This window comes from Cryobacterium sp. 10S3, assembly GCF_034344045.1.
Classification (GTDB): Bacteria; Actinomycetota; Actinomycetes; order Actinomycetales; family Microbacteriaceae; genus Cryobacterium; species Cryobacterium glucosi.
Window position 1 is genome coordinate 1,655,277 of the sequence record NZ_CP133773.1, and the last position, 917,645, is coordinate 2,572,921.

Annotated in this window: 835 protein-coding genes, 16 tRNA genes, 1 other RNA gene, 17 pseudogenes and 3 riboswitches (1 of these 872 only partly in view); of the genes and pseudogenes, 311 read left to right on the top strand and 558 right to left on the bottom strand. The window is 67.0% G+C overall.

Annotated elements, in window-relative coordinates; genetic code table 11:
- Window positions 1-20: 20 nt before the first annotated feature.
- The 3 genes from RHM57_RS07710 to glgA all read right to left on the bottom strand — a co-directional run bounded on the left by RHM57_RS07710 (window position 21) and on the right by glgA (window position 2,398).
- Window positions 21-272, bottom strand: a complete 252-nt coding sequence (locus tag RHM57_RS07710; RefSeq protein WP_134446605.1) for a type B 50S ribosomal protein L31 — start codon at window positions 270-272, stop codon at window positions 21-23.
- 112 nt (window positions 273-384) lie between these two features.
- Complete coding sequence (locus tag RHM57_RS07715) at window positions 385-1,167, bottom strand: ABC transporter ATP-binding protein (RefSeq protein ID WP_134446606.1); 783 nt, start codon at window positions 1,165-1,167, stop codon at window positions 385-387.
- Between the two features lie 49 nt (window positions 1,168-1,216).
- Complete coding sequence (gene glgA / locus RHM57_RS07720) at window positions 1,217-2,398, bottom strand: glycogen synthase (RefSeq protein WP_134446607.1); 1,182 nt, start codon at window positions 2,396-2,398, stop codon at window positions 1,217-1,219.
- An 81-nt stretch (window positions 2,399-2,479) separates the two neighbouring features.
- On the opposite strand from glgA, the gene RHM57_RS07725 reads away from it, so the two are divergent.
- Both RHM57_RS07725 and serB read left to right on the top strand, forming a co-directional pair.
- Window positions 2,480-3,724 (top strand): glucose-1-phosphate adenylyltransferase, encoded by a 1,245-nt coding sequence (locus tag RHM57_RS07725; protein ID WP_134446608.1) that lies wholly within the window; start codon window positions 2,480-2,482, stop codon window positions 3,722-3,724.
- Window positions 3,721-4,368, top strand: a complete 648-nt coding sequence (gene serB / locus RHM57_RS07730; RefSeq protein WP_322189695.1) for a phosphoserine phosphatase SerB — start codon at window positions 3,721-3,723, stop codon at window positions 4,366-4,368. The genes RHM57_RS07725 and serB overlap by 4 nt, the downstream gene beginning before the upstream one ends.
- Before the next feature lie 36 nt (window positions 4,369-4,404).
- Here the strand turns inward: serB and RHM57_RS07735 are convergent, their stop codons facing one another.
- The 3 genes from RHM57_RS07735 to fabG all read right to left on the bottom strand — a co-directional run bounded on the left by RHM57_RS07735 (window position 4,405) and on the right by fabG (window position 7,956).
- Window positions 4,405-6,066: an HNH endonuclease signature motif containing protein gene (locus RHM57_RS07735; protein ID WP_322189696.1), complete on the bottom strand. Its 1,662-nt coding sequence runs from the start codon at window positions 6,064-6,066 to the stop codon at window positions 4,405-4,407.
- 175 nt (window positions 6,067-6,241) lie between these two features.
- On the bottom strand, window positions 6,242-7,225 hold the full coding sequence (locus tag RHM57_RS07740) for a zinc-binding dehydrogenase (protein ID WP_134561128.1): 984 nt from the start codon (window positions 7,223-7,225) through the stop codon (window positions 6,242-6,244).
- Window positions 7,226-7,245: 20 nt separating this feature from the next.
- Window positions 7,246-7,956 carry a 3-oxoacyl-ACP reductase FabG gene (fabG, locus tag RHM57_RS07745; RefSeq protein ID WP_134448668.1) on the bottom strand — a complete coding sequence of 237 codons (711 nt, stop codon included), beginning with the start codon at window positions 7,954-7,956 and terminating at the stop codon, window positions 7,246-7,248.
- A gap of 134 nt (window positions 7,957-8,090) precedes the next feature.
- Here fabG and RHM57_RS07750 point away from each other — a divergent pair, with 134 nt between their 5' ends.
- From RHM57_RS07750 to RHM57_RS07760, 3 genes are read left to right on the top strand one after another with little or no spacing between them, the layout of a single operon-like run.
- Window positions 8,091-8,462 (top strand): DUF3099 domain-containing protein, encoded by a 372-nt coding sequence (locus tag RHM57_RS07750; RefSeq protein ID WP_134448670.1) that lies wholly within the window; start codon window positions 8,091-8,093, stop codon window positions 8,460-8,462.
- Window positions 8,459-8,719, top strand: coding sequence for a hypothetical protein (locus tag RHM57_RS07755; protein ID WP_322189697.1), 261 nt, complete (start codon window positions 8,459-8,461; stop codon window positions 8,717-8,719). The genes RHM57_RS07750 and RHM57_RS07755 overlap by 4 nt, the downstream gene beginning before the upstream one ends.
- Complete coding sequence (locus tag RHM57_RS07760; RefSeq protein WP_134448674.1) at window positions 8,716-9,558, top strand: SURF1 family protein; 843 nt, start codon at window positions 8,716-8,718, stop codon at window positions 9,556-9,558. The genes RHM57_RS07755 and RHM57_RS07760 overlap by 4 nt, the downstream gene beginning before the upstream one ends.
- Window positions 9,559-9,588: 30 nt before the next feature.
- On the opposite strand, the gene RHM57_RS07765 is transcribed toward RHM57_RS07760, so the two are convergent.
- From RHM57_RS07765 to sufB, 7 genes are all read right to left on the bottom strand, one after another.
- On the bottom strand, window positions 9,589-11,187 hold the full coding sequence (locus RHM57_RS07765) for an ABC-F family ATP-binding cassette domain-containing protein (protein WP_322189698.1): 1,599 nt from the start codon (window positions 11,185-11,187) through the stop codon (window positions 9,589-9,591).
- 92 nt (window positions 11,188-11,279) lie between these two features.
- Window positions 11,280-11,921 (bottom strand): TetR family transcriptional regulator, encoded by a 642-nt coding sequence (locus RHM57_RS07770; protein WP_322189699.1) that lies wholly within the window; start codon window positions 11,919-11,921, stop codon window positions 11,280-11,282.
- 152 nt (window positions 11,922-12,073) lie between these two features.
- Window positions 12,074-12,403: a metal-sulfur cluster assembly factor gene (locus RHM57_RS07775; protein WP_134448677.1), complete on the bottom strand. Its 330-nt coding sequence runs from the start codon at window positions 12,401-12,403 to the stop codon at window positions 12,074-12,076.
- A 4-nt stretch (window positions 12,404-12,407) separates the two neighbouring features.
- The gene (sufC, locus tag RHM57_RS07780; protein ID WP_134448678.1) at window positions 12,408-13,172 is read right to left on the bottom strand and encodes a Fe-S cluster assembly ATPase SufC; all 765 of its coding nucleotides are present in this window, start codon (window positions 13,170-13,172) and stop codon (window positions 12,408-12,410) included.
- A gap of 54 nt (window positions 13,173-13,226) precedes the next feature.
- A complete protein-coding gene (locus RHM57_RS07785; protein WP_134448679.1) occupies window positions 13,227-13,556 on the bottom strand; it encodes a non-heme iron oxygenase ferredoxin subunit in 330 nt (109 codons plus the stop codon).
- 2 nt (window positions 13,557-13,558) lie between these two features.
- Complete coding sequence (sufD, locus tag RHM57_RS07790; RefSeq protein ID WP_134560129.1) at window positions 13,559-14,788, bottom strand: Fe-S cluster assembly protein SufD; 1,230 nt, start codon at window positions 14,786-14,788, stop codon at window positions 13,559-13,561.
- The gene (gene sufB, locus RHM57_RS07795; protein WP_134448681.1) at window positions 14,789-16,207 is read right to left on the bottom strand and encodes a Fe-S cluster assembly protein SufB; all 1,419 of its coding nucleotides are present in this window, start codon (window positions 16,205-16,207) and stop codon (window positions 14,789-14,791) included.
- A gap of 263 nt (window positions 16,208-16,470) precedes the next feature.
- On the opposite strand from sufB, the gene RHM57_RS07800 reads away from it, so the two are divergent.
- A complete protein-coding gene (locus RHM57_RS07800) occupies window positions 16,471-17,412 on the top strand; it encodes a COX15/CtaA family protein (protein ID WP_322189700.1) in 942 nt (313 codons plus the stop codon).
- 34 nt (window positions 17,413-17,446) lie between these two features.
- On the opposite strand, the gene RHM57_RS07805 is transcribed toward RHM57_RS07800, so the two are convergent.
- Complete coding sequence (locus RHM57_RS07805; protein ID WP_134448683.1) at window positions 17,447-18,388, bottom strand: heme o synthase; 942 nt, start codon at window positions 18,386-18,388, stop codon at window positions 17,447-17,449.
- A gap of 256 nt (window positions 18,389-18,644) precedes the next feature.
- On the opposite strand from RHM57_RS07805, the gene tkt reads away from it, so the two are divergent.
- The 6 genes from tkt (at window position 18,645) to pgl (ending at window position 26,905) form a co-directional block, all read left to right on the top strand.
- Window positions 18,645-20,738 carry a transketolase gene (gene tkt / locus RHM57_RS07810; protein WP_134448684.1) on the top strand — a complete coding sequence of 698 codons (2,094 nt, stop codon included), beginning with the start codon at window positions 18,645-18,647 and terminating at the stop codon, window positions 20,736-20,738.
- A 94-nt stretch (window positions 20,739-20,832) separates the two neighbouring features.
- A complete protein-coding gene (gene tal, locus RHM57_RS07815; protein WP_134448685.1) occupies window positions 20,833-21,972 on the top strand; it encodes a transaldolase in 1,140 nt (379 codons plus the stop codon).
- Window positions 21,969-23,573, top strand: a complete 1,605-nt coding sequence (locus tag RHM57_RS07820; RefSeq protein ID WP_322189701.1) for a glucose-6-phosphate isomerase — start codon at window positions 21,969-21,971, stop codon at window positions 23,571-23,573. The genes tal and RHM57_RS07820 overlap by 4 nt, the downstream gene beginning before the upstream one ends.
- A gap of 61 nt (window positions 23,574-23,634) precedes the next feature.
- Window positions 23,635-25,176: a glucose-6-phosphate dehydrogenase gene (zwf, locus tag RHM57_RS07825; RefSeq protein WP_134448687.1), complete on the top strand. Its 1,542-nt coding sequence runs from the start codon at window positions 23,635-23,637 to the stop codon at window positions 25,174-25,176.
- Window positions 25,173-26,138: a glucose-6-phosphate dehydrogenase assembly protein OpcA gene (locus RHM57_RS07830; RefSeq protein ID WP_134448688.1), complete on the top strand. Its 966-nt coding sequence runs from the start codon at window positions 25,173-25,175 to the stop codon at window positions 26,136-26,138. Before zwf ends, RHM57_RS07830 begins: the two co-directional genes overlap by 4 nt.
- Window positions 26,135-26,905 (top strand): 6-phosphogluconolactonase, encoded by a 771-nt coding sequence (pgl, locus tag RHM57_RS07835; RefSeq protein ID WP_134448689.1) that lies wholly within the window; start codon window positions 26,135-26,137, stop codon window positions 26,903-26,905. The genes RHM57_RS07830 and pgl overlap by 4 nt, the downstream gene beginning before the upstream one ends.
- A gap of 72 nt (window positions 26,906-26,977) precedes the next feature.
- Here the strand turns inward: pgl and RHM57_RS07840 are convergent, their stop codons facing one another.
- The 15 genes from RHM57_RS07840 to polA form a co-directional block, all read right to left on the bottom strand.
- Complete coding sequence (locus tag RHM57_RS07840; protein ID WP_134560126.1) at window positions 26,978-27,346, bottom strand: RNA polymerase-binding protein RbpA; 369 nt, start codon at window positions 27,344-27,346, stop codon at window positions 26,978-26,980.
- Window positions 27,347-27,425: 79 nt separating this feature from the next.
- A complete protein-coding gene (secG, locus tag RHM57_RS07845; protein WP_134448691.1) occupies window positions 27,426-27,677 on the bottom strand; it encodes a preprotein translocase subunit SecG in 252 nt (83 codons plus the stop codon).
- 129 nt (window positions 27,678-27,806) lie between these two features.
- Entirely contained in the window at window positions 27,807-28,601 is a 795-nt protein-coding gene (gene tpiA / locus RHM57_RS07850) for a triose-phosphate isomerase (protein WP_134448692.1), read from the bottom strand.
- Window positions 28,592-29,806, bottom strand: coding sequence for a phosphoglycerate kinase (locus RHM57_RS07855; protein ID WP_322189702.1), 1,215 nt, complete (start codon window positions 29,804-29,806; stop codon window positions 28,592-28,594). The genes tpiA and RHM57_RS07855 overlap by 10 nt, the downstream gene beginning before the upstream one ends.
- Before the next feature lie 12 nt (window positions 29,807-29,818).
- Window positions 29,819-30,826 carry a type I glyceraldehyde-3-phosphate dehydrogenase gene (gene gap, locus RHM57_RS07860; RefSeq protein WP_134448694.1) on the bottom strand — a complete coding sequence of 336 codons (1,008 nt, stop codon included), beginning with the start codon at window positions 30,824-30,826 and terminating at the stop codon, window positions 29,819-29,821.
- A gap of 93 nt (window positions 30,827-30,919) precedes the next feature.
- Window positions 30,920-31,546, bottom strand: a complete 627-nt coding sequence (locus RHM57_RS07865; RefSeq protein WP_134561132.1) for a superoxide dismutase — start codon at window positions 31,544-31,546, stop codon at window positions 30,920-30,922.
- A 101-nt stretch (window positions 31,547-31,647) separates the two neighbouring features.
- On the bottom strand, window positions 31,648-32,628 hold the full coding sequence (gene whiA, locus RHM57_RS07870; RefSeq protein ID WP_134448754.1) for a DNA-binding protein WhiA: 981 nt from the start codon (window positions 32,626-32,628) through the stop codon (window positions 31,648-31,650).
- Window positions 32,629-32,723: 95 nt separating this feature from the next.
- On the bottom strand, window positions 32,724-33,596 hold the full coding sequence (gene rapZ, locus RHM57_RS07875; protein ID WP_134448696.1) for an RNase adapter RapZ: 873 nt from the start codon (window positions 33,594-33,596) through the stop codon (window positions 32,724-32,726).
- 63 nt (window positions 33,597-33,659) lie between these two features.
- The gene (uvrC, locus tag RHM57_RS07880; protein WP_322189703.1) at window positions 33,660-35,561 is read right to left on the bottom strand and encodes an excinuclease ABC subunit UvrC; all 1,902 of its coding nucleotides are present in this window, start codon (window positions 35,559-35,561) and stop codon (window positions 33,660-33,662) included.
- 51 nt (window positions 35,562-35,612) lie between these two features.
- Complete coding sequence (uvrA, locus tag RHM57_RS07885; RefSeq protein ID WP_134448698.1) at window positions 35,613-38,480, bottom strand: excinuclease ABC subunit UvrA; 2,868 nt, start codon at window positions 38,478-38,480, stop codon at window positions 35,613-35,615.
- Between the two features lie 101 nt (window positions 38,481-38,581).
- Window positions 38,582-40,642 (bottom strand): excinuclease ABC subunit UvrB, encoded by a 2,061-nt coding sequence (gene uvrB, locus RHM57_RS07890; RefSeq protein ID WP_322189704.1) that lies wholly within the window; start codon window positions 40,640-40,642, stop codon window positions 38,582-38,584.
- Window positions 40,643-40,651: 9 nt separating this feature from the next.
- Complete coding sequence (coaE, locus tag RHM57_RS07895) at window positions 40,652-41,290, bottom strand: dephospho-CoA kinase (protein ID WP_134448700.1); 639 nt, start codon at window positions 41,288-41,290, stop codon at window positions 40,652-40,654.
- A gap of 91 nt (window positions 41,291-41,381) precedes the next feature.
- Window positions 41,382-42,839, bottom strand: a complete 1,458-nt coding sequence (gene rpsA / locus RHM57_RS07900) for a 30S ribosomal protein S1 (protein WP_134448701.1) — start codon at window positions 42,837-42,839, stop codon at window positions 41,382-41,384.
- A 169-nt stretch (window positions 42,840-43,008) separates the two neighbouring features.
- Window positions 43,009-44,685 (bottom strand): DUF885 domain-containing protein, encoded by a 1,677-nt coding sequence (locus RHM57_RS07905; RefSeq protein ID WP_134448702.1) that lies wholly within the window; start codon window positions 44,683-44,685, stop codon window positions 43,009-43,011.
- Between the two features lie 53 nt (window positions 44,686-44,738).
- Window positions 44,739-47,411 (bottom strand): DNA polymerase I, encoded by a 2,673-nt coding sequence (gene polA, locus RHM57_RS07910; protein ID WP_322189705.1) that lies wholly within the window; start codon window positions 47,409-47,411, stop codon window positions 44,739-44,741.
- A 53-nt stretch (window positions 47,412-47,464) separates the two neighbouring features.
- Between polA and RHM57_RS07915 the strand changes: the two genes are divergently transcribed.
- Window positions 47,465-47,890: a hotdog fold thioesterase gene (locus RHM57_RS07915; protein ID WP_134448704.1), complete on the top strand. Its 426-nt coding sequence runs from the start codon at window positions 47,465-47,467 to the stop codon at window positions 47,888-47,890.
- Window positions 47,891-47,972: 82 nt separating this feature from the next.
- Here the strand turns inward: RHM57_RS07915 and RHM57_RS07920 are convergent, their stop codons facing one another.
- Window positions 47,973-48,578, bottom strand: coding sequence for an ANTAR domain-containing response regulator (locus tag RHM57_RS07920; RefSeq protein WP_134366651.1), 606 nt, complete (start codon window positions 48,576-48,578; stop codon window positions 47,973-47,975).
- Between the two features lie 38 nt (window positions 48,579-48,616).
- On the opposite strand from RHM57_RS07920, the gene RHM57_RS07925 reads away from it, so the two are divergent.
- The 5 genes from RHM57_RS07925 (at window position 48,617) to RHM57_RS07945 (ending at window position 53,718) form a co-directional block, all read left to right on the top strand.
- Window positions 48,617-48,702, top strand: a tRNA-Leu gene (locus tag RHM57_RS07925).
- A gap of 185 nt (window positions 48,703-48,887) precedes the next feature.
- Complete coding sequence (locus tag RHM57_RS07930) at window positions 48,888-49,730, top strand: hypothetical protein (RefSeq protein ID WP_322189706.1); 843 nt, start codon at window positions 48,888-48,890, stop codon at window positions 49,728-49,730.
- A complete protein-coding gene (locus RHM57_RS07935; protein ID WP_322189707.1) occupies window positions 49,642-50,256 on the top strand; it encodes a hypothetical protein in 615 nt (204 codons plus the stop codon). Before RHM57_RS07930 ends, RHM57_RS07935 begins: the two co-directional genes overlap by 89 nt.
- Before the next feature lie 125 nt (window positions 50,257-50,381).
- Entirely contained in the window at window positions 50,382-52,439 is a 2,058-nt protein-coding gene (locus RHM57_RS07940) for a hypothetical protein (protein ID WP_322189708.1), read from the top strand.
- Window positions 52,432-53,718 (top strand): hypothetical protein, encoded by a 1,287-nt coding sequence (locus RHM57_RS07945; protein WP_134560116.1) that lies wholly within the window; start codon window positions 52,432-52,434, stop codon window positions 53,716-53,718. The genes RHM57_RS07940 and RHM57_RS07945 overlap by 8 nt, the downstream gene beginning before the upstream one ends.
- Here RHM57_RS07945 and RHM57_RS07950 read toward each other — a convergent pair.
- Both RHM57_RS07950 and RHM57_RS07955 read right to left on the bottom strand, forming a co-directional pair.
- Window positions 53,708-54,928 carry a DUF2235 domain-containing protein gene (locus RHM57_RS07950; protein ID WP_322189709.1) on the bottom strand — a complete coding sequence of 407 codons (1,221 nt, stop codon included), beginning with the start codon at window positions 54,926-54,928 and terminating at the stop codon, window positions 53,708-53,710. The genes RHM57_RS07945 and RHM57_RS07950 overlap by 11 nt on opposite strands.
- Before the next feature lie 181 nt (window positions 54,929-55,109).
- Entirely contained in the window at window positions 55,110-55,832 is a 723-nt protein-coding gene (locus tag RHM57_RS07955) for a CDP-alcohol phosphatidyltransferase family protein (RefSeq protein WP_134448708.1), read from the bottom strand.
- 75 nt (window positions 55,833-55,907) lie between these two features.
- Between RHM57_RS07955 and RHM57_RS07960 the strand changes: the two genes are divergently transcribed.
- The 8 genes from RHM57_RS07960 (at window position 55,908) to RHM57_RS07995 (ending at window position 64,340) form a co-directional block, all read left to right on the top strand.
- A complete protein-coding gene (locus RHM57_RS07960; protein ID WP_322189710.1) occupies window positions 55,908-56,891 on the top strand; it encodes a dehydrogenase in 984 nt (327 codons plus the stop codon).
- Complete coding sequence (locus RHM57_RS07965) at window positions 56,888-57,286, top strand: 6-pyruvoyl trahydropterin synthase family protein (RefSeq protein WP_134448710.1); 399 nt, start codon at window positions 56,888-56,890, stop codon at window positions 57,284-57,286. Before RHM57_RS07960 ends, RHM57_RS07965 begins: the two co-directional genes overlap by 4 nt.
- Before the next feature lie 2 nt (window positions 57,287-57,288).
- Window positions 57,289-58,323: a glycosyltransferase family 4 protein gene (locus RHM57_RS07970; protein WP_166787346.1), complete on the top strand. Its 1,035-nt coding sequence runs from the start codon at window positions 57,289-57,291 to the stop codon at window positions 58,321-58,323.
- Window positions 58,320-59,141: an SAM-dependent methyltransferase gene (locus RHM57_RS07975; RefSeq protein WP_134448712.1), complete on the top strand. Its 822-nt coding sequence runs from the start codon at window positions 58,320-58,322 to the stop codon at window positions 59,139-59,141. The genes RHM57_RS07970 and RHM57_RS07975 overlap by 4 nt, the downstream gene beginning before the upstream one ends.
- Window positions 59,138-60,127, top strand: a complete 990-nt coding sequence (locus tag RHM57_RS07980; protein WP_322189711.1) for a lysylphosphatidylglycerol synthase transmembrane domain-containing protein — start codon at window positions 59,138-59,140, stop codon at window positions 60,125-60,127. Before RHM57_RS07975 ends, RHM57_RS07980 begins: the two co-directional genes overlap by 4 nt.
- A complete protein-coding gene (locus RHM57_RS07985; protein ID WP_322189712.1) occupies window positions 60,124-60,870 on the top strand; it encodes a RibD family protein in 747 nt (248 codons plus the stop codon). Before RHM57_RS07980 ends, RHM57_RS07985 begins: the two co-directional genes overlap by 4 nt.
- A 17-nt stretch (window positions 60,871-60,887) precedes the next feature.
- Entirely contained in the window at window positions 60,888-62,489 is a 1,602-nt protein-coding gene (locus tag RHM57_RS07990) for a CDP-alcohol phosphatidyltransferase (protein ID WP_322189713.1), read from the top strand.
- Between the two features lie 93 nt (window positions 62,490-62,582).
- On the top strand, window positions 62,583-64,340 hold the full coding sequence (locus tag RHM57_RS07995; protein WP_322189714.1) for an HNH endonuclease signature motif containing protein: 1,758 nt from the start codon (window positions 62,583-62,585) through the stop codon (window positions 64,338-64,340).
- A 217-nt stretch (window positions 64,341-64,557) separates the two neighbouring features.
- Here the strand turns inward: RHM57_RS07995 and RHM57_RS08000 are convergent, their stop codons facing one another.
- Complete coding sequence (locus RHM57_RS08000) at window positions 64,558-65,847, bottom strand: glycosyltransferase (RefSeq protein WP_134561145.1); 1,290 nt, start codon at window positions 65,845-65,847, stop codon at window positions 64,558-64,560.
- Window positions 65,844-68,081 (bottom strand): glycoside hydrolase domain-containing protein, encoded by a 2,238-nt coding sequence (locus RHM57_RS08005; RefSeq protein ID WP_322189715.1) that lies wholly within the window; start codon window positions 68,079-68,081, stop codon window positions 65,844-65,846. Before RHM57_RS08005 ends, RHM57_RS08000 begins: the two co-directional genes overlap by 4 nt.
- 111 nt (window positions 68,082-68,192) lie before the next feature.
- Between RHM57_RS08005 and RHM57_RS08010 the strand changes: the two genes are divergently transcribed.
- The 5 genes and pseudogenes from RHM57_RS08010 (at window position 68,193) to RHM57_RS08030 (ending at window position 72,892) form a co-directional block, all read left to right on the top strand.
- Window positions 68,193-69,221, top strand: coding sequence for a glutathione S-transferase family protein (locus tag RHM57_RS08010; protein WP_134560097.1), 1,029 nt, complete (start codon window positions 68,193-68,195; stop codon window positions 69,219-69,221).
- A gap of 99 nt (window positions 69,222-69,320) precedes the next feature.
- The gene (locus RHM57_RS08015) at window positions 69,321-69,875 is read left to right on the top strand and encodes a hypothetical protein (RefSeq protein ID WP_134448724.1); all 555 of its coding nucleotides are present in this window, start codon (window positions 69,321-69,323) and stop codon (window positions 69,873-69,875) included.
- 499 nt (window positions 69,876-70,374) lie between these two features.
- A pseudogene (locus tag RHM57_RS08020) lies at window positions 70,375-70,871 on the top strand (ATP-binding cassette domain-containing protein); the annotation flags it as partial.
- Window positions 70,872-71,084: 213 nt separating this feature from the next.
- The gene (locus tag RHM57_RS08025) at window positions 71,085-71,975 is read left to right on the top strand and encodes an ABC transporter ATP-binding protein (RefSeq protein ID WP_322189838.1); all 891 of its coding nucleotides are present in this window, start codon (window positions 71,085-71,087) and stop codon (window positions 71,973-71,975) included.
- The gene (locus RHM57_RS08030) at window positions 71,972-72,892 is read left to right on the top strand and encodes an ECF transporter S component (RefSeq protein ID WP_322189716.1); all 921 of its coding nucleotides are present in this window, start codon (window positions 71,972-71,974) and stop codon (window positions 72,890-72,892) included. Before RHM57_RS08025 ends, RHM57_RS08030 begins: the two co-directional genes overlap by 4 nt.
- Here the strand turns inward: RHM57_RS08030 and metH are convergent.
- Window positions 72,780-76,316: a methionine synthase gene (gene metH, locus RHM57_RS08035; RefSeq protein WP_322189839.1), complete on the bottom strand. Its 3,537-nt coding sequence runs from the start codon at window positions 76,314-76,316 to the stop codon at window positions 72,780-72,782. The genes RHM57_RS08030 and metH overlap by 113 nt on opposite strands.
- Before the next feature lie 178 nt (window positions 76,317-76,494).
- Here metH and RHM57_RS08040 point away from each other — a divergent pair, with 178 nt between their 5' ends.
- Window positions 76,495-77,277 (top strand): alpha/beta fold hydrolase, encoded by a 783-nt coding sequence (locus RHM57_RS08040; RefSeq protein ID WP_322189717.1) that lies wholly within the window; start codon window positions 76,495-76,497, stop codon window positions 77,275-77,277.
- A 66-nt stretch (window positions 77,278-77,343) separates the two neighbouring features.
- On the opposite strand, the gene pyk is transcribed toward RHM57_RS08040, so the two are convergent.
- The 31 genes from pyk to RHM57_RS08195 form a co-directional block, all read right to left on the bottom strand.
- The gene (gene pyk / locus RHM57_RS08045; RefSeq protein WP_134448728.1) at window positions 77,344-78,789 is read right to left on the bottom strand and encodes a pyruvate kinase; all 1,446 of its coding nucleotides are present in this window, start codon (window positions 78,787-78,789) and stop codon (window positions 77,344-77,346) included.
- A 106-nt stretch (window positions 78,790-78,895) separates the two neighbouring features.
- Window positions 78,896-80,353 carry a glutamate synthase subunit beta gene (locus RHM57_RS08050; RefSeq protein WP_134448729.1) on the bottom strand — a complete coding sequence of 486 codons (1,458 nt, stop codon included), beginning with the start codon at window positions 80,351-80,353 and terminating at the stop codon, window positions 78,896-78,898.
- The gene (gltB, locus tag RHM57_RS08055; RefSeq protein WP_134561150.1) at window positions 80,346-84,923 is read right to left on the bottom strand and encodes a glutamate synthase large subunit; all 4,578 of its coding nucleotides are present in this window, start codon (window positions 84,921-84,923) and stop codon (window positions 80,346-80,348) included. Before gltB ends, RHM57_RS08050 begins: the two co-directional genes overlap by 8 nt.
- A 125-nt stretch (window positions 84,924-85,048) precedes the next feature.
- On the bottom strand, window positions 85,049-86,032 hold the full coding sequence (gene lgt, locus RHM57_RS08060; RefSeq protein ID WP_416173107.1) for a prolipoprotein diacylglyceryl transferase: 984 nt from the start codon (window positions 86,030-86,032) through the stop codon (window positions 85,049-85,051).
- Window positions 86,033-86,105: 73 nt separating this feature from the next.
- Window positions 86,106-86,948 (bottom strand): tryptophan synthase subunit alpha, encoded by an 843-nt coding sequence (gene trpA, locus RHM57_RS08065; protein ID WP_416173108.1) that lies wholly within the window; start codon window positions 86,946-86,948, stop codon window positions 86,106-86,108.
- Window positions 86,945-88,162: a tryptophan synthase subunit beta gene (gene trpB / locus RHM57_RS08070; protein ID WP_134560083.1), complete on the bottom strand. Its 1,218-nt coding sequence runs from the start codon at window positions 88,160-88,162 to the stop codon at window positions 86,945-86,947. The genes trpA and trpB overlap by 4 nt, the downstream gene beginning before the upstream one ends.
- On the bottom strand, window positions 88,163-88,933 hold the full coding sequence (gene trpC / locus RHM57_RS08075) for an indole-3-glycerol phosphate synthase TrpC (protein ID WP_134448732.1): 771 nt from the start codon (window positions 88,931-88,933) through the stop codon (window positions 88,163-88,165).
- A 4-nt stretch (window positions 88,934-88,937) separates the two neighbouring features.
- A complete protein-coding gene (locus RHM57_RS08080) occupies window positions 88,938-89,165 on the bottom strand; it encodes a DUF6704 family protein (protein WP_134448733.1) in 228 nt (75 codons plus the stop codon).
- Window positions 89,166-89,263: 98 nt separating this feature from the next.
- On the bottom strand, window positions 89,264-89,911 hold the full coding sequence (locus RHM57_RS08085; protein WP_322189718.1) for a Trp biosynthesis-associated membrane protein: 648 nt from the start codon (window positions 89,909-89,911) through the stop codon (window positions 89,264-89,266).
- Complete coding sequence (locus RHM57_RS08090) at window positions 89,912-91,456, bottom strand: anthranilate synthase component I (RefSeq protein ID WP_134448735.1); 1,545 nt, start codon at window positions 91,454-91,456, stop codon at window positions 89,912-89,914. It lies immediately after the preceding gene.
- Complete coding sequence (gene hisI, locus RHM57_RS08095) at window positions 91,453-91,887, bottom strand: phosphoribosyl-AMP cyclohydrolase (RefSeq protein WP_134561151.1); 435 nt, start codon at window positions 91,885-91,887, stop codon at window positions 91,453-91,455. Before hisI ends, RHM57_RS08090 begins: the two co-directional genes overlap by 4 nt.
- Window positions 91,887-92,648 carry an imidazole glycerol phosphate synthase subunit HisF gene (gene hisF, locus RHM57_RS08100; RefSeq protein ID WP_134448737.1) on the bottom strand — a complete coding sequence of 254 codons (762 nt, stop codon included), beginning with the start codon at window positions 92,646-92,648 and terminating at the stop codon, window positions 91,887-91,889. Before hisF ends, hisI begins: the two co-directional genes overlap by 1 nt.
- A gap of 68 nt (window positions 92,649-92,716) precedes the next feature.
- The gene (gene hisG, locus RHM57_RS08105; protein ID WP_134448738.1) at window positions 92,717-93,556 is read right to left on the bottom strand and encodes an ATP phosphoribosyltransferase; all 840 of its coding nucleotides are present in this window, start codon (window positions 93,554-93,556) and stop codon (window positions 92,717-92,719) included.
- Window positions 93,557-93,622: 66 nt separating this feature from the next.
- Window positions 93,623-93,886 carry a phosphoribosyl-ATP diphosphatase gene (locus RHM57_RS08110; RefSeq protein WP_134448739.1) on the bottom strand — a complete coding sequence of 88 codons (264 nt, stop codon included), beginning with the start codon at window positions 93,884-93,886 and terminating at the stop codon, window positions 93,623-93,625.
- Between the two features lie 12 nt (window positions 93,887-93,898).
- Window positions 93,899-94,567 carry a ribulose-phosphate 3-epimerase gene (rpe, locus tag RHM57_RS08115; protein WP_134448740.1) on the bottom strand — a complete coding sequence of 223 codons (669 nt, stop codon included), beginning with the start codon at window positions 94,565-94,567 and terminating at the stop codon, window positions 93,899-93,901.
- Between the two features lie 105 nt (window positions 94,568-94,672).
- Window positions 94,673-96,064, bottom strand: coding sequence for an RsmB/NOP family class I SAM-dependent RNA methyltransferase (locus tag RHM57_RS08120; RefSeq protein ID WP_322135780.1), 1,392 nt, complete (start codon window positions 96,062-96,064; stop codon window positions 94,673-94,675).
- Window positions 96,061-96,978: a methionyl-tRNA formyltransferase gene (gene fmt, locus RHM57_RS08125; RefSeq protein WP_322140824.1), complete on the bottom strand. Its 918-nt coding sequence runs from the start codon at window positions 96,976-96,978 to the stop codon at window positions 96,061-96,063. The genes RHM57_RS08120 and fmt overlap by 4 nt, the downstream gene beginning before the upstream one ends.
- The gene (locus RHM57_RS08130) at window positions 96,979-99,033 is read right to left on the bottom strand and encodes a primosomal protein N' (RefSeq protein WP_322140825.1); all 2,055 of its coding nucleotides are present in this window, start codon (window positions 99,031-99,033) and stop codon (window positions 96,979-96,981) included.
- 2 nt (window positions 99,034-99,035) lie between these two features.
- A complete protein-coding gene (gene metK, locus RHM57_RS08135) occupies window positions 99,036-100,229 on the bottom strand; it encodes a methionine adenosyltransferase (RefSeq protein WP_134448744.1) in 1,194 nt (397 codons plus the stop codon).
- 46 nt (window positions 100,230-100,275) lie between these two features.
- Complete coding sequence (gene coaBC / locus RHM57_RS08140; protein ID WP_322189719.1) at window positions 100,276-101,490, bottom strand: bifunctional phosphopantothenoylcysteine decarboxylase/phosphopantothenate--cysteine ligase CoaBC; 1,215 nt, start codon at window positions 101,488-101,490, stop codon at window positions 100,276-100,278.
- A 37-nt stretch (window positions 101,491-101,527) separates the two neighbouring features.
- Window positions 101,528-101,785: a DNA-directed RNA polymerase subunit omega gene (gene rpoZ / locus RHM57_RS08145; protein ID WP_134448746.1), complete on the bottom strand. Its 258-nt coding sequence runs from the start codon at window positions 101,783-101,785 to the stop codon at window positions 101,528-101,530.
- Window positions 101,786-101,838: 53 nt separating this feature from the next.
- Window positions 101,839-102,759: a guanylate kinase gene (gene gmk, locus RHM57_RS08150; protein WP_134448747.1), complete on the bottom strand. Its 921-nt coding sequence runs from the start codon at window positions 102,757-102,759 to the stop codon at window positions 101,839-101,841.
- Complete coding sequence (pyrF, locus tag RHM57_RS08155) at window positions 102,752-103,621, bottom strand: orotidine-5'-phosphate decarboxylase (protein WP_322189720.1); 870 nt, start codon at window positions 103,619-103,621, stop codon at window positions 102,752-102,754. The genes gmk and pyrF overlap by 8 nt, the downstream gene beginning before the upstream one ends.
- On the bottom strand, window positions 103,618-106,905 hold the full coding sequence (gene carB / locus RHM57_RS08160; protein WP_134448748.1) for a carbamoyl-phosphate synthase large subunit: 3,288 nt from the start codon (window positions 106,903-106,905) through the stop codon (window positions 103,618-103,620). Before carB ends, pyrF begins: the two co-directional genes overlap by 4 nt.
- Window positions 106,905-108,041, bottom strand: a complete 1,137-nt coding sequence (gene carA / locus RHM57_RS08165; protein WP_134448760.1) for a glutamine-hydrolyzing carbamoyl-phosphate synthase small subunit — start codon at window positions 108,039-108,041, stop codon at window positions 106,905-106,907. The genes carB and carA overlap by 1 nt, the downstream gene beginning before the upstream one ends.
- A 94-nt stretch (window positions 108,042-108,135) precedes the next feature.
- Window positions 108,136-108,684, bottom strand: a complete 549-nt coding sequence (locus RHM57_RS08170; RefSeq protein ID WP_134448749.1) for a hypothetical protein — start codon at window positions 108,682-108,684, stop codon at window positions 108,136-108,138.
- Entirely contained in the window at window positions 108,677-110,017 is a 1,341-nt protein-coding gene (locus RHM57_RS08175; protein WP_322189721.1) for a dihydroorotase, read from the bottom strand. Before RHM57_RS08175 ends, RHM57_RS08170 begins: the two co-directional genes overlap by 8 nt.
- Window positions 110,018-110,968, bottom strand: a complete 951-nt coding sequence (locus RHM57_RS08180; protein ID WP_134448751.1) for an aspartate carbamoyltransferase catalytic subunit — start codon at window positions 110,966-110,968, stop codon at window positions 110,018-110,020.
- Window positions 110,965-111,507, bottom strand: coding sequence for a bifunctional pyr operon transcriptional regulator/uracil phosphoribosyltransferase PyrR (pyrR, locus tag RHM57_RS08185; protein ID WP_134448752.1), 543 nt, complete (start codon window positions 111,505-111,507; stop codon window positions 110,965-110,967). Before pyrR ends, RHM57_RS08180 begins: the two co-directional genes overlap by 4 nt.
- Window positions 111,508-111,588: 81 nt before the next feature.
- Window positions 111,589-113,250, bottom strand: coding sequence for an HNH endonuclease signature motif containing protein (locus RHM57_RS08190; RefSeq protein ID WP_322189722.1), 1,662 nt, complete (start codon window positions 113,248-113,250; stop codon window positions 111,589-111,591).
- Between the two features lie 293 nt (window positions 113,251-113,543).
- Entirely contained in the window at window positions 113,544-113,807 is a 264-nt protein-coding gene (locus RHM57_RS08195; protein ID WP_322189723.1) for a hypothetical protein, read from the bottom strand.
- Window positions 113,808-113,971: 164 nt separating this feature from the next.
- Here RHM57_RS08195 and RHM57_RS08200 point away from each other — a divergent pair, with 164 nt between their 5' ends.
- Window positions 113,972-114,649 (top strand): CG0192-related protein, encoded by a 678-nt coding sequence (locus RHM57_RS08200; protein WP_134561154.1) that lies wholly within the window; start codon window positions 113,972-113,974, stop codon window positions 114,647-114,649.
- A gap of 148 nt (window positions 114,650-114,797) precedes the next feature.
- The gene (locus tag RHM57_RS08205; RefSeq protein WP_134449470.1) at window positions 114,798-115,004 is read left to right on the top strand and encodes a hypothetical protein; all 207 of its coding nucleotides are present in this window, start codon (window positions 114,798-114,800) and stop codon (window positions 115,002-115,004) included.
- 16 nt (window positions 115,005-115,020) lie between these two features.
- On the opposite strand, the gene RHM57_RS08210 is transcribed toward RHM57_RS08205, so the two are convergent.
- The 16 genes from RHM57_RS08210 to RHM57_RS08285 form a co-directional block, all read right to left on the bottom strand.
- Window positions 115,021-116,085 (bottom strand): thioredoxin domain-containing protein, encoded by a 1,065-nt coding sequence (locus RHM57_RS08210; RefSeq protein ID WP_134561155.1) that lies wholly within the window; start codon window positions 116,083-116,085, stop codon window positions 115,021-115,023.
- A gap of 42 nt (window positions 116,086-116,127) precedes the next feature.
- Window positions 116,128-116,568, bottom strand: coding sequence for a transcription antitermination factor NusB (gene nusB / locus RHM57_RS08215; RefSeq protein WP_134559877.1), 441 nt, complete (start codon window positions 116,566-116,568; stop codon window positions 116,128-116,130).
- Complete coding sequence (efp, locus tag RHM57_RS08220) at window positions 116,568-117,128, bottom strand: elongation factor P (RefSeq protein ID WP_134449467.1); 561 nt, start codon at window positions 117,126-117,128, stop codon at window positions 116,568-116,570. The genes nusB and efp overlap by 1 nt, the downstream gene beginning before the upstream one ends.
- A gap of 182 nt (window positions 117,129-117,310) precedes the next feature.
- Window positions 117,311-117,736: a DUF779 domain-containing protein gene (locus RHM57_RS08225; RefSeq protein WP_134561156.1), complete on the bottom strand. Its 426-nt coding sequence runs from the start codon at window positions 117,734-117,736 to the stop codon at window positions 117,311-117,313.
- A gap of 132 nt (window positions 117,737-117,868) precedes the next feature.
- The gene (locus RHM57_RS08230) at window positions 117,869-119,392 is read right to left on the bottom strand and encodes an aldehyde dehydrogenase family protein (protein ID WP_134449465.1); all 1,524 of its coding nucleotides are present in this window, start codon (window positions 119,390-119,392) and stop codon (window positions 117,869-117,871) included.
- 80 nt (window positions 119,393-119,472) lie between these two features.
- Window positions 119,473-120,960: a GAF domain-containing protein gene (locus tag RHM57_RS08235; protein WP_322189724.1), complete on the bottom strand. Its 1,488-nt coding sequence runs from the start codon at window positions 120,958-120,960 to the stop codon at window positions 119,473-119,475.
- An 86-nt stretch (window positions 120,961-121,046) separates the two neighbouring features.
- Window positions 121,047-122,168, bottom strand: a complete 1,122-nt coding sequence (aroB, locus tag RHM57_RS08240; protein WP_134449464.1) for a 3-dehydroquinate synthase — start codon at window positions 122,166-122,168, stop codon at window positions 121,047-121,049.
- Window positions 122,161-122,721, bottom strand: a complete 561-nt coding sequence (locus RHM57_RS08245; protein WP_322135774.1) for a shikimate kinase — start codon at window positions 122,719-122,721, stop codon at window positions 122,161-122,163. Before RHM57_RS08245 ends, aroB begins: the two co-directional genes overlap by 8 nt.
- A gap of 13 nt (window positions 122,722-122,734) precedes the next feature.
- Window positions 122,735-123,955: a chorismate synthase gene (aroC, locus tag RHM57_RS08250; RefSeq protein WP_322189725.1), complete on the bottom strand. Its 1,221-nt coding sequence runs from the start codon at window positions 123,953-123,955 to the stop codon at window positions 122,735-122,737.
- A gap of 63 nt (window positions 123,956-124,018) precedes the next feature.
- Entirely contained in the window at window positions 124,019-125,389 is a 1,371-nt protein-coding gene (gene mltG, locus RHM57_RS08255) for an endolytic transglycosylase MltG (protein ID WP_241984959.1), read from the bottom strand.
- Between the two features lie 2 nt (window positions 125,390-125,391).
- Window positions 125,392-125,898 (bottom strand): Holliday junction resolvase RuvX, encoded by a 507-nt coding sequence (ruvX, locus tag RHM57_RS08260; RefSeq protein ID WP_322189726.1) that lies wholly within the window; start codon window positions 125,896-125,898, stop codon window positions 125,392-125,394.
- Window positions 125,899-125,901: 3 nt separating this feature from the next.
- Window positions 125,902-128,556: an alanine--tRNA ligase gene (gene alaS, locus RHM57_RS08265; RefSeq protein WP_134561158.1), complete on the bottom strand. Its 2,655-nt coding sequence runs from the start codon at window positions 128,554-128,556 to the stop codon at window positions 125,902-125,904.
- Window positions 128,557-128,613: 57 nt separating this feature from the next.
- Entirely contained in the window at window positions 128,614-128,847 is a 234-nt protein-coding gene (locus RHM57_RS08270) for a hypothetical protein (protein ID WP_134449459.1), read from the bottom strand.
- A gap of 112 nt (window positions 128,848-128,959) precedes the next feature.
- Window positions 128,960-129,334, bottom strand: coding sequence for a DUF948 domain-containing protein (locus RHM57_RS08275; RefSeq protein WP_134449458.1), 375 nt, complete (start codon window positions 129,332-129,334; stop codon window positions 128,960-128,962).
- Window positions 129,335-129,475: 141 nt separating this feature from the next.
- On the bottom strand, window positions 129,476-130,105 hold the full coding sequence (gene rpsD, locus RHM57_RS08280; RefSeq protein WP_134449457.1) for a 30S ribosomal protein S4: 630 nt from the start codon (window positions 130,103-130,105) through the stop codon (window positions 129,476-129,478).
- 256 nt (window positions 130,106-130,361) lie between these two features.
- On the bottom strand, window positions 130,362-131,756 hold the full coding sequence (locus RHM57_RS08285; RefSeq protein WP_134561159.1) for a replication-associated recombination protein A: 1,395 nt from the start codon (window positions 131,754-131,756) through the stop codon (window positions 130,362-130,364).
- Between the two features lie 110 nt (window positions 131,757-131,866).
- Here RHM57_RS08285 and RHM57_RS08290 point away from each other — a divergent pair, with 110 nt between their 5' ends.
- The 3 genes from RHM57_RS08290 to RHM57_RS08300 all read left to right on the top strand — a co-directional run bounded on the left by RHM57_RS08290 (window position 131,867) and on the right by RHM57_RS08300 (window position 134,717).
- Entirely contained in the window at window positions 131,867-132,679 is an 813-nt protein-coding gene (locus tag RHM57_RS08290) for a peptidylprolyl isomerase (protein ID WP_322189727.1), read from the top strand.
- An 85-nt stretch (window positions 132,680-132,764) separates the two neighbouring features.
- Window positions 132,765-133,997, top strand: coding sequence for a DUF349 domain-containing protein (locus RHM57_RS08295; protein ID WP_134559867.1), 1,233 nt, complete (start codon window positions 132,765-132,767; stop codon window positions 133,995-133,997).
- Window positions 133,998-134,102: 105 nt separating this feature from the next.
- Window positions 134,103-134,717, top strand: a complete 615-nt coding sequence (locus tag RHM57_RS08300) for a hypothetical protein (RefSeq protein WP_134561160.1) — start codon at window positions 134,103-134,105, stop codon at window positions 134,715-134,717.
- Here RHM57_RS08300 and RHM57_RS08305 read toward each other — a convergent pair.
- The 17 genes from RHM57_RS08305 to RHM57_RS08385 all read right to left on the bottom strand — a co-directional run bounded on the left by RHM57_RS08305 (window position 134,704) and on the right by RHM57_RS08385 (window position 149,534).
- Window positions 134,704-136,974: a RelA/SpoT family protein gene (locus tag RHM57_RS08305; RefSeq protein ID WP_134449452.1), complete on the bottom strand. Its 2,271-nt coding sequence runs from the start codon at window positions 136,972-136,974 to the stop codon at window positions 134,704-134,706. The genes RHM57_RS08300 and RHM57_RS08305 overlap by 14 nt on opposite strands.
- Before the next feature lie 129 nt (window positions 136,975-137,103).
- Window positions 137,104-138,120, bottom strand: a complete 1,017-nt coding sequence (gene secF, locus RHM57_RS08310) for a protein translocase subunit SecF (protein WP_134449451.1) — start codon at window positions 138,118-138,120, stop codon at window positions 137,104-137,106.
- The gene (gene secD, locus RHM57_RS08315) at window positions 138,120-139,838 is read right to left on the bottom strand and encodes a protein translocase subunit SecD (RefSeq protein WP_134449450.1); all 1,719 of its coding nucleotides are present in this window, start codon (window positions 139,836-139,838) and stop codon (window positions 138,120-138,122) included. Before secD ends, secF begins: the two co-directional genes overlap by 1 nt.
- Window positions 139,839-139,901: 63 nt before the next feature.
- Window positions 139,902-140,348 carry a preprotein translocase subunit YajC gene (gene yajC / locus RHM57_RS08320; RefSeq protein ID WP_134449449.1) on the bottom strand — a complete coding sequence of 149 codons (447 nt, stop codon included), beginning with the start codon at window positions 140,346-140,348 and terminating at the stop codon, window positions 139,902-139,904.
- 78 nt (window positions 140,349-140,426) lie between these two features.
- Window positions 140,427-141,440 (bottom strand): Holliday junction branch migration DNA helicase RuvB, encoded by a 1,014-nt coding sequence (ruvB, locus tag RHM57_RS08325; protein WP_174774635.1) that lies wholly within the window; start codon window positions 141,438-141,440, stop codon window positions 140,427-140,429.
- A 53-nt stretch (window positions 141,441-141,493) separates the two neighbouring features.
- Entirely contained in the window at window positions 141,494-142,123 is a 630-nt protein-coding gene (gene ruvA / locus RHM57_RS08330) for a Holliday junction branch migration protein RuvA (RefSeq protein WP_134449447.1), read from the bottom strand.
- Window positions 142,120-142,719 carry a crossover junction endodeoxyribonuclease RuvC gene (gene ruvC, locus RHM57_RS08335; RefSeq protein WP_322189841.1) on the bottom strand — a complete coding sequence of 200 codons (600 nt, stop codon included), beginning with the start codon at window positions 142,717-142,719 and terminating at the stop codon, window positions 142,120-142,122. Before ruvC ends, ruvA begins: the two co-directional genes overlap by 4 nt.
- 12 nt (window positions 142,720-142,731) lie before the next feature.
- A complete protein-coding gene (locus tag RHM57_RS08340; RefSeq protein ID WP_134449445.1) occupies window positions 142,732-143,496 on the bottom strand; it encodes a YebC/PmpR family DNA-binding transcriptional regulator in 765 nt (254 codons plus the stop codon).
- A gap of 177 nt (window positions 143,497-143,673) precedes the next feature.
- Window positions 143,674-144,210, bottom strand: coding sequence for a DUF1697 domain-containing protein (locus tag RHM57_RS08345; RefSeq protein ID WP_134559863.1), 537 nt, complete (start codon window positions 144,208-144,210; stop codon window positions 143,674-143,676).
- A 58-nt stretch (window positions 144,211-144,268) separates the two neighbouring features.
- Complete coding sequence (gene pdxT, locus RHM57_RS08350) at window positions 144,269-144,862, bottom strand: pyridoxal 5'-phosphate synthase glutaminase subunit PdxT (RefSeq protein ID WP_134449443.1); 594 nt, start codon at window positions 144,860-144,862, stop codon at window positions 144,269-144,271.
- Between the two features lie 9 nt (window positions 144,863-144,871).
- Window positions 144,872-145,774, bottom strand: a complete 903-nt coding sequence (gene pdxS, locus RHM57_RS08355; RefSeq protein WP_134449442.1) for a pyridoxal 5'-phosphate synthase lyase subunit PdxS — start codon at window positions 145,772-145,774, stop codon at window positions 144,872-144,874.
- Window positions 145,775-145,855: 81 nt separating this feature from the next.
- Window positions 145,856-146,410: an HIT family protein gene (locus RHM57_RS08360; protein WP_174774630.1), complete on the bottom strand. Its 555-nt coding sequence runs from the start codon at window positions 146,408-146,410 to the stop codon at window positions 145,856-145,858.
- 1 nt (window position 146,411) lies between these two features.
- On the bottom strand, window positions 146,412-148,364 hold the full coding sequence (gene thrS / locus RHM57_RS08365; RefSeq protein WP_416173109.1) for a threonine--tRNA ligase: 1,953 nt from the start codon (window positions 148,362-148,364) through the stop codon (window positions 146,412-146,414).
- Window positions 148,365-148,455: 91 nt separating this feature from the next.
- On the bottom strand, window positions 148,456-149,127 hold the full coding sequence (locus RHM57_RS08370; protein ID WP_134449439.1) for a hypothetical protein: 672 nt from the start codon (window positions 149,125-149,127) through the stop codon (window positions 148,456-148,458).
- 104 nt (window positions 149,128-149,231) lie between these two features.
- A tRNA-Val gene (locus RHM57_RS08375) sits at window positions 149,232-149,303 on the bottom strand.
- A gap of 35 nt (window positions 149,304-149,338) precedes the next feature.
- A tRNA-Cys gene (locus RHM57_RS08380) sits at window positions 149,339-149,412 on the bottom strand.
- A gap of 50 nt (window positions 149,413-149,462) precedes the next feature.
- Window positions 149,463-149,534: transfer RNA gene (locus RHM57_RS08385), tRNA-Gly, on the bottom strand.
- 158 nt (window positions 149,535-149,692) lie between these two features.
- Here RHM57_RS08385 and RHM57_RS08390 point away from each other — a divergent pair.
- From RHM57_RS08390 to RHM57_RS08405, 4 genes are all read left to right on the top strand, one after another.
- Window positions 149,693-149,765, top strand: a tRNA-Val gene (locus RHM57_RS08390).
- A gap of 376 nt (window positions 149,766-150,141) precedes the next feature.
- Entirely contained in the window at window positions 150,142-150,402 is a 261-nt protein-coding gene (locus RHM57_RS08395) for a hypothetical protein (protein ID WP_134448022.1), read from the top strand.
- A 124-nt stretch (window positions 150,403-150,526) separates the two neighbouring features.
- Complete coding sequence (locus RHM57_RS08400; RefSeq protein ID WP_134559838.1) at window positions 150,527-151,237, top strand: M50 family metallopeptidase; 711 nt, start codon at window positions 150,527-150,529, stop codon at window positions 151,235-151,237.
- A 375-nt stretch (window positions 151,238-151,612) separates the two neighbouring features.
- Window positions 151,613-151,924 carry a hypothetical protein gene (locus RHM57_RS08405; RefSeq protein WP_134448018.1) on the top strand — a complete coding sequence of 104 codons (312 nt, stop codon included), beginning with the start codon at window positions 151,613-151,615 and terminating at the stop codon, window positions 151,922-151,924.
- A gap of 108 nt (window positions 151,925-152,032) precedes the next feature.
- Here RHM57_RS08405 and RHM57_RS08410 read toward each other — a convergent pair whose 3' ends face one another.
- From RHM57_RS08410 to zapE, 4 genes are all read right to left on the bottom strand, one after another.
- Entirely contained in the window at window positions 152,033-152,755 is a 723-nt protein-coding gene (locus RHM57_RS08410; protein ID WP_134448016.1) for a YqjF family protein, read from the bottom strand.
- A gap of 4 nt (window positions 152,756-152,759) precedes the next feature.
- Window positions 152,760-153,266, bottom strand: a complete 507-nt coding sequence (locus RHM57_RS08415) for a type II toxin-antitoxin system PemK/MazF family toxin (protein ID WP_241985051.1) — start codon at window positions 153,264-153,266, stop codon at window positions 152,760-152,762.
- A 184-nt stretch (window positions 153,267-153,450) separates the two neighbouring features.
- On the bottom strand, window positions 153,451-154,617 hold the full coding sequence (locus tag RHM57_RS08420) for an ammonium transporter (RefSeq protein ID WP_370294846.1): 1,167 nt from the start codon (window positions 154,615-154,617) through the stop codon (window positions 153,451-153,453).
- A 389-nt stretch (window positions 154,618-155,006) separates the two neighbouring features.
- Window positions 155,007-156,065, bottom strand: a complete 1,059-nt coding sequence (gene zapE / locus RHM57_RS08425; protein WP_134448012.1) for a cell division protein ZapE — start codon at window positions 156,063-156,065, stop codon at window positions 155,007-155,009.
- A gap of 186 nt (window positions 156,066-156,251) precedes the next feature.
- Between zapE and RHM57_RS08430 the strand changes: the two genes are divergently transcribed.
- Window positions 156,252-157,154: a sulfurtransferase gene (locus RHM57_RS08430; protein WP_134448010.1), complete on the top strand. Its 903-nt coding sequence runs from the start codon at window positions 156,252-156,254 to the stop codon at window positions 157,152-157,154.
- Window positions 157,155-157,174: 20 nt separating this feature from the next.
- A complete protein-coding gene (locus tag RHM57_RS08435; RefSeq protein WP_134448008.1) occupies window positions 157,175-157,609 on the top strand; it encodes a SufE family protein in 435 nt (144 codons plus the stop codon).
- Window positions 157,610-157,614: 5 nt separating this feature from the next.
- Here RHM57_RS08435 and RHM57_RS08440 read toward each other — a convergent pair whose 3' ends face one another.
- Window positions 157,615-158,844, bottom strand: coding sequence for an alpha/beta hydrolase family protein (locus RHM57_RS08440; protein WP_322135765.1), 1,230 nt, complete (start codon window positions 158,842-158,844; stop codon window positions 157,615-157,617).
- Window positions 158,845-158,907: 63 nt separating this feature from the next.
- Here RHM57_RS08440 and RHM57_RS08445 point away from each other — a divergent pair, with 63 nt between their 5' ends.
- The 4 genes from RHM57_RS08445 to RHM57_RS08460 all read left to right on the top strand — a co-directional run bounded on the left by RHM57_RS08445 (window position 158,908) and on the right by RHM57_RS08460 (window position 164,121).
- A complete protein-coding gene (locus tag RHM57_RS08445) occupies window positions 158,908-159,498 on the top strand; it encodes a DUF3000 domain-containing protein (protein WP_134559836.1) in 591 nt (196 codons plus the stop codon).
- Entirely contained in the window at window positions 159,491-160,687 is a 1,197-nt protein-coding gene (locus RHM57_RS08450) for an HRDC domain-containing protein (protein WP_322189728.1), read from the top strand. Before RHM57_RS08445 ends, RHM57_RS08450 begins: the two co-directional genes overlap by 8 nt.
- Window positions 160,688-160,764: 77 nt before the next feature.
- Window positions 160,765-161,964 carry a thiolase family protein gene (locus RHM57_RS08455; protein WP_134448000.1) on the top strand — a complete coding sequence of 400 codons (1,200 nt, stop codon included), beginning with the start codon at window positions 160,765-160,767 and terminating at the stop codon, window positions 161,962-161,964.
- Between the two features lie 3 nt (window positions 161,965-161,967).
- Window positions 161,968-164,121, top strand: a complete 2,154-nt coding sequence (locus RHM57_RS08460) for a 3-hydroxyacyl-CoA dehydrogenase NAD-binding domain-containing protein (protein WP_134447998.1) — start codon at window positions 161,968-161,970, stop codon at window positions 164,119-164,121.
- Between the two features lie 90 nt (window positions 164,122-164,211).
- Here the strand turns inward: RHM57_RS08460 and RHM57_RS08465 are convergent, their stop codons facing one another.
- The 8 genes from RHM57_RS08465 to dut form a co-directional block, all read right to left on the bottom strand.
- Window positions 164,212-165,189 carry an aldo/keto reductase gene (locus tag RHM57_RS08465; RefSeq protein ID WP_322140830.1) on the bottom strand — a complete coding sequence of 326 codons (978 nt, stop codon included), beginning with the start codon at window positions 165,187-165,189 and terminating at the stop codon, window positions 164,212-164,214.
- Window positions 165,190-165,301: 112 nt separating this feature from the next.
- Window positions 165,302-166,219 (bottom strand): NAD-dependent epimerase/dehydratase family protein, encoded by a 918-nt coding sequence (locus RHM57_RS08470; RefSeq protein ID WP_322135762.1) that lies wholly within the window; start codon window positions 166,217-166,219, stop codon window positions 165,302-165,304.
- Window positions 166,220-166,274: 55 nt separating this feature from the next.
- Window positions 166,275-168,230 (bottom strand): 1-deoxy-D-xylulose-5-phosphate synthase, encoded by a 1,956-nt coding sequence (dxs, locus tag RHM57_RS08475; RefSeq protein WP_134447994.1) that lies wholly within the window; start codon window positions 168,228-168,230, stop codon window positions 166,275-166,277.
- A 111-nt stretch (window positions 168,231-168,341) separates the two neighbouring features.
- Window positions 168,342-171,161 carry an aconitate hydratase AcnA gene (acnA, locus tag RHM57_RS08480; RefSeq protein ID WP_134561176.1) on the bottom strand — a complete coding sequence of 940 codons (2,820 nt, stop codon included), beginning with the start codon at window positions 171,159-171,161 and terminating at the stop codon, window positions 168,342-168,344.
- A 187-nt stretch (window positions 171,162-171,348) separates the two neighbouring features.
- Window positions 171,349-173,730 (bottom strand): HAD-IC family P-type ATPase, encoded by a 2,382-nt coding sequence (locus tag RHM57_RS08485; protein ID WP_322189729.1) that lies wholly within the window; start codon window positions 173,728-173,730, stop codon window positions 171,349-171,351.
- A gap of 37 nt (window positions 173,731-173,767) precedes the next feature.
- Window positions 173,768-174,526 carry a DUF3159 domain-containing protein gene (locus RHM57_RS08490; RefSeq protein WP_134559827.1) on the bottom strand — a complete coding sequence of 253 codons (759 nt, stop codon included), beginning with the start codon at window positions 174,524-174,526 and terminating at the stop codon, window positions 173,768-173,770.
- A gap of 34 nt (window positions 174,527-174,560) precedes the next feature.
- Complete coding sequence (locus RHM57_RS08495) at window positions 174,561-175,190, bottom strand: DUF3710 domain-containing protein (protein ID WP_134447986.1); 630 nt, start codon at window positions 175,188-175,190, stop codon at window positions 174,561-174,563.
- Window positions 175,187-175,675: a dUTP diphosphatase gene (gene dut, locus RHM57_RS08500; RefSeq protein ID WP_241975429.1), complete on the bottom strand. Its 489-nt coding sequence runs from the start codon at window positions 175,673-175,675 to the stop codon at window positions 175,187-175,189. Before dut ends, RHM57_RS08495 begins: the two co-directional genes overlap by 4 nt.
- Window positions 175,676-175,713: 38 nt before the next feature.
- Between dut and RHM57_RS08505 the strand changes: the two genes are divergently transcribed.
- Entirely contained in the window at window positions 175,714-176,169 is a 456-nt protein-coding gene (locus tag RHM57_RS08505) for a DUF3093 domain-containing protein (RefSeq protein WP_134447982.1), read from the top strand.
- Window positions 176,170-176,178: 9 nt separating this feature from the next.
- Here the strand turns inward: RHM57_RS08505 and RHM57_RS08510 are convergent, their stop codons facing one another.
- A complete protein-coding gene (locus tag RHM57_RS08510; RefSeq protein ID WP_134447980.1) occupies window positions 176,179-176,472 on the bottom strand; it encodes a DUF4193 domain-containing protein in 294 nt (97 codons plus the stop codon).
- Between the two features lie 198 nt (window positions 176,473-176,670).
- Between RHM57_RS08510 and sepH the strand changes: the two genes are divergently transcribed.
- The 4 genes from sepH (at window position 176,671) to RHM57_RS08530 (ending at window position 180,521) form a co-directional block, all read left to right on the top strand.
- Window positions 176,671-177,786 (top strand): septation protein SepH, encoded by a 1,116-nt coding sequence (gene sepH, locus RHM57_RS08515; protein ID WP_134559825.1) that lies wholly within the window; start codon window positions 176,671-176,673, stop codon window positions 177,784-177,786.
- Between the two features lie 172 nt (window positions 177,787-177,958).
- A complete protein-coding gene (locus RHM57_RS08520; protein WP_241987333.1) occupies window positions 177,959-178,261 on the top strand; it encodes a hypothetical protein in 303 nt (100 codons plus the stop codon).
- A gap of 45 nt (window positions 178,262-178,306) precedes the next feature.
- On the top strand, window positions 178,307-179,479 hold the full coding sequence (locus RHM57_RS08525) for a winged helix DNA-binding domain-containing protein (RefSeq protein ID WP_322189730.1): 1,173 nt from the start codon (window positions 178,307-178,309) through the stop codon (window positions 179,477-179,479).
- Window positions 179,480-179,537: 58 nt separating this feature from the next.
- A complete protein-coding gene (locus tag RHM57_RS08530) occupies window positions 179,538-180,521 on the top strand; it encodes an FUSC family protein (protein WP_241975427.1) in 984 nt (327 codons plus the stop codon).
- Window positions 180,522-180,577: 56 nt separating this feature from the next.
- On the opposite strand, the gene RHM57_RS08535 is transcribed toward RHM57_RS08530, so the two are convergent.
- Window positions 180,578-181,141 carry a YceI family protein gene (locus RHM57_RS08535; protein ID WP_134559820.1) on the bottom strand — a complete coding sequence of 188 codons (564 nt, stop codon included), beginning with the start codon at window positions 181,139-181,141 and terminating at the stop codon, window positions 180,578-180,580.
- Window positions 181,142-181,285: 144 nt separating this feature from the next.
- Here RHM57_RS08535 and RHM57_RS08540 point away from each other — a divergent pair, with 144 nt between their 5' ends.
- Together RHM57_RS08540 and RHM57_RS08545 are read left to right on the top strand one after the other, a co-directional pair.
- Entirely contained in the window at window positions 181,286-182,077 is a 792-nt protein-coding gene (locus tag RHM57_RS08540) for an oxygenase MpaB family protein (RefSeq protein ID WP_174774629.1), read from the top strand.
- Between the two features lie 54 nt (window positions 182,078-182,131).
- Complete coding sequence (locus RHM57_RS08545) at window positions 182,132-183,514, top strand: DUF2252 domain-containing protein (protein ID WP_322189731.1); 1,383 nt, start codon at window positions 182,132-182,134, stop codon at window positions 183,512-183,514.
- A 13-nt stretch (window positions 183,515-183,527) separates the two neighbouring features.
- Here the strand turns inward: RHM57_RS08545 and RHM57_RS08550 are convergent, their stop codons facing one another.
- The 6 genes from RHM57_RS08550 to RHM57_RS08575 all read right to left on the bottom strand — a co-directional run bounded on the left by RHM57_RS08550 (window position 183,528) and on the right by RHM57_RS08575 (window position 192,204).
- On the bottom strand, window positions 183,528-184,064 hold the full coding sequence (locus tag RHM57_RS08550; RefSeq protein WP_134559814.1) for a hypothetical protein: 537 nt from the start codon (window positions 184,062-184,064) through the stop codon (window positions 183,528-183,530).
- A 92-nt stretch (window positions 184,065-184,156) separates the two neighbouring features.
- Entirely contained in the window at window positions 184,157-184,681 is a 525-nt protein-coding gene (locus RHM57_RS08555) for a hypothetical protein (protein WP_322189732.1), read from the bottom strand.
- A complete protein-coding gene (treZ, locus tag RHM57_RS08560) occupies window positions 184,678-186,489 on the bottom strand; it encodes a malto-oligosyltrehalose trehalohydrolase (RefSeq protein WP_322189733.1) in 1,812 nt (603 codons plus the stop codon). Before treZ ends, RHM57_RS08555 begins: the two co-directional genes overlap by 4 nt.
- On the bottom strand, window positions 186,486-188,864 hold the full coding sequence (treY, locus tag RHM57_RS08565) for a malto-oligosyltrehalose synthase (RefSeq protein ID WP_322189734.1): 2,379 nt from the start codon (window positions 188,862-188,864) through the stop codon (window positions 186,486-186,488). The genes treZ and treY overlap by 4 nt, the downstream gene beginning before the upstream one ends.
- The gene (glgX, locus tag RHM57_RS08570) at window positions 188,861-191,071 is read right to left on the bottom strand and encodes a glycogen debranching protein GlgX (protein WP_134447958.1); all 2,211 of its coding nucleotides are present in this window, start codon (window positions 191,069-191,071) and stop codon (window positions 188,861-188,863) included. Before glgX (RHM57_RS08570) ends, treY begins: the two co-directional genes overlap by 4 nt.
- 98 nt (window positions 191,072-191,169) lie before the next feature.
- Entirely contained in the window at window positions 191,170-192,204 is a 1,035-nt protein-coding gene (locus RHM57_RS08575) for an LLM class flavin-dependent oxidoreductase (protein WP_134561183.1), read from the bottom strand.
- A 195-nt stretch (window positions 192,205-192,399) separates the two neighbouring features.
- Here RHM57_RS08575 and RHM57_RS08580 point away from each other — a divergent pair, with 195 nt between their 5' ends.
- Window positions 192,400-192,774 carry a glyoxalase superfamily protein gene (locus tag RHM57_RS08580; RefSeq protein ID WP_134447954.1) on the top strand — a complete coding sequence of 125 codons (375 nt, stop codon included), beginning with the start codon at window positions 192,400-192,402 and terminating at the stop codon, window positions 192,772-192,774.
- A gap of 37 nt (window positions 192,775-192,811) precedes the next feature.
- On the opposite strand, the gene RHM57_RS08585 is transcribed toward RHM57_RS08580, so the two are convergent.
- The 5 genes from RHM57_RS08585 to RHM57_RS08605 form a co-directional block, all read right to left on the bottom strand.
- Complete coding sequence (locus RHM57_RS08585) at window positions 192,812-193,231, bottom strand: YchJ family protein (protein ID WP_134447952.1); 420 nt, start codon at window positions 193,229-193,231, stop codon at window positions 192,812-192,814.
- A 67-nt stretch (window positions 193,232-193,298) separates the two neighbouring features.
- Window positions 193,299-194,705: a phosphoribosyltransferase family protein gene (locus tag RHM57_RS08590; protein ID WP_134447950.1), complete on the bottom strand. Its 1,407-nt coding sequence runs from the start codon at window positions 194,703-194,705 to the stop codon at window positions 193,299-193,301.
- 178 nt (window positions 194,706-194,883) lie between these two features.
- Complete coding sequence (locus RHM57_RS08595) at window positions 194,884-195,411, bottom strand: NifU family protein (protein WP_134559802.1); 528 nt, start codon at window positions 195,409-195,411, stop codon at window positions 194,884-194,886.
- Between the two features lies 1 nt (window position 195,412).
- On the bottom strand, window positions 195,413-197,383 hold the full coding sequence (gene feoB / locus RHM57_RS08600; protein WP_134559800.1) for a ferrous iron transporter B: 1,971 nt from the start codon (window positions 197,381-197,383) through the stop codon (window positions 195,413-195,415).
- Entirely contained in the window at window positions 197,380-197,676 is a 297-nt protein-coding gene (locus tag RHM57_RS08605; RefSeq protein WP_241975426.1) for a FeoA family protein, read from the bottom strand. Before RHM57_RS08605 ends, feoB begins: the two co-directional genes overlap by 4 nt.
- Before the next feature lie 169 nt (window positions 197,677-197,845).
- Between RHM57_RS08605 and RHM57_RS08610 the strand changes: the two genes are divergently transcribed.
- Window positions 197,846-198,097: a DUF1653 domain-containing protein gene (locus RHM57_RS08610; protein ID WP_322189735.1), complete on the top strand. Its 252-nt coding sequence runs from the start codon at window positions 197,846-197,848 to the stop codon at window positions 198,095-198,097.
- Between the two features lie 78 nt (window positions 198,098-198,175).
- Here the strand turns inward: RHM57_RS08610 and RHM57_RS08615 are convergent.
- The 10 genes from RHM57_RS08615 to rplU all read right to left on the bottom strand — a co-directional run bounded on the left by RHM57_RS08615 (window position 198,176) and on the right by rplU (window position 205,041).
- A tRNA-Ala gene (locus tag RHM57_RS08615) sits at window positions 198,176-198,251 on the bottom strand.
- A gap of 73 nt (window positions 198,252-198,324) precedes the next feature.
- On the bottom strand, window positions 198,325-198,702 hold the full coding sequence (rsfS, locus tag RHM57_RS08620) for a ribosome silencing factor (protein WP_134447942.1): 378 nt from the start codon (window positions 198,700-198,702) through the stop codon (window positions 198,325-198,327).
- 40 nt (window positions 198,703-198,742) lie between these two features.
- A complete protein-coding gene (locus tag RHM57_RS08625) occupies window positions 198,743-199,837 on the bottom strand; it encodes a hypothetical protein (protein ID WP_322189736.1) in 1,095 nt (364 codons plus the stop codon).
- A gap of 47 nt (window positions 199,838-199,884) precedes the next feature.
- Window positions 199,885-200,478, bottom strand: coding sequence for a nicotinate-nucleotide adenylyltransferase (gene nadD, locus RHM57_RS08630; RefSeq protein WP_255454114.1), 594 nt, complete (start codon window positions 200,476-200,478; stop codon window positions 199,885-199,887).
- Window positions 200,479-200,491: 13 nt separating this feature from the next.
- Window positions 200,492-200,638, bottom strand: coding sequence for a hypothetical protein (locus tag RHM57_RS08635; RefSeq protein ID WP_241975425.1), 147 nt, complete (start codon window positions 200,636-200,638; stop codon window positions 200,492-200,494).
- A 70-nt stretch (window positions 200,639-200,708) separates the two neighbouring features.
- Window positions 200,709-201,977, bottom strand: a complete 1,269-nt coding sequence (locus RHM57_RS08640) for a glutamate-5-semialdehyde dehydrogenase (protein WP_322189737.1) — start codon at window positions 201,975-201,977, stop codon at window positions 200,709-200,711.
- A gap of 52 nt (window positions 201,978-202,029) precedes the next feature.
- A complete protein-coding gene (gene proB, locus RHM57_RS08645; protein WP_134447932.1) occupies window positions 202,030-202,815 on the bottom strand; it encodes a glutamate 5-kinase in 786 nt (261 codons plus the stop codon).
- A complete protein-coding gene (gene obgE / locus RHM57_RS08650; protein WP_134447930.1) occupies window positions 202,812-204,377 on the bottom strand; it encodes a GTPase ObgE in 1,566 nt (521 codons plus the stop codon). Before obgE ends, proB begins: the two co-directional genes overlap by 4 nt.
- Before the next feature lie 79 nt (window positions 204,378-204,456).
- Window positions 204,457-204,714, bottom strand: a complete 258-nt coding sequence (gene rpmA / locus RHM57_RS08655) for a 50S ribosomal protein L27 (protein WP_066595878.1) — start codon at window positions 204,712-204,714, stop codon at window positions 204,457-204,459.
- A gap of 18 nt (window positions 204,715-204,732) precedes the next feature.
- Window positions 204,733-205,041: a 50S ribosomal protein L21 gene (rplU, locus tag RHM57_RS08660; RefSeq protein ID WP_134447928.1), complete on the bottom strand. Its 309-nt coding sequence runs from the start codon at window positions 205,039-205,041 to the stop codon at window positions 204,733-204,735.
- 242 nt (window positions 205,042-205,283) lie between these two features.
- Between rplU and RHM57_RS08665 the strand changes: the two genes are divergently transcribed.
- Window positions 205,284-205,556, top strand: coding sequence for a DUF4031 domain-containing protein (locus RHM57_RS08665; RefSeq protein WP_134447926.1), 273 nt, complete (start codon window positions 205,284-205,286; stop codon window positions 205,554-205,556).
- Window positions 205,557-205,663: 107 nt separating this feature from the next.
- On the opposite strand, the gene RHM57_RS08670 is transcribed toward RHM57_RS08665, so the two are convergent.
- Window positions 205,664-208,381, bottom strand: a complete 2,718-nt coding sequence (locus tag RHM57_RS08670; protein WP_322189738.1) for an Rne/Rng family ribonuclease — start codon at window positions 208,379-208,381, stop codon at window positions 205,664-205,666.
- Window positions 208,382-208,660: 279 nt separating this feature from the next.
- On the opposite strand from RHM57_RS08670, the gene RHM57_RS08675 reads away from it, so the two are divergent.
- Window positions 208,661-209,260, top strand: coding sequence for a vitamin K epoxide reductase family protein (locus RHM57_RS08675; protein WP_241975424.1), 600 nt, complete (start codon window positions 208,661-208,663; stop codon window positions 209,258-209,260).
- A gap of 116 nt (window positions 209,261-209,376) precedes the next feature.
- Here RHM57_RS08675 and ndk read toward each other — a convergent pair whose 3' ends face one another.
- The 4 genes from ndk to ileS are packed head-to-tail and all read right to left on the bottom strand — an operon-like array spanning window position 209,377 to window position 215,024.
- The gene (gene ndk, locus RHM57_RS08680; RefSeq protein WP_134447922.1) at window positions 209,377-209,799 is read right to left on the bottom strand and encodes a nucleoside-diphosphate kinase; all 423 of its coding nucleotides are present in this window, start codon (window positions 209,797-209,799) and stop codon (window positions 209,377-209,379) included.
- Window positions 209,796-210,155 (bottom strand): DUF4233 domain-containing protein, encoded by a 360-nt coding sequence (locus tag RHM57_RS08685; RefSeq protein ID WP_322189739.1) that lies wholly within the window; start codon window positions 210,153-210,155, stop codon window positions 209,796-209,798. The genes ndk and RHM57_RS08685 overlap by 4 nt, the downstream gene beginning before the upstream one ends.
- Window positions 210,152-211,537, bottom strand: coding sequence for a bifunctional folylpolyglutamate synthase/dihydrofolate synthase (locus tag RHM57_RS08690; RefSeq protein ID WP_241985048.1), 1,386 nt, complete (start codon window positions 211,535-211,537; stop codon window positions 210,152-210,154). The genes RHM57_RS08685 and RHM57_RS08690 overlap by 4 nt, the downstream gene beginning before the upstream one ends.
- Complete coding sequence (ileS, locus tag RHM57_RS08695; RefSeq protein ID WP_322189843.1) at window positions 211,530-215,024, bottom strand: isoleucine--tRNA ligase; 3,495 nt, start codon at window positions 215,022-215,024, stop codon at window positions 211,530-211,532. Before ileS ends, RHM57_RS08690 begins: the two co-directional genes overlap by 8 nt.
- Window positions 215,025-215,353: 329 nt before the next feature.
- On the opposite strand from ileS, the gene RHM57_RS08700 reads away from it, so the two are divergent.
- The 7 genes from RHM57_RS08700 to RHM57_RS08730 all read left to right on the top strand — a co-directional run bounded on the left by RHM57_RS08700 (window position 215,354) and on the right by RHM57_RS08730 (window position 223,957).
- Entirely contained in the window at window positions 215,354-217,006 is a 1,653-nt protein-coding gene (locus RHM57_RS08700) for an ABC transporter substrate-binding protein (protein ID WP_322189740.1), read from the top strand.
- A gap of 77 nt (window positions 217,007-217,083) precedes the next feature.
- The gene (locus RHM57_RS08705) at window positions 217,084-217,995 is read left to right on the top strand and encodes an ABC transporter permease (RefSeq protein WP_322189844.1); all 912 of its coding nucleotides are present in this window, start codon (window positions 217,084-217,086) and stop codon (window positions 217,993-217,995) included.
- Window positions 217,992-218,888, top strand: a complete 897-nt coding sequence (locus tag RHM57_RS08710) for an ABC transporter permease (protein ID WP_134447916.1) — start codon at window positions 217,992-217,994, stop codon at window positions 218,886-218,888. The genes RHM57_RS08705 and RHM57_RS08710 overlap by 4 nt, the downstream gene beginning before the upstream one ends.
- Window positions 218,885-220,558, top strand: coding sequence for an ABC transporter ATP-binding protein (locus tag RHM57_RS08715; protein WP_322189741.1), 1,674 nt, complete (start codon window positions 218,885-218,887; stop codon window positions 220,556-220,558). Before RHM57_RS08710 ends, RHM57_RS08715 begins: the two co-directional genes overlap by 4 nt.
- Window positions 220,559-220,642: 84 nt before the next feature.
- Entirely contained in the window at window positions 220,643-223,225 is a 2,583-nt protein-coding gene (valS, locus tag RHM57_RS08720) for a valine--tRNA ligase (RefSeq protein WP_134447912.1), read from the top strand.
- A gap of 10 nt (window positions 223,226-223,235) precedes the next feature.
- Entirely contained in the window at window positions 223,236-223,682 is a 447-nt protein-coding gene (locus RHM57_RS08725; RefSeq protein ID WP_134447910.1) for a GNAT family N-acetyltransferase, read from the top strand.
- A 5-nt stretch (window positions 223,683-223,687) separates the two neighbouring features.
- Complete coding sequence (locus RHM57_RS08730) at window positions 223,688-223,957, top strand: hypothetical protein (protein WP_134447908.1); 270 nt, start codon at window positions 223,688-223,690, stop codon at window positions 223,955-223,957.
- A gap of 20 nt (window positions 223,958-223,977) precedes the next feature.
- Here RHM57_RS08730 and RHM57_RS08735 read toward each other — a convergent pair whose 3' ends face one another.
- The 5 genes from RHM57_RS08735 to RHM57_RS08755 all read right to left on the bottom strand — a co-directional run bounded on the left by RHM57_RS08735 (window position 223,978) and on the right by RHM57_RS08755 (window position 229,626).
- Complete coding sequence (locus tag RHM57_RS08735; protein ID WP_198413425.1) at window positions 223,978-225,204, bottom strand: MFS transporter; 1,227 nt, start codon at window positions 225,202-225,204, stop codon at window positions 223,978-223,980.
- Window positions 225,205-225,261: 57 nt separating this feature from the next.
- A complete protein-coding gene (locus tag RHM57_RS08740; RefSeq protein WP_134447906.1) occupies window positions 225,262-225,825 on the bottom strand; it encodes a dihydrofolate reductase family protein in 564 nt (187 codons plus the stop codon).
- An 84-nt stretch (window positions 225,826-225,909) separates the two neighbouring features.
- Window positions 225,910-227,214: a thiolase family protein gene (locus RHM57_RS08745; protein WP_322189742.1), complete on the bottom strand. Its 1,305-nt coding sequence runs from the start codon at window positions 227,212-227,214 to the stop codon at window positions 225,910-225,912.
- Window positions 227,195-228,691 (bottom strand): class I adenylate-forming enzyme family protein, encoded by a 1,497-nt coding sequence (locus tag RHM57_RS08750; RefSeq protein WP_241985045.1) that lies wholly within the window; start codon window positions 228,689-228,691, stop codon window positions 227,195-227,197. The genes RHM57_RS08745 and RHM57_RS08750 overlap by 20 nt, the downstream gene beginning before the upstream one ends.
- Window positions 228,692-228,735: 44 nt before the next feature.
- Window positions 228,736-229,626 carry a methyltransferase domain-containing protein gene (locus RHM57_RS08755; RefSeq protein WP_322189743.1) on the bottom strand — a complete coding sequence of 297 codons (891 nt, stop codon included), beginning with the start codon at window positions 229,624-229,626 and terminating at the stop codon, window positions 228,736-228,738.
- A 137-nt stretch (window positions 229,627-229,763) separates the two neighbouring features.
- On the opposite strand from RHM57_RS08755, the gene RHM57_RS08760 reads away from it, so the two are divergent.
- A complete protein-coding gene (locus RHM57_RS08760) occupies window positions 229,764-231,830 on the top strand; it encodes a M3 family metallopeptidase (protein ID WP_322189744.1) in 2,067 nt (688 codons plus the stop codon).
- 30 nt (window positions 231,831-231,860) lie between these two features.
- Here RHM57_RS08760 and RHM57_RS08765 read toward each other — a convergent pair whose 3' ends face one another.
- The 7 genes from RHM57_RS08765 to RHM57_RS08795 all read right to left on the bottom strand — a co-directional run bounded on the left by RHM57_RS08765 (window position 231,861) and on the right by RHM57_RS08795 (window position 238,302).
- Window positions 231,861-232,883: a 1-aminocyclopropane-1-carboxylate deaminase gene (locus RHM57_RS08765; RefSeq protein WP_322189745.1), complete on the bottom strand. Its 1,023-nt coding sequence runs from the start codon at window positions 232,881-232,883 to the stop codon at window positions 231,861-231,863.
- Between the two features lie 42 nt (window positions 232,884-232,925).
- Window positions 232,926-233,603, bottom strand: a complete 678-nt coding sequence (locus RHM57_RS08770) for a GntR family transcriptional regulator (RefSeq protein WP_134559783.1) — start codon at window positions 233,601-233,603, stop codon at window positions 232,926-232,928.
- 114 nt (window positions 233,604-233,717) lie between these two features.
- A complete protein-coding gene (clpX, locus tag RHM57_RS08775; protein ID WP_322189746.1) occupies window positions 233,718-235,001 on the bottom strand; it encodes an ATP-dependent Clp protease ATP-binding subunit ClpX in 1,284 nt (427 codons plus the stop codon).
- A 252-nt stretch (window positions 235,002-235,253) separates the two neighbouring features.
- Window positions 235,254-235,925 carry an ATP-dependent Clp protease proteolytic subunit gene (locus tag RHM57_RS08780; protein ID WP_134447890.1) on the bottom strand — a complete coding sequence of 224 codons (672 nt, stop codon included), beginning with the start codon at window positions 235,923-235,925 and terminating at the stop codon, window positions 235,254-235,256.
- A gap of 16 nt (window positions 235,926-235,941) precedes the next feature.
- A complete protein-coding gene (locus tag RHM57_RS08785; protein ID WP_134447888.1) occupies window positions 235,942-236,541 on the bottom strand; it encodes an ATP-dependent Clp protease proteolytic subunit in 600 nt (199 codons plus the stop codon).
- Window positions 236,542-236,734: 193 nt separating this feature from the next.
- Window positions 236,735-238,183 carry a trigger factor gene (tig, locus tag RHM57_RS08790; protein WP_134447886.1) on the bottom strand — a complete coding sequence of 483 codons (1,449 nt, stop codon included), beginning with the start codon at window positions 238,181-238,183 and terminating at the stop codon, window positions 236,735-236,737.
- 42 nt (window positions 238,184-238,225) lie between these two features.
- Window positions 238,226-238,302: transfer RNA gene (locus tag RHM57_RS08795), tRNA-Pro, on the bottom strand.
- A 166-nt stretch (window positions 238,303-238,468) separates the two neighbouring features.
- Between RHM57_RS08795 and RHM57_RS08800 the strand changes: the two genes are divergently transcribed.
- Window positions 238,469-238,542: transfer RNA gene (locus tag RHM57_RS08800), tRNA-Gly, on the top strand.
- A 44-nt stretch (window positions 238,543-238,586) separates the two neighbouring features.
- Here RHM57_RS08800 and RHM57_RS08805 read toward each other — a convergent pair.
- The 10 genes from RHM57_RS08805 to RHM57_RS08850 form a co-directional block, all read right to left on the bottom strand.
- The gene (locus tag RHM57_RS08805; protein ID WP_322189747.1) at window positions 238,587-239,729 is read right to left on the bottom strand and encodes a hypothetical protein; all 1,143 of its coding nucleotides are present in this window, start codon (window positions 239,727-239,729) and stop codon (window positions 238,587-238,589) included.
- Window positions 239,730-239,783: 54 nt separating this feature from the next.
- Entirely contained in the window at window positions 239,784-240,599 is an 816-nt protein-coding gene (locus RHM57_RS08810) for a sulfite exporter TauE/SafE family protein (protein WP_134447882.1), read from the bottom strand.
- Between the two features lie 27 nt (window positions 240,600-240,626).
- On the bottom strand, window positions 240,627-241,604 hold the full coding sequence (locus RHM57_RS08815) for an L-lactate dehydrogenase (RefSeq protein ID WP_134447880.1): 978 nt from the start codon (window positions 241,602-241,604) through the stop codon (window positions 240,627-240,629).
- A 131-nt stretch (window positions 241,605-241,735) separates the two neighbouring features.
- Complete coding sequence (locus tag RHM57_RS08820) at window positions 241,736-242,416, bottom strand: response regulator (protein ID WP_241985044.1); 681 nt, start codon at window positions 242,414-242,416, stop codon at window positions 241,736-241,738.
- Window positions 242,417-242,420: 4 nt separating this feature from the next.
- Window positions 242,421-243,848, bottom strand: a complete 1,428-nt coding sequence (locus RHM57_RS08825) for a sensor histidine kinase (RefSeq protein ID WP_322189748.1) — start codon at window positions 243,846-243,848, stop codon at window positions 242,421-242,423.
- Window positions 243,849-243,955: 107 nt separating this feature from the next.
- Window positions 243,956-245,446, bottom strand: a complete 1,491-nt coding sequence (locus RHM57_RS08830; RefSeq protein WP_322189749.1) for an amidohydrolase — start codon at window positions 245,444-245,446, stop codon at window positions 243,956-243,958.
- Window positions 245,443-246,123 (bottom strand): FMN-binding negative transcriptional regulator, encoded by a 681-nt coding sequence (locus tag RHM57_RS08835; RefSeq protein WP_134447872.1) that lies wholly within the window; start codon window positions 246,121-246,123, stop codon window positions 245,443-245,445. The genes RHM57_RS08830 and RHM57_RS08835 overlap by 4 nt, the downstream gene beginning before the upstream one ends.
- A 37-nt stretch (window positions 246,124-246,160) precedes the next feature.
- Complete coding sequence (locus RHM57_RS08840; RefSeq protein ID WP_322189750.1) at window positions 246,161-247,159, bottom strand: Fpg/Nei family DNA glycosylase; 999 nt, start codon at window positions 247,157-247,159, stop codon at window positions 246,161-246,163.
- A 1-nt stretch (window position 247,160) separates the two neighbouring features.
- Window positions 247,161-247,694, bottom strand: coding sequence for a ribose-5-phosphate isomerase (locus tag RHM57_RS08845; protein ID WP_322189751.1), 534 nt, complete (start codon window positions 247,692-247,694; stop codon window positions 247,161-247,163).
- Window positions 247,695-247,757: 63 nt separating this feature from the next.
- Window positions 247,758-248,360 carry a DsbA family protein gene (locus tag RHM57_RS08850; RefSeq protein ID WP_134447866.1) on the bottom strand — a complete coding sequence of 201 codons (603 nt, stop codon included), beginning with the start codon at window positions 248,358-248,360 and terminating at the stop codon, window positions 247,758-247,760.
- Window positions 248,361-248,546: 186 nt separating this feature from the next.
- On the opposite strand from RHM57_RS08850, the gene RHM57_RS08855 reads away from it, so the two are divergent.
- Window positions 248,547-250,139, top strand: a complete 1,593-nt coding sequence (locus tag RHM57_RS08855; RefSeq protein WP_134561200.1) for an MFS transporter — start codon at window positions 248,547-248,549, stop codon at window positions 250,137-250,139.
- Between the two features lie 114 nt (window positions 250,140-250,253).
- Window positions 250,254-251,747, top strand: a complete 1,494-nt coding sequence (locus tag RHM57_RS08860; protein WP_322189752.1) for an SDR family NAD(P)-dependent oxidoreductase — start codon at window positions 250,254-250,256, stop codon at window positions 251,745-251,747.
- 54 nt (window positions 251,748-251,801) lie between these two features.
- Here RHM57_RS08860 and RHM57_RS08865 read toward each other — a convergent pair whose 3' ends face one another.
- The 4 genes from RHM57_RS08865 to RHM57_RS08880 form a co-directional block, all read right to left on the bottom strand.
- Complete coding sequence (locus RHM57_RS08865) at window positions 251,802-252,947, bottom strand: EAL domain-containing protein (RefSeq protein ID WP_322189753.1); 1,146 nt, start codon at window positions 252,945-252,947, stop codon at window positions 251,802-251,804.
- Window positions 252,948-252,952: 5 nt separating this feature from the next.
- Window positions 252,953-253,129 (bottom strand): DUF1059 domain-containing protein, encoded by a 177-nt coding sequence (locus RHM57_RS08870; RefSeq protein WP_134448101.1) that lies wholly within the window; start codon window positions 253,127-253,129, stop codon window positions 252,953-252,955.
- Between the two features lie 144 nt (window positions 253,130-253,273).
- Window positions 253,274-254,080 carry a GNAT family N-acetyltransferase gene (locus RHM57_RS08875; RefSeq protein WP_322189754.1) on the bottom strand — a complete coding sequence of 269 codons (807 nt, stop codon included), beginning with the start codon at window positions 254,078-254,080 and terminating at the stop codon, window positions 253,274-253,276.
- 52 nt (window positions 254,081-254,132) lie between these two features.
- Window positions 254,133-254,750 carry a GNAT family protein gene (locus RHM57_RS08880; protein WP_322135726.1) on the bottom strand — a complete coding sequence of 206 codons (618 nt, stop codon included), beginning with the start codon at window positions 254,748-254,750 and terminating at the stop codon, window positions 254,133-254,135.
- 113 nt (window positions 254,751-254,863) lie between these two features.
- Here RHM57_RS08880 and RHM57_RS08885 point away from each other — a divergent pair, with 113 nt between their 5' ends.
- The gene (locus RHM57_RS08885; protein ID WP_322189755.1) at window positions 254,864-255,271 is read left to right on the top strand and encodes a VOC family protein; all 408 of its coding nucleotides are present in this window, start codon (window positions 254,864-254,866) and stop codon (window positions 255,269-255,271) included.
- Window positions 255,272-255,348: 77 nt separating this feature from the next.
- Here the strand turns inward: RHM57_RS08885 and RHM57_RS08890 are convergent, their stop codons facing one another.
- On the bottom strand, window positions 255,349-256,047 hold the full coding sequence (locus RHM57_RS08890) for a helix-turn-helix transcriptional regulator (RefSeq protein WP_174774628.1): 699 nt from the start codon (window positions 256,045-256,047) through the stop codon (window positions 255,349-255,351).
- Between the two features lie 108 nt (window positions 256,048-256,155).
- On the opposite strand from RHM57_RS08890, the gene pepN reads away from it, so the two are divergent.
- From pepN to RHM57_RS08915, 5 genes are all read left to right on the top strand, one after another.
- Window positions 256,156-258,699, top strand: coding sequence for an aminopeptidase N (gene pepN / locus RHM57_RS08895; RefSeq protein ID WP_322189756.1), 2,544 nt, complete (start codon window positions 256,156-256,158; stop codon window positions 258,697-258,699).
- 116 nt (window positions 258,700-258,815) lie between these two features.
- Window positions 258,816-260,135, top strand: a complete 1,320-nt coding sequence (locus tag RHM57_RS08900) for a mechanosensitive ion channel family protein (protein WP_322189757.1) — start codon at window positions 258,816-258,818, stop codon at window positions 260,133-260,135.
- Window positions 260,125-260,613 carry a globin gene (locus tag RHM57_RS08905; RefSeq protein WP_416173110.1) on the top strand — a complete coding sequence of 163 codons (489 nt, stop codon included), beginning with the start codon at window positions 260,125-260,127 and terminating at the stop codon, window positions 260,611-260,613. The genes RHM57_RS08900 and RHM57_RS08905 overlap by 11 nt, the downstream gene beginning before the upstream one ends.
- Window positions 260,614-260,769: 156 nt before the next feature.
- A complete protein-coding gene (locus tag RHM57_RS08910; RefSeq protein ID WP_322189758.1) occupies window positions 260,770-262,386 on the top strand; it encodes an HNH endonuclease signature motif containing protein in 1,617 nt (538 codons plus the stop codon).
- 101 nt (window positions 262,387-262,487) lie between these two features.
- On the top strand, window positions 262,488-264,194 hold the full coding sequence (locus RHM57_RS08915; protein ID WP_134561223.1) for an FAD-binding dehydrogenase: 1,707 nt from the start codon (window positions 262,488-262,490) through the stop codon (window positions 264,192-264,194).
- A 143-nt stretch (window positions 264,195-264,337) separates the two neighbouring features.
- On the opposite strand, the gene RHM57_RS08920 is transcribed toward RHM57_RS08915, so the two are convergent.
- The 4 genes from RHM57_RS08920 to gabT (RHM57_RS08935) all read right to left on the bottom strand — a co-directional run bounded on the left by RHM57_RS08920 (window position 264,338) and on the right by gabT (RHM57_RS08935) (window position 270,034).
- Complete coding sequence (locus tag RHM57_RS08920) at window positions 264,338-265,750, bottom strand: NAD(P)/FAD-dependent oxidoreductase (RefSeq protein ID WP_322189759.1); 1,413 nt, start codon at window positions 265,748-265,750, stop codon at window positions 264,338-264,340.
- Between the two features lie 55 nt (window positions 265,751-265,805).
- Entirely contained in the window at window positions 265,806-267,269 is a 1,464-nt protein-coding gene (locus RHM57_RS08925; RefSeq protein WP_322189845.1) for an NAD-dependent succinate-semialdehyde dehydrogenase, read from the bottom strand.
- 117 nt (window positions 267,270-267,386) lie between these two features.
- Window positions 267,387-268,673, bottom strand: coding sequence for a Glu/Leu/Phe/Val family dehydrogenase (locus RHM57_RS08930; RefSeq protein WP_134447843.1), 1,287 nt, complete (start codon window positions 268,671-268,673; stop codon window positions 267,387-267,389).
- Window positions 268,670-270,034, bottom strand: a complete 1,365-nt coding sequence (gene gabT, locus RHM57_RS08935) for a 4-aminobutyrate--2-oxoglutarate transaminase (RefSeq protein ID WP_174774849.1) — start codon at window positions 270,032-270,034, stop codon at window positions 268,670-268,672. The genes RHM57_RS08930 and gabT (RHM57_RS08935) overlap by 4 nt, the downstream gene beginning before the upstream one ends.
- A gap of 142 nt (window positions 270,035-270,176) precedes the next feature.
- Here gabT (RHM57_RS08935) and RHM57_RS08940 point away from each other — a divergent pair, with 142 nt between their 5' ends.
- A complete protein-coding gene (locus tag RHM57_RS08940) occupies window positions 270,177-271,778 on the top strand; it encodes a PucR family transcriptional regulator (RefSeq protein WP_134447839.1) in 1,602 nt (533 codons plus the stop codon).
- A gap of 9 nt (window positions 271,779-271,787) precedes the next feature.
- On the opposite strand, the gene RHM57_RS08945 is transcribed toward RHM57_RS08940, so the two are convergent.
- Together RHM57_RS08945 and RHM57_RS08950 are read right to left on the bottom strand one after the other, a co-directional pair.
- Window positions 271,788-272,660: a pentapeptide repeat-containing protein gene (locus RHM57_RS08945; RefSeq protein ID WP_322189760.1), complete on the bottom strand. Its 873-nt coding sequence runs from the start codon at window positions 272,658-272,660 to the stop codon at window positions 271,788-271,790.
- Window positions 272,661-272,715: 55 nt separating this feature from the next.
- A complete protein-coding gene (locus RHM57_RS08950; protein WP_134447836.1) occupies window positions 272,716-273,393 on the bottom strand; it encodes a hypothetical protein in 678 nt (225 codons plus the stop codon).
- Window positions 273,394-273,460: 67 nt separating this feature from the next.
- On the opposite strand from RHM57_RS08950, the gene RHM57_RS08955 reads away from it, so the two are divergent.
- A complete protein-coding gene (locus RHM57_RS08955) occupies window positions 273,461-274,336 on the top strand; it encodes an acyl-CoA thioesterase (RefSeq protein ID WP_241975439.1) in 876 nt (291 codons plus the stop codon).
- Window positions 274,337-274,363: 27 nt separating this feature from the next.
- Here the strand turns inward: RHM57_RS08955 and RHM57_RS08960 are convergent, their stop codons facing one another.
- Both RHM57_RS08960 and RHM57_RS08965 read right to left on the bottom strand, forming a co-directional pair.
- Window positions 274,364-275,140, bottom strand: a complete 777-nt coding sequence (locus tag RHM57_RS08960) for a zf-HC2 domain-containing protein (RefSeq protein WP_322189761.1) — start codon at window positions 275,138-275,140, stop codon at window positions 274,364-274,366.
- Window positions 275,137-275,673 (bottom strand): sigma-70 family RNA polymerase sigma factor, encoded by a 537-nt coding sequence (locus tag RHM57_RS08965; RefSeq protein WP_134447832.1) that lies wholly within the window; start codon window positions 275,671-275,673, stop codon window positions 275,137-275,139. Before RHM57_RS08965 ends, RHM57_RS08960 begins: the two co-directional genes overlap by 4 nt.
- Before the next feature lie 217 nt (window positions 275,674-275,890).
- Between RHM57_RS08965 and RHM57_RS08970 the strand changes: the two genes are divergently transcribed.
- Entirely contained in the window at window positions 275,891-276,340 is a 450-nt protein-coding gene (locus RHM57_RS08970; protein ID WP_134447830.1) for a ubiquinol-cytochrome c reductase iron-sulfur subunit, read from the top strand.
- 11 nt (window positions 276,341-276,351) lie between these two features.
- Here the strand turns inward: RHM57_RS08970 and RHM57_RS08975 are convergent, their stop codons facing one another.
- The 4 genes from RHM57_RS08975 to RHM57_RS08990 all read right to left on the bottom strand — a co-directional run bounded on the left by RHM57_RS08975 (window position 276,352) and on the right by RHM57_RS08990 (window position 279,574).
- Window positions 276,352-276,843: an acyl-CoA thioesterase gene (locus tag RHM57_RS08975; protein WP_134447828.1), complete on the bottom strand. Its 492-nt coding sequence runs from the start codon at window positions 276,841-276,843 to the stop codon at window positions 276,352-276,354.
- 20 nt (window positions 276,844-276,863) lie between these two features.
- Complete coding sequence (gene ettA, locus RHM57_RS08980; RefSeq protein WP_134447826.1) at window positions 276,864-278,546, bottom strand: energy-dependent translational throttle protein EttA; 1,683 nt, start codon at window positions 278,544-278,546, stop codon at window positions 276,864-276,866.
- Window positions 278,547-278,551: 5 nt separating this feature from the next.
- Window positions 278,552-279,007, bottom strand: a complete 456-nt coding sequence (locus RHM57_RS08985; RefSeq protein WP_241975440.1) for a DUF6993 domain-containing protein — start codon at window positions 279,005-279,007, stop codon at window positions 278,552-278,554.
- Window positions 279,008-279,082: 75 nt separating this feature from the next.
- Window positions 279,083-279,574, bottom strand: a complete 492-nt coding sequence (locus RHM57_RS08990; protein WP_322189762.1) for a single-stranded DNA-binding protein — start codon at window positions 279,572-279,574, stop codon at window positions 279,083-279,085.
- A gap of 206 nt (window positions 279,575-279,780) precedes the next feature.
- Here RHM57_RS08990 and RHM57_RS08995 point away from each other — a divergent pair, with 206 nt between their 5' ends.
- The 4 genes from RHM57_RS08995 to RHM57_RS09010 all read left to right on the top strand — a co-directional run bounded on the left by RHM57_RS08995 (window position 279,781) and on the right by RHM57_RS09010 (window position 282,921).
- Window positions 279,781-280,791, top strand: a complete 1,011-nt coding sequence (locus tag RHM57_RS08995; RefSeq protein WP_134447823.1) for an aldo/keto reductase — start codon at window positions 279,781-279,783, stop codon at window positions 280,789-280,791.
- Complete coding sequence (locus tag RHM57_RS09000; RefSeq protein WP_134559938.1) at window positions 280,792-281,745, top strand: DMT family transporter; 954 nt, start codon at window positions 280,792-280,794, stop codon at window positions 281,743-281,745.
- Window positions 281,746-281,869: 124 nt separating this feature from the next.
- Window positions 281,870-282,115 carry a hypothetical protein gene (locus tag RHM57_RS09005; RefSeq protein ID WP_322189763.1) on the top strand — a complete coding sequence of 82 codons (246 nt, stop codon included), beginning with the start codon at window positions 281,870-281,872 and terminating at the stop codon, window positions 282,113-282,115.
- A gap of 92 nt (window positions 282,116-282,207) precedes the next feature.
- Complete coding sequence (locus RHM57_RS09010) at window positions 282,208-282,921, top strand: hypothetical protein (protein WP_134559940.1); 714 nt, start codon at window positions 282,208-282,210, stop codon at window positions 282,919-282,921.
- A gap of 125 nt (window positions 282,922-283,046) precedes the next feature.
- On the opposite strand, the gene nadE is transcribed toward RHM57_RS09010, so the two are convergent.
- Complete coding sequence (gene nadE / locus RHM57_RS09015; protein WP_134447815.1) at window positions 283,047-283,868, bottom strand: ammonia-dependent NAD(+) synthetase; 822 nt, start codon at window positions 283,866-283,868, stop codon at window positions 283,047-283,049.
- A 125-nt stretch (window positions 283,869-283,993) separates the two neighbouring features.
- On the opposite strand from nadE, the gene RHM57_RS09020 reads away from it, so the two are divergent.
- Window positions 283,994-284,674 carry a VOC family protein gene (locus RHM57_RS09020; RefSeq protein ID WP_134447813.1) on the top strand — a complete coding sequence of 227 codons (681 nt, stop codon included), beginning with the start codon at window positions 283,994-283,996 and terminating at the stop codon, window positions 284,672-284,674.
- Between the two features lie 49 nt (window positions 284,675-284,723).
- On the opposite strand, the gene RHM57_RS09025 is transcribed toward RHM57_RS09020, so the two are convergent.
- Window positions 284,724-284,799 (bottom strand) — tRNA-Arg (locus RHM57_RS09025).
- A 123-nt stretch (window positions 284,800-284,922) separates the two neighbouring features.
- Here RHM57_RS09025 and orn point away from each other — a divergent pair.
- The 4 genes from orn (at window position 284,923) to RHM57_RS09045 (ending at window position 287,403) form a co-directional block, all read left to right on the top strand.
- A complete protein-coding gene (orn, locus tag RHM57_RS09030) occupies window positions 284,923-285,543 on the top strand; it encodes an oligoribonuclease (protein WP_134447698.1) in 621 nt (206 codons plus the stop codon).
- 48 nt (window positions 285,544-285,591) lie between these two features.
- Window positions 285,592-285,667: transfer RNA gene (locus RHM57_RS09035), tRNA-His, on the top strand.
- Between the two features lie 72 nt (window positions 285,668-285,739).
- The gene (locus tag RHM57_RS09040; RefSeq protein WP_134559944.1) at window positions 285,740-286,105 is read left to right on the top strand and encodes a metallopeptidase family protein; all 366 of its coding nucleotides are present in this window, start codon (window positions 285,740-285,742) and stop codon (window positions 286,103-286,105) included.
- A 23-nt stretch (window positions 286,106-286,128) separates the two neighbouring features.
- The gene (locus RHM57_RS09045) at window positions 286,129-287,403 is read left to right on the top strand and encodes a hypothetical protein (protein ID WP_322189764.1); all 1,275 of its coding nucleotides are present in this window, start codon (window positions 286,129-286,131) and stop codon (window positions 287,401-287,403) included.
- A gap of 3 nt (window positions 287,404-287,406) precedes the next feature.
- On the opposite strand, the gene RHM57_RS09050 is transcribed toward RHM57_RS09045, so the two are convergent.
- From RHM57_RS09050 to RHM57_RS09070, 5 genes are read right to left on the bottom strand one after another with little or no spacing between them, the layout of a single operon-like run.
- Complete coding sequence (locus tag RHM57_RS09050; RefSeq protein WP_134447692.1) at window positions 287,407-287,667, bottom strand: hypothetical protein; 261 nt, start codon at window positions 287,665-287,667, stop codon at window positions 287,407-287,409.
- The gene (locus RHM57_RS09055) at window positions 287,664-288,308 is read right to left on the bottom strand and encodes an ATP-binding protein (RefSeq protein ID WP_322189765.1); all 645 of its coding nucleotides are present in this window, start codon (window positions 288,306-288,308) and stop codon (window positions 287,664-287,666) included. Before RHM57_RS09055 ends, RHM57_RS09050 begins: the two co-directional genes overlap by 4 nt.
- Entirely contained in the window at window positions 288,295-289,086 is a 792-nt protein-coding gene (locus RHM57_RS09060; RefSeq protein WP_134559948.1) for an energy-coupling factor transporter transmembrane component T family protein, read from the bottom strand. The genes RHM57_RS09055 and RHM57_RS09060 overlap by 14 nt, the downstream gene beginning before the upstream one ends.
- Window positions 289,083-290,651 (bottom strand): ABC transporter ATP-binding protein, encoded by a 1,569-nt coding sequence (locus RHM57_RS09065; RefSeq protein ID WP_134559950.1) that lies wholly within the window; start codon window positions 290,649-290,651, stop codon window positions 289,083-289,085. Before RHM57_RS09065 ends, RHM57_RS09060 begins: the two co-directional genes overlap by 4 nt.
- 3 nt (window positions 290,652-290,654) lie before the next feature.
- On the bottom strand, window positions 290,655-291,287 hold the full coding sequence (locus RHM57_RS09070; RefSeq protein WP_322135713.1) for an ECF transporter S component: 633 nt from the start codon (window positions 291,285-291,287) through the stop codon (window positions 290,655-290,657).
- A 36-nt stretch (window positions 291,288-291,323) separates the two neighbouring features.
- Window positions 291,324-291,433, bottom strand: a riboswitch (TPP riboswitch).
- 129 nt (window positions 291,434-291,562) lie between these two features.
- Between RHM57_RS09070 and nhaA the strand changes: the two genes are divergently transcribed.
- Window positions 291,563-292,936 carry a Na+/H+ antiporter NhaA gene (gene nhaA, locus RHM57_RS09075; RefSeq protein ID WP_370294804.1) on the top strand — a complete coding sequence of 458 codons (1,374 nt, stop codon included), beginning with the start codon at window positions 291,563-291,565 and terminating at the stop codon, window positions 292,934-292,936.
- Window positions 292,937-292,939: 3 nt separating this feature from the next.
- Here nhaA and RHM57_RS09080 read toward each other — a convergent pair whose 3' ends face one another.
- Together RHM57_RS09080 and RHM57_RS09085 are read right to left on the bottom strand one after the other, a co-directional pair.
- Window positions 292,940-293,299, bottom strand: coding sequence for a spore germination protein GerW family protein (locus tag RHM57_RS09080; RefSeq protein WP_322189766.1), 360 nt, complete (start codon window positions 293,297-293,299; stop codon window positions 292,940-292,942).
- Between the two features lie 39 nt (window positions 293,300-293,338).
- A complete protein-coding gene (locus RHM57_RS09085) occupies window positions 293,339-294,625 on the bottom strand; it encodes a DNA polymerase IV (protein ID WP_134447682.1) in 1,287 nt (428 codons plus the stop codon).
- A gap of 116 nt (window positions 294,626-294,741) precedes the next feature.
- On the opposite strand from RHM57_RS09085, the gene RHM57_RS09090 reads away from it, so the two are divergent.
- On the top strand, window positions 294,742-295,299 hold the full coding sequence (locus RHM57_RS09090; protein WP_322135710.1) for a TIGR03086 family metal-binding protein: 558 nt from the start codon (window positions 294,742-294,744) through the stop codon (window positions 295,297-295,299).
- Between the two features lie 12 nt (window positions 295,300-295,311).
- Here the strand turns inward: RHM57_RS09090 and RHM57_RS09095 are convergent, their stop codons facing one another.
- The 11 genes from RHM57_RS09095 to RHM57_RS09145 all read right to left on the bottom strand — a co-directional run bounded on the left by RHM57_RS09095 (window position 295,312) and on the right by RHM57_RS09145 (window position 307,589).
- Window positions 295,312-296,112 carry an ABC transporter permease gene (locus RHM57_RS09095; RefSeq protein WP_134447678.1) on the bottom strand — a complete coding sequence of 267 codons (801 nt, stop codon included), beginning with the start codon at window positions 296,110-296,112 and terminating at the stop codon, window positions 295,312-295,314.
- An 8-nt stretch (window positions 296,113-296,120) separates the two neighbouring features.
- Window positions 296,121-297,053 carry an ABC transporter permease gene (locus RHM57_RS09100; RefSeq protein ID WP_241975442.1) on the bottom strand — a complete coding sequence of 311 codons (933 nt, stop codon included), beginning with the start codon at window positions 297,051-297,053 and terminating at the stop codon, window positions 296,121-296,123.
- Window positions 297,032-298,228, bottom strand: coding sequence for an ABC transporter substrate-binding protein (locus tag RHM57_RS09105; RefSeq protein ID WP_322189767.1), 1,197 nt, complete (start codon window positions 298,226-298,228; stop codon window positions 297,032-297,034). The genes RHM57_RS09100 and RHM57_RS09105 overlap by 22 nt, the downstream gene beginning before the upstream one ends.
- Window positions 298,229-298,254: 26 nt before the next feature.
- Entirely contained in the window at window positions 298,255-299,313 is a 1,059-nt protein-coding gene (locus RHM57_RS09110) for an ABC transporter ATP-binding protein (RefSeq protein ID WP_134447674.1), read from the bottom strand.
- Between the two features lie 167 nt (window positions 299,314-299,480).
- Complete coding sequence (locus RHM57_RS09115; RefSeq protein WP_322189768.1) at window positions 299,481-301,151, bottom strand: HNH endonuclease signature motif containing protein; 1,671 nt, start codon at window positions 301,149-301,151, stop codon at window positions 299,481-299,483.
- Between the two features lie 338 nt (window positions 301,152-301,489).
- On the bottom strand, window positions 301,490-302,641 hold the full coding sequence (locus RHM57_RS09120) for a VIT1/CCC1 transporter family protein (RefSeq protein WP_134560960.1): 1,152 nt from the start codon (window positions 302,639-302,641) through the stop codon (window positions 301,490-301,492).
- Window positions 302,642-302,646: 5 nt separating this feature from the next.
- Window positions 302,647-302,955: a hypothetical protein gene (locus RHM57_RS09125; RefSeq protein ID WP_134447668.1), complete on the bottom strand. Its 309-nt coding sequence runs from the start codon at window positions 302,953-302,955 to the stop codon at window positions 302,647-302,649.
- Window positions 302,955-304,460, bottom strand: a complete 1,506-nt coding sequence (gene gatB / locus RHM57_RS09130; RefSeq protein WP_322189769.1) for an Asp-tRNA(Asn)/Glu-tRNA(Gln) amidotransferase subunit GatB — start codon at window positions 304,458-304,460, stop codon at window positions 302,955-302,957. Before gatB ends, RHM57_RS09125 begins: the two co-directional genes overlap by 1 nt.
- Window positions 304,460-306,007: an Asp-tRNA(Asn)/Glu-tRNA(Gln) amidotransferase subunit GatA gene (gene gatA, locus RHM57_RS09135; RefSeq protein WP_134447664.1), complete on the bottom strand. Its 1,548-nt coding sequence runs from the start codon at window positions 306,005-306,007 to the stop codon at window positions 304,460-304,462. The genes gatB and gatA overlap by 1 nt, the downstream gene beginning before the upstream one ends.
- Before the next feature lie 2 nt (window positions 306,008-306,009).
- Complete coding sequence (gatC, locus tag RHM57_RS09140; RefSeq protein ID WP_134447662.1) at window positions 306,010-306,306, bottom strand: Asp-tRNA(Asn)/Glu-tRNA(Gln) amidotransferase subunit GatC; 297 nt, start codon at window positions 306,304-306,306, stop codon at window positions 306,010-306,012.
- 35 nt (window positions 306,307-306,341) lie between these two features.
- Window positions 306,342-307,589, bottom strand: a complete 1,248-nt coding sequence (locus RHM57_RS09145; RefSeq protein ID WP_166787315.1) for an alpha/beta hydrolase — start codon at window positions 307,587-307,589, stop codon at window positions 306,342-306,344.
- A gap of 256 nt (window positions 307,590-307,845) precedes the next feature.
- Here RHM57_RS09145 and RHM57_RS09150 point away from each other — a divergent pair, with 256 nt between their 5' ends.
- Together RHM57_RS09150 and RHM57_RS09155 are read left to right on the top strand one after the other, a co-directional pair.
- Window positions 307,846-308,382: a PadR family transcriptional regulator gene (locus RHM57_RS09150; RefSeq protein WP_322189770.1), complete on the top strand. Its 537-nt coding sequence runs from the start codon at window positions 307,846-307,848 to the stop codon at window positions 308,380-308,382.
- Window positions 308,379-309,143, top strand: a complete 765-nt coding sequence (locus RHM57_RS09155) for an alpha/beta hydrolase (RefSeq protein WP_322189771.1) — start codon at window positions 308,379-308,381, stop codon at window positions 309,141-309,143. Before RHM57_RS09150 ends, RHM57_RS09155 begins: the two co-directional genes overlap by 4 nt.
- Window positions 309,144-309,164: 21 nt before the next feature.
- Here the strand turns inward: RHM57_RS09155 and ligA are convergent, their stop codons facing one another.
- The 3 genes from ligA to RHM57_RS09170 all read right to left on the bottom strand — a co-directional run bounded on the left by ligA (window position 309,165) and on the right by RHM57_RS09170 (window position 313,987).
- The gene (ligA, locus tag RHM57_RS09160; protein ID WP_416173111.1) at window positions 309,165-311,519 is read right to left on the bottom strand and encodes an NAD-dependent DNA ligase LigA; all 2,355 of its coding nucleotides are present in this window, start codon (window positions 311,517-311,519) and stop codon (window positions 309,165-309,167) included.
- On the bottom strand, window positions 311,479-312,687 hold the full coding sequence (gene mnmA, locus RHM57_RS09165) for a tRNA 2-thiouridine(34) synthase MnmA (protein ID WP_194088515.1): 1,209 nt from the start codon (window positions 312,685-312,687) through the stop codon (window positions 311,479-311,481). Before mnmA ends, ligA begins: the two co-directional genes overlap by 41 nt.
- A gap of 64 nt (window positions 312,688-312,751) precedes the next feature.
- The gene (locus RHM57_RS09170) at window positions 312,752-313,987 is read right to left on the bottom strand and encodes a cysteine desulfurase family protein (RefSeq protein WP_322189772.1); all 1,236 of its coding nucleotides are present in this window, start codon (window positions 313,985-313,987) and stop codon (window positions 312,752-312,754) included.
- 84 nt (window positions 313,988-314,071) lie between these two features.
- Between RHM57_RS09170 and glgX (RHM57_RS09175) the strand changes: the two genes are divergently transcribed.
- On the top strand, window positions 314,072-316,114 hold the full coding sequence (gene glgX, locus RHM57_RS09175; protein ID WP_134447650.1) for a glycogen debranching protein GlgX: 2,043 nt from the start codon (window positions 314,072-314,074) through the stop codon (window positions 316,112-316,114).
- A 29-nt stretch (window positions 316,115-316,143) separates the two neighbouring features.
- Window positions 316,144-316,632 (top strand): Cys-tRNA(Pro) deacylase, encoded by a 489-nt coding sequence (gene ybaK / locus RHM57_RS09180; protein ID WP_370294844.1) that lies wholly within the window; start codon window positions 316,144-316,146, stop codon window positions 316,630-316,632.
- On the opposite strand, the gene glgP is transcribed toward ybaK, so the two are convergent.
- Window positions 316,629-319,217, bottom strand: coding sequence for an alpha-glucan family phosphorylase (gene glgP, locus RHM57_RS09185; protein ID WP_322135700.1), 2,589 nt, complete (start codon window positions 319,215-319,217; stop codon window positions 316,629-316,631). The genes ybaK and glgP overlap by 4 nt on opposite strands.
- Window positions 319,218-319,432: 215 nt before the next feature.
- On the opposite strand from glgP, the gene RHM57_RS09190 reads away from it, so the two are divergent.
- Both RHM57_RS09190 and glgB read left to right on the top strand, forming a co-directional pair.
- Window positions 319,433-321,403, top strand: coding sequence for an alpha-1,4-glucan--maltose-1-phosphate maltosyltransferase (locus tag RHM57_RS09190; protein ID WP_322189847.1), 1,971 nt, complete (start codon window positions 319,433-319,435; stop codon window positions 321,401-321,403).
- Window positions 321,400-323,637 (top strand): 1,4-alpha-glucan branching protein GlgB, encoded by a 2,238-nt coding sequence (gene glgB / locus RHM57_RS09195; protein ID WP_322189773.1) that lies wholly within the window; start codon window positions 321,400-321,402, stop codon window positions 323,635-323,637. Before RHM57_RS09190 ends, glgB begins: the two co-directional genes overlap by 4 nt.
- A gap of 94 nt (window positions 323,638-323,731) precedes the next feature.
- Here the strand turns inward: glgB and RHM57_RS09200 are convergent, their stop codons facing one another.
- Both RHM57_RS09200 and RHM57_RS09205 read right to left on the bottom strand, forming a co-directional pair.
- Window positions 323,732-324,706 carry a tetratricopeptide repeat protein gene (locus tag RHM57_RS09200; protein WP_322189774.1) on the bottom strand — a complete coding sequence of 325 codons (975 nt, stop codon included), beginning with the start codon at window positions 324,704-324,706 and terminating at the stop codon, window positions 323,732-323,734.
- Window positions 324,703-326,511 carry a hypothetical protein gene (locus RHM57_RS09205; protein ID WP_134447641.1) on the bottom strand — a complete coding sequence of 603 codons (1,809 nt, stop codon included), beginning with the start codon at window positions 326,509-326,511 and terminating at the stop codon, window positions 324,703-324,705. Before RHM57_RS09205 ends, RHM57_RS09200 begins: the two co-directional genes overlap by 4 nt.
- 226 nt (window positions 326,512-326,737) lie before the next feature.
- Here RHM57_RS09205 and RHM57_RS09210 point away from each other — a divergent pair, with 226 nt between their 5' ends.
- Both RHM57_RS09210 and RHM57_RS09215 read left to right on the top strand, forming a co-directional pair.
- Window positions 326,738-328,351, top strand: coding sequence for a DivIVA domain-containing protein (locus RHM57_RS09210; protein ID WP_134447639.1), 1,614 nt, complete (start codon window positions 326,738-326,740; stop codon window positions 328,349-328,351).
- Between the two features lie 28 nt (window positions 328,352-328,379).
- The gene (locus tag RHM57_RS09215; RefSeq protein WP_134447637.1) at window positions 328,380-329,429 is read left to right on the top strand and encodes an AI-2E family transporter; all 1,050 of its coding nucleotides are present in this window, start codon (window positions 328,380-328,382) and stop codon (window positions 329,427-329,429) included.
- Window positions 329,430-329,447: 18 nt separating this feature from the next.
- Here RHM57_RS09215 and RHM57_RS09220 read toward each other — a convergent pair whose 3' ends face one another.
- The 9 genes from RHM57_RS09220 to rpsB all read right to left on the bottom strand — a co-directional run bounded on the left by RHM57_RS09220 (window position 329,448) and on the right by rpsB (window position 336,196).
- The gene (locus RHM57_RS09220) at window positions 329,448-330,173 is read right to left on the bottom strand and encodes an alpha/beta hydrolase (protein ID WP_134447635.1); all 726 of its coding nucleotides are present in this window, start codon (window positions 330,171-330,173) and stop codon (window positions 329,448-329,450) included.
- 31 nt (window positions 330,174-330,204) lie between these two features.
- On the bottom strand, window positions 330,205-330,507 hold the full coding sequence (locus tag RHM57_RS09225; protein ID WP_134447633.1) for a hypothetical protein: 303 nt from the start codon (window positions 330,505-330,507) through the stop codon (window positions 330,205-330,207).
- Between the two features lie 60 nt (window positions 330,508-330,567).
- Window positions 330,568-331,245, bottom strand: coding sequence for a lytic transglycosylase domain-containing protein (locus tag RHM57_RS09230; RefSeq protein WP_241985041.1), 678 nt, complete (start codon window positions 331,243-331,245; stop codon window positions 330,568-330,570).
- Window positions 331,246-331,299: 54 nt separating this feature from the next.
- Window positions 331,300-331,848, bottom strand: a complete 549-nt coding sequence (locus tag RHM57_RS09235; protein WP_134447631.1) for a DivIVA domain-containing protein — start codon at window positions 331,846-331,848, stop codon at window positions 331,300-331,302.
- A 68-nt stretch (window positions 331,849-331,916) separates the two neighbouring features.
- Window positions 331,917-332,948 (bottom strand): phosphatidate cytidylyltransferase, encoded by a 1,032-nt coding sequence (locus RHM57_RS09240; RefSeq protein WP_241975525.1) that lies wholly within the window; start codon window positions 332,946-332,948, stop codon window positions 331,917-331,919.
- A gap of 16 nt (window positions 332,949-332,964) precedes the next feature.
- On the bottom strand, window positions 332,965-333,519 hold the full coding sequence (gene frr, locus RHM57_RS09245; protein WP_134447629.1) for a ribosome recycling factor: 555 nt from the start codon (window positions 333,517-333,519) through the stop codon (window positions 332,965-332,967).
- A 90-nt stretch (window positions 333,520-333,609) separates the two neighbouring features.
- Window positions 333,610-334,326, bottom strand: coding sequence for a UMP kinase (pyrH, locus tag RHM57_RS09250; protein WP_134447628.1), 717 nt, complete (start codon window positions 334,324-334,326; stop codon window positions 333,610-333,612).
- 126 nt (window positions 334,327-334,452) lie between these two features.
- Window positions 334,453-335,280, bottom strand: a complete 828-nt coding sequence (tsf, locus tag RHM57_RS09255; RefSeq protein WP_134447626.1) for a translation elongation factor Ts — start codon at window positions 335,278-335,280, stop codon at window positions 334,453-334,455.
- A gap of 10 nt (window positions 335,281-335,290) precedes the next feature.
- On the bottom strand, window positions 335,291-336,196 hold the full coding sequence (rpsB, locus tag RHM57_RS09260) for a 30S ribosomal protein S2 (RefSeq protein ID WP_134447624.1): 906 nt from the start codon (window positions 336,194-336,196) through the stop codon (window positions 335,291-335,293).
- Window positions 336,197-336,531: 335 nt separating this feature from the next.
- Here rpsB and RHM57_RS09265 point away from each other — a divergent pair, with 335 nt between their 5' ends.
- Window positions 336,532-337,164 carry a M23 family metallopeptidase gene (locus RHM57_RS09265; RefSeq protein WP_166787314.1) on the top strand — a complete coding sequence of 211 codons (633 nt, stop codon included), beginning with the start codon at window positions 336,532-336,534 and terminating at the stop codon, window positions 337,162-337,164.
- A 5-nt stretch (window positions 337,165-337,169) separates the two neighbouring features.
- Here the strand turns inward: RHM57_RS09265 and RHM57_RS09270 are convergent, their stop codons facing one another.
- From RHM57_RS09270 to RHM57_RS09280, 3 genes are all read right to left on the bottom strand, one after another.
- On the bottom strand, window positions 337,170-338,126 hold the full coding sequence (locus RHM57_RS09270) for a tyrosine recombinase XerC (protein WP_322189775.1): 957 nt from the start codon (window positions 338,124-338,126) through the stop codon (window positions 337,170-337,172).
- A gap of 23 nt (window positions 338,127-338,149) precedes the next feature.
- Entirely contained in the window at window positions 338,150-339,076 is a 927-nt protein-coding gene (locus RHM57_RS09275; RefSeq protein ID WP_322189776.1) for a phosphodiesterase, read from the bottom strand.
- A gap of 69 nt (window positions 339,077-339,145) precedes the next feature.
- On the bottom strand, window positions 339,146-339,703 hold the full coding sequence (locus tag RHM57_RS09280) for a DinB family protein (RefSeq protein WP_322189777.1): 558 nt from the start codon (window positions 339,701-339,703) through the stop codon (window positions 339,146-339,148).
- A gap of 165 nt (window positions 339,704-339,868) precedes the next feature.
- Between RHM57_RS09280 and RHM57_RS09285 the strand changes: the two genes are divergently transcribed.
- A complete protein-coding gene (locus tag RHM57_RS09285) occupies window positions 339,869-341,296 on the top strand; it encodes a pyridoxal phosphate-dependent decarboxylase family protein (protein ID WP_322189778.1) in 1,428 nt (475 codons plus the stop codon).
- A gap of 26 nt (window positions 341,297-341,322) precedes the next feature.
- Here the strand turns inward: RHM57_RS09285 and dprA are convergent, their stop codons facing one another.
- From dprA to RHM57_RS09310, 5 genes are all read right to left on the bottom strand, one after another.
- Window positions 341,323-342,570, bottom strand: a complete 1,248-nt coding sequence (dprA, locus tag RHM57_RS09290; protein WP_322189779.1) for a DNA-processing protein DprA — start codon at window positions 342,568-342,570, stop codon at window positions 341,323-341,325.
- Window positions 342,571-342,606: 36 nt separating this feature from the next.
- Window positions 342,607-344,151: a YifB family Mg chelatase-like AAA ATPase gene (locus tag RHM57_RS09295; protein WP_322189848.1), complete on the bottom strand. Its 1,545-nt coding sequence runs from the start codon at window positions 344,149-344,151 to the stop codon at window positions 342,607-342,609.
- 41 nt (window positions 344,152-344,192) lie between these two features.
- Window positions 344,193-344,549: a YraN family protein gene (locus RHM57_RS09300; RefSeq protein ID WP_134560756.1), complete on the bottom strand. Its 357-nt coding sequence runs from the start codon at window positions 344,547-344,549 to the stop codon at window positions 344,193-344,195.
- 148 nt (window positions 344,550-344,697) lie between these two features.
- The gene (locus RHM57_RS09305) at window positions 344,698-345,390 is read right to left on the bottom strand and encodes an SGNH/GDSL hydrolase family protein (protein WP_322189780.1); all 693 of its coding nucleotides are present in this window, start codon (window positions 345,388-345,390) and stop codon (window positions 344,698-344,700) included.
- A gap of 76 nt (window positions 345,391-345,466) precedes the next feature.
- Window positions 345,467-345,631, bottom strand: a complete 165-nt coding sequence (locus tag RHM57_RS09310) for a hypothetical protein (RefSeq protein WP_322189781.1) — start codon at window positions 345,629-345,631, stop codon at window positions 345,467-345,469.
- Between the two features lie 237 nt (window positions 345,632-345,868).
- On the opposite strand from RHM57_RS09310, the gene RHM57_RS09315 reads away from it, so the two are divergent.
- Window positions 345,869-346,984 carry a toll/interleukin-1 receptor domain-containing protein gene (locus RHM57_RS09315; protein WP_322189782.1) on the top strand — a complete coding sequence of 372 codons (1,116 nt, stop codon included), beginning with the start codon at window positions 345,869-345,871 and terminating at the stop codon, window positions 346,982-346,984.
- A 282-nt stretch (window positions 346,985-347,266) separates the two neighbouring features.
- Here the strand turns inward: RHM57_RS09315 and RHM57_RS09320 are convergent, their stop codons facing one another.
- Window positions 347,267-348,391, bottom strand: coding sequence for a dipeptidase (locus RHM57_RS09320; protein WP_322189783.1), 1,125 nt, complete (start codon window positions 348,389-348,391; stop codon window positions 347,267-347,269).
- A gap of 91 nt (window positions 348,392-348,482) precedes the next feature.
- Here RHM57_RS09320 and RHM57_RS09325 point away from each other — a divergent pair, with 91 nt between their 5' ends.
- Window positions 348,483-348,923: a nitroreductase family deazaflavin-dependent oxidoreductase gene (locus tag RHM57_RS09325; RefSeq protein ID WP_134447607.1), complete on the top strand. Its 441-nt coding sequence runs from the start codon at window positions 348,483-348,485 to the stop codon at window positions 348,921-348,923.
- 13 nt (window positions 348,924-348,936) lie between these two features.
- Here RHM57_RS09325 and RHM57_RS09330 read toward each other — a convergent pair whose 3' ends face one another.
- From RHM57_RS09330 to rpsP, 10 genes are all read right to left on the bottom strand, one after another.
- Window positions 348,937-349,260 (bottom strand): DUF2469 family protein, encoded by a 324-nt coding sequence (locus RHM57_RS09330; protein WP_134447605.1) that lies wholly within the window; start codon window positions 349,258-349,260, stop codon window positions 348,937-348,939.
- A 12-nt stretch (window positions 349,261-349,272) separates the two neighbouring features.
- Window positions 349,273-349,917, bottom strand: coding sequence for a ribonuclease HII (locus RHM57_RS09335; RefSeq protein ID WP_134447603.1), 645 nt, complete (start codon window positions 349,915-349,917; stop codon window positions 349,273-349,275).
- A complete protein-coding gene (gene lepB, locus RHM57_RS09340) occupies window positions 349,918-350,667 on the bottom strand; it encodes a signal peptidase I (RefSeq protein ID WP_134447601.1) in 750 nt (249 codons plus the stop codon).
- Window positions 350,668-350,753: 86 nt separating this feature from the next.
- Window positions 350,754-351,098 carry a 50S ribosomal protein L19 gene (gene rplS, locus RHM57_RS09345; RefSeq protein ID WP_134447599.1) on the bottom strand — a complete coding sequence of 115 codons (345 nt, stop codon included), beginning with the start codon at window positions 351,096-351,098 and terminating at the stop codon, window positions 350,754-350,756.
- A 185-nt stretch (window positions 351,099-351,283) separates the two neighbouring features.
- On the bottom strand, window positions 351,284-351,799 hold the full coding sequence (locus RHM57_RS09350) for an MFS transporter (RefSeq protein ID WP_322189784.1): 516 nt from the start codon (window positions 351,797-351,799) through the stop codon (window positions 351,284-351,286).
- 9 nt (window positions 351,800-351,808) lie between these two features.
- A complete protein-coding gene (gene trmD / locus RHM57_RS09355; protein WP_134447595.1) occupies window positions 351,809-352,585 on the bottom strand; it encodes a tRNA (guanosine(37)-N1)-methyltransferase TrmD in 777 nt (258 codons plus the stop codon).
- Window positions 352,586-352,594: 9 nt separating this feature from the next.
- Window positions 352,595-353,464: a formate/nitrite transporter family protein gene (locus RHM57_RS09360; RefSeq protein WP_322189785.1), complete on the bottom strand. Its 870-nt coding sequence runs from the start codon at window positions 353,462-353,464 to the stop codon at window positions 352,595-352,597.
- 92 nt (window positions 353,465-353,556) lie between these two features.
- Window positions 353,557-354,231 carry a ribosome maturation factor RimM gene (gene rimM / locus RHM57_RS09365; RefSeq protein WP_241975527.1) on the bottom strand — a complete coding sequence of 225 codons (675 nt, stop codon included), beginning with the start codon at window positions 354,229-354,231 and terminating at the stop codon, window positions 353,557-353,559.
- A 16-nt stretch (window positions 354,232-354,247) separates the two neighbouring features.
- Window positions 354,248-354,484, bottom strand: coding sequence for an RNA-binding protein (locus RHM57_RS09370; RefSeq protein WP_134447589.1), 237 nt, complete (start codon window positions 354,482-354,484; stop codon window positions 354,248-354,250).
- A 2-nt stretch (window positions 354,485-354,486) separates the two neighbouring features.
- The gene (gene rpsP, locus RHM57_RS09375) at window positions 354,487-354,906 is read right to left on the bottom strand and encodes a 30S ribosomal protein S16 (RefSeq protein WP_134447587.1); all 420 of its coding nucleotides are present in this window, start codon (window positions 354,904-354,906) and stop codon (window positions 354,487-354,489) included.
- Window positions 354,907-355,186: 280 nt separating this feature from the next.
- On the opposite strand from rpsP, the gene RHM57_RS09380 reads away from it, so the two are divergent.
- On the top strand, window positions 355,187-356,326 hold the full coding sequence (locus RHM57_RS09380) for a glutamate--cysteine ligase (protein ID WP_134447585.1): 1,140 nt from the start codon (window positions 355,187-355,189) through the stop codon (window positions 356,324-356,326).
- Here RHM57_RS09380 and RHM57_RS09385 read toward each other — a convergent pair.
- From RHM57_RS09385 to ftsY, 4 genes are all read right to left on the bottom strand, one after another.
- Entirely contained in the window at window positions 356,323-357,114 is a 792-nt protein-coding gene (locus RHM57_RS09385; RefSeq protein WP_134560945.1) for an LLM class F420-dependent oxidoreductase, read from the bottom strand. The two genes, RHM57_RS09380 and RHM57_RS09385, sit on opposite strands and share 4 nt — an antisense overlap.
- 94 nt (window positions 357,115-357,208) lie before the next feature.
- Complete coding sequence (gene ffh, locus RHM57_RS09390) at window positions 357,209-358,801, bottom strand: signal recognition particle protein (protein ID WP_134447582.1); 1,593 nt, start codon at window positions 358,799-358,801, stop codon at window positions 357,209-357,211.
- A gap of 40 nt (window positions 358,802-358,841) precedes the next feature.
- Window positions 358,842-359,345 (bottom strand): DUF2004 domain-containing protein, encoded by a 504-nt coding sequence (locus RHM57_RS09395; RefSeq protein ID WP_134447581.1) that lies wholly within the window; start codon window positions 359,343-359,345, stop codon window positions 358,842-358,844.
- Window positions 359,346-359,352: 7 nt separating this feature from the next.
- A complete protein-coding gene (gene ftsY, locus RHM57_RS09400) occupies window positions 359,353-360,228 on the bottom strand; it encodes a signal recognition particle-docking protein FtsY (protein ID WP_134447580.1) in 876 nt (291 codons plus the stop codon).
- Between the two features lie 149 nt (window positions 360,229-360,377).
- On the opposite strand from ftsY, the gene RHM57_RS09405 reads away from it, so the two are divergent.
- The 4 genes from RHM57_RS09405 (at window position 360,378) to RHM57_RS09420 (ending at window position 364,558) form a co-directional block, all read left to right on the top strand.
- The gene (locus RHM57_RS09405) at window positions 360,378-361,790 is read left to right on the top strand and encodes an FAD-binding oxidoreductase (protein ID WP_322189786.1); all 1,413 of its coding nucleotides are present in this window, start codon (window positions 360,378-360,380) and stop codon (window positions 361,788-361,790) included.
- 88 nt (window positions 361,791-361,878) lie between these two features.
- On the top strand, window positions 361,879-362,616 hold the full coding sequence (locus RHM57_RS09410; protein ID WP_322189787.1) for a sirohydrochlorin chelatase: 738 nt from the start codon (window positions 361,879-361,881) through the stop codon (window positions 362,614-362,616).
- An 89-nt stretch (window positions 362,617-362,705) separates the two neighbouring features.
- Window positions 362,706-363,287: a helix-turn-helix domain-containing protein gene (locus tag RHM57_RS09415; RefSeq protein ID WP_134447575.1), complete on the top strand. Its 582-nt coding sequence runs from the start codon at window positions 362,706-362,708 to the stop codon at window positions 363,285-363,287.
- On the top strand, window positions 363,284-364,558 hold the full coding sequence (locus tag RHM57_RS09420; protein ID WP_322189788.1) for an MFS transporter: 1,275 nt from the start codon (window positions 363,284-363,286) through the stop codon (window positions 364,556-364,558). The genes RHM57_RS09415 and RHM57_RS09420 overlap by 4 nt, the downstream gene beginning before the upstream one ends.
- Window positions 364,559-364,626: 68 nt before the next feature.
- On the opposite strand, the gene RHM57_RS09425 is transcribed toward RHM57_RS09420, so the two are convergent.
- On the bottom strand, window positions 364,627-365,181 hold the full coding sequence (locus tag RHM57_RS09425) for a dihydrofolate reductase family protein (RefSeq protein WP_134560764.1): 555 nt from the start codon (window positions 365,179-365,181) through the stop codon (window positions 364,627-364,629).
- A 248-nt stretch (window positions 365,182-365,429) separates the two neighbouring features.
- On the opposite strand from RHM57_RS09425, the gene RHM57_RS09430 reads away from it, so the two are divergent.
- The 10 genes and pseudogenes from RHM57_RS09430 to RHM57_RS09475 all read left to right on the top strand — a co-directional run bounded on the left by RHM57_RS09430 (window position 365,430) and on the right by RHM57_RS09475 (window position 374,955).
- A complete protein-coding gene (locus RHM57_RS09430) occupies window positions 365,430-367,139 on the top strand; it encodes a nitrite/sulfite reductase (protein ID WP_322189789.1) in 1,710 nt (569 codons plus the stop codon).
- Window positions 367,136-367,897 (top strand): phosphoadenylyl-sulfate reductase, encoded by a 762-nt coding sequence (locus RHM57_RS09435; RefSeq protein WP_322135644.1) that lies wholly within the window; start codon window positions 367,136-367,138, stop codon window positions 367,895-367,897. Before RHM57_RS09430 ends, RHM57_RS09435 begins: the two co-directional genes overlap by 4 nt.
- A 35-nt stretch (window positions 367,898-367,932) precedes the next feature.
- Complete coding sequence (cysD, locus tag RHM57_RS09440; RefSeq protein ID WP_322189849.1) at window positions 367,933-368,862, top strand: sulfate adenylyltransferase subunit CysD; 930 nt, start codon at window positions 367,933-367,935, stop codon at window positions 368,860-368,862.
- Window positions 368,862-370,220: a sulfate adenylyltransferase subunit 1 gene (locus tag RHM57_RS09445; RefSeq protein WP_134447565.1), complete on the top strand. Its 1,359-nt coding sequence runs from the start codon at window positions 368,862-368,864 to the stop codon at window positions 370,218-370,220. Before cysD ends, RHM57_RS09445 begins: the two co-directional genes overlap by 1 nt.
- 119 nt (window positions 370,221-370,339) lie before the next feature.
- Entirely contained in the window at window positions 370,340-371,068 is a 729-nt protein-coding gene (locus tag RHM57_RS09450; RefSeq protein WP_322189850.1) for an ABC transporter ATP-binding protein, read from the top strand.
- Window positions 371,058-372,002: an ABC transporter permease gene (locus RHM57_RS09455; RefSeq protein ID WP_134447563.1), complete on the top strand. Its 945-nt coding sequence runs from the start codon at window positions 371,058-371,060 to the stop codon at window positions 372,000-372,002. The genes RHM57_RS09450 and RHM57_RS09455 overlap by 11 nt, the downstream gene beginning before the upstream one ends.
- Window positions 371,921-372,805, top strand: a pseudogene (cobA, locus tag RHM57_RS09460) (uroporphyrinogen-III C-methyltransferase); the annotation flags it as partial. The gene RHM57_RS09455 and the pseudogene cobA, both read left to right, overlap by 82 nt.
- Window positions 372,802-374,205: an FAD-dependent oxidoreductase gene (locus RHM57_RS09465; RefSeq protein WP_322189790.1), complete on the top strand. Its 1,404-nt coding sequence runs from the start codon at window positions 372,802-372,804 to the stop codon at window positions 374,203-374,205. The pseudogene cobA and the gene RHM57_RS09465, both read left to right, overlap by 4 nt.
- Window positions 374,202-374,519 carry a ferredoxin gene (gene fdxA / locus RHM57_RS09470; protein ID WP_134447557.1) on the top strand — a complete coding sequence of 106 codons (318 nt, stop codon included), beginning with the start codon at window positions 374,202-374,204 and terminating at the stop codon, window positions 374,517-374,519. Before RHM57_RS09465 ends, fdxA begins: the two co-directional genes overlap by 4 nt.
- A gap of 46 nt (window positions 374,520-374,565) precedes the next feature.
- On the top strand, window positions 374,566-374,955 hold the full coding sequence (locus tag RHM57_RS09475; protein ID WP_134447555.1) for a four-helix bundle copper-binding protein: 390 nt from the start codon (window positions 374,566-374,568) through the stop codon (window positions 374,953-374,955).
- A gap of 43 nt (window positions 374,956-374,998) precedes the next feature.
- Here RHM57_RS09475 and smc read toward each other — a convergent pair whose 3' ends face one another.
- Window positions 374,999-378,685: a chromosome segregation protein SMC gene (gene smc / locus RHM57_RS09480; RefSeq protein WP_322189791.1), complete on the bottom strand. Its 3,687-nt coding sequence runs from the start codon at window positions 378,683-378,685 to the stop codon at window positions 374,999-375,001.
- A gap of 126 nt (window positions 378,686-378,811) precedes the next feature.
- Between smc and RHM57_RS09485 the strand changes: the two genes are divergently transcribed.
- Window positions 378,812-379,981, top strand: coding sequence for a GNAT family N-acetyltransferase (locus RHM57_RS09485; protein WP_322135641.1), 1,170 nt, complete (start codon window positions 378,812-378,814; stop codon window positions 379,979-379,981).
- Window positions 379,982-379,997: 16 nt separating this feature from the next.
- Here the strand turns inward: RHM57_RS09485 and mutM are convergent, their stop codons facing one another.
- The 10 genes from mutM to RHM57_RS09535 all read right to left on the bottom strand — a co-directional run bounded on the left by mutM (window position 379,998) and on the right by RHM57_RS09535 (window position 393,414).
- Window positions 379,998-380,903, bottom strand: coding sequence for a bifunctional DNA-formamidopyrimidine glycosylase/DNA-(apurinic or apyrimidinic site) lyase (mutM, locus tag RHM57_RS09490; RefSeq protein WP_134447549.1), 906 nt, complete (start codon window positions 380,901-380,903; stop codon window positions 379,998-380,000).
- 69 nt (window positions 380,904-380,972) lie between these two features.
- Window positions 380,973-381,662 carry a ribonuclease III gene (gene rnc / locus RHM57_RS09495; RefSeq protein ID WP_134448065.1) on the bottom strand — a complete coding sequence of 230 codons (690 nt, stop codon included), beginning with the start codon at window positions 381,660-381,662 and terminating at the stop codon, window positions 380,973-380,975.
- Window positions 381,663-381,797: 135 nt separating this feature from the next.
- Window positions 381,798-382,001 (bottom strand): 50S ribosomal protein L32, encoded by a 204-nt coding sequence (gene rpmF, locus RHM57_RS09500; protein WP_134447547.1) that lies wholly within the window; start codon window positions 381,999-382,001, stop codon window positions 381,798-381,800.
- Between the two features lie 2 nt (window positions 382,002-382,003).
- A complete protein-coding gene (locus RHM57_RS09505) occupies window positions 382,004-382,579 on the bottom strand; it encodes a YceD family protein (protein ID WP_322189792.1) in 576 nt (191 codons plus the stop codon).
- 11 nt (window positions 382,580-382,590) lie between these two features.
- A complete protein-coding gene (locus RHM57_RS09510) occupies window positions 382,591-384,990 on the bottom strand; it encodes a DUF3488 and transglutaminase-like domain-containing protein (protein ID WP_322189793.1) in 2,400 nt (799 codons plus the stop codon).
- Entirely contained in the window at window positions 384,977-386,374 is a 1,398-nt protein-coding gene (locus tag RHM57_RS09515; RefSeq protein ID WP_322189794.1) for a DUF58 domain-containing protein, read from the bottom strand. The genes RHM57_RS09510 and RHM57_RS09515 overlap by 14 nt, the downstream gene beginning before the upstream one ends.
- Before the next feature lie 98 nt (window positions 386,375-386,472).
- Window positions 386,473-387,432, bottom strand: a complete 960-nt coding sequence (locus RHM57_RS09520; RefSeq protein ID WP_241975540.1) for an AAA family ATPase — start codon at window positions 387,430-387,432, stop codon at window positions 386,473-386,475.
- A gap of 134 nt (window positions 387,433-387,566) precedes the next feature.
- The gene (gene coaD, locus RHM57_RS09525) at window positions 387,567-388,055 is read right to left on the bottom strand and encodes a pantetheine-phosphate adenylyltransferase (protein WP_134447540.1); all 489 of its coding nucleotides are present in this window, start codon (window positions 388,053-388,055) and stop codon (window positions 387,567-387,569) included.
- 146 nt (window positions 388,056-388,201) lie between these two features.
- Window positions 388,202-390,739, bottom strand: a complete 2,538-nt coding sequence (locus RHM57_RS09530; protein ID WP_241975541.1) for a cell wall-binding repeat-containing protein — start codon at window positions 390,737-390,739, stop codon at window positions 388,202-388,204.
- Window positions 390,740-391,173: 434 nt separating this feature from the next.
- Window positions 391,174-393,414: an ATP-dependent DNA helicase RecG gene (locus tag RHM57_RS09535; RefSeq protein WP_134560775.1), complete on the bottom strand. Its 2,241-nt coding sequence runs from the start codon at window positions 393,412-393,414 to the stop codon at window positions 391,174-391,176.
- A gap of 55 nt (window positions 393,415-393,469) precedes the next feature.
- On the opposite strand from RHM57_RS09535, the gene rsmD reads away from it, so the two are divergent.
- Window positions 393,470-394,048: a 16S rRNA (guanine(966)-N(2))-methyltransferase RsmD gene (gene rsmD / locus RHM57_RS09540; protein WP_134447536.1), complete on the top strand. Its 579-nt coding sequence runs from the start codon at window positions 393,470-393,472 to the stop codon at window positions 394,046-394,048.
- A 15-nt stretch (window positions 394,049-394,063) separates the two neighbouring features.
- On the opposite strand, the gene thiL is transcribed toward rsmD, so the two are convergent.
- Window positions 394,064-395,056 carry a thiamine-phosphate kinase gene (gene thiL, locus RHM57_RS09545; RefSeq protein ID WP_322189851.1) on the bottom strand — a complete coding sequence of 331 codons (993 nt, stop codon included), beginning with the start codon at window positions 395,054-395,056 and terminating at the stop codon, window positions 394,064-394,066.
- Between the two features lie 113 nt (window positions 395,057-395,169).
- Here thiL and RHM57_RS09550 point away from each other — a divergent pair, with 113 nt between their 5' ends.
- Window positions 395,170-395,682, top strand: coding sequence for a DUF3515 family protein (locus RHM57_RS09550; RefSeq protein WP_134447532.1), 513 nt, complete (start codon window positions 395,170-395,172; stop codon window positions 395,680-395,682).
- Window positions 395,683-395,702: 20 nt separating this feature from the next.
- Here RHM57_RS09550 and RHM57_RS09555 read toward each other — a convergent pair whose 3' ends face one another.
- The 8 genes from RHM57_RS09555 to RHM57_RS09590 all read right to left on the bottom strand — a co-directional run bounded on the left by RHM57_RS09555 (window position 395,703) and on the right by RHM57_RS09590 (window position 404,331).
- Window positions 395,703-396,833: a D-alanine--D-alanine ligase family protein gene (locus RHM57_RS09555; protein WP_134447530.1), complete on the bottom strand. Its 1,131-nt coding sequence runs from the start codon at window positions 396,831-396,833 to the stop codon at window positions 395,703-395,705.
- Window positions 396,736-397,827, bottom strand: coding sequence for an NAD(P)H-dependent glycerol-3-phosphate dehydrogenase (locus tag RHM57_RS09560; protein WP_416173112.1), 1,092 nt, complete (start codon window positions 397,825-397,827; stop codon window positions 396,736-396,738). Before RHM57_RS09560 ends, RHM57_RS09555 begins: the two co-directional genes overlap by 98 nt.
- Before the next feature lie 37 nt (window positions 397,828-397,864).
- On the bottom strand, window positions 397,865-398,605 hold the full coding sequence (locus RHM57_RS09565; protein WP_241975531.1) for a lysophospholipid acyltransferase family protein: 741 nt from the start codon (window positions 398,603-398,605) through the stop codon (window positions 397,865-397,867).
- A 79-nt stretch (window positions 398,606-398,684) separates the two neighbouring features.
- A complete protein-coding gene (gene murA, locus RHM57_RS09570; protein WP_134448059.1) occupies window positions 398,685-400,013 on the bottom strand; it encodes a UDP-N-acetylglucosamine 1-carboxyvinyltransferase in 1,329 nt (442 codons plus the stop codon).
- A 104-nt stretch (window positions 400,014-400,117) separates the two neighbouring features.
- The gene (gene leuD / locus RHM57_RS09575) at window positions 400,118-400,726 is read right to left on the bottom strand and encodes a 3-isopropylmalate dehydratase small subunit (RefSeq protein ID WP_134560776.1); all 609 of its coding nucleotides are present in this window, start codon (window positions 400,724-400,726) and stop codon (window positions 400,118-400,120) included.
- 2 nt (window positions 400,727-400,728) lie between these two features.
- The gene (gene leuC, locus RHM57_RS09580) at window positions 400,729-402,237 is read right to left on the bottom strand and encodes a 3-isopropylmalate dehydratase large subunit (protein WP_322189796.1); all 1,509 of its coding nucleotides are present in this window, start codon (window positions 402,235-402,237) and stop codon (window positions 400,729-400,731) included.
- Between the two features lie 153 nt (window positions 402,238-402,390).
- Window positions 402,391-403,158, bottom strand: coding sequence for a PP2C family protein-serine/threonine phosphatase (locus tag RHM57_RS09585; protein WP_134560805.1), 768 nt, complete (start codon window positions 403,156-403,158; stop codon window positions 402,391-402,393).
- A 147-nt stretch (window positions 403,159-403,305) separates the two neighbouring features.
- Complete coding sequence (locus RHM57_RS09590; RefSeq protein WP_322189797.1) at window positions 403,306-404,331, bottom strand: TerC family protein; 1,026 nt, start codon at window positions 404,329-404,331, stop codon at window positions 403,306-403,308.
- A gap of 256 nt (window positions 404,332-404,587) precedes the next feature.
- Between RHM57_RS09590 and RHM57_RS09595 the strand changes: the two genes are divergently transcribed.
- Window positions 404,588-405,928 carry a hypothetical protein gene (locus RHM57_RS09595; protein WP_322189798.1) on the top strand — a complete coding sequence of 447 codons (1,341 nt, stop codon included), beginning with the start codon at window positions 404,588-404,590 and terminating at the stop codon, window positions 405,926-405,928.
- Between the two features lie 9 nt (window positions 405,929-405,937).
- Window positions 405,938-407,227 carry an MFS transporter gene (locus RHM57_RS09600; RefSeq protein ID WP_134560777.1) on the top strand — a complete coding sequence of 430 codons (1,290 nt, stop codon included), beginning with the start codon at window positions 405,938-405,940 and terminating at the stop codon, window positions 407,225-407,227.
- Between the two features lie 41 nt (window positions 407,228-407,268).
- Here the strand turns inward: RHM57_RS09600 and RHM57_RS09605 are convergent, their stop codons facing one another.
- Window positions 407,269-409,758, bottom strand: coding sequence for a transglycosylase domain-containing protein (locus RHM57_RS09605; RefSeq protein WP_322189799.1), 2,490 nt, complete (start codon window positions 409,756-409,758; stop codon window positions 407,269-407,271).
- A gap of 209 nt (window positions 409,759-409,967) precedes the next feature.
- Here RHM57_RS09605 and RHM57_RS09610 point away from each other — a divergent pair, with 209 nt between their 5' ends.
- Entirely contained in the window at window positions 409,968-412,256 is a 2,289-nt protein-coding gene (locus tag RHM57_RS09610; protein ID WP_322189800.1) for a putative bifunctional diguanylate cyclase/phosphodiesterase, read from the top strand.
- 9 nt (window positions 412,257-412,265) lie between these two features.
- Here RHM57_RS09610 and RHM57_RS09615 read toward each other — a convergent pair whose 3' ends face one another.
- The 4 genes from RHM57_RS09615 to RHM57_RS09630 form a co-directional block, all read right to left on the bottom strand.
- Window positions 412,266-413,033, bottom strand: a complete 768-nt coding sequence (locus RHM57_RS09615) for a glycosyltransferase (RefSeq protein WP_322135634.1) — start codon at window positions 413,031-413,033, stop codon at window positions 412,266-412,268.
- A complete protein-coding gene (locus RHM57_RS09620; RefSeq protein WP_322189801.1) occupies window positions 413,030-414,454 on the bottom strand; it encodes a bifunctional PIG-L family deacetylase/class I SAM-dependent methyltransferase in 1,425 nt (474 codons plus the stop codon). Before RHM57_RS09620 ends, RHM57_RS09615 begins: the two co-directional genes overlap by 4 nt.
- Window positions 414,448-415,584, bottom strand: coding sequence for an acyl-CoA dehydrogenase (locus tag RHM57_RS09625; protein WP_322189802.1), 1,137 nt, complete (start codon window positions 415,582-415,584; stop codon window positions 414,448-414,450). The genes RHM57_RS09620 and RHM57_RS09625 overlap by 7 nt, the downstream gene beginning before the upstream one ends.
- A gap of 142 nt (window positions 415,585-415,726) precedes the next feature.
- On the bottom strand, window positions 415,727-416,200 hold the full coding sequence (locus tag RHM57_RS09630) for a MarR family winged helix-turn-helix transcriptional regulator (RefSeq protein WP_134447496.1): 474 nt from the start codon (window positions 416,198-416,200) through the stop codon (window positions 415,727-415,729).
- A 346-nt stretch (window positions 416,201-416,546) separates the two neighbouring features.
- Between RHM57_RS09630 and RHM57_RS09635 the strand changes: the two genes are divergently transcribed.
- Complete coding sequence (locus tag RHM57_RS09635; protein WP_241975535.1) at window positions 416,547-418,070, top strand: chloride channel protein; 1,524 nt, start codon at window positions 416,547-416,549, stop codon at window positions 418,068-418,070.
- Between the two features lie 72 nt (window positions 418,071-418,142).
- Here RHM57_RS09635 and RHM57_RS09640 read toward each other — a convergent pair whose 3' ends face one another.
- The 5 genes from RHM57_RS09640 to RHM57_RS09660 form a co-directional block, all read right to left on the bottom strand.
- Window positions 418,143-419,036 (bottom strand): glycine betaine ABC transporter substrate-binding protein, encoded by an 894-nt coding sequence (locus tag RHM57_RS09640; RefSeq protein WP_134447492.1) that lies wholly within the window; start codon window positions 419,034-419,036, stop codon window positions 418,143-418,145.
- A gap of 180 nt (window positions 419,037-419,216) precedes the next feature.
- Window positions 419,217-420,164: a proline/glycine betaine ABC transporter permease gene (locus tag RHM57_RS09645; protein WP_322189803.1), complete on the bottom strand. Its 948-nt coding sequence runs from the start codon at window positions 420,162-420,164 to the stop codon at window positions 419,217-419,219.
- A complete protein-coding gene (locus RHM57_RS09650; protein WP_134448049.1) occupies window positions 420,161-421,432 on the bottom strand; it encodes a quaternary amine ABC transporter ATP-binding protein in 1,272 nt (423 codons plus the stop codon). Before RHM57_RS09650 ends, RHM57_RS09645 begins: the two co-directional genes overlap by 4 nt.
- A gap of 591 nt (window positions 421,433-422,023) precedes the next feature.
- Window positions 422,024-422,644, bottom strand: coding sequence for a class I SAM-dependent methyltransferase (locus RHM57_RS09655; protein ID WP_322189804.1), 621 nt, complete (start codon window positions 422,642-422,644; stop codon window positions 422,024-422,026).
- Between the two features lie 355 nt (window positions 422,645-422,999).
- Window positions 423,000-423,377 (bottom strand): metalloregulator ArsR/SmtB family transcription factor, encoded by a 378-nt coding sequence (locus tag RHM57_RS09660; RefSeq protein ID WP_322189805.1) that lies wholly within the window; start codon window positions 423,375-423,377, stop codon window positions 423,000-423,002.
- A gap of 99 nt (window positions 423,378-423,476) precedes the next feature.
- Between RHM57_RS09660 and RHM57_RS09665 the strand changes: the two genes are divergently transcribed.
- Both RHM57_RS09665 and RHM57_RS09670 read left to right on the top strand, forming a co-directional pair.
- Window positions 423,477-424,526: a permease gene (locus tag RHM57_RS09665; protein WP_134447484.1), complete on the top strand. Its 1,050-nt coding sequence runs from the start codon at window positions 423,477-423,479 to the stop codon at window positions 424,524-424,526.
- A 26-nt stretch (window positions 424,527-424,552) separates the two neighbouring features.
- Window positions 424,553-424,795 (top strand): thioredoxin family protein, encoded by a 243-nt coding sequence (locus RHM57_RS09670; protein WP_134447483.1) that lies wholly within the window; start codon window positions 424,553-424,555, stop codon window positions 424,793-424,795.
- A gap of 27 nt (window positions 424,796-424,822) precedes the next feature.
- Here the strand turns inward: RHM57_RS09670 and RHM57_RS09675 are convergent, their stop codons facing one another.
- Window positions 424,823-426,076 carry a chloride channel protein gene (locus RHM57_RS09675; RefSeq protein ID WP_166787306.1) on the bottom strand — a complete coding sequence of 418 codons (1,254 nt, stop codon included), beginning with the start codon at window positions 426,074-426,076 and terminating at the stop codon, window positions 424,823-424,825.
- A 227-nt stretch (window positions 426,077-426,303) separates the two neighbouring features.
- Between RHM57_RS09675 and lgt (RHM57_RS09680) the strand changes: the two genes are divergently transcribed.
- Complete coding sequence (gene lgt, locus RHM57_RS09680) at window positions 426,304-427,260, top strand: prolipoprotein diacylglyceryl transferase (protein WP_241975536.1); 957 nt, start codon at window positions 426,304-426,306, stop codon at window positions 427,258-427,260.
- Here the strand turns inward: lgt (RHM57_RS09680) and RHM57_RS09685 are convergent.
- Genes RHM57_RS09685 through RHM57_RS09695 form a run of 3 tightly spaced genes read right to left on the bottom strand, consistent with a single transcriptional unit; the run spans window position 427,189 to window position 428,629 of the window.
- Window positions 427,189-427,590, bottom strand: a complete 402-nt coding sequence (locus RHM57_RS09685; RefSeq protein ID WP_166788258.1) for a DsrE family protein — start codon at window positions 427,588-427,590, stop codon at window positions 427,189-427,191. The genes lgt (RHM57_RS09680) and RHM57_RS09685 overlap by 72 nt on opposite strands.
- Window positions 427,587-428,099 (bottom strand): hypothetical protein, encoded by a 513-nt coding sequence (locus RHM57_RS09690; RefSeq protein WP_134560924.1) that lies wholly within the window; start codon window positions 428,097-428,099, stop codon window positions 427,587-427,589. Before RHM57_RS09690 ends, RHM57_RS09685 begins: the two co-directional genes overlap by 4 nt.
- Window positions 428,100-428,110: 11 nt before the next feature.
- Window positions 428,111-428,629: a hypothetical protein gene (locus RHM57_RS09695; RefSeq protein WP_174774662.1), complete on the bottom strand. Its 519-nt coding sequence runs from the start codon at window positions 428,627-428,629 to the stop codon at window positions 428,111-428,113.
- Between the two features lie 199 nt (window positions 428,630-428,828).
- Between RHM57_RS09695 and RHM57_RS09700 the strand changes: the two genes are divergently transcribed.
- On the top strand, window positions 428,829-429,182 hold the full coding sequence (locus tag RHM57_RS09700; protein ID WP_134447475.1) for a metal-sensitive transcriptional regulator: 354 nt from the start codon (window positions 428,829-428,831) through the stop codon (window positions 429,180-429,182).
- A gap of 21 nt (window positions 429,183-429,203) precedes the next feature.
- On the opposite strand, the gene RHM57_RS09705 is transcribed toward RHM57_RS09700, so the two are convergent.
- From RHM57_RS09705 to RHM57_RS09720, 4 genes are all read right to left on the bottom strand, one after another.
- A complete protein-coding gene (locus RHM57_RS09705; protein ID WP_134447473.1) occupies window positions 429,204-429,968 on the bottom strand; it encodes a sulfite exporter TauE/SafE family protein in 765 nt (254 codons plus the stop codon).
- Window positions 429,965-430,102, bottom strand: a complete 138-nt coding sequence (locus RHM57_RS09710; protein ID WP_174774663.1) for a hypothetical protein — start codon at window positions 430,100-430,102, stop codon at window positions 429,965-429,967. Before RHM57_RS09710 ends, RHM57_RS09705 begins: the two co-directional genes overlap by 4 nt.
- On the bottom strand, window positions 430,102-430,563 hold the full coding sequence (locus RHM57_RS09715; RefSeq protein ID WP_134447471.1) for a hypothetical protein: 462 nt from the start codon (window positions 430,561-430,563) through the stop codon (window positions 430,102-430,104). The genes RHM57_RS09710 and RHM57_RS09715 overlap by 1 nt, the downstream gene beginning before the upstream one ends.
- A gap of 71 nt (window positions 430,564-430,634) precedes the next feature.
- Entirely contained in the window at window positions 430,635-431,996 is a 1,362-nt protein-coding gene (locus RHM57_RS09720) for an MBL fold metallo-hydrolase (RefSeq protein WP_134560923.1), read from the bottom strand.
- Between the two features lie 155 nt (window positions 431,997-432,151).
- Between RHM57_RS09720 and RHM57_RS09725 the strand changes: the two genes are divergently transcribed.
- Window positions 432,152-432,520, top strand: coding sequence for a thioredoxin family protein (locus RHM57_RS09725; protein ID WP_322189806.1), 369 nt, complete (start codon window positions 432,152-432,154; stop codon window positions 432,518-432,520).
- A gap of 34 nt (window positions 432,521-432,554) precedes the next feature.
- Here RHM57_RS09725 and RHM57_RS09730 read toward each other — a convergent pair whose 3' ends face one another.
- Window positions 432,555-433,937 carry a HAMP domain-containing sensor histidine kinase gene (locus tag RHM57_RS09730; RefSeq protein ID WP_322189807.1) on the bottom strand — a complete coding sequence of 461 codons (1,383 nt, stop codon included), beginning with the start codon at window positions 433,935-433,937 and terminating at the stop codon, window positions 432,555-432,557.
- Complete coding sequence (locus tag RHM57_RS09735; protein ID WP_322189808.1) at window positions 433,934-434,623, bottom strand: response regulator transcription factor; 690 nt, start codon at window positions 434,621-434,623, stop codon at window positions 433,934-433,936. The genes RHM57_RS09730 and RHM57_RS09735 overlap by 4 nt, the downstream gene beginning before the upstream one ends.
- Before the next feature lie 141 nt (window positions 434,624-434,764).
- Between RHM57_RS09735 and RHM57_RS09740 the strand changes: the two genes are divergently transcribed.
- Window positions 434,765-435,487 (top strand): DUF2202 domain-containing protein, encoded by a 723-nt coding sequence (locus RHM57_RS09740; RefSeq protein ID WP_322189809.1) that lies wholly within the window; start codon window positions 434,765-434,767, stop codon window positions 435,485-435,487.
- A gap of 76 nt (window positions 435,488-435,563) precedes the next feature.
- On the opposite strand, the gene RHM57_RS09745 is transcribed toward RHM57_RS09740, so the two are convergent.
- Window positions 435,564-435,929 (bottom strand): rhodanese-like domain-containing protein, encoded by a 366-nt coding sequence (locus RHM57_RS09745; RefSeq protein WP_322189810.1) that lies wholly within the window; start codon window positions 435,927-435,929, stop codon window positions 435,564-435,566.
- Between the two features lie 112 nt (window positions 435,930-436,041).
- Between RHM57_RS09745 and RHM57_RS09750 the strand changes: the two genes are divergently transcribed.
- Window positions 436,042-437,505: an FAD/NAD(P)-binding oxidoreductase gene (locus tag RHM57_RS09750; RefSeq protein WP_322135614.1), complete on the top strand. Its 1,464-nt coding sequence runs from the start codon at window positions 436,042-436,044 to the stop codon at window positions 437,503-437,505.
- 28 nt (window positions 437,506-437,533) lie between these two features.
- Entirely contained in the window at window positions 437,534-437,677 is a 144-nt protein-coding gene (locus RHM57_RS09755) for a hypothetical protein (RefSeq protein WP_166787303.1), read from the top strand.
- 675 nt (window positions 437,678-438,352) lie between these two features.
- Here the strand turns inward: RHM57_RS09755 and RHM57_RS09760 are convergent.
- From RHM57_RS09760 to RHM57_RS09770, 3 genes are all read right to left on the bottom strand, one after another.
- Window positions 438,353-438,649, bottom strand: a complete 297-nt coding sequence (locus tag RHM57_RS09760; RefSeq protein WP_134447456.1) for an SHOCT domain-containing protein — start codon at window positions 438,647-438,649, stop codon at window positions 438,353-438,355.
- A gap of 58 nt (window positions 438,650-438,707) precedes the next feature.
- Entirely contained in the window at window positions 438,708-439,040 is a 333-nt protein-coding gene (locus RHM57_RS09765; protein WP_322189811.1) for a sulfocyanin-like copper-binding protein, read from the bottom strand.
- Between the two features lie 479 nt (window positions 439,041-439,519).
- Window positions 439,520-441,604: a copper-translocating P-type ATPase gene (locus RHM57_RS09770; protein ID WP_322189812.1), complete on the bottom strand. Its 2,085-nt coding sequence runs from the start codon at window positions 441,602-441,604 to the stop codon at window positions 439,520-439,522.
- Window positions 441,605-441,818: 214 nt separating this feature from the next.
- On the opposite strand from RHM57_RS09770, the gene RHM57_RS19570 reads away from it, so the two are divergent.
- The 9 genes from RHM57_RS19570 to RHM57_RS09810 all read left to right on the top strand — a co-directional run bounded on the left by RHM57_RS19570 (window position 441,819) and on the right by RHM57_RS09810 (window position 447,314).
- Window positions 441,819-442,301 carry a DUF6153 family protein gene (locus tag RHM57_RS19570; RefSeq protein WP_369125148.1) on the top strand — a complete coding sequence of 161 codons (483 nt, stop codon included), beginning with the start codon at window positions 441,819-441,821 and terminating at the stop codon, window positions 442,299-442,301.
- 153 nt (window positions 442,302-442,454) lie between these two features.
- Complete coding sequence (locus RHM57_RS09775; RefSeq protein WP_322189813.1) at window positions 442,455-443,048, top strand: DUF305 domain-containing protein; 594 nt, start codon at window positions 442,455-442,457, stop codon at window positions 443,046-443,048.
- Between the two features lie 140 nt (window positions 443,049-443,188).
- Complete coding sequence (locus RHM57_RS09780; RefSeq protein ID WP_134447452.1) at window positions 443,189-443,554, top strand: BlaI/MecI/CopY family transcriptional regulator; 366 nt, start codon at window positions 443,189-443,191, stop codon at window positions 443,552-443,554.
- Window positions 443,551-444,630, top strand: a complete 1,080-nt coding sequence (locus RHM57_RS09785) for a M56 family metallopeptidase (RefSeq protein ID WP_322189814.1) — start codon at window positions 443,551-443,553, stop codon at window positions 444,628-444,630. Before RHM57_RS09780 ends, RHM57_RS09785 begins: the two co-directional genes overlap by 4 nt.
- Before the next feature lie 110 nt (window positions 444,631-444,740).
- Window positions 444,741-445,718, top strand: coding sequence for a cytochrome c biogenesis CcdA family protein (locus RHM57_RS09790; protein ID WP_322189815.1), 978 nt, complete (start codon window positions 444,741-444,743; stop codon window positions 445,716-445,718).
- Complete coding sequence (locus RHM57_RS09795; RefSeq protein WP_322189816.1) at window positions 445,715-446,386, top strand: peroxiredoxin family protein; 672 nt, start codon at window positions 445,715-445,717, stop codon at window positions 446,384-446,386. The genes RHM57_RS09790 and RHM57_RS09795 overlap by 4 nt, the downstream gene beginning before the upstream one ends.
- Window positions 446,383-446,667: a hypothetical protein gene (locus RHM57_RS09800; protein ID WP_322189817.1), complete on the top strand. Its 285-nt coding sequence runs from the start codon at window positions 446,383-446,385 to the stop codon at window positions 446,665-446,667. Before RHM57_RS09795 ends, RHM57_RS09800 begins: the two co-directional genes overlap by 4 nt.
- A gap of 1 nt (window position 446,668) precedes the next feature.
- Window positions 446,669-446,875, top strand: coding sequence for a hypothetical protein (locus tag RHM57_RS09805; protein WP_322189818.1), 207 nt, complete (start codon window positions 446,669-446,671; stop codon window positions 446,873-446,875).
- Window positions 446,847-447,314, top strand: coding sequence for a DUF3105 domain-containing protein (locus tag RHM57_RS09810; protein WP_322189819.1), 468 nt, complete (start codon window positions 446,847-446,849; stop codon window positions 447,312-447,314). Before RHM57_RS09805 ends, RHM57_RS09810 begins: the two co-directional genes overlap by 29 nt.
- Before the next feature lie 158 nt (window positions 447,315-447,472).
- Here the strand turns inward: RHM57_RS09810 and RHM57_RS09815 are convergent, their stop codons facing one another.
- The 4 genes from RHM57_RS09815 to RHM57_RS09830 form a co-directional block, all read right to left on the bottom strand.
- Window positions 447,473-448,186, bottom strand: coding sequence for a GAF and ANTAR domain-containing protein (locus RHM57_RS09815; RefSeq protein WP_322189820.1), 714 nt, complete (start codon window positions 448,184-448,186; stop codon window positions 447,473-447,475).
- The gene (locus tag RHM57_RS09820) at window positions 448,179-448,871 is read right to left on the bottom strand and encodes a GAF and ANTAR domain-containing protein (RefSeq protein ID WP_134560796.1); all 693 of its coding nucleotides are present in this window, start codon (window positions 448,869-448,871) and stop codon (window positions 448,179-448,181) included. The genes RHM57_RS09815 and RHM57_RS09820 overlap by 8 nt, the downstream gene beginning before the upstream one ends.
- Before the next feature lie 221 nt (window positions 448,872-449,092).
- A complete protein-coding gene (locus tag RHM57_RS09825; protein ID WP_134559357.1) occupies window positions 449,093-449,431 on the bottom strand; it encodes a hypothetical protein in 339 nt (112 codons plus the stop codon).
- A gap of 221 nt (window positions 449,432-449,652) precedes the next feature.
- A tRNA-Glu gene (locus RHM57_RS09830) sits at window positions 449,653-449,725 on the bottom strand.
- 137 nt (window positions 449,726-449,862) lie between these two features.
- On the opposite strand from RHM57_RS09830, the gene RHM57_RS09835 reads away from it, so the two are divergent.
- From RHM57_RS09835 to RHM57_RS09875, 9 genes are all read left to right on the top strand, one after another.
- Window positions 449,863-450,501, top strand: coding sequence for an MBL fold metallo-hydrolase (locus RHM57_RS09835; RefSeq protein ID WP_134447433.1), 639 nt, complete (start codon window positions 449,863-449,865; stop codon window positions 450,499-450,501).
- A gap of 228 nt (window positions 450,502-450,729) precedes the next feature.
- Window positions 450,730-451,452, top strand: a complete 723-nt coding sequence (locus tag RHM57_RS09840; RefSeq protein WP_134447432.1) for an ABC transporter ATP-binding protein — start codon at window positions 450,730-450,732, stop codon at window positions 451,450-451,452.
- On the top strand, window positions 451,449-452,750 hold the full coding sequence (locus RHM57_RS09845; RefSeq protein ID WP_134447431.1) for an ABC transporter permease: 1,302 nt from the start codon (window positions 451,449-451,451) through the stop codon (window positions 452,748-452,750). Before RHM57_RS09840 ends, RHM57_RS09845 begins: the two co-directional genes overlap by 4 nt.
- Window positions 452,743-453,441 carry a TetR/AcrR family transcriptional regulator gene (locus tag RHM57_RS09850; protein WP_134447429.1) on the top strand — a complete coding sequence of 233 codons (699 nt, stop codon included), beginning with the start codon at window positions 452,743-452,745 and terminating at the stop codon, window positions 453,439-453,441. The genes RHM57_RS09845 and RHM57_RS09850 overlap by 8 nt, the downstream gene beginning before the upstream one ends.
- 197 nt (window positions 453,442-453,638) lie before the next feature.
- A complete protein-coding gene (locus RHM57_RS09855; protein WP_322135602.1) occupies window positions 453,639-454,931 on the top strand; it encodes a glycosyltransferase in 1,293 nt (430 codons plus the stop codon).
- Entirely contained in the window at window positions 454,928-456,934 is a 2,007-nt protein-coding gene (locus RHM57_RS09860; RefSeq protein WP_322140868.1) for a right-handed parallel beta-helix repeat-containing protein, read from the top strand. The genes RHM57_RS09855 and RHM57_RS09860 overlap by 4 nt, the downstream gene beginning before the upstream one ends.
- On the top strand, window positions 456,934-458,034 hold the full coding sequence (locus tag RHM57_RS09865) for a hypothetical protein (protein WP_322189821.1): 1,101 nt from the start codon (window positions 456,934-456,936) through the stop codon (window positions 458,032-458,034). The genes RHM57_RS09860 and RHM57_RS09865 overlap by 1 nt, the downstream gene beginning before the upstream one ends.
- A gap of 341 nt (window positions 458,035-458,375) precedes the next feature.
- On the top strand, window positions 458,376-459,407 hold the full coding sequence (locus RHM57_RS09870; RefSeq protein ID WP_166790660.1) for a right-handed parallel beta-helix repeat-containing protein: 1,032 nt from the start codon (window positions 458,376-458,378) through the stop codon (window positions 459,405-459,407).
- Between the two features lie 171 nt (window positions 459,408-459,578).
- A complete protein-coding gene (locus RHM57_RS09875; protein WP_134447419.1) occupies window positions 459,579-460,028 on the top strand; it encodes a universal stress protein in 450 nt (149 codons plus the stop codon).
- A 23-nt stretch (window positions 460,029-460,051) separates the two neighbouring features.
- Here RHM57_RS09875 and RHM57_RS09880 read toward each other — a convergent pair whose 3' ends face one another.
- The 3 genes from RHM57_RS09880 to RHM57_RS09890 form a co-directional block, all read right to left on the bottom strand.
- A complete protein-coding gene (locus RHM57_RS09880; protein WP_134559367.1) occupies window positions 460,052-460,378 on the bottom strand; it encodes a DUF805 domain-containing protein in 327 nt (108 codons plus the stop codon).
- 158 nt (window positions 460,379-460,536) lie between these two features.
- Window positions 460,537-460,803, bottom strand: a complete 267-nt coding sequence (locus RHM57_RS09885; protein WP_134447415.1) for a hypothetical protein — start codon at window positions 460,801-460,803, stop codon at window positions 460,537-460,539.
- A gap of 200 nt (window positions 460,804-461,003) precedes the next feature.
- Window positions 461,004-461,819, bottom strand: coding sequence for a bacteriorhodopsin (locus tag RHM57_RS09890; protein ID WP_134447413.1), 816 nt, complete (start codon window positions 461,817-461,819; stop codon window positions 461,004-461,006).
- A gap of 160 nt (window positions 461,820-461,979) precedes the next feature.
- Here RHM57_RS09890 and RHM57_RS09895 point away from each other — a divergent pair, with 160 nt between their 5' ends.
- Window positions 461,980-462,438 carry a MarR family winged helix-turn-helix transcriptional regulator gene (locus RHM57_RS09895; protein WP_134447412.1) on the top strand — a complete coding sequence of 153 codons (459 nt, stop codon included), beginning with the start codon at window positions 461,980-461,982 and terminating at the stop codon, window positions 462,436-462,438.
- Between the two features lie 14 nt (window positions 462,439-462,452).
- On the opposite strand, the gene RHM57_RS09900 is transcribed toward RHM57_RS09895, so the two are convergent.
- From RHM57_RS09900 to RHM57_RS09915, 4 genes are read right to left on the bottom strand one after another with little or no spacing between them, the layout of a single operon-like run.
- Window positions 462,453-464,225 (bottom strand): hypothetical protein, encoded by a 1,773-nt coding sequence (locus RHM57_RS09900; RefSeq protein WP_134447410.1) that lies wholly within the window; start codon window positions 464,223-464,225, stop codon window positions 462,453-462,455.
- A complete protein-coding gene (locus RHM57_RS09905) occupies window positions 464,225-468,754 on the bottom strand; it encodes a hypothetical protein (protein WP_322187875.1) in 4,530 nt (1,509 codons plus the stop codon). Before RHM57_RS09905 ends, RHM57_RS09900 begins: the two co-directional genes overlap by 1 nt.
- 3 nt (window positions 468,755-468,757) lie before the next feature.
- Window positions 468,758-472,234, bottom strand: a complete 3,477-nt coding sequence (locus RHM57_RS09910; RefSeq protein WP_322187877.1) for a hypothetical protein — start codon at window positions 472,232-472,234, stop codon at window positions 468,758-468,760.
- 4 nt (window positions 472,235-472,238) lie between these two features.
- The gene (locus tag RHM57_RS09915; RefSeq protein ID WP_322140871.1) at window positions 472,239-475,328 is read right to left on the bottom strand and encodes a DUF6603 domain-containing protein; all 3,090 of its coding nucleotides are present in this window, start codon (window positions 475,326-475,328) and stop codon (window positions 472,239-472,241) included.
- Between the two features lie 308 nt (window positions 475,329-475,636).
- Between RHM57_RS09915 and RHM57_RS09920 the strand changes: the two genes are divergently transcribed.
- Window positions 475,637-476,425 (top strand): ParA family protein, encoded by a 789-nt coding sequence (locus RHM57_RS09920; protein WP_134447403.1) that lies wholly within the window; start codon window positions 475,637-475,639, stop codon window positions 476,423-476,425.
- A gap of 91 nt (window positions 476,426-476,516) precedes the next feature.
- On the opposite strand, the gene RHM57_RS09925 is transcribed toward RHM57_RS09920, so the two are convergent.
- From RHM57_RS09925 to RHM57_RS09940, 4 genes are all read right to left on the bottom strand, one after another.
- Complete coding sequence (locus tag RHM57_RS09925) at window positions 476,517-477,515, bottom strand: DUF5684 domain-containing protein (protein ID WP_166787300.1); 999 nt, start codon at window positions 477,513-477,515, stop codon at window positions 476,517-476,519.
- Between the two features lie 172 nt (window positions 477,516-477,687).
- Window positions 477,688-477,759: transfer RNA gene (locus RHM57_RS09930), tRNA-Gln, on the bottom strand.
- A 119-nt stretch (window positions 477,760-477,878) separates the two neighbouring features.
- The gene (gene gltX, locus RHM57_RS09935; RefSeq protein WP_322187880.1) at window positions 477,879-479,429 is read right to left on the bottom strand and encodes a glutamate--tRNA ligase; all 1,551 of its coding nucleotides are present in this window, start codon (window positions 479,427-479,429) and stop codon (window positions 477,879-477,881) included.
- 80 nt (window positions 479,430-479,509) lie between these two features.
- A complete protein-coding gene (locus RHM57_RS09940; protein WP_322140873.1) occupies window positions 479,510-480,442 on the bottom strand; it encodes a LysR family transcriptional regulator in 933 nt (310 codons plus the stop codon).
- 80 nt (window positions 480,443-480,522) lie between these two features.
- Here RHM57_RS09940 and RHM57_RS09945 point away from each other — a divergent pair, with 80 nt between their 5' ends.
- A complete protein-coding gene (locus tag RHM57_RS09945) occupies window positions 480,523-481,629 on the top strand; it encodes an aminotransferase class V-fold PLP-dependent enzyme (protein ID WP_322187882.1) in 1,107 nt (368 codons plus the stop codon).
- Between the two features lie 110 nt (window positions 481,630-481,739).
- On the opposite strand, the gene RHM57_RS09950 is transcribed toward RHM57_RS09945, so the two are convergent.
- Both RHM57_RS09950 and RHM57_RS09955 read right to left on the bottom strand, forming a co-directional pair.
- Entirely contained in the window at window positions 481,740-482,444 is a 705-nt protein-coding gene (locus RHM57_RS09950) for a type 1 glutamine amidotransferase domain-containing protein (RefSeq protein ID WP_134447394.1), read from the bottom strand.
- Between the two features lie 57 nt (window positions 482,445-482,501).
- Window positions 482,502-483,518, bottom strand: coding sequence for an NADP-dependent oxidoreductase (locus RHM57_RS09955; protein ID WP_134447392.1), 1,017 nt, complete (start codon window positions 483,516-483,518; stop codon window positions 482,502-482,504).
- Window positions 483,519-483,637: 119 nt separating this feature from the next.
- Between RHM57_RS09955 and RHM57_RS09960 the strand changes: the two genes are divergently transcribed.
- On the top strand, window positions 483,638-484,243 hold the full coding sequence (locus RHM57_RS09960) for a TetR/AcrR family transcriptional regulator (RefSeq protein WP_134447390.1): 606 nt from the start codon (window positions 483,638-483,640) through the stop codon (window positions 484,241-484,243).
- Window positions 484,244-484,252: 9 nt separating this feature from the next.
- Here RHM57_RS09960 and RHM57_RS09965 read toward each other — a convergent pair whose 3' ends face one another.
- The 4 genes from RHM57_RS09965 to RHM57_RS09980 all read right to left on the bottom strand — a co-directional run bounded on the left by RHM57_RS09965 (window position 484,253) and on the right by RHM57_RS09980 (window position 488,903).
- On the bottom strand, window positions 484,253-485,017 hold the full coding sequence (locus tag RHM57_RS09965) for a fumarylacetoacetate hydrolase family protein (RefSeq protein ID WP_134447388.1): 765 nt from the start codon (window positions 485,015-485,017) through the stop codon (window positions 484,253-484,255).
- A complete protein-coding gene (locus RHM57_RS09970; RefSeq protein ID WP_134447386.1) occupies window positions 485,014-486,198 on the bottom strand; it encodes a branched-chain amino acid aminotransferase in 1,185 nt (394 codons plus the stop codon). Before RHM57_RS09970 ends, RHM57_RS09965 begins: the two co-directional genes overlap by 4 nt.
- On the bottom strand, window positions 486,195-487,277 hold the full coding sequence (locus RHM57_RS09975; protein ID WP_322187885.1) for a 3-isopropylmalate dehydrogenase: 1,083 nt from the start codon (window positions 487,275-487,277) through the stop codon (window positions 486,195-486,197). The genes RHM57_RS09970 and RHM57_RS09975 overlap by 4 nt, the downstream gene beginning before the upstream one ends.
- Window positions 487,278-487,376: 99 nt before the next feature.
- Window positions 487,377-488,903 (bottom strand): MFS transporter, encoded by a 1,527-nt coding sequence (locus RHM57_RS09980; RefSeq protein WP_322187887.1) that lies wholly within the window; start codon window positions 488,901-488,903, stop codon window positions 487,377-487,379.
- 91 nt (window positions 488,904-488,994) lie between these two features.
- On the opposite strand from RHM57_RS09980, the gene RHM57_RS09985 reads away from it, so the two are divergent.
- Window positions 488,995-489,588 (top strand): TetR/AcrR family transcriptional regulator, encoded by a 594-nt coding sequence (locus RHM57_RS09985; RefSeq protein WP_134560903.1) that lies wholly within the window; start codon window positions 488,995-488,997, stop codon window positions 489,586-489,588.
- On the opposite strand, the gene serA is transcribed toward RHM57_RS09985, so the two are convergent.
- Window positions 489,578-491,170 (bottom strand): phosphoglycerate dehydrogenase, encoded by a 1,593-nt coding sequence (gene serA, locus RHM57_RS09990; protein WP_134447379.1) that lies wholly within the window; start codon window positions 491,168-491,170, stop codon window positions 489,578-489,580. The two genes, RHM57_RS09985 and serA, sit on opposite strands and share 11 nt — an antisense overlap.
- A gap of 96 nt (window positions 491,171-491,266) precedes the next feature.
- Here serA and RHM57_RS09995 point away from each other — a divergent pair, with 96 nt between their 5' ends.
- Window positions 491,267-491,671 (top strand): hypothetical protein, encoded by a 405-nt coding sequence (locus tag RHM57_RS09995; protein WP_134560902.1) that lies wholly within the window; start codon window positions 491,267-491,269, stop codon window positions 491,669-491,671.
- A 27-nt stretch (window positions 491,672-491,698) separates the two neighbouring features.
- Here RHM57_RS09995 and RHM57_RS10000 read toward each other — a convergent pair whose 3' ends face one another.
- The 3 genes from RHM57_RS10000 to RHM57_RS10010 are packed head-to-tail and all read right to left on the bottom strand — an operon-like array spanning window position 491,699 to window position 493,521.
- Window positions 491,699-492,118, bottom strand: a complete 420-nt coding sequence (locus tag RHM57_RS10000; protein ID WP_322135589.1) for a hypothetical protein — start codon at window positions 492,116-492,118, stop codon at window positions 491,699-491,701.
- Window positions 492,115-492,666 carry a DNA polymerase III subunit gamma/tau gene (locus RHM57_RS10005; protein ID WP_134447373.1) on the bottom strand — a complete coding sequence of 184 codons (552 nt, stop codon included), beginning with the start codon at window positions 492,664-492,666 and terminating at the stop codon, window positions 492,115-492,117. Before RHM57_RS10005 ends, RHM57_RS10000 begins: the two co-directional genes overlap by 4 nt.
- A gap of 9 nt (window positions 492,667-492,675) precedes the next feature.
- The gene (locus tag RHM57_RS10010; protein WP_322187890.1) at window positions 492,676-493,521 is read right to left on the bottom strand and encodes a GntR family transcriptional regulator; all 846 of its coding nucleotides are present in this window, start codon (window positions 493,519-493,521) and stop codon (window positions 492,676-492,678) included.
- A 78-nt stretch (window positions 493,522-493,599) separates the two neighbouring features.
- Between RHM57_RS10010 and RHM57_RS10015 the strand changes: the two genes are divergently transcribed.
- Window positions 493,600-494,568, top strand: coding sequence for a carbon-nitrogen hydrolase family protein (locus RHM57_RS10015; protein WP_322187892.1), 969 nt, complete (start codon window positions 493,600-493,602; stop codon window positions 494,566-494,568).
- A 9-nt stretch (window positions 494,569-494,577) separates the two neighbouring features.
- A complete protein-coding gene (locus RHM57_RS10020; RefSeq protein WP_134559394.1) occupies window positions 494,578-495,948 on the top strand; it encodes an APC family permease in 1,371 nt (456 codons plus the stop codon).
- A gap of 96 nt (window positions 495,949-496,044) precedes the next feature.
- Here the strand turns inward: RHM57_RS10020 and ilvC are convergent, their stop codons facing one another.
- The 5 genes from ilvC to RHM57_RS10045 form a co-directional block, all read right to left on the bottom strand.
- Window positions 496,045-497,073 (bottom strand): ketol-acid reductoisomerase, encoded by a 1,029-nt coding sequence (ilvC, locus tag RHM57_RS10025; protein ID WP_134447367.1) that lies wholly within the window; start codon window positions 497,071-497,073, stop codon window positions 496,045-496,047.
- Window positions 497,074-497,138: 65 nt separating this feature from the next.
- Window positions 497,139-497,648, bottom strand: coding sequence for an acetolactate synthase small subunit (gene ilvN, locus RHM57_RS10030; RefSeq protein ID WP_134447365.1), 510 nt, complete (start codon window positions 497,646-497,648; stop codon window positions 497,139-497,141).
- Between the two features lie 4 nt (window positions 497,649-497,652).
- Entirely contained in the window at window positions 497,653-499,497 is a 1,845-nt protein-coding gene (locus RHM57_RS10035) for an acetolactate synthase large subunit (RefSeq protein WP_134447363.1), read from the bottom strand.
- A gap of 38 nt (window positions 499,498-499,535) precedes the next feature.
- A complete protein-coding gene (ilvD, locus tag RHM57_RS10040) occupies window positions 499,536-501,230 on the bottom strand; it encodes a dihydroxy-acid dehydratase (protein WP_134559398.1) in 1,695 nt (564 codons plus the stop codon).
- Window positions 501,231-501,273: 43 nt separating this feature from the next.
- Window positions 501,274-503,490: a bifunctional alpha,alpha-trehalose-phosphate synthase (UDP-forming)/trehalose-phosphatase gene (locus RHM57_RS10045; RefSeq protein ID WP_241975378.1), complete on the bottom strand. Its 2,217-nt coding sequence runs from the start codon at window positions 503,488-503,490 to the stop codon at window positions 501,274-501,276.
- A 178-nt stretch (window positions 503,491-503,668) separates the two neighbouring features.
- Here RHM57_RS10045 and RHM57_RS10050 point away from each other — a divergent pair, with 178 nt between their 5' ends.
- The gene (locus RHM57_RS10050) at window positions 503,669-504,526 is read left to right on the top strand and encodes a sugar phosphate isomerase/epimerase (RefSeq protein ID WP_322187895.1); all 858 of its coding nucleotides are present in this window, start codon (window positions 503,669-503,671) and stop codon (window positions 504,524-504,526) included.
- Between the two features lie 89 nt (window positions 504,527-504,615).
- Here RHM57_RS10050 and RHM57_RS10055 read toward each other — a convergent pair whose 3' ends face one another.
- Genes RHM57_RS10055 through RHM57_RS10065 form a run of 3 tightly spaced genes read right to left on the bottom strand, consistent with a single transcriptional unit; the run spans window position 504,616 to window position 510,277 of the window.
- The gene (locus RHM57_RS10055) at window positions 504,616-506,613 is read right to left on the bottom strand and encodes a YhgE/Pip family protein (protein ID WP_322187897.1); all 1,998 of its coding nucleotides are present in this window, start codon (window positions 506,611-506,613) and stop codon (window positions 504,616-504,618) included.
- Window positions 506,610-509,633, bottom strand: coding sequence for an MMPL family transporter (locus RHM57_RS10060; RefSeq protein ID WP_134559406.1), 3,024 nt, complete (start codon window positions 509,631-509,633; stop codon window positions 506,610-506,612). The genes RHM57_RS10055 and RHM57_RS10060 overlap by 4 nt, the downstream gene beginning before the upstream one ends.
- A 5-nt stretch (window positions 509,634-509,638) precedes the next feature.
- A complete protein-coding gene (locus RHM57_RS10065) occupies window positions 509,639-510,277 on the bottom strand; it encodes a TetR/AcrR family transcriptional regulator (protein WP_134447353.1) in 639 nt (212 codons plus the stop codon).
- Between the two features lie 136 nt (window positions 510,278-510,413).
- Between RHM57_RS10065 and RHM57_RS10070 the strand changes: the two genes are divergently transcribed.
- From RHM57_RS10070 to RHM57_RS10100, 7 genes are all read left to right on the top strand, one after another.
- Window positions 510,414-510,602, top strand: coding sequence for a hypothetical protein (locus tag RHM57_RS10070; RefSeq protein WP_134447351.1), 189 nt, complete (start codon window positions 510,414-510,416; stop codon window positions 510,600-510,602).
- Between the two features lie 113 nt (window positions 510,603-510,715).
- Complete coding sequence (locus RHM57_RS10075) at window positions 510,716-511,147, top strand: hypothetical protein (protein WP_322187899.1); 432 nt, start codon at window positions 510,716-510,718, stop codon at window positions 511,145-511,147.
- 73 nt (window positions 511,148-511,220) lie between these two features.
- Complete coding sequence (locus RHM57_RS10080) at window positions 511,221-513,062, top strand: glycoside hydrolase family 15 protein (RefSeq protein WP_322187901.1); 1,842 nt, start codon at window positions 511,221-511,223, stop codon at window positions 513,060-513,062.
- A 67-nt stretch (window positions 513,063-513,129) separates the two neighbouring features.
- Entirely contained in the window at window positions 513,130-513,774 is a 645-nt protein-coding gene (locus RHM57_RS10085) for a biotin transporter BioY (RefSeq protein WP_322187903.1), read from the top strand.
- 6 nt (window positions 513,775-513,780) lie between these two features.
- On the top strand, window positions 513,781-514,461 hold the full coding sequence (locus RHM57_RS10090; protein WP_322187905.1) for an ABC transporter ATP-binding protein: 681 nt from the start codon (window positions 513,781-513,783) through the stop codon (window positions 514,459-514,461).
- On the top strand, window positions 514,458-515,051 hold the full coding sequence (locus RHM57_RS10095; RefSeq protein ID WP_134447342.1) for an energy-coupling factor transporter transmembrane component T family protein: 594 nt from the start codon (window positions 514,458-514,460) through the stop codon (window positions 515,049-515,051). Before RHM57_RS10090 ends, RHM57_RS10095 begins: the two co-directional genes overlap by 4 nt.
- Before the next feature lie 118 nt (window positions 515,052-515,169).
- The gene (locus RHM57_RS10100) at window positions 515,170-515,607 is read left to right on the top strand and encodes a flavodoxin family protein (RefSeq protein WP_134447340.1); all 438 of its coding nucleotides are present in this window, start codon (window positions 515,170-515,172) and stop codon (window positions 515,605-515,607) included.
- Window positions 515,608-515,664: 57 nt separating this feature from the next.
- Here RHM57_RS10100 and mgtA read toward each other — a convergent pair whose 3' ends face one another.
- On the bottom strand, window positions 515,665-518,376 hold the full coding sequence (mgtA, locus tag RHM57_RS10105) for a magnesium-translocating P-type ATPase (RefSeq protein WP_134448038.1): 2,712 nt from the start codon (window positions 518,374-518,376) through the stop codon (window positions 515,665-515,667).
- A 150-nt stretch (window positions 518,377-518,526) separates the two neighbouring features.
- Complete coding sequence (locus tag RHM57_RS10110) at window positions 518,527-519,921, bottom strand: cation:dicarboxylate symporter family transporter (RefSeq protein WP_322187907.1); 1,395 nt, start codon at window positions 519,919-519,921, stop codon at window positions 518,527-518,529.
- Window positions 519,922-520,055: 134 nt separating this feature from the next.
- On the opposite strand from RHM57_RS10110, the gene RHM57_RS10115 reads away from it, so the two are divergent.
- Both RHM57_RS10115 and RHM57_RS10120 read left to right on the top strand, forming a co-directional pair.
- On the top strand, window positions 520,056-521,726 hold the full coding sequence (locus tag RHM57_RS10115; RefSeq protein ID WP_134560896.1) for a sensor histidine kinase: 1,671 nt from the start codon (window positions 520,056-520,058) through the stop codon (window positions 521,724-521,726).
- The gene (locus RHM57_RS10120) at window positions 521,719-522,432 is read left to right on the top strand and encodes a response regulator (RefSeq protein ID WP_134447334.1); all 714 of its coding nucleotides are present in this window, start codon (window positions 521,719-521,721) and stop codon (window positions 522,430-522,432) included. The genes RHM57_RS10115 and RHM57_RS10120 overlap by 8 nt, the downstream gene beginning before the upstream one ends.
- Window positions 522,433-522,435: 3 nt before the next feature.
- Here the strand turns inward: RHM57_RS10120 and RHM57_RS10125 are convergent, their stop codons facing one another.
- Window positions 522,436-523,494 carry a lysylphosphatidylglycerol synthase transmembrane domain-containing protein gene (locus tag RHM57_RS10125; RefSeq protein WP_134447332.1) on the bottom strand — a complete coding sequence of 353 codons (1,059 nt, stop codon included), beginning with the start codon at window positions 523,492-523,494 and terminating at the stop codon, window positions 522,436-522,438.
- Window positions 523,495-523,501: 7 nt separating this feature from the next.
- Complete coding sequence (locus tag RHM57_RS10130; protein WP_322187909.1) at window positions 523,502-524,014, bottom strand: mycothiol transferase; 513 nt, start codon at window positions 524,012-524,014, stop codon at window positions 523,502-523,504.
- A gap of 164 nt (window positions 524,015-524,178) precedes the next feature.
- On the opposite strand from RHM57_RS10130, the gene RHM57_RS10135 reads away from it, so the two are divergent.
- Both RHM57_RS10135 and RHM57_RS10140 read left to right on the top strand, forming a co-directional pair.
- Entirely contained in the window at window positions 524,179-525,351 is a 1,173-nt protein-coding gene (locus RHM57_RS10135; protein ID WP_134447328.1) for an AI-2E family transporter, read from the top strand.
- Between the two features lie 9 nt (window positions 525,352-525,360).
- Window positions 525,361-526,023, top strand: coding sequence for a GAP family protein (locus tag RHM57_RS10140; RefSeq protein WP_322187911.1), 663 nt, complete (start codon window positions 525,361-525,363; stop codon window positions 526,021-526,023).
- A 67-nt stretch (window positions 526,024-526,090) separates the two neighbouring features.
- Here the strand turns inward: RHM57_RS10140 and RHM57_RS10145 are convergent, their stop codons facing one another.
- From RHM57_RS10145 to RHM57_RS10175, 7 genes are all read right to left on the bottom strand, one after another.
- Complete coding sequence (locus RHM57_RS10145; RefSeq protein ID WP_322187913.1) at window positions 526,091-526,477, bottom strand: DUF1622 domain-containing protein; 387 nt, start codon at window positions 526,475-526,477, stop codon at window positions 526,091-526,093.
- Between the two features lie 52 nt (window positions 526,478-526,529).
- On the bottom strand, window positions 526,530-527,243 hold the full coding sequence (locus tag RHM57_RS10150) for a GAF and ANTAR domain-containing protein (RefSeq protein WP_134447324.1): 714 nt from the start codon (window positions 527,241-527,243) through the stop codon (window positions 526,530-526,532).
- Entirely contained in the window at window positions 527,236-527,970 is a 735-nt protein-coding gene (locus RHM57_RS10155) for a GAF and ANTAR domain-containing protein (RefSeq protein ID WP_134447322.1), read from the bottom strand. The genes RHM57_RS10150 and RHM57_RS10155 overlap by 8 nt, the downstream gene beginning before the upstream one ends.
- A gap of 218 nt (window positions 527,971-528,188) precedes the next feature.
- The gene (locus RHM57_RS10160; RefSeq protein ID WP_134559421.1) at window positions 528,189-528,830 is read right to left on the bottom strand and encodes a ScbR family autoregulator-binding transcription factor; all 642 of its coding nucleotides are present in this window, start codon (window positions 528,828-528,830) and stop codon (window positions 528,189-528,191) included.
- Between the two features lie 69 nt (window positions 528,831-528,899).
- Window positions 528,900-529,139: a hypothetical protein gene (locus RHM57_RS10165; RefSeq protein ID WP_134447318.1), complete on the bottom strand. Its 240-nt coding sequence runs from the start codon at window positions 529,137-529,139 to the stop codon at window positions 528,900-528,902.
- A 230-nt stretch (window positions 529,140-529,369) separates the two neighbouring features.
- Window positions 529,370-529,789, bottom strand: a complete 420-nt coding sequence (locus tag RHM57_RS10170) for a hypothetical protein (RefSeq protein WP_322187915.1) — start codon at window positions 529,787-529,789, stop codon at window positions 529,370-529,372.
- A 158-nt stretch (window positions 529,790-529,947) separates the two neighbouring features.
- On the bottom strand, window positions 529,948-530,454 hold the full coding sequence (locus tag RHM57_RS10175) for a hypothetical protein (protein ID WP_322187917.1): 507 nt from the start codon (window positions 530,452-530,454) through the stop codon (window positions 529,948-529,950).
- A 244-nt stretch (window positions 530,455-530,698) separates the two neighbouring features.
- On the opposite strand from RHM57_RS10175, the gene RHM57_RS10180 reads away from it, so the two are divergent.
- The gene (locus tag RHM57_RS10180) at window positions 530,699-532,138 is read left to right on the top strand and encodes an HNH endonuclease signature motif containing protein (protein ID WP_322187919.1); all 1,440 of its coding nucleotides are present in this window, start codon (window positions 530,699-530,701) and stop codon (window positions 532,136-532,138) included.
- A gap of 239 nt (window positions 532,139-532,377) precedes the next feature.
- Window positions 532,378-533,679 (top strand): ISL3 family transposase, encoded by a 1,302-nt coding sequence (locus RHM57_RS10185; RefSeq protein WP_322135197.1) that lies wholly within the window; start codon window positions 532,378-532,380, stop codon window positions 533,677-533,679.
- Between the two features lie 74 nt (window positions 533,680-533,753).
- Here the strand turns inward: RHM57_RS10185 and RHM57_RS10190 are convergent.
- The 4 genes and pseudogenes from RHM57_RS10190 to RHM57_RS10200 all read right to left on the bottom strand — a co-directional run bounded on the left by RHM57_RS10190 (window position 533,754) and on the right by RHM57_RS10200 (window position 537,593).
- Window positions 533,754-533,824, bottom strand: a tRNA-OTHER gene (locus RHM57_RS10190).
- Window positions 533,825-534,080: 256 nt separating this feature from the next.
- The gene (locus RHM57_RS19575) at window positions 534,081-534,347 is read right to left on the bottom strand and encodes a hypothetical protein (protein ID WP_369125166.1); all 267 of its coding nucleotides are present in this window, start codon (window positions 534,345-534,347) and stop codon (window positions 534,081-534,083) included.
- A 7-nt stretch (window positions 534,348-534,354) separates the two neighbouring features.
- A pseudogene (locus tag RHM57_RS19580) lies at window positions 534,355-534,799 on the bottom strand (hypothetical protein).
- A gap of 196 nt (window positions 534,800-534,995) precedes the next feature.
- Window positions 534,996-537,593 carry a plasma-membrane proton-efflux P-type ATPase gene (locus RHM57_RS10200; RefSeq protein ID WP_322187921.1) on the bottom strand — a complete coding sequence of 866 codons (2,598 nt, stop codon included), beginning with the start codon at window positions 537,591-537,593 and terminating at the stop codon, window positions 534,996-534,998.
- Window positions 537,594-538,286: 693 nt separating this feature from the next.
- On the opposite strand from RHM57_RS10200, the gene RHM57_RS10205 reads away from it, so the two are divergent.
- From RHM57_RS10205 to RHM57_RS10220, 4 genes are all read left to right on the top strand, one after another.
- Window positions 538,287-539,264 carry an L-lactate dehydrogenase gene (locus RHM57_RS10205; protein WP_322187923.1) on the top strand — a complete coding sequence of 326 codons (978 nt, stop codon included), beginning with the start codon at window positions 538,287-538,289 and terminating at the stop codon, window positions 539,262-539,264.
- A gap of 142 nt (window positions 539,265-539,406) precedes the next feature.
- A complete protein-coding gene (locus RHM57_RS10210) occupies window positions 539,407-540,291 on the top strand; it encodes a fructose bisphosphate aldolase (protein ID WP_323508717.1) in 885 nt (294 codons plus the stop codon).
- 141 nt (window positions 540,292-540,432) lie between these two features.
- The gene (locus RHM57_RS10215) at window positions 540,433-540,876 is read left to right on the top strand and encodes a PRC-barrel domain-containing protein (protein WP_322135575.1); all 444 of its coding nucleotides are present in this window, start codon (window positions 540,433-540,435) and stop codon (window positions 540,874-540,876) included.
- 344 nt (window positions 540,877-541,220) lie between these two features.
- The gene (locus RHM57_RS10220) at window positions 541,221-541,448 is read left to right on the top strand and encodes a M1 family aminopeptidase (protein WP_322140258.1); all 228 of its coding nucleotides are present in this window, start codon (window positions 541,221-541,223) and stop codon (window positions 541,446-541,448) included.
- 43 nt (window positions 541,449-541,491) lie between these two features.
- Here RHM57_RS10220 and RHM57_RS10225 read toward each other — a convergent pair.
- Window positions 541,492-541,653 (bottom strand): annotated as a pseudogene (locus RHM57_RS10225) (ATP-binding protein); the annotation flags it as partial.
- Window positions 541,654-541,808: 155 nt separating this feature from the next.
- On the opposite strand from RHM57_RS10225, the gene RHM57_RS10230 reads away from it, so the two are divergent.
- From RHM57_RS10230 to RHM57_RS10240, 3 genes are all read left to right on the top strand, one after another.
- Window positions 541,809-542,873 (top strand): tyrosine-type recombinase/integrase, encoded by a 1,065-nt coding sequence (locus RHM57_RS10230; RefSeq protein WP_322140879.1) that lies wholly within the window; start codon window positions 541,809-541,811, stop codon window positions 542,871-542,873.
- A gap of 3 nt (window positions 542,874-542,876) precedes the next feature.
- Complete coding sequence (locus tag RHM57_RS10235; RefSeq protein WP_322135572.1) at window positions 542,877-543,215, top strand: helix-turn-helix transcriptional regulator; 339 nt, start codon at window positions 542,877-542,879, stop codon at window positions 543,213-543,215.
- 395 nt (window positions 543,216-543,610) lie between these two features.
- Entirely contained in the window at window positions 543,611-544,678 is a 1,068-nt protein-coding gene (locus RHM57_RS10240; RefSeq protein WP_322140880.1) for a hypothetical protein, read from the top strand.
- Window positions 544,679-544,681: 3 nt separating this feature from the next.
- Here the strand turns inward: RHM57_RS10240 and RHM57_RS10245 are convergent, their stop codons facing one another.
- From RHM57_RS10245 to RHM57_RS10260, 4 genes are all read right to left on the bottom strand, one after another.
- Window positions 544,682-545,353 carry an ATP-binding protein gene (locus RHM57_RS10245; protein ID WP_322140259.1) on the bottom strand — a complete coding sequence of 224 codons (672 nt, stop codon included), beginning with the start codon at window positions 545,351-545,353 and terminating at the stop codon, window positions 544,682-544,684.
- Window positions 545,350-546,876, bottom strand: a complete 1,527-nt coding sequence (gene istA / locus RHM57_RS10250) for an IS21 family transposase (protein ID WP_322187929.1) — start codon at window positions 546,874-546,876, stop codon at window positions 545,350-545,352. The genes RHM57_RS10245 and istA (RHM57_RS10250) overlap by 4 nt, the downstream gene beginning before the upstream one ends.
- Window positions 546,877-548,163: 1,287 nt before the next feature.
- Window positions 548,164-549,447 carry a magnesium transporter MgtE N-terminal domain-containing protein gene (locus tag RHM57_RS10255; protein WP_322187931.1) on the bottom strand — a complete coding sequence of 428 codons (1,284 nt, stop codon included), beginning with the start codon at window positions 549,445-549,447 and terminating at the stop codon, window positions 548,164-548,166.
- Window positions 549,448-549,523: 76 nt separating this feature from the next.
- Window positions 549,524-551,107 carry an Nramp family divalent metal transporter gene (locus RHM57_RS10260; RefSeq protein ID WP_322135568.1) on the bottom strand — a complete coding sequence of 528 codons (1,584 nt, stop codon included), beginning with the start codon at window positions 551,105-551,107 and terminating at the stop codon, window positions 549,524-549,526.
- A gap of 354 nt (window positions 551,108-551,461) precedes the next feature.
- Window positions 551,462-551,631: riboswitch (M-box (ykoK) riboswitch) on the bottom strand.
- Window positions 551,632-551,997: 366 nt separating this feature from the next.
- On the opposite strand from RHM57_RS10260, the gene RHM57_RS10265 reads away from it, so the two are divergent.
- Window positions 551,998-552,588, top strand: coding sequence for a hypothetical protein (locus RHM57_RS10265; RefSeq protein ID WP_322187934.1), 591 nt, complete (start codon window positions 551,998-552,000; stop codon window positions 552,586-552,588).
- A gap of 441 nt (window positions 552,589-553,029) precedes the next feature.
- On the opposite strand, the gene RHM57_RS10270 is transcribed toward RHM57_RS10265, so the two are convergent.
- Window positions 553,030-554,502, bottom strand: coding sequence for an LCP family protein (locus tag RHM57_RS10270; protein ID WP_322187936.1), 1,473 nt, complete (start codon window positions 554,500-554,502; stop codon window positions 553,030-553,032).
- Between the two features lie 222 nt (window positions 554,503-554,724).
- On the opposite strand from RHM57_RS10270, the gene istA (RHM57_RS10275) reads away from it, so the two are divergent.
- Together istA (RHM57_RS10275) and RHM57_RS10280 are read left to right on the top strand one after the other, a co-directional pair.
- The gene (istA, locus tag RHM57_RS10275) at window positions 554,725-556,317 is read left to right on the top strand and encodes an IS21 family transposase (RefSeq protein WP_322138239.1); all 1,593 of its coding nucleotides are present in this window, start codon (window positions 554,725-554,727) and stop codon (window positions 556,315-556,317) included.
- Window positions 556,314-557,084: an ATP-binding protein gene (locus RHM57_RS10280; protein WP_322137582.1), complete on the top strand. Its 771-nt coding sequence runs from the start codon at window positions 556,314-556,316 to the stop codon at window positions 557,082-557,084. The genes istA (RHM57_RS10275) and RHM57_RS10280 overlap by 4 nt, the downstream gene beginning before the upstream one ends.
- Window positions 557,085-557,814: 730 nt before the next feature.
- Here RHM57_RS10280 and RHM57_RS10285 read toward each other — a convergent pair.
- The gene (locus tag RHM57_RS10285; protein WP_322189852.1) at window positions 557,815-559,212 is read right to left on the bottom strand and encodes a glutamate decarboxylase; all 1,398 of its coding nucleotides are present in this window, start codon (window positions 559,210-559,212) and stop codon (window positions 557,815-557,817) included.
- 614 nt (window positions 559,213-559,826) lie between these two features.
- Here RHM57_RS10285 and RHM57_RS10290 point away from each other — a divergent pair.
- Window positions 559,827-561,686: a KUP/HAK/KT family potassium transporter gene (locus RHM57_RS10290; protein WP_322187938.1), complete on the top strand. Its 1,860-nt coding sequence runs from the start codon at window positions 559,827-559,829 to the stop codon at window positions 561,684-561,686.
- Between the two features lie 397 nt (window positions 561,687-562,083).
- On the opposite strand, the gene RHM57_RS10295 is transcribed toward RHM57_RS10290, so the two are convergent.
- Window positions 562,084-562,740 carry a DUF1345 domain-containing protein gene (locus RHM57_RS10295; RefSeq protein ID WP_322187940.1) on the bottom strand — a complete coding sequence of 219 codons (657 nt, stop codon included), beginning with the start codon at window positions 562,738-562,740 and terminating at the stop codon, window positions 562,084-562,086.
- A 263-nt stretch (window positions 562,741-563,003) separates the two neighbouring features.
- Here RHM57_RS10295 and RHM57_RS10300 point away from each other — a divergent pair, with 263 nt between their 5' ends.
- The 4 genes from RHM57_RS10300 to RHM57_RS10315 all read left to right on the top strand — a co-directional run bounded on the left by RHM57_RS10300 (window position 563,004) and on the right by RHM57_RS10315 (window position 564,926).
- Complete coding sequence (locus tag RHM57_RS10300) at window positions 563,004-563,477, top strand: hypothetical protein (protein ID WP_322135563.1); 474 nt, start codon at window positions 563,004-563,006, stop codon at window positions 563,475-563,477.
- Between the two features lie 93 nt (window positions 563,478-563,570).
- The gene (locus RHM57_RS10305; protein WP_322135562.1) at window positions 563,571-563,795 is read left to right on the top strand and encodes a glutaredoxin family protein; all 225 of its coding nucleotides are present in this window, start codon (window positions 563,571-563,573) and stop codon (window positions 563,793-563,795) included.
- Window positions 563,796-563,821: 26 nt separating this feature from the next.
- Window positions 563,822-564,007: a hypothetical protein gene (locus RHM57_RS10310; protein WP_322135561.1), complete on the top strand. Its 186-nt coding sequence runs from the start codon at window positions 563,822-563,824 to the stop codon at window positions 564,005-564,007.
- 304 nt (window positions 564,008-564,311) lie between these two features.
- Window positions 564,312-564,926, top strand: coding sequence for a hypothetical protein (locus RHM57_RS10315; RefSeq protein ID WP_322140473.1), 615 nt, complete (start codon window positions 564,312-564,314; stop codon window positions 564,924-564,926).
- 50 nt (window positions 564,927-564,976) lie between these two features.
- Here the strand turns inward: RHM57_RS10315 and RHM57_RS10320 are convergent, their stop codons facing one another.
- The gene (locus RHM57_RS10320) at window positions 564,977-566,461 is read right to left on the bottom strand and encodes a GGDEF domain-containing protein (protein WP_322140472.1); all 1,485 of its coding nucleotides are present in this window, start codon (window positions 566,459-566,461) and stop codon (window positions 564,977-564,979) included.
- A 123-nt stretch (window positions 566,462-566,584) separates the two neighbouring features.
- Window positions 566,585-566,659: riboswitch (cyclic di-GMP riboswitch) on the bottom strand.
- 245 nt (window positions 566,660-566,904) lie between these two features.
- Between RHM57_RS10320 and RHM57_RS10325 the strand changes: the two are divergent.
- From RHM57_RS10325 to RHM57_RS10335, 3 genes and pseudogenes are all read left to right on the top strand, one after another.
- Window positions 566,905-567,414 (top strand): annotated as a pseudogene (locus RHM57_RS10325) (ATP-binding protein).
- A gap of 424 nt (window positions 567,415-567,838) precedes the next feature.
- The gene (locus RHM57_RS10330) at window positions 567,839-568,114 is read left to right on the top strand and encodes a glutaredoxin family protein (protein ID WP_322187942.1); all 276 of its coding nucleotides are present in this window, start codon (window positions 567,839-567,841) and stop codon (window positions 568,112-568,114) included.
- Window positions 568,111-568,305: a hypothetical protein gene (locus RHM57_RS10335; protein ID WP_322135557.1), complete on the top strand. Its 195-nt coding sequence runs from the start codon at window positions 568,111-568,113 to the stop codon at window positions 568,303-568,305. Before RHM57_RS10330 ends, RHM57_RS10335 begins: the two co-directional genes overlap by 4 nt.
- A 189-nt stretch (window positions 568,306-568,494) precedes the next feature.
- Here RHM57_RS10335 and RHM57_RS10340 read toward each other — a convergent pair whose 3' ends face one another.
- From RHM57_RS10340 to RHM57_RS10360, 5 genes are all read right to left on the bottom strand, one after another.
- Window positions 568,495-569,487: an Abi family protein gene (locus tag RHM57_RS10340; RefSeq protein ID WP_322140470.1), complete on the bottom strand. Its 993-nt coding sequence runs from the start codon at window positions 569,485-569,487 to the stop codon at window positions 568,495-568,497.
- 358 nt (window positions 569,488-569,845) lie between these two features.
- Window positions 569,846-570,961: a hypothetical protein gene (locus RHM57_RS10345; protein WP_322187944.1), complete on the bottom strand. Its 1,116-nt coding sequence runs from the start codon at window positions 570,959-570,961 to the stop codon at window positions 569,846-569,848.
- 292 nt (window positions 570,962-571,253) lie between these two features.
- Window positions 571,254-571,850, bottom strand: coding sequence for a GNAT family N-acetyltransferase (locus tag RHM57_RS10350; RefSeq protein WP_322187946.1), 597 nt, complete (start codon window positions 571,848-571,850; stop codon window positions 571,254-571,256).
- Window positions 571,847-572,500 carry an aminoglycoside phosphotransferase family protein gene (locus RHM57_RS10355; RefSeq protein WP_322187948.1) on the bottom strand — a complete coding sequence of 218 codons (654 nt, stop codon included), beginning with the start codon at window positions 572,498-572,500 and terminating at the stop codon, window positions 571,847-571,849. The genes RHM57_RS10350 and RHM57_RS10355 overlap by 4 nt, the downstream gene beginning before the upstream one ends.
- Window positions 572,501-572,686: 186 nt before the next feature.
- Entirely contained in the window at window positions 572,687-573,154 is a 468-nt protein-coding gene (locus RHM57_RS10360) for a CoA transferase (protein ID WP_322187950.1), read from the bottom strand.
- Window positions 573,155-573,207: 53 nt separating this feature from the next.
- Here RHM57_RS10360 and RHM57_RS10365 point away from each other — a divergent pair, with 53 nt between their 5' ends.
- Window positions 573,208-573,516: a thioredoxin family protein gene (locus RHM57_RS10365; protein ID WP_322187952.1), complete on the top strand. Its 309-nt coding sequence runs from the start codon at window positions 573,208-573,210 to the stop codon at window positions 573,514-573,516.
- Between the two features lie 34 nt (window positions 573,517-573,550).
- On the opposite strand, the gene istB (RHM57_RS10370) is transcribed toward RHM57_RS10365, so the two are convergent.
- The 4 genes from istB (RHM57_RS10370) to RHM57_RS10385 all read right to left on the bottom strand — a co-directional run bounded on the left by istB (RHM57_RS10370) (window position 573,551) and on the right by RHM57_RS10385 (window position 577,920).
- A complete protein-coding gene (istB, locus tag RHM57_RS10370) occupies window positions 573,551-574,366 on the bottom strand; it encodes an IS21-like element helper ATPase IstB (RefSeq protein WP_198413606.1) in 816 nt (271 codons plus the stop codon).
- Between the two features lie 5 nt (window positions 574,367-574,371).
- Window positions 574,372-576,048, bottom strand: coding sequence for an IS21 family transposase (gene istA, locus RHM57_RS10375; RefSeq protein ID WP_322187954.1), 1,677 nt, complete (start codon window positions 576,046-576,048; stop codon window positions 574,372-574,374).
- 104 nt (window positions 576,049-576,152) lie between these two features.
- The gene (locus RHM57_RS10380) at window positions 576,153-577,169 is read right to left on the bottom strand and encodes a CoA transferase (protein ID WP_322187956.1); all 1,017 of its coding nucleotides are present in this window, start codon (window positions 577,167-577,169) and stop codon (window positions 576,153-576,155) included.
- A 253-nt stretch (window positions 577,170-577,422) separates the two neighbouring features.
- Window positions 577,423-577,920 carry a GNAT family protein gene (locus RHM57_RS10385; protein WP_322135551.1) on the bottom strand — a complete coding sequence of 166 codons (498 nt, stop codon included), beginning with the start codon at window positions 577,918-577,920 and terminating at the stop codon, window positions 577,423-577,425.
- Between the two features lie 170 nt (window positions 577,921-578,090).
- Between RHM57_RS10385 and RHM57_RS10390 the strand changes: the two genes are divergently transcribed.
- Window positions 578,091-578,381 (top strand): antibiotic biosynthesis monooxygenase, encoded by a 291-nt coding sequence (locus tag RHM57_RS10390; RefSeq protein ID WP_322135550.1) that lies wholly within the window; start codon window positions 578,091-578,093, stop codon window positions 578,379-578,381.
- Window positions 578,382-578,816: 435 nt separating this feature from the next.
- On the top strand, window positions 578,817-579,272 hold the full coding sequence (locus RHM57_RS10395) for a toll/interleukin-1 receptor domain-containing protein (RefSeq protein ID WP_322187959.1): 456 nt from the start codon (window positions 578,817-578,819) through the stop codon (window positions 579,270-579,272).
- 562 nt (window positions 579,273-579,834) lie between these two features.
- Here the strand turns inward: RHM57_RS10395 and katG are convergent.
- A complete protein-coding gene (katG, locus tag RHM57_RS10400) occupies window positions 579,835-582,147 on the bottom strand; it encodes a catalase/peroxidase HPI (RefSeq protein ID WP_322187961.1) in 2,313 nt (770 codons plus the stop codon).
- Between the two features lie 560 nt (window positions 582,148-582,707).
- On the opposite strand from katG, the pseudogene RHM57_RS10405 reads away from it, so the two are divergent.
- Together RHM57_RS10405 and RHM57_RS10410 are read left to right on the top strand one after the other, a co-directional pair.
- Window positions 582,708-583,286, top strand: a pseudogene (locus RHM57_RS10405) (ABC transporter ATP-binding protein); the annotation flags it as partial.
- Window positions 583,287-583,639: 353 nt separating this feature from the next.
- The gene (locus tag RHM57_RS10410) at window positions 583,640-584,824 is read left to right on the top strand and encodes a hypothetical protein (protein WP_322187963.1); all 1,185 of its coding nucleotides are present in this window, start codon (window positions 583,640-583,642) and stop codon (window positions 584,822-584,824) included.
- Window positions 584,825-584,981: 157 nt separating this feature from the next.
- Here RHM57_RS10410 and RHM57_RS10415 read toward each other — a convergent pair whose 3' ends face one another.
- From RHM57_RS10415 to RHM57_RS10435, 5 genes are all read right to left on the bottom strand, one after another.
- Window positions 584,982-585,314: an SdpI family protein gene (locus tag RHM57_RS10415; protein ID WP_322135544.1), complete on the bottom strand. Its 333-nt coding sequence runs from the start codon at window positions 585,312-585,314 to the stop codon at window positions 584,982-584,984.
- Window positions 585,315-585,879: 565 nt separating this feature from the next.
- Window positions 585,880-586,128, bottom strand: coding sequence for a hypothetical protein (locus RHM57_RS10420; RefSeq protein WP_322135543.1), 249 nt, complete (start codon window positions 586,126-586,128; stop codon window positions 585,880-585,882).
- Window positions 586,129-586,367: 239 nt separating this feature from the next.
- Entirely contained in the window at window positions 586,368-587,219 is an 852-nt protein-coding gene (locus tag RHM57_RS10425) for a hypothetical protein (RefSeq protein WP_322187965.1), read from the bottom strand.
- 8 nt (window positions 587,220-587,227) lie between these two features.
- Window positions 587,228-587,386: a hypothetical protein gene (locus RHM57_RS10430; RefSeq protein WP_322135541.1), complete on the bottom strand. Its 159-nt coding sequence runs from the start codon at window positions 587,384-587,386 to the stop codon at window positions 587,228-587,230.
- Window positions 587,387-587,428: 42 nt separating this feature from the next.
- Window positions 587,429-588,573, bottom strand: a protein-coding gene (locus RHM57_RS10435; protein ID WP_322135540.1) for an IS3 family transposase whose coding sequence is annotated in 2 segments (ribosomal slippage) — window positions 587,429-588,294 and window positions 588,294-588,573 — 1,146 coding nt in all. Because the reading frame shifts where the segments join, the coding sequence is not laid out codon by codon here.
- Window positions 588,574-589,153: 580 nt separating this feature from the next.
- Between RHM57_RS10435 and RHM57_RS10440 the strand changes: the two genes are divergently transcribed.
- Window positions 589,154-589,849 carry an alpha/beta hydrolase gene (locus RHM57_RS10440; RefSeq protein WP_322140885.1) on the top strand — a complete coding sequence of 232 codons (696 nt, stop codon included), beginning with the start codon at window positions 589,154-589,156 and terminating at the stop codon, window positions 589,847-589,849.
- A 263-nt stretch (window positions 589,850-590,112) separates the two neighbouring features.
- On the opposite strand, the gene RHM57_RS10445 is transcribed toward RHM57_RS10440, so the two are convergent.
- From RHM57_RS10445 to RHM57_RS10475, 7 genes are all read right to left on the bottom strand, one after another.
- Window positions 590,113-590,817, bottom strand: coding sequence for a TIGR04282 family arsenosugar biosynthesis glycosyltransferase (locus RHM57_RS10445; RefSeq protein ID WP_322135538.1), 705 nt, complete (start codon window positions 590,815-590,817; stop codon window positions 590,113-590,115).
- A 52-nt stretch (window positions 590,818-590,869) separates the two neighbouring features.
- A complete protein-coding gene (locus RHM57_RS10450) occupies window positions 590,870-591,688 on the bottom strand; it encodes a hypothetical protein (protein WP_322187967.1) in 819 nt (272 codons plus the stop codon).
- A 268-nt stretch (window positions 591,689-591,956) separates the two neighbouring features.
- Complete coding sequence (locus RHM57_RS10455) at window positions 591,957-592,349, bottom strand: hypothetical protein (RefSeq protein WP_322187969.1); 393 nt, start codon at window positions 592,347-592,349, stop codon at window positions 591,957-591,959.
- Window positions 592,346-592,891: a DoxX family protein gene (locus tag RHM57_RS10460; RefSeq protein ID WP_322187971.1), complete on the bottom strand. Its 546-nt coding sequence runs from the start codon at window positions 592,889-592,891 to the stop codon at window positions 592,346-592,348. The genes RHM57_RS10455 and RHM57_RS10460 overlap by 4 nt, the downstream gene beginning before the upstream one ends.
- Window positions 592,892-592,908: 17 nt before the next feature.
- Window positions 592,909-593,871 carry a radical SAM protein gene (locus tag RHM57_RS10465; protein WP_322187973.1) on the bottom strand — a complete coding sequence of 321 codons (963 nt, stop codon included), beginning with the start codon at window positions 593,869-593,871 and terminating at the stop codon, window positions 592,909-592,911.
- Between the two features lie 29 nt (window positions 593,872-593,900).
- Window positions 593,901-594,725 carry a phosphate/phosphite/phosphonate ABC transporter substrate-binding protein gene (locus RHM57_RS10470; RefSeq protein WP_322136679.1) on the bottom strand — a complete coding sequence of 275 codons (825 nt, stop codon included), beginning with the start codon at window positions 594,723-594,725 and terminating at the stop codon, window positions 593,901-593,903.
- Between the two features lie 7 nt (window positions 594,726-594,732).
- Window positions 594,733-595,866: an acyl-CoA dehydrogenase family protein gene (locus RHM57_RS10475; RefSeq protein WP_322187975.1), complete on the bottom strand. Its 1,134-nt coding sequence runs from the start codon at window positions 595,864-595,866 to the stop codon at window positions 594,733-594,735.
- Window positions 595,867-596,320: 454 nt separating this feature from the next.
- Here RHM57_RS10475 and RHM57_RS10480 point away from each other — a divergent pair, with 454 nt between their 5' ends.
- Window positions 596,321-596,926, top strand: a complete 606-nt coding sequence (locus RHM57_RS10480) for a hypothetical protein (RefSeq protein WP_322136681.1) — start codon at window positions 596,321-596,323, stop codon at window positions 596,924-596,926.
- A gap of 566 nt (window positions 596,927-597,492) precedes the next feature.
- On the opposite strand, the gene RHM57_RS10485 is transcribed toward RHM57_RS10480, so the two are convergent.
- From RHM57_RS10485 to RHM57_RS10525, 11 genes and pseudogenes are all read right to left on the bottom strand, one after another.
- Window positions 597,493-598,131, bottom strand: a complete 639-nt coding sequence (locus RHM57_RS10485) for a flavin reductase family protein (RefSeq protein ID WP_322187977.1) — start codon at window positions 598,129-598,131, stop codon at window positions 597,493-597,495.
- An 805-nt stretch (window positions 598,132-598,936) separates the two neighbouring features.
- A protein-coding gene (locus RHM57_RS10490) for an IS3 family transposase (protein WP_322189854.1) occupies window positions 598,937-600,384 on the bottom strand; the annotation gives its coding sequence in 2 pieces (ribosomal slippage) (window positions 598,937-600,027 and window positions 600,027-600,384; 1,449 coding nt in all).
- A 967-nt stretch (window positions 600,385-601,351) separates the two neighbouring features.
- Entirely contained in the window at window positions 601,352-601,561 is a 210-nt protein-coding gene (locus RHM57_RS10495; RefSeq protein ID WP_322135527.1) for a hypothetical protein, read from the bottom strand.
- On the bottom strand, window positions 601,558-601,689 hold the full coding sequence (locus tag RHM57_RS19585; protein ID WP_369125152.1) for an NAD(P)-binding protein: 132 nt from the start codon (window positions 601,687-601,689) through the stop codon (window positions 601,558-601,560). The genes RHM57_RS10495 and RHM57_RS19585 overlap by 4 nt, the downstream gene beginning before the upstream one ends.
- 248 nt (window positions 601,690-601,937) lie before the next feature.
- Window positions 601,938-602,762, bottom strand: a pseudogene (locus RHM57_RS19590) (alpha/beta fold hydrolase); the annotation flags it as partial.
- 401 nt (window positions 602,763-603,163) lie between these two features.
- Window positions 603,164-604,693, bottom strand: a pseudogene (locus RHM57_RS10500) (IS1182 family transposase).
- Between the two features lie 50 nt (window positions 604,694-604,743).
- On the bottom strand, window positions 604,744-605,172 hold the full coding sequence (locus RHM57_RS10505) for a hypothetical protein (RefSeq protein WP_322187980.1): 429 nt from the start codon (window positions 605,170-605,172) through the stop codon (window positions 604,744-604,746).
- Window positions 605,169-605,414, bottom strand: a complete 246-nt coding sequence (locus RHM57_RS10510; RefSeq protein WP_322135525.1) for a hypothetical protein — start codon at window positions 605,412-605,414, stop codon at window positions 605,169-605,171. Before RHM57_RS10510 ends, RHM57_RS10505 begins: the two co-directional genes overlap by 4 nt.
- Window positions 605,415-605,422: 8 nt before the next feature.
- Complete coding sequence (locus RHM57_RS10515; RefSeq protein ID WP_322140890.1) at window positions 605,423-605,632, bottom strand: type II toxin-antitoxin system HicA family toxin; 210 nt, start codon at window positions 605,630-605,632, stop codon at window positions 605,423-605,425.
- 51 nt (window positions 605,633-605,683) lie between these two features.
- Window positions 605,684-605,899 carry a hypothetical protein gene (locus RHM57_RS10520; protein ID WP_322187982.1) on the bottom strand — a complete coding sequence of 72 codons (216 nt, stop codon included), beginning with the start codon at window positions 605,897-605,899 and terminating at the stop codon, window positions 605,684-605,686.
- A 16-nt stretch (window positions 605,900-605,915) separates the two neighbouring features.
- Window positions 605,916-606,452 carry an LPD29 domain-containing protein gene (locus RHM57_RS10525; protein ID WP_322187984.1) on the bottom strand — a complete coding sequence of 179 codons (537 nt, stop codon included), beginning with the start codon at window positions 606,450-606,452 and terminating at the stop codon, window positions 605,916-605,918.
- A gap of 459 nt (window positions 606,453-606,911) precedes the next feature.
- Here RHM57_RS10525 and RHM57_RS10530 point away from each other — a divergent pair, with 459 nt between their 5' ends.
- From RHM57_RS10530 to RHM57_RS10545, 5 genes are all read left to right on the top strand, one after another.
- A complete protein-coding gene (locus tag RHM57_RS10530) occupies window positions 606,912-607,730 on the top strand; it encodes a hypothetical protein (RefSeq protein ID WP_322187986.1) in 819 nt (272 codons plus the stop codon).
- Window positions 607,731-607,847: 117 nt separating this feature from the next.
- Complete coding sequence (locus RHM57_RS19595) at window positions 607,848-608,312, top strand: helix-turn-helix domain-containing protein (protein ID WP_322137290.1); 465 nt, start codon at window positions 607,848-607,850, stop codon at window positions 608,310-608,312.
- Window positions 608,257-609,036, top strand: coding sequence for an IS30 family transposase (locus RHM57_RS10535; RefSeq protein ID WP_416173088.1), 780 nt, complete (start codon window positions 608,257-608,259; stop codon window positions 609,034-609,036). The genes RHM57_RS19595 and RHM57_RS10535 overlap by 56 nt, the downstream gene beginning before the upstream one ends.
- 210 nt (window positions 609,037-609,246) lie before the next feature.
- Window positions 609,247-609,510, top strand: a complete 264-nt coding sequence (locus RHM57_RS10540; RefSeq protein WP_198413482.1) for a hypothetical protein — start codon at window positions 609,247-609,249, stop codon at window positions 609,508-609,510.
- Between the two features lie 2 nt (window positions 609,511-609,512).
- Entirely contained in the window at window positions 609,513-610,487 is a 975-nt protein-coding gene (locus RHM57_RS10545; protein WP_322137443.1) for an FHA domain-containing protein, read from the top strand.
- A gap of 259 nt (window positions 610,488-610,746) precedes the next feature.
- Here the strand turns inward: RHM57_RS10545 and RHM57_RS10550 are convergent.
- The 3 genes and pseudogenes from RHM57_RS10550 to RHM57_RS10560 form a co-directional block, all read right to left on the bottom strand.
- Window positions 610,747-612,124, bottom strand: a pseudogene (locus RHM57_RS10550) (IS30 family transposase).
- Between the two features lie 108 nt (window positions 612,125-612,232).
- Window positions 612,233-612,385: pseudogene (locus RHM57_RS10555) on the bottom strand (transposase); the annotation flags it as partial.
- A gap of 79 nt (window positions 612,386-612,464) precedes the next feature.
- A complete protein-coding gene (locus tag RHM57_RS10560; protein WP_322137444.1) occupies window positions 612,465-613,235 on the bottom strand; it encodes a hypothetical protein in 771 nt (256 codons plus the stop codon).
- A gap of 471 nt (window positions 613,236-613,706) precedes the next feature.
- Here RHM57_RS10560 and RHM57_RS10565 point away from each other — a divergent pair, with 471 nt between their 5' ends.
- Window positions 613,707-614,180 carry a Sec-independent protein translocase TatB gene (locus tag RHM57_RS10565; RefSeq protein ID WP_416172991.1) on the top strand — a complete coding sequence of 158 codons (474 nt, stop codon included), beginning with the start codon at window positions 613,707-613,709 and terminating at the stop codon, window positions 614,178-614,180.
- Window positions 614,181-614,195: 15 nt separating this feature from the next.
- Here RHM57_RS10565 and tatC read toward each other — a convergent pair whose 3' ends face one another.
- Both tatC and tatA read right to left on the bottom strand, forming a co-directional pair.
- Window positions 614,196-614,990: a twin-arginine translocase subunit TatC gene (tatC, locus tag RHM57_RS10570; protein WP_416173089.1), complete on the bottom strand. Its 795-nt coding sequence runs from the start codon at window positions 614,988-614,990 to the stop codon at window positions 614,196-614,198.
- 5 nt (window positions 614,991-614,995) lie between these two features.
- Window positions 614,996-615,235 (bottom strand): Sec-independent protein translocase subunit TatA, encoded by a 240-nt coding sequence (tatA, locus tag RHM57_RS10575; RefSeq protein WP_134558614.1) that lies wholly within the window; start codon window positions 615,233-615,235, stop codon window positions 614,996-614,998.
- A gap of 343 nt (window positions 615,236-615,578) precedes the next feature.
- On the opposite strand from tatA, the gene RHM57_RS10580 reads away from it, so the two are divergent.
- Both RHM57_RS10580 and RHM57_RS10585 read left to right on the top strand, forming a co-directional pair.
- On the top strand, window positions 615,579-616,526 hold the full coding sequence (locus RHM57_RS10580; RefSeq protein WP_322137445.1) for a ferritin-like domain-containing protein: 948 nt from the start codon (window positions 615,579-615,581) through the stop codon (window positions 616,524-616,526).
- 97 nt (window positions 616,527-616,623) lie between these two features.
- A pseudogene (locus RHM57_RS10585) lies at window positions 616,624-616,833 on the top strand (integrase core domain-containing protein); the annotation flags it as partial.
- A 53-nt stretch (window positions 616,834-616,886) separates the two neighbouring features.
- Here RHM57_RS10585 and RHM57_RS10590 read toward each other — a convergent pair.
- Window positions 616,887-617,610, bottom strand: a pseudogene (locus RHM57_RS10590) (IS256 family transposase); the annotation flags it as partial.
- Window positions 617,611-617,635: 25 nt separating this feature from the next.
- Here RHM57_RS10590 and RHM57_RS10595 point away from each other — a divergent pair.
- The 6 genes and pseudogenes from RHM57_RS10595 to RHM57_RS10620 all read left to right on the top strand — a co-directional run.
- A protein-coding gene (locus RHM57_RS10595; protein WP_322187989.1) for an IS3 family transposase occupies window positions 617,636-618,780 on the top strand; the annotation gives its coding sequence in 2 pieces (ribosomal slippage) (window positions 617,636-617,915 and window positions 617,915-618,780; 1,146 coding nt in all).
- A gap of 873 nt (window positions 618,781-619,653) precedes the next feature.
- Entirely contained in the window at window positions 619,654-620,820 is a 1,167-nt protein-coding gene (ftsW, locus tag RHM57_RS10600; protein WP_322137446.1) for a putative lipid II flippase FtsW, read from the top strand.
- A gap of 92 nt (window positions 620,821-620,912) precedes the next feature.
- Window positions 620,913-621,452: a hypothetical protein gene (locus RHM57_RS10605; RefSeq protein ID WP_322137447.1), complete on the top strand. Its 540-nt coding sequence runs from the start codon at window positions 620,913-620,915 to the stop codon at window positions 621,450-621,452.
- 320 nt (window positions 621,453-621,772) lie between these two features.
- Window positions 621,773-622,711, top strand: coding sequence for an undecaprenyl-diphosphate phosphatase (locus tag RHM57_RS10610; RefSeq protein WP_322187991.1), 939 nt, complete (start codon window positions 621,773-621,775; stop codon window positions 622,709-622,711).
- A gap of 573 nt (window positions 622,712-623,284) precedes the next feature.
- Window positions 623,285-623,986: a DUF4397 domain-containing protein gene (locus tag RHM57_RS10615; protein ID WP_322187993.1), complete on the top strand. Its 702-nt coding sequence runs from the start codon at window positions 623,285-623,287 to the stop codon at window positions 623,984-623,986.
- A 941-nt stretch (window positions 623,987-624,927) separates the two neighbouring features.
- Window positions 624,928-625,182: pseudogene (locus RHM57_RS10620) on the top strand (anti-sigma factor domain-containing protein); the annotation flags it as partial.
- A 227-nt stretch (window positions 625,183-625,409) separates the two neighbouring features.
- On the opposite strand, the gene RHM57_RS10625 reads toward RHM57_RS10620, so the two are convergent.
- Window positions 625,410-626,567, bottom strand: a complete 1,158-nt coding sequence (locus RHM57_RS10625; RefSeq protein ID WP_322187995.1) for a cation:proton antiporter — start codon at window positions 626,565-626,567, stop codon at window positions 625,410-625,412.
- 13 nt (window positions 626,568-626,580) lie between these two features.
- A complete protein-coding gene (locus RHM57_RS10630; protein ID WP_322135505.1) occupies window positions 626,581-626,982 on the bottom strand; it encodes a hypothetical protein in 402 nt (133 codons plus the stop codon).
- Window positions 626,983-627,811: 829 nt separating this feature from the next.
- On the opposite strand from RHM57_RS10630, the gene RHM57_RS10635 reads away from it, so the two are divergent.
- Window positions 627,812-628,456, top strand: coding sequence for a fasciclin domain-containing protein (locus RHM57_RS10635; protein ID WP_322137288.1), 645 nt, complete (start codon window positions 627,812-627,814; stop codon window positions 628,454-628,456).
- A 374-nt stretch (window positions 628,457-628,830) separates the two neighbouring features.
- Here RHM57_RS10635 and RHM57_RS10640 read toward each other — a convergent pair whose 3' ends face one another.
- Window positions 628,831-630,549 carry an HAD-IC family P-type ATPase gene (locus RHM57_RS10640; RefSeq protein WP_322135504.1) on the bottom strand — a complete coding sequence of 573 codons (1,719 nt, stop codon included), beginning with the start codon at window positions 630,547-630,549 and terminating at the stop codon, window positions 628,831-628,833.
- A gap of 31 nt (window positions 630,550-630,580) precedes the next feature.
- Between RHM57_RS10640 and RHM57_RS10645 the strand changes: the two genes are divergently transcribed.
- The 5 genes from RHM57_RS10645 (at window position 630,581) to RHM57_RS10665 (ending at window position 634,459) form a co-directional block, all read left to right on the top strand.
- Window positions 630,581-631,174, top strand: a complete 594-nt coding sequence (locus RHM57_RS10645; protein ID WP_322135503.1) for a TetR/AcrR family transcriptional regulator — start codon at window positions 630,581-630,583, stop codon at window positions 631,172-631,174.
- 103 nt (window positions 631,175-631,277) lie between these two features.
- Window positions 631,278-632,003, top strand: coding sequence for a hypothetical protein (locus RHM57_RS10650; protein ID WP_322187997.1), 726 nt, complete (start codon window positions 631,278-631,280; stop codon window positions 632,001-632,003).
- A 182-nt stretch (window positions 632,004-632,185) separates the two neighbouring features.
- The gene (locus RHM57_RS10655; protein ID WP_322138562.1) at window positions 632,186-633,307 is read left to right on the top strand and encodes a Mu transposase domain-containing protein; all 1,122 of its coding nucleotides are present in this window, start codon (window positions 632,186-632,188) and stop codon (window positions 633,305-633,307) included.
- The gene (gene istB, locus RHM57_RS10660) at window positions 633,304-634,068 is read left to right on the top strand and encodes an IS21-like element helper ATPase IstB (RefSeq protein WP_322135186.1); all 765 of its coding nucleotides are present in this window, start codon (window positions 633,304-633,306) and stop codon (window positions 634,066-634,068) included. The genes RHM57_RS10655 and istB (RHM57_RS10660) overlap by 4 nt, the downstream gene beginning before the upstream one ends.
- A 37-nt stretch (window positions 634,069-634,105) precedes the next feature.
- The gene (locus RHM57_RS10665; protein WP_322189858.1) at window positions 634,106-634,459 is read left to right on the top strand and encodes a glycosyltransferase; all 354 of its coding nucleotides are present in this window, start codon (window positions 634,106-634,108) and stop codon (window positions 634,457-634,459) included.
- Between the two features lie 522 nt (window positions 634,460-634,981).
- Here RHM57_RS10665 and RHM57_RS10670 read toward each other — a convergent pair.
- The 3 genes from RHM57_RS10670 to RHM57_RS10680 form a co-directional block, all read right to left on the bottom strand.
- Entirely contained in the window at window positions 634,982-636,064 is a 1,083-nt protein-coding gene (locus RHM57_RS10670) for a right-handed parallel beta-helix repeat-containing protein (protein WP_322187999.1), read from the bottom strand.
- Complete coding sequence (locus RHM57_RS10675; RefSeq protein ID WP_322188001.1) at window positions 636,061-637,716, bottom strand: right-handed parallel beta-helix repeat-containing protein; 1,656 nt, start codon at window positions 637,714-637,716, stop codon at window positions 636,061-636,063. Before RHM57_RS10675 ends, RHM57_RS10670 begins: the two co-directional genes overlap by 4 nt.
- Before the next feature lie 227 nt (window positions 637,717-637,943).
- Window positions 637,944-639,236, bottom strand: coding sequence for a glycosyltransferase (locus RHM57_RS10680; RefSeq protein ID WP_322135500.1), 1,293 nt, complete (start codon window positions 639,234-639,236; stop codon window positions 637,944-637,946).
- Between the two features lie 373 nt (window positions 639,237-639,609).
- Here RHM57_RS10680 and RHM57_RS10685 point away from each other — a divergent pair, with 373 nt between their 5' ends.
- Window positions 639,610-640,299, top strand: coding sequence for an IS256 family transposase (locus tag RHM57_RS10685; protein WP_416172946.1), 690 nt, complete (start codon window positions 639,610-639,612; stop codon window positions 640,297-640,299).
- A gap of 410 nt (window positions 640,300-640,709) precedes the next feature.
- The gene (locus tag RHM57_RS10690) at window positions 640,710-641,654 is read left to right on the top strand and encodes a hypothetical protein (RefSeq protein WP_322188003.1); all 945 of its coding nucleotides are present in this window, start codon (window positions 640,710-640,712) and stop codon (window positions 641,652-641,654) included.
- Between the two features lie 219 nt (window positions 641,655-641,873).
- On the opposite strand, the pseudogene RHM57_RS10695 reads toward RHM57_RS10690, so the two are convergent.
- Window positions 641,874-642,491, bottom strand: a pseudogene (locus RHM57_RS10695) (transposase); the annotation flags it as partial.
- 62 nt (window positions 642,492-642,553) lie between these two features.
- Here RHM57_RS10695 and RHM57_RS10700 point away from each other — a divergent pair.
- Window positions 642,554-643,504, top strand: coding sequence for an IS1595 family transposase (locus RHM57_RS10700; protein ID WP_322188005.1), 951 nt, complete (start codon window positions 642,554-642,556; stop codon window positions 643,502-643,504).
- A gap of 107 nt (window positions 643,505-643,611) precedes the next feature.
- Here RHM57_RS10700 and RHM57_RS10705 read toward each other — a convergent pair whose 3' ends face one another.
- From RHM57_RS10705 to RHM57_RS10715, 3 genes are read right to left on the bottom strand one after another with little or no spacing between them, the layout of a single operon-like run.
- Window positions 643,612-644,604, bottom strand: coding sequence for a tyrosine-type recombinase/integrase (locus RHM57_RS10705; protein ID WP_322188007.1), 993 nt, complete (start codon window positions 644,602-644,604; stop codon window positions 643,612-643,614).
- Entirely contained in the window at window positions 644,601-645,545 is a 945-nt protein-coding gene (locus RHM57_RS10710; RefSeq protein WP_322188009.1) for a tyrosine-type recombinase/integrase, read from the bottom strand. Before RHM57_RS10710 ends, RHM57_RS10705 begins: the two co-directional genes overlap by 4 nt.
- On the bottom strand, window positions 645,542-645,751 hold the full coding sequence (locus RHM57_RS10715) for a tyrosine-type recombinase/integrase (RefSeq protein ID WP_322137458.1): 210 nt from the start codon (window positions 645,749-645,751) through the stop codon (window positions 645,542-645,544). Before RHM57_RS10715 ends, RHM57_RS10710 begins: the two co-directional genes overlap by 4 nt.
- A 131-nt stretch (window positions 645,752-645,882) precedes the next feature.
- Here RHM57_RS10715 and RHM57_RS10720 point away from each other — a divergent pair, with 131 nt between their 5' ends.
- The 4 genes from RHM57_RS10720 (at window position 645,883) to RHM57_RS10735 (ending at window position 647,013) form a co-directional block, all read left to right on the top strand.
- Window positions 645,883-646,167 (top strand): hypothetical protein, encoded by a 285-nt coding sequence (locus tag RHM57_RS10720; RefSeq protein ID WP_322137459.1) that lies wholly within the window; start codon window positions 645,883-645,885, stop codon window positions 646,165-646,167.
- Entirely contained in the window at window positions 646,164-646,433 is a 270-nt protein-coding gene (locus tag RHM57_RS10725; RefSeq protein WP_322137460.1) for a hypothetical protein, read from the top strand. Before RHM57_RS10720 ends, RHM57_RS10725 begins: the two co-directional genes overlap by 4 nt.
- Window positions 646,433-646,774 (top strand): hypothetical protein, encoded by a 342-nt coding sequence (locus RHM57_RS10730; RefSeq protein WP_322137461.1) that lies wholly within the window; start codon window positions 646,433-646,435, stop codon window positions 646,772-646,774. Before RHM57_RS10725 ends, RHM57_RS10730 begins: the two co-directional genes overlap by 1 nt.
- 101 nt (window positions 646,775-646,875) lie before the next feature.
- On the top strand, window positions 646,876-647,013 hold the full coding sequence (locus tag RHM57_RS10735; RefSeq protein ID WP_322137462.1) for a hypothetical protein: 138 nt from the start codon (window positions 646,876-646,878) through the stop codon (window positions 647,011-647,013).
- A gap of 132 nt (window positions 647,014-647,145) precedes the next feature.
- Here the strand turns inward: RHM57_RS10735 and RHM57_RS10740 are convergent, their stop codons facing one another.
- The 11 genes and pseudogenes from RHM57_RS10740 to RHM57_RS10790 all read right to left on the bottom strand — a co-directional run bounded on the left by RHM57_RS10740 (window position 647,146) and on the right by RHM57_RS10790 (window position 660,485).
- Entirely contained in the window at window positions 647,146-647,430 is a 285-nt protein-coding gene (locus tag RHM57_RS10740) for a hypothetical protein (RefSeq protein WP_322137463.1), read from the bottom strand.
- Window positions 647,431-647,804: 374 nt separating this feature from the next.
- Window positions 647,805-648,440 carry a hypothetical protein gene (locus tag RHM57_RS10745; protein WP_322137465.1) on the bottom strand — a complete coding sequence of 212 codons (636 nt, stop codon included), beginning with the start codon at window positions 648,438-648,440 and terminating at the stop codon, window positions 647,805-647,807.
- Window positions 648,441-648,502: 62 nt separating this feature from the next.
- On the bottom strand, window positions 648,503-648,991 hold the full coding sequence (locus RHM57_RS10750; RefSeq protein ID WP_322188011.1) for a hypothetical protein: 489 nt from the start codon (window positions 648,989-648,991) through the stop codon (window positions 648,503-648,505).
- A 212-nt stretch (window positions 648,992-649,203) separates the two neighbouring features.
- Window positions 649,204-649,974 carry an ATP-binding protein gene (locus RHM57_RS10755; protein ID WP_322137582.1) on the bottom strand — a complete coding sequence of 257 codons (771 nt, stop codon included), beginning with the start codon at window positions 649,972-649,974 and terminating at the stop codon, window positions 649,204-649,206.
- Window positions 649,971-651,563, bottom strand: a complete 1,593-nt coding sequence (gene istA, locus RHM57_RS10760; protein ID WP_322138239.1) for an IS21 family transposase — start codon at window positions 651,561-651,563, stop codon at window positions 649,971-649,973. The genes RHM57_RS10755 and istA (RHM57_RS10760) overlap by 4 nt, the downstream gene beginning before the upstream one ends.
- A gap of 101 nt (window positions 651,564-651,664) precedes the next feature.
- Entirely contained in the window at window positions 651,665-651,937 is a 273-nt protein-coding gene (locus RHM57_RS10765; RefSeq protein ID WP_322188013.1) for a hypothetical protein, read from the bottom strand.
- A gap of 87 nt (window positions 651,938-652,024) precedes the next feature.
- Entirely contained in the window at window positions 652,025-652,291 is a 267-nt protein-coding gene (locus RHM57_RS10770) for a WXG100 family type VII secretion target (RefSeq protein WP_322137467.1), read from the bottom strand.
- Between the two features lie 137 nt (window positions 652,292-652,428).
- Window positions 652,429-655,002, bottom strand: a pseudogene (locus RHM57_RS10775) (FtsK/SpoIIIE domain-containing protein); the annotation flags it as partial.
- A gap of 469 nt (window positions 655,003-655,471) precedes the next feature.
- On the bottom strand, window positions 655,472-655,978 hold the full coding sequence (locus RHM57_RS10780) for a hypothetical protein (RefSeq protein WP_322137468.1): 507 nt from the start codon (window positions 655,976-655,978) through the stop codon (window positions 655,472-655,474).
- Window positions 655,979-656,061: 83 nt separating this feature from the next.
- Window positions 656,062-656,808 carry a hypothetical protein gene (locus tag RHM57_RS10785; protein WP_322137469.1) on the bottom strand — a complete coding sequence of 249 codons (747 nt, stop codon included), beginning with the start codon at window positions 656,806-656,808 and terminating at the stop codon, window positions 656,062-656,064.
- A 236-nt stretch (window positions 656,809-657,044) separates the two neighbouring features.
- Complete coding sequence (locus RHM57_RS10790) at window positions 657,045-660,485, bottom strand: hypothetical protein (protein WP_322188015.1); 3,441 nt, start codon at window positions 660,483-660,485, stop codon at window positions 657,045-657,047.
- 619 nt (window positions 660,486-661,104) lie between these two features.
- Here RHM57_RS10790 and RHM57_RS10795 point away from each other — a divergent pair.
- The 3 genes from RHM57_RS10795 (at window position 661,105) to RHM57_RS10805 (ending at window position 665,028) form a co-directional block, all read left to right on the top strand.
- On the top strand, window positions 661,105-661,881 hold the full coding sequence (locus tag RHM57_RS10795) for a sigma-70 family RNA polymerase sigma factor (protein ID WP_322188017.1): 777 nt from the start codon (window positions 661,105-661,107) through the stop codon (window positions 661,879-661,881).
- 928 nt (window positions 661,882-662,809) lie between these two features.
- Window positions 662,810-663,049 (top strand): hypothetical protein, encoded by a 240-nt coding sequence (locus RHM57_RS10800; protein WP_322137473.1) that lies wholly within the window; start codon window positions 662,810-662,812, stop codon window positions 663,047-663,049.
- 746 nt (window positions 663,050-663,795) lie between these two features.
- The gene (locus tag RHM57_RS10805) at window positions 663,796-665,028 is read left to right on the top strand and encodes a hypothetical protein (RefSeq protein ID WP_322137474.1); all 1,233 of its coding nucleotides are present in this window, start codon (window positions 663,796-663,798) and stop codon (window positions 665,026-665,028) included.
- A 360-nt stretch (window positions 665,029-665,388) separates the two neighbouring features.
- Here the strand turns inward: RHM57_RS10805 and RHM57_RS10810 are convergent, their stop codons facing one another.
- Complete coding sequence (locus RHM57_RS10810) at window positions 665,389-665,832, bottom strand: hypothetical protein (RefSeq protein WP_322137475.1); 444 nt, start codon at window positions 665,830-665,832, stop codon at window positions 665,389-665,391.
- Between the two features lie 236 nt (window positions 665,833-666,068).
- Between RHM57_RS10810 and RHM57_RS10815 the strand changes: the two genes are divergently transcribed.
- The 5 genes from RHM57_RS10815 to RHM57_RS10835 all read left to right on the top strand — a co-directional run bounded on the left by RHM57_RS10815 (window position 666,069) and on the right by RHM57_RS10835 (window position 669,344).
- Complete coding sequence (locus RHM57_RS10815) at window positions 666,069-666,509, top strand: hypothetical protein (protein WP_322137476.1); 441 nt, start codon at window positions 666,069-666,071, stop codon at window positions 666,507-666,509.
- 230 nt (window positions 666,510-666,739) lie between these two features.
- Window positions 666,740-667,186 (top strand): hypothetical protein, encoded by a 447-nt coding sequence (locus RHM57_RS10820; RefSeq protein ID WP_322137477.1) that lies wholly within the window; start codon window positions 666,740-666,742, stop codon window positions 667,184-667,186.
- A gap of 369 nt (window positions 667,187-667,555) precedes the next feature.
- Window positions 667,556-667,693 carry a hypothetical protein gene (locus RHM57_RS10825; RefSeq protein WP_322137478.1) on the top strand — a complete coding sequence of 46 codons (138 nt, stop codon included), beginning with the start codon at window positions 667,556-667,558 and terminating at the stop codon, window positions 667,691-667,693.
- 22 nt (window positions 667,694-667,715) lie between these two features.
- Window positions 667,716-668,129, top strand: coding sequence for a hypothetical protein (locus RHM57_RS10830; protein ID WP_322137479.1), 414 nt, complete (start codon window positions 667,716-667,718; stop codon window positions 668,127-668,129).
- Window positions 668,130-668,273: 144 nt separating this feature from the next.
- Entirely contained in the window at window positions 668,274-669,344 is a 1,071-nt protein-coding gene (locus RHM57_RS10835; protein WP_322188020.1) for a DNA methyltransferase, read from the top strand.
- Window positions 669,345-669,741: 397 nt separating this feature from the next.
- Here RHM57_RS10835 and RHM57_RS10840 read toward each other — a convergent pair whose 3' ends face one another.
- On the bottom strand, window positions 669,742-671,064 hold the full coding sequence (locus tag RHM57_RS10840) for a hypothetical protein (RefSeq protein WP_322137481.1): 1,323 nt from the start codon (window positions 671,062-671,064) through the stop codon (window positions 669,742-669,744).
- 339 nt (window positions 671,065-671,403) lie between these two features.
- On the opposite strand from RHM57_RS10840, the gene RHM57_RS10845 reads away from it, so the two are divergent.
- Complete coding sequence (locus RHM57_RS10845; RefSeq protein ID WP_322137482.1) at window positions 671,404-672,129, top strand: hypothetical protein; 726 nt, start codon at window positions 671,404-671,406, stop codon at window positions 672,127-672,129.
- Window positions 672,130-672,443: 314 nt separating this feature from the next.
- On the opposite strand, the gene RHM57_RS10850 is transcribed toward RHM57_RS10845, so the two are convergent.
- Together RHM57_RS10850 and RHM57_RS10855 are read right to left on the bottom strand one after the other, a co-directional pair.
- Window positions 672,444-673,511 (bottom strand): hypothetical protein, encoded by a 1,068-nt coding sequence (locus RHM57_RS10850; RefSeq protein WP_322137483.1) that lies wholly within the window; start codon window positions 673,509-673,511, stop codon window positions 672,444-672,446.
- A 218-nt stretch (window positions 673,512-673,729) separates the two neighbouring features.
- Window positions 673,730-674,293, bottom strand: coding sequence for a hypothetical protein (locus RHM57_RS10855; RefSeq protein WP_322188022.1), 564 nt, complete (start codon window positions 674,291-674,293; stop codon window positions 673,730-673,732).
- 278 nt (window positions 674,294-674,571) lie between these two features.
- On the opposite strand from RHM57_RS10855, the gene RHM57_RS10860 reads away from it, so the two are divergent.
- The 3 genes from RHM57_RS10860 to RHM57_RS10870 all read left to right on the top strand — a co-directional run bounded on the left by RHM57_RS10860 (window position 674,572) and on the right by RHM57_RS10870 (window position 677,177).
- Window positions 674,572-675,060 carry a hypothetical protein gene (locus RHM57_RS10860; protein ID WP_322135496.1) on the top strand — a complete coding sequence of 163 codons (489 nt, stop codon included), beginning with the start codon at window positions 674,572-674,574 and terminating at the stop codon, window positions 675,058-675,060.
- 23 nt (window positions 675,061-675,083) lie between these two features.
- A complete protein-coding gene (locus RHM57_RS10865; protein WP_322135495.1) occupies window positions 675,084-675,620 on the top strand; it encodes a hypothetical protein in 537 nt (178 codons plus the stop codon).
- 555 nt (window positions 675,621-676,175) lie between these two features.
- Window positions 676,176-677,177 (top strand): tyrosine-type recombinase/integrase, encoded by a 1,002-nt coding sequence (locus RHM57_RS10870; RefSeq protein WP_322188024.1) that lies wholly within the window; start codon window positions 676,176-676,178, stop codon window positions 677,175-677,177.
- A gap of 260 nt (window positions 677,178-677,437) precedes the next feature.
- Here the strand turns inward: RHM57_RS10870 and RHM57_RS10875 are convergent.
- A tRNA-Lys gene (locus tag RHM57_RS10875) sits at window positions 677,438-677,513 on the bottom strand.
- A gap of 117 nt (window positions 677,514-677,630) precedes the next feature.
- Between RHM57_RS10875 and RHM57_RS10880 the strand changes: the two genes are divergently transcribed.
- Complete coding sequence (locus tag RHM57_RS10880) at window positions 677,631-678,509, top strand: inositol monophosphatase family protein (protein WP_322188026.1); 879 nt, start codon at window positions 677,631-677,633, stop codon at window positions 678,507-678,509.
- Window positions 678,509-679,072 carry a septum formation family protein gene (locus tag RHM57_RS10885; protein ID WP_322188028.1) on the top strand — a complete coding sequence of 188 codons (564 nt, stop codon included), beginning with the start codon at window positions 678,509-678,511 and terminating at the stop codon, window positions 679,070-679,072. Before RHM57_RS10880 ends, RHM57_RS10885 begins: the two co-directional genes overlap by 1 nt.
- A gap of 18 nt (window positions 679,073-679,090) precedes the next feature.
- Here the strand turns inward: RHM57_RS10885 and RHM57_RS10890 are convergent, their stop codons facing one another.
- From RHM57_RS10890 to prfB, 8 genes are all read right to left on the bottom strand, one after another.
- The gene (locus RHM57_RS10890) at window positions 679,091-680,815 is read right to left on the bottom strand and encodes a SulP family inorganic anion transporter (RefSeq protein ID WP_134559432.1); all 1,725 of its coding nucleotides are present in this window, start codon (window positions 680,813-680,815) and stop codon (window positions 679,091-679,093) included.
- A gap of 46 nt (window positions 680,816-680,861) precedes the next feature.
- Window positions 680,862-681,521 carry a dihydrofolate reductase family protein gene (locus RHM57_RS10895; RefSeq protein WP_134559434.1) on the bottom strand — a complete coding sequence of 220 codons (660 nt, stop codon included), beginning with the start codon at window positions 681,519-681,521 and terminating at the stop codon, window positions 680,862-680,864.
- Between the two features lie 127 nt (window positions 681,522-681,648).
- Window positions 681,649-682,035, bottom strand: a transfer-messenger RNA (tmRNA) gene (gene ssrA, locus RHM57_RS10900).
- A 119-nt stretch (window positions 682,036-682,154) separates the two neighbouring features.
- Window positions 682,155-683,129: a hypothetical protein gene (locus tag RHM57_RS10905; protein WP_134447305.1), complete on the bottom strand. Its 975-nt coding sequence runs from the start codon at window positions 683,127-683,129 to the stop codon at window positions 682,155-682,157.
- 90 nt (window positions 683,130-683,219) lie between these two features.
- Window positions 683,220-683,696, bottom strand: coding sequence for an SsrA-binding protein SmpB (smpB, locus tag RHM57_RS10910; protein WP_134447303.1), 477 nt, complete (start codon window positions 683,694-683,696; stop codon window positions 683,220-683,222).
- Window positions 683,697-683,785: 89 nt separating this feature from the next.
- Complete coding sequence (ftsX, locus tag RHM57_RS10915) at window positions 683,786-684,700, bottom strand: permease-like cell division protein FtsX (protein ID WP_134447301.1); 915 nt, start codon at window positions 684,698-684,700, stop codon at window positions 683,786-683,788.
- Window positions 684,697-686,022: a cell division ATP-binding protein FtsE gene (ftsE, locus tag RHM57_RS10920; RefSeq protein ID WP_134447299.1), complete on the bottom strand. Its 1,326-nt coding sequence runs from the start codon at window positions 686,020-686,022 to the stop codon at window positions 684,697-684,699. Before ftsE ends, ftsX begins: the two co-directional genes overlap by 4 nt.
- A gap of 90 nt (window positions 686,023-686,112) precedes the next feature.
- Complete coding sequence (prfB, locus tag RHM57_RS10925) at window positions 686,113-687,225, bottom strand: peptide chain release factor 2 (protein WP_134447297.1); 1,113 nt, start codon at window positions 687,223-687,225, stop codon at window positions 686,113-686,115.
- Window positions 687,226-687,310: 85 nt separating this feature from the next.
- Here prfB and RHM57_RS10930 point away from each other — a divergent pair, with 85 nt between their 5' ends.
- The 3 genes and pseudogenes from RHM57_RS10930 (at window position 687,311) to RHM57_RS10940 (ending at window position 689,836) form a co-directional block, all read left to right on the top strand.
- Window positions 687,311-688,624 (top strand): MFS transporter, encoded by a 1,314-nt coding sequence (locus tag RHM57_RS10930; protein WP_322188031.1) that lies wholly within the window; start codon window positions 687,311-687,313, stop codon window positions 688,622-688,624.
- 43 nt (window positions 688,625-688,667) lie between these two features.
- Window positions 688,668-689,171, top strand: a pseudogene (locus RHM57_RS10935) (nitroreductase family deazaflavin-dependent oxidoreductase).
- A gap of 2 nt (window positions 689,172-689,173) precedes the next feature.
- Window positions 689,174-689,836: a pentapeptide repeat-containing protein gene (locus RHM57_RS10940; RefSeq protein WP_134559444.1), complete on the top strand. Its 663-nt coding sequence runs from the start codon at window positions 689,174-689,176 to the stop codon at window positions 689,834-689,836.
- 145 nt (window positions 689,837-689,981) lie between these two features.
- On the opposite strand, the gene RHM57_RS10945 is transcribed toward RHM57_RS10940, so the two are convergent.
- From RHM57_RS10945 to RHM57_RS10975, 7 genes are all read right to left on the bottom strand, one after another.
- Window positions 689,982-690,476, bottom strand: coding sequence for an ArsR/SmtB family transcription factor (locus RHM57_RS10945; protein ID WP_206750886.1), 495 nt, complete (start codon window positions 690,474-690,476; stop codon window positions 689,982-689,984).
- Between the two features lie 59 nt (window positions 690,477-690,535).
- Complete coding sequence (locus RHM57_RS10950) at window positions 690,536-691,420, bottom strand: EamA family transporter (protein WP_134559445.1); 885 nt, start codon at window positions 691,418-691,420, stop codon at window positions 690,536-690,538.
- 80 nt (window positions 691,421-691,500) lie between these two features.
- Window positions 691,501-692,145: a phosphoribosyltransferase gene (locus RHM57_RS10955; protein ID WP_134559447.1), complete on the bottom strand. Its 645-nt coding sequence runs from the start codon at window positions 692,143-692,145 to the stop codon at window positions 691,501-691,503.
- 73 nt (window positions 692,146-692,218) lie between these two features.
- Window positions 692,219-692,716 (bottom strand): pilus assembly protein TadG-related protein, encoded by a 498-nt coding sequence (locus tag RHM57_RS10960; protein ID WP_322188035.1) that lies wholly within the window; start codon window positions 692,714-692,716, stop codon window positions 692,219-692,221.
- Entirely contained in the window at window positions 692,713-693,108 is a 396-nt protein-coding gene (locus RHM57_RS10965; RefSeq protein ID WP_241975381.1) for a hypothetical protein, read from the bottom strand. The genes RHM57_RS10960 and RHM57_RS10965 overlap by 4 nt, the downstream gene beginning before the upstream one ends.
- Before the next feature lie 106 nt (window positions 693,109-693,214).
- Window positions 693,215-693,607, bottom strand: a complete 393-nt coding sequence (locus tag RHM57_RS10970) for a TadE/TadG family type IV pilus assembly protein (protein ID WP_322188037.1) — start codon at window positions 693,605-693,607, stop codon at window positions 693,215-693,217.
- 56 nt (window positions 693,608-693,663) lie between these two features.
- A complete protein-coding gene (locus RHM57_RS10975; protein WP_134447281.1) occupies window positions 693,664-693,849 on the bottom strand; it encodes a hypothetical protein in 186 nt (61 codons plus the stop codon).
- 338 nt (window positions 693,850-694,187) lie between these two features.
- On the opposite strand from RHM57_RS10975, the gene RHM57_RS10980 reads away from it, so the two are divergent.
- A complete protein-coding gene (locus RHM57_RS10980; RefSeq protein ID WP_322188039.1) occupies window positions 694,188-695,237 on the top strand; it encodes a DNA methyltransferase in 1,050 nt (349 codons plus the stop codon).
- Window positions 695,234-696,172 (top strand): hypothetical protein, encoded by a 939-nt coding sequence (locus tag RHM57_RS10985; RefSeq protein ID WP_322188041.1) that lies wholly within the window; start codon window positions 695,234-695,236, stop codon window positions 696,170-696,172. The genes RHM57_RS10980 and RHM57_RS10985 overlap by 4 nt, the downstream gene beginning before the upstream one ends.
- 90 nt (window positions 696,173-696,262) lie before the next feature.
- Here RHM57_RS10985 and RHM57_RS10990 read toward each other — a convergent pair whose 3' ends face one another.
- The 8 genes from RHM57_RS10990 to RHM57_RS11025 form a co-directional block, all read right to left on the bottom strand.
- Entirely contained in the window at window positions 696,263-696,952 is a 690-nt protein-coding gene (locus tag RHM57_RS10990; protein ID WP_322188043.1) for a hypothetical protein, read from the bottom strand.
- Window positions 696,945-697,388 (bottom strand): hypothetical protein, encoded by a 444-nt coding sequence (locus RHM57_RS10995; RefSeq protein ID WP_322188045.1) that lies wholly within the window; start codon window positions 697,386-697,388, stop codon window positions 696,945-696,947. The genes RHM57_RS10990 and RHM57_RS10995 overlap by 8 nt, the downstream gene beginning before the upstream one ends.
- A gap of 4 nt (window positions 697,389-697,392) precedes the next feature.
- Window positions 697,393-698,442: an immunoglobulin domain-containing protein gene (locus tag RHM57_RS11000; RefSeq protein ID WP_322188047.1), complete on the bottom strand. Its 1,050-nt coding sequence runs from the start codon at window positions 698,440-698,442 to the stop codon at window positions 697,393-697,395.
- A gap of 65 nt (window positions 698,443-698,507) precedes the next feature.
- A complete protein-coding gene (locus RHM57_RS11005; protein ID WP_322135484.1) occupies window positions 698,508-698,804 on the bottom strand; it encodes a hypothetical protein in 297 nt (98 codons plus the stop codon).
- Window positions 698,805-698,838: 34 nt separating this feature from the next.
- The gene (locus RHM57_RS11010; RefSeq protein ID WP_322188049.1) at window positions 698,839-699,873 is read right to left on the bottom strand and encodes a GH25 family lysozyme; all 1,035 of its coding nucleotides are present in this window, start codon (window positions 699,871-699,873) and stop codon (window positions 698,839-698,841) included.
- 58 nt (window positions 699,874-699,931) lie between these two features.
- The gene (locus tag RHM57_RS11015; protein WP_322188051.1) at window positions 699,932-700,318 is read right to left on the bottom strand and encodes a hypothetical protein; all 387 of its coding nucleotides are present in this window, start codon (window positions 700,316-700,318) and stop codon (window positions 699,932-699,934) included.
- A 1-nt stretch (window position 700,319) separates the two neighbouring features.
- Window positions 700,320-702,536 (bottom strand): hypothetical protein, encoded by a 2,217-nt coding sequence (locus tag RHM57_RS11020; protein WP_322188053.1) that lies wholly within the window; start codon window positions 702,534-702,536, stop codon window positions 700,320-700,322.
- 9 nt (window positions 702,537-702,545) lie between these two features.
- Entirely contained in the window at window positions 702,546-704,333 is a 1,788-nt protein-coding gene (locus RHM57_RS11025; protein WP_322188055.1) for a phage tail tape measure protein, read from the bottom strand.
- Between RHM57_RS11025 and RHM57_RS11030 the strand changes: the two genes are divergently transcribed.
- Window positions 704,323-704,628 carry a hypothetical protein gene (locus RHM57_RS11030; protein WP_322188057.1) on the top strand — a complete coding sequence of 102 codons (306 nt, stop codon included), beginning with the start codon at window positions 704,323-704,325 and terminating at the stop codon, window positions 704,626-704,628. The genes RHM57_RS11025 and RHM57_RS11030 overlap by 11 nt on opposite strands.
- A 53-nt stretch (window positions 704,629-704,681) precedes the next feature.
- Here the strand turns inward: RHM57_RS11030 and RHM57_RS11035 are convergent, their stop codons facing one another.
- The 18 genes from RHM57_RS11035 to RHM57_RS11115 form a co-directional block, all read right to left on the bottom strand.
- Entirely contained in the window at window positions 704,682-705,044 is a 363-nt protein-coding gene (locus RHM57_RS11035) for a hypothetical protein (protein WP_322188059.1), read from the bottom strand.
- A 15-nt stretch (window positions 705,045-705,059) separates the two neighbouring features.
- Entirely contained in the window at window positions 705,060-705,635 is a 576-nt protein-coding gene (locus tag RHM57_RS11040; protein ID WP_322188061.1) for a hypothetical protein, read from the bottom strand.
- 2 nt (window positions 705,636-705,637) lie between these two features.
- Window positions 705,638-706,876 carry a phage tail tube protein gene (locus tag RHM57_RS11045; protein WP_322188063.1) on the bottom strand — a complete coding sequence of 413 codons (1,239 nt, stop codon included), beginning with the start codon at window positions 706,874-706,876 and terminating at the stop codon, window positions 705,638-705,640.
- Window positions 706,873-707,103, bottom strand: coding sequence for a hypothetical protein (locus RHM57_RS11050; RefSeq protein ID WP_322188065.1), 231 nt, complete (start codon window positions 707,101-707,103; stop codon window positions 706,873-706,875). Before RHM57_RS11050 ends, RHM57_RS11045 begins: the two co-directional genes overlap by 4 nt.
- Window positions 707,104-707,115: 12 nt before the next feature.
- A complete protein-coding gene (locus RHM57_RS11055) occupies window positions 707,116-707,586 on the bottom strand; it encodes a hypothetical protein (RefSeq protein ID WP_322188066.1) in 471 nt (156 codons plus the stop codon).
- Window positions 707,583-707,933: a hypothetical protein gene (locus RHM57_RS11060; protein ID WP_322188068.1), complete on the bottom strand. Its 351-nt coding sequence runs from the start codon at window positions 707,931-707,933 to the stop codon at window positions 707,583-707,585. Before RHM57_RS11060 ends, RHM57_RS11055 begins: the two co-directional genes overlap by 4 nt.
- Before the next feature lie 68 nt (window positions 707,934-708,001).
- Window positions 708,002-708,253, bottom strand: coding sequence for a hypothetical protein (locus RHM57_RS11065; protein WP_322188070.1), 252 nt, complete (start codon window positions 708,251-708,253; stop codon window positions 708,002-708,004).
- The gene (locus tag RHM57_RS11070; RefSeq protein WP_322188072.1) at window positions 708,253-709,446 is read right to left on the bottom strand and encodes a phage major capsid protein; all 1,194 of its coding nucleotides are present in this window, start codon (window positions 709,444-709,446) and stop codon (window positions 708,253-708,255) included. The genes RHM57_RS11065 and RHM57_RS11070 overlap by 1 nt, the downstream gene beginning before the upstream one ends.
- Window positions 709,443-710,120 (bottom strand): HK97 family phage prohead protease, encoded by a 678-nt coding sequence (locus RHM57_RS11075; RefSeq protein WP_322188074.1) that lies wholly within the window; start codon window positions 710,118-710,120, stop codon window positions 709,443-709,445. Before RHM57_RS11075 ends, RHM57_RS11070 begins: the two co-directional genes overlap by 4 nt.
- A gap of 10 nt (window positions 710,121-710,130) precedes the next feature.
- Window positions 710,131-711,315, bottom strand: a complete 1,185-nt coding sequence (locus RHM57_RS11080; RefSeq protein ID WP_322135470.1) for a phage portal protein — start codon at window positions 711,313-711,315, stop codon at window positions 710,131-710,133.
- 16 nt (window positions 711,316-711,331) lie between these two features.
- Window positions 711,332-712,690: a terminase large subunit domain-containing protein gene (locus RHM57_RS11085; protein WP_322188076.1), complete on the bottom strand. Its 1,359-nt coding sequence runs from the start codon at window positions 712,688-712,690 to the stop codon at window positions 711,332-711,334.
- A 52-nt stretch (window positions 712,691-712,742) separates the two neighbouring features.
- Window positions 712,743-713,267 (bottom strand): hypothetical protein, encoded by a 525-nt coding sequence (locus RHM57_RS11090; RefSeq protein WP_322135468.1) that lies wholly within the window; start codon window positions 713,265-713,267, stop codon window positions 712,743-712,745.
- A gap of 229 nt (window positions 713,268-713,496) precedes the next feature.
- On the bottom strand, window positions 713,497-713,787 hold the full coding sequence (locus RHM57_RS19600) for an HNH endonuclease (protein WP_416172947.1): 291 nt from the start codon (window positions 713,785-713,787) through the stop codon (window positions 713,497-713,499).
- Window positions 713,788-713,948: 161 nt separating this feature from the next.
- Window positions 713,949-714,557, bottom strand: coding sequence for a M23 family metallopeptidase (locus RHM57_RS11095; RefSeq protein ID WP_322188078.1), 609 nt, complete (start codon window positions 714,555-714,557; stop codon window positions 713,949-713,951).
- Window positions 714,558-715,101: 544 nt separating this feature from the next.
- Window positions 715,102-715,302 (bottom strand): hypothetical protein, encoded by a 201-nt coding sequence (locus tag RHM57_RS11100; protein WP_322188080.1) that lies wholly within the window; start codon window positions 715,300-715,302, stop codon window positions 715,102-715,104.
- A complete protein-coding gene (locus RHM57_RS11105) occupies window positions 715,299-715,682 on the bottom strand; it encodes a hypothetical protein (protein WP_322188082.1) in 384 nt (127 codons plus the stop codon). The genes RHM57_RS11100 and RHM57_RS11105 overlap by 4 nt, the downstream gene beginning before the upstream one ends.
- A gap of 68 nt (window positions 715,683-715,750) precedes the next feature.
- A complete protein-coding gene (locus RHM57_RS11110; protein WP_322188084.1) occupies window positions 715,751-715,996 on the bottom strand; it encodes a hypothetical protein in 246 nt (81 codons plus the stop codon).
- Between the two features lie 70 nt (window positions 715,997-716,066).
- Window positions 716,067-716,348 carry a hypothetical protein gene (locus RHM57_RS11115; RefSeq protein WP_322188086.1) on the bottom strand — a complete coding sequence of 94 codons (282 nt, stop codon included), beginning with the start codon at window positions 716,346-716,348 and terminating at the stop codon, window positions 716,067-716,069.
- A gap of 80 nt (window positions 716,349-716,428) precedes the next feature.
- Here RHM57_RS11115 and RHM57_RS11120 point away from each other — a divergent pair, with 80 nt between their 5' ends.
- Window positions 716,429-716,641, top strand: coding sequence for a hypothetical protein (locus RHM57_RS11120; protein WP_322188088.1), 213 nt, complete (start codon window positions 716,429-716,431; stop codon window positions 716,639-716,641).
- On the opposite strand, the gene RHM57_RS11125 is transcribed toward RHM57_RS11120, so the two are convergent.
- The 19 genes from RHM57_RS11125 to RHM57_RS11215 form a co-directional block, all read right to left on the bottom strand.
- Complete coding sequence (locus RHM57_RS11125; RefSeq protein ID WP_322188090.1) at window positions 716,617-716,862, bottom strand: hypothetical protein; 246 nt, start codon at window positions 716,860-716,862, stop codon at window positions 716,617-716,619. The genes RHM57_RS11120 and RHM57_RS11125 overlap by 25 nt on opposite strands.
- A gap of 86 nt (window positions 716,863-716,948) precedes the next feature.
- Window positions 716,949-717,290, bottom strand: a complete 342-nt coding sequence (locus RHM57_RS11130) for a helix-turn-helix domain-containing protein (protein ID WP_322188092.1) — start codon at window positions 717,288-717,290, stop codon at window positions 716,949-716,951.
- Window positions 717,287-717,565, bottom strand: a complete 279-nt coding sequence (locus tag RHM57_RS11135; RefSeq protein ID WP_322188094.1) for a hypothetical protein — start codon at window positions 717,563-717,565, stop codon at window positions 717,287-717,289. The genes RHM57_RS11130 and RHM57_RS11135 overlap by 4 nt, the downstream gene beginning before the upstream one ends.
- 12 nt (window positions 717,566-717,577) lie before the next feature.
- Window positions 717,578-718,351 carry a hypothetical protein gene (locus tag RHM57_RS11140; protein WP_322188096.1) on the bottom strand — a complete coding sequence of 258 codons (774 nt, stop codon included), beginning with the start codon at window positions 718,349-718,351 and terminating at the stop codon, window positions 717,578-717,580.
- Window positions 718,348-718,530, bottom strand: coding sequence for a hypothetical protein (locus tag RHM57_RS11145; protein ID WP_322188098.1), 183 nt, complete (start codon window positions 718,528-718,530; stop codon window positions 718,348-718,350). The genes RHM57_RS11140 and RHM57_RS11145 overlap by 4 nt, the downstream gene beginning before the upstream one ends.
- Window positions 718,523-718,744: a hypothetical protein gene (locus tag RHM57_RS11150; protein WP_322188100.1), complete on the bottom strand. Its 222-nt coding sequence runs from the start codon at window positions 718,742-718,744 to the stop codon at window positions 718,523-718,525. Before RHM57_RS11150 ends, RHM57_RS11145 begins: the two co-directional genes overlap by 8 nt.
- The gene (locus RHM57_RS11155; RefSeq protein WP_322188102.1) at window positions 718,744-719,223 is read right to left on the bottom strand and encodes a single-stranded DNA-binding protein; all 480 of its coding nucleotides are present in this window, start codon (window positions 719,221-719,223) and stop codon (window positions 718,744-718,746) included. The genes RHM57_RS11150 and RHM57_RS11155 overlap by 1 nt, the downstream gene beginning before the upstream one ends.
- Window positions 719,220-719,492, bottom strand: a complete 273-nt coding sequence (locus RHM57_RS11160) for a hypothetical protein (RefSeq protein WP_322188104.1) — start codon at window positions 719,490-719,492, stop codon at window positions 719,220-719,222. Before RHM57_RS11160 ends, RHM57_RS11155 begins: the two co-directional genes overlap by 4 nt.
- A gap of 1,024 nt (window positions 719,493-720,516) precedes the next feature.
- On the bottom strand, window positions 720,517-720,942 hold the full coding sequence (locus tag RHM57_RS11165) for a hypothetical protein (RefSeq protein WP_322188106.1): 426 nt from the start codon (window positions 720,940-720,942) through the stop codon (window positions 720,517-720,519).
- On the bottom strand, window positions 720,939-722,198 hold the full coding sequence (locus RHM57_RS11170) for a site-specific DNA-methyltransferase (RefSeq protein ID WP_322188108.1): 1,260 nt from the start codon (window positions 722,196-722,198) through the stop codon (window positions 720,939-720,941). The genes RHM57_RS11165 and RHM57_RS11170 overlap by 4 nt, the downstream gene beginning before the upstream one ends.
- A complete protein-coding gene (locus RHM57_RS11175; protein WP_322188110.1) occupies window positions 722,195-722,647 on the bottom strand; it encodes a hypothetical protein in 453 nt (150 codons plus the stop codon). The genes RHM57_RS11170 and RHM57_RS11175 overlap by 4 nt, the downstream gene beginning before the upstream one ends.
- Window positions 722,644-723,291, bottom strand: a complete 648-nt coding sequence (locus RHM57_RS11180; protein ID WP_322188112.1) for a hypothetical protein — start codon at window positions 723,289-723,291, stop codon at window positions 722,644-722,646. The genes RHM57_RS11175 and RHM57_RS11180 overlap by 4 nt, the downstream gene beginning before the upstream one ends.
- Window positions 723,288-724,262, bottom strand: coding sequence for a YqaJ viral recombinase family protein (locus tag RHM57_RS11185; protein ID WP_322188114.1), 975 nt, complete (start codon window positions 724,260-724,262; stop codon window positions 723,288-723,290). The genes RHM57_RS11180 and RHM57_RS11185 overlap by 4 nt, the downstream gene beginning before the upstream one ends.
- Before the next feature lie 126 nt (window positions 724,263-724,388).
- Window positions 724,389-724,814, bottom strand: a complete 426-nt coding sequence (locus tag RHM57_RS11190; RefSeq protein ID WP_322188116.1) for a hypothetical protein — start codon at window positions 724,812-724,814, stop codon at window positions 724,389-724,391.
- Window positions 724,815-724,920: 106 nt separating this feature from the next.
- A complete protein-coding gene (locus tag RHM57_RS11195; RefSeq protein WP_322188118.1) occupies window positions 724,921-725,238 on the bottom strand; it encodes a hypothetical protein in 318 nt (105 codons plus the stop codon).
- A gap of 8 nt (window positions 725,239-725,246) precedes the next feature.
- Window positions 725,247-725,465, bottom strand: a complete 219-nt coding sequence (locus tag RHM57_RS11200) for a hypothetical protein (protein ID WP_322188120.1) — start codon at window positions 725,463-725,465, stop codon at window positions 725,247-725,249.
- Window positions 725,462-726,049, bottom strand: a complete 588-nt coding sequence (locus RHM57_RS11205; RefSeq protein WP_322188122.1) for a hypothetical protein — start codon at window positions 726,047-726,049, stop codon at window positions 725,462-725,464. Before RHM57_RS11205 ends, RHM57_RS11200 begins: the two co-directional genes overlap by 4 nt.
- A 50-nt stretch (window positions 726,050-726,099) precedes the next feature.
- Window positions 726,100-726,228, bottom strand: coding sequence for a hypothetical protein (locus tag RHM57_RS11210; RefSeq protein WP_322188124.1), 129 nt, complete (start codon window positions 726,226-726,228; stop codon window positions 726,100-726,102).
- Window positions 726,225-726,452 carry a hypothetical protein gene (locus RHM57_RS11215; protein ID WP_322135446.1) on the bottom strand — a complete coding sequence of 76 codons (228 nt, stop codon included), beginning with the start codon at window positions 726,450-726,452 and terminating at the stop codon, window positions 726,225-726,227. Before RHM57_RS11215 ends, RHM57_RS11210 begins: the two co-directional genes overlap by 4 nt.
- 320 nt (window positions 726,453-726,772) lie before the next feature.
- Between RHM57_RS11215 and RHM57_RS11220 the strand changes: the two genes are divergently transcribed.
- The 3 genes from RHM57_RS11220 to RHM57_RS11230 are packed head-to-tail and all read left to right on the top strand — an operon-like array spanning window position 726,773 to window position 729,249.
- Complete coding sequence (locus RHM57_RS11220; protein ID WP_322135445.1) at window positions 726,773-727,102, top strand: helix-turn-helix transcriptional regulator; 330 nt, start codon at window positions 726,773-726,775, stop codon at window positions 727,100-727,102.
- Between the two features lie 2 nt (window positions 727,103-727,104).
- Window positions 727,105-728,640 carry a recombinase family protein gene (locus tag RHM57_RS11225; protein ID WP_322188126.1) on the top strand — a complete coding sequence of 512 codons (1,536 nt, stop codon included), beginning with the start codon at window positions 727,105-727,107 and terminating at the stop codon, window positions 728,638-728,640.
- 42 nt (window positions 728,641-728,682) lie between these two features.
- Window positions 728,683-729,249 (top strand): hypothetical protein, encoded by a 567-nt coding sequence (locus RHM57_RS11230; protein ID WP_322188128.1) that lies wholly within the window; start codon window positions 728,683-728,685, stop codon window positions 729,247-729,249.
- Here the strand turns inward: RHM57_RS11230 and RHM57_RS11235 are convergent.
- From RHM57_RS11235 to RHM57_RS11245, 3 genes and pseudogenes are all read right to left on the bottom strand, one after another.
- Window positions 729,227-730,246 carry a type II secretion system F family protein gene (locus tag RHM57_RS11235; protein WP_322188130.1) on the bottom strand — a complete coding sequence of 340 codons (1,020 nt, stop codon included), beginning with the start codon at window positions 730,244-730,246 and terminating at the stop codon, window positions 729,227-729,229. The two genes, RHM57_RS11230 and RHM57_RS11235, sit on opposite strands and share 23 nt — an antisense overlap.
- Window positions 730,234-731,142: a type II secretion system F family protein gene (locus RHM57_RS11240; protein ID WP_322188132.1), complete on the bottom strand. Its 909-nt coding sequence runs from the start codon at window positions 731,140-731,142 to the stop codon at window positions 730,234-730,236. The genes RHM57_RS11235 and RHM57_RS11240 overlap by 13 nt, the downstream gene beginning before the upstream one ends.
- Window positions 731,139-731,954 (bottom strand): annotated as a pseudogene (locus RHM57_RS11245) (CpaF family protein); the annotation flags it as partial. The pseudogene RHM57_RS11245 and the gene RHM57_RS11240, both read right to left, overlap by 4 nt.
- Window positions 731,955-732,064: 110 nt before the next feature.
- Here RHM57_RS11245 and RHM57_RS11250 point away from each other — a divergent pair.
- The 3 genes from RHM57_RS11250 to RHM57_RS11260 all read left to right on the top strand — a co-directional run bounded on the left by RHM57_RS11250 (window position 732,065) and on the right by RHM57_RS11260 (window position 735,761).
- Window positions 732,065-733,237, top strand: coding sequence for a tyrosine-type recombinase/integrase (locus tag RHM57_RS11250; RefSeq protein ID WP_322188134.1), 1,173 nt, complete (start codon window positions 732,065-732,067; stop codon window positions 733,235-733,237).
- Window positions 733,238-733,836: 599 nt separating this feature from the next.
- Window positions 733,837-734,901, top strand: coding sequence for a hypothetical protein (locus RHM57_RS11255; RefSeq protein ID WP_322188135.1), 1,065 nt, complete (start codon window positions 733,837-733,839; stop codon window positions 734,899-734,901).
- A complete protein-coding gene (locus RHM57_RS11260) occupies window positions 734,898-735,761 on the top strand; it encodes a hypothetical protein (protein ID WP_322188137.1) in 864 nt (287 codons plus the stop codon). Before RHM57_RS11255 ends, RHM57_RS11260 begins: the two co-directional genes overlap by 4 nt.
- 739 nt (window positions 735,762-736,500) lie before the next feature.
- Here RHM57_RS11260 and RHM57_RS11265 read toward each other — a convergent pair.
- A complete protein-coding gene (locus RHM57_RS11265) occupies window positions 736,501-739,314 on the bottom strand; it encodes an SIR2 family protein (protein WP_322188139.1) in 2,814 nt (937 codons plus the stop codon).
- Window positions 739,315-740,247: 933 nt separating this feature from the next.
- Here RHM57_RS11265 and RHM57_RS11270 point away from each other — a divergent pair.
- Window positions 740,248-740,670 carry a hypothetical protein gene (locus RHM57_RS11270; protein ID WP_322188141.1) on the top strand — a complete coding sequence of 141 codons (423 nt, stop codon included), beginning with the start codon at window positions 740,248-740,250 and terminating at the stop codon, window positions 740,668-740,670.
- Between the two features lie 268 nt (window positions 740,671-740,938).
- On the opposite strand, the gene RHM57_RS11275 is transcribed toward RHM57_RS11270, so the two are convergent.
- The 6 genes from RHM57_RS11275 to RHM57_RS11295 all read right to left on the bottom strand — a co-directional run bounded on the left by RHM57_RS11275 (window position 740,939) and on the right by RHM57_RS11295 (window position 746,729).
- Window positions 740,939-741,244 carry a hypothetical protein gene (locus RHM57_RS11275; RefSeq protein WP_322188143.1) on the bottom strand — a complete coding sequence of 102 codons (306 nt, stop codon included), beginning with the start codon at window positions 741,242-741,244 and terminating at the stop codon, window positions 740,939-740,941.
- 181 nt (window positions 741,245-741,425) lie between these two features.
- Window positions 741,426-743,207, bottom strand: coding sequence for a hypothetical protein (locus RHM57_RS11280; RefSeq protein ID WP_322188145.1), 1,782 nt, complete (start codon window positions 743,205-743,207; stop codon window positions 741,426-741,428).
- A 522-nt stretch (window positions 743,208-743,729) separates the two neighbouring features.
- Window positions 743,730-745,031, bottom strand: coding sequence for an ISL3 family transposase (locus RHM57_RS11285; protein ID WP_322135197.1), 1,302 nt, complete (start codon window positions 745,029-745,031; stop codon window positions 743,730-743,732).
- Window positions 745,032-745,101: 70 nt separating this feature from the next.
- Window positions 745,102-745,872, bottom strand: a complete 771-nt coding sequence (locus RHM57_RS19605; protein ID WP_416173090.1) for a metallophosphoesterase — start codon at window positions 745,870-745,872, stop codon at window positions 745,102-745,104.
- Complete coding sequence (locus tag RHM57_RS11290) at window positions 745,758-746,003, bottom strand: hypothetical protein (RefSeq protein ID WP_322188147.1); 246 nt, start codon at window positions 746,001-746,003, stop codon at window positions 745,758-745,760. The genes RHM57_RS19605 and RHM57_RS11290 overlap by 115 nt, the downstream gene beginning before the upstream one ends.
- 51 nt (window positions 746,004-746,054) lie before the next feature.
- Window positions 746,055-746,729, bottom strand: a complete 675-nt coding sequence (locus RHM57_RS11295; protein ID WP_322188149.1) for a hypothetical protein — start codon at window positions 746,727-746,729, stop codon at window positions 746,055-746,057.
- Between the two features lie 625 nt (window positions 746,730-747,354).
- Here RHM57_RS11295 and RHM57_RS11300 point away from each other — a divergent pair.
- The gene (locus tag RHM57_RS11300) at window positions 747,355-747,639 is read left to right on the top strand and encodes a helix-turn-helix transcriptional regulator (RefSeq protein ID WP_322188151.1); all 285 of its coding nucleotides are present in this window, start codon (window positions 747,355-747,357) and stop codon (window positions 747,637-747,639) included.
- A 46-nt stretch (window positions 747,640-747,685) separates the two neighbouring features.
- Here the strand turns inward: RHM57_RS11300 and RHM57_RS11305 are convergent, their stop codons facing one another.
- From RHM57_RS11305 to RHM57_RS11320, 4 genes are all read right to left on the bottom strand, one after another.
- A complete protein-coding gene (locus RHM57_RS11305; RefSeq protein ID WP_322188153.1) occupies window positions 747,686-750,184 on the bottom strand; it encodes a DUF4062 domain-containing protein in 2,499 nt (832 codons plus the stop codon).
- Window positions 750,185-750,291: 107 nt separating this feature from the next.
- Entirely contained in the window at window positions 750,292-750,723 is a 432-nt protein-coding gene (locus RHM57_RS11310; RefSeq protein ID WP_322188155.1) for a hypothetical protein, read from the bottom strand.
- Between the two features lie 90 nt (window positions 750,724-750,813).
- The gene (locus RHM57_RS11315; protein ID WP_134445808.1) at window positions 750,814-751,578 is read right to left on the bottom strand and encodes a 3-hydroxybutyrate dehydrogenase; all 765 of its coding nucleotides are present in this window, start codon (window positions 751,576-751,578) and stop codon (window positions 750,814-750,816) included.
- 2 nt (window positions 751,579-751,580) lie between these two features.
- Entirely contained in the window at window positions 751,581-752,984 is a 1,404-nt protein-coding gene (locus RHM57_RS11320; RefSeq protein WP_134445809.1) for an MFS transporter, read from the bottom strand.
- Between the two features lie 101 nt (window positions 752,985-753,085).
- Between RHM57_RS11320 and RHM57_RS11325 the strand changes: the two genes are divergently transcribed.
- The 4 genes from RHM57_RS11325 (at window position 753,086) to RHM57_RS11340 (ending at window position 755,723) form a co-directional block, all read left to right on the top strand.
- Window positions 753,086-754,051 carry a LysR family transcriptional regulator gene (locus RHM57_RS11325; protein WP_134445810.1) on the top strand — a complete coding sequence of 322 codons (966 nt, stop codon included), beginning with the start codon at window positions 753,086-753,088 and terminating at the stop codon, window positions 754,049-754,051.
- Window positions 754,052-754,083: 32 nt separating this feature from the next.
- Window positions 754,084-754,165 (top strand) — tRNA-Leu (locus tag RHM57_RS11330).
- A 1-nt stretch (window position 754,166) separates the two neighbouring features.
- Window positions 754,167-754,868, top strand: a complete 702-nt coding sequence (locus RHM57_RS11335) for a DedA family protein (RefSeq protein WP_134445811.1) — start codon at window positions 754,167-754,169, stop codon at window positions 754,866-754,868.
- A 99-nt stretch (window positions 754,869-754,967) separates the two neighbouring features.
- On the top strand, window positions 754,968-755,723 hold the full coding sequence (locus RHM57_RS11340; protein ID WP_322188158.1) for a DedA family protein: 756 nt from the start codon (window positions 754,968-754,970) through the stop codon (window positions 755,721-755,723).
- Between the two features lie 170 nt (window positions 755,724-755,893).
- Here RHM57_RS11340 and RHM57_RS11345 read toward each other — a convergent pair whose 3' ends face one another.
- From RHM57_RS11345 to murI, 4 genes are all read right to left on the bottom strand, one after another.
- Complete coding sequence (locus RHM57_RS11345; protein ID WP_134445812.1) at window positions 755,894-756,817, bottom strand: cation diffusion facilitator family transporter; 924 nt, start codon at window positions 756,815-756,817, stop codon at window positions 755,894-755,896.
- A gap of 119 nt (window positions 756,818-756,936) precedes the next feature.
- Entirely contained in the window at window positions 756,937-757,539 is a 603-nt protein-coding gene (rdgB, locus tag RHM57_RS11350; protein WP_134445813.1) for an RdgB/HAM1 family non-canonical purine NTP pyrophosphatase, read from the bottom strand.
- Window positions 757,540-757,542: 3 nt separating this feature from the next.
- On the bottom strand, window positions 757,543-758,277 hold the full coding sequence (gene rph, locus RHM57_RS11355; RefSeq protein ID WP_134445814.1) for a ribonuclease PH: 735 nt from the start codon (window positions 758,275-758,277) through the stop codon (window positions 757,543-757,545).
- Window positions 758,274-759,188 carry a glutamate racemase gene (gene murI, locus RHM57_RS11360; RefSeq protein WP_322140904.1) on the bottom strand — a complete coding sequence of 305 codons (915 nt, stop codon included), beginning with the start codon at window positions 759,186-759,188 and terminating at the stop codon, window positions 758,274-758,276. Before murI ends, rph begins: the two co-directional genes overlap by 4 nt.
- A gap of 167 nt (window positions 759,189-759,355) precedes the next feature.
- On the opposite strand from murI, the gene RHM57_RS11365 reads away from it, so the two are divergent.
- Window positions 759,356-760,588: a beta-ketoacyl-[acyl-carrier-protein] synthase family protein gene (locus RHM57_RS11365; protein WP_134445816.1), complete on the top strand. Its 1,233-nt coding sequence runs from the start codon at window positions 759,356-759,358 to the stop codon at window positions 760,586-760,588.
- A 93-nt stretch (window positions 760,589-760,681) separates the two neighbouring features.
- Complete coding sequence (locus RHM57_RS11370; protein WP_134445817.1) at window positions 760,682-762,010, top strand: nicotinate phosphoribosyltransferase; 1,329 nt, start codon at window positions 760,682-760,684, stop codon at window positions 762,008-762,010.
- 37 nt (window positions 762,011-762,047) lie between these two features.
- On the opposite strand, the gene RHM57_RS11375 is transcribed toward RHM57_RS11370, so the two are convergent.
- The 4 genes from RHM57_RS11375 to RHM57_RS19610 are packed head-to-tail and all read right to left on the bottom strand — an operon-like array spanning window position 762,048 to window position 766,600.
- Window positions 762,048-762,341 carry a DUF3039 domain-containing protein gene (locus RHM57_RS11375; protein WP_322135441.1) on the bottom strand — a complete coding sequence of 98 codons (294 nt, stop codon included), beginning with the start codon at window positions 762,339-762,341 and terminating at the stop codon, window positions 762,048-762,050.
- A 20-nt stretch (window positions 762,342-762,361) separates the two neighbouring features.
- Window positions 762,362-762,844, bottom strand: a complete 483-nt coding sequence (locus RHM57_RS11380) for a DNA alkylation repair protein (protein ID WP_134445819.1) — start codon at window positions 762,842-762,844, stop codon at window positions 762,362-762,364.
- Window positions 762,845-762,851: 7 nt separating this feature from the next.
- Complete coding sequence (locus RHM57_RS11385; RefSeq protein ID WP_134561743.1) at window positions 762,852-764,429, bottom strand: hypothetical protein; 1,578 nt, start codon at window positions 764,427-764,429, stop codon at window positions 762,852-762,854.
- The gene (locus tag RHM57_RS19610) at window positions 764,405-766,600 is read right to left on the bottom strand and encodes an ATP-binding cassette domain-containing protein (protein ID WP_416172948.1); all 2,196 of its coding nucleotides are present in this window, start codon (window positions 766,598-766,600) and stop codon (window positions 764,405-764,407) included. The genes RHM57_RS11385 and RHM57_RS19610 overlap by 25 nt, the downstream gene beginning before the upstream one ends.
- A gap of 258 nt (window positions 766,601-766,858) precedes the next feature.
- Between RHM57_RS19610 and RHM57_RS11395 the strand changes: the two genes are divergently transcribed.
- Genes RHM57_RS11395 through RHM57_RS11405 form a run of 3 tightly spaced genes read left to right on the top strand, consistent with a single transcriptional unit; the run spans window position 766,859 to window position 769,176 of the window.
- Window positions 766,859-767,551 carry an NTP transferase domain-containing protein gene (locus RHM57_RS11395; RefSeq protein ID WP_134445821.1) on the top strand — a complete coding sequence of 231 codons (693 nt, stop codon included), beginning with the start codon at window positions 766,859-766,861 and terminating at the stop codon, window positions 767,549-767,551.
- 42 nt (window positions 767,552-767,593) lie between these two features.
- Window positions 767,594-768,394 (top strand): ABC transporter permease, encoded by an 801-nt coding sequence (locus RHM57_RS11400; RefSeq protein ID WP_241975384.1) that lies wholly within the window; start codon window positions 767,594-767,596, stop codon window positions 768,392-768,394.
- Window positions 768,394-769,176 (top strand): ABC transporter ATP-binding protein, encoded by a 783-nt coding sequence (locus tag RHM57_RS11405; protein WP_134445822.1) that lies wholly within the window; start codon window positions 768,394-768,396, stop codon window positions 769,174-769,176. Before RHM57_RS11400 ends, RHM57_RS11405 begins: the two co-directional genes overlap by 1 nt.
- 6 nt (window positions 769,177-769,182) lie before the next feature.
- Here RHM57_RS11405 and RHM57_RS11410 read toward each other — a convergent pair whose 3' ends face one another.
- Window positions 769,183-769,458 (bottom strand): helix-turn-helix domain-containing protein, encoded by a 276-nt coding sequence (locus RHM57_RS11410; protein ID WP_134445823.1) that lies wholly within the window; start codon window positions 769,456-769,458, stop codon window positions 769,183-769,185.
- Between the two features lie 117 nt (window positions 769,459-769,575).
- Here RHM57_RS11410 and RHM57_RS11415 point away from each other — a divergent pair, with 117 nt between their 5' ends.
- A complete protein-coding gene (locus RHM57_RS11415) occupies window positions 769,576-770,607 on the top strand; it encodes a hypothetical protein (RefSeq protein WP_241987400.1) in 1,032 nt (343 codons plus the stop codon).
- 8 nt (window positions 770,608-770,615) lie between these two features.
- On the opposite strand, the gene RHM57_RS11420 is transcribed toward RHM57_RS11415, so the two are convergent.
- The 5 genes from RHM57_RS11420 to RHM57_RS11440 form a co-directional block, all read right to left on the bottom strand.
- On the bottom strand, window positions 770,616-771,842 hold the full coding sequence (locus RHM57_RS11420) for a hypothetical protein (protein WP_322188161.1): 1,227 nt from the start codon (window positions 771,840-771,842) through the stop codon (window positions 770,616-770,618).
- Between the two features lie 24 nt (window positions 771,843-771,866).
- Complete coding sequence (locus RHM57_RS11425) at window positions 771,867-772,745, bottom strand: glycosyltransferase family 2 protein (RefSeq protein WP_134445825.1); 879 nt, start codon at window positions 772,743-772,745, stop codon at window positions 771,867-771,869.
- Window positions 772,746-772,748: 3 nt separating this feature from the next.
- Entirely contained in the window at window positions 772,749-773,576 is an 828-nt protein-coding gene (locus tag RHM57_RS11430; RefSeq protein WP_134445826.1) for a CDP-alcohol phosphatidyltransferase family protein, read from the bottom strand.
- Entirely contained in the window at window positions 773,573-774,559 is a 987-nt protein-coding gene (locus tag RHM57_RS11435) for a glycosyltransferase family 2 protein (protein WP_134445827.1), read from the bottom strand. The genes RHM57_RS11430 and RHM57_RS11435 overlap by 4 nt, the downstream gene beginning before the upstream one ends.
- A 199-nt stretch (window positions 774,560-774,758) precedes the next feature.
- Window positions 774,759-776,459 carry a S1C family serine protease gene (locus tag RHM57_RS11440; protein WP_134445828.1) on the bottom strand — a complete coding sequence of 567 codons (1,701 nt, stop codon included), beginning with the start codon at window positions 776,457-776,459 and terminating at the stop codon, window positions 774,759-774,761.
- A 203-nt stretch (window positions 776,460-776,662) separates the two neighbouring features.
- Between RHM57_RS11440 and RHM57_RS11445 the strand changes: the two genes are divergently transcribed.
- On the top strand, window positions 776,663-777,898 hold the full coding sequence (locus RHM57_RS11445) for an aminotransferase class I/II-fold pyridoxal phosphate-dependent enzyme (protein WP_134445829.1): 1,236 nt from the start codon (window positions 776,663-776,665) through the stop codon (window positions 777,896-777,898).
- 109 nt (window positions 777,899-778,007) lie between these two features.
- Here the strand turns inward: RHM57_RS11445 and RHM57_RS11450 are convergent, their stop codons facing one another.
- On the bottom strand, window positions 778,008-779,093 hold the full coding sequence (locus RHM57_RS11450; protein ID WP_134559463.1) for an alkene reductase: 1,086 nt from the start codon (window positions 779,091-779,093) through the stop codon (window positions 778,008-778,010).
- A 230-nt stretch (window positions 779,094-779,323) separates the two neighbouring features.
- On the opposite strand from RHM57_RS11450, the gene RHM57_RS11455 reads away from it, so the two are divergent.
- A complete protein-coding gene (locus tag RHM57_RS11455) occupies window positions 779,324-780,454 on the top strand; it encodes an alpha/beta hydrolase (RefSeq protein WP_322135440.1) in 1,131 nt (376 codons plus the stop codon).
- A 53-nt stretch (window positions 780,455-780,507) separates the two neighbouring features.
- Here RHM57_RS11455 and RHM57_RS11460 read toward each other — a convergent pair whose 3' ends face one another.
- Window positions 780,508-781,242, bottom strand: a complete 735-nt coding sequence (locus RHM57_RS11460; RefSeq protein ID WP_134445832.1) for a glucose 1-dehydrogenase — start codon at window positions 781,240-781,242, stop codon at window positions 780,508-780,510.
- 151 nt (window positions 781,243-781,393) lie between these two features.
- On the opposite strand from RHM57_RS11460, the gene RHM57_RS11465 reads away from it, so the two are divergent.
- Together RHM57_RS11465 and RHM57_RS11470 are read left to right on the top strand one after the other, a co-directional pair.
- Window positions 781,394-782,137 (top strand): helix-turn-helix domain-containing protein, encoded by a 744-nt coding sequence (locus tag RHM57_RS11465; protein ID WP_322188164.1) that lies wholly within the window; start codon window positions 781,394-781,396, stop codon window positions 782,135-782,137.
- A 116-nt stretch (window positions 782,138-782,253) separates the two neighbouring features.
- Window positions 782,254-782,640, top strand: coding sequence for an ATP-dependent DNA ligase (locus RHM57_RS11470; RefSeq protein ID WP_241975386.1), 387 nt, complete (start codon window positions 782,254-782,256; stop codon window positions 782,638-782,640).
- 13 nt (window positions 782,641-782,653) lie between these two features.
- On the opposite strand, the gene RHM57_RS11475 is transcribed toward RHM57_RS11470, so the two are convergent.
- On the bottom strand, window positions 782,654-783,511 hold the full coding sequence (locus RHM57_RS11475; protein ID WP_134559469.1) for a carbon-nitrogen hydrolase family protein: 858 nt from the start codon (window positions 783,509-783,511) through the stop codon (window positions 782,654-782,656).
- A gap of 118 nt (window positions 783,512-783,629) precedes the next feature.
- On the opposite strand from RHM57_RS11475, the gene RHM57_RS11480 reads away from it, so the two are divergent.
- The 10 genes from RHM57_RS11480 (at window position 783,630) to adhE (ending at window position 797,057) form a co-directional block, all read left to right on the top strand.
- The gene (locus RHM57_RS11480) at window positions 783,630-784,307 is read left to right on the top strand and encodes a response regulator transcription factor (protein WP_134445835.1); all 678 of its coding nucleotides are present in this window, start codon (window positions 783,630-783,632) and stop codon (window positions 784,305-784,307) included.
- A gap of 13 nt (window positions 784,308-784,320) precedes the next feature.
- On the top strand, window positions 784,321-785,703 hold the full coding sequence (locus RHM57_RS11485; protein ID WP_322188166.1) for a HAMP domain-containing sensor histidine kinase: 1,383 nt from the start codon (window positions 784,321-784,323) through the stop codon (window positions 785,701-785,703).
- An 84-nt stretch (window positions 785,704-785,787) separates the two neighbouring features.
- A complete protein-coding gene (locus tag RHM57_RS11490) occupies window positions 785,788-787,326 on the top strand; it encodes a glycosyltransferase family 39 protein (protein ID WP_322135438.1) in 1,539 nt (512 codons plus the stop codon).
- A 5-nt stretch (window positions 787,327-787,331) separates the two neighbouring features.
- Window positions 787,332-788,072: a polyprenol monophosphomannose synthase gene (locus tag RHM57_RS11495; protein WP_134559474.1), complete on the top strand. Its 741-nt coding sequence runs from the start codon at window positions 787,332-787,334 to the stop codon at window positions 788,070-788,072.
- 187 nt (window positions 788,073-788,259) lie between these two features.
- A complete protein-coding gene (locus RHM57_RS11500) occupies window positions 788,260-788,976 on the top strand; it encodes an NUDIX hydrolase (RefSeq protein WP_134445839.1) in 717 nt (238 codons plus the stop codon).
- Window positions 788,977-789,020: 44 nt separating this feature from the next.
- The gene (nadA, locus tag RHM57_RS11505; protein ID WP_322135437.1) at window positions 789,021-790,346 is read left to right on the top strand and encodes a quinolinate synthase NadA; all 1,326 of its coding nucleotides are present in this window, start codon (window positions 789,021-789,023) and stop codon (window positions 790,344-790,346) included.
- The gene (gene nadB, locus RHM57_RS11510) at window positions 790,343-792,052 is read left to right on the top strand and encodes an L-aspartate oxidase (RefSeq protein ID WP_322188168.1); all 1,710 of its coding nucleotides are present in this window, start codon (window positions 790,343-790,345) and stop codon (window positions 792,050-792,052) included. Before nadA ends, nadB begins: the two co-directional genes overlap by 4 nt.
- Complete coding sequence (nadC, locus tag RHM57_RS11515) at window positions 792,046-792,930, top strand: carboxylating nicotinate-nucleotide diphosphorylase (protein ID WP_134445841.1); 885 nt, start codon at window positions 792,046-792,048, stop codon at window positions 792,928-792,930. The genes nadB and nadC overlap by 7 nt, the downstream gene beginning before the upstream one ends.
- Window positions 792,931-792,965: 35 nt before the next feature.
- Entirely contained in the window at window positions 792,966-794,111 is a 1,146-nt protein-coding gene (locus RHM57_RS11520) for a cysteine desulfurase family protein (RefSeq protein WP_134559476.1), read from the top strand.
- A gap of 216 nt (window positions 794,112-794,327) precedes the next feature.
- Window positions 794,328-797,057, top strand: coding sequence for a bifunctional acetaldehyde-CoA/alcohol dehydrogenase (gene adhE / locus RHM57_RS11525; RefSeq protein WP_134445843.1), 2,730 nt, complete (start codon window positions 794,328-794,330; stop codon window positions 797,055-797,057).
- A gap of 77 nt (window positions 797,058-797,134) precedes the next feature.
- Here adhE and RHM57_RS11530 read toward each other — a convergent pair whose 3' ends face one another.
- Window positions 797,135-798,634, bottom strand: coding sequence for a CoA-acylating methylmalonate-semialdehyde dehydrogenase (locus tag RHM57_RS11530; protein WP_241987402.1), 1,500 nt, complete (start codon window positions 798,632-798,634; stop codon window positions 797,135-797,137).
- Between the two features lie 97 nt (window positions 798,635-798,731).
- Between RHM57_RS11530 and RHM57_RS11535 the strand changes: the two genes are divergently transcribed.
- Complete coding sequence (locus RHM57_RS11535; protein WP_134445845.1) at window positions 798,732-799,355, top strand: LysE family transporter; 624 nt, start codon at window positions 798,732-798,734, stop codon at window positions 799,353-799,355.
- 30 nt (window positions 799,356-799,385) lie between these two features.
- Here RHM57_RS11535 and RHM57_RS11540 read toward each other — a convergent pair whose 3' ends face one another.
- The 4 genes from RHM57_RS11540 to RHM57_RS11555 form a co-directional block, all read right to left on the bottom strand.
- Window positions 799,386-799,853 carry a GNAT family N-acetyltransferase gene (locus tag RHM57_RS11540; protein WP_322188170.1) on the bottom strand — a complete coding sequence of 156 codons (468 nt, stop codon included), beginning with the start codon at window positions 799,851-799,853 and terminating at the stop codon, window positions 799,386-799,388.
- A gap of 120 nt (window positions 799,854-799,973) precedes the next feature.
- A tRNA-Met gene (locus RHM57_RS11545) sits at window positions 799,974-800,047 on the bottom strand.
- A gap of 177 nt (window positions 800,048-800,224) precedes the next feature.
- On the bottom strand, window positions 800,225-803,125 hold the full coding sequence (locus tag RHM57_RS11550; RefSeq protein WP_174774617.1) for a UPF0182 family protein: 2,901 nt from the start codon (window positions 803,123-803,125) through the stop codon (window positions 800,225-800,227).
- Between the two features lie 126 nt (window positions 803,126-803,251).
- Window positions 803,252-804,385, bottom strand: coding sequence for a PDZ domain-containing protein (locus tag RHM57_RS11555; protein WP_241975389.1), 1,134 nt, complete (start codon window positions 804,383-804,385; stop codon window positions 803,252-803,254).
- A 129-nt stretch (window positions 804,386-804,514) separates the two neighbouring features.
- Between RHM57_RS11555 and RHM57_RS11560 the strand changes: the two genes are divergently transcribed.
- Window positions 804,515-805,888 carry a zinc-dependent metalloprotease gene (locus RHM57_RS11560; protein WP_370294914.1) on the top strand — a complete coding sequence of 458 codons (1,374 nt, stop codon included), beginning with the start codon at window positions 804,515-804,517 and terminating at the stop codon, window positions 805,886-805,888.
- Between the two features lie 8 nt (window positions 805,889-805,896).
- Here RHM57_RS11560 and RHM57_RS11565 read toward each other — a convergent pair whose 3' ends face one another.
- The 5 genes from RHM57_RS11565 to RHM57_RS11585 form a co-directional block, all read right to left on the bottom strand.
- Complete coding sequence (locus RHM57_RS11565) at window positions 805,897-806,760, bottom strand: aldehyde dehydrogenase family protein (protein ID WP_134445847.1); 864 nt, start codon at window positions 806,758-806,760, stop codon at window positions 805,897-805,899.
- Entirely contained in the window at window positions 806,757-808,286 is a 1,530-nt protein-coding gene (locus RHM57_RS11570) for an aldehyde dehydrogenase family protein (RefSeq protein WP_322140906.1), read from the bottom strand. The genes RHM57_RS11565 and RHM57_RS11570 overlap by 4 nt, the downstream gene beginning before the upstream one ends.
- Window positions 808,287-808,296: 10 nt before the next feature.
- Window positions 808,297-809,316, bottom strand: coding sequence for a deoxyribose-phosphate aldolase (gene deoC, locus RHM57_RS11575; protein WP_134445849.1), 1,020 nt, complete (start codon window positions 809,314-809,316; stop codon window positions 808,297-808,299).
- A gap of 63 nt (window positions 809,317-809,379) precedes the next feature.
- A complete protein-coding gene (locus RHM57_RS11580; RefSeq protein WP_134445850.1) occupies window positions 809,380-810,330 on the bottom strand; it encodes a sugar-binding transcriptional regulator in 951 nt (316 codons plus the stop codon).
- A gap of 190 nt (window positions 810,331-810,520) precedes the next feature.
- Window positions 810,521-811,744 (bottom strand): MFS transporter, encoded by a 1,224-nt coding sequence (locus tag RHM57_RS11585; protein ID WP_322188172.1) that lies wholly within the window; start codon window positions 811,742-811,744, stop codon window positions 810,521-810,523.
- A 40-nt stretch (window positions 811,745-811,784) separates the two neighbouring features.
- Between RHM57_RS11585 and RHM57_RS11590 the strand changes: the two genes are divergently transcribed.
- Complete coding sequence (locus tag RHM57_RS11590; RefSeq protein WP_322188174.1) at window positions 811,785-812,480, top strand: maleylpyruvate isomerase family mycothiol-dependent enzyme; 696 nt, start codon at window positions 811,785-811,787, stop codon at window positions 812,478-812,480.
- 42 nt (window positions 812,481-812,522) lie between these two features.
- On the opposite strand, the gene RHM57_RS11595 is transcribed toward RHM57_RS11590, so the two are convergent.
- From RHM57_RS11595 to RHM57_RS11615, 5 genes are read right to left on the bottom strand one after another with little or no spacing between them, the layout of a single operon-like run.
- Window positions 812,523-813,473, bottom strand: a complete 951-nt coding sequence (locus RHM57_RS11595) for a bifunctional riboflavin kinase/FAD synthetase (protein WP_241975390.1) — start codon at window positions 813,471-813,473, stop codon at window positions 812,523-812,525.
- Complete coding sequence (locus tag RHM57_RS11600; RefSeq protein ID WP_134445853.1) at window positions 813,470-813,958, bottom strand: hypothetical protein; 489 nt, start codon at window positions 813,956-813,958, stop codon at window positions 813,470-813,472. The genes RHM57_RS11595 and RHM57_RS11600 overlap by 4 nt, the downstream gene beginning before the upstream one ends.
- A gap of 37 nt (window positions 813,959-813,995) precedes the next feature.
- The gene (locus RHM57_RS11605) at window positions 813,996-814,364 is read right to left on the bottom strand and encodes a hypothetical protein (protein WP_322188176.1); all 369 of its coding nucleotides are present in this window, start codon (window positions 814,362-814,364) and stop codon (window positions 813,996-813,998) included.
- Window positions 814,361-815,365: a tRNA pseudouridine(55) synthase TruB gene (gene truB / locus RHM57_RS11610; RefSeq protein WP_322188178.1), complete on the bottom strand. Its 1,005-nt coding sequence runs from the start codon at window positions 815,363-815,365 to the stop codon at window positions 814,361-814,363. The genes RHM57_RS11605 and truB overlap by 4 nt, the downstream gene beginning before the upstream one ends.
- On the bottom strand, window positions 815,362-816,045 hold the full coding sequence (locus tag RHM57_RS11615; RefSeq protein WP_241975391.1) for a TetR/AcrR family transcriptional regulator: 684 nt from the start codon (window positions 816,043-816,045) through the stop codon (window positions 815,362-815,364). Before RHM57_RS11615 ends, truB begins: the two co-directional genes overlap by 4 nt.
- A gap of 94 nt (window positions 816,046-816,139) precedes the next feature.
- Between RHM57_RS11615 and RHM57_RS11620 the strand changes: the two genes are divergently transcribed.
- On the top strand, window positions 816,140-817,564 hold the full coding sequence (locus tag RHM57_RS11620; protein WP_322188180.1) for an MFS transporter: 1,425 nt from the start codon (window positions 816,140-816,142) through the stop codon (window positions 817,562-817,564).
- 123 nt (window positions 817,565-817,687) lie between these two features.
- The gene (locus RHM57_RS11625) at window positions 817,688-818,695 is read left to right on the top strand and encodes a 2-dehydropantoate 2-reductase (protein ID WP_322188182.1); all 1,008 of its coding nucleotides are present in this window, start codon (window positions 817,688-817,690) and stop codon (window positions 818,693-818,695) included.
- 16 nt (window positions 818,696-818,711) lie between these two features.
- On the opposite strand, the gene RHM57_RS11630 is transcribed toward RHM57_RS11625, so the two are convergent.
- Window positions 818,712-819,374: a hypothetical protein gene (locus RHM57_RS11630; protein WP_134559484.1), complete on the bottom strand. Its 663-nt coding sequence runs from the start codon at window positions 819,372-819,374 to the stop codon at window positions 818,712-818,714.
- 106 nt (window positions 819,375-819,480) lie between these two features.
- Between RHM57_RS11630 and RHM57_RS11635 the strand changes: the two genes are divergently transcribed.
- Window positions 819,481-820,347 carry an A/G-specific adenine glycosylase gene (locus RHM57_RS11635; RefSeq protein WP_198413446.1) on the top strand — a complete coding sequence of 289 codons (867 nt, stop codon included), beginning with the start codon at window positions 819,481-819,483 and terminating at the stop codon, window positions 820,345-820,347.
- An 8-nt stretch (window positions 820,348-820,355) separates the two neighbouring features.
- Window positions 820,356-821,084 carry a DUF72 domain-containing protein gene (locus RHM57_RS11640; RefSeq protein ID WP_134445859.1) on the top strand — a complete coding sequence of 243 codons (729 nt, stop codon included), beginning with the start codon at window positions 820,356-820,358 and terminating at the stop codon, window positions 821,082-821,084.
- A gap of 22 nt (window positions 821,085-821,106) precedes the next feature.
- On the opposite strand, the gene RHM57_RS11645 is transcribed toward RHM57_RS11640, so the two are convergent.
- From RHM57_RS11645 to RHM57_RS11695, 11 genes are all read right to left on the bottom strand, one after another.
- Complete coding sequence (locus tag RHM57_RS11645; RefSeq protein WP_134445860.1) at window positions 821,107-821,313, bottom strand: hypothetical protein; 207 nt, start codon at window positions 821,311-821,313, stop codon at window positions 821,107-821,109.
- A 113-nt stretch (window positions 821,314-821,426) separates the two neighbouring features.
- On the bottom strand, window positions 821,427-821,915 hold the full coding sequence (gene rbfA / locus RHM57_RS11650) for a 30S ribosome-binding factor RbfA (RefSeq protein ID WP_134445861.1): 489 nt from the start codon (window positions 821,913-821,915) through the stop codon (window positions 821,427-821,429).
- A gap of 144 nt (window positions 821,916-822,059) precedes the next feature.
- The gene (gene infB, locus RHM57_RS11655) at window positions 822,060-824,933 is read right to left on the bottom strand and encodes a translation initiation factor IF-2 (RefSeq protein ID WP_322135426.1); all 2,874 of its coding nucleotides are present in this window, start codon (window positions 824,931-824,933) and stop codon (window positions 822,060-822,062) included.
- A gap of 76 nt (window positions 824,934-825,009) precedes the next feature.
- Window positions 825,010-825,267, bottom strand: coding sequence for a YlxR family protein (locus RHM57_RS11660; RefSeq protein ID WP_134445863.1), 258 nt, complete (start codon window positions 825,265-825,267; stop codon window positions 825,010-825,012).
- An 8-nt stretch (window positions 825,268-825,275) separates the two neighbouring features.
- Window positions 825,276-826,286 (bottom strand): transcription termination factor NusA, encoded by a 1,011-nt coding sequence (gene nusA, locus RHM57_RS11665; protein ID WP_134445864.1) that lies wholly within the window; start codon window positions 826,284-826,286, stop codon window positions 825,276-825,278.
- Window positions 826,287-826,421: 135 nt separating this feature from the next.
- Window positions 826,422-828,185 carry a proline--tRNA ligase gene (locus tag RHM57_RS11670; protein WP_134445865.1) on the bottom strand — a complete coding sequence of 588 codons (1,764 nt, stop codon included), beginning with the start codon at window positions 828,183-828,185 and terminating at the stop codon, window positions 826,422-826,424.
- 128 nt (window positions 828,186-828,313) lie between these two features.
- Window positions 828,314-829,471 carry a flavodoxin-dependent (E)-4-hydroxy-3-methylbut-2-enyl-diphosphate synthase gene (ispG, locus tag RHM57_RS11675; protein WP_322188184.1) on the bottom strand — a complete coding sequence of 386 codons (1,158 nt, stop codon included), beginning with the start codon at window positions 829,469-829,471 and terminating at the stop codon, window positions 828,314-828,316.
- Between the two features lie 163 nt (window positions 829,472-829,634).
- A complete protein-coding gene (locus RHM57_RS11680; RefSeq protein WP_322188186.1) occupies window positions 829,635-830,003 on the bottom strand; it encodes a hypothetical protein in 369 nt (122 codons plus the stop codon).
- Window positions 830,004-830,135: 132 nt separating this feature from the next.
- Window positions 830,136-830,795: a response regulator gene (locus tag RHM57_RS11685; protein ID WP_134561517.1), complete on the bottom strand. Its 660-nt coding sequence runs from the start codon at window positions 830,793-830,795 to the stop codon at window positions 830,136-830,138.
- On the bottom strand, window positions 830,792-832,051 hold the full coding sequence (locus RHM57_RS11690; RefSeq protein ID WP_322188188.1) for a sensor histidine kinase: 1,260 nt from the start codon (window positions 832,049-832,051) through the stop codon (window positions 830,792-830,794). Before RHM57_RS11690 ends, RHM57_RS11685 begins: the two co-directional genes overlap by 4 nt.
- Before the next feature lie 151 nt (window positions 832,052-832,202).
- Window positions 832,203-833,612, bottom strand: coding sequence for an RIP metalloprotease (locus tag RHM57_RS11695; protein ID WP_322188190.1), 1,410 nt, complete (start codon window positions 833,610-833,612; stop codon window positions 832,203-832,205).
- Window positions 833,613-833,697: 85 nt separating this feature from the next.
- Here RHM57_RS11695 and RHM57_RS11700 point away from each other — a divergent pair, with 85 nt between their 5' ends.
- Genes RHM57_RS11700 through RHM57_RS11710 form a run of 3 tightly spaced genes read left to right on the top strand, consistent with a single transcriptional unit; the run spans window position 833,698 to window position 836,508 of the window.
- Complete coding sequence (locus RHM57_RS11700; RefSeq protein WP_322188192.1) at window positions 833,698-835,104, top strand: serine/threonine-protein kinase; 1,407 nt, start codon at window positions 833,698-833,700, stop codon at window positions 835,102-835,104.
- Window positions 835,101-835,568 carry a hypothetical protein gene (locus RHM57_RS11705; protein ID WP_322188194.1) on the top strand — a complete coding sequence of 156 codons (468 nt, stop codon included), beginning with the start codon at window positions 835,101-835,103 and terminating at the stop codon, window positions 835,566-835,568. The genes RHM57_RS11700 and RHM57_RS11705 overlap by 4 nt, the downstream gene beginning before the upstream one ends.
- A gap of 25 nt (window positions 835,569-835,593) precedes the next feature.
- Window positions 835,594-836,508, top strand: coding sequence for an NAD-dependent epimerase/dehydratase family protein (locus tag RHM57_RS11710; RefSeq protein ID WP_134445869.1), 915 nt, complete (start codon window positions 835,594-835,596; stop codon window positions 836,506-836,508).
- A 17-nt stretch (window positions 836,509-836,525) separates the two neighbouring features.
- Here the strand turns inward: RHM57_RS11710 and dxr are convergent, their stop codons facing one another.
- The gene (gene dxr / locus RHM57_RS11715) at window positions 836,526-837,614 is read right to left on the bottom strand and encodes a 1-deoxy-D-xylulose-5-phosphate reductoisomerase (RefSeq protein ID WP_134445870.1); all 1,089 of its coding nucleotides are present in this window, start codon (window positions 837,612-837,614) and stop codon (window positions 836,526-836,528) included.
- 52 nt (window positions 837,615-837,666) lie between these two features.
- Between dxr and RHM57_RS11720 the strand changes: the two genes are divergently transcribed.
- On the top strand, window positions 837,667-838,473 hold the full coding sequence (locus RHM57_RS11720) for a lysophospholipid acyltransferase family protein (RefSeq protein ID WP_370294610.1): 807 nt from the start codon (window positions 837,667-837,669) through the stop codon (window positions 838,471-838,473).
- Between the two features lie 64 nt (window positions 838,474-838,537).
- Window positions 838,538-839,875 (top strand): aminotransferase class III-fold pyridoxal phosphate-dependent enzyme, encoded by a 1,338-nt coding sequence (locus tag RHM57_RS11725; protein WP_134445871.1) that lies wholly within the window; start codon window positions 838,538-838,540, stop codon window positions 839,873-839,875.
- Window positions 839,876-839,901: 26 nt separating this feature from the next.
- Here the strand turns inward: RHM57_RS11725 and RHM57_RS11730 are convergent, their stop codons facing one another.
- On the bottom strand, window positions 839,902-840,375 hold the full coding sequence (locus RHM57_RS11730) for an OsmC family protein (RefSeq protein ID WP_134445872.1): 474 nt from the start codon (window positions 840,373-840,375) through the stop codon (window positions 839,902-839,904).
- Between the two features lie 62 nt (window positions 840,376-840,437).
- Here RHM57_RS11730 and gabT (RHM57_RS11735) point away from each other — a divergent pair, with 62 nt between their 5' ends.
- Window positions 840,438-841,808 carry a 4-aminobutyrate--2-oxoglutarate transaminase gene (gene gabT, locus RHM57_RS11735; protein WP_134564176.1) on the top strand — a complete coding sequence of 457 codons (1,371 nt, stop codon included), beginning with the start codon at window positions 840,438-840,440 and terminating at the stop codon, window positions 841,806-841,808.
- The gene (locus tag RHM57_RS11740; protein ID WP_241975397.1) at window positions 841,808-842,842 is read left to right on the top strand and encodes an asparaginase; all 1,035 of its coding nucleotides are present in this window, start codon (window positions 841,808-841,810) and stop codon (window positions 842,840-842,842) included. The genes gabT (RHM57_RS11735) and RHM57_RS11740 overlap by 1 nt, the downstream gene beginning before the upstream one ends.
- 11 nt (window positions 842,843-842,853) lie before the next feature.
- On the opposite strand, the gene RHM57_RS11745 is transcribed toward RHM57_RS11740, so the two are convergent.
- The 13 genes from RHM57_RS11745 to RHM57_RS11805 form a co-directional block, all read right to left on the bottom strand.
- The gene (locus RHM57_RS11745) at window positions 842,854-843,660 is read right to left on the bottom strand and encodes an ABC transporter permease (RefSeq protein ID WP_174774623.1); all 807 of its coding nucleotides are present in this window, start codon (window positions 843,658-843,660) and stop codon (window positions 842,854-842,856) included.
- On the bottom strand, window positions 843,657-844,571 hold the full coding sequence (locus tag RHM57_RS11750) for an ABC transporter permease (RefSeq protein ID WP_134445874.1): 915 nt from the start codon (window positions 844,569-844,571) through the stop codon (window positions 843,657-843,659). The genes RHM57_RS11745 and RHM57_RS11750 overlap by 4 nt, the downstream gene beginning before the upstream one ends.
- On the bottom strand, window positions 844,571-845,776 hold the full coding sequence (locus tag RHM57_RS11755) for an ABC transporter ATP-binding protein (RefSeq protein WP_134445875.1): 1,206 nt from the start codon (window positions 845,774-845,776) through the stop codon (window positions 844,571-844,573). The genes RHM57_RS11750 and RHM57_RS11755 overlap by 1 nt, the downstream gene beginning before the upstream one ends.
- A 1-nt stretch (window position 845,777) precedes the next feature.
- A complete protein-coding gene (locus RHM57_RS11760) occupies window positions 845,778-846,989 on the bottom strand; it encodes an ABC transporter substrate-binding protein (RefSeq protein WP_134445876.1) in 1,212 nt (403 codons plus the stop codon).
- A 212-nt stretch (window positions 846,990-847,201) separates the two neighbouring features.
- Window positions 847,202-850,588 (bottom strand): FtsK/SpoIIIE domain-containing protein, encoded by a 3,387-nt coding sequence (locus tag RHM57_RS11765; RefSeq protein WP_322188198.1) that lies wholly within the window; start codon window positions 850,586-850,588, stop codon window positions 847,202-847,204.
- A complete protein-coding gene (locus tag RHM57_RS11770) occupies window positions 850,563-851,324 on the bottom strand; it encodes an FHA domain-containing protein (RefSeq protein WP_322188200.1) in 762 nt (253 codons plus the stop codon). Before RHM57_RS11770 ends, RHM57_RS11765 begins: the two co-directional genes overlap by 26 nt.
- On the bottom strand, window positions 851,321-853,708 hold the full coding sequence (locus RHM57_RS11775) for a transglutaminase domain-containing protein (protein WP_322188202.1): 2,388 nt from the start codon (window positions 853,706-853,708) through the stop codon (window positions 851,321-851,323). The genes RHM57_RS11770 and RHM57_RS11775 overlap by 4 nt, the downstream gene beginning before the upstream one ends.
- Window positions 853,705-855,084, bottom strand: coding sequence for a DUF58 domain-containing protein (locus RHM57_RS11780; RefSeq protein WP_322188204.1), 1,380 nt, complete (start codon window positions 855,082-855,084; stop codon window positions 853,705-853,707). The genes RHM57_RS11775 and RHM57_RS11780 overlap by 4 nt, the downstream gene beginning before the upstream one ends.
- Window positions 855,081-856,091, bottom strand: coding sequence for an AAA family ATPase (locus tag RHM57_RS11785; RefSeq protein WP_241975398.1), 1,011 nt, complete (start codon window positions 856,089-856,091; stop codon window positions 855,081-855,083). The genes RHM57_RS11780 and RHM57_RS11785 overlap by 4 nt, the downstream gene beginning before the upstream one ends.
- 75 nt (window positions 856,092-856,166) lie before the next feature.
- The gene (locus RHM57_RS11790; RefSeq protein WP_322188207.1) at window positions 856,167-862,169 is read right to left on the bottom strand and encodes an Ig-like domain-containing protein; all 6,003 of its coding nucleotides are present in this window, start codon (window positions 862,167-862,169) and stop codon (window positions 856,167-856,169) included.
- A complete protein-coding gene (locus RHM57_RS11795) occupies window positions 862,166-863,704 on the bottom strand; it encodes a serine/threonine-protein kinase (protein WP_322188209.1) in 1,539 nt (512 codons plus the stop codon). The genes RHM57_RS11790 and RHM57_RS11795 overlap by 4 nt, the downstream gene beginning before the upstream one ends.
- 150 nt (window positions 863,705-863,854) lie before the next feature.
- Complete coding sequence (locus RHM57_RS11800; protein WP_322188211.1) at window positions 863,855-864,745, bottom strand: PP2C family protein-serine/threonine phosphatase; 891 nt, start codon at window positions 864,743-864,745, stop codon at window positions 863,855-863,857.
- Window positions 864,742-865,866 (bottom strand): FHA domain-containing protein, encoded by a 1,125-nt coding sequence (locus tag RHM57_RS11805; protein ID WP_322188213.1) that lies wholly within the window; start codon window positions 865,864-865,866, stop codon window positions 864,742-864,744. The genes RHM57_RS11800 and RHM57_RS11805 overlap by 4 nt, the downstream gene beginning before the upstream one ends.
- Window positions 865,867-866,043: 177 nt before the next feature.
- Here RHM57_RS11805 and RHM57_RS11810 point away from each other — a divergent pair, with 177 nt between their 5' ends.
- Complete coding sequence (locus RHM57_RS11810) at window positions 866,044-866,526, top strand: Lrp/AsnC family transcriptional regulator (RefSeq protein WP_134445884.1); 483 nt, start codon at window positions 866,044-866,046, stop codon at window positions 866,524-866,526.
- A 3-nt stretch (window positions 866,527-866,529) separates the two neighbouring features.
- Complete coding sequence (locus tag RHM57_RS11815; protein ID WP_255454089.1) at window positions 866,530-868,032, top strand: aspartate aminotransferase family protein; 1,503 nt, start codon at window positions 866,530-866,532, stop codon at window positions 868,030-868,032.
- A gap of 113 nt (window positions 868,033-868,145) precedes the next feature.
- Here RHM57_RS11815 and RHM57_RS11820 read toward each other — a convergent pair whose 3' ends face one another.
- On the bottom strand, window positions 868,146-869,351 hold the full coding sequence (locus RHM57_RS11820; RefSeq protein ID WP_166787222.1) for a DUF4192 domain-containing protein: 1,206 nt from the start codon (window positions 869,349-869,351) through the stop codon (window positions 868,146-868,148).
- 110 nt (window positions 869,352-869,461) lie between these two features.
- On the opposite strand from RHM57_RS11820, the gene RHM57_RS11825 reads away from it, so the two are divergent.
- Both RHM57_RS11825 and RHM57_RS19615 read left to right on the top strand, forming a co-directional pair.
- Entirely contained in the window at window positions 869,462-870,643 is a 1,182-nt protein-coding gene (locus tag RHM57_RS11825; protein ID WP_322188216.1) for a MarP family serine protease, read from the top strand.
- A gap of 70 nt (window positions 870,644-870,713) precedes the next feature.
- Entirely contained in the window at window positions 870,714-871,463 is a 750-nt protein-coding gene (locus RHM57_RS19615; protein WP_134445887.1) for an RNase H family protein, read from the top strand.
- 5 nt (window positions 871,464-871,468) lie between these two features.
- On the opposite strand, the gene RHM57_RS11835 is transcribed toward RHM57_RS19615, so the two are convergent.
- From RHM57_RS11835 to RHM57_RS11850, 4 genes are all read right to left on the bottom strand, one after another.
- A complete protein-coding gene (locus RHM57_RS11835) occupies window positions 871,469-871,759 on the bottom strand; it encodes a hypothetical protein (RefSeq protein WP_134445888.1) in 291 nt (96 codons plus the stop codon).
- 21 nt (window positions 871,760-871,780) lie between these two features.
- Complete coding sequence (locus tag RHM57_RS11840; RefSeq protein ID WP_134445889.1) at window positions 871,781-872,707, bottom strand: Pvc16 family protein; 927 nt, start codon at window positions 872,705-872,707, stop codon at window positions 871,781-871,783.
- Between the two features lie 91 nt (window positions 872,708-872,798).
- Entirely contained in the window at window positions 872,799-873,908 is a 1,110-nt protein-coding gene (gene menC, locus RHM57_RS11845) for an o-succinylbenzoate synthase (RefSeq protein WP_134445890.1), read from the bottom strand.
- Between the two features lie 76 nt (window positions 873,909-873,984).
- Window positions 873,985-875,448: a cryptochrome/photolyase family protein gene (locus RHM57_RS11850; RefSeq protein ID WP_322188218.1), complete on the bottom strand. Its 1,464-nt coding sequence runs from the start codon at window positions 875,446-875,448 to the stop codon at window positions 873,985-873,987.
- 91 nt (window positions 875,449-875,539) lie between these two features.
- Between RHM57_RS11850 and RHM57_RS11855 the strand changes: the two genes are divergently transcribed.
- Window positions 875,540-876,490 (top strand): oxygenase MpaB family protein, encoded by a 951-nt coding sequence (locus RHM57_RS11855; protein WP_134445891.1) that lies wholly within the window; start codon window positions 875,540-875,542, stop codon window positions 876,488-876,490.
- A 17-nt stretch (window positions 876,491-876,507) separates the two neighbouring features.
- Here RHM57_RS11855 and RHM57_RS11860 read toward each other — a convergent pair whose 3' ends face one another.
- From RHM57_RS11860 to RHM57_RS11875, 4 genes are all read right to left on the bottom strand, one after another.
- Window positions 876,508-877,548 carry a hypothetical protein gene (locus RHM57_RS11860; RefSeq protein WP_322188220.1) on the bottom strand — a complete coding sequence of 347 codons (1,041 nt, stop codon included), beginning with the start codon at window positions 877,546-877,548 and terminating at the stop codon, window positions 876,508-876,510.
- 71 nt (window positions 877,549-877,619) lie between these two features.
- On the bottom strand, window positions 877,620-878,297 hold the full coding sequence (locus RHM57_RS11865; RefSeq protein ID WP_134445892.1) for a MerR family transcriptional regulator: 678 nt from the start codon (window positions 878,295-878,297) through the stop codon (window positions 877,620-877,622).
- Entirely contained in the window at window positions 878,294-879,253 is a 960-nt protein-coding gene (locus RHM57_RS11870; RefSeq protein WP_322135397.1) for an NAD-dependent epimerase/dehydratase family protein, read from the bottom strand. The genes RHM57_RS11865 and RHM57_RS11870 overlap by 4 nt, the downstream gene beginning before the upstream one ends.
- A gap of 109 nt (window positions 879,254-879,362) precedes the next feature.
- Window positions 879,363-880,724, bottom strand: a complete 1,362-nt coding sequence (locus tag RHM57_RS11875; protein ID WP_322135396.1) for a M18 family aminopeptidase — start codon at window positions 880,722-880,724, stop codon at window positions 879,363-879,365.
- Between the two features lie 77 nt (window positions 880,725-880,801).
- Here RHM57_RS11875 and RHM57_RS11880 point away from each other — a divergent pair, with 77 nt between their 5' ends.
- Entirely contained in the window at window positions 880,802-883,330 is a 2,529-nt protein-coding gene (locus RHM57_RS11880) for a glycoside hydrolase family 65 protein (protein WP_322188222.1), read from the top strand.
- 42 nt (window positions 883,331-883,372) lie between these two features.
- Window positions 883,373-884,005 carry a DUF2510 domain-containing protein gene (locus RHM57_RS11885; RefSeq protein WP_134559542.1) on the top strand — a complete coding sequence of 211 codons (633 nt, stop codon included), beginning with the start codon at window positions 883,373-883,375 and terminating at the stop codon, window positions 884,003-884,005.
- Window positions 884,006-884,036: 31 nt separating this feature from the next.
- On the opposite strand, the gene RHM57_RS11890 is transcribed toward RHM57_RS11885, so the two are convergent.
- The gene (locus RHM57_RS11890; RefSeq protein ID WP_134445897.1) at window positions 884,037-884,759 is read right to left on the bottom strand and encodes a hypothetical protein; all 723 of its coding nucleotides are present in this window, start codon (window positions 884,757-884,759) and stop codon (window positions 884,037-884,039) included.
- Between the two features lie 59 nt (window positions 884,760-884,818).
- Between RHM57_RS11890 and RHM57_RS11895 the strand changes: the two genes are divergently transcribed.
- Both RHM57_RS11895 and RHM57_RS11900 read left to right on the top strand, forming a co-directional pair.
- Window positions 884,819-886,969: a RecQ family ATP-dependent DNA helicase gene (locus RHM57_RS11895; RefSeq protein WP_322140917.1), complete on the top strand. Its 2,151-nt coding sequence runs from the start codon at window positions 884,819-884,821 to the stop codon at window positions 886,967-886,969.
- Window positions 886,970-887,057: 88 nt separating this feature from the next.
- Entirely contained in the window at window positions 887,058-889,184 is a 2,127-nt protein-coding gene (locus tag RHM57_RS11900) for an acyltransferase family protein (protein WP_322135393.1), read from the top strand.
- A gap of 20 nt (window positions 889,185-889,204) precedes the next feature.
- On the opposite strand, the gene RHM57_RS11905 is transcribed toward RHM57_RS11900, so the two are convergent.
- Both RHM57_RS11905 and RHM57_RS11910 read right to left on the bottom strand, forming a co-directional pair.
- The gene (locus RHM57_RS11905) at window positions 889,205-890,788 is read right to left on the bottom strand and encodes an ABC-F family ATP-binding cassette domain-containing protein (RefSeq protein ID WP_134445900.1); all 1,584 of its coding nucleotides are present in this window, start codon (window positions 890,786-890,788) and stop codon (window positions 889,205-889,207) included.
- Between the two features lie 100 nt (window positions 890,789-890,888).
- A complete protein-coding gene (locus tag RHM57_RS11910) occupies window positions 890,889-891,758 on the bottom strand; it encodes a hypothetical protein (protein ID WP_322135390.1) in 870 nt (289 codons plus the stop codon).
- Window positions 891,759-892,062: 304 nt separating this feature from the next.
- On the opposite strand from RHM57_RS11910, the gene RHM57_RS11915 reads away from it, so the two are divergent.
- The 4 genes from RHM57_RS11915 to RHM57_RS11930 are packed head-to-tail and all read left to right on the top strand — an operon-like array spanning window position 892,063 to window position 895,237.
- A complete protein-coding gene (locus RHM57_RS11915; RefSeq protein ID WP_322135389.1) occupies window positions 892,063-892,890 on the top strand; it encodes an amino acid ABC transporter substrate-binding protein in 828 nt (275 codons plus the stop codon).
- Between the two features lie 7 nt (window positions 892,891-892,897).
- The gene (locus RHM57_RS11920; RefSeq protein ID WP_322135388.1) at window positions 892,898-893,566 is read left to right on the top strand and encodes an amino acid ABC transporter permease; all 669 of its coding nucleotides are present in this window, start codon (window positions 892,898-892,900) and stop codon (window positions 893,564-893,566) included.
- On the top strand, window positions 893,553-894,446 hold the full coding sequence (locus RHM57_RS11925) for an amino acid ABC transporter ATP-binding protein (RefSeq protein WP_134561501.1): 894 nt from the start codon (window positions 893,553-893,555) through the stop codon (window positions 894,444-894,446). Before RHM57_RS11920 ends, RHM57_RS11925 begins: the two co-directional genes overlap by 14 nt.
- A gap of 53 nt (window positions 894,447-894,499) precedes the next feature.
- Window positions 894,500-895,237 carry a Pr6Pr family membrane protein gene (locus RHM57_RS11930; protein ID WP_322135387.1) on the top strand — a complete coding sequence of 246 codons (738 nt, stop codon included), beginning with the start codon at window positions 894,500-894,502 and terminating at the stop codon, window positions 895,235-895,237.
- Here the strand turns inward: RHM57_RS11930 and RHM57_RS11935 are convergent.
- From RHM57_RS11935 to RHM57_RS11950, 4 genes are all read right to left on the bottom strand, one after another.
- A complete protein-coding gene (locus tag RHM57_RS11935) occupies window positions 895,143-895,511 on the bottom strand; it encodes a DUF2834 domain-containing protein (RefSeq protein WP_322135386.1) in 369 nt (122 codons plus the stop codon). The genes RHM57_RS11930 and RHM57_RS11935 overlap by 95 nt on opposite strands.
- Window positions 895,512-895,650: 139 nt before the next feature.
- Window positions 895,651-897,105 carry a S1C family serine protease gene (locus RHM57_RS11940; RefSeq protein WP_322188225.1) on the bottom strand — a complete coding sequence of 485 codons (1,455 nt, stop codon included), beginning with the start codon at window positions 897,103-897,105 and terminating at the stop codon, window positions 895,651-895,653.
- A gap of 200 nt (window positions 897,106-897,305) precedes the next feature.
- Window positions 897,306-900,323, bottom strand: a complete 3,018-nt coding sequence (locus RHM57_RS11945; RefSeq protein ID WP_322135384.1) for an AAA family ATPase — start codon at window positions 900,321-900,323, stop codon at window positions 897,306-897,308.
- A gap of 25 nt (window positions 900,324-900,348) precedes the next feature.
- Window positions 900,349-901,542, bottom strand: coding sequence for an exonuclease SbcCD subunit D (locus tag RHM57_RS11950; protein ID WP_134445909.1), 1,194 nt, complete (start codon window positions 901,540-901,542; stop codon window positions 900,349-900,351).
- A gap of 178 nt (window positions 901,543-901,720) precedes the next feature.
- On the opposite strand from RHM57_RS11950, the gene RHM57_RS11955 reads away from it, so the two are divergent.
- The 5 genes from RHM57_RS11955 to RHM57_RS11975 all read left to right on the top strand — a co-directional run bounded on the left by RHM57_RS11955 (window position 901,721) and on the right by RHM57_RS11975 (window position 907,639).
- Window positions 901,721-902,509: a DeoR/GlpR family DNA-binding transcription regulator gene (locus tag RHM57_RS11955; protein WP_134445910.1), complete on the top strand. Its 789-nt coding sequence runs from the start codon at window positions 901,721-901,723 to the stop codon at window positions 902,507-902,509.
- Window positions 902,506-903,474: a 1-phosphofructokinase family hexose kinase gene (locus RHM57_RS11960; protein WP_134445911.1), complete on the top strand. Its 969-nt coding sequence runs from the start codon at window positions 902,506-902,508 to the stop codon at window positions 903,472-903,474. The genes RHM57_RS11955 and RHM57_RS11960 overlap by 4 nt, the downstream gene beginning before the upstream one ends.
- A complete protein-coding gene (locus tag RHM57_RS11965) occupies window positions 903,471-905,462 on the top strand; it encodes a fructose-specific PTS transporter subunit EIIC (RefSeq protein ID WP_322135383.1) in 1,992 nt (663 codons plus the stop codon). Before RHM57_RS11960 ends, RHM57_RS11965 begins: the two co-directional genes overlap by 4 nt.
- A 119-nt stretch (window positions 905,463-905,581) precedes the next feature.
- Window positions 905,582-907,270 (top strand): phosphoenolpyruvate--protein phosphotransferase, encoded by a 1,689-nt coding sequence (gene ptsP, locus RHM57_RS11970; protein ID WP_134445913.1) that lies wholly within the window; start codon window positions 905,582-905,584, stop codon window positions 907,268-907,270.
- A gap of 90 nt (window positions 907,271-907,360) precedes the next feature.
- Entirely contained in the window at window positions 907,361-907,639 is a 279-nt protein-coding gene (locus RHM57_RS11975) for an HPr family phosphocarrier protein (protein WP_134445914.1), read from the top strand.
- A gap of 72 nt (window positions 907,640-907,711) precedes the next feature.
- On the opposite strand, the gene RHM57_RS11980 is transcribed toward RHM57_RS11975, so the two are convergent.
- A complete protein-coding gene (locus tag RHM57_RS11980; protein ID WP_322188228.1) occupies window positions 907,712-911,314 on the bottom strand; it encodes a TM0106 family RecB-like putative nuclease in 3,603 nt (1,200 codons plus the stop codon).
- 287 nt (window positions 911,315-911,601) lie between these two features.
- On the opposite strand from RHM57_RS11980, the gene RHM57_RS11985 reads away from it, so the two are divergent.
- Both RHM57_RS11985 and RHM57_RS11990 read left to right on the top strand, forming a co-directional pair.
- Entirely contained in the window at window positions 911,602-911,808 is a 207-nt protein-coding gene (locus tag RHM57_RS11985; RefSeq protein WP_322189861.1) for a hypothetical protein, read from the top strand.
- Window positions 911,809-911,810: 2 nt separating this feature from the next.
- The gene (locus tag RHM57_RS11990) at window positions 911,811-912,740 is read left to right on the top strand and encodes an FHA domain-containing protein (RefSeq protein ID WP_322188230.1); all 930 of its coding nucleotides are present in this window, start codon (window positions 911,811-911,813) and stop codon (window positions 912,738-912,740) included.
- A gap of 48 nt (window positions 912,741-912,788) precedes the next feature.
- Here RHM57_RS11990 and RHM57_RS11995 read toward each other — a convergent pair whose 3' ends face one another.
- The 3 genes from RHM57_RS11995 to RHM57_RS12005 all read right to left on the bottom strand — a co-directional run bounded on the left by RHM57_RS11995 (window position 912,789) and on the right by RHM57_RS12005 (window position 916,745).
- Window positions 912,789-914,474 carry a DHA2 family efflux MFS transporter permease subunit gene (locus tag RHM57_RS11995; protein ID WP_322135379.1) on the bottom strand — a complete coding sequence of 562 codons (1,686 nt, stop codon included), beginning with the start codon at window positions 914,472-914,474 and terminating at the stop codon, window positions 912,789-912,791.
- Window positions 914,471-915,283, bottom strand: coding sequence for a TspO/MBR family protein (locus RHM57_RS12000; protein WP_322135378.1), 813 nt, complete (start codon window positions 915,281-915,283; stop codon window positions 914,471-914,473). Before RHM57_RS12000 ends, RHM57_RS11995 begins: the two co-directional genes overlap by 4 nt.
- 157 nt (window positions 915,284-915,440) lie before the next feature.
- Window positions 915,441-916,745 carry an LCP family protein gene (locus RHM57_RS12005; RefSeq protein WP_322135377.1) on the bottom strand — a complete coding sequence of 435 codons (1,305 nt, stop codon included), beginning with the start codon at window positions 916,743-916,745 and terminating at the stop codon, window positions 915,441-915,443.
- 113 nt (window positions 916,746-916,858) lie between these two features.
- Between RHM57_RS12005 and RHM57_RS12010 the strand changes: the two genes are divergently transcribed.
- Window positions 916,859-917,245 carry a VOC family protein gene (locus RHM57_RS12010; RefSeq protein ID WP_322135376.1) on the top strand — a complete coding sequence of 129 codons (387 nt, stop codon included), beginning with the start codon at window positions 916,859-916,861 and terminating at the stop codon, window positions 917,243-917,245.
- A 20-nt stretch (window positions 917,246-917,265) separates the two neighbouring features.
- Here the strand turns inward: RHM57_RS12010 and RHM57_RS12015 are convergent, their stop codons facing one another.
- A protein-coding gene (locus tag RHM57_RS12015; RefSeq protein WP_322140920.1) for an HAD-IA family hydrolase crosses the window boundary here: on the bottom strand, window positions 917,266-917,645 show its 3' portion. Its footprint extends 349 nt past the window's final position; 380 of the gene's 729 nt are visible here — the last part of the coding sequence; its start codon lies beyond the right edge, outside the window — the gene reads right to left on this strand; the stop codon is at window positions 917,266-917,268.

Here is a 917,645-nt window from a genome sequence, read left to right on the forward strand (position 1 = left end):
CGCGCTCGAGTGCGTCGGTCTTATTTGCCGAAGCCCTTGTAGCGGGAGTTGAACTTCTCCACGCGTCCGGCGGAGTCCATGATGCGCTGCTTGCCCGTGTAGAACGGGTGCGACTCAGAGGAGATTTCCACGTCGATGACGGGGTAGGTGGATCCGTCTTCCCACTCGATCGTCTTGGCGCTCGAGACCGTCGAACGGGTCAGGAAGGTCGCACCCGACGCGAGGTCGCGGAAGACCACGGGGGCATATGTGGGGTGGATGTCAGACTTCATGAAAACTTCCTTATATGAGTTGCGCCGGTCCGGACCGGATGGCCCGGGGAACGGCGGCAGGAAAAAGTTACACGGCCCGAGGACCGACTGTCGAGTCTAGCAGAAGCGAACGTCAGGCCGCACGGGCCGTGAAGCGACCGGCGTCCTCGCTCAGGCCGATCGGCAGGCCGAACGTTTCGGTGAGGGTGTCCGCCGTCAGAGACTCCGCGAAGGGGCCGGCCGAAACGACGCGTCCACCAGAGAGAAGCAGGGCGTGGGTGAAGCCGAGGGGGATCTCTTCGACGTGATGGGTGACCATGATGATGGCCGGTGAACTCTGCTCGAGGGCATAACCGCCGAGCAGGCGCAGGAGTTCTTCGCGGGCGCCGAGGTCGAGGCTCGCCGCCGGTTCGTCGAGCAGGAGCAGTTCGGGGTCGGTCATGATCGATCTGGCGATCTGCACTCGCTTCTGTTCACCGTCGCTCAGGGTTCCAAAGGTGCGATCGGCGAGGTGGTCGAGGCGCCATTCCTGGAGGACACGCTGGGCGCGGCGCTCGTCGATGGCCTCGTATTCCTCGGTCCAGCGACCGGTCACCGAATACGCGGCGGTCATGACGACGTCGATCACCTTTTCACCCGCCGGAACCTTCCGGGCGAGCGCGGTCGACGCGAAGCCGATGCGCGGACGCAGTTCGAACAGGTCGGTGCCGCCGATCGGCTCCTCGAGCACCTCGGCTGTGCCCCGGGTGGGGTGCAGCATCGCGGCGGCGATCTGGAGGAGCGTGGTCTTTCCAGCGCCGTTCGGGCCGAGGATCACCCAGCGCTGATCGTCATCAACACTCCAGTTCACTGAGTCGAGGATGGTTGTGCCAGCCCGGACGACGGAGACGTCGGTGAATTGAAGAACGTTGACCATGCATCCATGTTATCTGCCGTCGCCGAGGCGTCGGCACGCCGGGCGGGGCTCAGAGCAACCCGGCGTAGATCTCCCGGGTGCTCGTGGCGATCTGGCTCCAGCTGAACTTTTCCTCTGCCCTGATCCGGCCGGCCCTGCCCATTTCCGCGGCACGATCGGGGTCTGAGACGACCTCCAGTAGGGTGCGGGCGAGGTCGGCGACGAAACGGTCAGGGTCGATCGGCGTGCCGGTGCCATCACTGACCTGGTCGATGGGCACGAGTCGTCCGGTGACCCCGTCGTCGACGACCTCGGGGATGCCGCCGGTCGCCGAACCGACAACCGGGAGGCCGCACGCCATCGCCTCGAGGTTCACGATGCCGAGAGGCTCGTAGACCGAGGGACAGACGAAGACGGTGCCGGCCGTCAGGACGGCGGAGAGGTCGTGCTGGGACAGGTGTTCCGGAATCCACACGACCCCGGTGCGCTCGGCCTGGAGCGCCCTGACTCCAGCGGTCACCTCGGCCATGATTTCTGCGGTGTCCGGTGCCCCGGCGCAGAGCACGAGCTGGACCTCAGGCGGGAGAGACGCTGCGGCACGGAGAAGATACGGGAGTCCCTTCTGCCGGGTGATCCGTCCGACGAACACGACAGAGGGTCGGGTCGGGTCGATGCCGAGCGAACGGACGATGTCCTCGTCCGCGGTCGGCTTCCAGGCCTCGAGGTCGATGCCGTTGTAGACGACGTGCACCCGGGACTCGTCGAGTGCCGGATAGCTGCGGAGGATATCCGCCCGCATTCCCCCGCTGACGGCGATGACGGCATCCGCTGCCTCGAAGGCCGTGCGTTCGATCCAGCTCGAGACCCGGTAGCCTCCGCCGAGTTGTTCGGCCTTCCACGGCCGGAGCGGCTCCAGGCTGTGTGCAGTGACGACGTGCGGGACGCCGTGCAGGAGCTTGGCGAGGTGCCCTGCGCCGTTGGCGTACCAGGTGTGCGAGTGCACGATGTCGGTGCCCGCGGCGTCCTGGGCCATCAACAGGTCGACGCCGAGTGTCGACAGGGCGCCGTTCGCCGTCGCAAGCTCGGCTGGGACGCCGTATGCGAAGGTATTCGGTTCGTCGCGCGGCGAACCGAAGCAGCGCACCACGACGTCGATGTCGGTACGGAGGGCCTTGACGAGCTCAGCGACGTGCACGCCGGCCCCGCCATAAACCTCTGGTGGATATTCCTTGGTCAACAGATCGACTCGCATGAAAGTAAAACTAGCGCAGCATCGCATCCGACACACCGTTTTCGGGTGGCCACAGGCCCCGGATGCCCTTACTGTAAAGACATGGCATCGAAGAAGATCTTTGGAATCGTACTCGCTGGTGGCGAGGGCAAACGACTGATGCCGTTGACGGAGGACCGCGCAAAGCCGGCCGTTCCGTTCGGCGGCAACTACCGGCTCATCGACTTCGCACTGTCCAACCTGATCAATTCCGGGTTGACCCAGATCGTCGTCCTGACCCAGTACAAGTCGCACAGCCTCGACCGTCACGTCTCCCAGACCTGGCACGTCTCCGGCGGCTTGTTCAACTCATACATCGCGTCCGTGCCCGCGCAGCAGCGCCTCGGCAAGCGCTGGTTCTCCGGCTCCGCGGACGCAATCCTGCAGAGCCTCAACCTGATCCACGACGAGAAGCCCGACATCGTCGTCGTGGTCGGCGCCGACCACGTCTACCGCATGGACTTCAGCCAGATGATCGCGGCCCACATCGCCTCGGGGGCACAGGCGACGGTCGCTGCGATCCGCCAGCCGATCGGCCTCGCCGACCAGTTCGGCGTCATCGAGGTCGACGGGGCCACTCCGGACCACATCCGGGAGTTCCGCGAGAAGCCGAAGGACGCGATCGGCCTCGCCGACGCGCCGCACGAGGTGTTCGCCTCGATGGGCAACTACGTCTTCAACGCCGACGCCCTGATCGAGGCCGTGCTGCGTGACGGAGAACGCACCGACTCGAGCCACGACATGGGCGGGGACATCATTCCCGACTTCGTGTCCCGCGGCGAAGCCGGTGTCTACGACCTCCAGCGCAACGAGGTACCGGGCTCCACCGATCGCGACCGGTACTACTGGCGCGATGTGGGAACCATCGACTCCTTCTTCGAGGCACACCAGGACCTGATCAGCGCGCTCCCGGTCTTCAACCTCTACAACCAGAAGTGGCCGATCTTCAGCCAGCAGCTCAACTCGCCGCCGGCCAAGTTCGTCCGTGACGGGCGTGGTTCGCTCGGCACGATGATCGACTCGATCGTGTCCCTCGGCTGCGTCATCTCCGGCGCCCACATCGAGCGCAGTGTGCTCGGGCCGTGGGTGGCCATCGATTCCGGCGCCCACATCGCGGACTCGATTCTCTTCGACCGGGTGCAGATCCTGCCCGGCGCGACCGTCCGTCGGGCCATCCTCGACAAGAACGTCGTCGTCGCCGCCGGAGCCTCCGTCGGTGTCGACAGGGACCGTGACCTCGCGCGCGGCTTCAGCGTCACCGAGTCCGGCATCACCGTCGTCGGCAAGGGCGTGCACGTACACCCGTGACCCGTCCCACTCGTTTCCTTGTCGTCCTCGATTCCGATTCCACCCTGATTGAAAACGAAGTGATCGAGCTCCTGGCGGATGCTGCGGGCTCGCTCGAACTCGTCGCTGCGGTGACCGAGCAGGCCATGCGCGGTGAGATCGACTTCGCCGAGAGCCTCCGTGCCCGGGTGAAGACCCTCGCCGGGCTGCCGGAGAGCGTCTTCACCGACGTCGGGCTCCTGGTGCGCCCGAGTCCGGGCGTGCACGAGCTCATCGCCGGACTGCATGCCCACGGCAGCAGAATCGGGGTCGTCTCCGGCGGTTTCCACGAAGTGCTCGATCCGCTCGCGGAGAGCCTCGGCATCGACCACTGGCGAGCCAACCGGCTCGAAGTCGTCGGCGGCCACCTCACCGGCAACCTCGTCGGGCCGATCATCGACGCAACCGCGAAGGCGGATACCCTCCAGGAGTGGGCGGCGGAACTCGGCGTCGCGCTCCCCCAGACCGTCGCCGTCGGCGACGGAGCGAACGACCTGAAGATGATGCACGTCGCGGGTCTCGGCATCGCGTTCAACGCGAAGCCTCTCGTGCGGGCACAGGCGGATGTCGCGATCGACATCTGCGACCTCAGCCAGGTCCTGCCCATCCTCGGCCTCCGCGGCTAGCACTTCCACTACAGGCGCCGCCGTGTCCGGTGGACTCTAGTCGCGTCTGGGTGGTCCGGTGAGGACCTGGTGGGCGCGGTGCCTGTTCGGTGGCCGCCAGAGTCGTTGCGGATCGATCAACCCAGGGGCCCGCACTTGCGGTGAGCCCTTCACCATGCGGATCTCCCACCCGGAGGTGTCGATGCTGTGGTGATGGAACCAGCAGAGTAAGACCCCGTTGTCGACGGTCGTCGGGCCGTCTTTCGCCCAGGGCTTCACGTGGTGTACTTCGGCCCAGTGCGCCGGGGCTTTGCACCCGGGGATGATGCAGCCGCCGTCCCGGGCGGTAATCGCCCGGCGCTGGGCCCGGTTGAAGTACCGTCGTTCCGGCCCGAGCTTGAGCACTTCGTTGTTCGCCCCGAACAACACGCCCTGGAAGCCGCCGTCGCAGATGCGCTGATGCACCGTCTTCAAAGACACGGGGGCCTCGACCCCGTCGACCCACCCCACCCCGACCTCCGAGGCGAGGTCCGCAGCGTTGACGTGCACCATCACCGTCGGGGCGGATCCGCCCATGCTGGGCGTGTCCTCGTCGCGGGCGGCGTGTTCGAACAGGGCCCGGAGGATGTCGGCGCGTTTCTCCCCACTCGTGCGGGTATCCGCCCGGCGCTCCCGGAGCTCTGCCTCGATCACGTCCAGATCCGGGCCCGTGTCGGCGTCGGTACCCGCGGTCTCGGCGCCGGGGATCATCTGCCCCGAATCCATCAGCGCCTGTTCCTCGGCGGTGGGGAACGCCGGGCGGGCGTGGAAGCTGAGGAAGGCGTCGAAGAGGGTGTTCATCACCCCGTAGAGTTCCGGCGTGACTCCGCCCTTCACGGGGTACAACCCGTTCTTGAGTTGTCCGAAGCCGATGTTGGACTTCGCTTCGAACAGGTCCTCGGTTGGGAGGACCCCGTCGGGGTCCAGGGCCGCCTGCCACTGCGCGACCATGCCCCGGATCAGGTCCGTCGTCACCGGCACACCCGCCCCCGCCAGGTCCTCCGTCTCCGGGGTGATCAGGCCCGCCGCCGTGGCGACCAGGGCCCGCTCCGCCGTGAGCAGGTCATCCGGCGCCACCCGGTGACTGATCACCTGCAACCCGGCCACGATCAACTCCGCCGTCTCCACCCCGATCTCCCCCGCTGCCAGGGCGGCTCCAACGGTCGGGAACAAGGGCGGCAACCAGCTGCTCCCGCCGCACGGCCGCGGCAACACCGCGTCGCCGAGCTTCGTGCGCCGCTTCACTTCCCGGGCCGACACCCGCGTCACCCGGGTGAGGACATCCCACGGGCCCGTGCAGCCCATCCGCCAGGCCAGGCCCTCCCGGCCCAAAACCCGAGCCCGCCGGTCCACATCCGTCGCCGTGCTCACCCTGGCCGCGTCCACTGTCCGCCCGATCGCCTCCACGGTGCTCAGCGCCGTGACCGCTTCTGTGTCGCTGAGCAGCCCGACCGGGATCGCGGCCAGGGCCTCGGCGAGAACCGCCTGGGCCTCCACGAGACGGGCGACAGCATCCGCATGCACCGACGACACCGACCCGGCCAGACCCTCCGCGCCCTCGAAACCCTCGACAACCGCAACCGGATGGGCCGACTTGACGCCTGCGATGGGCTGATCTCCCGCGACCCCGGAACCGGGTGCCTGCGGGGTGTGTGACTGGGGATCCCAAGCTCCTGCCATACCCCGATTCTACCCCGAATCGAACACGAATGCGAGACTTACTCACATAATTTTAGGCTTCTCATCTTGAGTTTCACACCTGGAAACGAGGGTACCGACCCCTGACGGACGCTGTGCATGTGACCGGCGCCGTTCGCCAGCGGTGTGACGATCCGTCCGACCTCAGTCGGGGAGTTCAGCGCGGAAGGACGACGAGTTTTCCGCCGGCGGTACCGGCCTCCATGTCGCGGTGGGCCTGCACGATCTCATCGAGCCTGTAGACACGGCCGAGCGGGACGCGCGCGTGACCGGCTGCGACGGCGTCGAGGAAGGCCTGCAACTCCGCTGATGTCAGGTCTGCGGCCTCTCCGGAATACGCGGTGAGGCGCACTCCGTTGGGAAGCCAGTCCATCGGGTAGAACTCGTCGATCGTCCAGGTGTCGGAGAGCATCCCGGTGAAGCAGACGGTGCCTCCGGCTCGCACCGCTCGGAGGGTGTCGCGCAGGACGTTGACGCCGACGAGCTCGACGGCTCCGTCGACACCGCCAGGCACGATCTCCCGCACCCGGCGCGCGACCTCGCCATCGTCGATGATGACGTGGTCGGCGCCTGCAGCCTCGAGCAGGCCGACGCTCGAGGGATTCCGCGTGGTCGAAAGCACCCGCATCCCGCGCAGCGCGCCGAGGGTGGCCAGCGCGAGGCCGACAGAGGACGTTCCGCCGCGGATGAGCAGGCTCTGGCCGTCGGCGGCCTGCAGCCCGACACGCAGCGACCCCGCCGCGGTCTGCAGCATCTCGGGCACGGCACCGAGCACGTCCCAGCCGAGTCCGCTGGTGAAGGGCACGACGATCGCGGCCGGCACCGACACGTATTCGGCGTAACCGCCGTCGAAGGAGCGGCCCATGCCGCCCATCATCGCGGCCACCTGGGCGCCGACGGGATACTCCCCACCCGGGGCATCCGCTATCGTTCCGACCGCTTCGATCCCAGGAATGCGCGGAAACGAGCCGGTCGACGCGACACCGGAACGGAAGTGGAGTTCGGACCGGTTGAGCCCGAAGGCCTCAACCCGGATCAGCACCCATCCGGGTCGCGGCGTCGGCATCGGCACGTCACGGACGCGCAGAACACCGGGGTCACCAGGCCCGTCGACGACAACCGCCCGCATTGTCGCCGTCATTGTCGGTCTCATGGCGGAGGTCAGTGACCCATTCCGAGTCCGCCGTCGACCGGGATCACGGCGCCGGAGATGTAACCGGCGTCGTCGCCCGCGAGCCACGTGACGACCTTGGCGACCTCGGCGGGGGAAGCGAAGCGTCCTGCCGGGATGTTCTTCTTGTATTCGGCCTGGACGGCCTCGGAAAGCTCCGCGGTCATCTCGGTCTCGATGAAGCCGGGTGCGACGACGTTCGCAGTGATGCCGCGGGCGCCGAGCTCGCGGGTGACCGAGCGGGCGAGCCCGACGAGCCCGCTCTTGGAGGCGGAGTAGTTGACCTGCCCGGCGGAACCGTAGAGGCCGACCACGCTCGAGATGAGCACGATCCGGCCGAACCTGGCCTTGAGCATGCCCTTGGATGCGCGCTTGACGACGCGGAAGGCACCGCTCAGGTTCGTGTCGATGACGGAGGTGAAGTCGTCTTCCGTCATCCGCATCAGAAGGGTGTCTTTGGTGATGCCGGCGTTGGCCACGACCACTTCAACCGGTCCGAGGGACGCTTCGATCTCGGTGAACGCGGCGTCGATCGATGCGGCGTCGGTGACGTCGGCACGTACCGTGAGGCTGCCCTCTGGGCCGGACCCGGAGCGGGCCGTGACCGCGACGCGATGGCCCTGGCGCACGAATTCTTCGGCGATGGCAAAGCCGATCCCACGGTTGCCCCCGGTCACGAGAACGGTCCTGACGGAGGGCATACGGTTCCAATCTATTCCCAGCGAACGACCAGCCGTACGCACGTATATTCCAGTTTACGGTGTCATCCCACAGACCGGGCGAGACGTAGGCTTATCAGGCAAAACCTCCACCGGTTGACCGAAGCGATGAGAGTATGAAACAGCAGTCGATCACGTCCCTGCCTCCGTCTCCGGAGGCCGAGCGACGCGCCCGGATGATCAAATACTCGGTGACCATGGGCATCCGGATGGTGTGCATCGTCCTGATGCTCTTCGTGCACGGCTGGTGGCTCCTGGTCTGCGCCGCCGGAGCGATCCTGCTCCCCTATTTCGCGGTCATCGTCGCAAACGTCCACGGAAACGGCGCGGGAACCGCCGTCGTCCGCCCGGGAGCCGTTCAGCTCTACCGCGGTCAGTCCTCGACCAGTCCTGAATCCTCGTCGGCCGCCCAGTCGCCACCCGGGCAAGCCTCCGACCGGCCGGCGCCGACTCACGACCCGTCCCGCGGCCCGGGTACGGACGAATGATCGGTTTCGACGACGACCTCGACGTACCGCGTTGTTCGAGGGCCGGCTGCCGGGAGGACGCGCAGTGGCGCATCGACTGGCGCAACCCGCGTATCCATACCGCTGACCGGGTCAAGACCTGGCTCGCCTGCCCGGAGCATGTCGAGTATCTGCGGGAATTCCTGGGTGCCAGGGACTTTCCGGTGGCCGTCTTCGCGCTCGAAGCTGCACCGGACACAATACCGGGCCGCCCGGCCGCAGGGACGGACCCGTCGTGACCGGCTGGAAGTTCGCCTTCACCCGCAGGTGGGCCGGATACCTCGTGCTCACCATCATCTTCGGCGCCGCCTGCGCCGGCCTCGGTATGTGGCAGTTCGCCAGGCGCAACGAGGCCCTCGTCGAGATCAACAAGGTCGACGCGAACTACGACCACATCCCGGTGAGCCTGACCGAAGCACTTCCCACTCTCGATTCCTTCAACGAGTCACAGAAGTGGCTGCCGGTGACGATGACGGGAACGTACCTCGTCGCCGATGAGCTGATCGTGCGGAATCGCCCGCTGAACGTGCACCCGGGCTTCGAGGTGCTCACGCCGCTGCTCCTCGCTGACGGCACGGTCTTCGTCGTCGATCGTGGCTGGGTCCCCACCGGCGAGACGGCGGAGGCCCCCGGCCCGGTTCCCGCAGCGCCGACGGGTGAAGTCACGGTCATCGCCAGGCTCAAGGCCGGAGAACCGACCCTTCCCGGGCGCACGGCGAGCGGGAACCAGATCGCCACGATCCACCTCGCCGACGTCGCCGACCGGGTCGGCGCACCCACGTACACCGCGGCATACGGCCTGATGGCCTCCGAGGATCCCGCGCCGGCCACCCGGCCGGCCGGCGTGACCAGGCCGGTCGCGGACGAAGGCTCGCACCTGTCGTACGCGTTCCAGTGGATGCTGTTCGCCCTGCTCGGCTTCATCGGGCTCGGCTGGGCGGTGCGGCAGGAATTCCGCTCTCTCAACGCGGACGACCCCGAAGAGCGCACGCGCGCAGAGGAACGCGCCCGCCGTGCGGCCGCCAAGCCGCGTACGGACGCAGAGGTCGAAGACGACCTCATCGACAGCACGCACTGACAGACAGTACGCACCGACCGATAGCGGAAGCTAGGCGAGCATGATCAGGTCGAGGTAGTCCTTGTTCCAGTGGTCCTCTGTGCCCTCCGGCATAATCAGCACGCGTTCCGGGTTGAGCGCCTCGACGGCGCCCTCGTCGTGGCTGACCAGAACGACGGCACCCTCGTAGTGCGCGAGCGCGTCGAGGATCTCGTCACGGCTCGCGGGGTCGAGGTTGTTCGTCGGTTCGTCGAGGAGTAACACGTTGGCGCCGGAGACCACGATCATCGCGAGGGCAAGCCTAGTCTTCTCTCCACCGGAAAGAACCCCGGCCGGCTTGTCGGAATCGTCACCGGTGAACAGGAACGAGCCGAGGACCCGGCGGGCTTCCATTTCGGTGATGTTCGGCGACGAGGACACCATGTTCTGCAGAACGCTGCGCTTGACGTCGATGGTCTCGTGTTCCTGCGCGTAGTACCCGATGCGGAGACCGTGGCCGGGGACGATCGTGCCGGTGTCCGGCTTGTCGACGCCCGCGAGCATCCGCAGAAGCGTGGTCTTGCCCGCACCGTTGAGGCCGAGGATGACGACCTTGGACCCGCGGTCGATCGCGAGGTCGACAGCTGCGAAGATCTCGAGGGAACCGTAGCTCTTCGAGAGGTCGTTCGCCATCAGCGGGGTGCGGCCGCACGGGGCCGGCACGGGGAAGCGCAGCTTGGCCACGCGGTCGACGGCGCGCACGGCGTCGAGTCCGGAGAGCAGCTTCTCAGCCCGGGCGACCATCTGGTGGGCCGCTGCCGCCTTGCTCGCCTTGGCGCCGAACTTTGCGGCCTGCAGCTGCAGGGTGGACGCCTTCTTCTCGGCGTTGGCGCGTTCCTTCTTACGACGGTCGGCGTCTGCGAGGCGCTGGCGCTGGTAGTTCTTCCAGTTCATGTTGTAGATGTCGATGACCATGCGGTTGGCATCGAGATAGAACACCCGGTTGACGGTCTCGCCGACGAGTTCGATGTCGTGGGAGATGATGATGACGCCGCCGCGGTAGTTCTTGACGAACTCGCGCAGCCAGACGACGGAATCGGCATCGAGGTGGTTGGTCGGTTCGTCGAGGATCATCGTCTCCGCGGCGGAGAACAGGATGCGGGCGAGCTCGATGCGGCGGCGCTGGCCGCCGGAGAGGGTCTGCAGCTCCTGGTCGAGGATCCGGTCCGGAAGGTTCAGGTTGCTCGCGATCGAGGCCGCCTCCGCCTCCGCTGCGTAGCCGCCGAGGGCGTTGAACTGGTCGGTGAGGTTGCCGTAGACCTTCATGGCCTTCGCGGCGACCTTGGGGTCGTCGCTGCCCATGTCGAGGCCGGCCTGGTAGAGGCCGAGGGAGATCGTGCCGAGGCCGCGGGCGTCGAGGATACGGGTGCGCGCGAGCATGGTCGGTTCACCGGAGCGCGGGTCCTGCGGAAGGTAGCCGATCTGGCCGGAGCGGTCGATCTGGCCGTGGGCCGGCATCGTCTCGCCCGCGAGCGTCTTCGTGAGGGTCGTCTTTCCCGCACCGTTGCGGCCGACGAGGCCGATCTTGTCGCCGGCGGAGACGCGGAAACTGACGTCTTCCATGAGCACGCGCGCCCCGACTCTGATTTCGAGGTTTTGCACACTGAGCACAGCAATAGTCCGTTCGGAAGGTTCGTGGGAGGGGTTCGGCCCGACCGGGCCAGCTATCTAGTATATTCTCGCGCGGCGACGGGGAGGGACGCTCAGAAAAGTGTGGCCCGGAGCGTGTTCCCGAGCCACTCCCGGTAGGCCCCGAGGGACCAGTCCAGATCGAGCACGAGGGAGCGGTAGACCTGCGGGTGGGCGAGCGCCCAGATCGCCGCGGCCGCCTCGTGGTCGCTGAGGCCGCTGCGCAACGCATGGCGGTCGCGCAACGCCGTTGCCGTCTCGCTGAAGTTGTGCAGCAACCGTGCGGACTGGCGCAGCTCGAGACGCGCCACGTCGGCATCGACCCCCGCGGCCTGCGCGACGACCGTCCGCAGGGCGGCGGTGCGCACGTTCGTCTCGACGCACCAGTCGACGAGGAGGCGGATGATGTCGGTCGCCGAGCGCGGTCCGCTCGCCTCCCGGGGTGACGCAACCGGATCCTGGAGCGCGGACTCCCCACTGCCCGACGGCTCCGTGGCACCACGCTCGAGTACCGCCGCAAGCACGTCGGCCTTGAGGCCCACGGAATTGTAGATGGTCTGCACCGCGACGCCGGCCTCCGCGGCGATCGCCGCGATGGATGCCGCGATGTACCCGCGCTCGAGCATGAGGCGCTCGGCCGCGTCGAGGATGACCGTCCTGGTCGCCTCGCTTTGCGCCGATCGACGGCTCGGCCGCGTCCTTCCGGGGGAATCCATCTCATTAGCATAGCGTTCCAATGAGTGGAGGAGCATACTAATTCAGTCGCGGGCGCGGGGATGCCGCCGGCCGACGGCATCCGCCGATTAACGCAGTGTCGCCCCGGATCGGAATCCGGGGCGACACTGGGCGGGTGATACTGGGGCGACGGTCAGATCGCGAAGCCGAGGGCGCGCATCATGTCACGGCCGTCGTCGGTGATCTTCTCAGGGCCCCACGGCGGCATCCAGACCCAGTTGATCCGGAACTGGTCGACGACCCCGTCGAGCGCTTCGGCGGTCTGCTCCTCGAGCACGTCGGTCAGCGGGCAGCCTGCCGAGGTCAGGGTCATGTGGATGATCAGGGCGTCGTTCTCGTCGTCCCAGCCCAGGTCGTAGATGAGGCCGAGGTCGACGACGTTGATGCCGAGCTCGGGGTCCATGACGTCTTTGAGCGCCTCTTCGATCTCATCGAATCGCTCGGGTGACAGCGTTGAAACCATGCGGTCAGCCTACGTTCGAATCGACGAGAAAGCGATCGTAGCCTTCGTCCTCGAGCCGGTCGGCAAGCTCGGGTCCGCCCTGCTCCGCGATCCGCCCGTTGACGAACACGTGCACGAAATCGGGCTCGATGTAGCGCAGGATGCGGGTGTAGTGCGTGATCAGGAGGATGCCGAGTCCGGTGTTCGCCTTGGCGCGGTTGACGCCCTCCGAGACGATCTTGAGCGCGTCGACGTCGAGGCCGGAGTCGGTTTCGTCGAGGATCGCGAACTTGGGCTTGAGCAGTTCGAGCTGCAGGATCTCGTTGCGCTTCTTCTCACCACCGGAGAAGCCCTCGTTCACGTTGCGCTCCGCAAAGCTCTTGTCCATGCGCAGGTTCGTCATGGACTGGCGGACGTCCTTGATCCAGGAACGGATCGCGGGCGCTTCGCCGTCGATCGCGGTCTTGGCGGTGCGCAGGAAGTTGGTGACGGTGACTCCGGGGATCTCGACCGGGTACTGCATCGCGAGGAAGAGGCCGGCGCGGGCGCGCTGGTCGACGGTCATGGTGAGGACTTCCTCACCGTCGAGCAGGATCGAGCCGCTGTCGGCGTGGTACTTGGGGTGGCCGGCGATCGTGTACGCGAGGGTCGACTTGCCGGAGCCGTTCGGCCCCATGATGGCGTGGATCTCACCCTCGTTGATCGTGAGGTTGACACCCTTCAGGATCTGCTTGGTGCCCTGGTCGGTCTCGACGCTGACGTGCAGGTCCTTGATCTCAAGAACTGACATGGATTCTCTGGTCTCTTTCATTCAACGGCGCGCAGGCGCCGGTACGTGTGGGGGTTACGCGGTGACGTAGTGCGGGGTCGGGTCGATGAAGACGTCGCCGTTGATCAGCTCGACCGTGAACACCGGAACGGGTTCGTAGGCGGGCAGGTTGAGCGGGCGACCGCTCTTCAGGGAGAACTTGGAGCCGTGTGCCCAGCATTCGACCGTGTCGTCTTCGACGAATCCCTCGGAGAGGGAGATGTCGCCGTGCGTGCAGGTGTCGCCGATCGCGAAGACGTCGCCGGCGCTGTCCCGCACCACGACGATGGGGACTCCGTCGATCTCGACCTTGACGGCCTGATTCTCTTCGAGTTCGTCGAAGGCGCAGATCTTCGTGGACGCCATGGTCAGTTCTCCTTGGTTGTTGCGGGTGCGCGGACCTCGTCGGTGCTGCGCAGTTCGGCTTCGATGGCCGCCTGGAGGCGGTCTTCGAGCGGTTGGGATCCGATGTGCTGCACGATCTCGCTCAGGAAGCCGCGCACGACGAGTCGCCGGGCCTCGTCTTCCGTGATTCCGCGGGACTGCAGATAGAACAGCTGCTCATCGTCGAAGCGGCCGGTCGCACTCGCGTGCCCGGCGCCCTTGATGTCACCCGTCTCGATCTCGAGGTTCGGGATCGAGTCCGCGCGGGTGCCTTCGGTCAGCACGAGGTTGCGGTTCTGTTCGTAGCTGTCGGTTCCAGGGGCGTTGCGACCGATCAGGACGTCGCCGATCCAGACCGTCCGAGCGCCTGCGCCCTGCAGGGCGCCCTTGTAGGTCACCCGGCTGCGGCTGTTCGCGGCGTCGTGGTGCACGTACACCTGCTGTTCGAGGTGCTGGCCGGCATCCGCGAAGTAGAGACCGTAGAGGTCGGTGTCGGAGCCGGGACCGGCGAGGCGCACCGAGGGGTTGACCCGCACGATGCTGCCGCCGAGGGACACGACGACGTGCTTGAGGTAGGCGTCGCGGCCGACGGATGCGAAGTGGTTGGCCAGCTGAACGGCACCGGTGTTCCACTCCTGCAGCGTGACGACCGTGAGGTGCGCGGACTCGCCGACGATGATCTCGAGGTTTTCGGTGAGGCGTGCGTCGCCGGTGTTCTCGAGGATGATCGTCGCCCGGCTGAACGGCCTGGCCTCGATGATCGTGTGGGCGCCGCGCGGGCCGGTGCCGAGACGGGCCCGGGTGATCGTGATCTCCTTGTCCTCTTCACCGGTGACGGTGATGGCCAGGGCCTTCTCGAAGCTCGTCCAGGCGTTGGCGGCGGCTCGTTCCTCCGGGGCGCCAACCGAACCGATGCGGGCGTCATCGCGCCCGACCCAGTCGATCGCGACACCGTCGGTCGGGGTCGAGTCGACGTCGTAGGCTGCGCCGTCGAGCTCGCCGGCCGTGAGGTCGGTGAACTTGGCGACCGGTGAGAGCTTCCATACGGCCTCGCGCCCCGTGACGGGGGCGAAGTCGGCGACGTCGACGCTCTTGAAGCGGTCGTTCCTGGTCTGCACGGGGACGAAGCCGAAGCGTCCGTCCGAGTGCGCCTTGATGCCGTGCTGTTCGCTGGTGGGCAGTGCTGCTGTTGTTGAAGTCGGGGCGGCGGACATTTAGCCGACGGATCCTTCCATGCCCATTTCGATGAGCTTGTTGAGTTCGAGGGCGTACTCCATCGGGAGCTCCCGTGCGATCGGTTCGATGAATCCTCTGACGATCATGGCCATGGCCTCGTCCTCGGGCATACCGCGGCTCATCAGGTAGAACAACTGCTCCTCGCTGACGCGGGAGACGGTGGCCTCATGGCCGAGCTGCACGTCGTCGACACGGATGTCGATGGACGGGTAGGTGTCGGAGCGGGACTGGGTGTCGACGAGCAGCGCGTCGCAGCGCACGGTGTTCGCGGAGTGGTGCGCACCGGCATCCACCCGGACTTCACCGCGGTACCCCGAGCGGCCGCCGCCGCGGGCGATGGACTTGGACACGATCGAGGACTGCGTGTACGGAGCCATGTGGATCATCTTGGCGCCGGCGTCCTGATGCTGGCCGGGACCGGCGAAGGCCACGGACAGGGTTTCGCCCTTGGCGTGCTCGCCCATCAGGTAGATCGACGGGTACTTCATGGTGACCTTGGAGCCGATGTTGCCGTCGATCCATTCCATGGTCGCGCCCTCTGCGGCTGTTGCGCGCTTCGTGACGAGGTTGTAGACGTTGTTCGACCAGTTCTGGATCGTCGTGTACCGAACTCGGGCGTTCTTCTTCACGATGATCTCGACGACGGCGGAGTGCAGCGAGTCCGACGAGTAGATCGGGGCGGTGCAGCCCTCGATGTAGTGCACGTAGCTGCCCTCGTCGGCGATGATGAGCGTGCGCTCGAACTGGCCCATGTTCTCCGTGTTGATCCGGAAGTACGCCTGGAGCGGGATCTCGACGTGCACGCCGGGCGGAACGTAGACGAAGGAGCCGCCAGACCAGACCGAGGTGTTGAGCGCGGCGAACTTGTTGTCACCGGAGGGGATCACGGTGCCGAAGTACTCCTTGAAGACCTCGGGGTATTCCTTGAGCGCGGTGTCCGTGTCCATGAAGATGACGCCCTGGGCTTCGAGCTCCTCATTGATCTGGTGGTAGACGACCTCTGACTCGTACTGGGCCGCGACGCCGGAGACGAGGCGCTGGCGCTCCGCCTCGGGGATGCCGAGCTTCTCGTAGGTCTTCTTGATGTCGTCAGGCAGGTCTTCCCAGGTCTGGGCCTGCTTCTCCGTTGAACGCACGAAGTACTTGATGTTGTCGAAGTCGATTCCGGACAGGTCGGCGCCCCACGTGGGCATCGGCTTGCGCTCGAACAGTTCGAGGGCCTTGAGCCGGCGCTGCAGCATCCAGTCCGGCTCGTTCTTGAGCTTCGAGATGTCGGTCACGACCTCTGGCGAGACGCCACGGCGGGCGGATGCGCCGGCCGCGTCGGAATCGGACCAGCCGAATTCGTACGTTCCCAGGCCCGCGAGTTCGGGCCGGTCGAGCAGGACGTCAGACATATTTACCTCTTCTCCCATCCACGACAACCCGGATATTAGTCCGGTCATTCCCGCACGGCTCCAGGCGAAGACGTGCGATGAACGGGTTGCGTGGGCGGCTACGTTGCGTACCTAAGATGATTAGAGGCGGCGAGGTGTCGAACCGCGGTTTGTACAACCGCGTGATCACCGCCCAGAAACACCTAATTCTACAGGTTCCCGATGCGTTAAGTGGCCGGACCCGGCGATTTCACATGCACCAGGCCCGAGAGGAAGCAGAACCCGTGAAACGGATTTCGGAATGGCTGCCCACGAGCGTTGACCGAAGGGTCCGCCTGATCGCGTGGGTGTACCTCGCCGCGCAGATCCTCCTCGTCGGCACGGGCGGCCTCGTCCGCCTGACAGGCTCAGGGCTCGGTTGCCCGACCTGGCCGAAATGCACCGACGGTTCGCTCGTCAACACGCCGGAGATGGGCATCCACGGCGTCATCGAGTTCGGCAACCGCCTGCTCGGTGCCGTACTCGGCCTCGTCGCGGTCCTTGCCTTCCTCGCCGTCGTGCGGCTGCGTCGCGAACGCCCCGACCTGTTCCGCCTCGCCCTGTTCGCCGGGCTCGGCATCCCCGCCCAGGCGGTCATCGGGGGCATCAGCGTGCTCACGCAGCTCGACCCCACCGTCGTCGGACTGCACTTCGTCATCTCCGCAGTGCTCGTGGCGCTCTGCACGGCCTTCGTCTACCGGGTCTACACCGGCAACGGCCAGCGGGCTGCCGTCGTGCCCCGCTGGTACGCGATCCTCACGCATGTGACGAGCGCCGTGGTCGCCGTCACAATCGTCGTCGGCATCCTCACGACCGGTTCCGGGCCGCACGCCGGTGACGAGAACGCGCCGCGAAACGGGCTCGACTCGGAGTTCCTGCAGCACGTGCACAGCTGGCCCGCCTACCTGACCGTCGCGCTCACCATCGCCCTCGTCATCGGCGCCTGGGGCCTCGGCCGGTCGCTCCGCACCTGGACCCTGGCCCTGCTCGGTGTCGAGGCCGTCCAGGTCGTCGTGGGGCTCGTTCAGGCGAACACCGGACTACCGGCCGGCCTCGTCGGAATCCACATGGTCCTCGCGTGCGTACTCGCGGCCGCGATGACCGCCGTCGTGCTGCACCTCAAAGAGCCGGTGGCGCAGCCCGTCGACGCCACTCCCCCGGTTCCGCACCAGGCAACCGCACGCTGACGCACCCGGCTCTGCTGGGAAGCCCCCGCGCGACCTAGAAGGGGAGCAACGGGTCGACGCCCACGGCGACGAAGAGCAGTGTCAGGTACGTGATCGAACCGTGGAACACCCGCATCGGCGAGACCACCTCGTGACGGATAGCGAGGTTGTACAGGCGGTGGGTCTCGTAGATGAACCAGCCGCCGGTGACGAGCGCGACCCCGGTATAGAGCAGGCCCATCGAAGCGACCGGGATCAGGAGCAGTGAGCACGCGACGGTCGCCCACGCGTAGAGGATGACCTGAAGGCCGACCTGGGCGCGTCCGCGCACGACGGCGAGCATCGGGACTCCGGCGGCCTGGTACTCGGCGCGGTATTTCATGGAGAGCGGCCAGTAGTGCGGCGGGGTCCACAGGAAGATGATCGCGAACAGGATCAGCGGCGGCCAGGACAGGTCGCCGGTGACGGCGGCCCAGCCGATCAGTACGGGCATGCAGCCGGCGATTCCGCCCCAGACGATGTTCTGGGCGGTGCGGCGCTTGAGGATGATCGTGTAGAAAACGACGTATAGCAGGATTGCGCCGAGCGAGAGAGCCGCGGCGACCCAGTTCGTGAAGACCAGGAGCCACACGATCGACGCGGCACCGAGCACCCACGCGAAGACGAGGGCCTCCCGGTCGCTGAGCTCGCCGGTGACGAGCGGCCGGTTCATCGTGCGCTTCATCACGCGATCGATGTCGCGGTCGATGTAGCAGTTGAACGCGCCGGCGGATCCTGCGCTGAGCGCCCCGCCGATGAGGGTCGCGAGCACGAGCCACAGGCTCGGAATCCCGCGTTCGGCGAGCAGCATGGTCGGCGCTGTCACAACGAGTAACAGTTCGACGACCCGCGGCTTGGTCAGGGAGAGGTAGGCGAGGAAGGTCCGACGGAAGCCTCGCGCTCCCCTGCCGCCGGGCGCCTGCACGCCCGCGGGGGTCGCGTCCTGGGAGATCTGCATAGTGGATTGAGTCTAACCAGTCCCGGCCGGGCGGAAGCCCATTCGAGGATCGTTCAGCTTTACGCCGGTCAACCTCACCCGGCCATGCCGACTGCCTATACTTGGGGGTGCTCGCCAATCATGGCGCGTGTCGGTGCGTCCTGGAAAATGGGCATTCGCCTGCCGCGCCGGATGACGTCGATGTCCACGGGCGCGCTCAATCCAACGGGTGCGGGTTTCCAAGGCCTGCCCTAGCTTGACGAAGGGTAACTACGAAGTGGCAGCACTGCAGTGGGATTCGATTGACAACAGGGCGGTCGACACGGCTCGCATTCTCGCGGCGGACGCCGTGGAGAAGGTCGGGAACGGCCACCCGGGCACGGCGATGAGCCTCGCCCCCGTCGCATACCTTCTCTTCCAGAAGGTCATGCGCCGCGATCCCTCTGACAATGAATGGATCGGCCGCGACCGCTTCATTCTCTCGGTCGGCCACAGCTCCCTGACCCAGTACGTCCAGCTCTACCTGGGCGGTTACGGCCTCGAGCTCGACGACCTCAAGGCTCTCCGCACCTGGGGTTCCAAGACCCCCGGTCACCCGGAATACGGCCACACCGACGGTGTCGAGATCACGACGGGCCCGCTCGGCCAGGGCCTCGCGTCCGCCGTCGGCTTCGCATACGCGTCCCGCTTCGAACGCGGACTGTTCGACCCTGAGACCGCGGCGGGCGAGAGCCCCTTCGACCACTTCGTCTACGTCATCGCGGGCGACGGCGACATGCAGGAGGGCATCACGAGCGAGGCATCCTCCCTCGCCGGCCACCAGCAGCTCGGCAACCTGATCGCGATCTACGACTCCAACCAGATCTCGATCGAGGACGACACCAACATCGCCTTCACCGAAGACGTCGCCGCCCGGTACGAGGCCTACCACTGGCACGTGCAGACCGTGGACTGGAAGAAGACCGGCGAATACGTCGAAGACCTCCACGCCCTCAACGACGCGATCGACGCGGCGAAGGCCGTCACGGACAAGCCGTCGCTGATCATCCTCAAGACGATCATCGGCTGGCCGAGCCCGAAGAAGCAGAACACCGGCAAGATCCACGGCTCGGCGCTCGGCGCCGCGGAACTCGCAGCCGTGAAGGAGGTCCTCGGCTTCGATCCGGCCGAGAACTTCTTCGTCGCCCCCGATGTCATCGAGCACACCCGCGAGGCGCTCACCCGCGGCTCCGACGAGCATGCCCGGTGGACGGTGCAGTTCGACGCCTGGGCCGCCGCGAACCCGGACGGCAAGGTCCTCCTCGACCGGATCCTGGCCGGCGACCTGCCCGAGGGCGTGGATGCCGCGCTGCCCGTCTTCGAGGCCGGCACCGAGGTCTCCACCCGTGCAGCTTCCGGCAAGGTCCTCACCGCGCTCGGCGCCGTGATCCCCGAGCTCTGGGGCGGTTCCGCCGACCTCGCCGAGTCGAACAACACCACCATCGGCGGTGCCCGGTCCTTCATTCCGGCCGAGCACTCGACCCACGAGTGGACCGGCAACGAGTACGGCCGCGTCCTGCACTTCGGGATCCGCGAGCACGCGATGGGCGCGATCCTGAACGGCATCGTGCTGCACGGCAACACCCGCCCGTTCGGTGGCACCTTCCTGATCTTCAGCGACTACATGCGCCCGGCCGTTCGCCTCGCTGCGCTGATGAAGGCGCCGTCGATCTTCGTCTGGACCCACGACTCCGTCGCCCTCGGCGAGGACGGCCCGACCCACCAGCCGGTCGAGCAGCTCGCGACCCTCCGCGCCATCCCCGGGCTCGACGTCGTGCGCCCCGGCGACGCCAACGAGGTCTCCTGGGCGTGGAAGACGATCCTCGAGCGCCGCGAAGGCCCCGCGGGCATCGTCCTCACCCGCCAGAACATCCCCGTGTTCGAGCGCGGCGACGGCGACGCGAGCGGCGAGGTCTTCGCCTCCGCCCGCAACGTCGCCAAGGGCGCGTACATTCTCGCCGAAGCGCCGAACGGCACCCCCGACGTCATCCTGATCGCCACGGGTTCCGAGGTCCAGCTGGCCGTGAACGCCCGTGCGGCGCTCGCGTCCGAGGGCATCAACGCCCGCGTCGTGTCTGCGCCGAGCCTCGAGTGGTTCCGGGAGCAGACAGCGGAGTACCGCGAGTCCGTGCTGCCCGCCGGCATCACCGCCCGCGTGTCCGTCGAGGCCGGTATCGCGCTGACCTGGGACCGCTACGTCGGCGACCGCGGCCGCAGCATCTCGATCGAGCACTTCGGCGCCTCCGCAGATTACAAGACGCTGTTCCGTGAATTCGGAATCACCACCGAGGCCGTCGTCGCCGCCGCGAAGGACTCGCTCGCCGCTCACTGAGCTCCCCGCCGGGCGGGGAGCCTGCGGCAACGCTGAGCTCCCCGCCCGACTCCCGCACACGTCACACACCATGTATCACAAGGAGATTGTCCCCATGACCGATACCACCCCCACCGCCGAGCTCTCCGCCGCCGGCGTCAGCATCTGGCTCGACGACCTCTCCCGCCAGCGCATCGCCTCCGGCGGGCTGCAGGACCTCATCGACACCAGGAACGTCGTCGGCGTCACGACGAACCCGACCATCTTCGCCGGCGCGCTCAGCAAGGGCGAAGCCTACGTCGACCAGGTCGCCGCCCTCGCCGCGTCCGGCGCGACCGTGCAGGAAGCCGTCTTCGAGATCACGACCGACGACGTCACCGCAGCGAGCGACATCTTCCGTCCCGTCTACGACCGCACCAACGGTGTCGACGGCCGCGTCTCGATCGAGGTCGAGCCCGGCCTCGCCCACGACGCCGCCGGAACCGTCGCCCAGGCCCAGGAGCTGTGGGCCAAGGTCAACCGCCCCAACGCCATGATCAAGATCCCCGCGACCATCGAGGGCCTCGAGGCCATCACCGCGACGATCGCCCTCGGCATCAGCGTGAACGTCACCCTGATCTTCAGCCTGCAGCGTCACCGCGAGGTCATCAACGCGTACCTGTCCGGCCTCGAAAAGGCCAAGGCCGCCGGGATCGACCTGAGCACGATCCACTCCGTCGCGTCCTTCTTCGTCTCCCGCGTCGACACCGAGATCAACCAGCGCCTCGAGGCCATCGGCACCGAGACGGCGATCGCCCTCAAGAGCAAGGCCGGCGTCGCGAACGCGCAGCTCGCATACGAGGTCTTCCAGCAGGCCTTCTCCACCGAGCGCGCCCTCGGCCTCCTCGCGGCCGGCGCCAACAAGCAGCGTCCGCTCTGGGCGTCGACGGGCGTCAAGGATGCAGCGCTCCCCGACACCCTCTACGTGACGAACCTCGTCGCGCCCGAGGTCGTCAACACCATGCCGGAGAAGACCCTCGACGCGACCTTCGACCACGGGGTCATCCCGGCGGACTCGATCACGGGCGCATACGACGAGGCGAACGCTGTCCTCGACGCCCTTGCGAACGAAGGCGTTTCCTACGTCGACGTCACGCAGGTCCTCGAGTCCGAGGGCGTTGCGAAGTTCATCATTTCCTGGAACGAACTCCTCGACACCGTGACGGTTGCCCTGGACGCAGCCAAGAACAACGCGGAAGCCCCGTCGGCCCTGTGAGTTTCCGCATCGCGGTGACCGGGGCGGCGGCCGATGCGGCACGCCGAACCGTTCCCACCCTGGTGTCCGACCTGGTCGCCTCGGGGATCACGGCCCTCGACCCCGCACTGTGGGGCCCTGAGGCCGAGTCCGAGGCGGCCAAGCGTCTCGGCTGGACCGAGTCCGTTGCCGTTTCACGCCCGCTCGTCCCGGAGATCCTCGCTCTCCGGGCGACCCTGGCCTCGGCCGGTGTCACCCGGATCGCGCTCGCCGGCATGGGCGGTTCCTCGCTCGCACCGGAGGTCATCACCCGCACGGTCGGCGTCGCGTTGACCGTGCTCGACTCGACCGACCCCGGCCAGGTACTCGCGGCCCTCGACGACCACCTCGCGGAGACGGCGCTGGTCGTCTCCTCGAAGTCCGGGTCGACCGCGGAGACCGACAGCCAGTGTCGCGTGTTCGAACGCGCCTTCCGGGAAGCCGGCATCGACCCCATCGGCCGCATCGTCGTCGTGACCGACCCCGGTTCGCCGCTCGACACCTCCGCTCGGGCGGCCGGCTACCGCGTCTTCAACGCGGACCCGACCGTGGGAGGACGTTTCTCCGTGCTCACCGCGTTCGGGCTGGTTCCATCGGGACTCGCCGGCGTCGACATCGGTGAGCTGCTCGACGAGGCGGAGGCCGTTTCGCTCGCGCTCGCGGTCGACAGCCCGGAAAACCCCGGGCTCATCCTCGGCGCCGCGATCGCTGCGACGGAGCCACGGCGTGACAAGCTCGCGCTCGTCGCAGACGGCACCCACATCGTCGGGTTACCTGACTGGGCGGAACAGCTCATCGCGGAGTCGACCGGCAAGATCGGCACCGGAATCCTCCCCGTTGTCCTCGAGCTCGGCGCCCCCGAACTCACCGAGAACCTCCCGGACCTGCAGGTCCTGCGCCTCGTCGAGGACGCGGGCACCACGATCTTTCCCGCGGACGGCACCGATGAGATCCGCGTGAGCGGCACCCTCGGCGCACAATTCCTGGTCTGGGAATACGCCACCGTGGTCGCTGGACGGCTGCTCGGGATCAACCCCTTCGACCAACCGGACGTGGAGGCAGCCAAGGTCGCCACCCGCGCGCTGCTCGACGGCCGACCCGAGCCGGCGCCCGCGGCGTTCATCTCCGACGGCATCGAGGTGCGCGGCACCGCACACGTCATCGGCGCGGCGAGCGACCTCGCCTCAGCGATCGACGCGCTCCTCGAGGAGCTCGGCCCCGACGGGTACGTCTCCGTCCAGGCCTACGTGAACCGCCTCGAGCTGCCACAGCTCGCCGGCATCCGTGACCTGGTCGCGAAGCTCTCGAAACGTCCCGTCACATTCGGCTGGGGCCCCCGGTTCCTGCACTCGACCGGCCAGCTCCACAAGGGCGGTCAGCCATCCGGTGTGTTCCTGCAGATCCTCGCGACCGCACAGGAGGACCTGTCGATTCCGGATCGTCCGTTCACCTTCGGCGAACTCATTCAGGCGCAGGCCAGCGGCGACGCGAGTGTTCTCGCTCAGCACGGCCGTCCGGTGCTCACCCTCACTCTCACCGACCCCGCGGCGAATATCGCCGCCCTGTTCGGCGCCCTCAAGTAGAAGTCGTCCCCTGCAGCGGGGCCTGCTCCGGCGGGCCTCGTTGCCACAGAAAAGGAGTTGCATGTCCCCGGTGGAAATCACCCCGGAGTTCAATCCGCTGCGGTCGTCCTCTGATTACCGTCTGAATCGCATCGCGGGGCCCTCGAGCCTCGTGATCTTCGGCGTAACCGGCGACCTGTCCCGGAAGAAACTCATGCCCGCGGTCTACGACCTCGCCAACCGCGGACTCCTTCCGCCCGGATTCGCCCTCGTCGGCTTCGCGAGGCGCGACTGGGACGACGAGGACTTCTCCCAAGTGGTCCACGACTCGGTCAAGCAGTATGCCCGCACCGAGTTCAACGAGGATGTCTGGGCCCAGCTCTCCGAGGGCATCCGCTTCGTGCAGGGCACCTTCGACGACGACGACTCCTTCGAACGGCTCAAGGACACCATCGCCGAGCTCGACCGCGAGCGGGGCACGATGGGCAACCATGCGTTCTACCTGTCGATCCCGCCGAAGGCGTTCCCGCAGGTCGTCGGCCAGTTGCGCCGGTCCGGCCTCGCCGAGCAGAAGGACGGCCAGTGGCGTCGTGTCGTGATCGAAAAGCCCTTCGGCAGCGACCTGAAAACCGCCCGTGAGCTCAACGACGTCGTCGAATCCGTGTTCCCGCCCGACTCCGTGTTCCGGATCGACCACTATCTGGGCAAAGAGACGGTGCAGAACATCCTCGCGCTGCGCTTCGCGAACCAGCTCTACGAACCGATCTGGAACTCGAACAACGTCGACCACGTGCAGATCACGATGGCCGAGGACATCGGCGTCGGAGGACGCGCGGGCTACTACGACGGAATCGGTGCCGCCAGGGACGTGATCCAGAACCACCTCCTGCAGCTCCTCGCCCTCACGGCGATGGAGGAGCCCATCTCCTTCGACGCGGCCGACCTGCGCACCGAGAAGGAGAAGGTCCTCGCATCCGTCCGGCTCCCGGACAACCTCGCGACCGGAACCGCCCGCGGCCAGTACGCCGGCGGTTGGCAGGGCGGTGAGAAGGTTCTCGGATTCCTCGAAGAGGACGGAATGGACCCGGAGTCGCTCACGGAAACCTACGCGGCGCTGCGCCTCACCATCGAGACGCGCCGCTGGTCCGGCGTGCCGTTCTATCTGCGGGCAGGCAAGCGACTCGGCCGCAGGGTGACCGAGATCGCTGTCGTGTTCAAGCGCGCCCCCCAGCATCTGTTCGCCAAGGAGAACACGGCTGCCCTCGGATCCAATGCACTCGTGATCCGGGTGCAGCCCGACGAGGGCGTCACGATCCGCTTCGGCTCCAAGGTCCCCGGCGTCGGCATGCAGGTGCGCGACGTCACGATGGACTTCGGCTATGGCCATGCCTTCACCGAGGCGAGCCCGGAGGCGTACGAACGGTTGATCCTCGACGTGCTCCTCGGCGACCCGCCGTTGTTCCCCCGTCACGAAGAGGTCGAACTCTCGTGGAAGATCCTCGACCCGGTCGAGAAGTTCTGGTCCGAGCAGGGCCAGCCCGAACAGTACCGCCCCGGAACCTGGGGCCCCTCGTCCGCGGACGAGCTCTTGGCCAGGGACGGCCGTCAATGGAGGCGCCCATGATCGTCGATCTGCCAGACACGAACACCTCGAAGATCTCGAAGGCCCTCGTCCGCATCCGGGAAGAGGGCGGCGCCGTCGCCCTCGGCCGGGTGCTGACCCTGATCATCGCGTCGACCATGGGACGCGAGGAGGAGGCCATCGAGGCCGCAAACGACGCATCCCGTGAACATCCGATGCGCGTCATCGTCGTCTCCACCCAGGAAGAAACCGAATCGGAGACCCCCGTCGACGCGAAGGTCGACGCGGAGATCCGCGTCGGCGGAGACGCCGGGGCGAGCGAAGTCATCGTGCTGCGCGCGTACGGCGAAGCCGCGAGCGACCCGGAGAGCCTGGTCACAGGCCTCCTGCTGCCCGATGCCCCCGTCGTGACGTGGTGGCCGGGCGTCGCCCCCGTCATCCCGGCGGACTCTCCGCTCGGGCGCCTCGCCTACCGGCGGATCACGGATTCCTCCGCCCAGCCGGACCCGCAGGCCGCCCTGCACCGGCTGTGCTCCTCGTACCGCCCCGGCGACACCGACTTCGCCTGGACGCGGCTCACGCTCTGGCGGGCACAGCTCGCCGCCGTTCTCGACCAGCCGCCGTACGAGGCCGTCACAGCCGTCCAGGTCTCCGGCGCGGCCGACTCCCCCTCGACGACGCTGCTCGCCGCCTGGCTGCAGCTCCAGCTCGCCGTGGACGTCGACTACGAGTTCACCGGTGGGGCCAAAGCGAGCGGAATCCACGGCGTGCACTTCACCCGGGCATCCGGTGTGATCTCGCTCGAGCGTGAACTGCCGGGCATCGCAACCCTCACCCAGCCCGGCCAGCCCGTGCAGGACCTCACCCTCAAGCGCCGCAGCCTCCGGGATTGCCTCAGCGACGAGCTTCGCCGGCTCGATCCCGACGAGTTGTATGGTGAAGTGATCACCCGCGGACTGCCGAACCTGGACGCGGTTGCAGACAAAACCGGAGGACGACCGTGACACACGAACGACGCGTACTAGTGCATGCAGACCGGGCGGCCCTCGCCGCATCGGTCGCGGCACGATTCATCACCACCGCGGTCGACCTCCTCCACGAGGAGGGCGACATCCATGTCGTCCTCACCGGGGGAAGCGTCGCGACAGAGGTGCTCGACGCTGTCAACGCTTCCGCGGCCAGGGACACCGTCGACTGGGAGCACGTGAACTTCTGGTGGGGCGACGAACGCTGGTTGCCGTACGCCGACCCGGAACGCAACGAACTCCAGGCCCGTACCGCACTCCTCGACCACCTCGACATCCCCGCGGAGAACATCCACCCGTTTGCGTCCTCCGACGGACCGCTCGACCTCGACGCGGCCGGAGCGGCCTATGCGGAGGAGCTCGAGGCAGCCTCGAACGACGGAACCGTGCTGCCGCGCTTCGATATCACCTTCCTCGGCGTCGGCCCGGACGGGCACATCGCCTCGCTGTTCCCGCACCTCCCGGGAATCCGCGAGGACACCGCGAGCGTGCTCACGGTGCGCAACTCCCCCAAGCCCCCGGCCGAACGGCTCACCCTGAGCCGCCCTGCCCTGAACTCGTCGCGCTGCATCTGGCTGGTCCTCGCAGGGCCGGACAAGGCATCCGCCCTCGGGCTCGCACTCGCCGGTGCCAGCAGGGACGAGGTTCCTGTTGCGGGCATCAAGGGGCGCCGCTACACGAACTTCTTCGTGGACCGGGAAGCGGCCGCAGAGGTACCGGAGAACCTGACCGCGTCGTCGTTCTGACACCGTTCGCGCACGAAAAAGCCCCGACCGAGGTCGGGGCTTTTTCGTGTCCGATGGACGAAAGGACCGGAGCTAGTTGGTGGCGGAGAGCTTGCCGCGGCGAATGCGCAGCTGCAGCAGGGCTTCCTCGAGAAGGGAGTCCGCTTCCTCTTCCGTGCGGCGCTCCTTTACGTAGGCGAGGTGCGTCTTGTACGGTTCGAGCTTCACGACGGACGGCGGGTTCTCCTTGTCGCGGCCGGCCGGAAGCCCAGAGGACGGGCAGTCGATCGTCTCGGGGATTTCATCATCGGGCAGGTTCGCCGCGAAGTAGCGGACGGTCTCGTTGCCGAGAGCGTCCCAGTAGGAGACGCGGATCCGGTCCGCCTGGAAACCGCGGTCCTGCTCCCCCATGGGGCCGGCTCCGACCCTGGATCCACGAATTGCGCTGCCACCAGATGCCATTGTGTTCCTCCATGAAAGGCGATTGTGCTTGTGGCCGCACGGCCACGGGTGTGGGAAAAGCGAAGGGGGTGTGAGGGAGTTACAGTGCCGTGTCGAACTTGGTGATGAGGCCCAGGACGACGATGCACGCGATCCAGAGGACGGCGAGGATCACGGTGATGCGATTGAGGTTTCGTTCCGCAACGCCGGAGGCGCCGAGGTTCGAGGTGACGCCGCCACCGAACATATCGGAGAGGCCACCACCACGGCCCTTGTGCAGGAGGATGAGCATGGTGAGCAGGAGGCTCGTCAGTCCGAGGACAACCTGCAACACGACCTGGAGAATCTGCACGCGAAACCTTTCAGAATGGTGGAGTTTCTCCACCGGGATCAGTGATCATCATAGCCTGACTGACGAACCAGCCCGCCTCCCCTGGTCGGGGTGGCGGGCTGGAGCGGTGATATCAGGTGGAACTTCGGGCTAGACGCCCACGTGCTTCTGGAATCGGACGATGCTCGAGAACTCGTCGATATCCAGGCTTGCCCCGCCGACGAGCGCTCCGTCGACGTTGGGTTCGCGCATGTAGCCCGCGATGTTGACGCCCTTCACGGAACCGCCGTAGAGGATGCGGGTCTTGTCGGCCACATCCTGTCCGAGGGTCTCGCTGAGGACCAGGCGCAGCTGGGCTGCGACCTGTTCGGCCTGCTCAGGCGTTGCCGCCTGGCCGGAGCCGATGGCCCACACGGGCTCGTATGCCACTACGATGTCGGCCGCGCTGTCGATGCCGGACAGTGCGGTGCGCAGCTGGGCGACAGGGACGGCGCTCGGACCGTGCAGTTCCAGGTCCGCGGCGGTCTCGCCGACGCAGATGATCGGAACGAGTCCGTGCTTGACGGCGGCGGTGACCTTCGCGGCCACCTCCTCGTCGTTCTCACCGTGCAGCGTGCGACGCTCGGAGTGCCCGATGAGCACGTACGTGCACTCGAGCTGAGCGAGGAACGCGCCGGAGATCTCACCCGTGAAGGCGCCGGAATCGTGCGCCGAGACGTCCTGCGCGCCGAAGACGACGGGCAGCTTGTCGGCTGACACGAGCGTCTGCACGGAGCGAAGGTCGGTGAACGGCGGGAACACCGCAACCTCGACGGCCGCGAAGTCGTGCTTGGCGTCCTTGAGGTTCCAGGCGAGCTTCTGCACGAACGCGATGGCCTGGAGGTGATCCAGGTTCATCTTCCAATTGCCTGCAATCAGCGGGGTGCGCTGAGTGTTTACTGCCATCCGAGGACCTCCAGTCCTGGGAGACGCTTGCCTTCGAGGAACTCAAGGCTCGCGCCGCCACCGGTAGAAATGTGACCGAACTGGTCGTCCGTGAATCCGAGCGTGCGCACGGCGGCGGCGGAATCGCCACCTCCGACGACGCTGAGACCGTCAACCTCTGTGAGTGCGGCGGCCACCACACGGGTGCCCTCAGCAAACGGTGCGAGCTCGAACACGCCCATGGGGCCGTTCCAGAACACCGTCTTCGATGCGCGGATGATCGCGGCGAATGCCGCCGCCGTGTCCGGTCCGATGTCGAGGCCCAGACCGGTGGCACCGAATGCGGTGTCCTCGATCGAGTCGGCAGCGGTGACCACGTGCTCGGCGTCAGCTCCGAATTTGGAGGCGACGACGACATCCGTCGGCAGGACGATCTTCACGCCCAGGCGCTCGGCCTCGACCAGGTAACCGCGAACGGTTTCGATCTGGTCGGCCTCGAGCAGGCTTGCGCCCACCTTGTGGCCCTGAGCTGCGAGGAAGGTGAAGAGCATTCCGCCACCGACGAGCAGCGAGTTGACCCGCGGCAGGAGGTGACCGATCACGCCGAGCTTGTCCGACACCTTCGAGCCGCCGAGGACGACCGTGTACGGCGCCTCCGGCTTTTCGGTGAGACGGTCGAGCACGTCGAGCTCGGCAGCGATCAGCAGGCCGGCAGCGCTCGGCAGGATTGCTGCCAGGTCGTACACGCTTGCCTGCTTGCGGTGAACGACGCCGAAGCCGTCAGACACGAGGACGTCGCCGAGGGCGGCGAGCTCGGTCGCGAAGGCGACCCGCTCTGCGTCGACCTTGCTCGTCTCCCCCGGGTTGAACCGGAGGTTTTCGAGCACGACGACGTCGCCGTTGGACAGCGCGCCGACGGCGGCCTTTGCGGCGTCACCGACGGTGTCGGTCGCGAAGGCGACGTCGTGTCCGAGCAGTTGCGCAAGGCGCACTGCGACGGGCGCGAGGCTGTACTTCTCTTCCGGTGCACCCTTCGGCCGTCCAAGGTGGGAGACGATGACCACGCGGGCGCCCTGTTCGAGCAGCGCCTTGATGGTCGGGAGGGACGCGCGAACGCGACCATCGTCCGTGATCTCGCCGTCTTTCAACGGCACGTTCAGGTCACAGCGGACGATGACGCGTTTTCCGGTGAGCAGCCCCAGCGATTCGATTGTACGAAGCGTCACTGCGGGCCCCTGCTACAGGCTCTTGGCGACGAGCGCGGTGAGGTCAACCATGCGGTTGGAGTAGCCCCACTCGTTGTCGTACCAGGACGACAGCTTGACCTGGTCGCCGATGACGCGCAGCAGGCCGGCGTCGAAGATCGAGGAGTGCGGGTCCGTCACGATGTCGCTGGAGACGATCTCGTCCTCCGTGTACATCAGGATGCCCTTGAGGGGACCGGACTCCGCAGCAGCCTTGTAGGCAGCCTTGATCGCTTCGATCGTGACGGGGCGCTCCGCGATGACGGTGAGGTCGGTGATGGAACCGGTGGGAACCGGAACGCGCAGTGCGAAGCCGTCAAGCTTGCCCTTGAGCTCGGGGAGGACGATGCCGAGGGCCTTGGCCGCACCGGTCGAGGTCGGGATGATGTTGATGGCTGCGGCGCGGGCGCGACGCAGGTCGGAGTGCGGGCCGTCCTGGAGGTTCTGGTCGGCGGTGTACGCGTGGATCGTCGTCATCAGGCCGGACTTGATGCCGAAGTTGTCGTTGAAGACCTTGGCCAAGGGCGCGAGGCAGTTCGTGGTGCAGGACGCGTTGGAGATGATGTCGAACTTGGCCGGGTCGTAGTCCTGCTCGTTGACACCCATGACGATCGTCGCTGCGTCGCCTGAGGCGGGAGCGGAAACGATGACCTTCTTGGCGCCTGCGGTGATGTGCTTGCGCGCATCCTCTGCCTTGGTGAAGCGGCCGGTGGACTCGATGACGATGTCGACGCCCAGGGCGCCCCAGGGAAGGTTGGCCGGGTCGCGCTCGGCGAGAACCTTAATCGGCTTGCCGTTGACGAGGATGGAGTCGCCCTCGACGGAAACGGTGGCGTTCAGGCGTCCGGTGATGGAGTCATATTTAAGAAGGTGGGCCAACGTCTTCGTGTCGGTCAGGTCGTTGACGGCGACGATCTCGATGTCGCTGCCCTGCGCCAGGGCGGCGCGAAGATAATTGCGGCCAATGCGGCCAAAGCCATTAATACCGATCTTTACAGACACGAATGTCTCCTAATCTTGTGCGCCGAAGCGCGGTTTCTTGTGGGTGAAATACACGGGGGACGGGCCCCTCACGGGGCCCGTCCTACGGCTGCGCTATGAGAGCAGCAGAAGCCCGTTGGTCTTTTCGCGAGCGATCGTGAATCGGTCCTGGACGTTCGCCCAGTTGACGATGTTCCAGAATGCCTTCACGTAGTCCGCACGCACGTTGCGGTAGTCGAGGTAGTACGCGTGCTCCCAGACGTCGAGCATGAGTACCGGAATCGTGCCGGCTGCGAAGTTCGACTGCTGGTCGAAGAACTGCTGGATGATCAGGCGCTGCCCGATCGAATCCCAGGCGAGCACCGCCCAGCCGGATCCCTGCACACCGAGGGCTGCCGCCGTGAAGTGCGCCTGGAACTTGTCGAAGGAACCGAAGAAGTCCTCGATGGCGCTCGCAAGCTCGCCTGTGGGCTTGTCGCCGCCGTCCGGGGAGAGGTTGGTCCAGAAGATGGAGTGGTTGACGTGACCGCCGAGGTTGAAGGCGAGGTCTTTTTCAAGCTTGTTGACGTTGGCCAGCTGGCCGGAGTCGCGAGCTTCCGCAAGCTGCGCGAGGGCGGTGTTCGCGCCGGTCACGTAGGCCTGGTGGTGCTTGCTGTGGTGAAGTTCCATGATGGTGCCGCTGATGCTCGGCGCGAGCGCCGAGTAGTCATAGGCGAGAGCGGGCAAAGTGTATTCAGCCATTCATATCTCCTCTGTCGAGTTGGCGCGAAGTACTCCGCCACGAGTGTGTAAGCGACGTTTCAAGTCTACTCAGGTCAGGGTGCCCCGCTGACGAGGGGGCCTCAAACATCGTCGAGGTCAGCCGGAAGGTTCGCATCGGTTCCGGGGATCCCGAGGTCGACGGCCTTTTTGTCCGCCATGGCGAGCAAGCGGCGGATGCGTCCGGCGACGGCGTCCTTCGTCATGGGCGGATCGGCGTGGTGGCCCAGTTCGTCGAGGCTGGAGTCGCGGAACGAGAGGCGCAACTCGCCTGCGTAACGGAGGTGTTCCGGAATATCGCTGCCGAGGATTTCCATCGCGCGCTGCACGCGGGCGCACGCCGCAACGGCGGCCTGCGCGCTGCGGCGGAGGTTGGCGTCGTCGAAATTGACGAGGCGGTTGGCCGTTGCGCGCACCTCACGGCGCTGTCGGAGCGCTTCCCAGTTGAGCACGGTCTCCGCCGCACCCATGTGCACGAGCATGGCGCCGATGGCGTCGCCGTCGCGGATCACGACCCGGTGCACGCCCCGCACCTCACGGGCCTTGGCGACGACGCCGAGTCGACCGGCCGTACCGACGAGGGCCATCGCGGCCTCGTTGCCCGGGCAGGTCACTTCGAGGGCCGCCGAGCGACCGGGATCGGTGAGGGAGCCGTTCGCGAGGAACGCACCGCGCCAGACGGCGGCGATCTCTTCCTTGGACCCCGTGGTCAGCCGGTTCGGCAGACCTCGGATGGGGCGTCGCCGGGCGTCGAGCAGGCCGGTCTGTCTGGCCAGGGTTTCTCCCCCATCGAGCACGCGCACCAGGAAGTGGCTGGTGCGGCGCAGGCCGGATGCCGAAATCACGGAGACTTCGCTGCGGACGCCGTAGAGTTCGGCGAGGTCCTTCCGCACCCGGCGGGCGAGGAGTGCGGTGTCGAGCTCGGATTCGATCGCGATCCGGCTGTTGATCATGTGCAGGCCGCCGGAGAATCGCAGGATCGTCGCGAGCTCCGCCGCCCGCACCGTGGTCTTCGACACGTCAACCCGTGCAAGTTCATCTTTGACGTCGGCCGTGAGTGCCAATCGTTTGTCCATTCTGTCGTACTGACCCCAAAATGGGTCGGTCTGTGGTCTGTGTGGCCCGGCGCAGCCCGCGGGGCGGCGCACCGGGCGGGGTCTTACTCCCGGCCGAGGTCGCGATTCTTGAGGCTTATCGCGACTCCGGGCAGATCGCCGATCCGGCGAGCGATTTCGCGGGCCATCGCCACCGAGCGATGCTTGCCGCCCGTACAGCCGATGGCGATGGTGGCGTGGCGTTTGTTCTCGCGCTGGTAGCCCGCCAGCACCGGTGCGAGCGCCAGGGAGTAGTGCTCGATGAAGTCCAGGGCGCCTTCCTGGGCCAGCACGTAGTCCCGCACTTCGGGGTCCTGTCCGGTGTGGGAGCGGAGTTCGGGCACCCAGAACGGATTCGGCAGGAAGCGGACATCGGCGACCATGTCGACATCCGTGGGAAGACCGTACTTGAAGCCGAAACTCATGACCGTGACGTGCACGCCTGCGGCATCTTCGGCCGCGAAGCGTTCGCTGATGGTCGTCGCGAGCTGGTGGATGTTGAGGTCGGACGTGTCGATGACCATGTCGCACGATTCACGGACGGCGCGCAACCGGGTGCGTTCGGCGTCGATGCCATCGAGGATGGTGCCGTCGCCCTGCAGCGGATGCGGACGGCGCACGGACTCGAAACGCCGCACGAGGACGTCGTCCCTGGCCTCGAGAAAGATCACGCGCAACTGGGAGCCGTTGCGGAGGGACTGCACGATCTCCTGGAAGTCCGCGAAGAAGTCACGGCCGCGGATGTCCACGACGGCGGCGATCTTGGGCAGGCTCGTGCCCGCCTTGCCGGCGAGTTCGACGAGCGGGCGCAGCATTTGCGGCGGAAGGTTGTCGACGACGTACCAGCCGAGGTCTTCGAGGGCGTTGGCCACTGTCGAACGCCCGGCCCCGGACATTCCCGTGACGATAAGCATTTCCTGCTTGTCGTTCTCCGTCATCCTGGGGGTGCGCCTTCTGTCGGTGGTGGGCCTGTCAGTCCAGCCTACCGACCGAGATCGGTTTCAGGCGCGAAAGTGCTGGTGGATCGTCGCCGCGAGGCCTGGTCCGATGCCGCGGACCTCCGCGATTGCCTCGATGGGGGCCTCTTTGAGCCGGGCGACGGATCCGAAATGCTGCAACAGCACTTTGACCCGTGCCGGGCCGAGGCCGGCGATCTCGCCGAGGACCGTTGCGATGTCGCGTTTGCGGCGGGCGCGCTGGTGGGTGATCGCGAAGCGGTGGGCCTCGTCCCGGATCCGCTGGATGAGGAAGAGTGCGTCGCTGTTGCGCGGCAGGATGACGGGATAGTCCGAGTCCGGCAGCCAGATCTCCTCGAGGCGCTTGGCGATGCCGCACAGCTGGATGCCGATGACCCCGGATTCGCGAAGCGCCCTGGCCGCCGCAGCGACCTGCGGCTGGCCGCCGTCGACGATCAGGAGGTTCGGCTGGTACCGGAACTTCTTGCGTCTGGCCGGCGAGTCCGGCGACGCACCCGCGGGATCCGGTGCGGGCTCCGTGCCGGCATCCGTTGCAGGGCCGTCGTCTGGCACGAGGTAGGCGAGGCGCCTGGTCAGGGTGCGGTAGATCGAGTCGGTGTCATCTGTGGACTCCGGGATGCTGAAGCGCCGGTATTCGTCCGTGCGTGGAAGCCCGTCTTCGAAGACCACCATCGAGGCGACGATGTTCGTGCCGCTCAGGTGCGAGACGTCATAACACTCCATTCGGAGCGGCGCCGAGTCCATACCGAGCGCCTCCTGGATGTCCTCGAGCGCCTTGGAGCGTGCGACGAAGTCGGAGCTGCGGCGGGTCTTGTAGAGCATCAGTGCCTGCCGTGCGTTCTGGGTGGCCGTCGCGAGCAGAGCGGCCTTCTCGCCGCGCTGGGCGGCCACGAGGTGCACCTTGCGCCCGGCGATGCCGCCGAGCCATTCTTCGAGCGCTGCGGAGTCGTCAGGAAGCAACGGGACGACGACCTCCCGCGGCGGCACGGCGTCCCTGGAGTATGCGGTCTGCAGCAGGGAATCGATCAGCTCCCCTGTTGTCAGGTCCAGCTCCTTGTCGACGACCCAGCCGCGGACACCGCGGATCCGGCCGCCGCGCACGATGAACAGCTGCACAGCCGCAGCGAGCTCGTCCTCCTCGACGGCGAACAGGTCGATGTCGACGTTGTCACGCAGCACGACCGCACTCTTCTCGAGCACGTTCGTGAGCGCCTTGACCTGGTCCCGCCGTTTGGCCGCGAGCTCGTACTGCTGGCCGAGGGCAGCGGCCTTCATCTCGTTGGTCAGTCGGTTGATCATGGTGCGGTCCTGGCTCGCCATGAAACTCACGAATTCGTCGACGATGACGCGGTGCTCCTCGATCGAGACCTTCTGGGAGCACGGGCCGAAGCAGCGGCCGATCTGACCGGCGAAACACGGTTTCCCCGATTGCATGGCGCGTTTGTAGTTGGCGTTGTTGCAGGTGCGGATCGGGAAGGCCTTGAGCATCAGGTCGATCGTCTCGTGAACGGCCCAGACCTTGGGGTACGGGCCGAAATAACGCGCGCCGCGGATGCCGGTGGTGCGGGTGACGAGGGCGCGCGGCGCCTCGTCTGCGAGGGTCACGGCGAGGTACGGGTAGGACTTGTCGTCCTTGAACTGCACGTTGAACGGCGGGTCGAACTCGTTGATCCAGGTCCATTCGAGCTGGAGGGCCTCGACCTCGGTTCCGACTGTGGTCCACTCGACGGACGCGGCCGTCGTGACCATGCGCCGGGTGCGCTCGTGCAGGCTGCTGAGCGGCGCGAAGTAGTTGCTGAGGCGGGCGCGCAGGTTCTTGGCCTTGCCGACGTAGAGCACCCGCCCGGTCTCGTCGCGAAAGCGGTACACGCCAGGGACCGTGGGGATCTCCCCCGCCTTCGGCCGATAGCTCAACGCGTCCGACATGAACTCTCCTGGTACTTCCCCGCGCCGGACAGAAACCGGCCGAACAGAATTTTAGCGCGCCGCCAGGATCTCTTTGAGGAAGGTGCCCGTGTGGCTCTTCTTGACGGTCGCGATGTGCTCCGGTGTTCCGGTCGCGAGCACGCGCCCGCCGCCGGACCCGCCCTCCGGCCCGAGGTCGATCACCCAGTCGGCCGATTTGATCACGTCGAGGTTGTGCTCGATCACGATCACGGTGTTGCCCTTGTCGACGAGACTGTTGAGCACCAGCAGGAGCTTGCGCACGTCTTCGAAGTGCAGCCCGGTCGTGGGTTCGTCGAGCACGTAGACGCTGCGGCCGTTCGAGCGACGCTGGAGTTCGGTGGCGAGCTTGACGCGCTGCGCCTCACCTCCGGAGAGCGTCGTGGCGCTCTGGCCGAGGCGCACATAGCCGAGTCCGACCTCGACGAGGGTCTTCAGGAAGCGGTGGATCGCCGAGATCGGCTCGAAGAATTCCGCAGCCTCGCTGATCGGCATGTCGAGGACCTCGGCGATGTTCTTGCCCTTGTAGTGAACGGTGAGGGTGTCGCGGTTGTACCGCGCTCCCCCGCAGACCTCGCACGCGACATAGACGTCGGGCAGGAAGTTCATCTCGATCTTGATCGTGCCGTCGCCGGAGCAGGCTTCGCAGCGGCCGCCCTTGACGTTGAAGCTGAACCGGCCGGGCAGGTAGCCCCGCGCCTTCGCCTCGATCGTCTCCGAGAAGAGGGTGCGGATCTTGTCGAACACGCCCGTGTACGTCGCCGGGTTGGACCGAGGGGTGCGGCCGATCGGGGCCTGGTCGACGTGGATGACCTTGTCCAGCTGCTCGAGCCCGGTGACCCTGGTGTGCTTGCCGGGGAGCTTGCGGGCGCCGTTCAGCCGGTTGGCGAGCACCCGGTAGAGGATGTCGTTGACGAGGGAGGACTTTCCGGAGCCGCTCACGCCGGTGACGGCGGTGAAGGTGCCGAGCGGGAACGTCACGGAGACCTTCTTGAGGTTGTTCGCCTCCGCCCCGATCACGTTGATCTGGCGGTCAGGGTCGATCGGCCTGCGCGTCTCAGGCGTCTCTATCGACTTGCGGCCGGCGAGGTAGTCTCCCGTGAGCGACTCCCGGTTCTCCAGGAGGCTCGCGTAGGAGCCGGAGTGCACGACGTGGCCGCCGTTCACGCCGGCGCCGGGACCGATGTCGACGATCCAGTCGGCCATCTTGATGGTGTCCTCGTCGTGTTCGACGACGATGAGGGTGTTGCCGAGGTCGCGGAGGGCGACGAGGGTCTCGATGAGTCGCCGGTTGTCCCGCTGGTGCAGGCCGATGCTCGGCTCGTCGAGCACGTAGAGCACCCCGGTCAACCCGGAGCCGATCTGCGTGGCCAGACGGATGCGCTGGGCCTCTCCGCCGGAGAGGCTCGCGGCTGCGCGGGCCAGGTTCAGGTAGTTGAGGCCGACCCGGATCAGGAAGTCCAGCCGCGCCTTGATCTCGCGGAGGACCTGGGCCGCGATCATGGCCTCACGGTCGGTCAGTTCGAGCAGGTCCATGAACGACCGGGCGTCCGCGAGGCTCAGGTTGCAGACATCCGCGATGCTGGAGCCGTGGATCAGCACGGCGAGGACCTCGGGCTTGAGCCGGGTGCCCGAGCAGACCGGGCAGTCGATCTCGCGGAGGTACTCGCCCCAGCGGGCCCGCTGGGTGTCGGACTCCGCCTGCAGGTACTGGCGTTCGATGTACGGCACGACGCCTTCGAAGCCGGAGGTGTAGCTCATCTCACGGCCGTAGCGGTTCTTCCACTTCACGCGGACCTCGAAGTTGTCGCCGCGGAGCACGGCATTCTGCACGTCGGGCGTGAGTTCGCCCCAGGGGGTGTCGAGTGAGAAGTCGAGGTCGTGCGCGAGGCCGTCGAGCAGCTTCTCGTAGTACTGGAAGAGTCCCTTGCCCTGGGTGGTCCAGGGCAGCACGACGCCCTCCGCGATGCTGAGCTCAGGGTCGCCGAGAAGGAGATCCTGGTCGACGGACATTCGCGTGCCGAGGCCGGAGCACTCGGGGCAGGCGCCGAAGGGCGCGTTGAAGGAGAAGGTGCGCGGTTCGATCTCGGTGAGCTGCACGGGGTGGTTGTTCGGGCAGGAGAGCTTCTCGGAGTAGCTCTGCCACGCCGCGTCACCCTCCCCGTCGACGTAGTTGATCTGGACGATGCCGTCGGTGAGTTTGAGCGCGGTCTCGAGGGAGTCGGTCAGGCGGCTGAGGAGTTCCGGCGCCGCGACGAGGCGGTCGACGACCACGGAGATGTCGTGCTTGAGCTGCTTCTTGAGCGTCGGCGGTTCGCTGAGCTGGATCTGGGTGCCGTCGACCATGGCGCGGGAGTAGCCGCCGGCGGCGAGCTCCTTGAACAGGTCGACGAACTCGCCCTTCTTCTGGGAGACGACCGGGCTCAGGATCTGGTACCGGGTGCCCTGCGGAAGTTCCATGAGCTGGTCGGCGATCTGCTGAACGGTCTGGGCCTGGATGACCTCGCCGCAGACGGCGCAGTGCGGCACTCCGATGCGCGCCCAGAGCAGGCGCATGTAGTCGTAGACCTCGGTGATCGTGCCGACAGTCGACCGCGGGTTGCGGTTGGTCGACTTCTGGTCGATCGAGACGGCGGGGCTGAGCCCCTCAATGAAGTCGACGTCCGGCCGGTCGACCTGGCCGAGGAACTGGCGTGCGTACGCGGAGAGCGACTCGACGTAGCGGCGTTGCCCCTCCGCGAAGATGGTGTCGAACGCGAGTGAGGACTTGCCCGAACCGGACAGTCCCGTGAAGACGACCAGGGAATCCCTGGGGATCTCCAAATCGACGTTGTGCAGGTTGTGCACACGCGCACCGCGGACACTGAGCTTGGACCCGGACGTTACCTTGGAAATTGACACCGTTCGAGTCTATTGAGTGCCACCGACACTCCTGCGCCCCGGACGCACGCCCTGAGCGAACAAACGTTCGAATTCCGACCGCGACGTTGGGCGGTTGTTGATCAGATGTGCCCGGCCTTCTCCATCTGGCGGAGTTCGCGTTTGAGTTCGGAGACCTCGTCCCGGAGCCGGGCAGCGAGTTCGAACTTGAGCTCGCCCGCGGCCTCGAGCATCTGGCCATTGAGGTCGGCGATGATCGACTCGAGGTCGTTGGCTCCGTTCGCGGCGATGCCGGTGCGGAGCGGGGTCGCCGCGACCTTGCGCCGGGCGTCGCGACCGGCGAGGAGCTCGGCGGTGTCGGCCTCTTCCCGCGCGAGGATGTCGGTGATGTCGGCGATCCGTTTGCGGAGCGGAGTGGGGTCGATGCCGTGCAGGGTGTTGTAGGCGACCTGCTTTTCGCGGCGGCGGTCGGTCTCGTCGATCGCGCGTTCCATCGAGGCGGTCAGCCGGTCGGCGTACATGTGCACCTCGCCGGAGACGTTCCGGGCGGCCCGGCCGATCGTCTGGATGAGGGAGGTTGCGGAGCGCAGGAACCCTTCCTTGTCGGCGTCGAGGATTGCGACGAGCGACACCTCGGGCAGGTCGAGGCCCTCCCGGAGGAGATTGATGCCGACGAGGACGTCGTACACGCCCGCGCGGAGCTCGGTGAGGAGCTCGACCCGGCGCAGGGTGTCGACGTCGGAGTGCAGGTAGCGCACCCGGACGCCGGCCTCGGTGAGGAAGTCCGTGAGTTCCTCGGCCATCTTCTTGGTGAGGGTCGTGACGAGTACCCGCTCGTTGAGTGCGACGCGCTTGTGGATCTCCTCGAGGAGGTCGTCGATCTGTCCCTTGGACGGCTTGACGATGATCTGCGGGTCGATGAGCCCGGTCGGGCGGATGATCTGTTCGACGATGCCGTCTGCGATGCCCATCTCGTATTTCCCGGGCGTGGCGGACAGGTACACGGTCTGGCCGACCCTGTCCTTGAATTCGTTGAACTTGAGCGGCCGGTTGTCGAGGGCGCTCGGGAGCCGGAAGCCATGCTCGACGAGCGTGCGTTTGCGGGACGAGTCCCCCTCGTACATCGCCCCGATCTGCGGGACGGTGACATGGGATTCGTCGATGACCATCAGGAAGTCGTCGGGGAAGTAGTCGAGGAGACAGTGCGGCGCCTCCCCCGGTGACCGCTGGTCGATGTGCCGGGAGTAGTTCTCGATGCCGGAGCAGAAGCCGATCTGTTCCATCATCTCGAGGTCGAAGGTCGTGCGCATCCGAAGTCGCTGCGCCTCGAGCAGTTTGCCTTCCCGTTCGAGCTGGCCGAGCCGTTCGGCGAGTTCTTCCTGAATGGTGACGATGGCCCGCTGCATGGTCTCGGTGCTCGCGACGTAGTGCGAGCCGGGGAAAACGGACACGGATTCGAGCTTGCGGACGATGTCACCGGTGAGCGGGTGCAGGCTGTAGAGCGCCTCGATCTCATCGCCGAACATCTCGATCCGGATCGCGAGTTCCTCGTACATCGGGATGATCTCGATGGTGTCGCCGCGCACCCGGAAGTGGCCCCTGGAAAAGTCGACGTCGTTGCGCTGGTACTGCATCGCAACGAACTTGCGGATCAGCCAGTCACGGTCGACCTTCTGGCCCACCTGGAGGGCGATCATGGCCTCCATGTATCCCTCGGGTGTGCCGAGGCCGTAGATGCAGGACACGGTGGAGACGACGACGACGTCGCGGCGGCTCAGGAGCGAGTTCGTGGTGGAGTGCCTGAGCCGCTCGACCTCGGCGTTGATCGAGGAGTCCTTCTCGATGAAGGTGTCCGTCTGCGGGACGTACGCCTCCGGCTGGTAGTAGTCGTAGTACGACACGAAGTACTCGATGGCGTTGTTCGGCATCAGCTCGCGGAACTCGTTCACGAGCTGGGCTGCGAGGGTCTTGTTGTGCGCGAGCACGAGCGTCGGGCGCTGCACCTGTTCGATCAGCCAGGCGGTCGTCGCGGACTTGCCGGTTCCGGTGGCTCCGAGGAGCACGATGTCGGTTTCACCGGCGTTGATGCGTTCGGCGAGTTCTTTGATCGCGGTCGGCTGGTCGCCGCTCGGCGTGTATTCGCTCACGACCTCAAAGGGATGTACGGATCGCGTGGGTTCCATCCCTCCAGTCTAGATTCGACCACCGACACTCTCGGTGCCGGCAGAGTTTCCGGCGCTCCGCACGCGTTCCCAGAGCGCGTCGACCTGTCGCAGGGTGTGTTCCAGGGTGCCATCGGTGTCGATCACGACGTCGGCGATCGCAAGCCGTTCGGCATCATCGGCCTGGGCGCGGATGCGCATGGCCGCGTCCTCCTGGCTCATCCGGCGCAGGTCGACCATCCGTTGCATCCGGGTCTCCGGAGTCGCCTGGGTGACGACGACGAGGTCGAACGGATGCTCGACGGCCGCCTCGACCAGAAGGGGTACGTCGTAGACGACCACCGCCGAGGGATTCGCGAGCCCGGCTGCACGAATGCGTGCGTTCGTGAGCGACCGCACTGCGGGGTGCACGATCGCGTTGAGCCTCGCCAGGGCCGCCGGGTCGCCGAAGACGATCGCGCCGAGTCTGGGCCGGTCCAGCGCACCGTCCGGTCCGACGAGAGCGGTGCCGAACTCCGCCGCGATCGCCGCCAGGACGGGGCTGCCCGGTTCGACGACCTCGCGGGCGAGGCGATCCGCATCGATGACGACGGCCCCGTGTTCCGTGAGGGCGCTCGCAACGGTGCTCTTGCCGGATGCGATCCCGCCGGTCAGTCCAATGAGGTACACCCCGGCAATGCTACCGATGTGGCCAGGGCGCAGAAAACCGGCCGGGCCCCGAAGGGTCCGGCCGGTTCTGGTGTTGCGGTGGAGCTGCGTGCTAGTTGTTGCTGCTGAGCTTCTCGCGCAGTGCGGCGAGTGCCTCGTCGTCAGCAAGCGTTCCGGCTCCGGCCGTCTCGCTCGAGAACGAGTTGCCAGCTGCGGAGGGAACGTCGCCGACGGCGATGATCTCGTCGTTCGCGGACGCGACCTGCTTCTTGTGGGCTTCCCAGCGAGCCTGGGCTGCAGCGTAGTCCTGCTCCCACTTCTCGCGCTGGTTTTCGAAGCCTTCGCGCCACTCGTTGGTCTCCGGGTCGAAGCCCTCGGGGTACTTGTAGTTGCCCTGGTCGTCGTACTCGGTGAGCATTCCGTAGAGCGCCGGGTCGAACTCGGTGCCCTCGGGGTCGACACCCTCGTTGGCCTGCTTGAGGCTCAGCGAGATGCGGCGACGCTCGAGGTCGATGTCGATGACCTTGACGAAGACCTCGTCGCCGACCGAAACGACCTGCTCGGCGAGCTCGACGTGCTTGCCGGAGAGTTCGCTGATGTGGACCAGGCCCTCGATGCCCTCTGCAACGCGAACGAACGCGCCGAAGGGGACGAGCTTGGTGACCTTGCCCGGTGCAACCTGGCCGATGGCGTGGGTGCGGGCGAAGACCTGCCACGGGTCTTCCTGGGTGGCCTTGAGCGACAGCGACACGCGCTCGCGCTCGAGGTCGACCTCGAGGATCTCGACGGTGACTTCCTGGCCAACCTCGACGACCTCGCTGGCGTGCTCGATGTGCTTCCAGCTGAGTTCGGAGACGTGAACCAGGCCGTCAACGCCACCGAGGTCGACGAACGCACCGAAGTTGACGATCGAGGAGACGACGCCCTTGCGGACCTGTCCCTTCTGGAGGTTGTTGAGGAACGTGGTGCGGCTCTCGGACTGCGTCTGCTCGAGCAGGGCACGACGGGACAGCACAACGTTGTTGCGGTTCTTGTCGAGCTCGAGGATCTTCGCTTCGATCTCCTGGCCCAGGTACGGGGTCAGGTCGCGAACGCGGCGAAGCTCGATGAGCGAGGCCGGCAGGAAGCCACGGAGGCCGATGTCGACGATGAGCCCGCCCTTGACGACCTCGATGACCGAACCGGTGACAACGCCATCGGATTCCTTGATCTTCTCGACGTCGCCCCACGCACGTTCGTACTGGGCGCGCTTCTTCGAGAGGATGAGGCGGCCTTCTTTGTCTTCCTTCTGGAGAACAAGGGCCTCGACCAGGTCGCCGACCTTGACGACCTCGGAAGGGTCAACGTCGTGCTTGATGGAAAGTTCGCGGGAGGGAATGACGCCCTCGGTCTTGTAACCCACGTCGAGGAGGACCTCGTCGCGGTCGATCTTCACAACGGTGCCCTCGATGAGGTCTCCGTCGTTGAAGAATTTCAGAGTCTTTTCGACCGCGGCAAGAAAGTCTTCAGCAGATCCAATGTCGTTGATGGCGACCTGCTTAGGTGCCCTATCGGTCGTTGCGATTGTCATGTAGTAGTTGCTCCAGGATGGACATAAGTCGGGCCATACGCGAACGGGTGGGGATTGTGGACTCCGCGCATGGCAGCGGATAGTTCGTCACAAACGTGACAGTCAAGCTTAGCTGTTTGCAGGGGCCACCGGCAACATCCGCTTGTCACGTCGTGTACGCGGAGAGACGTCAGGACAGCAGCGCCGCGCGGAGGGTGTCGAGGCCGACGCCGCCGAGGTCGAGGGCTCGCCTGTGGAAGTCCTTGATCGAGAACGCCGCACCCTCCCTGGCCGTGCTGGCGTCGCGGAGTTCCTCCCAGATGCGCTGGCCGATCTTGTACGAGGGCGCCTGTCCCGGCCAGCCGAGGTACCGGTTGACTTCGAACTGCACCGTGCTCTCGTCGACGTTGGCATTGCGGCGGAAGAAGTCGAAGGCATGCTCGGCCGTCCAGACGCCGCTTCCATCCGGCAGGGTCTTGCCGAGGTGCACGCCGATGTCGATCACGACGCGGGCGGCGCGCATCCGCTGGCCGTCGAGCATGCCGAGACGGTCGGCCGGGTCGTCGAGGTAGCCGAGCTCGCTCATCAGGCGTTCGGCGTAGAGCGCCCAGCCCTCTGCGTGCCCTGACGTGCCCGCGAGCTGGCGACGCCAGGTGTTCAGGATGCCGCGGTTATGCACCGCCTGTCCGATCTGCAGGTGGTGGCCAGGAACACCCTCGTGATAGACGGTCGACAGTTCGCGCCAGGTGGAGAACTCGGTGACGCCTGCCGGAACCGACCACCACATCCGGCCCGGCCTGGAGAAGTCGTCGCTCGGCCCGGTGTAGTACACGCCGCCGTCCTGCGTCGGGGCGATCAGGCACTCGAGCGCGCGGATCTCCTGGGGGATGTCGAAGTGACTCACCGACAGTTCGGCGACGGCGCGGTCGCTCGTCTCCTGCATCCAGCGTTGCAAGGCCGCCGTGCCGTGCAGGGTGCGGCTCTGGTCGGCGTCGAGGTGGGCGATGGCCTCCTGCACGCTCGCTCCCGGGAGAATCTGCCTGGCGATGCCCTCCTGCTCCGCGACCATCCTGGCGAGTTCCTCGATCCCCCACTCGTAGGTTTCGTCGAGATCGACAGCGGCCCCGAGGAACCGGCGGGACTGGAGCGCATAGATCTCCCGGCCGACCGCATCCGCCTCTGGCGCGGACCGTTCGAGCTCGTCGCCGAGGAATGCGGCCAGCGCGGAGTATGCGGCGGCGGCGGCGCGGGCGCCGGACCCGAGGTCGGTCGCGAGACTCGCGGGCAGGCTGCCCGTCACGGGACTCGCCTCCGCGGCGAGCGTGGCGAAGAAGCCCGTCTTCGCCGCGTGCCGGCGTGCCTGAACTGCGACCTCGCGCACCTGGCGCTTCGCGGGCATGATGCCTTCGCGGATGCCGAGGCGCAGGGTCTCGATGTAACCCGCGACGGCCTCGGGCACGGCGCCGAGCCGCGTGGAGATGGTGCGCCAGTCCTCGACGGTTTCCGTCGGCATCAGGTCGAAGGCCGCGCGGATGTCCTGCGCGGGCGAGGCGAGATTGTTCAGGTCCCGAAGCGGCAGGCCCGCATCGGCGCTCTCGACGCCGAGGGCGAGTTCGCTGCGCAGATCCGTGCGGGTGACCTCGTCGACCGCGTCGACGACGACAGCGGCATCGAGGCGCCTGATCGTTGCGAGAGACGCGAGGCGATGCCGTTCCAGGCCCGCCGGGGAGTAGTCGCCATACCGGTCGGCGCCCACGCTGCGGCCGATGTAGGTGCCGATCGTGGGATCGAGGTCGACGAGGGTGTCGACCCAGTCTTCCGCGATCGCATCAATCGCTGTGGGCGTACGCACGGTGTCTTGGCTCATGGACCGAGCCTAGATCACCGTACCGGCAGCGACACAGGGAGCGAGCCGGGACCTCAGTGCGCCGCGGCGTCCCAGTTCGCACCCCTGCCGACCTGCACGTCCAGGGGCACGAGCAGCGCAGCGGCGGTCTCCATCCGGTGCGTGACGACGGTGCGGAGAGCGTCCCACTCGCCGGGCGCGACCTCGAAGATCAATTCGTCGTGCACCTGGAGCATCATCCGGGACTCGAGGCCTTCCTCGAGCATGTCCTCCGCGATGTTGTTCATTGCGATCTTCATGATGTCGGCGGCCGAGCCCTGGATCGGGGCGTTGAGCGCAGCCCGCTCCGCGTTCTCCCTGAGCACGCGGTTGGAACTGTGCAGTTCGGGGAACGGGCGGCGGCGCCCGAAGATCGTCGCCGTGTACCCGTCGACCTTGGCCTGTTCGACGACGTGCCGCAGGTAGTCGCGCACGGCGCCGAACCGGGCGAAGTAGTCCGTGATGAGCTGGCGTGCTTCCTTCTGGTCGATCCGGAGCTGCTTGGAGAGGCCGAAGGCACTCAGCCCGTACGCGAGTCCGTAGGACATGGCCTTGACCTTGCTGCGCATCTCGTTCGTGACCTCCTCCGGCGTGACCCCGAAGACGGATGCGCCGACGAAGCGGTGCAGGTCTTCCCCGGCGTTGAAGGCCTCGATCAGCCCGGCGTCTTCGGAGAGGTGCGCCATGATGCGCATCTCGATCTGGGAGTAGTCGGCCGTCAGCAGGCACTCGGCGTCCGGGCCGGAGTGGAAGGCTGCCCGGATCCGCCGGCCTTCCTCTGTGCGCACGGGGATGTTCTGAAGGTTCGGATCGGCCGAGGAGATCCGGCCTGTGGCAGTGCCGATCTGCACGTAATTGGTGTGGATGCGCCCGGTCGCGTCGATCGCCTTGTCAAGGGTCTCGACGATTTGGCGGAGCTTGGTCGCGTCCCTGTGCTGCAGGAGGAGACCGAGGAAGGGATGCGGGTTGCTCGCCTGGAGATCGGCGAGGGCGCCGGCATCCGTCGTGTATCCGGTCTTGTTCGCGCGGGTCTTCGGCATGCCCAGTTGCTCGAACAGGACCTCCTGGAGTTGCTTGGGCGAGCCGAGGTTGACCTCGCGGCCGATCTCGGCGAACGCGCCCGCCGCGTACTCCGCCGCCCGCTCGCCGAGCTGGGCCGACAGGACGGACAGCTCCTCGTGTGACACGGCGACGCCGGTGAGTTCCATGTCGACGAGGGTCAGCAGGGTCGGCATTTCGATGTCGGTGAGCACAGACTGGGAACCCGGATCGAGCAAGGCCCCGAGCGCGGCCGAGAGCCGGTAGGCGTACCAGGCCTCGGTGGGCACGCCGCCAGACTCCGACTCGTCCGGCACCAGCTGGTTGGGGTCTGCGACAGGGAGCGTCTCGTCGAGGTAGCGGGTGACGAGGTCGGCGAGGGTCTTGTCCGGCCCGCCCGGGCGCAGCAGCCAGGCAGCTACGAGGGTGTCGGTGACGAGCCCACCGAAGCCGAGGCCACTGCGGCGCAGGGCCTTGAGCTGGTGCTTGGCGTCGTGCATGATCTTGGGCGCGTCGCTCGCGAGCCAGTCCTCGAAGGGCAGGTAGTCCGTGCGTCCCGGCTGCCACGGAAGGTTCACGGACTCCTCGAGCCCGGACACACCGAAACCGATCGCCTTGCCGTCCTGCACCTCGACCTGGAGGCCGAGTCCGCCCGGGTTGGCCGCTACGACCCGGGTGAGCCAGGCATCCAGCTCCTCGTCGAGAAGGTCCTTGGCGACCGGCGCGGAGGGCGCATCGTCACGCTCGACCGGCACGACGGTCGCGCCAGACTCGTCCGCGCCGCCCTCGAGCTTGATCACGCGTTCGAGCAGGTTCTTGAACTCGAGGCGACCGAAGACCTCGCGCACGGCGGCTTCGTTGATCGGGGCGCGGACGAGGTCTGGCAGTTCGACGGGGAGGTCGAGGTCGGTCACGAGCCGGTTGAGGCGGCGATTGCGGATCGCGTTCTCCTTCTGCTCGCGCAGGTTGTTTCCGACGACACCCTTGATCTCGTCCGCGTGTTCGAGGATGCCGGCAAGGCTGCCGTAGAGGCCGAGCCACTTGACGGCGGTCTTCTCGCCGACCTTGCTGATGCCGATCAGGTTGTCGCTCGTCTCGCCGACGAGGGCCGCGACATCGGGATACTGGGCCGGATCGATGCCGTATTTCTCGCGCACACGTGCCGGGTCGTACCGGGTGAGCGCCGAGACGCCCTGGCTCGCCGGGTAGAGCAGGGTCACGTTGTCGTTGACGAGCTGGATCGAATCCCTGTCGCCGGAGACGACGAAGACGTGGTACCCTTCCGCGGTTCCGCGGACGGACAGGGTCGCGAGGATGTCGTCCGCCTCGAAGTCTTCCTTCGTGATGGTCGTGATGTTCATGGCCGCGAGGGCCTCCTGCAGGAGCGGCACCTGACCTTTGAATTCCGGAGGGGTACTCGCCCGGGTTCCCTTGTATTCGGGGTATTCGCGGGTGCGGAAAGAGGCGCGCGAGATATCGAAAGCGACGGCGATGTGCGAGGGGTTCTCGGTGCGCAGCAGGCTCAGCAGCATCGAGATGAACCCGTGAATGCCGTTGGTGTGCTGGCCGTCCCGGTTCTGGAAACTGTCGACCGGGAGCGCATGGAACGCCCGGTAGGCCAGTGAATGGCCGTCGATGATCATCAGGGTAGGCTTTTCGGAATCCGACACACAGACAGCCTACAAGCGTCGTCCGACGGCGCAGGGCCCTATCCAAGGTGACCATGACCCAGAAGACCGAAGACGCCCTCAGCTGGGTGCAGCAGCGCGGCGGCGGGGCCCTCGCCGACAAGATGGGCATCGAATTCCTCGAGTTCAGCCTCGAGCGGGCGGTGGCACGGATGCCGGTGTTCGGCAATACCCAGCCGGCCATGCTCCTGCACGGGGGCGCCTTCGTGGTGCTCGGCGAGAGCCTCGGATCGATGTCCGCGAACCTGCACGCGGGACCGGGCAAGCTCGCCGTCGGCATCGAGATCAACGCGACGCACACCCGCTCGGCGACGAGCGGCTGGGTCACCGGCGTCTGCACGCCGATCCACCTCGGGCGCACCCTGACGACCCACTCGATCGAGATCGACGACGATCAAGGCAGGCGCTGCTCGACGATCCGGATCACGAACCTGATCACCGACCGCCCCGGCATCGCCTGATCTGTCACGCCCGCCGTGCACACACGACAAAGGCGGGCCCGGTCGCCATTGACCGGACCCGCCTTTCGTCTGTGCAGTGGTGCTACTTCTTTGCGGAGAGCTGCTCGATGATCGCCTGGGCGACATCGTGCATGGTGAGGCGGCGGTCCATCGACGCCTTCTGGATCCAGCGGAACGACTCCGGTTCGGTGAGGCCCATCTTCTCGTTGAGCAGGCCCTTGGCCCGGTCGACGAGCTTGCGGGTCTCGAAGCGCTCGACGAGGTCGGCGACCTCGGCTTCGAGGGTGATGATCTGGCTGTAACGGGACAACGCGATCTCGATCGCGGGCAGCAGGTCGTTCGGGGTGAACGGCTTGACGACGTATGCGAGTGCGCCGGCTTCCGTCGCCCGCTCGACCAGTTCCTTCTGGCTGAACGCGGTGAGGAGCACAACCGGGGCGATGTGCGCCTTGGTGATCCGCTCCGCGGCCGAGATGCCGTCGAGGTGCGGCATCTTGACGTCCATGATCACCAGGTCGGGTCGCAGCTCGGTCGCCAGGGCCACAGCGGTTTCGCCGTCGCCGGCCTCGCCGACGACCTCGAATCCGGCGTCACGAAGGATTTCGACGATGTCGAGACGAATGAGGGACTCATCCTCGGCCACGACAACACGGCGAGGAGGTACTGGGGTTGAATCTTGGTCGGTCACGGGTCAAAGCCTACGGTATTCTGAACCAGGTGTTGTGAGCCGGTGTGGCGGAATGGCAGACGCGGAGCACTCAAAATGCTTTGTTCGAGAGGACGTGTGGGTTCGAGTCCCACCACCGGTACCAACACAGGTCAGTCATGACGCGGAACTCGGGCGAATCAGGCGCCGGTGGCCCACACGTGAAGCTCCGATTGCGTGATCGAGGCGGTCTGCGACGGCGTCCAGGTCGTCGTCGTCAAAGAGGTCTTCTGCATCAGCCAGGTGGCGACTAGTCCCGTTTCGCCAGTCTTGCCGAGGTATCGTGTGCGCATGGCTGACCGCATCGGAACTCTCGTCATATTCGGAGCGGGCGGGGATCTCTCAAAGAGGTTGCTTCTTCCGGGCCTGGGCCAGTTGCTCAGTAGCTCCCGGGGCTACGATCTTCGCCTGATCGGTGTGGGATCCGATCCCATGACGAGTGCGCAGTGGCGTTCCCGTGTCGTCGAGTCCTTCGCCGCAGGGGGATCCGAGAGCGCCCGGTCTGCCAGGGTGGCGAACAACTCGATATACCTCCAGGCCGACGTGACGAAACCAGCTGACCTCGCTCGCGTGCTTGCTGCCGCAACGGGCACACCGGCGCTCTACTTCGCTCTGCCGCCGAACGTGACGATTCTCTCGATCGCTGCACTGGGGAAGGTCAGGCTGCCTAAGAACACCGTTCTCGGGATGGAGAAACCGTTCGGCACCGACTTGCGCAGCGCCCAGGCGCTCAATAGGCGGCTCGTGAGGCTTCTGCCAGAGAACCACATCCACCGGGTGGACCACTTTCTGGGAAAGTCCACGGTGCTCAACCTGCTCGGCCTCCGTTTCACCAACCGCTTGTTCGAGCAGGTCTGGAGCGCAGAGCACATCGAGCGAGTGGATATCGTCTTCGACGAGACCCTTGGCCTCGAGGGTCGCGCCGGGTATTACGACAAGGCGGGCGCCCTCGTTGACATGATCCAGAGCCACCTGCTTCTCGTGATGGCGCTCACTGCGATGGAGCCCCCCGTCGAGTCTGGACGCCGACGATCTGCGCGGATCAATGGCCCAGGTACTCCGCGCCACCCGCGCCTGGAAGGGCGACCCGGTAGCCAGCAGCCGCCGTGCCCGATACACCGCCGGCACAATTGACGGGCGAAGACTTCCCGCTTACGTGAAAGAGACGGGCGTGACTCCCGAACTCGACACCGAAACACTCGCGGAGGTGACCGTCGGGATCGAGAACTGGCGTTGGGCCGGCGTTCCATTCCGACTTCGGTCGGGAAAAGCCATGGCCGACCGCCGCCAACAGATCGTCGTAACTTTCAAGGATGTACCGCACCGGCCCTACGGCTTCACCGGCAACCCCGGTCCCGCGCGGCTCACTATCTCGCTCACCCCGGACAGTATCGATCTCGACCTCAACATCAACGGCGAAGATGATCCTTTCGCTCTCGACCGGGTCAATCTTCAGGTGCAATTCGCCCAGGGAGAACTAGGCCCGTACGGCGAAGTACTGCACGGAATCCTCTCCGACGACCCCACCCTTTCGGTGCGTGCAGACGCGGTGGAAGAGTGCTGGCGCATTGTCACTCCGATCCTCTCCGCCTGGCGCAAAAGCTCCGTACCTCTCGACAACTATCGAGCCGGCTCCGCCGGGCCAACCACCTGGCGCTAGAAAAACTCCTCCCGTGGTCGGCCTCGTCCGGGGTTCCCAATCCGAACCGCACGGGGGATGATCGAGCCAACACCTCGAGCGCGAACACTCACCGTTTGACATTGTCGCGGAGGAAGAAGGCACCGATGGGGGTCGCCACACCAGGAGACCAGCCGCCAGCGCGCCTGGGACCGCGTAACGATCCGCCGGTGCGGCTGCCCGCTCGGCGGCCGTTGCCGGTCTACGCGTTCGATCCGATGTCAACTCGACTGAGCGGCCGATTTTTGACGGTCGATGTTCCGTTCGAGCGCGATTTGGAGCCGGGACCATCGGGCCGGCTGGTGCAGGTCGTCGACTACGACGCGGCTCGCGATGTCTGGTATCGGCCGGTCGATCTGAATGATCCGGCGATCCTGGCCCAGGGCGGGCTTCGTCCGTCCGAAAGCGATCCGCGCACCCACCAGCAGGTTGTCTACGCCGTCGCGATGAGCGTGATCGAACGGTTCGAACGTTTCGGTGGGCAGCGTTTCCGCTGGCGGGGCGGGCGGGAGTTGCGGATCGTGCCGCACGCGTTTGAAGGCCGCAATGCGTTCTTTGATCCAACGCGGCGTGCGGTGCTCTTCGGCTACTACAAGGCCGACGAACGCGATCCGGGATCGAATCTGCCCGGCCAGGTGATGTTCACGTGCTTGAGCGTCGATGTTGTGGCGCACGAAGTGACGCATGCGATCGTCCATCGCATCCGCAAGTACTTCTCGGAGGCATCGAATCCGGATGTGTTCGCGTGGCACGAGGCATTCGCCGACCTGGTGGCGCTGTTTCACCACTTTCTCTTCCCGGACGTGGTGGCTGAGGCGGTGGCCAACTCGAGCACAGACCTTCGGGAAGGGTCGGCATTGCTCGACCTGGCGCTCGAATTCGGGGAGTCGACAGGCCGCGGTGCGGCGCTGAGGTCGGCCATCGGGTCGCCGCGCACGCCGGACGCGTTCCTGGCGGCGACCGAGCCGCACGCGCGGGGGGCGTGCTTCGTGGCGGCGGTCTTCGACGCCTACCTCGACACCTATTTGAAACAGATCAACGATCTGCGCCGGCTGGCAACCGGCGGAACCGGAGTCCTCCCACCAGGGGCCTTGCCAACCGACCTGGTGAAACGGGTGACGGTCGAGGCGATCCGGAACGCAGACCGTATCCTTGGGATGGTCGTGCGGGCTTTCCAATACCTGCCGGTGGTCGACGTGACGTTCGGGGACGTGGTCCGCGGTATCGTGACGGCCGACCGGGCGCTCTACCCGGATGATGCGATGCGTTTGAGGACGAACCTCGTGGAAGCTCTGCGGCGGCGCGGGATCTATCCGCCGTCGGTGTCCTCGCTGACAGAAGAAGCATTGACCTGGCCGGGGCCGGCGGATCCGGCACTCAGCCTGACCCGCGGGGCACACAGTGTCGACTTGGCGCCCCTCATCCTGGAGGCGACGCAGAACCTCGACTTGGGCGGCGAGGCGTCGACGACCATCACCGGAGCGGACGCGGACCCGGAGATCGAGGGGCCGGACAAGTCGGATGCACGGCCACGGGTATCCACTCGTGCGCGACCCGCGGTGCCGGCGGTTCCGGCGGTTCCGGCGGCACAGTCGGGAGCCCTGAAACCGGCGCCGGCGACGACAGCGAATTCCGCGACGGTCGTGGCGCTCATCGAGTGGGGCAGGTATCACGCGTACGAACTCGGCCTGGATCCGGACCTCCCTCTGGAATTGGTGGGCGTGCACGCGGTGTTCGTGCAAGCATCCGACCTGCAGCCCCGGCCGATCGTGGTGGCGCAGTTCGCGCAACGCCATCAGGAGCTCGAAGACCAGTCCCTGCCCGCGGGTAAACGCATGGCGATCCGAGCGGGAACGACGGTCATCGCCCGCGTCGACGGGCAAGTCGTGCACGTGGTGGCCAAGCCACTTCCCTTGTCGAACCCCGATGCGTTGACGAAGCCGGAGACATTCACCGGGAAACCGGACGCGGTGCGAGCGTTCGCGGAATCGAGTGCTGCGATCGGTGCGAAGCGGGCGAAAGCGCTGCAGGCGTGGAGCGACCACGTGACGTCGGCGGATGCGCTCGCGGCCTGGACCGACCAGCCCTCGCTGCTTCGCATGACGTTCGCGTCTCTCCACGCCGCAGAGGAGGTCCCGATGCCGAAAGTCGTGCCCCATGCCTGACCAGACGACCGTTGCCGTGCGGATGTACAACGTTGGCTTTGGTGACTGCTTCCTGGTCACGATCACACGAGGTCTACAGGTGTGGCGGATGCTCGTCGATTGCGGTGTGCACAGTCAGGGCCGCGCGACGATCAACGGTGTCACCCGGGACATTTCCGATGTGGTCCACACGGTCATCGCGGACCTCACAGCGGTTGCCGCTGCCGGCTCTCCCCCGCACCTCGACGTTGTCGTCGCCACCCACCACCACCAGGACCACATCAGCGGCTTCGCGGTCGACGAGTGGACCAGCGTCGATGTCGGCCAGGTGCTGGTCCCGTTCGTGGAGGACACGAGCGATCCGGCTGCCCAGGCGCTGCGCAATTCACTCGTGTCCACAGCGACCCAGATCCACGGTTTCATCGAGGCGAAGGCCCAGACGAACTCAGGGGATCTGCCGGCTCCGCTGGCATTGGCCAGCGCCCTGGCAGCCAACTCGATGGGCAACGCGAAAGCAACCGACCGGCTGCTCAGCCGCAACGGCACCCAGTTCAAGAACACGCCGCCGGTCATGTTCGTTCCCAACCGGGACCCCGCGAAGAACGTGATCGCCGTGCCCATCGAGGGGGTGAGCATCCACCTGCTCGGCCCGTCGCGCGATCCGAAGCAGCTCGCGTTGATGGACCCGCCGGTGTCAGCACAGTGGCTGCAACTCGATCCCGACCAGCACCCCGACGACGACGACGAAACACCGACCATCTTCGATCCGATCTATGTAGTGGCGGACGAGGACGTCCAGTCGATCCCTTCGGAGCTGAGGGACGCGCGCGCCTCCCTGCGCCTGACCCAGCTCGGCACCGACGACGACGCGCTGCTCGACGCAGCGGCCGTTCTCGAACGCTCCGTCAACAACACGAGCGTGTACTTCGTGCTCGACGTGTCCGGGACGCGGTTGCTGTTCGTGGGCGACTCGCAGGAAGGCGCCTGGGAGCACGTGCTCGACGACCCCGTGTCGAAGGCTCTGGTCAGCAGTGTCGCGTTCTACAAGATCGGGCACCATGGATCGCACAACGCGACTCCGAAGCCGTTCGTTGAGTCCGTGCTCGGGCAGGGGGCCTATGCGATGCTGCCCTGGGGACTGGTCAAACAGTGGGAGAACACCATTCCCAAGGCAGAACTTCTCACGGCCCTGGCTCAACTCAACACGCATGTGGTTCGAGCGGATGCGCCAGTCGCCGCGCCACCGGCTGTAGTGGTGGACCCGGGACTGCTGTGGAGTCAGGTGACCTTCACGGTGTAGTGGGTCGGGTCGCTACGGCCGCTGGCGCGGGATGCTCCGTAGGCGCCGGAGCGGACTCGATCGGATTGGCGGCTCGGACCGGGACGGGCGCGAGGTCGATCCAATTCGGGTCAGCCCACTGCACGCCCGATGGGATCCGCGTTTCATAGAGGCCCGGGGCCTCCATACGGGGCCTGACGCTGGAGTGGATGAACGCGTTCGCCGGGATCGGGCGTGTTCGGTCGATAAAGATCTTCCACATCCAGCTATTCGCGTGCACGGTTCCGTCGGCGCTCAGCTCAGTGACGGTGCACGCTTTCGCGTACGGACCAGGTTCAACGAGCATTCCCTCCTCAAGGGCGCCCTCGACGATCCACTTGAGGGTGACGTTCGAGAGGCGCGGGTCGTCCTCGAAAGTGCCCCCGACATCCGTGTGCACACCCGCGAACCAGACCTCCTCAAGCTGGGACTGAGGGGACGGCGTGACGAGGTATTCGCGGAAGGGTCGGCGCTTCTCATCGATCGACACGGCATGACGCACGCGCACATCATTGTCCAGCTTGCGCGTATAGGGCCATTTGATATCCCATTTGAGGAATCCAGCCGCCTTCACCGTGTCGAATGCGCCGAGGTACGCGACGCGCACGGTACTCCGCCCGTTGACTTTGCGGGCGAAGTTCTCGGAGAACTCGTCGATTCCTGCCCAGAATGCCCTCGACGCGACAGTCTGCGGGGTGCGAGGTGCGGCGTTCGTGGGGGTCTTCCCGCTCGGGGTGGTGACGCCGTCCTTTCCCTGGGGACGGTCATCCTTGCTGCGCTTGGTGAACTCGGAAACTGCATAGGGCACGAGGTTCTCCGAGCCGGCATGAAGAAGGCCGATCGTGCGCAGCATGCCTGATAGAGCGCGGGCGGTGTATGCGCCGCGGCTGAATCCGAACACGAAGATGCGGTCACCCGGATTCCACTCCCGCATCAACCATGTGTATGCCTCGCCCAGGTTCTGGCGAAGCCCATTGCCGAACGCAAGCCCGCCGACGCGCGAGAGCCGACGCGCGAGCGGACCCCACGAGGCCGACGACGAGAATGTGCCCACCCCCGGGTCGTAGTAGGCGATCTGTTTCGTCGGGTCGGTGAGGTCGAGCATCCCGAACACCTTGATGACGTTCGAGTCACCCCGTGCTCGCGGCTGGGCGCCCGTGCCATCAAGACAGATGACCAGATTCCTAGCCATGAAGTTCCTCCCCTGGCTCGCGTAGCGGTATCAACCGGACGGGTAACAAGATAGCCGTGGTTTGAGCGCAGTTACCAGAGCGATCACGCGGGATGGGTGCAGCGGGACCGTGCTTTCGAAGTGCCCGGCATTCCCCTCCGTATGAATGTTCGCCTCCGCCGCTCGCCATTCCTGATCGGGATCAACGGAACCTGACCGGCTCTGACCGTCGTGCAGCGAGCCAGAGCACGTCGCGGCCAAAGGATTCGAGGAGCAGGACGAGCGCCAGCGCGACGAGCAGGGCATCAAGACCGGGGAGAAGCCGTGTCGCGGCCGTCGCCAGGGCGATGCCCTGCACGGCCGTGACGACCTTCCGCCAATACCGGGATGGCAGCTGCCGGCGGAGCCAGGGAAAGATCCACCCGGCGATGACGAAGAGGTACCGCATGGTGCCGATCGCGAGGACCCAGGTCCCCAGGTTCTTCGACACATAAACGCTCAGCACGAGCAACAGGAACGCATCGACTTCCATGTCGAACCGCGCGCCCAGCTCGCTCGTGGAGTTCGTGTGCCGCGCGACCCAGCCGTCGACGGCGTCCAGGACGAGGGCAGGCACGACGAGGGCCATCATCAGGGTGGTGGGAACCGGCGCGACGAACGATGCAACGACGATCCCGCTGATCATCCCGACGAGCGTCGACCGCACGGCCGTGACACGGTTCGCTGGTCCAAATCGTGTCGAGTTTCTGCTCCGTAGCCCGCGCACGAGCAGGGCATTCGACACGACCAGGTAGCTGAGGGCCACCAGCCAGCCGACAGCGGGCGCCCACGACCGGTCCCAGGACCCAGCGGCAAGGCCGAGGACCGTCGCGGCCGCCGTCCCCGCGATTGCTGAGGAAATCGGCGCGAATTGAACTCTGCGCATCCCTGTCTCGTTTCTTTGTTAACTCATCTGTTAAGACGGCGCTCCGGCATAAATCGTTCACGAACGGGAGGGACTGTGGTCGAGTCATCCGCATTCTGGGTGGAGTCGCCCCACGTCGGGGTGCTCCGCCGGGAAACCGTGCCGAAACCCGGCGATGGAGAGGTGCTCGTAAGGACCCTCTACACCGGGGTCAGCCGAGGCACGGAGATTTCGGTATTCAGCGGACACGTCCCGCAGAGCGAGTTCGACCGGATGCGTGCCCCCCCCCACCAGGACGGTGAGCTTCCGGGCCCGGTCAAATACGGATATCTGAATGTCGGCGTCGTAGACCAGGGACCCGAATCCCTCGAGGGCCGGATCGTGTTCACGCTGTTCCCCCACCAGTCAGCGTTCGTCGTCCCCGCCGATGCGGTCGTGCCGGTTCCCGTCGGGATACCGGCACGTCGCGCCGTGCTCACGGGCGCGGTCGAAACAGCCATCAATGTGCTCTGGGATGCTCGTCCACTTATCGGCGACCAGGTGTCCGTCATCGGCGCCGGCATGATCGGGTGTTGTGTCGCACGACTGCTCCGCGGCATCCCCGGGGTCGAGGTCACTCTGATCGACGTCAACCCAGCGCGCCAGGTGGTTGCGGATCGACTGGGCGTGGGCTTCGCCGACGTCGCGCGGCCGCCGGGTGACCGGGACATCGTAATCAACACGAGCGGTTCGGCCGCCGGGTTGCAGCTCGCCCTCGAAACAGTGGTCACCGACGGCGAGGTCCTCGAGGCGAGCTGGTACGGCGATCGCCCGGTCACGCTCATGCTGGGCGCCGACTTCCACTCGCGACGATTGACGATCCGGTCGAGCCAGGTCGGAGCGGTGGCGGCGAGTCGCCGGGGAAACCGGTCGAGGCGTGAACGCCTGGAGCTGGCCATGCGGCTCCTGCACGACCCGGCCTTCGATGCCGTGCTGACCGGTGAGTCCTCGTGGCGCGACCTTCCCGAGGTGATGGCGAGCCTCGCCCGGGGGGCTCCGGATGTCCTGTGTCACACCATCACGTGGGGAGAACCAAAATGACGTACACGGTCACGGTCCGCGATCATCTGATGATCGCCCACAGTCTCACGGGCGACGCCTTCGGTGCTGCCCAGCGACTCCACGGAGCCACATTCATCGTCGACGCGACCGTCGCGTCGGGCGGCCTCGACGCCAACGGTGTGGTCGTGGACATCGGCAGACTGGCGAGCGCGCTCGCGGAGATCACGGGGGCGCTCACGTATCGCAACCTCGACGAAGACCCGCGGTTCCGGGGCCGGAACACAACCACCGAAGTGCTCTGCACAGCGATCGCCGATCTGCTGGCCGAAGGGGTGAAGGCAGGGTCACTCGGCCCCGTTCAGCAGCTGGACTCCATCACGGTCACGCTCCATGAGTCACACATCGCGTGGGCAAGCTACACGAGGACGGCATGAGCATGTCCGCCGAACGTCGGGTCTCCTTCTTCGTGCCCGCAGCGATCGACGACCCCGCCAGGGTCAGCGGTGGCAACGTCTACGACCAGCACGTTCGCGACGGGCTCCGACGCAGCGGCTGGGAGGTGCACATGGTTCCGATCCCGCCGGATGACGGCATGCTCACGGGCCTGACCCTGTCGAGGCTGCCGGACGGTGCCCTCGCCCTGGTCGACGGCCTGATCGCCGCACGCGAATCGGTGGCATTGGGCCTCCAGGCCACCCGGCTCCGGTTGATCGTCCTCGCGCACATGGTCACGGCCGACAGCCGTGAACGAGACGCATTCCGGGCTGCGAAACGCATCATCGCCACGAGCGGATGGACCCGGTCTGAGATCATCACGCGTCACTCCCACGCGGCCCACGACGTCGTCGTCGCTTACCCGGGAACGGATCCCGCCGCCACGACGAACGCTTCACCAGCAGGCGACCGGCTGCTCTGCATTGGCGTGGTTGCCCCGCACAAGGGCCAGGACCTGCTGATCGGCGCCTTGGCGCACCTCACCGACGTTGACGGCTGGACGTGCACCTTCGTCGGATCACTCGACGGTGCACCAGGTTTTGTCGACGAGCTGACGCGCGCCCGTCACCGGGCACGCCTCACCGCCAGGGCACCGTTCAGGGGTGCTCTGGTCGGAACACGGTTGGACAGCGCATACGCCAGGACCGACCTTGTCGTCGTGCCATCCCGGTACGAGAGCTTCGGAATGGTCGTCGCAGAGGCCCAGGCCCGCGGCATCCCCGTCCTGGCCTCCCGTATCGGTGGCATTCCGGAAGCGCTCTCGAACGAGTCGGCGGGGATCCTCGTCGCGCCGGAGGATCCGCGGGCGCTCGAGGTCGCGCTGCGCCACTGGTTAGCCAGTCCGGCACAGCGGTCGCAGCTCAAGGCAGCCGCCGTGGCGGCCAGCAGACGGGCCAGGCCGTGGAGTGCGACGGTAGCCGCCATTGCGTCAACGCTCATCGAGGTGGCATTCCGTGAAACGGCGGTTTCCCCATGACCGGCATTCCCCTGGTCAGTCCGGACTGGCTGGCGCTGCGTGAACCGGAGGACGCAGCTGCGCGCTCACGCGATCTTGCGCTCACCGCCGCCGCCAAAATCCCGGATGGACCGGTGATCGTTCACGATCTCGGCAGCGGGACCGGTTCGATGATGCGCTGGCTCGCTCCCCTCCTCCCCGGTCCGCAGACCTGGATCCTGCACGACTGGAATCCGGACCTGATCGAATCGGCCATCGGCAGGATGCGTCCGCGGGACGGGAACTCGGCAGCGATCTCCGTTCTCGCCCGACCGGGGAACCTCGCCGACCTGCGGGCATCCGACCTTGAGGGTGCGTCCCTCGTGACGGCATCCGCCCTGCTCGATGTGCTGACCTCCCACGAGACCCACACCATCGTGGACGCCTGCGTTGACGCCAGCTGCCCCGCTCTTCTCACCCTCAGCGTGACAGGCCGGGTTCGCCTGAGCCCACGGGACCACCTCGACGCGGCATTCGAGGAAGCCTTCAACGCACATCAACTTCGACTGGCAGACAATCGCAGGCAGCTCGGTCCGTATGGCGCGCCGATTGCGCGCGGACTGTTCACACAGGCCGGCTGGGAGGTGCGCCAGACCGCCACGGAATGGCTGCTCGACCACAGCAGGCACCGCCTGCTCCTCGACTGGTTCTGCGGATGGGTGGACGCCGCCGTCGAGCAGGATCCCCGGCTGGGCGCTGAGGCCGCGCGCTTCCGGCGACTTCGGATGTCCCAGATCCGATGCGGGGAGCTGGCAGCGCGCATCCGCCACGTCGACCTGCTGGCCTGGCCGCGCGGATGACCCACCGCAGCCGAGCCCTGATTCGCCAGGTCTTGCGGTCGGCGGGATTCCGCCGTGCCATCCGTCCGGTCCTCGGCGCCGGGGTCCTCATCAGCGTCATCGGGCAGGTGGGCACGGGCCCGTTCCTGCAGGGCATCGTCAGCCTGGACGGACCGACGATCGGCGCGGCGCTGCTTCTTTCGGCCGTTGCAACGGTGGCTGCCTCGTGGCGGTGGCAGCTCATCGCGACCCGCCTGGGAGTTCCGCTCCGCTTGTCGACCGCCGTCGGAATGTACTACCAGTCCCAGTTCTTGAACACGATCCTTCCGGGCGGAATCGTCGGGGACATCCGCCGGGCAGTCGACAGCGGCCCGCGCGGCACAAGCGTCAGGCCCGCCGCGCGCGCTGTCGCGGTCGAGCGCCTGTCGGGGCAGGTCGTGCAGCTCGGCCTGGCGCTGATAGTGCTGGCGTGCTTCGGAACCGAGTTCGAGGGCTACCTGCTGCCGGCGCTCGGGATCGGATTCGGCGTCGTCGTCGCCGGGCTTGCCGCGACGATAGCGCTGAGCACACGCGCCCATGCGGTGCTGCTCAGCGAGGCGCGCGAACTCCGGGCCGGCCTCGGATCACTGCGCACCTCCCTGCAGGTCGCGATCGCGTCGGTCATCGTCGTCGGCTGCCATGTCGCCACTCTCACGCTCGCAACTACGGCCGTTGGCGCGAGGATGCCGGGGCTGCGGATGCTCACTCTCGCTCTCGTCATCCTGCTCGGCGCCTCGATCCCGCTGAACATCGGCGGCTGGGGACCTCGCGAGGGCATCGCCGGCTGGGCATTCGCAGTTGCGGGATCGGGCGCGCCGGCGGGGGTGGCGGCATCCACCCTGTTCGGCGTGCTCACGATGCTCTCGATCGCGCCAGGCGCGCTCGTCGCCGCCGCTGTCGCCGTTCGTCTGCGCCGACCGGAGTCCATTCTCGTTCCACACGCTCTCGACCAGGAGGAGACATCGTGACACTCACGCCATTCGTCACCCTGAGCTGCGCCATCTCGCTCGACGGGTATCTCGACACAGCGCGTCCACCGCGGCTCACCCTGTCGAATGCAGCCGACCTCGATCGTGTCGACGCCGTGCGGGCAAGGAACGACGCAATCCTGGTCGGTGCACGAACCGTGCGAGCCGACAACCCGCGATTGCTGGTGAGGAGCGCTGCCCGCCAGAACCGTCGAGAGGCGGCCGGCCTGCCGCGCTCACCGTGGAAGGTCACGGTGACGGCGACGGGCGACCTCGATCCGAACGCGGCATTCTTCACATCCGGCGACACCACTCGGCTCGTGTACTGCCCCGCGCCGCTGGCCGGCGGCCTCCGGCGACGGCTCGGACCCGCCGCCGTTGTCGTCGGGCTGGACGGTGGAGTGAGAATGGCCGACCTCGTCGCCGACCTGGGTCAGCGCGGGATCGGCACGCTCATGGTCGAGGGAGGAGCGATAGTCCACACGCAGTTTCTCACCGCGAATCTGGTCGACGAGCTCCAGCTATGCGTGGCACCGTTCTTTGTCGGCTCAGCCGGTGGCGCCCGCTTCGTCGGCGACGCCCTGTTTCCCTGGACCAGTGACCGGCGGGCTCACCTCGCAGAAGCCAGGCCGATCGGTGACATGGTTCTGATGCGCTACGCGCTCTCAGATCGGTTCACCGAGCACGACGCGGAAGCCCACCCGGCTGTGATCACGGCGCCTCTCATGGCGGGAATGCGGTGAGCGCCAACCGTCCGCCGATGGTTCGACGACGGGTGGGTTTGGCCGCCGCCCTCGTCCTGGCATTCGTCTCTGTCCTCGCGCCTGGATGGATCAGCACGGGGTCGCTGCTGGCCCTGGTGCGCGTACCCCTGGAATCGGTCGTCGTCGTCCTGATCCTGGCGGGACTTCGGCGTCCGTTCGCGCGCCGGACCGTCTCGATCCTCGCCGCCATGGTCTTCGTCGCAACCATCGCTCTCGCGGCTCTCGATCGGGGGTTCAAAAGCACGGTCGGTCAGCCGTTCAATGTGGTGACCGGCTGGCCGGAGGTGCGGGACGCCTACGGTGTCCTCCGGGATTCTGCCGGCCCGGTCGCATCGGTCACACTGCTCATCCTGATCCCGATATCGTTTTCGGCTGTCACTCTCATTCTCGCTGGTGCATTCCTTCGGATCACGGACGCAGTGGGTCGGCACCGCCGCCCCGCAGCGATCGGTGGCTTCGTGATCGCAGCGAGTTGGATCGCGCTCGGATTCAGCGGCGCCCAGGTCGTACCCGGCGAATCCGTCGCCGCTGCGGACACGATCCACACGGTCGTCGTGAAAGCCGAGCAGGTCAGGATCGCGGATGCCGACCAGGCCAGATTCGCACGCGCAAGCGCAACCGACGAATACGCCCGACTGCCGGCATCCTCTCTCCTCACCGGGCTGAAGGGAAAGGACGTCATCGTCGCGTTCGTCGAAAGTTACGGCCAGGTCGCCGTGCAGGACACGTTCTTCTCCGTCGGCGTCGACGACGTCCTGCGCAGGGGAAACGCGGAGCTCGCGGCCACGGGCTACCAGGAACGCAGCGCCTTTCTCACCTCGCCGACATTCGGCGGAATCAGCTGGCTCGCCCATTCCACCCTGCAAACCGGGCTCTGGATCGACTCACAACAGAAATACGATCAGGTGACCGCCGGAAACCGGCTCACCCTCAGCAGGGCATTTGCCGAGGCGGGCTGGCACACCATCAGTGACGTGCCCTCCGACACCGGGCCGTGGCCGATCGGCCGATCGTTCTATCATTTCGGGACAGAACTCACCTCCCAGAACGTCGGATATCAGGGTCCTCCGTTCAGCTATGCCCTGATACCCGACCAGTACACCTGGGAATACTTCCAGAAGCACGAACTGGCCGGACCACACCGTCCGCTGATGGCGGAGATCGACCTGGTGTCCTCGCACACCCCGTGGACTCCCCTGCCTCACGAGGTGCCGTGGACCGCTGTCGGAGACGGTTCACTCTACGACCCCCAGCCGGACCAGGGACTGTCTCCGAGCGAGGTCTGGCAGAACCCGCATCTGGTACAGCAGCTCTACGGACAATCCGTTGAATACTCGCTCAGCACGCTCATCTCGTTCCTCACCACCTACGACAACCCGAATCTCGTCCTCGTCGTTCTCGGCGACCACCAACCGGCGACCGTGGTCAGTGGCGAAGGCGCGAACCACACCGTGCCGATCAGCATCATCTCCCGGGATCCCGAGGTCATGAGCCGGATCGCTTCCTGGCAGTGGCAACCGGGAATGCTGCCGGATCGCGCGGCACCCGAATGGCGGATGGACGAGTTCCGTGACCGGTTTTTCGCGGCATTTGAGTGACGACCTGTCCTCAACAGTGTGCTGGTCAGAGGAAGTTTCCACACACCTGAGCCATGCTCACAGAATGTCGGTGGTCGGTCGTAACGTGGGGGCATGACCAACCTCCCGGAGTCGCCCGCCTCACCCGAAAAGCCGCACGGCGACCGGGAGCATGACGACCCGGTGCTCGGCGGCGGCGTGCTCGGCGGCGGCGTGCTCGGCGGGTTGCGCTCGATGGCAAATGTCGTCACCGGGTTGGGCGGTTCGTCCGCCGCCGTCGACACGCTCAGTGACGAGGCGGTGCTCGAGGGACACGTGTTGATCGCGGGAGCCCGGCGGGCCCTCGACACCCAGGCGGCGTGGTTCGCAGCGACCCTGGCCCGCAGGTCCCGGCCCGAACTCGGCGGGAAGGGTCTTGCGGCCCGGAAGGGGTTCCGCTCCCCGGAGGACCTGCTGCAGTCGATCTCCGGGTCGAGCAAGGGCGATGCGGTCAAGCTCCTCGGGGTGGGCCGGCTGGTGGCCGAGATCGACGCCGCTGAGAAGGCCGCCCGCGACGCCGCCGAGGCCCAGAAGCTGCTCGACGGCACCCCGCCCCTCGACGGGGCCGCTCCAGATCTGCCGCCGGTCGACCAGCCGGTTCCGTCGGCAGCGGTACCACCGTGGCACGCCCCGATCGGCCGCGCCCTCGCCGAGGGCTGGCTCAGCGTCGAGAAGGCGGACGCGCTCCGTAAGGGCCTGGGCGATCTGGACCGGGCTATCACCCCGGAGAATCTCGCGTCCGCCCTGGCCCGGCTCCTCACCGAAGCACGAACCCTGAACGCAGATCAGTTGTTCAAGCGGGCCCGCCGGGTGCGGGACGTGCTCGATGAGGCCGGCATCGCCGCCCGCGAGAAAGCCGTCTACGACGACCGGTCCCTGCGGTTCTGGCGGCTCCACACGGGGCAGGTGCGCATGGTCGGCCTGTTCGCCCCCGAAGACGGCGAATACCTGATGAGTACCTACGACGCCATCACCAGCCCCCGCCGGGGCGGGGTCCGCTTTGTGAACAAGGAGCAGGCAGCGTGGGCGAAGCGCGTGCAGGACGACCCGCGCACCACCGAACAGCTCACCGCGGACGCATTCCTCGCCCTGACCAAACTCGGCGTCAAAGCCGACCCCAAGCGCATCGCCGGAGGACGAAGCCCCGCCGTCCGCATGATCACCATCCGCCCCAGGAGCACCACACCGACCAGCACCACACCGACGGGGACCGCATCCACCGGCACCGCACTCATCGGCGTCGCACCGCACGGGACCGCGCCGGTCCGGACCGCGTCGATCGAGACCGCAGCCGGCAGGACTGAACCGAGCTGGCCGACTCCCGACGCGGTGACCGGACCCACGTCCGATGCCGAGGCAGGCCGCAGAGACGAGGCACCCGCGCTCCAGCCGGGCGTGATCGAGGGAACCGCGGTTACGGTCTCCACCGAGACTCTAGAACGGAACCGGTGCGACACCGGACTCCTCGACGTCACCTTCGACGACCACGGCAGCGGCGTCGACCTCGGCCGCGAACAACGCACCTTCAGCCCCGCCCAACGCGACGCCCTCGCCCTTCGCGACGGCGGCTGCATGTGGCCCGGCTGCGACCGACCACCCTCCTGGACCGAAACCCACCACATCCAGCACTGGAAAGACGACACCGGCGCAACCAACCTCGCCGACGGGATCCTGCTCTGCCGGGCCGACCACCTCAGACTCCACAACGAACACTGGCGCATCACACGCGACGACACCGGCCACTACTGGCTCACACCACCCCCGGGACTCGACCCCGAACAGAGACCCATCCTCCTTACCAGCAAAAGCCCGATCCTCCGGGACGACGACTGAGTCGGCGAGGAAGATCGGCGGTGTAGCGGGGACGGCAGCGGCACCGACCGCCGAGTCTCCTTGTTCCGTACTAACGGTGTTCGAAACTGGACGTTTCGGACCCGGCAGTTCAGACATCGGCGCTTCAGACCTCACCGCTTCAGACCTCACCGCTTCACACTTCACGATTTCAGACCAACCGTCTTGCCCGCGGCGGGTCCGACCGCCGGATCCGCTCCTACTGGTGCGGGACCTCGGCGGTGTCCCGCAGCGGGGCGAACATCCGGTCGAAGACGTTGCGCCGGTCGAACTGCATCGCATACTCGCGCGCACGGTCAGCCCAGTCCCTGCGCTCCTCCGCCGTGGTCTCGAGAATTGCGCGGTCGATCGCCTCGGCGATCGCCTGCGGGTCTTCGACGGGGATGATCAGGGCGTGGTCGCCCACGGCTTCGCCGATGCCACCGGTGACGGTGGTGATCACGGGACCGCCGCCGGCGAGCATCTTCTCGGCCAGTGCGATGCCGAACGTCTCCACGAACTCCGGCCGCGGCTTGCTCGGAAGCACGAAGGCGGCGCATCCGGCCATCAGGTACGGCTTCTCCGCATCGCCGACGTCGTCGAGGAACCGGATGCGATCGGCGAGCGGCGAGGCCGCGGCGATGGCCCGGAGTGCCTCGGACTGCGGGCCGCGGCCTGCGATCACGAGGATCTTGTCCTGGCTGGCTGCGCTGATCGCGTAACCGGCGATGAGATCGTCAACGCCCTTCGCCGCGGTGAGCCGGGAGAGGAACAGGATGTACCCGTCCCGTTCGAGGCCGCGGGCGGTGAGAACGTCGTCCGTCACGCTCTCGTCGAGGTGCAGGTAGGAGTCTGCGTCGATCGCCGGGTAGGAGATCGTGATCCGTTCGCGGCACTGGGCCGCGTAGCGGGTGCCGTGGTGCTGGTCGACGAGTTCGGCCTCGGTGATGATGAGCTGCCGGGTGTACTCGGACACAGCGACGCAGTAATCCTGGCTGAGATAGCTCGACAGGATGTGCGCAGCGGCGCCGAATCGTCCCTCGTTGACCGCGGTGCGCACGACATTCGTGACGTCCGAACCCACGGCTTCCGCGATCGTGGTCACGTTGACGGGCAGCCCGGTCCCCCAGGCAGCGCGCACGGCGTCGGAGACCGCGAGCGTGTGCGGCGTGAGGTAGAGCGAGAGGCAGACCGTGGGCACGCCATCGGTGAAGAGCTCGATCAGCCGGCCGGTGACCCCGGCGAGGTGGCGCCCGTCGAGCACCTTGTAGTCCCCGACCGGTGCGGGGCGGTCGACGAAGATCCCGGGACTGTATGGCAGCACGGAATCGAGCGGTTTGAGCGGCAGTCCGGAGGCCTGGAGCTTGTCGATCGGCCACGTCACGATGCGCACCTCGTCGAAGCCGCGCTCGAGCGCGGTCTCAGCGAGATTACGCGCTTCGACGGAGTGGCCGCAAATGACCGGATCGGCCCGGACCACGATGACAAGCCGGTTCTCAACAGAATTCATGATGTCTCTCCCGTGGATCGTGACGCTCGTGATGGTGACAAGGATGATGGCGTCGAGGGTGGGAAGTCCGTCGTTCCCCAGCTGCCCGGCTCAGGCCCCAACTCCACGACGAGTTCGCCACCGGCGTGGAATTCATTTCCACTGAGCCAGGTGCGCCCGAGCGGTTCCCCGTTGAATTCCATAGCCTGCACATACTGTACGGGTCCGCCCGGTGTCGGTTCAATGAATCCACGAGTACGGATGGTGAACGAGTGCTTACCGACAGAAAACGTCGACTTCTCGAAGGAGGGTGCGTTGACGAGGACGATGTTCTGGCCGGCCACCGGGAACAGCCCGAGTGACGCCCAGACGAACCAGGAACTGAGCCCGCCGGAGTCGTCGTTTCCTGGCAGCCCTCCCCGGCCGGTGCCGAACTGCTGATGCACGATGTTGTGCACGATCTCGGCCGTGCGGTCCGGCCGGCCCACGTAATGGTACGACCACGGCGCTTCCATGTCGGGCTCGTTGTTGAGTCCCTCGAATCGGCCGAGTCGGTAGCCGGCGATGACTTCCTCCGGGCCGGAGCCCCGGACGAGCTGCTTCACCGGCTCGGCGCCGTAGCCGAAGAACTCGTCGAGCTGGGCGATGAACCGCTCGGCCCCTCCACTCAGAGCGATGCGGGCATCCATGTCCTGAACCAGCCGGAACGAGTAGTTGTGCCGGGTGCCCTCATAGTACGTGGAGTCCTTCAGGAGACCGGTGACCGGGTCGTACGCATTCACCCAGCGTTCAGCGAGGGCGACGAACTGCTCGACGAGGGCCCTGTCGCCGACGTGCCCGGCGACCTTCGCGGTGCACCAGTATCCGAATGCCAGGTCGAGGGTGTGGCTGATCGGATGCGCCTCCCCGTGAACCAGGAACTCCTCGCCGTAGGTGCGGCGCAGGTCGTCGGACATGTGCACGAGGGCCCAGTCCCAGTCGATTCCGGGGAGGCCGAGCTGGCACAGGTCGGCGAGGAAGGTATGGGCGAGAGCACTCGCCTGCCGTGAGAAACGGTCGCTTCCGCGGGCCATCCGGTACCCGATGGGGAAGTTGCCCTCCTCCTCCGAGATGGTGATCATCGCGTTCGCGAGCTCGACCGCTCGTTCCGGCATCAGCGCAGTGATCAGGGGAAGCTGGGTGCGGTAGATGTCCCACATGGTGCTGATGTCGAAGACGAACGGTCCGTCCGTCGGCCAGAACGGGCTCTCAGAGGGGGCCAGGCAGGGCTTGATCAGGGCGTGGTAGAGCGCCGTCGAGAACACCGTCTGGCGAGCGGCAGACGGTGTCCTGACCGTGATGCCCTTGAGCTTTTTGCGCCAGACCTTCTGGGTCCGCTCCCGGCGGGGCGTGAACTGCGCCGGTCCGGTTCCGCAATCCGCCTCGAGGTTGCGCTTGGCCTGGTCGACGCCCCGCAGGGAGAATCCGATCCGCAGCTCGATCGTCTGGCCCTCCTCGCTCGGACCGGCCCACATCAGGCCGAACGGGCGCAAGGTCGTCGGGCGGATGTGGTCGAAGTCGAGCCGGGTCCCACCCGGCATCAGGCGTCTGTCGTACCAGAGCATCTGACGCCACTGGGGGTTGTCGCACTCGATGTACACCGAAAGAGGGGCGCCCTCCACCACGATCTCCCCGCTGGCGACTCCGGGCTCGAGGCACTCGAGATGGGCCCGCACCGGGATCGTGGCGCCGTACGGAATCGACAGTCCACCGTGCGAGAAGTCGATGACCACCCGCGCCTTGGAATGTGCCGGAAAGGTATACCGGTGCACCGCACTCTTCGGCCCGACGGTGAGCTCTGCGGTGATGCCGGAGTCGAGGGTTCCTGAATACCAGCCCGGCTCGGCTTGTTCGTCGGTCAGCTCCCAGGTCCGACCGAGCACGTCGAGTGGTTCGATCATCGGCGTGACGCGGAAGTAGTTGTAGTACTTTCGGATGGCGCCGGTACCGGACTGCTGGAAGTGCGCGAATCCCGAAGCGAGGTGACGCTCGTGCAGGAGGGGCGGGATGCCCTCGAGAGAGAGGTCGTACCGGCCGTACCCTGTCGGATAGGCCCCCGAATACGCGCAGGCCGATACCATCCCGAGCGGGTAGGTAGCGCCCGGGTGCGTGTTCCCGATCTGAGGCTTCGGCCACCACCAGGTGGCGGCGAGGCCGGTCTGAGGAGGAAGGTCCGTAACCTCGGTGCCGATAAACGGGTCAACGCGACCGATCATGCAGTATCTCCTCTGAATGCCTTCCTCGGAGAGTAGCCGCTGCACTGCGTCGAAGATGACGCGACTCCGTTACCGCGAGGTAAATTCTCGCGCCGCCGCTACCGTTGAAGGATGACCACCCCAGAGCCCGAGGGCGCAGACCTGACGCCGAGCTACATCGAACCCGGACAGCCCTTCGATCGCGACACCCACTACATCGAGGACCGCATCACCCGGGACGCCCGTGACGGCTGGCCCGTCGAGCCCGGCCGGTACCGTCTCGTGGCCGCGCGGGCGTGCCCGTGGGCGAACCGGACCGCGATCGTCCGGCGCCTGCTCGGGCTGGAGGCGGTCATCTCGCTGGGCCTGCCGGGACCGACGCACGACAGGAACAGCTGGACCTTCGACCTCGACCCCGGCGCCGTTGACCCGGTGCTCGGCATTGAACGGCTTCAGCAGGCCTATTTCGCGAGATTCCCGGATTACCCGCGCGGCATCACCGTTCCCGCGATCGTGGACATTCCGAGCGGACGGGTCGTCACCAACAACTACCCGCAGATCACGATCGACTTCGAAACCGAATGGGTGGAGTATCACCGTGAGGGTGCTCCCGATCTGTATCCGGTCGAGCATCGCGCCGAGATCGACGAGGTCGCCGACCTGGTCTTCCACGACGTCAACAACGGCGTCTACAAGTGCGGCTTCGCCGGCAGCCAGAAGTCCTACGAGCGGGCATACGACGCCCTCTTCGCCCGCCTGGACTGGCTCGAGGAGCGCCTCGCGACCCAGCGCTTCCTTGTCGGCGACACGATCACCGAGGCCGACATCCGGCTCTTCACGACGCTCGCACGGTTCGACGCCGTGTATCACGGCCACTTCAAGTGCAACCGCAACAAGCTCAGCGAGATGCCTGTCCTGTGGGCATACGCGAGGGACCTCTTCCAGACGCCGGGTTTCGGCGACACGATCGACCTCGAACAGATCAAGCGGCACTACTACGTCACCCACAGCGACATCAATCCGAGCGGCATCGTCCCGAAGGGGCCGGATGCCCGTGGCTGGCTCGAACCGTCTGGTCGCGAGGCCCTGGGCGGGCGTCCGTTCGGCGACGGCACCCCGCCGGGGTCTCCCCTGCCGGCAGAGCGGGTGCCGGCGCTCTGACTCTGTCCCGGGGACAGCACCGCGGGCATGCTCCGGCACGATGACCCTGCGCGTCTGACGAATTCCGATTCCCGCCTGCCGCTCAGTATTCTGGGGGGCATGAAGATGCCAGTACTCGTTACGCTCACCCTGCTCGGAGCGCTGGCGCTCAGCGGTTGCGCCACCGGCCCGTCCACGTCGCCCAGCGGGACAGCCGCGCCCGGAGCCGCAGCAACGGCCGCCGCCACGGAGTCCGCCTCGCCAGAGGCCTGTTCCGGGGTGAGGGTTGTCGTCGATTTCGGAACCCTCGCCGCACCGAAGATCACCGACTGTGTGGACACCGGGACGGCGACCACGATCGCTGCAAGCGCCGTCATGAAGACCGCGGCCGTCGCGACCGAGGGAACCGTCCAGTACGGCGACCAGGTCGTCTGCCGCGTGAACGGGCGCCCTGCCGCCGACGAGACCGTCACGGTCACGGGCCAGGCCTCGTTCGTCGAATCGTGCCAGTCGATGGCGCCCGCATACGCATACTGGGCGCTGTGGATCCAGCAGTCCCCCGGCGCGGCCTGGGAGTACGCCCAGGAGGGCCTCGGGAGCCTCCAGGTGACGCCGGGTCAGTCCCTCGGCCTCGTGTTCACCACCGGTACCGAGACTCCGACGCCCGGGAGCTAGGGCTCCGACCCCGGTGTTCCGCTTTCGCCTGGCCCCCCTCCGCGCGGCCGTGCTCTTCGCGCTCGGATTCGTGGTGCTTCGGATCGGATACCGGGTGCTCTTCGGCGGCGGCGGGGGCACGGGGCTGGTGGTGCTCGACCTGCCGCGAGTCCCCCTCGCCGGACCGTTCAGTCACGTCGTGCTGTTCGGACCTGTCACGACCGGCGGCATCGGGAACGCGGCGCTGAGCGCTCTCCCTGTCGCGGCCGTGATCCTCGTGTTCGGGGTGCTCAACGCGCTCGTCGACGTGAGCCGCCTGTTCGCCCGCGGTGCCAGGCGCGGGCCGCTGCGCACGGTCTCCCGCGCGCTTGTGATCGCGTGGGCCACGTTTCCCGCACTCCTGGACTCGGTCAGGCGCGTCCGCCTGGCCGCTGCCCTCCGGGGTGAGCGGACCGTGGCAGCCCTGCTCGTCCCGGTGTTCGAGCAGACCATCGAGCGCGCCCTCGCCCTCGCTGCATCGATGGAGGCGCGGGGGTTCGCGTCCGTCGGGGCCGTCGGCGGCGCCTGTGACCGGCCCGTCGTCCTGGCGGATGCCGCGCTCGATTTCGACGGGGACTGGCGCCTCGAGCACCTCGACCTCGCTCTCGCCCCCGGCACCCTCACGGTCATCGTCGGGCCGACCGGTTCGGGCAAGTCCGGCCTGCTCCAGGCGATGAGCGGGCTGTTCCAGCACTTCCACGGCGGCCGCCAGCACGGCCGGATCGAGATCGCCGGCGTCGACAGGGCCGAGACTCCCCGCGCGACACCGCCGGCTTCGTCGGCCTGGTGCCACAGGACGTGCGGCTGTCTTTCGTCGCGGAGACCGTGGCGGAGGAGATCGGTTTCGCCCTCGCCGTGCGCGGCGTCGCCGCGGTGATCGTGGAGCAGCGTGTGCGGGAGGTGGCCGCGCAACTCGGCATCACGCCGTTGTTGGGTCGCCCCGTCTCGGCGCTCTCCGCCGGGGAGGCCACCCTCGTCTCCCTCGGTGGCGCCCTGATCTGCCGGCCGGTGCTCCTGCTCGTCGACGAACCACTCGCCGAACTCGACACCGAGGCGAGGGACAGGGTCCTCCGCGTGCTCGACCGGCTGGCCCACGAGGCCGGAGTCTGCGTCGTGGTCGCCGAGCACAACAGCCGCGAGTTCGAAACTTTCGCGGATGCCTGGCTCGTGCTCGACGGGCACCGCGCGCGCATGCTGCCTCCGGGTGATCAGCCGCCGAACCGGGTCGGCGATCGCAGCGTCCCGAGCAGGAACGCACGGGCCGGGCACCGTCCGTGTCCCGGATCGGAGTCGGAGGCCGGGCTGCGCGCCGCGGTGCCGTTCGCCGGAAAGCCGCTCGCCGGCATCCGCGGGCTGACGGTTCGACACGGCGACCGGACCGTCGTCGACGCGGTGTCACTCGAGCTGGCAGCCGGCGAGATCGTCGCCCTCGAGGGCCGGAACGGCGCGGGCAAGAGCAGCCTCCTGAATGCGCTCGCGCTGCCGTCGACCCGTGGCACCGTGATCGTCGCCGGGCAGGATGTTTCGGACATGCACAGGAGGAACCGGCGCCGGGCGGTCGCGCTCGTTCCGGAGAATTTCGACGACCTGTTCTTCGCTACGACGGTCGCGGACGAATGCCGCCGCAGTGACCGGTCGACGCGGCGACGAGCGGGACCACGCGCGGGCCTCGCACCGGGTTCCACAGCCGGGACGTTCGCGCGGCTTCTGGGGCACGACTCCGCCGCAGCAGCTCCCCTCCTCGAGCGTCACCCGCGGGACCTGTCTGCGGGCCAGCGGCTCTGCCTCGCGATCGCGATCCAGCTCGCGGACACCCCTGCCCTGCTGCTCGTCGATGAGCCGACCCGAGGCCTCGACGCCGCAGCCCGTTCGCTCGTGGGCACGGCGCTGGAACGCGCGTCCAGCCGGGAATCCGCGGTGCTGTTCGCGACGCACGACCACGACTTCACCCGGTCTTTCGCCATCCGGACCCTGCACCTCGAGGCCGGGTGCCTGAGTGCAGAGCTGTACATCGGCGCCGGGGCGTCGGGCGCAGCCTCAGCTGTCGGTACTCCGGGCCGTGACAAGCCGGTGACGCCGTGAAGCGCCGCAGCGGGCGGTGGACATCCGCGGTGTTGTGGTGTGGCAGCCTGCTCGCCGCCGCGGGTTTCGGCTGGCCGCTGTTCGCGACCGCCGTTCCCCGGGACGCGCAGGGCGCTGTTCCGTTCGTCGCTTTCGCCCTCGTGCCCGCCGTGATCGTCGCGCTCGCCCTCGTGGTGGACCGCGAGATGTACACCGCGAAGACGGTGGCCCTGCTCGGGGTGCTCGCGGCAGTGGGAGCTGCTGTCCGGATCGCGGGCACGGGCGTCGGCGGTGTCGAGGCCGTGTTCATCCTGCTGATCCTGGCCGGACGGGTCTACGGTGCCCGGTTCGGGCTGCTGCTCGGGCTGCTGACCATCGCCGTGTCTTCGGTACTCTGGGGCGGGTTCGGGCCGTGGACCCCGTTCCAGATGTTCGCCTGCGGCTGGGTCGGCGCCGGCGCAGCGCTGCTGCCGCGCGTGCGCGCCGACGGGCGACTCGGCCCGCGTGCCCGGGCACGCCTCGAGATCGCGCTCCTGGCCGGGTACGGCGTCGTCGCGTCCTACCTGTTCGGGCTCGTGATGAACCTGTGGTTCTGGCCGTTCGCCGTTGGAACGGGGACCGGCATCTCCTATTCCCCCGGAGCGTCCCTGGGCACGAACCTGGCCTCCTTCGGCCTCTACTCGCTCGTCACGTCGACGCTGACCTGGGACACCGTTCGCGCCGTCACGACGGTGCTCGGCATCTTCCTGGTCGGCCCGGCGGCCCTCGCCGCCCTGCGCCGGGCGAAACTGCCCGCCGCCAGGAGCGCGCCATCGCCGGGCGACGTTAGACCGAGAAGTACTTCGCTTCCGGGTGATGGAACACGAACGCATCCGTCGACTGCTCCGGATGAAGCTGCAGCTCCTCGGACAGCACGACACCCATCCGCTCGGGCCTGAGCAGTTCGACGACCTTGCGGCGGTCCTCCATCTCGGGGCAGGCCGGATAGCCGAGTGAGAAACGGGCGCCGCGGTATTCGAGCTTGAACATGCCGGCCACGTCGGCCGGGTCCTCGGCGCCGAGACCGAGCTCTGAGCGCACGCGAGCGTGCCAGTACTCGGCGAGGGACTCGGTCAGCTGCATGGTGAGACCGTTCAGCTCCAGGTAATCGCGGTACTTGTTCGCAGCGAAGAGCTTCGCGGTCACGCTGTCGACGTTGGCGCCGGCCGTGACGAGCTGGAGGGCGACGACGTCGACCTGCCCGGACTCGCGCGGACGGACGAAGTCGGCCAGGCACAGGTGCCGGTCCCGTCTCTGGCGCGGGAAGGAGAATCGCAACCGTTCGGTGCCGACCGCTCCGGCGGAACCGCCGTCGGGCGCGAGCAGGCCCGGCGTGCCGAGGCGCCCGTCCGGGTCGTCGCCGTGGTGCAACACCACGAGGTCATTGCCCTCGCTGTATGCGGGGAAGTAGCCGTACGCGACGGAGGCGTCGAGCATGCCCTCCGCGAGGATCCGGTCGAGCCAGTACCGCAGCCGCGGCCTGCCCTCGGTGTCGACGAGTTCCTGGTAGCTGGCACCGTCTTCCGCGCGGCTGGGTTTGAGGCCCCACTGGCCCATGAAGGTGGCCCTCTCGTCGAGGAACGCCGAGTATTCGGCGAGGGCGACGCCCTTGACGATCCTGGTCCCCCAGAACGGCGGAACGGGCACCGGGTTGTCTGCGGCCACGTCGCTGCGCACCGGCATGGCGTCCGGCTCGGTGACGGTGAGCAGGCTGCGCTTGTGAATGCGTTGTTTCAGCGGTGGCAGGCCGACGGATGCCGGGTCTGCGCCGCGGGCGATGGCCACGAGCGGCTCCATCAGCTTCAGGCCCTCGAAGGCGTCCCTGGCGTACCGGACCTGCCCCTCGAACAGTCCGGCGAGGTCTTCCTCGACGTAGGCGCGGGTGAGGGCCGCGCCGCCGAGGATCACGGGCCACTTCTTCGCGAGCCCCCGGTTGTTCAGTTCGAGCAGGTTCTCCTTCATCACGACCGTGGACTTGACCAGCAGGCCGCTCATTCCGATCACGTCGGCGTTGTGCTCCTCCGCGGCCGCGATGATCTCGTTGATCGTCTTCTTGATCCCGATGTTCACGACGTCGTAACCGTTGTTGGTCAGGATGATGTCGACGAGGTTCTTGCCGATGTCGTGCACGTCGCCGCGCACGGTCGCGAGGACCATCGTGCCCTTGCCCGCTGCCTCCGACTTCTCCATGTGCGGCTCGAGGAGCGCGACAGCGGCCTTCATCACCTCGGCGGACTGCAGCACGAACGGCAGCTGCATCTCTCCGCTGCCGAACCGGGCGCCGACGATCTGCATGCCGGCGAGCAGGTGCACGTTGACGATGTCGAGGGCGCTCATCCCTCCGGCGCGGGCGAGGTCGAGGTCGGCCTCGAGCCCCTTGGCCTCTCCGTCGATGATGCGTCGCTCGAGGCGCTCGCCGACCGGCAGGGCCGCGAGCTCGGCCGCGCGCTCGTCCTTCAGTGCGGCGGAGTCGACACCGGCGAACAGGTCGAGGAGCGCGGCCAGTGGGTCGTAGGTCAGGTTGCCGTCGACGTCGTACTCGCGGCGATCCCAGACCAGGTCGAGCGCCACCGTACGGCGGTCGTCCGGCACCGAGGCGAGCGGAACGATCTTGGCCGAGTTGACGATGGCGGAGTCGAGCCCGGCCGCTGTCGCCTCGTGCAGGAACACCGAGTTGAGCACCGACCTGGCCGCCGGGTTCAGCCCGAAGGACACATTCGAGACGCCGAGCGTGGTGTGGATGCCGGGATACTTCGCCTTGATCTGCCGGATCGCCTCGATCGTCTCGATCCCGTCCCTGCGGGTTTCCTCCTGGCCCGTGGCGATCGGGAAGGTCAGGGCGTCGACGATGATGTCTTCGACCCGCATCCCCCAGTCGTTCACGAGGGTCTCGACGAGCCTGGTCGCGATGCGCACCTTGTGCTCTGCGGTGCGGGCCTGGCCCTCCTCGTCGATGGTGAGGGCGATCACGGCGGCTCCGTGTTCCTTGACGAGCGGCATGATCCGGCCGAAGCGACTGCCGGGTCCCTCGCCGTCCTCGAAGTTGACCGAGTTCACGACCGGGCGTCCGCCGATGAGTTCCATGCCCGCCTGCAGCACCGCAGGCTCTGTGGAGTCGACGACGAGCGGCAGGGTCGAAGCGCTCGCGAGCCGGGAGATGACCTGGCGGATGTCGGCGACGCCGTCCCGCCCGACGTAGTCGATGCAGACGTCGAGCAGGTGGGCGCCGTCGCGGACCTGGGCGCGGGCGATGTCGACGCAGTCGTCCCAGCGTTCCTCGAGCATGGCGTCGCGGAATGCCCGGGAGCCGTTGGCGTTCGTGCGCTCCCCGATCGCGAGGAAGGCACTGTCCTGGTCGAAGCTGACGTGCTGGTAGAGGCTCGCCACGCCGGAGTCCTCTTCGATCGTGCGTGCACTGACGGTGGCGCCGCGCAAGCGGTCGACGACCGCGCGCATGTGCGCGGGAGTCGTCCCGCAGCATCCGCCGACGAGGCCCAGCCCGAACTCCTTGACGAACTGTTCGTGCGCCGTCGCGAGCTGGTCCGGCGTGAGCGGGTAGCTCGCCCCCGTCGCCGTCAGCATCGGCAGGCCGGCGTTCGGCATGCACATCACCGGAACGTGCGAGTAGCGCGCGAGATGGCGCAGGTGTTCGCTCATCTCTGTCGGACCGGTGGCGCAGTTCAGGCCGATCGCGTCGATGCCGAGGGGTTCGAGCGCCGTGAGCGCCGCCCCGATCTCACTCCCCATCAACATGGTGCCTGTGGTCTCCACGGTCACCTCGACGAAGATCGGCAGGCGGATGCCGGTCTCCGCGATGGCCTGCTTGCAGCCGTTCACCGCGGACTTGGTCTGGAGCAGGTCCTGGGAGGTCTCGATCAGGAAGGCGTCGGCACCGCCGCGAATGAGACCGACGGCCTGCTCGGCGAAGGTCGCCTTGAGGTGGGCGTATGTGGTGTGGCCGAGGCTCGGGAGCTTGGTGCCCGGACCCATCGAACCGAGCACCCAGCGCACCCGGCCGTCCCTGGACTCGTAGTCCTCGACGCTCTTCCTGGCGATCGCCGCTCCGAGCCTCGCGAGTTCCTCGATGCGGTCCTCGATGTCGTAGTCGGAGAGGTTCGACCAGTTGGCTCCGAAGGTGTTGCTCTCGACGGCGTCGATGCCGGTGTCGAGGTACGCGCCGTGGATCGCCTCGATCATGTCGGGACGACTCACGTTCAGGATCTCGTTGCAGCCCTCGAGCTGCTGGTAGTCGTCGAGGGTGGGGTTGTGCTCCTGCAGCATCGTCCCCATGGCGCCGTCGGCGATGACGACCCGTTCCTTCATCGTGTCGAGCAGGGCCTGCGACCGGGCCGGGCGCACGGCATCCGCGAATTCGGGGTGCTGCACGGCATCGGATCTCACTGTCAGTTCACTCACCCGTCTACAGTAGCGGCCCGGGCCAGAGACCTGGCCGCTCCCCGCAGCGCTCGCCCCGGCCGCCGGCGTGGTCAAATAGTGGACGATGAACACTCGAACAGCGCCCGCCCACCGCTTCGTCTACTCCGCGGACGGGGTCAACCTCGCGACCTACGAATTCGGTGATCCGTCGGACCCGACCGTGCTCGCCGTGCACGGCTTCGCGTCGAGCGCCGTCGCGAACTGGCACGCCACCGGCTGGACGAGGGACCTCCTGCGCGCGGGCTTCCACGTGATCGCGATCGACCAGCGTGGCCACGGCCTGAGCGACAAGCCGCACTCCCCCTCCGCGTACACGATGGACACGCTCGTCGCCGACGTGCAACAGGTCCTCGACGCCTACCTGCTCGACGAGGTCGCCTACGCGGGCTACTCCCTGGGCGCACGGGTCGGCTGGCAGGCGGCGAGGGAGCTCGAGGGGCGCGTGACCCGCGCGGTACTCGGCGGCATTCCGGACGGTGACCCGCTCACGCGGTTCCAGGTCGCCGATGCCCGCGCGCACATCGAACACGGCACCGAGGTGGGCGACCGGCTCACTGGCGCGTACCTCACCATGGCCAAGGCGTTGCCGGGCAACGATCTCGACGCGCTCGTCGCGCTCGTCGAGGGCATGCGCGGCGGTCCCCAGCCCGGACCAGACAACGCGCCGTCCCAGCCGCTCCTGTTCGCGACCGGGAGCGAGGATCGAATCCTCGAGGCTTCGCGGGCCCTCGCGGAGGCCACGCCTGCCGGATCGTTCTTCGAGATCCCCGGCCGCAACCACTTCAACGCCCCGACCTCCCGCGCCTTCCGCGACGCGGCCATCGCGTTCCTGGGCACGACGGACTGATCCCGTCCGGACACTAGAAAAGCCCCGCCGACCGAAACGGTCGACGGGGCTTTCCTTCCAACGGGACTACTGCTTGACGTATGCCGGAGCAACCTCGTTGTGGGCGTCGCCGATGCGGTGCACCCGGATGTCGTTCGTCGAGCCGGCGATTCCGGGAGGGGAACCGCTGATGACGACGACCTTGTCACCGAGCTGGGCCAGGCCCTGGCCGAGCAGGATGTCGTCGACCTGGCCGAACATGGAGTCCGTGTGCGTGACCCGGTCCACGAGGTACGTCTGCACGCCCCAGGTGAGCGCGAGGCGGCGGCGGATGCCGGGCTCAGGCGTGAAGGCGAGCATCGGGATCTTCGACCGCAGGCGGGACATCCGGCGGGCGGAGTCTCCGGATTCGGTGAAGATGCAGAGGAACTTCGCGTCGACGAATTCCGCGACCTCGATCGCGGCGAGGGTGATCGCCCCGCCCTGGGTGCGCGGCTTGTTCGTGAGCGGCGCGATGCGCTCCAGGCCGTGGTCTTCGGTGGATGCGACGATCCGCGCCATGGTCTGAACCGTGACGACGGGGTATTCGCCGACACTTGTCTCGCCGCTGAGCATGACCGCGTCCGCGCCGTCGAGAACGGCGTTCGCGACGTCGGACGTTTCCGCACGCGTCGGGACCGGGCTGTGGATCATCGATTCGAGCATCTGCGTCGCGACGATGACCGGCTTGGCCATCCGGCGGGCGAGCTCGACGGCGTGCTTCTGCACGATCGGCACGGCTTCGAGCGGGAGCTCGACGCCGAGGTCGCCACGGGCGACCATGATCGAGTCGAAGGCGTCGATGATCTCTTCGAGGTGCTCGACGGCCTGCGGCTTCTCGATCTTGGCGATGACGGGGACCTTGCGGCCCTCCTCTGCCATGATCTCGTGCACGCGGGTGATGTCTGCCGCGTCGCGCACGAAGGAGAGGGCGATCAGGTCGGTGCCGAGGCGGAGGCCCCAGCGCAGGTCTGCTTCGTCCTTCTCGGACAGTGCGGGAACGTTGACGGCAACACCGGGCAGGTTGATGCCCTTGTTGTTCGAGACCGGGCCGGCGACGATGACGCGCGTCGTGACGACGATGCCGTTTGTCGCGACGACCTCGACCTTGACCTTGCCGTCGTCGATCAGCAGGAAGTCGCCGGGCTTGACGTCGTTGGGCAGGCCCTTGTACGTCGTGCCGGAGAGTTCCCTCGTGCCGAGGACATCGTCCGTGGTGATCTTAAAGATGTCGCCGACGGCCAGTTCATAAGGGCCGCCCTCGAACTTGCCGAGCCGGATCTTCGGGCCCTGCAGGTCGACCAGGACGGCGACCGCACGACCGGAATCATTCGCTGCCTTGCGGATGTTCGCGTAGACGGCCTCGTGCACGGTGTAGTCACCATGGCTCAGGTTCATCCGGCAGACATCGACACCCGCGTCGATCAGGGCTCGAATTTGATCGTAACTGGCGGCTGCCGGCCCGAGGGTAGCGACAATTTTGGCGCGTCTCATTCTGAAAGTGCTCCGTTTTCCGCGCCGGGTAGGCGCATTCTTGTTCTGTGGTTCTGGAGGCCGCTTGGTGGCGTCCTCCGGCTAATCGCTCACTTCACAGGGACCGTTAGATGGCGAAGGCATGGTCGGTCGGTTTGACCGGAGCAGGTAGTTGTGTCTCACCTTCGAGGAATCGATCGACGGCGGCTGCAGCAGCACGACCTTCAGCGATCGCCCAGACGATGAGGGACTGTCCGCGACCGGCATCGCCGGCGACGAACACGCCCTCACGGCTGGTTTGGTAGTTACCGTCTCGAACGACATTACTCCGCCCATCGAGCGGCACGTGCAGCTGGCTGGTGAGCTCCGCCGATTCCGGGCCGGTGAATCCGAGTGCGAGGAGTACGAGGTCCGCGGGGATTTCACGTTCCGTACCCGCCTTGGGCACGCGCCGGCCATCGAGGTACTCGGTTTCAGCGACGCGGATGGCGCGCACCTCGCCGGCCTCGTTGGAGAGGAACTCGATCGTCGAGGCGAGGTATTCGCGGGTGCCGCCCTCTTCGTGGGCGCTCGAGACCTCGAACAGGGTCGCGGACATCGGCCACGGCTGGTGTTCGGGCCGTTCTGTGCCGGGCTGCCTGCCGATCGCGAGGTTCGTGACGGATGCCGCGAGCTGGCGGTGCGCCGTGCCGATGCAGTCGGCGCCGGTGTCGCCACCACCGAGGACGACAACATGCTTGCCCTCTGCGGTGATCTGGCTGTCGACCGTGTCCCCAGCGCCCGTGCGGTTCTGCTGCACGAGGTATTCCATCGCGAAGTGCACGCCGGGGAGGTCGCGGCCGGGGACGGGCAGGTCGCGGGGTACGAGCGCACCGGTCGCGACGACCACGGCGTCGTACCTGGCTCTGAGGTCGTCCCAGGTGATGTCGACGCCGATGTTCACGCCGGCGCGGAACCGGGTTCCCTCCGCCGTCATCTGCGCAAGGCGCAGGTCGAGGTGCTTCTTCTCCATCTTGAAGTCGGGGATGCCGTAGCGGAGCAGGCCGCCGATCCTGTCGTCGCGTTCGAACACGGCGACCGTGTGACCTGCGCGGGTGAGCTGCTGGGCCGCGGCGAGACCGGCGGGCCCCGATCCGACGACGGCGACCGTCTTGCCGGTCAGGCGCCCCGGCGGCTGCGGCTGCACCCAGCCGTTGGAGAAGGCCTGGTCGATGATCGAGACCTCGACCTGCTTGATCGTCACGGCTGGCTGGCTGATCGCGAGGACGCACGCAGACTCGCACGGGGCCGGGCAGAGCCGTCCGGTGAACTCAGGGAAGTTGTTCGTGGAGTGCAGGCGCTCGATGGCCTGCCTGCCTTCCTCCCGCCAGGTGAGATCGTTCCACTCCGGAATCAGGTTGCCGAGCGGGCAGCCCTGGTGGCAGAAGGGAACGCCGCAGTCCATGCAGCGGCCGGCCTGCCGTTTGAGAACGGCGGCGTCTCCCTGTTCGTAGACCTCTTTCCAGTCCATCAGGCGCACGGACACCGGGCGACGCGGCGGCAGTTCGCGCGCCTTCGTCGTGAGGAATCCCTTCGGATCAGCCATTGGTAACCTCCAGGATGCGGTTCCAGACGACGTCGCCGTCGGGGTCGAGACCCTCGGCGACGGCGTTCTGCCTGGTCGCCAGGACGGCGGCGTAGTCCCGCGGCAGAACCTTGACGAATGTGGACATGGTTGTTTCGAGATCCGACAGGAGAGCCGCGGCGAGCACGGAATCCGTCTGGTCCCGGTGTTGTTCGAGGAGATCGCTGACGATCTCCCTGTCGGCGCTTCCGAGCGGGAGAAGAGTGAGCTCCCCGGACTCGAGCGCCTGGCTGTTGACGTCCTCCGTGCGGAGTCCGTAGACGTATGCGGTGCCGCCGCTCATGCCCGCACCGAGATTGCGGCCGGTCTGGCCGAGGATCAGGGCGAGCCCGCCCGTCATGTATTCGAGGGCGTGGTCCCCGACGCCTTCGACGACCGCGGTCGCTCCGGAGTTGCGCACCAGGAACCGTTCGCCGACGATGCCGCGGATGAACATGCTGCCCTGGGTGGCGCCGTAGCCGATCACGTTGCCGGCAATGACGTTCTCCTCGGCGGAGAAGATGCTCGAACGGTCGGGGCGGACCACGATCTGACCGCCGGAGAGGCCCTTTCCGACGTAGTCGTTCGAGTCGCCTTCCAGCCTGAGGGTGATCCCGCCCGGCAGGAAGGCCCCGAACGACTGTCCCGCCGAACCGGTCAGCGTCACGTCGATCGAGCCGGCCGGAAGGCCGTTCTCGCCGTGCCGGATCGTCACCTCGTGGCCGAGCATCGTGCCGACGGCCCGTTCGGTGTTGCGGATCGGCAGGGCGATCTCGACCCGGCCGCCGTGCTCGAGCACGCTTCCCGCGCGCCTGATGAGCTCGTTGTCGAAGTGTTTGTCGAGTTCGTGTTCCTGGGGTCGACCGAACTGTCTCGGCTCGGAATCCGGGAAGTCAGGTCCGTCGAGGATCGGCGCGAGGTCGAGGCCCGCTGCCTTCCAGTGTTCGAGTGCGCCGTCGACGTCGAGGATCTCGTGGTGGCCGACGGCCTCCTGGAGGCTGCGGAAGCCGAGCTCCGCGAGATACTCGCGCACCTCCTGGGCGATGAACTCGAAGAAGTTCACGACATGGTCTGCCTTGCCCGTGAAGCGCTTCCGCAGCTCGGGGTTCTGGGTGGCGACGCCGACAGGGCAGGTGTCGAGGTGACAGACCCGCATCATGACGCAACCCTCGACGATCAGGGGCGCGGTCGCGAAGCCGAACTCCTCCGCTCCGAGCAGCGCGCCGATGATGACGTCCCTGCCGGTCTTGAGCTGGCCGTCGACCTGCAGGACGACGCGGTCACGCAGGCCATTGAGCATCAGGGTCTGCTGGGTTTCAGCGAGTCCGAGTTCCCAGGGCGTCCCCGCGTGCTTGAGCGAGTTGAGCGGGCTCGCCCCGGTGCCGCCGTCATGGCCGGAGACCAGGATCACGTCCGACAACGCCTTGGCGACGCCGGCAGCGACAGCGCCGATGCCGGACTGGCTGACGAGCTTCGTGTGGATGCGAGCATCCGGGTTCGCCCGTTTGAGGTCGAAGATGAGCTGCTTGAGGTCTTCGATCGAGTAGATGTCGTGGTGCGGCGGCGGTGAGATCAGACCGACGCCCGCCGTGGCGTGCCGGGTGCGCGCGATCCAGGGATACACCTTGGTCGGCGGCAGCTGGCCGCCCTCACCGGGCTTGGCTCCCTGGGCGAGTTTGATCTGGATGTCGTCGGCGTGCGACAGGTACATGCTCGTCACCCCGAACCGTCCGGAGGCGACCTGCTTGACGGCGCTGCGGCGCTGCGGGTCGATCAGCCGGTCGAGGTCCTCGCCGCCCTCCCCGGTGTTCGACTTGCCGCCGATCCGGTTCATGGCGATCGCAAGGGTTTCGTGGGCCTCCGGGGAGATCGAGCCGTAGCTCATCGCACCGGTCGCGAAGCGCGTGACGATCGACGCGACCGATTCGACCTCGTCGAGGGGTACGGGGTGCCGCTTGTGCGTGTCGAAGGTGAACATGCCGCGGAGCGTCATGAGGCTCTCGGCCTGGTCGTCGACGAGTTTGGTGTACTCGCGGAAGATGTCGTAACGGCCGGTCCTGGTCGCGTGCTGGAGCCGGAAGATCGTCTCCGGGTTGAACAGGTGCGGGGAGCCGTCGCGGCGCCACTGGTACTCGCCGCCGGTGCTGAGGCGTTCGTGCGCCGTGACCGCTGCATCTTCCGGGTAGGCCGAGGCGTGGCGTGCTTCGTTTTCCGCGGCGATGACATCGATGCCGATGCCGCCGAGCTTGCTCGTCGTCCCGGTGAAGTACTGGGCGACAAAGTCCTGGCTCAGGCCGACGGCCTCGAAGGTCTGGGCTCCCGCATAGGACGACACCGTCGAGATGCCCATCTTGGACATGATCTTGAGCACGCCCTTGCCCAGGGCCTTGATGACGTTGCGCACGGCCTTCTCGGGTGAGACGTTCGTGATGTACCCGCTGCGGACCAGGTCCTCGCAGGTTTCCATCGCGAGGTACGGGTTGACCGCTGAGGCGCCATAGCCGATCAGGAGCGCGACGTGGTGCACCTCGCGCACGTCACCGGCCTCGACGACAATGCCGACCTTCATCCGGTTCTCCGTGCGGATCAGGTGGTGGTGCACGGCGGCGATCATCAGGAGCGACGGGATCGGCGCGAGATCCTTGTTGGAATCGCGGTCGGAGAGCACGATGAAACGGGCTCCGGCCTCGATGGCGTCGTCGACTTCGAGGCACATCGCGTCGATGCGGTTGGCCAGGGCGTCCGGGCCATCGTCGAAACGGTACAGGCCCCGGATGGTCGAGGTCGTCCGGCTGCCGGGGGCGGGGTCGATGTGCTGGATCTTGGCGAGTTCGTCGTTGTCGATGACCGGGAAGTCCAGGACCACCTGGCGCGCATGCTCCGGTCCGACGGACAGGAGGTTCCGCTCCGGCCCGAGTCCGAGCTTGAGGGAGGTCACGACCTCCTCCCGGATCGAGTCGAGGGGCGGGTTTGTCACCTGGGCGAACTGCTGGGTGAAGTAGTCGAAGATGAGCCGGGGCCGGTCGCTCAGAACGGCGATCGGCGTGTCGCTGCCCATGGCGCCGAGGGGTTCCCCGCCGGTGCGGGCCATCGGGGCGAGCAGGATGCGCACTTCTTCTTCGGTGTAGCCGAAGGTGCGCTGGCGGCGCACGACGGATGCCGGCGGGTGCACGATGTGCTCGCGCTCAGGGAGGTCCTTGAGGTTGATCCGGCCGGCGTCGAGCCAGTCCCCCCACGGTTCCATCGCGGCGAGTTCTGCCTTGATCTCGTCGTCCTCGATCAGCCGGCCCGCGACGGTGTCGACGAGGAACATCTTGCCGGGGCGGAGCCGGCCCTTGCGGACCACGCGGGCGGGGTCGATGTCGAGCACGCCGATCTCGCTCGCGAGCACGACGAGGCCGTCGTCGGTGATCAGGTACCGGCCGGGGCGGAGCCCGTTGCGGTCGAGCGTGGCGCCGACGAGGGAACCGTCGGTGAAGACGATCGCCGCGGGACCGTCCCACGGCTCCATCAGCATCGAGTGGTACTCGTAGAACGCGCGTCGTTCCTCGTCGAGCGCGGTCTGGTTCTCCCAGGCCTCAGGGACCATCATCATGACGGCGTGCGGCAGGGAGCGGCCGGAGAGGCTCAGGAGCTCGACGACCTCGTCGAAGGACGCGGAGTCGCTGCCGCCGGGGGTGACGATCGGCAGCAGCGGGGCGAGGTCTCCGAGCAGGGAGGATTCGAGCTGGGACTGGCGCGCGCGCATCCAGTTGCGGTTGCCCTGCACGGTGTTGATCTCACCGTTGTGCGCGATCATCCGGAACGGCTGCGCGAGCGGCCACGACGGGAAGGTGTTGGTCGAGTACCGGGAGTGCACGAGGGCGAGCTTCGAGACGAAGCGCGGGTCGGAGAGGTCCGGGTAGAAGGGTTCGAGCTGGAGGGTCGTGACCATGCCCTTGTAGACCAGGGTGCGGCAGGAGAGCGACGCGAAGTACGTCTCGAGTTCCCGCTCCGCGCGCTTCCGCAGCCGGACGGTCTGGCGGTCGAGCGCGATGTCCGCGACGCGTTCACCGTCGTCCTCCGTGCGCGAACTCTGGACGAAGAGCTGCTGGATCGCGGGCATGGCCGCCCTGGCCAGGTTTCCGACCTCGTCGGGGCGCACGGGGACTTCGCGCCAGCCGAGGATCTCGAGGCACTCCTCCTGGGCGATCCGGCCGATCTGGCGCTTGACGGCGCTGCGTTCGGTCGGGTCTGTCGGGAGGAACACGTTGCCGACGGCGTACCGCCCGGCGGCGGGGAGCTCGAATTCGACGACCTGGCTCAGGAAGTCGTGCGGGATCTGCGTGATGATGCCTGCGCCGTCGCCGGTTCCGGCGTCTGACCCAACCGCGCCGCGGTGTTCGAGGTTCCGGAGGGCGTCGAGTGCGATCGTGATGATGTCGTGCCCGGCGGTTCCGCGGAGTGTCGCGACCATGGCGAGCCCGCAGGCGTCCCGCTCGTCGGCAGGGTTGTACAGCCCCTGGGGCTGGGGAACGGTGCTGAAGCGGGAAAAGAGGGGTGACTGCGGCATGGGACCGTCCTCAGAGATAGCTGGCAAGTGGGGACGACGCTGGCCCGCGGGGGTGGAGATCATCTGCGTACAGTTGCGCGCCGACCCGTCGTACCGGGAGGGAGGCGGGAGCCGGGTGTACGGTCTCAGGCCTGGAGGCGCGGGTTGCTGGTGCTTGTGGCTGCAACGTCGCCCGATGCGGCGGGTTCGACGGCCTCATCACCGTGGTCCTCGAAATCCGTATCAAACTCTTCAGATTCTACCTCAGGGACGGGGCGCTTCCATTCCCGACCTGGGCGATAGACGCTGACTTCGAGTCCGGGGTGCCTGCGGCCCTGCACCACGATGAGGATGATGCCGAGGACCACGGCGATGATCGCTGCCCAGACGTTGGTGCGGATTCCGAAGAAGATCTCGCTCGGGTCGATGCGGATCGATTCGAAGAACGTGCGGCCGAGGCCGTACCAGACCAGGTACACACCGAAGGCGCGGCCCCAGCGGAGCGTGATCCGGCGTTCGATGAGGAGGATGACGATCACGCCGATCGTGTTCCAGATCATCTCGTAGAGGAAGGTCGGGTGGAACAGGGTGCCGGCCGGGAGCCCGACGGGGAAGGCCGGGTTGGTCGACGGCACCTCGAGGCCCCAGGGCAGGGTCGTCGGCAGGCCGAACAGTTCGGTGTTGAACCAGTTGCCGAGGCGTCCCATCGCCTGCGCGATGAGCATTCCGGGGGCGAGGGCATCCGCGAAGGACCAGAATTTCACGCCGGAGATCCGGCAGCCGATGTATGCTCCGACGGCCCCGCCGATGAGCGCACCGAAGATGGCGTTTCCGCCGTGCCAGATCGCGAAGACCTCCCAGGGGTTCGCACCGGCGTAGAAGTAGTCGGCAGGGTGGGTGAGCACGTGGTACGCCCGGGCGCCGACGATGCCGAGCGGAACGGCCCAGAGGATGATGTCGAGCACGACGCCCGGCTCGCCGCCGCGATTGCTGAGGCGCCTGCTCGTCATGACCGTCGCCGCGATGATGCCGGCCAGGATGCACAGCGCGTACGCGTGGATCGGGAACATACCGAGGTTGAAAGAACTCCACTCGGGGCCTGGGCTCGGAATGCTCAGCAGAAAAGACACCTGGGTATTACCTTTCGTAGCGGGGAAGCGTGGGAGCTCGCCTCGGTCAACTTACCCTAAACGGTCGCGTGCCCTAAACGGCGGCGCGGATCCCGGTCGCTCCGGCTGCAAGCCGGGCGGCCAGGGCTCCGAGGGCGGGGACTCCCCCGTCGGACAGCGCCTTGACCAGCGCGGAACCGACGATGGCGCCGTCCGCGTAGCCGAGGATCTCGCGCACCTGCTCCGGAGTCGAGATTCCGAGGCCCACGCACGCGCTCGTCGCCCCGGCGAGGCGCAGCCGGTCGACCAGGACGCGGGCTGCGGAGTCGACGTCGGAACGCGCCCCGGTGATGCCCATGGTGGAGACGGCGTACACGAAACCCCGGCTGACCTCGACCGCGTGGGCGAGCCGTTCGTCTGACGACGAGGGCGCGGCGAGGAAGACCCGGTCGAGCCCGGTGCGGTCGCTCGCCGCGAACCAGTCTGCTGCGTCGTCGGGGATGAGGTCGGGGGTGATCAGGCCTGCGCCGCCTGCGGCGAGCAGGTCGTCGGCGAAGCGGTCGACCCCGTACTGCAGGATCGGGTTCCAGTAGGTCATCACGAGGACAGGGGCGTCGACGCGTGCGGTGATCGCCGCGACGGCTTCGATTCCGTGGCGGAGCCGGAAACCGTTGGCGAGGGCCTGCTGGGTGGCGGCCTGGATCACGGGGCCGTCCATCACGGGGTCGGAGTACGGGAGCCCGAGCTCGATGATGTCGACGCCGTTCTCCGCGAGGGCGACCGCGGCCCCGATGCTCTCAGCGAGGGTGGGGAATCCGACGGGAAGATAGCCGATCAGGGCACCGCCGCCCTCTGCCTTGCGCCGGGCGATCGTGGCTTCGACCCTGCTGGTGCGGTTGGGCGTCATCGGTGTGCTGGTCTTCGTCGTTGCGGTCATAGCTGCTGTGCACCCTCGTCGAGCAGGTCGAAGTATCGGCCCGCCGTTTCCATGTCCTTGTCGCCGCGACCGCTGAGGCTGACCAGGATGGTCGCCTCCGGTCCGAGCCGTTTGCCGAGCTCGAGGGTTCCGGCGAGGGCATGGGCCGACTCGATCGCCGGGATGATGCCCTCCGTGCGGCTGAGGAGGCGGAACGCGTCCATCGCCGCGGCGTCGGTGACGGGCAGGTACGTCGCCCGTCCGATGGTCGAGAGCCAGGAGTGCTCCGGTCCGACCCCCGGGTAGTCGAGTCCGGCCGAGATGGAGTGCGACTCGACGGTCTGGCCGTCCTCGTCCTGCAGCATGAGGCTGCGCGCCCCGTGCAGGATCCCCGGGCGTCCCTTGGTCAGGGTCGCGGCGTGGCGCGGGGTCTCGATGCCCTCTCCGCCTGCTTCGTACCCGTAGAGGGCGACAGCAGGGTCGTCCAGGAAGGCGTCGAAGATTCCGATGGCGTTGGAACCGCCGCCGACGCACGCGGTGACGGCGTCGGGGAGGCGCCCGGTGAGTTCGAGCACCTGGGCGCGGGCCTCTTCTCCGATGATCTTCTGGAAGTCGCGCACCATCGCGGGGAAGGGGTGCGGACCTGCGACGGTGCCGAAGATGTAGTTGGTGGTCTCGACGTTCGTGACCCAGTCGCGCATGGCGTCGTTGATCGCGTCCTTCAGGGTGCGCGACCCGGTGCGGACGGAGACGACCTCTGCACCGAGGAGGCGCATCCGTGCGACGTTGAGGGCCTGCCGTTCGGTGTCGACCTCGCCCATGTAGACGACGCACTCGAGCCCGAACAGCGCGGCGACGGTCGCGGTCGCGACGCCGTGCTGGCCGGCGCCGGTCTCGGCGATGACCCGGGTCTTGCCGATGCGCTTGGTAAGAAGCGCCTGGCCGAGGGCGTTGTTGATCTTGTGTGACCCGGTGTGGTTGAGGTCTTCGCGCTTGAGGATCACCCGGGCGCCGCCGGCGTGCGCGGCGAACCGCGGCACCTCCGTGATGATCGACGGTCGGCCGGTGTAGCTCCTGTGCAGTTCCATCAGCTCAGCGGCGAAGGCCGGGTCGACCTTGGCCAGCGCATATTCGTTCGTGAGCTCGTCGAGGGCTGCGACGAGCGACTCCGGGACGAACCGGCCTCCGAAGTCGCCGAAGTACGGGCCTGTTTCGGTTCGAAGGGACGTGGACATTTAGACCGCCAGAAATTCGGTAAGGGTGAGGATGGGATCGTTCGTGACGAGCGCTTCGCCGACGAGGACGACGTCGGCGCCGGCGGCACGATAGTGGGCGACGTCCGCGGCCGTCTTGACCGCTGATTCGGCGACGCGGATGACACCGGAGGGGATCCGGTCTGCGAGGCGGCCGAAGAGCTCCTGGTCGAGCTGGAACGTCGACAGGTCGCGGGCGTTGACCCCGACGAGGCTTGCACCGATATCCAGCGCACGGTCGACTTCTTCGGCGCTATGGGTCTCGACGAGGGCCGTCATGCCGAGTTCGCGGACGAGGGCCTGGAGGGACCCGAGGGTGGCCTGGTCGAGTGCCGCGACGATGAGGAGCACGAGGTCTGCGCCCGCGGCCCTGGCCTCGAGGACCTGGTACGGCTCGCCGATGAAGTCCTTGCGGAGGACAGGGATGGACACGGCGGATCGCACCTGTTCGAGGTCGGCGAGGGACCCGAGGAAACGGCGTCCCTCTGTGAGCACGCTGATGGCGCTCGCCCCGCCGAACTCATAGGAGACGGCGAGGGCGGCAGGGTCCGAGATCTCGGCGAGGGTGCCCCGGGAAGGACTCGCCCGCTTCACTTCCGCGATGATCTTGACCCTGTCGGCCGGTGCGAGGGCGTGCAGTGCGTCGATGGCGGGGGCGCGATCGAGGGCCGCCGATTCGACGGCGGCGAACGGACGGGTGAGGCGCCGTTCAGCGGCGTCTGACAGTGCCCCGGCGAGGAGTTCGGACAGCACTCGGCTAATGACTTTCGTGCGGCGCTGCGTCGGCGACGCCGTAGCCCAGCCGGCTCAGTACGAACCCGGCGATCGGGCCGAGGACGAGGAGGACGACAGAGGCCCACACCAGCCACGGCACATCGAGGAAGAAGGCGACGGTGCCGATCGTGATCGCGACGAGCATGACGACGACAGCCGTCCAGGCCGCGATCGAGTGGCCTTCGCCTGGGTCTACCGACTCGAAGCTCATGGTTCTCCTTCTGGGCGTCAACTGCGTACGCATGGGCGTCATCTGCGGACGCGTGGATTGTGGGTCCTGGTGCGGCTCAAGTCTAGCGGCGGCGCCGATCACCGGTCACCGGCCGTTTCGGTGGGATCATCGCCGCGCGTGAGCCCGTCCCAGGTGATGACGGCATCCTCTCGCGCGTCTTCACCGGCGGAAGCAGCCGGCTGGCCGCCGGGTGCACCGTCCGCGGGCTCGAAGCGCACGGCCTGGTATCGACTCGTCGCGCCGGGCCAGCGGCGATTCGTGACGAGGATGCCGACACCGGCCGCGGCCATGATGACACCGGCCGCGAAACCGGCGAAGGCCCACGGTGTGAGGGCGGCCGCGGTGACGCCGTCCTGGATCGAGGCGTTACCCGCGATGCCCGTCGCTTTGGTGATCGCGGCCGCGCTCGCTGCGGCGGGGTTGCCGATGGCGAGGCCGGCATCGAGGGAGACCGAGAAGCCGAGAAGCACCTCGAGGGCGCCGAGTACGACCCGGATCACGGGGCCCGCGATCGTGAGTGCGCCGGCGAGGGCGAGCCCGGCGAGGGCGAGGGCGCTCAGCGCGCCCGCTGCGGTCGAACCGCTGATCGGCAGGTCGACGGTCGATGACCCCTGCACGACGCGCACGTCGATCCAGACCTGGCTCCAGGCGAGGAGCGCGAGTCCGCTCGCGGCGATGACGAGGAGCACCAGCCGGAGCTTGAGGGTGCGACCGGTTCGCTTCACCTAGTGCACCCGCTTCATGGCGTTGGCGATCGCGACGGCGCGCAGCGGTGCCGCGGCCTTGTTGACCGATTCCTGGAACTCGCTCGCGGGATCGGAGTCTGCGACGAGGCCTCCCCCGGCCTGCACCCTGGCCACACCGTTGCTGATCGTGGCGGTGCGGATGGCGATGGCCAGGTCCGCGTCCCCGGCGAACCCGAAGTAGCCGACCACTCCCCCGTAGACACCGCGCTGGGTGGGCTCGAGATCGTCGATGATTTCGAGCGCCCGCGGCTTCGGCGCCCCGGACAGGGTTCCGGCCGGGAAGGTCGCCCGGAACACGTCGATGGCCGTCTTCCCCTGCAGCAGGTTGCCCTCGACGGACGAGACGAGGTGCATGATGTGGCTGAATCGCTCGATGCGTTTGAACTCGGTGACCTCGACGGAGCCGGGTGCGCAGACCTTGAGCAGGTCGTTCCTGGCGAGGTCGACGAGCATCAGGTGTTCCGCACCTTCCTTGGGGTCACCGGCGAGCTCGGTCTCGAAGTCGGCGTCCTGTTCCGGGGTGGTACCGCGCGGCTTGGATCCGGCGATCGGGTGGGTGAACACGCGCCCGTTCTGGACCTTGACGAGGGCCTCAGGGGACGATCCGACGATCCAGTACGGTTCCCCTGTCGCGGACTCGAGGCCGAGCAGGTACATGTACGGGCTCGGGTTGAGGCTGCGGAGCACCCGGTAGACGTCGATCGGGTCGGCCGTGCACTCCTGGTCGAAACGCTGGGAGATGACGACCTGGAAGATGTCCCCGTCGACGATGTGCCGCTTGGCGGTGTCGACGGAGGCCAGGAAGTCGTCGCGGGTGGTGCGGGCGCGCATCGTCGCGGGGGCCGACATGTCGACCTCGGCGAGCCAGGCCTCCGCAGGCACGGCGAGCCTGGCCTGCATCGAATCGAGCCTGGCCTGGGCGGTCGCCCAGAGCGTGTCCGCGGCGTCGATCCCGTCGTTCAGGACGTTGGCGATCAGCTGGACCGTGCCGAACTTGTGGTCGATCGCGACGAGGTCTGCCACGAAACTGAAGGCCTGGCCTGGTACGTCATAGTCTGCGGTGGGCTGGTTGGGCAGGCGTTCCAGCTGACGAACGGCCTCCCAGCCGATGAACCCGACGAGACCGCCGGTCAACGGCGGGTGCCCGGGAAGCCGCGGCGTCTGCCAGCGGGCGTACAGGGTGGCGAGGGCCTCGAGCGGCGGCTGGGCCGCTGCCGGGCCGAGGACGCGTGCGGCGTCGACGCCGTAGGGGATCCACCGGGTTTCCGAACCCTGCTGGGTCAGGACGCCGAACGACGACACCCCGACAAAGGAGAACCGCGACCAGATGCCGCCCTGTTCCGCCGACTCGAGCAGGAAGCTGCCCGGTTGACCGGCCGCGAGTTTGCGGTAGATGCCGACGGGGGTCTCCCCGTCCGCGAAGAGTTCGCGGATCACGGGGATGACGCGGTGCCCTGCTACCAGCGCGTCGAACTGCGCGGCCGTCGTCGTGCCGGCCGTACTCGTCTGGGAATCCGTCGTCATGCGTGTTCTCCGTCTGTCGCGTCGGGGTCTGTCGCATCGGGGTCTGTCGCGTCGGGGTCTGTCGCATCGGGCCTGGCGCCGTGGGCGACGTCGATGTCCCGCCCGTCGAAGCACGTGTGGGTTCCGGTGTGGCAGGCCCCGCCGACCTGGTCGACCTGGACGAGCAGGGTGTCTGCGTCGCAGTCGAACGCTGCGCCGCGCACGTACTGAGCGTGCCCGGACGTGTCGCCCTTGCGCCAGTATTCCTGGCGCGAACGTGACCAGAATGTCACGCGGCCCTCTGAGAAGGTCCGCCGGAGGGCTTCCTCGTTCATCCAGCCCAGCATGAGCACCTCGCGGGTGTCCCACTGCTGGATCACCGCGGGCAGGAGGCCGTCCGCATTGAAGACGGCGCACCCGAGGGCATCCTCGATGGTCTGCAGGGGTGTCATCAGCGCACCACGAGTCCTTCCCTGGCGAGTTCGTGTTTGACGTCTCCGATACTGAGTTCGCCGTTGTGAAAGACGGATGCCGCGAGGACGGCGTCTGCGCCTGCCCGGATCGCGGGCGGAAAATCTTCGACCCGTCCAGCGCCGCCGGAGGCGATCACGGGTACGCTGCTGATTTCGCGCATGAGGCCGATCAGCTCGAGGTCGAAGCCATTCTTGGTCCCGTCCGCGTCGATGGAGTTGACGAGCAGCTCCCCCGCTCCGAGTTCGATCGCGAGCCTGGCCCAGGCGAGGGCGTCGAGGTCGGTCTCTGTGCGGCCGCCGTGGGTCGTCACGACGAACCCGGATTCCGTGCGGTCGCTGCGCTTCACGTCGAGGGACAGCACGAGCACCTGTGAACCGAAGCGGTCGGCGATCTCGCCGATCAGGGCAGGGCGGAGGATTGCGGCGCTATTGACGCCGACCTTGTCAGCGCCGCTCGCCTGCAGCCGCGAGACGTCTTCGACTCCCCGGATCCCGCCGCCGACGGTGAGCGGGATGAAGACCTGCTCCGCTGTGGCGCGCACGACGTCGTACGTCGTCGCCCGGTTGTCGACGGTCGCGGTGACGTCGAGGAACGTGAGTTCGTCTGCACCCTGCTCGTAGTACCGTCGCGCCAGTTCGACCGGGTCGCCCGCGTCCCTGAGGTTCTGGAAGTTGACGCCTTTGACGACCCGGCCGTTGGCCACGTCGAGGCACGGGATGACCCGCACGGCAAGACTCACGATTGCACCTCCGGGGCTCTGCTGCCCAGTGTTGTTCCGCCCGTTGCTATTCTGCCCACAATCGGGTTCTACAGGCGGGCGTTGTGGATGGCGCTGATCAGGATGGCCCGGGCGCCGAGCTCATAGAGGGCGTCCATGATGTGGTTGCTGTCGTGACGCGGGACCATCACGCGCACGGCGACCCAGTCGGGGTCGTGCAGGCTCGACACCGTGGGTGACTCGATTCCGGGGGCGAGCAGGCAGGCCGCGTCGAGTTTGACGAGCGGGATGTCGTAGTCCATCAGCACGTACTGGCGGGCGACGAGCACGCCCTGCAGACGGCGGAGGAGCGTGTGGATGCCGGCGTTCTCGTTCTCGGAGGTGATCAGGACCGCCGTCGATTCGAGGATGACCGGGCCGAAGATCTCGAGGCCGGCCTTGCGCAGGGTCGTTCCGGTCGAGACGACGTCGGCGACAGCATCCGCGACACCCAGCTGGACGGCGGACTCGACGGCGCCGTCGAGGGTCACGAGGGTGACCGTGACGGAGTGACGGGCCAGGAAGGCTTCGACGAGACCGGGGTAGCTCGTCGCGACGCGGAGCCCTTCGAGGTCGCTCAGCTCGCCGAAGCGTCCGGCGGGGCCCGCGAAGCGGAAGGTCGAGTCGCCGAAGTCGAGGCTCGCGATCTCCCGTGCCGGGGAGCCGGAATCAAGCAGAAGGTCCCGGCCGGTGATTCCGACGTCGAGCGCCCCGCTGCCGACGTAGGTGGCGATGTCCCGCGGACGCAGGTAGAAGAACTCGACGCCGTTGCGCGGGTCCGACACGACGAGGTCGCGCGGGTCGCGACGCCCGGTGTACCCGGCCTCGTGCAGCATCTGCGCCGCGGTTTCGGACAGGGAGCCCTTGTTGGGCACGGCAATTCTCAGCATCTCAACACTCTCAGCAGGTCAGTTCTCGGGGTAGGGATGGCGGCGCCGGCCGCTGCGGCGGCCGGTTCAGAGGTGCTTGTAGACGTCGGCGAGGGTGAGCCCCTTCGCCAGCATCATGACCTGCACGTGGTAGAGCAGCTGGCTCATCTCTGCGGCGGTTTCCTCGTCGCTCTGGAACTCCGCTGCCATCCAGACTTCGGCAGCTTCTTCGACGATCTTCTTGCCGATGGCATGCACTCCCGCGTCGAGTTCACGGACGGTTCCGGAGCCTTCCGGCCGGTTGAGTGCTTTTTCGCCCAGTTCAGCGAAGAGGTTGTCGAATGTTTTCACTCCCCTAGGTTACTAGTGCGCGTGCGAGTGCGCGGTCGCAGCAGTCCTCAGGAGAGCGATCCGGGCCTCGGGATCCGGGAAACCGAACACGCTCGAGCCGGCGACGAAGGTATCCGCGCCCGCCTCTGCGGCCACGACGATGGTCTCCTCCGTGATGCCGCCGTCGACCTGCAGCCAGATGTCCCTGCCACTGGCCCTGACGGCATCCGCCACCGTGCGGAGCTTGCGCATGGTCGACGGCAGGAAGCTCTGGCCGCCGAAACCGGGCTCGACGGTCATCACGAGGACCTGGTCGAATTCGGCGAGGAACTCGAGGTACGGCTCGATGGCGGTGCCCGGCTTCAGGGCGATGCCCGCGCGGGCGCCTGCTGCCCGGAGCTTGCGGGCAAGCGCGACCGGGTTGGTCGTCGCCTCACCGTGGAAGGTCACGGAGAACGCTCCGGCCTCGGCGAATTTCGGTGCCCACCGTTCCGGATCCTCGATCATGAGGTGCGCGTCGACGGGCAGCGCAGAGACCTGCATGATGCGCTCGGCGACGGGGAGCCCGAAGGTGAGGTTCGGCACGAAATGGTTGTCCATCACGTCGACGTGCACGAGGTCGGCGGTGCGGATGCGACCGAGGTCGCGTTCCAGGTTCGCGAAGTCTGCGGCGAGAATGCTGGGGCTGATCCTGATCGGCATGCCTTCACCCTATCGCCGCAGGCATGCCACCCCACTCCGTGAGGTGTCGCACATCGACCTTCATTCGCCCGGCGAACGTCGATATGCGACACCTCACGAGTATTGCTAAGCGGTGCGCTCGAGCAGGGTGATGAACATCGCGTCGGTTCCGTGGCGGTGCGGCCACAGCTGCACGCTCGTTCCGTCGCCCGGCAGGTCGAGCGGGGTGCCGCTGAATCCCTGGACGACCGCGGCCGTGTCGACGGCCCGCACCCGGTCTCCCCACTTCTTCAGCGCCGTGGCGACAATGCCGCGGCTCTCCGCGATGTGCGGTGAGCACGTGACGTATGCAAGGAGGCCGCCGGGCTTCAGTGCGCCGAGCGCCGCGTCGATGAGGCCGGACTGCAGGTCGGAGAGTTCGGCGACGTCGCGCGGAAGCTTGCGCCAGCGCGCCTCCGGCCGGCGACGCAGTGCGCCGAGACCCGTGCACGGTGCGTCGAGCAGGATGCGGTCGAATTCCTCGGAGTGGTTGACGGCGATGCGGGTCCCGTCGAGTTCCCAGACCGGAACGGTGCCCGGGACCGCGGAGAGGGCGCGGCGCACGAGCGTGGCCCTCGCCGGAACGAGCTCGTTTGCAACGAGTTCGGCGCCACCCGCGCGCGCTTCTGCGGCGAGCAGGGCCGCCTTGCCGCCGGGTCCGGCGCAGAGGTCAAGCCAGCGTTCTCCCGGCGTGATGGGGCGGGCCCGGCTCAGGGTGAGTGCTGCGAGCTGCGAACCCTCGTCCTGCACCCGGATGCGGCCGTCGTGGTCGGTGACGAGGTGAACGGGGTCTCCGCCCGCGAGCATGAACCCGACCGGGGAGTACTCGTTGGGTCGGCCGAGGCCGGCGGTCTCCTCTGCTGTCGTGATGCCAGGCAGCGCGACCATGTTGACCCGGGGGGCGGCGTTATCGGCGATAAGCAGGTCTTCGAGTTCGTCCTCACGGCCTTCGAGGCGCAGCGACTGCCTGAATGCGCGCACGACCCACACCGGGTGCGAGTGTTCGGCGGCGAGCCGGTCGTCCGCGGAGCCTGCTCCGGCGAGGACCCGTTCGCGCCACTCCTCCGGGGTCGAGCGGGAGATGGTGCGAAGCACGCCGTTGGTGAAGCCCGTCGCTGCACGGGAGCCGACCTGGCGGGCCAGTTCGACGGATTCGTTGACGGCGGCGTGGGTCGCGACGCGCGTCGCGAGCAGCTGGTGGGCGCCGAGGCGCAGTACGTCGAGAATGGCCGGGTCGATCGCGGAGACCGGCCGGCCGGCCGCTTCCGCGATCACGAGATCGTAGTAGCCCTGCATGCGCAGGGTGCCGTAGGTCAGTTCGGTGGCGAGGGCGGCATCCGCCGTGCTGAGGGCGGCCCGCTGGATACGGGTCGGCAGCAACAGGTTCGCGTAGGCGTCCGACTCACGGACGGCCGCGATGACGTCGTAGGCGACGCGGCGGGCGGGCTGGACGAAGCCCTGGTGCTGTTGGACGCTCATGAGGCGACCACGTCCGTCGCCGCCATGCCGCGCCACCAGTCGATTGCCTTCATCTGTGTCTTTCCAGCCGGTTGCACCGTGACGAGCTCTAGCGGCTCCGTCCCGGTTCCAACCAGCACCTTCTTGTCGAATTCGCGAATCACGCCCGCCGGAAGCGGCTGGGCGCCGTGGGTCGGCGCGAGGTCGAGGACCTTGAGGCGCGCTTCGCCGAGCATGGTGAAGGCTCCGGGTTCCGGCGTCACGCCGCGCACCCGGTTGTAGACGACCGCAGCGGATGCGGCCCAGTCGATCCTGGCGTCGGCGAGGCCGAGTTTGGCGGCCGTGGTGGGCTCGCCCACCTGGGGCACCGCCTCGATCGTGCCGGCCTCGAGCTGGTCGACGACGTTCCTGAGCAGCACGGCACCGCTGTGACTCAGGGAGTCGAGGAGCCCGCCGGCGGTCGCGTGCCGGGAGATCGGTTCGGAGAAGCTCGCGAACACGGCGCCGGCGTCGAGCTCGGCGACGAGCTGGAAGACCGCGGCTCCCGTCCGTTCGTCTCCGGCCATGATGGCGCGCTGCACGGGCGCTGCCCCGCGCCAGCGCGGCAGCAGGGAGAAGTGCAGGTTGATCCAGCCGAGGCGGGGAACGGAGAGCAGGGGTTCCCGCACGAGCCCGCCGTATGCGACGATGACGCCGAGGTCGGGTTCGATGGCTTCGATTCGTTCCGTCGCCGCAGCGTCGAGGCGATTGGTCTTGAGCAGCGGAAGTCCGAGCCCGGCAGCGGCCTGCGCGAGGGGTGACGGGGTGAGCACACGCTTCCGGCCGAGGGGGGCATCCGCCCGGGTGATGACCGCCGCGATGGAGTGCGGCGAGTCGGCAAGGGCCTGGAGACTGGGCACCGCCACCTGGGGCGTGCCCGCGAATACGAGTTTCATTTAGAGCAGCTCCGGGTCGTCGAATCGTACTTTGAGTGTAGGTGCCGGGCGGAAGGCGGCGCCTTTGGCCCGGCGGCGGCGCGCTGCATTGCGCACAATCGCCGCCTTCACGAGCCTGGCGACGTCGTCGCCGTCGACGTAGTTGAACCGCACGACGGCCCGGACGAGGGGGTCGACGGTTGTGACAGGACCGAGCACATCGAGGCCGGGAACGTCCGTGAGATCCTCGACCGCCGCTGCGACATCGGCGGCGGTCCCCGTCACAGAGGCGACGCGCACGGCGGGCGGGAAGCGCAGCTGCCTGCGGTCAGCGAGTTCTGCCGCTGCGAAGGCACCGGGCTGCCACGCGTTGAGCGCCGTCGCGAGTGCCCCTCCGACGCCGGCGAGCATGACGGACGCGCCGGGGGCGGCGAGGGCTGCTGCGTTGCTCCACCAGCGCAGGCAGTCCTCTGCGACGCCGAGGGACTCGCGGGCGAGCATCTTCTCACCGTCGAGCAGGAGGATCGCCCGGTAGCCGCCTTCGGGGATCGGCTCGGCACCGCGCGTCGCGACGACGAGGGCAGGGGCGGCCCCGATCTGCTGCAGCGGATGCTCCCCGTCGGCGACGAGGACCAGCGCGCCGGGAAAGGCGCGGCCCAGTTCCTCGGCGGTGCGCCCGGTTCCGAGGGACACCACCCGCAGGGACCTGCCCTCACAGTGCAGGCAGCTCCAGCCTGCCGCAAGCTTGCCGCACCAACGGCAGGACGGCACGGCGTTCGCGCTCGCGAGGGCGAGCGGTCCCTGGCAGTGCGTGCAGCGGGCCGATTTCTTGCAGGTCTGGCAGGCGAGGGTCGGCGCGTACCCGGGGCTCGCGACCTGGACGAGGACGGGTCCGTCAGCGAGGGCGGCCCTGGCCACCTGCCAGGCGGCGGAGGGGATCCGGTTGGTCCGCTCCTGGCGGTCGGGACTGAGCTGGAATTCAGTAGGGATCACCCGGGGATGCCGAGGGCTCAGGGGGTGCGCCTCGCCGAGAAAGCCCAGTTCGAGGAGCCGCTGCACGGGCACGCTGCGGGTGTGCCCGAAGAACATCAGTGCGCACCCGCTCAGGGCCTGGCGGACCAGTGCTGCGTCGCGGGCATGGACGTAGGGGCTGAGCGGTTCGGAGTGCAGGGGGTCCCCGTCGTCCCAGAGCAGGATCGCCCCGAGGTTGTGCGCCGGCGCGTAGACCGCAGACCGGTTGCCGAGGATGATCCGCGGGGTGGGTTCCAGGCAGGCGAGGAAGGCGCGGTAGCGCTCGGGGTTGGGCTGGCGGGCATCGACCCTGCTCACGGTTCCCGCGGGCGCGCAGGCATCGAGGGCGGCCTGGAGCTGGTCCTGGTCGCGGTAGTCGGGAACGCAGAGGATGGCGCTTCGCCCGCTCCGAACGGTTGCCGTGGCGAGTTCGGCCATCGTGGTGGCCCAGTGGCCGACGGTGCGCCCGTCCGGCAGGGCGACGAGGGCGGGTACGGCGGCCACGCTGAGGCGCCTCTGCTCGGCCAGGGCCGCGTCGAGCAGACCGGCCGGGTAGTCAGCGAAACCGGCGGATGCCGCGGGTTCGGCTTCCGGAGCAGGTTCGGCTTCGTCCTGCGCGGCTTCGTCCTGCGCGGCGAGCCAGGCCTTCTCGACCCGCACAGCGCGAGGGGGGATCGCGAGCCGGAGCACGTCGCTCGCGTTGCCGGCCGCGCGGTCGGCGACGCGACGTGCGAGCCGCCAGACCTCCGCCGTGAGCACAGGGGCAGCGGACACGATGGCCTCGACCGGGCTCAGGGCGCCATGGAAGTCGGCGGCGGCGTCCTTCGGGGGCTCGATGCCGGACACCGGTGCGTTCAGGGTCGCGAGGACGGCTCCCCCGGCATCGAGGACCTCGATCAGGTAGCCGTCGGCGACGCGTCCCGCCGAGCGCAGGGGCACCCGGACCCGCACTCCCGGCCGCGCGGCCGCGGCGAGGTCGTCCGGGATGCCGTAATCGAAGAGATGGTCGAGCTGGGGCAGTGTCGACTCGATCAGGACGCGTGCCACGAGGCCCGTGCGTCCCATGATCAGATCCCGGAGGCGCTTCTCAGCTCGTCGACGCGGTCCAGCCTCTCCCAGGTGAACTCGGGGAGCTCGCGACCGAAATGACCGTATGTCGCCGTCTTCTGGTAGATCGGGCGGAGCAGGTCGAGGTGGTGGATGATCGCGGCCGGTCGCAGGTCGAAGACCTCGCGGATCGCCGCGGTGATCTCCTTGTCCGGCAGTGCCCCTGTTCCGAAGGTCTCGACGTAGAGCCCGACGGGCGCTGCTTTGCCGATCGCGTATGCGACCTGGATCTCGAGCCGTTCGGCCAGCCCGGCTGCCACGGCGTTCTTGGCGACCCAGCGCATCGCGTACGCGGCGGAGCGGTCGACCTTGGACGGGTCCTTGCCGCTGAAGGCGCCACCGCCGTGACGGCTGGATCCGCCGTAGGTGTCGATGATGATCTTGCGGCCGGTGAGTCCGGCGTCGCCCTGGGGGCCACCGATCTCGAAGCGGCCCGTCGGGTTGATCAGCATGGTCAGGCTCGAGGAATCGAGTTCGACGCGGGACAGCACCGGGCGGATCACGAGCTCTTCGACCTCGGCGCGGAGACGCTCCGTCGTGACGGACGGGGCGTGCTGGGTCGACAGGACGACGGTCTCGACGGTGCGCGGGATGATGCCGTCGTAGCCGATCGTGACCTGGGTCTTGCCGTCGGGGCGGAGGTAGTCGAGTTCGCCGGACTTGCGGACTTCGGCGAGGCGTTCGGCGAGGCGGTGCGCGATCCAGATCGGGATCGGCATGAGCTCGGGGGTCTCCCGGGTGGCGTAGCCGAACATGATGCCCTGGTCGCCGGCGCCCTGGCGGTCGTAGTCTTCGGCGCTCGCCTGTTCGCGGTGCTCGAAGGCGTCGTCGACGCCCTGGGCGATGTCGGGAGACTGGCCGCCGATGGAGATCTCAACGCCGCAGGAGCGGCCGTCGAACCAGACGTCGGAGGAGTCGTAGCCGATGTCGGTGATGCACTTGCGCACGATCGACGGGATCTCGACGTACGCTTCCGTCGAGACTTCGCCGGCGACGTGGACGAGGCCGGTCGTGACCAGGGTCTCGACGGCGACGCGGCTGTTCGGGTCCTCGGTGAGGAGGGCGTCGAGGATGCTGTCGGAGATCTGGTCGCAGATCTTGTCCGGGTGACCTTCGGTGACGGATTCGGAAGTGAAGAGGCGAAGATCGCTCATCTGGCCTGTCTCTGTGTCGTTGGTAGAAAAGTATGGATGGAGGGGATCAGCCGAGTCCGGCGACCACAACGTCAAGGATGCGTCCGGCCACCGACATTTTTGTCCCCGCGGCCTCCGCCACTATAACTCCGGCAGAATCGAGGATCCGAACCTCGTTACGTTCCGCGGCGAACCCTTCGGTCCAGCCGACCCTGTTGAGAACAAGGAAGTCGCAGCCCTTGCGCGCGAGCTTCTCGCGGCCGAGGGAGAGGAACCGGTCGGGGTCCGCCTCCGTCTCTGCCGCGAATCCGATCACGAGCTGACCGGTGGTCTTCGCCGCGGCGAGTCCCGCGAGGATGTCCGGGTTCCTGACGAGTTCGAGGCTGAGGGTGTCCCCCTCGTCGTCTTTCTTGATCTTGTCTCCGCGGACCGTGGCCGGGCGGTAGTCCGCGACCGCTGCGGCCATGATGACGGCGTCCGCGCCCGCAGCCGCGTCGGTCACGGCGGACTGGAGTTCGAGTGCGGTGCCGACGAGGCGGGTCTCGATGCCCGCAGGCACCGGGATCTCGAGGTTCGCCGCGATGAGCACGACCGACGCTCCCCGCGCGGTGGCGGCTTCGGCGAGGCGGACGCCCTGCTTGCCACTCGATCGATTGCCGAGGAAGCGGACGGGGTCGAGGGGTTCCCTGGTGCCGCCGGCTGTGATGACGATGCGCCTGCCGGAGAGGTCTCTGGCCGGGGTTCCCGGGTGCAGGGCGGCGAGGGCCGCAGCGACGATGACGTCGGGTTCCTCCATCCGGCCGGCACCGGAATCCGATCCGGTCAGGCGTCCCACGCCGGGGCCGACGACGATGACGCCGCGGTTCCGGAGGGTCTGCACGTTGTGCACGGTCGCCGGGTTGTTCCACATCTCGGTGTGCATCGCCGGGGCGATCACGAGTGGCGCGGTGCTCGCGAGGATCGTGTTGCCGAGCAGGTCGTCGGCGAGGCCGGCCGCGAGCTTGGCGATCGTGTTCGCCGTCGCAGGGGCCACCACGATCAGGTCCGCCGACTGCCCGATCGCGACGTGGCGGACTTCGGCGACGCCCTCGTAGAGGTCGGTGTGCACCGGGTTCCGGGAGATCGCCTCGAGTGTCGGCCTGCCGACGAAGCGCAGCGCCGCTGGCGTCGCGACCACGTGGACGGAGTCTCCGAGCAGCACAAAAGCGCGCACGATGTTGACCGCTTTGTACGCGGCGATGCCGCCGGTGATTCCGACGACGATCGTGCGTCCTTGCGACATCCTGCGCGCTTCTGGTGTGCTTCTGGTCTGCTTCGTGTTACTCGACGATCGGTCGGGAAACGAGCTTGTCTTCGTTGATTTCGCGGAGGGCGACGGAGAGCGGCTTGTCGTCGACAGTCGAGTCGACGAGCGGTCCGACGTTGTCGAAGAGGCTGCCTTCGTGCAGGTCAGCGTAGTAGTCGTTGATCTGACGAGCACGCTTGGACGCGAAGATCACGAGCGCGTACTTGGAGTCGACCTTGGTGAGCAGGTCGTCGATGGGCGGGTCAATGATACCGGTGGGCTTGTTGGCCAAGGTGGCACTCCTTCAGAGCGTTTGCGGCGAGTAGACGGATAAGTCGGAGTGCGTTAAAGCAGCGAGGGTGCTTTACGCAGATTCATCAAGTCTACGACTTCCCGGGCCGCCACATTGACCTCCTGGTTGACTACACGGAAATCGAACTCGTCCTGGGCCGCCAGCTCGAGCTTCGCGGTCTCCAGGCGGCGTGCCTGTTCCGCGGGGCTTTCGGTGCCGCGGCCGATGAGGCGGCGCACCAGTTCATCCCAGCTCGGCGGAAGCAGGAAGACCATTCGCGCTTCGGACATGGCCGCGCGCACGGAGCGTGCGCCCTGAAGGTCGATTTCGAGGAGGACGCTGTGTCCGCTCGCGAGTGCCTGTTCCACGGGCTCGCGAGGGGTCCCGTAGCGGAAGGCATTGTGGACGACGGCCCACTCGAGCAGCTCCCCCGACGCGACCATACGGTCGAATTCGGCGTCGGAGACGAAGAAGTAGCTCTTTCCTTCGACTTCGCCCGGCCGCGGGGCACGGGTCGTCGCCGACACGGAAAGATGCACATCGGGGTAGTTCTCGCGGATATAGCCGGCGACGGCACCCTTACCGACCGCCGTCGGCCCGGCGAGCACGACGAGGTGTGCGTCGGTGGATCCACGACGGGACACGGTCCGGTTCGCGAGGAATTCGCGCAGGCGGTCGCGCTGGTGCTTGCCGAGGCCGCCGAGCCGTTTGGACGGCGAGATCTCGAGCTGGGTCATGATCCGGCGCATCTTCGTGACACCGATGGCCGGGATGCTGACGAGGAACTCCGTCGCGCGCAGGCGTCCTTCGACGCCGTCCGGATGCTCAATGGCGGCAGATAGCACGGCAAGCGGCGTGCGCTTCCCTGCTGCGATCTCGGCCTTGACCGCTGCGCGCGCTCGGCGCGCTGCCACGGCTGCGCGCGATGCGGCAACCCGATCGACGTCTGGTGGGGTAGGGCGATTCTCAGCCACGGGCCGCTCCTGCTTCAAGTACTCGGCGTGCGATCGCCTGTCCGATTCGTTCCGGGCCTGCTGACAACACGCTACGAGATTCACTCACTATTACGGAATGAGCGTACCCCCCAAAGAGGTTTCCCAGATCAGCGACATGCGCACCCTGGTGACCAAATCCGGGAGCGAGGATCGGGGTGGCTCCTCCGACGGGTGCAACCGAGAGGTCGAGGCCGAAATCGGCGAGGTCGAGTGTCGCACCGAGCACGACGCCGATCGAGCCGAGACGACCCGTTCCCCCCGCCCTCGCGTTGCGTTCGGCGACGTCGTCGAAGACGGCACGGGCCACTGTGGCACCGGCGTGCGGGCCGTCGGGGACGCGGGCGCGCTGGATGGCGCTCGCCTCCGGATTCGAGGTTGCCGAGAGCACGAAGAGCCCCTTGCCCGCAGCGGCGGCCCGTTCGAAGACGGGCTCGAGCGAACCGACGCCCATGTACGCGTTGACGGTGATCGCATCCACTTCGAGCGGGGAACCGGGGGTGAGCCAGGCCTCACCGTACGCAGCGACGCTCGTTCCGAGATCGCCGCGCTTCACGTCCGCGATCACGAGCAGTCCTGCTGCGTGGGCATCCGCGAGCACGCGTTCGAAGGCGAGGTACCCCGGCGACCCGAAACGCTCGTAGAAGGCGAGCTGGGGCTTGATGAGGCCGACCCTGCCTGCGCACGCGGCGACGACGAGACGCCCGAAGGTCTCGGCGCCGTCAGCGGTGTCCGGCAGGTTCCAGTCCGACAACAGCCAGGCGTGGGGGTCGATACCCACGCAGAGCTGGCCCCACCGGCCGAACGCGGCCTCGACACGGTCGCCGAACGTGGAGTCGATCACAGGGCGGCTTCCCGCGTGAGTGCATATTCCTGGAGCGATGTCACCTCGAACCCGCCTCGAATCGCGTCGATGGATGCGACGGCAGCGCTGAGCTCCGCGATCGTCGTGAACAACGGCAGGTCCGCGGCGACGGCCGCCGCCCGGATCTCGTAGCCGTCGGCACGGGCGGTGCGACCGCCGGGGGTGTTGATGACGATCTGAACCTCTTCGCGGCGGATCAGCTCGACGATCGACGTATCTTCCTCATCGTGCTTCTCGCTGAACTTCGTGACGACCCTCGCGCGGATTCCGTTGCGCTGCAACACCTCCGCGGTGCCCTCCGTGGCGGCGATCTCGTAGCCGAGCTGCTGCAGGCGCAGCATCGGCAGGATGATCGCACGCTTGTCGCGGTCGGAGACCGAGACGAACACGGTTCCGCTGAGCGGGATTCCACCGTACGCGGCGAGCTGGCTCTTGGCGAAGGCGCGGGGGAAGTCACGGTCGATGCCCATCACCTCTCCGGTCGAGCGCATCTCCGGGCCGAGCACGGAATCGACGACGTGGCCTTCCGGGGTGCGGAACCGGTTGAAGGGAAGCACGGCCTCCTTCACGGCGACCGGCGATTCCATTGGGACGCGGGAGCCGTCGATGAGCGGCAGCTTTCCACTCGCCTTGAGTTCGGCGATGCTGGTTCCGACCATGATGAGCGCGGCGGCCTTGGCGAGGGTGATCCCGAGAGCCTTCGCGACGAAGGGCACCGTGCGGGAGGCCCGCGGGTTGGCCTCGAGCACGTAGAGCACGCCGGCCCCGATGGCGAACTGCACGTTGAGCAGGCCGCGCACGCCGATGCCCTGCGCGATCCCGAGGGTGGCCTCGCGGACCCGGTTGATCTCGGCACGGCCGAGGGTCACGGGTGGCAGGGTGCAGCTCGAGTCACCGGAGTGGATGCCGGCTTCCTCGATGTGCTCCATGACGCCGCCGATGTACAGCTCGGTGCCGTCGTAGATCGCGTCGACGTCGATCTCGATGGCGTCGTCCAGGAACCGGTCGACGAGCACGGGGTGCGACGGGCCGATGATGCCCTGGCCCTGCATCCGCTCGAAGTAGTCGGCGAGGGACAGGGAATCGTAGATGATCTCCATGCCGCGGCCGCCGAGCACGTAGCTCGGGCGGACGAGGACGGGGTAGCCGATCTCCTCAGCGACGACGACGGCACCGGTGAAGTCGGTGGCGACGCCGTTGCGGGGGGCGAGCAGGCCGGCCTCGTCGAGGATCTTCGAGAACAGGCCGCGCTCCTCCGCGAGGTCGATCGCGGTGGGCGAGGTGCCGAGGATCGGGATTCCCTCCGCCTCGAGCCCCTTCGCGAGCCCGAGGGCCGTCTGGCCGCCGAGTTGCACGACGACGCCGACGAGTTCGCCGCTCTGGCTCTCCGCGTGGATGACCTCGAGCACGTCCTCGAGGGTGAGCGGCTCGAAGTAGAGCCGGTCGCTCGTGTCGTAGTCCGTCGAGACGGTCTCGGGGTTGCAGTTGATCATGATGGTCTCGTAGCCGGCCTCGGAAAGGGCGAACGAGGCGTGAACACACGAGTAGTCGAACTCGACGCCCTGGCCGATGCGGTTCGGGCCTGAGCCGAGGATGACGACCTTGCGGCGGTCGCTGGGGACGACCTCCGTCTCCTCGTCGTAGCTCGAGTAGTGGTACGGGGTCAGGGCCGGGAACTCCCCCGCGCAGGTGTCGACGGTCTTGTAGACCGGGCGCACGCCGAGGATGTGTCGGACCTTGCGGACATCCGCTTCGCCGAAGCCGCGGAGCTCGCCGATCTGGGCGTCGGAGAAACCGTGGTCCTTCGCGGTACGGAGGATGTCCATGTCGAGCCGTTCGGCGGCGGCGACGTCTGCGGCGATCTCGTTGATCAGGACGATCTGGTCGATGAACCACGGGTCGATCTTGGTGGCTTCGAAGACCTGATCGATCGTGGCGCCCTTGCGGAGGGCCTGCTGAACGGTGACGATGCGGCCGTCCGTCGGGATCGAGGCAACCTCGAGGAGTTCCTCGAGCGTGCGGGTCTCCTCACCCCAGTGGAAGGACGATCCGCGCTTCTCGAGCGAACGCAAGGCCTTCTGCAGGGCGGATGCGTAGGTGCGGCCGATCGCCATGGCCTCGCCGACGGACTTCATGGTCGTGGTGAGGCGCGGGTCTGCGGCCGGGAACTTCTCGAACGCGAAGCGCGGGACCTTGACCACGACGTAGTCGAGGGTCGGTTCGAAGCTCGCCGGGGTGACCTGGGTGATGTCGTTCGGGATCTCGTCCAGGCGGTAACCGAGGGCGAGCTTCGCCGCGATCTTCGCGATCGGGAAGCCGGTGGCCTTGCTCGCGAGGGCGGACGAGCGCGACACGCGCGGGTTCATCTCGATCACGATGATGCGCCCGTCGGCCGGGTCGATCGCGAACTGGATGTTGCAGCCGCCGGTGTCGACGCCGACGGCGCGGATGATGTCGATGCCGATGTCGCGGAGCTTCTGGTACTCGCGGTCCGTGAGGGTGAGCGCGGGGGCGACGGTGATCGAGTCACCGGTGTGCACGCCGACCGGGTCGACGTTCTCGATCGAACAGACGACGACCGTGTTGTCGGCCGTGTCGCGCATCATCTCGAGTTCGTATTCCTTCCAGCCGAGGATGGATTCCTCGAGGAGGACCTCGGTGGTCGGGCTCTGGTGCAGGCCGTCGCCGACGATGCGGCGCAGTTCCTCTTCGGTGTACGCGAATCCGGAGCCGAGGCCGCCCATCGTGAAGGAGGGGCGCACCACGAGCGGATAGCCGAGGTCTTCGGCGAAGCCGATGGCCTCATCGACGGTGTGCGCGATGTGCGAGCGGGCGACGTCTGCGCCGGCGTCGAGCACGAGCTGCTTGAAGATCTGGCGGTCTTCGCCCTTCTGGATGGCCTCGAAGGACGCTCCGATCAGTTCGACGTCGTACTTCTCGAGGATGCCGCGCTCGTGCAACTGGATGGCCGCGTTGAGCGCGGTCTGGCCGCCGAGGGTCGGCAGGATGGCGTCGGGGCGTTCCTTCGCGATGATCGTCTCGAGGATCTCCGGAGTGATCGGCTCGATGTAGGTCGCATCCGCGAAGTCGGGGTCCGTCATGATCGTGGCCGGGTTCGAATTGACCAGGATGACCCTGACGCCCTCTGCGCGCAGCACGCGGCAGGCCTGGGTTCCTGAGTAGTCGAATTCGCAGGCCTGGCCGATGACGATCGGCCCGCTTCCGATGACCAGGACGCTGTTGATATCGTCGCGCTTGGGCATTACTTGGCGTCTCCTGCTCCGGTGGCCGCCGTGTGGGCGGTCACCATGTCCCTGAACCGATCAAAGAGGTAGTTGGCGTCGTGCGGGCCTGCCGCAGACTCGGGGTGGTACTGCACGGAGAACGCGGGGATGTCGAGGCAGCGGATGCCTTCGACGACCTGGTCGTTCAGGCTGTAGTGGCTGACCTCGACGCGGCCGAAGCCGGTGCGGGAGTCGCTGACGCCTTCGATCGGCATGTCCACGGCGAAGCCGTGGTTCTGCGACGTGATCTCGACGCGGCCGGTGGTCTTGTCGAGCACGGGCTGGTTGATGCCGCGGTGGCCGAAGGGGAGCTTGTAGGTGCGGAAGCCGAGCGCCCTGCCGAGGAGCTGGTTGCCGAAGCAGATGCCGAAGTACGGCACGCCGGCGCGGAGGACCTCCTGCAGCAGGGTGACGTGCGCATCGGACGCCGCAGGATCACCGGGTCCGTTGGAGAAGAAAAGCGCGGTCGGATTGAGCGAGAGCACGTGCTCCGCCGTGACCGACTGGGGCAGCACGAGCACTTCGAAGCCGCGTTCGGCGAGGTAGTTCAGCGTCGACGTCTTGACGCCGAGGTCGAGCACCGCGACGGAGCCGATCCGTTCGCCCTTCGCCGGAATCTGGAACGGTTCGACCGTCGACACCTGGTCTGACAGGTTGCGGCCGCGCATGGGGGCGCCGCCGCGGACGAGTTCGAGCTGCTCGCCTGCCGACAGGTCGAAGGCGGGCCCGGAGAAGATGCCGCTCTTCATGGCGCCGGCCGAGCGGATGTGCCGGGTGATCGCCCGGGTGTCGATGCCGCTGATCCCGACGACCTCGTTGTTCGTGAGGTCCTCGTCGAGGGTGCGCGTCGAGCGGAAGTTCGAGGCGATCCTGGCCGGTTCGCGCACGATGAACCCGGCAACCCAGATCCGGGAGGATTCCATGTCCTCGTCGTTGGCCCCGGTGTTGCCGATGTGCGGGGCGGTCATCAGGACGATCTGGCCGGCGTACGACGGGTCGGTCAGGGTCTCCTGGTAGCCGGTCATTCCGGTCGCAAAGACGATCTCGCCGAGGGTCTGTCCTCGGCTGCCGTATGCGTGGCCGACGAAGCGCCTGCCGTCCTCCAGGACGAGCACGGCGGGAGCCGTGGTCGGCGTGGTGGGTGTCTCCGGTGTCGTCGGTGTCGTCTCGTCGGGTGCCGCCTGGGCCTGGGCCTCGGTGTCGCTCACGCTACGCCTCGCTTTCGTCGTGCGCGTCCGGGTGCAGGGCACCCGCCGCTTCGGTTCGGATCGACGCGCTCACGCGGGCGCGGTCGGTGGGGTCAAGGATGCGGAAGTAGCTGTCGACGACCTGGCCTGCGGCATCCGCTTGCGGCTGGAGGCGCCAGCGGAGCAGGAGCAGACCGCCGGTCTCGACGGCGCGGTCGATGGTCCAGGTGGCGTCCTCGAGTCCGGTGACGGCCGCCATCGGGATGAAGACCGGGTTCTCGCCGACGAGATCGAGCAGAACGCCGGTCCCGGTCACGGTGACCAGGGCGCGGGCCCGAAAGCCGAGGCCGCGGATGTTCAGGCGTTCGAGCTGTCGGCCTTCCCGTGTGGTCGCGACGTAGAACGCTTCGGCCGTTGCGAGCACGGCATCGGCCGATTCCGGTCCTGGGAGCGGGTAGCCCGCGGCCAGCGCGGCATCGCGGCGGGTGCGTGCACGCCAGCTTCGGAGCATGAGCGCGAGCACGGCGACGAGGACCAGACCGATCAGGATGGCGGGGATGGTGCTATCCATGCCGGGGTTCCTCTCGTCCGCCGAGTTCAGCGGGGGCCCTGAGGACCCCGTCGAGCACGGTCGCCGTGCCGCGGTGGAAGACGGCGACGACCCGACCGGGCAGGGTCATCGCGAGGTATGGCGAGTTGGTGCTCTTGCCGGCGAGGTCGTCCCTGCCGAACTCCCGGCTCGCTGCCGGGTCGTAGAGGGTGACGTTGGCGGGGGCGCCGACCTCGAGCGGCCTGCCCTGGCTCGCGAGGCGCCCGATCCGTGCCGGGGTGGCCGAGAGCACCCGGGACACGTCCCGCCAGTCGAGAAGTCCGGTGTCGACGACGGATGCCTGCACGACCGAGAGCGCGGATTCGAGTCCGACCATCCCGTTGGCGGCCGCATCCCATTCACAGTCCTTGGACTCGACGGGGTGCGGGGCGTGATCGGTTGCGACGATGTCGATCGTGCCGTCGGCGAGGCCGGCGCGGAGGGCGTCGACGTCTTCGCGGCGGCGCAGCGGCGGATTGACCTTGTAGCGGGCGTCGTAGCCGCGGACCAGGTCCTCGGTGAGGAGCAGGTGGTGCGGGGTGGCCTCCGCGGTCACGTTGATGCCGCGCGCCTTGGCCCAGCGGATCACGTCGACGGCGCCTGCTGTCGAGACGTGGCAGACGTGCAGGCGGCTCCCGACGTGCTCGGCGAGCAGCACGTCGCGCGCGATGATGGATTCCTCGGCGACGGCAGGCCAGCCGGCGAGGCCGAGTTCGCTCGAGAGTGCGCCCTCGTTCATCTGGGCCTTCTCGGTGAGGCGCGGTTCCTGGGAGTGCTGGGCGATGACGCCGTCGAAGGCCTTGACGTATTCGAGGGCGCGACGCATCAGCAGCGGGTCGGAGACGCAGAAGCCGTCGTCGGAGAAGACCCGGACCCGGGCGCGGCTGGTCGCCATGGCGCCGAGCTCGGCGAGCCGCTCCCCCGCGAGCCCGAGGGTGACGGCGCCGATCGGCTGGACCGTGACGTACCCGGCCCGTTCACCGAGGGCGAGTACCTGTTCGACGACGCCGGCGGTGTCCTGCACCGGCGAGGTGTTGGCCATTGCGAAGACGCTCGTGAAGCCGCCGATCGCGGCGGCCTGGCTGCCGGTGAGGATCGTCTCGCTCTGCTCGTAGCCGGGTTCGCGCAAGTGGGTGTGCAGGTCGACGAGTCCGGGAAGGGCGACGAGGCCGTCGGCGTCGATCACCGTCGCGCCGGCGTGTGAGAGCGCGGTGCCGATTTCCTGGATGCGACCGCCGAAGAGCAACAGGTCGGTGCGGGTGCCGTCGGCGAGGCTCGCGTTTCGGATCAGATAGCGGGTGGCCGTGTTGTTCATTTAGCTTTCCTCCCGGTCGCCCGACATGAGCAGGTACAGTGCCGCCATACGTATCGAAACACCGTTCGCGACCTGCTCGAGCACGGTCGATGCGGCCGAATCTGCAGCGGCTGAGGAAATCTCCAGGCCGCGGTTCATCGGGCCGGGGTGCATGACAATGCTAGTCGGCGCGAGCCGGGCGAAGCGCTCATCGTCGAGTCCCCAGCGCCGCGAGTACTCGCGGCTGTTGGGGAAGAAGGCCGCATTCATGCGTTCCTGCTGGATCCTAAGCATCATGATCACGTCCGGCCCTGCGTCGATCGCGTCGTCGAGATCGAAGCTCACCGCCGCCGGCCAGCCGGTCATGTCCATCGGGAACAGGGTGGGTGGCGCGACCATCGTGACGTCGGCTCCGAGCGTCGTCAGCAGCCACAGGTTGGAGCGCGCGACCCGCGAGTGCAGCACGTCGCCGACGATGGTCACCGTGACGCCGTCGAGGCCTTTGCCGCGCGACGCGGTTTTGTGCAGGCGACGGCGGATGGTGAACGCGTCGAGGAGCGCCTGGGTCGGGTGTTCGTGGGTGCCGTCCCCGGCGTTGATGATGCCGGCGTCGATCCAGCCGCTCGTCGCGAGTACCTGGGGGGCACCGGATGCCGGATGCCGGATCACGACGCCGTCTGCGCCGATCGCGGCGAGCGTCTGGGCGGTGTCTTTGAGGCTTTCGCCCTTCGAGACGCTCGAGCCCTTGGCGCTGAAGTTGATCACGTCAGCGCTCAGGCGCTTCGCGGCGGCTTCGAAGGAGATCCGGGTGCGGGTGCTGTCTTCGAAGAAGAGGTTCACCACGGTCTTGCCGCGGAGTGTCGGGAGCTTGCGCACCTCGCGCGTGGAGACATCCGCCATGTCTTCTGCGATGTCGAGGAGCGTGATGGCGTCGTCGCGACTGAGGTCCTTGGTGGAGAGCAGGTGCTTCATTCTGCGCTCCCCCCGTCGATGCTCACGAATTCGTCGCCGTCGACCTCGAGGAGGTGCACGTTGATGCGTTCCTCCGTCGAGCTCGGGAGGTTCTTCCCGACGAAGTCCGCGCGGATCGGCAGCGCCCGGTGGCCGCGGTCGACGAGGACTGCGAGGCGCACGATCGCGGGACGGCCGTGGTCGCCGAGAGCGTCAAGGGCCGCGCGGATGGTGCGGCCGGAGTAGAGCACGTCGTCGACGAGCACCACAGTCGCGCCGTCGATGCTCGCGGGTACGAGGGTGCGGGACGGTGTGCGGGTGCGGGTGTGGGCGAGGTCGTCGCGGTACATCGTCACGTCGAGGGAACCCGAACTCACGGGTGCCGCGGCGGGTTCGATCCGCTCGATGATGTCGGCGATCCGCCGGGCGAGTGCAACGCCCCTGGTCGGGATGCCGAGGATGACGAGATTGTCCGGACCCCGGTTGGACTCCAGGATCTCGTGGGAGATCCGAGTCAAAGCCCGGGTTATTTCAGCCTGGTTGAGCACAATGCGTGACAAAACGAAGGCCTCCTTCCCCGCCTCACCGGACGGTTGTTAAAGGATGGCTGTTACCGCTGTTCAGCCTAGCAGCAGCCCCGGTCATGCGCGGTTGGGTGGTCCGGTGAGGACCTGGTGGGCGCGGTGCCGGTTCGGTGGCCGCCAGAGCCGTTGCGGATCGATCAGCCCAGGGGCCCGGACTTGTGGTGAGCCTTTCACCATCCGGATTTCCCACCCGGAGGTGTCGATCGTGTGGTGGTGGAACCAGCACAGTAGTACCCCGTTGTCGACGTTGGTCGGGCCGTCTTTCGCCCAGGGCTTCACGTGGTGTACTTCGGCCCAGTGCGCCGGCGCTTTGCACCCGGGGATGATGCAGCCGCCGTCCCGGGCGGTAATCGCCCGGCGCTGGGCCCGGTTGAAGTACCGTCGTTCCGGCCCGAGCTTGAGCACTTCGTTGTTCGCCCCGAACAACACGCCCTGGAAGCCGCCGTCGCAGATGCGCTGATGCACCGTCTTCAAAGACACGGGGGCTTCGACGCCGTCGATCCACCCCACCCCGACCCCGGAGGCGAGGTCGGCCGCGTTCACGTGCACCATCACCGTCGGCGCCGACCCGCCCATCGACGGGGTGTCCTCGTCCCGGGCGGCGTGTTCGAACAACGCCCGGAGGATGTCGGCGCGTTTCTCCCCGCCCGTGCGGGTGTCCGCGCGGCGCTCCCGGAGCTCTGCCTCGATCACGTCCAGATCCGGGCCCGTGTCGCTCTCGCCGTCCGCGGTCTCGGCGCCGGGGATCATCTGCCCCGAGTCCATCAGCGCCTGTTCCTCGGCGGTGGGGAACGCCGGGCGGGCGTGGAAGCTGAGGAAGGCGTCGAAGAGGGTGTTCATCACCCCGTAGAGTTCCGGCGTGACTCCGCCCTTCACGGGGTAGAGCCCGTTCTTGAGTTGTCCGAAGCCGATGTTGGACTTCGCTTCGAACAGGTCCTCGGTTGGGAGGACCCCGTCGGGGTCCAGGGCCGCCTGCCACTGAGCGACCATGCCCCGGATCAAGTCCGTCGTCACCGCGACACCCGCCCCGGCCAGGTTCTCCGTCTCCGGGGTGATCAGCCCCGCCGCAGAGGCGACCAGGGCCCGCTCCGCCGTCAACAGGTCATCCGGCGCCACCCGGTGACTGATCACCTGCAACCCGGCCACGATCAACTCCGCCGTCTCCACCCCGATCTCCCCCGCCGCCAGGGCGGCCCCGACGGTGGGGAACAAGGGCGGTAACCAGCTGCTCCCGCCGCACGGCCGCGGTAACACCGCGTCGCCGAGCTTCGTGCGCCGCTTGATCTCCCGGGCCGAGACCCGTGTCACCCGGGTGAGGACATCCCACGGGCCCGTGCAGCCCATCCGCCAGGCCAGGCCCTCGCGGCCGAGGACCCGGGCCCTCCGGTCCACATCCGTCGCCGTGCTCACCCTGGCCGCGTCCACCGTCCGCCCGATCGCCTCCACGGTGCTCAGCGCCGTGACCGCTTCTGTGTCGCTGAGCAGCCCGACCGGGATCGCGGCCAGGGCCTCTGCGAGAACCGCCTGCGCCTCCACGAGCCGGGCGACAGCATCCGCATGAACCGATGGCACCGACCCGGCCAACCCCTCAGCGCCCTCGAAACCCTCAACGACCGCGACCGGATGGGCCACCTCGACGCCCTGGACGCGCTGATCTCCCGCGACCCCTGAACCGGGTGTCTGCGGGGTGTGTGACTGGGGATCGGAAGCTCCTGCCATACCCCGATTCTACCCCGAATCGAACACGAATACGAGACTTACGCACATAATTTTAGGATTCTCATCTTGAGTTTCACACCTGAAGACGGTTAATTCTCCTGCCCATGGTTCCGAATTCAGGAGATCCGCCCGGGCGGGTAACTCGGGTCCGCGGACAAGTGCAGCCGATCCCACCCGGCCGCACGGAACTCCTGAGTTCGGGACGCTCACCGACGTGCGGAACATCGCGCAGCAGAGGTCCGAGATCCTGTCGGCCGGCTGCGGGAGGGCGCGGAATCGAGTCAGTGAGCGACTCAGCGGAAGCGGGTCTCCTTGACGAGGCTGCCGTCCCTGGCCCAGGTGCGCCAGACGCCGATCTGGCGGCCGCGGTCGAATTCTCCCGTACGCATCAGCGTGCCGTCTGTGCGGAACCACTCCCACTCGCCGTGGAGTTCGCCATCGAGGGTGCTCCCGCTCGCCTTGGTCTCACCAGTGGCATAGTGGTCGACCCGCGACGTGGGCGACGACGCGTGCAGACCGCCTGGTGCAGCGGACGACGGGATCGGCTCTGGATTCACGCCCCCAGTCTGCCAGCCGACGGCTCACGCCGACAGTGGCGGAGTGACCTCAACGCCGCCGACCAGTCGGCGACGTGCGGACGGATACGGACTTCCCGGCTGTTCTAGACGTCTCCGGCCTGACAGCCCTTTCTGCCAGGCGGACGTGCCCTACCATCGAGGTCATGGCACTCATCCACCGGGCCCAGCTTCGGCCGTCCAAGCTTGAACTCGTCGAACCCTGGCTGCGGATGCAGTCCTGGTTCGCCGGCGATCCCTCCGCCCCCCTGACGGCCGTCGCGGCATACCGTTTTGACGATCCGGCGGGTGAGGTCGGCATCGAAACGCTGCTCGTGCGTGCCGGCGACGGTCCGGTGCTCCAGGTGCCGCTGACGTATCGCGATGCGCCCCTCGAAGGCGGCGACGCCTGGTTGATCGGCACGATGGAACACTCGGTCCTGGGTCGTCGCTGGACATACGACGCCACCGGGGATCCCACCTACATCGCCGCGCTCGCAACGACCATCCACCGCGGCGGCACCCAGGCCGACGAGTTCGTCGACGTCGACGGGGACCTCGTCTTCCGGGAGTCCACGGCGACGGTCGCAGGCAGCGGGACCACGGATGCGTCCACCCCGGCACTGTCGTCGACGACAGCTCTCTCGACCAGGGACGAGCCCGGTTCGACCGTGGTCGAGGCCGGCTCCCTGCGCCTCGTCGTACTCAGGGTGCCCGGCAGCCCTACTGCGGAGACGAGCGTTCTCGCGGCCCGGACGCCCACCGGCGGCGTCCCGGAGCACCTCTCCGGCACCTGGGCCGATCAGCCGCGCTCACGGATCCTGGCCCTGGCCATCGCACTCTGACCTGCCCGCCTGACCTGCTCCGCCTGGACCACGCCGACACCGTCACCGGGTGTTCACCGAACAGAAGTTGCGGTCGGGCCCGGCACACGTCAGGATTGTCCCGCGGCAGGCATCCGCTGGCGAAAGCACGTACAGATGAAGGATTTGAATGGACCGGACGGACCTCGTTCAGTTGTTTTCCGTCGTGGACGCCGGCCCGGCGCGCTGGGAGGTCCGTCACGATGTGACCGATGAACTCGCGGGCATCCTCGAGCGCACGCCGCGCGGGTTCCTGCTGGTCAACGAAGACGGGCAGCGGATCGGCAGCTTCGACTCGATCGCGAGCGCCCTCGAAGGCCTCTACGCCGTCCTGTAGCCAGGCCGGATTGCGCTCAGGCGCCCGACGACCCCTCGGTCGTCGACTGGCCGGATCCTGAGCCAGAGTCGAGGAATGCCTCGAACTCACGGCTGTCGGTCAGTCCGCCCGGGTACTGCGCCCCGTCGACGAGCACGGTCGGCGTGCCCTGGATCGAATCGATCTCCGCTCCAGGGATGGGCCCGTTGAGGGCGGCATCGGTGTTGGCCTCCGACCACATCTGGTAGTCGCCCTGCGCGATGCAGGCGGAGATGTCCGTACCGGCCGGCGAAAGCGCAGCGAGTTCAGCGTCAGTGAGGCCCTGGGTGTTCTCCTGCGGCTGGTTCGCGAACAGGGCCGCGAGGTAGTCGAGGGTCGAGTCCGGAGCGAGTGTTGCGACGCAGGTGAGCGCGGAGGATGCCCTGCTCGAGTAGTACGTGCCCTGGGAGGCCTGGTCGAGGAAGGTCAGCGCGTGCAGGCGCAGTGTGATCGAGCCGTCATCGACGCGGCTCGCGAGCAGCGCTCCGTTGGTCGCCTCGAACTGGGCGCAGTACGGGCACATCGGGTCGATGTACTCGTCGACGATCTGGCTGCCGGTGCCGACGGACACGTAACCATCGTCGAAGTGGGCCGCGCCGAGCGTGCCACTCGGCAGGAGGCCCTGCGAGGCGTCCGGTTCGCTCGTCGCCGAGGTGACCGGCCCGCCGAAGCCGCCGTGCTGGGCCATGTTCAGGAAGACCCGACCGAAGGCCGCAGCGAACAGGATCGAGAGGACAATGAGGACGGCCGTGGACGCCAGTCCCACGTAGCCGATCACAAGACCCGCGATGGCGAGGCCGCGCCCCCGTTCACCGCGGCGTGCGATCTGGCCGAGCGCGATGTGCCCCGTGATCACTGCGACGAGGGACACGACGAACGCGGACACGAGAGAGACGATCGCGAGCGTGTTCGTGCGGGGCACCTGGGGGTACTCCTGCTGCCGGTAGTCCTGCTGCGGGTACGGCTGGAGCGAATCCTGATGCGGCGTTCCCTGCTCGGGGGACGCCGGCAGACCGGACTGGTCCGGGTATGACGGGAACGGCTCTGGATTGTCGTTGCTCATGATCTTCCCCTGGACGAACGGTACGGGACGGTGCGGACGAGCCTAGGGTGCTGCGGGAGCAGCCGACGCCGGCGGGGCCGTCTGCGCGATCCTGCCGAGCAATCCGTTGACGAACCCGGCCGAATCATCCGTCGACAGGATCTTCGCGGCCTCGACGGCCTCATCGATCGCGACGGCGTGAGGAACGGCATCGTTGAACAGGATCTCCCAGATCCCGATCCGCAGGATGGCACGGTCGACGACCGGCATCCGCTTGAGCGTCCAGCCCTGCGAGTAGGTCTCGATGAGTTCGTCGATCTCCTCGCGGTGATCGACGACGCCGTCCACGATCTCGCGCGCGTACAGCCAGGAGGCCATCCGCGCGGGTTCGCTCGCGGCCCGCTGCGCCTCGGCGGCGAGCGATTCGGGGATCGTGGTCTGCCGCACGTCGGCGGCGTACAGGATGTCGAGCGCGCGCTTACGCGCCTTCGTTCGTGCGCTCACTAGTTGACGCGGCCGAGGTAGTCACCGGTGCGGGTGTCGACCTTGACTTTGGTGCCCTGTTCGAGGAACAGCGGGACCTGGATCTGGAACCCGGTCTCCACGGTGGCGGGCTTGGTGCCGCCGGTGGAGCGGTCGCCCTGCAGGCCGGGTTCCGTGTACGTGATTTCGAGCACGACGGATGCCGGCAGCTCGACATACAGCGGGTTGCCGTTGTGGAGGGCGATGGTGACGTTCTGGTTCTCGAGGAGGAAGTTCGAGGCCTCGCCGACGACGACGTTGGAGACGGTGAGCTGGTCGAAGTCGGAGACGTCCATGAAGACGTAGGAGTCGCCGTCCGCGTACAGGTACTGGAAGTCCTGACGGTCGACGTTCTCGGTCTCGATCTTGGCTCCGGCGTTGAAGGTGCGGTCGACGGTCTTGCCCGTGACGACGTTCTTCAGTTTGGTGCGAACGAAAGCGCCGCCCTTGCCCGGCTTGACGTGCTGGAAGTCGGTGACGGCCCAAAGCTGGCCGTCCATGTTGAGGACGACGCCATTTCGGATATCGGCGGTTGATGCCATGGAAAGCGTTTCCGTTCATTCAGTTCAGTTAGGAAGGTGCGCGGCCGAATCGGCCTCAAACGAGTGTAGTTGCCCGGAGGCTGAGAGCCAAAGGCGGGCCAACGGGCACTCCGCGGGTTCGGCCACCCCCTGTCGCGAGTCACGAACGACCGGGGATGGGCACGACCTTCCCGAACGAGCCCTCAGCCGAAGCTTTCCATCAGGCGGGACCGGATCAGGAAACGCACGCCGCGCGGAGCCTCGAGGGAGAAGCCGCTGCCCCGGCCGGGGACGAGGTCGACCGTCAGGAACGTGTGGCTCCAGTATTCGAACTGTTCCGCCGACATCCAGAAGTCGACGGTCTGGGCCGTTTCACCGGCCGGCGCGATGTCGAGCCGGCCCAGCAGCACGTCGCGGTCCGAGGTGATGAACTCCCCGGCCGGGAAACACATCGGCGAACTGCCGTCGCAGCATCCGCCCGACTGGTGGAACATCAGCGGTCCGAACTCGGCCCAGAGCTCGCGCAGGGTGTCGACGGCGGCCGGCGTGAACTCGACGCGCGGCGTGGTCTCCCCCGGAACCGTGACGGAGGCGATGACCGTGGTTGTTGAGGGCGCTGCTGGCGACATTGCCTGGCCTTTCATCGTTCGATTCACGCTCGATGGTCATCGGGCGGGATGTGCACCAACGGTAGTCGAGCTGCGGGACGGCCGAAAGGGGCCACCGGTCGATACCGGCGGCCCCCTTCGGCACGATGCCGTTTAGAAGAAGCCGAGGGGCTTCTCCGAGTAGGACACGAGCAGGTTCTTGGTCTGCTGGTAGTGCCCGAGGGCGAGCTTGTTGTTCTCGCGGCCGATGCCAGAGCTCTTGTACCCGCCGAACGCGGCGCCGGCAGGGTAGTGGTGGTAGTTGTTCACCCACACCCGGCCGGCGTGGATGTCGCGCCCTGCCCGGTATGCCACGTTGCCGTTCCGGGACCAGACGCCCGCGCCGAGCCCGTAGAGGTTGTCGTTGGCGATCGAGATGGCGTCCTCGTAGTCGGAGAAGCTCGTGACCGCGAGGACCGGCCCGAAGATCTCCTCCTGGAAGATGCGCATCTTGTTGTTGCCCTCGAAGATGGTCGGCTGCACGTAATAGCCGCCGCTCAGGTCACCGCCGAGGTCGACACGCTCACCGCCGAGGGCGAGACGGGCGCCCTCCTGCTTGCCGATGTCGATGTAGGACAGGATCTTCTCGAGCTGGTCGTTGCTCGCCTGGGCCCCGACCTGGGTGTCGGTGTCGAGCGGGTTGCCCTGGATCGCCTTGCGGGTGCGCTCAATGGCGCTGCCGAGGAAGCTCTCGTAGATCGGCTTCTGCAGGAGCGCCCGGCTCGGTGCCGTGCAGACCTCGCCCTGGTTGAAGGCGAAGAGCACAAAACCTTCCTGGGCCTTGTCGTAGAAGCTGTCCTGCTCCTGGGCGACGTCGCTGAAGAAGATGTTCGCGCTCTTGCCGCCGAGTTCGACCGTGGCAGGGATGATGTTGGCGCTCGCGTACTGCAGGATGAGGCGGCCCGTCGTGGTCTCGCCCGTGAACGCGATCTTGCGGATCCGCGGGGAGGACGCAAGCGGCTTGCCCGCCTCGAGGCCGAACCCGTTGACGATGTTGAGCACGCCGGGCGGCAGGATGTCGCCGATCAGTTCGATCAGCACCATGATCGACACCGGGGTCTGCTCCGCCGGCTTCATCACGATCGCGTTCCCTGCCGCGAGGGCGGGGGCGAGCTTCCAGACGGCCATCAGGATGGGGAAGTTCCACGGGATGATCTGGCCGACGACGCCGAGCGGCTCGTGGAACTGGTACGAGACGGTGTCGTTGTCGAGTTCGGCGTGGTCGCCGTCCTGCGAGCGGATCGCAGCAGCGAAGTAGCGGAAGTGGTCGCTCGCGAGCGGCAGGTCGGCGTTCAGCGGTTCGCGGATCGGCTTGCCGTTGTCCCAGGTCTCTGCGACGGCGAGCAGTTCCTTGTTCGCGTCGATGACGTCGGCGATCTTGTTGAGCACGGCGGCGCGTTCCGTCGCCGTCGTCTTGCCCCAGGCCGGCGCGGCCCGGTGGGCGGCGTCGAGCGCGAGTTCGATGTCCTCCGCCGTTCCGCGGGCGACCTCGGCGAACGGCTTCCCGTTCACCGGAGAGATGTCTTCGAAGTACTGGCCCTTGACGGGCTTGACCCAGCCCCCGTTGATCCAGTTCTCATAGCGGGGCTTGAAGGTGACTTTGGCGCCCGGGGTCCCGGGGTTGGCATAGACGGTCATTTCTCTCCTCGTCGACGACGTTGTCGGTGGGGTCCGCCTGCTGCGGACCTGGCCCGAGCGTACGCGGAGGGACCGTTGCGTCAGGGTTGCGGGAGGTTGCGCCCGCCACCCGGGGCGCCGGTTTCGGCGAGGTCCGCCTCGATCTTCGCGAGGCGAGCGACGACGGATGCCCGTTTCGGCGACCGGGGCGGCAGCAGTTCCAGGCACGCGCGCCAGACCTCCTCGTCCCAGGCCGCCTCGTCGCTGCGGGCGTACTCGAGGAGCAGGTCGGGGCTCGCGTCGCTCAGCAGCGCCTGCCGCAGCCGGGAACTGATCTCCGAGCGGATCTCGACGATGCCGGGGGCGACGGAGGCGGGCAGCAGCGGCCCGCGGTGGGTGCCGAGCGCCACCCGGTGGGCGCCACGTTCGAGTAGGGCGAGCACGCGTTGCGCATCCAGCTCGACCGGCGAACCGAGACGGTACGGCCGGGAGGCGATCGAGATGGGCGGGGCCGTCCCGTCGAGGACCTTCCGCAAGCGAACCATCTCCGCGCGCAGGTTGTCGACGGAGTTCGACTGGTCGCTCAGCAGCTGGGACAGCCGGTCGGCGGTGAGGCCGTCCCGGTACCAGGCGAGCAGGGTCAGGATCTCGGCGTGCCGCGGACTCAGTTCGAAGGACCCGAGGCCGTTCTCGAGGAACCCGGTGTCGCGCCCGAGCACGGACACCCGCGCATTCGTCGGGCGTCTCTGGGTCGTGGGCGGCGGCGCCTGCGTGAATCCGGCGACACGCACGATCGCGCGATCGCGCGGGCCTCCGTGCCCTGGTCCGTTGTCGTTTCGATCGCGGAGACGCTGGATGCGCAGTTCGGCCTCCATCGCCCAGGCCGCGGCCTCGACGAGCGGAAGGGTCTGCGGACCTACGGCGTCGTCCCCTCCCGTGACGTCGATGACGCCCAGGATGACGCCGGAATCGGGGTCGTGGATGGGCACGGCCGTGCAGCTCCACGAGTGCGCCAGTCGGTTGAAGTGCTCCGCCCGCTGGATCTGGATTCCGTGATCGAGCGCGAGCGCCGTCCCAGGGGCACTCGTCCCGACCCGGCGTTCCGACCAGTCGGCTCCCTCGACGAACAGCATGCCTTCCGCCTGGCGCCGCACGGTGCGGTCGCCGTCGATCCAGAGCAGCCTGCCCGACTCGTCTCCGATGGCGACGATGAGACCGGACTCGAGCGAATGCCGGATCAGGAGGTTCTGGACGACAGGAAGCACCGCGGAGAGCGGATGCCGGTCGCGCAGCTCCCTGAGCGCGTCGGACGACAGTTCCGGCTCGGGTGCCGGGCGGGCGGGATCGATCTGCAGTGACAGGGACCGTTCCCAGGATTCCTGGACGAGCCTGCGGACTCCGCCGCGGGCATCCGCGTGACTGGTCGAATCGGCGTGGGCTTCCGCGCCGAAGCGCGGAAAGAGGCGGGCCGGCCCCGCACCTGCTCCGGCACCGAATGCCGAGCCGAATGCGGACTCGTGCGCCCTGGCCAGTTTCAGCACGACATCCCGAACGGGTTCGCCTATCGACCCCACGGTCCACTGGTTCACTGTCTGTCCTCCGATCGACTCTGGTCGGCGACCGGGTCGCTGCCCGCTCAGGGCATCATTCTAGGACCCATTCCTCGACGACGACGCTAGGAGCCGATTTCCTGGTACGCGGCGAAGAGCAGCGACGTGTCGGGGCCCTCGAGCACCGTCGGCTTGCCGATGTCGTCGAGAACGATGAAACGCAGCATTCCGCTGCGGGTCTTCTTGTCGCGTTGCATCGTCGCAAGCAGGGTGTTCCAGCGGCCGACCGGGTAGCTGGTCGGCAGGGTGAGCGATTCGAGGATGCTGCGGTGCCGGTCGGCCGCCTCGTCGGACAGCCGTCCGCTCAGCCGGGCGAGCTCCGCGGCGAACATCATGCCCACCGAGACCGCGGCGCCGTGCCGCCAGCCGTACCGTTCGGCGTGCTCGACGGCGTGGCCGAGGGTGTGCCCGTAGTTGAGGATCTCGCGCAGGCCGGATTCCTTGAAGTCAGCGCCGACGACGCGGGCCTTCATCTCGATCGCGAGTTCGAGCACGCGGCGGAACTGCGGCGTCTTCGGGTCGGTCACGGCCGCGACATCCGCTTCGACGATGTCGAGGATCTCGGGCACCTGGATGAAGCCTGCCTTCACGATCTCGGCGAAACCGGCGAGGATCTCGTTGCGGGGCAGGTCGTCGAGGGTGTCGAGGTCGCAGATCACGGCGGCGGGTGCGTAGAAGGTGCCGACCAGGTTCTTGCCTTCGGCGGTGTTGATGCCGTTCTTGCCGCCGACGGCGGCGTCGACCATGCCGAGCACGCTCGTCGGGAGCTGGACGAGGCGAACGCCGCGCAGCCAGGTCGCCGCGACGAAACCGGCGAGGTCGGTCGCGGCTCCGCCGCCGAAGCCGATCACGGCGTCCGTCCGGCTGAAGTCGGCCTGGCCCATCACCTGCCAGCAGAACGCGGCGACCTCGACCCGCTTGGCGGCCTCGGCATCCGGGACCTCGGCGATGAGCACCTCGTAGTGCGCGAGCAGGCCCTCGCGGAGGGCGACGGCGCGAGCGCCGAGCGTGGAGGTGTGCACGATGAGCACCTTGCCGACCTTCGGGCCGAGCTGTTCCGCGACCTCGGAGAGCAGTCCCCTGCCGATGATGACCGGGTAGCTGTCGGTTCCGGACACCGTGATGACGGTCGTCCCGGTGGTCCCGGTGGTCTCGGTGGTCTCGGTGGTGTTGTGAACGTCAGTCATGCGTGTTCTGCCCTCTCTGGGTCCAGGCCACGACATCGTCGGCGATGGAGTCCATCTGGCGATTCGAGGTGTCGATGTGGAGACCGGCAAGCTCTTCGTAGAGCGGGCGGCGAAGTTCGTAGATGCGGATCCAGTCGGAGAGCCCGCCAGCAAGCAGCGGTCGTTTGCCGCCCTTGATCCGGCCGGCGACGGCCTGCTCCGTCACGCTCAGGTAGACGACCCGGCACCGGGCGAGGTCGGCGCGGGTGCCCGGATCGAGCACCGCTCCCCCACCGAGGGAGACGACGGCCCTGGTGGCGAGGGCCTGGCCGACGGCGATCCGTTCCAGCGCGCGGAAGTGTCCTTCGCCGTACCGGCTGAAGAGGTTCGCGATGGACCCGTGTCCGGAGACCACGAGCGCGTCGGTGTCCACGAACGGAACGCCGAGCACCCGCGCCACCCGCTTGCCGACCCTGGTCTTTCCGGCGGCCATCGGCCCGATCAGCACGAGCGGGAAGTCCGGGAGGTCACCGTCCCCTGCCGGTTCCGGCACGGCGGGCAGGTCCGCTGTCACAGTGCCGCCGGGATCACAGCGAGGCGTCGCTCGACGCGCCCGTCTTGAGGTTGCCGGGGATGTGTGCGAGGTAGGACTCCAGGTTCCGCATGGTCTCGTCGATCGAGTCTCCGCCGAACTTCTCCAGCACCGAGTTGGCGAGAACGAGCGCGACCATGGCCTCGGCGACGACGCCTGCGGCAGGAACGGCGCAGACATCCGACCGCTGGTGGTGGGCGGGGGCCGCCTCGCTCGTCGTGACGTCGACGGTGCGCAGTGCCCGGGGGATCGTCGCGATCGGCTTCATGCCTGCCCGCACCCGCAGCACGGTTCCCGTGCTCATGCCGCCCTCCGTACCGCCTGCGCGGTCGCTGACCCGCTGGATGCGGCCGTCGGACTGCACGAGCTCATCGTGCGCGTGCGAACCGCGGCGGGTCGTGGTGAGGAAGCCGTCCCCGACCTCGACGCCCTTGATCGCCTGGATGCCCATCAGGGCCGCTGCGAGCTGGGAGTCCAGTCGCCGGTCCCAGTGCACGAACGAACCGAGACCGGGCGGCAGGTCGTATGCCAGCACCTCGACGACACCGCCGAGGGTGTCTCCGTCCTTGTGAGCCTGGTCGACCTCGGCCACCATCAGCGCGCTGGTCGCCGCGTCGAAGCAGCGCAGCGGGTCGGCGTCGAGCATCCCGACGTCGTCCGGGTGGGGCAGCGGAGCGTCTTCGGGCACGCGCACGGGCCCGATCGACAGGGTATGGCTGACCAGGCGGATGCCGAGCTCGGCGAGGAACGACCGTGCGACGGCACCGAGGGCCACCCGTGCGGCGGTCTCGCGAGCACTGGCCCGTTCGAGGACGGGCCTGGCTTCGTCGAAGCCGTACTTCTGCATGCCGACGAGGTCGGCGTGACCCGGCCTGGGCCGGGTGAGCGGGGCGCCGCGGCCGCGAGTGCTCTGGGCTTCGCCCGGCGCCGTCTCGACGGGGTCAGCGCTCATGACCTCTGACCACTTCGGCCACTCGGTGTTGCCGATCCGCAGCGCGACGGGCCCGCCGAGGGTGAACCCGTGCCGGACACCGCCGGAAATGGTGAGATCGTCCTGCTCGAACGTCATCCGGGCGCCCCGGCCGTAGCCGAGTTTGCGGCGCGCGAGATCGAGGCGGATCGAATCGAGTGTGACCGGGATCCCTGCGGGCAAACCCTCGACAATGGCGATGAGTTCGGGGCCGTGGGACTCTCCTGCGGTGAGCCAACGAAGCATGCCCACTATCCTTCCACAGGCTTTCCGTGGTTCTCGCGCTCAGGAAGCGGGGGTGTCGTGCGCTCAACCATATTCGGGGTGGTCCTTCATCCAGGCCTGCCATTGGGCGACACCGGCTTCGTGTTCGGCTGCGGTCGTCGAGAAGATGGTCTCGCCGGTGTCGAGGTTCCAGGTCACGAAATACAGCCAGGTCCCGTCTGCGGGGTGCAGGGCTGCGTTGATCGCGAGGTCCCCCGGGTTCGAGATCGGGCCGACCGGGAGTCCGGGGTGGACATAGGTGTTGTATGCGTTGCCCGCGTCGGCGCGTTCGGCATCCGTCGTCGTGACGACGTTCGTGTGGCCGGTGCCGTATGCCACCGTCGCGTCGGACTGCAGCAGCCCGCTCTCCCACTGAGCCGGGTCGAGCCGGTTGAGGAACACCCGGGCGACCTTGGGGTAGTCGGCGGCGAGGCCGGCCTCCCGCTGGATGAGTGCGGCGAGCACGATGGTCTTCCACCGGTCGGCGGGCGCGACCCCTGCGGAGTCGAGGGCCTGGAACTGGCGGTCAACGAGGGTCTTGAGCGCGTCCTTCGCGGTGATGCCCGGAGCGAAGGTGTACGTCGCGGGGAACAGGAAGCCCTCGAGGGTCGTGGCCTCTGCCGGAAGGCCGAAGGCCGCGACATCGGTGGACGCCGCCTGGAGGTCGGCGAGCGGGAGGTTCGTCCCCTCGCTGACCAGTTGGAGGATGTCCGCCTCCGCCGTTCCTTCCGGGATCACGACGGTCTGTTCGAGCTTGCTTGCAGGGTCCTGAAGTGCGGTGAGCGCGGCGCTCGCGCTCATCTTCGTCATGAGCTGGTACGCGCCTGGCTGGAAGACCGGAGCGGGGGTGACCTTCAGCAGCAGCTTGTAGAAGGCGTCGTAGCTCTTGACGACGTCCTGGGCCACCAGCGTGTTCGCCACGTCCGATCCGGTCTCACCGTCATGGATCATGACCACGACCTTCGTCTCGCCAGACCCGGAGTAGTCGGCGGGACCAGCGAGGGTCGCCTGGAGCTGGGAGATCGGGCCCTGCAGGGCGAAGAAGGCCCCCGCCACGAGCGCCACCAGCACGACGAGGGCGATCAGACAGCCCCACGCGCCCTTGCGACGCCGCTTGGGCGGTCGCGGTGGCTCGGAGCCGAGTTGGGAGCGACGGCTCGATCGTGAGGTCGACGGAGCCTGGGCGGTCGTGCGGAGCGACCGGCGGGTGGGGAAGTCACCGCCGTCGGCGGGGGCCCCTGCGTGGCCCGGCTCGCCGGACGCCGTCGTCCCGGCGTGCGGAGCCAGCAAAGATGCCCAGGGATTGACCGGGGTTTCCTCGCCGGGAGCAGGAGTCGGAGGAGTACCGTGCGCGTGGGGCGCCGCTGAGTTCCGGCCTGCCGGGTCGTCCCGGGGGTCGAGCGGTGGGTGGGACACGATCAGGACCCTTCGATCGGGGCGGCTGGCGACGGTGGCGTGGCGGGAACGGCCGGCACAACGGCAGAACCTGGCGGATGCCCGAGACCGCGTTCGGTGTCGAGAGCATGCTGGAGGATGATGGTGGCCGCTACCTGGTCAATGACCGGGCGCTGTGTCTTCGCCTTCCGGCCTGCCGTGCGGAGGACTCCCTGGGCGGCGACGGTCGAGAGCCGTTCGTCGACGAGGCGCACGGGAACGGGAACGGCCAGGGCGAGCACCTCCGCAAAGCCGACGGCGTCCTGTGTCGACGCGGTGTGGTTTCCGGACAGGGCGAGCGGGAGGCCGACGATGACCTCCATTGCGCCGAGATCCTGGACGACGGCGATGATGCGGGCGACATCGGTGACGCCGTTCCCGTCCCGGGGAACGGTTTCGACCGGGGTCGCGAGCATGCCGTGCGGGTCACTCATCGCGAGACCGATCCTGGCCTTGCCGACATCGACTCCGACCCGCACGCCATGCCGCATTCTTCAGCCCGCGATCGTGGTGCGGACGGCGACGAGGGCGCTCGCGATCTTGTCGACGTCGGTTCCACCGCCCTGGGCGAGGTCGTCCTTGCCGCCGCCCCCGCCGCCGAGGATGCCGGCGACGAGCTTCGCGAGGGCCCCGGCGCGCTGGCCCGTCTCCCGCGCTGCAGCGTTGGTGGCCACGATGATGACTGGCTTGTCGTCGACGACGGCCGCAAGCGCGACCACCGCAGGGTCGGAGCCGAGCTGCGCCCGGGTTGCCGTGACCAGCATCCGCACCTCATCGGGAGAGTGCAGGGTGCCGAGGTTCTCGGCGACAAGGCGTACTGCCCCTGCGCGCTGGGCGGTCGCGACGAGTGCGGGGACGCGCTCGGTCAGCGCTTTCGCCTCGAAAGCCGCGATCTTCTTCTCCGCGGCCTTGAGGCTCGTGAGCAGCTCGCCGATGCGTTCGGGCAGTTGTTCCTTGGGAGTCTTGAGGTTCGCGGTCAGCTGGGAGACGATCGCCCGCTCAGCAGCGAGGTCCCGGAAGGCCTCGAGGCCGACGAGGGACTCGACGCGGCGGTTCGTGGACCCGACCGAGGCCTCGCTGACGAGGTTGATCATTCCGATCTCGGCGCTCGAACCCACGTGGGTTCCCGCGCAGAGTTCCCGTGACCAGGGTCCGCCGATGTCGACGACGCGAACCCGGTCGCCGTACTTCTCGCTGAAGAGCGCCATGGCCCCGAGTGCCTTCGCCTCGGCGAGGGGAAGCTCACGGGTGACGACGGGCAGGTTGTCGCGGATCGCGTTGTTGGAGATCTCCTCGATCTCGCTGCGGGTCGCGGCAGAGAGCGCCTGGTTCCAGGAGAAGTCGAGACGGAAGAATCCGGCCTTGTTGTACGAGCCGGACTGGTGCGCGTTCGGGCCGAGGACCTGGCGAAGTGCCGCGTGCAGCACGTGGGTTCCGGAGTGCGCCTGCCGGGCGCCGCGTCGCCAGTCGGGATCGACGACGCTCGTCGCAGGGTCTCCGACGCCGACCTCACCGCTTGTGACGTGCACCTTGTGGCTGATCAGGCCCTTGACGGGCTTCTGAACGTCGAGGACCTCGAGCTCGTATCCGCGGCCGACGATGAGGCCGGCGTCGGCCTCCTGACCGCCGGACTCGGCGTAGAGCGCGGTCTCGGCGAGGATCACTTCGGCGATTTCGCCCGCGACCGCCTTCGTGACGGATGCGCCGTCCACGATGATCCCGAGCACGCTGGACTCGGTCTGCAGTTCCTCGTATCCGGTGAACACCGTCTCGCCTGACGCGCGGAAGGCGCTGTAGACGGAGAGGTCGGCGAGGTGGGTCTTCTTGGCCTTCGCGTCCGCCTTCGCCATCGAGCGCTGCTTGGCCATCAGGGCGTCGAATGCCGACCGGTTGACGCTCAGCCCGGCTTCTTCCGCCATCTCGAGGGTGATCTCGATCGGGAACCCGTAGGTGTCGTGCAGCAGGAACGCGGTGTCCCCCGGCAGTTCGGTCTTCTTCGCCTTGATCGTCTTCGCGACCGCGACGTCGAGGACCGTGCTGCCGCTCGCAAGGGTGCGGAGGAAGGTCTCCTCCTCGGCGTATGCGCCCTGGCTGATCCTGGCGTAGTCGCCGTGGACCTCGGGATACGCGCTCATCATGGCGTCCCGCGCGGCGGGGAACAGTTCGGGGAAGGTCGCGACGTCCACGCCGAGCAGGCGCATGGCGCGTACCGTGCGGCGCATCAGCCGCCGGAGGATGTAGCCGCGACCCTCGTTGGACGGCGTGACGCCGTCGCTCATCAGCATGAGCGAGGACCGCACGTGGTCTGCGACGATGCGCATGCGTACGTCGTCGTCGTGCACGGCGCCGTAGCGGCGTCCGGAGAGGGCGGCAGCGAGGTCGAGGACCGGACGGACCTGGTCGATCTCGTACATGTTCTCGACGCCCTGCTTGAGGAAGGCGACACGTTCGAGACCCATGCCGGTGTCGATGTTCTTCTTCGGGAGGTCGCCGAGGATGACGAAGTCGTTCTTGCCGGTCCCCTCGCCCCTGAGGTACTGCATGAAGACGAGGTTCCAGATTTCGACGTACCGGTCGTCGTCCGTCGCCGGGCCGCCGTCGGCACCGTACGCGGGGCCGCGGTCGAAGAAGATCTCGGAGCAGGGGCCCGCTGGGCCCGGCTGGCCGGTAGACCAGTAGTTGCTGTCCATTCCGAGGCGCTGGATGCGGTCCTCCGGCAGGCCGAGGGCGCGCCAGTAGCGGAACGCCTCGTCGTCATCCTGGTAGACGGTGACCCAGAGGTCCTTCTCCTGGAATCCGTAGCCGCCGTCGGCCTCAGACGTCGTCAGGAGCTCCCAGGCGTAGCCGATGGCCTGTTCCTTGAAGTAGTCCCCGAAGGAGAAGTTGCCGTTCATCTGGAAGAACGTGCCGTGGCGGGGTGTCTTACCCACCTCTTCGATGTCGTTGGTCCTGATGCATTTCTGCACACTCGTCGCACGGGGATACGGCGCGGGGACGAGGCCGGTCAGATAGGGCACAAAGGGCACCATCCCGGCGACGGTGAACAGGAGGGTGGGGTCGTCGCTGACGAGTGACGCCGACGGTACGACGGTGTGTCCGCGGTCGGCAAAGAAGTCGAGCCAGCGCCCGCGAATTTCAGCAGTCTGCATGGGTTCCGTAGTTCGTTGAAAATGAATAGGCGAAAAAGTAGCGAGGGCTGAGCGGGCTCAGGGGCGGGTCGTTCCGCCGAGCGCGTCCGTTCCGGCGTCGGCGACGTCGCCGAGCGCGTCGCGCAGCTCGGCTTCGCGCTTGCGGTAGCCATCGGAGATGGCCTCGCCGAACTCGCGGGCCTTGGTGTCGAGGTCACTGAAGAACAGCTTGCCCTGACGGGTGTTGTTGGCTTCATGCGCGATCAAGAATCCGATGCCGACCCCGATGACCAACCAGATGAAATTCTTCATGACAAATGCTCCCTGAACGGTGTGGAGACCCTGATAAGAAATGCGCGATGGCCGCGCGTGTGGTGCGGCCGGCGTATCCCGGACTCGACCAGCCTCTTTCCAGCGTAGCCGACTACCCGCGCCGACGGCCTGCGCGCGTCGGGGATGCCGCGCGGAAACCCGCCCTGACGGCGGCGGAGAAGCCTGCGAGTTTGATGAGCGGTCCGCCGACGGTCGCGGCGAACAGTGCGACGAGTGCCGAGACATTGCCCGTCACGTCCGCGACGTTTCCGGTGATCGTGTCGACCCTGGCCAGCTGTTTGTTGGTTTCTTGCAGGGTCGTCGTGGTTTCGGAGAGGAGCGGCGTGACGTTCTGGCTCAGCTCATGGATGGCCAGGGTCGTCTCATCGAACACCCGGCCGAGCTTCAGCAGCGGGACCGCGAGGAGCCCGACGAGAACGGCAAACACGACGGCGGCGGCGAGGCCCGCGATATCTCCACCTGACACTGGTGACTCCATCCATTCCGAGAGGGGCATGCATTGGCACCCGGCGTGCTGCACCGGTTAACGCACGAAGCGGACCACCCCGTAGGGGGTGATCCGCTCTCCAGCGTAGTTCAGATGCCGTCTGACGACGGGCAGGGGAACCTAGCGGGCTGCGTAGTACTCGACGACGAGCTGGACTTCACACGTCACGGGGATTTCGATGCGCTTCGGGCGACGCACGAGGCGGGCCTGCAGCTTGTCGATCTCGACCTCGAGGTACGGCGGGAGCTTCGGGAGCACGTCGACGTGTCCGCCGGCTGCGGCGACCTGGAACGGTTCCATGCCCTCGCTGCGAGCCTTGACGTGGATGAGCTGGCCCGGCTTCACGCGGAAGGAGGGGCGGTCGACGAGCTGGCCGTCGACGAGGATGTGACGGTGCACGACCATCTGGCGGGCCTGAGCTGTCGTGCGGGCGATTGCCGCGCGAACGAGGAGTGCGTCGAGGCGGGTCTCGAGGATCTCGACCAGGTTTTCACCGGTCAGGCCCTGGGCGCGACGAGCTTCTTCGAAGGCGATCTTGAGCTGGGCTTCGCGGATGCCGTACTGGGCCCTTAAGCGCTGCTTTTCGCGGAGACGCACGGCATAGTCGGAATCGGTCTTGCGCTTGGTGCGACCGTGCTCGCCCGGAGCGTACGGACGCTTCTCGAGGTAGCGGGCGGCCTTCGGGGTCAGGGCGATGCCCAGGGCCCGCGACAGGCGGGTCTTACTGCGGGTACGTGACTTGGTAGACACGGTGTCCTTTCAATGGAACGAGCAACAGAAAAGGTGGAATCCAGGGCGCCCGCACGTGAGCAGGCGTCATGGGAGATCAGAGGGGTGTGCCACGGGGTGCCCGGCTACAGGGCTCCCTCTCCAACCTGGAATCGGACGCAGCCGCATACCGATGCCAGTTGTAGGCCTGAAAAGAATACCACACCGGACCCCGGCGGCCGTGCCGGTGCGGGACGGGGCGCGGGAGTGCATTCGGCCCTGTCGCGCGCGCCCGCCGTCAGTCGCCGCGGATGATCCGGCGCAGCTTGCCGAGGCGTGCCGAGACTTCGCGTTCGTTGCCGTGTTCGGTGGGTTGGTAGTAACGGACCGCCTTGAGTTCGTCCGGCGGATACTGCTGCTGCACGACTCCGACGGTGTCGTCGTGCGGGTAGCGATAGCCCTTGCCGTGCCCGAGTCGTTTGGCGCCGGCATAGTGGGCATCGCGCAGGTGCTTCGGCACCCGGCCGGTTTTGCCGGCGCGGACGTCAGCGATCGCCGCGTCGAGCGCCATGTACGCGGCGTTGGACTTGGGTGCGGTCGCGAGGTGCACGACGGCCTGGGCGAGCGGGATCCGCCCTTCCGGCATCCCGATCAGCTGCACGGCGTCGGCTGCGGCGACCGCGATCACGAGGGACTGGGGGTCCGCCATGCCGATGTCCTCCGAGGCGAGGACGATGATGCGGCGCGCGATGAACCGCGGGTCTTCCCCCGCCTCGATCATCCTCGCGAGGTAGTGCAGGGATGCGTCGACATCCGATCCGCGTACCGACTTGATGAAGGCACTGATCACGTCGTAGTGTTCGTCGCCGTTGCGGTCGTAGCGCAGCAGCGCCCTGTCGACGGCGAGGGCGACTGTGTCGCTCGTGATGACCGGTCGAAGGTCCGGCTCCGGCGCTTCGGGATCGACACCGTCATCGTCATCGTCATCGTTCACGGTGCCCGATGCTGACGTCCCTGACAATGCAGAGACGGATGCCGCCTCGAGCGCCGTGAGCGCACGGCGGGCGTCGCCGGAGGCAAGCCTGATGATCGTGGCACGGGCGTCCGGTTCCAGCACAAAGCGATCGGCGAGACCCCGGGCATCCGTCACGGCCCTGTCGATGACGACCCCGAGGTCCTCGTCGCTGAGCGTTTCGAGGGTGAGCAGGAGGGACCGGGACAGCAAGGGCGCGATCACGGAGAAAGAGGGATTCTCGGTCGTTGCGGCGACGAGGATGATGACCCCGTTTTCGACCCCGGGCAGCAGTGCGTCCTGCTGGGCCTTGCTGAACCGGTGAATCTCGTCGAGGAAGAGCACGGTCGACAGTCCGTAGAGGTCGCGGCTCGTGCGCGCCTCCTCCATCACCTGCCGGACGTCGCGCACGCCGGCGGACACGGCGGAGAGTTCGACGAAACGACGGCCGGAGCTGTGCGCGATCGCCTGGGCGAGGGTCGTCTTCCCGGTGCCCGGCGGACCCCAGAGAATCACCGAAACCGCGCCGCGCTCCCCCGACTTGTCACTGGCCAGGCTGACCAGGGGTGAACCTGGGGTGAGAAGGTGCCGCTGGCCGGCGACTTCAGCGAGGGTCGTCGGGCGCATCCGTACCGCGAGGGGTGTTGCGCCGCTGCGCAGTCCGGGTTGTCCATCGACCATGCCTCAAGCGTAGTTCGCACCGCTGACACCGGCGTCCGAGCTGCGGTCCTCTCGTTGTAGAGTTCAAGCTGGTTGCGGAACGAGTCCGCGCGGATTCCCGGAGGACAGCCGTGGCAGCGAACAAGAAGCAGGATCGCGACGAGCGCGAGGCCCGCATCCGGGTTCGCGCATACCAGGCACGCCGGGCTGTTCACGAACACCAGCAGTCCCGCCGCCGCAGGGACAACATCGTGGCAGGCATCGCCGTCCTCGTCGTCGCCGTGCTCGCCGTCGTCGCCCAGGTCTACTTCTTCAACGGCGGTCCCGGCACCCCGGCGCCGAGCTCCTCCGCAACGGCAGCACCCACGGCCACACCGTCGGCGACCCCGACCGCTGCGGCCGGCGCGAACACCGGAACCGTCCCTCCGAGCACGCTCGCCGAGGGCCGCACCTGGACGGGCACCCTCGGCCTCAACGGCATCAACCTCGGGATCGAACTCGACGGCGCGGCGGCCCCGCAGGCGGTCTCGTCCTCGATCAGCCTCGTCCAGTCCGACTTCTACTCCGACCTGACCTGCCACCGCCTGACGACCTCGGGCATCTACGTGCTCCAGTGCGGCGACCCGGCAGGCGACGGCTCAGGCGGCCCCGGATACAGCTATGGGCCCGTCGAGAACGCGCCGGCCGACAACGTCTACCCGGCGGGATCGATCGCGATGGCACGCCAGAGCGCCAATGGGTACAGTCAGGGCAGCCAGTTCTTCATCCTCTACGAAGACTCGACCATCCCGGCGGATGCCGCAGGCGGCTACACGGTGATCGGCCATGTCACGAGCGGGCTCGACCAGGTGAAGGCGCAGATCACGGACGCCGGAGTCGCAGACGGTTCGACGGACGGCGCCCCCAAGGTCACCACGTTAATCAGCGCCTTCAGCGTCCAGTAGTTCCAGCCGTCCGGGCCTTGCAATAGGCTTGACCGGGTATTGGCCCAGTGTGGGCACACACACATCGACATCTAAGGTGAGACTCTTGACTACGACAGATCAGCAACCATGGGGTCGCGTAGACGAATCCGGCACGGTTTTCGTGCGCGAAGCGTCGGGCGAACGCGCGGTTGGCCAGTATCCTGACGCGACGCCGGAGGAGGCCCTGGCCTACTTCGAGCGCAAGTACGTCGAACTCAACGGACAGGTCACCCTTCTGGAACAGCGCGCCAAGGGCGGCGCACCGGCTGCGGACATCGCAAAATCGGTCTCGCACCTCGCGAAGACCGTTGCGACCGCCAACGCCGTCGGCAACCTCGCGGCCCTCGTGGAGCGTCTCGGCGCCCTCGGCGGCGCCGTCAGCGAACTCACGGAGCAGCAGGGTGCCGAATCGAAGGCCGCCGCAGTGGCCGCCGTCGCCGAACGCGCCGCGATCGTCGAGGAGGCCGAGGCGCTCGCAGCAGAAGACCCGGCCAAGACGCAGTGGAAGCAGACAAGCGCAGCCCTCGACGCACTGTTCGCCAAGTGGCAGGCGCACCAGCACGATGCCCCTCGCATCCCCAAGGGTGAGGCCAACGAGCTCTGGAAGCGTTTCCGCGCTGCACGCACGACCATCGAGCAGAACCGTAAGGCGTTCTTCGCCGAGCTCGACACGGCGCACAAGGACGTCCGCAACCGCAAGCAGCAGCTCATCGAGCAGGCGGAGGCCCTCGCGCCGAAGGGCGCAGACGGGATCCCCGCCTATCGCACGCTGCTCGACGAGTGGAAGCTCGCCGGCCGCAGCGGCAAGAAGCAGGACGACGCCATGTGGGCGAAGTTCAAGGCCGCCGGCGACGTGCTGTACTCCGTCAAGTCTGAGATCGACGCCCAGGACGACGAGGAATTCGCTGGGAACCTCGTCGAGAAGCTCGCGCTCCTCACCGAGGCCGAAGCGCTCCTCACCGAAACCGACCGCACCAAGGCCCGCACCGCGCTCAGCTCCGTGCAGCGCCGCTGGGACGCGATCGGCAAGGTTCCCCGCGACTCCGTCAAGGTCGTCGAAGATCGCATGCGCAAGGTCGAAGCGGCCGTCCGCAAGCTCGATGACGATCACTGGGTGCGGAACAACCCGGAGACCAAAGCGCGTACGGAGGGCCTCGCCGGCCAGCTGCACGACGCGATCGCCAAGCTCGAGGCCGAACTCGCAACCGCAGAGGCAGGAACCGATGCCCGCGCGATCACGGAAGCCCGCGAGGCGCTCGAGGCCCGCAAGGCGTGGCTGAAGGCCATCGGCCAGTAGGCCGCAACCCGCGGAGTCCGTCCACAAGCGACGGGGCTCCGGCAGCTGTCCACAGATGCCGGAGCCCCGTCGCTTTCGTGTACTCCCGGGGCGCACCCTGTCCAGGTGCCCATCCGACTCCCCGACGTCCTTTCCCCGCGCGATCTCCCCCTCGCAGAGCTCTCGAGCCTGTGCCTGGACGGAGAGCTGTTCCGCGTCGGCGACTTCTGGAGCCCGGTGGACCTCGCGGAAGACCGGGACCAACGGGCGCGGTCCCTCGCCCTCCTGGTGCCGGCCAAGGCGATCGCGGAACGGCTGACCGCCGCGTGGATCTACGGCCTCGCTCCCGAGCCGGGGCGCCACCAGTTCTGCGTGCCCATCACGGCGCGGGCGTACTTCCCGCCGTCACCGCGTTTCGGCGTCCGCGAGGTCGCCTGTGACCTCGAGAACACGATCCGCGTCGGCGCCCGCACCGTGCGCAGGGACGGTATCCTGCCGGGCGGCCTTCTCGTCACCCGGCCGCTGCGCACCGCACTCGACCTCGCGCGCTGGCCTCCCCCGGAGTCTCCCGCCCCGTCAGCCCTGATCGGTGCACTGCTCCGCCTGGCCGGCCACCCGGACACCTCGGCGGCGAGGCGCACCTGCGCCATCGACCGCCTCCCGTACACCCACAGGGCGCTCGTTCAGCTCGACGCCGCGGAAACGGCCATGCAGGCGCTCGGAGAGCCTACCCGTCGTTGACGCGGTAGACGTCGTAGACGGCGTCGATGCGACGCACGGCGTTGAGTACCCGGTCCAGGTGGGTCGTGTCACCCATCTCGAAGACGAAACGGCTGATCGCCAGCCGATCGCTCGAGGTGTGCACGGTCGCGGAGAGGATGTTGACGTGATGTTCGGAGAGCACCCTGGTCACGTCCGACAAAAGTCCTGAGCGGTCGAGGGCCTCGATCTGGATCTGGACCAGGAACAGGCTCTTCGACGTGGGGGCCCAGTCGACCTCGATCATCCGCTCCGGCTCCTTGAGCAGCGACTGCACATTGCGACAGGATGCCTGGTGCACGGAGACTCCGGCGCCGCGAGTGATGAACCCGACGACCTTGTCTCCCGGAACCGGGGTACAGCAACGGGCGAGTTTGACCAGGATGTCCGGGGCACCGCGGACGAGGATCCCGGAGTCGCTGTTGCGCAGCGTCTGGGTGCGTCCGTTCGGCGCGAACGGCAGATCGGTCGCATCGCTCTCCTCGACGCTCTGCAGGGTCGCGACGACCTTCTCGAGCACCGACTGCGTGCTGATGTGCCCCTCGCCGACGGCGGCGTAGAGCGCGGAGACGTCCTCGTACTTCATCACCGCTGCGACCTCGGCGAAGGAGTCCTGGTTCATCAGCTTCTGCAGGGGAAGGTTCTGCTTGCGCATCGCGCGGGCGATGGCGTCCCTGCCCTGTTCGATGGCCTCGTCGCGGCGTTCCTTGGTGAACCACTGCCGGATCTTGTTGCGGGCCCTCGGGCTCTTGACGAAGTTGAGCCAGTCCTTGCTCGGCCCCGAGTCCGGGTTCTTCGAGGTGAAGACCTCGACGACGTCCCCGGTGACCAATGGGCTCTCGAGGGGCACCAGCCGCCCGTTGACCTTGGCACCCATGGTGCGGTGGCCGACCTCCGTGTGCACGGCGTAAGCGAAGTCGACGGGGGTCGCTCCCGTCGGCAGGCCGATCACCCGGCCCTTCGGGGTGAAGACGTAAACCTCTTTGGCGCCGATTTCGTAGCGCAGCGAGTCCAGGAACTCGCCGGGGTCCGCGGTCTCGGCCTGCCAGTCGGAGATGTGCGCGAGCCAGGCCATGTCGGTGTCGCTCTGCGGGCCGGGCCCCGAGCTCTTGCCCGTGGTCTGTTCCTTGTACTTCCAGTGCGATGCGACGCCGAACTCGGCACGCTGGTGCATCTCCTGGGTGCGGATCTGGATCTCGACGGCGCGACCGCTCGGGCCGAGCACCGTCGTATGCAGGGACTGGTAGAGGTTGAATTTGGGTGTGGCGATGTAGTCCTTGAACCGGCCGGGCAGCGGCGTCCAGCGGGCGTGGATCGCACCGAGCACGGCGTAGCAGTCCCGAACCGAGTTCACGAGGACACGGATGCCGACGAGGTCGTAGATCTCGTCGAATTCGCGTCCCCGCACGACCATCTTCTGGTAGATCGAGTAGTACTGCTTGGGCCGTCCCGCGACCTTGCCGCGGATGCGCGCGGCCTTGAGGTCTTCGACGATCGCGTCGATGACGTGCTGCACGAACTCCTCGCGCTGCGGGGTGCGCTGCTTGACGAGGCTTTCGATCTCGGCGTAGAGCTTCGGATACAGGACCGCGAAGGACAGGTCTTCGAGCTCCCACTTGATGGTCTGGATCCCGAGGCGGTGCGCGAGCGGGGCGTAGATCTCGAGCGTCTCCGTCGCCTTGCGCACCGCGGACTCTGCGGGAACGAATCCCCAGGTGCGCGCGTTGTGGAGCCGGTCTGCGAGCTTGATGATCAGTACCCGGATGTCCTTGGACATCGCGACGATCATCTTGCGAACGGTCTCGGCCTGGGTGCTGTCGCCGTACTTGACCTTGTCGAGCTTCGTCACGCCGTCGACGAGCATCGCGATCTCGTCGCCGAAGTCGGCGCGCAACTGGTCGAGGGTGTACTCGGTGTCTTCGACGGTGTCGTGCAGCAGGGCGGCGGCAACGGTCTTCGGGCCGATGCCGAGGTCTGCGAGAATCTGGGCGACGGCGACCGGATGGGTGATGTACGGTTCTCCGCTGCGGCGCACCTGACCCTCGTGGGCGCGTTCCGCCGCGGTATACGCGCGCTCGATGATCGACAGGTCGACCTTCGGGTGGTGCATCCGCACGGTCCGCAGCAGGGTGTCCACGGCGCCGACCGGCTGGGCGCGGGAGAAGATCCGCGGAACGAGGCGTCGGAGGGAAGCGGCGGGCAGCGGCGCGTTCGGTGGCGGTGTCGTCGTTTCCGTCATCTCACACCTCGTTCGCGAGCGCCCGGCCATTCCCGGGCATCCAGCAATTATCGCGCCTTTTTCGACCGCTCCGTGCCGCTCCCCTCGAATTAGCCGGGGAGCGGCGCTATTGGCGGTGATCCGGTGCGGCTAGACGGTGACGCGCACGTCCGTCTTCGGCGCGGAGGACGCCTTGGCGCGCAGGGCGAGCGCCTTCTTGTCACGCTTGCGCACTCCGGGTTCCATCGTGCGGAGCTGGGCGTACAGCGGAGATGCGATGAAGATGGTCGAGTACGCGCCGGCGATGATACCGATCAGGAGCGCGAGCGAGATGTCGCGCAGCGTTCCCGCCCCGAGCACGAACGCGCCGATGAACAGGATCGAGCCGACCGGGAGGATCGCGACGACCGAGGTGTTGATGGAACGCACGAGCGTCTGGTTCACCGCGAGGTTGACAGAGTCTGCGAAGGTCCTGCGCGATTCCGGTCCGTCTTCGCGGGTGTTCTCTCGGATCTTGTCGAACACCACGACGGTGTCGTAGAGCGAGTAACCGAGAATCGTCAGGAACCCGATCACCGCGGCCGGGGTGATCTCGAACCCGGTGATCCCGTAGAACCCGGCCGTGATGATGAGGTCGTGCAGCAGCGCGACCATCGCGGCGAGGGACATCTTCCAGGTCCTGAAGTACAGGGCCATGCCGATCGCGGCGAGGACGAGGAAGATCCCGAGGCCCCTGAGTGCCTGACCGGTGATGTCAGCACCCCACGACGGGCCGATGAACGATGCCGTGACCTGCTCGGCGGGCACGCCGTACGCGTCGGCGAGTGCTGTGCGCATCTGCCGGGTCGCGTCGCTCGACAGCTGGTCCGTCTGAATGCGGATGCCGGTGGTGCTGACGTTCGACACCTTCGGGACCGCGGAGGGCTCGATGCTCGTCACGGCCTTGACCGCGAGCGACTGGTCCTGGGTCGCGACGTCGCTCACGACGAATTCGGAGCCGCCGGTGAATTCGATACCGAAGACGAAGCCGCCACGAAGCTGGGGCACCACGAGCGCGATCAGGATGGCGATACCGGCCAGGGAATACCAGACCTTGCGACGCCCGATGATGTTGAAGGAGCGCTTGCCGGTGTGCAGGTCGTTGCCGAACTGGGAAAAGCTCGCCATTAGGAATCCTTCCCGTCGGTCGACCGATCCGAGGAGGATCCGACGAGTTCTGATGCTTTCCGCTCGGCGATGGTCTGGCGCTTCGCGGCCTCACGGCTCGCGGACGACAACTTGGCGGAGGCGACCTCGTCTGAGGGCCGGAACTTCGCCCTCCCCCGGTAGGTGGCTCCGAGAGCCCTCGGGTCCAGGCCGCTGAACCGGTGGCCCTCGTTGAAGAAGCGGGTCTGGGCGAGCAGCTGCAGGACCGGGTGGGTGAAGAGCGCAACGACGACGACGTCGACGATCGTCGTGAGCCCGAGCGTCAGGGCGAAGCCCTTCACGTTTCCGACGGCGACGATGAAGAGCACGCCCGCGGCGAGGAAGTTGACCGCGTCGGAGGCGAGGACCGTGCGGATGGCGCGCTTCCAGCCCGCTTCCACGGCCGATTCCAGCCCGCGGCCGTCGCGCAACTCGTCGCGCACTCGTTCGAAGTACACGATGAACGAGTCCGCCGTGATTCCGATGGCGACGATCAACCCCGCGACACCGGCGAGGGAGAGCCGGTAGCCCTCACGCCAGGACAGGATCGTGATCAGCAGGTAGGTGATGACGGCGGCGACGACGAGCGACGCAACCGTGACGAAACCGAGCAGTCGGTACTGCAGTAGCGAGTACAGGACGACCAGGATGAGTCCGATCAGGCCGGCGATGAGGCCGCTCACGAGCTGGGTCGAACCGAGGGTCGCCGAGATCGTGTCCTGGCTCTGCACGGTGAAGCTCAGCGGCAGGGCTCCGAACTTCAGCTGGTCCGCGAGAACCTTCGACGATGCCTGGTCGAAACTGCCGCTGATCTGGGCGTTGCCGTCCGTGATCACGGCGAGGGTGCGTGGCGCGGAGATGACCTTGCCGTCGAGCACGATCGCGAACTGGTTCTGCACGCCGGTGAGGCCGCTCAGCCGGGTGCTGACCGTCGCGAAGTCCTTGGTGCCCTGATCGTCGAACTTGATGTTGACGACCCACTCGCCGGTGGTGGCACCGGACTGGGTCGTCTTCTGGCCGTTGGTGGCGTCGGAGACGTTCTCGCCGCTGACCTCCACCGGCCCGAGGATGTACTTGACCGAACCGTCTGTCTCACAGGTCACGAGCGGCTGGTCGGCCGGTGCGACGTTGGAGGTGTCGATGGTCGAGCAGTCGAAGGCGTCGTACTGCGCCTGGAGCGCCGGGGTCACCCAGCTGAGATCGCTGCCGTTCGTCGGTACGGCCGTCGGCGTGCTCGACAGGCTCGGGTCGACCGTGGCTACCGGAGTCGGCGTTGCGGTGCCGTCGGCGCCGACAGCTGCCGTCGACGGGGCGGCGGCGACCAGGACCGGGCGGAACTCGAGCTTCGCGGACGATTCGATCCGGTTGATGGTTGCGTCGTCCGGGATTCCCGGGATCGACACGACGATGTTCTGGCCGCTCGTGTTGATCTCCGCCTCGGAGACACCGGAGGAGTCGATGCGCTGCCGGATGATCGACACCGCCTGGTTCAGCTGCTCCTGGGAGACGGACTGACCGGACTCGAGCTTCGGCGCGAGGATGATCTGCGTGCCACCCTCGAGGTCCAGGGCCAGCTTGGGCGCCCAGGACCCTCCGGCGGTGAGGACACCGAAGAGGTTGACTGCGACCAGGCCGATGACGATCACCCCCAGCCACGTCAGGGAACGCCAGGCCTTCTTGGCCGGAGTCGACTTTGCCACCTTGGAACTCAGCTTTCTATACGCGTGCGGGCGCCACAAGGACGCGAGCCGGGCGAGGGTTGGTTACGCGTCGCCCTTGGTGGGGTCGCTCTTGGTCGAATCGGTTGAGGGGGCCTCGTCGGCAATGCGCTCACCGAACTCTGGTTCGCCCAGGAGGATCGCGTCGTCTTCATTGAGCCGGGCCGCGCGCGCGTCGTCGGTCGACGACTCGAGTTCGGCATCGGCTTCGTCGGCGGACTCGTCGGTGACGGCGGGCTCGACGACGCGGGAGATCGCCTGGCGGTGCATCTGGACGACGGTTCCGGGAGCAATCTCGAGCTCGACCTTGTTTGCTTCCTCGTCGATCGACAGAATGGTTCCGTACATACCGAAGTTGGTCATGACGTTCGCGCCCGCGACCATCTGCGACTGCAGCGACGCCTGTTCCTTCTGGCGCTTGCGGCCGTTGCGGAACATAAAGAACACCAGCAGCGCCAGTACGGCGAGCATGACGAGAGTCAACGGATCCATAGTGCAGCAAAGCCTTTCAGTTGCGGCGCGGTGGCCGAAGCGTGTGCGTACATGCGGCTCGGAGCGAACCACATCGAATTATAGGTCATCAAGCGGAAGGGCGGGTTGGCGGCCGACGTCGTTCGGATCGGCGAGCCCGAAGTGCCGCCAGGCGGCTGCCGTCGCCACGCGGCCACGCGGGGTGCGCGTGAGGAAGCCTATCCGTACCAGGAACGGCTCAACGACCGACTCGACGGTCTCGGCTTCTTCCCCCACCGAGACGGCGAGGGTGTTCAGTCCGACCGGCCCACCCCCAAAACGGGTAAGGATGATGTTCATGACCTCGCGGTCGAGCCTGTCGAGGCCGATCGGGTCGACGTCGTAGAGCTCGAGGGCCGCGTGGACGGCCGCCAGGTCGGCGGCACCGCCATGGACGAGGGCGTAGTCGCGCACCCTGCGCAAGAGCCGGTTCGCGATACGCGGCGTTCCCCTGCAGCGACCGGCGATCTCCGCGATGGCCTCCCTGTCGATGTCGAGGTCGAGCATGGTCGCCGCGCGGGCGAGGACCTGTTCCAGCTCCTGGCTGGCATAGAACTCGAGGTGCGCCGTGAACCCGAACCGGTCGCGAAGCGGGTTCGGGAGCATCCCGGACCGTGTCGTCGCGCCGACGAGGGTGAATGGGGCGAGGTCGAGCGGCACGGACGTGGCGCCTGCGCCCTTGCCCACCATGATGTCGATGCGGAAGTCCTCCATTGCGAGGTAGAGCATCTCCTCTGCGGACCTCGCCATCCGGTGGATCTCGTCGATGAAGAGCACTTCGCCTGGCACGAGGGAGGACAGCACCGCTGCCAGGTCGCCGGCGTGCTGGATGGCCGGACCGCTCGACATGCGCAGCGGGCGGTTGCCCTCGTAGGCGATGATCATGGCGAGCGTTGTCTTGCCGAGGCCGGGAGGGCCGGCGAGCAGGATATGGTCTGGTGTGCGATTCTGCATCGTTGCGGCGGTGAGCATGAGCTGCAACTGGCCGCGCACCTTCTGCTGGCCGACGAATTCCGCGAGGCTCCGCGGGCGGAGCGCGCCCTCGAATGCCAGCTCGGCCTCACCCTCGAGCAGTGGGCTCGTGAGCTCGACCCCGGGGTCCGGCGTCGCCGCGAACTGGTCCGATGTCACTGCCGGTCCTCCGAAGCCTGGTGCGCCGGTCCGAGCCGGGCGAGGACGAGCCTCAGCAGGGCGGCGACACCGATCAGGTCGGGTTCGGCGGCCTCGGCGAGGGTCTCCCTGACGGCTTCCTCCGCGACTCGCTCGGACCAGCCGAGGCCGATCAGGGCGGCCTGGACGCTCGCTGCGGGGCTTGCCACGGCAGGACGCCTGGTGCGGGGTGCGCCGTCGACGGCCGAAACCACGACCTTGCCGGCCAGGGACAGGATGATGAGCTTCGCGGTCTTCGGCCCGATGCCGCTGACCTTGCGGAAGACGGCGTCGTCTTCACCTGCGACGGCCTGGGCCACCTGGTTCGGGGTGAGCACGGCGAGTACGCCGAGCGCGGACTTCGGGCCGACCCCTGTGACGCCGATGAGAAGTTCGAAGACGGACAGCTCGTCGGCGGTCGCGAAACCGTAGAGGGTGAGCGAGTCCTCCCTGACCAGCAGGGTTGTCAGCAGGCGCGCCTCGCTGCCGTGCCGGAGGCCGAGGGCGGTCGTCGGCGTCACCTGCACGGCGAGCCCGACTCCCCCGACCTCGAGCACCGCCGTCGAGCCAACGGCGGTGAGGACGAGTCCACGTACGGAAGAGATCATCGCTTAAGCCTACGGGGCACCGCCGACGCTGCCGCTCCGCGCTCCGCGGCGCGCCACGCAGCCTGTGCCGGCGTGAGTGCGCCGCCCGCGAGTCCGTCCGTCGTCGGAAGGGTGCCTCCTGATGCCCCGGTTCGCCAGGCGTGGCAGATGGCCAGTGCGAGTGCGTCCGCGGCATCCGCCGGTTTCGGGACCTCGCTGAGGCCGAGCACGCGGGCGACCATGGCGCCGACCTGGGCCTTGTCGGCCGAGCCGTAGCCGGTGATCGCCGCCTTGACCTCGCTCGGGGTATGCAGGGTGACCGTGAGGCCGCGCTGGGCGGCGAGCAGGAGGGCGACCCCGCTGATCTGGGCGGTGCCCATCACCGTGCGCACGTTGTGCTGGGCGAAGACGCGCTCGATCGCGACGAAGGCCGGCCTATGCCGGTCCATCATCTCCTCGAGTCCTCGGCTCAGCAGCAGCAGGCGCTGCTCGAGTGGCAGGTCGGGCGAACTGCGCAACACGGTGACGTCGACGAGGGTAGCCGTGCGGTTCGGCGCGACGTCGACGACACCGACGCCGCAACGGGTGAGCCCGGGGTCGATTCCGAGCACCCGCACGGCCACCGTTGACTACTCGTTCTCGGCTTCGAGCTCAGCGGAGACTGCGGCAGACACGGCGTAGTTGCTGTAGATGTTCTGCACGTCGTCGAGTTCCTCGAGTGCGTCGATGAGCTTGAACACCTTGCGAGCGGTCTCCGCGTCGACGTCGATCGTGAGCTGCGGGACGAAGGCGATATCGGCCGAGTTGTAGTCGATTCCGGCGGCCTGCAGTGCCGTACGGGTTGCCACGAGGTCCTGGACCTCGCTGAAGACCTCGAAGGTCTCCCCCTCGTCGACGACTTCTTCGGCACCCGCGTCGAGGACCGCGCCGAGAACGTCGTCTTCGGTCACGCCGTTCGCCTTGGAGACGACGACGATTCCCTTGCGGTGGAAGTTGTAGGCAACACTGCCCGGGTCGGCCATGTTGCCGCCGTTGCGGCTGACCGTCGTGCGGACTTCAGCCGCAGCGCGGTTCTTGTTGTCGGTGAGACACTCGATCATGATGGCGACGCCGTTTGCGGCGTAGCCCTCGTACATGATCGTGGTGTAATCGACGACGACGCCGGCGAGGCCGGCTCCGCGCTTGACCGCACGGTCGATGTTCTCGTTGGGGACCGAAGTCTTCTTGGCCTTCTGGATCGCATCCACAAGCGTCGGGTTACCCGACAGGTCGGCGCCGCCCATCCGAGCGGCGACCTCGATGTTCTTGATCAGCTTGGCGAAGGCCTTGGCCCTCCGTGAGTCGGTGACCGCCTTCTGGTGCTTGGTAGTCGCCCACTTGGAATGTCCGGACATGAATCTCCCGTTGTCGTGCTTGGCTGTCTGATTGTGGTGCCGGCCGTCTGCCGCCAGTGGCAGAAAAGCGAATTCGTCGCACCAATGCGCTGTTGGCCAGTCTAACCCGAGGTGCCCGATCCGCCCCGCCGGAGCCGTCCGGCAGGCGTGGCGGACGCCCTGACGAAGCAGGGAGGATCAGAGCGTGATGATTTTCTGCAGGGTGTTCAGGTTGCGGGTCGTCGTCGTGGCGCGGTATTTCACCTTGGCGCTCTTTTTGCTGAAGGCGCTCTTGATTCCGACGGCACGCCGGACCTCCCAGTAGAGGACGCCGTGGCCGAGTTCGATCCGCTCGTCCGCCTGGTCGAGCTCCCTGGCATGGCCGGCGAGCTCCGCGAGGTGGGAGGGGTCAGAACCGAACATGACGTAGGCGTGCCAGCCCTCCCGTTCCGGGAACGGGTAGGACCGCACCTCGCGGGCGAGTTCTGCCTCGTCGATCAGCACAATCCAGGCCTCGTAATCGAAGCGCTCCGACAACGCCGCCTCGATCCGGCTCTTGATCGCGTCCGGTGAAGCCTCGGCCGCCTCGTCGACTGTGAAGACGACGTTGCCGCTCGCGACCACCGTCTTGACGTCCGAGTAGCCGAGGCCCTCGAAGGTCTTCACGAGATCATTCATGGCCACGGTTATGCCGTTGACATTGATTCCCCTGAGCAGGGCTACATATCTCATCATCGTTGACTCATGCCAGAACCCTAGTCCCGCAGCCGGCAGGCGGGAAACCCCGGCCGGATCAGCCGAGGAAGCGGGCGGCCGCGACCGTTCCGAGGAAGTACTCGTGGAAGCGGTGCTCCCCCGTGATCTCCGGGTGGAACGAGGTGCCGAGCAGGCGCCCCTGCTCGACCGCGACGCAGCGGCCGTCGGCGAGCCGCGCGAGGGCCCTTGCCTTCGGACCGACGGTATCGACGACCGGGGCGCGGATGAACACCGCGTGCACCGGCGCATCGCCGAGCACCGGTACCTCCAGATCGGTCTCGAAGGACTGCGTCTGGGAGCCGAAGGCATTGCGCCGGACGCTGATGTCGAGGCCGCCGATGCTCTCCTGGCCGCGAATGCCGTCGACGACGGTGTCCGCGAGCATGATCAGTCCCGCGCAGGTCCCGTAGACCGGGAGGCCGGCCCTGACGGCGGCGCGCAAGGGATCGGCGAGGCCGAAGGCCCGCGCGAGCTTGTCCATCACGCTGGATTCGCCGCCCGGAATCACGAGCCCGTCGACGCGGGCGAGTTCTTCTGGTCGGCGCACCAGGACGACGTCCGCTCCGAGGGTGCGCAACACCTGCGCATGCTCGCGGAAGTCGCCCTGGAGGGCGAGTACTCCTACCGTCACCTGTTCGAGCTACCAGCCGCGCTCGGAGAGGCGGTGCGGTGCCGCGAGGTCGGACACGTTGATGCCGACCATGGCTTCGCCGAGGCCGCGAGAAACTTCGGCGACGATCTTGGCGTCGTCGAAGAAGGTGACGGCCTTGACGATCGCGTTGGCGCGCTGCTCCGGGTTGCCGGACTTGAAGATTCCGGAGCCGACGAAGACGCCGTCCGCGCCGAGCTGCATCATCATCGCGGCGTCTGCAGGGGTGGCCACGCCGCCCGCGGTGAAGAGCACGACGGGGAGCTTGCCGGTCGCGGCGATCTCGACGACGAGCTCGTACGGCGCCTGCAGGTCCTTGGCCGCCACGTAGAGCTCGTCCTTGCTGAGCGAAGCGAGGCGCTTGATCTCGGCGTTGATGGTGCGGATGTGCTTGGTCGCCTCCGAGACGTCGCCGGTGCCGGCCTCGCCCTTCGACCGGATCATCGCGGCACCCTCGTTGATGCGGCGGAGCGCCTCACCGAGGTTGGTCGCGCCGCACACGAACGGCACGTCGAACTTCCACTTGTCGATGTGGTTCACATAGTCGGCCGGGCTGAGGACCTCGGACTCGTCGATGTAATCGACGCCGAGCGCCTGCAGGACCTGCGCCTCGACGAAGTGACCGATACGAGCCTTCGCCATCACGGGGATGGAGACCTCGGCGATGATGCTGTCGATCAGGTCCGGGTCACTCATCCGCGCGACGCCGCCCTGGGAGCGGATGTCCGCGGGAACGCGCTCGAGCGCCATGACGGCGACGGCTCCGGCATCTTCGGCAATGCGGGCCTGGGCTGCAGTGACGACGTCCATGATGACGCCGCCCTTCATCATGTCGGCGAGTCCGCGCTTGACGCGGCTCGAACCAAACTGCTCGATGGATGTTGTTTCAGTCATAACGTGAATTCTATTCCTTGCGTCTGGTGGGAACTCCGCGAGCAGCGGCTGCGGGAGCGGGAATGGTAGGGATGGGTGGAGCTAGTCCTCGTCGCGCGGCCAGCCGTCCGCGACCATCCGGCGGACGTCGCCGAGCAGCTGCGGAATGGCCTTGGTCTTCGCGATGATCGGGAAGAAGTTCGAGTCTGTGGCCCAGCGCGGAACGATGTGCTGGTGCAGGTGTTCGGCGATGCCCGCTCCGGCGACCCTGCCCTGGTTCATCCCGATGTTGAAGCCGTCGCAGTTGGAGGTCACGGCGAGCACGCGCATCGCCACCTGGGTCAGACTACCGATCTCGGCGACTTCCTCTGGCGTTGCTTCGTCATAGGTCGCAATGTGGCGGTACGGGCAGACGAGCAGGTGGCCGCTGTTGTACGGGAACAGGTTGAGGAGCACGTACGCGTGCGTGCCGCGGGCGACGATGAGCGCCTTCTCGTCGGTCATCGCCGGGGCGAGGCAGAACGGGCAGGCGTCGGCGTGCGGCTGCGTGCCGTCCTGGATGTAGACCATCCGGTGCGGCGTCCACAACCGTTGGAAGGCATCCGGTACGGCCGCGAAGTCGCTGGACGATTCGATCGTCTCGTCTCCGGCGTCCATCTCAGACCTGCGCCTTCGTTGCGATCGCGTCGACGATACGGGCGATCGCATCCACGACGGGGATGCCGTTCTCCTGGGTACCGTCCCTGAAACGGAAGCTCACCGATCCGGCCGCCCGGTCGTCTTCGCCTGCGATCAGCTGGAACGGCACCTTCGCCTTGGTGTGGGTGCGGATCTTCTTGGGCATCCGGTCGCTCGAGGTGTCGAGTTCGGCGCGCACCCCGAGTGCCTTCAGCTGCCGGATGACTTCACCGAGATAGTCCTCGTACGCTTCGGCGACGGGGATGCCGACGACCTGGACCGGGGACAGCCAGACCGGGAAGGCGCCGGCATAGTGCTCGAGGAGGATAGCGAAGAAGCGCTCGATGGAGCCGAGTAGGGCACGGTGGATCATCACCGGCTGCTGGCGGGTCCCGTCGGAGGCGGTGTACTCCAGGTCGAAGAGTTCCGGCTGGTTGAAGTCGAGCTGGACCGTGGAGAGCTGCCAGGTCCTGCCGATCGCGTCTCTGGCCTGCACGGAGATCTTCGGGCCATAGAACGCCGCTCCGCCCGGGTCGCTGACCAGTTCGAGCCCGGACTCGACGGCGACCTGCCTGAGGGTCTCGGTTGCCTCGTCCCACTGCTCGTCGGTGCCGACGAACTTCACCGGGTCCTTGGTGGAGAGTTCGAGGTAGAAATCGGTGAGCCCGTATCCCCGCAGCGTCTCGAAGACGAACTCGAGCTGGCTGGCGACTTCCGCCTTCACCTGGCTCGCGGTGACGTAGATGTGGGCATCGTCCTGGGTGAGCCCGCGCACCCGGGTGAGGCCGGACAGCGTTCCGCTCTTCTCGTACCGGTAGACGGTTCCGAATTCGGCCAGACGCAGCGGAAGTTCGCGGTAGCTGCGGCCCCGCGCCTTGAAGATGAGGTTGTGCATCGGGCAGTTCATCGGTTTGAGGTAGTAGTCCTGGCCCTGCCGGGTGATGTTCCCCTCCGCGTCGACCTCTTCATCGAGGTGCATCGGCGGGAACATGCCGTCCTTGTACCACTGCAGGTGCCCGCTGGTCTCGAACAGGTGCGCCTTGGTGATGTGCGGGGTGTTGACGAGGTCGTAGCCGTTCGCGAGCAGCTGCTCGCGCATGTAGTTCTCGATCTCCGCGCGGATGATCCCGCCCTTGGGGTGGAAGACCGCCAGTCCGGAACCGATTTCCTCCGGGAAGGAGAACAGGTCGAGTTCCTGGCCGAGCTTGCGGTGGTCGCGCTTGGCGGCTTCCTCCTGGCGAGCCTGGAAAGCGCGCAGCTCGTCCTTGGTCGGCCAGGCGGTCCCGTAGATGCGCTGCAGCTGCGGGTTCTTCTCCGAGCCGCGCCAGTATGCGGCGGCGAGTCTGGTCAGCGAGTATCCGTTGCCGATCATGCGGGTGTTCGGCAGGTGCGGGCCACGGCAGAGGTCTTTCCAGACCGTCTCGCCCGTCTTCGGGTCGACGTTGTCGTAGATGGTGAGCTCGGCGCCGCCGACCTCGACCGATTCGTTGTCCGCGGTGGCCGCGACGGCGCCGCCCTTCAGCCCGATCAGCTCGAGCTTGTACGGTTCCGCGGCGAATTCGGCCCTGGCGTCGTCATCGGTCACGACGCGCCGCACGAAACGCTGGCCCTGGCGGATGATGCGGTCCATGGCCTTCTCGAGCGCCTTGATGTCTTCTGGCGTGAACGGCACCTCGACATCGAAGTCGTAGTAGAAGCCGTCCGTCACGGGCGGACCGATCCCCAGGCGTGCCGCCGGGTTGACGTTCTGCACCGCCTGGGCGAGCACGTGCGCTGCCGAGTGGCGGAGGATGTTCAGGCCATCCGGCGACGAAATCGTCACGGGTTCCACGACATCCGTCTGGGTCAGCGTTGCGGCGAGATCCTTGAGCTCACCGTTGACGCGCATTGCGACAACAGACCGGTCGGTGAAAAGCTCAAAGCCGTCAGCCACGTGTAGTACTCCTCAGTATTGTGCGAACCCCTCCAACTTTAGCGGCGCGGTCGCGACCGGGATTCCCGTGCGGCTCGGGCGGCTGCCAGGCTCAGGCCACGAGGACGGTGTCGTGCGCACGCAACGGCACGGGTGCCCCCTGCGGCAGCCGGCGGAAGAGATGCCCGATGACGTCCGGTGAACAGGCGATCACCTTGACGAGCCCTGGCCGGTCACGGGCGAGAGTCGGATCGGATGCGAGGGTGACCGCCAGGAGCCCCGCTCCGCCGTCGAGGAGCGGGGAGAGCCCGGCGGCGATCCGCGGGCTGACGTGGCCGACCGGACGCCCGGTCGCAGCGTGGACGGCGATCCCACGGGGGCCGGACCCGTGCGCCTGCTCGCGGACGAGCGCGACGACCGAACCGGGCTGGAGGAGTCCCTCTCGTGCGACGATCGTGCGCTGGTCGACATTGTGCAGCCAGAAGCTCCAGATGCCGAGGCCGCGCAGGTGGCTGTTGCCGAGCGCGACGACCCGGCCGGTGCTGGGCTCCGTCAGCCACAATTCACCGGCGTCGGCGGCGAGGTACAGGGTGGGCAGTCCTTGCGCATCGGCGATGAGCAGGCGGTCCCAGTCCTGCGGCGGCAGGTACCTGCTTGCCGGCACCCCGCGACGGGGGGCCCTGCTGGCGCCCGGGCGGTCGGTGACGTCAGCGCCGACGACGGCCGGGAAGTCGGTCGCCCGGCGGCCGAACCGGATGCCGTGCGGCACCGTGTGCGAATTCATGGCGAACCTCCCCCTTGAGAGTGCTGCACCAGACTCCGGACCGGTATCCCCATTCCGGTGGACGTTAAACGAAAAAACCCCCGGGGTAACCGGGGGTTTATCTGTGGGCGATACTGGGATCGAACCAGTGACCTCTTCCGTGTCAGGGAAGCGCGCTACCGCTGCGCCAATCGCCCAAATCTAGTGCTTCAAGAACTTCGTTCTCCAAGACTGGAGGTGGATACGGGATTCGAACCCGTGTATACGGCTTTGCAGGCCGCTGCCTCGCCTCTCGGCCAATCCACCGTATTCGGGTTCATACCAAAGAGAATCGGCCTTTCGGCCGATTCAATTCGAGCGGATGACGAGATTCGAACTCGCGACCCTCACCTTGGCAAGGTGATGCGCTACCACTGCGCCACATCCGCAACTGCGCGCATTTCTGCGTGCTTTGAAGACTGTACCGGTACTTTTCCGGATATACAAACCGAGCGGAACTTGAGCGTGCGGTGGCGCGTCGGTGCACGACAGACGCCCGGTCTGGGCTAGTATCGAGAGTCGCGGTCGAACAAAATTCGCTCGCCGCGGGCGATTGGCGCAGTTGGTAGCGCGCTTCCTTCACACGGAAGAGGTCATCGGTTCGAGTCCGGTATCGCCCACTCCTACACAGGAGAAAACCCCGCCGGAGCGGGGTTTTTTTGTACCCTCGTACTGGGGGGGGCCAATCCCGCCAACCTGAGTGCGTCCTGTGCCAAGCTCTTCTTCAAGCCGAAGGACCATCCCATTGGATCCCCGGCCCAGCGAACCCTCCTTCGTCTTCATCACGAAAGAGCGCTGTACTCCCGTCCTGTTCCGTGAAGTGAACCGAGTCGCATCGTTCGCTTCCCGGGACTCGTGAACGCCGCACGACGACGGCTGCGTTCGACCTGCCGCATGCACGCCTCGCGGCAGACCTCGTGCGTCCGTCGTCGGCCGTTCCAGACACCACCCGGTAATCCCCCCAGCAGTAGTACAACAGCCAGAAAGGCTCCTCTCATGACTTCCGTCGAAACCACAACGGCCACCCCCGGCAAGATCCTCGGCATCGTCGGGTTCATCCTCGCCTTCATTCCCTACCTCCAGCTGCCCGGCCTCATCGTGAGCATCATCGGCTTCAACCAGGCCAAGAAGGCCGGCGCCCCCAACGGCCTCGCCAAGGCCGGCATCATCCTGAGCGCGATCTTCCTCGTGCTCTTCGTGGTCATCCTTGTCGTCATCTTCTCTGTGGCAGCGGCCAACCCGACGCCCAGCGCCTAAGCACCCGGTTCAGCGCGTCCCGCTCCCCCTCAGGCCCCGGCCTTCAGGGGAGCGGGACGTTTTCCATGTCCGGCGCTCTGACCCTGGCAACGTCCGGATGGCCTCGCCCACCTAGTCTGTGAACATGGATCTCCTGCTCGGCTTCTGGGAACGTGTCACGGCCAGGAACGATGTACTCCCCCTCATCCCCGCCTGGCTCACCATCGCGGCCGCGGCCGCCATCGTGCTCGTCCCGGCGTTGTGGCGGGCCTGCAGGAATGTGGTCACCATCGCGCATGAGGGCGGCCACGCGCTCGTCGCGACCCTCGGCGGCCGACAGCTCGACGGCATCCGGCTGCACTCTGACACGTCGGGGCTCACCGTCAGCAGGGGCAAACCCCGCGGACTCGGGATGGTGCTGACCCTGCTCGCCGGCTATTCCTCGCCCGCCCTGCTCGGACTCGGTGCGGCCTGGCTCCTGAGCCTGGGGTATTCGGTCGGACTGCTCTGGCTCCTGCTCGCGGCCCTCGCCCTGCTTCTCATCCAGGTGCGCAACTGGTTCGGACTCTGGTCCGTGCTCGCGACGGCCACGGTGATCTTCGCGGTCACCTGGTTCGGTTCCGCGTTCGTGCAGAGCGTCTTCGCCCTGCTCGTGACGGCATTCCTTCTTCTCGGCGCCGTACGCACGGTGCTCGAGCTTCAGGGATCACGCTCCCGCCGCCGCGGCACAGCCTCGGATGCCGACCAGCTCGCCCGCCTCACGCACATCCCCGGCCTGCTCTGGGTGGGTGTCTTCCTGATCATCGCGATCGCGTGTGCTGTGCTCGGCGCCGGCCTCCTCGGATCGGGCGGCTGAGCCGAGATCCCCGTCGCGACGGGGGTCGACCAGAGGCCGGCGCGAGCGTGGAGAATCCTCCTTGCACTCTGAGTGTCCGCTGTGCCATGCTCGACCCAAGCCAGACAAGAACTACAGTTCCCGACGACTGACCCAGCGAACCCTCCGGCGCATCAGTGCGACAGAGGGCACCTTCTTGTCCAGCATCGATCTCTCGGCGCAGCGCACACGACGCCCCCTGCTGCCGTTCGTGCTTTCTGCTGCCGCACGTCACCCGAGCAGCCGCCACCCGGACGATCACCCGACCGACCTCCGGTTCCTTCAGCTGTCTGGGTTCCCCATACCCATCTGCCGCCTGCCCGTCCGGGTTCCGGCGCCCACAGAAAGGCCGTCACCATGACGACTCCCGTAGCCTCCGCAGTCAACCCCGGCAAGACCCTCGGTATTGTCGGTCTCATCCTCTCCCTCGTCTCGCTGCAGCCCTTCGGGCTCATTGTCAGCATCGTCGGCTTCGTCAAGTCGAAGAAGGCAGGACTCGGCAACGGCTTCGCCCTCGCCGGAATCATCATCAGTGTCGTCGGCATCATCGTCGTCGGGATCGTGATCGCGGTCGCAGTCAGCGCGGGCGTCAACCTTGCGGCATTCTGCACGGAGCACGGCGCAGGCGTCTTCGACAACAACGGAGTCACCGTCACCTGCGGGGCATAGTCCCCCGGCTTCCCGAACGCCCGACAGGGCCCCCTCGACCGTTACCGGCGAGGGGGTCCTGTTGTCAATGGGCTCCCCGCTCGGCCGCCGGACCGCCAGTGATACGGGTCAGCCCGTTCCGAAACGGGTCGTGACGCCCGGCGAATACAGCACCGAATCCGGTACGCGCCCGCTGAGCGCCGGGAAGCCGGCCTCGGCCAGCAGAGTGTCGTCCAGGTGCACGAGCTCGGCCTGGACGAGCTCCCAGGGCTCGTGGTGGTTACGGAGGTAGACCGTGCGCCCCCTGGCACGGGTGAAAAGCGCCCAGCGCGCCGTGAGGAAGTCCGCGAGCGGTTCACCGGTCACCGGTTCCATCCCCGGCCGGACGACGATATCGGTCCTGGCCCGGCCTGCGAAGTGCCGCAGGGAGGAATAGCGGTACTCGCCCGCCACGACGGCCAGCCGCGTCCGCGACCACATGTACGGAAGTGCGAACGCGGCACGGGCAGCGAGCACCGCCGCGAGCCGCGACGCCTCGAGGGAGACGAAGACGACTCCGCGTCGCCCCTCGGCGTCGACGGCGTAGAGCCGGACATTCACCTCCACGAAATTCCCGAAGTACGGAATGGGTGGGCTGCCCCAGATCGTGGCCCGATCCAGGACGAACGGGATGAGGCCCACCCAGCTGGTGCCGTCGAATTCGTCGGGAACCAGGCCCGCGGGCAGGAGCGGTGCGACCTCGGCGGCCGGCACGCGCCAATGCACGAAGCAGAGGTGCGACCAGCGCTGGCTCGCAACAGCCCGGCCGGCGAGGGGCGGCGCAATCGACGAGGCCGGGTGACTGCTCGGCATGGTCCTAGTTCCAGCCGTAACGGCCGCGCAGGACCGTCGCGATGCGCCCGTAGCGCGCGGCATCGACCCTGGCGGCCTCACGACGCATGCCGCCCGGGTTCACGATGAAGACCCGGTCCACGTTGACCCAGCTGGGACGGCCGCTCCTGTCCCAGTCGCCGACGCCGAGCGCCACATAGTCGGGGTGCCCGGTTCGGTCCTTGCTCGTCAACTGGACGGCCAGGACGGCCCCTTTGCCCGCCTCGGCCACGATCACGACCGGGCGGTCCTTGCCGCGCCCGTCACGTTCCTCGAAGGGAACCCAGGTCCAGACGATTTCTCCAGGGTCCGGACTCGCATTCCGGGTCGGCCGGTAGGCGAGCCGTACATCACGAAGACTCCGCGGGTCGACTTCGACGGTCGCGCCCGCTCCGGTTCGACCAGGGCTCGGAACCGTCGACCGGTCACTGCGAGGCCTCGTCGGCGCGAAGAGTCGCCGCAGGGCACTGAAGAAACCGCGGATGGCTGACACAGCCACACTGTATCGCACCCGATCCGTCAGGCGCTGACGGGCGACTGCTAGGTCGACGGTCAGCATCCGCTCGTGCACAGGCACCGGATCGGACGCAAGAAGGGGCGCATCCGCGTGCCGCGGATGCGCCCCTTCTTGTTTCGGCTGGCTCTGGTTTCAGCTGCCCGTGCAGAGAAAGTGCCGGTTAGACGGCGTCGAGCGCGTAGCCCTCTTCGCCGTGCACGATGGTGTCGACGCCGGCTACTTCGTCTTCGTTCGTGATGCGGAAGCCGATCGTCTTCTGGATGATCCAGCCGATGGCGTATGCCATCACGAAGGAGTAGATGCCGATGCCGAATGCCGCGAGGGCCTGCACGCCGAGCTGGTTGAAGCTGCCCGTCTGGAGGAGGCCGACGTTGTTGCCGACGAGACCGACGTAGAGCGTTCCGATGATGCCGCCGACGAGGTGGATGCCCACGACGTCCAGGGAGTCGTCGAAGCCGAGCTTGAACTTCAGGTCGATCGCGACGGCACAGACGGCGCCCACGATGAGCCCGAGGAGGATGCCCCACATCGGGGTCAGGATGTTACACGCGGGGGTGATCGCGACGAGGCCTGCGACGGCGCCCGATGCTGCACCGATCATGGTCGGCTTGCCGTCCTTGATCTTCTCAACGATCAGCCAGCCGATGATACCGGCGGCGGGTGCTGCGAGGGTGTTGATCCAGGCGAGGGCGGCGATACCGTCGACGGCGGCTTCGGAGCCGGCGTTGAAGCCGAACCAGCCGAACCAGAGCAGTGCGGCGCCGAGGAGGGTCAGCGGCACGTTGTGCGGCTTGGAGATGCCCTTCTTGAAGCCGACGCGCTTGCCGAGGACCAGGGCGAGGGCGAGGCCGGCCGCACCGGCGTTGATGTGCACCGCGGTGCCGCCGGCGAAGTCGTTGACCTTGAGGAGGAAGGGAGCCCAGCCGTCCGTGAGGTTGAACACCCAGTACGCGACCGGGAAGTAGACCAGGGTGGCCCAGACGCCGGCGAAGATCATCCACGCGCCGAACTTGGCCCGGTCGGCGATCGCTCCGGAGATGAGGGCGACGGTGATGATCGCGAAGGTGGCCTGGAAGCCGGCGAACGCGAGGGCGCCCAGGTCGGGTCCGCCGTCCTTGCCGCTCGTCAGGAGTGCGTTGAGGCCGATCAGCTCGGACGGGTTTCCGAGCCAGCCGCCGATGAGCGGCGGTCCGAAGGACAGGCCGTAACCGTAGAGGACCCACAGCACGCCGATCAGGCCCATGGCGCCGAAGCTCATCATCATCATGGAGATGACGCTCTTCGCCTTGACCATGCCGCCGTAGAAGAAGGCCACGCCCGGAGTCATCAGGAGGACGAGGGCTGCCGCGACGAGGAGCCACAGGGAATTGATGTTTGTGGTAAGTGCATCAGTCGTATCGTCCAGCAGGACCGACAGTTCAACCATGGATATGGTTACCTCTCTCTAACTAACAGGGATGACCGCCGACGTGCACAGGGTGAGCGTGAAGCGTGTATCGGCAGGTACAGAGACAGTGTGGAGTGCACACGTTTCCGCACACGCTCAGGGATGTTTCGACCGCGTTACGCGATTGTTGACCGTGTTAACATCGTGTTTCCTGACGCCCGGTATCTCCCGACTCCGCGTTTCCCGGCTTGACTCAGCCGCCGATTCGACAGGGCCGTTCCGGCAAACAGGCACGTCAGAGCCGCATTCGGCCGCGACGGATCCCGGTTTCAGTCGTGCGGAGGGAGCTCGCCCGTTGTCAGTGCCACCATCCGCGACTGGGAGCGCTGGTACTTCTTCCGGTAGCCGCCCGCGAGCATCTCATCGTCGAAGACCTCCGCGAGGGGCAACCCGCTCGCGACGATCGGTATTTCGGCGTCGTAGACGCGATCGATGAAGGCGACCAGCCGCAGGGCATCCGTCTGGTCGGTCAACAGGTAGCTGTCGGTCAGGGCGATGACCTCGACCCCGGCGATCAGTTTGATGTACTTCGACGGATGCACGGTGCTGAGATGCCGGATCAGGGAACCGAAGTCGTCTTCCGTCACGTTCGCTCCCCTGGCCACGAGCGCCGCGACGAGCCGGTCGAGTTCGGGTCCCTCGACGGCGACGGAGTGGCCTTCGATGTCGCGCCTGCGGTAGTCGAGCCCGTCGATGCGGAGGATTTCGAAGTTCGCGGACATGGCGCGGATCTCGCGAAGGAAGTCGATGGCCGCGAACCGGCCCTCACCGAGTGAATTCGGCGGCGTATTGGAGGTCGCGGCGACCCGGGTGCCCGAGGCCACGAGCTCGCCGAGCAACCGCGTCATCAACATGGTGTCGCCCGGGTCGTCGAGTTCGAACTCGTCGATGCAGATGAGCTTCGCCCCGGAGAGCTGCCGGACCGCCGCAGCATAACCGAGCGCCCCGACGAGGGCGGTGTATTCGATGAAGGTGCCGAAGTACTTGGGGCCCGGCGCGGAGTGCCACAGCGCGGCGAGCAAGTGGGTCTTCCCGACGCCGAACCCACCGTCGAGGTAGATCCCCGGGAGTTGCGCTGGAGCCTTCCGGGTACGTGAGAAGAATCCGCCGGGGCGCTGCGGTCGCCAGGCCTCGGCGAAGGCCGTGAGCCGGTCGACGGCCTCGAGCTGGGAAGGGAAGTTCACATCGGGCCGGTAGGACTCGAATGAGGCGTGCTCGAACTGGGGAGGCGGCACGAGTTCGGCGACGATTTCGGCCCCCGTGATCTCGGGAGAGCGTTCCGCGAGCCGATGCAGCCGACTGGGAGCCCGGGGCGCCTCTGGAACCATCGTGGAATACCCGTGTTTCTGTCTCGGTTGGCCATATGGGCTGCTTTTCGGACATTCGTGTTGAAGTATTTCACCACGAATGCGCGACCAGGCCGGACCGCGTACATTCGAAGCGCGGGCCGGAAGACCAGCCTAAACCGCGTTCAAATGATCCCGGGGCACCGCCCGGCCCCACTGGAGGTTCCCATGCCCGTCGATCTCGATCCGGATGCCAAGTTCGCCGCGTACGCTCATCCCGAACGGCTCGTCAGCACGGCCTGGCTGCGCGAACACCAGGGTGATGCCGGACTCACTGTCCTCGAGTCCGACGAGGACGTGCTCCTCTATGAGAGCGGCCACATCCCCGGCGCCGTCAAGATCGACTGGCACACCGAGCTCAACGACGCGGTCCAGCGGGACTTCGTCGACAGCGCTGCCTTCGCGGCCGTCCTGGGTTCGAAGGGCATCGCGCGCGATTCCACCGTCGTGATCTACGGCGACAAGAACAACTGGTGGGCCGCGTACGCGCTCTGGGTGTTCAGCCTCTTCGGCCACCCCGACGTGCGCCTGCTCGACGGCGGCAGGGACAAGTGGATCGCCGAGGGCGGAGCCCTGACCCGCGAGGCCACGGAGGTGGCTGCCGCGGAGTACCCCCTCGTCCCCCGCAACGACGCGCCGATCCGCGCCTTCAAGGACGACGTGCTCGCACACTTCGGCCGCCCGCTCATCGACGTCCGCTCCCCCGAGGAGTACACCGGGGAGCGCACCACGATGCCCGCATACCCGGAGGAAGGCGCCCTGCGCGGCGGCCACATCCCCTCTGCGGCCTCCGTGCCGTGGGCGCGCGCCGCGGCACCGGATGCGACCTTCAAGTCCCGCGCGGAACTCGAGGCGATCTACCGCGGCGAGGCGGGGCTCCGCGAGAACGATGCCGTGATCGCGTACTGCCGGATCGGCGAGCGGTCGAGCCACACCTGGTTCGTGCTCACCCACCTGCTCGGATTCGAGGACGTGCGCAACTACGACGGTTCCTGGACGGAATGGGGCAACGCCGTGCGGGTCCCGATCGTCACGGGAGCGGCCGCCGGTACGGCCCCCGAACCCCGCTGAACCAGGACAGGATCTGATTGATGACCACCACCGAACTGCCCGCGAAACTGGCCGAGATCCAGGAAGACTTCCTCGAGCTGGAACAGAAGGACCGCTTACTCCTTCTGCTCGAGTTCGCCGATGAACTCCCCGAGCTTCCGAGCCGGTACCAGGAGCATCCCGACCTGCTCGAACGCGTCGTCGAGTGCCAGTCACCCGTGTTCATCTTCGTCGATGTCGACGACCGGGACGCGGTGCACCTGCACGCGACGGCGCCCAGGGAGTCCCCGACGACCCGGGGATTCGCGTCCATCCTCGCGCAGGGCCTCGACGGCCTGTCCGTCGCCGAGGTGCTCGCCGTGCCGGACGACTACCCGCAGACCATCGGACTCACGCAGGCGGTCTCGCCGCTCCGCATCCGTGGCATGTCCGCGATGCTCGCCCGCACCAAGCGCAAGCTGCGCGAGCGCCCCTGAGACCGCTATCCGGCCGGGTGGAGCGGATCATCAGGCCCGGTCGGTTCCGCCGGGGATTCGAGTTCGCCGAGCCAGGTCCCGATCGCCGCGTTCCATCCTTCCCTGTCATAGTTCCAGAGTTTGGTGTGCCGCGCGACGGTGAACGGTAGAAAGGTCACGATGTCGGGCCGGCGAACCGCGAGGGCGCGCGACGGGCTCGAGGGCACGTAGCCGTCGTCATCGCTGTGCATCAGGAGCACGGGGAGCTCGAGGTCGTCGGCGCGGGTCACGAAGTCGAGCCTGCGGAAGTCGATCGGACTCGCCTGGCCGGTGAGGCGGCCGCCCCACCGCCGGCCGAGGACCTGCATGGCCCCCGTGGCAACGAGGCCAGGCAGGCGAAGCGTGCTGCCCTGGAACGCGACGACGTCTGCCCAGTCGATCACAGGCGAATCGAGCACGATGCCGGAGAGCAGGTGCGGGTAGCCCGTACGCGTCGCGGTTTGCAGCACGATCGCGCCGCCCATCGACCACCCCATCAGCACGATGCTCGTCGCGCCGCGAGCCGCCGCGAAACCGATCGCCGCATCGATATCGCGCCATTCGGTATCCCCGAGTCCGTACCGGCCGTCGTCGCTTCCCGGCGCGTCGCCGTCGTTGCGATACGAGACCAGGAGGCAGCTGTAGCCCCTGTCGTGGAACACAGGGACGGCCCGCAGGGTCTCCTGCCGTCGCACACCCCGCCCGTGCACCTGGATCACCCAGCGACCGTCCGGCCGCTCGGCGGGGACCAGCCAGGCCGGGGCCTCGCCGACCTCCGTCTGCACCTGCACCTGCTCGAACGGGAGGCCGAGATCCCAGGGACCCAGATAGGAATACCCGCCGAGGCGGCCTCTGCGGGCCTCGCTCAGGTCCCCGTAGTCGATTCGGGCTATCCGGCGGATGACCGCCGTCTTCGTCACGCGGAGGACCTCGCCGAGCTGGGCGTGCCCGGACTCACGCTCGAACCAGAAGCTGTAGTCACCGGGCAACACGGAATCCGGCGTCACCGCGAGCGTGATCGTCGCGGCCTCGAGATCGACGCCGAGAACGTCGGTGTCGTCGGCGCGTGCGTCGGACGGCGTCACGATACGACGCGCCATCACGGCGGCCAGCACGCTCACTCCCGCCACCACGACCGCGGCCGCGCCGGCAACTACGAGAGCCGTGACCGCGACGACCAGTCCGCCCGGCGTCCCTGACCTCGATTTTTCCCGCACGCGTACCTCCGGCTGCCCGGCGTGCCTCACCGACCCGCCCGGAAAAAACTCTAGTCTGCAGACGTGCCCGAAACACAAGAACCACTCCCCCCGGAGTTCGCCGCTGCGCTCGCGGCCATCCGCAGAGCGCACACCCGCACCGACCTGGTGCTCAGCGAAATCCCGGCCCCCGGGAAGCTCGCCCCGCACGCCGTTGCCCTCTCCGCGGATGTCGCCCCGTCACGCCACGGAGGCAACTCCGATCTCGGGACCGGCCGTTTCATCCTCCTCTATGACCCTGAGGAGCCGGAGGCCTGGGGCGGAGCATTCCGGGTGGTCTGCTTCGCGCAGGCTCCCCTCGAGACGGAGATCGGTGTCGACCCTTTCCTCGCCGAAGTGGCCTGGGCCTGGCTGATCGATGCCCTCGACTCCCACGGAGCCCGCTATACCGCGGCATCCGGAACCGCGACTAAGATTATTTCGTCGGGCTTCGGCGAACTTGCGAAGCAAGGCGACGGTGCGCAGATAGAGCTGCGTGCTTCGTGGACACCTGTGGACCACAATCTCACCGCTCACGTCGAAGGCTGGGGCGAATTGATCTGCATGCTCGCAGGTCTTCCCCCGATTGGCGAAGGAGTCAGCATGTTGTCCGCACGCCGAACTGGTCGTGGTTGATCACCGCGTGATCGATACGCGGGACGCCTATCTGGCGGCCACCGCTGCCCTCAGCGAGGGAACGGGACCGATCGGCATCGACGCCGAACGGGCATCGGGTTTCACATACTCCCAGCGCGCGTACCTGATCCAGATGTACCGGCGCGGCGCGGGCACCTTCCTGTTCGATCCGCCGGCGATCGGGGACTTCTCCGAGCTCAACGCGGCGATCGCGGGAGATGAATGGATCTTCCACGCCGCCAGTCAGGACCTCGCGTGCCTGAGGGAGGTCGGCCTCGACCCGCACATCATCTTCGACACCGAACTGGCCGCACGCCTTCTCGGCTTACCGCGGGTCGGCCTCGGCACGGTCGTCGAGGAACTCCTCGGCATCCATCTCGCCAAGGAGCATTCCGCGGCGAACTGGTCGACCAGGCCGCTCCCGGAGAGCTGGCTCGTCTACGGCGCCCTCGACGTCGAGCTCCTCCCCGACCTGCGCGACCGTATGGTCGAGATGCTCGCCGCCGACGAGAAGACCCAGATCGCCGCCCAGGAATTCCAGGCGACGCTCGACCACGAGCCCAAGCCGATCAGCGCAGAGCCCTGGCGCAGGCTGTCCGGGGTGCATTCGATTCGTTCCCAGCGCAACCTCGCCGTCGCGAGATCCCTCTGGCTTGCCCGCGACGACCTCGCCAGGCACCTCGACGTGTCGCCGGGGCGCCTCGTCCCCGACGCGTCGCTCGTCGCCGCTGCACGGGTGTTGCCGGCCAGCAGGCAGGCGCTCGCCGATCTCCGCGAGTTCAGCGGCCGCGCGAGCCGCAGCGAACTCGACAGGTGGTGGACTGCGATCCAGGACGGCATCCGCGCGACGGACCTCCCCTCCCTGCGCGGAATCGGTGACGCCCTTCCCCCGCCGCGGGCGTGGTCTGACCGGAATCCAGAGGCCGACCTGCGGTACAAGGCAGCGCGGCTTGCTCTCGGCCAGATCTCCGAGTCCTTCGCGATCCCGATCGAGAACCTCGTCACTCCGGACTTCGTGCGCCGGATCGCCTGGACGCCACCGGAGCCGATCGAAGTGGAATCCATCAGCGAGGCGCTCGCCGCCCTCGGTGCCCGTGACTGGCAAATTGAACTCACTGCACAACAGATCACGGCTGCCTTTGTCGAAGCCAACCAAAACATCGCCGTAACCGTCGAGGTCGATTCGTAGGATCCGTCCAAGGATTCGACCCGTCAATCGTGCCACCCTAGGATCAACCGACACCTGATCTGATTGATGGAGGCACCGTGGCCGAAAGAGCAGAAGTCGTGTTTGTGGATGGGGTTCGTACCCCGTTCGGACGCGCCGGCGAAAAGGGCATGTACTGGAACACCCGGGCGGATGATCTCGTGGTGAAGGCCATGATCGGCCTGCTGGAACGGAACCCGAAGGTTCCGGGGGAACGTATCGACGAGGTTGCGATCGCCGCGACGACGCAGTCGGGAGACCAGGGACTCACCCTCGGTCGCACCGCGGCGCTGCTGGCCGGGCTGCCGAAATCGGTGCCCGGATACGCGATCGACCGGATGTGCGCCGGTGCGATGACCGCCGTGACCACGGTCGGCGCCGCGATCGGCTTCGGGGCATACGACCTCGCCATCGCCGGCGGCGTCGAGCACATGGGCCGGCACCCGATGGGCTCCGGCGTCGACCCGAACCCGCGGTTCCTCTCCGAGCGGCTCGTCAGCGAAGACGCCCTGAACATGGGCTCGACCGCAGAGCGCATCCACGACCGCTTTCCCGAGTACACCAAGGACCGGTCGGACCGGTACGCGCTGCGCAGCCAGCAGAAGGTCGCAGCGGCGTACGCGGCAGGCAAGATCCAGCCGGACCTGGTCTCCGTCGCCATTCGCAGCGAACAGGGCTGGGGGCTCGCGACCCGCGACGAAGCGCCGCGCCCCGAGACGACCCTCGAAGGCCTCGCCACGCTGAAGACCCCGTTCCGGCCCTTCGGCCGGATCACGGCAGGCAACGCGTCCGGGCTCAACGACGGCGCGAGCGCCTGCCTGCTCGCGAGCGGCGCCGCCGCCAAGGAACTCGGCCTCAGCGTCAAGATGAAGCTCGTGAGCTTCGCCTTCGCGGGTGTCGAGCCTGAGGTCATGGGCCTCGGCCCGGTACCGTCCACCGAGAAGGCCCTCCGCAAGGCCGGCCTCGGCATCACCGACATCGGACTCTTCGAGCTCAACGAGGCCTTCGCGGTCCAGGTCATCTCCTTCCTCGATCACTTCGGCATCGACGACGACGACCCCCGCGTCAACGAGTACGGCGGTGCGATCGCGATCGGCCACCCGCTCGCCTCCTCTGGCGTGCGCCTGATGAACCAGCTCGCGCACCAGTTCGCCGAACACCCCGAGGTCCGTTACGGCCTGACCGCCATGTGCATCGGCCTCGGGCAGGGCGGCACCGTCATCTGGGAAAACCCGCACTTCAATCGGAAGGCAAAGTAAGCGATGACCGACTACACCGCACTCGATTTCTCCGAACTCGTCGCCCTCTCCGGTGACGAGGTCGTCACGCATTCCTTCGTGCGCGACATTCCCCTGTCCGGGGCGCGCACGCTCGCCCTGGTCACCCTGGACAACGGCAGGGACCACACCCGTCCGAACACCCTCGGTCCGGTCACCCTTCTCGAGTTCGCCGCCACCCTCGACGCCCTCGCCGAGCGGGCGGCACGCGGTGAGATCCACGGCGTCGCCGTCACAGGCAAGCCGTTCATCCTCGCCGCAGGCGCCGACCTCGGCAAGGTCAGCGAGATTCCCTCGCTCGCGACGGGCAAGCTGCTCGGCCAGCTCGGCCACCACGCCCTCGGGAAGCTCTCCACGCTCGGTGTGCCCTCGTTCGTCTTCATCAACGGGCTCGCACTCGGGGGCGGTCTCGAGATCGCCCTCAACGCCGACTACCGCACGGTCGACGCATCCGTCGCCGCCGTCGCCCTCCCCGAAGTGTCCCTCGGGTTGATTCCCGGCTGGGGCGGCTCCTACCTGCTGCCGAACCTGATCGGCATCGAGAACGCCCTCACCGTGATCATCTCGAACCCGCTCAAGAACCGGGTCCTCAAGGCCACCGACACCGTCGAGCTCGGCATCGCCGATGTGCTCTTCGGGTCCGCGGCATTCCTCGAGCATTCCATCGCCTGGGCGGACGGCGTGATCGCCGGCACGACGACGGTCACCCGGCCGAACAAGCCGGGAAAGATCGAGCGCCTCGTGAAGTGGGACGCCGCGATCGGAATCGCCAGGCGGATGCTCGAAAGCAGGATCGGGACTGTCGCGCTCTCCCCGTATATCGCACTCGACCTGCTCAAGGCCGCCAAGAGCGGCACACGCGAGGAGGGCTTCGAGCGCGAGGACGATTCCCTCGCCGCGCTCATCGCCGGCGACCAGCTCCAGGCCAGCATCTATGCGTTCAACCTCGTGCAGAAGCGCGCCAAGCGCCCGGCCGGTTCTCCGGACAAGAAGCTCGCGCGCCCGATCACGAAGGTCGGCGTCATCGGTGCCGGCCTGATGGCGAGCCAGTTCGCCCTGTTGTTCGTTCGCCGCCTGCAGGTGCCCGTCGTCATCACGGACCTCGACCAGGCCCGCGTCGACAAGGGCGTCGCGTACATCCACGGCGAGATCGCGACGCTGCAGTCCAAGGGCCGCATCACAGCGGACGAGGGCAACCGGCTCAGGGCTCTCGTGACGGGCACGACGGACAAGGCGAGCTTCTCCGACGCCGACTGGGTGATCGAGGCCGTGTTCGAGGAACTCGGCGTCAAGCAGGATGTCTTCGCCGAGATCGAGAAGTACGTGTCGCCGGAGGCGATCCTCGCGACGAACACCTCGTCTCTCTCCGTCGAGCAGATCGGTGCGAAGCTCGCCCACCCGGAGCGCCTGGTCGGCTTCCACTTCTTCAATCCGGTCGCTGTGATGCCGCTCATCGAGGTCGTGAACACCCCGCAGACGAACGAGACGACCCTCTCGACCGCGATGGTGATCGCGGGCAAGCTGAGGAAGAACGCCGTGATCACGCGTGACACCCCCGGCTTCGTGGTCAACCGCATCCTCGCGAAGCTCCTCGGTGAGGCCATGCACGCTGTCGACACCGGCACCCCGTTCGAGGTCGTCGACGGCGCGATCGCGCCGTTCGGACTCCCGATGACGCCGTTCGAGCTCCTCGAACTCGTCGGGCTCAAGGTCGGAGCGCACGTCCTCGACACGCACCATGCCGCGTTCCCCGACCGGTTCTTCGAGAGCGACAACCTGCACCGGCTCGCCGAGCACGGCAAGATCCTCGAGCGCGATGCCAAGGGAAAGGTCACGGGCTTCGACAAGACCGCGAAGAAGATCGTCGCCGGCGGCACGACGCCGATGACGGGCGAGGAGATCCTGCGACGCATCGAGGACGGACTCGCCGACGAGATCAAGCGGATGCTCGACGACGACGTCGTGCACGCGGCGGAGGACATCGACCTGTGCGTGATCCTCGGGGCTGGCTGGCCGTTCCAGATGGGCGGGGCCACCCCGTACCTCGACAGGGTCGGCGCGAGCGAGCGCGTCTTCGGCGGCACGTTCCACACGCCGATGATCCGCGGAGTCTCGTCGGAGGTTCCCGTAGCCCTCTAGCGTCCGCTGCCCGCCTGAGTTGCGCAAAAAACACCCTCGTCGAGTCGGCGAGGGTGTTTTTTGTGTGGCTCAGGCGGGGAGGCGCCCTGGTTACCTGTTGACCCCTGACATGTCGGCGTAGCGGTCGCCCGCGGGGGCGTCGAGCGCGCCGAGGGTGGCGAGCTGCGCTTCCGTGAGGATGAGGTCACCGGCGGCGACGTTCTCCTCGACCCTGGCGACCCGCTTGGTCCCGGGGATCGGGGCGATGTCGTCGCCCTGGGCCAGCAGCCAGGCGAGCGCCACCTGGGCGGGGGTCGCGTCGAGTTCCGCAGCGACGGCATCCACCTGTTCGACGATGCGGATGTTGGCGGCCAGGTTCTCGCCCTCGAACCGAGGGTTCGAGCGGCGGAAATCGCTCGCGTCAAGCTGGTCGAGCGAGCGGATGGTCCCGGTCAGGAAGCCGCGACCGAGCGGCGAGTATGGCACGAAGCCGATGCCGAGCTCGCGCAGGAGTGGGAGAAGCTCCTTCTCCGGGTCACGGCTCCACAGCGAGTATTCGGTCTGCAGCGCCGTCACGGGGTGTACGGCGTGCGCGCGGCGAATCGTGTCCGGTGCGGCCTCCGAGAGCCCGTAGTGGCCGATGACGCCCTCCTCGATGAGTTCGGCGAGGGCGCCGACGGTCTCCTCGACCGGGACGCCCGGGTCCATCCGGTGCTGGTAGTACAGGTCGATGTGGTCGGTTCCGAGTCGGGACAGGGAGCCATGCACCGAGAGGCGCACGTTCTCGGGGCTGCCGTCGAGGCCCCTGCTTCCGTCGCCGCGGTGCAGGATGGTGCCGAACTTGGTCGCGACGACGACCTCGTCGCGCCGGTCGGCAAGTGCTCTTCCGAGGAGTTCTTCGTTGAGGTACGGTCCGTAGATCTCCGCGGTGTCGAAGAGCGTGACGCCGAGGTCGATCGCGCGGTGGATGGTGCGAACGGACTCCGCTTCATCCGTTCCGGCACCGGAGTAGAACGCGGACATGCCCATGCAGCCGAGTCCGAGCCGGGAGACGATGAGGCCGGTGCTGCCGAGAGTGATGTTCTTCATGCTGGGGAGAGCCTTTCCGATTCTGAGTGGAGGGAGGTCGTCGCCGACCTCGGGGATCGAGACCGTGCTGGGCGGGGTGGGTATGCTGCAACCCTAAAACCTCGAGGGCGGTTCAGGGATGACGGATGCCGACGCCGGCGAGGAGGGAACGGTACCCCTCCCGATAACTCGGGTAGGCGAAGCGGAACCCGCTCGCGAGCAGGAGGGCGTTACGACAGCGCTTGTCGCCGCCGCGAGGTCCGGGCGACGCCCGGCCCGCTGACCCGACGGGACTCGCGGGGCTGTCGGCCGATTCCCCCACCACTGTCGACGCGCGGCTCGCGAGTCCGACCGGATCGGGAACGCCGAGTTCGGCGGCGAGGAAGGCGAGGACGTCACCGCGCCGCGCGGGAAGGCTGTCCGCGCCGAGGTAGAGCGGCGCGGGCTCCGCGTCGCCGGTCACGAGGTGCACGATGGCCGCTGCCGCGTCGTCCCGATGGATGCGGTTGGTGTGGCTGGACAAACCCTCCGCAGAGGTCGTCCCGTCGCGGACCTGGCCGATCAGGCGTTCCCTGCCGGGCCCGTAGATCCCGGCGAGCCGCAGCACGGTGGCGCCGGGCAGGCGGCCGCGCAGCAGGTCCTCGGCTTCGAGGAGCACGGCACCGGTCCCGGACGAGGGCACAGCGGGAGTTCCCTCGTCGATCCAGCTCCCGTCGTTCACGCCGTACACGGCGGTCGAGGACACGAGCAGGAAGCGGCTCGGTTCGACGCCCGCCGCATCGAGGGCGTCGAGGAGGTTGCGCAGGCCGTCCACGTAGGAGGTGCGGTAGGCATCCGCGGTCGGGCCGGCCGCGGCGATCGCGACGATCACGATGTCGGTATCGGCGGGGACCACGGGCCGCTCACGGGTGAGGTCGACGGCCTGGCCCTCGATCGCGAAGGGAAGAACGCCGGGCGACCTGCGCAGCCCGACGACGCGGTGTCCGAGTGCCGCGAGCCGCAGCCCGACCTCGGTTCCGAGATCGCCGCAGCCCGCGATCATGACCGTCATCGGCATGCCCCGTCGCGCATACGCGGTGCGGGCGAGCCGGCCCAGGGTCGCCCGGTCACTCCGCGCGGCCGCCGCGCATCGTGATCGATCCCGTGTCCGTTCGATCGGCGGGGAGCGGCCGCGCGTGCGGGAGCTTGCTGCCGAGCACCATCGCCACGACGTCGCGCGCGATGTGCTGTGGCGTGAGGCCGACCCGTTCGAGGATCTCGGCGCGGGTGCCGTGGGCGAGGAATTCGTCGGGCAGTCCGAGTTCGGTGACGGCCGTGTCGACGCCGGCCTCGCGCAGGTCCTGGCGGATGCGCGTGCCGATTCCCCCGACCCGGATCCCGTCTTCGATGCTCACGACGAGGCGGTGCTCAGCGGCGAGCCCGACCAGGCTCCTGGGCACAGGGACGACCCAGCGCGGGTCGATGACGGTCGCGCCGATCCCCTGCGCTGACAGGCGCCTGGCGACGTCGAGGCCCATGGCCGCCATCGGTCCGACCGTGACGATGAGCACGTCTTTCTGCGTCGATTCGAGGAGAACGTCGACGCCGTCGTCGAGGCGGGCCACAGCGTCGAACTCGACCCCGGTGCTGCCCTTCGGGAAACGCAGCACGGTCGGTCCGTCCTCGACGGCGACGGCCTCTCCGAGCTCCTCGCGGAGCCTGGTCGAGTCGCGCGGCGCAGCGAGACGGATGCCGGGGACGACCTGAAGGATGGCAAGGTCCCAGATGCCGTGGTGGCTCGGCCCGTCCGGGCCGGTCACGCCCGCGCGGTCGAGGACGAAGGTCACCCCGGCCTTGTGCAGGGCGACGTCCATCAGGACCTGGTCGAAGGCGCGGTTGATGAAGGTCGCGTACAGGGCGACGACGGGGTGCAACCCGCCGAAGGCTAGGCCGGCGGCGCTCGTCACGGCGTGCTGCTCGGCGATGCCGACGTCGTGCACCCGGTTCGGGAACCGTTCCGCCATCCGGTGCAGCCCGGTCGGACGCAGCATGGCCGCCGTGATCCCGACGATCCGCTGGTTCTCGGTCGCGAGGTTCAGGAGTTCGTCGGCGAAGACCGAGGTCCAGGACGGCGCGCCGGGGGTCTCGGTCGACTCCCCCGTCTCCGGGTCGATCTGGCCGACCGCGTGGAACTGGTCTGCGGTGTCCTGCATGGCAGGGTTGTAGCCCTTGCCCTTCTGGGTGATCGTGTGCACGATCACCGGCGCACCGTAGTTCCTGGCCTGCTGGAGCGCCTCGAGCATCGCTTCCATGTCGTGCCCGTCGACCGGGCCGATGTACTTGATGTCGAGGTTCGAGTACAGCGCCTCGTTGTTGGAGAATCGGGCGAGGAAGCCGTGCAGCCCGCCGCGGACACCGCGGAAGAACGCACGGGCCGGTGCGCCCATGTTGTCGAAGGCGCGGCGGCTGCTCAGGTAGGCCGCGTGATAGCTGCTGCGGGTGCGCACGGTGTTGAGGAACCGGGCCATGCCGCCGATCGTCGGGGCATAGGAGCGGCCGTTGTCGTTCACGACGATGATCAGGCGGCGGGTGTTGTCGTCGCTGATGTTGTTGAGCGCTTCCCAGGTCATCCCCCCGGTGAGCGCACCGTCTCCGACGACGGCGATCACGTGCCGGTCGCTCTGCCCGGTCATCTCGAAGGCGCGGGAGATGCCGTCAGCCCAGGACAGCGAGCTCGAAGCGTGGGAGCTCTCGACGATGTCGTGCACGGACTCCGAGCGCTGCGGGTACCCCGCGAGGCCGTCCTGCTGGCGGAGGCCGCTGAAGTCCTGGCGGCCGGTCAGGAGCTTGTGCACATAGGACTGGTGCCCGGTGTCGAAGACGATCGCGTCGCGCGGCGACTCGAAGACGCGGTGGATGGCGATGGTCATCTCGACCACGCCGAGGTTCGGCCCGAGGTGCCCGCCGGTCTTGGAGACCTCGCTGACCAGGAAGCCGCGGACTTCCGCCGCGAGCTGGACCAATTCTTCGAGCGAGAGGCGGTCGAGGTCACGCGGCCCCGTTATGGTCTCCAGCAGGCTCATCGGCAACACCTTTCGAGTACGACGTCGCGGGCAGAAAGGAACCGGCGCGTAGCTTCAACAGGAGTTGAGTCTACGCGCCGGTCCCGAACGGTTACCCGGTAATCGTGCCGGTTACGCGACCAGTGAACGAAGAACGTACTGCAGGATGCCGCCGTTCCGGTAGTAGTCGGCCTCACCGGGCGTGTCGATGCGGACCACGGCGTCGAATTCGACGGTCGCCTTGCCCGCTGCCGAGTTCTCGCTCGGGGTCGCGGTCACGTGGACCGTCTTCGGGGTGACGCCGGCGTTGAGTTCCGTCAGGCCCGCGATCGAGACGATCTCGGTGCCGTCCAGTCCCAGGGACGCCCAGCTCTCGCCGGCCGGGAACTGCAGCGGGACGACGCCCATGCCGATCAGGTTCGAGCGGTGGATCCGCTCGAAGCTCTCGGTGATGACGGCCTTGACTCCGAGGAGGCTGGTTCCCTTGGCCGCCCAGTCCCGTGAGGAACCGGAGCCGTACTCCTTGCCGCCGAAGATCACGAGCGGGATGCCCGCGGCCTGGTAGTTCTGGCTCGCGTCGTAGATGAACGACTGCGGCGCGCCCGCGACGGTGAAGTCGCGGGTGTAGCCGCCCTCGACGTCGTCGAGGAGCTGGTTGCGCAGCCGGATGTTGGCGAAGGTGCCGCGGATCATGACCTCGTGGTTGCCCCGGCGCGATCCGTAGGAGTTGAAGTCGCCGCGGGCGACCCCGTGCTCGACGAGGTACGCTCCGGCGGGGCTGTCGGCCTTGATGTTGCCTGCCGGGCTGATGTGGTCGGTCGTGACAGAGTCGCCGAGCTTCGCGAGCACCCGGGCGCCGACGATGTCGCTCACCGGGGTGGTCTCGAGCGTCATGCCGTCGAAGTACGGGGGCTTCCGCACGTAGGTGGACTCGCTGTCCCACTCGAAGACTTCGCTGTCTGGCGTCGGCAGGGAGCGCCAGCGCTCGTCGCCCTCGAAGACGGCGCCGTACTCCTTCGTGAACATCTCGGTGTCGATCGAACTGTCGATCGTCGACTGCACCTCTGCGGAATCCGGCCAGATGTCCCTGAGGAACACCGGGTTGCCCTCGGTGTCGTCGCCGAGGGCATCCGTCTCGAAGTCGAAGTTCATCGAACCGGCGAGGGCGTATGCGATCACGAGCGGCGGGCTCGCCAGGTAGTTCATCTTGACGTCCGGGCTGATCCGGCCCTCGAAGTTGCGGTTGCCCGAGAGAACGGCCGTGACGGCGAGGTCGTTCTCGTTGATCGCGGCGGACACCTCGTCGATGAGCGGACCGGTGTTGCCGATGCACACGGTGCAGCCGTAGCCGACGGTGTAGAAGCCGAGGGCTTCGAGGTCACCGGTGAGGCCGGCCTTCTCGTAGTAGTCCGTGACGACCTTGGAGCCCGGTGCGAGGGTCGTCTTGACCCACGGCTTGCTCGTGAGGCCCTTCCTGACGGCGTTGCGGGCGAGGAGCCCGGCCGCGAGCATGACGCTCGGGTTGGACGTGTTCGTGCAGGAGGTGATCGCGGCGACGGCGACGGCCCCGTGGTCGAGGGTGTAGCTCGCCCCCGCGGCGGTCTCGATCGCGACCGGGCTGGAGATGGTCCGCGGCGGGTGGCTCACGTGGGTGTGCGAGATCGCGTGGGCGCTGCTCTCGTCCTGGGCGGTGAACCCGATCGGGTCGGAGGCGGGGAAGGTCGCCTCGACGGCGGCATCGACCTGGGACAGGTCCTGGGTCGCGTAGCTCTGCAGGTCGGTCTCGAACTGGTTCTTGGCGCGGCTGAGCTCGACCCGGTCCTGCGGACGCTTGGGACCGGCGATCGAGGGGACGACGGTACCGAGGTCGATCTCGAGGTACTCGCTGAAGACGGGCTCACGGGCCGGGTCGTGCCAGAGGCCCTGCAGCTTCGCGTATGCCTCGACGAGGGCGACCTGTTCCTCGCTGCGGCCGGTGAGGCGCAGGTAGCCGAGGGTGACATCGTCGATCGGGAACATGGCGGCGGTCGAGCCGAACTCGGGGCTCATGTTGCCGATGGTCGCGCGGTTGGCGAGGGGGACCTCCGCGACGCCTTCTCCGTAGAATTCGACGAACTTGCCGACAACGCCGTGCTTGCGGAGCATCTGCGTGATGGTGAGGACGACATCCGTCGCGGTGACGCCGGTCGGGATGGAGCCGGTGAGCTTGAAGCCGACGACCTTGGGGATGAGCATGGAGACGGGCTGGCCGAGCATGGCCGCCTCTGCCTCGATGCCGCCGACGCCCCAGCCGAGAACGCCGAGACCGTTGACCATGGTCGTGTGCGAGTCTGTACCGACGCAGGTGTCCGGGTAGGCCTGCAGCACGCCGTTGACGACGCGGGTCATCGTGACGCGGGCGAGGTATTCGATGTTGACCTGGTGGACGATGCCGGTTCCCGGCGGGACGACCTTGAAGTCGTCGAAGGCTGTCTGGCCCCAGCGCAGGAACTGGTAGCGCTCGCCGTTGCGCTGGTATTCGATCTCGACGTTGCGCTCGAGGGCGTTCTCGCTGCCGAAGAGGTCGGCGATGACCGAGTGGTCGATGACCAGTTCGGCGGGTGCGAGCGGGTTGATCTTGTTCGGGTCGCCACCGAGCTCTGCGACGGCCTCGCGCATCGTGGCGAGGTCGACGATGCAGGGCACGCCCGTGAAGTCCTGCATGATCACGCGGGCGGGCGTGAACTGGATCTCGGTGTCCGGTTCGCTCGTGGGAACCCAGGCGCCGAGGGCGCGGATGTGATCGGCCGTGATGTTGGCGCCGTCTTCGGTGCGGAGGAGGTTCTCCAGCAGCACCTTGAGACTGAACGGCAGCAATTCGTAACCCTGCACCGAGTCCAGGCGAAAGACCTCATAGTCTGTCGCTCCGACGCGGAGGGTGTCCTTGGCTCCAAAACTGTTTAACGCAGACACGATGCCCTCTCCTTTGTGGAAACTGACGGGAATCCGTCCGCAGTCCCCAATCCTGACGAACGGACCAGCGCAAGGCCAGCAAGGGTAACCTAACCGGCGGCGTCACCGAACGATATCACCGTCAAACTATCTTGACGTAGAGATAACTCTAGCAGGGAGCGGCTGCCCGGTCTTCCCCTGGCGCGCCCTATTCGCGGTCGAAAACGAGACCGGTGCGCCGCGCATGCCGGTACATGAGCTCGATGCCCGCCGCTCCGAGCGCCCCGATGCCGATCCCGAAAAGCAACGGGAGGTCGAGGCGCACGTCGATGACGAAGAACGCCCGGGTGAACGGGATCGTGCACGCGAGCACCATCGCAGCGGCCATTCCCGTGACGAGGGCGAGACGGGGACCCGTGAGCGGCCGGGCGAGCACGCAGAGAATCCAGAGCGAGACGACGAAAAGCGCGATGGTCGTGACGCTCCGCGCCTCGTGGAGCGGAATCCTGCCGTAGAGGAAGAGGAACGTCACGAGGGCCGTCGCCGCGGCGATGGCGCCTGTCGGCACGGCGTAGCGGAGGATGCGGCGCAGGACCCCCGGGGTGTAGATCCGCCGGTTGGGCGCAAGCGCGAGCACGAACGAGGGGATGCCGATCGCGAGGCCGGAGACCAGCGTGAGCTGCCGGGGCAGGAACGGGAACGGCAAGGCGAGCAGGGAGGTCGTCAGGGCGATCAGGATGCCGTAGACCGTCTTGGACAGGAACAGGTTGGCGACGCGTTCGACGTTGGCGATGACCCTGCGACCGAGGCCGAGCACCTCGGGGAGGCGGTCGAAGCGGTTGTCGAGCAGGACGAGGCGCGACGCCGCCTTCGTGGCAGGGGTCGCAGACCCCATCGCGATGCCGAGGTCGGCGTCCTTGATCGCCATCGCGTCGTTGACGCCGTCCCCCGTCATCGCGACCGTCCGCCCCTGTCCCTGCAGCAGGGCGACGGCCGTCCGCTTCTGCTCGGGGCTGACCCGTCCGAACAGGCTCGTCGTTTCGAGCGCCGCCGCCAGTGCTTCGTCATCGTCGAGTTCTGCAGCGTTGACCGTCTCGCCGGCCACGCCGAGGCTGCGCGCGATCGCGGCGACCGTCACGGGGCTGTCCCCGGACATGACGATCACGCGCACCCCCTGCGTCGCGAAGTACCGCAGGGTCTCTGCCGCGTGCGGGCGCACCGATTCGCGGAACACCACGAGGCACACCGGTTCGAGGCTGGAGTGCTCCGGGTCGAACGCCGTGTCGAGGGGTGTCGTCCCGTCCAGGCGCACGAGCGCGAGGGTGCGGTGTCCCTCGGCGGCGATAGCGGATGCCGCGGCCAGCGATTCGGGGTGCGCCGCGAGCAGCCGCTCGGGGGCCCCGAAGAGCCACGACGAACTGCCGCGCCCGGGAAGGTCGAGGGTGATGCCGCTGAACTTGCGGGCGGAGCTGAACGGGAGCCGGGCGCCCACGACGGCCGCCCCCGGTTCGAAGTGCAGCCCGAGCACCCGCGCGGTGAGGTTCGCCGCATCGTCCGTGCCGATCAGGCCGAGCACGAGCCGGGCATCCGCTTCGTGCGCCGCCGACTGCACGACGAGCCTGTCGAAGTCGAGCGTGCCGCTCGTGAGGGTGCCGGTCTTGTCGAGGCAGAGCACGTCCACCCGCGCGAGCACCTCGACAGCGGCGAGTTCCTCGATGAGGACCTTGTGCCTGGCCAGCTGGATGGCGGCGAGGCCGAAGGCGAGGCTGATCAGGAGGACGAGGCCCTCGGGGATCATGCCGACGACGCCGGCCACCGAGTCGCGGAGTGCGCTGCGCCACGGAGCATCCGGCCCGGTGAAGAGCGCGTCGAGCCCGCCGTATGCCGCGATGCGCCCGATCAGGGTGAGAAGGATCACCGGGCCGAGCAGCCACGACAGCAGCACGAGGATGCGGTTGGTCGCCGCCCGGAGCTCGGAGTGGACGAGGGAGTGCCGTTTGATCTCGGCGGTGAGCCGGTTCGCATACGAGTCAGCACCCACGAACGTGAGCCGCGCGTAGCCGGAGCCGCCCGAGATGTACGAGCCGGACAGGAGTTCGTCGCCGACGACCTTGACGACCGGATCGGACTCCCCGGTGAGGAGGGACTCGTCCGCGACGAGGTCGTCTCCGTCGAGGACGACGGCATCAGCGGGCACCTGGTCACCCGGCCGGAGGATGAGCACGTCGTCCTGGACGACCAAGCCGAGCGGGACGATGTGCGCGAACCCATCGCGCTTGACCGCGACTTCGGGAACCGCGAGGAGCGCGAGGCGGTCGAGCACGAGCTTCGCACGGACCTCCTGCACGATCCCGATCAGCGCGTTCGCGACGACGACGAGGTAGAAGAGGCCGTCCCGGTAGTCGCCGAGCACGGCGACGGCGACGAAGCACACGGTCAGGATCGCGTTGAACAGGGTGAAGACGTTCTCCCGCAGGATGTCCGCCACCGTGCGCGACGTCGATTGCCGGACGTCGTTGCCTCGACCGTCCGCGAGCCGCTCGGCAACCTCGGCGTCGCTCAGCCCATCGTGAACCCCCGCGCCGGTCATGAAGCTGCGCCGGTCACGACGCTGCCGTGGTCATGGATCAGTTCCCGGATTCACCGTCGGCGGGCGGGCTCGGACGGTAGACGGACCGCACCATCAGCCACGACACGATGAGGAGCGGCGCATACAGCGGGATGCCCATCAGGAGCTTGGTCGCGCCGAGCCAGGCGACGTTGCCTGCGTAGTACAGCGGGAGTTCCACGGCGAGGCGCAGGAGGAACAGCCCTGCCCAGAGGGCGGTCAGCAGGGTGAGCACCCGGCGCTTGGACGGGTCGGACCGCCAGTTCACGCCGTCGCCGACCAGGAAGCCGACGGCGAGGCCGATGAGCGGCCACCCCACGATGATCGAGATCACGAGGGCTCCCCCGTACACGCCGTTGATCCAGAACCCGGAGAGGTAGAAGTCCTCTGCCTTTCCGGAGAGCAAGGCGAGCACGGCGCTGATGCCGATGCCGACGAGTCCGCCGACAGCCTGCGTCACGGTCTGCCTCGCCGCGACACGCAGGCCCGCCATCACGACACCGATCACGATCGGGGCGACGAGGGAGGGAACCAGGGCCCGGGTCAGGGTGTACGTGACGAGGAAGACGAGCCCGGGCACCACGGCCTCGACCAGGCCGCGGATGCCGCCCATCGCTGCGAGCAGGGCGTGGCCGCTGATCGGCTCCCCCTCTGCAGCGGGCGAGAAGCCGGCACGTCGCGCCGCAGCGGCCATACCGTCGGCGAACACGGCCTTCGGGGCCGGCTCCGCCGGGTGGGGGGTCTCCGGCTCATCGCGGGATGCTGGGGTGTCCGTCATGTCGGGGCGATCTTCCTGGCGGGAACGGGTGGGGTCAGGCGTCGGAAGGTTCTGCGGGGCCGGCGGGCGTGACCGGCATGCGCAGCGGGATCAGGTCGCGCGGCGGCATCGGTGCGGACCCCCGCACGACGACGATGCTGCGGAAGAGGTCCTCGATCTGCGCGGCGGCGTCCGGGTTGATGGCGCCTTCGCCCGCGATCACTCCGCGGAGGAACCAGCGGGGGCCGTCGACGCCGATGAAACGGGCCAGCCTGCTGGTTTCGGAGGCGTCCTGGCCGGTGGCTACGGGGATCTCCGCGACGAGCTCCGGACCGAACGGTCCTTCTCGCAGCGTCGTCGTGCCGCCCTGCTTGCCGATCTGGTCCGCGATCTGGTCGCGGATCTCGTGCCACAGCCCACTCGACCGCGGTGCGGCGAACGGCTGGACCTGCAGGGTCGAACCGGCGTAGTCCAGGCCGATGGCCACGACACGCTTGCTGCCCTCTTCGATCTCGAGGCGCAGGTGCAGGCCCTCGCGCGGCAGGACCTTGACGCCGCCGAGGTCGACGTACGGTCGCACCGGGTTCGCCTCGCTCTCGTCGAGGGGCCCCTCTGTCTCACGGTCCTCCGGCGCCGACTTGGGCAGTGGTTCCGGGAATTGGTCCGCATTCGCGACGTCGGTCACGGGGTGTCTCCTGACATTGGTGAGCCGGCGGTCTGCCGGCCGTTTCCCGATTCACTCACACCCGTTGATCCGAAGCCGCCCGCGCCGCGCTGGCTGTCTGGCAGCCGGTCGACGGGAATGAAAGCGGCCCGGGAGACGGGCGTGATGATGATCTGGGCAATGCGATCGCCCACGGCGATCGCAAAAGATTCGGTCTGGTCGGTGTTGAGCAGCGAGACCTTGATTTCGCCCCGGTAGCCGGCATCGACGGTACCCGGCGAGTTCACGATCGTGATGCCGTGCTTGGCCGCGAGGCCGCTGCGGGGCACGATGAACGCCGCATAACCGTCCGGGAGGGCGATCGACACGCCGGTCCCGACCAGGGCACGCTCGCCGGGGGCAAGAACACGCTCTTCAGCCGAGTGCAGATCTGCTCCGGCGTCGCCCGGATGCGCGTACCGCGGAACGATGGATGCGGTTATCAACACTTCGACGCTTTCTGCCACGTGTCGAGGGTAGTGCAGAAGTCTGATCGAATAGAGCCATGCCTGAATATCGTGAAAAACTCTGGGCCTCACCAGCCCCATTCCTCGCGACCGCACTGCTGATGCCGGCGAGCATCCTCGTTTTCGCACCGATCTCGATGCTCTGGGGAATCATCATCGCCATCGTGCTCTACGGTGCCGCGATCCTCACCCTGCTGCTGACTGCTCCGGTCGTCTCCGTCGCGGACGGTGTCTTCACGGCGGGTCGCGCGCGAATAGGAACGGAGCTGATCGGGGAGGCCGTGCCCTTCGAGGCCGCAGAAGCGACGCTCGAGCGCGGACGCAGGCTCGACGCGCGGGCCTGGCTGTTGATCAGGGGCTGGATCGGTCCCGTCGTACGGGTCCCGATCGAGGATCCCCAGGATCCGGCACCGTACTGGCTCGTCTCGACACGCCACCCAACGACGTTGGCCGCCGCGATCAATGGATCACGACGGCCGGCATCAAGTAACTAAAACGCGCTTTTAGGAGTCGCACTCCAGGCAGACCGGGCCGAGCTTGGTCTCGTGCGACATCTGCGAGCGGTGCTTCACGAGGAAGCACTCTACGCAGGTGAATTCATCGGCCTGCGGGGGCAGGACGACGACATCGAGGTCGAGGTCGGACAGATCGGCACCGGGTAAATCGAACCCACCGGGGTTGTCTGAGTCGTCTACATCCACGACGCCAGACATCTTGTCCGGTACGCGCTCCTTGAGGGCCTCAATCGACTCAGAGTCGTCTTCGGACTTTCGGGGTGCGTCGTAATCGGTTGCCATGCCCATCCATTCATTCATTTAATGCCGATTAACGAAATCAGCGGGCACAGTTTGCAACAATCCCGAAGGAATAGCAAACTCTCGCCGCTGATAACTTCGGCTGAGTGGTCAACTTACGGCACGCCCGGCGTATTCCCCGGAATGAGGGGCGTTTCATGACAGTGTTGGCGAATCAGTGATCGCGAGAGGGCTTTCGCCATGCAGGATTTGAAGGTAATCGGAGTAGAGAACGGCGCGCTGCTTGCAGCGAGCGAGGATGGTGACCGTTTTCGGATCCCCATCGACGAGGTTCTCCAGTCCCGGCTTCGCCAAACCCAGATAGAACACACCCCGAAAACAAAGCTGTCCCCGCGGGACGTGCAAGCGCACATCCGTTCCGGCATGTCGGCTGAGGACGTCGCCGCCGTGACGGGAGCCCCGATCGACTTCGTCCGTCGCTTCGAGGGTCCGGTTGTCGCCGAACGCGAGTACATCGTCTCGTGCGCCCTCGGCGTGCCCGTCCACACGGCGATCGAGCCCGATCCCGGAGAGGGATCCGCGACGTTCGGCGGCGTCATCCGCGAGCGCCTCGCCTCCCTCGGGGCAACGGACGAACGCTGGGCCAGCTGGAAGGAACCCGGCGCCGGCTGGATCGTCAAGCTTGCCTTCACCGCGGACGACATCGACCACGATGCCCGCTGGTCCTTCGAACCGAAGAAGAACGCGCTCTCCCCCCTCGGCAACGAGGCCATCGCACTCTCCCAGCAGGGCGAGCTCAAGGGCGCGCTCATCCCCCGCCTCCGCGCGGTCGGCGCGGAGACGAGCCCCGCCGACGTGTCCCGCTTCGACAGCGGCGCATTCACGTTCAAGGAGTCGCTGCCGGACGAGCTCATGAACGACACGGCGCCCCAGTTGGATCCGATCCCCTATTCCCGCTCGGCCGGAACGACGGAAGCCGTGTCCAAGGCGGCTATCAAGCGTGCCGCAGAACCGCCCAAGAGCCTGAGCGAGACCGCGGACCTGCTCGAGTCCCTGCGCCGCCGCCGCGGCGAGCGTGAAGCCGCCGTCCTCGGCTCAGGCGCCCCCGTCCCGGACTCCCGGGGCGAAGCGCCGGCACCGGGCGGACCGCGACTCATCGACGACCCCGCCCAGGCATCCGTCGCCGACACCCCGGTCGAGGCCCCGCGTACGGACCCGACCCGCAACGCCTGGGCCTCCCAGGCTGCCACCGGGCAGCCGCGCAACACCGGCAACCTCGGAAAGCGTGGACGCGCCTCGATGCCGAGCTGGGACGAAATCGTCTTCGGCGCCCGCACCGACGACGACCTCGCCTGAGCACTCACCTCCTCCTCCTCCTCCCCCCCCCCCCCCCCCCCCCGCTTCCGTCCTCCGCGGGCGGGGACCCGGCCCGGCCACGATCCGACTTCGTCGCCGTGGCTGGTATTCGGCGGGCCTCGTTGTTATAGTTTTATCGAACATACGTTCGATACGGCAGGCGAGGTGATCAGTGGTCCCGATCGACGGGCAACACCCTGAACCCGTCACGGTCCAGACGAACAGCAGGGGAGAACCCCGCCGGATCCTCTGGCGCTCGCGACGATTCCGGGTGACGGACACGCCGACCGCCCTCGTCGGCACGGCGGACTGGTGGCGCCCCTTCGCACCGAACACCTTCGGTGTCGGGCATCCGCCGCTGTGCATCGCCGGCTGGCGGTTCCAGGCGACGGCGGAGGACGGCGAAACGCACGTCTTCGACGTGCGCCATGCGACGGAAGACGACGACTGGTTGCTGCTGCGGACCTTCGACTGACCCGGCCGGTTCCACAGTGTCCCCGCCCGGCGTCATACTGGCCGCATGCCCACGCGTGCCTCCCGCTCCGATGTCCTGCGCCTCCGACTGGTGAGCCACGGGCTTTCCGGGCCCGCAGGAGAGGCCAGCGGGCTGGACGGCCCGCTCGCCGTGGTCGAGCGGATGCTCGCGGTGCAGGCCCAGGACCTTCCCGCGGCGAGCTGGGCGCTCGGGGTGCGCTCCCCAGGCACCGTCGCCGCCGACGTCCTGTCCGCGCTCGATGCCGGGTCGATCGTGCGCTCGTATCCGATGCGCGGAACGCTGCACCTGGTCCCCGCGACCGACGTCCGGTGGATGCTGGACCTCACCGCCACGAAGGTGCTCGCATCGATGGCGACCAGGCAGAGACAACTCGGGCTCGACGACACCATCATCGCCGCGGCCGCGGAGGCGGCCACCGGCCTCCTCTCCGGCGGCAGGCGCCTCAGCCGCACCCCGTTCCTCGCCGGGCTGCGGTCCGCGGGGATCAACCCCGACGGCCAGCGCGGCTATCACCTGATCGCCGCCCTCGCGCTCGCGGGTCTCGTGGTCTGGGGTCCCAACCAGGACGGCCAGCCTGCGCTCGCCCTGCTCGACGAGTGGGCGCCCGCGCAGCGCCGCCTCGACCGAAGTGAGGGACTCGCCGAGTTCCTCGTCCGCTACCTGGATGGCCACGGCCCCGCGACCCTGCGCGACTTCGCGGCGTGGACCCAGCTCACGGTCGCTGACGCCCGGGTCGCTCTCGCGGAAGCCGGCGACCGGCTGGAGGAGCTCGAGGTGGACGGCGAGACCCTGCTCCTCCCCGCGGCCACGGAACGCGGCACCCTCGGCTCGCGACCGGCACAGCGCACGCCCGTGCTCGCGCTGCCCGGCTTCGACGAGTACCTGCTCGGCTACCGCGACCGGTCGTACGTCGTGGACGACGCCGATTTCCCGCGGGTCGTTCCCGGTCTCAACGGGATCTTCCTGCCGCTCATCGTCGCGGACGGGCGCGTGATCGGCACCTGGCGGAAAGAAACCACGCGCACCAGGGCGGCCGGACCGACCGTCGCGGTCGAGGCTGCGCCGTTCGGCACCCTCACCGCACGGCGAACCACCGGCTTCGCCAGGGCGATCCGTGACTATTCCGCCTTCACCGGACTTCCCACGACGATCACTCCCCCGACTGCCCCTTCCGCTCGAGCGGGCACGATATCCTGAATGGGTGAGAATATCGGCCCGCGTTCGATCCTCGAGCCGGATTCCGTTGCTCCAGGCTGTGAAGACCTCCCTCGCCGTCATGCTCGGCTGGGTGCTGTCGCAGGGACTCCTGCACACTGAGCTCCCGATCTTCGCCGCGATCGCGGCGCTTCTCGTCGTGCAGCCGAACATCAACCAGACCCTCGGCCGGGCGATCGAGCGCAGCCTCGGCGTCGTCGGCGGGGTGCTCGTCGCCTACGGCGTCGGCGTAGCATTCGGCAAGTCGAGCTGGATCGTGCTGCTCGCGATCGTATTCTGCATCCTGCTCGCCTGGGCGCTCCGCCTGGCCCCGAGCTCGGCGAGCCAGATCCCGATCAGCGCCATGATGGTGCTCTCCATCGGAGCCACGACGCCGGAATACGCCAGGGATCGCATCATCGAGACGATGATCGGCGCCGCGGCCGCACTGCTCGTCAATGCGCTCATCGTGCCGCCGGTGCTGCTCGCGCCCGCGCACGAGACGGTCATCCGCCTCGCTCGCGAGGTCGCGGACACCCTGGACCGCATCGTCGACGCGCTGCGCTTCCCGCAGACGCAGACGCAGATCGAGGAGATGATGATCAAGGCGCGGCTGCTCAGGCCGATGCTGAACAAGGCGGAGAAGGCCCTCAAATCAGCGGAGGAGAGCCTGACCCTGAACCCGCGCCACACCACGAACCGACGCCTGCTCGACGTCGACGAGGAGTTCTACAACCGGCTGACCTCTCTCGTGACCCGTGCGATCGGCATGACGAGGTCGCTCAGGGACCACTACGACCATTCCCTGCATCTCGAGCCGACGGTGCTCGCGATCACCGTCGAGCTGAGCCGCTCCGCGCACGACCTCCGGCTCCTCGCTGCGGAGGCGGACTATCCCGATCGGGATCACCTGCCCGTCGCGGTGGAACCGCCCGCCCTGACCGAACCGCTCCTGATCATGACGCCGCATCCGCAGCACTGGATCCTGATCGGATCGCTCATGGAGGACCTGCGGAGGGTCCGCGAAGAGATCAAGGGCGAGTAGTAGCCCAAAAAAAGGGGCCCCACCGAAGTGGGACCCCTTTTCACGAACCGGGAAGACTACGCCTGGTTGAGGACGGCCTGCAGCTCGATCGTGATGGTGACCTTTTCACCGAGGAGGAAGCCGCCGGTCTCAAGCGCTGCGTTGTAGTTGAGGCCGAAGTCGGCGCGGGTGATCTCGGTCTTGGCCGTTGCACCGGCCTTGTAGTTGCCGTACGGGTCGGTGCCGAAGCCGCCGAACTCGAAGTCGAAGGTGACGGGCTTGGTGACGCCCTTGATCGTGAGGTTGCCGTCGACGAGGAACTCGCCCTTGACTTCACGGACACCGGTGGAGACGAAGTCGATCGTCGGGTAGGTCTCGGCCTCGAAGAAGTCGCCGGTGCGGAGGTGGCCGTCGCGGTTGGCTTCGTTGGTGTTGATCGAAGCGACGTCTGCCGAGGCGGTGACGACGGAGTCGAGGGGGTTCTCGCCGGTGACGAAGGTCGCTGCGAAGGTGTCGAACGTGCCCTTGACCTTGCTGATCATGATGTGGCGGATGCTGAAGCCGACCTCGGAGTGGGTCGGGTCGATGGTCCAGGTTCCGGCCTTGTAGCCCGGGATGGTCGTCGCGGTGGTTTCGGTCATGATGCTCCTCAAGTCTGCGTGACGGATGGATCGCCGCCCTCGGATACATGCAAGCGCATAGAGAGCGGGTTTATTCCGGATCGGGGAGAAACTCCCGAAATACTTTTGCCGGACTACACTCGGCCATCACAGGGGAGGCCGGTCATGCTGCAGCTTCGGGACATCGCGGGCGAAGCCGTCATGCTGCTCGCGGGCGGTCGCTCCATCCTGCTCCAGCTCGCGGATCCGGCGATCGGGCACGGGGTCGCCCACCACAGCGATTTCGAGAACCGGCCGCTCGACCGGCTGGCCGGCACCCTGAGCTACGCATACGCCGTGACCTGCGGCACTCCCGATCAGGCCAGGGCTGCGGTCCGGCGGGTGAACCGGGCCCACGTTCCCGTCGTCGGCGCGGCAGCCGGCGGGGCGCCAGCGTACAACGCCTTCACGCCCGAGCTGCAGCTCTGGGTGGCCGCGACGCTCTACGACTCGGCCGTCGGCATGTACGAACGGGTGTTCGGAGCGTTCGACGAAGGCACCGCCGAGTCCCTGTACCGGGAATACGCGGTGCTCGGCACGGCCCTGCAGGTGCCCGAAGCGCTGTGGCCGCGCGATCGGGCGGCCTTCGCGACCTACTGGCAGGAGAGGCTCGATGGGCTCCGGACGGATGACACCACCCGGGAGGTCGCCAGACGGCTCCTGTACCCCCGCAGCGGGCCGCTGCTGTTGCGCCTGGCCATGCCCCTCGCCCGCCTGGTCACCGTCGGACTGCTGCCACCCTCCGTGCGCGACCTGTTCGACCTGAGCTGGTCTCCTCGTCGGCAACGCCGCTTCGACCGGATGCTGCGCCTCACGATCCGCGTCTACCCGCTGCTCCCGAGGCGCGTGCGGCACTGGCCGCGCGACCACTACCTCGGCTCCCCCGCTCCGTCAGCCGCACGGATTCGTGTTCGCTGATCCGTTTCGCTGATCCGTGGAACGCCGCGTTTGCCGGGGCGATACACTCTCGCCATGGACAGCACGACGGACACCGTTCGCCCCACGACGACGCAGCATGAAGAGCTGGGCCGTGCAGCGCGGATGCGGCTGCCGCGATCGTCGCTCGCCGCCTGGGAGGCCCCGGCGAATCGCTCCGATCCGGTGGACCTGCTCCTGGGCCAGGCGAGCACGAGAGACCCGTCCCTGATCCCGCTGCGGCATGCCCGGATGGGCGTGTCACCGTTCACGTTCTTCCGTGGAACGGCGCTCGTGATGGCGCGGGACCTCGCCGCGCTTCCGGACACGGGGCTCGGCACCCAGCTCTGCGGTGACGCGCACCTGTCCAATTTCGGCCTGTTCGCGAGCGAGGACCGCCGCGTCGTCTTCGACGTCAACGATTTCGACGAGACCTGGCGCGGACCCTTCGAGTGGGACGTGAAGCGCCTGGCGACCTCGTTCGTCCTCGCCGCTGCCGACGCCGGCCTGCCTGCCGAGATCGGCAGGGCTGCTGCCCTCGAGGCCGCGCACAGCTATCGCAGCACGATCGCGGACTATTCGAGCATGCCCATCATGCGCGTCTGGTACGACCGGATGGAATCGAGCCACGTCGAAGCCATCATCTCCGCGTCGACGGGCAAGACCGGTCGCCGCGCGGTCAGGGACAGCGTCGCCAAGGCGGAGACCCGCGACACCTGGTCCGTCGTGCGCAAGCTCACCCGGGTGGTGGACGGGCACCGGCGGTTCCTCGACCAGCCGCCGCTGCTGACCAGGATCCCGCTCGCCGGCTCGACGGCCGAAATCGTCGAGGCGACCTTCGCCGCCTATCGCGCATCGCTCAACGAAAGCCGCAGGCGCCTGCTCGACCGGTTCCACATCATCGACTTCGCCCACAAGGTCGTCGGGGTCGGCAGCGTTGGCCTGTACTCCTGGGTCGTCCTGCTCGAAGGGATCGGACCGGAAGACGTGCTCGTGCTCCAGCTCAAGGAGGCACAGCGATCGGTGATCGACCGGAGTGACACGGCGACGGGGTCGCACGCGGGGCCCGCCCATGCCGGCCAGCGCGTCGTCGAGGGCCAGCGCCTGATGCAGGCCTCGGGAGACGTGTTCCTCGGTTGGGCGACGACCCCGCTCGGCGGGCAGTACTACGGGCGTCAGCTGCGCGACATGAAGTGGTCGCCCGATCCTGCGACGTTCACCGCGGCAGGGCTGCTCGCCTATGCCCGGCTGACCGGCACGACACTCGCGCGCGCCCACGCCCGCTCCGGAGACCCGGTGCCGATCGCCGCCTACCTGGGCCTGGGCGGCAAGGCCGACAGGGCGTTCGCCGACTTCGCGGTCGCATACGCGGAGCAGGCCACGGCGGACTACGCCGGTTTCGTCGCCGCGACCAGGTCAGGGCGCCTCGTCAGCGCTTAGTGGAAACCGTCGCCTAGAAGAAACCGTCCGGCGTGCCCGCCGCCTTGGTGACCTCATCGGTGCCGATGTGGGCTGCGGTGAGCTTGGCCATCGCCACGCGGAGTCCCGATTCCATCTGGGCAGCCCAGACCTCGGTCTCCCGGCTCGACGCGTCCGCGACGTCGGCCCGCTTGATCGCGATCTCCTTCTCGGCGCGCTCGTTCTTGACCTGCTGGATGCTCAGGGTGATTCCGTAGTACGCCGCGACCATCGACGCGATCGGAGTCGCGAAGACGGCGAGGGCGTTGATGCTCTCGCTCGAGACGCCGACGAGGATCATCACGACGAACGCCAGTCCGAGCATCCCGATGGCGGCGAGCACGACGAGCGCAGTGCGCGACGCGCCGCTCCCGCTGGCCGAAACGGCGGATGCCGGCCGAGGCTGCTTCTCCGGCGGGGCCGAGATCGCCCGGGACCCGGTCTCCGTTCCAACGACCGGGGTCACGGCCGTGTTGTCACCCGTGTTGTACGGGGTGGTGCGGTTGAAGTTCTCTGTCGGAAAATCAGTCATGGTGGTACTCCGTCATCCCTGTGGTTTCGGCACGTATGTGGTTTCGGCACGTGTGTGTGGGTCTGAAGCTGCGGGCATCCGCCCGATCCGGTTCACGTGGTCCGGCCGGCCCGGCCGGACGCGTCCGGCGGGCTCGGCACGTCGTCCGCTGCGTCGAGGAAGACCCGTTTATACGAGCGGCCGTCCGGCAGCTCGATGGTCTGGCTGGCCAGTTTACCCCGGCTCACCCGGAGATAGACGGCCTGGACGGTGATACCGAGCCTCGTCGCCGCCTCCGCGACCGAGTATCCGGGCAGTTCGGTCGGCACGGAACTCGGACGGGCCGATCGCTTCCGGCCTGCCTCGAGACGGGCGGCGATCTCGGAATCCGAACCGCTCCACCGCCACCTGGCCGCCGGTGGTTTCAGCCCGGCCGCCGCCGCGATGGCCTCCCAGCCGGTACCGGCGGCGAGGGCGTCCCGCACCGCGGCGAGGGTCGCCGGGTCGGCGTCGAGGGCGAGCAGCAGCCGGCGGATGCCGCGTACGCGGTCGAGCGGGTCCGCTGCGGAATCGAGGGCCGCGAGTGCGGCAAGGGCCGTTCCGGTCTCCGCGGACAGGAAGCCGCGCTGACCGCTCACGAGGCCGCCTGGGCGAGGACGAGCACGGAGTGCGGTGCCAGCACGACGGACCCGTCGTCCGCGCGGGAGAGCAGCGCGGGCCCGTCCGTCCCGAAGTCGAGCAGCACGGCGCCGGTCCCGGCAGGCATGCGCCGGGCATCCGCTGCGAGGTTCACCAGGATCTCCGCGGAACCACGGACCAGGCGCAGCCAGGACCCTTCGGCGTCGTACTCGACACCGACCCGGTCAAGGCGCGGTTCCGTGAAGGACGGCACCTCGCGGCGCAGTTCTGCGAGCCGTCGGTAGAGGCCGAGCAGCCGTGCGGGTCCTGGACGCTCGGATTCGTCCCAGTCGAGCCGGGACCTCGTGAACGTCGCCGGATCCTGCGGGTCGGGCACGAGTGTGGGATCCCAGCCCATCCGCGCGAATTCGCTGATCCGCCCGGTCGCGGTCGCCGCGCCGAGTTCCGGCTCCGGGTGCGAGGTGAAGAACTGCCACGGCGTGGTCGCACCCCATTCCTCCCCCATGAAGAGCATCGGGGTGAAGGGGCCGAGAAGGGTCAGGGTCGCGGCGATGGCGAGCTGGCCTGCGTCGAGCGTGCCGGTCAGGCGATCGCCGGTGGCACGGTTTCCGATCTGGTCATGGTTCTGGCTGCCGACGACGAGACGCCAGGCCGGCATCCGTTGCCTGTCGATCGGACGGCCGTGCCTGCGGCCGCGGAAGCTCGAGAACGTTCCGTCGTGGAAGTAGCCGTCGGTGAGGACCTTGGCGAGGGCACTGAGCGGGGCGAAGTCGGCGTAGTAGCCGGTGGTCTCCCCGGTCAGTGCGACGTGCACGGCATGGTGGAAGTCGTCGCTCCACTGTGCGTCGAGGCCGTAGCCTCCGGCCTCCGCCGGGGTGATCAGGCGTGGATCGTTGAGGTCGGACTCGGCGATCAGGGTCAGCGGGCGACCGGCGAAGGCACTGAGCGCGGCGACCTCCCCGGCCATTTCCTCGAGCAGGTGGGTTGCCCGATCGTCGCGGAGGGCGTGCACGGCGTCGAGGCGCAGCCCGTCGACGTGATATTCGTCGAGCCACATCAGGGCGTTGTCGATGATGTGCCGCCTGACCGGATCGGAGTCCGGTCCGTCGAGGTTCAGCGAGGAACCCCAGGTGTTCCCGGCCGCCTCGCTGAGGTACGGCCCGAATTCCGGAAGGTAGTTCCCACTCGGCCCGAGATGGTTGTAGACGACGTCCTGGATCACTCCGATGCCGGCCTGGTGGCAGGCGTCGACGAAGCGCTGGTAGGCGGCGGGTCCCCCGTAGCCCTCGTGGACGGCGTACCAGAGCACGCCGTCGTAGCCCCAGTTGTGGGTTCCGTTGAAGGCGTTGACCGGCAGGAGCTCGACGAAGTCGATCCCGAGTGAGACCAGGTGGCCGAGGCGTGCTGCCGCGGCGTCGAGGGTGCCCTCCGGGGTGAAGGTACCGAGATGCAGCTCATAGATCGTGGCGCCCGCGAGCTGGCGGCCGGTCCACCGCGAGTCCTGCCAGGCGTGCGCGCCGGGGTCGAAGGTGCGGGACAGGGCATGCACGCCGTCGGGCTGGCGGCGGGAACGCGGGTCGGGGAACGGCCCCGCGCCGTCGATCACGAATCCGTAGTCGCGAGGCTCTGCCCGGCCGTCGGACATCCGCAGGCGCCACCAGCCGCCCTCCGCCCTGGCCAGGGACCGGGTGACCGGTTCCCCGGCAGAGCCGGGGGCGGTGTCGCGCAGGAACAGATCGACCGCCTGGGCGTGCGGCGCCCAGACCTCGACATCCCAGGCCTCGTTGGTGGGCTCTGCTCTGCTCATCTGCCGGCCTCCCCCGTGACGATCGGTGATTCGATCCCCTGGCCCGTGCCCTGATCCGGCACGAGGAGGGCGACCGGGTAGCGGCGCAGCAGGTCGCGCACGAGGAGGGTGCCGCCGGCGAACCGTTCGCCGGTGAGGACGTCGATCACCGGGATGCCGGCGAGCACGATCGTGGTGTCCCGCCAGCCTCCCTGTGCTGCGAGGCCGAGCGGAAGCCGGGTGGCGACCGTGACGGCGTCGCCGCGGTCGAAGGCGAGCAGGTGTGCCGCGGCGGCGCCGTATGCCGGAACGGCCGCGTGGCGGAAGAACCGTTCGGGGGCGTCGCGGCGCTGGCGCAGCGCGCGGCTCGTGACGAGCAGCTTCGCGGCGCCGGTCTCGTCGATGGGCGGCAGCCATCCGTCGTCGATACGGGCGAGGATGCCGCGGCGGACGGTGTAGTCGACGGGGCGCCGGTTGTCCGGGTCGACGAGGGAGGTCTCCCAGAGTTCGCTGCCCTGGTAGACGTCCGGTGCTCCCGGCATGGTGAGCTGCACGAGCTTGGCCGAGAGGGAGTTGCTCCAGCCCGCCTGCCGCACCCGTTCCACGAAGTCCGTGAGGGCGGCCGTGACGGCGGGGTCGTCGAAGGCCGCGGCTACCAGGGTCTCGAGCTTCTCCTCGAAGGCGGCGTCCGGGGCGTTCCAGGTCGTCGACGTTCCGGATTCGCGGGCGGCCTTGAGCGCGTATGCGCCCAGGCGTTCGCGGCTGGCCGGCCAGGACCCGACGACCGCCTGCCAGAGCAGGTTCTCGAGCGGGCCGTCGCCGAGCGGCACATTCGTGCGAAGCGTGTCCAGGGTCGCCTCCCACTCCGCGGGGATCTCGGCGATGACGGTGATGCGGGCGCGGACGTCCTCTCCCCGTTTCGTGTCGTGGGTGGAGAGCGTCGTCATCGAGTCAGGGAAGGTCGCCGCCCTGGCCTGCTGGCGCGCGTGGAAGGTATCCGCATCGATGGAGAATTCCGAGGGGTCTGCTCCGACCTCGTTGAGCGAGGTGAGCCGGCTGTAGCGGTAGTACGCGGTGTCCTCGACGCCTTTGGCCATCACCATGCCGGAGGTCTGCTGGAACCGGACGGCAGCGGGGGTCCGCGGGTCGGCCAGCACGGCCAGGAGCCGGCCGATCGTTCCGGCGAGGTCCGGCCTGCGGTCGGACGCGCGCCGTGCGGCCTCGTCGACCAGCTCGAAGCCGAGCGGGAGGTAGGAGCGGTACACCGGCATGGCGGTGAGCAGCTCTGCGAGGGCGTCGACCGCCTCCGGCCCGGGGATCCCGGGGATGAGGCGTGCGATCCTGCGCACCTCTGAGCCCAGGATGCCGTCGGCGATGCCTCGTTTCCGCTCGGAGACGAGCTCGGCCCAGGTCTGCGGGCGGCCGTTCTCCCCCGGTTCCGGGGATTCGTCCTGCAGGCGTTTCTCGAGCGCGTCGAGGGCCGGCCGTCCCGCCGGGTCGACGAGGATCCGGTCGACGTCGGCGAGGGCGTCGTAGCCCGTCGTGCCCCTGGTGGACCAGCTCGTCGGCAGGGTCTCGTCGCCCTCGAGGATCTTCTCGACGAGCACGTACGTTCCGTCGGTCGCCAGGCGCAGCCGGTCGAGGTAACCGCCCGGGTCGGCGAGGCCGTCGGGGTGGTCGACCCTGATGCCCTGAACGAGGCCGTCCCGCACCCAGCGAACGATCTCGCGATGCGACTCGTCGAAGACCCAGGGAACCTCGACGCGGATGCCCGCAAGGCTGTTCACGGCGAAGAAGCGCCGGTAGTTGAGGTCCCGGTCGGCACGGCGCCAGTTGACCAGCGTGTAGTGCTGCCTCGAGTGCACGGTCCGGGGATCGGCGCCGTCGTCGGCCGTGCCGGGGAGGATCGGGAACCGGTGGTCGTAGTAGTGCAGCTCGTCGCCGACGATCTCGAGCCGGTCGAGTTCGCTGCCCTCTCCCGCGTCGCCGAGGGCCGGAAGCAGGATCTTTCCATCGCCCGCCGCCCAGTCGACGTCGAACGCCTCCGAATAACGGGAGTCCTGCCCGAATCGGAGCAGGTCCCACCACCAGGCGTTGCGGTGCGGGTCGTCGACGCCCATGTGATTGGGCACGATGTCCACGAGGATGCCGCGCCCGGCATCCGCCACCGCTGCAGCGAGCAGGCGGAGCCCCTCAGGCCCGCCCCTGGCGGGGTCGATGGCCGCGTGGTCGACGACGTCGTAACCGTGGTCGGAGCCGTCGGCGGAGGTGAGGAGCGGCGAGAGGTAGATCCAGTCCGCGCCGAGGCCGACGACGTAGTCGAGGACCCTCTCAGCGGCGGCGAGGTCGAAGGCCGCGGTGATCTGCAACCGGTAGGTCGAGTGCGGGATCCTCATGGTTCGACCGGGTGGTCCGGGTTGAGCGCGAGCGCCGTCGGCGTTCCGGCGAGGCCGGCGAGGGAGGCTGCCACGGAATGGTCAGGCGCGACCTCGGGCGCCTGGTAGGCACGCAGCACGACGACGGACCGGGACTTGACCGTCTGGATCGCGCCGGCCGGGCGCGGGATCGCGTCGGCGCCTTCGCCGGCCGTGTCGACCACGATCTCCCACTGCGGGGCGTAGATCGCAGGGGGCAGCCGGAATTCGACGTCCTCGGCGTCCGTGTTGAAGCACACGAGGAAGTTGACGTCGACGACGGGCTGGCCGCGATAGTCACGTTCCCGGATGCCGTCGCCGTTGAGGTACATGGCGACCGTGCCCGCCCTGCCCTCGTCCCAGTCCTCCGTGCGCATCTCCTCGCCGTCGCTGTTCAGCCAGACGATGTCGCTCAGGGTGTCGCCGTCGGCGGCGCGGACGTTGGGATGTCCGTCGAAGAAGCGGCTGCGGCGGAAGGTGGGGTGGTCCTTGCGCAGCCGGGAGATCGCGGCGGTGAATTCGATGAGCGGCTGGTCTGCCGTGTCCCAGTGGATCCAGCTGAGCTCGGAGTCCTGGGCGTAGGTGTTGTTGTTGCCCTGCTGGGTGCGGCCGAGCTCGTCGCCGTGCAGGAGCATCGGCACGCCCTGGGACAGAAGGAGGGTGGTCAGGAAGTTGCGGTGCTGCCTGGCGCGCAGGGCGAGGACTTCCGCGTCGTCCGTCGGGCCCTCCGCACCGGAATTCCAGGACCGGTTGTGCGACTCACCGTCGTTGTTGCCCTCGCCGTTGGCGTCGTTGTGCTTCTCGTTGTAGGAGACGAGGTCGGAGAGGGTGAAGCCGTCGTGCGCCGTGACGAAGTTGATCGAGGCCACCGGACGCCGCCCGGAGTGCTCGTAGAGATCCGCGGAGCCCGTGATCCGCGAGGCGAACTCTCCGAGGGTCGACGGCTCACCCCGCCAGAAGTCGCGGACGGTGTCCCGGTACTTCCCGTTCCATTCCGTCCACTGGGCCGGGAAGTTGCCGACCTGGTAACCGCCGGGGCCGACGTCCCACGGCTCGGCGATGAGCTTCACCTGGGAAACGATCGGATCCTGCTGGACGAGTTCGAAGAAGGTGGAGAGCTTGTCGACGTCGTAGAGGTCCCTGGCCAGGGCGGAGGCCAGGTCGAACCGGAAGCCGTCGACGTGCATCTCGATCGCCCAGTACCGCAGGGAATCCATGATGAGCTGGAGGACATGGGGGTGGCGCACGTTGAGCGTGTTTCCCGTGCCCGTGTAGTCCATGTAGTACCGCTTGTCGTCGTCCATCAGACGGTAGTACGCCTCGTTGTCGATGCCCTTGAACGAGATGGTCGGGCCGAGGTGGTTGCCCTCTGCGGTGTGGTTGTACACGACGTCGAGGATGACCTCGATGCCGGCATCGTGCAGGCTGCGCACCATTCCCTTGAACTCCTGCACCTGCTGGCCGCGATCCCCCGTTGAGGAGTACGCGTTGTGCGGGGCGAAGAAGCCGATCGTGTTGTAGCCCCAGTAGTTGCGGAGCCCCTTCTCCTCGAGCGTCCCGTCGTTGACGAACTGATGCACCGGCATCAGTTCGATGGCCGTGACTCCGAGTTTCTGCAGGTGGTCGATGACCGCGGGATGCGCGACCCCCGCGTATGTGCCGCGCTGCGACTCAGGGACGAGCTCCATGAGCTCGGTCAGGCCCTTCACGTGCGCCTCGTAGATGAACGATTCGCTGTAGGGCGTGCGCGGCGGGCGGTCGCCGAGCCAGTCGAAGAACGGGTTCACCACGACACCGAGCATCATGTGCGACGCAGAGTCGTCGTCGTTCCGGGAATCCGGGTCGCCGAAGTTGTAGGAGAAGAGCGACGGATCCCAGTCGATCGTCCCGGAGGTGGCCTTGGCGTACGGGTCGAGCAGGAGCTTGTTCTCGTTCAGGCGGTGTCCCGTTGCTGGGTTGTAGTCGCCGTGCACCCGGTAGCCGTACCGCTGCCCCGGCTGCACGAGCGGCAGGTAACAGTGCCAGATGAACGCACTCGACTCGATGACCTCCACCCGGGTCTCGGTGCCGTCATCGTCGAAGAGACACAGTTCGACGCGTTCCGCCGCCTCGCTGAAGATGGCGAAGTTCGTTCCGGTTCCGTCGAACGTCGCTCCGAGGGGGTACGCGGTGCCTGGCCAGGTTTCCAAGGGACTCCTTATGCTGATTTCCGGTGGATGCGCTCACCCGAGCGGGCAGGCGGCACCCCTTGTACGCTACCGCGTCACGAACCTCCCCAGCTGGGAGATCAACCCAGCGCGTCCCGCACCAGCGGAGCCACCCGGGTGCCGTACAGCTCGATGCTCGACATGAGCTTCTCGTGGCTGAGGGTGCCGAGGCTGTACTTCAGGTCGAAACGCGACAGGCCGAGGCCCTGCGCCGTCGCGACGATCTTGGCCGCCACGGTCTCCGGCGAGCCCACGAACAGGGCGCCCTCCGGTCCGGCATCGTGTTCGAACTGGGCGCGGCTCACGGGACCCCAACCCCGCTCCCGCCCGATGCGCTCCTGCATCGCGGCATAGTGCGGCCACATCTCCTCGCGCGCCTGCGCATCCGTTTCGGCGACGTACCCCGGGGAGTGTTCACCGATCGGCTGGGTCGGACGCTTGAATTCGCCGAGGGCGCGGTGGTAGAGCTCGACGAGGGGTGCGAAGGCGAGGGGTGAGCCGCCGATGATCGCGAGCATGAGCGGGAGCCCGTAGTGGGCGGCGCGGACAACGGACTGCGGGCTGCCGCCGACGCCGACCCAGGTGCGCATGGACCCGGACTCCGTCGGCGGGTACACGCTCTGGTCGGTGAGCCCCGCGCGGGTCGTTCCCGTCCAGGTCACCGGTTCTTCCTTGAGGAGTTCGGCGAAGAGGTTGAGTTTCTCTTCGAAGAGCCGTTCGTAGTCACCGAGGTCGAGACCGAAGAGCGGGAAGGATTCGGTGAAGGAGCCGCGGCCGAGGATGACCTCCGCGCGGCCGTTCGATACGCCGTCCAGGGTCGCGAAGCGCTCGAACACCCGGACCGGGTCGTCGGAACTCAGCACCGTCACGGCAGATCCGAGCCGGATGCGTTCGGTCCGCCCTGCGATCGCCGCGAGCACGACCTCGGGCGCCGAGACCGCGAAGTCCGTGCGGTGGTGCTCCCCGATGCCGAAGAAGTCGAGGCCGACCTGCTCGGCGAGGACCCCTTCAGCCACGACGTTGCGGAGCACCTGCGCCTGGTGCAGGGGCGCGCCGTCGGCATCCCAGGTCACGTCTCCGAAGGTGTCGAGTCCGAGTTCAAGCTCCTGTGCCATGCCATGCTCCTCTGTTGCCGGTCGTGGTGTTGCCGGGTCTGGTCCTGCCGCGCATCCCTGCACATGTCTATGCAAATGCATCCACTACCCGAACCTCCGGCACCACGCTGGTATTCCGCCCGGATCGCATTATCGTGTCAGCATCCGTCGTTCATCGCCACGTCGCGTCGCACGCCCCCCACGAATGGAGAAAGCATGGACTGGAAGATCGAGCTCATCTTCGTTCCCGTGACCGACGTCGACCGGGCGAAATCCTTCTACGTCGATCAGGTCGGCTTCCATGCCGACTTCGATTCCCAGGTCAGCGACACGCTTCGTTTCGTGCAGCTGACCCCGCCCGGTTCCGCGTGCTCGATCGCATTCGGCACCGGGATCACCGATATGGCACCGGGCTCCCAGCGTGGGGTGCAGGTCGTCGTGCCGGACGCGGACGAGGCCTGGCGGCATTTGCGCGACCACGGTGTCGACGCCACGCCCGTCGATGAGCAGCCCTGGGGTCGCTTCGTGACCTTCGCCGATCCGGACGGAAACGCCTGGACGCTCCAGGAGCTCCCTCCGCGCGACTCATGACCGGGCCCTCCCGCGCCCGGTCGGGGCACGGGTCGGGTCAGACCTCGGCGTCGACGTAGTACCAGCGCTGGGCGACGCGGGTGAAGCGGCTCACCTCGTGTTGGGCGCTCCGCACACCACCCTGGCGGCAGTACGCGGTGAATTCGACCACACCGGTCGAGTCGAATGGTCCGCCCTTTTCGGTGCGTTCGATATCGAGACGTGTCCAGTGGAGGGTGTCGTCGAGTTCGAAGTGCGCGGGTCGGGTGCTCGGATGCCACGAGTCGAGCAGGTAGTCCACGTCGCCGACGGCGAAGGCGGAGTAGCGCGATCGCATCAGGCGCTCAGCCGTCGGTGCGGAACTGACCCCGGCGTGCAGCGGGCCGCAGCACGCCGAATAGCGCTCGCCGCTCAGGCACGGGCAGTGTTCCGGGCGTTGCGCGTGCGGATCGGCGCGGGGGTCACGGGGGTTCGGCACAGCACCATTATCGCCGCCGCCGGAAGACCGGGGCGAATTCCGGGCAACGGGATCAGGGGCGAGGAGATCAGTACTGGACGTCCGACTCCGGTTGGGCGCGCACCTCGGTGGCGTCGTCACCCTCCGCAACGCCGACCAGCCCGGCAGCCTCGCCGGATTCTCCGGTCTCGGCCCCGGCCAACAGGTAGGACACGAACCAGTCGCACGCGAGGTTCGCCGCGGTGGCGAGGGCTCCGGGTTCCTCGAAGAGGTGGGTCGCACCCTCGACGACCGCGAGCCGGTTGCGACAGCGCATCCGGGTCCTGGCCCGGCGATTGAGGTCGAGCACGCCCGGGTCTGCGCCGCCGACGATCAGGAGCGTCGGGGCCGTGACCTCGGGGAGCCGGTCCCCCGCGAGGTCGGGACGGCCGCCGCGGCTGACGATGGCCGCGAGCCGTTCGTCGGCGTCGGCAGCGGCCCAGAGCGCGGCGCCGGCACCTGTGCTCGCACCGAAGTAGCCGATCCGGCAGGACCGGGTGTCCGGCCGGCCGAGGAGCCACTCGGTCGCCGCGGCCAGGCGCCCGGCGAGGAGCCCGACGTCGAAAACGTTGGCCCGGTCTGATTCTTCCCCCGGCGTGAGCAGGTCGAGGAGCAGGGTGCCGAGGCCGGCGCGGTGCAGGACGTCGGCGACGAACTGGTTGCGCGGGCTGTGGCGGCTGCTCCCGCTGCCATGGGCGAACACGACGACCGCGGGGGCGTTCTCGGGAAGGTACAGGTGCCCCTCGAGGACGACCGTGCCGACCGGGATCTCCACGTCACGGTCGAGCCCGGATCCGCCGGCATGGCGTCCGGAACGGATCCGCCTGGCGGCGGCGTCCAGCAGCGCGGTCACTTCGTCGTCGGTTGTGGCCGCGAAGTCGATGTAATGGTTGCCGACGGCCACCAGGCGGCGCGGCACGTTCACGCAGACCAGTTCGTCGAAGCTCGTGAGGTCGAGCAGCGCTTCCGCCGAAGCCACTGGGACGGCCAGGATCACCCGCGTTGCGCCGTGCAGCCGGGCGACGTCCCCGGCGGCGCGCGCCGTCGCACCCGTCGCGATCCCGTCGTCGACGATGACGACGGTGTGACCGCGCACGTCGACCCGTTCCCTGCCCTTGCGCAGCTCCGCGACGCGGGCGTCGAGAATGGCCCGTTCGTGGCGTTCGACCGTCGCGAGCTCGTCCGCGCTGATGCTGGCCATCGAGAGGATGTCCGGGTTGAGTTCCCTGACGCCGTCCTCGCCGATCGCTCCCATCGCGAGTTCCGGCTGGAAGGGAACGCCGAGTTTTCGGACCACGATCACGTCGAGCGGCGCGGCGAGAACCCTCGCGACCTCCGCAGCGACGGGCACCCCTCCCCTGGGCAGGCCGAGCACGATCGTGTCGGTACCCCGCAGGTACTCGAGCCGCTCGGCAAGCTGCCGGCCGGCATCCACCCGGTCACTGAACAGGACCATCGCCCCCACCTCCTCTGGACTGCAGAATCGTTCACCATCATGGTCCGGTGCGGCGAATCGCAATAGGGCGTGTTCGAGACGGGCACGGCCGAAAGCCGATTCATTCCGCGGTCGGAATGAATGCCGGAGGGGTGGCGGATCGCCGAAAGGCGCACCGGCGACCGGGTGGACGAGCGATTCAGACCGCCACGAGCGAGCGAAGTCCGGGGTGGAGGTCGCGCAGGGCGCGCTCGACGCGGGCGTGCAGGGTGAACCCGACGGCGGGACATCCGCTGCAGGAGCCGGTCAGGCGCACCGTGACGACCTCGTCGTGTGCAGAGACGAGCTCGACGACGCCGCCGTGGGAGCGGATGAAGTCGCCGACGCGCCCGGACAGCACGGTGCGGGCCGCCACGGCGAGGTCGGCGTCGCGCGTGCCGGGAGTCCCCGCAACGGCAGGAACCCACTCCGCGGGATTCTCGAGGGCGGCGTGCAGCGCGCTCCGCACCGCCGCGCCCTCCGAGGACCAGCTGCAGGTCGCGGAAAGGCACGTCGTGACGGAGCCGGCACCGACCGTGAGCCCGGTGAGCACGCCGGTGTCGAGCAGGCGACCGAGGTCGCCCGGTGCCGATCGGACGGCACCGGTGAATCCGAGCGAACCGGGCGGCATCACCCAGCGGAGCGCCTCTGGGCGGTCGTGCACGGCTTCCGGGTGCAGCGGGATCATCTCAGGCCGTCCCGGTCGCGAGTGCGACGATACCGTGGACGATCCACGCCGAGCTCCAGGCCAGCACGAACATGTACCCGAACGCGATGGCCGGCCACTTCCAGGTGCCGGTTTCCCGCTTCATCACGCTCACCGTGGACATGCACTGCAGCGCATACACGAAGAAGACCAGAAGCGCGGCGATCGTCGGGGCCGTGAAGACCCGGTCGCCGGCATGGGCGCCGTCGGTGTACGTCATGGCGGAGAGGGCAGCGGACGGGTTGTCCGGGTCGTCGGCTGCGGCGATCTGGCCGAGCGTTGCCACGAAGGTCTCCCGCGCGGAGAGGGAGGCGACGACGCCGATGTTGACGCGCCAGTCGAAGCCGAGCGGCGCGAAGACCGGTTCGACGGCACGGCCGATCGAGGCCGCCGCACTGTGGTCCATCACGAAGGACGTCACCGCGCCCTCATCCGTGACGTCGACACCGGATGCCGTCAGTTCTGCGGTCGAGTGCAACGGGAAGTTCAGGAGGAGCCACAGCACGATCGTCGTGAGCATGACGATCGTTCCGCACTTGCGCAGGAAGGCGCGGGACGAATCCCACATCGTGAGGCAGATGGACCGCAGCGTCGGGACGCGATACGGCGGCATCTCCATGTAGAACGGCATCAGGAGGCCGTTCCGGTCCTGCACGGTCTTCACGATCCAGGCCGCGAGCATGGCAGACACCGCCCCGAGAAAGTAGAGGCAGAACATGATGACGCCCTGGGTCTGCAGCGGGCCGATGCGGGACTCCGGGCTGACGAGCATCCCGATCAGGAGGATGTAGACCGGCAGCCGTGCCGAGCAGGTCATCAGGGGCGCGCCCATCATCGTCGCGATGCGGTCCTTGGCCGACGGCAGCGTGCGGGTCGCCATGATCCCGGGGACCGCGCACGCGAAGGAACTCATCAGCGCGACGAACGCCCGGCCCTCGAGCCCCGCCCGCGACATGATGCGGTCCATCAGGAACGCGGCCCGGCACATGTAGCCGACGCCCTCGAGCAGGGAGATCAGCAGGAACATCAGCATGATCTGCGGGATGAAGACGACGACGGCGCCCACCCCTCCGATGATCGCGTCACCGAGCAGGCCCGCGAGCCAGGGCACCGGCACGAAGACATCGACCAGTCCGGCGAGCCAGCCGAAGAACGTCTCGACGAGTCCCTGCAGGGGTGCTGCGAAGGAGAAGATGATCTGGAAGAAGGTGACCATGACCGCGATGAAGATCGCGGTGCCCCACACCGGGTGCAGCAGCACCGCGTCGATCCGCTGGGTGGTCTTGTCGGGCTGCGCCGGGCGGTACTCGCTCGCCAAAAGGATGGATTCGGTCCAGGCCTCGAGCTCGGCCGGGTCTGTCGGTGGATCGAGCACGGGCACCGACCAGTTCCGCCAGCCGGCGATCTTCGTGCGGAGTTCGGGGATGCCGATGCGCCGGTTGCCGATCACCCGGACCACCGGCACGCCGAGGGCCCGTTCGAGCCCGGCGATGTCGAGGCGCCCGCCGCGGGTGATGAGTTCGTCGGTGAGGGTCACGGCGATGCACACCGGCCGGTGCAGGCGCAGGACCTGCGACACGAGCCGCAGTGACCGCCAGAGCGTCGTCGCGTCGATCACGACGACCAGGGCGTCGGGCGATTCGACCCCGGTGAGCCGGCCCTGGAGCAGGTCGGTGACGATCTGCTCGTCCGGACTCACCGGCTCGAGGCCATAGGTGCCTGGCAGGTCCTCGACGACGAAATCCTGGCCGCCCGAGCGGAAGACGCCGACGGACCGGCCGACGGTGACGCCGGGATAGTTGCCGGTCTTCGCCCGGAGTCCTGTGAGGGCGTTGAAGATGCTCGTCTTGCCGGCGTTCGGGCTGCCGACGAGCGCCGTGCGCGGGGCGCCGGTGACGACAGTGCCGCCGGTCGGTCCGCCGTGGCAGTCCGGCCCGCTCGATGCGTCCGTCACAGAGTCGTTGTCACGCGGATGCCGCGGGCCTGCGCGAGTCGGAGGCAGATGTCGTAGCCGCGGACCCGGTACACGGCAGGGTCTCCGAGCGGCGCCCGGCGGAGGAGCTCGATCCTGGCGCCGGCGACGAAGCCGAGGTCACCGAGGCGACCGGCGTACGGGGCCGTACCGTGGTCTCCCACATCGATGATGCGGGCAGGCACTCCGATCGGCAGCGCCTCCAGGCCGCAGGGGTTCGACAGCGGAGGTGTGGTGGCCGCAGGCGATCCGTCTACCCGGCTGGACACTCTCACTTCACGTTCTCCTCGGCGTCGTCGGGTCTCCCCGCCGACTGCGGAGGGCTCACCCTCAGCCTAGCTGAAGTTAGGGCAGGCTTACCTACTCCCGCTCCCGGCCGGGTGGGTTCGCCCGCTCGCTCGCTGCGCCTATGCCGGATACTGGGTTCGGAAAGCGGGAGCGAAAATGACAGGAATAACGCCAGGGCGGTACCGGCACTACAAGGGCAATCTGTACGACGTGATCGGCGTCGCCCGGCACTCGGAGACCGAGGAGGAGCTCGTCGTCTACACGGCGCTTTACGGCGATCGTGGCCTGTGGGTGCGTCCCCTGGTGATGTTCCGGGAGTCCGTCAACATCGACGGACAGGCGGTTCCCCGGTTCGCCCCGATCGACACCGACGCCGCAGCGCACTCCGTGCTGGATATCCGGGACTGAATATTCCGAGCTGACATCGTGCTGGAAGCAGCTCTGACACAGGAAAAGCCCCGACCGAAGTCGGGGCTTTTCCTGTCTTGGTGGATCCGAGGGGATTCGAACCCCTGACCCCCTGCATGCCATGCAGGTGCGCTACCAGCTGCGCCACGGACCCAGATTGTGTTTCAGGTTTTCCCCCGAAACAACTTCTCTAGGCTACTACATGCGGAAGCCTGTTGTGACCACTGTCAGTCCTGGACCTTGTGGACGGGCAGTTCGATCGGGATGACGGGGCAGTCCTTCCAGAGTCGCTCGAGGGAATAGTACACGCGCTCCTCCTCGTGGAAGACGTGCACGACGAGGTCGCCGAAGTCGACGAGAACCCAGCGACCCTCAGCGCGGCCTTCGCGGCGCAGCGGCTTGTGACCGGCTGCGGTGAGCTGGTCTTCGATCTCGCCGGCGATGGCGACGACGTTGCGCTCGGAGCGGCCGGTGACGATGAGGAAGATGTCGGTCAGTGGGAGAGGGCTGGAAACGTCGATCGCGACGAGGTCCTCCCCCGCTTTCGAGTCTGCGGCGGCGGCGGCCAGCTTGAGGAGCTCGAGAGCGTGGGCAGAAGCGGTCATCGAATGAATCCCTGTGTTAGTGAAAGCGAGTGAAATGGCATTAAAAGATGTGGAGGAAGTAGCCGACCGCGAACAGGGCCAGCACGCCGACGGCGAGCACGCCGACGGTGACGGTGAGAACGGTGGGAAGCGTGAGTCCGCGCTGTTTCGGCGGGGCCATGACGCCTCGGGTCGACGCGTGGGTGCTGACGGCGCGACTGGCGCTCACCGGGACGATCCCGTTGCGGTGGCCGCCCTCGTCGAGCTGGTCGAGCATGCGGTCCATCTCGGAGGAGTCGTAGACGTTGGGGTGCACCCCGGTTTCGCCGAGGCTGCGTGGCAGGTCGATCGAGCCCGTGATCATGATTTCACCGGTACTCGTCAGCGGACCAGAGGAGTTGCCCTGGTGCGGGATCGAGGGAAGGATCAGCGCGTTCGTCGTGGTCGGGATGCCGCCGGCGCTCACGCCCTGGTTCACCAGCTGGTCGAACGGGGCGAGCGTCTCGAACCCGGGCAGCAGGTCGTTCTCTTCGCCGCGGTCGAGCGACCAGTGCCCGACAGGAGGGTGCAGGGAGCCGGGACGGGTCTCGCCGAGGGGGCTCGGCGCGACGTCGACCATGAAGGCGATGGGTTCCGGCTCGACCGGGCGACCCTGCGGGCGGACATTGTCCTGCTCCTCGGCGGGGGAAGCTGGCGTAGTGAGGGGTCGGGATGCGGTGAGCGTCGCGACGGCCGCGAGCAGGGAATCCTCGGCCGGAGGCGCTTCGGCGGCTTGCAAGGCGCGGAGTTCGCGCCGGGTCAGGGTGTGCTCGCGGACCGGAACGTCCGCGGCAGTCCCGGCGCTGGTTTCACCGGGAGTCTCGACGGCGTCGGTCGTTGCGCCGGATTCCGGCGCCGCCGGGGTTGCAGCTTCGGCTTCAGCTTCGGCTTCAGCTTCGGCTTCAGCTTCGGCTTCGGGAACGAGCTCAGCGAGGATGACGGGTCCGGATTCGGCCGCGGGTCCACCGGTCGACGGCAGGACCAGAAGAGACTCGGGCTCGACAGTGGGGGCATCCGCTGACGGGGCCGCCGGGGTGACCGGTTGCGCGGGCTGCGTGTGGTGCGGGGAATGTTTCTGCGCAGCGGAGGGCGCGTAGGGCTGATGCCCGTTTGCCAACTCGCGCGCTTGACGACGCGTCAGTGGCGGTGGGTTGATACCCAACGTCATGCCACACTCCGATACAGATGATGCTTTGAGATGTACTGGACGACCCCGTCGGGAACCAGATACCAGACCGGGAAACCCCGGTTCACGCGTGCACGGCAGTCGGTGGACGATATCGACAATGCCGGAACTTCCAGCAAGCTTACGTCCTGGTTCGGCAATCCCGAAATGGTGAGCTCATGTCCCGGTCGACTCACAGCGACGAAATGGGCGAGGTCCCAGAGTTCCTGCACGTCTTTCCAGCTCAGGATCTGGCGGATGGCGTCGGCACCGGTGATGAAGAACAGTTCGGCATCAGGGCGCTGGGCGTGCAGGTCGCGCAGGGTGTCGATCGTGTACGTCGGGCCGACCCTGTCGATGTCGACGCGGCTCACGGTGAAACGGGGGTTCGACGCCGTCGCGATCACGGTCATCAGGTAGCGGTGTTCGGTTTCGGTCACGTCGCTCTTCTGCCACGGCTGCCCGGTCGGCACGAAGACGACCTCGTCGAGGTGGAAGCTCTGCGCCACCTCACTCGCGGCGACGAGGTGGCCGTGGTGGATGGGATCGAAGGTGCCGCCCATGACGCCGATGCGGGGGCGGCGCTCAGTCACGGAGACGGTGTCCCTAGTGCTCGTCGACGCGGCCGTGCGCTGCGGCGTATGCGCGCGCCTTTTCGGCGTGGCGGTTGGCGACATCGCGGTAGGACCAGACGACCCCGCCGAGGGCGCCGAAGGTGACCAGGGCAATCAGGCCGTAGACGAACGTCGGCATATACACTCCTTTTCTGCGGGACGGCACGCGTGACGTGCAGTACCGCACCATTCTAGTGGGGCCGTTCGGACTAGGCCCGCACCTGTCCGCTGCCGCGCACGATCCACTTCGTGCTCGTGAGTTCCTGGAGTCCCATCGGGCCTCGGGCGTGCAGTTTCTGGGTGGAGATGCCCACCTCGGCACCGAAGCCGAATTCGCCGCCATCGGTGAACCGGGTCGATGCGTTGACCATGACGGCCGCGGAATCCACTTCGTTCAGGAACCGTTCGGAGTTGACGATGTCGTTCGTGATGATCGACTCGGTGTGGCCCGTCGAATACCGGCGGATGTGCGCGAGCGCCCCATCGAGGCCGGGAACGACCGCGACCGCGAGGTCGAGGCTCATGTATTCCGTCTCCCAGTCGAATTCGGTCGCGGGGACGGCGTCCGGGAAGAGCGCCTGGACGCGGGCGTCGCCGTGGATGGTGACCCCGGAGGCGGCGAGACGACCGAGGACGGCAGGCAGGAGACGGTCAGCGGCGCCCTCGTGGACGAGGAGGGTCTCGACGGCGTTGCAGACGCTCGGGCGCTGCACCTTCGAGTTGTGCACGATCTCGACGGCCCAATCCCGGTTGGCGCTCTCGTCGAGGAAGATGTGCACGACGCCGGCACCGGTCTCGATGACCGGGACCTTCGACTGGGTGACGACGGCATTGATCAGTCCGGCGCTTCCGCGCGGAATGAGCACGTCGACCTGGCCGCGGGCCTGCATGAGTTCGGTCGCGCCCTCGCGCCCGAAGGGATCGATGGTCTGCACCACGTCCCCCGGCAGGCCGACGGAGTCGATGGCCGACTGGAGGAGGGCGACCAGGACCCGGTTGGTGTTCTCGGCGGCGGATCCGCCGCGGAGGACGACGGCGTTGCCGCTCTTGAGCGCGAGCGCCGCGATATCGACGGACACGTTGGGCCGCGCCTCGTAGATGACGCCGACGACGCCGAAGGGCACCCGCACCTGGCTGATCTTCACACCGTTGGGCAGGCTGCTGCCGCGGACGACCTCGCCGACGGGGTCGGTCAGGAGTGCAATCTGGAGCACGGCGTCCGCGAGGCCGGCCACGCGGGCCTCATCGAGGGTGAGCCGGTCGAGGAGACCGGTACTGAGTCCGTTTGCGGCGCCGGCGGCGAGGTCGTCACGGTTCGCCGCGAGGATGTCTGCCGTGTTCCTGCGCAGGGAGTCCGCGATCGCGGTGAGCGCCCTGTTCTTCTGCGAGGTCGGAGTGGACGCGAGGACGATCGAGGCCCTGCGCGCCGCATCGAGGGTCAGGGTGAGCCGGAGGGAGTCGACGGGTGACTGCAGCATGCCGGTAGTTTACGGCACGTTTCCCACCCCCGCGGGGCCAGGACCGGACAGGTTACAGCCGGGGAGTCGGTTCGAACCAGGTGCCGACGTAGTCGCCGCGCAGGGCCTGGGCGACGAGCCCTGTCGAGGTGACCAGCACGGCCGTTCCTGCTTCCGCTGCAATCCGGGCCGCTGACACCTTCGTACCGGCCCCCCCGGTGCCGACACCGGAGGAGCTCGCGCCGAATTCCACGCCGGGAAGCCGGTCGCCTGCCGCGATGTGCGGGATGCGTTCCGCCCCTGGGAGATGCGGCGGGCGGGTGTAGAGGGCGTCGACGTCGCTCAGCAGCACGAGGAGGTCGGCTCCGATCAGGGTCGCGACGAGGGCCGCGAGCCTGTCGTTGTCGCCGAAGCGGATCTCGTGGGTGGCGACGGTGTCGTTCTCGTTCACGATCGGGAGGATCCGCAGCCCGAGCAGCCGGTTCATCGCGCGGCGCGCATTGGACCGGTGTGACGGGTTCTCGAGGTCGCCGGCGGTGAGCAGCACCTGCCCGGCGATGATCGAGTAGCGACGGAGACTGTCCTGGTAGCGGAAGATCAGGAGGTTCTGGCCGACGGAGGCCGCGGCCTGCTGGGTTGCGAGGTCGGTGGGCCGTTCCTCGAGGTTGAGGTACGGCATCCCGGTCGCGATCGCACCGGAGGAGACCAGGACGATCTCGGCGCCGCGGGCGTGCGCCTCGGCGAGGGCGTCGACGAGCGGGGAGATCTGCGACACGTTCGCTCCGCTGATCGAGGATGACCCGACCTTCACGACGATGCGTGCCGCCGTCTTGATGTCGTCCCGCCCGAGGACGCTCACTCGGAGTCTTCCTGGCTGCTTTCCGAGCCTGCTGGGGCGCTCTCGCCGTTGTACTCGACCTCGCCAGAGGTCCACATTCCGGCGTCGCGCTCGCGGATGAGCTCGGCACGGGCGGCCGCCTTGGCGTCCATCCGGCCGAAGTACTCTTCCCGGCGCTCGCTGCTCGTGCGACGCTTCGAGTCGTCGAGGCGGGTGTCGGTGCCGCGGGGGGCCGTGATGAGCTCCGCCGTCGACGTGAGAGTGGGCTCCCAGTCGAAGACGACACCGTTGCCTGCGCCGATGATCACGGTCGAGCCGGCGACGGCTCCCGCCTTGAAGAGTTCGTTCTCGATGCCGAGCTTGGCCAGGCGGTCGGCGAGGAAGCCGACGGCCTCGTCGTTGGTGAAGTCGGTCTGCTGCACCCAGCGCTCGGGCTTGGTGCCGATGATGCGGTAGATGTTGCCGAACGAGCCGCCCTCGACCTTGACGACGAAACCGCTGTCGTCGACGGCCTTGGGACGGATGATGATGCGCGGCTTGGCCGCGAGTGCGGCGGCGGACTCGATGCGGCCTGCTTCGACGAGTTCGGCGAGGGCATAGTTCAGCTGGCGGAGGCCCTCGTGGCTGACGGTGGAGATCTCGAAGACGCGGTAGCCGCGGGCTTCGAGGTCTGCCTTGACGAAGTCCGCGAGTTCGCGGGCCTCTGGAACGTCGATCTTGTTGAGCGCGACCAGCTGGGGACGGTCGAGGAGGGGTTTCTGGCCTTCGGGAACCGGGTAGGCGCCGAGTTCTCCGAGGATCACGTCGAGGTCGCTGAGCGGGTCGCGGTCGGGGTCGAGGGTCGCGCAGTCGAGGATGTGCAGGAGAGCTGTGCAGCGTTCGACGTGGCGCAGGAATTCGAGGCCGAGGCCCTTGCCCTCGCTCGCGCCCTCGATCAGGCCGGGAACGTCTGCCACCGTGTAGCGCACCTCGCCGGCGTCGACGACGCCCAGGTTCGGGAACAGGGTCGTGAAGGGGTAGTCGGCGATCTTGGGCCTCGCGGCGGACATGGCCGCGATCAGGCTGGACTTGCCTGCGGAGGGATAGCCGACGAAGGCGACGTCCGCAACGGTCTTGAGCTCGAGCTGGACATCGCCTTCCCAGCCGTAGGTGCCGAGGAGTGCGAAACCGGGGGCCTTGCGCTTCGAGGAGGCGAGTGCGGCGTTGCCGAGCCCGCCCTGGCCGCCGGGGGCCACGACGATCCGGAAACCCGGTTCGGTCATGTCGGCGAGTTCGTTGCCGTCGACGTCCTTGACGACGGTGCCGAGGGGTACGGAGAGTTCCATGATCTCGCTGCTGAAACCGGCGCGGTGGTCGCCCATGCCGGGACCGCCGTTGACGGAGCTGCGGTGCGGGGACCGGTGGAAGCCGAGGAGCGTGGTCACCTGGGGATCGGCGACGAGCACGATGTCGCCGCCGTTTCCGCCGTTGCCGCCGTCGGGGCCGGCCAGGGGCTTGAACTTCTCCCGCTTGACGGACACACAGCCGTTGCCGCCGTTGCCCGCGCGCAGGTGCAGCGTGACCTGGTCAACGAATGTGGCCATGGGGGTGCCCCTTTCAGGTGGCGTAAAACAAGCAGAGGGCGAGCCGAAGCCCGCCCTCACGCTTACAGATTGTGGATGCCTACGCGGCAGCCACCACGATGTTGACGACCTTGCGGCCACCCTTCGCGCCGAACTCGACCGAGCCGGCCTCGAGGGCGAACAGCGTGTCGTCGCCACCGCGGCCGACGTTCACGCCGGGGTGGAAGTGGGTGCCGCGCTGGCGGACGATGATCTCGCCCGCTCCGACAACCTGACCACCGAAGCGCTTCACGCCGAGGCGCTGGGCGTTGGAGTCGCGACCGTTGCGAGTGGAACTCGCACCTTTTTTGTGTGCCATTTGTTCTGCTCCTCGGGCCTAGGCGATGCCGGTGACCTGAACGCGAGTGAGCTCCTGACGGTGCCCCTGACGCTTCTTGTAACCGGTCTTGTTCTTGAACTTCTGGATGACGATCTTCGGGCCGCGGAGGTCGTTGAGGACCTCGGCGGTCACGGTGACTTTGGCCAAAGACTTCGAGTCAGAGGTGATCTTGTCGCCATCGACGAGGAGCACTGCGGCCAGCTCGACGTTGCCGTCCTTGTCAGCCTTGATTCGGTCCATCGTTACGATGGTCCCGACCTCTACCTTCTCCTGCCGCCCACCGGCGCGCACAACTGCGTAAACCACGTTACGTACCTATCTCTGGGGAGCCGTGAGGCCCCGATTCCTATGATGGAAAGTTACTGCGTAAACGGCCCAAGTCGGCCCGTCTCTGTCAGAAAACCTTAGGTGTCAGCGCGGGCTCAGGCCCAACGCACACCAACAGTCGAGTTTAGCTGATCAACCTGCCCCGGTCAAACTGGGGCTGGGATCGACCGGGGATCGCCTGCTCCCCCGGCACAACGCTGCGGGGAACATACAATCTTGGTATGACCGTGTTGATAGATCAGCCTACATGGCCTGCGCACGATACGGTCTGGTCGCACCTCGTCAGCGACGTGTCGCTCGAAGAATTGCACGGTTTCGCCGCGGCGAACGGCATTCCCCTGCGGGGTTTCGACCTGGACCACTATGACGTGCCCGCGCACCGCTACGAGGCCCTCGTGGCGGCTGGGGCGCTTCCGGTGGGCAACAGGGAGCTCGTGCTGCGCTTGCGCGCGAGCGGGCTCCGCGTGTCCGGACGCGAACGCTCCGGACGCTGAACCCACCGCGGCCCGGCGGCGTGTCTCGGCGTGTCGCGGGTACGGAAAACGGCGGCCGACCGAAGTCGACCGCCGTACGGCCCCGATGTCCCTGGGCTCGTGCTGAACTAGTTCTGCGTCTCCCGTGCCGGCAGCACGATGGGCTGCGCGTTCGACGTCGAGCCGCCGGCCGTCGTGACCCTGCGGCTGCGCGAGCGGCCCTGGCCGGGCTGCTTGGGCTCAGGGAGCGACTCGAGCACCGAGTCGAGCAGCTGGTCGGTGACCTGCTTGCTCACGGTACGACGGGCGCGGGACGACTTCCGCACCGGGATGTCGAGGATCTCGACGGAACCGGTGTTGGCCTCCGTCAGGTCCGCGGCAACGGCCTGGGTGATGCTCGGCGCCTCCACGGGGGCGGATGCCTCGGCGACGGGCGTGACCGTGGGCTCGACCGGGGCTGTGGACTCGTTCGCGTGCACCTCCTGCTCTGCGGAGACGGGGACGGACGCGGGGGCATCCGGCACGTGGATGATCGGGATGGACCCGGTCAGGGCGCGCGGGATGGTCCTGGCCGCGATCAGGGCGAGTGCGTGCTTGGCGTCCTCGGTGATCCCGTGCGTGCCCGATGTGGCCTTCGCCTGCTCGGACACGGAGCCGTTGGTGCCGGAGTTACCGCCGCGGTGGCCGTTGTTGCCGCCGTTGCCGTTCCCGTTGCCGCCGTTGCTCCCGTTGCCGTTGCCGTTGCCGTTGCCGTTGTCGTTGCCTGAGTTGCCCGACTTGCTGCGCGGGCGGCGCTCCTGGGGCGGCTGGGCGGTCTGGCGGTGCTTGGTGACGGGGTCGTGGTGGATGACGACTCCGCGGCCCGCACAGGCCTCGCAGTTCTCGCTGAACGACTCGAGGAGTCCCAGTCCGAGCTTCTTGCGTGTCATCTGCACAAGCCCGAGCGAGGTGACCTCCGCGACCTGGTGCTTGGTGCGGTCGCGGCTCAGGCATTCGAGCAGGCGGCGCAGCACGAGGTCGCGGTTGGTCTCGAGGACCATGTCGATGAAGTCGACGACGATGATGCCGCCGATGTCGCGCAGCCGGAGCTGACGCACGATCTCCTCTGCGGCCTCGAGGTTGTTCTTCGTGACGGTTTCCTCGAGGTTGCCGCCGGAACCGACGAACTTGCCCGTGTTGACGTCGACGACGGTCATCGCCTCTGTGCGGTCGATCACGAGGGAACCGCCGGAGGGCAGCCAGACCTTGCGGTCGAGGGCCTTCTCGATCTGCTCGGAGATGCGGTACTCGTCGAAGGCGTCGTTTTCGCCCTCGTAACGCTCGACGCGGTCGACGAGGTCGGGGGCGACCTGGCCGAGGTAGGTCTGGATCGTCTCGCGGGCTTCGTCCCCGGAGATGACCATCTTCTGGAAGTCCTCGTTGAAGACGTCGCGCACGATCTTGATCAGCAGGTCGGGCTCACCGTGCAGCAGCGCGGGGGCCTGGACAGTGTCGACGAGCTTGGAGATGGATGCCCACTGCTCGGTGAGGCGGTTGACGTCGAGCGTCAGCTGCTCGTCGGTGGCACCTTCCGCGGCGGTACGCACAATCACGCCGGTGTTGTCCGGCAGGACCTCTTTGAGGATCTTCTTGAGGCGGGCACGCTCGGTGTCCGGAAGCTTGCGGCTGATGCCGTTCATCGAGCCGTTCGGCACGTAGACGAGGTACCGGCCGGGAAGCGAGACCTGGCTCGTGAGCCGGGCGCCCTTGTGGCCGATCGGGTCCTTCGTGACCTGGACGAGCACCTTGTCGCCTGGCTTGAGCGCGAGCTCGATCCGACGCGCCTGGTTGCTGTTGGCGGCATGTTCCGCCGCGGCCTCCCAGTCGACCTCACCGGAGTACAGCACGGCGTTGCGGCCGCGTCCGATGTCGACGAAGGCGGCTTCCATGCTCGGGAGCACGTTCTGTACCCGGCCGAGGTACACATTCCCGATCAGGGATGCGTCCTGGTTCTTGGCGACGTAGTGCTCGACGAGTACGCCGTCCTCGAGGACGCCGATCTGGATCTTGTTGTGTTTGGCCCGCACGACCATGACCCGGTCGACCGATTCACGGCGGGCGAGGAACTCGGCCTCCGTGATGACCGGACGGCGACGCCCGGCGTCGCGGCCGTCGCGGCGGCGCTGCTTCTTGGCCTCGAGGCGGGTCGAGCCCTTGATCCGCTGCGGCTCGGTGATGAGCTCGGGTTCGCGCGGAACGCGGACCCGGACGACGGTGTTGGCGGGGTCGTCGGCACCGGAGCGGTTCTCGTCGCCTGGCCTGCGGCGGGCGCGGCGGCGGACGGTCGACGTCTCGTCCGGGTACTCATCGCGGTCCGAGCGGCCGTCGGGACGGTTGTCCGAGCGGCTGTCCGAGCGGTTGCGGTCGTGACGGTTCTCCGCGCCGTTGTCCTGGCGGTTGCCCGAGCGGCTGTCCTGACGATCCCCGTCTGGGCGGTTGCCGTCCTGACGATCGTCGAAGGCACGCGAATCGTCGCGCCTGGCTCCGGCACGTGCCGGAAGCGGCACGATGTTCGGCGCCTGGAAAAGAAGAGAGGTCGAGGGCCTGCGAACCGGCTGTGCGGGTTCGACGGGCGGAGTCGGCTGGTCCACGGTGGTGTCCTGTTCGGCTGGGGTCGTCGCGGTGGACGCCCAGGGTGCGGGCTCCCCCTCGAGGAATGGTGCTGTCGGTGCCTCCACGGCGTCTGTCGCGGCGCCGGGTACCGTGGCCGGTGCTTCCGTTGGCGCGATCGCCGCGGCGGCTACACGCCGACGGCGGGATCCGAACAGACCTTTGCGTTTTTTGGTGTTTTCGTTGTCTTCCACCATTACTGGTGCGCTCCTTGACCGTTTTGGGCGACCGCGCCACCCATCCGGCTACTCTCTCGTGCGAGAAAAACGCTTGCGCGTCCACCTCGGGAATCCTCTTCGTTCGCAACCGGCTCTTGGCTCTGGCTGCTAATACCTTTGGTCGTGGGACCAATGAATCTGGGCTGTTACGGCCCATTAAGCCTTCTCTGGCTGTGCTTGAGCGCGGCCCAAGCATCCGTGTTGATTATCGCATGTATTGTTCAGGATCGAGTGCGAGGCGCATGACATAATCCTGAGGTGCAACAGACCGAGCAATCCAGGCGCCCCACCGGGCTCGCCATCTTCATGATCATCGGGGGTGCGATCGCCCTCGCGGCGGCCTTCGCGCTGACCCTGGACAAGATCGCCATCCTCGAGGATCCGCAGGCGCAGCTATCCTGCAACTTCAGCGTGCTCGTCGGCTGCAGCACCAACCTCGGTTCCTGGCAGGGTGCGCTGTTCGGTTTCCCGAACCCGTTGATCGGACTCATCGCCTGGACGGTCGTCATCACGATCGGCGCCGCGATCCTCGCTGGCGCCCGGTTCGCCCGCTGGTTCTGGATCGGACTGAACGCCGGCGTGGCGCTCGCGCTCGTCTTCGTGATCTGGCTGATGGGCCAGAGCTTCTTCGTGCTCGACGTGCTCTGCCCGTGGTGCATGGTGACCTGGGTCGTCACGATCCCGATGTTCCTGGCCGTGACCCTCTACAACCTCAGGACGGGCACCCTCCCGGTTCCGGCCGGGGTGCGGCGCTTCGCCGCCGGCGCCTCCTCGTGGATCGTCGTCATCACGATCGGCTGCTACCTCGTGGCCGCAACAGTCGCCCAGCTCAAGATGGACTTCCTGCACCGCCTCTAGAACTGGACCGCCTCCAGCCGGGCGGATGCCGACCGTCGCCTTAACCGCAGAGTGTCGCCGTTCCTCCGCCTGGTTTCGGCGGGGACGGCGACACTCGGCGCGACGGGGCTGCGGTTCTAGTCGAACCAGAGCGCCAGTTCGCGGGACGCGGACTCTGGCGAGTCTGAACCGTGTACGAGGTTCTGCTGGACCTTGGAACCCCAGTCGCGGCCGAGGTCGCCGCGGATCGTGCCGGGTGCTGCGGTCGTGGGATCGGTCGTGCCCGCGAGGGAGCGGAAGCCCTCGATGACGCGTTCGCCGGCGATGCGGATCGCGAGGATCGGCCCGCTCTCCATGAACTCGACGAGGGGCTCGAAGAAGGGCTTGCCCGCGTGCTCCGCGTAGTGCTCGGCGAGAAGCGAACGGTCGGCCTGCACGAGCTTGATGTCGACGAGGGAGTATCCCTTCTGCTCGATGCGTCGCAGGATCTCTCCGGAGAGGTTGCGTGCGACGCCGTCGGGCTTCACCAGGACGAGGGTTTCTTGGACCGGGGTACTCATGAGTTCTCCTTGTTGTTGTCTAGTCTCGAGCCGGTGACCATGCAGTATGCCCACATGCCGGTGAACAGTGCGCCGACGATGAACATGGCCGGGTTGACGAACCCGGTCAGGACGATGATGGCCTGGACGATCCAGCCGATCGCGTATGACCAGTTGTGGCGGAGCAGGCCGATCGTCGCGACCATGACGAGGCAGAGCAGTACTCCCCCGCCGAGGGCGAGCCAGGCCGGCAGCGAGCCGAGCCCGAAGAGCAGCAGCGCCGCGAGGAACACGATGATCGTCTCGAAGCCGAGCACGATCGACGCGAGCGACTCGCGCACAGACCGGTTCCGCCGCGAACGCGGGGCGTCGGTCATTTCTTGAGCCACTCCCTGGCTACGGCGAGCGACAGGGCCTCGCCGACCAGGGTGATCGAACCGGTGACGATCACGCCGCGACGTGGGGCGTCTGCGGCCCAGGTCCTCGCGGCGTCGAGGGCGTCGGCGACGTCGTCGAAGCGGCTGACGGCATCCTCGTCCGTTCCGGCCGCGACGATGTCGGCGAGGTCGTCGACGGGGATCGCCCGGTCGGACTGGGACTGGGTGACGTGGAACCGGGTCACGACGGGAGCGAGCGCCGCGACGATGCCCGCTGCGTCCTTGTCGGCGAGGATCCCGATCACGGCGACGACCTCATCGAAGTGGAAGTAGGTGCCGAGTGCCTCGGCGAGGGCGCCGGCCCCGTGCGGGTTGTGCGCGGCATCCACGAGCACGGTCGGTTCGATGCCGATCAGCTGCAGCCGCCCGGGTGAGGTCGCGGTCGCGAGCCCCTCCGTGAGGATGTCGTGGTCGAGCGGGCGGGTGCCCGCGCCGAGGAAGGACTCGACGGCGGCGATCGCGACGGCAGCGTTGTGCGCCTGGTGGGTGCCGTACATCGGCAGGAACAGGTCGGGGTATGTCGCGGCGAGGCCGCGCACCGTGATGAGCTGCCCGCCGACGCCGACCTGGCTGTCGAGCAGGGCGAACTCTTCCCCCTCGCTCGCGAGGGTCGATTCGGTCAGTTCGACGGCGCGTTCCAGTTCGGCCTGCACGGTCTCGGCCTGCCGGGCGCTGATGACGGATGCCGCAGGCTTGATGATCCCTGCCTTGGTGCGGGCGATCTCCGCGACGGTGCTTCCGAGCCGCTTGGTGTGATCGAGCGCGACCGGGGTGACGACGGCGACGAGGCCGTCGGCCACGTTCGTGGAGTCCCATTCGCCGCCCATGCCGACCTCGATCACGGCGACATCGACGGGAGCGTCCGCGAAGCAGGCGAAGGCGAGCACGGTGAGGGCTTCGAAGAAAGTGAGCGGCTCCTCGTTCTTCGCACCGAGCTCGGCGTCCACCATCGCGAGGTACGGCTGGATGTCCTCCCAGTTCGCGGCGAGGGCGCGGTCGCTGATCGGTTCCCCGTCGATCACGATCCGTTCGTTGAGGCGGACCAGGTGCGGGCTCGTCATCATGCCGGTGCGCAGTCCGTACGCGCGCAGGATGCTCTCGGTGATCCGGCTCGTGCTGGTCTTCCCGTTGGTGCCCGTGATGTGGATCACCGGGTAGGTGGCCTGCGGGTCGCCGAGCAGTTCGACGACCCGCCGGGTCGGGGCGAGCCGCGGTCGTGGAGCGGCTTCGCCGACCCGGTCGAGGAGGGCTGCGAAGACGGCCTCTCCCGCGTCGCGGTACTCGTCGTCTTCGGGCAGGTTCTGGTCCATCGAATCAGACATTCACGATTCCGTTCTCTCGGGCGACGGCGACGAGCACCGGCCCGCGGTTGGCGTAGTGGCCGGCCTCGAAGCGCACGTAGTGCTCGACGGGGGCCCCCGCGAGCTGTTCCAGCCACTCGGAGGGCACCGTGCCCGCGAGGATGGCCGGGTCGACCTCGGTCGGGGCGTGCGCGGCGAAGCGCACGGTGAGCGTTTCCGCGGCCACGTCGACGCCCGGCGCGAGGCGCAGGGTGTCGAGGTCGGCCTGGTCGAAGAAGACGAGGTCGAGGCGGATCCGGTCCGCGACGAAGAATCCTGCCGACTTGCGGGTGTCCTGCACGGCGCGGATCAGGTCGCGGGCGAAACCCTCGGCCTCGAGCTCCGGCGTGGTCACGGTGTCGAGCAGCACGAATCCGCCGCCCTGGAGCAGCGCGAGGGCGGGTCCGGTCTGCTCGACTGCCGCGGATGCCGCGTCGGTGTTGCCCGCCCCTGTGCCCGCCTGCAGCACGAGTTCGTATTCGCCGGCCTCGAGCGCGATGCCGCCTGCGGTCACGATCCCGTCGGTTTCGCTCCAGTCGCCGCTGCGCGCGGCCTTGATCGCGGCCTGCACCTGCTTGCCGAGCCGGGGCCCGGCCGCGCGGGCGTTGACGGTGAGCCGGGAGGTGATGCCGTAGTTCGCCGCGCTGTCCTCGGCGAGTTCGACGAGGTTCACGCTCTTCACGTTGAGCTCGTCGCGCAGGATCGCCTCGAACGGGGCGAGTGCCGCCGTTCCGGTCGTGACGACGGTGAGCTGCGCGAGCGGCAGCCGCACGCGCAGGCCCGCCTGCTTGCGCAGCGAGAGCACGGTGGAGCTGATCGTGCGGATCTGGTCCATCGCGGTGACGAGCCCGTGGTCCGACGGGAAGAGGCCGGCGTCCGGCCAGTCCGTCAGGTGCACGCTGCGGCCAGCGGTCAATCCCTGCCAGATCCGCTCGGTGACGAGCGGCAGAAGCGGCGCGGCGACCCGGCAGACGGTCTCGAGCACGGTGTACAGGGTGTCGAAGGCTTCCGTGGCCGTACCGCCGGCGACGGCGCCGGTCCAGAAGCGGTCCCGGGAGCGCCGCACGTACCAGTTGGTCAGCACGTCGGCGAAGTCGCGGAGGCGGGCGGTCGCCTGGGTCGAATCGAGCGCCTCGAGGTCGCTCGTGACGTCGACGATGAGGTCGCGGGTCTTCGCGAGCAGGTACCGGTCGAGCACGTCGGTCGAGTCGGTGCGCCAGACGGCGTCGTAGCCGTTCTCCCCCGAGGCGTTGGCGTAGAGCGAGAAGAAGTACCAGGTGCTCCAGAGCGGCAGCATCACCTGGCGGGTGGCCTCCCGGATGCCCTCCTCCGTGACGATGAGGTTGCCGCCGCGCAGTACGGATGAGCTCATCAGGAACCAGCGCATCGCGTCGCTTCCATCGCGGTCGAAGACCTCGAAGACGTCGGGGTAGTTGCGCAGCGACTTCGACATCTTCTGGCCGTCGTTGCCGAGCACGATGCCGTGGCTCACGACGTTGGTGAACGCCGGCCGGTCGAAGAGAGCGGTCGAGAGCACGTGCAGCAGGTAGAACCAGCCGCGGGTCTGGCCGATGTACTCGACGATGAAGTCGGCGGGGTTGTGGGTGTCGAACCAGTCGCGGTTCTCGAAGGGGTAGTGCACGGCCGCGAACGGCATCGACCCGGAGTCGAACCAGACGTCGAGCACGTCGGTGATCCGGCGCATCGTGGAAGCCCCGGTGGGGTCGTCCGGGTTCGGCCGGGTGAGCTCGTCGATGTACGGGCGGTGCAGGTCGGTCGGGCGCACCCCGAAGTCGGCTTCGAGCTCGTCGAGCGAGCCGTAGACATCCGTGCGGGGGTAGTTCGGGTCGTCGCTCTTCCAGACCGGGATCGGCGAGCCCCAGTACCGGTTGCGGCTGATCGACCAGTCGCGGGCGTTGCCGATCCACTTGCCGAACTGGCCGTCCTTGACGTTCTCCGGCACCCAGGTGACGTCCTGGTTGAGTTCGACCATGCGGTCGCGGAACTCGGTGACGCGCACGAACCAGCTCGACACCGCCTTGTAGATCAGCGGGTTGCGGCAGCGCCAGCAGTGCGGGTACGAGTGCTCGTAGCTGGCCTGGCGCAGCAGCCGGCCCTCGGCCTTGAGCATCTGGGTGAGCGGCTTGTTCGCGTCTGACCACAGCAGGCCGGCGACCTCCGGCACGTCGGAGAGGAACTTGCCGCCCTCGTCGAGGGAGATGATCACGGGGATACCGGCGGCCTCGCAGGCCTTCTGGTCCTCTTCACCGTACGCGGGCGCCTGGTGCACGATGCCGGTGCCGTCTGCGGTCGTGACGTAGTCAGCGAGCAGGATCGTCCAGGCCTTCTGGGTGTTCCAGACGGATGCGTCGGCGTAGTAGTCGAAGAGACGGTCGTATGCGACACCCTCGAGTTCGCGTCCCGTGACCGTGCGCGCAACGGCCGCGGAGGCCTCCTCAGGCGTGTCGTAGCCGAGGTCCTTGGCGTAGTTGCCGACGAGGTCGATCGCGATCAGGTACTCGGCGCCGAGGACGGACACGTCCACGCGGGCGTCGTCGCTGCCGGTGACCGACTCCTCGCGGAGCACGGTCGCGTCTGGCGTGCCGTTCGGACCTGCCGGGACGACGGCGTAGACGATGTCCGGCCCGACGGCGAGGGCGAGGTTGGTCGGCAGGGTCCAGGGGGTCGTCGTCCACGCGAGGGCGCGCACCGCGGTGAGGCCGAGGGCTTCCGCCTTCGTGCCCACGAGCGGGAACGTCACGGTGACGGTCTGGTCCTGGCGCATCTTGTAGACGTCGGCATCCATGCCGAGCTCGTGGTTGGAGAGCGGCGTCTGGTCGCGCCAGCAGTACGGAAGCACCCGGTAGCCCTCGTAGGCGAGGCCCTTGTCGTGCAGGGTCTTGAACGCCCAGATCACGGATTCCATGAAGGTGATGTCGAGGGTCTTGTAGTCGTTCTCGAAGTCGACCCAGCGGGCCTGGCGGTTGACGTAGCGCTGCCAGTCGTCGGTGTACTTGAGCACGGAGTCGCGGGCGACCTTGTTGAAGGCGGCGATGCCGAGCTTCTCGATGTCGGCCTTGTCGGTGATTCCGAGCTGCCGTTCGGCCTCGAGCTCGGCGGGGAGGCCGTGGGTGTCCCAGCCGAAGCGGCGGTGCACGAGCTTGCCGCGCATGGTCTGGAAGCGCGGGAACAGGTCCTTCGCGTAACCGGTGAGGAGGTGCCCGTAGTGCGGCACGCCGTTCGCGAAGGGCGGGCCGTCGTAGAAGACCCACTCCGGCGCATCCGCCCGGTTGTCGATCGACGCCTGGAAGGTACCGTCGGCCGCCCAGTACGCGAGCACCTCTGTCTCGATCGCCGGGAAGTTCGGCGAGGGCACGATGGGGGCGGATGCGGCGAGCGCGGCCTGCTCGGGTGCTGCGGCCTGGTCGTCTGCTGCGGGGAAGGGCGGGGCTTTGGGGTACACGTGCATCTCCTGGACAAAAGGGGCCGACAGGCCCTGTTCCACGAGGACGCCGACTCCGGGAAGACTCGACGCGGTACCACCTCGCTTGCCGTCTTCGTGCTGTGACGACCGCTTGTTCAGAGGCTGTGACGGGCCCGACCCGTTCGGTTCTACCAGGGGTCCGCCTTTCGACGGTTCCCGTTCTTCCGAAGACTCACCGGTGATGGCCGGATCACTGTCATGCGAGCGCAATTCTATCCCGTCGGAGCGATACTTACGGGAATTTCGGGCCGGACCGTGATGTTTTACGATGGGACCCGGCCCGGCCCCGCTACGCCGAGAGAGATTCCTTCCCCATGCCCCCTCTGGTTCACCACTCCCGCGTGCCGCGTTCGCTCGTCGCCGTCGCCACCCTCGCCCTGCTCCTGACCGGGTGTTCCGCATCCCCGCAGGCCACGGAGAGCACCGCTCCCGTCTCCGGCGGCACGCTCAACTACGCCTCCGGCGATGCCGAACCGACGTGCCTCGACCCGCACGTCGGCGGCAACTATCCGCAGGCCCTCGTCGGCACCCAGTTCCTGGAGTCGCTCGTCTCCCGCGACAGCGCGGGCACGATCATCCCGTGGCTCGCGTCGAGCTGGTCGCAGAGCGCCGACGGCCTCGCCTGGGACTTCACCCTCCGCGAGAACGTGACCTTCACCGACGGGACGCCCTTCGACGCGGCGGCCGTGCAGGCGAACATCGCGCACGTGCAGGACCCGAAGACGGGATCGTCGACCGGGTACCTCGCCGTGCGGAAGGTGGTGTCGACATCCGTCGTCTCCCCCACCGTGGTGCGCCTGACCCTGAGCGAACCAGACAGTGCCCTGCTCGAGTCACTCAGCCAGCCGTGGCTCGCGATGGAGTCGCCGACGGCGCTCGCCCGCAGCCAGGACGAGAACTGCGCGGCCCCGGTCGGGACCGGTCCGTTCACGGTCGCCTCCTGGGTCAAGCAGGACGCGATCACCCTCGTCAGGAACGACGCGTACACCTCCCCGCCTGCCGACGCCGCCCACACCGGGCCCGCCTACCTCGACTCCATCGTCTGGCGGTTCATCCCCGACTCGGCCTCCCGCTACGCCGCCCTGCAGTCCGGCGCCGTCGACGTGATCGACAACGCCCAGCCGGACACCATCGTGCAGGCCGGGAAGAGCAGCACCATCCGCCACCTCGACGCGCCCCGGCCTGGCGCATCCAACCGGATCGAGCTGAACTCGGGCAGGGCCCCGTTCAACGACCCGCTCGTGCGCGAGGCCTTCGTCCGTGCCTCCGACGTCGACTCCGCGGTTGCGAGCCTGTTCCAGGGCACGGCGACCCGCTCGTTCTCGGCGCTCTCGAGCATCGAGCCGCTCGGGGTGTCCCGGCCGGACCTGTTCGGCTACGACCCCGAGGCCGCCGCCACCCTTCTCGACGAGGCCGGCTGGACCGGTCGGGACTCCGACGGGTACCGCACGAAGGGCGGCGTGCGCCTGTCCGTCGTCTTCCCGGTGAGCACCAACCAGTCGATCCCGGCGGAGCAGTCCCTGTTCGAGCAGCTGCAGGCGACCGCGAAGGCCGTGGGCTTCGACGTGGTGCTCTCGCTGCTCGACCTGTCGGCCTGGTACACCGCCCTCGGTTCGAACTCCTATGATGCGGTGAGCGCGCCGTACACGAAGGTGGGCCCCGACGTGCTCCGCACCCTCTTCGACTCGGCCGGCATCGTGCCGGCCCCGAGCGGGTACTTCGCCAACCACGCCCAGGTCAACGACCCCGAGGTCGACGCCTGGCTGACCGAGGCCTCCCAGACGGCGGATGCACCCAAGCGCGCCGCACTGTACGCCCAGGCGCAGAACCGTGTCCTCGAGGGCTTCTACGTGCTGCCGCTGTACGACCAGCAGAACCATTACCTGCTCTCCTCCGTCGTCTCGGGCACCCGGGCGATGCCGACGGTGTCGACGCCCACGTTCTACGACGCGTGGCTGAACCGGTAACCGGAGCCCACCCGGCCGGCCTCTCCCGGCCGGCCGTACTGCGGCGCGCCCTGCCGCGTCGAGCCCTGCTGCGAGCGATGGCCCGGCTCGGCGGGGCCGTCCTCGTGCTCTGGCTCGTCGCGACCGTCACCTTCTTCGCGATGCGGCTCGTCCCCGGCGACCCGGCGGAGGCCGTGCTCGGCGGACCGGGATCGCAGACCTCGCCGGAAGCGCTCGCGGCGGTGCGGGCCCAGTACGGCCTCGACCAGCCGCTCCCTGTGCAGTACGTCGCCGAGCTCGGCCGCCTCGTCACGGGCGACCTCGGCCGTTCGTACGCGCTCCGCGTCCCCGTCGCGCCGCTCCTGCTCGGGCAGCTCGGTGGCACCCTGCTTCTCGCCGTGCTCTCCCTGCTGCTCGCGTGGCTGTTCGCGATCGGCCTCGCCCTGTTCTCCACCCGCGCAGGCCGCTGGGGGCGGATGCTCGGTTCCGGCCTCGAAATCGGCGCGGCCGCCCTGCCGCACTTCTGGCTCGCGAGCGCGCTCATCGTGGTGTTCAGTAGCTGGCTCGGCGTGCTGCCGCCGGTCAGCACCCCAGGCCCTGCCGGACTCGTGCTGCCCGTGCTGACCCTCGCCATCCCGCTCGCCGGTTTCCTCGGCCAGCTCATGCGGGAGTCGATGCTCACGGCGCTCGAAGCCCCGTTCGTCGTCTCCGCGCGGGCCAGGGGGGAAAGTGAGGGCGGCATCCGCCGGGTGCACGTGCTGCGGCACGCGAGCCTGCCCGGGATCAGCCTCTCCGGCTGGGCGTTCGGTTCGCTGATCAGCGGGGCCGTCGTCGTCGAGACGATCTTCGCCAGGCCGGGACTCGGCCGCACCCTGCTGAACGCCGTCACGGTGCGGGACGTGCCTGTCGTGATCGGTGTCGTGCTGTTCGTCGCCGCCGCTTACATCCTGATGACCCTTCTGACCGATATCGCCCAGCGGATCGCCGACCCGAGGCTGCGGCGCGCATGAGCGACCTCGAGATCCAGGCCGGCCTCGCCGGGGCTGCGGCGCGGCGCCAGACGGGAAGGGGCCTCGGCACGAGGTTCGGCACGCGGTTCGGCGGTCGGGTCGGCCTCACCGAGGTCCTCGCCGCCGGTTTTGTGCTGTTCCTGCTCCTTGCCGCCTTCGCACCCGGCCTCGTGGCGCCGGGAGACCCGCTCGCGATCGACCCGCGCGCGGCGTTCCAGCCCCCCTCGTCGGCGCACTGGTTCGGCACGGACGAATCCGGGCGCGACGTCTACACCCGGGTCAGCCACGGCACCGGGGGCTCGCTCCAGATCGGCGTGGCGGCGACACTGATCGGCCTCGGCCTCGGGGCCGTGCTCGGGATCATCGCCGGCATGCTCGGTTCGATCGTGGACTTCACCGTGAACCGACTGCTCGAGGTCATGTTCGCGTTCCCCGGCCTGTTGCTCGCCCTGCTGTTCATCATGGTCTTCGGGCCGGGGCCGGCGACGGCGACCCTCGCCGTCGGTCTCGCGACCGCGCCCGGCTACGCACGCATCATCCGCGCCCAGCTCGTCTCCGTGCGATCCTCGGCCTTCGTCGAGGCCGCGACCGTTCTCGGTCGCAGCCGCACCCGGATCCTCGTGCGGCACATCCTCCCGAACACGCTCGCACCGCTCCTCGTGCTCGGCACCCTGGGCATCGGCCAGGCCATCATCTGGGCGGCGGCGCTCAGCTACCTCGGCCTCGGCGCCAAACCGCCCGCCGCGGAATGGGGCGCGATGCTCTCGGCCGGGCGCACCTACCTGAACACCGCCGTCTGGATGAGTTTCTTCCCCGGACTCTTCGTCGTGCTCACCGCGATCTCCGCGACCGTTCTCGGGCGCGCGATCGAGCGACGGCTGAGGCACGCGTGACGGGGGCGCGGGCGGATGCCGGCGCGCCGGCCCTGCTGGTCCGCGGGCTGAGCGTCGGTTTCGGAAGTAAACCCGGACGGGATCCCCTTGTCGACGACGTGTCGTTGGAGGTCGCTCCCGGGGAATGCCTCGCGATCGTCGGCGAATCCGGTTCGGGGAAGAGCCTCACGGCGCGCAGCCTGCTCGGCCTGGCCGGGACCGGATCGTGGCTGCACGCCGACGAGCTGAGCGTCGGCGGGACATCCGTGCTCGGTCTGAGCGAGAACGCCTGGCGGCGGAGGCGCGGCAGGGACGTGGGACTCGTGCTCCAGGACGCGCTCGTGTCGCTCGACCCGCTGCGGCCGATCGGGCGCGAGATCGGTGACACCCTGCGGCTGCACACGAACCTCTCTGCGGCCGCGCGGGCTCGCCGGGTGCTCGAGCTCCTCGCCGAGGTCGGGCTTCCCGACGGCGAGCTCCGGGCCGGCCAGCGTTCCGGTGAACTCTCCGGCGGCCAGCGCCAACGCGCCCTGATCGCATCGGCGATCGCGCTGCGGCCGCCCCTGCTCATCGCCGACGAACCGACGACGGCCCTCGACGTGACCGTGCAGGCCAGGATCCTCGACCTGTTCGAGGCTCTGCTGCACGCCGGGACGGCCCTCGTGCTGATCAGCCACGACCTCGCCGTCGTCAGCCGGATCGCCGACCGCGTCGCGGTGATGAGCGGCGGCCGGATCGTCGAGACCGGCACGACCCGCGCGCTCCTCGACGACCCTCGGCACGACGAGACCCGGCGGATGATCGCCGCGGTCCCGGCCGGGCAGCCCCGAGGAGCCCGGCTCTCGGCGCAGGACCGGCCGAACCGGCCGGCACCCGGTGTCGTTCCTGGGGCCGTTCCTGCTGCCGTTCCCGCGGTCGCCGATCGCGTCGTGCTCGAGGCTTCCGGGCTCGTCAAGAGCTTCCGGATGCCCGACCGGAGCCGGCTGTTCGCCGTCAACGACGTGTCCTTCACGCTCGACCGCGGCACGACGCTCGGCATCGTCGGTGAGTCCGGTTCGGGCAAGACCACGCTGGCCCGGCTGCTGCTCGCGCTCGAGTCCCCGGACGCCGGCGAGGTCCGGGTGCTCGGCGAGACCTGGACCGGGATCACCGAACGCGCCCGCCGACCGATGCGACCGGCGCTCGGCGCCGTCTACCAGGACGCCCTGGCCTCCTTCGACCCGCGGCTCACCGTCGGCGCCGTCCTCCGCGACGCCGCCGGTTCCGCGGACCGGTCGGTCGAGCTCCTCGACCGGGTCGGGCTCGGCGCGGCCGTGCTCGGCCGCCGCCCGCTCGAGCTCTCCGGCGGCCAACGACAGCGGGTCGGCATCGCGCGCGCCCTCGCGAAGCGGCCGCAGGTCCTGATCTGCGACGAACCGGTGTCCGCGCTCGACATGACCGTGCAGGCCCAGGTGCTCGACCTCCTCGACGAGCTGCAGCGCGACCTCGGCCTGAGTCTCGTGTTCATCTCGCACGACCTCGGCGTCGTGCAGCACGTCAGCGACCGGATCGTCGTCATCGAGAACGGATCGGTCGTCGAGACCGGCCCGACGGAGCAGGTCTTCGCCGCGCCGGCGCATCCGTACACCCGGCGCCTGCTCGACGCCGTGCCGCGCCTGCCCGCCCCCTGCCCCCCCCCGAATCGCCGGTGAACGGGGCATCGGGTAGGTTGGGTTAGGCCAATATTCAGGCACCTCACCGCAGACACGGTGCCGCAGACAGTGAATCGGAGAACCATGACGATCCCGAACGTTCCGGACAAGCCAGCCCTCGAGGGCCTCGAGAACAAATGGGGCGGCACCTGGGACACCGAGGGCACGTACCGCTTCGACCGCGACTCCGCGACCAGGGCGAACATCTTCTCCATCGACACTCCCCCGCCGACCGCGTCCGGCTCACTGCACATCGGCCACGTGTTTTCGTACACGCACACCGACGTCGTCGCCCGCTTCCAGCGGATGCGCGGCCGCGACGTGTTCTACCCGATGGGCTGGGACGACAACGGCCTGCCGACCGAACGCCGGGTGCAGAACTACTACGGCGTGCGCTGCGACCCGTCGCTGCCGTATGCCCCCGACTTCACCGCGCCCTTCGAGGGCGGCGACGGCAAGAGCACCAAGGCCGCCGACCAAGTCCCGATCAGCCGCCGCAACTTCATCGAACTCTGTGAACGCCTCACCCTCGAAGACGAGAAGCAGTTCGAAGCGCTCTGGCGCGACCTCGGCCTGAGCGTCGACTGGACCCAGACCTACCGCACGATCGGTTCGCACTCGATCGCATCCTCCCAGCTCGCCTTCCTCGGCAACGTCGCCCGCGGCGAGGCCTACCAGGCCATGGCGCCGACCCTCTGGGACGTCACCTTCCGCACGGCCGTCGCGCAGGCCGAGCTCGAGGACAAGGACATGCCCGCCGCGTACCACCGGGTCTCCTTCCGCAAGCCCGACGGTTCCACGATCGAGATCGAGACCACCCGGCCCGAGTTGCTGCCGGCCTGCGTGGCCCTCGTCGCGCATCCGGACGACGAGCGCTACAAGCACCTCTTCGGCACGACCGTGCGCACCCCGCTCTTCGACGTCGAAGTTCCTATCCTCGCCCACCACCTCGCCCAGAAGGACAAGGGCAGCGGCATCGCGATGATCTGCACCTTCGGCGACGTGACCGACGTGGTCTGGTGGCGGGAGCTCGACCTGCCGAACCGCGCGATCATGGGCTTCGACGGCCGCATCATCGCCGAGGCGCCCGAGGTCATCACGAGCGAAGCCGGAATCGCCGCGTATGCCGAGCTCGCCGGAAAGACCGTTTTCTCGGCCAAGCAGGCCGTCGTCGCCCTTCTCACGGCGAGCGGCGACATGATCGGCGAACCGAAGCCGATCGTGCACCCGGTCAAGTTCTTCGAGAAGGGCGACAAGCCCCTCGAGATCGTGTCGACCCGCCAGTGGTACATCCGTAACGGAGCGCGCGACGAGGCACTCCGGTCCCGCCTGCTCTCGCACGGCGCCGACCTGCAGTGGCACCCCGAATTCATGAAGGTCCGCTACGACAACTGGGTCAACGGCCTCACCGGCGACTGGCTCGTCTCCCGCCAGCGCTTCTTCGGAGTTCCGCTTCCGGTCTGGTACCCGCTGGATGCCGACGCGAACCCGGTCTTCGACCAGCCGATCGTCGCCACCCGCGACCAGCTCCCGGTCGACCCCTCTTCCGACACCGCGCCGGGGTACGCAAGCACCCAGCGCGGCCAGGCCGGCGGTTTCGTCGGCGAGGTCGACGTGATGGATACCTGGGCGACGTCCTCGCTCACCCCGCAGCTCGCCGGCGGCTGGGAGCGCGACCCACAGCTCTTCGACCTCGTCTACCCGTACTCGCTCCGCCCGCAGGGCCAGGACATCATCCGCACCTGGCTGTTCTCCACCCTGCTCCGCGCCGAACTCGAGGACGGCCGGTCCCCGTGGAAGCACGCGGCCCTGTCCGGGTTCATCGTCGACCCCGACCGCAAGAAGATGTCGAAGTCCAAGGGCAACGTCGTCACCCCCGCCGACATGCTCGTGCAGCACGGTTCGGATGCCGTGCGCTACTGGGCCGCCTCCTCGCGCCTCGGCACCGACGCGGCCTTCGACCCCAAGAACCCGACGCAGATCAAGATCGGCCGTCGCCTCGCGATCAAGATCCTGAACGCGTCGAAGTTCATCCTCGGCTTCGACGGGGCAGCGGACGCCGCGATCACCGAGCCCCTCGACCGCAGCATGATCGCCCGCCTCACGAGTGTCGTCGCCCAGGCGACGACCGCGTTCGACAGCTACGACCACGCCCGCGCCCTCGAGGTCACCGAGAGCTTCTTCTGGACGTTCTGCGACGACTACCTCGAGCTCGTCAAGGAACGCGCGTACGGCGAAGCCGGCGCCGGGCAGGCCTCGGCCGTCGCGGCGCTCCGCACCGCACTGTCGACCCTGCTCCGTCTGTTCGCCCCGTTCGTGCCGTTCGCGACCGAAGAGGCGTGGTCCTGGTCCAACGAGGGATCCGTGCACCGGGCCGCCTGGCCCATCGCGGCAGACCTCGCCGCAGGTTCAGGGGGGAACCCCGCACTGCTCGAGCTGTCCAGTCGCGCGCTCACCGGCATCCGGCGCGGAAAGACGGATGCGAAAGCGTCCCAGAAAACCGACGTCGCATCTGCTGTAATTAGCGGTACGGCTGCAGAGGTTGCCCTGCTCGCGCAGGCTGCCGCAGATCTGCAGGCTGTCGGCCGGATCTCGGAATTGGTTTTTGTCGAAGGCGGCGAGTTGGCAGTCACGGAAATCGTGCTCGCCACGGTGTCGGAGAGTTAGGGAGAACCAGATGGCTATTCACGTACGAGCATTGGGCGACAAGGACTTTTTCGCCTGGCTGGGCCTCTTCGAGGGCTACAGCGAGTTCTACAAGAGCGAACTGACCGATGAGAAGGCCCTCCGCGTCTGGAGCTGGATCATCGATCGGAACCACGTGCTGAACGGCGCGGTCGCAGTCAGTGACGACGGCGACTTCGTGGGCTTCGCGCACTACCGGGAGGTGCCGAACACGCTCAGCGCCACCCGCGGTCTCTTCATCGACGACCTGTTCGTCGTGCCGGAGCACCGTACGGGCGGCGTCGGCCGTTCGCTGATCGAGTTCGCCAAGGACTACGCGGCCGAGCACAAGCTCACGACCGTGCAGTGGATCACCGCCGCGGACAACGAGACCGCCCAGCGTCTCTACGACGACGTCGGCACCCGCACCGACTGGGTCACCTACGAGATCGAGCTCTGAGCCCGATGCAGGTGGGAACCCGCTGGTCGTTCGGCGGCACGGCGCCGTCCGGTCTGCCCGAGGTCGTCCTCCTCGCGGTCAGCACGGTCGAGCAGGACCTCACTGTCGCCCCGAAGGACGGTACGGATTCGTGGCGTTGGACGCTGACCTGGCTCGAGGCCAAGCCGGTGATCGAGCTCGATGACGGCACCGTCATCCGCTACAACGCGGTCGACGACAGCGCAACGATCACGCAGCCCTCGATCGAGGTCGAGGACGACGAGGACTGGATCTAGACCCGGAGGTCCCGCGGGTATCAGTCGCGCGGGATCACCGGTTCCGTCGCGCCCGGCCGGTCCGGTCCCGCCGAGAGGGCGAGACGGATCATCGCGGCGGCGCCCAGGATGGGACCGGGCACCAGGACCAGCAGGGCGTACTGCCAGCCCACGAGTCCGGCGAGCACCGGGACGACCTGGATCGTGACGACCGTGATCAGGAAGCCGATGGCCGTCTGGACGGTCAATGCCGTGCCCACGTAGCGCGGATCGGCGGACTCGCTGAGCGAGGTGGAGAAGACGCCGGAATCGGCGATGACGGATGCGCCCCACACCGCCAGGACGATGACGAGGGTCACCGGCGCCGCAGTGAAGAACAGCGGAGAGGCGAGGGCACAGCTGCCGCTGACGATCAGGGCTCCGGCACCCGCAGTACCGCGACCGTATCGGTCGGCCGCCCACCCGCCCAGCAGGGCGCCGGACGCACCGGCCACCCCGATCACGAGAAAGATGACGAGTGTGTCCCAGGCCGCCACGGACTCTCCCGCCGCCGACCGGCCGGCGCGAACGAAGGCGGGCAGCCAGGTCCAGAGCGCGAACAACTCCCACATGTGGCCGAAGTAGCCGAAATTGGCCAGGCGAGAACGTCTGTCCCTGAACATGTCCACGGCGTACCGCGGGTTGATCGGGGCGCTCCCGGACGAACCGTGCGGGCCCGACCGGATCAGGAGCGCCGCAACGACCGCGGCGACGGCGGCGAGAACCGCGGAGACGTTCATCACGTCCCGCCACGCCAGATCGGGCAGTCCGCGGACGAGGTGCGGCAGTGCTGAGCCGAGGGTCAGGGCCGCGATCATCAGGCCGAAGGCCCGCCCCCTGGCCAGGGACGGCGCCCAGGACGCCGTGAGTTTCATCCCGACCGGGTACACGCCCGCCAGCAGCGCACCGGTCAGGAAGCGCGGGAGGAGCGCCGTCGCGAGGTCCGTCGCCGTCGCGGTGAACGCGAGAATGCACCCGGCGGTGCCCAGCGCGCACCCAGCCATCAACAGCTGGGGCGGTATCCGGTCCGCCGCGTTCAGGACCGCGGACAGGACGGCGCCGACCACGAAACCGAGCTGCACGGATGCCGTCAGCCAGACCGCGTCGACCGTCGAGATATTCCACTCCAGCCTGAGCGCAGGAACGACCGCGGACGCGGAGAACCAGGCGGACATGGCCAGGACCTGGACAAGCGCGATCAGCAGCCGCTGGCGCTTCTGCCGGGTCACGACCGGTCGCCCGCCCCCGGATCCCGGCGGCAGGGGCCGGGCCGCCGGGCCCGCGGATCAGGCCTGCGGCACGACATACCGCAGGTACACCATTCCGTTTCGGAATCGTCGTTCACCCCGGAGCTCGAGCGGCATCCTCAGGTGCTCCGGCAGGAACCGGGTGCCGCCGCCGACGATGATCGGCGTCACGAAACGGTGGATCTCATCGACAACGCCCGCCTTGAGCGCGTGCGCGGCGAGCCCAGGACCGCCGATGGACACGCTCAGCCTGCTGTCCGCGACGAGGCTGCGTACCTCGGCGGCGTCGAAGGAGCGCTCGATGCGCGTCCGCGTCGTCGTGACCGCCGCGAGGTTGTGCGAGTAGACGACCTTTTCGGCGGCCTGCCAGATATCGGTGTACTCCCGCACCACGTCGGGCGGATCGACGAGTTCTCTCGCGGTCTCCCAGAACGCCATCGTCTCGTACATCCTGCGTCCGTACAGGTAGGTGCCGATCTTGCGTTCGAGGGCGTTGATGAAGGCGTGCACCTCCTCGTCGGGCGTCGCCCAGTCGAAATCACCGGCGGCATCCGCTGTGTACCCGTCGAGCGACGTGATGCCCGAGTAGATCAGCCTGGCCATGTGTCCTCCCGTCGCCCGTGCGTCTGCAGCTTCATACTGGCCTGCCCTGTCGCCCAGCGGAAGAGCCCTCAGACGAACGAACCCCTAGCCGGGCGCGCCCTCCCAACGGAAGAGCGCCGCGAGCCCGAGACCGCCGGCGATGCTGACCATGGCGAGGGCGTGCGCCCCCTTCGGGGCGTGCGCCCCCTTCGGGGCATCCGCCCCCTTCGGGGAATCCGCCCCCTCGACACCGTCGGCGCGGGACTGTGCCAGAAGCCGCAGCACGATCAGGGCACCGGATGCGCCGAACGGGTGCCCGAGGGCGAGCGCGCCGCCCTGCCGGTTGGCTCTGTCCTCCGGCACATCGATCAGGTCGAGGGAGGCGAGCACCTGGGCCGCGAAGGCTTCGACGATCTCGACGCGAGCGAGGGCCTCGGCAGGGACGCCCGTGCGCGCGAGCAGTGACCTGCCTGCCTCGCCGCCGCCGGCACCGAGCAGGTTGGGGTCGGTTCCGGCCGGGACGGCGTCGACGAAGGTGAGGAAGCCGGGGCTGCCCGTTCCGGCCTGGAATGAGCCGCTCGCCAGGAGGTCCATCGCGCGGGCCCTGCTCGTGACGAGCACGACCACGGCGCCGTCGGCGTCTGCGCAGGAATTGCCTGCCGTGACCGTTCCGCCCGGGCGGAAGGCCGCTGGGAAGCGGCGGAGCAGGGCAGCGTCGAGCTTCGGGCGGGGGCCTTCGTCGGCCGTGACGCGTGCGCCCATCCCGTCGATGCCGGCGATCCCGACGATCTCTGCCTCGAACGCTCCCGCACCCGCGGCGGCGACGGCGAGACGGTGGCTGCGGGCGGCGAAGGCGTCCTGGCGTTCCCTGCCGATTCCGAAGTGCGCGGCCACGTTCTCGGCGGCGACGCCCATGTCGGGGTCGCCGACCGAATCCGGCGCGAACCGGACGCGATCGAAGAAGTCCGGCTCCCCCGGCGCCGAACTCACGCGGTGCGCGCGGAGGGGCGCGGTGCTGCAGCTCTCGACACCGCCGGCCAGGTAGAGGCTGCCGGCGCCCGCGGCGACGAGGCGGCAGGCGAGCACGATCGCCTCCAGCCCGGACCCGCACTGCCGGTCGACGGTCAGGCCTGGCACGCTCACCGGGAATCCGGCCTCGAGCAGCGCGAGGCGGGCGAGGTTCCCGCCGCCGCCCGTGGCGTTCCCGATGATCACGTCGTCGATGTGCGCGGGATCGAGGCCGAGGTCGGCGACGACCGCGGAGAGCACGGGGGCGAGCAGCCGGTCGGCGGTGATCAGGGACAGGGCTCCGCCGCTTCGCCCGAAGGCCGTGCGACGACCCCAGAGGATGACGGGCTCGCGGTCGGCGGCAGGAGCCGCGGCGGTGTGCTCAGTCGAGGCGCTCGACACGGGGGTCTCCTTCGGTGATCCAGTCGGCAAGCAGGCGCCGGCTGACCTTGCCCGCCCGGGTGACGGGCAGGTCCGTGATCCGGTAATAGGCGCGCGGGCGTTTCGGCGGGGCGAGGCCGGTCGCGGCCGTCCGCAGGTCGGCGAGGGTGAACGCCCCAGCGCCGGGGTCGGGTGCCTCGAGGAGCGCGGCGACGAGCAGCGTACCGCGCCGGGCATCCGCGAGGCCGGTCACAACGACCTGTGCTCCGGCCCCGCCTGCAGCGGAGCCGCCGAGGCCGGTGAGGAGGGTCGCCTCGACCTCCTGCGGGTAGACGTTGTGACCGGAGGTGACGATCATGTCGGCCCGGCGGCCCTCGAAGTGCAGTTCGCCGGCGTCGTCGAGATGGCCCTGGTCGCCGACCGTGCACCACTCGCCGGTCTGGTCAGCAGCGACGCGGGCGAACGCCGTGCCGTCGTCGCCCCAGGCGTAGCCTGCGCTGACCAGGCGGCTGCGCACGACGATGGTCCCGGTGGCTCCGGGGGCGGATGCCCGGCCCGCGTCATCGAGGACGCGCACGTCGACGCCGGGGAACGGCCGGCCGACGGCCGTCGGCGACTCGGTCCGGTCCTCACCGGGACGGAGTCGCCTGGCGGTGACGAAGCTCAGTTCCGCGGCGCCGTAATAGTCGAAGACCGTGGCTCGGGGCGCCCAGTTCCGGACACTCGCGAGAGTGGCGGCGTCGAGCCGGGCGCCCGCGCTGACGATCGCGGTGAGCGCGCCTCCGTCCACGCCGGCGATCAAACCCCGCTCGGCGAGCATTCGGAGCGCGGTCGGGACGGCGACGATGCGGGTCACGCCGGCGTGTGCCACGGAGTCGAGGGCATCGCCGACGTCGAAGTGCGGCAGGGTGTGGAACGCAGCCCCCGCGTAGAGGGTCTCGGCGAGGGCGTAGAGCGTCAGGCTCGCCGACAGCGGTCCGGGGGCGAGGACCCGGTCGTCGGCGCGGAGGTCGAACAAGGCGGAACTCGCTGCGAAGGCCCGCTGCCAGGAGTCCCTGCCGCGGGTGAAAGCCTTGGGCAGCGCGGTGGTGCCCGAGGTGAAGCCGTAGAGGAAGACCGAATCCGCTGGCCCGTCGCGGAGGCCGGCTGGCGCCGGTGGCGTCGTCGGCGCCCGCGATGAAGACGCCGGTAGCGGCGTCGAGCCGGCCTCGCGCAGCATCCGCTCGATCGCCGTGCGCTGCAGGGCCGGCCAGTCCGGGTCGAGCACGGCGACAGTACCCACGCCCGCGACCGCGGCGACGAAGTCCACGACGAAGTCGAGACCGTTCGGCAGGCAGAGCACGGTCGGGCCGCCGGACGACTCCCCCGCCAGTTCGCGGGCGCGGCGGCTCGACCGGACCTGGAGTTCGGCGTAGCTGAGCCGGTCCGCACCAATCGTGACGGCGTTCGCGTCCGGCTGCAGGGCGGCCCAGTGCTGGAGGCGGTCGAGGAAGGGCACGCTCGAGTCTACTTTTCCTGAGGTCCCCTGCTCGGTGACAAAAGCTACTTGACCGCGATGATCTCGCCGTGCGGCATGCCGAACCAGCCATCGGGGTCGCCTGCCCACTGCCGCCAGGCTGCGGACATGGCGCGCAGGTCGGTGAGGTCGGCGGCCCCGGATTCGATCGCGTGCGCGGCGAAATCGGACTCGGTCGCGCGCAGGGCCCAGGATTCCCCCCACCAGTCGCGCTCGGCATCCGTGGCGAAGCACCAGATGGACGCACTGCTCGTCACCGCGTCGAAGCCGGCAAGCCTGGCCCAGGCCTTGAGCGCGCGGCCGGCGTCTGGATCACCTCCGTTCCAGTAGTGCACCGCACGGTAGGCGGTCATCCAGGACTGGAGGCCGGGGAGCTTGGGGTACCAGGCCACGCCGCCGTAGTCGACATCGCGGGCGGCGAGGATGCCGCCCGGTTTCAGCACGCGGCGGAGTTCCCTCAGGGCGGCGACCGGGTTGGCCAGGTGTTGAAGCACCTGGTGCGCGTGCACGAGGTCGAAGCTGTCGTCCGCGAAGTCGAGGGCATAGACATCGCCGACCCGGAAGGCGACGTTGGGCACACCCTCGTCGACGGCGAGCCCGGCCGCCTGGGCGACGATCGCAGCGGAGGCGTCGACGCCGGTGACCGTGCCCGGAGAAACCCGGCGCGCGAGGTCGACCGTGATCGTGCCAGGCCCGCAGCCGACATCGAGGACCCTCAGCCCCGGCGTAAGGTGCGGGATCAGGTACGCGGCCGAGTTCAGGACGGTACGCCAGGTGTGCGAGCGGAGCACGCTCTCGTGGTGCCCGTGCGTATAGGTGTCGCGGATCGCCTCGCCGTGCGGGGCGATCTCGACGCGGTCGGCGTCCCTGTTTTCCGGCTGGGAGTGTGCGGGCTCGCGTGTTTGCTCGGCGGTCATGCTGACAGCCTAGGACCTGTACCGAATTCAGGAGTCGGGATCCCGGAGGACACCGCTGGCCGGCATCCGCCGCACTGATCCGGGCTCCGGCACCCCACTGCCGGTCGTACTCCTGAATTCGGAACTAGGTTTAAGGCATGGACCAGCACAACCCCTTCGCCCGGCCGAGCACGCTCCCGTTCCAACTCCCGCCGTATGCCGCCATTCGCGACGAGCACTACCGGCCCGCGTTCCTCGAAGGCATGGCCGAGCAGCTCGCCGAGGTCGAAACGATCTGTTCCGACCCCGCGGAGCCGTCCGTCGCGAACACCCTGCTGGCGCTTGAACGGAGCGGCCAGTTGCTCGACCGGGTCGCCGCGGTGTTCTTCAACCGGAGCTCCTCAGATTCCAGCCCGTTCACGATCGCCCTGGAGGAGGAGCTCGCTCCCCTGCTCGCGGCCCACTCCGACGCGATCCGGCTGCGCCCCGAGCTCTTCGCGCGCATCGCGGCCCTGCACGCGCGCGCAGACGAGCTCGGGCTCGACCCGGAGACCCGGTACCTCCTCGAGCGGTATTTCACCCAGTTCACCCTCGCCGGCGCCGGGCTGTCCGACGCAGACAAGGCGCTGCTCCGCGACTTCAACACGCGGCTCTCCGTCGCCACAACCCGGTTCGAGAAGAACCTTCTCGCCGACACCAACGACCTCGCCCTCGTCGTCGACGACGCTTCGGAGCTCGACGGTCTCTCTGCCGGCCAGCTCTCCGCCGCGGCCCAGGCCGCAACCGACCGTGGCATGCCCGGCCGTTTCGTGATCACCCTCGTGCTCTTCACCGGCCACCCCTACCTCGCGCTGCTCACCAACCGGGGCGTGCGCGAACGGTTGCTCGCCGCCTCGCGTGCCAGGGGCATCCGTGGCGGAGAGCACGACAACCGCGCCCTCGTGCTGTCGATCACCCGCCTCCGCGCCGAACGCGCCCGCCTGCTCGGCTTCGCGACCCACGCGGCCGCGGTCACGGCCGACGAGACCGCCAGGACGCCCGCCGCCGTCGGGGACCTGCTGCACCGGCTCGCGGTTCCGGCCGCCCGCAACGCGCGCGCCGAGCAGGCCGAACTGCAGGCCCTCGTCGACGCCGACGTCGCTGCGGGGATCCTCGCGGAGGGCTTCGACATCGCCGCCTGGGACTGGGCGTTCTACTCCGAGCGGATGCGCCGGGCCAGGTACGACGTCGACACGGCCGCCCTGCGCCCCTGGTTCGAGCTCGAGAGCGTGCTGCGCGACGGCGTCTTCTACGCCGCCCAGCGCCTCTACGGGGTGACCTTCACCGAACGTGCCTCGCTCGCCGCGTGGCACCCCGATGCGCGGGTGTTCGAAGTGTGCGAGGAGGACGGCTCCCCCGTCGGCCTGTACATCCTCGACGTGTACACCCGGGATTCCAAGCGCGGCGGGGCGTGGATGAACGCCCTCGTCTCGCAGTCGGATCTGCTCGGCACGCCCGTGATCGTCTGCAACAACCTCAATGTGCCGCAGCCGGCCGCCGGGGAGGCCACGCTGCTGAGCCTCGACGAGGTCACCACGCTCTTCCACGAGTTCGGGCACGCCCTCCACGGGCTTTTCGCGCGGGTCACCTACCCGAAATTCGCCGGGACGAACGTGTACCGGGACTTCGTCGAGTTCCCGAGCCAGGTCAACGAGATGTGGCGCTTCGACCCGGAGGTGCTCGCGAACTATGCGCACCACCGCGAGACCGGCGAGCCGCTGCCCCCGGAGGTCGTCGCGGGCATCCACGCGTCTGCGACCTTCAACGAGGGCTTCGCGACGAGCGAATACCTCGCCGCCGCACTGCTCGACCAGGCCTGGCACGGCATCGAAGCGGATGCCGGCACCGAGATCACCGATGTCGCCGCCTTCGAGGCCGCCTGTCTCACCGCCGCCGGCCTCGACAACCCCGCCGTGCCGACCCGGTACGCGAGCACCTATTTCGCGCACACCTTCTCCGGCAGGTACGACGCGGGCTACTACTCGTACATCTGGAGCGAGGTGCAGGACGCGGACACCGGCGCCTGGTTCGCCGAGCACGGCGGCCTGACCAGGGAGAACGGTGAGCGGTTCCGGGAACGCCTGCTCGCTCGCGGGGGCGGCATCGACCCGCTCGAGGCGTACCGGGACTTCAGGGGGCGCGATGCGATCATCCAGCCGCTGCTCGACCGGCGCGGCCTGAACTAGCCGCGCCGACCTCCCTGTCCCGGCAGAGACTCAGTGATACAGCGCGCTGTATGCGTTGATCGCCGGCTGGCCGCCGAGGTGGGCGTAGAGGACGTTGCCGTCCCTGGCAATGTCGCCCGTCGTGACGAGGTCGATCAGTCCGGCCATCGACTTTCCCTCGTAGACGGGGTCGATGATGACGCCCTCGAGGCTCGCCGTGAGCCGGATGGCGGCATTCGTCGACTCCACCGGTATCCCGTAGAAGTTCCCCGCCCAGCCTTCGAGCACGGTGATCTCGTCGTCGGTGATGGGACGCCCCACGCCGATCAGTTCCGCCGTGTTGCGCGCGATGCGGGCGACCTGGTTGCGAGTGGCCTCGATCGTGGCGGATGCGTCGATCCCGAGCACGCGCCGCTTGCGACCCCCGAAGTTCGCCTCGAGGTCGGCGAATCCGGCGATCATGCCCGCGTGGGTCGACCCGGTGACGCTGCAGACCACGATCGTGTCGAAGAACACACCGAGCTCTTTCTCCTGGGCGGCCACTTCGTGGGCCCAGTTCGCGAAGCCGAGTCCGCCCAGTCGGTGGTCGGAGGCACCAGCAGGGATCGGATACGGGATTCCTCCCGCGGCCACGACGTCGGCGATGGCCTGCGTCCACGAGTCCTTGAAGCCGATTCCGAACCCCTCGGATGAGATGCGCACGTCGGCACCGGTGAGCCGGGAGAGCAGGATGTTGCCCACCCGGTCGTTGACGCTGTCCGGCCAGTCCACCCACTGCTCCTGCACCAGAACAGCCTTCAGGCCGAGGTGGGCGGCGACCGCGGCGACCTGCCTGGTGTGGTTGGACTGGATGCCGCCGATGGAGACGAGGGTGTCCGCACCCTGGGCAAGGGCCTCCGGAATCAGGTACTCCAGCTTCCGGGTCTTGTTACCGCCGAAAGCGAGGCCGCTGTTCACGTCCTCACGCTTGGCCCAGACACGGGCGCCACCGAGGTGGGCGCTGAGCCGGTCGAGCGGGTGAATGGGGCTCGGGCCGAAGGTGAGCGGGTGACGGGGAAAATCGCGCAGTGCCATGGGGTCCTTTGGATCGGGGTGGGGGTTCAGGGGTTCAGGGGTTCAGGGGTTCAGGGTCACGTTGGCAGTCGCGGCCAGCATCCGCCCGAGGGTGAGCCAGTTCTCGCGTACGGCCGTGCCGGCTTGGTCGGCTTGCCCGGCAGCGCAGAATCCGATGATGCGCTCGTGGTCGGCAACGGATGCCCGCCCCGCAAGGGAGGAGAACCGGGCGCGTTCCAGGCGCCTCAGGGTGGGCGTGACCTGCTCGAGCAGTGCCGGCAGCAGCTGGTTCGCGCTCGCGCGCACCGCGACGTCGTGGAAATCGTCATCCGCGGCGATGGCGGCATCGACGTCGTTCGTCGCCAGGGCGAGCCGGAACCGGTCGTTGGCCGCCTTCATCGCGGCGATGTCCCCGGCGGTGAGCTGGGCGACCGCCTCGCGCGCGGCGAGTTCGTGGAGCGCTGCGGCGATCGCCTGCGCGTTCAGTGCCGTCCGTTCGTCCAGCGGCGCGACGACGGTCTGTCTGGCACGCTCGGTTCGAACGAGACCTGCGGTTTCGAGCCGGGCGATGGCCTCGCGGATCGGCGTGCGACTGACCCCGAGCCAGGACTCGAGCTCGGCGTCACGAAGCTTCTCGCCGGGGGCGAGCGTTCCGTCGACGATCGCGGTGCGGAGTGCCTCGTAGGCATAGTCGCGCAGGGAGGCTGGTCGATGCAGCGCATCGGGAACGGGAACCGGCATGCAATATATTAGATATTGCCAGTGGCGCCCTGTCAAGTGGCCGCCGACCCGCCTGCACCAAAAACCGCCCCCGACTGTGGTCGGAGGCGGTTCAGGTCGTGATCGGTTTCGGGGCTAGGCGGACTTCTCGACGCGGCGGGCGGCCTTGTGCAGCACGATGGCCGGGGCGGCGTTGTCGAGCACGGCAGCCCTGGTCACGATGACCCTGGCGACCTCGCTGGAGGACGGCACCTCGAACATGATCGGCCCGAGGACCTCTTCCATGATCGCGCGGAGGCCCCGGGCGCCGGTCTTGCGCAGCACGGCGAGGTCGGCGATGGCCTCGAGCGCGGGCTGCTCGAAGTCGAGTTCGACGCCGTCGAGCTCGAACATCCGCTGGTACTGGCGCACGAGGGCGTTCTTCGGAACCGTGAGGATCTGCATGAGGGCGACCTGGTCGAGCTGGGTGACCGTCGTGACGACGGGCAGCCGGCCGATGAATTCGGGGATGAGTCCGAACTTGTGCAGGTCTTCGGGGAGGACCTCGCTGAAGAGGTTCACATCGTCACCCTTGCTGTGTAGCGGGGCGCCGAAGCCGATGCCCTTCTTGCCAGCACGGGTGGAGATGATGTCGTCGAGTCCCGCGAACGCGCCGGCCACGATGAACAGCACATTGGTCGTGTCGATCTGGATGAATTCCTGGTGCGGATGCTTGCGCCCGCCCTGCGGGGGCACAGACGCGACGGTTCCTTCCAGGATCTTCAGCAGAGCCTGCTGCACGCCCTCACCGGACACGTCCCTGGTGATCGAGGGGTTCTCGGCCTTGCGGGCGATCTTGTCGATCTCGTCGATGTAGATGATGCCCGTCTCGGCACGCTTGACGTCGTAGTCGGCGGCCTGGATGAGCTTGAGCAGGATGTTCTCGACGTCTTCGCCGACGTATCCGGCCTCGGTGAGTGCGGTCGCGTCCGCGACGGCGAACGGCACGTTGAGGCGCTTGGCGAGCGTCTGGGCGAGATAGGTCTTGCCGCAGCCGGTCGGGCCGATCAGGAGGATGTTGGACTTGGCGATTTCCACGTCGTCGTGGATCGCGTCGGCGGCGGTGAGCGTGGCACGGGAGCGCACGCGCTTGTAGTGGTTGTAGACGGCGACGGCCAGTGCGCGCTTGGCGGCTTCCTGGCCGATGACGTATTCCTCAAGGAACCCGAAGATCTCCTTGGGCTTGGGCAGTTCGAACTCGCCCGTGGTCTCTTCGGCGCCGGCCTCGGCCAGGCGTTCTTCGATGATCTCGTTGCACAGCTCGACGCATTCGTCGCAGATGTAGACACCGGGACCGGCGATCAGCTGCTGGACCTGCTTCTGACTCTTCCCACAGAAGGAACACTTCAGCAGGTCGGCGCTTTCGCCTATTCGGGCCATCCGTCAGCCTCCTCCATCGGTCGTGCTGGTAACGCTTGTTTCGCTGAACCGAGCCTAGCCTCTGGGGGTGACACTGGGGTGCAAGCGACGCGGATCGGTGGAAACCCGTAATAATCCCCCGCGGGTGGGATATCGCGCGGCGCCCGACCGGCGAAAACCGGAACGCGGCGGCCTGCCGGTGCTTGCGCATCCGACCGGCCGCCGCGCGGGCGACAGGAGAACGGGGACCTGCCCCGTCGCGAAAGGGAACTGCTACTTGACGAGGACCGGAACGTTCTTGCGGCTCGTCAGGATCTGGTCGATCAGGCCGTATTCGAGGGCCTCGGGGGCGCCGAGGATCTTGTCGCGGTCGATGTCCTTGTGGACCTGCGCCGAGGTGCGGTTGGAGTGGTGCGCGATCGTCTCTTCGAGCCAGTCGCGCATCCGCTGGATCTCCGCTGCCTGGATCTCGATGTCGGAAGCCTGGCCGCCGCCCTGTCCACCGGCCGAGGGCTGGTGGATGAGGATGCGTGCGTTCGGCAGCGCGAGGCGCTTGCCGGGCGTTCCGCCGGCGAGCAGCACGGCGGCGGCGGACGCCGCCTGGCCGAGGCAGACCGTCTGGATGTGCGGACGGATGTACTGCATCGTGTCGTAGATCGCCGTCATCGCGGTGAAGGAGCCACCCGGTGAGTTGATGTACATCACGATGTCGCGGTCAGGGTCCTGGCTCTCGAGCACGAGGAGCTGGGCCATGACGTCGTCAGCGGACGCGTCGTCGACCTGGACGCCGAGGAAGATGATGCGGTCCTCGAAGAGCTTCGCGTAGGGGTCCTGGCGCTTGTAGCCGTAGGCCGTGCGTTCTTCGAAGGTGGGGAGGATGTACCGAGACTCGGGAGCCTGCGGTGCGCGGCCACCGGCCTGGTGACCAAAATTCGTGAATTCCATGTCGTGTACGCCCGTCCTAGATCTTGTTCACTGAGTCGTCGGTGCCGCCGCCACCGATTACTTCCGACGCGGAGCCGCGCAGGTGGTCGACGAAGCCGTAGGTCACGGCTTCCTGGGCGGTGAACCAGTTGTCGCGGTCGTTGTCGATCAGGATCTGCTCGACCGACTTGCCGGTCTGCTCCGCCGTGAGTTCCGCCATCCGCTTCTTCATGTCGAGGATGACCTTCGCCTGCGTCTGGATGTCTGCCGCCGTGCCGCCGAAGCCGCCGGACGGCTGGTGCAGCAGGACCCGCGCGTTCGGCGTGATGTACCGCTTGCCCTTGGTGCCGGAGGACAGCAGGAACTGGCCCATGGAGGCCGCCAGCCCGATGCCGACGGTGACGATGTCGTTCGGTACGAACTTCATCGTGTCGTAGATGGCCATGCCGGCCGTGATCGAGCCGCCGGGCGAGTTGATGTACAGGAAGATGTCCCGCTCAGAGTCCTCCGCGGCGAGCAGCAGGATCTTGGCACAGATCTCGTTGGCGTTCTCGTCCCGGACCTCCGAACCGAGCCAGATGATGCGGTCTTTCAGCAGTCGGTCAAAAACGCCGGGTGTTGGGGTCATATCGGCCATGTCGCGCTCCGTTTCACTTGTCGCTTGAGATTGAATCTATAGGAGCCTGAGAGCCAGAACGGCCGTGTTCGCCCTCGGCAGATTGCGCGGCTCCCCCGCGCCCGGGAACACGGAAGGGCCGGACGTCCTGAGACGCCCGGCCCTCGTTCGCTGGAGTACAGCGGGTGCTGGCAGCGGATGCTGCCCGCGGGTGTTACTTCTTGGCTGCGGCCTTCTTCTTCGGCTTCGCGGGGACCTCGGCGGCCTCGTCGTCAGCGTCTTCCGACGCGGCGGCTGCTGCGGCGTCCGCGGCGGGGTCGACCGTGACGGCGTCGATGTCGACGTCGACGGAGGTGGTCCCGTCCGCGGCGGCCTCGGGCTCGTCGCCCGCGATCGCGGTGAACTCGGCGAGATCGACGACGGCGCCGTTGCCATCAACGACCTCCGCCTTGCCGAGGGCGATCGCGAGGGCCTTGTTGCGGGCGACCTCTGCGACCATCGACGGGATCTGGCCGTTTCCGCTGAGCGCCTGGACGAACTCGCTCGGGTCCATGCCGTACTGGGCTGCGCCCTGGATCAGGTACTGGGTGAGCTCGTCCTGGCTGACCTGGACCTTCTCGGCCTCGGCGATCGTGTCGAGCAGGATCTGCTGGCGGAAGGTCTTCTCGCTCGACTCGGTGACCTCGGCGCGGTGCACGTCGTCTTCGAGGCGGTTCTCGCCCTCGAGGTGACGGCGCACCTCGTCCTCGATGATCGCGGTCGGGATCGGGACCTCGACGGAGGCGAGGAGCTGCTCGATGAGCAGTTCGCGAGCCTGGGTGCCCTGGCCGAAGATCTTGGAGCGCAGCGCCTGCGCCTTGAGGTCTTCGGTGAGCTCTGCGACGGTGTCGAATTCGCTGGCGATCTGCGCGAAGTCGTCGTCGACGGGGGGAAGCTCGCGCTCCTTGACGGCGAGGACCGTCACGGTGATCTCTGCGGTTTCGCCTTCGTGGTCGCCGCCCATGAGGGTGGAGTTGAAGGTCGTGGTCTCGGTCGCGCTGAGCGAGTCGAGTGCCTCGTCGATGCCGTCGATCAAGTCGCCGGTGCCGACCTCGTAGGAGATGCCGGTCGCGTTGTCGACCTCGACGTCGCCGATGGAGGCGACGAGGTCGATCTGCACGAAGTCGCCGGTCTTGGCGGGGCGGTCGACCGTGATGAGCGTGCCGAAGCGGCTGCGCAGCTTGTCGAGCTCCTCGGTGACGTCCTCGTCGGTGACCTCGGCCGTGTCGACGACGAGCTTGAGGCCGGAGTATGCGGGAAGGTCGATCTCGGGGCGGACGTCAACCTCGATGGAGAGCTTGAGGTCGCCGGAGAAGTCCTTGTCGGACGGCCACTCGACGATGTCGGCCTCGGGGCGGCCGAGCGGGCGGAGCTTGTGCTCGTCGACGGCGGCACGGTAGAAACCGTCGAGGCCTTCGTTGACGGCGTGCTCGAGGACGGCCGACTTACCGACGCGCTGGTCGATGATGGGCGGCGGAACCTTGCCCTTGCGGAAGCCGGGGATGTTGATGTCTTCGGCAATGTGACCATATGCGTGGGTGATGCTGGGCTTCAGCTCCTCCGGGGTCACCGAAATGGTGACCTTGGCGCGCGTGGGGCTCAGCTTTTCGACCGTGGACTTCACGTGGGTTATCTCCTGTGTTCGATCTGGTTCAGAGGGGGGTGATGGTCGGGGCGACAGGATTCGAACCTGCGACCTCTCGGCCCCAAACCGAGCGCTCTACCAAGCTGAGCTACGCCCCGGATATTGTCTCAACCCGTTGGAGTCAGCCTGACGCCACGCAGGTGCACGCGACAGCGGATTGACCTCGGTAAGTCTACTGCACCGACCGGATGCCCATGGCCGGTTCGCGTACGCGAGGTCGCCGTTGCTGTACTAAGGTATTTGAGTGCGCAGTTCGGCACTCATGGGGATGTAGCTCAATGGTAGAGCCTCAGTTTTCCAAACTGATGGCGCGGGTTCGATTCCCGTCATCCCCTCCATATCCGGTCATTCCCTTTCCGAATCCGGCAATTGCCCCGGCGCCCTATCGGTTCGCGAGGTAGTTGGCCAGTGCGGCGGCCGCAAGCGTCTTCGCGCCGTCCAGGTTGCCGGTCGGCTGCCCGTAGTGCTGCACGAGTACCCAGACACCGCCGGAGAGCACGTCGACCTCACAGGTGTCCCCTCCGCAGCCGGCGAATGCCTCGTCCCCGAGCCCGCTCACCGCTTCGAACCGGATGCTGGAGTTCGCCTTGTTCGGCGGTGACGCGTGCCACACCGATGCAGCGCCCGGCAGCACGGTCACGGACACGCCGCCGGAGAGTGCACCGGCGTCCCCGCTCAACCAGCCGCAGTGGAGAAGGCCTGCCCGGCTTTCTGCGATCGGCTGAACGCCCGATGTGTACGGTCCGGGCACTCCATAATCGGTCGACCGGGAGTCCGCCATGCCCACGGCATCCGCGAGGTCGGCCGCGGCGAGTAGAGCGTCACAGCCGACGCGCGGTGGGGGCGTCGTCGCCGGCACCGCGTCCGCCGTCTGAACGGCCGCCACAACGGTGCGAGCGAAGGTCACGAAGCTCTCCTCTGTGGGTTGCGGACTGACCGTCGCGTTCACCCAGGTGGTTCCGACCAGGATCTCGGCCCGGCAGGAATCGTGCTCCGGCGGGTGGCAGGCCACGTACGCCGTGTCTCCGAGGTCGACGGGGTGCAGTCCCCGCAGACCGTCGTCGGAATCGGGTTCACTCGCGGTGAACCCTTCGACGGCGTTGGGCAGGACACGGACGCTCACGCGCGGGAGCATCCGGCTGCCGTCGTCCGTCAGCGCTCCGGTGCCGTTGTCCGGGGCTGACCAGCTGCAGTCGACCAGGCCGCCGAGGGCATCGGCCGCGTCCTGCACGATGATCTGGGTGGCGCCGCTGCTCGGCTGCTGCTCGGCGGTGGGCCGGGTGGCCTGATCGAAGAGGCTGTTCGGCGGGAGTCCGAGCGCGGCTGCGGCCCGGTCGACCGGCAGGACCAGGCCACAGTCGAGCGCGACGGGCAGGGACGTCGGCGTCGCGGATGCAGTGGGTTCTGGCGAGGCACCCGGAGAGGAACCGCCGGAACCCTGCGTGCACCCGGCGAGCGTCACTACCGCGGTCAGGGCGCAGATCAAAGGTGCGGAGCGGACCAGTGCTGAAGCTGCGAGCGTCATGTGAATTCCCCCGCGATCAACCTACTCCGGACTGCTCCCCCGAGGACAGAACGGTCAGGAGTGGAGCATCAGGTTGACGAGCGCGACGACGCCGACGGTCACGATGATCACGCGCAGGAGAGTGGGCGGCAGGCGCCGCCCGACCCGCGCGCCGAGGAGGCCGCCGAGGCCCGCGCCGACGGTGATGAGACCGACCACGGCCCAGTCGATGGAGTCGCGCGCGAACAGGATGAAGATGATCGAGGCCATCAGGTTCACGCCGGTGACGAGGAGATTCTTCACGGCGTTGAGTGACCCGAGCGAGACCGTGGTGAGGATGCCGAGGGCGCCCACCACCAGGATCCCCTGGGCCGCGCCGAAATAGCCGCCGTAGACGCCGAGGATGAAGATGCTCACCATGATTCCGACGCGCCGGCCACGACCGCCGGGGATGCCGGCCGCCTCGGCAGTCGGCGCCGCCACCGCATCCGCTTCGCTGGCCGGCGCGGTTCGTGCGGCGATCCGGCGCTGAATCCACGGCCCGACGGCGACGAGGAGGATCCCGACGAGGATGAGGACAGGAACGATGGCCTTGAAGGCGCTGCTGGGGAGCACGAGCAGCAGGGTGGCACCGGCGAGGCCGCCGGCCAGGGCGACAGGGAGAAGAGCGAAGGCGAAACCGCGATGAGCGGCGATCTCGCGCCGGTAGCCGATCGTCCCCGCGACGCCGCCGGCCACGAGTCCGAGGTTGTTGGAGACGTTGGCGACGAGCGGCGGGTATCCCAGAAGCACGAGGATCGGAAAGGTGATGAGGGTCCCCGAACCGACGACGACGTTGATCATGCCCGCGGCGAAACCGGCCGCGGCGATTGCAAATGCCTCTGGCCACATGCCTCCCACCGTAGTGGGGGCCGCGCCCTACTTCAGGCCGAGGGTGTCGAGCGTCGCCCGCAGGGTGTCGGCAGAGTGCTGGAACAGGGCCTGTTCCGACTCGGAGAAGGGCACCTCGATCACCCGGGACACCCCCTCGGCGTTGACGACCGTCGGGACGGACAGGGCGACGTTGCTCACGCCGCGGTAGTCGGTCAGCACCGAGCTGATCGGGAGCACGGCGCCCTCGTCGCGCAGCACGGCCTCGACGATCCGGGCACCGGAGAGCCCGATCGCGTAGTTCGTGGCACCCTTGCCCGCGATCACCCGGTACGCGGCGGTCTTGACGTCCTCGGTGATGGCCGCGAACTCGGCCTCGGAGAACTTCTCGCGTCCGTTGGTCACCGGGGAGATGTCATCGGCGACCCATTGGTCGAGCGAGATCGGGCCGACCCTGGCCTGGGACCAGAGCGGGAACTCGGAGTCGCCGTGCTCGCCGACGATTGTGGCATGCACGTTGGCGATCGCAACGCCGACCCGGTGCGCGAGCAACCAGCGCAGCCGGGAGGAGTCGAGAACGGTGCCGGAGCCGAACACCCGGCTGGAGGGGAGTCCGCTGAAGTGCAGGGCGGCGTAGGTGAGGATGTCGCAGGGGTTGGTCACGATCATGTAGACCGCGTCGGGGGCGCGCTTGATGAGCTTGGGCATCAGTTCGCGGAGGATTCCGACGTTGACGCCGGACATTTCGAGGCGGGACTGGCCGGGGTGCTGCCGGGCGCCTGCGGTGATCACGACCATGTTGGCGTCCGAGATCATGTCGAGGTCGGCACCGCCGGACACGCAGGACGCGCCGGTGAACTGGGTGCCGTGCGCGAGGTCGAGCACCTCGGCCTCGACCTTGGGCTCGTTGATGTCGTAGAGCACCACCTCGCGGGCCGACTGCCGGATCAGGGAGGCATACGCGAGGGAGGTGCCGACGGCGCCCGCTCCGATGATGGCCAGCTTGGAATTCTCGATTGCGCTCATGGTTCCAGTCTGCCCGCACCAGGACGCGTTCGCACCTGTTCCGTCAGATTAAACCGAATTATCTACGTTCAATTCGCCTCGTGGCAGCGGAATACTCAGCGCCAGCAGAATACTCAGTGCCAGCAGAATACTCAGTGGCGGAGGAAGGCGAGGACGGCGAGCACCCTGCGGTGGTCCGTTCCCGAATCGTCGAGGCCGAGCTTCTGGAAGATGGCGGTGACGTTCTTCTCGACGGCGCCGACCCCGATCACGAGCCGGGAGGCGATACTGACGTTGGTGCGCCCCTCGGCCATCAGCCCGAGCACGTCCCGCTCCCGGGGAGTGAGTCTCTCGAGCGGGTCGGTGCGGCGGCCCAGAAGCTCACGGACCACCTGCGGGTCGAGCACCGTTCCACCGGCGTGGATCCGCAGGACGGCATCCTGCAGTTCGTCGAGGGAGGCGACCCGGTCCTTGAGCAGGTAGCCGAGTCCTCCGTCGCCGGCCGCGAGGAGTTCGTGAGCGTATGTGGCCTCGACATACTGGCTGAGGAGCAGGATCCCGACTCCGGGGAGCCGGCGCCGCAGCTCGAGGGCGGCACGCACCCCTTCGTCCCGGAATGTCGGCGGCATCCGCACGTCGAGCACGGCGATGTCCGGCCGGAGGCGATCGACGTCGGCGAGCAGGCCGTCCGCGTCGCCATAGGCGGCCACGCAGTCGAACCCGGCCTCGTCGAAGAGCCGCACGAGCCCCTCACGAAGCAGGAGCGAGTCCTCGGCGAGAACGAGCCGGAGCGGAGCCGCGGATGCTGCGCTGGTCTGCTCTGGCGAGGTCACCCGTTCAGGATACGACGATCGAACCTGGCAGGGTTTCGGCCAGCGGGATGTGCGCACCGACATTCGTGGGACCTCCGGCCGGACTGTCGATCGACAGCAGGCCGCGCAGCCCCCGCAGGCGCTCGTCGAGGCCGCACAACCCGTGCGATTCGGTGAGGACGGCCCCACCGATGCCGTTGTCGATCACCCAGAGGTCGAGCCAGGTTGAGTCGTCGTCCGGCACCCGGCGCAGGGCGAGGTGCAGGCGGATGCCGCTCGCGCGGGAGTGCTTGGCGGCGTTCGTGAGGAGCTCGGCCGCGATGAAATATACGCTCCGTTCGATCTCGGAGGGCAGCCGCAGCCCCGGCTCGAGCTGGAATTCGAGAGCGACGGGAATGGTGCTCCTGGCTGCGAGGGACTCGAGGGCGACGGTGAGGCCGCGGTCCTGCAGGATCGGCGGGACGAGCCCGCGGGACAGCGCCCTGAGCTCCTCGAGGGTGTCGTGGGCCTGCTCCCGCGCCTCGGCGAGCAGCGCCCTGACGGCGGCAGGGTCCGTGTCGAGTTTGCGTTCGGCGCTCGCGAGGTCCATCTGCAGGCGCACGAGGCGTTGCTGGGGTCCGTCGTGGATATCGCGTTCGAGGCGGCGGAGGCCGCGGTCCTCTGCGACGACGGCCGCGCCGCGGGAGGCGCTCAGGTCGGCGACCTCGCGGGTGAGCGCCTCGGAGCGCCAGGCCCCGAGCATGCCCTGGCCGATGAACCGGTGCACGAGCACGAGGCCCCGGGTGACGTAGGGCAGCGTGGCGAGGAAAGCCAGGCCGAACGCGAGTTCGAGCAGGCTCTCGACGAGGTACGGGTTGCCGACGCCCTGGGTGCCCGGCAGGATCACCTCGCCGAGGCCCAGCAGCCCGGTTGCCCCCTCCTGGCCCTGCGGGATCGACCAGCCCCACAGCCAGAAGCTGACCCCGCCGAGGGCGATCGAGAGCCAGACGACGGTGACGGTCCAGCTCACGAGCGAGATCACGAAGTTCACGACCATGCCGTGCAGGAGGTAGAGCCAGTAGTGGCCGCCGACAAGCGGGCCCAGCAGGGTCCGAAGCGGGGTGACCGGCTGGCCGTCACGTTCCCACCGGGGAGGCCGGATGGCCGGTTGGCCGGCCCAGCGCAGGCGGGTCAGCTCCACGAGGCCGAAACCACGCGCGGCGTAGAGGGCGGCGACGATCACGAACAGCCCCACGAAGATCGCGACCATGCCGACGCCCGTGAAGAAGACGGTGCTGAGCACGCTCAGGGCGATGACCGCGACGGGAAGGGCGAGCAGGAGAAAGCCGAGTTCCCGTGGTACCGACCGCCAGAGGCCTCGATAGCCGGGATTTTTGCTCAGAGGGATCTGCACGGTCTCCAGACTGCCAGATTCCCCGGAGTGCGGGATGGTTGCGGGTGTCGTCGTGGTCATGGTGTCCTCCTTGGTGGATGACTCCAGCCTCGCCGTGAACATCCAGCAGGCCCATCGGGCCTGCGTCCCAATCGCTGCGGGGGAAAACCCCCGCGGCCCGCATCGGGTCAGAGCGCGCGGTGGGTGAACCGGCCGCCGAGCAGGGTCGCTGCGACGTTCATCCGCCGCAGGTCGTCGAGGGACGCGACGAACGGGTCGGTCTCGCAGACGGCGAGATCGGCCGGGTCGCCGACCGCGACCCGGTGCCTGCCGCGGGCGGATGCGGCGAGCGCGGCCTGGCGGGACACGCCCTGCTCGGGGTGCCAGGCTTCGCGGCCGTCCCTGGTGCGCCCGACCGCGGCGGCGATGCCGACCCAGGGGTCGAGCGGCGCGACGGGCGCGTCGGAGCCGAGCGCGAGTCGGGCCCCGGCGCGGAGCAGGCTCGCGAGCATGAAGGCGCGGTCGGTACGGCCGGCCCAGTAGCGGTCCGCGACGTCGCGGTCGTCGACGGCGTGCTCTGGCTGCACGCTCGCGACGACGCCGAGGGCGGCGAACCGGTCGACGTCGGCGTGACTGAGCAGCTGGGCGTGTTCGATGCTTCCCGCACAGCCGAGGGTCTCGAAGGCGTCGAGGGCGACCCGGTTGGCCCGGTCGCCGATCGCGTGAACGGCGGGGCGGATGCCGGACTCGCTCGCGAGGCGCATCCAGCGGAGCAGGTCGTCCGGTGCCACGCTCAGCACGCCGTTGGCGTCGGCGCCGGTCAGCCCCGGGTAATCGTCGAAGCAGTATGCGGTGCGGGTGTTGAGCGAACCGTCGGTGATGACCTTGTACGGGCCGACGCTCAGCAGACCGCCGGTGCCGTCGATGACGGCGCCGGAGCGGAGGCCCTCGGCGACGGCGCGCTCGAGGTGTTCGGTGTAGATGCCGAACTCGACCCGGAGCGAATCGGTGCCTGCGGCGATACGGCGGCGCCAGACGTCGAGGTTCCAGACCATTTCGAGGTCGACGATGCCGACGACGCCGCGGGCGGCGGCGACCCGCGCCGCTTCGTCAGCCCAGGTGTCGCTGATCGCGTCCGGAACGGCGTCGAGTGCCCGTTCCACCGCAAAGGCATCTTCCTCGCGGAGCAGGCCGGTGGGGTGGTCGCCGAGTCCGCGGGCGGCGAGGGCGGCGGAGTTGAGCCAGACGCTGTGCAGGTCACCGCTGACGAGGACGACGGGGACCGTTCCTGAGACGGCGTCGAGGACGGCGCGGCCGGGGGCATCCGGCCAGAGCCCGTCGCGGAAGCCGAAGCCGATCAGGGGCTCCCCTGTCGTGAGCAGCGGGATGCGCCCCGCGACGATCCGGGCGGCCTCCGCGGCGCTGCCTGCTGTCGACACGTCGAGTCGGCGGGCGATCTGCGCCCACTGGGTGAAGTGCACGTGGTTGTCCCACAGTCCGGGGACCAGCCAGCGCTCGCCGAGGTCGATCGACTCGACGGCAGGACCGTCGCCACCCGTGCCGCCCTCGCCACCGAGGAAGCCGAGCCTCGTGACCGTGCCGTCGACGATCTCGACATCGGTGAGTTCGTCGCTCCCGGGCAGTCGGGCGTTCCGGAGGACGAGCGGATCGGGGCTCATGAGCCGTCTCCGGCCCGGGCGGCGCGGGAGAGCCGCCCGTGCGCGCGCCGCATCTCGGCGGCGAGGTTCACGCTCGCGTACGGACCGGTCCCCTCGAGTTCGGAGATGATGCGGTCGACGGTCTCGGGAGGCTTGTTCTGGCTGAGCTTGCTCTTGGCGACCACCCGGGTGACCCGGAGGCGGAAGCCGACGGTACCGGCCGAGATCCGGTCGGCGTACGCCGAGTTCGCGGCCGTCCCGTGCAGGCGGCGCGGTTCGGGCAGGCGCTCCTCGAAGTGATCGACGAGCCGGTCGAGCACGAGCAGGTTCTCCTCGGCGCTGAGGATCTCCGGCGTGCCGTAGAGGTGCGCGGTGATGAAGTTCCAGGTCGGCACGGCCGGGTTGGCGTCGTACCACCCCGGGGACACGTACCCGTGCGGGCCCTGGATGATCACGATCATCTCGTGCTGCCCGAGTTCGTGCAGTTGCTCGTCTGGACGACCCACGTGGGTGACCAGAACGAGCTCGCCGGAATCGGTATCCGTTCCTGAAACGGACTCGTCGAGAAGCATCGGGTAGTGCGAGGCGACGAGATCGCCCGTGCTCGTGTGGCTGACCAGGGTCGCCCACGGGTTCTCCCGGATCAGCCTCCGGATTTCGGCGGGATCGGTGAGCACGAAGCTGGGGGTGTTGCGCATGTTGCGTCCTGTCTGTCTCGCTGGCGGAGGGTGATCTTCAGGCCTGGCAGGTCGGGCACCAGTAGAGCTTGCGGGCGCCCATCTCCTCGAGCAGGATGTGGGTGCCGCAGACCCGGCAGTGCAGGCCCTCGCGCTTGTAGACCCAGTGCCGGTCCGCGCGATTCTTCATCGCGAGCACCCAGTCGGCCCCGGCGAGGTCGTCCATGGTCATCATCTGGCCGGTTTCGACGCCGATCGTCAGCAGGTGCGCCCAGTCCCGCCAGAGACCGCGCACGGTGTCCTCGGTGAGGCTCTTGCCCGGCGCGTGCGGGTTGACCCCGGCCCGGAACAACAGTTCGGCGCGATAGACGTTCCCGATGCCGCTCACCACGGACTGGTCCATCAGGAGCAGTCCGATCGGGGTGGGCTTGCGGCGCACGACGGCCGTGAACCGGTCCTCCGCTGCTGGGCTGTCATCGAGGAGCGGGTCAGGGCCGGCCTTGTCGATGACCGCCTGCACCTCTGCGGCGTCGAGCACCTGGCAGGCGGTGGGGCCGCGCAGGTCCGCGCACACCGTGTCGGTGAGCAGGCGCACCCGCACCTGCCCGACCGGTTCAGGCGGGAAGGTGCCCCGCTGGTCGATCTCCTTCTCCTGCTCGGCCATCCGCACCCGGGTGCGCCGGGGAGCCCCGATGCTCCGGAGCGAGTTCTCCCCCGCGGAGTCGAGGACGGCATCCGCCGGCCCGTCGAGGTCTGTGCCGCGCTGGTTGGTCTGGCCCATCCGGCCGTTGGCGGATGCGATCGTGGCGTCCATCAGGATCTCACCGGCGAAGTCCCACGCGCCGTACATGCCGAGGTGCACCCGCAGCCAGAGCCCGTTGTCGAATTCGAGGAACATCTGCTTGCCGACGGCGCGCGCCCTGGTCATCACGTGCCCGTCGAGCACGGCGGCGCCTTCGACGAAACGGCCTTGCGGCGAGGACAGCTGCACCCGGTGGCCCACGAAGTTGCGCGCGAACTGCCGGGCGATCCGGTGGACGGAATGACCCTCTGGCACGTCAGCGCGCGCTGCGGGCCGGGTCGACGCTGGACGGGTCGACGCGTGCCGGGTCGACCCTGATGCCGGAGATGGACCGGGTGGTCTCGTATTCGAAAAGCTGGCGGATGCGTCGCGCGTGGCGTTCCTCGCCCGTGAACGGTTCGGCGATGAACGCGTCGATGAAGGAGGTCGCCTCCTCGATCGTGTGCTGGCGGGCGCCGATCGAGATGACGTTCGCGTTGTTGTGCTCACGCGCGAGCCGGGCGATGTCCAGGTTCCAGACCAGCGCGGCCCTGACCCCGACGACCTTGTTCGCGGCCATCTGCTCGCCGTTGCCCGATCCCCCGAAGACGACGCCGAGCGCGTCGATGCCCGCGGCCTGGTCGTCGACGACGCCCTGGGCGGCATTGATGCAGAACGACGGGTAGTCGTCGAGCGGGTCGTAGCTCGTGGGCCCGTGGTCGACGACCTCGTGGCCGGCCTCGGTCAGGTGACCGACGAGGAAACGGCTGAAATCGTGGCCGGCATGGTCAGTGGCGAGGTGAATGCGCATGACCCCATACTATTTGCCGTCCCGTGCGATCGCCGTCCTGCTCCCGGCGCCGCCGGCATCCGCTCAGTCGAAGATCGGGCCGACCGTGCGGGTGCGCTTCATCTCGAAGAAACCGGGGTACGCGGCCACGGCCACGACGCCGTCCCACAGTTTCGTCGCGGCTTCGCCCCTGGGCGCCGGCGAGATGACCGGGCCGAAGAAGGCGACATCGTTCACCGCGATGACCGGGGTGCCGACGTCCTGGCCGACCCGGTTCATCCCGTCGAAGTGGCTTGCGCGCATCTCCGGGTCGTAGTGGTCGCTGTCGGCCCACGCGGCGAAGTCCGCCGGAAGGCCGACCTCGGCGAGCGCCGCCGGGATGACCTCGTCGGGGTTCGTGCTGCCGCCGGGGTGGATCCGGGTGCCGAGTGCGTCGTAGAGGGCCTTCACGGTCGCCTGCCCGTGCAGCTCCTGCGCCGCCTGCACGAGGCGGGTGTACCGGAGAGCCCGGGGGAAGAACGCGGCGTACTCTTCGCTCACGTCGTTGTCCTCATTGAGCACCGCGAGGCTCATCACCTTCCAGGTGACGTCGAGGTCACGCTGTGAGGCCACCTCATCCACCCAGCGGGAGGTCATCCAGGCCCAGGGGCAGGAGGGGTCGAACCAGAACTTCACGGTGTCCGTCATCGCACCAGCCTAGGTGCACGCACACCCGCATCCGCTCGCTCCGCGAAGGTGAAGAAACCCCTGCCCAGCGTCGGTATCCCACCAAAAAATTCGGTTTGACGGCGTTTTTGGACTAAAATTGCTCGTTATGCCCGAAAAGGGCCAGCTCCACGTCGCGAGCAAGTGATCTCCACGAGAGAAGTTCAAATGCCCAGAGACCGTAGTTTGTCAGACTCTATGCCCGGTGCCAAGCGCGCCATAATCAAGACCAAAAAGCCCCTCCTGCAGCGTCGCCTGAGGGTCTCCCACGTCAACGTCGTCGACCAGCCGATGCTCAAGAAAGCACTCGGCGGAACCATCGTGGGAAACACCATGGAATGGTACGACGTCGGCGTGTTCGGCTACCTCATCACGACCATGGGACCGGTGTTCCTCCCCGAGGCCGACAAGTCGGTCCAGACCCTGTTCCTCCTCGGCACCTTCGCCGCCACCTTCATCGCCCGCCCCATCGGCGGCGTCTTCTTCGGCTGGCTCGGCGACAAGATCGGCCGCCAGAAGGTCCTCGCCATGACGCTGATGATCATGGCCGCGTCGACGTTCGTGGTCGGCATCCTGCCGAACTACGCGATGATCGGCAGCTGGGCCGCCGCTCTCCTGGTGTTGACCAAGCTCGTCCAGGGCTTCTCCACCGGTGGCGAGTACGCCGGTGCCACCACCTTCGTCAGCGAACACGCCCCGGACAAGCACCGCGGGTTCTTCGCGAGCTTCCTCGACATGGGCAGCTACCTCGGCTTCGCGATCGGCGCCGCACTCGTGTCGATCCTGCAGGTCACCCTGGGCCAGCCGGCCATGGAGGACTGGGGCTGGCGCCTGCCGTTCCTGCTCGCCGGACCGCTCGGCCTGATCGCCATCTACTTCCGGATGAAGATCGAGGAATCCCCCGCCTTCCAGGCCACCCTCGACGCCAAGGAAGCAGCGTCACTGGATCCGAACGGCACCGACGCGGCCCCGAACGGCCCGCTGACCATCTTCAAGGCGCACTGGCGGGGCATCCTGCTCGCCATGATCCTCGTCGCAGCAGCCAACACCGTCGGCTATGCGCTCACCTCGTACATGCCGACCTACCTGACGAGTTCGCTCGGGTACGACGAGCTGCACGGCACCCTGCTCACCATCCCTGTGCTCGTCATCATGGCGCTCTGCATCCCGCTGACCGGGCACCTGTCCGACAAGATCGGCCGCCGGCCGGTGCTCTGGGTCGGTGCGATCAGCACGGTCGTGCTCTCGATCCCGGCGTTCATGCTGATCGGTGTCGGCGAGATCTGGTCGACCCTGCTCGGTCTTGCCCTGATCGCGTTCCCGGTGACGTTCTACGTGTCGAACCTCGCCTCGGCCCTGCCCGCGCTGTTCCCGACCGAGAGCCGGTACGGCGCGATGGGCATCGCGTACAACTTCGCGGTCGCCATCTTCGGTGGAACCACCCCGTTCATCATCGCGGCCCTCATCGAGGCAACGGGCGACGACATGATGCCCGCCTACTACCTGATGGCCACCTCGGCTGTCGGAGCGGTGAGCATCTTCTTCCTCAAGGAGAGCGCCCAGCGCCCCCTGCCCGGCTCGATGCCGAGCGTCGACTCCGTCTTCGAGGCACGGGAACTCGTCGCCACCCAGGACGAGAACCCGAACCTCGACACCAATGAGATGCCGTTCGACCACACCTATGAGCCGGCGACGAGCTCGATCGACGCCATTCTCCCGGAGCCCGAAACCGAGCCAGAGCGCCACCCGGTCGGCGTCTAGCACCACCGGCATCCGCCCCAGGGGCACGCGGCGTCCGTCCCCTGGGACGGACGCCGCTTCTTCGTCAGGCGGTCCGCCCGGGCGGCGTCCGGGAGCTGCCCGTACTATTGACGGATGACCATCGAGCCTTCCGCAGAGTCCGTGCCCGTCCCGAGCATCGACCCCGGCGACCTCGAGACCGCCCTGCGAGTGCTCGCCTCCCTCGCCGCACTCGACCAGGAAGACCCTGACTTCGTCACCGTCCGGCAGGCGACCGCGAAGATGTTCAAGTCTGTCAAGCAGGTGCGCCGCGGCGAGAAGCGGGCCCTGATCGCGGAGGCCGACCGTGAGGTCATCGCGGCGACCGCGACCGGCGCCCCGACCCGGATCGACGACGAGACCGTCGGCGCCCAGCTGCGCCTCGGCACCGACCGGGCGTCGGCAGGCGAGCTTCTCGTTCCGCGGGCGTGCTACATCTGCAAGCAGAAGTACACCCTCGTCGACGCGTTCTACCACCAGCTCTGCCCGGCCTGCGCTGCGATGAGCCACGGGAAGCGCGACGCCCGCACCGACCTGACCGGCAAGCGCGCACTCCTCACCGGCGGCCGGGCCAAGATCGGCATGTACATCGCGCTGCGGCTGCTGCGGGACGGCGCCCACACCACCATCACGACCCGGTTCCCCCGGGACGCGGTCAGACGCTTCACCGCGATGCCCGACTCCGGCGACTGGCTGCACCGGCTGCGGATCGTCGGCATCGACCTGCGCGACCCCGCCCAGGTGATCGGCCTCGCCGACTCCGTCGCGGCAGCAGGCCCCCTGGACATCCTGATCAATAACGCGGCGCAGACCGTGCGCCGCTCCCCCGGTTCGTACTCGATGCTCGTCGAGGCGGAGTCTTCGCCGCTGCCGGCCGATTCCGTGCCCGAGATCGTCAGCTTCGGCCACACCAACGACGCCCACCCGAGCGCCCTCGCCGCCTCGGTGACGAGCCACCCGATCCTCGCCGCGGCGACCGTGTCTACAACCGAAGCGCTCACCGCGGACGACCTCACCGCGCTCGCGCTCGCACCCGGCTCGTCCTCGCTCGCCCGGCACGCGGCCGGTACCGCGATCGACGCGGGCGGCCTCGTTCCCGACCTGCACTCCGCCAACAGCTGGACCGCCAACGTCGAGGACGTCGACCCGCTCGAGATGCTCGAGGTGCAGCTCTGCAACACGACGGCGCCGTTCCTGCTCGTGAGCCGTCTGCGGGCCTCGCTCGCGGCATCCACTGCCCGGCGCACGTACATCGTCAACGTGTCGGCGATGGAGGGCGTCTTCGGCCGCGGTTACAAGGGGCCAGGCCACCCGCATACGAACATGGCCAAGGCCGCGCTCAACATGCTCACCCGCACGAGCGCGAAGGAGATGCTCGGCGACGGGATCCTGATGACGAGCGTCGACACCGGCTGGATCACCGACGAGCGGCCGCACCCGACCAAGCTGCGCCTCGCCGAGGAGGGCTTCCATGCCCCGCTCGACCTCGTCGACGGTGCGGCGCGGGTCTACGACCCGATCGTGCGCGGCGAGGCAGGCGAGGACCTCTACGGCGTCTTCCTCAAGGACTACAAGCCCGCAGCCTGGTAGCCCGGGGGCCCGGCTGCACGGCTGCCGCCGGAGGAGCGGGGCTGTCGACCGCACTCACGACCGGTCGGAACCGGCCACCGCGGTGACCAGACGTTCCAGGCGGGCGATGCCCGTGAAACGGCCGGCGTTGTCGGTCGCGAGGAGCGGGTCGAACCTGCTCGTCTCGTCGCGGGTCATCGCGCGCTTGAGTGCCTCGGTGATGGGCGTGTCCAGGTTCACCCTGAGGCCCTGGCTCACGACCCCGAGCCGGGCGGATCCACCGCCGAGCGCCGCCACCGGGCGATGGTGCTCATCAATGAGCACAACGGAGCGCAGCCTCGGTTGTGCGCCGAAGGCGGCGGCGGCTGCTGCGACGCTTTCGACGGTCGGAACGACCTCGAGTACGTCCCGGATCACCGCGGCCGCGCTGGACACTCGTCGCGCGGCGAGGCGGAGCGCCACGTCGACGTCGATCCGGGCCCACGGCGGCGCCGGCCGCGCGAGCACGTAGCCCTGCAGGAGGGGCACCCCGAGGGCGACGAGCGCGTCGAGTTCCTCGACGGTCTCGACGCCTTCCCCGAGCAGCCACGCGTCGACCCGGCCCGCGAAGGTTCCGACCATTTCGACGAGCGCGAGTTTCGCCTCGTCACGATCGAGATCCTGGATCAGGGCCCTGTCGAGCTTGATCATCGAGGGGCGGAGCGAAAGCAGATGCCGCAAGCCGGCATACCCGGATCCGGCGTCGTCGACGGCGATCAGACCGCCCGCCGCACGCACCTCGTGGAGATAGGGCTCGAGGGACAGGTAGGACTCGATGGGCGCCTGTTCGGTCAACTCGATGATCAGGCCCCCGAGGTCACCCTCGTCCCGCCACACCTCGCGGACACTCTCGCACGACAGCAGGTCCGGTGACACGTTGAGGGTCAGGAAGCAGTTCCGCGGCAGGGTCGGGCGCGCCACGAGCGCCGTGCGCAGTGCGAGCACCTCGAGTTCTTCCGCCCGGCCGTGCGCGCGGGCTGCGGCGAACCAGCTCTCCGGGTTCCGCTCGGAGTATCCCGAGAACCTGGTCAGGGCCTCATACCCGACGATCACGCCTCTGGCGGAGTCGACGATCGGCTGGTAGACGCTCGACACACCCTCTCCCCGGCAGGCCGCGGCGAGCATGGAGTCCCAGCCTGCGTCGCCGGGGGCGCGATCGGCCCGAACGCGGTCGGCCGGCACGAGCGTCAGCCGACCGGGACGATGGTGGCCAGCACGGCCTGTTCGAGCTCTGGCGAGACCTCGCTCAATCCGTGCACGGCGGCGGCATGAGCCGACACCTGAAACAGGATTTCGTCATCCGTCGAGCACACCCAACGGGCCTCGCAGCCCGGCACCACATCTCCACAAGCAAACGATTTCACGAGCCCCACCCTCATCTAGATTGCAAGCATAAACGCATCCCGCCGACGGTCGTCGCCGCGCCATGCACTCGGAGACGCAGCCTCTCCGCCCACGATTATGTTCGGAGTGTGCGGCCGTGCGGATTGGATCGCCGGGAACCGGGTTCAGTCGTGCGTCGGGGTCCAGACGTATGGCGTTGTCGTCGTGACGGCCTCGAAGCCGAGGCGCAGCAGGATCGGCAGGCTGTCGTCCGAGGCGTCAACCTGGAGGTAGGGCACGCCGCGGCGGGCGGCGAGCTGCGCACGGGCGGCGACGAGGGCCCGGTAGACGCCCCTGCCGCGCCACTCGGCGAGGGTCGACCCGCCCCAGAGCCCGGCGAAATCGGTGCCGGGCTGGAATTCCAGGCGGGCGGACGAGACGAGCCGGTCCCCCGCCTCGGCGACGATGATCACGACGTCATCGCCCGCTTCCCGCACGCTCGACTCGAGGTCGTCGGCGAGCCAGGCATGGTCCTCGCCCCACACCTCGGTCTGCAGCGCGGCGATCCGCTCGAAGTCCGCTCGAGTCGTGACCCGGCGCAGGGTGATCCCCTCCGGCACTGTCGGGGCGGATGCGAGCGGCCCGGTCAGCCCGATCACGACGGTCTCGCGGTCCTCGGCCACAAAGCCCGCGGCCTCGAGCCGTTCGGGCAGGTCGGCGGGCAGGTCGTGGCTACGGGTCTTCCATTCGACGGGCTCGCCGCGGGCCGCGAAGAAGTCGCGGTGGCGGCGGATCAGGGCGTCGAGGTCCGCGCCACGCACGCCGACGTCCTGCGCCGTCTCGACGAAGCCGCGGGTGGGGCCGACGACCCGCAGCACGGGCCCCTCGAGCTCGTAGACGGGGGAAGCTGGCGGCACAGCGGGCACCCACAGGCGGAGCTGGTCGTCGTAGGCGGAGAGCAGGGCTGCTGCAGATGCGACGGTGGATGTCATTGGCGTCAGCCTACGACGCGGCGCGACCGCCGGCATCCGGTTCGGTCGGCGTTCACGCGCCCGGGGCTTCGGCGAGCGCTGCATACCGGGCGAGCCCCTCGCGGAGGCCGAGGCGCACGGCCGGCCACTCGGCAGCGATGATCGAGAACACCACGGTGTCGCGCACGGCGCCCTCCGGCCCGACGGAGTGGCTGCGGAGCACGCCGTCCTGCTTCGCACCGAGCGCTGCGATCGCGGCGCGGGACTGCCGGTTGTGCCAGTGCGTGCGGAACTCGACCGCGATGCAGTCGAGCTCCTCGAAGGCATACCCGAGCAGCAGCAGCTTCGCCTCCCGGTTGGCGCCGGTGCCCTGGGCGCTCTTTCCCAGCCACGTCGAGCCGATCTCGAGCCGCTGCTGGTCGGGGCTCGGGTGCATAAAGGTCGTCATGCCGACCATGGCCCCCGTCGAGGTCAGGCGGATGCCCCACGGCATCATCTGCCCGGACGCGGCGAGCGCGAGGCGCCGGTCGATCTCCGCGGCCATGGCCTCCGGCCGCGGGACCGCCGTGTACCAGGCACGCCACAGCTCGCCCTCCGCCACGGCGACGGCGAGTTCGGCCGCGTGCTCAGGGGCGAGTGGCTCGAGGGTGACGCGGGTTCCGGAGAGTCGGGGCGCTGCGGCGAATTCCATGCCTCGACCCTATTCGATCGGATTCTGCCGTTAAACACCGACAGGGGGTTGTCGCACGCGGGCTCGAGACTGGCTCCTGCCGGGATGCTCCCGGCCAGACAAGGACCGTACCGATGAACCTCGTATCCGTTCGATTGATCACCGACGACGTGAAGCGCCTGGTCGCCTTCTACGAACGCGCACTCCGCACACCGGCCAGCTCGTCGACCGATGACTTCGCCGAGATACGCACCCCGACAGGGACTCTGGCGATCGGCAGCACGCGGACCGTCGGCCTCTTCGGGCCCGGAGCCGCGCGCCCGGCCGACAACCACACCGCGATCATCGAGTTCCTCGTCGCGGACGTCGACGCCGAATACGCCAGGCTCTCCCCCTGGCTCACCGATGTCGTCACCGTGCCAACAACCATGCCCTGGGGCAACCGGTCCCTGCTGGTGCGCGACCCCGACGGTACTCTGCTCAACTTCTTCACACCCGTGACAGCGGACGCCGCCGCCAGGTTCGCCGGCCACGACCGGTAGGGCCGGGCTCAGACTCAGGCCCAGGGCCCTGGCCGCGATGCCGGCGTGTACACCGGCCACCGCCGTGTGCCCGTCGCCTACCCCAGGTCGAGCCGGGTGACGACGCCGTACGGGATGTCCAGATCGTCCCTGGCCAGCGGGCGGGGATCGGGCGTCTCTGCCGTCACCGACACGGACACGATCCGGTCGACGCGGAAGGCGCGCACGCCGTCGCGCAGCCGGCACCAGCCGAGCAGGTACCAGTGCGTCGGCGATCCGACGTAGCCGAGCGGTTCGACGTCGCGCCGGGTCAGGGCGCCTGCCGTGTCCCGGTAGGCGAGGCGCAGCACCCGGCCGGTCGACAGGGCGCTCGCCACGCTGTGCGGAACCGCCGGGAGCGGATGCCCGTCGCCGAGCAGGTGGATGCGCCCGGCCAGCTCCCGTGCGGCACGCGCGTCGTCAGCCTGCATCGCGGCCAGGAGTTTGGGCAGGGCGGAGCGTGCGGCGGCCCGGAACGGCGTTTCCTCGAGCAGTCGGAGACCGACGGAGAGGGCGACGGCCTCGTCCGGGGTGAGGTTCACCGGTGGAAGTGTCCGCCGCTGGTCCAGACAATAGCCGCCGGTGCGCCCGTGCTCGGCCCAGATCGGCACCCCGGACTGTTGCAGTGCACTGATGTCGCGCTCGATCGTGCGCGAGCTGATCTCGAAGCGCCCGGCCAGCCATCCCGCACTGCGTGGGCGTGGCGCGACCGCGCGCAGTTCCTCCACGATCGCATAGAGGCGGTCGGTCCGGTTCACGCCAGCCACTCTAACGGCAGGCACCGACCTTGCCGTCAAGGATCGGTAGGCTTAAGAGACGTGCGACCGGCGCCAGAAGCGCCGGTCGAGACTGAGATGGAGAAAACGTTGCCAGGAGAGAACCTCACCCGGATCGAAGCCCAGGAGCGCGCAGCGCTCGTCACTGTGCAGAAGTACGCGATCAGCCTTGACCTCACGACGGGTCCCGAAACCTTCGCGAGCACAACGACGGTCACCTTCACCGCGACCCCGGGTGCCTCGACGTTCATCGACGCGATCACGCGCACGGTGCACGCAGTGACCCTCAACGGGGTCGACCTCGACCCGGCAAGCGTGAGCGACGGCATCCGCATTCAGCTCGATGGTCTCGCCGCAGAGAACACGCTCACCGTCGTCGCCGACGCCGAGTACACGAACACCGGTGAGGGCCTGCACCGTTTCGTCGACCCGGTCGACAACGAGGTCTACCTCTACAGCCAGTTCGAGGTTCCGGACTCCCGCCGCGTGTTCGCGGTCTTCGAGCAGCCCGACCTCAAGGCCGCGTTCCAGTTCACCGTGACGGCCCCCGGCGAATGGGAGGTCGTCTCCAACTCGACAACGCCCGAGCCCACGGATGCCGGCAACGGCGCGAAGACCTGGGCGTTCGAGCCCACCCACACGATCTCGAGCTACATCACGGCGCTCATCGCCGGCCCGTACGCGGTCATCCGCAGCGAGCTCACCTCGAGCGACGGCCGGATCATCCCCCTCGGCCTGTTCAGCCGCAAGAGCCTGTCCCAGTTCCTCGACTCCGACTACCTCTTCGAGAAGACCCGCCAGGGCTTCGCCTACTTCGAGGAGAAGTTCAACTACCCGTATCCCTTCGACAAGTACGACCAGCTCTTCGTGCCGGAGTTCAACGCGGGCGCGATGGAGAACGCCGGAGCGGTCACCTTCACCGAGACCTACGTCTTCCGGTCCAAGGTCACGGATGCCATCAAGGAACGCCGCGTCGTCACCGTGCTGCACGAACTCGCGCACATGTGGTTCGGCGACCTCGTCACGATGAAGTGGTGGAACGACCTGTGGCTCAACGAGTCCTTCGCTGAGTGGGCCTCGACCATCGCCACTGCCGAAGCGACCGAGTGGACAGAGGCCTGGACCACCTTCGCCGTGATGGAGAAGAGCTGGGCATACAAGCAGGACCAGCTGCCCTCGACCCACCCCGTCGTCGCGACCATCACCGACTTCGATGACGTGCTCGTCAACTTCGACGGCATCACCTACGCCAAGGGCGGATCTGTCCTCAAGCAGCTCGTGGCCTGGGTCGGCCGCGACGAGTTCTTCGCCGGCGTCGCCTCCTACTTCGCCAAGCACCAGTGGGGCAACACCGAGCTCAACGACCTCCTCGTCGAGCTCGAGGCATCCAGCGGCCGCGACCTCTCCGGCTGGGCCGCGAAGTGGCTCGAGACCGCGGGCGTCAACACCCTCCGCCCCGAGATCGCCGTGGACGCCGCCGGGGTCATCACCGGCTTCTCCGTGCTGCAGAGCGCGACCGCCGACTACCCGACGATCCGCCCGCACCGCCTCGCGATCGGGTTCTACGACCTCGTCGACGGGCAGCTCGTGCGCACCCACCGGGTCGAGATCGACGTCGACGGAGAGAAGACGGATGTTGCCGAGCTCGTTGGCCGCGCCCGCCCGGCCCTCGTGCTCCTCAACGACGACGACCTCGCCTATGCGAAGATCCGGCTCGACCCGGCCTCGCAGGAGGTGGCCCTCGAGAACCTCGCCGCCATCGAGAGCCCGCTCGCCCGCGCCATCGTCTGGGGTGCGATCTGGGACGCCACCCGCGACGCCGAGACCGGCGCCCGCGACTTCGTGAGCCTCGTGCTCGGCAACATCGCGAGCGAGACAGAGTCGACCACCCTGCGCACCGTGCTCGGCCAGCTCGTGCTCGCCGCGAACTATTATGTGGCTCCCGAGTTCCAGGCCTCGACGCTGACCGAGGTCGGCGACGCGCTCTGGTCCCTCGCCCAGCACGCCGAGCCCGGCAGCGACGCGCAGTTCCAGTTCGTGAAGTTCTTCGCCTCCGTCGCCGCCACCGACAGCCAGCTCGCGAGCGTCGCGGCCCTCCGGAACGGAACGGTCCCGCTCGAGGGGCTCGAGATCGACACCGACCTCGCCTGGGAGCTGCTCATCGCCCTTGCCGCCGGCGGCAAGGTCGACGGCGCGGAGATCGACGCGGCGCACGCTGCGGACAACACCGCGACCGGCGCCCAGTCGGCCGCGCAGGCTCGCGCCGCTCTTCCGACCCCGGAGGCCAAGCAGGCCGCCTGGGATTCCCTGATCGAGACGGACACCGCCCCGAATACGATCGTGCGCGTCACCGCGGCCGGGTTCCTGCGCGCGAACGACACGAGCCTGCTCGAGCCGTTCGTCGACACCTACTTCGCGATGCTGCAGCCGATCTGGGTCTCCCGCAGCTTCTCGATCGCGGAGAAGCTCATCATCGGCCTCTACCCGTCCCCGCTCGCCAACCAGGCGCTCGTCGAGGCGACCCGCACGTGGCTCGACGCCAACCCCGAGCCCGTCGCACTGCGTCGCCTCGTGATCGAGAACCTCGCGGGAGTGGAACGTTCCCTCGCCGCCCAGGCGCGCGACGCCGAGTAGCCACAGGCGGCATCCGCCGGCCCGAACGGCCTCGCCCCTCAGGGGGCGGGGCCGTTTTCACGTTGGCGGGGCGCTCAGGGTTCGCCCGGTCGGCTCTCGGTAGACTCGAAAGCGCTATGAATTGGGACATTATCTGGGCTGAAATCGTCAAATACTTCACAACGACCCTCGGGCTACAGCTGCTGCAGGTGCTCGGAATCCTCATCGTCGCGTTCGCGGTGCACTGGATCCTGCAGTTCGTGATCCGCCGCGTGGTGATCCAGATTGTCACCGGCGTCAAGCGCACCCAGAAGGTTGAGGACACCCGGGCGCTCAACGTGTCCCCGGTCGCCGCCGTTCGCGTCGTGCAGCGCACCCGTACGCTCGGCTCCGTCCTGACCAACATCGTCAATGTGCTCGTCGTGATCATCGCCGGCCTGCTCATCCTGCAGGTGATGGCCCCGAGCATCCTGGGCTCGTTCGCCCTGCTGACGGCCGCGATCGGCGCCGGCCTCGGCTTCGGTGCCCAGAACATCGTCAAGGACATCCTGAACGGCCTGTTCATGGTCATGGAGGACCAGCTCGGCGTGGGCGACATCGTCGACACCGGGTTCGCCTCCGGCGTCGTGGAGACGGTCGGCATCCGCATCACCCAGATCCGCGACGTGAACGGCACGCTCTGGTTCGTGCGCAACGGCGAGATCCTCCGGGTCGGCAACATGTCGCAGGGCTGGGCCCGCGTCATCATCGACCTGCCCATCCCGTACAGCTCGGACGTCGAAGCCATCCAGTCCGAAATGCTGCGGGTCGCGACGGCGCTCGCCTCGAGTCGCAAATGGCGGTCGATCATCCTCGAGAAGCCGGAGATCTGGGGCCTCGAGTCGATTTCCGCCGAGGCCCTTGTCACCCGGCTCGCCGTGAAGGTGCGTGTCTCGGCGAAGTGGGACTTCGCCCGCGACCTGCGCCTGCACCTGAAGCTCGCGCTCGACAGCCTCGGGGTTTCGCTCACTCCGCTCAACAGCGTCGTGATGACGGGGTCGGACGACGGCTCGGATGCCACGCCGCCGACGAACCCCGTCGATATCGCCGCCGTCGCCGCGGCCGCGGAACCCGATCCGCTGCCGCACATCGAGGTTGTTCCGCTCAAGAAGGCCAGGACCCCACGCGGGCCCCGCAAGGCCAAGTCCGTTGCCAAGAAGGAAGCCCCGGTCGACGACGCTCCCGGCGAGGCTGCCCAGGCCCCCGCCCCACGGGCAACCGCACCCCGCGCTCCGCGAGCCCCGAAGACTTCCGCCACCCCGACCACCGCGACCGCTCCAGCCACCCCGAAGGCTCAGGCAGCCCCGAAGGCTCCGACTGTTCCGAAGGCTCCGACTGTTCCGACGCCGGACGCCGCCCACCCGGGCCCGCCGACTCCCGAAACCGAACCCACCCCCGAGGGATCCCATGACGACTGACCCCGCCCAGCCACCGGCATCCGCCCCCGCCCCGCCCCCGGTCGACCCCGCACTGCCTGCCCGGGTGCTGCTGCGCAACGGTGAGAACGGTGCCGCGATCGGTGCCTCGTTCTACGAGCAGGTCGGCGGGCGACCGTTCTTCGAGAGGCTCGTCACCGAGTTCTACCGGGGTGTCGCCGGCGACCCTGTGCTGAAGCCGATGTATCCGGAGGACGACCTCGGCCCAGCGGCAGCGCGCCTCACCGGGTTCCTCGAGCAGTACTGGGGCGGCCCGGGCACCTACAGCGAACAGCGCGGACACCCGCGGCTGCGCCAGCGGCACCAGCCCTTCAAGGTCAACCCGGACGCCAGGGACCGCTGGCTGCTGCACATGCGTGCCGCGGTCGACTCCTGCGAGCTGCCCGAGCTGCAGCGAACCGTGCTCTGGGACTACCTCGAGCGCGCGGCACACGCCATGTTGAACACGTTCGACGACTGATCTCAGGGCGTCTCCAACCGTCCCTGGAGGGGAGAACAGGCTCTCGAAAGAACGAGAACGTTGTGAATTCGCCTCAACACGTACCTGATCAGAGTAGATTTCCACAGACCTGAGCCATGCTCAAAGAATGACGGTGGTGGGTCGTAACGTGGGGGCATGACCAACCACTCGGAGTCGCCCGCTTCGCCCGATCGGCCGCATGGCGGTGCGCCTCCCAGTACGCCCGTCACCGTGCTGGTGCCGGATGCTGTCGCGGCCTTGGGAAGGTCATCAGCTGACTACGACGCGCTCAGCGACGAGCAGGTTCTTGCCTGGCAAGCGTTGATCGCGGATTCCCGGCGGGCGCTGGAGACGTGTGCCGCGTGGATGGCGGCGACCCTCGCCCGCCGTTCCCGGGCTGAACTCGGCGGGAACGGGCTCGCGGCCCGGCACGGGTTCCGGACCCCGGAAGACCTGCTGCAGAGCGTGTCTGGGTCAAGCAAGGGCGATGCTGTCAAGCTCCTCGGGGTGGGCCGGCTGCTGGCCGAGGCCGACGCCGCCGAGAAGGCCGCCCGCGAAGCCGCCGCGGCGCAGAAGTTACTCGACGGGACTCCGCCCCTCAACGAGGCCGCTCCAGACCTGCCGCCGGTCGACCCGCCGATGCCTGCGGCCGCGGTGCCGCCGTGGCACGCGCCGATCGGCCGGGCCCTGCGCGAGGGCTGGCTGAGCGTCGAGAAGGCGGACTCGCTCCGGAAGGGCCTGGGCGACCTGGACCGGGCGATCACCGCGGAGAAACTCGCGACGGCCCTGGCCCGGCTCCTCGCCGAAGCGCGCACGGTGAACGCTGACCAGCTGTTCAAGCGGGCCCGGCGGGTGCGGGACGTGCTCGATGAGGCCGGCATCGCCGCCCGCGAGAAGGCCGTCTACGACGACCGGTCCCTGCGGTTCTGGCGACTCCACACCGGGCAGGTGCGCATGGTCGGGTTGTTCGCCCCCGAAGACGGCGAATACCTGATGAGCACCTACGACGCCATCACCAGCCCCCGCCGGGGCGGGGTCCGGTTCGTGGACAAGGAGCAGGCCGCCTGGGCGAAGCGGGTCCAGGACGACCCGCGCACCACCGAACAGCTCACCGCGGACGCGTTCCTGGCCTTGATGAAACTCGGCGTGAAAGCCGACCCGAAACGCATCGCCGGAGGACGAAGCCCCGCCGTCCGCATGATCACCATCCGCCCCACCCACACCGCACCCACCGATGCCGCGCCAACCGAGGCCCCGTCACCCACAGCCGACGCTGCGGCGAACCCCGAAACCGCGGCACCCGCGCTCCAGCCCGGCGTCATCGAGGGGACTGCGGTGACGGTCTCGGCCGAGACGGTGGAACGGAACCTCTGCGACACCGGGATCCTCGACGTCACCTTCGACGACCACGGCCACGGCGTCGACCTCGGCCGCGAACAACGCACCTTCAGCCCCGCCCAACGGGCGGCCCTCTCCCTCCGCGACGGCGGCTGCATGTGGCCCGGCTGCGACCGGCCACCGTCCTGGACCGAAACCCACCACATCCACCACTGGAAAGACGACACCGGGCAGACCAACCTCGACCAAGGCATCCTGCTCTGCCGGGCCGACCACCTCAGGCTCCACAACGAACACTGGCGCATCACCCGCGACGACACCGGCCAGTACTGGCTCACCCCACCACCCGGACTCGACCCCGAACAGAAACCCATCCCCCTCACCAGCAAAAACGCGCTCACCAGGTGGAGTGAATCCGGGGTACCGCACAGTTAGCATGGAGCCAGCGTCGCTCCGAGCGACGCCCCGCGGGCCCCGAAACGCATTCGACTCCCGCTGCCCCTTCTGACACTGCCCCTTCTGACACTGGAGTCACGATGAGCACGGTTCCCCCGCACGCGACCGGCCCCCGAGCGACATCCCCTCGGACGGATCCGAGCGAAGCCGACGTCATCGTAGTCGGGGCCGGCCTCGCCGGACTCGTCGCGACCGCGGAGCTCGTCGCCGCGGGCAAGCGGGTCATCCTGCTCGACCAGGAGCCGCCCGCCTCGCTCGGCGGCCAGGCCTGGTGGTCGTTCGGCGGCTTGTTCCTTGTCGACTCGCCGGAGCAGCGCAGGCTCGGGGTGCACGACTCCGCCGGACTCGCCAGACAGGACTGGTTCGGCACCGCGGGTTTCGACCGTGACGAGGACCTCTGGCCGAGCCGCTGGGCGGAGGCCTACCTGGACTTCGCCGCCGGCGAGAAGCGCGCCTGGCTGCACTCCCGCGGCATCCGCTTCTTTCCGGTCGTCGGCTGGGCCGAACGCGGCGGCACCACGGCCCTCGGCCCCGGCAACTCCGTGCCGCGGTTCCACATCGTCTGGGGCACCGGTCCGGCGATTCTCGCCCCGTTCATCGAGCGCGTGCGGGAAGGCGTGCGGTCCGGCCTCGTCACGGCGCTGCACCGCCGCAGGGTCGACGAGCTGCTCACCCACGACGGCACGGTCGTCGGCGTGCGGGGAAGCATCCTCGCCCCGAGCGACGCCCCGCGCGGCGCGCCCAGCTCACGCGAGGTCGTCGGCGACTTCGATCTGCGGGCATCCGCCGTCGTCGTGACAAGCGGCGGCATCGGCGGAAACCCCGCGCAAGTCCGCGCCCAGTGGCCGACCCGGCTCGGCACCGCGCCCCGGGAACTGCTGTCCGGCGTGCCCGCGCACGTCGACGGGCGGATGCTCGGCATCAGCGAGCGGGCCGGCGCCCGGCTGATCAACGGAGACAGGATGTGGCACTACCCGGAGGGCGTCGCGAACTGGGACCCGGTCTGGCCCGCGCACGGAATCCGGATCCTGCCCGGTCCGTCCTCGCTCTGGCTCGACGCGACGGGGACCCGGCTGCCCGCTCCCCTGTTCCCCGGCTTCGACACGCTCGGCTCGCTCGAGCACATCCTGCGCACCGGCTACGAACACAGCTGGTTCGTGTTGACGCAGAAGATCATCGAGAAGGAGTTCGCACTCTCCGGGTCCGAACAGAACCCCGACCTCACCGGTAAGAACCTGGCCCTTCTCGCCAAACGGGTGACGAAAGGCGCTCCCGGGCCGGTCGAGGCCTTCAAGAAGCATGGCGCCGATTTTGTCGTCGCCGACACCCTGCCCGACCTGCTCGCGGGCATGCGCCGGCTCTCCCCCGATGCTCCCCTGGACCTCGCCCAGGTCGAGCGGGAGATCCGCGCCCGCGACCGCGAGCTCGACAACGCCTTCACCAAGGATGCCCAGATCACGGCGATCCGCCAGGCCAGGCACTACCGCGGTGACCGTCTCATCCGCGTCGCGAGCCCGCACCGGCTGCTCGACCCGCACGCGGGACCGCTGATCGCGGTCAAGCTGCACGTCCTGACCCGGAAGAGTCTCGGCGGCATCGAGACGGACCTCTCCGCCCGCGCCCTCGGGCCGGACGGCACACCCGTGCCGGGCCTCTACGCCGCCGGCGAGGCGAGCGGCTTCGGCGGCGGCGGGATGCACGGCTACCGCGCGCTCGAAGGCACCTTCCTCGGCGGATGCCTCTTCTCCGGACGCACCGCGGGGCGCGCCGCCGCGGCGGCGGTCTGACCCCCGGCTGTCACGGGAGCGTCCGCACGCGCCGCACCTCGCGGCGCGCGGTGCGTCTCCGGGCGCGCACCGTGTCTCGCGGCGCGCGCCCGATACATCGCCGCGAGACGCAAACGGCGCCGCGAGTCCGCGCCCGGCGGCGCCTAGTCCAGGACGCTCGTCAGCGCCCCGACCGGCTCGAGTACCGGCTCGAGTACCGGCTCGAGTACGGCCGCGATGGCGGCAGCGGTGTCGCGGCCCATCCGGATCGCCCCGTCGACGTGCTGGTAGCCCTTGCCGGCCAGGTCGCTGCAGGAGAAGTGGATCGGCCCGACGGGGGTGCGCAGGTCCGCGCCGTAGCGGGCGAGGCCGCCGAGGTCGAAACTCGCGGCATATGCACCCCGGGTCCATTCCTCGTTGCCCCAGTCGCTTTCGTAGTAGACCGCCGGCGACAGAGCCTTGTCCCCGAAGTAGTGCGAGAGCGAAAGCAGGATGCGCGCCCGGCGCTCCTCCGCGGGGAGCCGGAACACGGCATCCGCCGCCTCATCGGACACGAAGCCGACGAGGGTGCCGCGGTCGTCTCCGAAATTGGTGTTGTCGTACGCCTCGTGCACGAGCTCGTAGGGACTGAACGCGGTGCCGGAGAGGCCGTCCTCGCGCCAGAACGGGGTCTTGTAGACGGCGTGAACCTTGATCACGAGACCCATCGAAAGGTGCTGGTGCAGCTGGTGCTGGCGGCGGGGCAGGGCGGGTTCGAAGGAGATCCGGCTGAGCAGAGTCGGCGGAAGCGCGAGGATCGCCCGGCGGGCGTGCACCTCGAGTCCGTCGGTGACCGCGACGACACCCTCGTCGCTCCAGCGCAGGGTGCGCACCGGCTGCCCGAGGTGCACGTCATCGCCGAGCTGCTCCGCGAGCAGCAGCGGGACCTGCTGGAGGCCGCCGACGACGCGCTCGTCGAGGATGAAGTCGGCGTCGACGAGGTTGCTGAAGCTTCCGGCACTCGCGGCCATCAGCAGGGCCTGCAGGGCGGAGAAGGCGTGCGCAGGCTTGGTCAGCATGGCGCCGGCGATGAACATCGCGACGTTGTCGCGGGCCTCCTGGTCGGCTGTCTGGGTTGCGAGCCACCCGGCGAAGGAGATCCGGTCGAGTTCGACGGCCCGCGGGTGCGCCCACGGCCGATCGGGGTCGACCTCGGCGACAAGCTCGTCGAGCGTTGCGATGAGGGCGACGATCTCGGCCTGGGTCTCCGGGGAGACCGGGAAGATCTCGCCCTCGAAGCGGGTGCGTACCCCGGAGTCGTTGATGTAGACGTTTTCTCCGGCGCGGTACCGGGAGTAGGTCTCGAGACCGAGCTCCGCGAGGGTCTCCTTGAGCGCGTGCTGGTCCGGTGACACCCACTGGCCGCCGATCTCGAGCGTGGCTCCCTCGATGTCGTCGGTCCACAGCCGACCGCCGACCCGGTCGCGCGCTTCGAGCACGGCGACGGTGAGGCCGGCCCGGCGCAGCGACGTTGCTGCGGTCAGGCCGGATGCCCCTGCGCCGATGATGACGATGTCACGGTCGATCCTGGTTGTCATGAAAACTCCTCCATACGTGGGTGCTGCGAGGTCATTCGGAAGTTGTGCAAGTCGGTTATGACGCGGGGATCAGGGTGTACTTCGGGGACAGGTACTCGTGGATTCCCTCGAGGCCGCCCTCCCGGCCGAGCCCTGATTGCTTGACGCCTCCGAAGGGGGCGGCTGCGTTGGACACGAGTCCTGTGTTCAGTCCCATCATGCCCGTGTCGAGCCCGGCGATCATCCGCTGGCCGCGGGCGATGTTCTCGGTGAAGACGTAGCTGATCAGCCCGTACTCGGTGTCGTTGGCGAGCCGGATCGCCTCGTCCTCCTCCGTGAAGGTCACGATCCCGACGACGGGCCCGAAGATCTCCTGGCGAAGCAGGTCGCTGTCGGCTGCGACGTCGGTCAGCACGGTCGGGGCGTAGAACGACCCTGGACCCTCCGGGCGGAATCCGCCGGTGAGGAGGGTCGCGCCGCGGTCGAGGGCATCGCTCACGAGCTTCTCGGTGTTGGCGACGGCCGCGTCGTTGACGAGCGGGCCGATCGTCACGTCCTGCTCTGTGCCCCGGCCGATCCGGAGGGCTTCGACGCGGGCGACGAGGCGGCGCGCGAATTCCTCGGCGACGGACGCGTGCACGATGAACCGGTTCGCTGCCGTGCACGCCTGGCCGATGTTGCGGAACTTGGCGAGCATGGCGCCGTCGACGGCCCGGTCGAGGTCCGCGTCGGCGAAGACGAGGAACGGCGCGTTCCCGCCCAGCTCCATCGAGGTGCGCAGCACGCCCTCCGCGGCCTGGCGGAGGAGCGCCCGGCCGACACCGGTCGAGCCGGTGAAGCTGAGCTTCCGGAGCCGCGGGTCTGCGATCAGCGGGGAGGAGACCTCAGCGGATTCCGAGGTCGTGATCACGTTGACGACGCCGGCGGGAACGCCCGCGTCCTCGAGCAGCTGGGCGAAGAAGAGGGTGGTGAGCGGGGTGAGTTCCGCGGGCTTGATCACGACTGTGCACCCCGCGGCGAGCGCGGGGGCGATCTTGCGGGTCGCCATCGCGAGCGGGAAGTTCCACGGGGTGATCAGGAGGCACGGGCCGACCGGGCGCTGCGAAACGACCATCTGGCCGGTACCCTCGGGTGCCGGCCCGTAGCGCCCATTGATTCGTACGGCCTCCTCGCTGAACCAACGCAGGAATTCCCCGCCATAACCGACCTCGGCGCGGGCCTCGGCGAGTGGCTTGCCCATTTCGATGGTCATCAGCAGGGCGAAGTCCTCCCGGCGTTCCTGCAGCAGGTCGAACGCACGACGCAGGATCTCGGCCCGCACCCGCGGTGCGGTCGCCGCCCAGGCGGGACCCGCTGCGACGGCGGCGTCGAGGGCGCGTCCGCCGTCCGCGACGCCCGCGTTGGCGATCCGCTTGAGCTCGCGCCCGGTCGCAGGGTCCGTCACGATGATCGGCTCCCCCGTGCCGGGCTGCCAGGTGCCGTCGATGTAGAGACCGTCGGGGACCCGGTTGAGGAGTTCGGCCTCCCGCTCGGTGCCGATGGTGGTGGTGTCGCCGGAGGCGGGGCTCAGGGGGCGGTTCTCGGTGCTGAGACTGGTCACGGGTGTTCTCTTTCGGTCACGGGGCAGGTACGGCAGGTGGTGGGAAACGAACGGGCGTCAGGGGTAGAGTCCGCGGAGCAGGTGGGCCTCGGCGACGCGTTCGACGGCGAGGACCGTCGCCGCTGCCCGCAGGGAAAGGTCCCGGGAGGCGGCGGTTTCGACGACCTGCTGCCAGGCGGCGAGCATCCGCTCTTCGAGCTTCTGTTCGACCTCTGCGGCGTTCCACCAGTAGGCCTGGTTGCCCTGCACCCACTCGAAGTAGGAGACGAGCACTCCGCCGGCGTTCGCAAGGATGTCGGGCACCACGAGCTGTCCGTTCGCGGCGAAGATCCGGTCGGCAGCCGGGGAGGTCGGGCCGTTCGCGCCCTCGACGATCACGCGTGCCGTCACGCGGGCAGCGTTCCCGGCGTGCAGGACGCCCTCGACCGCGGCCGGGACCAGCAGGTCGACGTCGAGCTCGAGCAGCGCTTCGCCGTCGAGCGGGTCCGCCCCGCCGAAGCCGACGACCCTGCCGGTCGCCGCGACGTGCGCGTCGAGCCCGGCGAAGTCGATGCCCCGCTCGTTGTAGACGGCGCCGTACTGGTCGCTGACCGCAACGACCCGCACCCCCGCGTCGGCGAGGAACACGGCAGCGTCGTGGCCGACCTTGCCGAAGCCCTGCACGGCTGCGGTCGCTCCGTACGGCGTGATTCCGCTGTGCCGGAGGGCGGCAAGTGCGACGTGGGTCACGCCGCGGCTGGTCGCGCTCGCACGGCCGTGGGAACCGCCGAGGCTGATCGGCTTGCCCGTGACGATCCCGGGAACGGTGTAGCCGACGTTGACGGAGTAGGTGTCCATCATCCAGGCCATGGTGCGCTCGTCGGTGCCGATGTCGGGGGCCGGGATGTCCTTCTCCGGGCCGATGATCGGCAGGATCTCGCTCGTGTACCTGCGCGTGACGCGCTCGAGCTCCGGGAGCGAGAATTCACGCGGGTCGATCGTGACACCGCCCTTGGCACCGCCGTACGGCACGTCGAGCAGGGCGCATTTCCAGGTCATCCACATCGCGAGGGCGCGCACCTCGTCGAGGGTCACGTGCGGGCTGTAGCGCAGGCCGCCCTTGGCCGGGCCGCGGGAGAAGTTGTGCTGCACCCGGTAGCCGGTGAACAGTCGGGTGCTGCCGTCGTCCCGGCGCAACGGAACGGCGACGGTGAGCTCGCGGCGCGGGGTCGCGAGCAACGCGTGCAGGCCTTCCGGGTAGCCGAGCAGGGCGACGGCGTCGCTGAGCTGCGACCGGGCGTCGACGAGGGGCGTGGCGAGGGGCGTGACCTGGCGAACGGCCGGCCGGGCCTCGAGCAGGCTCATGCGTTCGCCAGAGCGTGTGCGACGACCTGGAGGCCCTCGACGAGGAGCTCGTCCGAGATACTCAGCGGCGGCAGGAACCGGATCACGTTCCCGTAGGTTCCGCAGGTGAGGACGATGACGCCCTGCGCGTGGACGGCGGCCGCGACGCGGGAGGTGAGTGCGGCATCCGGTTCACCCGTCGCCGAGTCGACGAGCTCGATCGCGATCATGGCACCACGGCCGCGGACGTCGCCGACGCGCTTGTCGAAGGCGCGGATGGCGTTCAGCCGGCCGGTGAGGATCGTGCCGATCTCGCGGGCGCGCTCGACCAGGTTCTCGCTCTCGTAGGTGTCGAGGGTGGCGAGGGCCGCTGCACAGGCGAGCGGGTTTCCGCCGTAGGTGCCGCCGATGCCGCCGACCTGCGGGGCGTCCATGATCTCGGCGCGGCCGGTGACCGCGGAGAGCGGGAGGCCGCCGGCGATGCCCTTGGCCATCACGATCAGGTCGGGCACGATGCCCTCGTGGTCGCAGGCGAACATGGCGCCGGTGCGGGCGAAGCCGGTCTGCACCTCGTCGGCGATGAAGACGACCCCGTTGGCGCGGCACCAGGCCAGGAGGGTCGGCAGGAAGCCCGCGGCCGGGACGATGAAGCCGCCCTCGCCCTGGATCGGTTCGATGATGAGCGCGGCGAGGTTCTCTGCGCCGATCTGCTTCTCGATCTGGGAGATGGCGCGCTTCGCGGCGACGACGCCGTCGAGACCGCCGTCGCGCAACGGGTAGGACATCGGCGCCCGATAGACCTCGGCGGCGAACGGGCCGAAGCCGTTCTTGTACGGCTGGTTCTTCGCGGTGAGGCTCATGGTCAGGGTGGTGCGGCCGTGGTACGCGTGATCGAAGGCCACGACGGCCTGCCGCCCCGTGTAGTGCCGCGCGATCTTGACGGCGTTCTCGACAGCCTCGGCGCCGGAGTTGAACAGGGCGGTGCGCTTGGCGTGGTCACCGGGGGTGACCCGGTTGAGCGCCTCGGCGACCTCGATGTAGGAGTCGTACGGGGCGACCGTGAAGCAGGTGTGGGTGAACTGGGCGAGCTGGGCGGCGACGGCCTCGACGACGCGGGGCGCGCTGTTGCCGACGCCGGTCACGGCGATGCCGCTGCCGAGGTCGATGAGGGAGTTGCCGTCAACGTCGACGAGCACGCCGCCGCCGGCAGCGACGATGTAGACGGGCAGGGTCACGCCGACGCCCGCGGAGACCGCGGCGGTCTTGCGCGCCTGGAGCGCCTGCGACTGGGGTCCGGGGATGCTCGTCGTGAGGCGACGTTCCTGCGGAAGGGACGGGCCGCCGACGGGAACGGTGGTGGGCGGGGATGCGACGAGGGTCATGACTGCTCCAGTTCGTAAACCGAGGTGCATCGACCGGGCGGCGTCGATGTCAGGTGCCATGCTAGGCAGAGCGCCGACGGCAGCGCGCTCGCCGCTATGTACAGAATGCCGGCTAAGTTTCGACACGTTGTACACTCGGCGCATGCCCCCGCTCAACGCACCGCCGCCGCTGCCGGGGCTGCGCCGCCTCCTCGACCGGCCGGACCTGCGGTTGCGGCTGCTCACTCCGGAGGCCGGCCTGCCGCCGCACGCCCTCGACCAGCCCGTCGAATGGGTGCACAGCTCAGACCTCGCCGACCCGACCCCGTTCCTGTCAGCACACCAGGTACTGCTGACGACAGGACGCCAGTTCGCGGAGGCTGTCACGGACGCGTTCTACGTCGACTACGTGACCCGGCTGCGCGACCGCGGCATCGTCTGCCTCGGCTTCGGCACGGAAGTCCTCCGCTCCGGCACCCCCGACGCCCTCGTCGCGGCCTGCCAGTCCCGCGGACTCCCCCTCGTCGAAGTGCCGTACGAGACGCCGTTCATCGCCGTCGCCCGGGCCGCCGGCGACCTCGTCGCCGAACTCCGCTATGCCAGGAGCACCTGGGCGCTCGGCGCCCAGCGGGCCATCGCGCTCGCGGCGCTCCGCCCGGACGGCCTCAGCGCGACCCTCAGCGAGCTTTCGCGGCAACTCGGCCACTGGGTCGCGCTCTTCGACATGAGCGGCGCCCTCGACCGGGTCTTCCCCCGGGACACCTTCGCGGGCGCATCCGCTTCACGCGGCTCTCTCGACCGGGTGCAGCGCGAGGCAGCCCAGTTGATCCGGCGCGGGCAGCGGGCCAGCACGTCGGTTTCGACCGGCGGAGAGACGCTGACCCTGCAGACCCTGGGTCGACGCGACCAGCTGCGCGGCGTCCTCGCCCACGGGGGTCCCGGCGAGCTCGACCAAGCCAGCCAGGAGGTCGTGACGAGCGTGATCGCGCTCGCGGGGCTCGCGCTTGAGCAGAACAGCGCACTCGACCGGGCGCGCGGGCTCCTCAGGTCCGGGCTGCTGCACGCGCTGCTCGGCGGCGACGTCGACCTCGTGCAGGCGACCTCCGGGGAGATGTGGGGGCCACTCCCGTTCGAGCCGGTACGGGTCGCCGTGACCGACCCCGCGCCAGGGCGGCTGGACGCCCTGACCGAGTTCCTCGAGCTCCGGGTGGAGGAGAGCCCTGGACACCTGTTCTTCGCGCGCCAGGGCGGCCTCGTAGTCCTGTGCGTCGACGCCACTGCCGGGCCCCTGCTCGATGAGCTCGTCGGCTTCGGGTTGCACCTCGGGCTCTCCGACCGGACCAGGTACCGTGAGCTGCCGCACGCCCTCGCCCAGGCCCGCCAGGCCCTCGAACGCTCGCACGAGGGCGCGCCAGGCATCGTCGAATTCGACGTGATCTCCCGACAGGGCGTTCTCGCGTTCCTCGCCGGCACGGATGCCTCGGAGGTCGGACGCGCGACGCTCCAGCCGCTCACGGCGCACGACGCCGTCCACGGCACCGAACTCGTCCGCACGCTCCGGGTCTGGCTGGAGCACAACGGGCAATTCGGTCCAGCGGCCACCGAGCTCGGTGTGCACCGGCACACCGTGCGCGCCCGGGTGAGCCAGGCCGAGGCGCTCCTCGGCCGTGACTTCGGCACCTTCCACGCCCGCGCCGACATCTGGGCGGCACTGCTCGCGTCCGGTGACGACGCCGGATCACCCCCTGAGCACCTCAGTATCTGAGATACCGTCTCACGGGCGGTTCTGCTCGCCCGCGCTCCAGTGCGCTGGGCGCACGAATCCCCGGGGCAGGACGGTGAGCTGGTCGCCTCTGGCGCTGCTGACCTGCATCTGGGTCAGGTAGATCGCGCCTGCGAGGTCCGCTCCGGCCACGTTCGCGTTGCGAAGGTCGACGCCGAGGAGGTCGCAGTACGACAGCCGGGCTCCGCTGAGATCCGCTCCGATCAGGAGGGAGCCGCGCAGGCTCAGTCCACGAAGGTCCGCACCGGTGAGTGCCGCGCCCGCCAGGTCTCTCCCCGGTCCGAGCCGGCGCCGAACTCCTCGATCCCGGGTTTCGCCGAGGATTCCCCTGCGCGCGTCCTCGCTCGCCTGGAGGAGCAGCGGCCGGGCCGCGTCGTACTCCGCGTCGACGTCGAGGCTCGCGAGCCGATCCGGCTGCTCCCGGCTGAGCGCGCTGACGCGATCGAAGCGCGACATCAGCGGAGCCGGATCACCCGTGTCCCCGACAAGGCTGATCGCCTGCTCGAGGTACCAGAGGAGTTCGTGCAGCCGCCGAACGATCGGGAAGATCGCGAACATGGCGTCCCTGGTCCCGGGATCGTCCCGCCAGGACCGGCCGGCGAAGGTCTGCTGCGAGACTTTCTGGCCGGCACCGAAACAGTCGAACACGGTGCAGCCGGTGAATCCCCGGGGACGCAACTCCGCGTGCACGCGGCACGCGTCGCGTTCGTCGAGGTTCTCGCAGGGATCGCCGGCCGGCTTGTCGAACGGGAAGTCGGCGGACCTGGTGAACGCCAGGGCGACGCAGCAGAGTCCGAAGCAACTGGCGCAGTCGGCACCGAGGTCCTCGCGGCGCCCGACCTCAACCCTGGTTCGTTCCGTCATCGCGTTCATCGTAGTCCGCGATCCGGGAGGGACAACCGGAATTCCCGGGCACGGGTCAGGCGCGCAACGACCAGGGCTTGCGACGCACGAGGATGTGGCCGCGGCTCGTGCTGAGCCGGGTCCAGGGCCCGGTCTCGAAGAGCCGCACCGGTTCGTCCTTGGGCAGGAAGCCGAGACTCACCGCCGCGAACGCCGCCCCGGCCGGAACGATCTCGAGTCCCGCGATCGGGCGACCCCAGACCTCTGCACGGACCCGCTGCACGACCTGCGCGCCCGAGTCCCGCGGCACGGTGGAGGCGACCTCGTCGATACCGGCGGCCGCAGCGCCCGTCAGGAGCGCGGCATCCGTCTCGCCGAGGAGTTTCCAGCCACCCCGGGGCGGGGAGATACCGGCCCAGGTCACGGTAGTGACCTCGAGCGGCACGGTCACCGCGACCGGCGCCTCCGGGTCGCTTCCCGCGGCGGCGAGGCGGGCGACCCGATCGAGCAGGGAACGCACCGGCACGACGGCGTCGAGTTCGACGGGTTCGTCGAGGCCGAAGGTGCGCAGGCCGAGCACGGTCGGGCTCCCGTCGAGGAGGCCGCGCGGGTAGAGGATCGCGGAGTACACCGCGAGCGCGCCGGCGGCCGAAATCAGGCGCACCGAACCGTCCTCGATACGGCTGGCGCGCGACAGGTAGACCTGCAGATCGCTGAGGGCAAAGGAATCCGTGAGAATAAATGACTGGCTCATCTGCTCCTAAACTACCAAGGTACGGCGAGGCTCATACCGACTTCGCACACACTGCCGAGGAGGACGCATGGACATGCCGATGGAAGGTCTCTTGAACGCCCTCGACCTGACCGACACAGGGGCGCGCACGAGCGAGGACATCTTCACCGGCCCGTCGCAGTGGATGCCCCTCGGCCGCGTGTTCGGCGGGCAGGTTCTCGCCCAGTCCCTCGTCGCGGCGATGCGCACGGTGCCTGACGACCGCCACCCGCACTCGATGCACGGCTACTTCCTCCGTCCGGGGGACGTCAGCCAGCCGATCACGTTCTCCGTCGACCGGATCCACGACGGCCGTTCCTTCTCCACCCGGCGCACCCAGGCGTACCAGAACGGCCACCCGATCCTCTCGATGATCGCGTCGTTCCAGGACGATGACGAGGGCCTCGAACACCACATCGACATGCCGGCCGGGTTGCCGGACCCCGAGTCGCTGCCGACCGCAGCGGAGTCCCTCGCCCAGGTCGACCACACCATCGCCCGCTACTGGGCGAGCGAGCGCCCGTTCGACATGCGGCACGTGCCTTCGCCGATCTACCTTCAGGTCAAGGGCGAGCACACCAGTCACCAGGCCGTGTGGATGAAGACCCTCGGCGCGCTTCCCGACGACCCCGACCTGCACCGTGCCGCCCTCGCATACGCGAGCGATTACTCGATCATGGAGCCGGTCATGCGCCGCCACGGCATCGCGTGGTCGACGCCGGGGCTCAAGGTCGCGAGCCTCGACCACGCGATGTGGTTCCACCGCTTCGGGCGCGTCGACGAGTGGATGCTCTACGTCCAGGACTCCCCCACCGCCCAGGGCGGCCGAGGACTCTCCACCGGCAGCATCTACAGCCGTGAGGGTCTCCTGCTCGCGACCGTTGCCCAGGAGGGCATGGTCCGGGTTCCCGCGAACAAGGAATAGCAGCCGGCCCGGGATCACTGCGCGGGACTACTGCGCCTGCTCCACCCCGGGCTCGGCCGCGAGCAGCACGATGCCGTTGGGCTGCAAACGGATGTCGACGGACGCGATCTCGTCGGTGTCCAGTTTCGTGGTTCCCGCGACGGGGACCGTCATGCCGGGACCCGCGAGCCAGCTCGCGACCTGCGTCGCCTCCCCGTTCCGGTCCGTGACGAACATCGCGTACGCCCGCTCGGCCGCGGCGCCGGTGCCGGTGCCGGATTCGGTGCCGGATTCGGGCAGGCCATAGCTGCACGAGCCGTCTATGCGGGTGCCGCCGGGCTGAGCCGCCAGGCGGACATCCGCGCTCAGCGGGTTCGGGACCACCTGGTGCAGTGTGACGAGCTCCCCGGGAGGTTCCGCGATCGACGCCGGGGCGAGCCGGGCCGGCAGCACGATCGCGACCGTCGCAGCGACGGCCGCCACGGCGAGCAGGACCCCGGCCTGCAGTATCCGCCCGCGCCGCCTGCGCCGCCGCGCAGCATCGAGCAGCCGCGGCAGGCCGTCGCTGCGAGGGAGGACGCCCGGTGACGCCGCGGTCTCCAACACCTCGGCGGTCGGCACGAGGCCGAGAAGACCGGGGATCCCGGCGATCTCGGCAACCCGACGGGTGCAGTCCGCGCACGTGCGCAGGTGGCGTTCGTAGTCGTGGCGTTCTTCGGTCGCGAGCGCGCCGAGCACGTAGGCGGCGTCCCACTCGGCGTACGGGTCACGCCCTGACCGGGGTACGCGCCCGGTGTCTGATGCACCGGATCCTGTCGTGGTCATCGCTCGGTCACTCCCTTCTCGGTGAGACTCAGGCGCATGGCACGCAGGGCGTAGTGCAGGCGCGACTTCACAGTGCCCTCCGGGATGTCGAGGGAGCGTGCGGTCTCGGCGACCGACTGTCCGCGGTAGTAGGCGAAGACGACCACGGCCCGGTGGTCTGCGGAGAGGCCGTCGAGGGCATCCGCCACGAGCCACGCGTCGAGGAGCGCTGCCGTCGCGTCGTTCGTCAGACGCTCGGGGAGTTCGTCTGTGCTGATTTCGTGGCGGTTCCTGGCGGAACGCCATTCGTCGATGACGAGGTGGCGGGCGACGGTGAAGAGCCAGGCGCGTGCCGAGTCAGCATCGTCGAGCACCCGGGGCAGTCGCCAGGCGCGCAACAGGGTCTCCTGCACGACGTCATCGGCCAGGGCGGAATCCCCGGTCAGCCGGGTCACGTACCGACGGAGCGCCACGGCGTGCGCATCATGCAGGGCGCGCAGCAGGTCGGCACGCGCGTCGACGGGCCGCTCCCCGCGTCCGGGTTTCTCCGCCACGGCGCACCTCCTATCGTTAACACGGGCTCGCTGCGCCGTTCGTTCAGTTTCCGCCGGGTTTTGTCGAAGTCCGTCGATTTTCCGTGATGGGCTTTGAACCGATGACCGGGCAGTTTCGTAGTAACTAGTAGCACCCTAACGAGTAGCGCCAGCTTGCGAACGGGGAGCAGCCCATTCGCCGTCACCGACCGCCACGACCACCATCACGAGGAGAATCATGACGAACGACACCGCGGTCTCCCGCCGCACCGCACTGCTGATCGGCACCGCAGGCACCGCCGCCGTGACCCTGGCCGCCTGCGCCCCGACCACGACGGGCGGCACCGGCGCCGGATCGGCCGGAGGTTCGACCGGGGCCGCAACATCGTCTGCGGGCGGGACCGTGGTCGCCAAGCTCTCCGACATCCCGGTCGGCGGCTCGATCGAGACCGCCCTGAATGGCAAGGCCATCTTCGTCAGCCAGCCAACCGCAGGCAAGGTCGTGGCCTTCAGCGCCGTGTGCACGCACCAGGGCTGCATCGTGAAACTCGTCGACACGTCCTTCGACTGCCCGTGCCACGGTTCGAAGTTCGACACGGCAACGGGCGCCGTTCTCGCGGGCCCCGCCCCGAAGCCACTGATCGGCATCACCGTCTCGGTTTCGGGAGACTCCGTCACCGCAAGCTGAACGGATGGAGTTCAGTCTTCCGGAAGGGCAGCCCTGCGGGTGAATCGCACCGGGTCTTCGAGGTAGGGCAGCCACGCCGCACGCTCCTCGTCGGTGATCTTGCGCGGGCGCTGGGTCGCCGCATCGATGAGCACGATCGTGGTGCTGGCCTGCGCGTACAGCACCGCCGACTCGGCCTCCACCGGCCCCCAGACCTCGTAACACACCTCGAGGCTCGCCCCGCCGACCTTGCCGAGCCAGAGACGGATGTCCACCGGCTGCCGCAGGTACGGGATCGACAACAGGTACTCGGCTTCGAGGCGCGCGATCACGGTCAGCGTTGCCGCGCCCGGCCGGCCGTCGAGAACGGCGGTCCCGGCCCCCGAGCCAGGCTCAACCTCGTCGTCGAGCCAGAACGCCTGGATGCGCGCCTCCTCGAGGAGGCGCAGCATCGAGGCGTTGTTGACGTGGCCGTATGCATCGAGGTCTGACCAGCGCAGGCTGATCGGCACGTGCAGCTTCATCTCGCTGGCCCGTTCCCGGCCTAGTCGCGCGTGAGCTTGCGGTACGCGGACCGGTGCGGCTTCGCGGCGTCGGGGCCGAGCCTCTCGATCTTGTTCTGCTCGTAGGACTCGAAGTTTCCCTCGAACCAGTACCAGCTCGCCGGGTTCTCATCCGTGCCCTCGTAGGAGAGGATGTGGGTCGCGATCCGGTCGAGGAACCACCGGTCGTGAGTGATGACCACGGCGCAACCGGGAAACTCGAGGAGCGCGTTCTCGAGGGAGCCGAGGGTTTCGACGTCGAGGTCGTTAGTCGGCTCATCCAGGAGCAGCAGGTTTCCGCCCTGCTTGAGTGTGAGCGCGAGGTTGAGGCGGTTGCGCTCTCCACCGGAGAGCACGCCGGCCTTCTTCTGCTGGTCGGGTCCCTTGAATCCGAAGGTCGACACGTAGGCGCGGGACGGGATCTCGGTCTTGCCGACCTGGATGTAGTCCTGGCCGTCGGAGACGACCTCCCAGAGGGACTTGTTCGGGTCGATTCCGGTGCGGTCCTGGTCGACGTAGGAGATGTCGACGGTCTCGCCGATCTTCAGCTCGCCGCCGTCGAGCGGCTCCTTGCCGACGATCGTCTTGAACAGGGTCGTCTTTCCCACGCCGTTCGGCCCGATGATGCCGACGATGCCGTTCCGCGGGAGGGTGAAGCTGAGCCCGTCGATGAGCACGCGGTCGCCGAAGCCCTTGTGCAGCTTCTTCGCGTCGATGACCTGGGCACCGAGACGCGGGCCGACCGGGATCTGGATCTCTTCGAAGTCGAGCTTGCGGGTGCTCTCGGCCGCGGCGGCCATCTCCTCGTAGCGGGCGAGACGTGCCTTGGACTTGGCCTGGCGTCCCTTGGCGTTCGAGCGGACCCACTCGAGTTCATCGGCGAGACGCTTGGCCATCTTCGCGTCCTTCTTGCCCGCGATCATGAGCCGTTCCTGCTTCTTCTCAAGGTAGGTCGAGTAGTTGCCCTCGTAGGGGTAGAGGTGGCCACGGTCGACTTCGGCGATCCATTCGGCGACGTGGTCGAGGAAGTACCGGTCGTGGGTGACGGCGAGCACGGCGCCGGCGTACTGGGCGAGGTGCTGCTCGAGCCAGAGCACGCTTTCGGCGTCGAGGTGGTTGGTGGGCTCGTCGAGGAGGAGCAGGTCCGGCTTCTGGAGCAGGAGCTTCGTCAGCGCAACGCGGCGCTTCTCACCACCGGAGAGGTCGGCGACGGCAGAGTCTCCCGGCGGCGTGCGGAGGGCATCCATCGCCTGTTCGAGCTGGGAGTCGAGGTCCCAGGCGTCGGCGGCGTCGATGGCTTCCTGGAGTGTGCCCATTTCGGCGAGGAGGGTGTCGAAGTCCGCGTCGGGTTCGCCGAGGGCGGCGCTGATCTCGTTGAACCGGTCGACCTTGGCCTTGATCGGGCCGACGCCTTCCTGCACGTTCTCGAGGACCGTCTTGGTCTCGTCGAGTTCCGGCTCCTGCATCAGGATGCCGACGCTGTAGCCGGGCGAGAGTTTCGCCTCGCCGTTGCTCGGGGTGTCGAGCCCGGCCATGATCTTGAGGATCGTGGACTTTCCGGCGCCGTTCGGCCCGACGATGCCAATTTTGGCGCCGGGGAAGAACGACATCGTGACGTCGTCGAGGATGAGCTTGTCGCCTACCGCCTTGCGTGCGCGGACCATCGTATAAATAAATTCGGCCATAGTGCTTACCAGTCTATTTGCCGCGTGGCCCCGATCAGACACCGGCCGGTCGAGATCGCGGACGTGACCATGCTGTGGTACCCGCCGGACTTCGACCCGTTCTGTCCGATCAGGCAGCCGTCGGGGAAGCGGACCGAGAATTGCACGGAGTCGGCGTCGAGATTGACGCTCGTCTTGTCGAACCCGACCTCCATCATCGCCTTGTCGAATCCGGCGGCGACGAGAGCGTCCACGAAGCCGCGACCGCCCGTCGCGGGATCAACGGCCGCAGCGACCTGGTTGAAGTATGCGAGGTTCGCCTGGGCGCCGAGTTCGGGCCGCACGGCCGGTGCCGGCGCCGCCGTGGCGGTGGCAACCGGAACGCTTGTCGGTGTGGCCGCGACGGGCGTGGGTTCAGCGGTGCTTGCGGAGCAGCCGGCCAGGGCTGCGACAACAAGGCCGGCGATGACGACGGCGACCACGGGCCGGATTGTCGTCCTGTGTACTGCCGGCACGTGTGTCCTCCCGAGGCCGCGGTGCGGCCAGTGCCATCGAGTCTAAACCGACCGCACGGCCGACTCGCCAGTGACGACGGTCGTGACACCGGCGGGCGGGACTGTCTCGCCGGAGGAAGCGCCCGACGCGCCGGCCGGATCCGGCGCAGTCGGGAGCCCCCGGACCGCGGCCGCGTCCGTGACCGGGCGCAGGTAGTTCGTCGTGCACCAGGACAGGTCGTGGCCGACCGCCTCGGCCTCGACCTCGACGGAGGTGCCGGATCGTTCGGCGTTCTGCCACGCCCGCACCCGAAGCTGCCCGGCGACGAAGACATGCTCGCCCTTCCGCACCAAACGCACGACGTTGTGCGCAAGGTGACGGAATGCGGTCACGGTGTACCAGTTCGTGTCGGCGTCGACCCAGCTGTGCAGGGTCCGGTCGTACCGGCGCTGCCCGGAGGCCAGCCTGAAGGAGGTGATCGCGAGGCCTGCGCTCGTCACGAGGTGGCGCGGCGTCGTCGCCACGATTCCGGTCACGGTAATGCTGTTGCTCATGGGTCTCCCGTCCTGGTCGTCGCCGGACGCTCGCCCGGCGTCGGCCCGGGGGCGACGCTCGTGCCTGTCTCCGACGCCCCCGGGTCACCTCCGAGTGTGCGGCCGCGTGCGGGAGGACGGTCCGCGGCATCCCTGTGCGGGGAAGACGCCACGGAACGGATGCCTGTTGAGGAGGGGACCCTCCCCTCCGGCCCTAGAGTGATTCCATGAGCTTTGTCGCCGCTGAGAACCGCTATTCGGACATGACCTATCGCCGGACCGGACGGAGCGGCCTCAAGCTCCCTTCCCTGTCGCTCGGCCTCTGGCACAACTTCGGAAACGAACGCCCCATCGACACCCAGCGGGCCATCCTCCGCAGGGCCTTCGACCTCGGCGTCACCCACTTCGACCTCGCCAACAACTACGGCCCGCCGTATGGAGCTGCCGAAACCAACTTCGGCCGGGTCTTCGCGGAGGACTTCAGGCCGTACCGCGACGAGATCATCGTGTCGAGCAAAGCCGGGTACGACATGTGGGCGGGCCCATACGGCGACTTCGGTTCGCGCAAGTACCTGCTGTCGTCCCTCGACCAGAGCCTCGGGCGCCTCGGCCTCGACTACGTGGACATCTTCTACTCGCACCGTCCAGACCCGGAGACCCCGATCGAGGAGACGATGGGCGCCCTCGCGACCGCCGTCCAGCAGGGCAAGGCGCTCTACGTCGGCGTGTCCAACTACTCCCCTGAGGAGACCAGGGCCGCTGCCGCCGCACTCGCCGAGCACAGGATCCCGCTCCTCATCCACCAGCCGCGGTATTCCATGTTCGACCGGCACATCGAGGACGGCCTCTTCCCCGTGCTCGACGAGCTCGGCATCGGCAGCATCGTCTTCTCCCCCCTCGCCCAGGGTCTCCTCACCGACCGCTACCTCGGCGGGAGTGTCCCGGAGGGCTCTCGCGCGGCGACGAGCCGTTTCCTTTCGGAGAACGCCCTGACGGACACCTATTTCGAGCGGGCAAGGGCCCTCAACGAGATCGCGCTCGGCCGGGGCCAGACCCTGGCCCAGCTGGCGGTGACGTGGATCCTGCGTCAGCCGCAGGTGACGAGCGTGCTCGTCGGGGCAAGCAGCGTTCACCAGCTCGAACAGACCGTCGCCGCCCTCGACGCGCCGGCTCTCAGCGAGGCCGAGATCACCGGCATCGAACCGTTCGCGGTGCACGGCACCGGCCGGGACTCCTGATTGGGGTATCTGTACGCGCTCCTCGCGTCCCTGCTCTTCGGGCTCAACGGCTCGACGACGAAGGTCATCGTTGAGGCGGGGCTGTCCCCCGCGCAGCTGACCTTCGTCAGGGTCACGGTGATCATGGCGCTCGCGGGCGCCGTCCTGCTCGTGACGAACCGGCGGGCATTCCGCATCGACAGGAGCCAGCTCGCCGTCATGGCGCTGCTCGGCGTCGCCGGGGTCGCACTCATCCAGTGGTTCTACGCCGTCGCGATCAGTCTGCTCCCCGTCGGGATAGCGCTCATGCTCGAGTACTCCGGGGTGCTCCTGATCGCCCTCGTGGCGCGTTTCGCGTTCAAGGAGCGCGTCAAGCCACGAATCTGGTGGGCGATCGGGGGCGTCCTCGTGGGCATGGCCATCGTCGCGCAGATCTGGGCGAGCCCGCTGTCGACGCTCGGGGTCATCGCCGGCGTCGCGGCGGCGATCTGCCTCGCGATCTACTTCCTCGTCGGTGAGCGCCAGGTCGCGACCTCCTCGCCCCTCGCCGTCGCGTTCTGGTCGATGCTGTTCGCGAGCGCGTTCTGGCTGCTGTTCAGCGGATGGTGGCAGATCGACCCCGCACTCCTCACGGAAACCGTGCACCTGCACGGCAACCTCGCGACCGTGGCAGCTCCGCTCTGGACACTCCTGCTCTGGAACGGGGTGCTCGGCTCCTTCGCCCCGTACCTGCTCTCGTATATGGCCCTCGCCCGCCTGACCGCGACGGCTGCGGGCATCGTGTCCGCGTCTGAGGTCATCTTCGCGTTCGCGTTCGCATTCCTCTGGCTCGGGGAAACACTCGACGGCGTCCAGGCGTTCGGCGCACTGCTCGTCCTCGCTGGAATCGTGGTGGCGCAGACGGCACGGGCCAACCGGCCCGTTGACCTGGACCTGGCCGGTCCCGGAGTCACCGGCGCCATCCAGCTGCCTTAGCGCTCCTGACATCCTCGTTTACCGGTGCCGACCGGGCAGCCGGTCGAATGTCGGGGGTCCCCCGTAGCGTGCTGAGCACAGCACCAGCTACCCGAGACCCCGCCACCCGGCACCGGAGGACCCCATGACCGACACCCCGCTTCGAGCCGCTCTCCCCGAGGTCGCGTCCGTTCGCGGCCTCGCCCTCGTCCCGGTGAAAGACGGTCTCTGGCGGGTCACCGGCCGTTCGGGCGCCGTCCTCGGCCACATCGAACGCAAGCTCGACGACCGCGGAGAGTCCTTCGCGGCCCGGCGGCTGCTCCCGGCCACCCGCACCCTCGATCTGGGCACCTTCTGGCAGCTGGCGGATGCCGCGGATTGCTTCCGCTAGCCCGCCGTGGCCACGGTGAGATATCCGACCACATTGAGGCACGCCGTCGGCAAAGCCGTCCAACCCGCCGCGCTCAGGATAAAGTGCCGCACATGACGTGGTGGAATAGTTTCGTATCCTGGCTCACGGCAGCCAGCAACCAGACCGTGGTGAACACAGCCGTAGTGTTCATTGTCGCGATCCTGATCGCCGGCGTTCTCACGGCCCTGATCGGGCGCGGCGCCATCAAGCAGCTCCTCGTCCAGCACGACAGGGAACTCAAGGCTGCGGCCATCGGCGCCCTCATCGATGCCGCAACCGAGGCATCCGTCTGGAATTCGCTCACCCCGCAGGAACAGGTCATGGCGGACCGTGCCGTCGGCCAGGCCGACATCCAGGTTCGCCTGCTTCCGATTCCCGGCGCCGGCGTCGCGGCCAACTGGGCCTCGCACCAGCTCAACGAGCTCAAGCGCACCTCGGCGACATTCGGCTACCAGCTCGAGCCCGCCCTGCTGGAATTCCGCGATCGACTGATCGAGTGGCAGGACAAGCCCCGCCGTACCCGCAAGGTGTTCCAGAGCGACCTCGACCGGTGGAAGACGCAGAACTCCACCTCGGAATCCAGCCTTCTCGCCCAGCAGGATGCGTGGGCAGCCCAGCAGCACCACGACCAGTTCAACGAGGCCCTTCCGGCAGCGCCCGTCCCCGCACCGCCCACGCCGAGTGTGCACGCGGCGAGCCAGTCCACGCCGTCGACGGAGACCCAGCGCCTCCTCGACGATGTCCAGGCCCTCGAGGTGCGTCCGGCACCGATCAACCACCCGTAGTCAGGCAGCCGTAGTCAGGCAGTAGCTCAGGTCAGGCAGTACCGCAGATCGCCCGGAGCATTCGATGCTCCGGGCGATTCGTGCTTAACGGCGTCCGGCGGGACGTACTGCAGGTGCCACGGGGCTCAGCGCCACCACTGGTCGAAGAGGGATGCCGGAACCTGGCGCTTGTGCTCCGTGTTCAGGAACCGTGCCTCGATCGCCGCAGCGACCTCCTCGTCGACGGGGAGGCCCTCGAGGTAGTCGTCGATCTGCTCGTAGCGCAGGCCGAGGTTGTCCTCATCGGTCTGGCCAGGATTGCCGTCGAGCAGGTCGGCCGTCGGCGCCTTGAGGTAGAGGTGCTTCGGCGCCCCGAGTTCGATGAGGAGCGCCCTGCCCTGGCGCTTGGTCAGGCCGGTGAGCGGCAGCACGTCCGCGCCGCCGTCCCCGTACTTGGTGAAGAAGCCCGTGACGGCCTCTGCGGCGTGATCGGTGCCGATCACGAGGAGTCCGCGCGCCCCGGCGATGGCGTACTGGGCGACCATCCGCTCCCTGGCCTTGGTGTTGCCCTTGTCGAAGTCGGGCAGCGTCTCGCCGGTGCTGTCCTCGTATTCGGCCGCGATGCCGTCGACCGCGCGCTGCACGTTGAAGGTGAGCGCGGTGTGCGGCTGGATGAAGTCGAGCGCGAGTTCGCCATCGGCGTCATCGTGCTGCACGGCATACGGCAACCGTACGGCGACGAACTCAAATTCCTGTCCGGCGTCGTCGAGCTCCTCGATTGCGATCTGGGCCAGTCGCCCGGCGAGGGAGGAGTCCTGTCCACCGCTGACGCCGAGGATCAGCCCCTTCGCACCCGAGCCCACCAGGTACTCCTTGAGAAAGTCCACCCGTCGTCGAATCTCGGTAGCCGGATCAATTGTCGGTGACACATGCAGTTCGGCGATGATGCGCGCCTGAAGTTCTCCCATGCATCGAATCTATCAAAACGGCCGGCCCGGCCGCCCGGCGAGAGGTGCTTTGTTCAGCGGCGTTTGTTCAGCGGGGTGTGTCCGGCGGGCTTTGTTTCATCCACGCGGAGGTCTTGACTGGAGCCATGCAGATCACGAAGGTGTCCGCGCGCATTCGGGACACGAGCGAAGCAGCGGAATTCTTCGAGAACGTCCTCCTCCTCACGGTCGACAGGACGGTCGCCAGGGAACCGACCACGATTGAGGTGCGCATCGGGACGACCCTGCTCGAACTCTCTGAGGACCAGGACGCCGTCGGCCGGCACCACCTGGCCGTCACGATCCCCTCGAACACGTTCGCAGCAGCCCGGCAGTGGCTCGAGCCCCGATCCGCCCTGATCGGCACTCCCGATGCCGACGAGTTCGAGTTCGCAGCCTGGAACGCCCGCTCGCTCTACTTCACTGGGCCGGACCGCTCGGTCCTCGAGTTCATCGTCCGTCGCGACCTCGACAACAACACCCGCGGCGCATTCACGAGCGCCGACCTGCTCTGCATCAGCGAGGTCGGCGTCGCGACGGACGACGTGCTTGCGACGGCCGAATTCCTGAAGACCGAAGCGGATGTCCGGCCGTACGCCGGTGAGCCCGGCCGCAGCTTCGCACCGGTCGGAGACACCGACGGCCTGCTGATCCTCGTCTCACCCGGCCGTCCCTGGTTTCCCACCACGGACCGCGGGGCGTCAAGCGGGCCGATCCTGGTCGAGGCCACGGGACCCCGGCCGGGAGAGTACCCGCTGGGCGCCGGAAGCCTGCTCCGGATCCGATGAATGGGTGTCGTGGCATCCGCTGCGCGGAAATGCCGTGCGTGGTGTGGTGTGGTGCCCCCGGTTGGAATCGAACCAACGACAAGCGGATTAGAAGGCCGCTGCTCTATCCACTGAGCTACGGGGGCGCGGAGCGCTTCAACGATACCGCAGACCCAGACCCCGCCGCCCCGGCCATCCGCCGGCCAGGCCCGGCCCGGGCTCGCTGGCGGGCCGGGGACCGCGTCGGACCCCGCCGCTAGACTCGGACCATGACAAAAAGCAGTGACCGGTTGGTCTGGATTGATTGCGAGATGACCGGGTTAGACCTGGAAAACGATGAATTGGTGGAGATTGCCGTGGTCATCACCGACTACGACCTCAACGTGATCGACCCGGGCCTCGACATCATCATCAAGCCGAACGCCTCCGCGCTCGCGAATATGAACGACTTCGTGCGCAACATGCACACGACCTCCGGCCTCATCGAGGAGATCCCGAACGGGGTCAGCGCCGCGGAAGCCGAATTCGAGGTCCTCGAGTACGTGCTCAGGTTCATTCCCGCGGAGCAGAAGGCGCCGCTCGCCGGAAACTCGATCGGAACGGACCGCTCGTTCCTCGCGAAGTACATGCCGCGCCTCGACAACCAGCTGCACTACCGTAACGTCGATGTCTCCTCCATCAAGGAACTCGCCCGTCGCTGGTACCCGCGGGTGTACTTCAACGCCCCGGTGAAGGACGGCGGGCACCGCGCACTCGCAGACATCCTCGAGTCGATTCGCGAACTCGCGTACTACCGCCAGACCGTGTTCGTGGCCGACCCCGGACCCACGAGCGACGAGGCAAAAGCGAGCGCGGCAGAAGCCGTGTCAGCATTCACTCCAAACGTGTAATAGAATTCTTGAGTTGCCGCTGCTCCTTCGGGAAAAGCGCAGCACATGGTGGTTGTAGCTCAGTTGGTAGAGCGTCCGGTTGTGGTCCGGAAGGTCGCGGGTTCAAGCCCCGTCAGTCACCCCAAGTAGAGCAGGCATCCGTTCAGCACCTCACGATCAGTACTGTGTGAAATCAACACTGTGAGATGCTGAACGGATGCCGCAGCTCAGCCCCGATGAATTCAGTCACGAGGAATTCGAGAAGGTCGTCGTCGACGAGCTGGATCTCCTGCCCGACGACATGGTCGACGGGCTCGAGAACGTCATCTTCGTGGTCGAGGATCGTCCGGAGGACGGCTCCCTCGACACGCTCGGCCTCTACGACGGCGTCGCCCTGACACACCGCGACCAGTACGGTTTCGGCGAGATGCCGGACCGCATCATCCTGTACCGGGAGTCCCTGCTCGCGATCGTCGACTCCCTCGATGAGCTCCGCGATCAGGTGCACATCACCCTCGTGCACGAAATCGGCCATTTCTACGGGATCGATGACGACAGGCTGCACGAGCTCGGCTGGGGATGACCCGCACTTGTTAGCCTCGACTCATGAGTAAATTCCGGCCCGGCCGCGCCCTGGGTATCACGGTCGGTGCCCTGGCGATCCTTGTCATCGGCGTCTACGGGCCCGCGACGCTCCTCGGGCCGCTCCCGATGGTGAAGGCGACCGTGGTGTCGGCACCGGCCGCCGCGACAGCCGCCACTCCCCCGGTGCTCCCTGCCGCGGGCACGAGCGCCGTCGTGAGCCTCGTGCCGCCGGCCGCCGGCGCGGCAACGACCGCGACGACGGTCGCGACCACCCCGATCGCCGCAGCGGGCAGCACAACCCCGCTGCCGATGGCCGCCGCGGCGAAGATCGTCGCCGCCCTGGTCGTGCTCTCGGCCAAGCCCCTCGACGCCGGCGCCGCAGGGCCCGGGGTGCCGATCACGCCGGCCGACTACCAGGACTACCTCGACTACGTGGCCAACGGTGCCCGCACGGTCATCGTCTTCCCCGGCGAAACCTGGACGCAGCAGGAACTCCTGCAGGCGATGATCCTCGGTTCGAGCAACAACCACGCGGATACCCTCGCCCGGTGGGCCTTCGGCTCCCTCGACGCCTACGTCACGGCCGCCAACGCCTGGCTCACGAAGGAGGGCCTGGCCGGCATCCACGTCGCGGACGCCACGGGCCTCGCGGATGCGAGCGTCGGGACCGGAACGGACCTGGCGCGGCTCGCGGGCCTCGCTGCGACCAACCCGGTGATCAGCCAGATCCTCGCGAGCCCGGCATCCGCCCTCGTCGGCCAGCGCGGAGTCGACAACACGACCGCCTACCTGCCGGAGGAGGGCATCACCGGCCTCTCCCGCAGCTACACGGACGCCGGCGGCGTCTGTTTCCTGTTCACCGCAAGCGTGGGAACCGCGCCGGCGGCCTTCACCTTCGCCGGTGCCGTGATCGGCGAGCCGGACTACGACACGCTGACGACCGACCTGAAGGCGCTCATGGCCAGTGCAAAGGCCGGAGTCACCGACCTCCCGATCCTCGCGGAGGGCGCGGCGTACGTGCGTTTCGACGCTCCCTGGGACGCGACGGCCTCTGGCGTCGTGAAGACGGCCAAGACCCGCTTCGGCTGGCAGGCCGCTCCGGTAGGAGCACCCGCGCTTGACCTGGACGCGTTCGCGACCGGCCGCTCCGGTACGACGGTCGGCCGGGTCACCGTGGATGCGAGCGGGGAGGCCGTGACCTCACCCCTCGTGCTCGATACGACGATCAGCGCCCCCGGACCCGGCTGGCGCCTGCTCAACCCGGTGCCGATGATCTCGGCACTCCTGGAGCAGTAGCGGCTACTCCGGCTGGTCTTCCGGCACGTACGGGTCGCTGTCCGTCGCGTCGAAGCGGTAGCGCACATGGATCCGGCCCTGCACGTCGCGTTCGTCGACCTCGTCGTACCAGAACAGGGTCTCGATGCCCTCGACGAGCGAGACCATGCTGATCCGGCTGTCATGCGCGCCCCGCACGAGGACTCGGGAATCGACCTGTCCCTCGAGGGGGCCATCGATGAATTCGGCGGTGTAGAACACTTCTTCGGGAGCTGGACTAGTCATGACCTAACGCTAGTCCGATTTCCCCGATCTCCCCGATTTCCCCGATCTCCACGGAGGCCGGGGGTCCCGTCGAGTTCGATCGTCGCCCATCGTCCGGGTTCCTCCCGCACGAGGAATCCCTGCCATTCTGCCTGCCACTGGTCCCAGTGCGACCGGAATGCCTCACCGTCCCGCGCGAGGGCCCGCTGCTTGCGTTCCTCGTCGTCGGCAGTGAGCCAGATCCGTACGTCGCTCAGGCCGGCATTGGCCGCTGAGAGCGTGCCGCAGCCCTCGACGAGGAGCGGAAGGGCCGGGTCGACCGGATGCCATTCCGCAGGCGCGTCCGCTCCCCAGTCATAGCGGCGCCAGGCGCCGGGCAGTCCGGCCCGGAACGGGTGCAGCACGTGTTCGGTCAGGTGTGCGCTCGCGGCGGCCAGTCCGTTCCAGCCTGGATAGATGTCGTCGAGACGGATGAGTGCGGGCCGCACTCTCGTCGGCCCGGCGGTCGACGGCCAGGCGTCGAGGATGCGGTCGGCGAGGGTGCTCTTGCCCGCACCGCTCGGCCCGTCGATCAGGATCACGATGGGCCCGGCATCCGCCCTCTGGAACGCCGCGATCGCCGCCAGCACCGGGGCGAGCAGCACCTGGTCAGGAGAGGACAAAATGCCACGTCCCCGCCCAGACCGCAACCGCGATCGCGATGCCGGCGATACCGAGGCCGAGGCCGAGCATCACGGCGTCCCCTGCCCCGATCGCCGATGCGCGTGCCCAGGTGCGCGGCGCCGTCCCGAAGCCGCGGGCCTCCATAGCCGTTGCGAGCTTGCTCCCGCGGCGTACCGAGATGACGAGCAGGGCGAAGGCCGGCCCGAAGAAGCGGCGGAGGGCCCCGATCGGTCCGCCGCCGTCGCCGACACCCCGTGCGCGCCTGGCGAGGCTGAGGAAGCGCCAGTCTTCGATGAACATGCCGACGAGACGCAGGCCGGCGAGTCCGCCGAGCACGAACCGGGCCGGCAGGCGCAGCACCTGCGCGAGCCCGTCGGCGAGGTCGGTGGGGTCCGTCGTGGCCAGGAGGACGATTCCCGGCAGGCCGATCGCGAGTACCCGGAGCGCGATGGCCAGGCCGAGCTGGACCGAGCCGTCCGTCACCGTCACGAAACCGATTGTCAGGAGCACCGCTCCGGAGTCGCGGCCATACAGCACCGTCGTCAGGCCCGCGAAGGGCGCTGCGATCCACAGCGTCGACGTGCGCAGCCAGAATTGCCGCGCGCTCAGCCCGCACCAGAACAGCAGCACGCCCTCGAGGGCGAGGGCGACCAGTGCCGAGACCCAGTCGATCGAGAGCAGCAGCGCGAGGCTCACGACGATCGCGGCGCCGAGCTTGGAGATGGGGTTGAGCCGGGCGACCGCGCTCGGGCGGATGCTCGGCGTGAGGAGGCTCATCGGCGCGCCCCCGCCGCTGAGCCGGCCGCCGACCCGGCCCTGCCACCCGCGAGCCGGTATTCGGAGTCGGCGATCGTGTCGACGAGGAGCTCGTCGTGGGTGACGAAGACAAGGGCTGTGCCCGCGCTCTGCACCTCGACGAGGAGGGCGACGAGCTCCCGCCAGGTCCGGGAGTCCTGCCCGAAGGTGGGCTCGTCGAGCACAAGCACCCGCGGGCGGCTCGCGAGCACCGTCGCGACCGAGAGCCGGCGTTTCTCCCCGCCGGAAAGAGTGAAGGGGTTCGCTTCGGCCAGGTGGTCGAGCCGCAGCCTCTCGAGGAGCTCGTCGACCCGGCGGACCTGTTCCGCGGGGGCGAGGCCGAGGGCATGCGGGCCGACGGCGAGTTCAGCGCGCACGGAGCCGGAGAGGAACTGGTGTTCCGGGTCCTGGAAGACCGTACCAATCCGGGTCAGCAGGGCGCGGGAACGCCAGCGGACCGGTTCGGTGCCGAGGCCGCCCGCGAGGCCGGGACTCGCAGCGAGACGGCCGCCCGCCGGGGCGAGCAGGCCGGCCAGGGTGAGCGCGAGGGTCGATTTACCCGCGCCGTTCGGGCCCGTGATCGCGGTCGCCGTTCCCGCCCCGATGGTGAGGTCGATCCCGCCAGCGACGACCCGTGCGGTGCGTCGGGCGAACGGCACCCGCCCGACGGCGAGGCCGCTCGCGCTCAACAGGAGGTCGGGAGTCTGGGCTCCCCCGGCCTGGAGTCCGAGGTCGGCAGGTAGCCGGCTCGGCAGCCGGCCGGGAAGCCGCGGCGGGAGGTGCGGCACCCAGACCCCTGCCGCTGCGAGCCGTTCGCCCTCGGACTGCAGCACGGTGCCGGTCGGCCCGTCGGCAAGGATTCCACCGGCGGCATCGAGCACGATGACCCGATCGACGAGGTCCTGCCACACCGCAACCCGGTGTTCGATCACGATCAGGGTCGCCCCGGAGGCGTCGAGGGTGCGGCGCACGGCGTCGCGCACCTCGATGACACCCTCCGGGTCGAGGTTCGCAGTCGGCTCGTCGAGCAGGAGCAGGCCCGGCCGCATCGCGAGGACGCCCGCCAGTGCGAGGCGTTGTTTCTGGCCGCCGCTGAGCGCGGAGGTCGGGTGGTCGAGCGGGAGCCGCAGGCCGACCGAGTCGAGGGCGGCACCGACCCTGCGCCAGATCTCGTCGCGCGGCACGGCGAGATTCTCGCAGCCGAAGGCGACGTCGTCGCCGACCCTCGCGAGCACGACCTGGGAATCCGGGTCCTGCAGCACGAGACCGACCCGGCCGCGGGCATCCGCAGGACGCCGCCCGTCGACGAGAAGTTCGCCGGTCTCATCGCCCTCATCCTCAGATCCGAGTACTCCGGCGAGCGCGTGCACGAGAGTGCTCTTGCCCGCGCCGCTCGCGCCGAGCAAGAGCACCCGTTCGCCGGGGCGGATGTCGAGGTCGAGTCCGGAGACCGCAGGCGCGCCCCGTCCGGCGTGCCGCCAGCCCCAGCCGCGGGCGCGCACATGCGCGCCCGCGACCGGGCGTACGGAATCGGGATCCAGGGGCATCCGCTACGCGGTGGCTCGCTGGGCCGCCCGGCCCGAACTGTCCCGGCCTGCGGCGAAGCGGCTCAGGGCTCCTGAGCGCACGAGGCCGCGCAGGACGAGCCAGGAGACAAGCCCGCCGAGGAGCACGCCGGAGATCACGGCAGAGACGAAGTAGGTCACCTTGATCGCGTCGTCGACGGCTGCGTAGCTGTTCAGCACGTCGAGGATTCCGACCGCAACGCCGGCGCCGGCGCCGGCGAGGAGTGCGGTGCCGAGCTTCCAGCTCGAGTAGAGGAACAGGGCGAAGACGATCTCCGCGCCGAGGCCCTCGACGACGCCCCAGATCAGGGTCGAGAAACCCCACTGGGTGCCGATGAGCATCGAGACGACGGCTGCGACGACCTCGGTGTAGACGGCGGCGCCGGGCTTCCGCACGACGAGTCCGCCGAGCACGGCTGCGAAGAGCCAGCCGCCGGCGAGGAGGCCCTCGAGGCCGGGCGTGAAAGCCAGGACGGTGCTGAGCGGCGTCCAGGCCAGGCCCCACGCCCAGAAGATGACGCCGCTCGCGACGCCGATCACGCTGGCGACGACGATGTCGACGACCCGCCAGCGGTAGTTGCGAACCCGGGCTGCGGGTGTGGTGGTTGTTGAATGCATGATGTCGCGCCCTTTCAATGGCAATTGAGGGCACGGGTATGAGTGTTTCTGCCTCCCTGCGCTGGCATGATCCAGATCAGGTTTGACGGTCGAAGCTTAGGAAGCTTCCTCTCAGCCCGGTTGACCGGACTCCCGTGTTCGATTCCGAGTATAGACCGCACCGGCTTCCCGCCGCGGGCAGGGGCGCGGCGAGGGCCCCGTGTACAGTGAAAGCAGGTGTGCCGGGAAGTCTGGTCGGCGTCCGCTCATCGAGCCCGAAACCAGAGGATCCACCCATGACCCCACCCACGAATCCGCCGATGACTCCACCAGGAAGCGCCCCCTCCCCTCGCAATCCTCGGGGAATCGGCGCGGTCTTCCGGCGCAGCAGCTATCCGGAATACGTGCGGATCAGTCAGATCCTCCGTCGTGAGACGGTCGGCGGGGCACTCCTCCTCGTAGCGACCGTCATCGCCCTGGTCCTCGCGAACTCGCCGGCCTCCGGCCTCTACTTCGCCGTACGCGACTTCCAGTTCGGTTACGAGCCCTGGCACCTCCAGCTCAGCGTCGGGGCCTGGGCGGCCGACGGGCTGCTCGCGATCTTCTTCTTCCTCGCCGGCCTGGAGCTCAAACGCGAATTCGTCGCCGGGGACCTGCGCACCCTCGACCGCGCTGTCGTTCCCGTTGCCGCGGCCGTCGGTGGCGTGCTGACCCCCGCGCTCTTCTTCACGCTCGTGAACCTCGGCGGTGGCGCGGAAGCGCTGCGCGGCTGGGCCGTACCGACCGCGACGGACATCGCCTTCGCCGTCGCCGTGCTCGCCGTGATCGGCTCGCACCTGCCGAGCGCCCTCCGGGTGTTCCTGCTGACCCTCGCCGTCGTCGACGACCTGCTGGCGATCACGATCATCGCGTTCTTCTACACGAGCGACCTCCAGCCGCTCCTGCTTGCGGCCGCCGTGGTGCCGCTCGCCGTTTTCGCATTCCTCGCGCACCGATACTCGTACCATTTCGGGACGCAACCGTGGCTGGCGTGGCTCGTTCTCGTGCCGCTCGGCGTGCTGACCTGGGTTCTGGTTCATGCGTCCGGCATCCACGCCACCGTTGCCGGCGTGCTGCTCGGTTTCGCGGTGCCCGTGCTCCGCAGTCGTCGTGGTGGCGGACCAGACGCGGGAGCGGGGCTCGCCCAGACCCTCGAGCACCGGATCCGGCCGTTGTCGGCGGGATTCGCCGTCCCGGTTTTCGCCTTCTTCTCCGCGGGTGTCGCGATCGGCGGGCCCGCCGGTCTCGCGGCAGCGCTGAGCGACCCCGTCGCGATCGGGATCATCGTCGCGCTCGTCCTCGGCAAGCCGGTCGGCATCCTCGGCGCCACCTGGCTCGTGACCCGCACGACGAAGGCATCGCTCGACCCCGACCTCGCCTGGGTCGACGTGATCGGCGTCGCGATGCTCGCCGGGGTGGGCTTCACGGTGTCGTTGCTGATCAGCGAGCTCGGCTTCGGGCACGGCACGATCGAGGACGACCACGCCAAGGTCGCCATCCTCACGGCGTCCCTGCTCGCGGCTCTCCTCGCCGCCGTCGTGCTGCGCAGCCGCAACCGGCACTACCGGGAGATCGACCTCAAGGAGAAGACGGACGCGGACAACGACGGGGTCCCGGACGCCTTCGAGTAGGGGCTACTTCTTGAGTGCCCGGATCACGTGACTGAGCGTCTTGCCGACGACCCAGACGAAGGGGATACCGACGGCGAGCAGCGAGATGACGTTGGGTTCGAAGCGAACGGTGCCCTGGGACTTCACGTAGGCGCCCACCGGGATGGAGACTCCGCCACCGCCGCCGCCGGCGCCGTGTCCGGGGCTGCCGAAGCCACCCGTGCCGGTTCCTTCGGTCGATTCACCTTCGCCGCCGCCGAAACCGTAGTACACGAGCGCGACGGGAACGATCGTGATCCCGTCGACGAGGACGGGGTCACCGTATGCCGACCGCACGCCGGCGGAGCGGGAGATTTCTGCGAGCTTTTCGGGGAGGCTAGTCATCTCTTCACGATACTCCGCCGCGCTCCGCAACGCCCGGCATCAGGGATTCGCGTCGCCGCGTTCTCCCGCACGGGGGTTCGGCTTGGTGGCGTCGAGGCCCACCGGGCGGGCCTGGCTCGGCCCGAGCAGTGAGGCGGGCCGCACCGAACCGCGACCGAAGCGCGCGGTGACGGAGTCCACCGCGAGTTCGGCGCCACGCCAGTCGTCGTCGGGGTCCCAGAGGCCGAGGCCCGCCCCATCGCCGTCGCCCAGCTGCTCCACCCGCACTCCGATCAGTCGCACCCGGATGCCGCGGGCCGCGAGCACGTCGAAGCTCGCCGCGGCTTCCTCGTAGATGCGGCGGCCCACGTTCGTCGCCTCGGCGAGGGTGCGCGAGCGGGTCACGGTGCTGAAGTCGGTGTACCGGAGTTTCAGGACCACGCAGCGCCCGACGAGGCCGGCGCGCCGGAGGGAAACCGCCACCGCGTCGGACTGGCGGAGGAGCTCGCTGCGCAACCGGGCGACATCCGTCACGTCGTGTTCGAAGGTGATCTCGTGGCCGACGCTCTTCTCCTCGCGTTCGAGGGTCACTCCGCGCGGGTCTCTCCCCCACGCGAGCTCGTGCAACTTGCGGCCGGAGGCCTCGCCGATGGACTTCTGCAGCACAGGCAGCGGCGTGGCGGCGAGGTCGCCGATCGTGCGGAGGCCGAGCCCGAGGAGCGACTTCTCGGTCATGGCGCCGACGCCCCAGAGTGAGCCGACAGGCAACGGATGCAGGAACGCGAGGGTGTCCTCAGCCGGTACCACGAGCAGGCCGTTGGGTTTCGCCCTGCTCGACGCCATCTTGGCGACGAACTTCGTCGACGCGGCACCGACGGAACAGGTGAGCCCGGTCTCGTTCTGGACCCGCTCGCGGATCAGCGCCGCGATCACGGCGGGCGAGCCATGCAGGCGGCGGGCCCCGGAGACGTCGAGGAAGGCTTCGTCGATGCTGAGCGGCTCGACGAGCGGGGTCATGTCCGTGAAGATGCCCATCACCTGCTCGGAGAAATCCCGGTACCGGCTCATGTGCGGTTCGAGGACGACCGCCGCCGGGCAGCGCCGCAGGGCGAGCGCCATCGGCATGGCCGAGTTCACGCCGTAGCGCCGGGCGACGTAGTTGGCGGCGGTCACGACGGAGCGGCCGGAGCGGTGGCCGACGATGACGGGTTTATCGACGAGTTCCGGGTGGTCGAGCAGCTCGACGGACGCGAAGAACGCATCCATGTCGATGTGAAGCAGGGTCGCGGAGGAGTCGTCGACGCTTGCCGCCGAGACCGTGCGGTCGCTTCCGTCCTGCCTGCTCACCCTGAGACCCTAACCCACACCGCCGACCGTGCGGGCAGACCTGTTCCACGGGTAGCGTGCGAGGCGGAATGCACCGGCGACCGCAGGGGTTGCATCGTGCAACGAAAGGAGCCTTCATGGAATCGAACTGGATCGCACTTCAGCAGCAGGCCCACCAGGAGTTCAGCGCCCGGCTCGCGCACGTCACCAGCTGGGACGCACCGACCCCCGACTCGGACTGGACCGTCCGCGACCTCGTGCGCCATGTCGTCCGCGGCCAGCAGAGTGTACCGCGGCTCCTCGCCGGACGGTCGGTCATCGAGGCTCGCCTCACCCGCGCCCCGCTCGGCTCCGACCTGCAGGCGGAATGGGACACCTACTCCGCCCTCGCGACCGCCGCCTGGTCGGAGGCCCCGGCGGATGCTCCCGTCCGGCTGGCGTCCGAAACCGTCACCGCCGCGGAGTACCTGCGGGAACAGGTCGCGGAGGTCACCATCCACACCTGGGATCTCGCCAGGGCCGTCTCCGCCGACGAGTCCCTCGACGACGAGCTCGTCGCCGCCGTCTGGACGGTCTTCGAGCCCCAGAAGGACGCCCTCGAAGCAAGCGGCCTCTTCGCTCCCCCGGTTCCCCTCCCCGACGACGCGCCGCTGCAGTCCCGCCTCCTCGCGCTCACCGGGCGCGACGCGCGCTGAACCGAGTGGGCCTCAGGGGGTGACTTTCTCGGCCCCCGCGAGGCGCTGTGCCACGTAGATCGGCACGATCGAGACCAGCACGAGGACAACCGCGATGACGTTGACGATCGGGGCCTGATTCGGCCGGAACAGGTTGTCGAGGATCCAGATCGGCAGGGTCTTCACGCTCGACCCCGCCGTGAACGTCGTCACGATGATCTCGTCGAAGCTCAGCGCGAAAGCGAGAAGTCCCCCCGCGAAAAGTGCAGAACGCAGCTGCGGGAAGGTCACGAGTCGGAAGGTGGTCCACAGCCCCGCTCCGAGATCGGCGGACGCCTCCTCGAAGTTCATGCCGACGCGGCGGAGACGCGCGATGACATTGTTGAACACCGTGACGATGCAGAAGGTCGCGTGCGCGATGATCACGGTCGCGATCGACAGCTGAATGCCCATGATCGTGCGGAACGCATTGTTGAGCGCAATGCCCGTGATGATCCCGGGGAGCGCGATCGGCAGGATCACGAGGAGGCTCACGGCGTCGCGGCCGAAGAACGCGAACCGCTGCAGGGCGAGCGAGATCAGGGTGCCGAGGACGAGGGAGACCAGGGTCGCCACGATCGCGATCTGCACGCTCGTCCCGATCGCGTTGAGGGCGCCCTCATTGTGGAACGCCTTCACCCACCACTCGAAGGTCAGGCCGGGCGGTGGCCAGGTCAGGTTCGTGCTCGTGCTGAAGGAGTTGATCAGCACGACGATGAGCGGCAGGTAGATCACCGCGAGAATGATCCCGGTGAGGACGGCGAGGACGATCCGTGCCGGTCTGCTGAGGCGCATCTCTCCCCTTACAGGTTGTCCAGGGCGCCGGTGCGGCGCACGGCGGCGAGGTATCCGAAAATGATCACGATCGGGATGAGGGCGATCGCCGCCGCGAGGGGCAGGTTGTTCGCCGCGCCGACGTTCGTGTAGACGAGGTTCCCGAGCATCTGGTTGGCCCCGCCGACGATGTTGACCGTGATGTAGTCGCCGAGGGTGAGCGAGAAGCTGAAGATCGAACCGGCGATGATCGCCGGCCAGATCATCGGCAGCACGATGAGCCGAAGGGTGGATCCGGTCCGGCCCCCGAGGTCGCCTGAGGCCTCGAGCAGGGAGTCCGGCACGCGTTCCAGTCCGGCGTAGATCGGCAGGATCACGTACGGCAGCCAGAGGTAAGCGAGGGTGATGACCGTTGCCGGCAGCCCGTATCCCGGGGTCTGGCCGCCGAAGGGCGCGACCAGCCAGTCGACGATGCCGTCGCTCGACAGCACGGAGCGCCACGCATACGCCTTGACCAGGTAGCTCGCCCAGAGCGGCATCAGCACGGCGATCACGAGCACCCGCTGCCACCTGGTGCTCGCGACCTTGGCCATGTAGAACGCGATCGGCAGGGCGACCAGGATGTCGACGACGGTCACGACCACGGCGATGCCGAGGGTGCGCAGGGTCACCGTCTGGTACAGCGAGCCGGTCAGCACGGTGACGATGTTGTCGAGCGTCCAGGTCTGCGTGATGGTTCCCGTGAACGTGTCCACCGTCCACAGGGCCGTGATCAGCAGCGCCGCGAGGGCCACGATGTACACCAGCCCGAGCCAGAACAGCGGAGCCGAGAGCAGCAGGGAGAGTCGGAGCCGAGGGTGCCGGCTCAGGAAGACCGAGATCCGGCGGGCCCCGGTGTCGCGGGGCACCGGAACGGGCCCGCCGGAATCGGCCTGGAGCATCAGCCCTTGATCTCCTGCCACGCGGTCGTCCAGGCCGCGTAGTCGGTGCAGGTCACGTCGGTCCTGCCGTCGACGCATTTGGCGATCGGCGTCGTCCAGTACCAGATCTTCGACGCGTAGTCGGCGTCTCCGGCGTGATAGGTCGCGCACTGGTTGGGGTCCGTCATGAACTCGCAGGCCTTCTGGTTGGACGGGGCCTCTCCGAAGTACTCGGTCGCTTGCGCGTTCGCCTTCGGGCTCGCGATGTAGTTGAGCCAGACGTACGCGCAGTTGGGGTGCGCCGCTTTCGAGGCGATCATCCAGGTGTCAGACCAGCCGGTGACTCCTTCCGACGGAACTGTGACCTCGGCGGCGGTCCCGGCGGCGAGCGAGTTGCGGATCACCTGCCAGGTGGTTCCGACGACCGTGTCCCCGGTCTCGAAGGACTGCACCGACTTGAGGTAGTCGGACCAGTACTCTCCGATATTCGGGCGCTGCTGCTTGAGCAGGTCGACGGCCGCCGCGAGCTGCTTCTCATCGAGGGCGTACGGGTTCTTGATCCCGAGATCGGGCTGGTGCTTCATCAGGTACATGGCGGCATCCGCGATGTAGATCGGGGAGTCGTATGCCGTGACCTTGCCCTTGTACGCCGAAGACTTGTCGAACACGACGTCCCACGACGTCGGGGCCGGCGTGACGACATCCTTGTTGTACATCAACAGGTTGGCGCCGTAGCCGTGCGGGATGCCGTAGGAGACACCGTCGACGCTGTTCCAGGCCTGCAGCTTGAGGAAGTCGTAGATTCCGGCGTAGTTCGGGATCAGGTCGGTGTTCACCGGGGCGACGTCTCCGGCGGCGACCAGGCGCAGGGAGGCATCTCCCGAGGCCGCGACAACATCGTAGTCGCCCGTCTTCATCAGGTTGAAGGCCTCGTCGGAGGTGCCGTAGGTCTTGCTCGTGACCTTACAGCCGGTCTCGTCCTGGAAGGCGCTGACCCAGTCCACGGTCGGGTCGTTGCTGCCGTCTTCGACGTAGCCGGGCCACGCGAGGATCGAGACGGCCCCCTCGTTCGCGCCGAGGGCCGTCGGTGCGGATGCGGTGGGCTTGGTCGCCCCGGACGTCGTGGTTCCGCACGCCGTGAGGAGCGCGATCGAGGCGATGGCGAGCCCGGTCAGGGCGGTCAGTCTGGAGTTGCGGTGGGGCGCGTGGCGGTTCATTACGGTCTCCATTCTTGGTGAGCTGTTTAAGGTGCCGGGTCCAGTGATTCGGTGCGGCGGTCTGCGACGACCACGACGGTGTCCCTGTCGGACCAGGCCACGCGCACACGGGCGCCGCGTTCTTCGTCGCCGACCCGACGCGCGTCGTTCTGCTCCTGCACGACGACGCGCATGCCCGCGTCGAGGTCGACGATGAGCCGGGTACTGCTGCCCAGGTAGATCACCTCGGCGAGGACGCCTGTCGCCGAGCGGTCGCCGCTGAGCGGGGACTCCAGCCTCTCGACCGTCATCTTCTCCGGACGCACCGAGTGGATGCCTCCTCGGCCGAGCACACGGAGGGACAGCTCGTCGCTGAACACGTTGGACGTGCCTACGAAAGCGGCTACGAAGGGCGATACCGGGTGATCGTAGATCTCGGCGGGGGTTCCGAGCTGTTCGATCCGACCCTCGTTGAAGACGGCGATCCGGTCGCTCAGGGTGAGCGCCTCCTCCTGGTCGTGGGTGACGAAAATGAAGGTGATGCCGAGTTCGCGCTGGAGTTCCTTCAGTTCGACCTGCATCTGCTCGCGCAACTTGAGGTCGAGGGCGCCGAGCGGCTCGTCCAGAAGCAGCACCTTGGGCTGGACGACCGTGGCCCTGGCCAGGGCCACGCGCTGCCGTTGCCCGCCGGAGAGCTGTCCGGGCTTCCGGTCGCCGAACCCGCCGAGACGCACGGTGTCGAGGGCCGCCCTGGCCCGCTCGTGGCGTTCGCGCCTGCCGACGCCGCGCACGCGCAGCCCGTATGCGACGTTGTCGAGCACGGTCATGTGCGGGAAGAGCGCATAGTCCTGGAACACGGTGTTGACGTCGCGGTCGAAGGGGGCGCGGTCGGTCACGTCTTTTCCCTGGAGCGACACCGTTCCGCTCGTGGGCTGTTCGAAGCCCGCGATCAGCCGGAGCACGGTCGTCTTTCCGGAGCCGGAAGGGCCGAGCATCGAGAAGAATTCGCCCTCGACGACGTCGAGATCAACCCCGTCAACGGCGTTTCCCGCGCCGAAGGACTTGGTCAGCCCCCGCAAGCGGATTGCCGGTCGGTCTGCGGACACGGAGCCTCCTTTGTCACCCTCGGCTAAATCATATGGAAACGGATGTCTGAAATCCGGTTCCGCATGTTGCGGTCAGGTCACGATGACCGAACGCCTCCGAGAACGACACCCTATAGCGACGGCCCGCGTCCGGCATGGCCCCCGTTCGCCCTGGTCAGTCGGGCCGGTCAGTCGCGGTTGGGTGGTCCGGTGAGGACCTGGTGGGCGCGGTGCCGGTTCGGTGGCCGCCAGAGCCGTTGCGGATCGATCAACCCAGGGGCCCGCACTTGCGGTGAGCCTTTCACCATTCGGATCTCCCACCCCGAGGTGTCGATCGTGTGGTGATGGAACCAGCAGAGCAACACCCCGTTATCGACGGTCGTCGGGCCGTCCTTCGCCCAGGGCTTCACGTGGTGCACTTCGGCCCAGTGCGCCGGGGCTTTGCACCCGGGGATGATGCAGCCGCCGTCCCGGGCGGTGATCGCCCGGCGCTGGGCCCGGTTGAAATAGCGCCGCTCCGGACCGAGCTTGAGGACTTCGTTGTTCGCCCCGAAGAGGACCCCTTGGAAGCCGCCGTCACAGATGCGCTGGTGCACCGTCTTCAAAGACACGGGGGCCTCGACCCCGTCGATCCACCCCACCCCAACCCCGGAGGCGAGGTCGGCGGCGTTCACGTGCACCATCACCGTCGGGGCGGATCCGCCCATGCTGGGCGTGTCCTCGTCGCGGGCGGCGTGCTCGAACAACGCCCGGAGGATGTCCGCGCGTTTCTCCCCACTCGTGCGGGTATCCGCCCGGCGCTCCCGGAGCTCTGCCTCGATCACGTCCAGATCCGGGCCCGTGTCGGCGTCGGTACCCGCGGTCTCGGCGCCGGGGATCATCTGCCCCGAATCCATCAGCGCCTGTTCCTCGGCGGTGGGGAACGCCGGGCGGGCGTGGAAGCTGAGGAAGGCGTCGAAGAGGGTGTTCATCACCCCGAACAGTTCCGGCGTCACTCCACCCTTCACCGGGTACAACCCGTTCTTGAGTTGGCCGAAGCCGATGTTGGACTTCGCCTCGAACAGGTCCTCGGTCGGGAGGACCCCGTCGGGGTCCAGGGCCGCCTGCCACTGCGCGACCATGCCCCGGATCAGGTCCGTCGTCACCGGCACACCGGCCCCGGCCAAATCCTCGGTCTCCGGGGTGATCAGCCCCGCCGCCGTGGCGACCAGGGCCCGCTCCGCCGTGAGCAGGTCATCCGGCGCCACCCGGTGACTGATCACCTGCAACCCGGCCACGATCAACTCCGCCGTCTCCACCCCGATCTCCCCCGCTGCCAGGGCGGCTCCGACCGTCGGGAACAAGGGCGGCAACCAGCTGCTCCCGCCGCACGGCCGCGGCAACACCGCGTCGCCGAGCTTCGTGCGCCGCTTCACTTCCCGGGCCGACACCCGCGTCACCCGGGTGAGGACATCCCACGGGCCCGTGCAGCCCATCCGCCAGGCCAGGCCCTCCCGGCCCAAAACCCGAGCCCGCCGGTCCACATCCGTCGCCGTGCTCACCCTGGCCGCGTCCACTGTCCGCCCGATCGCCTCCACGGTGCTCAGCGCCGTCACAGCTTCTGTGTCACTGAGCAGCCCCACCGGGATCGCCGCCAGGGCGTCTGCGAGAACCGCCTGCGCCTCCACGAGCCTTGCGACAGCATCCGCATGCACCGACGGCACCGACGGCACCGACCTGGCCAGCCCTTCAGCGCCCTCGAAACCCTCGGCAACCTCGACCGAATGGGCCGACTCGGCGCCTGCGGTGGGCTGATCACCCGCAGCCCCGGAACCGGGTGTCTGCGGGGTGTGTGACTGGGGATCGGAAGCTCCTGCCATACCCCGATTCTACGCCGAATCGAACACAAAGACGAGACTTACTCACATAATTGTGGGCTTCTCATTCCGAGTTTCATACCTGAAGACGGTTGATTCTCCTGCCCGTGGTTCCGAATTCAGGAGATCCTCCCGGGCGGGCAACTCCGGTCCGCGGACCAGTGCCGCCGATCCCACCCGACACCAAGAATCTCCTGAATTCGACACCGGGTGCAGACCCGAGGCAGCAGACGCCAACACCGCCGACGAGCGGTGAGACTCCGTTCATCCTGGATGGACTGTGTAACGTCCGTCGCGGCTCGTAGCCCCGACACCCCGCCCGTAGATCGCTCCCGAAGGCGCTACCCGAGCGAGGTGCCGAAGAGCAGGCCGAGCACGTAGGTGACCCCGGCTGCCGCGAAGCCGATCAGCAGCTGGCGGAGCGCACGCCGGAGCGGCGGCCCGCCGGAAAGCAGGCCGACAATCGCGCCCGTCGCAAGGAGGGCGAGCCCGACGAGCACGGACGCGACCACGATCGCCGCAAGCCCCTCGAGGCCGAACAGGTAGGGCAGCACAGGGAGGATGGCGCCGGAGGCGAAGAAGCAGAAGCTCGAGGACGCGGCACCCCAGCCGGTTCCGATCGCCTCGTGCTCGTCCGTCGCGGGGTCGAGAGCCCCGTGCGCGATGTCGGCGCCCTGGACCGGGGCGGCAACCGAAACCGGTCCGGTCGCCATGGTCAGCGTGCGCAGCACCTCGTGCGCCTGCGCCTCGGCCTCGTCCGCCGCCATGCCTTGCGCCCGGTAGACGAGGGTGAGCTCGTTGGCTGCGAGGTCGAGGTGCGAGAGCACCGTGCGCGCGGTCGCCTGGGGGGTGGATGCCTCGAGCAACTCCCGCTGCGACCGCACCGAGACGTACTCACCCGCACCCATCGACAGGGCGCCGGCGAGCAGACCGGCGATGCCCGTGAACAGGATGGTCGCGGCGGGAACGCCGGTCGCGCCGATACCGAGCACGAGGGCGAGGTTGGAGACGAGGCCGTCGTTGATGCCGAACACGGCTGCGCGGAACGACCCGGCGAGGCGCTGGCGTCCGCGGGCGGCCAGCCCCCGCACGACCTCCTCGTGGATGCGTTCGTCCGCCGCCATCGTCTTCGTCGCGTCGACGTCGGAATCGTATGGCGAGCGCGCTTCCGCCCGCTGGGCGAGCGCGAGCACGAAGACGGAACCGAATCGTCTTGCGAGAAACCCGAGGAACCGGGTGCGCACCGCTCCACGTTTCGGCGGGCCGGCCTGGTCGCCGAGCAGGTCCCGCCAGTGCGCCTCGTGCCGGGCTTCCGCCTCGGCGAGGGCGAGCAGGATCTCCTTCTCCTCACCGGTCCGGCGGGAGGCGAGGTCGCGGTAGACCGCGGCCTCCGCGCGTTCATCGGCGAGGTACTGGCGCCAGCGTCGAATGTCAGCGGGGGTCGCCGTGGACTCAACGCTCGGGGAATCGGGACGTTCCTGGGCTGCGCTCATCGCGATCACGCTTCCGGGGCCGGTTCGAGGGAGGTCTGGGCAACCCGGGCCGATTCGTGCGGGCCCGAGCCGTCGAGCCCATAGAACGGTTCGTCGAACTGCACGGTCCAGATCGCCTCCCGACCGGAGACAGGGGCGTAGAGGGCTGCGCCGTCGGTGTCCCCCGCCCCGACGATGACGCCGATGGGGTCTTCGACCATCGACTCCGGGTAGCGGCTCCGGTCGAGCCGCACCAGCACCTGCATCCCGACGCCGAAAACGGCTCGACTCGCGGGCCCGTCCGGTGCGGGCTCGCGTCGCTTCCAGAGAGCCATTACTCGGCCGTTCCTGCCCTTTCGAGGACAAGTTCCCGTACCCGTGCGGCATCCGCTTGTCCGCGCATGGCCTTCATGACGGCACCGATCACGGCACCGACCGCCTGGACCTTGCCATCGCGGATCTTCGCGAGCACGTCGGGCTGGGAAGCGAGAGCGAGGTCGATGGCCTCGATGAGCGGGCCGTCGTCGGAAACGACGGCAAGACCGCGGATCTCCACGACCTCGAGCGGGGTGCCTTCGCCGGCGATGACGCCCTCGAGCACCTGGCGGGCCAGGCGGTCGGTCAGCGTTCCCGCGGTGACCAGTTCGATCAAAGCGGCGAGCTGCACCGGCTCGACGAGGGAGTCAGCGGAGACGCCGGCGACGTTCGCGAGCCTGGCGACCTCGCCGGTCCACCACTTGCGGGAGGACTGGGCGGATGCGCCGGCTGCGACGGTGGCCTCGACAGCGTCGAGCAGGTCGGAGTTGACGACGTCCTGGAACTCGAGGTTGGCGAAGCCCCAGTCGGCCTGGAGGCGCTTGCGGCGTGCCGCGGGCGGCTCCGGCAGGGTCGCGCGGAGTTCTTCGACCCAGGCGCGGGAGGGCGCGACGGGGACGAGGTCGGGCTCCGGGAAGTAGCGGTAGTCGTCGGCGTCGGACTTGGGCCGGCCCGCGGACGTGATGCCGGTGTCCTCATGCCAGTGCCGGGTCTCCTGCGTGATCGTTCCGCCGGCGGCGAGGAGTGCGGCCTGGCGCTGGATCTCGTAACGGACGGCACGTTCGACGCTGCGGAGCGAGTTGACGTTCTTGGTCTCCGTGCGGGTGCCGAGCTTTCCGGAGCCGCGCGGGCGCAGGGACACGTTCGCGTCGCAGCGCACGTTGCCCTCTTCCATCCGCGCGTTGGACACGCCGAGCGCCTTGACGATCTCGCGGATCGCCGCAACGTAGGTGCGCCCGATCTCGGGAGAGTCGGCCTCGCCGCCCTCGATCATCTGCGTGACGATCTCGACGAGGGGCACGCCGCCGCGGTTGTAGTCGACGAGCGAGTAGTCGGCGCCCTGGATCCGGCCGGTCGCGCCGCCGACGTGGGTGAGCTTGCCCGCGTCGTCTTCCATGTGGGCGCGTTCGATGTCGATCGTGACCTGGCGGCCGCTCTCGAGTTCGATCGTGAGCTGCCCGTTGAACGCGATCGGCTCGTCGTACTGGGAGGTCTGGAAGTTCTTCGCGGTGTCGGGGTAGAAGTAGTTCTTGCGGGCGAAGCGCGAGTATTCCGCGATCTCGCAGCCGAGGGCGAGCCCGAGGCGGATGCTCGACTCGATCGCCTTCGCGTTCACCTGCGGGAGCCCGCCGGGGAGTCCGAGGCAGGTCGGGCAGGTGTTCGTGTTCGCACCCTGGCCGAATTCGTTGGCGCAGCCGCAAAACATCTTGGTCTTGGTGTTGAGTTCGACGTGCACCTCGAAGCCGAGCACCGGCTCGAACAGTTCGAGGGCCTTGTCGTAATCCATCAGTTCAGCCTTCTTCATCAGACGGCTCCCCCTTCGCTCGCGAACATTTGTGTGGGTGCCAGTTTCGGCGCAAGGCTGAGCAGGGTGTGTCCCCAGTGCGCTTCGAGCAGCTGCTCGACGGCGGCACCGAAGGTGTACAGACGGGCGTCCTGCTTGGCGGGCGCCATGACCTGCAGCCCGACGGGCAGGCCGTCCTCCGGCGCGAGGCCCATCGGCAGGCTCATTCCCGGGATGCCGGCGAGGTTCGCCGGGATCGTGGTGACGTCGTTGAGGTACATCGCCATCGGGTCGTCCATCTTCTCGCCGAACTTGAACGCCGTGGTCGGCGCGCTCGGGGACAACAACACGTCGACCTTCTCGAATGCGGCGTCGAAGTCGCGCTGGATCAGGGTGCGCACCTTCTGGGCGCTGCCGTAGTACGCGTCGTAGTAGCCGGCGCTCAGAGCGTAGGTGCCGAGGATGATCCGGCGCTTGACCTCGGGTCCGAAACCGGCGTCGCGCGTCGCGGCCATGACCCGTTCGCTCGTGAGCGGTCCCTCTGCCGGGTCCACGCGGATGCCGAAACGCACCGAGTCGAAGCGGGCGAGGTTGCTCGAGGCCTCGGCGGGGAGGATCAGGTAATACGCGGCGACGGCATATTCGAAGCTCGGTGCACTGACCTCTTCGATCTCGGCGCCGGCTGCGACGAGCATCGCGAGGGTTTCGTTGAAGCGCTGCAGGACTCCGGGCTGGAACCCGGGGCCGGACAGCTCCTTGACGACACCGATCCGGACGCCGGTGAGGGCACCGTCAACCCGGCCCGCGATCGCGGCGGCGGCCATCGAAGGCCAGCGGTCGGTCAGCGAGGTGGAGTCGAGCGGGTCGTGGCCGCTGAGAACGTCGTGCAGAAGCGCGGCGTCGTAGACGGTGCGGCTGACCGGTCCGACCTGGTCGAGCGAGGAGGCCAGGGCGATCGCACCGTAGCGGGAGACTCCGCCGTATGTCGGCTTGACTCCGACGGATCCGGTGACGGCTGCGGGCTGGCGGATCGATCCGCCGGTGTCGCTGCCGAGGGCGAGGGGCGCTTCGAACGCGCTCACCGCTGCGGCGGATCCTCCGCCGGAGCCGCCGGGAATCCGGTCGAGGTCCCAGGGGTTGTGGGTCGGGCCGTACGCGGAGAACTCGGTGGACGAGCCCATCGCGAATTCGTCCATGTTGGTCTTGCCGAGCGGGATCAGCCCGGCTTCGCGGACGAGCCGCACGACCGTGGCGTCGTAGGGCGGGATCCAGCCCTCGAGGATCTTCGAGCCGGCGGTCGAGGGCATGTCGCGCGTCGCGAGCACGTCCTTGATGGCGATGGGCACGCCCGCGAGCGGACCGAGCACGGCACCGGCGGCGCGCTGGGCGTCCACGACGGCGGCCGCGGCGAGGGCGTTCGCCCCGGCCACGTGCAGGAACGCGTGTACGTCGGTGTCGACGGCCGCGATGTGGTCAAGGTGGGCCTGCGTCGCCTCGACGGAGCTGACGGCGCCGCTCGTGAGGAGAATGGACAGGTCGGCGGCGGAGAGCCGGGTGAGATCGGTCATGGTTACTCCTCGTCCAGGATCGCGGGCACGCGGAATTTGTCGCCGTCGCGGTCGGTCGATCCGGAAAGTGCTTCTTCGACGGACAGGGACGGCACGACGACGTCGGCGCGGAAAACGTTGGTCAACGGCATCGGGTGGCTCGTCGCGGGAACTTCGGGCGTTGCGACTTCGGCGACCTTCGCCACCGAGTCCACGATCTGGCCGAGTTCGGCGGTGAGGCGGGTGATCTCCTCCGGGCTGAGGTCGATCCGGGCGAGGTTTGCCAAGTGCGCAACCTGCTCGGCCGTGATTTCAGACATGTTGCTCCGATTGTGGTTGAGGTGAATACCCAATTCTATTCGGAGCCGTTGGTGACCAAATCCGCGTTGTCCGTTCCGATCAGCGCCATGTTGTGCAGCGACTCGCTCCCTGGCTCGAAATACGCGTTGTGGCCGAGCGAGGCCGTGAGGCTGGCCCCGGTGATCCGGTCGGTCGAACCGCGGACCCCGAGCGGATGCGCCCCGTACGATTCGGCCCCCGGGTCACTCCCGAAGAAGGCACTGTTGACGGCCGGATCCCAGTCGGCCTTGCCGACCCAGACGTTCTCGCCCGTCACATGCAGGCTGGCCGCGGACTGGATCTGGCTGCCCGGCGATCCGACGAGCACGAGGGCGTCGACATCGAAGGAGCCGCGGGCGAGGGCGGTGAGCGCGACGGTCGAGCCGTAGGAGTGCGCGTAGACGGAGATGAAAGGCTGGTGCCCCCCGCGGTCCGAGCGGATGCCGAGGGAGGACTTCTCGAGGAAGTCGGCTCCGACGATGGCCTTGTCGAGGCCGCCGACGCTGAACAGGTCGGGGACCTCGTAGCCGATCCAGGCGACCGTCGCGATGCTGGCATTCGCCTGGCCCGCGCCCTGGCCTGCGCGTTCGGCAAGCACCTTCTCCTGTTCCATGTACAGGTCGTTCGCCGTGTCCGTCCAGTGCACGATCTCGGCCTCGACGGTGTAGTTCATTCCGGGAACGAGGAAGCCGACGTAGTCGGCGGTGTCGGGATTGCCGAGCGCGATGGCCGCGCGACCGCCGCCCGTGCTGTCGAGCAGGATCAGGGAGCGGCGCGGCCCCGCGTCGGCTTGCCTGAGTGCGGTGCGCACCTGGTCGAGGACGGCGAGCTCGTGGGTGGCGCTCGTGCGGTCGTCGTCGCTCAGCGTGCCCGCGAGGCGCTGCTGGGTCTCGGTGATGCTCTCGTTCAGGTATCGGGCGTTCGCCCGGCCACGCTCCCGGAACGGGATGCCCTCGAGGTTGCCGACGAGGCGGGGTGCCGCGGCGATGAGGGAGGAGCGTTCGGTGCCGCCGAGGGACGTCCACCAGCCGGTGACCTCTGTCGCGGCCGGCGGAACCGCGAGGAGGGAGTCGAGCTGTTCGGGGAAGTCCAACACGAAGCTCGAGATGTCTGCGACCGAGAGCCGGGCAAGCCCGGCGAGGAGGCTCGACCCGCGCAGGAAGCGGAGGGAGTTGACGTCTCCGTCGATCGACACGACCGGTTCGAGGCCGAGGGGCTGCAGTCCCAGGTCGGTGTCGCTCGACACGACCGCGTATTCGTGCACCTGAAAGGCCTCGCTGGCCCCATTGAATACCAGCGAGGATGCAAGAAGAATTGCCGCGCCTAACAGCAAACCTGGGTACGTCCCCTCACGAACACCGAGCGGTGGATCGGCACGGTATCAAGTGCACACCCTGCACTTTTAGAGTATCGAAGAATGCGCCCGTTGGGGATGAACTTTGTCCCCGGTCCGGGTGCAAATATTCGGGCAGTAAAACCGGGTATTGCGCGCGGGCATATATGCGTGGTCTTATATAGGCATGTCACTGACCATTGCTTTGCTCGGGATGCTCGAGCTCTCGCCCCTCTCCGGGTACGACCTCAATAAGAGGATCGAGGCATCCGTCATTCATTTCTGGTCTGCGGACCAGTCCCAGATCTATCGCACGCTCAGCCGTCTGGTCGCTGACGGACTCGCCGAGGTCACGGTCATCGCCCAGGACGGCAAGCCAGATCGGCGCGAACACCGGATCACCCCGGCGGGTCACGCGGCCCTCGATGCCGCGCTCAGGGCGCCGCTGGAACCTGAGACCCCGCACGAGTCCTTCCTGATGCGCATCTTCTTCGCCGGAGCGCTCGGAACCGACGGCGTCCGCGAACTCCTCCGAGCTCGGAGGGAGGAAGCGAGCCGGCTGCTCGCGCGCCTGACCACCATCGAGGCCCGGGATCCCGGGCGACCGGAAACCATCGGCCAGGCCCTGCGACGGGCCACGCTCCGCAACGGAATCGTCCACGCCGAGGCGGAACTCGCCTGGCTGGACGAAACCGAATCCGTCCTGGTCACGGCTTCACGGTGACCGGGTATCCGCTCGAGCACGGCGTAGACGCCCCTGGCCCGGAGACGATCGTGTTACTGCACGGCGGCACCGTCGCCTCCTGGTCCTGGCAGCCGCAGGTCGAGGGCATGCCGGACCGGCACATCCTCACACCGGACCTGCCGGGCTTCGGCTCCCGGTCGGGGGAAGAGTGGCATTCGCTGGATCGCACCGCTGACGACGTTGCCGAAATCATCCGCTCCCAGGCCAGGGGCGGGAGCGCCCACGTGATCGGGCTTTCGCTCGGCGGCCTCGTCGCCGTGCACTTGATGGCCCGGCACCCGGAGCTGATCCAGTCCTGTCTGATCTCGGGCGCACCCGTGACCGGCATCCATGGAGCTGCCCGGTTCCTCAACACCCTCCAGCTGCGACTGTGGGACAGGGCCTGGTACTGGAAGGCGCAGGCGAAGGCGTTCGGATTGCCTGCCGACGCCGTCGACCTGTTCGTCGACCACGGCCTGGGCATCCGGGCAGACAACGCGGCACGCGTGTTCGCGGACGTCAACCGGGGCGGCTGCCCGGATTCGCTCGGCGATTACCGGGGTCCGCTCCTCGCCGTCGCTGGAGAGAAGGAGTCCCGCCTGGTGCGGCGCAGCTTTCCCGAACTGCGCAGCAGGCTCCCGCAGACACTCACCTGGATCGCTCCCGGCATGCACCACGTCTGGAGCATCGAGAACGTCGGACTCTTCAACCGGATGGTCCTCGGCTGGGTCGATCACCGCACGGCTCCCGAACCGGACTGACCGGTGACCGATCCGGCCCCGTCAGTCGGTCGGTGCGGTGACCGTACCGTCTGTCACGTCGGCGCCGGTCACGTCGGCGACGGCGCCATCAGCCACGTCGAGCGCGGCGGGGCCTCCGGTGACGAGGAGCCGGAATTGCGCTGCGTCGAGGATACGCAGCCCGAGGGCCTCCGCTTTGGTGAGCTTGGAACCTGCGCCCGGTCCGGCGGCCACGAAGTCGGTGTTCTTCGACACGCTCGACGCGCTCTTTCCGCCAGCGGAGATGATCGCCTCCTGGGCTTCTTCCCTGGTGTAGCCCTCGATCGACCCCGTCGCGACGACGGTGAGCCCGGCGAGCACTCCCCCGGCGGCCGCGGCAGCGCCCGGTCCCGGGTGGTCCGGCGTCCGGAACTGCACCCCGGCGGTGGTCCACTGGTCCACGATGTCGCGGTGCCAGTCCACCTCGAACCAGTCGATGATGGCGTCTGCGATGATGCCACCGACGCCGTCGACCTCGGCGAGCTCGTCCCGCGTCGCCGCTCGGATCCCGTCGAGGCTGCCGAAGTGGCCTGCGAGGGCGCGCGCGGCGACCGGACCTACGTGACGGATGTTGAGCGACACCAGCAGGCGCCAGAGCGGTTTGGTCTTGGCGAGTTCGATCTCGGCGAGCAGCTTGATCGCACTCGAGGACGGCTGCGGACCGGTGAGGCCCGCCCGCTTCTCGGCAGCCGTCGGGTTCCGCCGGAACGGGGTGCGCAGCCGGTTCGTGCCGTCCGCCTCCTCGCGGGGCAGCCCGGTCTCGGCATCGCGCACGACCACCTCGATCGGGGTCAGGTCGTCGAGGGTGAGGTCGAAGAGGCCGGCTTCCGTGCGCAGCGGCGGCTCGATCGGCACGGTCGGCTGGGTGAGGGCGGCCGCGGCCACCTCGCCGAGCACCTCGATGTCGAGCGCGCCGCGGGAACCGATGTGCTCGACCCGCCCGCGCACCTGGGCCGGGCAGCTGCGCGCGTTCGGGCAGCGCAGGTCGATGTCGCCCTCCTTGGCCGGCGCGAGCGGGGTGCCGCACTCCGGACAGTTCGCCGGCATCACGAACGCGCGTTCGCTGCCGTCGCGCAGTTCGACGACCGGGCCGAGAATCTCGGGGATCACGTCGCCGGCCTTCCGCAGCACGACGGTATCGCCGATCAGCACGCCCTTGGCCTTGACGACGTCCTGGTTGTGCAGGGTGGCCTGCCGCACCTCGGAGCCCGCGACCCGCACCTTCTGCATCACGGCGAAGGGGGTGGCACGGCCGGTGCGGCCGACGCTCACGACGATGTCGAGCAGCTTGGTGTTCACCTGTTCCGGCGGGTACTTGTATGCGATCGCCCAGCGTGGCGCCCGGCTCGTTGCGCCCAGTTCGGCGTGCAGGGCGAGTTCGTCGACCTTGATCACGATGCCGTCGATCTCGTGGGACACACTCGCCCGGTGCTCTCCGTAGTACGCGATGAAGGCGGATGCCCCGCTCGCGTCCGGTTCGACGCGGAAGTAGCTGCTCGTCGGCAGCCCCCAGTCGGCCAGGAGTCCGTAGACCGCGGACTGGGCGTCGGCCTCCGGATCGGCCCAGGCCCCGATACCGTGCACGAGCATCCGCAGCCGGCCGAGCCTCGCGCGCATCAGGCGCAGGGCCTCCTGGCTCTTGCCCTCCGCCTTCTGGCGCAGCGAGCCGGCCGCGGCGTTGCGCGGGTTGGCGAAGGGGCGTTCCCCGGCGGCGACCTGCTGGGCATTGAGGTCCGCGAAGGCGACGACGGGGAAGAAGACCTCGCCGCGTACCTCCATCAGCGGCGGATGCCCGGTGCCGGACAGTCGCTCGGGGATGCCGGGCACCCAGTGGATGTTCTCGGTGACGTCCTCGCCGACGACGCCGTCGCCGCGGGTCGCCGCGGTGACGAGCACGCCGTCCTCGTAGCGGAGGTTGATCGCGAGGCCGTCGATCTTGAGTTCGCACAGGTAGTGGACGGGGCGGCCGGCGTCCCGCTCGACCTTGGCGGCCCACGCCTCGAATTCCTCGACCGAGAAGACGTTGTCGAGGCTCAGCATCCGCTCGGCGTGCTGCACGGGCGCGAACAGGCTCGTCTCGGCGCGGCCTCCGACGGTCTGGGTGGGGCTGTCCTGGCTCGCGAGCTCGGGAAACTCACCCTCGAGAACCGCGAGCCGGCGGACGAGCGCGTCATAGTCGGCGTCGGAGATGACGACCTCGTTGCGCTCGTAGTATGCGTCCCTGGCGTCGATGATGCTCGCGGTGAGGTCGGCGACCTCGGCGGCGGCCCGCTGGAGCTCCGGCGGCGTGGAGTCGTCGGGCGCGGCGCTCGCGGCGTCAGGCACGGGCGGCGGGAACGGCGACCGGGGCTGGTTCAACGGCAGCCGATGGCACGGGTACGGCGCTCACGGTGCGGTCGATCGTGCACTGGCCGAGCACCCGGGTGCCGACGTAGAGCACCGCGGTCTGGCCGGGGGCGACGCCCGTCAGGGGCTCGCGCGGCGTGATCACGAGTTCGATTGCTCCTGCGTCGGTTGCTCCTGCGCCGGCCGAGTCTGCGCCAGCCGGAACCGGGACACTCACGACCTGCGCGACGGCGGGCACCGGGTCGGCGTGCGCGCGGATCTGCACGTCGCAGTCGAAGGCGATCCCGGGGTGCTCCGGCGCCAGGCCGGTCCAGGTGAACTTCGAGCCGGCGATGAGGCCGATCGCGAGCGCCTCCTTCGGGCCGACGACGACAGTGTTCGTGATCGGGCGCACCTCGAGCACGAATCGCGGCTTGCCGTCCGCGGCCGGCGTGCCGATCTGGAGGCCCTTGCGCTGGCCGACGGTGAACGCGGCGGCACCCTCGTGCCTGCCGAGGGTGTTGCCCTCGCGGTCGAGGATGTCGCCTGCGGATGCAGGGACGCGCTCGGCGAGCCAGCCGCGGGTGTCGCCGTCAGGAATGAAGCAGATGTCGTAGGAGTCGGGCTTGGTCGCGACCGAGAAGCCGCGCTCGGCGGCCTCCGCACGCACCTCGGCCTTGGACGGCGTCTCGCCGAGCGGGAACATCGAGTGCTCGAGCTGCTCGGCGGTCAGCACGCCGAGCACGTAGGACTGGTCTTTCGCCCAGGCGCTCGCGCGGTGCAGTTCGCGGTTCCCCGCGGCATCCGTCTGGATGCTCGCATAGTGGCCGGTGCAGACGGCGTCGAAGCCGAGGTCGATCGCCTTGTCGAGCAGGGCGGCGAACTTGATGCGCTCGTTGCAGCGCATGCAGGGGTTCGGGGTGCGGCCGGCGGCGTATTCGGCGATGAAGTCGTCGACGACGTCGAGCTTGAACCGCTCGGAGAAGTCCCAGACGTAGTACGGGATGCCGATGATGTTCGCGGCCCGCTGGGCGTCCATCGAGTCCTCGATGGTGCAACAGCCGCGGCTGCCGGTGCGCAGGGTTCCGGGCATGCGGCTCAGGGCGAGGTGCACGCCGACGACCTCGTGCCCCGCCTCCACCGCGCGCGCCGCCGCCACCGCGGAGTCGACCCCGCCACTCATTGCTGCCAAAACCTTCACCGGGCAAGTGTAATCGGACGGCCCGGTTTGGCCAATGCGGCTCGGGCACGTCGAGCCCGGGAGGTCAGCGGGTGGGCACGCGGTCGTTCATGCCGGCGCGGCTGGCCTGGGCGTGCGCTGCCGGCAGCGCGGCGAGGAAGGCGTCGACGTCGGCCCCTGTCGAATCGCGGCCGAGGGTGATCCGCAGGGCGCTGCGGGCCTCCGCCTCGCTGCGGCCCATGGCACGCAGCACGTGCGAGGGCTCCGGGATGCCGGCCTGGCACGCCGATCCGGTCGATACGGAGATTCCGGCGGCGTCGAGCAGGAAGAGCAGCGACTCCCCCTCGCAGCCGGGGAAGGTGAAGTGGGCGTTGCCGGGCAGGCGCTGCTCATCCGGCCCGTCGGGTGCCGCACCGTTGAGCACCGCGGTGGGCACGACGGCGAGCACCCCCGCGATCAGCCGGTCGCGGAGCGCCCTCAGGTGCACGTTGCGGGCGGGCAGGTCGCCGAGGGCGGATGCCGCGGCCGCGAACGCGACCGCCGCTGCGAGGTCCTGGGTACCGCTCCGCACCTGGCGTTGCTGGCCGCCGCCGTGGATCAACGGGACGATACTGGCCCGGCGCGACAGCACGAGTGCTCCGATGCCGACCGGCCCGCCGATCTTGTGGGCGGAGAGGCTGAGGGCGACGATGCCGCCCGCGGAACCTCCGGCGCCGCCGGAGGCACCGGTGCGGCCCGCGCCGCTGAGCGCGCGGAAGTCGATCGGCACCTGGCCGTACGCGGACACGGCGTCGATATGCACCGGGATCCCGTGGACGGCGGCGATCTCGCCGATCTCGGCGACGGGCTGCAGGGTACCGACTTCGTTGTTCGCGGCAAGCAGGCTGAGCAGCGCGACATCCTCTGCGCCGGTCCCGAGGGCATCCGCCACCCGGGCCGGGTCGACCCGGCCTGCCCTGTCGAGCGGAAGCCACCCGGGTTCTGCCCCGTCGTGGTTTTCGAGCCACTCGACGGTGTCCATGGTCGCGTGGTGCTCGCCGCCGGGGACGAGGATGCGCCTGCGCGGGGCGCGCGCCCAGAACAGGCCCTTGAGGGCGAGGTTGATCGCCTCGGTGCCTCCCCCGGTGAACACGACCTCGATCGGATCGCAGCCCACACTCCGTGCCACGGTCTCGCGGGCTTCCTCGAGCATCCGCTTGGCATTCTGGCCCTGGCTGTGGATGGAGGCCGGGTTTCCGACGACGCTCATGGCGTCGACGTATGCCTCGATGGCCGCTGGCAGCATCGGCGTCGTCGCGGCGTGGTCGAGATAAATCGACAAAATACCCTCTTCCGCTCGGTTTTCGGCTGGCTGAGCGTGCGCCGGTGGTCACGGCCAGTCTCCGTACTCATTACTCTAGAACGCATGACTCACGCCGATCCCCTGCACAACCTCGGCGTGCGGCTTTCAGCCGGGGTCGGCGAACTCCGTGTCTGGTCGCAGAACGCCGAGGCCATGGACCTCTGCATCTTCGACGCCACGGACCCGAACTGGATCGTCAAGACCGTGCCGATGACCCGCGACGCGGACAATGTCTGGTCCGGTCGCAGTCGCACCCTGTCCGCGGGCCGCCACTACGGCATCCGCGTCTCGGGGCCTGCCGCATCCACGAATTCGTTCCACCCCGAGAAGACCATGGTCGAGCCCTATTCTCGAGGCCTCGTCAGGGTCGGCCCTGAGCAGTGGCAGTCCTCCGTCGTCGACGACGCCTTCGACTGGGCCGGTTCGGTGAAGCCGAAGATCGCGCTTGACCACACCGTCGTCTATGAGGCGCACGTGCGGGGCATCAGCAAGCTCAACCCGGCCATTCCCGCCGACCTCCGCGGCACCTACGCAGGCCTGGCGCACGAATCGACGATCACCTATCTCAAGGAACTCGGCGTCACCTCGGTCGAGCTCCTCCCCGTGCAGGCGTTCGTTTCCGAACAGCGCCTGCTCAAGCAGGGTCTCACCAACTACTGGGGTTACAACACCTTCAACTTCTTCACCCCGCACGCCGACTATGCGACCATGGCGTCCCAGTCGGCAGGTCCGGAAGCCGTGCTGCGCGAGTTCAAGGGAATGGTCAAGCTCCTGCACGAGGCCGGCCTCGAGGTGATCCTCGACGTCGTCTACAACCACACCGCCGAGGAGGGTCCGGGCGGCCCCGCGAGCAGCCTCCGCGGCATCGACAACGCTACCTACTACCGCCAGAACGATGCGGGCGGCTACATCGACGTGACCGGCTGCGGCAACACCCTCAACGTCTCCAACGAGGTGCCGCGCCGACTCGTGCTCGACTCTCTCAAGTACTGGGCGAACGACGTGCAGATCGACGGCTTCCGTTTCGACCTCGCCGCGACGCTGAGCCGCGGGGACAACGTGGAGTTCCAGCGCGACCATCCCCTGATCAAATCCATCCAGTCCGATCCGGAACTCGCCGGCGTCAAGCTCGTCGCCGAGCCGTGGGACGTGGGCATGGGCGGCTGGCAGACCGGCAATTTCCCGGACGGCTGGACGGAGTGGAACGACCGTTACCGTGACCGGATGCGCTCGTTCTGGCTCACCGACATCGCGGCGGCCAGGGACGGCCACTCCGGGAGCGGCATCGGCCGCTTCGCGACCCGGCTGGCCGGCTCCGCGAACACCTTCTCCCTCGAACGCGGCCCGCTCGCGTCGCTGAACTTCATCACGGCGCACGACGGCTTCACAATGGCCGACCTGACCGCGTACAACGTCAAGCACAACGTCGGAAACGGCGAGTCCAACCGCGACGGCACCGACAGCAACAACTCCTTCAACCACGGGGCCGAGGGACCCACGCGCGACCGCGGCATCCTCGCGACCCGGCGCAAGGCGATGCGCAACCTCCTCGGCACGCTTCTGCTCTCCGCGGGCGTCCCGATGCTGACGGCCGGCGACGAATTCGGTCGCAGCCAGCGCGGCAACAACAACGCGTATTGCCACGACAGCGAGCTGACCTGGCTGAACTGGGACCTCGACGACTGGCAGATCGACCTGCACCGTGTCACGAAGAAGCTGCTCCAGCTGCGTCGTGACAACCCGGCCCTCCGCCCGGTGTGGTTCGGCCGCTCCGGCGAAACCACCCTGAGCGCGAGCGAGATGGACTGGTACAACATCGAGGGCAAGTCGATGTCGGAGGACAACTGGCACTCCCCGAAGGAGCGCACCCTGCAGTACCTCGCGGCGTCGACGCCCGAGTTCGAGGAGTTCAACCGGATCCTCCTCATCGTGCAGGGCCGCGAGCGCGACGTGACGGTGACGCTGCCAGAGCACGCCGGCGTCTCCTCGTATTCGCTGCTCTGGGATTCGAGTCACGACGACCTGAGCGACGCGGTCATCGAGCACATCCCCGGCACCCGGCTGCTCGTGCCGGGTGCGTCGATGCAGTTGTTCCGGGCGAGCTAGTCCGGCCCGGTCGCAGAGGAGTCGCAGTGGTGAAGAAGCACGACGGCGCCGGTGGGACGCCCGCGACCGTCGCGCTCACGCACGCGGGCATCCGGTTCACGCCGCACGCCTACGACCACGACCCGTCGGCGACGGGGTACGGCCTCGAGGCCGCTGCAAAACTCGGGCTCGACCCGGCCAGGGTGTTCAAGACCCTGCTGGCGGATGCCGATGGCACGCTCGTCGTCGCCGTCGTGCCGGTCGCCGGCCAGCTCGACCTCAAAGCCCTGGCGCACGCGGCCGGGACCAAGAAGGCCGTGATGGCCGACCCGAAACTCGCCGAGCGGAAGACCGGCTATGTGCTCGGCGGCATCAGCCCGGTCGGGCAGAAGACCCGCCTGGTGACCGTCGTCGACGAGACCGCCCTGCTGTACGACACCGTGTTCGTGTCCGGCGGCCGCCGCGGGTTCGACATCGAGCTGGCGCCGGCGGACCTCCTCGCCGCCACCGACGCCCTCACCGCCCCTATCGCGCGCTAGCCGGCTACGGCGATCAGGCCCATCTCTGCCGAGCTCACCAGCAGGTCGTTCTTCGGGACGACGCGCACCGTGTACCCGAACGCGCCGCCGCGGTCGAGCGCGACCGTCCCAGTGAAGAGGGTCGCACCGCCCTGCTCTGGCGAGTCGGAACCGTCCGCGGCATCCGGGTCGACGACCGCCTCGAGCGCGAGGGTGTGCACGCCGCTCAGCTCGTCGTTGGCCAGGCTCTTCCCGTAGACGACCTCGACGGTGACATCCGCGGGGTCGAGCCCGTTGAGCTGCACATGGGCACGCAGGTGCAGTTCGTCGCCGACCTTGGGAACGGCGGCGACCCCGCCGGACTCGACGTGGGCGACGGAGACGCCCGGCCACTTGGCGACGATGCGCCCCTTCCACACGGCGAGTTCGCGCGCAGCACGGTAGTTGTTCGCGGACAGGCGTGCCTCGGCGGCCCCGGCCGGGCGGTAGAGCTTCTGCACGTACTGGCGCACCATCCGGCCGGCGTTGAGTTCCGGGGAGAGGGTGGCGAGGGTGTGCCGGATCGAGGCGACCCAGCGTTCGGGAACACCGTCGCCGTTGCGGTCGTAGAAGCGGGGAGCGACATGGTGTTCGATGAGCTCGTAGAGCGCGTCGGCTTCGATCCGGTCCCGCTCGGCGGAGTCGCCTGCGGCATCAGCCGACGGGATCGCCCAGCCGTTCTTTCCGTCGTAGTACTCAGGCCACCAGCCGTCGAGGATCGAGAGGTTCAGCGCTCCGTTGAGTGCCGCTTTCATTCCCGAGGTGCCACAGGCCTCCAGGGGACGCAGCGGATTGTTGAGCCAGACATCCGTGCCGGGGTACATCAGCTGCGCCATGCCGATGTTGTAGTCGGGTAGGAACGCGATGCGGGTGCGCAGCTCCGGGTCGGCCGCGAACTGCACGACCTTCTGGATGAGGCGCTTGCCCTCTTCGTCCGCGGGGTGCGACTTGCCGGCGATCACGATCTGGATCGGGTGCTCCGGGTGCAGCAGCAGGGCACGGAGCCGCTCGGGGTCGTGCAGCATCAGGGTCAGCCGCTTGTACGTCGGGACGCGGCGGGCGAACCCGATCGTGAGCACCTTCGGATCGAAGACCTGGCCGATCCATGCCGGCACGATCCCGCCCGGGTTCTGCACGAGCCAGGCCGCGGCGATGCGCCGGCGGGCGTCCTCGACGAACTGCAGGCGCATCGTGCCGCGCACGGCCCAGAGGTCGTCGTCGGTGATCGCGGGCGAGGCCCAGTCGGCCTCAGAGGTATCGCTCGTGCCGAGGCGGTCCTCGGCGAGGTGAAGCAGCGAGGGGTCCGTCCAGGTCGGGGCGTGCACGCCGTTGGTGATCGAATCGATCGGCACGTCCTCGGCGTCGAAGCCCGGCCAGAGTCCCTTGAACATCCGTCGGCTGACCTCGCCGTGCAGCTTGGAGACGCCGTTGGCGCGCTGGCCGAGCCGCAGGCCCATCAGCGCCATGTTGAAGACGTCGGGAGACCCGCCCGGATAGTTCTCCGCGCCGAGGGCGAGGAGCTCGTCGACGCCGACACCGGGAAGGAGGTCGGTCTCGAAGTACCGCTGCACGAGGCTGCGCTCGAACCGGTCGATTCCCGCGGCGACGGGTGTGTGGGTCGTGAACACCGTTCCCGCCCGCGCGACCTGCAGGGCCTCGGCGAAGCTCAGTCCGTCACCGATCAGGCTCGAGATGCGTTCGAGGCCGAGGAACCCGGCATGGCCCTCGTTGGTGTGGAATACCTCGGGTTCCGGCCGGTTGTTGAGGGCGCTCCAGACCTTCACGGCGCGGGCGCCGCCGATGCCGAGGAGCAATTCCTGCAGCAGCCGGTGCTCGCCGCCGCCGCCGTAGAGCCGGTCCGTGACGAGGCGCAGGTCGTCCGCGTTCTCGGGAATGTCCGTATCGAGCATGAGCAGGCGGATGCGGCCGACGTTCGCCTGCCAGACGCGGGCGTGCAGGGTGCGGTTGTCGGGGAGGGCGAGCGAGACCTGCACGGCGGAGCCGTCGGCACGGCGCAGCACGGACAGGGGCAGTCCGTCGGGATCGAGCAGGGGGTAGCTCTCGATCTGCCAGCCGTCCGGGGAGATCGCCTGGCTGAAGTAGCCTGCCCGGTAGAACAGGCCGACGCCGATGAGAGGGACGCCCAGGTCCGAGGCGCTCTTCAGGTGGTCACCCGCGAGGATCCCGAGGCCGCCGGAGTACTGCGGGAGCGCGGCGGCGATGCCGAACTCCGGGGAGAAGTAGGCGATCGACGCGGGCTTGTCACCCTCGAGGCCCTGGTACCAGCGCGGTTCCTGCAGATAGGAGCGCAGCCCGTCCCTGATCGAGTTGACCCAGGAGACGTATTCGTGGTCTGCGGCGAGCGCCACGAGCCGGGCCGGATCGACGGCGCCGAGCAAGGCAACGGGATCAGTACCGATCTCGCGCCACAACTCTGGTGAGATGTGTTCGAAGAGTTGGCGGGTCGGCTCGTGCCAGGACCAGCGCAGGTTACCGGCAAGCTCATCGAGGGCTGCTAGAGCCTCGGGCACGACGGTGCGGACTGTAAATTTACGGATCGCCTTCACGCGTCCCAGCCTAGAGGCGCTGGCAGGTCTCTGTCCCGTTCCTCCCCCGGAAACCGCACAATTCGCGCTACGGTCATCTTGTGGCAAAGACAGCTAAACGTGCAAATGTTGTTCCCGAATCCGTGGCAGGCGCCGACGCCGGCACGGACCTGGCTCCCCCTGCGGGTCAAGGCAAGCGAGGCAAGGAGGAGCCGACGCGCATCTCACGCATTCCGATCCTCGACCTCGCACCCCAGCTGGCCGACAATCTGTGGCCGGCGAAGGCCTTCGTCGGCGAGGCCGTCCCCTTCGGGGCCACGGCATTCCGTGAGGGTCACGACATGATCGGGGTCACCCTGCTCCTGACGGATCCCGAGGGGAACCGGTCCGAGCATCCGATGCACCCGGGGGCCCCGGGCACCGACAGGTGGACAGCCCTCGTCACACTTGGAAGGCAGGGCATCTGGCAGTACCGGGTGCGCGCCTGGGCCGATGGGTGGGCCACGTGGCGCCACACCGCCGAGATCAAGGTCCCCGCCGGGATCGACATCGAGCTGACGTTCCTCGAGGGTTCCATGCTCCTCGCTGCGGCCGGAACGGACAAGCGCCGTCCGGCCGCCGAGCGTCGCGTTTTCGCGCACGCCGCAGCGGACCTCACCAACCCGGGCATCTCGGTCGACGATCGCCTCGCCCTGCTGGACACCCCCTCGCTCAACGCTTTCATCACCGCACGCCCACTCGCAGGACTGTCGTCGACATCGGCACAGCGCGCCGTGCGCGTGGAGCGCACCCGGGCCGGCGTCGGCTCCTGGTACGAGTTCTTCCCCCGCTCAGAGGGCGCCGTGCAGCGCGCGGACCACTCCTGGCAGAGTGGAACGTTCCGCACCGCAGAGGACCGCCTCCCCGGCGTCGCCGCGATGGGCTTCGATGTGCTCTACCTCCCACCGATCCACCCGATCGGCCGTTCGTACCGCAAGGGCCCGAACAACACCCTCAACGCCGGACCGAACGACCCCGGCTCGCCCTGGGCGATCGGATCGGAGGACGGCGGCCACGACGCCATCCACCCGGACCTCGGCACCGTCGACGACTTCCGGCACTTCCTCGCCGCAGCAGCGGAGAACGACCTCGAGGTCGCCCTCGACCTCGCACTGCAGGCCTCGCCGGACCACCCCTGGGTGACCGAGCACCCTGAGTGGTTCACCACCCTCCCGGACGGCAGCATCGCCTACGCCGAGAACCCGCCGAAGAAGTACCAGGACATCTACCCGATCAATTTCGACAACGATCCAGCCGGCATCCGTGCCGAGGTGCTGCGGATCGTGCGCTACTGGATGGGCCTCGGCGTGCGGATCTTCCGCGTCGACAACCCGCACACCAAGCCCCTCGATTTCTGGGAGTGGCTGATAAACCGGGTCACCGAAGAGAACCCCGACGTGATCTTCCTCGCCGAGGCGTTCACGCGCCCTGCGCTCATGCAGGCGCTCGGCAAGGTCGGATTCCAGCAGTCGTACAGCTATTTCACCTGGCGCAACACGAAGACCGAGCTCGAGGAGTTCTTCCACGGCCTCGCGACGACGACGGCGGACTTCTACCGCCCGAACCTCTTCGTGAACACCCCGGACATCCTCTCCGAGTTCCTCCAGGTCGGCGGACACGCCGCCTTCAAGATCCGGGCGGCCCTCGCCGCGACAGCCGCCCCGACCTGGGGCATGTACGCCGGTTTCGAGCTCTTCGAGAGCGTGCCGCGCCCCGGCGCCGAGGAGAACATCGACAACGAGAAGTACGAGTACCGCCCGCGCGATTTTGCGGCGGCGGAAGCGGCAGGCGAGTCCCTCGCGCCGTACGTCTCGTTGCTCAATGCCATCCGCCGCGCCCATCCCGCACTCGGCCAGCTGCGGAACCTCGACCTGCACACGAGTGACGACGGCGCGGTGCTCGTGTACAGCAAGTACCTCGATGCGGCACACACCGGCACAGGGACAAGTGACGCGATCATCGTCGTCGTGAATGTCGACCCGCATTCGGTGCGCGAGACCATGGTGCGCCTCGACGTGACCCGTTTCGGGCTCGAGCCCGGCACGGTCTTCGAGGTCGAGGAACTGATCACCGGTGCCATCTGGACCTGGACAGCAGACAACTTCGTGCGACTGGATGCCGCTGCCGAACCGGTACACATCCTGCACGTCAGAGGAGCAGCACGATGACGCCAAAGACCCCACGCCCCGCCACCGTACCGGTGGTTCCCCCGGGCATCCTGCAGGCGATCGCCGAAGCCCGCTACTACAACCCCCACGAGATCCTCGGGCAGCACTTGATCGGCGGGACGACGATCGCGGACCCGCTCACCGTCATCCGTGCGCTGCGCCCGCTCGCGAGCGAGGTCTTCGCGATCCTCGAGTCCGGCGCCCACATCGAGCTCGTGCACATCGGCTACGGAGTCTGGCAGGGCGTGAGCACCGTCGGCCTCCAGGCATACGAGCTCGAGGCCCGGTATCCGGACGCCCCCACCTGGATCGTCGACGACCCGTACCGCTTCCTGCCGACTCTCGGCGAACTCGACCTGCACCTCATCGGCGAGGGCAGGCACGAGCGACTCTGGGACGTAATCGGAGCCCACTATCATTCCGGCACAACCGTCGCTCCTCTCCCGACCGACGAAACGGCCGGTCTGGTCGCAGGCACGTCCTTTTCGGTGTGGGCTCCGCACGCGCAGGCCGTGCGAGTGATCGGTGATTTCAATTCCTGGAGCGGCATCCTGCATGCCATGCGCAACATGGGCAGCACGGGCGTCTGGGAGCTCTTCGTCCCCGGTCTGCACCCAGGGTCGAACTACAAGTTCGAACTTCTCGCCCAGTCCGGCGAGTGGGTGCGCAAGGCTGACCCGATGGCCAGGTACACCGAGGTGCCCCCGATGACCGCGTCGGTCATCGGCGAGACGCACTACGAGTGGGCGGATGCGGAATGGCTCGCCGAGCGGGCCAGGACCCAGGCCCACAAACGGCCGATGAGTATCTACGAGATGCACGTCGGGTCGTGGCGGCCCGGGCTCGGCTACCGGGACCTCGCCGACCAGCTGATCGACTACCTGCACGAGCTCGCCTATACGCATGTCGAGTTCATGCCGCTCGCCGAGCATCCGTTCGGCGGGTCGTGGGGCTACCAGGTCACCGGCTACTACGCCCCGACCAGCAGGTTCGGCCACCCGGACGACCTGCGCTACCTGATCGACCGGCTGCACCAGTCGGGCATCGGCGTGATCATGGACTGGGTGCCCGGGCACTTCCCCAAGGATGACTTCGCCCTCGCCCGTTTCGACGGCCAGGCGCTCTACGAGCACGCGGATCCCCGCCGCGGTGAGCAGATGGACTGGGGAACCTACGTCTTCGACTTCGGCCAGACCCAGGTCCGGAACTTCCTCGTCGCGAACGCGCTCTACTGGCTCGAGGAGTTCCACATCGACGGTCTCCGCGTGGACGCGGTCGCGTCGATGCTGTACCTCGACTACTCCCGCGAGGACGGCCAGTGGGAGCCGAACATCTACGGCGGAAACGAGAACCTCGAGGCGATCAGCCTCCTGCAGGAGGTCACCGCGACGGCGTACAAGCGCAACCCCGGCACGGTCATGATCGCCGAGGAATCCACCAACTGGGGCGGCGTCACGGCTCCGACCAGTCGCGGCGGACTGGGTTTCGGCTTCAAATGGAACATGGGCTGGATGCACGACTCGCTCGAGTACACGAGCATCGACCCGATGTACCGCTCGTACCACCACAACGAGATCACCTTCTCCTTCGTCTACGCGTTCAGCGAGAACTTCCTCCTGCCGATCAGCCACGACGAGGTCGTGCACGGCAAGGGCTCCCTCGTCGCCCGGATGCCGGGAGACGACTGGCAGAAGCTCGCGAACGTGCGGGTGTACCTGTCCTTCATGTGGGCTCACCCGGGCAAGCAGCTCCTGTTCATGGGCCAGGAATTCGGCCAGCTCCAGGAATGGAGCGAATCGCGTGGCCTCGACTGGTGGCTGCTCGACCAGTCCCCCCATCGCGGACTGTTCACCCTCGTCGGCGAGCTGAACCGGGTCTACCGGGGCAACGCGGCGCTCTGGGAACGCGACACCGACCCTGCCGGGTTCGAGTTGCTCGACGGAGGGGCCGCTGCGCAGAACGTCGTCTCGTTCCTCCGCTGGGACGACTCGGGCACGCCGATCGCGTGTGTGTTCAACTTCGCCGGCCAGCCGCACACTGGTTACCGGGTGGGGCTGCCGTTCGCGGGCGTGTGGGACGAGATCCTGAACACGGACGCGCAGAATTTCGGTGGTTCCGGGATGGGGAACCTCGGCCAGGTCACGGCGACAGAGGAACCGTGGACAGGGCGACCGGCATCCGCCCTCGTCACGCTGCCGGCCCTCGCCGGCGTCTGGCTGCGCCTGCGCCGTTAGACGCCGCTGCTTGCTGAACTTCGCGAGAGTACGAAAATGGCCCCCTCCCCGGTCGGGAGGGGGCCATTTTCGTACTCTCGCGGGGCTACGCCGGCTAGTAGAGCAGCATTGTCAGGCGCTTGCGCGTGGGGGCGACCCTGGGGTCGTCCTGGCCGATGACCTCGAACAGGTCGAGGATGCGTTCGCGGATGCGGTTCTTGCCCGCGGCGTCCTGGGCGGGAAAGAGCGTGAGGAGCCGGTCGAAGGCATCCTCGACGTGCCCGCCGGAAAGATCGAGGTCGGCGACGAGGAGCTGCGCCTCGAGGTCATCCGGCGCGGCCGCTGCCGCTGCACGGATCTCCGCGAGCGTCTTGCCCTGGAGCCGGGCGAGCAGCCCCACCTGGGCGAGCCCGGCGACGGAGAGGTTGTCCCTGGGATCCCTGGCGAGTGCCGTCTTGTAGATCGCGATCGCGGCGGCGTAGTCGCCCCGTTCGATCGCCTCGTAGGCCTCGACGTGGTGCGGCGGGAGTTCGGGCTCCGGAGGGGCGACCAGGGTCGCCGCATCCGCTCCCTCCGGAGCGACCGCCGTCCCGACGACGCCGTGCTCCGCCGCGAGCTCGAGCACCCGCTGGAGGACCGCACGGACCTGATCCTCCGCGATCACGCCGTTGAAGAGCGCGACGGGCTGGCCGCCGATGACCGCGGCGACGGTCGGGATCGACTGGGCCTGGAAGGCCTGGGTCAGCTGCGGGTTCGTGTCCACGTCGACCGTGGCGAGCACGAACCGACCGCCGTACTCGAGGATCAGCCTGGTGAGGACGAGGGTCAGTTCAGCGCTCTGCTCGCTGCGCGCCGACCACAGATCGACGATGACCGGAACGTTCGCCGACAGGTCGAGGATCTCGCCGAAGTTCGCGTCCGTTCCCTGGAACACGAGACTCGGAACCGAAACCGCCCCGGCCTGACCCGCCTGTCCGGCAGCTCCGGTTGAGCCGGCTCCCCCGGCCGCCGGTGCCGGCGGCCGGTTCAGGAGGGAGGACAGATCGACCGCACCGCGCATGCTGGCGGCGGACGGGGGGACAATGCTCATGGAAGCTCCGTAGACGAGATCAGTCCCTGGGCAAAGCCAAGGAGGACAATTTTATCGCTCGAACCGGCGGCGGGAACGTGGAACAGAAGCTGGTCGGCGTAGGTGTTCTTGAAGCCCTTCGCGGTGGCGGTGAGGCCGGAGAGCGCCTTGCTGGCGACCGCGCCCTCACCGGGGCTGACCGTCGCAGCGGCGTCGACGGGTTTGACGGTTTCCGTCTCCTCGAGGCTGACCGCGACGATGCTCCCCGAGTCGTTCGTCGCGAGGGCGATCGTGGGCCCTGTGCTCGCCTTGGCACCGAATTCGATCGACGCCGTCGTCGGCAGCTTGGCTTTCTTGTCCGCCTTGTTCGCGTCGATCTGGGTGCGGAAGCTGTCCCCGGTCGCATCGAACAGGGCGAACGACGGGCTCGCCTCGCCATTGCTGAGGATGTCCGCGTATGCGGCCGCGACCTGATCGGGCGGCAGGAGCATCAGTTTCGAGTCGGGGGCGATGATGGGTGCGCCGATCGTGGCGGGGGCCAGGTCAGGGATCTTCGCTGAGGGCTCGAGCTGCACCGCATATTCGACGAGGTAGCTCGCCCGTGCCGACTCCTGGCGGAGCACGACGACGGTCGGCGCGACATCCGGGGTGTCCTTGTTCTGGACGACGGTCATCACGACCCGGGGCCAGGTCGCAGACTGCTGCGGAAGCGAGAGCGTGAGCGGTCCGGCAGGGAGCGCGGCCAGTGCGGGGAAGTCGGGAGCGATGGCTCGCACCTTGTAGTTGGCCAGGCGCTGGTCGAAGGCGGGACCGGTGAATCGGGTCGCGAGGATGTCTGCGCTCAGGTTCTTGTCACCGTCCGCTGCGACCGCGGAGATCTTGGTCATGATCCGCTCGAGCTGCGGCACCGTCACGGCGGCCGGAGGCACGTCCTTGATCACGACGGCCGCCCCGCTCGCGTCAGGCGTCGGGCTGAGGGAGGCAGCATCGGTCGGGGTGCTGCCCGGCCAGAATTCCGCAGAGCATCCCGTGAGGACGAGTCCGGACACGAGGAACATCGGAACAACGGCGATCAGGGACCGCCCGATCGACCGTCGCCCGGTGATCTCGCTCGCCTTGATGGACTTGGGGCGGGGCGCGCGCGGAAGTCGCGGCATCCGTGGACCCTTGGGCAGGTTGCGGCGAGGGCCGTGCGACCTGCGCAGGTGGAGGAGTGCCCACAGGTACAGGATGAGCCCGACAAGGGCGAGGATGGCGCCCCCCATGATCAGCGGACCGGCCCAGGGGGTCGAGTTGTCCACGGGCCAGGTGATGCTCACCTTCGACGGCGCGGGGTTGGTGCCGTCAGAGGCGACGATCATCGAAATGCCTTCCGGCAGGTTCACGGTCGCCGTGAGTTCCTTCGTGCCGGTGAATTCCTCCAGCCAGAGGTCCGAACCGGCCGGGTTCGTCACGGTCGCTGCGGCGACCGGCGCCGTGCCTGCGGGAACATCGGTGTCTGCGGGGACGGTGTCGCTTCCGAGGCCGGGCCCGTTCTTATCGGTCGAGTGGATGCTGACGTACTCGTGTCCGGCCAGCCACGCCTTCACATCCGCCGTGCGGCCATATGCCGCGAACAGGGTGTCGGATCCGGAGAGGGTGACGGTCTGGGCGCCCGGGTGCTCCGTCAGGGCACTGGAATCGATCACGGCGTACGGAGCGTCGGCGGCGATGGTCGCGCTCAGGCTACTCGTCGCGGGTTCGAGGAAAACCGTCCGCTGGGCAATGCCGAGCACGATCATCACACCCGCTAGGACGAGCGCCACGATGGCAAAAAGGAAACGCACTGATACCCTCCTGTGTCGCCAGCCGCTCCGCACACACGGGTGCTTGAACCCGGAGCGGGTCCGGGAAGCAGCGGACAGGACATTCCACGATACTGTCTCGTCCTGAAAGCTGCCTAATAGACCCCTGTAGACGGGACGCGCGGCCGCCGCGTCAACCCACTAAAATTGTCGTGGCCCCCTTGGCCGGACTAAATGCGGGGTCAGAGTTCCAATACAAGGAGATAGCGTGGCGATCGACGAAGCTGATTTCACCCAGGTTTTCCGTGGTTATGACAAAGAAGAGGTCGACAGGGCAATCCAGGGCCTGCGTCGTGACCTGATCCAGGCGAACAGCCAGGGTACGGAAGCCAACAAGGAAATCAAGCGCCTCACCGCGCACATCGACGATCTGAACGCTGAGATCGAAGAGGTCGGCAGCCCCACCTTCTCCGGACTCGGCACGAAGCTCGAGAACACCCTTCGGGTCGCTGAGGAACAGTCCACCCGCGTGATCGCCCAGGCCGACATCGATGCCGAGCGCCTGCGAGCCTCCGCCGCGAGCGAGGTCGACACCCTGCGCCGCGAAGCAACCGAACGGGCAGAACGCGCCCTCTCCGACGCGAACGTCAAGGCCAGCCGCCTCCTCGACGATGCCCGCGCCGAAGCCGACGACCTGCTCGCACGTGCCCACGACGACTACACCACGGTGACCGGCGACGCCGTGCAGGAGGCAGCCGCAATCCGCGGTGCCGTCGCCACAGAGGCCGCGGAGCTCCGGGCCACGGTCAAGCGCGAGGTCGCCGCCATCCGCTCAGAGGCGGAACGTGAAGCAGCCGAGGTGCGCGTCGTCGCACAACGTGAGGCGACGGATGCCCGTGAAATCGCCGCCGGACTGACGCGCGAAACCGAACTCACCAGGGCCGAGGTCGCCCTCGAGCTCGACCAGCAGCGCGCGGATCTGGCCAGGGAGACCGAACAGGCCAGGATCGACCTCACCGCGGAGACCGAGCAGGCCCGCTTCAACAGCGCCAGGGAGGCAGAGCAGGCCGCCATCGACCTCGCCCACGAGACCGAGCAGACGCACACGGCTCTCGCTGCGGAGGTCGAACAGGCCCGCACGGACCTCGCCCGCGAGATCGACCAGGCCCGCATCGACCTCGGCATCGAACGTGAGCAGGCCGAGACCGAACTCGCACTCGACCTCGCCCGCGAGCGCGCAGCCCTCGCCCAGGAGCTCGAGAAGGCTCGCGCCGCCCAGGCCGCGAGGGCCGAGCAGGCCGCCGCCGACCTCGCCAGGGAGAACGAGCAGGTACGCGCGGACTTCACCGCGGACGGCGAGCAGCTCAGGATCGACCTGGACAACCAGCTCACGGCCGAGCGCAAGCGCGGAGAGCACGAACAGGCCCGCCTTCGCCGCGACATCGACCAGACTCGCGCGGACCTCGACGTCGAGCTCAAGGCCCGCCGCGACGAGGCGGAGCAGGGTCACCTGGCCCGGCACCAGGAGGCCGTCGCCCAAACCCAGAAGTTCCTCGACGACGCCTTGAAGCAGCTCGCGGAGACCAACCAGCGCACCCTCGAGTTGCGGGCACTCAACGAGCAGCTGGACTCCGGCGCCCGCGCAGAGGCGAAGACGGCCCGCCTGGCCGCGGAAGCCCATGCCGAGCAGATCGTTCAGGACGCGGAAGCCCGCGCCACCGCGCTCGTCACCGAGGCCGAGAAGCGGACACGCGCACTCGTCGCTGACGCGGAGGAGCGCCTCTCCCAGATTAGGATTGAGCGCGACTCGGTCGCCGGCTACTTCGAGAGCCTGCGAGGCCTCCTCACGCAGGCGGAAAAGGTCACAGCACTGGACGATTGAACGCCACCGCCATCCCGAGGAGATCCGAGTGAAAATCCAGAACGCATTCCGCCTGGGGCTGATCGGAACCCTCGGGGTCGGGGTGGGAATCCTGATCCTCAGCTCGATTGTCAGCCTGTCGACGATCATCACCTACATCGGTGCCGCCCTGTTCATCGCGCTCGGACTGGACCCCTCGGTGTCCTGGCTCGAGAAGAAGGGCTTTCCGCGCTGGGCGGCGATCCTCGCCGTGCTGATCGCGGTCATCGGCGTGCTCACCGGGGTCATCTTCGCCATCGTCCCGATCATCGTCGACCAGATCACGAAACTGTCGCAGGCCATTCCCGAGCTCGTCAGGTCCGTCAACTCGTCGACGTTCCTGTCGGACATCCAGAAACAGTTTCCAGCCCTCCCCGTCTCCGGGATCGTGAAGTCGATCACCGACTACGTGAGCACCAACGTGACGACGATCACCACCGCGATCATCCAGTCCGGGCTCGCCGTGGTCAGCGGATTGTTCGGTGCCCTGATCATCGTGATCCTGTCGCTCTACTTCACTGCGTCGCTGCACAGCCTGAAGACCGCGACCTACCAGCTCGTACCTGCCTCGAAGCGTGCGCGGTTCGCCGACCTCAGCGAGCAGATCACGACGTCCGTCGGTCGCTTCGTCGTGGGGCAGGCCGCGCTCGCCTCATGCAACGGCGTACTGAGCTTCACGTTCCTGTCGATCATCGGCGCCCCCTTCCCCGCCCTGCTCGCCGTGATCGCCTTCCTGGGGTCGCTGATCCCGCTCGTCGGAACGATCAGCGGTTCGGTCATCATCGTGCTCGCGTGCCTGATCCCCGGGATCGGCAGTTCGACCCTCACGGCACTGGTCGCGGCGATCTACTACATCGTGTACATGCAGGTCGAGGCCTATGTCCTCAGCCCCAACATCATGCGACGCGCCGTGTCGGTACCCGGTGCCGTCGTCGTCGTCGCGGCCCTCGCGGGCGGGTCACTCCTCGGCATCCTCGGCGCGCTCATCGCGATTCCGGTCGCCGCGGCGGTGATCATGATCATCAAGCAGGTCGTGATTCCCCGCCAGAACGAGCTCTGACCCGGGCTCGCAGCTCGATCAGCCGAGCCACTCGGTCGGAAGGGGTGCGGCCGCCGGGTTCACGACGGCGACGATCTCGTTGAGGATGCGCTTGGTCTGGGTCTCCCCCACCCACAGGTGCTTGCCTCCGTCGACCGCGATGAACAGGGTCTCCGGGACACTCGTGAATCGTTCCCTGGCGGCCTCCGGTCGCAGGTAGTCGTCGTGCTCGGGGATGATCGCCACGAGCCGGCGCGAGTTGCCCGCCCAGGCCGCCAGTTCCGCATCCGTCGCACGGTGCAGCGGCGGGGACAAGAGGATCGCCCCCAGGATGGGATGTTCGAGGCCGTACTTGATCGCGAGTTCGGTGCCGAAGGACCAGCCGACCAGCCAGGGGTTGGGGAGCTTCCGCTCGGCGACGAACGCCATTGCCGCCGCGACGTCGAGCCGCTCGGCGTTGCCGTGGTCGAAACTTCCGCCGCTCGTACCCCGTGGTGAGGTCGTCCCCCGGGTGTTGAACCGCAGCACGGCGAGGTCGGCGAGGGCAGGCAGGCGCCCTGCCGCCTTGCGCAGGATGTGTGAGTCCATGAATCCGCCGTGAGTCGGCAGCGGATGCAGCGTCACGAGTGTCGCGACCGGCTCGCGGTCGAGCGGAAGGGCCAGTTCCCCCACGAGGGTGAGGCCGTCACTCGTGTGCAACTCGATGTGCTCGCGGCGGGCGGGCAGTTCGATGCCGCCCCGGATCTCGGCCACGGTGGAACTCACGGTGTCTCCCTCGTGCCGGTGTCGCCCGGCATCATCTGATTCTCCAGCAGTGGCTGTGCCAGTGCCGGCGTCCCGCCAGGTCGGCGGCCTCCCCCATGAGCCCGTCCGCGCGCCACGCGACCAGGTGAGGAGTCTTCGGTGCGATCTCGAGATTGCATCCGGGACAGACGTAACTCTTCGTCGCCCGGCTCGCCGTCACCGGCTGAACCGTCCAGAGGCCGTCGCGCCGTTCCTCGGTTCGACGCCAGCCTGCCCGCATGCGGTCGAGGCTGTCGTCCTCGCCGGCATCGTCCGGACCGCGCCTGCGACCCCTCGGATGATTGCTGCGTGGCATTGGGTCAGTCTACGTCGGGTCGGCGGGCGCGGCGAAGCGCGCCGTGCGACAGCAGGACCCCTAGTACCAGCCGGAGTCGACGGAGTGCGCCCAGGCGCCGCAGGGAGTGCCGTAACGGCCCGTGATGTAGCCGAGGCCCCATTCGATCTGGGTGCCCGCGTTCGTGGCCCAGTCGGCGCCTGCAGACGCCATCTTGGAACCGGGCAGTGCCTGCGGAATACCGTATGCACCGCTGGGGTTTTCGGCGTTGACGCGCCAGCCGGATTCCTTGTTCCAGAGGGCGACGAGGCAGCTGTACTGGTCCTCCCCCCAGCCGCGCGCGGCGACGGCCCCGGCAGCGTATGCCTGAGCAGAGCCGGGGTTCGCCACCGCGGCGGTCGGCGCCGAAGCGCTCGAACTCGACTTGCTCGACGACTTGGCCGCGACCACGACGGGGACCGGGGCCGGCTTGGGCTTTTCGGTGACCGTGTATGACTCGCGCACGATCGTGTTGGAATATGAGCCGTTCACCTGGACGACCTGCGTGGCCTGGCCTGCGAAGCGGCCGCCGGCCGACTGGTAGTACGGCGATGCCGTCGCGCCGGAGTACGGATCGACGACGGTCACGAGCACGAAGGCCGCGGCTGCGGTGAAGGCAAAGAGGAACAGGACACGGGCACGAGGTCGGGGTTTCTCGGCCCTCCGAATTGTCGGAGTGGTGGTATTCCCGGACTCAATTACGCTTAGGTGTCTTCCCACGATTTCTCGAGCCTAACCCAGATTTCGGATAACAGCCAGATAACGGTCCGAGATTCACCGAACCGCGAGCATCACGTCGACGACGCTGTCGAGCACGACATCGACCTGGATTTCCCGATACCCGCCGCGTTGCGGTCGGAAAACGGACGAACGCACATCGTCCGCCGTGATCGGAAAGCCGTCTTCGAAGTACTTGGTGAGCTTGTTCGCGAACCGGTCGACATCCGCCCGGTTGTACCCGACGCTCAGGAAGCTGACCCGGCTGAAACGATGCCCCGCCGGCCGTCCGAGTCGGTTCACGAGTTCCTGAGCACGGTCGCGGGCACTCTCGAGCCAGGCCTGCTTGCCGTGGGCTCCCGCCTCGCGTTCGCGGTCGCGCACGGCGAATGCGTCCTCGAGGCGTTCGAGGGCAGCGTCGACGTGTGCGGACGAGTAGCCGCCCTTCTGCATCGAGAACGCGGTGTGGCGGATGCTTTCGGCCGTCAATGGTTCGGAGTCGTCGGTCGCGTCGTACGCACGACGCGCGCTCGCCAGGAACTCGTCGACCTGGGTGACGTTGTAGCCGAGCGTCTTCTTGCCGGCCCGGGGGAATGTGGTGCTCACTGGATCATTCTGCCCCACGGGGAGGCCGCTGTCGAAAGCGTGCCCCCACCGGGGGTGCTTTCCGCTGGTCAGCGGAAGATGAGATACAGCGCGTACGTTGCCGCCGCCGAGGGAAGAATCGAGTCCATCCGGTCGAGGAAGCCACCGTGGCCGGGAAGCCAGGAGCTCATGTCCTTGATACCGAGGTCGCGCTTGATCAGCGACTCCGCGAGGTCGCCGAAGGTGGCGCTCAGCAGGATGACGAGTCCGAAGACCAGGCCGAACCACCAGGGTTCCCCGATCATGAACAGGGACAGCACCACACCGACGATCAGACACGCCAGGCCGGCACCCGCGAAGCCTTCCCAGGTCTTCTTGGGGCTGATCGTCGGCACCATGCGGTGCTTGCCGAAGGACAGCCCGCTCGCATACGCCGCGGTGTCGTTCGAGATCACCAGAAGCAGGAAGGCGAGGGTCCACCATTGCCCGTCCGGCTGCGCGACGAGCAGCACGGCGAAGCTGCCGAGGAACACCACGTAGGTCTGGATGAAGAAACCGGCTCCGATATCACCGAACACCGAGCGGGCAGTCCCCCGGTGGGCGGGGCTGAGCAGCAGGAACACCCGCCAGAGGCCGATGAAGAGGATGCCGGAGAGGGTGACGAGGAACTGGCCGCTCGCTCCCCAGTAGAAGGCCGCAGGGACGACGGAGACCGCTGCGATGACGACCGCGATGCGCGGCACGTTGCGTCCGGACTGCCTGAGGGCCTGCGCGAGTTCGAAGGCCGTGAACCCGACGAATGCGGCGGCGCAGACCATGAAGAGCTCTTTGATGAAGATCAGGCTCACGAGCATGAACAGGCCGAGCGCGAGGCCGATCAGGGTCGCCAGGATCAGGTTCCGACCCGTTCGGGCCGCGATCCGTTCGTTGGTCGCGTCCAGCTGCGCGCGCGTCGCCTGCACCTGGCGTTCGATGTCCGCGCGGGTGGACTGCATCTGCCGTTCGAGGTCGTTGCGGGCAGCGTGGACCTGGGCCCGGAACTCAGAGCTACCGGCCCCATGGGGTCGTTTGGGAGGAACCGGTGCAGTGTCGCCGGTTTCGTCGCGTGGCTCGTGCGTCATGACGCTGGCTCCGCCCTTAAATCTCGAGGAGTTCGGCCTCTTTGTGCTTGAGCGCGGTGTCGATCGCGTCGACGTGGGTCTTCGTGATCTGCTCGAGCTCCTTCTCTGCCCGGGCAACGTCGTCGTCACCGACTTCGCTCTTCAGCGCATCGAGTTCGTCCTTCGCCTTGCGTCGCAGGTTGCGCACGGAGATCTTGGCGTCTTCCGCCTTGGTCCGTACGATCTTGACGTATTCCTTGCGGCGGTCGGCCGTGAGTTCCGGAAGGGTCGCCCGGATGACGTTGCCGTCGTTGCCGAGGTTGGCGTCCAGGTTCGGGGTGTCCCGGATGGCCTGCTCGATGTCGCGCAGGGCACCCTTGTCATAGGGTCCGATCAGGAGCGTGCGTGCCTCGGGGTTCTGCAGGGACGCGAGCTGCTCGAGCGGTGTCTGGGTTCCGTAGTAGTTCACCAGGATCTTTGCGAACATCTGGGGGTTCGCCCGTCCGGTGCGCACGGTCCCGAAATCGTCTTTGGCGGCTTCGAGGGCCTTGTGCATTCGTACGCTTGCATCGGACAGAACATCCGCGATCACGGTAACTCCTTCGTTGAGGCTTCGACCTGGTGATTTCGACCTGGTGACTTCGACCTGAGGCCGTTTCGACCGCAGGTGACATCGACAAGTTTAGTTGGAGACGAGGGTTCCCAGATCGGCTCCGAGGATGGCGGCCGTCACATTGCCCTGCGGCGCCATTCCGAAGACCTGCATCGGCATCCCGTTGTCCATGCAGAGGCTGAAGGCGGTCGAGTCGACGACCTTCAGGCCGCGCTGCAGGGCGTCCTGGTAGGTGAGGTGGCGGATCATTTCCGCGTCCGGGTCGGTGCGCGGGTCGGCCGAGTAAACGCCGTCGACGCCGTTCTTGGCGACGAGGACGATGTCGGCACCGATTTCAAGCGCGCGCTGAGCCGCGACCGTGTCGGTTGAGAAGTACGGCAGTCCAGCCCCGGCCCCGAAGATGACGACGCGTCCCTTTTCGAGGTGACGTTCGGCGCGGCGCGGAATGTACGGCTCGGCGACCTGGGTCATGGCGATCGCGGACTGGACCCGGGTCTCGGCGCCGGCCTGCTCGAGAAAGTCCTGGAGGGCGAGGGCGTTCATCACGGTGCCGAGCATGCCCATGTAGTCAGCCCTGCCCCGGTCCATTCCGCGCTGGGACAGTTCAGCACCACGGAAGAAGTTCCCGCCGCCGACGACGACGGCGACCTCCACGGTCTGTGCGGCCTCCGCGATTTCCCGGGCAAGTGAGCTGATCACATCCGGGTTCACGCCGAGGCTTCCTGCGCCGAACGCTTCGCCGGAGAGTTTGAGAAGGACTCTGCGCTTCTTACCCGAATCTGACATGCCCTGGGGGTCCTTCCGTTGTGCGTGATCTAAAACTACTGTGTGCCGACTCAGGGCGGACACAGCAATGGAGACCGGCCTGCTCGCGCAAGCCGGTCTCCATCATTGGTACTGCGAGCCTATTGCCTAGGCGCCGACCTTGAAGCGGGCGAATCCGGAAACCGTGAGACCGGCATCCTTCAGCACCTGCGCGACGGACTGCTTGTTGTCCTTCGCGTAGTCCTGCTCGAGCAGGGCGACCTGCTTGAAGTAGGCGTGGATGCGGCCTTCGACGATCTTGGGCAGTGCCGCTTCCGGCTTGCCCTCGTTCTTCGAGATCTCGGTGACGATGCGGCGCTCGGCCTCGACGAGGTCAGCGGGGACGTTCTCGCGGTCCAGGTACTCCGGGTTCGCGAAGGAGATGTGCTGGGCGACGCTGCGTGCGGTGTCAGCATCCTCTCCCGAGTAGCCCAGGACGACGCCGACCTGCGGTGGCAGGTCCTTGCTGGTCTTGTGCAGGTAGATCGCGAACTTCTCACCCGTGACGGATGCGACGCGACGCAGCTCGAACTTCTCACCGATGATCGCGGCTTCGCCATCGATCAGTTCGGCGACGGTCTGGCTGCCGGCGGGGGCGGCCAGGCCTTCGGCGACCGAAGTGGCACCGGCAGCGGCGACCGCGTCCAGGACCTTCTCGGCGAGGGCGCCGAACTTGACACCCTTGGCGACGAAGTCGGTCTCGCAGGCGAGCTCGATCAACGTTGCGGTCGTGCCGATCTCCTTGGCGGCGACGAGGCCCTCAGAGGTGGAACGGTCAGCGCGCTTGGCGTTGCCCTTCGCACCCTTGAGACGCAGGATCTCAACGGCCTTCTCCATGTCGCCGTCGGCTTCGACGAGGGCGTTCTTGGTGTCGACCATGCCCGTACCGAGGCGTTCACGGAGGGCTTTGACGTCTTGCAGGCTGATGCTGGCCATACCGGGTTCCTTACTTGGTTTCTTCGGCGGGAGCTTCGACGGCAGCAACGGCTGCCACGTCGGCTGCTTCTTCGACGACCTGCTCGGCGGCGACGGTTGCGTCGGCGACCTCAACGGTCTCGGCGGAGGACTGCTCGGGGGTGGCGTCGGTTGCGGCGACATCCTCGGTCTTCAGCAGTTCTGCTTCCCAGGCGGCGAGGGGCTCGATTTCGGCCTCCGGCTTGGCGTGGCGCTGGATCAGGCCCTCGGCTGCTGCGTCCGCGATGATGCGGGTCAGCAGGCCGACGGAACGGATGGCGTCGTCGTTGCCCGGGATCGGGTACTGCACGTCGTCGGGGTCGCAGTTGGTGTCGAGGATCGCGATGACGGGGATGCCGAGCTTGCGGGCTTCATCGATGGCGAGGTGCTCCTTGTTGGTGTCGACAACCCAGAGCGCGGACGGCGTCTTCGTGAGGTTGCGGATACCGCCGAGGCTCTTGTGCAGCTTGACGAGCTCGCGCTTCTTGATGAGCATTTCCTTCTTCGTGAACCCGCTCTTGGCGGTGTCCTCGAAGTCGAGCTCTTCGAGCTCTTTCATGCGGGCCAGACGCTTGGAGACGGTCTGGAAGTTGGTGAGGAGGCCACCGAGCCAGCGCTGGTTGACGTACGGCTGGCCAACACGGATGGCCTGCTCGGAGATCGATTCCTGCGCCTGCTTCTTGGTGCCGACGAAGAGGATCGTGCCGCCGTGGGCGACGGTCTCCTTGACGAAGTCATAGGCCTTGTCGACGAAGCCGAGGGACTGCTGCAGGTCGATGATGTAGATGCCCGAGCGCTCCGTGAAGATGAATCGCTTCATCTTCGGGTTCCAACGGCGGGTCTGGTGTCCAAAGTGCACGCCGCTGTCGAGCAGCTGGCGGATGGTGACGACGGCCATGAGCCGTACTCCTTGTCCGGCGCGCCGCATACGCGGCAAAACGCCAATCGGTTCGTGTCCTGATCGGTCGATCACGACTCCTGGTGCCCGGCGCACCGCCGCCTGGCTTCCGAGGAAGTAAGGACCGAATGGAGGTGTTGGCCGAATGGGCACGCGTAGTCAGCGCACGAAGCGCTGCTGCCATAACTTTAGCACCCGGCGAACCCGGTTCCAGCCAGGTCCGGGGGAACGGATGTCCCCCGCCACCCGTCCTCAACAGCCGGCGTCCCCGTCGACCCCTGCACCACCCTGCGCGAGCGGGCTCATCGCACCCGCCCGACCTCCAGTCTGTGGGCATGTCGATTCACAGCCGCACCGTCAGCGCCCTGGTCGCCGCCATTCTGGTCTGCTTCGCCGTGGCACCCGCGGCGACCGGCCAGGGTGCGCCACGCGCGCAACCGCAACCGACGCCCGAGCGAGGTCCGACGACCGGATCGGAGGCGTGGGAGTGGCCGCTCGCGATTCCGCATGCCGTGGAGCGGGGGTTCCGGGCGCCTCTCACCGAGTACGCCGACGGGCACAGGGGAATCGACCTGGCCGCTCACCCGGGCGAGCCGGTCTATGCCGTTGCCGACGGCACGGTGACCTTCGCCCAGATCGTCGTCGACCGACCCGCGATTTCCCTCAGCCACGCCGGGGGCCTCGTCTCGAGCCTGGAACCGGTCACGGCTCTTGTCGCGTCAGGGGACCCCGTGCGCCGCGGCCAGCTCATCGGCCACGTGGCGACCGGTGGCCACTGCGGCGACGGCTGCCTGCACCTCGGCGCGCGGCTCTCCGGCCGGTACGTGTCGCCGATGCGGTACCTCGGCGGTGTCCCACACGCCGTGCTGCTGCCGACAGAGTCGGCCGCCCTGCTCACGGTGCGAGGGGACTCCCGGCGAAGCGCACGTGCAAACCTGCTCTGGCGAGCGATTCTCCGGGACGCGTGACCTGGTCAGGCCCGCGGGTGAGCGTTCTGGTAGCTCTGCCGCAAACGTTCCGCGGAGACGTGGGTGTAGATCTGGGTCGTGCCGAGGCTCGCGTGACCGAGCAGTTCCTGCACGGCGCGCAGGTCGGCCCCGCCGTCGAGCAGGTGGGTCGCCGCCGTGTGGCGCAGGGCGTGCGGCCCGGCGGGACCGTTGCCGGGGATCTCGGCGAGGAGCCCTGCGACCAGGCGGTATACGGCCCGCACTCCGATGCGGCGTCGGTGGGTCGCGAGGAACAGCGCAGCGGGGCGTCCTGCCGAGCTCGAGACGGAACCCACCGTGGTGCTCCCGGCGGGTTCCTCCGCTGCGGCGAGCAGCACCGGGCGGGCGCGCTCGAGGTAGGCGATGAGTGCACGCTGGGCGGGAACGCCGAAGGGAACGACTCGTTCCTTGGACCCCTTGCCGGTCACGCGCACGGTGAGCTGGGAGAGATCGACATCCGGGACGTCGAGACCGACGAGCTCGGACACGCGCAGCCCGGAAGCATAGAGCAGTTCGACGATGGCCTGGTCGCGCAACTCGTGCGGACCGCCGGCACTGGCTCGCAGCTCGAGGTGATCGAGAAGGGCCTGCATCTGCGCCCGGTTGATCACCCGGGGCAGGGTTCGACCCGGTTTGGGCGAGCGCAGGCGCACGGCCGGGTCGAGCGCACTCACGCCCGTGCGGGTCAACCAGGCTGTGAAGCTGCGGGCGGAGGCGGACCGACGCGCGATCGTCGCCTTGGAGAGACCCGCCTGGGTCGCCACCCATAGCCAGTCACGCAGCAGGTCCAGGGACAGCCCGTCGGCATCGGCGACCCCACGACCGTCGGCGAAGCCGAGGAGACCGCGGAGGTCCGTCCGGTAGGCCCGGACGGTGTTCGGCGAGAAGCCACGCTCCGCCGCCAGGCAGACGGCGAAGTCCTCGAGAAGGGCTGCGAGGGGCATCCGTCCGCCGCCCGCCGGCGCACTCACGCCTGGCGTGAGAAGGCCTCGGTCCGCTCGCCGGGGCTCATCGCCTCGATGCGGGCCAGGAACTCGGAGTCGAAACGCGTCGCGGGGTCGAAGTCGCCGAGCACGACATGCGAATGCACGACGCTCTCCGGATAGACGTGCACGAGATTGATCGACTGGCCGCCGCGCACACCCGTGAGTTGCCGGGCAGGCGCACTCGGGTCGATGGTGTAGCAGGTGGCCGCGGCCACCGAGACGGGGATGCCGGCGAAGAGCCCGGTCGTGGCGTAGTGCAGGTGCCCACCGAGGATGCCACGGATGTCACTTCCGGCGATGACCTCGGCCAGGCCGGCCTGGTCTCGGAGTTCGAGAAGGCTCATGAGGGAAACCATGGTCGGGATCGGCGGGTGATGCAGGGCGAGGAGCGTGCCGTGCGGGGCTGGTTCGCGCAGCACCTCGGCGAGCCAGGCCAGCTGCTCGGCGGAGATCGCGCCATGGTGGTAGCCGGGAACGCTCGTGTCGAGAGCGATCAGGCGGAGTCCGTCAAGGTCGTGCACCGCGTCGACGGGTGCGGCAGCGGATGCCCCGTTCCCGGTTTCGCGGAGCAGTTCGCTGCGGAAGGGCGCCCGTTTGTCGTGGTTGCCCATCACCCAGATGACGCGGGCCCCGAGCCGGTCGGCCGCGGACTCGACGAGGTCCCGGATGCGCCGGTAGGCATCCGTTTCGCCGGTGTCGGCGATATCACCGGTGAAGACGAGGGCGTCGATCGGCTGCCCCGAACGTTCCAACTGGGCGAGGGCCTCGTGCAGGGGCGTGTCAGTGTCGACGGTGCCATAGAGGGGTCTACCGGCACCGAGGAAGTGCGTGTCGCTGATGTGCGCGATCACGTGGCTCGCCGGCCCGTACTGGCCCAACTGAACCTGCCCCACTGGAACGCCACTCATGACTCACCCTTCGTCCGCTCCAGACTAGGGCCTGGCGCCGACACTCCCCCGGCGCCCCGGCAGCGTCGATCAGTCCTGCGGGTCTTCGCCGACGCTGCCGTCGGCACGTTCGCGCAACAGGTCGAGGTGACCGGCGTGCCGTGCGGTCTCCTCGACCAGGTGAATCAGGATCCAGCGCAGGCTGAAACTGCGGCGCACCGAGACGGCGTCGAGCGAGCCCGATGCCGCGATGATCGCGTCGCAGCGGCGCGCCTCCGCCGCATAGTCGGCGAGCAGCTCGGCCATGGTCACTTCGGGCGGCACGTGGAACTCCCCGTCAGGATCCGCGTCGGTCCAGTCGAAGCTCAGACCCTCCTCACCGGCGAAGACATCGCGCAGCCAGGATCGCTCCACGTTCATGAGATGTCGGACGATGCCGTGCGCGGTCATGCCGGTCGGAGTGGCGACGGGCCGGAGAGCCGCGTCGGAGGCATCGCCGACCTTCCATGCGACGAGATCCCGCTGACGCTGCAGGAACCCCGTTATCGTCGTGCGTTCATCGCCGAAGTGCGCGGCTTCGGTGACTCCGGCGCGCACGCCGTTGATGCTGCCGGAGCCGTCGGAGGCCGGGTTCGCGTAATCAGGCATACCCCTTTGTATCCTGTTTCGCGAGAGTGCGCTTTCGGCCCTTAAACCCGCGGTTCATGGGCCAAAAGCGCACTCTCGCGGACCAGCGGCGGGCGGCACCTGGCCGCGGGCCCGCGATGCGCGCAGGCACTGGTTGCCGGGGACGGCCCGGACTACCATGGCGCCATGTCAGCTCAGCCCGGCGCATACGACGAAGCACTGGGGCGAGCCAGGGAGCACGCTCTCGCGTGGCTTGGTTCGCTCGGTACCCGCCCGGTCGGTCCGCGCGCCGACGCCGACACCCTCTCCGGGATGTTCGCCGGTCCGCTGCCTGAGTCCCCCACCGCCGCGGCATCCGTGGTCGACGAGCTGGCCGCCCTCGCCGAACCCGGGCTGATGGCCATGCCGTCTGGTCGGTTCTTCGGCTGGGTGATCGGCGGTACCCTCCCGGCAGCGCTGGCGGCAGACTGGCTCGTCAGCGCCTGGGACCAGAATGCCGCCATGCGCTTCGCGACGCCGGCCACTGCCGCGGCCGAGGAGGCCGCCGGAGCGTGGGTGCTCGACCTGCTCGGGCTGCCGTCCGGTTCGGATGTCGGATTCACCACCGGGGCGACGATGGCCAATTTCGTCGGGCTCGCAGCCGGGCGCCAGTCAGTGCTCGAGCGGGTGGGCTGGAATCTCAGCAGGGACGGACTTTCCGGTTCGCCCCGCGTGCGGGTGTTCGTGGGCGAGGAGCGGCACGCGGTGATCGACCTCGCACTCCGGTACCTCGGCCTCGGCGAACCCGTCGCCGTAGCGGCCGATGAGCAGGGCCGACTTGATCCCCGTGCCCTCGCGGCTGCGATGCAGGACGGCGAGGGTCCGGCCATCGTCTGCCTGCAGGCGGGTAACCTGCACTCCGGTGCCTTCGATCCGATGACGACGGCAATCCGGGTGGCGCGGGAACACCACGCCTGGGTGCACGTGGACGGCGCGTTCGGCCTCTGGGCCGCGGCGAGCCCGAAGTACCGCGGGCTCGTGGCAGGCGTCGAGGGAGCCGACTCCTGGGCGACCGACGCGCACAAGACGCTCAATGTGCCCTATGACTGCGGGATCGCGATCGTCGAGAAACCGGCGACTGTCCGGTCCGTGTTCGGCGTGCACACGAGCTATCTACTGAAACCGGCGACGGAGGGTCCGGGCGACCCCTTCGAGAAGGTGCCGGAGCTCTCCCGCCGGGCACGGGGCATCCCGGTGTGGGCGGCACTGCGCTCGCTCGGTCGATCCGGCACGATCGACCTCGTCGAGCGCCTGGCCGGTCACGCCCGCTCGCTTGCCGAGGGCCTCGCGCGCATTCCCGGCGCCGAGGTCGTCAACGACGTGGTCTTCACCCAGGTGTGCGTGAGCTTCGGAAGCGATGCCCGCACCCGGCGGGTGACGGAGCTGTTGCTCGGCCAGGGCACCACGTGGATGTCCGGTTCCGTCTGGCGCGGGCGCGAGGTGCTGCGCATCTCGGTCAGCAACTGGTCGACGGATGCCGCCGATGTCGCCGACTCCCTCGCGGCTGTGCGGCGGGCGTGCGAGGCCGCAGGCCACGACGGCGAGGAGACGCCTGGGGGCCTGTACCAGGGCTGACGGTTTCGCGGCAGGCCGAGCCTGGCTCAGGCGTTCCGCACCCAGCCGGTCTCTCGCTCGCGCGCGGCGCCTTCGAGCCCGAGGGCGCCGAGGGCGGCGCGCACGGACATGGTGGAGAGGCCCGCGCGGCGGGCGAGGTCGCCGATCCCACGCGGGGACCGCCCGCTCAGGGCGTCGAAGACCCGCACCTGTTCGCTTGTGCGCCCGGAACCCTCGAGCCCGAGTTCCGATTCGGGGAAGTCCAGCGTCACCTGGACCAGGTGCTCCGCGACGAGTTCCGCCATTTCGGCGGTCGTCGTCACGCAGACGGCGTCGTACTCGCGGATCAGCCGGTGACACCCGGCCGAGGCCGGTGACGTGACCGGGCCGGGTACGGCGCCGAGCGGCCGCCCGAGGGTGGCCGCGTGCCCGGCGGTGTTGAGCGATCCGGAGCGCCACCCGGCCTCCAGGACGATGGTGGCCAGGCTGGTCGCCGCAATCAGCCGGTTCCGTTGTAGGAACCGCCACTTGGTGGGCGCGGCCCCGCACGGGAGCTCGGAAATGACGGCCCCCTCCCCGGCGATCCGTTCGAGGAGGTCGACGTGCCCGCTCGGATATGGCCGGTCCACTCCCCCGGCGAGAAACGCCACGGTTCGACCACGGCTCGCGAGTGCCGCTTTGTGCGCCATCCCGTCGATCCCGTACGCCGCGCCGCTGACGATCGCGAATCCGCGGTCGACGAGGCCGGCAGAGGCTTCCATCGCGACATGCTCGCCGTATCGGGTAGCAGCCCGGGCGCCGACGAGGGCGATCGACTGGGCGAACGCGCCGAGGGCATGTGCAGGGCCGCGCCACCAGAGGGCGAGCGGGGCGTGTACCCCGAGGTCCTCAAGCCCGGCCGGCCAGTCGGGGTCACCGGGAATCGCCAGCCGTGCCCCCGATCGGGCTGCCTGCCGCAGCGCAATCGTGACGACGATGGGATCGAGCCGCGGACGCCAGCGCTCCAGAGCGCGGTCGAGTCCGGCGGCAGCGATCACACCCTCCGCCACCCCGGCGGTCAGGAGTTCCCCGGCGATATGGTCGTGGGTCCAGGCCTCGATAATCATCCGCAGGGCGCGAACGGCGCCGAGCGCCGCGACAACGAGGCCCGCAGTTCCGTCGCCGGGTTCGCTGATGCACGACCACGCCGCTCGAGCGTGCAGCTCCGCCGCGAGTTCCCGGGTCAGGGTGGCCCCGGGTGCGCGCACGCCGGTCGCGAGGTCGATCATGGTGGTCTCATCGGGTTCGAATGGCATCGTGCGTCGTGTCCTTCCGTCGGTGGATGTCCGGCTTCAGCCGGTGCGCAGGTAGAGCGCCTGTCCGAGCTGCTCGACACCCGGCCGATCGGCGCCCTCGAGGTCGGCGATCGACCAGGCGACGCGGAGCACCCGGTCATAGCCGCGCATAGTGATGCCGCCGCGCTCCAGCGCTCGATCGAGCGCAGCGGTCGTCGCCCGGTCCAGCCGCAGGTGCCTGCTGCGGAGCCAGGACCCTGGGACCGCTGAATTGAGCGACCAGGGTGTGCCGGCGAGGCGCTCCCGTGCGGCGCGCCGGGCCCGGATCACACGTTCCCGCGCAGCCGAGGTCGTCAGGCGCGGTTCTTCGGCGGCGAGCCGCAGCTGGGCCGCCGTGATCCGGTTCACGTGAAGTTGGATGTCGATCCGGTCAAGGAGCGGCCCGGAGATGCGGGCGAGGTACCGCCGGCGCGCGCTCGGCGGGCACGAGCACTCGAGGCCGGCAACACCGTACTGCCCGCACGGGCACGGATTCGCGGCCATCACGAGCTGGAACCGCGCCGGGAAGTGGGCGACGGCGTTGGCGCGGTGGATGCTGATCATCCCGGATTCGAGCGGCTGCCGGAGGGCGTCGAGCGCGGCCGATGCGAACTCGGGAGCCTCGTCGAGGAAGAGCACCCCGTGACAGGCGCGGGCGGCTGCACCCGGCCGGATCTGTCCACTGCCGCCGCCGACCATGGCCGCCGCCGTCGCGGTGTGGTGCGGCGATTCGAGCGGCGGCCGGGTCACGAGGGACCGGCCGAGTCCGCGCCCGGCGAGGGAGCGCAGCGAACTCGCCTCGAGGGAGGCGGCCGGGTCGAGGTCGGGCAGGAGTCCGGGCAGGCGGGCGGCGAGCATGGTCTTGCCGGAGCCTGGCGGGCCGAGCATGAAGAGATGGTGGCCGCCTGCTGCGGCGATCTGCAGGGCCAGGATGGCGTCCTCATTGCCGATGACGTCGGCAAGGTCCATCGAACCGGTTTCGACGACGTCGTTCCCGGCGGGTCCGGCTTCGGTGGGCCACTCGATGGATTCGACCGGCACGGGCGTCAGCTCCGCCCCGTGCCAGATCGCCGCCTCGCGGAGGGAGGCGACCCCGATCACGGTGATGCCGGGCACGAGTTCCGCCTCCGCGGCGTTTCCGGCCGGAACCATGACGGTTCGGTGGCCGAGACGCGACGCCGCGATCACCGCCGGCAGCATGCCCGGGACTGGTCGAAGGCGCCCGTCGAGCGCGAGCTCGCCGATGTGCACGACCGAGCCGACCGACCCGGCCGCGACCACCCCGTCCGCGGCGAGGCACGCGAGCGCGATCGCGAGGTCGAATCCCGAACCGTGTTTCGGGAGCGCCGCCGGCGACAGGTTGATCGTGAGCTTGTTGTGGGTCAGTGGGCAGCCGGAGTTCTTGGCCGCGGCCCTGACCCGCTCTGTCGCTTCGGAGAGCGCGGCGTCCGGCAGGCCGATCAGCACCATGCCGGGGAGCTGACCCGAGATATCGGCCTCGACTTCGACGAGCGCGCCCGTCAGCCCGAGCAAGGCGACGGCGTGGGTACGGGCGAGGCCCATCAGGCTGCGCCCATCAGACGGCACGCACTAGAACACGCTCACTAGAACACTCCGGGCAGGTGCTCGATCACCGGAACGGCGCCGGGGGCGAGGATCACCGCGATCGCGTCGATCCTGATTCGCTCCGGCCAGGCATCCGCCTGCTCGCACCACGCCGCCGCAAGCCGGCGGAGCCGGGCGAGCTTGACGACGGTGATCGCCTCGAACGGATGCCCGAAGCCGATCCCCGAGCGCGTCTTCACCTCGACGAAGGCGACTTCGCCGTCCTGCTCGACAATCAGGTCGATTTCGCCCTGCTCGCACCGCCAGTTGCGGGCGAGGAGCGTATACCCGGCGTCGGTGAGGAACCGCGCCGCGTGCTCCTCACCGAGCCTGCCCAGATCATCTTTGCGTGCCACGAGTGCCTCCCACGGACAGGATGCCGGGGGTGGGCGAGCATCCGCGGGGGCCATCGTCGACCGGTGGACAGCGGGCAGACGTCGACGCCTGGTGAGGAGAGTCGAGAATTCGCCTTCGGAAAGTCCGTACACCGTCGAGGGGCGACTCCTAGATGCCGAGGCTCCTGAGTGCCTCGTCCATGCGATCGGCGAGCACCCGATACCCCTCATCGTTCGGGTGCAGGCCGTCGCGGGCCTTCCATTCCGGGTGGCCGTCGAGCCAGTGCGAGGCGCCGGGAATGTAGTCGGCGTCGATCGCCGCAGCGCCCGCGCTCACCCACTCGATGATCTGTTGAACCGAGCCGGGTCGATCGTCGGTGTACCAGAACGGCTCGACCACGATGACTCGTGCGACCGGCAGCGCTTCACTGATCCTGGTGAAGTCGGCCGTGATGGCGGAGCGGATGCGGTCGGCGCGAGCGGGCATCGAGAAGTTGTCGTTGAGACCCATCGTCACGATCACGATGTCGGGGCGGGCGGCGATAACCTGGTCGACGAGGTCCTCTGACACGTCTGCCCGGTGGTTCACGAAACCGAGACCGTTCACGCTCGGGTTCACCTCGGTCCAGCCGTGCTCGATGGAAAGGAGCGTCGACCACCGGTGTTCGGGGCTCGAAGCCCCGGTCCCGAGCGTGTACGAGTCCCCGTAGAACGCGACGACGGGACCGGTACCCGGAGACCCCGCAGGAGTCACCGGAATCGGTTCGGCCGGTACCGCACGTCCGACCGAACCGATCACGGCGACGAGTCCAACGACGACGGCCACGGACCCCACCCAGAGGGCCATGACGGTTCGGGTCATTCGTCGGGGTGCACTCACACCAGTCATTCGGAGCGGGCTCCGTTCTGGTTTGCCCGGCAATGCGGGAAAGGACCGGTCACGACACCAGCAGCGGCGTGCCGTTCCCCGCGGCCGCGAACGCGACATCCGTCACCCGGAGCACCCGCAGTACGTTCGCCCCGGCGAGGGCGGCGAGCTCGACGGCGGTCCAGCCCCGCGCGGCGAGCTCGGTCACACCAGCGCCCTCGATCACGTCAACCACCAGTAGACAGCTGACGGAAACTGTCTCTGTTGAAAGCGTCGAGGGTCTCCAATTCAGCACAGTGGCGTAAGACTCCGTACAGGCCGAGACATTTGAGCGCCGCATCCGACAAAAGTCACCCCGCTGTCTGGCGCAGCCTCTGGTCCCTTCTCGCGCATACCCCCATTCCCAGTGCCAAATACCTGAAACACAGTCGAAGTCTGTAGCGAGGGTGCTGGCGCCCATTACTTTCAAGGCATGACAGCCACAGATTTCGACGCATTCTGGAGCTATACCCACGAGGACAACGATCGATCCCGGAACCGTGTGCTTAAACTCGCGGAATCGCTAAAGGATGAATTCGCCCTCTCGACCGGAGACGAACTCGAACTTTTTGTCGACAAGGATTCCCTGGGTTGGGGCGACTTGTGGCGAGAACGAATAAATGGCGCAATCGGAGACGTTCCGTTCTTCATTCCCATCGTCACACCAAAATTCGTGCGAAGCGAGGAATGTCGACGGGAATTGATTGAATTCAGTGGGCTTGCGAAAAGCCGAGGTCTTGACAAACTCCTACTGCCCATTCTTTATATTGATGTTCCCGGACTCAAGTCAGACAGCGATGACGTCGTCCATGCTCTTATCGCGCGCACACAGTATGTCGATTGGACCAAACTCCGCTTGCTCGACCCCGAGGATCCTCGCGTGCTGCAGGCCATCAATGATCTGGCCCTAAAGATCAAAGAATTGCAAAATGACGTGGCAGAGTCTTCTTTGAGAGAAGAGACGAAGACGGCTGAGGAGACAGAGGACGACCTGAGGGAGACGATCCGTGCGATCTCGGAGCGGCTCGAGCGATGGATGGAATCGGTGGATTTCGACAAGATTGCCGGCGCGCATTGGCGAGCCGCAGTCGATGAGCGAGTTGCACGCGTCAACCGCCTGATTCAGACTCGTGCCCCCGAGAACGCGGTTTTCTCAACTTTTGTTCAGCTCGGGAAAGAGCTCCTTCCGATCGCCCTCAACCGACTGGAGAAAGCAAAGAGCTATTCACGTCTGACAATTGAGCTAGACCCGTTCGTGAATACTGCGCTTCGGTTGGTACAGATGCATCGAGAGCACTCAGGGCTTCTGAATTCCCTTCGTGACGGCGTCAACGAGGCCTACTTGAACATTGAGCCACCAACGGGACGATCAGGATTTGGTTTCCCCAGTGGCGTTGTTGACCGCAACAAGCACCTCACCGACGCGGATGCTGCACTCCGGGCGGCGACCACATTCGTGATGGAGGGAAACGCGATTGTGTTGGAATGGCGGGAGAAGCTCATGGCACTCGACGGCCCCGAACTGGTGGTACTTCACCGCACGTATTGAAGCAGCCACCTCGACTAGGCCGGGGCCAGCCACGATGCGCCGTCGACTTCTGGTGCGGGTGAGACCTCGAAGTCGTGAGATCCAGTGTCCACGATGTCACGAGATCACACACCAACAACGCGGACTCGCGCTACCACCCAGCGCTACTCGCCAGCCACTCGTCGCGGCGGTCGAACGATGGCAGCGCCGAGCTGGACTCTGACCATCGTTAGGACGAACGCCACCACAGGGCCCGCAACTCGGATCCGCTTCCTATTCGGTCTTCCATCCGCTCTGCAGTTGTCAGCGCACCAGCAGCGGCGTGCCGTTCCCCGCGGCCTCGAACGCGACATCCGTCACCCGGAGCACCCGCAGTACGTTCGCCCCGGCGAGGGCGGCGAGCTCGACGGCGGTCCAGCCCCGCGCGGCGAGCTCGCTGAGGAGCGCCGGGTAGCCGTCGACGCCCTCGAGACCGACCGGGAATTCGTCTGTGCCGTCGAAGTCGCCGCCGAGCCCGATGTGCCGGATGCCCGCGACCCGGCGAGCGTGCTCGATGTGGGCGATGACCTCGTCGAGGGTCACCGTCGGCGCGGCGCCGTCCCTGGGCCCGTCGAACCAGGCGGCGAAGTCCGGGGAGAGGAACTGCGGCACGAAGGTGAGCATGAGCACGCCGTCGTTGTCGCGCAGGCGCTCGAGCACGTCGTCCGGTACGTTCCGCGGGTGGTCCGTGACGGCGGCGCACGAACTGTGGCTGAAGATCACCGGCGCCGTCGTCACGGTGAGCGCCGCGTGCGCGGTCGCCGGGGACACGTGGGACAGGTCGACGAGCATGCCGAGCCGGTTCATCTCCCGCACGTACTCGACGCCACGCGCGGACAGGCCGCCGTGCACGGGTTCGTCGGTGCCCGAGTCGGCCCAGGTCGTGTTGTGCACATGGGTGAGGGTGAGGTATCGCACGCCGAGCCGCGCGAACATCCGCAGCACGGCCGGGGAGTCGTTGAGGCTGTGCGCGCCCTCCGCGCCGAGGAGCGACGCGATCCGGCCGTGGGACCTGGCCGACTCGACGTCGGCGGCGCTGCGGGCGATCTGGAAGTCGTCCGGGTAGCGGGCCGCGAGGCGGTAGACCCAGTCGATCTGCTCGAGGGTGCCCTGAACGGCGTCGGCACCGAGGGATTCGTCGCTCACGTAGACCGACCAGAACTGTGCGCCCACCCGGCCGGCCCGGAGGCGCTCGATGTCGGTGTCGGTCGTCAGTCCCCGTTCGAGTCCCTCGACCGAGTACGCGCGGTTCTCCCGGCATTCCCAGGCCCAGTCGTTGTGGCCGTCGACGAGGGGTGCGAGTTCGAGGGCGTGGTCGACGACCGCGCCAACAGGGTTCGTCGGGGCGGTCGTGGCGGCGTGGTTCTCGGCAGCGGATGCGGGGGGCATGGTCCAACGCTAGTGCCGGGGTTCCCCGCGCGGAACCCGGGTTCCCGCGTGCACCGGCACCGGCACCGATGCAGGTTACTAGGCTGGACCCATGGGACTACGCGACAGGTTGGTCGACCTCGGCATGAAGACGATGAGCCTGATGCACCGGGCCGTGCTCAAGGCATCCGGTGGACGTTTGCTCGCCTCGTTCGGGCCGATCCCGGTGGTCGAACTGCACACGATCGGCCGCTCGACGGGCAAGCGCCGCACGACCATGCTCACGGCCCCGATCCACGACCGGAACCGCTTCGTGCTGATCGCCTCGAAGGGCGGCAGCGACCGGAACCCGCAGTGGTACCTCAACCTCGTTGCGAACCCCGACGTCGAACTCACCGTGCACGGCACGACGAAAAAGCTGAGGGCACGCACGGCAGAAGCAGCGGAGAAGGCGGAACTCTGGCCGCAGATCGTCGCCGCATACAAGGGGTACGAGGGCTACCAGCAGAAAACCAGCCGGGACATCCCCGTCGTGGTCTGCGAGCCCCGCTAGAACGACCAGCCGGCTACTCGTCGAGCGCGAGTTCCTTGGGCAGTTCGAATTCCTTCGAGGCGAGTTCCTCGACGTTGACGTCCTTGAACGTCAGCACGCGCACGGACTTCACGAAACGGTCCGACCGGTACACGTCCCAGACCCAGACGTCCTTCATGTTCAGTTCGAAGTAGAAGTCGTGCTCGGTGTCCCGGCGCACGAGTTCGACCTCATTGGCCAGGTAGAAGCGCCGTTCCGTCTCGACGACGTACTGGAACTGCCCGACGACATCCCGATATTCGCGGTACAGGGCCAACTCGACCTCGCGGTCGTAGTCTTCGAACTCTTCTTCTTCCATGGTGAGACAATCCTACGCTGAGATGGTCAGCCACGATTTGCGATGGAGCCCTGTCGGTCCGAGGCGCCCGATCGCAGCCATGTGCTCCGCACTGCCGTAGCCCTTGTTGCCCGCCCACCCGTAGCCGGGCGTGACCGCATCCGCTGCGATCATCAGCCGGTCGCGGTGCACCTTCGCGATCACGGACGCCGCGGACACGGACGCACAGTCCTGGTCGGCCTTGATCCGGGTCAGCACGGAGAGGGGCGTCGCGAGGGCCTTGTTGAGGTAGTCGTCGTTGCCGTCGAGCAGCACGACGCTCCCCCGGACGTCCACGCCGGCGGCGAACAGTTCGGCGAGGGCCCGTTTGCCCGCGAGCCCGAGTGCGGCGATGATGCCGATCTCGTCCACCTCCTTCGCGGAGGCGAGTCCGACCGCGGAGTGCAGCACCCAGGCGACCGCGAGCGGTGCGAGGGCCTCACGGCGCCGCTCGCTGAGCATCTTCGAGTCGCGGAGACCGACCGGCATCGTGCCGTGCGTGCCGTCGATCGCGGCGACGCCGACCCCGACCGGTCCAGCGAGGGCACCACGTCCGACCTCGTCGCAGCCGATCACGCAGCTCGCGCCTTCGGCGAGCAGGCCGAGCTCGACCTCGAGGGTCGGATCGCAGACGGCCATCTACTTCGTCTCCGGGGAAACCCCTCGGAAGACTTCCGGGTAGTCGTCGAGCCAGGTCCAGCGGGACAGCGGCCAGCTGATCACGAGGGCGCGGCCGACGACGTTGTCGATCGGCACGAAGCCCTTGCCAGGGGTGTCCCCGTTGTACCGGGAGTCCTTGGAGTTGTACCGGTTGTCGCCCATCACCCAGAGCGAGTTCTCCGGTACGACGACGTCGAAGTTGTCCTTGGACACGGCGCTCGCCCCGGCAGGGAGGTTCACATACGGCTCAGAGAGGGGCACGTCGTTGACGCTCAGCTGGCCGAGGGCGTTGCAGCAGCTGACGTGGTCGCCGGGCAGTCCGATGACGCGCTTGATCAGGTGGTCGTTGCTGTCCGGCGCGGAGAGGCCGACGACGGAAAGGAGCCAGTCAAGGCCGGCGGCGACGGGGTTCTGCTGCACGGCAGCCTGCGGGAGGAGCCACCCGCCGGGATCGCGGAACACGACGACGTCACCGCGCTGGATGGGCATGAGCTTCGGTTCCAGCTCGTTCACGATGATGCGGTCGTTGACCAGGAGGGTGTTCTCCATCGACCCCGAGGGGATGTAGAACGACCGGACGAGGAAGGTCTTGATCAGGAACGAGATGAGCAGCGCCACCACAAAAATGATCAAGAGGTCGCGAAAGAAGATCGCAACGCCGCGCTTGCCGCGCTGTGGTGCTTCTGATGCCAGGCGATCCGATCGCGTGGGCAGAGAATTGTCTGTCATTAAACCGCCTGAGCTCCTGACCCAGTGTACGGGTCAGGAGCTCAGGGTGAAACGCAGCCGGGGCTGGGAATCGGGTGTGACGAGTCTTAGTCGCGCTTTTCCTTGATCTTGGCCTTCTTGCCACGCAGGTTGCGCAGGTAGTACAGCTTCGCGCGACGCACGTCTCCGCGGGTGACGACCTCAATGTGGTCGATAACCGGGGAGTGCACCGGGAAGGTACGCTCGACGCCGACCTGGAAGCTGACCTTGCGAACGCAGAACGTTTCGCGGACGCCTTCGCCGGAACGGCCGATGACGACACCCTGGAAGACCTGCACGCGCGAGCGTGCGCCTTCAACGATGTTGACGTGAACCTTGACGGTATCGCCGGCACGGAACGCCGGGATGTCCTTCCGGAGTGATGGGGCATCCACCTGGTCGAGAATATGCATATTTGTTCGCTCTCTGTATCCGCCACAGGACGAAGACGGCTGAGGTCGCCCGCGCACACACGTGCTGGGCGACGACTGATGAGGTTAAGACCGTGCCGAACGGTGCAGCTCCCCTGTGGCAGAGGCATGCTACGGCACAATCGCTGATTATGTCACGATCCGCGCCTCCGGCAAAACCGGGCCGGCTAGGTGTCTTTCGGCTTCTCCCGCACGACGATGACCGACGGGTCCGGGGTGGGTTCGAAGCCGATGGGCGACGGATGCTCTCCCGCGGCCGGTTCGGTCGGGGCGCCACCTCTGGCGGTCTCGTCGATCAGCACGATCATCGCCTGCATCCGGCTCCTGGCACTCACGAAGAGCTCCCAGATGGCGAACCAGAAGGCTGCGAGCCCGACGAGCACGACCAGGAACGGCAGCCAGCTCGCACCCGCCGTGAAGCCGGAGGCCACGATCAGGGCGTGCCACAGGGTGAGCACGCCGACGTCACGCCAGGACACCGCCCGCTCCAGTCGCACCTCGGTGCGGGCGAAGAAGAGCAGGGCGACGGCCAGCAGGCCGAGGCCGAGCACGATGCCGCCGAAGAAGCTGCCGAGCACGGCCCATCCGCTCGACTTGAAGAGGGACGCGCCGATCAGGAGCCACGCCGGAAGCACGAGCACGGCAAGGAATTGCCAGCGATAGAAGACCCTGCGTAGGAACACGAAGCCAGACTACTCGCGGACGCCTTCGGCTGGCTCTGCGTTCGCTGGAGGCAGAAGGTCGGGCCGGACCCGCATGGTGCGCTCGAGCTGCTGGTCGTGGCGCCACGTAGCGATGGCACCGTGGTTGCCGCTCAGGAGCACCGGGGGCACGTCGAGACCGCGCCAGCTGGACGGCTTGGTGTAGCTCGGGTATTCGAGGAGTCCGTCCTCGTGGGACTCCTCGACGAGGCTCTCCGGGTTGCCGACCATGCCGGGGATGAGCCGGCCGACGGCCTCGATCATGGCCATCACCGCGACCTCTCCCCCGTTGAGCACATAGTCGCCGAGGCTGACCAGCCTGACGCGCCCGCGGGAGGCGAAGTGGTCGAAGACGCGTTGGTCGATGCCTTCGTATCGCCCGCAGCCGAAGACGAGGTGCGGTTCCGCGGCCAGTTCGCGGGCCATCTTCTGGGTGAAGAGGTCGCCGGCCGGGGACGGGAAGATCAGGAGCGGCCCTGCGTCGTTCGCCGTGGCATCCGCTGCCGCGTCGCCGCCAGCTTCAGTGGGCGCGCCGGTGGTCTCGTCGAGGATCGCGTCGAGAGCCTCGCCCCAGGGTTCCGGCTTCATCACCATGCCGGCGCCGCCGCCGTACGGGGTGTCGTCGACGGTGTTGTGCCGGTCGTGGGTGTGGTCGCGCAGGTTGTGCACGAGCACCTCGATGAGTCCGGACTGCCTGGCCTTGCCGAGCAGGGAGACGTCGAGGACAGAGAAGAACTCCGGGAAGATGGTGAGGATATCGATGCGCACGAAGAAAGCCTAGGCGTGGACGGGAACGGACTCGTCCGCGGTTTCGGCGTCGGTCGAGGTCGTAGCGCTCGCTTCCAGGTGGGCGGCACGGTTGACCCGGGTGCGGTGCGAGAAGTACACCGGCAGGGCGGTGAAAAGGATCGCACCGAGCAGGTTGCCGACGAGAACGGGGATCTGGTTCCAGAGCAGCCACTGGCCGATGCTGATCGGGGCGCCGAGCATCATGCCGGCGGGGATGACGAACATGTTCACGATCGCGTGCTCGAGTCCGAGGCTGAAGAAGATCGTGACCGGAAGCCACATCGCGAGGATCTTTCCTGCGGTGGACTTCGACGTGTAGAACATGATCGTGCCGATCGCGACCATCCAGTTACAGAGCATCGCCTTGATGATCGCGACGACGATTCCGCCAGGGCCGACCGCTTCATACGGCAGAACCTTGTGCTCGGCTAGATGCACGATGGCCTGGACCATCGGGTCTGTGGTCACGGTGCCCATGTAGGTGATCGAGACGACGTAGAGGAAGCCGAAGAGCACGGCGCCGAACAGGTGGGCGGCGATGACGACACCGAAATTGGTGAGGCCCTTTTTAATGGTCGTTCGTCCCTCGAGGATCGCGAGCGGGATCAGCGCGAAGCTTCCCGTGACGAGCTCGAGTCCGAGCAGCAGGATAATGGCGAATCCGACCGGGAACAGCACGGCGCCCACGATGGGAAGCCCGGTCTGGGCGGCCGCGGTCAGGGACACCGCCGTTGCCGCGCCCAGGATCGCCCCGGACAGGGTTCCGCGGATGATCATCTGCTTAATGGTCAGGTTCGATTTAACGACACCCGAATGAATGATGTCATCGATGAGTTTGTCGGGCTGGACGTACGACACAGGCGGTTCTCCTTGCAAGGGCTGCCGCGTCGTGGGGAGTGGAGGAGCCAGCGGGCGCGGCGCGCCTTCCCCCGGGTTGATCCCGGTCGCGCCTATGCGCCGTTCTGGTCTGGTGTGTGCTCGGCGTCCGGCTCGGCACCGGCGTCGGGTTCGTGCGGTGCGCCATCCGCTTCGAGCGGGGCTTCGGGCTCGTCGTCCGGCTCCTCGGGGAGCTCTTCGAGCAGTCCGGGCGGAGGGGTGATCGTGACGATACCCGTCGCGATGTCGACGGAGGGAACGATTGCCTTCACGAAGGGCACCATGACGTCACCGGTCGCGGTCTTGACGATCAGGAGGTCCTGGGCCGGAAGGTGTTCGAGACGGCCGATGGTACCGATCTGCACCCCGTCACGCACGACCTTGAGGCCGACGAGCTGGTGGTCGTACCAGGCGTCTTCTTCGTCGGATTCTTCGTCGTCGTCCTGGTCGATCCACAGGATGGCCTTGGCGAGTGCCTCAGCCGCTTCCCGGTCGGGGACATCCTTGAAGAAGCCGACGGCGTGCTGGTTGTACCAGCGGAGCTCGACGAGCTCGATCTTCTTACCGTGCCACGGGGACCCGGTTGGAACCTGAAGCGTGAACACGGCGCCCGGGACGAAACGTCGCCCCGGGTCATCCGTGAACAGTTCGAGCTTGATGGCGCCCTTGAGGCCATGGGCCTTGGTCAGGCGACCAACCCGCAGCTGGGCTCGGGGCGACTGGGCTCTGGGTACCAGAGTGTCGTTCACGAGGCTCACCGCCGGCTCAGAAATCGGTGTCGACGACGTCGACCCGCACGCGCTTGCCATCGGCCAGGGCAGCCACAAGGGTGCGCAGGGCCTTTGCGGTCCGTCCGGAACGACCGATGACGCGGCCGAGGTCCTCGGGGTTCACGCGAACCTCGAGCACCTCGCCACGCGGTGAGTTCTGGGCAGCAACGTGCACATCGTCCGGGTGGTCAACGATTCCCTTGACGAGGTGCTCAAGCGCGGGTGCGAGCAAAATTACGCCTTGTCCTCTTCTGTTGCGTCAGCGGCTTCGGCGACGGGCGCCTCTTCCTTGACAACGGGCTTCTCAGCCTTGGGCTTGAGAACCGGCTTCTTCTTCTCGTCGGCGACGAAAGCGACCTTGGCCTCTTTGATCTTGACGGTGCTGACGGCGTTCTTGTCACCCTTGAACTTGCCCCAGTCGCCGGTCAGCTTGAGGAGAGCCTCAACCTGCTCGGTGGGCAGGGCGCCAACGCCGAGCCAGTACAGTGCACGCTCGGACTTGATCTCGATGACCGAGGGCTCCTGCGTGGGGTGGTAGATGCCGATTTCTTCAATGACGCGACCGTCGCGCTTGGTGCGCGAGTCGGCCACAACGATGCGGTAGTACGGCGCACGAATCTTGCCCATGCGCTTCAGACGGATTTTGACAGCCACAATTCTCCTGTGTATTTGATTTTTGGCGAACTGAGGGCCGTGAGCGTGGGGGCACACTCGGCACAAGCTCAAGATGGTTTTTTCCTGCGTCAGAGTAGAGGGTCGGGCGCAGGAGAACTCGACTAATTATTCTGTCAGATGTCGGCCCCAATGTGATAATCGACCGGGCACCGGGTGTCCGCCGAAAGCGGATTCCGCGTTCGTGCGGGAGGCCGCCTGCAATCGGTGTCAGGATTGTGACCAGCACCCAGCCGGGTGCCACGCGACCAAAGGACCGCACGTGGGAATCGAATTCGCCCGATCAGCGCGATCGACGATCGGCATCGAATGGGAGATCGCGCTCGTCGACCGGTCGACCGGTGACCTCGTCTGCATCGCCGACGAGGTGCTCGATGCCCTGCGCGGCCCCGACGGGTCGCCGCACCCGCACATCACCGGAGAGCTGCTGCTCAACACCGTCGAGCTCGTCTCCGGTGTTCACACGACCGTGGCGGGCGCCGTTGCGGATGTCTACGGCCAGGTCGACGAGGTCAGGGCGATCACGGACCCACGGGGCGTCGACCTCATCTGCAGCGGCTCGCATCCGTTCGGCCAGTGGTTCGACCAGGAGGTCACGGACAAGGAGCGGTACCACAAGCTCATCGACCGCACCCAGTGGTGGGGCCGGAACATGATGATCTGGGGCATCCACGTGCACGTCGGCATCGAGGACCGCGACAAGGTCATCCCGATCCTGAACGGCCTGCTCGGCTATCTCCCGCACTTGCAGGCGCTCTCGGCGTCCAGTCCGTTCTGGGCGGGCGTCGAGACCGGTTATGCGTCGAATCGCGCGCAGATGTTCCAGCAGCTGCCGACGGCGGGGCTGCCCTGGATCCTCGAGGACTGGGCGAGCTGGGAACGGTATGTCGAGGACATGACCCGAACCGGGATCATCGACGACATGACCGAGGTGCGCTGGGACATCCGCCCCTCTGCCCGCTGGGGCACCATCGAGATTCGCGCCTGCGACGGCGTGTCGACGGCCACCGAACTCGGGGCGATCGCCGCGCTCATCCAGTGCCTCGTCGAGTGGATGTCCACCGAGCTCGACGCAGGACGCCCGGTCCCGAGCATGCAGCCGTGGTTCGTGCGCGAGAACAAGTGGCGTGCGTCGCGATATGGGCTCGATGCGGAGATCATCCTCGACTCGAGCGGCGCCGAACGACTCGTGACCGACGACGTGCGCCGGCTGATCGGCGTGCTCTCCCCCACCGCGGAACGCCTCGGTTGCCTCACCGAACTGCTGCAGCTGAACGGCATCCTGGATGCCGGCGCAAGCTACCAGCGCCAGCTGCGCGTCGCCGCGGCGAACGGCGGCAGCCTGCCCGCCGTAGTGGCCGCGCTCAGCGCGGAACTCCGCGGCGGCACCTTGCCCGTTTAGGCGGCGTTCTTGGCGTCGCGCCAGGCCAGCCAGTCCGTCAGCGGGGCGAGGTCATACGCCGGCCCGGAGAGCCCGATCGTGAATAGGCGGGCCCCGAGCGCATAGAGCTCGTCTGCCTCGTCGACCGTGCGGCCGCGCAGCTCCGTGGACACCTCGATCTCGGCCGGGTCGCGCCCGACCGTCGCGCACCAGTCTGCGAGGACGCCGAGCTTGTGCTCGAGTACCTCGGGGCTCGAGAAGGAATGCCAGATGTCGGCGTGCTTGGCGACGATGCGCAGGGTCTTCTTCTCCCCACCTCCGCCGATCAGCACCGGGATCTTCCGGGTGGGCGGCGGGTTGAGCTTGCCCCAGCGCGCCTCGATGCGTGGGAGGTTCTCCGCGAGGGCGTCGAGCCGGCTGCCGACGGTGCCGAACTCGTAGCCGTACTCGTCGTAGTCGCGCTCGAACCAGCCGGAGCCGGTGCCGAAGATGAAGCGGCCGCCGCTGATGTGGTCGATCGTGCGGGCCATGTCGGCCTGCAGGTCGGGGTTGCGGTAGCTGTTGCAGTTGACGAGGGCGCCGATCTCGATCCGGGAGGTCTGCTCAGCCCACGCGGCGAGGATCGTCCAGGATTCGAAGTGCAGCCCGTCCGGGTCACCGGAAAGCGGGAAGAAGTGGTCCCAGTTGAAGGCGACATCGGTGCCGAGTGCTTCGACCTCTGCGACGGTGTCGCGGATCTTCGTGTACTCGGCGTGCTGGGGCGCCACCTGCGCGCCGATGCGGACGGGACCGGGCTTCGTGAGTGTCATGCGACCAGCCTAAACGCCCGAGGTATACCTGTCCGGTCGAGAGTTACCCGCTGAGCGGTCACTCTCGACCGGAAAGGTACAGGGAGCGGTACGGTTACCGGCCGAGCATCTTCTGCAGGGCGGCCATTTCCTCGTCGGTGGGACCGCCGGGCTTGCCGGCGACTGCCGGCTTGCGGCCGCCGAGGCCGAAACCGGTGCCGCCGCCGGTCGGTGCCTCAGCGCCGGCGCCCGCCGGCTTCTCACCGGACGCGATCGCGAGGTTCTCCGCAGCACGCTTGGCCGGGTTGCCCGACTTCGAGCCCTTCTTCTTCGCCTGCTGGGGCTTGCCGCGCCCACCGCCGAGGCCGGGCATCGGCCCCATGCCGGGGATGTTCGGCATTCCACCGCGGGCGACGGTCTTCATCATCTTCGCGGCCTGCTCGAAGCGCTGCACGAGCTGGTTCACCTCGGTCACGCTCGAGCCGGAGCCCCGCGCGATGCGCAGCCGGCGTGATCCGTTCAGGAGTTTCGGAGTGGTGCGCTCGGCCTTGGTCATCGACTGGATGATGGCCTCTGTGCGCACGATCTCGCGCTCGTCGAAATTCTCGAGCTGCTGTTTCATGGCCCCGGCGCCCGGGAGCATGCTCATCATCTTCTTGATCGAGCCCATGTTGCGCAGCTGCTGCATCTGGCCGAGGAAGTCGTCGAGGGTGAAGGTGTCGGTCTGGAACTTCTCGGCGAGCTTGCGCGCCTCGTCCTCGTCGAAGGCGCCCTGGGCCTGTTCGATCAGAGTGAGGATGTCACCGAGGTCGAGGATCCGGCTCGCCATCCGGTCGGGGTGGAAGGGCTCGAAGTCGTCGAGGCTCTCACCCGTCGACGCGAACATGATCGGGCGTCCCGTCATCGAGGCGACCGAGAGGGCTGCGCCACCGCGGGCGTCACCATCGAGCTTGGTCAGCACGACGCCGGTGAAGTCGACGCCGTCCTGGAACGCCTTCGCGGTCGCGACGGCGTCCTGGCCGATCATCGCGTCGATCACGAAGAGGACCTCGTCGGGGTCGATGGCCCGGCGGATGTCTGCGGCCTGCTTCATCATCTCGGCGTCGACGCCGAGACGGCCGGCCGTGTCGACGATGACCACGTCGTGGAGCTTCTGCTGGGCGAACTTCACGCCGTCGCGGGCGACCGTGACGGGATTGCCGACGCCATTGCCCGGTTCTGGTGCGTACACGGGCACGCCGGCCTGCTGCCCCACGACCTGGAGCTGGGTGACGGCATTCGGACGCTGGAGGTCGGCGGCGACGAGGATCGGGGTGTGCCCGTCCTTGGCGAGCCACTTCGCCAGCTTGCCGGCGAGGGTGGTCTTGCCCGCGCCCTGAAGGCCGGCGAGCATGATGATGGTCGGCGGCTTCTTCGCGAACTCGAGACGGCGCTGCTGGCCGCCGAGGATGCGGATGAGTTCCTCGTTGACGATCTGCACGACCTGCTGGGCCGGGTTGAGCGCCTTGCTGACCTCGTCGCCGAGGGCGCGCTCGCGCACCTGCGCGGTGAAGTCCTTGACGACGTCAAGGGCGACGTCGGCGTCGAGGAGGGCGCGACGGATCTCGCGCACGGTGCCGTCGACATCCGCCGCACTGAGCTTGCCCTTGGTGCGGAGATTCTTGAACGTCTCGGCCAGGCGATCTGAGAGGTTTCCAAAAGTAGCCATTGTGGTTCTACTTTAACCGGTGTTGCCCGGTCTCGAATCCTCAGCTGTCGAGCGAGATCACGATCGTGTCGCCGTGTACGTCGAGCGTCACGACGATCAGGGCGTCGGTCTCGGTGGGGCTGATCGAATAGTCGAGCACCGCGAAGTGCTCGTCGTTCTTGATGTGGTGCGGGTGGAAGCCGATCCGCTGCAGCTGGATGGAGCGGAGGAAGTCGATCTGCTTGTCGCCGGAGTCCCAGATCAGGGCGTCGTCGATGACCTCCTCATCGAGTTCCTCGAGGCACTGGTTGATGTAGAGCGCGGTGACGGACCCCTCGGCGCTGAGTTCGGCGACGAGCGATTCGCGGGCCTGCGAGTCGAGGTCTTCGAGGGAATTGATCATGAACGCCGCGATGTCGAGCGCCTCGACGGAAACCGAGGACTCATCGGGCGAGCTGAGGTCGATCTCGATGTCCTGGTCGCCCAGTTCCGCCGAATCCGACCAGTAGATCTCGCCTTCGTCGTCGCTGCCGAGGATTCCGAAGAAATCGTGTTCGATGGTCATGGTCGTCCTATCCGACGAGTTTTTGCGCGAAGACGTGCGGGGTGAATCCGGTGAGGTCGTTGATGCCCTCGCCCTGGCCGACGAGCTTGATCGGAATACCGGTCTTCTCCTGCACCGCGAGCACGAATCCGCCCTTGGCGGACCCGTCGAGCTTCGTGAGCACAAGCCCGGTGACCCCGGCGTGCTCGATGAACGCCTCGGCCTGGGCCAGCCCGTTCTGGCCGGTGGTCGCATCGAGCACGAGCAGCACCTCGGCGATCGGCGTCTGCTTCTCGATGACGCGACGGATCTTGGTCAGCTCGTCCATCAGGCCGCCCTTGGTCTGCAGGCGGCCGGCTGTGTCGATGATCACGATCTCGGTGCCGGTCGCGATCGCGCGCTCCACGGTCTGAAAGGCGACGGATGCCGGGTCCTGGCCCTGGGCCTGCGGCTTCACGATCTCGGCGCCCGCGCGTTCGGCCCAGGTGGCGAGCTGCTCGACAGCGGCGGCCCGGAACGTGTCCGCAGCCCCGATCAGCACGCTGCGGTCATAGACGCGCAGGAACTTGGCGAACTTGCCGATCGTGGTGGTCTTCCCGACGCCGTTCACGCCGACGACGAGCACGACGGCGGGGCGCGCGCTGAGGTTGAGGGTCGAGTCGAGCCGGGAGAGGCGTTCCTCGAGGCCTTCGCGCAGCATCCGCTGCAGGTCGGCCGGGTCTGTCGTGTGGTACCTGGCGACCTTGGCGCGCAGGTCAGCGACGATGTCCTCGGTGATCTGGGGGCCGAAGTCGGCCTGGATGAGTGCGTCCTCGAGGTCGTCCCAGGTGTCGGCGTCGATCGTCTTCTTCGCGAACATGCCGCGCAATGCGCCGGAGAGTGACCACGGGGTGCGTTCTGCCATGTCTCTACCCTAAGCGCGGGACCCCGCCTCCGGGCGCGAGCGTGCCATCGACACCGGGTCGGCCGCGGTTTCAGTCGCGGGGTTGGCTGCGTGGCGGGATAGGCCGAGACTCGGCCGTGTACGCGTTTCCGACTCGTTGTGGAGGAATGATGACACCTGAATCTCCGTCCGACCGCGCGCTCACCGACCTCGCGGAGGCCATGGACGGCAGGCTCGTCCGTGCATACGACGATGACTGGGACAGTGCCCGCGCCCCCTGGAACCTCGCGATCGACCAACGGCCGGTCGCCGTCGCGTACCCGGCCGGGCCGGAGGACCTGAGGCGGATCCTCGCCGCCGCCCGCGCCGACGGGCACCGGGTGGTGGTGCAGCCGCGCGGACACGGCCCGAGCGGCGACCTCGCCGGATGCATCCTCGTCCGCACGAGCGCGTTCGACGAGATCGTGATCGATCAGAAACGACGCGTGGCCAGGGTCGGCTCCGGCGTGTCCTGGGGTGCCCTGCTGAGCCGCCTCGATGGTTCCGGGCTCGTGGCGCTCGCCGGGTCCAATCCCGATGTGAGCGTCGCAGGTCACGTCCTCGGGGGCGGTCACTCCTGGTTCAGCCGCTGGCGCGGGATCGCGGCCCGCAGCATCCGTGCGGTCGAACTCGTCGACGCAGGGGGCGAGCCGCGCCGGGTCACCGCGGACAGCGATCCGGAACTGCTGTGGGCGCTGCGCGGCGGCGGCGGGCTGTTCGGCATCGTGACCACGCTCGAGATCGACCTGTATGCGGCTCCCGACCTCTTCGGCGGAACGATCGTCTTCCCCGCGTCCGCCGCAGGGACCGTCTTCGGTAGCGTTGCGGCGATCATGGCGGATGCCCCGCCCGAGTTGAGTATCTTCTTCGGCCTGACCAATCTGCCCGACATCGAACAGGTGCCCGCGCCGCTCCGCGGCCAGACGATCGCGAGCGCCGAGGTGGTCTTCGTCGGAACCGCTGAGGACGCCGCGCCCCTCCTCGCACCGCTGCTCGCAAGCGCACCGGTGCTCGCCGACGAGACCCGGCCGTTCACGATCGGGCACCTCGCCGAGGTCGCGGCCGAACCGACCGAACCGGCCGCCACAATCGAGTGGACGGCCGCGATCACGTCCTTCGCCGGTGGAGACGAAGCGGGCCTCGGCGCCCTCGCGCGGGCCTTCCAGGAGGCCACTCCTGCGGGCCTGACCGTTCTCGGCCTGCGTGCCCTCGGCGGTGCCATTGCCGAGCAGGGGGCGGATGCGGCGGCGGTCGCCGGCCGTCTCGACGCACGTTTCCTGGCCTTCGCCGGTTCGTTCCTCACGGAACAGCGGCCCGCCGACCCGGAGGCCGTGTTCGGTCCGCTCCGCCGGGCGCTCGAGGGGAGCACCCTCGGCCTGACCCTCCCGACCTTCCTCACCGCCGGCCAGGATCTGACCTTCAGTTTCCCTCCTGAATCGCTCGAGCGCCTCGCGAACGTCAAGCGCAGGCTCGATCCCGGCGGGATCTTCGTCGGCAACCGGCCCCTCGGGCCCGGGGCCGCCGCGACCACGGACACGGACTGACGAGCACGACCGGGCGGGACAGGGAAGCAGCGAACCGAACCGGGCAACCGGTCGCCACGCGAACGGCCTGCGCGTGCAGAATAGAGGGGTGACGGCCTCAACCACTCCCGCCCTCGTCGGCATCGCCCATGGCACCTCGTCCGCGGCCGGGCAGGCGGCCGTCGCCGGGCTCATGGCTGCCGTGACCCTGGCGGAACCCGAGCTCCTCACCGCCCTCGGCTATGTCGACGTCCAGCAGCCTGACGCACCCTCGACGCTGGCGACGCTCCCGGCCGGTGTGCCGGCCGTCGTGGTCCCGTTGCTGCTGTCCGCCGGATACCACGTCTACGTCGATCTCACCGATGCCGTGACCGGCGAAACCGAGGCCTCCGCGCGTTCGGTCATCCTGACCGAGGCGCTCGGACCCGACGACCGCCTCATCAAGCTCCTCCGCGAACGACTCGACGAGGTCGCACTCCACGCCGACGACTCGCTCGTGCTCGCGGTCGCGGGCTCGAGCGACGCCCGCGCAGTCGCCGCGTGCCGCGTCGTCGCCGAGCGGCTGTCCCTCGCCGCCGGACGCCATGTCGCCCTCGGTTTCCTGTCCGCCGCGCGCCCACGCCTCGCGTGCGCCATCACGATCGAGCGGATCCTGCGGCCCGGCCGTCGGGTCGTGGTGAGCAGTTATCTGCTGGCCCCTGGCTTCTTCCAACGGCTGGTCGAGAAGGCAGGAGCGGATGCCGTCACGGCGCCCCTGCTCCTCCCCACCGAGCCGGCGAGCCCGCTTCTCGTCGCCGTCGTCACCGACCGCTATCGCACCGCACTCACCGCCGCCTCCGCCGACTGACCGTCTGCACCTCAGGACACGACTCCCCGTCCCCAACAAATAACACAACAGTTATTGCGCAATAGTTGTTGTGGAGATAGCGTGGCGGCATGTCTCCTGAAACCGGTGGTACCGCACACCTCACGAGCGCAGCATCCATGCGCGTCCTGGCTCACCCGACCCGGCTGCGTCTGCTCGGCCTCCTGCGCGAGCTCGGCCCCCAGACCGCCGCCCTGCTCGGCGACATCGTCGACGAGGCCCCGGGCACCGTGAGCTACCACCTGGCCAAACTCGCGTCCATCGGTTTGATCCAGGAGGCCGCGGACGTTGGCACCGATCGCCGCGAACGCTGGTGGCGGTCGAGCCACGCGCTCACATCCTGGGAGCCGGCGGACCTGCTCGGCGACCCCGCGGCACTGGCAGCATCGACCGCTCTCCAGCGCGCGATCGTGCAGATCTACGCCGCCAACTTCACGCACTACCTCGACAACGTGCCCGCTCTTCCCGTGGACTGGGTGCGTGCAGCCCCCAGTTCCGACCGAGGGCTGCGCCTCACGGTCGCCGAGCTCGCGGAGCTGCGGAAGGATCTCGAGGTCATCACCGAGAAGTTCCTGGCACTCAGCGCCGCCCACACCGAAGCGGACGGCTCCGAGCGGGTCAGCCTGGTGTACCAGGCCTACCGAACCCCGTGACGAAGACCGTCGCGACCACCCGCGCGCTGCGGTCTCTCACCGCACTGCTCGCGGCGCACGTCGTGTCTCAGACCGGGAACGTCGTCACTCTCTTTGCGGTTCCGTTCTATGTGCTCGCGACGGGCGGAACGGGGATCGAGGTCGGCACCGCGGCATTCTTCGCGACGGCGCCGGTCATCATCGGCGGCCCCCTCGGCGGGGTCGTCGTCGACCGGATCGGCTACCGGCGCGCCAGCATCCTCGCCGACCTGATCAGCGGGGTGACCGTTCTCGCCATCCCCGTCCTCGCGCTCACGATCGGACTCCCGTTCTGGGGCCTGCTCGCCCTGGTCTTCCTGAGCGGCCTCCTCGACACCCCCGGCCAGACCGCGCGGCGGGTCCTGCTGCCCGCGTTCTCTGCCGAGGCGCACGTCCGTCTCGAACGCTCCGTCGGGTTCCTCGACGGAGCCGAACGCCTCGCCCGCCTCCTCGGCGCCCCGCTCGGCGGCATCCTGATCGCCGGCATCGGCCCCCTGAACGCCCTCTTCGTCAACGCGGGCACCTTCGCGCTCTCGGCGATCATCACCTGGCTGTTCGTCGCGCGTCCCCTCACCGGCGAGCGGATGCCCGCCGCGGCCGAGCTCCCGGCAAACGATGGCTACTGGTCGGCACTCGCTGGGGGTTTCCGGTTCGTCACGCGCGATCCGCTCCTGCGTGCGGTCGTGCTCCTGGTTCTCGTCACCAACGTGTTCGACGCCGCCCGCGGCTCCTCCCTGCTTCCGCTCTACGCCCACGATTCGTTGGGCGGCGCCGCGGCATTCGGGGTACTCGTGGCCGTGATGGGCGGAGGCGCGCTGCTCGGAACCGTCGTCTTCGGGTTCTTCGCGCACCGGCTGCCGCGACGGGTCACGTTCTCGGTTTGCTTCGCCCTCGCCGGAGGTCCGTCTCTCTTCGCGTTCGCGGCCGGACTCCCCTTCCCGTGGCTGATCGCGGCGACAGCCCTCTCCGGCGTCGCCGCGGGTGCCGTCAACCCGATTCTCGGCACGGTCGAGTTGGAACGAGTACCAGAGGGCATGCGCGCACGGGTGTTCGGGCTGATCAACGCCGGGGCCTGGGCCGGCGTACCTGCAGGGGCCCTGCTCGGCGGAATCGGCGCCGACACCGTCGGTCTGCAGGCCTCCTTCTTCATCATCGGCGTGCTCTATGTGGTCGTCACCCTCCTGCCGCTCGGCATCCCGGTCTTCCGGGAGATGGAACCGCGCCCGTTTTCGCAGCACGCGCCCGCCGCTTAGGGTGCGGCCTGCGAAGACAGACGCGGCGGTCGGCGGCACGGAACAGTGGCGGCGCCGGCGAGACGCGGCTAACGGCGCACGCGATAGGTGAGGATCGCGAACTGGCCCTGGGCCGTCGCACTCACGAGCTCGAGGCGGTCGGACTCCACCCTCCTGGGCAGCAGCGGTGCCCCACCGGGCAGGGCGACCGGCGCCACCGAGAGCATGATCGTGTCGAGGGCGTCGGCATCGAGGAACTGGCCGGCCAGGTCGCCCCCACCGACCACCCACACGTCTTTCTCCCCCGCAGCGGCGAGAATCGCCGGCAGTGCCGCAGCGACGTTCCCGCGCACAAAACGCACGTCTGCCCCGTCCGGCGTTGGCAGGTCGCGCGAGGTGAAGACGAACGTGGGACGGTCGCCGTAGAACTCCCGCCACTTGTGCGGATTGGCGAGCAGCTCCTCCTCACGCAGCACCCACTCGTATGTCGTGGAGCCCTCCACGACAACGCCGATGCCGGCGAGAAAGAGGTCCTGGTCTTCGAGTCCCGCCGTGTCGACGGCGAAGAGCCAGCTCAGCGAATTCGACTCGTCCGCGATGAAGCCGGTGAACGAGGTCGCCGTGTTGTAGATCACCTGGGTCATGGGGCGAGACTATGCCCACCCTCCGACAGCGGACAGGGACCAGAACAGGACAGGGGCCGTTACGGCAACGACCGACACTATAGGAGCGGATGCCGCCAGACGCATCCGTGTGACGCTCTGCTACGGTGCATGACTGGTCGTTACGACGCACACGAGTGATTCCACCTCATTCTCGATAGATTCTTTCAACGCACCCCGGCTCACGCTGCTCTATGGCTCGCGCTGTGCCGGCGCCGAAGGAGGATCCCGTGTCACCGAACCAGACCGAAGCGGCCACGCCGGCCAGGCCCCACCGCCAGGCCGGCCGTCCCAACGGCCAGTGGAAGGTGGACGGAACCGCCCCCCTCAACGGCAACGAAGCCTGGAAGCAGGAGGACGGCGGCCTGAGCGTCCGCGAGCGAGTCGAGAACATCTACTCGAAGCAGGGTTTCGATTCGATCGAGGGGACCGACCTGCACGGCCGGATGCGCTGGTGGGGCCTCTACACGCAGCGGAAGCCCGGTATCGACGGCGGCAAGACCGCGACCCTCGAGCCGCACGAGCTCGAAGACAAGTACTTCATGTTGCGGGTGCGCATCGACGGCGGCCAGCTCACGACCACCCAGCTCCGGGTCATCGGCGAGATCTCCCATGAATTCGGCCGCGACTCCGCCGACCTCACCGACCGGCAGAACATCCAGCTGCACTGGATCCGGATCGAGGACGTCCCCGAGATCTGGACCCGCCTCGAAGCGGTCGGGCTGCAGACCACGGAGGCCTGCGGCGACGTACCCCGCGTCATCCTCGGCTCCCCCGTCGCCGGCATCGCCGCGGACGAACTGATCGACCCGAGCGGGCTGATCACCGACATCACCGCACGCTACATCGGCGACGAGAGCCTCGCGAACCTGCCGCGGAAGTTCAAGACGGCCATCACCGGAAGTCCCAGCCAGGACGTCGTGCACGAGATCAACGACATCTCCTACGTCGCGGTCGAGCACCCCGAACTCGGCGTCGGCTTCGATCTCTGGGTCGGCGGCGGCCTTTCCACCGCCCCACGCCTCGCCGAGCGGCTCGGCGTCTTCATCACTCCCGACCGGGTCGCCGAGGTCTGGCACGGCGTCGCGAGCCTGTTCCGCGATTACGGCTACCGGCGCCTGCGCAACAAAGCCCGCCTCAAGTTCCTGCTCGCCGACTGGGGACCCGAGAAGTTCCGGAAGATCCTCGAAGACGAGTTCCTCGATTCATCGCTGCCCGACGGCCCGGCCGCCCCGCCGCCCACCCGCGCAGGCGACCACGTCGGCGTGCACAAGCAGACCGACGGCCGCTACTACATCGGTGTCACCCCGTTCGTCGGCCGCGTCTCCGGCCCGACCCTGCTCAGCCTCGCCGACCTGCTCGAGGCGAACGGCTCGACCCGGTTGCGCACGACCCCGCACCAGAAGCTCGTGCTCCTCGACATCCCGGAGGAGAACGTCGAATCCCTGATCGTGGCCCTCGACGAGATCGGCCTCGCCGCGCGCCCGAGCCTGTTCCGCCGGTCGACGATCGCCTGCACGGGCATCGAGTATTGCAAGCTCGCGATCGTCGAGACCAAGAAGTCTGCGACGGATGCCGTGCTCGAGCTCGAGAAGCGGCTCGCGTCCATCGACGTCCCCCAGCCGATCAGCCTGCACGTCAACGGCTGCCCGAACTCCTGCGCCCGTATCCAGACGGCGGACATCGGGCTCAAGGGCCAGCTCCTCCCCGACGGGAACGGCGGTCAGGTCCCCGGCTTCCAGGTGCACCTCGGCGGCGGCCTCGCCTCGCAGGACCGCGAAGAGGCCGGTCTCGGCCGAACCGTCCGCGGCCTCAAGGTGACCGCTGACGACATCGCCGACTACGTCGAACGCATTGTGCTCCGCTTCCTCGCCGACCGCGGCGAGACAGAGACCTTTGCCGTCTGGGCGCACCGAGCCGACGAGGAGGCCCTGCAATGAGCGACACCACAACCGGAACCGGAACCGGACCCACGACCGTCACCACGACGGCCGTCGCTCCCCGGCGGAGCGCCGAGGAACTCAAGGCGCTCGCCGCCCGCGGAGCCGCTGAGCTCGGCGAGGCCGGCTACGCCGAGGTCGTCGCCTGGGTCGCGGCGAACTTCCCCGTCGCCCACGTCGCCGTCGCGTGCTCGATGGCCGACGCCGTCCTCCCGCACGTCGTCGCCGCGCAGCTGCCCGGCGTGGACGTGCTCTTCCTCGACACCGGGTACCACTTCGCCGAGACCTACGAGACCCGCGACACCGTCGCCCGGCTTCTCCCGGTGCGGATCGTCGACGTGCTCCCCGCGAAGACCGTCCCGGAACAGGACGCCGAGCACGGCGCGGAACTCTTCAGCCGCGACCCGAACCTCTGCTGCGCGATGCGCAAGGTCGAACCCCTGCAGCGCTCGCTCACGGGCTACGAACTCTGGTTCACCGGCGTGCGACGCGACGAGGCACCGACCCGGGCGAACACCCCGCTCGTGACCTGGGACGAGCGCAACGGCCTCGTCAAGGTCAACCCGCTCGCGGCGTGGAGCTTCGACGACATCCTCGACTACGCCGGCTACCACCAGGTTCCGGTGAACCCGCTGCTCGAGCAGGGGTACCCCTCCATCGGCTGCGCGCCGTGCACGAAGCCCGTCGCCGCTGGCGACGATCCCCGATCCGGACGCTGGGCGAACCTGGCCAAGACAGAATGCGGGCTCCACGAGTGAACGCCGTCACGACAGCCACGACCACCACGACCGCCATGACATCCGCGCCGCCCGTGCAGGCGGCCGGGAGCCACCGGCTTTCCCAGCTCGACGTGCTCGAGAGCGAGGCGATCCACATCATCCGTGAGGTCGTCGCAGAATTCGAACGTCCCGTCCTGCTGTTCTCCGGCGGCAAGGACTCCGTCGTCGTGCTGCACCTCGCCGCGAAGTCCTTCTGGCCCGGCAAGGTGCCGTTCGGGCTGTTGCACGTGGACACCGGCCACAACTTCCCAGAGGTCCTCGCGTTCCGGGACGCGACGGTCGCGCGCCTCGGCCTCCGCCTCACCGTCGCGAAGGTCCAGGACTACATCGACGACGGCCGCCTGCAGGAGCGCGCCGACGGCACCCGCAACCCGCTTCAGACGCTCCCGCTCCTCGACGGGATCGCCGCAGGCCGCCACGACGCGGTCTTCGGCGGCGCCCGCCGCGACGAGGACAAGGCCCGCGCGAAGGAGCGCATCCTCTCGCTCCGCGACGAATTCGGCCAGTGGGATCCCCGCAACCAGCGCCCCGAACTCTGGAACCTCTACAACGGCCGTCACACGGTCGGCCAGCACGTGCGCGCGTTCCCGATCAGCAACTGGACGGAGTACAACGTCTGGCGCTACATCGAACGCGAGGGCATCGAACTGCCGCCGCTGTACTACGCCCACGAGCGCGAGGTCTTCCGCCGCGACGGCATGTGGCGGGCGATCGGCCCCGTCTCAGAGCCGCGCCCGGGCGAAGCAGTCGAGACCCGCACCGTCCGCTACCGCACGGTCGGCGACATGAGCTGCACCGGCGCCGTCGAATCGGACGCCGCATCCGTCGCCGCCGTCGTGCGCGAGGTCGCCCTCTCCACCATCACCGAACGCGGCGCGACGCGCGCCGACGACCGCATCTCCGAAGCGGCCATGGAAGACCGCAAGAAGGACGGGTACTTCTGATGACTCAGGCACTCCTCAGCCCGGCGGATGCCGGCACCCACGACGGCGCAGACGCCCCGGGAACCCTGTTCCGGTTCGCGACCGCCGGCTCCGTCGACGACGGCAAGTCGACCCTCGTCGGGCGTCTCCTGCACGACTCGAAGGCGATCCTCGCCGACCAGCTCGAGTCCGTCACCCGAACGTCCACGGAGCGCGGCTTCGGCGGCGACGACGGCGGCATCGACTTCGCGCTGCTCACCGACGGCCTCCGCGCCGAACGCGAGCAGGGCATCACGATCGACGTCGCGTACCGCTACTTCGCGACAGCGCGCCGCTCCTTCATCCTCGCCGACTGCCCCGGGCACGTGCAGTACACCCGCAACATGGTCACCGGCGCTACGACGGCCGACGCCGTGATCATGCTCATCGACGCGCGCAAGGGCGTGCTCGAGCAGACCAGGCGGCACCTCTCCGTGGTGTCCCTGCTGCGCGTGCCGCATGTGATCATCGCGGTCAACAAGATCGACCTCCTCGACTACGACGAGTCCGCGTTCGCAGCGGTCGCAGCATCGGTGCGCGCCGTCACGGCCGATCTCGGCCTCGGTGCCGTGCACGTGCTGCCCGTCTCTGCGCTCGTCGGAGACAACGTCGTCGACCGTTCGCCACGGACCCCCTGGTACGACGGGCCGAGCCTGCTCGAACTGCTCGAGAGCCTCCCGGTCGTCGACGAGGTCGAGACCGCGATCGAGGCGTTCCGGCTGCCCGTTCAGCTCGTGCTCCGGCCCCAGGGCGCCGTCGCCGTCGCACCGGAGGATGCCGACTCCTTCCGCGACTACCGGGCGTACGCCGGGCAGGTCGCTTCGGGCACCGTCCGGGTCGGCGACAGCGTGAGCGTCGCCCCGGGCGGGGCGACGACCGTCGTGACCGGCATCGACTTCGCCGGCATCGAACTCACCGAGGCGTTCGCACCGATGTCGATCGCCGTGCGCCTCTCCGACGACCTCGACATCGCCCGCGGTGCGGTCATCGGCGCAGCGGGCACCCTGCCCGAATCGACCAGGGAACTCACCGCCGCGTTGTTCTGGCTGGACCCGCGGGCACTCAGGCCGGGCGACCGCACCCTGGTCAAGTTCGGCACGAACACCGTCCAGGCCCTCGTAGCCGCCGTCACCGGGCGCCTCAACCTCGACACGCTCGAACTCGAACCGGCCGGCAGCCTCGAGGTCAACGACATCGGCGAGGTCGGCCTGCGCCTCGCGGCTCCGCTGCCGATCGAGACCTTCACCGAGAACCGCCGTTCCGGCGCGTTCCTCGTGATCAACGCGCAGGACGGTGCCACCCTCGCCGCAGGGATCGTCACCGGCTCTGGAGCACGGTGAGCGCCGTGTCCGTGACAGAGCGCGACCGCACCGACGGTTCAGGGAACCGGCCGCAGGGCATCAGCGTCAGCACAAACACCGCGCCTGCCGCGGTCGTCGCAGCGGACGTCGAGACCGCGATCCGGGTCGAGGGACTGTCCAAGCGGTTCGGCAAGGCCGGACCCGTGGTGCTCGACAACATCAACCTCACGATCAAGCCGGGCGAATTCGTCTGCCTGCTCGGCGCATCCGGATGCGGCAAGTCGACCCTGCTCAACATCATCGCCGGCCTCGAACACCCGTCGGAGGGCACCGTCACGGTCGCGAGCGGGAAGAGCGCCGTCATGTTCCAGGAGTCGGCCCTGTTCCCCTGGCTGACCGCGAGCCGCAACGTGGAACTCGCCCTCAAGCTGCGCGGGGTCCCGCGCGGCCGGCGTCGCGGCGAGGCACTCGAGCTCCTCGACCTGGTCAACCTCGCGGATGCCGCGAACAAGCGCCCGCACGAGCTCTCCGGGGGCATGCGGCAGCGTGTCGCCCTCGCCAGGTCACTCGCGCAGGACCGCAAGGTCCTGCTGATGGACGAGCCCTTCGCCGCCCTCGACGCGATCACCCGCGATCTGCTCCACGAGGAACTCGAACGGGTCTGGCATGAAACCGGCCGCACGATCGTGTTCGTCACGCACAACGTGCGCGAGGCCGCACGGCTCGGGCAGCGGGTGCTGCTGATGTCGAGCCGTCCCGGCCGGATCAGGAACGAGTGGCGCATCGAGGACAACGGTCCGCGCCGGATCGAATCCCCGGAGGTTTCCCGCCTCTCCATCGAGATCACCGACCACCTCCGAGAGGAGATCCGCCGTAATGCCGCCTGAGACCCGTTCCGAGACCATCACCCCCGGCTCCCTGGAGCCCGACGCCGCGTCCGGCTCCTCGGTGAGCACCCGGGCGGACTTCCGTACGCTCGAAGCCGGGCTCGACGCCCTGCAGACGTCCCCCCTCGTCGAGAAGGGCCCGTGGCGCCGGTTCGCCGACGGCGTCCTGCCGCCGGTCGTGCTCCTGCTCGCCCTCATCGCGGCGTGGCAGTTCTATATCGTGATCGCCAAGCCGCGCCCCGACCTCACTCCCGGTCCGCTCGACGTGCTCACCTCGATCACCGACCTCTGGTCGACCGGTCACCTGCAGACGGCTGTGGTCACGAGCCTCTCCCGCGGCGGGATCGGGTTCCTGATCGCCGTCGCGATCGGAACCCCGCTCGGCCTTCTCCTTGCGGAGTGGCGGCTGCTCCGCCGCGCGCTCGGACCGCTGCTCTCCGGGCTGCAGGTGCTTCCTTCCGTCGCCTGGGTGCCCGCTGCGATCCTCTGGTTTGGCCTGAGCGATGCGACCGTGTACTTCGTCGTGCTGATGGGCGCCGTCCCCTCGATCGCCAACGGGCTGGTCGCCGGCGTCGACCAGATCCCGCCGCAGCTGCGCCGCGTGGGCACCGTGCTCGGCGCGAACCGCTTCGAGATGGCCACCCTCGTCGTGCTGCCCGCCGCGATGCCCGGCTACCTCGCGGGCCTCAAGCAGGGCTGGGCCTTCTCCTGGCGGTCCCTGATGGCAGCGGAGATCATCGCCGTCGGCGGCTCGATCGGTTTCGGCCTCGGTTCGATGCTGCAGCAGAGCCGCGAGCTCGCCGACCTGCCCGGGGTGCTCGCGACGATCCTGGTGATCCTGTTCGTCGGCATCCTCGTCGAGCTCGTGCTCTTCGCCCCGGCAGAACGCCGGTTGCTCCGCCGCCGCGGCCTCTACCTGACGGCCGGCCGGTGAGCCCCGACACCGTGCGCCCCGGCACCGTGCACCTGGTCGGTGGCGGACCCGGCGATCCCGGCCTGATCACCGTGCTCGGCCGCCGGCTGCTCGACGAAGCGGATGTCGTCATCGCCGACCGGCTCGGCCCGCGCTCCCTGCTCGGCGAGCTCGATCCCGGCGTTCTCGTGATCGACGTCGGCAAGCTGCCCGGCCACCACCCTGTGCCCCAGGACGAGATCAACGCACTCCTCGTCGAGCACGCCCGTGCCGGCCGCCGGGTCGTGCGCCTCAAGGGCGGCGACCCGTACGTGCTCGGTCGCGGCGGCGAGGAAGCAGCGTACTGCCGCAGCAACGGTATCCCCGTCGAGGTCATCCCCGGCGTCACGAGCGCCATCTCGGTGCCTGCTGCGGCCGGCATCCCGGTCACCCATCGCGGGGTGGCGAACGGGTTCACCGTCGTGACGGGCCACGAGCTGCTTCCGTCCCTGCCAGGGGGCAGCGACCACACCGTCCTGCTCCTGATGGGCATCTCCGGCCTCGCCGCCTCCGCGGCGATGCTCGCGGACGGACCCCGCGGCGGAGACTGCCCGGTCGCCATCATCGAGGACGGCTACGGCTCGAACCAGCGGGTCACCTTCGGAAGTCTCGCAACCATCGCCGGACTCGCCGCCGAACGCGGCGTCCGCTCCCCCGCCGTCGTCGTGGTGGGGGACGTCGTCACCCTGAGCCCGCTCCACCCCCGGTACAGCAACCAGCTCGCGTCCGACGAACCCCGTTCCGGCCGGCTCATCCCAGAACCATCCCGAAAGGCTTTTTCATGACCCCCCATACTCTCCGCGTCGCCATCATCGGCGCCGGTCCCGCGGGAATCTACGCCGGCAACATCCTCGGCAAGGCCGTGCGCGACGCCGGCGGCACGATCGGCATCGACCTCTTCGACACCCTCCCCGCTCCATACGGCCTGATTCGATACGGCGTCGCCCCCGACCACCCGCGGATCAAGGGCATCGTCACAAGCCTGCACGAGATGCTCGATGCCGGCACCATCCGGTTCCTCGGCAACGTCGGCTACGGGACCGATCTGGGCCTGGACGACCTGCGGGCCCACTACCACGCAGTCATCTTCGCGACCGGGGCGATCCGCGACGCGAAGCTGCCGATCCCCGGCACCGAGCTGCCCGGCTGCTTCGGGGCCGCCGACTTCGTCTCCTGGTTCGACGGACACCCGGACGCCCCGCGCGACTGGCCGCTCGACGCCCACCAGGTCGCCGTGATCGGCAACGGCAACGTCGCCCTCGACGTCGCCAGGATGCTCGCAAAGCATGCGGACGACCTGCTGCCCACCGACATCCCCGAGAACGTCTATTCCGGCCTGGCCGCCTCGGCAGTCACCGACGTGCACATCTTCGGTCGACGCGGGCCTGCCCAGGTGAAGTTCACCCCGATCGAGCTCCGGGAGCTCGGCGCGGTGCCGGACGTCGACGTGATCGTCTACGAGGAGGACTTCCCGAGGGACGAGGCCTCCGAGCAGTTCCTCGCCGCGTCCAACAACCAGGTCAAGGTGATGAGCCGCACCCTGAACGGATGGCTCACGAAAGAACCGAGCGGGGCCTCGCGCCGCCTGCACCTGCATTTCCTGCATTCTCCGCTCGAGGTCTACGGCACCGAGAGTGTCGAAGGCATGCGCTTCGAGCGCACCGCGCCCGATCCCGCCAACCCCGGCGGTGTCACCGGGACAGGTGAGATCCTCGACTACCCGCTCCAGGCGGTCTACCGCGCCGTCGGTTACCGCGGCAGCCCCCTCGCCGAGGTGCCTTTCGACGAGACGCGCGGCGTGATCCCGAACGACGGCGGTCGGGTCCTCGACCCGGCCGCGCGGCCCATTCCCGGCCTGTACGCCACCGGCTGGATCAAGCGTGGCCCCGTCGGCCTGATCGGCCACACCAAGAGCGACGCGCTCGAGACCGTCACGCGGCTCGTCGAAGACCTCAGCAACGGCCTCCTGCCGGAGCCGGTCGAAGACGACGCGGACGCGATCCTGGCCGTGCTCTCCGCCCGCGGCATCCGCTTCACCGAATGGGACGGCTGGCTCGTGCTCGATGCCCACGAACGTGCCCTCGGAGCCGCGGACGGCTCGGCGGCCGATCGTGAGCGGGTCAAGGTCGTTCCGCGGGACGAGCAGGTCGACATCAGCCGGTCCGTGGAACTCGTCGCCTCGTGACGTACGTCATCGCGCTGCCGTGCGTGGATGTCAAGGACCGCGCCTGCGTCGACGAGTGCCCGGTCGACTGCATCTATGAAGGCGAACGGTCCCTGTACATTCACCCCGACGAATGTGTCGACTGCGGTGCCTGCGAGCCGGTCTGCCCGGTCGAGGCGGTCTACTACGAAGACGACCTTCCCGAGCAGTGGAGCGAGTATTACCGCGCGAACGTGGACTTCTTCGAGGAGATCGGGTCGCCGGGAGGCGCGGCCAAGACCGGTGTGCTGACGTTCGACCACCCGCTGATCGCGGCGCTGCCCCCGCAGGCCTGACCGGGCGCCACCGACCGGGCGCCACCGACCGGGCTACAGTGGTGGCATGTTCGGTGGCGGGTTCGGTGGGAGCGAGTTCAACGCGCTCTCGGCACGGACCGCGGCGTGCGTCGCCGCCTGCGACGCGCTCATCGCCGCGAGCGAGGACTGCGCTGACGCCTGCCTGGCCCAGTCCGGCGACGGCGATGTCACCGCGTGCTTCCTCGCCGACCTCGACTGCATCGAAATCTGCACCACGACGAGCCGGGTGCTGTCCTGGCACACCCGGACAGACGGGACGACCGCCGCCTCCATGCTCGACACCTGCATGGAGGCGTGCCGCTCCTCGTCCATCGCCTGCGAGCGGATGCTGCAGCACCGGCCGGACTGGACGAGCTGCGCCCCCGAGTGCCGCAGGGTCACCGACGCCTGTGCGGAGGTACTCGCCCTGCTGTGACCCGGCCGTGACGCGGGGGCCACTGTCCCGGCCTGTCCGCGGTTCAGGACGCCCGTTCCTCCTCGCGCACGATCCGCTGGCCGACGACCGCCGATACCCCGTCCTGGCGCATCGAGACACCGTAGAGGGCGTCGGCGATTTCCATCGTGCGTTTCTGATGCGTGATGATGATGAGCTGGCTGGCCTCGCGGAGGCCCTGGAAGATCGTGAGCAGCCGGCCGAGGTTGGCGTCGTCGAGGGCAGCCTCGACCTCGTCCATGATGTAGAACGGGCTCGGGCGGGCCTTGAAGATCGCGATCAGCAGCGCGACTGCGGCGAGGGAACGCTCCCCGCCGGACAGCAGTGAGAGCCGCTCGATCTTCTTTCCTGCCGGCTTGACGCTGATCTCGATGCCGGTCGTGAGCAGGTCGTCGGGATCGGTCAGGCGGATGCTGCCAGACCCGCCGGGGAACAGGACGGGGAAGACCTCGGCGAAGGCCAGGCGGGTGTCCTCGAAGGCGCTTCCGAAGATGGCGCCCATCGTGACGTCGAGGTCGTCGATGATCGTCAGCAGGTCGGCCCGGGTGTTGGTCAGGTCGGTGAGCTGCTCGGTGAGGAATTTGTGCCGCTGCTCGAGCGCGGCGAATTCCTCGAGGGCGAGCGGGTTGATCCTGCCGAGTTGGGCGAACCGGCGCTCGGCGGAGGCGTGGCGGCGCTGCTGCTGCTCGCGGTCGTAGGCCACCGGCTCGCCATCCGGGTCGTCATCGGGCGGCACCGGCTGGTCCGGACCGTATTCCGCGACGAGGATATCTTCGACGAGGCCCAGTTCGCTGCCGGCGCGTTCGAGGAGGCCGGAGAGGTGCAGCTTCTTCTCGTAGATCTGCAGTTCGAGGCCGTGCACGCTCTCGGTCACGGCCTGCAGTCGGCTGCGGAGGGCACCGTCCTCGCGGCGCAGGGCCGCGAGTTCCTCATTCTGGCTCAGGCGCTCGGCCTCGGCGGTGGCGAGGCGGAGGCGTGCCTCGCTGACGGAGACGTCGACCGCGGCGAGCACGGCGGGGAGCGCTTCGGCGACGCGGGTCGCGGCATCCACCTGGCGACGGCGGATGACCGCACGCCGGGCGGCGGCCTCGGCTGCGGCCTGGTCGCGCTCGAACTGCCTCGCGAGGCCTGCGGCGCGGGCCTCACCCGAGCGCACGCGCTCGCGCGCGGTCTCGACGCGGAGCCGCGCCTCGACCTCGTGTTCGCGCGCAGCTTCGAGTTCGGCGTGGAGCGCGTCACGAACCGAAACGTCGAGGATCGGGCGGGGGCGGGACAGCAGGGTGACGAGACCGGCCTTGGTGCGCTCGGCCTCTGCTTCCGCACCGGCGACGGCCTGTTCGGCGACAAGGACGCCGGCGGAGATGCGCTCGAGCTCCGCCGTTGCGGCCTCGAGCCGCACCGTTGCCCGGTTCGTCTTCTCTGCCTGGGCCGCGAGGCGGGCGTCGAAGGCGCGAAGCGCGGCGAGCGCCGCGACGGACTGGTCCTTGCCGAGGCGGAGCAGGCTGCGCTGCTCAGCGAGGTCGCCGCTGACCTGCTCGATGCGGGATCGGACTTCGCCGAGACGGTCTGCCGCGGTCTCGCGGTCCGCGACGAGTTCGAGCTTGCTGCGCCGGGCCCCGGATCCGCCGCGGAGCACGAACTCGCTCAGCACGTCGCCGGCCCGGGTGATGATCGTCAGCGGAATGCTCGCCGCGCGGGGGCCGGTGGCAGCCGTCCCCGGGGTGGAATGGCCGGACGTGAGCAGGTCTGCCGCGGCCAGGGCGGAGTCGAGGTCTTCGGCGATGACGGTGTTCTCGAGGAGTCCGAGGACACCGGCAGGGGCATCGAGGACAGAGGCGGCCCAGACCAGGCCTGCCCGTTCGGCGAGGCTCGGGCGTGCGTGCGCGCCCGACGCGCGCAAATCGGGGGTTCCGCCGGCAGCATCAGCTGGGGCGCCGTCAGCGTCGGGAGTCGCTGGCGTGGCGAGGATGAGCTCGACCCGGCCGAGGTCGTCCGCCCTGACCCGGTCGAGTGCGGCGAAGCCGGCTGCGCTGTCATCCGCGAGCACGGCATCGGCGAGGGAGCCGAGCGCGGCGGCGATCGCCGCCTCGTAACCGGGATGCACCCGCACGTGTTCTGCGACGAGCCCGCGGATGCCGTCCAGCCGGGCGCCGAGGAGGGCTGAGGATCCGTCCTTCTGGTCGAGGGCCAGGGACAGGGCGCTCGCGCGCGCGGCGAGGGCGTCACGTTCGCGTTCGAGGAGGTGGAGTTCTTCGCGGAGGCGTTCGACTTCGCCCTCCGCGGCGGACACGACGGCCTGGGCCGCCTCGTAGTCTTCGGACAGCCGGGTGTTCCCGTCGGCCGCGCCGGTGTCGCCCGGATCGCCGTTCACCGCGCCGGTCCCTGCGTTCTCCGCGTTCGCCTGCTCGGTCTCCGCTTCCAGGGCGGCGAGGAGGGCCTCTGCTTCCTGCACGCGTCCGGCCGCGGCATTCCGGGTGTTCTGTTGGCGGAGCACGTCGCTGCGGACAGAGGCGAGGCGGGAGGCGGCGGTTTCGGCCTGGCCGCGCAGCTTGGACGCTTCGAGGTCGTGGCGGGAGATGAGCGCGGTCTGTGCGGCGATGTCCTCGTCGACGGCGTCGAGATCGCGGCGCGCGGTCGACGTGGCCGCCCGCGCGGCGGCCCAGGCGGACTCGGCGACGGCGATGCGTTCGGTGAGCCGCACGATCTCCGCCGCGGCGTCCGTGAGCATCGCCGGGGTCACACTCGGGCCGGCGTCGACCGATTCGGACTGGGAACCGAGAAGGGCGAGGCGCTGGTTCGCGAGCGTGTACAGCCCGCGGAGGCGTTCCTGCACGGATTCGAGGCCGAAGCTCGTGCGCCGGGCGGCGTCGACGGCGTCGCCGATCTGGGCCTCCTCGAGGCGGTGCAGGCGCAACTGCTTCTGGTCGAGCTGTTCCTGGAGCACGATGCGTTCGGAGTGCCGTTCGCTCTCGCTGCGGCCGTGGGCGTCGAGGGTCCTGCGCAGGCCGACGACGTCGTCGGCGAGCAGGCGGGCGCGGGCATCACGCACGACGGCGGCGATGGTCTGGGCCTCGCGGGCGATCTCGGCCTGGCGCCCGAGCGGCTTGAGCTGGCGGCGGATCTCCCCGGCGAGGTCGCTCAGCCGGGTCAGGTTGGCCTGCATCGCGTCGAGCTTGCGCAGGGTCTTCTCCTTGCGGCGGCGGTGCTTGAGGATTCCGGCGGCCTCCTCGATGAAACCGCGCCGGTCCTCTGGGCTTGCGCGCAGGACCGCGTCAAGCTGGCCCTGGCCGACGATCACGTGCATCTCCCGCCCGAGGCCGGAGTCGCTCAGGAGCTCCTGCACGTCGAGCAGCCGGCAGCCCTGGCCGTTGATCGCGTACTCGCTTCCGCCGTTGCGGAACAGGGTGCGCGAGATGGTGACCTCGGTGTAGTCGATCGGCAACGCGCCATCCGTGTTGTCGATCGTGAGCGTCACCTCGGCGCGGCCGAGCGGGCCCTTCGTCGAGGTGCCCGCGAAGATGACGTCTTCCATCTTGCCGCCGCGGAGCGTCTTGACGCCCTGCTCCCCCATCACCCAGGCGAGAGCGTCGACGACGTTGGACTTGCCGGAGCCGTTCGGGCCGACGACGCAGGTGACGCCGGGCTCGAAAGCGAAGGTCGTGGGCTGCGCGAACGATTTGAACCCCTTGAGGGTGAGGCTCTTCAAGTACACCGTTGCGCCCTTCCCGTGAGTAGATATCGGCTCTCCCACGGTACCGGACGCAGCCGCCCGGGCCCGGGAGGCGCGGCGCTGCCCGCGGGGGTTTCGGCAGTGCCGACCGGACGCTACTCTGCCTGCATGGACGACCTCGTGCCCAGGATCGAGGAGCTCTCGATCCCGGAGGAGCCGGGTGCCGAGGGCTGGGACGACTTCGTCGCCGCCGCCGAGGTGCACAACACGGTCGAAGCGGATGCCTACGGGACCCACGAGCTGACCGTGACGGCGGAGGAGGCACTCCCGGAGTGGCTCGACCAGGATTGGGAGCCGAGGAGGCTGTTCGTGGTGCGGGCCGCGGACGGTTCAGCTCCTGCCGGCGGGAGCGACGAGGCTGCGGCTGACGCCCCGGCGGACGACCCCGCCGCGGCCGACGTGACCCACATCGTCGCGCGCGGTGTGTGTGAGTTTCAGGGCCCCGGCTCGGAGACTGCGTGGCTTCGCGCCGATGTCCTGCCGGGATACCGCAACCGCGGCATCGGTACCGCCCTGTTCGCGTTGCTCGAGTCGGTCGCCGAGGCCGACGGGTGCGTGAATCAGATCGTCTACGCGGCCTCGCCGGACTCACCGGGCGAACGCCTGGTCGCCCCGACCGGTTTCGGCTCACTGCCGTTGCGGAACCCCGAGGTGCGCTTCCTGCTCCGGCGCGGCTACCGTCTCGAGCAGGTCGAGCGAGGCAACCGCCTCGCACTTCCCTACGACCGCGAGCGGCTGGACCGGCTGCTGCGCGCGGCAGAGAAGCGCGCGGGAAAGGAATACGAGATTATTCAGTGGGACGGCTTCACGCCGATCCGGTGGCAGCCGGACATGGCGATGCTCTACGAAAGAATGAGCACGGATGCTCCCACCGCCGGCCTCGAGGAACCCGCAGAGTCCTGGCCCCTCGATCGGTTCCTCGACAGGCAGGCCCGGCTCGCGGACGGACCACGGACCGTCTACACCACAGCCGTCGTGCACCGCCCGTCCCGCGCACTGGTCGGGTTCACCGAACTCTCCGTTCCCGCTGAGACCGACAGGCCGGTCAACCAGGAGGACACCCTCGTGGTGCGGGAACATCGCGGGCACCGGCTCGGCCTGCTGCTCAAGGCCTGGAACCTGGAGAGCATCCTCCGGAACGAGCCAGGACATCCGTCGGTGATCACCTTCAACGCGGAGGAGAACCGGCACATGCTCGACATCAACGAGGAGCTCGGCTTCCTGCCGATCGGCTACGAGGGCGCCTGGCGGCGGCGCACGCCCCTTACGGACGCGTGAACCCTGGTTGACTCGGTCAGTGGAGGCGCTGGCAGACCGGGCAGAGGTGCGAGGACCTGTTCATGAACTGCTCGCGCACGAGGAGGGTTCCGCACCGCGGGCACGCGGTGCCCTGCCTGCCGTAGACGGCGAGGCTGTGCGAGAAGTAACCGGACTGGCCGTTGACGTTCACATACTGCGCATCGAAGCTCGTGCCGCCCTCGGCGAGGGCGCGCATCAGCACCGTGCGCACGGCGTCGAGCAACCGGATGCCTTCGGTGCGTGACAGGGACGACGCCGGCTGCTCGTAGTGCAGTCCGGCCGCGAACAGGGCTTCGTCGGCGTAGATGTTCCCGATGCCGCTGACCCAGGTCTGGTCGAGCAGCACCCGCTTGATCCCTGAGCCGCGCCGGGCCAGGGCGGCGAGGGCGGCATCCGTTCCGAAGTCGGGGTCGATGAGGTCACGGGCGATGTGGGCGACCTGGTCGGGGATCAGCCCGCTCCACGCACCCGTGCCCGCCCCGGCATACCCTCCTGGCAGTCCGTCGCCGGTGGGCTGCATCCGGTCTATCGCCATGCTGCCGAAGATCCGCTGGTCGGCGAAGTTGAGCCACAGTTCCCCGTGGTCGGGGTGTTCGAGGTGCAGGCGGATGCGCAACTGACGGTCTGCCTCCGAGCCCGGTTCCCGGAGCAGGACCTGGCCGCTCATGCCGAGGTGGATCACGAGGGCGCGTCCGGTGTCGATCGGCAGCCAGAGGAATTTGCCGCGGCGGACGGCGCCGAGCAGGCGATGCCCCTCGAGCTGCGGGGCGAACGGGCCGGTCAGGGGGTCGTGCCTGCGGAGGGAGCGTGGCTCGAAAACCTCAACGGCGGTGACGCGAGCACCGGTCACGGCGGGTTCGACGCCCGCGCGCACCACCTCGACCTCAGGAAGTTCTGGCAAGGAAGCGTCCAGACGATGGTGGCGGTGCCGTCGGATGCGCGGGAATGAGTCGAGCGGACATCGGCCAGGTCAGCGCGGGACGAGCCGGTTCCACGCCTCGAGGGCGGCGGCCATCTCGGCGTGCTTCTTGCTGGTGCCTTCTCCCGTTGCGACGACGATGCCGACGGTCACGGTCGCGATGAACACCTTGGAGTGGTCGGGGCCGCTCTCGGCGATCGCATAGACGGGTACGCCGGCGTCGAGCCGGGCCGCTGCTTCCTGCAGGCTCGTCTTCGGATCCATCGAGACTCCGAAGTGACCAGGGTCGTTGAGCATCGGCGCGATCAGCCGCAGCACGAAAGCCGTGGCGGCGTCCGGACCCGTGTCGAGGTAGACGGCACCGATGAGCGCCTCGACGGTGTCGGCGAGGATCGATGACTTGTCACGACCACCCGTGAGGATCTCGCCCCGCCCGAGCCGAACGTAGGCGCCGAGGCCGAGGCCCCTGGCGATTTCAGCGAGGGCGACACTCGAGACCAGGCTGGCCCGGCGCTTGGCCAGGTCGCCCTCGTCGAGCAGCGGATACGTGCGGTAGAGCATGACCGTGACGGCCTGGCCCAGGATCGAGTCGCCGAGGAATTCCAGGCGCTCGTTCGTGGGCACTCCGCCGTTCTCGTACGCGAAGGACCGATGGGTGAGCGCCAGCCGAAGCAGGCTCTCGTCGATCTGCACGCCGAGCGCGGACACGAGGGCCGAGGGGTCGGCTTCCGCGCCGGTCATCGGGTGACCGGCTGCGGCGTGCCCGGTCATACGGCGACCGCCCCGACGGTACCGCGACGCGACGAGCGGATGTTCCGGGTCAGAAGACGCGGCATCCGTCGGAGGAGCGGTACCTGGGGCGTGTACATCGCCGAATTAAATGTCGGCGACCTTGCGGCCCTTGTATTCCATGAACATCGCGGTTCCGGCGGTGTCGGTGACGACCTTGGCACGGTGCGGGAGGCTGTAGACGACTTTGCCGTTTTCCATGGTCTTGACCAGGGTGGGGGCTTCGGCCTTCCAGCAGGAACGACGTGAGCGGGTGTTGGAGCGTGATTGCTTGCGCTTCGGGACTGCCATGACTACTTCTCTTCTCTTCTATCCGTTTCAGCGCGGATGTCTTCATCCATGCCGATGCTTTCGGAAGCCTGGAAATTCACAAGCGCTGCCCACCGGGGATCGCGCATCTGTTCTGGTTCGAATTCAGGGGAAACGGCAAGCCGCTGCCCGGTCTCGGGGTCGAGACCCGGGCAATCCTGCCGGCAGACCGGCTGGAAAGGCAGTGACAGAACCACTGCATCCCTGATGAGCGGTTCAAGATCCACATGGTCCTCGACAACCGCACACTCATAAGCTTCATCAAGAGAGTACGCGAAAACCTCGTGAAACTCGACTCGGACAGGCAAGTCGATGTCAATCAGGCATCTTCCGCACTCGCCGGACGCGATTCCGGAGATCTGCGCGGACACCAGAAGGCTCTCGTGCAGGGTCTCGAGGCGGATGTTGACGTCGAGCGTCGACCCGGCCTTGACGGCAACGAGTCCCTCGCCGAGGGCGTCGGGAACGATGAGGTCGATGTGGCGCTCACGCATGGTGCCGGGGCGGTTGATGAGGTCACGCACGTCGACCTTGTACGGGGTCTTCTGAAACTTGGTCACGGGGGGAGATTCTACGCGTCCGTGACGGGTGCGCGCCCCCGTTCGCCGAGGAAGAGCCACAGGGACGCGGGAAGGAGGCGCGCACGCCAGCGCACAGCCGTGCTCGCACCCATGCTGATCCTCGTCGAGACCGTGTCGAGGTCGCCGAGGAGCGCCGGTTGCGGCGCCCCGGCGACCGGGCGGCCGTACCGGTGTCGCTCGGCCGCGGCCAGCAACCGGGCAAGTGCTGCACCGGCTGCCGCCCCACCGGTGCCGGTGAGGCCGGGCAGGTCGCCGATCCGCGCCGCGAATTCCCGGGGCGTCTCCGTGGCGCGCACGCTGACCCCGAAGTCGACGGCCGTGTCGACGAGCTCCCGCCAGGCATCGGCGCCCCCTGCCGTGCCCCTGGCGAGGTCCCTGCGCCGTCGTCTGCTCCGAAGCAGGCGGATGCCACCCGGAGCGGCGAGTACGACGACGAGCGCTCCGAGGATGAGCGCAACGCGTCCGGGCGTGCCTGCATCGTTCCCGGGCGTCTTCGCGGCTCCGCTTCCCGTCGACAGGGCCTGGCCGGGGTCGTCGAACGGGCGCGGCGCGGACGACGGCGCACCGGCCACCGTGCCGCCGAGTGGGGTGGACTGACCGGCCGGCTGGGTGTAGCTCGGAACGGTCCCGCGCCCGGGGGTGGGTTCGAACGGCAACCAGCCGATGCCGGTGAAGTACAGCTCCGGCCACGAGTGCAGGTCATGGGCGTCGACGTTGAAACGGTCCCTGCCCTCGATGAAGTCCGAGGAGCGGGAACCGGGCAGATAGCCGATCGCGATGCGCGCCGGGATGCCGAGCGACCGGGCCATCACCGCCATCGCGGAGGCGAAATGCACGCAGTAACCGCGCTTGACCTCGAGGAAGGTACCGACAACGTCGACCCCGCCGCCGTCATAGCCGTCCTCGACCGGTGCGGTGGTGTCGTAGGTGAATTCGCTCCCCCGCAGGTACTCCTGCAGGGCGACGGCAGCGTCATACGGGGTCGTCGTTCCCGATGTCACCGCGCGCGCGGTCTGTTCGATGATCAGGGGGCTGCTCCGGGGCAGGCGAAGGCTCGACTCGACGCTGACCGGGTACCGGCCCGTCGCCGCGCGAAGCTGCTCGGGAGTGGGCTCGAGGGCGAGCGAGGTGACGGTGTATTCCTGGCCCCGGGTGCTGCTGTTCGTGCTCGCAATCGTCCCGGTGGGCCCGTTCCAGTACCAGTCGCCGACGAGCCCGGATACCTTCGTGGCCGCGCCAGGGGTGGGCAGCCAGGCCGAGGCGACCCCGTCGATGACGACCTGGGTGGACTCCTCCGTCGTGGCGACCTGGGCGGAGAGCCCCGGCGGCCGGTCGATTGCGTCGACGGTGTTCCCGGTGTTGGTCGGCTCGAGGCGGGCGGTCCAGCTCGGCCCGACGAACCGGTCCAGGGTGAGCAGCTTGAGGTAGGGCGGCTGAGCGGCACTCGTCCGGTAGTGCAGCGCGGCGCCGGCCTGCGAACTCCGGAGATCCTGCCCGAGGTTGACCATCGCGCTCACGCCGTCGCCGAAGAGCAACGGTCCGGTGGCCCGGCCGCCGACGCGCCCGTCGCCGGGCAGGTTGGGAACCGCGATGCTGAGCACGAGCGCCGTGATGATGCCGAGCCCGCCGATCAGGAAGGCCCCGGTGACGGACCAGCTCCGCCCGGCAGGCCCACGAGAGCCGGCGATCCCGATGCCCTCGCCCGTTCCCGCTGTGACCCCGCCGCGCCGGTCGAGGACGTCGATCCGCAGCAGCAGCAGGAATGCCGCGGCCGTGAGCACGAGGGTCAGTTTCTCCGCACCGTTGTCGAGGATGAGGCCGGGGACGCCGACAGGCACCAGTACGGGCAGCCCAGCGAGCGCCGGCGCCCGCAGAGTGATCGCGAGGGCGTCCATCAGCACGGCGATCACACCGGCCCCGATGCAGAGCAGGAACAGGATGCCGGTCACGGGATCGGCCGGGGTGCCCTGGGACTGCACCGAGGCGATCCCCGATTCGACGAGGGTACGGAACCGGTCGATCGTATCGCCGGTCGGCACGAGCCAGAGCAGCCCTGTTCCGCCGCCGAAGAGCAGGGTGACGCTCCCGACGATCACGCCGGCACCGGCGAGTGGGACGCCCCAGGGCCTGGGGCCGAGTGAGCGGATGCCCGCGGAGACGACGAAGACGGCTCCCGCTTCGACCGCCATCATCCACCACCAGCCGGTGCCCTGCAGGAGAGGACCCAGCGCGGTCATCCCGACGAGCAGGAGCAGCGCGAGCGCACCGGTCACGGGCCAGCGGGAGCCGGAGGAGCGCTTCCCTGTTCTCCGGCGACCAGGCGTTTCCGGTGACGGCGACGGCCTGGCCGTCATCGTCTGCTCTGGCAGGATCCGTTCACGCAGGCTCATGCAGCGCCCCTCTCCCGCCGACGGAGTCGAGCCATGCCTCGGGCAGTGCGATAGCCGAACGCACCGGTATGCACCGCCAGCCGGCCTCCCTGAGCCGCTCAGAGGCATCCGTCGGCAGAGGTTCGAGTACGAATGCAATCGCCGGCCGGGCACTTGCCGCGAGCGCGGCGAGAACGGCGAGGTCGAGGGCTGCCCCGGCGCCGAGTACAGCGAAGGTCGGAAGCGCCCCGCGGGGGACGCGTGAGCGCGGGGGCGCGAGGGGCCCATTGGGTTCGCCGGTGCCGGCGTCCCTGGCTTCAGCAGGGACCTGGAGGATGCCCGCGAGGTCCTCGAGCAGGTGCGAAATGCCGCCTGATCCGCGATAGGAGACCGGATCTCCCGACCCGGCCGTACCTCCCGCACCGTTCCCGGCCACGGGAGAGCCGCCGAGCCCGGTCGCGCCGAGCGGGGCGGCATCGGTTGCGGCCGTGGCACCGTTCGAGGCACGGCCGAGACGGGCAGTTCCGAGTTGGGCAGGGCCGAGCTCGACGACATCGACCCGGTAACCGGCTGCGAGCAGGTGCGTGCAGACGGATGCCGCCACTTCCACCCCGAGCTCGAACGCACTCGCTCGCCGCGCCCGGTCGACCTCGCGAGCGCCCGATTCGGCGGGCGCGAGCGTGTCGAGCACGAACCGCACCCCTGAGTCGCTCCGGTGTTCCTCCTGCCGCACCATGATCTCGCCGTGGCGTGCGGTGGCCGGCCAATTCACCCGGCGCAGCGAATCCCCTGGCCGGTACTCGCGAGCGATCAGCTCGTCCGAATTCTGGTTGAGCAGTCGCTGCCGTTCGAGGGCTTCTCCCCCACCGAGCATGCTCGCGTGCCCCCGGCCGGGAAGGGGCGTCACCCGGGGAGTCACGACCAGTTCATGCCGGCCGCCGACCGCCCAGCGCGCCATCACCAGTCCGAACGGGTCGGACCGGGCGAGCACGACCGGCCCGTACTCGTACCGTCCCCGCGCGTGCGGTGCGAGCGGGAACTCGAGGCGCACGGTCCGGGCTGCCGCGTCAGGGCCCTCGCCGAAACCGTCCCAGCCGCCGCTGCGGCCCCACGCGCCGCCGAGCCCGGAGAGCGGCGGCAACGGGAGATCCCTGGGCATCGGTGTCGTTCCCATCGGGCCGGTCTCGCGCCAGCGCACCCCGGAAAGCGGCTGCACCCCGACGTTCTCGACGGTGAGCAGCTCAGTCGTCTGCCCGCCCGCGGAGACGAGGTTGGGGCGGAAGTCACGGCCGACGCGCACCCGGACGGGTCGGAGGGCCACCGACAGCCCGGCGACGATCGGCACCGAGACCAGCAGGAGGGCGATGAACAGCAGGTCCCGCCGGTTCTCCGAGAATGACACCACCGTCAGCACCGCTCCCCCGCTGAGGAAGGCGCCACCCCGGAGGGTGAGCCGGGGAAACCGAACCGGCCGCGAGGGAGGTCGCCGCGCAGACATGGCGGCTACGGGCGACCGGAGGCGCCGAGCGGCACCGGGGTCGCCGCGAGGATCCGGCGCACGATGTCCTCGAGCAGCGGGCTCGAGTCCTGATGCTGGTGCCCGAGCACCCGGCTGCTCGCCACCAGCCGGTGGCCGAGGACGGCGACGGCAAGCGCATCGATGTCGTCGGGGAGCACGAAGTCACGGCCCTGCAGAGCGGATTGCGCCTTGGCGGCACGGATGAGCTGCAGGGTTGCCCGCGGGCTCGCACCGAGGCGGAGGTCCTTGTCCGAACGGGTGGCCCGCACGATGTCGACGGCGTACTGCTTGACGGCGCTGGAGGCGAAGACACCGCGGGCCGCCGTCATCATGGCCCGCAACTGGGCGCCGGTGACGACGGCGTCGATTCCGGCGAGCGGGCTCGAGGTGTCTCGGGAGTCGAGCATCGCGAGCTCGGAGGTCGTGTCGGGGTAGCCCATCGAGATCCGGGCCATGAAACGGTCCCGCTGGGCCTCGGGGAGGGCGTATGTGCCCTCCATCTCGATCGGATTCTGGGTCGCGACGACCGTGAACGGGAGCGGAAGGAGGTAGGTCGCTCCGTCGACGGTGACCTGGCGTTCCTCCATGCACTCGAGGAGGGCCGACTGGGTCTTCGGGCTCGCCCGGTTGATCTCGTCGCCGATCACGATGTTCGCGAAGATGGCCCCCGGCTTGAACTCGAACCTGCGGTCGACCTGGTTGAAGACGCTCACGCCCGTGACGTCGGAAGGGAGCAGGTCCGGTGTGAACTGGATGCGGCTGACCGAGCAATCGACTGAGCGGGCGAGGGCCTTGGCCAGCATGGTCTTGCCGACGCCGGGCACGTCCTCGATGAGGAGGTGGCCCTCGGCGAGGAGCACGGTCAGGGCCGTGACGACGGCGGGGTGCTTGCCTGCGATGACCGTTTCGACGTTGCGGACGATGGCCCGGCCGGCCTCGGCCACGAGGTCGAGGTCGAGGTCTGCGTCGGGCGGGGGGTCCGCCCCCGGCGCGGCCGCCGGTACCGGTCGGATGCCCGGGGCGCGCTGCGTCGGGACGCCCGCGGGGACATCCGTTGTCGCGCCGGCGGGCGGGGCGGTCACACGGGTGCCTTTTGCAGGTACTGCGCGACGACGCGGGGCACGTATGGCGAGATGTCGCCGCCGAGCGCGGCGACCTGTCGCACGAGGGAGCTGGACACATGGGCATTCGCAGGGTCAGGCAGCATGAAGATGGTCTCGACGCCCGCGAGGTTGCGGTTCACGATCGCCATCGGTGTCTCGTATGCGACGTCGACCTGGGAACGGATGCCCTTGATGAGCACGCTTGCCCCGACCTCGAGGCAGTAGTCGACGAGCAGTCCCATGCTCCAGGACGCGACGATGATGGTGTCCGGGAGGCCGGCGTCTGCGATCGCCCGCTGCAGAAGGGAGACGCGCTGGCTGATCGGCAGGAGGGCCGTCTTGTCGGGGTTGTGCACGACGAGCACGTGCACTTCATCGAAGAGGCCCGCCGCCCGTTCGATCACGTCGAGGTGACCCAGCGTGACGGGGTCGAATGAACCAGGGACAACGGCGATCCTGCGCATACGCAATACCCTAACGCGCGAGCACGTCTCGCGCCTCCCCGGGCGGCACACTCTCGGCATTCGCCCTGCTGGGAGGCCAAATTCGCCGGCCAGCGATCGCGCGCGAAAGGCCAGGCGGAGTCTCCCGCCTGGCCTTCGTGCGCGATCTAGCCGACCAGGGCCAGCGACTGGGCCATGACCGCGTCGGACACCGCGAGGTTTCCGCCGAGAATCACGATCCGGCCCGGCTTCAACCGGGCGAGCTCCGCCGCGATGACGGCGGGAATGCCGTTGGGCTGGACGAGGAGCACCGGTCCCTGGTTCACGCCGGCGGCACCTGCACCGGACAATGCATCCTGGTAAGTCTCGCCCGTGGCCAGATAGACCACCGGCACACCCGGTGTCGGGAACGTCCCAGCGGAGATCGCGGCCGACGTGCCATAGGCATCCTGACCCCACAACCGCGTCGTCGGCGCGATCCCGGAGAGGCTCGCGAAGACACCATCCGAGACAGCCAGATTGCCGCCGAGCACCACGATCCTGGCCGGCTTCAACCGGGCAAGCTCTGCCGCGATGACACCCGGGATCCCATTGGGCTGGACGAGCAGCACCGGACCCTTGTTCACCCCGGCAGCACCGGCACCGGACAATGCATCCTGGTACGTCTCACCCGTCGCAACGTACGCGACCGGCACACCCGGCGTCGGGAACGTCCCAGCGGAGATCGCGGCCGACGTGCCATAGGCATCCTGACCCCACAACCGCGTCGTCGGCGCGATCCCGGAGAGGCTCGCGAAGACACCATCCGAGACAGCCAGATTGCCGCCGAGCACCACGATCCTGGCCGGCTTCAACCGGGCAAGCTCTGCCGCGATGACACCCGGGATCCCATTGGGCTGGACGAGCAGCACCGGACCCTTGTTCACCCCGGCAGCACCGGCACCGGACAATGCATCCTGGTACGTCTCACCCGTCGCAACGTACGCGACAGGCACACCCGGCGTCGGGAACGTCCCAGCGGAGATCGCGGCCGACGTGCCATAGGCATCCTGACCCCACAACCGCGTGGCCGTCGCCGCGGCGGGCGCAGCCACTGCGGCGCTCGCGACGCTCGTCGCGGAAACCGCGGGAAGGCCGGTGGCCGTGCCGGTGACCGTCACGGTGACGGTCTTCCCCTGGTCGGCGAGGACGGGTGTATACGTCACGGCTGTTGCACCGGGAACGGCGACCCCTCCAACCGACCACTGGTAGGTGAAAACGATCGGAACCGGGGTCCAGGCTCCGGGAACGGCGGTGAGGACCTGTCGGACCGCGGCAACACCTGTGATGGTCGGGACGGCCGGCGTCACGAGGGTCGCAGGGGCCCCGACGGTGTCGTACAGGGCGTAGTCGTCAGTCACGAGCGTGCCGTTGCTGATCAGGTTGAGTCCGAAGCTGATCCCGGTGACGCCGGCAGGCACGACCGGCGTCGTCCAGGCCACCTGGGTGTACGCGGTCGCCGCGTTATACAACGGGCCAGAGGTCTGGTAGATCCAGCCACCGTCCGCGTTGCGATAGTAGAGGTCGAATTGGGTGGGCACGGTCGATTTGTACCAGGCTCTCAGGGAATAGGTGTGACCGGGGGTCGCCGTCGGTGCACAGGTTCCGAGGTCCTGCATCAGGGCGAGTTTCGCATCGCCGCTGGTCAGGCCCGTCACCACGAGCTGTTCTGCTTTCGTACCGGTATGCGCTTCTGCGGCTGTGGTGAGCGTCGTGAATGTCGCGGTGCTCACTCCAAACCCGCCCTGCTGCCAGCACTCCGGCGGCAGCGTGGTTCCGGCCGGCGGCACCACCGTGCTCGCCGTCTCGAGGCTGGGGTTCAGCACGCCGTTCTCACCGGCGGCCGGAGCTGCCCGGAAGCTGTTCGTGGACGCCACCAGAGGCTTCCCCGTTCCGCCGAGGACCTCGTGAACGGTTTTGACGATCGTGTTGGTGGTTGAAAGGGGGGATGTGGGCGTGCGGACCTTGAGCCAGTCGACGAACTGCTGGAAGAGCGTTGGCGTGATGGTCAGGTTCAGCGGGTCGCACACCCCCGGTGCGGTGTCGCAGACGTGGTGGAAGGTCAGCTGGACCCAGCCTCCGCCGTGGGTCTCGGCATCCGTCACGGTCTTCTGCAGGGTGGCGAGGGTCCAGGTCGAGTCGACTTCCTCGGGAGCCCGGGTCTGGAACGCGTCGGCCGGCGGAATCGTCTCGGCGAACACACCGGTCGTGCCGCCGACGTCGCCGAGCATGCGTCCGCTGTTGAAGCCGCACGCACTCACGGCCGCCGCGACTGCGGGGCTCACGGTCGCGAACGGGTAGGCGAAGTCCGTCGTGGTCTTGAATCCCCAGTCGTCGAGGGTATTCCGGCCCTGGCAGATCTGCTTGGTGACCTCGGCGGCGGGCAGGGTCGTCAGGTCGGGGTGGCTCACGGTGTGGCCCCCGATCTCGTGCCCGCTTGCTGCCATCGCGGTCAGTTGCGGGACGGTCAGATAGTTGGATGCGCCGATCCAGCCGGTCGTGATGAAGAAGGTTCCCTTGAGTCCCGCCGCGTCGAGGATCGAAACGGCCGCACTCTGGTCGGCGTCGCCGTCGTCGAACGTGAGGCTCACGACGGTCACCGGGTCGGTGGTCGCGGCCTGGGACGGGAGGGCCGTCCCCAGAACGGAACCGAGGGACAGCAGCATCACGGACGCTGTTCCGAAGGCGCGCCACCTGGGCCGCCGCCGGAGGGGACTACGCAAGGTCACTCGCAGCGAGTCGCTTGTGTAAGCGGGTTCGGACTGGGACATGTCAACTTCCGTTCGGGCGTCGGGAATCGAATGGTGGGCGAGTGCGTGGGCCGGGTGTGTTCCAGCGCTGTGTGGTCGACGATTCCCGGTGGACGGCACCCGGGTCGATGAAGCTCTTCACCGAGCCCGGATAGACTCCCAAATCGTCCCCGATCGCGCTGGTGCGCAACCCGGGGGAAGGACCTGTTTGATTGTTGAGGCACCGTAGCACCGCGCTCGCGGGACGGGATAGGCCGGGAATCACCCCCACTTCGCGGGTCGCCGGGTGCCCGAAACGACCCAGACCGGTGGCGATGGCGTCGGCCAGGTCTCATTCGGCGGCGCGGAGTTCAGCCCTTGGTGAGCGAGGCCCGTTCCGCGTCGTCGAGTCGCCGGCGCACCGCATCGCGCAGGGCAGGCACGCTCGCGAACTCGGGGTCATCCGCCGCGAGCTCCTGTGCGTGGGTGCGCGCCTCGAGGATGAGTTCGCCGTCGGTCGCGACCCGGAGCAGCCGCAGCGAGGAACGCCCGCCGGACTGCGTGCTGCCGAGCACATCGCCTTCCCTGCGCAGCTCGAGGTCGATCTCGGCGAGCTCGAAACCGTCGAGGGTTGCGGCGACGGCCTCGACCCTCGACCGGGCGAGAGAGTCGACTTCCGCACGGGTGACGAGCAGGCAGAGCCCCGGCACCCCGCCGCGGCCGACCCTCCCGCGCAACTGGTGGAGCTGCGAGACGCCGAACCTGTCGGCGTCGAGCACCACCATCACCGAAGCGTTCGGCACGTCGACGCCGACCTCGATCACCGTGGTGGCCACGAGCACATCGATCTGGCCCGCGGCGAAGGCGAGCATGGTCTGGTCCTTCTGGTCCGCGGTCATCCGGCCGTGCAGCGGTTCGATCCTGGCCGCTGCGAGCTCCGGCCGGGAGCGCAACCTCTCGAGCACGACCTCGACGGATTCCGGGGGCACGGCCGGCGCGGCGTCGGCGGCGCCCTTCTCTGTCGCCGGCTGTTCGAATTCCTCGCCCTCCTCGAGTTCCTTCGGCGCGATCGCAGGGCACACGACGAAACCCTGCCGGCCGAGGGCGAGCTCCTCGGCCAGCCTGGTCCAGACGCGCGAGAAGGTCTGCGGCTTTTCGGCGAGCGCCACAACATAGGTCTGGATGCCCTGCCTGCCTGCCGGGAGCATCGCGATCGTCGACACGTCGAGGTCGCCGAAGACCGTCATGGCCACCGTGCGCGGGATCGGTGTCGCCGTCAGCACGAGGAGGTGTGGTGGCACAGCACCCTTGAGGCGGAGTGCCTCCCGCTGATCGACGCCGAAGCGGTGCTGTTCGTCGATGACCACGAGTCCGAGGTCGAAGAACGACACCGATTCGGCCAGGAGGGCGTGCGTGCCGATCACGATCCTGGCCTGGCCGGAGACCGCTCGCAGCAACGCCTTGCGTCGAAGGGCGACGGGCAGTTTGCCGGTCAGCAGCACGGGCACAAGTTCTGCGGCCAGGTCGGGGCCGAGGATCTGCACGATCGACCGCAGATGCTGGGCCGCGAGCACCTCCGTCGGCGCAAGCAGGGCGGCCTGCCCCCCGGTGTCGGCGACGGCGAGCATCGCCCGCAGCGCGACGAGCGTCTTGCCTGAACCGACCTCGCCCTGCAGGAGCCGGTTCATCGGTGCGGTGTCGGCGAGGTCCCTCGCGATCTCGGCGCCGACGGTCAGCTGGTCGCCGGTGAGGGTGAACGGAAGGCGGGCGTCGAAGCGTTCGAGGTACCCGCCGGGGACGGGCACCCGTGCGGTCGACTTCGTCGCCCTGGCGGCGTTTCGCTGCTGCACGAGCGCGCTCTGCAGCACGAATGCCTCGGTGAACCGAAGGGTGTCGCGGGCCCTGATCCAGTCGGCGTCGACGGCGGGTTGGTGGATGAGCTCGAGGGCCTTCCGGTGCGGCAGCAGGCCGCGTTCGGAGCGGAGCGCAGGCGGGAGCGGGTCCTCGACGGGGCCGAGGTGCTTGAGTATCTTTCCGACGATCGTCTGGAAGTCCCAGCTCGCGACCGCGGCGGTCGCCGGGTAGACCGGGACGGGCTCGACGAGCCAGGCCTCGCCTTCCGTGGGAATCTCGTGTTCCTGTTCCTCGTCGCTCCCGGCGACGAAGAGCTTGTAGTGCGGATGCGCCAGCTGCAGCTGGTTCTTGAACGAGGTGACCTTGCCGGTGAACATGCCGCGGGTGCCCGGTGCGAGCAGCTTCTCGCGCCAGGCCTGGTTGAAGAACGTGAGGGTGAGGATGCCGCGGCCGTCGGAGATCTTGACGGTCGTGATCGAGCCCTTGCGGGTCTTCATGTCGTGGGTGGAGATCGAACGCACCTCGGCGAAGATCGTGACCTGTTCGTCGAGCGGCAGTTCGCTGATCGCGCTGAGCTCTCCGCGCCTGGCGTAGCGGCGAGGGTAATGACTGAGCAGGTCGCCGACGGTGCGCATGTCGAACGCCTTGGCGAGCGATTTCGCTTCGGCGGCCGTTATCGTTCCGTGTGCCGTGAGCGGGGTATCCAGGGTCAGGGCGCCGGTGAGCTTCTCGCCGTCCGCCGCGGTCGCATCCGTCATCCTTCGATCGTAGGCGCGGCCGCCGACACTGCGGTCCGGCTAGGCTCGAACGGACATGACGCGCATCATCTCCGGGTTCGCCGGTTCCCTGCCCCTCGCTGTTCCCAAGTCGGGCACACGCCCCACGAGCGACCGGGTGCGCGAGGCGATCTTCTCCGCCCTCGACGCCCGTGACATCATCCGGGGCGCCCGGGTGCTCGACCTCTACGCGGGCTCCGGTTCCCTCGGGCTCGAGGCCGCGAGCAGGGGTGCCCGCATCGTGACCCTTGTCGAGAACAGCTACGGGGCCGCTCAGATGTGCCGGAAGAACACCGACGCGGTGCTCAAGGCCGCCCCGAAGAAGGACGCCCCGTCGATCCGCGTCTCCGCGCAGGCCGTGCAGTCATTTCTCGCGGCGACGGGCGACGGGTTCGAACTCGTCTTCCTCGACCCGCCGTATGAGCTCTCCGACGTCGAACTCGGGCACAACCTGCTCGCCCTGACCCCCCTGCTCGACCCGGACGCCCTCGTCGTCGTCGAGCGCAGCTCCCGCTCCCCCGAGCCGTCCTGGGGTCCTGGCCTCGCTTCCGAGCGCCGCAAGGACTACGGCGACACGACCGTCTGGTACGCCGCCCCGGTGCTCGCCGGCCCGTAGCCGCCGCAGGCGCGGTCAGCCGAGGGCGCCGTCCCAGCCGCGGTACGGGTCCCAGCCGCCCTGCTCGTGTGTGCGGCCGTCGACGAGGACCGTGCCCGCGGCATCCGTCGCCGTGCCGATCACACGGAAGCCCTCCGGCAGCACGGCGCCGGCAGGGAAGGTCGCGAGCAGGCCGTGGTCCTCGCCGCCGCCGAGCGCGAGCCCGACGCTGTCGCCGAGGGAGTCCGCCGCGAAGTCGATTCCGACCCCGCTCGCCTTGGCCAGGCGCCCGGCATCGATGAAGAGGCCGTCGGAGAGGTCCATCATTGCGGTCGCCCCCGCGAGGGACGCGGCAGGGCCGCGGTCGATCGGCGGTGTCGGGGCGAGCTGGGCGCCCACCTCGACCGGGTAGCGCTCCCGGACGGCCGCGGCGAGCGCGGCATCCGGAACACCGTTCGTGTCGACTCCGTGCCGGAAGAGCAGTGCGAGGCCGGCCCCTGCCTCACCGAGCCCCCCGGCGAGGGCCACGACGTCGCCTGCACGCGCTCCGGAGCGCAGAACCGGTTCCCGTCCCTCCAGGTCTCCGAAGGCCGTCACGGCCAGCGTGAGGGCGTCAGAGGCGGACAGGTCGCCGCCGACGACGCCACACCCCGGCGCGAGCGCAGCGCAGCATTCCCGGAGCCCGTCGGCGATGCCCTCGATCACGGAGATGGGGGTCGACGGCGGGGCCGCGATCGCGACGACGAGCGCCGTCGGGCGCGCGCCCATGGCCGCGACGTCGGACAGGTTGGTGGCCGCGGCCTTCCAGCCGAGGTCGTGCGGGGTCGACCAGGCCATCCGGAAGTCCGGCCCCTGGATCATCATGTCGGTCGTGACGACGTATCGCCCGTCGGGGGCGCGGAGCACGGCGGCATCGTCGCCGGGGCCGAGCAGCTGAGTCGCAGCATCCGGCAGCCGCGGGAAGATGCGGGCGAGCACCTCGCCCTCGCTGAGCTCGGCGAGGGTCTCGGTCGCCGGTCCGGCGTTCATCGCAGCGGCACCGGTGTCTCGCACAGCCCGCGATTCCGACGCAGCCGCCGGGGATGCGTTCGCGGCAGGGGTTCTCGCAGCAGTGGTCATCTTCAAACGGTAGCCTGAATGGAATGTCTCTCCGCTCCCGTACCCGCCGCAGTCTCGCCACGTCGACGCTCGCCCTGGCCGGCGTCGTGCTCCTGAGCGGATGCACGGCGAGCGTCGCCCTCGAACCCGCGGCGGACGCAGTGAACCCCGGTTGTGCAGACGTCGTCGTTCACCTGCCGACGCTCGTCGCCGACCAGGCCGAACGCGAAACGAACGCCCAGGCGACGGGTGCGTGGGGCAGCCCGGCCGCCGTGCTGCTGCACTGCGGCGTCGCGGTGCCTGCCCCCACGACGCTGCCGTGCCTCAACGTCAACGGCATCGACTGGATCGAAGACGACTCCGCCGCTCCGCTCTACCGGTACACGACCTACGGCCGCACCCCGGCGAGTGAGGTCGTCATCGACTCTGGCAAGGTCAGCGGCTCGACGGTGCTCGTCGACCTGGCCGCCGTGATGGCGGTCATCCCCGCGACGGCCAAGTGCCTCGGGGCCGCCGACGTGACCCTGCCGACCGACGGCGGAACCCTCGCGCCCTGAACGACGCCTGCCGCCCCTGATCAGGCAGGAAGCGGGTCCCGCGCCGGGACGCCGCGGCGGGCGAGCGCGACTGAGATCAATTCGTCGATGAGCGCGGGATAGGTGTAGCCGCTCTGAAGCCAGCACGTCGGGAACATCGAGATCGGCGTGAAGCCGGGCATGGTATTGATCTCGTTGATGACCCAGCCGGTGTCAGTCAGGAAGAAGTCGACCCGCGCCAGCCCGGCGCCGTCGATGGCGTCGAACGCCCGGATCGCCATCCGCTGCATCTCGGCGAGCTCGGCCGGGGTCAGGGCCGCAGGGCACACCAGTTCGATGCCCGCTGCCCCCAGGTACTTGGCGTCGAAGTCGTAGAAGTCACGCCCGGTGACGAGTACTTCTCCGGCGACGGATGCCCGCGACGGCTCCCCCGGACGGCCCTGCAGCACGGCCACCTCGAGTTCGCGGCCCACGAGGCCCGCCTCGATCAGGACCTTGTCGTCCTCCGCGAGGGCGGTCTCCATGGCACGGACCAGCTCGGCGGGGTCTGTGACCCGGCTCACGCCGACGCTCGACCCGGCGCGGGCCGGCTTGACGAAGGCGGGCAGCCCGAGTTCGGCGAGGGCCGCGTAGGCCATTCCGGGCGCTTCGGCCCAGTCGGCCGCAGTGATCGTGCGCCACGGTGCGACCGGAAGGGAGGCCTGCTGAAAAACGGTCTTGGTGAAGTGCTTGTCCATCCCGAGCGCCGAGGCGAGCACGCCGGATCCGACGAACGGCAGGCCGAGGAGTTCGAGGAGACCCTGGATGGTGCCGTCCTCACCGTACGGGCCGTGCAGGATCGGGAAGACGAGGTCGACGCTGCCGAGCACGCGGGCTGCGGCGCCGGGGGCGTCGACGACACGGAGCGTGCGGTCGAGGGACGATTCCGGCCAGTGCACCCGGCTGCCGTTGTCGGTGACGACGGGAAGCTCCGCTGCCGAGGATCCGAGCGCGAAGTGCGCCGGGTCATCCGCTTCGAGCACGAACGCGCCGTCGCGGGTGATCCCGATCGGGATCACGTCGTAACGCGACCGGTCAATTGCCGCCAGGACTCCGCCGGCCGTGGCGCAGCTGATCGAGTGTTCGCTTGACCGACCCCCAAAGAGCAGCGCTACCGTGAGCTTGTCCGTCATCAATTGTCCTTTCGCCCTGCGGTTCCGCCGAATCCGTGGTGAGGTGAGGGGCGATGTCCCGCGGTTTCAGCGTACCGGCCAGCACCTGCCGCACCTGTTCGACGATGGGCATGTCGACACCCTTGGCCCTGGCGAGATCGAGGATCGGTCCGACGGAGGCGAGGCCTTCCGTGGTCTGCTGCATCTGCTTGACGACATCCGCGATGCTGTAGCCCTGGCCGAGGAGCCGCCCGGCCGTGTTGTTGCGGGAGAGCGGGGACTGGCAGGTGGCGATGAGGTCGCCGAGGCCGGCGAGGCCGGCGAGGGTCTCCGGCTGGGCGCCGTATGCGACGGCGAAGTCGGTCATCTCGACGAGGCCGCGGGTGATGATCGAGGCCTTGGTGTTCTCGCCGTAGCCGACACCGTCGACGATGCCGATCGCGACGGCGATGAGGTTCTTCAGCACGCCGCCGAATTCGGTGCCGATCACGTCGGTGTTGACGTAGGAGCGGAAGTACCTGTTGGTCGCGAGGATCGCGACGGCCTGGGCGGTCTCGAGGCTCGTCGAGGACACCACGGCGGCCGTCGGCTGCTCCCTGGCGATTTCGAGGGCGAGGTTGGGTCCGGAGATCGCGGCGATGTGGTGCGGGTCGATGGGCAGCATCTCTTCGATGATCTGGCTCATCCGCTGGCCGGAGCCGCGTTCGACGCCCTTCATGAGCGACACCAGGATCGCGTCGGGCTCGAGGAACGGTTCCATCAGGACGAGGTTCTCCCGCAGCGACTGGCTCGGGACCGAGATGAAGACCTGCTCGGCTCCTGCGAGGGCCTGGTCGAGGTGCGGGGTCGCGCGGAGGCCGATCGGGAGGTTGATGCCGGGAAGGTAGTCGCTGTTCCTCCGGCCCTCCGTGATCTCGCGGGCCAGTTCCGGCCGGCGGGCCCAGAGCACGACGTCGGCGCCGCCGTCGCTCAGGATCTTGGCGAAGGTCGTCCCCCAGCTTCCCGCTCCGAGCACGGCGACGCGCGTACCGACAGGGACACCCTGCCGTTGTTTAGCCTTCAAAACGGCCGGTCTCCTTCTGGTCGTGCTCGGAGGGGTTCCAGCGTTTCGCCGGGGCCTTCTCGCCGCGGAGGTCCTCGAGGAGCCCGGTGATGGCATCCATCAGGATGGCCGTTGCCTCGTTCAGGGTCGCCGTGTCGAGGCTGCGTCCCTTGAACTCGTCGAAGGACAGCGGATCGCCGATCTTCACGTGGATGGTCTTGCGGGGAAACGGGCTGATCCGTTTCGAATACCGCGGCATCAGGTCCTGGGTGCCCCAGTGGGCGATCGGCACGATCGGGATGCCCTGCTCGAGTGCGATCCGCACGGCACCGGTCTTCCCGCGCATCGGCCAGAGCTCGGGGTCGCGGGTGAGCGAACCCTCGGGGTACACGATGACCATCTGGCCGCGCTCGACGAGCCGCCTGGCGGCCTTGACGGGTTCGTTGCCACGCGCGACCCCGCCCCGTTCGACGGGGATCTGGCCGGACTTGCGCAGCAGCCAGCCGAGTACGGGGATCTTGAAGACGGATGCCTTCGCCATGAACCGGGGAGCACGCCCGAGCTTCCACGCGAGTGCGCCGACGACGATCGGGTCGATTTCACTGAAGTGATTCGGCGACAGCACGAACGCCCCGGTCTGCGGGAACTTCCGGACGTCGGTCACCCGGTACCGCACCGCAAGGTTGACCGCAGGGAGCACGATCGTCGCGAGGATCCAGAACACCGACGGCTGTGTGGTCTCCTTGCGCACCCTCACCGGTTTCGCGGACGGATCGGGTTCGACGGACGGTTCGGATGACGGACTTGCTCCATTGACTGGCACAGGGCCATTATCCTTCGAGATCGAAGTCCGCCCCCAACAGCCGCAGCTTCGTGATGAAGTTTTCGTAGCCACGGCTGATGATTCCCACGTTGCTGACCGTCGAGGTGCCCTCGGCGGTGAGCGCCGCGATCAGGTGGCTGAAGCCGCCGCGCAGGTCGGGAACCTCGATGTCGGCGCCGTGCAGCTTCGTCGGCCCCGCGATGACGGCGGAGTGGTTGAAGTTGCGCTGTCCGAAGCGGCACGGGTGGCCGCCGAGGCATTCGCGGTGGATCTGGATCGTCGCGCCCATCTCGACGAGGGCGTCGACGAAGCCGAAGCGTTGTTCGTAGACGGTTTCGTGCACGATCGACACGCCGTGGGCGTGGGTGAGGGCGATCACGAGCGGCTGCTGCCAGTCGGTCATGAAGCCGGGGTGCACATCCGTTTCGATGACGACGGGCTTGAGGTCGCCGCCCGGGTGATAGAAGCGGATGCCGTCGTCGTGGATCTCGAAGGCGCCTCCGACCTTACGGAACACGTTGAGGAAGGTCAGCATCTCGGACTGGCGTGCGCCGCCGACGAAGATGTCACCGTCGGTCGCGAGCGCGGCTGCCGCCCAGCTCGCGGCCTCGTTCCGGTCGAAGAGCGCCCGGTGGTTGAAGCCCTCGAGTCGTTCGACGCCCTCGATGCGGATGACCCGGTCGGTGTCGACCGTGATGATCGCACCCATCTTCTGCAGGATGTTGATCAGGTCCATGATCTCGGGCTCGATCGCCGCGCCCTTGAGCTCGGTGATGCCCTCGGCGCGTACGGCGGTGAGCAGGACCTGCTCCGTCGCCCCGACGCTCGGGTACGGGAGGGAGACCTTGGCCCCGTGCAGGCCGTTCGGGGCGGACATGCGGATGCCGTTGGGCTGCTTGTCGACGACGGCGCCGAACTTGCGCAGCACCTCGAGGTGGTAGTCGATCGGCCGGTCGCCGATGCGGCAGCCGCCGAGGTCGGGGATGAACGCCTCGCCGAGGCGGTGCAGCAGCGGTCCGCAGAACAGGATCGGGATGCGGGAGGACCCCGCGTGCGCGTCGATCGCGGCGAAGTGCGCGCTCTCGACGTCGACGGGGTCGAGCAGGAGTTCTCCGGGCTCTGGCCCGTCGGTCACCTTGACGCCGTGCACCGCGAGCAGCTCGCGCACGATGCGCACGTCGCTGATGTTGGGCACGTTCTTCAGGATGCTCGGGCTCTCGCCGAGCAGGGAGGCGACCATGGCCTTGGTGACCAGGTTCTTCGCGCCCTTGAGTTCGATCCGGCCGATCAGCGGGATGCCGCCGCGAATCGTGATCTTGTCGCCTTTCAGCCCCACAGCGGCCCCCCAGCTCTGTGCGTTCTCACGGTTTTGTTCGTCTTCGAGGAGCTGCGCCTTCACGGCTGCGTCTTCACGATTCTGGGCGATCTCGCTGATGGTACTCACAAATTTACCTGCCTTGCGGGGAGAGTACGGGGCCGCCACGGCTCCCGATGGGATTCGAATTCTGCGATCCGCGCTTCATCACGCAGGGTCAGGCCAATGTCGTCGAGGCCTTCGAGCAGGCGCCAACGGGTGTAGTCGTCGACCTGGAATGGCACTGTGAAATCGCCGACGCGTGCTGTACGCGCAACCAGATCGACGGTGAGTTCTATTCCCGGGTCGGCCTCGATGATGCTCCAGAGCTTCTGGGCATCGTCCTCGGTGATCTGCGCGGCAAGGAGGCCCTGTTTGCCGGCATTGCCGCGGAAGATATCGCCGAACCGGGGGCAGAGCACCACGTCGAAGCCGTAGTCGCGCAGCGCCCAGACGGCGTGTTCGCGAGACGATCCCGTGCCGAAGTCCGCGCCGGCGACGAGAATGCGCGCGCCCGCGTACTCCGGCCGGTTCAGCACGAATTCGGGGTCCGTTCGCCAGGCGGCGAAGAGCGCGTCCTCGAAACCGGTCTTGGTGACGCGTTTGAGGTAGACGGCGGGGATGATCTGGTCCGTGTCGACGTTGGAGCGGCGCAGCGGCAGGGCGATGCCCGTGACGGTTGTGAACTTGTCCATGGTCAGAGTGCTCCATCCAGTGCCGGTGCCGCAGCAGGGGCCAGTTCGGCCGGGATCGCGTCGGCGGGGACGAGGCCGTCCGCGACGAGGTCCCACGGGCTCGACAGCGTGCCGCGGATGGCGGTGGCCGCCGCCACGAGCGGGGAGACCAGGTGGGTGCGGCCGCCCTTGCCCTGGCGGCCCTCGAAGTTGCGGTTGCTCGTCGAGGCGCAGCGTTCGCCGGGGGCCAGCTGGTCCGGGTTCATGCCGAGGCACATCGAGCAGCCCGCGAATCGCCATTCGGCACCGAAATCGGTGAAGACCTTGTCGAGGCCTTCCGCCTCCGCTTCGATGCGAACCCGGGCGGACCCGGGGACCACCAGCATCCGCACGCCGGGGGCGAGCGTCTGCCCGCGCACGATGTCGGCGGCGGCACGCAGGTCTTCGACGCGGCTGTTGGTGCACGAGCCGAGGAACACGGTGTCGACCCGGATGTCCTTCATACGAGTGCCGGCCGCGAGGTCCATGTATTCGAGGGCACGCTCGGCGGCGGCGCGCTCGTTGGCGTCGGCGACGTCGGCCGGGTCAGGCACGGTCTCGCTCAGCGAGACGCCCTGGCCGGGGTTGGTGCCCCAGGTCACGAAGGGCTCGAGGGTGTCGGCGTCGAGAACGACCTCCGCGTCGAACACGGCGCCCTCATCGGTCGCGAGGGTCTCCCAGTACGCGACCGCGTCGTCCCAGTCCTGACCGGCCGGCGCGTGGGCGCGACCCTTCAGGTAGGCGTACGTCGTCGCATCCGGTGCGACCATGCCCGCGCGGGCGCCCGCCTCGATCGACATGTTGCAGATGGTCATGCGGCCCTCCATCGAGAGGGCGCGGATGGCGCTGCCGCGGTATTCGAGCACGTAGCCCTGTCCGCCGCCGGTGCCGATCTTCGCGATCACGGCGAGGATGACGTCCTTGGCGGTGACGCCGGGGCGCAGGGCGCCTTCGACGGTGATGGCCATGGTCTTGAACGGCTGCAGGGGCAGGGTCTGGGTGGCCATGACGTGTTCGACCTCGCTCGTGCCGATGCCGAGGGCCATCGCCCCGAAGGCGCCGTGCGTGGAGGTGTGCGAGTCGCCGCAGACGACGGTGATGCCCGGTTGGGTGAGCCCGAGCTGGGGTCCGACGACGTGCACGATGCCCTGCTCGATGTCACCGAGCGAGTGCAGCCGCACGCCGAATTCCTCGCAATTGCGGCGGAGCGTCTCGATCTGGGTGCGGCTCGTCAGGTCCTTGATCGGCCGGTCGATGGCGAGCGTCGGAGTGTTGTGATCCTCGGTCGCGATCGTCAGGTCCGGTCGGCGCAGCGGCCGGCCGGCGAGGCGCAGCCCATCGAAAGCTTGCGGGCTCGTGACCTCGTGCACGAGGTGCAGGTCGATGTAGATGAGATCCGGGGTTCCGTCGGAACCCTTGCTGACCAGGTGTTTGTCCCAGACCTTCTCGGCCAGGGTCCGCGGGCGTTCGCCGGACATCGATACGTTAGTCATGTGTGTGCGTCTTCCTCAAGATTTGATGGCAGCCAACGACAGTCTCCGCGACGAGGGAGGCCTCAGAATTGGGACTCGTCGCGGCAGATAAGAAGGAGTCGACCGAACAGCACCCGGACAGGCTAACACTTCGCGCCGAGTCTTCGCCGAAGGTCACGACGGTGACACGACCGATTCGACGAAGACGACCGTGACATTGTCGTGCCCGCCGCGCGCGAGCGCCTCGTCGACGAGGGCGTCCACAACGGCCTGCTGGCCGTTGGCCTGCTGCTCGGCGAGGAGCCTCGAGATGTCGTCAGGCTCGAGCTCCTTGGTGAGGCCGTCGGAACAGATCAGGAAGGCACGGTGACCGGATGCCGGCACGAGCCAGACGTCAGCGTCGACGAACTCATCGGTTCCGATCGCCCTCGTGATGATGTTCCGTTCGGGGTGCAGTTCGGCGGACCGAGGCGTGATCAGTCCCGCGTCGACGAGTTCCTGCACCGCGGAGTGGTCGACGGACAGCTGGGCGAGGTGAACCCCGTCCCACGTGTAGATGCGGGAGTCGCCCACGTTGAAGGCCATCCAGTGCAGGCCGATGTCCGCACCGGCATCGACGAAGGCAACCCCGGCCAGCGTCGTGCCGCTCACCGCGGTTCCGAAGTCCTCCGCGCCGCTCAGGTCGCGCACCGCGTCGTTGGACGAGTGGATGGCGTCGAGGATGCGCTCGGGGGTTGAAGGACGGCCAGCCTCGATGTGTTCTTCGAAGACTCTCAGGACGGTCTGGCTCGCCTCGTCGCCGTGGGCGTGCCCGCCCATCCCGTCGGCCACGAGAAAGACCGGAGAGTGCGCCATGAAGCTGTCCTCATTGAGCTGCCGGACCTGGCCGACCTCGCTGCGCGCGCCGACGGTGAACGAGACCGTCACCGTTGGGAGGGTCATCGTGTCTGCGCTCTGGACCAAGCCGGTACTCCCTCGTGCTGCGGCGCGTGTTCCGAGCCGACCCGATCGCGCCTCGACGAGGCGTCAGAGACCCACGGTACCAATTCGGGGGGACTTTTCGCGCCGCCAGGACACGTCGCGCCCGCGCTATTCCTTCGTGGTGAGCGACAGTTCCTCGCCGAGACTGTGGCCGCGGGCGCGGGCGTCCCGGTTCGCCTTGATCAGGCTCGCGACCGTGGCGACGGCCATCGAGACCACGATCACGCCGAGCGACGTCCAGGTGTCGATCTCCGGCGCCCAGCCCACACCATGGCCGCCGTTGATGAACGCGACCTCATTGGTGTGGAGCGCGTGCGAGACGAGCTTGACTCCGATGAAGAACAGGATGAAGGCGATGCCGTACTTGAGGTACACGAGCCGTTCGAGCAGGCCGCCGAGCAGGAAGTAGAGCTGCCGGAGTCCCATCAGGGCGAAGACGTTGGCCGTGAACACGATGAACGGGCTCGTCGTGATCCCGAAGATGGCGGGGATCGAGTCGAGGGCGAACACGAGGTCCGTCGTGCCGATTGCGATGAAGACGATCAGCATCGGGGTGAAGACCCGGCGTCCCTTGACGGTGGTGCGGATCTTCGACCCGTCGAAGGTCGGGGAGGTCCGCAGGCGGCGACGGATCATCTTCACGAACGCGTTGTCGGCCTCGTTCGCGTCCGGTTCCTTGGCGACGGCCTGATGCACGGCCGTATAGAGAAGGAAAGCGCCGAAGATGTAGAAGATCCAACTGAAGTTCTCGATGAGGGACGCCCCGAGAAGGATGAAGATCAGGCGCAGGACGAGCGCGATGATGATGCCCACCATCAGTACTTCCTGCTGGTATTTCCGCGGCACGGAGAATCTCGCCATGATGATGACGAAGACGAAGAGATTGTCGATGCTGAGGCTGTACTCGGTGAGCCAGCCGGCGAGGAACTGACCGGCGTGTTCGGCATCGGCCAGGAGCAGCATCGCAAGCGCGAACAGCAGGGCGAGCACGACGTAGAAGACGACCCACAGGCTGGCCTCGCGCATCGAGGGCACGTGCGGGCGCTTGTACACGATCAGCAGGTCGCCGACCAGGACCAGGGTCAGGATGACTAGGGAGCCGATTTCGAACCAGAGGGGAAGGGCGAGATCCACGGAGGGGCCTTTCGAGGAGAGGGAGGGCAGGCAGAGAACCTGAAAGTCTCTCCCGCGACAAAAGATGCCGCCGATCCGACCGGAACCCCTGCACCGCGGTCCGTGTTGACGATCAGATCACTAAACCCAGTGGGCTTTGAGGGATACTCCCCTTCACGGGGGTAAGCCTAGCGGATTTCCGTGCCGAATCCGACGGACCGCGCCATAATGTGCCTGCGCCGGAGAGTGGCGCGCACTCTCGAGAGGCACGGACCCGATGGCGCAGATCGAAACCCCCGAGCAGCAAATCGAACGGCTTTCGGCCCAGGTCGCACAGTTGCAGGCCCGGTTGGAGACCGCACCGCCGAGCACTCCCGGCGTGTCTGAACCCACCAAGGCATCGCTCCGGCTGCGCGCATTCTTTGCCGCGCTCCTGATCGCCGTCGGCGTCATTCTCGCCCCGGTCGCCGTCGTCGCCGCGTGGACCAAAACCGAGGTCACCGACACCGGCCGATTCGTGGCCACCCTGTCGCCTCTTGTGGACGACCCGGCATTCCAGGCGTTCCTCGTTGACCAGATCACCACGGTGATCGACGACCAGGTCGACTTCGAGGCCATCGCAACGGACCTGTTCGACGGAATCGCCCAGCTCAACCTGCCGCCGAGGGCCCAGACAGCCCTCGGCCTGCTCAAGCAGCCGGCCATCGAGGGTGCGCGGTCGCTGGTCCGCACGGCGACACAGCGGCTGATCGCTTCGGACGCCTTCGCGAACATCTGGGAGCAGTCCCTGCGGGTCAGTCATTCCCAGGTCATCGCGGCGCTTCAGGGCGATACGGGCGGGCCGCTCACCATCGGAGCCCAGGGTGAGGTCGGCATCCAGCTGGCGCCGCTCATCGCCGCGGTGAAGAGCGCCCTCGTCGCCCAGGGCTTCGCTCTCGCCGATCGGATCCCGGAGATCAACCGCACCATCCAGGTCGCCCAGTCCGCCGCTCTCGTCCAGGCACGGGTCGCCTACCAGCTCCTCGACGTCCTGGGGTTCGTGCTGCCGTGGGTGAGCCTGGTCCTCCTGGCGGCCGGCGTCGTCGTGGCCAGGCGGAAGGCACGGGCGCTGATCTGGGCGGGTCTCCTGCTCGCGCTCTCGATGGCCGTGCTGGCGACGGGAATCTCCGTCGGGCGCATCCTCTTCGCAGGCTCCGTCTCGCCGCAGTACCTGCCCCGGGATGCCGCACTCGCCACCTACGACGCGATCGTGCCGTTCATCAGCGCGACAGCGCTGGCTGTGGGGACCGCAGGCGTGACCGTCGCCGTGGTGGCGTACCTGGCCGGGCCCTTCCGCGGCGCGATCGTGGTCCGCCGGCTGACCGTGGACTCTGCCAGGAGCATCCGCTCGTCGGCGGAACGTCGAGGAGGAACCACGGGAGCGTTCGGGGTCTGGCTGTACTCCGTGCGGCGATACGCGCGGGTCGTCGTTGCGCTTGTGGCCGGGGCCGTCGTGCTGTTCGTCCGTCCGCTGTCGCCGGGCGTGATCATCGGCACCGCCGTCACCGCCCTCGTCGCGATCCTGCTGATCGAGCTCCTCCAGCGCCCGCCAGCGGATGGCGTTGCCGCAAGCCTGTAGCCTTCGACCGTGAACGTTGAGAGCACGGATGAGACCACGGGCGAGACCACCGCGGAGACCTCAGGTCCGGGCGGCTCCTCCCCTGCCTCGGTCTCGCGGCCGCCGGTAGCGGCCCGCCGTGCCCGCATAGCGGTCGGCGTGCTCTTCTTCACCAACGGTGCGATCTTTGCGAACCTGTTGCCGCGCTATCCCCAGATCAAGGCCGACCTCGGCCTCACGAACGCGGAATTCGGCTTCGCGGTCGCCGCATACCCGCTCGGCGCGCTCATCGCCGGGTTGACGGCCGGGATGCTCGTGCGCCGGTTCCGCTCCTCCCGGGTGGCGATCGTCGCCACGGTGTTCACCGCGGTCGGCATCCTGCTTGCCGGGGTGGCCCCGGCCTGGCTTCCGCTCGCGGCCGGATTGTTCCTGGCCGGCGCGATGGACTCGATCACCGACGTCGCCCAGAACTCACACGCGCTGAGGGTGCAGCGACTGTACAAACGCTCCATCCTCAACTCGTTCCACGCTGTCTGGAGCATCGGTGCGGTATCCGGCGGCGCACTCGGGTCCCTCGCCGCCGGGCTCGGCATTCCCCTGGCCGTGCACCTCACGCTCTCCGCCGTGCTGTTCAGCCTCCTGGCCGCGCTGTCGTACCGCATGCTCCTGTCCGGCCCCGAACCGGACGAGACGCGTGCCGCCAATGTTTCGGCCGGCGTGCAGACGCGCACCGGACGAGCGGTGGGCGTGTTGGCGAAATACGCGGTGCTCCTCGCCCTCGTGCTCATCGCGGCGTCCGGGGCCATCGTCGAGGACGCCGGCAGCTCCTGGTCGGCCATTTACCTCTCCGTCGACCTCGGCGCATCAGCCTTCGTCGCGGGCCTCGGCTTCATCGCGCTCCAGGGCATGCAGTTCATCGGGCGGATGCTCGGCGATCGGCTCGTCGACCGGTTCGGCCAGCGCGCGGTCGCGAGAACGGGCGGCGTGATCGTCTGTGTCGGCATGGGAAGCGCCCTCCTGGTCCCGTCGGTCCTGGGCACCGTGGTCGGATTCGGCCTCGCAGGACTCGGGGTCGCGACCCTGATCCCGGCGGCCATGCATGCGGCGGACGAGCTTCCTGGCTTCCGCCCTGGCTCCGGGCTGACGATCCTCGCCTGGCTTCTCAGGGTCGGTTTCCTCGTCTCGCCGCCCGTGGTCGGCGCGATCGCTGACGCGTCCTCGCTCCGGCTCGGCCTGCTCGTCGTGCCTGTGGCCGGTGTGCTCACCCTGCTGTTCGCCGGGGTCCTGTCCGGCCGGGAGCCTCGCGGGCCCAGCAGCTGATCTTCTCCTCGCGCCGAAGTGAGCGCAGAAAGTGCGCCGGCTCAGCCTCCCGCGGCGGCCAGCCGGCCGACGACGATCGTGACGGCATCCCCAGGTCTGGCGGCGCTGCCGGCCGGTGGCGACGTCGTGACGACCGTGCCGACGAGAGCGGGGTCCTTCACATCGGTTTCGTTCTTCACCACGGTGAAGTTCGACAGGGCGGCGCGGGCTTCGACTTCACGTTTGCCCGAGACGTCCGGTACGACGACGAGCGCGGCGTTGCTCGTGCGCACCGTCACGGCAGCGCCGCGGGCCGCGCTTGCTCCCCCACCGGGCTCGGTGTTCGCGACAACGCCGGCAGGCAGCTCGGAGTCGATGGTTCCGCCATTCACGAAGAGGAAGCCTGCGGATTCCAGGGTCGACTGCGCCTGGCTGAGGCTCTTGCCGCGGAGGTCAGGAATGGACACCTGGGCGGCGTTGATCACCGCGCCGGAGGCCGCGGGAAAGGCAACGCCGGGATACTTCGCATTCGCGACGCTCATCACGTCCGGCCACATCCGATGCCGTGCCGTCGCGGCCTGCTGGCCGTTGAAGGAGGTGGTGCGCTGATCCCTGTCACCCGTGACGCTCATCACGCCGGCGACGGTGGCGACGGTCGTGCTCGCCCCGCTCATCCAGGTGTCCTTGTTGCCGTCTGTGGTCCCGGTCTTGCCGATCATCGGCGACTTCGGACTGGTCGCCTTGAACGAGGCGGATCCGGTTCCGCTCGCCATGACCTGCTGCATCGCGGTCGTCATGCCGGCGGCGACGTTCGGATCGACCGACTGGTGGCACGCCGACTGCGGAACGGCAAGCGCCGTTCCGTCGGAGCCGGTGATGTGGTCGATCACGATCGGGCTGCAGGTGGTGCCCTTGTTGGCGATGCCGGCGAAGGCGACCGCCATGCTCAGGGGCGCGACCTCGTTGGTGCCGAGCACCGCTGAGGCACCCTGCTCGAGCGGGGCGCCGTCGGCGCGCGTGACGTCGAAGGCCTCCGCGGTCTTGCGGATGCCGCACAGGTCGAGTTTCTTGGCCATGCCGATGAAGCCGGTGTTGATGGACCCGATCGTCGACTGCAGGGCGCTGTAGTTGGCGCCGGATTCGTTCGAGTCGTTCTTGGGGTTGTAGCCGGGGAAGCTCACGGTGCCGCCGGTCGCGCAGCTGTCGCGGAAGGTGCCCCAGTTGGCCTTGCGCCGGGAGTCGACCCGCTCGTTGAGCGAGTGGCCCTCGGTCAGCCACTCGGCGAGGGTGAACACCTTGTACGTCGATCCGGGCTGGAACCCGTGGGAACCGCCCTGGTCGACGTTGGTGTTGTAGTTGATCCCGGTCAGGTTCGACCCGGTGATCGGCACATCCGGGTCCTGGCTGTAGTCCTTGTTCTGCGTCATGGCGAGAACCTTGCCGGTGCCGACTCCGACGCTGACGATCACGCCACCGACGTCCCAGCCGGGGTAGGTGTCAGGAACGTTGGCCTTCATCGTGGCCTCGGCGGCCTGCTGCATGTCGAGGTCGAGGGTCGTGTAGACGTTGAACCCGCCGCGGCGGAAGTTGGCCATCCGGGTGGTGTCGTCGGCTCCGAAGGTCGGGTCGTTCTGCAGGGTATTCACGACGAGGTCGCAGAAGAAGGCACTGCCGCCGGCGGTCTGGCAGCCGGTCGAGGGCACGTGGATGCTGGGCTCGATGGCCGTGGCGATCGCGGCATCGTGGTCGGCCTGGTTGATCTTGCCGTACTTGAGCATCTGGTCGAGGATGTAGTCGCGGCGGTCCTTGTTCGCGGCGTAGCCGTTCGCGGCGCCGTTGGTCTCGCTGTCGGGCTGGTCGAGCTGGAACTTGACCGGGTTGTTCACGATCGCGACGAGGCTCGCGGCCTGCGGGAGCGTCAGCGTCGCCGCCGTCGAACCGAAGTAGTACTCCGCGGCGGACTCGATGCCGTAGACGGTGCCGCCGAAGCCGGTGATGTTCAGGTACTGGCGGAGGATGTCGTCCTTCGCGTACTTCTTCTCCACGCCGATCGCGAGGCGCATCTCCTTGAGCTTGCGATCAGGAGTCTTGGCGATCGCGGCGTCATAACAGTCCGACTTCTTCTGCGTATCCGTGAGCACTTCGCACTTCTGCACGAGCACGTTCTTCACGTACTGCTGGGTGATGGAGGAACCACCGCGAGTGCCGCCGCCCGCGAGGGTCGAGACGAGGCCGCCGACGGTGCCCTGCAGGTCGACGCCGCCGTGGTCGTAGAACCGGGGGTCTTCACCGGAGGTCGCGGCGTCCTTGACGAACTGGTTGATCGCATCCGAGGCGACCTCGACACGGTTCTGGTCGTAGAACGAGGCCAGGAGGTAGGGGGCGCCGGTGCTCGTGGTCGCGTAGATGTTGCTCTTCTGCGAGAGCTGGTCGATCTTCAGGTAATCGGGCAGGTTCTCGAAAACAGTGATCGCGTTTGTCGCAGCAAGGCCGGAGAGGCCCAGGGCGGGAGTAACCGCGGCCGCCACGAGAACACCGGCAACGACACTCATCCCGACAAAACCCAGCAATCCGCCGACCGCTTCAAAATTCCGCCTGGTATTTGGTTTTCCGTACACGTATCCCCCAATTTTATGCCCGGCCATGCGGCAAATTCGCTGCCGCACTGGCTCCCCCGCGACCAATCTATCCCGAAGATGCCGCACGCCGGGGTTCATTTCGAAGGCGACCGACGCAGCTAGGTTTATCGAGAGGGAGATCTATGCCAGCCGATACCAGCACGGAGCGCGTCAGCGCGTCTCGAGGGACGAGCCGATTCGGCCGATGGCCGAACTGGACCCTCGGGCTGATTGTGGCTGCCTTCGCGGTCGCCACGATCTTCGGTACCGCAGGCGACGTGAGTTCGCTCGTCCTCGGATTCTTCGCGTTGTGGATTCCCGTCGTCGTGTGCTGGATTGCGATCGGCCGGACACGGTCCCGGCGCAGGGACCTGCACCTGATGACCGCCGCCGTGACGGTCCTGGCGGCCGGAGACACGTTCTTCGCACTGGCGACGACCGGAGGCGAATCCCTGCCGCGTCCGTCCTGGGCGGATGTCGGCTTCCTCGGCTTCTACCCGCTCATGTTCGCGGCACTCATCGTTCTCGCGAGGCGCACAATCCGGGGTCTCGCGTCTCCGATCGTCCTGGACAGCGCCGTCGGGTCTCTCGGTGCGGCCGCCCTGTTGGCCGTGCTGCTCGATCCGATCCTCAAGGCGGCCCTCGCGACCCCGGGATCGTTCGCCACGACCGTCGCATTTGCGTATCCGCTCGGAGATGTCCTGCTGGTGGCCTTCTTCGTCGGGATTGCAGCCTCCCACGGCACCTCCATCGGCCCGGGCTGGACCCTCCTTGTTCTCGGTCTCGCTGTCTTCACGGCCGCCGACATCATCAGCGTGTCCCTGCACCTGAACGGCCTCTACGTCATCGGCAGCCCCCTCGACATCGGCTGGCCCCTGAGCCTCGCCCTGATCGCGTCGTCGGTCGACAGGGAGGCCCGCCTCGGCTCGCACCCTCGCCAGTCGACGTGGGCGATCCCCGAACAGACGGTTCCCGCGATCGCCACGGCCGCGGGTCTCCTGGTCCTGATCCTGGGAACCCAGCTGAAGATCTCTCCGCTCGCCGTCGTCCTGGCGGCCCTGACCCTCACCGTGGCGGCACTGCCCCTGATCTTTCGCCAGCGCATCCGTATTGCGGATGCGCATCGCCAGGCGCGGACCGATGAGCTCACGGGGCTGCCCAACCGCCGCGCCCTCTACGCCGATGTGCCCGCCCGGCTGGCCGCGAATCCGCACCGGACGAGCGCGCTCCTCCTTCTCGACCTCGACAAGTTCAAGGAGGTCAACGACAGTCTCGGTCACGATGTCGGTGACCTGCTCCTGTTCCAGGTCGCCGGCCGGATTTCCGGTCAGCTGCGCACCGAGGATCTCTTCGCGCGCGTCGGCGGCGACGAGTTCGTGATCTTTCTCGACGGTTCGGATTCGGTCAGGGCGGAAGCGGTGGCCTGGAAGCTGCGCGCGACCCTGGCCCAGCCGTTCATCCTCGCGGGCATCTCGGTTCAGGCCAGCGCCAGTATCGGGATCGCCGGGTACCCCGACCAGGGCGAGGACCTGACCATGCTGCTCCGCAAGGCGGACATGGCGATGTACACGGCGAAGGCGACCCACAGCGGCCACCACGTCTACCGGGGCACCGACGACAATCACGGGGAGGATCGGCTGCACCTGCTCGAGGAGTTGCGCTTCGCGCTCGTCGATGACCAGCTGGTGCTGCACTACCAGCCCAAGATCGACCTCAAAACCGGGGACGTCTGCGGGGTCGAGGCCCTGGTCCGCTGGAACCACCCGACGAGGGGTTTGTTGCAACCCGACGATTTCCTCGATCTCGTCGAGGAGTCAGGGCTGATGCATGCGATGACCGAGATCGTGCTGCGTGAGGCCCTTGACCAGGCCGCAACCTGGTCTGGCCAGGGCCGGACGCTGACGATGGCGGTCAACATGTCCCCGAGTTCCCTGATCGACACGGTGCTGCCCGAACGGATCAGCGCGATGCTGTCGTCGCGTGGTCTGTCCCCCACAGTGCTGGTCCTGGAGATCACCGAAGATTTCCTCCTCTCCGACCGGGAACGCGCGCGCAGCATCCTCACCCGGTTGCAGGCGACGGGAATTCGGATCTCCATCGATGACTTCGGGACCGGGTACAGCTCCCTGGCGTACCTGCGTGACCTGCCGATCGACGAGCTCAAACTCGACAAGTCCTTCATCATCCCGATGAAGGACGATCCTCGCGCAACGGCCCTCGTCGTCTCGACCATCGACATGGCACACAGCCTCGGCCTGCGCATGGTGGCCGAGGGCGTGGAGGACGCTACGGCATACTCGGAGCTCATCGGCTACGGCTGCGATGTCGCTCAGGGCTTCCTGATGTCCCACCCTGTGCCTGCGGCCGAGCTGGAAGACTGGTTCGCCGCGAGAGCGTTGGATGGAAGCGCTCTGGGCCACATATCAGGCTGAGTGATTCGCTCACGGGAGGCCGCCGGCGTCGTCGACCTGCAGAACACCCGTCTCCATGATGACGGGGAGGCGAGCGGTCTGAGCGCGCAGGTAGCCGGCGAAACCCCCGGGCGTGCGTCCGACGAGTCGCCCACTCGTACGAACCGGGATGCGTGCCGTGCGGATCTCGCACACCCGCAGCCTCCGCAGTGCCGCGACGAGTGCAATGTCCTCGTCGGTGTCGATACCGGGGAATTCCCCGGCAGCGAGGTACCGGTCTGCCCGCACACCGAGATTGGCCCCGTGCACGTGCGGATGTCCCTCGACGAGCCACTGCTCTGCCGCCCAGCGAGCGCGCATTTCGCCGTCGAGGCACTCGTCCGGCTCGACGGTGCCGAGAACAAGATGCACATCGTTCCTGGCGAAGGCAAGCTGGCTCGCGAGCCAGTTCTCCGGGACGGCTGAATCGGCATCCGTCGACGCGATCCAGGTACGACCCGTGAAGTCCGCCGGGGTCTTCAGGACGCCGCGGACGCCCGCACGCCGTGCCGCACCGACGCCTCCCGTGTTACTGCGGACCAGATGCACGCCCGGAAAACCCGCGGCAATGGTCTCGGTCCCGTCCGTACAGCGGTCGAGCACGATCACGACCGACACGATCGGCGGCGCCGGATCGAGGGTCGCGACCACGGGCTCGATCGCGGCCCCCACCGCGGCGAGGCACCGAGGAAGCAGTTCCTCCTCGTTGTGCGCGGGGATGACGATGACCAGGTGGTCGATTTCACCGGGCCCGATCATGGGACGAGTCCCTCGTGCTGGGCCACGGATCGTGCCGGCTCGGGCTGCCACACCTCGAGCAGGAAGTCACTTTCGCGATGCTCGACGGTTCGCACGAGGCCGGGCACCGTCGCGAGCATGTCGTGGACCCGGTCGCCGCTGAGCGGATACTCGGGAACCGGATGCCTCCAATGGCAGGCGAGGAGGACTCCGCCGGGGGCGAGGCTGCCCCGGCAGCGCTGGAAGAACCGTTCCAGGTCTGCGGTCGCCAGGTAGTAGCCGACTTCGGATACGACGATGAGGTCGAAGACTCCGGAGGGCCATTCACCGGGCAGGGTCATCCGTGCGAAGCGGACGCCGGGGCGCCCGGCGAGCCGTTCGCGGGCAATCGAGAGCGGTTGCTCCGCGATATCGACGGCCATCACGGTGTCGCACCGGGCGGCGAGGTCGGCCGTGAATACTCCGATCGAGCAGCCGAGCTCCAGGGCGGCACCGAATCGTTCGCGCGGCAGCGCAGCGAGGGTCAGCGCGCGTTTCCGACGTTCGTACCAACGCGTCTCGAAGCCCCACGGGTCTCGCGCCTCCCGGTAAAACTCGTCGAAGAAAGATCTCGCCAGGCTCGCTGTCCCGCTCGCATCCGGGGACGGTGCCTCCGCTGCGGTGCCGTCGACGAAGATCTCGAAGCCCCTCGCGAAATGGGCGGCCATCGCCGGCGGCACGACGGCCTCGTCTCCGGGTTCGTCGGACAACGCCAGCACCTGGCTGCGGTGCAGCGCGAGCGCCTGCAGCTTCCGCGCGTGGTCCTCGGGAGAGAGATCGAACCTGCGGATCAGGCCCAGCGGCCATTCCCCGTCCGGTGTCGACCAGTGCCAGGCCCAGATCGGGTACTCGAGCAGGCGGGCGCCCGACCATGCCGCTCCGGCCGCTGCCACGTCGCCGGCGAGCGCGTGGTCGGGATGCCCGTCGGCCCGCCACGGTGCGACAATCCAGGTGCCCGCGGCTGAGCCTTCCGTGATCTTCTCCGCGCCGGAAGACGGCGGCCCGAGCACGGATGCCAGCGCCCGCGCCGCCGCCTCCCTGTTCCTCTCGAGGTCGCCGTCCGGCAGTCCGGCGAAGTGCAGGCGAGCGGATGGCGCCAGGTGCGCCACCGCATCCGTCACCTCTGTCCTGCGCACACGTGAAAGGCGACCCTGGCTATGCGTCGGGGATTCCGGATGGGACGCTTCACCGTCGCTGAGGACAAGGACATCGACCGGGATCCCGCGTCGCGTCGCACCGGAGAGGAGCCCGCCGGCACCGAGGGTCTCGTCGTCGGGATGCGCCGCGACGATGATCAGCCGGGCGAGGTCGTCGAGGTCAAGCCGCGCCGCAGCCGTGATCCAGGGAGCGCCGGCCCAGGCCTGCTCGGCGGTGCCGAGGTCCCGGTGGCTGAAGATCACCACGGTGAGACTCCGCGAGCACCATCGAGCAGCAGAGCTCCAAGCCTGGCCTCGTCGCGTTCAGCGTGATGCTGTCGAATGTACAACTGCAGATCGGCGACACGCTGGGCGTGGCGCGCGTCGAAGGCCAGGGGTTCCGGCCCCAGGGCATGCCCGGCCCGCTCGATCACCTGCTCTGCGGTGCGCGCGACGATCCCCCGCACGCGCGCCGCACGCACGGCCCCGAGTGTGCCGGTCGCGGTCCCGTCGTCGATCGCGCTCGCAGCGGCCGCAAGTGCCTGCCCCGATGCCGTCAGCAGCATGTCAATCGCGCCAAGATGAGCAAGACTGACCTGATCCGGCGTGCGTTCCCCGGCCTCCCGGTAGACGCGTCTGGCAACGCCGACGGCCCCGCCCCACCAGCAGGCTGCGACCCCGATCCCTCCCCACGCGAAGCCCGGTCGGTCGAGGTACCAGCCGTCTGCGCCGACCGGCACTGCCGGAACGCCGCGAAAGTCGACCGGACCACTCGGAAGCGATGCGAGTCCCCTGGCCACCCAGGAGCCGTCCGACACCGTGATTCCCGGCACGCGGAGGTCGACGGCGAACAAGCGACGCGTGGTCTCCGAGGTGTGCGCGGTGACCAGCGCGTGGCTGAGGGCGCCGGCGAGCGAGCACCACGGCTTGACACCGTCGAGCCGCCAGCCGGACTCGGTCTGGCGCGCCTCGAGGCGCGTGCCGCGTCCTTCCGCCGCGAACACACCCCACGTCCGACCGTTCCCGGATTCGACATGGATTCCACTGCCGGACTCAGCGGCCTGTTCCAGGATCGAGAGCGCATCCAGGTGCGCCTCCACGACGCGGGCAGCGGTCAGGTCTGCCGCCGCGACCGTGGCCAGCGTGTCGAAGAGCCGTTCGGTTCCCCCGGAGCCCGGTCCCGCCCCGTCGAGCCGAACGCCGAGCGCGATCGCCAGTCGCAGGGCCGCCTGGGTGTTCCCGTTCACCTGGAAAGCATGGTCGGCCACCGCGCGCAGGTCATCGTCACGCGCCTCCATCATCGAACTGACCAGCCGAACCGGCCCGCTCGTGTTCGCAGCGTTCGACTCGCTCACCACGTGACACCGAACCCGGCCGAGGCCATACTTGTCCCCCATCTCACAACTGTTCATCGTGCGGAACGGCTGGTCGGCTCCCCAGTCGCTCGCTCGTGTCGGCAGCACCATATCAGGAACCGAGGAAACAAAAGAGTCCCAGACGGAGAGAACTTGACACCGATCTGTCTTGAGTTGGAAGCGTTCAGAGCCCCAGGGTCAGCAGATCCGCGGCCTGGGGCTCCCCTGCCGCATCCGCGAATGCTTGCAGTGCGTGTTGAAGCACGGTCCGTCGATCCGGCGTCATTCTCGACAGGATGGTGGAGATATCCGACCGGCGTCGTCCGGTGGCGTCGTCTACGAGTCGCCTGCCACTCTCGGTGAGTTCGAGGAGGACCTCGCGCCGGCTGTCGGGGCTGGCCGCCCGCTCCACCCAGCCTCCGGCGACCATGCGATCGACGAAGCGGCTGAATGTCGATGGGATGACTCCCATTCGCTCCGCCACAGCGCCCATCCGGGTTGGGCCGGTCGAACTGAGCAAGACCAGGACCCGGAACTGCGGCAGGGAAACGACGTCCAGCGTTGCCACAACCGAGCGGGCAACGACGCCGAGCAAGGCACGGGAGGCGGCAAGGGTCGCGTCGGCCGCTCGTGCGTCGGCTTCAGTGAGGACGTCCATCGGTCAAACCCCGTTCCAGGCAAGTGATACCGTGATTATTGCACACATGCAACAATTGTCTAATTGCACATTACGGAGCCTGATGGCACAGCCCACTCTGAGCCTGCGGGGACGAATGAGATCCCTCTTGTTGGAGCCCTTGCACACGTGGTTCAACCGGATCCTCACCGGCTCCGGACGACTCATTTTCATGTCTGTCGTGGTTGGCGCAGGTGTCGGTTTCGGCGCAGTTGCGTTCCGTTGGCTGGTGGCCACCGCGACTCTGATTTTCACGGGAACGGTCGATTACTCAGCCTCCGTCGGCCATCCGGCAAATCCCTGGGTTCCGTGGTTGGGGGGCGCATTCGTGATCGTCGCTCCGGCCATTGGCGGTCTCCTCTACGGCCCCTTGGTGAACAAGTTCGCACCGGAAGCCCGGGGGCATGGCGTTCCAGAGGTCATGTACGCCATCACCAAACGGGGCGGCCGGATTCCCGGCAAGGTTGCGATCGTCAAGTCGCTCGCTTCGGCCATCACAATCGGTTCCGGTGGGTCGGTGGGTCGCGAGGGCCCTATCGTCCAAATCGGGTCAGCACTCGGTTCCACACTTGGCCGGGCAGTCCGGCTGCCCGAATCCCAGCTCAGAACCCTCGTCGCGTGCGGCGCCGCAGGCGCGATCGCAGCCACGTTCAATGCTCCGATCGCCGGAATCTTTTTCGCCCTCGAACTGCTGCTCAGGGATTTCGCCGCCCGTTCCTTCGGCGTGGTCGTCCTTGCCTCAGTGACCGCATCGATCGTCGGCCGCTCGATCCTCGGCGATCACCCCTTCCTCAGCCTGCCGACGTTCACCATCGTCAACCCGTCTGAGTTCACGCTCTTCGCCGTGCTTGGACTCGCGGCAGGCCTGACCGGAGTCGGGTTCACGAAGGTCCTGTACGCCGTGGAAGACCTCTGCGACTGGGCCTGGCGGGGCAAACCGGAGTGGTTGCGGCCGGTCGCCGGCGGCCTCGTGCTCGGCCTGGTGCTCTTTGCCTTGCCCCAGATGTACGGGGTCGGTTACCCGGTCCTGGAGAAGGGCGTCCAGGGCGGCTATGCCCTGGGCTTCGTTGCGCTGTTGCTCGTCGGCAAGGTCGTTGCGACGAGCCTGACCATCGGCATCGGCGGCTCCGGAGGAGTGTTCGCACCGTCACTCTTCATCGGAGCGATGCTCGGTGCCGCATTCGGCGACGTCGCCGGCATGGTGTTCCCCGTGTTCGCCGGGCAAACCGGAACGTTTGCCCTGGTCGGCATGGGCGCGGTCTTCGCCGGGGCAACGCGGGCCCCGATCACGGCAGCCATCATCCTGTTCGAACTGACCGGGGAATACTCGATCATCCTTCCCTTGCTGCTCGCGATCGTGATCGCGACGGGCGTGTCCCGGCTTCTCAGCAGGGACACGATCTACACCCTCAAACTTCGTCGCCGCGGCGTGAGCGTCGACGGTGGTCCCGGTGGCATCCTGCTGCATTCCACGCTCGTGCGTGAGGTCATGACGGATGCTCCCGATGCGGTGAGTTCCCGGCTCACGCCCGCCGCAGGAGCGCGGATACTCATCGATTCAGGCAAACGCGCCCTGCCGGTTCTTCATAGCGACGGAACGTTCATCGGAATCGTGACCGTCGCTGCCATATCCGACTCCCTGGGCAACGATGACGACAGTAGCGCGATCACCCTCAGTGCCCTGATCGAGACGCCCACTTCCGCGAGCCCCGATGACACGCTGGACAGTGTGCTGGATCGGGTGCTTGCGGCCAGCGAGAGCGATGGCCTGCCCGTCGTCGATTCGTCCGGAATGCTCCGCGGCTGGCTCACGCTCAATGCCGTTCTCCGAACTGTCACGGCCAGGCCCTGAGACGGCAGGCTTCCGCACCCGCACGCACGAACGGCCCGTGCCGGAGCACGGGCCGTTCGTCACAACAGTGGCTTACTTGGTGAGCGAGTCCACGTAGCCCTGATTGTCCGCGATCCACTTCGCAACGATGGGGCCGTAGTCCTGGCCGTCGTAGTCGACGAACATCGCGGTCTCGAGCGAGTACAGCTGATCGAGGTCCATCTTGTACCCGGACAGCCACTTGGTGGCCTGCGGGAAGTCAGTGCCGAAGTCCTTCTTGCCGTAGGCGTGGATGGTCTCCGTGGCCCCCAGGGTGCCTTCGGGGTCTTCGAGGTTCTTCAGGTCGAAGGAGCCATACGCCCAGTGCGGCTCCCAGAGGGTCACGGCGATGTTCTCGCCGGTCTTCGCGGCCGCCGTGAGCTCGGTGAGCATCGCGGCGGTCGACGAGGTCTGGTAGTCCATGTTCTCGAGTCCGTAGGTCGGAATCGTCTTGTTCGTGACGGCCTCGGTCAGGCCGGCCCCCGGTTCGATTCCCACGATCTTGTTGCCGAACAGGTCGGCGTTGGCGGCCAGTTCCGCGATCGAGTTGATCGGTGCATCCGCGTTCACGGCGATGGTGTTCTTCGCCTCGGTGTTCCAGGCCGCGAGTTCGGTGATCTTGTCACCGTATTGCTTGAGGTACGTGGCGTGGGTGTTCGGAAGCCAGACGTCGAGGTTCACGTCGTAGTCGCCGGTGGACAGCCCCGCGTAGACCGCGGCGACGTCGGCGTACTCGAGTTCGACGTTGTAGCCCTGCTTGTCCAGAATGGCCTTCCAGAGCTCGGACGCCGCGACACCCTCGTCCCAACCGTTGAACACGGCGATCGTGAGGTCTTTGTTGTCGGAGTTGCCGTTGCCGACGGTCTGCGCGGGTGTTGCTGCACAGCCCGTGAAAGCGAGAAGCCCGACGGCTCCGAGGGCGATGATGCTGAGGGAACGGTTCTTCATGTGTCTTCCTGTCTTGTCACCTGCTGTGGGTGACCGGGGTTGACGGATGCGCCGGGCGGCCGAGGCGGCCGGGTGCGACACGGAGACAGGTGTCTCCGTGAGTATTGGGGGTGCCGGTCAGGACGAACTCGACCGGCTGGAATCGCGGAGTGCCGTGTGAGGTACCCCGCCAGTTGCAGGTCAGACTCCGGCGGGCTGCGGCGTCTTCACGTCTGCGACGGGCGCGCTGATCGGGCTCTCGGCCGCCACTGCGGCGGCCTGCCGACGGTGCTTGCGCCCGGCAAGGAGACGACCGATCGGTGTGATTCCCGTGCCGAGCGATGCGGTCATCCGGTCGAGGAAGATCGCCAGGATCACGACCGCCAGTCCGGCTTCGAATCCCAGCGACACGTCGATGCGGCTGAGACTCGCCACGACCTGCTGGCCGAGACCGCCGGCGCCGACCATTCCCGCGATGACGACCATCGACAGGGAAAGCATGATGACCTGATTGATTCCGGCCATGACGGTCGGCATCGCCAACGGGAGCTGGATCTGGCGCAGGATTCTCGCCGGGGACGCACCGAATGCCTCGCCCGCCTCGACGACCTCGTGATCAACGCTGCGGATGCCGAGCTCGGTCAGGCGGACGCCCGGTGCCATCGCGAAAATGATCGTCGCCACGATACCGGGCACGACTCCCACCCGGAAGAGGATCAGCGCGGGAATCAGGTAGACGAACGCGGGCATGGTCTGCATGAAGTCGAGAATCGGCCGGATGATCTTGGAGGCCGGGGCGGACTTGGCGGCCAGGATCCCCAGGGGGATGCTCACCAGGATGGCGAGGACGCTCGCCACGAGGACCAGGGCGAGCGAGTCCATCGCGTTCTGCCACTGGTCGACACCCACGATGACGATGAGGCCGATGACGGCGCCCACGGCGAATTTCCAGCCACGGACCATCAGGCCCAGTGCAGCGGCCACGAGGATGATCACCCAGAACGGCGGTGAGGCAAGGACGAGGTCGACGAACTCGTAGGCGCCGTTGAAAATGGTGCGCACGAAATCGAAGAGAAAGCTGAAATTGTCGGTGACGAAGGCGATGAAGTCGTCGGCCAAGCTGCCGAGCGGGATGCGGAAGTCGTTCACAGCTGTGCTCCTTCCAGCGCGGTCTCGCGCAGGGTTTCGGTGATCACGCGGAGCGAGATGGTCGATGGCGGTTCGGTGACCGGCACCTCCCCCGTCGCGGTGGTGACGTTACCGAGAGCGGCAAGCAGGGTGACTCGCGGGATGACACCGAGCAGACGGTTTCGCGCATCGACGACGGCGATCGGCAAGTCGCTCTCCACCGCCAGCTCGACGAGGTCGACCAGGGCGGTATCCGCTGAAACGGCCGTTGCTTCCTTGATGATGGGGCGAAGGTCCGGGTGGCTGGCCTTGACCTGCTTGAGCACATCGCGGTCACGTACGACCCCGACGAAGCCGAGGTCACGCCCGACCACGAACGTGGCGGAGGTCTGCAGGTCGCGCATCGTACGCAGGGCGGCACGCGGGCCGGACGTCACGGTGACCATGGATCGCACCGGCTCCATCACGCTCCCGGCCGTGAGCACCCGGGCCCGGTCGACGTCCTGAACGAACTGGGCGACGTAGTCGTTGGCCGGGTCGGTGAGGATGTCTTCCGGGGTGCCGATCTGCACGATGCGACCGTCGCGCATGACCGCGATCCGGTCCCCCAGGAACATCGCCTCGTTGAGGTCGTGGGTGATGAAGATGATGGTCTTGCCGAGTTCGGCCTGCAGCTCGATGAGCTGTTCCTGCATCTCGCGGCGGATCAGCGGGTCGAGTGCCGAGAACGCCTCGTCCATCAGGAGAACGTCGGTATCGGCGGCGAGCGCCCGACCGAGGCCGACCCTCTGCTGCATCCCGCCGGACAACTCGGACGGCATGCTGTCGGCCCAGCCGTCCAGGCCCACCAGGCGGATGATGGTGCGGGCCTTCGCGAGGCGCTCCGCGCGAGGCATGCCCTGGACCTCGAGGCCGTACGCCACATTGTCGATCACGCTGCGGTGGGGTAGCAGGGCGAAGTGCTGGAAGACCATGGACACGCTCCGGCGACGCACATCGCGCAGCTTGGCGGCCGGGAGTCCGGTAATCCGGGTGTCACCGACGGTCACTGTCCCGGAGGTCGCCTCGAGCAGGCCGTTGAGCATGCGAATCAGAGTGGACTTGCCCGAACCGGACAGTCCCATCACCACGAAGATCTCGCCGCGCCGGACCTCGAAAGAGGCATCGATCACGGCGGCTGTTCCGAGGTGCGCGAGGTCTTCACGACTCGCGCCGCCCTCGAGTTTCTTGACGATGTCATGCGGTCGGCGGCCGAATGCCTTATACAGGTGGTCCGCCTTGACGGCGATTTCGGGAGCTGGGGATGTCGAGGCTGTGTGCTCCGCCGAGGCGGCGAATTCCTGTGCGTGTTCGGCAACGATCTGGGTCACGGATTCTCCGGAGCGCGACGACGAAACCGGCTTCACAGCCGGCACGTCGGGGGCTAGCTGTATCGGGCGGGTAGGCCGAGACCGGCCCTGACGCCACTAAGTGGCGTGAGCTGGAGCGACCATGGGGCCACATCCGTCTGGCCTCACCATACGACCGCGGCTCTTCCAGTCTTGCTGGGGGCTGCGCGCTCGCGTCCTGATGAGGTTCGTAAGAACATTCACAGCCTAACACCATGAAGGTCTCAGGCCCGTGCCGAGGATCTGCGTGGACGCTGGCGACGCCACTTAATCAAGAAAGTCCGGTTCCCTTGATTTCGAGGGAACCGGGTAATTGTGGCCTCAACGGGATTCGAACCCGCATGACGATCTTGCCGTCGGCACCTCACGGCGGCGATCAGGAACTGTGCTGGACGGCGCGACCGGTCGGGAAGCGGTCGCGATGCTGGCCCAGGCTCAGGACGAAAAGCTCTTCCGAAAAGCGGGCCCTCGGAGGGTAATTGCCCTCTCGCCTCAGCAGATGGCGACGAGGACCGTGTCGAGGGCGACTCCACTCGTTTCAGCCGGGGACTCGGGGTCGGTGGCCAGGTCGCGGCTGACGGTCTCGCAGCGCAGGATCCGCTCTGGTCCGACGATCGAAGATAGGAGCTCGGGCGTATAGAGAATGTCGGGATTGCCAGGGCCAGGGCCGCCTGCGTCGATGTTGCCTCGGTCGTGACCAAGGACAAGGAGGTGCCCGCCCGGAGCGAGCCAGCCAATCGCCCTGGCCAATACGATTCGAATCAGTTCCTCCGGCAGGTGCAGGTACATCACTGTTACCAGGTCAAAGCGTTCTTCGGTTTGCCAGGTCGTGGCATCTGCGACCAGCCAGTCCACATCGACGCCGGCCGCCCGCGCGTGCTCCCGGGCCTGGCCAATTGCCTCGGCGGAGAAGTCGAGCCCGGTAACGTTCCAGCCGCGGCTGGCCAGCCAGATCGCGTTACGCCCGTCACCTGAGGCCATGTCGAGGGCGAGCCCCGGGGTCCAGGGCGAAACAATGTCCTGCACGAGCTTTGCTGGTACGGCCGACCAGAGCCTGGCGTGGTCGCCGTCCCGTGCCTGCCGGTAACGACTATCCCACTCGTTCGCGTCCACTGTGAGGTCCCTTCGATCAATCCGGCATCCGGCGTGGCGATTGTCGCACGGTTCGCTGTCGGGAACCGAGCGAGCGTCAAGGGTTGGAGAAGCATCCACTAGTGCGGCCAGCCCGGAAACGGGATCCTCGTCCGAGCGGCCTGCTCGAAAGCCCTACCGGTCGTGAACGCTTGCGAAGAGGCCGCCTATTGGACGACGACCAGTTATGGGATGGGGCGAACGCTGGTGCGGCGATTCTCAACGGCACCTACCGCTTATGCGCTCGCGACACAGATAGAGTTGGCGCCCCTGAGCACCTAGGAGCCGATAGAACGGGCACCGCAGGCGTTCACGTGAGGATTGCGCTCGGGTCGGCTCAGACTACCTGGGTCAGTGCGCGGGTAGCCGTGTCGAGCGTGCGCGCGATGGCGTGAATGGCCTCTGGAACGACGCGGTAGTGCACACTCATCCCGTGTCGTTCCTTGGTGAGGATGCCGCTGGTTTCGAGTTTCTTGAGGTGGTGACTGACCGTTGGCTCAGAAAGCTTGACAACGGGGGCCAGGTCGCACGTACACGCTTCCTGGTCCGGCTGGGCCAGAAGGTAGGCCAGGAGCTGCAGGCGGGTGGGATCAGCCAGAGCCTTGAGGCGGACCGCGAGTGCCATCGCATCGTCCAAGGCCAGCGTGGCGCTAGCGCCCAGGGGATCGCAACAGATCGGCGAGGCGTCCTCCAGGAGGGGAAGGGTCTTGGGCATGGGTCCATCATCCCACCTTCTTGACATATATCAAAGAGGTGGCACACTAATGATTAGACGCACGTCGAATACGTATGCGTTCCTAGTCAAGGAGTCCTCGTGAACATCGCCGAGCGGATACCGACCACGACCCGCGGCCGGGTCGGCGTCCTGATTGCGGGGATCGGCGTGTGGGCGCTGGCCTACTGGGCCAACGAGTGGCTCTGGAACGTCATCCTCTACGATGCGTTCGGCCTCGACCCGAAAAACCAGATCACCGAGACCATCCACTTCTTCCTCTACGACTCGCTGAAGATCCTGCTCCTGCTGGTCATCATCATCTTCGCCTCCACCGTGCTCCGCTCCTTCATGAGCGTGGAGCGCACGCGGGCCTTCCTCGGCGGCAAACGCGAGGGCGTCGGGAACCTCCTCGCGGCGGCCCTGGGCGTCATCACCCCGTTCTGCTCCTGCAGCGCCGTACCCGCCTTCATAGGCTTCGTCGCCGCGGGCGTGCCGATCGGCGTCACGATGAGCTTCCTGATCGCGAGCCCCCTCGTCAACGAGATCGCCATCGGCCTGCTCTTGACCCTTTTCGGGTGGCAGATCACCGCCCTCTACGTAGTCTCCGGTCTGACCATCGCAGTCGTGTCCGGTTACATCCTGGGTCGCCTGCACGTCGAACGCTGGGTCGAACCCTTCGTCTTCGAAGTAAAGCTCGGCGGCCAGACCATTGACCCCTCCCTCGGCCTGACCTTTGGGCAGCGGATGCAGATGGGTGTCGAAGAGGTCAGGAGCCTGATCGCGAAGATCTGGGTCTACCTCCTCGTCGGCATCGGTCTCGGCGCCCTGATCCACGGCTGGGCGCCGACCGACTTCTTCGCCACCTACGCCGGCCCTGGCAACCCCTTCGGCGTGCTGATCGCCGTTCTCATCGGCATCCCGCTCTACTCCAACGCCGCCGGGGTAATGCCCTTGGTCGCAGCCCTCTACGACAAGGGCCTGCCGATGGGCACCCTGCTCGCGTTCATGATGGCCGTCGTCGCACTGTCCCTGCCAGAGATGATCCTGCTCCGCCGGGTGCTCAAGCCCCAGCTCCTCGCGATCTTCATCACGACCACCGGCCTCGGTATCGTCGCCGTCGGCTACCTCTTCAACGCCATCCTGGCTTGATCACCGCACCCGAAAGGAATCCCCTCATGAACATCAAGATCCTCGGCCCCGGCTGCCGCAATTGCGTCAACCTCACCAAGGCTGCCACCACCGCCGTCGCCGAACTCGGCCTCGAGGCCAGCATCGAAAAAGTCGAGGACTACACCGCGATCCTCGGATATGGCGTGATGAGCACCCCTGCCCTCGTCATCAACGAGAAAGTCGTCGTCTCCGGCCGTGTACCGACCCTCGCCGAAGTGCGTACACTCCTGACTGCCGCGAGCCACTGACCGGACTCCATCGGCACATGATCCGCGCTAGTCGATGCCGAGGAACCGTCTCCGCCCGAGGAGGTATTCCACGACGACACCACCCGCAACCGCAAGCGTCATGGGGATCAGCAGTGCCGGTCCCTGCCCGGTGAATTCGAGCACCAGGACCAGAGCTGTCAGGGGTGCGCGCATGGCAGCGGCGAGGAATGCGGCCGCGCCGACCAGGGCGAAGGCCGCCACCGGAGTACCGGGCCACAACGTGCCCCAGAGCCCTCCGGTCACGATGCCGAACGCGGCACCGATCGCGAGCGAGGGCGTCAGAGTTCCTCCGGCGGCACCGCTGCCGATCGTGGCGATCGTGGCTCCTACCTTGGCAACGAGGAGCACCGCCACCAGCCCGATCGGCACGACGGCGTCGAACGCGGTCTGGCCGAGTGAACGTCCGTTGCCGAGAATTTCTGGAAGCAGGAGCGACAGTAGTCCAATGGCCGAGAACACCAGCGGCATGACGACCAGAATCAGCCAGCCCTGCGGACGCCGTTTCTCGGCCCCGGCGGCCAGTCGCACGAAACCGACCGCAGCGAACCCGATCACGGGTCCGGCAAGAAGAGACCAGACCAGGAGCGATGGGGTCTGAGTGAACTGCGGCACGGAATACAGCGGGGTCGTGGGCACAACGATTTGCGCGACCAGTGTCGCGATCGCGGACGTGGCGAGGGCCGGCAGGACCGTGGCCAGAGTCAGCTCGGCGAGCAGGATCTCGACGGTGAAGAGCGCACCCCCGAGCGGCACGTTATAGACCGCGGCGAGCCCTGCCCCGGCGCCGCACGCGACCAGAACACGACGTTCGCGGGCAGTGACGCCTGCCTTCTCGCTGAGCCAGCCCGCCGCCAGTGCGCCCAGCTCGCGGGGGGCCATCTCGCGGCCGATCGACGCGCCCAACCCGACGATCACGATCTGCAAGGCCGAGTTCACCAGGGTCGCGAGCACGGGCATCCGCTCGCCGGCAACGCTTCGGTCCACCGGGACGATGGGTCGCCCCCAGCGACGCACGGCCCACCAGCCGACGGCACCGATCACGCCCGCAACGCACAAGGCGATCACGCGTGTCTGCGGTGCGGACCTGGCCAGCCCGTCGAGATAGGTGCCTTCGGAGTAGCCGTAGGCGAGGTGTTGAATCGCTCGAAGGAGGACGCTCACCGCGAGCCCGCCCAAACCTGCCCCGACACCGACGAGCGCCGTGACCACGACGATTCGGGCGACCCACGACGGAGTAACCGAATTCGGGACGGGCCTCACGTTTCGATCGTAGCGTTCGGGGATCGCTCCATTGGGTGCACCGCTCCCTCACGGGTCGCCCCTCTATGAGAACCTTCCCAGCATCCGCCTATGCGGCCGCACTGGTGCGGGGCACCCAGCGGACCCGAATAGGCTTTGGGCGGTTCGAGACATCGGACCCCTCCGGAACCTCTGGGAGACCTTCGTCCGCCAGCTGCGCCGAGACCGACGATCGAAAGGTGAACACGGTGCTTCACACCAGCATTCCGAGCCCATCCATCAGTTATTTCGATCTGGGACCCCTGCGTGTTCACTTCTATGCGCTCTGCATCCTGACCGGCATCGTCATCGCCGTCTGGTTGTCCTCGGCGCGGTTGACGGCTCGTGGCGGCAAGCCGGGCATGGTGATGGACATCGCCATGTGGACGGTCCCGATCGGAATCGTCGGCGGTCGCCTGTACCACGTCGTCACTCATCCGACCGATTATTTCTTCCCCGGCGCGGATCTCTGGAAAGTGCTGTTCGTCTGGGAAGGCGGACTCGCGATCTTCGGTTCGATCCTCTTCGGCAGCATCGGAGCCTATATCGGCTGCCGTCGGGCCGGCATCAGATTCTTCTCGTTCGCTGACGCCCTCGCCCCCGGCCTGCTCCTCGCGCAGGCGTTCGGCCGCTTCGGGAACTACTTCAACCACGAGCTCTATGGTGGCCCGACGACCCTCCCCTGGGGACTCGAGATCGAGTCGACGAACGCGGCCTTCCCCACGGGGCTGCCGGCCGGGACGCTCTTCCAGCCGCTCTTCCTCTACGAAATGATCTGGAACGCGATCGGTGTCGTGCTGATCATCTTCGTGCTCGAGCGCCGGTTCAACCTCCGCTGGGGCAAGACCCTCGGCTTCTACCTGCTCTGGTACGGCGCCGGACGGGCGTTCCTCGAGTCGCTCCGCCTGGACCCGACCGAGTATTTCCTCTTCGACCTCAAGATCAACGTGGACATCGCGCTCCTCGCCGCCATCGCCGGGATCGTCCTCATCATCGTCCAAACCCGGCGCCACCCCGGACCGGAACTGTCGATCTACCGGAATCCGGAGGAGCCCCCGGCCGACGGCCTGACCGCGACGGATGCCCCGTCCGACTCACACGCGGATGTAAGCCCAGCCCTCGAACTGCCGAGCGGTCAGATGGGCGACAGCCGCAGGGACGACTGACACACTCGGAAGCAAATCAGCGGCGTCCAGCCCGACGGACCGCATGCTGTTCTGGCAGGACAGCACCCGCACGGGCGTTGCAGCGAGCTCGGTCAGGGCGTTTTCCAGGTCCGATCGCGCGCGCAGGAACAACACGACCGACCCCTGGACCACGATCTCGATCGTGAGCGTCGGGAGTTGGGCGCTGGCATTGAGCGCGGATCGGATGCCGGCCTGGATCAGTGTCGCATCGGCGCCGCTGACGTGCAGGAGGAGCCCGGCACCGGTCACTGCTTGACCGCGCCCGCCACCGTCAGGCTCCGTGTCGTAGGCTGTCCCGACCTCCGTCACGGACGGCCGCCGACTCTCGGGAACAACGGGCGGCACGTCGTGCATACTTCGCCGTCTTCGGTGCCGTCGATGCCGCCTGACGTACCTGACCGACGCTGGCTACGCGTTGCCTTGTATTCGCTATTCAGCCGTGCCAGCAATGCCCACACCAACAACGCGATCGCCGCGACGCCGACGACAGGACGAATGCCCGGCTCGAGCAGAGGCACTGCAGTGCGCAGATCGGTCGACAGATAGAGCGAGATCAGGCCGAGCGCCGGCCAGCGAAGATCACACAGGGTGGCATCCGCACCGATCGGTGCATCGACGTAGCTGGCCACGACCAGACCGATCAGGCAAGCACCCCCTACCGTGACCGCATCCGCCCACCAGGGACCGGGGAACACCAGGGACCCGCCAACGATCGCGACGGTTCCGGATGCGAGCGTCAGTCCGGTCAGGGCCATCGCGGCGACGGTAACGATGATCAGCCGACGACGTGTCGGCCAGGACCGCAGTTCACGAATCATGCCCGGAATTCTCATCTGGTCAATGCCTCCCGGCTCGGTACAACGATGGGACTCGGCGCAGCAGACGCCAAAGTGCATGAGCTCTCCCGAGTGAGGCGGGCATGCAACGCCCAGCCCAGCAGAAGGATGGATGCCCCGGCCAGGTACGGCTGCACCGGCTCGAAGAACTGCAGCGCTCCGCTTGCACCGAGGGCGAGGAGAACGATCTTGTTGCATACGGGGCAACCGACCGCGAAGAAGGTGATCATCCATCCGGCCATACCGAGTCGTCCCTCTGCGCGACGGGGCGCTGCACCCTCCGGGTACGCGACGTATGTGGCGGACACGAGCCCGGCGAGTATCGCGCTCGCGGCGAGCACCGGCCAGGACCAGGACGTCGGGGCGACTGCGCGTGCGAAGAACGGCGTGTCGATCAAGTCGGTCGGAATCGCGATGACCAGGTACGTGCCGACCGCAGCAGCGAGCGCGATCCACCAGCGGCGGGCCGGCCATCGCCGGAGGGATGCGCCCGCATTCAGGATGGAATCCACCAGCCGTCTCGCCATCCCTCGCGCTGAGTCGACGCCGACAGTTCGTCCGTTCTGCATAGCTGGCCTCATCACACATAGGAAGGGATATCCGCGAAAGCGTATATACCCATAGGGGTATTTTTATACGGTACGGGGTATTCTTTTGAGGGTCAACCTCACCCGAGCACATGGACACCTCGCGCCAGCACAGGAGCACCGAATGGCATCATCCCCAGAATCTGCGCCAAACCTGCAGATCCCTTCAGCGTCTCGCCGCGACGAACCGGTCGCCGCCTCCCCCGCACCGACCACATCCGACGACCTACGCAAGACCGTCAACAGGCTCAAACGCGCCCAAGGGCAGTTGGCCGCCGTCATTGCCGCTGTTGAGTCAGGCGCGGATTGCCGAACGGTTGTCACGCAGCTCGCAGCGGTATCCAGCGCGATCGACCGTGCTGGGTTCACGATCATCTCAACGGCGATGAAAGAATGCCTCAGCGAAACAAACGCCGACTCGGCAAGGACGCCGCTCCGGGTGGAAGAACTCGAGAAGCTCTTCCTGGCGTTGTCCTAGGCACGTGCGGCTGACGTACGTTCAGCCGATCAGTGCCGTGATCGCTACATAGGCCGCGACACCGAGAACCAGGACAGCGAACCCCCGCTTGAGGACAGTGTCGGACAGGCCTCGTCCGAGCCGGCCCGCTACCAGGGATGAGCCCATGGCAGACGCGGCGAACGCGCCAGTGACCGCCCAGTCGATCTGGACCTCGTCGAGGTGCGCTGCAAATCCGGCGACGGAATTAATGACGATGATGACCAGCGAGGTGCCCACCGTCACGCCCATCGGCAGGCCGAGGACCAGCGTGAGTGCCGGCACGATGAGGAAACCCCCGCCGACGCCGAGCAGTCCGGTGAGAAATCCGACCACGGCACCGGCGGCAAGAGCCCTGGGCAGGCAACTGCGCCAGTTGACACGTCCACCGGGAAGAGCACAGGGGCCACCGGCCGACCGGGTTGGGAGGAACATTCTCACACCGGCGACCACCATGATCACCGAGAAGGCGCCGAGAAGCACACGCTGGTCGAGCATCCGGTTGACCGTCGTGCCCAGGTAGGCGGTGGCCACTCCGGCCACGCCGATGATGAAGGCGAGGCGCCAATGCACGCCGCGGCGAAGCCGTGGGAGCACGGCAACGGCGGAGGCTGCTCCGACTACGATCAGGGAGCTCGGAATGGCCTCGGCGAGGGGCAGGCCTACACCGTAGACAAGGGCGGGGACCGCGAGTATCGACCCGCCCCCGCCGACCAGGCCTAGCAGCGCCCCGACGATCACGCCCAGGACGAGGGCAGTGACGATCACGGAAGCTGGGGCATAACCAGTGGGATGTGCTGTGCGCCGGAGATCATCCCGTCAACCAGTTCATCGCTTTCTCGAACGTCGATGATCCGGACCTCGCCATGTCGGGTGAATACCTGCTGGGGAGCGAGTTCCATTAAGGGCGCCTTTCTAGTGAGGTGTCGGTGCGGTATCTCGACCACAAAACCGCGGAGAGCAGGACGAGCGTGAAGCCGCCGACCAGGATTGGGCCCACGGCGTCGGGGCCGATGGTCGCAATGAGGTCAAGAGTTCCCCAGCCGATGCCGAGATCGGTGAAGAGGGATAGCAGGCCCATTCCCCCAACGAAGAATGCGACGAATACGGATACCCCGGTCACGATGAGGTTGTAATACACCTTCCGAAGCGGGTCCGTGGACGCCCACTGGTAGACACGATTCATCAGGATTCCGTCGGCGCTGTCGGACAACGCCATTCCGGCCATGAAAATGACGGGGAGAGCCAATGCCGCGTACCACGGCAGGTCGGTCTGAGCACCCCGGCGACGACGAGCAGGCTGATTGGCGCAGCCGTATCCAACCCCAACCCGAAAAGCACTCCGATTGGGAACATCTTCCAGGGAGTATCGACGAGCCTGGAAGGCTTCGCCTCTCGGCCGAGTGTCCTGCCGTTCGGAGCACGGTCACGGTGCTAGACCGCCTTCTCAGCCATCGGCATACCGGCCGATTCGACATCGGCGAAGGAGGCGTCCACGTGCACGACGTCCCGGCCCGCACGCTGAAGCAGACTCGCGGCAACGCCGGCACGGTAACCCGACCCGCAGTGCACCCAGATGGTGCCCGCTGGGATCTCGTCCATCCGGGAAAGGATCTCGTGCAGTGGCACGTTGACCGCGCCGATCAGGTGCCCGTCGGCGAACTCGTCGGTGCGTCGCGCGTCCAGAAGCACGTCGCCTGCGGCGTGGTCGCGCGCGAGTTCCGCCCAGCCGACGCGGGGGTAAGAAGCAACCGGGGCATCCGGGGCGAGCGCGCGCGGCTCGGTGCCGATGGCTGCATCCGGGGAATCGATGCCGATCCGCGACAGGTCACGGATTGCGTCTTCGACGTCGGCGTGTGTGCCGACGAGAGTGAGTTTCTCGTCCCAGGGCAGAACCCAACCGAGATAGGTCGTGAAGTTGGAACCATTGCCATACTCGAAGCTCACGGCCCCCTGCAGGTGGCCACTGGAGAACGCGACGCGATTACGCAGGTCGACGACCCATTCACCGTCGGCGAGCCTGCGGGTGAGCTCTGCGGCATCCAGAGACTCGGGCACCTCGAGGTCAGCCGGACCGGGACCCTGCATATTGGCCGGTGCCATGTGCGCGTAATACGACGGGTACGCGGTGAGGTTGGCGATCAACGTAGCGACGAAGTGCTCCTCATCGGCGTCGGTCAGGGCGTGGTTGGTCGTGATCTGCTCGCCGATGGTGGATGAGCCGGCTCCGGTGGCGGGGCCGCTGGAGCAGAACGAGCCGAACCCGTGTGTCGGGAAGAGCGCCGCGTCGTGCTGGGCTTCGTGCACGAGCTTGCGCACGGACGCGTACTGGTCATGGGTGAGTCCGACGGTGTCGATGGCGGCAACCAGGTCGGTACGTCCGACGGAACCGTACAACAGGCTTCCACCGGAGAAGACGGCTTCAGTAGTGCCATCGCTGACGATGTAGGAAACGTGGGTGTGCGTATGTCCCGGGGTGGCGACGACGGTGACCCTGAAGGCGCCGATCTGGACAATCTGGCCGTCCGTGACCGGTTCTCGTTCAAACGAAACGGGGTCGGCCGCGTTGACCAGGTACTCGGCGCCGTGCGCCTGGGCAAGATCGTACCCACCGGTCACGTAGTCATTGTGCAGATGGGTCTCGGCAACGTGGGTGATTGTGACCCCCGCTTCGAGGGCAGCGGCCTCCACTCGGTCGGTGTCGCGTTGCGGGTCGATGACAAGCGCCACGACGCCGTCATGCACCAGGTAGCTGCGATCCCCCAGTTGCGGGGTTTCGATGACGATGACGTCCATGGTCCGTGGTCCTCCAAGTCTCGATGCGGGTCGGTTCTATCGCATCACAATACCCCCGGGGGTATTTTTTCGCAAGAGAGGGAACGTCCGGGCGCAGACATGTCGAGCGCACGGCTCTCTTGCGGGAAATACCCTAGGGGGTATATTGTCGGACCATGGCTACCACTGACATCACCGAAATGACTTTCGACGAGACCATCACCGACAACAGCATCGTGCTGGTGGACTTCTGGGCCGGCTGGTGCGGCCCGTGCCGCATGTTCGCGCCAACCTTCGCGGCCGCGTCGGAGAAGCACCCCGAGATCATCTTCGCGAAGGTCGACACTGAGGCAGAACAGGGCCTGGCTGCCGCGGCCGGCATCCGCTCCATTCCCACCCTGATGGCATTCCGGGACAAGATCCTCGTGTTCTCCCAGCCCGGAGCGCTCAACGCCTCATCCCTCGGCGAGGTGATCGCCGGAGTGCAGGCTTTGGACATGGATGCCGTGCGCGCGAGCATCTCCGCGCGGCAAACGACGGCCTGACCTGCCAACGGCGCATGGTTCGAACTCGCCGGCCCTAGCCCGTGGCGGGCAGCCGGATAGTGATTCTGGTTCCCTCACCTGGTGCGGACGTCGCCTGGATAGTCCCGCCGTGACTGCTGACGATTTCGCGCGCGACAGCGAGCCCGATGCCCGAACCGGCGACCTGTTCCGCCGCACTGCCCCGCCACAAGCGGTCGAAGATGTGTGGGAGTTCTTCCGGCGGGATGCCCGGCCCAGTATCGGCGACCGAGAGCACCGCCTGTCCGTGGTCGACGGAGATCGTGACGGTCACTCTGTCACCCGGCCGGCAATATCGGGCTGCATTGGCGAGGAGATTGCCGATGGCCTGGTGCAGGCGGTCGGCATCCGCCCGCACGAATGCGGGTCCCCCGGGCTCGAGTGTCAGGGTGAGCTCGGCAGCGCGCAGTTGGGGTTCCCGGAGGGCACATTCGTTCCGGGCGACCTGCGCCAGGTCGACGGATGCGAGGTGCAGGGAGAGTCCAGCGGTTTCCACCGCCGACAATTCGGCCAGATCGGTCACCACCCAGCCCAGGCGCAGCGACTGGTCGTGCAGGCCGGCGAGGCCCTCCGGCGTGGGCTGCACGAGTCCGTCGCGCAACTCCTCCAGTCCGGCCTGCAACGCCGCCAGCGGGGTTCTCAGTTCGTGGGCCACATCGGCCGTGAGGTTGCGCCGGTCGCGATCGGACCGAACCACGGCATCCGCCATGCCGTTGAAGGCGACGGCCAGCTCGCCGAGCTCCCCCGGGCCGGGACCCGTGGCACGGGAGTTCCGATCGCCGGCCGTGAACGACCGTGCGGCCCCCGTGATCGCCTGGATGGGCCGAACGAGGAGCCGCGTGACCAGGAAGCTCGCGCCGAGTGCCATGACAAGTGCCACGATGGCGGCCACGGCGATCCAGGGCCAGGCCACGTCGACGACCTGCGTCGCAACCATGGTGCCGAAGTTCATTCGAACGGTGCCGACCTGGCTACCCTCGCTCACGATCGGCGCCGACACCACCGTCTGGCCCATCCCGGAGCCCTGCCCCATTCCCTGGCCCATACCCTGGCCCATTCCCTGATTGTTGGCACTTCCGCTGTTGTCAGCACTGGATTGAAGGGTGGTACCGTTCACGTCGAGAATGGCGAGTCGGGCCGACGCCGCCTCGCCGATCGCGAAGGCGCGGCCCAGATCGGCCTGTTCCCAACCACCACCAGAACGGTAGGCGTCGGCAGCCGCCGCCGCGGCTGCCGCAACAACCCGTTCGCGGTCGGCCTGCTGCGAAACCTGCACTCCGCGATCCACACCCACCAGGGCCGCGCCGGTGAGCACGGCCACCGACGAGACCGCGACCAGGATGAACGCGAGCAGGAACCGACGTCCGAGTGGGCCGAGCCCAAGACCACGGGTCGTCATGACGCATCGTCCCGCCGGAGAGCAAGCCGGTAACCGACGCCGAGAACCGTCTCCAAAACTTCCGCTCCCGAGGCCCCGAGCTTGCGCCGGAGGTTCTTGATGTGGGAGTCGATGGTGCGCTCGTAGCCGGCATACTCGTAGCCGCGCACCCGGTTGACCAGCTCGTAACGCGAGTACGCCCGCCCGGGCGCGGCCGCGACCGCGGCCAGAAGCCCCCATTCGGTAGGGGTCAGATCGAGGAGGGCTTCGTCCAGCCACGCTTTGTGCGAGGCCTCATCGATGCGGAGCCGCCCGTTGCCGTAGGCGACAGGGCCGGCCTCCCCGGGCAGTCCGCTGTATCGGTGGAGCACGGCCTGCACCCGAAGCACCACCTCGGCGGGACTGAACGGCTTGGTCACGTAGTCATCGGCGCCCAGCTCGAGGCCGTGAATCCGGTCGTCCGTGCCGCTGCGGGCCGTCAGCACGATCACGGGAAGGTTCTGCATTCCGTGGGCCTCGCGGAGGATCTCGGTGCCATCGATGTCGGGAAGGCCGAGGTCGAGGAGTACGAGGTCTGCCGAGTCGAGCAGACGCAGCGCCTCCGCTCCCGACGCGGTCGTCAGCACCGAGAATCCAGCCCGTTCCAGATACCGACGGAGCACGTCCCGGATGTCACGTTCGTCCTCGACGACCAGCACTGTTGGCATGACTTCACCCTATCCGCCGCCCCCGTCCGCGGTGGCGGCGCCTTCAGTTCTCCACGCGATCTCCACACACCCGGCAGACCCCCTGCACCGCGGGGAGGGAGTTTGTAGGTAGCAACAACCCACAATCTGAAGGAGCACATCATGCGCAAGAGAATCATCATCACCACGGCGATCGCCAGCGGAGTTGTCATCACCGCCCTCATCGCCACACCGAGCATCGCCGCCATGAACCGCGGCGGGGATCCGCAGGGTACCGGACCAACAGCATCCAGCATCCAGCCATACGCCCAAACTGAGCACATGAACCGCATGGGCGACGGCATGGGCTCCGCCTCCGAGATGGGCGCAGACATGGGCGCAGGAAACCGTGCCGGCATGCAGGGCGGCACCAGCAAGGGTATGGGCATGGGCGCCGGCCTCGCCGACGTGGCCAGCGGCACGATGAACGATGAGCAAAAGGCCAGCCTCACTGCGCTGGCGGCCGAGGAGAAGGTAGCCCATGACCTGTATGTCGCCTTCGCCGAGAAGCATGACGTGGCGGTCTTCAGCCGGATCGCCCGGTCTGAGACGATGCACCTGGATGCCGTTCGCACTCTTCTGGAGCGCTACAGCATCACCGACCCGACCATCGGCCTCGAGGTCGGAAGGTTCCCGACCGACGCCAGCCAAAAGCTCTACGACACCCTGCTTTCCCAGGGCTCAGCGAGCCTGGACGCGGCCAGGGAAACGGCCGGCACGGTCGAGACGACCGACATCGCCGACCTGACGGCGGCTTCGGCCGGAGTCACCGCTCCCGACGTTCTGGCCGTTTACGAGCACCTGCTCACCGGCTCGCAGCACCACCTGTCCGCCTTCGGCGGCTGACACGAACAGACGGTGGAGGGGCGTCCATAGACCGTGGGCGCCCCTCTTCCCTCCCTGCGATGGACCGACAGCGCTACTACGGTGTCGTCACGATCGCGAGGCCCGTCGAGGCCGCCGCTGCCGTCATGGAACCGGCATCGGTCACGTGGGAATAGCCCAATTGCCCGAGACGTGCGGCGGCTGCCGCCGAACGATTGCCCGAGTGGCAGTAGACGACGTATGCGCCCGACTTCGGCAGCGCCCCGACCTTGCTGTCGAAGTCGGGTGACTGCACATCGATGTTGATCGCGCTCGCAAGATGGCCGGCCGCGTATTCCCCCGGGGTGCGCACATCGATGACGACGGAATCCGCGGAAACGGACGCGGGTGCAGCCGACGAACACGCGGTCAGGCCGAAGAGGGCGGCAAGGGCAAGGGCCAGGGCTGTGATCACTGTGTTCATCGTGCCACTTTATACCCCCTTGGGTATTTTTTCCGTCCGAAGCGATACCCCCTTAGGTATAGGAGTATGGTTCAGATCAACAGCATCGAGGCTGGGATTGAGAGGGTCTGACATGGCACGAGTCGTCATTCTGGGAGCCGGGGTTTCCGGCCACACCGCTGCGCTGTTCCTCAAGCGGAGACTGGGCAGGAAGCACGAAGTGGTCGTGGTGTCACCGAACTCGAACTGGAACTGGATCCCCTCGAACATCTGGGTCGGTGTCGGCAAGATGCGCCCTGACAAGGTGGTGTTCCCGCTCGCGCCGATCTACCGGCGGAAGAGAATCGTCTTCCGCCAGGCCCGGGCCGTCGCACTGCGACCGGACGGGGATGCCGTCAGCCCCCGCGGAGCCGTGGATGTGGTGTACACGGACCCGAAGCGGGCCGGCCAGACCGAACGCATCCGTTACGACTACCTCATCAATGCGACAGGCCCCCGCCTGAACTTCGAGGCAACTCCGGGCCTCGGTCCGGACGCCGGTCACACCGTGTCGGTCTGCACGCCCAGCCACGCCGTCGAGGCAGCTAAACGCCTGGCTGCGGTCATCGGAACGTTGAAGACCGGTCGCCGGCAGACCCTGGTGATCGGAGTGGGCCATGGGACCTGCACCTGCGAGGGTGCGGCGTTCGAGTATGCCTTCAATGTCGAACATGAGCTCCGCGCGGCAGGGGTCCGGGAACGTGCAGAGGTCATCTACCTGACCAACGAGCATGAGCTGGGCGATTTCGGCGTCGGCGGAATGACCTTCAGCCAGGGCGACCGCAGGATCACGAGCGAGGCCTGGATGGAGTCGCTCTTCCGCGAACGGGCGATGAAGGCGATCACCCAGGCCGCGGTCACCGAGATCGAACCCGGCCTGATCCACTACCGGCAGATCGACGGCACGGAGAACACCCAGCCGTTCGATTTCGCCATGCTTCTCCCACCGTTCCGTGGCGTGGGCCTTGAGGCCTTCGATAGGGATGGAGCCGATATCACGGGTTCGATCTTCGCTCCCAGCGGGTTCATGCGGGTAGACGCGAACTACGAAGCCAAACCCTTCGACCAGTGGACGGCGCAGGACTGGCCCAAGACATACCAGACCCCGTTGCACCACAACGTGTTCGGGATCGGGATCGCGTTTGCCCCGCCGCACGCGATTTCCCGCCCCTATGCGACCCCCGACGGCGTCCTGGTCGCCCCGGCGCCGCCACGCACGGGCATGCCCTCAGGCTCCATGGGAAAGGCCGTGGCGATGACCATTTCCGACATGGTCCTGAGCGGCTCCACCGAGCCGACCCACACGGCGTCGATGGGCGACATGGCGGCAGCCTGCATCGCCTCGACGGGAACGGGAATGCTCTCCGGCACCGCGGCGGCCATGTCGATGTCACCCATCGTGCCGGACTACTCCCGGCACCCGAACACGGCCGGCCGAGATCCCAAGGAGACAACCGGCGACATCGGGCTCGCCGCGCACTGGGTAAAGCGGATGCTGCACACCCTGTTCATCTACAAGGCCAAGGCCTACCCGCTTTGGTACCTCATCCCCGAATAACCTGCTTCACCGACCAAGGGAGATCAGCGTGGACGACGCACAGGCACGAATCGATGCAGCGCCGCTGCCCGGGACGGGCGAATTGCGACGACGAAGCAACCCCGTCCTGCAGTTCATCCGCTTCCTCGGCCTGAACTGGACGATGTACCGACTCGCCAAACATCACGACTGACTGTCACCAGATGCGCGGGTCGCGACGGCGGGGCAACCGCGCCTTCCGTGCGCTAGCCAGGGATACTCGGCGAGCAGGCGCTCTACCGCGTCGACCCCGCCAGCAAGGTAGTCCGTCCACGCCCAACCGGTGCGACCCGGCGCACCGGACTGGGTGGCCCATCGATCGCGGATGTCGCGAAGCGCCTCGTGGGTATCCTCGTCGGGAGAATCCGAAAGGAGACGGATTGCCCGACGCACCTCGGCAAGGGCCGCAGCCATTCCTTCGAAATACTTCAGGCTCTGCAAGCGGTCAGCGCCGCGCGAAAGAGTGCAGAGCGACTGGCCACCGGAGACGGCAACCAGTCGCTGATGTGTCTCGCTCTGAAGCCTGAGTGCGGAGGCGATGAGTGCCTCCCTGCTCGTCAACACTCGTTCGAAACCCCTCGCGAAGACGGGACGGTGCTGGTTAGTTGCAGGTGCAGCGTTGGGCGGGCGGAACATCGGCCATCACGCTGGCCACATGCTCGCCGCATCCAGCCCAGGTGATCTTGTTGCAACGGTCGCAGCGGACGGGACTACACATGGGTTTCTCCTTCATTGATGAAACGGAAGTACCAGTATACCCCGGGGGGTATCGGATTACATCAATGATTTTGTCAGATTACGAACGGTCCCTAAGATTCCTGATCCTTGTCTAGCGCTTTCCATCGCCGCCGTCGGCACCGGACGATGGAATGCCAAGCACTTTCAGCTGTTCTCGATATTGATCGGCGCTCAGATCGCCGGCTGCGAAGCGCTCGTCCAGAATCTGGCGAGCCTTGCTCGGCTGCACGGCCCCTTCATCGCGCGACGTTGCCGCCCGCTGATCGTGGTGCTGTACCGAACCGCCAAAGGATCGGACCGCCCAAATGGCCAACAGCACGATGCCGACGACGACCAACAACCCGAAGGGCCATCCCCACGCCATGTAAGACCCGTTTCCCCACATCATATTTTTCTCCCTTGCTCTGTTCTGTTTCGATAGCTCAAGAATTCGCGTGTTCGTCGCGTCAGGACACGATCAGTTTCTGGTACATCCCCGCGGCATAGTGGCCTGGCAGGTTGCAGACGATCTCGTATCGTCCCGGCGCCAGGTTGAGCGTCACCCAGCCGGCGCTCCCGGGAGCGATTCCGGAGCCTTCACCGGCGTTGCACGTTGCGGAGGCCTCGCCGAGACTCGCGGTCTCGTCGACTTTGTTTTCGCTGGAGGTCGGCCTGCTGCCCGCGACCTGCGAATCCGTCAGCGGAAGGATGACCAGTTCGTGGCGGATGCTGCCCTCATTAGTGGCCAGGAAGGAAACGACTCCTGAGCCGACACGGGATCGATCGATGCTGAGACTCATGGTCCCGCGTGGCATCGTTCGATTCCCCGTACTCTTACCCGTCATCCCGTTGTCAGCGCCCATCCTCGAGTTGTTGCCCATCATGGGGCCGCCCATGCTCCGCAGCGACACATTCACAATGGATCCCGCTAGTGGCGGCTGCACGCACGACGATCCGGCCGAGTTACCAAAGACTGGCGCGCTCCCGTTCGTGGCGGTGACGACACCGACGGACAGCCCAGTCAGACCGACGATTGTCGCGACAGCTCCAGCGATCGCAGTTACGACGAGTGCGTTCATGCGCATTTTGCTTCTCCTCTGACGATTTCGTTGAGGGTGTCCACTCTGCGCGCCCCGTATGCAGGACCGTTGGCGAGCGTGTGGAGACTGTATGGAGGATTGACTCGGGGGCTTACTTGCTGGAAGGCGAGCGTTGGGATGTTGTCCGGCTATCCGGCCTCATGGTTGGAGCCAAGTCCTGGTGATGGGATGGTTCATCCTCAGGGATTCCCTGCAGGCCGCGGCAGGCGTAGGCGCTTGAGCATCAGCGCGTTGACGGCGACGATCACGCTGGAGCCGGACATCGAGATCGCCGCGATCTCGGGGCTGAGCCGGATTCCGAATGCGGGGAAGAAGACGCCGGCCGCGATCGGCAGGGCGATGGCGTTGTATCCGATCGCCCAGCCGAGGTTCTGCCGCATCTTCCGAACGGTTCCCTTCCCGATCCGCAGCGCAACGGGGACGTCCAACGGATCGGACCGCATCAACACGACATCCGCCGTCTCAATGGCGACGTCGGTGCCGGCGCCGATCGCGATCCCGAGATCTGCCTGCGCCAGCGCCGGGGCGTCATTGACACCGTCGCCGACCATGGCAACCCTCTTGCCTGCAGCCTGGAGTTCCGTGATCTTCGCCGACTTGTCCTCCGGTAGCACTTCCGCGATCACGGTATCGATCCCGAGCTGGGAGGCGATGCGTGCGGCGGTGGCTTCGTTGTCTCCGGTGAGCATGACGACCTGGATTCCCGCGTCGTGCATGGCCGCGACGGCTGCCGCAGCGGTCGGGCGCACAGCATCTGCCAAAGCCACTACTCCGGCCACGTTGCCGTCCACGGCCAGCAGGACAGCGGTATGTCCAGTCGACGCCAGGGCCTCACGCCGCGCGCTCACCGGCTGGATATCGACGCCTCGAGCGAGCATCAATTTGCGGTTGCCGACGAGCACGTGGTGCCCGCTCACCGTCGCCCCCGCCCCGTGCCCGGGTACGTTCTCGAAGCCGACGGCGTCGCCAACGGTCACACCCCGTCCCGCGGCGTAGCTGACCACCGCAGCGGCGAGCGGATGCTCCGACTCGCGCTCCACGGCGGCAACGAGTCCGAGCAGCTCGTCTTCGTCCATGCCGATTGCGACGAAGTCGGTGACTTCCGGCTTGCCCTGGGTGAGGGTGCCGGTCTTGTCCATCACGACGGTGTCGATCCGTGCGGCCGTTTCCAGCGCGGTCGCGGTCTTGAACAAGACGCCGCGCCTGGCGCCAAGTCCGGTCCCGACCATGATCGCCGTCGGGGTCGCCAGCCCGAGCGCGTCCGGGCACGTGATGACGACCACGGTGATCGCGAACAGCATGGCCGTGGGACCGGTTGCGCCCGAGAGCAGCCAGACAAGGAGGGTGGCGATTCCACCGATCAGGGCGACCAGCACGAGCCAGAACGCCGCCCGGTCGGCCAGGCGCTGGCCGGGAGCCTTGGAATTCTGGGCCTCCTGCACGAGCGCGACGATCTGGGCGAGTGCGGTGTCCGCGCCCACCTTCGTCGCCCGCACCCGGAGGGTGCCCGTGGTGTTCACGGTGGCGCCGATCACCGCGGAGCCGGCCGTCTTGGCCACGGGAAGACTCTCACCGGTGACCATGGATTCATCGATATCGGAATCACCGGACTCGACAACGCCGTCGGTGGGGACCTTGGATCCCGGGCGCACGAGCATCAGGTCGCCCGGAACAATGTCCGCGGTGGGAATTTCAACGGGTTCGCCCTCGCGGATCACGAAGGCCTGCGCGGGGGCCAGCTCGAGCAGGGTGCGGACGGCGTCATTGGCGCCGCCCCGTGCCCGCATTTCGACCCAGTGCCCCAGCAGCACAAAACTGGCCAGGACAGTGGCGGCCTCGTAGAAGACGTCGCCGCCGCCGGTCAGGGTGACCACGACGCTGTAGAGCCAGCCCGATCCGACGCCGACGGCCACAAGCACCATCATGTCGAGCGTTCTCGCCCGCAGCGCCCGGTAGGCGCCGTCGAAGAAGATCCATGCAGAGTAGAAGATCACCGGCAGTGAAAGGATCAGCGCTGCTATGTCGTCACGGAGCCCGAACGGTGCCTGAAAAGTGAACCCGATGACCTCGCGGCCGATCGGCGATATAAGCGTGATCGGAACGGAGAGGATCGCGGCCACCAGGAACCGGTTGCGCATATCCCGGATCATGCTGCTCATCGTCATGGTGCCATGGCCGCCGCCGTGCCCCATGGCGTCTTGCCTCGTCGTGGGCGTGGCTGCCGCATGCGCATGCATGATCCTGGTCTCGGCCGATGGGCTCATATGAACGATCCTCTCGAGGAATTTGCTGGTACTCAACACTGTGTTTCTCGGTGCCTACATCATCAGCATATACCCCCCATAGGTATAAGCCCCTTGGTGACCTCGGGCTGTCTCTTCGCGGAATCAGGTGGGCCCTCTCAGACCGCGCGGAGCATCCGTTGACTACAGTGTGAGCATTGCCACCTCCGGACGGCACGGGAAGGAAGGGAACGCCATGGTGGAAGCTCAGCCGTGCAGTCGCGCGTTCACAGCCGCCGCGCAACTGCGTCTTTCGCTCCTCGGAATCCTCTCGCTTGCAGCCATCGTTTTCGGAATGGTAGCGATGCATGCAGGGATGGCGGCAGAATCCGAAGCCTCAACGCATTCCCACGCGATGTCTGACCCGCATTCGAACATGTCAGTCCTCAGCGCAGGGGGGTCGGACTTCGAACTGCCGTCCGCCTCGATTTCCATGGCATCTACATCTGGAAGGTCGCACCTGCCGTCGACTTGTCTCGGCATGTGTGCCACCGATTGCCTCATGACAGGGTCCGCGTGTGCCGCCGGACTCATCGCGCACTCCCCCAATCCTGTAGCCCAGCACGCAATTGCCCTCGTTGCCGACCGCTCCGCCGTGCGCGCAGCACCCACTCTCCCGCTGCGCCTCCCTCCACAACGACCGCCCTCGCTGACGGCCCTGTCGATTAGCCGCGTCTGATCAATAACCGGCTGTGAGCCTCCACCTGGTGCGGCGGACTCTCCCCATTCCAGCAATTTCCGTGTCTCGCTGCATCCGCGAGCACACTCGCCGTCTCCGGATCTTCTTCCGCTGACGACAATCACGACCCTTGTTTGACAGATTGGACTCCCCTTGATTTCCCTACGCATTCCCCTCCTGACCGCCACCGCGCTAGCCGCAGCCATCGCCCTGTCCGCCTGTTCGGCCGGTGCCACCACGGCCGGCGGCGCCAGTGCATCCGCATCCTCCGCCCCCGCCGCATCGACAGCGGTGTTCAACGATGCCGACGTCTCGTTCGCCATGCCGATGGTCAACCACCACCAGCAGGCGATCACCATGGCCCAGACCATGCTCGACAAGACCGGGGTCGATCCACGCGTCACCGCTCTCGCCGAGCAGATCAAGGCGGCCCAAGGGCCGGAGATCACGATGATGAGCTCCTGGGTCACAGCCTGGGGTGCGACCGCCACCAACATGCCCGGAATGGACATGAGCTCAGGCTCCATGACCGATGGGGACATGGCCGCGCTCGACGCTGCGACCGGTCCGGCCGCGGACAAACTGTTCCTCCAGCAGATGATCCAGCACCATCAGGGCGCGATCGACATGGCCGACGTCGAGCTCAAGGACGGGCAGAACCCGGAAGCACAGGCATTGGCCACGAAGATCATTGCCGACCAGACGGCGCAGATCAGACAAATGCAGGACATCCTCGCCACCATGTAGCCGACCCACTGACAGGCCGCGGAGCGTCAATGGCACTCCGCGGCCCCTGGCCGCCTAATCAACTTAGGTGACTACGATTGACGTGAACTCCCATTTCCGGTCGGTTCGCGAGGGACACCAATTTTCGAAAGGGCTCGACCATGGCAAAGTTCGGTGATCTGGAAAACGCGATCATGAACGAGGTCTGGCAGGCCGAGAACCCGCTCCTGGTGCGGGAAATCCTCGACAGGCTCGATCGCGGGCTCGCCTACAACACCGTGCAGACGGTCACCGAGATCCTCAATCGCAAGGGCTGGCTCAGCAAGGAACGGGACGGCCGCGCATTCCGCTATGGTCCCGCGGCCACCCGGGACGATTATGTGTCCGGACTCATCCGCGAGGCACTGTCCTTCGCCGACGATCGGGCGGCAGCACTCGTGGGCTTCGTCGACGAAATGCCCGACGACGAAGCAGCCGAACTCCGCCGTTTGCTTTCCGCCGCGCAGGACAACGAGCCGGAGTCATGATTGTCGCAATCATCCTGACCGTGTACGCGATAGCGCTCTCCCTTGCCGTCCCCCGGCTCCTGTTGCGCGCGAACTGGGTCGATCGCGCGCCTCGGCTCGCTATCGCGTCCTGGCAGGCCCTGACGGTCGCGGTCGTGGGCTCGCTGGCCCTCGCCGGCCTGTCCTTCGCGATTCCCATCGCCGGCCTGGGCGGACAGGGCATCATCGACGACCTCCAGGCTTGTGCAATGGCGCTGCAACAGCAGTATTCGACGCCGGCCGGGGCCGCCGTCGGTATTGGTGGGGCGCTGCTGGCCGGCGCCGTCATCACTCGCTGCTTCTGGGGCCTGGCATCAACGGGCGCCCGGATGTCACGGGAGCGCAATGCACATCGTCGAGTTCTGGACATGGTTGGTCGCCCGGATTTCGATCGCGATATCGTCATCCTCGATTCCACGGAAGCGGCGGTTTACTGCATGCCGGGAATCCACCGGCGCACTGTAGTCACCACGGCCGCGCTTCACGCTTTGACGGACGAGGAGCTCATCGCGGTTTTGGCCCATGAGCGCGCACACCTCACTGAACGGCATGACCTCGCCCTGGCATTCTCCGTGGCACTGTCGCACGCCTTTCACGGGCTCCCGCCTTTCCGGCTGGCTGCGCGGGAGACGGCTCGCCTGGTTGAACTTCGTGCCGACGATGTCGCTGCCGCACGAACTCACCGGCTCACGGTCGCGGCGGCGCTCCTGGCCGTCGTAGCCGTGCCGCCGCATGCAGTGCCGACCGTCGCACTCGGAGCCACTGGAACCGGGGCTGCGGCCCGCGTCCGCCGACTCCTCCCCCCGCGCCAGTCTGTGGGCCGCGTCCCCGCGTGCGCTGCAGCGGCCGCGATCGCGCTGCTGCTGATCGCGCCCGGACTCGCCCTCGGCTGGCCGGCCGTCACAAGCGCAGATCACGCGTTGTGCCCCGCTGAGCCGGCAACCAGCCTGTCGGCATCCCTTTCTCCAAGATCCGGCAGCGCGCCCGCGCCGGCAACTCCCACCATGCACACCCCGTGTGCCGTCGACAGCATGGACGAGGGTCGCTTCTCCAGCTGACTCCCAGCTTCGGCACGCCAGCTAGACAATCGCTTCACAATCACCTAATCTCCTTAGGAGGATAGGTGAATGTCCGCGCAGGACGCGGCCCGAGTGAAGGCGACGAATATATGGAAAATCTACTGTTCGGCGGCACTCTGCTCGCCGCCTTCCTGGGGGGCCTGGTTGCCCTGCTCGCGCCCTGTTGCGTATCGGTGATGTTGCCCGCCTACTTGGCGTCGGGCATGCGTCGGCGTTCCGGCATCGTGGGAGCGACCCTGGTCTTCGCTGCCGGGGTCGCGACCATCATCGTGCCGATCGGTTTGGGAGCAACGGCCTTGATCGGCCTGATCTCCGGCCAGCACGCGATCGTCTTCACGATCGCCGCCACGGCAATGCTGATCGGAGGAATCGCAATGCTGTTCGGCTGGAAGCTGCAGCTTCCGATGCTCGCCCGCCGCGTTCCCGCCGGTCACGGCCTCGCCTCGGTCTACGGACTCGGAGTGTTCTCCGGCGCGGCCAGCTCGTGCTGCGCTCCGGTACTGATCGGCGTAGCGGTCCTCTCCGGCGCAACGGCCTCGTTCCCCGCCGCCCTGGCCGTTGGCCTCACCTATGTGGCCGGAATGGTCGCCCCCCTCGCCGTCCTGGCGCTGGTCTGGGACCGCAGGGACTGGGGCTCAAGCAAGTGGCTTCAGGGACGCCAGATCACCCTGCACCTGGGCCGGTACCGCCGCAGCCTCGCCGTCGGCAGTGCCGCCTCCGCCGTGCTACTCATCGTGATGGCCATCCTCACCTATATCCAGGCCGCCGTCGGACCCGGCATGACCTCAGGCGGCTGGCTCGCCCAGTTCGGCGCCGACCTCCAACACAGTGTCTCCGTCGCGACCAAGGCGCTCGCCTGGCTTCCCGGCTGGGCCGTGGCGATCGTGCTGGTTGCCTCCGGCGGCTATTTCGTGTGGCGCGCCACCCGCCACGCCGAGCCGAAGCCCCCGGAACCAACCCGGGCAACACCCGACGGGCCGGCTCAGTCCGCCGACTCTGAATCCAGCTGCTGCAGCGATGCAGCCCTCGAAACCCCCGCACGCACAGGACAGGACACCACCAAATGAGTTCCGCCCCTCAAGACACGCAACAAGCACCGAGCATCCGGTCCCGCCGCCCCGGCTGGTTCGGCTGGATCACCGGGCTGCTGATCGCCGGCATCGTCCTCGCCGGGCTATACGGCGTCTTCGCCAGCGCCAACGCCCCGAAGACGGCAGCCGCCGGTACGACGACGCAGTCGTCGTACGACGTCGGAACCCCCGGCATCGGTCAGGTCGCACCAGGCTTCACGCTCGCCGACAACTCCGGCGGACAGGTGTCCCTGGCCGACTACTCCGGCAAGAGTGTGCTGCTCTTCTTTCAGGAAGGCCTGGCCTGCGAACCATGCTGGACGCAGATCACCAGCCTGGAAACGGACGCCGCGAAGCTCCAGGCCGCGGGAATCGACGCCGTCGTGTCCATCACAACCGACCCGGCCCAGCAGATCGCTCGGAAAACCACCGACATGGGCCTGAAAACCCCGGTCCTGTCCGACCCCGACCTGGTCACTTCGAAAAAGTACCACGCCAACGAATTCGGCATGATGGGCACCAGCACCGATGGCCACAGCTTCATCCTCGTGGGTCCCGACGGCACCATCACCTGGCGCGCCGACTACGGCGGGGCTCCGAAGTACACCATGTTCGTGCCCGTCGACCAGCTTCTCCTCGACCTGAAGACCGATACGACGTCATGATCACCCTGACCCTGCTCACTCAAGGCGACTGCCCCTCCTGTATCGCGGGAAAGAGAGTACTTGCCGAATTGTCCGCCGAATTCGCCCTCCAGATCGACGAGGTCGACGTGAACAGCGACACCGGCCGCGCGATCGCCCGTGAGCAGCGCCTGGCCTTCACCCCCGGGCTCATAGCCGACGGCCTGCTGATCGCGCACGGGCGTCTGTCGACCCGCGCCCTCCGGCGGAAATTCACCACCATGGTCAAGACCACCCAATCAACCCAACCAGAAGGATCCTGACATGCAGCAATTCCTGTACATCCTCCCCGCCCTGATCTGCCCCGTCGGCATGGGCCTGATGATGTGGTTAATGATGCGCGGACGCGGCCACGGCAAAATAGCCGACGGTCCCGAAGAACAGGAACTCGCCCGCCTGCGCGCCGAAGTCGCCGCCCTCCGTCCACACGCCACGGCATTCGATGAACGCCGCGGCACCGACATCCGTTGACGGCGTGCAGACCTTTCCGAACCAGACATCCGAGCACGTCACCGGGACCGTGAAATACGACGCGCTGCCACCGGTGGGTGGAGACCACTCCGTCACTCTCCTGAACTGTGGCGTGTATTCCGAGAACGTCCCCAATGAGAATGCGGTGCACTCTCTCGAGCACGGCGCCGTCTGGGTCACCTACGACGCTTCAACGGTGACGGGTGATCAGCTCGCAGCGCTGCGCGAAGTGATCCCCTCCACATACGCGATCCTCTCTCCGTTGTCCGGTCTTCCGTCGTCGATCGTCGCATCGGCATGGGGCGCGCAGCTCGACATCAGCGACCCTTCCGACCCCCGGCTCGCGGCATTCATTGCCCAGTACCGCGGGGCCACAACCGCTCCGGAACCGGGTTCGCCCTGCACCGTCGGCCTTGACGGTCCCGGCAAAGTGTCCTGACCCAACGCGATCCGGATCCCGCTCGATTGTCTTCCGAGCGACACACATCGGGTTCGGCTCGCCAACCAGGAGCACAGCATCGCCTGGACCCCTTCAGGCGATATGCGTCCGGCCCCTCACCGCGCGCGAGCCACCGAGGCGAACTCGGGCCGGAGGCCTCAGATCACAAGGGTCTGGTCAACGAGACCTTGGGCCACTCTCGACAACAGCAAGCGGTTGGTTCGGGCGTACGTCCGCAGCAGGATGAACGCTTCCTCCATGGAGATGCCGCGAGAGTGCGCAAGCACGCCTTTGGCCTGTTCGATCACCACTCGGGACGTCAGTGCGTTGGTGAGCTGTTCGCGAACGGACATGCTTTCCCGAAGCGTGCGTTCCTGCAGGATTCCAATCGTGGCCACGTCGGCTAGCGCCTGTGCGGCTCGAACGTCTCGGGGCGGCAAGGCTCCGGGAACGCTGGACAGCAGGTTGAGTGCACCGATCGTGGTCTCGCGCAACCGCAGTGGTATGGCGAAGACGGCAGCGAATCCCTGTTCCCGGGCGCTGTCCCGAAAACGTTGCCACTCGGGAGGGCTGTCCTCAACGTCCGGCAGCGATACGACAGAGCCTGTCGTGAAGGATTCCACGCAGGGGCCCGCACGGGCACTCAATTGCATGACTTCGACGAGCCTGCTCGCCTCACTGGTCGAGGCGATCACCTCCAACTCGCCGTCGGCATCCGCCAGGAGGATGCCCACCGCCGAGATGTCGAAGAGATCCGCGCAACTCTCGACCAGCGTCTGCAGAAGATCGACCACGTCATAGTCGGCCACGAGGGTGTCGGCGAGGGTCGCGAACGTGTCGATCAAGCGATCCTCGCGGGTGCTGTCAATCATGAGACCCTTCGATCTGCTTTTCGTTCACGGCAAAGCTCAATCGACGGTCGATGATCTCGGCTGAAATGTCGAGCATGGATCGTCCGGCGGCGAACGCATGTCCCTGGATCACGAGGAAGGCATCCGTGGCGGGAATGCCCAGCTGCGCCAGGACCATGCCCGTGGCCTGATGGATCTCCCGACGAGAGAATGCCCGCCGGGTGGCCGTGTCGGCCTCACCCACGAGGTCACTTTCGGACAGCCGGAGAGCTCGAGAGAGAACCATCCGGCTCACCACGGTTGCGAGGATCTCGATGTGCCGGATGTCTTGCTCACCGAGACGAAACGGGTGGTTCGTGTACAGGTCGATCGCCCCGATGCGCAGCGGGCCCAGCATCAATGGAAAAGCAAAGAGCGCACCGAAATCTTCGGCGATGATTGCTTCCGAAAAGGCCGGCCACACGTGGTTGGGCCGTTCACGGATGTCCGGCTCCAGGACTGGCGCCGCAGTCTCCAGCGCGTCCCAGCACGGGCCCTCACCAAGATCGAATTGCAGCTCGTCGAGCCGGAACGATTGCGCGTCGCTCGCGGAAATTGTTTCAGCGGCGAGAATGTGGCCGAACGTGGAGATGGACAGCCCGTCGACAGGCAACAGAGCCAGAAGGGGCTCATACAGGCGCGATTCGTCACCCGTCAGAGCGTTCAACGAGTCCTCCGTCGCGGCTAGTCGGTCAGGCATCGACATCGCACCCGCGATTCTTACTACCTGCTTGGTTCACACGCCTCCGTTGCATATCCGCAACGTACTCCACCGACTTCGGAATAACATCAATCGGCACAAACAGATTCGCATCGTCACGATCCCGACCCCCGTTGGCTACACCAGGGAGACGTGCCGTTCGCGGTCTGGCACCTACTTCGTCATCATCAGAGATCGTCCAGGTCCGGGTCACTCCATTCGCAGTCCGGGACTGCGATCGTTTCCAGGTACCCGTTCTGGCTCGGGGCGGAAGCCAGCACTTCGAGATTCGAGAGGTGAGTGACGGTCTCCGACGCATCGGGTTCAGGCCACGGTGATTCTTCTGGAATGACCAGGAACGGGCTTGCCGGTGCGAGGAGCAACGTTGCAGTCACGATCGTGCCGTTGATGAGAACAACGGGAATGCGCGCGACCGCGGAGCAGCTCTTGACATTGAGGACGACCAAAAGGGCAACGAGTGCGTCACCGATTCGATCTGCCGTCAAGAACGAGGCGCCACCGAACATAATTCGTCTCATGCTCCCACGCTGAACTCGTTTGCGGCCGGGCACAAGGCCTTGCACGCCCGTGCTGGGCTTGGGGCGCCTGACAGTGTCGCAACGGCCCTCGATCAGATGGCCTGCAAATCGGATATTGCCAGAATATTGCCAAACCCGAAAACGACCCTTCCGGGGCGCTTAAACAAGAAAGCCCGGTTCCCTCTATTTTCAAGGGAACCGGGCAATTGTGACCCCAGCGGGATTCGAACCCGCGTTACCGCCGTGAGAGGGCGATGTCCTAGGCCGCTAAACGATGGGGCCGTTTTTGCAACTTACCGAGTATGCCACACGGATCGGGTCCGCTCCAAACCGAGCAGACGACACGGCACGTCGTCGGCTTGCATCACCCGGCCATCTGGGTATTAGCTCGGTCCAGACACCCGACAGAACGGACCGAAATGAAACTGACCAAGCTCGAGCACGCGGCCCTGATCGTCGAGGTAGCGGGACGCAAGCTCTACATCGATCCGGGTTCCTACACGACGGCAGTGACCGACACGGCACGGGCGGATGCCGTCGTCATCACACACGAGCACCCGGACCACTGGACCCCCGAACAGCTCGACCGCATCATCGCCTTCAGCCCCGATGTGCGGATCTTCGGACCGGCGGGGGTCGTCGCAGCGGCATCGGGATACCCCGTCGAAGTCGTCCACGACGGCGACACCGTGACGGTCGGCGAGTTCACCCTTCGCTTCTTCGGGCGCACCCACGCCGTCATCCACTCCTCGATCCCCGTGATCGACAACGTGGGCGTGCTCGTCAACGACCGGTTGTACTACGCCGGCGATTCCTTCACGGTCCCGGCAGGAGTGGATGTCGACACGCTCGCCGTTCCGGCCGGCGCGCCTTGGTTGAAGATCAGTGAAGTGATCGACTACGTGCTCGCCGTGAAGCCGCGCCGCACCTTCCCGACCCACGAAATGCTGCTGTCGCGCGCAGGCAAGGACCTCTCCAATCTGCGCATCACCGCGGCGACCGAACAGGTCGGTGGGGAGTTCTTCGCCCTCGAACCGAACGAGACCCTCGACCTCTGAACCGCACCGGCCGACATCCGCTGGCGTGACACCCGGAATGCACGTCGTACGCTGGGATGACTGGGAGATGAATGTCGGCTGGTTCCCAGTCGTCTCCCAGCGAGCGCCGTGAATGTGCAGCTACTGTAAATTTATTGTCTGCGCACTGTTTTCGCCAGCATCCGCTGGCCATGACGGCTTCCGCGGGTCGAGCGAAGCGCTCCAGTCACCCAACGAAGGAAAGCCAGCATGAGTGTTCCCGTCCTGTCCGCGCAGGTCATAGGCAAGTCCTATGGCAGTGGAGCCAACCGCTTTGATGCGCTCAAGGGCGTTTCCCTCGACATCCAGGCGGGCGAGTCCGTCGCCATCGTCGGCAAGAGCGGCTCGGGCAAGTCGACGCTCATGCACCTTCTCGCGCTCCTCGACGATCCAGACTCCGGCGTTCTCCTCGTCGAAGGCACAGACGCCAAGAAGCTCAAGGCGAAGGAACTCAACCGGCTCCGCAACCAGGACTTCGGTTTCGTGTTCCAGCAGTTCTTCCTCACCGCGAATGCGACTGTGCTGGAAAACGTCGTCCTTCCCCTCACGATCGCCGGCGTCGGGGCCAAGGAGCGCAAGTCCCGCGGCATGGCCGCACTGGAACAGCTCGAACTGGCCGACAAGGCCAAGAACAAGGCGAAGAACCTTTCCGGTGGCCAGAAGCAGCGCGCGGTCATCGCGCGCGCGCTGGTGAACAACCCCAAGGTCATCTTCGCCGACGAGCCCACCGGAAACCTCGACTCCGCCACTGGAGCGGTCGTGGAAGACATCCTCTTCAAACTCAACAAGGAGAACGGCATCACGCTCATCATCGTGACCCACGACACAGAGCTCGCAGCCCGCTGCGACCGCCAGATCTTCATCCGCGACGGCCTCGAAGAGACCGCCGACTCCCCCACGGGAACCCACAAGAGAGGCGGGGCCCACTCGTGAAGTTCCTCGATATCGTCCGCTCCGCCATCCAGAACAGCTTCCGCAACAAGCTCCGCACCGGTCTCACCGTCGTCGCCATCTTCATCGGCGCCTTCACGCTGACGATCACGAGCGGCATCGGCACCGGCGTGACCGCCTACATCAACGGACAGGTTTCGGCGATCGGCGCCGCCGACGTGCTCACCATCACCAAGGCAGCGGATGCGACGGCCACGGCCAGCGACGGACCGGCTGCCTACGACCCGAGCAAGTCCACGACCGTGAGCCTCGGCAACGGGTCGCGCCCCGGCTCGACCATCCAGGCGCTGACCACGGCGGACCTCGCGAAGATCAAGGCGACCGCAGGCATCCTGAGCGTCGACCCCGCCGTGCGGGTTTCGCCGGACTACGTCGAATATGCCGGAAACGGAAAGTTCGAGCTCACGGTCAGCCAGACCGGGACCATCACGACGGCAGACCTCGCCGCGGGGGCTCAGCTCGACAACAGCAGTTCGAGCGACCAGCTCCTCCTGCCGACGACCTACCTCGACAACCTCGGCTACGCGGACGCCAAGGCGGCCGTCGGCACAACAGTCAGCATCGGCATCACCGACTACACCGGAACCCAGCAGACCGTCACGGCCACCGTCGTCGGCGTGCAGAACGAGACGCTCCTCGGCAGCGGAGCCGGGCTCAACCGGAGCCTCGTCGCCCACCTGCACACCGTCGCAACCACCGGTGAGCCCGCTGGAGTGTCCGCCGGCTATGCGACCGCGGTCGCGCACTTCGACGTCTCGGCGACGAAAGCACAGATCACCGCGATCAAGGATGACCTCAGCGCGCAGGGCTACTCCTCGCAGACAGTTGCCGACACGATCGGCGCCTTCGAGACCGTGATCAACGTCATCATCGGCGTGCTCAACGCTTTCGCAGTGATCGCCCTGATCGCCGCGGGATTCGGCATCGTCAACACTCTCCTGATGAGCGTGCAGGAACGTACCCGCGAAATCGGGCTGATGAAGGCCATGGGCATGAACGGCGGCCGCGTCTATGCCCTGTTCAGCATGGAGGCGGTCTTCATCGGCTTCCTCGGCAGCGCACTCGGCGTCATCGCGGCGATCGGTGTGGGTTCGCTCATCAGCAACCTCCTCGCGAACGGGATATTCTCGGCCCTGCCCGGTCTCCAGGTCGTGCAGTTCGCTCCGGCCTCGATCGCCATCATCGTCGGCGTGGTGATGCTGATCGCGTTCCTCGCCGGCACCCTGCCTGCGAGGGCCGCCGCACGTCAGAACCCCATCGACGCGCTGCGGTATGAGTAGCTCCGCGGCATCCACGCAGAGCACCCCCACCGGCCCGGGGCCCGACGAGGGGCTGCGCGCCCGCAAGCGCGCCGCCACCCAGGCCGCGCTCGAAGCAGCCGCGATCAGCCAGGCCAGTGAACACGGGTACCACCACGTCACCGTCGACATGATCTGCGAAGCAGCCCAGGTCTCCCAGCGCACCTTCTTCAACTACTTCGCGACGAAGGAGGCCGCCTTCCTCGGAGCGTCCCCTCCCATTCCGTCCGAGGGCGCGGTGAAGAGATTCATCACGGGCAACGGTGGATCCGTGCTCGCCGAACTCGTCCTGATGATCGAGTCCGCGATTGTCGCGAGCGAGCCGGACCGCGACGTTCTCCGGGCCAGGCGCACGCTCATCGAGAACACCCCCGAATTGTTCTCAAGCGAGATCATCCGTCTTGCCGAACTCGAAGACCGGCTCGCGGGCATCGTCCTCCAGCGTTTCGAGGCCCGCGGGCGCACGGAGGCGACCACGCCGGACATTCTCGACGAGGCGCACATGGTCGTCGGTCTGGCGGTCAGCATCCTCCGCTTCGCGATGCGCAAGGCATCGGAATCCGACTACTCCGCCGATCCCCGTGCCATCCTGCGCCATGCCATCGGGCTCGTCGAGCGCATCACCGGGGTCAATCCGTTCACAACGGATGCCCGTGAACCTCGGAGAGACTAGCTCACGGTAAGAGCTCCCTGTGTATCCACACAGTGCGGTTGCAAAACGTGAGGAATTGTCTACTTTGGTTCAGTAGAGACCTCACGCCGCGCTACTGAGTGCGAACGGAATGTCGCAACTGAATCACCGCACACCTTCGACGAGTCAGCCCGTGGTAACGCTGACCAGCACAATCGAGCACAAGGAACCCGATCCCTATGCCACCAGAAACGACAGTGTCCGCTGACCCCGGCTACGCGTTCGACTGGGGCGCCATCGGGAATGCGGTTGTGCACGACGCGGCAGTCGTGGTTTCCTATTTTCCCCTGGCGATTGCGGGAACCATCGTCTGGGGACTCTGGCTCTACCGCTTCATTCTGTCGCATCGGGCCCCGCCGATCGTCACCGACTTCCGGACGTCGACCTCCGTGATCGTGCCCTCATTCCACGAGGATCCGGACATCCTGTTGAGCTGTCTCGATACGTGGCGGGCCCAGAATCCCGACGAGATCCTGATCGTGCTCGACGTCGCGGACGTCGACACCTACGAACGCATCGTCCGGATCGGCGATCCACGTGTCCGGCCGATCCTCTTCCACCACGTCGGCAAGAGGTCAGCACTCGGGGCCGGGATCAGGGAGGCGAGGCACACCCTGCTCGTCCTGACCGACTCGGACACCTGGTGGGAGCCTGACCTGCTCCGGAACGTGCAAATGCCCTTTGAAGACCCCTTGGTCGGGGCGGTCGGCACCCGGCAGAACGTCTACCAGAGCGGCACGAGCGTCTGGCGACGGATCGCAGACTGGCTGGTCGACCTGCGCTACCTCGACTACGTCCCCGCCATGGGACGGGCAGGGGCTGTGCCCTGCGTGTCCGGACGGACCGCGGTGTACCGCCGTGCCGCGGTCCTGCCCGTGCTCGACCATCTCGAGAACGAATTCTTCCTGGGCCGACGCTGCATCTCCGGCGATGATGGCCGGCTGACGTGGCTCGTGCTCGCCTCGGGCTACAAGACCGTGCACCAGGCATCCGCGCGCGCTCTCTCGATGTTCCCGACCGGCTTCCGTGCGTTCGTGAAGCAACGCGTGCGCTGGAGTCGCAACTCCTACCGGTGCTACCTCACGGCCATGGCCAGGGGCTGGCTCTGGCGGGTACCGTTCATCACCAAGGTGACCGTCCTGCAGATCCTCCTCACCCCGCTCACGATGGGTATCACCCTGTTCTACCTGGTCTTCAGTCGCCTCGAGTTGAGCGTCGCCGGGTTCGCGGCAGCCATCGGCTGGCTGCTTCTCGGCCGCGGCATCCGTGGGATCTCACACCTGCGCCGCCACCCGAAGGACCTGTTGCTCCTGCCGCTGCTCGCCCTCGCCGTCATCCTCGTCGCCCTCCCGATCAAGACGTATGCCCTCGTCACCATGAACAAGCAGGGCTGGCTCACCCGCCACAACGACACCATCGGCGGTGACGGCCAGGACGCGCGCACCCTTACCCAGGCGGCGGTGGCCCCGTGACCCGGACCAGGGTTGCGCCGGTCCGGGTTCCCCGCACCCGGACACCGAGGGTGACGGTGATCGCGAGCAGGCACCGCCAGTCGGGGCGTCCTCCCGGCGCACGTTTCGTGCTGCTGGGCATGCTTGCCGGCATCCTCGCCGGGGTACTCGCGGCAGCGCTCATCCTCGTCGCAACGGGAGTGTTCCGCTCCCCCACGAGCGCCTTCGGGCGGGCCGAGATCGCGCGCAACGGAAATGTCCAGGGCGTGCTCTATCCCGGAGACCCGACCCGCGAGACGAGCCTCGTGAACGCGGAGAAGGCCCGGCTCAGTTATGTCCGCAGCGTCTCGGCATCCGCCCAGTGGCGGGTCGCCGGGATCCAGGGCCCCTACCGACTCACCACGGGCAGTTCCGTGACTCTCGTCCTGCCGGCCCGTGCACAGCCCTACCTCGTGTCCGACCTGCTCACCCTCGCCCCGACGACCTTTGTGCGGCAACCGGACGGCGGTTATCTGCTCTCCGAGAACATCGTCGTCCTGACCGGCGCGACCCTGTCTCTGACCGCGACGGATGGGCTCACCCTGCGGCTCCGCAGCGACCCGAGCACGTTCGTGTCCGTGATCGGACTCGGCGGCTCCGTCCTCATCAACGGCACGGCGACGGCCCCCGTGGCGATCGAGAGCTGGAACACCCGGACCGGGGCGGTCGACACCGACACGTCCGACGGTCGCGCCTATCTCCGGATGATCGACGGCACGGTCTCGGTCGGGCACGCGCGCATCGCGAACCTCGGGTTCTGGAGCGGGGAGACGGGCGGGCTCGCGCTCTCAGGGACGGATGCCTCCGGTACGGACACGTCAGGAGCCGACGGCTCGGTCACGGCGGATGCTTCCGGCACGGCCGATACCTCCGCCCCGGCCGGCGCAGGCCCGCTCGCAGGCGCCCCTCTCGCCGGCGCCCCCGTGCTCCCTCCCGAACTCCTGCGTGCTCCCGCCGGATCCGTCGCCTCGAGCGGGCCCTCCGCAGCGACCCTGTCCGCCGGGTTCCAGGACGTCACGATCGACGGCAACGCCTTCGGTCTTTTCATCACGCACGCCGCCGGCGTCACCATCACCGACACCCGGATCATGAACAGCCTCGTCGACGGCCTCGTCTTCCATCGGTTCGTTACCGACACGACGGTAACCCGGACGAGCTCCGTCAACAGCGGCGTCGACGGATTCACGGTGGCCAGATCGAGCTCGGGGATCATGTTCGACCAGATCACCGCAACGGACAACGGGCGTAACGGAGTGTCGATCGACGGCCGCTCGCTGGCCGACGGTCCGAGTGCCATCGGAACCGGTGTGGAATCCTTCGGTTCGAGTACAGTGACCCGCAGCACGGTCGAAGACAACCGGAGGTACGGGATCGAACTCAGCGGAGGTCAGGCGCTCGGGGTGTACTCGAGTCTCATCGCACGCAACGATATGGGCATCGTGCTCGACGACGGGGCATCGGGTGTCGTCGTGGCCGGAAATACCCTGAAGGACCAGGCCCGCCAGTCGATCGCGATCCGGGACCGGGTCACCGACACGAGTGTGCGCAACAACGCGATCAGCGGCAGCCAGACCGGCGTGTACGTTCGAAACGCCGGTGCCAGTGTCACCGACAACACCATCCGAGCCGTCTCCAACCACGCCGTGAGCCTCGTCGGGGACGCCAGGTCGGTGAGGGTCGTGAGCAACGCGCTCTCGGGCTCCGGCGCCGTTCCGGTGTGGGACGAGACCTCGTCGGGGGCCGTCGTCGCAGGCAACAACCTCGCCGGCTGGCAGCGCGCGACGACGGCAATCACCGTTGCGCGGTTCGTGTTCCAGCCACTCACCGTGGTCTGGCTGTTGCTCGCGCTGTTGCTTCTCGTGACGGCACTCACCCGCAGCGGTCCCCAGTTCGGTGCGATCCGGCATCCGTACGCCGAGCGTGTACCGCTCACGTCGCTCTCACGCGGCATCGTTTCGCGCGAGTCCGTCGGCGGCGCCCCCTGATGCCCGATAGCGACGACCGGGCGGATGCCCCGGCGCGCCGCCGCACGCCGTCGCGCCTCCAGTGGGTGCTCACCGTCGGCATCCTCGGCCTTGCGATCATCGGCGTCGCCGTCATGGCCATCGTCGCCATCACCGGCCAGACCCAGAACATCACCCAACCCACCTCACCCCCGTCGACGGCACAGGCTCCTCCGGTACCAGAGACCGTGGCCGGCTGCCCGCCGTTCACGGTCACGGTGACGACCGCGCGCGAGCTTCAGGCGGCCCTCGACGCTGTGAATCCCGGGACCGTGATCGGTCTGGCCCCCGGCGTCTACCAGGGCACCTTCACGCTCCGCAGTGGAGGCACCGCCGATGCGCCGGTTGCGCTCTGCGGCACGGCAGGGAGCATCCTCGACGGTGGCGGCGTGCAGGGCGGATACGTGCTTCACCTCGATCGGGTCGCCTACGTGCACCTGGTCGGGTTCGCCGTACGCAACGGCCAGAAAGGCGTGATGGCGGACCAGACCCGGAACTCGCTCATCCAGGGCCTCCAGGTATCCCAGATCGGCGACGAGGCGGTGCACCTCCGCAACAACAGCACAGACAACCACGTCGCCGACAACCAGATCAGCGACACCGGCCTCCGCCGGCCGAAGTTCGGTGAGGGCATCTATGTCGGAACGGCCGAGAGCAACTGGTGCGACGTGAGCGGGTGCGAGCCGGACCGGAGCGACCGGAACACGATCATCGGCAACAAAATCTCGGCGACGACCGCGGAAAGCGTCGACATCAAGGAGGGCACAAGCAACGGAATCCTCCAGCAGAACAGCTTCGACGGTTCGGGAATCACCAGCGCCGATTCCTGGGTCGATGTCAAGGGCAACGGCTGGATCATCGATGGCAACACCGGCGTCAACTCGCCGATGGATGGGTTCCAGACGCATGAGATCCTCGACGGCTGGGGTGTGGGCAACACCTTCCGTAACAACGAGGCCACGGTGAACGGCCCCGGCTACGGCTACGCGCTCAAGCCGGCCAACAACAACGTAGTCGAGTGCAGCAACACGTCCGCCGACGCCGGCGAGGGTTCCTCGAACGTCCGGTGCGCCGACGGTTGACCCCCGGGAAAACCAAATGTTCATTTGAGTTTTCCTCAGGACCGTGTATCGTCGTGTGAACTAAACGTTCCAAGTTTCCGGCAGCATTCTTGCCGTAATCTGCAGGCTGCTGTTGATCCCCGCCCCGCCTCTGCCATCGTGCACGCGACCGGTTCGGCTCCTGTCTTATTACAGGGTGCTGCCGATGTCACTTGCCTTATTCTGTCGACGCTTTCGTACCGTCGACGACGTTCCGTAGTGCCCTGTCCACTCCGACGGGGAGTTGTCGATCTCGTGGTCCACCCGAGGTTCGACCGGTTAGGCATTCTTCCTGTTCCACACCACAGGAAGCTGCTGATTTCGTGCTCCACTCATTCACCCACCCGTCCCGCTCATTCCCACTCTCCCCCGACACCCGGCGACTTTCGCCGCGCCGCATCGCCGCAGCCGCCCTCCTGACCGGCGCCGTCGCGGTGGCGGGGGTCGTGCTCACCCCCGGACCGGCCCACGCCGCCACGGTCACGAACGTGTCGACATCCGCTCAGTTGAAGACCGCACTCGGCAACGCGAAGCCCGGCGACACCATCCACCTCACGGACGGCACCTACACCGGCAAATTCGAGGCCTCCTCCGTCGGAACAGGTGCGGCGCCGATCACCCTCACCGGTTCACGAGCCGCCGTGCTCACCACCGGGTCGACCGGTTCCGGTTACGCTCTGCACGTCACGGGAGGACACTGGAACCTCACGGGGTTCCGGGTCGACAAGGCCGCCAAGGGCATCGTTCTGGACGATTCCGACTACACGGTCATTTCCAGCGTCGACGTCGGACACATCGGCCAGGAGGGTGTGCACGTCCGCCACAGCAGCACGAACGTCGTGCTGCGCAACTCCTACGTGCACGACACCGGACTCACCTCGGCGAGCTATGGCGAAGGCGTCTACGTCGGCAGCGCGAACAGCAACTGGAGTTCTGTCATGGGCTCCTCGTCCAGCCCGGACAAGTCCGACAACGTGCTGATCCAGGACAACCGGATCGAGGACAACCCCGCGGAGGCGATCGACATCAAGGAAGGCACGACCGGCGGACGCATCACCGGCAACACCTTCCGCCATTCCGGCTACTCCGGCGACAACTCGGCCGATTCCTGGGTCGACGTGAAGGGTAACGGCTATTCGGTCTCGGGCAACTCCGGATCCTCGACCCTCGAGGACGCGTTCCAGGTGCACTCCGTGCTCTCCGGCTGGGGCGGCGGGAACGATTTCGCCGGCAACACGGTCACCGGCGGCGTCCCCGGCTACGAGGTCAACAACGCCTCGAAGACCGCGGGCAACGTGGTGCATTGCAAGACCTCCGGTGCCGGAAGCGGCCTCACCAACAAGGGTTGCAAGTAAGTCTCACGCCTCCGCACGGAGTTGCGGAGAAAACACATTCCCACCCCCACCGAGGTGTTTTCTCCGCAACTGACCGACCGCCCAGTGGCACCTCGCATTGACCGCGCGACGCAATGGCCGCATGATGGCCACACAGGGCGAGCCGTCCTGCCGAGAGAGCGGACGAATCCCATGAGTGACACCGGTGCGTTTCAAATTGTTGTGGGCGTGGATGGATCAGAGCCGTCAGTGAAGGCGCTCGAGTGGGCGATCGTCGAGGCGAAGCTGCGGAGCGCAGAGCTCACCATCGTCACGACGTGGTCGTATCCGATCATGGCGGGGACCCCGGGAGATATCGTTCCAGAAGACTCCTTCAAAGAGGTCTGTGAGCGCATCCAGGCCGAGGCTCTCACAGCCGCGACCGATGCCGGCCTCACCGCGACAGGCCGCATCGTGCGCGGTAGTGCGGTCACCGTGCTCCTGGAGGCCGCCGAATCCGCCAGTCTCCTCGTCGTCGGCTCGCGGGGCCGCGGCGGCTTCACGGGCCTGCTGATGGGGTCGGTCTCCAACCAGCTCGTGCATCACGCCGCGTGCCCCGTGCTCGTCGTCCGGTCGAAGCGCGCCCCGCTGTCCCAGGGGTGACACCAGCGCCCGGGGCCCTGTGACTATCTACTCGGCCGGCAGAGCAGCACGATCAGGATGATCACACCGACGATCGGGAGCAACAGGAACCAGAGCCATTTCCAGGAGAAGCCCGCATCCCGCAGGCGCCGGACCGCGACTGCGAGGAACGGCAGCACGATGACCACGATCCAGAGCGTGGAGAACAACCCGAACGCCGACGTGGGATTGATCGTCGAATCCAGGGTGCTGAGCGCGAAGTCGACGATCGTCACGAAGAGCACCCACCACCAGTACTCTGAGCGGCGGGCGACTCCGGTGAACTGGCCGTATTGGCTGAACACGGACGAGATCGCTTGGCCGAAGGTCATTGGGGTTCCTGACTCAGAAGATGGATGCCGGTGCTACCGGACGTCCTTTCATCCTCCCAGATCCCGGCTAGCGGGTCTTGAGGTGGCGCATCTTGACGATGCTCACGGCGCCGGCGCCCGCAACGCCGTGCAGGCGAACGTGGACGTGATCACACGCGCTAGGTAATCCTGAAGGCCGCCATGGCGTTGTCGAGGAACTCACCGAATGGCCGCTGCTGATCCGACTCAAGCCACGCCACGCGTGCCGCCTGAACGATGGCCGCAGGTCGAGGGTCGCTCGCAGTCACGCTCCCGGCGAGCCGGGTGACCACTCGCCCGACGAGCAGCTCCTGCACCCGCTGCATCTTTTCGAGGTAGCGAGCGTTCAGCTGGGCGCTCCCCCGCACGATGCGCTCCATCGCATGGTTCGTCACCGGTTCGTCCACGGGCTTAGACCGCCCCGCGCCGGGTGTTCTTCGGCGAGATGGCCACGCAGGCCGTGCCCCACCTGCTCAACCAGCGTCTCGCCGAGCTGGCCGAGTGGAACCCCGTGTCGCTCCTCGCCGAAGGCAAATAACACCGTGGCGACCGTGCGGGCACCCTCATCAACCGAGCGATGCCCGCAGGTGAATCGCCGAGGACGGAGTCAGGAGCGGGTCGCGACCTCATCCCGCGAAAGCTCGATTCCGGCGAATGTGGGGTCGTCGTCGAAGGACTTGATGCGAGCCACCTGGTAGATGATCAACGCATAGACCGCCTTGGCGAGAATATCGGCGACGGAATAGCCGACCTGCTTGTAGACCCAGGCATCCGATCCGGAGATGTTGAGCAGCGGCAGCAGGTACGCGATCGGGTAGACGCCCCAACTGAGCAGGAGCAGGAACCGCAGCTGGCTCAGGATCTTGCGGACACCGGTCGGCTGCTGGTCGAGGGACTTGCTCAGTTGGACGAAGAGCACGAAGAGGATGTAGGCGAACGGGATGGTTGACAGCAGACCGAACAGTCCGCGAAGGCCATTGTCGCCGCTGATCTCCCCCGGATAACCGAGGATGATCATGAGCGCCGCGGCGGGAACGAGCCTCCGCAGGAGCGCCGACTGGACGGACCGCACGAGGGCGAGTACGGCGACGAGCTCGACGAGGAGCAACGGAACGGTGAGGAGCCAGTCGACGTAGCGGTAGCCCTCGTTGAAGCCGGCGCCGACGGCCTGAGAGTAGTCGCCCGTACCGCCGACGGCATCGGTCACGAACGCCGCCTTGAACGAGTCGAAGATGCGGAAGTAGTGGTAGGCGGCGATGCCGCAGACCACGATGGCCACCGTGATGGCCTGGCGGTACCGCGGCAGGATACGAGGCAGGGCGATCACGAGGAAGACAGCGGTGAAGAGCTGCGCCGCGATGACGAGCGACAGGAAGTTGTAGACGGTCTCGTACTGTCCGTGCGAGAGGATATCTGGAATCATGGCGTACTCCGTAGAAGTTCAGCGTTCCCTAGATAACTTAGTGTTTCAATTACATAGTAAGTAAGCTAAATCGTCAACATCTTTTTGGCCCGATTTCGCTAGGATCAGGTACACCAGTCGTGACGACACAAGGCTCGCTCCAGCGCAGGCCGGAGGAAACATGGACCACTCGGAACGGCCCCCGCACACGCTCAGTGGCTTTCCGGCCGCAGCTACCGAATTCGTGAGCGCCCTCGACGGCAACCGCCACCGCATCGCCGAGCGCGCCGGCGTCTCCGGAACCGAACTCCGTGCGCTCTTCCGGATCGCACGGATGGGGTCCATCACTCCGAAAGACCTCGCAACCCACCTCGGAATGACGACGGGAGCCGTGACAGCGATCTCCCGCCGCCTGGTCGACATCGACCTGCTTCATCGAATCGACCACCCCGGCGATCGCCGCAGTCTCTACCTGGAGCTGACTCCCCACGGACACGACGTCATGGGCGAGATCCACCGCGACTTCACCGACATGCTGTCGGCCTCCACCACGACACTGGACGCCGCGCAGCTCGAAGCGTTCACCGCTGCGCTCGCATCGGTAGCCGCTGAGGTGCGGATCAGATCGGCACAGCTCTGAGGCCTGGCCGGAACCTACACTGTCGGCGGATGCGTCATGTCGGTGAACGACAGAGCCGAGTCCCAGGCGAGACGACTGGAGGCCTCTCCCCGACCTGTGCGCACCCGATAAGCCGCCCACCGCGCGTAGCGCCCATCGGCCCGCCGCGCCAGCACCGGCACGGCACGCAGGTGCACGCCCTCCCTCGGCAGTTCTTCCCCCGGGAACGTCAGGGGCGTTGGACGTAGGGTGATTCCCCTCGGCAGGACGGGAACTCCGTCGCGCAGCAATGCGGCTTTGCGCAGCGATACCTGACCGGGCGTCAACGCCACGGGTGCCAGCGGGATCCAGTGCGCGGGCACGACGGATTGCAACCTGTACGCCCGCTCCCCCTGGGTGAGGCCCTCCGGCCACGGATCGGGGACGGGCGGACGCTCGCTCGCGCGCCGCCGCGGATCCCCGCTTCGCCCCTGTACCGAGTTCTCGATGGCCCAGGCCATGTTGGCCATCTCGTCGCGCAAGAACAGCACGTCTTCGAGGGCCTCGCCCACGAGTGTGCCGACGGCCACGGGAGGCAGCACGATGCCGGGGAGCATCCGTCCGGCCGCCGAGGCAACGCCGAACATGGTGAACGCGGGATCGGCGAGCTCCGGAACCGTCACCACGTCGCCGAAGTCGTCGGTCAGGGTGACGGTTCCGACCCTGTTGACCGCGCCGAGCAGGCCGTCGACAGGCACGGCCAGCCAGTCATCACCCGAGGACAATGCGAATTCGGCAAGGCAGAGCCGTGCGAGGTCATTCGTCTGCGCCTCGATGGCGCCCACGTCGACCGCGCCGTCCTCGAGCTGCCAGTAGCGGTCGGCCGGCATGCCGGGGAACCGCAGCGGAGTGGCGAGCATAGTCGCCTCGCTGCCGACGGGGGTGCCGGCCGGTGCCTCGTCCGGCAGCCCGGCGCTGGCGCCCTCGACCCATTCGAGGTCGCTCCAGCGTACGGATGCCGAGCCGAATTGGGTGCCCCGGGCGAACACGGCGTCAGCCTCGTCACCGAAGCGCAGCGCGAATCGGTACTCCAGGCGTTCGGTCGACCAGGCGCCCCCGGAATCCGGCTCGCCGCCGAGCCAGGCCAGCCACTCGGCGATCGCCGAACGTGCGGCCGCGGCATCCGTCGCCTCGTCGATCCAGCCGGGATCCCCGGCGCGCAGCTCGGTGGCGAGTGTTCCCCCGTCGGGAACGGCGCCGCCGAGTACGACGAAGAGGCGGGCGGCCTGCGGGTCGTCGAGTCCGAGTGGATCGTTCGGGTCGTCGTCGAGGGCGAGTGGATGGCGACCCGTGAGCGTGCGTGCGAGCGCTTCTTCGCCGACGTCCGCAAGGAGGTCCACGAGCTGGGCTCCTGCCTCGGCGCGCTGTCGCAGGCCGTCGCCGAACGCGAGCTCCGGCACGTCCTGGATGAGCTCCTCGAGAAGCGCCCCCTCGCGCCACGGCCGCCAGTCGGCGTCTGCCAGATCGATCGCGGCGCCCGGCAGGGGGGCCCAGGCCGTGATCGGCAGCGCGCTCGACGCCACGTGCACCGACACGACGGATCCGGCATCCTCGCCGCTGAGTTCGCCGAACTGCCACTGCCGACCGAGCATCCACGCGGCATCGCCGATGCGCGCCTCGGCACCCGGGGCAGGGTCGCCGGTGACCGAGTCCGGCTCGAGCCGCACCATGGCCGGCGGGTCGGCAACCTGCAGCAGCTTCAGGATCCCCGCCAGGTTCTGGTCGGTCACCGCGCTGACCATCATGTCGATGGGAATCTTGACGGCCATCACTTCACCTCCGACAGGAACGGGATGCCGACCCCGGACCATTTCACCTTGGCCAGCTCCGTGAACTGGAGCCCTGTGCGGATCTGCAGCCAGGGGCTCGCCACGTAGATGGCGGGCAGGATGGCCGCGTCCCCCGGCGTGTGCTCATAGGTCACCAGCCGGGCCTTGGCCAGTTCCACGGCTTCCAGAACCGTCGCCACGACGGAATCGGTCGTCCACCTGGTGCCGTCTGGCGACACCGCGGAGAGCAGCACCTGCGGCGCCCTGGCCGATGCCTGGTTGGCGTGTACGGCGAGCCCGGTGGTGGCCCTGGCCGCGCGCAGCGGGTTGTCCGGCGCAGCTGGATCGAATGCTTTGGGGTCTGGTTGAAACGGCAGTGTCTCGGCCCAGCCGTCGATCGCGAGTCCGGCAAATGGGCCGGCGAAGTCGTCATGGCCGCCGACGAGTTCGACGACGAGGTGGCTCGCGGATGCCGCCGGCCAGGGGACGTCGTCGGGGAGAGACCCGGCCAGCCAGCGCTCCGTGCCCGCAGCCGGATCTCCGGTGGCGTCGTCGTGCTCGGTGAGCTGCACGATGCGGAGCGGGATCGGGATGCCGAGGGCCCCTCCGAGCAGTTGCGCCTCGGCGAGGCGGCCGACGCCGGCCTGGACCGTCGCGTGATCACGCAGGAAGGCGTTGATGTGTGCATGGGCCGGCTGTTTCTTCATGGCCGGCGTGACGATGGCGGTGTGGAATGAGTCGGTACCGGCGGGCTCCGTCAGCAGGGGCAGGAGCAGGAAACCGTCGCCGAGGATCCCCTCGGCCACGGCGCGGCAGGCGTCGACGATCTCGCCGGTGGTCGCTGGGACGTCGCGCGCCGGGTCGCGCAGGGCCACGAGCGTCGCCCGTGCCTGACCCAGGCGTGCGAACGCCGCCTGCCACGCGCCGACGGCCCAGGCGACGTTCGCGGGAATCGCAGTATCCGGAATCAGGGGGACGCCGAAGGCCGCGAGCCCGCGCACGGCGTCGATCACGTCGGCCACGGCATCCTCTTCGACCGCGAGGTCGTCGGAGTCGATGGCGGCGATGACCGCCTGGCCGGAGGCGAGCACAGCAGCGAGGGCGTCGAGCACAACGCCCACACGCGCGAGCAGCTCGTCGGTGTCGATCCGGCGTTCCGGGGCAACGCCGGTGCGCACGAGGGAGTCGGGGCCGAGCGGCGTTCCACCGGCAGCGAGCGAGCGAAGGCTGCCGGCGAGAGTGGCGGCGCGCAGCAGCCCGTCGGCCAGCGGCGAGTCGCCCAGAGCGGGTATGGCCGCACGCAGCTCCCGGTCGAGTGATGCCGCGTCGTCCGCGAAGACCAGGTCCAGGGCGGCCCAGCCTGCCTCGGCGAGGGTGTGACTGTTGGGGGCTTCGGTCACCGTGATGCCGGCAGGATCACCGAGGCGACGCGCCGCCCACGCTTCCAGCCTCGGTTCGGCGAGCGCGCGCGGGCGGGTGCTCGACCAGCCGGTCGCGCCGGCCGGGATGGCCGCGAACACGCCGTGGGTGAGGATGCGACCGGTCTGGCGCACGCCCAGGATACCGAGGTCTGGATCGACGGCGGCGCCGCTGGCCATGGCATCCATCGCGGCAGAGGCGCGCGACGGGTTGCCCGAAGAGTACTGCAGGACGCTCTCACTCAGAAGGGCATCCGAGACGGCGTCGAGTGTGGCCGCAGCTCCGCGCATGGCTGCGACCAGAAGGTCCCACTCAGCGTTCGACACGGGGTCCCAATTCTCGACGAAGGCGTTGTCTGGCTTCCGGCTGAGGCGGGCGCGCAACGGCGGGTTGACCACGGTGAGCGTATCGAGCGGGAACAGCCGCAGGAGTTCTGCGCCGTCGACGACATCGGCGGCGGCGACGCGCGCTGCCGCGACCTCCTGGGCCTCGTCGTTGCCGAGCTGATCGGTGGCCGCAGGCGCGATCTGCCGCAGGCTCAACTGGAACCGGGCCGCCGAGGTCCCGGCGAGGCCGCGTTCGATCTGGTACCCGAGCAGGGCGCCGATCGACTGCCCGGCCGCGACCCCTTCGAGCACGCGCCGGAGCTCGACGCCGCGCCGACTCGACAGGTCGATGGCGAACGGTTGTTTCCCCGGCAGTGCGCCGATGTTGGAGCGGTGAGCGCTCGCGAGGACGCCGGCGGCGACGGCGTGCGAGCTGCTGGGCGCGTGGATCCAGCCATCCGGATCGCTTCGGTTCGTTCCAAGACGGATCTGCTCGACGTAGCCGAACGCGCCGATGGTCATTCCGACGGGGGCGGTGGCCGCCAGGGTGGCCCGGCGTGCCGTCGCGATGCCCGTCGCCCACGCGTCGACTCGATGGGACGCCAGATCGAGCGCAGAGGCGACGGCGATGCGACGCTCGTCGAGCGGCGCCGCCGCGAGCGCGATCATGGCGGCGCGAACCTCGCCGCCCACGCCGAAGGCGTAGAGCAGTTCGGTAATGGCGCTGCTGCCGAGCCACCTCGCCTGCGCCGTGTCGCCGAGGTCGAGCGCCACCTGCGCCAGGGAGGTGCGGGCCTCGGCCACTGGTTCGATGGCGGCGATGCTCACACGCTCGGTCGGCTGGCCGTCGAAGTGCTGCACGGCAGCGACCCGCTCGGCGGCGGCGAAGAAACGCTCAGGGGCCGTATCGTCGACGGCGGCGTCGGCGGATGCCGCCACCGTGATGATCCTCCTGATCTCGGGGTCGAGCTCCACGAAGTCGATCAGCGGGCCGACGAACTCCTGGGGCGCGGCGCGGAACCTCAGTCGCTTGGCGCCGTCCCATGCGATGTCGAGCAGGGCCTGCAGCACGCTGTCGACCTTCGGTGTTGTCCCGGCCAGGATCTCGGCTACGACGTCGGCATCGCGCTCCGAAACGAGGGGCAGACCGATGGTGCGGGAGTCGTCGTGCGGCGCCGGAGTCTGCAGGATCTTGGCGGCATCGACGGAGAACTGCGCCAGCACGGCCGTGCGCAGGTGAGCCTCGGCCTGCAGTTGGGCGGGATCCGCTCCGGTCGCGGCGGCGAAGGACGCGAGCTGAGGGCCGTCGACCGCCGGTCGGGCGCGCACGCCGGTGGCCACAGGGCTGGTGCCGAGCATGTCGAGCAGGTCCTGGTCATCGAGTTGGCCTCCGGGACGCACATGGGGAACGACGGGTGATCGGCTCACCCAACGGGCGAGCGTGCGCCGGATAAGAGGTACGAGCTGCGCCGTGGTCTCGCCGGAGCGCGGCTGCCAGGCGTCGAGATCCGTGACCGGCAGCACGCCGTATGGCTGGGCGCCGATGCGCAGCGCGGGGGCCGCCCCCGCTCCGCGCACGTAGTCGCGGTGCAGGCGCCTGGCCGACTCGATGCTTCCCGGGGTGACCGCGGGGATGGCGAGGTCGTCAAGGCGCTCGAGCACAGGCTCCCAGGTCGCGAACCAGAGTGCGGTATTGGCGGCGGCCTGGGCCTCGTCCAGGGTCGAGACCGGTCCGGCGGGGATGAGATGCTCGACGGATGCGGCGTCGAGACCGAGAGCTGCCGCGAGCAGGATGGCGTCCCGCGACGGCGTGCGCGATTCCACTGGCGGGGCGCCGGCGCTCGCGGCCGGACGATAGGGCGAGCGTTCGGCATCCGCATTGTTGGTGGCGGTTCCGGCGGCCAACAGGGAGACGCCGTCGCTGAACCGGTGACTGGTGAGGAGGTCGACGAAGTCGGCGGCGTTGGCCTCCTCAGAGACCGAGTTGCGCGTTCCGACCACCACGATGCGGTCGATGAGCGTGGTGCCGCCGGGCAGCTGCACCTCCACCCCCAGGCCCGCCTTCTTGGCCGCCTCGAAGTCAACTGTCCACTCCGAGCCGGCCGGCACGGTGAGGCCGGCTACCTGGCTCAGCTCGTCGTCGCCGAACGCGATCGGCGAGAGCGGCACGTCGGTCGCCACCGGCGAACCGGTCACCGTGATCGGTGCTGCTCCGTTCGGAAACACCCGCACCACGAACTGGTCGGGAAGGCAGCGGGCCACGGTGCCGTGGGCCACCTCCTCCGGTGATGCAGGGAAGATCGGGGCGCCCTGTCCTCGGGTGGCGAGGTTGGTGGGCGTCGTGACTTCGGCCACCCACCCGGCACGGCGTTCTCCCACGGCCGCGCTGAGTGCGGGCCAGGCGACCGCATCGGCGACGTCGGTCCAGACGGCCGACCAGTACGCCGCTCCGGCGGCGACCTCGGCATCCGTCACCGAGCGCAGCAGGCTGTCGATGTGCGCCTCGTCGGGCGAGATGCGCACCCGAAGCGTCGAAGTGCCCGGAGTCAGCTTGCTCTCGATGCGGACGGGTAGCAGCACCAGCGGAACCTCGGGAGACGCATCACACGGGTCGAGGCGGTCCCGCAACCCGCCGATGATCTCGCGCAGGTCGTCGTCGAGCGCGAGGATCTCGCCGCGCCGAACGTGGTCGGCCGGCCGCCGGATGAGCGTTCGGCGCTTCTCGGCAAGGGTGGCGATGCGCTCGCGAACTCTGGCCAGGACGGCTGGGGTCTCGACGGGCATGGTCTACGCCTCTCTCACGATGAGGTCCGTCGCCTGGAATGCGACCCGCACCGGACGGTGCAGGTGCTTCTCGGCATAGGCGGCGGAATGCGGTGCTGTGTCGGTGAGGTGCTTCTGGTCGGCCGGCAGCTGGGCGTCGGCCGGCCGCTGGAATCGGGTGGCGCTGGGATGCTCGGCGATGGTGATCCACCACTGCTCCCCGTCGAGCTCGTCGACGGAGAGGTCGACGCCCACGAGCGCGATGTCGGGATCGAGCACCTCGGAGAAGAGCACGGGGGCGGTCTGCTGCGGAGAGCCGACCTTCTCAAAAACCGGATCGCGCACAGTGCCCTGGTTCTTCACCGCCTGGATGATGAGATCAGGGAAACGCCGCACAAGCTCGCTCTTGACCACGATCACGGCACGGCCGTCGCCACCGCCGAGGGAGATCTGCGCCGCGAGAGGCGTCGCCGGGAACAGGTGGATGGGTGTCGCCAGCTCGTCGGCTGTCGGGTTCCAGAAACGGTGGAAGTAGGTGCCGCGCTGGTCGGTCGGGTAGCCCCGCCAGAGCAGCTCCCGGCCCATTTCGTCGCTCAGGCCGACGAAGAACGCCGCCATGAACTCACTGTTGGTGGAGAGTACAGTGACGAAGTCGCTTGCCGGCAGAAGGCCGAGCCCGGGGACGAGCCACTCACGGTCGTACTCCTCGAGTGCGCGGTACATCGGCCGGTCGAAACGCGGCGCCGCCATGATCGGTGCGATACGCGGCTGGGCGAACCAGCGATCCGCGAGGCCAACGCTGAGGTGAAGTCTCCCGGCGAGGGAGGAGCGCACGGTGTGCCGGGGATCGATCTCCCCGATGATGGCGGCGGATGCGACGGCCAGGGCGTCGCGGTGCGGCACGGCATCGATCGTGAGCAGGGCCCCGGGATCGATGAGCGACGTCATCTCGGCGCGCAGCACGTCGAGCGGAAGCTCGTTGATGCGATCAAGGGCGGGGGTGAGCTTCACCTCGGCCAGGTCTGCGAACTGGGCCAGTCCGGCATCGAGTTCGGCCACGTCCCTCATGTCGCCGAGTTTCTTGAGGTGCTGCGCGTCGATGACCCTGAGGCCGCGTCCGCCGATGAGCACGTGGCCTTCGACCGGGACGCGACGGAAGTCGCCGCCGCCGAGGGGAACCCGCACCGCGCCACCGCCCTGCCGGAGGCGGCCCACCGCGCCGCCGATGGGTGATCTCCTGATGATCGGCGCGCGCGGGTTCAACGGTGCGACGATTGGGCCGACCTCGAACGGGTGCAGGTCGACAGGGTGTACGTCAACGGGGTGTACGTCAACGGGGTGCACGTCGACCGGGTGCAGGTCGACAGGGTGTACGTCAACGGGGTGCACGTCAACGGGGTGCACGTCGACCGGGTGCACGTCGACGATGCCGAGGTCGACCAGCACCCGGTCGTTCAGCTTCACGGCCGTACCTTTCAGGCGTTCGCGCAGCGGGCTGGCGATCGTCGCCTTCGAGAGCGAGAGCTCGGCGGCGAGCGGGCCGATGCGCTGGGCACGGATGGACTCGATCGCGGGAACGGATGTCGAGCGCAGCAGCCGCTCGCTCCACCTTGTGGCGAGGTCCGCGCGCAGGTCGAAGCCGGTGTCGACGGCCTTCCAGCGGCTCGGCTCGGTGAGGTAGGTGGCGAAGCCGCCCGTACCCTCGACGCGTGCGTTCGCCTCCTTCAACAGTCCGCCGATGGTGTCGATCGGAGCGCCGATCGCCGCACTGACGAGCTGCAGGTCGAGGTGGGCGACGACATCGGCCGTGAGCCGCCCGATGCCCTCGGGGTTCGCGTATACCCGGGTGAAGTCCCGGAGCCCCGCGTCCGTTCCCACGACGTTGCCCGCGCGTTCGCGGGAGGCGGCATCCGTTCTCCTGATCATCGGTCCGGCCGGGCGGGTGACCCGCCGAAAGGCGCTCGTCGTCGCTGCGACCGGGGTCGAGCTCAGGACCACATCGGCGAACAGCGTGCTGCCCGCAGCGACCGAGATCCGGGTGGCGAGAGGAGCGGCGACCTGCAGCAGGTGCCCGGCCTGCAGCTCACTGATCCTGCCGTGGAGCCTGGTGGCGAGCAGTTCTGCCAGCTGTGCCAGGCGGATGGCGCGATTCGCCGCCTCCACCTCCCCGAGCTGGGCCCACGCCGACTGCATCAGACGCTCCTGGTCCCTCTGTACCACCCGGGTTCCAAGCCCGCCCACGATGCGCTTCACCGGAGCGAGGTTCAGCTCGGCGAACCAGTCGGAGCCCTCGATGACGGCACTCCCGCGATGCAGCTTGGCGTAGATGCGCGGGCCGATGATGGGCAGGTCGGGCACGCCATCCGTCTGCTCCTGCGTGCCCTCGATGGCGGCAGGCAGATCGAGTTCGGCGCGCAGGCCGTCGACCATTTCGGCGGGCCAGACCGCCGTCTCCGCGATCTGCTGCTCAGGAGTTGACGGCGCGCTCGGCGAGAACAGGGCACAACGCAGCACCTGCTTGCGCCCGACCTCGTCGGCACCGAGGGCCCGCAGTGGCTTGCCCGGCTGCGACGTGTCGATGAACTTGCGCCCGACCTCGTAGGGTGCGGCGATCCCCTGCAGCTTGATCGCGAGCGAGCGGAAGTCGCCGTCGGGATCGGTGCGGAACTCCCAGCTGTCGTAGACCGGGAGTCGCACCGGGTCTGGTGAGGAACTGGTCCAGGCCGGGTCGAGGGTGCCGCCCGCGAGGCCGAGACCTCCGCGCACGCCCACGTCGGTCGTCGGCACGAGGGCCGCGATGTAGTCGGTGTCCTGTTTCAGGATGCGCGGTGAGATGACCCGGGACAGGTTGACGGGAGCGTGCGCTGGTGAGAACCGGGCGGAGAGGTCCTGCCCTGTCGTCGTGGCCGGTACCTGGGCATGCGCCCACAGGTCGGCGCGAGTGAGCGTCGGCAATTGCGCGAGCGCCACCTGGAACACGGGGAGCAGTGTCCTGGACGCCGGCTCGCGCATGACCGTCGAACGCTCGAGCACGACGAGAGTAAGCCAGGGACGCATGACCGGAGCCTGCTGTGCGGCGCTGAACGCCCACGGCAGCTCGGGGCGATCGAATTCGATGTGGGCCAGCACCGTCTCCTCGGCTGTGCGAACGCCCGGGGCGGGGAAGCGCCGCACGATCTGCGCCGGGTCGATGCCGCGCACGTCGCCCGGACCGTACAGGGTCACCGAGAGGTCTGCGGATGCCGATCCCCCGGCGCTGTCGGTCAGGGGAACCTTCACCTCGGAGCTGGAACGCACCTTGCCGGGGGGCGGAGCGCTCGCCGCTGCGGAGAGGCCGCCGACGACCGTCGACGCGAACTCGAGCGACTCGATCGCAACGGCGCTCTCATCGAAGTCGTCCTCAGGAGCGATCGCCAGGGCGAAGGCGTCGCGCACCACATGAGTGGCCGTGCGGTCGAGCGGCGCGACGACGCTCGCTGCGATGGCATCCAGGTCGGCCATCAGGTCACCCCTTCACGATCATGCGCGTCGCAGTTGCGGCGCTCTCGGTGTTGATTGCCGCTGTCACGAGCGCGGCCTGCGTGGCGCTCAGTTCTCCGAGGCCGGCGAGCAGCGCCGCACCGGTGGCGGCATCCGCGATCCTCGACGAGCCCTTGTCGGAGACCGTGACACCGGCGTTCGGCGGAGCCGGCTGCGTGTACGGATTGCCGACCTCGCGCACAGCCCTGCCCACGTTGGTCTTCGTGGCATAGGAGTTCGCGATGGTGGCGAACGTCCCCGTGAACTCGATCATCGCCGATGGCTCGTCGGGATTGCGCACGTAGGTCTGGTACGCCACGGTCGCCGACGTCGGGGTTCCGACCTTCGGGGTGGTCGCCGCGGCGATGCGGCATCCGCCGGTCATGTCCTCGAAGCCCGAGCGGGCGAGCAGGGACTCGCCCTCGAGCGCGAAGAACTGCCCGGGGGCGAATGCCGTCCTGAGCTCGCTGACGGCGCCGACGAGCCCGGAGTCTGGGGTCGCCGTCGGAGTGCCGATGGTCACCATGTCGGCCTTCACCGATGCCGAGCCGATGCGCGCGATCTTGACGCCCAACGGCACCTGGGTCTGCGACACCTCGACTCCGGCCAGCGGATGCCCGATTCGGCCCTCGACGTCGTCGACCTCGGCCAGGGTGACGAGTTGCGCGGCGTGGTCGGGCAACTGTACTTTCCAGGCGTCGGGCTCGTTCATCGCCGCTGCGGCGATCTGGAGGGCATCGACCGTGGCGATGAGCGGCGGCGGCTTCTCACCCCACTCGACGGGACCGAGATCCTCATCGAAGGTGGGGAGGAACCAGACGTCGACCTTGATGTGCCCAGCCAGGCGGAACGGTTTGGTCCCCTCGAGCGAGCCGCGGAAGACGATGGAGCAGAGCGTGAAGCCGAGCAGCTCAACCTCGACGCCCACCTCGATGGTGATCTTGAAGGCGAAGCGCGGCGCCCAGATGAAGATCATGTCGAGCGTGAGCCAGGCCTTCGCCACGATGACGGAGAAGTCGGCGTTGAGGCGCCCATCGACGCCGAGCATGACCGAGCCCGCCGTGATGGCGAAATACGCCTTGATGACAAAACTGATCGCCTTGGACGGCGAAAGGTCGATGGTGACCCTGTCCATGTCACCGAGCTTCGGCTTGCCGCCCGTCAGCTTCTCGTACTCGGGGTGAAAGCCGCCGACCGAGAACTCGAACGCTCCGTTGCCCGACCACTGGATGTAGAGGCCGAGGTCACCCGAGATCTTGATGCCGGCCACGGTGGAGTCGCGCATGCTCGCGAACAGCAGCAGGTAGTCGGGGGTGATCGCCACGAAGACGTCGGCGCGGATGTCGGTGATCGGCGCCTCCTTTGTCGGCACTCGCACCCGCAGGGAGCCGAGAATGACGATCATCGGATCGGGAAGCGCGAGCACCACGCCGAGCTTCATCTCCACGAACTTCGCCTGCGAACCCCAGCCGAGTTCGACGATCGGGCCGAAGACGAAGCCGCCGTCCTTCGGCGGGAACACGTGCGCCACCTTCTCGAGCAGCTTGGGCGCCTCGGCGACGGGGTTGTCGGGGAACAACATCTTGTCGAGGATGTGCTCCTTCATCCCGGAGCGGAGCTCTTCGAGGTCGAGACCGCGGTTGAGCGCCAGGATGCCACCGATGCCGTTCAGAGTGAATCCCATGCTGAGGTCGATCGCCACGGGGAAACGCACGCCGATGACGAGCACGATGGAGAACGGGTCCGGCGAGAGGATGACTATGGCCGACAGGCCGAACTTGAGGATCTGAAGCTGGACGACCCCGCCGAACTCGACCCGCTTCACGTCCTGCCCGCCGACCTTGTAGGTGCGCTCGACGCGTTGGATGAACCCGCCTCCCGTGACGGGGCCTGCCTTCACTCGCAAGCCGATCGCATCCGGCCAGCGAGGCGAGACGGGGAGGTTGAAGACGGCCTGCTGCTCGGCCTCACCCTCGGGTGTCACCACGAAACCGGAGCCGACGACCTGCAGCCCGATGACATCCCCCAGCTTCGCGGCGATCGACGTGGTGAGTTCGAATCCGGTGACCTCCCGAGCCGGGTTGCGCACGAGCCCGAACGCCACCTCGCGCAGTTCGACCCCCGGGAACGAGAAACGCGTGGGCAGAACCGCCTTCTCATTACCGCGGCCGTCACCGATGTAGAACCCCTGTCCGGTGTCGAGCGAGACCGTCGTGAGGGTCGTGGCCTTCGGGTCTTCGGAGCCCGGCATGACCTTCGCCAGCAGGGGGTCGCTCGTGAGGCCGGGCTGCAGGATCGTGCGGAAGCGCAGACCGAGGATCGCCACATCGCCGATGAACCACTTGCCGTCGCGCTCCAGCAGGCTGGTCTTCTCCTCGGCCGTCGGGTTCGCGATCTCGCGGTCGCTGAACTGCAGGAACGCCTCGAACGTGACCTGGTCGAGCGTCATCGCGCCCAGCTTCACCTGGCCGGAGCGGAGGAATGTGGCAGCCAGGAGGAACTTTCCGTCGGTGCGGTCGAGGGCGAGGTTGTCGCCGAGCTTCTTCACCAGGTCATCGACGCCGAGCACGTTCTTCCCGAAGCTGTTCAGAAGCTTGCCGGAACCGGCGCCGAGATTCTTGAACGGTTGCGCCCACGGGTTCCAGAGATCCATCAGGCCGGAACGGATGGTCTCGTCGACGGTGCCGTCCGCCTTCTTGGCCAGCTCCTTGGCGACGATGTTGAACGCCTCGTCCATCGCGGCGAGGGCCATGCCGATGCGCACAGCGACCCTCGCGGCGGTATCGACGTTGAAGTCGTCCTTGTCGATGTCATCTGCCGACTCCTTCACCATCTTGGCGATGAGCTCGGTCTGCTTCTTGATCTTCTCGGCAATCGGTTCCACCAGGGCGACGGCGGCCTTGATGTCGGCCTTGAGCTTCTCGAAGGTCGGCTTGACGTCGCCGACGGCGCCGAAGGTGACGATCGACTCGAGGAACGGCACCGTGTCCTTGAAGGACGTGCCGCTCATGGCGCCGAGGCGTGAATTGGCGAAAGCTTCGATCCCGTTGAGGAATCCGGTTCCGATGTCGGTCATCGTGTCCCACTTTGTGTTCAGGAGCAGCGCTGGCCTGCAGTCCTGGCTTCGTGCGTCCGTCCGCAGTGCTGCGGACGTTTCGGCTCCGGGCGCGGAACGACGAGTGTGCAGACTCGAAGCGCGAGCGGAGGACGCCCGAACACAGCGGGCATCGCGAGAATTCAGTTGTTCCGGGGGTGGTCAAGTGGCGCGACGTTGCGGGAGCTGAGAACTGATCTGGGCAAGAGCATAGACCCGGGGCAGGGCGGGCGTCTAGAGCACCGTCCCTCCTCACGTCAGCACGAATGGCAACGTCGTACTATCGGAGAATGAAGGTCATCGCGGTCTACAGCACCAAGGGTGGGGTCGGCAAGACAACGACGGCCGTGAACCTCGCATGGGAAGCATCCCGGAACTCGCGTGTTCTGCTCTGGGACCTCGACCCGCAGGGAGCCGCGACCTTCGTTCTCAACGTCAAGCCCAAGGTCAAGGGCGGCGTGAACTCGCTCGTCACGGGCAGGACAGATGCAACGGCATCCGTTCGGGCCACGGCATACGAGCGACTCGACGTGCTGCCCGCCGATGACAGCTACCGTGACCTCGACCTCGTGCTCGACGCCGCGAAGAAATCGACACATCGTCTCGGGCGCATACTCGAGTCGGTCGCCAGAGAATATGACGTCGTCGTGCTCGACTGCCCTCCGGGATCGTCCCTCGTCGCAGAGAACGCCCTCCGCGCAGCCGATGTCGTGGTCGTTCCGCTGATTCCGTCCCCGCTCTCCCTGCGGTCGCTCGACCAGGTGGTCTCGATCGTCACGGAGTCCGCGAAGTCCACACCCATCCTGGCGTTCCTTACGATGGTCGATCGGCGCAAGACCGGGCACCGAGTCGCAGCCGAATCATTGCACGGCGCCCGACCGGAGGTGCTTGCGATCAGCGTGCCCGCGACCGTCGTGGTCGAACGGATGGGTGCCGAACGAGCCCCGGTCGCAGCCTTCGCCCCGAACACGACTGCCGCCCGCGCCTACAAGGACCTCTGGACCGCAGTCGCCGCAGCGGTGCATCTCACGAAGCCGGCCACAAAGCCCACGAAGAAGAGCCACCCCAAGGCCCATTGACACGCGACCCTGCCGGGAGGCTGTATTCGACCGCTATCCCGTGGTCTGGCGCTCTGGCCGCAGGAAACGGGTCTGCAGGGATGCCCAGGGGCTAGAACTGGGCCGGTCGAGAGGCCGAGCCATAGCCTTCGAGGGGAGGCGGGTAGCCGTGCATCGCGAGCAGCTCCGGCGCGTACTGCTCGTCACGGCCGCCAAGGATGATCGCCCAGACGAACGGCAGGAACATGCCGAGCACGAGCATCCCGGAGTCTTTTCGGAACGCGATCCCAATGCGGTACATGCCGATGTAGACGAACACGGAGGAAACCACATTGCCGCCGGGCACAAGCCCCAGCCACACCCAATTGCCGCTCTGACCGCCGAGCCGCAGCAGCGTCCACGTCTGCAGGAAGGGAACCCACGCCTTCCAGGAGGGTATTCCCGTCTTGCGGAACAGTGTCGCGAGCGACGCAGCAAGGAGGAGGTAGCCCGCGAGGAACGACACGAACACGATTCCCGCGGTCGCGGTGAGGACCACGCCCAGTGCCGGTGTGAGAGCGCCCAGATCGAAGCGGCTGAAAGGCCCCTGGCTCGCGAGCGTGGCCAGCGGCGCCGAGAGCGCGCGATCGTTCGCATCGATCGCGAGACAGGCGACAAACCGGTCTCCGACGGCCCACTCCTCCTCCGTCGGATTGAACCAGATGTACGTCAGCCAGCTGGGCACGCCGGAATCGAAAGCTGCACCGCAGCGAGATTCACCGACCGAATTCAGCTGAGCCGTCGACGGGTAGTCGCCGGCAGGGAAGGTGAACGTGTTGTACACCTCGCTGCCGTGCGGGGAACCGCAGTCAAGGATGTCGACCGTGTCGTAGACGACTGTATTCGCGGAGATGTCCGTGCACTGTCCTGGCGTGAGCTGGCTGAACGGTTCCGTGTCGACGACCAGAGAACCGTGTAGATCGGGAGCACCGGGCGCCCCGCTGCCCCCTGCAGATGACTGCGGCCACGCGCATCCCGAAAGGGCCAGAAGCGCGAGCACACCGATCATCCCGCCGAGGACTGCTCGTCGTGCCACAAGTGCGGGCCGCAGCGGGCCGGAGCGTGTCGTCATCGACATGATCCTATGGGCGCGACGAACAATGATCCGGGCACCGATTGTCCGGCGTGTCGCCGAGCCCAGACTGGCGAGAGGTTGTGGCACCCACAGCGGCACTTGTGGCGAAAAAACCTGTGCCTGGAAACAAAAGAACCCCTGGTTTCCGCGGAAACTCAGGGGTTTTAAGCTGGGGTACCTGGACTCGAACCAAGAACAACTGAACCAGAATCAGTCGTGTTGCCAATTACACCATACCCCATTGGCCGTTGGCCTCTCCGAAGATCGGCCGACTCGTAACTCTAACCCACAGAGCGGATGCTGGCCAAACTGAGCGCCACATCGGCGGGTTGCGAGCCCCGAATCATCGGTTCACGCCCGTCAGCTCGCGACCACCGGCGAGCTCGCCGCGTCAGCGGCCACGACCGCAGAGAGCACTCCGAGCCGCGCGAGCGACTCGCCTCGGCCGAGGATCTCCATCGACTCGAACAGCGGCGGCGACACGTTCCGGCCCGAGATCGCGACGCGCAACGGCCCGAACGCGACCCGCGGCTTGAGCCCGAGCCCCTCGATGAGCGCAGCGGTGAGCGCCTCGTGCACCCGGTCGTGGGTCCACTCGGCCTCGGGAATGCTCTCGAGGGTCGTGACGGACGCCGCGAGGATCTCGGCGGCATTCTTCGGGAGGCTCGCGAGGGCATCCGCCTCGTGCACGAGCGCGTCGCTCGTGACGAACAGGAACCCGAGCATGCCCGGCGCCTCGCCGAGCAGCGCGATGCGCTCCTGGATCAGCGGCGCCGCGGCCGTGAGCACGGCCTGGCGGGCGTCGCCCAGCGGCAGGTCGACGACTCCGGCGGAGACGAGGTAGGGCACGATACGCGCGGCGAAGTCAGCTGACTCGAGCAGGCGGATGTGGTCACCGTTGATCGACTCGGCCTTCTTGAGGTCGAAGCGCGCCGGGTTCGGGTTGACGTTCTCCACGTCGAAGGCGGCGACGAGCTCGTCGACGCTGAAGACGTCCTGGTCCTTGGAGAGTGACCAGCCGAGCAGTGAGAGGTAGTTGAGCAGCCCCTCGGGGATGAAGCCGCGCTCGCGGTGCAGGAACAGGTTCGACTCGGGGTCGCGCTTGGAGAGCTTCTTGTTCTTGTCGCCCATCACGTAGGGCAGGTGGCCGAAGCGCGGCACGAAGGTCGTCAGGCCGATCTCGATCAGCGCGTGGTACAGCGCGATCTGGCGGGGCGTCGAGGACAGCAGGTCCTCGCCGCGCAGCACGTGGGTGACGCCCATCAACGCGTCGTCGACCGGGTTGACGAAGGGGTAGAGCGGATGCCCGTTGGGGCGCACCACGACGAAGTCGCTGAACGAGCCGGCCGGGAAGGTGATCTCGCCGCGGACGAGGTCGTCGAAGCTGATGTCGGTGTCCGGAACCTTGAGCCGCAGCGCGGGGGCGCGGCCCTCGGCACGGTAGGCGGCGCGCTGCTCCTCGGTGAGGTCGCGCTCGAAGTTGTCGTAGCCCTGCTTGGGGTCGCGGCCGAGGGAGACGTTGCGCGCCTCGATCTCCTCGCCGGTCGCGAAGCTCTCGTAAATGTGGCCAGAGGCCTTGAGCTGCTCGACGACGTCCCGGTAGATGTCGTAGCGCTCGGACTGGCGGTACGGCCCGTGCGGTCCCCCGGCGTCGACGCCCTCGTCCCAGTCGAGCTTCAGCCAGCGCAGCGCGTCCTTGAGCTGCAGGTAGCTTTCCTCGCTGTCGCGGGCGGGGTCGGTGTCCTCGATCCGGAAGATGAAGGTGCCGCCGGTGTGCCGCGCGTAGGCCCAGTTGAACATGGCCGTGCGAACGAGACCCACGTGCGGGGTTCCGGTCGGTGAGGGGCAGAACCGTACGCGAACATCCGTGCCGGTCGCGGTGGAAAATGGGTACACAGTGGTCTCAGACATCGGTATCGAGTCTACTTGGCGCGTCGATCACGCGGTGGGTGCACGCGGGGACAGGTGCGTGCCTGCGTGCGTGCGGGGCACTATCGGGCGGATACGGTGAGCGATGCGAGTGCGCGGAGGGTCTCCCCCAGCGCCGGCACGCCAATGGCCCCGTCAGCGGTGACGGCATGGAGCGTGCGATACTCTCCCGGCCGGGTCGGACGGATCAGCACTCCCGACCGAGCGCCGACGGAGTCGATCGCGAGCGTCGGCAGCACGGCGACGCCGATGCCGGCGCCGACCATGCCGAAGACCGCGGCGACATTGTCGGTCTCGTAGGAGATGTCCGGAACGAACCCGCGCCGTTCGCAGAGCTCGAGCAGGTGCCCGCGGCAGCGCGGGCAGCCGCCGATCCAGCGCTCGCCCGCGAGATCGCCGAGGTCGATCGACTCCGCATCGCCGAACCGGTGGCCGGCCGGAACCACGAGCAGCACCTCGTCCCGTCCGAGCGTCGTGACCGAGAGCCCCTCCGCACTGTCCCGGTGCGGGTCGACGAGGTCGCCGGGGTAGCTGAACGTGATCGCGAGGTCGACGCGGTTCTCGCGCACGAGGGCGACGGCCTCGGGTGGTTCGGCTTCGACATAGGTGATCGACAGCCCCGGATGCCGCCTCCCCAGGTCGGCGAGCAGGCGCGGCACGATCGTCGCGGACGCAGAGGGAAAGGCCGCAACCCGCACCCGGCCGGCCCGGAGACCCTGGAGTTCGGCGAGGTCACCTGCGGCGGCGTTGAGGGCTCCAGTCACGGTACGGGCGTGCCGGGCGAGCAACCGGCCGGCCTCGGTGAGACGCACACCCCGGCCGACCCGCTCCACCAGGGCGAGTCCCACCCGCAGCTCGAGGCGCTTGAGTTGCTGGCTGACCGCGGGCTGGCTGTAGCCGAGGGCGCGGGCCGCTGCCGTGATCGAACCGTGCTCGGCGAGAGCCTGAACGATGCGCAGCGAATGGGAGTCGAGGGCGGAATCGGCGAGAGGCATCCTCAAGGATAACGCTGGGTTATGGTTTCTATCACTCACTGGCGATTGTCGAATGAGTGCGAGCGGCGGATGCTGGAGGAATGACCAGCCCAGCCTCCCCCGACACGACCCGCTCGCGAATCGACGGTCCGCCACTGGGCATCCCCGCAGCCCGGGCGCAGTTCCCCGGCGGGCGCGGGTACCTCGCCGCCTGCACGCTCGGGCTGCCGACGGCCGGAACGGTCGCGGCCCTTCGCGCAGACCTCGACGCCTGGGCGAGCGGCTCTGCCTCGGCCGCAGGGTACGCCGCGCTCGTCGAACGGGTGCGTGCCGTCTACGCGCGGCTCGTGATGGTACCGGTGCGCCGGGTGGCAATCGGTTCCCAGGCTTCCGTGCTCGCGGGCCTCGTGGCCGCGAGCGTTCCGGACGGGGCGGAGGTGCTCTGCGTCCACGGCGACTTCAGCTCGATGGTCTTCCCGTTCCTGAACCAGGCCCACCGCGGCGTCACTGTGCGACACGTTCCGCTCGCGCACCTGGCCGAGAGCATCACGGGTAACACCTGGTTGGTCTCCTGGTCACTCGTCCAGTCCGCGACGGGCACTGTCGCCGAGACGACGGCGATCATCGCCGCTGCGCGCCGTCACGGGACCTTCACCCTGTGCGACACCTCACAGGCAGCCGGGTGGATGCCTGTGGACGCCTCGGTCTTCGACGCCACGATCTGCCACGCGTACAAGTGGTTGTGCGCGCCGCGCGGCGTGGCTTTCCTCACGATTGCCGAGGGGTTCGGCTCCGTCGTGCGCCCGGCCCAGGCCGGCTGGTACGCCGGCGAGGACGTCTGGGGCTCCTGTTACGGGCCGGGAATGCGGCTCGCGGCCGACGCCCGTCGTTTCGACGTGTCGCCGGCGTGGCAAACCTGGGTCGGTGCGGAACCCGCCCTCGAGTTCTTCGGCACACTCGACCTGGCCGAGGTGCGACGGTACGACGTGGGCCTCGCCGACGCCTTCCGCGCCGGACTCGGCATCGACCCGACCGAACAGACCGGCCAGGCCACCGTGACGTGGGCGGATGCCGCGGGCACCGACCTCGCGCGCCTCACGGCGGCCGGACTCACGGCATCCGGTCGGGCGGGCCGCGCTCGCGTGGCCTTCCACCTCTGGAACGATGCCGACGACGTTCAGGACGCGCTCCGCGCCCTCGGCCGCTGACGCCGCAGCCGCTGACAACGCGACCGCCGGCACCGCGTGAGGTGTCGCAGATCGAGGTTCGCGGGCCTCCGGAACCTCGATCTGCGACACCTCAGGCGCGCGTGCTTCTACTACTTTGCAGCGACGACGGCGATGATCCGGGCCGCGAGCTCGCCGGAGGATGCCGGGTTCTGACCGGTGTACAGGTTACGGTCGACTTCGATGTGCGCGGTGAACGGCGCCGCCTCGACGAAGTCCGCGCCGAGGTCCACCAGGCGGGTCTGCACGAGCCAGGGCGCCTTGGGCGCCAGTCCCCCGATGACCTCTTCCTCGTTCGTGAACCCGGTCATGCGATAACCGGTGAACGGCCAGCTGCCGTCCGCGCGCTTCGCGGCGAGGAGCGCGGCAGGGGCGTGGCACAACACGGCCAGGATACGGTCGGTGTCGAGCGCCTCGGTCATGAGCGCGCCGGACGTCGCGTCGACAGCGAGGTCCTCCATCGGGCCGTGGCCACCGGGGTAGAAGACCACGTCGTAGTCGGCGACATCGATGTCGTCGATGCTGCGCGGGGCGTCGAGCTCCTCGCCGATCGACCCGAGGTAGGCGATGATCTCGGCGGCCCGGTCCTCCCCGCCCGCGGCCTGGGGGGTGAGGCTGCCGCGGTCGATCGTGGGCGCGACCCCGCCGGGAGTCGCGATGGTGATGGACCATCCGGCCTCGCTGAATCGCCGGTGCGGTTCCGCGAGCTCCTCCGCCCAGTACCCGGTCGGGTGCAGGGTGCCGTCATTGAGGGTCCAGTGGTCAGCGGCGCTGACGACGAAGAGTACGTGGGCCATGATTCTCCAATGTTCAAAAATGGGTGGATGCGTGTCGTGGAGCGGGATCGAGTCGGCTCAGACGGTCGTGCGCACGACCATCTTGCCGGTGTTCTCTCCGCGCATGAGGCCCAGGAAGGCCTCGACCGCGTTGTCGATCCCGTCGACGACGGTCTCGTCGAAGACGACGGCGCCGCTCGTCAGCCATCCGGACATCTCGGTCGAGAACGCGCCGAAGTGCTGCAGGTAGTTGCCGACCGTGAACCCCTTCAGGGTGAGCCCGCGGGTCACGATGTTCGACATGTTGCGGGGTCCCGCGGATGCCTCGGTCGTGTTGTAGAGGGAGATCGCGCCGCAGAGTGCAGCGCGTCCGCCGTCCTTGAAGGCGCCGAGGGCGGCCTCGAGGTGCTCTCCCCCGACGTTGTCGAAGTACACGTCGATGCCATCGGGTGCGGCGAGGGCGAGCTGGCCGGCGATGTCGCCGTCCTTGTAGTTGAAGGCGGCGTCGAAGCCGTATTTGCTCGTGAGCAGCGCAACCTTCTCGGGCGTGCCTGCGGAACCGACAACGCGGCCGGCACCCTTGAGGCGGGCGATCTGGCCGACCATGCTGCCGACGGCCCCGGCTGCGCCCGAGACGAAGACCGTGTCGCCGGGCTTCATGCCCGCGATGTCGAGGAGGCCGACGTAGGCGGTGAGAGCGGTCATCCCGAGCACGCCGAGGTAGGCGGAGAGCGGAACGCCGGGCAGTTCGGGCACGACGCGGAAGCCCGCGGCGGGGGCCTGCACGAGGTCGCGCCAGCCGTACTGGTGCACGACGACGTCGCCGACGGACACTCCGTCGGCGGCAGATGCGACGACCCGGCCAACCGCGCCACCGGTCATGGTCTCGTCGAGTGCGTAGGGCGGCGAATAGCTCTTCACATCGTTCATCCGGCCGCGCATATAGGGGTCGACGGACACGAACTCGTTGGCGACGCGGATCTCGCCGGGCGCGAGCTCCGGCAGGTCGACGTGGACCGTGCGGAAGTCGGCCGCCGTCGGCCATCCGACGGGGCGTGCGGCGAGCTGGATCTGGGTGCTGGTATTCGCTGTCATGGGTGACTCCTGAACTTCTCTGTGCCGAACGTGGGGCTCGGAACGTTTTTGTACCGACTGGTTTACTATATGCTGAATCGAACGGTACACAAAAACCCGACCACTGACTGGAGACCGAGATGGGCCGCACGCCGAGCTTTGACGCTCCCGTCGTCGTGACCGCGGCACGCGACCTGTTCTGGGACCGCGGCTTCGAGGCGGCGTCCCTCGCCGACCTCGAGCGGGTCACCGGGCTCAACAGGTCGAGCCTGTACCACGCGTTCGGAAGCAAACGCGGGCTCTTCGACGCCGCGGTCGCGGACTACCTCGAGACGGTCATCCGCCCGCGCCTGCGCCCGCTGCTCGCCGAATCGGCCGGCCGTGCCGCCCTGCTCGCGTACTACGGCGACCTGAGCCTGGCCGTCGCCTCCCTGCCCGACGATTCACCGCGCCGGGGCTGCCTGCTCGTCAACTGTGCAGCGGGACTCGCCGGCCACGACGACCCCGCCAGGAAGGTCGTCGACGACTACCGCGCCGAGCTCACGGCGGCACTCCGCAACGCCCTCGCGGGAGCGGCGGCCGAGATCGCTCCGGGCACGGATGCCGGGGCCGCTGTCCTCGACGAACGCGCCCGCACGCTCGCCGCCTTGTCGATGAGCGTCATGCTGCTCGCCCGGGTGAACCGGGACGAGTCGCTCGCACTCCTCGCCACGGCCGCGGACCAGGTCCGGTCCTGGCACCCCTGATCTATTGCTCTAGAGGCGCTTGACCGGGTTCGTCAGGATGCCGATGCCCGGGATCTCGATCTGCACGGCGTCGCCGTCGTGGACCTTTTCGGCGCGGTCAGGGGCGCCGGTGAGGATCACATCGCCCGGCAGGAGCGTGAAGACGCTCGAGACGAACGCGACGACCTCGGCGACCGAATGCTTGTAGAGCGCAGCCGTCCCCTTCTGGAACTTCTCGCCGTTGACCCGACCGGTCAGGTGCAGGCTCGTCCAGTCGTACTCGGTGTCGATCACGGGGCCGAGCGGGCAGAACGAGTCGAAGCTCTTGGCGCGGGCGAGCTGCCCGTCGCGCTCGAGGAGATCGCGCGCCGTCACGTCGTTCGCAATCGTGTACCCGAAGATGACGTCTTCGGCGTTCTCGACCGTCACGTTCTTCGCGATCTTGCCGATCACGATCGCGAGTTCGCCCTCGACGCGCACGTCGTGGGACTGCGCCGGGAGGAAGATCGGGTCGTCCGGCCCGATCACCGAGGTGTTCGGTTTGAGGAAGAAGAGGGGCTCGCGCGGTTCGGCGTGCTCGCGTTCTTCGTCGTCGGAGAAGAACGCATGCGCCATGCCCACGATCTTGGAGCGCGGGATCACGGGCGCGAGCAGCTTCACGTCGCGCAGGGCGATCCGGTCGCCGGTCGGGTCGTACCCGGCGAACATCGGGTCGCCCTTGAGTACGACGAGCTCATCGTCGTCGACGATGCCGAAGGCGATGATTCCGCCCTGGCTGAACCGCGCGACCTTCACGCCTGGTCCGCGGGTACGTCGAGGCGGGTGAGCCAGCCGTGCCGGTCGGGCAGCAGCCCGTACTGGATGTCGGTCAGCTCCTGGCGGAGCGCCATCGTGATCGTGCCGGCCGGCGCATCCGCATCGCCGATGGCCAGGCCGCCCGGTCCCTTGAGCTGTGAGATCGGGGTGACCACGGCGGCGGTGCCGCACGCGAAGACCTCGGTGATGGCACCGGATGCGATTCCGTCGCGCCAGTCGTCGAGGGTCACGTCGCGCTCCTCGACAGTCAGTCCCCGGTCACGGGCGAGCTGGATGATGCTGTCGCGCGTGACACCCTCGAGGATGGTGCCGGTCAGTCGCGGGGTGACGAGCGTGTCGGTGCCGTACACGAAGAAGACGTTCATCCCACCGAGCTCGTCGATGTGCGAACCGGTTTCCCCGTCGAGGAAGAGTACCTGGGCGCAGTCGTTGTCGTATGCCTGCATCTGCGGCAGGAGCGAGGCGGCGTAGTTGCCACCGCACTTCGCGGCCCCGGTTCCGCCGCGGCCGGCACGGGCGTATTCGGTCGAAAGCCAGATCTTGATCGGGGCGACGCCGTTGGCGAAGTAGGCGCCCGCAGGGCTCGCGATGACGTAATAGCCGACCTTGTGGGCGGCGCGCACACCGAGGAAGCTTTCGTTGGCGATCATGAACGGTCGCAGGTAGAGACTCGTCTCATGGTCCGACGGCACCCAATCGCCGTCCACGGCGATCATCTGCCGGATCGATTCGATGAAATCGCTCTCGGAGAGCTCCGGCAGGGCGAGCCTGCGTGCCGAACGCTGGAGCCGGTCGGCGTTCTTCTCCGGGCGGAAGGTCCAGATGGAGCCGTCGGCGTGGCGGTAGGCCTTGAGCCCCTCGAAGATCTCCTGGCCGTAGTGCAGCACCGAAGAGGCCGGGTCGAGCTGCAACGGGCCGTACGGGATGACCCGGGCATCGTGCCAGCCCTCCTCGACGGTCCAATCGATCGAGACCATGTGATCGGTGAACTTTTTGCCGAAACCGGGGTCGGCGAGGATCTCCTCACGCTCGGCCCTCGTGCGCGCCATCGTGGACGGCGTCAGGCTGAAGGTCAGCGGGAAGGCGCCCGTGGTCGCGGCGTCGGTCGTGGTGCCTGTGGTGGTCTCGGTGGTGGTGTCGCTCAGTGCTGCCTGGCTCATTGGAGTCCCTTGTCTGTCATTCGAGTCACGATGGCGTCGCCCACCGCGCTGGTACCGCGCGACGCCGTGAATGCCCCATTTTCCGTACGGGCCACGATATCGGCGACCACCGCGTCCCGGACCCGGGCCGCGGCATCCGTCAGGCCCAGGTGATCGAGCAGGAGGGCGACGGAAAGGATGGCGGCCGTCGGGTCCGCAAGCTGCTTGCCCGCAATGTCGGGGGCCGAACCGTGCACCGGTTCGAACATGCTCGGGAACCGGCCGTCCGGGTTGATGTTCCCGGATGCTGCCAGGCCGATGCCGCCGCTGATTGCGGCCGCCAGGTCGGTGAGGATGTCGCCGAAGAGGTTATCCGTGACGATGACATCAAATCTACTCGGATTTGAGACGAGGAAAATCGTCGCAGCATCCACGTGCAGGTAGTCCACCGTCACGTCGGGGTATTCGGCGGCGACGGTCGTCACGATCCGCTGCCATAGGCCGCCGGCGAAGACGAGCACGTTGGTCTTGTGCACGAGGGTCAGGTGTTTGGCCGCGCGGCCCCTGGCGACCTCGAAGGCGTAGCGTACGACGCGTTCGACGCCGAAGGCCGTGTTGACCGAGACCTCGTTGGCGACCTCGTGCGCGGTGCCCTGGCGGATGGCGCCGCCGTTGCCGACGTACGGCCCTTCGGTGCCCTCGCGCACGACGACGAAGTCGACGTTGCCGGGAGCCGCGAGCGGGCTCGGCACACCGGGGAACAGCACGCTCGGTCGCAGGTTGACGTAGTGGTCGAGCGAGAAGCGCAGCCTGAGCAGCAGGCCCCGCTCGATGTTCGCGTTCGCGAGGCGCGGGTCGCCGGGCACTCCCCCGACGGCGCCGAGCAGGATGGCGTCGTGGGCGGCGATCGCCCCGAGGTCATCATCGGTGAGCACGTCGCCCGTCTCGAGGAACCGGGTCGCGCCGAGCGAGAACCAGGTCAGCGCGAATTCGACGTCGTCGGCCACTGTCGCTGCGCCGAGCACCTTGACGGCCTCGGCGACGACTTCGGGTCCGATCCCGTCTCCGGGAATGACGGCGAGCTTGATCTGACGGGACATGGGACTCCTGGGGGCTCGGATTGCTGTACCCAAACCCTACTGCGACGCGTCAGGTCGGGTGATCCCCGCGTCTTCGTCACTCCCGGAATCGACGCCGGCTCACCGCGCCGAGCGCAGTGCGACCCAGGCGACCATGGCCGCTACGACCACGAGTCCGGCTCCGATCCAGGCGGTGGGACCGATTCCCGTGAGGAAGGCCTCCCGCGCAGACTCCAGCAGCATCCGGCCGGCTCCTGCCGGCAGCTCGGCCGCAACGGCGACGGCCCCGCCGAGGGTCTCCCCCGCCGCGGCCCGTTGTCCGGCGCCGAGCCCATCAGGCAGCACCACCGCGGAGCGGTATGCCGAGGTGAGGATGCTGCCCAGGACCGTGGTGCCGAGAACCGCGCCCAGTTCGTATGCGGTTTCCCCGACAGCGGATGCAGCGCCCATCTTCTCCGGCGGTGCGCTCGCCACGATCAATTCGTTCGACACCGTCTCGGCAGCCCCGATCCCGATCCCGAGGGCGACGAAGGCGACGGCCACACCGGCAGGGCCGAATCCGGCTCCGCCGATCGCGAATGCCGTGTACCCGGCCGCAGAGAACAGCAGCCCGACCGGGATCACGATCGACGGCCGGATCCGCCTGGCGATCGGGACGACGATCAATCCGGCCAGGATCATCGCCACCAGGCCGGGCACGAGTACCAGGCCGGCAGCGAGGGGCTCCAGGCCGAGGACGAGCTGGAGGTATTGCGAGACGAAGAACAGTCCGCCGACGAGCGCGACGACGCTCAGGAAGTTGACCCCGACCGCGCCGCTGAACGAACCGCGACGGAAGAGTGCGAGGTCGAGCATCGGCTCATGGAGACGCCGCTGCCGATGGGCGAAGAGGATGCCGGCAACCAGTCCCACTGCGATCGACACGGTTCCGGCGACGCCGAACCCGGAGTCGGCGAGCGTCTTGATGCCGAAGACGATCGGGAACATCGTCAGGAGCGAGAGCAGGATGCTCGGCACATCGATCGCACCCGGGTTCGGATCCCGGGATTCCGGCACGATCAGCGGCGCCACCACGAGCAAGGGCAGCAACAGCGGGACCGCGAGCAGGAAGACGGATCCCCATTCCCCGTTCTCGAGGATGAGTCCGCCGACAACGGGGCCGAGTGCGCTGCCGGCCGCGAAGCCGCTCGCCCAGATGGCGATGGCGAGGCGGCGCTCATTGCGTTCCGTGAAGACGGACCGCAGGAGTGCGAGCGTGGGCGGCATCAGCATGGCCCCGAACACGCCCAGTGCAGCACGGTCGAGGATGAGCCATTCGATGCTCGGCGCGAAGGAGGCGATCACCGACATCGCTCCGAAGCCGGCGGAGCCGATCAGCAGCAGTCGGCGCCGGCCGATCCGGTCGCCGAGGCTGCCCATCGAGACCAGCAGCCCCGCGAGTACGAGGGGGTAGATGTCGATCACCCAGAGCAGCTGGGTGCCGCTCGGGCTGAGGGCCTCGGAGATCTGCGGCAGGGCAAGGTTCAGCACGGTGTTGTCGATCGAAACGAGCAGCACCGGCAGCATCAGCACCGCAAGGGCCCACCAGCGGAGCACGGGCGCGGCGCCGGGTTGGACGGGGATCCGAGGGCGGGTCGGGGTTGACACGGTGCAACAACTTTCCGGGCAGGGGACGGGTGGACCCGTCGCAGAAGGGGGACGGCACAAAACTATACCGTCCAGACGGTACAGTAGCACCATGACACCCTCGCCCGTCCAGCCCCCGCTCCGGTCAGCCGACCATTCCCCGACCCGGGACCGGGTCCTCGACGCGTTCACCGGGCTCCTCATCGACCAGGGCGAACGTGCGGCCACCCTCGAGGGTGTCGCCGCGGCGGCCGGCCTGTCGAAGGGCGGGCTGCTCTACCATTTCGGGTCGAAGGAGGCCCTGGTCCGGGGACTGCTCACCCGGCTCGAGGAGCTCGTGGCCGACGACATCGTACGCATCCGCTCTGCGGCGGCCGGACCCGTTGACTACCTGATCCGGACCTCGATGAGCGAGGGCACTCCCCTGGACCGCACCATCGCGGGAGCCGTGCGCCTGGCGCAGGGATCGCATCCGCTGGCCAACACGGCCGTTGTCTCAATGCGGCGCCAGTGGCTGGCCGTGATCGAGGAGACCGTCGGGGATCCGGACGTCGCAGAGGCGATCATGTTGATCAGTGACGGACTGTACTTCGGTTCCACCATCACGAGCGCGGCCTATCCCGCCGCCGACGTGGTGTCGGCGGCGAGACTGGACCGGTTGCTCGCCGTGATCGGTCGAATGACCGACCGGACCGCTACTCCGTGATGGCGATTTCGACCATCACGTCGGCCGAGATCGCGTCGCGCACGGTGGCGAGCAGGCTCGCCGAGACGGGTGAGTCGACGGTCAGCACGCTCAGCGCCTTGCCGCCGGCCTCGTGGCGGGCGATCTGCATGCCCGCGATGTTGATCTGGGCGTCGCCGAACTCGCGGCCGTAGACGGCGACGATTCCGGGGCGGTCGGTGTAGACCATCACGATCAGGTGCTCGGCGAAGGTGACCTCGACGTCGTACCCGTTGATCTCGACGATCTTCTCGATCTGCTTCGTGCCGGTCAGGGTGCCGGAGACGGAAACCTGTGAGCCGTCTGCGAGGGCGCCACGAATCTGGATGACGTTGCGGTACTCCGGCGATTCCTTGTCGGTGAGCAGGCGGACCGCGATGCCACGCTGCTCGGCGAGCAGCGGCGCGTTCACGTAGGAGACGGTCTCGCTCACGACGTTCGTGAAGATGCCCTTGAGTGCCGCAAGGCGCAGCACGCTCACGTCGTAGTCGGCGAGCTCGCCGCGCACGTCGATGTCCACGCTTGTGAGCGGGCGCTGTGCGGTGAGGCCGGAGAAGACCTGGCCGAGCTTCTCGACGAGCGGGATGCCGGGGCGCACGTAGGGGTCGATGACGCCGCCGGCGACGTTGACCGCGTCCGGCACGAGTTCGCCGGAGAGGGCGAGGCGCACCGACTTCGCGACGGAGACGCCGGCCTTCTCCTGGGCTTCGTCGGTCGATGCACCGAGGTGCGGGGTGGTGATCAGGTTTTCCAGGCCGAGGAGCTTCGACCCGGTCGGGGGCTCAGACACGAACACGTCGAGGCCGGCCCCGGCGATGGTGCCGGCAGTCAGGGCGTCGTAGAGGTCGTCTTCGTCGATGAGGCCGCCTCGGGCGACGTTGATCACGAACGCGGTCGGCTTCATGAGCTTGAACTGCGCGGCTCCGATCATGCCGGTCGTCTCCGCCGTCTTCGGCATGTGGATGGTCACGAAGTCGGACTGCGCGAGGAGTTCTTCGAGAGTCACGGGCACAACGCCGAGCTGCTGCGCACGGGCGGAGGTGATGTACGGGTCGAACGCGATGATCTTCGTGCCGAAGGCCTGCATTCGAGCGGCGATGAGGGCGCCGATACGGCCGAGGCCGATGATGCCGACGGTCTTTTCGTACAGTTCGACACCGGTGTACTTGGAGCGCTTCCACTGCCCCTCTGCGAGGGCGCCACTCGCGGCGGGGATGTGACGGGCGAGGCTAATAATGTGACCGACGGTCAGTTCTGCGGCAGAGATAATGTTCGAGGTCGGTGCATTGACGACCATGACGCCTGCGGCCGTCGCAGCCTTAATGTCCACGTTGTCGAGTCCGACACCGGCGCGGGCGATCACCTTGAGCAGGGGTGCAGCCGCGATAGCCTCGGCGTCGACCTTCGTCGCGGAGCGCACGAGCACGGCGTCGGCCGTTGCGAGCGCGGCGAGCAGGGCCGGCCGGTCCGTGCCATCGACAGTGCGGACCTCGAAGTCGGGTCCGAGTGCATCGACGGTTGCGGGTGATAATTCTTCAGCGATAAGAACGACTGGTTTTGACACGAAAACAGAACCTCCGATAGCAGCAGCAATTGTGGCTCGCGCCGCGACCGTGGGGCGCCAGTATTGGGTCGAGTCTATCGGCCGTAATATTCCCCAATGAGCACTGTTACGTTGGACTCCCTCCAGTTCGTCCTGCGCTGCCTTCTGGCCGTCTTCTTCTTCGGCGCGGGGATCACCCACTTCATCCCGGTGGTCCAGCGCACGATGGCTGCCATGATCCCGCCGGGACTCCGCTTCACGGGATTCTTCGGCGCGCGTGGCCCCGTCGTCCTGGTGATCTTCACGGGCGTCTGCGAGATGCTCGGCGGCCTCGGCCTGCTCTGGCCGCCGACCACCGGAGTCACCGGAGTCATGCTCGTGATCTTCCTGATCGCGGTCTTCCCGGCCAACGCGTTCGCCGCCCGCGACCCGCTGCGCTTCGGCCGGGCCGCGATCCCGCTCCGGACCCGGGTCATCGAGCAGGTCGCGCTCATCGCCCTCGTCGTGCTGGCGATTCTCTGAGCCTGCGATCCCGGTCCGACGCCTCGATCAGACGATCAGGCTGCCGAGTCCGAACTGGTAGATATCGAGGGCGAGGGCGGATGCGAGGGCCAGGCCGACGAGGAACAGGGCGGCCTGCGCGTACACTGGCCTGCCCCGTCCGATCCGGGCGGCGAGCAGGAAGATCAGGATCGGCAGGAGTACCCCGGCGATCAGGATTCCCCAGCCGAACCCGCTGAGCTGGGTGTCGAGGGACCCGGCGGCGAGGTTGAGGCCGATCAGGTTCCCGAGGGCCGCCCAGACATCCCAGGCGTAGAACAGTCCGAAGAAGACGGCGACGACCAGGAACGGCCAGGAAGGCCTGCGGCGCTGTGGTGCGGCGACGGTCTCGGTCGAACCGGTGCCGGACGCATCGGGACCGGACGTGTCCGGACCGGACGGGTTCGGGAGTGCGACGGGCTCGCTCATGCGACGGCCCCTCCGCTCACGAGGAGCGGGAGCGGAGCGAGCAGCACGACGCCGAGGAGCAGCCAGAGGATTCGTCCGCGCGGCCGGGTCGGGGTCAGCCAGAGCGTCACCGCGAACCACGCGACGGGGGCCGCGACGGCGAGCCAGGTTCCGAGGCTGAACATGAAGCTCGCGAGAGCGTCGCCGAGCGGATTGTCGATCCGGCTCACGCCGATGAACCAGCCGATCGTGAAGAGCAGGTAGATGCCGCCGAACACCCCGAGGGAGATGAGGGTGAATGAACTCATCGGCGAGCGTTCCGAGTTGCGGGCCGCGGCATCCGCTTCGATCGCAGCGGTCGGGCCCTTGACGCTCCAGCCGTCCGGCAAAGCGGCGTAGACCGGAGCGCTGGCCGGTGCGGAGGCAACGGGGTCTGACTCGACCGGCGTGCGCGAGTTCTCGCGGGCGTCGGCGTCCTCCGACCGGGTTTGCAGGGTGGGATCGTCGTCGCCGGCCCAGCCGAGCGCGTCGTCGTCGCGCGGATTTCCGCCGCGTGGTGCTGAAGTCATAGGGCCAGATTAGCCGTCGGAGTGCGGCGCCGCGTCAGGCAGCGGGTCAGGAGACCTGGAGGGGGGCGTGGCGGTGACCGCTGTCGGGGCATCGTTCGGTGGCTGCGGCAGCCCCATGAACATGGTGTGGTGCAGGGCCTCGACGTGCGCGCGGGCGATGCGCACGGCATCCACAGGGTCGGAGCGGCGGAGCGCGGCAACGAGGTCGGCGTGGTCATCGTTGACCCCGTGCAGGAACGCGATCGGATAGGGCAGGAAGTACCGGTAAAGGGCGGCGAGGGCGGCACGGTAGAGGGGAAGGGCGAAGTCGAGACCGCTCGTGACGGCGACTCCGACGTGGAAGCTCTCGTCGGCCAGGTGGTACTCGGTCCAGCTCCTGGCCTCCCGCATCCGGGTGATCTGCAGGTCGAGGACGGCGAGGTCGGATTCCGTCGCGGCGAGCGCGGCGTGGTGCACGACGGCGCACTCGAGGAGCACCCGTCGGTCGATGAGTTCGTGTACTTCGGCGGCGTCAGCGAGGTAGCTGCGGATCTCGGCGACGGCCGAGTGCGCGGGAACATCTGCGACGAAGGTGCCGCCGCCGCGTCCCCTGCGGCGCACGAGCACGCCCTCCTCCGCGAGGCTCTCGAGCGCCCGCCGGGCCGTGATCGGGCTGACGGCGAGCGCATCAGCGACGTCGTCGACGGGCGGCACTCGTTCGCCCGGCAGCAGCAGGCCGAGGTCGACGGCGAGGGCGAGGCGGGCCCGCACGGTGTCGATGGCCGCGAGGCGGGTGATCCCGGTGACGGCGGCGGCGGTCAGGGCCGCGAGGCCCGATGGCGCCGTTTCAGCGTCGCCCGGTATCGATGTGGTCACGACACCACAATAATCGACACGAAACGCGCCGGTAATGTTCAAAATGATCTAATTTAGGAGAACTCGGAAGGACGAAGGATGAGAACCCTGAAAGTGGCCGCCGTGCAGGCGGCTCCCCAGCTGATCGGAACCGCGATCGAGCCGTTCGCCGCCGAGCTGCGGTCCGTGCTTGCCGGAGCCCCCGATGCCGACGTGGTGGTGTTTCCCGAGTTGCATCTCTTCGGCTCCCCCGCGGACCGCGGCGACGTCACGTCAGAACCTGAGTCGGCCGACGCACGGAACGCGAGCCTCAGGGCATCCGCCCAGCCCCTCGACGGCCCGCTCGGCGATTCCCTCGGAGCGCTCGCCAGGGAGGCAGGCATCTGGCTCGTTCCGGGGAGCGTGTGCGAACTCGGCCAGAACGGGGAACTCTTCAACACGGCCGTGGTGTACGCCCCGACGGGGGAACGCGTCGCCTCATACCGCAAGATGTTTCCCTGGCGGCCGTTCGAACCGTACGATCCCGGCGACCGGTTCGTCGTCTTCGATGTGCCCGGTGTCGGGCGGCTCGGCCTCTCCATCTGTTATGACGCCTGGTTCCCCGAGGTGACCAGGCATCTCGCGTGGCTCGGTGCAGAGGTGGTACTGAACCTCGTGAAGACGACGACGGACGACCGCGCCCAGGAGCTCGTGCTCGCCCGCGCCAACTCGATCGTGAACCAGGTCTTCACCGTGAGCGTCAATTGCGCAGGTCCCGTCGGCCGGGGTCGGAGCATCGTCGTCGACCCGGAGGGCCACGTCCTCGACGAGAGCGCTGACACCAACTCCGACGTGCTTCTGACCACCATCGACCTCGACCACGTGACCCGGGTGCGAGTGCAGGGAACCGCGGGTACCAACCGACCGTGGGCGCAATTCGCCGACACGGATGCCCCGATCGAGCTCCCCCTGTACGGCGGCCGGATCTCTCCTTCCAGCTGGCAGCCCCAGTCCTGGTCCCCGACCTCTCCAGCCCCGCTGATCTCAGTAGTAGCCCCCGCAGTTCGCCCCGCCACCCCAACCCAGTAAGGACGACCCATGGTTACGCCAACGCACCCCAGTCCCACCCTCACTCGTTCTCTCACGCTCTCCTCTGTCGTAATCTTCGGCCTCGCCTATATGACGCCGATCATCGTGCTCGGGATCTTCGGCATCGTCGCCGAGGTCACCGGCGGCGCCACGCCCGCCGCCTACCTCGTGGCCCTCGTCGCGATGCTCTTCACCGCATCGAGCTATGGGCGGATGGCCGCCGCGTACCCGGTCGCGGGGTCGGCATACAGCTACGTGCGCCGCGCGATCGACTCCCGCGTCGGTTTCCTCGTCGGCTGGGCCGTCCTTCTCGACTATCTCTTCCTGCCGATGGTGATCTGGCTGATCGGTGGCGCGTACCTCGGCGCTCAATTCCCCGACGTGCCCGGGTGGATCTGGATCCTCGGGTTCATCCTCGCGACGACCGCGCTCAACATCATCGGGATCCGGGTGGCACAGAAGGCGAACTACATCCTGATGGCCTTTCAGGTGCTCGTGATCGTGCTCTTCGTGGCCCTCTCGATCGGCTCCGTCCTCACGAACTCCGGCCCGCTTGCCCTCTTCAGCTCCACGCCGTTCTTCAACGACACGGCGAGCCTCACCGGCATCTCCGCAGGGGCCGCGATCGCCGCATACTCCTTCCTCGGTTTCGACGCCGTCACGACGCTGACAGAGGAGACGATCAACCCGCGGAAGACCATGCCGCGCGCGATCATGCTCATCGCCCTGATCGGCGGAGCGATCTTCATCGTCGTGGCGTACACGACGACACTCGTCCAGCCGGGCGGCGTCTTCGAGAACGTGTCGTCCGCCGCCTTCGACATCGCTCTCACCATAGGCGGCAACGTGTTCGGCGCGATCTTCATCGCCGGGCTCGTGCTCGGCCAGTTCGCCTCCGGGCTCGCCGCCCAGGCCGGAGGAGCCCGTCTTCTCTACGCGATGGGCCGCGATGGCGTCCTCCCCCGCCGAATCTTCGGCACCATCAGCGAGCGCTACCGCACGCCCGTGATCAGCATCATCATCACAGGAGCCGTCGGCCTCATCGCCCTGTTCCTCGACGTGGCAACCTCGACATCGTTCATCAACTTCGGCGCCTTCACCGCGTTCACGTTCGTGAACCTCGCCGTGATCGCCTTCTTCATCCGCGAGCGCAGGGCCGGCCGGCACCACAACGTGTGGCTGTACGTGGTCGTGCCCGCGATCGGAGCCGTCATCGATGCATGGCTGCTCACCAAGCTCGACGTGAACGCGATCACGCTCGGCCTCACCTGGCTCGGCGTGGGCGTCGTCGTGCTCGCCATCCTGACCAGGGGCTTCCGGATTTCGCCGCCCGACCTGGCCTTCGAGGAGGCTGAAGAGGCCGTCCTCACCGAACACTGACCCTGCGGGGCTTTACGACGAACGGCGGGGCTCCTCGGGTAGAGGGGCCCCGCCGTTCATGGTGCGGTGCGCGGTGCGTCGTGCGCGATGCGGTGGTTAGCGGGCGGCTTCGCCGTCGACGTAGTCGTCGTCGTTCGAGGCGTTCCACGCGAAGAGCTTGCGCAGCTCGCGGCCGGTGGCCTCGATCGGGTGCTCTTCGCCCTTCTTGCGGAGAGCGAGGAACTCGGGTGCTCCGGCGTCCTGGTCGGCGATGAAACGCTCGGCGAACGCGCCGCTCTGGATGTCGGCGAGAACGGCCTTCATGTTCTCCTTGACGTGCGGGTCGATCACGCGCGGGCCGGAGACGTAGTCGCCGTATTCCGCGGTGTCGGAGACGCTCCAGCGCTGCTTGGCGATGCCGCCCTCCCACATCAGGTCGACGATGAGCTTGAGCTCGTGCAGCACCTCGAAGTAGGCGACCTGCGGCTGGTAACCGGCCTCGGTCAGGGTCTCGAAGCCGTACTGGATGAGCTGCGAGACGCCGCCGCAGAGCACGGCCTGCTCGCCGAACAGGTCGGTCTCGGTCTCTTCGGTGAAGGTGGTCTTGATGCCGGCGGCACGGAGCCCGCCGATCGCCTTCGCGTAGCTGAGAGTCAGCGGCCAGGCATTGCCGGTCGCATCCTTCTCGACGGCGACGATGACGGGTACGCCACGGCCGGCCTCGAATTCGCGACGCACGGTGTGGCCGGGTCCCTTGGGGGCGACCATGACGACGTCGACGCCCTCCGGTGCGGTGATGTAGCCGAAGCGGATGTTGAACCCGTGTCCGAAGACGAGCGCCTTTCCGGCCGCGAGGTTCGGAAGCACGTCAGCGGCGTAGAGGTGACGCTGCACCTGGTCGGGCGCGAGGATGACGATGACGTCGGCCCACTTGGCTGCCTCGGCGGTGCTGAGGACGGTGAAGCCGACCTCTTCGGCCTTGGCCTTCGACTTCGAGCCATCCTTCAGGCCGATGACGACCTCGACACCCGAGTCGCGGAGGTTCTGGGCATGCGCGTGTCCCTGCGAGCCGTAACCGATGACGGCTACCTTCTTGCCCTGGATGATCGACAGGTCAGCGTCTTTGTCGTAGTAAATCTCAGACACGAGTGGTTATCTCCTAGTTGTTTGGTGAAGAAAGGTCGGTGAAGAAAGGGGGTGAGGGGCGGACGCTAGCTCTTGAACACGCGTTCGGTGATCGATTTGGACCCGCGGCCGATGGCGAGCAGTCCGGACTGTGCGATTTCCTTGATCCCGTAGGGCTCGAGCACGCGCAGCAGCGCCTGGGTCTTGCCGGAATCCCCGGTCACCTCGATCACGACGGAGTCAGGGGCGACGTCGACGACCCGCGCACGGAACAGCGTGACGGCTTCGAGCACCTGGGACCTCGTCGTGTTGTCCGCACGCACCTTGACCAGCAGGTGCTCGCGCTGCACGGACTGCGCGGGGTCGAGCTCGACGATCTTGATCACGTTGATCAGCTTGTTGAGCTGCTTCGTGACCTGCTCGAGCGGGAGGTCCTCGACGTCGACGAGGATGGTGATCCGCGACAGGCCGGGGATCTCGGTGTGGCCGACCGCGAGGCTTTCGATGTTGAAGCCGCGCCGGGCGAAGAGGCCGGCGACGCGGGTCAGCAGGCCGGGCTTGTCCTCGACGAGGAGGCTCAGGACATGGGAACTCATGGGCTTACTCCTCTCCCCAGGTCGGTGCGTGGTCTTTCGCGTACTGCACGTAACTGTTGCTGACGCCCTGGGGCACCATCGGCCAGACCATCGCATCGCGGCTCACGACGAAGTCGATCACGACCGGGCGGTCGTTCGTCGCGAGGGCGAGCTTGATCGCGTCGTCGACCTGGTCCGCGCTCGTGACGCGGATGCCGAGCGCACCATACGCCTCGGCGAGCTTCACGAAGTCGGGCACCATCGCCGAGCCGTGCCCGGTGTTCAGGTCGGTGAAGGAGTGCCGACCGTCGTAGAACAGGGTCTGCCACTGGCGCACCATGCCGAGCGAGGAGTTGTTGATGATCGCGACCTTGATGGGGATGTTGTTGATCGTGCAGGTCGCGAGTTCCTGGTTGGTCATCTGGAAGCATCCGTCACCGTCGATCGACCAGACCACCCGGTCGGGTTCTGCGACCTTGGCGCCCATCGCCGCGGGAACGGAGTAGCCCATCGTGCCGGCACCGCCCGAGTTGAGCCAGGAGTTGGGGCGCTCGTACTTGATGTACTGGGCCGCCCACATCTGGTGCTGGCCGACGCCGGCGGCGTAGACGCCCTCCGGCCCGGTCAGTTCACCGATGCGCTTGATCACGTACTGCGGGGCGAGCAGGCCGTCCGTCGGCTCGGAGTAGCCGAGCGGGAACTCCTCGCGGAGACCGTTCAGGTAGCTCCACCACTCGGTGAAGTCCGGGGTGGTGGTCTTGAGCACCGCGGAGAAGGCGACGGTCAGGTCGGCGAGCACGTCCTTGGCGTCTCCGACGATGGGCACGTCTGCGGTGCGGATCTTGGAGATTTCCGCGGGGTCGACGTCGACGTGCACGATCGTGGCGTGCGGCGCGAACTCGCTGACCTTCCCGGTGACCCGGTCGTCGAAGCGGGCGCCGAGCGCGATGATCAGGTCGGCCTCCTGCAGGGACAGCACGGCGGGAACGGTGCCGTGCATGCCCGGCATGCCGAGGTGCTGGTCGTGCGAGTCCGGGAAGGCGCCACGGGCCATCAGCGTCGTGACGACGGGCGTGCCGGTGAGTTCGGCGAAGGCGAGGAGCTCGGCGGATGCGCGGGCGCGGATGACGCCGCCGCCGACGTACAGCACGGGCTTCTTCGCATCGGCGAGCAACTGGGCTGCCGCCTGCACCTGCTTGCCGTGGGCCTTGGTGATCGGACGATAGCCGGGCAGGTCGATCTTCGGCGGCCAGATGAACGGCGCCGTCTTCTGCTGGGCGTCCTTGGTGATGTCGACGAGCACAGGGCCTGGCCGGCCGGTCGAGGCGATCAGGTAGGCGGATGCGATCGCACCGGGAACGTCTTCCGGGCGCTTGACGAGGAACGAGTGTTTCGTGATCGGCATCGTGATGCCGACGATGTCGGCCTCCTGGAAGGCATCCGTGCCCATCAGCGTCGAGAAGACCTGGCCGGTGATGCACAGGATCGGCACCGAGTCCATGTATGCGTCCGCGATCGCCGTGACGAGGTTCGTGGCGCCGGGGCCTGAGGTCGCGATGGCGACGCCGACGCGGTTGCTCGCCGAGGCGTAGCCCTCCGCAGCGTGGCCGGCGCCCTGCTCGTGGCGCACCAGGATGTGCCGGATGGCGTCCTGGGTCATCAGCTCGTCGTAGAGCGGGATGACGGCGCCGCCGGGCAGGCCGAAGACATCCGTCACGCCGAGCAGTTCGAGGGTGCGGATGATCGCACCGGAACCGGTGAGGAGTTCGGGCTCACCGGATGCTGCCGCGGCCGTCGCCGCGGCGGACGACGTGGCGGCCGAGGTCGGCGAGGGCGTGGGTGATGGCACGGGGTTCTGTTCCGCGGTCATTGATTCAGGTCCCTAAGGTCGAGTACGAATGGTGAGCGCTACCCCGTGACGGCGCCAACGGCCGCCGATTGCACGAGCTTCGTGTACTTGGCGAGCACGCCGCGGGTGTAGCGCGGAGGGAGAGGCGCCCAGCCGACTCGTCGGGCGTCGAGCTCTTCAGGGTCGACCAGTAGGTCGAGCGTGCGAGCTGCGATATCGACCCGTATGAGATCACCATCGCGCACGAAGGCGATCGGACCTGCGTCCACCGCTTCGGGTGCTATGTGGCCGATACACAGTCCGGTTGTGCCGCCTGAGAATCTGCCGTCCGTTAACAGTAGTACATCGGCACCGAGCCCGGCGCCCTTGATGGCCGCGGTGATCGAGAGCATCTCGCGCATGCCGGGGCCTCCCTTGGGGCCTTCGTAGCGGATGACGACGACGTCGCCCTTTTCGATGGTGCCCTCGGTGAGGGCGTCCATCGCCGCGCGCTCGCGCTCGAAGACGCGGGCGGGTCCGGTGAACACGTCACTGTCGAAGCCGGCGGTCTTGACGACAGCGCCCTCCGGCGCCATCGAGCCCTTGAGGATGGTGATGCCGCCGCTCTTGTGGATCGGGTTGTCGAGCGTGCGGAGCACCTCGCCGTCGAGGTCGGGCGGGTCGATCTCCGCGAGGTTCTCTGCGACGGTCTTCCCGGTGACGGTGAGGGCGTCCCCGTGGATGAGGCCGGCCTCGAGCAGGGCGCGCATCACGGCGGGCACCCCGCCGTGGCGGTCGACGTCGTTCATGACGTACTTGCCGAACGGCTTCAGATCGCCGATGTGCGGAACCTTGTCGCCGATCACGTTGAAGTCGTCGAGGCTCAGTTCGACCTCGGCCTCGCGGGCGATGGCGAGCAGGTGCAGCACCACGTTCGTGGAGCCGCCGAAGGCCATGGCGACGGCGATCGCATTCTCGAAGGCCTTGCGGGTGAGGATGTCCCTGGCCGTGATGCCGAGGCGCAGGAGGTTGACGACGGCCTCGCCGGAGCGGTGCGCGTAGTAGTCGCGGCGGCGGTCGGCCGAGGCGGGGGACGCGGATCCCGGAAGGCTCATGCCGAGGGCTTCTGCGACGCTCGCCATGGTGTTCGCGGTGTACATGCCGCCGCAGGCACCCTCGCCGGGGGCGAAGGCGCACTCGATCCGCTTGGCGTCGGCCACGGACATCCGCCCGGCCTTGACGGCGCCGACGGCCTCGAACGAGTCGATGATGGTGATGTCTTTTTCGGTGCCGTCCGAGAGCTTGACCCAGCCGGGCGCGATCGAGCCGGCGTAGAGGAAGACACTCGCGAGATCGAGCCGGGCAGCGGCCATCAGCATGCCGGGCAGGGACTTGTCGCAGCCGGCGAGCAGCACGGAGCCGTCGAGGCGCTCGGCCTGCATGACGACCTCGACGGAGTCCGCGATGACCTCTCGGGAGACGAGGGAGAAGTGCATGCCCTCATGGCCCATCGAGATGCCGTCGGAGACGGAGATGGTGCCGAACTGCAGCGGATAGCCGCCACCGGAGTGCACGCCCTCCTTGGCCGCCTGCGCGAGGCGGTCGAGGGACAGGTTGCACGGTGTGATCTCGTTCCAGGAACTCGCGATGCCGATCTGGGGTTTGTCCCAGTCCGCGTCGCCCATCCCGACGGCACGGAGCATTCCGCGGGAGGTCGTGGCTTCGATTCCGTCGGTGACGTCGCGACTACGCGGTTTCAGATCGATCTCAGGCATGTAGTGATTCTAGAACCTGTGTTTCGGGAACTTTGCCGCAGGGTTACCGTTCGCTGGGAGTTCCGGGGGTTCCGGGAGCTGGGGCGGCCTCCCGGAGGTCGGCGATCAGCTGCAGCACGATCGGCACTTCCTCCGGTCCGCGCACCCGGTAGCCCGCGAGGGAGGTGCCTGCGCCGATCTTCAGTCCGAGGTCGCCGGGGTGCAGTGCGGTGAAGGCGTCTTCGTCCGTCACGTCGTCTCCGGCGTAGAACACCCGGTCGGCGCCCGTGTATGCACGGAGCCGTTCGAGCGCGTCACCCTTCGAGCTCGAGCGCACGGAGAATTCGAGCACATTCTTTCCCTCGCGCACGGTGAGGTCTGGCAGCACGGCGCCGAGCTGCACGCGGGCGTCGCGTTGCACGGCCTGGCCGGCCTGCGCGGTCGACTTGCGGGTGTGCAAGGCCAGGCCGGCGGGCTTCCGTTCGATCCACGCACCCGTCACGGATGCCGAGACCCGTTCGAGCACGCGGGCGAGCGTGTCGAGCTGGTCGAGTTCGTCCTGGTCGAGTCCGAGCTCTTCGCCCGGGGTGTCCAGCTGGACCTCGATGCCGTGTGAACCGGTCAGAAGCACCTCGACCTGCGGTTCGGCGACCTGGCGCAGGCTCGCGAGCGACCGGCCGGAGACGAGGGCGACACGCACGCCGTCGAGTCCGATCAGGCGTTCGACGGCCTCCCGGGTGCCGGCGACGGCACGCGAGTCCTGGGGGTTGTCGACGATCGGGGCGACGGTGCCGTCGAAGTCCAGCGCGATGAGCAGCGAGCCCGCGGAACTGAAGTCGCGGAGGGCGTGAGCGAGATCATCGGGAACGCCGGGCTGCACGGCGGCACCCTCCCGGAGTGTGCGGAGGAAGGACGACGACCAGGCGGCGACGTCGTTGTCGAACACCTTGCGGCGCAGGGCGCGCATCCGCCGCTGCCGTTCGGGGCGCGGCATCGCGATCGCACGCAGGATGGCTGCCTTCATGCCGTCGATGTCGTGCGGGTTGATCAGCACGGCCTGCTTGAGTTCGTCGGCCGCCCCGGCGAATTCGCTCAGGACGAGCACGCCGTCCTTGTCGTCGCGGACGGCGACGTATTCCTTCGCGACGAGGTTCATCCCGTCGCGGAGGGCGGTGACGAGCATGACGTCTGCGGCGAGGTACAGGGCGACCATTTCCTCGCGCGGGTAGCCGTGGTGGTGGTAGCTGATCGCGGTGTGGCTGATCGTCGAGTAGTCGCCGTTGATCCGGCCGACGGCGAGTTCGATCTCGTCGCGGAGGGCCATGTACGCTCCGACCCGTTCCCGGGACGGGCTCGCGACCTGCACGAGGGTGACGTCCTCGACGGAAATCGACCCGTCCTCGAGGAGCTCGCCGAAGGCCTTCAGCCGGTGGCCGATGCCCTTGGTGTAGTCGAGCCTGTCGACGCCGAGAATGATCGTCTTCGGGTTGCCGAGGTCCTCGCGGATGCGGCGCGCGCGGGCCTGGATCTCCGGACGTTTCGCGAGGTCGGCGTATGCGACGGCGTCGATCGAGATCGGGAAGTGCTTGGCGATCACCCGGCGGTGGTGTCCCCCGGCGCCTGGAACGTCGATCGCGACACCGCGGGTGGTGTATCCGAAGAGGCGACGGACCGCGCGGGAGAAGTTGCCGGCATCCGCCAGCCGCTGGAAGCCGATCAGGTCGGCGCCGAGCAGGCCGTCGAGGATCTGCTTACGCCACGGGAGCTGCGCATAGATGCCGTACGGCGGGAACGGTATGTGGTTGAAAAAGCCGATCACGAGGTCGGGGCGCATGTCCCTCAGCATCCGCGGCACGAGTTGCAGCTGGTAGTCGTGCACCCAGACGGTTGCACCGGCTGCCGCGGCCGCGGCGGCCGCTTCGGCGAACCGGCGGTTGACGCGCACGTACGCCTCCCACCATTCGCGGTGGAAGCTCGGCGGGGAGATCACGTCGTGGTAGAGCGGCCAGAGGGTGTCGTTGGAGAAGCCCTCGTAGTAGTCCTCGAGGTCGGCGTCGGTCAGCGAGACGGGAACGATGTTGATGCCGTCGTTTTCGAAGGGGGCGAACTCGCGGTCGGCGACGCCGGGCCAGCCGACCCACGCGCCGTCGGAGGAGCGCATCAGCGGCTCGAGGGCGGTGACGAGTCCGCCGGGTGAGGTCTTCCAGCTTTCGGTGCCGTCCTCGGCGACGACGAAGTCCACGGGCAGCCGGTTCGAGACAGCGACGAGGGCGTATGTCACCTTCGGCTCGGCGGCGGGCGTGTTAACGGCTTCAATCGAAATGGCTGGTCCGTTCCGGTACCTGCACGGCGCACGCACCTCGGTGAACTTCCAAGGATACCAGCAGCCCCGGCGGAGCCCCCTGACTATTCGGGCGCGCGACACCCGTTGTTCAGCAGTCGGGTTTACTCTGGCGCCAATGATTCGCATCGGCATGAGCACGACGTGCGCCTATCCGCTCTCGACGGAGCACGCCTTCCGGCTCGCGAAACTCGCGGGCTACGACGGCATCGAAATCATGGTCTCCCGCGACGACGTCACCCAGGATGCCGCTGCGCTCCTGGCCCTGTCGCGGAAATACAAGCTGCCGATCTTCTCGATCCACGCTCCCGTGCTCCTGCTCACGCATTTCGTCTGGGGTCGGGACCCACTCGTGAAGCTCGAACGCTCGGCGGCGCTCGCGGCCGAGGTCGGGGCGCGAAACGTCGTGGTGCATCCGCCGTTTCGCTGGCAGGCCGACTTCGCCGTCACGTTCCTCGACTCCGTGCGCGAGATCAGCGCGGACAGCGGCATCGAGATCGCGGTCGAGAACATGTTCCCGTGGAAGTTCGGCGGCCGGGGCATGAAGGCGTACTCCCCCGGCTGGGACACCACCCGGATGGACTGCGACGCCGTCACGCTCGACTTCTCGCACTGCGCCCTGAGCGGGCTCGACAGTCTCGCGATGGCGACGGAGCTCGGCGACCGTCTCCGGCATGTGCATCTCTGCGACGGCTCCGGCTCCCTCGACGAGGGCAAAGTCTTCGACGAGCACCTGCTGCCCGGCCGTGGCAGCGAGCCGGTCGCCGAGGTGCTCAACCTGCTCGCGCGCACCGGCTGGGACGGCCGGATCGTCGCGGAGGTCAACACCCGCAAGGCGCGCACCGAGCAGGAACGCCTCGTGCTGCTCGTGGAGACCCTCGCGTTCGCGCGCTTGCACACCGCCCAGCGCCGGGTGCGCCGCGCCCCGCGGTCGCCCCGCGCCCACGAGTCCCTGCGCCCCGGACAGCAGCACTAGCCCCGTCCCCACGCGCGAAAGCGGGTGAATCGTCGGTCTGGTCCGCTCAAACCGACGTTTCACCCGCTCTCGCGGAAGGAGCTCGTGCGTCAGCCGCGGGCGAGGGCCAGGGCGAAGGAGCGCGGGCCGCGCTTGGCGGCAACGGCCCAGAACGTCAGGCCGATGCTGACCACCGCGAAGAGCAGCAGGATGCCCACGGCATTGAGCGCACCTGCTCCCCCTCCGGAGACGATCCCCTGCATGCCGCTCACGGCCCAGGTGAGCGGCAGGAACGGGCTGATCGCCTGGAACGGCGCCGAGACGAGCTCGATCGGGTACAGTCCGCCGACCGCAGTGAGCTGCAGGGCGAGGAGCACGAGGGACACCACGATGCCGACCCGTCCGAACGCCACGGTGAGGAACTGGTGCACCGCGACGAAGACGAACGCGAGGAAGAGCGCGAAGCCGAGTGTCGCCGGGAGCAGGGTCCAGGTCACGCCGAGCGAGGCGTGCAGCAGCGCGACGACGACGACCGCCTGGGCTGCGGCAAGGCCGAACGCCCGGCCGAAGCCACGCGAGACAAGGCGCCCTGTTGAGGCGGTCGAAGCGAGAGCGGTGCTTGTCACCGGGCGCATCACGAGGAAGATCGCGAGCGCGCCGATCCAGAGCCCCACCGGCACGAAGACCATCCCGAGGAGCGGGCCGATCGTCGCGATCGGGTTGTCGCGGCTCGTGGTGATGGCGACGGGCTCGGAAACGACCGAAGCCGACTGCGCAGGGTCGTCCTGGTTCAGCTTCTTCGCGCTCTCGGCTCCGGACGCGAGCCCGGTCGCGAGCTGGCTCGCGCCCGTCTCGAGCTGGTGCACCCCGGTGGCCGCGGCCGCGGTCCCCGTCGCGAGTTGGGAGACGCCGCTCGAGAGGCTCGAGACGCCGGAGGCGAGGCCGGTCGCGCCCGTCCGCAGCGATGCCGAACCTGCTGCGAGCTTCGCGGCCCCTGTCGCGCTCTGCGCCACGCCGCCCTGCACCCCGGTGAGGGCGGATGTCGTCTGCTGGCTGAGTCCGGCGCCCTGCGTCGAGAGGGTGTCGAGTCCGCCCTGGAACTGGGTCAGTCCGGCCTGGTACGTGTCGAGTCCGGCCTGGTACTGGGCGATGTAGGCGTCGGCGTTTGCGGGGTCAGCCTTGATCGCCGCGGCGACCCCGGCGAACTGGCCGGCCAGCGTCGTGAAGCCCGCCGAGACCTTGGTGAACCCGGTTGCCGCCTGCGTGACTCCCCCGGTGTACTGGGCGACGCCACTGCTGAGGGCGCTGAGACCTGCCGTGCCGGTGTTGAGTTTGCCGAGGCCCGCACTGAGCGCATCCACCCCGTTCGTGTACGCGGTAACCCCGGTCGCGAAGCTCGACGCTCCTGTCGAGGCGGACGCCGCCCCGGTTGCAGCGGAGGCCGCGCCCCCGGAGAGGGAATCGAGGCCGGTGGCCACTCCGGTGACGCCCGTCGAGACCTGGCCGGCGCCATCCGCTGCCGTCGTCAGCGAGCCGCCGAGCGTTGACAGGCCGGAATACAGGCCGCTCAGGTACTGGGTCGTGATCTGCCGGCCGAAGACGCCCGTCATCGCGGAGCCGACCGTCCCTGCGACGGTTCCGGCGAGATAGGAATGCGCGTCATCGGTGCGGATGGCGAGCTCGGCCTGGGTCGGCGCTGCGGTGCCGATCGAGGTGATCGACTTGGAGAAGTCTGCGGGGATGGTGAGCACCGCGTATGCCTTGCCGGAGGCGAGTGCCGCCGCAGCGTCCGCGGAATTGGAGATCGTCCAGGCGAACCCGGTCGACGCCGTCCGCGACGAGGCCGGCGCGGTGAGCTCGGTCACGAGCAGGCGCCCGGCGAGCACGGTCTGCTTCGTGCCGTCCGCGGCCGTCGTCGTCACGAAGGTGTCGTTGTTGACGACGATCGCCGGCAGGGTGTCGAGCCGCTGGTCGGCGGTCGCGAGCGCGCCGGCGAAGACGCCTGCGACCGCAAGGGGTACCACGATCAGTCCGGCGAGTACGGCGCCGAAGGTCCAGCGGCGCTGTCCCGGCGTGCGGCTGAAGAGTCGTTCGAGCGTGGTGCTCATCGCAGTGCGGCCTTTCCATCCAGGGCGTCGGCGCCGAAGACGGCGTCGCGGGGGTCGAGGGTGTCGGTTGGCCGGGTCGCATGACGCGGCTCCGGGTCGAGCGGTGGGTATCCGCCGAGAGCTCCGCGGGCGGTGGGACCCGCCGTTTCGACGGGCTCGAGCGTTTCGAGGTCGACGACGAGCACGGCCCGGCCGGCTGCGGCGAGCGGATGCTGCGACGCCGCCGCGATGATGAGCGTGGTGTCTGCGGGGGCGAGCGTCGCGACCACGACACCGATGCTGAGTCCTGCGGGATCGGCGGGGAGTCCTTCGCCCAGGTCGATGACGACGACGCCAGGACGCTCGGCGAGCGCCGCCGCGACGAGGACCGCGGCACGGGACACAGCGGAGAGGGAGGACACCGGGGTGTCCGCGGTGAGGGGTGCGACCGGGGCACGGTCGTGGGCGATGGCACGGTTGATCCGTCCGATCCAGCCGTCGAGCTGACCGCGCCGGCTGCGGGAGCGGAACCGTGGCTGGGTGAGGTCGAGCCGCTCGGCGAGCAGTTCGCCGATGGTCAGGCCGTTGTCGCGGCTGTCGCCGACGTCGGCGAGCGCGACGACGCGCAAGGCGCGGCCGCGTTCGGAGGGCAGCGGGTAGCTGAGCACCTGGAGCCGGCCGGAGACCGGGTCGAGACGGCCGGCGAGCGTCGCGGCGACGACCCGGCGATGGGCGGTGGTCCCGGTGAGGACCAGCACCGATCCGGTCGGCACGGAGACGGTGAGCGGGCCGATCGTGCTGCCCGGCAGGCCGAAGACGGCCTGGTCCGCCGTGATGGCGCCGTCCTGGGCCTTCGCCCAGTGGCTGTCGAGCATGTGGTGGCGAAGTCCCTCGCCCTCGATGTCGACGTTGGGGAGCAGGCGGTCGAGCCAGCGCGGCAGCCACCACGCCGCCCGGCCTGCGAGGGCCATCGCTGCGGGCACGAGGGTCATCCGCACCAGGAAGGCGTCGAGGAACACGCCGACGGCCAGGGCGAATGCGATGCCCTTGATCGCCCCGGTGCCGTCGGGTACGAAGGCGAAGAAGACGAAGAACATGATGAGTGCCGCAGCGGTGACGACGCGGGCGGCGTGTGCGAATCCGTAGACGACGGCCTGGCGCGGGTCGTTGTTCTTGACGTACTCCTCACGCATGCCGGAGACGAGGAAGACCTCGTAGTCCATGGCCAGTCCGAAGAGCACGGCCATCAGCAGGATCGGCAGGAAGCTCAGGATCGGACCGGGCGTGCTCACCCCGAGCAGGTCGGCGAACCATCCCCACTGGAAGATCGCGACGGTCGCACCGATCGAGGCGAAGACGGAGAGCAGGAACCCGACCGCGGCCTTCACCGGAACGAAGACGGAACGGAACACCATCGTCAGCAGGATGATCGAGAGCCCGACGACGATGAGCGCGAACGGGATGAGGGCGTTGCTGAGCCGGTTCGAGATGTCGATCGACACGGCCGTCGCTCCCGTCACCGTGACGGGAGTCCCGAGTTCGGAGTCGATCCCCGGCGCGAGGTCGCGGATGGCCTGGACGAGATCCTTGGTCTTGGGGTCGTTCGGCGCGCTGTTCGGCATCACCTGGATGATCGCGGTGTCGACGGTGGCGTTCGGGGTGCCCTTGCCGACGAAGGCGACGTCGGGCAGGGTACGCAGCTTGGCGCTGATCGTCTCGAGGTCAGGGAAGATGTTCGTGGTCTGGGTGATGTCGACGACCACGATGAGCGGGCCGTTGTAGCCGGGACCGAAGCCCTCCTCGATCATGGTGAACGCCTTGTGCTGGGTCGAGTCGACCGGCTCGGACGCTCCGTCCGGCAGGTTGAGGTCGAGGCTGAGCGCGGGGATCGCGAGGGTGCCGAGGATTCCGACGACGAGGATGACGGCGACGATCGGCGCCTTCATCACGAGGCCCACCCAGCGGCGGCCCATCGTGGGCCTGCCCGTGTCCGGCATGGTCGCCCGGTTGTGGGCGCGCCCGCCGGGTTTCGGGGTGAGGCGGCCCTTGGCGAGGCCGAGAATCGCGGGCAGGAGGGTGATCGCGACGAGGATGGCGATGAAGACGGCGACCGCGGCTCCCACACCCATCACGCTCAGGAACGGGATTCCGACGACGAGCAGTCCGAGCAGGGCGATGATGACGGTGAGCCCGGCGAAGACGACCGCGCTCCCGGCGGTGGCCACGCTCGTCGATGCCGATTCGTGCGGCTCGACGCCCCTGGCGAGCTGGGTCCGGTGCCTGGACAGGATGAACAGTGAGTAGTCGATGCCGACGGCGAGCCCGAGCATCATTGCGAGCATCGGTGCGGTGCTCGAGACGGGCACGAACGCGGAGATCGCGGTGATACCGCCGATCGCAACGCCGACGCCGATGAGCGCCATCAGCAGGGGCATCCCAGCCGAGGCGAGCGACCCGAAGGTGATCAGCAGCACGACCCCGGCGAAGAGGAGGCCGAAGACCTCGGTGATGGTGATGCCGAAGGTGTTGGACGAGAAGACCTGGCCGCCGAAGGCGACCTCGAGACCGGCCTTCTCCGCGATCGCGGCCGTCGCCGTGACGGCGTTGAGGGTAGCGTCCGTCACATCCGCGGATGGACCGTCGAGTTGAACGACGCTGCGCGCGGTGGCCTCGTCCGTCGAGATGGCGCTCGAGGCGTAGTCGGAATACGGGGTGATCACGGACACGACGCCGGGAACGGCCTCGAGTTCGGTCGCCATGTCGGTGATGGCCGTCTTGTACGGCTCCGTGTTGACGGATGCCCCGTCCGGCGTCCTGTAGACGACCTGCACCGAGGCTCCGGCCGCCTGGGGGAAGACGGCGGCGAGCTGGTCGATCGCGTCCTGCGATTCGGTGCCTGGGATCGCGAAGGACTCGGCGGTCTTGCCGCCGAGCGCGATGCCGCCGCCGAGGATCCCGACGAGGAGGAGTGCCCAGACGCCGATGACGAGCCACGCGCGCTTGTAGGCGAAGTGGCCGATCCGATACAGAAGGGTTGCCATTGTGATTACTTCCTGGGCTGGGTGGTGCGGACGGCGACGGGGGCGAGGAGCTCGGAGAGGAGGGTGATGAGGGCGGGCCGGAGATCGTCGGTCGGCGTGATGTCCTCGTCGAAGAACGTCAGGCCGGCGACGAGGGAGTACGCGGCGCCGCCGAGCGCGACACCGAAGCGCATCCGGTCGATGGTCGTGGCGTGCTCCTGGCAGAGGGCGTCGCCGAGGCGCACGATCAGGGCCCTGGCCCGATCGATCACGGCGATGCCCTTGAGGGACTGGGCCTGATTGATCAGGACATGCACTTCGAGCCGGTACTGGAGCAGGAAGTCGACGAAGTCCTCGATGAACCGGTGCCGCGAGGCCGCGTTCTCCGAGGTCGACGTGAACCCGCCGAGGATGGCCTCGAGGCGTTCGATGGCCGGGGTCAGCACCTCGCCGAGGAGGGCGTCCTTCGAGGCGAAATGGTAGAGCACACTCGATTTCGAGTACCCGGCGGATGCTGCGATCTGCTGCAGGGAGGTACCGGCGAACCCGACGGCAGCGAACTGCTGGAGCGCCATGACCCGCAGTTCGGCTCCCGCGCCGGGGCGGACGGTCGCGGTCGCGGTCGCGGCCGCTGCGGGGACGAGGTCTTCCGGTTCGATCTGCACTGGACTACCTTACCTGACCGATCGGTCAGTTCCTGCACGGTCGGTCAGTTTGTTCACCCGACGGAAACATGCCGGATCGGGACCGGGCGGCACACGACCCGGTCCCGATCCGGGTACCGTGGTCCTCGGAGGACCCATGCGAAAATTCATCTTCAGCAGCGCGATGCTCGGCGTCGTCGCCGGCGGTTGGAACATCCTGCAGGCCACCCGGCGCGGACCGCGCGACTGGCGATTGCTGCTCATGTGGATCGGCTGGGCGCTGAGCGCAGCCGTCGCCATTGGCACCATCGTCAAAGATGCCGATGAACGGCAAATCGACAGCTAGAAAGCCCCGGTCTCCCTCCCGGACTCGCGATTGACCGGCGTGTCCGCGGTTCAATCATGCCCGGGACCGCCACACTGATAGCAGAAAGAGCTTTCGATCGAAAGGGGCTCCCGATGTTTGGTCGACGACGTCGTGCCGCGCCTGCTATTCCGGTACCGGTGCTGCCCACCCCCGAGCTCAGCGACGACGAGGTGTTCGACCTCTTCCACGGCGAGCTGTCGCGGCTGATCGGCGAGCAGGGTCTCTGGACCCTCGTTCCGCGCAGCCCCGCGGACACCGACGTGATCTTCCACGGCCTCAAGGCCCGCCAGGTGGCCGCCTCCCTGACATCCGCGCTCCGCAGCGCCACCTCGGAACTGCGCGGCGAGTCCGTCGGTGAACCGGCGGCACTGTCGTTCACCCCCGCCCCCATCACCGTCTGGGCCGAACCGGATGCCGCGGCCCGCAAGCCGACTGCCCCGCAGGCGGAACGTTTCGTCTTGGCCGTGCCGCTCCCGGGGTACACCGCTGTCGAACCCGCAGAACGCGCCCGCCTCGTCGCCTGAGGATTTCCTCCGGGTCCTGGCCAGGGCATCCGCTCACGGCCGGAGGACGCCCGCGCGGTGACAGGATGTCTGCATGCCCCTGAACATCGAGGATTACGCCCTGATCGGCGATTGCCATTCAGCGGCCCTCGTCGGCAGTGACGGAAGCATCGACTGGCTCTGCCTGCCGCGCTTCGACTCCGCGTCCATGTTCGGCGCGCTCCTCGGCACCGAGGACCACGGGCGCTGGCTGCTCGCCCCGGCAGACCCCGCTGCAACGAGCACGCGCAACTATGTCGACGGCACCTTCATCCTGGCCCAGGTCTGGACGACCCCGACCGGACGTGTCGAGGTCCTCGACTTCATGCCGCACGGTGACGGCCGGCCGGACGTGCTCCGCCGGGTGCGCGGCCTGGCCGGTGCCGTTGAGATGACCGAGGAACTGCGCATCCGTTTCGGCTATGCAGTGAGCATTCCCTGGGTGCGCCAGGTCCACCAGGACGGCGAGACCGTGCTGCTCGCCGTCGCGGGGCCAGACGCCATCGCCGTGCGCGGCCCGGAACTGACCGCCGCCGATCACCGGCACACGGCCACATTCACGGTCGCGGCGGGAGAGGTCGTCGACCTGCAGCTCGCCTGGCATCCCTCGCACCGGCCGCCGCCCGCCCGGATCGACGTCGACGCCGCCCTGGCTGCGACGACCGCCTGGTGGACAGACTGGGCGCGCTCGTGCACCCACGACGGTCCATACCGGGACGAAGTCGTGCGCTCCATGCTCGTGCTGCGGGCGCTCACCCACGAGGAAACCGGCGGCATCGTCGCGGCGGCGACGACCTCGCTGCCCGAATTCCGCGGCGGCCACCGCAACTGGGACTACCGCTACGTCTGGCTCCGTGACGCGGCGCTCGCCCTCAGCGTGCTGCTCGCGCACGGGTACGCCGAGGAGGCCCAGAACTGGCGCGGCTGGCTGTTGCGCGCGATCGCCGGCGACCCGGACGACGTGCAGATCATGTACGGCCTCGCCGGCGAACGCTACCTGCCGGAACGCGAGCTCCCGAGCCTGCCCGGGTACCGCGGGTCCAGCCCCGTGCGGGTCGGCAACGGCGCCGTCGACCAGTTCCAGGCCGACGTCATCGGCGAGGTCATGGTGGCACTGCACGCCGCGCGCCACAGCGGCCTCACCGAGGGCGAATTCTCCTGGCCGCTGCAGCGCGCCCTGATCGGGTCCCTCGAACGAACCTGGTCCCGGCCGGACCAGGGTATCTGGGAGGTGCGCGGTCCGGCCCGCGAATTCACCCACTCCCGCGTGATGGTCTGGGCGGCCTTCGACCGGATGGTGCGGGGCTGTACCGAATTCGGCCTCGACGGCCCCGTCGAACGCTGGACCGCCCTCAGGGACGAGATCCGCAGCGACATCGAGCAGCGGGGCTTCAACGCCGAACTCGGCACATACACCCAGTACTTCGGCGGCACGGAGGTCGACGCCTCCCTGCTCGTGCTTCCCCAGGTGGGCTTCCATGATCCGACGGATGCCCGGATGCTCGGCACGGTCGCCGCGATCGAGGCCGACCTGTTGCGGGACGGCCTGGTGCTGCGCTACCGCACGGAGGTTCCTGTCGACGGACTGGCCGGTGGCGAGCATCCGTTTCTCGCCTGTTCCTTCTGGCTCGTGGAGCAGTACGCGAACTCCGGACGGGGTGAAGACGCCCGGGCCCTGATGGACCGGCTCGTCGGATTCGCCAACGACGTGGGCCTGTTGAGCGAGGAGTACGACGTCGGCGCGGGCCGCCAGGCCGGCAATACACCGCAGGCGCTCAGCCACCTCGCCCTCGTGCGTGCCGCCGATGCGATCACGGCGATGGAGGATCGGGCAGCCCGGCTCGCCGGGACGGGCAACGACGCCGCCACTGTGGCCGTCCCCTGCGCCGGCGGATAGAGATCCGCCGGATTCTTTGTAGGTCTCCTCTGGAAACCGCCCCCGCGCTGCTCGTACATTGAAAACCATGACCGCCAGAACCCTGACCGTGCGCGACCTCGCGCAGATCGCCATCTTCGCCGCGCTGATCGCGGCGCTCGGCGTCCCCGGACCTCTCTCCCTCAGCGTGATCGCGGTGCCGATCACCCTGCAGACCCTCGGCGTGATGCTCGCCGGCGCGGTCCTCGGGGCCCGCAAGGGCTTCTTCGCCGTACTGCTCTTCCTCGCCCTCACGGCGGCAGGGCTGCCGCTGCTCGCCGGCGGCCGTGGCGGCCTCGCCTGGTTCACGACCTCGCCGTCCGCTGGCTATCTCTACGGCTGGCTCCTCGGCGTACTCGTGATCGGGTATCTCACCGGCCGGCTGCTCCCGAAATACCCGTTCTGGCCAGCCCTCGGCGCGACCGTGCTCGGCGGCATCGTCATGATCTACGCCATCGGCGTTCCCGTCACGGCGTTCACCCTGCACCTCCCGATCTGGGGCGCCCTGGTCGACGCCTCGAAATTCCTGCCTGGAGACGCGATCAAGGCCGTGGTCACGGTGCTCGTCGCCCGGCAGGTGCACCGCGCATACCCGGGGCTCATCCCCCGCCGCCGCGCAGTCACCGCGTCGTCCGCAACCTCGACCCCGACCTCGACCGCGACCCCGACCCCGGCCCGGGCCTCGGACGAGTAGGCCACCGTGAGCACGATCGTCTTCGACGGAGTGTCGCACTCCTTCGGCGACCGCAGCGTGCTCCGCGACCTGAGCCTCACCCTCACCGAACGCCGCATCGGGATCGTCGGCGCGAACGGCTCGGGCAAATCCACCCTCGTCCGCCTGATCAACGGGCTCATCACACCGGATGCCGGGACTGTCACGGTCGACGGGCTCCTCGTCGCGAAGAACGCGCGCGAAGTACGGCGCAGGGTCGGCTTCATCTTCACCAATCCCGACAACCAGATCGTGATGCCCACCGTCGAGGAAGACGTCGCGTTCAGCCTCCGCAAACGCGGACTGGGCGCCGCCGAGATCGCCGGCCGCACCCAGGCGGCACTCGACCGCTTCGGGCTCAGCGCCCACGCTGCCCATCCGGCGCATCGGCTCTCCGGCGGCCAGAAGCAGTTGCTCGCCCTCGCCGCCGTCCTCGTCGGCGAGCCGCAGGTCGTCGTGGCCGACGAGCCGACAACGCTCCTGGACGCCCGTAATTCCCGGCGCATCACCGACCTCTTCCGGGCCATGACCCAGCAGGTGATCGTGGTCACCCATCAGCTCGACCTGCTCGAAGACTTCGACAGGGTGATCTGCATCGAGGACGGCACGGTCGTCGCGGACGGCGCACCGGCCATGGCCATCGATGCGTACCGGGCATTGCTGGCATGATCGGCCTCTACTCCCCCGGGCATTCACTCCTCCACCGGGCGCCGACCCTGCTCAAGCTCGCCGTCCTGTCGGCCGGGGTGCTCTGGGTCGGCATTCTCGGCGAGCCGTGGCAGCTCCTGGTCGCTCTCGGCATCATCGCCGGCCTGTATCCCGTGGCCGGCGTGCCTCCGCGCGCAGCCTGGCAGCAGATCGGTCCGATCCTGTGGATCCTCCTGATCGCCGTGCCGATCCAGGCGCTCCTGTCTGGCTGGGTGCCGGCGGCGCTCATGGCCGGGCGGCTGCTCGCGGCCGTCGCCCTCGCAGCGCTCTTCACGCTCACGACCACCGTCACGGCGGTCCTCGAGGGGTTCCAGCGGCTGCTCCGCCCCTTCGATCGCTGGGTCGATGCCGACAGGGTCGGACTGCTCGTTGCGATCACTCTGCGCTGCATCCCCCTCGTCGCCGAGATCGTCACCGAGGTACTCGAGGCACGCAGGGCCCGCGGCACCCAGGGTTCCCTGCTCGCGCTCGCGGTGCCGGTCGTCGTGCGCTCCCTGTACGCAGCGGATGCGATCGGTGAGGCCCTCGTCGCGCGCGGCCTCGACGACTGATCGCACCCGTCTGACACCCGTTCTGGGTGCTTCTCCGGCACGAACGAGCCTCGACAGGCCCACCCTCCGGGACCACACTGAGAGCATCTGAACCGTCGTTTCCGACTGGAGGCCGCTCGTGAGCGCGCTCGTTGTCTTCGATTCCAACTACGGCACCACCGAATCCGTTGCAGGGGCCATCGCGGATGCGATCGGCGGCAGTGCGGTGTCCGTTTCGACCATCAGCCCGGACAGCCTGACCGGAGTGGATCTCCTCGTCGTCGGCTGCCCGATCAACGGCTGGCGTCCGTCACCGCGGATGCAGGCCTTCCTCGACCAGTTGAACCCCGGCACCCTGCGCGGCATCCAGGCTGCCGCCTTCGACACCCGGGTCCACTCGCCCCTGCACGGGGATGCCGCAGGAAGGGTGACCCGCAGGCTCAAGTCCGCAGGGGCCCACATCCTGACCCGGCCGACGGGGTTCATCGTCGACGGCAAGACCGGACCGCTCGCCGACGGGGAGCTCGACCGGGCACGACAGTGGGGCGACTCGATCGTCGCCGCCCTCGCCTCCTGATCCGTTTCCTGATCGGCCCCTGATCAGCCTCCGTCAGGACCCGCCTGCGTCGTGAGGCTATTTCCGCCCGGCCCTGGCACGTCGGCGCCGCGAGGCCGACCGTCGCCTGGCGACAACCGCTCCCGGTTCCACGACGCTGAAGCGTGCCGCGCGCCGGGCAAGGTGGTGGCTCGAGACCCGCTGACGGGTGGCCGTCGGCTGCTGCGCGGGGCGGCTGAAGAACCACTGCTTGGCGAACTCGACCAGGACGAGGTACAGCACGGTCATCCCGGCCAGGGCGAGGAAGAACGGCAGCGGCAGCGGGTCGAAGCCGAGGACTCCGGCGAGCGGAGAAAACGGCAGGTACATGCCGATCGCGACAACGGAGAACGCCGAGATGGTGAGCCCTCGAGAGGCCCGGCTGCGCAGGAACGGCACCCGTCTGGTGCGGATCGCGAAAATAATGAGCGTCTGCGTGGCCAGCGATTCGATGAACCACCCGGCCCGGAACTCTCCGGGCGCGGCCTGGAAGACCAGGAGCATCAGCGCGAAGGTCGCGAAGTCGAAGAGCGAGCTGATCGGGCCGAACAGGAACATGAAGCGCCGGATGTACCCGATGTCCCAGTGCGAGGGCGCGAGCAGCTGCTCCTTGTCGACCCTGTCGCCGGGAATGGCGAGCTGGCCGGCGTCGTACAGGAGGTTGTTCAGCAGGATCTGCCCCGGCAGCATCGGCAGGAAGCTGAGCACGACGGATGCCGTCGCCGCGCTGAACATGTTGCCGAAATTGCTCGAGGTGCCCATCAGCACGTACTTGATCGTGTTCGCGAAGATCCGTCGACCTTCCATCACCCCGTCTGCCAGCACTCCGAGGTCTTTGTCGAGCAGCACGACATCCGCGGCGTCCTTGGCGACATCCGTTGCGCTGTCCACCGAGATCCCGATGTCGGCTCCGTGCAGGGCGAGGGCGTCGTTGACGCCGTCGCCGAGGAAACCGACGGCACGCCCGTTCGCCCGCAGGGCGTGGATGAGCCGGGACTTCTGCTCCGGGGACACCCGGGCGAAGATGCTCGCTTCCTCCGCCCGGACCGCGAGTTCGGCATCCGTGAGGGCGTCGATCTCCCCGCCCGTCAGGGTGCCTCCCGACTCGAGGCCGAGGTCGCCGCACACCTTCTCCGCGACCCGGGCGTTGTCCCCCGTCGCGATCTTCACGGAGATGCCCAGGGTCTCGAGCCGCTTCAGTGAGGCCCGCGCGCTCTGTTTCGGGCGGTCGAGGAAGATGAGGAACCCGGCGAGCGTGAGGTCGTTCTCATCGGCCGGGCTGATGTCCGTGAGCCCGGAGCCGGTCCGGGTCGCCACCGCGACGACGCGGCTGCCCTTCGCGTATTGCTGGTCGAGCAGGTGCCGGGCGGCCGGTGCCACGTCGCGGCAGACCCGGAGCACATCCTCGGGCGATCCCTTGGTGACGAGGGTGAGCGTCCCTGCCGGGTCTCGCACGAGCACGCTTGTCATCCGGCGCTCATGGTCGAATGGGATCACGTCGAGCCGGGTGTACTCGGACACCTGCGAGGCCGGGGCCTCCGGTGCGGCCCAGACGGCCACATCGAGCGGGTTCTGGCCGACCGTCGACACCGTGCCCGTCGAGTAGTCGACCTCGGTCGCGAGCAGCCCGAACCGGAGGACGTCACCCGCGTCCACGTGCGGGGCCGCAGGGAGCGCCGTCGTGAACGAGATCTTCCCCTCGGTCAGGGTTCCCGTCTTGTCCGTGACGAGCACGTCCATGTCTCCGAGGTCCTCGATCGAGACCAGGCGCTTGACCAGCACCTTGCGCTTCGCGAGCTCCCTGGTTCCGGTGGCGAGGCTCGTAGACACGACGGCGGGCAGGAGCTGGGGCGTGATCCCGACCGCGATCGCGAGCGAGAACAGCAGGGACTCGAGCAGGGGGCGCTGGAGAAGCAGGTTTGCGACGAAGATGAGCGTCGTCAGCCCGATGGCCACCTGGAGCAGCAGCAGCGAGAAACGCCGCAGGCCGAGCTCGAACTCGGTCTGCGGCTGCCGGGTGCCGAGGCCGAGCGCAATGCGCCCGAATTCGGCGTGGGCGCCCGTGTAGACGACCACGCCGACGCAGCTTCCGGACTGGATGACCGTGCCCATCAGCACGCAGGAGTTCAGGTCGCCGAGCGCCGCTCCGGCGGGGATGGGTTCCGGCGACTTGTCAACCGGCAGTGATTCCCCGGTCAGGATGCTCTCGTCGCAGAGCAGGTCCTCACACGAGAGCAGGCGGATGTCGGCGGGGACGACGGCGCCGAGGGACAGGTGGAGGATGTCGCCGGGAACGATGTCGACGACATCGATCTCGACCAGGGACCCGTCCCTGACGGCGACGGCCTTGTGCGTCACCCGCGAATGCAGCGCCTCGGCGGCGAGCTCGGCCCGGTACTCATTGCTGAAGCCGAGCCCGACGCTCGCCAGGAGGATGACGCCGATCACGATGGAGTTGGTGACGTCCCCGAGGAGAAGCGACAGGGCGGCGGTCACGATCAGGAGGATGAGGATGGGACTGCGCAGTTGCCTGCCGAGCACGGACAGGGGACCTGCCTTGTGCGTGCGCACCGCATTGGGTCCGGTCGAGGCGAGCCGACGAGCTGCCTCGACGCCGGTCAGGCCCGCAGCCGTTGACCCGAGTCGGCTCAGCACCTCACCGGCGCTGCTGCTCGCGAAGTCCGCGAGCGTCGTCGCCTCGGGAGGCTCCGGGTTCAGCCTCGCGGTTTCCTTCGACGTGAGGTCGGGCATCTCCGTCATCTTCTTCTCGGTCCCCCGGTCAGGCGCCTCCGGCGGCGCTGATTCCGAGACTATCCCTCCCCGGCGAGAACACGGATGCGCGACGGCGAGCCCGCCCTCGAAGGGGGCGGGCCCGGCGCCGCGCACCAGGTGGGGCCTGGGTCAGTGCCTGGCGTCTTCGAGCACCGCAGACTGCGCAGCCCGTTCTGCCGCGACGGACCGCTCCGCGGGGGTGGGATCGATGGTGTGCGCCATCATCGTGGTCTCGTCGAACGGCTCCAGTCGGTCGAGGACCCGGTCGACCTGGGCCCTGTCGATCTCCCGGGTCCAGGAGCCGATCAGAACGGTGGCCACGGCATTGCCGGTGAAGTTCGTGAGTGCGCGGGCCTCCGACATGAACCGGTCGATGCCGACGATGAAGCCGACACCGCCGAGCAGCTGCGGGGCGTGGGCCTGCAGCCCCGCAGCGAGGGTCGCGAGGCCGGCACCTGACACACCGGCGGCTCCCTTCGACGCGATGATCATGAACACGAGCAGGCCGATCTGCTCGCCGAGGGCGAGGGGCTGGCCCATTGCTGTGGCGATGAAGAGGGAGGCCATGGTCAGGTAGATGGCGGTGCCGTCGAGGTTGAACGAGTACCCCGTCGGCACGGTGACGCCGACGACCGGCTTCGAGACACCGAGGTGCTCCATCTTGGCGATCAGCCGCGGCAGCGCCGCCTCAGACGACGACGTCGAGAAGATCAACAGGTATTCCCGGCCGAGGTAGCGCATCAGCTTGAAGATGCTCACGCCGGTGGAAATCTTCAGCAGCCCGCCGAGGATGACGACGATGAAGAGGATGCAGGTGAGGTAGAAGGCGCCCATCAGGGTGAAGAGACTGACCACGGCCTGGAAGCCTGTCGCGCCCACGACCGCCGCGATGGCGCCGAACGCGCCGATCGGAGCGAGCCACATCACCATGATCAGGATCCGGAAGACGAGGGCCTGCACGTTCGCGATCGCCTCGAGTATCGGTTTGCCCGCCCTGCCCATCTTCTGCAGGGCGAACCCGGCGATCAGTGCGACGAAGAGGGTCTGCAGGATGTTGCCGCTCGTCAACGACGAGAAGAGCGTCGTCGGGATGATGCCCAGGAAGAAGCCCTGCGAGTCCGCGGCGGCCGGCGGCACGTATGCCGCGGCCGCTTTCAGGTCGAGCCCTGCGCCGGGGTGGATCAGGTTCCCGACCAGCAGCCCGATTCCGAGTGCGAAGGTCGACATGACGAGGAAGTACCCGAGCGCCAGTCCGCCGATCCGTCCGACCGTCGCGGCCTTCGCGATCGAGCCGATGCCGATCACGATCGTGCAGAAGATGATCGGCGAGATCATCATCTTGATGAGTGCGATGAACACGTCGCAGAGCGGCTTGAGCGAGACGGCGAAGCCGTCCTTCCCGCCGAAAAGCAGGCCGACGGTGATGCCGAGCACGACGGCCACGACGACCGCGATGTACAGGTAGTGGGACGTGTCGATCCGTTTCGCCGGCCGGACCGGACGTGTGGTTCGCAGTGCTGCCATGAGAGACTCCTTTGTCTGGTGTTGTGCGTTTCAGAATGGTCGACGCGGCGCGTGGCGTCACGGTTGCGGTCATATTGTTCACGCGCGACGGGCATATGGTTTCATTCACATCGAGGTGAGAAGGGCGGCACGCCATGATCCGCGACTGGAGCATCGCGCGCCGGCTCTTCCTGGCCCATTCCGTCTTCATCGTCGCGCTCGCCGCCTCGGTCGGCACGGCACTGTTCATCGACGCTCGCGATCGCGGCTACGCCGAAACCGAGAGCCGGATGCTGTCGGTCGCGACGGCCATCGCGGAGAACCCGCTCGTCCTGGAGGCCAGCGGGGCCCCGGATCCGAGCGCGCTCCTGCAGCCATACGCGCTCAGCGTCACGCAGAAGGCGGGGCTCGACTTCATCACGATCATGGCGCCGGACCGAACCAGATGGACTCACCCCACCGAGTCTGAAATCGGGCGGCCGTACATCGGCACCATCGCGCCGGCCCTGGCGGGAACGCCGTTCACCGAGGTCACGACGGGAACCCTGGGCCCGTCCGTCCGCGCAGTCGTGCCCGTCGTCGATGCGCAGGGCGCCGTCCGCGCGCTCGTCGCTGCCGGGGTGAAGACCAGCAACCTGTCGATCGCCCTGACCGCCCGACTGCCCGCTGTCCTGGGCCTGGCACTCGCCCTCCTCGTGGCCGGCGCGATCGTCACGTCCCTGATCGGGCGCTACCTGCGCAGGGTCACCCTGGGCTGGGGACCGGAACAGCTCGCCCAGCTGTTCGTGTACTACGACTCCGTACTGCATTCCGTGCGGGAAGGCCTCGTCCTCGTTGATCTGAAGGGCGACCTCGTTCTCTACAACGACCAGGCCGCCGAGCTTCTCGGCATCCCGTCCCGACCGGCGAATCCGAGGGGCGGGGCCGCCGCCCCGACCCTCGGCGAGCTCGAGCTCCCGGCGGGACTCGGTGACCTGCTCCGCAGTGGCCGCCCGGTGCAGGATGAGATCCACCTCACCAGCACCCGGGTGCTCGTCGTCAGCCAGCAGCCCGCACTCGCGCCACCCGTGAGCGGCCGTGGGAAATCGACGCCGATGGGGTGGGTCGCCACGATCCGCGACCACACCGATCTGGAGTCCCTGGGCAGCGAGCTGCAGTCCATGCAGACCCTGTCCGATGCCTTGCGGGCCCAGACCCACGAGCATGCCAACCGGCTGCACACGATCGTCTCGCTGATGGAACTCGGCCGCACCGGAGACGCACTGGAATTCGCGACCAGGGACCTCGAACTCGGCCAGATGTTGACGGACGAGGTGGTCGCGTCGGTCGATGAGCCCGTGCTGAGCGCACTGCTGATGGGTAAGTTCGCCCAGGCCAGCGAGCTCGGCGTCGTCCTCGCCGTCGAGGCCACCGGCAGCCTGTCCGACACCGGGCTGCAGGCCAGGGACCTCGTCACGATCGTGGGCAACCTGATCGACAACGCCCTCGACGCGGCAATGGACGCCGCGGCGCCGCGGGAGGTCCACCTCTCCGTGCACAGCGGTGCGGCCTCCGTCGTCGTCGAAGTCGCCGACAGCGGCCATGGCGTCGATCCGGAAATGCTCGACGACGTGCTTCGCCGCGGCTTCAGCACCAAGGAACCCGGTGAGTTCGGGCGTGGGCTCGGCCTCGCACTGGTCCAACAGACCGTCAACCGCCTCGGCGGCACCCTGACCATCGGATTCCGGCGGGGCGCGGTCTTCACGGTCACGCTTCCCTGCCGGGCACCCTCAGCAGAGGTCGCCGGCGTGCGCCCCACCGGAGCGAGGGATCCGCACGATGCCTGACGCGGACATCCGCGTGCTCGTCGTCGAAGACGAGGCCATCGCGGCTGAAGCCCACGCGGTCTATCTCGGTCGCCTGGCAGGCTTCGTCCACGCCGGAACCGCGCGGGACGGACACTCCGCCCTGCGTTCGCTGGCAGAAGCCGAGTCCGCGGGCCGCCCGATCGACCTGGTCCTGATGGACATGACCCTCCCCGACCTCCACGGCCTCGACGTCAGCCGCCGGATGCGTTCGGCCGGGCTGATGACGGACATCATCGCGATCACGGCGGTGCGCGACCTGAAGATCGTGCGTGGCGCGGTGGCAGCAGGCATCGTCCAATACCTGATCAAGCCGTTCACCTACGCGACCTTCGCGCAGAAGCTCGGCCAGTACCGGGACTTCCGACTCCAGCTCGGCACCCAATCCCGGGTCACCAACCAGTCGGACGTCGACCTGGCATTCGCGAGCCTGCGCGCGCCCGCCGAGCTTCCCCGGCCGAAAGGACTCGCGGAAGGCACCCTCTCGGCCGTCGTCGACTTCCTCAAAGAGCACGAGTCCCCGGTCTCCTCGAGCGAGGTCACCGACGCACTCGGGATCTCCCGGGTGACGGCTCGCCGGTACCTCGAGTACCTCGCGGACACCGGAACCGTTCTGCGCTCTCCGCGCTACGGGACGCCTGGGCGTCCGGAGAACGAATATTCCTGGATGCGCATACCGCGCCCGTGACGCTCAGGGAGCGGCGGGACGCCGCCGGAGCACGCCGAGGCGCAGCGAAACGTAGGCGGCGAGACCGAGCGGGATCGGAAGCCAGAACTCGAGCACCCGCCAGCCGACAACGGCGAGCAGCGCCGTCGCGTGCGGAGTCCCGACCGCGACGAGGGCGGGCACGAGCACACCCTCGACGATACCGAGGCCTCCCGGGGTCAACGGCAGGAGCGCGAGGAGCCCGCCGAGCCCGTAGACCGCCAGCAGCGGGCCGATGGCAAGCGGATGCCCGAACGCGGCGAGCAGGACTCCGAGCGAAGCAGCGTCGAGAAGCCAGTTCGCGCCGGCGAGGCCGAGCGCGGCGGACATCCGCCGTCGGTCTGTGACGAGCTCGAGGACCTGCGCCGCCACGCTGCGAACGAAGACCTCGACCCGATCCTCGGAGACCAGCGGCACGCGCGCCGCCACCCGGCGCGATCCACGCACGACGAGCTCAGTCCGGCGGGTCAGGAACCAGACGCCGGCGCCCGTGCCGACCAGCAGGACCAGCACCACCGTCCCTGCCACGATGTACGTGCCCGTGACGACAAGGGTCGTGATCGACAACAGGATCCCGCCGGCGAACACGATCCCGAGCACGAGGTTCGAACCAGTGGTCTCGATGGTCGCCGTGGTGAGCGCAGCGCCGGATCGCACTCCGGCGCGGACGAGGAGCCGGAAGCGCACCGCGGCTGCCGTCGCTCCTCCGCCGGGCACCACGTGGTTCACCCCGAGGTCCGCGAGGTCGATCCGGAGGAGGGTGAAGTAGCCCGGCCGGACGGGTCCGAGCACCGCGGCGGTCAACGCGCTGAAGGAGAGCAGCGAGGACAGCTGGAGGGCAGCGGCCAGGAGAACGAGCGGCAGCGAAACGCTTTCCAGCGACGCGAGGGCTGCCTCAACGCCGGCGAACTGCGGCACGACGACGAACCAGACGATGACGAAGAGCAGGGCCGTCGACAGGAGTACCTTGAGCCACAGCGGCACGCGCGCGCGGGTCCCGGCAGGAGTTGCGCCGGCGGCGGGAGGAACGGCGCCCTGGCGCACGGCGGGGTCAGTCCCCGGAACGGACCGCCAGGCCCCGCACGAACGCGGCCTGGCCCGCGTGCTGCAGGTCGTCGGCCAGCACGCTCACCAACCGGGCTCCGAGGGTCACGGGCGGGTTCCACGAGGTGTCGACGATCCGGTCGAGGTCCTCGGGGGTCAGCGTCGGAAGATAGGCGAGGGTCCGGCTGTGCACGGCGTCGAAGTAACCGCCGAGCAGCTCGGCACTGGCCCGGACGCCGCCGACCTGTTCCGCGGTCTGGCCGTATCCGGTCTCGGAGTCGGAGAAGGGCAGGTCGAATTTCGCGGCCCAGCCGCCGCTGATCCAGACCTCGTCCTCGCCGAGAAGTTCGGAGACATGTCCGTCCTGCACCCGTGTCAGGTGCCAGACCAGCCAGGCGATCGAGTTCGCCTCCGGGTCCGCCCGGTATTTGAGCAGGGCCGGTCCGGCCTGCCGCAACACCGAACGCACCACGCCGCCGACCCGGCCATAGGCCTCACTCAACAGCTCGCCTGACAGCATCCGTCTCCCCCGCTCTGGTTTGTTCCTCTCAGACTAGCTTCGAGGCGCCGAAGCGGAGAAACGCGGAAACGACGCTGGGCGCACGAAATGGGACTACGTTTCCCAATGAATCGTTGGCGGAGCCACTCGATGGATAACCCATCGAAGAGGATGGCGGGACAAGTATGAGCATCGTCGGACCCGACCCCACACCCCTGCCCCGGTATCCCCGCGGGACGCTGCTCCTGGTCGGCCTCGCAGCCGCCACGATCACGGCGATCGGGATGAGCAGCATCCGCGGCATTCTGGCGCCGGTCCTGCTCACTCTTGTGCTGTCCATCTGCGCTCATCCTGTCCGGGTACGCCTGGAGAAGCGCGGGGTGCCGCACGGCCTCGCGACCGGCTCGGTGATCCTCGTCGTCTTCGCGCTGCTGTCCGGCTTCTTCTATGTCGTCATCGTGGCCATCTCCCAATTCGTCTCGATGCTGCCTGGCTATGCCGCGGAGATCCACGATCTCGGCGTCTCCCTTGGCGAGTTTCTCAACACGATCGGCATCGGCGACGCGCAGATCCAGGCGATGACGGAAGGCTTCACGCCCAGCAGGTTCGTCCCCTACCTCAGCGGTTTCCTCGGCAGCTTCTTCGGCATCGTCGGCTTCCTGGTCATCGTCCTGACCATGCTGATCCTGATGTCCTCGGACGCTTCCTATGCGCACACCATTCTCGGGCAGTTGAGCCAGCGCCGGCCGGGCCTCGTCGATGCCCTCAAGGTCTTCGCCGCGAACGTTCGCCGCTACATGATCGTCACGACCGTGCTCGGGTTGGTGCAGGGATTTCTCAACACCATCGCGCTGTGGATCCTCCAGGTGCCCGCCGCCCTGCTCTGGGGGCTCCTGGCTTTCCTCTGCAGTTTCATCCCCAACATCGGCTATTTCTTCGCCATCACCCCGCCCGTCGTGTTCGGCTATCTTGTCGGCGGCTGGCCGACCGTGATCGCCGTGATCATCGTCTACGGCGTGATCAACGGCGGCGTGCAGTCAATCATCCAGCCCAAGGCCGTCGGCAGCGCCGTCTCTCTCAACCAGACCATCACCTTCTTCTCCGTGCTGTTCTGGGCCGTCGTGATCGGGCCCATCGGCGCCATCCTCGCTATCCCCCTCACCCTGCTCGCCCGAACGTTCCTCGTCGACTCCGATCCCGACGTCGCGTGGGTCAGGCCGGCATTCGGCCCGACAGTCGAGACCCGACGTCTCCTGAAGGCGGCCGATGTCGCAGGCAAGAATGCGCGGAAAGCGAAGCCACCCTCATCTCCCCGCCCGACAGCCACGCAAGCGCCGGAGCCCGGGCACGAGGGGTGAGGCGCTCCCATGCTCGCCACAATCGGACGGCTGCTCCCGCTTGCACTCGCCGTCGCGCTCAGCACCACCCCGCTCCTCGTGACGGTGCTGTTGCTTCTGTCTCCCAAACAGCGCTGGTCGGCCCCCGCCTTCCTCGCGGGCTGGATCGTCGGGCTCATCGTCGTCACGGCCGTGTTCACGGCCACACTGACCTGGCTTCCCCCGGCCGACATGACTGCCCTCCAGCCGGCCATCGGCTGGACGGAGATCGTTCTCGGCGCCGTGCTGATCGGGTCCGGCGTGTGGAAACTCCTGCATCCGTCCCCTCCCCGGCTGGCCGAACCCGCCTGGCTCAACTGGATCGCGACCCTCGGGCCCGTGTCCTGCGCCGGGGTCGGACTTGTGCTCAATATCCGGCCGAAGGCCCTCGTTCTCGGCACTGCAGCGGGGCTCGCCCTCAGCGCGCACGCGCTCCCGCTTGCCGAATTGGTGATCTGCATCCTCGTCTACACGGTCATCGGGGTGTCCAGTGTCGCGGTCCCTGTGATCCTCACGCTGGCGTCCCCGCAGACGATGATCAAACCCCTCGTGGCGCTCAAGAAGCGCATCATCAATCCGTCCCAGATCGTCACGGTTGTCGTGGCCCTGATGCTCGGTGCCCTGATCCTGGGCGACGGCATGACCCGGGTCTGAAGCAGCCACGCCACATGGTGTGGCGTGGCGTGTTCGTGACCCGACCGCCACGGGGCTACGGCGCAGGCTACTGAGCAGGCGGCTGCGGGGTGACCGGGGAGACGGGATCGGCCCGCCAGCGTGACCACGGCCATACCCCGTCCATTTCGACTTCGAGCGAGAAGCTCAACACAACGCGGATCACGACGATCACGGCGAGGACGACGACGCTTTGGACGGTCGGTTCGACGAGGATGGTCCGGATGATGTCGGCCACGATCAGGACCTCGAGGCCGAGGAGGATGGCCCGGCCCAGGTCACGACGGAGGCCCACGTACGCCTGGGCACGGGTGGAGCTCCGCAGCACGCGCGGAAGGGCGACCGCGAAAGCCAGGGCCCCACCGAGCACCATGATGATTGCACCGGCAGCCTCGACGACCTGCACGCCGGCCGAAATGACCTGCTCGAAGTCCATGGACATCCCTCTCCTCGTGGTTCAGCGTGCAGACGGTCGGCGGGATGCCCGCTCAGATCACGAGTGTTTGTTCGACAAGACCTTGGGCGACGCTTGAGAGCAGCAGGCGGTTTGCCCGGGCATACGTCCTCAGCAGGGTGAACGCTTCCTCCATCGACACGCCTCGGGAGTGCGCAAGTACGCCCTTGGCCTGCTCAATGACCACCCGGGAGGTCAACGCGTTTGTCAGCTGTTCCCGGACCGACATGCTTTCCCGGAGCGTACGCTCCTGCAGGATTCCGATCGTGGCAACGTCGGCCAGCGCCTGGGAGGCCCGCACGTCCTGCTGGCGAAGTGCACCCGGAACATTCGACAGCAGGTTGAGGGCACCGATTGTCGTCTCCCGCAGCCGCAACGGTATGGCGAAGACCGCGGCAAAACCCTGCTCGCGTGCGCTGTCCCGAAAACGCTGCCACGCGGGCGGACTCTCCTCTACGTCCGTCAGGGATACGACGGCACCGGTGACAAAGCATTCCACGCAGGGGCCCGCCCGAGCGCTCAGTTGCATGACCTCGACAAGTCTGCTGGCCTCGCTCGTCGAAGCGACAACTTCCAATTCGCCATCGGCGTCGGCCAGAAGAATTCCAGCGGCCGCAATATCGAAGAGATCAGTGCAACTCTCGACCAGGGTCTGCAGGAGATCCACCACGTCGTAGTCGGCCACAAGCGTGTCGGCAAGGGTCGCGAACGTGTCGATTAAACGGTCCTCTCTCGTTCCATCAATCATGGGACCCTTCGATCTGGCTCTCGATTACCGCGAAACTCAATCGGCGGTCAATGATTTCTGCCGCAATCTCGGCCATTGACCGGCCAGCCGCAAAAGCATGGCCCTGCATGACGAGGAGGGCATCCGCGGCAGGAATTCTCAGTTGAGCCAGGACCATTCCGGTGGCTTGATGGATCTCGCGACGAGAGAATTTCTGGCGAGTGGCACTGTCGGTCTCGTTTTCGATCTCGGTGTGGGACAGTCTGATGGCTCGAGAGAGGACCAGACGACTGACCACGGTCGCAAGGCTCGAAATCTGCTGGACGCTCTGCGAGCTGAGGCGATAGGGGCGGTTGGTATACAGATCGATCGCACCGATGCGCAAAGGCCCCAGGATCAGGGGAAAAGCAAAGACCGCACCGAGGTCATCTGCAAGGATCGCTTCCGAAAAGGCCGGCCAGGTCCGGTTCGGCCGTTTGCGAATATCAGGCTCGAGGACCGGAGCCGCGGTCTGCAGTGCGTCCCAACAGGGGCCCTCGCCAAGATCGAATTGCAACTCGTCGAGACGAAACGACTGGGCGTCACTGGCCGAAATCGTTTCAGCGGCAAGAATATCGCCGAACGTCGAGACGGATGCCCCGTCCACGGGCAACGCCGCCAGGAGCGGCTCGTACAGACGCGCCTCCTGCCCGGTCAGGGCGTTCAGTGCATCCGCAGCCACGGCAAACAGATCAGGCATCGGGGTCATACCCGCGATTCTGGTCGCAACCACGATTCACTCCCGTCCGCTGCATGATCGCAACGTACTCCTCCGGCGTCGAAAAGGAATGCAGGCAGCGCTCGGGCTCTCTCCGCCACCGTCCCGGCCCCGACAACGGTGTGGGCGTGCGCACCGGGAATCGCTCTCGTGCGTTCCCCGGAGTGTGCTCGGGAGTGCAGTCGTCGTGTCGGTTCACGACTGAGACCTTATCGAATCGGGAATGCCGCTTCCAGCATCCACTCGATGGAATTCTGATTTTCGGGAGGCACGATTGCGGGCAAGAGAATCTCCCACATTTCCCGTACGCGTCGACGGAGGTCGGCACGTTCGGTGAAGACATCAGAAACCATCTGGACCCCCGTGAAAGCGGGAATGATGAAGTGCGCCAGCTTCTCGGCGTCGGTGCCTGCGCGGAGTTCGCCGGCCTCCGTGGCGGCCAGAGTCAGTGCCTCGAAGGTCGCAAGCCAATCTTCGTATGGTCGCGCCATCGACCGATCGAAAGTCGAGGTTTCGGTTGTGAGGCGGATGCCGGCACGGACGATGGGGTCGGTGGTCAATCGTCCGGCCAGATCGCTGCAGAGCCTGAGCATCGACTCAAGCGGCCCGGTTGTCGTGTCGAGTATCGCCGTCGCGGCAGCTGTCGCGATCTCGTGTTCCGCTTCGATCACGGCGAGGGCGACGTGCTCCTTGGACTGGAAATGAAAGTACAGCGCGCCCTTGGTCACTCCGGCGGCGGCCGTGATGTCCGAGAGCGTGGCCCCGCCGAAACCCTGGCGATAGAAGACGTCCGCAGCCCCCGCGATAATCTTCTCGCGAGTGAGTACGGCGCGCTCTTGTTTCACGGTCATGGTGCGCCTCCTGGCGATTCCGCATCGAACATGGACCCGACGGCACCTCTGCATCCCCGTCCGGCACCCTCACTCCGGCTCGATCAGCGCCTCTGGGTTGGGTTCCGATCTGAGCGCCGACCGAATCATCAGGACACCGATGGCCAACAACACCGAAATACCGAGAATCGGCCCCACTGCGTAGCCGAGCCAGAAGAGCGGCACGAATACGCAACCGGCGATGACGAGTGCTGTTGAAATGTCCACCAGCTGCGCGCGAGTTGATTGTTTCAAACTTCCCCCCAGATGTTTTTTCGGTGAGCGCGGCACCGGCCGAACGCGAGTTCGACTCCGTGCTCACCGACCCCCGACGGCACAGACGCCGGCGATGCGCCTTTCAGCGAACGCCGATGCCATCCAATAAAAAACCGGTTTCCCCGTTTGTTTGGTTCCCCTCGATGAGTGTATGCCATTGTGCGCAGCGACAGGGTGGTCTCACTCAAGAAAAGTGGCGACGTGGGCGAGGAACCGGGCGGCCTCAGGTACCGATGCAGGTGGCCTTACTGGTTACGCGACGCGGTCGCGGGTGATGTCGTTCCCAGCCGCATCGACGAGAAAGCGAACATCATCGCGATCAAGATGTTCGTGACCAGTGGAACCATCAGGCCCCCCGATTCCGGCCGACTGACAAAAGCGACAAGCACGTAGATCGCCCGGGAACCGAACAGGAGTGCAAACACGACACCGGATGTCCGGTGCGCCGTCATCTTCCACCACGGGCGCCTCTGTTCGACCGGTTCGTCCTCGGCGCGAAAGGTTCTCGCAGCAAAGACGACCAGGACCAGCGCAAGGACGGCTGCCGCGACGGACGCAACAGGCAGCGGGAGACCGATCGTCAGGGCCGACCCGAGAATGACGAGAACGCCACCGCTCGTCACGTAGGCGATCTTCGTTGACGTGCTCGTGATTCGAATTGCCATGGACATCCCCCTCGATGAAAAGACTGACTGGCGTAGACCTGGCTACCGCACCTGCCGGACCCACCCCTGCGACCGATCAGGACGCGGTGCGTGGTGGCGCTTCTTGCACACCCGCGTGTCCGTGTTCCTGATTATGCCGCAGTGCGCTCAGCAGCCGATCACGGGACAGCGATCCGCGAGGCCCGGCCCGCGCGCGCCCGTCCGATCACCTTGTCCACTTCCACGAGCAGGAAGATGACGGCGGAAAGTCCCAGCGTGTACGCCCATTCGCGAACCCCGATCGGCGTCGAGCTGAACCAGAGGTTCATGAATGGCGTGCAGAGGGTGAGGCTCGACGCCCGGAGGCACCGGGAAGTGAACAGGAACGCGAGCCGGCTGAAGGTGGGCGTGGTCGCGGCCGTGGTCTGCGCTTCCGCGGTGGTGGACCCGATTCCCTGCTCGAGGAAGAACACCCCGACGGTCGCGGCCGTGATCAGGTTGACCCACAGGATCTGCGTCGGTTGGAGCGGCAGCGCGAATCCGAACAGCACGGCGAGCAGGAGCACCAGGGACTCGGCTGCGGTCGTGGGCAGAATGAAGACGATGGATTTCTGCAGGTTGTCGCGGATACGACGGCCTTCGTGAACTGCACTCTGGATGCTGGCGAAGTTGTCGTCGGCGAGCACGATGCCTGCCGCTTCCTTCGTCGCTTCGTGCCCTTGATCCCCCTTGCCAGTCCGACGTCCGCTCGACGAAGCGCGGGCGCGTCGTCGACCCCGTCGCCGGTCATCGCGACCTCCTCCCGGTGTGGCTGGAGGGCCTTGGGGAGAAGTTGTCCACAGAAATCTTCTTTGACCGGGTATTCCACAGGTGGCTTGTGGGGTGGCGGATGCCCCGGGAATGTCGGTGGTGGTCCGTAGAGTGACCGGCATGACAGCTGAAGAACCCTCAACTATTCGTTCGGAAAGCACGGCGGAACCCCCGCCCGGGATCCCTCCCGACTCGTACCTCAACCCCCGGCATCTCAGCCTGGTGGAGCCGTCCCTGCCCGAGGTGTATGACGCGATCCGGGAGGCGGACCGGGAGATGAACCGGGCCGCCGCGAAGCGGGCGGCCGCGATCTATGCGGCGCAACGGGTGCTCGCCGATGTCGGCCGGGCCCGGGCGGAGGCCGCAGAACGCGCCGGCGGGCCGCGAATGCCGTGGTCTCCGGAAGAAGCCACGAAAGAGGAATTCACCTGCGAGGTCAGCGCCCTGCTGCGGCTCCCGCGCCGGACGGCGGAGACCCTGATCGAAGCCAGCCGCACCCTCGCGGAGGAGCTCCCCGTGACCCGGGAGGCCCTGGCCTCCGGGGCGATCAGTTACCGGCACGCCCAGGTGATCATGGAGCAGGCCTGGGGTATCCGGGTCGATGATGACCCGGAAGCGGCCGCCCGGGCCCGGGCCGTGTTCGAGGAGGTCCTCGTGCCCGACGCGGAAGTGCTGACCGTGGCGAAGCTCGCCGACCGGGCCCGAAGGGTGCGGGAACGCACCCACCCGGAAACCATCACCGCGAGGCACCAGAAAAGCGTCGAAGACCGGCTCGTGGTGTTCCACGCCCTCAACGACGGAATGGCCTCCCTGTACCTGACCGGGGACGCGGAGAAGGTGCAGGCCGCGTACCACCGCACCCTCGACACCGCGCTGACCCTGCAGGGCCCGGACGAGGTCCGCACCCTGACCCAGCTGGCGGCGGACGTGCTCACCGACGTCCTGATCGGCGGGGTCACCCCGGACGGACTCGGTGCCGGGGTGGCCGCGCAGGTCAACGTCACCGTCCCCGTGCTGACCCTGCTCGGGAAGAGCGAGGAACCCGGGTATCTGGCCGGGTACGGACCCATCGAACCCGACACCGCGAGGCGTCTCGCGGCCGGGGCGCCGAGCTTCACCCGGCTCCTCACCCACCCGGAAACCGGCGTCGTGCTCTCCATGGGACGCGACACCTACAAACCACCCGCCGCGCTCAAGAAATGGCTGGAGGTGCGGGATGAAACCTGCACCTTCCCGGGCTGCCGGCGCTCCGCCAAACGGTCCGACCTCGACCACAGTGTGGAGTGGCAGCACGGCGGGGAGACCGACGCGATGAACCTCGCCCACCTCTGCCCGCATCACCACGCGGTGAAGAGCTACACACGGTGGTCGCCCAGGCACCTCGGCGACGGCCGCATCGAATGGACCTCCCCGGCCGGGTACAACTACATCGTCGAACCCTCCGCCGACATGAGACCACCCCGGAAACCCAAACCCGAACCGAAACCACCGGCCCCGATCGTTGACGTCTGGAACCTCGACCCCACACCCGACGACCCCGACGACCCGACACCGTTCTAGAACGCAGGGCGTTGCCCGGCAGGAAGTATTGCTCGTGGCGTGCGGTCGTGAGCCTCAAAGTCATGGTCGAATCTGGCGGACCTGCACATGTCGCAGACATGGCTGAATCTCAATGCAACAAAAAAGGGGCTCTCCTGACGTTACCGTGGGTGGTTTCCGAGCGCCTTAACGAGTGCACGCCGCTCTCCGTCTAGGTTTCTAACTGACAAAGGCAAGAAACACAGGGACGAGAAAACGGCGTGCAAAACTCAACACTATGGCGGACTCTGCTCGGAGTCGACAAAACCATCGTCGAAGCGGTCGATCTCGACGCGGATACGGGCATGCTGGTCGCGTCGGTGCGCCCAACGGCATCGATGCGGAACCGGTGCGGGGCCTGCCGGAAGCGCTGCCCGCGCTACGACGCCGGTGACGGGCGGCGCCGCTGGCGATCCCTGGACGCCGGCTCGGTGCAAATCCACTTAGAAGCTGCGGCGCCGCGGGTGAGCTGCCGGGTGCATGGCGTGACGGTCGCCGCCGTGCCGTGGGCCCGGCATCAGAGCGGGCACACTTTGTTCTTCGATGACCAGGTCGCGTGGCTGGCCACGCAAACATCCAAGTCCGCCATCACCGTGCTGATGCGCATCGCGTGGCGCACCGTGGGCGCGATCATCACCCGGGTTTGGGCAGATACGGAGAAGCAGTTCGACCAGTTCGCGGGCCTCACCCGGATCGGGATTGACGAGATCAGTTACAAGCGCGGCCACAAGTACTTGACCTGCGTCGTGGACCACGATTCTGGCCGTCTCGTCTGGGCGGCACCAGGCCAGGACAAGGCCACCCTCGAGACGTTTTTTGATGCGTTGGGGCCGGAGCGTTCGGCACTGATCACGCATGTTTCCGCGGACGGTGCGGCCTGGATCGCCAGTGTTGTCGCGGAACGAGCGCCGAACGCTGTTCGCTGCGCTGATCCGTTCCACGTCGTGAAATGGGCCACCGAGGCCCTCGATGAAGTCCGCCGGGGCGCGTGGAACGAGGCCCGCAAAGCCGCCCGGCACAACGATGCCCGACGCACTCGCGGCCGGCCCCCAGCCGACGCCCCGGCACGCCCAGACAGCGCCCGGGCGACGGGCATCAAGAACTGCCGATACGCGCTTTGGAAGAACCCGGAAAACCTGACCGAGAAGCAACAAACGAAGCTCGCCTGGATCGTGCAGACCGACCCCCGGCTGGCTCGGGCGTACTACCTGAAGGAAGGCCTCCGTGTGATCTTCAAACTGCCTCTCGAGGAAGCGACCGAAGCTCTCGACAAATGGGTTGGTTGGGCTCGCCGCTGCCGCATCCCGTCCTTCGTGAAACTGCAGAAGAGCATCGTGAAACACCGCACCGCGATCCTGGCCTCCATCGAGCACAGCCTCTCCAACGGCCGCGTCGAATCCATGAACACCAAGATCCGCCTCATGACCCGCATCGCGTTCGGCTTCAAATCACCCGAGGCCCTCATCGCCCTCGCAATGCTCAGCCTCGGCGGGCACAAACCCGTGCTTCCCGGCCGGGACTAACCCACGGAAGAGTCAGGAGAGCCAAAAAAGGGCCCCGTTCGTGAGAACGGAACCCTTCGCTGATCTGGCTTTACTGGTGCACCCCCCGGGACTTGAACCCGGAACCCACTGATTCCGAATTCTCGCGAGGCCATTACTGGGGTGCGAGGCTTTTAGAGAACGAAGTCCACATTTATTCCACACCTATGTATCGTCTGTACGAACGCTGATCGTTAGCCGAATGCGCCCAATTCGGCTGATTTTGGGAAGCTTGGCTACTTCTCTTACTGCACCGACGACCGTAAGGACCGCGCATGTACTGTCCATGCCCACACGCAGCGCAAAAGACCGTCAAGAGCATTGGTAAACCGTAGACGATCTGCTCACCGCCGCGGAACGGGGTGATGGTTCGAGTAAGCCGTCTATGGTGCCCCTGGAGGGATTCGGACCCCCAACCGTTTCCGTAGAACACAACCAAAAACGCTACCTCTCTTTTTGTGTCTCAGTTCTCCGTGCCCGCTATGCATTTCAGAGTTCAGCGCGGATAGTAGCCAGTTCCCTGTTGCGCTCGTGTCCCCGATGATCTGGGACAGAACGAGCAGGGCGTTCTTCTCACTGTCCGCCGGCACCACGTACCAGGGGCTGTCCATGGTGCTCATGACTGTCAGGCATTTCTCGTAAGCCGACAAATGCGAGTCACAATACTCCCGTTCGTGAATGTCCGAGAGAGTGAGCTTCCAGTTTTTTTTCGGGAACGTCGATGAGTTCGCGGAATCCGTTCGCCTGTTCCTCTTTCGAAAGGTTCACGAAGATCTTGACGATCATCGTCCCCTTGCGGCTCAGATGCGCCTCGAGGTCCGCAATCGAGCGATGCCGTTCTCTCCAGATGGACGACTCGTCGATGAGTTCGGCCGGGATACCCTCGCCGTGCATAATCTCCGGGTGCGCCCGCGCGACGAGAACTTCTTCGTAGTATGAGCGATTGAAGGTGCCGATCCGGCCCGCGGCGGGTCGGACGCCAGATAAAGTCGTGCTCGAGTTCCTCGCTACTGGGCTGTTTGAAGCTGGAGACCTGGCAGCCCTGGGGGTTCACCCCGTACATGACGTGTCGGATCGCTCCATTCTTTCCTGCCGCATCCATGCCCTGGAAGATCACCAACACGGACTAGTGCACCGAGGCGTAGTGCAACCGCTGCAGCTCGCTCAGCTTTTTGATACGCCGAGGCAAGACCTGTTTATACGTTGTGTCGGCCCCGAGACATCCCCAACATCCGTTGCGCGCTTGGCGAGGTCCGCATTCTTTCCTGCTTCGACGCGGAAGCCACTTGTTTTTATCTTCATGACTGGCCCTTCGTTTCTCGCGATGCGGCGCCTTCTGTGCTCGGATCCGTGGAGGCGACTTGGGGTTCCGGTGCGTCGGACAAGTGTGCGGCCGACTGTGTGAGCGCACGGCCCGCCGTGCCTTTCTTCCCTGCGGGGTCGAGGATGCGATAGGCGAGTAGTTTGATGCGGTCGTTGACAAGCGCCCAGGCGATCGCGTAGCCCCACACGAAGGCGGCCCAGCCCCAGCCGAGCGGAGTCATGAAGAGCCCGTAAACGGCAATGAGGGTCGCGACGGCCTGGGTTCCCAGGACCGCCACCCACAGTATGCGGGCCGGTCGGATCGACCAGAACGGGCCGCGGGTGCGGGTCAGGAAGATGGTGAGATGCCCTGCCACCGAAAGCTTCAGGTACATCAGGGTTTGGATATGGTCGCGATCGAGGTGGAAGACATTGTCGGCCAGATAGAAGAGTCCGAAGGCGGCGATAACGCCGGCAACTCCAAGCACGGTCGATATGCCCAGCACCAGACGCATGTTCCACGCCTCTGGAGCCTTCCGATACTTCACGTTGTCGTAGGCGATCGACAGGATTGCCCCGTCGTTCAGAATGGCGAGCATCACGATCATGATCGCGGTGACGGGGTAGAAGTTGAAGACCAGGATCGACACCGTCATGAACAGCAGGACACGCAAGGTCTCTGCGATGCGGTAGATGGCGTAGGAGTTCATCCGCTGGAAGATCCGGCGGCTCTCCTCGATTGCCTTGATGATCACGGACAGACCAGGGGTGAGCAGAACGATGGCGGCGGCGGCCCTGGCGGCGTCAGTCGCTCCCGAGACTGCGATCCCGCAGTCCGCCTTCTTCAGTGCGGGCGCGTCATTGACGCCGTCTCCCGTCATCCCGACAATGTGACCGCGCTTCTGCAGCACGTCGACGATGTGGTATTTGTGCTCGGGGAAGACCTGGGCGAACCCATCAGCTGTTTCGATGGATTCCCCGACCGCCGCTGTCTCCTTCTTCTTCACGTCGCCCAGGCCGGACGCGTCAAGAATATTCGTGCCAAGACCGACCTTGGCGGCGGTCTCCTTCGCGATCGCGATCGCGTCACCGGTGACCATCTTCACCGTCACACCCATCTCCTTCGCTGTGGCGATGGTGGATGCGGCGTCCTCGCGAGGCGGGTCAAAGAGCGGGAGGACACCCAGGAACTGCCACGTTCCCTGTCCTTCTGCGCGGGCCACACCCAGAGACCGGAAGCCGCGTGCGGCGAAGTCATTCACAGCGGTGTCAATGGCGGAGGTGATGTCCGCGGAATTGTCGGCAAGAGCGAGGATGACCTGGGGCGCGCCCTTGGTGACTCTGAACGTCCTACCCCGGTCGTCGGTGACGGTGGCTTCGGTGCGTTTGTGAACCGGATCGAAGGGTTGGTAATGCGTGACCGTGTAGGCATCCATCGCGGTCTTCTCCGGGAGACCGCCGAGGACGGCGAGGTCGATGGGGTCATCGTTTTCCGCGCGGGAAGCCAACGCACCCGCGAGCACAATATCCGCGGCCGAAACACCGTCAAGGCTGAACGGGTCGCCCAGGGTCAGCGCGTTGCGGGTGAGAGTGCCCGTCTTATCCGCGCACAGGATGTCTACGCCGGCGAGTTCCTCGATCGCCACCAATTTGCTGACGATGGCCTTTTCCCGGGCCAGCAGCCGCGCGCCGACCGCCATGGTGACCGACAGCACGGTCGGCATCGCGACGGGGATAGCCGCAACCGTGAGCACGAGCGCGAATTGCAGTGTCGTCAGGATCGGGTCGCCCCGCAGAGTCGACACCACCACGATCACGGTCACCAACGCGAGGGCGAGGAGGATGAGATAGTTGCCGATCTTCAGAACGGCCTTCTGGAAGTGGCTGACGGTATGGGCATCCTGCACCAGACCGGCCGTCTTACCGAAGCTGGTATGGGCACCGGTCGCATAGACCATGGCGCCGATCTCGCCGCGGCGCACGATCGAACCCGAGAACACCGCATCCCCGGCCGCGCACGTCACGGGCAGTGACTCGCCGGTCAGCGCAGACTGGTCAACCTCGATCTCGTCGCCCTCCAGCAGTCGGGCATCCGCGGGAACGATATCCCCCAGCCGCAGCCGGATCACGTCTCCCGGCACCAGCTCACTGGCGGCGGGCGTGACCCAGGTACCGTCACGTCGAACCCGGGCATTCATAGCGAGCGTGTCCTTCAGGGCGGCGATGGCGTTTCCGGCCTGGCGCTCCTCGAAGAACCCGACCAAAGCGTTCGCCATGAGAAGCACCAGGATAATGAAGAAGTCGGGCCAGTGCCCGACCACTCCGGACAGAACCACGGCCACTTCGATCATCCACGGAATCGGGCCCCAGAAGTAGGAAAGAAACTTCAGAAGCGGGTTCGTCGTATGCTCGGCGATCTCATTCGGACCGTACTTTGCCAGGCGTGTGTCGGCCTCTGACTGGGTCAGCCCGTCCGGTGAGCTGCCGAGCCGCTTCTGGACCTCAGCCATCGGGAGCGACTTCAGGTCGTGTGCCGGGTCGGGCTTTAACGTCGCCGAATCGGCCGCAGCGTTCGTGGTCTTGTCCGTGCTCATTCCCGGGCTCGCGTCCTCATCATGCTCCAATTCCCTGAGTTGACCACCTGCGACGCACGCCGTGTACGTGAATCGCGTTCGGTGCCGAGGCCGGAATAAACCGGCTGTACGCCTCCGCGAATGATGCCTTAATGCAAGTGTTGCACAAAAACAAGGTTTTAGCCGGTGCAATGAATTTCGGTATGGTGGCTTAACTGGGAGAATCACCCGGCGCCGGCAAGAGCCCCGGCTCGTCAGCCGGTGCAATCGGCTCCGTGAACCTCTCGAGTGTCGTGTGGCGAAGGTTGTACTCGCGCTTCAGCTCATTCCAGCGCCGGACCGAGACCTCGGCAGCGGGCGAGACCTCGGCGGGTTCACCGGACTGTGGCACTTTGGACATGCTGGTGGATTCGTGCGTTGCATCGGCCATGGATTCCCTCGGTCTCAAACGGGTCATGAACTGCTCGCTACTGAGCCTGGTTCACTGGATGAGCGACCGAGACATAAACGCGTTCACATCGAGAGTGCACACATGACCCATCACAATCGGTGGACGGGATCGCTCCTTCATGCTACATCTGCGGTTCGGAAATCGGCCAGCGAGACGAGCGATACGGCCGATCGGCAGTGTTTCCATGCATCAAGGATGCAGCGACATCCGGTGACCTACAATTCGCCGCGACGGAGGAAACCGCGAAGGAGGAGAGTGGATTCATGAGTGCAATCGAGAATTCCAAACTGGCCATCATCGGAGCGGGCACCGTCGGTACCTCGCTCGCTTACGCGGCGCTGATCCGGCAATCAGCCCGCGAGGTGGTGCTCTACGACATCAACAAGCCCAAGGTCGAAGCCGAAGTACTCGACCTCGCCCACGGCACGCAGTTCACCGGCGCCTCCTGCGTGTCCGGCGGGGCGGACCTCGACGCGATCGCGGGCTCGAACATGGTCGTGATCACCGCAGGAGCCAGGCAGCACCCCGGGCAATCGCGTCTCGATATGTCCGCTGTCAACGTCGGCATCCTGCGTGAGTTGATGCCCACACTCGTCGAACGAGCGCCGGACGCCGTGTTCATGATCGTGACCAATCCGTGCGACATCGTCACTTACGCGGCCCTTCATTTCAGCGGGCTCCCGTCGGCACGGGTTTTTGGCTCAGGCACCGTCCTCGACTCCTCGAGGCTTCGCTTGCTGCTCGCGCACCGCGTCGGCGTCGCGATTGCCAACGTACATGCCGACATCATCGGCGAACACGGCGACTCGGAATTCCCGCTCTGGTCTCAGGCTCGCGTCGGTCCGATCTCCCTCTCCGAATGGGTCAAGGACGACATCTCGCCGGCATCCGACGACCGGGCGAAGTTCTCTGAGGCCGAGTTCGCGGCCATCACCAAGGACGTCAAGACCGCCGCATACCGGGTAATCGCAGGCAAGGGCGCTACGAACTATGCGATCGGACTCTCCGGCGCCCGGATCGTGGAGGCCGTGCTGCGAGACGAGGGCGCCATACTTCCGATCAGTTCCTTGCTCACCGACTATCGCGGCATAAGCCGGGTTGCGCTCTCTGTTCCGGCGGTCGTCAATGCCGGCGGCGTGTCCCGGGTGATCGAGGTGCCGTTCTCCGACGCGGAGCAGAAGCTCTTCCAGCACTCGGCTCATACCCTGCGCGCGACCCTCGACACCCTCAGACTGCCCTAAGGCCGCCGTCAACGCGCCTGCGGCGATGCTCAGGCGACCAGACCAGAACAGAAGTGGCGGACAAACCGCCCTCGGCCACTCGACTCAGACGAGGATCGCTGCTCACTAGACTGAAATGGAGTCCACAACCTTTGGAGGGACTTTGAATACCGAACAAGCAGAAAGAATGAACACCGGAGTCGGCTTCGTCGCAGCGCTCGATCAGAGCGGCGGCAGCACGGGCGGCGCACTGAAGCTCTATGGAATAGACCCGTCGTCCTACAGTACCGACGAGCAGATGTTCGACCTGATGCATCAGATGCGCGCCCGCGTGATGACCGCAGAAAGCTTCACCTCCGACCGCATTCTCGCGACGATCCTCTTCGAGCAGACCATGGACCGCACCGTTGGCAGCCAGCTGACGGGTGATTACCTCACCGCCAAGGGCATCGTGCCGTTTGTCAAGGTCGACCAGGGCCTCGCTGTCGAGGTAGACGGTGTCCAGTTGATGAAGCCACTCACCAAGCTGGAACCCCTCCTCGCACGTGCGGTTGAGCGCACGATGTTCGGTACGAAGATGCGTTCCGTGATCAAGGAAGCCAACCCCGCCGGAATCCAGGCGATCGTCGACCAACAGTTTTCCGTCGCAGGGCAGATTCTGGCCCACGGCCTTGTGCCGATCCTAGAACCCGAAGTCGACGTGAACGCTCCCGACAAGGCCGAGGCCGAAAACTTCCTCAAAGCCGATGCCCTGGCAGCCCTCGACGGGCTCTCCACCGACCAGCCGGTGATCCTCAAGCTGTCGATCCCGACGGTAGCCGGTTTCTACTCCGACCTGATTTACCATCCGATGGTGCTTCGAGTGGTGGCGCTTTCTGGTGGCTACAGTCAGACGAAGGCGTGCCGCTTGCTGGCCGAGAATCTCGGTCTGAGCGCCAGCTTTAGCCGCGCTCTGCTCGAAGGCCTCACCGCCCAACAATCGGACGCCGACTTCGACGCCGTGCTGGCCGCCTCTGTCGAGCGGATCTACGCGGCGTCCACGACCTGAACCACATCCGAGATCGACGCGGGTGGCAACGCCATCGATCCTGACAGGGCCTGACTGGACCTGCCACTCCGCCTCCCGAATGAAAGCGAACCAACAGCCAACGCAAGACAAGGCGGCACACCGCCGGAACGGATAGGGAAAATGACAGATGCGCACTTCGACAAGCTGGTCAGGCTACAGGACAGTGACGAAACCGTCGCCGAGCGAGAAGATGACATTCGAGGTCGGCGAGTGTTCGACAAAGACCACCAACCCCTCGGGAAAATCGACGCGCTGCTCCTGGATGAAAAAGAGAACAAGATTCGATTCCTTGAAGTGGCCTCCGGCGGCTTCCTGGGACTTGGAGAAGCCAAATCATTCATCCCGATAGATGCGATCACGAAAATCACCCAGGACGAAGTCCACATCAGCCAGTCCGCCGAGCACATCGCCGGTGCCCCCACGTACGACCCAGAACTCGTGAACCAAAAGGAATTCTACGAAAATACCTACGGTTACTACGGAGTCATGCCGTTCTGGAGCCCCGGCTACTCACTTCCGACGTACCCAGGTGAGGACCCACTCGCCGGCAAGTGGTATCGCTGACCATCGTTCGACAATGCATTCCTGAACACAGCCAGAGGACACCTCCGCGATTCCCCGTCCCCCAAGCACGCACAGGATCGCTTCACGCCTCGAAGCGTCGCTGAACGTCGGAGTAGGACTCCGCCCCGGCGAGGAAGCCGAGGGTGCCAGAGTAGAGCAACCTCGGGCTGCCAGCGGTCAACGCTCTGATCAAGCCGTAAGGACGTTTGCGTCGGCGTGGCTTGAGTTAGGGCGAGGACCTCGCTTTAACACGCCGTCAAACCCCGACTGTCGACGATTCAGTCGACTACGCCCTAGAGACTCAAACCCCGCCTGTTTACTCACAGGTCGCGGACGAAGCAACAGTGGTCCATGAACTCGGGCACCAATGGTTCGGCGATTCGGTGACGCCCTCTGGCTGGAAGGATATCTGGCTGAATGAAGGCTGGCCACCTACATCGAATGGCTGTGCGCTCAGCATCAAGGCACCGCAACGATTCCTGCGCAGTTTGCCGACGCGATGCCATACCTGGAGGCAAACAACGGCTGGACGCCCAACATCGCAGACCCAGGTGTCGACGCTCGTTGAATAGTAGGCCGTTGGTGCTCTTCGAAAAGTAGGCCACCGTGGTTCATCTATTCTACGGTGTTTTCGGGTCTGGCGGAAGGCAGGGTGGTGATTCCGCTGTCCTTGAGCCGGTAGCTGGCGCCTTTGAGTGAGATGACGTCGGCGTGGTGAACGATGCGGTCGATCATGGCCGCGGCCACGACCTGGTCGCCGAAGACGTCGCCCCAGCGAACTGAGGTTCCCATACGTTCGTTCCGACTCTGAGTGCCGCATCCCCTGTGGGGAGTAGGTCGAGCGTGGTCGGCGTGGCGAGGTGCGATTTGCTCGATCGAGGAGTGAAATATGAGGCAGCGCCTCAGAAATCGAGGCGGGCGGGAGGTATGCAGTGACGCCGCGACCCCGGCTGCGCGTGGTGAGCGACAATTCTCCAGGCGCGCAACTGGCCGATGCCATGGAGCCGATGGAATTCCAGCGGCAGTGCGTGGACGGTTTCGTCGCGAGCCAAGTGGCCCGCGGATTCAGCGCCCTCACCATCGACAACGGCACGGGCGTGCTTGAGCGTTTCCTCGCTTTGGCGGAGAAGCCCGCATGGGAGCTGACCGCCTTCGACGTCGACGCGGTCGTCGCCGCGCTTATCGAACGCGGCGTGGGACCCGTCACGCGCAGGGACTACGTCAGCACGTTCAGACACTACTTCCAGTTTCTGCAAGCCCGGCACTTCGCCGACGTTGAGGCTCGCTTCGGTATCCGTTTGGCCGACCCGATCGACGTGTTCCATGCTGGGCATCACGTAACCAGCGAGTCGCCCGCGACCCGCCCGCCCCCATCGCCCGAGCGCATGGATGACTTCTTCGCGTTCCTGAAGGCTCGAATGGAGCAGTCGCGAAAATGGGCTCCGATCGCTCGGGACTACGCACTCTTCCGGACGCTCTATCACGCAGGTCTTCGCTCTGCAGAGTCCTCGACGTTGGAAATCCGCGATCTTCATTTTGACCGAGGCCCGTTCGGGAAGATTCACGTGCGTTTGGGTAAGGCGGCGAAAGGCTCCGGTCCCAGGCCACGCTGGGTGCCCATGCTGGACGATCTGGGCCTGATCCTGCATTGGTATCTCGACGAGGTCCGCCCCAAATTTCGAGGAAGCAGCCCGGCCCTGTTCTGCGACGAGGGCGGCCGATTCATGAATTCAGGATCGATCCGTAACCGGTTGGCGGCCCTGTGCAGAGCGGAGGGCCGGCCGGTCCACGAGCAGTTCAGCCCTCATAGTCTGCGGCATGCCTGCGCGACGCGCAACTACGAGCGCGGTGTCGATCTCGTCGCCATTCAGCAGATGCTGGGCCATTGGAATGTGGGCACGACGATGCGATATGTGACGCCCTCATCTACGTTCGTCGAGGACGCCTATCGTCGTGCCCTCACGACCACTCTCGCCGAAGCGACCAAGGAGGAATAGGACATGGCAGAGTTTCGCTGGCGGCTCCGGATGGCTGCCGCTCAACGAGAAGTGTGGACCGGTGCTCAACTGCGGCGCCTGTTGGTCGACAAGGCCGGTCTGGAACTCTCATCCGCGTCGATCTCCGCCTTGATGACTCAACAGCCTTCGCAAATTAAGCTCGCAACTCTGGCCGCATTGTGCCAAGCGCTGGACTGCACCGCAAATGATCTCCTCGAACTTGATACGACCACCGACATCGGCAACGGGACTCCGCCAACTCCGGTCACGCAGGAGCCCCTCCGAGCGGCGGCCGGTCAGGAACGGTCTCGGGCCTCGCGCAATACCCCGCCACCATTCTGATGACGCTCGTCGGCAACTGCATCGACTGTGGAAGCCCCAATCTCCATGCTCGGGGTCGCTGCACCTCGTGCTATTGGAAAGCCAAACGCGAGGCCACGATGGAACCGTGCCCACGGTGTGGCCAACGGCGAGTGCTCCGTGCGGAACAGGACCTGTGCGGGATGTGCGTGCGCCGAGCTCGTCCCCGGAAAGAACCGACACCGCGAAACTGCGACCAGTGTGGCCGTCTGGCCAAACACGCAGCTCACGGACTATGCACGGCCTGCTATCAAAGGACCCACAACTCCCTGATCGACCGAACAGCCGCCGCTCTTATCCGGCTCGGGGCGAGCATTCCCAACTGGTTCGAACCCCTGGTCGACGACATCGGCGACCGATTCGTCAGCGCAGTAGCGGTGCGACACCTGCGGCAGATCGAACACCACCTAATCCAAGGAGTCTGCACTCCCGAAGCTCTGGTCCGCGCGCTGCGTTCACCCGGACGATCACCGGGCGACACCGCCCGAATCGTCAATGAGTATTTCGTCACGAATGGGCTCGGATCCTTCCTCCAAGACGAGGAAGACCGCCGGAGCGCGGGGCGCCGAGAGCGCCGCCTGGCCCGCGCCCCCATCCCCTTCCGCCCGGCCGTGGCAGCCTTCTGCGACTATCTCCTGCGATCGCGCACTCGAGCAAACCTGGTCGGCGGCCGCGGACTCAAAGACGCCACGATCGAGGCCCGACTGGCTGATGTCGCGGCCCTGGCCAACTTCCTCGAGAGACGCGGCATCAACGATTGGGCCGCCGTCACCGCCGGCGATATCGAGGAGTTCCTCGGGAGCCGCTCCCGGCATCGGCTAGCCAGCTTCCGCATGTTCTTCACCTTCGCTGGCAAACGAAAGCTCATCCTGATCAACCCGGCCCTCGGTCTGACTCGACCACGCCCAACAGGCTTCGCCGGACGAACGCTCAACAGCGCCGAACAACGCCGACTTATCCATCGGTGGATACTCACCACCATCGACCCGAGAGAGCGCGTGGTCGGACTGTTCGCTCTTCTCCACGGTATGAGCAGCCGTCAGATCCGCGCTGTTCTGGTCTCGGACATCAGCACAAAGGCAGGGACGATGGTCATCGCGGGACGGCCGTATAACGTGCCGCTGGACCCCATCACGCTCGCTGCTATCGATGCGGTGCTGACGGCGCGGCTGGCGCTGCGAACGAACAACCCGCACCTCGTCCTCACGAAAGACTCACGCGCTCACGAAACTGCAGCGTCGCCGTATTTCATGACTCATATTCTCGATCCGGCCGGCGTCACGCCAGCTGTCCTGCGTCAAACCCGTCTCGCCGATCTCGCCCACTCCCACGACCCGAGACTGGTCGCCGCGGCATTCGGCATGACAGCCGGCGGCGCACTGCACTACGTCTTCGATGCTGTCGACCGCGAGGAAGAAGTCTTCGCTTCAACCTATGAAGATTAGGTATCAACTCGCATACGTCAACTTGAACGTATGCGGCTTCGCGGGATGCAGGTTCGACGAGACCGCGATGGATCGTTTCTCGTAGGCCGCATCGACGAGTCGATAGAGGCCCTCCGCGGCGTCGGCCCCGACTTCGAGGAGCCCGATGTCATCGATCACGATCAGGTCCGAGCGCAGGATCCGGGCGACGACCCGGCCGACGGAGTCGTCGGCGCGGTGCGCGCGGACGAGAGCGCCGAGGTCCTCAAGGCGGAACCACGCGACCCTCATCCCGGCCTCGACGACTTGCTGGCCGAGGGCCTCGAGGAAGAAGGTCTTCCCAGTCCCGGAGGGCCCGCAAACGACGACGTTCTCCTTCCGGCCGATCCATTCCAACGTCCGGAGGGCCTGCTGGGTGGGGGCCGGGATCGAGGACGCCGATTCGTCCCAGGTGTCGAATGTTTTTCCTGTGGGGAACCCCGCCGCTCGCCTCCTGGTCGCGAGCATCGACCGGGACCGGCCGGTGACTTCCTCAACGAAGAGGGCCTTGATGATCTCGACGGGTTCCCAGCGTTGCGCCCGGGCGGTCGCGATCAGTTCCGGCGCCAGGGCGCGGGCGTAGGGCATCTTCAACTGCCGCATCAACGCTTCCAGGTCCGCGGGCAGCGCGGGCGCGGCGGCCTGGGTGACGCTCACGCGCTCTGCTCCAACTCGTCATCGGCGGCTTGCCCGATCGCCGCCCACCCGGCGGTGCCCTGCGCGAGCGAGCTCGTCTCGCCCGCCGTGCGTGCCTGCGGACGGATCGAGCCTGCGCTGAGGAGGGAGGCGAGGTCACCGGTCGCGAAACGACCATAAGTGGCCGCCTGCCCGAGGGCCTCATCGACCGGGGCGGTGCCGCTGATCTTCGCCAACGCGACGGCCTCGGCCATCTTCACGTTCATCCGCGCGGTCCCGGCCGCGGCCGCTTCGAGTAACCACGCGTGCGCGCCAGCCCCGATGGCCAGGAACTCCGTCTCCGCTGCGCTGCGCGGGGTGATCGTGTAGTCGCCCGGGATCTTCTCCCGATGGTCGGGGAAGTGCGCGTCGTCGATCTTCGGGCTGCCCGGCCGGGCCCGCCGGTGCCGGGCGACTTCAACGGGCCCGTCACTGCCGACGTGGACGATGACGACCTGCTCGGAGGCCCCGACCCCGTGGCTGCGGACGAACACACGGGCGCCGAGCAAGTGCGCCGGCACCGAGTACTGGCCGTTCTCGAACATGACCATCGGCGTGTTCTCCGGGACGGCTCGCGTCAGGCCCAGCGCGACGGTGTGCGCCGTGTCAGGGACCCGGTGCAACCGGGGCCGTTCCTCCTCGAGCATCACCGACGGCTTCCGCCTGGTGGCGCGGTGCTCCCGGGTGTTGACCAGGGCCATGAATGCTTCGCAGGCCGCTTCGACCTCGGCGAACGAGGCGTATTCGGGCCGCAGGTTGGTGTCTTTGGGCACGATGTCAGCCTTGGCGAGCTTCACCGAGGACTCCACCCCGCCCTTGGACGCAGGATCCGCGGGCTGACACGTCAGCACGCTCACCCCGTAGTGGCGGGCGAAGTCCACCGTCTGCGGATTCCGCACCGGCACCCCGGCAACATGGGACACGGTGACCGTTTTCTCGTTATCGGTCAGGACGTAGGTCGGCGCGCCGCCAAGGAGCCGGAACGAGCGCTCCAACGCGGCGAACACGCTCGGCGCCGTCCGGTCCCGCAACGCGATCACGATCCGAAACCGCGACCACGCCAGCCACGCGACGAACAACACCGTCTTCTTCCCATCGATGACGGGGCCGTCGCCGAAGTCATACTGCAACCACATCCCCGGCTCCGTGATCCACGGCCGGTGCACCCGCACCCGACCGAGCCGGAACGCAGCGCGGACCTGCGCGACCGCCCGCCGCGTCGACCGCTCCGAACCCGCGTAGCCCAGACCGATCAGTTTCGCGTGGGCCCGGTCCGCACGGATCTTGCCCTGCGACGCCTCCACCCATTCCTCGATCTTGGGCAGGAACGGGTCCGTGACCCGGCCCCGGTAGGCGGGCTCCGCGAGCGGCCGGCCCGCATCGCGCGCGGCGACGTGCCGGGCGACGGTGTGATGCGAGCAGCCCGTGAGCTCGGCCGCGGCACGCAACGACTCAGTCAGGTCGTAGGCAGCGAGTATTTCCATGATTTCTCCGTCAAACTTCATTCAGGGCCTCTTCCTGGGCGACTTTGATGCGACTAGACACCGTCATCAAATCCCAGGAAGGGGCTCCCGCCACGTAACCGGGCGGGGGTTCAGAAATAGAAGTGGGCAGATCTCATGGCCACCAACGGGCCGTTCTACTGGCCATCAGTGGGCACTTCCGTGGCCGCCTATGGGCAGTTTGGCATGGCCGCTAACAAATGGTCCTGGCTTGGTTCCGCGCGGATGTCAATGAGAAACCGTGTTCAAGGCCTCCGCATGCCTCATAACCCTAGAGATATAAAACGTCTCACGACTCCCGTTTCTCGCCTTCGCAGATCGACGGAATCTCGCCTGCAGCAATTCTCATGACTACGTCACACAACCTCCTGCTTGAATTGCAGTACTCACCGTTAGTTCTGAAACACTCGGGATCACCAGTTCCGACCTTGCCGTTCCCACCGCACACGCGTGTCCCGCACAGCCGGCATTCAGCCCACCCGCCTACCGTTGACGGCGGAGTCCCCCACTCCAACAAACGAGCCCCGGCACATTCCTCGCCTCCCCCAGGTGCAGGGAAGCCGGGGCTTTTTCGAGGCCACCGGCGCCCAGCCCGGCTGCGCGAAGACGCTCTCATGCACGCCGCGGCCGGGGAACAGCATCGTGTCGACGCTCGTTGAATAGTAGGCCGTTGGCGCTGACACATCGAATACACCGCGGCCTCCGACAACTCCGCGACGTCGTCCCAGCCGAGCCCGAGCCGCTCTGTTGCAGCGAGCACAGCCCGAATACTGTGCCGGGACATCCCCTGAGCAGACTCGATCGCCCGTCGCGACAAACCCTGATTTCGCTGCTGCAGGATCTGCTTCGCTTTGATCTTCCGTACCATTGCCGGTACTCCTTCCACCACGTGGCGCTCACATGGTGGGAGGAGCTTTTCAGGTGGTGCTCAACCACGCCGGCAGTGGGGCTGAACGATACGAATCACGCATCTGAACAGTGGGGCTCAACCGCACCACAGGTGGTGCCCAACGAAGCCAATATTCACTGGCGAACATAGCGCCCGTGATGTGATTCTCCTGAGCTCTCGGTCAACCTTACGAATTCGGTGAGAAGAGAGACGGAGGGAAGAGAAGGAAACACTTCGCAGCCGGTGTCGCCGAATCGCCTCTACGTAGCGCGGAACTGAGATCGTGTCAGCGGAGATCCGAGCCCATTTCCTCCGCCGCTATCTCAGTGAAATCGTAACGCTGCTCTGGATGAGACGATCCTTCACTGGGAGGAGCCACTGTTCGAAAAGACGGCACGATCTCACACGGCGCCCGGGGTGAGGGAGGCGTGAGTTTGGGGTTCGCGGCGTTGCCAGTCCTGGGGCAGGGCGGCTTCGAGGGCGTCGTCGACGGTGATGATGCCGAGGATGTGGCCGCTTTCGTCGAGGACCGGGAGGGTGAGGAGGTTGAAGTCAGCCATGCGGGTGGTGACGTCGATGATGTCATCTTGTGGTGCGGCGTGAACGGGATCAGGGTCAGCGACTTCGCGAAGGGGACGGTGCGGGTCTGTTTGGAGGGCGCGGATGATACTGATCGCACCACGGAGTGTTCCGTCGTCGGCGGTGCTGTAAATGGTGGTGAGGGCTTCCGGTTGTTGAGTTGTCGAGGTGCGAATGAGATCAAGGGCGTCCTGGATGGTCGCGTGCTCCGCCAGAGCGAGGTATTCCACACCCATGAGGCCCCCTGCCGTTGCGGTGTGGTAGCCCAGCAGGGCCAGAACTTTGGTGTGTTGGGGTTCAGGGAGCAGAGCGAGGACTTCCCGGCGTCGCGCCTGGGGAAGGTCAGTGATGGCGTCGGCCGCGTCATCTGCCCGCATCCGGGTCAGGACAGAAGCGACGTCAGCAGTACTTCGGGATTTGAGGAGATGGGTGAGGCTGTCTTCGTCGAGTTCTTCAAAGACGTCTGCTTCGAATTCCGGGTCGTTGTGGACTTGAGTGAGGAGTTCGCTTTGCTCTTTAGCGTCTGCCGTTTCGATGAGGTCTGCAATTTGGGCTGCTTTGAGACGGCGTAATTTCCCAAACGGGGCGCGAACGAGGACCGAGGGTTCGTGGCCGATGAGGGCTTCAAAGGATTTCCAGTCCCGTGCCGGGTCGGTGGAGATGGTCTTCCGGGTGGACCACCAGTGGGTTTGGTGCACGTTCAATCCTGTGACAGCCCACGTGGCGGTGTCGGAGCTGAGATAAATGTCGTGAGCACGGACGAGGGAGGCCATGTGCACGTCGATGAGGCGGTGGCCCAGGACGTCAGCGTTGAGTAGGACCTCGCCCGGGCGGCGCTGGAATGCCCGCACGTTCAAGCGGGCTGTGGTGAGCTCGACTCGATTGGGTTCCAAGGCTCTGACGTCGGCGATCGGGACGTAGATGGTTTCGGAACCCACTTTGACCACGAGCGCGGTCACGAGGGGGTAGTCATCTCCCCTGAGGCGAACAATGACGTCAGCGAGTTTGGCAAGTTGTTTTCCTTGGCTGTCGACCACGGCATGGCGCAGGAGTTGGGAAAGACGGAGAGCGGATTTAGTTGTTGTTGGAACGGGAGAGTTAGACACAGTGGCTTCTTTCACGAACAAGGCTAGGTAGAGGTGGCACGTTGTCGGGGTGGTATTGAGAATATGGTGCTCGCGGCTAGTGGCCCAGTGCGAGCTGGATGACGCGGACGACGACTAGGACCATAGCGAGGATCAGGTAGGCGCGCAGCACGCCCAATCCGATGGTCCGACCGGTGGAGAGCTCCGGGCGGGCGAGGAGGGTGAGGGGTGGCATCCGCCAACGGAGACGTTGACTGTGTTCCATCGGGAGCACCGCATCACCGGCCGGGCGTCGCCGGCGAAGGACCAGGGCGGTCGCTCCGACAAGAATTCCCAAGACGCTGCCCCCGCCGAGGATGGACAAGATTGTCTCTCCCGTGATGTCTGGGAAGAGAACGCTGGCTGTGAGGATGATGGAAAGCATGACCAGCACGGCGACGACAACAGACGTGAACAGGTTCAACCATTTGCCGTTGACCCAGGGGCCCAGCACGTCTTTGTCGTTGCAGAGCAATAAGAGGAAGACCGTGGCTGAAGGTAGCAGCACCCCGGCGAGAGTCTGTACTCCCACGGTCAAGAGTCCCAGCGGCGCACCGGGAATCAGAACAATCGTGGCTGCCAGGGCGAGGAGGGCAGCGAATACGGCGTAGAAGCCCTTCGCTTCCCACGGTTTGCGGTGCAGGGAGTGCTTCAACCCCAACACGTCGCCCAACGCGTATGAAGTAGACAAACCTACTGCGGCCGCACCAATAATGGACGCGTCGATCAACGCGATCGCGAACATCACTCCCACGCCACGTCCGACAAACTTGCCGAGGCCTTCTGCGACCCCGAGTGCGTCAGTGAAGTTGCCGAATTCGGGCCGGCCCGTGAAGGTGGCGGACGTGAAGCCGATGATCGCGGCCGCACCGACGATGACCATCAAGATCCCGATCCACAAGTCGACCTTTTCGTAATTCATGAACCGGGGCGTGATGCGCTTGTCAATGACATAGGACTGTTGGAAGAACAACTGCCACGGGGCGACGGTCGTGCCGACGATCCCGATGATGAGCAGCATCACCGTGGAAAGTTGGGACCCGGGTGGCATCCCGGGGAGCACAAAATTGGTCGCCATCTCGCCCAGATTCGGACCCGACAGAAAGAAAATGGGGACCAACAAGAGGGACCCGGCAACAAGAACCATGCTGACGCGTTCGAACCGTTTAAAAGACCCGGTGCTGACGGCGCCGAGCACGAGCACGGCTGCAACAATTACGCCGGGAATTTGGGGGATGCCCAGATACTGCAAGCCCAAACTGATACCGATGAATTCGGTCACGATGGTGAGCGCGTTCAGGATGAACAGGTCAATGACGCTGAAGGCTCCCCAGAACTTTCCAAAACGTTCCAAGATGAGCCGGGCATGGCCCACCCCCGTGACCACCCCCAACCGCAACACCATTTCCTGGTTCACGTAGAGGACAGGTACCAGCAGCAGCAACGTCCACAGCAATGTGGTCCCATAATTTTGGCCAGCTTGCGTGTAGGTCCCAAACGCGCCAGCGTCGTTGTCGCCGACCATCACAATCAGTCCAGGACCCAGAATGGCCAAAAGGGTACGCAGTTTTGCCCGCACGCCCCGCCGCGGCGCATCATCGCCGAGTCGAATCGTGCCCATGGCCCCTTCAATATCGCCCACGTGCGCGGAATCCAGGACCGCTGACACGGGCCCGGTCGGAGGAACGAGGTTTGACGTTGTATCCATGGTGAACTTTCTGCAGGAAATGAAAAGACAGGATCCGGGAGCCGATCAAACGCGGCCCCACGAGGGCCGGCGATGTCGGGAACACCGCGGAAACCACAGGGCCGGGCGAGAATATATGACCTGGCCGGGATGCGATCACCGCGGGGCACGCCACCAGAAAGGCGTGTGCAGGCAGACTGCTACCTGGTGCGCGTGGTCGGCAGGAGGTAGGGTCTATGGCTCTCGCTCATTGACGTGCTCCCTCCGCTTTGCTCAGCGCACACGAAGAGTCCGACCAGACCGGCCGAGGTAACCTCTCCTCGTAAGACCTTTGGCACTTTGCGGCGTTAACCCGGAAACCGGGAGCCAATCGGGGCAATCCCTTGTTCCGGGAAAACCTGTCCTGACCCGGGGCGTCTCTGGACGTTGGGGGTCGCTGGCTTATATCCACAAAGGAGCCTCAGCTAACGAACGGCGCCCTGCAAAGATGACTGTACGCGGAGACCCCAACAGAAGCAATCGCGGCTGTCAATGTTCCACAAGCGTTCACCTTGCCGCGACGTTAAACGGCCGCCGTCTGGGCGGCGCGGCAACATGGATAGCTTTACCTTGCTAGCGCGCCGCGTTCTAAAGTGCTCAACTCGACTAGATCCCCCGGTCCAACCCTTCATCGGACCCGGAAAGACCAGAACGCCAAGGGCGAGGACCTAAGTCGAGACCAAGACTTGAGGAAGCAGAGGACAGGGATGCACTCATTCGGATCACTCATCCTGCTGCCACTGAACGCGAACCAGGTCGCAGCCGGTTCCCGGTCTGATCCCGGGCCTGACCTTCCTCTCGGGACGATGACGGACCCGACGTTCACCGCCCAGGCGCGTCTGGCCGCTCACCGACTAAATCTCTTCCGGATCGCACCAGACATGGTCCTCACGCCCTGCGAACCGGGCTGGATGCCGCTCACTCAAGGGGTACTGACGGAACTGCGTCACCTACCGCGCGTTGTCCGCTCCGACCGTCGACTGGACGTTGAAGAGGCCTGGGATCGTCACCAAAGCGCACGGCGCCAAGACCCCTCACTCCGGCCCGGCTGGTTGTCGCGGACCGAGTCGTCCCCCGAAGCTGGCGACACCGGTGACGCGACTTCGACCTCGTTCAGCCCGCCGAGCAGGCTCGAACTATCAGCAAACATGGACACCAAGAACGTCGTATCCACTTCGAGGCGGTCGTTCGTCACAGATCTGCTCATGCCGCTGCTGTCCGACCGGCAAACCATACTTCTCATGGCAGATCCGCACGTTATTGCTCAACTACGGATCGTTCTCAACGACAGCAATGCTCGGCAGACCCGTGACGCTGAACTCCCGACCGGGCAACTCCTCCGATACGACTTCGACCGCAACCTGCACCCCCTCAACCCCTTGGGAAGCTCCCTCTAACCGGCGATCTCCAGTTCTCCACGCTGGTAGCCGCCACTCCAGCACGACGCTGCCAAGCGTGCCAGCGATGCCAACACCGAGCAAACTGGCAGCTGAGGCGCTGTCGACCGGCGTCTTCGCCGATATCCAAGTGGTGCTTTCCCACGAGTGGTGATGAATGCACAGAAGTCGCTGCTCTGGGTTGCATTCGAGGGCCCTAGAACCCGAGGACCCGAGGACCCGAGGATGAAAGCGTCGAGTTGCGGATATCGACGCCGGGACAAGGCCAACAGGGATGCGGGCGGTATCCGTGGTCCGGGGACTTTCTGCCCAAGAAGCAATCCCTCTCCCCTGCTCCAGCCAGAAAATAGGCTTTCGCGTTAGACAGGTACCGTATCCGCGTGTCTCAAAGCGCTATTTTCGTTGTGACCCAGCGTGGATTTCCGGGATGGGTCGAGCGCCCTAGTTTCCTTTGCTGCAGGTTTGTTGAGCTGCTGTTTGTCCCGTCACGGTCGCCGGGAGGACGGCGCCCCCGGGGCCGGGCGTGGCCGCCTGCACAGGGGTGGGTGTGGTGGCCGGTACAGTCTTGCCCGGCACAGGAGTTGAGAGGGAAGTGGGCGTGGGATTCGGGGCCGCGGGCGCAGATTTGTCCAGAACGGCTGCCCGACCGGGGGCACCGCTGAGCTGAATGGGCTGGTCAGCGACGAGAGCTGCGTTCACGACAGCAGCACCCTCCTTCTGCGGGATGACACGGTTCACATCCTGAGGGTCGGCCACAGCGGGGTACTGAAGGAAGACCATGTTCGCCAAGCCGGTATCTTTGAGCGCGAGCGCAATTTGGACCTGAGTCGTGGGATTGGTCAAGGTGTCAGAGAGGACCATGTTGTCTGTCGCCGCCTTGGCCAGGGAGTACAGCATGACAGGGTTACCGAGGACGCCGCCCGTTTCGACTTTCCGGGCCAACGCAGCCATGAACACTTGCTGGTTGCTGATGCGGCCCAGGTCGCTGCCGTCACCGACACCGTGTCTGCTCCGCAGGAACGACAAGGCCATGTCACCGACGATGCTCTGCTGTCCGGCCGCCAAATGCAAGGGCGGATTCGTGTAGAGGTCATCGATCGGGGAGGCCACACACACGGTGACGCCGCCGATGGCGTTGGACATCGCTGAGACCCCGTCGAAACTGATCTGGGCGGCGAAGGGAATCTGAACGCCGGTAAGTTTTTCGATCGTGAGCACCACGCAGGAAAGCCCTCCGCGGGCGAGCGTCGCGTTCAACATCACCCGACTGGACGCCGACGCCGTCGACCCATCAGATTGCGGACACGCGGGAACAGGGATCATGAGATCCCTAGGGAAACTGATCACACTCACGTTCTGATGGTTTTTCGAAATGTGTAATAACAGGGTGACATCGTTATTGCCCGCACCGGAACTTCCCGCCAAACCTGCGCCCGTCGCAAAAGCCCCACCCTGCCCGGACCGGGTATCCGTTCCCGTCAGGAGTAGATCGACCCCGCCGGAAATGGCTGCGACGTCTGCCGCAGGCGCAGCAGTGCTCCCGGGTGTGTCCGCAAGGTGGGCGAGATGCACGCCCGGTTTCACGCTGCTGGCAACATCCCACGTGGCAACAGCTGCAATAGTCCCCCCACTGACCAGGAGAACGCTCACGGAGAACACGAGCGCGACCCTCACGGTTTGCCATGGGCCACGCCGCTGCAACCGTCCGTGCCGAATAGGGGCACCCAAGGAATGCGCTCGCGTCCGAAGCGGTTGCGGCGGCTTTTCCGTCACGTTGACCCCGGCTTTCTCCTGCGGTCCGAAAGCGGCTACCCCGTCAAAAACAACACGCTTGCTCCGCACCTTATACAACGCGAGTAGGCAACTGCTGGGAACCCACCGAGCGGTTCGTGGCTCTGTCAGCAGCCGGAGCATGGGGAATCGAGAGTGTAGCTGGGACCAGGCTGCGTTCTGGCGCGGTGCGGGAGTGTCCTTCGGGCCTTTCCCGGGTTGGCGAGTCGCCCTATCGGGTAGCGCTGTTCTGACGATCCGGTAGCGCGATTCCGGGGACAAGGTAGCGCTCGACGCGGGTGTGCTGCTCTGCTGTGAAACGACAACACATGGGGTGTTGTCGTTTCACGTTTGGAGTGCTGGTTCATGGCGGATTATCGAAAGATCCTGGTGTTGTTGCTGGAGGGGCGCAGTTATCGGGACGTGGTGGAGATCGCGGGGTGCTCGCACCGCGCCGTGGCCCGGGTGAGCCAGGAAATCCAGGCGCGGGGCGTCACCGCGGCGGATTCAGTCAGCGACGCCGATCTGGCCGGGTGGTTCCCGGACGGGCGCCGGAAAGTGTCCGAGGAATATGACCAGCCCGACCTGTCTCGGGTGCTGGCGTCGATGAAAGCGAACCGGCATTTCACCCTGTTGTTGGCCTGGCGCCGCTACGTCGACACGAAGGACCTCGGGAAGAAGTATGGCTATTCGCAGTTCTGCGCCCTGTTCACCGACTACGTCCGCAGCCACGACTTGGTCGCGGTGCTGAACCACGAGCCGGGCCGGGCGATGCTGGTGGACTGGGCCGGCGACACCATCGAGCTGGTCGACGCGGTCACCGGTGAGACTACGAAGGCGGTGCTGTTCGTCGCGGTGCTGCCGTTCTCCGGGCTGATGTTCTGCTGCGCGTTCATCGATATGAAGTCGCCGGCCTGGCTCGACGCCCACGTTCAGGCATTCGCATTCTTCGGCGGGGTGCCGCAGATCATCGTGCCGGACAACCCGACGACGGCGACAAACCGGTCCCACCCCGGCGATGCGGAGCGGGTCGTGAACGCCCGCTATCAACAGCTCGCCGACCACTACCAGTGCGCGATCGTCCCCGCCCGAGTGAAGAAGCCCCGGGACAAGGCGTCGGCCGAGAACGCGGTGAACGTCGTCAACAAACGCGTCATCGGGTATCTCGAGGACGATGTCTTCACGACTCTGGCCGAGTTGAACGACGCGATCGTTGAGCGGGTGCGGGAGATCAACCACGATATCCGCCGCGCTGACGGCTCGACCCGGTGGGAGAGGTTCGACGCCGAAGAGAGGAAGCTGCTGGGATCGTTGCCGGACGCGGCATTCGAGGACGTCCAGTGGAAGGAGCTCAAGGCAGGCCGCAACTACCACGTCACCGCCGACACCCAACGGTATTCGGTGCCGTTCGCGTTGGCCGGCAAGCTGTTGCGGGTGAGGCTGACCGCCTCGACGGTGACAGTGTTCGACGGGAACGACATCCTCTGCCAACACCCGCGGTTGACGGGCCGGAAAGGCCAGTACTCGACCCTGCCGGAGCATGTTCCGCCGCAGCACCGCAATATCGACGGGCTGTGGTCCAGGCGGTGGTTCACCGATCGGGCCCGCAGTTTCGGCCCGGCGACGGTCACGGTGATCGAGCAGATCCTCGACAGCCAGGCAATCGAGGCGCAAGGGTATCTGGCCTGCCAGAACATTCTCGACGGGCTCGGCAAGAACAACCGGCAACGGCTGGACGCCGCCTGCCAGGAGCTGCTGAACCGTCACGGGCACCCCACCTACACGACGCTGAAACACCTCATGGCCACGATCGACAGCGACGCGAAGAAACCCAAGCCGTTGATCCCGGCGGCCTCGACCCGCAAGCGCGGCAGCACCGTCGTCTTCCGGGACACCGGACCCGACGTCTATGTTCGCGACGCCTCCCACTACGAGATCGGCGAAGGGACCGGGCGATGACCTTCACGAGCATCGACTACGACAAGTTCCGCGCCCTGCGGGTCACCCATGTTGCGACCCGGCTGGAGGAACTCATCCAGGACGAGGCCAACGACACCCTCACCCCGGAGCAGCTGTTCCTCACCGCCGTCGACGACGCGTTGGAATCCCGGCGGGTGAACAAGGTCGAGCGCCTGATCCGCCAGGCACAGCTTCCGATTCCCGGAGCCACGATTGCGGAAGTCGACTACCGCGACGGGCGCGGCATCACCCCCGTTCGGATGCGCCGCTATGCCACCCATCAGTGGCGGGCGGATTCGACGAACCTGCTCATCATCTCGCCCAGCGGAGGCGGGAAAACCTACCTCGCCTGCGCGCTCGGGATCAGCGCCAGCCAGAGCGAGCACACGGTCGCCTACTTCCGGATGGACGACCTCGCCCGACGGCTCGTCATCGCCCGCGGCAATGGCATCGCGCACCAGAAGCTGCTGAACGAGCTGTCCAACATCGACCTACTCATCATCGATGACTTCCTCACCGTCGGCATCGACAGCGACGCCGCCAGCGACTTGTTCGCGGTGCTCGCGAACCGAGAACACCGGTTGCCGACGATGATCGCCTCACAAACCGGACCCGCGCACTGGGTCGCCGAACTCCCCGACCGGGTCGCGGCGGACTCGATCGTGAACCGCCTCGCGAACCACGCCCGGATCATCAACCTGGGCCAGATTGACATGCGCAGGCACCGCAACGAACAAACCCGCAGCCACGACACCTACTGGGAGTGAAACCGCAGCGGCCCGGGCAGACAGTCCGGGCCGCTACCACTTAGGCAGAAGAGCGCTACCGGGTTATCAGAACAGCGCTACCCGATGAGGCGACGCGCCACCCGGGTCGAGGGCCTTATATGGGGACGTGCTTCATTGTTGCCTCCTCGACTGCCTGCTGTCCTATCGGAAGCACCGTCATGTCCACTGACCGTCCCGCTGACCGTCCGGAGCGCCCCAACACTTCGCGGGCAACGCATGCATTGACTAACCTCTGTCCACGCCCGACCTCGCGAACTGCTGTGAGGAGGCACACCGAACTTCTACACTCGACAAGACCTATTACGCTGAGGGAAACCCGATGTCAACAATGTGGACGGCCGTGACTCTCCGGACGGACGATGTTTTGGGCCAAACTTTTGTTGTCGTGGTCAAACGTGACCAGCACGGCCACGTTCCAACGGTCCTCGTCAACCCAATCGACACCGCCGGCCGCAGGCTGCCGGGTGTTTGGCTGAGCGAGGCTTCTCACCACACTGTCTACCGGCGCCTGCCAGAGAATCCCTCGCTCTAGGAGTGCGGTTCAGTTCTCGTTCAGTTCTCGTTCAGTGCTTCCCCTCCGCGATCCCCCCTTATGGTCGACGCCGCCACCACGCCTGCCGTGACCGGGTCTCCTTCATGGCTGCATTTGGCATCGCGGCGCCCAACCGAACCTACGGGGAATCTGCTGTGCGGATGACCGCCGCGGGTGTCAGTGCGTGAAGCCGGGTTGCTGCCCTTCGACCGGCATCGGCCCCTCGAGCCTGTCGAGGTAGGCCGTCTCCTGCTCGATGACCGTGAGCAGGCGTGCGGCCAGGTCCATGCTAAGCCCGTTGCGCACAACGATGCGTTGCACCGTCATCTCGGACAGGTCGTCGGGCATCCGGTAGGCGGGAACGAGCCAACCATGGGAACGCAGCCGGTCCGAGAGGTGGAACAGGTTCCAATTCCGGGTGTGGCCGGGGGTGAGCCGCCACGCGAACACCGGGATATCGGAACCGTCATTCCACAGGGTGAAGGCGCCGATCTTCTCGATGCCGCGCGCAAGGAATCGTGCCACGTCCTGGGACACCTGCTGCACGGCACGGTATCCCTCGAACCCGAGCCGGAGGAAGAGGTAATACTGCAGGAGCACCTGCGCGCCGGGACGGGAGAAATTGAGGGCGAACGTGGGCATGCTCCCGCCGAGGTAGCTGACATGGAAGACCAGGTCCTCCGGCAGCAGGTCCTTCGAACGCCAGACGATCCAGCCCAGGCCGGGGTATACGAGACCGTACTTGTGCGCGGACGTGTTGATCGAATGCACCCGTTCCAACCGGAAGTCCCAGGCCAGTTCCGGCTGCAGGAAGGGCGCGATCATGCCCCCGGATGCCGCGTCGACATGGATCGGAATGTCCAGTCCGGTGCGTTCCTGGACCTCGTCGAGGGCTGCGGCGATCGCCGCGACCGGCTCGTAGACCCCGGTGTAAGTCACGCCCATGATCGCGACGACGCCGATCGTGTTCTCATCGACATAGCTTTCGAGGTTGTGCCCGTCGAGGCTCGGATGCTCCTCGCTGATGGGCACGAAGCGCGCCTCGACGTCCCAGTAGTTGCAGAACTTCTCCCAGCACACCTGCACCGCGGAACTCATCACGAGGTTCGGCTGCCCGGTCGGCTTCCCGGCCGCCCGCCTGGCCTGCTGCCAGCGTCGTTTCAGGGCCAGTCCGCCGAGCATGCACGCCTCCGAGGATCCGATCGTCGACGTGCCGATCGTGTCCATCGGCTCCGGCGCATGCCAGAGGCCCGCGATCATCCGCCAGCAATACTCCTCGATCGCCGCGGTCTGGGGGTATTCGTCCTTGTCGACGACGTTCTTGTCAAAGGCCTCCGTGTAGAGCCGGCCGGCGTGATCATCCATCCAGGTGCCCACGAAGGTCGCGAGGTTCAGCCGGGCATTGCCATCGAGCATGATCTCGTCGTGGATGATCTGGTACGCGGTGTCCGGCTCCATCGGGTCCGCGCCGAGGACATAGCGTGGGACAACGCTGTCCTCCCCCGGGCGGGCGAAGAGCGGGTTGATCTCTAAGAACTCCGGCTTGAACTCTGAGTTGGCCTGCATGGGGTCCATGCTGCCGTATCGGGCCGGGAATCGACCACGAACCGCCGTTGCCCGCAGCCCGGTCGGGGTGGCGTATGCAGTCGATCTGCTCTGCCGCAACGACGGGATGGTGTTGGAGATCATGTCGAAAAATGTACGTGTTGCTCAAAGATCTTTCGTCGAGCTCGCGGGACGAAACACCGCAGACGAATGCGCGATGACCACCTACCGTGCTCTAACCCGACACCGCGTCTCGACCCGCATCGCCGCCCTGCTCGTGGTGTTACCGCCTTCGATGACGACCAGGGCTTCACGCACCCCAGCCGCCGGGCCTTCCATCTATTTCCGGAGGTTCACAGAGAGGGGCGGTCCGTGGGAACTTTGGAGTGGGCGCCGGCCAGGTCGACTTGGTGCTCACCGATGGTTGCCGACACGTCGCACGATACCCGTTGCGGCACATAACGCTCTCCACGCACCCTAGGATTCAGGAGTTAGTTGACGCGGCGCCTTCAAGACCGCTTCGCACGCTAACCGTTAACCGGATCGACAGCGGTCCCAGCTGCCGTGAGCCTGTCTTGGATGTAGAAAGATTCGTGAAGTTGGAAAAATTGAGCGCACGCGGTCCGGCTTTGGTTGTGGGTCCCATGATTGCGGCGATGGGTGTCGTCTTCGGCGATATTGGCACCAGCCCGCTTTACGCGGCGACGACGACGTTTGACGCCGGCAGTTTCGATGTCAGCGGACCGTCGGCCGAATATGTGTATGGGTCGACGGCGACCATCCTCTATGCGCTCACTTTGGTTGTCACGATCCTCTACGTGCGTTTCCTGATCCGGGCTGACAACCGAGGCGAAGGTGGGCTTCTCGCACTATTCGGGCTTCTCCGCCGGAGCGGTCTGAAAGCTCGAACCCTCACGACCTTCACTATTGTTGCCATGCTGGGTGCCGCAATGTTTCTAGGCGATAGCGTGATCACCCCCGCGATCTCGGTCCTGTCCGCAGTAGAAGGTCTAGAAGTGATCCAGCCGACCCTGTCCGCCCTTGTGGTGCCGATCGCAGTCGTGATCTTGCTGGGTGTTTTTGCGATACAAAGATTTGGCACCCGAACAATCGGACGGCTCTTCGGCCCGATAATGTTGCTCTGGTTTCTTGTCCTCGCAGTGACGGGTGGCGCATCGATCCTGGAGGACCCCGCGGTCCTTCAAGCGCTCTCACCGCACTGGGTTGTACTTTTCTTCATCGACCAGCCCGGGACAGCATTCTTCGCCCTCGGAGCGATCGTTCTGGCCGTTACGGGAGCCGAAGCCCTCTACGCCGACCTAGGCCATTTCGGCCGACAAGCGATCACGCGCGCATGGATGTGGGTCGTCTTTCCCGCCCTAGTCCTCAACTATCTTGGGCAGGCGTCCTTGGCTCTGCGCCACCCGCAGGAGGCGACCTCATCTTTCTTCGGCCTCGTTCCCGCGTGGGGTCAACTCCCCATGGTCATCCTCGCCACGGCCGCCACGATCATCGCTTCCCAGTCTGTGATCTCAGGGACATACTCCGTCATCCATCAAGCGTGGCGTCTGGGGCTCTTCCCTCCACTTCGAGTAGTTCACACATCGGAAAAGAACGAGGGCCAGATCTACGTTCCAGCCATCAACGTCCTACTTGCACTTGCTGTGCTCGCCGTGACAATTGGCTTCCGAGGATCCGCCGCGTTAGCCTCCGCATACGGCATCGCTGTCACCACTACCATCTCCATCACCACTATCGTCTACCTGGCCTGGAGTTGGGCACACTCCAGACGCCTCACGCCAAGAATTCTCGCCGCAGGCGCAATCCTCCTGGTGACTGTCGCGTTCCTCGTTGCGAACCTACCCAAAGCGACCTCGGGAGGGTGGCTCCCACTCGCAATCGGCGCAATCATATTCACAGTGATGGGCTCATGGTGGATAGGACAGCAACGCATCCGCGCCGCACGACGCATCGGCGAGCTCCCCCTCAGCGACCTGGAGTCATTCCTCACACGCGCCAAAGGGGACCTGTTCCGGGTTCCCGGAGACGCAGTGTTCATTACCCGGAATCCAAATATTGTGCCCGTTGCCCTGCGCACAATGGTCACTCAAAATCATGCCCTCCAGAAACGCTCCATCCTCTTGAGCTGGTCAACGATCGACGTCCCCTCCACCGTCGGGATGAAACAACGAATCAACGTCGAAACGTTCCCCTCCGGAATCGTTCGCGTCGTCGCGAAAGTCGGATTCCTTGAGCAACCCCGGATGACAGAACTCCTGACCGAAGCTCACACCGTCGACAAGACAGCGCTAGTAAATTTCGCTTCCTCACGCGCAACATTCTTCATCTCCACCCCAGTACCCCGCTACAACCGGCGGAGCAAAATGTTTCGCTGGGCCCAAGTCCTCTTCCTAGCCCTCGACAGGCTCGCACCCGACCCCGTCGACGTCATCGAGCTTCCCCGAGACAGAACCATCGTCCTCGCCCGCGAAGCACTCCTCTAAACCTCGGACCAACTCAAAGAAACGGTTGACGATCCCACAACCCCAGGCCGCTAACACTTGCTGAAGTTCACGGCCACATCGTTGGGTCAGAGGACAGGCAAAGAGCGATCGCCAAGGAAGACCGTCAACGGTGACCCTTTGGCCGAAGAAGAACGAAAAGGGTTGAGGGAGGCTCGCACGCATCTGGGCTCGGAAGGCCGCCAGGCAACGGCTGTCTAGTTCTGAGTTTTCGAGACGGAGCTCGCGCGCGAATCAAGCCCCGGGACGGGGGCCCTGACCGGTATGGAGCAGAACACGAAACCGGGACCCGAGCGCCTTTCTGGCAACACTGGGGATGCTTCGTTCCTTCTCCAGACGTTTTGTCTCGAGCGAGTACGTGGTGCGCTGAAGCAGATGGTTAGTGGGCGAGTCCGGAAACGAGGTTGATCGTTGTCGCTAGGACAACGACTCCCAAGACGTAAGAAAGCAACGAATGGCGCAGCGCGGTGATGCGGATATCGTGATTTTGCAGATTGGTGTCCGAAACTTGGAACGTGGCCCCGATCGTCACGGCCAGGTAAGCGAAGTCGGAGTACCGGGGCGGCTCGCGTTGATTGAAGTCAATGCCCCCGGTTTCGTTGCTGTAGTACAGGTGCGCGTATCGCAAGGTGAACACGGTGGTGACCATCAGCCAAGAAGCCGCGATCGTTGACAACGCCAAGGCGACGAGTCCGGCTTTGGCCAGTCCTTCCACGGTGCCAGCCTCAATGAGGATAAGCGCAATGGCCCAGAAACTGGCGATACTTGCGCACAGAATGAGTACCTCGGCGGCGAACCGGGATGGATCTTCTCGAGTGGCATATCGTGCGGTCTCAGAATGATCCAGTCGACCTACCGCTATCCACGTCCACGACAGGAAGACGACCGCCGCCCCAACCCAACCGATAGCCGGCGCGAATGCCCATTTCACAATCAGACCAGAGGCGACGCCAACGAGCACGCCAACGATGAAAGCCACGCTCGCCCTCGTGCCAGCATGAAAAATTGTTGATCGAAAGTCCTGCACCTGCTCCATCCCCAGATCCTCGCACAAAGCGCACGATTTAGAACCAACCGCCGGTATGTTGTGGATGTCCCCTACTGGAATTCTGTCGCTAGCCTCGCCAATGCGTAGGTCACGGGTTCGCCCACGCCTCCCCAAAGACCAGGATGAAGAACTCTCGTAGAGCATTGGACATGCTGCCGCTCATATCCGCTGAAGCGGGGCGCGCAGAAATCATGAGGGAGCCAACGGTGGGATACTTCACACCTCCAACATGAAATGGGAGCACCGACATAATGAGCGCAGACTTCGACTACACCCAACACCCGAGAGCCGCCGAACGTGCCGCCCAAGGGCCGCCGACCGTGCGCTCAGTTCTCTCGAAGTTGCGCGCTGATTCCGGCCGGGTGAACGGCATCAATCAAAAAATCGGCTTGGGCATCACGAAGAGCGTCGGAACAATGTGGGCGGCCTACGCATTCGCCGCCATCAGCCTTGTCAGCCTGCCGGCCGCCATTCAAAGCCACGACTCCATCGTTATCATCGCCTGGGTCGCCCAGACGTTCCTCCAATTGGTGCTCCTCCCGATCATCATTGTGGGCCAGAACATCCAGGCTGCAGCCTCCGACGCACGAGCCGCCGCCACCTATGAAGATGCGGGCGCGATCCTCGAAGAAGCGAAACAAATACAATTGCACCTCGCCTCACAGGACGCCGCCATAGGTGCCCTCCTCGACAAGGTCAAGTCCCTGGAAAACCAGACCCCCTGATCGGTGGCTCACCTAAGGATTGGATGATTGGCAAACACCCTTCCAAGCCGACGGACGGCAACGCGGTCCCATCGACGCCGGCCACTCGCGGTTGTGGCTTCCTCACGCTCTGACAACGTCGGCCTGCAGTACGAGACCGTCGACCTCACCCACGACCAAGCCGCCGCCGACCTGGTCACACAACTCGGCTACCGATCCGCACCCGTCGTCATCGTTGGCACCGAACACTGGGCGGGGTTCAGGCCAGACAAGATCAACGCCATCGCCGCAGCACAAGCCGCCACGCTCACGCCGATACTGAAGGAAGAGAAAGAGTGAGGAAGCCGCTGCCCATCTCACCTCTCATGACTCCAGCCGAAGTATGCGCAGCACTGCGCATCGACACCCTCGACAAGCTGCGCACCACCGACAGGCTCAAAACCTTCGCCATCGACGAACACCTCCTCCGCGATGACCGCCAGTCCGTCCTGACTTTCAGCCTCGCCGACGGGGCACCTTCGCCGAGACACACACCCGGGACTCGACAATAAGTTCGACTCGGCGCACGCACCGGCACCCGCGTTTCCGGTGGCGAAGAAATCGGTGAGCGGGATCCCACGTGTTCCGATCCATACCTGAGGACGAACTGGACCGGCATGCAAGCAATCGCGCGGGCCGGGGAGAGCCAGCGCCCCGCTGTCCAACAAGCTGTTGACCAATTGCCCGGGCACACGCCACTATCCCTCGACACCGGGGCCGCTGATGCCACCATCGTGGCTCTTTGAAGGGATCGTACGGGCCTATGGGCGCTCCCGGACTCGATAAGCTCACGGCGCACCATAAGAGAGGACGATATTGGCCGCCTGGACTGTTGAATATGAGGGCGATACCCTTGACCGCTTCGTGGACTCGCTCCCTCCGTACGAGCAGGCGGTCCTCATCGCGGCAATCGAGCACGTACTCGAGGTCTATGGAATCGACATTTGCGCAGGCGAGTGGGGGAAATCACTCGGCGATGGACTGTACGAGTTTCGCGTGCGCAAATCGTTGCAGGCGATTTTTACTGAAGCCGGCCTAGCGCCGCCGATGGATATGTCTGGCATCGACCGCCAGGTACTTCTCCGAGTGTTCTGCACATTTCACGGCTGCAAGATTGTTCTTCTCTACAGCGGATACAACAAGAAGAGTGGATTCAACCGGTGGAAGCAACACCTCGATCATGGAGGTGGATTATGGGACGTCCGAAGGGTTGGATGGCCACGCAACTCGGGCGAGAACCGATGCGGTCGCCAGGCCGGCCGCCGGGGTGGCACCGGGAGCACCGCCAGGATTTCTGGGGGCCTCGTTGGCCAGGGCATCTCGAGCGAGGAAGCGGGCGAGCGGGCCTGCGTGTCGGCGCCGGTCGGGACTCGCTTCTTCCGGCACGCTGGCGGGATGCTAGACCTCAGCAAGGCACCGCTGTCAGGATAGGTTTTTGACCTTCGTCGAGCGTGAGGAGAGCCTCAGAGACACAAAAATGATCAACGCGCTCCACGGAGTGGGCGCGTGCGAATAGCTGTGACTGCGAGGGCCCATTCGGTTGTTAGCCGGGTCGCACCGGTGTGTATGAGCCCCACGTGATAGCCCTGTACTTGACCTTTGCCGTTGGCTTTGGCTGCATACATCGCGATATCGGCTTGATGTACAAGCTCATCGATATCAATCCCGGGTGTGAGCGTCGCGATCCCGACGCTGGCACCGACCTGCGCAAAGCGTTCGCCAACGCGCACGGGTGGTGTCAGCGAGTCAATCATGCGTTGAGCGACGTCCCTAGCAGCGCTGGCCGTGGTACCGCGCAACAAGATGGCGAATTCATCGCCGCCCAGTCGCGCGCAGACATCGCCGGGGCGAGTGCACCCGCGCAGCCGCGCTGCGACCTCGAGAAGTACCGCATCTCCGGCACGATGACCCAGGACATCGTTAACATCCTTAAAGTCGTCTAAGTCGAGGAACAAAACGTGCAGACCGTCCAGATGCGCCTGGTCCGCGAGGCTTGAGGCCAGCTTCGCGGTGAAGGAAGCCCGGTTGTCCAGCCCAGTCAACGAATCATATTGGGCTTGTAACGTGAGTTGTTGATGCACGTCACTATTGCGGAGGGCCAGAGCCACCTGGTTGACCAAATCACGCACAGACAACAACGCATCTGAGGGGATCTTCTTCGGCGCACCTACCAGCATCCAGGCGTTTTCGTGCAATCCCCGCAAACTAACGCACGACCAGGCGAGGTCGACGCCGACGGCGTCATCCAGCGGTCCCGGCTGAAGGACCCGCGCATCCCCTGGATCCGTTGTGGACGAGACGACGGTCCCAGGAAACGCTCCCGGAACACTAAGGAAGCTGCCGGCAACTCCTTGAACCCTCAACTCGGCGCCATCGCGCACCAGTTTGAGCAGGCGCAAACCTGGAGTGGCATCACAAATCTCAGCACAAGCCGCCCAAGCGAGAGCCCTGATCAAGGTCTCGTCAGTGAGGCCCAACAATTGCGAGCCGGTGGCGGCCAACACGGTATCGCGCCGAGTGGCCTGCTCTCGCGCCAGCAGGCCACCGCCCATTTGGCGGGCGATGAAAACGGCGATGAATATCAGCGGGAACGACTCGTATAAGCCCGTCGTTGTCGGTGGCACCGAGTGGGTCGGAATCAACGACCACAACGGCACTGTCGCAGAGAGCGCTGCCATCCCGAGGACACATCGCAGCAGAGAACGCCAGATCGATCCGTAGAAGGCTCGAAACCAGATCGCGGTGAGCACGTAGGCGATCACCGTCGTCGTGGACGGACTGGCGAGCCCGAGAACAACAATCGCAACCGTGTCCAATACGTCCAGCCACAGTGGTACCTGCCGACTCAGGAGGACGTGAACGCACGATGACAGCAACGTTACCGTTGACCCCAAAAGCATCAGCACTATCACGCCGCCGGTCGCTTCGAAAAACGCAGCAGGCACGGACACGATCAGAGACGCCATCGCCAGGGCGGCAAAGTACCACCGTGTGCTTTGGACAGTCCCGTCAGACGGCCTCAAGAGGCCACGGACGTTCACCCGGTCTACTGATTTTCGCAAAACGCCCATTGAGCGTCGGTCCTGTCTGTTGATAGGCCGGCTAACCCAAGGGGTCCCGTGCCTTTGCGACACCGGCTTGCACCGGATGTGCCCGTGCGACTGACGCAGAAACGCCGTCTCGTCAATGATCAAGTGATCCTGACCTGACCGTAGCATTCTGTCGGCTGGAACGGCCCCCGGTTTGGTTGACTCCTGATCTCTGAAGATTCGTTTTCGCTTGGAGCGAAGTTCACCATACCCAAGCCTCACCCACCCCAAGTTCCGCGCGGCACCCATCGACGACAGCTACAACGCCTACAACCAACTCAACAGCACCGCCCCCGACACCGCCGCCACCACGTGGACATATGACGCGGCCGGGAGGCAGAAGAAGAGCAGACTGCCCCGGCCCTTTCATCGACCGGCAACAGAACGTTGTGTTCCAGGGATTCACCGGGTCGGGGAAATCATATCTAGGCTGCGCGTTGGCGAAAGCCGCGTGCCGGCACCGGGTGCGAGCACACTACATTCGAATGCCGGAGCTCGAAGAGGCCTGGCAGCTGGCCCGCGATAAACCCTCCGGCACGACGAAGTTCTTGAACAAGTACGCCGCATTCACGCTCCTGGTGATCGATGAATGGCTCCTCGACGAGCCCGACGAGAGCACCAGGAGCATGCTGTTGGAACTCCTCGAGCGCCGCTACGATCAGGCATCAACAGTGTTCTGCACTTAATACGCCCAAAAGGACTGGCACCAGCGCCTTGGCTCCGGGGTTCACGCGGACGCGATCATGGACCGCATCGTGCACAACACCATCTGGGTCGAGACCGGCGGCCACAACATGCGAGAACACACCGCCGGTCACGCCACGGCCTGAGGCTCGCGCGGTCGGGGGCGCCAGTGGCCCCCGGCTGCGCGACTGGGTGGCACCCAGCGGCAATATCGATGGCCCCCGAAGGCAATATTCGCTGGCCCCCAGACCCGCAAATACTCAAGAACACGCCGCGGACCCGCAGACCACGCACCACGGCCGCCGCATCCACGCCCAAGACTGAGAGGTAGCCTTCGGCTCTGAACTGATCAAAGAAGCCTCGTCGACCGCTGGTCGACGAGGCTTCTTTGCGACAACTCCGTTGCCTTTTACGATCTGAGCGTACGCACCATTCCCCTCTGCGCAAGGGCTTTCGCGGCATATCCTCGCTGCGCTACGGTATTCCACGGCCCCTTGCACATTCACCCCTGGCGCTGTCTCAAGGTCTTCGCCAAAAGACAATGGGAGATAAGAGAAAGAGGACCCACCGATGCCAGAACCACTCACGGTATACACACTGCCGAACTGCATCCACTGCACCCTGACCAAACGAGCACTCAACAACGTCGGCCTGGACTACGAGACCATCGACCTCACCCACGACCAGGTCGCCGCCGCCGTGGTCACACAACTCGGCTACCGAAACGCACCCGTCGTGACCGTTGGCACCAAACACTGGACAGGGTTCAGACCCGACAAAATCTCCGCCATCGCCACAGCCCACACTGCGGCACTCACGCCGATGCCGACGGAGGAGAACGCGTGATCAAGCCCGCACCTATCTCACCCCTGATGACACCGGCCGAAATATGCGCAGCACTAAACATCGACAGCGACGCGCTCAACAAGCTACGCACCACAACCGACAAGCTCAAAATCTTCGCCATCGACGCCCACCTAATCCGATTCGACCGCGAATCCGTTTCAGCTTTCAGCATCGACGAACCTCATCGTTGAGACACGATGAGGAGGCCCCTTCGCCGCGATACACACGCCGGGACGCCCCTTTGAACCGGCTCAGCGCAGAGTCCCGGTAACCACATCTCCGACGATCAGGACTCCCCTGATAACTTCAACCGAGATGAAGCGCTCCGGTTGCCTTTGGCAAGCTCACGTGCATCGATTCAATGCCGGGCGTGCCGCCTATCAGGCGCGCCAGAGCTCAAGCGTCGGCCAGGCATCCGGGACGCCCATCGATTCGATCGTCACACAGCCAGATTCGGGAAAAGAGTTTAGGAGCTCCACGGCCCTGGCGGGCCAGCCACTGTCCGGTTCGATCGATCTGAGCAGATAGGCCATCACCGCGAGAGCGTTGTACACGCCGAACACAGCTTTCGCGGAATCCCCGTCCTTGAGATGACCAAGAAGTGGCACCTGGTCGTGACTGGGTCGTGCCGGTGCGCTGACAAGCTTGCGGTTAAAGAGGCGTGCGTGATGTGCAGAGACATTCCGGACATAGTTCAGGCTGGAGATCCAGCTGACCATTACCTTCTTCGACGGTGCCCCGTAGGCCGCGGCGATCTCCGTCGCCAACGAACTGTTCAATCCCGAATAGAGCCGGCCGAGATGTCCGAGCTCCAGAATTTCCGTTAACGCCCAGATAGGCATTTCATCGTCGTACTTGTTGCGAAAGTGAGCGACGAAGGCTTCGTCAGAATCGGCCTGGCGCTCTTTCACACGCTCGATCCACTGCGCGTGTCTACTGGGCAGTGTGTCGCCGGTCGCCTTATCAGTCTGTGATTCCGTAAACGAGTTGACGAAGTTGACGGGGTCCATGTGGGCGAATGCCGATTGCCTGCCCAACACATAGCCGATCTGCATGCGGAAAGAAATCTCGATCCGCTCGATGCCCTCGAGAACGAGCATCCGCAGGCGACGATCAAAATCAATGAGCGCAGAAGCTTGCCCTACAGACGTGCCGGAACGATAGCGGTTAAGAACTCGAAACCTGATCCGTCCGGCGTCATCCCGAAAAGGTTCCGATTCCCGGAATGGATAAAGGTAGCCCGTGAGTCGGTAATACCCGACGGCTCGAAGCAACCCGCGGAAACTCTCGTGGTCGCCCACCTCAACGCCGCGTGACTCAAGCTTGGCGACCTGTCCGTCGACCGACAACCACTTCTTTGTGTACTCAGCCACGAGTCCCCCAGTTAAAGAAAATCAGCCCGAGCCGTGAGGCGAGCGGGCTGATCGTGATGAATTTAGCGTACCACGGCCGCCCTTCAGCGCTCTGACACCCAGCAGCCGGCCATTCCTCCCCCGCCGATGGGTTCGCCCACCCCTTTCTGGCGGGTTCAGTCGCACCCACATCGGCCCTCAAACGCAGCACCCTAGACGACCTCCTCAGCGAGCTGGTCTCAAGGAGGAAATCGCCTCTGTTGCTTCCACCACTTGAATCCGCCGAAGCCCTTGCGAACGCGGGGATGAGACTGGGTGGGTCGTGTCCGGGTCTCTGTTGCGCACAGATGGACTCCGCGCAACAGAGCCTGTCAACCGGTTATCCAATCAGTTCAAGAACGGGGCCTTCATGCAATGCCCTATAGATGTCGTCGCGGATGTCATTCGCTTCGCCGTGCGTCAGGGTCTTGGAGATTGGTCGGAGTGTGAGTCGGACAAGTGCATTTGCTTGGTCCGGCTGGAGCCTCAGCCTGTCCTGCGCGCCTCGCGGGAGATCCGCGTACGCGGTGGCGTTCAGAACTTCCACCGATTCAAGGTCGTCGATGCGATCGCCTAACGCCGCCCTTGCTCGATCACCCAGGGTCTCGGCGTCCGCAGCCACGTCGACGACGATCGAGATGTCGCGGCGGATCACGGGCATGACTGAAATGGCCTGCCAGGGTGACAGGGTGAGCATTTGCTGTGCGATCCGTGGATCCGCCGCCCGCAGAAGCCGAATGTCAGGGATACCCTTTCTCAGCATCAACGCCCGGTCCAGCCCCATGCCCAGAGCAAGCCCAGACCACGCATCGGGGTCCAGACCGGCCGCGGTGAGGATGTGCGGTGCGATCAATCCGCACTCCGCCAGCTCCAGCCACTCACCCGCGATTGACACATCGACCTGACAGCCGTTGACCGTGTACGGATGCGCCGCCGAAACGGGGCGCCACTTCGCGCCGGGCAGCACCGTTTTCACCAGGGTTTCGATCATCATCTGCAGATCTGCGGCAGTGAGTGTCTTGCCAGAACTCACCCGCCACAGATCAACCTGGTGCGGGGCCCCTACGTGGGTGCGGTCGATTGCATCGCGGCGGTAGACCAGGCCAGGCAACACCAGCAGCCGGTCGCAGCTGGTCTGCGTCGACACCGACTGCAGCAGGGTGGGAATCGAGGCCGATGTGTGGCTGCGCAGCATCACCGTTGGACTCACATAGCGCGAGTATCGCCGGTCCCTGGTGACTGCCGTTGGGTCGAAGCCGAGCTTGTCGTAGTTGTCGGCGACAGCGACCAGCGGACTGTATCGGATGGTTTCGGCCGGGATGTCCCAGTGACCGGCAAGAGCGGATACGACGCCGTCGAGCAGCGTCTGCATCGCATGGTGACCCTGGTCAGGGTCGGAGAGGTCGCGAAGGTTGAGCGCGTCGGTGAGTTCCGCCGCAGAGAGATATGACGTCATGTTCTGGTCCTTTGATGAGATCGGATGGAGGAGCCACCCCCGACCGATCTGTCGCTGGACCTAAGCGCGTACGACTAAGCCCATGCGACCGGGAATCGGTCGAGGGCGAAGAAATCGCAGCGATACGTGCATGGCCTCAGCATAGGCGCAACACCCCGGAGACCACAGGTTTCCGAATGTCGCCTCTCGTTGACGCAACCACCGAAGGCAATCGTGATCGTTCGGGCCACGCTGGGTCCGTAGGGTCTGGTGCCCACAAGCCGGACCTCCTCCGGGCGCGTGCGTTCCTGTTCTACTGCGGCACCGTGAGGCTGAGCCAGCGTTCTTCGATGGCATAGCCGAGGTGTTCATTCATGCGGATGCTGCCGGCGTTGACTTGAGCTCCACCCGTGCCGAAGATCCGCACGCCGTCGTGGGCCAACGCCGTGACCGATGCGGCTTTGACGGCAACGGCGAGCCCTTTCCGACGATAAGAGCGGTGGACGGAAGTGAATTCGGTTTCAGCGCGCGTGGCCGTCAGGCTAATTACGCTGACGGCCACGAGTTGCCCGTCAGTGATGGCACCAAATAGGCGGCACCCGGATTTCCACAGTTCGAGCACGTCGCACTCGTCGCGGTGCGGCACGGATGTCGCTGGCGTAAACGGGTAGTCGGCGTGGTTCAAGGCTTCAAGGGCCGTGACCTGAAGCGCCCAGCTGTCATCGAGTTCCTCGATCAGGAATCCTTGGTCCGTTGCCGCGACGACGGCCGCGTTCAGGACCGTCAGGTTGGGTGGATCGCTGAGGCGCAGGCGGGCACCCCACGACTCGCCGACAACGACATACCCCGCCTCGGTTAGACGCTTCACGCATGGATCGCTGACTTGGACTACCTGGATATCCGCGTTCACGAGGCCTGCAGGCTTGCGCTCATGTCGAGAAGTCGGTCGCGATCACGTCGGTACAGTGCGGCATGCTCCAGGAAATCACTGCAGCCCGTGTCGGCGGCACGTTGATCCGTGACAACGGCAAGATCCTCCATGCGGTCCGCTGCCGTCCGAAGAACGGCAGTCTGGTCGAACTCATAGCCGTAGGAGCGAATGAACGCATCGAGCCGGCCGGGGCGAGCATCCCCTCCTGGGGCGTCAGGGTCTGCGTACTCGCCGAGCGGGACGAGCCGATATACGAGGAAAGCGAGATCCCAAATCCGAGGCCCGGGGGACGCCATGTCAACGTCGATAAGACCCGTGATGTGCCCGTCTTGGAAAACCATGTTGTACGGTGCGACGTCGTTCAGGCACACCACCTCGACTGGCTCGTGCGCAGGCAACTGCCATTCCGCGGCCGCGTGTACGAGGGGCGCGCTCGCGTCATGCACCCGTCGAAGCAAGGACCCAGCCTCGCGCAGGATCGTGGGCGACCAGATCCAGCTGGGCATTGGGTAATTGCCAACGATTCCCGGAAGGTAGGAGAGCACTTCCCGGCCCTGCTCGTCCAGGCCAAAGGGCTCAGGTACTTCCATCACTCCCGCCGCGCGGAGTGCGGTCAGAAGCTGATGCACCGCGGGAGTCCAAGGACCGGCGGAGCGGCGAACGGTGTCGCCTACCCGCACGACCATACTCGAGTTGCCCCCCCCCCCCGCTAGAACCTCTTCATCCATCTTTCCAACCTAAAGGCTGTAAGCGGAACCCGCAGCGGGCGGCTTCGCCATGTTGCACCTGCCGATGGCGCACCTTCCTGGTGGGCCTTATCGCTGGACGTCGGCGGATCGTGGCTCGGACCATTCTGGCTGGTCCGCTCCCCACGGGCGACCGATCCACCTGTAGCGTTTCGAGCCACCGCTGATGCTGATCGCGGGTGCGGCACAGGTGACGGTTCCTTCCGGCGTTTCCGCGTTCACGGTTCTGATCACGTTTGGGCCGGCTTCGGTTGGCGGGGAATGAGGCTGGGCGAGTAGCTCTTGTGCGACACGGGCCAGTGAAATGTCGACAGTCCACCCGTGCCCGTCGAGGTGGCGCCGTCGAAGTGATGACATGATCCCGGCGGCAAGTAGGTACCCGGCGGAATGATCCAGAGCTTGGGCTGGCAAAGCACCTGGCCTGCCCGTGCCGTCTGCGTGGATCTGGGCAATGCCGCTGGCTGCTTGGACGATACTGTCGAATCCTCGACGCTCGGCCCAGGGTCCGCTGGCTATGTCAACCCAACTGGGACCCACCTGGGCAATCTAAGCGGGACCCGGAGTCTGATCACCACGAGTGATACTGGTGTATGCGCGTAGAGATTCTTCATATTGATGAGTGCCCGAATTGGGTCGAGGCGGGGACGCGGGTTGAGTCGGCGCTGACCGAGTTGGGTCGAGTCGATGTCGAGGTGACGTATCGTCTGCTGACAGATAGCGTCCAGGCCGCGGCGGTCCCGTTTGCAGGCTCGCCGACGATCCTTCTCGATGGTGTGGATGCGTTCCCGTCGGATGGACGAACCTCCGATCTGGCGTGCCGGGTCTATCGCATTGACACCGGTTTCGCTGGCGTTCCCTCTGTCGCGCAGCTCGTCGAGGCGATCCAGAACCACGCCTGACCCTGGGCTCGTTCCCGCGCCAGGGATGCCACTATCAGCCGCTGATCGTTGCTGTCGCGGCTCGTTGTTTCTGCGTGTGGGCGAGCCGGTAGGAGTCGGTGCCGGTTTCGATGATGGTGCCGTTGAACGTCAGTCGGTCGACGATCGCCGCGCAGAGCCGCGGATCCGTGAAGGTCTTCGTCCAACCGGAGAACGACTCGTTTGATGCGATCGCGATTGAATTGTTCTCCTCCCTCTCGGTCAGGACTTGAAAGAGGAGTTCCGCGCCTCTTCGGTCGAGTTCCATGTAGCCCAGTTCGTCGATCATGAGCAGGTCGACCCTTCCGTAACGGGCGATGGTCCGGGCGAGGTTCTTCTCGTCGGCGGCTTCGACGAGTTCGTTCACGAGCCGGGTTGCGAGCGTGTATTTGACCCGGAACCCTTTCTCTGCCGCCGCGGTGCCGAGGGCGATGAGTAGGTGCGACTTGCCGGTGCCCGAGTCACCGATGAGACAGAGCGGCTGGCCTCGTCGAACCCAGTCGCCGGTAGCAAGGGTGTTGATCGTGGCCGGATTGATGTTCGAGTTGGCGTCAAAGTCGAAGTCCCCAAGCCACTTATCCCGAGGGAACCCCGCCGCCTTGACGCGGCGAACGGAGGAGCGCCGGTCGCGGTCGTCGCACTCCGCCAACAGCAGCTCCGCCAGGAACCCTTGATAGGAGAGCTGCTCTTTCTGCGCAGTGGTCGTGGCTTCCTCGACGACCGCACGAATTGTCGGAAGGCGAAGCCGCCGACAGGCCTGATCGATGGCTGCATTCGCGGCTTCCTCGGTGAGGCCTCGCCTTCTCCGCAGGGTGGTGGTGATGGTTGTCATAGTGGTCATGAACCTGTTCCCTTCTTGACGCTGGGCTCTGTGTCGGGTGTCGTTCGATCGGGCATGCGGAGCAGCTGGTCGTAAGCGGCAACGGATGGCAAGGGCCTGGTGTCGGCCGGAAGGCCGGCAATAACGGCGGCCGGGTCCGCGAGACGGCGCTGAGTAAGACTGACCACTCGCCGCTCCGGACCACGAGCTTGATCGGCGAGGTGACGGTCCAACCCGGACCCACCCAAGGCTTCGTGGCGTCGGGCCTCGACCGCGACGACATCGGCGGTGACGGCGCCGACCGTCAGTGCGGCGGTCATGCCGGCGACAACGTCCTGAGCAGCCATCGAACGGTGCAGCAGCAAAACGTCGATCAGGGCTCGGGTGCCACCGGCATCACCATCGGTCTTCCGTGCCGCGGCCCAGAACGCTTCATGAGCTGAGGTGAAGTGACCGGTCGCCCTGGCGTGAGCGAGAGCGGTCGAACCGGGGAAAGCGCCGGGCTTGCGCTGGAGGACCTCGAGGTAATGGTCGAGATTCACGCTCTGCCCGTGCAGTGCGACCACCCGAGGATGCCTGGCAATCACGGTTCGGCCATCAAAGATGACTACTTCCGATGCGCGGAGCGACACCCTCACAGTGCGGCCGATGAACCGGGCCGGGACAGAATACGACGCCATTCGCACCCGGACCAGACTCGACCGGCTCACCCGAGGCGTCAACGACAGGCCCGGCTCGAACCGCTCCGCCGTGATCGGTGCCAGCAGCTCCCGCTCAAGAGCGAAGTCCTGAGCCACTGTGCGGATGCGGTCGCCGATCCTGCGGTTCTCGTCGTCGAGATCCCACTGACGGACCTTCTGATTCAGTTCGGCGAGGGTGTCCACAACGGGCATGGGTGAGAGGTGGGTGCGGCGGAACCGGCCGACGTCACCCTCGATGCCGCCCTTCTCATGAGCGCCCTCGATCCCGGGGTGGCAGTAAAACGCATCGAATCCATAGTGTGAGCGGAACAGGACCCACCGTTGGTTCTCGGTGCGCTGCCGGCCGGTGCCGTAGATGACCTTCACGACGGCGTCGGTGAGATTGTCGTAGCGGATGTGCCGGGTCGGGATCCCGCCGATGTCCTCGAACGCGTCGATGTGGCCCTCGAGGAACGCTTCCTGCGCTTGCGTCGGATAGATCCGGTGGATCGCCTTCCCCGAGTGCGAGAGGCGGAAGGCGAACATGTGGCATTTCGTTTTCACCCCAGCGAGCACCACCCAGACCTCGCCGAAATCGACCTCTGCTTCCGCGCCAGGCGCGTGCTCCTGCGGGACGAACACCTCGGGCAACCGGCCCGCCTCGACATCTATTTCCGGCCGACGACGGCGAACATAGTCACGGACCGTCGAATACGACAGCTCGGTCGCGTCGTGCTCTTCCGCAAGGCGGGCGAAGATCCGTCTCGCCGTGTGCCGCTGCTTCTTGGGTCCGTCGAGGTCCTGGCGGAGCATCTCGTCGATCGCCGGTTTGAATACGTCCAACCGAGGTGCGGTTCGCACCCTCGGTTTCCGGGCCGGCGGTTCCGCCTGCGCCAGGGCCTGCCGCACCGTCGGCCGCCCGACTCCGTGTCTTCGGGCCAGCTCCCTGATCGAGAGGCCCTCCACGCGCGCATCACGTCTGATCCGCGCGAACAACTCCATCCGAAACTCCATCCGAAACCTCCACCTTGAGCAACGAAAACACGTTGCAACAACGGTGGAGGTGGGTCCGGCTTAGATTGCCCCAGACACCCCGAAACAGCCGAAGTGGGTCCCGCTTAGATTGCCCTGGTGGGTCCGAATAACACTGCCATAGTCAGTCCGCTTTGCCCCCACGCGCTCACCCGGTCGATAACGAGCCCTGGATGGCGGTTGTGGAGTTCGGCTGGGGACAGGCCGAACAGGTCGAGGCTGTTCGGCCTGTATCCCATGACAATAACGTCGGCGTCCGTTAGTAGCTGTTCGAGGCGGTCTCGATCTGGTTTGTAGCCGAGGTCAAGAAGCGCGGAACGCTTCCCTTGCCCAGTATCGAGATATTGCCAGGAGAGCTCCGGCATGCCAGGGCTATCGATGCGAAGGACGTCTGCGCCGAAGAACGCGAGGCTGCGAGTGGCCACCGGACCGGCTATCACCCGGGTCAAGTCGAGCACCCGGACGCCCTGCAGTGGCGCGTAGCTGTCGGCCAACCCCAGGCTATGGCGGCCCGAGCCTCCTGCCTGCTGCACCAGGCTGATGAAGGGATCCGCTTCCAGGGTTTGGGCTTGAGGATGTCCTCTCCAACTGCTCGGGCTGCGAACCGCGCTTATGACCGCACCAGAGTCTGCGGCTTCATCCTCCAAATCGAGGGCGCGACGGCGCGAAATCGCATGAGCGACAGTCTCGGCTGTGACGGAATCGTCCAATCTCAGAAGTGTGCGCAAAGCCGCTTCGTGGTGGGGGTAGTTGGCGTGAGTGCGAACCCAGCCATCGCTCGAGGCGAAGAATCCGGACAGGGGCGCCCACGCTGGCGCGGGGCTCCCGTTCCACCGGAAGAGTTGGTCGCTCCGGTAGGTGCCGGCGACGAGTTGCGGCGCAATGCTCACCTGCGGAACTTCGCTCGCCCTCGGGTCGCGCACTCCCGTGCGGACAAGGTGCAGCAACGAGGCCATGAGCATGGTCGCCGCGATGCTGTCTGCGGCAAGATCCGCGACAGGCAGCGGCGACGATAGCGGCACCGGCCCAGCTGAATGAACGCGATTGGTGAGTTCCGGAAGTTCCGCGGAATCGGAGAGAAACGTGCTGAGGAAGGTGCCCATCAGGTGCCTCCCACGCCCTCGACCGTTCACACATGGGCGTGAAGTCAGGCGATCATCGGTGGCCCCCACTTTATCCCCACGGTGAGGTCATGAGGCCGAGCAATCATGGGACGGAATCAAAACGGGGGGAAAGGCGGCGATAGGCAAGTCGAGGAACCCTCGACGAAACGGGCTGCGAGACGTGAAAGCTGCAATCGCCCCGGTCCGCGACTGGTTGCGGATGAGGTGGGATCACGTTGGTGAAGTTGACCGCCTATTGGGAATCGGCAAGCAGCTGATACATGAGATGGTCTTGCCACCGGCCCGCTATTTTCAGGTATTGAGGAGCCGATCCGTAGCGCGCGAAACCGGCACGTTCAAGCACCCGTTGTGAGCGCACGTTGGGGATCAGCGTCTCAGCCTGAACCCTGTGCAGCCCCAACTCTTCGAATGCAAGCGCAGTCATTGCTCGAACTGCGTCGGTGGCATAGCCATGTCCGTTGCTCTCTTGGGCGACCCAGTAACCCATGTTGCACGATTGGAAGGCCCCGTAGGTGATCCCACTAAACGTGATCCGACCAACAACCTGCGAATCCTCGTCGAGAATCACGTGCGGTAAGGCCTCGCCACGGCTGTGCCAAGCGAGCGCTTTTTCGACCTCCGCCTGTTGGCCTGCGACGGTAAAGAAGGGGTCCGCGCGGACTGGGTCCCACGGAGCGAAGAAGAGCCGGCCGGTGAGCTGAAGGCCGGCAAGGCGCTCCACATCCGTCACGGAAATGAGTCGAGTAGTAGCAGGCATAAGGAAAGGGTCCCATATACGCCGCGGATGGATCCGAGCCCGTATGCCGGACCCCTATCGAGACAAATTCCTGCCCCAGCAATGCGGTCGCCTGGTCGGGCGCACTTGTGTCACATGGGAACGCTGAATGGGACACTGCTTAGGTGATAACAGAACATGCCCTCTTACCCGTGATTCCCGGTCGTGAAATTGAATTCGAGCTCGCCTTTGCCGATGCGCGGTCCATCATCTCGTCAATGCCCGGGTGCCGTAGCCTGACGCTGTCGCGTTCGATCGAGTCTCCGAGCACATACCTATTGCTCGTTGAGTGGGAGCGACTCGACGACCACACGATCGGCTTCAGGCAATCCGCGCAGTACCAAGAATGGCGCGCCCTACTGCACCATTTCTACGAACCGTTCCCCTTGGTCGAGCATTTCCAGACCGTCCCGTAGATCGAACCCTATCTGGGATCCTTTTTGACTGAATCCCGTGACTGGCAATGTGGTTCGAGGTGCGTATGCCGATCGGCTTACGGGCACCGACGGGCCATTGCTCCACTCGGTGTCTTAGGTCTTCCGTATCATCAGCACATGGCTCAATGCACAGCTCCAAGAGAAGGCCACCGCACAGCAAGCGGTCGCGCGAATTGCCCTGCATGCTCGTCCGGCTATGGGCGTTCTTCATACTCGCCGCCTCGGTCGCACTCGTCCGACGCCACACCGGCCGCGCCTGTGCGTAGGAGTGGGAGCTTGTCGGGCAGTAGCGGGGGCGGGGGACGTGGTGTCGCCCGTCCGGCTTGGCAGCCCAGCGGGTCGACTGCCTCGTACACGCAACAGCAGGTGCGCGACCTGGAGTCTGTCCGCGCGGCGACTGTCATACGGACTCAGGTGAATGACGTGTTCCTCTGTCACGCCTGGCCCGACCGTCAGGCGGCCGCGAATGACGTCTACGAGTTGCTCCTCGGAAAAGACGTGTCGGTGTGGTTCAGTGAGGTAAGCCTGCGACCTGGCACGGACATGCGAGTAGCCATCGACCGTGGACTGGTCAGTTCGCGCATGGGGATTGTGCTGGTGACGCCCGCAATGCTCGACAAGCTGCGTACCGACCGCAGCATTGCGAGCGACGAGCTCAGCGCTCTGCTGCGCCGGAGCCTCTTAGTGCCGGTCATGCACGGGGTGACGTTCGAGGAGCTCGACCAGGTCACCCCGACACTCGCGTCGCGTGGTGGATTCAGTACGGCCGAAGAGCCCATGGAAGACATCGTCGTCAAGATTGCCGAGCTCGTCGGAATCGTTACGGAGGAAGAGGCCGACGAACTCAGCATAAAGTCGGCCGCCAAATAGCGCTGAGTGGCAAGCCTCTACGACGCCTCGATGGCCCAACCAGCAACAACCCGATGAACCAGCGCCAATGCTTCCCGGCCGGTTAACGACATCAGCGTCGTGCCCGTAAGCGGGACCCCTATCGAGACAAATACTTGCCCCAGCAATGCGGTCGCCTGGTCGGGCACACTTGTGTCACAGGGGAACCTCTACCGGTCACGCGCATTCCTCAGCGGGACATGACCCCGGAAGGCTCAGGCCTTACGAGCCGCCACAGAGAACATCAGCGGCACCCTCTCGCGACCCGAGGCCAAAGCAAATCCGGCCGGCGTCTCTACGAGTGGGGGCAACGGCTTCCAGGGCATAGCGGCCCGTCCACCCTCGCAGGCCGTCCAGGTGCGAGTGTGGTCGACCACGTGGTGCCCGCGGAGGTTCCTTGGCCGTCCCCAGCCTGATCAATCCGTGCGACGTTCGGCTCGCGGCCTCAAGCGTCGTTCGGTCAAGGCATTGACGGCTGGGAGGCTCAGCGCGTGACCGCGCCGTGCCTCCACGCCGTCAGGTCGCCGGGACGCGACCTCCGGGGTCAGGCGGCCATTGCCCCGTAACGCTTGTGGCCCTTGACGTCGTAGCGGTCGAGCATCATGACCTTCGACCAGACGCGGATGAATTCGCGGACGAACCGCTCTTGCCCGTCGCTGCCCGCGTAGGCGTCGGCGATCGACCGCAGTTGCGCGTTCGAGCCGAATACCAGGTCATTCCGGGAGGCCCTCCAGCGAGCCTCGCCGGTCACCTGAACCCGACCAGTGAAGGTCATCGCGGTCTCGTCGTCCTTCGTCCAGATGAGGTCGGTGTCGGTCAGATTCACGAGGAAGTCGGTCGTCAGGGCTCCGACGTGATCCGTGAGCACACCCACGTCGGACCCGTCCCAGTTGCTGCCGAGCACGCGGAGCCCGGCGTGCAGGACGGTCCACTCCGGTGCGGTGAGAGTGAACAGGTTAGCCTTGTCGAGGAATACCGCCTCGGGCGCGACGCCCGGAGCAAACTCTTCGAAGCGCTCGGACACGAAGTTGCGGAACCCGTCCGCAATGGGTCGCAGCCACTCGAACATCTCGATGTCGGTCAACTCCTGCGTCGTGTCGACACGGCCTGGCGTAAACGGCACGCTGGCGTCAGATCCTGCCGCCCGTGCCGCCTGCTCCACGGCGGCGCTGCCGGCGAGGACGATGAGGTCGGCGAGAGACACCTTCCGTCCGCCCGACGTCGCCGTGAAAGCCGCCTGCACGTTCCGCAGCGCGTCGATGACTGGGACGGTGCGTCGGTTGACCGCCCAGTCTTTCTGCGGCGACAATGCCAGGCGGGCACCGTTCGCCCCTCCGCGCTTGTCGCTGTCGCGGTAGGTCGAGGCGGCGGAGAACGCCGTGTAGACGAGGTCGGACACGGACAGCCCGGTCGCGAGGACGGCTTCCTTGAGCGCTGCCACGTCGGCCTCGTCGAGTGAGGATCCTGCTGCGTCCGGGAGCGGGTCCTGCCAGAGCAGGTCGTCGGCGATGGTGACCTCCGGGCCGAGGTACCGGTGCTTCGGCCCCATGTCGCGGTGCGTGAGCTTGTACCAGGCCTTCGAGAACGCGAGGGTGAACAGATCGAAGTCGGCCAGGAAACGCTCGCATATGGCCCGATACTCCGGGTCGACCTTGAGTGCGATGTCCGAGGTCATCATCATGAGCGGGTTCATCTGACCGGGTACGTGGGCGTCCGGAGTCTTCGGCGCCTCCGGGTCAGTCGGTGTCCACTGCAGCGCGCCGGCCGGGCTTTTCGTCTGCTCGTAGTCGTACGCGAATAGGTTCTCGAGGTAGGTGTTGTCCCACTGTGTCGGGTTCGGAGTCCAGCTGCCCTCGATGCCGTTGGTCGAAGTGTGCTCGGCACTGCCGGTACCCACCGGGTTGTGCCAACCGAGCCCCATCGACTCGATCGGGGCTTTCTCGGGTGACGGTCCAATGTCGGATGCGGGTACCTGGCCGTGGCTCTTACCGAACGCGTGGCCACCGGCGATCAATGCCACCGTTTCCTCGTCGTTCATCGCCATCCGCGTGAACGTGATGCGAATGTCGCGTGCTGAGCCCAGCGGGTCGCCGTTCGAATAGGGCCCCTCAGGGTTGACGTAAATGAGCGCCTGGTGCGACGCGGCCAGGGGGCTCTGCAGGTCGTAGTCCGCGTCGCCGTTCTGACCATGCCAGCGTTCGTCGCGGCTCACCATCTCGTCAGGGCTCGCGACCGCGTGCGGGTTCCAGACCTCCGGGCCCCACCAGGTGCCGTCGTCCGGTTCCCACGCATCGAGTCGTCCACCGCCGAAGCCGTACGTCGGCAGGCCCATCAACTCGAGGGAGCAGTTGCCGGTCAAGACCATCAGGTCGGCCCACGACAGAGCGTTGCCATACTGGTGCTTGATCGGCTGTAGGAGTCGTCGTGATTTGTCGGTGTTGCCGTTGTCCCACCAGCTTCCGATTGGTGCGAACCGCTGCATCGCGGTGCCCGCTCCGCCACGGCCGTCGGCAATTCGGTACGTGCCGGCGGCATGCCACGCCATTCGGATCATCTGTGGACCGTAGTTGCCGTAGTCCGCCGGCCACCAGTCGACCGATGTGGTGAGCAGTCGCTTGATGTCCGACTTGAGCGTCGTGAGGTCGATCGTGGCGAAAGCCGCCGCGTAGTCGAAGTCCGCGCCGAGCGGGTCGGCGTCTACGCCATTCCGGTGGAGAAGCTCAACCCGGAGACGCTGCGGGTACCAACTGTCCAGGGTCGGCGACTGACCGAAGGTGCCACCGAGGTGGTCGCCACCTGCTGGCAGCGCACCGCTCATGTGGAAACTGCATGTGTTGGTCTGGTCGTCAGTGCCCATTGATGCTCCCTGTGTGCTTTAGCTGGATGAGAAACGGTGTCGTCGGGGTCACAATTTAACGATCAGCCGCCGCATCGCCGCAGCGTCGATCTGTGGTGCAGCGATGCTTCGACGCTGCTGTGAGGCGGTGCGTCGCGGGCTGCCGACGTGACGGGAAGCCCGATAGAGAGATCGTATTCCCGCAAGGTGTGCGTGGCATGCCAAGAAAGTGACTGACTTCTAGACGGCGGTGGTGCGGTGGCCGAGCGCACGACGGCCAAACCAAATAAAGCCCTGCGCCGATTGCTGCGGTGCGGGCGGTGCGAAGCCCGGTGAAACCGACGCCGGAGGATGGGGGCTGTCGAGAGCTTGATTTCCGCGAATCGTGTTCCGCTCGCGGTGACCTGGGAGCACCCCCGCCAGAGGCTCCTAGTGGGGAACCCCTTACGAGACAGAATGACGATTCTTGCCCGCCCAGCCTGAGGCGGGTCGGTCATCGAGATTGGAAGTGCGAGAGGATGGGGCTTGTGTCCTCTCTCGAAGCCCGCGATGTCTCCGCTTCGATCGATTCAGAGGTGCTGTTGGCGCCCGTATCCCTCATTGTGAGTAGCGGTGAAGCCTTGGCTGTGCAGGGGCGGAACGGTTCCGGCAAGACGACCCTTCTTCGAATCCTCAGTGGCCAGCTTCGTCCGACTGGAGGTCAGGCCTTCATTGACGGTGAGCCGGTCGATGAACGCCATCGCACTATGCGGCGAACCATCTCTGCCCGTATCGGCCTGCCGGCCTTTGCCCGGGAGCTGACCGCTCACGAGCATTTGCGTTTCATCGCGACAACGTGGGGACGACTCGGATCCGCTGCCACTGATGCGGCTGACACCACCATGGCGGCTCTCGGGATCAGTGACCTCCAGAACCGGTTTGTGAACGAGCTCTCGTCGGGACAGACGCAGTTGTTGTCCTTGGCCACGGCTCTCGTGCGTCCTTTCGACGTGTTGATCCTCGACGAACCGGAGCAGCGCCTGGATGCCACACGACGAGCATTGGTGGCATCGGTTGTTCGCACCGAGATCGATCGTGGGGCCACGGTCGTGATCGCGAGCCACAGCACAGACATGATCGAGGCCATCGCGGACCGGTCCGTGTCACTCGCAGAGTCGTGAGCACCTCCACTGACCGTCAGATCCTGGCGCAGTCTCGATCCGTAACCGCATCAAGAGCCGGCCCGCCAACGGCGAGCGACGCCGTCTACACGGTCTACGTCGCGGCACTCATCGTCGCAATCGTCGCGGTGCCAGTCGTGCGATCACTAGTCCTCGGCTTGGCGAGTCCGGAAATCCTTGCCACGATCGTCGCCCCGGATAGCTCCCGGGGTGTGGGCGCAATCGCTGCAATACTGGCAGCCTGCGCGGTCCTGATCGGGCGAACGCGCGGTCCGGTCGTACCGAGTCCGTTCCTCACTGAATTCCTCGAGGGTAGTTACCTCGCCCGCAGCGATACCCTGCGCCGGCCGTTCTTGATCAGCGTCACCGTGCTGGCCTTGGCTGCGGTCACGGTATCTGGAATTGTTATCGGGGCGCGGCTCCTTGGCGGGCCGACAGCGGCCATTCCGGCCGCGCTCATGGTGCTGGGCTCGATCGCGTACTCGGGCGTGCTGGCCGTGCTGTGGCTTGTCGGGCAGAGCTGTCCCCGCCGCATTACGATCCCATTGGCCATTGTCATCCTGGGCAGTGCGGTTGCAGTGGAAACCGGCGTCGACATCGTCCTGCTCGCGACCCCCTGGGGATGGCTTGCCCTGTTGTGGGAATCCCTCGGTCCGGCCGCGCCAGTCCCGTGGTGGCCAGTCATCGCCCTCGCCCTGTCACCATTGGTCTTTCTGGCCGCTCCTGCACTGCTGAATAACCTCCGCAGCCCTGAAATCATGGCGCAAGCCCGCCGCTGGCAGTCAATCGGCACTCTGGTGCAGACCGGCGATATTGCCGGAGCGTCAGGCGCCCTCCGCACCCCACCGACACGAGGGAGGTACTGCCGGATCTCCTTCACCGGGCCACTGCCGGTCGCGATTCTGCAGCGCGACATCGGATCCGCACGGCGGTTCCCCGTGCGGACTACACTCGCTTCTCTGGCTCTCGTCGGAGCAGGGTGGTTGAACGCCCAAACTGCTTCAGCCACTGACGGAATCGACTGGGTCATGGCCCTGGCCGGGGTACTCCTCGCCTACCTCGCCGCCGGCGTGTGGTGCGACGGGCTGCGAAACGCTAACGAGAACGTCGGCCCGTCGTCGCTGTATGGACGGAGCGCCCTGACCATGATCGGCTCCCATGCGCTGCTCCCCGGTCTCGCCTGCCTCCTTCTCGGATCCATAGGTGCCATTGCTGCCGTGCCGGGCGGGGCACCAATCGGTGTCCTGCCGTGGTGGATGCTGGTGTCGGTCTTCATCGCTCTGGTGCGGATTCTGGACTGTGCCAAAGGACCGATGCCCATCGGTCTGCTCCTTCCCGTCGTCACGCCAGCTGGCGACGTGTCCATTCTGAACGTGATCGCGTGGCAAGCCGACGCCCTCATCATCGTGCTCACCACGGCGGGAGGACTGAGCGTGCTTGCCTCAACCGCCGGACCAGAAGCGGCCATATGGCTCACCGCAGGCATCGGAATCGTGGCCGCCCTCGCCGGACGACGCATTCGAGCCCTCGGCAATTGACCAGCTGTCGAGGACCAGCCGCCGACCCACGATTCTCCCGGATGCACAGAAGCCAAACGACTGGGCCCGAGCGCCATCCGTGCCCGTAGCCGGAACCCCTTGCGCACGGGCGAACCCCGCCCGGTAGCTTGATCTGGCAGGCTGCCCAAAGCTAGATTCAGCTCGTTGCGGCTCCCGCCCCTCGCCAGGCGGCCACGACGGACCACCCGAGGAATAGAAACAAGAACACGATGGGAGCAGTCGTGGCCTCCGGTATGAACTGGGCTGTCCCTGCAGCGATCGCGACCAGAACGAAGCCAATCCATGACGGCACCCGAGCGGCCCTATGGCCTGCTACCCACGCAGCATCACTGACCATCGTGGGCGGAATCCTGAGCCCAACGAAACCATTGCGGCGAATCTTTCCCGACGCGGCAAGCTGCGTCACAATGACGACGAGGAACATTGCGGCAGCAATGATGTAGGCGGCGAAATTCGTTTCGTAAGTCATGCTTCAGGGTATCGACACCGCTCAACATCAGCCGGTGTCGCGTAGCTGGGAATCGACTTCGCACGCAAATACCGGCTGCTTGACGGCGATGAGTCCCAGTCCGTTTTCGACAGGCCCGCGAAAGGACCGCTTAAGTCGGCCCAGCAAGTCTCGCCTCACGATGCCGCTCGAGCGCGACACTGGCGTCCGGGCCCCGGCCCGGGCCTCCGAGAGGTCGCGCCGTCAGAGGTGCACATGGCCGCAAGCCGAACCTCCTACGGGACGGGATTTTGAGTGCTTGCCAGCGGGGTCAGGGCCACTTTGGCTAGAATGTGGTGGACGCATACGTGTTCCGGGGGATGCGCCTATCGGGGTGCCTCGTCAGGTTCGATTTCCTGAATCCTCCACCAAGAGCCACTCTTCGCTGCGAAACAGAACGGCTGTATCACCGCCCTGGCAGCGGAACCCCTTGCGGACGCTTCCGCGGTGGTGTGATTCGAATCTCGTCCTTCCCACCGCGGCGGTGCTTCTTCTCTACCCCGACGCGGGATCTCAACTTGCTTTTTCAGACCGCGAATCGAACGGACTACCGCAACGATTGCAGTTGAGTTTCGTACTTCGTTGTTTCGCCCTCAGTCCATACGACGACGACATAGGTGAGGTAGGGCTTCGTCTTGTCCCATTGCATAAAGTAAGAGGGCAGTCCCGAAGCGGTCTCGGAGCGATGATCGTCCCTGGGCTGTGTCCAGCCATTCGCTGCCAGTGCCTGCGAGTAGAAGGCGATGACCTCGCGTTGCTGGTGCGTTGTTGTCCCGGATATGCCGGTGATGGCCACGTCGCCGCCATCGAGGCCGAATTGAACCCGTCCTGGGACATTGTTGATCCGGACATCGGTGCTGCCGGGCTAGGTCAATGCGGCTTCGGGTTGTTTGGCCAGGCTGTCGATGGATTGTCCGGGCACGCAGCCCATCAGCAAGAGCACACACATGCTGGCTGCGGTCACCACGCTCAGAAACCGAGTCGTTCTTCGCATCGTTCTCCCTGCCTGCGGCGTCGCGTTGGTCAATTGGGATACTAGGGCACGGTCGGGTCAGGAGTGTTGCTGTCAGAGTTCGAGGGCGCGTTGTCTGGTTGCATGGTCATGTAGCGCCACTGGCCTCCGGTGTAGATGAGGCGGAGGTGGGCTGTGACTTCACCGGGAACACCGTTCTTGACGTAGTCGAAGGTGATCGGGGTGAGCGTGAAGTCCGCCCCGGCACTAGTTGTGACGTAAGTCGTGGCGCCTGTGGGAGTCAAACCTGTGACGCTGCCGCCGCCGGTAGCGCCGATGGTGGCGACGAACTGTTCCCGGGTGAGCCCGTTTCGCAGGCTCGGGTCTCCCAGGTCGTAGAGCGCACCCAGGTCTGTTGCCTTGATCGCTGTGATGACCGCGGTCAGGGTGGGGCCGGCGTTGTGCGGGGCGGGCGCAGCTTTCAGGGTGAAGTGCTTGCCGTTGATCCACACTTCCACGTTCGCGGTGCGCGCGGTCGGGTCGTCATGACCGATGACTTTGATCGTTGCCGTGCCCGCTGCCCCGCTCGGGACGGGTTGGGCGATGTCGCTGGTCAGCACGGCCGAGGCATACTGGGTGCCGGCACCATCGAAGCGGAACTGTTCGTCGTGGGCGCTGTGTGGGTCCAGGGTCGCCGTCTTCGCGGGGACGACGAGTCCCACGCCCGGTGCGCTGAAGTAGAACTGGCCCACTCCAGCAGCCGCGGAGTCCAGGTCGATGCGCAGGTATGCGCCGCTGGCTTGGTCACGGAAGCCAACGCTGGGATCGCTGAAATTCACGGCCGCTTCCGCGTGGCCGGGAAGGTTGGCGACGACCAGTGCTGCCAGGCCGATGGCGGCGAGGCCAGCCAAGCAGAAACGAGTGCGTTTTCTCATGATGGTCCTCACGGTTTGCAGTTGTAGGGGGTGCCGTTGGCACGGCCGTTAAGCAGAAGCACCAACTCGTCCTCCGCACTGATCGAAGCATTGGTCTGGCAGTCATCGACAAGGGTCTGGCCCATGGCAAATCTGACGTTCAGGTGCTGCTCCGGGGCATCGAACATGGGGACTGCCCCGAGTTCAGTTGACTCAAAGGGTTAGTGGTTTCAGGCGGCTTTGAGGGCCACGTTTATTGTCTCAAACTCGATCGGGGTGAGCTTGCCAAGGCGGCGTTGCCGGCGCTTGCGGTGGTATGTCCGTTCGATCCAAATCACCATCGCGAGGCGCAGTTCCTCTCGGGTTGACCACCACTTCCGGTCGAGGACGTTCTTCTGCAGCAGCGCGAAGAAGGACTCCATCGCGGCGTTGTCGCCGCATGCGCCGACGCGGCCCATCGACCCGGTGATGCCGTTGTTCTTCAGCACGCGCAGGAACGCGTTGGAGCGGAATTGAGAGCCTCGGTCCGAGTGCAGGATCGTGCCGTCGATGGTGCGCTGACCGATCGCGTTCCGGGCCGCGGCGACGGCCAGGGACGCCTTCATCCTGGAGCCGATGGAGTAGCCGACGATCTTGTTCGAGTAGACGTTTTTGATCGCGCAGAGGTAGATCTTGCCCTCGTCGGTGCGGTGTTCGGTGATGTCGGTCAGCCAGAGCTGGTTCGGGCGTGTCGCGGTGAATTTCCGTTTGACGAGGTCGTCGTGGACGGGAGGGCCAGCCTTGCGCGTGAGGCCGCGTTTCTTCGCGAACACGGACCAGAGTCGCTGCTGCGAGCACAGCCGCCAGACCCGGTTCTCACCGGCCGTGAGGCCCGCCTGGTGGAGCTCGTCGGCGATGAATCGGTAGCCGAACGCAGGGTCGTCCCGGTGAGCGTCCCAGGCAGCGTTGGTGAGGTGGGCGTCGTCCCAGTCGCGCTGGGAGACTGGGTTGCGCTTCCACTGGTAGAACGCTTGTTTAGAGAAGCGCAACACCCGGCAGGTCACCGTGACGGGGACACCGTCGACGGCCAATTCACGGACCAGCGGGTAGATCATTTTGGGTTGACGTCCCGGGAGAGATAGGCCACTGCCCGCCGCATGACCTCGGCTTCCTGCTCGAGCAGCCGGATGCGCTTCTTGGCATCCCGGAGCTCGGTGGATTCCTTCTCGGTCACACCGGGCCTGACGCCTTCTTCGACGTCGGCTTTCTTCAGCCAGTTCGCCAGGCAGGACTCCGAGATCCCGAAGTCCTTCGCGATCTGATTCAGCGGGGCTTCGTGCTTCCGGGCGACCGCGACAACGTCACGGCGGAACTCGGGTGGGTAGGGCTTGGGCATGATGACATCTTTCCAGCGAAGACGAATCTCCACAGGTCAGGAGTCAACCAAACCGGGGGCAGTCCCGTGGCCTGACCCAGGGCGATGGATTCACTGGGCGGATACAAGGGATCCCAGGTGTAGCGGTGCAGTTGAACGAATTCCCAGTTCTGTGCGCCGCGAGGTCCATTGAGGAATTTCTGGCCACCCTCTGCTGACGTGTCGGTTGGTTCGTCTGCGCCGCGGAGCACGACATCGTCGCCCAGTGAGGTGTTGTCGCCGTAATTGAGTCGAGTTCGAATTATTTGTCGAGAAGCGTTCCTGATAACTGCTGCGTAGCTGAGCCGATAGAAAGTGCCAGGAAAAATTCGGAGCGCAATGTTTGCGAGAGGACAGCACTGACCCGTAAGGGGAACCGCGAGCGTTTCAGCACCAGAGGCGAGCCAAAGTTCCTCGCCTCCCCAGCCGCGGCCTGGATCGACGCACCAACCTCAACCATCCAGGCAGAACAAGCCAAATGAACTCACGCTTGCCTCATCCAACTGGACGTTACGAGGTGGCGTTCGACTTGACTGTCGGTGGGTCGGGTGAGAATGGATTCATGAAGATCGTCCTGGTTCCGCCGCTGCTCTGCTCCCCCCTCGCTTACGCGCCGGTGATCGACACTGTCTGGTCCCACGGTCAGGTCACCATTGCCGATACCCGCCATGACGACACGATCGCGGCAATGGCTGAACGGATTCTCCGCGAGAACGCCGGAGAATTCGCCATTCTTGGTGCCAGCATGGGAGGGTACGTCGCCTTGGAAGTCGTCCGGCAAGCACCCGACCGAGTCACCGCCCTCGCCCTCGTGAGCACGTCCGCCCGAGCCGACACCACAGAGCAGGTCAAGGCGCGGTCCAGCCAATCCGCACTCGTCGAGGACGGGCATTTCGACGCCCTCGTCGACGCCGCCTTCCCCGGCGTCGTCGCAGCCAACAACGAGTCTGACCAGGCGCTGCTGGCCACATGGCGGGCCATGACAGCGCCAGTTGGCCCGGGCGCCTTCCTGCGCCAACAGCGTGCTGTCGTTCAGCGCTCTGACCTCCGCTCGATACTGCCGTCGATAACGTGTTCCACGGCGATCATCCACGGGGCTGCAGATCGCCTCATTCCCCTCGCCGCCGCCGAAGAAACAGCCGCCTCAATGCCTGCAGCCACATTCACCATCATCGAGGGCGCCGGCCACTTCCTGTTCCATGAACGGCCCGCCGCCGCACGAGACGCCGTAGACACATGGCTCGAGTCAGCTGAATAGCTGAACCGCAGCCATGTGATGCCGCCAGACAACGTTCAACCACCGGGCCCGCGTGTGTCCGGGACGCCTCGGCAAAACCTTCAAGCCCTCGAATCCGACATCCGCAAATGGGTCAAGGGTTGGAACGAGAACCCGAAGTCATTCATCTGGACCAAGCCCGCCGAACAGATCCTCGAATCCCTCAGCAGACTTCTACAACGAACTAACGCTAACGGCGCAGGACACTAGCGAGGTCGGATGCATCACTGGCCCGGCGACAGCTCCTACCCGCTCGGTGTCAGCCCCGCGTCGGGCCTGCCTGGCACCGCGGGCCGCATCGTGGCGAGGCTCGCCGCGAACCGGCCCCCGGGGGCGAGGGCCGCCACCCGGTCGGCATCGGCGACCGTGTCGACGTCGGTGAGGTGTGGGAGCCGCCGCACCCGGAGCCCGGCCTCGTGCAGGCGGGCGAGCTGCCGGGCGCCGGTGTCGTCCTGGGACATCGGGATGCCGCGGATCAGGTCGCCACGCGACAGCACGCCGCTCGACTGCACGCGACGCGACAGCAGGCCGCGCGGGTCGCCGAGCGCGAGCGCCCAGAAGCCGCCGTCGTTCGCTGGGCCGAACCAGGCATCCGTGGTGTCGTCCCAGTCGGTGAAGACCGGCTCGAGCAGCGCCGTGGTGACCTGGGGTGTGTCCATGCCGATGAGGAGGGTGGGTTCGTCGAGGGAGTCGAAGATGGCCGCGAGGCGTGCGTCGAGACGGCCGGACGTCTGGGGCAGGATCTCGAAGGCGTCGGCGGCGACCGGCGGCGTGACACCGTCGAAGGCGAGGATGCGACGCGTCGCCGGGAGAGCCCCAACGGCCGCGAGCGTGTCGTCGAGGCTTGCCGCCGCGAGCAGCGCCGCCTGCTCGAGGCTGAGCGGCGGGTGCAGCCTGGTCTTCACCCGACCGGGCAGGCACTCCTTGGCGATCACCACGACGGCCGTCATCGCCGAGCCCCATGCAGCAGGGCGGACATGTCGCCGATCAGGGTCACGGTGTTCATGTCGCTGCCACACGATGGGCAGGCCGACCGATCTCGGCCTCGATTGCCCGATCCCCTCGCGCGAGAGGGGGCCGGGCGGCGTTGACTACCTCGGGGTGAACGTTCGAGCCCGACGCCGAGGCCGCCACAATCATAAGCAGCACGTCGACCGCGTCGTCGACTCCGCTATTGGTGAGGAGTCCGCCCGCGCTAGCAAGAACCGAGGTCGCCTTGAACCCTGTCGATCTCATCGCCCCCCTCGTCTCTAACCACGTACCACCTATTCTGGCCCGACGGTGACTGCCCGACACTGCCTGCCCGACAATGAGCTCTGGGCTCGCCAGCACCTCGTCGAGCGTCGGGTTCGCCGATGGGTCGAGACCCTCCTCCTCGCGGCCGGGCACAGAGTCGATGCCGAGCCCCATCGGAGTGAATCGGTCGGTCGACCCGAGACAGCAGCGCCGAAACCACGAGTCGTGGACGAAGACCAGGTGGCGCAGCGTTTGCACAGCCGACCACTCGTCGTTCACACGCTCGTGCTCGATGCCCGGCGACTGCCGCATGCGCGCCACGGTCGCCGCACAGCCGGTGCGCAGCTGCCGCCACCCTCGGCGAACGTCGGCCAGGTCGTCCGATCTGATGAGTCGGCGGACCGGGTGAGGACGGTCGAGCTCGGCCTCGACGTTCTCCATGACTTCGACGCCGTTCACAACGAGGTTGGTCACCAGCCCGTCGATCACGGTGCCCTGCATAACCACGCCGATCAGACGGGTGTTCTTCAGGTTGCACTCGCGGAATTCCGCGCCCTTCAGGTCCTCGTCCACGTCCCGTTTCATGCTTGGCAGGCTACGCCCGGCCCCGACGCCTCCGAACGCTGTCCCGCAAGCCCGTCGGCTTGCGCGCCAACGGGGAGGCCATCGCTTGTGGCTTCTGATCGTGCTGATGCTGCATCGCGTGGCAACCCTGTAGAGGGTTGTTCGGGGCCTGCCCACTCAACGCAAAGGGCTTTCGAGGGGGATGCGTGGCTCGCACCGTTTCAGGTGCGGAGTGCGCTGGTGGTCGTGACGATGGGCCTGTTGGACCTGCCAATCAACCGTGGTGTCTTCAACCACGTTTGGGCATCGGCCATGAGGTGATCCAAATGGCGGTGAGAGCAGTGCCGAGTCCGGTCATTAGGGCGGCGGCGTTGACAGAACCGGAGATGATGCCGATAGTCGCAGCGTAGGTGACGAGGCGAACCAGCCCGACGACGATGAGGATCGCGCCGGCCGCTAACAGGAGCGCGGGCATTCGCAGTGCACAGCCGAGCGCGGCGAGGGCACCGAGTCCGACCAAGACGAGTGCTTGCACAAGGTTGACAGATATGAACTGTAGCGGTGTGTAGTCAAGCAGCGAGAACAACGAGCTGAGCGCAGTGAAACCGGCGACGATCAGGCCGCGGGTGCGCCAGATTGCTGAGGTGGAAGCTGTACCACCGGTAAGTGGGGTGGCGCTCATGAGAGGGCCATTGCAATCCGAGCCGGCCGGCCCGAGGCGAGCGACCACCGGGGTCTCAGCAGTCCATCGACGCCGGCGATCCTTCCGGCGGCGGTTGCCAGGAGGACGAATTGCGCTGCGAACATCAGGTAGTAGCTCCATTGCCACTCCCCGGGGGTGTTCAGCACCGAGAGAGTGATGGCGATGGTCTGGAGAATGCCGATGGCCGCCCAGAAGCGTGTCAGGAATCCCACGAGCAGGAACGCGCCGAGACAGAATTCCGCGATCAGCACCCCCCAGCCGAAGAGCGCGAAGTTGGGGAAGATGACATTCTGCACCAGCCAGCTGAAAGCTCCGAGCACCGGATGCTCCACGGCGTCAGCGGTGTACTGGTAGAGGCCGTCGTGCGCGGCTTGCCCGAAGTCGGGCGGGCGTTTCCAGTTCACATTCTGTAGCCACATCAACCCCACGGCGATCCGCACGGCGGCGAGCACCGCGCGAGTGAGACGCCCGGAATCAATCTGGTTGATATGTGCCGGTGCGGTGGTGCGGGTGATGGTCATCGCGTTCTCCTTTCGTTTCAGGCGCAGGCGAACATCGACGTGGCGGACGTTGCCGATGACCACTGTTGAGTGAAGAGTTCGCTGACCCGGTCGAGCGCGGGAGCCAGGGGGAGTATCTGGCGACTCACGAGCGCGTTTTCGTCACGGGCGGCGACGGGATGCCAGTAGATACCGTCCGCCGTCACGGTCACCTCGGGGATCAGTGATTCGCGCGTGAATGCGACCCCCTCTTCGGCGACGCCTTGCAGCGCGATGGGGCGGATGACCTGGTCGGCTCGCGGGATCCCAAGCCCGTCGAAGAGCGCGTGCAGCTGATCGAGGGCCGGGTCGTCGTGCGCCGAGATCGTCGCGGCGACCCGCACAGTGAATCCTTCGTCGAGTGCGACTCGGATGCCGGCGAGTGCCCGTTTCCAGCTGCCGACACCGCGGTGGGAATCGTGTACCTCGGGGGTGGGTGAGTCCACACTGATTTGGAGCGCGAAGCCTTGACGTGGCATCGCCTGTAGTTTGCGTAGCCCGTGGCCGCGGAACAGCATCCCGTTGGTCAGTAGTGTGGTCGGCAGCCGGTCGACGCAGGCTCTCACGATGACGTCGATGTCCGGCAGCAGGAACGGTTCGCCGCCGGTGAGGTAGAGCTCTTTCACGCCCCAGTCGGCGGCCTCGGTGACGAGTGCCTGAATGTTGTCGATGCCGAGCAGGCGCGGGTCGGTCTTCGGCGACGACGCGACGCAGCAATAGTCGCAGGCCAAGTTGCAGTGAAAGTTCGTGTAGAGCCAGAGCCGCGCTCCGGGCATCCGGTCGGCGGGGATCATGCTGCCAGGATTGCGTGGCCGGCCCCGGCACACGGTCACGTGGCCGGTGTCCTGCTCGACCATCAAAGTGCTGACGAGGGTGTTGCCCGTTTTCTCGCACCATCGGCGCACGAGTTCCAGTTCGCTCGCCGACGCCACCGCAAACTCTGCCGTGTCGCCTTCGGCCATTTGCTCCACGGTCCGCATCAGCGCCATGACTACCATCGGGCGTCCACGCCCTGCTCCTTGATCGCCGCAAACAATCCGTTGTAGCCCTCGAGGTGTGGCTCGACCCATCGGGTCAGACCCTCCAATTCGAGGATGCGACGGTGCGCCGGCACCTCCCAGTCCATCGCGAGCAGCTTCGCCACCCACGGTGCGTAGACCGACTCGGGCAAGGTGTCGAGGGCGGTGAACATGCAGTGCGAGTAGGTTTCGGTCTGCCAGACCGGCTCCAGCATGCCCGGCATCAGGTCGCCGCGGCCGATGTTCTCCCACACCGTGATACCGATCGCAGCGACATCAGCGTCACCGGCAAGCACCGCATCGATCGCGTCCAGCTCACTGCGACCGGTGTCACCGTGCTTGCCGATGTCACTGTTGAAGCGCTGAATGTGCAGGTGATCGACATCCACTCCGGCTTCGCGCAGATAGTGCAAGGGCAGAATCGCGGCATGCGCTGAGTCTGCCGATCCGAGTGCCAGGCGCCGGGTCGCGATATCGCCGGGGCCGGACCAGCCGCTTCCCGAGGCCGCGACGAACACCGTCGAAAATGTGGCGTCCGTGTCGCGCATGGCCAGTGGCCGCACGTGCCCGTCGGTCTGAAGCACAGCCCGCGCATACGCAAGATTCGTGTTCCAGGCGATGTCGATCATCCCCGCTTGCAGCGCGTCGACCAAGCGGCCATAGTTCGAAAACAACAGGAAATCCATCGCCGTATCCGGTTCATCGAAATATTCGCGAATGCCTTCCCAGATGGGAACAACGTTGGGCGTGTAAGCGACCGCTCCAATGAGCAGGGGCGCTCCGACGAGTTTCGACATCAGGCGCTCAGAACAGCGGAAGGCCGGTGACAGCCTTCCCGTAGAAGTCGTAAAGCACGTCGGCGGTCGGGGCCATGACCGACCCCGCACGCGCATCCCGGAAGGCCCGCTCGATAGGTAGGTGTTTTGAGAACGCCGCTCCGCCACACACCCGCATCGCCGATTCGGTGATCATCAACGCGGCATCGTTCGCGGAGGCCTTCACCCCGAGCACGAACAACGGAGTATCCTCGGCGGGGCTCGCCACTTTCGCGGCCGCCTGTGCAAGGTAGGACTTCTGCGCCATCAACGCGATGCTCATCTTCGCGATCTGTGCCCGAATCGTTGGCAAAGCGGACAGAGCCTGGTCCAGGTGCTCCAGCCGGGCACCGGTCACGTGTGCGACCGCGGCATCAACAGCTGCGGTGCAGAGCCCGAGCGACACTGCGGAGTTGCCCAGGTTGAACCAGGGAAGCACGGTGGCCATCATCGTGCCAAACCCGCTGCCCGGCTCACCGAGACGATAACTGGACGGAATAGTGACCGCTACCGTCATCGGGCTCGACGCATTGCCGCGCAGCCCCAATCCGCTCCACGGACCGGCGATATCCAAACCCGGCGTCGCCGCCGGGATCGCGTACAGGTCGACGGTCTCCGGGTCGACCGCACTCTTCGACGACATCACATACACGTCGGCATACCCGGCCGAGGTCACCCAGCTTTTATAGGCCGTGAAGCGAAGGCCAGCCCCGTCGACTACCGACTCGGACACGGGAGCCCAAAAGTGCGATCGCGACCCCTTCTCACTGAACGCGAGCGTACCGAGCACCTCGCCCGAAGCCATCCGCGAGAGAAGTTCCGGCATCGCGGCAGGCGGGGCGGATGCCACCGTCACCGCGGCCGCGACATGCATCAGGTAGATCATCGCGGTAGAGCCGCACGCCACCGCAATTGCGCTCAGCACCTCCGTGAACTCGACCGGCCCGGCCCCCATGCCGCCAGCGTCCTCGCTGATCACCAGGCCGAGCAGCCCGCTCGACCTGAGTGCCGCGACTGAATCAACAGGGTAGCTGCCATCGGCATCAACCTGTTGGGCGTGAGCGGCGGCTACTGCCGTTACCCGCGCTACAGCTTCTTGGAGGGTCGACTGCGTCATGGTCATCCGGTCTCCTGGCATCGCTGCTCAATTTTTTCGACACCGCTCAAGCGGGATCGACCAGCTCAGTATCCCCCACAGGAATGTCAGGGCTGCAAGAAAATAGTTACGAGTGTCTAACGGTGCGGGGGGCTCATTGCTGACTGCCATCGCATCGACCGGCGGTTGAACGCGGCAAGCAACCGTTCGGCAGGAGGAAGTGCTCGTTTCTCCGCGTCGGGAAAGCCGTCATAGGTATAGGTCGCGACGGCCATTGGGGATCCTGCACGGCCGAGCGCGTACCGGAGCGTCGAGTCGTTTCGGTGGCCGCAGATCAGGATCCCGACGGTCGGCGTATGAGTGCCGAGCCTCAGCCGGTCGTCGAACCCCGGGGTGGTGCGATCTTCATGCTTCTCCTTTGACCGCAAAGGTAGCCGAGACCATAGTCAAATGATGGAAAGCGCGTCGCTACGCTGTCCGAATGGACATCCTTACAACGGCCCTATCGAAAGCGCCCGCTGCCGGGTCGATCATCGGCGTGCCAGTCTCAGTGTGGCTCCCGCCGTTGGCCGTGCTGGTAGTGGCATTGTTCGGTTTCTGGAATACCAGTCGAGCTACAAAGCGCGCTGGGGAGAATTCGGACGCCTCTCTGAAGCGCACGATCACGGCAGATAGGCAGGCGCGGCTGCTGGAAAAGCAGATGCTCCTCTACGCCGATATTTTGACTTTCATCGCCCAACGGAGCCAGCACAGAAGCGCCGTACTAAACATGGGCAAGATCGAAGGTGTCGATATCCCTCAACAGTACGAATCAACCGATCGATTCGCTTTATCCGGGCGCGCAGAAGCCATCGCTCGACGATCCGTACTGAACGCTTGGAACGCCTGCAACAAAGCCGACGAGGACACGGTAAGAAAACAGATCCTCCAAGCAAAAATCCCCAAAGTGTGCGACGCGGGAATGAAGGCATACGCCGAAATCGACGCTGCGCGAGTCGAGGCTGAGAGGCAAGACGGATTGCTGCGAGATGCCATCCGGATCGCATTGCACAATCGAACGGACGATGACGGACTTGGTGATCTTTGAGCCACGGAAAATGTTCAGGGCTTCGGTGCGAGTCCTTCACCAAGCTCGACTCCAAGATCTCCAAACGCTCCGAGATGCCCGAGCCAAGCCATCGATGTCCACCACATCAAGACGGCGTCGCCGATTGCTCGAACCATCGCGGCTTCTAATCCGTCATCCGTTGCAGTCTCGCCGGAGACCGCCGATGCCGCTTTTCGACGATCATCGGCGCTGAGTCAATGGTTTTCATCGCCGGTGCAGGGAGGTGCCCGCTGACGGGATTCGCAAAGTCGCTGGGCGATGAACGCGGCTCAGCCACCGACGTACCTGCCAGTCTGGTTTGCCAGAAATCTTCCGGCACGCCACATTCCACTCTTCGCCATCACGATCTGGCTCCACGTGCGTAACCTGCACTCACAACAATAGAATGCCCGTCCAGTTCTACGAACGACACCGACGTTCGGCACTTCTCGATCGCGTTTTGCCGTGTTCAGACGGCCCGGTTAGGGCATTTCGTCGCATTCCTGATCACCGATTCGGCAAGGCGCCAGGGCTTCTCGTTGGCGAGATGAGCTGTCAGGGCGCCATTAGCGGTACCACTCCTCGTCCGTCTGAGCCAAACGCGAGGGATGCAACTCGTCGCCGAGTCCGTAAAAACGCTGAAAATTCATGATCAGAGGCCGCCACAAGTTCGGATCGATACGATTCTTCGACCCTTTCACGCGGATCGACTCGTGGACATGCACCCTCGTGATCCTGGCTTCGAAAATGAACGTGTCGCCATCGGCCGGGTCATCTTTCTCGAGGGGACGCGAATGAACGATGCGGGCTTCGAGATTGACGGGGCATTCGTCGATCCGTTCTGCTCGAACGGTGTCACCCGGCCGGGAATGCAAACCCGCACGGTTGATCTTGTCGGGCTCATAGCGGTATCCGACAAGAGCCTTGCCAGGAGGAACCGGCATGTGGCCGGTGGTCAAAGCGATCCTATCGACCGCATCGACCAGTTCGGCAGTGGGGAGGTTGATGACGCACTCGCCGGTGTCGAGGAGGTTCTGTGCTGTCAAGGAGCGGGCGCCCATGCCGAGGAGTGCGGTCTGGCCAAGCCAGAAGACAGACGACATCGGGGCGGTATTAGTTTCACCGTCGCGGTCGACCGTGCTGAGAAGAGCAACGGGTGTTCCGAAGTAGAGAATGGCCGGGTCGATGACGGTGTGCGTCGGCATGGGCTTCTTTCGGCGAGAGGGGCTAGTCGGGGCGAGCTTCGCTTCAAAATTACCCGAGCCGCCATCCAATGACTGGCGGAAATCCGACGTCGCGGCCACGCATCGGTGGGCGCCCGCAACCGGAATACTCAGTCCATAGACAATTCGATAACAAGAAATATAGAACCGTCTATGGGTGTTTCAAAGCCGTGTCGTTATGGGACAGCAGACAGACCCAATTCAACAAAGCGCCGCCAACACCAACCCGCAGAGGGAAGGGAAAGAAGCTTTGAGCTTGCCCACAGCGGATTTGTGCACTTCGGTTAGGATGCTGGCGACGCGTGAGCGTTCCGGGGGGATGCTCCTATCGGGGAGCCTCGTCAGGTTCGATTTCCTGAGTCCTCCACCAAAGTGCAATTCCTCACCGTTCGCTCGCCGTCCCAGACTCCTGAGTCAAGTCGATCGGCCCCCGATACCGAATACTTCTTTCAGGAACCGGTTGCGGGCAACTGTCATGGGCTGCAGAAGAAACCCGTTGGCAGGAGGTACCTTGGCCACATGGCTGACGTCAGCAGTGCCAGATCAGGGTTTATGCGTTGGATGGTCGGCAGGCCACGTATCTGGTTGGTGTTGTTTGGTGCTGCATCGGGCTGGCTTGGATTCTCCTAGCGGTATTCGAAGGACCCGCTATGACGCGAATCCTGCTGGGGGCACTGTGGCTCGCGCTCGGGGTCTTCCAGGGTGCTATCGCTCTGCATGATCGGAAACACGGGCGGGGATTCCATCAAACGCCGCGGAATATGTCAACCTGTATGAGTCATATTCTCTAGGCGGTCATTGAGTTCGTTCCTGCTTTCTCGGGTTCGTTGATCCAGGTCGTTGTCGGGAACGTTGGTGGCCGCGGGTGCTGCCGAACGAATCGTTCGGGGTGGGCGGCATACGCGGTCGTGAGTACGCGGGCGCGGGCGTGCTGAATGACGGGTGCGCGGCCGTGGTGGACGTTGAACGGGGTGTGCATACCGATGCCGGAATGGCGGTGCTCACCGTTGTACCAGGCGTAGAACTCGGTGCAGAATGAGCGCGCCTCGGCGAGGCTGTAGAACCGGTCGGGGAACTCGGGCCGGTACTTCAAAATCTTGAAATGCGATTCGCTGAATGGATTGTCATTGCTCGTGTGCGGGCGGGAGTGGGACTTGGTCACGCCCAGATCGGCGAGCAGGAACGCGACGGGTTTCGACGCCATCGAGGACCCGTTGTCGGAATGGATCGTCAACTGGTCGCGGCGAATGTTCTGCTTCTTGATCGTGTCCAGCAGGAGCCGCTCGACCAGCTCGGCGGATTCCCGGGTCGCGACCATCCAGCCCACGACATACCGGGAGTAAATGTCGATGATCGTATAGAGGTGGAAGTACGACCATTTGGCCGGACCCTTGAGCTTGGAAATATCCCACGACCACACCCGATTGGGTCCGGTCGCGATCAGTTCGGGCTTGACCCGGGCCGGGTGCGTGGCCTGAGCCCGCCGCTCCCCGGTCTCACCGTGGGCGCGGAGCAGGCGATACATCGTCGCGACCGAGCAGAGGTAGGTGCCCTCGTCGAGGAGGATCGCCTGGATCTCCGCCGGCGCCTTATCCACGAACCGGCTCGAGCGCAGCACCTCCAGAACAGCGGTGCGCTCCGGCTCGGTCAGCGCGCGCGGTTGCGCCGCCGGCTCTGGCCGGGGCCGCGGCGCTGACGGCGGCGCCAGGGACCGGCGGTGGTGGCTGTAGTGCGTTGCCCGGGAGCGTCCCACGGCCCGGCACGCGTCTCTCGTGCCCACGAGCGGGACGAGCTCGGCGATGGTGGCCTCGATCATTTCTCGGTGCTCTTCTCGCTGCTGTTGGTCGAGAGTTGATCCAACAGAGCCGAGAGTTTTCCCTGGATCGAGATCACCTGCCGCGCGGTATCCAACTCGCCCGAGAGCCGGAGGTTCTCTCGCCGCAGCCGGGCCGCGTCCTTCTCCGCGACGCTGGCCGGCGGCGCGCCCGCCGGCCGCGCCAACGCGACCAGCACCCCCTTCTCGCGCTGGTCTCGCCACGCGCTCACCAACGAGGTATAAAGCTTCTCCCGGCGCAGAAGCGCGCCGCGGCCCTGCCGGTCGAGACGGTCGTACTCGGCCAGAATGTCACGTTTGTATTTGGCCGTGTAGGTCCGCCGCCGAGCACGCTCGGGAACCTGGGGATCGGGAACATCTTCCATCCCGACAGCCTGCCCGGTCGAGCTGGGTCCTGCCATCACTGTGTTCATCAAGGGGAAATCCTTCCCCGCCCTCTATGACACTATTCGGGACGATCCCGGTGCCTCACCCAAGGTTGACAGAGAGGGCACCGTCGGCAGTCGCCGTAAGCCGGACCCCTACGGATACTCCCCCGCGTTCGCTGGCCACAATGATCTGAGTGGGCCGCTCATTCGCGTATGCCCCGCCCGCAAAGGATTCGGGGTGCCTTTAACGCGACAACAATTCGACCCTTCCGACCGTCTTGTATCCCTAGAGATATAAAACGTCTCACGACTCCCGTTTCTCGCCTTCGCAGATCGACGGAATCTCGCCTGCAGCAATTCTCATGACTACGTCACACAACCTCCTGCTTGAATTGCAGTACTCACCGTTAGTTCTGAAACACTCGGGATCACCAGTTCCGACCTTGCCGTTCCCACCGCACACGCGTGTCCCGCACAGCCGGCATTCAGCCCACCCGCCTACCGTTGACGGCGGAGTCCCCCACTCCAACAAACGAGCCCCGGCACATTCCTCGCCTCCCCCAGGTGCAGGGAAGCCGGGGCTTTTTCGAGGCCACCGGCGCCCAGCCCGGCTGCGCGAAGACGCTCTCATGCACGCCGCGGCCGGGGAACAGCATCGTGTCGACGCTCGTTGAATAGTAGGCCGTTGGCGCTGACACATCGAATACACCGCGGCCTCCGACAACTCCGCGACGTCGTCCCAGCCGAGCCCGAGCCGCTCTGTTGCAGCGAGCACAGCCCGAATACTGTGCCGGGACATCCCCTGAGCAGACTCGATCGCCCGTCGCGACAAACCCTGATTTCGCTGCTGCAGGATCTGCTTCGCTTTGATCTTCCGTACCATTGCCGGTACTCCTTCCACCACGTGGCGCTCACATGGTGGGAGGAGCTTTTCAGGTGGTGCTCAACCACGCCGGCAGTGGGGCTGAACGATACGAATCACGCATCTGAACAGTGGGGCTCAACCGCACCACAGGTGGTGCCCAACGAAGCCAATATTCAGCCCGGCAACGGCACGTAACCGCGCCTTGCCATCGATCGTTTTAATCCGCCCGCCTTCAACGCGTGACGAGTTGAGGCCGAAGTATTCGAATGTTCCGCCATCGACCTCAGCGACGAATTCGCGGAAGAGCTCGTACTTGGTGCCGATATTCTTCCCGCCAAAAGTCACGTTCTTATCGCCAATCGTCGAAGAGGCAGACCTGCCCCCAGGGAGCGCCCGCTGTCGTACAGGTCCACCCGGAAGCCTGCCCGGTGTAGATACCATGCCGATGCGATACCCGACCAGCCTCCTCCCACGACGATTGCATGCGGGGCATAAGTTGTTTGTGTGACGGTCGTTCTTCGTTCTCCAATTGCAGTGAATTGTTGGACGGTGTCTCAGGCTGGCTGCAGCTCGTAAGAATCGATGCGGCCACGCCTTCTGCAAGTCCCGGGCTCTGTCGCGCCCATGAAAAGTGATTCAGGGGAGCCTCCCCAGGAACGTCATTGCCGTAGCGCCACCGGGTAACTTTGGCGTTCGAGATTTTTTGGGACAAGTGATCGACGCAACCAGGCGGAGCTAGCCGGTCGCCCTCGATCTCAATGAAATGCACGCTCACTCTCACGTTTCTCATTGCGGCCTCGTAGTCAAGGTCTGAGCCCGTGGCGCGATAGCGACCTGTTCTCACCTGCGCGGCCCAGTCATGCATCCGGACACGCGATTGGCGCCCACCGAAGCGGAAGAGCACTCCTGGCCAAAAACCGATGCATCTCGCTACCAATGCGATCAACTGGGATAGCACCAGATTCCGTAATCGCCGGAAACCAACGAATCCGCCGTACCACGCGGAACCAGTCGCGATTAGAACGAGCCCCGTAACTGTAGTGGGGTGCAGGCCGGAGAACACAAGAGCGAGCTGGCCACCAAGACTGTGACCGATGAGCCACACGTCTCGCCCTGGAAAGTTCTGTTCAATTGCCGCAACAATGCGTGGGAAATCCGATTCAATAACTTCTCGGTAGCCGCTCGTTTCCTTCCGGCCTGGCGCGGGAGAGCTTTCGCCTTGACCTCGGAGATCCACTGTGACGCAGGTCAACCCCAGGGCACCGAGCCGTCGAGCGAATCGCTCGTAGAAGCGTGCTGCCGCCCCTAGCGCGGGAAGGAGTATCGCAACCGGGCCGTCGTCGTCGGGAGACGGTGCGACCCTGAGCGAAAATTTCGTTCCGTCGTCAAGGACGATATTCGCGAGCTGAGCGTTCCGCTCGCTGTTGGAGCTTTGAGACTCGCCACGAGTTTTCTTGGCAGGGTTTGTTACATACGAGATCGCGATGCCGTGCCCAATCATTTTGGACCCAGTCGGTTCACGTGTCGACAGCGGCCACGAGGACATCACGCTTCACGAACATCCCCCGGGATGAATGTGGCAGACCCTCACGCTGCTGTCACGTCAGCACAAATGCCGACTTACCAAAAAAGTAAAGCCCTGCTAAATTACTCCGCCATCGCCGAGGGCGTGTGATATCTTCTGGTCGCTAGCCACTCCCCCGGTGATCATCCGGAAAACGTTCACGACGGCCTGGTGCCTAGGAGCGTGAGTCAGTAACGCCTATTGGGCCTTGATGCCAAGGAATGCCTCCGATGTCGTCGGGTCGGGTTGGGGCGTTGCCGACGCGATCGTCATGGGCTGCGGCTCTGTATCCGTTCGCGTGCCCATCAAAAATAGGGCCACGGCCGCTTTGACGGCGCAAGGCAGGATCGCTGCCGCCCGTCAGGGCGATCTCGCCCTGGTCTTTAGGCTGCCGGGCGGCCTCTCCAGGCATTTTGCGTGGCGAGGAGGGCTTTGGTGTGCAGGGTGTGGAGCTTCATCAGGTTGTGGCAGGCAGCGATCAAGTCCCACTCGTGGGCTGCTTGTTCCAACCCGCGAAGCAACAGGAATTTTCCTTGCCGGGTGTGGATTTGACCGAACACGGGCTCCACGATCGCTTTGCGCCGCGCGTAGACGGCGCGGCCTTTTTTCGTCTTCAACTTCCGGGCCATGCGCTCCCGAAGCGTCGCATCGGCGGGGATCCGGCCCCGAGGAACCTCGGGAACACGTTCGTTATGCTTGACCCGGCCGGTCGCGATGAAGAACTCGGTCCCGCCGTCGCTGGCCATCTCAACGGTCTTGGCGTAGTCCAGGTTCGCGGCTGAACAATACCCGGTATCGGCGAGGACCTGCCCCGGCAGAACCCCCGCCGCGACATGGAGTTTCTCGAGCAGGGGCACGACCTGTTCAACATCCACGCCAACATTCGTCCGCGTCGTCGCGACGATCACTTGATGATCCGCATCCACGATGGCCTGCGCGTTGTAGGCGTAATGGAAGGACCCGTCAGCGGTCTTCATGATCCGCGCGTCCGGGTCGGTGAAATTGCGCTGAGCCCTCGGGCTCACGACCGCGTTCTTGGCCGCGTCGTCACCCTTCTGCGCCACAGCATCGTCATCATCGCCCGTGTCCCGGGCTTTCTTCTCGGCCTCTTTCCGAGCCCGGGCCGCCGCGTCGGCCTCCAACGCGGCCCGCACCTCGGCGAGTTCCACCAGGCGCGATTCCCGCCTCGCGAGCTCCGGCGGGAGTTCATCGCCGCGTTTGTCTTTCCCGAACCGGGCATCCTCGGCCTCGTCGATCGCGTCCGCATCGGCCAGCAGGGCGGAGACCTCGGCGGCGAGGACTTTCTGCTTCTCCGTCAACCGGGCGTAGCTCATGGCCTTCCGCCGGGACGCGTTGGCGCGCACCTTGGTGCCGTCCAACGCGACCTGCCCGAGCGACACCATCCCGGCCGCACGACACAGTTCCAACGCCTGTAAGAACACGTTCCACAAGCTCGCGAGGTGGCGTTTGCGGAACCGGGCGATCGAGCGGAAATCGGGGGCCTGCTGCGCGGCCAACCAGCGAAACGCGACCACGTCCACGCACACGCGTTCCAGCTCCCGCGATGAGCGCACCCCGACGCAATACCCGTAAAGCAGGACACGCACCATCAGGCGCGGGTCATACGGCGGCTACCCCTTCGATTTCGCATACGACGCATAAAACTTCGACAGGTCCAGCTGGGTTTCGACGATATCCGCGATGAACCGAGAGAGATGATTCTGTGGCAACCACTCATCCAGCGACGGTGGCACCAACATCACCGCGGCCGGCTCGAACGCGCGGAACCGTTTATTCACCCCGCCGCCAGCCTCAACACCGTCCTCAACGACCGGGTCGGCGTGCTCAAGACCAGCCGCAGGAAAGAGACCATCCGAATCGCATACCCCATTTTCCCAGACCCAAAACCCCATCCCAAGAAATCCAACGGCGTTTTAAACTTCGCCGTTACTGACCCACGCTCCTAGTGGGTGAGCTGGCTAATGCGCTGCGGTGAGAGGCCGAGAATCCGGGCGGTGTCCGCCTGGCTGAGTCCGTCTGCGGTGAGGGCCTTAACTGCTTCGCGGTTGAGCCTGGCAGCTTCCGCGACGGCGGCCCGGGCGTCCTCTTCGTTCTTCTTCGCGAGCGTCCACAACTCGGCAGCGTGCGGCGGAATTTCTACCGTCACCTGAACCTCAATTTGGTCCTCATCTACGTCGAGCCACACTGCGGCAATGTCGCGGGCGGCGGCGTCAATGTCTTTGACGCTGCGGGCCTGCCCGATCGCCGTTATGCGGGTGTCTCCCCCTCGGGGTGATGGTGAGGTGAGTTCGGGAATTTCGATGGTCCACCACTTGCCGTCTCGGTAGGCGCGCGCCGTTAGGGTTCGCTTCGTCGTTGTCGTCATGGTCATGAGAGCGCCTTATCTGTCTGGGTCAACTGTCGGTCTATGTCCTCTAGAAGGTTCGCCGCTATCTCAGCTAGCGCGTTCAAATCGTTTACGTGGAACTGGTTTGGCTGCTCGTTTTGTTCCTCGTTTTCGGCCTCTGCGCGGGTGCGGTCGGCGTAGCCTTCGAGGGCTAGCGTGAGAACGCTATATGCGCGGTCCTCGGTGAGGTCCAGCACGACGTGGAACGGTACGTTTTGCTCGGCCATGGTCTGTCCTACTTCCAGCTCTGGGGGGTGTTCGGGAATGCGTCGGTGATCTGTCGCACAACTCCCGCTGACAGCTCCTTGTGCCCCGGAATGGTGATGGTCTGAGTCTCGTCCTCGGAGACCCAAATCTGGTGACCACCCTTGCCGGGCCGAAGAAGAAACCACCCCTGCGAGCGGAGGAACTTCGTTACGTCCCGGTATTTCTGCGGCTTCGTCATAACAATAGTCTAGTCCCCCCTAGTGTGCAATATCAAGGGGGGACTAGATGTTTAGCGGTGGTGCTGGTCTCCCTCGTCGTCGGCGGTGGCGTGCGCTTCTATCCAGTAGTCGGCGGCGGCGGCGGCTCCCACGGCGCGGAGCATTTCGGAAAGGGCCTCGACCTCGCCACAGGTGAACCGGGGGCCCATGTCGCGCGCTAGGTCCGCTTCCTCGAAAACGTCGACAAATGCGACGACGGGGTGTGAGTCAATGGTGATTGTGGGCATGTCTGGTTCTCCTTCTCTATCGGGCGGGTGTGGTGACGGTGCAGAGGTTCACGCGGTGGAGGATCGCTTGGGCAACCTGCGTGGGGCTGTAGACGTATTCGATGTAGTGACCCGCGACGTAAAGCCCGTCGGGCAAAGTCGCATTGTCGATGGGGTTGCCCTCGGGAGTGAATAGAACTAGGTCTTTTCGGTCGCTGTCGGTGCTGATGAGGTTTTGCGCTGCGCGGTATCCGGCGGCGGTGTAGTTGCGGTGGCTATTGATTCCGTCGCAGCAATAAAGCACCTCACGGGGCATCTCTTCGCCGTCTCCCGCGACTAGGACTGTTCCGGCGTCGTCGTAGCCGTCCGTCATACCGTTGAAATGGCGGCCCTCGTAGTGGCCGGTGATCGCGCGCACTTCGAGTTCTGTGGGTCCGTCGCTGTAGCTCACGTTCATCCACGCGACCGCGGTGCCGGTGCTCATGCGAACACTGAACTTCACTCCGGGAAACGCGTTCTTCAATGCGGCACGAACCAACTTGGCGGTGTCCTTGGTGCTGATGTATTCGGTCATGTTCTCTATCTCACTCAACGTTTTTTGCCTTTTCGGCGGTTCTCCGCCCTCATGGAGTGCTGTCGGGGTCAAGCCCCAAGGAGCGGTTGCAGGCCAAAGTTTTGGAGGAGCGCAGCGGAGGAGAAAGTTTTGCCGAAACTGCGACGACGGCTTGACGCCGGCGGCACGGAGTGAACACTCCCCCAGACGAAAAAGCAAAAAAGGCAACGCCCACCGGCCTGCACACTGGGGTACCAGGACTGCCCTATTTCCCCGTCTCGAGTACGGGTCTCGGCCGGGTCGGTCATGGTCCCGGCATGGACCCGGTGCCCGGCTCATTTCACTTTCGTGTCCGTTAGGGGATAGGTTGCCGGATATCTCGGCGAGACATTTCAGCACGAGTGCACCAGGGGACGACTTCATCCCATACGGTCAGCGTGTAGCCCGTGCACGTTGCTCAATAGATTCGGTGTTCCCTACATGTCAAAGTCAACATTTCTTCTACTCACGGTCGTCGTCGGCATGGCCCTGGCGGGCTGCGCGCCCACCGGCTCGGGGCTGTCAACTCAAGCCCCGACCACCCCCGCCACGACCGGAGCGTCTCCAACGACCTCCGCGACACCGTCAGCAGTCTCGTCGACCTCCCCGCCGTCGCCGCTGCCGTCACCGTCGACACCCGGAAACAGCGCTACTGGCGCTGCGGGATGCATCCCGAACGGCATCGCGATCCCCGCGGGCGCGACGACGGCGATCATCGGGGACGTCGACGGCGACCAACAGCCGGACACCGAGTTCTACACCGAGGTCGGTGCGTTCAGCTACGGCATCCATACCGCATCCGGGGCCACGGTGCTCCTGCCCGATGATCTCGCTGGCCCCGGCGCGCACAGCGGATGGAGCGCCCCGCTGGATGGCCCCGCCATCGTCGCGACGGTACTGGATGACGGGCGCTCGGCGTCGCTACACGCGTTCATTAACTGCAGCTTCGTCACAACGATGGGCACAGACGGACAGCCATACCGCTTTTTACTCAACGGCTTCGGAGAGCACGGAACGGGTGTTGCGTGCAACAACCGAAATGGCGGAACCCTCATCGAGGGTGCCCTCGCCCAGAAGCGCGGTGACGGGCTCTACGACATCCAGTGGACCCACATCAATATGTCTGCGGACGGCACGACAGCCACCAACGGGACCACTGAGACCCGGTACGCAGGCGTTGCCGAATCGGATCCCCTGGTAAAGCAGGCCATGGGCAGCTACTGCAACGACGTAACGGAAGTCTCGACTAGCGGCAGGTAACAAAACCCGTGCCCTCATCTCGTAAGCACCTGCCCCCCCGCCCGGGAACAGATGATCTCCTACGTCTTGTATCCCATGGGCGGCTTCAAGGGGTCGTAGCAACACCGTTTGAGTGAGGTGTTGTTGATGGCGTCGAGAGTTGTGTTGAAGGAGCGCGAGAACTTGTTCTGGGTTCGGGTTCGCGAGGGGATGTCGGCGGCGGCCGCGTGTGAGTCTGTGGGAGTGAATCGCAGACAGGGATATCGGTGGATCAAGGCCGCTGGCGGGCGAATTCCCGTTCCAGCCGTGGCCTCTTCGGGGCGCTATATGGGTCAAGAGGAGCGTCTACGCATCGCGGATCTGCGGCTGGGCGGGGCCGGTGTTCGCGCGATTGCCCGGGATTTGGGGCGCTCCGCGTCGACGATCAGCCGGGAACTGCGTCGTAATGCCCACCCGATTACGCGCAGCTACCGGCCCTATGCCGCTCAGAAACGGTGCGTGATCAGAGTGGCCCGGCCCAAGCCGAGCAAGCTCGACGACCGGCTGCTTGCCGCCGCCGTCGAGGAGCGGTTGCGGAAGAACTGGAGCCCGCAGCAGCAGTGACGACCTCGCGGTCGTATTCGCCGGCCAGGCCGAGCTGCAGGTCTCGCACGAGTCGATCTATCAAAGCCTCTATGTCCAGAGCCGCGGTTACGTCGGAGTGCGACTGCACCTGCACCTGCGACGGGGCCGATCAGCCAGGAAACCACGGGGAAAACATCTGAACGCGCCGGGCAAGATTCGCGACAAGGTGATGCTGAGCGAACGCCCCAAAGAGGCCAACGACCGGAAGGTCGCCGGCCATTGGGAGGGCGACCTGATCGTCGGATCCGCGTCAGGATCGGCGATCGCGACTCTCGTTGAACGCACGACCCGGTTTGTCGTCTTGGTGCACCTGCCCAACGGCCACAGCTCCGCTGCAGTCCACGACGGCCTCATCGACGCCCTGGACGCCCTGCCCGTGCTGTTGCCGCGCTCGTTGACGTGGGATCAGGGAACCGAGCTGGCCCGGCACGTGGACATCACCAAAGCCACCGGCGTTCCGATCTACTTCTGCGACCCCGCCTCGCCCTGGCAACGCGGCTCGAACGAGAACACCAACGGCCTACTGCGTCAGTACTTCCCCAAAGGAACCGACCTGAACGCCCACAGCGCTCAACGCCTCCTCGAAGTCGCCACTGAACTCAACGAGCGGCCCCGCAAAACCCTCAAACGCAGCACCCCAGCTGACCTGCTCAGCGAGCTAGTCTCAAGGAAGGAAATAGCCCCTGTTGCTTCCACCGTTTGAAATCGACAAACGGTATTGACCCTAACGGAGACATTCATCGCCCTTCCCCCAGACGGCGCCCTCCACTACGATTGACTGCACGCAGCCGATGAAGCAATTGGCGGCTGCGCGCCCTGTGCACGAGTTTGCTCCGATTCAGAGCTAATCGTCTGGTCGGATCTCTGATGACTGAGTGACCATTTCCAGCCGACAAGCGAGAAGGAACATACCGTGACTGACAGCCAAACCCCCGCAGATCCCGCAACCGTTGTCGGCCACGATGTGCACAATATCAAGGACTGGACAGATCTTGGTAGGGAGATGTGGTCCTACCTGACCGGCAAGAATGCCGCGATCAACTACAGCTTCGTCGACATGACGGTTGAAGTGCCGCGTGACATAGGGCCGGAATCCCCGCGCGCCACCTGGAAACTGAACGGCACCCTCAGGGTCACCACGAGCGAGAGTTCCGGTATCGATCCGATCATCAAGTAGCCATGAGTATTTCAACCCGGTTGGACATCGATCTGACGTTTTCCCTAGCGGGGCCAGGAGAGAAGGGCGCCGATACGGACGTCGCCACCGAGACGCCGGCGGGGCAAATGAACGGCACCATCAAGGCTAAGGGACTTGATGTCGAGGTCTTCTCAGATCACCCGGAAATGTTCGTGCGTTCCCGAACGGCGACGCTGAAGAACATCCGTGCCCTAGCTTCGAACCTGGCCGTGCGAGGACTGAGCGTCTCCCTGTCAGGACCCGCCGGACTGGTCATCCGTATTGGCGCTGTGCGCGTGCCGATCATCCAGCGCCTGCTGACAGGTTCCCCAAACATCGCGCTCGGCAGCTGGGCTGCGCTGGCACCCCTTTTGCGGCGTCGGAGTGCCGGAGCCACGCAGGTACCTTCCGTGCCGTTGCCGCCGCCGACTCTGTATCCACTCGTGCCGACCTTCAATCGGAGAATCCGGCGCCAAATCACCACGACGCACTACACGCCGGGATCCGGACGGCCCCGGCTGATTTTTGTGGTCGGTTCGGAGAACTGGAACGGCCAGATGCCGGCTGAGTTCGACCTGCTACCGACCATCACCACCATTGGCTCGGCCCCGGAGGCGAATTTGTGTTTAAAGGGTCTCCAGTCTTTCCATGCTGAAATCCGCCACGACGAGAACGATGAGTACGTTCTGTATCCGCTTGGGGCGGTTTCCGGCGGCGCAAAGAAGGAGCGCGGGCAGGAGGGTGCACAGGTCCTGCGCACAGGCGCCCGGATGGAAATGGGGCCTTGGCGGATGGCTTTCTTTCGTGAAGAGTACGCCGACCACGGCCGACCACATGGCGGGCGCGTGGGTGGGGAGCTGTCGTTCCAGAAGCCGCAGCCAACCCGTAGCCGGCAGCCAGAGCACTCACATTCCGCGGGTAGCGCTGAGAAGACGCTCCCCGTCGTCACCGGGCTAGACGACGATTCCGAAATCTGATCGATAGGCTGCCGTCGCGCCGCGCACAGTGCACCAATGGAAGCGAGCGCACCGCAGAACGTACGCCCCCTTCGTACTCAACGCCTTCTGGACGAACGCCGACCCTGAATCCACGGAGATGCTGCGGAAGTCGTCGGCTGGTCCATCGCCGATCACATGCGCACCGAACTCGTCGCCGACGCCCTCACAAACGCGGCCGTGACGCCCCGGATCGAGCAGGACGCGATCTGACACTCCGACCGCGGCAGCGTGGGCAGATTCAACCGGTCGTCGCAACACTGGTGCTTGCGGACAACAGTAGCTCGTCCATCGCTTCGGCTGGCGTTTTGAATCCGAGTGCCTTGCGGGGGCGTTCGTTCAGGGTCTTGGCGACGCCGTCGAGATCGTCCAGGGCGTAGCGGGTGAAGTCGGTGCCTTTGGGGAAGTACTGGCGCAGCAGCCCGTTGGTGTTATCGTTACTGGGTCGCTGCCACGGCGAGTGGGGATCGGCGAAGTAGATCGGCAGCCCGGCCTGGATGCGGAGTCTGGCGTGTTGGGCCATCTCGGCGCCCTGGTCCCAGGTCAATGACTTGCGCAGGGTCTCGGGCAGGCCGGTGATGGTTCGGGCGATCGCATCACAGACGGCGTCGGCGCCGTGTCCGGCTGTCGCGGGCCCGTTCTTGACCTGTGCGCCGATCATCTTGTGCTCGTCCATCGGGGGCAGGTGCAACAGCATCGTGAACCTCGTGGTGCGTTCGACGAGGGTCCCGATCGCGACCCCGCCTAGTCCGAGGATCAGGTCCCCTTCCCAGTGTCCGGGAACGGCCCTGTCGTTGGCTTCTGCGGGCCGGGCGGCGATAATGACTTCCTTTGACAGGAAGCTCTTGCCGCGTTTTGCGCGGGCCCGCGGCACTCGCAACGCCCGACCAGTGCGTAAGGCCGTGGTCAGCTCGCGGCGCAGCGCGCCACGACTCTCGATGTAGAGGGCCTGGTAGATCGCCTCATGGGAGATTCTCATGCTCCTATCGTCGGGGAAATCGACCTTAAGCCGACCTGCGATCTGCTCCGGGCTCCACGCTGTGGACCAGTGGCGATCCTGTCGGGGCCCATGTCGACGCCCGTTCCACGCCCCGATCCCGGGAGCTGCCGCGGGCGTGCCATCAGCGCGCTTCACTGTTCCATCCAACCGGGACTGAACGTACTCGCGCAACAGCGGGCTACCCGCGAGCTTGGCCATCTTGGGCCAGCGGGCACGCCGGTCGGAGTGCCACTGGGCGCTCGTGGCACGGTATTCAGCCTTGCCGCCGCGCGAGGCCGCGTTGCGTCGTAGCTCGCGGGAGATCGTCGACGAGGACCGACTCAACGCCTGTGCGATCTGTCGAACACCAAGATTCTGTGCTCGCAGGATCGCGATCTCCTCACGCTCGACGAAGGTCAAGAACCTTCCTGACAGCGGTGCCTTGCTGAGGTCTCGCATCCCACCAGCGTGACGAAAGAAACGTGTCCCGACCGGCGCCACCCCGGCGGCCGGCCCGGCGACCGCATCGGCTCCCGCCCGAGTTGCGTGGCCATCCATTCCTTCGGACGTCCCATAAACCACCTCCATAATCGAGGTGTTCCGACGCGTATTGGGTGCCACGGTCACTGTGGAAGATCACCGTCGCCGGGCGGTCTCCGCGCAGCACCATGGCCATCGTGAGGGCGTCCTGGATGAGGTCGGTGCGCATGTGGTCCGCGATAGCGCAACCGGTCTCGTTGCGGGCCTTGAACGCGCTCACCCAGCGGCCCAGCGTGGCCTCGTTGATCCCGAGCTCTCGAGCGACGGTCGCGACCGCTCTGCCGGTAGTCAAAACCAGCTTCACGGCCTCGTCTTTGTACTCAGGAGTGAACTCCCGCCGTGATCTTGCCATAGTGAACATTCTCTCTTGTGAGGTGTCCACCCCCAGGGTCAGGGCCACCTCGGGGAACTGCACCAGGCGCCAGGTGTGTTGTGTGGTGTTAGCGTGTTCCGCTGGTCGTGACGATCGCGGTCCACGGGCCGGCCGGGACGTCACTTGCTGCGAGGAACTGCCAGTCGACAGTGTCGGTTTCCCCGTTGACGTCGGTGAAGTGTAGGCACCCGTTCAGCGCTGGGGACACGTCCATGCCTGCACCGTTGAACTTGCGATTTTCGGGTCGTTGATCGTTGGAGCCGAAAACGTAGCTGGCGTCGTGATAGCTGCCGGGGCCGGCGTCTTCTATCTGGCCGTAGCAAGTCTGCCCGTTCGCCCGAATCCTGACCCACCTGTTCTTCATCAGACTCGCCGTAGGGTCTCCCGCGGGCGTTGCGTAGGCCGGCTCCCCTGCCCACGGAATCACCTTCTGGCGCATGGAGAGGGCAGTCTGATCGTGGACGTCATCGAAGGGAAGATCCAGGTAGAACGGGTTCTCCTTCGGAGCCATCTGGCTGGGAAGAAACCCATTGGCGCTCCTGCGCTGCTCGGTCTGACAGGACCCATCACCGAGAACCCCGTCACACCCTCCAAAGCTCTGGATCCAGAGCGAGTCATAAGTGGAGAGAACCTGGCTGCCATCTGCGGCCGTCGGGTCGAAGACTTCGCCCACCCAAAACGTGGTCGAGATAATGTGCGTATGCCACGGGAACTGGGTCCCCGCCGGCCGGACAAAGAGTACGACGATCGCGGCGACGACCCCTGTCGCGGCCGCGACGGCGGCAAGCTGGACAATTCGCGTGCGCGTCCAGCCACGCCGAGAACGATGACTGGGCACTCTGCTGTTGGTGCCTGTGGGTTCTTGGTCACTGGGCGGCACGCTCGTTGAGCCCTCGGTCCTCGACCCGTCTTGGTTTCTAGACACGGAGCTCCTGAGCGAAATGGATCATGTTCTCGGCCGGCGATGATGTCCCAGCCTCCCCGTGAAAGGGCGCTGAGCCTAGGCCGGATGTCGTGGCGTGTGGGTTTTCAGCCGTCGTGAGGCAACAACTGCTTTTAACCGCAGGAGGCAGCACCGGCCGCCCTCCTTCGTAGACCTCGGTGAGCGGGCGACGCTCGTGCGGGATTAATGGCGTAAAGAAATCGGTTGAAGGCACGTGGAAGCGGAGGGCGAGGGCAAAGGCAATCCGGTGGCAGTAGAACTTCCGAAAGATCCGACAACGGAATGGATGTTTTCTTTGCGCTTCCCGGAATCGAGAACTGCGCTGCTGCAGAGCAGTCAACGCGCAGCAGCTCATTTTAAAGAGAAATGTGGAACGAATCGCTGCCGGCCCCTTGGCATGGCTGGTCGGGCTATTGTGTGCGCATGTTTGGTTTGACGTTGGAGAAGTTGTTGCTGGTTGGGGTGGTGGCAGTTTTTTTGGTGGGCCCGGAAAAGCTTCCGCATTACGCGGCCATGTTGGGCCGCGTAGTGCGGCAGCTGCGGGTGTTAGCGTCCGGGGCATCGGATCGGCTACGGGATGAGATGGGCCCTGACTTCGATGACGTCGACTGGAAGAAGTACGATCCCCGCAAGTATGACCCCCGCCGGATCATCCGTGAGGCACTCCTGGACAGTGACGATGCGCCGCCACACAGCCCCAGCCAGGTGCAGCCCCCCACCGACGATCCGCTCGCTTCGCCAACGGGAGCGGAAGATGTCGTCCAGCAGGAACCCGTGATCACACCGCCAGCGACCGAACCCTCAGGACCCGACATTTCCGGGACAAGCGACGCTCGTTGAGCGCAGGCCGCCGCGTCAGGCGGTGAGCCCTTCCTCGAGGTTTTGGGCACGTTTGGCGGTGCGACGATCGTGAAGGGCGGCGATGCCGTACGCGGTGAAGTAGAGCAGGACCATGGGGATGGCGAGCAGGAACATGGAGATGACATCGGCGGCCGGGGTCGCAATGGCAGTGAACAAGATGATGATGAGCGTTGCGATTCGCCAGGACTTGATGATGGACTGGGCGCTGATCACGCCAGCGAAATTCAGCAGTACCAGGAACACTGGGAGCACGAAAGCGATCCCGATAGCGACGACGAGTTTGAGGACGAAGTCGAAGTAGTTTTGGGCGTTGATGAAAGCCGCGTCTTGGGTGGGTGCGAATCCGGTCATGAGTTCCACGACGTGGGGAAGGACATACCATCCCGCCGCGCAGCCAGCCAGAAACAGGGGAATGGCGGTGAAGAAGAAGGCGAACGTGTACCGCTTTTCTGTGCGAGTGAGGCCGGGCATCAGGAACGCGAAGGTTTGGTAGAGCCAGACTGGGCTGGACACGATCAGGCCCACGTAGACCGATATTTTCAGCTTCAGGTCAAAGGCGGACGTGATGTCGGGGTAGTTGATTTGAGCGTTTCGGTGTTGGGCGTGCACGATGGCATCGATCGGTTCCCGGAGCGCGCCCCAGACGAAGCCGGAGAGTAACCAGCCCACGATGGCGCCGAGCAGAATCCCGGCCGCTGCGAGGAACAGGCGTTTACGTAGTTCCAGAAGATGCTGGCCCAAAGTCATCCGCCCCGCGGGGGCGGGCCGAGACCGGGCGCCCAGGACCACGACGGTTACGGCATCGAAGACGGCCCAGTGGCGCCCGTCTGCTTGGCGGGCTCAATGCGCGGCTCAGGGGTGACAGCTGACGAAACGGGTTTGTCGTCTTCTGGTTCCGTTCTGATTTCGCTTTTGAGAATCTTCATCGACTGACCCAAGCTCCGGGCAAGCCCGGGAAGTTTGGGTGCGCCAAAGAGCAGCAGAATGATCACCAGAATGATCAGGAAATGCCATCCAGTCAAATTGCCCAGCATTATGTGGTGTCCTCCCTGTGACAAAAAATGAGTGAACGCATCGTATACCCCGACATCGACCGGCCCCGGGCAACCGAATAAATACTCCCGCGAACGTCAGGCCGGGACCATGGTGGGTTGCAGCCGGTGCTAGGCCGACCGGCCGAGAGGGCCGCCTATTTGATGTTTTCAGTATCCTGAAACTAATTCCTGTGCGAGCCCCTAAGCCGCACTGGCGGAGCGTAACGTTCGCTGGGTCGGAGTCATTCAGGCTGTGATGCGAGGTTGGACGCACCATGCTGTTTCGGGTGCGGACAGGGGTCCCGGCCCGCCATGAGCACACGAGATGGTTGGAGAAGCGTTCATGTTTGAGCACAAATTCATTACTAACGCGATCAGCAGGAGCGCGGAAAACGCCTTGGACCGGCGCCGTTTTTTCCAGGCAGCGGGAGTCGCCGGATTCGGTGTCGGATCAGCGGTGCTCCTCGCCGGTCAACCCGCCCTTGCCACCGAACGAAAAGATGACGGTGGTGCGCCCAGCGATTCCGCAATTTTGAACTTCGCCCTGAACCTGGAATACCTCGAGGCCGAGTTCTACCTCCAAGCCGTGACAGGTAACGGACTGCCCGATGACATGATCACCGGGCGCGGCCAGCAAGGAGACGTCAGCGGCGGCTACGCCGTGCCCTTCGACACCCCCGCGATCCGTAAGTACGCGCAAGAAATCGCGGCGGACGAGAAATCCCACGTCGCCTTCCTCCGGAGCGCACTCGGTGGCGCCGCAGTGTCCCGGCCCACGCTCAACCTCGATGACAGCTTCACCGCCGCAGCCCTCGCCGCTGGACTGATCGGCCCCGGCGAAACCTTCGACGTGTTCGAGAACGAAGTCAACTTCCTCTTCGGCGCCTTCATCTTCGAAGACGTCGGCGTGACCGCCTACAAAGGCGCCGCACCCCTCATCAGCAACAAAACCTACCTGGAAGCCGCGGCCGGCCTCCTCGCCGTTGAGGCCTACCACGCAGGCATCATCCGAACCACCCTCTACTCCCTCGGCGTGGAGACCCCATCGATCTACCCGACCGTCCAGAAAATCTCCGACGCCCGAGACAGCCTCGACGGGCCCACGGACCTTGACCAAGGCATCGGCACAGCCGACAAGTCCAACCTGGTCCCCACGGACGCGAACGCGCTCGCCTTCAGCCGCACCCCCGGCCAAGTCCTCAACATCGCCTACCTCACCCCCAACAAGGCCACCTCCGGCGGATTCTTCCCCGACGGCGTCAACGGCAAAATCAACACCAGCGGACACTGAACAACGGCCCTCTGCCCGATCCACAGCGGGCAGAGGGCACCCCACCAGCCCGCAAAACGATCTCCCATGCCGGGATGACTCACAATGTTGGCACCATACGGACGTATGCTGCGACAACAACATTGCGGAATCGTTCTTCTCAATACTGAAGAACGAACGCATTTACCGGACCGTGTACGCGAGAAAAAGCCAAGCTCGCAACGACGTCATCCGCTACATCGAAGGCTTCTACAACAGCCGACGCCGGCACTCAGCGCTCGGTTACCGTATACCCAACGAAGTCCACCATGGTTATCAACAGCCCTAGCAGCGTAGAAGAAACCACCAGGTCCGCTGTCCGAAATCTCCGCAGCAGCTCAGTGCGTCGGAGATCACGAGCTCGACGCCGTCGAGACCGCGGGTCTTCAGCGAGCGGAGGAAGCTCGTCCAGAACGCCTCCGTCTCGCTGTAACCGACGTCGAAGCCGAGGACCTCACGGCGCCCGTCGGCGGCAACCCAGATCGCGACGACCATGGCTTGGGAGATCACGCGGTGGTTGACGCGAGCCTTGCAATACGTGGCATCGAGGAACACGTAGGGGTACCCGGTCTCGCCGAGGTCCCGGTCGCGGAACGCGGCGACTTCCCGGTCCAGACGCGCAAATCCGTGACACTTCTGACTTGGAGATCCCGGTGTCCGCGCCGAGGGCCTTGACCAGGTCGTCGACCTTCCTGGTCGAAACGCCGTGGAGGTAAGCCTCCATGACGACGACGAACAGGACCTGGTCCACCCGGCGGCGGCGCTCGAGGAGCGCGGGGAAGAATGAACCCTGGCGCCGCTTGGGGATCTTCAGGTGCAGGTCCCCGACCGCCGTCGACAGCACGCGCGGGCGGGAGCCGTTCCGCTGGGTGGTGCGGTCTTCGGAACGCTCGAAACGGCCGACACCGATGAGGGCGGTGGCCTCCTCATCGATGAGTTCTTGGCAGAGGGTTTTGGTCGCGACGCGGATGCGGTCGGGGACATGGGTGAGGTTGAGTTCCGCGAGGAGGTCAAGCAGGGCAGACGGGACTGCCCCCGGTTTGGTTGACTCCTGACCTGTGGAGATTCGTCTTCGCTGGAAAGATGTCACCATGCCCAAGCCCTACCCACCCGAGTTCCGTCGCGATGTCGTCGCGGTCGCTCGCAAGCACGAAGCCCCGCTGAACCAGATAGCGAAGGACTTCGGCATCTCCGAGTCGTGCCTGGCGAACTGGCTGAAGAAAGCCGACGTCGAAGAGGGGGTGAAGCCCGGCGTGATGGAGAAGGAGTCGGTTGAGCTGCGGGAGGCGAGGAAACGGATCCGGCTGCTGGAGCAGGAAGCCGAAGTAATGCGCCGCGCGGTCGCCTACCTCTCCCGGGACGTCAACCCAAAATGATGTACCCGCTGGTCCGCGAACTGGCCGTCGACGGAGTCCCCGTCACGGTGACCTGCCGGGTATTGCACTTCTCCAAACAAGCCTTCTATCAGTGGCTCCGAAACCCGGTCTCCCAACGTGATTGGGATGATGCGCACCTGACCAATGCGGCGTGGGACGCCCACCAGGACGACCCCGCGTTCGGCTACCGGTTCATCTCCGACGAGCTCAACCATGCGGGCCTGAAGGCTGGTGAGAACCGGGTCTGGCGGTTGTGCTCTCAGCAGCGGCTCTGGTCCGTGTTCGCGAAGAAACGCGGCCTGAGGGGCAAGGCCGGCCCGCCCGTCCACGACGACCACGTTCAGCGGAACTTCACCGCGACCCGGCCGAACCAGCTGTGGTTGACCGACATCACCGAGCATCGCACCGATGAGGGCAAAATCTACCTCTGCGCGATCAAGGACGTGTGGTCGAACAAGATCGTCGGCTACTCGATCGACTCCCGAATGAAAGCATCCCTGGCCGTCGCAGCGGCCCGCAACGCGATCGGGCAACGTGACATCGACGGCACGATTCTGCACTCCGACCGCGGCTCTCAATTCCGCTCCAACGCCTTCGTCCGGGTCCTGAAGAACAACGCCATCACCGGGTCGATGGGCCGCGTCGGCGCGTGCGGCGATAACGCCGCGATGGAGTCGTTCTTCGCCCTGCTGCAGAAAAACGTCCTCGACCGGCAACGATGGGCCACCCGGGAGGAACTACGCCTGGCAATCGTCGTCTGGATCGAGCGAACCTACCACCGGAAGCGTCGGCAACGTCGCCTCGGCAAACTCACCCCGATCGAGTTTGAGACAATAAACATGGCCCTCAACGCCGCCTGAAACCACTAACCCAACGAGTCAACTGAACTCGGGGCAGTCCCAACTGTATGCCAGCAGTGACCGGAGATTCCTGTGAAAGTGCTCCTCGACCAGCGCAATCTCACAGGAAGCCCGCCAAACCCACCAAACGGGGAATGACGAGTGTCGCCGGATCAGAATCAGCGTTGTTTGATGGCGTGTTCAACACGGGAGTTCACAAATGGCGTCCATGGTCGTCAGATTGCAGCTCCCCGATGGGACACAAACGCGGCATTCAGTATGGAAACGAAACGTTTCCAGTGGGGAATCCCTACTGCAGAAGATGGGAACGGGCGCCCGGGGGCAATCTCGAGCGCCAACATCGGGAAAGACTTTGGCCCCGCCGCGAGTAGCCGTTCATTCCGCTCCGCAGTGCACGGGCAAGTCGACGAATCGAAAAACGGCGACCGCCAACGCCGTGAACTGTCTTGTCCGAGCCGGCGATACAGGCAGCCTGCGCACCTCCACGGCCCCTTGTCGGTCGAGCTCAACGTCGACGAGGCTTTTCCAGCAGAGATTTCCGAGCAGGCACAATCTGGGAGAGACATGCGACCCGACGCGACACGAGTGGGATGAACGAGCGGTTCTGGATTCCCTCAGTAGTGTCGTGGTGGCGCCCCAGCCCATTGCCGCGCACTCTGATCTGATCCCACACCCGGCAGGACACTCCCCGCATATGACCGTATGTGAAGTACCGAGCAATTGTGGTCAATCCACACTAAATTCCACCTCCGCGACGTCCCCTGAGAAGGGGCTCGGTTCGTGATGAGTTCGCGCAACCCGACCCGTGCGCCACGTTCAAAGACCGACCACAGGGTTCCGTCAAATAGACCGTCACAGTCAACGCGCATTAGCGTGGGCCGTTTGATCCGCTCAGAATCCCCGAACTATTTTCTGCTCCTGGGAACGACGCTGTTCTTGGTCATCTTGGGCTTGATCATGGTCCTGTCTTCGTCATCAGTAGATTCCTTTGTTGCTCACGAGGGTTTCTTCGGCGTTGTGCTTCATCAAGGTGCCATCGCCCTGGTCGGCGTCCCATTGATGCTCGTGCTCAGCCGGATGCCGTTGAAGTTCTGGCAACGTATCGCTTGGCCGACGCTCATCGCTACTTGCCTCGTTCAGTTGCTCGTCTTCACCCCGCTAGGTGTGACCGTGGCCGGGAACACCAACTGGCTGTCCATTGGCAGTTTCCAATTCCAGCCATCTGAAGCCATCAAAGTCGCCCTCGTCATCTGGCTGGGCATGCTTCTGGCACAGAAGAAAGATCACCTCGACGACTGGCGCCACGTCCTCGTGCCCGTTTTCGGCATCGGCGGCACGGCCGTCATGCTCGTCATGATCCGCGGCGATCTGGGGACAACAGTAATCCTCGCCGGCATCCTCTTTGGCTCCCTCTTCTTCGCCGGCGTAAAACTACGCATGCTCGCCATCCCCTTGGGGATCGGCGCCCTTGGCGCCCTGGCTGCGGCCATGGCCAGCGGAAACCGGATGGCCCGGATACTGAGCTTTTTCGGCACGGGCTGCGATGGCTCAACCGGCACGATTTCCGCCGCATGCTGGCAACCCTTGCACGGCACGTGGGCTCTCGCGTCGGGCGGTATCTTCGGCGTTGGACTCGGGAACTCCAAAGCGAAATGGTCCTGGCTTCCAGCCGCGGACAACGACTACATCTTCGCGATCATCGGCGAGGAACTCGGTCTCATCGGCGCAGTCGTGGTGCTGGGCCTTTTCGTCCTGCTGGCCATCGCCTTCCTCCGCATCATGAACGCCACCACCAGCCCTCAAGCCAAAGTCAGTACTGCCGCCGTCATGGTCTGGATCATCGGTCAAGCACTCGTCAACATGGGCGTCGTCCTCGGATTCATCCCTGTCCTCGGCGTGCCCCTCCCCCTCATTTCTGCTGGGGGCACCGCCCTCCTCACCACCCTCATCGCAATCGGAATCGTGCTCTCCTTTGCACACAGCGAGCCGTCGCCGACACGCACACCTCCACCCGAAATGCCGGACGCCGACCACCCATAACTCGTCCCGCTCGCTCTCGTCGCAACACAGCACGCTGATTGAAGTGGAAACGGCACGGAATCGATTCTTGGTCCACCCACGGTGTCGACGCTGTGAAATCCTTCGCCGTTGTCTCCTCGATGAACCGTCCACCGAAACAGGTCACGGCCACGACTCGGCGAACTGCCGGGCAGGACCGTCGCCGGATCAAACACGCACGGTTGCGCAACACTTTCGACCAGCCGAATCAGTGCCTCGCACCACCGGGTTTGCGCGTCGAGTCAACAGTTGTTTTGATGGGAACAACGCCTAGTCTCTCGAGCGTGGAGAATGCGGCTAACGGCAACGAATCAATCAACGCGGGCCACCAGAATCGGCTGGACCGATCTCGCGAAATGACACGGAACGACTGGACGAGCGTGCCCGACAAACGGTGGAGTAGCCGGGTCTTGCACAATATCGGCACAGTGAGTGAACACGCCGCAGCGGGATTGGTTGCCGGAAGTGCGCTCGTCGTGTGGGTCGCGGTCGGGATAGCGGCGGAATTTCCTCCCTGGTGGGAGAACGTCCTTTACATTGCGAGTTCATCTGTGACCGTCGTGATGGTCTTCGCAATCCAACACACGCAAGCACGACAACAAGCGGTCACCTAGCGCAAGCTCGACGAGTTGCTACGCGCCCAGCCAACTGCCGACGACCGACTCATCGCGTTGGAAGGTGCGTCGGACGACGAATTGGAGGCCCTCACCGACCTTAGTCAAGAGAACCGAAAACGAGCCCTCGGTACGGATGCCCCGCCACCGATTGTGGATCCACCGAGGTAGGGAATCGAAGGGGCCCGGGTACCGACCAGATCGGGACCTGCCCGGCCAGACCGTCCCAGTCTTTCTATTTCGTTCACGTTGAGGAACCCTTGACGTCATCATTGGCGGCGCACGTCGGGTCAGGTGACCGGAACCTCTAGCCTGTTCATATGATCACTTTGATTCAAGCGGCGATTCTGGGATTCCTGCAAGGGATCACGGAATTGTTCCCCATTTCCAGCCTTGGCCACAGTGTCATCCTGCCCACACTCTTCGGCTGGAACATCGACCAAAGCAGCCCCGCGTTCCTCGGGCTTCTCGTTGCCACCCATCTGGCTACCGCTATCGTTCTCTTCCTCTTCTTCATAAAGGACTGGATCCGCGTTTTCCGCGGGTTCGGACGTTCCATCCGGGATCGTAAAATCGGCCCTGACGACATCTACGCGAAACTCGCCTGGCTACTCGTCGCCGCAACAATCCCCGCGGGGATCGTGGGCCTGCTCTTGGAGAAGCCCCTCCGGTCCCTTTTCGCATCCCCACTGATCGCTGCCGCATTCCTTGTGATCAACGGCCTCATTCTTCTGACCGCAGAACGCCTCCGACGGCATCCGAACCGGGCTCAGACCGGACGGGTGAGCGTTGATGCTGTTGCGAGCGGACGCCCCATCCCCGCGGGCTCGGCCAACACGCAAATGTCCGAGACCGAGAGGTCCGACACCACGATCGCCAAGCTCACCTGGAAACAGGCGTTCGGAATCGGCGTCGCGCAGACGGCCGCCCTGCTACCGGGAATATCCCGATCAGGATCAACCATGGTCGGTGGGCTCCTCTCCGGACTCAACCACGAAACCGCTGCCCGATTCAGTTTCCTACTGGCCACACCCATCATCGGCGCCGCGGCCGCACTGAAACTCCCGGGACTGTTCAGCCCACAGATGGCCGATCAGAGCGGCGCGTTCCTCGTCGGTGCACTCTGCTCGGCCGTTGCCGCATGGTTAGCCACGAAATTCCTCCTGCGCTTCTTCGAGACCAGAACACTCACCCCTTTCGCGATTTACTGCATCGTCGCCGGAACCGTCTTCTTCGTAGTCCTGCTCGCGTTTCCATAGAAGTCCGCAACGACATTGCACGTCAAATCAGTTGAAATTCCCTTGCTCGGAGCCCACACGATCATCACTCCATACGTCCTCGCTCGGCGGAGGAATCCTGGGCGAGGACGTGCACTGCGCCCGCATCACCCGCGCTGATCCGCACCGCGAGGTCATCACGGGAGCCAAATAGCCGACGGCGCCGCGGGTTCAGAATCTGTGATCGATGTCGACCGCAAGCCTCCCGCCCGATCACAGGTCGCGCCTGTCTCTTTGTCAGAGGTCCCTACCCAGCCGCGACTTTTTGGATCTCAGCTGGCGTCAGAATCCGAGTTTGGAAAGTTGATCCGGCGTACCGACGGGACAGGAATATCGACCAAGTGATATGAATCGCACCCGGCGAGGGGCAGTTGGCTGCCCTGGACGACACTGCGGACTCGGCTGAAAGATTCGCGTTGGCAGCGCCAGCCAGGGTCCAGCCGATGGGTTCCAGAAAATTGTTGGCGTCGCGTGCATCCAAATCGGAGGTCCACTCGGAAGAGAGTCTGGGAGGCGATGACGCTTCCCGCCCGTTACAACTAGCAGGAGGTAACTATGCGCAAGACCATCGCTGTCGGCGCCGTAGTCGGTGTACTCGTCGCCCTCGCGGGATTCATGCCGGCAAACGCCAATGAGAACCACAGCCACGGGGACAACGGCCCCGCCGAACTAACCGTGTTCCACGCAATCCCGGGCGTCACGGTCGACGTCTACGTCAACGGAGCACTCACTCTCGATAATTTCACCCCCGGTTCATTCTCAGACACTCTGAGCCTTGACCCAGGCACGTATTCCGTGGCGATCACCGCCGCTGACGCCAAAGACGCCTCCAATCCTGTGATCGGCCCGATCGATCTCAAGCTGGGCAGCGGCAACAACTACACCGCCGTCGCACACCTGACGGAGGCCGGCATGCCGACCGCGACCCTGTTCCAGAACAACCCGGATGCCGTCGGAAAGGGCAAGGGTCGACTCACGGTCCGCCACGTCGCCGCTGCACCCTCCGTCGATATCCTGGCCAACGGTGCCGCCGCGATTACCGACCTGACCAACCCCGACGAGGTCGAACTGACCCTCCCGACGGGGACGATCAGCGCGGCCGTCGCCGCGACCGGCACGACCGCAGCGCTGATCGGTCCGGCCGACGTGACCATTGCCAAGCGCACGAACACCATCGTGTACGCGTGGGGCAGCCTCGCTGACCACAACCTCGCCCTCGCCGTGCAGACCGTCAAGCTCGACAAGGCCCACCACTAAGCAACACCCAGACACCTCCTGCGCTCTGCCATCCGAGCGCAGGAGGTGTCCGCTTCAACGCACACAAACTAGATCCAAATCCGCCCGATACATCAGGGTGAGCTCCACCGGTCTCCTGTGGGCCAAACGTGCATATGGCCGCCGACTCAACCCGAGCCACGAGGACACAAAATCCCTTCGACGGCCGAACGTATTGTCAGTGGCTCCCTGAAGGGGGCTTCTGGCTATTCTGTGCCTGACATCGTTCTGCGCCCACCGTCGACGGGGGGACCATGAACAAGCAACATGCCGGTCGACGCTTTGAGTGCGAATAGCCCGGGCACGGGGATGAACCGCATTCTTCGAATCCTCAGCGGAGCACGTAACCGATTGGAGGCGAGCGATGACACACATTGACCCCGAGAACCTTGCCATCATCGCCCTGGCCGGGACCGACCTCACCGCAGCTGAACGCCAGCACCTCACGGGATGTCCGGGGTGCGCGCTCGAACTCCTTTCTCTCCAGCACACCGTGATTGTCGGCCAGGCGGCGCGCAACGTGTCCCTCACCGAGCCTGCTGAAACGGTCTGGGAGCGGATTCATGGCGCTCTCGGACTCAGTGCCGCCGTCAAGAGCACACCACGACGTGACCAATTCGTCGGCGCAACGCCCGCAGCGGCAACCAATGTCCCGGAGCCCGCCCAAACCCGAACTTCGAGGGATCATCTCACCGCGACGAGGGCTCGCACACTCGTTGACCTGGCACCGCGTCGCCGTCTGTGGCTACCTGTTTCCTTCGCAGCTGCGCTGGTCGGCCTCATCGCGGGCCTGGCCGGTGGCATCTGGTTCGACTCACTTCAGCAGGCCGCCGCACCAACAGTGATTTACCAAGCGCAACTCACCCCCTTCCCCGGCTGGCAAGCACACGGCCAAGCGTCGGTTAAGGAAAAGCGCGGACGGGCACCGCAACGTGACCGTCGACCTGACGGCTCCCGCCACCCCGGATACCTCGCTACGCGAGGTCTGGCTGATCAAAGCAGACGCCTCAGGACTTATCAGCATCGGCCTGCTTGACGGAAACACGGGCCGCTTCGACATCCCCGATACTGTCGACCTCACCCAGTATCCCCTCGTCGACATCTCAGCTCAACCCAACAACGGGAACCCCGCGCACTCTGGGAACACGATCGTGCGTGGACACCTGCAAGCCATTTGACACACACTCGCAGGCCCAAACACGTGAGAACGCCTCGACCGCCGAAAGGAAACGTAGGTGATCCGCGCCGTGGCACTCTAGCTTGCCTGGAATCGGGCAGTCCGGAGCAACAGACGGGGGCGCGATCGGGGCCGCTGGCGAGGCGGCAGGTGGGAACCGTCCAGGGCTGCGGCCGAGGCGCTCTTTGGTAAACTCTCGTCGTCCTCCCGACGCGGCTGGATCTGAGACTAGGGTGCCGCAGGAGGTGCGGCAGAAATGTTCGCCTGCCGCTTCGCGGCGCGCCCGCCCGCGAGTGAGGAGAGGACGATGGTCACGAGCGCGCCGAGGAGGAGGGCCGCGCCCTCACCGGGTACGAGTAGGTGGGCTTGCTCACCGATCGTGGCCGCGGCGACGGGAACCCCGAGCTGGGCAGCAGACAGCAAGCCCAGAGGCAGCTCCTGACCGAGGAACCGAGTGGCGGCGTGGGCGAGCAGGGCGCCGCCACCGAGCGCGAGGCCCAGGAGGATCATCTGCGGGTGTGTGAGGAGGTCACCGAGGTTGAGGGACGCGCCGAGCCACACGAAGAAAAGTGGTCCGAAGAGCCCATCCGCGAGTGCGAACAGCTGTCTGGCTAGCCGGCGGGGCTCGCCGATGGCGGCGACGACCAGTCCGAAGGAAAACCCGGCCAACATGATCGAGACGTGGCCGAAGACCGCGAGAGCCGACATCGCAAACAAGACCGCCAATTGGATGCGGAGTTCGAGAGCGAACTTGCGTTGCTCGGAGAGCCGATGCAACCGCAGTCGAGCGCCGTTTCGCTCCAGACGCGACAACGTCAGGTAGAGCACCGCAGCGGCCGCTGCGACGGCGCCCGCTCCGAGGGCCGCCCGGCCGGCGTTGGGCGGATCGATCGCCAGAGGCAGGGCGATGATCGCGACGATGTCGGCGATGGCGACCTGGGCAGTGAGTTGCAGCACCGAGTTTCCGCGCAGCCGCAGGGAATCAATCACCGGCAGGACGAGTGCCGCGGAGGACGATGCCATCAGTACCGCGTAAAGGGGAGCGTGTGCGCTCCCGAAGACGACGGCGGCACCAATACCAAGCGCCACCGCCAGGACTCCGGTGAACAACGCACGAACTGCGCCCGTGCCCAGTGCGGAGCGGATCTGCGCGTCACGCACGGGCACGTGTGAGCCGGCGACGAACATGATCAGAGCGAATCCGACATTGGCCAACAGCGTGATCGATGGGTCCGACGAATCGACCAGACGAAGCCCCGTATGGCCAACGAGGATGCCCGCGAGGATCTCGCCCAGCGTCACCGGAAGATTCCACCGTCGCGGGATTGCCAGCAAAGGCCCGAGCAGCGCAACGATCGAGATGATCGCCAGGGTTTGGAATGTCATCGCGAAACCACCACTAGGGGACGGCCGGCCTCCCCAAGATCAGGTCGGCCAGCTGCACGGGAATGTTCGTGTTCTCATCGGTGTGATATGTCGCACAGACCCGGTGGTACCCGTCTGCAATGTGTACAGGCACCGCCGAAGAGAGATTGCCACGAACGAGCAGAATCGGCGAGAGCTTCACGCCAGTCCGGATTTTCATCAAGTCAGAGGCGACGTGGGGGTTGGTCACATCAAGGAGCGGTAGGCCCGCCGCCCGCAGAATGTCCTTGGCCTTCTGAATGGTGATCGGCGTATCCTGGAGCGCCTGCACGGTGGCGTCGACGCTCTCAGCCTGCAGGAGCAGGTGCAAGTAGTCCGCGGCGCTCGGGTAGTCCTGCGCCTCGGGCGACTCCAGCCATTTGACTTTTTTGGGCATGGGGACCTCCTCTTGTTCTTCAAGCAGGCTTTGGGAATGAACTTTCCTACCCCGCCCGAGCCGGAATCCACCGCCCGGTAGCTTGAGCGTAGTGGTGATCCGGCTCTTTGAGAGGCAACCGCGATGCTGGCGTCGAAAGTGCATCAATTTGCGCTGAGTTCGGCTTACGGCGATGAAGAGCCTCCCGGTAGGTACGTTCATCGTCGATGAATTGCAAGGCTGCGGATCGGGGCGTGACGGCGACAGAGCCCTTCACCGGGCTGTCAAGGCAGGAGGGGAAGCTCACGGCTGCAGGGCCAACGACCGGCTACAACGAGGAACGATGTTCTCGGGCCTCGGGCCTCGGGCCTCGGGGACGGCAGGGCGGTGACTCCGCTGTTCTCGAGATGGTAGCTGGCGCCATTTTGGTGAGATGACGTCAGCGCGATGAACGATGCGGTCGATCATGGCCGCGACCGCGACTTGGTCGCCGAAGACGTCTCAAAGCAGCGAGATCTGACTCGCCCATTCGGCCCCGTACTCGCAGTCAGCCGGACCCCCCCCCTGCGCTGAACCGCCAGGCCACCTAGTCCGAGCCCGCCGAGCTCATAGGGATGTCGGCCCGATGGCTTTATCTCGTCCCGACGGAGGAGCGGCCATGAAAACTGGTGGTCCCCCTCTGTTTCTTCTACGTGAATTGAAGTGTCTTCCCTGAATATTTGCTGTGTGAAACGTGAAAGGGTGCATCCGCGAGAGCAAGCAATCGAGAAGTAGTTTCCGTATAGGGAACAGATCCGGTTTTCTTCACCGCATGCAGCACAAACCACGCACCATGACGAAGGGAATTTCCATGTTGTCCAAGACAGGTAAGACACTGACCATCATCTCTCTTGCTGCTGCCGCTGCCCTCGGGCTATCAGCGTGCGCGAGTACCACCACGAGCGCTCCGGCTCCAACGCAAAGTGCGATGGCAAGCCCGAGCAATGATTCTGCAGCGATGCTCGTCGGCACGGGGTGCGCGGCGTATGCCAAAGAAGTTCCCACCGGACCTGGCTCAGTGACGGGAATGTCCACCTCGCCCGTCACTGTCGCTGCGTCGAACAACCCGCTCCTGAAGACGCTGACGGCAGCAGTCTCCGGGTCCCTGAACCCGGCCGTCAACTTGGCAAAGACTTTGGATGGGGCGCAGTACACGATCTTCGCCCCGGTGGATTCCGCGTTCGCTAAAATCGATGCCGCCACCCTCGCCACCCTGAAAACGCCTGCTGGAGCGGCGACGTTGACCAGCATCCTGACCTACCATGTCGTTCCCGGTCAACTTGCCCCGGACATGATCGCTGGCCCCCACGCCACCGTCAACGGTGCCAGCCTCACCGTGACCGGCAGTGGAGACACCCTCAAGGTCAACGGTGCCTCGGTGATCTGCGGCGGAGTTCAGACCAAGAACGCAACCGTGTACCTGATTGACACCGTCCTGATGCCCCCCACCAAATAGCATCGTCTCAGTTCACCGTTGGCAATTCCTCGATCTGCGATCGACGCAGGCCGCGCCCGCTGGCCCGATCACAGATCGAGAACTCACGCGACCGACCAGAGCAACCAGACGTTCGCCTGCTCCGGAACCACGACCGGACTTCGGCGTCAGGTGCTCGTTCGATGCGTTCGATACGTTCGATGCGAGCCTGGACAAGCTCGGGCTCGACAACGTCGATCTCTACCTGATCCGCAGGTCGATGCCCGCGAAAGACTGCCACGTCGAGCGCTATGTGGATGAGGGCGAATTAGGCGAGGGCTTGCTTTCACTTGGAGCCAGGCGAGCGCCAGCACTGGCCAATCGTTTGAGGTTCGCAAGGCCCGATCCACATCGATTCAGCTTCCCGCGTGGGGTGATCTCGACGTGAAGCGGGATGCGCGTCGTGCGACACGGTGGGGGTAGCTGCGTCGGCGCACGGGATGCTCGGCGGGGCGGTGTTCGGACTGCTTGGCACTAAGGCTGAAGAACCATCGTTTCGCGATCTCGACGAGTACAAGGTAAATAACGACCATTCCGACCAGCGCCAGGAAGAACGGTGCCGGGAGCGGAGCAAATCCGAGCACATCGTAGAGCGGTGAGTACGGCAGCCAGGCACCGATAGAGACCACACCGAGGGATGCCAGAGTGAGCCCGAGCGAAGGACGACTACGGAAGAAGGGAACACGGCGGGTGCGAATCGCGAAAATGATGAGCGTCTGCGTAGCGATTGACTCGATGAACCAGCCTGATCGAAACTCGGGTGGTGCCGCGCTGAAGACGAAGAGCATGAGAGCGAAGGTGGCGAAGTCGAAGAGCGAGCTGATCGGTCCGAAGACAATCATGAAGTGGCGGATGAAGCGGATGTCCCAGTGCGAGGGTGCATGAAGCTGTTCCTCGTCGACCCGGTCGCTCGGGATCGCGAGCTGGCTGGCGTCGTAGAGCAGGTTGTTCAGGAGGATCTGGCCAGGGAGCATTGGAAGGAAGGACAAGACCACCGATGCGACGGAAGCGCTGAACATGTTGCCGAAGTTACTGGATGTGCCCATCAGTACGTACTTGATCGTGTTAGCGAAGATACGGCGGCCCTCCATCACGCCGTTTGCGAGCACGCTGAGGTCCTTATCCAGCAAGAGCACGTCCGCAGCATCCTTAGCGACGTCGGCCGCAGTCTCGACGGAGATACCAATGTCGGCCCGATGAAGGGCCAGAGCGTCGTTGACGCCGTCGCCGAGGAAAGCGACCGAACGTCCTTTCTCGCGAAGTCGTTCAAAGATCCGCGCTTTCTGCTCAGGTGACACACGGGCGAAGATGGTCGCTCGGCGGGCGGCTTCCCCGAGTTCGTCGTCGCTGAGGGCGTCGATATTCTCGCCCGTCAAGGTGCCGCCGGAGATCATTCCCAGGTCTGCGCAGACCTTCTCGGCCACTTTGGCATTATCGCCGGTCGCGATCTTGAGGGCGATACCGAGGGAGGCGAGCTGGTCGAGGGATGCGCGCGCATCGGCTTTGGGTTTGTCCACGAAGACGAGAAAGCCGGCCAGCGTCAAGTCTTGTTCGTCGGCGGCTTCAATCAGGGCGAGGCCTGCTACGACACGACTCGCCACCGCGACCACTCGCGCGCCCGCTTCGTACTGGGCGTCGAGAATGGCCTGGGCGCCCGCCGAGACGTCCGAGCAGCGCCCGAAGACGTCCTCTGCTGAGCCCTTGGCGATCAGGCGGGGAGTACCCTCAGCGTCGACAACGAGAACGCTCGTCATGCGCCGGTCGTGATCGAACGGAACAAGGTCGAGCTGGTGCGTGCTGCCCACGACGAAAGAAGCTGCTTCTGGGCCCTGCCATAGGGCGGCATCCAACGCGTTGAGACCCACAATCGATGGATGAGTTTTGGTGTAGTCGGTCTCCGTCGCCAGCAAGCCCAGACGAAACAACTCCTCGGCCGTGATCGTTCCGTAGGCGGGTATCGCAGCAGTGAAGCTGATGCGCCCCTCGGTCAAGGTTCCGGTCTTGTCCGTGACCAACAGATCCAGATCGCCGAGGTCTTCGATACAGACCAAACGCTTGGGGAACGCCGTTGACATTCACCCGCAATTGTTGTTAGTTATGGTTAACATGAATTCTGAGCGCAACTACTCCATGACCAACCGTTCGATCAGCGTCGCCAAGACCCGGGCGCGCATTCTGCGCGCCGTGCTGGAACTCGCGACCGAGAAACTGACCGTCGAAATCGTGCTCGCCGATGTCTCTCACCGGTCAGGTGTGACCGTGCAGACGATCCTTCGCCATTTCGGGAGCCGCGCTGGCCTCTTTGATGCCGCCGTCGAGTTCGGCAGTGCCGAGGTCGTGGCCGAACGCGCCACTCCGGTGGGCGACGTTACCGAAGCGGTGCGGGTGATCATCGATCACTACGAGACCAGAGGCGATTGGGTGATCGCCTTGCTCGGCCAGGAGGGCTCCGACGAGCGCATCCGGGGCATCACGATGCCGGGAAAGCAGCTTCACCGCGATTGGGTGGAGACGGTGTTCGGCCTGCGGCTTGCCAAGCAAGCCAGCCCCGAGCATTCAGCCATCACCGACCTGCTGGTTGTTGCGACGGATGTCTACACCTGGAAACTCCTGCGCCGCGATCGCGGCCTCAGCCGCGAACTGACCGAGCAGAGGATGCAGCAGCTAGTGGATGCGATCCTCGCATCACCGAGAGAATGAGGGAACTGAAATGTCTCGAGTCCTTTTTGTCACCTGGGATGGCGGCGGAAACGTCGCTCCGGCGGTAGGAATAGCGCAGGAATTGCTTCGTCGAGGTGAAAAGGTGTCCTTCCTCGGCCAGGAGCAGCAGCGCGCGGCCTTCGAGCGAGCGGGGTTCGACTTCGCCTCCTACCGGAAACCTGGCCCGTGGACCGCAACGGGAAAACGGGGTGCCGCCTCAAACGCCATCGGCTTTCTTCGCCTGATCACCGGACGCAGCCTCGGCCGCGACCTGCTTGCAGAGGTGAAGAAGGCGCCACCTGATCTTGTCGTCATCGACTGCCTGCTCTTCGGGGCGTTGAACTCTGCGGCACAGGCGGGGCTTCGCCGAGCGGTGCTCGTGCACTCCCTCTACGACGCCGTCGATCGGAAGATGGCCAGCGGCGCCCCGGGGGCCGTCGCACGGATGACCGGCCTGCGTCCGCGAAGACTGTGGGCCGAAGCCGACCTGGTCATCGTCGCAACCCTCGAGGAACTGGACCGACCCTCTCATCGGGGCTCGACAGTGAAGCTCAACTACACGGGGCCGGTGCTGACGGAGCTTGCCCGGGATATCGCGTCGCCGGCTGTCCCACCGACGCCGACGATCCTGGTGAGCCTGAGCACAACCTACGTCGCCGGGCAAGCCCAGGTGCTTCAAAAGGTCCTCGACGCCGTCCGCGATCTCCCGGTGCGGGTGCTCGTCACGACTGGCCCGGCAGTAGAGCCCGACGAACTACAGGCGCCCGCAAACACGGCACTGCACCGCTATCTCCCCCATGCCGAAGTGATGCCCACTGTCTCCTGTTAACGCCGACCGAAAACAGGGCCAGAAACGCCAACTGAAAATAGGGCCACCAACCATTATGGAAGGTGATCAAATTGGATGATTGGGCAGAGATTCGCCACCTGCATTCGACGGGCAAGCATTCGAAACGGGAGATAGCCCGGCTGGCCGGGGTGTCCCGGGGAACGGTGGATCGGGCGTTGGCTGTGGATAGGTCGCCTACGTATAAGCGCGAGCCGACCGGGTCGAGTTTCGACGCGTTTGCGTCGCAGGTGCGGGTGTTGCTTGCGGCAACGCCGACGATGCCGGCCGCGACCGCGGCCGAACGGGTGGGCTGGTCGGGGTCTCCGTCGCTGTTCCGGGCCAAAATCGCCGAGCTGCGCCCGGAGTACGCGGTGCCGGACCCCGCGGACCGGCTGGTGCACCCGCCCGGGTTCCAGGTCCAGTGTGATCTCTGGTTCCCGCACGAAGACCTGCCGCTGGGCCATGACCAGGCTGCTGCGCCGCCGGTGCTGGTGATGACTTCGACGTTCTCCGGATTCATCCAGGCCCGCATGTTGCCGTCTCGGACGACGCCGGATCTGCTCGGCGGGATGTGGTCGTTGCTGCAGGAGGCCGAGGCCGTTCCCGCCCGGCTGACCTGGGACAACGAGACCGGCATCGGGCGCGGGAAACTCACCGAGCCCGCCGCCGCGTTCGCCGGTACGCTCGGCACCCAGATCAAGCTACTCAAGGCCCGTGACCCCGAGTCCAAGGGCATGGTCGAGCGGATGAATCGGTTCTTCCGCAGCCGCTTCATGTCGGGCCGGGCGTTCACCTCGCCCGACGACTTCAATGAGCAGTTGGCCGGGTGGCTGCCCATCGCGAACAACCGTCTCTCCCGGTCACGCAGAGGCCGCCCGCAGGACCTGATCAGCATCGACCGGGCGGCGATGCGCGGGCTGCCGCCGCTGGCGCCGGAAGTGATGTTCCGAAATAGCGTCCGGCTCCCACGGGATTACTACGTTCGCGCTTTCAGCAACGACTACTCCGTCGACCCGACCATGATCGGCCGGGTCGTGGACGTGACAGCGGGCCTGGAACGCGTCACCGTCCACCACGACGGGGTCCTCATCGCCGCGCACCGCCGGAAATGGGCTCGGCAACTGACCGTGACCGATCCGGCGCACGTCCTCCGCGCGGCCGAGCTGCGCGCGCAGTTCCAAGCCCAACGCGCCCGCCGGCCCGCGGTCACTGCCGTCGTCGAGATGGCCTCACTGGCCCGCTACGACGAACTCTTCAGCGTTGACCTAGACACCACCCCGACCGTGTTGGCGGTCGCGTCATGACCGGGTCGGAAGCGGCCTCGCAGATCGAGTACTACGCCCGCGCGCTGCGGGCCCCACGGATCAGCGAAGCCTTCCGGCGCCTGGGCGACCAGGCCCGCGACGCGGGCTGGTCCCACGAGGAATACCTCGCCGCAGTGCTCTCCAAAGAGGTCTCCGAACGCGAAGCCTCCGGGGCAGCGCTCCGCATCAAGGCCGCCCGGTTCCCGGGTCACAAAACCCTCGAGGACTTCAACTTCGACCACCAGCCCTCCGCAGACCGGAACCTGATCGCGCACCTGGGCACGAGCGTGTTCCTCACCGAAGCGAAGAACGTCGTCCTCCTCGGGCCTCCCGGAACCGGGAAAACACACCTCGCCGTCGGCATTGGAATCAAGGCCGCCAAAGCCGGCCACCGGGTCCTCTTCGACACCGCGACGGGCTGGGTGACTCGACTCCAAGAAGCCCACTCACGAGGCAAACTCGCCGCCGAACTCATCAGGCTGCGCCGTTACAGCCTGCTGATCGTCGATGAGGTCGGCTACATCCCCTTCGACCAGGACGCCGCGAACCTGTTCTTCCAACTCGTGTCATCTCGCTACGAACACGCCTCACTGATCATGACGAGCAACCTGCCCTTCGCCCGCTGGGGCGACGTGTTCGGCGACCTCACCATCGCCTCCGCGATGATCGACCGCATCGTTCACCACGCCGACGTGATCAGCCTCAAAGGCAACAGCTACCGGCTCAAGCAACACCAACCCACCGCGACTACGGCACACTAGAACCACACGAGAGTGGCCCTGTTTTCAGTTGGCAGAAGTGGCCCTATTTTCGGTTGGCGTTAACATCTCCCTGGTCGTCGGGCACGGCGGGCACTCGACCACGATGCTTGCCCTGGCACACGACCTACCCCTAGTCATCCTGCCGATCAACCTCATGTTCGATCAGGTTCTCATCGGACGCATAATCGAGGAAAAGGGGGCAGGGGCAATGTTGCCATCGTCCTCGCCCCCCGCGAAGATCCGCGCGGTCATCGAACAGGTATTGGCCGATGACGCATATCGGAGCGAGGCCGAACGCCTCGGGAAAGCGATCCGCGCCAGCCGGGGGACGGAGAAGGCTGCGCAGCTGCTCCAGTCGCTGATGTCCCCGTCGTCCACACCCCATCGTTGACGGGGTCCCAATCACATCAATTCGGGTGTGGAGCGTGTGCTGGCGACCGCGCAGCTGTCGGCATGATTATGGCTTGGTATGAGAGATCTCGCAGGCGACTCGAGCACCACGGCAGCACAATCGCAGGGTTGCACTTTAGCCTTCGGCAATGGGGAGAATGCGGAGTCGCGGCTGGAAAACGGTCATGCCGGCACTCATCGCCCTGGCGGCCATCACTTCGGCCGCCTGGATCGGCATCACTTTCCTGGCACGGTTCGCTGAATTGAGGGCCGACCGCGAGGGCTAACAACCGCGCTCACGATGATCTCGTTCGAGTAACCCAGTGGATTACTGGACGCACAGGCCAGGTCGCTGGTGCGTCCTTCGCTCGGGAACGCGTCGACGCCATCGATGAGGATCGTCGGCGAGCCCGCGAACGGTACCTGCGGGGCATCTTGGATGATGACAGAAGCCGGTCTTCGATGGTGGCGTCGTGTTTACGTTCGGGTCCGGTGCGGACAGGACGCGGAAAGAAGGGCTTGACTAGATGGGCGTGCAGGGCACGTTGGAAAGGCCGTGTTGGGCGTTGGAGCTTTGCGCACCGCATTCGACGATGTTGCCGCGGACGGGCGTGAGAGCGAATCCGTAGCCGGGGCCGTTGACGTTGGCGGTGTTGTTACGAAATATGTTCCCGGTTCCCCATCCGTCGAGAATTTCGTGGGTTTGGAAGCCGTCCTGGGGTGAGTTGGTTCCCGTGTTGGAGTCGATGGTCCAATTGTTGCCTTTGACATTCACCCAGGCATTGGCTGCAGACTGCACAATCATCGAACCGTCGAAGGTGTTCTGATTGAGGGTGCCGCCGGTTGTTCCCTCTTTGATGTCGACGCTTTCCGCTGTGGTGCCGGAGATGGTGTTCCCGGTGATGACGTTGCGGTCGCTGGTGTCGGGGGCGCAGTTGCTGATAGTGCACCAGTTGCTTTCGGCAGTGCCGACGTAGATGCCTTCACCGAATTTGCGCTTGAAAAGCCCTGTATCCGAAATCGTATTGCCGACTAGCGTGTTGTCACTGCTGAAGGCTCTCAGGTGGATGGCTTCATCGCCCACGTGCTGAACGGTCAGGTTCTGGAGGACCGTGTTGCTGGTCCCATCCAACATCACTCCCTTCTGCCCGTTGCGGACGGTAAAACCGTCTAAAACCCAAAATGCGGCGTCTTGGAGGTGCAGAACATACCCGTGACGGTCATCACCTCCGTCCAGAACGCTGCTCTTGGTTCCGCAGAGGGTGATGGGCAGCGCGGCGCTACCTCGCCCGGACGCGGTGAAATTTCCGGAATAAACGCCGTCAGCGAGCTGGATAACCGTTCCAGGCTGCGGGTGGTCTAGTGCCCGGGTGAGCTCGGCGGCGCTGGTCACGATCACTGTGGCGGCACTGGTGGGGCACCCCGCGTTTCGGGTTGGCGCCGTGGCAGCCGGGCTGGCGGAGGCGAACTGGCTCGGTTCCGTGGCAACTCCTGGGTCACCCGAGGAGGTATTTTCCTGGGTCAGCCAGCCGCTGTAGAGGACGGCGAAAACGGCCAGCAGGGCGATCGCCAAGAGCAAGACCAAAAAGACTGGTGGGTGCTTCATGGCAGCCTCCGGGCCGGCACGGGCGTGTGTTGGGTGTTCTTTGTTCCTTCGCGGGTGGCAATGTTGCGGGATGGCTGCGCGTGCTCGGGGAATGGGCTATGGATGCTTCGAAGTTGCAGATGTCGTTTGCGGGTGACTGCGCTTCCGAGAAGGAGTGTTGCGAGGAAGAGCCACACGAAGGTGAGGGGTTGGAACACCCAGTTCGTGACCGTTGCGAGTGTGGGTGCTGGGTGCCACCCCCGGACGTCGTTGTTCCCGACAATGCTGTCACCTGAGGATGCCCCGGTCGTTTCGGACCAGATCGCGGTTGAGCCGGTCCCGGATACGGTGTTGTCGGTGATCTGCGATTGGCTGGTGTCGCCTTGGAGGGCCATGCCGTGGTTGGTGATTCCGGCCACGACATTCGCCGTCACAGAGGCAGCAGAATTCCGCAGGGACACGCCGGTGTCCCCGCCGCTGATGGTGTTTCCTGTCACGGTCGATGACGTTCCGGCGTCTCGGATCGCGATGCCCCGGTTGCGTTGGTCCTGGAGGGTGTTATTCGTCAGCTGCACGTTGGCTGCCCCGTGGTCCACGAGGATGCCGTCCTCGTTTCGAGAGATGGACGACGCTGTCACTTCCACGTTCTGTCCGCCGCTGATTTCAATGCCGTTTCGCGTGTTGCCCGTAATGGTGCTGTTCACGATTCGGTTTCCCCCGTATCCCTGGGTGCCAAATCCTGCCGGGCAGGGGCCGAGGGCGAGAGGTTGGCCGTCAATGTTGAAGCCGTCACGCCCGTTGTTCGCTGAAATGTCATCGTGATAGAGAGCATTGCCGCTGGAGCGGTCCAAAGAGAAACCGTCGCCATAATTGTATGTCGACGTCGTGTTGCTGATGGTGGTTTCGGTGACCGCTTGGTGCAACGCGAGGCCGTCGATGAGGCTTCCTGTGATCTGGGTATCGTCAACGGCCAGATTGTGTGCGTTACTCGCGAAGATTCCGTAAGCGTTTCCTGTCACGGTGACATGGTCAACGGTTGCGGAAGCAAGGGTGTGTTGCTCGCCTGCTCCCTCGGAGATCTTGGCGAGGTCCGCTCCGGCAACCAAGGGTGCGCCGTTGGGGATCGTCCCCGCTACTAGGGTGCCCGAACCGATCGAAGAATCAAAAATATTCGACGGGTCCGTTCCGGTGAACGCGAGGCCGCCGGTGTTCCCGCCCCAAAAGCCGAGATTCGCTATGTGCGCGTGGGTGAGGTCGGTGTGTCCGCCAATTGCCCGAATGTACGCCCGGCCATCGCTGGTGCTGGTGTCCGGTGCTCCCAAGGCTGGATCCCAGCTCGTGATCGTCGCGGGGGCTGCCGCCGAACCAGACACACTCAGGGAGCCCCCGAGAGTGACGATCGAGACGAAGGAAGCCGAGTCACTCTTCAGGCGGAGGCTGATCCCTTCGGGAGCGTCCAACGCCAACGTCGCCCCGGTGAGGACAACCAGGTTTTCAGTGAGAAAGTAAGACCCTTCGGGCTGGCGGATGAGAGTATCCGGGGCCAGCGCGAGCAGGTCCGCCAGGGTGTAGGGGCTATCCCGCCCGGGCAAGACGAGAGTGAACGTTCCGCTGGTTTCCAGCCGAAACGGACCCACCAGGCTGCGCACTCGGAACGGAGCGAGGGTGGCCATAGCCCGCACATAGACCAGCCGTTTGTTCTCCCCGGTCACCAAGGCCGACTCCCGCGCCGGATCACCCGGATACAGAGTCCCCACAGCGCCAGAGCCAACCGCATCACCACGAGCATTACTCATCGGTGCGGATTGTTTTCCAACACTGACCCCGAGTATCCACGTGGCCGCGACCGCAGAGGTCACGAGCAAAACAAGAACGATAATTACAATGGGCCGCCTGATACTCACAAGGACACCTGCTCCGTGTCGAGGTCCGTCCTCAGGCTTTGGTGGTTTTGACCGTCGCCGCCGATCTGGTCAGCGCGCCGAGTCAACCAGCCCTGCCGGTTCATCGTCGCAAACGCATAGACCTTGATCGGCAGCGCCACCAGAATCACCGCGAATGCGTACAACGGCAGTAGCCAAATGTCTCTGGGATTCTCGCGAAGGTTGGATATCCCTCGAATTCCGCGACCTAAAAGAAGCCACGACAGAGTTCCCGCGACGCCCCAGGCAGTGAATTCCAGGCGCTGGAAGAGCAGATAGTACAAGCTGAGCCCCATCGTTATCGGCGTGACCAGGATTTGCAGCACGGTCACCTTGGTGATGAAGGGGACATGCCACAGCCATCCTCTGAATGCCGCCGTCAAGTAGCAGCGGTAGGAGTTGCGGCTCCACCGCACTCGTTGCTTCACGAAAGCACGGAAACTCGAGGGAAACATCGACACCGCCCGGGCGGAGGACTGATGAACCGTTTTATATCCTGAAGCGAGAACCAGCCATGTCAGGCGCCCGTCATCTCCGGACACGCACCGCCGGCCGAAGAAGAACTCATCCTCCAAGTGCTCGAGAACGGGCAGGACCGCCGCCCGACGATACACGGCGGTGCGGCCAGACACACAGGGCACCGCCCCAGCCTTACCCATCGCCGGAACGTAGTCGAGATAGCGCAAGTTCACCATCCAGTCAGCGATCCTCCGCCACACGCTCGACTCACGCTGATACACGTTCTGGCGCGTGCCAACCGCACCGACCAGCGGGTCGTCAAAAGGCATTTGCACGTTCTCCAACAACCCGTCACCCCACCACGTGTCCGAATCCGTCAACACGAGAATGTCGAAACGAGCCAAACGAATACCGCACCCCAGCGCAGACCTCTTACCCGCATGGTGGAACAGCACAGGGATCAGTCGGGGATCAGCCAAATCCTCGATACGTTCGAACGCCTCCAGATCGACCACATCCAAAACAATGATGATCTCCCCCGGGTCTTGGGCCCTCCAGGAATCCAGACAACTCATCAAAATCTCAACATCCTCGTGAAACGAGGGGACCACGACCGACGTCGACGCCCGAAAACCCGTGACAATGGGCCCCACCCGGTGCGACAACACAAACCGGAACAACCACAGGCCCCACACAATCGTTCCCGCCACGGCCAAAGGAAAATACGGCCTGACAACGGCCACAACACCACTGACGACCGACCAATCAAAACCAGCACGGGCATCCGGCGCTGCAACCAGTTCAAAATACAAGAGTGTGGTCCTTTGCTAGCGATCGCCGGGCGAGGGCACAAGCACGGAAAGCGGCACAACGTCTTCGTTCCCACAAAATCGTTCACGCTCGTGCAGAGTCCATTTGCAGCGCGCCCGAGCAAAACTGGCGGTGTCGTCGGCACCGGCATCGAGACCATATCCGTGTGACCAAACGGTCACTAGGCACGACTGAGAGCAATGTGGTTAACCACACACCCCCGCGGTGTGAAGAGAGAGAAGATCCGCCGGGTTGTCACCCGAGGACGAAATTTGGCACGGCGCCCGCCCCGGCACCCGGCCGCGCGATCCCGAACTGGTCGCCACCGGCCATGGCAAGGTTCACGCGTGGGGGACGTCACCAGGAGTACACGCGATGACCGCACCCCATTTTATTGACACTGCCCGTTTTCTGTCCGAACAACTCGAGCAAGCCTCGCCGGACCTGATGCGGCAGATGCTGACCACGTTGATCAACGCGCTGATGAGCGCCGAGGCCGAAGCCGTCTGCGGCGCCGAGTATGGCCAGATCTCCGCCGACCGGACCAACTCCCGTAACGGCTACCGGCACCGGGACTTCGACACCCGCACCGGCACCCTCGACGTCGCGATCCCGAAGCTGCGCACCGGGACCTACTTCCCGGACTGGCTCCTCAAGTGCCGCCGCCGCGCCGAGGCCGCCCTGACCAGCGTCGTGGCGACCTGCTACCTCCTCGGAGTCTCGACCAGGCGGATGGAGAAACTCGTCGAGTCCCTCGGCATCACCCGCCTCTCCAAATCGCAGGTATCGATCATGGCCAAAGACCTCGACGAGCAGGTCGAGCAGTTCCGCACGAGGCCCCTCGACGCCGGCCCCTACATGTTCGTCGCCGCCGACGCCCTGGTGCTGAAGGTGCGCGAGGGCGGCCGTGTCGCCAACGTCCACGCGCTCCTCGCGACGGGCGTGAACAAGGACGGCCACCGCGAGATCCTGGGCTTGCAGGTCAGGCGCCGCGTGTCGCGCGAGCAGCCGACTGCAGCGACGCCTGGTGTCAGCGCTCTTCGAAAAGTAGGCCAGTTTCGCTAACGGCCTACTTTTCAACGAGCGTCGACGTCGACGCATGGCTGCATCTCCGAATCGCTGTTCCCGGGGACTTATGAAAGGGTTCGTTCACCTGAGGTTCATCTCAGCTTTCCCCACCGTTGTCCCCCTTATCAGGGGTATGCCTTGCGAGATCCGTATCGTTCGATCGGAACCATATCGACGATCAAAGGATGGATCTCTTGCGTCACGCATTTGTTCAGTTCAAGCGCACATCGTTCGCAATCCTGGGTGTGGCGGTGACAATTGGTGCTCTGGGAGCTTCAGCACTTCCGGCCTCAGCTGTGGAACACCGGGACTCCACCCCGCCAACGGGCTACACGGTGTATTCCTTTGCCGCCGTCGGAGCCGAGTCCAAACCAGATGACATCTCCCGTTTGGGCGATCATGTGTTCGTGGCTTTTCAGAACGGGGTCGGCTCGCTCGGGGAAGCGTCCCCGAGCGGAGTCACCTCCAGCACAATCCAGGAATACGGGTTGGACGGTCGCCCGGGCACGTCGTGGCAGGTCACCGGCAAAGTGGATGGCCTCACCGCCGACAACGCTCATCACCGCCTGCTGATCACCACCAATGAAGACGGCAACTCCCACTTCAGCACCCTGTCCCCCGATGACGAGCACGCGGTGAAGACCTATGACTACGCGGGCCTCACCCATGGCGGTGGCACCGACGCGATCTCTCTCGTCCACGGCCGGATCGTCATCTCCGCTTCGGCGCCCACCAACGCGACCGGTCCGGCCCTGTACTTCGTGGACCTTGACGGCACGACAGCAACCCTCACCCCGCTGTTCGCCGACAACGCCCTAGCGACCGCAGCCAATGGTGCCAACGCAGGCCACAGCGTGAACTTGGCCCTGACGGATCCCGATTCAAACACCATGGTCCCCCGCACAGCGTCTCGGTTCGGCGGTGACTTCATGCTCACCGCCCAGGGCGACCAGCAACTCGTCTTCGCCTCCCGCGCAGAACCCTCAGCCACGCTTCACGTTCTTTCAGTGGCGCAGCCGATGGACGACACCGTCTTCGCGGGCCGGCCCGAGCAGACGCTTTGGATCACCGACCCGACCCACAACACTATTGACGCCGTCACTGGACCGTTCTCCGCCGGGCAGGCCATCTCGTCAGTCACGCCCGATGCCGGACCCGCCTACCTCGCGACCCTCAACCTGACCGATGGAACCTTGAACCCGATCAAGGCCCTCGCCGCCATCCAGCCTAAGGGACTACTGATCATGTCGAACAACACCGAGCACACAGACAACACAGACAACACAGACAACACAGACAACACAGACAACACAGACAACACAGACAACACAGACAACACAGACAACAACTAACAAACGCACCACGTGATCAGCGGGCACCACGACCTCCAGTTGTGGTGCCCGCTGACATTTTGCAGAAGATTTCGCTGTTTCAGCGTATCTATCGAATCTCGCCCGCTCGGAGGAAACCGTGAGGTCCTCGTTGGCGGCGGACTCTGGCGCAGGTGAGCGGAACCTCGAGCCTATTTCCGCCGATACGGAATTTGTCAAGTTTAATGGGGCCAGCGTGAGTTAGGCGGCTAGTTTCGTCTCGTCTTCTTGTGCTTCGGCAGGCTTGTTGATCCAGGCCGCGTTAGGGATCTTGGGATCGACGCTGGTGCTGAAGCGTTCCGGGTTCCTGGCCCGGGCTTCAGCCAGGGTCGCGGACCTCTCGGCGGCTTTGCCTGCTGCGAGGCCGTAGTGGACGTCAGCGGGCGTGTTCAGGCCGATGCCGGTGTGATGGTGGGTGTGGTTGTAACCCTCGACGAAAGTGTCCATGAAGCGGCGGGCGTCGCCGAGGCTCGCGAAGCGTTCCGGGAACACGGGTGCGAACTTCAGCGTTTTGAACCACGACTCCGAGTACGGGTTGTCGTTGCTGACCCGGGGCCTGGAGTGCGACTTGGTGACCTCCAGATCCGACAACAACGCGGCGACGGTCTTGCTCGTCATCGACGTGCCCCGGTCGGCGTGGACGACCTGCGGGGTGCCGTGGATGCCGAAGGTTTCCGTCATCATTTCCGCGGCCAGGATGGCGGACTCGGCCGGGTGGACCTTCGCGCCGACGATGTAGCGGGAGAAGATATCGATCATCACGTAGCAGTTGAAGTACTTGCTCTTGATCGGGCCCGCCAACTTCGTGATGTCCCACGTGTTATGCCGACATCGGCATAAGTCGTGTAGTGCGTATCCGCTTAGCTCAGCTAGTGTGAAGTGTGTCCAAACCTGATTTTCCACGGTCGATTCTGGCCTTCCAGGAGTGGTTCGTGGATGAGCAGGCGTGCCTGGACTATCTCTTTGAGAGTCGATGGCCGGAGGGGTTCACGTGCCCCCGTTGCGGTGGCCGCGACGCGTATCCGATCGCCACCCGACGGCTGTGGCAGTGCGTCCAATGCCGGTATCAGGTCTCGGTGACGGCCGGGACCGTGATGCACAAGACCCGGTTGTCGCTGCGGTTGTGGTTTTGGGCGGCGTACTTGGTGGCTACCGGCACGCCAGGATTGTCAGCGAGGCAGTTGCAACGTCAACTCGCGCTGACCCGCTACGACACGGCCTGGACAATGCTGCACAAGCTGCGCCGCGCAATGGTTGCCCCTGATCGGGGTTTGCTCTCGGGCGAGGTCGAAGTCGATGAGTTCGAGATCGGCGGTGTGGAGAAGGGCAGGAGCGGCGGGCGCAGCGGGGTCGCGAAGGCCTCCACCGGGATCATCGCAGTGGAGGTGCGCGGCACCGGTTCAGGTCGCATACGGATCGAGCTGATCGACGACGCGACCGCGGCAACGTTGTCCGGATTCATCGAACGGACCGTCGAGGCGGGAGCGATCGTGCATACTGACGGGTGGCAAGGCTACGCGAAACTGACGAGTATGGGCTACGTGCACCGCCGGCGCAGCCAGGCTAAGGCCAAGCGTGACGGCGACACCGACCCGGTCTTGCCGCGGGCGCACCGGGCGATCTCGAACTTCAAGTCTTGGCTCCGCGGCACACACCGCGGCGTGAGCGCCGAGCATCTTCAGGTCTACCTCGACGAGTTCATCTTCCGATACAACCGACGACGCACACCGATGGCCGCTTTTCAAACCCTCCTTGGTCTCAGCAGCCACCATCCGCCGTCTACCAGGGCTGAGATCGTGGCCGAAGGCCCGGCAGCAGCCAAGCGAAGCTGAGCTAAGCGGATACGCACTAGTCGTGTTATGCCGACATTGTGATTATGCCGATGTTGGTCTCCGATCCCAGCTTCCAGGCGGGAGCCGGGCTGAAAAGGTCGGCATAATCACAGTGCTTTGAGGAATGCCAGGACGGTGTCGGTGGGCTTGTATCGTCCGGCCGCGGGGACGGTGAGCGGGGTGACTTTGGCGATCGCGGCCTCTTTCAGGGTCATGTCGGCGTGGAGGTAGATGTTCGTGGTCACGATTTGTTCGTGGCCGAGCCAGAGGGCGATGACGCTGGTGTCGACCCCGGCGTGGAGTAGTCGCATTGCGGCGGTGTGCCGCAGTGTGTGCATGCTGACGTGTTTGCCGATCAACGAGGGGCAGGATGCGGCTGCGACGGTGATGCTGTGGTGGATTCGGTGTTCGAGCGCGTCGCGGCTGAGGCCTCGTCCGGTGCTGCTGGTGAACAGCGGTGCGCTGGGAGGGCCGCCGTGTTCGGTGATCCATCGTTTTAGGACATTGACGGTGGCGGGAAGCAGCGGGGTTCGGCGTTCTTTGCGGCCTTTCCCGAGGCAGTGGACGTGGGCTCCGGCCCCGGTCTGGATGTCGGCGATGGTGAGGCCGAGGAGTTCGCTGACGCGCAGTCCCGTTTGGATCGCCAGGGTGAATAGAGCGTGGTCGCGCTGGCCGGTGCGGGTGTGCCGGTTGCAGGCCTTCAGTAGCGCGTTGGCTTCGGCGGGCTCCAGCCAGGTGACAACGGTGCGGCGTTGGCGTGCGGCCGGGATCGCCAGGACGCGTTGGATGACTTCGGCATGTTCGTGGTGGCGCAGTGCGGCGTAGGCGAAAAGAGAGTGAATCGCGGCCAGGCGGGTGTTGCGGGTGCGAACGCTGTTTCCGCGGACCTCTTCCAGGTGGTGGAGGAATCCGGTGATGGTGTCGGCGTCGAGGTCGCCGATGTCGATATCGGAAGGCCCCTTGCCGGTCCGGGCGCAGACATAGCCGAGTAGCAAGGTGATGGTGTCGCGGTAGGAGGCGATCGTGTTGCTGCTGGATTGGCGTTGGGTGAGGAGCCGGTCGGTGAAGAACACCTGCAACAGCGGCGCGAGGGACGTCATGATTGCCCCTGCTGCCGGTCGGTCGCGTTCTCCAGCCGGGTGGCGGCGTAGGCGAGTAGCTCGGGGACGGCGCTGATATACCAATAAGTGTCGGCGGGCTTGGAGTGGCCGAGGTAAATGGACAGGGCAGGCATCTTCGCGGCAACATCGACGCCGTCGCGGTACCAGCCCAACAAAGTGTTGACCGCGAACGTGTGACGCAGGTCATGCATCCGGGGGTGTTGTGTTGGGGTGCGCAGCCCCGACGCCGTGGACGCCTGGACCCAGTTATCAAGAACAGCCGCGTATTTCAGCCGCTCACCTGCCGGGTCGGTGAAGAACGCGACGGATCGCGTCCGAGCATTGTCGTGGTGTTGGTCGTCGCGCCAGTGCGCGTAGCCCCCCAGCGCTGCGGTTGTGGTGGGGTGCAGCGGGACCAGTCGCGGATCACCCTTTCCGCGGCTGATCACCAGCTCCCCGGCGTCGAGGTCCACTGCAGCCTGATCGAGCCCGATAGCCTCTCCGACGCGCATTCCGGTCGCGGCCAGCAAGGCGAACAGCACCGGGTAGGTCCGGGCGCGGCGGCCGCCCACCAGCGCCGCTGCGGCATGGATCACCGCGGTGATCTCGAGAGGGCAATAGATGTAGGGACTTGTGCGATGAAGGGGATCTGAGAAGATCCCGCGGGGCGGGACCTGATGGATCGGATCCAGCGCGTGCATGTAGTCGGCGAAGCCGCGGACCGCGGTCATCCGCGTGGATGCCCGCGTCGCCGGCGGAGTCGTCTCCCCGGCAGGCAGGCCGCTGGAGAAAGCGATCGCGTCAGCGATGGTGATTGCTGTGATGTGGGCGTTCGTCAGGTGGGTGGCGAACTGGTGCAGCAGGTGCTCGGGCCAGTGCAAATGGGCCCCGAGCTGACGGCGCAGGCGGATGTAGTCATCGACGTCCTCCGACCAGGTCATGAGAGTTCGCCCCCGGCCGGCCAGGGTTGGGCCAGTTGTCGCAACCGCACCACGTCGACGCGGGCGTAGTTCGCAGTTGTCGCCGGATCCTCATGGCGCAGCACCTGCCCGATGCCGGCCAACGGGACTTCGGCGGCGACCATCGCCTCGGCCAGGCCATGGCGCAACCGGTGGGGCCCGAACGGCTTCTCATCCGCGAGAGCCACGTGTTAACCCTGGCCGATGCGCGCCGTGTGCTCAGGGACTGAGTGATCGGCGCGCAGCAGCCCGCATGGTTCGAGATCGCGATCGTGCCTTTTTAGGCCTGCACGGCAGGTGTACCGCGCATGTACTCGGCATGCAAACGACCCAAGACTCCAGGGAATTCTCGGCCTTCAAAATCACTACTTCCAGCGAAGTCATACTCTTTCTCAGGTTTAAGGCGACGGCGAAGTCCGCCGCCTCGATTGGCGAGGGTGCCCCCTACTTGTACTGCTGTGCAATCAGCTTTGAATTGGGCGAGCCTGCCCAGCTCAGATGGCTCGGCGGTAAGGCCTTCATCGGCGGCCTTGTCCTTGACGTCGTAGAACTTAACCCCCTGGAATTCGAGCCGCCGAGCATCCCGCGCATGTACTCCGCATGACAACACACGACCTGACCAAGCTCTCACTCTTCAAAATCACGACGACCCGAGAAGTGATTCTCTACGCGCGGCACCTAGTGACCGGCCGCGCCATGGCTTCGGCTGCCGAGGGGCTCCCATACGCACCATGCGCAGGCGTCCGGCTGGAAGCAGGCTCGCCGGCATTGATAGATTTCGACGATGACGGCCGTGCCGTCCACTTCACCGGAGGCATCGTCCTCTCGGTCGAGCAGCTGCCCGGTCCGCCGTTCGAGCCGCTGCCGTGATGGACGACGGCCTTGGCCCTTTGAGAATCGGGCTCGACAGTCCGCGCGGATTTTCTTACACCGCCGTAACGGACGCCGAGATAGTCGTCGTCCGGCTCTACCAGAACGGATCGATCAGGCTCGGACGCGGTGTCGCCAGGGGTAGCGCCGGCCCGCACCTCATCACCGACGGGAGGATGCAGCACGTCGGCCGCTTCGAGCTCAGTAAGGGGCTACGGGGTTGGTGGACCTGGCGCGACCCGGACGACATGATCGGTGCCGGTGGCGAGACCTCGGCACCTGTCCTCTGGATAGATGCGGAGCCGATGCCGGAGATCCGGCCAGAATGGCGGGTAGCCTGACCGATATGAGCGACGCGACGGGCCGCGAGCCGGAACCGCTAAGTTCGGCGCTGCTCTGGAGGTCACCACGAATACGGCTTCTGAGGCGCAGCGTACGGCCCGTGGACATCGACGCGGGCAGTAATCCGGCCCACCTGCGAGCAGATGAGGCGTGGGCCACGGCCGCAGAGATGACCGGCAAAGAGCCGTGGTTTTACACCGAGCCGCAGCTCGGGTTGGATGGTAAGCCGGAAGGCTAGAGTCCCACGTTGCAGAGCACCTACCGAACGCCATGAGAATGGCGCGAGAATGAAGCGGGCAGAACGGCAGGGACATCGAGAAATGAATGTAGTCGCGCCGAGATTTCGCCGTCACAGAAAAAGCTATGCAGCTCAGCCCACCGAGCACGTCGGGCCGCCCGGCGCGGGTCGGTCGCCGGCCGCGGCGATCCACTCCCGCAGTTCCGGGTACGCCGACGGGTTCGCGGCGATCGCGGGGAGCGGCCCGGGGTGGAGATACGCCAGGTCGGCGAGGTCACCAGCCGAGGTGGCCCGGTCAGCGGCGAGCTCGGCCGGAGTCAGCTCGAGAATTGGTGCGGGAACCGGCTCCATCAGCTGCGGAAGGGCCGCAGGAAGCGCCGGAAGTAACTTGCCGGCAGGGTACCGGGAGCGGTGCATTCTGCTCGACGAGCGTCCTCTCCTGCCCCGACTCGTCCCGGTCCAGCGCGGCCAAAGATTCCTGCTCGGATGTCCTCCGTGCCTTGTGCGCAACGAACAACACTCGCACAGCGCCCATAACTGGAATAACCGGGCCGAACGACACCTGGCTCGGATACGTCAACGACTGCATGTTCCCGGTAATGATCGACAGCACGATCACGGCAGCCCCGATCGCCATGGCCAGGACCCGCGTTCGCGTCGGAATGCCCGTCACCGGAAGCAGCCCAATCGATGCGGTCAGTATCCCCGTGACGAGCAAAAGGGTGTCGTACGAACTCCAGTACGTGCTCAGCTCCGGTCAGTCGGAAATCTGCGCTTTCGACCCGCTGACATCACAGAATCGTGAAGAGCGCTGACGGGAATTCGTCAAGCTGCCGCTCGTTCGCGATCACTGCTTCCGACTCCCCACTCACGAGAGCGCCCTGTCTAACCACGCCGTGAGTGACGCGCAAGACGTCTGTACCGTCGGTCCCCAACACCAGGGCTACCGCTTCGAGCGCGTCAGAGTCTCTGGCCGGACCGAACCCTTCCAGATAGATTTGGTTGATGAAGGCGCGAGCTGAGCTCGCTGCCAACGACTTTTTGAGAATGTCGATCTCATTGATTCCACTGGCCAGAGTGACGACCACTGTCACGGTATCCGAGGATTTGGTTGCGGGAGAGAAGACCGCGATAGAGGAACCCGTCACAGTCAGTGGGTCAGACGCATCTGCGATATAGACGTACAGCAGTGGCCGTTGTCCAACTGCAGAACCGACTGCGACAAGCAACTCGGGCGCGAGACGAGAGTCACCGGGACTATTAGCGCTGAGCAGGCTGCGAACGGCAAGGGAACGGTAGCCTCGCGCGGAGGCTTTCAACAAGTCTGCGGCGTCCGAAGCCGAAACGGTCGGTAGATTGCCCAACCATTCGGACCTCTGCTCAACGGCAACGGCAACCAACTCGTCGTCGGTCAGTACTATGGTCATGAATTTCCCCTCAATGGGTCGTGCAGAATAGGCGAGCTCAGGACTACTAAAGTGCAAGCTGACTACAGCAGCCAGCCGACCAGCTTTGACCCGACTTGGAAGGTGGCCTTACCGATTTCCTCGATCACGGCGCCCGGATTGGTCGCGGCAAAGTTTGCGTTGTTGTCAATCGTTGCCTGCGAGAAATCAGCCTTGCTTCCTTCGCGCCAGACCTCGGACCAAACTTTGACGTTGGCCCCCAACAGCCGGGAAACAGGATCCCCATTGGCCTTGAGTCCTTTGGAAATCCAATCGGCAGCGTCATAGCCATCAAACGTCCCGTTCTGAATCTTGTCGACGTCATGCGCAACATCCATGAAATTCGATAGGACACTGAGTCCAGGAATATCCCGTACCGCACCTATTGAGGCCAGCAGGTCCCACGGTTTGATTCGACCCGGAACTTCGCCTTCCCGAATCGCATCGATGAGATCTTGAACGCTCCTATTGGCATTCGAAGCGAAGAAACTCCTCAGGATGTCCTCCGGGATGCGGCCAGCGGTCGCCCACATCGTCCTCAAATCCGAGATACCACCGATGGGGAATGCGGCTCGGCTCGACCCTGAACTGGGCCCGTCGCTGCGGCTCGCGTCTTCCTGCTCCTGCGCGTTCTTGCGCAGCTTCTGGCGCGTCGCCTCATCGGGTAGCGCTGTTCTGATAACCCGGTAGCGCTCTTCTGCCTAAGTGGTAGCGGCCCGGACTGTCTGCCCGGGCCGCTGCGGTTTCACTCCCAGTAGGTGTCGTGGCTGCGGGTTTGTTCGTTGCGGTGCCTGCGCATGTCAATCTGGCCCAGGTTGATGATCCGGGCGTGGTTCGCGAGGCGGTTCACGATCGAGTCCGCCGCGACCCGGTCGGGGAGTTCGGCGACCCAGTGCGCGGGTCCGGTTTGTGAGGCGATCATCGTCGGCAACCGGTGTTCTCGGTTCGCGAGCACCGCGAACAAGTCGCTGGCGGCGTCGCTGTCGATGCCGACGGTGAGGAAGTCATCGATGATGAGTAGGTCGATGTTGGACAGCTCGTTCAGCAGCTTCTGGTGCGCGATGCCATTGCCGCGGGCGATGACGAGCCGTCGGGCGAGGTCGTCCATCCGGAAGTAGGCGACCGTGTGCTCGCTCTGGCTGGCGCTGATCCCGAGCGCGCAGGCGAGGTAGGTTTTCCCGCCTCCGCTGGGCGAGATGATGAGCAGGTTCGTCGAATCCGCCCGCCACTGATGGGTGGCATAGCGGCGCATCCGAACGGGGGTGATGCCGCGCCCGTCGCGGTAGTCGACTTCCGCAATCGTGGCTCCGGGAATCGGAAGCTGTGCCTGGCGGATCAGGCGCTCGACCTTGTTCACCCGCCGGGATTCCAACGCGTCGTCGACGGCGGTGAGGAACAGCTGCTCCGGGGTGAGGGTGTCGTTGGCCTCGTCCTGGATGAGTTCCTCCAGCCGGGTCGCAACATGGGTGACCCGCAGGGCGCGGAACTTGTCGTAGTCGATGCTCGTGAAGGTCATCGCCCGGTCCCTTCGCCGATCTCGTAGTGGGAGGCGTCGCGAACATAGACGTCGGGTCCGGTGTCCCGGAAGACGACGGTGCTGCCGCGCTTGCGGGTCGAGGCCGCCGGGATCAACGGCTTGGGTTTCTTCGCGTCGCTGTCGATCGTGGCCATGAGGTGTTTCAGCGTCGTGTAGGTGGGGTGCCCGTGACGGTTCAGCAGCTCCTGGCAGGCGGCGTCCAGCCGTTGCCGGTTGTTCTTGCCGAGCCCGTCGAGAATGTTCTGGCAGGCCAGATACCCTTGCGCCTCGATTGCCTGGCTGTCGAGGATCTGCTCGATCACCGTGACCGTCGCCGGGCCGAAACTGCGGGCCCGATCGGTGAACCACCGCCTGGACCACAGCCCGTCGATATTGCGGTGCTGCGGCGGAACATGCTCCGGCAGGGTCGAGTACTGGCCTTTCCGGCCCGTCAACCGCGGGTGTTGGCAGAGGATGTCGTTCCCGTCGAACACTGTCACCGTCGAGGCGGTCAGCCTCACCCGCAACAGCTTGCCGGCCAACGCGAACGGCACCGAATACCGTTGGGTGTCGGCGGTGACGTGGTAGTTGCGGCCTGCCTTGAGCTCCTTCCACTGGACGTCCTCGAATGCCGCGTCCGGCAACGATCCCAGCAGCTTCCTCTCTTCGGCGTCGAACCTCTCCCACCGGGTCGAGCCGTCAGCGCGGCGGATATCGTGGTTGATCTCCCGCACCCGCTCAACGATCGCGTCGTTCAACTCGGCCAGAGTCGTGAAGACATCGTCCTCGAGATACCCGATGACGCGTTTGTTGACGACGTTCACCGCGTTCTCGGCCGACGCCTTGTCCCGGGGCTTCTTCACTCGGGCGGGGACGATCGCGCACTGGTAGTGGTCGGCGAGCTGTTGATAGCGGGCGTTCACGACCCGCTCCGCATCGCCGGGGTGGGACCGGTTTGTCGCCGTCGTCGGGTTGTCCGGCACGATGATCTGCGGCACCCCGCCGAAGAATGCGAATGCCTGAACGTGGGCGTCGAGCCAGGCCGGCGACTTCATATCGATGAACGCGCAGCAGAACATCAGCCCGGAGAACGGCAGCACCGCGACGAACAGCACCGCCTTCGTAGTCTCACCGGTGACCGCGTCGACCAGCTCGATGGTGTCGCCGGCCCAGTCCACCAGCATCGCCCGGCCCGGCTCGTGGTTCAGCACCGCGACCAAGTCGTGGCTGCGGACGTAGTCGGTGAACAGGGCGCAGAACTGCGAATAGCCATACTTCTTCCCGAGGTCCTTCGTGTCGACGTAGCGGCGCCAGGCCAACAACAGGGTGAAATGCCGGTTCGCTTTCATCGACGCCAGCACCCGAGACAGGTCGGGCTGGTCATATTCCTCGGACACTTTCCGGCGCCCGTCCGGGAACCACCCGGCCAGATCGGCGTCGCTGACTGAATCCGCCGCGGTGACGCCCCGCGCCTGGATTTCCTGGCTCACCCGGGCCACGGCGCGGTGCGAGCACCCCGCGATCTCCACCACGTCCCGATAACTGCGCCCCTCCAGCAACAACACCAGGATCTTTCGATAATCCGCCATGAACCAGCACTCCAAACGTGAAACGACAACACCCCATGTGTTGTCGTTTCACAGCAGAGCAGCACACCCGCGTCGAGCGCTACCTTGTCCCCGGAATCGCGCTACCGGATCGTCAGAACAGCGCTACCCGATAGGGCGACTCGCCACAGCTTCGTCGCGCTCTCGGCGAGCAGGTGCGCAGCGGATGCGACGCACACGCTGTGCTCGCTGTCCCACTGCATCCGGAACTGGGTGGCCACGGGCCCGACCCAGGCGTTGATCTTGATCTGGTTGCCGACCGTCATCCGGTCACGCTCCAGGCGATCGCTCGCATCACTGAAGACCTTCGCGAGCGCTCGCAGCTGCTCGACGTCGGCCCCGTACATTCCTGCCATGCTCATCCCCTGTCGCGTGCGCGGCCTTGATTCGATGATTCACTCGGAGTGCGGCCGCCGCGGGCCGCACTCCACTGAGGGGTCCGACTAGCCGCGGGAAACTTCTTCCTGCGCCTGGGCGTTGGCCTGAGCCTTCTGGGAGGCGTTCTTCAGGGCTTCGATGACCTGACGCAGCGCCGTCGTGTGCTGGCCGGACCAGTCGCTGCGGAAAGACTCCGAGTCGGGGCCCGTCCACTGCGTGTTGCCGAGCGTGTTCGTGAGGGTGGAAAGTACCGACTCGATGTCGCCCGCCTTCTGCGAGAGCTGACCACTGAGCTGGCGAACCTGTTCTACATCAAGACCCCATACGGCCATTTTTCATTCCCCTTTTCTTTGTCGGAATCCGGAACATCCGGAGCCGGTTTTCTGCAGTTCGGCTGTGTGCCTAGTGCAAAGCTAGGTGCGCGGCCCGGTACGCGTCGATGGGGTCAATTCCCCATGCCGTGCGGGCCTCATGGCTGACCCAGGGCGATCTGCAGGCGTGCCGACCGGCCGCCGCCGACCAGGAAGCCCCGGCCCGGTGGGAAGTCGCCGCGCTTGAGCCGGCCTAGCGAGGTGCCGAGCAGGGTGTCCCCGTCCATGTCGCCGGGCATCAGAAGCAAGCCGCGACGGCCGGCCTTGAATGCGGCGGCGAGCGTCCAGGCCTGCGACCAGGTGGAGCTCTCCGCCTCCCCCACCACGAAGAGTTCGGCCCGCACCGCGAGCTTGATCAACCGGTCGAGCGGATGCTCGGCATCCGTGCCCGTGAAATCGGTGATGCCCTCGATCAGCAGGGCGAGCTCACCGGGGGCGAACTCGTTCTCCTCGATGCGGTCGGTGAGCCGGGTGACCGAAGCCACCACGTCGTCGATGGAGTCGGCGACCTCTTCCCAGCCCGGAGTCTGGCTGAGCGCAGTCCGGCGGGCGCTGAACAGCACGAGCGCGGGTCGCCGGCGAACACGGCGGAGCGAAGCGGCGAAGGTCGCGAGCGCGGTCGTGCGCCCGCTGCCGGGAGGACCGGAAATGAGGAAAGCACCGCGGGTGACGATGCCGAGAGGGGCCAGGCCCTCATCGCCAATACCGACGACCGCCAGGCCGTTGACATCGAGGACCGGCAGTCCGCCCAGGGTCGTGCTCTCGGGGAGCCGACCGACCGGAGGAGCCTCGGCGACGCCCTGGCGACGCATGCTCGCCGCCAGCCGCTGCACCTCGCGGGACTGCACGGCAAGGTTCGAACTCGCCCCAAGGATCGCCAGCTGCACTTCATTTCCATCGATAATGCCGCGACCGGGTGGCGAGGTGACGTCGAGCACGTCCTTGGCAGCCCCAAGAAGCATGTACTCCTCCTCGGTCGCCTGGCGCAGTACGAGGCGTTTCTGCACGGTAGAGCTGATCGAGTTCGGCACGGCGTTTGCCCGGTCTCCTGTCATGACCACATGCACGCCGAGCGGGCGACCGTCGGCCGCAATCTGAGCGAAGACGGTGAACCACTGGGAATTGGAGGCGAACTCGTAGGACTCCCGGAACGCGCCGATCCCGTCCACGAGCAGCAGGATGCGAGGTTCGTCCGGGAGGTTCGCCAACAGGCGGTACTCGCCGATGCTGCCGGCGCGCACCGCCGCGTAACGCACTGCACGGTCGTCGACCAGATCGCGCAGGGTGCGCAGAAGGCGGATGACGCGTTCATCGTCGTCCCCGGAGATGATCGCTCCCACGTGGGGCAGGTCTTCGAGCATTCGCAGCCCGCCGGCACCGAAGTCGAGGCCGTAGACCTGGATCGGGCCGCCGAGCGATGTGACCGCCGCGGCCACGGCGAGCGCCCGGAGCGCCGCGCTCTTGCCTGCGCCGCCGGCGCCATAAATGGCCATGTTGCCGTCACGGTCGGGCTCGTAGTACATCGTGGGCTGCGACTGGGTCTTCGGATCGTCGATCACGCCGAGCAGCAGGCGCTCGTCGGTGCGAGGATGCGGAAGCTCCATGAAGTCATAGACGGCCCGGAGCTCGTCGAGCCACGGTTTGCGCGGTTCGGGAACGGCCGCCTTCGCAGCGGCAGCGGTGATCGTGACCACCATGCGGGCGATGTCGTTCGGGCCGGGATCGCGCACTTCCGCGATCGTCGGCTCTGGGAGATCCCAGGGCGTGCTCGTGCCGAAGTTGAGCGCGTGCACGTCGATGCGGGGCCGCGCGGGCGCGTCGGTCGTCCACCCGCCGTCGTACCCGGTCTGGAAGGCAGCGATGCGGCCGGGCCCCGTCTTCGCCGCGCCCCGGCCCGGAATCGACGGGTCGAAATGCGCGGCCATCGGCGTGCCGAGGATGTCGCTCGAGTCTTCGGCGTCGGCCATCCGCAGTGCGATCCGCAGCGGGGTATTGGCCCGGAGGTTGTCCTTGATCACGCCGGCGGGTCGCTGGGTGGCGAGGATGAGGTGCAGTCCGAGGGAACGTCCGCGCTGGGCCACGTCCACGACGCCGTCGACGAACTCGGGCATCTCCTGGGCGAGGGCGGCGAACTCGTCGACGATGATCAGCAGGCTCGGCGGCGTCTCGGGGTCACCGGTCTTCTCGAGCGACACCAGGTCCTTGGCCTTCTTGCGGTTGAGCAGGTGCTCGCGGTACCGCAGCTCGGCACGCAACGAGGTGAGTGCCCGCCGCACGAGGTGCGGCGACAGGTCGGTCACAAGTCCGACGGTGTGCGGCAGCTGCACGCAGTCGGCGAAAGCCGCGCCGCCCTTGTAGTCCACGAAGAGGAACGTGACCCGGTCGGGGCTGTGCGCGGCGGCCATTCCCAGCACCCACGCCTGAAGGAACTCACTCTTGCCCGCTCCGGTCGTGCCGCCGACGAGAGCGTGCGGGCCCTGGGTACGGAGGTCGAGATAGAACGGTTCCGCGCCGGCATGACCCACGAGGGCGCGCAGGTTGCCCTCCTTCTTGCGACGCTGCGGCGGCGAACCGTCGCGCAGGGTCAGGGAGTTGTTCTCCCGCCACCGCTCAACCACGGCATCCGGCTGGCGCACCAGGTCGAGAGGGAGCCGGTCGACTCCCTCAGGAAGTACATGCGCGGTACCTTCCTGAAATCCGACAAGAAGTCATCGAGCTCGCAATCTGACTCAGTGGACGGTTCCATCGCGCGAGCAGATAGTTCCGGTCGGGATGGTGTTCAGAGCGGAACGTGCTCGACAAAGACACCGCACCGCTGGCACGTTGGTGGCGCCGGGAAGACCAGGTCTGTTCCATCATGGAAGCACTCCGGGCAGTCGTACGAGCTGTAAAACGTGTCGTCCGAGGAGGACGGGACGCTGGGTGCCCGCAGGTGAGGCCACGGCCAATGTGCCGCCGCCGCCCGAAGAGCGTCAGAGAAGTCGTTGGCCAGGTTCGAGTATTCGTTCGCCAATGCGCGGTAGCGGTCCTCGCTGCATCCGCGGTAAACCCGGGCGTCATAGTGGTAGGCAATTTCCCGGAGTTCGTGAATTCGTGAATTCATTCTCTGAAGCTTGGTGATGTGCGCGTCTATCTCGGTTCTCATTGTGTGAGTCCTTCTTGGGTGGGTTGGGGTAAAACCTCGATAGGTTCGACGGGTTGCTCATCATCAGGACTCGCCCCGCTTGCTGCCTCAGCTGGGGTTGCGCCAGATCGGAACACTGCCATTTCGGCGGTTTGGTCGATCACGAGCTCGCGGTATTCACCGGTGAGCTCGTCGGCTAACGTCCATGCGATGTTGTCGGCGCCAGGAAGCGATGCGTTGTACACGTCGAGACCGAACGTCTTGCCAATGCCGTATGCGATCGAGTGGAGCTCGTCGTGGACATCGGAGAGATCGAACTCGCCGTCGACGAAATCGTCAGACGTTACCCGGACCGTTCGACAGACGGGGCTCTCGACCACACCGATCCTGAGTTCAGCTGCCGGAGGGCTGGCTCCTTCAACTACTTCGACCTTGGCAAAAAGAGTGACTGTTCGTCCGCTGCGCGTTCTCAGGTAGACGTCGTTCTCAACCACTTCTAGGCGAGAGATGACGTTGCATTTCATGTGCGTTCCTTCTGATCGATGTCTTCTGGAGGCGCCTCGCCTCCTCAGTTAGTAGTGGAGTGAGGGGCTTCCAAAACGCAACGTCAGCCGAGCAGCTCTTTTAAAAGGGGTGCGAGGGCGGCAAGGGCGCGCTTGAGATTTGCGCGGACGGCCTGCTCTGAGGTAAGGAGGACCTTAGCGGCGGCGGCAGAGGTCATATCGGCATCGATGACCAAGGCGAGCACACGCTGGGACACCTGGCTCAGGGTTTTGACTGTTGCGCGGATCGCCTGCTTCTCCTCGATGGAGAGCGTCGGCTCCGGCGCTCCGATGCGCTCACGGAGAGGCACGCTGTCGGCGTCATCTGTATCTAACGAGGCCGTATTGGACCACGCCCCGGCGGCGGCTTTCTGGGCGTCGGAGCCACGCTGGGTTGAGCTCACCAGGTCAGAGGGGATACAGACGTTTTCGTGCATCTCAGATGCGTAGGAGCGAATGGCGCCGTTGATGTCGTTCTTGGCGTAGGCGACGAAAGCACCCTTAGACGGGTTGAACGTCAAGGCCGCCGCGGCCGCTCCCATGCGGCCAACCTGCAGAAGGTCGTCCCAGACCAGCTGAGGGTTGGCGGCCGCCCAACGTGCGCCGGCCTTCTTCACTGCGCCTTCGGCGAAAGCAGCAAGCCCCCACGCCGCCGGTGGAATCGCTGGTTCCTCCTCACGGCCACCATCGACACGCGCGCTGTTACGGTCTTCGCGCGCTGACCGCATCTTCGCCGTTTCGAATGGCCCGGCTGCCTGGATTCGTACGGCCAGTTCCGCTGCGTGCTCCGCGGTAAGAATCTGTTTTGACAATTTGTGCCTCCCTGTGGCGTCAGGAGGGAGACATGCGACAAAGGGGGCGCTCAACCGCGCCGAAATGGCCTCAAAACAGGCAAAAACAGGTCAAAATCAGAAATCACCCCTGAACTGGGGTGAGATGGCGTCAAGTTTTTGGCACGGATGGGCGCTCAGGACCCAATCCATAGGCATGCGGCACAGCAAAAACGGCCCGCCGACGGGGAAAGTCGACGGGCCGTTCGAAGAGGCGCCTAGTAGTTCTGCTGGTCCGCTGGGCCCTGCATGGCCATGAGCGGTGTGCCTGGCAGGTCAAGCAGGTCGGCGGCTACGACATACCCGCGCTTGCGGTTCAGTCCCAGTGGCACCGGGCTCTTCCCGCCCGGTTCGGTTCCCGCTACGACGACCGAAGCGAAACCCCCATCGACCTGGCCCATCGGAACAGCGGCGACGGCAGTGAAACGCTTGAGGTCTTTAAGCGCGGCACCGTAGAGGAGGACATACTTTCCGTCCATCGAGATCAGCCCGGCAGCCATTCTTGACGGCACCGTTTCGAGAGTCCCGATGCGGTCAGGTCTGATGGTCCAGCCAAGACTGCGGGCTTGTTCCAGCACCGGGACACCGCCGTTGGCGAGCTCGAGATATACAGACCCGCCGGCGATCGCGTCACGAACTGCCCGGACCAGAGTGCTCGCAGGGTTCGTGTTGCGCGCCCGCTCCCCCGAGGTCTCAGCCAGGCGAGACACGACGACGTTCACGTCGGCCATCGTCGGCAGCAGATCTTCGATCCCCGCCTCAGCCGCGAAGTCCAGGAACCGCGACCAGCCGGTCGCAATGACGACTGCGGTCTCGGCCGACCGGCCGCCGGTCTTCGGCATCAGTGTTGCCTTGAGCTCATCGTTCGCCGTTGTCCAGTCCGAAAGTCCGCGAGGGAGTTTGTCGATCTGGCGGGCCAGGTAGGAGATGTAAGCGCCGAAGAGCCGGTTTGCAGCATCCGGGCGTTTCTTCCGCCATTCGTCGATTGGAGATGTACCCATCGGCAGCATGGCGATGTCGGCCCGGCCCGCTTCCAGGGAGATGGAGACAACGCGTGAGGCGATCCCCTGTTCCTCGCTGAGTGCCTCTCCGGAGACGATCGAGGTTGTGGACGCATCCGACGATCCGCGAAGTCCGCCGTTCTGCGTGCCCTTTGCCTCTCCGGAGACCGCCGTGTAGGAGGCCTGCAGCACTCGAGCCAGCGCACCCTTCACCCTGGCGGCGTCGGCAGGGATCTCCGGGACGCGGTAGTCATCCCAGAAGCCGGTGGCCGAGGCCAGGTACGAGGAGAGGACGCCGCAGCCTGAGGCTGACGAGGAGATCAGCGTGCCGCCGGTCCACCCCGCACGCCACGCCGGCGTGAGGAATGACTGCATCGCGCTCAACAGCAGCGTCTTGCCCATATCCGGCGGGCTCGCGACCATGAGGGTGGCACGACGGCTGAGGCTGAGCGGGGCGCTTGCCATCATTCCGAACCCGGCCAGCGCTACGGGTGCTTCGACGTTCGGGCTGAGCTTGATGAACTCCGCCAGCGCCTGGGCGCCCTCTCGCAGCTCCTCCGAGGTCGTGGCGATCGCCCGCCATCCGTGGGCAAAATGGGTCGGAGTCAACGAGTCGACGTCGGACTTCGCGGGAACGCCGACCGAAATATCTTGCACCCGGCCACAACCATTGACAGAGCCGCCAGGCGCAGCGTAGGTGACGCCGGTACGGACGCCGGGCTCGCCAACCAGCCACCCCATGGTCGTCAGCTCCTGGATCCGGGTGGAGGCGTCATCGGAACCGAGCTCCCGGAGAACGTTCGCCAGGTGCTCTTTCTTGGTGCTGCCGATCGGCAGAGCTACTCCCATATCGAGGCGCTGGACAACCGCGGCCGGGTTAGTCGCATCCTCGGGGGTGAAGCCTGGCGCGGACCGAACAACTTCGTCGGACCGGGCGATAGTGACAGTGACCATCTTCTCGCCGTTCTCAACCGGAAATCCGTTCTTGAGCGAAGCACGAGACACCACCATGGAGCGCCACGGGACCCAATCGCAGATCTGACGGGCCTTCCACGTCTCGATGCCCTCATCATCGACGGTCTTGACCATTTCGTACACGCCGTGGCCTGCGTCCCAGAGGCGAACCTCGACATGGTTTGAGAGCTTGAATGTCGAGGGCGTCCGTGTCTCGATCGCCCGCGCGACGGTGAGCTTCACCTTCTCTACTGTCCGCGGTGGAGTTGGTGTGGTGCGGACTTCGGACTCGTCGGTGGCGACGATGGCTGCTGATCGCGTCCCCTGCATTGAAGGTTCGCGAGTGGCCAGGAGAGCGTCAACAGCGCTCTGGTCACCGGCCGCGGTGGCCGGGTAGACAACACGCGGCGCTGCCTCCTGCACAACTACGACCGGCCCTTCGAAGTCGAAGTCCGAATCGGGCGGCGGCACGTCCGAGTACGGGATGGACTCGTCCGAAGCATGTGCGGGCGCTGGGACTGGTGCATCGGAAGTGACAGGCTTTACAACACCGAACGCGTCAGCAACGCGCGGGAGCATTGCGGCGATCACAGCGTCAACCAGGTCGGCGTTGAACCACTCTCCGGCAAACGGCCGGAGAAGAGCGGAGGCTTCCTTGTAACCGCCGACGGTGTGAGCGAGGACGTCAAAGCTGCTATGTGAGTGCGCGTCATCTTCAAGTCCAAATCCTGCCTGAGCAGTGGAGCTGAAAAATGTTACGCGCTGGACATCGGCCGTTTCGAAAAACCGGCCCGAGTCGCGGTCCGCCGTGTCACCTGCCCTATCCGGCATGGATACGCCATTCCCTCTAAGGTCGGCGCCGAAGACCTCCTGCAAGAAGGAGTCGACGGGGAACCCAACGGCGAACAGATCGCCCAGGCGCGGGGCTGCGTTTGGATCGCGCGGGGAGGAAAGAGTGGCTGAGCGGGCGAAGGCACGGTTACAGACAGCGACAGGAGCCTTGACAGGGAGCGGCGGGTAGATGCTGAGCAAGTCCTGGTGGCTGTAGACAGGACCGCCGGCTGTGACCAGGGTGACGGGCTTGAGTTCGGCGCCCTTGGCGTTGACTGTGCCGGCAGGGCGGAGAACCTGGCTGAGAGTGTGCAGCGGTCCAGCGTCGATGTTACGGCCACGGCGGGCACCGAAGGCCAGCCAGAACGCCCTATGGCGGGCGATGAGCTCAACGCCTTCGACGGTGCGCGGGTCCACGGGCGTGTCCAGAGCAAACCACCAGTGGAAACCACCGGAGGAATCGACAGAGACCGTGGGCGCCGGAATCTCGGTGAGCCACTCAGTGACCTCCGCACGCGAGGGGTTGTTGGATACCCGGTGCTCGCCATCGTCCGTGTCCACGTCGACGACCAGCGCCACCATCCCGAGAACGTCCGCTTTCTTGCCGCGGCCGCCGGCAGCAGCGACGGACCCATCAATTACCCCCACCGACACCCAGGTATCGCCCCCCTGGGCTGCCTCACGCTCGATGAGCTTCCAGGCGGCCTCGGCGTCACCGGGAGCAGCGAAGCCGGCGGTACGGAAGACGCTGGATCCGGCGCTACGCGCACAGACGCTGATTACGGATCCCGCCGGAAAAGCCTCCGCATGCCGTGCATAGACGGCGGCGTGGTGCGCGAGCCAGGCGCCCTTGTTCAGGTTGATGGTGGTCAATTAGTGCCCCTCGGGCTTGTGCTTGGTACCGGTTGAGACCGGGAGCTGATCTGCTCGAGGAGTAGTGGTGATAGTGGCGTCTGAAACGCAACCAGAGGAGCCCAAGAATTTCGATCCTCTGGCCAGGGACTCAGGAGAAATGGCCGAATGGCCAGCATTGGCCGGAGCCTGCCCAGAAAGTGTTCCGCGCTGTGACAGGGATGCAAGGGTGTTAGAGGTCGAATGGCCGGAACCCGAAAATAGGAGAGAAAGGCTAAGAGATAGAGCCGTTGAGGTACAGCCGTAGAGGTACAGGCAGAAAGAAATGCTCAGAGATGCCTATCTCTTTACATATTTCTGTCCATATATCTCTTAATGCCTCTACATCCCTTTGTTTCAGCGGAAGACTGTCTGGCCAATCGCTGGCCAATCGCTGGGCAGCGTGGTCAAAGCCTGGCCAATAGAAGCCGACGGCTGTCCCGCACGACTGTCCCGCACGGCTATCCCTCGCGTTCACGCATGTGCGTACTCATATACGCGCAGTCTTCGTGGCGGTGTTGCGTTTTGGCTGCGCATCCCACCACTACCTCAGTGAGCACCAGCTCCGCCGATCCCGGTCCGTCATATGTGAGGAAACCAAGTGGACACCAACGCCAGTATCCAGACCAAGCCGACGGTCCGCGCGGTCGCGCCGGCACCCTACGGGGTCAAGCTCGCCCCCGCGGAGCACACGCGCCTCATCGTTAAGATGGTGGCGGGTCGCTCCCCCGAGGCCACACGCGACGAGCGTCTTTCTGCACTGTCAGCGCGCAACGCCGTAATCGTCGCTTACATGCCTCTCATCGAACGCGAGTCCACTCGAACCTCGCCGAACGCGCAAGCCTCAGAGGATCGGTCGGCTGAGGCATACCTGAGATGCCTCGAGGCCATCGGCACCTACGACCCCGCCCTGGGCGTACCCCTCGGCACCTACCTGCGAAGGTCGCACGCCATGCACGGTGAGGCTGTTGCCCGCGCCGGCATGCCCCAAGACTTAGCCGGCCGCGATCAGCGCAGAGATCTCAACCGTCGCGGGCTCCCAATCCCGCGGCCCACATCCTTGAATGCGGCGATCGCCGGCCGGGCGGATTCCCTGTTGTTGCAGGACCTGGCGCCCAGCACTGAACCAGGTCCAGAGGAGCTGGCAGTGGCTGCCGATATGAAGAAGCAAATCTTGGTTGGACTGTCGCGGCTCACGCGCGACCAGCGGACGATTCTCGGCGAGCATTTCGGTTTGGACGGGTACCCGATGTCCACTATGCGCGAGTTGGCGCTCGCGCGAGGCTTGACTGTGGGCGGTGTGCAGTATCGCCTTGGCCGAGCACTCACGGCTCTGGCCGAGACCGCACCCCACCTCCGCACGTTCCTCGAAACGTAGACCGCGGCAGTGCAGACCGCCGTCGACTCGTAGACCCCGCTTACCGGCCCAGGGCCGCCCTAGGCGCCCACACGGCACCGCGGTCAGCACGCATCGCTTGTGGGATAGATCGATGAGAAGGCCGCCCACGGCCTCGGAGGAGTCAGCGGTTCCAACGGACGAACGTACCCGCTTGTCATAATCTCACGTGACGCAACCGGGCTCGGCGCACGCATGGACAGGGCAGCCTGCGGCGCCCGGGATCCTCTTTGTGCACACCCTCGCCGCAGAACGAACAGATGACCGCGGCGGTCAACGAATTGATTCTGTTGGGCCTGCGGCAGCTGCCCATTAAATGGGCGGCGGCGTGTGTCCTCTGATCCGGATGGATGACAGATCAAGTGCGCGCCGAACAGGTTGCGAGTGATGGCATCGTCAACTTCGCCAGTTGTCTGCGCGCGCCAGTTGGCCGTGCATCGAGTGAAAGGATGACGGGGGAACGTTGAGCCGAGACGGAGTCCCTCTCGGCACGCCCAGCGCGCAAGACCGGCGAAGCTTTCCACATCGTCACCGCGAGGACTCGCGATGACCGACGGAGCGGAGCGCACGCTCGGCCTGCACCACTGCGACGCCGGTATCGACACACCGCCACCCCCTGGCCGAGCACTGCGGTGTGATCCGGCCAAAGCACGTGACACTGAAGTTGTCTGCCGCAGAGGGGCATTGAAATGACGGGAGGAAATACAGGTGCCATATCTCCATTGCTTGTGGGCGATACTCGCCGTGCGCGAAAAATACGCCGAGGGGTACTAGAAGATCCGAGAATCGATGGCAACAATCAAAGAACCCTGCACTTTTCATGATCCTCGCGCATATAGAGAAGTACACGGGAAACGCGCACCAAACAGGTTCCGACAGACGTGTATTCGGCTCTGGAGGGAGCAGCTCGATGTATGAATTCATTCCCCAAACCACCCGGTCCACGGTTGCAACCGTCACCAAAATCAACACCTACCTCGGCACGATCGATGCAAGGTCCGCAGCTCAACTTCGGGCTCACCTGGCCGATCCCGGCACGCCGGTGATGGCCATTCGGGACGCACTCGCGGCAAACGGTTTTTCCATCGGCGTGACCGCGATCCGAACGCATCGTCACAACGCACTCCTGCGAACGCGGAGGGTGGCATAGGTGCACGAGAGTCTCGGCGACGCTGCCAGCGAGGTGCAGATCCTGACCCGCGTCATCGAGACAAACCATACCGGCTGCGTCGGGCCTCTAGGTCAAAACGTTAGCTCGTACAGTTCGTCGAACCAGGGTCGGCGTTCACCTTTGCCGCGACAGGAACGACGCACTCCCCATCTGCTTCGCATCCGACGAACGCCGACCGCCACCCCGGGTCATGACCGCACCCCGGTCCGCACGCCCGCACGAGGATGACCCCAGCCAGTCGGAACAGGCGCGGATTAATCCGCGCCACCGACTACCCGCCGGTTGCACACACCCCTCCCTCGGTGTGCCGCCGGTCCTGAACGGCCGGTCGCGGTACCTCCTGCTCAGTACCGCGACCGGCCGTTCACCTTTACTGGACCAACTCTGCACCGCCGGCGCTCACGGGCGGCCACCGTGAATATCACGGAGATCATCGCACTTCCCGGAGGTCAGCCCCGCGGCCGTCCTGGCGACAGGGGGTTCATACGCCCGATCGGCCCGGCCAGCCTTTGCATTGGAACCGTGACGCTCTCCTAGCCGATCGATGTGCCCCCTGACTGGCCGCTGCGCATGATGGCTACAGCGTGTCGTACACGTTGACACTTTCGACCGGGACACCGACGCATACATGTGGACCCCGGCTCCCGGCCGGTCCGTCTTGGTTGCTTACGGTACCGGTTCGCCGTGGCATTCAACCAGCTGACAGCACTCTGCCAAGATTGGGCATGGACATTCAGTCGCGGCATTTCGGTCCCATTTCGACGATGCGAAGCGATGGCACTATCGCTGAGGTCGACGTGGAAGCACTGATCAATCGTTTGGTTCTGTTCGACGTCTGTTATGTGGAGTCTCACAGTCTTAAAGAGATTCCCGCGCTCGTTTCTGCCTTTGGGACCGCTGGCCTTCTCAAGCTGATTTACGCCGGTGCACTGGTGTTTATCTGCGACGTAGCCACCACCGGACAGACGGGTCAAACTAACAACATTCAAGAGACCACCAGGCGCAGGGGCATCCTTCCTTTGGGGTCGTTCCACCTCGTAAACGTCCAACTCGCGAAGGGACAGCCATACCGGGACGAGTACGTGGCGAAGTCCCTGAAAGAAGTTGACGCCGCGGGTGTTGGACGGGCAGAGACCTCAAAGCTCAAAATGGCCCTCCGGAGTCGGATGCTCGAGTACCCGCAAGATGCGTCACAGGTGGGCTTGGGTGACGTAATCGCCAATGTCCTACGAGGAGATGTCATCGTCGAGCAGGCGATCCGGAGGTCAGCCTTAATGCAGACCCATATCGATCCGGGAGCCTCCTTCGACTACCAGGCGTTCCCACTAGACGGGGACGGTGAGTTCCGCATCACGACGAACTTTGGCCGTATACACGGATTCTCCGAAGAAGTCGAACACAAGGTCGTCGAGCGAGGAGTGCTCGCGGTCGCAGGCCTGAATCAACGTGTTCAGCTCATGAGGAGCTTCGAGGCGCTCACGGGATTCAAGGACGATGATGCAGTGCTCCTGAATCTGAAACTCTCATTCCTAGCGAGTGATCACAATGCCCGGGCAGTCGAGGCTCGGTTCGGCAGAGTCGTTACCCTCGGACACGTTTCGCCCACCGACCGCACCGGCAGCCTTCGTGTCAATGTCGATCGACTCCTGCGATATCGAAATTCTGGTGAATGCGCGGAGTTTCGAACCTGGCTGAAAGACCTGGACAAACGTTCTGACGATGAGATTGCCCACGAATTCCTTTCGGTCCGCAAACAGATGGCTCTTTCAATTGGCTCGCCGCTCGGCAAGGCGATCCGGTTCGTCCTAACAACCGTCGCGGGTGCCGTTCCCGTTTTAGGCGCAATCGCCGGCCCTCTGCTGTCGGCAACGGACTCGTTCTTGGTGGAGCGCATCGTAGGCCGACCTGGTCCCACCGCATACTTGGGGAGGCAGTATCCCGCCATCTTTAGGAAATGACAACAGGACACTTCGATGGAGAATCCCGTCACACGACGTAAGTCGATAGGAGCATGCGCGGCATGTGTACGTCATTTGACGGACGCGGTCTGATGGACGTGAGTGTGCCACACGGGAGCCAGTGAGCGCACGGGGCTGGCTGCCGCTCCGATGCATGAGGTTTCTCGGAATCCTTCGCGGCGGTTCCAAGATCGGAGGCAGAAGACTTGCCTTCAATGTCGACGATGTTTTACGTACATCGGGTCCGAGTATCGGAATCCGGCATGCAGACTGGCCGCCGCGCAGATGTGGTGCCCCAGCCATCTAACCTCGAGCAGCGCCCGTATCGAATGTTCGCGCACCTCCGAGCGCCGCGCTCCTTCAACGGAGGGGAGCGTTCGCGTGCCGCCGTGCAGCGGCCGCCACCCAGAAATCGGTCATCGTCGACTTGAACACGCCGCAGCCGTCATACCCCTCGGCCAGCGCAACAGCACGGTCCACTCCGCGGACCAGGAGCACGGCGTTGTTCCGGCCGATGGTCGGGCAGCGCCCGGGACCCGAAGTGTCCTGGAAGCCGCCCTTGACCAGTGAGACGCCCAGGCCGAGGAGCGGCTCCCGGTCGGGCTCCAGCTGCTCGAGGATGACACGGTCAGCGATGGTGACGACACAGGCGTCGGCCCGGTCAGAAACGTCGATGAGGATATCGACCTGGCCGAGCGCGTCCGCATGCTTGCCCAGCTCGGTGGGTTCTGCCGGCCTAATGGGTCCCGTCGCTGCGGTCGAGATTGCGTGGCGAACAGTGCCTGTGCGGAGGGTGGCGGTCATGGTGTTCCTTTGAATCGGAGGGGTGAGGACGATGTGCCTCTTACGGCACATGCGCGGCCTCGTTATCCCCCGGAGCGGTCGTGGCGGCAGTAGTTCCAGGACAATTCGCCAGCGGGTCCACTGGATCGAGGGCGTTGTCCACCAGCAAGAGCCCGTAGCCGATCGGTTTCTGACGTCGGTTGGCTGCCAGACAGCTCGGCCTCCGAGCTATTCGGTGCACCGCGCATGCATCTGGCATGCCATACACATTTCTGCTTACAGAGCGACGCCTTGACGGCGCATTCGAAGAAGTCGAGTACACGTTCCAGTCACTCCCGGATTTCCTGACTTTCTGGAGACCTGAGTTCGCAAGGATCGAATCCATCACGGAGGCTCCCGAGCCGGCACCGGCAGAACCCGCCGAGCCGGGTCGCCGCTACAGCGACCCCGATGTCGCGCTGCATTCCTTGCGAATGGTGGCCAACGACGTAGTCGCTCTGCTCGCAACACGCTTCACCTTGGACGGCAAGATCACCGAGCCGGCGGTGGAGCTCAACCGCTCCATCACAGAGATCGTCGAGATCCGCAATCGGGTCGGTGATGCAGCTGTCGCTGGCATGGATGCGTGCGATCAGCTGGCCGAAGAACTGCGCGAACGGCGTGCAACTCTGAAATGTGCGCGTGAGGGCTTGCGATGAGTCACCGTAGCCGTCTGCCCCTGCCAACAGTTACGTGCCAAGTCCGCGAACGTGCCGCGCATGCAGTAGTCGCGGCAACTGCTCCGTCGAACGAGGACCGCTGCCGCCGGCTCGGAGCACGTTTTTTTGATGACAACGCGTCGGAGAACGAAAACTACCGCGCATGCACTCACCAGCGGCTTCAACCTTGAAGCCGGCTTCCACTCCAAACAGAATCAGAAAGGCTCATCATGAGCAGCACTCCCCTTACGAAATATCCGACTCAGGCCGAAAGGCGGAGGGAGGTCATCGACGGGTGGGCGGCCCCGCTGGGCCACGTGGCCGGCTTGGACCCCACCTCCGCATTCATCATCGCCTGCGACGCACTCATCCGAGCAGAACTCTCCAACGGGCCGCAGTTCGCCGCAGACGAGGCCGCCGGAATGCTCGTCATGCACCAGGGCTGCATGGCCGAACCTTTCGGGTTCGGGACCCTCCTGGCAGATGCCATGGAGGACGACCCCGACCTTTACGAGCCCACCCCAGAGCTGATGACAAAGCTCCGCAGCCTCACGCTCACCCAGGACTGGGGACTGCGGATGCTCCTCGAAGTCCACGAAGGGCTCCAGCGCGAGGAAGGGGGCAGGAGGGCGCCGTACGTGGTCACCCTCAAGGAAATCGGCTTTCCCGTCATCTAGACCCAGGACATCCCCGTGCGGCTCAGTACCTTCCAGAAGCGAGAGAGTACCGCGCATGCACTCCACAGCGGCAGTTACCAGCCGTGAAATCCGCACCATTCACGCAAGAAAAAACGTTCGCGACCGTCGCGACCACCCAAAGGAATAGACCATGAACATCAACGATTCTGACTACACCGCAGACGACCTCATCGATAACTGGGGCAACTCCGACCGCGAGAGGGAAGGCGTGCGCGCATTGCGCCATTACTCGGCGGAAATCGAAGCCATCTGGAGGCACGCGCCGGCCCCGAACCCTCCCCCGACAGGCCCCAGCTCGACAGCACCATCGATACTGGTTACAACCCGTCCGAATCGATGTACGCGGCAATGGTCCAGCTCCTCCTCGAAGACGCGGGTATCCCAACTGCCAAGCACTCTGTCGTGCTCAACCGCGGTCTGCTCAGCCAGTACCGCGACGCCGCGATTGAACCCAACATCGTCGTCCAGCACATCCTGAGCCGCTGACCGCGACGAGGAGGACATCATCATGCCGAAACTCATCCGAATCGAATCGGGCTCCGAGACTGAACTCCAGAACGCCATCGACAACATTGAGGGTCGCGCAACCCAGCGCACCGTCAGTGCCTACGACGTCATTCGGCACGTCGAAGCGGTAGAACATCGTCTCGACGTCCTCGGAGTACCGAACAGGGCACGCGCAGGAATCACCACCGTAGTCAACGGCAGCGCGATGTTGCCCCGGGCTTACGGTTACAGCGCTCACGCCACATTCGTCACAATTCGACGGAACGGTGCCGGCTGGCGCTTCGTCAAAGCAAAACGCACGTGGAACCGAGCCCTCTCCCGGGAACTCATCGACCTTCCATTCACCGTGGCAAAGCTGGGGTCCTGGGCGGTCACCAGCGCGTGGTCAGCCGAGAACCTAACGACAGCCGCATAACGGCAGGATTCCAACTTCAAAGGGCGTCGGGCTATCTGCCTCTGTGAGAGTACGTTCGCGCAAGCAGATAGCCCGTATGGGAGTCGCCATACGCCGCGAGACAGAACCGAAAAGCCTTTCCTCGCTCCGTCGTAAACTGAATCCATGGATGCCATGCGCGACAATATGACGCTCGTCGTCGCAGATATCGGGGAGGCCCTCACTGAAATCCCGGACGCTTCGCTGGCCGGCGCGATCCTCGACCCGCCCTACGGCCTTGGACTGACCGGAGTTGCCTGGGACCGAAGCGCGATCGCGTTCGACGTGGATTTTTGGCGTCTGCTCCGGTCCAAGATCATGCCCGGCGGCACGATAGGAATTTTCGGACATTCGAGAACTTTTGCCCGCGTTAGTGTTTCAGTTGAGGAAAGCGGACTTCAGGTAGTTGACACGCTCGCCTGGGCGAAGGGCTTCGGCCACGCTACCGCCAATCGGCACATTGACTCCGAACTGCGGCGCCTCGCAGCCCCCGATGAGCTTTCCGAGAAATACGCGGGCTGGGAAACGCAGCTGCGACCTGCGTTCGAACCGATCGTGATCGCCAGAAACCTTGCCCCTAGGCAGTCCTTGATCGAAGCGATCGCGGCAGGGAACGCCGGCGGCTACAACGTGTCGTCCTCCCTGATAGCGGCAGATGCTTCGGAGAATCGCAGCCGCAGGAACGGCGCAGTCGACGGCGGCGCAAACCGCCAAATTAAACGAGTTCTCGGTTCGATGTCTGTGCCGACGGCCGGCGGACGCCGGCCCGGAAACTTACTTCTAGAGCACGACGAAGACTGCGATGAGACCTGCTGCACGCCCGGGTGCCAAGTACAACTGATAGACGCCCAAGGGCGGACAAAATATGCTCCTGGCAAGGAGAAAGCCAGCCGCTTCTTCACTCAAATCAAATACTCGCCACGAGCGCACGTCTCAGAATCACCGCGCCCAGCCGGCGTTCGTGGGCACCCCACTGTCAAGCCAATGAACCTCGTGAATTGGCTTTGTGGCCTAATCGTCATGCCGGGCGAAACCTACTTGGATGGCTTCGCTGGATCCGGAGCCATCTCCGAGGGCATCATCCGAGCCGGCGGTCACTCTTTGGCGATCGAACGCGAACCGGAATACGCCGAACTGATCAAACACCGATTCGCCGCGCTGGACGTCGCCGAACAAGAAGGCTTCCTGGGTATGTGACTGCTCGTCACTGAGCCGACCGTCCCTATTCACCGAAGCCTGTTCCACGAGATCCTCGGCATGACCGCGGGGATGGCTCGCAGCCCACTCAACAGCGAACCTCTGACGATCGTCCGGATCGCCCCCCGAGCAGACCGAACCCGGTGACCGTAGTTTCGGAAAACGGTCTAGGTCTCGGCGATGGCCAACCGCTGGTATTCGGTCGGATCGTCATAATCTTGAGCGTGGGCGTACAGCCGTCGGCGCAATGAGGCCCGAATCGGGAGGCGACCCGGGCGCATCGGTGAACCTTCCCGCGATCCGAGGGCGCTGGGACTCGTCGAAGGGTCTAATGGGCGTGCGCCTCTCGTCTGAGGATCGAACCCAAGGCCGCCCTAGGCAGTTGGGTCGACCCGTGTTACTTGGTTGTTTCCCGGTTCAGGAACACGAATTCGACGCGGCCGTTGTCTCCGACCAGTCGCTCTTTGACCGCTTGGGCGAACGCCTTGCCAGCTTTCGCCTTCGCCTCGTCTGGTATCCAGCGACCGTCGGCGGCACAACGGGCATCGAGGAGAGCACAGAGCGCCTCCGTGCTGACCGCATAGGCGGCCACGGCCTCAGCGTGCTCCGCGCGGATCCGCTTGATGAACGCCTTTTCGATGGACTTGAACTCACCGGCATACGCGCGCTTGTTCACTGCGACCGCACTGTCGACGATCGGCTTGTAGTCGAGCATGCCCGAGACGTGTCCGGCCGGGATCGTGGTTTCACAGATATCTTGGTAGGTCTCGCCGTCCGGGTTGATGACCTGAACAACAATTCGCTGCCCACTGTCCGCCTCAACACTCACCTCGAAGCCGTCGGCGCTTGCGCGCGCTGCGTACAGTTCAGCGGACAGACACCACCGGTCGGAAAGGGCGTTGAACGTCGGGTTTGAGCCCCAGTCCGACGGCTCAGACCCATGCTGGTCGACATACGCCTGCCGGATCACGCGGATCTCGTCGACGTTAATCTGGCCGCCGGCTTCGGCGAGAGCCGCGACGAGGCGGGCTTCCTTCGCGGCGTGCAGGGTGACAAGCCTGCTGTCTGGCGCTGACCCCACCTTGGTCGTACATTTGCCGGCGTCTCGCGGTTTGAGGGATTCGTTGAAGTTGTTCATGATGTGAAGTGCTCGTTTCTGGGCAGGGCCCGGCGGTCTGAAGTTCTGCGGTTGCAGGCTGAGGTTGAAGACCCGGACGAAGTGCCCGTCGGCGCTGCCATCATCGACTCGGGAGTTGTCTAGGTTAAATCCCGCGTCGGCAGCCGCAGAGGCGACCGCGAAGTCGAGCGAATCGGAGTAGTCGCGCCCGTTCACAAGGCCGTCCGGGCCACGCCCTCGTCCTTCCGGGCCGAACTCATCAGCAGGCCAGTCACCTGGCAGTTCGATGTAGCCGAGGTCGTCATTGCCGCGGAAGACGCGGATGTACAGGTCGCCGACCGGGGCTGTACCGATGACCTCCGAAAAGCCGTATTCGTCCTCTTCCGTGAAGGAGACAAGCTCACAGGAAACTTGGGTACTCACCGTGCCGCCGTTGGCAAGTTTCTCGGTGAGCCACGCACGGTCATCGTCGTCCAGCGACATCAGGTCGCTGAGCGTGTGGGCGGTGGCCTGGGGCGCGCTCACGGCGACATCTGGCGCCGGGTCATCTTTCGTGGTGAACCGGCCGGTGTCACGCGGGTGGAGGGATTCGTTGAAGGTCATTGGACGTACTCTCTGTTTGGGTGGTGCGGATATGAATACTGATTCCGCCGCCCGTAACATGCGCGGCGTGTTTCAAACTGGCGACGCGTGCACGAAAGACTGGAGTTTAGGGTCCCGAGCGCCGGCCACTTCCACGTCCATCACCCCCGATGAGCTGCCCGGCGTCGGCGACCTGGCCGGCGTTGGGGTCCGCGAGGCGCGTGATGGTCATGACCGGAGACATGTGGCGAGGTGGCTCTTGCTCCCAGCCGGTCTGACCCTGCCACCAATTGCCCCCAAGCTGGGGGTCCAACGATTTCGTGGCGAAGCTCCTCCGAGACCTACGCTCAAATCATGCGTATGACCACAAATCGAAGTGCCGTCGCCATCCTCGTGGTCACTGCCTCCCTCCTTCTCTCCGCTTGTTCGACGAGCACGCCACCGCCGGCAGCACCGGCAACCTCGTCGGATGCGGCAGTCCTTGATGCTTCGAGCCTGCTGCAGTCTGATGGCGCTGGCTCTGACCAGCTGGCCGAGTATGCGACGGTCTTAGCGAAGCTCGGCACGTCCTGCGCGGAGGGTCCCACCGTCAGCTTCTCGGTGGACGCGACGGCGAAAGCTGCGAGCATGAGCCGTTTGCAGCTGATGCAGACGGTGGCTGCAGCGCTCGGTTCCTCCGCCAACGTCGACTGCACGAGTGCGGTGCTCGCAGCGGCTTCTGGGGCCCCGATCGTCACGAGCTCCGATGCGGGAACCGCTGTCAGCTACCTGCTGGGCGACGAGTCGACGACTCGACTGCCGGCACCCGACTGTTCTCTTGCGGTCGGGGCGTGGACGGCGTCCACGGGTGCGATGGTCGTGAACGTGACTGACGTTCGCGGGCCGACGAGTCTGCACGTCGCGGTAACGAAGAAATCTGGGGCCGTTGTGGTGCAGGACGGTCTGATCCTCGGCGGACAAAGCGCTCACGACTTCAAATTCTCGGACGTGGACCCGAGCGCCGTGACGAATGTGTTGGTCACCGCGACGTCCAACGATGACAGCGTAGGAGGTTCGTGCGTGGCCACGGGTAGCCCAACAGCGTAAACTTGCGGTGCCGGACTTCGGCGCCGAATGTGTTTGCGAGGGCGCGAACCGGAAGATTCTGAAACCGGTCCCGAAGTACGCAATATCAATCTGCGTCGACCCGTTTGCACGCACAGGCGACGCCCCCAGCATCCTCGTCATCCTAGACAGCGACGGGGACAATCAATCGCGCGCCCGATGCCCCAGCCCGAGCCTCTACCTTTTCCGCAGAGTACTGCAACCAACTGCGTGGAGTCGCGCTACCGAAGAGCGCTATGCGCCACGAGCAGTTGGAGGTGGAAGGTGTTTCTGCGCGGCTGCGAAAGAACTCAACATCAGTGCTGGATCAGGCCCCCAGCCTGCAAACGTCTGGCGTCAAGCGGGTTCATCATCAGTTGGAGTCGTCCGGGGTCGATTTTGACGGAACCTGGAGCATAGCCTCGGAAAGTCATGACCGGGTGCGCTAGCTTCCACTGGCCCAGCGGCTGACTTATGAGTGCTGGGTCCCTCTTTCGCCTCTCCCAGAGAGTTTCCATTGCACCCATTGTTGCGGCGGATGCAGCGTTAAGTGATCCGACGATCCCGTCCAGAGTGGTTTGAATGTCTTCAGTGAGATGGTAGCCAGAGAGCCTCTCACTCGTCTGCCGGATTCCCTGCAGATTGGAAAGGCCAGGGTTTGCTACAGGGAGACGGTGCACCGTGTGCTTTGTCCGTTCCCTACCGATGGATATCAATTCGTTGCGATGCTCGCGATGGACTGACATGTTGCGCATTCCGAGGGTCCAATCAGTCCAGCCCGTGGGTCCACTCTGCACGAGGGCAGATCCGAAGGCTTGCACTGTCTTCAGCTGTTCCGCCCTGCCGACGTCATTGTTGAGGAGAAGGGACTTGAACAGGATCCGAAGCTTCGGGCTCGTTGGACTTGCATTGATCTCATCAATGGGCTGAAACAGGCCAAAGTCAGCCCGATGGATGTTGACATTCAGTCCGGAGATTCCAATGACAGCGCCGGCAAGGCAATCCAGCACAGATCCCATCGATATATACAAACTCCGCTCATACACGTCTAGTCGAAGCTCCCGCTCGTCGTATTTTGAGTTGGAAACGTTGGGGAAGGGGGTGCCCTCATTGCGCATCCTCATGCTTATGTCGCCGTCCTGTTGGTATCTGGTCTCCCGATAGTTCTGGAGACCGACCCCAACGGCCTGAAGATTTGCGCCCACTGCCTGTATCAATCCAACAATGTAGTCCGCAGTCTCGGCAGCGTCCGCTGTCCCGGCAGCGTCCCCTTCGACCTGCCCTGAGCCCATGAAACCGGTGGGGCCAGCCTCGTCCATAATCATTCGCGTCGAAAGTTGACCTGACGCGAAGATCCCCTCTTTAACGAGCGATATATCCAACATGGGCCAAATCTACGCGTCAGCCGTACGCAATACGCGCAATTTGTCGCCTGGTAGAGATCGAGAAGACCGCCGGACTCGCCGGCCACGAACCTAACGAAGACAATATCGGCCGGTGCCGTCGCCGCCTCACCGGGGAGATCACACTCAAAGAAGCCCAAGCCGAGATCGATGAGAAATACCGCCAGAACCCCGCCACGGATGGCTGATCTGCCGGCGTCTTATGAGCGTGGCTGCCATGCTGGGACTCCGCGAAGGCGGGCGATGAACTCGACCCAGCGGACGCGGCGACGGAGACGCGCGGCGTCCGGGTACCGCTTGTTGCTCTCACCCTCATAGTGTGAGCGAAACGCCCAGCCGGGGCTGATGGAGCACATTGTGCAGTTGGCGAGGCTCGGCGAGGTATCAGCGCCGACGAGCAGGCTCCGGCAGTTCTCGCAGTAGGCCGGTTCGACATCCTCGGCGGTGAGCGGCCTGACCCCATCGACCCACCAGCGCCAATCGGTGGCGTTGTAGGCGGACTTTTTGACAGCCGCCAAACTGTTGTGCTGCCACGAACGGATCCGGCCGAGCCGGCGCTCGATGCGTCGGCGGAGCGCGACCCGGCGGGGGTCCGCTCCGTCGTCACCCTCGAACCAGTCCGGCTGAATCGCGCAGCGCCAGCAGGGCAGGCGCAGCGGACGGCGGCTGCCGCACACGTCACAATATCCGGGCAGTCGCTGGATGGAGACGACCGTCGACGTCTTATGCCAGATGTTACCGTACAGATAAGAGCCGTCGCTCACTTCGAGTGAGACGCGAACACCAACCTCTACGCGACCGAGCCGACGTAGCCGAGCCCACCGGTTATCGTAAGCGGCATCGAAAGACCCAGACGCGGGCGTCCGACGCCAGTAGAGGCTTGGCTCAGTCTTAAACTCGTGGACCGTGCCACTCAACGTGGTCACTCGCCAGTGGCCGGGTCCATCCATCAGCTCGTGCATCTTGGGTTTCATGCGAACTACATGCGCGGGACAGTTCGGAGATTGACGACCCCGCGCATGAGTTCAATATGCCCCTTCCAATGCCCAGCACTTTCGACCTCGACCTCAGCCTCGAGTTGGTCCTCTGGGAGGAGCCCGAACCGCTGAAATACAGATGGAAGAATTCGTCAGGCGACGGGTGGTCGCCAATGATCTCTTGGATATTTCTAGAAAGTCTGGTCTCAATGGTGGGCACCGGGACCGGCTGGAATTTTCTGATCGTGGAGAGGATTCGCGAACCGGGCCAGCCATACCCGAGCTGGTTCGCGCAATGCCTCGGCTCAAGCCGGGCGATCGCCGTAGAGCTCGGCTGGCATCCGGAAGCAGGAATCGAAAACCTGTGGCGGATCGGTCTGGCGACCGGCGGCGCGTGGCCTCTTGTGAATGTTCACTCAGACCCGACACTTCAGCTCATGGTGCAGCCGCGGCAGGCGCTCTCGCCGCCGAGCTTGGCCCTGACAGTGATGGTGGATTGGCTAGCCGACGGTGAGCTCGCGGACATTTTCGTACCGCAGCGTGTGCGGTACTGACGGGTGCCGCGCATGTAGGCTGCATGAGCGAAAAGATGCATCAAACTTTCTGGGCCTGCGGCGAAGCCACCGACGGAGAGCTGCGGCTGAGTGTGACGACCGGCGGGCTGCTGGCGTCCTTCATTGAAGGATACGGAGAGATCGGTCGTGCGGAAACTATCGTAGAGGGCGGTTCTTGGGCCGACCTCTTGCGTCAGAATCGCTTTGCTTATGCCTGTGAAGTCGCCACCGAGTACCAAGCTCGGGCTTTGGCGAAAGGTTCGTCGAGCGGGACCTGGTCGCAGTGGGCCGAATCCGCGTCCGCTCTGGAAAGGCTCTACGCACCTCGATGCGTAGTCCCTTCAGCGGAACCATGGCCAGGTGGCAGTGTGAAGCTGGTCCTCGTGCACCCGATCCTGAAGTCGCTTGATTGGGAGCCACCTGCGCCGAGCCGATCACTGATCGTTATTGACCCTCGGACGGAAGTCGATCTGCTCAAGGGCATGAAGAAAGTCGGTGCTCTCAGTTCGACGGGTCGGCTCGATGCAAAATCCCGGTATTTGCATCCGCTCGGAATGTGAGTCGGTTTCGACGTCGGATGACACCGAGTTATGGGACGCCATTTCGTTAGCGTTGCTAAATTGTTCTTTACCGCGCATGCGTATAGCGAATCGAGGTTGTCACCTCGGTCGCCGAACTGAAAGACACGCCATGCCAAATGCCACTCCAACCGTCACCGTTTACGCTCCGCTCTGGGACGCTACCGACGTTGCGACCTACGCGAAGATTAGCGTCGGTACTGTACGCAACTGGGTCGTCGCCGGTCGCATGCCCAAGCCCCTCCACATCGGCCGGACCACTCGCTGGCCGGCTGATGCCATCGTCGCGTTCTTCGGAGCTATGTAATGGCCGGCAGACCGGTTCTCGAGCTCGGCGCCTACGGCAACATCAGCGCCAAGCAGGTCTCAGAGGGCGCATGGAGGGCCGTAGCTTGGCAGCGACACCCAACGACCGGGGAGCGCAGGCAAGTGCGGGCATCCTCCAATACGGAAGCCAAAGCGAAGGCTGCCCTCAAGAGCAAGATGGACGCTCGAGTCAAGACTCCCACGAGCATCGGTACCCCTGCGCTGAGCCGGATGTCAACGGTTGCCCAGCTCATCGAGCTGTATATCGCGGAACTGGACGACACCGATTTGGCATCCGCAACCGTCACTCGGTACACGCGCACCGCCCGTTTCCAGATTCTGCCGGCTATCGGCCAACGCCGCCTTCACGAGCTAACACAGGGCACGTTTGCCAAGCTCATTCTTGACGAGCACAAGAAGTCCCCCTCCGAAGCAAAACTCATCCGGGCGGTGTCCGGCAACCTAATGACTTTGGCGCTTCGTCACGATGCCGTGGCCTCTAACACCGCGGTCAATGCAGCGGGACACCTCCCCAAAGTAGAAAAAGCCGACCCTGAGACGCTCACGCCCGATACTGCCGAGCAGATGTTCGACCTCCTGATTGCTGCTAAAGACCGGTCGCGTCCAGGCCCGAATTCCCGCAAAGGCAGCACCGACTTAATCGACGTCCTGTCTCTGCAGCTTGCTCTCGGTGCCCGAGTGTCTGAGGTTGCCGCCATTCAAGTGCAGGACATCGACTGGACGGCAGAGCCTCCCGTCATCACGATTCACCAGGCCGTGTCCATCCAGGGCCCGCGAGGTAGGAAGCTCGGGGCCCGTAAGTATGAGATTCCCGGCTTCTATTTTGTGCAGCCTTACACAAAGGCGAAAGATGTCCGCCGTGTCGTCCTGGATGACTTCGCCATCGAGATTCTGCGCCGTCGGGTTGATACACCAGGTACCGGCGGGCTCATCTTCTATGCCGCCACAGGTGCACCTCTCAACCTCGCCAATCTGCGTCGTTCGATGCGAGCGGCCCTTGCGGGTTCCGAGGTCGAGTTCGCGAGCACCCACTCCATGCGGCGCTCGATTGCATCGGAAGTTGGCCACCACCCAGAGTTTGGGCCGGAAGCCGCACAGAAGCTCCTCGGGCATGGCCAGCTAAGTACAACCATTCGCAGCTACATAAGCCGGGACGTTTCGGTGAGTGATGTGCGCAAGGTGAGCGCGAAATTCGGTCGAAGAGTTTTGTGAGCGCCATCGTAGGAACGTGAGCCCTGCGGGCGCGGATGTCGCCAGCTTTATTTGTGTGGACTTAGCCCCAGGTCTCCACGCGACAGGTCCATACTTAACCACAAAAGCCTCTGACAACGCTGGTTGTCAGAGGCTTTTCTATTTGTGTGGACCTAGCACAAGTCCACAGTTACTCCACACTTATTCAGGTGACAATAGCTGACTCCAAGTGATCCCAAATGACATGGAACCCAGTAAAACAGCCGGTCAATCTGGCTTTTTGGTGCACCCCCCGGGACTTGAACCCGGAACCCACTGATTAAGAGTCAGTTGCTCTGCCAATTGAGCTAGAGGTGCGTATTTGTTTCTCCGGGACGACCCGAAGCGACTCTAGAGAATAACACCGGAAACGTCCCCGGCGCCAATCGAGGCCGCGCACCGGTGAGTCGCGCGGAAATTACTATCCTTGGGAGTGTGACCGACGCGACAATTCCTCCCCGAAACAGTACCTCCGACGAGGCCTCGACCTACAGCCTCGACGATGACCTGGCCCTCGCCATCGAACTCGCCGATGCCGCGGATGCCATCTCCCGCGACCGCTTCAGCGCGATGGACCTCGTCGTCACGACCAAGCCGGACCGCACCCCCGTGACGGACGCCGACCAGGCCGTCGAACGAGCCATCCGTGCCCTCCTCGCGGAACGACGTCCGAACGACGGCATTCTCGGCGAGGAATACGGCACCGCCGGCTCGACCGTGCGCCAGTGGATCATCGACCCGATCGACGGCACCGCCGGTTTCCTGCGCGGCGTGCAGATCTGGGGAACTCTGATCTCCCTCGCTGTCGACGGTATCCCCGTCGTCGGAGTGGTGAGCTCCCCCGCCCTCGGCAAGCGCTGGTGGGCGCGAGCCGGCGCCGGCGCCTGGTCCAGCGACGAGCGCACCCCCGACGCAGCCCCGCGCCGGCTCCAGGTCTCCGGCGTACCGACCCTCGCCGACGCCTCCCTGAGCTACAACAGCATCCAGCAGTGGGACCAGACCGGCCACCTCGACGAGCTTGTCGCCCTCTCCCGGTCGGTGTGGCGCACTCGGGCATACGGCGACATGTGGTCGTACATGCTCCTGGCCGAAGGCGTGCTCGATATCGTGGCCGAATTCGACCTCAAGCCATACGACATGGCCGCGCTCGCCCCGATCGTCCAGGAGGCCGGCGGCACCTTCACCTCGGCCGACGGGCTCGAGGGACCCTGGCACGGCAGCTCCCTCGCCACCAACGGACTGCTGCACGCCGCGACCCTCGAGGTCCTCCGTGCGTCCGCGGCCGGCACCGCCGGCACGGCCCGTCACGGCTGATGCCACCCTCGCGCCCCGGGCCGGTCCGGGTTGCCCCCCTCTCTGCGCGGCGCGCCGTCATCGCGCGAGCCGCGGCCACAGCAGCACTCGCCCTCGGCCTGTCGCTTACGGTGAGCGGATGCGCATCCGTCGCCCGTCTCGCCCCCTCGGCCAGTGACGGGGCCGCCTCGCTTGCCGCATCAGCCACGGCCGTGCCGATCGAGGTGTCAAAGGTCGTAGTCGGGGACTGCCTCGACAACGTCGGGGACGCCGAAGTGGCATCCGCTGTCACCGTCACGCTGGTGCCGTGCGCCGAAGTGCACGCCTTCGAGGTCTACGCGGGCTTCGACCTGCCGATGGAGTCGTATCCCGGCGAAGACGCTGTCGTCGCGGCGGCCGAAGACGGCTGCGGAACCCGGTTCGAGGCCTTCACCGGCAGCGCCTATGACGGCTCCCAGCTCGATTACAACTACTTCGTTCCGCCGGAGGACGGCTGGACGATCTCCGGCAGCCACCTGGTCTCGTGCCTGATCGACGACCCCGCCGGCCCCGTGACCGGAACCCTCGCCCAGGCCCGCCGTTGATGCCCTGACATCACGAGGTCAGGCGTCACGGTCCCACTGCGTGCCGTCGAGGTCGCCCCGCAGCGTCCCGGTCGCCGCGTCGACGGCAGCGCCGACGGTGTCGGCGAATCGTTCGGGCGGGAACCGTTTGCCGAGGCCGTATCGACGCAGGACGTCTTTCACGGGACCCTTCATCTCCGCGAAAACGAGGGTGGCGCCGCGCTTCTGCAGGAACTCATCCAGTTCGAGCAGTTCGTCGACGGCGGTGGTGTCGATATCGGTGATGGGTTCCGCGGCCAGGATCACGGTGCGCACGTCGGCGCCGGCCGCGCTGACGGTCGCCCGGACGTAGTCGTCGAAGATCCCACCATTGGCGAAGAAGAGCGGCGCGTCGAAACGCACGATGACGATTCCGGGCAGGCGCTCGCCTTCCGGGTGCCGTGACAGGTCGTGGTAGCCCCGGAGGCCATGAATGCGACCCAGCTCCGCACGATACGGCCGCCAGGCGTGGCCGACGAATTCGCCGAGCGACAAGACGACCGCGACGATGATCCCTTCGATCACGCCGACGACGAGCACGCCGAAGAAAGCAGCGACGGACAAGAAGGCATCGGTCCTGCTCATCCGCACGAGGGCGACGAATCCCGTGATGTCGACGAGCCCCGCCGCCGCAACCATCACGACGGCCGCGATCGTGGCGGATGGCAGGAAGTCCGTGAGGCCGGGTGCGAGCAGCATGAACAGAACGAGGAGGACAGCCCCGGCCACTCCGGCGAGTTGAGAGCGCGCCCCGGCGCTCTCAGCGGCGGCAGTACGCGACGACGACGCCGAGATGGGGAACCCGCCGAACAGGCCGGCGAGCAGATTCGAAGCGCCGACCGCCACCATCTCCTGGCTGCCGTCGACGTTGTCCCCGCGGCGCGCGGCGAAGGTGCGGGAGAGCACCGCGGTGTCCGCGAAGGCGATGAGCGCCATCCCGAGCGCGGGAAGGACCAGGCCGACGACATCTGCCCCCTGCAGGCCGGCGAGGGCGGGTGCCGGAAGGCCGGCGGGGAGAGCGCCGACGACGGGGAGGCCGTCGTGGAGGCCGAGGGCGAACGTCAGCACCATCGAGGCCACGACCGCGACGAGGATCCCAGGGATCCGGCTCTTCGTCCAGACCAGGACGACGATGACACCCAGTGAGCCGATCCCGAACAGCATCGCGGTCGGGTTCACCTGGCCGCCGACGATGCCGGTGACGATGGCGATCGCATCTCGCAGCGGCGATGCCGACGAGAGAGAGAATCCGAGGAGCGGCGGGATCTGCGACAGAATGACGATCACCGCGAGTGCGTTGAGGTAGCCGACCCGGAGCGGCTTGGAAAGCAGGTCGGTCACGAACCCCAGGCGCAGCAATCCGCCCAGGATGAGTACCGCGCCGACCATGATTCCCAGGAGTCCGGCGAGGGCAACGGCACGGGCGCTGTCCCCGGCGGCGAGCGGCAGGATGGCCGCGGCGATGATCGGCGCGAGAGCCGAGTCGGGAGCGAGCACCAGGATCCGGGACGGCCCGACGACGGCGTAGACGAGAAGAGGAACGATCGTGGCGAACAGGCCGGACTCGGGCGGAAGGCCGGCGACCTCGGCATAGCCGATGCCGACCGGGATGAGCAGGGCGGTCAGGATCGCCCCTGCGCGCAGATCGGGCAGCAGCCAGATGCGCCGATAGCCCAGCGCTGTAGCGACGCCTGGCGCCCATTTCCGCAGTCCGGTGTCGGCCATGAGACTCCTCGTCCGAGGTCATCTTGCCCCGAAAGCGCGCGGCGGACTACCGAGCCGTGCGACGGGTGAAGACCAGATGGACGACTCCGGACGGAGAAGGGGTCGCCTCGATGTCAAAGCGTTGCTCGAGCCCTTCGAGTCCGTCCCACAGTCGTTCGCCCCGGCCCAGGACGATCGGTACGAGGACGATATGCATGTGATCAATCAGGTCGGCCTCGAGGAACTGTCGAACCGTGCTGACGCCGCCACCGACCCGGACGTCGCGGTCGCCGGCCAGGGCGCGAGCCTGTTCGAGCGCCGAGACGGGGTCGGAATCAACGAAATGGAAGGTTGTTCCGCCGTCCATCACGAGCATCGGCCGGGGATGGTGCGTCAGCACGACCACGGGGGTGTGGAACACCGGGTTGTCGCCCCACCATCCCTTCCACTCTTCGTCCTCCCAGGGACCACGCACCGGGCCGAACTTGTTGCGGCCCATGATCTCCACGCCGATCCCGGGACCCCAGGCGCTGGCGAACGCATCGTCGACGCCGAAGGATGCCGCAGACTCCCCGTGAAGGCCCATCTCGCGGAAGGTGCGTGTCGCGATCGCCCATTCCAGGAGCCGGGAGCCTGCGTGTCCGAAGGGAGCGTCGAGTTCCTGGCCTTCTCCGGTGCCGAAGCCGTCGAGGGAGACCGAGAAGTTGTGCACGCGGACGAGGGACATGTCATCTCCTGGAGTCGTGGTCGTAGGGAATCACACTATGGTGATTCGACCCACGGGCTCAAGGGGTCACGAGCTCACGACCGACGGTCCGAGACTCGAGGACTCAAGGGCGTGTGACAGGAACCGATGGTGGAGATGGGGGGAATTGAACCCCCGTCCACTGCTGTGGTCATATGCCTTCTACGGGTGTATCCAGTGAAGTCGTTCTACTCGGCTCCGGAATTTGCCACTGTCAGCTAATCCGACGAGCCCAGCCCTCGTTTAAGTCCCCCTACACCCCGCGGCTCAGAGTAGGAGCAATCTCTCTAAATGACGTCAGGGTCCGGGTAGAGAGCATTCCCGGCCTGACGGACTCTCTAGTTGCTTTACTTAGGCCGCGAGGGCGTAAGCAGAAGCAGAGTCAGTGCGGTTTGTTTTGGCACTTATTGTTTTGCAGGGAGCGTTAACGAGTTAACCCTGCATCCTCGACCCGCTTCTCACAATTGCGCAGGCAATGTCGAAACCGATCATCCCCATGAGCACTCGTCGCCATTGTTCGGCGCCACCGACGTGCGGCGGAATGAGTGGGTCCTGTCACACGCTGTTGAGTTGTCAATACTGCACTCGTTCTTTTCGAACTGATCGTGCAGCCCTTCAGTCTACAACACTTCTGCCGGAATGCGGGGCGACGGCCAGCAGGACGCGCTCGGCCTCGGAGTCGCCGGGAACGATCACATCGATGCGCGCAGCACCAGACCGGACCGTGACGATACTCGCCTCGGCGTAACGCGGATGCCGCTGCACGGTGACCGACTCCAACCGCGCCAAGAACACGATCAGCCGGGAGCTCGACAATTCGGACCGATCGGCCAGACCGAACCAGTCGCGACGGGACAGCACTTGAACCTCCGCGTCGGTCCCGCAGACGATGGCGCCGTGCAGCACAGTCGGACGGAACAGGTTCAACACCCGCGCCATGAAGCCGCCGGTCGCCCGAACCCGCTCACGCGGATGCGCGGCGTAGAGGTGGAGTTCCGGCTCGCGATCCCGCAGATTCGTCCAGTCCGCCATCAGGTCCGCGTCGGTTGCCCGGAATACGGCAGAGTTGAGGACGGCATTGGGCCGCCGGTCGATGGCGGGGCCGACCGGGAAAGTCAGCATCGAAGCAGCGGCCGTTGCGGCGTCGTGTGAGCCGAACGTCACTCCCAAGCCCAGCGACATGTCACGGAGCATGTCGACGAATCCGCTGACGACCTCGCGCGAGGAGCCGTTGTAGCCGACCTGGAGCACGCTGCCGTCCCGGGAGTACACCCGAAGGCGCCCGTCGGTGAGGTCGACGCTGTCCTCGATGGCAACGACGGCGTCGTAGGGCAGAGTCGAGCCGGCGTATGCCGAACCTGTCCTGCTCAGCACAGTGAGGGCGTCGCTCCCCGCGATGATCAGGTGGTCATAGAGGTCCATGGTCGGATCCGCGTCCCTGCGCGGGATGTTCCGCGGCACCTTGAGCACGAGGCGCTCCGACGTGGGATCGCACCCGAAGTCGCGAAAGAGCCGCGGGACCTCATCCAGTGTCCGCACCGCGTCCACCCAGGGGCCGAAGGCGTTGTATTCCGCGTCGGCTGTACTCATTGCCTTCATCGTAACGCCCCGCATCCGCCGCATCGACGCGTGCGGATGCCGTCGCCCGCTCGTCCGACGGGCGGGCGATTCAACCGGGTGTCAGTCGCCGAGGTGCTTGCGCGCGGACATCGCGCGGTCGGACTCGCGCTTGTCCTGGCGCTCACGGAGCGTCTGGCGCTTGTCGTATTCCTTCTTGCCCTTGGCGACGGCGATCTCGACCTTGGCCTTGCCGTTGCTGAAGTAGATCCGCAGGGGAACGAGCGTGTAGCCGCCCTCCTTGGTCTTGTGGCTGATCTTGATGATCTCCTGCTTGTGCAGCAGCAGTTTGCGTTTGCGCCGCGGCGGGTGGTTCGTCCAGGTACCGGCCATGTATTCCTGGATGTGCACGGCGTCGAGCCAGGCTTCGCCGCCCTCGATGAAGGCATAGCCGTCGACGAGCGAGGCGCGGCCGGCGCGCAGGGATTTCACCTCGGTCCCGGTGAGCACCATTCCGGCCTCGTACGTCTCCTCGATGAGGTAGTCGTGGCGTGCCTTGCGATTGGTCGAGACGACCTTTTCGCCGATTTCCCTGGGCACGGGTTACTCCTCAACGTCGGTGGGTGGGCAGACCGGTACCGGCCAGCCCACCAGTCTAGCTCTCGGCCTCGAGCCGTTCGGACGAACGGCTAGACCTTCAGGTAGCGGGTGATGGCGAAGTTGGCGGAGAAGGCCGCGAGTACCGCGCCGACCACCAGCAGGATCGGCACGACGAGGAGCGCATCCTGCATGCCCACAAGCGAGAAGCCTGTCAGCCGGGAACCGAGGAAGCCCTGGACGAACCATTGCACGAGGGCAAGGACCGCACCACCTGCCAGAAGCGATCCCAGCAGCGCCGCAAAGACGCCCTCGAGGATGAACGGCGTCTGGATGAACCGGTTCGATGCACCGACGAGTCTCATGATGCCGAGCTCACGCCGCCTCGAGAAGGCCGACAGCCGGATGGTGGTGGCGATCAGCAACGCTGCAGCCACGAGCATGAGCGAGGCGATACCGATCGCCGTGTAGCTCGCCGCATTGAGCACGGAGAAGATCTGGTCGAGGTACTTGCGCTGGTCAGCGACGTTCTCGACCCCGGCCACGCCGGACAGGCTCTCCACGAGCACATCCGATTGGGACGGGTCCTTGAGGTTCACCCAGAAGGTCTGGTTCAGTTGCTCCGGAGTCACATAGTCGGCGACCGGGTTGCCTGCGAACTGCTTCTTGAAGTTCTCGAAGGCCTGTTCATGCGTCTCGAAATAGTACTTGTCCACGAACGGCGAGAGCGTCGGCGACTCGAGCTGGGCCTTGACGGCGTCGATCTGACCCTGGCTCGCCTCTCCCCCGGTGCAGGTCTCCCCCGGTGAGATCGCGGTGCACATGTAGATTCCGACCTGGGCGCGGTCGTACCAGAAGTTCTTCATCTGGCCGATCTGCATCTGCATCAGGATCGCAGCGCCGACGAAGGTCAGCGAGATGAAGGTCACGAGCACGACAGAGACAACCATCGAGGCATTGCGACGCAGGCCGTTGGCGGCTTCGGAGAGCACCAGTCCGAGTCTCATCGGGTGGGTCCCACATTCTGTTCGCCGGTCTGGTCTGGTTTTTCGCCGGGAGCACGAAGCCCCAGCCTCTCGGCCAGGGTGAGCTGGTCGAGAACGTCGTCCTGGGTAGGTGCCATCGGACGCGACATGTACTTCGGTTGCTCGGCAGCACCCGCATCTGACGGGGAATCGTCTGCACCGGTCCCGGTTGGCGTCGTCGCGGCATCCGCCTGCTGCTCGCGGCCGGGCAGGAAGATCGCCGAGGTCAGCGGGAGGGGCATGCCGGAATCTGAGGCAATAGCCATGGCCTGCTCGCCGAACGGCTGCGGAATGGCGGCGGGCGGCGTGGCCGGGGCCGCAGCGTCTGCGCCCGTCTCGGCGAGGGCGCCCGCACGAGCCGGGGCGTCGGGGACGATGACGACCGGCGTGATGGGTGCAGCAGGAACGGGAACGGCCGCTGGCACGAGCGGCGCGGGCACGGGTGCGGAGGGGTGGGTGAGGGCAGGAGTGGCCGGGGCCATCGGGTTCGCCTGGTTTGCCTGGTTCGCCGGGGCGAACACCGACGGCAGTGCGCTCGGCGCAAGTGCTGACACGGTGTGCTGCGGGTCGATGGCCGGCTTCCGGTGCAGGCCAGCTCCGAGCGGAATGATCGGGATGCCTGCGGTCGCGTAACCACCCTGGCGTTCGTCGCGCACGATCTTGCCGCCGGAGAGCTCGATGACCCGGCGCTGCATCTGGTCGACGATGCCGGCCTCGTGCGTGGCCATGACCACGGTCGTGCCGCCCGCGTTGATGCGCTCGAGCAGGGCCATGATGCCCGCGCTCGTGGTGGGGTCGAGGTTTCCGGTCGGCTCGTCGGCGAGAAGCACCTGGGGCTTGTTGACGATGGCTCGCGCGATCGCGACCCGCTGCTGCTCACCGCCGGAGAGTTCGTGGGGCAGCCGGAGCGCCTTCTCGGCGAGTCCGACCATCTTGAGCGTGTCAGGAACGGCCTCCTGGATGAAGCCGCGCGACTTGCCGATCACCTGCAGGCTGAAGGCGACGTTCTCGAACACGCTCTTGTTCGGCAACAGCCGGAAGTCCTGGAAGACGACTCCGAGGTTGCGCCGGAAGTACGGGACTTTGCGGTTCGAGATCGACCGCAGGTCCTGTCCGAGCACGTGGATGCGCCCGCTCGTGGGTTTGTCCTCCTTGAGGATCAGCCGCAGGCAGGTTGACTTACCCGAACCGGATGCACCGACGAGGAAGACGAACTCGCCGCGCAGAACCTCGACGTTGATGTCGTCGAGGGCCGGTCGGGTCGTTCCCGGATATTTCTTAGTGATGCTGTCAAAACGGATCATGGCCCCTTGAGCCTAGGCAGGCATCCTGTGTTTTGCCAGTTCGACATACCGGCAAGCTTTTCCTCACAGGCAGGAACCGCCGAATTGGGCTCAATCCTGCGGTGCCTGCTTCCGCCAGCGGATGCCGGCGGCGATGAAACCGTCGAGGTCGCCGTCGAAGACCTGGGTGGGATTGTTGACCTCATAGTTGGTGCGGAGGTCCTTGACCATTTGGTACGGGGCGAGCACGTAGCTGCGCATCTGGTCGCCCCAGCTCGCCGTGATGACGCCGGCGAATTCCTTCTTGGTCGCGGCTTCCTGCTCGCGCTGGATCAGCAACAGCCGGGACTGCAGCACCCGCATGGCGGCCGCGCGGTTCTGGATCTGGCTCTTCTCGTTCTGGCAGCTCACCACCGTGCCGGTCGGGAGGTGGGTGATCCGGACGGCGGAGTCCGTCGTGTTGACGGACTGGCCGCCGGGTCCGCTCGACCGGAACACGTCCACGCGGATGTCGGTGTCCGGGATCTCGATCGACTCGGTCTGCTCGATGAGCGGCACGACCTCGACGGCGGCGAAAGAGGTCTGGCGCTTGCCCGCGGAGTTGAACGGGCTCATCCGCACGAGCCGGTGGGTGCCGGCCTCGACGCTCAGCGTGCCGAAGGCATACGGCGAATCGATCTGCAGGGTCGCGGACTTGATGCCGGCCTCTTCCGCGTATCCGACGTCCAGCACCGTCACCGGGTAGTCGTGCTGTTCGGCCCAGCGCAGGTACATCCGCATCAGCATCTCGGCGAAGTCGGCTGCGTCGACGCCACCGGCGCCCGAGCGGATGGTCATCACGGCGGGTCGTTCGTCGAATTCGCCGTTGAGAAGGGTGTGCACTTCGAGTTCGCCGAGTACCTTCTGCAGGCTCGCGAGCTCTGCGGTGGCTTCCTCGGCCGACTCCTCGTCGCCCTCGCCGTCGTTGGCCATCTCCACGAGGACTTCGAGGTCGTCGAGCCGGGACTCGATGCTCTCGATGCGCGCGAGCTCCGACTGGCGGTGGCTGAGGTCGCTCGTGACCTTCTGGGCGTGCTCCGAGTCGTCCCACAGGTCGGGGGCGCCGGCCTGGTCGTTCAGGTCGGCGATGTCGGTGCGCAGTTGATCGATGTCGATCACGGCCCGAATGTCGCCGAAGGTGGCCCGCAATGCGGCGATCTGCTCCGAAATGTCCAGCTCAATCATTTGTTGCCCAGCCTACCCGGCGTCGCAGGTCGCGGGCTGGTGCCCACCCGGGCGCGGCTGCGCACCCGGGTAGCATCGAGGAGTCATGACAAGCACCGAACGCCCCTTCAGCCTGCGCTCGGTGGCCCTTGCCGCCTTCCTGCCGACGTTCCTCTTCTCCGTCGGTGAGGGTGCGATCATCCCGCTGATCCCGATCGTGGCCAACAACCTCGGGGCGTCACTCGCCATGGCGGGGTTCATCGCCGCGATGATCATGGTCGGCGAGCTCATAGGCGACATCCCGAGCGGCTGGGTCGTCTCCCGGATCGGCGAGCGCAACGCGATGATCTGGGCATCGTTCCTCGCGATCATCGCGATCCTCGTCTGCCTGGTCGCCCCGAACCCGCTCGTGCTGGGCGTCGGGATCTTCATAGTCGGCCTCGCGACGGCGATCTTCTCCCTCGCCAGGCATGCCTTCATGACGAGCTACGTGCCGGTCGCCTACCGGGCGCGTGCGCTGTCGACCCTCGGCGGAATCTTCCGCGGCGGCTGGTTCGTCGGCCCCTTCATCGCGACCGCGGTCATCCGCTTCACCGGGGGCACCCAGGCCGTGTTCTGGGTGTTCGTCGTCGCGTGTCTGGGCGCGGCCCTCGTGCTCCTGCTGTTGCCGGACCCGGAGAGCACCTTCGGCACTCCCGAACTCGCGACGTCCCCGGATGGAACCGTGCGCCCGGCCGGCCAGGAACTCGCGGAGGAGGAGAGCCAGGGCCTGTTCCAGACCATCTGGAGCTTCCGTGGCGTCCTCATCCGGCTCGGCACCGGCGCGGGCCTCGTCGGCGCGATGCGGTCGGCCCGCGCCGTCCTCATCCCGCTCTGGGCCGTCAGCATCGGCATCAGCGAGCCGGACATCGCGCTCATCATCGGCATCGCCGGCGGCATCGACTTCGCCCTGTTCTACGCGAGCGGCCAGATCATGGACCGTTACGGTCGCATGTGGAGCGCGCTCCCCTCGATGATCGGCCTCGGCCTCGGCCTCCTCGTCCTCGCGTTCACGCATGACCTGTCCACCAACGTGCAGTGGCTCATCGGTGTCGCGATGTTCCTGTCGGTCGCGAACGGGATCGGCAGCGGAATCCTGATGACACTCGGCGCCGACCTCGCCCCCAAGGACAACCCGGCACCGTTCCTCGGAGCGTGGCGGTTCACCGGCGACTTCGGCAGCGCGGTCGCCCCGGTCGCCGTCGCCGGGCTCACGATCGTGTCGATCTCCCTCGCGAGCGGCGTGATGGGCGCCTTCGGGCTGATCGGCGCCGTGCTGCTCGGCCGGTACATCCCGCGCTACGTTCCCCGCCGCCCCCGGCCCGGAATCAAGCCCGGACCAGCGTCGGGGACCCCCGGAACGCTGCCCGGCCGGGAATGACCGATGTGGAATGTTCCCCAGTGCAGTGACGTTTAATGGTGTCATGCCCCTCATCGGAGAATATGAACCCAGCCCACAGCAGTGGGTCCGCGACCAGGTCGCCCTCTACGAGAGCTCAGGCGGCGAGCAGGGCACCACGATGCGCGGCATGCCCGTCATCGTGCTGACCACGCTCGGTGCGAAGTCCGGCAAGATCCGTAAGGCCCCGCTGATGCGCGTCGAGCACGACGGCAGCTACGCGGCGATCGCCTCGCTCGGCGGCGCACCGCGGAACCCGGTCTGGTACGCCAACGTGGTCGCCCACCCCGAGGTCGAACTGCAGGACGGCACCCGGAAATGGGACATGGTCGCCCGCGAGGTCACCGGCGACGAACGCGCCGCGTGGTGAGAACGCGCCGTCGCGGCATACCCCGACTATGCCGACTACCAGGTCAAGACCGAACGGATCATCCCCGTCTTCGTGCTCGAGCCCCTCGCCGCAGAGCCGGTAACCGCAGAGCCTGTCTCCGCCGTTCAGAGCACCGCCGCACCCGCGGCGCAGGACTGAGCGTGGCGCGCGCCCGCTCCGGCACCAGACCTCCCCTTCTCGACCCGATCCGCCTCGACGACCTCACGGATGCCGATGGCTCAGAGCTCGTCTCTGGCGCCGACGTCGAAGCACAGCGTTTCAGCGGCTGCGACTTCGACGGACGGGACCTCACCGGGGTCGCCTTCCGCGAGTGCGAATTCCACACGGTGTCGCTCAACGATGCGAAACTGCGCGGCGCAACCCTGTCGGAGTGCGTCGCGGGCGAACTGCACGCGGCCATCTTCAGCGCACCCCGCTCGGTCTGGCGCGACGTGCGCGTCGAGCACTCTCGCCTCGGCTCCGTCGAACTCTACGAGTCGAGCCTCCGGTCCGTGCAGTTCGACGGCAGCAAGCTCGACTTCGTCAACCTGCGGAACGCCCAGCTGCACGATGTCCTGCTGAGCAATTGCATCATCGAGGAGCTCGACCTCGGCAGCGCGACTGTGCAGCGCCTCGAGCTCCGGGACTGCCGGATCGGCACTCTCGACGTGACGAGGGCCACGCTCAAGGACGTCGACCTGCGCGGAAGCGATTTCAGCGTCATCCGTGGTCTCGAGGGTCTCCGCGGAGCCACGGTCGACGACTCCCAGCTGAGCCTCCTCGCCCCGATCATGGCGGATCACCTGGGCATCATCGTCGAGTAGCGGCGCCGAGTAGCGGCGCCGAGTAGCGGCGCCGCGCTCGGTTCCGGGCTGTAGCCGAGCGCGGGTATTCCGCCGCTCCGCGTCTGGTGCACCACCCGCGGAGCGGCGGAACACCCGCGTTCGACCTTGCCGACCCGGTGCGGGCTCAGGACTTCCGTGAACCGCCCGACTTCGCCGGCTTCCGAGACTTCCCGGCCTTCGACTTTGCGGATTTCTTGTGGGACTTCGCTGGCTTCGGGGACTTCGCCGGCTGTAGCGAAGCGGACGGGACCGCAGAAGGGAGGGAGGCAGCCTGCGCGCCGCTCGGGTCGGCATCCGCTGCACGTGTCGCCGGCACCGAATCGGCCAGCGGATCACTCTCCCCCGCCGCAGCCCGGCGGTACCCCTGCAACCAGGCGTCGAGATCGTCGAACACTGTGGGCGCGAGCGAGTAGATGCGTTGCTGGGCGCGAGGCTCCACCGCGACAAAGCCCGCCTCGCGCAGCGCGCGCAGGTGCCGGGAGGTTCCGGGCTGGCTGAGGCCCAGGTGCGCCGCGAGTTGGCCGGTGCTGCGGTCGCCGAGTCGCAATTCGGCGAGAATCGCGCGGCGGTTCCCGTCGACGAGGACATCGAAGGCGGTTTGCAAGTCCAAGATGTGCATGCATTCAGTATGTACTCGGCTTATATAAGCCTCAAACGCATATACGAGACACTTCCTGGCTAGGGAATGGCGCCCGCTGTCGCCTCCAGGTCGGAGATCGGGCGGTCGCGCTGGGTCGCGATCGCGGCGCCCGCGGCCACGCAGACCACGACGATCGCGATCTGCTGCTGGAGCAGCAGAGTCTCCCCGAGCACGAGCACACCGAATATCGCCGCGATGACCGGTCCGAAGCTCGTGATGATCGCGTAGAGGCGCGGGGTGATCCGGCGCAGGATGTACGTGTCGAGCACGTACGGGAATGCAGAGGAGAGCACCCCGATCGCGAGCAGCAGCCCGAGCACACCCCAGTCGAGCCGGGTGTAGTCGACGGTGAGGAGCGCAAACGGCACGAGCAGGGTGAGACTGACGACGCTCGCGACCGAGATGCCCTCGAGGCCGGGGAAGGTCACGGCGACCCGTCGGGTCAGCAGGATGTACCCGGCCCACGCCGCCGCCGCGACGAGGGCGTAGAACAGGCCGAGCAGGTTGATCTCTCCGGAGGACCAGGTCAGCAGGAAGACTCCCCCGGCCGCCGTGGTCGCGCAGATGAAGTCGAGCGGTCGCCGCGAGGTGAAGAGGGCGAGGGAGAACGGGCCCAGGAATTCGATCGTCGCAGCGATGCCGAGCCCGAGCAGGTGCACCGCCTCGTAGAAGGCGAGGTTCATCACGGCGAGGTCAAGTCCGAGAAGGAGCGCGGGCCAGAGCAGCCGCCACGTCAGGGTCGACAGCTTCGGTCGGTAGAACGGCAGGACCGCGCAGGCCATCACGATCTGCCTGGCCGCGACGACGACGGGGGAACCGACGATCGGGATCGCGAGTCCGGCGAGCGAGGAGCCGTAGTTGATGCTGACCTCGGTGACGAGCTGGGCACCGGCCCCCGCCAGCCGTTTGGATTTCGCCGTCACGCCGGGCGCCCCTGTCTCGTTCACGATGTCGTGCCGCGCGGATCGCGCTCGAATTCGAGGCTAGCGGGTGACGGGACGGTTCACGGCCCGGCCCACGCCTCGGCCAGGAGTGTGACCGTTTCGTCATCGGAGAGCTGGTGGAAGTCGACGTAGAACTGGCCGATCGCCCAGAACTGCTCGGGGGTCTGCACCACGACGACGTCGTCCGCGAGCCCGCGCATCTCCTCGACGACATCGGCCGGGGCGACGGGCACCGCAAGGACAATACGGGCGGCGCCCTGGCGCTTCACTGCGGCGAGGGCCGCCTTGGCCGTCGCTCCCGTGGCCAGCCCGTCGTCCACGACCACGACGACCCGTCCGTCTGGGTTCACCCGGGGACGGTCTCCGAGATAGGCGGCGCGCCGCCGCTCGATCTCGGTGAGCTCCCGGCGCCTGGCCCGGCCGAGTCCCGCGGCGTCGGCCCCGGTCTCGACGAAGACGTCCTCGTTGACGATCATCTGGGCGTCTGCCCCGTCCACGACGGCGCCCATCGCGACCTCGGGGAATCCGGGTGCACCGAGCTTGCGCACGAGGATCAGGTCGAGGGGAGCGTGCAGGCGCCGGGCGACCTCGAGGGCGACCGGCACTCCGCCGCGTGGCAGCGCATAGACGACGGGGTCGGTGAGGTCCAGCTCGGCGACGAGCTCGGCGAGCAAGCGGCCGGCGTCGCGGCGATCGGTGAACATGGGGCCTCCCGGTTCCTCCCGGTTCCTCCCGGACTCTCCCGGTTCACTGTGGAGAGTAGCCCCGCGTGCGCCTCTACCGGAAGACCGAGCGGGCGACGGCCGACACCTCGAGGGGAACACCCGCCGGCAGCACGAGGGTGAGGATGGGCGGGCGCCAGTACGCACTCAGGGACACCGTCGCACTCTGACCGTCTGCGGATGCCGCCCGGCTCACGACCAGTTCCTCGAGGGTGGGGTGCGGGGCCGCCGCGAGGTAGGCATCCGCTGCCGTGCGTACCGCACCGGAATCGAGTTCGGTGCGCAGCGGGACCGCCGAACCATCCGGGGCGATGGTGACCGCGTCCAGGGTGTACGCCTCAGCTGCGGCGAGCGCGGCACCGTCCGCGAGGGTGAGCAGGCGTTTCCGCTCGAGGTAGAGGGACGATGCGGCCACGACCAGGAGGATCACGACGAGCGCGAGAAAGCCGTAGAAGATGGTGAGCAGGAGAGTGGAACCGGTGTCGTCCGACAGGTCGTCCCGCCTGTCGCCGGCTCGCACCTCGGGCGCCCGGCCTCGTGGTCGCACGGTCATGGTCCGGTCCCCGGCTGCCAGAATCGGGACACGGTCTGGGTCGCGTTCGACTCGAGGGGCACGCTCGCCGTCCCGGCCAGCCCAAGCACGTCCGGTACAAGGGGCAGGGACACCCGCAGGCGCACGGTGACCGTCACTGCGGTGCGGCGTTTCAGGCATCCGCCGGCCGCGGCCGCGCAGTCGATCGACACCTGCGCGTCCCCGGCCGGAAGGCCGTAGTCGGCGAGGGCGAAGTCGACCGCGCGCTGAGCGCGCTCCGCCGCGACTGCCTCGCTCGGCGCGCGCACATAGACCCGGGCGGCCTGCCGGGCGGCGCCCTCCACGGCGAGCGCGCCGCCCTGAAGCACGGACATGGCGAGCACGAGGTAGACGAGCGGCACAAGGAGAATCATGCCCGTCGTAATGAATTCGAGGGACGCTGACCCGTGGTCAGAGCGCAGTCGGCGGGAGATTCGCTCCACAAAACCGGCGGGGGCTGAATGACGGGTGGCGTCTGCCTCAGTCCGAGCCTTCGACGACGGCACGCCCGATCACCTCCAGGCTCCGATCGGGGCCGAGCAACCCGAGCAGCGGAAGCGGGGCGACCACCCGCATCCGCACGGTTGGGAAGCCTCCGTCACTCGCGTAGGTCGCGGTCACGTCGGTCGCGAAGGCGGGACCGAGCGCGGCCACGATCAGGTCCCGGGTGCGCGCGGTGCCGGCATCGAGGCCGGTGTCGGCGAGCGAACCGTAACGGGCGCCCTCGGCGGCGGCATCGAGCACGGTGTTGCGCACGTGCAGCGCGAGTGCGAGTTGAAGCACGGTGAGGGTCAGCACCGTCAGCAGTGCCGCGACGAGCACGAACTCGGCCGGCGAGGAGCCGCGGTCGGCACCGAAATCGAGGCGCAGCATCCCTCGCCGACCGCCGGTCTGCGGCGCGACGCCGTGCGCCGGGCGGGCCGAACCCGTCAGAGTCCGCTCACCCGGTTGATCGCCTGTTGGAAGATGCCGCTCAGCGCCGGCCCGGCGAGACCCCAGATCACGATCACCAGCCCGGCGGTCATCAGCGTGATCAGGACCCAGCCGGGCACGTCCCCGGTGTCGTCGTGCCTCGCCGTCCACTGCCTGCGGATGCGCCGCGTCAGGGTATGCATGTTCGTCTCCTCTTCTCGGTGGTCGTCGTGTCGGTGCTTGTCGTGCAGGTGGTGAGGGTGCCAGGGTGCGGTCCAGGTATGCGGTCGAGGCCGGCACGGTCAGAAACCGGCCTGCAGGATGAAGAGGCCGGGGAAGATCGCGAATGCGGTGGTACACAAAAGGCTGCTGCGGGACACGCCCCAACTTGCGCCAAATGCACTGAGAAGTCCTCGGCCCGATCTGCGCCCCGATGTCCGATGCACTCCAGCGGCGGACCTCCGACCGAATCAGACGGGCGGCCCCGGGGCTCGCCGTGCCTTGGCGAATTGATGCTTCCGCCGCTCGATATCCTTGGGCCATGAGTATCGTCGGAATCCGGGAGCCTTATACGTTGCACCGAGGCAATGTGTTGAAGGCGTATCAGTCGTGGGAAGCGCCCACCACAATCATTTCTGACGGGGCGTATGGGGTGCGCGGCTTCCACGGTGACACGACCGGAGTCGAGGACCTTGTTGATTGGTACCGTCCGCACGCTGTCGCATGGGACCGCGCCGCCAAACCCTCAACAACCTTGTGGTTTTGGAATACCGAAATCGGCTGGGCCACCGTCCACCCGTTGTTGGTCGCCCATGGTTGGGAATACGTTCAAACGATCACCTGGGACAAAGGCCTTTCGCACATCGCGGGCAACGTCAACGGCAACACGATTCGACGGTTTCCCACCGCAACCGAGGTATCGGTCCTCTACCAGCGCAGATTCATGATCGATGCGACGGACGGGCCGCTAACCGTAAAGAAGTGGCTGCGCCACGAATGGCAGCGGGCGGGCATCCCCCTGAACCGAGCGAATGAAGCCTGCGGAGTCAAGAACGCCGCCACACGGAAGTATCTAACCCAGGATTGGCTCTGGTACTGGCCCCCCGGCGTCATGGTTGCGCGGCTCGCGGAGTATGCCAACAACAACGGGCGCGACGGCGGACGACCGTACTTCTCGCTGGACGGCGAGCAGTCCGTCACGGCGGACGAGTGGGATGCCCTTCGATACCAGTGGAACCACACCCACGGCCTTACGAATGTGTGGCAGCGCGCACCGCTGCACGACTCCGAGCGATTGAAGGGCACAATGTTGAGGTCAGCGCCCCGCGTCCACAACCCGTCTTCGTCCTCTGCGGCGCACTTGAACCAGAAGCCTTTGGAGTTCATGCAAAGGCAGATTGAGGCAGTGACTAAGCCGGGCGACGTTGTTTGGGAGCCCTTTGGTGGACTCGCGTCGGCGTCGGTTGCAGCCGTCTCGCTTGGCAGACGCGCTTATGTGGCCGAAATCGATCCAAACTTCCAGCAGCTAGCAGAGACGCGCCTTATCGACGCGGCTGCCGGAATCTTGGACGCCGCCCAGGTCGTCGCATGACGGTTGTTCCGCAGGTCACAGGCGTCCCGATATCTCCGCCGTTGCCCCCTACGAGGCTGATTCTCGACCAGAGCGAGCCGAAGACCATTCTCCGAGAGCGGGTCCGAACTGCGCTTATCGCTCTTCCCGGATATTTTTCATTCAACAATCCCGTTTCGGGTATCAACGCGACGGACCTTTTCAACCTCAATACGCTCCTTGGAGCTGGCATTGAGATCGAGGTCGTTCGCACTCTAAACCGACTTCGCGAGCTGTGGGACCCGAACGATGAATGGCTGGGCTATCGCTTCGAGCGATCAAGTCAGGCCTTCCCCGATGTGCGGCTTGTCCGCCGCGACAACGACGTTCCCGAGATTGCATTCGGCATCGAGCTCAAGGGCTGGTTCTTGCTTGCCAAGGAGCTGGAGCCGAGCCTCCGATACAAGGTTGCGCCGAGCGCTTGCGCACCTCACGACCTCATTTGTGTCGTGCCGTGGCATCTTTCAGATGCGGTCGCGGGGACCGCGCAGGTTACCGAGCCATGGGTGGAAAGCGCCCGGTACGCTGCGGAATACAGGGATTATTGGTGGGAACACATCCGGAAGGCGCAATCTGCCGCTGGGGTCACTTATCCACCCAACGCCCATCCGTACCCAAACAAAGCCGATTTGGTCAGCGCAGTACCCGATCGTGATGGAGGCGGAAATTTCGGACGCCTCCCCCGGTCAAAGCCGCTCATGGATGATTTTCTCGAGCGCACCCTCCGCGAGGAGGTCCTCGGAATCCCGGTCCGCGATTGGGCTTTGTTCCTTCGCACTCACAGCGACACCGCCGACAGCGCGACGATCTTGAAGACACTCCTGCAACAACTGGACACGAATCAGAATCCGATCGGGATTGATCGTGCGCAAAGAATCATGGCGCTCGTGGAAGAGCTTGCGGGCCTCATCATCTAGGTCAAAATTCAACTGCGAGTAGACGACGAAAGCACCCCGCGCGACCGGAAGGTCGCGCGGGGTGCCTCTGTTTGGTGTCTGCCGACTGAGCTAGTACCCGGTCAGATTCGGCATCGGCAAGCGATCGGTGAACAGCTTTCGAATCGCCGCGGCCGCGGTCGGATCGTTGCCGCCGAGCCCGAGGAACGTCACCGAATCATTCATGATCTGCGTCGTCCACAGCTCGGCGAACCACTCGACGCGGTTCGTTGAGCCGTAGAGAACTTTCGGGATATTCGGCCCAACTTGCGCCCAGAATGCCAGAAACTGCGGCGTGCCGCTGAGCGAGTTTTGCGTTCCATCCGTCGCCCCCGGCCAAAGTGCGCCGAAGGTTTCGTCGATGTGGTGCCCGAACTCGTGGACAAGCGTTTCGTCACGCGAGGTTGTCGAGGTGACTGCGCTCGTGTGCATCCGCAGCAGGCCCCATTCGGCGGAAAATTGGTATTTTCCGCCCCACGGGAGCGGCAACGAGTCACGGTTCTTTGCCCAGTCCCGCGACAATTCCTCCGAACTCCCAACGTGAACGGCCCAGGCGAGGGTGTGTTGAGCCAGCGCCGAGTAGAACGAACGGAACGGAACCGCGAACGCTTCGCGGATCGCGGCCGGAATCTTCGCATAGTGGATGTCGCTGGCCAGCACCTTGGCGAGTGCGGCCGCGTTGTTCTCCCGCCAGCGCAGCGGATACGTCAGCCCGGGCGGCGCTGGCACCCGCCCGGGAACGGTCGGCGGCTGCTCAATCACTGACGATGTACTCCCACCAGAATTGAACGACCGCGTCCCCCGTCTTGACCGGCGTCGCGTTCGTCACCTTCGACACGTCTACGGTGATCCGAGTCCCGGGTCCAATCGTGTCCACGGTGAAGACATCCTCGCCCGCGGCGTCGTTTCCGTCTGTCACCGAAACGCTGCCCGCCAGGACGCTACCGACGATGAGGTCGAAGGTTGTGCCCGGGCTGCTCGCGCCAGCCGAGGGCATTGTTCCGATTGTCACGCTGAGCCCGAGCGGTCGGATCGACGCCCACCACGGGCTTGTCCAGCCGAGAACGCCGGTGCGAACCGTTGTCAAGGCACCCGAGAACGCGAACGACTCGGCTTGCGGCCCGCCGCCGATGTTGCCGGGCAGGAAACGGCGCGGGATGACGCCGCCTTCGAGCAATGGGAATCCGGGGTCGGTCATCGTCTCAGCTCCAGCTCGTGATTTGGGTGATAATTTCGGCGCTCGTCGCGCTGCCGTGGATGTTGCTTGCGACCACTCGAAGGTGCAGGTCCGATCCGCTCACCATGTACGGAAACGGTGCGCTGTATCTGTCGCGGCCGGGCGTCGATGACGGCCCAACGTATGCCGCCAGGCGGGGCGTCCACGTCGGTTCGTTCCACGGCGCGTTCGGGTAACGGGTCTGGAGGGTGATTGTCGGCGCGGGGTCGCCGGTCCCGGCATAGTCGAAGTCGAACGCGGTGTCGTTGTCGGTTATGCCATAGGCCAGCGCGAACTGCTGAACCACGGGGAACCCGGCCGATTGCCCTGCGGTCAGCGTTGCGGGGTCGCTCACGGCCTGCCCTGCCGCGTTCGTGAACACTGCCCGGTAGCGGTGCCCATTGTCGTCGGCGGTCGCCGTAAAGAGGTACTCGTTCGCCGTTGCGCCCGCGATCGGAACCCACCCGGCCCCGGCGTCGACCTGCCATTGCACGGTCGGTGCGGGATTGCCGGTTGCCTCGGCGAGCAGCGTGACCTCCTGCAGGTTGTTCACGGTCTGCGATACCGGGTGCAGCGTCACCACGGGCTTGATGTCCACCCGAATGCGCAGGATCCCGGGGTCGGTCGGGTCGATGTAGAACGCGGTGCCGGGGGTCATACCTTCGGCGATCGCCTGCACAGCGGCCAGGGTCGCGTCCCAGGCCGTTTGAGCTGTCGGCGACACGACCAGGGTGCGGGGGTCGATGTCTTCCAGCTCGTCATAGCGCAGCGGGGTCGCGCTCAGCGGTACGGCCTTGTAAAACGTCTCCAGGCCGCGCAGCCAGGACGGGCTAATTCGCCACGCCTGCCCCGGCCCGGTCGGCGACAGCTCCACAGACACCCGCCCGGCGACCAGGGGGGCCGTGAACGGCTCGGTGGTGCGCGTGCGGCCCGCGGCCACCTCGGCGACCGTGAGCGAACACGCGATCACGCCGACCGCTGGGATGTCCACCCCGGCCGCGGTCGGTGTGACGAACTCGAACAGTACCTCGGTCATTCTTTCCTCTCTGCCAGGTGCCCCGCCGACCCGTTCCCGGATCGGCGGGGCGCTTGATTGCTCAGCTATTCGGCGTGCTTCGGCCCGGTTGCGTCCTGCTCGGCGATGCGCTCGGCCGCGGTTCGCAGGTCATATACCGGATTGCGCGCGATGCCGAGCAGCCAGCCCGCCCAGGGGAACTTGCGCTCGAGCCATGCGACGGCGACGTAGTACAGCGACGCCGCGGTGGTTTGGATCGAGACGATCAGGCCGTCCGCGACCGGTCCCGAGACTTCGAGCCCGAGGCGCGCGAGCTGGCCGAGTAGGAACCCGACCAGGATCGGCACGAGCGTTCGCACGGTGGCGACGATGAATTGACTCATTCTGTTTTGCCTTTCGTTCGTTGGTGAATTGCGGCTAGATCGCCGTGTTGAGGTAGTGCGCGACGCCCTTGTAGGTGTTGACCCCGGGGTCGCCGTCGATCCGGCCGGTGTAGCCGTTTTTCTGCGCGAGCAGTTGGAGGCGGGTGTAGAACACGGACCCGGGCTTGCCGTCGATGTCGGCGTTCGTCTTCGCGTATCCCGGGAAGTCGAGGGAGTTGAGGAACCGGGCGAACCCTCGGTGGGAGTTCACGCCCGGGTCGCCGTCGATCTTCCCGGTGTACCCATTCCGGGAGGCGATGACTTGGTATCGCTTCCAGTAGTTGACACCGGGCACGCCGTCTTCCTCGGTCCCCGTGCGAGGGATGCCCGTGGCCGCGGCCGGTGCTGCCGGTGCTGCGCTTGCGGTCGCGGATCCGGCCGCGGATGCCGCCCCGCCGAACAGCTCGGCCAGGTCGTGCGCGCTGTAGTTTCCGTCCAGGGCGAACCCGGCGACCTGAACACGGCTCGAGAACTGGTGGACGTGCGCCTCGCTGATCGAGCCGCGAAGGTCGGGCGTGTGGTCGGGGGTGTGCCCGGTTGGTCGGTCGCCGTAGGCTGCCCACCAGTTGCGAACTCCGAGCGCTTCGGACTCGGACCAGGGCGCGAACGTGCGCGTGTCCGCTGCGCCCGCGTACTTCCACAGCCGCGCCCAGGCGATGCCCGTGCGGAACTGAACACGGCGCAGGAACCGGGCGACCTCGGCGTCCTTCCAGAAGGTGCCGTTCCCGTCGAGGCGTTCGTTGTCGAGCGCGAGAACGTCGCGCGCCGCGTCGAAGCGATACAGGTGGTCCACGAACCAATCGGCCTGAGCCTCGGGCGACAGCCCGCCGCCGATCAGCCAGTAGTGCCCGCGTGCCATACCGGCCGCGATCGCCCGGTCGATCTGCGCGTGGTAGAACGGGGCCGAGTAAAGGTCGCCCGTGTTGAACCCGCCCGCCTTGACGATGGCAAATTGTGCACCCTCGGCGCAAGCGCGGGCGAAGTCGAGCCCCTGCTGCGATGTGGCGACGTCGATTCCGAATGTCGGCATAATCTCTCCTTAAATGCGAACGGCCCCGCTGATCGCGGGGCCGTGTCCTTTGGTCGGGCTAGTTGATTTCGGCCTGCTCGAGCGCGAGTAGGCGCTGCTCGAGCAGCGTCAGGCGCCGGTTCGATTTGGCGACCGAGGTCTTCAGCGCCGCGCCTTGCCGCTTGACGTGTGCGACCTCGGCGCTTAGTTCGTTGACCGCCGCCTCGGTTCGGGTCGTGATGTCTTTGACCGACTTGCCCGAGTTCGCCTCGAGTTCGTGCTTGATGAATCCGAGGTCTTCGGGCAGGTTCGCAAGGGTGTCAACCAGCTTGATCCCACGGGCCAGGAATGCCACGACCTTACGGAATGTCGGCCAGCCTCGCCACACGGCGAGCGCGGCCGCGATGATGCCACCGAGCCATAGCAGCGCGTCGCCGAGCGTGACGCCTTGCAGCCAGGCGGGCATCTCAGCCCACCCCCGGGAGTGCGCGCAGGCCGTAGGTTCCGACCATGCCGTTCTCACCCGTTTGGCTCAACTTGACCTCGATGCTCGTGATTCTGGCCGTCATGTTCGGCACTCGGCCCTGCCAATCGGTGATTAACACGGGGTCGCCGATCTGCCACCGAAGGTCGGGCGGGACGCTGATGTCGCGCAGCTCGAACCGCGGCTCGAGCAGGTCGCCGAGCAGTTGGGAGGCGAGCGCGGTGACGCTCGCGACATCCTGCCGCCACCCGGACGATTCGAGCGCGAGCGCCCGGTCGCCCCACTTGGTGATCGCGGCCGAGTTCGACACGTTCACCGGAACGGTCTGCGTTTCAGCGTCGTCGGCCAGAACTCGGCCGAGTACCCAGATTGCGGGCGCGCCAGCAGCCAGCCCGAACGGTGGAGACGCTTCGGTCGGCGACGCCCATTCCGAAGGCCACGCCGTGTAAAGAACCTGACCCGAGTTGTTCCGCACGGTGAGTTCCCACGCGCTCGGGCCGACCGGGTGAATCGTCGCCGAAACGGCCGAACCGGTGTAACGGGTGGCACCGCTCGCGCTCGTGCACAGCACGACCCCGACGTCGGACTCCCACGCGCCGCCCATAAGTGAGATGAACGACACGCTCGCCGACTCGGGCGTGAACGCCTTAGCGGGATACAGCATGTGCGAGGAGACGCCGCTCGGGATGGTGAGAACGTCCTGCGCCAGGAACGATGGAACCGCCCTCGCACCCCGCCCCGATCGTGTAAGCCGCGACCGCTTGACCGAGGATGTCACCCGCGTGCGTATCGACTCGACACTCACGGATCCGGCGATGTTGTCGAGCAGGTCGGTGCCCCACGTCGCCACCGGTGTGGTCGATCCGTTCAGCGTGTCCCGGTTGCTGAAGTAGAACTGGCCGACCTCCGAGAACCCGACCATTCCGAGTTCGGCCGAGGCTATTTCTTTGCACAGCTCCCACGCGATGCGCCCGTCGATTGGGGGCAGCGTGTCCACTTCCAGGCGGGCTCGGTCAACTCTCGCCGTCGCCGTGAAGTTGATGGTCGATATGGTCGGCGGTGTCAGCGCCGCGTAGCTGGCGAAGTAGACGTGCAACGCCTGAACCTTGCCCGGGTCGATCGCTGGCACCTTGATCGGCCCGACGACACCCGAGCTGGCACCGAGGGCGATGTCCGTGTATAGGTTCCCGTCGAGCCACAGCTTCGCGCGGCCCGCGAAGCTTAGCTCGTAGGCGATGTGATGCCAGCCCGCCGAGAGTGTGCGGCCCGCGCTGTAGTCGATGTTGGTCCAGGTCGCGCCGCCGTCGCCTGAGGACCGCAGATAGACGCGGCTCGATGCGTCAACGTATGGCCCGATGCGGGCGTTGAAGCCCATTCCGAGGGTGATCGGCGCGGCCGCAGCGCCCGGCGTGTGCTTGTACCAGAACTCGGCCTGCGTGACCGCGCCCGTTTGCCAGCTCGTGTCGCGGTCAGGGTACGCCGAGACGTTCCAGTAGTCGTCGCCCGTCAGCTCGGCGGGCATGTCCACGAACCGGCCCGCGGTGAGCCATGCGGTGCCCGATCTGACGCCCGCGCCGTTCGGGACCGTCCATCCGATGTCGGCGAGCGCTCCGAATGCGAACGGCACCGAGATAACGCATGCACTCAGGTTCCGCGGGGCCGGTGTGACTCGGATCCCCGAAGCGTGCAGCGCGGCGACGATGACGGCCGACAGGTTCGTCGGGAATCGGCGCAGTGTTTGCGGTGCGCTCGGGTCTGAATCGGATCCGTAAACCGGGAGACTAACCGAGGCGCGCATTCGGTCGCTGTTGTCGAGCGCTTCGATCGTCAGCGACTTCGCCGCGTCATCGACCGCCAGGTCGCGACCGCTACCCCGGAACACCGGAACCTCGGCGGCGCTGTACCCCGCCGCCAGCTCGATGTCAGCGCCGAGCCACGCGGCCCTGTCGGCCGATTTCATAGGGTGCGGCGCTCCCGGCATTGCCAGGTCGGCGTTGATCGTCACACGGGTTGTTACAGCGCCGCCCACGAGCGACACCGCCTCGGGCACGTCCCCGGCCAGCTCGCGCCGGACGGTAATACTTTCGGCCAGGGTGACGTCCTGAAATGTCGAGCCCCCGCTGCGGCGCGTGAGCCGCGCGAACATGCCCGCTCGAGCAGCGAACGCCGCGTTGAGGGTGGTATCGGTTGGTGATTGCATCCGCGCCCCCTAATATGCCGCTTTGGCGATGACTCGGCGCAGGATGCGCGCGAGCACGGTGCCGTCGATACTCAGCTCAATGGGCACCTCGACGTACTGATCGCCGCCGCGGCCCATCCCGAACTCCGAGCTGCGCGACAGCGGAACGACCGCCTCCGGTCCCGCCTCGCCGATAAGGGCGATGGTCGGGCCGGTGACAATGCCACCCGCGGCGAGCGCTGGCAGGTGAAACTTCGGGAACTGAACGTGCCCGCCGCCGAGGATCCACGGCAGGTCAAAGTTGAGAGTTCCGAGGGTGCCGTTCCAGATGTCCACCGCGAACGACAGGACATTCTTGACCACCCCGCGCACGAGCCCGACCAGCCCGTTCCAGGCGTCGCCGACACGGGCGGGAATCGACGTGAACAGCCCGACGATTGCGCCGACCTTGCCGCCGAGCCAGCCGAGGGCGTCGCTCGCCATGCCGCTGATCCCGCCCCACCAATTGCCGAACCACTCGGTGATTGGTCCCCAATTTTTGATGATGATTCCGAGCGGGTGGAATGTCAGGAACGCCTCGGTGATGACGCCGAAGAACCACTGGATACCCGACCATACGGCCGACCACACGCTCCCGAACCAGGCGACAATTCCGTCCCAATTCTGGATGACCAGAAACACGACCCCGGCGAGCAGCGCGATCGCCGCGACGATTCCGAGCACGATCCAGGTGATCGGCGATGCGAGCAGCGACACCCCGAACCCGAAGACGGCCTTACCCGCGACGCCGAGGCTGGAGGCCATTGGGCCACCCATGAATATCGCCATAGGGCCGAGCGCGGCCAGCACTTCGAGCACGCCGGGGCCGAACACGACCAGCCCGGCCGAGATTTCGCCGAGCGGCCCGGGGACGTCGACCATGCTCTTTGTCCACTGCTCGAACCCGCGTTTCATCGTCTCGAGCCGATTCTGTCGGGTGTCGTTGAGAACGTCGCCCATCTTCTCGGTCGCGCCTTGCACTTCGCCCAGGCCACCCGCTGCCCCTTGCAGCGACGATAGGAACAGCGGAATGTCGGCGGTTCCGAGGTCTTCGATCGGCGTGCCAAACAGGGCGATCGCCGTGTTCGCCCGCGATGTCGGATCCTCGATCGACAGCAGCCCGGAAACGATGTCCTGGAAGGCACCCGAGGCGCGGTCGCCGCCCGCCAGGATGTCGTTGGACATCCCCTGAGCAGACAGCCCGAGGGCGTTGTATGCCCCGACCGAGCTTGCGCTCATATCGGTCGCGCGGATCGTGAACTCTTTGAGCGCGTCGCCGGTCTTGTCGACCCCGAACATGCCCTTAGCGCTGGCCGCGACCAGCATGCTCATTCCACGTTCGCCGCCGAGCCCTAGTTGTTTGAAGAACCCGCCGTACTCGTCGGTCGCGTCGAGCAGGTCGCCGCGCAGCTCGACCGGAACCTTTTGCATAGATGCCGTCAGCAGGTCGAGGGCGTTGCCGCCGTCCGTCGCGAGCCCTTGCCGGACCATTTGCCCGGCGACTTGCGACGCCCGGGAGACATCCACCTCGAACGCCTTGGCGAAGTTCAGGGTCTTTTTGGTCATTGACTCGAGGTCGGCTTCGCTGGCCTCGCGCATTCCTGAGAATGACGAAATGACCGACTCGACCGCGCCGTTGACTGCGCCGACATTCTCGCCGTAATTCTGCGCGAACACCCGGCCCGACACCTCGCCGATCCGCTTCGACTCCGCGGGCAGCAGCCCGAGGCTGGCCGACATCTTCGCGTTGAGGTCTTCGGTGTCGAGCGTGCTCGACATCGCTTCGCCGATCTTGACGCCGCCCCACGCTGCGGCAATTCCGACCGCAGCCTTTCCGGCGAACTTCGAGAACCCGTCGATTGTCTTCTCGGCCTTCGAGCTGTCGGCCAGGAGGTTGAATATGAAGTCCTTAGCGTTTGGCATGTCGCCTCGCTTCCATTTCTCGGTTTGCCTTCTCGCGCGCCGCTACTTGCGCGTCGCACGACAGCGCGAGCGACAACCAGACGCCGTATTCCAGCTCGCCCACGTTGAACGGGGTAATGCCCGGCCAGAACTCGGAGTGGCTGATCGTTAGAATCCGGTTTCGGATCTGATCCTCGACCCGCGGCTCGGCCGCTTCGATCGCCGCTACGCGGGGGTCGGGGCCGGTGCTGCCGCGTCGTCGGCGGCGACCGTTTCGGACCGCACCGGAGGGTTTTCCTCTGCCTCGTCCTCGACCTTCGCGGGCTCGTCGCCGGGCTCAGCGATGATTTCGCCGAGGTCTTCGAGGGTGCCGTTCAGCAGGTCGTCCCACCCGACTTTGAACCCGGCGTTGTGCTGCGCCAGGAATGACGCGATTACGTTGCCCATGTGGTCGGCCTCGGTCACGAGTTCGCGCAGCTCGCCCATCTTGATCCCAGACTGTCGCTGGAGTTCGATGATGTCGATGTTCCGCGCCTTCGACATCGTTTTCACGACCAGGTCGTGTCCGTTGATTCTCAATTTCGCCATAGTGGCCTCCTCGTGCTAGTCGCTCGGTATTTGTTGGAATGCGGCGTCGATCGCCGTGTTGATGCGCCCGGCCATGCGCTGCCCGCCGTCGATCGCGGGCTGCCAGAAGAACGGCATGCCGCGCTGGTTGACCATGACTTGCCGGTTCCCGAACACGGGGTGGCGAAACTTCTTCGACTGCCAGAAGTTCGAGCCCGTCTTCTTCGCGTTCGTCGTGCGAACCTGTACCGAGGTTCGCGACTTCGAGATAGTGACCCGGGTGACGAGGCCCGACTTGATGCCCTCGCGCAGCCCGGTCGACCGGCCGGGTCGTTGAATCGCTCGGTCGCCGTATGTGTTCAGCTTCCGAACTCCGACCCGGCCGGTCTTCTTGTTCAGTGTCGGCCGTAGGGTCTGGCCGGTGACTTGGATCCCGGTGGGCAACGGGCCGTCGAGAACGCGGCGCTGCTCAGTAATGACCTCGCTGCCGGTCTTGCGAAGTTCTCGCCGCAGCTCGCGCGCGAGGCGCGGCGAGAACTCCTTTACCGCGTCCCACTTCGCGCGAACGTCCTTCGCGTCGAGGGCGATCTTCGGCGCTACGCTGCCCGCCATTACTACGGGGTGACCGTCTTAAGGACTTCGGCCGAGTAAACCGAAACGCCGACCGAGTTGGTCGCCTTGACCCGCACCCGATAGGTCGCCGCGTTGGTGGCATCCCCCGGGAGCGGGTAGTTGTACCGGCCGGGCGTGCCCCCGTCCGCGGTGGCGGTGATCGTGACCCAGGTTCCGGTGCTCGCGCCCTTCGGCAGTCGTTCGAGCGTGACCGTTGTCGCTCCCGTGACCGTGGTCAGGGCGTAGGAATCGCCCGGGTCGAGATACCAGTCGCCCCACGTCGCGGACACGATCACGGGGTCGGCTACGCTCCCGGCCGACTTATACGCGATCGTGACCGGCTGAGCAGCCACGCCGTTGTCGAACGCCTCGAAGCTCACGGTCTGAACAGATACCTGCCCGCCGTTCGACTTCGGCAGCTCGCCCTTGGTGCGAACCGCGGGCAGCGTGATGTCGAGTTTGCCGCCGCGTGAGGTCGTGAGGTTGAGCACGATCGGGAGCGCATTCTGGCTCGTGTACCAGTCGGTGATCGTGGCGTTGACCAGCTCGGCGTTCAGCGATCCGGTAATGTCGCGCTTGCCGAGTTCCGGCCGACGCGCGCGCAGCCCCGCCGCGCCGAGGTTGAACCCGCCGCCGTCGAAGTTGTTCTTAATCGTCACCGAGAACTCGGTGACGTTCGACACGACGAGACTGTTGAGCGTGATCGAACCGCCGACGAACGTGAACAGCTCGTCCCCGGCCGGGTAGGACGCCGCAGCGGGCGACCCCTTGGTGGCGTACTGCTTGCCGATCCAGGACACCTTTGCGGTGACGATCGCGCCCTCTTTGACGTCAATCGTGATCGACTCGGCGACACACCCGGCGAAGGTCTGCCCGGCCTGCCCGCTGCCGCCCAGGAACGGAACGACCTCCTCGATCGTGTACGAGGGCATTGGGTCGTTCGTCTTCAGCGTGAACGTGTCCACACCGGCCGCGCTCGTCTTTGTGCCGAGAACAGCCTCGAGCAGCAGGGCGAACCCGGCGTCGGTAATTTCGACGTCGATGTCGCCCATGACTGCGCGCCGAACCACGCTGTTGCGGTTCGTCCGGTGCACGCCCTTGCCAGGGCGAAGGCCCGCGGCCGAAACGGTGGTGATTTCGAGGTCCATCTTCGCTTCGGACTCGAAGAACTGCTCCGGGGCGACCGCGGTCCCGTAGGTCGATTCCTTGCCGACTCCGACCGTGTAATCCAGTTGCGTCATTCGCTCGCCCCTTCCGGCGTGGTTTCCTGCTCGGGCGCGGGCTCGGCGTCAGGCGCCTGCTCGCTCTCGGTGCCGTCCTCGGGGACGAGGGCGTAGTTTGCGGTCTGCTCGGTGAAGCTGGCGAGCAGCTCGTCGGGGACGTCGAATGTCTCGCCCCCGGCGATGATCCGACCGAGCGCGGGGATGTCCAGCGCTCCGATCGGGGACACGTTGCGAAGTTTCGCCATGTGTTGTTCCTCTCAGGTGGTGATGCGGTGCGCGCACACGAACGTGGCGGCAATTTCAGTGAGTCGGCCGAACTCGGCGTCTTGGTCTGTCGTTGCTCCGGCTGAACTCGACCGGCCAGGAACGCACCACAGCACGGTCCCGCCGAGGGTGATGTCGTTCTCCCGGATGTGCGATTGGATCTTTCCGAGCAGGTCGAATGCGCGCGCGGATGTCGCCAGCTCGGTGGCGGCGTCGTCGCCTGCTCGCCAGGATCCGACCGACACCGACAGGGTCAATGTCTCGTCTTGGCTGCGCCGGGGTGCGATCGCCTTCGGGTCTACCTCGGAATCGGTGTCCGTGAGCGATGCCCAGTCGTTCGACACGAACGGCCAGCGGAACCCGAAGGACACGTCCACGTCCTCGCCCGCCAGGGCGACCTTGCACGCCTCGAACAGGGCGACCTTCGCCGTGTGCTGCGCCGTGGTGTTGCTCGACCCGCTCATGCGATGCCAGGCGGCGGCGGGTAGTCGCCGAGCCAGCCCTCGACCTTGCGCGGCAGGTCAATACCGCGCGGCGCGCCGTCTGCTCCCGGGTCGGGTGCCTGCCCGCGGGGGCCGTTCTTCGATTGCTGCCACCACAGCTTCGCCGTTTCGCGCGCGGCGAGGGTGAAGATGACGGGCAGCGTGCCGTCCGCTTTCAGGTGCCGGTTCGGTTCGATGTCGCGGCCCGTCCTTGAGTCGATCCGCTCGCACGCTCCGGTGGCGATCAACTCTAGCTCGAGTTCGTCGCCCTGCTCGGGCGTGTATCCGAGCGCGTTCCGCAGCTCGGCGGGGGTTATCGGCCATGCCATGCGTGATCCTTTCCGCGCTAGGCAAGGCGGCTCCGAGTTGCCTCGGAGCCGCCTTGCGCTGCTGCTGTCTACGCCTCGGTGACGTACCCGAGCGCGGCGTAGCTGCGGCCCTCGGCGATCGGTAGCGTCACGCGCCGCCCGATGCCCGGCCACTTCTCGCCGTCGCGCGTGCCGGTGATCTGAACCCGCTGCACGAACTCGGCCAGTCCCGGCTCGGGCTCGACATCCTCGGCGGCGACCTCGGGCACGACCTCAGCCACCTCGGCGGCGACCTCCGGCACGACCTCGGCGGCAACCTCGACGTCGGACTTCGCCGCCATTACGCGAGCCCTGCGAACGCCTTAACGGCCGAGGCCTCGGTGAGCACCCCGTCCGCGCGGAGCGTGCCCTTGAAGGCCACCTGGTCGGTGCTGAACGCGGCGTGGTCGCTGCGCTCGAAGCGCAGGGTGTTGACGTAGCGGACCCAGTACTTCGAGACATCGCCGAACAGGACCGACTTCGCGCCGTTCGTCGGGGCGGCGAGGTTCGCGTCGGCGAACGCGGGCTTGCCGAGGATGAGGTCGGGCTGGCCCTGCTGAACACTCGGCTGCCAGACGTACTGGCCGTCCGATCCCTTGATCTTGCGAAGCGACGCGAACGCCTGATCCGCGACGATGAAGGACGCCCGGGTGCGGTACGGCGCGCCGACCGAGAAAAACAGGTCGATCAGGTCATCGAACGTCGCCGCGTAGGCGGCTCCGGTCTTGCCGGTCGTCGCCGCGGTCGCGAGGCCCGCGGTCTGGCCGGTGCCAGTGCCGACAGCCAGGCGCTGGCCGAGCAGGACGCCGATGTTCTCGCCGATCAGGGTGGCGATCAGCGACTCGATGTCTACGGCCGAGTCTTCGATCAGCTCGCGCGGCGCGAGAACGACCTCGCCGAGCTTGTAGCTCTTGAGGCTCGCCTTCCCGAAGGTCGGGTCGGTGCCGCCGAGCGCGACCGACTCGGCGGTCTGCGCCGCAGCACCGGCCGAGGCCAGCGACGGCATGGTGATTTCCTCGCCGCTGGCGGTCGTGATGATCGTCGCGCCTGCCTGCAGGATGCTTGAGAAGTCTCGGAGCGGGCGGATCAGCTCAGCCCAGAACGTCGCCGGGAGAGTGTTGCCGCCCGACGCCGCGGTGGTCGAAGTCAGCGCGCGCTTGAACTCGCGCGTGGTGAACGCGAAGTCTGCGCCGCCTCGCTGATCGCCGAGCAGAACGGCGCGAATCTCGGTCGCGATCGCCGAGCTGAGCGCGTCGTCGCTGCCGACCGACTCGCGGAACTCGGCGATCTGCCGTTCCTGATCTTCGGACAGCTCGAGGGTCTTGATGCGCGCCGAGGCGGCGTCGAAGGCGGCGTTCACGCGCGCCCAGGTCTGGCCTTCCTCGGCGTTGAACTCGCGGGTGGCGGCGATGTCGGCGAGCGGCTTGCCGGTCGCTTCCCAGTCGCGGGCGCGCTCGGCGAGCAGGCGGTCGATGTTCTCGCGGGTGGTGGTCATTTGTGGTTCCTTTCGGTCAGGATGGTGATCTGTCGTGCCCGGCCGATCGCCACGGCGCGAACCTCGGAGGCGCGCGCTTCGGTGTCGGTGGTTTTGAGGGACGCGCGAATGGCGTCCAGGTCTACGGCTGCCCGCATTTCTGCCGAGCTGCCCCAATACGCCGGATCGGCGACGGGGGCGACATCCACGAGCACGGCCCGTGTGATGACGGCGACGAGCTGGCCGCTTGCGTTCTCGCGCCACGTCCGGCCGTTTGGCAGGATCCGGAACGCGAAGCTCGAGAACGCGAGGTCGCCGCGGCGTGCAAGCTCGGCCATATCGCGGCCGTGCTGCGTGTCGGGAAGGTCGACCTCGTATCGGACGCCGATGTCATCCACGAACAGCCGCAGCGTTCCCGCGTTCGTCGTGCCGAGGAGGCCGTTGCTGTCGTGATTGAAACGGCACAGCACGCGGCCGTTGCTGCCGGTGTCGATCATCCGGGCGTCGCCCTCGCCGATCGTGTCGAATACGCCGGGGTCGATGACCTCGACATACCCGCCGAGGTCGCGGCTCTCGGAATTGAAAACGGCCCCGTATCCAGTGAGGATTCCGGGGCCGTTTGCGCCTTCGGGCGCGGCTCGCAAGTGGATCGGGCGGTCGAATGTTCGCCGCTCGACCTCGGGTGTTTCTGGCACTAGTGCCTCCTTAGTTTGTGGTTGCAGACGTTGATGTGGACTCGGAGGTCGATTCGCTCGCCGAGCGCCGCGTGGCATACCACGCCTGCCAGTCGGCGACCTCCTGCTCGGTGAGCATTTCGCGGTCGCCCTCGGCGCGAATCTCGGCCAGGGTGCGCTCTCCGCTATGCAGCGCCTCGGTGTTCGCGCGCCGCAGCTCGAGCAGGTTCGGACGCGCGAGCGCGTCGAGGTCGAATGTGACCGACTGCCCGGCCGGGAACAGCGGATCCAGCCCGTTCTTGAATCGCACCGTCCAGGGCGTCAGCGTGCGGATGTTGAACCGCGTCTGGTTCGACTCGCGGGTCGAGTAGGTGAGCGATCCGGCCGTCTCGCCGCCGACATCCTCGGGGTCGACCCGGAATATCGTGGCAATTTGCGATGCCGTGGCCTTGATCGTTTGGAGGAATTGCGCCTCCTCGGGCGTGACGCTCACTTTCGTCCAGTCCCAGTGCTGATCGAGCACGACGGGCTCGCGCTTGGTCGTGCTCGCCTTCCACTTGGCCTTGACTTCCTCGGCCTGCCCGGGCTTGAGGTTGCCCGTCTTGTTTTGCAGAATGCTCGCCGGTACGGCCGAGTTCTTGAACCAATCGGCCCCGTATCCGGCCGCGTCCATCCAGGTCTCGAAGCGTGCGCGGAAAGTCCCGATTGGCGACAGGCCCTTGACGCTGCCAGGCGAAACGAACGCGCGAATATGGAGCATTTGCCCGCCCTGCTCGTACAGGGTCGTGTTGAAACTCCCGACCCAATACTGCGGCCAGTGCCCCGCCTCATCGACGGTCACGGTGTCCGGGTGCTGCCAGATAACTTGCGAGATACCGAACGCATTTTTATGGACGATCCCGTAGGCGTTCCCGCGCAGCAGCAGCGACACGGCGAGCTGGTGCAGCCAGTCGAACCTGCTGATCCTCGGGTCCGGTCGAAGGAACCACGCGGGCGGCTCGACCCGCTTGCGACCGGCCCCGGCCGAGGCATAGACCGCGACGTTGAGTGACGCGAGCAGGTCGGCGATCAGCGACACCGCGGCGTATACCGGGATGACGCGGAGGGCGTTGTCGCCCGCTGCGTTCTCGCGGGCGCGCTGCTCGTCGTTGAACCACTCGGGGATGTCGAGCGCCCGTTTTTCTTCGCCGAATCCGAGCCATTCCTTGAGGCCCATATCGGCCTCCTTTCTGCTATCCGATTCCGGACAGCGCGTCGTAGTTGAGGTCTGGCAGGGTCTTCGCGAGCATCCAGAATGCGAGCGTCGCCGAGACAAGGGCCGTGATGTCGGCCATTGATGCGCCGCGCGACCAGGCCCACCCGTCGCCGATCTTGCGCGTCGCTGCCGACGCGAGGGCGTCGGTCAGCTCGGCTTGTCCCAGGTGGCGCACGCGGCCGTTGACTACGCCGTCGAACAGCGCAGCGGCGGCGACCTTGACGTCCTCGGTGGCAATGGCGTGCGGGTGGAGCCCGGCGTCGCGCATGTCGGGCACGAGCGCGCCGACCGTGATGAAGTCGAAGTAAACGTCGCCGCCGTGATCGGCCACGAGCGCCGCCAGGCCGCGCAGGTCGCGGGTCGGATCGCCGTCGATCAGCCAGGCGGTGCCCTCGGATGTCTCGACCGTCTCGAGGTGGATCTTGCCGTCCGGCCGCTGCGCCGCCACGCTGATCGAAGCGCGCGCGCGCTCGGGCGATACGTCCACGACCCACACGAGCGTGCCCGACATCTTCGAGTCGCGATCCTTTGCCGCGTTCCAGTGCTCGGCCGGAATCTTCCAGTCCTGCCCGCGGTCGTCCTTCCACTGATTGAGATACGCGCGCCGGAACTCGTCCTCGCCGAGCGTTTCGGCCTCGGCCTCGACCTTCTCTTGCGTCTGCGTGTACCCGAGCGCGGGCATGGTGCGCCACCACACGAGCGGGTCGAGCCAGTCGGCGTCCTCGGGTGCTGAGAACTCGATGAACAGCGACCGAGAATTGAGCCCCGCCGTGACCCGGTTCCGTCCGGCCTCGACCTTGCCCCACAGGAACGGCGACCGCGCCTTGGTCTTCCCGGCCGTCGAGATCCAGAGCTTTTGGGAGTCTTCGACCGTAATCATCGCTGGCGACATCGCCGCCTCGACCCGGGCGTCGGCGTGCGAGAATATCTCGTCGCCGATCCCGAGGTGCAGGGTCTTACCGTGGCCCGCCTTCTCAGTCGGTGCGTCGATCGCCCACTTCGACCCGTTTTGCCAGCGCATGTGTTCTTCGCCGTGGCTCATATTCGGCTCGATGCGACCCGACCGTGATGGTTTGAGCAGGCGGCGGAACGGGCTCCGATTTATCAGCCAGAACTGATCCTCGACCAGCTTCTCCTTGGCATCCTGCCGAGTCTGCGCCGTGTAAACCACGAGCTGGCGATCCGGCCAGGTCGTGCAGCGGTGCACGCCCCACGGGATAACCAGGGTCGTCTTGCCTGACTGCCGAGGGACAACGATGACGATTTCGCGATACCACAGAATGCCGAATGAATCGACCTCGAAGGCGACGTCGAAGGCGTCGGACTGCCAGGGCAACGGCTCGCGCCCGAGCACCCGGGTCGTGGCGACTACCTCGGGGGCGATCGTTTCACGCGCCAGGTTCCGCGGGGTCGCGAACCTTGGCCGAACCTCGACCTCGGCGTGAGGCCCCGATCGTTTCCATGAATTCACGGAGCACTGCCGCCTCTCCATCCTCGGGCGACTTGTCGCCGAGCAGCGCGGCCAGTACTTCGGCGAGCGCTGTGGTTATCCCTCGCCACAGGTGCGGCTTGGTCAGGTCGTCCAGCACCGACGCGAGGCGCAGCGCGTGCGCCTTGCGGTACAGGGTCAGCGGGTCGTCGGCTTCGACGGCCACGAGCGCCAGGGCAAGCGCGCCAGCGACCGATCCGGCGTCGGGCTCAGTAGGCGGGGCAGGTGCGGCCGCGGTGGGCATGGTGGGCACGGTGGGCACAGCTCGGCGTGGTGCGCGTGGTGTGGTCGTCGCCTTGCCGTCGCGCTCGCGCTTGCGGGCACGCTCGGTGGCCTTGACCTCGGTGTTCTTTGCGTTGCACTTGATGCAGTGACATCCCGCGCGATAGCGCCGCATTGTGCCGTGCGCGGGCAGGTTCGCCATGCTTCGACCGCCGTTCTTCGCTCGACCCATTCGCGCCGATTTGCGGGCACTACCTCGGCCACCAATCGGGTGCCCGAAGCTGCCCCGGTTCGTTCGTCAGCGGGGCGTCCGTGCCCATTCGTGCCCATTCGGGCATCCGTCCGGATCGGGGAGAGGGTTTTTTGGTAAGGCCGCGGGTGTCCGTGGCTCAGATTCCTAAAAAATTGGACCGCGACCCCGGCCGGGGGTGTCACCATTCCCGCGAACGGATCCGCTCCGGTTCGGGCAGGTCGCGGTTTCCTCGGCCCGAGTTGCAGCCGTAGTGAGCAGGCGCCAGGTTTGCCCGGTCCCAGGTGCCCCCCTTACTCCGGGGTAGGAGGTGGTCCATGCTCGGCCCCTTGGGGTGCCAGCGTCGAAGGTTGAACAGGATCAGCCCGCCGCATAGGTGACAGCGTGAGCCGATCGGGCAGACATCGCGAAGCAACGCCTGGCGCTGTCGGCCTGTCGGCTCAGGGTCGGGGCCGTTCTCCCGGTTCGGCACCCTAGCGCTCCCGGTCCCCCGCCGAGGGTGCGACCCCGGCCCCCCCGGTGTTGTTTGCCCCCGTGCGCTCGATCGAACGCGGGGGCGCGGTGACGAACTGCTCGGGCCGTGCTCGGCTCGGTGTCGGCATTACTGCGCGGCGTTCGGTTGCGGCTCGGTAGTCAGCCATGTGTCGCCCCTCTCGTGTTGGTGTAAAGCCAGGGCAGCGGGTCAACGGGCACGCCGTGGTCGCGCAGCTCGAAGTGGAGGTGCGGCCCGGTGGAGTTGCCGGTGGTGCCCACGTTGCCGAGCTGCTGCCCGATGCCGACGCGCTGGCCGACGCTCACGAGCGGGCGGCGCGGCATGTGCGCGTACAGCGTCTCGAGCTGCTGCCCCGCGAAGTCGTGCGCGATGATGACGTGCCAGCCGTAGTCGCCGCCCGGCCCGGCGACCTCGAGCACGGTTCCCGCTGCGGCGGCGTGGATCGGGTACTCGGCCCCGGGGTTGAAGTCAACGCCGAGGTGGTTGGTCGTGCAGCCCGAGCACGGCGCAGGCCGAGGGCCGAACAGGTCGCTGATCTTCGCGTCCTCGGTATCTACCGGCCAGGCGACCACAGCCGAGGCGAACCCGTCGCGGATGATCGGGGCCGGCGTCGCCGAGGATGTCGCGGCCGGCTGCGCCTCGGCGAGCGCTGCGGCCGGGTGCTGCTCGATGCCGAGCCCGCGGCCAGGCGTGAGGATGACCACCGCGACCAGTGCGACTGCGGCGAGCGCCGCCAGCGTTGATGTCACCCGAGGATGTCGGTGCATAGTCACGACACCCCCAGGTAAGTCGGGGGGCAGGCACGAGCGGACCCTCGCTCGCCTTACCGGCGCTCCGAAGTAGCGCCTGGCCTGCCCCGTCCCGTTACTCGCGCCGGGATGTATCGCGCGCCCCGCATTGTCTCAGCGTCCGGGGTTGCTGCTGCCGTTCCTTGGCTCAGGCTGTCGGGCCTTCTGCCTCGGTCGCCGATGTCGCCAGGGTGGCAGGTCGTTCGGCCTCGCGGCCGTGCTGCTCGAGGTGCCGTTCCGCCCTCGAAGTCTGAACCCGCCGTCGACATCCGCCCGAGTGTGATGACTCACCCGGCCACTCGCGCGGGCACGCGCGGGCAGTCGGGCGGTCTGTAGTTGGTTCGGCAGGTGACGGCGGGCAGTCCCGCCCGGGTATCCGGTCGGGAAGTCGTTAAACGCGAAATGCCCAACTAGACCTAGTTGGGCATTACTCTCGCGCACGAGAATCGTAGCACACACGTTCGCCACTTTTGACGCTTATTCGTCCGGGCATTCGAACGCGCGTTCAGGGCTGGCCGGGCTCGATCCCACCGCGCAGCGGATCCGCGCAGTCGTGCGGCAGGTGCCGATAGACGCGCATAGGGCTCCGGGTCGTCGCCGACACCGCGAAGGCCAGGTATGCGCGGCCGGTACGGGCCGACTTGACCCACTTGACCCAGCTGCTGCCGCAGCGCTTGCAGGTGTCGGTCGTGTCGGGCTCAGTCATCGCGACGCCGCCGCGATCAGGGCCGCGGCGAGCGCCAGGGCGTCGGCGCGTGCCAGGTGCACGACTTCCCCCTCGACTTCGAGCAGCACCGCGGGCACGGCCGGGCTGCACCAGGTCGTCCGCTCGACCCGGACGGGCGCGAGCCGAAACGGCGGTACTAACTCGAAGGCGCGAGCGCCGGACGCGATCAGCTCGGGCCGGTCGTCGGCGATCGCGGGCCAGGCGATCACGGCCAGGGCGTCGAGCAGGTCGGCGAGCACGTCGCCGGTCATTGCGACGTTCTCGCGCGCGTTCTCGGCCAGCTCGCGAGCGGATCGCGCGAGCAGACGGGCAAGCCTGCCCTCGTAGGTGTCCGGGCTCAGTGTGTCGGTTGTGGGCATTGCGTCTCCTTCGGTGCGGTTCGGTTCGGGTCGGGTCGGGGGCCGGTCGCCCGACCCCCGGTGGTCGGTTATCGCCAAACTTCGGGGTATACCTCGGCGAACTCTGCGCCCTCGGCCAGCTCGCCGAGGGCGTCGACCAGGCCCTCGGCCTCGAGCGCGCGAGTAAGCGCCAGGGCGAGTTCGATGATGTGGCGGCGGGCGGCGCTCTCGCTGCCCGGCTGCGGCGCGGCCTCGGCCCATTCGCCCCAATTGTCGATGACGGCGAGCAGGTCGGAGGCGGTGTTCTCGTGGCGGCAATAGCTCATGTTCGACATGGTCTGTCCTTTGGATCGGTGTCGGTCGGTGGTTTGAGGGGCCGGGATTGCCCGGCCCCCGGTGCGGCGGTTAGTTCCAGCCGCGGAGGCGCTTCCACTCGATCGCGTCGGGGTTGTCTCCGAGATTCACGGCCGATACGAGGTCGAGCGCGCCGTTCGTGCCGAAGAACAGGCGAACGCTCAGCCCGCCGTCATAGTCGGCTGCCATGCGGTAGGTCTTGCCGTCCGTGGCGAGCGCGTCCCAGATGTAGAAGCCAGGACAGTTGCGCTCGGGGTCGAGCTTGTCGAGGTAAGTGGTGTTGGGGGTATCGGTGGCAGTCATTTCGGTCGGGATAGTGTCGGCGTTCGTCATGCCGTTTACTTTACCGGGTAAAGTACCCGGTTCGCAATACTCGGTAAAGTCTTCGCACAATACGGGGTAAAGTGTGCAGCGTGAAAGACACCATGAAGGAACTGAAGTCCACCGTCGCGAGGCTCGCCACGGTCGATGAACGGCGCGCCGCGCTGATCGAATACCGCGACCGCCAGGTCGCCGACATCCTCGCCGCGGGCCACACTTGGCTCGAGGTCCAGGCGGTAACGGGGCTGAGCGCGCGCGGGCTCAAACTTGCGGTCGACCGTCACCGCGCGCGCCCCCCGAAGTAACACGCCGCGGCCGGTTCCGGTTTCATGTAGTCGAAGCGCACCGGCCCGCCCAGATTCTTTCCTGTGCGGCCGCGTGCCAGGTCGGCCGCTCGTGCCCTGTAAGCGATCGTCGGTGACGCCGTTTCCTCGGACGCTCCCGCCAGCAGCACCGCGTCGCGCTGCTGCTCGCCGTCCGCTCGCGCCGGGTACACGAGCGGCTGCCCGAGGCGTGGCGCTGGCACCTTCTCGTGCCTACCATCGAGCGGCCCGCCGACCAGCTCGACACGAACGCCGGGCGGGGTCGGATACCACGGCTGCCACCCGTCGCTCATGCTGCCCGCTCGGCCGGTGCCGTCCAGCGGGCCGGTTCGTCGCCGTGCTCGGTGTAGTTCCACCCGGCCGCGAACAGCCCGCGGCATACCTCGGCCGACAGCCCCGAGCGAGCGGCCGTTTCGTCGGCGAGCGCCGCCAGCTTTCCAGACTGCCGAGCGTTGGCGACTAGGCGCGGCCGTCCCTTGCGCTGCCGTTGCGTTCGGTCGGCTTTGAGCAGGTCCAGCTCGGCGACCGTGCCGTTGCGGATCGTGAGCAGGTCGCGGTCGATCCAGCGGTAAATGGTGCGCTCGGACCTGTCTACCCGCTCGGCCGCGGCCTTGATCGTAAGGCGCGTCATGCGACCGCCCGCCGCAGCGCGGCCGCGGCTGCGAGCGCGCCTTCCGCTCGTGCATCGGCGACCTTCCGGTCGACGTCGGCGATCGGTTCGGCGACGGGGCGCAGCTCGGCGGCGACCTCCTCGGCTACGCGGGCGAACTGCTCGGCCAGCGCTGGCACCGCGCCGACAATGAGCACCGACAGCGCGCTCATGTAGTTGCCGTCCGGCGGTGGATTGGCGACCAGATACCGGATCCCCTCGGTGAGCGCCGGGGCGAGGTCGATGTCGTGTTTCATACGTTCCTTTCGTTACGCGGCGCGGCCGGATGCCGGGCTGAAGAACAGCGCCCAATACCCGGCCGCGTCATTGTCGCGTCGCTGCCAGCGACAGCTTCGGCAGCTGTAAAGTGTCGGCCCGCCCGGGAACCTCGCCGGGTTGACCTTGACCGCCCGCAGGTCGCACTCGGGGCAAGGCTGAGCAGCCCACCACGCGCGTTCTTCGAGGGGCCAGCGTCGCAAGGCCCGGGCGACCGTCCAGAACGCCGTGTCGGGCATCCCGACGCCGCCGAGCACCCCGTCGCACAGCGCCGCGACCTGCTCGGCGTCGTTCGTCAGGCGGTCGAGCTTCGCCAGGATGACGGCCGTGCATTCGAGGGCGTCGTCATAGGCGACATCCGACGCCGAACCGGGCTGCAGGCCACGGGGCGCGCCCGAACGTGCCGCGCCGTGCTCGGCGTAGTACGCCCACTCGCGCAGCGTCCTGATGATGTCGTCGGCTGCGTCGATGAAGTCGGCCTGGACGGGTGCCGGGGTCATATCCGAACGACTGCCGGACACGAGCACCCGGTCATAGACCGCAGCTTTGAGCGGGTCGGCCTTCGACCGGATCAGCGCCAGGACATCCGGCGCGGCGTCGATCGTCCGGCTCAGGGAGTCATAGCAGCGTTCGCAAATGAATGACCCCGCTCGAGACTCGACCGGCGCGCAGCCTCGGCACGCGCCGCCCGCCCGACCGAAGTCAGGGCAGGCGGCGAAGTGAGTGCCACGGATCGTGCATCCGCGCTTGCACGGGCGACCGGTCAACGCTTGCGCCCCCGCGGCGTCGCGCGCTCGTCGGCCGCGGGCTCGGCGAGCTGCGCGACCTGTCCCGCGATCCAGCGAAGGTTCGCCGGGGTCGCAGTCTGGCCGCGTTCTTCCATCGCCTCGGCGTGCGCGAGGATCATTACGGCCAGGTTGTCGGCGTTGTTCGTCGGCTCAGGCATCCGGGAACCGTTTCTCGAGTTCCACGCCGAGCACTCGGGTGACATCCGCGGCCAGGGCGTGCAGCACTTGCCCGACCTGCTCGCGCTCGAGCGCCGTTTTCGTCTCGTCGGGATACCGGACGAACACTTCGACCGTCGCGGACGGGAACTCCTCGGGCGATTCGTCGGACGGCGAGAACAGATACCGCGTGCCGACCCTGAACCATGCGGCCACTAGAACGGCACCTCGTCCCCGAAGCTCGGCTCCGAGGTCGCCCAGGCGTCGCCAGCGGGCGCAGCGGATGCCCCGTCGTCGTCGCGGCCGCTCGACTGCTGCGGCCCGCTAGAGCGGGCGTTCCGCGTCAGCGATGCTTGCGACCAGCGAAGGTCCGGGCCGATCGAATCGACCTCCAGCTCGAAGGATGTCCGGCGCTCGCCCTCGGCCGTCTCATAGTTGCGCTGCTTCAGGCGCCCTTTCGCGATTACCCGGGTGCCCTTGGTGAGCGACGCCGCGACGTTCTCGGCGAACTCGCGCCACACGCTCGCGCGCAGGAACAGCGCCTGGCTGTCTTTCATCTCGCCGCTGGCCTTGTCATGCTCGCGCGGCGTGCTCGCGATCGTGAAGTTCGCCACGGCGAGCCCGCCCTGCGTGTAGCGCAGCTCGGGGGCTGCGGTGAGGTTTCCCACCACCGTGATTACTGTCTCTCCGCTCATTCTGCGGCCTGCCTTTCGTCGGTGTGCTTGATGCGGTTTTTCATGTTGAGCGCTCGGGCGATCAGCTCGATCTGCTCGTCGGTGCCGAGGCTCTCCATCTTGCGAAGCAGGGAGCGGTGTTGCCGCGCCTGCTCGATCGTGGTGAAGTTCCACCCGGCCACCCGAAGGTCAGCGAGTGTGCGTTGCTCCCAGCGGACGTGCGCGTCGAGTGCCCGGTCGAGTGCTGCCCGCTGGCCGCGCTTAGTCTTCGGGGGTGTTGGTCGGCTCATATCGCCCCTCCTCGGTTGTGTCGAAGCGCGGCCCGCGGGGCGCTGCTCGGTCTACTTGATCGGCCACCCATTGCTTGTGGCGTAGTCGTGCTGTCCCACAGGATCGGCAGGGGTTGTCCGTTCCGGTCGGGTGCGAGCGACAGAACGGGGACGGTGCGCGTGTGGTGTCTGTGTTCTCGCGATCGGTTCGCGAATGCCGCTCCCCCTCGGCTCCCTCGCGCGCCCACTCCGCGTCCCTCCAGGCCCCCTCTCCCTCGTTCCCCCTCTCTCCCTCTCTCTCCCCTACCGAGAAAGATCGCGATGTATTCGCGATCGGTTCGCGAGGGGCCGAGGGCGTCGCCAGGGGCACGACCGGTGGCGCTGGCAGGATCGAGTCGGCCGGGCGGTCTACCCGCGGCCAGTCGGTCAGGGCGTAGTACGTCCGACCGCCGTGATCGTAAAGAATCAGCCACCCGGCGTCCGCCAGGTCGACCAGATGTTCCTCGATCGTCGCCTCGGTCACGCCGCGGTCCAGCGGCCACAGCGCCCCCTTGATGAGCGCCGCTGTCGCCGACTCCCGCCCGTGGTCGTCGGCGTACAGGTGCAGGCCGATCGCTGTAAGCCGCGTTTCCGGCGACAGGTCGGCGAGGTTCTCGTTCCTGAATATCTCCGGCCGGATTGTTCTTTGCCGGTGCATTGCCATAGCGTGCGATCCCTCTAAATATCGTCTGAAGTGCTCGACCCACGGCCGCGGATACCACCCGGAAACACTCGGTGAACCCGCGGCCGTTCGGCAGGATGTCGAGCGATTGCCCTGCCTCGGTGAACGCGCGCTCGAACGTGCCGTCCAGCTCGGCGAGCGCGCCGCGTTCCCATATCGCTGGGGTGTCGCGGACCAGAATGAGCACCTCCGCGCCCGAGGCGATGAAGCCGCGGATTCGCGACATGCGCCAGGCTCGGCCGACTTTGAGGACGCCTAGTTCGGGCCAGTGCACCGCGTAGGTCATCGCCGTTTCGGGGATGTGCAGTTTCTGCCCGCGGCGATTCATGCGGCGAGCCGCGGCGGTGTCAGCGAAACGTTGCCGAGGTCGTCAAGCCACACGTCCATGCCGCCGAACGCGGCGTGGCGAACGGGGACGAGGCGGGGGTTGTCGTTCGTGTTGAGCGCGAGGCCGACCATGCGCGCCGATACCGGGTTGGAGTGAACCCACCCGTGGCAGCCTGTCGTTCCGCTACCGCACAGCAGGACGCCGTTCGATACCTCGTCGCCGCCTCGGCGGCTCTTGAACTTGCGGTGGTGGCGCGAGCCGCCCGACCAGATGATGACGCCGCAGCGGGCGCAGCGCTGGCCGTCCCGTTTGTCGATCCGATTGTTGCGGATCGCGAGGTCTTTGCCAGTAAGGCGCAGCGGGGGCACGGGCTTCGGCTTGCCGCCGAACCAGTGCGCGTTGAGGTCGTCGTTATAGCTCACGCGGCGTCCTGCTCCCAGTCTCCGAACATGGTCTGCTGGAGCGGCTTCGCCAGGCGCTGCCGGATAAGGGGCAGGTGGTCGGCTTCCAGCTCGACCCCGATCGCCGTGAATCCTTCGATCAACGCCGCCTCGAGGGTCGTGCCTGAGCCCGCGAACGGGTCGAGCACCACGCCGTGCGGCGGTGTGACCAGGCGAACGAGCCACCGCATAAGTTCGAGCGGCTTGACCGTTTGGTGAGTCATGCCGTCCACGTTCGGGCGTTCGATGCTGCCCGGTTTCGCGACGTATCGGAACACGGGGAACACGACCGAACCGCCGCGGCTCTGCTGCTCGACTTCGGCCGCTTGGCTCTCGTCCAGGAGGACGTTCGTCGGCCAGCGGCCGTCCGGCCCGCCGACCCGGTTCGCGCCGAGGTTGAGCGCCCCGGTGCCGTAGGCGATGACGTTGTTCGTCGCCGAGCCCGCGAACGGCTTACGGGCGACGATGACCGGCTCGTATGACGGTTTGAGGGCCGTGCCCCACGCGCCCGCGGGGCCGCTCGTCTGGCCGAGTGAGCCGAGGAACGTGCCGATGCTCTCGCGGGTGCCCCAATCGTCGGGGCGCTCGGTGGAGGCCAGCTCGGCGACGGTCGCGTCCATTTCGTCGCCGAACCCGAGGACGGCTTTGAGCTCGCCCCACTGGCGAACCGAGGGAATCGCGGGCTGCGAGGCTTGCGAGGTCCAGTGTCCGGCCATGCCGTTCGTGCCGAACAGGTCATCGATGCGGCGATTTGACCAGCCCGCGGCATCCCGCGCCGCTTTGAGGAACCCGGTCACGGCGTACACGTTCGGGTTGATGTTCGCGACCACGCCGGGCACGCCCTCGCCCGCGAGGTATTTGGTCATCGCCTCGGATACGTCGCGATTCTTCGGGAACCCGGTGCCATAGATCCACATGATTCCATCGCGGATCTCGAATCCGGCGTCTTCGATCGCCGAAGCGATCCGGTGCACGGTGCGCGCTGCGCCGAACGACAGCAGGTGCCCGCCAGGCTTGAGCACCCTGTAGCACTCGCGCCACCAATCGACGCTGTACGCAATGCCGCTCGAGTCCCACGCCTTGCCCATGAGGCCGATTTCATACGGCGGGTCCGTGACGATCGCGTCAATCGACCCGGTGGCGAATCCGGCGACGACGGTTTCGCAGCTCCCGTGGTGAAGCGTGACCAGCTCGTCCGCGAAGTACGGCCTGGGCAGCTCGGTGGTGTCTTCGGTCATTTGTGCTCCTGTCGAAAATTGGCGTTCAGGGACCGCAGGATTTCCACGTCCTCGCTTAGTGATTTGCGGCGCTCGCGCGCGTATTCGAGCAGCAGCTCGCAGGTGTCCACCCACTCGCCCGCGGTGATTACCTCGGCGTCGGCCTCGGCTTCGACGCGGCGATCCTCGGCCGTCCGGCCGCTCGCGCGCTGCCGGGCGTACCCCTTCGCGATCAGGAGCTGGCGCTTGGCATCCTTGAGCGCCTTCGACCGGCCGTTGATGACCTCGGGCGCTTGCGCGATCAGGCGGCGCGCGAGCAACAGCGCGCCCGCCGCCTGAACCGGCGTGGGAAACATCGCGAGGAGGTCGTCCTCGCTCAGCGCCGCCATATCGAGGGTGACCAGGCCGACGTCGGATCCGGCGACGCCGACCTCGCCGGTTGCCGTGTTCACGGTGAGCGCGTCGGTCACTCGGCCGACTCCGACGCTGCGCCAGGCTTGCGCCGCGCTGCGGCCACGGTCGCCGGACTCGGCTTCGCCTTCGGCTGCGGCTCCGCGATCGCCTCGGGCTGCTGCGCCGTCGCCTGCTCGGCGATCGCGTGCCGCCGAGCCGTGAAGGCGCGCTCGAGTTGCACCGTGACCGCCCGCGCCTTGCAAGCGCGCGCCCACAGCGCCGCGACGGCCTCGGCGGTGTTCGCCTCGGCGAGTTCTCCGAGCCAATCCGAGGCGATGCTCGCCGCGGCCGCGTCGATTTCTTCGGGCTCGCGACGGTCGCCGATCGCGTCGCGGAACGCCCGCCGCAGCGCAGCGCGCGCCGCAGCAGCGCCGAACAGCGAGTGCGGCTTGCGGCTCCACAGCTCGGCCCACTCGGCGACAGCGGGCACCGTTTCGGCCCATGCGACGGTGACCACGGTGGGCACGGTCACGCCCTCGCGGTGCACGGTGGCACGCGCCAGCGCCGGGTGCGGCTCGGCTGCGGTCGGGAACAGGTACGCGGCCCACACGTTGCCGTCGTTTGAGAACTCGACCACGGTCCCGCGCCACTGCCCGGTCCCGATCGCGAGGCGTTCGTACTCGGCGATCGTCGCCGCGACATCCAGCTCAGTCGCGCTCATGCCGCCGCCGCCTTCGACTTCTCGAAGCTCAGCCGCGACGATTTCGTCGGCTTGGAGTACAGCGCGAGGGCGACCGCGGCCGCGGCCTCGGCGCGCTTCGCGAGGTCCAGCCAGGCGCCGTATGACTCGGGCTCGGCGGCTTGCCATTTGGCCTCGTCCAACTCGGTCCCGTGCGCGACGGTGTAGCTGAATCCGGCGCGAGTTCCGGTGCGCTTGATGCCGTCATCCGCAGCGCCAGGGGTCGCCGCGATGAACGCGCGAACGACCTTCGCCGCGTTCTTCTCGTCGGCCTCGGCCGTGGCCTTTCGATCGCGGGCGTCGGCCCAATTGGCGAGCGCGTCGTCCAGGTCGTCGGGCAGGTCGTCGGCCTCGGGTGCCCCGGCATCGCGCCAGGCAAGGAACGCATCGGCCGCTTTCACGAGCTGCGCGATTCGCTTTTCGTCGCGCTCAATCCACAGAAACACGGGGTCTTCGAGGGTGGCGAATCCGTCCTCGCCCATCGTCTCCCAGCCGTACAGCCAGCGCTCGGCCCCGGTGGCGACCATGCCCCACTGGCATTGGTCGAAGTGCTCGGCGGGGACATCCGTGCGCGTCCAGCCGTAGGCGTGCGACTTGACCTCCGCGCCGACGAGCTGGCCGTTGCTCAGAACGCCGAGGCCGTCAGGCGTCGCGCGGTGCCGCAGGTTGTCGATGCTGGCGTACAGGTGCCGGTTCGACTCGATGCCCGGGTACTGCTGCGCCGCCAGCTCGAGCAGCCATTCCTCCCGCTCGTGGCCTCGCCGCGTGTGCGCGTTGCCGGTGAACGTGGAGCCGTTCAGTTTGTCGGCCAGAATGCGCCGCCAGGTGGCGCGGCCCCCGCTGGCGATCGCGTGAATCTCGGAGGCCGTTACGCCCCCGGCGCGGTCGTCGTGCCACGCCTCGGGGTCGTCGGATGCGGCCAGCCGTATCCCGGGCATTGGTGTGTTCGTCATGCGTTCCTCTCGTCAGATGTATGCGTGCATTTGTTGCAGCCGAACAGGCGGCTTGTGGTGTCGAAGTGGCGCTCGGGCCAGCCGCAGCTCGGGCAGTCGGCGTCGATCGCGAGGCGTGCGCCGCGTTCAAGAATCGGCATCGGCGTCCCCCTCGGTGAAGACTCCCTGGCCGTGTTTGAGCACGTCGCCGGGGCGCATGAAGCTCACGGTCGCGCCGCTGCGGCGCAGGTCTTCGGCGGCGTCGCGCAGCGGATCGCCGACTCCGAAGTCGAAGTCGAGGGTGGCGTCGTCCAGTCGTTCAGCGCGAACGCGCGCCAGAATGTCGAGCACCCCGTTTTTGTCGTCGCGGTCGGTGATCGGCTCGATGAACAGCACGCCCGCGGTCGGCGTGAATATGTCGCCGTCTGCGCTGTGATCGACCTTTGTCGTCGCGCAGTCGATGACGGCGATCACGAGGTGGCGTTCCTCGGGCCGGTTGACCAGAACGCCCTGCAGGCGGTCGAGGCCGTTCCGGTCGGTGTCGGGCAGTCGCCCGGCGAGCTTGACGCTCATTGGTGTTTCCTCTCAGTTGGTTAGTCGCCGGGGGTCTTGATGACCCACCACACGGCGAACAGGATCACGAACGCGGCCGCGGCGATGCCGCTGCCGATTGCTTCGGTCAAGCGACCGACCGCTCAGGCTTCGCCCAGACACGGGCGCGGCGTCGGCGATCGGTGAGGCGAAACGCGCCCTCGAGCAGGATCAGGTGCCCCGCCTCGGCCAGCTCGGCCCGCGCAGTGCGGATCCGCTGCGGCGTGCAGGTCACTCCTGCCCATTCGGCGAGCGCGACCAGCTCGTGGTCGGCGAGCTTGCCCGCGCGATCGAACAGCGCGAGTACCGCAGCTTGCGAAGTGACCAGCGGGGCCGTCCGTCCGGCGTCCACCGAGGTAACGGGGTCGCGACGGCGCGACCTCGGGCGCGCGCCGTCGAGCGCCATTGAGGCCACTATGCGACCGCCCGCACGGCCGTTCCGATCGCCCAGCGCGGTTCCAGGTCGCGCCGCGCGGTGAACTCCTCGGCGCGCGCGATGCGATGTTCGTCGCGCTTCGCCTTGCCGATCCGGTCATTGCGGTCGGCGAGCCACCGCGACTGCTCGGGCTGTATCTGCTCGAACGTGCGGCCCGACCCGGCCGGGTAGCGAACCGAGCGGCGCGTGCGGCTCATGCTGCCGCCTGCCCGCCGTGTGTCGCGTTGAAACGGGCCGTGCGGTCGTGTTCGGGACGCGGGCCGACGAGCGGCAGGTTCGGCGTGCGGATGGTCGTGTTTCCGGGCTTGATGATTGCCGTCAGCCCGGCCGTTTCGTTCGTTGCGAAGTATCGAATGGCAAGGCGGTCGGGGCGTCGCTCGATCGAGCCCGCCAGCCTGCCGCCGAGGTTGATCGGGACGGCGAACGCGCGCGACTCCCACGCCTTGTCGGCCAGGGCCAGAAGTTCACGGCCGGGCAGATACGCGGCGACCCGGGCGAACACGGCGGCGTGCTCGCGCAGCTCGGGCCAGGCGATGTCGTCGGCCTCTCGCCATCCGTCTTGAATCGTGCGGCCGTCGATGAAGTCGTCCCAGATCGCGAACGCGGCGTCGAACAGGTCGGTGCGGGTGAGGATGAAGTTGAGGGTGTCGAGGTTGTTCAGTCGGGCCAGGGCGAACGCTGCGCGGGCGCGTCGTTCGTGGCCTTCCCATTCGTTCAGCGCGATGCGCGAGACGATCTTTTCGCCGCCGAGTGCGGCGAATACGTCGAGGATGTGAACCATAAGAATGTGCCCTTCGTGTCGGTTCTTTGCGTCGCGGTCGGCGGGTGCCGCTATGCCGCGCGGTCGAGTTCGCGCGCTTCGCACGCCTCGGGTGCTGCTTGTGAGTTGATGCGATCAAGCACGGCGGCGAGCGCGCCGCCAGCGCGGCGGAACGCTTCGGCCTTCGCCTCGGCGCTCACGCCACCGCCTTGCCTGCTGCCCGCTCGACAATCTCGAAGACTTCCTCGAACTTGACCGGGAAGGCCGTTAGGAAACTCCCCTGGAACTGCGGCCCGGCCGCGCTGGCCCCGCTCAGGACGCGCGAGAGCGTGCCCTTATCCACCCCGACGAACAACGCCAGCTCGGCGTTCGATCGGATCCCTGCCTCCGCGCTCAGCTCGGCGATCCGCTCAGCGTTCGCCATAACTGTGAATTTTGTCCGTGCCATTTGCAGTGTTGCCCTCCGTGTTGCAGCGTCGCTCACTTCGGTTGAAGTTGTGCAATAAAGACACTAGGGGTTGCGTTGAAGTCGTGCAACTTGATCGCGCAGTTCTTCAATAGTTCGTCCGAGTGTTGCCGAATCGCAATCAGCAGGCGACATACCGGAAAACTCGATGCTGTAAATTTGTTCAGCAAATTTCACCCGCACGACCGCAATTCCTAATCCGCAGGCGTGTATATGCACCTCCAGGTCAGGACAATTGCAGCCTTGCGCCGTTGCAGTTGCGCAACTACGCTAGGAACATGACCAATACAAACTGGTGGGCATACGTCGAGAGCGTCGTCCCCGATGCCCGCCCCGCTGCTATCGCCGACCGTGCAGGATTCGATAAATCGAACATCACGCGATGGAAACAAGGCGCGATGATCCAGCCCTCATTCGCCGTCAAATTTGCCCGGGCCTACGGTCGCCCCGTGGTCGAAGCACTCGCCGCGTGCGGCCTCATTACGCCCGAGGACGCCGCCCTACACGAGGTGAAAGTAGGCGTCTCCGACCTCACGGACAGGCAGCTACTCGAAGAACTCTCGGCCAGGCTCGACCGCCTGCAGGCCGCAGTAGTCGCGAAGGCGTAGCAATGGCCGCGAACCTTCGAGCCGTTCCAGCTCGGCCACTGAGCGCGGTCGCGTACATCCGCGTCTCGAAGGAACGCGACGACATGATTTCGCCCGAGTTGCAAGAAACGGCGATCCGCGACCACTGCGCCCGCTCCGGTTACGTACTCGGCGAGATAATCACCGACCTCGACTTATCCGGCCGATTCTGGAAACGCCGCCAGATGGAGCGCGCGATCGCCCAGGTTGAGGCGGGCGACGTCGATGTGATCGTGGTCTGGAAAGTATCGCGAGTCAGCAGGAACCGGCTCGATTGGGAGATTGCCCTCGACCGGATCGAGACAGCAGGCGGGCGGCTCGAATCGGCCACCGAGCCAATCGACGCCACGACCAGCTCGGGCCGGTTCTCGCGCGGCATCCTCGCCGGAATGGCAGCATTCGAGAGTGAACGCGCCGGTGAACAATGGCAGGAAACACACCGCCGCCGCTGGCGAAACGGACTCCCCCACAATGGGAAGCCGCGCTTCGGGTATTCCTACGATCGCGCCACGGGATACACACCCGACCCGGATCTTGCGCCGATCGCGGCCGAGCTGTACCGCCGATACGTCGCCGGGGCCGGGCTAGTCGTGCTCGTTGACTACCTCGGCGCCCTCGGCGTGACTGCGCTCACGACCACGCGCGGGGTCGCCTACTACCTCCGCACGGGATTCGCGGCCGGGCTGCTCGTGCACCACGACCCCGCATGCCCACTCACCCACCGCAGCGGCAAGCGCTGCCCGAACACGATCATGCAGCCAGGCGCCCACTCGCCGATCATCGACGCCGAGCTGTGGGCAGCATTCCAGCAGCGCAGCGGCGAGCGCGCCACACTCCCGGCACGACTCGTGTCGCCCGTCAGCGCGCTCTCGGGCATCCTGCTCTGCGGCTCGTGCGGCTACCGAATGAGCCTCAAGTCGCCAGGCTCGCGCAGCGGGACGCCGACTGAGCAGCCCTACTACCGGTGTGCGCGGCGCGAATGCCCCCGGCCCATGACGTACCGCCGCGGCAATGCCGAACGGCTCGTGCTTGAATGGCTCCCGACCGTCGCCGAGGCCGTTACCCGTGAGGCGCTCGCGGTGCCGAAGCGCTCGGCATCCGCAAAGGTCGAGCGCGCGCGCCTCGATCGAGTCATATCCGACGCGGCAACGGCCCTGCAGAATCTAACCGTCGACCACGCGCGCCGGATCATTCCCGAGGCCGCGTATTTGGCCGCTCGAGACGCGCTCACAGCCGAGCAGAGCGCCGCGCAAGTGGCCCTCGATCGATTCGCCACGAGCGCCGCAGATGGGCGCGAGCGGGCGGCACTTGCCTCAGGGCTGCTCGATGCTTGGCCCGAGGCCACTGATGCCGAGCGGAACACGATCGTGCGCGAACTCTGCCGCGTCATCGTCAGTCGAACGGTGGGCGATAAACGCCCAGCCGGTGAGGTCTTCGGGGTCTGGGAATTGCCCGAGCTGCCGCGCCGTCTTCCGGTATCAAGTCCGGTATCGAACAACCAACAGAAAACGCCCCAATAGCCTCGTGCGCTTCGCGTGCCGTCGAGCCTCTACGCTGGCCTCATGGACTTGTGGGGGATTTCTGGAATCGTTGTTGCCATTTTCACGGCGGTCTATTTGGCACTTCAGTTTCATCGACAGTTCCCGAAGCGATCCCTTGTATACGAGTTCACGTCATCGCCGCTGGCGGGTGCACTATCGAACGCGGTCCAAGTCACAGTCTCGGGCTATATTACGACCGACCCGTATCTCGCCTCACTGACGGTCACTTCGCGAAGCCGTGCCGACATCACCTCAGCGTCCTTTGATTCTGGGCGGGATCTCGTCTTCGACTTCGGTACACCAATCCTGGTGGACCCAACATTTGGTGGAGAGATGACCTCTCACGTTTCCGGCTCAGAAGTTCGATTCGCGCCGCAGTTGATAAGACGGCGGGCAACGTCCACGACGCTTTTCATCACGCACGGCAGGCCGGGCGTCGTTCTTCACAACCCGCTTGTAGACATCTCGGTAAAGGCCGCAACGGTCCCCCGATTTGACCCAAGTTGGAGTTCAATCCTCTCTATGATGACCATGATCATGGCCTGTGGGGCGATGCTGGTGGCGCTCATGGCACGGCTCCTCCGATGAATTGGTGTCCGCCTACCGACGGACCTTTCGCGGATTGTGGTAGTCCAGGGTGACCGCGCCCTTTCGATTCTTCCCTTTTAGGAAAGATCGCCAACAGGATCGTCATGGGGAGGATCAGGAATACGAGCGGAACGAGCATCGCGACCTCTTTCTTCCCCGCGACCTCGAGGAGCTCGCGCTTCGCCTCTTCGCGGGCGTCCTGCGCCTGGGCGCGCAGCACCTCGGCGAGCGGGGTGCCGCGGTCGAGTGCACCGCCGACCTGGTCGACGAAGCGGGTCAGCGCCGTCAGTTGCAGGGACCTGGCGAGTGACTGGAGGGCCTCGACGAGCGGGATCCCGGAGTGCACCTCGGCGACGACGCCGGCGAATTCGCGGGACAGCTCCCCCGCGCTCGTGCGGGACACCCTGGCCAATGCATCGAGGATGCCTTCCCCGGCCGACAGGGACAGGGTGAGGAACTCGAGAATGGTCGGCAGCTCGGCACGCATCCTCGTGAGTCGGCTGTGTGCGGCTCGGCGCAGGAGCCCATCCCAGAGCAAGGCACCGCCGAGCCCGACGAGCACGGGGATCGCGGCAGCCGCCAGCACCGGGAGGGCGTGCAGGGCGGGGACGAACACGACCGCGACGAGGCCGGCGGCCAGGGACAGGAGTGCGCAGACGAGCTGCTGGGAGCGGAACTCGTCGAGGCTGCGCCGGTACCCCGATTGCCGGAGACGCCGTTCGACGGTGTCGGAACCGCCGAGGAGAGCCGCGAGTCCGCGTCGAAGCCGGCCGAAGACCGGCACGAACAGGGTGCCGAGCACCGGGATCGGATCGACGGTGGTGCGCCCGACGAACGCGCGGGCCTCCGGCGACACGTCCAGGATGTACGGGGCCAACCGGTCGGCCAGCCGGGGCCGGCTGAGCCGGGGGAAGACGCTCACGAGCGACCAGAGCCCGATACCGAGCACCGCGCCGAAGAACACACCCCACGCGAGCGGGGCGCTCACCGGAACCACCGGCGTTCCTCGGGCAGGCGGCCGATGAAGACCATCAGGCGGTATGCGATCACCGACACCACAAGTCCGGAGACGATCACGGCAACCCCGCTGCCGGTGTTGTATGCGACCGCTCCCTCCGGCCGGGAGGACAACAACAGGAGCACGATCCAGGGTGCGGCGACGCCGAGCCTTGCGGCGTTGACGACCCACGACTGCCGGGCTTCCACCTCCGCCCGAATCGCGGCATCCTGCCGCAGCCAGGCCGCGAGGTCACGGAGCACGAGGGTGAGGTCACTTCCCCCGACCTCCCTGGCCATCCGCAGGGTCTCCAGAATGCGGTCGGCCACCGGATCGGCAAGGCCGGCCTTGAGCCGGTCGACGGAGTAACCGAAACTCCCGGTCGCGCGGTAGTCGCGGGCGAAGTCGGCGAAGGCGGCCCTCGTCGGCACCGGCCCGGATTCGGCGAGCGTGCTGATGCTGTCGGGCAGGGCGAGGCCGGAGCGCACGCCCGAAACCAGGTGGTCGACGACGTCCGGCCAGACCGTACGGTGCGAGCGCCGCCGCTCGCGGGCCCGCCAGAGCACGATCGTCATCGGCACCAGGTCGCCGACAACGCCGGCGACAAGGGCGAGCACCCTGACTCCGATCAACGCCTGGGCGAGGGCAGCGCAGGCCAGGCCCAGCAGGAGCGAAATCGCCGTGAACGCCGGGAGCGGCAGCGAGCCGAGGCCGGCAAGGGCGAGGGACCCGCGCAAGGTCGCAGGGCCGCGCGGCTGGGGCCGTCCGCTTGCGCCGTCAGCCGGGCTCGGGGGTGAATCCTGTGCGCCCGCCGCCACCCGGCGCCGCGGCCAGAGGAAGGGCGCGGCCATGAGCAGCAGGCCGGCGCCGAGGAGGCAGCCCAGCGCGAGCCTCATGCGCGGTCCGCCCGCAACACGATCGCGGGGTCGAGCCCCACCGCCCGGAACTTGGCCAGCTTGCCGGGGTGGCCGCCCGTCGGCGTGAGCCCGCCCCGGTCGGCGAGGAAGATCGGGCTCGCCTCGATCACGGTGCCGGCGAGCCGTCCGCTGACCGCGAGGATCTCCGTCACCCGCCGGCGCCCGTGCCGGTCGATCTCGCAGTGCACGACGATGTCGATGCACCCGGCGACGGTCGGCAGCACGAACGCGGAATCGATGTTGCGCCCCGCGAGCAACGGCAGCGTGCAGAGCTTGGCGAGGGCGTCCCTCGCACTGTTCGCGTGGATGGAGCACATCCCCGGCAGGCCGCTGTTGAGGGCGATCAGGAGGTCGAGGCTCTCGGCCTCGCGAACCTCGCCGACGACGAGGCGGTCGGGGCGCATCCGCAATGACTCCTTGATCAGTCGCCGCAAGGTGATCTCGCCACGACCCTCGAGGCTCGGCTGTCGGCACTGCATCGACACGACGTCGCGGGCGGACAGGTCGAGTTCGAAGGTCTCCTCGACCGTCACGATCCGTTCGTTGCGCCGGGTCGCCGACAGCAGGGCGTTCAGCATCGTGGTCTTCCCGGTCTGGGTGGCTCCCGACACGAGGATGTTCTGTCCGGCGAGCACGCACATCCGCAGGAACTCCGAGGCCTGCTGGGTGAGCGAGCCGAGGCCGACGAGCTGGTTCAGGTCGCGGATGCGCCGGGTGAACTTCCGGATGTTGACCGACCACTCCCGCGTGATGTCGGGAATCACGACGTGAAGCCGCGAACCATCCGTTATCTAGCCCTGATTAGTCATGTCAGCGATAGTGAAACACGTGAAAAACGAGCGAGTTCCTGACTCGTATATCTGGCCGTGTCAGTTACTAGGGCGAATAGTAGCGTGGTGGAATGCTCAGCAATCCGGCGTATACGCTCACCACTGCAACAACCGAGGCTGGCGACTGTTTCGTGATCGTCGATGAAGACGACCGGCTTCACATTGCCTCTTCTTGGCTGCAATTTCTTAGGAACACGGGCCGCTCGCCGAACACTGTGAAACACTATGGCGCGCGCCTCGCCTGGTATCTGTCCTGGACCGTACTGACGAGCGATTGGCGGGCGATATCGCTTCACCACATTGCACTCTGGCGGCAGGTAGTAGCGAACACACCAGCGAGGAAGCCAAACGGACGAGAGTTCTTTCGGAGCCCGAAAACTATCGCTCTGTGGATGACGCCCGTCCGATCTTTCTATGAGTGGGCGGACGGTGAAGACTTACTGACAACTGACGTCGGCCGCCGGCTTACGCAGGTCAAGTACTTCGCAGCCGGCACCGCGGCCGGTGGCGAGCACGGCGCGCGAAGGCGGGTCCTCGCCGATGAACTCAGGACGGCTGATAGTTCATCCGAGCTGGAAGATCCGGGATGGATCAGCGACGGCGCAGCACGACTTGCACTGGAAACGATCCAGCTCAATGCCCGGGATCGCCTCGTAATAGATCTGATGTATTACACAGGCATCAGAGTCGGCGAAGCGCTCTCGCTTTTCATCGAAGATTTGCATTTTGGCGGCGGGTCGGCCGAACTTGGGTGTCGGGCGGTCGATCCGCATTTTCACGTTCGCACTGACAACCCCACAGAGAATGGACAGCGGGCCAAAGGCCAGGCACGGCTTCTCTTTGCCAGCGACGATCTCGTCGACAAGTACATCGAGTACGCAATCGACCGTCATAAGATGCTCGGCGAGATTGATCCGTCACCTCATCTCTTCGTCAATATATACACGCCTGGCGATGCGAGAGGGCACGCAATGCGCTATTCCGGAGTCGAGAGGCTTATCGCTCGATGCTCTAAGCGGATCAATTTTCTCCTGACAGGTCCCCACATGCTGCGGCACACTTTCGCCACTCGCCTTGTCCGCGGTATCGACTGTGATCAACAGCCGCTCGAGGTCGTCCAAGACCTGCTCGGACACCGGAGCATCACCTCTACACGGACTTACGCCCACGACTTAGAGAACGCGAAACGGGTCGCTTTGAGCGCGTTAACACCACGGCGAATCGATCTTGGAGCGACTCCATGAAACTCTCACAAGCGCTTATCACGCCGACGCAAGACAAGGCCGTCACTTGGACGGATCACTTGCGGTCTCTCGTTCTCTCGAATTGGAGGACGGGAGAATTCGATGCTGAGTCGCTGATCTACACTCCTGACTGGAGAAGGTCCGATGTCACGCTGACGGTCTGCAGCCGTATCGACTGCGGAGTGCTCTTCGAAAACGGGTTGTTATGTCCGAGCTGCATCTCTCATTGGAGGGCGCTGGGCAAAGAAGGACTCGTGACGAGAGAGGAGTGGATTGCGACACCCCGCATTCGACTCTCCGCTGCCGTCGGCTGCAGCGTCGCGGGATGTGAGCGAAGCCACGGGTCTTTGGGGATATGCGTGACGCACTACGCCCGTTACAGTGCCTTGCGTACGCAATCAGAGGACGATTCCTACGACGTTGACACATGGAAAGCTGAGCAAGAGCCCAAGTCTCTACCGGCACGACGGCGATGCTCGTTCGTCGGCTGTCAAGCGGACCGATCCAACCGTGATGACCTATGCGGAATACACCACCGTAGATTCCGCGCTTGGGCTGATCGCCACGATGAGAACGCAGTAAAGACAATCGAGCACTGGTTGAATCTGGTAGTTGAGCCGTTCCTTGACCCGGTTGCCCGCACCACCTTCGCCCAATCCGCCGCAACCCCGTTCGGCTTGTTACGGGAGCCACTGCGCTGGGAACTGCTTTATGCGATCCAACAGCGGGACCGCAGAGGCAAGGCACGTTTGACTCCCATAGATCTTCGCGTCAGCTACCTCAGTCTCAGACGCAATGACCGAACTTCGGTCGTCGGCGACGTCATGCTCGGAAGGGAGAAGGAGGCAAAAAGCGATCACAACGTAATCGGGTTCCTCAAAGACCTTCAATGGTTCATCGATGATGCGTACCGCAATTGGACCGGCGTCGACGAGCGAGATCCCAAAGTGATCTTCTACAGTGACCTTGAGCTCCGACGGACTAGCCAATCAATTGGTCGTGAAGCTAGCTTGGACCTTCGTAAGGTCCAAACCGCTTGGATCATTGACGCAGTCTCCGCCTGGGCCAGAGGCGCCGCCCGCGGTCATGGGGACCTCCACGGAATCCAGAGCGCCTGGGTGGTCGCCGACGGTATCCTGCGTCAGAGAAACACCCCTGTTCACTCGCTCGGACGCGCAGACATGACCGAGGTAGTGAAAGCAATCCGGGCGAAGTGGGGCGACTCGCAAGTGCAGCGCCGGCGCATTGGTGACATAGCCAAAGTGGTCCGTTACGCGCGAGGAGACGAAGAACAGGCCCTGTTCTGGAATGACGTGCCCGCTCAATTCGACGTTGATCCGACGTTGCATATAGCGATTGGGCACCAAACCTCAGCCGCCAGTAACGCAGATGAACCCTTCCGGTTCGTGCCGCAGCCGATCATCGACTGGGTAATGGACCACCTCGAGATTCTCGATCGTATTGATCCATACCGAACCGCCGAAGCGCGCGCACTGATCTTCGTTCAAGAGCGTTGTGGACGGCGAACAGGAGAAACTGTCCGCCTCCTGGACGACTGCATCTCGTACGACTCTCAGGGTCTCCCTACCTCGAATGGCAGCAAGGAAAACCGCCTTGGGGCAAAGGCAAGCGCCTGCCGATACACCAGGAAACTCACGATGTGATCAGGGATTGGCAACAGATCAAGCGGGATGCCAGCATCGAGTCGAAGTGGCTCTTCCCCTCCCAGAAGATGGTGAAGGACCATCACTATTCAGCCGGTTATCTCGGCCTCCGAATCGCCGAACTGCTCGAGACAATTGCGGAGAGAGCGCCGTTCGTGGGCCCGGTAGAAGGGGCAGAGGGCAATCTAATCCATTTCGATCTGTCGACTATCGACCCCTATTCGTTCCGGCACGCATTCGCACAACGACTCGCTGACGCGACGGACAGTGAAGGGCGGTCAACGACCACTCCGGAAGTCCTTCAGGACTACATGGGACACAAGAACTTCAACACAACGATGGATTACTTCACCGTGACCGCCAAGCGCCGCAAGAAGGCGCTCTCAGCGATCCCGCCGCGGCGCCTGAATCTCCTCGGCCAACCAGTCGATATCGACTATGAACGCGACTCCTTCGGCAAGATCGCAGTCACATTGGGTACGTGTACGGAACCTCAGAACGTATCCTCCAATGGCCATTCCTGCGCCCTAAGCCATGCATGCGAGTCGTGTCCGTTCTTCCTAGTCGACCCACTCGAGCGCGACGGAATGGCCGCAAAGCGCCAACACCTCAAGGTTCAATTGGAGCGAGCTCGAATTATCCGGGCTGCATCTCACATGCTCGACCACTACACGGCCCGAATTGCGGACTGCACGACCATAATCGACGGCATAGACGAATACATTGATGGACTCGAGGACGAAGAGGGTGCGGCCATTAGCGCGGCACTTGAGCAAATGGCAGATGTGAGACGACGGGCGACTTCACCACGGAGAATCGACCTACGACAGCTATTACGAGGTGCTCAAAATTCCCAGTGAAGCCGCGATCGATGCGCTCCGGCGGCACAGAGCACAGGAGTCAGCGGACAAGAAGACTGACGTGCTCAGCGCTCTCGACGAGATGAGCAGGAATGGCACCCGGGTGACAATCGCAGGCGTAGCGCGGGCGGCCAAAGTGTCCAGGGAATTCATACATAGTCACTCTGCGTTGCACGGAGCGGTCACGGCCGCTGCCACGGCATATCGAACACCGAGAACAACTCTGGAATCGATGCGAAGGCGAGACGGTGCTGGATATCTTGCCGACAGGGCGACACTCCTGTCTCGAGTTGAGCGAGACAAGAAACTGATTCTCGAGTTAAAGGCGTCCATCGCAGATTTTCAAGCTCAAAGAAGGCGGTGGCTGGGCTCGCAACTCGAGGAACCGGCCGCCGTGGATCCTGAGATTTATGCCGAGCTTCGCATTACACATGAACGTCTCGTGTCCGACGCCCGAGCCACGACTCGCCAGTTGGCTGAGTCGCGACGCCTAGTCCAAGTCTTGGAAAGTGATCTGGCTGCATCACGACAGGCGCATGCCGAGGATGTTCAGAGGTTGAGTTCGGACGGCGAGAATGTACTGGAATTCCGGCGGCCGCCGCCTCCCGAAGATGACTAGCGCTTCGATATCTCGGTGGCCATATCCACGAATTGCCACATTCACCAAACTGAAAGCAAGCCCGCCGATTGGCCAGTAGCTTGAGCCTATGAACGAAGAGTGGGCGAGCAAGTGCTTGCTCTATACGACTGCAATTGACTTCGCATACCCCTTCCGCACCCGAGATTTCAGGCGAGCGGATTGCAGGTCGCTGGTGATCTCCGCACGATGTCTACGCTGCTCCGGTTCGTCTTTGTAGTTGCTTGATCGCTGAATTATGAGTGCACAGAGGTCAAGTAAGTCTTCGGCATCGTCCGGTTCGACATCGTCCATCTGGAATGTGTATGTAAGCAGATGCAGCAGAAAATTGCGGACAATCCAAATGTTTCCCTGACTCCTCAGGAGCGTCGTCAGCTTGTTTGGCCAACCGGGTTCCCGAAGGGAGAAGTGAAAGAAACAGGCCATAATGACGCTCTCTTCAGAAGGTGGCTTGTTCGAATCGTTCATCACCCGCTCTAGGAGGAGGGTGAGTTTGCGCGAGGACAGCGTGGTTTCGATACCCCCTAACGTGATGGCCGCCGGGATCGCTTTGCCCAGTTCTTCCAACAATGCTTTCCCACCGTCTTTCTCTGGCTTTGCCAGTTCGAGATCGATGAGAAGACGCTTCAAGAATTCATTAAATGAGGAGTCTTCATGCATGACGTCCATGGCTAGGCCCCACTTCTCCAACACGTCGGCGAGCACCGCTTGTTTGAGATCAAGGTCCTCGACCTGGTCTGAGTCCCGAAGCACAGTGGAAACGAGGTCGAGTGTACGGAAGAGCTGAACGGCGGGAGGGACATCGTCTTCATGAGTTGTTGGAAAAGGTGGGAGGTCGCGGTCATCTTTATTGTCGAAGAAATCGTCGTGCAAATCCCGCATGACGAGGGTGTCGGCCGCGTGATCGGCCTCGGCGCCGGTCGAACCCAATTCTTCAAGGTCGTCGAAACCTTCGTCGTGTAAACGTGGCGGGGCGAGTTCCAGTGACTCGAACATGCTGCCGTGGGCAGTCGTTGCGTACTCTCTCTTCAGAAGTTCACTGAGTTGGCCCAACAGATCAGCGTCGTGTCGGTAGAGAGCGGCGTAGTCAGTAATCGCGGCTGAATAGTAGATCGGTCGCTCGAGTAGCTTCGACCGGAACGATTTGTCGAGAGTAGCCCGTTTGGCGGCAAACAGATGCAAGAAACTGCTTCGGGAAAACTCGATGTATCGGCCTTTCCGCCGAAGGACCTTACGGTCGATGAAACTCCCCAATACCTCAGACGTGGACTCGATCCACCCGAATTTATCGAACACAGCCTGGAACGATTCCTGAACGTCAATCTCCGTGAGTCCACCGACTCCTGCCTCAACAAATGTTTGGGCCAGCCCGCTCAGGATTGCTTCTCGCGCACTTTGATCCAAACCGAACCGGGCATCGTCATGCGGGTCGCCGCGTCCCAGGAGTAAGCCGACAAAGTCGTCGAGGATCGAGGTCTGTGAAGCGTTCGCTGAAAATCTTCCACCCTGGACAAGCACGAAGAGCAAAAGAGACACCGTAAATGGAGTCTTCGCGAGATTCTCGACTTGAAGCGCGGTCAAGACTTGCTCAGCTAGGCTCTCGAAATCGGATGGTGAAACGAGACGCGCGTAGTTCCGGATATCGGCCGCGCTCAACTTTCCGAGATAGCGGACTCGAGCGCTTACACCGAGCCTCTTGAGGCGTCTTGCCAGCTCATCTTCGACTCCTTGCGCACAGCCTATGATCGTCAACAGAGCCTCAGACTCGGCGATCTCGGCTAGTGCCGCCTCTGAAATTCTGTCAACGTATGGGGTGAAGTCGTCCAGACCCAGTACGTAGGGTGGGAGCGCCTCATCGCGCTTGCGAATGAGTTGCTGGCGCTGCGCTTCGGCTCGCACTTGTTCCTGAATCGGTCGACGAGTCTTCTTGCAGGTCTGGAATGGCACATAAATGGGCGCGGCCCCTACGAGAAAACGCGAGGCTTCAAGCGTCATCCACTTGACTGCCATCGTCAGACCGGAGTTCTCTTCCGCGGCGATAATCAGCACGTCACCGAGCTTTATTTCCTCGGCGGGATCCAAACGAGCCACCCTGGCCGTGCTTTTTTTGGTGCGCGCGTTGATGTACTCCGCGTGAGGAACTGGAATAAGAATTGGCGGAAGTATCACATCCGACATTGGCCGGTCGAGAATGCCGTCTAGGGTCTCTGCAAGTATCGATTCGCCCTTCATCTCTTCGGCAAAATCAGTCTGGGATTCACCGACGAGGTCCCGTGCAATGCCAGCCTTGGAAAGCTCAACCATGTCTTGCCTGGTGAATTGTTCCAGAAAAGAGGGAAGGTCGTCATAGTCGTCTCCATAGACGACCGGAATTATGTGGTCCGTTCCGTGTTCAGCCCTCAGCCCATCCAGATCGCGAGTGCGACAGAGCCTGAAATGGTCGACGGCAGAGGGGAAGAAGTGGCTACGGTGCCAATCAATCATGCGTGAGAAATTCGGGTCCGTGAGTCCGGAACCAAAACCGACGTAGACGATGGATTTGAGCGTTGAAGCGGCGCGCTGGAGACTCTGTGCGGCCTCACTCTCTAGAAGCCGGTCGTAATTTTTGTCGGAGAAGACCACCGATGAAGGATTCGACCAAATCCCGTGAAGGTGACCGATTGAACGCGATCCCCCCGCGATGATCTGTTGCATTTCCGCGGAATTGGTCCAGTCGATCGCTCGGCGGTCATTGTTCTCGAGCAATCCGTCGTAGTTGGTTGTGAGGATTGGGTACGGGAGTGCCCGGAGGCTTTTCCCGAGAGCTGGACGCTTCGCTTCCAGTGTTCCGACGGTCTCTTTGAGCCATTTCGGCATCACATATGGACCGTGCTTTTCCAGCTCCTTCACTACGCCAGCAGCACTGCCAAGGATCATGTCTGTATCATCTTCGTCGAAGCCGTAGCTGAGGTTGCCACGGATCTGATCTCCCCAAGTGGGCTTGGAACCGAGGGATAGAGCCCGTTCTATCCCATCCTCGATCAGGCCTCGCCAAGTCGCATATGGAGCGTTGTCGGACGTTGATGCACTGAACCCGGTACCCACAATGAAGACGAGGTTCCGCCTGTCTAACGCGCTTAGCAGTCTCTTATCCAATGCCGCCCCAATGAGTCATGAAATAGTGTGACCCCATTGCGTCGAAGCGCCGAGACGGCGTCGTCATCCAACATTTCTCTAGAGTCCGTGATTGACGGCTAACTTCGAGCGTAAAAGGGCGTTTTATTGATTTATCAGCAAAAAGATATCAGTTCCCAGCTTGAGGTTCTGAACTAATCGCGAGTCCAGGGGATCTCAGCGTTGTCGTCAATATCAGCCCGCAAGGATTCGCCCATGTAAGGCCACTCAATTCCTCGAGGCTGGCGACGATACACAGCGTTACTTTCCTGAGCAGACACGAAAGGTCAAGGGCGGCATGTTCGACCAGGCCATAGCCGAGGATCGAATGCCCGGTTCACTCGCGGATAGTACGGTCTTGATGAGGTGAGCACAGCAGGCCCATAGAATTGATGAAGTCGCGCGTCAAGAATCTGACCGATGGTTGACGCGGGCGCGAACAACCCGTGCCCGTGGCTTGGAAGGGCCGGCACGGATCTAGGGGGAACCATGGCATATGGCCAGTGCACCGCGCCTGTCACGGGGCATCGCACTTCATCTGGGAGCGCACGTTGCCCGGTTCATGGGGCGAGCGCGTCGTTATCGTCCGGATGGGTGACGCGGACCCCGACGACATGGCTACCATCCCGCGACATTCGCACAACGCCAGTCCCGGCGTCGCGGAACCACAGCGGCAAATCCCATCCGATCAATCCGTTGAGCGAGCAAGTCGTGGGCCTGATGCTCGGCGATCCTGACGACCAGCTTCGCGAGGCGACCTTTGAGCTCATCGACGCACTCACACCGCCCGGGAAAAGAATCCGCCACACTGGTCACGTCCTATGTCAACTCTTCGAGCAGGTCGCCTTGGGATTGCAGAGCCTTCTTGCAGCGCCAGGCATGGTCGTCGATGAGCTCATTGGCGAGACAGTCGCTGGATCAAAGGTCCTCTCGGCCGCCGCGCGGGTGATACTGAAGCACGCCGTGCAACTTGCCATGGCAGGTTCGATTGCTCCACTGAGCCTCCTGCACCTGAAGGCTTGTGTGTGCGCTGTGGCGCTCTGCCCCGAATCAGGCAAGCATCCGTCCCTTGAGAAGAACTGCAGCATCCCTATCTTCAAGGCGGCGGCCGACCAGTAGGGAACGCCGAGCACTCCGAGCGCCATATCCGCCATCGATGCCCGACAAACGCACAGGAGGGGTGGGCACTGACCAGCAACGACCCACCAGCGACCCGCTCATTTGAAACGCACGAGAGGGTGCTGCTCAAAGCGTCAAATACTCACCGTGTGTCTGTTGACGCGGCGCTTAGCTGGCGGAGGAGTCATCGAAGATGTTCTTCACAGAACCCGCGGAGAGACAATCTTCCTTCTCGTAGAAAGCTCCTGCGTGAAGGAGACGACTTCTCCTAGAGCAACTTGAGGTCGCTGACTGCGTTCTTCCACTGGAAGATTGAGCCAGCGTCTTGCAAGGTGGGGCCACCGTTGCCTCGGCCGATTGGCTGGTCGGTATCTAAATCACGAAGGGTGATCGAAACTTGGTATTCGCTAGTTTCGTCATCTTCGTCGATCTCGACGCTGATGTCGCGGCCGGCGAGGGTACCGCGCACGACCGTGCGGTGAAACGATTCCGTCTCATTGCTTGACTCAAAAGGGCCATGGCCGTCTACTGCCAGACCCTTATTGACGGTGTCGATTATTTCTTGAATATTCATGGGCTTTAATCTAGCGGTGGCTGGGTGAAGGTACGAGACCGATTGGTATCAGCAACGGACTCGCGGCGATCGCGAGTCCCTTTCCTGGCCGCACAAGACAGAGTCGCCCGCTCTCCGGGCGCGGCGCGAGCGAATGGGTTCGCGCCCGTCCGGCTGCCTGGGCGATCAGCGCTGTAGTTTGCTAGTCGAGGAAGTAGCTGTCGTTCATTCGCGGGTCAGTAACCAATAGGTCATAACCGACCCGGGTAATCCCGGGTCTGCCGCTTGCGAGCGTCGCTTTTTCCCTCGCTTTTTCCACTGCTTCAAACGCGGCGTTCGCCGCCGCTGTCTGTTCCTCCGAGAGATAAAAAGCGATTGAACGCACGCGAGCTGCGCGCTTCCAGGCTCTCTCGAAATCGACTGGGGGCTCCGAGGCGCCATGTAGGTCATCAACTGCCTGCGCTACCGAAACTCGGCTAATTCGACGATGCAGATTAGGCAAGAGGTTGATCATGCCGTCCTCGCTGACGATGACGATCATCGTCGTGCCATCGTGCGCTCCTTGGTGATATCGCAAGGCAGAGTTGTATCGTGCGCCCCGGGAGGCGTCACCGACCCCGGCCACCGCGCGCCCGTCGAGGATGACGCCAACCGCGTGACATTGAGCATCTGGTGTCACCAGGATCGCCCCATCGATGGCGCTGAGGCTCGAAAGGCTGTGCTGGCTGAGCGCTCGTGGCGTGATCGCGAGGGCCTGTGGAGCAAGCCGCTCCGCTTCTGCTTCCGCATCGGCATGAACGACGAGCATTGTCCCGTGCTGTTGCTGGACGGCGGCCTCGGTCAGCGCCCAGAGGGCCGCTCCGTCGCCGGCCCCACCAAAGACGCGGTCGACGGTATCGAGAAACTTCGTCCGGTTGATTCGATCCCGGGGAAGCGAGGCTGTACCGTTCTCGACGGCTAGTAGTGCCATATCCGGTATACCAAGCGCCCACTGACCGCGACCTGTCACGGTGATTTCGATATGATTTCCGGTCGCGGTGGAGTCGTGAAGGTGTCCGAGTCCACGGGCGTGGGAGCCATCAGTGAGAAGCGCGAGGTCCGGCCCAGTCATCTCGAGCGCCTTGCGTAGCGCGCGGGTCTCCGAAACCGGGATCCTCGTTTTGAACGCCACATCGGCGTCGATGCCCTTGGCGTCTGACTTGCTCATGAGAAGCGTTCCGACGCCCGTCCGGCCTTCATACGGTTGTGCTGAGACTGCGTTCATCGCGTTGAACAGATCGCCTCCATACTCATTCCCAAAACGAACAACAATCCCGCGGACGAAATTGTTAGTAGCCTGCCTCACTGATTCACCCACCAAATCCGAAGCCCAAGTCCGCAGGCCCTCCGGCTCCGGGGAAAGTGCGAGTGCGAGTGTCATCTCGCCCAAGGCAGCACGGACGACTGCGTGCTGCAGCGACTGGGCGTAGCTCAGATGGTCAGTCCTCGGCACAGTGGGGTCGATCTCGTCCGGGAGTGACGGCGCCGTGTCCCAGCGAGATCGTAATACGGTGACCACCGGGTAGATGCGGTAATTGCCCACCCTTCCCGCGTAACCAGGGAAGAAGTAGCGATCGCTTCCACGCGGCGACGCGTGCAATGCCGCTTTCAGCGCTTCGCGGCGGGCATTCTCGCGACTGCGCTCAGTGCGTTGCTGCTGCAATCGCGCGTTAGATACCAATATTTCTCGAAGCGGGTCCGAGGCGAAAGCTCTCTCAGCTTCTGACATCGCAGCTATGAATAGCGAGGACCGGAATTCGCCGTCTTCCGGCTCAACACAGATTTGGTGGGGATAGTTGCCGCTTTCCCGGAACCCGACTAGGAGCACCTCGGGTGCAGCGGGAAGCCCGATTGCGAGGAGGGCCTTATTCACCAACTCTTCCGAATGGTGTCGGAAGATATGCTGGAACTGCCACATAAACTCGCGGCTCTCTCTAGCGTCCATTGGTACCTTTCGTAGACGCGAACATGTTGCCCCATCGGTTCTCCGAAGGATTGCGGGGTCCAGCACAGCGAACTTGGCAATTGCCGCGAGCCTACCGCCTAGTGGCATCTGGATCGCAGTCGTCTGCCGATACGTAGCGAAGTTGAGGGTCTCTTTCGTCGATAGTTATGAACGAGAGACCAAGTGCCGACGGTTCTCTTAAAAGTCCTCCAAATTACCTCAAACGCCATTGAGCAATAGGAGATCCATCAGATTGATGGCGATCACCGGAATCTTCTCGGCTCAACCTCTTGCCATTTCCAGCTCAGCGTCGAAAGTTCAAGGAGAGCGATATTCCTCGTTTGACCGTCGCGGCCGAGCGAAACCACCTGCTGTCCAGAAGGCAGCGTGATGCTATCGGCGACGTGCATGTGGCCATGGAAGAGCATATGCGGGGCGACCTCGGCCCAGACTCGCGTTACGAGCGTACGCGACTGGCTCGAGTATTCGAGGGATTTCGGGCTCTCCTGACTCTTCCGTGGGTTAGTCCCGGCCGGGAAGCACGGGTTTGTGCCCGCCGAGGCTGAGCATTGCGAGGGCGATGAGGGCCTCGGGTGATTTGAAGCCGAACGCGATGCGGGTCATGAGGCGGATCTTGGTGTTCATGGATTCGACGCGGCCGTTGGAGAGGCTGTGCTCGATGGAGGCCAGGATCGCGGTGCGGTGTTTCACGATGCTCTTCTGCAGTTTCACGAAGGACGGGATGCGGCAGCGGCGAGCCCAACCAACCCATTTGTCGAGAGCTTCGGTCGCTTCCTCGAGAGGCAGTTTGAAGATCACACGGAGGCCTTCCTTCAGGTAGTACGCCCGAGCCAGCCGGGGGTCGGTCTGCACGATCCAGGCGAGCTTCGTTTGTTGCTTCTCGGTCAGGTTTTCCGGGTTCTTCCAAAGCGCGTATCGGCAGTTCTTGATGCCCGTCGCCCGGGCGCTGTCTGGGCGTGCCGGGGCGTCGGCTGGGGGCCGGCCGCGAGTGCGTCGGGCATCGTTGTGCCGGGCGGCTTTGCGGGCCTCGTTCCACGCGCCCCGGCGGACTTCATCGAGGGCCTCGGTGGCCCATTTCACGACGTGGAACGGATCAGCGCAGCGAACAGCGTTCGGCGCTCGTTCCGCGACAACACTGGCGATCCAGGCCGCACCGTCCGCGGAAACATGCGTGATCAGTGCCGAACGCTCCGGCCCCAACGCATCAAAAAACGTCTCGAGGGTGGCCTTGTCCTGGCCTGGTGCCGCCCAGACGAGACGGCCAGAATCGTGGTCCACGACGCAGGTCAAGTACTTGTGGCCGCGCTTGTAACTGATCTCGTCAATCCCGATCCGGGTGAGGCCCGCGAACTGGTCGAACTGCTTCTCCGTATCTGCCCAAACCCGGGTGATGATCGCGCCCACGGTGCGCCACGCGATGCGCATCAGCACGGTGATGGCGGACTTGGATGTTTGCGTGGCCAGCCACGCGACCTGGTCATCGAAGAACAAAGTGTGCCCGCTCTGATGCCGGGCCCACGGCACGGCGGCGACCGTCACGCCATGCACCCGGCAGCTCACCCGCGGCGCCGCAGCTTCTAAGTGGATTTGCACCGAGCCGGCGTCCAGGGATCGCCAGCGGCGCCGCCCGTCACCGGCGTCGTAGCGCGGGCAGCGCTTCCGGCAGGCCCCGCACCGGTTCCGCATCGATGCCGTTGGGCGCACCGACGCGACCAGCATGCCCGTATCCGCGTCGAGATCGACCGCTTCGACGATGGTTTTGTCGACTCCGAGCAGAGTCCGCCATAGTGTTGAGTTTTGCACGCCGTTTTCTCGTCCCTGTGTTTCTTGCCTTTGTCAGTTAGAAACCTAGACGGAGAGCGGCGTGCACTCGTTAAGGCGCTCGGAAACCACCCACGGTAACGTCAGGAGAGCCGGATTTCGGGCTCCATCGCATTAGATTGCTCCTGAGCATGTGCTCCGAAGCGGGTGTGCCCCCGTCAATGGTTTCGTGAGTCAACAGGACATCCGCTTGACCACCACTGATCGCTCGCTCGACATCGTATGAAGTAGGCAGTTCTTCGGGGAACCAATCCATGCCCAGTGATCGCATCTCGAAATCCACTGAAGCCGCGCCTCCGAATGATGCGAAGTTCCTCTTTCCAATCTCGAATCGATAGCCGCGGGGAAGCACCACGACTACGGGGCTCAGCGCCACGGGCTTGCCGGGTTTCGCGTTAAATTCTCCGTTGAGCCAACCCCAGTTCTCGTGGTTCCCAGGAGTCACGAGGACGCGCGAGACCCCGGCCCTGTTGCACCAGAAGTCGACCGCGTCGAGGAATTTTTGGCCTCCTACCCCTGGCCAAATTCCGAAGTCGCCGACGTGCAGGATCGTCCTGACGCTCGGGGTATGGCGCGCGATCGACGGGATGGCTTTGCCGACCCAGTCGCAACTTCCATGCCAGTCGCCGGCGACGACAACGTGTGTTTCGTCTTCGGGCGTAGCCGCGGCCGATGAAGAGGCCCTCTCACGCAACAAGTCTTGACGATTCAAAGGAGCAATCCCCGCTCGATGAGGTTCTGCATCGCCTGATCTTGGGCAATGAAGACAGCAACGAGGTTTTCCACCAGGTTGCCGCGTTGCACGCTCGTGAGAGTGTCCCAACGTAGCCGCTGTCCGTCGGTCGAGGCCGCCTGCTGATCGGCAAGGCACCGAGAAGTCTCGTCGACTAGACGAACTCGAAACTCGGGCCACTCATCGCGCCAGTTTGCTTCGGGCATATCTTCAAGCCTCATGGTCCAGTTCCATTTTCTGTCGTGCCCGGTATGCAGCCGCGCGCGAGATCCTCAACTCCAATCGGAAGCCTCCACGATCTCGCGCACGTCGTCGACATCGCCTCCGTCGCGAAGCCATTGAATCGGGGTCTTGCGCCCTAGGGCAACCAGGTCCCGCTGAGGCGTGGCCATGAATCCCGCGGCGCTTTGCCAATGCCACCGCGGGGTCATGATTCCGATCATCGAAGTCAGCCCTGGAAGAAGTTTCGAAGGGGACGCCGCGTCGAATTGCCAAACCGGGAAGCGGCGCCTGCCAGAAACTTCGATGGCGTAGAGCCGTCCGTCGGCAGCTGCATCGCTGACGTCGCTTTCGTTCCAACCGAGAAAACCTGTGACATCCTCCACAGACATAGTCGAGAAAAGGCCAAGCAACCAAGCTTCGGCCGTGCTGAGCTGCAAGCTCCCGCGGTCCACGGATGCCGAAGTCTCCGCCCACTCCTCAGGAGTGAATGCCCCCGACTCGACCAAAAACCGCACCTCGTTCTCGGTTAGTTTCTCCCTCGAGATGGGCTCCATCGCGAGGACCATGTCCGTTAGCGCTTCGAGGAAGTACTCCGGGTCGTTCGCCAATCGCGCCACGGTTTCTGCGAGGCGACGGACGGCGGCTACCGAGACGTGGACCGGTTCGGGTATCGAACGTCCTGTGTCGCTGGAATCATCGAGTCCGGGTACGGGATCTTCCGTCATGATTCGCATCCTTCCACTACGGGGCGCCGGGACTTTCCGTGCTGGCGTGATAGCTCACGGAACGCGCGTCCCACCCGTAAACTCCGAGGCACATCCGGACTCCAGCTCACCCATCCGCGTCTTTTCCACTCGATAGCGGTGTGCATTCGAAATTCACTCACGAGTCTTCGCCGCTGTAGATACTCGATGTTGTCTGGTAGCTCCGAGGGAACACCATTGGAGTCGATCAGAATCTCCTTGAATACCTCAGAAAACGTCGGCCCCGTTCCGGTGCGACGGCGCGTCTGTGCTATGAAGATGGCGGCACCGAGCCCCCATTGGTCTGCCGTTTCTTGACCTGTGAAGTCTTCAAAAGTGTCTACCCATTGGCCAGGCGGCGGAGCTTCGACAGCTCGCCACCAGATAGGGCGCGGGTCCAAGACCACGCAAACCTCAACAATCACGCCGACGTGCGCGAAGACCGCGTCCCGACGGTCGGCCACTGGCATCGGGTTGCGGCAGCACACGTGCAAGGCGATTGAAGCGGGGCGCTCCGTTCGACTGGACAGATTGTTTCGTATGGCCTCTCGAATTATGCCACATAGATTAGGCCACCTCGATTGACCATTGCGGCGAGCGTAGATTTGTGGCCAAGCGTACCGAGGTAGAGGACAATGCTTGGCGAAGTTATACGGCCGAATTGGCCAACAATCTTCGACGGATCCGCTTGGCAGCGGCTCTGAGTCAGGAAGACGTCGCATATCGCTCCGGTCTAACCCGGTACACGTATCAGAAGTACGAAAAGGGCGAGTCGGCACCCGGGAGACCCGCTAACCCAACGATTCGAACTTTGCTGGCAATTGCTCAAGTGCTCCAGGTGCCGTTGTCCGACATTCTGCCCAGAGATACGCCCGATCTAAGGTTGCGTTAGGTAACAGCCTGAGTGCTCAATGCGGGCCCGTCTGAGACCGGCCCTTCTAGCTACCACTGCGGGTCGGTGCGTACAAGTGCTCATCAAGGATCGCGCTGACGTTGTACCAGTATTGGCCCTGCCGCGTCGGGTATTTCTCGAGTACGGATTTAAGCGTTTCGCGGTCGAGACGATCACACATTGACTGTGCCGCAGCGATGCGAACGTTGGGTAGGTCGCTGTAGAGGGCCTCCTCGATCTCGTCGTTGGTGCGCTCCTTGCGAGTTATATACCAGACTTCCGCCGGCTCACGGAACCAGGCGATTTCGTTTCTTCGGAGCACCGGTGCGATGGATGGGCCAAGTGGTCCGTTCAAGAATTTCGCGGCGGACGAAAAACCTGACACGTCCTCGTATGCGTCGAAGAAGTCTGTTGGAAGATTGAAGCCGGATGTGATTATGGTGTTTTCCAGGATGTGCCAGTCCTGGTCGGCGATAAATCCTTGGAGCGCATTCTCCTTGAACCAAGTCAGAACGAGTCTCACATCGGTCTCCATGTGGTCCACATTGCGGGAGAGAAGCCCGGCAGAAATGCGTTTTCGGTCATCAGCGAGGTAGCTGATAATGTTCTCTTCGTCCCCAATGCGCTCGCGTAGGCTTGATCGCAATTCCGCTGCGTCCTCTATCAGCACCCTTCGAGCTGAGGGCATCAGCTTCGCGGGGGTGAGATACGTGAGGGCTTCCCACGGGGCGTTGCTGTACTCGGACTGTGCGTCGAGCCGCTCCAGGACCTCGAGCGATGTGCTGTCTGCAAGGAGGCGTCCCTCCAAGCCTGTTGGAACCGATTTGCCGGTCGGCCGGTCCTTGGTCAGTGCCAAGAAGAGCGTTGCAACTTCCGCATTCTTGGCGCTGGCGGCGAGAAGTAGCCCCCGAATATCTTCGTCTCTTTCGAAAAGAAGGCTCTTCAGCGTCGCATCGGTCAGGAGTCCAGCCGTGAGACCGCGCTCGGTAACTGTGAGCTTCACTTCCCGGTTATACGACTGATTCGCCAACCCATTTAGGATCGTTGAGCCAAGGTTCTCGATTTGCCCGAGGATGAGGCGCCACGGACCGGGAGCGTCCGAAGAATAGCCGAGTCTTCTTGCGAGGTCGTCTGGTCTTCCTGCGAACGCCTGAATCGTGGCGTCGAGAAATGCTCGACTGTCGTCGTTCAAGTCCGAGGATTCGAGGATGCGACCGATTAGTTTGGTTACAACCTCCGTTGCTTCCGACTTGTCAATTGTTGCGTCCTGCAGTAGATAGTTCGTGACTTCACTGTGCCCAGGATTGGCATTGAGCATTGCGATCCAGAGGTCGACGGCCAAGTTCGGCTGGCCTTGGGCCACTGTCGCTTCGATTGCCGCGTCGTTCCACAATATTGTGGGGCGTGCGCCGAGCCGATATAGGCTCATTACCGCTCCACGTCCGACTAACCCTTCCTCTGTTGCGAATTGGACCAATTTGTCTGTACGGTCGGCCTCGTTGCCGGCAAGGAGAAACCACCCCGGCACCACCCGATCAGCTACCGCAGGATGTTCGCCGACGTCGGTGAGGAGTGTCCGTACCCATGCGTGGAACTCGGCACCGATCAGATCGAGACCATCAAGTCGTTGGTAGAGGCGGTTCACCAGATGTGTGCGAAGCGGAGATTTATCCCGGCCCAGCGCTACCCCGGCGAGTTCCAGGCGGTCATTGTCTAAGGGAGTTATGGAGGCGCTGCCGGTGAGTGCGCCACGAAGAGCATCAAGCGCCTCGACCAGTTGTTTCTGGGCCGAGTCCGGCGACGATTCCCCCTCGTCGATGTCTTCTAGCTGATCTGTCGACGCGTTCGTGGTCATGCTCTCACTGGCTGTGATTGCTCCGACCGGTCCTTCAGACGCTTGCCGCGCCAACAAGATTCCTAAGAGGTGACCGGACAAGAGTTCCGCTACCTGAGCAGCGAGATTGTCGGGCGTGGTGAAGGTCGAGTACAGGGCTAAGCGTTCGGTTTCCAGGCGCCTTCTGAAATCCAGTACTCGGTTAAGCTCGGGGCCCGCGTCGTCCAGCTCGCCTTGCGAGAGATTTGCGAAGTACATGGCGATCTCGGGCAGGGTGCCTGATCGTTTGCGGCGGTCGAGGGCACGCTCGAATTCTTCAGAAAATCCAGAGTCTGAAATTCCAGTAGGCGAACCCCACTTGCGTCTCAGTAGACCGACGAATACGTCGCAATCATCGACCATCGGATTTATCTGGCCTTGAGGTCGCCCAAACGCGGGCAACGTTTCTTCCCATCCGGTGACGCGCACGCGCTGGCCTGTAGCTCCGAAAAGGGAGTTCACTCGGCGTTCGATGTCGCGGAGTTCAGCTCGCTCTTCGGCGAGGTCGCCGGGCGATGCGATGAAGACGCGGAGTTCGTTGACGTTGCTCATATCGGCTCGACGCCATCCTCCCACGAACTGTGGTTCGATCCAGTAATTGCTCCGAGGGCGGCGGGCAATCGGATGTACCGGGCCAAAGAGGCCGTACGCGAGGCGGTGCTGCATGATCATGTGCGCTCTCCTGTGGCACTGCAAGAATCTGGTCGCGCGTGCCTGACTGTGACTGGCAGGTTTTGGGAGTGACTTCCTCTGAACGAGCGCAGATTGGCGCCTTGGGGCTAGATAAGGTCCAGCAGGGAGGCGTCGACGAACGGTGAACTCAGGTCGACACGACGGCCGGAGGCCTGCAGCATCCGTTCGACGAGGTCGCGCACCTCCCGTGCGGTGAGGACCATGTCGGTGAGTTCGGGTACGCCGTCCCGAGCGACGAACACCAGGGACGGTCCATTGATCCAGATCTCCTCGATCTCCGGATCGTCGAGGAGCGGCTGGAGCGCCCCGAACCCGGTCAGCGAAGCGACGACTTCCCTGGCCGCCTGATGCTCGTCGGAGATGAGCGGATGCGCCCCGCCGAGCGCCCGCTCACTGTAGCGCTGGAGCTCGGCGCGCACGTATCGCTCGGCGAGGTTCTCGTCGGAGGCGAGGTCGACGCCGTCACGGCGCACCCGTGAGCGCACCTGCTCGGTGATGATGCGCACGGCCTCGCTCATGCGCACAGTGTGCCCGGACGGCCGGATCCCCGTTGAAGTTATCCACAGGCATCCGCCGTCCGGGCCGCACACCGGAATGGGCCAGTCGGATCAGCGGGCCGACCAGCCGCCGTCCATGCCGTAGCTCGAGCCGGTGACCATCGCCGCGTCCGTCGAGGCGAGCCACGCCACGAGCGAGCCGACCTCCGCCGGTTCGACGAGGCGCTTGACCGCGCTCTCGGTGAGCATGATCCGACTGAGCACCTCCGACTCGGGGATGCCGTGCACGACGGCCTGGTCGGCGATCTGCTTCTCGACCATCGGCGTGCGCACGTAGCCGGGACTCACACAGTTGCTCGTGACACCGTGGTCACCGCCCTCGAGGGCGGTCACCTTCGAGAGCCCCTCGAGCCCGTGCTTCGCCGAGACGTATGCGGCCTTGAACGGCGACGCACGGATGCCGTGCACCGAGGTGACATTGACCACCCGTCCGAAACCGCGTTTGTACATCCCAGGGAGCGCCGCCCGGATCAGCAGGAACGGGGCCTCGAGCATGAGGGCGAGGATCAGCCGGAAGTCGGCGGGGTCGAAGTCGGGGATCGGGTTGATGCGCTGGATCCCCGCGTTGTTCACGAGGATGTCCACGTCGCCGAGCACGTCCGCGAGCCGGGCGTCCGTCAGGGCCGGAGTGTCGGCGAGGTTGACGACCCACGTCGAACCGTGAACCTCCGCGGCGAGCACCGAAGCACTCGCCGCGTCGATGTCGGCGACCGTGACGTGGGCTCCGCGGGCAGCGAGGGAGCGCACGACGGCCTCGCCGATGCCGCTCGCTCCCCCGGTGACGAGGGCGCGCCTCCCTGCGAGGGACTGTTCCACGGTCAACGCAGCGTCGGGGCCGGTTCGAGGCCGTGCCTGGCGGCATCCGCCGCGTCGACGTCGCGGAGCGAGATGCCGTTGGTCTCCTTGAGCGTCACAACGGCGACGACCGTGATCGCACACGCGATCACGAGGTAGAACGCGACCGGCAGCCAGGACTTGTACTGCTGGAGCAGCGCCGTCGCGATGATGGGCGCGAGCGAGCCGGCGAGGATCGACGTGACCTGGTAGCCGAGGGAGACGCCGGAGTACCGCATCCGGGTCGGGAACATCTCGGCCATGATCGCCGGCTGCCCGGCGTACATGAAGGCGTGGAAGCACAGCCCGATCGTGATCGCGGCGACGATGACGACCGGGTTGAGGGTGTCGAACATCGGGAAGGCGAAGAACGCCCAGCTGGCCCCGAGAATCGCGCCGGTGAGGTAGATCGGTTTGCGGCCGAAGCGGTCGGAGAGCCTGCCGACCTGCGGGATCACGAGGAAGTGCACGACGTGGGCGATCAGCAGGGCCAGGAGCAACTGGCTGGTGTTGTACTTGTGCACCGTGACGAGGTAAACGATCGAGAAGCTCACGATCGTGTAGTAGAGGATGTTCTCGGCGAACCGCAGCCCCATCGCACCGAGGATGCCGCGCGGGTACTTGCGGACGACCTCCATCACGCCGTAGCTGATGGCCTTCTCGGCCTCGACCTGGGCGCGGGCCTCGAGGAAGATCGGCGCTTCGCTGACATGGGTGCGGATGTAGTAGCCGATCACCACGATGATCGCGGACAGCCAGAAGGCGACCCGCCAGCCCCAGCCGAGGAATTGCTCCGCAGGCAGGATCCACGACATGGTGAGCAGCACGAGGGTCGCGAGCAGGTTGCCGACCGGGACGGCGGCCTGCGGCCAGCTCGCCCAGAAGCCGCGGGACTTGTCCGGGCTGTGCTCCGCGACGAGCAGCACGGCGCCGCCCCATTCCCCGCCGACGGCGAAGCCCTGGATGAAGCGGAGTGCAACGAGCAGCGCGGGCGCCCAGTATCCGATCGTGTTGTAGCCGGGCAGGCAGCCCATCAGGAAGGTCGCGGCCCCGACGAGGATGATCGTGACCTGCAGGGTGTGCTTGCGGCCCAGGCGATCGCCGATCTGGCCGAAGACGATGCCTCCGAGCGGCCGGGCGATGAAGCCCACCGCGTAGGTGAGGAACGCGGCGATGATCCCGTCGAGTTCGCTGCCCGCGTTCGGGAAGAAGAACTTGCCGAAGACGAGGCTCGCCGCGGTCGCATAGAGGAAGAATTCGTACCATTCGACGACCGTGCCGACCATCGAGGCGGCCACGATCTTCCTGAGGCCGGAGGTTTCTTCCCGGTTGTCGCGGGATCCCGCGCCTCCGGGGCTGTCGGCAGTGATGCGTTCGTTGACGCTCATGTCTGTCTCCTTCGGTGTCTTCGCTGACACTGTCGCTGGATGCCGGGGGCGGGTCGCCGCCCTGGCTCCACCGAGTATCGCCGCCCGTCGGCTCTGCGGCCATGACCACTTCCGAACTCCGTGTGTGCATAATTGCAGATATGACCGGACCCCGCCCCACCCTGCCGCCGAACGCCGACGACCTTCTCGTGCTGCTCGCGGTCGCACGCAGCGGCCGTTTCGTGACCGCGGCGGAAAGCCTCGGCCTCAATCACACCACGGTCTCGCGCCGCATTGCAGCCCTCGAGAAGGCGCTCGACGGCCGGGTGCTGTCCCGCACGGTCGGCGGCTGGGAGCTCACGGAACTCGGCTCCCGCGCGGTCAACGCCGCGGAAAACGTCGAGGCCGCCGTCTCCCTGCTCGGCGGCCCTCCCGGGCAGGCCGCTCAGCTCTCCGGCGTCGTGCGGCTCTCGGCGACGGATGGCTTCAGCGCGTACATCGCAACGCCGGCGGTCGCCGCGCTGCAGCGCCGGCATCCCGGCCTGCGGGTCGAGATCGTCACGGTGACGCGGCGCGCGCTCCAGCACCGGTCGGGACTCGATATCGAGGTCGTCGTCGGAGAGCCTCAGGTGCACCGGGCCGACGCGATCCTGCTCGGGCACTATGTCCTGGGCATGTATGCGTCGCGGGACTACCTGGCCGAGAACGGCACGCCCGTGAGCGTTGCAGAGCTCACCGAGCATCCGCTCGTCTACTTCGTCGATTCGATGCTGCTCGTCGACGACCTCGATGCCCCCAGGCGGCAGGTGCCGTCGATGCGCCCCTCACTGAGTTCGACCAACGTGTTCGTGCACGTCGAAGCGACCAGGGCGGGAGCAGGGATCGGTTTCCTGCCGTGTTTCATGGCCGACCAGCACCCGGACCTCGTGCGCCTCCTGCCGGACAAGTTCAACGAGGAACTGCCGTACTGGATGGTGCTCCGCGCCGAGTCCCTGCACCAGCCCGCCGTCGCCGCCGTCGTCGACGCCCTCCGTGCCCGAACCGCGGCGTTCACCCACGCCCTGCAGGGCCGCGGAGGGGCAGGCTGACCAGACGATCTGGCTACACTGGAACGGCACAAGCGGGAGTGGTGAAATTGGCAGACACGCAGGATTTAGGTTCCTGTGCTTTCGAGCGTGGGGGTTCAAGTCCCCTCTCCCGCACATGATGAGCACATCGGCCCTCGACGGCCAACTGACCGATGTGCTCGCGAACACGGGCGTCATCGTGTTCTACCTGCTCGTCTGGGCCCTCGTCTTCGCCGGGACCGCGGTATTCCTCGGAGTCTTCATCCCGTTCATCACCGGGGATTCGCTCCTGTTCGGGTCCGGGCTCGTCGCGGCATCGGCGGCGAACGTGGACATCGTCGTGCTGATGATCGGAACCGGAATCGCCGCATTCCTCGGCGACCAGGTCGGATTCCTACTCGGGAGGCATTTCGGCCGCGGCTACCTCGATCGCCGCGGTGGCCGTCGCACCCGCGCTGCCATCGTGAAGACCGAGGCCTTCTACCGCAAGTACGGCTGGTGGTCGGTCGTGATCGCCCGGTTCATGCCCTGGGCGCGCGTCTTCGTGCCCGTCATCGCAGGGGTCGGCCGGATGAACTACTACCGGTTCCTCTCCAGTAACCTCGTCGGCGCACTCGCCTGGGGCGTCGGGCTCACCCTGACGGGATACTTCGCGGCGAGCCTGCCCGGCGTGAAGAGCGCCGCGTACGTCATCGCCGGGGTCTTCATCGCGGCATCCATCTTCTTCGGAGGCCGCACCTGGCTCGCCGACCGCGCCGAGAACCGCCGGGACGCGGCCGGCGGCGGCCGACCAGACGGCCCGGCCGATACCCCGGCCGACGACCCCGCGGCCGGGTAATTCACGGGTTCCACCCTCCCTTTAGCGCTAGCCTGTAACAGACCATCCCTGCTCATCACCGTGCGGTCGCCATGGCCACCACCGACTGGAGTCATCTTCGTGCTCAACACTGCTCTCAACCACGCCGGACTCATCCCGTGGCTTGACCCGGTAAACCTCATCGACGGGTTCGGTCCATGGGCCCTGCTCGGAGTGTGCGCGATCATCTTCGCCGAAACCGGCCTTCTCGTCGGCTTCCTGCTGCCCGGCGACACCCTCCTCGTCATCACCGGCCTCCTCACCTTCGCGGGCGTCATCCACATCAACATCTGGTGGGTCGCCCTCGCCATCGGCTTCGCGGCGTTCCTCGGCGGCGAGGTCGGCTACCTGATCGGTCACAAGCTCGGCCCGCGCGTCTTCGAACGCAAGGAATCCGGACTGTTCAGCGTCGAGAACGTGCAGCGCACCAACGGTTTCTTCGAACGCTTCGGCGGCTTCGCCGTGATCATCGCACGCTTCGTGCCGATCGTGCGCACGTTCGCACCCGTCGCCGCGGGCGTCGGCCACATGAATTACCGCAAGTATTCCCTGTACAACCTCGTCGGCGCCATGATCTGGGGCGCCGGCCTCACCTTCGGGGGGTACTTCCTGGGGTACATCCCGCCGGTCGCCGACTTCGTCACGCACTACATCGACCTGATCCTGATCGCGGCCGTGCTCGGCACGCTCATCCCCACCGCGTTCCACTACGTGCAGTCCTCGCGCAAGGCGAAGAAGGCCAAGGCGCTCGCCGCGGCCGCGCCGGCGACGACCGACACCGGCATCCTCGTCCTCGACGCGGATGTCTTCACCGGCCACCCCAAGCACGACGACTAACACTCCCCATCGCGGACTCCAGCGCGCGCTGCGTTCCGAATTCAGGAGCTGAGCCCGGCTGAACCGCTTCAGGAGTGCGTTGATCCCGGTTCCGGGCCTCAACTCCTGAATTCGGAACAGGCACGGACGTCTTTGAGTCGCGCGCGGGGAGAGGAAGCGGGAGGTCGGGGTCAGCGGTGCGGGAAGTCCTCGTGATCGGCATGCTCGGCCGGCTCGAGCTGGAACGTGGAGTGCTCGACATCGAAGTGGGTGCTGAGGCACTCCGAGAGGGCGTCGAGCAGCGCCCCTGAGCCGCCGGACTGCAGCACGGCGGGTTCGACGACGACGTGCGCACTGAACACGTGCGCGCCGGACGTGATCGCCCAGACGTGCACGTCGTGCACCGCTGCGACCCCCGGCGTTTCGATGAGGTGCCTGCGGATCTCTGCGACGTCGGTGTCGACGGGCACCGATTCGCTGAGCACCCGTACGACGTCTCTGAGCAGGGTGAAGCTGCGGGGCACGATCATGGCCGCGATCAGCAGGGACGCAATCGAGTCCGCCTGCTCGAAACCGGTGGTGAGGATGACCCCGGCCGCGACGATGACCGCGACGGAGCCGAGAGTGTCTCCGAGTACCTCGAGGTAGGCGCCACGCATGTTGATCGAGGAGCCGGCAGCAGGGCGCAGCAGGAGCAGCGCGCCGATGTTCGCGACGAGGCCGATCACGGCGACCCAGAGCATCGGTCCGGCCTGAACGTGGCCCTCGCCGGGCCCGAGCAGCCGGGAAACCGCGCCGATCACGACGGACACGGCGACGCCGAGCAGGATCAGCCCATTGATGAGCGCGCCGAACACTTCGGCGCGCTGGTAGCCGAACGTCTGCCGGTCCGTGGCCGGCCGGGCGGCCACGACGGTGGCGATGAGGGCGATGATCAGGCCGGCCAGGTCCGAGAACATGTGCCCGGCATCAGCGAGCAGGGCAAGCGACCCGGTCAGCCAGGCCCCTGCGACCTCGACGAGGAGCACGAGGGCGACGATCCCGATCGCGAAGGACAACCGGGTGCGATTGGTGGCGGATGCCTGCCCGTGCCCGTGCGCGTGATCGTGGCCCATGCCTCCACGCTAGGCGGTGCCGGGGCGCGTCGCCAGTTCAGCGCCCAGTTGGGAATGAGAGCCGTTATCAGGGCTTGAGCGGCGCCTCCGCCGGTATCGAGACCGGTGCCGGTGCCGGATCAGCCGAGCAGCTCCCGCAGTACGGGGACGAGCCCGTCGAAGGCGCGCGCCCGGTGGCTGTCGCGATTCTTGACGGATGCCGTCAGCTCCGCCGCCGAGATCGCATAACCGTCCGGGAGAAAGATCGGGTCGTACCCGAAGCCGCCGGCCCCCGCGGCCTCGGTCAGGATCCGGCCGGGCCACTCCCCCGTCACGACCCGTTCGGTGCCGTCCGGCAGCGCCAGGGCGGCGACGCAGGTGAAATGCGCGGTGCGGTGTTCCTCCGGCACGTCCCCGAGCTGCCAGAGCAGCAGGCGCAGGTTCTCGCCGGAATCCCTGGCCGGGCCCGACCAGCGTGCGGAGAAGATGCCCGGCGCGCCGCCGAGGATGTCGACGCAGATACCCGAGTCGTCCGCGATGGCGGGCAGGCCGGTGTGTGCCGCGGCTGCACGAGCCTTGATGAGGGCGTTCTCGGCGAAGGTCGTTCCGTCTTCGACGGGTTCAGGGCCGTCGTACGCGAGCACGTCGACCCCCGGGAGCTGCGGCGCGAGAATGCGGCGCAACTCGTCGACCTTGTGCGCGTTGTGGGTGGCCAGTACGAGCCGCATGGTGTCAGCGCCCATCCGTCAGCGCCCGAGGGCGGCGTTCTGCAGTTCGGTCAGGGTGACGGTCCCTGCGAGGGCGAGGTCGAGCAGTGAGTTCAGCTCCGCACGATCGAAGGGGGCGCCCTCCGCCGTGCCCTGCACCTCGACGAAGGAGCCCCGGCCGGTGACGACGACGTTCATGTCTGTCTCGGCACTCGAGTCCTCGGTATATGCGAGGTCGAGCATGGGAACGCCTTTGATGATGCCGACGGAAATCGCGGCGACGCTGTCGGTGAGGGGCTGCGCCTTCTGGCCGATGAACTTCTGCTGCCGACCCCACTCGAGCGCGTCGAAGAGTGCGACGTAGGCTCCGGTGATCGCGGCGGTACGGGTGCCGCCGTCGGCCTGGAGCACATCGCAGTCGATCACGATGGTGTTCTCGCCGAGCGCCTTCATATCGACGACCGCTCGGAGGCTGCGGCCGACAAGACGGCTGATCTCGTGCGTTCGGCCGCCGATCTTGCCCTTGACCGCCTCGCGGGCCATCCGCTCGTTCGTGGAACGCGGGAGCATCGCGTATTCCGCGGTGACCCAGCCCTTGCCCTTGCCGCTCATCCAGCGCGGGACACCGTTGGTGAACGACGCGGTGCAGAGCACCTTCGTGCGTCCGCAGGAGATGAGCGCGGACCCTTCGGCCTGGTCGCTCCAGCCGCGTTCGATCGTGACCGGCCTTAGTTCGTCGATGGCCCGTCCGTCTGCGCGCACGATGTCGGTCATGAGGTCTCCTTGGTGTGCCGGGCATCCCTCGGGTGGAGGAGGGACGCTGCGTGGTTGTGCTCGGAATTAGGGTGGGTTGCTGCGAACTCGACGAGCTCGCTGAGACTGAAGACACCGGTCTCGACCAGGTCGACGTTCGAGACCTCCGGGCCGGCCAGGCGATGGGCGAGGTCGAGGAAGTCATCGGCGCTGTTGCCCGTCGCCTCGTAGCGGTAACTCGGAGGTGCCTTCTCGGTGCGGGCGAGGCCCTGCCCGACGAGGATCCGGTAGACGTCGTTGGCGGTTTCGGTGTCGCTCGAGACGATTGACACGGCGTCGCCCATCACGTACGAGATCGCGCCGCGCAGGAACGGGTAGTGCGTACAGCCCAGCACGAGGGTGTCGATGTCCGCAGCGCGCAGGGGGGCGAGGTATTCCTCGGCGACGGCGAGCACCTCGTCGCCGGTCGTGACCCCGGCTTCGACGAATTCGACGAATCGGGGGCAGGCCCTGGTGAAAAGCCTGATGTTCGTCGCTGCCGCGAAGGCGTCCTCGTATGCCCGTGAATTCACGGTGCCGATCGTGCCGATCACACCGACCCTGTTGTTGCGGGTCGTGCCGACCGCGCGTCGCACGGCGGGCTGGATGACCTCGACCACCGGGACGCTGTAACGCTCCCGCGCATCTCGGAGCACAGCGGCCGACGCGGTGTTGCAGGCAATTACCAGCATCTTCACGTCCTGGGCCACGAGGTCGTCGAGAACCTTGAGTGCGAAGCCGCGGACGTCGGCGATCTTCTTCGGCCCGTACGGCGAATTGGCCGTGTCTCCGATGTACAGAATCGACTCGTTGGGCAGCTGGTCCTTGATCGCCCGAGCGACGGTCAAACCGCCGACGCCAGAATCGAAAATTCCTATGGGTGCATCCGTCACGACAATCGAGCTTAGTCGGCCCGGCTGACCGAGGCTCCGAGGCCGTGCGGGCGCCCGCGTGTACCACGCCGGGAATATGGCCGTAACTACACTCGAAAGAGGGTTCCCGCCAACCGACGGTCGCCGCGCAGGACGGCGTCAGATTCGCCGTCGAGGAGATGATCGTCATGATTGACCGAGTCGTAATCACCGGGTTGGGCGCTCTCACGCCCCTGGGCAACACCTGGCGGGAGACCTGGTCCGGCCTCACGAACGGTCGCAGCGGCGTCGCACGCATCACCCAGTTCGACCCCTCCGGATTGCCCACCCGCATCGCGGGCGAGGTCAAGAACTTCATCGCCTCAGAGCGGATGCCGTTCAAGCAGGCCAAGCGCGCCACACGCGCATCACAACTCGCCATCGCCGCGGCACGCGAAGCCGTCCAGGACGCCGGGTTCGGCGAATCCATGGAAGGCATCGACACCGCCGTCGTCGTCAACAGCGCCGTCTCGGGATATGCAGAGATCCAGGAGGCGACGGAACTCGTCAACTCGGGCGGCTCACGCCGGATCCCGCCGCGCTTCGTACCCTCCTCCCTGCTCAACATGGCCGCATGCGAGGTCGCGATCGACCTCGGCGTGCACGGCCCGGTCAACGCGAGCGCGCTCGCCTGTGCGAGCGGCGCATACGCCCTCCTCGAGGCACGCACGATGCTAATGATGGGTGACGCGGACGTCGTCATCGCCGGTGGCGTCGAAGCGGCGATCACCCCGGTGATGTTCGCCGGCCTCAATGCGATGCACGCGGCATCCACCCACAACGACTCGCCCGCCGAGGCAAGCCGCCCCTTCGACGCCGACCGGAGCGGACTCGTCTTCGGCGAGGGCGCCGTCATCTTCGTGATGGAACTCCTCTCCCACGCCAGGGCACGCGGAGCGAAGGTCTACGCCGAGGTGCTCGGCGGGGCGCTCACGAGCGACGGCTTCAGCATCGTCGCCCCTGACCCCACCGGACAGTACGCGAGCGCCGCGATGACGAAGGCGCTCACGAAGGCGAAGCTCAACCCGAGCGACATCGACGTGATCTGCGCGCACGGCACCTCGACGCAGGCCAACGACCGCGCCGAGACCTCCGCGATCCGGCGGGCGCTCGGGCACGCCGCCGACCGCATCGCCGTCACGGCGCCCAAGTCGATGACCGGCCACATGATCGGTGCGGCCGGGGCGCTGTCCGGACTGCTCTGTGCGCTGAGCATCAAGACGGGCATCATCCCCCCGACGATCAACTACACGACGCCGGACCCCGACTGCACGCTCGACTACGTGCCGCTCGTGGCCCGTGAGCGGCCCGTGCGCTACGCCCTCGCGAACGCCTTTGGCTTCGGCGGCCAGAACTGCATCGTCGCGTTCGGCGCGCTGTAGGGAGAGTATGACCCGGCGCGGCCGGGGCAGGCTGGGAACGCCGGCCGCGGCCCGTCCGCTGGGGCAACCCCGCCGGAGGAATAGGCTGGCCGCGTGACTGAATCCTCCGCGTTCCGCACCGACCGATACGAGCTCACCATGGTGGACGCCGCCATCCAGAGCGGCACCGCAGACCGGGAGTGCCTCTTCGAGGCGTTCGCCCGGCGGCTGCCGGATGGGCGCCGCTACGGCATCGTCGCGGGCACGGGGCGCCTGCTCGAGCTCATCCGGGACTTCCGATTCACGGATGCCGAGCTCACCTGGCTGCGCGACAACCACGTCGTGCGCACGCCCACCCTCGACTGGCTCGCCGACTACGCCTTCCGCGGCAATATCTGGGGCTACCAGGAGGGCGAGGCGTACTTCCCCGGCTCTCCCCTGTTCTCCGTCGAGGGCAGCTTCGCCGACGCCGTCGTGCTCGAAACCCTGGTGTTGAGCGTGCTCAACTACGACAGCGCCGTCGCTAGCGCGGCCGCGCGCATGGTCTCGGTGAGCCTCGGCCGGCCGATCGCCGAGATGGGCTCGCGCCGCACGAGCGAGTACGCCGCCGTCGCCGCCGCCCGCGCGGCGTACATCGCCGGGTTCGCGTCCACGAGCAATCTCGAGGCCGGGCGCAGCTGGGGCATCCCCACGATGGGTACGGCGGCCCATTCCTTCACGCTCCTGCACGACAGCGAAGCGGATGCCTTCGAAGCCCAGGTGGCGGCGTTCGGCTCCTCGACGACCCTGCTCGTCGACACCTACAACATCCAGGCCGGAATCGACAGGGCCGTCGCGGTCGCCGGGACAGGGCTCGGTTCGATCCGGATCGACTCAGGGGACCTCCCGACCGTCGTCGCCGGCGCGCGCGCCCAGCTCGACTCGCTCGGCGCGGTCAACACCCACATCACGGTGACAAGCGACCTCGACGAGTATTCGATCGCCGCACTGTCGGCGTCTCCCGTCGACGCGTTCGGCGTCGGCACCTCCCTCGTCACGGGTTCTGGTGCCCCCGCCGCCGGGATGGTCTACAAGCTCGTCGCGCACCGGAACGACGCCGGCGAGTGGGTGTCTGTCGCGAAGACATCCGCGGCCAAGGTCTCGGTCGGGGGCCTCAAGCGGGCCGTTCGACGTCTCGACGCGAGCGGAACGGCCCGCGCCGAGGTCGTCCTGCTCGGCGGCGACCCCGCAGACACGACGGAGCCCGCGGAGGAATCCGGGCGGGACCGGGTACTGCTCGTCCCGCTCGTCACAGACGGCGTGATCGACGAAAGCCACCTCGGGGCGGCCGGCACGGAACGCGCGAGACTGCACCATGCCTCTGTGATGCGTGAGCTGCCGATCGAGGCTTTCCGCCTCGGCCGCGGGGAGCCCGTCATCCCGACGATCTACGAGCAGGGTTAGACAGGTACGGGTAGACCGGAAGGGGTCTGCGGAACCGCTACTTCTTCATCGTGTCGTAGATCTCTTTACAGGTCGGGCAGATCGGGAACTTCTCCGGGTCGCGACCGGGAATCCACATCTTCCCGCACAGTGCCTTGACCGGCTTGCCGGAGATGGCGCTCTCGAGGATCTTGTCTTTGGGTACGTAGTGGGAGAACCGCTCGTGGTCGCCCGGTTCCATCTGCTCGGTGTTGAGCAGTTCCTCGAGCTCGCGGTCGAGCGTGGACGTACCGCCGCCCGGCTGGCCGGGGTTGCCCGGTTCGGCGATACTGGCGCGAATGATTCTGATCATGGGTCCTAGTCTAGGCAGCGTCAGGCTTCCCTCACGAGGGCGGCGGTGCGGCGGAGCCACGGGTCCTGGTCGCGCGCCCAGCGCTCGATGGCGGCATCCGCCCTGGTGCGAGGGAGTCCGGAGAGCCGTCCGACGAGGGGGCGGGTGACATCGCGGGCGAGCGGATCCGCGAGCGCGGCCAGCCGGGCGTCGCGGAGGAAGCCTTCGATCCGGGTGAGATCGGTGTTGGTCAGCAGTGCGACGTTCGACTGCAGCAGGACGACGGCGGCGAACCGGCGCTCGAAGACGGGAACGTCCCACAGCTCTGTGCTGAGCGCCGTGACCTCGTCATGCGTCAGCCCCGGGTACCGCCGGGCAGCGTCCCGGATCGTGCCCCGGATCGCCCCGATCGTCGCCCCGTAGAAGTCCAGGTCGCTTCCGAGTCTGGTCTTCTCCGCCTGGGCCCGGTATTCGTCCCCCTCGTTGCGCAGGGTGGTATCGACGAACTCGCAGGCGGCGCTCACCGACGGGTCAGGCGCGCAGCGCCGAGGCGAGCATCTCGGGTCCGCGGGCGTCGAACGTTCGGCCCCCGAGCCAGATGCCGCCCCAAAGGGTGAGCAGGCCGACGACGACACCGCTCGCGAGGGACGGCAGCAGCCAGACCGGATCGACAAAGAGGCCGAGGACCGCGAACCCGATCGCCGGGAGCGAGAGGATGACCGATCCGACGAGGGTCACGGACTGGATCAGCGCTGCCGCGGTGTCGGAGGCTTGCGGCTGCGTGAACGGACTGTCGCCTGGCTTGGATGCCGGGTAGGGGAAGCGCGCCGAGCTGTAGCTCGAGAAACCGAGTCCGGTCAGCAGGATGCAGGTGCTCACGCCGAGCACGGCGGGGAACGCGCCCCAGTCGCCGTACACGGCGACGCTGATGCACGAGCCGATGCCGATCAGTGGGATTCCGACCAGGAACGCGGGAACGAGCCGGCCCATCCGGTCGGCCATGCCCCGGGTGCCGGAGACGACGTGCAGCCAGATCGCGGTGTGGTCGAACGCGACGTCGTTGTGAAGCGCCCAGCCGAGGAAGATGCACATCAGCGGCACCGGCAGGAGCGCGAGGGCCTGGACCGGAACCCCGGCGAACGCGAGCGGGAGAACGACGAGCACCGGGATCACCGGGATCATCACGAGGGACATGCCGTAGCGGGGGTCCCTGCGCCAGTAGGTCAGGCTTCGTGCGGCAATGGCGCCCGCGGCATTGTTCGGCAGGCGGTCGAACCAGCCGAGGCCGCCGTACTCCTTGGCGACGGCTTCCCTGCCGGGTGAGACGAGCATCCGGCTCACGAGCGCTTGCCAGGCGACCCAGAGGACGAGCAGGAATGCCGCGGCCTCGAGCAGCTTGAGGAGTGCAGCACCCCAGTCCCCACCTGCCGCATCGCCGGGCGCCGACCAGGCCGCCCCGAGCGGAGTCCAGCCGAGGATACTGCTGAGGCCGCCGATGAAGCCCGTGCCGTAGAGACTCCAGTCGAGGTTGACCACGAGCACGGTGACGGGAGCGAACATGACGAGCAGGAGAACGCCGACGATTCCGGCGATCTCCCGCGCGCGGCGAGTGGCCAGCAGGAACGAAGCAATGGACGTACTGACCCGGGAGCCGAGCATGCAGGTGGCAAGGAGGAGCGCCGCGGACAGGACGGCGAACACGGTCTCACCGGGTCCGCGCGACCAGGTCACGATGGTGCCGAGCAGCACGATCGTGAGCACGATTGCGGGGACGCCGATCAGTGCGGACACGGCAAGCCCCAGCGACAGTTGCCGGTTGGGGATGCCCATGACCGCGAACTTGCGGGGGTCCATGCTGTCGTCGATGCCCGTCATGAGCGGAATCAGCAGGAAGCCGAGCACGACGAGCGAGCCGGCGACCACGATGCCGTCACGGATCGAACCGACGCCGTCGTCGACGAAGCGCAGGCCGACAAGCAGGGCGAAGATCCCGGCCGCGACCGCGAGCCCATAGAGCAGTCCGATCACGATGCCGACGACCTGCCAGGGGCTCCGCCGGAAGAGATTGCCGAAGAGCCGGAGCTTCAGTCCGAGAAACTGTGCAACCATTCCATCCCCTCCGCCACTTTTCGCCCTCCGGCGAGTTCGATGAATCGTTCTTCGAGGGTCTGCCCGCCACGCACCTCGTCGACAGTGCCGGCCGCGAGGACCTTGCCGTTGACGATGATCGCGACGTGATCGCAGACCCGCTGGATCAGGTCCATGCTGTGGCTCGAGAGGACGACGGTGCCGCCACTTGCAACGTACTTCTGCAGGATCTCGGTCACGTTGACTGCCGAGACCGGGTCGACGGATTCGAACGGTTCGTCGAGAACGAGCAGGCGCGGCGAGTGGATCATCGCGCAGGCCAGGGCGATCTTCTTGGTCATGCCCGCCGAGTAATCGGCGACCAGTCGGTTGAGTGCGTCCTCGAGTCCGAACGCAACGGCGAGGTCGGCGGATCGTTTCCGGACGGTCGCCCCGTCGAGCCCGCGGAGCACGCCGGCGTAGTAGAGCAGCTGGGCGCCGGTCAGGCGGTCGAAGAGACGCAGTCGGTCCGGCAGCACCCCGATGACGCGCTTCGCGGCGACCGGGTCGCTCCAGACGTCGATGCCGTGGACCTCGATCGAACCGTCGTCCGGACGGAGGAGGCCGGTGACCATGGAGAGGGTCGTGGTCTTGCCCGCACCGTTCGGGCCGACGATGCCGTAGAAGGAGCCGGTGCGGACCTCGAGGTTGATTCCGGAGACGGCGAGCGTGCTTCCGAAAGACTTACGCAGGGCCGTGACAGAGAGGACGACAGGGGCGGGTGCGGTACGGGCACCGGGAGCGATGGCGAGGTTCGCGGCAGCCGGCTCGGCAGGCTCGACCTCTGGCTCTGGCTCCGGTTCCGGTTCGGGTTCCGGCTCGGGTTCTGGTTCCGGTTCCGGTTCGGACACGAGCTCCGGCACGGGCGGGGCCTGCGGCTCCACCGAGTGCACGGTTTCGGGCTCGGTTTCTGTCTCGGGCACGAGTTCGGTTTCCGACTCGGTGACGGGCTCAGTTTCGGGCTCACTGGGGAGATCGGTGACGGGCTCCGCGTCAGGCTCGGTTGCGGGCTCGGTGACGGTCGCCGGCTCGTCGAGAGTCGAGGACCCTGCCGCCTTCGCGACGATCGGCACGGGTGCTGCGGCGACGACGGGCCCGGGGTCGGGCTCCGGAGCGTCGATCGGCTCAGGGACAGCGACGAGTCCCGGTTCCGGAACGGATGGGGCAATCGGCTCACCAGCACGAACCGGTGCCGGTACCGGCATGACCTTGGTCGCGGGCGGAGGTGTCGGGTCCGGACGGACCGTCGACACCTCGTCGTCCTTCGGCTGCGTGGCTGCCGGCGTGGTGGACTTGTTCTCGACGGGGGGCAGGTGCAGGCCGAGGACGGCCGTGGCGACCCAGTCTCTGGAGGTCCCGACTCCCGGGCGGATGCGTGGGGGCTTGGGAACGGCGGGAGGCGCTGAGACAACGGATGGCACGACGATCGGCACGACGCCGGGTACGGGAAGCCGGCCGCCGCGTGCGGGCGCGTCCGGCGGCATGGGGCCGAGTGAACGCTTGGCGAGGGCCTCGGTGCGGGCCTGCGCCTGGGCGCGGGCAAGCGCCTCCGGGTCGGGACGCGGTTTGATCGCGGCCAGAGCCAGGGCATCGGCCTGCGCCTTCGCGCGTGCGGCGGCATCCGCCTGGGCGCGCGCCTCGGCCGCCTCGTACTCGCGAGCCTGGGCAGCTGCGTACTCTTCGGCTTCGGCACGGGCACGAGCCTCCGCCTCCGCCTCGGCCTGCGCCTGGGCGAGGGCTTCCGCGGCGGCAAGGGCCTCCGCACGGACGACGGCAGCCTTCGCGGCACGCGACTTCGCCGCGCTCGCCCTCGCGGCGCGTTGACGAGCGGCCGTCTCGGCCTTTTCTGCGGTCGTGCGGGTCTTGGCCGCGGCTCCTGCCGCAGGGGCGACATGGGTCGGGGACGGCTCGGCCGGATCAGCGGGTTTCTGGGGAGCCGCGGCAACCTTGCGAACCGGGCTGGCGCGGGGCTTCTGGGTTCGGGCGACGGGGGTTCGGGCTGCCGGAGTTCGGGGTGAAGCGGTGCGCGCCGAGGTTGCGCGGTCGGGCGTCGTCTTGGCCGGACGCGCCGGAGTGGCTGCGTCGTTCGACGGGGCCGAATCGGACGCGGGCACAGTTGTGGTCGGCTCGTTGGGCTCGGAGTTGGGAGGCACGTGAGTCACCTCGCCAACCCTACCAACGACCCTCCGACAAGACTGGATGGCGGGCGCGAATCCCGCCGAAAACGCGCTCGATCCGGCCCGTTCACCGGGGCCGATTCCACGCGGCGGCACCCGAAAGGGGCACTTCGGGTAGACTGACCCTTTCATGTTGGTGTGTCTGAACGGAAAAGACGAGGTGAACCACAGGCAAACTGGCTCGACATTTTTCGAACCGGGCGCAGGTAGCCCGACACTGTTAAGGAGACAAATATGGCCACCCAGGTAGTCATTTTGGCAGCGGGAATGGGCAGCAGACTGGGTCGTTCACTGCCCAAGCCGCTCACGGAACTCAGCGACGGCCGGTCGATCATGCGTCAGCAGTTCGACAACATCGAGCACGCATTCGGATCCCTGGCCCGCGTCACCATCGTCGTCGGTTACAAGCTCGAGCACATCATCGAGGCGTTCCCCCAGGCATCCTTCGTCTACAACGAGGAATATGACCAGACCAACACGTCCAAGAGCCTCCTGCGCGCCCTGCAGGCCTCCGGCGCGGGCGGGGTGCTCTGGATGAACGGCGACGTCGTCTTCGATCCCGCCGTCCTCGATCGGGCGCACGCCATGGTCGAACGCGACCAGTCTTTCGTGACGGTCAACACCTCACAGGTGTCCGAAGAAGAGGTCAAGTACACGACCGACGACGAGGGATACATCAGGGAACTCTCCAAGACCGTGACCGGTGGACTCGGAGAGGCCGTTGGCATCAACTTCATCTCCAGTGCGCACAAGGCGATCCTGGTGCGCCATCTCGCCAGGGTGAACGACCAGGACTACTTCGAGCGCGGCATCGAACTCGCGATCGAGAAGAACGGCCTGCTGATCGAACCCCTCGACATCTCCGACTTCTACGCTGTCGAGGTCGATTTCGCCGAAGACCTCGAGCGCGCGAACCTGTTCGTCTGATTCGCATTCACCCTGATTTTGTGAACATCTAGAGTGGAGTCTGTGAGTAGCTACGCAGAAGTGCGCCCTGAACAGCTCACCGCTCTCTCCCGCTACCGCCACTCACTGTGGCTCCTGACCCAGCGCGACCTGCGGGTCCGCTACTCCACCTCGTTCCTCGGCTATTTCTGGTCGATCCTCGACCCGCTCGTGATGGCCGGGATCTACTGGTTCGTGTTCACCCAGGTGTTCCACCGGGGCGTCGGGCACGAGCCGTACATCATCTTCCTGCTCAGCGCGCTGCTGCCCTGGATGTGGTTCAACGGAACCGTCTCCGATTGCACTCGCGCGTTCCTGCGCGAGGCGAAGCTGATCCGGTCGACCCGGATCCCCCGCACCATCTGGGTGAACCGGCTCGTGCTCTCCAAGGGCATCGAATTCCTCGCCTCGATCCCGGTGCTCGTGCTGTTCGCCGTGTTCGCCGGCGCCCGGCCGAGCGTCGAAATCGTGTTCTTCCCGCTCGCCATCGTGATCCAGGCGATCCTCACGGCGGGGGTCGGCCTCATCGTCGCGCCGCTCGTCGTGTTCTTCCGCGATCTGGAACGCGCCGTCAAACTCATCCTGCGCTTCCTGTTCTACGCATCCCCGATCATCTACAGCACCCAGGACCTGCCGCACCAGCTGCACTTCTGGGCGGCGTTCAATCCCCTCAGCGGCATCTTCAGCCTCTACCGGGCGGCCTTCTTCCCCGGCAACCTCGACTGGTTCACCGTCGGCGTCAGCGCGGCCATGTCCGTCGCCTTCCTCGGACTCGGGCTGCTGGTCTTCACGCGCACCGAGCGCGCGGTCCTGAAGGAGCTGTGATGACGGGAACAGTCCGGACGCCGGGATCGGCCGTGACCGGGGCGCCTGTGATCGCCCTGGCCGGGGTCGGCATCCGTTTTCGCCGTAACCGACGCGGCAGGCGCAGCTTCAAGGACCTGTTCGCGAGCGGGGCCCGGCGCACCAGACCCGGCGAATTCTGGGCCTTGCGCGCCGTATCCTTCACGGTGCAGCGCGGAGAGGCCATCGGCGTTGTCGGTCGCAACGGCCAGGGAAAGTCGACCCTGCTCAAGCTCGTGACCGGGGTCGTCCTGCCCGATGAGGGCACTGTGCGGGTGACGGAGGGCGTCGCACCACTGATCGAGATCACCGGCGGTTTCGTCGATGACCTCACCGTGCGCGACAACGTCTATCTCACGGCGGGCCTGCACGGCATGACGAAGAAACAGATCGGCGAGCGTTTTGACGAGATTCTCGACTTCGCCGAGATCGGAGACTTCGTCGACACCCCGTACAAGCACCTCTCGAGCGGTATGAAGGTGCGCATCGCCTTCGCGGTCATCTCCCGGCTCGAGGAGCCGATCATCCTCGTCGATGAGGTGCTCGCCGTCGGCGACAAGGCCTTCCGGGAGAAGTGCTATCGCCGGATCGAGGAATTGCTCGCCGGCGGCCGCACCCTGTTCTTCGTCTCGCACAACGAACGCGACCTGCGTCGCTTCTGCGCCAGGGGCCTCTACCTCGACAAGGGCGCGCTCGTCCTCGACGGTCCACTCGACGAGGTCCTCGCCCGGTACGACGCCGATTACGGCGTGCGGCCCGCCTGAGCCGGCTCAAGGATCGACGATGGCGAGGCTGTCGCGATCGGGCGGCAGCTGTTCCTTGGTCAGGCCGGTGAGGAGGTCCCCGACCTCGAGGCTCAGCACGTCCGCGAGCCGGATCAGGGTGTGGAAGGTCGGATTCCCAGTGCCGCGGTCGATCCTGGCGTAATTGGACACGTTGAGTCCGGCCCGGTGCGCGACAGACTCCTGGTTGAGCTCGAGTTCCGTTCGGCGCTGCCGCAGGCGCAGTCCCAGCAGGCGGCTCGCTTCTGACTTCGGCTCCGGCATCCTCCATCTATAGGCTTGAAGTGGGAAAACCGCCAGTGGCCGGGGAAAAGATGTGAATACCTTCCCCTGTCAGACCGGCAACGTAAACTCGACGGAAATCGGAAGGACGGCATCGACATGGCACGAAGAGTGAAACCCCTCGTCTCGACGACCGGGGGTCTGCCGCAGGGCGGCCAGCTTCCGACCGGCATCATCCGGGGATTCGACCGGGTCATGGCCATCCACCGCCCGGCTGTGCTCGCCCACATCCGCGGCATCCGCCGGCGCTCACCGGACTCGGACCCCGCACAGATCATCAGGATCCTCGAACGCCGCTACCTCGCCATGGTCACGACCGGCGGCGCGGCCGTCGGGGCGACGGCCGTCATTCCCGGCGTCGGCACCGGGGTGACCCTCGCACTGTCCGGCGTCGAGACCGCCGGGTTCCTCGAAGCGACAGCCTTGTTCGCCCAGTCGGTGAGCGAGGTGCACGGTATTGCCGTCGACGACCCGGAGCGCGCCCGCGCCCTCGTCATGACGATGATGCTCGGCAGGGAGGGCTCCGACCTCGTCCGCCAGCTTGCCGGCCAGTTCAGCGGAACGGGTGCGGTCCGAACGGCCTATTGGGGCGAACTCGTCACCGCGAGCATTCCGCGCGCCATCATGGGTCCGCTCACCGATCGCCTGAAGAGCTCGTTCATCCGCCAGTTCGCGACCCGCGGCTCCGCGAGTTTCGTCGGCAAGGCGCTCCCCTTCGGCGTCGGCGCCGTCGTCGGCGGCGCCGGCAACCATATTCTGGGCAAGCGGGTGCTGACCTCGTCCCGGCTCGCCTTCGGCCAGCCGCCTGCGGACTTCCGTCCCGAACTCGACCCGCGCATACGCGAGGCGATCGTGCGCGAGGGCGGCGGCCTCGAGGGAGTCGGCCGTGCCGGCGCGCTGCGGGTCGCCGCCGGCCACCGCATCACCCAGCTCGGGCAGCTCGGGCACGGCACCCTCACCGTGCTCCCCCGCATGGTCCCGCGGCTGCTGCGCCGTGGCCGACCGCTGGAGTCAGGGGTTCCAGGCACCGCAACGGCGGATCACCCGGATTCGGCTCACGCGGATTCGGATCACGCGGCCGCCGGGCAGGACGTGTCTCCCCGCGAACCGGCCTCCTCTCCGCGACCGTAGCAGGCCGCTCAGGGCCGAACGGCGTCGAACCGCTCCCACTCGTCCATCAGGTGCTGCACGGCCGCGTGGAAGCGAGCGGTGGCCGCACCGGGTGCCGCGTCGCCGAAGTAGCGTTCGACCCCCACACCCAACCGGGCCTCGGCCTCCGGGTCGTGCGCGAGCGCATCCACCGTGCCCACGATCGAGGAGGCGGCGGACGCGTCGAGCCATTCGCACGCCGCGAGGTACCCGCCGGTGTCGATCTCGGCAGCGGGATCGGCGGGGCGGGTGACGAGAAGGGCCTTGCCTGCGGCGAGCCGGTCGTAGACCATGGCTGAGATGTCGACGATGGCAACGTCCGCCGCCGCGAGCTGCCAGCCGAGCTCCGCACCGGTGTCGTACATGTGGTGAGCGGCGGGATCGCGGGCGTTCGCCGCCTTGATCAGGGCGATGATCCTGCGGTTGGCTGCGCCGTATGCCTCGTCGGTGACCCCGCTGCGCGGGTGCGGCCGGTAGATCAGGCGATGCCGCGACGAGGCGAGGAGCGCAGTGGCGAGTGCGACGCCGTGGCTCGCGATCGAGCCGTATGCCGCGGTGGGCCGGTCTCCTTCCCAGGTCGGCGCGTAGAGCACGACCTGCCGGTCGTCGGGAACGTACGGAAGCACGCCGCTGTAGTGGTCCGCCTGCGGGCGGCCGATGGTGATCGCCCGCTTGTCGAAGTCGTAGTCCCAGAGCACCCGGTCGAGACGGGCGAGGGCGGCGTCACCGGCGACGAAGGCGTAGTCGTACGCCTTGATCTGGTTCGTGACCATGTACATCTTGTCGCTCTCGCCATGGTTGATGAACACGTGCCAGCACCGCGGGTAGCGCATCATCTGGAAGTTCCGGGCGTTCTGGTTGACGTAGAACACGATGCGGATGTCCTGTTCCGCGACGACCCGCTCGAGGTCGGCGACCTTGCGCACGTAGGTCACCGGCACCGGGCACTCCTCGGACATCGGCAGCGCCCCGGTCCCGGTGCGGCTCAACACGATGACGGGCCAGGTCTCGGCGAGCACGGCGAGCGGCCGGTACCACTGCCGCATCTGATACAGGTTGACGGCGCCGTCGGCGAAGTAGACCGCGATCTTGAAACGGCCGAGCGGAAGCGGACCGTCCCCGAGGAGCCGGCCGGCGAGCAGTTTCTGTGCCCGGCGCGACGCGGCGACATCCTTGACCAGCTTGACGGCCAGGCCGATGTCTTTTCGAATGGTCATCCCTCCAGAGTACCGAGCACCGGGTCAGACGATGGGGGGACGGCCGGCCAGGGACATCCGCCAGACCGTGCGGGCGCTGATCGGCCGCCGCTCCCCCGGGTTGCTGCGCCAGCCCTCCCGGAATCCGGCGAGCCAGGCCCGCAGTGCCGGCCGGTCGCTGCGGAATCGCAGCAGCTGGATCGCGAGCCAGGAACCGGCGTAGACCGGGACCAGCACGGCAGGCAGGTTGCGCCGGGCGAGCCAGACCCGGTTGCGCGCGTTCAGCCGGTAGTAGTCGGCGTGCCGGGTGGGCTGGATGACGGGATGATTTGCTTCGAGGTTTCCCGCGTACCAGGTGCGCAGCCCCTGGTCCCAGACCCGCCACGCCAGTTCGATGCCCTCGTGAGCGTAGAAGAACGGTTCGGCCCAGCCTCCGGTGGCCAGGAAGACCGCACGGGGCATCACCACGGCACCTTCCCAGACCGAGAAGACGGCGCCGGACTCTGTCGCGGCTCCCTTACGGATGCGCGGAATCCAGCGGGTCGGCGCCGCCGCGCCCGTGGGATCGGTCACCCGGGGTTGCAGCAGGCCGATCGACGGGTCCGCGCGGAGCTGCGCGACCGCGCGACTGAGGAACCGGGGGTCCGGGATGCTCGCGTCGTCGTCGAGGAAGAAGAGGTACTCGCCCGTCACAAGGGGGACGCCGCGATTGCGACCGGCGGGGATGCCCAGGTTCTCCGTCAGGGCCAGCGCCTGGACGGCACCCGGTAACCCGGTCGGTACCCAGCCGTTGCCCACGCAGACCACGTCGAGGACGACCTCCTGCTGGGCGAGCACCGAGCGGATGCCGCTGGCGAGGTCATCCGGCCGGGTGCCCTGGGTGAGCACGACGACACCGACCCTCGGCAGCACGGTGTCGCTCACCGCTCAGGACCGGACGCGGCGCGACGCCATGATTGCGACGAAATGGCCGAAAAGAGCGAGGATCGACAGGGGCACGAGAGCGATGAGCACGATCCGGTCCATGAGAGGCTCGCCGACGAAACGGCCGATCACCGCGGAGGCGAAGATCAGGATCGTGAGTTCGACGGAGTGGTACAGGCGGTGGAACGGCAGGAACCGGGCGAGCCTGCGCAGCTGGGCGATCCTGCCGGGAGTCGGGGTCTGCTCACCGCGCGTGTCGGCGAGTTTGGTGAGCCCCGCGTTCGCCCTGGCGACGTGCACCATGTCGTTGAGCGCCTTGTTGAGCACGATCACGAGGGCGAGCAGCAACGCGAGAGTCGTCCAGAGGAAATCCTCCGGCGATTCGAACGGGTAGGCCGCCGCGCGAATGCCGAACGCGATCGGAATGAGCGCCTCCGTCGAGTAGTGACCGACCTTGTCGAGGAAGACCCCGGCTGGCGACGATTCGCCTCGCCAGCGCGCGACTTCGCCGTCGCAGCAGTCGACGAGCATCTGCAGCTGCCCGAGGATCAGTGCGAGCAGGGCCCCCCAGACACCGGGGATGAGCAGCGCCGCAGCGGTCGACCAGCCGACGAGGATCATCAGCGCCGTGACACCGTTCGCGGTCACGCTCGTCTTCAGCAGCAGCCAGGTGAGATACGGCGACACGTCGCGCAGGTAGAGCGAGGCCGTCCAGTGCTCGGCGTTCGCCCGCAGGCGTACCTCGGGCGGCTGCGCGACGGCCCGCAACTCGGCGATCGACGTCGGCCGGGGCTGGCGCACCCGACCGGTGGAATGTGAGTGGGATGTCATAGGTGTCTCCCGGTCCGTGCCGCGATATTGCTGGTGAGTTTCAGGTATCCGAGCAGGAAGCCGAAACCCCAGCAGAAGTGGATACAGGGCAAGACTAGAAGGAACCAGGCGCCGGAGCGCCCGCCATCAGGGCGAGTCACGACCACGGTGGCCAGGAGGACGACGAGCAGGTATCCGACCGGGGCGATCCAGCCCAGCAGCAGCCACGGTACGACGACGCCGGCGAAGCCCAGGACCACTCCGGCGGTGACGAGGAGCACCATCACGGGAGGCACGAAATAGCGGATGCCGTTGTCTGCGGGGAAGCGCCGCGCGAGTTCCCCGCGCCACATTCCGGTGGACAGCATCTGGCGGGCGAGTCTGGACAGGCTCGGTCGCGGCCGGTAGACGACGCGCAGCCTCGGTGTGAACCAGACCGTGCCACCCTGCTCGCGGAGGCGCCGATTGAGCTCCCAGTCCTGGCCGCGCTTGATGGTCTCGTCGAAGAGCCCGGCACGCAGGAGGCTGTCGCGGCGGAAGCAGCCGAGGTAGACCGTCTCTGCGGCGCCCTCCGGCCCACCGACGTGGAGGGGCGTTCCGCCGAGGCCGATCCGGGTGCCGTAAGCCCGGGCGACGGCGCGCTGGAACGGAGCGGTGCCCCGCGCGTCCATGACTCCGCCGACGTTGTCCGCCCCGGTGCGCTCGAGGGTATCGACGGCGACGCGCGCATAGTCGCTCGGCAGCACCGAGTGGGCGTCGACCCGGATCACGACGGGGTAGGCGGATGCACGGATCGCGGCGTTGAGGCCGGCAGGGGTCGATCCGATCTCGTTGGGCACGACACGGATGCGCGGGTCGAGTTCGGCGAGTTCCGCGACGAGTTCCTCCGTGCCGTCGATGCTCGGTGCAAGGGCCAGCGTGACGTCGAACGGACCGGTGTAATCCTGGCCCAGGAGGCTCGTCACCGCGGCCCGGACGTGCAGCACATCGTTGAGCACGGGCATCACGTAGGAGACACCGATCAGGGGCGCTTCGCCGGTGTGTGCTGCCTGTTCGATCGGGTGTCCATTCCGTTGCGGACTGTCCAGACTACCAGCCCACCCCTTTGGGGGCCTCCTGACGGCTGGCGCACCGGAGCGGAAACACGACTGCGCCGCCGGTCGATGACCGGCGGCGCAGGGCGTGGAAGGAGGACGGGAGCTGCTAGCTGGACAGTTCCCCGACCGTGACGGTCACGGTGTACGACTTGCCGTCGCGGACGTAGACGAGGTCGGCGGTGGCGCCGGCGGCGAGTACCCGCACCTGGGCGGTGAGATCCTTCGCGTCGGTGATCGGCACTCCGTTGAACTTCGTGACGACGTCGCCCTTCTTCAGGCCCGCCTTCTCGGCTGCGCCACCGGAGCTGACCTCGCTGACGAGGGCGCCGACCGTGCTGCTCGTGTCACTCGTCGCGCTCGTGATGCTCGCACCGAGCAGCCCGTGGGTGGCCTTGCCGTTGGCGATGAGCTCGTCGGAGACGCGCTTGGCGAGGTTCGACGGGATCGAGAAGCCGACGCCGATGCTTCCGGCAGCCGTTCCCGATGAGGAGGACCCGCCCGCGTTGGCGATGGCGACGTTGATGCCGATCAGTTCACCCTTGGAGTTGAGCAGGGCGCCGCCGGAGTTGCCGGGGTTGATCGCGGCATCCGTCTGGATTACGGAGAGCGAAATGCTGCTCGTCGTGCTCGGAGTGGTCGACTGCGCGCTTCCGTCCTTGTTCGGGAGGTCGAAGTTCCAGAAGTACGGGTTGTCCGTGCTCGGGGCCGTGGTGTCCGGCGTGTCCGTGGTGGGCGCCGCCGATGAGGCGATCGAGATGCTCCGGTTGAGGGCGCTCACGATGCCGTCGGTGACGGTTCCGGAGAGGCCGAGCGGTGCGCCGATGGCGATCGTGGTGTCGCCGACGTTGAGCTTGCTCGAGTCTGCCCAGTTGATCGGGGTGAGGCCGCTCGCGTCGGTCAGTTTGACGACCGCGAGGTCGGAGATCGGGTCTGTGCCGACGATTGTCGCCTTGTAGACCTTCCCGTCACTGGCCGTGACTTCGAGGGTCGCGTCTGCGCTCGCGCCGTCGAGTGTCACGACGTGGGTGTTGGTCAGGACATAGCCATCGGAGGTGAGGACGACTCCGGAACCGGTGCCGCCGGAGGTTCCGCTGGTCGCGTTGATGGTGACGACGCTCGGCATGGCCTTCGCGGTGGCTGCCGTGATCTGGTTGACGCTCTCGGTGTTGTTGACGACGACGGTGCTCGACCCCTGGGCCTGACTGACGGGGGTGCCGTTGCCCTGGCCTCCGGAAAGGAGCGCCATCACGCCGGCGCCGGATGCGCCGCCGATGAGGGCGCCGATCGCGAGCGCCGCAACGAGGCTGAGTCCGGCACGGCGGCGGGCCGGGTCCTTCGGATGGGGGGCCGACGACGGGCCGGTCGGTCCGTTCGGGCCGCCACCCTGGGGAGCGTAGGAGAAGGGTGCAGCCGATGCTGCGAAGTGCGGCGGGACAGAGCCGTCGGCTCCGCCGAGGGGCCGTCCGAAGGCATCCGTCGCGTAGGGAAGCGTCGGCTGGGTGATCTGGTTCGACGCGTTCGCGACGGGCTGCTGGGGAGCCTGGGCGGCCTGGACGTCTGCGGGGGCGGACGCCTGCTGGGCGACGACGCCCTGCGGCTGCTCTGCAACCGGCTGCGCGGCCTGCGGGAAGCCGACGACCTCGGTCGTGTTGTCCGCGTTCGCGGAGGGGGCCGGGTACTCGGTGGTATCGGCGGGGACGGCGGCGTTGGCCGGCTGTCCGGACGCGGCGGCCTGGCCAGCGTCGGAGGGAACGTCGGCAGCGGGACGATCTCGATTAATGTCTGGGTCCTGAGGGTGTTCGGTCATGAGGTGCTCCTTCCAAGCGATGCCAGCTTCGCGCCCGAACCTGAACGAATCCTCCGCCCAAGCTGAGAGCATTCAATGACGAAGCCGTGATGTTGCTTGGGGTGGCAGCCCAGCGACCGGGGTCGGCCGGATCGGCGCAGCAATCCTCGCCTGCGAACCGGTCCCGTGAGCCACCGACACGGGGGATGTCGTAGTTTGGAGTCATGCACGGCTCCCCCGAGACAGTTCCGACCGCGGCCATTCCGGGCGCCTGGCGCCGGACGGCCCGTGGTGCCGGCCTGCTGGGCGCCGACGGCACGATCGCCGCCACCATCTTCGCCGAGATGAGCGCGCTCGCCGTCCGCACCGGCGCGATCAATCTCGGACAGGGGTTCCCGGATGAGGACGGACCCATCGAGGTTCTCGACGCCGCCAGACAGGCCATCACGGACGGGGTCAACCAGTACCCGCCTGGCCGCGGCTTCCCCGTGCTTCTCGACGCGATCGCCCGCCACCAGCAGCGTTTCTACGGCCTCAGTGTCGACCAGGAGACCGAGGTCCTCGTGACCGCGGGGGCGACAGAGGCGCTCGCTGCGACGATCCTCGCCCTGATCGAGCCCGGCGACGAAGTCGTGACGTTCGAACCGTTCTATGACGCGTACGGCGGCCTCATCGCACTCGGCGGCGGCATCCATCGCACCGTGCGCCTGCGCACGCCGGACTTCCAGCCGGATCTCGACGAGCTCAGTGCGGTGATCACCGATCGCACCCGGCTCATACTCGTGAACAACCCGCACAATCCGACCGGGACCGTGTTCTCCCGCGAGACGCTCGAGTTCATCGTGCGGCTCGCCGAACAGCACAACGCGATCATCGTCACCGACGAGGTCTACGAACACCTCACTTTCGGTGTGCAGCACCTGCCCGTCGCGACGCTTCCGGGGGCTTTCGAGCGCACCGTGACGATCTCCTCCGGCGGGAAGACCTTCAACACGACCGGATGGAAGATCGGCTGGCTGACAGCACCCGCCGCGCTCGTGACGGCGATCCTCGCGGTCAAGCAGTTCCTGACCTACGTGAACGGTGCGCCGTTCCAGCCGGCGATCGCGAGGGGGCTCGATCTCCCGGACTCGTACTTCACGGGTATCGCGGCCTCGCTGCAGGGCAAGCGTGACGTCCTCGAGCGCGGCCTGGTCGCCGCGGGCTTCGCCGTGTCGCGCCCGAGCGGTTCGTATTTCATCGTGGCGGATGCCGCGCCGCTCGGATACGAGGACGGCGCTGACTTCTGTCGCGACCTTCCCGCCCTCGCCGGCGTGGTCGCCGTGCCGATCGGTGCGTTCTGCAGTCCGGAACACCGGCCGCAGTATGCCTCGCTCGTGCGCTTCGCCTTCTGCAAGAAGGTGGACCTGTTGGAGCAGGCTGCCGCACGGCTCGCTGCCCTGCGCCCGGCCGCCCGGTAGCGCGAGGCCGCCCGAACCGATTCGACGGAGATGCCGGGTTTTCGTAACCTGGGCGGCCGCAAACCGGCCCAGAAACTCAAAAAGTCCGTCGAATCGGTTCGGGCGAGTGTTACTCCGCGGCGGCGGCGGCGAGCGCCGGGTAGTCCGTGTAGCCGGCGGCCGTGCTGCCGTAGAGGGTCTGCGGGTCGAGGGCATTGAGCGGGAGGTCGTCGCGCCAGCGGTGCACGAGGTCGGGGTTGGCGATGACGGCGCGTCCCACGACGACGGCGTCTGCGACGTCATCGGCCAGGATGGCCATGGCCTCGGCCCGGGTCGTGACGGTGCCGAAGCCGGTGTTGATCAGGAGCGGTCCGCCGAAGCGGGTGCGCAGTCCCTGGATCAGGTCGCCGGTCGGGTCCTGGTGCAGCACGCTGAGGTAGGCGAGGCCGAGCGGGGCCAGCCCGTCGACCAGGGCGGTGTAGGTCGCGAGGGTCTCTGCGGCATCCGTCTCGAGCACGTCCTGGATGTTGTGCTCCGGTGAGATGCGGATCCCGACCCGGCCGGCGCCGATCGCGGCGGCAACAGCAGTCGCGACCTCGATCACGAAGCTGGCGCGGTTCGCCGGCGAACCGCCGTGGGCATCCGTGCGCTGGTTCGAGGCCGGTGACAGGAACTCGTGCAGGAGGTAGCCGTTGGCACTGTGGATCTCGACGCCGTCGAGCCCTGCCGCGATGGCGTTCTGCGACGCGCGCACGAATTCCGCGACGATTCCGGGGAGTTCGGCCTCGGTCAGCGCGTGCGGAACGGGGTATGGCTTCTTGCCCTCCGGGGTGTGCGTCTCGCCCTCGATGGCGATCGCGCTCGGCGCGACGACGTCGAAGCCGCCGTTGACGAGGTCGTGCGAGACCCGGCCGGCGTGCATGACCTGGGCGACGATGAGGCCGCCGGCCTCATGCACGGCCGACGCGACGGAACGCCAGCCGTCGACCTGCTCGGCGGTGACGAGTCCGGGCTGGCCGGTGTAGCCCTGTCCGGCGTGGCTCGGGTAGACCCCCTCCGACACGATCAGGCCGAGGGATGCGCGCTGGCGATAGTGCTCGATGACCATCGGTCCGGGGATGCCGTCGAGGCCCGCCCTGGTGCGGGTCAGCGGCGCCATCACGAGTCGGTTCGGCAGGTGCAGGTCGCCGAGGGTCAGCGGGGAGAACAGGGTCACAGTCGCTCTTTTCGTAGTACGGAAGTTCCGCCGGGCGCGGCCGAACGGGCCGGCGCAGGGAAACGCAGGGTGCGCTGCAGACAACGGGCCCGGGCCCGGTCCTATTCCACACGCGGTCCACACCGTCGTCCGCCGCCGGGACGCCGACGCCGGGCCGGGCCGGGCTGCGAGCGGTCTCAGCCTGTCCCGACGCGGGCAAACCGATCGCCCCGCGGCGACGAATACCAGGCATGACCATCCTGGTGACACGAACTCCCGACCGCACGGCGGCGCCCGCCCCGGTGACGTCTCTCGTGCCGGCCGGGACGTCCAGGACGTCCGTGACGTCCGTGCCCGAAACTCGGCGGGATGAGTATTGCCCGTTCCCACTCTCGACAGACGCACGCGCCTTCGGCCTCACCACGAGTTCGATGCGCCTCGGCTCCGGCACGCTTGCGGTGCGTCACGGCCGCCGCACGGGCAGCGACACGGCGACGGTCCTGCTGCACGGGGCTGCCGGCTCCTGGACGACCTGGACCCCGCTCCTCTCGGCGGCGACGAACGGTGGCTCGGCGGGCTCGACGGGACGCGTTCCATCCGGCGCACTCGCCCTGACCGACCTGATCATTCCGGACCTACCCGGCTGGGGCGACAGCGAACCAGCGGATGCCTCCGGCCGGCACTCCACCCGGCCCGCCCCGGGCATCACGACCGTCGCGGCCGCGATCGCCGAAACCGTCCGTGCACTCGGCTACGAGCGCTGGCACGTCGTCGGGCACTCGCTCGGCGGTTTCCTCGCCCTCGAACTGGCCGCACTCGAACCTGCCGCAACCGTGTCGGTCTCCCTCGTCTCTGCGACGACGTTCTCGGTGGTGGACAGCGTGCGGCATCCGATCACCAGGTTCACCCTGCTGCCCGGGTACACGGCCCTGCTCGGCGTCATGCGCGCCCTCGCGGTCGCCGAGCCCGCCGGCCGCGGCCTCGTGCGCTGGCTCAACAGGGTGGGTGTGCTGCGCGGGCTCACCGCGCCGCTGTTCAGCCGGGTCGACGCCGTACCGGCGAGCGTGATCTCGGCCCTCGCGACGGAAGTCCGTCCGCGGGCCTTCGTCGAGGCATCCGCCCTCGCCGGAGCCCATGACCCGGAACGGTCCTGGGCCCGCATCACCTGCCCGGTGCGCGCGATCCAGAGCGACGCGGACATCTTCGTCGCCGATTCGGACCGCGCCCGGCTCTCCGCCGTCATTCCCGGGTTCGTTTCGCGAACGATCGCGGGCACGGGCCACTTCGCCCACATCGAGAAGCCCTTCGCCGCCCTCGAAGCCCTCGAAGCCCTGAGCAGCCTCCGCGAGAGTACACTTTCGGCCCCTAAACCGATGGTTTAAGGGCCGAAAGTGTACTCTCGCGGGCACGCCGGGCGGAGCGGGGACGTGAACGATCAGTTGTGCGGGATGCCGATCGTGAGGCCGCCGTCGATGACGAACTCTGCGCCGGTCGAGTAGCTCGACTCGTCGCTCGCGAGGTACAGCACCAGGCTCGATACTTCCTCGGGCTTGGCGCCACGGCGCAACGGGATCTCAACCATGTCGACGTCGAGGGACTTCGTCATGGCCGTCTCGATGAAGCCGGGGTGGATCGAGTTCACGCGGATGCCGAGGGGCGCCACGTCGAGCGCGACCGACTTCGTGATGCCGCGCACGCCGAACTTCGACGCGACGTAGGCGTGCAGGCCCGCGCTGCCGAGGAGGCCCTCGACCGATGAGACGTTGACGATCGAGCCGCCGCCGCGGCGTGAGAGCGCAGGGATGGCGGCCCGCATGCCGAGGAACGTACCGGTGAGGTTGATCTCGATGGTGCGGGTCCAGACGTCGATCGGGAAGCTCTCGATCGGCGCGGCGCTCGCGATTCCGGCGTTGTTGACGAGGATGTCCAGCCCGCCGAAGGTTTCCACAGCAAACAGGACAGCTGCAGACCAGTCGTCTGCGTCGGTGACGTTGAGGTGCACGTAGCGTGCGGACGGGCCGAGCTCGGTCGCCATGGCCTCGCCCTCGGTGTCGAGGAGGTCTCCGATGACCACCTGCGCTCCCTCCGCGATCAGCCGCCGCGCGTGTGATGCTCCCATTCCGCGGGCACCGCCACTGATCAGTGCCACTTTGCCTTGAACGCGACCCATGATGGCCACCTTTCTCTTCGGGTTCAATGAATCTGTACTCTACTCAAAAATGAGCGTACTCCGTTATATTGGAATCAGCTGATTGAATCTACGATTGAGAAAACCCCGTGGCACCGTCCCGGGAAGCAGCCGACCCAGAGTGAGGATCCCCGTGCGCCGACCAGACGAAGGCACGACACCGGCCGCCGGTGCCGCCGCCGGTGCCGCCGCCGTTGCCGACGCCGACGCCGCCAGTGCCACTCCTGGCCGCCGCGAACGCAACAAGCGTGACAAGCAGGGCCGCATCCTCGCGGCCGCCGAGGATCTCTTCGCCGAGCGCGGCTACGCGCTCGTCACGACCCAGGACATCGCCGATCGCGCGGATGTCGCGGCGGGGACGCTCTTCCGGTACGCGAGCTCGAAGCCCGAGCTCCTCCTGATGGTCTTCAACAACGAGTGGCGCAGGGCCCTGACCGGAACCCGGCACGATCCAACGAAGGCGGACGCATCCCTCGCCCCGACGGACGCGATCATGGCCCTCCTCCTCCCCCTGCTGACCTCCGCCGCGCGCCACCCGGAGAACACCGCCTATTACCAGCGCGAGATCCTGTGCGGCGAGCCCACCGGGACCTACCGCGCCGAGGCCCTCGAGCTCGTCGACGGGCTCGAGGCCACCATCGCGACCGTGCTCAGCGGCTACGGGACGGAGACCCCCGGAGAATCGGAGCGGCTCCGGCGGGGGGTGGACCCGGCGCTTGCGGCACGCAGTATCTTCTCGCTGCTCCACCTCGCCCTGATCCGATGCGGGCTGGGACGGGAGCCGATGGAGAGCCTGCCGGACTCGCTCCGCACCGAGATCGACCTCGTGCTGCACGGCATCGTCGAGCAGGTGCCGGCCGCGACCGCCGAGGCCTGACGATTCCCTTGTATTGACCGGGAATTACGACCACACTTAAAGTGCGAACCCAGCGGATGCCCCACAAGGGCGGTCTGCTGTTCGCGCGAGAGTTCACCGACTGAAAGCGGCGCCCCATGGGTTCGTTGACGTATGACCGGGTCACCGTCGAATTCGACGACCGGATCCTCGCGCACCTGCAAATCGTGATCGTGCAGAAGTTACGCCGCGGCGAGAGTTTCCTGTTGTCCTGGCGGAACGCCGCAGAGGCAGGAGACGGTCGCAGTTCCGCCTGGCTGCACCCGGCCATCCCGCTGTACTTCAAGTTCTCCGGCGGCCAGCCGCCGACCATCAATCCGCTGTGGCTCGCCCAGCTCACCCGCTCGGCGAACAGCTCCCAGGGACTCGTCGCCACGGGAGAGGAGCGGGCGATGTCCGAGCAGGACCACGTGATGCGCAAGGAACCCGGTTTCCGTTCCCGGGCGGCAGCGGCCTCCCAGGACACGATCGCGACCGAGGGCTGAGGCTCCCCGGCGGCTAGACCTCGACGATCCCGAAGCGCCGGAGCCGGAGTGCGGGGTTGACCGCACGCACCTGCCCGAGGCGAGCCGAGGTGAGCCAGGCGAGGCCGACATCCGTCGTCTCGCCGATCGTGACCAGTTCGACCCCCATCGGGTCGACGATCATGCTCGTGCCGACGCCGATCGGCGGGGCGTGGTCGGCGGCGGCGACATAAACAGTGTTCTCGATCGCGCGCGCGGTCAGGAGGGTGCGCCACTGCTGCTCCTTGAGCGGGCCCCGCACCCATTCGGCGGGCACGAGCACGAGCTCGGCACCCGCGTCGACGAGTCGCCGGGTGACCTCGGGAAAGCGGATGTCGTAACAGGTCTGCAACCCCACCCGCAGCCCTCCGACCGAGAAGGTCTGCGGCGGCTCGATCGCGCCGGGCAGCACCCAGTCGGATTCGCGCTCGCCGAATGCGTCGTAGAGGTGCAGCTTGCGGTAGCGGGCGAGGAGCTCGCCCGTCGGCCCGACGCTCACGATGGTGTTGAAGAATCGTCCGGCACCGACGGCCTCCTCGAGCATGCCCGCGACGATGACGAGGCCGAGGCCTTCGGCGAGCGCCGCGAGCGCCGTCACGAACGGCCCGTCGATCGGCTCGGCGGCCGCGACGAACGCGGGCCCGAGGGTCGGCTCGAAGAACGCGGAATACTCGGGGAACACGACGAGCTGCGCGCCGCGGTCGACCGCGATGCCGGCCAGGCGGGCGACCTCGGCGAGGTTCGCCTCCCGGTCGGCCCCTGGGACGAACTGGGCGACGGCGACACCGACGGCCGTCGGGTCGACAGGCACCGTCCGGGCGGGCGCTGGCGTGGCAGGCGGGGTTTCGACCATGGCGTCAGCCTAGCCACGAGGGCGGCGCGATTGGAGCGGAACCCTCAGACTGGTCACGCTCCGCACCGGGAACGTGCCAGCATGAAGAGGTAGCGGCGTACGAGCAAAAGGGGCGGGCATGACGAAGATCCTGGTCGTGGAAGACGACGAACAAATGGGCGCGCTGATCGAACGCGGACTCGAGGCAGAGGGCTACGAGATCGTCAGGGTCGGGAACGGGATGGATGCCCTGATCGCGATCAACAACAACGAATTCGACCTTGCGGCCATCGACGTGATGTTGCCGCAGATGACCGGGTTCGAGATCTGTCGGCGCATCCGCGACTCCGGCAACACCATGCCGGTCCTGCTCCTGACCGCCAGGGACACCGTCGACGACCGGGTCTTCGGGCTCGACAGCGGCGCGGACGACTACCTCACCAAGCCCTTCGCCTTCCTCGAGCTCACCGCCCGGGTGCGCGCCCTGCTCAGACGCCAGTCGATGGCAACACCGCTGAGCCTCGAACTCGGCAACCTCGCCATCGATTCCCGGGACCTCAAGGTGACCGTGGCCGGCCGGTCCGTCTCGATGAGCCCCAAGGAAGTCGCGCTGCTCCGCCTGCTGTGCAGCCGGGCGGGGACGACCGTCGACCGCACGACGATCCTCGAAGAGATCTGGAACGGCACCGAACACATCGACCCGAACATCGTCGACCAGTACATCAGCTACCTGCGGCGCAAGATCGACTCTGCGGCGGCCGGGATGCGGATCGTGACCGTACGCGGCTCCGGGTATGCCGTGGAACTCGTCGAGTGAGCGGAGCACGTCCATGAGGTTGCCAGGGCTGTCGATCCGGGCCCGCATCACCGTCGGCAGTCTCGTGATCGCCGCTGTCCTGTTCAGCGGTGCAGCGGTGTTCTTCCGCGGCGAGGTCCAGGCGATCCTGATCGAGACGACGACGACACTGCTGCACAGCGACGCTGCCCCGATCGTGACGGACCTGATCCGCAACCCGACAGAACCCATCGACGGCCCGAGCGAGGGCCAGCTCATCGCGATCGTCGGTCCGGACGGCCAGATCTCCAAGTCCTCGCTGCCGATGGCGCTGCGGAAACGCGTGAGTGAGCTCGCGACGATCGGCGAGACGCCGCAGACGATCGACGCGGGCAACGCCAGGTACCTTGTCGCCGCGACGACGGCCGTGACCAACCAGGGCAACTGGGTCGTCATCACGGCGCGGAACGAGGAGGCACTCGGCTTGCTGCTCGACGAACTGGGCCGGGTGCTCATCATGGGCACCGTGCTGCTGACCGTGGGATTCGGCCTCGCCTCGTGGCTGCTCACCGGCGCGGCCCTCCGCCCGGTGAACCGGCTGCGCAAGGAGGCGGAGAGCCTGAGCACGACCGGGTCGTCCGCGCAACTGCTCGTCCCGGCGGGCAGGGACGAGGTCAGCCGCCTCGCGGTCACGCTCAATGACTTCATCTCCCGGCTGCGCCGCAGTCTCGACAGGGAGAAGCAGGTGGTGTCGGATGCGAGCCACGAGTTGCGCACTCCCCTCGCCGTGCTCAAGGCGCAGCTCGAGCTCGCGCATCTCAATTCCGGCGACGCTCCGGCCCTCGAGGCGGACATCGACGACGCCTCCCGCACCGTGGACCGCCTCTCCCGGCTCGCGACGAACCTGCTGGAACTGTCCAAGCTCGAGAGCCAGCAGGCCCGGCCGGAGTGCGGCTGGGAGAACCTGATCGCCGAGATCTCGGCCTCGGTCGACCGCGCAAGGGTGGTTCGCAACGGGGAGGATCTCGACGTCGACTACGAGATCGAGGGCGAGGATCCGACCGGCCGCTATGCGATCTCGGTGACCAACGTCGGGCAGCTCATCGACAATCTCATCTCGAACGCCATCAACGCCATGGGCGGCCGCGGCGCCGTGACCGTCACGCTCCGCAGCCTCGCAGAGGGTGCCATGCTGAGCGTCGTGGACACGGGGCCCGGCATGCCGGAATCGTTCATCCCGGTGGCCTTCGACCGGTTCTCCCGGCCGGAACAGTCCCGCGCGAGCGGCTCGATCGGGTCGGGGCTCGGCCTCGCGATCGTGCACGCCATCGTGACGCGGGCGAAGGGAACCATCAGCCTGCGCAACACGGGGACGGGCCTGGCCATCGACATCCGTCTGCCGCGCAGCACCCGCACCGGACAGGGCCCGCGGGCCTGACGACAGCGCCAAACTGAGAGCCTTCGCAGGCGCCCGACACCGGGTCGTCGGGAAACCCCCGACCGGGTGGCATAACGTAATGGGGTGACTTATCTGCCCGTGACCCATGATCCAGAGCTGCGCCCGCAGCGGCGATCCTGGCCCACCCACCGGCAGCTGGCCCCGCTGTACGTCGGTGTTCTCGGCCTGTTGATCTCCGCCGCGGCGGCCTGGAACCCGTCCTATTGGGGCGATGAAGCCGCGAGCGTGATGTCCGCGGAGCGTTCGTTGCCCTCCCTGTTCCGGATGCTCGGCACGATCGATGCCGTTCATGGCACCTATTACCTGATGCTGCACTTCTGGATCGACCTCTTCGGTGCGTCCGAGTTCTCCACCAGGCTCCCGAGCGCGATTGCGATCGGTGTCGCAACGGCGGGAACGTTCGTCCTCGCCCGAATGCTGACCGAGGCCAGGGTCGCCTGGATCGCAGCCCTCGTCTTCGCGGTACTTCCCCGGGTGACGTACATGGGCGCAGAGGCGCGATCGACGGCGCTCGCGACGGCTATCGCCGTGTGGCTCGTCGTGCTGCTCGTGCATCTGGTCCGCGCAGGGACGGCGAGCCGGTCGACCCAGAGCTGGCTCTGGATCGGCTTCACCGCGCTCTTCGCCCTCGGAATCTATGTCTTCCTCTACGTCGCGCTTCTCGTCCCCGTACTCGGGATCGCGGTGTTCCTGCTCGCGCCCGATCGGGCCCGGCGACGCGGACAGCTGATGGCCTGGTCGGGCGCGACCGTCGTCGGTCTCATCATCGCTTCCCCGGTCCTGTTCGCGGGCGTCAGCCAGAAGGACCAGCTCTCGTTCATCGGGCGGCGAGCCCAGACGGGCGTGCTCGACGCGGCCGTCAACCAGTGGTTCGGCAACGTGCCCGCGGCGGTCATCGCCTGGGCTCTGATCCTGCTCGCGGTCGTTCTCGCCTGGTTCAGTCGCGGAAGGGTGCGCGCCCTCGAGCGGAACAGGGCAGCGTTGGGCGTGATGCTCGCCTGGATGCTCGTGCCGAGTGCGGCTCTGCTGATCGGCACGCATGTCGTCACGCCGATGTACTCGCTACGGTACCTCTCCATCTGCACGCCGGCCGCAGCAATCGCGCTCGGGATCGCCGTGGCCTGGATCAGGCCCCGCTGGGCCGGGATCGCGGCACTCGTACTGCTCGTCGTCGCCGTGGTGCCGAGTTACGTCGACCAGCGCGGCCCGTACGCCAAGAACGCCGGGAGCGACTGGCGCCAGGCCGCATCCATCGTCCAGGCCGGTGCGCACCCCGGAGACGCGATCGTGTTCGACGAGAGCGTGCGGCCCTCACGGAAGCCGCGGCTCGCGCTGCACCTGTACCCCGCATCCTTCACCGGGCTGCGCGACGTGACCCTCGACACGGCCTATGGGGACACCGGATCGCTCTGGGACACCACCCGGCCGCTCACGAGCGTCCTGGATTCACTCGCGGGCACCGATACGGTATGGCTGGTGCAGTATTCGGGCAGCAGTGAGGAAAAAGCGGGCACCGACCTGCACACGCTGCAAGACCTGGGATTTTCCGTCGCCTCAACGGCCACGGTCGTACACACAACAATCACCGAACTGACAAGGTAGTTTTCATGGCACAGACACTGGTCATCATCCCGACCTACAACGAACGCGAGAACATCAATCCGATCGTGGCCAGGGTGCGCGCGAGCGTCCCGGCCGCGGACATCCTCGTCGTCGACGACGCCTCCCCCGATGGCACCGGCCAGCTCGCCGATGCCATCGCCGCAGCGGACTCCCAGGTGCACGTCCTGCACCGCACGAAGAAGAACGGCCTCGGAGCGGCCTACCTCGAGGCTTTCGGCTGGGGCCTGTCCCGCGGCTACGACGAGCTCGTGCAGCTCGATTCGGACGGTTCGCACCAGCCTGAGCAGCTCCCCGACCTGCTGGCGGCGGCGAAGACCGCCGACGTCGTGATGGGATCGCGCTGGGTTCCTGGCGGAGCCGTGCAGAACTGGCCGTGGCACCGCCGCGCGCTGTCCCGCGGTGGATCGACATACTCACGCCTCGTGCTCCGGCTCCGCCAGCACGACGTCACAGGCGGCTACCGCGTCTACACGGCGCATGCCCTCGAACGCATGGACCTCGCGAGCGTCGAGAGCCTGGGCTATTGCTTCCAGATCGACATGCTGCTCACGAGCGTGCGGGCCGGCCTGACCGTCGTCGAAGTGCCGATCACCTTCGTCGAGCGTGTGCTCGGCTCATCCAAGATGAGCGGAAGCATCGTCGTCGAAGCGATGGCCCGCGTCACCCTGTGGGGCCTCACGGGCAAGGGCGCCCGTCGGTCCGTCGTTGCCGCCGCCAAGAACTGAGCCGCGCGTTCCGAATTCAGGAGTCGAGCCATCTTGACGCCGGAAACCGGCCGATCAACCGGTTCAGACCAGTCCTACTCCTGAATTCGGAACAGGAACGAAGTCGGGGGCGACTTCGGGTCAGAATGACTATATGATGGGTTCACCCAGTTAGAGTCATACTGACCTTTACCTAGTGGATGCCCCCATGAGCGCTCAAGCCGCTGTCGCACTCGCCGTGTCGACCGTGATCTTCGCCCTGCGCTCCGACGCGGAATCCGACTTCAAGACGCTGTGGCTCCCCCTGGTCCGCCGCACCAGGGACCCATACCTCGACCAGTGGGCGTTGCCGGGCGGCGGGCTGCCCGGCGACGAGGAACTCGCCGCGGCCGCCGCCCGTACCCTGCACGAGACAACCGGCCTCGCGCCCAGGTACCTCGAGCAGCTCTATACCTTCGGCGATCCGGGCCGCTCTGCCGGCGGCCGCGTGGTGTCCGTCGTCTACTGGGCCCTCGTCGAGTCCGGTGAGGCCGACCTCGCCGTCGTCGGCGACAACGTGCGCTGGTTCGCCGCAGACCGCCTGCCGCGGCTCGCCTTCGACCACAACCGGATCGTCGAGTACGCCCTCTGGCGGCTGCGGACCAAGGTCGAGTATTCCCGGATCGCCCACGCCTTCCTCGGCGAGACCTTCACGCTCTCCCAGTTGCGCGACGTGCATGAGGCCGTGCTGCAGAAGTCCCTCGACCCGGCCAATTTCCGTCGCACGATCGAGGCATCCGGTTCCATCGTCGACACCGGCGAACGCGTCGCGGGCACCCGGCACCGTCCGCCCCGTCTCTACCGGTACAACGACTCCGGACGACAGGGCGAACCGGATCCTTTCGGGCCGGAACCCGCGACCGCCGCCATCCCCACCACGAACTGAATCACCGTGTACAACGCTTTTTGTGAAAATCGAGGAGTTACAGCATGACCATCGCATCGGTCGACCGCACCATTCGTCTGATCAGCACGGGCACCGCGCCCGGAAGCACCTGCAGCCCGCAGCTGGCCGCAGGCCCCTGGGAATTCGACTCCGGCACCCCCGGCTACGGCCCAGGGTCCTCGATGGGCGATGTGCTCCCGACCGGGTCCCCGCGCCAGGGTGCCCTGCCCGAGCGCTACCGGACCGCCTCCGCAGAGGAACTCGACGCGCGCATCCGCTCGGCCAAGGCCACCCTCGGCGACCGGGTCGTGATTCTCGGGCACTTCTACCAGCGCTCGGAGGTCCTCGAGCACGCCGACTTCGTCGGTGACTCCTTCCAGCTCGCGCAGGCGACGAAGAGCCGCCCCGATGCCGAGGCGATCGTCTTCTGCGGCGTGCACTTCATGGCCGAGACCGCAGACCTCCTCTCCGGGCCCGACCAGGCGGTCATCCTGCCCAACCTCGCCGCCGGGTGTTCGATGGCGGACATGGCCGACATCGACTCGGTCACCGACTGCTGGGAACAGCTCGAAGAACTCTATGGAACCGAGGCGGATGCCTCCGGCCGGGTCCCGGTGATCCCGGTCACGTATATGAATTCCTCGGCGGCCCTCAAAGCGTTCTGCGGCGCCAACGGCGGCATCGTCTGCACCTCCTCGAACGCCGAGACCGTGCTGAAGTGGGCCTTCGAACGCGGCCAGCGGGTGCTCTTCTTCCCCGACCAGCACCTCGGCCGCAACACCGCGAAGGCGATGGGCGTCCCGCTCGAGCGGATGCCGATGTGGAACCCGCGCAAGCCACTCGGCGGCAGCACCGGGACCGAACTCGACGCCGCCCAGGTCATCCTGTGGCACGGATTCTGCAGTGTGCACAAGCGCTTCACCGTCGACCAGATCACCACCGCCCGTGCAGAGCACCCCGGGGTGCGTGTCATCGTGCACCCGGAGTGCCCGATGGCGGTCGTCGACGCCGCCGACGAATACGGCTCCACCGACTACATCAAGAAGGCCATCGAGGCCGCCCCTGCCGGGTCGACCTTCGCGATCGGCACCGAGATCAACCTCGTGCAGCGCCTCGCGGCTGAGCACCCCGAGCACACCATCTTCTGCCTCGACCCCGTCGTCTGCCCGTGCTCGACGATGTACCGCATCCACTCCGGCTATCTCGCCTGGGTGCTCGAAGCCCTCGTCGGCGATGCCGGGCAGCCGCCCGCCGTGCTCAACCGCATCGAGGTCCCCGCTACCGACGCGACGAACGCCAGGGTCGCCCTCGAGCGGATGCTTGCCGCGCGTCCTCCCGTCGGCGCACCGGTGAGCGGAGCACGCGCGTGACGCCCGCAGCACCGATCGCACCCGTCGCACCATCGCTCCGGATCCTCGTGATCGGGAGCGGCCTCGCCGGACTCATCGCCGCGGTGCGCGCGACCGACGCGGGTCATTCCGTCACCCTGGTCACCAAGCAGGGACTCCCGGACAGCAACACCCGCTATGCCCAGGGCGGCATCGCCGCGGCCATGTTCCCCGACGACTCGGTGGACCTGCACATCCTCGATACCCTCCGCGCCGGGGCAGGCCTCTGCGACCCGGCGGCCGTCGAGGTGCTCTGCGGCGAAGGGCCTGCCAGGGTCCGCGACCTGATCCGCTTCGGCGTCGACTTCGACAGGGACGACTCCGGCGTGACGCGCGGGCTCGAGGCCGCCCACTCCCGCTCCCGGGTGCTGCACGCCGGCGGGGACGCGACCGGCGCCGCGATCGAAGCCGCACTCGTTTCGACCGTCCGCGAACGGGCCGCCCGCTCGGCCCAGACCCCGGGTATCCCGCGCGTCCAGCTCCGTGAGCACACCATGCTCGTCGACCTCCTCGTCGCGGGCGACCGGGTGACCGGCGCCTCCCTGCTCGGACCGGACGGGCTCGTGCACCGGGCCGACGCCGACGCCGTGATCCTCGCCACCGGCGGGGCGGGCTCGCTCTTCCCGCACACCACCAATCCCGCGCTCGCGACCGGCGACGGCGTCGCAGCGGCCTGGCGCGCCGGCGCGGCGATCGCCGACCTCGAGTTCTACCAGTTCCACCCGACCGCCCTCGCGGTGCCGGGAACCCCGCTCGTCTCCGAGGCGGTCCGCGGCGAGGGCGCCGTGCTCCTGAACGCTCGCGGCGAGCGCTTCATGCTCGCCATCCACCCCGGCGCCGAACTCGCCCCCCGCGACATCGTCGCCCGCAGCATCGCCCGCGAAATGTCCGCCCAGGGCGGCACACCCGTGCTCCTCGACGCGACCGGCCTCGGCAGGGAACTCCTCGAAACCCGCTTCCCCACGATCACGGCAGCGTGCCTCGCCGCCGGGATCGACTGGGCCGTCGAGCCCATCCCTGTCGCACCCGCCGCCCACTACTGGATGGGTGGCGTCAGCACCGACCTGTGGGGCCGCACCTCACTGCCCGGCCTCTACGCCGTCGGCGAGACCGCACGAACCGGGACCCACGGCGCCAACCGCCTCGCCTCGAACTCCCTGTTGGAGGCCGCGGTCTTCGCCGACCGAGCCGTGCGCGCCCTCGGCACTGGCCAGGTCGACGCCGACGGCAGGCGCCTGCCGCCAGTGCCGGCCTCCAGCGGCACGGCCGACGCGACCGTTCCCGCCAGGGCCGTCGACGGACCCGGCGCGCATGTCGACCGCGCCGAACTCCAGCGCCTGATGTGGGACGCGGCCGGTGTGCTGCGCGACGGTGACGGGCTCGCCGCGGCATCCGCTGCCCTCGCCGGCTGGAAGCACCCGGTACCCGCCGGTCAGGACGCGACCCCGGCCGACCGGGTGCGCGCCGTCGAAGACGCCAACCTGCTCGACCTGGCGAGGGTCACCGTGGCCTCCGCGTTCGCCCGCGAGGAATCCCGGGGCGCGCACTACCGCGCCGATTTCCCCGAGAGCCGGCCGGAGCTGGCCCACAGCCAGGCGTGGGTGCGACCCGCCGATTCCGACGATCCGTTCCTCGTGCTCGAATCCCCTGAACGCGCCAGAGAGGCCGAGGAGGCCATCGCATGCTGAGCACCACCGCCATCGACACCGTGGTGCGCGCCGCACTCGACGAGGACGCCCCCTGGGGCGACCTGACCTCCGAGGTGCTCATCCCCGCAGACGCCACGGCGACCGCGAGGCTCGTCGCCCGCGAACCCGGCGTTTTCAGCGGCAGCGCCGTCTTCGAATCCGCCTTCCGGCTCACCGACCCCGCCATCGCGGTCACGCTGCTGACAACCGACGGCACTCCTTTCGCGACCGGCGACGTGCTCGCAGAGGTCGCCGGCCCCGCCAGGGGCATCCTCCAGGCCGAACGCATCGGCCTGAACTTCGTGCAGCGGATGAGCGGCATCGCGACGCTCACCGCCCGGTACGTCGCCGAGACCGCCGGCACCCGCGCCCGCATCGTCGACACCCGCAAGACCACGCCGGGGCTGCGGGCCTTCGAACGCACCGCCGTCCGCGACGGCGGAGGCCACAACCACCGCTTCAGCCTCTCCGACGCGGTCATGGCCAAGGACAACCATCTCGCCGTCCTGCAGTCCGGCGGGCTTGGCCTCACCGAGGCGCTCCTGCTCGTGCGCGACCGGATCTCGCACACCACCCACCTCGAGGTCGAAGTGGACCGCATCGACCAGATCGAAGCCGTGCTCGCGGCCCGCGTCGACACGATCATGCTTGACAACTTCGACCCCGATCGGCTCGCGGAAGGCGTGCGCCTGGTCGCAGGCCGCGCCATCGTCGAAGCGAGCGGCGGCGTGAACCTCGACACGGTCCGGGCCATCGCGTTATCCGGCGTCGACGTCATCTCCGTCGGCGCGCTCACCCACAGCGTGCGCTCCCTCGACCTCGGCCTCGACGTCGTCGTGGTCGCCGGCACCGAACTCGACGGCGCCGTCCGGAACTGACCGCCGACCGCCAGCAGACACCCAAGGAGCCCGGAGTGATCTACCTCGACAACGCAGCGACGACGCCCGTGCGCCGCGAAGTCCTCGAGGCCATCTGGCCGTTGCTCACCACCGGCTTCGGCAATCCCTCGAGCCACCACCGGGTCGGCGAGGCCGCGGCGGCCGCCCTCGCCGACGCGCGCGCGACGGTCGCCGCCGTTCTCGGCTGCCGACCCGCCGAGGTGCTGTTCACGAGCGGCGGGACCGAGTCCGACAACCTCGCGATCAAGGGCATCGCCCTCGCCGCGCCGCGGGGCCGGCACCTGATCATTTCGGCGGTCGAGCACGAAGCGGTCCTCGAATCCTGCGACTACCTGCACCGGTTGCACGGCTTCGACGTGACCCTGCTGCCGGTGGATGCCCAGGGTCTCGTCGATCCGGCAGACCTCGCCCGTGCGCTCACCCCCGCCACGACCCTCGTCTCGGTGCAGTACGCCAACAACGAGGTCGGCACCGTGCAGCCGATCAGAGATCTGTCCGCGCTCGCCCGCGCCCAGGGCGTCCCGTTCCACACCGACGCCGTCCAGGCCGCCGGCTGGCTGCCACTGTCCGTCGCCGACCTCGGAGTCGATGCGCTCAGTATCTCCGGCCACAAGCTCGGGGCGCCCCAGGGAACGGGGGCGCTCTTCCTGCGTCGCCGGGTGCCGCTCGAACCCGTCCAGCATGGCGGCGGCCAGGAGCGCGGCAACCGGAGCGGCACCGAGAACGTCGCCGGAGCCGTAGCCCTCGCGACAGCGTTGCGGCTCGCCGAGACCGAACGCGCATCGAATGCTCCCAGGGTCGCGGCCCTCCGCGACACCTTCATCGCAGAGGTGCTCGGCGCGGCGCCGGGCGCACGCCTCACCGGGCATCCGCTGCAGCGCCTGCCCGGAACGGCGTCGTTCGTGTTCCCCGGCACGAGCGGGGAGGCCGTGCTGCTCGAGCTGGAAGGACACGGGATCGTCTGCTCGAGCGGCTCGGCGTGCGCGGCGGGCAGCGACGAACCCTCCCCCACCCTCACGGCCATGGGGCTTCCCGCGGAGGTCGCCCAGACCGCAGTCCGGTTCACCCTTGCCTCGTCGACGACCGGAGCAGAGCTCTCCGAAACGGCCCGGGCCGCCGGTCTCGCTGTCGCGACAATCCGAGGTCTCGGCCGACGCTGAATCGGGCCGTGGAATCTGCGGAATTTCTACGAATCGTAGAAATCGACCAGCCGATCACGTCGAATGAGAAACAGACGGCTAATCAGCCAAAATGCTCAATTGAAACGTCGCAATCCCGGCACCCTGCCCATCGTTAAAGATGCGTCCCTCGGCGCGGGGTCGTAAGCTTGCCTAAAGAGGCGAAAAGCCCAAGTTGGGCCGCCGAAGAGGGGCACCATGACCATTACGGACAAACCAGTCACTGAGTCACTTGCTAGCCAAATCGACTCACTCGTTCAGGGGGCACAGCAGGCGCTCACCGAATACGCTGACTTCACCCAAGAGCAGATCGACCACATCGTAAAAAAGGCCTCCGTCGCGGCCCTCAGCAAACATGCTGAGCTCGCCGTCCACGCAGTAGCCGAAACCGGTCGTGGCGTATTCGAGGACAAGGCCGTGAAGAACCTGTTCGCGTGCGAGCACGTCACGAACTCGATGCAGAATCTTAAGACCGTCGGCATTATCAGCCGCGACGCTATTACCGGAATTACAGAAATCGCCGAGCCGGTCGGTGTTATCGCAGGTATCACCCCGGTGACCAACCCCACCTCGACTGCAATCTTCAAATCCCTTATCGCCATTAAGACCCGCAACCCGATCATCTTCGGCTTCCACCCGGGAGCCCAGCAGTCTTCTGTCGCAGCTGCCCGCATTGTGCGCGACGCGGCAATCGCCGCCGGCGCCCCCAAGAACTGCGTGCAGTGGATCGAAGTTCCCTCCCTCGAGGCGAGCACGCTCCTGATGAACCACCCCGGTGTTGCGACCATCCTCGCGACCGGTGGCAACGCAATGGTCCGCGCCGCGTATTCCTGCGGCAAGCCGGCCCTCGGCGTCGGTGCGGGAAACGTTCCGGCATTCATCGAGAAGAGCGCCAAGCTCAAGCGTGCCGTCAACGACGTCGTGCTCTCGAAGTCCTTCGACTACGGCATGATCTGCGCTTCCGAGCAGGCCGTCATCATTGAAGAGCCGCTCTATGCAGAGGCACTCGTCGAATTCAAGAAGCTGCACGCGTACCTCGTGACCCCGGCGGAGAAGACCCTCCTCGAAGAGTTCATCTTCGGTGTCCAGGCACACTCGGAAAACTGTGGCGGCGCCAAGCTCAACGCTTCCGTCGTCGGCAAGTCGCCGGTGTGGATCGCGCAGCAGGCCGGATTCACCGTTCCCGAAGACACCTCGATCATCATGGTCGAGGTCGGCAGCGTCGGACCGCAGGAACCGATGACGCGCGAAAAGCTCGCCCCGGTGCTCGCCGTCCTGCACGCCAAGGATGCAGAAGAGGGCATCACGCTCTCCGAGCAGATGGTGGAATTCGACGGACTCGGCCACTCCGGCTCGATCCACAGCGAGAACCCCGCGATCATCGAGGAATTCGGTATCCGCGTCAAGGCCGTCCGGATCATCACCAACGCCCCGAGCTCGCTCGGTGGCATCGGTGACATCTACAACGCCTTCATCCCCTCGTTGACGCTCGGCTGTGGCTCGTACGGACACAACTCCGTTTCGAACAACGTGTCGGCCATCAACCTCATCAACATCAAGCGGATCGGTCGAAGGAACAACAACTTGCAGTGGTTCAAGGTCCCCGCCAAGACGTACTTCGAGCCGAACGCCATCCGCTACCTGGCGGACATGCGCCACGTCGAACGCGTCACCATCGTCACCGACGCGACCATGACGAAGCTCGGCTTCGTTGACAAGATCCTCGACGTGCTCAACCGTCGCGAGAACCGCGTGTCCCTCCAGATCATCGACAACGTGCTCCCCGAGCCGACCGTCGCCGCGGTCAAGAAGGGTGCAGAGGAAATGCGCGCCTTCAAGCCCGACACGATCATCGCCCTCGGTGGCGGTTCGCCCATGGACGCCGCGAAGGTCATGTGGCTCCTGTACGAACACCCCGAAATCGAATTCGCCGACATGAAGGAAAAGTTCTTCGACGTGCGCAAGCGCGCGTTCAAGTTCCCCGACCTCGGCGAACTGGCCCAGCTCGTCTGCATCCCGACCACCTCGGGTACCGGTTCGGAAATGACGCCGTTCGCGGTCATCACCGATGAGGTCTCCGGAGTCAAGTACCCGCTCGCGGACTACGCACTCCTGCCGAACGTCGCGATCATCGACCCCGCGCTCACCGCCGCAATGCCGTCCTTCCTCGTCGCCGACTCCGGCTTCGACGCTCTGACGCACGCGACAGAGGCTTACGTGTCGGTCTACGCGAACGACTTCACCGACGGCATGTGCCTGCACGCGATCAAGCTGATCTTCGAGAACATCGAGACCTCGGTCAACGGCACGCAGAACAGCACCGACGACAAGGTCATCAAGGCGCGCGAGAAGATGCACAACGCATCCTCGATCGCTGGCATGGCGTTCGGTAACGCGTTCCTCGGAATTTGTCACGCGATGGCTCACGTCACCGGCGCCCAGATGCACCTCATCCACGGACGAGTGAACGCGACCTACCTGCCGCACGTGATCCGCTACAACGGCAAGATCCCGACCAAGCTGACCAGCTGGCCCAAGTACGAGACCTACATCGCTCCCGAGCGCTTCCAGCAGATCGCGAAGCACCTGGGGCTGCCGGCCTCGACTCCTGAAGAGGGCATCGAGTCGTACGCGACCGCCGTTGAGAAGCTGCGCGACGCCGTGCACATCAAGCCGTCGTTCCAGGCCCAGGGTGTTGTGGAGGAAGACTTCATCGGTCGCCTCGACTCGCTCGCCATGGGTGCATACGGCGACCAGTGCGCACCGGCCAACCCGCGGATGCCGATGCTCGCCGACATGAAGACCATCATGGAGGCCGCGTACTACGGCACCTCGTTCGAAGAGGTTCGTGCCGGTCGTTCGGCCGCAGCGGCCGCCGCCGAGTCCAACACGGACGCCAAGAAGCCGGCCCGCAAGGCAGGCAAGTAGGTCTTCACCCGCTGAATCAGTACTGAAACAGGTTGGGCCCCGCACTTCGGTGCGGGGCCCAACCTGTTTTTCGGCTGTTATCGGTTCTGGGGGAAGCCCAGGTTGATGCCTCCGTGGCTCGGGTCGAGCCAGCGGCTGGTGATCGCCTTGCCGCGGGTGAAGAAGTGCACGCCCTCTGCGCCGTGGGCCTTGGTGTCACCGAACAGCGAGTTCTTCCAGCCGCCGAACGAGAAGTACGCGACCGGGACCGGGATGGGCACGTTGATGCCGATCATGCCCACCTCGATCTCGTTCTGGAACCGGCGCGCGGCCCCGCCATCGTTGGTGAAGATCGCGGTGCCGTTGCCGAACGCACCGGCGTTGATCAGGGCGACGCCCTCCTCGTAGGTGTCGACCCGGACGATGCCGAGCACCGGGCCGAAGATCTCCTCGGTGTACGCCTTCGAGGTGACGGGGAGGTGGTCGATTAGGGTCGGGCCGAGCCAGAACCCGTTCTTGTCTCCGTCGACCTCGATGCCGCGACCGTCGACGACGATCGTCGCGCCGTCATCCGCTGCGATCTCGATGTAGCTTGCGACCTTGTCGCGGTGAACTTCCGTGATGAGCGGGCCCATGTCGCACGAGCGACGCCCGTCACCGACGGTCAGGGCCGTCATCCGGGAAACGATCTTCCCGACCAGCTCGTCGGCGACCGGTTCAACCGCGACGACGACGCTGATGGCCATGCACCGTTCCCCGGCACTGCCGAAGCCGGCATTGACCGCCGAGTCCGCGACAAGGTCGAGGTCGGCGTCCGGAAGCACGAGCATGTGGTTCTTGGCGCCACCGAGTGCCTGCACCCGCTTGCCGTGCCGCGTGCCGGTCTCGTAGACGTAGCGGGCGATCGGGGTCGATCCGACGAAGGAGATCGCCTTGACGTCGGGGTGCGTGAGGAGGCCGTCAACGGCCACCTTGTCCCCGTGCAGGACCGTGAAGACGCCGTCGGGTAGACCGGACTCCTTGAGGAGCCTGGCGAGCCAGATGGCTGCGCTCGGGTCCTTCTCGCTCGGCTTGAGGATCACGGTGTTGCCGGCCGCGATGGCGATCGGGAAGAACCACATCGGCACCATGGCCGGGAAGTTGAACGGGCTGATGATGCCGACGACGCCGAGGGCCTGGCGGGTCGAGTACACATCGACGCCCGTGGCGACGTTCTCGGAGTATTCGCCCTTGAGCAGGTGCGGGATGCCGCAGGCGAATTCGACGACCTCGAGCCCCCGCGTGATCTCGCCGAGGGCATCGGAGAGCACCTTGCCGTGTTCACTCGTGAGGATCTCGGCCAGCTCACCCTTGCGGGCGTTGAGCAGTTCGCGGAACGTGAAGATGATCGACTGCCTCTTGGCGATCGACAGGTCGCGCCACGCCGGGAACGCGGCTTTGGCGGATGCGACGGCGGCTTCGATCTCGCCGGCGTCGGCGAGGGGGACGTCTTTCGTGATGGTGCCGAGGGCCGGGTCGAAGACCGGAGAAGTACGGCCGGACACCCCGGCGTGCTCGGCGCCATCGATCCAGTGCGGGACAACGGGTACTTCGCTCATGGCACTCATCTCTCTCGGACAACGACGTCGGGGAACGGGTCGATTCTGACACAACCCACCGCAATCCACGGGTTCAGGCAGGCCCTAGGCTGGAGCGGTGCAATTCTCCCTCTGGCTGGCCCTCGTGGGTGCGGGTGCGCTGATCAGTTTCACGCCCGGGGCTGGGGCGATCAACACCATGAGCAATGCCCTCAATTCCGGGTTCCGCCGCTCCATCTGGGGCATCCTCGGCCAACAGGCTGCACTGGTCGTGCACATCACGATCGTTGCCCTCGGCGTTGGGCTGCTCGTCGCCAATTCGCCTGTCGCATTCAACATCATCCGCTATGCGGGCGCCGCGTACCTCGTCTACCTGGGCATTCGGCAGTTCCTCGCGAAGCCGAGCCTGGACGCCGAGAGCGCCCGGGCTCTCCGTGACGAGCCGCGCTGGTCGATGTTCCGTCGCGGCCTGTGGGTGAACCTGCTCAATCCGAAGGCGATCGTCTTCTTCCTGGCCTTCCTCCCCCAGTTCATCCGGCTCGACCGCCCCGCGCTCCCGCAATACCTGATCGCGGCAGCCACGGTGATCGTGATCGACGTGCTCGTGATGTGGCTCTTCTTCGCGGGAACGGCGCGGTCATTCCAGCGCTTCACCAGGGACGCGCGCGGCCAGCGGGTACTCAACCGCATCTTCGGAGTTCTCTTCGTCGGCGTCGGCATTCTGCTCGCTGCGATCCACTGACCGATCACCGGCGGCCCACCGGAGTAAGGCTCACTCCCGAGCGAGCCGGATGGTCAGGAAGACGCTGCTGGGGTCGAGGGTGTACCCGGCGAACGGCGGGCATTCGACGAAGCCGGCGCGCAGGTACAGCCGCCGGGCCGGGGCGAAAGAGTCCTGGGTCCCGGTTTCCAGGCTGACGCGCCCGATGCGCCGGTGGAGTGCGTCGTCGAGGATGTGCGAGAGGAGCCCGGCCGCCACTCCGCGACCGCGCGCCTCCCGCGTTGTGCGCATGGACTTGAGCTCGGCGTGGTCACTCGTCAGCTCTTTCAGGGCCCCACAGCCGACCAGGGTGCCGCCTTCCCGAGCGGTCCAGAATCGGATCTCCGGTGCGGACAGGGCTTCGAGGTCGAGGGCGTGGACACTCTCGGCCGGCGAGGAGGCGAACATATCCGCAAGATGCTCGTCGAGCAGCCGATGGACGTCCGGTCGCGCAGGATCGTCCCTGTCGACGGTGAACATTCAGGCATGCCCGGTCTCGGCGTAGGCCAGGGGCCGGGTCGTGGGGCAGGTCATCCACCGAGGGTATCGGTTCCGGGTATGAAAAAAGCCCCCGGAACCTTACGGTTCCGGGGGCATCTGTTGCGGGGGCAGGATTTGAACCTACGACCTCTGGGTTATGAGCCCAGCGAGCTACCGAACTGCTCCACCCCGCGCTACAAGAGGTAGCTTATCACAGCCTTGAGGCCCAGTCGAACCACGCGGCGCCGTGCATGCTGCGCGGGTTCTGTGCCGGCGCTCGTGCGTTGTGCCACACGCACGGACGGCCGGCTCCCCGAGGGGAACCGGCCGTCACGACCACGGATGCTGTCCGCGGCCGGTGCTGCTGTCTGCTACTGGCCCAGCAGGGCGAGCATGCTCGCGACGGTGTCGGAGAGCTTCTTGTCCGCCACACCGTAGGCCGCGAAGTCGCCGGCGGTCAGCGCCGCCTGCTTGTCGGCAATAGCCTGCTTGGCGACGGCCAGGAGCGCCTGGAGCTGGGCATCCGTTGCCGGGTTGCCCGTCGTCGTCGAGGGTGTCGTGGTGCCGCCTGTCGTCGGCGTCGTCGTTCCGGTGGTCGGCACCGAAGTGTCACCGGCCTGCGCACCCGAACTGCCGCCGAAGAGCACGTCGAGCGCCTTGTTCAGGGTGTCCTCGAAGGCGATCTGGTCACCGAAGGCCACGAGAACCTTCTGCAGCAGCGGGTAGCTGGTCTCACCCGTCGACTGCACGTAGACCGGCTGCACGTACAGGAGCCCGCCACCGACGGGCAGCGTCAGCAGGTTGCCGTTGAGCACCTTCGACTGGCCCTGCTTCAACAGGTTGAGCTGGGTCGATACCGTCGGGTCGGCGTTGAACTTCGCCTGCACCTGGCCGGGGCCAGGCACCGTGTTCGCCTTCGGCAGGGTGAGCAGGCGGAGCTTTCCGTATTCCGCCGATCTGACTCCGTCGGTCGCGCCGGCATCCGAGTCGACGGCGAGGTACCCGGTGAGCACGTTCCGGCTCGTGGTACCCGTCGCGTCCGGGATGAAGGTCGAGTACAGGGTGAATGCCGGTTTCTCCGAACCGGGCACCTGCATCGTGAGGTAGTACGGGGGCTGGAGAGTCGTGTTCGTCGACGGCGACACCGGGTCGTTCGGCGTCGTCCACGCGTCGTCGTGCGAGTAGAACGAGCCGGGGTCTGTCACGTGATACTGGCTCAGGATGTGGCGCTGCACCTTGAAGAGGTCGGCCGGGTACCGGACGTGGCTCATCAGCTGGCCGCTCATATCGCTCATGGGCTTGACCGTGGACGGGAAGATCTTCTGCCACGTCTTCAGGATCGGGTCCGTGGTATCCCACGCGTAGAGGGTGACCGAGCCGTCATAGGCGTCGACCGTTGCCTTGACCGAGTTGCGCATGTAGTTGATCTTGTCGAGCGCGAACGGCTGTGCGGGCGTCTCGGTGTCCGTGATGGCGTCGCTCAGGCCGACCGGTGTCGAGTACGGGTAGTCCGCGCTCGTCGTGTAGCCGTCGACGATCCACTTGACCCGGCCGTCGACGACAGAGGGGTATGCGGAGGAGTCGAGGGTCAGGTAGGGGGCGACCTTCTGCACGCGCGTGACGGGGTCGCGGTCGTAGAGGATCTGCGACTGGTCGTTGACGTCGTTGGCGAGGAATATCTGCTCGGACTGGAACTTCAGCGCATAGATGAGCTTGTTGAACGCGTTGTCGAGCTTCGGACCGCCGTTGCCGGTGAACGTCGTGTAGGTCTGCTGGGCGCCATCGGTGCCGGACGGATAGTCGAGCTCGACGGGCTTGCTGTCCGCCGCGGCTCCGACGATCGAGTAGGTCGGTGAGTTCTCACCGAAGTAGATCCGCGGCTCGTAAGTTCCGAGCGATCCGGTCGTCGGGATGCCGGACTCGAGGAACACGGGCTGGCCGTCTGCCGAGCGCTGGTTGCCGTATGCCGCGACGACGCCGTACCCGTGGGTGTAGACGATCGTCGAGTTCACCCAGGTGTTCCCGGCGTTGAGCCCGGACAGCTTGAGATCACGGACGGAGACGACGGTGTCCTGGGACTTGCCGTCGATCGTGTACCGGTCCACATCGAGGTTCTTCGGGAACTGGTAATACTGCTTGAACTGTTCCAGCTGCGAGAAGGCGTCGCTCACGAGGGCCGGGTCGAGGATCCGGATGTTGGCGGTCGTCGTCGCGTCCGCCCGGAGTGCCCCTGGCTCTGCGGTCGTCGTCGCGTTGTACGGGACCTCGGTGACACCGGAGAGGTCGTATGCGTTCCGGGTGAGATCGATGTTCCGTTGGATGTACTCGGCCTCGAGGGACTTCGCGCTCGGGTCGACCTGGAAGCGCTGCACGACCCACGGGTAGAGGGAGCCGAGCAGGAGGCTTGTCACGATGAGGAGCGCCGTGCCGATCACGGGGAGGCGCCAGCGACCGATGATCGCCGTGACGAGGAAGAGGATGGCGACGACGGCGGCGATGCCGGCGAGGATCGCCCGTCCGGGGATGGTGGCGTGGGTGTCGGTGTAGCCGGCACCGGTGATCAGGTCGTTCGTGCTGGTGAGCGTCGAATACTGGTCGAGCCAGATGCTGAGCGCCTGCAGGACCAGGTAGAGACTCGCCGTGACGGCGATCTGGACGCGAGCGGCCTTGGACACGAGGATTTCGCGGCCGCTGACCCGGATCGACCCGTACAGGTAGGTGGTCGCGATCGCGACGATGGCCGAGATGAGGACGACGGCGGATGCGAAGCCGAGGAACGCCTGGAAGAACGGCAGGTCGAACAGGTAGAACGACACGTCGAGGTGGAACTGCGGATCGGTGGTGCCGGTGTCGGTGCGGTTCAGCCACATCAGCACGACCTGCCAGCGGGTGGCGGCCGCGACGCCGGCGAAAAGGCCGAGCAGAGCGGGGATGCCGTACATGGCGAGGCGGCGGAGCGGCTCGATGACCTGCTGGTAGCGGTCGAGCTGCGAGTTGAGCTTCGCGTAGACAGGACGCATCCGGTAGGCGATCTGGATGCTGACGAAGACCGGGATCGCCATGGCGAGGAAGCCCACGAAGAAGAGAGCGGCTCCTGCCGCCCACTGGGTGGTCAGTACGCTCAGGAAGCCGAGCTGGTTGAACCAGAGCACATCGGCGTACAGGCCGGCGAACACAAAGAACAGGATCACCAGCCCCGCGATGATGGCGGCCGTAATGGCGAGGGGGGCACGACTCCTGCGAGGAGCGTTTCCGGTGGATTGTGACGTCACGAATGGGCCTCTTGGTCTGTAAATCGGCGGTCAGGCCTCATTCTAGACAGGGGTTCTGGGAGCAGGCCTGCCAGCCGGCCCCAAGCCGGCTCAGAGTTCCCTGCAAGGCCGCTGGGGTATCCCCCGTTATTGCACGGGGCAGTGCGGGAGTGCGCTCGTGTCCGCCCCGGACTTGATGGCGTCCAGCGCGGTGAGTGCCTGGTCGAGGGTCGTGACCGAGAAGACCGTGAGACCGTCCGGGATGTGCCCGGTGACCTCGTCGCAGTCGTCCGCGGGGGCGAGGAACCAGTCTGCTCCGGCGCTCCGGGCGCCTGCGAGTTTCTGGCGGATGCCGCCGATCGGGCCGACCGTGCCCGCCTGATCGATCGTGCCGGTGCCCGCGACGTTCTCGCCGCCCTGGAGGAGCCCGGGGGTGAGCTTGTCGATGATGCCGAGCGCGAACATCATGCCGGCGCTCGGGCCGCCGACCTGGTCGAGCTGGATGGTGACCGTGAACGGGAACTGATACTCGGTCTTCACGTTGATCCCGATGATCGCGGAGCCGTCCGAGTCGACGGGGGTGACCGTGAGGTCCTGCGCGACGCCGCCGCGCACGATGCCGACAGTGGCCGGAACGCCGGCGCCGTTCGCCGTGAGCGCGGCACGGAGGGAGGCGATGTCGGTGACGGCGGCGCCGTTGACGGTGGCGATCTGGTCGTCCGCTTTGAGGACGCCCGTCGCCGGCGAACCGTCGGGCAGCGAAACAACCGAGACGATCGTCGGGTAGGTGTAGCCGAGGTTCGTCAGGGCGGCGGCGATCGCATCCTGCTGGGAGTTGACCATCTGCGCGGTGTTCTCCTCGTCGCGCTGCTGCGTCGTGGTGTTCGAGGGGAACGCCGCCTCGATCGGGATGACGGCCTGGCTGGAATCCAGCCACGCTCCGGCGACCTTGAGCCAGCTCGGGCGGTTGTCCGGGTTGCCGACGAGGGACACGGTGAGCATGTCCAGCGTTCCGTCGGTCGGGAAGGTCTCCGCGCCGTCGATGGTGATCAGGGGCCTGTCCGCACCGTCCTCAGAGATGGTCGAGCCGATGGTGTTGTAGACGGGGCCCGGCTTCTCGATCACGTATGGGGCCGGGGTGACGCCGAGGATGATGCCGCAGGCCAGGGCGATGCTGAGCACGATCCAACCGGCCTTGCTTGCCCGCCGGGAGCGCGGCGATCGCTCTTCCCAGGTGGTGCCGGAGTCGGATGGCGTCGGGTCGTCGGTGAAGAGGGCCACCGGGCTCCTTCCAGGTTATGCCGGGCGTTCGCGGCAAGCGGACACCAGACCTCTCAGCGTAGGTCATTTCCCAGTTCGGGCCGGGCGTCTCGGACTAGCGTAGAAGCAAGCGACTGAGAGGTGCCTGAAGTGCCCGACGACTCCCGACCCGACGAGGGTCCCAACCCGGAAGACGAATTCCGGGACATGTTGCGCGACATCCTGTCGGGCAAGTCCTCCATCGATCCGAGCCAGCTCGCCGGAGCCGCCGGCCTGCCGGCAGACCCGGCCAGCATCAACGCTCTCATGCAGCAGTTGCAGGGTGCCCTCCGCGGCAACGGCGAGGGCGGCATCAGCTGGGACGCAGCGCTCACGCAGGGCCAGAACAAGGCGGCCGAGAGCCAGGTCTCGGTGACTCCCGCCGAGCACGCCGCCCTCGACCAGGCGTTCCACATTGCTGCGCTCTGGCTCGACGAGGTGACCGACATCGCCGAACTCACGGTGGTCCCGCGCCTTCTCACCCGCAAGGAGTGGGTCACGGAATCCATGCCGGTCTGGACCCAGTTGGCGGAGCCGGTCGCGAACAGCATCTCCGATTCCCTGACCAAGGTCCTCACCGACCAGGCGCCGGAGGAGCTCAAGGGCATGATGGCCGGCGCGAGCAAGATGATGCGCAGCATCGGAGGCACCCTCTTCGCCATGCAGCTCGGCCAGGTCGTCGGCCAGCTCGCGAGCGAGGTCGTCTCAGGAGGCGACATCGGCATCCCGCTCATGACCGACCAGCAGGCCGCCCTCGTGCCGCAGAACGTCGCGGCCTTCGGCGAAGACCTCGACGTGCCGATCGACCAGGTTCAGATCTACCTTGCCGTGCGGGAACTCGCCCACGCCAGGCTGTTCCGGCATTCGCGCTGGCTGCGCCTGCGGCTGATCAGCTCGATCACCGACTTCGCCCACGACATCAGCATCGACTCAGGGCGTCTCGAAGAACTCGCCGAGGGCTTCGACCCGTCCAACCCCGAGGAACTGCGGCAGGCGATCCTGAACGGATCGCTGATCCCGCCGAAGTCGGAGACCCAGCTCGCCGCCCTCGCGAGGCTCGAGACGATGCTCGCGCTCGTCGAAGGCTGGGTCGACGTCGTGACCGTCGAGGCCACGAGCAGGCTCCCCCGCGCCGATGCCATCAACGAGACCGTCAAGCGCCGTCGCGCCTCGGGTGGTCCGGCCGAGTCCGCGTTCTCGACCCTCGTCGGGCTCGAGCTGCGTCCGCGCAGGCTGCGCGAGGCCGCCGCGATGTGGCAGGCCGTGACGGATGCCGTCGGTAACGACGGTCGTGACGCGCTCTGGGCGCACCCCGACCTTCTGCCGACGTCAGCGGACCTCGACGACCCGAAGGCGCTCGTCGCGCGGCTGACGAGCACGGCCGCGAGCGTCGCGGCGGGCACGGAACCCGAACTCGACGAGGTCGACCAGGCACTCGAAGACCTGCTGCGCGAGGACGGCCCCGACCGCCCCCACGAGGAGTAGCCCCGCGCCTAGAGCAGGCCCTTGGTGTGCCAGACGGTCTTCGTCTCCGTGAAGGCGAGGATCCGGGCGAGGGAGGGCGCCGCGGCATCCGCCCCGGATTCGGGCTGGAGCACCCGGGTGAGGGTTTCGGCCGCGTCGATCTCGAGGTGCACCCAGTCGAGGTCGCCGGCACCGAGGAGGTCGATCGCGTTGACGTCGGCGTGGCTCGCGAGCCACGGCGCCATCTCGGCCGGTGACCCGGTGAGGATGTTGACGACCCCGCCGGGGACGTCGCTCGTGGCGAGCACCTCGCCGAGAGTGATCGCCGAGAGCGGCCTGGTTTCGTCGGCGACGACCACGACCGTGTTGCCTGAGACGAGGGCGGGGGCGACGGCGCTCACGAGACCGAGCAGCGACCCGCCGGACTGCGGGGCGATGATAGCGACGACACCGGTCGGCTCTGGCACGGAAATGTTGAAGTACGGCCCGGAAACCGGGTTCGCATTGCCGGCGACCTGCGCGTACTTGTCGGCCCAGCCCGCGTACCAGACCCACCGGTCGACGGCCTCGTCGACCTGCCGGCCAGCGGCCGACGCTGACACGCCCTCTGACTGCACGATCTCCTCGACGAACTGGGCGCGACGGCCCTCGAGCAGCTCGGCGATGCGGTAGAGCACCTGGCCGCGGTTGTACGGGGTCGCACGCGACCACCCCGCGAAGGCGGAGCGTGCCGCGACCACGGCATCCCTGGCGTCCTTGCGGGATGCCTGCGCCGCGTTCGCGAGGAAGTCGCCGCTCGGCGTCGCCACGGCATAGACGCGACCGGATTCGCTCCGCGGGAACTTTCCGCCGATGTAGAGCTTGTAGGTCTTGGGGACGGCGAGGCGGGTCACTTGGTGGCCTTCTTTCGTGCTGCGGACGGCTTGACGGCATGATCGGCGTCCACGGCCACGGCGTGGCGGGCGGCGGCGACTGCGGCGCTGCCCGCCGGCTGGAGGTACGCGGCGAGGCCGTGGCGGCCGCCTTCGCGGCCGTAGCCCGACTCCTTGTAACCGCCGAAGGGGCTCGCGGGGTCGAACCGGTTGAAGGTGTTCGCCCAGATCACACCGGCGCGGAGCCGGTCGGCGACGGCGAGGACGCGGCTGCCCTTGTCGCTCCAGATCCCGGCGGAGAGACCGTACGGCGTGTTGTTCGCCTTCGCGATCGCCTCCTCGGGGGTGCGGAACGTCAGCACGGAAAGCACGGGGCCGAAGACCTCGTCGCGGGCGATGCGGTGACTCGTCGACACATTGGTGAAGATGGTCGGCCGGAACCAGAACCCGTTCTCCGGCAGGTCGCAGTCGGGACTCCAGCGTTCGGCGCCTTCGTCCTCGCCGATGGCGGACAGTTCGGTGATGCGCTTCAGCTGGTCTGCGCTGTTGATTGCACCGATGTCGGTGTTCTTGTCGAGCGGATCGCCGAGGCGCAGCGTCGAGAGGCGCTGCTTGAGCCGGTCGACGACCTCGTCGTGGATGCTCTCCTGGACGAGCAGGCGGCTGCCCGCGCAGCAGACGTGGCCCTGGTTGAAGAAGATCCCGTTGACGATGCCCTCGATGGCCTGGTCGATCGGAGCGTCGTCGAAGACGATGTTCGCCGCCTTGCCGCCCAGCTCGAGAATGATCTTCTTGTCGGTCCCTGCGACGGCGCGGGCGATGGCCCTGCCGGCCCCTGTCGAGCCGGTGAAGGCGACGAGGTTGATGCCGGAGTGGCCGACGAGCGCCTGCCCGGTCTCGCGGCCCCCCGTGACGATGTTCACGACGCCGGCCGGCAACTCGGCCTGCTGGAGGATCTCGGCGAAGAGGAGCGCGGTGAGCGAGGTGGTCTCCGCCGGCTTGAGGACGACGGTGTTGCCCGCGGCGAGGGCCGGGGCGATCTTCCACGCGAGCATGAGCAGCGGGAAGTTCCACGGGATCACCTGGGCGGCGACGCCCCGCGCCGCGGGGTTGACGCCGAGGCCGGCGTGGTCGAGCTTGTCCGCCCAGCCGGCGTAGTAGAAGAACCAGGCGGCGACGAGGGGGATGTCGACGTCACGGCTTTCGGTAATCGGCTTGCCGTTGTCCAGGGTCTCTGCAACGGCGAGCTCGCGGGCGCGCTCCTGCACGAGACGTGCGATCCGGAACAGGTACTTGCCGCGGTCGCTGCCAGAAAGGGTCGACCAGCGCCGTTCGAATGCACGACGGGCCGCGGCGACCGCGGTGTCGACATCCGCCGCGTCGGCGTGTGCGATCATGGCGAGCTGCTTCTCGGTCGCGGGGTTGATGGTCTGGAAGGGCTCGCCGCGGCCGGCGACGAATTCGCCGTCGATGAAGAGTCCGTATTCGGGGCGGAGGTGCAGCAGCGCCTGGGACTCCGGCGCGGGAGCGTAGTCAAGAAAGCTCATCGTGGTTCCTTCAGTCGATCGTCACGTAGTCGGGGCCGGAGTAGTGTCCATCGCGCATCTTCTGCCGTTGCATCAGCACGTCGTTGAGCAGGCTTGAGGCGCCGAAGCGGAAGAGGCTCGGCGTGAGCCAGTCCTCGCCGACGGTCTCGGCGACGGCGACGAGGTACTTGATGGCGTCCTTCGAGGTGCGGATGCCACCGGCCGGTTTCACGCCGACCCTCGCGCCGGTGAGGCGATGCCAGTCGCGCACGACCTCGATCATCGAGAGGGTCACGGGGAGTGTGGCCGCGGGCTGCATCTTGCCGGTTGAGGTCTTGATGAAGTCGCCCCCGGCGAGGATGGCGAGCCAGGAGGCGCGGCGCACGTTGTCGTAGGTGTTGAGTTCGCCGGTCTCGAGGATCACCTTGAGGTGGGCGACACTGCCGTCGGCGCGGCGGCAGGCTTCCTTGACGGCGACGATCTCGTCGTAGACCTGGCCGAAACGACCGGAAAGAAAGGCCCCGCGGTCGATGACCATGTCGATCTCGTCTGCGCCGGCCGCGACGGCGTCGGCCACGTCGGCGAGCTTCACCGCGAGGGAGGCGCGGCCGCTCGGGAAGGCGGTGGCGACGGAGGCGACGAAGATGCCCTGGTCGCGACCGGCCGCGTGTGCGGAGCCGAGCGCCTCGACGGTGTACGGGACCATGTCTCCGTAGACGCAGACGGCGGCGACGCGGGGGCAGCCCGGGTCACCGGGGTCTGGCGTGAGCGCCTTGCCGACGAGGGAACGAACCTTGCCCGGCGTGTCGGCGCCCTCGAGGGTCGTCAGGTCGATCAGGCCGATGATCGTGTCGATCGCCCGCTTCTTCGAACTCGTCTTGATCGAGCGCGTGCCGAGGGCGGCGGCACGCTGTTCGAGCCCGACCGCGTCGATCCCGGGGATCCCGTGCAGGTAGCGGCGGAGGTTCGCGTCTGTGGCCTCGCCGCCGATGAGGGCGAGGGCACGGGACCTCGTCGACGGCTGGGTCGCGACCACTGGGATGCTTGTCATGAAATGTCCTCGCAGGGTGGTGGTGGGTGTCACGGGGGCTCCGGGCGCCTGAGGGCGTTCCGGTCAGTGGGTTTCGCCCAGGACGGCCAGGGCGGTGTCCTCGTCGGTGACGAGCACGGTGCAGAGGCCGCTGGAGACGATGGCGCGGGCGACGGCGTGTTTGGTGCTTCCCGCGATCACGGCGATCGCGGTCGGTGCCCGTCGCAGTTGTTCGAGCCGGATGCCGATGGTCCGCTCGTCGAGCTCGAGGTCGACGATATGGCCGTCCGCGTTGATGTACCGGCCGACGATGTCTCCGACGGCGCCCTTGCGCACGAGTTCGGCGACCTGGTCGGCAGTGAGGTAGCCGCTGTCGACGAGCGCCGAATTCTCGTCGGCCTGGCCTGCGCTGAACAGGTAGGCGGATGCCGCGCTGCCCAGGTCGAGGACCGTCGCGACGGCGCGGTCGGATTCGATCGCGAGCTTGGTTTCGACGCGCTCGAGGATCGCGGGACTCGGCAGCAGGGTCGCGGAGCCGAGCGCTTTCTGCGCGATCGTGACCGCGGTCGCCGCGGCCGTTCCCTCCCGCCGGTTGAGGCTGACGCCGCCGTTGATCTGCACGACGTTGACGCCGCGCGCCCAGCCGGGCTTCAGGCCCTGGGCCACCTCGTGCAGGGTGCGGCCCCAGCTGATGCCGAGGGTCGCCGGAACAGGACGGAGCGCAGTGAGGTAGTCGGCGGCGGCCTGGGCCGCCCGGGACTGCAGTTCCTCGTCGGTGGAGACGCCGGCTGCGGAGACGACGACGGCGTCGCTCAGCCCGGTGTGTTCCCGCAGGCGACGCTCGACGATAAGGCGGCGGGCCCGCGGGTGCACGATCTCGATCCGGATGAAGCCGCTCGCCTTGGCCTGCGCAAGGAGCCGGCCGACCTTCCAGCGGGTGAGCCGGAGGACGGCGCCGATCTCGTCCTGGGTCTTGTTCTCTTCGTAATAGAGTTCGGCGGCGCGGATGGACAGCAGTTCGTCTGTATCGATCACGCGGTCCTCCGTTGGCTCCCCATCCAGCGTAGGACGCCTCGACGCACGCCTCAACTGTTGTGGGAAATCTTGCTCACATGAGCAGAGCCGCATCGGTGCCTTGCTGCGACCCCCGACTCCCTCCTGAGGTGTCGCATATCGAGGTTCCGTGGCCCAGGAACGTCGATATGCGACACCTCAGCCCACGTGGTCAGCGGGAACGGTCGAGGTCGTCTTCGAGGAGATGCGGGCGGGCGATCACGCGCGCGGCGAAGCCCACGGCGAGGCCGGTCGCGATCAGGAACCAGATCGGCCAACTCCAGCCCCCCGTGAGCTGGTGCAGAACGCCGACGACAAGCGGCCCGAGGGCGCCGAGGGTGTACCCGACGCTCTGGACGAACCCGCTGAGCGCGACGGAGCCCTCGTGGGTGCGCGTACGGAGGTTGATCAGCACGAGCGCGAGCGGGAAGTAGAGCGGGCCGAGGCCGGCGAGCAGCACCCAGAGAACCGTGAGCGTGCCCGGTGCGAGGAGGAGACCCACGTCTCCGGCGATGAAGGCGAACATTCCGACGTAGATCAGGAGGCTGAGGTTCTTCATCCGTACGGCGAGCCACGGCACGACGAGCGCGCACGGCAGTCCGACGGCGGCGTAGAGGGAGAGCAACGTCCCGGCCTGGCCGGGGCTGATCCCCGCGGTCTGGGTGAGCATCAGCGGAAGCCAGGCGAAGAGCGCGTATGCGTTGAGCGACGACGTCCCGAAGACGACGGCGATCGCCCAGGCGATCGAAGAACGGCCGATGCGGGCCAGCAGCACCGGCTCGGCCTCCGGAACCGCCGGCGGGGCGCTCTGCGACATCCGGTGCCGCACGAGCATGGTGGCCCAGGGCACGAGGGCGAGGAGCGCGGGGATCATCCACATGCCGAGGGAGACCCGCCAGCCGGCGGCATCCGCTACCGGGACCGCGATGAGAGGCGGAACGAGGGTGCTCAGAGACAGCACCGTGACGTAGAGGGAGGTCACGAGGCCGACCCGGTCGGGGAAGTACTTCTTGACGAGCGGGGGCAGCAGCACGTTACCGGCGCCGAGACCTGCGAAGGTCACGATGCTTCCGCCGATGAGCCAGGTCAGGGAACCCGCGCTGCCACGGAGGAGGTGACCGGCGAGGATTGCGACAAGGGCGACGACAACGACCCGCTCGAGCCCGATGCGGCGCGTGAAGACGGGAGTGGAGATGCCGAAGACCGCGAAGCAGACCGGCGGGAGCATGCCGAGCACGCCGATGGCGAGCGCCCCGAGCGGGACGTCGACGCTGATCGCCAGGACGATCGGAGACAGCGCCGCGACCGCCGTGCGCAGGTTGGCCGCGACGAGGAGGATACCCAGAAGCGCGAGGGTTCGCCCGGCCCAGAGACCGCGGATCGGGGTGGGGTTCACCGGCCAAGTCTATTCACCGGGCGAGTCTAGGCTGGACGTCATGCCCGACATTTCCCAGTACCTGCCGTTCAGCCGCAAGCCCCAGGTGGACGACACCGGGACGACGTCCGACTGGAGCGCGGATATCGCGGCGACCCTGACCGGAATCGCCGGAATCCTTGAGACGCTTTCCGCGGAGGAATGGGAGACGCCGAGCCTCTGCGGCGGCTGGCGGGTGCGCGACGCGGCCGGGCATCTCGTCTGGCGGGTCGGGACCCCGACGCGGGAGCTGCTCGGCACCGGGTGGACGGCACTGCGGGAGCAACTGCCGAACCTGAGTGTGGACCATGCCGTCGACACCCTCAGCCGCCGGGCCGCCGAGGCAGAGCCGGCTGAGCTCATCGCGTCGCTGCAGACCACCGCCGCCGAGTACGCCGCGGGGCGGGTGACCGCCCGGGGGCGGCACGGCATCACCGAACTGACGGAGGTCGCCGTCCACGGACTCGACCTGGCGCATCCGCTCGGCAGGGCCCTTGAGGTCTCGCCGGTCGCGCTCGGCGCGGTTGCCGTGCGCCGGGCGCTGATGGCACCCACCCCGGTCAAGGCGGTCGTGCGCCGCCGCACGCTTGTGGCGACGGATGCCGGCTGGCGCGTCGGGCGCGGAGCCGTGATCGAGAGCACGGCCGTGAACATCGTGCTCTTCCTCTTCGGCCGGGAAGGCTTCACACCGACCGGGCCGCGCTCCCCCGCGGCCTAAGCCCTGAGCGCTGAGCACTGAGCCCCTGCAGCGCGCTCGCTTTCAGTGGCGGGTCGAGCCGGCGAGGAGAGTGCGGATCTGGTCGACGTCTGCCCGCATCTGCAGGATCAGCGGATCGATTCCGGTGAACGCGACCATTCCGCGGATCCGGTCGACGAACGACACCTCGACGACGTGACCGTAGAGGTCGAGCTCCCGGTCGAGTACGTAGGCCTCGACCTGCTTCTGCGCGACCCCGTCGAAGGTCGGATTGTTGCCGACCGAGATGGCGGCCGGGTAACGATCCGCGCCGTCGGTCAGCCAGCCGGCATAGACGCCGTCGGCAGGAATGAGCCCCTCGGACTCCGCGGAGAGGTTGGCCGTCGGGAACCCGAGTTCGCGGCCCCTGGCCGCGCCGTGCACGACCTCGCCGCGCACGGTCGGGGTGTGGCCGAGCAGTTCGCCGGCAGCCCTCACATCACCGCTCGCGAGCAGTTCCCTGATCCAGGTCGACGAAACCCTGCGCACCCGGTCGGGCTTGACATCCTCGATCAGGTCTACGGCGAAGCCGAAGCGTGCGCCGAGCTCGGTGAGCAGGGCCACGTCACCGGCGCCGTGCGCGCCGAACCGGAAGTCCCTGCCGACGAGCACGTGCCGGGCGTGCAGTCCGTTCACGAGGACGGTCTCGACGAAGACCTCAGGCGGCAGGCTCGCGAGGTCCCTGGTGAACTCGAGCACGAGGGTGCAGTCGACGCCGGTCTCTGCGAGCAGCCGGAGCTTCTGCTCGGCGCTGATCAGGAACGGCGGGCACTTCTCTGGGGCGAGCAGGGCGAGCGGATGCCGGTCGAAGGTCACGACGACCGCCGTGAGCCCCTGCGTTCCGGCGATGTCTTTGAGCCGGTCGATCACGGCGCGATGGCCGGCGTGGACGCCGTCGAACTTCCCGATCGTGACCGCGGAGCCGGAGGTGGCGGTTTCGAGCGGGAGGGAGCCGATGCCGGAGAGGACCTTCACGAGCTGGCCTGTCGACCGGCCTGGCCCTGTGGTCGTGCCGGGCCCTGTGGACGAGCAGGGCGGTGGCGGACGAGCCACATCATCCCGAGGATCGGAAGCACGAGCGGGATGAAGAGATAGCCGCTGCCGAAGACCGACCAGACCGAGTCGTGCGGGAAGAGCGCGGGGTCGACGATGCTCAGGGTGCCGACGACGAGCACGCCGAGAAGCTCGAAGGAGATGGTCACCCACGCGACGCGGTACCAGCGGCCGCTGCTGCGCACGAGCGCGATGGTCGCGACGATGTACACGACCGCGGACAACGCAGACAGCGAGTACGCGAGCGGCGCCTGGTCGAACTTGGAGGCGATCTGCACGAACGACCGCCCGGTCGCGGCGAGCGCGAGCAGCCCGTAGACGGCGATCAGCAGGCGTCCGACGCCGGTGACCCTGCGCTTCTGCGGTCCATCGACGACGTTCTCGGCTGCGCTCTGTGGTCCGGTCATGGCCTGTTAATTATCGCAGCTTGTGGGAGCGAGACTCTCACAAGCCCTGCACTGTCCAGATCTGGAACATCCGGTACACCATGACCGCGATCGCGAGGCACGCGCCGCCGAGAATGACCGTGCTCCAGCGGCTGCGTTCGATGAGCGCCCAGGCGGCGGCGACGACGGGAACGATGAGGGCGCTCACGAGGTAGGTGTAGAACTCGAGCAGGCTGCCGCTCGCCGTGTTCCCGGCGAAGGGTGCCGCGATCGAAACGACGAGTTGCCCGACGAGGAGCAGTTCGACGAGCGCCGTCGCGCCCATCGTGAGGTCGTTCGGGACCCGGCCGAACAGCCCGAGAAACAGGCAGAGCACGCCGGCGAGCACCGCGACACCGACCTGGAGCCAGGTGAACCACTCGATCACGAGGACTCCCCCGCTGCGGCCTCGTCGGGCGGGAAGTTGATCACGGTGCGGGCTTGGGTGCCCCGAAGCTCGACGAGGCCGACGAGCCGGCCGCCGGGGGCGATCGCGGCGAGCGGAGCCGCGGTCCCCGCTGCCCCGGTATCCGCGATCTCGGTCGTGACCTCGATACGTTTGCCGTGACCGAGGTCGATCGCCTGTTGTTCGGTGAGGTCGAGGCGCCCGAGCACACGCGTCGCGGCATCCGCCGGCCTGATGAGAGCGGCGGCGACGTCGAGCTCCGCGAGGGGCTGGGCGTTCTCGATGCGGAACGGGCCGATGCGGGTGCGGCGGAGCGCGGTCAGGTGCCCTCCGACGCCGAGCCCGGCGCCGAGGTCGCGGGCGAGGGCCCGGATGTACGTGCCGGAGGAGCACTCGACGCGCACCTCGAGGTCGAGGAAGCCGTCGACGGGCGTGCTCGAGAGCAGTTCGAAGGCGGCGATGGTGACAGGCCGGGCGGGCAACTGCACGTCCTCCCCGTCGCGGACGCGGGCATACGCGCGCTTTCCGTCGACCTTGATCGCGCTCACCGCGCTCGGCTGCTGGCTGATATACCCGGTCAGCCGGGCGATTCCGGCCGCAATGGCCGCGGGCTCGATGAGTGCGACGGATGCCTCAGGCGCGCGGGAGACTTCCTCGCCCTCCGCGTCGTCCGTGGTCGTCGCCGAGCCGAGCCGGATCGTGGCCAGGTATTCCTTGTCGAGCCCGACGATGAAGGTGAGCAGTCGGGTCGAGCTGTTGATGCCGAGGATCAGCAGGCCGGTGGCCATCGGGTCGAGGGTGCCCGCGTGGCCGACTTTGCGGGTGCCTGCGAGGCGCCGCGTGCGGGCGACGGCGTCGTGGCTCGTCCAACCCTGCGGCTTGTCGACGAGGAGCAGGCCGCTCGCGGTGGAATGCACCCGCGCGCTGTTTCGGGACGACGTCTCGTCGTTGGGTTCGGTCTCGCGCTCGATGTCTGCACTCATGAGTGTGTCCCTGCAGTGCCGGTCGGGGCGGACATGGCGTGCGAGGCGTGCGAGCCTGTCGCGTCGAGCACGACGTCGAGCTTGCCCCGGAAGGCGCACCGCATCAGCTCCTCTGCGGCCTCGTCGTCCTCGAAGATGTCCGGGAGCCGGATGGCGAGCAGGGTGTTGAAGAGCATGCCGTTCGCGAGGAAATCGCGGATGATCTCCGGGGGGAACCCGGCTTCGTCGCGCAGCATCCGGTAGATCTGCAGGAAACCCTCCCTGGCCTTGGCGCCGATCACCGGGTCATGCCCGGTGATGAAGGCCTGCATGAGCGAGAGCAGGATGCCGCGGTCCTCGATCAGGTCGACGTATGCGGCCCCGAGACGGGCGACGAGCGAGTCGGCGTCGTCGTCGCCGGCCGGCTGGGGCTCGGCAAGGACCACGCGAAAGGTCGTGATGAGTTTGTCAAGAGCACGGGCGACGACCTCGAGGAAGAGGTTCTCCTTCGTGCCGAACATCCGCACGACGTACGGCTGGCTGATCCCGGCGGCCTGCGCGACCTGGTCGGTCGTGGCACCGGAGTATCCACGTTCACCGAAGACGCGGCTCGCCGCGGCCAGGATCTGTTCCCTGCGCAACGCCGCGGGGATTCGTTCGGTGGTCGTTTCTTTGGCTGCCGTACCGGATTCTTCACTCACTCTTGACATGGTATCCGCGAATAACTATTGTCTCTATTTGTAATCATTCGATTACAACATTCCATGCTTCTTCGCCCCCTCGATTGGATACCACGTGTCCCAGCCCATCACGCGTCGCGTCCCGATCTGGCTCGCCATCGTCGCGTCCTCACTCCCCATGTTCATGGCCACCCTCGACAACCTCGTCGTGACCGGTGCCCTCCCCGTGATCAACCGAGACCTCGGCGCTTCCATCGAGGAGCTGCAATGGGTGATCAACGCGTACTCGCTGAGCTTCGCGACCTTCATGCTGATGGCCGTCGCCATCGGCGACCGCTTCGGCCGGCGAACCGTCTTCCTAGCCGGGATCGCGATCTTCACGGTCGCCTCCGCGCTCGCCGGTCTCTCGACAGAGCCCTGGCAGCTCATCACCGCGCGGGCGATCCAGGGTGTCGGGGCCGCTGCCCTGATGCCGTTGTCGCTCACCCTCCTCGTCGGCTCGGTCAGCGAGAAGCGCCGCCCGGCCGCGATCGGTATCTGGGGCGGAATCTCCGGCCTCGGCGTCGCACTCGGCCCGCTCATCGGCGGCGCCGTCGTCGAAGGCTGGAACTGGCAGGCCATCTTCTGGTTGAACGTCCCGCTCGGCGTGATCTCGATCCCACTCGCCCTGGTCGCCCTGCCGAACAGCTTCGGGGCCAGGGTCCGGGCGGATGTCGTGGGTCTCGTCCTCGCCGGGGTCGGCGTCTTCGGTCTCGTCTACGGCATCGTTCGCGGCAACGACGCGGGCTGGACCAGCCTCGAGGTCCTCGGCGCGCTCGCCGGCGGCGCGGCCCTGCTCGCGGCCTTCATCGCCTGGGAAGCCCGCACGCCTGACCCTTTGCTGCCACTCCGGCTGTTCCGGGACCGCAGCTTCACCGTCGCCAACCTCGTCGGCCTCACCTTCAGCTTCGGCATCTTCGGGTCCATCTTCATCCTGATCCAGTTCCTGCAGATCGTGCAGGGGCACACCCCGCTCGAGGCCGGCCTGATGACGATGCCCTGGACCCTCGCGCCCATGGTGATCGCCCCGCTCACCGGCCTGCTCAGTCCGCGAACGGGCACCCGGCTTCCGATCGTGCTCGGACTCTCCTTCCTCGCCATCGCGATGGGCTGGCTGGCGGTGGAGATGAGTGCGACGGTTGCATACATCGACCTCGTGCCCGCGTTCCTCCTCGCTGGCGTCGGAATGGGACTCGTGTTCGCGCCGAGCTCCACGGCAGTGCTCGCGAACATGGTCCCGAACGACCACGCGAAGGCGACCGGAACCAACTCGACCCTGCGCGAGATCGGCGTGGCGCTCGGCGTCGCGGTCCTCACGGCCGTCTTCACGGGTGCCGGAGGAGAGCTGACCCCGACCGGCTACGTGGATGCGGCGGTCCCGGCGATCGTCGTCGGGGCATCCGTGCTCGGTCTGGCCGCCCTGATCGGGCTCGCCCTGCCCCACGGTCGCCGTGCGCCCGCAGCGACTCCCGTCCCCGAGCCCGCCACCCTCTCCGCCTGACCCTTCCGGTAGCTCGCGAGAGTACGTTTTTGGCCCTTAAGAACGGGTTTTAAGGGCCAAAAGTGTACTCTCGCGGGAAGGACGGGCGGGATGGGCGGGGCAGGGGCGACCTAGGCTGGGGGGATGCGAATTGCTGTGATCGGTGCGGGTGCCCTCGGCGGAACGTTCGCTACGCTACTGGAGAAGGCCGGGCATACCGTGACCGTGACGGCACGGGGAAAGGCCCTGGGCGTCATCCGCTCGGAGGGCATTCACCTGACCGGCGGCTTCGGCGACGAGACCGCCCGGCCGGCTGCTGTCGAACTGCTCACCGAGACGCCCGAGCTCACGCTCGTCTGCACCAAGGCGCAGGATGCCGCCGCCGCGATCACGGCCAACGCGGCGGTCCTCGACGGCTCGCCGGTGATCGTCGTGCAGAACGGGCTCGACGGTGTCGCGACGGCGCGACGGATCCTGCCGAACTCCGACTGCTTCGGGGCGCTCTCGATCATCGCCGCGAACTATGCGGCGCCGGGACTCGTCACCGTGACCACGCCGGCACCGACGTACATCGGGCACGATACCGGTGACATCGACGCGGGAACGCTCGCCTGGCAGGGTGTGCTCGACGCGGCATTCCCGACGATCGCGACCTCGAACTTCGTCGGCGCCCAGTGGACGAAGCTCGTGGTCAACATGCTCAACGCGCTCCCGGCAGTGACCGGGCTGAGCGTGCAGGAGGTCGTCGACGATGCGGAGCTCCGTCGGGTCCTGACCGCGAGCATGCGGGAGACCGTGCGCGTCGGCGTCGCCCGCGGGGTGCGTTTCGGGGCGCTGCAGGGGCTCGGCGACCGCCGGTTGCGTGGTTTCGCCGGCCTTCCGCTCTCGATCGGGCAGCTGCTGCCGCGCCTGATGCGGGCCAGGATGGGCGACGTGCCGAACCTCGGCTCGACATTGCAGAGCCTCCGCAGGGGTCAGCTGACCGAGATCGACCACCTCAACGGGGTCGTCGTGCGGGAGGCCGCGGCGGCAGGCGTCGCCGCGCCGGTCAATACCCTGCTGACTGCCCTTGTGCACGAAGTCGAGGCCACAGGACACCCGCTCACACGAGCCGAGGTGCTCGTGCGCTTCGCCCCGCTCCGACTGCGGTAGGCCTCGCGGCGCCGGCTCAGCAGCTGTCGAAGAAGAGACGGCGGGGATCCGCCGGATTGGCGAGGTCGACGACGGCCGTCGCCCACGACCTGGGCCGGACCTCGGCCCGGTAGAGCCGGTTGGCGATGGCCCGGTCGTCGGGAACAGGGGAACCACCCAGTGCAGGGTCTGTCGTGGTATCCGCAGCATCACCGAGTTCCCCGGAGGGCTTCAGCTCAGCGGCGAGGTCGATGAAAGCGCCGGTCGACGAGGCATCCGCTGCGGTCTCGGTCAGCACGCTGTACGACCAGCCGTCGCGGAGTTCCTTCCTGAGCAGGAACTCCCCGTCGAAGATCAGGGTGTCGTCCGCAGGCCCCGTCGCGCCGGCGACGCGGAACGGGACCAGGAGCGCCCTGCGGAGCAGGTCGAAGTCGTCGCGGTGGCGGAACAGTCGCTCCGGCGAGGCCGGCCCGAAGGCCGTCTGCTCCTCGGTGGAGCGCTCGAAGTCGGCGAGCGAGGCGCGGGACACGGCGTGCCCGGTCGCGGCGAAGGCCGCTGCGAGGTCGTCGGCGAAGGCGGCCCGCGCGATGGGGTCCGTCCCGTCGATCGCGACCATCGTGCGGCCTCGGCCGTAGAGGCTGAGGATCTCCGTTGCGAGGTCGCGGAGGAAGTCGAGGCGTGGTGTCGAAACAAGCGTCATGAATCGAGCCTAGGTTAGTGGGGTGAATGCAACCGTCATCGCGCCCATCGAATCCGCGGGAGTGCCAGCCACCGGGTCTGCCCCCGAGGCCGATGGCACCGGTGAGATCGCGAGCCTCGTCAATGCCTGGTTCGGCCTGCACGCTCGCGACCTTCCCTGGCGCCGCGACGGTTTCGGCGCGTGGGGCGTGCTCGTGAGCGAGTTCATGCTGCAGCAGACGCCGGTGACCCGGGTGATTCCGCACCTCGAGGCGTGGCTCACCCGCTGGCCGACACCCGCCGACCTCGCCGCCGTTCCGCCGGGCGAGGCCGTGCGGGCATGGGCGACGCTCGGCTACCCGCGGCGCGCGCTCTGGCTGCACGCCGCGGCCGTCGAGATCACCGAGAACCACGGCGGAATCGTGCCGCAGGACGTCGGCGTGCTCCTCACGCTGACGGGGATCGGCGACTACACCGCGCGGGCGGTCGCCGCGTTCGCGTACGGCCACCGGCATCCGGTCGTCGACACGAACACGCGCCGGGTCATCGCCCGCTGCGTCGCAGGCCAGGCCGAACCCGCGCCGCCGAGCCGCACCCGCGATCTCGCGGCCATGAACGCGCTCCTTCCGGCGGATGTCCGTGCCGCGGCCGTCTTCAACGCCGGCGCCATGGAACTGGGCGCGCTCGTTTGCACGTCAGCACGCCCGCGCTGCGCGGACTGCCCGCTCGCCGCGCTCTGCGCCTGGCGCGCGGCCGGCTACCCGGAGTACCAGGGTCAGAAGAAGACCGTTCAGAAGAAGTTCGCCGGCAGCGACCGGCAGGTGCGCGGCCTGATCCTCGCCGAGTTGCGCTCGACGAGGCACCCGGTGACGGATGCCGAGATCGCCACGCTCTGGCCGGACCCCGCCCAGCTCGGTCGGGCCCTGTCCGGCCTCCTGTCCGACGGGCTCGCGGTGCGCGTCGCTGCAGGGTCATACTCGCTCCCCCACGAGTAGGCGCGACCGTGAGCATCCGGATCGGCACCTCCGGCTGGAGTTACGAGCACTGGGACGGGGTGCTCTACCCGTCCGGGCTCCCCGCCGCCCGGCGGCTCGAGGTCTACGCCTCCCGTTTCGACACCGTCGAACTCAACGCGAGTTTCTACCGCTGGCCGCGGGAGTCGACGTTCGCCGGCTGGAGACGCCGCCTTCCCGAGGGATTCCTGCTCTCGGTGAAGGCGCCCCGTGGGCTCACCCACGCGAAGAGGCTCTATGCTCCCGAGGTTTGGGCGGCACGGATCGCCGCGTGCTGGCACGAGCTCGGCGACAAGCGCGCCGTCCTGCTCGTGCAGCTGCCGCCGGCGATGGAGCGCGACGATGCCAGGCTGGACTTCTTCCTCGCCGCCCTGCCGCACTGGATCAGGGTCGCCGTCGAGTTCCGGCACGACAGCTGGCTGTGCGAGGAGGTCTTCGCGATCCTCGAGCGGCACGGCGCCGCATACTGCGTGCTGAGCGGCGCGAACCTGCCGTGTGTCCTGCGCGCGACCGCACCGTTCGTGTACGTGCGGATGCACGGCCCCGATCGAGAGCACCTGTACGGAGGCTCGTACTCGGAGGCCGACCTCGATTGGTGGGCGGAACGCATCCGCGACTGGCAGGGCACAGGACGGGACGTGTTCGTCTACTTCAACAACGACGGCGGTGGAAACGCGGTCCGGAATGCGAGCGGGCTGGCCTCGCGATTCGGGAGCTGAGACCCCGACCGCTGCGACGCGGCTACTTCGCGAGCGTCGCGATCGCCTGGGCCCACAGGAAGAACTTGTTGGTGCCGAGGTCACCGATCGTGTCGATGCCGAACGCCGCCTTGAGGTGCTCGGCATCGCTGTCGCTGACGCCCTGGAGCGCCGCGACCGGCGCCTTCGCGAGCTCCTCCAGAGGGAGCGTTTCGTATGCTTTGTCGAGCTTGGCTGCGATGCCGGCCATGGGGTACCTCCACAGTGAGATGGGCTTTCCGGGGAACGAAAGCGCTTTTAAGCGTAGTTCTCCCCGGTCTCCCTCGCTAGGTGCGCTGAGTCAGCGTCCGCTGGAGGCAACCGCTATTCGGCGTGGTGACCGACGGCGGGAGTCTCGTCCTCGTCGTCGTCGTCATCGTCGTCGCCCTCGAACTCGCGCGGCTTGACGTAGGGGTCTTCGTCGCCGGCGTACTGGGCGCCCTGTGCGAGCGCGCCGACCTGGCTGTCGCGCTCCCGCGCTTCGCGGAGAAGGTCGTCGATGAGGGCGGCGTTCTCGGGGATCGCGTCCGCGATGAACTCGAGCGACGGGGTCAGCCGGGCGGTGATGTTCTTGCCGACCTCGCTGCGCAGCAGCCCGGTGGCCGCCTTGAGCGCCGCGGCGCTGTCGGTGCGCTCCTCGAGGGAGCCGTAGACGGTGTAGAAAACGGATGCGTGTTGCAGGTCACCCGTCACCTTGACGTCCGTGATGGTCACGAAGCCGAGCCTCGGGTCACGCAGGCCGCGTTCGAGCCGCTTTGCCACGATGACCTTGATGCGGTCGGCCATTTTTCTGGCGCGTTCCGGATCTGCCATGGTCTCACTCCTCTTGCTTCGGTACTGCGTTACGTCGATGCGTGGAAAATCTGGTGAATCGAGAAGCTGTCGTGCTGAGCGACCAACGGGCCTCAGGCCCCTCACGGAGAGGAGCCGGAGACCCGTCGATCAGACGCGGCCTGGTTAGACGCGCGGCTTTTCCTTCAGTTCGATCGTCTCGATCTCGTCGCCGATCTGGATGTCGTTGAACTTGCCGAGACCGATACCGGCCTCGAAGTCCGTACGAACCTCGGTGACGTCGTCCTTGAAACGACGCAGCGACTCGATGCCGAGGTTGTCTCCCACGACGACGCCGTTGCGGATGACCCGCGCCTTGGCGTTCCTCGTGATGACACCCGAGCGGACGATGACGCCGGCCACGTTTCCGAACTTGGACGAGCTGAACACCTCGCGGATCTCGGCGACACCACTCTGCACCTCTTCGAACTCGGGCTTGAGCATTCCCTTGAGGGAGTTCTCGATGTCCTCGAGCGCGTTGTAGATGACCGAGTAGAACCGCACGTCGACACCCTCGCGGGCTGCACGCTCGCGGGCCTTGGTGTCCGGGCGCACGTTGAAGCCGATGATGATGGCGTTGTCGACGGTGGCGAGGTTGACGTCGCTCTCCGTGACCGCACCGACACCGCGGTGGATGATGCGCAGCTGCACGGAGTCGTCGACCTCGATCTTGAGGAGCGACTCTTCCAGGGCCTCGACGGCACCGGAAACGTCACCCTTGATGATGAGGTTGAGCGATTCGACCTTGCCCTCTTCGAGTGCACGGGTGAAGTCTTCGAGGCTGATGCGCTTGCGGGCCTTGGCCAGCAGGGCGTTGCGCTCGGCGGCTTCGCGCTTCTCGGCGATCTGACGGGCGGTGCGGTCTTCCTGGATGACGAGGAAGGTGTCACCGGCCCGGGGAACGCTCGAGAGGCCCTGGACCTGCACGGCGCGCGACGGCGTCGCGGCGAGCACGGCAACGCCGTTTTCGTCGGCCATCGCACGAACGCGGCCATAGGCCGTTCCGGCGACGATCGAGTCGCCGACGTGCAGCGTTCCCGACTGGATGAGCACGGTTGCGACCGCGCCGCGGCCCTTGTCGAGACGAGCCTCGATGGCGACGCCACGGGCGTCCTTGTCGGGGTTGGCGCGCATGTCGAGTCCGGCGTCCGCGGTGAGGAGGACGGCCTCCAGGATTTCCTGGATGCCGATCTTCTGCTTCGCAGACACGTCGACGAACATGACGTCTCCGCCGTACTCTTCGGCGACGAGCCCGAATTCGGTGAGCTGCTGGCGCACCTTCTGCGGGTTGGCGCCTGGCTTGTCGATCTTGTTGACCGCGACCACGATCGGCACATTGGCCGCCTGGGCGTGGTTGAGGGCCTCAATGGTCTGGGGCATGATGCCGTCGTCCGCCGCGACCACGAGGATCGCGATGTCCGTCACCTGGGCACCACGGGCACGCATGGCGGTGAACGCCTCGTGGCCCGGTGTGTCGATGAAGGTGATGGCGCGGTCGATGCCCTCGTGCTCGGTGATGACCTGGTACGCGCCGATGTGCTGGGTGATTCCGCCGGCTTCGCCAGCGGCTACCTTCGCGTTACGGATCGCATCGAGGAGCGCGGTCTTTCCGTGGTCGACGTGACCCATGACGGTGACGACCGGCGGACGGGCCTTGAGCTCGTCATCGGTCTCTTCGGCCAGTTCCTGGTCGATGTCGATGTCGAAGCCGAGAAGCAGTTCGCGATCTTCGTCGTCGGGCGAGACCATCTGGATCTTGTAACCGAGTTCTTCACCGAGCACATCGAAGGTCGCCTCGTCGAGGGACTCCGTCGCCGTCGCCATTTCACCGAGGTGGAACAGCACGGTGACGAGGTTTCCGGGGCTCGCGTCGATCTTGTCGGCGAAGTCCGTGATCGAGGCGCCGCGGCGCAGACGCACCACGGTTCCGCCGTCGCCGCGGGGGACGCTGACGCCACCCAGCGACGGAGCCTCGCGCAGCTCGAACTCGGCGCGCTTCGTGCGCTTGGATTTGCGGGCCTTGTTCTTGCCGCCTCCGCGACCGAACGCACCAGCGGTTCCGCCACCGGGGCCGCGACCGCGGCCACCTGCGCCGCCGCCACCGGCGGGACGCGGCGGGCCGAAGCCGGGGGCACCGGCGGGCGCGCCACCGGGGCGCTGGAAGGCGGGACGTGCTCCGCCGGCTCCGGCGCCGCCCGGACGCTGGAACGCGCCGGGACGCTGGCCGAAACCGGTCGGGCGCGGAGCCTGGCCGGGTCCGCCCGGACGCGGTGCGCCGGGGCGGGGTGCGGCGGGACGGGGGATGTTGCTCGGGGCCGTCGAGGACGGCGGGCGCTGGCCCATGCCCTGTGCGCTCGCGAACGGGTTGTTGCCCGGACGCGGCGTGGGGGTCTTGCCCATGCCCTGGTTGCTGGCGAAGGGGTTGTTGCCCGGACGTGCCGACGGCGGGCGCGGAACGCTCGCGCCGGGCTTGGCGCCCGTGGACGGACCACGGTCGGACTTGGCCGCCGGGGTGGCCGTCTTCGGGGCGGTCGGGTCTGCTGCGGCAGCCTGTTCGGCAGCCTTCTCGATGCTCGCGGACTTCTCAGCGGCTGCGGCCTTTTCGACGGCGACCGTCTGGCGCTCTGCGACGGTGAGGGGCGCGACGGGATGCGGTGCGGCATCCGCTGCGGGGGCTTCGACGGGCGCGGCAGGAGCCGCACTCGGGCGTGCACCCGGCTTGACCGCGAGGCGGGCCGGTGAGGGCCGCGCGCCGGGCTTGACGCCTGTGGGGGCACCCGGCGTTGCGCCGGCACCCGGGGTGGTTGACGGGGCAGTGGTTCCGGCGCCGGAAGCGGCGTCGGCCAGCAGAGCCGCGCGCAGACGACGGGCTACCGGGGGTTCAACACTGCTGGACGGGCCCTTGACGAACTCGCCCATCTCTTTCAGTTTCGCAAGGGCTACCTTGCTGTCGACATTGAGCTCGCTAGCGATCTCATGTACGCGTGGTTTCGCAGCCACAATTCTCCAATTCCGGGTCTGCACCCGGAAAGGGGCAGACCGTTAGTAACGGACGGGTCTCATTTCGAGCCGCTCATTAGTTGTCCATTAGCCAGTTCAGCCTGTTCTCTAGTTGTTTCGCGTCCAGAGGACTGGTCACGCGAAGGGCACGCCCGAAAGCGCGTCGCCGCAGTGCGTCTTGGAAGCATTCGATGCTGGGATGCAGCCACGCGCCTCGACCGGGCAGAGTGGCGGTTTGATCCACCACGAGTTCCGAGTCTCGGGCTACGAACCTCTGTAAAGAGGCACGCGGAGCGCGCGAACGGCATCCAATGCACGTTCTAACGGGTTCCATCGTACCCCCTATTCCGTGTCCTCCAGGATGCTGTCCGGCTGGATGTCGATTTTGGCACCCGTCAGCTTGGCGGCCAGACGGGCATTCTGGCCCTCCTTGCCGATCGCGAGCGAGAGCTGGTAGTCGGGAACGAGGGCGCGAACGGCCTTGATCGACTGGTCGATCACGTAGGCGCTCGTCACCTTAGCCGGCGACAGGGCGCTCGCGACGAACGTCGCGAGGTCCGGCGAGTAGTCGACGATGTCGATCTTCTCGTTGTTGAGCTCAGCCGTCACGGCCCGGACGCGCTGGCCCAGTTCGCCGATGCAGGCGCCCTTGGCGTTGACGCCGGGCTCGGTCGCGCGCACGGCCATCTTGGTGCGGTGGCCGGCCTCGCGGGCGAGGGAGACGATCTCGACGACACCGCTCGCGATCTCGGGGACCTCGAGGGCGAACAGGCGCCGGACGAGGGACGGGTGGGTGCGCGACACGGTGATCTGCGGCCCCTTGAGGCCCTTGCCGACGGCCGTGACGTAGACCCGGATCCGGGCTCCGTGCACGTAGGTCTCGCCGGGGACCTGTTCTTCCGGCGGAAGGATCGCTTCGATCGTGCCGAGGTCGACGTGGATCATCCGCGGGTTCGGGCCCTGCTGGATGACGCCGGCGACGATCTCGCCCTCGCGTCCCTTGAATTCTCCGAGTACCGCGTCATCGGCCAGGTCGCGGAGACGCTGGTTGATGACCTGCTTCGCGGCGAAGGCCGCGATCCGGCCGAAGTCGGTCGGGTTGTTGATCGCTTCGCCGATGACGTTGCCGTCGTCGTCGAGCTCTGGTACAAAAATGTCGACATGGCCGGACTTGCGGTCGAGGACGACACGCGCTTCCGGCTCTTCTTCGACGGCCTGCTTCGTTGTCTCACCCTGGTGGGTGTGCTTGACGTATGCCGTCAAGATCGCCTGCTCGATGATCTGCACGAGTTCCTCGAAGGGAATCTCTTTCTCGCGCTCCAACTGCCGCAACACGCTGAGGTCGATGTCCATGGCCGGCCTCCTCTATTCAGATTCTGCCGCCGCGAAACTGCGCAGCGGGCTGGTATCTACGGTACCCGACGGAACAGGCGCCCGTCACCCCGAAGGGGACGGGCGCCTGTTCCAGACGGACTTTCTGGGCGGTTCTCAGGCGAAGTGCGCCCCGAGGTTGTCCACAGCGCACTGGATGCGCTCTCCCGAGCTGCGGTCCCAGAGCTCGACGATGCCGTCGACGGCTCCGCGTCCGACGATCACGATCTGCGGGACCCCGATCAGTTCGGCGTCGCCGAACTTGACGCCGGGCGAGACCTTGCGGCGGTCGTCGTAGATGACCTCCCGCCCGGTCGCCTCGAGGGTCGCGGCCACCGCGGCCGCGGTCTCGAAGACGATCTCGTCGCGCCCTGCCGCGATCACGTGCACGTCGAACGGGGCGACCGACACCGGCCAGATCAGGCCCTTCGGATCGTTGTTGAGCTCCGCGAGGAGGGCGAGGATGCGGGTGACCCCGATCCCGTACGAACCCATCGTGACCGTGACGAGCTTTCCGTTCTCGTCGAGAACCTTGAGTCCGAGCGCTTCGGCGTACTTCCGGCCGAGCTGGAAGACGTGGCCGATCTCGACGCCGCGGGCAAGCTCGACAGGGCCGGAGCCGTCGGGCGCCGGGTCGCCGGCGCGAACGTTCGCGACCTCCGCGGTTCCGTCGGCGGCGAAGTCGCGCCCGGCGACGAGGCCGAAGACGTGACGACCGTTCTCGTTCGCTCCGGTGATCCACGCGGTGCCGTCGACGACGCGGGGGTCGACGAGATAACGGATGCCGGTGGCCGATTTCTCGCCGAGCACTGCACCGGCCAGGGCCCACGGTCCGATGTAGCCCGTGACGAGACCCGGGTGCTTGGCGAGGTCGCCTGCGTTCGCCGCTTCGACCTCTGCGGGGGCGAAGGCGACCTCGGCGCGCTTGAGGTCGACGTCGCGGTCACCCGGAACGCCGACGATGACGAGGTCGCGGGTGCCGTCGAGGTTGGTCAGGGCGAGCACGATGTTCTTGAGGGTGTCCGCTGCGGTCCACTCCCTGCCGTCGGTGCGCGGGTGGTTCGCGTTCGCGCTGTCGACGAGGGTCTGGATGGTCGGGGTGTCCGGGGTGTCGTGCACCTCGGCGGCCGGAAGCGCCGTCCAGTCGATGACGGGAGGGACCAGGGTCGTGAATGCCTCGACGTTGGCGGCGTACCCGCCCGCCGAACGCACGAAGGTGTCTTCGCCGATGGGGGTGGGGTGCAGGAACTCTTCGCTCCGGGATCCGCCCATCGCACCGGCATCCGCCTTGACGATGACGTACTCGAGGCCGAGACGGGTGAAGATGCGCTCGTAGGCGTCGCGCTGGGCCTGGTAGCTCAGGTCGAGGCCGGCGTCGGTGTAGTCGAAGGAGTACGCGTCCTTCATCGTGAACTCGCGGCCGCGGAGGAGGCCGGCGCGGGGACGGGCCTCGTCGCGGTACTTGTCCTGGATCTGGTAGATCGACAGGGGCAGGTCCTTGTAGCTGTTGTAGAGGTCCTTGACGAGCAGCGTGAAGACCTCCTCGTGGGTCGGCGCGAGCAGGAGGTCGCTGCCCTTGCGGTCCTGGAGGCGGAAGAGGCCCTCGCCGTACTCGTCCCAGCGGCCGGTGACCTCGTAGGGTTCGCGCGGGAGCAGGGCGGGGAAGTGCACCTCGAAGGCACCGGCCTCGGCCATCTCCTCGCGGACGATGGTCTCGATCTTGTTCTTGACGCGGAGGCCGATCGGGAGCCAGGCGAAGATGCCGGGGGCCTGGCGGCGGATGTAACCGGCCCGGACGAGGAGTCGGTGACTGGTGACCTCGGCATCCGAGGGGTCTTCGCGAAGGGTACGGAGGAAATAAGACGACAGACGTGTAGGCACCCCCCTACTTTACGGCGCGCGCCGGACACGACTGTTGCCGTTGCGGACAACCGTGGCCGGCAGAGCAGGCTCAGTTGTCCGCAACGGCAACAGTTTCCGCGGGAATGCGGCGGTTGCGGCGGGTCGCGCTACCGCGAGATGGTGACCACGGGGACGCCGAGGGAGTCCTCGGACGGCGGCATCTCTGCGGCGAGGCGGTTGGCCTCCTCGATCAGGGTCGCGACGATCTCGGACTCCGGCACGGTCTTGATGACCTCGCCGCGCACGAAGATCTGGCCCTTGCCGTTGCCGGATGCGACGCCGAGGTCGGCGTCGCGGGCCTCGCCCGGTCCGTTGACGACGCAGCCCATCACGGCGACGCGCAAAGGAACGGTCATGCCCTCGAGGCCGTCGGTGACGTCGTTCGCGAGCTTGTAGACATCCACCTGGGCGCGGCCGCAACTCGGGCAGGAGACGATCTCGAGCTTGCGTTCGCGGAGGTTGAGCGACTGGAGGATCTGCAGGCCGACCTTGACCTCTTCGGCGGGAGGGGCGCTGAGCGACACGCGGATGGTGTCGCCGATGCCCTCGCCGAGCAGGATGCCGAAGGCCGTCGCGCTCTTTATGGTGCCCTGGAAGGAGGGGCCGGCCTCGGTGACACCCAGGTGCAGGGGCCAGTCGCCGCGCTCGGCGAGGAGGCGGTACGCCTTGACCATGATCACGGGGTCGTTGTGCTTGACCGAGATCTTGAAGTCGTGGAAGTCGTGTTCCTCGAAGAGGCTCGCCTCCCAGACGGCGCTCTCGACGAGCGCCTCAGGGGTGGCCTTGCCGTACTTCTGCATGATGCTCGGCTCGAGGGAGCCGGCGTTGACGCCGATCCGGATCGAGACGCCGGCGGCCTTGGCCGCCGCCGCGATCTTGCCGACCTGGTCGTCGAACTTGCGGATGTTGCCCGGGTTGACCCGCACGCCGGCGCAGCCCGCGTCGATCGCCGCGAACACGTAACTCGGCTGGAAGTGGATGTCCGCGATCACGGGGATCTGGCTCTTCTTCGCGATGATCGGCAGGGCCTCTGCGTCGTCACGGCTCGGGACGGCGACACGCACGATATCGCATCCGCTCGCCGTGAGTTCGGCGATCTGCTGCAGGGTGCCGTTGATGTTGGTGGTCGGGGTCGTCGTCATCGACTGGACGCTCACACGGGCGTCACCGCCGACGAGGACCTTGCCGACCTTGATCTGCCGGCTCTTGCGCCGGGGAGCGAGGATTTCAGGTACTTTGGGCATTCCCAAATTGATTGCAGCCACGCGAATATCTTAGGTGCCCTGACTGGGCGGATGCCCGGCCCAGGCGATTTCCGCACCGGGCCGGCCGTTGCGCGCCGGCTCCGCCGCTACGCGACAGGCGTGCCTGCAGCAAAGCGGCGCAAGTGGCGCGCTCGCCCGGAGGAGCCGGGAACCGGTCGCGCCGCTACTGGGGCGGGAGTGGGGCGCCGGGAGTGGGGTCCGCGCGGTTGGCGCGGAGCACCTCGAGGCGGGCCCGATACTCGACCTCGTCGATGTCGCCCTGGGCGAAGCGCTCGGCGAGGGTCTTCTCGGCGCTGCGGGTGCCGTCGGCCTGCCCGGCCTGGGCCGCCTGCCACGCCTGCCAGCCGGGGTGGCCGCAGAATCCGGGTCCGCCGTGACGACGCCAGCGCCTGCCGAGGATCGCGAACAGGGCGACCACGAGGAGCAGGCCGAAGAAGGGGATCAGGAAGAACAACCAGACCGGCCCGCCGCCCCAGCCGGGGCCGTAGCCCATATGGGTGGCGAACCCGGTGAGAACCGCTGTCGAAAGCATGGTGAGTCCAATCTGTGTGAGGACCCCCTGCGGGGCCTCGGTGGGGAAGAACCGATGATCCGATTCTTTCCGGCCCCGCTCGCCGGGGCATCGGCCCGGAGGAGGCACTTGGACTACTCCCCGGGGTGCAGGTCACCAGCCGTCGCTGACGAGGCCCGTCTCGTAGGCAAGGATCACGAGTTGCACACGGTCGCGCGCGGCGAGCTTCGACATGATCCGCGACACGTGCGTCTTCGCGGTGAGCGGGCTCAGGAATAGCCGAACGCCGATTTCGGTGTTCGTGAGCCCCCGGCCGACGAGCGCGAGCACCTCGCGCTCCCGGTCCGTGAGCACGGCCAGCGCCGCCGGATCGCTCGGGCGCCGCAGCCCGGTCTCGAGCCGGGTGAGCAGTCGCCGGGTCACGCCGGGCGAAAGCAGCGCGTCCCCCGCCGCCGCGACGCGCACGGCCCGGATCAGTTCGGTCGGTTCGGTGTCCTTGACGAGGAAGCCGCTCGCGCCCGCCCGGATCGCCTGGACGACGTACTCGTCAAGCTCGAAGGTCGTCACGATCACGATGTGCGTTCCCCCGAGCTCGGGGTTGCCGACGATCTGCTCTGTCGCCCAGAGGCCGTCGCCGCCGGGCATCCGGATGTCCATCAGCACGACGTCTGGCCGGAGCCGGGTGACCTGCTCGACGGCTTCCGTCCCCGTCGCGGCGTCTGCGACGACCTCGAGATCCGGTTCGGACTCGAGCAGCGAACGGAAGCCGGCCCGGATCAGCTGCTGGTCGTCTGCGATCACGACGCGGATCACCGGCTCCTCCGCAGGGGCAGGCGCGCCTCGACGAGGAACCCGCCCGGCGAGGGTCGTTCGACCCGCAGGCTCCCGCCGAGGAGTTCCGCACGTTCGCGCATACCGAGCAGGCCGCCGCCGGGAACGATGGCCGGGTCGAGCGGCTCTGTCGAGCCCTCGTCGGTCACGGTGAGCACTGCGTCACCGTCGTCGAGCTCGAGCCGGACGGTCGCGGAGAGCGTCTGCGAGTGCCGCAGCACGTTGGTGAGTGCCTCCTGGCAGATCCGGTAGAGCGCGAGCTGGGTGGCGGCGGTCGTGGCCTCCGTCACGGGCGCCAGTTGCCCGACCAGCCAGACGTGCAGCCCCTGGGCGCTGTACGAGTCGATCAGGGCGGGAAGCCGGGACAGGTCGGGCTCGGGGGTGAGCGGCACGGCTCCCCCGGCACGCTCACCGGTCTCCCCCTCGGCGTCCGCGCGCAGGATGCCGAGCACCGTGCGCACCTCGTCGAGCGCGTTCTTGCTCGTGAGCTTGATGTTCGCGAGGGCCTCTGCCGCCTTGGCGGGCTGGCTGTCGATGAGGTGCAGCCCGACTCCGGCCTGCACGTTGATCAGGGACAGCGAATGTGCGAGCACGTCGTGGAGTTCGCGCGCGATGCGCACCCGCTCGCGCTGTTCCGCGGACTGGCGGCGGGCATCCGCTCGGCGGCGCAGCTCGCGCATTTGCTCGCGCCGGGTGCGTACCGTCTCTCCGATCGCGCAGAGCACGGCGAGGGCGACGGTCGTGAGCGCGACACGGGCGGGCTGAAGCGGCACTCCGAGCGTCCCGGCGAGCGCGATCGTCGCCGTCCAGGCCAGGGCGACGGATGCGTAGACCCAGACCCGCGCGCCGCGCACGATCCCGAGCACGATCGCGAAACCCAGGGCGACGTAGGGCAGGCCGACGTCCGGGCGGAGCAGGATGAGCGCGCCGGCCGCCGCAGCGCACACGGCTGCGACAGGGCCAGGGAAACGGCGTGCGCCGAGGAGGGCGATCGGGCCGATCAGGGCGAGGGCGACCGCGAGGAACCAGCCGGGCCGGGGCGCGCCGAGGTCGTGGCCGGCATGGCCGAAGTCGCGGCCGTAACGGGCGAGCAGCACGGTGGCGGGCACCTGGACCAGGAACGAGAAGATCGCGGGGAAGAGCACGCGGCCCGCGCGGGGCATCCGGCTGCCTGGGCCGCCGGGAAGAGAGCGCTCATGGTCGAACCACGGCGCGTCGGTATCCCAGTGTGGCGGCATATTCCGATGCTACGTGCCGGAACGACCCGCGGCATCCGCCCCCGGGAGTACGTGCCCGTGCGCGTTCAGGCCCTGGGCGGCCCCTGTGTGTGACCGTTCCGGTCGGGAGTGACCCGCGGAAAGGTCACTCTCGACCGGAAAGGTGCCGGGCTCAGCCGAAGAGGTTGATCGGCTTGACGATGTCGGCGTAGATGAGCAGGAGGCTCATGCCGCCGAGCAGGATGACGACCGCGAAGGTGAGCGGCATCAGCCTGGCCATGTCGACGGGGCCGGGATCCTTGCGCTTGAAGAGCTTCGCGACCCGGCGGCGCAGGCCCTCCCAGAGTGCGCCGGCGACGTGGCCTCCGTCGAGCGGCATCAGCGGGATCAGGTTGAACACGAAGAGGGCAACGTTGAGGGAGGCGAGCAGGCCGATCAGGCTCGCGGCCTTGCTCGCGACGGGGATGGTGTTGATGCTCGCGATCTCGCCGGCGACGCGGCCGACCCCGACGACGCTGATCGGACCGTTCGGGTCGCGCTCGCCGGGACCGAACGCGGCGTTGACGATGTCGACCATCCGCTGCGGGAGGTTCAGGATCATGTGCACGACGGCGCCGACGTTGTCGCCGACGGCGGGCAGCACGGCCGTGGCGGGCTGCTGGACGAGTTCGCCTGCCGGGCCGATGCCGACGAAGCCGACTTCCTGCGTGATGGCCTTACCGTCGGCATCCGTGGTGACCTTCCCCGCGGCGTCGAGAACGTACCGTTCGGTCAGTTTGGGGGTGATCGTGAGAGTCACGTCGGTTCCGGCGCGGTCGACGACGACGGCGAGCGGGGTGCCGGACGAGCTGCGGATGATCCCGGTCGACTGGTCCCAGCTCGTGATCGCGGTGCCACCGATGCTCACGAGGCGATCGCCGGGCTGCAGGCCCGCCGCCGCGCCCGGGGACTTCTCGTCGGTCGCGGCACAGGTCGTCTGGGTGCTCGTCGCGGGGAGCACGCACGCGGACACACTGCCGACCGTTGTGCTCGCCTGCGCGGTGCCGAAGCCCATCAGGAGGACCGCGAAGAGCACGACCGCGATCAGCAGGTTCATGGTGGGCCCGCCGAGCATGATGATGATGCGCTTCCACACCGCCAGGCGGTAGAAGGCGCGGTGTTCCTCGCCGGCGCCGATCGTGTCGGCGCTCGACTGCCGGGCATCTTCGACAAGGCTCGTCATGGCCCCCGGCTTCTTCGCGCTCGGGTCCTGGGCTGTCGGGTCCTGGGCAGGAGCGCCTTCCTGCACAAGCTGGTTGAAGAAGCCCGTGCTGTTCGGGTGCGGCTTCTCCCCGGGTTTCGCGGGCGGGAACATGCCGATCATCGAGATATAGCCACCGAGGGGAATGGCCTTCACGCCGTATTCCGTCTCGCCCTTGCGGCGCGACCAGAGCGTGGGGCCGAAGCCGATCATGTACTGGGTGACCTTGACGCCGAACGCCTTCGCCGGCAGCAGGTGGCCGATTTCGTGCAGGCCGATGGACAGGGCGAGTCCGACGACGACGATCACGACGCCCAATATGTACAGCAGCACGGTTTCCACAGTCGTAGATTACCCACCCGAAGCTGACAGGCCGCTGGCGGTTCGCTATGCGGGGTGTGGTTTGCTTGGGGGGTACCGAACCCGAATGGAGTTTCCCCTGCCTTCGCTTTCCTCCGGCGGTCCCCGCCCCGTTGACGGCCTCATCGGCGTCAGCCTCGCTGACCGCTTCCGGATCGACCGCCTGATCGGCGTCGGCGGGATGGCCGTCGTCTATGAGGCGACCGACCTCGCCCTCGGACGCACCGTCGCGGTCAAGCTCTTCCGGCTCGACACGACGGACGACGCGGGTTCGGAACGGCAGAGCGGCGAAGTCGCCGTGCTGGCGAGCCTCAACCACTTCGCCCTCGTCACGCTCTTCGACGCAGGCACCGCGGTCGTCGACGGGACCGCGCGCACCTTCATCGTGATGGAGCTCGTCGACGGAACCGACCTCCGAACGAGGATCGCCGCCGGCCCGATGCCGCGCTCGGAGGTCGCAACGCTCGGCGCCGACCTCGCCGAAGCGCTGCACTACGTGCACGAACGCGGGATCATCCACCGCGACATCAAGCCGGCGAACGTGCTGCTCGCCGCCTCCGGGTTCCCCGGACGCGCGTCGCACGCCAAGCTCGCCGACTTCGGCATCGCCCGCCTCGTCGACGCGACCCGCCTCACGGCGACCGGCACCTTCCTCGGCACGGCCGGCTATCTCAGCCCCGAACAGGCGCTCGGCACGACGATCGGAGCGCCGAGCGACGTCTACTCACTCGGTCTCGTGCTGCTCGAATGCCTCACCGGCGAGCGGGCATACCCGGGAACGGCGATCGAGTCCGCGATGGCGCGGTTGCAGCGCGACCCGGAGATCTCCCCGGCCTTCGGTCCGGCCTGGGCAGAAGTGCTCGGCGGCATGACCCGCCGCGAACCGGACGAACGGCTCAGACCGGCGGATGCCGCGCAGCGGCTGCGACTGCTGGCACAGTCCGAGGCGGCGGCGGAAACCATCGCGGGAATAACGGAGGCGACAGTGTCACCCGATGCCGGCGCGACGACGGAGGCGTACACCCCGACGAGCGTCCTTCCGGCGGCGGATGCCCCGACGCAGGCGCTGGACCCGACGGCGGCCTATGCGGCGACACGCGCCTTCGCGCCGGCGGATACCCCGACCCGGGTCCTTCCCGGCGAGTCCACCGTCTTCGCCAGTGCCGGGTCCACTGCCGAGACGGTTTCCTTCGGTGCTGGGGAGCCACGACAGGCGGCCGGGGCGCCGGCCGCATCCGCTCGCCCACCCCGGTCGACGGCCTGGCCTCGCGTGCTCACAGGCAGGACCGGTCTCGCCGTGCTCGCCGTCGCTGCGGTCGCCCTGATCACGATCGTCGTGCTCGGCTTCACGCTGCGCCCCGCTGCGCAGGCGGATGCCCCGGCCGGTCCGTCCACGAGCACCACGGCGTACCCCGACGTCGCCGGAACCCTCGGCGACCACCTGCGACAGCTCCAGGAAAGCGTGGCACCGTGAGCATCGGCATGCGCACCAGGACCGGTACCAACGGCATCCGCGGCCGCCTCGCCGCGCTCGTGGGCGGCGCACTGCTCGTGGCCGCCGCCCTCACGGGGTGCGCCTCCGACAGCTCCCCCGTTCAGCCGTCGACGGCGACCCAGTTGCAGTCCGGCGTGCTCTCGGTGACGGAGGCCGCTGCGGCAGGCGACTACCCGGGCGCCTCTGCCGCCCTCGACGCCGTGCAGGCCGACCTGCTCACGGCGGCCGCGACCGGCCAGGTCACGGGGACCCGCGCGACAGAGATCCAGGCTGCGATCGACAGTGTGACCGCAGACCTCGCCGCGCTCGAGGAGGCGGCCAGGCTCAGTTCCGCTCCTCCGTCCGCCGTCCCGGTCCCGGCTCCTTCCGTTGACAGCGGCAACGACAAGGGCAACGGTAAGAAGGACAAGTGCAATCCGAAAAAGGACAACTGCGACGGGTGACCCTCGTCATGGGCCGGAAGGACATATGACTCACCATCTTGTAGTCGGGGCCGGCCTGATCGGCCGTCCCGTCGCCGAACGGCTCGCGGCGCGCGGGGACACCGTCACGATCGCGACGCGCTCAGGCTCAGCAGCGGCCGGCGCGACCCCGCTGGTACTCGACGCGAGCGACCCGGACGCTTTCTCCGCCGCGGCGGCAGGGGCCTCGACGATCTTCCTCTGCACGAACCCGCCATACACGGACTGGGCCGCGCAGTGGCCGCCGATCATCGGCGCGGCGATCACAGCCGCCGCGGCGAGTGGCGCCTCCCTCGTTGTGATGGGGAACCTCTACCCCTACGGCACACCGCGCGGCGCGATGACCGAGCACACGCCGGAGACGACGACCGAGCGCAAGGGCCTGGTTCGCAGGGAGGGGTGGCGCCGGGTGCGTGCGGCGCACGAGGCCGGGCAGATCCGGGCGGTCGAGGTGCGCGCGAGCGACTACTTCGGGCCGGGAGCGACCGGTACCGCGCACCTCGGCACGGACTTCTTCACCGCGATCCTGGCTTCGAAGACCGCGCGCGTCGTGGGCAGGCCCGAGCTCCCGCACAGCTGGAGCTACCTGCCCGACATCGTTTCGACCCTGATCGCCGCCGCGGACTACGCCGGGGACTGGGGCCGGATCTGGCACGTGCCGAGTGCGTCGGCCAGCCGCGTGGAGATCGCGGCCGAGCTGAACGAACGCTACGACTGCGCGGGCTCGGTCTCCGGCTACCCACAGTGGGTGCTGCGCAGCATCGGCCTGGCCAACCCCCTGATGCGTGAGGTCTACGCCTCGAGCTACCAGTTCACGTCGCCGTTCATCATCGACTCTGCGGAGACCGAACGCGAGCTCGGCGTCGTCGCCACCCCGTGGCTCGACGCGCTCACCACGACGGCGGACAGCTACCGCGCCTGACCCCGGGCCGCCGGGGGTTATGCAGATCGGGCGAGGAGCTTGTCTGCGGCGGCGCGCGCCCAGGTCTCTGCTGCCGCGAGGGACTCCCGGGTGAGCGGGCCGTCCTGCTCGTGGGTCTCGACGACCCGCTGGATGGTGTCCACGATGTCGAGGAATCCGATCCTGCCGGCGTGGAACGCGGCGACGGCCTGCTCATTGGCCGCGTTGAACACGGCCGGGTATGTGCCACCGGCACGGCCGACCTGCTTCGCGAGCGCGACGGCCGGGAACGCAACGGTGTCGAGCGGTTCGAAGGTCCAGGTCTGCGGCTTCGTCCAATCGAGGGGAACACCGACGGCGGCGACCCGGTTCGGCCAGTCGAGGCCGAGCGAGATCGGCAGGCGCATGTCGGGCGGCGAGGCCTGGGCGATCGTCGAGCCGTCGATGAACTCGACCATCGAGTGCACGATCGACTGCGGGTGCACGGCGACGTCAATGTCTTCGTAGGCGACATCGAAAAGCAGGTGAGCCTCGATGATCTCGAGGCCCTTGTTCACGAGGGTCGACGAGTTCGTCGTGACGACGAGCCCCATGTCCCAGGTCGGGTGCGCGAGCGCCTGGGCGGGGGTGACGGCCCGCATCTCCTCGCGGGTGCGGCCCCGGAACGGGCCACCGGATGCCGTCAGCACGAGCCGGGACACCTCACGTGCCGTCCCCGAGCGCAACGCCTGCGCGATCGCGGAATGCTCAGAGTCGACCGGCACGATCTGCCCGGGTGCGGCGAGCGCCGTGACGAGGTCGCCGCCCACGATGAGGGATTCCTTGTTCGCGAGGGCGAGGGTGCGCCCGGCCCTGAGCGCCGCGAGGGTCGGACCGAGCCCCACGGAGCCCGTGATGCCGTTGAGCACGACGTCGGCGTCGACATCCGTCACGAGCTGTTCGGATTCGTCGGCGCCGAGCGCGGTGTCGTCGACCTGGAATTCCTCGGCCTGTTGCGCGAGCATCTCCCGGTTGGCGCCTGCCGAGAGTCCGACCACTTCGAACCGGGTGGGATTCGCCCGGATCACATCGAGGGCCTGGGTTCCGATCGAGCCGGTGGACCCGAGAATTACTACTCGTCTGCGCATTCCCTCATGCTAGCTTTCGTGGTACCGGGTGTCACGGCGGTAGGGTCGAGCAGTGACCGGAGCCAAGGACGAACCCCAGGAACCCCTTATCCAGGAGCCCGACGAGGTCGCGGAGACCGCCTCGGATCTCCCCAGAACCCGTCGTCCCGGATTCGTCTACTACCTGAGTTACGGCGTCATGGCGCCGATCGCCCGGATCATCTTCCGGCCCGTCATCACGGGGACCGAGAACATCCCCCGCTCCGGCCGGGTCATCATCGCGAGCAACCACCTCTCCTTCATCGACAGCATGGTCATCCCGCTCGTGACGCCGCGTCGGGTGCAGTACCTTGCGAAGTCGACGTACTTCACCGGGACGGGAATCAAGGGCTATCTCACCCGAACTTGGTTCGAGTCGATCGGTGCTGTCGGGATCGAACGCGGCGCGGGCCAGGCCGCACAGGACGCGCTCGACGCGGGCCGCAGCATCCTCGAGTCGGACAGCGCCTTCGCCATCTACCCAGAGGGCACCCGCTCCCTCGACGGACGGCTCTACAAGGGGCGCACCGGCGTCGCCTGGCTCGCCCTCACGACGGGTGCCGTCGTCGTGCCGGTCGGCCTGATCGGCACCCAGGAGATCCAGCCCGTCGGCACCAGGATCCCGCGGGTGCGGAAGATCACCGTGAACTTCGGCGAACCGATCGACGTGAGCCGCCACGGGCCCGCGACCTCAGGCCGGGCCAGGCGCCAGGCCACCGACGAGATCATGGCCGCGATCCACCAGCTCTCCGGCCAGGAGCTCGCCGGGCGGTACAACGAATCACCCCGCCCCGGGCTGCACGGGCTCGCAGACAAGGTCTTCCCGCGAGAACGCGTCTAGCCGGGTTCAGCAGCTACCGGCGCGCGGAAACACCGGGGAAATCGCTGCAAACTAAGCTGGACCCATGTCTGCTTCGTACTCGGTCCCCCAAAAACGTAAACTCGTCACCGCCCTGCCGGGCCCCAAGTCCATTGAACTGCAGGAACGCCGGGTCAACTCGGTGTCCCGCGGAGCCGGCACGCTCGTCAACATCTACATGGACCACGGAGCCGGCGCGATCCTCGTCGACGTCGACGGCAACCAGATCATCGACATGGGCTGCGGCATCGGAGTCACCACGATCGGGCACGCGAACGCCGAGGTCGCGGAGGCCGCTGCCGCGCAGGCCGCGAAGCTGACCCACACCCTCTTCACCGTCACGCCGTACGAGAACTACGTCGCCGTCGCCGAGAAGCTCGCCGAGATCACCCCCGGTGACTTCCCGAAGAAGTCGATCCTGGTCAACACCGGTGCCGAGGCCGTCGAGAACGCGGTCAAGATCGCCCGCAAGTTCACCGGGCGCCGCGCCATCGTCGCGCTCGACCATGCCTTCCACGGCCGCACCAACCTGACCATGACGATGACGTACCGGCCCTGGCCGGAACGCGCCGGCATGGGCCCGTTCCCCGGCGAGATCTACAGCGTCCCGACGAGCTACCCGTACCGCGACGGCCTGACCGGCGAGGAAGCCGCCGAGAAGACGATCGACTACATCACGACCCACATCGGCGCCACCGAGATCGCGGCGTTCTTCGTCGAGCCGATCCAGGGCGATGGCGGCATCGTCATCCCCGCCCCCGGCTACTTCAAGCGGATCAGCGAGTTCTGCACCGAGAACGGCATCGTCTTCGTCTCCGACGAGATCCAGGCCGGCATCGCCCGCACCGGCGTCTGGTACGCGATCGAGCACCACGGCGTCGTCCCTGACCTCGTCACCACGGCAAAGGGCATCGCGGGCGGCTTCCCGCTCGCCGCCGTCACCGGTCGCGCCGACATCATGGATGCCGTCCAGCCCGGCGGCATCGGCGGAACCTTCGGCGGCAACCCGGTTTCGACCGCGGCAGCGCTCAAGGTGCTCGAGATCATCGAACGCGACGACCTGCTCGGCGAAGCCAGGCGCGTCGAGAAGGCCCTCTGGGCCCGCATCGGCGACTGGGCCGAGAAGTTCTCCGTCGTCGGCGAGGTACGCGGCAAGGGCGCCATGTTCGGCGTCGAGCTGGTGCACCCCGGAACGACCACGCCGTACCCCGAGGCGCTCACCGCGATCCTCAAGCACGCGACCTCGCACGGCGTGATCGTGCTCGATGCCGGCAGCTGGGACTCCGTGCTGCGGATCATGCCCTCCGTCGTCATCTCCGAGGAACTCATCGACGACGCGGCATCCGTCATCGAGGAAACCCTCCGCGCCCTCTCCGGCGTGTGAACCTCGCCCGTTCCCTGGCCCGAGGGTCAGGGAACGGCGACGGTTTCGGGTTCGTGGCGCACCGGGAAGTTCACGGAAGCTGCGATGAAGCACTCCCGGGCCGCCTCGGCGTGCAGCGAGTGCGCGAGCTCCACCTGGCCGGGATCGGCCACGGTGACCCGCGGACGCAGCATAGCCTCGGTGAAGTGACCGCCGCCATCCCTCGTCTGTACCATCGTGCCGGTCGCGTCGTCGGTGTAGCCGACCACGACGACACCGTTCCGCGCGGCCACGTGCAGGTAGGACAGCATGTGGCACTGGCTCAGGGCCGCGAGCAGTAGTTCCTCGGGGTTCCAGCGGTCGGCATCACCGTGGAACGTTCGGTCAGACGACCCCTCGAGCGGATGCTTGCCCTCCGCCGAAACCACATGGTCGCGACCGTACGCCCGGTAGTCGCTCGTTCCCGTTCCGCGGTTGCCCGTCCAGGCCACCCGCACGTCGTAGTGGTGCTCGATTTTCATTCCCCGATTCTCTCAGGGCGCTACCCCAACCGGGAAACGACACTGGGTAAACTGGACGCATCATGACTGACACGCTGACGCCCTCGACCCCCACGTCCACTGCTCCCTCGGTCACGCAGGAGCGACGCATCGTCACGGCCGTCCCGGGCCCGCGTTCGGTCGAACTGCAGAAGCGCCGCCTCGCGACGGTGTCCGGCGGCGTCGGCTCCGCTCTCCCGGTGTACATCGTGAAGGCCCACGGTGCCATCGTCGTCGACGTCGACGGCAACCAGTTCATCGACCTCGGCGCCGGCATCGGCGTCACGACGATCGGCCACACCGAGGCGAGCGTCGTCGCCGCCGCGGTCGGGCAGGCAGAGGACTTCATCCACACCCTCTTCACGGTCACGCCGTACGAGGAATACGTGCGCGTCTGCGAGCTCCTCGCCGAGCACACCCCTGGTGATTTCGCCAAGAAGTCGGTGCTGATCAACTCGGGTGCAGAAGCCGTGGAGAACGGCGTGAAGATCGCCCGCAAGTTCACCGGCCGCCGGGCCGTCGCCGTGCTCGACCACGCGTACCACGGCCGCACCGTGCTCACGATGGCGATGAACTACAAGGCCATGCCGTATGCGACCGGCTACGGCCCGCTCGCGAGCGACGTCTACCACGTGCCGAGCTCCTACCCCTATCACGACGGCCTCAGCGGGGCGGATGCCGCGGCACGCACGATCGCCTACCTCGACAAGGTCATCGGCGCGTCCGACCTGGCCTGCCTCGTGGTCGAACCGATCCAGGGCGAAGGCGGCTTCATGGTCGCCGCAGAGGGGTACTTCACCGCCCTGCAGGAGTGGTGCACCGCCAACGGCGTCGTCATGATCGCCGACGAGATCCAGAGCGGCATGGCCCGCACCGGCGCCTACTACGCGAGCGAGCACTTCGGCTGGGTCCCCGACCTCGTGCTGACGGCCAAGGGCATCGCCGGCGGCTTCCCCCTCGCGGCGGTCACGGGACGCGCCGAGATCATGGACGCTTCCCAGACCGGCGGCCTCGGCGGCACCTTCGGCGGCAACCCGGTCTCCTGCGCAGCCGCGATCGCCGTCTTCGAGGCCATCGAGAAGAACAACCTCCTCGCGGAGGGACAGCGGATCGAGAAGACCCTTCGTGCGGGCCTCGGGAAGCTGAAGGACAAGTACGACATCATCGGGGACATCCGTGGTCGTGGCGCGATGATCGCGATCGAGCTCGTGCAGCCGGGCACTGGGGCGACGACCAAGGTCGCCAACGCCGCCGCGGTCAACTCGATCGCCGCATACGCCGCCCAGCACGGCGTTCTGCTGCTGACAGCGGGCACCTACGGCAACGTGCTCCGCTTCCTGCCGAGCCTTGCCGTCACCGACGTCCTGCTCCTCGATGCCCTCTCGGTCATCGACGACGCGATCGCCGCGCTCTAGTGTCGTTCGCGGACACAATCGGGCACACCCAGCTCCCGCACCCCGTGCAGACCTTCGCCGTGACGGATGCCGTCGAACTCGCCGTCGTCGAACGCAGCGGCTTCGTCGAATCGAGGCATGCCGGTTCCGCCGTCGTGCTCACGGCTGAGGGCGCTGTGCTCCGCTCCCTCGGCGACGTGACGAGTCCGGTCTTCCCGCGCTCGTCGATGAAGCCGTTCCAGGCCGTCGCCGTGATGGCGAGCGGCGTCACCCTGCGCGGCGAGGACGCCGCGATCGCGACGGCGAGCCACACCGGCACCCAGCGGCACGCCGACCTCGTGCGCGGCCTGCTCTCCCGGGCCGGAATCCCGGAGACCGCGCTCGCGTGCCCGCCGGCCTGGCCGATCGACCACGCCACCCGCGACGCGCTCGTGCGCCTCGGCGCCGGCCAGGCCCCCATCTACATGGAGTGCTCGGGCAAGCACGCGGCGATGCTCGTGGCGTGCGTGCAGAACGAGTGGCCGCTGACCGGGTATCTCGAGCCGGAGCATCCGCTGCAGAAACGCATTCTCGATGTCGTCGAACGCTTCACCGGCGAACGCCCGGCCGCCTCGGGTGTCGACGGCTGCGGCGCGCCCGTGCACGCGCTCTCCCTCGCCGGGCTGGCGCGCGGTATCGGCCGGATCGCCTCGTCCAAGTCGAACTCGCCGTTCGCGATCTACCGCGAGGCCGGCTTCCTCTCCGAGGCCGTTCGCCAGAACGGCTGGGTCGTCGCGGGCCCCGGCAAGTCGGACACCCTCGTGATCGATCGGCTCGGCCTGTTCGTGAAGGGCGGCGCTGAAGGCATCATGGTCGCGGCCGCCCCGAACGGAACGACGGTCGCCCTCAAGATCCTGGACGGCAGCCTGCGCGCGGCGACGCTCGTGGCGCTCAACCTGCTCGCCGACGCCGGCGCGATCGCACACACGGATGTCGAGGCGCTGCTCCCCGACCTCGGCCTCGCCGTGTACGGCGGCGGCCACCCGGTCGGGCGCATTCACGCGAGCTACCGCTGACGACTCACCCACTACCCCTGCCGGGCGAGCCGTTTCGCCCGTGCCGCGGAGGACACCTGCGCGGTGACGACGACGACGAGCGCGAAGATGAAGACGGCGGAGGCGATCACGTTCGCCTCGGCCGGGATGCCGCGGGCCGCTGAGATGTAGATGTACTTCGGGAAGGTCGTCACCGCGCCCGAGTTGAAGTTCGTGATGATGAAGTCGTCGAAGCTCAGCGCAAAGGACAGCAGGGCGGCGGCGAGGATGCCGGGGACCAGCAGCGGGAGCGTCACCCTGAGGAAGACCTGGGTCGACGAGCCGTAGAGGTCCCGCCCGGCCTCCTCGAGCGCGGGGTCGAGGCTCGCGACGCGGGCCTTGACGGTCACGACGACGAAGCTGATGCAGAACATCGTGTGCGCGAGGATGATCGTGGTCATGTCCTTGGCGACGCCGAGCGACAGGAACTGCGCGGCCAGTCCCGCGCCGAGCACGACCTCGGGGGTGGCCATCGGCAGGAACAGCAGGAGACTCGTCGCCGAGCGGAACCGGAACCGGTAGCGCACGATGGCGATCGCGATCATGGTGCCCATCACGGTCGCAAGCACGGTCGCGACCGAGCCGATCACGAGGCTGTTTCCGAACGCCTCGCAGACCGCGCCGTTCTGCACGGCGCAGACGTTGAGCCACTTGTCGAAGGTGAACCCGCGCCAGGTGATGTTCGACTTCAGCGAATCGTTGAACGAGAAGACGAACGTGTAGGCGATCGGAACCATCAGGAACAGCAGGGCGAGGGCGGAGTAGACCGGCAGCAGCCATCTGCCGAGGGAGATTTTCACAGCAGTTCCTCCGTGCCCGCGCGCTTGACGTAGATTCCGACGATCACGAGAATCACGCTCATCAGGATGATCGAGAGCGCCGCGGCCGCCGGGTAGTTCAACAGGACCAGGAAGTTGGCCTCGATCACGTTGCCGATCATCTGGCTGTCCGGTCCGCCCAGGAAGTCGCGACTCGCGTTGACATAGTCGCCGGCGGCGGGGATGAAGGTCAGCAGGGTGCCCGCGACGATCCCTGGCATCGACAATGGAATCGTCACCTTGCGGAACACCTCGAACGGGTGCGCGTACAGGTCGCTCGCCGCCTCGAGGTAGCGCAGGTCGAGCCGCTCCAGAGTCGTGTAGAGCGGAAGTGTCATGAACGGGATGAAATTGTAGGTCAACCCGAAGATGACGGCGATCGGGGTCCCGGTGAGGTGGGCATCCGGTGCCAGCAGCGAGACGGCCTTGAGGCTCGTCACGACGAAGGACTCGTCGGAGAGGAGCTGCTTCCAGGCCAGGGTGCGCAGCAGGAAGCTGATGAAGAACGGGGCGATCACGAGCACGAGCATCAGGCTCTGCAGCAGCGGCCAGCGCCGCGCGGTCACACCGATGAAGTACGCGAGCGGGTAGCTGAACAGCAGGGCGAGCACCGTCGCGGCGAGGGCGAAGGCGAAGGACCGCACGATGTGCGGCCAGTAATCGGTGACGACGTCGACGTAGTTCTGCCAGTTGAACGCGTAGGTGTACTGGCCGATGTCCCCGAATTCCGCAGGGGCCTGGAACGAGGTGATCAGGAGCGAGACGAGCGGGGTCAGGAAGAACAGAACGAGATAGAGGATGCCGGGCAACAGCAACAGGATGGCGACCCGGCTGCGTCGCCGCGGGGCCGGGTCTGCCTGCGCAGTCGTGGTGGCGAAGGCCGCGAACGCCACTAGGCCTCCTCGAGCTCCGTGACGAGGGACTCGCGGCGCTGCGCCGCGATGCTCCGGGTGTCGGTGTCCGCGGCGAACCGGGGCCCGGCTCCCGGAACGGGTTCGTCTTCGAGGCCGAAGCCGTGCTCGACGTGCCAGTCGAGCCAGACCTCGTCGCCGACATCCGCCACCGGGCCGAAGGCCATGTTCTGGGCGAAGACGATCAGGGTGCCGATGTACGGCACGGCGACGAGATACTGGGTGCTCACGCCGCTGAATGACACGTCGATCACCCGGCCGGGACCCATGACATTGCGGTCGGCGGCCTCGACGGGCGCCTTGCGATGCAGCCACATCTTCTCCGGCCGGACGCCGATCGTGACCTCGCCGGCGTGGCGGTGCGCCCGGTCGGCGGGGACCAGTACCCGGTGCCCGGCGATGTCGACGGTGATCGAGGTGCTCGTGCTGCCGATGACGGGCCCGGTGAAGAGGTTCGACTGGCCGAGGAAGTTCGCGACGAACGCCGTCTTCGGCAGCTCGTAGAGCAGCTCGGGCGCACCCATCTGTTCGATCCGGCCCTTGTTCATCACCGCGATGGTGTCGGCCATGGTCATGGCCTCCTCCTGGTCGTGGGTGACATGCAGGAAGGTGAGGCCGACTTCCTCCTGGATGGTTTTGAGTTCGAGCTGCATCTGGCGGCGCAGCTTGAGGTCGAGGGCCCCGAGCGGTTCGTCGAGCAACAGGAGTGCCGGCTTGTTCACGATCGCCCTGGCGAGGGCGACCCGCTGCTGCTGCCCGCCGGACAGCTGCTGTGGCTTGCGCGCGGCGAGGTGGTCGAGCTCGACGAGCCGGAGCGCCTCGTGCGCCTTGCCGACCGGGTCGGCGATCTTCCGGCGGCGGAGTCCGAAGGCGACGTTTTCGAGGACCGTCATGTGCGGGAAGAGCGCATAGCTCTGGAACACCGTGTTGACCGGGCGCTGGAAGGCCTTCTGCTGCGTGACATCCGCCCCGCCGATCAGGATGCTGCCGGCGGTCGGCTCCTCGAGGCCGGCGACGAGCCGGAGCGTCGTGGTCTTGCCACAGCCGGACGGGCCGAGCAGGGCGAAGAAGGAGCCGGCCGGGATCGAGAGATCGAGGTGTTCGATGGCCGTGAAGCCGGGGAAACGCTTCTGGATTCCGACCAGTTCGAGGTCGGCACCCGAATCGGCGAAGGTGCCGGATGCCACCCTAGGCTCCCAGCAGGATCGACTGGAAGTCGGCGCCGTACTTCTGTTCCTCTGTCCCGTCGAGGGTGCGGAACACGTGCGCCTTCGCGAGGGTCGAGGCGTCAGGGAAGATCAGCTGGTTGTTCGCGAGCTCGGGGTCGATCGCCATCGCGGCTTCCTTCGCACCGGCGACGGGGGTGATGTAGTTCACGTACGCGGCGACCTCTGCGGCGACCTCTGGCTCGTAGTAGTAGTTGATCAGCTTTTCGACGTTCTTCTTGCGCGGGGACCCGATCGGAACGATGAAGTTGTCGTTCCAGAGCGTTCCGCCCTTCTCGGGCACGGCGAAGCCCCACTTGTCGCCGTTTTCGGCGTTGAGCTGCACGATGTCGCCCGACCAGACGATGGCGGCGAGGGTGTCCTCGTTGACGAGGTCTTCCTTGTAGGAGTTGCCCTTGATGTTGCGGACCTGGCCGTTGGCGACCTGCTTCTTGAACTCGTCGATCGCGGCGCCGAATTCGGAGTCGCCCCACTTCCCGGAGATATCGACGCCCTGGTCGAGCATGATCAGGCCCATCGTGTCCCGCATCTCGGAGAGGACGCCGATGCGGCCCTTGAGGCTCGGGTCCCACAGCTCGGAGACCGAGGTGAAGCCGTTGGGGAGCTTTTCCTTGTTCCAGGCGATCCCGGCGAAGCCGCCCTGCCACGGCACGCTCATCGCGCGACCCGGGTCGAAGTCGACGTCCTTGAGGGACGGGAGCAGGTTGCTCAGGTTGGGGATGTTCGCGTGGTCGAGGCCCTGGGTGTAACCGAAGCGGATCAGCCGGCCCACCATCCAGTCGGTGAGGCACGCGACATCGGCGCCGATGTCTTTGCCGAGGGCGAGCTGGTCCTTGACCTTGCCGTAGTAGGTGTTGTTGTCGTCGACGGCTTCCGTGTACGCGACCTTGATGCCGGTTTCGGCGGTGAACGCCGCAAGCGTGGGGTAGCTGCCGGCGTCGTCTACATCGATGTAGAGCGCCCAGTTGTCCCAGCGGATGGTTTTGTCTGAATCGGAGACGTCGGCGGCCGCGGAGGGCTTGGCTGCTCCACCGGTGGAGCACGCAGCAAGGGCGAGGGCCGCGGCCCCGGCGCCCGCTCCGGCGAGCAGGGTGCGACGACCCAGGGTGGCATGCTGGGCCTGGCGGACGAGCTGGCGGATCATCGGGTCGGCGGGCAACGGCCTCGGCATCATGTCTGGGGTCTCCTTGCGTTTCAGCGAGCGAACACCCACACGACGACGGGTGAGTTGCTAGATACTCGCACAGCGCGGGCCGTTAGTCACGGCTGAGTGACCAAATCATCGATTACGTAACGCACTTGTCACGAAATCAGTGGTCTCGGCGTCGTTTGACACTCGAAATGGGCGCTTGCGCTGGTCGGGTGGCGCCCGAGGCCCGACCGGAATCACGCCGCACCGAAGGCCACCCTGCTGAGGTCGCCTTCGGGCGACAGGGACCAGAGATGGCCGCGGCCGGGTGCCAGGGGTGGCGGGAGATCCCGCCTGCGGGTCAGCATGCGGTAATCGGCGAGGGTGCAGCCGTCGAAGACGATGGGTGAATGAACCCGAAGCGCGGCCAGGAGCGACCAGTTGGCCTGCCAGGTCTCGGGATCCCCGATGAAGACGGTCGCCGCGCCATGCCGGGCCAGGACTGCCTCCGGTTTCGCGGCACCGGCACCGGCGGTCAGCTCCACAACGTCCGGGTGCGCGGCATCCGCTCGAAGGTGAGCGGCGGAGCGGGCCGGGGACCCGCTCACGTGGATGATCGATGTGCCCGCTGCGAGAGCGAGTACGGTCGCGGTCGGGCGCGCGTCAGGGCCGGGGACTGCGCGGTCCGGTCTGCCGGCGACCGGGGATGCAGCCGTGTGCGGGACAGGAGATTGTGGAGCGAGCACCTGGATGCGCCGGCCACGCCAGTGTCCGCCGCCGGGAGGGAGGGTTGGGTCGAACTGGGCCGCCTGTCCCCCTGCGGCGAGGTGTTCGGCCCGGTCGGGCAGGCGCAGCAACAGGTGTTCCTGGCACAGCGCCGCCAGGCTCTGAAGCGGCCCGGTGAGGCGTTGCGCCGTGACCACGACGCGCAGTCCGACCGGCAGTCCGTCGCGAAGCAGGCTCGCGAGGCATTCGAGCGCCGCCTGCCGGTGGTCGGGCTCCCAGCGGGCGCAGACCGAATCGAAATCGTCGAGGAACAGGAGCCTCGAGCGGGCGCGGCGGTCCGGGCCTGCACCGGCCTGAGCGGTGCGAACCCGGCCCGCGCCTCCCCGGTCGATCCAGCGGCGCGCCTCGGTGAGGGCGTCCCAGACCGCTTCGACGTCGGGATTCGGCCAACCGACCCACGAGTGCGCGGCGCGTGCCTGGGACGCGAAAACGGCGAGCACCGAGGTCTTGCCGCTGCGCGCTCCGCCGAGGACGAACATGTTGCCGTCCCCTGGACCATACCGGGCCACGCCGTACCGTTGCCGGTCCGGCTCGTCGACCAGTCCGAAGCGGAATTCCGGTTCGCCGCCCGGGGTCCTGTCCGGCGCATGGAGCTCCGAATCGGGCCTGCCGAGGTCCGGAAGCCCCTCGAGGTCGGCGAGGGCCACCACGGCGGGGAGCGGATCGAGCCACGGTCGGCGAGGGTGCCGGGGCAGCACGACTCCTCCGTCCCTGGCTGAGCCCGCGACCGCAGCCAGGGCCTCGATCTCCGCGCCCGAGGTGACGGCGACCTGGCAGGCCTCTGGGCCGCCATCCCCCAGCGCGATCAGGCAGCGACCGGGAACGGCGGCGGCGATGGCGGCCGCGGCATCCGTCCCGAGCACCGCCTGGCTGTCCGCCGCGTTGTTGACGCGCAGGGAGATCCGGAGCGTGCAGTTGGCGAGCAGCGCGTCCCGTACGACTCCGGCGGGGCGCTGCGTGCACAGCACGAGGTGCACACCGAGCGAGCGTCCCCTGGCCGCAATATCGACGAAGAGCGCGTGCAGTTCCGGAAACGACGCGAGCATGGTCGCGAACTCGTCGACGACGATCACGAGCCGCGGCAACGCGGGCCTCTCCGGCGACGCCGGCCCGCCGAGCGAACGCCATTCGGCGAGATCCCTCGCACCCGCTGCGGCGAGCACCCGCTCGCGGTGACGAAGCTCCGCTGCGAGGCTCGCGAGGGCGCGCTCCGCCCGGTGCCCGTCGAGGTCGGTGACCAGCCCGACACAGTGCGGGAGAACAGCGAGCGGGCGGAACGCGGCACCGCCCTTGAAGTCGATGAGCAGGAAGGTGACCTCGTCCGGCGCGCGATCCGCGGCGATCTGGCTGACCCAGCTGACCAGCAGTTCGCTCTTGCCGCTCCCGGTGGTGCCGCCGACAACGGCGTGCGGACCCTGGCCGACGAGATCGAGCGTGACCGGCCCGTCGGCGCCGATACCGATCGCGCACCCGAGACCGTCCCGGTCCGCCGCCACAGCGGCGAGCGGATGCCCGGTGATCGCGGCCAGCTCGGCGCGCGTCACCCGGGCGGGCAGCGAACGATGCCCACCGAGAAGACCCGCCGTTGCCGCACGCTCTCGGAGCAGCCGGGCGAAGCCGATCGCCTGTTCCCTCGTGACGAACTCCGGCCGGAAGTCCGGGCGCTGGGACGACCCCCGACGAGACCCCTGACCCGCGGAGCTCCCCGGGCTCCCGGGGATCCCCGGGTGCTCGGATTCCGCAAGGAAGAGCACCTCGGCCTTCGTTGCACTGTGAAGACGCACGACCGTCGCGCAACCGGGCGGCACGTCGACGAGGTCCGTGGCCAGCAGCAGCCACGGCACCCGCCGGTGTCCCTGTCGCGGTTCGACGGTGGGAGCGTGGTTGCCTGCGACCGGCATGTCGGTGAACCGAAGCAGCACGACCTTCCGGGCTGCCTCCCCGGGGCCTCTGCGGTCCGCGGGCCCAACGGTCTCCGCGGGACCCGCGTCTGCCACGCCGCCCGCCCGGGTCGTGTGCGGCAGGGCCCCTGTCCACGCCCAGTCGTCGTCCGGTTGATCCGAAACGACCGGTTCCAGGGCAAAACGGTCGGGTGCCAGGGCGAATGCGAGCTGCACGAGCAGCGCCCGGGCGAACGCGCGCACGAGGGCGGTGGGCCCGACGAGCGCGACGCCGCCACAGGCATCCGCTGTGACGGGTGCGTCCAGGAGCGTGGCGGCCCAGGCTCGCAGCTCCCGCTCCGAGCCGGTTCCCTCGAGACGAATACCGCTCGCCGTGCTACCCGATCCCAGCACCACGGGTACTGCGCCCCCGGCCCGGGATCTCCAGCGGGATGCCCGGTCCGGCGTCTCGAGGAGCTGTGCCGCCGACGGGGTCTCCTGTCGGCGCCGCAGCCGCAGCTCGGTGTGGCGCTCGGTGACCGCGTTCCGCAGCTCGGCGAGAGCCGCGGAGTGCGCGGCGGCATCGCGGCGGCGGGTGCGGCGTGCGGCTCGGCGCCCGTCGACCACGCTCGCCACGGCGATCACCGGGCCGAGCACGGCGAACACCAGCACGAACGCTGAACCGGTCACGAGCCAGATCACGCCGGCCGCCACGAGGGGTGCCAGGGAGGCGATCAGGGGAAACGCGGCGGGAACGGGTTCCGTCGGGGACGCGGGCAGCGACAGCGTTTCGTCGGCGAGGAAGAAGTCGGTCACCCGGGTAGCAGAGCACCGGAACGAGATCAGGACAGGCGGCCGACCGCATCCGTGCACCGGGGACCGGATGGCCCGGGTGGTGAGGAGCGTCGAGGACAGGCCGGAGAGGCCGGAGAGGCCGGACTGGCCGGACGTCTCAGCTGACCTGGAAGTACTGGTCACCGATCTCGACGCGCGATCCGCGCGGCACGAGATAGCGGCGGCCGGGCTCGCACCGCACCATCGTCGCGTCGGGGCGGCGGATGATGGTGCCGTTGCCGGAGAAGCGGTCGCTGACCCAGAGCTCGCCGTCATGTTGGCCGAACTCGAGGTGGGTCTTCGACACCGACATGCCCGGATCGATGATCTGCACAAGCCGGTCGAAGTGCTCGCTCGGTTGCGGCATCGGCCGGCGTCCGATCAGGCCGGTGCCGCGCACTTCGAGGTCTTCCCCTGTGCTGAACTGCAGCACGAAGGCACCGCCCGTTGTCGGGGCGCCACCGCCGGTGAGGGCGACGTGGGAACCGTGGGTGTGCGCGCCCTGTCGGGACGGACGCGTGGGGGTAACGGGGTGCAGGCGACGGCCCGGCGCGAACGGCGACGACGATTCGATCTCGGCTTCCGCTCCGGCTTCGGCTCCGGCTTCGGCTTCGGCTTCGGCTTCGGCTTCGGGTGCCGGCACGGCGACGGGCGGGCCGGACGCCCCAGGCTCACCGAGCACGCCGGGACCGGCCGCAGCGGTGGTCACCGGAATCGAGACAACGGTCGGGCGGGGTCGCAGCGGCTGGATGATCGTCGTGTCGTTCGGACGCGGGTCGTGACGCTTGCGGGTCTTCGGGGTCGCCTTCGTAGAACTGCCGCACTCACCGCAGAACATGGCGCCCGCGCTCAGCGGTGCCCCGCAGATCAGGCAATTCACGAAACGACTCCTTCCTTTCGCCGGTCCCGGTCGGGTGTGGAAACCCGGTGCCCGCTCGGCGTGCCCCGATTCGCAGGTGGAACGGATGCCCTTCCAGCGTAGCGAGCGAACGAGCGCAGCGAAATGAGGGCTCGGAACCGGTCCCTGCGGGTGCGTCCCGCGGCGAGCGCGGACCGCAGGTCTTCGACCATTCTCCAGATCTGGTCAGCGACGCCGTCGCTCGGCCGTCCGGGCGCGAAGACAGCCCGGTCCACCGCGACCGCCGCCGCAACAGGCGGCTCCCCGCCGACCGCCTCGGCCAGTTCGAGGCGGGTCGCGCCGACCGGCACATCGATGCCGAAGTCCGCCGCGGTGTCCGCGAATTCGCGCCAGCCGCCGCGCACCCGGTCGAGCGTTGAGCCCCTCCTGCGGCGGAGCCTGCGCCGACGGGCCTTCGCGAGGATCACGACGAGGAACGGGCCGGCGATGACGAGGGCGGCGAGCAGCGTCCAACCGGTGATCGTCAGCACGGTGACGAGCAGCGCCAGCAACGGCGACAGCGGTGCCGGCGGCGTCTCCGCGGCATTCTCCGGAGCGGCGGGATCCCGCTGCTCCGTCACACTCGGGACGAGCGGCGGCACGACGGTCTGCGGTCGCGAGACGATCTGGGGCCGGTCCGGCTGCTTCTCCGGCACGTCGCGCACGGCGGGAATGGGGTCGATCGTCACCCAGCCCTCCGTTGCCGTCTGGACCTCGATCCAGGCGGAGACGTCGGCCCCGTGCACGATCACCGGCGTTTCCGACGCGTCGGCGGCTCCGAGCGCCTGGGGGGCGAATCCCATGACGACCCTGGCCGGGAACCCCAGCCGCCGCGCCAACAGCGCGGCCGCGACGGCGTACTGTTCGGCGTCCCCGAGCATGGGCTCATCGGTGAAAAGCTGACTGATCCGGTCCAGACCGTGGCCAGACCGGCTCACCGGCTCGTCCTCACCGATGCCGTGACTCACGTAACCATTCGCCTTCAGCCCGTCCAGCATGGCCTGCAATTGCACGCCGGGCGGGTCCCCGGCGCGAACGTATCCCGCGAGCGCCCCTTCGACGGAGTCGGGTAGCGCTTCGAGGGCCGGGAGGGCGGCCGTGCCCGGCGTCAGCGTCGCGAGCGACCCGGGAACCCGTGGCACGACCGCGGTGGCCGTGTAGGTGTCGCCGGAGGCGAGTCCCCCGAGGACGGCAGCGGTCCCCGTGCCGTCGTTGTAGTAGAACGCATCGGCCCGGGCCGTCCCGGTCTCCCCGCTGAAGCGGATGCGTTCGAGTTGCCCGGTACCCGGGACCCAGACGCCCGCGTAATCGTCGATGGTCACGTCGATCGACGACGGGTCGCCGGAGACCCCGCTCTGGTCGAGCCGGTCGGGCAGGCGGGTGAAGAAGTTCGCTGCGCCGTCGAGGGAATAGACGATTCCGTTGTAGGAATCGAGGGCCGCGAGTCGCAGCCGTCCCCCGGCCGGCAGGCCGGTCACCGACAGCATCACGGCATCGGACCGCCCGGGCTGCAGGTAACTGCGGAATTCGCTCAGCGGGCTCGGGTAATCATTCGGGTCGAAGGGCTGCTGCACGCGGGCCCGCACGACATCCCGGGGCACCTGCACAGGGAAGGCCACGGCCGCCGCGGTGCCGACCCCGATCGCGAGGGCGGCGATCAGCGCGGCCGAGAGCACCCCGCGGGCCGCGGTGAGCCGGCGACCGGCCCGCGATTCGCGGGTGCGCGCGGACTGCCGGGCACCGGAGAGGGCGAGGAGCGCCCGCCGGCGTGCCGCGCGTTGCCAGAGCAGCCAGAACAGCAGCACGACGAAGAGAGCGAGACCGGTCTCGATCGGCGCTAATCCGACGGTCGGTCCGAGGCCGATCCCGGCGACATAGAGCGCGATCGGACCGAACGCGCCGAGCTCGCCGACCCGTGCCCTGAGGGCGATCGAGAGTCCGGCGACGGTGCTCGACAGGACGAGGATGAGGGCCGGAACCAACAGGGCCTGGTACGAGCCGACCGGGAGCACGATCGTGACGAGCTCCTTCCAGCTCAGTGCGGTCGCCGCGGCGAGGTCCCCGAGCCCGGCGAGGGTCGGCAGGACGCCCCCGGTCGCCTCGCCGGGGATCGCAAGCGGCACGCCGACCAGGAAATACACCGCGATCGTGACGAGCGAGACCAGCCACGCCCGCCAGCGGAACACCGTACCGAGGATCGCGATGCCGGAACCGAGCAACGCGGTGACGACGACGAGCACCACGAATTCGCGGTTCCCGTAGACCGGCCAGAGAGTCACGGCCGCGACCATCGTCGCGAGCAGCAGCGCGGCCGTGTTCCCGACGATGAAGGCGGCGGATGCGCGGGGCTGCACTCTCCCGGTCACGCGGCAACCCCCTTGGCGAGGCTCTGCTGCAGGTCTTCGAGGAAGCCGATGGTGAGAACGCTGAGCTCGGCGACGCGCCGGAGGCTCGGCACGGACTCTGTCGCGCAGACGACGGCCACGACTTCGACCCCGCCGGGGAAATGCGTCGCCGCTGCGCGCAGCTCGGCGAGGCTCACCGTTGAGCCGTACACGAGGAAGGCGACGGAAACACCGGCGACGGCATCCGCTGCGGACTGGGCGAGCGCGCCGAGCGGCAACGCGTCCGCCGTGCGATCCACTCGGCACAGGTCGTCGAGCAGGCGGGTGATCGTCAGGGTGCTGAGCCTTTCGGCGGCGGGACGCTGCTTCGTGCCTGCCCGGTTCGGCCGGTGCTGCACCTGGTCCCGGCCGGCCGCACCCGTGCGGGCTGCGGCGGGTGCAACGGTGCTCGTGACGACGGACACCGTGCGTGCGTCGCGGATCGCCCGCACCCCGAGCGAACCGGCGACGCTCACGGCGAGTTCGAATTCCTCGTCGTCGGCGTAGTCGTCTGCGGCGAGGCTCAGTGCGACCAGAAGGTGACTGCGCCGGGACTCCTCGTACTGGCGCACCATGAGGCGGCCGGTCTTCGCGGTGCTCTTCCAGTGGATGCTGCGCCGTTCATCCCCCGGCACGTATTCGCGCAGGGCATGGAAGGACATGTCGAGGTTGGTGAGGTCACGGGTGGGGTTTCCCTCGAGGTCACGGATGAACCCTGTGCTCATGCTCGGAATCGGGAGGGTGCGCGGGTGCACGAAGAGATCGACACGTTCCGCCCAGACGAGTTCCCGGCGCACGAGGCCGACCGGGTCCGCGCGCACCGTCCGCACCGGCCCGATCGGGATGATCCCGCGCCGCACGGTCGGGACGATGAAGACGTCCTCGAAGCTTGCGCCCCTGGCGAGCCCGGGCATGGCGAACTCGGCGAGGCCGAGGCCGACGGGAACCTCGACCCCGACGCCAGGCAGCCGGCGGCCGGTCGGGTTGCGCACGATCAGTTCACCGGGAACCCGTTCCCCCACGACGACCCGGTCCACGGGAACCCTGAGCCGGATCTGGTACGCGGTCCGCCCGAACAGGAAGCCGAAGGAAGCCAGGACGAGCGCGAGTCCAGCCCAGCCGAGCACCACGAGTTCGGTCCAGCCGAGCAGGTAGCCGGTCGCGAGGGCGACGGCGGCGGATGCGAGCACGCTCCAGCCGAGGACCGTGACGACGGCAGTGGCGAGCCGCCAGGTCGTCGTCAGCAGCGCACCGGTCGCCAGGACGGCACGGACCGAGTGCACGAGCAGCACGGCGAGACGACCGTCGGCGGTGTCCTCGCCGAGGCCGTTCGGACGTGCGCCGCCTAGATCGCTCACGCGGCCTGCCGGTCTCCCGGCGGAGGCGTCTCGATCAGGATGCGCGCAACGATGCTCGAGGGTGTGACACCGTCGAACTCGGCCTCCGGATCGAGCAGGAGCCGGTGCGCGAGGACCGCCTCTGCGAGCTGCTTCACGTCGTCGGGAATGACGTAGTGCCGCCCGTTGGCCGCGGCGAGGGTCTTCGCTGTGCGGATGAGGGCGAGCGCCCCGCGCACGCTCGCGCCGAGGCGCACCTCGGTGGTCGTGCGCGTCGCGTCGACCAGGCGGGAGACGTAGTCGTTGATCGAGGGGTCGACGTGGACCGTCCTGGCGAGCGCGGCGAGTTCGACGACCGTCGCGGCAGAGACGACGGCGGGGATGACGACCGCGTGCGCACGCCGTCCGGCACCCTCGAGGATCCGGATCGTCGAGGCGTGGTCGGGATAGCCGATCGAGGCCTTCATGATGAACCGGTCGAGCTGGGCTTCTGGCAGCCGGTAGGTGCCCGCCTGCTCGATCGGGTTCTGGGTGGCGATCACCATGAACGGTTCGGCAACGGGGTGCGTCACACCGTCCGCGGTGATCTGCTCCTCCTCCATCACCTCGAGCAGCGCCGCCTGGGTCTTCGGGCTCGCGCGGTTGATCTCGTCGGCGAGCACGATGTTCGCGAACACGGGACCGCGGTGGAATTCGAAGGCGCCGTTGCGCTGGTCGTAGATGCTGACACCGGTGATGTCGCCGGGGAGCAGGTCCGGGGTGAACTGGATCCGGTTGCTGGTGCCCTGGACGCTCTGCGCGATCGCCCTGGCGAGGCTCGTCTTGCCGGTGCCAGGCACGTCTTCGAGCAGCAGGTGACCGCCGCTGAGCAGCGCGGTGAAAGCCATCCGGATGACGTGGTGCTTGCCGAGCAGCACCCGTTCGACCCCGGAGACGAGCCGTTCGAAGACCTCGGCGAATTGCGCGGCCTCCCCTGCGGTCATCGTGGCGGCGGCCGCCTGCTCGGTCGAGTTCGTCGGGGCATTCATCGGGCCGGTCCTTGGGATAGTCATCTCAGTGTCTTTCGGGTCTTCATGGGAACAGTCTCAACAGTTTCATCGATCTCATCGGTCGTAGTTGTACACCGGGTTGCCCGTGCCGAGCCCGAGGTCGACGGAAACAGCGAGGCGGGCCGTGCCTGCTGGTGCGGGAGCGGCGAGAGTGCAGCTGGTGGGGCCACCTGCCACGGGCGCCGTACCCGGGTCCGTCGGCACCGAACAGCTGTATCCGGTCGTGTATGCGCCGTTGTCCGGGCCGTTCGTCCAGCCGAAGACGCCGGTTGCCGGGTCGTAGGCCAGGCCGGTCACGGCGAGGCTGACGGATGCCGCCGGTGCCGTCATCGTCGCGGACCAGGCCCCACACGTGCCCCAGGTGGCCGAGGTGTCGCACGCGCGCACCTGGTAGCTGAACGGTGCGCCGAAGACCGTCGGGGTCAGCAGCTGGCGTGGCAGGGCGGTCGCGGTGAAGGTCGCGCTCGCGCCGGGGGTCCCCGTCGCGGCGTCGACGGCCCGGACTTCATAGCCCGTGACGCCGGCGCCCGGGCTGACCGGCGTGATCTGCAGGTCGTATGCCGTGTCGTGCATCCCCATCGAGGCTCCCGGGTCGGTGACCGCGCCGGGAGTCGACTGCACCTGAACGGTGGTGACCTGGCTGTTGGTGCAGCCGGCCCTGTTGTATGCCCAGACCACGAAGGAGTACGACGCGGTGTCCGAGGTGAGTCCGGTGAAGTCGACGCTCGTGGCGCCTGCTCCGAGGTTCCTGAGCTCGGCGACGTTCGCGCCGGTGTGGGGAACGACGACGGTGCCGGGGGCCGGGGAGGTGACCGTGCACGCCTGGTTCCCCGTCGGCACCGTTCCGTTCGTGAGGCGTTGCACGAAGTATCCGCCGACGGGGTCGCCGGAACCGGAGAAGGCATCCCACGCGACGTGGACGGTGCCGGCGGCACCGGCCGATGCGGAGACCGCGCCGGCCGTCGGCGCACCGTAAGGCGTGCCCTGGGTCGAAGCGGATGTCCACGCTGAGAGGGCGGGATATGACTCGTTGCGGGCGCTCACGCTCACCGGAACGAATGCGCCGTTGGCGAGGCCGTTCACCGTGAGCGAGCACCGGGTGGCCCCGCAGCCAGGACCCGTCGCGTTCACGGCGGGCTGGGCCGTGCCGTTGACGGTGACCAGGTAGTCCGTAATCGGGGAACCCGCACCGTTCGGAACGGGTGCCCAGCTGATCGTCAAGCCGCCGTTGAGCGGCGCGGCCGCGAGATTTCCGGGCGCCGACGGCACGACATCGGACCAGACGGTGTCGGCGAGCGCGGTCGTCGCGCCGAGGCCGAGGCCGTTGCGCGCTGCGACAGAGACGCGGACAGCGTTGGCCCGCCCGTTGCCGCCGGTCGGGACCGTGCACGAGGTCGCCTGGCAGGTGGTGGTGCTGATCGCTGCGCCCGTCACGGCATTCACGAGGGTGATCTCGTAGCCGGTGACGGCGGAGTTGTTGGCGGCGCCGGGGTTGAAGGCGACCGCGAGACGGGTGTCCGAGAACCCGGTCACGGAGAGGCTCGTCACCGGGTCCGGCCGGTCCTGAACCGAGATCCGCACGGTGCCCCAGGCGTAACGGTTCGGGTCGTTCGTCGCGTCGGCGACCTCGTACTCGAGGTTCGTGTCCGCGGCAGCGGCGTTCGCTGCGACCTGCACGCTGAGTGTGCTGTTGTCGGCGCTCGGGGTGATCCTGACCCCGGCAGGGATCCCGGCACCGCCGAGTCCGCGCACGGCGACGACCCGGAGCGGGACCTGTGGGAACGGGTTGGCCGCGCCGTCGTTGGCGAGCACGTCGACGACGGTCGTCTGGCCGCGGGGGGCGATCGCGACATCCGCCGCCGGGATGGCGAGCGGCCGGGTGGACGCGACGACACTCATCTCGATGCGCCCGGCCCGACCGGGCGTACCGCCGGCCGAGACGCCGATCGTGATGGACCCGTGGCCGCCCTGCCCACCCGAGGCCGGCAGCGTCGTGGTCCTGGCGTGCAGTGTCAGCTGCTGGCCATCGAGCGAGTAGTCGAATCCGACCGGTTTCGGGTCGAGCACCGAGTACACGAGGGAGGCCTGGTCGTTCGGGTACGGGTAGGACGTCAGTTTGGACAGGTCGATGACCTTGGTCTGGTCGGGTTCGAAGTCGAGTACGGCGCCGTCGAAGGCCGGCGGCTGGTTCGCCTGCGGCGTCACCGTGATCGGGAGAACGATCGTGGCCGTGTGGCCATCCGGGTCTCCTGCGCCGGTGCCGTCCGTGACGACGAACGACACCGAGGCCGGACCGTAGTACTGGTCCGCGCTCGTGAAGGCGATGCTCGTGTCCGAGGTGGCGAGGTCTGCACCGTTGGACCGGGTGGCGTGCACGAGGCTCCGGTCGGTGAGGCGCACCTGCTTGCCGCCGACGGCGACGACGTAGTCGTTGATCGGGATGGTGAGGTTGGCGCCGCTCGCGACGGTGAGCGCGGGAACGCCCTTCCGCAGTTGCGGCAGGGCGTCGGTGTACCCCGGCACCCAGATGAACGCGAGGGCGGTGATGCTCGCGTCGTCGGGGTTCGCGACCTGGAACGGGATGATCTGGCTCGTGGCGTGCACGGTCACCCGGACGCGCTTGGCGTCTGTGACCCTCGCGGAGTCGGCCCAGGACTCGGGGACGCTCAGCGCCAGGCCGCGGGCCGGCCCGTCGGCGAAGGTCACGTTGGCGAGAACGTCGACGTCGACGGTGCCGCCCGCGAGCACGTCGGAGAGGGTCAGGTGGGTGTCCCTGGCCTCTGGCCTGGCACGCGGGGCATCCGCACGCACGACGACGGTGAGGAATGTCGAGCTGGTACCGCCGCGCTCGTTGCTGATCTCGTAGATGAAGCCGAACCGGCCGGGTGTCGCAGGAGCCGTGACCGCGATGGTGTCCCCGGCGATCATGGCCGTGCCGTGGTCGGCCGCGAGGTCGGCAGGGGTGCCGCTCGGTTCGACGGCGCTGATCGTGAGCCGGCCGCCGTCGGGGTCCGAGTCGTTGGCGAGCACGTGAACGGAGACGGTGCTTCCCGGACGCACCACGACGTCGTCGGGGGCCGCGACAGGGTTGCGGGCGCCGTCGAGGCGCGGGCTGATCCCGATCCGCACGGTGCCGATCGCCCGAGCGCCGAGGGCGTCGACGACGGCGTAGCTGAACGTGTCGGTTCCTGCGGAGTATTCCCCGGCCTGGTACCGGAACGTGTCCGTCCCGTCCGCGGTGACGGATCCCTTCTCCGGGTTGGTCTCCTGGCCGACGAGCTGGACCGAGTCGCCGTCAGGGTCGATCCCGGTGAGCGGGATCGACACTTCGACGGTGCCGCCGGAGAGCACCCGCGCGGTCACCGTCTTCGGGACGGGCGGATTGTTGGTGCTCGGGTCGGCTTCGCGCACCGAGATGCGCACCTCCGCGTTGGCATACTGGCCGTCGGGGGCGTTCACCCGGTACACCGCGGTATACGTGCCGGGGGTGGCCGGCGCGAGGTAACGCAGCACGGTTCCCGCGGCGAAGAGCAGGCCTGCGCCCGGGGGCAGGCCGGAGGCGAGGACGGGGTCCAGGGTCAGCGAGTCACCGTCCGGCTGTTCGTCGTTCGCGAGGACCGGGATGTCGATGGTGTCGCCGACCCGGACGGTCGCGGTGTCCGCAACGGCGATCGGGGCCTGTTTCTGACCGAGCGCGGGGATTTCGACGACGGTGACGGTGCCCTCGGCATCGGCGAGCCCGTTGCTGATCCGGTACCCGAAACTGAGCCCGCCGTCCGGCAGCGGACGGGTCAGGGTGACCCGGAGGATCCGCTGGTCGAGGATCTCGATCCGCATGCCGCTGGACGCCGGCACGTTCATCGTCCCGGTGATCAGCAGCACTCCGTTCGCAGGGTCGAAGTCGCTCGCGAGCACGTCGACGAGGGTGGCCTGCTGGCCTCGGATGAAGGCCGTGTGGGGAACGGTGACGGGGGTGCTGTTGGCGTCGGCGGCGGGAGCGACGTCGACGCGCACCCTTCCCGTCGCGGTGAGCTGCCCGTCGGTGACCGAGTACTCGATCTCGTGGACCCCCGGGGTGCTGCTCAGGAACCGGAACGCACCGGAGGCGAAGTCGGGGGTGATCGTGGCATCCGGCTTGGCAGGGACGCTCGAAAGCCGCAGCGGCGCCGACCCGCCGCGGGCGTGGTCGAGCGGGGACACCGAGACTTCGGCCCCCGCAGTCGCGAGCACGATGAAGGAGTCAGCAACGATCGGCACGGCGCCGCTCGCGCGCACGGAGACGGTCAGCGAGCCCGTGCCGAGCAGGCGGCCGTCGGAGACGCTCAGGCCGACCCGTTTGTCATCAGCGTTCGTGCCGGCATCCGTGAAGACGACGGCGCCTGCGGGGGTGAAGCTCAGCAGGTCGGGGCCCGCGGCGGACGCTGAGGCGAGGTAGACCGGGTCGCCGTCGGGGTCGATCCAGTCGCCGAGCACCTGGCTTGTCACCCGGCCGCCGGCACGCACGGTCGCGTGGGTGGTCCGCACCTGCTCGGGAGCGGAGTTCTCCCCCGGCGCCCTGAGAGTGACGGTGACGGTTGCGGATGCGCTCCCGCCACGGCCGTCGTTGATCGTGTATCCGAAGCGAAGCTGACCGGTTGCCGCCTCCGCGACGGTGAGCTGCACCTGCTGGTTGTTGCCGACGAGGTCGAGCCGGCCGTCGGTCGCATCGATCGGTGTGACCGATTCGATCACGAGCACGTCCCCGTTCGGATCGGAGTCGTTGAGGAGCACGGGGAGGGTCACGATCCGGCCGGGCCGGGCTCCGAAGGAGTCGTCCACGGCGACGGGCGGGGCCTGCACCTTGTCGTAGACCGGAGGGGTGTCATCGCCGTTGGTCTCGATGCGCTGGGTGTCCGGGGTCGTGTCGATCAGGTCGGCCCAGTTGTCGATCAGCTGGTTGTCGCGCTGGACCGCCCAGGTCGAACCGTTGTGCGCATCGTTCAGCACGAGCCCGGTGCCGTTGCGCCGGAAGGCGAGCCTGGCGTTGTCGTTGAGCCCGGTGAGGGTCGTCGTCGTGCCGGACTGCGTTCCACGGGAGCCTCCGGACGCTCCCGACGCCGAGACGCCGGACCCGGCGTCGCCGCAGTCGCGCCAGGCCGTGCCATCCGACCAGGCGGCATAGGCGCACTGTCCGGCGGTGTCCGGGGCCGCCGCTGTGCCGTTCCGGCCGCTGACGAGCACGGTCGGGGCGCCGCCGGAGAGCGGGACGGCGACGAGCCCCTGCTCGTGGGCGATCAGCACGCGGGAGCCGGAGAGACTCGGCTGCTGCAGGGCGGGGGCGCCGCCGTCGACGATCAACCCGGACAGGTCGACGTCCCTGCCATCGAGGAACAGGTGCCGCGAGGTCGCGTTGAGCAGCGCCCAGGCGCCGTTCACGCTCGTCAGCTGATAATCGTCGCCCGGCGACCCCGCGCTGAGCGTCTGGCTCGAGGTGACCGTTCCGCTTCCGGAGGGCGCCTGGGCGAGGGCGCCCGTCGCGGGAGTGAATGAGACCAGGGTTCCGGTGTCGTCAACGCTCACGACCGAGCCGGCGCCGAGGGAGAGGGTCGGCGCGGTCGCCGTGTCGAAGCTCGCGAGCCGGCTCGTCGGGGTCTCCCACACCTCGCCGTTCGAGGCGATCAGGGTGCGGGTTCCTGCGAGGAACACGGCGGGCGCCCGGGGCGGCAGTGCAACGCTGCGCACGATCGTTGCCGTGGCCGGGTCGAGGATGTCGAGGGAGCTGTTGCCGGTGTCGAGCACGAGGACCGTCGCTCCGGACTGGAGCACGTCGAGATTGGAACTCTCGCTCGTCACGACCGTGTTGAGTTCCATCACCGCCGTGTTCGCCCGGCCGACAGCCTGGCGGGTCTCGTTGGTGACCCAGACGGCGGCATCGCCGAGGTCAAGACGCTGGGCGGTGTACCCGCCGGACACGACAGCGGTCGTCACGACGAGGGCCAGGACGAGCGTTCCGCCGAGGGCCGTCGCCCACGCCGAGCGGTGCGCAGCGAACTGGCGGGAGACCCAGAGACGGATCACGAAGCGTCGCCGCCTCTGGTCAGGTCACCGCGCGTGCTTCCGGTCACGGACCCGCCGGCGTCGACGCACTTCTCGCCGCTCGCGCCCCCGGTGCGCCCGTCCCGGTTCACGGCGACGCTTGCGCAGACCCTGGCCTGTCCGTGCGGGTCGACGCTGAACTCAGTGCCCTTCTGGATGCTGCTCTCTCCGGTGCGGAGGGTGATCACGTAGCTGTCCCCCTGGGCGATGCCCGGGTCAGCCCAGCCGAACACGACCATGCCGTCCCGCAGCTCCCCGGAGACATTGCTCACGGTCGGCAGCCCTGGCGTCGCCTGGTGCGAGAGCGCCGACGCCGTAACGACGGCGAGAACGACGATGACGACGGATGCCGCAACGAGCGCCCAGACGAGCACCGAACGCCGCCAGACCCCCGGCACCGAGCCCCTGGCTGTGGCGCGGGACCTGCCCCTGGCCGTGCCCGCGCTGCCCGCAGTCCCCGCCGAACCGTCGAACCCAGAGGGGCTGCGCGCGCCGGAGGTGTCGGCGAGCGCGCCGGCCGCCGAACGGCGCCCTCGTGGCGCCTGATGCACCCGGCGGCGGCGCGGCTCCTGGTACGCATTGATCGAATTCACGGCGGAGATGCGGGTGCGGTCGTCGTCGTCGACGCCGTTCTCAGCGGCCCAGTCCTCGTCGGCGACCTCGAGCCGGGTGGGGAGGAGGCCCAGTTCGGCCTCGACGGACTGCAGCTCCCTGATGAGCTCGAGCATGCTGCCCTGGCGCGACTCCGGACGCCGGGACATCGCGCGCTGGAGGATGAGCTCGAGCCTGCCCGGGACATCCGAGCGGCCGATCGCCGGGACCCTGGCCTTGTTGATGCGGGAGATGAGCTGGGCCGAGCTGTTCTCGGCGCCGGGAATCTCGAACGGCGAATGACCGGCGAGGAAGGAGTACAGGGTGGCGCCGAGGGACCAGACCTCGGAGGCGACGGAGCCGGAGACCTCGTCGAGGAGGACTTCCGGAGCGGACCAGGGGATGGACAGCCCGACCGCTTCGACGTTTCTGGTCTCGCTCACCGTGGCCGCGATGCCGAAGTCGCCGAGAACGGCATGCCCGTAGCGGGTGACGAGGATGTTCGAGGGCTTGAGGTCCCGGTGCAGCATGCCGGCCTGGTGCGCGGCCTGGACGGCGTTCGCGATGGTGATGCCGACCTGGAGCACTTCAGGGACGCCGAGAGGCTCTGTGCGGTAGCGCTGGCTGAGCGCCGGAGAGCACTGTTCCATCACGAGGTATGGGCGTCCGTCGGCCGAGACGCCGGCCTGGAAAACGGTCAGGATCGACGGGTGCGAGCTCAGCGAGGCCATCAGGTTGGCCTCGGCCTGGAACAGCTGCCGGACCTGGTCGTTGACGACCTCGGCGAGGAGCACCTTGACCGCGACCTGTCGGCGCGGAAGGTCCTGCTGGTAGAGGAAGACGTCGGCGAAGCCTCCGGAGCCGAGCACCCGGAGGTAGGAGAACCCCGGCAGGTTCGGGGGCGTCGACGGTAATCGTCGCTGCATCGCGGCCTCCCCGTCTCGCTCTCGCCAATGGTCCCTGGACTGGTCCGTGAACGCGCATCGAACGGGTATCACGACTGGCGTCACTCAAGTTTAGGCAGTTGCCCCGCACGTGTCCGGGATGCTGCTCCCCCAACTCAGGGGGTGTCGAAATCAGTGCGTGTCGAGATGGCCGATGTCGAGCGGGCCGGTGTCGGCGTCCTGCGAGGCGGACGGGCCGCCGGTTCCCAGGTCCTCTTCACGGTCTTCGCTGTCTTCGCTGTCTTCGATATCGAGGACGTCGAGGACGATCACCGTCACGTTGTCACGACCGCCGTTCTCGAGCGCGGCCTCGACGAGCGCCTTCGCGGCGTCGTCCGGGTCCGGGTTCGAGATCAGGAAATGCCGGATGCCGTATGCGGTGAGTTCCTTGGTCAACCCGTCGGAGCAGATCAGGAGGCGCATCCCCGGGTGCACAGGCAGCACACGGTAATCGGGGATCGGCGCCTCGTGGAACCCGACGGCGCGGGTGATGATATTGCCGTGCGGATGGACATCCGCTTCGTCGCGGGTGATCCGGCCCGCGTCGACGAGTTCCTGCACGACGGAATGGTCGATGGTGATCTGTTCGAGCACACCGGAGGTGAGCAGGTAGACCCGGGAGTCGCCGATGTTGAACACGACCCACTGGGGAGCGCCGGACACGAGGGTGAGTGCGGCTCCCGTCACCGTGGTCCCGGTGCCGAGGTCGGTCACGCCGACTCCGGACGCCATGTCCGTGACCGCGAGGCCGAGCGCCGCGTTGATGGCCGCATTCTGCGGCGAGTCCCGCCCGGCAAGTTCGGCGAGCCGGTGCACGACGGCCGCGCTCGCGACGTCGCCAGCGGAATGCCCGCCCATGCCGTCCGCGACCGCGAATATGGGCGGCGCGGATATCAGGCTGTCTTCATTGACTTCGCGGCGATGCCCGGTGTCGGTGAGTGCGGCCCACGCGAGCGAGACCGTCTTCTTCACCGAGGGGAAAGCGACCTCGAATCCGCCTGAGCCTTGACCAATCTGGGTCACGGGTGGTGCCTTCCACGATGTGCTGGGAAATACGGAGCCGACTCGGTGCCGCTCGCCGGGATGATCTCGATGATGTTATCGTCCCCGATGTCTATTCTCGTACCCGGAGGCACAGTTCGGGAATCGCCGGGACGGAGCCGCTCCCTGCGCCCGTCTGCGGAGACCACGATGGTGCCGTTCCGGGAGCCCGCGTCAGTGACGACGATGACGTCCCCCACCTGCCGGATGTCGACGTGGGTCGCGGACACGAGCGAGCCGGCAGAGACGACGGCCACGAGAGTGATGCCCGGCCCGACGGGGATGCGCGGCTGTGCGGGGCGCCTGCCCAGCCGATATGGACGGTCGAGAGGGAACTCACGGCCGTCGGACAGCCGGAACCGGGCGAGTGGCGGACGGAGGGCTGCGCCGGTCGCGGTGTCCTCGGTGTCCTCGGTGTCCTCGGTGTCCTCGGTGTCCTCGGTGTCCTCGGTGTCCTCGGTGTCCTCGGTCTCCTCGAGCTGGCGGATCACGGTGTCACCCGCCCCGCGGATCACCGTGTCGTCCGGCCTGCGGATCACCGTGTCGTCCGCCCCGCGGATCACCGTGTCGTCCGGCCTGCGGATCACCGTGTCGTCCGGCCTGCGGATCACCGTGTCATTCGGCAGGCGCATCGCGGTGTCGTCCGTTTCGGCCGCCAGGCCGCCTGGCGACCAGCGCGCCGTCCGGCCGACCACTGTGCCCTGTTCGTTCCCGGTTCCGCTTCCAGCGGGTACGGCGGCGGGCGCCGCCGTGTCCGGGGAACCGATCACGACGACGGTCACTGCGGAGAAATCGGCGAGGTTCCAGGGCCGGATCCCCTGGTCGGTGAAGCGTCGTGATCCGCCGACCGAAAACACGTCGACGGCGATCTGTCCGCGCACGACGACGGTCACGGCGGACTCATCCGCTGCTGCACGGATCACGAGCGCGAAGGACTCGAGTGCATCGGAGCCACCGAGCGGCAACAGTCCGACGAGGGCCTCTGCCGAGACGCTGGCGTCTCCGGCCCTGCTCGAGAGCGCCGTGACGAGGCCACGGGGCGCGTCGGTCGGGACCGCGGCGACGAAGGAGCGGCCGGCCACGAACATCCACTCTGGGTCCATGGGACTCCCTTCGTCCTCCTAGGATCTTCACCGTATCCCGAGTACGCGGATCCGCCGTGCGGCGCGGGGAGACCCCACGCACCGGCAAAACCCTCCGAGATATGGAATCCGCAGCATTTGCCGTAAAAAGCTGCGGAATCGCTTGCCGGGGGAGGGTCTCGCTGGCATAATCGCTGGATGGTCGCAAACGGACGTACCACGCCGGGCAAGCCGGTACCCCTCGATGACGTCTCGAAGAAAATCATCGAGCAGCTGCAGGTCGACGGGCGCAGGTCGTACGCGGAGATCGGCAAGGCCGTCGGACTCAGCGAGGCCGCCGTGCGCCAGCGGGTGCAGAAGCTCACGGATGGCGGGGTCATGCAGGTCGTGGCCGTCACCGACCCGATGCAGCTCGGTTTCTTCCGCCAGGCCATGATCGGCATCCGTGCCTCGGGAGACACCCGGATACTGGCGGAACTGCTCGCCGCGATGCCGGCCGTTGACTACGTCGTGCTGACAGCAGGCTCCTTCGACATCCTCGTCGAGGTCGTCTGCGAGGACGACGATGAGCTCCTCGACCTGCTCAACTCCCAGATCCGCAACCTCGACGGGGTCAGGTCCACTGAAACATTCGTCTATCTCAAACTCCACAAACAGTTCTACAACTGGGGAACACGGTAAAAAATGACACTCTCAGAACCCTTGCTCGAATCCGTTCCCGCTTCGCCCGCGGTCGTCAGCGCTGACGCAACCGGTGCGGATGCCGCCGCTACGCCGGAGGATGCCGGGCCCACCGTCTACACGGACGCCGAGAACGCGGCCATGCAGCAGAAGGCCAAGGACCATCTCTGGATGCATTTCTCACGCCAGTCGGTCGTCGAATCCGGCGCGGGCGTTCCGATCATCACGAAGGGCCTCGGACACCACATCTGGGACTCGAACGGAAAGAAGTACATCGACGGCCTGAGCGGCCTCTTCACGGTCAATGCCGGGCACGGGCGCAAGCGCCTCGCCCAGGCGGCCGCCAAGCAGGCGGAGGAACTCGCGTTCTTCCCGATCTGGTCGTACGCGCACCCGAACGCGATCGAGCTGGCCGACCGGCTCGCCTCGTTCGCTCCCGGCGACCTCAACCGCGTCTTCTACTCGACAGGTGGCGGCGAGGCCGTCGAGACCGCGTTCAAGCTCGCCAAGTACTACTGGAAGCTTCAGGGCCGCCCGACCAAGCACAAGGTCATCTCCCGCAATGTCGCCTATCACGGCACGCCGCAGGGAGCCCTCGCGATCACGGGTATCCCCGCGATGAAGGAAATGTTCGAACCGGTCACCCCAGGTGGCCTCCGGGTGCCCAACACGAACTTCTACCGGGCGGACGAGATGGGCTCCGGCTTCGGCGACGACATCGAGAAGTTCGGCCTCTGGGCGGCGAACCGGATCGAGGAGATGATCCAGTTCGAGGGGCCTGAGACGGTCGCCGCCGTGTTCCTCGAGCCCGTGCAGAACTCCGGCGGATGCTTCCCGCCGCCCCCCGGCTACTTCAAGCGCGTGCGCGAGATCTGCGACAAGTACGACGTGCTCCTCGTCGCCGACGAGGTCATCACCGCGTTCGGCCGGATCGGGAACATGTTCGCCTCGACGACCTTCGGCATCGAACCGGACATGATCACCTGCGCGAAGGGCATGACGAGCGGTTACTCGCCGATCGGCGCGACGATCGTCTCCGACCGCATCTACGAGCCGTTCAAGCACGGCGACACGACGTTCTATCACGGCTATACCTTCGGCGGGCACCCGGTCTCCTCCGCGGTCGCGCTCGCTAACCTCGACATCTTCGAGGAAGAAGGGCTCAACGAGAACGTCCGCACGAACTCGCCGATCTTCCGCGCCGAGCTCGAGAAGCTGCTCGCGCTGCCGATCGTCGGCGACGTGCGCGGCGAGGGCTACTTCTTCGGGATCGAACTCGTCAAGGACAAGGGCACGAAGGAGACGTTCAGCGACGAGGAATCCGAACGCCTGCTTCGCGGCTACCTGTCCAAGGCGCTCTACTCCGCCGGGCTGTACTGCCGCGCCGACGACCGCGGCGACCCCGTCGTGCAGCTCGCTCCCCCGCTGACCATCGGTCCGTCCGAGTTCCGCGAGATCGGCGACATCCTCTACGGCGTGCTCGCGGAGGCCCCGAAGTACCTGTAGGAGTCGCGGGCAGGACACCGAGCGCTGGGGTTCCGCCGTTTCGCTTGTGGTGCACCACCGGCGGAACGGCGGAGCACCCGCGTTCGACCCCGCAGTGCCGCTCGCGTGGTCGATCAGGTGTCACCGGCGTCATCCGCCGGCACCGCGAACGCCCACTCGGGCAGGTGCCCGGCGGAGACGACGGTGAGCAGCAGCCTGGCCATGCCGTATTCCGGGTCGATCGCCAGGGCCTGGTCGATGAAGATCCCGGCGACCGAGCTGCGCCCGAGCGCCCACGACAGCCAGGCGAGCATGCACAGTGGCGCGGGGCGCACTCGTTTCGGAGCTAGCGCGACCAGTGTCTTCAGGAGGTCGATACCGCGTTCGATCCGTTCAGGGTCAGGACGTTGCGAGACGGATCCGAGCATGAGGTCGCCGGTCTGCGCGAGGTCCCCCGTTGCGCCGGATCCGGCCTGCTCCTCTGCGACGATGTCGTCCATGCTGCGGCCGGTCTCGCGCTGGATCGCGGCATACCGTTCGTTCAGTTCGTGCGTCACCCGCCCGATCTCCTCGCCGAACGCGATCTGCAGCATGACCTGGTCGCGCCGGGCCGGGCTCTTCAGCAGGAACAGCAGGGTTGCTGCCTGTTCGGCGTCGAGAGCGGAGGGGTCCCGTTCGAGCGCGGCCTCCGTTGTCGACACCGGGTCGAGGATGTCCCCGACCATGGCCACGAGTTCGGGCAGGTCGGGCGCGTCGGGAACCTGGGACCCGAGGCATTCGTACCGGGTCAGCCTCCTGGCGCAGCGGTCCCGGAGCGCGAGGTCGACCTTCGGCAGGTCGGCCCGGCTCACGAGGTGCCCGAGTTCACGCCGGGCCTCCGGCGGCAGGTCGCGGTTCACCGGGGACTCCGCGATCTCGGACAGCGGCCGCCCGCCCGCCGGGCAGGCGGGGTCGAGATAGGAACCCCAGCCGTCTGCGGCGACGCACAGGGAATCCCGGACGAGGAAGCCGGACAGTTCGGCCCGGCGGCCCAGGATTTCCGCGAAGCGCTCACCGGGGATGCCCGGCACGTCCGCGAACCGTTCGTCGGTGTAGAGGACGGGTACGACGGCGTCCACCCCCTCGATCTTGCACAGCGTGCCGACGAGAGTGGTCGCGACGCGGCGGAGGACCGTGCGTGCGAGGTCGGGTTCCGGCAGGTTGAAGCGCAGGGCTCCGCAGGTGCGGTTGCCGCGGAAGGCGACGAGGACCACGCTGCGCTCGGGCTGGAACCCGGCGAGCTGTGGCACGAGGGCGAGGAAGTCGTGGGCTTCCTTGGTCTTCACGATGGTCGGTGTCATGCGGACACTCTCCCGGGGCGTTCCCTCCCCGGGTGCGCTCGCTGGGGATCGGTGCATAACTCGCGCAAGGAACGCAACCTGTGCATAACTCCCCACGTAGTCTTGGAGCTATGCCCATTTCGACCATCGTGGACGTCCTCCTCGTCCTGCTCCTGCTGGGCTATGTCGTCTCCGGCTACCGCAGCGGCCTGATCGGCAGCCTGAGCGGCATCGCCGGCCTCGTCGCCGGCGGTATCGCCGCATACTTCCTCGTTCCGCTCGTCGGAGCCTGGGTGCCTGCAGCGGAGTGGCGCACCGCAGCGACCCTCGCCACCGCCGCCGTCCTCCTGCTCGGCGGCCTGTCGATCGGCGGAACCCTCGGCAGGGTGCTCCGTCCCCGAGCGGCCCGAAGACGGCTGCTCGTCGTCGACCGGGTGTTCGGCGCCGGCATCGCCGTCGTCGTCGCAGCGAGCATCGTGTCGATGCTCGCCTTCAGCATCGGGTCGCTCGGGGTGCCGGTCCTGTCGCCCGCGATCGCCTCGTCGACGGTGGTGCGGTCGATCAACTCGCTCACGCCCGATCCGGTCAAGGCCTTCCTCGCCCAGCTGCGTGCGATGGTCGTCACCGAGGGCATCCCTCGGGTCATCGAGGCCTTCAACGGGCCGGTGCCCACGGTTCCCGTCGTCACCGGCACGAGCGCCGAACTGCTCGCCGCGCAGGATTCCGTGCTCAAGATCGTCGGGACGGCATATGCCTGCGGGCAGAACCAGTCCGGGAGCGGCTTCGTCATCGCGCCGGGCCGGGTGCTGACCAACGCGCACGTCGTCGCGGGCGTCTCAGAGCCCGTCGTCGAGTCGGCTGACGGCACGGCCCGCGCGGGAAACGTCGTGTACTTCGACCCGGCGGCCGACCTCGCCGTCATCGCCGTCGCTGGGCTCGATGCCGAACCTCTCGGCCTCGGTGCGGACCTCGCGACAGGAAGCCTGGCCGTGAGCGACGGCTATCCGTACGGCGGACCGTTCGAAACCGGACCCGCGGAGGTCGTCGCGGTCGCACCGGCTGTCGTCGGTGACATCTACGGCGACAATCCGACCTCCCGGTCGATCTACACGCTCGCGGCGGACATCCAGCACGGCGAGTCCGGCGGGCCGCTGCTCAATCAGGACGGCAAGGTCGTCGGCGTCGTCTTCGCGAAGTCGACGGTCACCGCCAACATCGGCTACGCCCTCGCGATGGAGTCCGTCACCCCCGTCGCCGCAGAGGCCGCATCGCTCACAGACTCCGTCGAGCCCGGGCACTGCGTCGTCGGCTAGCTTCACCCGGTCAATGCGAAAATAGGGAAGAACACCGGGGAGCGAGACCGCTCCCCGAGGAGAGGCCACCATGACCATCACCGCTGCCGCCGACGGTTCGGCCCTCGGCAACCCGGGACCGGCCGGCTGGGCCTGGTACGTCGACGACTCCTGCTGGGACGCCGGCGGCTGGAAGCACGCCACCAACAACCAGGGCGAGCTCAAGGCCGTCCTCGAGCTCTTCCGCGCGACCGCGCACCTCGACGAGGACCTCCTCGTGCTGTGCGACAGCCAGTACGTGATCAACTCGGTGACCAAGTGGATGCGCGGCTGGAAGGCCAAGGGCTGGCGCAAGGCCGACGGCAAGCCGGTGCTGAACCTCGAGTTGCTCCAGGAGATCGACGCGGCGCTCGCCGGCCGTCGCTACCGGTTCGAATGGGTCAAGGGACACGCGAACCATCCGCTCAACGAGGCAGCGGATGCCCGGGCCAGGGCCGTCTCCGAGGCGTACCAGCGCGGTGGGCCGATCCCGAAGGGTCCCGGGTTCGTGCGGGCGGGCACCCCGGCGGCACCGGCGGCCCAGACGGCCCCTGCGGTTCCTGCGGTCGGCCCTGCAGCCGGTGCCGCCTCGCGAGAGCAGAAGCCGGCCGTGCGCCGGGCCGTTTCCGCTCCGCCCGCGCGCGCGGCGCATCCGGAGTTGTTCTCGTTCGACGACGCCGCAGACCCCGCCGCCGCACATGAGGTCTCCCTCACGCTCACCGCCGAGCAGCATGCCCGCCTCACCGCACACGCAGCGCGCCTCGGGCTGACGGTTGAGGACGCGCTCCGCACCCTGATCTAGCGGGGTCAGTGGACGGGCAGCCAGCGGCCGTGGACGCGCTCGGTGACCTGCCACGTGATCACTCCCGCGCGGACGCGGGTGCCCGCGAGGGTGTGCGCGCCGATTCGGACCGCTGAGGCCGCATCGTCCGCGGTGAAGCGCACGGTCGCGCGCGCCGAACCGGCCACGACGGCCAGGTCGGACGCCTCGACGGTCGTGAGCTCGGCCGCGGCGGCCGCAGCAGCCGGCAGGACGGAGTCGGGGGCGACCCCGGGTTGCAGGCTGCCGATGGTCATGGTGATCCGGAACGAGGGCATTCCCTCAGCGTAAGCGGGGCTTCAGCGAGCGGGGAACCGCACCTCGACCCGGGCGCGATCGGCGAGCTCGTCGCCGGAGAGATCCGTGAGCGCGATGATCACGACGCTCGGGGCGTTCCCGAGCCGGTCGAGCACCGCTCCCACGTCGATCGCGGCGTACGGGTCGTCGGGGTCGAGTTCCTCGGGGCGCACGCCGAAGACGGCGTCGGCGTCGTCGACCAGGAGTACGGCGCCCTCTTCTTTCACCCGTTCGAACAGCCGATCGAGCGTCGCATCGGTCTCCTCGGGGGACGACGCGACGACACTGTCGAGCCCGACGGTGACGAGGGCCTTGCCGAGCTCGCTCGCAGCGGATGCCGCCGCCGCGGCCTTCGCACCGGCATCCGTGCCGCTGAACACGGCGATCGCCCCGGCGCCCGCGAGCTTCACGACGTCCCGGATCGTTCCGAGCTTCGTGACCCGTTCCGTCGTGTCGAGTGTGAATGACGCCATCACCGCGAACGAAACGCGCAGGGGGGCGGCGGATGCCTGCCAGAGCGAGGTGAGCACCTCGGTCGTGAGCGGAGAGGGGGTGAGCCAGACCTGGAGTTTCTCGCTCGACGTCACGGGAACCGTGAGTACCGGATGCCGTTCGATCGCGGCCTGTGCGGTGCCGAAGTCGCGGTGGCTTGCCGCGTCGGTGTCCTCGATGTCGGCCGCGAAGGCGCTCACGAGATAGCGCAACTCCGCGATGACCCGGCTGGGCCCATGCTGTGCGCTCGCCTCGCGATAGCTGATCAGGCTGTCGCTGTAGAGGAACAGGTTGATCGACGACCCGGTGACCCCGGTGCGTGCGACGTCGAGGCTGCGCGCCGTCACGTTCAGTCCGAAGGGCGACCCGGCGAGCATCGACTGGAGCGCCACAGTCGTGGCCGCGATCACCTGCCCGTAGTTCGAGAGCGAGGACATGGCGACTCCGGCTTCTGGGGCAGTGGACCCGCCACCGATTTCACGCTACTCCGCCTGACCGCGCAGGTCGAGGACTTCTCGTGCCGCTGGATCAGAAACGGATGTCCGAACTCGACACGGTGAGGTCGTGGAGCACGTCGGGCAGCACCTCCACGCCGATGCCCGGCCCGGTCGGAACCCGGAGGTGGCCGTCCTCGAGCACGAACGGCTTCGTCAGGTCCTGGGCGTAGTAGCGGCTCGAGGCGGAGGTGTCCCCCGGAAGAACGAAGTTGGGCAGCCCGGCGAGCGCCACGTTCGCCGCCCGGCCGATGCCGGTCTCGAGCATGCCGCCGCACCAGACCGGAACGCCGTGGGCGGCCGCGACGTCGTGGATCCGCCTGGCCTCGAGGTAGCCGCCGACCCGGGAGGGCTTGACGTTGATGATGCTGCACGCGCCGAGGGTGATCGCTGCGGCGGCGTCCCTGGCCGACTCGATCGATTCATCGAGGCAGACCGGGGTCTGGATGAGGGTCGCGAGGGCGGCGTGCCCGAGCATGTCGTCTTCTGCGAGCGGCTGTTCGATCAGGAGCAGGTCGAAGGGGTCGAGCCTGGCGAGGTGGCGGGCGTCAGCGAGTGTGTATGCGGTGTTCGCGTCGACCTGGAGCAGCACGTCGGGCCCGAAGCGCTCGCGCACGGCACGCACGGGGGCGAGATCCCAGCCCGGCTCGATCTTGAGCTTGATCCGGAGGTACCCCTCGTCGAGGTAGCCCTCGACGGCGGCGAGGAGCCGGTCGATCGAGTCCATGATCCCGACGGAGACCCCGGCGGGGACGAGGTCGCTCACCGCTCCGAGGTAGCCCCCGAACGAGACTCCCGAGGTGCGGAGCTGGGCGTCGAGGATCGCGGTCTCGAGGGCGGCCTTCGACATCCGGTGCCCTTTGACCGCGGCGAGCGCCGGTGCGACCCGCTCGGCGGTGAGGCGTTCGCCGGCCGCGTTCAGCCGCGGGGCGAGGTGGTCGCGGATCACGAGTTCGCAGCCGTCGAGGAACTCCGAACTGTAGAGGGGCTCGGCCTCCGCGGCGCATTCGGCCCAGCCCTCGGAATCCGCCGTTGTCACGTGCACGAGGAGGGCCTCGCGCTCGGACACCGAGCCGAAGGAGGTACGGAACGGGCTGACGAGCGGCAGGCGCACCCGACGCAGTTCGATGTTCTCGATCTTCATCCCGGTTTCCTCCGTCTCGCGCCCCGGCCACGAGCGCCCTCCCCCTGAATCTAACGCTTCGAAAGAACCCGGGAGCTCACCACACCGTGCGAGAGCGCTCCTGCGCGACGACGGCCTCACGGTCGGCGAGACGTCGCAGTCCGGCCAGCGGCTGGCTCATCCGGTGGTTGCCGCGGATGCGCGGCTCGACCCTGTCGAGGAAGGCCCAGTAGCCGGCCGTGAATGGGCAGGCATCCTCGCCGAGTCGTTTCTTCGGGTTGAACGGGCAGCCGCCGCAGAAATCGCTCATCGTCGAGATGTATGCGCCGCCCGACGCGTATGGCTTGGTCGCGACTATGCCGCCGTCGGCATGCTGGGACATCCCGACGACGTTGGCCGGCATCACCCACGGTGTGCCGTCCACGAACGCCGCAATGAACCAGTCGTTCAGCTCGCCCGGGTGATAGCCGCGCTGCATGGCCTGGTTGCCCAGGATCATCAGGCGCTGGATGTGATGGGCCCAGCCGGTGTCGGCAACGGCGTTCAGCACGTGGCTGACGCACGCCGCGCGCACGCCGGAGCCGTCGAGCTCACGGAACGACCGGGGCAACGGCTCGTGGGCGCCCAGGAAATTGCTGTCGCCGACGTAGTCGGGTCCGAGGTGCCAGTAGAGGTGCCATACCCAGTCCCGCCAGCCCATCAGCTGGCGGACGACCGCCTCGACGCTCTGCAGCGGCGCCGCGCCGCTCGCATGGGCCGAGACGACCGCATCGATCACCTCCCGCGGGTGCAACAGCCCCAGGTTCAGCGGAACGCTCAACCGGGAGTGCGCCATCGCATCGTCTCCGCGCAGCGACGCGTCCTCGAAGGGACCGAAGTCGTTCAGCCGGGTCTCGATGAAGTCGTCGAGGGCGGCAAGGGCTTCGGCCCGGGTCGCGGCGAAGCGTCGCGGTCCGTCCCGGCCGATCAGGGTGATCCGGCCATCCGCCTGGAGCCGGTCGAGGTCGCGGCGCACCTCGGCGTCGATCTCGTCTTCGACCGGGGTCCACGGGTCGGGCAGGCCGAGGCCGACGGCCCCACGGGGCGGCGGGCGGCGGTTGTCGTGGTCGAAGTTGAACCGGCCGCCTTCGGGGTCTGGGCCGCGCATCAGGACGCCGGTCCGGGCGCGCACCGAGCGGTAGAACTGCTCGAGCACCAGCCGGGAGGCCGGTCGGCCCGCCGCCCAGTCCGCGAAGTCGGCCTCGCTCGTGACGAAACCCCTGCTGGGCAGCACGTCGGCCCCGAGTTCGGCCACGAGCGCCCGCGCCCCCCAGCTGGTGGGATCGATCACCTCGAGCGGGCGTCCGGAGAGCACGTCGCGATAGTGCTCCGCGCGCAGGAATTCCACCCGATCGCCGAGTTCCCGCGCCCGGTGCCGCAGTGCGCTGAGGATCAGGTGCGCCTTCGCCCGGTGGTACGGCCAGCGGCCAAGGACCCCGACGGCCTCGACCAGGACGATCGGTCCGCCGTCATCGAAATGCGGTCCGAGCTGGTCGGCGAACAGGAATCGGGGCACCGGCATGGTCGTGATTCTAGAGCCGGGCAAGCGCATCAGATTCCGCCGGTCGTGCCGTTCGGGGCGGATGCCCAGCCGGCGCCGGTTAACCTCGGGTATGGGCAGGTTCACGGACAGCTGGCGGTCGCATCTCCTCTCGACGCTGTCCGGAAACTCCGAGGGACGGCCCTCGTGGGTGGAGAAGATGGAACTCGGCGAGGACGCCGGTTTCTTCGGACCGGGGTCGGCCGCGTGGGCGGTGCACGGCGGGATGGCGACGATGGTCGCCGGGATCCGCGCGCTGCTGATGCAGACCCTGCACCCGGGCGCGATGGCCGGGGTGCACGACTGGTCGCGGTACCGGGAGGACCCGCTCGGGCGCCTCTCCGGGACGATCCAGTGGCTTGTGACGGTCACCTTCGCCGACACGACCGTCGCGACCGACGAGTCGACGCGGGTCGGGCGTTTCCACGACCGGGTGACGGGCACCTACCTCGATGCGGCGGGAGTTTCGCGGCCCTACGCCGCCGGGGACGCCGAGCTGCTCTCCTGGGTGCACATCGTCTTCACGGATGCCTTCCTCGAGTCCCACAAGCTGTGGGGAGGCAGCATCCCGGGTGGCGCTGACGGGTACGTGCGCGAGTGGGCGAAGGCCGGCGAGCTGGTGGGAGTGCAGCACCCGCCGCGGTCGGCGGCGGAGCTCGCCGCCCAGTTGGCCGCCTTCACGGATGCCGGGGTACTGAAGAGCGACGAGCGCGTCGCCGAGGCGGTGCGTTTCATCCGCAATCCGCCGCTGCGGCGCGGGATGCTGCCGTTCTACCGGGTGATGTTCGCCGGTGCGGTCGCATCGCTCCCCCGCGAGTACCGGCGGCTGCTCGGGCTGCGCCGCTCGGTGTTCCCCGTCGTGTGGGCGACCGGGGCGGTTCTCGGGATCGTGCGGATGCTGCTCGGCGCGTCGTCGACGTCGGAGGACGCGGCCCGGACCCGCATCGACCGCATCGCCCGTGCTCGCGTCGCGCCAGAGCCCGACGCTGAGGTGTCGCAGATCGACGTTCCCGGGCCCAGTTAACCTCGATCTGCGACACCTCACGGCGCGGCGGCATCCGTGGGCGGAATCGCGGCGCGGGAGGCTGCGGACAGCACGAGCGTCGCCGCCACGGCGACGGCAGCGACGAGCGCGATGGTGAGGGTCGTCACGAGTGCATCGGGGCGCACGATCGACTCCCCGGCGAGCGCCTGGCCGGTGAGGATCGCGAGAACCCCGACGTAGAGCGCGATGACGACAGCGAGCAGCCGGAACCGCACGGTCGGCGGGCGCACGAGCGCCACCCGTCGGGCGAGCACCTCGAGGAGCAGGGCTGTGAGCGGGATCACCTGGAGGGCGTGCATGCCGACGAAGTGCGGAATCCGCAGGTCACCCGCGACGGTGCTCCAGCCGAGGAGCGGCAGCCCCGGGCCACCGTCAGGGACGCCGACGGTGTGGGCGCCGGCGATGCCCTGGAAGTGGTCGAGTTGCGCGGCGGTCGGCCCGGTCATCAGGAAGGCGAGGCCCATCCCGAGCACGGCGATCACGGTGCCGGCCCGGATCGCGAGCGCCCGGGCCGGATCGCCGAGGTCCGTACGGAACAGCAGGACCGCCGTGACGAGGGCGGCCATCCAGACGAGCACGATGGAGAATGCCATCACCGACCAGAGCGTCGCGGACACCGGGGTGGACACATTGAAGTGGCTCGTGATGCCGAGGGCGGCGTCGCCGACGATGATCACCATTTCGATGACAAGTGCGATCGTCGACACCGTGCCGATCCACCAGGCCAGTCGGCGACGACGTGCAGAAAGGATCCCGAGCAGCCAGGCGAGGCTCGCCGCGTAGACGAGCACGCTGATCGAGAACTTGAGCGGCTTGGCCCAGACGGGCGCGCCGGTGAGGCTGCGCGGATCGACCAGGAGGCCGACCAGGCAGACCACCACGAGCACCGCCATGGCCGCGGTCGCCGCGAGCAGCGGTCGATGCCAGGCCAGGGTGCGCAGCGCGGGCCACGCGGTGATCTCTCGCCGGTTGTCGGCGGATGCCGGCGGTGCCGTGGTGCCTGGCGCCGGGGTCTCTGGAAACTCGGGGGTGTTCATGGGGCGCTCCCTGTTCTGTCGGTCGGGCGTGGCGGTGCGGTGGCTCGTGCTGTCGTGCTGTCGTGCGATGTTCAGGGGGTGTGGTCGGGTGCCGCCTCGGGTGCGGACCCCGGCGCGGGCTCGGGCGCCGCTTCGGGAGGCATGCCGTAGCGAAGGGCGGCGATGTGTTCCTGCGCGGCGCGGCGCAGGCCGGAGAAGAGCTTGTCGCCGAGAACGGTGCCGACCACGACGGTCTCGCCCTTCGCGGCCCGGTCGACCCGCGCATCCAGTTCGTCGATGTCGGCCTCGGCGGCCAGCAGGGCGGCGGCGGCGTACCGGTCGAACCAGCCGCGAGCGTCGGTCTGGCCGACCTCGGCGAAGGTGTCGACGACCCTGGCCGCGGCCAGTCGGCCGGGGTTCGCCGCCGAGACATGCCAGCCGGCGGTGAGGGCGTCCACCCGGGCCAGGGCTTTCGCGCTCACCGCGGACTCATCGATCGTCGCCGACACCGAGTGCTGGGCGATCTCGAAGGTCTCCGGCAGCGACAGCTCGGAGTCGATGGCCTCGAGCACCCGCCGGACGGCCGCGACGCTCAGCCCGCCGACCTCGGTGAGGCCGCGAATGAGGCGGATGCGCTCGAGGTGCGACTCCGCGTACAGCGCCTGGTTCGGCCCGGAACGCTCCCCGCCGGCGAGGAGGTTCTCACGCTGGTAATACTTGATCGTCGCGACGGCGGTCCCGCTCCGGGTGCTCAGCTCTGCCATTCTCATCGCTCGTCCTGGGCCTGCAGTCCGGCGGCCTCGAGGGCACGGTAGCTCGCGATGACCTCGGGAAGGGACTCCTCCCAGGGTGTCGCAGCCACACCGAGCAGTCGTTCGGTCTCTGCGGCGTCGACGACGAAGGGGGCGGTGAACTGGTAGTCGGAGTCGTTGGCGGCGCGGATGAACGGCACGAACATCCCCAGAACGCGCAGCATCGTTGGGCTGAGCCTGGCCAGGCTCCCGCGGTTGACCGTGAGTGCGTTGACGCGGGCGGCGAGCTCTGTGCGGGAAAGCGGTTCGGCGGCAGGCACGTGCCAGGCGCGACCCCACGACCCCTGGTAGTCCGCCGCCGCGAGGAGGGTTGCGACGATATCGGCCAGATAGCACCAGCTGTGCGGCGCGTCGGGGCTTCCGAAGACGCGCGCGGTCTTTCCGGCGATCAGCGGACCGAAGAAGGCGCTCCCGAGCTGGGAGGTCCTGCCAGCGCCCGGGCCGAAGTAGTCGCTCGCGCGCACCTCCACAACCTGGATCTCCCCGCGCTTCGCGGCGGCGAGGGCGAGTTCCCAGCCCTCGGTGCGCACCCGGCCCTTCGGCTCGGTCGGATGCTGCGGCGTCGCCTCGGTCATCGGCATCGGGCTGCCCTCTCCGTAGCCGTAGAGGTTGCCCATCAGCACGAGCCGGGCCCCGGATCGGCGCGCGGCAACGATGGCGGCCCGGAACATCGGCGGCCAGAGCTCCGGCCAACGGTTGTACTGACGCGGTCCGGTCGTGAGGAAGATCGTGGCCGCGCCCTCGGCCGCCGCGGCGAAGGCCTCGGCGTCCGCGGCGTCGAGGATGCGGGCGGTCGCGCCGGCAGCGGCGGTGCCGGAACGGGTGGCGACAGTGACGGTGTCTCCGCGCTCGACGAGGGCACGGGCAAGGGCACTGCCGAGATAACCGGCGCCGACGACAAGCTGGGTGGCCATGGGATTCTCCTTCGGGACGGCACACGACCATCCGATCAGATACATGAACTATCTGATAGTGAGAATATCCGATAGTGGAAGTATCCGCTACCCCCTCGTCGGACCGCCGTCACTCCCCGGGAGCGAAGAAGGCGCCGATCGCCGCGCTCAGTGCGACCGGGTCGGCCACGTGGCAGAGTTCGCGGGCCGAGTGCATCGACAGGAGCCCGATGCCGACGTCCACCGTGTGGATGCCGAGCCGGGTCGCGGTCAGCGGGCCGATCGTCGAGCCGCACGGGACCGTGTTGTTCGAGACGAACTCCTGGTAGGCAACGCCCGCCTGCGCGCAGGTGCGGGCCCAGAGGGCGGCACCGGCGGCATCCGTGGCGTAGCGCTGCGTCGCGTTGATCTTGAGCAGCGGGCCCGCGCCGGGGACCGGCAGGTTCACCGGGTCGTGCTTCTCTGGGTAGTTCGGGTGCACGAGGTGCCCGGCGTCGGCCGAGAGGCACCACGAGGCGGCGTACGCACGCAGCTTGTCCGAGGCGGATGCGCCGAGTCCGGCCCCGATCCGGGTCAGGACATCGTCGAGGAGCGGTCCGCTCGCGCCGGAACGGGTCTGGGAACCGAGTTCCTCGTGGTCGAAGGCGGCGAGGACACTCGTGCTCTGGACCACGCCCGCGGCGGCGTCGAGACCGGCCGTGTCGTCGTCCGTGACCGCGAGGAGCGCGACGAGTCCCGCGTGCACGGACGACAGGTTGTCGAGGCGTCCGGCGGCGAAAAGCACGTTGCCGAGGCCGAAGCGCGCGGGGGCCGCGGAGTCGGCGGTCAGGAGGTCGTAACCGGCCACATCCGCCGCCTCGAGCCCGGCCAGGCCGGCGAGGTGGGCGAGCAGGTCCGCGGCATCGAGGTCGCCGACCCCGTAGACCGGGTTCAGGTGGCGCTGGCGGTCGAGGGTGAGGCCGTTGTTGGCGTCACGGTCGAGGTGGATGGCGAGCTGCGGGATGCGCAGGAACGGGCCGGTGCGCACGAGGTGCTCCGTGCCGTCTCGGGTGACGAGGCGCCCGGCGAGTTCGAGCTCGCGGTCGAGCCAGGAATTGAGCAGCGGGCCGCCGTAGACCTCGACGCCGGCCTGCAGCCAGCCCCGGTTGCCGATGGTCGGCTTCGGCTTGAGCTTGAAGCCGGGCGAATCGGTGTGCGCACCGAGGATGCGGAACGGCGACACCGGGCCGACCCCCGCCGGCTGCACCCAGGCGACGACCGCGCCGTCGCGCACGATGAAGTGCCGCCTGGCCACGGCCGCGTTCGCGCCGACCGTGCTGCCCGCGCTTCCCGCGCTTCCCGGCCACTCATCGCGCTCGTCGAGCCGGGTGAATCCACCGGCCTCGAGCCTTCGTTCGAGTTCCGCGGCGGCGTGGTACGAGGACGGCGACGCTGCGATGAAGCCGGCGAGGTCGTCGATGTACTCTGGGTGCGAATCCGGTGCAAAGGTCATCCCCCTATCCAAGCACCGGCCGGCGACGGGCATGCACGAGGGCTTTCGCCGGACGGATGACCGCAGAAGGGTGCGCCATGGTCCCGACCGTCCGGCCGAGCAACACCGCCGATGCGAGCACCGTTCCGAGGCGCCCGCCGAGCACCGTCGCGGATGCCGTCGCGGGCGGCGACGCGGCTGCCGACGCCTGGGTGCTGCGCTTCGAGGGCTTCGACCCGGCCACCGAGGGCGTCCGCGAAGCACTCTGCGCCCTCGGCAACGGATACTGGGGCACCCGGGGCGCTGCCCCAGAGGCTTCGTCGGATGCCGTACACTACCCGGGCACCTACCTCGCCGGCGTCTACAACCCGGTTCACACCGAGCTCGGCAGCCATTCCCGCGACGATGAGCACATGGTCAATGCCCCCAATTGGCTCGCCCTGTCGTTCCGCATCGGCACCGCGGACTGGTTCCGGCCAGAGGACCCCGGAGTCCTGGACTACCGGCAGGAACTCGACCTCAGGCGCGGCCTGCTGACCAGGGTCATCCGCTTTCGGGACGCCGACCGGCACACGACAACGGTCACCTCGCGGCGTTTCGTGTCCCAGTCCGACCCGCACGTCGCCGTGCTCGAGACGACCTTTGAGGCTGAGGGCTGGTCCGGCCCTGTGACGGTGCGCTCGGCCGTCGACGGCCGCGTCGCGAACCGCAATGTGGCGGCCGATGCCGCGCTCACGAACAGGCACCTGATGCCACGTGCCCGCACCGAGGTCGACGACCGCACCGTGCTGCTCGAAATGGAAACCACCGTCTCGGGCGTGCACATCGCGATGGCCGCGCGCACCCGGGTCTTCGAGGCCGACCCTGCGGGCGCGGATCGGCCAGGCCCACCCCGCGAGATCATGGTGGACCGGCGATTCCTGAGCGAACCCGGCTTCGTCGCGCACGAGTTCGAGCTGCACCTCGAGCCTGGGCGCCCGGTCCGGGTGGAGAAGACCGTCATCGTCGGCACGTCGAGGGACCGTGCCGTCGTGTCGGCGCCCTTCGCCGTGACCGCGTGGATGCGCCGGGTCGCCGACCCGGCGGACCTTCTCGTCGCGCACGAACGTGAATGGCGCGGGCTCTGGGACGAGTTCGCGGTGAACCTCGACGACAACGAGCACCAGTCCCTCGCGCTCAACCTCAACACCTTCCACGTCTTGCAGACCCTCGCCGGCGTCGACGCCGACCTCGACGCCGGCGTCCCCGCCCGTGGGCTCACCGGGGAGGGCTACCGGGGGCACGTGTTCTGGGACGAAGTCTTCGTCTACCCGGTGCTCACCCTGCGCCGCCCCGACCTGAGCAGGGCGCTCATCGGCTACCGGTACCGGCGCCTCGCCGAGGCCAGGGCGGCCGCGACGGCCGCCGGCCTCGAGGGCGCGATGTTCCCCTGGCAGAGCGGCATCGACGGGCGGGAGGTGACCCCGGCCGAACTGTTCAACCCGCGCACCGGCGAGTGGATGCCCGATCATTCCCACAACCAGCGCCACGTCGGGCTGGCCGTCGCGTACAGCGTGTGGACGTACTACCAGGCAACAGGGGACGTCGACTTCCTCATCCACCAGGGTGCCGAACTGCTGCTGGAGGTCGCCCGGTTCTTCGCGGCCCTGGCCAGGTACGACGAGAGCGCCGACCGGTTCGACATCACCGGCGTCATGGGACCTGACGAATTCCACGATGGAGCCCCCGGAGCGCCGGGAACGGGGCTGCGCAACAACACCTATACCAACGTGATGACCGCCTGGCTGATGGCGCGGGCCGTCGACATGGTCGCCGTGCTGAACGGGCGCAGCTGCCGGCCGCTCTGGAACCGGCTCGGCCTGCGCCCGGGCGAGGTCGACCGCTGGCGGCACATCGGCAGCCGGCTCCGGCTGTCGTTCCTGGCCGGAGGGGTGCCCAGCCAGTTCGACGGATACGAGGCGCTCCCCGAGTTCGACTGGGCGGGGTATCGCGCCCGCTACGGCGACCTCGGCCGGCTCGACCTGATCCTCAACGCGGAGGGCGACAGCACGAACAACCACCGGGTGTCCAAGCAGGCCGACGTGCTGATGCTGCTCTACCTGTTCTCGGCCGAGGAACTGCGGAGGCTGCTGCACGGGCTGGGGTACCCTCTGCCGCCGGAGGCCGTCGTCGCCACGGTGGACTTCTACGGGTCCCGGTCCACGCACGGGTCGACCCTGAGCAACGTCGTGCATTCCTGGGTGGAGGCCCGTCGCGACCGGGAGCGCTCCTGGCAGTTCCTGACCAGGGCCCTGGACAGCGACCTCGCCGACATCCAGGGCGGCACCACCCACGAGGGCATCCACCTCGGCGCGATGGCGGGGTCCGTGGACATGATGGTGCGGTGTTACAGCGGCCTCGAGATCCGCGACGACATCCTCTGGCTCCACCCCGTACTCCCCGCGGAGCTCGGTGCGTTCTCGTTCAGCATCAACTACCGGGACCACCCGATCCGGCTCGAGCTCACGTCGACGAACCTGCGCGTGACACTCAGCGCCGGCGGTGCCCCGCCGATCCGGGTACGGGTGGAGGGCCAGGACGCCTGGCTCGCCCCGGGCCAGGTCCGCGATTTCCCCCTGGTCCCGTAGCGGAGGCCCTAGACTGACCGCAATCGACTAGGTGGGGGCACAATGACCGACGGATCAGGCAATTACATTCCGATGCCCGCGGCGGCTCCCGCGGCGGGCTGGTATCCGGACCCCGCAGGCTCCCCTCGCCAGCGCTGGTGGAACGGCGCGGCCTGGACCATGGACCTGCACTATCCCGAGCCTCCCGTCTACGGGCGCCTCGCTCCGACCAGGGTCCTCTCACCGGACACGCCCGTCTACACCGCGGCCATCTGGATCATCACGCTGCTGCCGCTCCTGTCGCTCATCAACGTGGCGTCGACCGACCTCACCGCGGACTTCAACCGGGGGCTGTCGGAGGGCTCCACCGGCACGACGACGTCGGCGACGGATGTCCTCAGCCAGCTCCTCAGCATCGCCGTCTACGCGGCGTCGGTCACCCTCGCCTACTTCGACCGGCGCCGGCTGCTCGCCGACGGGTTCACCCGCCCGTTCCACTGGGCCTGGACCTTCCTCTCCTCCGGTATCTACGTGATCGGCCGCTCGATCGTCGTGCGTAACCAGGCGGGCCGCGGCCTGACCCCGATCTGGGTCTGGACCGGCATCGTCGTCGTCACGACGCTGGTCACCTTCGCCAAGTTCGCCGCCCTCGTGCCGCTCTTCCTCACGACGATCGGGTCGGGCATCGCGGCCTGAGCGGCAGCCGGCGAGCGCGTGTGTTCCGCGGCTAGACCTCGCTCTGCAGGGCCGCGCGGGCGAAGGCGGCCCCGCCCGGGGTGATCGTCCAGTTCAGGTAGTCGCGGGGCTTCCGTTCGAAGACGCCGAGGTGGTTGAAGAGGCGCCACTTGGGGAGCACGACCTGGAACGCGGCATCCGCGGAAAGGCGCTCGCCGTTCTTCTGCCCCCAGCCGATGGTCTCGAGACCGAGCGCGAGCGCCTGCTTGAACAGGGCTGCCTCGGTGAAACCCCGCCGGGCGATGAGCACCAGGAGGAGGCTGGTCGCGTCCGCCTCGACGGGCGAGCGGCTCGTGCGAATGGTGCGCGCGAGGTGCCACCAGAGTTCACGCGGGTTTTCGGCGAGTGCCCGACCCCTGCTCGTGAGCATGAGGCGACCCTTGCTCACCCGCAGCAGCCCGACCCGGCGGAGGTGGTCACGCAGCTCCTGCAACGGAAGCATGTGCACCTCACGGTTGACCGTCACGGGCCAGCCCCAGTCGAGCTCCGTCGTCGCCGCGAGCACATCGACCGGCGGCAGGTAGCCGGCATCGGTGAGGCGGATGCCGTCGGCACCCACCCGGCGCAGGATCCATTGCACGTGTCCCACCATCCGCTGCATCGCCCGCTCGGGCAGCAGAATCGTGTCCCTCACGCGGGCCTCGGCGAGCATGAGCCGGAAGCCGGCGATCGCGTCGGGGTGCATGCGGGATTCGAGTTCCTGGGTGACCTTCACGTTGCGAGCCTACCGAGCGTCCCGGCAGAACTGTCAGCGGCACCTGCGAAGCTGGGACGATGACCGACACCCGGACCGATACCCGCGCATCCGCCCGTGAGATTCTCCGCACCCTGGTCGGGCGCGACGACGCCGACTTCCACGAGGGGCAGTTCGAGGCCATCTCCACCCTCGTCGACGACCGCCGCCGCGCGCTCGTCGTGCAGCGCACCGGCTGGGGAAAGTCCGCGGTGTACTTCGTCGCGACCCTGCTGCTGCGCCGCCAGGGCGCAGGCCCCACCATCCTCGTCTCGCCGCTGCTCGCCCTCATGCGGGACCAGGTCGCCGCGGCGGCGCGCGCCGGCGTGCGTGCCGTGTCGATCAACTCCTCGAACGCGCACGAGTGGGCCGGGGTGCTCGAACGGCTGCGGAGGGATGAGGTCGACGTGCTTCTGGTCTCCCCCGAGCGGCTGAACAACCCCTCCTTCCGCGACGAGCAGCTGCCCGCGCTCATCAGTCGCGTCGGCCTGCTTGTCGTCGACGAAGCGCACTGCATCTCCGACTGGGGCCACGACTTCCGTCCGGACTACCGGCGGCTGCGCGACCTCATCGCGACGATGCCGGCCGGGGTGCCGGTCCTCGCGACGACCGCAACGGCGAACAGCCGCGTCGTGACGGACGTCGCGGAACAGCTCGCACCCGCGGCGCCGGCAACAGGCCAGGCAGCGGGGCCCGGCGTCGTCACCATCCGCGGGCCGCTCGCCCGAGCCTCCCTGCGGCTCGGCGTGCTTCGGCTGCCCGACTCGCGAGCCCGGCTCGCCTGGCTGCTCAGCCACATCGACGAGCTGCCCGGCAGCGGCATCATCTACACCCTCACCGTCTCAGCGGCCGAGGACACCGCACGCCTGTTGCGCGAGGCCGGCCATGCCGTGCGCGCGTACACCGGCCAGACCGACACCGCGGAACGCGAGGAGTCTGAGGGGATGCTCAAGCGCAACGAGGTCAAGGCCCTCGTCGCCACAAGTGCCCTCGGCATGGGCTTCGACAAGCCGGACCTCGGCTTCGTGCTGCACCTGGGCGCCCCCTCCTCCCCCGTCGCGTACTACCAGCAGGTCGGTCGCGCGGGGCGCGCGACCGAGAACGCCGACGTGCTCCTGCTCCCCGGTATCGAGGACGAGGCGATCTGGCAGTACTTCGCGACCTCGTCGATGCCGAGCGAGCACAAGGCTGAGGCCGTGCTCGGCGCCCTCGGCGACGCGGGTGGTCGCCCTCTCTCGACGCCGGCGCTCGAGGCGCGCGTCGACCTCAAGCGGTCCCCCCTCGAACTGCTGCTCAAGGTCCTCGACGTCGACGGCGCCGTGCGCAGGGTCACCGGCGGCTGGGTGTCGACCGGGAAGCCCTGGGTCTACGACCAGGTGCGCTACGAGCGCATCGCGGCCGCCCGGCTCGCCGAACAGCAGTCGATGATCGACTACGAACGCACGACCGGCTGCCGGATGGAGTTCCTGCAGCGCGCCCTCGACGACGACACCGCGGTGCCCTGCGGCCGGTGCGACACCTGCACGACCGCGTGGTACCCGTCCGACGTCGCCGTGGCGGCGGCCTCGGCAGCCGCCGCCTCGCTCGACCGGGTCGGCGTGGAACTCGAACCCCGCGCCCAGTGGCCGACCGGGGTCGCGAGCCTCGGGGTCGACGTGCGCGGCAACATCCCGGTTGGCGAGCGCCTCGCCCCCGGCCGCGCCCTCGCCCGGCTCACCGACCTCGGCTGGGGCGGACCCCTCCGTGACCTCTTCGCCGTCCAGGCAGCGGATGCCCCGGCGACCGCCGCGATGACAAGCGCCTGCGTACGGGTGCTCGCCGACTGGAACTGGGACGAACGACCCGCCGCGGTGATCAGCATGCCGTCGCGGCGGCATCCGCTTCTCGTCGCCTCGGTCGCCCGCGCCCTGTCGGAGGCCGGGCGCCTGCCCTGGCTCGGCTCCCTGGACCTCGTCGGCGGCGGGCCCGCAGGCGGCAGCGGCGGGAACAGCGCCTATCGCCTCGCCGCGGTGTGGAACCGTTTCGAGGTCGGGCCCGAACTCGCCGCGTCCCTGGCGCCCTTCGCCGGCAAGCCGGTCCTGCTGATCGACGACCTCGCCGACAGCCGGTGGACCCTCACCGTCGCCGGGCGGCTGCTGCGCCGGGCGGGCACCTCTGCGGTGCTCCCGTTCGCCCTGGCGCTGCGTTCCTGAGTCCGCGCGCGTTCCGGGAGCCGCGCACGCATCCGCGATGACACATCCTTCCGGTAAACTCCCCGGGCATTCAGAACCAGGGAGACCCGTGACATCGACACTCAAGACCGAGCGACCTGCTCCGGCGCCGCCACGCGAAACCACCGTGCGCCGGGATATCCAGGGGCTGCGGGCCGTCGCCATCGTCGCGGTCGTGCTCAACCACGTGATCATGTGGCCGACCGGCGGTTTCATCGGCGTGGACATCTTCTTCGTCATCTCGGGATTCCTGATCACCGGGATCCTGCTCCGCGACCATGAGACGACGGGCACGATTTCGCTCCGGCGTTTCTACGCCAGGCGCATCCGGCGGATCGCTCCGGCCGCGGTGACCGTACTGGTCGCCACGGCGGTCCTCGCCCACTTCCTGTTCAACACCACGCGGGCGCTCTCCACGCTCTGGGATGCCGCCTGGGCCTTCGTCTTCGCGGCGAACTGGCACTTCACGGCCATCGGCACGGACTACTTCCATGCGACCGACCCGGCCTCGCCGCTGCAGCCGTACTGGTCGCTCTCGGTCGAGGAGCAGTTCTATCTCGTCTGGCCGATCGTGGTGCTCCTCGTGCTCACCGTGGGCGCGAAGCGCCTGCGGAGCGTCCGCCGCGGCAGGGTGGTCCTCGGCCTGGTGATGGTCGTCGTCATTGTCGTGTCTTTTTGTCATGCCCTCGGTGAGAGCGCGACCACGCCGTCCGCCGCCTACCTGTCCACGTTCTCCCGGGTGTGGGAGCTCGGCGTCGGCGCCCTGCTCGCCGCGGCCGCCCCGGTCTTCCCCCGGATCCCCGTCGCCCTGCGCGGGCTCCTCGGCTGGGCTGGACTGCTCGGGATCCTGGCCGGCTTCTTCCTGATCGACGACGCCCTCGCCTTTCCAGGGCCCTGGGCAGCCGTCCCCGTCGCCGCGACCGCCCTCGTGATCATCGGCGGCATCACCGGCCCGCAGCACTACCTGTTCCCGCTCACGAACCCGCTCAGCGTCTGGATCGGCGACCTCTCGTACTCGCTGTATCTCTGGCACTTCCCGGTGATGGTGTTCCTGCTGATGGCCGACCCCACGCTCAGCGTGCAGGTCATCCTCGGCATGATCCTCGCGCTCTCGATCGTGTCGTACTACCTCATCGAGCAGCCACTGCACCGGTCACCGTGGCTGCACCGGTTCGGCGATTCAGCGGAATCCAGCCGCCTCGCCTGGCGCACCTGGCGGGAGAAGTTCGGCTCCCAGTTCATTCTTGCCGGGCTGAGCCTGTTCGTGATCGCGACCGTGATCGGTGTCAGCGCCCAGGTCACCCTGCACGGCACGAGTTCCCCGGCAGCACCCATCGCGGCGCCCGGCCCGGTGGAGGACCCGACAGCCCAGCTGCAGGCGGATCTCGGCGCGGCTGCCTCGTCAACCGAGTGGCCGGGGAACCTCTCCCCCACCCTCGACGACGCGATCGCGACGACGTCGAAGAACAACCCGGCCAGGGGCTGCTTCGATGTCGGAAGCACGCCGAGCTTCGACGGCTGCACCTGGGGCAGTTCGGACGCCCCGAATCACATGTACCTCGTGGGCGACTCGACGGCCCTTGCCTATGCCCCCGCGTTCAAGGCGATCGCGGAGGGCAGCAACGGGCAGTGGAAGATCACCACGATCGGCCTGTACGGCTGCCGGTTCACGGCCGTGCCCGTGCAGAACGACGGCGCCGGCGTGATGGATGCCTGCCCCCAGCGCAAACAGGACGTCGCCCAGCGCATCGTGGCCGACAACCCGCGGCTCGTCGTGATTTCGAACGCATACGCGCTCGGCAAGACGCCCGACCGGACCGCCCTCTCCGCGGAGACCCTCGTCGCGTCGACGGCCGCGGAGGCGGCCGTGTACAACGCCGCCGGCCGGATCGTTTACCTCGCACCGCCGCCCCTCGGGGCCAGCCTCGGCCAGTGCTATTCGCCGGTGTCGAGCCCGCAGAACTGCAACACGGGCATCGACCAGGCCTGGCAGGACTTCGCGGCGGCGACCAGTGCGTTAAACGGATCCGGCAGCTTCTTCGTGTCCTCGCTGCCGTTCAGCTGTTACAACGGCGCCTGCCCGGCGTTCGCGGGCACGATTCCGACCAAGTACGACACCGTGCACATGACTCCTGCGTATTCGACCCACATCGCCCCGGCCATCCGCTTCGCCCTCGGGGCGCTCGGCCTGATGTAAGCGGGTCGTTTCCGGCGGGGTCAGGCGACCCTGACCTCGATCTCGCCCGGCTCCGCGGCCTCACTGCCGAAGACCAGGAACCGGTTGGCGATCTTGTCGGTGAAGAACCGGTCATGGCTGACCACGACGACAGCGCCGGGGAAGTGCACGAGGGCCCGCTCCATCACCTGGGTGCTCGACAGGTCGAGGTGGTTGGTCGGTTCGTCGAGCAGAAGCACCGAAGCCCCGGAGAGCAGGCACTGCGCCATGGCGACGCGCGCCTTCTGCCCGCCGGACAGGTTGCCGATCGTCTGTTTGAGGTCGGCCTCTGAGAACTGGAACATCGCGAGGAAGCGGTTCACCGACTTGCGGGTCGCGGTGAACGCGAGGCTGCCGGGCATGGCGTTCACCGCGTGCGTGACGGTGTCCTTCTCGTCGAGCTCGGCGAGGACCTGGTTGTAGGAGACCGGCGCGATGCCGCCCGCCCAGGTCACGGACCCGGAGTCGGCCTTCTCCTCGCCGTCGAGAACCCGCAGCAGGGTCGTCTTGCCGCTGCCGTTGGCGCCGAGCACCACGATCCTGTTCCCGCGCCGGACCTCGAAGCTCAGGTCGGAGAACAGGGCCTTGTCGCCATAGGACTTGCTGAGGCCCTCGACCCGGCAGAGCACGTCCTTCACGTGCAGGCCACGATAGATCTCCGTGATGATCTGGTCGACCGGGCGCGGCGCCCTCGCCTTCTTGATCTGCGCCAGCTGGCCGTCGAGGGTGCGGCTCGCCGCCTTCGCCGCCTCCCTGCGGTCGGAGATCCCCTCGGACTCGAACGCGAGGAGCTCGGACTCGTGCACGAACTGCTGCTCGAGCGTCTTGAGCCGGAACTGCTTCTGGATGACGTATTCGCCGAAGTTGCCGGGGTACTCGTGCAGGTGGAAGTTCTCGACCTCGATGATCCGGGTGACGACGGCGTCGAGGAATTTCCGGTCGTGCGAGACGATGATCGCCGCGCCGTGGAAGTCCCGGAACCAGGCCTCGAGCCATTCGACGCCGGCGACGTCGAGGTAGTTGGTGGGCTCGTCGAGGAGCAGGACGTCGGGGTCCTCGAGCAGGATCTTGGCAAGCGCCGCCCGGTTGCGCCAGCCGCCGGAGAGCTCGTCGATCGCGCAGACGCGGTGGGCCTCGTTGAAACCGAGGGTGCTGAGTGCCGTGTCGATCCGGCGCGGGTAATCCCAGCCGCCGAGCCGGTCCATGTCCTCGAACAGTTCGGCCTGGCGGTGCAGGAGGGCGTCGAAGTCCGTGGCCACGGCGATGGCCGCGTCGATCGACGCGAGTTCGGCTTCGATGGCCTTGATCGGAGCGAAGAGGCCGTGCAGGACCTCGGTGATGGTGGAGGAGCCGTCCAGTTCGGAGAACTGCGAGAAGTACCCGATCGAGACACCGCTCTCGAGCGTGACGGTGCCGGAGTCCGGTGCCACCTGGTCGAGGATGAGCTTGAGGATCGTGGTCTTTCCCGACCCGTTCTTGCCGATCAGGCCGACCCGGTCGCCCGGCTCCAGCCGGAAGAAGGCGTCGCGCAGGATCTGCGTCTTCTCGAATCGAACACTGACGTCATTCAGCCTGATCAGGCTCATTACTGCTGTCCTCTCGAGGGACGCCCAGGGAATTCGGCGAGCGGAGCCCAGTCGAGTCTACAAAACCCCGGGCGCTTCAGACCCTCAGCGCTACCGAACCTCAGCGCAGCACGTCCATCCGGGCCGGGTCGTCGGGATCGTGCGGCACCTCGCTCCGGGCGGACAGCATCCCGAGACGCACGAGGTCGATGCCGAACAGGTCAGGCCGTCCATGCAGGCGGCGGCGCCAGGTGGCCGGCACCGCCTCGAGTCCCCACCGTCCCGCGAGCAGCGCGCCGGCGGCGGCCACGCTGGCGGGATCGGCACCGCTGAGCGCGGCAGCGGAGATGACCGGTTCGACGCGGGAAGCATCCACGGCGCCCGCGTCGCCGAGGATCGCCCACGCGCCCTGCAGAATCCAGCCGACCGGACCCACACGCTGCACGTCGACGGTGCGGCCCCGCCCGGCCGCGGCGAGGTGGGCCTCCCAGGCGGCACGCGTCTCTGCGGGCAGGGTCTCGAACCCGGCCCGGGGATCGAGGCGCCCCTCGAGGACCGCCACGCGGAGTGAGAGCGCGAAGAGGACGCCCGCGTCGCCGGCGCCCGGGTCGGCGTCGGGGCGTCCCGAGTCGGTCGGTGCGGTGCGGTTCAGCGCGGTGCCGCGCACGGACGACACCAACCGCGCGGCCTCGGCGAGCGCCACGGGGTCGTCGAGCAGGGCGAGGGCGACGGGGGCCGTCCGGAGCAGGCACCGCCCGGCCGCGAGCCCGGCCGCATCCGGATCGCCGACGTCGGGTTCCGCGGCCGGGCCGGGGTCTTCCCGCACCGCGGCCTCCCTGGGGTCGAGGCCGTCGGCCGTGAGCAGCGCGAGGTCCACGGCCGCGGCCGTCCGCTCGGACCACTCGAAGTCACCGCCGGACGCGAGGGCATCCCCGGCGGCGAGCCCCAGCAAAACAGCGCCGGACCGATCATGCTGTTCGGGTGTGAGCACGGCGACCTCCGTGGCAGGAGCAACGACATCGAATGCGCGCAGCATACGTCCCGGCGGCACGGCCGACAAGGCGGCAGCCCCCTCCCGTGGCGCGCATTCGCGATGGCGGAGAACGACCGGCGCGGGCGTCATCGTGCGTCACGGGAATAGTCGGGGATGCCTGCACCTTGTTATTCTTCGGAAGTCCCCGGTGAACACACCCGGCCCGGAGACTCCCTCGTGTGAAGGACCGCCACCCTGGTCTTTCACCTTCCGAAGCGTCAAACCGGCGGTTCGATTCCCTGCATTCGCGTTAGGCATTCCCATGAAGCTCACGTTCCGCTCCGCGCTCGTCGCGGGAGCCATCGTCACCCTCGCAGCACTGTCCCTCACCGCGTGCGCCAGCGGCGGCACGGCCGGAAGCACGAGCGGCGCAACGACCGCCGACGATTCCCTCGCCAAGGTGCAGAAGGCGGGAACGCTCACGGTCGGGACAGAGGGAACATACCGCCCGTTCTCGTTCCACGAGAACGGCGCCGGAGACATCACCGGATACGACGTCGACGTGGTCAAGGCCGTCGCCGCCAAGCTCGGAGTCACCGCGACCTTCCAGGAGACCCAGTGGGACGGCATCTTCGCCGGGCTCGAGGCCGGCCGGTTCGACGCGATCGCCAACCAGGTCTCGATCACCCCTGAGCGCACCGCCAAGTACACCTTCTCCACCCCGTACACCTACTCGACGGGCGTGATCGTCGTGAAGTCGGACAACACCTCGATCACCTCGTTCGAGAGCCTCTCCGGGAAGACCACCGCCCAGTCGCTCACGAGCAACTGGAACACCCTCGCGACCCAGAGCGGCGCCAACGTGCAGGCCGTCGAGGGCTGGGCGCAGTCCGTCGCCCTCGTCGAGCAGGGCCGGGTCGACGCCACGATCAACGACAACCTGACCTTCCTCGACTACAAGAAGAACAACGACGCTTCGGGGCTCAAGGTCGCCGCGACCACGACCGACAAGTCGGAGAGCGCCCTCGCGTTCGCCGGCGGCAGCACCGCCCTCGCAACCGCCGTCGACACCGCCCTCGCCGATCTTGCCGCGGACGGCACCCTGACCTCGATCTCGGAGAAGTACTTCGGGGCCGACGTCTCGAAGTAACCAGCAGATGACTCAGTCGAACTGGGACCTCGCCCTCAGCGCACTGGGTCCGATCCTGATGGGCGCCATCCAGGGCACGATTCCGCTCGCGCTCGTCTCCTTCGCGCTCGGTCTCGTGCTCGCGCTCGTCCTCGCGCTCATGAGGTTGTCCCGGCAGCGCTGGTTGTCCGCGATCGCCCGGGTGTTCATCTCGATCGTGCGGGGAACGCCGCTGCTCGTGCAGCTCTTCGTGATCTTCTACGGGCTTCCCTCGCTCGGGCTTCTGATCGACCCGTGGCCGAGCGCCGTGATCGCCTTCTCGATCAATGTCGGCGGGTATGCCGCAGAGGTCATCCGCGCCGCGATCCTCTCCGTGCCCCAGGGCCAGTGGGAGGCGGCCTGGATGGTCGGAATGTCCCGCAGCAAGGCACTGACCCGGATCATCCTGCCGCAGGCCGCCCGCGTCTCGGTCCCCCCGCTGTCGAACACGTTCATCAGCCTCGTCAAGGACACCTCCCTCGCCTCGCTGATCCTTGTCACCGAACTCTTCCGGCAGGCCCAGAAGGTCGCGGCGTTCAGCCAGGAATTCATGCTGCTCTACCTCGAGGCCGCGCTCGTGTACTGGGTGATCTGCCTCGTGCTCTCGACCGTGCAGGGCAGGCTCGAAAAGCGATTGGACCGTTATGTCGCCCATTGATACCCCGCTCGACCCGCCGACCGAGCCGCAGCACGGCGAAGGGACAGAGCCCGCGGCATCCGCCGCCCTGCTCACCGTTCGGGGGCTGCGCAAGAGCTTCGGCTCGACCAGCGTGCTCGAGTCCATCGACCTCACCGTCGCCCGGGGCCAGGTGCTCGCCCTGATCGGCCCCTCCGGCTCGGGGAAGACCACCATTCTGCGGTGCCTGAACGGGCTCGAAACCGCGGACGGGGGCACGATCACGATCACCGCCGAGGTCGCAGACGCCACGCAGGTCGCCGCCACGCCCGGGGACCCCTCACTCGCCGGAACCGCGATCACGGTCGACTTCGGCGCCGTCAAGGGCCCGAGCGACAAGAGCCTCGCGGCCCTCCGCGACCGGTCGGCGATGGTGTTCCAGAACTACAACCTGTTCCCGCACAAGACGGTGCTCGAGAACGTGCTCGAGGGTCCTGTCGTCGTGCAGCGCCGCCCGAAGGCGGAGGTCACCGCGGAGGCGCTCGCTCTCCTCGCCCGGGTGGGTCTGGCCGACAAGACGGATGCGTTTCCGTTCGAACTCTCCGGCGGCCAGCAGCAGCGGGTCGGGATCGTGCGGGCGCTCGCACTCCGCCCCCAGCTCCTGCTCTTCGACGAGCCGACGTCCTCGCTCGATCCTGAGTTGGTCGGGGACGTGTTGCGCCTGATCAAGGAACTCGCGATCGAGGGGTGGACCATGGTGATCGTCACCCACGAACTGGAGTTCGCCCGGGAGGTCGCGAGCGAGATCGCCTTCGTCGACGGCGGCACGATCGTCGAACACGGCGACCCCAGGCAGGTGCTCCGGAACCCGCGCGAGGAACGCACCCGGCAGTTCCTGCACCGCCTGCTCAACCCGTTCTGAACGCGCCCGCCCGGTCCGTCGATCCCGCCCGTCCGCACCGCTATCGTGATGCCATGGCAACAGCAGCGGTGACCACGCAACGACGCGTCTTCGGGGTCTTCCGCCTCGCGATCGGGATGCTCCTCCTCGCGAGTGTGCTCACTCAAGTCGTCGACCAGGCTGTGCACGACGCCTTCGTGCCGACGGAGTACTTCGGGTACTTCACGGTGCAGTCGAGCCTGGTCAACGCGGTCGTCCTGCTCTGGGGCGGTTCCCTCGCCCTCCGGTTCCGGGCAGACCCGGAGCTTTTCACCCGGATCAGGATGTCGGGGCTCTGCTACGCGATCGTGACCGCGGTCGTCTACAACGCACTGTTGCGCAACGTGGTGTCCGACGGTTTCACCGGGATCGCCTGGCCGAACGAGGTCCTGCACGTCTGGGCGCCGATCTTCATCCTGGTCGATTGGCTCCTCGCCCCTGGGCGGCCGGCCCTCGCCTGGAAGGCCCTGGGCTTCGCCCTCCTGTATCCGATCGTGTGGGTCGTCTACGCCGTGATCCGCGGCGCCGTCACCGGGTTCTACACCTACCCGTTCCTCGACCCGACCGGACCCGGCGGATATGGGAGCGTCGGCGGGTACGTGCTCGGAATCGCCGTCGTCATCGCGGGCCTCGCTGCTGCGGCGATCTCCGTGAGCCGGGCGGGGCATGCGACAGGGGTCACGGCTTCGACAGCTGTTCTGGCGGAAGATCCGGCAGCATCCCTGTCGCCTCCAGCTGACGCTCGCGCATCGCGAGGAACAGCGGAAAGCTGAACGCGAAGGCGAGAACGAACGCGAGGACGACGTAGAGCCAGGCGCGTTTCATGCCGAGCCGGCGGGCTTCGACGATGATCAGGATACTGCCTGCCACGGCTGTCACAAGCAGGTCGACGGTGAGCGATGACACCGAGGGGCCGCTTCCGGTCCAGTCGCCGACGTAGTCGCGCGCCTGGCTGATCGAGAGGATGTTGTACGTCCAGGTGCCGATCAGGCCGGCAATACTCAAGCCGAGGTACACGAGGGCGAGCGGGGTCCAGTTCCGGGTCATGCCGACAGTATGCCGCCCCTTCCCGCTCCGTCCCGTCACGTCGACGCGTCCACCCACCTCGCGAGAGCGTAATTTTGGCCCTTAAACCAGCGGTTTAAGGGCCAAAATTACGCTCTCGCGGAGAGGAGACGCGCGCGGGTCAGTCGGCGGGGCCGGCGGTGAGGGTCGCGGATGCGGTGTGGGGTGCCCCGGCGGTGTCCGTCCAGGTGAGGGTGACCGAGTCGCCGGGGTTGTACGCCGTGAGGGTCGAGGTGAGGGCGGCGGCCGAGGTGATCGACGTGCCGTCGACGGCGGTGATGGTGTCGCCCGCGACGATCCCGGCGGTGGCGGCGGCCGAACCGGCGACGACCGCCGTGATCACGGCCGAGTCACCGGTCGTGGCCGTCGATCCGGTGGTGCCGGATGCCGCGCCGAGGCTGCCGCGGTAGCTGCGGCCGTTGACAGAGCCCGTGTCCGTCGACGTGGTGGCGCCCGAACCGACCGCGACCCCGAGGAACGCCGGGTAGCCGATCGTGACAGTGCTCGTTTCGACGCCGGTGTGGATCAGGGTGACGACCTCGAGGGCCGCGTCGATCGTGATCGCGAAGCCACTGATCGTCGCGGTCCCTGAGGACGCCGCCGTGTCAATGCCGATGACCTCCCCGTCGGCGTCGTAGAGGGGCCCGCCGGAGTCGCCGGACTGGATGTCCGCGTCAACCTGGATCAGGCCGGTCAGGGTTTCGGCGTCCGTGGCATCCTCGCTCGACGCGGTGATGGTCTGGTCGACGCTCGTGACGGTGCCGGCCGCCGCGGTGAGGGTGCTCGTTCCGCCGGCGTTGCCGACCCCGGTGACCGCGTCCCCCGCCGCGACGGTCGAGGTCGTGTCCAGAGTGGCGGGGACCAGCCCGGAGGCATTCTCGAGTTTCAGCACGGCGATGTCCTGCGAGGAGTCCGTACCGACGACATCCGCCACATAGCTCACGCCGGTCGAGACGACCGTCACGCTGATGCTCGTCGCGCCGTCGATGACGTGGTTGTTGGTCAGGATCTCACCGTTCGAGGTGAGCACGATTCCGGTGCCGGCCGCTTCGGCGCTCTGGTACTTGAGGACGGTGTCGATGACGACGACGCCGACCGACTGCGCGGCCGTTGCCGCAGTGGTGTCGAGCGCGGTGGCCGTCGTCGCGGATGCGGTGCCGGACCCATAGTTGGAGGGGCCGCCGGGGCGCAGGCCGGAGGTACCGAGGGTCGCCGAGGAACCTGAGGTTCCCGATGATCCGGTTGATCCCGCAACCGAGCCCGAGCTGCTCGTGCCCGACGTCGAGCTGTTCGAGGAGGAGGCCGCGGCGACGACCTGGGCGACGGCCATCGAGGAGAAGTACAGGCCGGCGCCCGTCGTCGCGGTGACGAGGGCTGCAGCGAGCCCCATCGAGACGATCACTCCGGCACGGAAGCGCGGCCGGTGGAAGGCCGGGTTGACGACGGGTGCGGCCAGGCTGTTGCCCGTGGGTTCCGTGCCCGTGGATTCCGTGCCAGTGGGTTCCGTGCCAGTGGGTTCCGTGCCCGTGGGTTCCGTGCCAGTGGGTTCCGTGCCCGTGGGTTCGGTGCCAGTCATTGTGAGATCCTTTTCCTCCGGGTGACGGCCGTACCGTCGCGACTGGTTCCCACCCAAGTCCCGGAAGCTATCGGATTTCTATGAGGCGTCGTGGTGTTGGCCCAGAGGGTCCCGCCCATCGACTGTGAGCCCCTCCGGGCAGGCCGGGCCGGTCAGACGAGCACAGCGTCAGACGAGCACAGGTCCAAACCGGCGCAGCTTCAGACGAGGACTGTGCTGCCGATTTCACTGAAACCCTGATCGGTGACGGTGACCTCGAGCTTCGCCGGAATCTGTTCCTTCATCGAATCCACGTGGCTGATCAGTCCGATGGTGCGGCCACCGGCCCGGAGGCCGTCGAGGGTGCTCATCGCCGTTTCGAGCGTTTCGCTGTCCAGGGAGCCGAAGCCCTCATCGACGAAGAGGGTGTCGAGCGCGATTCCGCCGGCCTGGTGCGAGACGACCTCGGCGAGCCCGAGGGCCAGGGCGAGTGAGGCGAGGAAGGTCTCGCCGCCGGAGAGCGACTGGGTCGGGCGGGCCCGTCCGGTGTGCTGGTCGAGGATGGCGAGTCCGAGGCCGGACTGGGTGCCGCGGTACTGCAGGGAATCGTCGTGTTCGAGGGCGTATCGGCCGCCGGTCATGTCCCGCAGGCGACCGTTCGCGGCGAGGATGATCTCCTCGAGTTGCGCGGCGAGCACGTAGGTTTCGAGTTTCATCCGTTTGGTGTTCGGTTCCTCGCCGTGAACGACCGCGGCGAGCTCCCGCACCTGGGCCTGGGTGACGAGCAGGGTCGCGGAGGTGGCGGCAAGCGCGCGGACCTCGGCGACCACGACGGCCAGTTCCTCCTGCCGGATCGCGAGGGTCCCGTGCTCGGTGAACGCCTCGTCCCTGGCCGTGGCCGCAGCGGCCCTGGCGGCCCTGGCCGGGTCCAGATCGAGCGCGACATCGGGAAGGTCGGCGAGCTCCGGTTCGGCCAGCACGGCGCGCACCGCGGCGAGCTGGTCGTCGTGGGCACGGATGCCGGTCTCCCGCGTCGCGATCTCGGCCGGCGTGAGTCGTGCGGTGACGACCTCCGTTGCTTCCACGAAGCCTTCCGCGGTGAGCCGGTCGGCCACGGCCGCGGAGGCGGCATCGAGGGCACGATCCCGTTCGCCGCTGAGGGCGCGGGCCGTCTCGAAGGCGCGCGCCGCCTCGAGCTCGGTGCGCAGGCTCTCGGCCCGTTCGGTGACGGAGGTGTAGCCCGCCAGTTGCCGATTCACCCGTTCCTCGATCGCGATGCGGCGGCCGCGGATTTCGGTGAGCCGGGTCGCGGCGTCGTCCCTGCCGGAGTGGACCCCGGCGAGGGTCTCCCGCGCGTGGTCGAGCTCTGTGCGCAGCCGCAGCCGCTCGGCACCGAGTTCCGTTTCCCGTGCCGCGGCGGTGCGGGCAGTCTCAAGTGCGGTGAGCGCGGCCGCGCGCGAGGCCGTGCGGTCGGCACCTGTTCCCGGGCCGGCGGAAGCACGGGCGGCGGCGGCGCGCGCGCCCAGGCTGAGGACCTCACCGTTGCTGCGCTCGAGGTCCTCCTGGGCGCGGGTCATTCCGGCGAGGGCGGCCTCGATGTCGCCCTCGGTGACCGGCTCACCGGGCGCCTCCGCGGGGTGAGGATGCAGCGTGGAACCGCACACCCCGCACGGTTCGCCGGAAACGAGCCGGCCGGCGAGCTCGCCGGCGTGATCGGCCAGCCGCTTGGCGACGAGGTCTCGGTAGCGTCCGGCGGCGTCGGCGTTCTCGGTGGCGGCGGCCGCGTGCCGGCTGCGTGCCCTGTCGAGGTCCGCCTCGAGCGCGGCAGCCTCTGCGGCTGCGGCTTCCGCGGCGACCGCGCGGGCGAGCGCGGCGACGGCTTCCGGTTCGCGGGCGGAGTCGCGAGCGAGCGCGGCGAGGTCCCGGTCGAGGTCGTCGAGCAGGGCGGGCGCTGCGTCGATCCGCGCCTGCAGCCCGTCGAGCGTGGCCTGGATCTCGGCGAGCCCGGCCTCGGCGGACCCGGACTCCACATCGAGGGCCGGCAGTTCTTCCTCGGCCGCGAGGACGTCGTTCAGGGACCCGAGCTGTTCGAGGAGCAGGTCGATGGTGGCGGAGAGTGGGACGGCATCCTGATCGTCGTCGCCGTCCTGGTCGACCTCGTCGGAACCGTTGACCGTGATCCAGTTCTCCCGCGCAGCCACCTCCGCCCGCGCCGCGTCGAGGGCAGCGGCGAGCGCAGCGGACTCTGCTTCGATCTGGGGCCATACCCGGGCAGCGCGGTGCGCGGCCGCGAGGTCGTCACGGTCGGCGTCGACAACGGAGCTGCGCTCGTCGAGCACGGCCAGGGTGGCCGTTGCGGCGTCCCTGCGGTCCTGGCGGGCCCGCATCTCTTCCTGGGCCCGAAGCCCGGCCGTCGCGTCGACCAGTGCGGCATCCGCACGGGCAGCCGCGGCGACGGCGACGGCGAGTGCCTGCTCGAGTTCGGCGGTGGCCGCCTCGAACCAGGCCAGGTCTGGTGCTGCGGTGCCGGGCTCGGTGCCTGCTGGCACGTGCCGGGCGGCGGATGCCGCGAGAGTCTCGAGCCGCACGCGCACGCCGGTGAGTTCATCGTCGAGGGCCTTGCGACGCGTGATGAGTTCTGTCTCCAGACTCTGGAACCTGCTGGTGCCGAAGAGGGTGCGCAGGACCTCGCGACGATCGTCGGTCTTGGCGAGCAGGAACCTTTGGAACCGGTTCTGTGCGAGCAGGATCACCTGCAGGAACTGGTCCTGTTTGAGCGGCAGGATGCGGGAGAGTTCGTTCCCGACATCGACGGGGCGTGCGGCGAGACCCCGCCAGCCGTCGACTGCATCGGCAGCGGCGTCGACCGCGGCGGCGTCGCGGATCTCGAGCCGGGCATCCGGTGCGGACACGGTCGTGCCGATGCCCCGCTTTTTGGCCTTGAGGTACCTGGGAGTGCGGAAGATGCGATAGTCGTTCCCGTTCAGGCCGAATTCGAGCTCGACGAAGGTGGGATCACCGGGTTCGCAATGGTCGCTGCGCAACTGCGATTCCGTGCCCTCATAGCGCGGAACACTTCCATAGAGGGCGAAACAGACCGCGTCGAGGATGCTGGACTTGCCCGCGCCGGTCTTGCCCGTGATCAGGAAGATACCGTCGTCGTCGAAGCGCTCGAAGTCGACGACCTGCTCGTTCTTGAACGGGCCGAACCCGGCGAGCCGCAGGCGCTTGATCTTCACGTCGTACTCCTCGTGTTCCTGATGCTCACTGGGTGACTTCTTTCAGTTCCCCGGCCGCGAGCAGTTCGGCGACGAGGTCTCGCTCGAACTCCGTCTGCCCGACACCGTTGCGCACGAAGCTCAGGAAGCCGGCGACGATGTCGGGATCGGTCTGCCGGTTGATCCGTTCGGCGTAGCTCTCGCTGCCGGTATCCACGACGACGGCCGGCCGGTGTTCGAGCGTGACACAGTGCGGGAAACGTTTCTGGAGCGCCCGCATGCCGTCGAGGGGCCTGACCTGGTCGGTCAGCACGGCCGAGACCCAGTCCCCTTCGAATGCTGCGAACCTGTCGGCGGTGAGGAGTTCCTCGAGCTCGCCGGTGAGCACACTGAGCCTCCGGGGAACCGGGAGGGCGACCCACTCGATCTCGAGCTCGGCGCCCTTCCCCGAACGGTCGGGGCCGAGGTCGACCTGCCAGGCGCCGCGGGGCTTTGCGGCCTCGGCGAACGAGTAGTGCAGGGGTGCGCCGGAGTAGCGCACCCGGTCTTCGAGCCTGGCTCGCCCGTGAATGTGCCCGAGTGCGACGTAGTCCGGGCCCTCGAACACGCTGACCGGCACGAGGTCGAGCCCGCCGGCGGTGATGTCCCGCTCGACGTCGCTCGCCTCCTGCGTGGCCGCGACGCCGGCCGCGAAGCAATGCGCCAGCACGACGGAGCGACCGCCGCGGACCGCGAGATCCGACCGGATCTGGTCCATGACGAAGGTGAGCACCTGCTCGTGGGTCTTGAGCGTTCGTTCCGGGTGCGTCTGATTGGCATAGAGGTGGCGGACCAGGGCCGGTTCGAGGAAGGGGATGCCGTAGAAGTGCACGGGTCCGTGCTCGTCGGTGAGAGTGACCGGCGTGGCGACCTGTTCCGGCCGGGTGATCACATGGATGCCCGCCAGGCCGGCCCACTCGGACTGGAACCCGAGCCGGGTGGCCGAGTCGTGGTTGCCGCTCGTCATGATGACCTGCGCGCCGGCGTTCCGAATCTCGCGGAGGGCCGTCGCGAGGAGGGTGTAGCTGTCCGCTGAGGGCATCGCCGAGTCGAACACGTCGCCGGCGACGACGACCACGTCGATCGAACGATCGCGGACAACGTCGACGAGCGCGTCGAGCACGATCCGGAGGTGTTCGAGGGTCGAGTGCGTGTGGAACGTGCGCCCGATGTGCCAGTCCGACGTGTGCAGGATCCTCATGGTCGTCACGCTACCGTCCAGCACCGACACGGGCCGATCGGCCCGCCCACAGCATCCATCTTTGTTCTTCTGTGTTTTCCTTGACAAACAAAAAGAAACACAGATATCGTGTAGTCAATCCTGATCGAAGCGATCGGGCCGCGCAGTGGCGGGGGTCACTCAAAGACGAGGAGGTATCATGTTTGCGGAAGAACGGCAGGCGCTGATCGCCGAACTCGTCAGCGAAGCCAGCCGGGTCACCGTCAATGAACTCGCAACCCGCTTCGACATCACCCCGGAAACAGTGCGCCGCGACCTCGATACGCTCGAAGGCTCCCGGCAGTTGCGTCGAGTCCATGGCGGGGCCGTCGCCCTCGACCGCCTCAGCCTCTCGGAGCCGAGCCTGGCCGAACGGCAGACCCAGCGACACGACGAGAAGGAACGCATCGCCGCTGCCGCGTTCGCCATGATCCCGACCAGCCAGTCCGGGTCGATCATCCTCGACGCCGGCACCACCACCGAGCTCCTCGCCGACCGTCTCGCCGACTGGACATCCGCCGGACCCGACGACCAGCTCCTCGTCATCACGAACGCCGTTCCGATCGCATACAAGCTTGCCGGCAACGAGGAAATCCAGCTCCACCTCCTCGGCGGTCGCGTCCGTGGCCTGACCCGCGCGGTCGTCGGCCAGAGCACGATCGCGCAGCTCGAGGGGCTCCGCCCCGATATCGCGTTCATCGGCGCCAACGGCGTGCATGCCATCTTCGGCCTGAGCACCCCCGACCTCGTCGAATCGTCCGTGAAGACCGCCATCGTCCGATCGGCACGGCTCGTCGTCGCGCTCGCCGATTCCACCAAGCTCGACGAAGAGACCCTGGTGCGGTTCGCCGCCCTCGGGGACATCGACGTGCTCATCACGGACGCACCCCCATCACCGGAACTTTCCGCGGCCCTGGCCGCGGCTGACGTAGAGGTTGTGATCGCGTGATCATCACGCTTACCCCGAATCCGAGCCTGGACCGCACGATCTCGCTCGACGGCATCCTCGCCCGCGGCGAGGTGCAGCGAGCCGTGGCGAGCCACGTGGAGCCGGGGGGCAAGGGCGTCAACATCTGCCGCGCCCTTGAGGCCTCCGGCGTGGAGAGCCTCGCGATCCTGCCCGGCGACGCCCTCGATCCCGTGCTCATCGCGCTCTCCGATGCGGGCATCCCGCACCTCGGCATGCCGATCGGCGCAAGCATCCGCAGCAATGTCGCGATCACGGAGCCGGACGGCACCACGACCAAGGTCAACGTGCCCGGCCCGGTGCTGACCCCCGCGCAACAGACCGAACTCATCGATCTCGTGCTCGACCGGGCGGATGGAGCAGGCTGGGTCGTGCTCGCCGGCTCGCTTCCACCGGGAGCTCCCGTCGATTTCTACGCCGACATCATCCGCCGGCTGCGCGCCCGCTACGGCTCCGCGGCGCCGAAGGTCGCCGTCGACTCGTCCGGCGCCCCCTTCGCCGCTGCCGTGAGCGCCGGCCCAGACCTGATCAAGCCGAACGGTGAGGAACTCGCCGAACTCACCGGGATCCCGGACGCCGAAGCCCTCGAGGGCAATCCGTCACTGGTCGCAGCGGCATCCGCTCGCCTCGTGGCCGGCGGCGTCGGCGCGGTCCTCGCCACGCTCGGCGCCCAGGGTGCCGTGTTGACGACCAGGGACGGATCCTGGCTCGCCCAGACGCCGCCCATGGTCGCCGTGAGCACCGTCGGCGCCGGCGACTCGTCGCTGGCCGGCTTCCTGCTGAGCGACCTGGCCGGCGGCAGCGCCCCCGATGCGCTCCGCCAGGCAGCAGCCCACGGGGCCGCAGCCGCATCTTTGCCCGGATCAACCGTTCCGGCACTGAACCAAACAAAGCCCAGCGACGTCACCGTGACGCAGCTGACCCATCCAAAGGAGGATGTCCAGTGAGTGCACTGATCACCCCGGAGCTCGTCGCTCTGGATAAGAACCTCGGAGCCGCTCCCTCGAGCGTCATCCGGCGACTCGCCGAGCTCGTTGTCGGCGCAGGCCGGGCCACCGAGATCGAGAGCCTGTACGCGGATGCCCTCGCCCGCGAAGCGAAGACGGCAACCGGCATCCCCGGTGGCCTGGCCATCCCGCATTGCCGCTCCGCAGCCGTTACCGAGCCGACCCTCGCGCTCGCCCGCCTGTCGACCCCGGTCGACTTCGGCGCAGGAGACGGCCCCGCCGACCTGGTCTTCCTGATCGCCGCGCCGGCAGGCGCGGACCAGGAACACCTTAAGATCCTGGCGAAGCTCTCCCGTTCGCTGATGAAGCCCGCGTTCACGGCCGCCCTGCGCGCCGCCACGACGCCCGCAGAGATCGTCGAGCTCGTCACCAACGTCGTCTCCCCCGTTCCCGTCGCTGTCGGCGGCGGCACTGCAGCCCCCGCGGCATCCGTCCGCACCGGGGTCAAGCGCCTCGTCGCCGTCACGGCCTGCCCCACCGGTATCGCGCACACCTACATGGCCGCTGAGGCCCTCTCGGCCGCCGCGGAAGCCGCGGGCGTCGAGATGCAGGTCGAGACGCAGGGCTCCGCCGGCCTCACAATGCTCGACCCCGCGGTCATCGCAGCGGCCGACGCGGTGATCTTCGCGGTCGACGTCGACGTGCGCGGCCGCGAGCGCTTCGCGGGCAAGCCCGTCATCCAGGTTCCAGTCAAGCGCGGCATCGACGAGCCGGCCAAGCTCATCGCGGACGCCATCGCGGCCTCGGAGAACCCGAACGCCCGCCGCGTCGGCGGAACCGCAGGAGCGGCGGAGGTCGACGAGAAGAACGAGCACTTCGGCCAGAAGGTCAAGCGCGCGCTCCTCACCGGTGTCAGCTACATGATTCCGTTCGTGGCAGGTGGAGGCCTGCTCATCGCACTCGGCTTCCTCCTCGGTGGCTATGAGATCACCAAGATCGCCGATGTCGTCACCCTGCAGAACAGCCTCTTCAACCTGCCCGACGGCGGCCTTGCGATCTATCTCGGCGCGGTCTTCTTCAAGATCGGCGCCCTGTCGATGGGCTTCCTGGTCCCGGCGCTCTCCGGCTACATCGCCTATGCGATCGCCGACCGCCCCGGAATCGCCCCCGGGTTCGTCGCGGGCGCCGTCGCAGGCTTCATGGGTGCCGGCTTCCTCGGCGGCATCGCCGGCGGCTTGCTCGCCGGTGTCGCAGCGGCCAGCTTCGCGCGGCTCAATGTTCCGCGCTGGCTCCGCAGCCTGATGCCCGTCGTGATCATTCCGCTCGTCGCGTCGATCGTCGCCTCCGGGTTGATGTTCCTCGTGCTCGGTGGTCCGATCGCGTGGCTCACCGCCGCACTGAACACCTGGCTCACGGGTATGAGCGGCGCAGCGGCGATCGTCCTCGGACTGATCCTCGGACTGATGATGGGCTTCGACCTCGGTGGCCCGGTCAACAAGGTTGCATACGCCTTCGCCGTCGCCGGCCTCGGCACCGCGACCGTGGCCAACCAGGCTCCGTGGCAGATCATGGCCGCCGTGATGGCCGCCGGAATGGTTCCGCCGCTCGCGATGGCCCTGGCCACCGTGCTCGACAAGAAGCTGTTCAGCCCGATCGAACGTGAGAACGGCAAGGCGGCCTGGCTGCTCGGTGCGTCCTTCATCTCCGAGGGTGCCATTCCATTCGCCGCGGCAGACCCGCTGCGCGTGATCCCGGCGAGCATGCTCGGTGCCGGTGTCACGGGCGCCCTGTCGATGGCCTGGGGTGTCACGAGCAAGGCCCCGCACGGCGGCATCTTCGTCTTCTTCGCGATCGACAGCTTCGCGCTGTTCGCCCTGGCAATCGCGATCGGCACCGTCGTCGCAGGCCTGGTCGTCATCGCCCTGAAGCGGTACACCACGAAGAAGGTCGTTTCCGGAGTGGAAGCCCCGGTTCTCGTCACCGCCTGAACAACCAGTAGTACCATCACCGCATGAAAACGCGGCGGCCGATACGTGATCCGTACCGGCCGCCGCGTAATATCGTTACCGTGGGCAACCAATTCCCACGCAAGAATAGAGGTTAAACCGTGCAGCAGAACTTCTCCGGCGTGGGCGTCAGTCCCGGGCGGATCATCGGATCGATTCGGCAGATGCCCAAACCGGTCAGTGAACCCCCGGCCGGAGAACGATTGGCCGCGTCCCTCTCAGCGGATGCCGCCGCCGAACTGCTGCGTGCCTCTGCCAAGACCGTGCAGGTCGAGTTACAGAACCGCGCAGCGGGAGCGACCGGCGCGAGCAAGGCCGTCCTCGAGGCCACCGCGCTGATGGCGACGGACCCGATGCTGATCAAGGCGGCCATCAAGCTGATCAAGACCGGCCTGTCCGCCGAGCGGTCGATCTGGGAGTCCGGCGCCTCCGTCGCCGAGATGCTGATCAACCTCGGCGGGTATATGGCCGAGCGGGCAACGGACGTCCTCGACGTGCGCGCCCGTATCGTCGCAGAGCTCCGCGGTGTTCCCGCGCCGGGCATCCCCCTCGCCGACGCACCGTTCATCCTCGTCGCAGAGGACCTCGCCCCCGCTGACACCGCGACCCTGGACCCGGAGAAGATCCTCGCCCTCGTCACCTCCGGCGGCGGACCGCAGTCCCACACCGCGATCATCGCCCGCGCCCTCGGCCTCCCGGCCGTCGTCGCAGCCCCCGGCGTCGACGCCCTCGAAGACGGCATCGAGGTGTACGTTGACGGCGCGGCCGGCCTCCTCTCCCTCGAGCCCGGCGCCGAGGAAATCGCCGCCGTGGAAGCCTGGAAGACCGCCGCAGCGATCCTCGCCGTCTTCGATGGCAACGGTCGCACCGCGGACGGCCACCTCGTCCCCTTGCTCGCCAACGTCGGCGGAGCCAAGGACGCCGTCAAGGCTGCCGAAGCCGGCGCCCAGGGCGTCGGACTGCTCCGCACCGAGTTCTGCTTCCTCGAGCGCGAGACCGAGCCCACGATCGAAGAACAGGTCATCGCCTACCGCGGCGTGTTCGACGCGTTCCCCGGCCAGAAGGTCGTCGTACGCACCCTCGACGCCGGCGCCGACAAGCCGCTGCCGTTCCTGACCGACACGAGCGAGCCCAACCCCTCGCTCGGCGTGCGCGGATACCGCACCGACCTGACCACCCCTGGGGTGCTGGCCCGCCAGCTCACCGCGATCGCCCAGGCCGCCGAAGGTTCCTCGACCAGCGTCTGGGTGATGGCCCCGATGATCGCGACGCCGGAGGAAGCCGCGGAGTTCGCTGCGATGTGCGCCACCGCAGGGCTCAAGATCCCCGGCGTCATGGTCGAGGTCCCCTCCGCCGCGCTCCTCGCGGACCGGATCCTCGGTGAAGTCGACTTCGTCAGCCTCGGCACGAACGACCTCACCCAGTACACGATGGCCGCCGACCGCCAGCTCGGCACTCTCGCCGCGCTGAACTCCCCGTGGCAGCCTGCCGTGCTCAAGCTCATCGGACTGACCGTCGAAGGCTCGATCGCCGAAGGCAACAACAAGCCCGTCGGCGTCTGCGGCGAGGCCGCAGCCGACCCCGTGCTCGCCGTCGTGCTCGTCGGACTCGGGGTCGCGACCCTGTCGATGACCTCCCGTTCGCTCTCCGCTGTCGGAGCCGTGCTGAAGTCCGTCACCCTCGACGATGCCAAGAAGCTCGCGGTCCTCGCGGTGTCCGCGCCGAATCCGACCGAGGCCCGCAAGCGCGTGCGCGCCGGATTGCCCATACTTGAAGAGTTGGGTCTGTAACCGCACACGCGTAACCGCTCCCCGCACCACTCCAGTCAGCCCGCAGTATCGTCGAGCACGACCGTCGTCGAGTATCAACCAGGAGGAATTATGTCCGAACGCACAGCCACCATTGCCAGCCGAGTCGGCCTGCATGCCCGTCCCGCGTCCATTTTTGCGGCCGCCGTCGGCGAACTGCCGATCGAGGTCACCATCGCGATGGAGGGCGAGCCTGCTGAAGACGCCATGGACGCCTCGAGCATCCTGAGCCTGATGAGCCTCGGTGCGGCCAACGGCGACGTCGTCGTGCTGCGCGCGGAAGGCGACGGAGCCGACGAGGCGCTCGAAGCCCTCGTCAAGATCCTCGAGACGGACCTCGACGCCGAGTAATACTCCACCGGAACAACAGGAAGCACCCTCGGTAGTCGGGGGTGCTTCCTTCTTTGTGTGCTCGTCGCTGGTCTACGAGCCGACGAGTGTGATGAAAGCGCTCAACTGGGCGAGCGCCTCGACGCTGTGCGGCAGCGAGTCCGTGAGCGCGGGCGAGTAGACGAGCCACGCCGCCCACTGCGCGCGCGAGATGGCGACGTTGAGCCGGTTCGCGAGCAGCAGGAATTCGAGGCCGCGCGGCACCTCCTCCGCGGACGACGCCGCGAGCGAGACGATCGCGACCGCGGCCTCCCTGCCCTGGAATTTGTCGACCGTGCCGACCGGGACCGAGGAGAGGCCGGCCGCCCGGAGTCGTTCCCTGATCAGGGCGACCTGGGCGTTGTACGGAGCGACCACGATCACGTCCGCCTCCCCGAGCGGGACCGTTCGCCCGGCGGATGTCCACGGCCGGCCGATGGCGTCGCGGACGAGCCCGACCACGACATCCGCTTCTTCGATCGACGAGGTCGCGTTGTCCGTGTGGCGCACCGGAACGGGATGCAGCCCCGGTTCCACCCCGGCCAGGGCGCGGTCGGAGGGGTGCGAGCGGAGTTTGCCCTCGTAGGAGAGCGCCGAAACAGGAGCGCAGACGGCCGGGTGCATCCGCCAGCTCGTCGCGAGGAAATACCCGAGCTCGGCGGGGAGCACCCGATGCCCGTCCGTGAGCCAGCCGAGCGCGGAGAGGTCGACGGGCTCGGGGTGCGTGCCCTGGCTGACCTGCGGCAACTGCTGCGGGTCGCCGAGAAGCAGCAGCCGCTCCGCCGAGACGGCCGCGGCAATCGTGCTCGCGAGGGAGTACTGCCCGGCCTCGTCGATCACGAGCAGGTCGAGGGAGCCGCGCGGGATCCGGTCGGCGTTGCTGAAGTCCCAGGCCGTCCCGCCGAGTACCCAGCCGTCCGAACGGCCGGTGAAAGCGGCGAGACCCTTGACATCGAGGGCGAGCCACGGAACGGCAGTGCCTTCTTCGCCCTTCTTCGGTCTTTTGCCGACGCGGTCCGGGTCGAGCCCGACTCCGGCGCCCGCCTCGACCACCGCGCGCAGCATGTTCTCGACGGCCGCATGCGACTGCGCGACGACGCCAATTTTCCAGCCGTGCCGGACCACGAGGTCGGCGATCACCCGCGAGCCGACGAAGGTCTTCCCTGTTCCGGGCGGGCCCTGGACGGCAAGGTAGGAGTGATCGAGGGCCAGCACGGCATCGCGGATGGCGCCCTGGGTGTCTCCTGCGGTAACGACAGGCAGGGTGGCGCCCCCGCGCAGTCGCGGCGGCACCCGGCGCAGGATGTCGAACGCGGCATCCGCGAGCGGCAGCGGCCATGCGGACAGCACGGCCCTGCCCCACTGGGAGATCGCGCCGACCTGGCTGCCGGGCTGCGGCGGGGTTCCCGGAGTGACGGCGACAGGGAGCGCGTCGTGGTGGGGCGCGTCGCGTTCGAGGATCTCGTCGACGAAGATCACGCCGTCGTCGAGGGCACCGCCATCGAGGACGCCGTCGTCGAGGGTGCCGCCGAATCCGCCGTCGTCGCCCACCTGCACGATGGTCGCCTTGTTGTGGGCGGTGCGGGCGCCCGGCTCGTCGCTCCGCCGGATCGGCGGATACGGCGGGTCGTAGACGAGGAACGGCTGTTGCCCTGCTTTGAGCGAGCTTCCGGGCGCCGGGGTGCCCTCGAGCCGGAGCAGGCGCCGGTCGAGGACCTGCCTGCCCTCGCGGTGCCAGCCGATCTCGACGGTGGCCCGCACGACCGAGAAGACATCCCTGGTGTCCGACCAGTCCTCGAGGGGCGACGCGAGCCTGGCGAAGTGGTCCCACCAGAACGATTTCTGTTCGCGACGATGGTAGTCGATGGCCGCGGCCGCGAGGGCGAGCGCGGTCTCGTCGCTCGTGCGGCCGGTCGGCGGCACCTGTTCGAGCAGGGCCGTCAGTTCGAGGTAGACCGGGTCGGGTTCCCGCTCGGGGACCGCGATCGCGAGCTCGCCGGCACGAGCCGCGACGCCGGCATCGCCCGAGGCACCGAGGCGTCCGGCGGCACCGTCGTCGAAGGCACCGTCGTCGACGGCACCGTTGTCCGCGGCCCGGTCGAGGAGCCAGTCCCGCAGCCGCCGCGTCGACCGGCAGTCGTAGGCGTTGTACCGCGCGATGTCCTCGAGGACGGCCGCAGCGGCATCCGCCTCGCCGGCGGCGAGGAGCTCGCCCGCGTGCGCGTACTCGGCGATCGAGTCTGCGGCGTTGTCGACGCCCTCCCTGGCCTCCTCCCCCATGTACAGCGGCTCGAGCTTCTTGAGCGAGTAGCTGCGGCTGCCGACCCGGAGGCCCTGCCGCACGATCGGGTACAGGTCGACGAGCACGTGGTTGCGGAGCAGATCGTCGACGGTGTCCTCTCCGACGCCGTGCCGCGCGGCGAGGCTGAGCAGGTGGGTGCGCTCGTAGGGGGCGTAATGGTAGATATGCAGGTCGGGGTACCGTTCCCGTCGTTCGTACACGTAGGCGAGGAAGCCGATGAGGGCCTGGCGTTCCTCGGCGTGGCTGTGCGCCCAGAAGGCGCGGAAGGTGTCGTCGGGTTCCACGAGGCCGAACAGGTAGTCGAGGCCCCACACCACGGTGCCGGCTGAGGCGTCGTCCGCTCCCTCCTGGTACAGGGGGTCGCCCTCGAAGTCGAAGAAGATATCCCCCTGGCTCGGCCGCGGAAGTGCGGCGAGCGCCGGCGGATTGGTCACCTGCCAGGCGAGCGGCCGGCCGGGGTGCGGGTCGAGCTGAAGACTGGCCTGTGCGCGCAGGGTCGCGAGCGTCGAATCGGTGATCCCGGCGACCGGCCCCGCAGACGCGGCGAGCTCCTCGATCGTCCCGATCCCCGCAGCGCGCAGGCGGGCACGCTGCGAGAGCCGCAGCCGGGCGACCAGGAGCACGTCCCGGTGCAGTTGCACCTGCTCCTCACAGACCGCGCAGCGTCCGCAGGCGACGTACCGGGGGTCACCCCAGGGGGTCGGCGCGGCGTCGGCGAGGCGTTCGTCGATCAGGCCCTCGAGCCTGGCCCGCCTGGCCCGGTACACCGGAAGGATGTCGGCCAGCCTGTGCGAACTCGTGCGCCCGTCGCCGAGAAGGAGGTGCACCCGGTCGCCGGTGCGGATACCGAGGCGTTCCAACTGGTCGCTGTACGCCGCGAGTTGGAGCAGCGCGGTCACCTTGGCCGAGCGGGCCAGTTTCGTGTCGTAGACCTCATAGCCCGGCCCCGCCGCGGCGCTTTCCGCCGAATCGCCCTGCTCCGGCGAGCGGATGATGAAGTCCGCGTACCCGAGGAAACGCCCGTCGAAGAAGGCGGCCTGGAACACCACCGCGGCGCCGGCTCGGAGGGCGTCGGCACTCAGCCGGGCGGCTTCGAGGATCGCAGCGCGCTCGGCGCGGGCCGGACGCTCGATCTCGATGACGGGCCCGGTCGAACGGAGCCGGTTCAGCATCCGCAGTTCGTGGGCATCGCCGAGTTCCGCGGTGCGCGCGAGCATGGCGTCCGCGGGATCCGGAACCGGGTCGATCCGCCCGAGGCGTGCGTCGAGCCGGCGCATCACGGCCCATTCGCAGACCGCGGCCGCGCTCAGGTCGCTCGCAGAGTACACGACGGTGACAGGGTCAAGCAGGAACACGACGGCCTCCCGAAAGGATCTGCCCCGAGGCTAACCGAAGCCACCGACGTACGGGTGCTGTGAGCAGGCTGTGGAATCCCCCGCTGCGCGAAGTCGCCCACTAGCCTCGACCCAACGGCAGTGTTGGCGTGGCCGGGCTTCCCCCTCACGGGGTGCCCCGGAGGGTTTCCTCGACGTCGGACTCCGCATCCTCATCGACGAAATCAGAAGGACACACCGTGAGCGAAACCACCAGCACGAGCACGAGCGACGACACGGCCGGAACGGCGACGGGCCCCGACGGCCACATCATCCAGGACTGGACCGACCTCGGGAAAGAGATGTGGTCGTACCTGACCGGCAAGAGCGCCGTGATCAACTACACCTTCATCGACATGGCCGTCGAAGTCCCCCGGGACATCGGACCGGACGCCCCGCGGGCGACGTGGAAGCTGAACGGGACCCTCCGCGTCACGACGAGCGAAGGCCCGACCACCGAGTCCCTCGCCCGCTGACCATGGCAACGACCACCCGTCTGGACATCGATCTCGCCTTCTCCCTTGCCGAGCCGGACGGCCAGTACGGCGGCGAACGGATGCAGGGAACGATCACCGCCGCCGGCACCGACGTCGAGATCTTCGCGAGCCGGCCAGAGCTCTTCCTGCAGACGAGGACGATCACTCTCAAGGAGATCCGCACCCTCGCGGCAGACCTGGCCGAACGGGGGCTCTCGGTCGCGCTGAGCGGTCCGAACGGGCTCGTGGTCCGGCTCGGTGCGATCCCGGCTCACCGGCTGCAGCGCCTCCTGACCGGGTCCGCGCATGTCGCCCTCGGCAGCCGGGCGGCCCTGGCGCCGCTGCTGCGGCGTCGCAGGCGCGCCGCAGGGGCAGAACCGGCACCGGTCGTGACCCTGCCGCCCTCCACCCTCTTCCCCCTGGTACCGACGCTCGACCGCCGCATCCGGCGCACCGTGACGACCACGCACTACACCCGCGGATCGGGGCGTCCCCGACTGATCTTCGTCGTCGGATCGGAAAACTGGGACGGCACCCCGCCCCGCCAATTCGACCTCATGCCGGAGACCACGACGATCGGATCGAGCCCGGACGCCGATCTGAGGCTCGACGGTCTCTCCCCCATCCACGCCGAGATCCGGCATGACCAGAACGACGAGTACGTGTTCTTTCCCCTCGGGCCCGTCACGCCGGGAACGGAGTCCCCGGGCATCGACGGAAGTCGTCCGTCAGAGGGGGGCCGGATTCTGCGCACCGGCGCGCGCATCGAACTCGGGCCGTGGCGGATGGCGTTCTTCCGCGAGGAATTCGCCGATCACGGTCGTCCGTACGGCGGCAGGGTGGGCGGGGAACTGGCGTACCAGAAGCCGCAGCCCGCGCGCCGGACCGGAGCGACGCCGCCACCGGCCACACCAGGGCCGCCGGTCTCCTAGCCGCCGAGACCCGGCGTTGAGGCGGCCCCTGCCCCGGCGTCCGCTGCGCTAGACCGGCTCGCCCGCCGTGGTGACGGCGGCGGATGCCTCTCCGCCGGCATCCGCTTCTGGCTCACGTCCGTCGCGGTGCGGCGTCGTTCCCGAGAGCCGCAGCGTCGCGAGCAGGCCGAGGACGAGGAATCCGGCGGCCGCGAACGCGGAGTACCGGGTGCCCTCGCTGAAGGCATCGCGCGCGGCCGCTGCAACGGCAGGGCTCTGTGCTTCGAGGGCGGGGATCGCCGCTCCGGCACTGTCCACGACCGCGTCGACGACCTGGGTGCGCGCCGACTCCGGCAGCCCCGGCACGTCCGCGAGTTTCGCGTCGAGCGAGGCGCCAACCGAGGTGAACAGCACGGTGCCGAGCACCGCGATGCCGAGCGCGGAGCCGATCTGCCGCGCGGTCGAGGAGGTGCCGGACCCTTGTCCGCTCTTCTCGACCGGAACGTCCTTGAGCACGACTCCGGTCAGCTGGGCGGTCGCGAGGCCGACACCCATCCCGTAGACGAAGAGGAACGGCACGATCGCTAGCCAGCTGGCGTCCGCCGTGATCACCAGGCCGAGCCCCGCGACGCCGAGGATCTCCAGGACGATTCCGACCCGCACGATCGTTTCCGGGGACACCCGGTTGCCGTATGCGCCGGCGAATCCGCTCGCGACGAAGGAGCCGATCGCGAGCGCGAGCAGCACGAACCCGGTCTGGAGCGCGTCGTAGCCGAGCACGTTCTGCAGCCAGAGCGGCAGGGACAGGATGATGCCGAACTCTCCCAGAGACACGATCAGCGCCGCGATATTCCCGTTGCGGAATGAAGCGATCCGGAACAGTGAGAATGCGAGCAGGGTGGTCTTGCCTGCGCGCTGCCGGGAGAGGCCCCACAGGATGAACCCCGCGCCGGCGAGGAGGGTGATCGCGAAGGCGACCGGAATCGGGGAAATCGAATACGGCCAGGTGAAGCCGCCGATCACCATGGGCTTGTTGGTCAGCCACCAGCCGTAGCTGCGTCCCTCGATGAGTCCGAAGACGAGGCTGGCGCTCGTGAGCACCGAGAGCACGGCGCCGACGACGTCGACCCTGCGGGGTTCGCCGGCATCCTTCGACTCGGAGACGAAGACGAGCACACCGATGACGATGATCACTCCGAGCGGCACATTGATGCCGAAGGCCCAGCGCCAGGAGAAGTACGTGGTCAGCCAGCCGCCGAGGAGCGGCCCGACCGCGACCATGCCGCCGATCGTGGAGCCCCAGATCGCGAAGGCGATGCCGCGGTCGCGGCCGCGGAAGTTCGCGTTGATCAGCGACAGGGTGGTCGGGAGCACCATGGCGCCGCCGATGCCCTGGATCAGGCGGGCGCCGATCAGCAGGTCGCCCGATTGCGCCAGCGCCGCGAGAACGGATGCCGCGGCGAACAGCACGACGCCGAGGATCAGGATGCGACGGCGCCCGTACCGGTCGGCCAGTGTGCCGAAGACGAGCAGGAGGGCTGCGAAGACGAGGGTGTAGCTTTCCTGAACCCACTGCACCTGGGTCGACGTGATCGCGAGGTCCCGCACGATCGAGGGGATCGCGACGTTGATGATCGTCGAGTCGACGATGATCAGCGCGACGGCGATGCTGATGAAGACGAGGCCGGCCCACCGGCGGCGCGGGGACTCAGCCCGGGCGGAGGCAGTGGGGGTGGCTGGGTGCTGGTCGGTCATGCGATTACCATTCGGGTCGGCGGGGAGACGGGAAGTTTGGCCATGCGCAGGCGCGCGCCGACGGTCAGGGCGATCACGAGAACGACGGCGACGATGGCTGCGACACCGGCGGGCACGGAAGGCGGTGTTCCGCCGAGCCGTGCGACGGCGAGCCAGCCGAGCCCCCAGGCGAGGGAGACCGCAGGGGCGAGCCTGCCGTGACCGCTGATCGCAAGCAACCCGCCGACGACGGTGGCGACCGCGATGACGGCGACCGCCCAGAGGTCAGGGTCGAGCCCGAAGCCCGTGAAGCCGGCGACGACGAGAACGGCGGTCACGTTCGCAGCGGTCGCGACACAGACCCAGCCGAGGTAGAGGCCCATGGTCCCGTCGAGGAGGATCGTTTCGACGAGATTCTTCGGGCGTGAGGCCAGGGTGAGCCGGAAGGTCCAGACGAGGACAGCGAGCAGGGCCACGATGACGGGCACGCTGAGCCACAGCTGGTCGAACTGGATGCTCAGGATCCACGCGGCATTCAGGATCAGGGACGCCAGGACCGGGTATCCGAGCAGACGCTGACGGGGATCGCTCCGCTGCGCCGGCAGGCACTGCCAGATGGCGTACCCGACCAGGCCGAGATAGATCGGCGTCCAGATCGCGAACGCGGGGACGGCAGGGGCGATCAGGGTCGCGTCAGCGGCAAGCGCGCCGCCGGCGGCGTTCTGGATGGGAGTGCCGCCCGCGGCACCTGACCCGATGAAGGATCCGACGAGGGCGACGAGCGCGCCGATCACGACGAGGACCTGCCGCCGGAGATCTCGAGAATTCATCTCACTCTCCTAGATATAAGTCAACTGAACAAGATGACGTTAGCACCAGGGCGGGCGAAAGAACAGCGCAGGGTCCACTGATCCGTGATCCCTCGTTCGCGAATCATCGGGGTGCACTCGGCGGAGTGCGCTCGGAGGGGCTCGACGGGCCCCTGGATCAGTAGCTGAAGGCGATCGAGCAGGTCTGCTGGCTCGCGGTCTGGCCGCGCAGCCCGGCGATCTCGACGGGAGCAGCTGCATCCGTTGCCGCAGGCGTCGGAGTGCCCGTTGCCGCACCGGTGGCCGAGGGAGTGGGGGTGGGGGTCGGCGTCGGCGTTGCGGCCGGCGCCGCCGTCGGGTCGAGTTCGGCGCTGTTGCCGAGGGATTTGGCGTCGAGGGTGAAGGACTGGTCGGCCGTGACCGCGGCGAACAGCTTCTTGGCGAGGGCGGTCGACGGTACCAGCTTGTTGGTGTCCTGCGGGTCGGTCGCCGACGGGTATTGCACGAACACGAGCTGGTTCAGGTCGATGTCCTTCAGGGCGAGCGCCATGCCGACCATGGTCGGGATGTTGGCGAGGGACGTGGAGAGTTTCAGGTTCGTCCCCGCGGCCGTCGCGAGGGCCGAGAGCTTCGACACGTCGGTGAGCGTCGCGCTGCTCTTCATCACGCGCATCAGCGAGGACATGTAGGCCTGCTGCGAGGAGATCCGGGACAGGTCGCTGCCGTCGCCGACGCCGTGGCGGCTGCGCAGGTAGGCGAGGGCGGCGGTTCCGGAGACGACGCTCGTTCCCGCGGGAAGGTCGAGTCCCGTGTACGGGTCCTTGATCGCGTCGTTGAGGCAGACCGGGACGCCCCCGACGGCGTCGGCCATCGCGACCGTGCCCTCGAAGGAGATCAGACCCGCGTACGGAATGGTCAGCCCGGTCAGCGACGAAACGGTCGAGACCACGCAGCCGAGGCCGCCCCGTCCGAAGGACGCGTTCATGGCCGTGGACGTCGCGGCCTTCGCCACCTTCCCGGTAGCGGGGTCCGTGCACGCCGGCTGGTTGACGACGAGGTCACGGGGAATGCTGATCACGACCGCGCTCTTATGGTCGGCGGAGACGTGCAGCAGGATGTTGACGTCGTTGAGGGTGCCGGTGCGGTCGCCATAGGCTGCGGACTGGGTGAGGGAGTTGTCCACCCCGACGACGAGGACATTGAAGCCGCCCTCGAAGGAACCGAGCTGGGGAATCGCGGGCAGGTCGGTCGCCCCGTTGGAGATGTCGACCGCGTTAGCGGAGACCTTCGTTGCGAATTGGCTCACCGCGATGGCCGCAACGGAGACGCCGCTCACGAGGACGACGGCGAGCGTGAGCGCAAGCGCCTTGATCAGGGTCAGCATCGTGTGGCTGCGGCTCGGTCGGCGCCGATGGCGGATGAGCGTTGCCGCCCGTGCGTGCCTGCGGGCGTCCGCGCGACCCTCGGGTCTGTGATTCGTCAACAAAACCCCTTATTGCGTTCCATGGTCAGAATCTTCACGATAGTTGCCGGTCCCGGGTGTTTTCTGGACTCGGGCTATGAGACTCACAGAAACGGCTGTGTCAGGCTGGGAGGATGCTGATCAACCGGGTGCACCACATCGCCATCATCGCGAGCGACTACGAGCGTTCGAAGCGGTTCTACGTCGACGTCGTGGGCTGCACGCTCGAGGCGGAGTACTTCCGGGCCGAGCGCGACTCCTGGATGGGCAAGCTCGCCCTGAACGGCGAGTACATCCTCGAGTTGTTCTCGTTCCCGGATACCCCGCCCCGGCGCAGCGGCCCGGAGGCGCTCGGCCTGCGCCACCTCGCGTTCGAGGTCGACGACGTTCCCGGCACGCGCGCAGAGCTCCTCGGCACGGGCGTCGACTGCGAGGAGCTGCGGGTCGACCCGAACACGCACAAGGCGATGTTCTTCTTCCGTGACCCCGACGGCCTGCCGCTCGAGATCTACCAGTCCTGAGGGGCCCCTGCCCCGAGGGGCTACTCGGGGAGGAGCTCGAAGACGACGCCGTTGTCGCGGACGCTGATCCGCAGGCGGTCGAGGCTCGGCACGACGAGATCGGCGTCGAGCTGGTCCATGGTGTGCGTTCCGGCGACACCGATCGTCAGGCATCCGGCCGCGCGACCCGCCTCGAGGCCCGCCGGCGCGTCTTCGACCACGACACAGCGACGCGGGTCGGCGCCGAGCCGGGCGGCCGCAGCCAGGAACGGCTCAGGGAACGGCTTGCCGCGCGGAGTGTCGTCGATCGTGACGACGGTCGCCGGCACCGGGAAGCCGGCCGACTCGAGCCGGGCGAGGCACAACGAACGGGCGCACGAGGTGACGATGGCGCGGCGGCCCTCCGGCAGGCTCTGCATCA

What these genes read in the sequence shown, in the direction of transcription:
- RHM57_RS09610 (WP_322189800.1), top strand. Translation starts at nt 409,968, where the DNA reads ATGCCAGCCGATACCAGCACGGAGCGCGTCAGCGCGTCTCGAGGGACG.
- RHM57_RS11950 (WP_134445909.1), bottom strand. Translation starts at nt 901,542, where the DNA reads ATGAGGATCCTGCACACGTCGGACTGGCACATCGGGCGCACGTTCCAC.
- RHM57_RS08970 (WP_134447830.1), top strand. Translation starts at nt 275,891, where the DNA reads ATGACGAACGACACCGCGGTCTCCCGCCGCACCGCACTGCTGATCGGC.
- RHM57_RS10450 (WP_322187967.1), bottom strand. Translation starts at nt 591,688, where the DNA reads ATGAAACGGGACGTGGACGAGGACCTGAAGGGCGCGGAATTCCGCGAG.
- RHM57_RS09740 (WP_322189809.1), top strand. Translation starts at nt 434,765, where the DNA reads ATGCGCAAGAGAATCATCATCACCACGGCGATCGCCAGCGGAGTTGTC.
- RHM57_RS10200 (WP_322187921.1), bottom strand. Translation starts at nt 537,593, where the DNA reads ATGAGCACGGACAAGACCACGAACGCTGCGGCCGATTCGGCGACGTTA.
- RHM57_RS08955 (WP_241975439.1), top strand. Translation starts at nt 273,461, where the DNA reads ATGGACATGCCGATGGAAGGTCTCTTGAACGCCCTCGACCTGACCGAC.
- RHM57_RS08700 (WP_322189740.1), top strand. Translation starts at nt 215,354, where the DNA reads ATGCCCCCTCTGGTTCACCACTCCCGCGTGCCGCGTTCGCTCGTCGCC.
- RHM57_RS09950 (WP_134447394.1), bottom strand. Translation starts at nt 482,444, where the DNA reads ATGGCCCACGTACTCTTCGTCGTCAGCGCCGCTGACCACTGGACCCTC.
- RHM57_RS11160 (WP_322188104.1), bottom strand. Translation starts at nt 719,492, where the DNA reads ATGAGCCGACCAACACCCCCGAAGACTAAGCGCGGCCAGCGGGCAGCA.
- RHM57_RS10445 (WP_322135538.1), bottom strand. Translation starts at nt 590,817, where the DNA reads ATGACGGCCGTCGTGGTGATCGCCAAGGAGTGCCTGCCCGGTCGGGTG.
- efp (WP_134449467.1), bottom strand. Translation starts at nt 117,128, where the DNA reads ATGGCATCAACCGCCGATATCCGAAATGGCGTCGTCCTCAACATGGAC.
- RHM57_RS10265 (WP_322187934.1), top strand. Translation starts at nt 551,998, where the DNA reads ATGACGGACCCGACGTTCACCGCCCAGGCGCGTCTGGCCGCTCACCGA.
- menC (WP_134445890.1), bottom strand. Translation starts at nt 873,908, where the DNA reads ATGAAGATCGAGAACATCGAACTGCGTCGGGTGCGCCTGCCGCTCGTC.
- pyrH (WP_134447628.1), bottom strand. Translation starts at nt 334,326, where the DNA reads ATGTCAGATTCGGGTAAGAAGCGCAGAGTCCTTCTCAAACTCTCCGGC.
- RHM57_RS09735 (WP_322189808.1), bottom strand. Translation starts at nt 434,623, where the DNA reads ATGCCAACAGTGCTGGTCGTCGAGGACGAACGTGACATCCGGGACGTG.
- RHM57_RS07770 (WP_322189699.1), bottom strand. Translation starts at nt 11,921, where the DNA reads ATGGATTCCCCCGGAAGGACGCGGCCGAGCCGTCGATCGGCGCAAAGC.
- RHM57_RS11005 (WP_322135484.1), bottom strand. Translation starts at nt 698,804, where the DNA reads ATGAGTCAATTCATCGTCGCCACCGTGCGAACGCTCGTGCCGATCCTG.
- RHM57_RS07955 (WP_134448708.1), bottom strand. Translation starts at nt 55,832, where the DNA reads ATGCGCAGAGTTCAATTCGCGCCGATTTCCTCAGCAATCGCGGGGACG.
- RHM57_RS10860 (WP_322135496.1), top strand. Translation starts at nt 674,572, where the DNA reads ATGCCCAGCACTTTCGACCTCGACCTCAGCCTCGAGTTGGTCCTCTGG.
- RHM57_RS08535 (WP_134559820.1), bottom strand. Translation starts at nt 181,141, where the DNA reads ATGACCGAAACCACCGCGACGACCATCCCGGGCTACAAGGCCGGAACC.
- treZ (WP_322189733.1), bottom strand. Translation starts at nt 186,489, where the DNA reads ATGAGCAGAGCAGAGCCCACCAACGAGGCCTGGGATGTCGAGGTCTGG.
- RHM57_RS08705 (WP_322189844.1), top strand. Translation starts at nt 217,084, where the DNA reads ATGGCCCGGCTCGGCGGGGCCGTCCTCGTGCTCTGGCTCGTCGCGACC.
- rsfS (WP_134447942.1), bottom strand. Translation starts at nt 198,702, where the DNA reads ATGACCGCTTCTGCCCACGCTCTCGAGCTCCTCAAGCTGGCCGCCGCC.
- RHM57_RS11895 (WP_322140917.1), top strand. Translation starts at nt 884,819, where the DNA reads ATGACCGACACCCGGACCGATACCCGCGCATCCGCCCGTGAGATTCTC.
- RHM57_RS07945 (WP_134560116.1), top strand. Translation starts at nt 52,432, where the DNA reads ATGCCTGACCAGACGACCGTTGCCGTGCGGATGTACAACGTTGGCTTT.
- ettA (WP_134447826.1), bottom strand. Translation starts at nt 278,546, where the DNA reads ATGGCCGAATTTATTTATACGATGGTCCGCGCACGCAAGGCGGTAGGC.
- RHM57_RS11645 (WP_134445860.1), bottom strand. Translation starts at nt 821,313, where the DNA reads ATGGCCGGCATCGCAGCCAAGCTCGACAAAGCATACGAAACGCTCCCT.
- RHM57_RS11710 (WP_134445869.1), top strand. Translation starts at nt 835,594, where the DNA reads ATGACTCACCATCTTGTAGTCGGGGCCGGCCTGATCGGCCGTCCCGTC.
- RHM57_RS07935 (WP_322189707.1), top strand. Translation starts at nt 49,642, where the DNA reads ATGGCCCAGGTACTCCGCGCCACCCGCGCCTGGAAGGGCGACCCGGTA.
- RHM57_RS10520 (WP_322187982.1), bottom strand. Translation starts at nt 605,899, where the DNA reads ATGCCCACAATCACCATTGACTCACACCCCGTCGTCGCATTTGTCGAC.
- rbfA (WP_134445861.1), bottom strand. Translation starts at nt 821,915, where the DNA reads ATGGCAGATCCGGAACGCGCCAGAAAAATGGCCGACCGCATCAAGGTC.
- RHM57_RS09415 (WP_134447575.1), top strand. Translation starts at nt 362,706, where the DNA reads ATGTCTCCTGAAACCGGTGGTACCGCACACCTCACGAGCGCAGCATCC.
- RHM57_RS11435 (WP_134445827.1), bottom strand. Translation starts at nt 774,559, where the DNA reads ATGCCCGTGCTCAACGATGTGCTGCACGTCCGGGCCGCGGTGACGAGC.
- RHM57_RS08540 (WP_174774629.1), top strand. Translation starts at nt 181,286, where the DNA reads ATGCTGCAGCTTCGGGACATCGCGGGCGAAGCCGTCATGCTGCTCGCG.
- RHM57_RS11050 (WP_322188065.1), bottom strand. Translation starts at nt 707,103, where the DNA reads ATGGCGAAACTTCGCAACGTGTCCCCGATCGGAGCGCTGGACATCCCC.
- treY (WP_322189734.1), bottom strand. Translation starts at nt 188,864, where the DNA reads ATGAGGATCCCGCACTCGACCTACCGGTTGCAGATCACCGCGGCCTTC.
- RHM57_RS11250 (WP_322188134.1), top strand. Translation starts at nt 732,065, where the DNA reads ATGCTCAGCAATCCGGCGTATACGCTCACCACTGCAACAACCGAGGCT.
- RHM57_RS09975 (WP_322187885.1), bottom strand. Translation starts at nt 487,277, where the DNA reads ATGTCCCGTCAGATCAAGCTCGCCGTCATTCCCGGAGACGGGATCGGA.
- RHM57_RS10085 (WP_322187903.1), top strand. Translation starts at nt 513,130, where the DNA reads ATGACCGCCAGAACCCTGACCGTGCGCGACCTCGCGCAGATCGCCATC.
- ffh (WP_134447582.1), bottom strand. Translation starts at nt 358,801, where the DNA reads ATGGCTACTTTTGGAAACCTCTCAGATCGCCTGGCCGAGACGTTCAAG.
- RHM57_RS09625 (WP_322189802.1), bottom strand. Translation starts at nt 415,584, where the DNA reads ATGGGGGACAAGTATGGCCTCGGCCGGGTTCGGTGTCACGTGGTGAGC.
- RHM57_RS11885 (WP_134559542.1), top strand. Translation starts at nt 883,373, where the DNA reads ATGACCGACGGATCAGGCAATTACATTCCGATGCCCGCGGCGGCTCCC.
- RHM57_RS10280 (WP_322137582.1), top strand. Translation starts at nt 556,314, where the DNA reads ATGACCTTCACGAGCATCGACTACGACAAGTTCCGCGCCCTGCGGGTC.
- RHM57_RS11290 (WP_322188147.1), bottom strand. Translation starts at nt 746,003, where the DNA reads ATGAGGCTTGAAGATATGCCCGAAGCAAACTGGCGCGATGAGTGGCCC.
- RHM57_RS09765 (WP_322189811.1), bottom strand. Translation starts at nt 439,040, where the DNA reads ATGAGTCTCAGCATCGATCGATCCCGTGTCGGCTCAGGAGTCGTTTCC.
- RHM57_RS11205 (WP_322188122.1), bottom strand. Translation starts at nt 726,049, where the DNA reads ATGGTTCACATCCTCGACGTATTCGCCGCACTCGGCGGCGAAAAGATC.
- RHM57_RS08400 (WP_134559838.1), top strand. Translation starts at nt 150,527, where the DNA reads ATGGATCTCCTGCTCGGCTTCTGGGAACGTGTCACGGCCAGGAACGAT.
- RHM57_RS08420 (WP_370294846.1), bottom strand. Translation starts at nt 154,617, where the DNA reads ATGACTCCGGGCGTGGCCTTCTTCTACGGCGGCATGGTCAAGGCGAAG.
- RHM57_RS07970 (WP_166787346.1), top strand. Translation starts at nt 57,289, where the DNA reads ATGTCCGCCGAACGTCGGGTCTCCTTCTTCGTGCCCGCAGCGATCGAC.
- RHM57_RS10465 (WP_322187973.1), bottom strand. Translation starts at nt 593,871, where the DNA reads ATGGCCGAAGGCGACACGGCAGAGTTTGCGGTGGCGTCGGCGAGCGAA.
- RHM57_RS11860 (WP_322188220.1), bottom strand. Translation starts at nt 877,548, where the DNA reads ATGAACACCCCCGAGTTTCCAGAGACCCCGGCGCCAGGCACCACGGCA.
- RHM57_RS08180 (WP_134448751.1), bottom strand. Translation starts at nt 110,968, where the DNA reads ATGAAGCACCTGCTCTCCACCAAGGACCTCAGTCGCGACGACGCCATC.
- secF (WP_134449451.1), bottom strand. Translation starts at nt 138,120, where the DNA reads ATGGCGAGCTTTTCCCAGTTCGGCAACGACCTGCACACCGGCAAGCGC.
- RHM57_RS11815 (WP_255454089.1), top strand. Translation starts at nt 866,530, where the DNA reads ATGACACTCTCAGAACCCTTGCTCGAATCCGTTCCCGCTTCGCCCGCG.
- RHM57_RS09905 (WP_322187875.1), bottom strand. Translation starts at nt 468,754, where the DNA reads ATGCCCGTCGAGACCCCAGCCGTCCTGGCCAGAGTTCGCGAGCGCATC.
- RHM57_RS08005 (WP_322189715.1), bottom strand. Translation starts at nt 68,081, where the DNA reads ATGATCGGTCGCGTTGACCCGTTTATCGGCACCGAGGTTACGGACCTT.
- nusA (WP_134445864.1), bottom strand. Translation starts at nt 826,286, where the DNA reads ATGGACATCGACCTCAGCGTGTTGCGGCAGTTGGAGCGCGAGAAAGAG.
- RHM57_RS10670 (WP_322187999.1), bottom strand. Translation starts at nt 636,064, where the DNA reads ATGAAGCACCCACCAGTCTTTTTGGTCTTGCTCTTGGCGATCGCCCTG.
- ndk (WP_134447922.1), bottom strand. Translation starts at nt 209,799, where the DNA reads ATGAGTACCCCGGTCCAAGAAACCCTCGTCCTGGTGAAGCCCGACGGC.
- RHM57_RS09595 (WP_322189798.1), top strand. Translation starts at nt 404,588, where the DNA reads ATGGCGCAGATCGAAACCCCCGAGCAGCAAATCGAACGGCTTTCGGCC.
- RHM57_RS19615 (WP_134445887.1), top strand. Translation starts at nt 870,714, where the DNA reads ATGACCATCACCGCTGCCGCCGACGGTTCGGCCCTCGGCAACCCGGGA.
- RHM57_RS08410 (WP_134448016.1), bottom strand. Translation starts at nt 152,755, where the DNA reads ATGCCGAGCAGTCACCCGGCCTCGTCGATTGCGCCGCCCCTCGCCGGC.
- RHM57_RS11000 (WP_322188047.1), bottom strand. Translation starts at nt 698,442, where the DNA reads ATGACCGAGGTACTGTTCGAGTTCGTCACACCGACCGCGGCCGGGGTG.
- RHM57_RS09825 (WP_134559357.1), bottom strand. Translation starts at nt 449,431, where the DNA reads ATGTTCGGTGGCGCCTCGTTCTTGACGGCAGATCGAATCGGTGACGCA.
- RHM57_RS09780 (WP_134447452.1), top strand. Translation starts at nt 443,189, where the DNA reads ATGGCAAAGTTCGGTGATCTGGAAAACGCGATCATGAACGAGGTCTGG.
- RHM57_RS11275 (WP_322188143.1), bottom strand. Translation starts at nt 741,244, where the DNA reads ATGAATATTCAAGAAATAATCGACACCGTCAATAAGGGTCTGGCAGTA.
- RHM57_RS11265 (WP_322188139.1), bottom strand. Translation starts at nt 739,314, where the DNA reads ATGATCCTTGGCAGTGCTGCTGGCGTAGTGAAGGAGCTGGAAAAGCAC.
- RHM57_RS08485 (WP_322189729.1), bottom strand. Translation starts at nt 173,730, where the DNA reads ATGACCGGCGCGGGGGTTCACGATGGGCTGAGCGACGCCGAGGTTGCC.
- RHM57_RS08130 (WP_322140825.1), bottom strand. Translation starts at nt 99,033, where the DNA reads ATGGGACGCACGGGCCTCGTGGCACGCGTCCTGATCGAGTCGACACTG.
- RHM57_RS09270 (WP_322189775.1), bottom strand. Translation starts at nt 338,126, where the DNA reads ATGCCCCTCGCAGCCCTTCTCGAGGACTTCGCCGTCTGCCTGGCGGCG.
- nhaA (WP_370294804.1), top strand. Translation starts at nt 291,563, where the DNA reads ATGACCCCACCCACGAATCCGCCGATGACTCCACCAGGAAGCGCCCCC.
- RHM57_RS09280 (WP_322189777.1), bottom strand. Translation starts at nt 339,703, where the DNA reads ATGCCTGATTACGCGAACCCGGCCTCCGACGGCTCCGGCAGCATCAAC.
- carB (WP_134448748.1), bottom strand. Translation starts at nt 106,905, where the DNA reads ATGCCCAAGCGCGACGATATCAACAGCGTCCTGGTCATCGGAAGCGGG.
- RHM57_RS11025 (WP_322188055.1), bottom strand. Translation starts at nt 704,333, where the DNA reads ATGTCGAGCACGCTCGACACCGAAGACCTCAACGCGAAGATGTCGGCC.
- RHM57_RS11195 (WP_322188118.1), bottom strand. Translation starts at nt 725,238, where the DNA reads ATGGCGCTCGACGGCGCGCGCCCGAGGTCGCGCCGTCGCGACCCCGTT.
- rapZ (WP_134448696.1), bottom strand. Translation starts at nt 33,596, where the DNA reads ATGACGGAGAACGACAAGCAGGAAATGCTTATCGTCACGGGAATGTCC.
- RHM57_RS08270 (WP_134449459.1), bottom strand. Translation starts at nt 128,847, where the DNA reads ATGAAGAATTTCATCTGGTTGGTCATCGGGGTCGGCATCGGATTCTTG.
- RHM57_RS08780 (WP_134447890.1), bottom strand. Translation starts at nt 235,925, where the DNA reads ATGGAATTCACGAATTTTGGTCACCAGGCCGGTGGCCGCGCACCGCAG.
- RHM57_RS11760 (WP_134445876.1), bottom strand. Translation starts at nt 846,989, where the DNA reads ATGATGCCGAGGCCGTTGCCCGCCGACCCGATGATCCGCCAGCTCGTC.
- RHM57_RS11295 (WP_322188149.1), bottom strand. Translation starts at nt 746,729, where the DNA reads ATGACGGAAGATCCCGTACCCGGACTCGATGATTCCAGCGACACAGGA.
- RHM57_RS09305 (WP_322189780.1), bottom strand. Translation starts at nt 345,390, where the DNA reads ATGACCCGAACCGTCATGGCCCTCTGGGTGGGGTCCGTGGCCGTCGTC.
- RHM57_RS09720 (WP_134560923.1), bottom strand. Translation starts at nt 431,996, where the DNA reads ATGGACGTCATCGTCATCGAAACCCCGCAACTGGGGGATCGCAGCTAC.
- RHM57_RS08855 (WP_134561200.1), top strand. Translation starts at nt 248,547, where the DNA reads ATGCCCAGAGACCGTAGTTTGTCAGACTCTATGCCCGGTGCCAAGCGC.
- RHM57_RS09910 (WP_322187877.1), bottom strand. Translation starts at nt 472,234, where the DNA reads ATGGCCGACCTGGATGCCATCGCAGCGAGCGTCGTCGCGCCGCTCGAC.
- RHM57_RS10635 (WP_322137288.1), top strand. Translation starts at nt 627,812, where the DNA reads ATGTTGTCCAAGACAGGTAAGACACTGACCATCATCTCTCTTGCTGCT.
- RHM57_RS11190 (WP_322188116.1), bottom strand. Translation starts at nt 724,814, where the DNA reads ATGAGCGTCAAGCTCGCCGGGCGACTGCCCGACACCGACCGGAACGGC.
- RHM57_RS09335 (WP_134447603.1), bottom strand. Translation starts at nt 349,917, where the DNA reads ATGGCCGTCTGCGATCCGACCCTCGAGGTCGAGCTCGGCCTGCTCGCC.
- RHM57_RS09125 (WP_134447668.1), bottom strand. Translation starts at nt 302,955, where the DNA reads ATGGCTCTCTGGAAGCGACGCGAGCCCGCACCGGACGGGCCCGCGAGT.
- RHM57_RS11600 (WP_134445853.1), bottom strand. Translation starts at nt 813,958, where the DNA reads ATGACCGGACCACAGAGCGCAGCCGAGAACGTCGTCGATGGACCGCAG.
- RHM57_RS10485 (WP_322187977.1), bottom strand. Translation starts at nt 598,131, where the DNA reads ATGCCGACGCACACCGTCATCGACCCGGCCATTCTCTACTTCGGAACA.
- RHM57_RS11065 (WP_322188070.1), bottom strand. Translation starts at nt 708,253, where the DNA reads ATGGCGGCGAAGTCCGACGTCGAGGTTGCCGCCGAGGTCGTGCCGGAG.
- RHM57_RS11725 (WP_134445871.1), top strand. Translation starts at nt 838,538, where the DNA reads ATGTCTGCTTCGTACTCGGTCCCCCAAAAACGTAAACTCGTCACCGCC.
- RHM57_RS08665 (WP_134447926.1), top strand. Translation starts at nt 205,284, where the DNA reads ATGACCGTGTTGATAGATCAGCCTACATGGCCTGCGCACGATACGGTC.
- RHM57_RS10745 (WP_322137465.1), bottom strand. Translation starts at nt 648,440, where the DNA reads ATGACCATAGTACTGACCGACGACGAGTTGGTTGCCGTTGCCGTTGAG.
- RHM57_RS07980 (WP_322189711.1), top strand. Translation starts at nt 59,138, where the DNA reads ATGACCCACCGCAGCCGAGCCCTGATTCGCCAGGTCTTGCGGTCGGCG.
- RHM57_RS08175 (WP_322189721.1), bottom strand. Translation starts at nt 110,017, where the DNA reads ATGAACAACACGGCCACCCGCTATCTGATCCGAAACGCGAGCCTCGCC.
- RHM57_RS09835 (WP_134447433.1), top strand. Translation starts at nt 449,863, where the DNA reads ATGAAACTGACCAAGCTCGAGCACGCGGCCCTGATCGTCGAGGTAGCG.
- RHM57_RS08860 (WP_322189752.1), top strand. Translation starts at nt 250,254, where the DNA reads ATGACCATCGAGCCTTCCGCAGAGTCCGTGCCCGTCCCGAGCATCGAC.
- RHM57_RS08685 (WP_322189739.1), bottom strand. Translation starts at nt 210,155, where the DNA reads ATGACCGACGCCCCGCGTTCGCGGCGGAACCGGTCTGTGCGCGAGTCG.
- tatA (WP_134558614.1), bottom strand. Translation starts at nt 615,235, where the DNA reads ATGCTGGGCAATTTGACTGGATGGCATTTCCTGATCATTCTGGTGATC.
- RHM57_RS10895 (WP_134559434.1), bottom strand. Translation starts at nt 681,521, where the DNA reads ATGTCCCTCGTCCGCGTGCACAACTTCTCGGTCTCCCTCGACGGCTTC.
- RHM57_RS08395 (WP_134448022.1), top strand. Translation starts at nt 150,142, where the DNA reads ATGACTTCCGTCGAAACCACAACGGCCACCCCCGGCAAGATCCTCGGC.
- RHM57_RS11700 (WP_322188192.1), top strand. Translation starts at nt 833,698, where the DNA reads ATGGAGTTTCCCCTGCCTTCGCTTTCCTCCGGCGGTCCCCGCCCCGTT.
- RHM57_RS09200 (WP_322189774.1), bottom strand. Translation starts at nt 324,706, where the DNA reads ATGAGCATTGTCCCCCCGTCCGCCGCCAGCATGCGCGGTGCGGTCGAT.
- RHM57_RS07750 (WP_134448670.1), top strand. Translation starts at nt 8,091, where the DNA reads ATGAAACAGCAGTCGATCACGTCCCTGCCTCCGTCTCCGGAGGCCGAG.
- RHM57_RS10750 (WP_322188011.1), bottom strand. Translation starts at nt 648,991, where the DNA reads ATGTGGGCGACCGCTGGCCGCATCCCGGAGGACATCCTGAGGAGTTTC.
- zwf (WP_134448687.1), top strand. Translation starts at nt 23,635, where the DNA reads ATGTCCCCGGTGGAAATCACCCCGGAGTTCAATCCGCTGCGGTCGTCC.
- RHM57_RS11730 (WP_134445872.1), bottom strand. Translation starts at nt 840,375, where the DNA reads ATGAAAATCGAGCACCACTACGACGTGCGGGTGGCCTGGACGGGCAAC.
- RHM57_RS11045 (WP_322188063.1), bottom strand. Translation starts at nt 706,876, where the DNA reads ATGACGCAACTGGATTACACGGTCGGAGTCGGCAAGGAATCGACCTAC.
- RHM57_RS07965 (WP_134448710.1), top strand. Translation starts at nt 56,888, where the DNA reads ATGACGTACACGGTCACGGTCCGCGATCATCTGATGATCGCCCACAGT.
- RHM57_RS09815 (WP_322189820.1), bottom strand. Translation starts at nt 448,186, where the DNA reads ATGATTGACAGCACCCGCGAGGATCGCTTGATCGACACGTTCGCGACC.
- RHM57_RS10430 (WP_322135541.1), bottom strand. Translation starts at nt 587,386, where the DNA reads ATGTTCGATGCCCCGGAGCAGCACCTGAACGTCAGATTTGCCATGGGC.
- ilvN (WP_134447365.1), bottom strand. Translation starts at nt 497,648, where the DNA reads ATGAGTTCCCATGTCCTGAGCCTCCTCGTCGAGGACAAGCCCGGCCTG.
- RHM57_RS09615 (WP_322135634.1), bottom strand. Translation starts at nt 413,033, where the DNA reads ATGATCGGGCCCGGTGAAATCGACCACCTGGTCATCGTCATCCCCGCG.
- gatA (WP_134447664.1), bottom strand. Translation starts at nt 306,007, where the DNA reads ATGACCGATCTCACCCGGCTCTCCGCCGCCGACCTGTCCATTCTCCTC.
- fabG (WP_134448668.1), bottom strand. Translation starts at nt 7,956, where the DNA reads ATGCCCTCCGTCAGGACCGTTCTCGTGACCGGGGGCAACCGTGGGATC.
- RHM57_RS11660 (WP_134445863.1), bottom strand. Translation starts at nt 825,267, where the DNA reads ATGGAACCCGTTAGAACGTGCATTGGATGCCGTTCGCGCGCTCCGCGT.
- RHM57_RS10675 (WP_322188001.1), bottom strand. Translation starts at nt 637,716, where the DNA reads ATGGCCACCCTCGCTCCGTTCCGAGTGCGCAGCCTGGTGGGTCCGTTT.
- RHM57_RS09425 (WP_134560764.1), bottom strand. Translation starts at nt 365,181, where the DNA reads ATGACCCAGGTGATCTACAACACGGCGACCTCGTTCACCGGCTTCATC.
- thiL (WP_322189851.1), bottom strand. Translation starts at nt 395,056, where the DNA reads ATGAACGCCGGACCGGCGACCGAGACCCTCGCCGAGCTCAGCGAGGGC.
- RHM57_RS11795 (WP_322188209.1), bottom strand. Translation starts at nt 863,704, where the DNA reads ATGCAGCGACGATTACCGTCGACGCCCCCGAACCTGCCGGGGTTCTCC.
- RHM57_RS11090 (WP_322135468.1), bottom strand. Translation starts at nt 713,267, where the DNA reads ATGGCGAACCTGCCCGCGCACGGCACAATGCGGCGCTATCGCGCGGGA.
- RHM57_RS11460 (WP_134445832.1), bottom strand. Translation starts at nt 781,242, where the DNA reads ATGGGTCGCGTTCAAGGCAAAGTGGCACTGATCAGTGGCGGTGCCCGC.
- RHM57_RS10840 (WP_322137481.1), bottom strand. Translation starts at nt 671,064, where the DNA reads ATGACCTTCAACGAATCCCTCCACCCGCGTGACACCGGCCGGTTCACC.
- rpmF (WP_134447547.1), bottom strand. Translation starts at nt 382,001, where the DNA reads ATGGCAGTCCCGAAGCGCAAGCAATCACGCTCCAACACCCGCTCACGT.
- dxr (WP_134445870.1), bottom strand. Translation starts at nt 837,614, where the DNA reads ATGCGCAGACGAGTAGTAATTCTCGGGTCCACCGGCTCGATCGGAACC.
- RHM57_RS08230 (WP_134449465.1), bottom strand. Translation starts at nt 119,392, where the DNA reads ATGACCGTCTATGCCAACCCCGGGACCCCGGGCGCCAAAGTCACCTTC.
- RHM57_RS07975 (WP_134448712.1), top strand. Translation starts at nt 58,320, where the DNA reads ATGACCGGCATTCCCCTGGTCAGTCCGGACTGGCTGGCGCTGCGTGAA.
- RHM57_RS10015 (WP_322187892.1), top strand. Translation starts at nt 493,600, where the DNA reads ATGAGAACCCTGAAAGTGGCCGCCGTGCAGGCGGCTCCCCAGCTGATC.
- pdxS (WP_134449442.1), bottom strand. Translation starts at nt 145,774, where the DNA reads ATGACTGAAACAACATCCATCGAGCAGTTTGGTTCGAGCCGCGTCAAG.
- metH (WP_322189839.1), bottom strand. Translation starts at nt 76,316, where the DNA reads ATGAAGGAACGGGTCGTCATCGCCGACGGCGCCATGGGGACGATGCTG.
- RHM57_RS10145 (WP_322187913.1), bottom strand. Translation starts at nt 526,477, where the DNA reads ATGGACTTCGAGCAGGTCATTTCGGCCGGCGTGCAGGTCGTCGAGGCT.
- RHM57_RS09330 (WP_134447605.1), bottom strand. Translation starts at nt 349,260, where the DNA reads ATGGAAGAAGAAGAGTTCGAAGACTACGACCGCGAGGTCGAGTTGGCC.
- RHM57_RS10440 (WP_322140885.1), top strand. Translation starts at nt 589,154, where the DNA reads ATGAAGATCGTCCTGGTTCCGCCGCTGCTCTGCTCCCCCCTCGCTTAC.
- leuC (WP_322189796.1), bottom strand. Translation starts at nt 402,237, where the DNA reads ATGACTAACGTATCGATGTCCGGCGAACGCCCGCGGACCCTGGCCGAG.
- RHM57_RS09810 (WP_322189819.1), top strand. Translation starts at nt 446,847, where the DNA reads ATGAACGCCGCGGCACCGACATCCGTTGACGGCGTGCAGACCTTTCCG.
- RHM57_RS07805 (WP_134448683.1), bottom strand. Translation starts at nt 18,388, where the DNA reads ATGCAGATCTCCCAGGACGCGACCCCCGCGGGCGTGCAGGCGCCCGGC.
- RHM57_RS08200 (WP_134561154.1), top strand. Translation starts at nt 113,972, where the DNA reads ATGGCACTCATCCACCGGGCCCAGCTTCGGCCGTCCAAGCTTGAACTC.
- RHM57_RS10800 (WP_322137473.1), top strand. Translation starts at nt 662,810, where the DNA reads ATGTATGAATTCATTCCCCAAACCACCCGGTCCACGGTTGCAACCGTC.
- RHM57_RS10905 (WP_134447305.1), bottom strand. Translation starts at nt 683,129, where the DNA reads ATGAGTACAGCCGACGCGGAATACAACGCCTTCGGCCCCTGGGTGGAC.
- tsf (WP_134447626.1), bottom strand. Translation starts at nt 335,280, where the DNA reads ATGGCCAGCATCAGCCTGCAAGACGTCAAAGCCCTCCGTGAACGCCTC.
- RHM57_RS09065 (WP_134559950.1), bottom strand. Translation starts at nt 290,651, where the DNA reads ATGCCCCTGGATCCCGATTCCGTACGCCCGGTCGCGGGCGCGCATGTG.
- katG (WP_322187961.1), bottom strand. Translation starts at nt 582,147, where the DNA reads ATGGGCACTGACGACCAGACCAACACATGCAGTTTCCACATGAGCGGT.
- RHM57_RS11280 (WP_322188145.1), bottom strand. Translation starts at nt 743,207, where the DNA reads ATGGACGCTAGAGAGAGCCGCGAGTTTATGTGGCAGTTCCAGCATATC.
- RHM57_RS10215 (WP_322135575.1), top strand. Translation starts at nt 540,433, where the DNA reads ATGACAGATGCGCACTTCGACAAGCTGGTCAGGCTACAGGACAGTGAC.
- RHM57_RS10645 (WP_322135503.1), top strand. Translation starts at nt 630,581, where the DNA reads ATGAATTCTGAGCGCAACTACTCCATGACCAACCGTTCGATCAGCGTC.
- RHM57_RS09970 (WP_134447386.1), bottom strand. Translation starts at nt 486,198, where the DNA reads ATGAGCCAGGCAGCACTGAGCGACACCACCACCGAGACCACCACAGGC.
- fmt (WP_322140824.1), bottom strand. Translation starts at nt 96,978, where the DNA reads ATGAAACTCGTATTCGCGGGCACGCCCCAGGTGGCGGTGCCCAGTCTC.
- RHM57_RS10705 (WP_322188007.1), bottom strand. Translation starts at nt 644,604, where the DNA reads ATGACGTCCCTCGCGCCGCTGTTGCAGGTGTTCTTCACCGACCGGCTC.
- istA (WP_322138239.1), bottom strand. Translation starts at nt 651,563, where the DNA reads ATGGCGGATTATCGAAAGATCCTGGTGTTGTTGCTGGAGGGGCGCAGT.
- RHM57_RS08885 (WP_322189755.1), top strand. Translation starts at nt 254,864, where the DNA reads ATGAACCTCGTATCCGTTCGATTGATCACCGACGACGTGAAGCGCCTG.
- RHM57_RS19570 (WP_369125148.1), top strand. Translation starts at nt 441,819, where the DNA reads ATGGTGGAAGCTCAGCCGTGCAGTCGCGCGTTCACAGCCGCCGCGCAA.
- RHM57_RS11170 (WP_322188108.1), bottom strand. Translation starts at nt 722,198, where the DNA reads ATGACCGAAGACACCACCGAGCTGCCCAGGCCGTACTTCGCGGACGAG.
- rdgB (WP_134445813.1), bottom strand. Translation starts at nt 757,539, where the DNA reads ATGGGCGCTGACACCATGCGGCTCGTACTGGCCACCCACAACGCGCAC.
- RHM57_RS10160 (WP_134559421.1), bottom strand. Translation starts at nt 528,830, where the DNA reads ATGACCGTGAAACAAGAGCGCGCCGTACTCACTCGCGAGAAGATTATC.
- RHM57_RS09605 (WP_322189799.1), bottom strand. Translation starts at nt 409,758, where the DNA reads ATGAGTGTCGTTGCCGGTGTTCTCGTGGCGGCCGCGGTTACTCCCGCC.
- lepB (WP_134447601.1), bottom strand. Translation starts at nt 350,667, where the DNA reads ATGACAGACAATTCTCTGCCCACGCGATCGGATCGCCTGGCATCAGAA.
- RHM57_RS09805 (WP_322189818.1), top strand. Translation starts at nt 446,669, where the DNA reads ATGCAGCAATTCCTGTACATCCTCCCCGCCCTGATCTGCCCCGTCGGC.
- RHM57_RS08920 (WP_322189759.1), bottom strand. Translation starts at nt 265,750, where the DNA reads ATGACAACCAGGATCGACCGTGACATCGTCATCATCGGCGCAGGGGCA.
- RHM57_RS09855 (WP_322135602.1), top strand. Translation starts at nt 453,639, where the DNA reads ATGCCACCAGAAACGACAGTGTCCGCTGACCCCGGCTACGCGTTCGAC.
- RHM57_RS10130 (WP_322187909.1), bottom strand. Translation starts at nt 524,014, where the DNA reads ATGCTGTCAGGCGAGCTGTTGAGTGAGGCCTATGGCCGGGTCGGCGGC.
- RHM57_RS11420 (WP_322188161.1), bottom strand. Translation starts at nt 771,842, where the DNA reads ATGACCATTCGAAAAGACATCGGCCTGGCCGTCAAGCTGGTCAAGGAT.
- RHM57_RS09640 (WP_134447492.1), bottom strand. Translation starts at nt 419,036, where the DNA reads ATGAAGAACCGTTCCCTCAGCATCATCGCCCTCGGAGCCGTCGGGCTT.
- RHM57_RS08810 (WP_134447882.1), bottom strand. Translation starts at nt 240,599, where the DNA reads ATGTGGCCAGAGGCATTTGCAATCGCCGCGGCCGGTTTCGCCGCGGGC.
- RHM57_RS11940 (WP_322188225.1), bottom strand. Translation starts at nt 897,105, where the DNA reads ATGACTGGCACCGAACCCACGGGCACGGAACCCACTGGCACGGAACCC.
- RHM57_RS09785 (WP_322189814.1), top strand. Translation starts at nt 443,551, where the DNA reads ATGATTGTCGCAATCATCCTGACCGTGTACGCGATAGCGCTCTCCCTT.
- RHM57_RS10730 (WP_322137461.1), top strand. Translation starts at nt 646,433, where the DNA reads ATGGACGACGGCCTTGGCCCTTTGAGAATCGGGCTCGACAGTCCGCGC.
- istB (WP_322135186.1), top strand. Translation starts at nt 633,304, where the DNA reads ATGACCGGGTCGGAAGCGGCCTCGCAGATCGAGTACTACGCCCGCGCG.
- RHM57_RS10270 (WP_322187936.1), bottom strand. Translation starts at nt 554,502, where the DNA reads ATGCTCCGGCTGCTGACAGAGCCACGAACCGCTCGGTGGGTTCCCAGC.
- RHM57_RS09745 (WP_322189810.1), bottom strand. Translation starts at nt 435,929, where the DNA reads ATGAACACAGTGATCACAGCCCTGGCCCTTGCCCTTGCCGCCCTCTTC.
- RHM57_RS10580 (WP_322137445.1), top strand. Translation starts at nt 615,579, where the DNA reads ATGTTTGAGCACAAATTCATTACTAACGCGATCAGCAGGAGCGCGGAA.
- RHM57_RS10475 (WP_322187975.1), bottom strand. Translation starts at nt 595,866, where the DNA reads ATGACCATGACGCAGTCGACCCTCCAAGAAGCTGTAGCGCGGGTAACG.
- coaBC (WP_322189719.1), bottom strand. Translation starts at nt 101,490, where the DNA reads ATGTCGCAAGGACGCACGATCGTCGTCGGAATCACCGGCGGCATCGCC.
- RHM57_RS11320 (WP_134445809.1), bottom strand. Translation starts at nt 752,984, where the DNA reads ATGAGCGTCAACGAACGCATCACTGCCGACAGCCCCGGAGGCGCGGGA.
- RHM57_RS08960 (WP_322189761.1), bottom strand. Translation starts at nt 275,140, where the DNA reads ATGACCACGACAGGATCCGGTGCATCAGACACCGGGCGCGTACCCCGG.
- RHM57_RS11975 (WP_134445914.1), top strand. Translation starts at nt 907,361, where the DNA reads ATGTCCGAACGCACAGCCACCATTGCCAGCCGAGTCGGCCTGCATGCC.
- RHM57_RS10525 (WP_322187984.1), bottom strand. Translation starts at nt 606,452, where the DNA reads ATGACCGAATACATCAGCACCAAGGACACCGCCAAGTTGGTTCGTGCC.
- RHM57_RS08835 (WP_134447872.1), bottom strand. Translation starts at nt 246,123, where the DNA reads ATGCGCAACACCCCCAGCTTCGTGCTCACCGATCCCGCCGAAATCCGG.
- RHM57_RS11530 (WP_241987402.1), bottom strand. Translation starts at nt 798,634, where the DNA reads ATGAGCGAAGTACCCGTTGTCCCGCACTGGATCGATGGCGCCGAGCAC.
- RHM57_RS09295 (WP_322189848.1), bottom strand. Translation starts at nt 344,151, where the DNA reads ATGGGCCTCGCCCGTACCCACGCCGTCGCCTTGCTCGGGCTGACGGGC.
- RHM57_RS10345 (WP_322187944.1), bottom strand. Translation starts at nt 570,961, where the DNA reads ATGACGTCATATCTCTCTGCGGCGGAACTCACCGACGCGCTCAACCTT.
- RHM57_RS11570 (WP_322140906.1), bottom strand. Translation starts at nt 808,286, where the DNA reads ATGAGCTTTCTTGACTACGCTCCCGCGCCGGAGTCCCAGGCGCTGCTG.
- RHM57_RS09875 (WP_134447419.1), top strand. Translation starts at nt 459,579, where the DNA reads ATGAGTGACACCGGTGCGTTTCAAATTGTTGTGGGCGTGGATGGATCA.
- RHM57_RS08995 (WP_134447823.1), top strand. Translation starts at nt 279,781, where the DNA reads ATGAGCTTTGTCGCCGCTGAGAACCGCTATTCGGACATGACCTATCGC.
- RHM57_RS08945 (WP_322189760.1), bottom strand. Translation starts at nt 272,660, where the DNA reads ATGACGGAACGAACCAGGGTTGAGGTCGGGCGCCGCGAGGACCTCGGT.
- RHM57_RS07840 (WP_134560126.1), bottom strand. Translation starts at nt 27,346, where the DNA reads ATGGCATCTGGTGGCAGCGCAATTCGTGGATCCAGGGTCGGAGCCGGC.
- RHM57_RS08990 (WP_322189762.1), bottom strand. Translation starts at nt 279,574, where the DNA reads ATGAGCAACAGCATTACCGTGACCGGAATCGTGGCGACGACGCCGCGC.
- ftsY (WP_134447580.1), bottom strand. Translation starts at nt 360,228, where the DNA reads ATGGCAGAACGCACCCCGTGGTCACTCTCCGGCGCATTGCGCGGCATG.
- RHM57_RS09925 (WP_166787300.1), bottom strand. Translation starts at nt 477,515, where the DNA reads ATGACGACACGCTCCGGCCCGCTGCGGCCCGCACTTGTGGCACGACGA.
- RHM57_RS09960 (WP_134447390.1), top strand. Translation starts at nt 483,638, where the DNA reads ATGGGCCGCACGCCGAGCTTTGACGCTCCCGTCGTCGTGACCGCGGCA.
- RHM57_RS08785 (WP_134447888.1), bottom strand. Translation starts at nt 236,541, where the DNA reads ATGGCCGATATGACCCCAACACCCGGCGTTTTTGACCGACTGCTGAAA.
- truB (WP_322188178.1), bottom strand. Translation starts at nt 815,365, where the DNA reads ATGAGTGCAGACATCGAGCGCGAGACCGAACCCAACGACGAGACGTCG.
- RHM57_RS09315 (WP_322189782.1), top strand. Translation starts at nt 345,869, where the DNA reads ATGACAGCCACAGATTTCGACGCATTCTGGAGCTATACCCACGAGGAC.
- RHM57_RS11935 (WP_322135386.1), bottom strand. Translation starts at nt 895,511, where the DNA reads ATGACCCGGAACTGGACCCCGCTCGCCCTCGTGTACCTCGGCTTGAGT.
- RHM57_RS11375 (WP_322135441.1), bottom strand. Translation starts at nt 762,341, where the DNA reads ATGATCAGAATCATTCGCGCCAGTATCGCCGAACCGGGCAACCCCGGC.
- pyk (WP_134448728.1), bottom strand. Translation starts at nt 78,789, where the DNA reads ATGAGACGCGCCAAAATTGTCGCTACCCTCGGGCCGGCAGCCGCCAGT.
- RHM57_RS09435 (WP_322135644.1), top strand. Translation starts at nt 367,136, where the DNA reads ATGAGCGACACCACAACCGGAACCGGAACCGGACCCACGACCGTCACC.
- RHM57_RS08900 (WP_322189757.1), top strand. Translation starts at nt 258,816, where the DNA reads ATGAATTGGGACATTATCTGGGCTGAAATCGTCAAATACTTCACAACG.
- RHM57_RS09475 (WP_134447555.1), top strand. Translation starts at nt 374,566, where the DNA reads ATGTTCGGTGGCGGGTTCGGTGGGAGCGAGTTCAACGCGCTCTCGGCA.
- dprA (WP_322189779.1), bottom strand. Translation starts at nt 342,570, where the DNA reads ATGCCATTCGAACCCGATGAGACCACCATGATCGACCTCGCGACCGGC.
- RHM57_RS10970 (WP_322188037.1), bottom strand. Translation starts at nt 693,607, where the DNA reads ATGCTGCGCCTCGATTTCGGTGCCGACCGCGGCTCCTCGCCGGCCGAG.
- RHM57_RS11180 (WP_322188112.1), bottom strand. Translation starts at nt 723,291, where the DNA reads ATGAGCGCGACTGAGCTGGATGTCGCGGCGACGATCGCCGAGTACGAA.
- RHM57_RS10000 (WP_322135589.1), bottom strand. Translation starts at nt 492,118, where the DNA reads ATGAGCGAGCCCGTCGCACTCCCGAACCCGTCCGGTCCGGACACGTCC.
- RHM57_RS10070 (WP_134447351.1), top strand. Translation starts at nt 510,414, where the DNA reads ATGCGAAAATTCATCTTCAGCAGCGCGATGCTCGGCGTCGTCGCCGGC.
- RHM57_RS09920 (WP_134447403.1), top strand. Translation starts at nt 475,637, where the DNA reads ATGAAGGTCATCGCGGTCTACAGCACCAAGGGTGGGGTCGGCAAGACA.
- RHM57_RS10470 (WP_322136679.1), bottom strand. Translation starts at nt 594,725, where the DNA reads ATGTCGAAACTCGTCGGAGCGCCCCTGCTCATTGGAGCGGTCGCTTAC.
- RHM57_RS08765 (WP_322189745.1), bottom strand. Translation starts at nt 232,883, where the DNA reads ATGGCACTGCGCGATTTTCCCCGTCACCCGCTCACCTTCGGCCCGAGC.
- RHM57_RS11130 (WP_322188092.1), bottom strand. Translation starts at nt 717,290, where the DNA reads ATGACGCGCCTTACGATCAAGGCCGCGGCCGAGCGGGTAGACAGGTCC.
- RHM57_RS11480 (WP_134445835.1), top strand. Translation starts at nt 783,630, where the DNA reads ATGACGAAGATCCTGGTCGTGGAAGACGACGAACAAATGGGCGCGCTG.
- RHM57_RS11990 (WP_322188230.1), top strand. Translation starts at nt 911,811, where the DNA reads ATGGCAACGACCACCCGTCTGGACATCGATCTCGCCTTCTCCCTTGCC.
- RHM57_RS08805 (WP_322189747.1), bottom strand. Translation starts at nt 239,729, where the DNA reads ATGACGCTCGCAGCTTCAGCACTGGTCCGCTCCGCACCTTTGATCTGC.
- RHM57_RS09020 (WP_134447813.1), top strand. Translation starts at nt 283,994, where the DNA reads ATGCAGATCACGAAGGTGTCCGCGCGCATTCGGGACACGAGCGAAGCA.
- RHM57_RS08725 (WP_134447910.1), top strand. Translation starts at nt 223,236, where the DNA reads ATGGCTATTCACGTACGAGCATTGGGCGACAAGGACTTTTTCGCCTGG.
- RHM57_RS11865 (WP_134445892.1), bottom strand. Translation starts at nt 878,297, where the DNA reads ATGAGAATGGCAGAGCTGAGCACCCGGAGCGGGACCGCCGTCGCGACG.
- RHM57_RS10180 (WP_322187919.1), top strand. Translation starts at nt 530,699, where the DNA reads ATGACAGCTGAAGAACCCTCAACTATTCGTTCGGAAAGCACGGCGGAA.
- RHM57_RS08225 (WP_134561156.1), bottom strand. Translation starts at nt 117,736, where the DNA reads ATGTCGCCAGCAGCGCCCTCAACAACCACGGTCATCGCCTCCGTCACG.
- RHM57_RS10870 (WP_322188024.1), top strand. Translation starts at nt 676,176, where the DNA reads ATGTCAACGGTTGCCCAGCTCATCGAGCTGTATATCGCGGAACTGGAC.
- RHM57_RS09150 (WP_322189770.1), top strand. Translation starts at nt 307,846, where the DNA reads ATGTCACTGACCATTGCTTTGCTCGGGATGCTCGAGCTCTCGCCCCTC.
- RHM57_RS11440 (WP_134445828.1), bottom strand. Translation starts at nt 776,459, where the DNA reads ATGACCGAACACCCTCAGGACCCAGACATTAATCGAGATCGTCCCGCT.
- RHM57_RS11135 (WP_322188094.1), bottom strand. Translation starts at nt 717,565, where the DNA reads ATGAAACACGACATCGACCTCGCCCCGGCGCTCACCGAGGGGATCCGG.
- RHM57_RS11110 (WP_322188084.1), bottom strand. Translation starts at nt 715,996, where the DNA reads ATGTCGAACATGAGCTATTGCCGCCACGAGAACACCGCCTCCGACCTG.
- sepH (WP_134559825.1), top strand. Translation starts at nt 176,671, where the DNA reads ATGCAGGATTTGAAGGTAATCGGAGTAGAGAACGGCGCGCTGCTTGCA.
- RHM57_RS08610 (WP_322189735.1), top strand. Translation starts at nt 197,846, where the DNA reads ATGACAGGAATAACGCCAGGGCGGTACCGGCACTACAAGGGCAATCTG.
- RHM57_RS11145 (WP_322188098.1), bottom strand. Translation starts at nt 718,530, where the DNA reads ATGCCTGAGCCGACGAACAACGCCGACAACCTGGCCGTAATGATCCTC.
- RHM57_RS10725 (WP_322137460.1), top strand. Translation starts at nt 646,164, where the DNA reads ATGACAACACACGACCTGACCAAGCTCTCACTCTTCAAAATCACGACG.
- RHM57_RS10365 (WP_322187952.1), top strand. Translation starts at nt 573,208, where the DNA reads ATGCGCGTAGAGATTCTTCATATTGATGAGTGCCCGAATTGGGTCGAG.
- RHM57_RS11015 (WP_322188051.1), bottom strand. Translation starts at nt 700,318, where the DNA reads ATGCCCGCCTGGCTGCAAGGCGTCACGCTCGGCGACGCGCTGCTATGG.
- RHM57_RS09060 (WP_134559948.1), bottom strand. Translation starts at nt 289,086, where the DNA reads ATGAGCCTCCTCACGCCGAGCATCCGCCCGAGCGCGGTCGCCCGGCTC.
- RHM57_RS08880 (WP_322135726.1), bottom strand. Translation starts at nt 254,750, where the DNA reads ATGGAATTCGCCGCAGCGCCCCGACTCTCCGGAACCCGCGTCACCCTC.
- RHM57_RS10515 (WP_322140890.1), bottom strand. Translation starts at nt 605,632, where the DNA reads ATGACGAAGCCGCAGAAATACCGGGACGTAACGAAGTTCCTCCGCTCG.
- RHM57_RS09265 (WP_166787314.1), top strand. Translation starts at nt 336,532, where the DNA reads ATGTCGATTCACAGCCGCACCGTCAGCGCCCTGGTCGCCGCCATTCTG.
- RHM57_RS10115 (WP_134560896.1), top strand. Translation starts at nt 520,056, where the DNA reads ATGATCCGCGACTGGAGCATCGCGCGCCGGCTCTTCCTGGCCCATTCC.
- RHM57_RS10810 (WP_322137475.1), bottom strand. Translation starts at nt 665,832, where the DNA reads ATGACCGCCACCCTCCGCACAGGCACTGTTCGCCACGCAATCTCGACC.
- gltX (WP_322187880.1), bottom strand. Translation starts at nt 479,429, where the DNA reads ATGTCTGAGACCACTGTGTACCCATTTTCCACCGCGACCGGCACGGAT.
- RHM57_RS07785 (WP_134448679.1), bottom strand. Translation starts at nt 13,556, where the DNA reads ATGGCGTCCACGAAGATCTGCGCCTTCGACGAACTCGAAGAGAATCAG.
- RHM57_RS12000 (WP_322135378.1), bottom strand. Translation starts at nt 915,283, where the DNA reads ATGAATTCTCGAGATCTCCGGCGGCAGGTCCTCGTCGTGATCGGCGCG.
- dxs (WP_134447994.1), bottom strand. Translation starts at nt 168,230, where the DNA reads ATGAGCCTGCTGGAGACCATAACGGGGCCGCGTGACCTCGACCGCCTC.
- RHM57_RS11230 (WP_322188128.1), top strand. Translation starts at nt 728,683, where the DNA reads ATGGACTTGTGGGGGATTTCTGGAATCGTTGTTGCCATTTTCACGGCG.
- RHM57_RS11020 (WP_322188053.1), bottom strand. Translation starts at nt 702,536, where the DNA reads ATGCAATCACCAACCGATACCACCCTCAACGCGGCGTTCGCTGCTCGA.
- RHM57_RS08040 (WP_322189717.1), top strand. Translation starts at nt 76,495, where the DNA reads ATGAACACTCGAACAGCGCCCGCCCACCGCTTCGTCTACTCCGCGGAC.
- rpe (WP_134448740.1), bottom strand. Translation starts at nt 94,567, where the DNA reads ATGCCGATCAGGATCAGCCCCAGCATTCTCGCCGCAGACTTCGCGAAC.
- RHM57_RS09585 (WP_134560805.1), bottom strand. Translation starts at nt 403,158, where the DNA reads ATGACCCTCCCAACGGTGACGGTCTCGTTCACCGTCGGCGCGCGCAGC.
- trpA (WP_416173108.1), bottom strand. Translation starts at nt 86,948, where the DNA reads ATGACCGCAACGACGAAGACCAGCACACCGATGACGCCCAACCGCACC.
- RHM57_RS09530 (WP_241975541.1), bottom strand. Translation starts at nt 390,739, where the DNA reads ATGCTGCTGTCCCTCGGTTCCGTTCTGGGGACGGCCCTCCCGTCCCAG.
- RHM57_RS11240 (WP_322188132.1), bottom strand. Translation starts at nt 731,142, where the DNA reads ATGAGGCTCGCGCTGGGCTGCCTCCTCGGCGCCGGCCTGCTGCTCATG.
- RHM57_RS10815 (WP_322137476.1), top strand. Translation starts at nt 666,069, where the DNA reads ATGCCATACACATTTCTGCTTACAGAGCGACGCCTTGACGGCGCATTC.
- RHM57_RS08000 (WP_134561145.1), bottom strand. Translation starts at nt 65,847, where the DNA reads ATGAATTCTGTTGAGAACCGGCTTGTCATCGTGGTCCGGGCCGATCCG.
- RHM57_RS09010 (WP_134559940.1), top strand. Translation starts at nt 282,208, where the DNA reads ATGACGTGGTGGAATAGTTTCGTATCCTGGCTCACGGCAGCCAGCAAC.
- RHM57_RS10850 (WP_322137483.1), bottom strand. Translation starts at nt 673,511, where the DNA reads ATGTTGGATATATCGCTCGTTAAAGAGGGGATCTTCGCGTCAGGTCAA.
- RHM57_RS10095 (WP_134447342.1), top strand. Translation starts at nt 514,458, where the DNA reads ATGATCGGCCTCTACTCCCCCGGGCATTCACTCCTCCACCGGGCGCCG.
- RHM57_RS09455 (WP_134447563.1), top strand. Translation starts at nt 371,058, where the DNA reads ATGCCGCCTGAGACCCGTTCCGAGACCATCACCCCCGGCTCCCTGGAG.
- gltB (WP_134561150.1), bottom strand. Translation starts at nt 84,923, where the DNA reads ATGCCGCAGTCACCCCTCTTTTCCCGCTTCAGCACCGTTCCCCAGCCC.
- RHM57_RS09535 (WP_134560775.1), bottom strand. Translation starts at nt 393,414, where the DNA reads ATGACGGATGCGACCGCGGCGGACGGCGAGAAGCTCACCGGCGCCCTG.
- RHM57_RS09890 (WP_134447413.1), bottom strand. Translation starts at nt 461,819, where the DNA reads ATGATTCCAGATATCCTCTCGCACGGACAGTACGAGACCGTCTACAAC.
- RHM57_RS12010 (WP_322135376.1), top strand. Translation starts at nt 916,859, where the DNA reads ATGCTGATCAACCGGGTGCACCACATCGCCATCATCGCGAGCGACTAC.
- RHM57_RS09275 (WP_322189776.1), bottom strand. Translation starts at nt 339,076, where the DNA reads ATGAGTGGCGTTCCAGTGGGGCAGGTTCAGTTGGGCCAGTACGGGCCG.
- RHM57_RS10505 (WP_322187980.1), bottom strand. Translation starts at nt 605,172, where the DNA reads ATGACCATGACGACAACGACGAAGCGAACCCTAACGGCGCGCGCCTAC.
- RHM57_RS07865 (WP_134561132.1), bottom strand. Translation starts at nt 31,546, where the DNA reads ATGGCTGAATACACTTTGCCCGCTCTCGCCTATGACTACTCGGCGCTC.
- RHM57_RS10685 (WP_416172946.1), top strand. Translation starts at nt 639,610, where the DNA reads ATGACCGCACCCCATTTTATTGACACTGCCCGTTTTCTGTCCGAACAA.
- RHM57_RS11995 (WP_322135379.1), bottom strand. Translation starts at nt 914,474, where the DNA reads ATGACCGACCAGCACCCAGCCACCCCCACTGCCTCCGCCCGGGCTGAG.
- RHM57_RS08575 (WP_134561183.1), bottom strand. Translation starts at nt 192,204, where the DNA reads ATGGCACAGGAGCTTGAACTCGGACTCGACACCTTCGGAGACGTGACC.
- RHM57_RS09840 (WP_134447432.1), top strand. Translation starts at nt 450,730, where the DNA reads ATGAGTGTTCCCGTCCTGTCCGCGCAGGTCATAGGCAAGTCCTATGGC.
- RHM57_RS10310 (WP_322135561.1), top strand. Translation starts at nt 563,822, where the DNA reads ATGACTCCAGCCGAAGTATGCGCAGCACTGCGCATCGACACCCTCGAC.
- ftsX (WP_134447301.1), bottom strand. Translation starts at nt 684,700, where the DNA reads ATGAGACTCGGACTGGTGCTCTCCGAAGCCGCCAACGGCCTGCGTCGC.
- RHM57_RS09050 (WP_134447692.1), bottom strand. Translation starts at nt 287,667, where the DNA reads ATGACTAGTCCAGCTCCCGAAGAAGTGTTCTACACCGCCGAATTCATC.
- gatB (WP_322189769.1), bottom strand. Translation starts at nt 304,460, where the DNA reads ATGAAGAAGGCTGAACTGATGGATTACGACAAGGCCCTCGAACTGTTC.
- aroC (WP_322189725.1), bottom strand. Translation starts at nt 123,955, where the DNA reads ATGCTTCGTTGGCTCACCGCAGGAGAGTCCCACGGCCCCGAACTCATC.
- nadE (WP_134447815.1), bottom strand. Translation starts at nt 283,868, where the DNA reads ATGGGAGAACTTCAGGCGCGCATCATCGCCGAACTGCATGTGTCACCG.
- RHM57_RS08430 (WP_134448010.1), top strand. Translation starts at nt 156,252, where the DNA reads ATGCCCGTCGATCTCGATCCGGATGCCAAGTTCGCCGCGTACGCTCAT.
- RHM57_RS08590 (WP_134447950.1), bottom strand. Translation starts at nt 194,705, where the DNA reads ATGGTCCTGTTCAGTGACCGGGTGGATGCCGGCCGGCAGCTTGCCGAG.
- RHM57_RS11500 (WP_134445839.1), top strand. Translation starts at nt 788,260, where the DNA reads ATGAGCGCTCAAGCCGCTGTCGCACTCGCCGTGTCGACCGTGATCTTC.
- RHM57_RS09750 (WP_322135614.1), top strand. Translation starts at nt 436,042, where the DNA reads ATGGCACGAGTCGTCATTCTGGGAGCCGGGGTTTCCGGCCACACCGCT.
- RHM57_RS11055 (WP_322188066.1), bottom strand. Translation starts at nt 707,586, where the DNA reads ATGAGCGGGTCGAGCAACACCACGGCGCAGCACACGGCGAAGGTCGCC.
- RHM57_RS10480 (WP_322136681.1), top strand. Translation starts at nt 596,321, where the DNA reads ATGGACATCCTTACAACGGCCCTATCGAAAGCGCCCGCTGCCGGGTCG.
- RHM57_RS07830 (WP_134448688.1), top strand. Translation starts at nt 25,173, where the DNA reads ATGATCGTCGATCTGCCAGACACGAACACCTCGAAGATCTCGAAGGCC.
- RHM57_RS11785 (WP_241975398.1), bottom strand. Translation starts at nt 856,091, where the DNA reads ATGAATGCCCCGACGAACTCGACCGAGCAGGCGGCCGCCGCCACGATG.
- RHM57_RS08545 (WP_322189731.1), top strand. Translation starts at nt 182,132, where the DNA reads ATGGACAGCACGACGGACACCGTTCGCCCCACGACGACGCAGCATGAA.
- prfB (WP_134447297.1), bottom strand. Translation starts at nt 687,225, where the DNA reads ATGATTGAGCTGGACATTTCGGAGCAGATCGCCGCATTGCGGGCCACC.
- RHM57_RS10835 (WP_322188020.1), top strand. Translation starts at nt 668,274, where the DNA reads ATGGATGCCATGCGCGACAATATGACGCTCGTCGTCGCAGATATCGGG.
- RHM57_RS11010 (WP_322188049.1), bottom strand. Translation starts at nt 699,873, where the DNA reads ATGCCGACATTCGGAATCGACGTCGCCACATCGCAGCAGGGGCTCGAC.
- ruvX (WP_322189726.1), bottom strand. Translation starts at nt 125,898, where the DNA reads ATGCGGCATGGCGTGCGGGTCGGAGTCGATGTCGGCAAGGCCAGGATC.
- RHM57_RS09790 (WP_322189815.1), top strand. Translation starts at nt 444,741, where the DNA reads ATGGAAAATCTACTGTTCGGCGGCACTCTGCTCGCCGCCTTCCTGGGG.
- orn (WP_134447698.1), top strand. Translation starts at nt 284,923, where the DNA reads ATGACAAAAAGCAGTGACCGGTTGGTCTGGATTGATTGCGAGATGACC.
- RHM57_RS10960 (WP_322188035.1), bottom strand. Translation starts at nt 692,716, where the DNA reads ATGACCGTGCGACCACGAGGCCGGGCGCCCGAGGTGCGAGCCGGCGAC.
- RHM57_RS08670 (WP_322189738.1), bottom strand. Translation starts at nt 208,381, where the DNA reads ATGGTGGAAGACAACGAAAACACCAAAAAACGCAAAGGTCTGTTCGGA.
- RHM57_RS08090 (WP_134448735.1), bottom strand. Translation starts at nt 91,456, where the DNA reads ATGACGACGGATTCCCAGACGAGTACGGCCGGCACGACGACGGCCGCG.
- RHM57_RS10820 (WP_322137477.1), top strand. Translation starts at nt 666,740, where the DNA reads ATGAGCAGCACTCCCCTTACGAAATATCCGACTCAGGCCGAAAGGCGG.
- RHM57_RS08305 (WP_134449452.1), bottom strand. Translation starts at nt 136,974, where the DNA reads ATGACGGAAACGACGACACCGCCACCGAACGCGCCGCTGCCCGCCGCT.
- RHM57_RS09725 (WP_322189806.1), top strand. Translation starts at nt 432,152, where the DNA reads ATGGCTACCACTGACATCACCGAAATGACTTTCGACGAGACCATCACC.
- RHM57_RS09660 (WP_322189805.1), bottom strand. Translation starts at nt 423,377, where the DNA reads ATGCCCAAGACCCTTCCCCTCCTGGAGGACGCCTCGCCGATCTGTTGC.
- RHM57_RS09445 (WP_134447565.1), top strand. Translation starts at nt 368,862, where the DNA reads ATGACTCAGGCACTCCTCAGCCCGGCGGATGCCGGCACCCACGACGGC.
- cysD (WP_322189849.1), top strand. Translation starts at nt 367,933, where the DNA reads ATGACATCCGCGCCGCCCGTGCAGGCGGCCGGGAGCCACCGGCTTTCC.
- RHM57_RS07755 (WP_322189697.1), top strand. Translation starts at nt 8,459, where the DNA reads ATGATCGGTTTCGACGACGACCTCGACGTACCGCGTTGTTCGAGGGCC.
- RHM57_RS10975 (WP_134447281.1), bottom strand. Translation starts at nt 693,849, where the DNA reads ATGCATACCCTGACGCGGCGCATCCGCAGGCAGTGGACGGCGAGGCAC.
- RHM57_RS11410 (WP_134445823.1), bottom strand. Translation starts at nt 769,458, where the DNA reads ATGCCGGAGCCGAAGTCAGAAGCGAGCCGCCTGCTGGGACTGCGCCTG.
- glgA (WP_134446607.1), bottom strand. Translation starts at nt 2,398, where the DNA reads ATGCGAGTCGATCTGTTGACCAAGGAATATCCACCAGAGGTTTATGGC.
- RHM57_RS09465 (WP_322189790.1), top strand. Translation starts at nt 372,802, where the DNA reads ATGACCCCCCATACTCTCCGCGTCGCCATCATCGGCGCCGGTCCCGCG.
- RHM57_RS08690 (WP_241985048.1), bottom strand. Translation starts at nt 211,537, where the DNA reads ATGTCTGATTCGATGGACCAGAACCTGCCCGAAGACGACGAGTACCGC.
- deoC (WP_134445849.1), bottom strand. Translation starts at nt 809,316, where the DNA reads ATGACAAGCATCCCAGTGGTCGCGACCCAGCCGTCGACGAGGTCCCGT.
- nadA (WP_322135437.1), top strand. Translation starts at nt 789,021, where the DNA reads ATGACCATCGCATCGGTCGACCGCACCATTCGTCTGATCAGCACGGGC.
- rnc (WP_134448065.1), bottom strand. Translation starts at nt 381,662, where the DNA reads ATGACCGGCGCGGAAGCCGACCCCTCGGCCCTCGTGTCCGCGCTCGGC.
- RHM57_RS10155 (WP_134447322.1), bottom strand. Translation starts at nt 527,970, where the DNA reads ATGACCCCGATGCCTGATCTGTTTGCCGTGGCTGCGGATGCACTGAAC.
- RHM57_RS08460 (WP_134447998.1), top strand. Translation starts at nt 161,968, where the DNA reads ATGACCGACTACACCGCACTCGATTTCTCCGAACTCGTCGCCCTCTCC.
- RHM57_RS11805 (WP_322188213.1), bottom strand. Translation starts at nt 865,866, where the DNA reads ATGGACCCAGAGTGGATGTTCGTGGCCGGCCGCTCCTTCGTCGCCGCG.
- tpiA (WP_134448692.1), bottom strand. Translation starts at nt 28,601, where the DNA reads ATGGCAGTAAACACTCAGCGCACCCCGCTGATTGCAGGCAATTGGAAG.
- RHM57_RS11810 (WP_134445884.1), top strand. Translation starts at nt 866,044, where the DNA reads ATGGTCGCAAACGGACGTACCACGCCGGGCAAGCCGGTACCCCTCGAT.
- RHM57_RS10965 (WP_241975381.1), bottom strand. Translation starts at nt 693,108, where the DNA reads ATGATTCTCCTTGTGCCGCTCGTCTACCTCGTGCTCGCCATGTCCGTG.
- sufB (WP_134448681.1), bottom strand. Translation starts at nt 16,207, where the DNA reads ATGTCTGACGTCCTGCTCGACCGGCCCGAACTCGCGGGCCTGGGAACG.
- mgtA (WP_134448038.1), bottom strand. Translation starts at nt 518,376, where the DNA reads ATGCCCGACCTCACGTCGAAGGAAACCGCGAGGCTGAACCCGGAGCCT.
- RHM57_RS09670 (WP_134447483.1), top strand. Translation starts at nt 424,553, where the DNA reads ATGAACATCAAGATCCTCGGCCCCGGCTGCCGCAATTGCGTCAACCTC.
- RHM57_RS10300 (WP_322135563.1), top strand. Translation starts at nt 563,004, where the DNA reads ATGAGCGCAGACTTCGACTACACCCAACACCCGAGAGCCGCCGAACGT.
- RHM57_RS09405 (WP_322189786.1), top strand. Translation starts at nt 360,378, where the DNA reads ATGACACCTGAATCTCCGTCCGACCGCGCGCTCACCGACCTCGCGGAG.
- RHM57_RS11835 (WP_134445888.1), bottom strand. Translation starts at nt 871,759, where the DNA reads ATGCCCTCGTTCCGGATCACCATGACCATCGGCAGCCTGCAACCCGGG.
- RHM57_RS10885 (WP_322188028.1), top strand. Translation starts at nt 678,509, where the DNA reads ATGCCACCCTCGCGCCCCGGGCCGGTCCGGGTTGCCCCCCTCTCTGCG.
- RHM57_RS08170 (WP_134448749.1), bottom strand. Translation starts at nt 108,684, where the DNA reads ATGGATAGCACCATCCCCGCCATCCTGATCGGTCTGGTCCTCGTCGCC.
- RHM57_RS11185 (WP_322188114.1), bottom strand. Translation starts at nt 724,262, where the DNA reads ATGACGAACACACCAATGCCCGGGATACGGCTGGCCGCATCCGACGAC.
- leuD (WP_134560776.1), bottom strand. Translation starts at nt 400,726, where the DNA reads ATGGACAAGTTCACAACCGTCACGGGCATCGCCCTGCCGCTGCGCCGC.
- RHM57_RS11365 (WP_134445816.1), top strand. Translation starts at nt 759,356, where the DNA reads ATGATTGACCGAGTCGTAATCACCGGGTTGGGCGCTCTCACGCCCCTG.
- RHM57_RS09090 (WP_322135710.1), top strand. Translation starts at nt 294,742, where the DNA reads ATGGAATCGAACTGGATCGCACTTCAGCAGCAGGCCCACCAGGAGTTC.
- RHM57_RS11870 (WP_322135397.1), bottom strand. Translation starts at nt 879,253, where the DNA reads ATGGCCACCCAGCTTGTCGTCGGCGCCGGTTATCTCGGCAGTGCCCTT.
- RHM57_RS10630 (WP_322135505.1), bottom strand. Translation starts at nt 626,982, where the DNA reads ATGCCCAAAAAAGTCAAATGGCTGGAGTCGCCCGAGGCGCAGGACTAC.
- rpsA (WP_134448701.1), bottom strand. Translation starts at nt 42,839, where the DNA reads ATGACAATCGCAACGACCGATAGGGCACCTAAGCAGGTCGCCATCAAC.
- RHM57_RS11905 (WP_134445900.1), bottom strand. Translation starts at nt 890,788, where the DNA reads ATGAGCCTGATCAGGCTGAATGACGTCAGTGTTCGATTCGAGAAGACG.
- RHM57_RS10415 (WP_322135544.1), bottom strand. Translation starts at nt 585,314, where the DNA reads ATGACTTACGAAACGAATTTCGCCGCCTACATCATTGCTGCCGCAATG.
- RHM57_RS11325 (WP_134445810.1), top strand. Translation starts at nt 753,086, where the DNA reads ATGACCACTTCCGAACTCCGTGTGTGCATAATTGCAGATATGACCGGA.
- RHM57_RS09995 (WP_134560902.1), top strand. Translation starts at nt 491,267, where the DNA reads ATGAGCACTGTTACGTTGGACTCCCTCCAGTTCGTCCTGCGCTGCCTT.
- coaD (WP_134447540.1), bottom strand. Translation starts at nt 388,055, where the DNA reads ATGCGCAGGATCGCCGTTGTCCCTGGTTCATTCGACCCCGTCACGCTG.
- RHM57_RS09240 (WP_241975525.1), bottom strand. Translation starts at nt 332,948, where the DNA reads ATGACGCACGAGCCACGCGACGAAACCGGCGACACTGCACCGGTTCCT.
- ruvA (WP_134449447.1), bottom strand. Translation starts at nt 142,123, where the DNA reads ATGATCTCTTCCGTACGTGGACTCGTCCTCACCGCCGTTGGCTCGACG.
- RHM57_RS07775 (WP_134448677.1), bottom strand. Translation starts at nt 12,403, where the DNA reads ATGGTTTCAACGCTGTCACCCGAGCGATTCGATGAGATCGAAGAGGCG.
- RHM57_RS09080 (WP_322189766.1), bottom strand. Translation starts at nt 293,299, where the DNA reads ATGACTAGCCTCCCCGAAAAGCTCGCAGAAATCTCCCGCTCCGCCGGC.
- obgE (WP_134447930.1), bottom strand. Translation starts at nt 204,377, where the DNA reads ATGGCCACATTCGTTGACCAGGTCACGCTGCACCTGCGCGCGGGCAAC.
- istA (WP_322187954.1), bottom strand. Translation starts at nt 576,048, where the DNA reads ATGGAGTTTCGGATGGAGTTGTTCGCGCGGATCAGACGTGATGCGCGC.
- istA (WP_322138239.1), top strand. Translation starts at nt 554,725, where the DNA reads ATGGCGGATTATCGAAAGATCCTGGTGTTGTTGCTGGAGGGGCGCAGT.
- RHM57_RS08875 (WP_322189754.1), bottom strand. Translation starts at nt 254,080, where the DNA reads ATGACATCCACCGTCGCATCTGCAGCAGCCCTGCTCTCCGCCTACGAC.
- RHM57_RS08975 (WP_134447828.1), bottom strand. Translation starts at nt 276,843, where the DNA reads ATGAAGCTGCACGTGCCGATCAGCCTGCGCTGGTCAGACCTCGATGCA.
- clpX (WP_322189746.1), bottom strand. Translation starts at nt 235,001, where the DNA reads ATGGCCCGAATAGGCGAAAGCGCCGACCTGCTGAAGTGTTCCTTCTGT.
- RHM57_RS08770 (WP_134559783.1), bottom strand. Translation starts at nt 233,603, where the DNA reads ATGCCGGTTCCCGTTCCCGATGCGCTGCATCGACCAGCCTCCCTGCGC.
- RHM57_RS11630 (WP_134559484.1), bottom strand. Translation starts at nt 819,374, where the DNA reads ATGACGCTTGTTTCGACACCACGCCTCGACTTCCTCCGCGACCTCGCA.
- ileS (WP_322189843.1), bottom strand. Translation starts at nt 215,024, where the DNA reads ATGCACGTGTACCCCAAAGCCCCGCCCTTCCCCGCAGCAGACGACCAG.
- RHM57_RS10285 (WP_322189852.1), bottom strand. Translation starts at nt 559,212, where the DNA reads ATGGACCCCATGCAGGCCAACTCAGAGTTCAAGCCGGAGTTCTTAGAG.
- rpmA (WP_066595878.1), bottom strand. Translation starts at nt 204,714, where the DNA reads ATGGCACACAAAAAAGGTGCGAGTTCCACTCGCAACGGTCGCGACTCC.
- RHM57_RS09760 (WP_134447456.1), bottom strand. Translation starts at nt 438,649, where the DNA reads ATGATGTGGGGAAACGGGTCTTACATGGCGTGGGGATGGCCCTTCGGG.
- RHM57_RS11930 (WP_322135387.1), top strand. Translation starts at nt 894,500, where the DNA reads ATGGCAACAGCAGCGGTGACCACGCAACGACGCGTCTTCGGGGTCTTC.
- RHM57_RS08730 (WP_134447908.1), top strand. Translation starts at nt 223,688, where the DNA reads ATGCAGGTGGGAACCCGCTGGTCGTTCGGCGGCACGGCGCCGTCCGGT.
- gabT (WP_134564176.1), top strand. Translation starts at nt 840,438, where the DNA reads ATGACTGACACGCTGACGCCCTCGACCCCCACGTCCACTGCTCCCTCG.
- RHM57_RS11155 (WP_322188102.1), bottom strand. Translation starts at nt 719,223, where the DNA reads ATGAGCGGAGAGACAGTAATCACGGTGGTGGGAAACCTCACCGCAGCC.
- RHM57_RS11415 (WP_241987400.1), top strand. Translation starts at nt 769,576, where the DNA reads ATGGCACGAAGAGTGAAACCCCTCGTCTCGACGACCGGGGGTCTGCCG.
- metK (WP_134448744.1), bottom strand. Translation starts at nt 100,229, where the DNA reads ATGAGCGATCTTCGCCTCTTCACTTCCGAATCCGTCACCGAAGGTCAC.
- RHM57_RS11305 (WP_322188153.1), bottom strand. Translation starts at nt 750,184, where the DNA reads ATGATCATGCAGCACCGCCTCGCGTACGGCCTCTTTGGCCCGGTACAT.
- gatC (WP_134447662.1), bottom strand. Translation starts at nt 306,306, where the DNA reads ATGTCTGAAATCACGGCCGAGCAGGTTGCGCACTTGGCAAACCTCGCC.
- RHM57_RS11590 (WP_322188174.1), top strand. Translation starts at nt 811,785, where the DNA reads ATGCCCGACATTTCCCAGTACCTGCCGTTCAGCCGCAAGCCCCAGGTG.
- RHM57_RS11625 (WP_322188182.1), top strand. Translation starts at nt 817,688, where the DNA reads ATGCGAATTGCTGTGATCGGTGCGGGTGCCCTCGGCGGAACGTTCGCT.
- rsmD (WP_134447536.1), top strand. Translation starts at nt 393,470, where the DNA reads ATGACGCGCATCATCTCCGGGTTCGCCGGTTCCCTGCCCCTCGCTGTT.
- RHM57_RS08915 (WP_134561223.1), top strand. Translation starts at nt 262,488, where the DNA reads ATGAGCACGGTTCCCCCGCACGCGACCGGCCCCCGAGCGACATCCCCT.
- RHM57_RS08830 (WP_322189749.1), bottom strand. Translation starts at nt 245,446, where the DNA reads ATGAGCCCCGATCCGCTCGTCCTCCGGAACGCCCGACTGCCCGGGAGC.
- RHM57_RS08340 (WP_134449445.1), bottom strand. Translation starts at nt 143,496, where the DNA reads ATGTCCGGACATTCCAAGTGGGCGACTACCAAGCACCAGAAGGCGGTC.
- RHM57_RS11080 (WP_322135470.1), bottom strand. Translation starts at nt 711,315, where the DNA reads ATGGGCCTCAAGGAATGGCTCGGATTCGGCGAAGAAAAACGGGCGCTC.
- RHM57_RS08210 (WP_134561155.1), bottom strand. Translation starts at nt 116,085, where the DNA reads ATGAGCAACGACAATCCAGAGCCGTTCCCGTCATACCCGGACCAGTCC.
- RHM57_RS08755 (WP_322189743.1), bottom strand. Translation starts at nt 229,626, where the DNA reads ATGACCGCCGAGCAAACACGCGAGCCCGCACACTCCCAGCCGGAAAAC.
- RHM57_RS11475 (WP_134559469.1), bottom strand. Translation starts at nt 783,511, where the DNA reads ATGGTCGAAACCCCGCCTGCCACGCCAGCGCCCGCCCGGACGGTGCCT.
- RHM57_RS10755 (WP_322137582.1), bottom strand. Translation starts at nt 649,974, where the DNA reads ATGACCTTCACGAGCATCGACTACGACAAGTTCCGCGCCCTGCGGGTC.
- RHM57_RS09005 (WP_322189763.1), top strand. Translation starts at nt 281,870, where the DNA reads ATGACCGACACCCCGCTTCGAGCCGCTCTCCCCGAGGTCGCGTCCGTT.
- RHM57_RS11115 (WP_322188086.1), bottom strand. Translation starts at nt 716,348, where the DNA reads ATGACGAACGCCGACACTATCCCGACCGAAATGACTGCCACCGATACC.
- RHM57_RS10135 (WP_134447328.1), top strand. Translation starts at nt 524,179, where the DNA reads ATGAGCATCGTCGGACCCGACCCCACACCCCTGCCCCGGTATCCCCGC.
- RHM57_RS08580 (WP_134447954.1), top strand. Translation starts at nt 192,400, where the DNA reads ATGGACTGGAAGATCGAGCTCATCTTCGTTCCCGTGACCGACGTCGAC.
- RHM57_RS08370 (WP_134449439.1), bottom strand. Translation starts at nt 149,127, where the DNA reads ATGAATTCGCACACGGTGCCGCACGGCATCCGGTTCGGCCGCCGGGCG.
- RHM57_RS08525 (WP_322189730.1), top strand. Translation starts at nt 178,307, where the DNA reads ATGCCCACGCGTGCCTCCCGCTCCGATGTCCTGCGCCTCCGACTGGTG.
- RHM57_RS08740 (WP_134447906.1), bottom strand. Translation starts at nt 225,825, where the DNA reads ATGGCCAGGCTGATCTACTCGGGCATCACGTCGCTCGACGGGTACACA.
- gabT (WP_174774849.1), bottom strand. Translation starts at nt 270,034, where the DNA reads ATGACCCTCGTCGCATCCCCGCCCACCACCGTTCCCGTCGGCGGCCCG.
- RHM57_RS11820 (WP_166787222.1), bottom strand. Translation starts at nt 869,351, where the DNA reads ATGACACCGACCATCGTGAAGACCAAGGAAGCCCACGACTTCCTCGCC.
- RHM57_RS11470 (WP_241975386.1), top strand. Translation starts at nt 782,254, where the DNA reads ATGGGTTCGTTGACGTATGACCGGGTCACCGTCGAATTCGACGACCGG.
- RHM57_RS11875 (WP_322135396.1), bottom strand. Translation starts at nt 880,724, where the DNA reads ATGACCTTTGCACCGGATTCGCACCCAGAGTACATCGACGACCTCGCC.
- RHM57_RS09945 (WP_322187882.1), top strand. Translation starts at nt 480,523, where the DNA reads ATGACCAGCCCAGCCTCCCCCGACACGACCCGCTCGCGAATCGACGGT.
- RHM57_RS09710 (WP_174774663.1), bottom strand. Translation starts at nt 430,102, where the DNA reads ATGGAACTCGCTCCCCAGCAGGTATTCACCCGACATGGCGAGGTCCGG.
- RHM57_RS11060 (WP_322188068.1), bottom strand. Translation starts at nt 707,933, where the DNA reads ATGGCATGGCCGATAACCCCCGCCGAGCTGCGGAACGCGCTCGGATAC.
- RHM57_RS09550 (WP_134447532.1), top strand. Translation starts at nt 395,170, where the DNA reads ATGTCTCTCCGCTCCCGTACCCGCCGCAGTCTCGCCACGTCGACGCTC.
- RHM57_RS08595 (WP_134559802.1), bottom strand. Translation starts at nt 195,411, where the DNA reads ATGATCCCGCTGCACCCGGAAGCCGTGCACGACCGCCCAGAGGCGCTC.
- valS (WP_134447912.1), top strand. Translation starts at nt 220,643, where the DNA reads ATGACGATCCCGAACGTTCCGGACAAGCCAGCCCTCGAGGGCCTCGAG.
- RHM57_RS09630 (WP_134447496.1), bottom strand. Translation starts at nt 416,200, where the DNA reads ATGGACGTCCTCACTGAAGCCGACGCACGAGCGGCCGACGCGACCCTT.
- RHM57_RS11405 (WP_134445822.1), top strand. Translation starts at nt 768,394, where the DNA reads ATGACGGGAACAGTCCGGACGCCGGGATCGGCCGTGACCGGGGCGCCT.
- RHM57_RS10460 (WP_322187971.1), bottom strand. Translation starts at nt 592,891, where the DNA reads ATGACCATCACCCGCACCACCGCACCGGCACATATCAACCAGATTGAT.
- RHM57_RS10770 (WP_322137467.1), bottom strand. Translation starts at nt 652,291, where the DNA reads ATGGCCGTATGGGGTCTTGATGTAGAACAGGTTCGCCAGCTCAGTGGT.
- RHM57_RS10615 (WP_322187993.1), top strand. Translation starts at nt 623,285, where the DNA reads ATGCGCAAGACCATCGCTGTCGGCGCCGTAGTCGGTGTACTCGTCGCC.
- RHM57_RS08010 (WP_134560097.1), top strand. Translation starts at nt 68,193, where the DNA reads ATGACCACCCCAGAGCCCGAGGGCGCAGACCTGACGCCGAGCTACATC.
- ilvD (WP_134559398.1), bottom strand. Translation starts at nt 501,230, where the DNA reads ATGCCTGAGATCGATCTGAAACCGCGTAGTCGCGACGTCACCGACGGA.
- RHM57_RS10140 (WP_322187911.1), top strand. Translation starts at nt 525,361, where the DNA reads ATGCTCGCCACAATCGGACGGCTGCTCCCGCTTGCACTCGCCGTCGCG.
- RHM57_RS10640 (WP_322135504.1), bottom strand. Translation starts at nt 630,549, where the DNA reads ATGTCAACGGCGTTCCCCAAGCGTTTGGTCTGTATCGAAGACCTCGGC.
- RHM57_RS09485 (WP_322135641.1), top strand. Translation starts at nt 378,812, where the DNA reads ATGGACGACCTCGTGCCCAGGATCGAGGAGCTCTCGATCCCGGAGGAG.
- RHM57_RS11445 (WP_134445829.1), top strand. Translation starts at nt 776,663, where the DNA reads ATGCACGGCTCCCCCGAGACAGTTCCGACCGCGGCCATTCCGGGCGCC.
- RHM57_RS08850 (WP_134447866.1), bottom strand. Translation starts at nt 248,360, where the DNA reads ATGACGGACACCGTGAAGTTCTGGTTCGACCCCTCCTGCCCCTGGGCC.
- RHM57_RS11385 (WP_134561743.1), bottom strand. Translation starts at nt 764,429, where the DNA reads ATGGTTGCACAGTTTCTCGGACTGAAGCTCCGGCTCTTCGGCAATCTC.
- tal (WP_134448685.1), top strand. Translation starts at nt 20,833, where the DNA reads ATGACCGATACCACCCCCACCGCCGAGCTCTCCGCCGCCGGCGTCAGC.
- RHM57_RS08345 (WP_134559863.1), bottom strand. Translation starts at nt 144,210, where the DNA reads ATGATGAGATATGTAGCCCTGCTCAGGGGAATCAATGTCAACGGCATA.
- RHM57_RS11335 (WP_134445811.1), top strand. Translation starts at nt 754,167, where the DNA reads ATGATGAGCACATCGGCCCTCGACGGCCAACTGACCGATGTGCTCGCG.
- RHM57_RS10930 (WP_322188031.1), top strand. Translation starts at nt 687,311, where the DNA reads ATGACAAGCACCGAACGCCCCTTCAGCCTGCGCTCGGTGGCCCTTGCC.
- RHM57_RS10865 (WP_322135495.1), top strand. Translation starts at nt 675,084, where the DNA reads ATGAGCGAAAAGATGCATCAAACTTTCTGGGCCTGCGGCGAAGCCACC.
- RHM57_RS10565 (WP_416172991.1), top strand. Translation starts at nt 613,707, where the DNA reads ATGTGGAACGAATCGCTGCCGGCCCCTTGGCATGGCTGGTCGGGCTAT.
- RHM57_RS08050 (WP_134448729.1), bottom strand. Translation starts at nt 80,353, where the DNA reads ATGGCTGATCCGAAGGGATTCCTCACGACGAAGGCGCGCGAACTGCCG.
- RHM57_RS10980 (WP_322188039.1), top strand. Translation starts at nt 694,188, where the DNA reads ATGAGTATCGTCGGAATCCGGGAGCCTTATACGTTGCACCGAGGCAAT.
- RHM57_RS10780 (WP_322137468.1), bottom strand. Translation starts at nt 655,978, where the DNA reads ATGAAATGCAACGTCATCTCTCGCCTAGAAGTGGTTGAGAACGACGTC.
- RHM57_RS08470 (WP_322135762.1), bottom strand. Translation starts at nt 166,219, where the DNA reads ATGACGGTCATGATCGCGGGCTGCGGCGATCTCGGAACCGAGGTCGGG.
- RHM57_RS11880 (WP_322188222.1), top strand. Translation starts at nt 880,802, where the DNA reads ATGGTCCCGACCGTCCGGCCGAGCAACACCGCCGATGCGAGCACCGTT.
- RHM57_RS08405 (WP_134448018.1), top strand. Translation starts at nt 151,613, where the DNA reads ATGACGACTCCCGTAGCCTCCGCAGTCAACCCCGGCAAGACCCTCGGT.
- rph (WP_134445814.1), bottom strand. Translation starts at nt 758,277, where the DNA reads ATGACCGACATCGTGCGCGCAGACGGACGGGCCATCGACGAACTAAGG.
- RHM57_RS09985 (WP_134560903.1), top strand. Translation starts at nt 488,995, where the DNA reads ATGACACCCTCGCCCGTCCAGCCCCCGCTCCGGTCAGCCGACCATTCC.
- RHM57_RS09120 (WP_134560960.1), bottom strand. Translation starts at nt 302,641, where the DNA reads ATGAGCGCAGCCCAGGAACGTCCCGATTCCCCGAGCGTTGAGTCCACG.
- RHM57_RS08760 (WP_322189744.1), top strand. Translation starts at nt 229,764, where the DNA reads ATGGACCAGCACAACCCCTTCGCCCGGCCGAGCACGCTCCCGTTCCAA.
- RHM57_RS07740 (WP_134561128.1), bottom strand. Translation starts at nt 7,225, where the DNA reads ATGACGGCGACAATGCGGGCGGTTGTCGTCGACGGGCCTGGTGACCCC.
- RHM57_RS10995 (WP_322188045.1), bottom strand. Translation starts at nt 697,388, where the DNA reads ATGACCGACCCCGGATTCCCATTGCTCGAAGGCGGCGTCATCCCGCGC.
- RHM57_RS09045 (WP_322189764.1), top strand. Translation starts at nt 286,129, where the DNA reads ATGAGTAAATTCCGGCCCGGCCGCGCCCTGGGTATCACGGTCGGTGCC.
- RHM57_RS09895 (WP_134447412.1), top strand. Translation starts at nt 461,980, where the DNA reads ATGGACCACTCGGAACGGCCCCCGCACACGCTCAGTGGCTTTCCGGCC.
- RHM57_RS11485 (WP_322188166.1), top strand. Translation starts at nt 784,321, where the DNA reads ATGAGGTTGCCAGGGCTGTCGATCCGGGCCCGCATCACCGTCGGCAGT.
- RHM57_RS10455 (WP_322187969.1), bottom strand. Translation starts at nt 592,349, where the DNA reads ATGAGCGCCACCCCACTTACCGGTGGTACAGCTTCCACCTCAGCAATC.
- RHM57_RS11540 (WP_322188170.1), bottom strand. Translation starts at nt 799,853, where the DNA reads ATGTTCACCGTCGACAGGGACGATCCTGCGCGACCGGACGTCCATCGG.
- RHM57_RS07990 (WP_322189713.1), top strand. Translation starts at nt 60,888, where the DNA reads ATGGTTCGACGACGGGTGGGTTTGGCCGCCGCCCTCGTCCTGGCATTC.
- uvrB (WP_322189704.1), bottom strand. Translation starts at nt 40,642, where the DNA reads ATGGAACCCACGCGATCCGTACATCCCTTTGAGGTCGTGAGCGAATAC.
- adhE (WP_134445843.1), top strand. Translation starts at nt 794,328, where the DNA reads ATGACCATTACGGACAAACCAGTCACTGAGTCACTTGCTAGCCAAATC.
- RHM57_RS09070 (WP_322135713.1), bottom strand. Translation starts at nt 291,287, where the DNA reads ATGCATTCAACAACCACCACACCCGCAGCCCGGGTTCGCAACTACCGC.
- trpB (WP_134560083.1), bottom strand. Translation starts at nt 88,162, where the DNA reads ATGTCCACGTCCCTTCGAACCGAAACAGGCCCGTACTTCGGCGACTTC.
- RHM57_RS08120 (WP_322135780.1), bottom strand. Translation starts at nt 96,064, where the DNA reads ATGAGCGTCCAACAGCACCAGGGCTTCGTCCAGCCCGCCCGCCGCGTC.
- RHM57_RS08550 (WP_134559814.1), bottom strand. Translation starts at nt 184,064, where the DNA reads ATGACTGATTTTCCGACAGAGAACTTCAACCGCACCACCCCGTACAAC.
- RHM57_RS08910 (WP_322189758.1), top strand. Translation starts at nt 260,770, where the DNA reads ATGACCAACCACTCGGAGTCGCCCGCTTCGCCCGATCGGCCGCATGGC.
- RHM57_RS09320 (WP_322189783.1), bottom strand. Translation starts at nt 348,391, where the DNA reads ATGCCCCCCGCATCCGCTGCCGAGAACCACGCCGCCACGACCGCCCCG.
- RHM57_RS11825 (WP_322188216.1), top strand. Translation starts at nt 869,462, where the DNA reads ATGCCCATTTCGACCATCGTGGACGTCCTCCTCGTCCTGCTCCTGCTG.
- RHM57_RS10330 (WP_322187942.1), top strand. Translation starts at nt 567,839, where the DNA reads ATGCCAGAACCACTCACGGTATACACACTGCCGAACTGCATCCACTGC.
- RHM57_RS11225 (WP_322188126.1), top strand. Translation starts at nt 727,105, where the DNA reads ATGGCCGCGAACCTTCGAGCCGTTCCAGCTCGGCCACTGAGCGCGGTC.
- RHM57_RS07930 (WP_322189706.1), top strand. Translation starts at nt 48,888, where the DNA reads ATGGCTGACCGCATCGGAACTCTCGTCATATTCGGAGCGGGCGGGGAT.
- RHM57_RS09325 (WP_134447607.1), top strand. Translation starts at nt 348,483, where the DNA reads ATGGGACTACGCGACAGGTTGGTCGACCTCGGCATGAAGACGATGAGC.
- RHM57_RS08940 (WP_134447839.1), top strand. Translation starts at nt 270,177, where the DNA reads ATGCCCCCGCTCAACGCACCGCCGCCGCTGCCGGGGCTGCGCCGCCTC.
- RHM57_RS07905 (WP_134448702.1), bottom strand. Translation starts at nt 44,685, where the DNA reads ATGAGCCAAGACACCGTGCGTACGCCCACAGCGATTGATGCGATCGCG.
- RHM57_RS08025 (WP_322189838.1), top strand. Translation starts at nt 71,085, where the DNA reads ATGCTGCCTCCGGGTGATCAGCCGCCGAACCGGGTCGGCGATCGCAGC.
- glgB (WP_322189773.1), top strand. Translation starts at nt 321,400, where the DNA reads ATGACGCCAAAGACCCCACGCCCCGCCACCGTACCGGTGGTTCCCCCG.
- RHM57_RS11310 (WP_322188155.1), bottom strand. Translation starts at nt 750,723, where the DNA reads ATGAGCGAGGCCGTGCGCATCATCACCGAGCAGGTGCGCTCACGGGTG.
- RHM57_RS08815 (WP_134447880.1), bottom strand. Translation starts at nt 241,604, where the DNA reads ATGAGCGCAATCGAGAATTCCAAGCTGGCCATCATCGGAGCGGGCGCC.
- RHM57_RS09880 (WP_134559367.1), bottom strand. Translation starts at nt 460,378, where the DNA reads ATGACCTTCGGCCAAGCGATCTCGTCCGTGTTCAGCCAATACGGCCAG.
- RHM57_RS08015 (WP_134448724.1), top strand. Translation starts at nt 69,321, where the DNA reads ATGAAGATGCCAGTACTCGTTACGCTCACCCTGCTCGGAGCGCTGGCG.
- RHM57_RS11920 (WP_322135388.1), top strand. Translation starts at nt 892,898, where the DNA reads ATGACTCAGTCGAACTGGGACCTCGCCCTCAGCGCACTGGGTCCGATC.
- RHM57_RS08710 (WP_134447916.1), top strand. Translation starts at nt 217,992, where the DNA reads ATGAGCGACCTCGAGATCCAGGCCGGCCTCGCCGGGGCTGCGGCGCGG.
- RHM57_RS11495 (WP_134559474.1), top strand. Translation starts at nt 787,332, where the DNA reads ATGGCACAGACACTGGTCATCATCCCGACCTACAACGAACGCGAGAAC.
- RHM57_RS10845 (WP_322137482.1), top strand. Translation starts at nt 671,404, where the DNA reads ATGACCACAAATCGAAGTGCCGTCGCCATCCTCGTGGTCACTGCCTCC.
- RHM57_RS10020 (WP_134559394.1), top strand. Translation starts at nt 494,578, where the DNA reads ATGGTTACGCCAACGCACCCCAGTCCCACCCTCACTCGTTCTCTCACG.
- RHM57_RS10080 (WP_322187901.1), top strand. Translation starts at nt 511,221, where the DNA reads ATGCCCCTGAACATCGAGGATTACGCCCTGATCGGCGATTGCCATTCA.
- RHM57_RS11430 (WP_134445826.1), bottom strand. Translation starts at nt 773,576, where the DNA reads ATGACATCCCACTCACATTCCACCGGTCGGGTGCGCCAGCCCCGGCCG.
- RHM57_RS09095 (WP_134447678.1), bottom strand. Translation starts at nt 296,112, where the DNA reads ATGCGCCTCAGCAGACCGGCACGGATCGTCCTCGCCGTCCTCACCGGG.
- RHM57_RS09555 (WP_134447530.1), bottom strand. Translation starts at nt 396,833, where the DNA reads ATGACGGACAAGCTCACGGTAGCGCTGCTCTTTGGGGGTCGGTCAAGC.
- RHM57_RS09700 (WP_134447475.1), top strand. Translation starts at nt 428,829, where the DNA reads ATGGCATCATCCCCAGAATCTGCGCCAAACCTGCAGATCCCTTCAGCG.
- RHM57_RS09385 (WP_134560945.1), bottom strand. Translation starts at nt 357,114, where the DNA reads ATGACACTCACGAAGCCCGGTCCCGTCCGCATCGGCGCGCAGGTGGCG.
- RHM57_RS09040 (WP_134559944.1), top strand. Translation starts at nt 285,740, where the DNA reads ATGCCGCAGCTCAGCCCCGATGAATTCAGTCACGAGGAATTCGAGAAG.
- RHM57_RS10985 (WP_322188041.1), top strand. Translation starts at nt 695,234, where the DNA reads ATGACGGTTGTTCCGCAGGTCACAGGCGTCCCGATATCTCCGCCGTTG.
- RHM57_RS10955 (WP_134559447.1), bottom strand. Translation starts at nt 692,145, where the DNA reads ATGTTCACCGATCGCCGCGACGCCGGCCGCTTGCTCGCCGAGCTCGTC.
- RHM57_RS08640 (WP_322189737.1), bottom strand. Translation starts at nt 201,977, where the DNA reads ATGCTGCAGTCACCCGTCGACTCCCTCCGGCTCACCCTGACCCTCGAT.
- RHM57_RS10530 (WP_322187986.1), top strand. Translation starts at nt 606,912, where the DNA reads ATGTCAAAGTCAACATTTCTTCTACTCACGGTCGTCGTCGGCATGGCC.
- RHM57_RS10710 (WP_322188009.1), bottom strand. Translation starts at nt 645,545, where the DNA reads ATGACCTGGTCGGAGGACGTCGATGACTACATCCGCCTGCGCCGTCAG.
- RHM57_RS09690 (WP_134560924.1), bottom strand. Translation starts at nt 428,099, where the DNA reads ATGATTCGTGAACTGCGGTCCTGGCCGACACGTCGTCGGCTGATCATC.
- RHM57_RS10625 (WP_322187995.1), bottom strand. Translation starts at nt 626,567, where the DNA reads ATGACATTCCAAACCCTGGCGATCATCTCGATCGTTGCGCTGCTCGGG.
- RHM57_RS10075 (WP_322187899.1), top strand. Translation starts at nt 510,716, where the DNA reads ATGTTTGGTCGACGACGTCGTGCCGCGCCTGCTATTCCGGTACCGGTG.
- sufC (WP_134448678.1), bottom strand. Translation starts at nt 13,172, where the DNA reads ATGTCAGTTCTTGAGATCAAGGACCTGCACGTCAGCGTCGAGACCGAC.
- RHM57_RS10805 (WP_322137474.1), top strand. Translation starts at nt 663,796, where the DNA reads ATGGACATTCAGTCGCGGCATTTCGGTCCCATTTCGACGATGCGAAGC.
- RHM57_RS08190 (WP_322189722.1), bottom strand. Translation starts at nt 113,250, where the DNA reads ATGGCAGGAGCTTCCGATCCCCAGTCACACACCCCGCAGACACCCGGT.
- ftsE (WP_134447299.1), bottom strand. Translation starts at nt 686,022, where the DNA reads ATGATCCGTTTTGACAGCATCACTAAGAAATATCCGGGAACGACCCGA.
- RHM57_RS11220 (WP_322135445.1), top strand. Translation starts at nt 726,773, where the DNA reads ATGACCAATACAAACTGGTGGGCATACGTCGAGAGCGTCGTCCCCGAT.
- yajC (WP_134449449.1), bottom strand. Translation starts at nt 140,348, where the DNA reads ATGGATCCGTTGACTCTCGTCATGCTCGCCGTACTGGCGCTGCTGGTG.
- RHM57_RS09395 (WP_134447581.1), bottom strand. Translation starts at nt 359,345, where the DNA reads ATGACCATCGAACACGATTTCTTCGGAATCCTCGGCAGCGACGACGAA.
- rpsB (WP_134447624.1), bottom strand. Translation starts at nt 336,196, where the DNA reads ATGGCCGTCGTCACCATCCGCCAGCTGCTCGACAGCGGCGTGCACTTT.
- RHM57_RS07940 (WP_322189708.1), top strand. Translation starts at nt 50,382, where the DNA reads ATGGGGGTCGCCACACCAGGAGACCAGCCGCCAGCGCGCCTGGGACCG.
- RHM57_RS10510 (WP_322135525.1), bottom strand. Translation starts at nt 605,414, where the DNA reads ATGGCCGAGCAAAACGTACCGTTCCACGTCGTGCTGGACCTCACCGAG.
- hisG (WP_134448738.1), bottom strand. Translation starts at nt 93,556, where the DNA reads ATGCTGAGAATTGCCGTGCCCAACAAGGGCTCCCTGTCCGAAACCGCG.
- RHM57_RS07915 (WP_134448704.1), top strand. Translation starts at nt 47,465, where the DNA reads ATGACCCAGAAGACCGAAGACGCCCTCAGCTGGGTGCAGCAGCGCGGC.
- RHM57_RS11105 (WP_322188082.1), bottom strand. Translation starts at nt 715,682, where the DNA reads ATGCCCACAACCGACACACTGAGCCCGGACACCTACGAGGGCAGGCTT.
- RHM57_RS10425 (WP_322187965.1), bottom strand. Translation starts at nt 587,219, where the DNA reads ATGAGAAAACGCACTCGTTTCTGCTTGGCTGGCCTCGCCGCCATCGGC.
- RHM57_RS08845 (WP_322189751.1), bottom strand. Translation starts at nt 247,694, where the DNA reads ATGCGCATTCACCTCGCCACTGACCATGCCGGCCACGATTTCAGCCGT.
- RHM57_RS09795 (WP_322189816.1), top strand. Translation starts at nt 445,715, where the DNA reads ATGAGTTCCGCCCCTCAAGACACGCAACAAGCACCGAGCATCCGGTCC.
- RHM57_RS11215 (WP_322135446.1), bottom strand. Translation starts at nt 726,452, where the DNA reads ATGGCGAACGCTGAGCGGATCGCCGAGCTGAGCGCGGAGGCAGGGATC.
- RHM57_RS09285 (WP_322189778.1), top strand. Translation starts at nt 339,869, where the DNA reads ATGTCAGCTCAGCCCGGCGCATACGACGAAGCACTGGGGCGAGCCAGG.
- rplS (WP_134447599.1), bottom strand. Translation starts at nt 351,098, where the DNA reads ATGCATATTCTCGACCAGGTGGATGCCCCATCACTCCGGAAGGACATC.
- RHM57_RS09865 (WP_322189821.1), top strand. Translation starts at nt 456,934, where the DNA reads ATGCCCGATAGCGACGACCGGGCGGATGCCCCGGCGCGCCGCCGCACG.
- RHM57_RS10120 (WP_134447334.1), top strand. Translation starts at nt 521,719, where the DNA reads ATGCCTGACGCGGACATCCGCGTGCTCGTCGTCGAAGACGAGGCCATC.
- RHM57_RS11200 (WP_322188120.1), bottom strand. Translation starts at nt 725,465, where the DNA reads ATGAGCCGCACGCGCCGCTCGGTTCGCTACCCGGCCGGGTCGGGCCGC.
- istB (WP_198413606.1), bottom strand. Translation starts at nt 574,366, where the DNA reads ATGACAACCATCACCACCACCCTGCGGAGAAGGCGAGGCCTCACCGAG.
- RHM57_RS09955 (WP_134447392.1), bottom strand. Translation starts at nt 483,518, where the DNA reads ATGACAGCGAATACCAGCACCCAGATCCAGCTCGCCGCACGCCCCGTC.
- RHM57_RS09510 (WP_322189793.1), bottom strand. Translation starts at nt 384,990, where the DNA reads ATGAGCCTGCGTGAACGGATCCTGCCAGAGCAGACGATGACGGCCAGG.
- RHM57_RS10005 (WP_134447373.1), bottom strand. Translation starts at nt 492,666, where the DNA reads ATGACTTCAGCACCACGCGGCGGAAATCCGCGCGACGACGACGCGCTC.
- RHM57_RS09115 (WP_322189768.1), bottom strand. Translation starts at nt 301,151, where the DNA reads ATGGCAGGAGCTTCCGATCCCCAGTCACACACCCCGCAGACACCCGGT.
- RHM57_RS08510 (WP_134447980.1), bottom strand. Translation starts at nt 176,472, where the DNA reads ATGGCAACCGATTACGACGCACCCCGAAAGTCCGAAGACGACTCTGAG.
- RHM57_RS11100 (WP_322188080.1), bottom strand. Translation starts at nt 715,302, where the DNA reads ATGACTGAGCCCGACACGACCGACACCTGCAAGCGCTGCGGCAGCAGC.
- RHM57_RS10380 (WP_322187956.1), bottom strand. Translation starts at nt 577,169, where the DNA reads ATGGGCACCTTCCTCAGCACGTTTCTCTCCGATTCCGCGGAACTTCCG.
- RHM57_RS08490 (WP_134559827.1), bottom strand. Translation starts at nt 174,526, where the DNA reads ATGACGGACACCCCAGCATCCCGCGATGAGCCGGAGACCCCCCACCCG.
- RHM57_RS11040 (WP_322188061.1), bottom strand. Translation starts at nt 705,635, where the DNA reads ATGGCGGGCAGCGTAGCGCCGAAGATCGCCCTCGACGCGAAGGACGTT.
- RHM57_RS11850 (WP_322188218.1), bottom strand. Translation starts at nt 875,448, where the DNA reads ATGCCGGTGCCCCGATTCCTGTTCGCCGACCAGCTCGGACCGCATTTC.
- RHM57_RS11840 (WP_134445889.1), bottom strand. Translation starts at nt 872,707, where the DNA reads ATGTCCTCGCTCTCGAACTACGGGCAGGTGATCGCGGCCACGACTGTG.
- RHM57_RS07715 (WP_134446606.1), bottom strand. Translation starts at nt 1,167, where the DNA reads ATGGTCAACGTTCTTCAATTCACCGACGTCTCCGTCGTCCGGGCTGGC.
- RHM57_RS10170 (WP_322187915.1), bottom strand. Translation starts at nt 529,789, where the DNA reads ATGGCAATTCGAATCACGAGCACGTCAACGAAGATCGCCTACGTGACG.
- RHM57_RS09940 (WP_322140873.1), bottom strand. Translation starts at nt 480,442, where the DNA reads ATGCCTCTCGCCGATTCCGCCCTCGACTCCCATTCGCTGCGCATCGTT.
- RHM57_RS10050 (WP_322187895.1), top strand. Translation starts at nt 503,669, where the DNA reads ATGATTCGCATCGGCATGAGCACGACGTGCGCCTATCCGCTCTCGACG.
- RHM57_RS08950 (WP_134447836.1), bottom strand. Translation starts at nt 273,393, where the DNA reads ATGAGCCAGTCATTTATTCTCACGGATTCCTTTGCCCTCAGCGATCTG.
- RHM57_RS09850 (WP_134447429.1), top strand. Translation starts at nt 452,743, where the DNA reads ATGAGTAGCTCCGCGGCATCCACGCAGAGCACCCCCACCGGCCCGGGG.
- RHM57_RS09730 (WP_322189807.1), bottom strand. Translation starts at nt 433,937, where the DNA reads ATGACGACCCGTGGTCTTGGGCTCGGCCCACTCGGACGTCGGTTCCTG.
- RHM57_RS10740 (WP_322137463.1), bottom strand. Translation starts at nt 647,430, where the DNA reads ATGCACCGCTCCCGGTACCCTGCCGGCAAGTTACTTCCGGCGCTTCCT.
- RHM57_RS11955 (WP_134445910.1), top strand. Translation starts at nt 901,721, where the DNA reads ATGTTTGCGGAAGAACGGCAGGCGCTGATCGCCGAACTCGTCAGCGAA.
- RHM57_RS10545 (WP_322137443.1), top strand. Translation starts at nt 609,513, where the DNA reads ATGAGTATTTCAACCCGGTTGGACATCGATCTGACGTTTTCCCTAGCG.
- RHM57_RS09770 (WP_322189812.1), bottom strand. Translation starts at nt 441,604, where the DNA reads ATGAGCCCATCGGCCGAGACCAGGATCATGCATGCGCATGCGGCAGCC.
- RHM57_RS11035 (WP_322188059.1), bottom strand. Translation starts at nt 705,044, where the DNA reads ATGGCGAAATTGAGAATCAACGGACACGACCTGGTCGTGAAAACGATG.
- RHM57_RS10825 (WP_322137478.1), top strand. Translation starts at nt 667,556, where the DNA reads ATGGTCCAGCTCCTCCTCGAAGACGCGGGTATCCCAACTGCCAAGCAC.
- RHM57_RS08285 (WP_134561159.1), bottom strand. Translation starts at nt 131,756, where the DNA reads ATGGTCGATGGACAACCCGGACTGCGCAGCGGCGCAACACCCCTCGCG.
- RHM57_RS08435 (WP_134448008.1), top strand. Translation starts at nt 157,175, where the DNA reads ATGACCACCACCGAACTGCCCGCGAAACTGGCCGAGATCCAGGAAGAC.
- glgX (WP_134447650.1), top strand. Translation starts at nt 314,072, where the DNA reads ATGACTCACGCCGATCCCCTGCACAACCTCGGCGTGCGGCTTTCAGCC.
- RHM57_RS09900 (WP_134447410.1), bottom strand. Translation starts at nt 464,225, where the DNA reads ATGGCCGTCAAGATTCCCATCGACATGATGGTCAGCGCGGTGACCGAC.
- RHM57_RS11345 (WP_134445812.1), bottom strand. Translation starts at nt 756,817, where the DNA reads ATGGGCCACGATCACGCGCACGGGCACGGGCAGGCATCCGCCACCAAT.
- RHM57_RS08205 (WP_134449470.1), top strand. Translation starts at nt 114,798, where the DNA reads ATGGACCGGACGGACCTCGTTCAGTTGTTTTCCGTCGTGGACGCCGGC.
- RHM57_RS10765 (WP_322188013.1), bottom strand. Translation starts at nt 651,937, where the DNA reads ATGGCAGGAATGTACGGGGCCGACGTCGAGCAGCTGCGAGCGCTCGCG.
- RHM57_RS10610 (WP_322187991.1), top strand. Translation starts at nt 621,773, where the DNA reads ATGATCACTTTGATTCAAGCGGCGATTCTGGGATTCCTGCAAGGGATC.
- istA (WP_322187929.1), bottom strand. Translation starts at nt 546,876, where the DNA reads ATGAAGTTTGACGGAGAAATCATGGAAATACTCGCTGCCTACGACCTG.
- RHM57_RS08465 (WP_322140830.1), bottom strand. Translation starts at nt 165,189, where the DNA reads ATGAAGAACATCACTCTCGGCAGCACCGGCCTCATCGTCTCCCGGCTC.
- RHM57_RS08930 (WP_134447843.1), bottom strand. Translation starts at nt 268,673, where the DNA reads ATGAGCCTGCTCGAGGCCCGGCCGGCCGTTCGCCAGGTCACGCCCCTC.
- RHM57_RS08360 (WP_174774630.1), bottom strand. Translation starts at nt 146,410, where the DNA reads ATGGACGCCGGAGACGAGACGATCGAATCGTCCAGCGACTTCGCGGCC.
- zapE (WP_134448012.1), bottom strand. Translation starts at nt 156,065, where the DNA reads ATGGTTCCAGAGGCGCCCCGGGCTCCCAGTCGGCTGCATCGGCTCGCG.
- RHM57_RS07735 (WP_322189696.1), bottom strand. Translation starts at nt 6,066, where the DNA reads ATGGCAGGAGCTTGGGATCCCCAGTCACACACCCCGCAGGCACCCGGT.
- RHM57_RS07950 (WP_322189709.1), bottom strand. Translation starts at nt 54,928, where the DNA reads ATGGCTAGGAATCTGGTCATCTGTCTTGATGGCACGGGCGCCCAGCCG.
- RHM57_RS11925 (WP_134561501.1), top strand. Translation starts at nt 893,553, where the DNA reads ATGTCGCCCATTGATACCCCGCTCGACCCGCCGACCGAGCCGCAGCAC.
- RHM57_RS10945 (WP_206750886.1), bottom strand. Translation starts at nt 690,476, where the DNA reads ATGCACATCTTGGACTTGCAAACCGCCTTCGATGTCCTCGTCGACGGG.
- alaS (WP_134561158.1), bottom strand. Translation starts at nt 128,556, where the DNA reads ATGCAGACTGCTGAAATTCGCGGGCGCTGGCTCGACTTCTTTGCCGAC.
- RHM57_RS08905 (WP_416173110.1), top strand. Translation starts at nt 260,125, where the DNA reads ATGACGACTGACCCCGCCCAGCCACCGGCATCCGCCCCCGCCCCGCCC.
- RHM57_RS10290 (WP_322187938.1), top strand. Translation starts at nt 559,827, where the DNA reads ATGATTGCGGCGATGGGTGTCGTCTTCGGCGATATTGGCACCAGCCCG.
- RHM57_RS10060 (WP_134559406.1), bottom strand. Translation starts at nt 509,633, where the DNA reads ATGGCAACCCTTCTGTATCGGATCGGCCACTTCGCCTACAAGCGCGCG.
- RHM57_RS09800 (WP_322189817.1), top strand. Translation starts at nt 446,383, where the DNA reads ATGATCACCCTGACCCTGCTCACTCAAGGCGACTGCCCCTCCTGTATC.
- RHM57_RS08635 (WP_241975425.1), bottom strand. Translation starts at nt 200,638, where the DNA reads ATGCCGACGTTCGTCTACGGCCTGATTGCCCTGGTCACCTTCGGCGCC.
- RHM57_RS10830 (WP_322137479.1), top strand. Translation starts at nt 667,716, where the DNA reads ATGCCGAAACTCATCCGAATCGAATCGGGCTCCGAGACTGAACTCCAG.
- RHM57_RS11680 (WP_322188186.1), bottom strand. Translation starts at nt 830,003, where the DNA reads ATGCTTTCGACAGCGGTTCTCACCGGGTTCGCCACCCATATGGGCTAC.
- RHM57_RS07995 (WP_322189714.1), top strand. Translation starts at nt 62,583, where the DNA reads ATGACCAACCTCCCGGAGTCGCCCGCCTCACCCGAAAAGCCGCACGGC.
- sufD (WP_134560129.1), bottom strand. Translation starts at nt 14,788, where the DNA reads ATGTCCGCCGCCCCGACTTCAACAACAGCAGCACTGCCCACCAGCGAA.
- RHM57_RS10720 (WP_322137459.1), top strand. Translation starts at nt 645,883, where the DNA reads ATGCAAACGACCCAAGACTCCAGGGAATTCTCGGCCTTCAAAATCACT.
- RHM57_RS11455 (WP_322135440.1), top strand. Translation starts at nt 779,324, where the DNA reads ATGACCATCCTGGTGACACGAACTCCCGACCGCACGGCGGCGCCCGCC.
- RHM57_RS09105 (WP_322189767.1), bottom strand. Translation starts at nt 298,228, where the DNA reads ATGAACCGCCACGCGCCCCACCGCAACTCCAGACTGACCGCCCTGACC.
- RHM57_RS10150 (WP_134447324.1), bottom strand. Translation starts at nt 527,243, where the DNA reads ATGATTGATGGAACGAGAGAGGACCGTTTAATCGACACGTTCGCGACC.
- RHM57_RS11070 (WP_322188072.1), bottom strand. Translation starts at nt 709,446, where the DNA reads ATGACCACCACCCGCGAGAACATCGACCGCCTGCTCGCCGAGCGCGCC.
- nadC (WP_134445841.1), top strand. Translation starts at nt 792,046, where the DNA reads ATGCTGAGCACCACCGCCATCGACACCGTGGTGCGCGCCGCACTCGAC.
- RHM57_RS11395 (WP_134445821.1), top strand. Translation starts at nt 766,859, where the DNA reads ATGGCCACCCAGGTAGTCATTTTGGCAGCGGGAATGGGCAGCAGACTG.
- RHM57_RS10205 (WP_322187923.1), top strand. Translation starts at nt 538,287, where the DNA reads ATGAGTGCAATCGAGAATTCCAAACTGGCCATCATCGGAGCGGGCACC.
- RHM57_RS11855 (WP_134445891.1), top strand. Translation starts at nt 875,540, where the DNA reads ATGGGCAGGTTCACGGACAGCTGGCGGTCGCATCTCCTCTCGACGCTG.
- RHM57_RS10055 (WP_322187897.1), bottom strand. Translation starts at nt 506,613, where the DNA reads ATGAGCACCACGCTCGAACGACTCTTCAGCCGCACGCCGGGACAGCGC.
- RHM57_RS10890 (WP_134559432.1), bottom strand. Translation starts at nt 680,815, where the DNA reads ATGGCCGACACCGGACTGCGGAAATGGGCGCCAGGCGTCGCTACAGCG.
- RHM57_RS07710 (WP_134446605.1), bottom strand. Translation starts at nt 272, where the DNA reads ATGAAGTCTGACATCCACCCCACATATGCCCCCGTGGTCTTCCGCGAC.
- RHM57_RS11690 (WP_322188188.1), bottom strand. Translation starts at nt 832,051, where the DNA reads ATGCCGCCACACTGGGATACCGACGCGCCGTGGTTCGACCATGAGCGC.
- RHM57_RS10235 (WP_322135572.1), top strand. Translation starts at nt 542,877, where the DNA reads ATGGCAGAGTTTCGCTGGCGGCTCCGGATGGCTGCCGCTCAACGAGAA.
- RHM57_RS09915 (WP_322140871.1), bottom strand. Translation starts at nt 475,328, where the DNA reads ATGACCGACATCGGAACCGGATTCCTCAACGGGATCGAAGCTTTCGCC.
- RHM57_RS08505 (WP_134447982.1), top strand. Translation starts at nt 175,714, where the DNA reads ATGCCTGAATATCGTGAAAAACTCTGGGCCTCACCAGCCCCATTCCTC.
- RHM57_RS11915 (WP_322135389.1), top strand. Translation starts at nt 892,063, where the DNA reads ATGAAGCTCACGTTCCGCTCCGCGCTCGTCGCGGGAGCCATCGTCACC.
- RHM57_RS07725 (WP_134446608.1), top strand. Translation starts at nt 2,480, where the DNA reads ATGGCATCGAAGAAGATCTTTGGAATCGTACTCGCTGGTGGCGAGGGC.
- RHM57_RS08080 (WP_134448733.1), bottom strand. Translation starts at nt 89,165, where the DNA reads ATGAGCTTCGAGTCGGTAGACCCAGGCGAAGGCCACTCGATCGCGGCC.
- RHM57_RS10295 (WP_322187940.1), bottom strand. Translation starts at nt 562,740, where the DNA reads ATGGAGCAGGTGCAGGACTTTCGATCAACAATTTTTCATGCTGGCACG.
- RHM57_RS10035 (WP_134447363.1), bottom strand. Translation starts at nt 499,497, where the DNA reads ATGACCGCGGAACAGAACCCCGTGCCATCACCCACGCCCTCGCCGACC.
- RHM57_RS10110 (WP_322187907.1), bottom strand. Translation starts at nt 519,921, where the DNA reads ATGGCAGCACTGCGAACCACACGTCCGGTCCGGCCGGCGAAACGGATC.
- hisI (WP_134561151.1), bottom strand. Translation starts at nt 91,887, where the DNA reads ATGACACCCCTGCAGACCATCGAGGATGCCCTCGGGTGCGCCGTCTTC.
- RHM57_RS09225 (WP_134447633.1), bottom strand. Translation starts at nt 330,507, where the DNA reads ATGCCACGCAGCAATCATCCGAGGGGTCGCAGGCGCGGTCCGGACGAT.
- uvrC (WP_322189703.1), bottom strand. Translation starts at nt 35,561, where the DNA reads ATGTCGGACGCGTTGAGCTATCGGCCGAAGGCGGGGGAGATCCCCACG.
- aroB (WP_134449464.1), bottom strand. Translation starts at nt 122,168, where the DNA reads ATGACTGACGTTCACAACACCACCGAGACCACCGAGACCACCGGGACC.
- RHM57_RS10320 (WP_322140472.1), bottom strand. Translation starts at nt 566,461, where the DNA reads ATGGCGTCTCTGATCGTGTCCGTGCCTGCTGCGTTTTTCGAAGCGACC.
- RHM57_RS08825 (WP_322189748.1), bottom strand. Translation starts at nt 243,848, where the DNA reads ATGACCACGACGACACCCGCAACCATCCCGCACTCCGGGGAATCTGGC.